Source organism: Pseudomonas sp. TE4620 (assembly GCF_056279045.1).
This window is the reverse complement of the sequence record NZ_JBWBQO010000001.1, coordinates 2,201,855-3,120,822: the sequence shown is the minus strand read 5'-3', so window position 1 is coordinate 3,120,822 and position 918,968 is coordinate 2,201,855. Positions and strand designations below refer to the sequence as shown.

The following is a 918,968-nucleotide window of genomic DNA, read 5'->3' as shown; positions in this document are numbered from 1 at the left end:
CAGGCTGGTCAGCGCGCTGCTTTCACTCATGCCGGTAAAGTCGCTTTTGCTTACCAGCGGGATCAATCCGCGCCAGGTGACCTTTTGCGCCTCATAGCCTTTGCCACGCAGGATCAGCACTTGCTGGCGGCTGTTGGCATCGACGGAGAGAAAGTGCTCTTCGCGCATGGGCGACGTCTTGCCTTTCATGGTCGAGCTGCCGACGGTTTCCAGGTAGGTTAGCGGCTGCACTGGCGTGGGCAGTTGCAGGCGCTCGAGGGCGACCATCACCGACGGGCTGACCGGCGGCATCACCCCGGTGACGATCGGTGCCTTGAAGCGCGGGCTGAACAGCGCCAGTTGCGCGAGTTTGTCCGGCGTTGCGCAGGCCAGATCGTACAGCGCCTGGTAATCGGCGTTGCTGCCAGCCACAGGCGCGGGCTTGGGCAGTGACGGGACCATGCCGTCGGTGACCCGGTTGTCGGCATCGACATCGTAGCCGGCCAGCAGGGTGTAGGTGCCGGTGCTGCAGTTGAAGCGGTGATGCTCACGCTTTTGCGCGTAGGGGGCGTTGTACGGCAGGTCGAGGAGGATGCTCGGCTGGTCGAAGGCGGCCCACAGGCTGACCTCGTCGCCGATTTTGGCGATGCTGTTGCGCTCGACCAGCACCCATGGCTCGCCCTCTTCACCTTTAAGCTTGCGCCAGTCGGGCTTTGCTTGAGCCTTGCAGGCCTGGGCGAAGCTGGGGTTATTCAGCAGGGTGGCATGGTAGCGAGCCGGCATCGGCTGCGGTGGGGCATAGCCGCTGGTGCTTTTGAAGTAGGCACGCTGGTCGGCGTCCAGGTACATGATCGCCACGTTCGGCTCGATGCACGAGGCTTCGAGCTGGAAACTGCGATCACTCAGGCCGTTGTTGGCCGGTACCTTGATCTGGAAACTCAGCACATCGCCTTCGCGATACAAACTGTTGGCCGACAGCGGCTGGGCGAGCATGTTGCCGATGTACTGGTCGAGACTGTCCTTGGAAGGCGTCGCGCAGCCCGTGAGGGTCGCGGCTGCCAGTGTGATGATCAGACGTTGCACAACAAGCTCCGGTGAGTCCATTCAAGGTGGCGGCATTGTAGCGAAACTTGTCTTGGGTGCCTTGGGCAATTCGCGCTTGTGCCGGGTCTTGTCGTAGGCACTGATGATGGTTGTGGCCACGGCGTCATCGACCTCTTCGCCGTGCAAAAAGGCATCGATCTGCGCGTAGCTGACGCCGTAGACCTGCTCGTCGGCCAGGCCCGGGCGTAACTCTTCAAGGTCGGCGGTCGGCACCTTGTGTACCAGGTGTTCAGGCGCACCGAGGGCGGCGGCGATGGCCCGCACCTGGCCTTTGCCCAGCCCGCTCAGCGGCGCCAGGTCGCAGGCGCCGTCACCGAACTTGGTGAAAAACCCCATCACCGCTTCGGCGCCATGGTCGGTGCCGATCACCAGGCCATGGCGGGCATTGGCCAGGGTGTACTGAGCGAGCATGCGCAGGCGTGCCTTGACGTTGCCGAGGACAAAATCCCGCTGGCTGTCAGCCAGTGTGGCCAGTTGCGGCAGTTGCCCGGCCAGGCCCTGAACGCCATCGGCAATGTTCACCGTCACGCACTCATCGGCGCCGACAAAGGCCAGGGCCGCCTGGGCATCGGGCTCGTCATGCTGGGTGTTGTGCGGCAGGCGCATGGCGATGAAGCGGTAGCCGTTGTCGGCCTGTTCGCTGCGCAATTGCTCGACCGCCAACTGTGCCAGGCGCCCGGCGGTGGACGAGTCGACGCCGCCACTGATGCCCAGCACCAGCACTTTCAGGCGCGCTTCGAGCAGGGTCTGCTTGATGAAGTCGATGCGCTGGCGGATCTCACTCGCCACTGCCGCACCGTCTGCGAAGGGCGCCACCACGCCCAGGGCCTGGGCAATCTCGATCTGACGACTGTTCATGTGCTGCTCCTTCACTGGCCTTCGACCTTGAACACGTGCTTGAGGTAGCTGACGAAGTTCTCGTCGCGGCATTGGGTCTTGCCCGGGCTGTCGGAGATCTTCGCCACCGGCGCGCCGTTGCAGGCGGTCATCTTGATCACGATGTTCATCGGCTCAACACCTGGAATGTCGCAGGTCAGGTTGGTGCCGATGCCGAAGCTGACGTTGATCCGCGGGCTGAGCTCGCGGTACAGGTGCAGGGTCTTGGCGAAGTTCAGGCCATCGGAAAACACCAGGGTCTTGCTCTTGGGGTCGATACCGAGTTTTTCGTAGTGGGCGATGGCCTTGTTGGCCCAGAGCAACGGGTCGCCGGAGTCGTGGCGCAGGCCGTCGAACAGCTTGGCAAAGTACAGGTCGCAGTCCTTGAGGAAGGCGTCCATGCCGATGCAATCGGTCAGGGCGATGCCCAGCAACCCGCGGTATTCCTTGACCCAGCATTCCAGCGCGGCGACCTGGCTGTCGATCAGCCGCGGGCCCAGTTGCTGGTGGGCCATGAACCATTCGTGGGCCATGGTGCCGATCGGCTTGATGTCCAGCTCGCGGGCCAGGTGCACGTTGCTGGTGCCGACAAAACGCCCCGGGAAATCCTGCTTGAGGGTGTGTACCACGTGCTCCTGGACCCGGTAGGAAAAGCGCCGGCGGGTGCCGAAATCAGCCAGTTGCAGGCCGGCCAGTTCCGCTGGCGACGCTTCGGCCTTGAGCCAGTCGAGTTTCTGGTACAGGCGCTCGCCGACCTGCTCCATCACCACTTCGCGGTAGCGGTAGCGGTTGCGCACCTCCGAGACGATTGCCAGCAACGGGATCTCGTAGAGGATCACGTGCAGCCAGGGTCCGCGCAGGCGGATTGCCAGTTGTCCGGCGTCATCGATGCCAACGTGCACGTAGCGCAGGTTGAAGCGGAACAGGCTGAGAAAGCGGATGAAGTCCGGCTTGATGAAGGGGATGCGCCCCAGGTACGCCAGTTGATCCTGAGTGATCGAGACCTCGGCCAGTTGCTCGATCTGGTAGCGGATCTCGGCCAGGTACGGGGTCAGGTCTTCGCTGTTGCGGCAACGGAATTCCCATTCCACCTCGGCGTTGGGGTAGTTGTGCAGTACCGCCTGCATCATGGTGATTTTGTAGAAGTCGGTGTCCAGCAGGTTCTGGATGATGCTTGGGCCGAAGACGCTCTCGCTCATGTTCATGCTCCCTTGAATGCGTTCAGTTGCTGGTCGAGGCTGGCGAGGTCGGCGCAGGCGATCACGCCGTGCCCGGTCATCTCGGCCAGGGCCTCGGCGCCGCCCTGGGCACAAATCGCCCGGCACGCCGGTTGATAGAGGAACACCTGCAAGCCTGCAGCCTGCAATTGCAGGGCGGTGTTCTTGACGCAGAAATCCAGGGCCAGGCCGCCGACGATCACCGCCTGCACGCCATGCACCTTGAGGTATTCGATGACTCCGGTGGAGCGGCGGTTGGCCAGGTCGTGGTAGCAGGCGCCGTAAGGGTGCAGGTCGGGCTCGATGCCTTTCCACACGAAAAAGTCGTAGTCGATCGGCGCGGGCAGGCCGGCCAGCAGCTCGAAGCCCGGCGTGCCCGGTACGCAGTGGCTGACCCAGGTCAGGTCGGCGTTGGCCATGCCCAGCGGCTGCAGCATCTCGGCGTGGCTGCCGACCACCCAGGCGGCTTTTGGCGTGTGCGCATCCTTGCTGCCGATGCGCAGGCTGGCGCGTTCGGCCATGGCGTTGAGGGCCGGGGCGATCTCGGCGCCGCCGGGTACCGGTAACTCATTGGGGGCGTTGTCGGTGAAGCCGTTCTGGGCGTCGACATCGAAGCTGGCGATTTTCATGCGGTGCCTCCTGCGCTGGGTGTGGACACATAATTCACTAGGTGTAATATGTATGTCAACCGCTTTTTCTTTTTCACAAGCAATCATGGTGGATATAGTATGCATAGTGAAATATATGAGTCGGCTCCGGTGCGGTTTCGCCTGGCGGTCTACGGTGGGGCCTTTGACCCGCCGCACCCCGGGCATTTGAGCGTGATCACCCGGGCGCTGCAGTGGGCCGAGCAGGTGCTCGTGGTGCCCAGTTACCGGCATGCCCATGGCAAGCGCATGGTCGACTTCGACCTGCGCTGGCGCTGGTTGCAACGGCTGATCGCGCGCCTGGATAACCCGCGGGTCAGTTGCTCGGCGGTGGAGCGAGAGCTGGGCGGCGAGGGCGGGGCGGTGTACAGCTATGATTTGCTCTGTGCCTTGAGCGAGCGCAGCGGTATTGCCCGCGCTGATATCGCCCTGGTCATCGGCGAGGATAACCAGGCCAATGTCGCGGGCTTTTACCGAGGCCAGGAACTGCTGGCGGACTTCGGCCTGCTGGTAGCCGAGGAGCAACTGGGCGTGCACAGCTCGGCGATCCGCGCCGGCCTGCGCAGTGGCCAGGCGCTGCCGGCGGCCTGGTGCCTGGCCGACATCGTTGACGAGTTTGAGGTGTATAGGAGTCCACAGTGAGTGCTGCAGAAGTACTGGCCAGCGTCGACATCGTCGCGTTGCGCCTGCATCCCGAAAGCAAACAGCTGCAAGTGTTGCTGTACCGGCGCGAGCGCGCGCCCCACGAAGGTGAATGGGCGCTGCCGGGGGTGATCGTCAACGGCCGCACCCCGGACAACACCCTGGCGGCCGCGGCGGACCGGGCGATGAGCGAAAAAGCGCGGATTTTGCCGCGTCACCTGGAACAGGTGGGCACCGAAGGCAATGCCTTTCGCGACCCGCGCGGCTGGTCGATGAGCACCTACTACCTGGCCTTGCTGGGCCCGCAGGTCGAGGCCGGCAGCGAGCAGCTGTGCTTTGTCGACGTCGCCAGCGTCATCGGCCGCAAGCGGGTACTGCCGTTCGACCACAACCTGCTGGTGCAACTGGCCTGCGAGCGCCTGGCCTCCAAGGCGGTGTACACCAACCTGCCGCTGTACCTGGCGCCGGAGCGCTTCACCGTGCTCGATGCCTTGAACGCGGTGCAGGCTTGCCTGGGTCACCCGGTCAACAACACCTCCCTGCGCAAGCGCCTGGAGCGCATGAAGGACGAAGGCTGGATTCGCGACACCGGCGAAAAGAACTTCCCGAAAATGGGCCGGCCGCAGCAACTGTTCGAACACACGCCAAAAGCCGAGACGCCGTTCGTGTTTGACCGTAGCCTGTTGCCCGAGCGCTCTGGCGCCTGAGCCAAAATACAAAAAAGGACATCACATGCCGAACCTGGAATGGCTTGAACAGCACATGCAGCACTGCGACACCTTCGCTGAGCGGCTGTACCGGCAATTCAGCTACGAATACGCCGGTATCCCGCTCAAGCAATGGCAGCGCGAGTTTGCCGAGGGCCAGCGCAATGGCGACTGGCAATGCCTGGTGGCGCTGCAAGACGGCCGCTTGCTTGGCGGTGCCGCGCTGGCTCGCGACGACTTGCCCGGGCGCCCGGAGCTTGGGCCCTGGCTTGCGTGTGTGCTGGTTGAACCGCAAGCCCGCGGGCAAGGCCTGGCGGAAAAACTGATTGAAGGAATCTGCCAGCAGGCCCGGGAGCGCGGCGTGGCCACCCTGTACCTGCACACCCATGACCAGAGCGCGTACTACGCCAAACGCGGCTGGAGCGTGCGCGAGCAGTTCGAGGCGTGGGGCAAGGCGCAGTGGTTGATGTCGCGGGAGTTGCTTGGCCAGTAGGCCCTTAGGCTTTGTACGAAAAGTGCCTGCGCGACGATCATGCTGCGTTGAAAACAGGCTCGGAATGCTCATTTACAACTCGTAAAGTCGTGCGCGACCCCGGCCGTTCCTCGCCTGTTTTCGCCTTGCCTGATCGCCGCTCGGCGACTTTTCGTACAAACCCTAGCTTCGCAGGTAGTTGTCGTGTAGGTCTTTGAGTGGCCGAGCAACCTTCAGCGCCTGCTCAACCGCCATGAGCTCCCGACCTTCCAGCGTGCGCCGGCCTAACGAATAGAAAGCGCCGCCCGGGTCGACATGCGCCGAGAACAGCCCGAAAACCTCATCGCCTGTCACCTCGAGCAGCAGTTCCATATGCGCTTCAAACGGCGTGCAGGCACTCAGGTAGGTCAGCCCCCCGACCACCGCGCGGGCACTCCAGCAGGCTTCCTCCAGGGCAATGATCGGCCCTTGTTCAGTAGCGATTTGCCCCAGCGACCAGGCGCTCTGCTCGCGTGGCAGCGACCTGAGCATGGGCAGTAGTTGCTCGCTACCAAGGATGTCGAGTTCATGGCTGTCGCCCCTGCTGCAGAGCACCTTTGCCTTGAGCAAGTAGCTCTGGGCAATTTCCGAAGGCTGCTCGCTCCAGCCATTGACGGCGGACAGCGGCGGGCACCATAGCAGTTGCACGGTCTCGCCAGCCTGCACAGCATCGTGCCGGTCGAACTGCGCCCAGGTCTTGTCGCCGGCTTTCGGCACAAGGGCCTGCAGGTCGAGGGTCGGTGCGCTGTAGTCAATGCCGGGCACGTTGCGCCAGCTTGAGGGCCAGCAGGTTTTCAGCGAAGGAGGCATCAGATCGGTTTGCTGGTTGGCCAAGGGTAGTACGGATGCTAGTGAGTGGTTAGCATTGCTGTCCACTTCGCAAGGATCGCCGATGAACATCTTCAAAAAACTGCTCGACGCATTTAAACAGCCAGCGTCCCAGGAAACCCCGCCAATCCTGCAAGCTGAAGCCGACAACCAGGCCGCCAGGCTTGCCAGCGAAGCCTGCCTGGATCGTCACTGGAGCAGTGTCGGCACAGTGGAGCGCGATGTCCTGGCCTACCTCATCAGCCCCAGCTTTGCCGGTGGCCCGCACTGGCCCTCGACCCGCCAGGCCTACCGCGTGGTGCGCCGTGGCGACTCGATCATCCTGGCAACCGAAGGCTTGTCCGACCCCTTCGACGATGACCAGGGGCAGGGCAATGGTTTCGAGATGGAGTTGTTCGTCGAAACCCCGGACATTCCCGAACATGCCCGTGGGCCGTTGGGCGAAGTCGACCCGTTCAAGGGCAGCTGGGCCTTCGAGCTGATCGAGAACATCGCCAAGACCGTGGCCGATGCCGGTGGCATCACCCAGCAGTTGGAGCGCTACGGCGCGCTGTCCCTGGAACTGCCCGGGTTCAGTGAATCGCACCACATAGCCAGTCAGGTGCCCAAACACTTCGTCACCGACGACGACAGCATCGGTGTACTGTTGGGCGGCCCGGCGCCAGACTTCCCGACCCGCCTTCAAGACATGCCGCTATCGCCCGTCACCTTGGTACCGGTGGTGCTGATCACCGCGGCGGAGCTTGAATACATCCGCGCCGGCGGCGGCGCGGCTCGTGCCGATCTGGTCAGCCGCCTACAGGCGGCCGGAGTGGGGCATGTCAGCAGCCTGCAGCGCGCCAGCGTGGTGTGATGCGGCCGTTTCAGTCAACACATCAATTATTGCCCGATTTGCGACCGCTACCCGTTCGATCGCTGGCAAGGCCAGCGCCCACAAGGTTTACGCTGCTCTGCGGATCAAGCGCCCTGACGGCGCATGGTCAGGATCGCCGCGCCAAAGCAGATAAACGTCGAACCCACCACCCGGCTGACCCAGCGTGAGAACGCCGGCCGGGTCAGGACGCCCTTGGCCCGCGAGGCGAGGGCGGCGTACAGGCTTAGCGAGGTCAGCGACAAGGCCATGAAGATCGCCGTGAGGATCAGGAACTGCGGCAGCAGCGCGGCGCTCTGGTCGATGAACTGCGGGAACAGCGCGGTGAAGAACATCGTTGCCTTGGGGTTGGTGGCAGCGGTGAGGAACGCCGATTTGTACAGCTTCAAGCGCGATGGCTTGACCTGTTCCTGGCCTGCGGCAACGTCGCTCGCCAGCATCGGGCTCTTTTTCATCAGCTGTTTGGCACCGAGGTAGAACAGGTAGCCGGCGCCGAGGATCTTCACCGCGTTGAACAGCCATTCGGAGCTGGCCAGCAGGGCACCGAGGCCGAGCATGGCCGCCGCTGACAGGCAGAACAGCCCGCTGGCATTGCCCAGTGAAGACCACACCGCGAAACGCGGCCCATAGGCCAGGCTGTTGTTGATCGCCATCAGCGTGGCGGGGCCAGGGCTGGCGATGGCAATCGCGGCAACCAGGGTGAAGGCAAGCAGTGCGTGAAGATCCATTTTCAGGCTCTAGAAGGTGGAGTAGGCACAGAATGTAACAGGATCAGCCACCGCTCTGCTCGGCAAACCACTGCATCACCAGCGCACACGCCGGATGCCCGGCCCCTGCCGCCTGCAGGCACAACGAATAGACCCCGCCGGTTTTCAGCGGCTGGCCGAACGGCACGACCAGCACGCCACGATCGATCGACTCCTGCGCCAGAGTCAGGTCGGTCATCGCCACCCCCAGGCCACGCGCTGCCGCATCCAGGGCCAGTTCGTCGAGGTTGAAGGGCAGGTGCCGGTAATCCGCCAGCGCCTTGTTACCCCGCACCGCCAGCCATTGGCTCCAGGTCTGCTGGTCGGTGGAGCCATGGAGCAAGGCGAAGCGGCTCAGGCCGGCCTCTGAGCCCAGCCCCAGGCCGGGTTTGCACACCGGCACCAGGGTTTCCTCGAACAGCGTCGTGCAGGCAGGATCGCTGGATGGCGCCGGCAGGTAAACGATGTAGGCATCGCTTTCACTGCCCGGCTCGACAAGCTCTGTGGCCACGGTCTCGATCGCCAGCGAGATGTCCGGGTGCAAGCGATAGAACTCGTTGAGCCGCGGCAGCAGCCAGCGCACCGCCAGCGACACATGCATGCGGATGCGGAACGGGCGCTGTTGCGGCGACAGGCGTTGTTCAAGGCTTTGCAGTTGCTCGAGAATGCTCCGCGCGCTGGCCAGTACCTGCTCGCCCTCGGCAGTGAGCTGCAGGCTGCGGCTGCTGCGCACGAACATGGCCACGCCAAAGTGGCTCTCCAGCAACTGAATCTTGCGGCTCACCGCGCTCTGGGTCAGGCACAGGCGGTGCGCGGCCTGGGTGAAGCTGCCGGCATCGGCAACGGCGACCAGCGCCTGCAGGGCTTGCAGTGAAGGCAGGTGGCGAACTTTATCCATGCGTTTTTCGAATGCCCCGATGAATTTATAACGTTGGTTGAATCGGCACAGACCTTTTAAATTCTGGCCATGGCAACCGCCACCAGCATAAAACGTCCATGCGCTGTGTGCATACAGGTCGAGAGGTAATGCATGAAAAACCAATGTGGCTGGATTGCCCTGGCGGGCAGTTCACCGGCACGCGCTCGGCTGAGCGGCGCACAAAAAGCCGACTGGCTGGTGATCGGCGCCGGCATCACCGGGCTCAGCGCCGCCCATGCCCTGGCCGAGATGCACCCGCAGGCGCGGGTTGTCGTGGTCGATCGCCAGAGCGCTGCGCAAGGCGCGTCGGCGCGCAATTCCGGTTTTGTCGTCGCCCATGAGCACCCGGCAGACAGCGAACTACTGGGGCGCCCGGGCTTTGCCGACTACGAAATCGACACCACGATCGGCCAGGCCGCCAGCAACGAAGTGCGCCAGCGCATCGCGCGCCACAACATCGACTGCGAGTTTCGTGACGACGGCTACTTTTTTGCGGTCAACGACCCAGACAAACTCAGCCAGGTCGAAGCCAAGCTGGCAACCCTGCGTGCCGTGGGTGCCGAGGCGCAGTTCCTGCAAGGCGCGGCGCTCAAGCACAGGCTTGGTAGCGGTCATTACCAGGCTGCGATCTGGTGCGGCAACGGCAATGCCTTGCTGCAACCGGCCAAGTACGTGAAAGGCTTGCTCGATGCATTGCCAGCCAGTGTCACGCTGTACGAAGACACCGATATCAGCGGCCTTGAGCGCCTCGGCCAGGGCGGGATTCGCGCCAATACTGCCGATGGCAGTATCGAAGCCAAGCAGGTGCTGGTGTGCCTGAACGCTTTTATCCCGCGTGCCGGCATCGATCACAGCGCCACCTTTGCCATGGAGCTCAGCGCCAGCCTCACCCGGCCGATGACCGACGCCGAGTTCCGCGCCATCGGCAACGTCGAGCCCTGGGGCGTGCTCTCGACCCGGCCGCTGGGCGCCACAGTACGCCTGACCCCGGACCGCCGGGTGATGATCCGCAACACTGCCGAATACCGTGCCCGCGACCTCAACCCGAGTGAACTGGCCCAGCGTCAGCGGCACCACCTGCGCGGCCTGCAGCGGCGCTTTCCGTGGTTTGGCGCCGAAGATATCCAGTTCACCTGGAGCGGCCACCTCAGCGCCTCGCGCTCCGGCCAGGCGTATTTCGCCCGGGTCGAGGAGGGCGTGTTTGCCGTGGCCGGCTGCAATGGTTCGGGTGTCGCCCGCGGCACCCTGTGGGGGCGCTTGCTGGCAGAGCTTGCCAGCGGCCAAAGCTCACCGCTGCTGACCTCGGTCATGGCCCGCGCGCAACCCGGCTGGCTACCGCCCAAGCCGCTGCTCGACATCGGTGCCATGCTGCGTATGCGCGTGGAAGCGCTGCGAGCCAGGACTGAAATCTGACCCCACCTAGCCCAACAAAAACAAAGCTCGCCAAAAGGTGATTGATCATGTCATGCAAAACCCTGCCCCTGGTTGCCTTGCTCGCCACCTGTGCCACTGCCGCCCAGGCCGTGGAAGAAGTGAACATCTCCAACTGGAACGGCTACATCGCCGACGACACCTTGCCCAGCTTCACCAAGGCGACCGGTATCAAGGCCACCTACGACATTCATGACAGCAACGAGGTGCTCGAGTCCAAGCTGATGACCGGCAACACCGGCTATGACGTGGTCAGCCCCTCCAACCACTTCATGTCGCGGCTGATCAAGGCCGGGGCGATCCAGCCGCTGGACCGCAGCCAGTTGCCCAACTGGCAGAATCTCGACCCGCTGCTGATGAAAAAGCTCGAGGTCAACGACCCGGGCAACCAGTATGGATTCCCCTATATGTGGGGCACCGCCGGCATTGGCTACAACGTCGAGAGGATCAAGGCGATCTTCGGCAGTACCGACGTCACCCGTTCGTGGAAGCTGTTGTTTGACGTTGAGAACATTAAGAAGCTCAGCCAGTGCGGCGTGGCGATCATCGACAACCCGACGCAGATCCTGCCGATCACCCTCAACTACCTGGCCCTGCCGCACCACAGCCACACGCCTGCGCACTACAAGCAGGCCGAACAGGCGCTGCTGAAGATCCGCCCCTATGTGCAGTACTTTCATGCCTCCAAGTACATCAGTGACCTGGCCAACGGCAATATCTGCGCGGTGATCGGCTTCAACGGTGACGTGGTCCAGGCCGCGGCCAGCGCCAGGGAAGCCAACAATGGCATCGAGATCGCCTATTCGATCCCGGAGGAGGGCTCGACCCTGTGGATGGACATGCTGGTCATCCCCAAGAGCGCGCCCCATGAGAAAAACGCCTACGCCTACCTCAATTACCTGCTCGACCCGCAGGTGATCGCCAACGTCAGCAACAGCATCCACTACGCCAACCCTAACAGCGCGGCGGATGCGTTCCTGGCGCCGACGGTCAAGGACGATGCGGCGATCTACCCACCCAAGCGCGTGATGGAAAAACTCTTCACCGTCGAAGACCTGCCGCCGGCCATCGCCCGCCTGAGCACACGGCTGTGGACCAGGCTCAAGTCCAACACCTGAGCCCCCGAGGCGCTGTCAGGTCTTGGCAGGCGCCTGCAATGAGGCCATGTCGATGACGAAGCGGTAGCGCACATCGGAGCGCTCCATGCGCTCGAAGGCCTCGTTGATCTGCTCCATGCGGATCATTTCGCAGTCGGGCAGGATGTTCTTCTTGGCGCAGAAATCGAGCATTTCCTGAGTCTGGGCAATCCCGCCAATCGGCGAGCCGGCCAGGCGCCGGCGGCCGAGGATCAAGGGTACGGTCTGTTGCTCGTCGATCGGCCCGACCTGGCCGACGATCACCAGGGTGGCGTCGATGTCGAGCAAGGCCATGTAGGGCGAAACGTCGTGGCGCACCGGGATGGTGTCGATGATCAGATCGAAGCTTGAACGGGCGCTGGCCATGGCCTTGGCGTCGGAGGACACCAGCAGCTGGTCGGCACCCAGGGCCAGGGCGTCAGCGAGCTTGTCGGCGCTGCGGCTGACCACGGTGACATCGGCGCCCATGCCAGCAGCCAGTTTCACCGCCATATGGCCCAGGCCGCCCAGGCCCAGCACCGCCACCCGGCTGCCGGGGCCGACATTCCAGGTGCGCAGCGGCGAGTAGGTGGTGATCCCGGCGCACAGCAGCGGCGCTGCCTTGGCCAGGTCCAGGCCTTCGGGCACGCGCAGGACGAATTCCTCGCGCACCACAAGGTGCTTGGAGTAACCGCCGTAGGTCGGCGCCCTGGTGATGCGGTCCAGGCCATTGTAGGTCTGGGTGTTGGTCTCGCGGCACAGTTGTTCTTCGCCCTTGCGGCATTGGTCGCACTGCTGGCAGGAGTCGACCATGCACCCCACCGCCACGGCGTCGCCGACCTTGTAGCGTTTTACTGCGCTGCCGATTGCCGTGACCCGGCCGACGATCTCGTGCCCGGGCACGATCGGGTAGCGGCTGATGCCCCAGTCGTCGCGGGCCTGGTGCAGGTCGGAGTGGCACACCCCGCAGTAGAGGATCTCCATGGCCACATCGTTGGCGCGCAGTTCGCGGCGTTCGAACGGGAAGGGGGCGAGGGGCGCGTCGGGCCGTTGCGCTGCATATCCGATGGTGTACATAGGCACCTCTGAAGGTTGCGGACGGAGGGCAAGCTCAGCGCTTCAATATAGCTACCCGGGCGACTTTTGCCGGCCGTAGCCTCAGGCGACCAATGGTGGCGTTATGTCAGTTAAGCGGTTTGACAGGGTATTCACCGTGGCTATGATCCAGAAACAGCCCATGAGCAGGGAGCACAGGGCATGAGCACCGTTTCAGTTGTGCCGATCATCGATATATCGGAAAGCATGAGCCAATATGGGCACGTCGAGCAGGCGCTGATCGACACCCAGGCGTTCCTGCGCTTGCACAAGGCCGGCGACAAGCTCGCGGTGGTCGCCTGTGACCACAAGGCGCGCACGGTATTCACCGGCAACGGTGGCCTGGCCACGGTCGACCCGCTGCTCAACATCACCGCCAGCGCTGCCACTGCGGTCGCCGGGCTGGCCTTTGACGGGCTGTCCAGCGCCATCGGCCTGGGCCTGCAGCACAGTCGCAGTTTTCTCGACGCCTCGCGGCTGTCCCGCGCCTGCGTGCTGCTCAGCGACGGTCAGCATAATGACGGGCCTCCACCGCTGGAGGTGCTGCCGATCTACCCGGTGATGGCCTGCGCCCTCGGCCCGCAGGCAGACCAACACCTGTTGCAGCAGATTGCCCAACGCACCGGTGGTCGCTACTTCTATGCGCCGCGGGCGGTGGACTTGATGAAGGTCTACAACCAGATCCGCGCCTCCAGTGCCAGGGCGGCGCTACTGAACAACCAGTTGTGCGATATCGCCCAGCATGGCTACCAGTTGATTCCGGTGGTGATCGGCCAGCGCCCGGGTGCTGCGCAGTTGTCGCTGGTGTGGTCGCGCCGCGAAGTCAGCTACACCAGCGCCAGCCCGCGCGGCAATCAGCTCTCAGTAAGCCTGGTCGACCCCAGCGGCGCCGTCAGCCCGCGGGCGCCGAGCATCATCGGTGCCGGTTTTGTCATCTTCAATATTCCCCAGCCGGCACCGGGGCAGTGGTACCTGCAGGTCGAGTTCGCCGGCAGCGGGCAATCGATCAGTTGCACCGCCGGGGCGTTGCAGCACGGGGCAACGGTGCGCAGCGGCCTGGCCGACATCCGCCTGAGCGTGGAGATGGCCGCGCGGCACACGGCCGGCCAGCCGCTGCCGCTGACGGTGCACCTGGAGGCCGGTGGCGAAGTGCTCAGCAATGTCCGCGCCCATGCCATCGTGCAGGGGCCGACCATCAGCCTGGCCGACGCCCTGATCAAATACGACGACCAGCTCTACACCGTGCAGGCGCTGCCGTTCGACCGCGCCCAGGGCATCGCCGAACCCCTGGCGCGCCTGGCTGCGCTGCGTCATACCTTGCTGCCGGAACTGGACATCCTCGCCCATCAGGAACGGGTGGTGCACCTGGGCAGCGGCGCCGGTCAACTCGGTACCTGGCTCGACACCCCGGTGCCGGGCTCCTACAGCGTGCAGGTAGTGGTCAGCGGCGAAAGCCAGGCTTCGGGACCGTTCCAGCGTTGTGAGCTGGTCAGTGTGCTGGTGACCGCGGATTAATTTATTGCACCTGTCGTTCGTTCTCTTGAAAGCCACCGTACGCCATTGGCGTGACGGGCCCAATCAATCGAGGAGACAGGCAATGACATCGGTATTCGACCGCGAAGACATCGTGTTCCAGGTGGTGGTCAACCACGAAGAGCAGTATTCGATCTGGCCCGACTACAAGGCGATCCCGGCGGGCTGGCGGACTGTGGGCAAAAGCGGCCAGAAAAAAGAATGCCTGGCCTACATCGACGAAGTCTGGACCGATATGCGTCCTTTGAGCCTGCGCCAGAAGATGGCCGAAACCGCTGCGGCGCAGTAAGGGGCGGCCGTGTCTGCATTGACCCTGCTGTGCCTGCCGTATTCCGGCGCCAGTGCCATGGTCTACAGCCGCTGGCGGCGCAAGCTGCCGGCCTGGTTGCAGGTGCGCCCGGTGGAACTGCCCGGGCGCGGCGCGCGCCTGGGCGAACCGCTGTTGACCGACATGCAGGTGCTGGCCCGCCAGCTGGCCAGCGAGCAACGGCTGGCGGCCAGCCAGCCGTATGCCTTGCTCGGCCACAGCCTGGGCGCCTTGCTGGCCTTCGAGCTGGCCCACGAGCTGCAGGCGCTGGGCTGTCCGCCGCCGGTGGCGCTGTTCGCCTGCGGCACGGCCGCGCCCACCCGGCGTGAAGACTACGACGGCGGCAAGTGGCGCGAGCCCAAGAGCGATGAAGTATTGATCGACGAGTTGCGCACCTTGCAAGGCACGCCGGAAGAGGTGCTGGCCAATCAGGAGCTGATGAGCCTGACCCTGCCGGTGCTGCGCGCCGATTTCCTCTTGTGCGGACGCTACGTATATCGCCAGCGCCCGCCGCTGCGTTGCCCCGTGCATGTGCTCGGCGGGGAAGACGACAAGGCCAGCGAAGAGCAACTGCTGGCCTGGCGCCAGGAGAGTGTCGGCGACTTCTCGCTGGAGATTTTCCCCGGTGGCCACTTCTTCATTCACGAGCATGAAGCGCGCGTGCTCGGCGTGCTCAGCGCTGCCCTGGAGCCCCATCGGCTGTCGGCTTGAGCATTGACGCAGCGCGGTCTGATGGGCGAGCCTTGGGCTTTACCCGCAACCCAGGGGCAGAGGATGTTGATCAAGCCGAATCAGGCCAGCTTGCTGGTCATCGATGTTCAGGAAAAACTCATTGGCGCGGTCAGCGACCCGGCCGGCACCCTCGCACGCACCCGCTGGCTGTTGGCGGCGACCGCTACCCTGGGCCTGCCGACGGTGTTTTCCGAACAGTATCCCAAGGGCCTGGGGCCGACCGTGGCGCAGCTCAAGGAGGCTTCGCCCGGCGCTGCGGTGGTCGAGAAACTGCACTTTTCCTGCGTGGCTGCCGAGTGCCTGCCGGCAGCGCTGCTGGCCCGCGAGCAGGTGATCGTCTGCGGCATGGAAACCCATATCTGCGTCTTGCAAAGCGTGCTCGGCCTGCTTGAGCTGGGTAAGCAGGTGTTCGTGGTCGAGGATGCCTGCGACTGTCGCGGTGCCCACAACCGTGACGCCGGCATTGCCCGCATGCGCGCCGCCGGGGCGCAGATCGTCACCCGCGAGATGGTGGTGTTCGAATTGATGGGCAGTTCGGCCCATGAACAGTTTCGCCACATCAGCAAGACCTACATGGTGGGCGAACAGCCGTGAGCGCTACACCTTCGATGCTGTATGTGGTGATGCTCGGCGGCAAGCACCCGCGGGCCAGGATCGAGGTGCACGATGTGGCCTTTGTCGTCGGGCCGTCGCTGGCGGCCTGTTACCCGCAGTTGCGCGAGCAGTGGTTCGGCAGCGCCAAGGGCCTGCATATCGACTCCTGGCTTGAGGTCGACGGGGTAGAGGGCTTCAAGCTGGGCTGGTCGGACCTGCAACCGGCGCCGGGCGAGCCGCGCCTGTACTTCATCAACCTTGGCGGTTACGAGCCGGGCTGCTTTGGCGAGGCGCATCGCTACCTGCTGGTGGTCGCCAGCAACAAAGAGCAAGCCAAGGCCAAGGGCAAGCAGCAGATGGCCCGGCACTGGAGCAAACCGCACACTGACGCGCTGCTGGATGTCGACGACTGCGTGGCGGTCGACCAGGTCGGCGGGCGCTATGTGACGCTGCAGCCGGGGCCGCACGCAGCCTTGGCCCAGTACAGCGACTACCTCATCCTGTCCTGAGCCGCAGGTGGTGGTGTTGCGCGCTGCTGTGCATTACAGTGCGCGCCACTTCATTACTTACAGGATGTTCAGATGAAACCGCGTGCATTGCTGACTATCGGCTCGACCCTGGCCCTGGCCTGCCTGCCCTTGTTTGCCCAGGCCCAGGCCACCGTTGCCCAGGTCTTCAATGGTGAAATGCTCGGCACCAACCTCAAGTACTTCGAGTCGGTCGCAGGCATTGCCCGCACCAGCTTCGGTGACAAGCACACCTATAAGGTACAGGGCTGCGAAATTACTGCCGACGCCGCCGGCGGCAGCATCAACGACCTGCGCCTGCAGCTGTCGCCGACCTGCAAGGCCGACCTCAGCTCGTTCATCGGCAGCTTCGCGCCAGCGGCCAACCAGCCGCTGACCATCGCCGCCCTGCATGAATCCACCGGTGGCCCGCTGGAGTTCTACGCCGACTGCCTGGAGATGTGTGGCAACGCCGCCGACCCATCGGTGTATGCCTTGTGGGAAGGGCCGCATGCGGTCGGCTTCACCCAGGTCCTGGCCGAGGTCATGCTCACCGACGACGCAGCCATCGCCGCCTCGAGCAAATGGGCAGACGAGATGAAGAAGCACAAGGGCGAAGACTTCGTCATGGAAAACCAATACAACTGCGAGCGCAGCTTCGATCCGGCTGCCCTGCAGAGCTTCAAGCCGGTGGCGATCACGGCGGTGACCATCGGCACGCAACTGAGCAAACCAGGCTGCTGATTGCAGTCGTGCCCGCGCGCCGCTACTGTGCAGCTATTGCCCGATGCGGCGGGAGGGCTTATGCAGGTAACCGGTTGGCTGGTTGTGATCAGCGCGCTGCTGGCGCTTCAGGGTTGCGTCACCCAGGGTGAAGCCCCTGAGCAGGACCCGGCCAAGGTGCGCGCGCAGATCGTGCGCCTGCTGCCGGCCAGCGCCAACGACCGTGAAGGTTGGGCGCGGGATATCCAGGGCGCCTTCGCCGCGCAGCAGCTCAGCGCCAGCAAGAGCAACCTGTGCGCGGTACTGGCGGTCACCGAGCAGGAATCAACCTTCCAGGCCGACCCGAAAGTACCGGGCCTGGGTCGCATCGCCCGGCAAGAGATCGACCGCCGCGCCGCCAGCCTGCACATTCCCAAACTGCTGATCGACGCCACCCTGCAGACCCGCTCGGCAAGTGGCAAAACCTACGGCCAGCGCCTTGATGCGGTGCGCAGCGAAAAACAGCTCAGTGACCTGTTTGACGAACTGATCGGCGCCTTGCCCATGGGCAAGACCCTGCTCGGTGGTTTGAACCCGGTGCGTACCGGCGGGCCGATGCAGGTCAGCATCGACTTTGCCGAGCAGCATGCCAAGGGTTATCCCTACACCTATGCCGGAACCATTCGCCAGGAGGTCTTCAGCCGCCCGTGGCGGCATGTATTTCGGCATCGCCCACCTGCTCGGTTACCCCACCCACTATGACCGTCAGCTGTACCGCTTCGGCGACTTCAATGCCGGTTGGTACGCCAGCCGCAATGCGGCGTTCCAGAGTGCTCTGAGCCGCGCTACCGGGGTGAAGCTGGCGCTCGACGGCGACCTGATCGCGCCGGGGGCGATCATGCCCGGCAGCACCGAGCAGGCGGCCAGGCGCCTGGGGCAGAAGCTGGACTTGCGCAATGTCAGCATCCGCAACCAGCTGGAGAAGGGCGATAGCCTGGAATTCGAAGACACCCGCCTGTACAAGGGCGTGTATGCCCTGGCCGACGGTGCGGCGGGCAAGGCGGTGGCGCGGGCGCAGCTACCGGGGATCGAACTGAAAAGCCCGAAGATCACCCGCAAACTGACCACGGCGTGGTTTGCCAAGCGCGTTGATGAGCGTTATCAGCGCTGTATGAAACGTTGAGCATCGCGGGTCAAGTCGGGTCGCCGCACCGCCGCTCCCACAGGGACCTGCGATGAGGCCCTCAGCTATTGCCGGCGACCAACGCCCCCACCACCTGCTCGACACTGGCCTTCAACCCCGCCAGTGAATCCTGGGCATCGGTCTCCACCACCAGCAGCTTGGCCCCGGAGGCTGCTATCACCTCGGCGACTTCCTTGCTCGGCTGCTTGTGATGCAGCACCAGCGCCACCTCCTGGTTCTTGAGCTCATCGCCCAGGCGCTTGAGCGCCGCCGCATCCCACTGGTCATCGGCCACCTGCGGGTGGTCGATCAGGTCCAGGTTCAATCCGCTGACCAGGTAATCCAGGCGATCCGACAGGTTCACCACGCTGAGGTTGTCCGCTTCGGCCAGGCGCGCTTCGCTGCCGGCACTGAGCTCGAGCAACTGGCGTTTGAGCGCCGCCAGGTTGCTCTGGATTTTCGGTTGGTCGGCCGGGCTCAAGCGCCCCAGGTCGTTGGCCAGCACATCGGCCATGCGCCCGAGGTTGCTCGGGTTCAGCCACGGGTAGCCGGCAAAGGCATTGTTGCCCTGCACGGCGATGCCCGGCAGGGCGCCATCGACCGGGCGCGCGGCGTCGATCTCGACGATGCGGATATTGCTGCGCCGCGCCACCGGGTACAACGGGTCGTCGCTCCAGATCGAGCGCAGGCCGATCACCGCATCGGCGCCGCCAGCAGCCTTTTGCAGGCTGGCACCACCGCGGCCGCTGAAGTACGAGGGCTGGCGCGAGGCCGGAATATTCGCCGGCGCTGCCCGTTGCAGTTTTACCGAGGTGCCGTCGAGCAGGGCGTTGGCCAGGGTGTTGGTCACCGGCAGCGAGGCCAGGACGGTCACCCCGGCCGCTTGTTGTTTGGCCGCCGCCGGGGCGTTCTGGGCCAGGCTCAGGGTCGGCAGGCCGGCCAGGGCCAGGGCCAGGCACAGGTGCTGGAGTTTGAAGGTCATGCCGGGTTTCCTTGCAGGCGTGGAACAAGGCCGCGGGCGAGGGCGGCGAGGGCGAAGCAGCAGCCGGCGACGAGGATGATCGCCGCACCCGAAGGCACCGGCAGGTCGAAGACGATCGGCAGCAGGATGCCTACCAAAGTGCTCAGGGTGGCGATCAGCACCGAAGCCCAGAAAAAGCCCTTGAGCGACTGGCTGATCAAGCGCGCCGCCGCTGCCGGAATCACCAGCAAGGCGCCGACCAGAATTGCACCGATGACTTTCACCGCCGCCACCGTGACCAGGGTCACCAGCACCACGAACAGGTAGTCCAGGCTCTTCACCGCAACGCCGCGCACCGCCGCCAGTTGCGGGTTGAAGCTGGCCAGCATGATGCGGTTGTACAGCGGCAAGGCCAGGGCCAGCACCAGGCTGCCGACGATGCCGAGCACCAGCAGGTCCTGGCCGCTGACGGTCAGCACCGAGCCGAACAGCACGTTCTCGAGGATGTGCACGTTGATTTTGCCGGCCAGCATCAGCAGCAGGCTGGCGCCCAGGGCCAAGGATACCGAGAGGAACACGCCGATCAGGGTGTCGGGCGAGAGCCCGGTGCGGTTGCGCAGAAAGTTCAGCAGGATGCCGAACAGCAGGCAGTAGCCAAACAGGCTGCCATAGGGACCGGTGTAGGGTTCGCCAAGCAGGATGCCGATGGCAACGCCGGTCAGCGCCGCGTGGCCGACCGCTTCGGAGAAGAAGGCAAAGCGCTTGACCACCACCAGGGTGCCAAGGCCGCCGAGCACCGGGCCGATCATCAGGCCGGCGAGCAGGGCATTGACCACAAAGCCGTAGGCCAGGGCCTCGGGCAGGTAACCGGCAGTGGCCCAGCCCTGGATCAGCAGGCGAAATTCTTCGTAGTTCATCAGGCAGTGCTCTCGCTGCGCGGGTGGATGGAGAACAGGCTGAGCAGGCGGTCCGGGGTCAGTGCCTGTTTCGGTGGCGCATCGAACAGCACCCGGCGACTCAGGCCGGTAACGCGGTCGGCCAGGCGTGCCACGGCTTCCAGGTCGTGTTCGATCCACAGCACCGTGGTGCCGGCAGCGCGCCACTCGTGCAGCAGGCGCTCGAACACCTGGATACCGGCCTCGTCCAGCGCCGACATCGGCTCATCGAGCACCAGCAATTGCGGCGCCGGGATCAACCCCTGGGCCAGCAGCACGCGCTGGCGCTCGCCCCCGGAGAGGGCGCCCATGCGCCGCTTGCGCTTGTCGAGCATGCCCACCCGCTGCAGCGCCGCGTCGATGGCCGGCGCCACCTTGGCTGACAGGCCGAGAAAGGCCGGGCGGCGCTGGCACATGGCGGCCATGAAGTCGTCCACGGTCATTGGCAGGCCACGGTCGAATTCCAGGGCCTGGGGTACGTAGCCGATGATCTGCTGGTCGCCCGGCCAGGTCAGGGTCAACTGGCCCTGGTGCGGCATCTGCCCGAGCAGGGTCTTGATCAGCGAGCTCTTGCCGCCGCCATTGGGCCCGACCAGCGCATGCACGCTGCCGGCGGCAACGTTGAAGCTGACCTTGTCGAGGATGCGCGTGCGGCCCAGGGTCAGGTCGACCTCGGCGAAGGCAATGTCCGGCCCGCAGGCGCGGTTGAGCAGCGGCTGGGCCACGGTCATGCCTGGGACTCCTTGATCGCCCGCACCACGGTGTCGAGGTTGCGCTTCATCTCGACTTCGTACTTCTCCTTGCTGTATTCGCCGTAGGAGATGTGCGTCAGCGGGTAGATCTTCACCCCTGACTCACGCTGGATGGTTTCGACATAGGCCGAAGGGAAGTCCATCTCCGAGAAGATCACCTTCACATCCAGGGCCTTGAGCTGGTCGATGGTCTTTTTCAGCTGGCTCGGGCTGGGTTCGATGCCATGGGCCGGTTCCACCACGGCGGTGACCTCCAGGCCGAACTCGCGCACCAGGTAATCGTAGGCGGCGTGGATGGTCGCCACGCGAAATTCGGCGCCCGGCGCTTCGGTGACCTGGGCCAGGGCTTCGGCGCGCAGTTTGCGCAGGCGCTTGGCGTAGGCGCGGGCGTTCTGGCTGTAGTACTTGGCGTTGTCCGGGTCGAGCTTGCCCAGTTCGCGGGCGATGTTGTTGACCTGGGCGATGCTGGCGCTGATCGACAGGAAGGTATGCGGGTTGACCACCTTGCCGGCGCCGCGCGCGGCCACGCCGGTGGCGGCCAGCAGCGGTACGTTGCTGTTCGATTCGATGGTGGCGATGGCGGGTTTTTCGCTGGCGGCGATCATCCGGTCGGCAAAGTCGTCATGGCCGACGCCGTTGAGCACGATCACGTCCAGGGTACCGATGCGCTTGATGTCCTCGGCCCGTGGCTCGTAGGCATGGGGGTTGAAGCCGGCCGGAATCAGCGGCACCACCTCGGCCTTGTCACCGACGATATTGCTTACATAGCTGTAGTACGGGTGCAGGGTGATGCCGATGCGCAGCGGCTTGCCGTTATCGGCCACGGCCAGGGCGGGCAGGGCGCAGGCGAGGAACACACTTAGAAGGCGACGGGCGAGGGTGGCGCGAAACATGGGGCGTCCTTGTGTCAGTGACGATGCTGGCGGGTGACGCCGGCGTCGTAGTGGGCGGCGATCTGTTGCCAGCCGGCGGCGATCAGCGCGGCTTGGCTGAAGTCGGCAGGGGCGCTGGCGGAAGGACTGCGCTGCAGCCAGACATCAGCGACACCATCGTGGGCCTCGGGCACCAGCAAGAGGAAGCTGCCGGCCACCGTGCTGGCCTGGCTCAGGCCCAGGTAGGCGCGTTCCTGCAGCAGTTGCCAGTGGTGCTGGCCGCGGCTGGCGGCGCTGGCATCGGCGACGAAGGGCGGGAAGCCTTCGTCGGCCAGGTCTTCGACGGCCAGCAACTGTGGGGCTTCTTCGCGGCGTGCCTGGATCTCGTCGAAGGCCACCCGCAGGTCGGCATACACGCCTTGCTCTGCGGCCGTCAGGTCGCGGCGGGCATCCAGTTGGTGGGCCTCGATGCTGACCTCGTCATGCCGTTCGCCGCGCAGGGCGACGATGCCGGCGGCCACCGCCAGGATCAACAAACTGACCAGCAGCACGTACAGGGTTTCATGCCCGGCACCGGCCGGGCGCACCACCTGCACGCGGCTCATTGCTCGATATCTGCGTAGTCGATTTCCACCACGTGGCCGGGGCCTGCGTCGAACAGCACATAGAACTCGCCTTCAGGGCGCTTGAAGGTCAGCTTGGAGTTTTCCCCCAGCTTGCCCGGCACCAGGATCTCTTCGTTGTAGCCGATCACGTCGAGGGTTACCCCGGGCGCGCCGCTACCGTCGGAAAAGCCGCCGGTGCATTCGATTTGCCCGCCATCGATCGGCTTGCATTCGCACATCGGGTTGTGGGCCATGGCCTGGCCGCTTGCGCCAAGCAGCAGCAACGGCAGCAGCAGTTTGCGCAACGTCATCATTTGCCTCCTTGTTTGTTCAGCCAGGCGACGGTGGCCGGCGAGGCCTTGCTCAGCGGCACGGCAGCCTGCTGCATGCTGCCGTCCCAGCCTTCGAGGGTGATCCAGATTTCGGCATCGGCGCGGGTCTTGGCCGGCACTGGCAGGCTGGTGCTCATGCGGTACGGGGTGCCGAAGAAAATCGTCCCGGCGGCGCGCAGGCTGCGCGGCTTGCCGATGCGCAGGTAAGCCGCCTTGACCTCGGGAATGCAGGCCTGGCACAGAGCAATGTTGAAGGCCTTGAAGTGACCGGCAGGGCCATCGGCGCGCGGTGCTTCATCGCGCAGTTCGGCCAGCTGCACGCTCCACGGCCCGACCTTGATCTCGCCCAGCTCGCGCTCGCCCAGACCGCTGTCACCGCGAAACAGCGCGGCATCGGCAAAGTACTTGGGCATGAAGCCGAGCGGGATCAGCAACAGCAGGATGTTCAGATGAAAGCGCCACTTGTGCCAGAAGCGGCTCAACGGGCTTTGCGGCGCAACTGCTGCCTTGCTCATAGGCTGGCCTCCGTGGCGGTGTCGGTAGCGCTGGCGGTTTGCTTACGCGGCCTTTGCTCGCGCTTGAGGGCGGCAGCGGTGGCCTGGGCGGTGCGCTTGGTCCAGATCAGCAGGCCGCTCAAGACCATCATCGACAGCACCAGGCCGAAGAATGCCCAGATCAGCTTGATCGCCAGGCCGCCGAAGTCACCGGTGTGCAGCGGGCGCATGGATTCGGTGACGAACTCCAGGGTCGAGCGGTCGTTGATCAGGAACTGCGCCTCGATCTTGCTGTTGTACGGGTTGACGTTGACGGTCTGGAACATCAGCGGGTACCAGCCGCGCCCGCCCAGGTAGACGTGGGCGTAGGCGTTGCCGGGCAGCGACACGAAGCTCACATCAAGGCCGGGGATCTGCTCTTTGGCGATGCGCGTGGCGTCATCCAGGCTGATGCGCGGTGCCGGTGCGCCGGATTCGGTGCGCGGCACGTCTTCGCGGGCAATCACCGGCACCACCGGTTCGGTGGAAATGGTGATGTGGTTGTCACCGAGGATCGCCTGGATCAGGAACCAGGTGCCGGTGATGGAAATCACCGCAATGAACCAGATCGACCAGATGCCGCTGAGGCGGTGGAAGTCGCCCCAGAAGATCCGCGCGCCATGGTTAAAACGCAACGTCGGCTTAAAGAATCCCTTCCAGAAGCGTTTATAGACCACCAGCCCGGTAACCAGCGAGGCCAGCATCGGCAGGCCGAGCAGCGACACCAGATACCAACCCCAGCTGTAGCCATTGGTGAACGGCACCAGCCACCAGCCGTGCAGGGCACGGGTGAAGCCCTCGAAGTTGAACGCCGGGCTCTTGCCCTGGATCGCCCCGGTATAGGGGTTGACGTACAGGGTCGGGGCGCTGCCGTCGGGGAAGGTGACCGCCGCGGTCAGGGCAAAGTGCGAACCGTCCGGCTGGCTGATAAAGCGCACGGCCATGTCCGGCTCGGCCTTGTGCAGGGCATCGAGCACCTGCTGGAAGCTCAGCCGCTCGGCGTCGCCGTCAGGCTTGCTGGCGCGCACATCAGGGTTGGCCAGCCAGACGATCTCCTGGCTGACCACCGCCAGGGTGCCGGTGACGCAGACGATCAGGACGAAAAACCAGATCGGCAGGGCGAGCCAGCTATGGACCAGGAACCACAGCCTGGATTTGGACTTTTTCGCTTTCTGGGACATTGCAGGTGTCTTTTCAGAGAAATTGAGGTCGAGCCAATGCTCAGCCTTGGGACTGCAATAGATAAGACGAACGAGAATCGTAAAACCCGCAGGGTTAGTTGAAAGCAAATGTTTCAAAGCTCCTGGGTCATCAGCCCGATGCGCTTAATTTTCATTCGCGGTCATCCGTTTTTCTTGAATTACCGGGCCTGCAGGCTCGTTGTTCCCCTGGATGGATGAAAGCCGATGAATGCCGAAGATGCCCGCAAGCTTGCCCGCCGATTCATAGAGTTGCCGTTGGAAAAGCGCCGCATCTTTCTTCAGGGGCTGGCCCGCGAAGGGGTCGACTTTGCCCAGTTCCCGATCCCGGCCCAGGTGCCGGTGGCCGGGCAGGGCGGCTTGTCCTATGCCCAGCAGCGCATGTGGCTGTTGTGGCAACTGGAGCCTGGCAGCGCGGCCTACAACCTGCCCAGCGCCGTGCGCCTGCAGGGCAACCTGGATGTCGAGGCGCTGGAACAGGCGTTTGCCAGCCTGGTACAGCGCCACGAAACCCTGCGCAGCGTGTTTGTTCAGCAAGCCGATGAACGCCTGGCGCTGATGCCGGCTGCGCAATGGCCGCAGGTCGAGCACCTGGACCTCGGTGTGCTGGATGCCGCCGAACGTGAACAGCGCGTGCGGACCCTGGCCGAGCAACAGTCGCTGCAGCCCTTCGACCTGGCCCGGGGGCCGTTGCTGCGGGTGCTGCTGCTCAAGCTCAAGGCCGATGAGCACGTGCTGTTGATGACTTTGCACCATATCGTTTCCGACGGTTGGTCGATGAACGTCCTGATTGAAGAGTTCAGCCAGTTGTACGCCGCGCACCTGGGCAAGCAGGTGCCGGCCCTGGCCGCGCTACCCATCCAGTACAGCGATTACGCCCTGTGGCAGCGCTGCTGGCTGGAAGCGGGCGAGAAGCAGCGTCAGCTCGACTACTGGCGCGCGCAGTTGGGCGAGGAGCACCCGCCGCTGGAACTGGCGCTGGATCATTCGCGCCCGGCGTTGCCCAGCTATCGCGGTGCACGCCAGCGCTTGAGCCTGGACCCGCAACTGGCCGAGGCCCTGGGCGCGTTTGCCCGCAGCCAGGGCGTGACCCTGTTCATGCTGCTGCTCGGGGCGTTCAACATTCTCCTGTACCGCTACACAGGTCAGCGTGACCTGCGCGTTGGCGTGCCGATTGCCAACCGCAACCGCAGTGAGATCGAAGGCCTGATCGGCTGCTTCGTCAACACCCAGGTACTGCGTACCCGGCTCGACGGGCAGACGACCGTCAGCCAACTGCTGGCGGCGGTCAAGGACACGGTGTTGGGGGCCCAGTCGCACCAGGACCTGCCGTTCGAGCAACTGCTGGAGGCCTTTGCCCTTGAGCGCAGCCTCAGCCACACACCGTTGTTCCAGGTGATGTACAACCATCAGCCGCAGGTCGCCGACGTCACCACGCTGCACCTGGCGGGCGGGCTGCAGATGAGCCAGGTCGACTGGCAAAGCCGCACCACCCAGTTTGACCTGAGCCTGGATACCTTTGAGCAGGGCGGGCGTCTGCAGGCTGTAATCACCTACGCCAGCGACCTGTTCGAGGCGCCAACCATCGAGCGCATGGGCCGGCATTGGCAGAACCTGCTGGGTTCGATGCTGGCCGCACCGCACGCGCCTGTCGAGCAGTTGCGCATGCTTGATGTTCAAGAGTTGCAGCGTATCGTCGTCGACTGGAACGCGACATCCGTTGATTATCCACTGCAGCAACCGCTGCACCGGCTGATCGAAGCCCAGGTCGAGCGCAGCCCCCATGCCACGGCGTTGCTGTTTGCCGATCAAACGCTCAGCTATGCCGAGCTCAACGCCCGCGCCAACCAGCTTGCCCATTGCCTGATCGAAGCCGGCATCGGTGCCGACAGCCTGGTCGGCATTGCTGTCGAGCGTTCGCTGCAGATGGTTGTCGGCCTGCTGGCGATCCTCAAGGCCGGCGCCGCCTACGTGCCGTTCGACCCCGACTACCCGGCCGAGCGGCTGGCCTACATGATCGAGGACAGCGGCGTGCGCCTGGTACTGACCCAGGCGTCGCTGACCGAGCGCTTGCCGCTGCAGGCGGTGCAGGTGATGGTGCTGGACCAGGCCGGTGCCTGGCTGGGTGGCTACGCCACGAGCAACCCGAACATCGTCGTCGACCCGCTGCAGCTGGCCTATGTGATTTACACCTCGGGCTCCACCGGCCGCCCCAAAGGCGCCGGTAACAGCCACGCGGCGCTGGTCAACCGGCTGTGCTGGATGCAACAGGCTTATGGCCTGGAGGCCGGCGACACGGTACTGCAAAAAACCCCGTTCAGCTTTGACGTGTCGGTCTGGGAGTTCTTCTGGCCGCTGCTCAGCGGTGCCCGCCTGGCGGTGGCCGCGCCGGGCGAACACCGCGAGCCTGCGCGGCTGATTGCCACGATCGAGCGTTATCAGGTCACTACCCTGCATTTTGTTCCGTCGATGCTCCAGGCATTTATTCATGAGCCGGGTGTCGAGGGTTGTCGCAGCCTCAAGCGTATCGTCTGCAGTGGCGAGGCGCTGCCGGTGGATGCCCAGCAACAGGTGTTTGCCAAGTTGCCGCAGGCCGGGCTTTACAACCTCTACGGCCCTACCGAAGCGGCCATCGATGTCACCCACTGGAGCTGTGTGGACGAGGGCCGCGACAGCGTGCCGATCGGGGTGCCGATCGCCAACCTGCGTACCCTGGTGCTGGATGCTAGCCTCGCGCCCGTACCGCCCGGTGTTGCGGGTGAGCTGTACCTCGGGGGGCAAGGCCTGGCCCGCGGTTATCACCGCCGCCCGGGGTTGACCGCCGAGCGCTTTGTGGTTGACCCGTTTGGCAGTGGCGAGCGCTTGTACCGCACTGGCGATCGTGTGCGACAGCGGGTCGACGGGGTTATCGAGTACCTGGGGCGCTTTGATCATCAGGTCAAGATCCGCGGCCTGCGCATTGAACTGGGCGAAATCGAGGCGCGCCTGGTTCAGCATGCTCTGGTGCGCGAGGCCGTGGTGCTGGCCCCGGAGGGCAAGCAACTGGTGGCGTACCTGGTGTTTGAAGGTGAGGCGCCGGACGACTGGCAAGCCCGGCTCAAGGCCTGGCTGCTGCAGAGCCTGCCCGAGTTCATGCTGCCCAATCACCTGATGGTCTTGCCGGCGTTGCCGCTGACACCCAACGGCAAGCTCGACCGCAAGGCGTTGCCTGCGCCCCAGGCTGCCCCCAAAGGCGCCTACCAGGCCCCGGGCAGTGAACGTGAACGCGCCCTGGCGCAGATCTGGCAGACCCTGCTGGGGCATGAGCGCATTGGTCTGGATGACAACTTTTTTGAGCTGGGCGGTGACTCGATCATTGCCATCCAGGTGGTCAGCCGCGCGCGCCAGGCCGGCCTGCTGCTGGCGCCGCGCGATCTGTTCCAGTACCAGACGTTGCGCAGCCTGGCGCAGGCGGCGCAAGCCGGTACGGTACGCGAAATCGAGCAGGGGCCGGTGCATGGCGATGTAGCCTTGACCCCGGTGCAACAGGGCTTTTTTGAGCTGTCACTGACGCAACCGGCGCACTGGAACCAGTCATTGCTGCTCAGTGCGCGGCAAACGCTGGCGCCTGCGTTGCTGGAAGCGGCGCTCAAGGCGCTGGTCGATCACCATGATGCCCTGCGCTTGCGCTTTGAGCCGCTGGGCGCGAGCTGGCGCCAGTTTCACCAGGCCCCGCCAGCGGCCCTTGAGCTGTGGCAGCGTCAGGCCGATACGCCGACCCAGCTACTTGAGCTGTGCGAAGCCGCCCAGCGCAGCCTCGATCTGCAGCAGGGGCCGTTGCTGCGGGCCCTGTTGGTGCACATGGGCGATGGCAGTCAACGCCTGTTGCTGGTGGTTCATCACTTGCTGGTCGACGGGGTTTCCTGGCGGATCCTGCTCGAAGACCTGCAGTCGGCCTATACCCGGTTGCAGGCCGGGCAAGCTGTTCAACTGCCCGCCAAGACCAGTGCCTATCAGGCCTGGTCTGTGCAGCTGCAGGATTACCTCGAGCGTGCCGGCGAGCAACTGCCATATTGGCAAGCGCAGCTTGAGCACGCTGTGGACCTGCCCTGTGACAACCGCCAGGGCACGCTGTACAACCGCGACGCGGCAAGCATTGAAATCCGCCTCGATGTGCAGCACACCCGGCAATTGTTGCAGGACGCCGTGGGCGCTTACCGCACCCAGGTCAATGATCTGCTGCTGACCGCCCTGGCGCGGGCGGTGTGTCGCTGGACGGGGCATGACAGTGCGTTGCTGCAGTTGGAGGGCCATGGCCGCGAAGATCTGTTCGAACACCTGGACCTGACCCGTACCGTGGGTTGGTTCACCAGTATTTTCCCGCTTCGGCTGGTACCCGAGGATGATCTTGGGGCTTCGATCAAATCGATCAAGGAGCAGTTGCGGGCGGTGCCTGATCGAGGCCTGGGCTTTGGCGTGCTGCGTTACCTGGGGAGCGCGCAGCAGCGCGCAAGCCTGGGCGGTGATGCGCTTGCACCGCGGATCACCTTCAACTACCTGGGGCGCTTTGACAGTCAGTTCGACGAGCGCGCCTTGCTGTATCCGGCCAGTGAGCCGGGTGGCGCCGGGCAGGCCAGCGATGCGCCATTGGCCAACTGGCTGAGTATCGAGGGGCAAGTCTATGAAGGGCAACTGGGCCTGCGCCTGACGTTCAGTCAAGCCATGTTCCAGGCAAGTACCGTCCAGGCCTTGGCCGATGCCTACCTCGATGAGCTGCAAGGCTTGATCGGGCATTGCTGCCAGCTGCCAGGCGCGCAGGCGACACCATCGGATTTCCCCCTGGCCAGGCTTGGGCAGGCGCAACTCGATCAGCTTGCGCCGCTGCTCGGCCAGGTCGATGAGCTTTACCCGCTGTCGCCCATGCAGCAGGGCATGCTGTTTCATGCCCTGTACAGCAACAACGGCGCCGAGTACGTCAACCAGTTACGGGTTGACGTCGACGGCCTGGAGCCGGAACGCTTTCGCCAGGCGTGGGAGGCGACGGTGCAGGCCCACGATATTCTGCGCAGTGGTTTTATCTGGGACGGCGGCCTGGCACAGCCGCTGCAGTTTGTCTGCAAGCAGGTCCGGCTTGATCTGCGCGAGCATGACTGGCGCGGCGATGCCGGGCTGGCGTCCAGGCTCCAGGGCCTGGCCCTGAGCCGGCGTCAACACGGCTTCGACCTGCAGGTCGCGGGCTTGTTGAACTTCGATCTGGTGCGCACCGGTGAGCAGTGGCATCACTTGATCTACACCCACCACCATATCCTGATGGATGGCTGGAGTAATGCCAGGCTGCTCGGCGAAGTGCTGGCGCGTTACAACGACCAGCCTGGCGCCTTGCCGGCAAGCCGCTACCGCGACTACATCGAGCATTTGCAGGGTCTTGATGGACGGGCAGCCCAGCAGTTCTGGACTGCGCAGCTGCAGGCGCTGGACGAGCCGCTGCACCTGGCGCGCTACCTGCCCGAAGCGGGCCGGGCACAGGCCCAGGGCCTGCGTGCAAGCCTGGTCCAGCGCTTCGACGCGCAGCACACCGCGCAGCTAAGTGCCTTCGCCCGCCAGCAGAAAATCACCCTCAATACCCTGGTGCAGGCGGCCTGGTTGCTGTTGCTGCAGCACTATAGCGGGCGCCGCAGCGTGGTGGTGGGCACCACGGTGGCCGGGCGCAGCCTGCCGCTGCCGGGGATCGAGCAGCAGATTGGCCTGTTCATCAATACCCTGCCGATCATTGCCAGCCCGCGGCCCGAGCAGACCCTGGCGCAGTGGCTGGAGCAGGTGCAGGCGCTCAACCTTGCGGTGCGCGAGCACGAGCAAACCCCGCTGTTCGAAATCCAGCGCTGGGCGGGGCATCAGGCCCATGCGTTGTTCGACCATATTCTGGTGTTCGAGAACTACCCGCTGACCGAGGCGTTGCAACAACAGCAGGGCCCTCGATTTGGTGCGGTGGCGAACCAGGAGCAGACCCACTACGCGTTGTCGGTGGCGGTGAGCGTGGGCGATGAGCTGCAGCTCGATTACGACTATGCCTGCGACGCCTTCGGCGAGCAGGCGCTGCAGGGCCTGGCCGAGCATTTGCGCACTGTGCTCGAGCAATTGCCGCACGCGTTGTCGACGCCGCTGGGCGAACTGCAGATGTTGGCGCAGGCCGAACGCGAGGCGGTGTTGCAGCGGGCTCAACCTGAGCCGCCGGTGGACGTGCCGCCGTTGGCTATCCATGACTGGGTGCGGCAGCAGGCGGCGCGCACGCCGCAGGCCTGTGCCGTCGAGTATGCCGGCCAGCGCCTGAGCTACGAGCAATTGAACAGCGCAGCCAACCAGTTGGCAGTCCGTTTGCGTGAGGCTGGGGTAGGGGCCGAGGTGGTCGTCGCCATTGCTGTCGAGCGAAGCCTGGAGATGATCATTGGCTTGCTGGCGATCCTCAAGGCCGGTGGCGCCTATCTGCCACTGGACCCCGGTTATCCGCAGGCGCGCATCCGCTTCATGCTCGACGACAGCGCCGCGCGCTTGTTGCTCGTTCAACCGGGCCTTGCGCTGGACGTGCCGGCGGGCGTTACCCGCCTGGTGCTCGACAGCGCAGCGTACGCCGGGCCGCCAATCGCCGATGTCAGCACCTGCCTGCACCCGGACAACCTGGCCTACATGATCTACACCTCAGGCTCCACCGGCACCCCGAAAGGCGTGCAGGTGCGGCACGGGGCGCTGGCCAATCACATGCACTGGATGCAGCGCACCCTGCAACTTGAGCCTGCCGACCGGGTTCTGCAAAAGACCGCCCTGAGCTTCGACGCTTCGGTCTGGGAGTGCTGGCTGCCATTGATCTGCGGGGCGCAACTGGTCATTGCCGAGCCGGGCTTGTCAGCCGATATGTCCAGGCTCTGGGCCCGGGTCGAAGCACTGGGCATCACCATTGTCCAGGCGGCGCCCTCGTTGCTGCAGGCGGTGCTGCCGGCGGCGACGGCGCAGAACATGGCCAGCTTGCGCTATCTGATGGCAGGGGGCGAGGCCTTGAGTGCAACCCTGGCCAACCAGCTGTTGCAGCGCTGGCCGGGTACGCTGGTCAACCTCTACGGCCCGACCGAAGCCACCATCGAGGTCACCTTCGCCATGGTCGCCGGGGCGCTGGAACGGGTCATGGTGCCGATCGGGCGGCCGCTCGATAACGTCCGGCTGCTGGTTTTGGGGCCGGCCCTGCAGCCAGTGCCTGCGGGCGTGGTTGGCGAGTTGTGCATTGCCGGCGACGCACTGGCGCGGGGTTACCATGCGCGGCCCGGGTTGACGGCCGAACGCTTTGTGCCGGACCCGTTCGCCGCGCAACCTGGCGGGCGCCTGTACCGCACTGGCGATCTGGGCTGCTACGCGGCAGATGGGCAGATCGAGTATGCCGGGCGCGCCGATCATCAAGTCAAGGTCCGTGGCTTTCGTATCGAAACCGGTGAGATCGAGCGTCATTTGCTGGCCGATGCGCGGGTCCGTGATGCGGTGGTTGTGGCCCAGCAAGAGCAAGGTGTACAGCAGTTGGTGGGCTACCTGGTGGGGGCCGACCGGCAGCTGTTCGAGGACGCGGCGCAGGGCCAGCAACTGTGCAGCGAGTTGCGCCAGTCCCTGGCTTTGAACCTGCCGGCGCACATGCTGCCGACACGCCTGAGCGTCATTGCCCATCTGCCCTTGACCCCGAACGGCAAGCTCGACCGCAGGGCCTTGCTGGCGCTGGCCGACAGCAGCGTCGCCAGCAAGCCTTATCGGCCCGCCAGCACCGCGCTGCAGCAGCAGGTCGCCCAGGTCTGGCAGGAGGTCCTCAAGCTTGAGCGGGTCGGGCTCGACGACCAGTTCTTCGAGCTGGGCGGCCATTCATTGCTGGCGACCCAGGTGATCAGTCGACTGCGCCATGAACTGCAGCTGGACCTGCCTTTGCGCGCGCTGTTCGACAGCCCGTCGCTACAGGCATTCGTCGAGCAGTTACCGGCAACCGGAAGCCGACGCGTGCTGCCGGACTTGCATGGGGTCGATGCTTCGCAGCCGCAGCCGCTGTCTTATGCTCAGCAGCGCTTGTGGTTCCTCTGGCAACTTGAACCGCAAAGTTCGATGTACAACATTCCGCGCGCGCTGGAGTTGCTCGGGCCATTGCAGGTCGAGGCCGTGCGCCTGGCCTTCGAAGCCCTGGTTGCGCGCCACGCGGTGCTGCGCACGACGTTCTTCGAGGATCAGGGCGAAAGCTGGCAGCGGGTCCAGGCGCACTTGCCCGTGCCGTTCGAGAGTGTCGACTTGCAGGCCCTGGACAGCGCCAACCGGCAGGTGGTGCTGGCGCAACAGGTGCAGCAAGAGGCCCTGCGTCCCTTCGACCTGCAGCGTGGGCCGCTGCTGCGGGTGCAGTTGCTGTGCACCGAGCCAGAGCGCCACGTGTTGCTGGTGACGCTGCATCACATCGTCGCCGACCACTGGTCGTTTGCCATTTTGATCCGCGAGTTCAGCGCGCTCTACCAGGCATTTGCCACCGGTGTGGCGCCTGGCTTGAGCGCGCCAGGCCTGCAGTACCTCGATTTTGCGGTGTGGCAGCGTCAATGGCTGGCGGCTGGGGAGCATGACCGGCAGTTGCAGTACTGGCAGCAGCAACTGGGCAGCGAGCATTTCTTCACCACCTTGCCGGCCAGTGGCAGCGGCGCATCCGCCGATCAGCAGCAAGACTGCGAGGTGTACGAGTTTGCCCTTGAGCAGGGCTTGAGCGAGCGCTTGCGTCAGTTTGCCAAGGCACAGGGCCTGACCCTGTACATGCTCCTGCTGGCCGGCTTTGCCCTGGTCGTCAGCCAGCGCTGTGGCGCTGCCCGGGTCCGCCTGGGGACGGATGTCGCCAACCGAAATCACGCCGGCGTTGAAGAAATGGTCGGCTTCTTCGTCAATCAATTGGTACTGCAACTCTCGGTGGATCAACAACAGACGATCGGCAGTTTCCTGGCGTCCTGCCGCACCACGGTCATCGGTGCTTCGGACCATCAGGACCTGCCGTTCGATCGCCTGGTGGAGGCGCTGCGGTTGCCGCGTCGTTCAGGCAAGTCGCCGTTGTTCGCGATCAAATTCATCTACCAGGAACAAGGGGCGCAGCCGGTGGCTATCGATGGGCTGCAGATCAGGCCCTGGGCCGCGGGGCAGGCGGCGGCGGAGCTGGACCTGATCGCCGAGTTCGTCAACTCGTCGACGACCATCGGGGTTGGCTTCAAATGCATTGCCGGGCTGTACGAAAGCAATGACATGGCCTGTCTGTTTGCGCAGACGGCCTTGGTACTCGAACAGATGATTCAGGCGCCAGAGCAACCGCTCCAGGCTCTGCTCGACGCCTCGCGGGCCGTGCAGGAGCAGGCCGGCAAGGATCAGGCGCTAGCGCGCAGAACGCAATTGCTGCAGCAGCACCCGATTCGCCGGCGCTCGCCTCAGCGCGCAGGCAGCAACCAGGTGAATTGAAGCAGCGCCCGGACGGATCTATCGGTTGGCTTTGCCGCCAATGTCGAATCAGCGAATGGAAGGTGTTAAATGTCGGATTTCCAGTCTCACGTCATACCGGCACTGGCCAAAGGCAGAAGAAAGAGCCTTGGTGCCAGCGCCCAGCAGTTGGTGGCGTTTTCGCCGCTGCTGGAAGGCGGCTCTATGCCCTTGCTGTGTCGCCCGACCGTACCCGGCGTGGGCCTGGTGCAATGGGCCAGCGAAAACCGCGAACTGATCGAGCAACAGCTGGACAAGCACGCGGCGATTCTTTTTCGTGGTTTCGATGTACAGGACATTGAAACCTTCAACCGCTGTGTCGATGTGATCTCCGGCGGCGCGCTCGAGTACCTGTTCCGGGCTTCGCCACGTACCCAGATTACCCGCAAGTTGAATGTCTACAGCTCCACAGACTACCCGGCGGTGGAGAAGATCTTCCCGCACAACGAGCACTCCTATTCGCCGGTCTTTCCCTTGCACCTGTATTTCTACTGTGACCTGGCGTCACAGACCGGGGGCGAGACGCCCTTGGGTGATACACGGCTGATTCTCGATCGGATCGATCCTCAGGTGCGTGAAGCGTTTGCCCGCAAAGGCGTGCTGTATGTGCGCAACTATGGGGATGGCATGGGCTTGCCGTGGCAGACCGTGTTCCAGACCGAAGACCGCGAGGCGGTTGAAACCTACTGCCGCAAGATCGGCGTCGAGCCGCAGTGGAAGCCCGGTAACCGGCTGCGCACGCGCCAGCGCGGTCCGGCCATGGTCCGTCATCCGCGTACGGGCGAGACGGTCTGGTTCAATCACGCGACCTTTTTCAATGCGCTGACGCTGCCAGACAGTATCCGCACCAGCCTGCTGGCCGAGTTCGCGCCGATGGACCTGCCGCAGAACACCTTCTTCGGTGACGGCTCGGCAATCCCCGAGCACTACATCACCCACCTGCAACAAATCTATCGAGAGGTCATGGTCGAGTTCCCCTGGCAGCAGGGCGACGTGGTGATTCTCGACAACATTCTTACGGTTCACGCGCGCAACGAATACACCGGGCCGCGAAAAATACTCACTGCAATGGCTATCGCGCTGAACAGCGTCGATGTGGCAATTGGTTAAGGATTCCCCATGAACGCTCCAGTCGACCCTTCCGAAGTTTTCCAGGTTTCCGCCCAGCAAGCGTCCATTCTCGATGCCCAGCAAGCCCGCGGCACGATCCTCGGCGCCCAGCTGATCATGACGTTCGATGCCCCCATCGATCGCCAGTGGCTCGAGCAGGCGGCGATTGACCTGAGTGAACGGCACGAGATCCTGCGCACCGAGTACCGAAACATGCCGGGGATGAAACGTCCGGTTCAGGTGATTCATGCCCAGCCGCGCCTGTGCCTGCTGTCGGTGGCGCCGGGCACCTTCGAACAGGCGGGTCAAGCGTGCCTGGCGCAGTTGGCGAACCATAGCCTGGTGCTGGGCCTGGGCAGTGGCGAGGATGCACACCGCTTACGAGTCGCTGCGCCCCTGGCGAGCCTGGATGAGGTTGCCCTGGGCTTGCTGGAGGAGCAATTGCGCGCGCTCTACCAGGGGCAGTCGCTGGCCCCCTTCGACGGGTTGCAATACGCCGACTACGCCGATTGGCAGACCGGTCTTGCGCAGGAGGACATCGGCCGCAAGGGGGGCGAGTTCTGGCGCAATCTGTACCGCGACATGCAGGTCGACTCGCGTCTGCCTTATGAACGGCTCACCCCGTTCATGGGGGCATTGCAGCAACACGAGCAGCATTTGCCAGCGGTAGTGCCGGCGCTGCGCACCCTGCGCCAGCAATGGCGACTGGACTCGGACGCAGCATCACTGCTGTTGCTGTGGGGGCTGTTCGTCGGTCGCCTGAGTGGCCGCGAGCATTGGCTGGTGGCCTGCGCAATGAGCGGGCGCAACGAGCAGTTGCACTCTACCCTGGGGCATCTGGCCTGGCGTTTGCCGGTTGCCTTCAGTCGCCAGGCTGATCTGTCCGTGGACGGCTACGCCGAGCACTTTGCCGTGCAGCTGCAGTTGAGCCAGTCCTGGCAGGACTGCTTTAACGAACTGGACATGCTCGGTGGTCAGGGCGCGGGGCTGGACTTCGGTTTTTCCTGGGCTGATCAGCCGATTGAGGGGGCCCGGCTGGATCGCCCCAGCCTGGAAAAACTCCACCTGCAGGTAGCTCCCAGCGGTGATGATCTGCTGTTGCGCCTGCTGTCGCCGACCGGCTCGTTCAGGGCCGAACTGGGGCGCGCCTGGCTGGCTCAGTTTGCTGAGTTCGTCACTCAAGCCGTGGCTGACCCCCGGCAAGCAGCACAAAAGGTTGCCCTGGTGGATGCCGCCCAGGCCCGACCGTTGCAGCAGGCACTGGACCGCAGCCAGTCGCTGGGCGAGAGCGCCAGCCGCCAGTTGCACCAGTTGTTCGAGCGCCACGCGCAGCAGCATCCCGAACGGACAGCGATCCAGATCGGCGAGCAGCAGGTCAGTTATGCCCAGCTTGAGCGCCGTGCCAACCAGCTGGCCCGCGTTCTGAACCAGCGCGCAATCGGCCGTGAGGCGATTGTTGGCGTCTACGGCGCACGTTCGGTGGAGATCGTCGTGGCGTTGCTGGCTATCCTCAAGGCGGGAGCGGCGTACCTGCCGCTGGACCCGCAGTATCCGGCGCAGCGCCTGTCCTTCATGCTCGAGGACGCTGGGGTAGAGTGCCTGATTGCCTTGCAGGCGCTTGATCCGGCTATCGCCATGCCGGCGACGACAACCCTGCTCAGCCTGGATGACGAGGCGCTCGATCAGGTCGATGACAGCCCGCTGGCCAGTTGCGGCGAGGCGGATGACCTGGCGTACGTGATCTACACCTCAGGCTCCACCGGCACACCCAAGGGGGTGATGGTCAGCCACGCCAATGCGCTGGCCTCGACCCAGGCGCGGGTGCAGTTCTATCAGCAGCCGGTGCAACGCTTCCTGATGCTCTCGTCGTTCTCGTTCGACAGCTCCGTGGCGGGGATTTTCTGGTCCCTGGGGCAGGGCGGCAGCCTGTGCCTGCCGCTTGAGCAGGCGCACAAGGACCCTCAAGCCATTGCCCAACTGATAGAGCGCCAGGCCATCTCGCACTTTCTCGCCCTGCCGTCGCTGCACGCCCAGGTGCTTGAGCATCTGCAGGCGGCGCCCGCGTTGCGTTGCGCCATTGTTGCCGGCGAGGTCTGTCCTCCCGAGCTGCTGCGCCGCCACCGCCAGGCACTGCCGGGGGTAACGCTGGTCAACGAATACGGGCCCTCGGAGAGCACTGTCTGGTGCTGCGCCTACCAGGTGGCGCCAGAGGATCGCGTTGATTCTGAACTGCGCGTCGCCATCGGTGAGCCCATTGCCGGCACTCGCCTGTATGTTCTTGATGATCAACAGCGCTGGGCGGGGGTTGCCCAGGAGGGTGAGTTGTACGTTGCCGGTGCCGGGCTTAGCCGGGGATATCTCAACAGGCCCGGGCTGACGGCCAGTCGCTTCGTTCCGGATCCGTTCGCCAGCGAGCCGGGCCAGCGCTGTTATCGCACCGGCGACCTTGCCTGTGTGCGCGCCGACGGCCTGGTCGATTACCTCGGTCGGCTGGATCATCAATTGAAAATTCGTGGCCACCGCATCGAACTGGGTGAGATCGAAGCTCTGCTGGGTTCGCAGGAGGGCGTGCGCGAGGCCGTGGCCATCGCCCGCGACACCGCCGCCGGCAAGCAACTGGTGGCTTATGTGGTGTTGGCCGCCATGGCCGATGCGCAGCCGCGGACCGTGCAATTGCTGGGACTGTTGCGAGAGCAGTTGCCTGAGTACATGGTGCCCTCGACGTTGCAGGCGGTGCAAAGCCTGCCCCGTACCCCCAATGGCAAGCTTGACCGGACCGCCCTGGCTGCGCGGGCATTGGACGGTGTTGCCTACGTCGCGCCGGGCAATGAGCTCGAGCAATTGTTGGCCGAGGTCTGGCAGGAGGCTTTGCAACTGGAGCGGGTGGGTATCAACGACAACTTCTTTGCCCTGGGCGGGCATTCGTTGCTGGCCACGCGGATTCGTTCTCAGGTTCAGGCGCGGCTCAATGTCACCTTGCCGCTCAAGGTGTTCTTCGAGGGCGAAACCGTGGAGCTGCTGGCCCGGCAGATCGAGATGCACCGTGACGAGGCGGTCAGCGAAGACAAGATCCAGGCGCTCGAAGCGCTGTTTGCCGAGGCTCAGGAGCAATGAGCATGCTTGAGCAACGAATGCTGGCGCTGGCTGAGCGCTTCACCCGTTTTTCCGCTGCTGAACGGCGCGCCTTGCAGGCGCGCATGCTTGAGCAAGGCCTGTCGCTGGAAAGCCTGCCGATTCCCCGGCGCGAAGACCCCAGCGAGGCGACACCCGCCTCGCATGCCCAGCAACGGATGTGGTTTCTCTGGCAACTGGAGCCGGACTCCACGGCCTATAACCAACTGGCCGTGCTGCGCTTGCGCGGACAGTTGAATGTCGAAAGCCTGCGGCAAAGCTTCGAGGCGCTGGTGACCCGCCATGAAGTCCTGCGCACCCGTTTTGTGCTGCAGGACGGCCAGGTGTTGCAGCAGGTCGAGGCCGTTGCGCGCTTTGAACTGCAACTGCTCGACTTTAGCGGCGAGAACGGCCAGGCACTGGCGGATCAGGAGATTGAACGCCAGGCCCGGCAAGCCTTCGACCTGGAGCAGGGGCCGTTGCTGCGGGCCACGCTGCTCAGGCTGGATGCCGAGCAACATGTGCTGTTGTTCTGCACCCATCACATCGTTTGTGATGCCTGGTCCCTGCCGATTCTGGTCGAAGAAGTGACCCACGGCTATGCGCGCCTGGTCGCGGACGCCGAGCAGGCCGTACCCGCGCCGTTGGCCGTGCAGTATGCCGACCATGCACGTTGGCAGCGCCTGTGGCTGGACGCCGGTGAAGCGCAACGGCAGCTGGCGTACTGGAAAGCCAACCTTGGAGAGGAGGCGGTCAACCTCGAGCTGCCCCTCGATTACCCACGCCCGGCGTCGCGCAGTGCACGTGGCGCACGGGTGCCGATTGCCTTGTCCGAGAGCGTTTCGCAAGCGGTGCGCGCATTCGCCGCGAGCATGGGCGCGACGCCGTTCATGGTGCTGCTGGCATCGTTTCAGGCGGTGCTGCATCGCTACAGCGGCGCATCGGATATCCGCATTGGCACGCCGATCGCCAATAGGACACGGGCCGAGGTCGAGCCGCTGATCGGTTTCTTCGTCAATACCCAGGTACTGCGGGCACAGGTCGATGGGCAGATGTCGTTCGTCGAGCTGGTGCAGCAGGCCAAGCAGCGCGTGCTCGAGGCCCAGGCCCATCAGGACCTGCCGTTCGAGCACCTGGTCGATGCCTTGCAGCCGCAGCGCAGCCTGAACCAGAGCCCGCTGTTCCAGGTGATGTTCAACCACCAGGTGGCGCAACCGGCGGTTGACCAGTGGCGCCTGCCGGGATTGACCGTCGAGGCGCTCGATCGAGGCAGCGACACGGTGCGTTTCGATCTGACCCTCAACACCGAGGACCAGGGCGGGATACTCAAGGCGTCGCTGGCCTATGCCTGTGACCTGTTCGAGCCAGCCACCATCGAGCGGCTCGGCGAGCACTGGCGTTACCTGCTTGAGCGCTGCCTTGCCGAGCCGCACCAGCGCCTGGCGGAACAGTCGCTGTTCGACGATGCCCAGACTCGTCAGTTGCTCGACGCCTGCAATGACCCGCAAGCCAGCGTCCCGGCTTGCCTGCTGAGCCTGATCGCCGAGCAGGTCGCAACCCGGCCCCAGGCAACCGCGCTGGTGTTTGCCGAGGCGACCTTGAGTTATGCGCAGCTCGACGCCCAGGCCAACCGGCTGGCCCAGCGCCTGCGGGCGTCGGGGGTTGGGCCGGACGTTCTGGTGGGCATCGCCGTCGAGCGTTCGATGGCGTTGGTCGTGGCCGTGCTTGCCGTGCTCAAGGCCGGTGGCGCCTATGTACCGCTGGACCCTGAGTATCCGCGCGAGCGCCTGGCCTACATGATCGAGGACAGCAGTATCGCCCTGCTGCTGAGCCAGGCGCCGGTGCTCTCGCGCCTGCCCGGCGACCTGCCGTTGCCTGTGCAGTTGCTTGATGATTCGTCTCTGGAGCAGTGCAGCGACCAGCCTTTGCCGATTGTGCAGCAGGCCGAGAACCTCGCCTACCTGATCTATACCTCCGGTTCCACCGGCCGGCCGAAAGCGGCGGGTAATCGCTATGGGGCCTTGAGCGGGCGCTTGCAATGGATGCGCGATACCTATGCCATGAGCCCCGCAGACGCGGTGCTGCAGAAAACCTCAAGCAGTTTTGATGTCTCGGTCTGGGAGCTGTTGCTGCCGTTGACCTGTGGTGCGCCGGTGGTGCTGGCGCAACCGGGCGACCAGCGAGACCCGGAGCGTTTGCTGGCGCTGATCCAGGCTCATCAGGTCAGTACCTTGCACTTTGTTCCCTCGATGCTCCAGGCGTTCATTGAAACCCCTGGGCTTGAAGGCTGTACGTCGTTGCGCAATCTGTTCAGTGGTGGCGAGGCGTTGTCCCGTGAGTTGCAGCACAAGGTGCTGCAACGCCTGCCCCACGTAGCCTTGTACAACCGTTACGGGCCCGTGGAGGCGACCATCAATGCCAGCCACAGCCAACGCGCAACCGCCAGCGATACACGGGTAGGCATTGGCCGGCCGCTGATTGATACCGCCTTGTACGTGCTCGGTGGCGGTCTTGAGGTGCTGGCCCCGGCGGCCATCGGTGAGCTGTACATCGGCGGCGCGGCGCTGGCGCGTGGTTATCACCGCCGCCCTGGGCTGACGGCCGAGCGCTTTGTCCCCGATCCGTTCGGCCGCAGCCCGGGCGCACGCCTGTACCGCAGCGGTGACCTGGTGCGGCGGGGGGCTGACGGCGAATTGCAGTTTGTTACCCGTATCGATCACCAGGTGAAGATCCGCGGCATGCGTGTCGAACTGGGGGAAATCGAGTCGCAGTTGCTGGCCCTGGTACCGGTGCGCGAAGCGGTGGTGCTGGCCGTAGATGCCAGCCTTGGCAAACAGCTGGTTGCCTACGTGGTCGCCGACGCTGGCACCCCGCCAAGCCAGCTGCGCGAGCAATTGCACGCAGTGCTGCCGGACTACATGGTGCCCGCGCATGTGGTGCTGCTTGACCAACTGCCCGTGACGGCCAATGGCAAGCTCGACCGCATGGCCTTGCCGCAGCCCGGCCTGGAGCGCGCGCAGGAAGATTATCAGGCACCGGCCAATGAGCTGGAGCAGCGCATTGCAACGATCTGGGAGGCGGTGCTCAAGCGCCAGGCCATTGGTCGTCAGGACAACTTCTTCGAGCTCGGTGGCGACTCGATCATCTCCATTCAGGTGGTGAGCCGCGCACGCCAGGCCGGCATTCATTTCACCCCGCGCGATCTGTTCCAGCAGCAGACTGTCCAGGGCCTGGCCAGTGTCGCCCGGCTGGGTGGTGTGCAGCGCTTCGAACAAGCGCCGGTGGTCGGTGAGGTGCCATTGCTGCCGATTGCCCAGGCGTTTTTCGAGCAGTCACTGCAGGCCCCTGGGCACTGGAACCAATCGGTCCTGCTGCAACCGCGAGCGCCCTTGCAAGCCGAGCTGCTGGAGCAGGTGCTGCAAGCGCTGGTGGTGCATCACGATGCGCTGCGCTTGAACTTCCAGCGCCAGGCCGACGGTAGCTGGCAGGCCACCTACGGTGCGTTGACGCGCCTGCCGGCGGCATTGCTGTGGCAGGCTGACGTGGCGGATGAGCAGGCCCTGACCGCGCGCTGCAACGAGGTTCAGCGCAGTCTGGACTTGCAGCACGGGCCGCTGCTGCGCGGGTTGCTGGCAACCTTGGCCGATGGCTCGCAGCGGCTGCTGCTGGTGGTTCACCACCTGGCGGTCGATGGTGTGTCGTGGCGCCTGTTGCTCGAGGATATCCAGCAGGCATACCAGCAGCTGATGGCTGGCCAAGCGCTGCGCTTGCAGGACAAGACCAGTTCGCTCAAGGCCTGGAGCGAGCGTTTGCAGGTGCGAGCCCGCGAGCGGCGCATGGACACCGAGCTGGCTTACTGGCGTGAGCAGTTGAGCTGCGCCAACGACTTGCCATGCCGTGACCCGCAGGCGAGCCTGTTGGCCAGTCACGCCCGCAGCGTCCAGACCCGGCTCGACAGCACCGCGACGCGCCAGTTGCTGCAACAGGCGCCTGCTGCCTACCGTACGCAGATCAACGACTTGCTGCTGACGGCCCTGGCCCGTGTCATCAGCCGTTGGACCGGCGACCGGCATACCTTGATCCGCCTGGAAGGCCACGGCCGTGAAGCGCTGTTTGACGATATCGACCTGAGCCGGACCCTGGGCTGGTTTACCAGCGTGTTTGCGCTGCGTCTGACGGCTTGCGACGACCTTGGGCAATCGATCAAGCAGATCAAGGAGCAACTGCGCCAGGTGCCTGACAAGGGCATCGGCTACGGTCTTCTGCGCTATCTGGCCGATGAGCCGACGCGCCTGCAGTTGCGTGGCCTGGCGCAACCGCGGATCACCTTCAACTACCTGGGGCAGTTCGATGCCAGTTTTGCCGATGGGCAAGGCCTGTTTGTCCCCAGCACCGAGGACAAGGGCGAGGAGCGCAGCCCGCAGGCACTGTTGAGCAACTGGCTGACCTTGAACGGCCAGGTCTACGCGGGCGAGCTCAGCCTGGAATGGACTTTCAGCGAGCAGATGTTCGACCGCGCGCAGATGCAGGCGCTGGCCGATGAGTATGCCGACGAGCTGCGCAGCCTGATCAGCCATTGCTGTGATCCACGCCACCGTGGGGTTACCCCGTCCGACTTCGCGCTGGCGCGCTTGAGCCAGGCGCAACTGGACCGGCTGGCGTGCAATGGCGCGGATATCGAGGACCTCTATCCACTGTCGCCGATGCAGCAGGGCATGTTTTTCCACTCCCTCTATGAGCAGGGGTCGGGTGACTATATCAATCAGTTGCGCGTGGATATTCGCGGGCTGGATCTGCAGCGCTTCCGCGATGCCTGGCAGGCGTGCCTGCAGGCCCATGAAGTGCTGCGCAGTGGTTTTATCTGGCCTGACGATGCCGACAAACCTGTGCAAGTGGTGCTCAAACAGGTCGAGCTGCCGTTTGAGGTCCTTGACTGGCGCGGGCGGCCGGGCAGTGCCCAGGACCTGCAGGAACTGGCGGACACTGAGCGCGCACGGGGTTTCGAGCTGAGCTGCGGGCCATTGCTGCGTTTGCTGTTGGTGCGTAGCGGCGAGCATGACTATCACCTGATCCACACCAGTCATCACATCCTGATGGACGGCTGGAGCAGCTCGTTGCTGATGGGCGAAGTGCTCCAGCGTTACCGAGGGCACGCCGTGCCAGCGCGGCCTGGGCGTTATGCCGATTACATCGGCTGGTTGCAGGCGCAGGATGATGCGCGCAGCCGCGTGTTCTGGGAGGCGCAGTTGTCTGACCTCGCCGCGCCGACCCTGCTGGCACCAGCCCTGGCTGGCGCGCACGGGCAGGCCGCTAGCGGTCAGGGCCAGTACCAGGCGAGCCTGACGCCGGCGCAAAGCGCTCGCTTGAGCGAGTTTGCCCGGCAACAGAAAGTCACCCTCAATACCCTGGTACAGGCAGCCTGGCTGGTATTGCTGCAGCGCTATACCGGCCAGCCTTCCGTGGCATTGGGTGCCACGGTGGCGGGGCGGCCGGCGGAGCTTGCCGGCATCGAACAGCAGGTTGGCCTGTTCATCAACACCCTGCCGGTCATTGCCAGCCCGGCTGCAGAGCTCAGCGTCGGGCACTGGCTGCAACAGGTCCAGGCGCAGAACGTGGCGCTGCGTGAACATGAGCAGGTGCCGCTGGCCGATATTCAGCGGTGGGCTGGACGGGCGGGCGAGCCGCTGTTCGACAGCATCCTGGTGTTCGAGAACTATCCTATTGCCGATGCGCTGCAACAAGGTGCGCCTGAAGGGCTGCAGTTCGGCGAGGTGCAGATGCAGGAGCAGACGCACTTTGCGCTGACCCTTGCGGTGGGGCTCGGCGAGGTGCTGACCTTGCAGTTCAGCTACGACCGGGCGCTGTGCGATGACACTGCGGTGACGAACCTGTGCGGCCATCTGACCCAACTGCTGCAAGGCTTTGTCGAGCAGGTCGATCAGCCGCTTGGCCAGTTGCCGATGCTGGGTGAATGCGCGCAACGCCAGGTTATCGACGGCTGGAACCATACCGCGCAGCACTATGCCGACTCGCGCTGCGTGCACCAGGTGATTGCCGACCAGGCCCAGCGCACGCCCGCGGCCACTGCCCTGGTCTTCGCCGGTCAGGCCATGTCCTACGCGGCGCTGGAGCTGCAGGCCAACCAATGGGCCCAGCGCCTGGTTGGCGCAGGCGTGGGCCCGGAGGTGCTGGTCGGCATCGCTGCCGAACGCAGCCTGGAAATGGTCGTCGGCTTGCTGGCGGTGCTCAAGGCCGGCGGCGCTTATGTGCCGCTGGACCCCGATTACCCCGCCGAACGCCTGAGCTACATGATCGAGGACAGCGGTATCGGGCTGTTGCTGACCCAGTCGGCACTGCTCGAGCGCTTGAGTCTGCCGGGCAGTCTGCAGACCTTGCTGCTGGACCGGCCCGAGGCACTGACACCCGCCCAGGGCATGGCGCCAGTGCCGTGCACGCCTGATGCGCAGAACCTGGCCTACGTGATCTATACCTCAGGCTCGACCGGCAAGCCCAAGGGCGCCGGTAACCGCCATGTGGCCCTGAGCAACCGCCTTAACTGGATGCAACAGGCTTACGGCCTGACACCTGACGATGTCGTGCTGCAGAAGACCCCGTTCAGTTTCGACGTCTCGGTCTGGGAGTTCTTCTGGCCGCTGATGTTCGGTGCCCGCCTGGTCATCGCCGAGCCCGGCGATCATCGGGATCCTGCAAGGTTGGTTGCTTTGATCCGCAACCAGGGCGTCAGCACCCTGCATTTTGTGCCGTCCATGTTGCAGGCGTTCATGCAGGACGAGGCGGTGGCCTGTTGTACCTCGCTCAAGCGGATAGTCTGCAGTGGCGAAGCACTGCCGGTGGATGCCCAGGCGCAAGTTTTTGCCCAGTTGCCCGGTGCGGCGCTTTACAACCTGTATGGGCCGACTGAAGCGGCCATCGACGTCACCCACTGGACCTGCCGGGAAGAGCCGGGGGACAGCGTGCCGATCGGTGAGCCGATCGCCAACCTGCAAACCTGGATTCTCGATGCGAGCCTGCAATTGCTGCCGGCGGGGGTGATAGGCGAGCTGTACCTTGGCGGCGAAGGCCTGGCCAGGGGATATCATTTGCGTCCAGGACTGACCGCCGAGCGTTTCGTCGCCAGCCCGTTCGACGCTGCTCAGCGCCTGTACCGCACCGGTGACCTGGCGCGCTACCGTGCCGATGGGGTGATCGAATATGCCGGTCGCATCGACCACCAGGTAAAAATTCGCGGGCTGCGTATCGAGCTGGGCGAAATCGAGGCACGCCTGGTCGAACACGCGTCGGTTCGCGAGGCCGCGGTGCTGGCGGTGGGCGACAACGCCGCCCAACGCCTGGTGGCCTATGTGGTACCGAGCGCGGACTTTGCCAGCGCCCAGGCCGAGCAAGGCGCCTGGCGCCAGGCGCTGGACCAGCACTTGAAGGCAAACCTGCCCGACTACATGGTGCCCGCTCGCATCCAGTTGATCGAGCGGATGCCACTCAGCCCCAACGGCAAACTGGAGCGCAAGGCCCTGCCTGCACCTGACCTGGAACCGAGCCAGCAGTATGTGGCACCGGTGGCGGAGCTGGAGCGGCAGATTGCCCAGATCTGGCAAAGCGTGCTCAAGTGCGAGCGCGTCGGTTTGACCGACAACTTTTTCGAACTGGGCGGTGACTCGATCATTTCCATCCAGGTGGTCAGCCGCGCGCGTCAGGCGGGTATCCATTTCACTCCCAAACAGCTGTTCCAGCATCAGACCGTGCAAAGCCTGGCGGCGGTTGCGGCAACCGGCGCCGCGGCCCTTGAGATCGATCAGGGGCCAGCCAGCGGGCGGGTGCAGTTGCTGCCGATCCAGGCGCAGTTCTTCGAACAAGACATGCAGACACGCCAGCACTGGAACCAGTCGGTGCTGCTCAAGCCCGCCGAACGCCTGCAGGCGCCAGCACTGGAGCAGGCCCTGCAAGCGCTGGTGCAGCATCATGACGCGTTGCGCCTGAACTTCAGCGCGGCAGACGGGCAATGGCGGGCCGATTACCGCAGCCTGCAACAACAGGCGCAGCACTGGCGGCGCGAAGGGCTGCTGTGGCAGGCAAGCGTGCACGACCAAAGCGAACTGGCCGCAGCCTGTGAACGGGCCCAGTGCAGCCTCGACCTTGCACAGGGGCCGCTGCTCAGAGCGTTGCTGCTCGACCTGCCTGACCAGCAGCAGCGCTTGCTGCTGGTCATCCACCACCTGGTGGTGGACGGGGTTTCCTGGCGCATCCTCTTTGAGGACCTGCAGGCAGCCTACGCCAGTGCCCTGGCGGGCACGCCCGGCAACCTGCCGGCCAAGACCAGTTCGGTGCAGGCCTGGGCGGCACGCTTGCAGCGCTATGCCCAAAGCGAGGCCGTGCGCGGGCAGGTCGACTACTGGCAGGCGCAATTGTCGGTGTCGGGCAGTGCGCTACCCTGCGACGATCCGGACGCCAGCCTGCATAGCCGTTACGCCCACAGCGTGGTCACCCGCCTGAATGCCGGGCTCACCCGGCAATTGCTGCAAGTGGCGCCGAATGCTTACCGGACGCAGGTCAACGATGTGCTCCTGGCGGCGCTGGCGCGGGTCATCGCGCGCTGGAGCGGGCAGGCCGATACGCTGATCCAGCTGGAAGGGCATGGCCGCGAAGACCTCTTCGATGACATTGACCTGACCCGGTCGGTTGGCTGGTTCACCAGCCTGTTCCCGGTGCGCCTGAGTGCCCGTGATGACCTGGGTACGACCCTGAAAACCGTCAAGGAGCAGTTGCGCGCGATCCCCGACAAGGGGCTGGGCTATGGCGTGCTCGGCCATTTTGCTGAACCAGGCGATCGCGCCCGGCTCACAGGGCTGGCGGTGCCGCGCATCACGTTCAACTACCTGGGCCAGTTCGACAGCAGTTTTACCGACGACGCGGCACTGTTCACCCCGACTGGCGAAGCGCGGGGGGCCGAGCAGGGCGCTGATGTTCCACTGGCCAACTGGTTGATGCTCAATGGCCGGGTGTTTGATGGCGAGCTGAGTATCGGCTGGACGTTCAGCACGCAAATGTTCGCTGCCTCGACGGTGCAGCGCCTGGCCGATGACTATGAGCAGGAACTGGCAGCGCTGGTCGCCCATTGCTGTGACCCACGCAGCCAGGGCGCCACGCCATCGGACTTTGCCCTGGCGCAACTGACTCAGGCACAGCTCGATCAGTTGGACCTGAGCGCAGTCGAAGACCTCTATCCGCTGTCACCGATGCAGCAGGGCATGTTGTTCCATGCCCTCGATGGTCGCGAGCAGGGCAGTTACGTCAACCAGATGAGCGTCGAGGTTTTCGGCCTCGATGTAGAGGCTTTTGCCGCCGCCTGGCAGGCCACTGTGCAGGCCCACGACATCCTGCGAACCCGTTTCATCTGGCAGGGCGTTGGCGCACGTCCCTTGCAGGCAGTGCAAGCATCGGTGGAGGTGCCCTTTACCGTTCTTGACTGGCGTCAGCGTGCCGACCTGGACGAGGCGCTGGGCGCGCTGGCGGCCAGTGAGCGCAAGCGCGGTTTCGACCTGGGCTGCGCGCCGTTGCTGCGCCTGCATGTGGTGCACTGCGACGGGCAACGCTACCAGCTGATCTACACCAGCCACCATATCCTTATGGACGGTTGGAGCAATTCACAACTGATGGGGGAGGTGCTGCAACGCTATCGTGGCGAGCAACCGGCTGCGCTGCACGGCCGTTACCGTGACTATATCCAGTGGCTGCAGGCTCAGGACGAGCAGGCCAGTGAAGCGTTCTGGAAAGCGCAACTGCAGGACCTGGTCGGCCCAACCCGGCTGACCGCAAGCACGGCACATGACGCTGGCAACCGCCACCAGCGCGAGTACCGGCACGTGCTGGAAGGCTCGCGCAGCCAACGCTTGCATGGGTTTGCCCGCGAACAGAAGGTGACCTTCAACACCCTGGTTCAGGCCGCCTGGGCACTCTTGCTGCAGAGTTATAGCGGCCAGCAAACGGTCGTGTTCGGTGCCACGGTAGCCGGACGTCCGGTCGAACTGCCTGATGCCGAACGGCAGATGGGGTTGTTCATCAATACCCTGCCGGTTGCCGCCACGCCGCGCCCGGAGCAAAGCGTCGGCAGCTTCCTGCAGGCGCTGCAGGCGAAAAACCTGAGCCTGCGCGAGCATGAACATACCCCGCTGTTCGACATTCAACGCTGGGCCGGACACAGTGCTGAATCGCTGTTCGACAACATTCTGGTGTTCGAGAACTACCCGGTGTCGCAGGCCCTGGAGCAGGGCGCAACCCAGGACTTGCGTTTCGGCCGGCTCAACAGCCACGAGCAAACGCACTACCCGCTGACCTTGCTGGTTTCGACGGGCGAGGAGCTGGTGCTGCAGTTCAACTATGCCTGCGCGTTGTTCAGCGATGCCCAGATCGAGCGTCTCGCCAGCCACCTGGACAACCTGCTCGAGCAACTCTGCCAGGCGCCGCAACGGGTCCTCGGCGAGTTGGACATGCTAACCGGCAGCGAGCGCGGGCTGCTGCTCGAAACCTGCAACAGCAATACCCTGGCCTTTGCTCACCAGCGCTGTATCCATCAGCATATCGAAGCGCAGGCCGCGCGCAGGGCTGACGCAACAGCATTGATCGACGGTCAGGCGCACATCAGTTATGCCCAGTTGAACCAGCGGGCCAATCTTCTGGCCTGTGCCTTGATCGAGCTTGGCGTGGGCCCCGAGGTGCGGGTCGGCGTGGCGATGCCGCGCTCGAGTGAAATGCTGGTGGCCTTGCTGGCGGTGCTCAAGGCAGGTGGTGCGTATGTGCCGCTGGACCCCGACTACCCGGCCGAGCGTGTGGCCTACATGCTTGAAGACAGTCGCGCCCGTGTCCTGCTGAGCCAGCAGCAGGTGCTGGAGCACCTCAGCGTGCCCGCCAGCGTTCAGGTCGTGCCGGTGGAGCGTGGCTATGGCGAGCAGGCGGCGACCACGCCTGGCAACCCGCAGACAGCGGTCTCGGCGCAGAACCTGGCGTATGTCATCTATACCTCCGGCTCCACCGGCAAACCCAAGGGCGTGGCGATTACCCATCGCAACGTCGGCGCACTGATTCAGTGGTCGCAGCAGGTTTACAGCCAGGAAGATATCCAGGGTGTGCTGGCGTCGACGTCGATCTGCTTCGACCTGTCGGTGTGGGAGCTGTTCGTCACCCTGGCCAATGGCGGTCAGGTGATCATGGCGCGCAATGCCCTGGAGCTGCCGACGCTGGCGGCCCGCGAGCGGGTACGTTTGCTCAACAGTGTGCCCTCGGCAGTCGCGGCCCTGCAGCGTGCCGGGCAGATTCCGCCGGGCGTGCGCATTGTCAACCTGGCCGGCGAGCCGCTCAGGCAGGCGCTGGTGGAGCAGCTGTATGCCAGCGGCACCATCGAGCACGTCTACGACCTGTACGGACCGTCGGAAGACACCACCTACTCGACCTGGACGCGCCGTCACCCTGGCGGCACACCGAGTATTGGCCGGCCGTTGGCCAACACCCGCGCCTACGTCGTCGATGGCCGCTTGCAGCCAACCGCCCTTGGGGTGGCCGGTGAGTTGCTGCTGGCCGGCGACGGGGTTACCCGTGGCTATCTGCTGCGCCCCGGGTCTTACCGCCGAGAAATTCGTGCCGGATCCCTTCGGCGTGCCCGGCGCCCGCTTGTACCGCAGTGGTGACCTGGTGCGCTACCGCGACGACGGCGAGCTTGAGTACATCGGCCGCCTGGATCATCAGGTCAAGATCCGCGGGTTCCGCATCGAGCTGGGCGAAGTCGAAGCACGCCTGCAGGCCCTGGCCCAGGTGCGCGAGGCTGCGGTGCTGGCGCTGCAGGGGGCGCGGGGCGCGCACCTGGTGGCCTACCTGGTGGTGGATGGCGACCTTGCGCCAAGCGCCTACGCCCAGGCCGGCGAAGCCATCAGGCACGCGCTGCGAGCCGACCTGCCCGACTACATGATTCCAGCCCACGTGCTGTTCCTTGAACAGTTGCCGCTGACCCCCAACGGCAAACTTGACCGCAAGGCGCTGCCGGCAGTCGACAGCCAGGTTGGCAGCAGCGAATTCATTGCGCCAAGCACTGAGCTGGCCTGCCAGGTGGCGCAGATCTGGCAGCAGGTGCTGCAGGTCGAGCGGATTGGCATGAACGATAACTTCTTCGAGATGGGCGGTCACTCCTTGCTGGTGGTGAGCGTCGTGTCGCGAATTCAACTTGAGCTTGGTATGAAACTGACAGCGCAAACGGTTTTTCAATTCCCGGTCCTCGGCGCCTTGGTCGCCGAGCTGGAACAGAGTGGGTCTTCGCTGAACAGTGACAAACTCAGCAGGCTCGATGCGTTGCTCGACGAAATGGAGGCCATCTGATGGATCAGCAGGTCGCCTTGAAGATTGCTCAGCGTTTCATTCTTCTGCCGCTGGAAAAACGCCGGCTGTACCTGGAAAAAATGCAGGCAGAGGGCATCTCGCCCGCCAACCTGCCGATACCGCGGGTGAGCGATGAGTTCGAACAACTGCCACTGTCTTTTGCCCAGGAGCGCCAGTGGTTTCTCTGGCAACTGGACCCTGACAGCGCCGCCTACCACATCCCCACCGCGCTGCGTCTACGTGGCCCGCTGGACATCGCCAGCCTGCAGCAGGCCTTCGACCTGCTGGGCGCGCGGCATGCCACATTGCGCACGCGGTTTGTCCAGAACGCCCAAGGGGGCACTTGCCAGGTCATTGATGCCCAGGCCAATTTGCGCATTGCGGTGCAGCCGTTGAGTGTGCCGCCGGGGCAGTCGGCCGAGCAGGCGCTCAGGCAGTTCATCGGTACCGAAACCGCGCAGCTGTTTGACTTGCGCCAAGGGCCCTTGTTGCGGATCAAGCTGCTGACCCTGGGCAACGACGATCACGTGCTGGTGCTGACCCAGCATCACATCGTCTCGGATGCGCGCTCCATGCAGGTCATGGTCGAGGAGCTGGTGGCCCTGTACAGCGCCCGCTTGCAAGGACAGCCTTGCAGCCTGCCGGCAGTGGCGCTGCAGTACAGTGACTATGCGATCTGGCAGCGGCACTGGATGCAAGCTGGTGAGCGCGAACGCCAACTGGCCTACTGGCTTGAGCAACTGGGCGATCAGCAGCCGGTGCTGGCGCTGCCCACCGACCGGCCGCGCCCGGCCAGCAGGAGCTTTCGCGGTGCACGTGTGGAGATACAGCTGGACAGCGACCTGAGCCAGGCACTGCAAGGGCTGGCGCGGCAACAGGGTGCAACGCTGTTCATGCTGTTACTGGCGTCGTTCCAGGCGCTGCTGGCGCGCTATAGCGGCGAGCGGGATATTCGCGTCGGAGTACCGGTGGCCAACCGCAACCGCCCGGAAACCGAGCGCTTGATCGGCTTTTTCGTCAATACCCAGGTACTGCGTGCCGAGGTTGACGGGCACCTGCGTTTCAGCGAGCTGCTGGCCCAGGTTCGTGAGCGGGCGCTGGGCGCCCAGGCGCACCAGGACCTGCCCTTCGAACAACTGGTCGAAGCCCTGCACCCGGAGCGCAGCCTGAGCCATAGCCCGTTGTTCCAGGTGATGTTCAATCATCGCAGCGACACCCCGGGCGCGGCGCCTCAGGCCGCGCTGGCCCTGCAGGTCGAGGCGGTTGGCCAGGACAGCCAGGATGCACAGTTCGACCTCACCCTGACCACCCATGAATCCGCGCAAGGCATTGGCGCCAGCCTCAACTACGCTACGGACCTGTTCGACGCGGCCACCATCGAGCAGATGCTCGGGCATTGGCAAGCGCTGCTGCGGGCGGTGGCCGCTGACCCGCAGGCACGTCTGGGCCAGCTGGCGTTGCTCGATCCGGCGCAACAGCAGTCAACGCTGCGCTGCTGGAACCCGGCGCCGCAACAGTTCCCTGTGCGCCACTGCATCCATGAACTGTTCGAAGCCCAGGTCGAACGCAACCCGGATGCGCTGGCGGTGTCGCGCGGTGAGCAGCGCTTGAGCTACGGCCAGCTCAACAACCGCGCCAACCAGCTGGCCCATCGGCTGATTGCCATGGGGGTGGGGGCCGATGTCCGGGTGGGCCTGGCGGCGACCCGCGACCTGCCGATGATCGTCGGCCTGCTGGCCATCCTCAAGGCCGGTGGCGCCTACGTTCCGCTCGACCCCAACTACCCGCAGGACCGCCTGGCCTACATGATGCAGGACAGCGGCATGTCGATGTTGCTGGCGCAGGAGCAATTGCTGGCGCAGCTGCCGGTGCCGGAAGGCGTACCAACCCTGCTGCTGGACGTGGCGGATGACGGTGATTGCAGCAACCCGCAGCTCAAGCTCGACCCGGACAACCTGGCCTATGTGATCTACACCTCGGGCTCGACCGGGCTACCGAAGGGCACCTTGCTGGCGCATGCCAACGTCGTGCGTCTGTTCGCGGCCACCGAGCAGTGGTTCGCCTTCAACAGTGCCGATGTGTGGAGCCTGTTTCACTCATTCGCCTTCGATTTCTCGGTGTGGGAAATCTTTGGTGCCTTGCTGCACGGCGGCCGGCTGATCATGGTCGACCAGGACACTGCCCGCTCGCCCGAGGCGTTCCTGGCGCTGCTGCAGCGCGAGCGGGTCACGGTGCTCAACCAGACCCCCTCGGCGTTCAAGGTGCTGGCCCAGGTTGCCTGCGCCGCGCCCGCCGGGACGCTGGACCTGGCCTTGCGCTATGTGGTGTTTGGCGGCGAGAACCTCGAGGTCAGCAGCCTGGCGCCGTGGTTCGAGCGCTTTGGTGACGAGGCACCGCGCCTGATCAACATGTATGGCATCACCGAGACCACGGTGCACGTGACCTATCGACCGTTGTCCAGGGCTGATCTGGGCAGTGCCCAGGGCAGCCCCATTGGCGAACCGATTGGCGACTTGTCCTGGTACGTGCTCGATGGCGACCTCAACCCGGTACCTCACGGCTGTGTGGGTGAGTTGTATGTCGGGCGCGCGGGGCTGGCCCGTGGCTATTTGAATCGCGGTGGTTTGAGTGCCAGCCGCTTTGTTCCCGATCCGTTCGGCAACCCCGGCGGGCGTCTCTATCGCACTGGAGACCTGGCGCGCTTCACCGCCAGCGGCACGGTCGAGTATGCCGGGCGTGCCGACCACCAGGTGAAGATCCGTGGTTTTCGCATTGAGCTGGGCGAGGTCCAGGAGCGTTTGCAAGCCCTGGCAGAGGTCGACCAGGCCCTGGTCCTGGCGCACCAGGGCGTGGCCGGGCAACAACTGGTGGCCTACCTGATCGCTTCGCGCGCGGACATCGCCCTGGCCAGCGCCGAGGATCAAGCTCAGGCCGTGGAGCGTTTGCGCGGCTTGTTGTTGCAGGCGCTGCCCGAGTACATGGTGCCGACCCACATGGTCTTCCTCGCGGCGTGGCCGTTGACCGCCAACGGCAAGCTTGATCGCAAGGCCCTGCCGACGCCTGACCAATTGCAGGGATCACGCCGCTATCGCGCCCCGCAGAGCGCGCTCGAGTTGCAACTGGCAGCGGTCTGGCAAGAGGTACTGCAGGTGCCCCAGGTTGGCCTCGACGATGACTTCTTCAGCCTTGGCGGGCACTCGCTGCTGGCCACCCAGGTGATTGTCCGCATCCGTGAGCAGGTGAACCTCGAAGTGCCGTTGCGTGAATTGTTTCAGGCCCGCGACTTCAAGGCTTTCTGTACGCTGGTGGCAACGCTTCAGGCGCAGAGCTCGCCGCTGGAAGACGAATTGGCTAAATCTCTGCAGGCCCTCAAACGTTTAACTGGAGATGAACTTGAAAAGCTAATTTCCTAATGAGGGTCTGGGTGTGCAAGAGCTGATCGGGGCAGTTGGAGCGCTTTCGTCGAAGGAACGCAAAGCCTTGGCGATACTGCTGAAGCAAAAAGGGATCAACCTCTTCAATGTCGCGCCGATTTTCAAGCGCAAAGCCGACGAGCCCTTGTTGTTGTCCTATGCGCAGGAGCGCCAGTGGTTTCTCTGGCAGATGGAGCCAGACAGCGCCAACTACCATATTCCACTCGCGCTGCGCCTGCGCGGCGAGCTCGACCTTGGCGCCTTGCAGCGCAGTGTCGAGGCGTTGCATCTGCGCCATGAAGCGTTGCGCACCACCTTTGTCGACGACGACCTGCAGGCCCTGCAGGTCGTCCACCCGTCCATGACTGCGGACTTCACCTGCCTGGACTGGTCGAACGAGCCAGCGTCGGCGCGTTCTGAGGCGCGGCTGAAGGCCTTCGTCGAGGAGCAGGTCGGCCAGCTGTTCGATTTACGCCAGGGGCCGCTGTTGCGCGTCTGCCTGCTGCGCCTTGATGTCGATGATCACGTATTGCTGCTCATCCAGCACCATATTGTCTCTGACGGTTGGTCCATGGAGATCCTGCTGCGCGAGATCATCGAGTACTACAGCGCGTTCACCCAGGGCCGGGCCCCGGACCTTGCGCCGCTGCCGATCCAGTACGCTGACTACGCCCTCTGGCAGCGCCAGTGGATGGAGGCAGGTGAACGTGAGCGGCAACTGGCCTACTGGACTGCGCAGCTGGGTAGCGAGCATCCCTTGCTTGAACTGCCCACTGACCGACCGCGTCCGGCTGAGCAAAGTTATCGCGGTGCGCGGCTGGCGCTAAGCCTGCCCGATGGCCTGGCCGATGCGCTCAAGCGTTTCGCCGGGCAGGAGAATGTCACCCTGTTCACCCTGCTGCTGAGCAGCTTCGAGCTGTTGCTGCACCGCTACAGTGGCCAGGCCGAGATTCGTGTCGGGGTACCCTCGGCCAACCGCAACCGGGTGGAGACCGAGGGGCTGATCGGTTTTTTCGTCAACACCCAGGTGATCAAGGCTTGCTTTGACGATCAGCTGACCTTCCGCCAGTTGCTGCAGGCCGTGCACCAGACAGTGCTCGATGCCCAGACTCATCAGGATTTGCCGTTCGAACAACTGGTCGAGGCGTTGCGCCCGGAGCGCAGCCTCAGCCACAGCCCGCTGTTCCAGGTCATGTACAACCACCAGAGCGACGCGCGCAAGCGTCACCAGCTGGCGGGGCAGGGCGGGCCCCTGACGATCGAGGCGCTGGCGTGGGAAAAGCACACCGCTCAGTTCGACCTGATGCTCGATACCCATGACAGCCCGAGCGGGCTTGCCGCCGGCCTGACCTACGCCAGCGACCTGTTTGAACGCGCGACCGTCGAGCGCATGGCTGCGCACTGGCTGGGCCTGTTGCAGGCGATAGTGCAACAGCCCGATCAGCGCGTCGCGGCCATGCCCCTGCTCGACAGCGATCAGTGGCAGCAACAGGTCGTGCGCTGGAACGACACGGCGATGGACTACCCCTTGGCGTGCTGCGTGCATCAGTTGATCGAACAACAGGCGCACGCCACACCCGACCGGGTAGCCCTGGTCCTGGGCGCTGCGCAGCTCAGTTACCGCCAGCTCAATGAAGTCGCCAACCAGTGGGCACACCGCTTGCTGGGCGCAGGTGTCGGGCCCGATGTGCTGGTGGGTATTGCCGCCGAACGCAGCCTGGAAATGGTTATCGGCCTGCTGGCGGTGCTCAAGGCTGGCGGCGCTTATGTACCGCTGGACCCGGATTATCCCGCGGAGCGCCTGGCCTACATGATGCAGGACAGCGGCATGCGCCTGCTGCTGAGCCAACAATCGGTACGTGAGCGCTTGCCGGTGCCGGCCGATATCGAATGCCTGCTGCTCGATCAACCTCAGGATGGCTGGCCTGTCAGCAACCCGGCGTGCTACCCGCACCCGCAGAACCTGGCCTATGTCATCTACACCTCCGGCTCCACGGGCAAGCCAAAAGGCGCGGCCAACCGCCACCTGGCCCTGACCAACCGGCTGTGCTGGATGCAACAGGCCTATGGCCTGGGCGAACAGGACCGGGTCTTGCAGAAGACGCCGTTCAGCTTCGACGTTTCGGTGTGGGAGTTTTTCTGGCCGCTGATGACGGGGGCACGCCTGGTGCTGGCGGCGCCGGGTGATCACAAGGATCCTGCGCGGCTGATCGAGGTCATCCGCCGTGAGCAGATAACCACGTTGCACTTTGTGCCCTCGATGCTGCAGGTGTTCATGCTCGATGACCAGGCGGGTCTGTGCACCTCGCTGAGCCGAGTGATTTGCAGTGGCGAGGCGTTGCCGGCGGATGCCCAGCAACAGGTTCTGAGCCGCTTGCCGCAAGCCAGCTTGTACAACTTGTATGGACCGACCGAAGCGGCAATCGATGTTACCCACTGGACCTGTCGCGACGAAGGCCGCGACAGCGTGCCGATTGGCCAGCCGATTGCCAACCTTGGCACCTATGTGCTGGACGACGAGCTGACGCCGGTGCCCGTGGGGGTAACGGGTGAGCTGTACCTGGCCGGTATCGGGCTTGCGCGCGGCTATCATCGCCGTCCGGGCCTGAGCGCCGAACGGTTTGTCGTCAGCCCGTTCGCCAGCGGCGAGCGTATGTACCGCACCGGCGACCTGGCGCGTCAGCGCAGTGACGGGGTGATCGAGTACCGCGGGCGGATCGACCATCAGGTAAAAATCCGTGGGCTGCGCATTGAGCTGGGCGAGATCGAGGCACGCTTGCTGGAACAGGATGAAATCCACGAGGCGGTTGTTCTGGCCGTTGCCACTGGCAATGGCCAGCAACTGGTGGCGTATCTGGTGCCGGCCCGGCGCGACTGGCCTGGCGACGACCGCCAGCGCCAGGCGCAGGCGCGCGAGCTGCTGCGGTCGCGCTTGCTGGCGGTCTTGCCCGACTACATGGTACCCAGCCAACTGATGTTCCTCGACAGCCTGCCGTTGAGCCCCAACGGCAAGCTGGAACGCCGGGCGCTGCCGGTGCCTGATGCAGAGCAGATGCAGCAGGCCTATGTAGCCCCGGGCAGTGCCGTGGAAGTGGCGCTGGCGGCGCTTTGGCAAGAGGTGCTCAAGGTTGAACGGGTGGGTCTGAACGACAACTTTTTCGAACTCGGCGGCGACTCCATCGTGTCCATTCAACTGGTCAGCCGCGCGCGGCGCCAGGGCATCGTGTTCACCCCCAAAGAGCTGTTCCAGCACCAGACGGTGCAGAGCCTGGCGGCTGTCGCCCGGTCTCGCGAGGTCGGCGAAGGCGACGCAGTGGACCAGGGCCTGGTCAGTGGCGCGGCGTTGCTGCTGCCGATCCACCAGGCGTTTTTTGCCAGCGACATCCCCCAGCGTCACCAGTGGAACCAGTCGGTGCTGCTCAAGCCATCGCAGCCGCTGCAGGCCGACCTGCTGGAGCGTGCGCTGCAAGCGTTGGTGATGCACCACGATGTCTTGCGTTCGTGCTTCAGCGCCGAACAGGTGCGCTATCTGCAGCCCGAGCGCCTGCTTGCGCACTGGGCGCAGGCCCCGCTGCTGTGGCAAACCGCGCCAGTCGACCTGGCCGCGCTTTCAGTCGACTGCGACGAGGCCCAGCGCAGCCTGCAACCGGCACAAGGGCAGTTGCTGCGGGCGCTGTTGGCGACCCTGGGCGACGGTCAGCAACGGCTGTTGCTGGTGGTCCACCACCTGGCCGTGGATGGTGTGTCCTGGCGCATCCTGTTCGAAGACCTGCAACAGGCCTACACACAGTTGGCGGCAGGCCAGCCAGTGGCCTTGCCGGCCAAGACCACTTCGGTCAAAGCCTGGGCCGAACGTCTGCAAACCTATGCGCGGGGCGACAACCTGCAGGCGCAGCTCGGCTACTGGCAGCAGCAGTTGCAGGGCGCATGCGCCGAGCTGCCCCAGGATCACGCCGACGGCACGCTGCTCAGTCGCGACGCACTTACGCTGTACAGCCAGTTGAGCCCGCAGCTGACGCGCAAGCTGCTGCAGCAGGCCCCCGCGGCTTACCGCACGCAGATCAACGACCTGCTGCTGGCAGCCCTGGCCAGGGTGTTGCAGCGCTGGACCGGCGCCGACCATTGCCTGATCCAGCTTGAAGGCCATGGCCGTGAAGAGCTGTTCGATGAGGTCGACCTGACCCGCACCCTGGGTTGGTTCACCAGCATGTTTGCGCTCAAGTTGCAGGCCTTCGAGCAGTGGAGCGACACCCTCAAGGGGATCAAGGAGCAACTGCGGGCGGTGCCGGACAAAGGCATCGGCTACGGGGTGCTGCGTTACCTGGGTGATCAGCCGGCGCGTGAAAGCCTGGCGCAATTGCCGGTGCCGCGGGTGACCTTCAACTACCTTGGGCAGTTCGACGCCAGTTTCAGCAGCGATCAGGCACTGTTCGTTCCCGCCGCTGAAAACCGAGGGCTTGAGCGCAGCCTGGACGCGCCGCTGGGCAACTGGTTGAGCCTCAATGGCCAGGTGTACGACTCGGCCTTGAGCATAGGCTGGACCTTCAGCCGCAGCATGTTCGATGAGGCGACGATCGCGCACCTGGCCGCGCAGTACAGCGAGGAGCTCGAGCGTCTGATCGAGCATTGCTGCGATCAGGGCGTTGGCGCGGTGACCCCCTCGGACTTCCCGCTGGCGCAGGTTTCGCAGGCCTGGCTTGACCAACTGCCGATTGCCGCCGGCGAAATCGAAGACATCTACCCGCTCTCGCCGATGCAGCAGGGCATGCTCCTGCACACCCTGGAAGACAACGAGTCGGCGCTTTACATCAACCAGGTGCAGTTGCCGGTGCAGGGCCTGGATGTCGAGCGATTCTGCCAGGCCTGGCAGGCGGCAATCGACCGCCACGAGGCCCTGCGTACCAGCTTTCATTGGCCCGATCGGCAGACGCCGGCGCTGCAAGTCGTGCAGCGCCGGGTCAAGCTGCACGTACAGACCCTCGACTGGCAGGATCAACCCTGGGATGAACAGCGTGTCGCGCAATGTGCCAGCGCCGAACGGGCCCGCGGCTTTGATATCGGCGCCGCGCCGTTGCTGCGCCTGTTGCTGATTGGTACCGGCCCCGGGCAATACCGGATGATCTGGACCAGCCATCACATCCTGATGGATGGCTGGAGCAATTCACGTCTGCTCGCAGAAGTGCTGCAGCACTACTGTGGCGCGCAGGTTGCGGCGCCAGGCGGGCGCTTTCGCGACTTCATCGGCTGGCTGCAGGGGCAGGACGCCAAGGGCCTCGAACAGTTCTGGAAGCAGCGCCTGCAGGCCTTGGTCGAGCCGACTTCGCTGAGCCAGGCGGTGCATCCGCGGCACAGCAGCAGCGAGCCCGGTCACCGGGCGCTGTACACCCGCTGGGATGCAGCGCGCACTGCACGGTTGCAACAGGTGTGCCGTGACTTGCGTATCACCCCCAACACCCTGATTCAGGGCGCCTGGCTGCTCTTGCTGCAACGCTACACGCGCCAGGACACCGTGGTGTTCGGCGCCACGGTTGCCGGGCGACCGGAGGGCCTGGCCAATGCCGACACCCTGCTGGGCCTGTTTATCAATACCTTGCCAGTCATTCACCGCATCAGGCCGGAACAAGCGCTGGATGCCTGGTTGCGCGACCTGCAAGCCTACAACCTGGACGTGCGCGATCATTCCCATGTGCCGCTGGCGGATATCCAGCGTTGGGCAGGCATGGGCGGACAGGCGTTGTTCGACAGCATCATTGTGTTCGAGAACTACCCGATCGATGAGCGGCTTGGCGAGGCCCGGGACAGCGGCCTGCACTTTGGCGAGTCACGCAATCACGATGTCACCAACTTCCCGATGGACCTGGCCGTCCACCTCAACGACAGCCTGTCGATCGAATACCTGCATTTGCGCAGTGCCTTCAGTGAGCAGGCCGTCGAGGGCATCCGTCACGCCATGGAGGGGCTACTGACGGCCATGCTCGAGACACCGCTGCAGCGGGTGGGTAACCTGCAACGCCTGGATACCGCGCAGTGGCAGCAACTGCAGGCCTGGGGGGCACAGCCGGCGCGGCAGTACCGTCCGCTGTCGGTGGTCGAGCTGATTGACGAACAGGCCCGGCGTCAGCCCGGGGCGATTGCGGTGGAATGTGCGGGGCAGCGCCTGGACTATGCCGCCCTGCAGCGCCAGAGCAATGCTCTGGCCGCGACCTTGATGGCGCAGGGCGCGGGCCCTGAAGTTCTGCTCGGGGTGGCCCTGGAGCGTTCGCCGCAGATGATCGTGGCACTGCTGGCCGTGCTCAAGTGCGGCGCGGCGTATGTGCCGCTGGACATCGATTACCCGAGCGAGCGCCTGGCCTACATGATCGAGGACTCGGGCATGGCCCTGGTCATTACCCACAGCGATCTGCTCGGGCGCCTGCCGCTGCCGGCGCTGTTGCCACGGGTAGAGATGGATCGACTGCCGCTCGATGAACAGCGCGTCGGGCCAGCGCTTGCCTGCGGCGATGATCGCAACCTGGCGTACCTGATCTACACCTCCGGTTCCACCGGTCAACCCAAGGGCGTGGCGGTTACCCGCGGGCCCTTGAGCATGCACTGCCAGGCGATTATCGAACGCTACGAAATGAACGCCAGCACCCGCGAACTGCACTTTATGTCGTTTGCCTTCGACGGTGCCCATGAGCGTTGGTTGAGCGTCCTCGGCAGCGGCGGGGCGCTGGTCATTCGCGACGCCGAACTGTGGACACCGGAGCAGACGTTCAAGGCCCTTGGGCAGCAGGCAATCACCATCGCCTGCTTCCCGCCGGCCTACCTCAAGCAGGTTGCCGAGTATGCCCGCCAGTGTGGCGAGCCTGCGCCTGCGGTGAACATCTACTGCTTTGGCGGCGACGCCGTACCCGAACAGACCTTCGAGCTGGTCAAGGCAGCATTGCGCCCGCAGTACTTCACCAATGGCTACGGACCGACTGAGACCGTGGTCACCCCGCTGCTATGGAAAGTGCCGGCCGATTCGACCTGTGAAGCTGCGTATGCACCGATCGGCCGCGCGGTCGGCTTGCGCGCCTTGCAGGTCCTGGACGATGACCTCAACCCGTTGCCTGCAGGCTTCGCCGGCGAGCTGTACATTGGTGGCGAGGGGGTCGCCCGAGGCTACCATCGTCGCCCGGGCCTGACCGCCGAGCGCTTCGTACCGGACCCTTTCGGCCAGCCAGGAACCCGGGCTTACCGCAGTGGTGACCTGGTGCGCCTGCGTGAGGACGGCATCATCGACTACGTCGGTCGCATCGATCACCAGGTAAAGATTCGCGGCTTTCGCATCGAGCTGGGCGAAGTCGAGGCCTGCCTGCGCCAGCAACCCGGGGTCAGCGATGCGCTGGTCATTGCCCGTGACTTTGCCGCCGGCAAGCGCTTGATTGCCTACGCGGTCACCCCGCACGGCATCGATCAGGGGCCGGCGCTGCTCAGCGGTCTGCGCGCGGTGCTGCCCGACTACATGGTCCCGGCACAGGTTATCTGCCTCGCGGCACTGCCCATCTCGCTCAACGGCAAACTCGACCGCAAGGCCTTGCCAGAGCCGGATTTCAGCGCCGATAGCTACCTGGCCCCGCGCAGCGAGCAAGAACACCTGCTGGCGCAGGTCTGGGCCGAGGTGCTGCAAGTCGACAGGGTTGGCATCAGTGACAACTTCTTCGAGCTGGGCGGCGACTCGATTCTCAGCTTGCAGGTCATTTCCCGCGTGCGTAATCACCCGCAGCTGGACATCAACCTCAAGTTGCGCGACCTGATGCGCTACCAGACCATCGCCGGCCTGTTCGATCAGCAGGTCTTTGCCGGTGCTGCGCAGCAGGAGGACCTGAGCCACCGGGTCAGCGATGGCCGGTTCAGCCTGTTGCCGATCCAGGAATGGTTCTTCGCCCAGAACATGCCAGAGGCGCACCACTTCAACCAGGCATTGATGCTGCGCTCGCGCCAGGCACTCGAGCCGCAGGCGCTGGAGCAGGCTTTGCAGGCTGTGGTGCAGCAGCATGATGGCTTGCGCTTGTGCTTTGCCAAGGAGGGCGAACGTTGGTATCAGGCGTATCGGCCACAGCAGGCCCAGGCCGACAAGCCGCTGCTGGAGCAGGTGAGCGTGGCCGATGAGGCGGCGCTGGAAGACTTGACCGCCCGGGTGCAACGTAGCCTGGACCTGCAGCAAGGGCCATTGATGCGCGCCCTGCATATCACCTTTGCCGGCGAGCAGCGCTTGCTGCTGGTCATTCACCACCTGGCGATTGATACGGTGTCCTGGCGCATCTTGCTGCAGGATTTGCAACAGGCCTACGAGGCTTGCAGCCAGGGCAACAGCCCAGCGTTGCCGATTCGCACCAGCAGCTACCAGGCCTGGGCGACCCGTCTTGAACAACAAGCGCCGCTGCTGGTGGAGCGCGAGCTGGGGTACTGGCTCGAGCAACTGCAAGACTCGGGGCGGCCTTTCCCTTGCGATAACCCCCGCGGCAAGAACCTGGTCGGCTTCCATGCGGTAGAGCGCATGGAACTCGACGCCCAGCGCACCAGCGAACTGTTGACCCAGGTGCCGGCGGTCTACCAGACGCAGATCAATGACCTGTTGCTGGGCGCCTTGAGTCGCGTGCTGTGCCGCTGGACCGGGCAGGATGCGGCGTTGATCCAGCTTGAAGGTCACGGTCGTGAAGACCTGTTCGACGAGCTGGATTTGAGCCGTAGCCTGGGCTGGTTCACCAGCATGTACCCGGTACGCCTGGTGCCCGGTGCCGAGGATGACATCCGCGCCAGCCTGCTCGGGGTTCAGCGCCAGTTGGCGGCAGTCCCCGACAAGGGGCTGGGTTACGGCGTGTTGCGCTACCTGGCGGGCAACAGCCTCAGGCAGCAATTTGCCGGGCTGGCCCAGGCCAGAGTGACGTTCAACTACCTGGGCCAGTTCGACCAGAGCTTTGACGAGCGCGCCTTGTTGGTGCCGGCCGAGCAAAGCGTGGGGGCGTGCTACAGCCTGCAAGCGCCGCTGGGCAACTGGCTGGAGATTGTCGGCCAGGTGTTCGACGGCCGCCTGGCCTTGCGTTGTGTGTTCAGTACCCGGCGCTATCGTCGTGAAACCATTCGCCAGTTGATGGACGACTATCAGCGCGAGCTGCAGGCGATCATCAGCCATTGCCTGGCCCAGGTCGCCTGAGCCGTCAACCTGTGTGCCGGCAAACCCTTGCCGGCACGATTCGATACACCGTTTAGGAAGCTCAAATGTCTTTGCACCCTGATCTTGCTGATTTCCTCGACCTGGCCGAGGAAAGCCGCGGCCCGCTCGATCTGCCTTTTCATCAACAAACCCCGGAGCAGGCCCGGGCCGCGTTCGAGCAGACTACCCAGCAACTGCGCTGGCCCGTCGAGCAGCGGCTCGACTGTCAGGAACTGACGGTCACCAGCCGAGATGGCGGCGCGGTGCCGGTGCGCCTGTATCGTGCCCGGCAATGCGAGGGGGCCTTGCCGTTGCTGGTGTACTTCCACGGCGGTGGCTACGTGGTGGGCAGCTTGGATTCGCACGATGGCGTTTGCCGCGAGTTTGCCGCAGGCGGCCAATGTGCGGTGCTGTCGGTGGGCTACCGGTTGGCGCCCGAACACCGTTTTCCGCAGCCGCTGCTCGATGGCGAGGATGTCCTGGCCTGGTTGCCCGGCCAGGCCCGGGCCCTGCAGCTGGACCTTGCCCGGGTCGCGTTTGCCGGCGACAGTGTCGGCGCGACCATTGCCACCGTGTTGGCGACCCAGGCTGCCCAGGCAGGGCCGGACGCGGCGCTGCAGCCGCGCTTGCAACTCCTGTGCTATCCGGTGACGGATGCCTCCCGGCGCAGCGCCTCCATGGAGCTGTTCGCCGAAGGCTACTTGCTCGAGAGCCAGACGCTGGAGTGGTTCTACCAGCACTACCAGAGTGCTGCGCAAGACCGCTGTGACTGGCGCTTTTCGCCGTTGCTGACAGATAAGCTGAGCAACGTTGCCCCCGCCTGCATTGCCCTGGCCGGGCTTGATCCGCTGCTTGATGAGGGCCGGGCCTATGCACACCGGCTGCAGGAGCAGGGCGTACCTGTAACGCTCAGGGAATACCCCGGCCTGACCCATGACTTTTTGCGCCTGGGCTCGGTGGTTGGCCAGGTCACGGACATCTACACGCAGTTATGCGCAGACCTGCGCCAGGCGTTCGAGCGTTGAGGCAAAGGTTTCACCCTGGCCATGAAAAAGGGGCACTGAACCGACGTTCAGTGCCCCTTTTTCCTGTGCCCTGGATCAGAACGAATACTTGAGGCTGGCCATCACATTGCGCGGCTCGCCGTAGAAGGTCGAACCGTAGGAGCCCATGCCGCTGAAGTACTTGCGGTCGGTCAGGTTGTTGAGGTTGATGTTGCCGCGCAGGTTGTCACTGAAATCGTAACCGGCCAGCAGGCCGACCAGGGTGTAGCCCTTCTGGTCGAAGCGGGCGGGGATTGCGCCGGGGCCAAAGCCCAGGGTGGTGTCGTAGTAGATATTGCTCTGCCACGAGACGTTGCCGCCCACTGTCATGCGGTTGAGCAGGCCGGGCAGGCGATAGGTGGTTGCGAACCGGGCGATCTGTTCAGGCTGGGTGGTGCTGACCTTGTTGCCGTCCTTGTCTTCGGAGGTGCGGTAGGTGTAGCCACCATGAACATTCCAGTCGGGAAGCAGTTCACCCGAGACTTCGATTTCAAAGCCTTTGGTGGTAGCGCCTGACACCGCCTTGTAAGCCGTGGCGTTGGGAATGTCCACACGCAGGCCGTCGGCTTCGGCGACGTTGTCCTGCTTGGAGGTGAACAGCGCGAGGCTGGCGTTCAGGCGGCCCTCGTAGTATTCGCCCTTGATCCCCACTTCGTAGCTTTCACCGGTCAGTGGCTCCAGCGGCGTGCCGTTGCGATCGGGGTTGAACGGTTGCGGTTTGAAGATATCGGCGTAGCTTGCGTAAACGGTGTGGTAGTCGTCCAGGTCATAGGTGATGCCCGCGTAAGGGGTGACCACGCCACTTTCGCGGGAGTTGTAATGGGTGTTGGGGTTGGGCAGCAACGGGTTGAAACCATCCTGGTTCCAGTAGTGGTCGGTCACCCGTGAACCGAGAATCACGTTCAGCCGGTCAGTCGGTTTGAGGATGGTCGCAAAGTACCCGGCACGCTCACGGGCAACGGTGTCGTAAGGCACGGTGAACAGCAGTTTGCTGGGCTTGACCGGATTGTTGTCCCAGTTGAAAAAGTCATCGATCTTGTAACTGCCGAACGAATGGGTGCCGGATTCGTTTTCGTTGCGCGCCCAGTTCAGGCCCATGACCATCTCATGGGTGCGCCCGAACAGCTGGAAAGGACCGGTGGCGTAAGCCGCTACGTCGACTTCCTTGGAGGTCGAGTAGTACTTGCTGGTAAAGGCGTTGGCCGAGTGAGTGACCGCGTCGATCTGGCCATTGGCGGTGGCGGTGAGGTTGTCGACGTCATAGCGGCGGAAATTGGTCTCGACCTTGAGCAGCCAGTCATTTTCAAAGTGGTGTTCGATGTTGGCGAAGTAGCGTTGGGTTTCGGTGTTGCTGTACGACCATTTTGCCCCGGAGTTGGTCGAGCGCGACGGCTTGACCGTCGCGCCGTTGGTGTAGAACGCCGGCAGGTTGGAGTTGGTCGAGCCGTCGGCATTGCCTTTCTGATAGTCCATGCCGAAAGCGAAGGTGGTGCTGTCAGACAGGTCGGCCTCGATGATGCCGTAGAACACGTGGTCTTCACGACGCAGGTAGTCGATGTAGCTTTTTTCATCCTGAGTGGCAGCCACCATCCGGCCACGAATATGCTTGCTGTCGGTCAACGGGCCGGACAGGTCGACTTCGGTGCGGTACTGGTCCCAGCTGCCCGCGCCGGCGGTCACATGCCCCTGGAACTGCGCGGTCGGTTTTTTGCGCACGAAGTTGACCACGCCCGACGGGTAGCCGGTGCCATTGAGCAAGCCGGCCGAGCCGCGCAGGATCTCGATACGGTCGTAAATGGCGGTGCCGATCAAACCGTAGTTGTCGCGCAACGGGGCATTGGTGCTGAGGCTGGGCAGGCCGTCGAACTGAAAGTTGGAAATCTCAAAGCCCCGGGAATAAAAGGTATTGACCTCGGTATTGTCCTGGCTGACCGTCACCCCGGGCGTCTGGTTGAGCACATCGGCGATGCTCAACAGCCCTTGGTCTTCGATCTGCTGACGGGTGATTACGCTGACAGACTGCGGGGTCTTGCGCAGCGACAGGTTCATCTTGGTCGCCGTACTGGTTTCACCGGTGGTGTAGGACCCGGTGCCCTCAGTGGTAAGGCCCCGTTGCGCGACAACTACGCAAGCCGGCCCGAGCCCCTGCTGCACGGACCACGGCCCGACGGGTGACCGTCACCCCGGGCGTCTGGTTGAGCACATCGGCGATGCTCAACAGCCCTTGGTCTTCGATCTGCTGACGGGTGATTACGCTGACAGACTGCGGGGTCTTGCGCAGCGACAGGTTCATCTTGGTCGCCGTACTGGTTTCACCGGTGGTGTAGGACCCGGTGCCCTCAGTGGTAAGGCCCAGGGATGAGCTGTTGACCGTGGTGGCATCCAGGGTCAGGTCGGCGCCGCCCTTGTTGCCATGGATGGTCAGCACATCGCCTTGCAGGTTGTAGCGCACGCTGGTCCCGCCGAGCAGTTCGGCAATCGCCTGGGCAGGCTCCTTGGTGCCGTTCAGTGCGCGGCTTCTAAGCCCGGCGACGTCGTCGGGGCTGTAGAGAATCTGGATGTTGGCCTGGGTGCCGAACGCCTGCAGGGCGCTGGCCAGCGATTGCGCTGGAATTGCAAACGCGACCATCTGCGCATGGGCCTGGGCAGTGACAGCCAGGGCGCTGAGGCCGACCAGGCTGCTCAGTGCCAGTGGCCTGGTTAAAGTCCGACGAATCAGCAAAGCCCTGGTGAAGGGTGGCAAGCGGTATGCAGTGGTCAACGGAGGCTCCAGCGCGAAGGCAAACTCAGCACATCGCCTTGCAGGTTGTAGCGCACGCTGGTCCCGCCGAGCAGTTCGGCAATCGCCTGGGCAGGCTCCTTGGTGCCGTTCAGTGCGCGGCTTCTAAGCCCGGCGACGTCGTCGGGGCTGTAGAGAATCTGGATGTTGGCCTGGGTGCCGAACGCCTGCAGGGCGCTGGCCAGCGATTGCGCTGGAATTGCAAACGCGACCATCTGCGCATGGGCCTGGGCAGTGACAGCCAGGGCGCTGAGGCCGACCAGGCTGCTCAGTGCCAGTGGCCTGGTTAAAGTCCGACGAATCAGCAAAGCCCTGGTGAAGGGTGGCAAGCGGTATGCAGTGGTCAACGGAGGCTCCAGCGCGAAGGCAAACAAGTGAGAATGATTAGTATTTTTTGTAAGACGCTCTAGCAGGCCAAATCCGGAAAACTTTTTTCTTTTTCAAGCCATGGCACGTTCGGCCACGACTTGTCCGTTCTTCATCCGGATCAGTTGATCGGCGATATCGAAGTAACGGTCGTCGTGGGAAATGACAATGATGGTCTTGCCCAGGCGCTTGAGGTCGGGCAACAGTTCGGTGTAGAAAATGCGCCGGAACGTCGGGTCCTGGTCGGCGGCCCATTCATCGAACACCAGCACCGGGCGCTCTTCGATCCAGGCATTGACCAGTGCCAGGCGCTTGCGTTGCCCGGTCGACAGGTCGGTGGTGCTGAAGGCGCCGTCACGGATACTGACTTTGTGAGCGATCTCCAGGCGTTCCAGGTATTGCGAGGCTTGGGCAGGTACCTGCAGGCCGTCATTTACCAGGTCGTCGAACAGGTAATAATCAGCAAAAATGGTGGTGAAGAGCTGCCGGTAGTCATCGCGGGCGCGATCGTCGATGACCTCGCCGTTGAGGCGGATCTGGCCTTGCTGTGGCGGGTAGAGCCCCAGTAACAGCTTGATCAGCGTGGTCTTGCCGCAGCCGTTTTCGCCGACGATGAAGACAATGTCGCCCTGGCGGATATCCAGGTTGACCGGCCCCAGGTGAAAGGGCGCGCAGCCGTCCCGGGTCGGGTAGCTGTGACAGACATCAAGCAGTTGCAGGCGCTCGACGCTCACTGTCGGCGCGCCCTGGTCGCTGAGCAGCAGGTGCGGCTCGGGCGATGAAAACTGCTCGGACAACTCGGCGATCCGGCGAAAGGCGATCTGCGCCCGGCTGACTATGGGCAGGGTGCTGACCAGATGCTCCAGCGGCCCCTTCATGTACAGCAACACCAGCACGAAGCCACTCATTACCGCTTTGTCGGCGCTCGGCCAGAACGACTGCAGGGCCAGGGCCAGGCCGATGACCACGAAGAACAGCATCGAGCCGAGGCTTTTGGCAATCACGAAAGTATTGATCGAGCGAATCTGGGTATTGCAGATATGCTCGGCAACCTTTTGTATCCCCGCGACGAACATGCGCTGGCGCCGGGGGCGGTGGATGCGCAGCTCCTTGGCGCCCTCGGCGATCGCACTGTAGTGTTTCTGCAGTTCATCCTCGGCTTCGCGAGCGGCCATGAAGCCCTTGATGCCACGAGCCCTGGCCACGTACTGGATCACCGTGCCGATGCCGATTGCCAGCAGCATCATGACAAACATTGGCCAGGACAGCATTGCCAGGTAACCCAGGCAGCCCAGGGTCACGGTCAGGGAAATGGCCAGGGGCGCAAAGGCGAAGGCGAACGAGCTGATGGTATCGATGTCGTGGGTCAGCACCGGAATCAAGCGATGGCTGCGGTAGCGTTCGATCTGCCCGATCGGGGCGCTGAGGACCTTTTCCCCCAGCTCCTTGCGCAGGTTGGCGATGATCTTCTGACCGATGCGGTTGCTGCCAATATCGGACAGAATCGAGCTCAGTAACGCCACCACACACAGCCCGGCGAAACTGGCAATCAGCGACGGGCCAAGGCCTTGCGGGCTGTGCAGGCCATCGTTGATGGTCGCCAGCAAGGCGGTGACACTCAAGCCACCGATCATGCCCAGAACAATCGACACGACCACCTGCGGCCAGAAAGGGCGCAACAGCGCCAACAGCTCGCGCATTGCGCCACGGTATTGCTTGCTCATGAAGGGTTCCTGGCTCAGGCGCTGGTCAGCGCAGTCGGCGCATGGGAAGTGGCAAAAGCAGGTACTGCCTGCTTGCCCAGGGTGTCGTACAGCGACTGGCCAATTTCGGCCGCGCGAATCGGCAGCACCGAGAGCAAGGTGTCGCTCAGGCCATGGGTGGCTTCACAGAAACCCTGCAAGTACACCGCGGCCTGCAGGTCGCTACTGGCCAGGGCGCGGTAGTCGCGGCCGACGCTGTAGTCCTCCAGGTAGTCTTGTAGCGGTGCCAGCAGTTCCCGGTGCGAGCGTCGCTCGTAGCCAGTGGCGAGGATCACGGCATCGTAACGATGGGTCTGCTGTTGCCCGGTCGAGAGGTCTTCCAGGGTCAGCTCGATGCCATCGGCGGTGGCGGTGGCCGCCTGCACCTGGCGGCGGCAGAGCACGGCGTGACGGAACTGATGGGCGACCTTCTGGCGATAGAGGATGCCGTAGATGCGCTCAAGCAGGTCGATATCAACGACCGAGTAGTTGGTGTTGTGATATTCGTCAATCAGCTTCTTGCGCTCCGGGCTGCTCTGGTTGAACACCAGGTCGGTGTACACAGGGGCGAAGACTTCGTTGACGAAGGGGCTATCGTCGGCCGGCTTGAGCGCCGAGGCGCGCACAATCATGTCGACCTTGACCGACGCAAAGCTGTCGTTGAGATCGATGAAGGCTTCCGCGGCGCTTTGCCCCGAGCCGATGATCGCAATGCGCATGGCTTTGCCTTCGGTGCAGGGCAAGCCGGCCAGGCTGCTGAGGTAGCGAGAATGGTGGAAGACTCGCGGGTCGTCCTTGAAGGCCGCAAAGATGCTGGGGACTTTCGGTGTGCCGCCACTGCCGACGACCACCGAGCGGGTCAGGCGGCCATGCTCCTGGCCCTGTGCGTCACGCGAAATGACCTTCAGGTGGCGGATCCGGCCGCTGTCGAGCACCGGCTCAATGCGCAGTACTTCTTCGCCGTAGCTGGCCTGCGTGGCGAAGTGCTCGGCGGCCCAGCGCAGGTAGTCGTTGTACTCCAGGCGGCAGGGATAGAAGGTGCCGAGGTTGATGAAGTCGACCAGGCGCTGCTTCTGGTGCAGGTAATTGACGAAGCTGTAGGGGCTGGTGGGGTTGCGCAGCGACACCAGGTCCTTGAGAAAGGAGATTTGCAGTTCGCTCTGGGTCGCCAGGGTGTTGCCGTGCCAGCGGTAGTCCAGCTGCTTGTCGATGAACAGCGCATCCAGCGCGTGACCATTGGTTTGCGCGAGCTCTTCCAGGGCAATGGCCAGGGCCAGATTGGAAGGGCCGAAGCCCACGCCGACGAGGTCGTGGACCTTCTGGGGGAAATGGATCTGGCTCATGCTATCGGTTCCTTCAGTGTCGGGGCCGATAGCCTCGAAGGCGGCCCCCGGGGCTTGGGGATTACAACGATAGGACGAGTGGCTTGCGGGACAATTTAGCGCCGTTGGCCCGTCACGGTTCGCGGACCAGGCGTACGCCAATCCAGTCTCCGCGGTTGCCTGGCAGGTTGGCGTTGCGGTTGCCGGAGCGCGAGAAAATCGGCGCCTCGCCCCAGTCGTTGCCACGAATCACCACCACCTTGCAGTCGGCCTGCTGCCAGGCACTGCCGTCGTTCGGGGCGCCTTCGTAGCTGTCGTGATAACAGTCGGCGACCCATTCGTAGACGTTGCCGTGCATGTCGTACACACCAAAGGCGTTGGCCGGGTAGCTGCCCACCGGCGAGCTGAAACTGAAGCCATCCCTGGGCCCGTAGACGTTGGCGTTGCGGCTGATCTGGTAGTCGCCGTCCGGGTCCATGTCGAACGGGAACGGCCCGTTGCTGCCGGCGCGGGCGGCGTATTCGCGCTGTGCTTCGCTGATCAACCGGTAGTGCTTGCCGGTCTTTTTCGTCAGCCAGTCGGCATAGGCCTGGGCATCGTGATAGCTCATGCACACCGCCGGTTGTCGCGGGCCTTGCTGGTAGCGCGGCTTGCTGGCCTTGCACTCGCGGCCCGGGCGGGTGTCGCCGTCGGCAATCTTGGCCCCGGACTCGCGCAGGTAGGCGTCCCATTCACCGGCAGTTACCTGGTAGCGGCTGACCGCGAACGGCTTGGCGAAGGTCACGGTGTGTTGCGGGCCTTCGTCGGGCTGGCGGCCGACTTCGTCGTCCGGGGTGCCCATGGTGTAACGGCCGGCCGGCAGCATGACCATTTCCGGGCAGCTGCTTTTACAGTCGCGAAAGACCTTGCCCGGTTGTACCGCGTCGGCGGCCTGGGCGCTGGCGATGCTGGTCAGCAGCGCGAGTACGGATAGCGGGTAGAGCAGTGGTGAAGACATGCGAAGGCCTTTTCAGAGTTTTTTGATCAGCAGGGCCATGGCCCGATCGATTTCCTGCTCGTTGTTGAGCAGGCCCGGAGCGAAGCGAATCACCGGGCCGACGTCGCGCGACACGGCGTCGACCATTACCCGGTTGTCGACCAGGTAAGCGGCGATGGCATCGGCGTTGCGTTCCTTGACCCTGAAGAAGGTGAAGCCCGCCGAGTGTTCGCTGCTGAGCGGGGTGACCAGTTCGATGGCCTTGTGCTCTTTGAGCCGCTGCTTGAGCAGGTCGTTGAGCTGGTGGATGCGCGCCTGGACATCGGCCTTGCCCAGTTGCAGGTGCAGCTCGAAGGCCTTGCCCAGTGCCCAGCGGTGCTCGAAGGCGTGGTAGCCGCCGGGGGTCATGATGGTGGCGAAATCTTCGTCCTCGGAGAAAGTGGCGAAGGTCGGGGTCAGGTGCTGCATCTTCTCCGAGGCGGCGCAGATGATCCCGGTACCACGCGGGCCGAACATCCATTTATGGGTGCCGGCGATGAAGTAGTCGCAGTTGAAGTCGGCGAAGGTGCTGTTCTCGACACCGAAGCCGTGCACGCCGTCGACCACGTAAATGATCCGCTGGTTTTCATCGCGCTCGCGGTTGTGCCGGCGCACCAGCTCGCCGATCTGCCCGACCGGCAGCTTTACGCCGCTGCCCGAGTGCACCCAGGTCATGCCCAGCACCCGGGTGTTGGGGGTGATGGCCTGGTCGATCGTGCTTAGCACCTGGTCGGTGGAAATTCCCCAGGGCTGGCTGAACAGGCGCAGCTTGCGCACCTGGGTGCCTTCGTGGCGCTGGCGAAAGGCCAGGGTGCGGTTTGTGGAATAGTGCTCGTGTTCGGTGGTGAGGATTTCCTGCTGCGGGCTGACCTGCAAGCGCCCGTAAATCATCCCCAGGCCTTCGGTGGTGCTGCCGGTCAGGGCGATCTGCCGGGGCCTGACTTGCAGGTAGCGCGCCGCCCACTGGCGGACCTCGCCTTCACGCTGCCATTCGTACTGGCTCTCCCAGTCCATGCGGCTGGCCGGGTTGCGGTCGACTTCAGCGCGGTAGTAATCGATGGCTTCCTGCACCGGGCGCGGGTGGGCAGTGACCAGGAAATTGGCAAAGTGGGCGTAGTCCGGATCCAGGGGGAACAGCTGGCGCAGGTTGCGCCATTTGTCGCTGCCGCTCAGCGGCGCGGTCGGGGTGGCCAGCGCCTCGGGTAGCAACGGCAGGCTGGCGGCGAGCAGGCCGGCCTGCTTGAGAAAGGTACGGCGATCTGTCATGGCGGGCGGCTTCCGGCTCAAGGGGTGGCGGTGGCGGCAACGGGCTGGGCGGTTTTTTGCACCTGCGCCCACACCCGCAGGAAGTTGCCGGCCCACAGCTTGCCGATGTCGGCCTCGGAGTAACCACGGGTGAGCAGTTCGGCGGTGACGTTGCGGATTTCGCTGACATCCTTGAAACCCTCCAGGCCGCCGCCGTCGTTGAAGTCGGAGCTGATGCCAACGTGGTCGATGCCGACCTTCTTCACCGTGTAGTCGATGGCATCGACAAAGTCCTTGAGGGTGGCTTTGGGTTCTTGATCGAGGATGCCGTAGAGGCTGCTGGCGTACTCGCCAAAGCGTGCCTCGGGCCAGATGGCGATTACCGCGTCGCCGGGCATCAGGGCGTTGGCCAGGCCTTGCAGCGGTTGCAGGTCGAAGCGCACGCGCAGGGCTTCGAGCTTGTCCAGGGTCGGCTTGCTCAGCGGTTTGAGGTACTGGCCGAAACCGACCACCTGGATGACGCCGCCGCTGTCCTTGATCAGCTGCATTTCCTTGTCGCTGAGGTTGCGCGGAATATCCACCAGCGCCCGCGGCGCCGAATGCGAGGCCACGAACGGCGCCTGGCTCAGGCGTGCGACGTCCTCCAGGGCCAGGGTCGACATCTGCGACACATCGATGATCACCCCCAGCGCGTTGAGGCGCTTGACCGCCTGCTCGCCCAGTGGCGACAAGCCGCCGAGGGCGTCGGCGGTGTCGTTGAAGAACGGCAGCGGGCGCGAGGAGTCGGCCCAATCGTTGTTGCCGGTGTAGCTGAAGCCGAACATGCGCATGCCGCGCTTGGCCCACAGGTCCAGCTGTGACAGGTCGTGGCCCAGCGGGTAGGCGTTGAGCATGCTGATGAACACGGCGAACTTACCTTCGCCATTGAGGCGCCGGAAATCATCCGGGGTATAGGCAATGCCGACCTGGTTGGGGAAGTCGCGGACCATGTTGCTGATGATCTTGTAGCGCACCTCCTGCTGGTGCCGGGCTTCGTCGACAAAGCCCGGGGTCGGGCGGTGCGGGGCATTGGGGCCGTTCCACAGCTCCGGCCAGCCGAAAATGGTCAACGCCGCACCCGACAAACGCCCTTGCCCGGCCTTGACCAGATCGAACTGGCCGTGGCCGTCCTTGTCGATCTCGTTGCCGGCGCTACCGAAGTTCAGCGGCACAGTGACATGGCTATCGAACGACAGCATGTGCTCGTGCAGGGCATTGGCCTGTTCGACGATCGGGCGCGGGTAGCCGTGCTGGGATTTGAAGTACAGGTAGCCGGCGGTGGCAGCGGCCACTGCCAGGGCCAGGGGCAGGCCGATGTAGAGGGCTTTGCGGGAACGGGATGTGGTCATTGCCATCTCGACGTTAGGCTGATCGGAGCGGTTTGCCCGGTGCACAGGCGTGCCGTGGGCAAAGCTTGGGTATCAGGAGGGACGAGTGGCGTGCGGGCAAATTTATCCGGGCGAGCGCCGGGTTCAAGTTTCAGCGTCTGCGGCCGATAGCCGGGTTAACCCCAATACCATCAGGACGATAGAAACATGGCAGGTTTTAGCGCCGTATCAATCAACGGGACCCCATTGAACAGCGGCATCAACACCGGCATCACCGTCACCGGCCAGGAAAGGCAGGCCGGGATGGAAGCGGCGGGCGCGGTCAGCGTCGACCTGTCCAAGCTGCGTGATAGCGGCAAGGCCGAAGAGGCCAAGGAAAAGGAAGAGGCTAGTGCCGGCGAAGAACCGGCGCACATCAAGCAATTGCGCGAGATGATCAAGAAAATGCAAAAGCAGTTGGCCGAGCAGCAGAAACGCTTGCAGGAAGTCCTGGCCAGCGACATGGAGCCGATCCTCAAGGCTTCCGCTGTTGCTGCCGCGCAATCGGCGGTGGGCGCGACCACGGCGTCGATCGCCAGCGCCACGGCAACGCTGCTCAAGGCGCTGACCGAAGCCGGTGGCAGCAGCTCAGGCTCGTTGGTCAGCACCAACGCCTGAAACGAAAAAGGGCCTGTGCATGCACAGGCCCTTTTGTTTTCAGTCAGCCAGTTGACGGTTCTGCGTGCGCTCTGACTTGTAGCGCATGGCTACTGCCGGGGCCGGCTTGGTGCTGCCGGTCTCAAGCCACTGGCGCATGCGGCTGGCGTCGGCAAAGTGGGTGTACTTGCCAAAGGCATCGAGGATCACCATGGCCACCGGGCGGTTGTCCATCTTGGTCAACAGCACCAGACAATGGCCGGCATCGTTGGTGAAGCCGGTCTTGGTCAGCTTGATGTCCCAGTTGCTCTTGTTGACCAGGTGGTCGGTGTTGCGAAAGCCCAGGGTGTAGTTGGGTTTTTTGAACGCCACGGTCTGCTCGCGGGTGGTGCTCAAGCTGCTCAGCAGCGGGTAGTTGCGCGCCGCCATCAGCAGCTTGCTGAGGTCGCGGGCAGTGGAAACGTTGCTGGTCGAAAGCCCCGTCGGCTCAACATAACGGGTGTGGCTCATGCCTAATGCACGGGCCTTGGCGTTCATCGCCTTGATGAAGGCGTTGTAGCCGCCCGGGTAGTTGTGCGCCAGGGTTGAGGCCGCGCGGTTTTCCGACGACATCAGGGTGATCAGCAGCATGTCCTTGCGGTTGAGCTGGCTGCCCAGCTTGACCCGCGAATACACCCCTTTCATTTCCTTGTTCTGGGCGATGGTGACCGTGAGCATCTCGTCCATGTTCTGCTTGGCGTCGAGCACCACCATGCCGGTCATCAGCTTGGTCACCGAAGCGATCGGCACCACCCGGTCAGGGTTGTTGGCGTAGAGCACCTTGTTGGTTTGCAGATCGATCAGCAGGGCGCTGCCGGAGGCCAGGTGCAATTTCGCTGGATCGCGTTGTTGCTGGGCCGGGGGTTGAGCAGCAGCGGTCGACGTGACAGTCGCAGTACCTGTGAGCAACAGCAGCAGGCTTAGAATCGAAAGGGAAGTTTTCACGTTGAGGCTCACTAGAAGTTGTTATGTCGTTGGCTGTGCAAGGGTTTTCCCCCAAAAACCGCTGCATTTTAGGAGTATGGCCTAGTTGCTGTCGATTGCCCGGACAGCGCTATCGTGCAGATGAAAAAAACTTAATCCAAGTGCCTTACAGCGGCCCATAAAAAGCCCCGCCAAAGGGCGGGGCAAGGGGCTGTGCGGAGCAACGCACGATAAAACGGTGGGCAGGCCTCAGGCTTGCAGGCCGGGGCCCTCGAGACGCTCGGCGAGGGCCTGGGCGGCCGGCAAGGAGGTCAATGGCCCGGAGATCGCTTCGCCATTGCGCACCAGGTACCAGCAGGCCAGCAAGCCCAACTCCCTGAGCGAGGTGGGGACGGCGCTGCCGATGACGGACATGATATTGATAGGGGCCATTGGGGTTCCTCCCGTGAGTCATGGGCCTACCTTAGCGTCGAGTGCCGGGTGGTTGAAATCAACGCGCTTGATAGTGATCATCAGCCACGACAGTTCATAGCCACTCCTCACAGCACAACGCCGACGTCGGGGATATTTATAAGACTGCGGGAACCGAAAAAATCACACAGGTTCAGAGTAAAGGTTATGTAAGGGCCGATCAGCGGTCTGCGGCGGGCGAGGGCGCAGTGCCAGTCCGTTTCCTGAGGAGATTTCAATGGCAACATTTCCAGGCAAAGACACCCAGCTGTGCATCTCGTTGGCCGGGCGTCCGGGCACCTTTGGCGTGCGCTTTCACAACCATCTGTATCAGCAGCTGGATCTGGATTTCTACTACAAGGCCATGACTACCGATGACCTGCCGGCAGCCGTTGCCGGTATCCGTGCCTTGGGCATCCGCGGCTGTGGCGTGTCGATGCCTTACAAGGAAGCCTGCCTGGCCCTGGTCGACGGCATTGACCCGTCGGCGGCGGTCATCGAGTCGATCAACACCATCGTCAATACCAATGGCCACCTGGAAGGCTATAACACTGACTACCTGGCCGTGCGCCATTTGCTCCTGCGTCACCAGGTGGACCCGTCGACGGCGTTTGCCCTGCGCGGCAGCGGCGGCATGGCCAAGGCGGTGGCCAGTGCCCTGCGCGATGCCGGCTTTAGCCAGGGCATCATCGTTGCCCGCAATGAACAAGCCGGGCGGCAACTGGCCGACAGTTGCGGCTATCGCTGGCAGGCAGAGCTGGGCGACCTGTGCCCACCGATGTTGGTCAATGTCACGCCGATCGGCATGGCCGGTGGGGTTGAAGCCGAACAGTTGGCCTTCGCCCCCGAGGCGATAGCGGCGGCGCAGCGGGTATTCGATGTGGTGGCGATGCCGGCGCTGACGCCGTTGATCGTCGAAGCCCAGCGTCTGGGCATACCGGTGATTACCGGGCTGGAGGTGATTGCCTTGCAGGCGCTGGAGCAGTTCGTGCTGTACACCGGGGTACGGCCAACGGCGGAGCAGGTGGCGCGGGCAGTGGCGTTTGCCCGCGGCTGAAGGGTAAAACCTATCGCAGGGCAAGTCGGGTCGCCGCACCGCCGCTCCCACAGTGGGTCTGGTGGTACACAACCCCGCGATGCTGTTACTCGAACTGCGCCAGGCGCTCTTCCAGCGCCGCAATCCGTGCTTCCAGCGCTTCGATCCGCTCCAGCGATACCGCGCCACCGGCCGAACGCTCCGGCCCTTGCTGGCGCGCCGCCAGGATCGCCTCGATCTCGGCCGGATCGCCCAGCGCATGGGTGTAGCGATCTTCACGCTGCCCGGCCTGGCGCGGCAGGTGCAGGGCAAAGCCGCGGGCGATCAGGCGCTCAAGCTGGTGCACCACCTGCTCGGCATCTTCGAACTCATGCATGCGGCTGCTGCGGGTCAGCAGTTCGTTAACCGTTTGCGGACCGCGCAGGAACATCAGCCCCAGCAGGGTTACCTGCGCCGGCACCAGCTCCAGGGCCTTGTCCACGCGCTGCTCCCAGCGGTCGGCGCGGCTGCCCATCTGCAGGCGGGTCAGGCCCTGGCCTTCGAGCGCGCGCAGGGCCTGGCCAACCTGGCCCTGGCTGAGGTTGGTGACCGGTTCACGGCTGGTCTTCTGGTTGCAGGCCAGCACCAGGGCGTTGAGGGTCAGCGGGTAGGTTTCCGGGCTGGTGGCCTGTTTTTCGATCAGCGAGCCGAGCACGCGGATCTCGGTGTTGGTGAAGCGGGCGTCGGAAGCGGTTTCGTGTTCGGCGGACATGGCCCTGTCTCTATGCGAAGAAAGGCCTCTAGCCTAGGTGCGCAACAGGGTAAAACACAAGCAGCCGGTGCAGGACGCACCGGCTGCAGGTCAAGCTCAGGCGGCCTGGCGCTCTTTGGCCATGCAGGCCGCGGCGGTGAACAGTACGTCGGTGGAGGAGTTCAGCGCGGTTTCCGCCGAGTCCTGCAGCACACCGATGATGAAACCGACGGCCACCACCTGCATGGCGATTTCGCTGGGGATGCCGAACAGGCTGCAGGCCAGCGGGATCAGCAGCAGCGAGCCGCCGGCCACGCCCGAGGCGCCACAGGCGCAGACAGCGGCGACAACGCTGAGCAGGATCGCGGTCGGGATGTCGACGGCGATGCCCAGGGTGTGCACGGCAGCCAGGGTCAGCACGGTGATGGTGGTCGCTGCGCCGGCCATGTTGATGGTCGCGCCCAGCGGGATCGACACCGAGTAGGTGTCTTCGTGCAGGCCGAGTTTCTCGCTCAGGGCCATGTTGACCGGGATGTTGGCCGCCGAGCTGCGGGTGAAGAAGGCGGTGATGCCGCTTTCACGCAGGCACAGCAGCACCAGCGGGAAAGGGTTGCGGCGAATCTTCCAGAACACGATGATCGGGTTGACCACCAGCGCCACGAACAGCATGCAGCCGATCAGCACGGCCAGCAGGTGCAGGTAACCGAGCAGGGCGTCCAGGCCGGACTGCGCCAAGGTCGAGGCGACCAGGCCGAAAATCCCCAGCGGCGCGAAGCGAATCACCACGCGTACGATCAAAGTCACGCCGTTGGACAGGTCGGCAACCACCGTGCGCGTGGTCTCCCCGGCGTGACGAATGGCCACACCCAGGCCAATGGCCCAGGCCAGGATGCCGATGAAGTTGGCGTTCATCAGCGCGCTCACCGGGTTGTCGACCACGCTCAGCAGCAGGCTTTGCAGCACTTCAGTGATGCCACCGGGAGCACTCAAGGCAACGTCCGAGGTGCTCAGCGCCAGGTTGGACGGGAAGGCCATGCTGGCAATCACCGCGACCACGGCGGCGGCGAAGGTGCCGAACAGGTACAGCACCAGGATCGGGCGGATATGGGTTTCGGTGCCGTGACGGTGGTTGGCGATCGAAGCCATGACCAGGATGAACACCAGGATCGGCGCCACCGCCTTGAGCGCGGAGACGAAGACCTTGCCGACGAAGCCGAGGCTTGCGGCGGTCGTGGGGGCGAACACGGCCAGGGCAATGCCGGCAGCGAGGCCGATCATGATCTGGACCACCAGGCTGGTGCGGTTCAACAGGTTTAGAACAGGGGTCATGGCAGGTGTTTCTCTGTCTTGTTCAGGGCGCGGTGGGCGAACCACGGCGCTGGAGCATGGGGCACCTGGCGGGGCAGGGCCGAGAAAAAGGGCGCGACTTTAGCACAGCAGGGCACATTTGGTGTTTGCGCTGCGTCAGACGGTAGGACGCAAGTGTAGTCTGCGCGCCCTTTGCAAACGGCGATGAACCCGCGCCGGCTACCAGTTGAACAGCTCGCGGCGGGCGCCTTCGGTAATGGCGACGATACCCGGGTGCTTGACCTTGCGCTCCACTGAAATGGCATAGAACGACTCGTTGACCGCGTCGGTCTGGCCGATCAGCTCGACGCCATACTGCTTGCAGACCTCGTCGGCGATCACGCTGGGGGCAATGAAAATGCCGCTGCCCGATTGGCCGAAGGCCTGCATCAAGGCGCTGTCGTCGAACTCACCGACAATCCGCGGCTGCAATTGCTGTTCGGCGAACCAGCGCAGCAGGCGGCTGCGCACCACGGTTTCCTGGCCGGGAATCAACAGCGGCGCGTGTTGCAGGCAGGCCGGGAAGTTGCGCCCGTACTGTTCAGCCAACGCCTGTGTGGCAAAAAAGCTGATGCCGCATTCACCCAGCTTCTGGCTGTAGCCCTTGATGTCCAGGTGGCTGGGCATGGGGCTGTCGGAAATCACCAGGTCCAGGCGCTGGATCGCCAGGTCTGCCAGCAGCCGTTCGAGCTTGTCTTCGCGGCAGCTCAGGCGCAGGGCGTCTTCCATGTCCATGGTCGGCGCCAGCAGGCGGTAGACGATGGACTTGGGCACCACATCGGCCACCCCGACCCGGAACAGTATCTGCTGTTCATCCGGCCGGGCCCGCAGCATCGCCTCGAGCTCGCCGCCAATCTGGAACATCTGCTCGGCGTAGGTCAGGGTCTGCCGGCCGCTCTCGGTCAGCTCCAGCTGGCGCCCGACCCGGCGAAACAGCTCGATGCCGTAGGTTTGCTCAAGCAGGGTGATCTGCCCGCTGATGGTCTGCGGGGTCAGGTTCAGTTGCTCGCAGGCACGCACGATGCTGCCGGTCTTGGCCACTACCCAGAAGTAATGCAACTGGCGGTAATTGAGCATGGCGATTTCCCGATTCGTAAAAACCGAAGTATAACCGCTGAAAATACGAATTTTCCTGATGTATCTGGCTCTTTAGAATCCCTTGCCATCACGGTGCCCCTGAATGCGCACCGATTTAATTGCATGGAGACCCACAGATGCTTCACTTCAAATCCATCGGTACACCTCTGGTGTTGCTGTTGGCCCTGCTGGCCATGAGCGGTTGCGAGCAGGCGGAAAAGTCCGCCCAGCAAATGCTCAACCAGGCGGCGGAGTCGGCCAAGGAGGCCATCGACAAAACCAACGAAGCCGCCCAGCAGGCCCTGAGCGAAGCCACCGGCTCCGAAGGCAGCGACAAGGCAGGCAAACCCGAGCGCGACGCCAGCGCCCAGGACATCTGACCCACCCCTTACCCCGATGCAGGATTTGATTCATGGAATACTTGTTGGAACTCGCTGCAAGCCCGACCGCCTGGGTCGCCCTGGCCACCCTGGTGGCCATGGAGATCGTCCTCGGTATCGACAACCTGATCTTCATCTCGATCCTGACCAACAAGTTGCCTGAAGAGTACCGCTCCAAGGCGCGGCGCATTGGTATCAGCATGGCCCTGATCATGCGCCTGGGCCTGCTCAGCACCGTGGCCTGGATCGTCCAGCTGACCGAGCCGGTGGTCGATGTATTCGGTCATACCTTCTCCTGGAAGGACATGATCCTCATCGCCGGTGGCCTGTTCCTGCTGTGGAAAGCGACCAAGGAAATCCACGAGAGTGTCGACCCGCGCGCCCAGGCTGAAGCCAAGGCGTCCTCGACCATCACCCTGGGCTTTGCTGCGGCGATTGGTCAGATCCTGGTGCTCGACATCGTCTTCTCGATCGACAGCATCATCACCGCTGTGGGCATGACCGAGCACCTGCCGATCATGATCATTGCCGTGATCAGTGCCGTGATCGTGATGCTGGTGGCCGCCGACCCGCTGGCCCGCTTCATCAACGACAACCCGACCGTGGTGATGCTGGCCCTGGGCTTCTTGATCATGATCGGCATGACCCTGATCGCCGAAGGTTTCGGTGCTCATGTACCCAAGGGTTATGTGTATGCGGCGATGGCCTTCTCGACGGCGATCGAGATCCTCAACATCATGTCGCGTCGGGCACGCTTGAAGCGCGAGGCGGTTGAGGGCTGATAAAGCCATCGCGGGGCAAGCCCGCTCCTACAGTCACTGTGGGAGCGGGCTTGCCCCGCGATGCTTTTCAAAGATTTCTAATGCGCCCCGGCATGCCGGCGACCGCGCCGTAGCGGTACAGCGTCTTTGCCTTCAGGCTGGATGCGATGGTGCGGGTGATGACGCCGGGCGATGCGCAGCACCCCCCAGAGCATGGCAGCAGCGACGCTCAACCAGGCGCCGAGCAGCAGCAAAATTGCCATTGTCAGGCTCATGTGTGCCTCCTCAAATCCGCGCCAAGGCAACGAGGCTCGCCACGCGGACACGTCTTCAGTCTAGCCCGTTGCAGGTTGCAGGCTATTGACCGATGGTCTAGAGGCATGGGCCGCTTTGTTCTAAGCCTGCAACGGGCTATACCCACGGCGCGCGCCAGCCTATGATCAGCGCTCAGGGCCGGGCAGTGGCTGCCGGCCGTCATCGAGCGAGTGTTCATGCCTGCACCGACTTCCCTAACCGCCTTCACCCCGCGCCGCCTGCTGCTGGCCTGTGCGCTCGGCCTGGCCCTGGCCGGCTGTGCCAGCCAGCCGCCATCCCAGCTGAAAAACCTGCCGCAACGGGTCGAGATCGGCTCGGTGCCTTTCTACCGTGGCGAAGCCAACCAGAGCGCCTCGATGGCCCTGGCGGCCTTGCTCTCGCAACAGGGGGTGCGCATCACTCCGGGGCTGCTCGACAAATCGCTGGGCCTGCCGCAGCACATCGACCAGCTTGAGCAGGCGATCCCGCGGGTGGGGCGCGAGTACGGCATGATCGTGTATCCGCTCGAACCACGCCTGGACGCCTTGCTGGCGCAGGTAGCGGCGGGCAACCCGGTGTTGCTGCGCTTTCAGCAAGGTTCGACGTTCTGGAGCGAGCCACGCTATGCCTTGCTGGTCGGCTATGACCGTTACAAGCAGCGGGTATTGTTGCGGGCGGGGATGAACCGGCGCCTGCTGATGGAGTTCGATGACTTCGAATCAGCCTGGCAAAAGCAGGGGAGTTGGGCGGTGCTGGTGCAGCAGCCGGGCCAGTTGCCGGCCCAGGTTGACCGTCAGCGCTGGCTGAAAGCGGCCAATGACCTGGCCCAGGCGGGCCAGGAACAAGCGGCCCGGCAGGCCGTCAGCGCCCTGGGGCAGTGACGGCGCGAGCCGGGCAGGGGGCTTAGAAGCCCAGACGATCGCGCAGGCTGTAGTACCAGGCGCCCAGCGCGCTGAACGGTACACGCAGCAGTTGGCCACCCGGGAACGGGTAGTGCGGCAGCTCGGCGAAGGCATCGAAACGCTCGGCTTGGCCACGCAGAGCCTCGGCCAGCACCTTGCCCGCCAGGTGGGTGTAGGTGACGCCGTGGCCACTGCAACCCTGGGAGTAATAGATGTTGTCGCCCAGGCGGCCCACTTGCGGCAGGCGCGACAGGGTCAGCAGGAAGTTGCCGGTCCAGGCGTAGTCGATCTTCACGTCCTTGAGCTGCGGGAAGGCCTTGAGCATTTTCGGGCGGATGATCGCTTCGATGTTGGCCGGGTCGCGCGCACCGTACACCACGCCACCGCCGAAGATCAGGCGCTTTTCGCCGGTCAGGCGGTAGTAGTCGAGCAGGTAGTTGCAGTCTTCGACGCAGTAGTCTTGCGGCAGCAGGCTGCGCGCAAGCTCTTCGCCCAGCGGCTCGGTGGTGATCACCTGGGTGCCGCACGGCATCGACTTGGCGGCAAGTTCCGGCACCAGGCCGCCGAGGTAGGCGTTACCGGCAACGATGATGAACTTGGCGCGTACTTTACCTTGTGGGGTGTGCACCACCGGGTTGGCACCGCGCTCGATGCGGATGGCCGGCGATTGCTCGTAGATCTTGCCGCCCAGCGACTCGACCGCGGCAGCTTCGCCCAGGGCCAGGTTCAGCGGGTGGATGTGGCCGCCGCTCATGTCGAGCATGCCGCCGATGTACTGGTCGCAATCGACCACTTCACGGATGCGCTTCTGGTCCATCAGCTCCAGCTGAGTGTGGCCGAAGCGTTCCCACAGGCGCTTTTGCGATTCCAGGTGGCCCATCTGCTTGGGCGTCAGGGCGGCGAACACGCCACCGTCTTTAAGGTCGCACTGGATGTTGTATTTGGCCACGCGCTCACGGATGATGCGCCCGCCTTCAAAGGCCATGTGGCCCAGCAGTTGTGCCTGCTTGGGGCCGACGGTGCGTTCAATGACGTCGATGTCGCGGCTATAGCTGTTGACGATCTGGCCGCCATTGCGGCCCGAGGCGCCAAAGCCGACCTTGGCAGCTTCCAGCACGGTGACCTTGAAGCCGCTCTCCAGCAGGAACAGGGCGCTGGACAGGCCGGTATAGCCGGCGCCGATCACGCAGACATCGGTCTGTACCTCTTCCTGCAGCGCCGGGCGCGGCGGAACCGGATTGGCCGATGCGGCGTAGTAGGACTGAGGGTAGGGGGTATTGGCCATGCTGCGAAACCTCTGTTTTATATTTTTTACGACTGTGCCGATGCTATCAATAATAATAAACACCCGCTAGTCGTGTGTTGAAAATCCTTTACCCCGGCTTTTGGCAAATACTTTTGATATTCAGTGGCTTAGCGTTAAAAAAAGAGTTGACACCTTTCGGCGATTGGGTAGAATGCGCCCCACAGCAGGCACATAGCTCAGTTGGTTAGAGCACCACCTTGACATGGTGGGGGTCGTTGGTTCGAATCCAATTGTGCCTACCAAATCAAATCCGCCCCTGCTGGCGGTACACAAAAAGGCGATCCGCGAGGGTCGCCTTTTTTGTTTGCGGGCGTTTTTTGCCGGCAAAGCAAAGCTGCTGATTTTTTTATGAAATTTCGCTTTACGAAGGTTAAAGACCTGCGTATTATGCGCCCCACAGCAGGCACATAGCTCAGTTGGTTAGAGCACCACCTTGACATGGTGGGGGTCGTTGGTTCGAATCCAATTGTGCCTACCAAACAAATCCACACTGCTGTGTGGTAACAAAAAGGGCGATCCGCAAGGGTCGCCCTTTTTGCATTTCAGCTGTAGGAGCGGGCTTGCCCCGCGATAGGGCCCTAAAGGCCAGCCAAGAATGCTAAAATCCGCCGCTTGCATTCAGGAGATAGACGCGTGCGCAAAGTGGCGGTGGTAATGGCGGTGCTGGCTCTGGCCGGTTGCGAAAACGAAGTCGAAGGCGTGCACAAGCAGGTGGCCGAACACCTGCAGAACCCCAAGACAGCCAAGTTCGCCAACGTGCGATTCGACCAGCAAGGCATTATTTGCGGCCAGGTGCGCGGCAAGGACGACGCCGGCGTGTTCGTGCCGTATCGCAGCTACGTGGCGATCAAGCAGGCCGCGGGCGACTATCAGCTCATTATTGCCGACCAGGGCAGCAACCTGGCCATTCGCGAAAAATGCGGTGGCGCCGACCTGCAGCGCGCCGCCGACGCTGCGGCAGACAAACCTGCGCCCCAAGGCTGGGATGTCGAGATCGTCCAGGGCGCGAACATGGGCGCCCTCAGCGACATGACTGCACGCCTGATCGAAAAGCAGATCCCGTCCTCGGTGGTCTACCGCAACGGCAAGCCGGTGGTGCTGCTCGGCCCTTATCCCGACAAGGCGCAAGCCGAGGCGCAGCAAGCCGATGTCATGGCGCGCCTGGGCACCGACTCGATCGTCATCCAGCACGACGCCCTGCGCTAGTTTATTAAGGTCGAGAGTTATGAGGGCGAGGTATTCATTCTCAACTGATTGACTATGCTATGCGTGACGGTGAGTTGATCGATGTCTACAGCATGGCGCGTCTACGACGCCAGCCGCGCTGAGCAGGAGGGCCATATGTCTACGCTGGAGCGGGCCATTGCGGTTGCGGCGAGGGCACATGAAGGGCAGCGCGATAAAGGCGGAACGGCCTATATCCTCCACCCGTTGCGGGTGATGCTGAGGGTGTCGACGGCCGAGCAGCGCATTGTCGCGGTGCTGCACGACGTGCTCGAGGATTCACCGATGACCCTCTCTGACCTTGCCCGCGAAGGCTTCGCCCTGAAGATCCTGGCCGCCGTGCAGGCGCTGAGCCGGCGCGATGACGAAAGCTACGAAGCCTTCGTGGTGCGGGTCGGCGATGATCCGCTGGCGCGGGTGGTCAAGCTGGCTGATCTGGCCGACAACAGCGACCTGTCGCGCATCCCCATGCCCGGCCCCGATGACATCGCCCGCCTGGCCCGTTACCAGCAGGCCAGCGCCTACCTGCAGGCGCTGGCCTGAGCCTCAACCGCAGGCGCTGAGGTTGACCGGGCCGACGAACTCGTTGCCATGGCCCATCACACAAGCCACCCTCTGGTTGCGCTGGCGCTCCCAGGGCTGCGGCGGGTAGGTCTTGTTCCAGGCTTCGTACAGCTGGCGGTCCTGCTTGGACAGCTTGAGGCTGTACTGCTTGCTCATATAAAAGTAGGTGCGCGCAATCATGCCACGAATGGACGGCCGCGGCATGACCTTCTTGGCTTTAAAGTCCACCTGGGTCAGGCACGAGCCGTATTGCCCGCGCTGCTCGGGCAGCCAGCCAAAACTGAAGTTGCTGCGATCGCCATTGACCTCGCCAATGCTCGGCACCAGGTTGTGCAGGTCGGCCTCGGCGCGCTGGTAGACCTTGTCATTGCGCGAACAGTTCTTGCGCCCGCCGCTTTGCCAGCACTGGCGCTGGTGGCCGATCTGCCAGGCCGGGACGATATGCTCCCACTCGATGCGCGAGGCGCGATTGGCATTTTTGCGCGGCACATACCCGCAGGCCTGCAAATCGACCTTGTTGCCGTTGTATTTGCAGCCGCAATAAAACTCGGTGGACTGCGGCGCATACAAACGCCAGGCGACCTTCTTGGCTTCGCTGAAGGTGCGCGGTGCATCGGCGTGGGCGGTGGTGACACTGAACAACAAACAAGCTACTGCAAAAACCGGAAATCTCATGCGCTTTCAATCTTCCTTCGGCACAACCCAGAAAATCTGCACGCCACCGTCATCGCGGTAGGCGAGGGTGACGTTGTCGTTCTCGGCGATTTCGTCGAGCAGGGTGGCCCAGTCTTCAGGCGTTTCGTGCTCCAGGCGGAAGATCAGCGCGGCCCGGGCTTTTTGTGCGGTGGGGGAATTGATGATTTTCTGGATGCGGGTGCCCAGTTGCTCGTAGCTGCTGGCAGGGGCGGAAGTGGTGGCCACAAAGCGTTCCTTTTTTAGCTGTATGCGCATACAGTATTTTACTGTAAGCAATTTCGCAACAGCTCGTCGGTGAAAGAGCGCATGTGACCGCAAACCGCGCGGTTTGCTGCGGTCTGTTTAAAGTATTTTTTGCCAGGGTAGGGGAAGCAGGCTTGCCCGTCCTACAGGGCGGGCAAGCGCTTGGGGGCTACTTGATCAGTATTCCCAGAAGATCCGCTGCAGCTCTTTGCTGTCCTGGGTCTTGGTCATTGCAACCATGGCAAGGATCCGGGCTTTTTGCGGGTTCAGGTCGTGGGCGACGACGAAGTCGTTCTTGTCGTCAGGCTGCTCGGCGTTGCGCAGCACGAAGCCGCCGGCATTGACGTGGGACGAGCGAATGATCTGCACGCCTTGCTTGCGCAGGTCGATCAGGGTCGGGGCTACTTTAGAAGACACCGAGCCATTGCCGGTACCGGCGTGGATGATCGCCTTGGCGCCATTTTGTGCCAGGGCCTTGTAGGCGGTGTCGGTGACGTTGCCGTAACCGTAGGCGATGTCGACCGCAGGCAGGCTGCTGATTTTCTTGATGTCGAATTCCGAGTCTACGGTGTGACGCTTGGCCGGCAGGCGGAACCAGTAGGACTTGCCTTCGACGACCATGCCCAGTGGGCCCCATTGGCTCTTGAAGGCTTCGGTCTTGATGTTCACCGATTTGCTGACGTCGCGACCCGACTGGATCTCGTCGTTCATGGTGACCAGCACGCCCTTGCCGCGCGAGTCCTTGTTGCTGGCAACAGCCACGGCGTTGTACAGGTTGAGCATGCCGTCAGCCGACATGGCGGTGCCTGGGCGCATGGAGCCGACTACGACGATTGGTTTGTCGGTTTTTTCTACCAGGTTGAGGAAGTAGGCGGTCTCTTCCAGGGTGTCGGTACCGTGGGTGATGACGATGCCGTCGACATCCTTGCTGTCGGCAAGCTCGGCAACGCGCTTGCCCAGTTGCAGCAGGTTTTCGTTGCTGATGCTTTCGGAAGCGATCTGCAGCACTTGTTCGCCGCGCACATTGGCCAGGGTGGCCAGTTCCGGAACGCCGGCGATCAGCTTGTCGACACCGACCTTGGCGGCCTGGTAGGTGGCGCTGTTGGCGGTGCTGGCGCCGGCGCCGGCGATGGTGCCACCGGTGGCGAGGATCACCACGTTGGCCAGTTTCTGTTGGTTCTCGACTTCCTTGGCGTTGACGCCTGCGGGCATTAACAGCAGCAGGGCCAAAGCGCCCGGAACGAAGGAATTAAGCGCAGCTTTCATCGTTGATCTCTCTTGTGTCTGGAGTTCGCTGTGTAACGCGCTAACAGAGGCAGATTCCGTACCAGAACAGCCGTTCGTCGGTTTTCATCTTCAATCTATTGATTTTCATGGGCTCAGAGCGCTCGGGAAAACGTCGGTAAAGCATTTTCCTATTCGGAATTCCGAATATTGTGTACAAGAGATGTTCGGTTTTCCGGTTATTTTTAGGATAATTCCTACGTGCGCTTTCCAAATGGTCTGCGGCAGCGGATTTGACAAAGTTTGGTTACGTTTTCATAGTGAGTTAACGCAAACGTTTGCGGCCCGATAAAAATCATAAGATCCGGAGTAAACCCATGAAGCTGCCCTTTGCTGGACGCCTGCTGGCGCTCGCCGTACTTTCCTCACTGTCCCTCGCCACACCCGTTTCCCACGCCCTGGCCGACGACGCCAAGCCGAAAGTCGCGCTGGTGATGAAATCGCTGGCCAACGAGTTCTTCCTGACCATGGAAGACGGCGCCAAGGCCTACCAGAAAGACCACGCCACTGAATTCGAGCTGGTGTCCAACGGCATCAAGGACGAGACCGACTCCAGTAACCAGATCCGTATCGTCGAACAGATGATCGTCTCCGGGGTCAACGCCCTGGTCATCGCTCCGGCCGATTCCAAGGCCCTGGTGCCGGTGGTGAAAAAGGCCATGGATGCCGGCATCACCGTGATCAACATCGACAACCGCCTCGACCCCGAGGTGCTCAAGAGCAAACACCTCAGCGTGCCGTTCGTAGGCCCCGACAACCGCAAGGGCGCGCGTCTGGTCGGTGAATACCTGGCCAAGCAGAAGCTCAAGGCAGGCGATCAGGTGGCCATTATCGAAGGCGTCTCGACCACCACCAACGCCCAGCAGCGCACCGCCGGCTTCAAGGATGCAATGGAAGCGGCGCAGATCAAGGTGGTCTCGGTGCAATCGGGCGACTGGGAAATTGCCAAGGGCAATGCCGTCGCCGCCTCCCTGCTCAACGCCAACCCCGACCTCAAGGCTCTGCTGGCCGGCAACGACAGCATGGCCCTGGGCGCTGTATCGGCGGTGCGCGCCGCAGGCAAGGCCGGCCAGGTGCAGGTGGTCGGCTACGACAACATCAACGCCATCAAGCCGATGCTCAAGGACGGTCGCGTGCTTGCCACCGCCGACCAGTACGCCGCCAAACAAGCGGTGTTCGGCATCGAGGCGGCGCTGAAGATGCTCAAGGGTGAGAAAACCGATGTCGACGCCGACAACGTCATCCAGACCCCGGTCGAGCTGGTTACCCAACCCTAGTCGCAGCGTGCGCGCCTGCCACGGGGTGGGCGCCAGGAGAACAGGCAATGTCAGCGACTGCGGATGTCGTACTTTCAGTCAGCGCCATCGGCAAGACCTACGCGCAGCCGGTGCTCGGTGATATCGAGCTGAGCCTGCGGCGGGGCGAAGTGCTGGCCCTGACCGGTGAAAACGGCGCGGGCAAGAGCACCCTGTCGAAAATCATCGGCGGCCTCGAACGGCCCACCACCGGCCATATGCTTTACCAGGGCCAGCCGTACCAGCCCGGTAGCCGCGCCGCGGCCGAGCGCTTGGGCGTGCGCATGGTCATGCAGGAGCTCAACCTGCTGCCGACCCTGACCGTGGCCGAGAACCTGTTTCTCGACAACTTGCCCGGGCGCGCCGGCTGGATCAACCGCAAACGCCTGCGCCAACTGGCGGTGGCGGCCATGGCCCAGGTCGGCCTGGATGCCATCGACCCGGACACCCCGGTGGGCGAGCTGGGCATCGGCCATCAGCAGATGGTCGAGATTGCCCGCAACCTGATTGGCGACTGCCATGTGCTGATTTTCGATGAGCCGACGGCGATGCTCACCGCCCGCGAGGTGGAGCTGCTGTTTACCCAGATCGAGCGCCTGCAGCAGCGCGGCGTGGCCATCGTCTACATCTCCCATCGCCTCGAAGAACTCAAGCGCATCGCCCAGCGCATTGCCGTGCTGCGCGATGGCAAGCTGGTGTGCGTCGAGCCGATGCAGCGCTACAACAGCGAGCAACTGGTCAACCTGATGGTCGGTCGCGAGCTGGGCGAGCATATCGATTTGGGCGTGCGCAACATCGGCGCGCCGATCCTCAAGGTCAACGGCCTCGGCCGTAGCGACAAGGTCAAGGACGTCTCGTTCGAGGTGCGCAGCGGCGAGATCTTCGGCATCTCCGGCCTGATCGGCGCCGGGCGCACCGAGCTGCTGCGGCTGATCTATGGCGCCGACAGCGCCGACAGCGGCACTATCGAGCTGGGCAATCCGTTGCGTGAAGTGCGCGTCGATTCGCCGGTGGCGGCGGTGCGTCAGGGCATTGCCCTGATCACTGAAGACCGCAAGGGCGAAGGCCTGCTGCTGAGCCAGTCGATCAGCGCCAATATCGCCCTGGGCAACCTGCCGGCGATTTCCCGCGCCGGCATCGTTAACAGCGGCGCCGAGCGCGAACTGGCCGAACGGCAGATCGCCGCCATGCGCATCCGCAGTTCCAGCCCCGAGCAGGTGGTCGGCGAGTTGTCGGGCGGCAACCAGCAAAAGGTGGTGATCGGCCGCTGGCTGGAGCGCGACTGTTCGGTGCTGCTGTTCGATGAGCCTACTCGCGGTATCGACGTCGGCGCCAAGTTCGACATTTATGGCCTGCTGGCCGAGCTTGCGCGCCAGGGCAAGGCGCTGGTGGTGGTGTCGAGCGACCTGCGCGAGCTGATGCTGATTTGCGACCGCATCGGCGTGCTCAGTGCCGGGCGCCTGATCGACACCTTCGAGCGCGACAGCTGGACTCAGGACCAACTACTGGCCGCAGCCTTTGCCGGCTATCAGAAACGTGATGCGTTGCTGCACGAAGCGGCGCCCAGGACGACCCCATGAAAACCACCCAACTGGACACCGCTGCCCCCAGCGCCAAGCGCAGCGGCAGCTACTACGGCCTCGGCACCTACCTGGGCCTGGCCGGCGCCTTGCTGGCGATGATCGTGCTGTTCTCGTTGTTGAGCAGCCACTTTTGGTCTTACGCCACCTTCAGCACCCTGGCCAACCAGATCCCCGACCTGATGGTGCTGGCGGTGGGCATGACCTTCGTGCTGATCATCGGCGGCATCGACCTGTCGGTGGGTTCGGTGCTGGCCCTGGCCGGTTCCGCGGTCAGCGTGGCGATGCTCGGCTGGGGCTGGAGCGTGATGCCAGCCGCCTTGCTCGGCATGGCTGTGGCGGCGCTGGCCGGCAGCATCACCGGTTCCATTACCGTGGCCTGGCGCATTCCGTCGTTTATCGTCTCGCTCGGCGTGCTGGAAATGGCCCGGGGCATGGCCTACCAGCTGACCGATTCGCGCACCGCTTACATCGGCGATGCCTTTGCCTGGCTGTCCAACCCGCTGGCTTTTGGCATCTCGCCGTCGTTCCTGATCGCCTTGCTGGTGATCATCCTCGCCCAGCTGGTGCTGACGCGCACGGTGTTCGGCCGCTACCTGATCGGCATTGGCACCAACGAAGAGGCGGTGCGCCTGGCCGGCATCGACCCGCGCCCGTACAAGATCCTGGTGTTCTCGCTGATGGGCCTGCTCGCAGGGCTGGCTGCGCTGTTCCAGATTTCCCGCCTGGAAGCCGCCGACCCCAACGCCGGCTCCGGCCTTGAACTGCAGGTGATCGCCGCCGTGGTCATCGGTGGCACCAGCCTGATGGGCGGGCGCGGCTCGGTGATCAGCACCTTTTTTGGCGTGTTGATCATCTCGGTGCTGGCCGCAGGCCTGGCGCAGATCGGCGCTTCGGAGCCAACCAAACGCATTATCACCGGGGCGGTGATCGTCATCGCCGTGGTCCTCGACACCTACCGCAGCCGGCGCGCGCGCAGGCGGAACTGAAACAATGGCAACCATCAAAGATGTCGCGGCACTGGCGGGGATTTCCTACACCACCGTGTCGCATGTACTGAACAAGACCCGCCCGGTCAGCGAGCCGGTGCGCCTCAAGGTCGAAGCGGCGATCGCCGAACTCGACTACGTGCCCAGCGCCGTAGCGCGCTCGCTCAAGGCGCGCAGCACCGCAACCATCGGCCTGCTGGTGCCCAACAGCGTCAACCCGTACTTCGCCGAACTGGCCCGTGGCATCGAGGACGGCTGCGAGCGCAACGGCTACTGCGTGATCCTCTGCAACTCCGACGACAACCCGCAAAAGCAGCGCAGCTACCTGCGCGTGCTGCTGGAAAAACGCATCGACGGCCTGATCGTCGCCTCGGTCGGTGAAGACAACGACCTGCTCGACAGCCTGGCCAGCGTGCGCACGCCGATGGTCATCGTCGACCGCGCCCTGGAAGGTGTGGCCGCTGACCTGGTACGTATTGACCACGAACAGGGCGCTTATCTGGCGACCCGCCATCTGCTCGAGCTCGGCCATCGCGACATCGCCTGCATCGGCGGCCCGGCGACCACCAGCGTCGCCCAGCTGCGCCTGGCCGGTTTCCATCGGGCGCTGGCCGAAGCCGGGGTCAGCCCGCGCCAGGAGTGGCTGCTGAATAGCGAATTTACCAGTATCGGTGGCTATAGCGCGGCAGCGGCGCTGCTCGAAGGCGAGCGGCCGACGGCGATTTTTGCCGGCAACGACATGATCGGCATCGGCGTATTGCGCGCTGCCGCCGAACGCAACATCTGCGTGCCCAGCGAGCTGTCGGTGATCGGCTTCGACGATATCCAGATCAGCCAGTACGTATTCCCGGCGCTGACCACCGTTGGCCAGTCGATCCGCGAGCTGGGCGAGAGCGCCGCCGAACTGCTGCTGCGGCGCATCGCCGAGCCGCTGCGCGGCGCGCCAGAGCAGCGCATTGTTGCGCCGAGCATCATCCTGCGCGAATCCACCGCGCCGCGCCCCGACCTTTTCAATGATTACCGCTGAGAACGAGCCCGCACATGCAAGCCAATGTAGTAGTGGTAGGTAGCCTGAACATGGACCTGGTGACGCGCGCCCAGCGCCTGCCGCGCGGCGGCGAAACCCTGGTGGGTGAGAGCTTCGTCACCGTGCCGGGTGGCAAGGGCGCCAATCAGGCGGTGGCGGCGGCGCGCCTGGGCGCGCAGGTGGCGATGGTCGGCTGCGTCGGTGATGATGCTTACGGCCAGCAACTGCGCCAGGCCCTGGCTGATGAGCAGATCGACTGCCAGGCAGTGAGCATCGCTGCCGGGGTGTCCAGTGGCGTGGCGCTGATCGTGGTTGATGCCGCCAGCCAGAACGCCATCGTCATTGTTGCTGGCGGCAATGGCCAGTTGCTGCCCGAATCAGTACAGCGCTTCGACGCCTTGTTGCAAAACGCCGAGGTGATCATCTGCCAGCTGGAAGTGCCGACGGCCACCGTCGCCTACACCCTTGAGCGGGGCAGGGCACTGGGCAAGACGGTGATCCTCAACCCGGCACCGGCCAGCGGCCCGCTGCCGGCCGAATGGTTTGCCCATATCGACTACCTGATCCCCAACGAAAGCGAAGCCGAGGCCCTGAGCGGGCTGCCGGTCAACGACCTGGACAGCGCCAAGGCGGCCGCCACGCATTTGTTGGCCATGGGCGTTGGCAAGGTCATCGTCACCCTCGGTGCCCAGGGCGCGCTGTTTGCCGATGGCCAGGTGTTCAGGCATTTCCCGGCGCCAGTGGTGCAGCCTGTGGACACCACAGCGGCCGGCGACACCTTTGTCGGCGGTTTCGCCGCGGCCCTGGCGCGTGGCGAAGCGCAGGGCGCGGCGATTGCCTTCGGCCAGCGCGCAGCGGCGTTGTCGGTCACCCGAGCCGGTGCGCAGCCTTCAATCCCGCACTTGAGCGAGCTGCAGCCATGAAGAAGACGCCCTTGCTGAACATTGCCCTGTCGCGCCTGATCGCCTCCCTCGGCCATGGCGACATCCTGCTGATTGGCGATGCCGGTTTGCCGGTGCCGGCGGGGGTGGAGCTGATCGACCTGGCGCTGACCCCGGGTATTCCGGATTTCGCCAGCACCCTGCGCATTGTGCTGACGGAAATGCAGGTCGAAAGCCACGTGCTGGCGGAGGAAATCCTTCAGCATCAGCCGCCGGGCCTGACCGCCGTCGAGCAGTTGACCGCCCAGGGCGAACTGGGCGCCCGACGCTTGCTCAGTCACGAAGAGTTCAAGCAGTTGAGCCGCAGCGCCCGCGCCATCGTGCGCACCGGCGAGTGCCAGCCCTACAGCAACATTGCCTTGGTTGCCGGGGTGACCTTCTAGCTGTTCCATCTGATCATAAGGACGTGTCTTATGTTGAGCTGTGCCAAACGTTTGCTCCAAGGAGTGTTGCTGATGTCCGTGCTTTCGGCGGGTGCCCAGGCGGCGCCCATTGACCTGATTATCGATACCGACCCCGGCGCCGACGACGTGGTGGCGCTGTTCCTGGCCATGGCTTCGCCAGATGAACTGAAGATTCGCGCCATCACCACCGTGGCCGGCAACGTGCGACTCGAGAAGACCTCGCGCAATGCCCGCCTGGCTCGCGAATGGGCCGGGCGCGAAGACATTCCGGTATACGCCGGCGCGCCGAAGCCGCTGGTGCGTACACCGATCTACGCCGCCGATATCCATGGCGAAGAAGGCTTGCCCGGGGTAACGGTCAGCGAGCCGCAGAAGGGGCTGGCCAACGGCAGTGCGGTGCGTTACCTGATCGACACCTTGAGCAGCGCCAAGCCGCACAGCATCACTATCGCCATGCTCGGCCCGCAGACCAACCTGGCTTTGGCGCTGATTGAAGCGCCGCAGATCGTCAATGGCATCAAGGAAGTGATCGTCATGGGCGGTGCCCACTTCAATGGCGGCAATATCACCCCGGTGGCCGAGTTCAACCTGTTCGCCGACCCTCACGCTGCCGAAGTAGTACTCAATAGCGGGGTCAAGCTCACCTACCTGCCGCTGGACGTCACCCACAAGGTGCTGACCAGCGAGGCGCGGCTCAAACAGATTGCCGACCTCAACAATGGGGCGAGCAAGCGCGTGGTGGATATCCTCAATGCCTACGTCAAGCAGGACATGAAGCACTACGGCATGCCTGGCGGCCCGGTGCATGACACCACGGTGATTGCCTACCTGCTCAAGCCCGAGCTGTTCCGCGGCCGCCAGGTGTTCATGCAGGTCGACAGCCGTGACGGCCCGACCTTCGGCCAGACCATTACCGACTGGTACGGCACCCTGAAAGAGCCGGGCAACGTCACCTGGATTACCGAGGGGGATGCCCAGGGCTTTTTTGATCTGCTCAGTGCCCGTCTGTCGCGTCTGCCATAACCGGCTGGCTGTAACGCTCAAAGACCTGGTCGACGTAGCTGCGTGCGTCGTCCGGGCCCAGGTCCTTGACCAGCAAGTCGAGGGCGATCAGCAGCAGTTCTTCGGCGCTGGCCGGGCTGTAGGCGCTCTGGCCCTCGGGCCATTTGACCTTGATGTCGGCATCGATGATGTGGCTTGTCATGAACATTCTCGAATGAAACCTGCGCGCGCTGTCGGTTCAAATGCCGGGCCCTGGCGTTTGAAGGGGAGGCTGGCCTGCGCTCCGCCGATAGCTGCAGTAAATCATGGCCGCCGCCTGCATCGCACTGCGACTTAGGCATAAGCGCAGGGGGCGTGGCAAACTATCGGTGTTTTAGTTTGCCGGGACAGCGCAGTGCAGATCGACCTCAACAACCCCAACGACTTTACCCTCGACAACGTCCGGGCCCTGCTGGTGGCCGGCAATGGTGCGGTTCACAACCAGCTGCGGGTCAATCACAAGGGCATCGCCTGGTTGTCCCAGGTCACCGGTGGTCGCGAACTGCAGGGCCTGTCCTTTCGTCTGGAAACCTGGGCGGCGGGCTCCGGTTGTGTCGGCCCGCAGGTGGCCGATGACGAGCGCTGGATACGCCAGGTGTACAACGCCCTGAAAAATAACTGGCCCAAACCTGCCAGCGATTACATCGACCTGTATTGAGCTTGCGCAAAATCCGGTCACGATTAGCCTTGGCCTAGAGCGCTCTGGCTCGGGCACAATGGTCCGGTTTTGCAACGAAAAACCAGGAGTGCTGTCACATAGGCAGCATTCAAGTATTTAAGGAGGATTCATGTTCCGCACGCGTGCATCATTGGTAAGCCTGTTGGCTGTCGCCGTATTGGCAGGTTGCAGCAGCACTGGCGGCTCTTCGTCGAAGGCCCCGCAGGCTGCTGCCAACACCGATGGCCGTTGCCAGGCCAGCGGCGCCGAGTTCGCCATCGGCAAGCCGGCCACCCCCGAGTTGCTCGAGCAGGCGCGTAAAGCCAGCGGCTCGCAACTGGCCCGTGTGCTCAAGCCTCACGACGTCATGACCCTGGAATACCGCTCCGAGCGCCTGAACCTCAACGCCGACGAACAAGGCGTGATCACCCGCGTAAACTGCGGCTAAAACGGTCTCTGTGGGAGCGGGCTTGACCCGCGATAGGGCCATTACTGGTTCTATCGCGGAGCAAGCCCGCTCCCAAATCCCAGGCACAAAAAAACCCGCCACAAGGACGGGTTTTTTTATTCGGTCAGATCTTACTCTGGACGAACTTGTGCAGCCTGCATGCCCTTCTGGCCTTTTTCGGCAACGAAGGAGACAGTCTGGCCTTCCTTCAGGCTTTTGAAACCGTCGGTTTCGATAGCCTTGAAGTGAACGAACAGGTCGTCGCCGCCACCTTGTGGAGTGATGAAGCCGAAGCCTTTCTCATCGTTGAACCATTTTACGGTGCCGGTTTGGCGATTAGACATGGGTGTATCTCCAGGAAACATGATTTTCAGTAGTGCGGTGTTGCCGAGGCCAACAGGGTGCACGCCGACCATCATAGTCTAATTATGGGCTTGTAGCCCCTTTTACCTTCGCAGATTGCTGATCTGGAGCAAATTAGCGATGGATAACTGGCCAAAGGCCCTATTATTTCGGGTTTTTCGGGCCGCAGACCGCTGCAATATTTTTTTGCGCGCGCTCCATTACTGCTGCATCAACGCCATCCTCCAGGGTATCCAGGTCTTTCATCTCTTTGTCGCTGAGATTTTTCTGGAGCACGTCTCCGGCGCATTTGCAGTGCTGTTCGGCTTTATCCTTTGCCAGGCCTTGCTTCTGCGCCTGCGCTACGCAGGTCGACTGGTAGTTGCCGGGCAGTTTGCCGGCATGGGCTCCCAACGGCAGCAGCAGGGCAGAGGCAGCCGCCAGGGCCAGAAGAGACTGAAGTCGCATAACCAAACACTCCTTGGGGTCGAGTCTCACAAGAGTAGGACGCTTCACAAACTCTGAGCGGAAAAAATCCGCGCAAGTTCACCGCCAAAGCTCAATTTGCGAATATTTCTGCCCAGCCGGTCAATCTGCCCGCAATCGCCCGAAAGCTTTGTGCTAGCATGCTGGCCTTGAGCTCGCCGCCGGCTGTTTCTTGCAGCTTGCAGCTTGCAGCTCCCAACTGTTTTTTTACTATTCCAGTCACTCTGGTTCGTTCCCTGGCAGGCCTTCGGGCTTCTGCCACTGTGAGGCAGGCTTTGCTTGTGCAAAGACAGGGGCGGATCGCGTACTGGCTCATCCCAACCCACGTGACCTTTGGTAGGGGTCACCACTAGGAGAGGAGGCGCCATGCCCATTATTACTCTTCCCGATGGCAGTCAACGTTCATTCGACAAGGCAGTTTCGGTTGCCGAAGTCGCCGCATCCATTGGTGCGGGCCTCGCCAAAGCCACCGTCGCCGGCAAGGTCGACGGCAAGCTGGTCGACGCCTGCGACCTGATCGAGAACGATGCCAGCCTGCAAATCATCACGCCCAAGGACGAAGAGGGGCTGGAGATCATCCGTCACTCGTGCGCCCACCTGGTCGGCCATGCGGTCAAGCAACTGTACCCGACTGCGCGCATGGTCATCGGTCCGGTCATCGATGAAGGCTTCTATTACGACATCGCCTACGAGCGTCCTTTCACGCCCGAAGACATGGCGGCGATCGAACAGCGCATGCAGCAGCTGATCGACACCGAATACGACGTCATCAAAAAAGTCACTCCGCGCGCCGAAGTGATCGAAGTGTTCAAGGCCCGCGGCGAAGACTACAAGCTGCGCCTGGTCGAGGACATGCCGGATGAACAGGCCATGGGCCTGTACTACCACGAAGAATACGTCGACATGTGCCGCGGCCCGCACGTGCCGAACACCCGTTTCCTGAAATCCTTCAAGCTGACCAAGCTGTCCGGCGCCTACTGGCGCGGCGACGCTAAAAACGAGCAGCTGCAGCGCGTCTACGGCACCGCCTGGGCCGACAAGAAGCAGCTGGCTGCTTACATTCAGCGCATCGAAGAAGCAGAAAAACGCGACCACCGTAAAATCGGCAAGCGCCTGGGCCTGTTCCATCTCCAGGAAGAAGCACCGGGCATGGTGTTCTGGCACCCGAACGGCTGGACCCTGTACCAGGTACTCGAGCAGTACATGCGCAAGGTTCAGCGCGACAACGGCTACCTGGAGATCAAGACTCCGCAGGTTGTTGACCGTTCGCTGTGGGAAAAGTCTGGCCACTGGGCCAACTACGCCGACAACATGTTCACCACCCAGTCGGAAAACCGCGACTACGCCATCAAGCCGATGAACTGCCCATGCCACGTGCAGGTGTTCAACCAGGGCCTGAAGAGCTACCGCGAGCTACCGCTGCGTCTGGCCGAGTTCGGTGCCTGCCACCGTAACGAGCCGTCGGGCGCGCTGCACGGCATCATGCGCGTGCGTGGCTTCACCCAGGACGACGCGCACATCTTCTGCACCGAAGAGCAGATGCAGTCCGAATCCGCTGCCTTCATCAAGCTGACCATGGATGTCTACGCCGACTTCGGCTTCAAAGACATCGAAATGAAGCTCTCGACCCGCCCTGAAAAGCGTGTCGGCTCCGATGAACTGTGGGATCGCGCCGAAGCCGCACTGGCCGCCGCCCTCGACAGCGCCGGCCTGCCGTACGACCTGCAGCCGGGCGAAGGGGCCTTCTACGGGCCGAAGATCGAGTTCTCGCTGAAGGATTGCCTTGGCCGCGTCTGGCAGTGTGGTACCCTGCAGCTCGACTTCAACCTGCCGATCCGTCTGGGCGCAGAATTCGTCTCCGAAGACAACGGCCGCAAGCATCCGGTGATGCTGCACCGTGCAATCCTCGGTTCGTTCGAGCGTTTCGTCGGAATTCTCATCGAGCATTACGAAGGTGCATTCCCGGCCTGGCTCGCGCCAACCCAGGCGGTGATCATGAATATCACCGACAAGCAGGCCGAATTCGCCCAGAATGTTGAAAAAACTCTCAATGAAAGCGGGTTCCGTGCCAAGTCCGACTTGAGAAATGAGAAAATCGGCTTTAAAATCCGCGAGCATACTTTGCTCAAGGTCCCTTACCTTTTGGTTATAGGGGATCGCGAAGTCGAAACGCAAACCGTCGCTGTGCGTACTCGTGAAGGCGCTGACCTGGGCTCGATGCCCGTCGCTCAATTCGCTGAATTCCTCGCTCAAGCGGTTTCCCGGCGTGGTCGCCAAGAATCGGAGTAATTACTATTAAGCGTGAAATGAGAAACGATAAACGAGCTGCACCGAAGGCCCCGATCAACGAGAATATCTCGGCACGCGAGGTTCGGTTAATTGGCGCTGACGGCGAGCAGATTGGCATCGTCTCGATTGATGAAGCGCTTCGTATCGCTGAAGAAGCGAAGCTGGACCTGGTAGAGATTTCTGCCGACGCAGTACCGCCTGTCTGCAAGGTCATGGACTACGGCAAGCACCTCTTCGAAAAGAAGAAGCAAGCTAACGAGGCCAAGAAGAATCAGAAGCAGGTCCAGATTAAAGAAATCAAGTTTCGTCCAGGGACGGAGGAGGGGGATTACCAGGTAAAACTACGCAACCTGGTACGTTTCCTGAGTGATGGGGACAGGGCCAAGATTTCCTTGAGATTTCGCGGTCGTGAGATGGCCCACCAGGAGCTGGGTATGGAACTGTTGAAGCGGGTCGAAACTGACCTTTTGGAATACGGTTCCGTCGAACAGCATCCTAAGATGGAAGGACGCCAGCTGATCATGGTCATCGCACCCAAGAAAAAGAAATAACCACCAGGGCACGGCAGGCCTTGCGGTTATGTTTATCAACTGAATGCGGAGTATCCGAACATGCCAAAAATGAAAACCAAAAGCGGTGCGGCCAAGCGTTTCTTGAAAACGGCTAACGGCATCAAGCACAAACACGCTTTCAAGAGCCACATCCTGACCAAAATGTCGACCAAGCGTAAGCGTCAACTTCGTGGTAGCAGCTTGCTGAACCCGTCGGACGTGGCAAAAGTCGAGCGCATGCTGCGCCTTCGTTAATTTTTGGTTCTAGATAGAGGAAGTTACTCATGGCTCGTGTAAAGCGTGGCGTCATCGCTCGTAAGCGTCACAAGAAAATTCTGAAACTGGCTAAAGGCTACTACGGCGCTCGCTCGCGCGTATTCCGTGTTGCCAAGCAAGCGGTCATCAAGGCAGGCCAATACGCCTACCGCGACCGTCGTCAGAAAAAACGTCAGTTCCGCGCTCTGTGGATCGCTCGTATCAACGCTGGTGCGCGTATCAACGGTCTGTCCTACAGCCGCCTGATCGCTGGCCTGAAAAAAGCGTCGATCGAAATCGACCGCAAGGTTCTGGCCGATCTGGCAGTGAACGAAAAAGCGGCGTTTGCTGCGATTGTCGAGAAAGCTAAAGCCTCGCTGGCTTAAGTACCCCCGACAATCACCTGGCGTCATTTCCGGCGCCTGGTGTTAAACGTCTTAATAGGGGAAGAGCCTGCGCTCTTCCCCTATTTCGTATCTGGAGTCTGTACATGGAAAACCTGGACGCGCTGGTCTCCCAAGCCCTGGAGGCCGTGGAACGCGCTGAAGACATCAATGCCCTGGAACAGATCCGGGTGCAATTCCTTGGCAAGAAAGGCGAACTGACCCAGGTGATGAAGACCCTGGGCAACCTGCCAGCCGAAGAGCGGCCGAAAGTCGGTGCGCTGATCAACGACGCCAAGGAACGCGTCACCGAGGTCCTCAACGCGCGCAAAGCGGCGTTTGAAGAGGCCGAGCTCAGCGCCCGACTGGCCGCCGAGTGCATTGATGTAACCTTGCCGGGCCGTGGACAGACCTCCGGTGGTCTGCATCCGATCACCCGTACCCTGGAACGCATCGAGCAGTTCTTCACCCACATCGGCTACGGCATTGCCGAAGGCCCTGAGGTGGAAGACGACTACCACAACTTCGAAGCGCTCAACATTCCCGGCCACCACCCGGCCCGGGCAATGCACGACACCTTCTATTTCAATGCCAACATGCTGCTGCGTACCCACACCTCGCCGGTGCAGGTGCGGACCATGGAGTCCACTCAGCCGCCCATCCGCATTGTCTGCCCGGGCCGCGTTTACCGCTGCGACTCGGACCTGACCCACTCGCCGATGTTCCACCAGGTCGAAGGCCTGTTGATCGATCGCGACATCAATTTCGCCGACCTCAAAGGCACCATCGAAGAGTTCCTGCGGGTGTTCTTCGAAAAAGAGCTGGCGGTACGTTTCCGTCCGTCGTTCTTCCCCTTCACCGAGCCTTCGGCTGAAGTCGACATCCAGTGCGTGATCTGCAGCGGCAAAGGTTGCCGTGTGTGCAAGCAGACCGGCTGGCTGGAAGTCATGGGCTGCGGCATGGTTCACCCGAACGTGCTGCGCATGTCCGGCATCGACCCGGAAGAGTTCCAGGGCTTTGCCTTCGGCATGGGCGCCGAGCGCCTGGCCATGCTGCGTTACGGCGTCAACGATTTGCGCCTGTTCTTCGACAACGACTTGCGGTTCCTTGCGCAATTTCGCTAGGTCGCGCACCCGTAACGAATCTTTCAGGAGAGCAGGATGAAATTCAGTGAAAAGTGGCTGCGCGGTTGGGTCAACCCGCAGGTATCCCGTGACGATCTGGTCGCCCGTCTGTCGATGGCCGGCCTTGAGGTCGACAGCGTCACCCCGGCCGCCGGCCAGTTCAGCGGTATCATCGTCGGTGAGGTGCTGAGCACCGAACAGCACCCCGATGCCGACAAGCTGCGCGTGTGCCAGGTCAGCAATGGCAGCGAGACCTTCCAGGTAGTGTGCGGCGCGCCCAACGTGCGCCCTGGCCTGAAGATCCCGTTCGCGATGATCGGCGCCGAACTGCCGGGCGACTTCAAAATCAAGAAAGCCAAGCTGCGTGGCGTTGAATCCAACGGCATGCTCTGCTCGGCGGCCGAGCTGCAGATCAGCGAAGAAAACGACGGCCTGCTGGAACTGGCGGCTGACGCCCCGGTTGGCACCGACATTCGCCTGTACCTGGACCTGGACGACGCCAGCATCGAGATCGGCCTGACCCCGAACCGTGGCGACTGCCTGTCGCTGGCCGGCCTTGCTCGCGACGTCGGCGCCCTGTACGACGTACCGGTGACCCGTCCGCAAGTGCCGGCTGTTGCCGCCACTCACGACGAAGTGCGCCCGGTTGAAGTGCTGGCACCGGCTGCCTGCCCACGCTACCTGGGCCGCGTTATCCGTAACGTCGACCTGACCCGGCCGACCCCGCTGTGGATGGTCGAGCGCCTGCGTCGCTCCGACCTGCGCAGCATCGACGCTGCCGTCGATATCACTAACTACGTAATGCTCGAGCTCGGCCAGCCGATGCACGCCTTCGATCTCGCCGAAATCAACGGCGGCATCCGCGTGCGCATGGCAGAAGAGGGCGAGAAGCTGGTACTGCTCGACGGCCAGGAAGTTACCCTGCGCCCCGACACCCTGGTCATCGCCGACCACAGCCGCGCCCTGGCCATCGCCGGTGTGATGGGCGGTGAGCACAGCGGCGTTGCCGCGGGCACCCGCGACATCTTCCTCGAGAGCGCCTTCTTCGAGCCGATTTCCGTCGCTGGCAAGGCCCGTTCCTACGGCCTGCACACCGATGCCTCGCACCGCTACGAGCGCGGCGTCGACTCGCAACTGGCCCGCGAAGCCATCGAGCGCGCCACCGGCCTGCTGCTGGAGATCGTCGGCGGCGAAGCGGGCCCGGTGATTGACGTCACCAGCGAAGCGCACCTGCCCAAGGTGGCCCCGGTCACCCTGCGTGCCGAGCGCCTGACCCAGATGCTGGGCATGGAAATGGCCAGTGCCGAGGTCGAGCAGCTGCTCAACGGCCTGGGTCTGAAAACCACCGCCGGCGAAGGCCAGTGGCAGGTTGAAGTACCAAGCCATCGCTTCGACATCAGCCTGGAAGTCGACCTGATCGAAGAACTGGCGCGCCTGTACGGCTACAACCGCCTGCCAGTGCGTTACCCGCAAGCGCGCCTGGCCCCGCAAGCCAAGGCCGAGGCCCGTGGCGAACTGCCAGCCCTGCGCCGCCTGCTGGTGGCCCGTGGTTACCAGGAAGCCATCACCTACAGCTTCATCGACCCGAAACTGTTCGAACTGTTCAGCCCGGGCGTCGAGCCGCTGCTGCTGGCCAACCCGATCTCCAACGACATGGCGGCCATGCGTGCCTCCCTGTGGCCGGGCCTGGTCAAATCGCTGCAGCACAACCTCAACCGTCAGCAAGACCGCGTGCGCATGTTCGAAAGCGGCCTGCGCTTCGTCGGCCAGCTGGGCGACCTCAAGCAGCAGCCGATGCTCGCCGGTGTGGTCTGCGGCAGCCGCTTGCCGGAAGGCTGGGCCAACGGCCGTGACAGCATCGACTTCTTCGACGTGAAAGCCGACGTTGAAGCGGTACTGGGCTTCTCTGGCTCGCTCGCCGAGTTCACTTTCGTTGCGGGCAAACACCCGGCGCTGCACCCGGGCCAAACCGCACGCATCGAGCGCGACGGTCGCGAAGTCGGCTACCTGGGTGCCATCCACCCGGAGCTGGCCAAGACCCTGGGCCTGGATCGTCCGGTGTACGTCTTCGAGCTGGTGCTGGGTGAAGTGGCCGAAGGCCGCCTGCCGAAGTTCAGCGAGCTGTCGAAATTCCCGGAAGTGCGTCGTGACCTGGCCTTGGTCGCAGGACGTGATGTTGCTTCGAGCTCGGTGCTTGAAGTAATTCGTGACAATGCAGGCGAATGGCTCACAGACCTCAGGCTGTTTGATGTTTATCAGGGTAAAGGCATTGATCCTGATAGAAAAAGCCTGGCCGTCGGCTTGACCTGGCAGCATCCATCGCGCACTCTTAATGATGAAGAGGTGAATACTGCAACCCAGAACATCCTCACCTCGCTCGAACAAAGGTTGAACACCACGTTAAGGAAATAGCGTATGGGTGCTCTGACGAAAGCTGAGATGGCCGAACGGCTGTACGAGGAGCTGGGCCTGAACAAGCGCGAGGCCAAGGAATTGGTCGAGCTGTTCTTTGAGGAAATCAGGCACGCTCTTGAAGACAACGAGCAGGTCAAATTGTCCGGATTCGGCAATTTCGACCTGCGCGACAAGCGCCAGCGGCCGGGCCGCAACCCCAAGACCGGGGAAGAAATCCCGATCACGGCGCGTCGGGTCGTCACCTTTCGTCCAGGGCAGAAGTTGAAAGCCCGAGTTGAGGCCTATGCTGGAACCAAGTCATAACGACGAGCTTCCGCCGATTCCAGGCAAACGCTACTTCACCATTGGTGAAGTGAGTGAGCTTTGCGCGGTAAAACCGCACGTGCTCCGCTACTGGGAGCAGGAATTCCCGCAACTCAACCCGGTAAAGCGCCGCGGCAACCGGCGGTACTATCAGCGCCAGGACGTGCTGATGATCCGCCAGATCCGCGCGCTGCTGTACGACCAAGGCTTCACCATCGGCGGGGCGCGTTTGCGCCTCTCTGGCGACGAAGCCAAGGACGACACCACCCAGTACAAACAACTGATCCGGCAGATGATTGCCGAGCTAGAAGACGTCTTGGTGGTGCTGAAGAAGTAACCCCTATCGGGCCCGGAATTTTGGAAAAAATGCTTCCATAATTCAAAAGGTTAGGGTACATTCTTCAACGTTCTCAGCAACAAGGGGGACATGCTTCAAGCCCAGTCGGGGCGTAGCGCAGCCCGGTAGCGCACTTGCATGGGGTGCAAGGGGTCGAGTGTTCGAATCACTCCGTCCCGACCATTATTTACTGAGTAAAATCAGGCAGTTAAGCCGGTTATCTGAACCGGCTTTTTTGTGCCCGCGCAAAACATGCGCAAAACTCGCGCAAAACTACCCGGCGAAATCGCCGATATCCAGGTCAGCTTCGACCTCGGACCACACCACATCCTCGTGCCCTTTCTGGTAGTTCCTGGTCATGCCTTCGGTAGCATGCCCGGCGATCTTCTGCCCGTCTTTGCCTGCTCGTTTGTACAGGTGAAGGGATAGGGCGCGCACTTCATGAAACCCCGGCATCTCTTCCTCTTTGAGGTCGTTGTAACAGCCGGCGGCATCCCTCGCATCCTTGAAGGCCCGGGTGAGAAACCTCTCGTCCACCTTTGTCCAGTGATCCTTTCCTTCGCGTTTCTTCTTTCTTTCCGGCCGGCGATGCACCAGATACGGCGACAGGATGTCGTCCCGGCACCTGGTCAGCACTTCGCCCAGTTGGTCGGTGATCTTGATTTTCAGCCAACCTGCGTCAGATGCTTTCTCGGTCTTACTCTGGACCACGTACAGGAACCCGTCTCGCGCATCTTCGAACCTCATGTTGAGGATGTCGCCGCGGCGCTGTGCGGTGATCAATGCCAGGTCGATCGCGTTCTGCAGCCAGCGTGGGGACTTCTCGCGGATGGCCTTGAGGCCTTCGACGGTGTGGCGCTTGCGCTGCTTTTTCTCGATCTTGGGGATGGTGCTGGCCGCCGGGTTGTCCGGGCACAGGCCCTTCGCCGCAGCGTGATTGAACACATCGATCAGGATTGCCCGGGCCTGGTTGCTGGCGCGGGCGGTCAGTGGCTCCAGGAACTCGGCGACCATGCGGATGGTGATTTGGTCCACCGGCCGTTCGCCGAGGGCGGCCCTGACTTGCTTGAATCTCACCGCGTACAGGTCGAGCGTTGCCTTTGCCAGTTCCCGGGGCGGCAGTACGTCCCGCTCGTAGGTATCCAGGAACTCGGCGATGGTGACCGTGGTTTCGCCCAGGACGGCGGCCACCAGGTCGCCACCGCGCAGGAAAGTGGTGTTCAGTTGTGAGGCAGCGTCGATAGCGTTGCCGCGGTCGGCGCCGAACTGGAACCACTTCCCGTCTGTGGGGCGCCGGTAGCGGTATGTGCCCCGGCGCGCGTCGAAGTAGAGGTTTTGGGGCAGGCCCTTGTTGGCCTTGTTCCTTGGTCGAGGAACCATCACGCAGCTCCTTTCAGCACCATGTCGACCAGCGCGTTGCCGGTGGTCCGCTGGTATGCAGACCAGTCAACGTACCAGATTTTCCCGATGCGCTCGCCGGGCAGCTTGCGGTTGCGCAGGTAATTGCGAATGGCCTGGGAGCAGAGCGGAGTGCCGTTCTCGCCCCATTTTCGGCGCTGGAATTCACTGATCTTGATCAGTTCTCTTTTCATGATTGTCTCCACGCCGCGCATGGCGGCAGAGGTGGGGAGGGGGAATTGATAGGTTGAGGTGATGTCGAACTAATAGCGCATAATGCTGCAATCCATGTCCCAGAACGTCAGAAGTGAGTTCGCGTGATATCTACAAAAGACGATGAGCGCATACAGGCCTATAAGTTGTTGATCCAGCTCGATGCGGAAACGTCGTATGCGATGGGGCTGGTCTCGAGTAATGAAATGAGCGGTCCCATATGGGACGCGTCATGCAAACGTCACCGAGATAGCTTCGAGGCTTGGAGCGCCTTCGTTGCAGCTCTCTCCGCCTCAGAACCCAATGCGTCCGAAACGCCCCTCTCTCCCGATCAACCAGGCCATGAAGAGCGGGGCGGCGATGGGTAGGATGATCATGGCTGTACCTCAATCTCAACGTCGTCGTGAATCCACTCAATGTCGAGCAGGTCGTCTTCAGTGATCTGGTCTTCTCGGATGTCGCTCATGCTCACTAGGTCTTGAGCCTCATCATCTGGGACGTTTTCCATGACCTTGCGGAAATTCACGACCGCTTTCCCGGTCAAAATGATTGTCTTGCTCACAACTCATGCCTCTCTTCATTCCAGCGCACTGGCGCCTTTGCAGGGGTAGGGGTGTCTTGTTCGTGCGGGGAGAGCTGGCGCTCGTTGCCGGCCTGCAGCTGGCATGCCTTGGTCTCGCGACCGACGAACATGCCCACGCAGAAGGCTTGTGCCAGGGTGAGGATGCCGACCACCACAGCCATGACGACCTGATGCAGCTTCATGGCTTCACCACCCGGCGCGCCCACCAGCACACAGGGCCATCGTCGGTATCGTGGATGGCAAGGCAGAACCAGCCATCGCCATCGGGCTGGTCGGGTTCCCAGTAACTGCAGTCCGGGTCGTGGCTTTCGAAATACCGCTTAGCAATGGCCTCGTCGGCGTATTCCAGGCTGACCTGGCCGACCTCCAGACCCTGCTCAGCAATCCAGGCTTTGCACTTGTCGCCGTCACCCTCCTCGAAGTCAGGGAGGTCAGGGTGCTGGAACATTCCGTATTCGTCGCGCACGACCGGAGCCGGCTGGATCAGCTTGATTTCTTCAGGCATGACGATTCCTTGGCCGCCATATCGCGGCTGTTCAATAGAGGGGAGAGGGGTTAAAGCTGGATGGAGTACAAATGTGCTCCTTTGTCATTCGCCCTGATTGGCGAGCATGTTCAGGCGCTGGAAGGAGGTGCCAGGTATGCCCTGGTCGCGCTCAACCGGCGCGCTCGGCTCTGCGCTGGCGTATAGAGCTTCAACCAGCTTCATCAGGTCGGAGATGGCGGCGTCGTACCACGGGTAACTGGCGCTTTCGTTAAGCTCGTCTTGGAATGCCTCAAGCACGGCGGCGCGAGTTTCAGTGGGCCAGCCTGCAATTGCGGCCAACTGGGCGCGCAGGGTGTCGCGCTCGGCGATCAGCAGCTTCGTGTGCTCGTTGGCAGTCTGTAGCGACACGCGCAATCCGTGTTCAAGTTTGCGCAGCCGCTCAACCTCGCCAGCATCGGCGTGGGTGTAGAGCGCCCTTGTCTCCACCTCATACCCTACGCTATCGACGTAGGAGGTTCGCTCAGGGTTGAACCGGGACAAGTTCATTTCCTGCCACGGGCCAAAATCACCTGATGGTTTACCTGGAAGCCCCTTGGTTGCTTGCCTTACACGGTATTGTGCCGCCACCGGCTCGCCCTGGTGCTGGGCAGCTGGCTGGGCGAGAAGGGCACTCCGAAACGCGAGCCCTGCCTTCTCATTGCGGCGCCGGGCTGAGTTGTTGGCCAGGGTTTCAAGATCGCGGGCAATCAGCTTCAGCGCAACGTCAGCTGCAGAGCGCGGCACGCTGACCATCTGTTCGGTGTTGCTGGATCGGTTTTCTGTGGGCATGGGGACACCTCGCCGGTATAGTGAAAAAAACGGAATGGGGGCTACATGGAGTTACGCAAAAAGTTGAAAGTGCTGCTGCCGGCTTCGTACATTTTCCGGAAAAAACTTCGGGAGCTTGACGAGATTGAGGCCAAGATCTGGAGGCCGCCGAATACTCAAGAAGCCCACGACCACGGGCTTCACTACACCTACTACTGCGAGATGTCAGATCTGCACCAAGATCGGCGGATGTTGATAACAAAGAACTACCGGCGATTAATTGAAGGCTTGTCAATGCCGATGCCTGATCCGACTGACTCTAAGCTTTGGGAAGACGTTGAAAGCGGGATTACACAACAAAGCGAACGCTGCCTAACAAAAGCTGGGGAGCACGCTGCAATTTCGATAATTCGTGAAGCGAAGAAATACAGGCGGGATGCGATTACTGCTTGGTGCACTGCTTTTACTGGTCTTGGCGGTACTTTGATTGGTGTGCTTTCGATGCTGAGGGTCTTCGGCTGATCACGGATGAAGCAGTCAGTGTCTTCGGCTGGCGCTCCATCCGCCGAGACATGCGAACAGGTCGATTGCTGTTGTCATGAAAATCTCGCTGTGGTGTTCAGCTGCCGAACAGGCTGATTTGGCTGCTCGATCGCCGGCATGCGGCGTTTAGCCAGAGGCATTCGGTACGACAGGCTGTTCCTCTGCCGGCGGAGATGCGGGCCGAAGTGGCGTATTTAGTCCAGCCTGCCAAGGTGTCGTCGTAAAGTTCACTGGGGTAGCCGGATAGTGCGACCATTCCTTCTAGCTCGAGCAATGACTTGAGTAGTTCAGCATGTTGGGTGTCGTCCATCTCATGGCGGTAGTAGCGGCCACTCTGCGCATTCTTGTATCTGGTCTCATGCACATACGGCGGATCGACGTAGTGAAGAGTCGTCCTGGCGTCGTGCGCCTGCATGACCTCGATCGCCGGTCGGTTTTCGATGAGGACGCCTGTGAGGCGCTGCCCTATCGTGGCGATCGACTTGGGATACTCAAGCCAGAGTGACTGGGCAGTGCCGTACTCGCGCTTGGTGTCGATACGAAACCCGGTGATGCCTTTTGTCGCACCGGCTGAGCCGAAGCCCATCTGCGCCCTGATGATCGTGCGTCGTGCTCGTTCAACTGGATCCTCGGCCGGCTCCCAGGCGCGCTCGAACTCCTGTCTGGCATATGGGGTTAGGACCACTGCTTCAAACAGCGCTGCCCGGGTGTGCGGAGCCTGCAGGACTCGGAACAAGTTCACGATGTCCCCGTCCAGGTCGTTGTATACCTCAGCGTAGGAGCGTGGCTTCTGCATCAGGACGCCTGCGGCCCCACCGAAGGGTTCGACATAGCAGGTGTGCCGCGGGAAATACTGGGTGACCCACGAAGCCAGCCTGAACTTGGATCCGTGATACCGGATCACCGGCGCTGAGATGGTCATGGGAAACTCCATTGCAGGCGCCGCCCTCGCCGGGGTGGCGTGATTCGTTGAAGTGGGGTAATGATTGGCATACCGAACTCGGAGGATTGATATGGCTATCTGCGCGCATGATGCTTGCAAGTACGATTTTGAAGTTGACTTTGGTGGGCGGCCTGAGGAATTTGTGCTTCCGTGTCCGCGTTGCGGTAGCTTGAATATGTTCCGTAAACAGCCAAACTTTCGCCGTGCCCCTGACACACCTAAAGTTGTTTATCGCTACTTTGGAGAAGAGAAGTATGCTGATGCACTGGTTGCTGGTCAGCTGTTTATTAGCACACTCGAAACGTGCCGGAAGTACGAGGACCCACTTCAAGGAGACCCCGAAGAGGGGCATGAGCGATACCATTCAGGCCCTCCGGTGACGGGAGATAGCTCGGATCCTGTATTTAGGCAATTTGCAAGTAATCTGGGAGTGGAGCTGCAAGGGGTTCAGGGGCTTACAATTAGAAATGTGACTAAGAATACGCGACTTAGTGACGCTTATGTGCTTTGCACTACACTAGGTTTCAAGTCAGGAGGGCTGTCGGATACTTTTGGTAAGTATTGTGTTGAGATTTTTGATGTTGAGAGTTTCTTTTTAAGCGTGTGTGGCGCTCTCAGTGAGCATTGGGGTGTTAAGAAAGGAGGAATGGGCGCGGTGACTTATCGTGAGCGGGCATACTCAGGGTTTGATGAACCTCCAGGCGCGATTGGTTTTGTGAAGCCGCCTGATAAATATGCCGACCAGAATGAGTTTCGGTTTCTTTGGTTTAGTGACACTAGCGAAGTCCTAACTCCTGGCGTTATAGAAATCCCAGATATAAAAAGGTTCGTGAAGAGAGTGTCGTAAATTTTGACATTTTCGATTGCAATCTACCTGCGGTTTGCAAGCCGCTGGGCGGCAGGTTGATCCATTGCTGGCGCCGGCCGTGCCGGACGCGGTTCATACGCTTCACTTCAGCTTCCCTCGCAAAGGGAAATCGATGCCGTGGTCATCGATCAGCCGGACCAAGTGGCCGTAGCTGATGCCAAGTTTCTGCGCCACCTGGTTCCGGGTGATGCCGGTACCGGCCAGGGTCTTGATCTGCTGGCAGTGCGCCGCCCTCCGTGGCCGGATGCGGCATGGTGGCAATTTGGTTTGGGATGGGGTATTACGGGTGACCGGCATGGGGCCGGATTTGGAGGCATGAATGGATTTGTCGAGCGTAAAGCACACGATAAAGTTGAGCACCGTTGAGCATTCGGGGTGTCCGTTTTGCTCGTACAGTTTCGGAAAAAGCCTCGACTGGGATATCAATCATCTCTTGAAGGAGCATGATGGATTGCTCGTTCATGTTGGTGCCGAGTCGGTTAATGGGGCAGATGAGCCTTCGTACCACTCCACTGTCGCCATTCTCGGGTTCTCGGTAGCGCCTCCTGAGCGCACTGTTTCGGCAATATTCAGTCCTCGTGTACCGCCTCAGAGCTGAGCGCTTTGAAAGATTCGCGCTGATAGGCAAGCTCTAACTTCCGCGCCACAACCGAAGAAACCGTGATTTCGTGGCGCGGTGGTTCGAGCAGCGGCAGCGCGCCGCCCGGGCCAAGCCCGTGCAGGTGATGAATCATCAGCGTCATCGCCTCGCCCTGTTCCTCGATCCCGGCCCACTCCATCAGTTCCAGCAAGGCCTGCTTAGTCCCTGGTCGAACCTTCAAGCGCAGATCTTCTTCCTGCACCTTCGCGGACTTCTCGCGCCTGCGCCGGTCGCGCTCGGCCTGGTCCATCGCCATATGACGCCTCCTTTAAACCGCTGGGCGGCAAGTGAACATGCAGCTGCCGGCGGCGCTGCTGGGTGATCTTCTGGATGCGTCTCATGGGTGGCACACCTCAATTGGCTTCTTGTTCGTAGAGCCAGAGGGCATGACCACTAGTAGACGCTTGTTTCCGCGATACACGCCCCAGGGCCGACCAGTGGACGTGGCCATGGCTGCCGCGTACTTCACGGCGGGGATGGGCTGGGCGATTGTGGCGATCATGGCTACGCCCCGGACAAGTGATGCAGCGGTGCGAAGGGGATGTCGTCGTCGAAGCTGTCGTAGTCCGGGCCCGGGGCGCCTTGCTGATTCTGCTGTTGTGCCTGCGGACGGCTCTGCTGGCGCGGCTGTTGAGGCCGAGACTGTTGCTGCTGGCTTCCTTGCTGCGCCTGCTGCGGCGGGCTGCCGGCGAACTTGATGATGATCACGCGGCCGGTGAGCTTCACTCCTTGGGAGTGATCGGCCTTGATGTAGGTCTCGACGTGGGCGTCGTCGATGGTGAAGTGCAGTTGCTGGCCCTTGAGCAGGTAGGGCGCCATGGCTTCGGCCTGCTTGCCCCAGAGCGTGGCGTCGACCCACTGAGTGGGGCGCTTGCCATCTTGGCCTTTGCGGCCATATTCGCAGGCCAGGGCCAGGTTGCAGACGGCATTCCCTTCAGGCGTGTAGCGCAGTTCAGCGTCGCGGCCCAGGCGGCCGATATCGGTAAGTGTTGGCATGAGCTATCTCTTATTTGATGCGGATCGAGGACTTGCCTCGCTCGATGTGAGCGCCTTTCACGACCTGCCCAGATTTAATGCGGTCGGAAATGGCTTTCTTGTCGGGGACAGTCGTCACCCTTGAGTCAACCAAGTCATCGGGAAGAGCTTTTTCATCGTCGATGATTACCGACTCGCGACCTTTGGCCAGGGTGATAGTGAAAAGAGGGCAACTGATCTTCGTTATGTTTGCCGCCTCCATGTTCTCGCGCAGGAAGTCAATGATCTGGCCCTTGCGGTTAGACATGATCCGTTTGCGCTCTTGAAGACGATTGATTTCCGCATCAACAGCTTCGATGTCTCCATCCATGTTCAGGATGATCCGGCTTACTGCCAACGCCTTGTCGTTGAACTCGGCTTCGATCGCGCCCATGGTGTCGCGAACAGCTATCGCCATATCTTCGTCGGCGCCATCCATCAGAGCGGCAAGCTCCTGGAACTGGCCGGTCAATTCGTAAAGGGTGCTCATGCTGCGGCTCCCTTGCTGGCAAGGTTCGCTTCCAGAATGGCCTTGCGCTCATCGAAAGCTTCGGCAAGGCGCCGCAAGAATGCCGCTTCATTACGAGCCACTGCGCTTTTGACGTATCGTGTGTTGAGCATTTTTAGCTCATGCATGGATACTGCGCCGCTCATGGTTTCAACGGCAGTTTTGAGCCATTCCAGCCTTTCTTGCTTCTGACGCTCTTCCTCGGCGGCCTTGTCTTCAGCCTTCTCGATAGCAACCTCGCTACGAACCGTTTCGACATATGCGGCGTCATCAAACATGCCCATATGAATATCGGCGGCAAATCCGAGGGGTTGGAGGCATTTGCCGATGGCGTCAGTGAGGGACTTTTTCGCCGCCTCCCAATCGGTGATGATTTTGCCTTGTTGAAGCAGTACGAAAGGTGTGTGCCCGTAATGCTGCACCGTGCACTTCTGGCCGTCCTTGCCCAGATACCAGAGCTCAATCTTCAAAGTGTGCAGCTTGGCGTTAATGCGAGGGGCATCCGGCCACTCTTTTGTCGGAGCCTGGAGTGGACCACCTTCGTCGAACCGATCCTCAAGTACCGTCCAGCCCCAGCCTTCACCACAAGGACCGAACACTTCGGTCGCCTTGCGCATCAGGTAGGTTGGTTTGATGGCGGTGCCCGATGCAATGCGTGTTGGAGAAGGAGTCCGCCGGAAAGCTCACCGCGAGCCGTAGCGACGACCCTGCCAGCTCGACCAAGCAAACCGCCGCCTAACCCATTCCAACCGCAAGGAGCAGCCCCGCATGTACGCCAACCGCAATCACCTACATGACCGCGAGATCAAGGTCCGGGTCGATGAGGACACGTTTGAACTGATCCAGGCGCTGGCGAAGTTCCATCGCACCCAGCGGGCAGTGCTCTGCCGCGAACTGCTGGAGGCTCAGCTGGCCGCCCTGGCTTCGGAGAATAACGGCGATCAGCACGTGGCCTGAAGGCCCGTAGCGGCATGGCCAAAGCCTTGGTGGAGGATGTGGCTCACGCCATGCTGGACCGGCCGCAATGATGCGCTGATTGGCGCCAATCAAGGTGTGCTTGCATAGATGGCTAGCAATTCGCCATTATCGCGGGAACGCCTTGATTTCCAAGCCATTGTGAAAGGACCTCTCATGCCTAGTGCCAACCAAACCATCGCCGACGCGGTGGCCAACGCCCAGTCGATTCTTGCTCAATGGGTTCCGTCAGAGGGCATAAGCGCCGAGCAGGCGCTGGATGAGTTGTTGGGGGTGTTGGACAGCCGTACGTTGCTGGCCGCGCAGCGGGTGCAGGCAGGGCCGTATCACAAGGGGGTCGATCCGCAGCTGTTGGACCAGCGCTCGAAGGTGACCTTCGATCTGCTTTACAAGTATGGCGTGCTGGTTGATCCAGAGTCGTTGAGCGATGAGGTGGTTGAGCGTCTGTATCCGCGTGTCAATTACCCGCGACTGGCCTACGGCGCCACCTTGCGCGACTGGAGCGATGCGGTGTTGGGCGAAGGCGAGCAGGTGCGCTTCTTTCTGCCGCAGTCGCCCAAGCGCAACACCCATTTGGCCACGGTGCAGTACCTCAGCGGTGAGGCTAAAAGCTTCATCGGTGAGTTGGTGCGGGCGGTTGAGATTGAGGGGGAACCAGGTTCGGACGCGGCCTCTACAGAGGTAACGGCCAGGGTCGAGGATGAAGACTTCGCGCCAGAGTTTTTGGCCGAAGCACAGCCAGCGTTTGCGCTGACCGAAGAGGCCGAGGCGATTACTGCGGGTGGGCAGCGCGGGCTCAATACCTTGCATTCACTGATAGAAATGGGTGAAGAAGATGCGCGCTGGTCGCCAGCCGTGGTGGAGTGTATCGGCAAGCTGCTGGACAAGCATGATGGTGATGAGGAGATGGACACCCTGGAGGCGATGATCCAACTGGTGGACCGCTTGGACCCCATGGTACGCAAGGCTCGCGAGGTGCTGGATAAGGCTCGGGCTGAGTCGGCGTGAGTGTTGGGAGGACTGACGAGCGCGAATTCGTGATGTAGGGGCGGGTGTCCGAGCACTCAGTGCTTGGTCACCCCTGTATATCGTTAACTCAGTCCTGCGCTTCGTCTTCAAGCAAACGCAGCACCAGCGGCTCGATATCCAAAGCGCCTTTATGGTTAGCGTCCAGCAACTCGAGGTTCAACACCCAGTGCTTTTTCCCACGGCTGACTAGCTGAATCACCCCGAGATCCTCAAGGATCGCAGCCAGGCGGCTCGACTCAGGCACCCGCGGTTGCCGGTTGATTGCCTGGTAGTAAGCGGTGCCGATGCCTTCTTCGCTGGTGCCGGCCGGCACGCCGTCGGCGCTGTTGGCCAAGGGGAATTGCCCGCGACCGAACTGCTGCCACAGGTAGTTGAGGGTGTCGTTGATTACCGGCAGCGGGTAGCGGGTGATGCTCGTGCCGCGGGCTTCAAAGCCCTGCTCGGTCAAGCGATAGAGAAAAGCCTTGCGCTGTTTGGGCGTCCAGCCTTCAGTCCAGCCCAGAGTTTGCACGATTACCTCGCTCTGGCTGGTAGCCTTTGGCTGCGAATTCGTTACCGTACCGCCGCCCAGGTCGTAGCCGATCATGAACAACGCCGCTTCCAGGCGTCGCAACGGGCTGCTGCCTGTACCGTCGTCCTGGTTGAAGCCGCTGTGCTTTGCATTGTCATGGGCAAGTACCGCCGCCAGTATCTGGCTGGCGCGGATGTTCCACTGCGCGTGCAGGGTGCCGGCCTGCAGCGGCGGGAACTGCAAGTTGCCCTGGGACGGATCGCGCTGTTTGGATATGCCCTTGTTCGGCCTGGCCGACGCCCAGGGGAAGGCCAGGTGGGGCGGTACCTGGGTAAGTTCAGGCTTGACCTGCTTGCAAAACTTCACCACTGCCCAACCCAGCGCGGCAGCAACGCGGCTGTCGTAGATCACCAACTGCTTGCAGATCAGCGAGTAGACCTTGGTCATGCCGGCGTTGAAGCGCAGCTCGGGGTCCAGTAGCAGTTGATGGTGCAGAGCACCGCTGTCGATTGCGTCGCGGGTGTCGATCAACAGCTGGGCCAAGCCCTCGGCATTGTTGGTCAGCCAACTGACGTTACCGTTTTGTACGCCACCCCAGATCATCACATCAATGGCCGCGCGGCTGGCGGCAAGGTCATCAGGCGCGGGCGCCAGGGCGCGTTGCAGTTGCTGCTCAAGCGCCGTCAGTGCGCGGGTGTTGCTGGTGATGTCGCTGCCCTTGTCGATGTCCAGGTGCGCAATCGCCGGGTGCGGCCAGTGGTAGGTTTCATAGGCGTTGAACAGGCTGCTGCAGTGCCAGGGCTCGCCACTCATGCGGTTCTGGTAGCCGTGGGCGAGGGTGGCGTTGTCCAGGTTGGCGCTCATCCATGCAATGAAGGCATCGAGCAGGGGCTGGGCCATGGCGGTTTCCTTGTAGGGCGGCTTGGGCGTGCGAGGGGCGGGATTTTGGGCTAATCGGTTGATAGTGGCAATGTAGTATTATCGGCAGAGACTCGTACAAGGAAGCCGGACGATTGAAGTTCACTAGCAATATCGTGCCGCTGATAAAAGAACAGCTGCAAAACGACAAGGTTGATCTGAAGATTTTCTCGCCGTACCTGACCGGTTCGGTCGCGCTGGAGATTGCCCAGCTGGGTAAAAGCGCCAAGGTTTATACGTTGGTCAATGTGCAGGTGCTTGCGTCGGGTGCCTCCAGTTACAGTGCCATCAAAGCCCTTCTGAAGAAAAAGGTCCCGGTTTACTACCTGCCCAATCTTCACGCGAAGATGGTCGTTGCCAAGGACCGCTTTGTGACCTTGGGCAGCCAGAATTTTACCGAGCGGGGTGCGAGCGCGAATTTTGAGACCAACGTTCGCGTTCTTGGGGTCAGCAAGGGCGTTGAGGCATTGGTGGCGAAGATGGAGCGTAAGGCCACTTTGCTGACGTCGGGCTTTTTGGAGTCGGTTAACAATGCTGCGAAGGCGCTGGCTGGCAAATACGATGCGTTGCGCAAGCAGGCCGAAGAACTGGATCGCGACTTGATTGCTGCCGAGAAATCGCGCGCAAGTGCGCAGCGCGGCGAGCGGGCAATCGATGCCGAGGTTCGCTCGGAGTTGGCCAAGCGGCCGCAGTCCAACCCCAGAAAGTGCACCATCGTTTCGCGTTACGATGAAAAAAACGCCAAGCTTCAACACTCGTTGAAAGGCGAAGAGCTGTTGACCTGGTCCGTCGGCAAGGCCCCTCACGAGCTCAAACCTCAGCACCGCTATTTGTGTATATCCGGTGCCGGCAAGCTCGGCTGGGTCAGGGTGAACAGGACGGTGTACTCGTTCATCGAAAACCAGATCGATATGGAAAAGGGCGAAATCAGAGGCCAGGTGCAGTGGGAGGTTGGCGTTGATGCAACCGAGCAGGCGTGCAAGGCGAGGAGGGGCGGGTACAACTTGCGTGTGGCGGTTGCTGACCACCAGGGTAATGAGCTGTGCCATGTGTTCATGCGCTACAACACCGAAGACCTTGATATCGATCCTGCCGTCTTGCTCAGGAGCACAGACACGCCCAAAGCGCCGATTGCCGAGCGACGCAAGGCAGCCGAATGGATCAACGCCAATACGCAGAGCTTCAAGGAAGATATCAAGCGAATTATCACGACACCGTTCAAGTTCCAGGAAAAACTGACCGGCGATCGAGCGGACAAGTTCTTCGGCGGTGATGGAACTTCGCACCTGCTCTGCCTGGTCGAACTGAGCTCAAACGTAGCGTTACAGGTGATTGACCCGGTGGAAACAATGGCTGGGTAACAGGTCTACAAGCGCTCTCAGGGTTTCTTCCTACAAGGTATTGTTTTCATTCTTATTTTGAGTGTGTAGGACGACATAACCGGCAAAAATACATTTCTGAAACGTTGATTTTTAGCTGCTAAAACTAGGCCGTTCGAGCGCCTGCAGCCTTCGGGTTTGCAGGCGCTTTCACGTTTCAGGAGACCCCATGAACGACTCAAGGATGAGCGGGCTTGGCGCGAGCCCGTCGCAGTACTTTGGGGGAAGCAGTGCTGTACAGTCAGTAGCGCTTAGCCTAGTCGAGGGAAGTGAATCGTGATCAGTCAGGCCCAGATGTGGGTATTTATTCGTCGATTCTACCCGTGTTTGATCGGTACATACCTATTGGCACTTTTCGCTACGGCAATGGCTACATTAAGCGTAATCAATACCTATTTTTTGAAGCACGCCTACGAGTCAGAGCTTGCGATGGGCATGCTGGCGGTCGGTACGCTGGCGATCACGTTAGGGACCTTCATCCTGATTCGTGGTCGCACTTGGGCGGTATGGATGATTGTTGTGCTGCTGTTTGTTTGCTTCCTTGCCACGCTCTCAACCTACGGTCGGTCATCTCATATGCTTCTGTTTGTGGCCTCATTGACTGCATCCTTGCTCGGCTTGCTAATTATCAACAGCCGACGTTACCGCCAAATGTGCAAACGTGTGTTGGTCATACGCAGGATGCGGAATCGATGGCTAGCAAGCGGTGATAAAGCATGATTGGCAAGGTAAGCAGTACAGGCTTGATCGCGGGGCAAGCCAGCTCCCACCGTGGCCGACAGAGGTTAGATGGAGAGGGGATGGTCGTTCCTAGAGTTGTTGCCCAGCGTCATTGCCCAGCCATGAGGTCAGTCCTTTGAAAGCGCCAAGCTTGCACGCCAAGAAAGCCCATTGCGCCAAGACACGTCAGTCCAATTATTCGGCCAGCCTGCGTCTCGCAGGCATCGATGTCACACCGGATGATGCTGAACGCAAGCTACCTGCCCGTGAAGCGATCCTCGAAGTCTATCGACAACAAGCCAAGGGCTAATTCTGGATCAGTATGGGGTAGGTCAGGATCCATACCGCTATACCGGTATGACGATTCAAGACGGCACTCTGCTGCGCGCTTAAGATTTGTATCGAGTGTCTGGCATGACTATTGGCACGACTTAAACCGTGTGCATAGCAGACGTTTGTCGTATCACTCGTGTACACCGGTCCAGGATGTCGGCAACTAGCAATCTGATGGGGCACGATCATTCAAGCATAAAAAGATGCGTCCTACGCCCCCTTCGTTTACTTCCTCTTTTGAGCGTGTAGGACGACACACACAGCAAAAATACACTTCTGAAACGTTGAATTTTAGCTGCTAAAACTAGGCCGCTCGAGCGCCTGCAACCTTCGGGTTTGCAGGCGCTTTCACGTTTCAGGAGACCCCATGAACGACTCAAGGATGAGCGGGCTTGGCGTGAGCCCGTCGCAGTACTTTGCGCGCCAGCGGATTGAAAGCCTGGTCAATGTGCCGAGACTGTTTGCAGCGATTGATGCTGACCCCGGGATCGTCGGGGCGGGGGTGGTGTATATCGATGCGGACTACAACGTGGTGACGTTGCGGGAGTTTCGGCCGATTTGTAGTGTGCTGCCCAAGCGGGTGGTGTTGCGGGAGGTGAAGCGACACTTGGCGCCAATGCAATACGTGGATCAATTGGTGCATCACCCCAGAGAGTCACAGGTTGTAACGGAAGCGTTGAAAACTTCCGTGACATGCGCTGGGGCGGTGATAGCGCTACGGGCTGTACTTGATGGTCCGGCAGTGAAGTTGTTTTCGCCCCCTATTGCATTGGCGATCAAGATCGTCGGGACGGTGGTCGCGGGCGCTGGGTTATTACTGTGTGGCATTGGTTCAGTCAGTACCGCTCTAGAGATTCATGATCCTGAGCTCAATGACAAGATGATGGAGCAGGAGTGGTATCGAACGATAGTCCCTCTGCTCGATTTGATTTCTTTGCTGGGGGCTGCCGTCTCAACGCATGTGATCTTGCGATACCTTCAAATGCGAAAGGCTGCCACAGGGAACAGCTGGTTTGATCTTAGTAGGCCGCTGAGTCGTCAACAACGCAAAGCGTTGACCAAGGAAATTCTATCGATTCGCCATCCGTCATTGACTGCTAATCAGTTGAAGCTGAAAAAGCACTTGGAATCGCTTCCGAAGCGTTACTCCAATACAGAGCTAAATAGCATCACCCTTTCGATGATCAGAGACGCAGTTGGAGTGGCCTTGGCAGTGCCGGGGAGCGCAATTTTGTACAGCATAGTCGTTGCATTGTATGAGGAATTTGAATCGTGACTTATCCCGTGAGGAACAAGAAATTTCTGAATCGCTACTTCCCCGTATACGCCGCAGCATTGATGCTGAGCTGTTTTTCCTTCTCACTGGCGATAGCACTCGCGAGCCTGCTTCATTTCAAGACCCATCCCGACCTACCCGAGTACATCATTTCTTCACTCGTGGTCTGCTCTTTGCTGCTGAGCGTGGGCAACATGCTTCAGCTTCGAGGGCGGCGCTCCGGCATGTGGCTTGTCGTCATGGTGCTTGGCGCGTGCATGCTACTAACTCTTTCCACCTATGGCCCCCGCACGCCCATGCCACTTTTTACCCTGGCGCTGTTGGCACCGTTGCTGGCTCTGCTTTTGTTCAACAGCGAGCGACACCGCGAGATGCGACGGCGGCTGATGAGGTTGCGGGAGAGGGAGAACCGAGGACGGGACGGGTTCACTTAGCAAGTCCGGCAAGGAGAGCGAGCCAGTGCTAGATCTAGCGCAATTGCCGGCCTTCATACGCCGATACTACCCCGTGCTATGGACCGGCTTTTTCCTTGCCGTTATATCCTTCACCGCTGCGTTCATCCGCTTGGGAGAGACCTATTTCGCAGGTGATCCCAATCGGCCGATCTACATCGTTATCATGCTCATTCTAGGCTCATTCACCCTCGGCATCGGCCAATTCGCTGTAATACGCGGCTACTCATCCGGAAACCGTGCAGTAGTCGGGCTGTTGCTCGTTTGTCTGGTTGCCGGCGTGCTGACCTATCCCTTTGCTCACGATGCACTCCTGGCAGTGGCTTCAGTAATTGCCCCCTTGTTGGCGCTGTTGGCGTATAACAGCCGCCGTTATCGAGAAATGAGCAAAACCCTGTCGGATATCCGGCGCAATCACTTCAAGCCTGTGTCTGGCAAACGATAAAATCGAACCCTCACCCTCAAAGGTTCACGGATGAATCACCAAGAACAAATCAACGCGTGCCTGCGCCGCAATTTTCCGCTGCTGACCTTGAGCTGGTTGCTGTCCGTTGCTTCCCTCATGAGCCTGATGCTGGTGATTAACGGCGCACACTCTCTGAGCGCCATGAGTTCATCCGACATCTTGCGCGGCGTGAAGAACGGCGTGGTTATCCCGACCCTGCTGCACCTCTTGCTGGTGTGGGGGAGCACGCGGTTGATCTGGTGGTTGGTGGCACTGCTGGTGTGTTGCTTGCTGGTCGCTTTGGGGATGTATGCCCAGCGTCCACCTGGGCTGGTTTATTACCTGGCGCTTTTCTGTCCCCTGGCTGGCCTGCTGGTGTTCAACAGCCAGGGCTATCGGCGGCTATATGCAAGGTTCGTCGAGATCAGCAAGGCTCCGCGAGCCAAGCGCTTGCCGGGGCAGCCTGTGGATGTGTTGCGGTATCCAGGGATGGCGGCGTTTTTAAGGCGCTACATGGGCCGATCTTTCGCCGCGTTTTTCTTGACCATGGCCTCTATTGCGCTGGCAACGGTGCAGCTGGAGTACGCCTACTTTGCCGGGCATCTCGAGAACATGGGGTATGTGCTGATTGTGATTTTGCTCGGGGCGGCGGTGTGTGGCGTAGGCGCTGGTCTGATCGCTAACGGTTTTGCCTGGGGGGTATGGTGTCTCGTTGCGGTTGCGGTGACGAGTCTGCTGATGGCCATCGCCAGTTTGGGAGCCGGTCTCCATCTGTTTTTTTCCGCGACGTCGATTGCACTGCCCTCGGTGGCGCTGGTTTTGTTGAACAGTCACCACCATCGGCAGTTTTGTAAACGTTTTGCGGTGCTGCGGCGGTTGCGGTTGCGTAAGGCTGGTAAGTGATCTGGCGGCCTTATCGCGGGGCAAGCCCGCTCCCACTGTAATAGCATGTGTGCCAGTTCTGATTCTCCGTCATCACGAAAAGGACGCCACTCCTCATGGACCCTCTTTACCTGATCGCCCTCGGCGCCATGGTCGCCGGCTTTGTCCAGGGCCTGTCGGGCTTTGCCTTCGGCATGGTCGCGATGTCGTTCTGGGCCTGGAGCCTGGAGCCGCAGGTGGCGGCGGTGTTGACGGTGTTCGGCGGGCTGACCGGGCAGTTGATTGCGGCGTTCAGCATGCGCCGGGGCTTTCGCTGGGGATTGTTGTGGCCGTTTGTGCTGGGCGGGCTGGCGGGCATTCCCATGGGGGTGTGGGTGTTGCCTTACCTGGATATGCTCTGGTTCAAGGCGGTGTTCGGCACCTTGCTGGTGCTCTGGTGCCCGTTGATGTTGGCTGCGCCACACTTGCCGCGGGTGCCCGGTGGGCGCCTGGCCGATGGGGTGGTGGGGATGGCCGGTGGGGCGTTGGGCGGCATCGGTGGTTTTACCGGTACGGTGCCGACGCTGTGGTGCACGCTGCGCGGCTTTGATCGCGACGCGCAGCGAGCGGTAATCCAGAACTTCAATCTGTCGATGCTGATGGTGACCATGCTCACATACCTGGGCACTGGCCTGGTGACCTCGTCGATGCTGCCGATGTTCGCGGTGGTGGCGCCGGCGATGCTGCTGCCGACGCTGATCGGTACGCGGGTATACATCGGCATCAGCGAGGTGACCTTCCGCCGGGTGGTGCTGGGCCTGTTGACCCTGTCCGGGGTGGCGATGCTGGTGGCGGCCGTGCCGGGGTTGCTGGCGCGCCACGTGCTCTGATCGTCAGCGCATCTGGAACAACTCCTGATGGAAGTCTTTCGGCTTCAGCCCATGGGCTACCAGGTCGTCACGCAGGGCCTGGCCAAAGTCCGCAGGCCCGCAGTACCAGAAACTCGCCTGCTGCCAGTCGGCAATTTCCTTGCGCAGGCGTTCGCCATTCAGCCGGCCATCCTGGCCAGACACACACAGGTGCAAACGCACGCCCGCAGCGGCCGCGTCGGCGCGCAGGTTGTCGATGGCGTCGGCTGCATACACCCCGCATGGATGAAACAGGTCGATACTGTGTTGCCGGTCCGGCTGCAGCGCCAGTTGCTTGAGCCGGGCCACGAAGGGGGTGATGCCAATGCCGGCCCCAATCCAGACCTGCCGGGGCTTTTGGTCTTCGAAGGTGAAGCAGCCGTACGGGCCTTCCACTGTCACCGGGTCGCCTTCTTTCAGCCGCGTTGGCAGTCGGCGGGTGTGGTCGCCCAGGCCTTTGGTGATAAAGCGCAGTTGCGCCGCTTGCGGGTCCCAGGCCGAGGCGATGGTGTACGGGTGCGGCCCCTCCGATTCGGATGAGGTCACAAAAGCAAACTGGCCAGCCTGGTGCCCGGGCCAGCCCGCTTGCAGGGCGATGTGGGTTTCCAGCAGGTTCGCCTGCGGGTAGTGGATCAGGGTCTGGATCTGGCCCTGGACCTTGCGCTGCTTGCCGATGCGCTTGAACAGTGCCTGGAGCGCCGCCAGCGTGCCGCCGACCAGCAGCAGTGCGGTGACGATGCCGATGGGTTGCAGCCAGTAGTCGAACTTGAGCAGCACCACGGTGTGGAACACCAGCACCAGATAGAGCGCCGCCAGCACCGTGTGGGTCTTGGCAAACCAGTGGTACGGGAAGCGCTTGACCAGGGCCAGGATGATCAGCACGCCGATGGCGTAGAACGCCCATTCCCCCAGGGTTTCAGCCAGGCCGCGCTGGCTGCGCAGTGCCTGCTCGATCGCGCCGAGTTCCGGCGCCGCGCCGCCGCCCTTGGCCGGCTTGACCAGCCAGCCCCAGCCAACCGCCCACTTGGTGCCCTTGGCCCAGACCCAGTGCACGCTGGCGAATATCAGGGCGCTGATGCCGAGCCATTTGTGCAGCCGGTACATTTTGTCGAGCCCGCCCAGCAGCGGTTCCGGGCGGCGTGGGCGCACGGCCAGCATCATCGCCACGCTCATGGCGGCGATGGCGATGACGCCGGTGTATTGCACCAGCACTGAACGTAGCGAGAAGTAAGTCAGTGGGGTGGGCACAAAGGTATCTGCCAATGCCCATAGCAGGGTCAAGCCGATGAACAACGACCACAACACTATCTTGATGCGCTTCAACTCTACTCTCCACCGTGAATGGTGTAGACATTCTCGGCATTAAACGGGCAGTTGCGGGCATCTGTTGATAGGTTAACTAGTTAAATATTGATATAGATCAATCAGTTAGCGATTAAGGTGAGATTTTTCGCTGGACTTTGCTGTGAACGTTACTCATTACGCCTTTAGCGGATCGCCACCGGGTTGATAGTCGACGGGGACAATCAGCTTTGCCCTGGGAGCACGGATGGCCGGGTTTTGCTGAGCTATGGCAACGCTGATAGCATTCGGCCATATTCTACGGAGGGAATGCTGTGGCACGTTGTTTTTACGGGCGGCTAGGGTTGGCCCTGGTACTGGTGTTGGCGGCGTCTACGGCGTTGGCGGGCAACACGCCTTGCTCCGGGCGCAAGGGTGGGATTGCCGGCTGTGATGGCGATCTGTTTTTGTGTAATGACGGGTCGATCAGTGCGTCGAAACGCAGTTGCACGGCGTATAGGGGCGGCAGTGCTGCGCGGCCTTCGCTGCAGCCGTTGCGCGGGGCGAGTGAGGGCTGTGGTTGTGGGACCGGGAGCTTCTGCACGGGGCCGCGGGGCGGGGTTTACTGCCTGACGCCCAGTGGCAAGAAGAGTTATCGGCGGCGGTGAGATCGTGCATTGGCTGCTGGCCTCATCGCGGGTCAAGTCGAGTCGTCGCACCGCCGCTCCCTCAGGGGAGCGCTACACCCGGAACATCTGCATCAACCCCTGCTGATGATTGGCCAGGCGGTTCAGCGCCTGGCTGATCTGCGCCGATTCTTGCGCCTGCCCCGACAGCGACTCGGTCACATCGCGAATCCCCGCTACGTTGCGGTTCACTTCTTCGGCCACCGCGCTTTGCTCTTCGGCCGCCGAGGCGATCTGCAGGTTCATGTCGGTGATCACCGTCACCGCTTCGCCAATTCGCTGCAGCGCCGGTAGCGCCTGTTCGGCCTGGGCGACGCTGTCCTGGGCCTGGCGGTGGCTGCTGTGCATGGTGTCGACCACTTCGCGGGTGCCTTGTTGCAGGCCTTCGATCACCACGCGGATTTCGTCCACCGAGTCCTGGGTGCGTTTGGCCAGGTTGCGCACCTCATCGGCCACTACCGCAAAGCCGCGCCCGGCCTCGCCAGCACGGGCGGCTTCGATGGCGGCGTTGAGGGCCAGCAGGTTGGTCTGCTCGGCGATGGCGCGGATCACTTCCAGCACCGAGCCGATCTGCTCGCTGCGGCTGGCCAGTTGCTGGACTTCTTGCATGCCGGCGGTCATTTCATTGGCCAGGCGTTCGATCGCCTGGGTGGTGTTGCGGATCATGCTCAGGCCTTCGCGGCTGGCAAGGTCGGCGCCGCGCGCAGCTTCGGCGGCTTGCGCGGCGTTGCGGGCGACATCCTGGGCGGTGGCGCTCATTTCCTGGGAGGCGGTGGCCACCTGGTCGACTTCGCGGTATTGCTGCTGCATGCCGGCGCTGGTCTGGCTGGCAATCGCCGCCGATTGGTCGGCGGTGCTGCGCGCATCCTGCACCGAGGCTTTGACGTCGGCAATCACCGGTTGCAGCTTGTCGAGGAAGCGGTTGAACCAGTGGGTCAATTCGCCGAGTTCGTCCTTGTTGGCGTAGTCCAGGCGCCGGGTCAGGTCGCCTTCGCCGCTGGCGATATCTTTGAGCATCGCCGCCACACTTAAAATCGGCCGGGTCACGCCACGGGCGGTCAGCCAGATCACCACCAGGCCCACCAAGGCCGCGGCCAGGGCCATCAGCAGGCTGCTGAGGTTGGCGCTGCTGTTGTGCGCGTCCAGGCGCGCGTTGAGTTCAATCGCCGGCGCTTGCAGCACCTGTTCGGGCACTTCCAGCAGCACGCTCCACGGTTGTGCGCCGGGCACCGGGGCGAACGACTGGCTGACCTGCAGCACGCCGTTGTCGCTGAACTCAGCCGCCTTGCCGGCGCGCATCTGCGCGGCCACGGCGCTGGCCTGCTGGCCGAACACTTGCTCGAATTTCTTGCTTAGCTGCGCGGCATCGCGGCTATGCCCTGCGAGCAAACCGGCGGGGCTGACGATGCTGACCTGGCCATTGCCGTCGAACAGCTCCTTGCGCCCGTCCAGGCTCAGTTGCTGCAGGTTGTCGAGGCTGATGTCCAGGCCCATGACGCCGACGATCTTGCCGTCCTGCTTGAGCGGGAAGGCGATGCTGGTCATCAATGGCGTACGGTCGCCGACGCTGTCGAAGTACGGATCGACTACACAGGCTTCACCGGTTTCCAGCGGGCAGGTGAGCCAGCGGTTGTAGGTCGAGCCGTTGGCCGACAGGCTGGTGTCGGCAAGCATCGACTCGGGCATGGCTTCAGACTCCAGCTCGCCGGGCTTGGGCTGCGACCAGTACAGCGAGAAGCGTCCGTTCTCGTTGCTGCCGACCGCGGCCTGATCGCTGAAGGCGCTGTCCTTGCCGTCCAGGGCGTTGGGCAGGAACACCAGGTACAGGCCGAGCAGGTCGGGGTTCTTGCCCAAGGCCTTGCGGGTCTGTTCGGTCAGGTCGTGGCGCAGGTTGTCGTTGCCCTGGGCCTTCAAGAACATCACCAGTTGCGCGACGCCATCGCCATACAAATACGCATCGCGAAAGTAGCGCTGGATATTCGCTGCCTGCAGCTGGGCCGAGGTGTGCAGGCGCAGCCGTGCGTTGTGGTCGAGCATCTGTGTGTTGGCAGTGTTGACCAGCGCGGCGCTGCGGCTCGACTGCATCAGCGTGGCCGCCATCAGCACCACCACGATAGCCAGCAGGCACAGGCCGGCGAGCAAAGTGATCTTCCATTGAATCAGCAGGCGGCGCAGCAGCATGAGGGCGTCCTTGTTCTGTCGGGTTGTTGAATGCACAAAGCCCGTCAGTATCGACGGGCTGTTTCCTACGGGCAGTTACTCGGCAATGAAGCTGGGCGGTGCGACCCTGAAGGCTTTGGTCAGGTACGCCAGGTACAACACCCCCAGCGTCGCCCACACCCCGCCGAACAGCAGCGAGTGGCTGTCCAGGTCCAGCCAGAGGATGGCGATGATACAAAAGCCGATGGTCGGCACCACCAGGTACTTGAGCTTGTCCAGCCAGGTCTTGTTGCAGCCCTCGCGCAGGTAGCAGTGCACGATCACCGAGAGGTTGACGAAGCTGAAGGCCACCAGCGCGCCGAAGTTGATCACCGAGGTGGCGGTCACCAGGTCGAAGAAGATCGCCGACAGCGAGATCAGCCCGACGATGGCGATGTTGATCACCGGGGTTTTCCATTTACCGTGCAGGCGGCCGAAGTAGCGCCGCGGGATGACGTTGTCGCGGCCCATGACGTACAACAGGCGCGACACGCTGGCTTGCGAAGCCAGGCCCGAGGCCAGGGTATTGATGAAGGTGCAGCAGATGAAAATCGACTGGAACAGCTTGCCGCCGACATACAGGGCGATTTCCGGCAGGGCCGCTTCGTGGTCCTGGAACCGGTCCATGGTCGGGAAAAACGCCTGGATGTAGTAGGACACGACGATGAACACCAGGCCGCCGATCAAGGCAATCAGGAAGATCGCCCGTGGGATGACTTTCTGCGCGTTCTCGGTTTCTTCCGACAGGGTGGTCACCGCATCGAAACCCAGGAACGAAAAGCAGAGGATGGTGGCGCCGGCGACCAGGGCGTTGAAGTGCGTGCCTTGATCGGCAAACGGCAGCAGGCTCCACGAAGTGCCGAGTCCTTCGCCGCTGTGCAGGCCGCGTAGGGTGAGGTAGATGAACACGCCGATGATCAGCGCCTGGATGGCGACGAACAAGGTGTTGAAGTTGGCCACCAGGTTGATGCTGCGCATGTTGATCAGGCTCATCACCGTGACGAAGCCCACTACCCAGACCCAGGTCGGCACCTCGGGGAACATCACCGACAGGTAGAGCTTGGCCAGCAGGGCGTTGACCATCGGCAGCAGCAGGTAATCGAGCAGCGACGACCAGCCGACCAGAAAGCCCACGTGTGGGTTGATTGCCCGGCGCGTGTAGGTATAGGCCGAACCAGACTCGGGAAAGCGCCGAACCAGCACGCCATAACTGACCGCGGTGAAGAGGATGCCCAGCAGCGCCAGTACGTAGGCGCTGGGCACATGCCCATTGGTGATGCCGGAGACGATGCCGAAGGTATCGAACACGGTCATCGGGGCGATGTAGGCCAGGCCAATGATGACCACTTGCCAGAGTTTCAGGGTCTTTTTGAAGTGTGCGTCCGCTGCGGAGTCGAGAACCGTTCCTGTGTTCTGCTGGTGTGCTGCACGCGAAGAGACTGGCATGGATGGCGCTTGCCCGTAGGGTTTGAAATTATTTTTATGAAGGTGAGGCAGGGAGGGAAAATAAGAAGAGTGACAGAGGTGTGTCAATTAAATTTTTACAAGAAATTTCTGGTTGGCACGGTGCGGGGTTCGAAAAAGCGATCTGTATGGCTCTATGGCGGGGTTTATGGGTAAGAGTGCGTGTTGAATAAAATAGACGCTGAGCTTTGTGTTTTTCAAAGTAATCGATTTATATCGATTACCTTGTCGCCATCGCGGGGCAAGCCCGCTCCTACTGACGCCGCCCATGCTTGACCAGCAATTTCTCAAGCTTCTCCCACAACGCCGCGTCGGTACTGAACGCGACGTTGAAGCGCATCCACCCGGTCGCTTGTGAGTCGACCATGAACAACTGCCCAGGGCCGAGCATGATGCCTTGCTCCAGGGCGTCGTCGACCAGCGCCGCGCTGTCGGCGATGGCCGGGTGGCGGGTCCACAGGTACATGCCTTCATCGCCTTCGATAAAGCGCTCGAAACCCAGCCGCGTGAGCTGTTCGCTGACCTGCTGCTGCGCATCGGCCAGGCGCTGGCGCAGGCGTTTGAGGTGCTTACGCCAGCGGCCGTCGGTGATGGCCGCGTACACCACCCGTTCCATCACCTGCGAGGTGGTCAGGCCCGAACGCATTTTCAGTTGCAGCAGTTGCTGCATCAGTTCGGGGTTGGCCAGCATGAAACCGACCCGCACATTCGGCGAGATGCTCTTCGAGTAGCTGCCGACGTACACCACCTGCTGTAGATGATCGAGGCTGGTCAGGCACGGCAGCGGCTCGTTGATCATGTCGGCGTAGAGGTTGTTCTCCACCAGGCGAAAGCCGTGGCGCGCGGCCAGTTGCAGCAGGCGGTGCAGTTGCGCCAGCGGCGTGCGCGAGGCGGTCGGGCTGTGCAGGTGCGGCTGGGTGAAGAACACCGTCGGCCGGTGGTGTTCGAGCAGCCGTTCGAGGTGGTCGAGGTCGTAGCCGTTGGGCGTGCGCGGTACGCCCAGAAGGGTCGCGCCCTGAAAACGCAAAATGCTCATCAGGTTGGGGTAGCCGGGGTCGTCCACCAGCACCACGTCGCCCGGGCACACCAGGGTGCGCACGGCCAGGTCCAGGGCCTGGCTGGCGCCGTGGGTGAGCATCAGCTGGTTGGGGTTGGCGACGATGCGCAGGTCCTGCTGCAGGTTCTGCGCGGTGAGGGTGCGCAGTTCCAGCAGGCCCATGGGGTCGCCGTAACCGCTCAGTTCCAGCACGCTGCTGGCAACCTGGCGCATGCCCCGGCGCAGGCCGTCTTCGAACATCCAGTCGTTGGGCAGCCAGCCGCAGCCGGGCTTGAACGCAAGCTGGCGGCTTTCGAAGATTTGCTGCAGGTACCACTCGGAGTTGAATTCCGGCTTGCCCGGTGCCGGCTCACTGGCCTGGCTTTCGATCAGCTCCACGGCCGAGCGGTTGACGAAGAACCCGGCATTGCCGCGGCTGACCAGCAAACCCTGGGCGACCAGGCGGTCGTAGGCTTCGACCACGGTGAATGTACTGACCGAATAGGTGGCGGCGAAGGCCCGGATCGAGGGCACCTTGGCACCGGGTTTGAGGGTCTGGTTCTCGATCAACTCCCGCAGCCCGTTGATGATCTGGTTGACCAGCGGGGGCGATGCGTCGGGTCGTAATTCAAGCATGGGGAAGCTGTGCCTTCAGGTGTGCGTAACGCCGGGCGCCTGCAGGAAAACGCGGTGTACTGCATCGGCGGCCTGTACAGTGCAGTGGATTTTTCATCGCGCTGTGCATGGCTCTATGTGTCGGACATTTTTACATTAGGGGTCTGTTATCGCTAGCTAAAGCACGTTGAAGCAGTATGAATAATCACAATGACACACATGCTTTCACCCTTGGGCACCGCCCAACCGCTCCTTGCGCACAGGTGGCACTGACCCGCCATCGCGCCATTGCACCGTTCAATCCGACCAGAGGTAATCCGCTGGCCCTGTGAGCAGCGTCGCCGACCCATGACCTGGGCCGGGCGATTGCGGCTGCCCGCAACTTTACCGATTCGAATGGGTGAGACCGCTGTAGCAGGAGGTGTCACGAGTTTCCTTGCATAAAAAGAACACGAGGTAGCTACTGATGGACGCAACATCCACATCCACTTCCACAGCGAAGGTGGAGCACGAGAGCAAGCTCAGCGCTTCGCTCAAGTCTCGCCACCTGACCATGATGTCGATCGCCGGGGTTATCGGCGGGGCATTGTTCGTCGGCTCCGGCAGTGTGATTCACAGCGCAGGCCCCGCGGCCATCCTGGCCTACCTGGCCGGCGGCATCCTGGTGGTGCTGATCATGCGCATGCTCGGTGAAATGGCGACTTCATCGCCCGACACCGGCTCGTTCTCCACCTACGCCGAGCGCGCCATCGGCCGCTGGGCGGGCTTTACCATCGGCTGGTTGTACTGGTGGTTCTGGGTGATTTTGATGGCCTGGGAAGCCTATGTCGCCGGCAAGATTCTGCACGGCTGGTTCCCGTCGATCAGCGTCAACGTGTTCGTCCTGGCCACCACCCTGGTGCTGATCAGCGTCAACTTCTTCAACGTCAAGCACTACGGCGAGTTCGAGTTCTGGTTCGCCTTGATAAAGGTGGTGGCGATCATCTGTTTCCTGGTGGTCTGCGGGTTGGCGGTAGTCAACCTGTGGCCCACCGGTGAAGTCCACGGCCTGAGCAACCTCACCGCCCAAGGCTTCATGCCCAACGGCATGGAGGCGGTGGTGGTGGCCATGCTCGGGGTGATGTTCGCCTTCCTCGGCGCCGAAATCGTCACCATCGCTGCCGCCGAGTCGAAGAACCCGTCCGAGCAGATCGTCAAGGCGACCAACTCGGTGGTCTGGCGGGTGTGCCTGTTCTACGTCGGCTCGATCTTCCTGATCGTCGCCCTGGTGCCGTGGAACGACCCGCTGATGGGCACCTCGGGCTACGGCTCGTACCGTCGTACCCTGGAGCTGCTGGGTATTCCGGGTGCGGAATTTGTGATGAACTTCGTGGTGCTGACTTCGGTAAGCAGCTGCCTGATCTCGGCGCACTACACCGCCTCGCGCATGCTGTTCTCGCTGTCGACCCGTGGTGATGCACCGTCGTTCTTCAAGATCACCCGTGCCGGTACCGGCGTGCCGGTGTTCTCGATCATCGGCTCGTGCTCGGTGGCGGTGTTCGTGGCCCTGATCAACTTCAGCGAAACCCTGCGCCCGAAAGACGTGCTCGACGTGCTGATGAACACCACCGGCATGATCGCCTTGCTGGTGTACCTGGTGATCGCCTTCTCGCAACTGAAGATGCGCCGCAAGCTCGAAGCCGAGGGCAAGCCGATCCGCCTGAAAATGTGGCTGTTCCCGTGGCTGACCTACCTGGTGATCGTGTTCATCATCGGCTGCCTGGTAACCATGGCCTTTGTCCCGGACTACCAGGTGCTGGTGTTCTCCACCGGTGCGGCGGCAATTGTCGTGGCCCTGATGGGCGCGGTGTTGCACGTGCGGGCGGCGAAAAAAGCGCTGTCCTGAAGCGCCCAATCGCGGGTCAAGCCCGCTCCCACAGGTTATACAAACCTCCTGTGGGAGCGGCGGTGCGGCGACCCGACTTGACCCGCGATTTGGCCCTCAAGTTACCCGCAAAATCTCCCCCACCAACCAGCCCAGCGCCCGGTCCTGCCCGCGCTGGGCCAGGTGCACCAGCTCAAGCTCGAACGCCTCCAGCGCAAACGGCAAGTCATGCAGCTGCAACGGCAGCAGCGTGGCGAAGTGACGTGCCAGTTGCGTCGGCAGCACCACGCACAAGTCCGACGCCGCCACCAGGTGCGCCGCCTGCAGGTAGTTGGGCGTGGTGTAGACGATCTGCCGCGCCAGGCCTTGTTCCCCCAGCCATTGATCGACCATGCCGCGGGTCTGCCCGCCATGCACCCAGAGGTGGCGCAGACGCAGGAAGGTGTCCAGATCCAGTGCGCCGTTCACCAGCGGATGATCCTGGCGCAGGGCAATCTGCAAGGTCTCGTTGCGCCAGTGATGACGGGCAAAGCGCGCCGGAATCTCGTCGAAGCGTCCCAGCACCAGGTCCAGCTGGCCACGGTCGAGGGCATCCACCGGCAGGCTTGGCGCCAGCGGGGCGATGTCCAGGCGCAGGTTCGGCGCGCGCTCCTGCAGGCGGCGCAGCAGGCCGGGCATGCACAGCTGTTCGACGAAGTCGGTCATGGCAATGCGAAAGGTCTGCCGGCTCAGGTGCGGGTCGAAGCTTTCACCGACATTCAGCGTTTGCTCGATCTGCTGCAGCGCCGAGCGGATCGGGCCTTCCAGGGCCAGGGCCTTGGGCGTCGGTTGCATGCGCCGGCCGATGCGCACCAGCAGCGGGTCGTCGAGCAGTTCGCGCAGGCGCGCCAGGGCATTGCTCACCGTCGGCTGGCTGAGGGCCAGGCGCTCGGCGGCGCGTGAGACATTCTGCTCGCGCAGCAGCACGTCGAGGATGCGCAGCAGGTTGAGGTCGAAGGTAGATATATTCATATTGCAAATATCACACATATGAAAATGAAATTTCTCAAATAGTAGGCAGCTGCTTAGGGTGTCGGCAATCCTTCTTTTCGACTTAGGGGGGCCGGTGTGAGCAACGACTTCGATGTGCAGCAGGCCGCAGTGATAGGGGCGGGGACCATGGGCCGGGGGATTGTCATCAGCCTGGCCTGTGCCGGCATTCCGGTGTTGTGGCTCGATGCCAGCGCGCAGATGGTCAGCGCCGGCCTGAAGATGGCTGCCGACACCTGGGCCCATCAGGTGGTCAAGGGCCGTATCAGCGAGGCGCAGGCCGAACAGAACCTGGCGCGCATTCGGCCGGTGGACGACTACGCAGCGCTGGCCGATGTCGACCTGGTGATCGAGGCGGTGTACGAGAACCTCGAGCTCAAGCAGGAAATCTTCCGCACCCTGGACCGCACCCTCAAGCCCGGCGCGATCCTCGCCAGCAACACCTCGGCGCTGGATATCGACGCCATTGCCGCCGTCACCCAGCGCCCGCAGCAGGTACTGGGCCTGCACTTTTTCAGCCCCGCGCACATCATGAAGCTGCTGGAAATCGTTCGCGGCCAGCACACCTCGGCGGCCGTGCTCGAACAGGCAAAAGCCCTGGGCCAGCGCCTGGGCAAGATCGCCGTGGTGGCTGGCAACTGCCGCGGCTTTATCGGCAACCGCATGCTTAAAACCTACGCCGACGAGGCGCGCAAGATGCTCCTCGAAGGCGCGCTGCCCCACCAGGTCGATGGCGCCTTGCAGGCGTTCGGTTTTGCCATGGGCCCGTTTCGCATGTACGACGTGGTGGGTGTCGACCTTGAATGGCGCGCGCGCCAATTGGCCGGGCAGGGCATGGACAGCCCGCTGGCGCAGGTCGACAACGCCCTGTGCGAGCTCGGCCGCTTCGGTCAGAAGGCCGGTCGTGGTTACTACCAGTACGCCGAGGGCAGCCGCGAGGCCGAGCACGACCCAGAGGTTGATGCCCTGATCGAGCGTGTTTCTGCCAGCCTGGGCTATCGCCGCCGGCTGATCAGCGCCCCGGAAATCGTCGAGCGCAGCCTGCTGGCGCTGGTCAACGAAGGGGCGAAGATCCTCGAAGAGAACATTGCCGCCAACAGCCACGACATCGATCGGGTCTACCTCAATGGCTACGGCTTCCCGGCCGCGGTTGGCGGGCCGATGCACTGGGCTGACAGCCAGGGCCTGGCGTCGATCCAGGAACGTCTGGAGCGCCTGCAGCGCATGCTGGGTGAACATTGGCGGCCAGCGCCGCTGATTGCCCGCTTGGTCGCCGCCGGCAAAGACTTTGCTGTTGTCCAGGAGGGCCGGGCATGAGCTATCAGGCACCGCTGCGCGATATGCGTTTCGTGCTGCACGAGCTGTTCGATGTCAGTGGCCATTGCCAGCAACTGGGCAACGGCCTGGACCGCGAGACCATCGATGGCGTACTCGAGGAGGGCGCTCGTTTTGCCGCCGAAGTGGTCGCACCGCTGAACCGTAACAGCGACGAGCAGGGGTGTCGTTTGCACGACGGTCAGGTGACCACGCCCGATGGCTTTCGCCAGGCCTACAAACGCTACGTCGAGCAGGGCTGGGCGAGCATGACCGGGCCGCTGGATTTCGGCGGCCAGGGTTTTCCACAAATGGTTTCGGCCAGTTTTCACGAGATGCTGATGGCCGCGTCGCTGTCGTTTCGCATCTACTCCGGGCTCACCGAAGGCACGGTGCTGGCGCTGGATCGCCATGGCAGCGCCGCGCTCAAGGAGCGCTACCTGGCGCAACTGGTCAGCGGCGAATGGACCGGCACTATGTGCCTTACCGAGCCCCAGGCCGGCACCGACCTGGCCCTGTTGCGTACCCGCGCCATGCCCCAGGCCGACGGCAGCTACCAGCTCAGTGGCAGCAAGATTTTCATCAGCGGCGGCGAGCAGGACCTGAGCGCCAACATCATCCACCTGGTGCTGGCGCGTTTGCCCGACGCACCGCCCGGGGTCAAGGGCATCAGCCTGTTCCTGGTGCCCAAGCGGCTGGTCAACGCCGACGGCACCCTCGGCGCGCGCAACGCTTTGAGTTGCGGCGCGCTGGAACACAAGATGGGCATCAAGGGCGCTTCCACCTGTGTGATGAACTTCGACGGCGCCAGCGGCTGGCTGGTGGGCGAGGCCAACCAGGGCCTGGCCTGCATGTTCACCATGATGAACGACGCACGCTTTCAGGTCGGCCTGCAGGGCCTGGGCATTGCCGAGGCGGCGTTCCAGGGGGGGCTGGTATATGCCCGCGAGCGCTTGCAGTCGCGGGCCATCAGCGGCGCCAAGGCGCCGAACAAAGCCGCCGACCCGATCATCGTCCACCCCGATGTGCGGCGCATGCTGCTGACCCAGAAGACCCTCAGCGAAGGCTGTCGCATGCTCGCCGCCTACACCGCGGGCCAGCTCGATCTTGAACACCATTGCAGTGCTGCAAAACGTCGCGCCGCCTTGCTGATCCCGATCGTCAAAGCCTTCTTCACCGACTGCGGCCAGGAAGTCGCCAGCCTCGGCGTGCAGCTCTACGGCGGGCATGGCTTTATCCGCGAGTGGGGCATGGAGCAGTTGATGCGCGACAGCCGCATCACCCAGCTGTACGAGGGCACCAACGGCATCCAGGCCCTGGACCTGGTTCGGCGCAAGCTGCTTGGCGATGGCGGCAGTGAGCTCAATGCGCTGATCGATGAGCTGGCAACGCAGGTAAACCAGGCTACCCGTCAGGCGCAGATGGCCGAGCGGGTAGGGCAGTGCCTGCAGCAGTGGCGGGCGCTGGGCGAGTCGGTGTTGCAGGCCTGCCGCCACGACCCGGAAGAGATCGGCGCGGTGTCGGTGGATTTTCTCGCCTACTCGGCCTATGTGTTGTTGGCGGCCTTGTGGCTGCAAGCGGCAGAGCGCGCCAGCGCGGCCCTGGCGGCCGGCAGCAGCGAGGCGGCGTTCTACCAGGCCAAGCTGCAGGCGGCGGACTTTTACCTGCGCAGAGTCTTGCCGCGTGCCGGCGCCCACCGTGAAGCCTTGCTGGCCGGTGCTGGTTGCCTGATGAGCCTGCCGGAGGCCGATTTCGCTTTCTGATTTACCTGCGGGCATCACAACAACAACGAGGGACGCCGCATGCACTCATTCAGTTTTGCTACCACCGCGCAGATCCTCTGCGAAGCCGGCGCCGCCTTGCGCCTGGCCAGCCTGTGCCGCGAGCGGGGGGCGCGGGCGGTGTTGATCGTCACCGACCCGGGCATTGCCCGCCTGGGTTTGCTCGAGCCACTGTTGCCCGCTTTTGCCCAGCACGGCCTGGCCGTAGAGGTGTTCGACCAGGTGCAGGCCGACCCGCCGCAAGCCTGTGTGCTGGAGGTGGTGCTGCAGGCGCGGGCGTTGCACGCCGACCTGATCGTCGGCTTTGGCGGCGGCAGCTCCATGGACGTCGCCAAGCTGGTGGCGCTGCTGGCGCACCCGCAATGCCAGCAACTGCTCAGCGATATCTATGGCGTCGACCAGGCCCGTGGCCGGCGCTTGCCGTTGATCCAGGTACCGACCACCGCCGGCACCGGTTCGGAAGTCACCCCGATTGCCATCGTCACCACTGGCGAGCACAGCAAGATGGGCGTGGTCTCCAACCTGTTGCTGCCCGACCTTGCGCTGCTCGACGCCGACCTGACCCTCGGCCTGCCGCCAGCCGTTACCGCTGCGACCGGCATCGACGCCATGGTTCATGCCATCGAAGCCTACACCAGCAAGCTCAAGCGCAACCCGTTGTCCAACCTGCTGGCCCGCGAGGCGTTGAAGTTGCTGGCGGGCAATCTTGACCAGGCGGTGCACAACGCCAGCAACCGCGAGGCGCGCCAGGCCATGTTGCTGGGCGCGTGCCTGGCCGGTCAGGCGTTTGCCAACGCGCCGGTGGCGGCGGTGCATGCGCTGGCCTATCCGCTGGGCGGGCATTTTCATATCCCCCACGGGCTGTCCAACGCCCTGGTGCTGCCCCATGTGCTGCGCTTCAACGCTGAAGCGGCGGCGCCCCTGTATGCCGAGCTGGCGCCGCTGCTGCTGGGTGAGCGCCTGCGCGCCGGCGATGTGCACAGCCTCACCGCGCAGTTGATCGATGAGCTGGCGGAACTGAGCCCGCGCTGCGGCCTGCCGAGCCGTTTGCGCGATGCCGGTGTGCCTGAGGGCAGTCTCGAACAGCTGGCCCGCGATGCCATGCAACAGCAACGCCTGCTGGTCAACAACCCGCGCGAGGTCAGTGAAGCCGATGCCCTGGCGATTTATCGGGAGGCGTTCTGATGGAGCAGCCCGGGCGCGAGGCCTTTCGTCACTTCCAGCCGATCACCACGCGCTGGCACGACAACGACGTCTATGGCCACGTCAACAACGTCGTTTACTACAGCTTTTTCGACAGCGCGGTGAACAGCTACCTGATCGAGCACGGCGGGCTGGATATCCACCAGGGTGAAGTGATTGCCTTGGTGGTCAATTCCAGCTGCGACTACTTCGCCTCGATCGCCTTTCCCGAGCGCATCGAGGTCGGCCTGGCGGTGAGCAAGCTGGGCAACAGCTCGGTGCACTACCGCCTGGGCATCTTCAAGGCCGGGCAGCAGCAGGCCAGTGCAGTGGGGCGCTTTGTTCACGTATTTGTCGAGCGCGCCAGCAACCGTCCGCTAACCATCCCTGAACCCTTGCGGGCGGCATTGGGCCGTTTGCGTTGTGACTGACTGGAGTACATCGCCATGCAAGACGCCGTAATTGTCTCAACCGCGCGCACGCCGATAGCCAAGGCCTTTCGCGGCGCCTTCAATGACTTCAAGGCACCGTCGATGAGCGCCGTGGCCATTCGCGCGGCGGTCGAACGCGCCGCCATCGAACCCGGCGAGATCGACGACCTGGTGCTAGGCACCGCCATGCAAAGCGGCACCGCTGCGACTAACCTGGCGCGCCTGTCGGCGCTGGCGGCGGGCTTGCCGCTGTCGGTCAGCGGCCAGACCATCGACCGCCAGTGCGCCTCGGGGCTGATGGCGATTTCGATTGCCGCCAAACAGATCATGGTCGACGGCATGCAGGTGGCGATCGGCGCCGGCCAGGAGCAGATCAGTCTGGTGCAGAACGCCCATATGCAGGCCGCAGCGGCCGAGCAGGACGCAAGCGTAGTGCGCATGGCCGAGCATGCCTACATGCCCATGCTGCTCACTGCCGAGATCGTCGCCAAGCGCTACGGCATCAGCCGCGAAGCCCAGGATGCCTATAGCCTGCAATCCCAGCAGCGCACGGCAGCAGCCCAGGCAGCGGGGCTGTTTGCCGATGAGGTCGTGCCGGTCAGCGTGCGCAAGAAAGTCGTCGACAAGCTCAGCGGGGCGATCAGCTACCAGGACGTGCACCTGACCCAGGATGAAGGCAACCGCCCGCAAACCACCTTGGCGGGCCTGCAAAACCTGACGCCGGTGCGCGAAGGCGGCTGCATCACCGCCGGCAACGCCAGCCAGTTGTCTGACGGTGCCAGTGCCAGTGTGCTGATGAGCGGGACGCTGGCGGCGCGTAGCGGGGTCAGGCCACTGGGCCTGTATCGCGGCATCGCCGTGGCCGGCCTGGCCCCCGAGGAGATGGGCATCGGCCCGGTGCTGGCGATCCCCAAGTTGCTGCGTCAGCACGGTTTGCGCGTCGATGACATCGGCCTGTGGGAAATCAACGAAGCCTTCGCCTGCCAGGTGCTGTATTGCGCACAGACCCTGGGCATCGACCCGGCGCGGCTCAACGTCAATGGTGGCGCCATCGCCATCGGCCACCCCTACGGCATGAGTGGCGCACGCATGGTCGGCCATGCCTTGCTCGAAGGCCGGCGCCGTGGCGTCAAGTACGTGGTGGTGAGCATGTGCGTGGGCGGCGGCATGGGCGCCGCCGGCTTGTTCGAAGTGCTCTGAAACCCTCAGCGCCCGCGATAGGCCCCGGGCGCGCAGGCGAACCAGCGCAGGCAGGCGCGGTGAAAACTCTGCACGTCGCTGTAGCCGAGCTGGTCGGCGATCTGCACCAGCTCAAGCTCACTGCCGTGCAGCAGGTCTTCGGCGCGGTAGCGGCGGTATTCGTCCAATAGCTCGGTATAACTCCAGCCCAGTGCTTTCAGGCGCCGGGCCGCGGTGCGTTCGAGCAGGTGCTGGTGGCTGCAGAATGTCGGCCAGCGCTCGCTGTCGGCAAGGCTCACGGCCAGGTGGTCGCTGGCCAGTTCCAGCAGGGTCGGCTGGCTGTTGCGCTGGGTTTGTTGCAGCAGCTCCACCAGCAACTGTTCCAGTGCCTGGTTGCCCGGCGTCAGCGCCTGTTCGAACACCCCTGGGTCAAGGCCGATGCTATGTTCGGCGTGGCCCCAGCTCACCGCCGTGCGCCAGGCGTGCGGATGCACGCGGGTGTCGGCCGGCGCCGGGTGGGCCAGCTCGATGGCGATGATCGGGTCCTGCTCCAGGCCGCTGGCCAGCAGTTTGCGGCGCAGCAGGCTGCACAGGCTGGTGAGCATGTAATCGGTGATCGGTGCTGTGGCCTTGAGGCTGCCGCAGTCCTGCAGGCGCAGGCTGACCTGGCCATTTTTACGCTCGATGCGGGCACGGAAATGGCCGTTGAAAAACGGAAAGTACTCGACAAAGTAGGCGCAGGCGCTGTCCAGCGAGGCGGCGACATCGAACAGGTAGGTCAGGCCGTTGGTGGCGGTGGAAACAAAACGCCGGCCGGCGGCCAGGCCGATAAAGGGGTCGTGGCTTTCGCTCAGGGCCAGGGTCCAGAAGCGCCGCGACAGCAGCAACGGCACGCGCAGGAACGGCGTGCGCAACTCGAACAGGCTACGGCGAAACACTGCCTCGATCAGCGTTTGGCTCACCCCGCGTTGCTGCAGTTCCTCGATGGCTGGCAGCAGGGTCGGGGCGTAGAAGGCATTGGGCGGCACGGGCTTCATGAGCGGCTCACCAGCAATTGTTGATCGACACTGAGGATAGCCGCGATCATCGCCTGCGCCGCGGGTGTCAGGCTGTCGCCGGCGCGGCTGACGATGCCGTACTGCAGCTGCAGGTCAGGGTCGTTGGCATCCACATCGACGAAGCTCAGCAGCTGGATCTCACCGGCCTCGACCCGTTCGTGCAGGGCTTCGGCGGTGGCCAGGCCAATGGCGTCCGAGCGCATCACCACCCGGCGAATGGCATCGAACTGCGCACATTCGACGCTGGTGACAAAGTCTTGGGTACCCTGGGCGCGGGCGAGGATCTTGCGGATCATCGGCGGGATGCGCGTGCCGGCGATCGGGTAGTCGAGCAGGGCCCTGAGGGTGAGCCCGGCGCGCGCGGCCAGCGGGTGCCCGGCTCGGCAGAAAAACCGCCCGCGCCGTGGCCGCAGCGCCTGCACCTGGTAGCGCGGGTCGTCCTTGAAGTAGCGCGAGTCGGCCACCAGGAACTCGATCTGCTGCTCCTTGAGCCAGCTGCCCAGTTGCTCCCAGTCGCCCTGGTGAAAGCGCGCGCGCACCAGCGGGTGGTCGTGAATGAACTGCGCCAGCGCCTCGGGCACCAGCAACTGGGCCGGGTAGGGGCCGCTGCCGAAACTCAGCTCGCCGCCTTCCAGGCCGTTGTATTGCAGCAGCTCGTTGTGCAGGCTCTGGCTGCTGGCCAGCAGGCGCCGGGCGTGTTGCAGCACCAGTTGGCCCTGGCCGGTCAGGCGAAATTCACGGCTGCCACGCTCGACCAGGGCGCAATCCAGATCGCGTTCCAGGGTCTGGATGCTGCGGCTGAAGGCCGGCTGGCTAAGGTTGACGGCATCGGCAGCGCGCACGAACCCGCGATAATCGGCCAGGGCCACGAAGTGGCGAAGTTGTCGAAGGTCCATCATGCGCCCCTTGCATGTTACGGATACTTTTTATGCATTTGATCGATAGTGTAGCCGCTGGCATAACTCAGGGCCTGATCATTTTGCGTGACCTGCCATGCTTGCTTCGCCCTATGTCTGCGCCGCCTTGACCCGCACCCTGGTCGCTCATGCCCAGGGCTGCGGGCTGCCTGTGAACCTGCTGTTGCAACGGGCCGGCATGGAGCCTGCGCAGTTGCACGGGCAAAGCCGGATAGGGGCGGCGCAGGTCGAGCAGCTGTTGAGCGAATGCGAGGCCGCTGGCGCCGGTCATGAGTTCGGTTGCGAGCTGGTCCCGGGCATGGCCACCCATTCGCTGCAGGGGTTGAACATCCTGCTCGACTCGGCCGCCACCGTCGGCGACAGCCTTGAGTGTTTTATCCGCTACCTGCCACTGGTGACCAACTGCCTGCTGGTCAGCCTGGAGGCGTCGAGCCTGCACCTGCGCCGCTATCAGCAGCAACCCCATCACTACATGCTCGACGCCGTGGTACTGAGCCTGGTGTGCAACATCGCCCGACGCGCCGGGCGCACGCCGGCGCAGGTGTTCACTCAGGTCAGCGTGCTACCGCAGCAGGCGGCAGGACGCTGGTTGCAGGGCTGGGGCGTGGCGGTGGTCAGTGGCCCATGGTTGAGCCTGCAACTGGCGCCGGGCGCGCTCGAACTGGCGTTGCCCGGTGCCAATGCTTTTCTGCACCAGGGCATGCTGCGCCAGTGGCAAGGCGCGGGCCTGGCCGAGGTGCGCGAAGACAGCCTGCACCTGGCTCGCCACTGGCTGGCGGCGGGCGACCAGCCCATCGAGCGAATTGCCGAACGCCTCGGCTACCGCCAGCCGAGCAATTTCATCCGGGCCTTTCGCAAGCAGTTCGGGGTCACGCCCAAGCAGTTTCGCCTGAGCGGATTGCAACCGGCCTAGGGGCATTTTTCGCAACGCCTTGATGATCGTTTTTTGTCGTGCGCCGCTTGCGTGTGGCGGCGGGCGCTTGGGCATCTTGATCGGGCTTGATCCCTATTGGAGCTCGATAATGACAACAACAAGCTCAACCCCATCACCTTTGCTGCTGACCTTGTTGGCGGCCTGCGCAGTACCGGCACAGGCCGCCAGTTTCGACATCAATGAAGACTGGAGTTTCACCACCCGCAGCACCTTGAGCCTTGGCAGCAGCTGGTCGACCCAGAGCCCCGACCGCCACCTGATGACCCGCGCCAATGCCCTGCAGGCCCAGGGCGTGAACGCCGATGGCACGGGCGTGAGTGCCGACGACAACCGCCTGAACTTCAAGAAGGGCGACCCGATCTCGCAAACCTTCAAGGGCCTGACCGATTTCAGCCTCGACGGCCAGGGCCAGGGCGCCTTTGTGCGCCTGAAGTACTGGTACGACCATGCCTATGAAACCGGCGACGGCCGCTTCAAGGATTTCGACGACAGCGGCTGGGATGACCTGGCCAGGTTCCAGGGCCTGCAAGTGCTCGACGCCTACCTGTGGAAAGACTTCGAGCTGGCCGGTCATCCGCTGAGTTTCAAGCTTGGCAAGCAGGTGCTGTCGTGGGGTGAGGCGCTGCTGATCCAGAACGGTATCAACGTCATCAACCCGCTGGACATCACCGCCTTCAACCGCCCCGGGGTCGAGATCAAGGAAGGCCAGCTGCCGGTGGAGATGCTCTCGTTCAGCTTCGGCGTATCTGACACTCTCAACCTTGAAGGTTTCTACCAGTACAACTGGCGCCCCAGCGTGCTCGATGGCTGCGGTACCTTCTTTGCCGGCAGCGATGTCATCCAGCCGGGCTGCGGGCCGCTGTACCTGGGCCAGGTGCTCACTGACCAGCAGATGCAGGCCAGCGGCCTGTACGCCAGTGCGCGTGGCAACGAGTCGCCGTCCGACAACGGCCAGTTCGGTTTTGCCCTGCGCCAGATGCTGCCGGCGCTCAATGATGCCGAGGCGGCGCTGTACTTCATCAACTACCACTCGCGCCTGCCGTACCTGACCCTCGATGCGCGCAACACCGCGCTGCCAGGGAATTTTCCCGGGGGCGGGCAGGGGCCTTCGTACGCTGCGGCCTTCCCCGAGAACATCCGCCTGTACGGGCTGAGCATCAACGGCGTCGAGCCCAACAGCGGTATATCGCTGGCGGCCGAGCTAAGTTATCGGCCGAACATGCCGCTGAGTTTCAACGCCCCGGATGTCACCACCGCGGTGGTCTCCGGAGCGGCCGGCAACTCGTGGGTGCAGTTGCCCGAGGGCTTCAACATCCGCGCTGGCGATCGCCTGGATGGCTGGGAACGCAAAGGCGTGTGGCAACTGACCAGCTCGGCGACCCAGGCCATCGACAACGTGCTCGGCGCCACCCGCCTGAGCCTGTTCGGTGAAGTCGGCGTGGTGCATATCGACGGCCTCGGTGACGAGCGCCTGGGCCGCAATGCCGCCTTTGGCCGCAGCGCGCCGCGCAACGGCAGCACATGCAACAGCGTCGCCTCCGCAGTGACCAACCGCTACTGCACCGACAAGGGCTTTGCCACCGACTGGTCCTGGGGCTATCGCCTGCGTGCCAGCCTTGAATACAGCGATGTGTTGCCCGGCGTGAACCTGATTCCGGCGGTCAACTGGCGCCATGACGTCGAGGGCTATTCCTACGACCCGCTCGGGCCGTTCCAGGAAGGCCAGCAGGCCCTGGGCCTGAGTCTTACCGCCAACTACCTCAACGATTACAGCGTGGAGCTGGCTTACAACAGCTTCTTCGGTTCCAACCACTACAGCACCCTTGATGACCGTGATTTTGCCTCGGTCAGCTTCAAGGTCGATTTCTAAGGAGAACAATAAAAATGCGTATCCATCCCCTGTTGTTGGCCCTGACCTGCGTCAGCGCCCTGGCCCAGGCCAAGAGCACAGACCTCGGCCCGTTGGACAAGACCCTCACACCCATGGGCTCGGAGCGCGCCGGCAATGCCGACGGCAGCATCCCGGCCTGGACCGGCGGCCTCGACAAAACCGCCGGCAGCCTCGATGGCAACGGCGGCTACAGTGACCCGTTCGCCAGTGAAAAGCCGCTGTTCACCATTACCGCGCAAAACCTCGGGCAGTACCAGAGTGCGCTCAGCCCCGGCCAGATAGCGATGTTCAAGCGCTACCCGGGCAGCTACCAGATGCCGGTGTACCCGACCCATCGCAGTGCGCGTTTGCCCGCTGCGATACTTGCCGACAGCCGCAGCAACGCCAGCAAGACCACTCTCGCCGATGGCGGCAACGGCCTGCACGACTACACACGCGGTATTCCATTCCTGCTGCCGACCGAAGGCATGGAGGTGATGTGGAACCACATGACCCGCTGGCGTGGTGGCAGCTTTGAGCGCTTCAGCAGTATTGCCCTGGTGCGTGAGAACGGTGCGGTCAGCTATATCCGCGCGCAGTCGCTGGTAAGTTTTGCCCAAGCGGTCACCGGCCTTGAGCCCAACGCCAATGTGCTGTTCATGTTCAAGAGCCGGGTGCTGGAGCCGGCGCGCCTGGCCGGCGAGACCGTGCTGGTGCACGAACCGCTCGACCAGGTCGTCGAGCCGCGTGCGGCCTGGCAATACCTGCCGGCGCAACGGCGAGTGCGACGGGCGCCGATGCTGGCTTATGACAACAGCGCGCGCTACAGCAACGGCCTGATCACCGCCGACAATATCGATGGCTTCAATGGCGCGCCGGACCGCTTTGACTGGAAGCTGATCGGCAAGCAGGAGTTGTACATTCCCTACAACAGCTATCGCCTGGGCAGCCGCGCCGTGAGGCTTGATGAACTGGTCAAGCCCAACCACATCAACCCGGCCTATACCCGCTATGAAAAGCATCGGGTCTGGGTGGTCGAAGCCACGCTCAAGCCTGGTGCCCGGCATATCTACAGCAAGCGCAGGTTTTATCTGGACGAAGACAGTTGGCAGATCGCCCAGGTGGATCAGTACGACAGCCGCGGCGAGTTGTGGCGCAGCTCGGAGCTGCATGCGATCCAGCACTATGATCACGACTTTACCTACAACGTGCTGGAGACTTCGTACGACCTGATCTCCGGGCGTTATTACGCCGGTGGCTTGAGCAACGAAGAGAAGGCGCCGATGCGCGTAGGGTTTACTGCCAGGACTGACGATTACACCCCTTCGCAATTGCGTCGCTGGGCCAAGTAGCACACGAGCCCTGCGGGCTCGATCGCCGGCAGGCCGGCTTCCACAGGTGCGGTGTACTCAGACCTGTGGTAGCTGGCTTGCCAGCGATGAGGGCCCTCAAGGCGTAACGATATTGAACTGCGGGCTGAAGCTGTCGAGGGTGCCCAGCAGTTCGGCGATTTTCTTGCCGTTGCCTTCGACCTTGATCAGGCCTTTTTGCATCGCCGTCGGGAAGTCCAGTTGCTTGAGGCTGATCTGTTCAAGGGTCGCCTTGTTCATGCTCAAGCTGGCATCGGCCTTGGGGTTCAGGCCCGCGCGGTGGGTCAGCACGCCATTGCGCAAGGTCAGGTTGTAGGCCTGGTCCGGGTCGGTAAAGCTCCAGTTCAGGTTCAGGTCATGGCCCACCGCCTTGTCGACATCGACGCGCACCGCCATGTAGTCGAAGAACATGTCCGCGGTCAGCGCCCGCACCATGTCCACCGACACCGAACTGCCCGCCTGGCTCGGCGGGCCATCGCGCAGTTCCATGGCACCGGTCAGGTACATGTTGCGCCAGGTGGCGTTCTCGCTCTGGTAACCGAGCTGTTCCAGCGCTTGCGCCTGAGTGCTGCGCGCCTGGGCGTTGTCGGGCTCGGCAAACAGCAGCTGGTTGCCCAGTTGCACCGCCCAGCGGTACTCGCCCTTGTCCATCGCCGCATGCACCTTGGCCAGCACCGCCTCGCCGCCGCCCATGGCCTGGACATAGTGCCGGGCGCTCTCGACCGGCGGCAGCGGGTTGAGGTTGGCCGGGTTGCCGTCGTAAAAACCCATGTAGCGCTGGTACACCGCCCGCGCGTTGAAGCTCAGCGAACCGTAGTAGCCACGGGCGTACCACTTGTTCGCCAGCTCCCCGGGCAGGGTCTGCATGTTCTGCGCGATTTCCATCGGCGTCAGGCCCTGGTTGAGCAAGTGCAAGGTACGGTCGTTGAGGAAGGCATACATGTCGCGCTGGTCGGCGATCAGCGTACGCACTTGCTCTGCGCCCCAGGTCGGCCAGTTGTGCTGGCCGAACAGCACCTCGGTCTTGTCGCCGTAACGGCTCAGGCTGGCGTCCAGGTACTGCGACCAGGCCTTGGCGTCACGTACCTGGGCGCCGCGCGGGGTGAGAATGTTGTGCAGGGTCTGCACCGCGTTTTCGGCAATGCCCAGGGCCTTGAACTGCGGCAGGTACAGGTTCATTTCCGCTGGCGCTTCGGTGCCTGGGGTCAGCTGGAACTCCAGTTCGATACCGGCCACGGTGCGGGTCTCGTAGGGCTTGCTGATCAGCTCGGTGGGTTCGATCAGGGTGATGGTGCCACCGGTGGTCAAGCCCTTGCCGATCCCGGTGTCGACCTGGCCCTGGGGCCCGCGCGGCAGGTACAGGCCGAACTGGTACTGGGCGCGCCGGCTCATGGCGTTGCCGGCATAGACGTTCTCGCTCATCACGTGTTCCATGAAGCCGCTGGGGGCGAACACCTTGACCTTGCCGGCCTTGACGTCGGCCTCGTCGATGACCCCGCGCACGCCGCCAAAATGGTCGGTGTGGCTGTGGCTGTAGATCACCGCCACCACCGGTTTTTGCGGGCGGTTCTGGTAGTACAGCTGCAGCGCGGCGCGGGCGGTTTCGGCGGTGGTCAGCGGGTCGATGATGATCAGCCCGTCGTCGCCTTCGATGATCGTCATGTTGGCCAGGTCCAGGCCGCGCACCTGGTACAAACGTGGCGCGACCTCGAACAAGCCGGCATGGGCGTTGAGCTGGGCCAGGCGCCAGAGGCTGGGGTTGACGCTGTCGGGGCTGTCTTCGGCGGCGAGAAATTTGTAGTCCTCAAGGCTCCATACCGGCTTGCCGGCGGCATCGCTGATCTTGCCGGTGAACGGCGCAACCAGGCCACGGGTAGCGGCCTGGTAATCGGCGCGGTCGGCAAACGGCAGTTGGCTCAGCACAGCGGCATTGCTGCTGCGCGTCGGTTCGCTGGCGCTGGCCGGGGCCTGGGCGGCGTGCAGGGGCTGGCTCAGGCACCACGCTGTGATCAGGCAGGCCAGGCGGGTACGTGGGTGCAGGGTTGGGAAGGGCATGGCAACTCCATTTTTTGTCGTTATGGCACACCCTTTCGAGCCTAAGGCTCGGGTGCGGGCCGCCAACAAGCCGCGGACGACAAAAACCATGCAGGGCGCTGTTCAGGGCGCTGAGCCACCCTGGCGCTCGGCCACCGCGCGCAAGGTGCGCAAGGACACGCTGGGGGCATCGAGGACGAACTGGTTGGCCAGCCACGAGGGAATGTCGCCGGCCGGATCGGCCTGCAGTTGGTAGGTCACTTCGGTGAGTTGCTCGCCCTTGGGCACGAAGGTCCACAGGCCCTGGAGCTGGCGCACGCGGATCTGCCCCGGCACATGCTTGACCATGCCCGGCACGGCCTTGATGCGCCGTACCAGGCTGCCGTCGTCGCGGCGCTCGCTCTGCACCTGGATGACCATGTCGCGGGTGCTGGCCGGCCAGGGCAGGGCGGTGGTCAGGTAGACCCAGGTGCTGTCGCCCTCGACCTTGAGCAGGCGCATGTCGGCGCAGCCGTACAGCCATTTGCAGGCAACCCGCAGGTTTTCCTGCAGCTCGCTCAAGGTCGACACGCTGGCCTTGATCAACGCCACGCCGCGAAACTGCTGGTAGGGCGAACCCGGCACCTCGCTGAGGTACACCTGGATGCCGTCTTCATCCTGCGCCAGGTGCCACTGTTCAGTGGCGCTGGCGCCGCTGCTGAGGGCCAGCAACAGGCACAAGACAAGGCGAAGGCGCATGACCAGGCTCCAGCGGTTGGGCGACTGTTCAGAGCATAGTGCCTGGGATCAGATCTGGACGAGCCGGCCCTTGTGTTCGGCTTGCAAACGGTCACCGCGGCCGAACAGCTTGTGGCGCAAGGTTCCGTCTTCATATGCCGTGCGATAACGGCCACGGCGTTGCAGCTCGGGCACCACCTGCTCGACCACCGCTTGCAGGTCGTCGGGCACTACCGCATAGGTGAGGTTGAAACCGTCGATACCGGTGTGGTCGAGCCAGTCTTCCAGTTGATCGGCAATCTCTGACGCTGAACCGAGCAACACCGGGCCGCGGCCGCCGAGACTGACGAACTCGGCCGCTTCGCGCACGGTCCAGCGCCGGTTCGGGTCGGCCTTGGTGAACACCGCCAGGGCAGTGCGGCCGGCGTCGTTTTCGATGTATTCGATCAACGCGTCGGGGTCGACCCCTGCGAAGTCGATCCCGGTCCAGCCCGACAGCAGGGTCAGCGCCGCCTCGACGTCCACGTACTGGCGGTACTCCTGCAGCCTGGCCTCGGCCGCCTGGCGACTGTCGGCGACGATCAGCAGCGCCTGGGCGTAGATCAGCACGTCCTGTTCAGGCCGGCCGGCGTCGCGGGTGGCCTTGCGGATGCCTTCTACATAGCCGCTCAGCGCCGCCTGGGTCGGCGCGCTGATAAACACGCATTCGGCATGGTCGGCGGCAAAGCGCAGGCCGCGCGGCGAGGCGCCGGCCTGGAACAGCACCGGCGTGCGCTGCGGCGAGGGTTGGCTCAGGTGAATGCCGGGCACCTGGAAGTGCGCGCCCTGGTGGTTGATCGGGTGCACCCGGGCCGGGTCGAGGAACTGGCCGCTGGCGCGGTCCTGCACCACGGCATCGTCGTCCCAGCTTTTTTCCCAGAGCTTGTACAGCACCTGCAGGTATTCCTCGGCCAGCTCGTAGCGCTCGTCGTGGCCCAGTTGCCGCGCCAGGCCGAGGTTGCGTGCGGCGCTGTCGAGGTAACCGGTGACGATGTTCCAGCCCACCCGCCCGGCGCTCAGGTGATCGAGCGTGGACATGCGCCGGGCGAAGGGGTACGGGTGCTCGTAGGTCAGCGAAAAGGTGATGCCAAAGCCCAGGTGTTCGGTGACCCCGGCCATGGCCGGGACGATCAGCAGCGGGTCGTTGACCGGTACCTGCACGCCGCCGCGCAGGGCGCCGTCGGCGCTGCCCTGGTAGACGTCATAGATACCCAGCACATCGGCAATGAACAGCGCATCGAACAGCCCGCGTTCGAGCAGGCGGGCGAGGTCGGTCCAGTAGCCCAGGCGATTGAAATCGACGCTGGTGTTGCGCGGATGGCGCCACAGCCCGGGGGACTGGTGGGTGGCGGCGTTCATACTGAAAGCGTTAAAGCGGATGGTCTTGGACATGGTCTGTACTCAGGGCAGGACCGACACCGGGTAGACCGCATCGGCCACCTTCAGCGCTTTGGGGATCAGGCCCAGGCCCTGGAAGGTGTCGGCAAGCTTCTGCTGCTCGGCGGTGATTTTTGCGTCAATGGCCACGGCGTTGTAGTTGCGCCGCTCGCTGGCCACCTGCAGCACATCGGCGCCGATACCCAGTTGCGGTGCCAGCAGGGCAGCGACTTCGTCGGGCTTCTGGTTGGCCCAGTTGCTGACCTTGGCCAGTTCGCTGAAGAAGGTCTTCAGCAGCGCGCGGTTGTCGTCGGCAAAGGCCGCCGAGGACAGGTAGAAGGTGCGGTTGTTGGACAGCCCGCTGCCGTCGCGCAGGTTCTTCAGGCCCGGTTGCTGTTCGGCGGCGGCGAGGAACGGGTCCCACAGGGTCACGGCCTGCACGCTGCCGGACTGCAGTGCGGCCACGGCGTCGGCGGCATTGTTGACGTAGGCCGGGGTGATGTCTTTGTAGCTCAGGCCGGCATCCTGCAGGGCCACGGCCAGCAGGTACTGGGCGTTCCAGCCGCGACCGGTGGCCACGCGCTGGCCCTTGAGGGCGGCGACGTTGGCGATATGGTCCTGGTCGCGCACCACCAGGCCGATGCCCTTGGGGTAGGGCTGCTCGGCGGCCAGGTACACCACCGGCTTGCCGGCAGCCTGGGCAAATACCGAGGGTGCATCGGCGGCATGGCCAAGGTCGATGGCGCCGGTGCTCAGCGCTTCAAGCAGCTGCGGGCCGGCGGCGAATTCGTACCAGCTGACTTTCACCCCTTGTGGCTCCAGGGCTTTTTCCAGGGCGCCGCTGCCTTTGAGGATGTTGATGCTGTTGAACTTCTGGTAGCCGATGCGCAGGGTCTTGCTCGCTTCGGCATGGGCCAGCGGGGCGGGCAGGATCAGCGCCGCCAGGGCGGCAAACAGGCCGCCGGTGAGCAGGCGACGCAGAGGGGAATGGGGCGTGTGCGACATGGGCGGACTCCTGGGGTTCAAGGGCAAGGCATGCCCGAAAATATAAGGAGCCCGCGCAGGCCCTTCAATTTGTTTATTCCAAATTGTTAGATTGTTTTGTTATTTTTATATCCTTTTATTCCTGTGGGAGCGGGCTTGCCCCGCGATTGCGATATGACTGACAGACCGCTATCGCGGGGCAAGCCAGCTCCTACAGGGTTAAAACTGCCACTGCACACCCAGGGAATAGCCAGCCTGATTACCCTCGCTATGGGCAAAGCGGCTGTTGACCTCGGCAAACACCCCCAACTGCTCGGTGAACATCAACTGCGCGCCCACTTGCGCGCGACCAAAGTCCTTGTCGACGCTGCCCATGTCCGCTACCCGCACACGGCCGTCGGCATTGCTGGTGAGGTCGATCTCGTCCAGGCGGCCATCGGCCAGTTCGCGTACCCAGCGCACGCTGGCGTAGGGTTGCAGGGCCATGTTCGCCCCCAGGCCAACGCTGCCATGCAGGCGCCAGCCGAGGCTGGCTTCGAGGGCGTCGTAGTTCTGCTTTTCGTAGCCCAGGGCAGTACGCAGGGCCTGGTCTTCGTGGAAGTCATCGATGCGATAGTGCATGTAGTCCAGGCCCGCCACCGGGCCGGTCTTCAAGGCGCCGAAGCTGAAGTCGTAGCCGCCGTCGAGCCGCGCGCCCCAGAACCACGCCGAGGTGTCGCCGGACAGGCGCTGGTCGAGCAGCACCGGGCCGTTGCTGGCCTGGATGTACACCGAGCGCTTGGTATCAAAGCTTGTATGCCCGGCGCTCAGCTCGCCGGCCAGCCATTGCGGGCCGCCGTCGTTGAGCAGGGCAAACAGCCCGGCCTGCCAGGCGTCGCCTTCGATGCGCCCGCCGTGGTCGAGGGCGTCGCGGCTGCGCTGGAAGCTCAGGCTGGCACCGACAGTCAGGACGTCATTGAGACGGTAATCGCCAACGGCATAAACGCCCACGCGTTTCGACTCGGGGTTGCCCGGCGCATCGAAACCGCTGTCTGGCGAAACTTCGCCTTCGATACCCACTTCACCATCAAAGCTGCCGACCGCCCGTGTGGCGTCCAGCAGGCTCAGCCAGCGGCGGTCATGCAGGCGGGTCAGGGCCTGGTGCTGGCGTTGCAACTGGTCTTCCATCTGCCGCGCCATGGCGCCGCCGGAGGCGGTAGAGGCGAGCAGGTCGGCGTTGGTCAGTTCCAGCACCAGGCGCGTCAGCAACCGCGAGAAGTCGCTCAGGCGCTGGTCGATGCGCTGCTGGCCGAAGGCGTTGGTCAGCACTTGCTGGTTGTCTTCAGCCGGGTCGTGCCAGGTCGAGCCGCCGGGGATCGCCGGGTTGTCGGTCTGCTCGTAGCCGTCCAGTTCACCCAGCTCCCAATTGGTGGCCTCGATGAACAGCACCGGCACGTTGAGGCTGTTGAAGCTTTCGCCGTCGCTGCAGCAGCCGGTGCCGGCCGGGTATTCGGGGTTCAGGCCGGGGTTGGTGAACAGCGCGATGTTCATCTCCTGGGCGATGCGCAGCAACTGGTCGCGGTAGGCGCCCAGGGCCGGGTTGGCGATGCTGTTGCTGGCGGCGTGGGCGTACATCTTGTCGCCGGTGATCAGGCTGTCGAGGTTGATCATGCCCAACAGGTTGGCGCGCTGGCTGTCGCTCAATGACGCGACATAGGCGCGCGAACCGCGCAGGCCTTCTTCTTCGGCACCAAAACCGACCACTTCCAGGCCGTTCTCCAGGGCCACGCCGCCCAGGTTGCGGGCGATCTCGGTGAGCACGGCGGCGCCCGAGGCGTTGTCGTCCAGGCCTTGCAAGGTAGGGCGGCCGAAGTAGGTGTCGTAGTGGGCGCCGAGCACCACGTAGGTGCTGTTCTGGCCCGCGGCGGAGGCGATGACGTTCTGCGAACTGCGGTTGCCGGCCCAGGTGAAGTCCTGGCGGCGGGTCTGGTAGCCGAAGCCCAGTTGCGTTTGCATCAGGGCGGTAGCACCTTCGAAACTGGCGGTACCGCGGTAACGTCCGGGGTAGTCGTTGATCAGACGGTCCAGGGTCTGCCCGGCATATTGCCCATATTCATAGGCGCTGGCGCCGGAGGACAACATTGCACAACCCAGGCTTACAGCGACTGCTAACGGTTTGAACACGGCACTTTTCCTTATGTGTCGTTACGAAAGGCGCATCATAGGATGCGTCGCCTCGCAGTAAGCAGGATGTGTACCGTTTTGTGACTGATGTAGGAAATTTATCCGGTTTTAGGCGTTTATCACTCCACGCAGCAACAGTTGCGTGAGGGTCTGCGCGCCCGCTTCCAGCTCGCTCTCGTTGATCTTGCCGACACCGCCGGCCATCAGTTGCGAGCCGAAATTAGCGTAGGCCAGGGTGGTTGCCCACAGGCTGATCAGCAGGTGCTGCGGGTCGAGCGCCGCCAACTGGCCACGGGCAATCCACTGGCGCAGGCAATCGAGGCTGCGCTCGACCTCACCCTGCAGATGTTCGATATGGCTGCCAGGCAACTGCCGCGCGCCGTGCAGCAATTCAGCCGCCAGCACTTTCGCCGCCCAGGGCTGCTTGCGGATCAGCCGCAGGTTGGCGCGGATCATGCCGCCCAGGGCGGGACCGGGTTCGCTGTCGGGCTGCAGCAGGGCGAAAGCCTGCAGGTAGGGCACGGCGACCATCTCCAGCACCTGCTGGTAGAGGTTCTGCTTGGAGCTGAAGTAGTAGTTGATATTGGCCTTGGGCAGCCCGCTCGAGCGCGCCACATCGCCAATGGTGGTGGCGGCGAAACCCTTGCAGGCAAAGCTTCTGGCCGCCTCGCGCAGGATCCGCGCACGGTTGCGCCGCCCGGTACTGTTGGGCTTGATCGGTGCCGGGCTGGCCGGCTCGTAGACCTCGAGGTGCGAAGGGTCAGGGGCGCCCGGGTAACTTGACTGGTCCATCTGCGGCCTGCTGATCGCGTACAATTTTCGTAATATACAAAATTATATAGCGATAGGCGCAGGCTTTCCCAGTCAGGCGACCGTGGCGAAAAAAAACGAGGGGGTTTTAGCTGCCCAGGGTCGCCAGCAACGCGGCGATCGCCACCTTGGCCACCTGCGCATCCTGCTCGGACCTGACCCCGGAAACACCCACCGCGCCGATCACCTGACCGTCCACCCGCAGCGGCACGCCGCCTTCGAGGGTGGCGTTGAGCACCGGCACCGAGAGAAAGGCCGTTCGCCCGCCGTTGATGATGTCTTCGTAGACCTTGCTGTCCTTGCGCCCCAGAGCCGCGGTGCGGGCTTTTTCCTGGGCGATGTAGGCGCTGATCGGCGGGCAGCCGTCCAGGCGTTCGAGGGCCAGCGGGTGGCCGCCGTCATCGACCACGGCGATGCTCACCGGCCACTGGTTGGCCTGGGCTTCGGCGCGGGCGGCGGCAAGCAGTTGCGCGACTTCGTGTTGGGTCAGTACGGCCTTGCTGAGCATGGGGAGGGCTCCACGAGTGAGAGGCGAGCAGGATGCGTCATTACTACCGTAGACGTTGCCGGATGTTTCTTGTCACTGCCTGCGACAACAGGCCGCACCCCGTAATTACTGGGATACAGACGTACGGGGCGCTGCGCGCTGGAACCTGCGTCCACCACCATGACAAAATGCGAAGGTTTCTCGACATGCCCTCTATCCAGGGGCTGGCACCTTCCCGAAAGGATGGTTACATGACTGATTTACTGACCCGGCGCCAGGTTGTTGCCGGGATCAGCCTGCTGGGCCTCGGCGCCCTTGCAGGTTGCGACCCCCGTTCCGGTGGCGCGCTGGACTTCAAGTACGGCAAGGACATGAGCAACAAGATCCTCGGTCGTTCGTTCAAGCTCAAGGATACCCAAGGCAACGTCCGTACCCTCTCGAGTTTCTGGGGTTCGATGCCGATGGTGTTCTTCGGTTTCACCCAGTGCCCGGCGGTGTGCCCGACCACCCTGGCGCGCGCGGTGCAGATCAAGAAGCTGATGGGCCGCGATGCAGGCTTTTTGCAGGTGGTGTTCATCAGCCTCGACCCCGAGCGCGATACCCCCGAGGTGCTCGACGCCTACGTCAAGGCCTTCGACCCCTCGTTCGTGGCGTTGTCCGGCACCCTCGAAGAAACCGCGGCAGCCGCCCGCGAGTTCGGTGTGTTCTACGAGAAGGTGCCAGCCGGCGATACCTATACCATCTCGCACACCTCGACCAGCTACGTCTTCGATTCCCGCGGCCAGCTGCGCCTGGGCCTGTCCCATTCGCTCAATGCAAAAGAGTGCGCAGAAGACCTGCTCACTGTCATGGAGGTGTGTTAATGCTTCGCAACCCTGTCAAACGTACCCTGGCCGCGCTGGCCCTGATCGGCCTGGCCCTGCCGGCCATGGCCGAAACCACCGTCAGCGACGCCTGGGCGCGTGCTACCGTGCCCAACCAGAAGTCCAGCGGTGCTTTCATGACCCTTACCGCCAGCACCGACAGCAAGCTGCTCAGCGTCGCCTCGCCGGTGGCCAGGACCGTGCAGGTGCACCAGATGAGCATGGAAAACGACGTGATGAAAATGGGCGAGGTCGACAGCCTGCCGCTGCCGGCCGGCAAGGCGGTGAGCCTTGACCCCAACGGTTATCACGTGATGCTCATGGACCTCAACCAGCAACTCAAGGAAGGCGAGCACGTGCCGCTGACCCTGGTGGTCGAGGATGCCAAGGGCGTCAAGCAGCGCATTGAAGTGAACGCGCCGGTGCGGGCGTTGAATGCGCAAGCCATGCATGGGCATGATCATCAGCCTATGCAGCACTGATAGAGGGCTGCTGCGCAGCCCATCGCTGGCAAGCCAGTTCCACAGTTCGGTGGGTGCTGGCTTGACCCGCGATCGTTTCAGCGCCGCCGGCGCCTGCCGGTGACCATCGACAGCGGCAGGTTCTCCTTCAGCCGCCAGCTCTCGAACAGCGCCGCCGCAATGTGCAGGCACACCAGCGCCAACAGGGCATCGGCCATCAACTCGTGAATATCGCGCAGGCCGTCGTCGCCCCAGAAGTAGTAGATCTCTTCCATCATGAAGCCGCTGACGCCAAGGCCGGCCATCAGCAGCAACATCAGCACCATCACCAGTGCGCCCAACGGCGAATGGCCGAGGCGGTGGTAGTCTTGGCCGCTGAACAGGGCCTGCAAGTGCCACTTCAAGCGCGTGGGCGTTGGCCAGAAGTGCGCCCAGCGCGCCGCCGGGCTGCCGACAAAGCCCCAGACACTGCGCAGCAGTACGATCGTCAGGCCGTAATAGCCCAGCCAGCGGTGCCAGCCATCGCCTTCTTCGGTGAGAAAATAGCCGCCGACAAACACCACCACCAGCGACCAGTGGCACAGGCGCACCAGCGGGTCCCAGAGGCGCAGGCTATCGTCGCTCACCTCACTCGATCTCTTCCTTCACCTTTTTACCGGTGACCGGATCGAAGTAGATCTCGACTTTTTTACCGTCCTTGTTCATGCCGTAAATCTCGTAGCAGTTGCCATCGGTGACCTTGAATTTATTGATCTCGTAGCCCTGCTTTTTCAGCTCTTCCTGAAAGTTGTTCTGGTCCTGCCATTGGTTCTTTTCAGCAGTGCTGCATTCGGTCTTGGCCAGGACGGCGGGGCTGATGACCAGCAGTGAGACAAGCAGAAGATGACGCATGACGAGTCCTCGGGTTGTCGAACAGGGGTGCCCGTTTGAGCTTATGCCAGGCTTGGCGACTTCGCTAGCGCCTCGTCCACCAGCTCGATCCAGTGCCGCACCGGGGTGCGCCCGGCGCCATCGAGGTGGGTCTGGCAGCCGATATTGGCGCTGACGATGACATCCGGCCGGCCGCTTTCCAGGGCATCGAGCTTGTTGTCGCGCAGTTGCCTGGCCAGTTGCGGCTGGGTCAGCGAATAGGTGCCCGCCGAGCCGCAGCACAGGTGGCCGTCGGGCACATTGCTGAGGTTGAAACCCAGGCGCTTGAGCAGGGCCTCGACGCTGCCGCCAAGCTTCTGCGCATGCTGCAGGCTGCACGGGCAATGCACTGCCAGCAGCTGGCCGCTGTGGCAGGCCAGTTTATCCAGGGGCTCGGCCGCGACGACCTCGACCAGGTCCCTGGCCAGTTCGCTGACCCGCCGGGCTTTGCTTGCGTACTGCGCATCGCCGTGCAGCAGCTTGGCGTAGTCCTTGACGAAGGCGCCGCAACCGCTGGCGGTTTGCACGATGGCTTCGGCGCCGGCCTCGATGGCCGGCCACCAGGCGTCGATGTTGTGCCGGGCGCGTTCAAGGCCACGGGCTTGGGCATCGAGGTGATAGTCGACGGCGCCACAGCAGCCGGCTTGGGGCGTGGCGGTGACGCTGATGCCCAGGCGATCGAGCACCCGCGCCGTGGCGGCATTGGTGTTGGGCGACAGGCCCGGTTGCACGCAGCCTTCAAGCAGCAGTACCCGCCGCTCATGGTGCGCTTGCGGGCGCGCCTGGGCCGTGGCTGCCGAGCGCGGCAGCTTGGCCTTGAGCGCTGCCGGCAGCAGGCTGTCGACGCTGCGCCCCAGTTGCACCAGGCGCTTGAACGCTGTCGGGTGGCTGGCCAGGTTACGCAGGCCGCTGCGCAAGGCCCGCTGCAGCGGCGGGCGGGCCACCGCCTGGTCGACCACGGCGCGGCCGATGTCCAGCAGGTTGTGGTAATCGACCCCGGACGGGCAGGTGGTTTCGCAGTTGCGGCACGACAGGCAGCGGTCCAGGTGCAGTTGGGTCTTGGCGCTGGCCGGCTGGCCTTCGAGCACCTGCTTGATCAGGTAGATGCGCCCGCGCGGGCCGTCCAGTTCGTCGCCGAGCAACTGGTAGGTCGGGCAGGTGGCGTTGCAAAAGCCGCAGTGCACGCAACTGCGCAGGATGCGCTCGGCCTCTTCGGCGCGGGCCAGACGCTTGGCGGCATCGCTCAGGGTGGTTTGCATGGCTCAGATCTCCGCGTACATCCGCCCGGGGTTGAAGATCCCTTGCGGGTCGAGGCGCTGCTTGAGTTGTTGGTGATAGCGCAGCAAGGCCGCGGGTAGCGGCTGGAACGGGCTGTCGCTGGCGCTGTAGCAGGTGGCATGGCCGCCCAGTCGGCTTGCAGCCGCGCGAATGGCCTCGGCCGGGGCCTCGGACTTGAGCCAGCGCTGGGCACCGGCCCAGTCCAGCAGTTGCTCGCCGGGCAGCTCCAGCAGCGGGCTGTGGTTGGGCAAGGATATGCGCCACAGCGGGCGCGGGTCGGCGAAAAACCCCAGACGCTGGTGGTTCAGGTCTTGCCACCAGCAAGCCTTGAAGCGCTCGCCGCCGAGCCGGTCGCGGGCGGCCTTGACCGAACCTTCACCGCCTTCCAGGCGCAGACGCAACACCGTGCCGTCATGGCAGGCGGCGCTGATCGGCAGCGGTTGCTGGCCCCATTGCGCCAGTTTCAGCAGGGCTTGCTGCGGGTCGAGCTGCAGGGCGATGTGCGCGTCGCAGCGCGGCTTGGGCAGCACTTTGAGCGACACCTCGCTGATCAGCCCCAGGCAGCCGAAGCTGCCGGCCATCAGCCGCGACAGGTCGTAGCCGGCGACGTTCTTCATCACCTCGCCGCCAAAACGCAGGTGCAGGCCCAGGCCGCTGATCACCCGGGTGCCGAGCACGTAGTCGCGAACCGAGCCGGCCCAGGGCCGGCGCGGCCCCGACAGCCCGGCAGCGAGCATGCCGCCGAGGGTGGCGCCGTCGTCACTGTGCGGCGGCTCGCAGGGCAGCATCTGCCCGGCGGCCTCAAGCGTCGCCGTCAATTCCGTCAGCGGCGTGCCGGCGCGGGCGGTGATCACCAGCTCCGTCGGGTCGTAGTTGACGATGCCGCGGTGCTCGCGGGTATCGAGCTCGATCCCGGCTACCGGGCGGCCGAGATAAGCCTTGCTGGCGCCGCCTCGAATGCGCAAGGGCGTGCCCTCGGCGCGGGCCTGGTTGACCTGTTCGAGCAGCGCCTGGCTGGCATCGTTGTTGTGCGCCAGCATCAGAAGCGCTCCAGCTCGGGGAAGGGCAGTTGCCCGGCGTGCACATGCATGGCGCCAAACTCGGCGCAGCGCTGCAGGGTCGGGATGTTCTTGCCGGGGTTGAGCAAGCGATGGGGGTCGAAGGCGGCCTTGACTGCGTGAAACAGGGTCAGCTCGTCGCTGCTGAACTGCGCGCACATCTGGTTGATCTTCTCGCGGCCGACGCCATGCTCGCCGGTGATGCTGCCGCCGACACTCACGCACAGTTCGAGAATCTCGCCGCCAAAGGCTTCGGCGCGCTCCAGCTCGCCAGGTTGGTTGGCATCGAAGAGGATCAGCGGGTGCATGTTGCCGTCGCCGGCATGAAAGACGTTGGCCACCCGCAGATCGTATTTATGCGATAGCGCGGCGATGCGTTGCAGCACATGGGGCAACTCGCGGCGTGGGATGGTGCCGTCCATGCAGTAATAATCGGCTGAAATTCGCCCGACCGCCGGAAAGGCGTTCTTGCGCCCGGCCCAGAACTTCACCCGCTCCACCTCGTCACGGGCCTGGCGTACTTCGCTGGCACCGGCCTGTTCGAATAGGGTACGTACCCGCTCGCAATCGTCGTGCACATCGGCTTCGACGCCATCCAGCTCGCACAGCAGAATCGCCTCGGCGTCGACCGGGTAGCCGGCATGAATGAAGTCTTCAGCGGCGCGGATCGCCAGGTTGTCCATCATCTCCAGGCCACCGGGAATGATCCCGGCAGCGATGATGTCGCCAACCGCGCGCCCGGCTTTTTCCACCGAGTCGAAAGCCGCCAGCAGTACCTTGGCCACCTGCGGCCTGGGCAGCAGCTTGACCGTTACTTCGGTGATGATCCCGAGCATGCCTTCGGAACCGGTGAACAGCGCCAGCAGGTCAAAGCCCGGGGCATCGAGGCTGTCGGCACCGAGGGTCAGGCATTCGCCTTCAACGGTAAGGATCTCGACCTTGAGCAGGTTGTGCACGGTCAGGCCATATTTCAGGCAGTGCACGCCGCCGGCATTTTCGGCGACGTTGCCACCGATCGAGCAGGCGATCTGCGACGACGGGTCGGGTGCGTAGTACAGCTCATAAGGCGCGGCGGCCTGGGAGATCGCCAGGTTGCGCACCCCCGGCTGCACCCGCGCGGTGCGCGCGGCGGGGTCGATGGCGAGGATCTTGTTGAAGCGCGCCATCACCAGCAGCACGCCTTTTTCCAGGGGCAGGGCGCCGCCCGACAGGCCAGTGCCGGCGCCACGGGCGACCACCGGCACCTTGCGGGCAAAACACAACCTGAGAATGCCTTGCACCTGCTCGAGGGTATGCGGCAGCAACACCAGCAGCGGCAGTGTGCGGTAGGCCGAGAGGCCATCGCATTCGTAGGGCTTGAGGTCTTCCTCGGCGTGGAGGATATCGAGATCGGGCAGTTGTGCCTGCAAGGCCTGCAGCAGCGCCTGCTTGTCGACGGCGGGCAGGGCACCATCGACGTTTTCGTCGTAAAGGATATTCATTGACAGCCAGTCACCGGAATGTGCCAGAAGTTGCTGGAAATCGTAGACGATAAACAGCACCTGGCACTGGCGACCCAGGCTCTTGGGCGATTGACCTCACGCGTGTCGCGCACCCGCCACCCGCCTTTGCGGGCTAGCGGAAACGCGGCAGCGGGCGTTCGACGCTCAGCGAGGTGAGGGTTTTTCTGACCAGCTGATCATCGGCTTCGACGGCCTTGAGGGTGTCGCGGATCTTGCCGGCCACCGGCACATCGCCCTGGCGGTCGATCCAGTCGGCAATCTCCTTGCACGCCGAAGCGAGCCGGGCCTGGCGCTGGTTGATCAGGTTAAGGGCTGTGGTGATCTCTTTATCGGACATGAGGGAATCCTCCATCTGCGCGAATAAAGTGTAGCAGCGCAGAAAAATCCTGCGCTGGGCCCTCAGCCAGCCAGGCGCTCGCGCACGCGCATCAGCGCATAACCGAGCAGGTTCAGCCCTTGCCACTGGCGTGGATCGTCCGCTTGCGCGGCCTTGGCGTCCAGGCCGATGCCCCAGATGCTGTCCACCGGGCTGGCCTCGACCAGCACCTGGCCGGCGGTAGAGAGTAGAAATGTGCGCAGCCCCGGGTTCTGTTCGAACTTGAGCAGGTTGGCCTGCTCGACGATCGCCGAGCGCTCGGCCACCCAGGCGGCGTCATCGTAGCCGGCGACTTCGCGGCCCAGCTTCTTGGCCTCGGCCGGCGTGCGCGCGGCGAGAATTTTCGCCAGCGTTGCCTGGTCGTCGAACAGCCGCGCCTTGCCGGCCATCATGTAGTGCTCGGCGCTGGGGTAGTGGAGGCCTTGCTCTTTGAAGCCGGCCTCGAACCACTGGCTGAAGCAGCTTTTGTCCGGCTTGCCCTCGACTTTTTGCCGGTGGCCCCAGAAGTACAGGTACTGCGGCGCCAGGCCCTGGTCGATAGCGCCGATCAGGCTGTCATTGTCGAGGATGTTGGCCAAAGCCTGGGAGGGTTGCGACATAGCGGGGAGTCTTCCATGAACGAATCGGGCCATGGTACTCCACGCCTGCGCGGTTGTGACAGCTTCGGTGCTGACGTACTATCCTTGCCAGCAAGCGATACCCCGCATACTTATAAATCTTTCCTCAGCGCACACGCTTCACTCAGGCCCGACCGGCATGAGTGTCTGGCGCTGGGCGCGTTTTCGTTCCCGGCAACCGCAAACGACTCGGAGCAAGGCTTTACTCATGAATACATCCGTGGATGCGCGAACCGGCAGTTGGCTGAGTGTCATCGCCCTGGCCCTGGCGGCCTTCATTTTCAACACCACTGAATTCGTCCCGGTGGCGCTGCTCAGCGACATCGGCCGCAGCTTCGACATGTCTACCGCCCAGGTCGGCCTGATGCTGACCATCTATGCCTGGGTGGTGGCCCTGGCCTCGCTGCCGATGATGCTGCTGACCCGCAATATCGAGCGGCGCAAGTTGCTGATCATCGTCTTTGCCTTGTTCATCCTCAGCCATTTGCTTTCGGGGGTGGCGCAGAGCTTTGGCATGCTGCTGGTCAGCCGTATCGGCATCGCCCTGGCCCATGCGGTGTTCTGGGCCATTACTGCCTCGCTGGCAGTGCGCGTAGCGCCGCCGGGGCAACAGGCCAAGGCCCTGGGGCTGCTGGCAACCGGTACCACCCTGGCGATGGTCATGGGCATTCCGCTGGGGCGGGTGGTGGGCGAGGCCCTGGGTTGGCGCACCACCTTCCTGGCGATTGCCGGGGTGGCCTTGGCAACCTTGTTGTGCCTGGTCAAATCGCTGCCGCTGCTGCCGAGCCAGAACTCCGGCTCGTTGCGCAGCGTACCGGTGCTGTTCAAGCGCCCGGCGCTGGTCACCGTGTATGTGCTGGTGGCGCTGGTGATTGCCGCGCAGTTCACTGCCTACAGTTACATCGAGCCGTTTGCCCTGAACGTCGCGCAGATCGGCGGCGAACTGACCACCGTGCTGCTGTTGCTGTTTGGCGGCGCCGGGGTGTTCGGTTCGGTGCTGTTCAGCCGCTACAGCGAGCGATTCCCGCAGGGCTTTTTGATCGGCGCGATCGCCATGCTGGCGACCTGTCTGCTGCTGTTGCTGCCGTTGGCCGCCGACTTCAGCCTGCTGGGTACCTTGAGCGTGTTCTGGGGTGTGTCGATCATGTGCTTCAGCCTGGCGTTGCAGTCCAAGGTGCTGATCCTCGCCTCGGACGCCACCGACGTGGCCATGGCCATGTTCTCCGGCATTTATAACATCGGCATTGGTGCCGGGGCGCTGATCGGCAGCCTGGTCAGCGTGCACATGGGCCTGGGTAACATCGGCTATGTCGGCGGATCGCTGGCCCTGGCGGGGTTGCTGTTGTGCGGGGTGACGACCTACAGGTTTGCCCGCGCCTAGGGGCTGCGTTGCAGCCCATCGCCGGCAAGCCAGCTCCCACACGGACTGCGCAAAACCTGCGGGAGCGGGCTTGCCCCGCGATCAATCGCGAATCTTCAGCAGCCCATCGCAGCCCAGGCAACGCACCTTTTTCAGCTTGCGCACTTCGCTGAAGCCGACCCGGCGGGACAGCGCGGTGCCAACCTCATCCTTGTACAAGTGCATCATCGCTGCGTTGCACAGTGGGCAGCGTACCAGCATCGACAACGGAAAGGTCAGGCAGCCAAGGCCCAGAACCACCAGGATAATGGCGGTGCCCAGGCTTTTCGGCATCCAGTCGAACAGGGTCAGCACCATCAGCGGCGCGCCGATATAGATGATGAAGTCATTGATGTAGATATTCAGAAACGCCACGCGGCGGTAGTCGAGCTGGGGCATTTCAGTTCATCGAGTCATAGGGCAGCAGGGCGGTGTCGACCACCATGTCCGCCGGCAGGGTGACAATCGCAGCCACCGGGCAGACGATGGTCACCCAGCAGAAGATCGTTGAATAACCTTCGTAGCCGCTGGCGCCAATCGTGGTCAGTAACTGGACGTTGGCCTGGGTGCCTTTGTAGTAGTCGCCGCTGCCGTAGCTGTTGGAGCCGCGCGCAAGAAAAGTGCCGCAACTGGCCAGGAGCAGGGTCGAGGCCAGGAGCAAAGAGGTGAGGATTCTGATGATGCCATTCCTTAGCAGATAGAGAGGCGAAACCTGCGCGCATTCTCGCACAACAGCGCTAGTATCCGCGCATCCCGCGTGCACTGAAGTACTCTTCGAGCACCTCTGGCCCGGCGCCGACCTGGGCCAGCGCGACGTAGCTGTCCGGGCGCAGCAGGTACACGCCGTCCCGCTGCAAGCCGGCCGCCTCGTGGGCGTCGCACCATTCGAACACTTCCAGCGGCATGCCGCGCTCGCTGCACCAGGCCACCAGGCTGCCGCTGGCCGCACCATACACCTGAACCTGCCAGCGCATCCGCGCCAGCCCGGCAAAGTTGTCGTGGGCGCCGTCGCTGACCCACGGCAGGCGCTCGCCACCATGTACCTGGCCGGCGCTGCCGACGCTCAGGGGCATGTCGCGGTAGTTCAGGGTGATTTGCGAAACGGTGCGGAACAAAAACGTCCGCGCAGTTTTGAGCGCCGCCACCCGCGGCAGCAGCACGGGGGCCAGGCGGGTGCGCAGCAGGGCGGCCAGGCGGCCGTCGGCGGTGATGAAGTTGAACACCTGGTCGGTGGTCGCCACCAGCCGCTGGGCAAAAGCACTGCGCTCGATTTCGTAGGTTTCGAGCAGGGCCTCGGTGGCGCTGCCTTGCAACACCGCCGCCAGTTTCCACGCCAGGTTGATGGCATCGCCGATGCCGGTGTTCATGCCCTGGCCACCGGCCGGGCTGTGTACGTGGGCGGCGTCGCCAAGCAGGAAGGCGCGCTGGTGGCCAAACTGCTCGGCCACCCGGTGGTGCACGCGGTAGGTAGAGAACCAATTGACCTGATGGATCTCGACCTTCAGGTGCTCCATGGCACGCTGGCTGACATCCTCGAAACGCAGGTCGCGGGGGTGTTCGGCACGCGCGTCGCGCACCGTGCCGATCAACCGCGCGCGGCCGCTGCCGGCCAGTGGGAATACGGCGAGAAAGTCGGCCTCGTCGAGGTCGACGTGCAGCTCGCCATTGAACGCCGGCCCCGCGCCATCGACATCGGCGACATAAAACACCTGCTCGTAAGTGCCGCCGGGAAAGCCGATGCCCAGGACCTTGCGCACCGTCGAGCGGGCGCCGTCGCAACCGGCGATGTAATCGGCTTGGCAGACTTCCTCGACGCCGTCGGCATGGCGCAGGCGGGCGGTGACGCCTTCGGCGTCCTGGCTGAAGCCGAGCAGCTCGGTTTGCCGTTCGACGGCCACCGCAAAGCGCTGCAGGCGCTCGATCAGCAGTTGCTCGTGCTGGTCCTGCGGGTAGATATGCAGGAACGGGTAGGGCGTAAGTTCGGCGCCAATGCTGTTGAACGGCAGCCGCGCGGCGGTTTCGCCCTTGACCCACAGGTTGGCCGCCGGCACCTGGTGGCCCTGGGCGAGGACTGCCTCGGTCAGGTCCAGCTGGCGGTACAGCTCCAGGGTCCGCGCCTGCACCGCCAGGGCCCGGGAGGTGGTGCCGGGGCCGCTGGTTCTGTCGATGATCCGCACCTTGATGCCCAGCTTGCTCAGCCACAGCGCCAGCACCAGCCCGGTGGGGCCGGCGCCGATAATCAGTACGTCACAGCGGTTCATCGCAGGCGCTCCTCAGCGCTGGGCGAACGCCAGGTTCAGGCCCAGGCCGGCAAAAGAGGCAGCAAAACTGCGGCGCAGCCAGTTCTGAACCCGCGGCGATTCAATCACCGCGCGACGGAACAGGTTGGCCAGCAGGCCATACAGCACAAACACCACGAAGGTCATGAGCATGAACACTGCGCTCAGGCTGAGCATCTGCCCGCTCACCGAGCCCGCCTCGGCGCTGATGAACTGCGGCAGGAACGCCAGGAAGAAAATCGTCAGTTTCGGGTTGAGGATGTTCAGCAGGCAGGCCCGCAGGATCAGGCTGCCAGCGCTACCCACCGCGCTGATGCTGTCGACGGCGAAGGCCGAGCGGTCGCGCCAGGTGGCGTAGGCCAGGTACAGCAGGTAGGCGACGCCGGCGAACTTCAGGCCCTGGAAGGCCAGGGCACTGGTGTGCAGGATCGCCGACAGGCCGAGGATCGAGGCCAGCAGGTGCGGGACGATCCCCGCCGTACAGCCCAGCGCGGTGTAGAGGCTGGCGCGCTTGCCGGCCACCAGAGCGGTGGAGATGGTCAGGATCACGCCGCTGCCGGGAATCAGCACGACGATCAATGAGGTAATGAGAAAATCCAGGCTCGGCATCGCGACAGGCTCCATCTCGTCAAGGTTGGCTGCAAGCATGTCTACAGACGTCAACCGTTCAGATCAAGTGTAAGAGCCCTGGCAGCTTTTGCTAGTCAGTCGTCGGCGCATGGCCTGGCTACTCGGCCTTGCCACGCACGATGCGCCCGACCTTGATTTCGTCGGCGTAGGCCTTGAGCTTGTCGGAGTCTTTGTACAGGCGATTCATCAGGTGCAGCACGGCAACCACGTCGACGCCGTCGATGCGCTCGGCCAGCTTGCTGATTTCACCGGCGGTGCGTTCCAGGTTGCCGGCGACGGCCTTGAGGTCGCGCTTGAGTTCGGCGGAAGATTTCTTGATGCCCATGGGGGTTCCGGGTGTGGGGTGAAAAGGGGGGCAATCGCGGGTCAAGTCGGGTCGCGATAGCTTTATCAGCCGGGAAACAGAAATGGGCTGACACCACTGCGCCCATAACCCTCGCGCTCCACTTCGGCGTCCAGCGCCAGGGAAGCGAGGTCATCGGCCAGCACTTCCTGGTCGCGGTCCTTTTCCGGGTACAGCACTTTCAGGTAGCTGTGGCAGTCGTTGCAGCTCTCGGCCTTGATCGCGGCATCCTGACGCTCCAGCGACCAGTAGTCGAGGGCGCCGGTGGCTTCGCAGTTGCTGCATTTTACCCGAACCATGTGCCAGCGGCTCTCGCATAAACTGCAATGCAGGTAACGCAGGCCGGCCTGGGCGCCGTTCATGATCACGCTGGCCACCGGCGCGCTGGCGCACACCGGGCAGTGCTGGCGCTGTTCGCCCAGCGAGGCCCTGGCCGAAGCCGGCAGGGCATTGGCCAACTGGGTGAAGTACAGCGACAGCGCGCTCCAGAGGAACAGCGCCTGGCCGCTGTCGACCTGCTCGTAGCTACCGGCCAGCAAGGCGCTGGCGCGCTCTTCCAGTTGCGCTGGCGAGTAGCCGCGCAAGGCGTCGAGGGTGCTGCGCACCGCTGGCGTGGCGTCGCCGTACAGTGCCTCGATCAAGGCGCCGAGCAGTTGCTGCCAGTAAGCGTCGCGCGGGTACTCTGCGCTTGCCAGCGGCGCCCGGCCGGCGTCCAGGCGCGCCGCCAACCCGGCCGCCAGCGCTTCAGGCAGTGGCAGGGTGGCAAGCAGTTGCTGCTGAGCCTCGGCGATACCGGCACAAAACCCCAGGTAATCGCCCATGGCGTGGCCGTCGGCCAGCTGGCGCAGGCGCGCCGCGCGTTTTGAGTAACGGTCCTTGAGCGACGGCAGCAGTACCGCGACGATCTCGTTGACGCCACCGCTGGGCGTCTGCACCGGGGTCATCTGGATGCTGCTCATTTGTCGCTCCCGGCTTTACCTTGCTTGCTGTTCAGCTGGCGGTACCAGCGGTCGTGGTGGGTCTTGGCCCAGCTGCGGCTGACGTAGCCGGTGAGCATGCCGCGGATCGAACCCTTGACCCAGAATGCCAGGTAGGCATGGCCGATGATCAGCAGAATCAGGCTGATGCCGGCCAGTGCATGCACCAGCAAGCCGATGCGGATGGTCGGGATACTGAACAGCGGCGCGAAATACGGCCGCCAGATCACCACGCCACTGAGCAGCAGCAGGCTGATCAGGGCCATGATGCCCCAGAACAGGATCTTCTGCCCGGCGTTGTACTTGCCGATGTTCAGCGCCGGCTCATGCTTGCCGGCCAGCACTTGCTTGACGTTCTTGAACCACTGCAGGTCTTCGCGTTCCGGCAGGTTGTAGCGCACGAAGCGCACGAACAGAAACATCAGCAGCAAAAATACCACCACGCCGAAAAACGGGTGGAGGATGCGCGCCAGCTGCGGGGTGCCGAACACCGCGTTGAGGCCGTTGAGCGAGGGGAAGAACCACGACAGCCCCGACAGCGCCACGGCGAAGAAGCAGATCACCATGAACCAGTGGCTGGCGCGCTCGATGAAGCGCGTACGCAGGATCAGTTTGTCCTTGTTCATGCGTGGGTATCCTCTTCGATCTTCTGGTCCTGTTCATCGACTTCGTTGGGGCCGACGCCGATGTAATGGAACAGGGTGCCGGCCAGGGTGGCGAAGAACGCCGCCGCGGCCACCGGTTTCATCCAGCCTTTCCAGCCCTGGATGGCGTTGCTGATGCGCGGGTCGGTGGGCAGCTTGTGGTACAGCTGCGGCTTGTCGGCATGCTGCAGCACGTAGACCACGTGGGTGCCGCCAACGCCTTGCGGGTCGTAGATACCCGCCCCGGCAAAGCCGCGGCCCTGCAGCTCGGTGACCCGTTCGCTGGCCTGGTGCAGCATGTCTTGCTTGCTGCCGAAGTTGATTGCCCCGGTGGGGCAGGTCTTGACGCAGGCCGGCTCCTGGCCGACCGACACGCGGTCGACGCACAGCGTGCACTTGTAGGCCTTGTTGTCCTTCTTGCTGATGCGCGGCACATCGAACGGGCAGCCGGCGATGCAGTAGCCGCAGCCGATGCAGTGCTCGGACTGAAAATCGACGATGCCGTTGGCGTACTGGATGATCGCTCCCGGTTGCGGGCAGGCTTTCAGGCAGCCGGGGTCGGCGCAGTGCATGCAGCCGTCCTTGCGGATCAGCCACTCGAGCTTGCCGCTTTCATCTTCGACTTCATCAAAACGCATCAGCGTCCAGGTTTCGGCCGACAGGTCGGCCGGGTTGTCGTACACGCCAACGTTGTGGCCGACCTCGTCACGCAGGTCGTTCCACTCGTTGCAGGCCACCTGGCAGGCTTTGCAGCCGATGCAGATGCTCACGTCGATCAGCTTGGCCACTTCGGCCTGGTGATCGCGGGTGTGCGGCGCCGGGGTCAGCACGTTGGTGGCTGAGCGGCGGACGATGTCTTGGGATTGCATGGACATGGTATTCGCCCTCAGACCTTTTCAATGTTCACGAGAAACGCCTTGTACTCCGGCGTGTGGGTGTTCGACTCGCCGATGCCCGGGGTCAGGGTGTTGGCCAGGAAGCCCTTGCGCGTGCTGCCTTCGTAACCCCAGTGGCAAGGAATGCCGATGGTGTCGACATCCTGGCCATCGACGGCCAGGCGGCGGATGCGCTTGGTCACCACGGCCTTGGCCTTGATGTAGCCACGCTTGGTGCTGACCTTGACCAGGTCGCCCTGAACGATGCCCTTGTCGGCGGCGAGTTTCTCGCCGATCTCGATGAACTGCTCGGGCTGGACGATGGCGTTCAACCGCGCGTGCTTGGTCCAGTGGCGGAACAGCTCGGTGATCGAGTAGGTGGTCGCCACGTAGGGGAACTCTTCGCGCTTGCCCATGCGCTGGCGGTCGCTTTCGTACAGTCGCGCGGTCGGGCTGTAGGTCACGTTCGGGTGCAGCGGGTTGCTCGCCAGCGGGCTTTCGGTCGGCTCGTAGTGCTCGGGGAACGGCCCGTCGTTCATGGCGCCGACCGAGAACAGCCGGCCCAGGCCTTCGGGCAGCATGATGAACGGGTTGACCTTGCCACCGGGGGCGGCGGTGACGGCGAAGTCGGGCACGTCGACGCCGCTCCAGCGCACACCGTCCCAGCCGATCAGCTTGCGTTTCGGATCCCACGGCTTGCCCTGCGGGTCGGCCGAGGCGCGGTTGTAGAGGATGCGCCGGTTCTGCGGCCAGGCCCAGGCCCAGCCCGGGGTGCAACCCAGGCCGCTGTCGGCGTTGTCGCGGCGGGCCATCTGGTTGCCCTGTTCGGTCCAGGAGCCGGCGAAGATCCAGTTGAAGCACTGGGTCGTGCCGTCGTCACGCAACTGCGAAAAGTCGCTGAGCAACTGGCCCTTGCGCAAAATCAGCTTGCCTTGCTCGTCGTGCAGGTCGGCCAGGGCGCGGCCGTTGGACTCCTTGGCCACTTCCTCGGGCTTGGGGTCCAGCGGGTCGGCGTAGTCCCAGGCCATATTGAGGATCGGTGCCGGGTTGGCGCCGCCTTCCTTTTCGTACAGCTCGCGGATCTTCAGGAACAGGTGGCCGAGGATCTTGCCATCGTGCCAGGCCTCGCCCGGAGGCGCCGCGCCGGCCCAGTGCCACTGCAGCCAGCGCCCGGAGTTGACGATCGAGCCGTCTTCCTCGGCAAAGCACGAGGAGGGCAGGCGGAACACTTCGGTCTGGATCGCCGCGGTGTCGACGTCATGCTGCTCGCCGTGGTTCTGCCAGAAGCTCGAGGTCTCGGTGGCCAGCGGGTCGATGATCACCAGGAACTTGAGCTTGGCCAGCGCTGCCTGGGCCTTGTTCTTGTCGGGGAAGGCCGCCACCGGGTTGAAGCCCTGGGCGATGTAGCCGTTGACCTTGCCTTCGTACATGCGGTTGCTGAAGTTGAGCACGTCGTAGCTGTCGTCCCACTTGGGCAGCCAGTCGAAGCCCCAGTCGTTGTCTTTGGTGGCCTTGTCGCCCCAAAGGCTTTTCATCAGGCTGACGAAGAATTTCGGCGTGTGTTTGTAGTAGTTGACCTGATCCTCCAGCAGCGCCACCGGCGTCACCTGCTTGAGGTAGGTGGCCATGTCGGTCTGCTCGTCGGACGGCAGGTTCATGTAGCCGGGCAGGCGCAGCGACAGCAGGCCCAGGTCGGTGTAGCCCTGGATGTTGGAGTGGCCGCGCAGGGCGTTGACGCCACCACCGGCCATGCCGATGTTGCCCAAAAGCAGCTGGATCATGCCCGAGCCGCGGATCATCTGCGCGCCGTTGGTGTGGTGGGTCCAGCCCAGGGCGTAGAGGAAGGTCGCGGTCTTGTCCGGGGCGCTGGTTTCGCCAAGGATCGCGCAGATCTTCAGGAAGTCGTCCTTGGGCGTGCCGCAGACGTTGGTGACCATCTCCGGGGTGTAGCGGCTGACGTGGGCCTTGAGCAGGTTCCACACGCAGCGCGGGTGCTGCAGGGTCAGGTCGCGCTTGGCGTAGCCCTTGCTGTCGAGCTCGTAGGTCCAGGAGCTGCGGTCGTAGCTGCGCTTGTTGGCGTCGTAGCCGCTGAACAGGCCGTCGTCGAAGTGGTAGTCCTCGCGCACGATCAGGCTGGCGTTGGTGTAGTGGCGTACGTATTCGTGCTGGATCTTGTCGTGGCTGATCAGGTAGTTGACCACGCCCATCAGGAAGGTCACGTCGGAGCCTGCGCGGATCGGCGAGTAGATGTCGGCCACCGCGGCGCTGCGGTTGAAGCGCGGGTCGACGACGATGACCTTGGCGCCGTTGCGGATCTTCGCCTCGATCACCCACTTGAAGCCCACCGGGTGCGCCTCGGCGGGGTTGCCGCCCATGATCAGCACAACGTTGGCGTTCTTGATGTCGACCCAGTTGTTGGTCATGGCGCCACGGCCAAAGGTCGGCGCCAGGGCCGAAACCGTCGGCGCGTGGCAGACCCGCGCCTGGCTGTCGGTGCCGAGAATGCCCAGGGCACGGGTGAAGCGCTGGTCGAGCGAGCCGGTTTCGCTGCTGGCCGCCGACGAGCAGAGCATGCCGGTGCTGAGCCAGCGGTTGACCGTGGTGCCCTTGGCGTTCTTCTCGATGAAGTTGGCGTCGCGGTCGTCCTTCAGCAGCCGGGCGATGCGCTCGATGGCGTGGTCCCAGCTGATGCGCTGCCATTTGTCCGAGCCCGGTGCGCGGTATTCGGGGTAGAGCAGGCGCTGTTCGCTGTGCACATAGTCGACCAGGCCGGCGCCTTTAGGGCACAGCGAGCCACGGCTGACCGGGTGATCAGGGTCGCCTTCGATATGGAAGATCCGCGCCTTGGCGTTCTTGGCGCCGTCGCCGAGGCTGTACATGAGAATCCCGCAACCGACCGAGCAATAGGTGCAGTTGTTACGGGTTTCCTTGGCGCGCAGCAGCTTGTACTGGCGCGACTGGGTCGCCTGGGCCACGCCCGGGGCAAAGCCCAGGCTTGCACAGGTGGCGGTGGCGACGCCGGCGGTACACAGCTTGAAAAACTGTCGTCTGCCAAGTCCCATGGGTATCTCCTCGTTCTTATCGGCTGCACAAAGCTGCGGGCATAGGCATGCCCGGCAACAAGGCGTCGCAAGCGCAGTTGGCTGGGGTGTCGAAGCACGGTGTGTCGCAGGTCCCTGTCTGGCGCAGGGTTTTAAGCGGACGTATGCGCGCTAGTGTATTCCCGTACGGAATGTGGGACTAATCGACCTTGTTGATAGGTCTATCGACAGGATCTATCAAGGCCTGGGCCATGATCAACTGTTCGCCAGGCAACAGCAGTTGGACAGATACCCGCAATTCGAACAATTGTTTAAACCGTTGAAACCGCTCAAACCCAAGGATTTCAAGGGATTTTGTGGTTGGCACGGACGCTGCAACAGCTCCCTTCGAGATTGACTATACCAATAGAAACTCGCCTATTTTTTAATCAGGTGGGGAGCAAGACCTTGAATTTCGTGCCTCGGGCAACATCCGTTTTATCCAAATCTTCGACCAAAGTAGTAGGCAAGGACTGGAAGCTGGCCAGCGTCGGCGCCGCCCTGTTGAGCCTGGCGCCGCTGGCCCAGGCCGAAGACGCCACACAGACTGAAAAACGCCTGGAGACGGTTACCGTCCAGGCCGCCAAAGCCACCCCGGTAGAAGCGGCGCAGGCGCAACTGGACGAGATCCCCGGCGGTACCGGGCTGGTCCAGCAGGCGGAGGTGGAGAAGGGCCGCTCGGCCACCCTCGAAGACACCCTGGCCTATCAGCCGGGGGTGTATGCGCAGGCGGCCGGCGGCAACGATGCGATCAAGATTTCCATTCGCGGCTCGGGCGCCAACACATCGCCTGGCTACTTTCGCGAAGGCACCAAGTTTCTCTTCGACGGCCTGGCCCTGACTGGCGCCGGTGGCACGCCCTACGAGCTGCTCGACACCCAGGGCCTGAGCTACACCGAGGTACTGCGCGGTGCCAACGCCTTCGAATACGGCGCCTTGTCGCTGGGCGGGGCGATCAACTTCGTTACCAACTCCGGCCTCACTGCGCCGGGCAACCGCATCAAGGTCGAAGGCGGCAGTTTCGGCTGGCAGAAGCAGACCCTCAGCACCGGTGGCGTGGCTGGCAATGCCGACTACTTCATCAGTGTCGACAACTCCAAGCGCGACGGTTACCAGGACTTCACCTTCACCAAGGCCAAGGGCGTGGTGAGCAACTTCGGCTACCGCTTCAACCCCAAGCTGGAAACCCGCCTGTACATCCGCTACCGCGAGGAATACCACGAAAACTCCGGGGCCCTGACCCTGGCGCAACTGAAGAAGAACTCCTCGCAAACCAACCCCAGCACCCGCGCCACCCGCGGCGACTCGACCAAGGAAGGCTCAACCTGGGTCGGCAGCAAGACCACCTACACCTTCGATGACGATTCGACCCTGGTGGCCGGGCTGGTCTATCACAATTACCCGCAGATCCTTAGCAAGAAGAGCACGGTCAACCCCAACTACTGGGACTGGCGCGACATCAACTACTCGCTCAAGTACACCCGCAGCGACCAGCTGTTTGGCCTGCCGAGCACCACCACGGTCGGCTGGAGCAGCACCCAGCACATCCGCTCCGGGGTGCGCACCTACAGCGGCGACAAGGACCTGGGCCGGTTGCAGAAGCAGGTCGAGTACGACGGCTCGTTCGACCATGTGTTCTCGCTGGGCAACGACCTCGGCCTGACCGACAACCTGTACCTGTCCACGGGCCTCTCGGCCATTGAGGTCAAGCGCAATGTCGATGTCAATTTCAGCGACCGGCCCAACACCAGCGGCATCCCCAGCCACTATCGCTATCAACAATGGAAACTGGCGCCACGGCTCGGCCTGCGTTACTACCTGACCCCGGACGTGCAGGTGTTCGGCAACGTCAGCCGCTCGATCGACCCGCCCAGCTCCTGGTCCAGTTCCGGCTCGGGGGTGACCACCAACTTCGCCAAGACCCTGGTGCCGCAAAGCGCCAACACGGTTGAACTGGGGATTCGCGGGCGTTCGGAGATTTTCGACGGCAGCCTGACCCTGTACAAATCGTGGATCAAGGACGAGCTGCTCAACGTCGAAATCCTCCCGGCCACCAACACTTCGGCCGCCGTGGTCTCGACCTCCAACGCCAGCCCGACCATCCACCAGGGCATCGAGGCGGGGCTGACCACCAAGCTCTGGCAACGCGATAACGGCGATGTGCTGAGCTGGCGCCAGGCCTACACCCTCAACGACTTCCACTACCGCAACGACCCGCTGTTCAGCAAGAACGAGCTGCCGGGCCTGCCCAAGCACATCTACCAGGGCGAGCTGTTCTACCAGTACGCCAACGGCTTTTACGCCGGGGTCAACGTGCGCTCGGCATCGAGCACGGCGGTGGACTACGCCAACAGCTTCTACGCGCCGTCCTACACCCTGTGGGGCGCACGCCTGGGCTATGACGCGCCGAACAAGACCTGGCAGGTGTACCTGGACCTGAAGAACCTCACCGACAAGGACTACGTCACCGCCCTGGTGCCCAGCTACGACGCCAAGGGCCAGGACACCGCTTCGCTGTACCCGGGTGACGGCTTCGGCGCCTACACCGGGATTGCCTACAACTTTTGAGCCAGGGGCGGGTGCCGTTCGTGCGGCACCTGCAGGAGAACCGCATGAGAGTAATCGCAAGGCTGGGCGCGCCCGCCGTGCTTGGCGCGCTGCTGGCCCTGGGCGCCTGCAAGCCGGTGGAGCAATCGCCGGAGCAGGGCAGCAGCGGCATCGACGGCACGCTGCACAACGGCACCCTCAGCTATGGCGCGCAGGACTATTACGAGGCCGCCCCGGGCAAGCCCGGTGGCACCCTGCGGGTGTCGACGGCCTCCGACACCACGACGCTGGACGTGCATTCGATTTCCCACGGCAATGTGCAGTGGCTGGGGCGTATTCTGTTCGACTGCCTGCTGTACCAGGACGAGCAGGGCAATATCTCGCCGTGGCTGGCCAAGTCCTGGGAGATCTCCGACGACGGCAAGACCTACACCTTTCACCTGCGCGACGACGTGACCTTCAGCGATGGCGAGAAATTCAACGCCCGTGCCGTGCAGGTCAACCTTGAACACATGCGCGACCCGGCGACCAAATCGCCGCTGGCCGCTGCCTACATCGCCCCATATGTCGACGGGCGCATCGTCGATGAGTACACCTTCGAAGCGCACTTGCGCGAGCCGTATTCGCCGTTCCTCGATGTGCTGGCGCAGTCGTGGCTGAGCATGATCTCGCCCCGGCAGATCCTCGAAGCGCCGAAGACCATCGCCGAGCACCCGATCGGCTCCGGGCCCTTCGTGCTGGAAAGCTATACCCGCGACCAGGGCGCCAACTTCGTCAAGCGCAAGGGCTACAACTGGGCGCCCGCAGTCACCCGCCACCAGGGCGAGGCCTACCTCGACCGCCTGGAGCTGAGCATCGTCCCCGAGCCGATGATCCGCTTCAGTACCCTGGAAGCCGGCCAGTCGGACTTCACCGTCGACGCCCCGACCCAGAACGCCCGGGCTATCCGTGACAACCCGGACTTGCAGATGCGCAGCCGCATTCGCAAGGCCAACCCGTTTCGCAGCCTGACCTTCAACGTCGAGCGCTTTCCCTTCGACGACGTGCAGGTGCGCCGCGCCGTGGCCAAGGCCATCGACCGCGACGGCCTGGCCTGGATCACCGGTTTTGGCGAGTACCTGGCCAAGGGTGATTTTCTTGCCGCCAACACCCGCTACTACGACCCGGCATTCAAGGATGTACTGGCCTATGACGTCGCCGAGGCCAACCGCATTCTCGACCAGGCCGGCTGGAGTGAGCGCGACGCCGAGGGTTACCGGGTCAAGAACGGCCAGCGCCTGGCCGCGCACCTGCTGACCTACGAAACCGCGGCCTACCCGAGCAGCATCGCCGTGGCCATCCAGGCCGACCTGAAGAAGATCGGCCTCAAGATCGACATCGACCTGCTGCCCCTGGCCCAGGTCACCCAGCGCCGTTACGCCAGTGATTTTCAGCTGATCGGCGGCGGCTACTGGCACACCAACACCCCCGATGGCCTGTACATCCTCTATCACAGCCAGGCAATCAGCACCGCCAAGCTGATCGGCCAGAACGCCGGGCGCTTTCGCGATGCCGAGCTCGACCGGGTACTCAGCGCGGCCCGGCGGACTACCGACCCGGTTGCGCTGAACGACCTCTATCGCATCGCCCAGCAGCGCCTGGCGCAGACCATCCCGGCGGTGCCGGTGTTCGAGAGCCATGTGCTGCTGGCCTACCGCAAGCAGGTCAAGGGGCTGATTTTCGACACTTCGCACAACACCCCGTTTTTCACCAGTGTCTGGCTCGACCCGGAGGGCAAATGACTAGCTTGCAACGATTGGCCTGGCGCCTGCTGGCCGGCATCGGCGTGCTCTGGGGCGCGGCGACCCTGACCTTCCTGGCCATCAACCTCAGCGCCGGCGACCCGGCCCTGGCGATTCTCGGCGGCCCCGACGCCATGCCCAGCGCCGAGCTGATCGCCCAAGTGCGCGCCGAATACGGCCTCGACCAGCCGTTGTGGGTGCAGTACGGCCAGTACCTGGCGCGCCTGGCCCAGGGCGATCTGGGCGAGTCATACCGTTTGCGCATCCCGGTACTGCAGGTAATCGGCAGCCAGCTGGGCGCCACCGTGCAGCTGTCGCTGGCCGCCGCCTTGCTGTCGATTGTGCTGGCGGTGAGCTGCGCGGTGCTCACCGCCAACCGGCCGCGCTGGGTGCGCTCGCTGGTGTCCGGCACTGAACTGGTGCTGTCGTCGGCGCCGTCGTTCGTGATCGGCATCGTGCTGTTGCTGGTGTTTTCGTTCGGCTGGCACCTGCTGCCGCCATCCGGTTCCAACAGCTGGCAGGCGCTGATGCTGCCGAGCCTGGCCCTGGCCCTGCCGATTGCCGCGGTGCTGACCCAGGTACTGCGCCAGGAGCTGGAAGACATCCTCGAACAGCCGTTTATCGCCATGGCCCGCGCCCGCGGCATGTCCGAGACCGGCGTGCGCCTCAAGCATGCCTTGCGCCATGCCCTGGTGCCGCTGGTGACGTTGTCGGGCTTTGTTTTCGCCAGCTTGCTGGGCGGTGCGGTAATCATCGAAATGCTCTTCGCCCGCCAGGGCATCGGCCGCTTGATGCTCGACGCCGCCGTGACCAAGGACATGCCCTTGCTGCTGGGCATCACCCTGTTGGCGGCGGCGATTTATGTGCTCGTCAACTTTCTCGTCGACCTGATCAACCACTGGGTCGACCCCCGTAGCAAAAGCCTATGAACCCGAATCTCAAGGACCAGCCATGAGTGCCCATGAACTGCCAACAGCCCTGGCTGCGAACCCCGCAGGCCAGGACTACGTAAACCTGCAGGCGCGCTTTGCCCCGGTGTTTGCCCGCATTGCCGAAGGTGCGGTCGAGCGCGAGCAGCAGCGCACCCTGGCCCATGAGCCGGTGGCCTGGCTGCGCGAAGCCGGCTTTGGCGCCCTGCGCGTGCCCCAGGCATTGAACGGCGCCCAGGTCAGCCTGCCGGTGCTGTTTCGCCTGCTGATCGACCTGGCCGAAGCCGACTCCAACCTGCCGCAAATCTTTCGCGCCCACTTCGGTTTTGTCGAAGGCCGGTTGTCCAGTGGCGATGCCGCTTCGCAACAGCACTGGCTGGCCAAGGTGGCGGCGGGGCAGTTGTGGGGCGCGGCCATGGCCGAACGCACCGACACCACCGGCAATTCGGTGCGCCTGCGCGCCGCCGACCCGCAGGTGCCCGAGGCCGGCTGGCTGCTGCACGGCGAGAAGTACTACTGCACCGGCGCCATCTATGCCGACTGGGTGGCGGCGGTGGCCATGCTCGACGAGGATTTTGTCAGCGTGGTGGTGCCGACCACGGCGTCAGGGGTCAGCCTGGAAGATGACTGGGACGGTTTCGGCCAGCGCCTGAGCGGCAGCGGCACTACCCGTTTTGCCAATGTCGCGGTGCCGCCGCAGCAGGTGCTGCGGCGCTTCAAGCCCGGCGAGCTGCGCGCCGAATCCTACCTGTCGGCCTTCTACCAGCTGTACCACCTGGCGACCCTGGCCGGTATCGCCCGCGCTGCGCAGCGCGATGCCGTGGCCTTCGTCCAGGGCCGCACCCGCGCCTTTGGCGTGCCGGGCCAGTCCAGCCCCAAGGACGACCCGCTGGTGCAGCGGGTGATCGGTCGTCTGTCGAGCCTGGCCTATGCCGCCCAGGCCCTGGTGCTGGATGTCGCCCAAGTGCTGCAGACCGTGCATGAAGCCGAGCTCGACGGTTCGATTGGCGAGGAGCACTACGTCGAGGCCGACATTCGCACCTACCAGGCCCAGCAGATTGTTCTCGAGCAGGTGCTCGAAGCCACCACCTTGCTGTTTGAAGTCGGCGGCGCCTCGGCCACCAGCCAGGCCCGGCGCCTCGATCGGCATTGGCGCAATGCCCGCACCCTGGCCTCGCACAACCCGGCGATCTACCGCGAGCGGGCGCTGGGCAATTACTACCTCAACGGCATCAGCCCTGGTGCCGCCTGGCGCCAGTTGCACGCCCAGGATAACGCCGCCCGCGATGAAGCCAGCGCGGTCTGACCCCACTCAAGGAGTTGCCATGAGCCAGCCTGCAAAACACATGAGCATCGGCATGAACATCCTCGGTTTCGGCGCCCACTCCGGTGCCTGGCGCCAGGCCGAGGTGCCGGCCAATGCCTATCTCGATCACCAGTACTACAGCAACATCGCGCGCATTGCCGAACGCGGCAAGCTCGATGCGATCTTTCTCGCCGACGGCCCGGCGCTGATCGGCGATGTTGGCCAGCATCCGGCCGGGCGCCTGGAACCTACCGTGCTGCTCACCGCCGTGGCCCTGGCTACCCGCCATATCGGCGTGATCGCCACCGCTTCGAGCAGCTATAACGACCCGTATAACCTGGCCCGGCGCTTCAGTTCGCTGGACCATATCAGCGGCGGCCGCGCGGCCTGGAACGTGGTCACCAATGCCGGTGATGCCGCCGCGCAGAACTTCGGCCTGGCCGGTGCGCCGCGACACGTCGACCGTTATGCCCGGGCCGATGAGTTCATCGATGTCACCCTTAAATTGTGGGACAGCTGGGAAGATGACGCGGTGATCGGCGATGCCCGCCGTGGGCGTTTTGCCGACCCGGCCAAGGTGCATGCCATCGACTTTGTCGGCGAGCACTTCTCGGTCAAGGGCCCGCTCAACCTGCCGCGCTCGCCCCAGGGCCGGCCGGTGCTGGTGCAGGCTGGGTCTTCCGAAGGCGGCAAGGCCCTCGGCTCGCGCTATGCCGATGCGATCTTCACCACCCAGACCACCCTGGTCGACGGCCAGGCGTTCTATCAGGAAATGAAACAGCGCACCCGCCAGTGGGGGCGCAACCCCGAGCACCTGAAAATCATGCCGGGGTTGTCAACGGTAATCGGCAGCAGCGAGGCCGAGGCCCAGGCGCGTTTCGACGAGCTCAACGCCTGGTACGGCGAAGAAGGGCTGATCAACCAGGTGGCGGCGCGGGTGGGCCTGGCGGTCAGCGAGCTGCAGCTGGATGCGCCGTTGCCCTGGGAGCGGATTGGCCCGGTGGCGGATTTCGAGCGCGGCTCCCACGGTTTTCTCGAAGCTCAGTTGAACCTGGCGCGGCGCGAGAACCTGACCATCCGCGAACTGTCGCGGCGCATCCTGGTCGGCCACCGGCTGATCGTCGGCACCCCGGAACAGGTCGCCGACAGCCTTGAGCACTGGTTCCGTGCCGGCGCTGCCGATGGCTTCAACATCATGCCGGACATGTTCCCCTCCGGTGTCGAGGTATTCGTCGACCAGGTGGTGCCGCTGCTGCAACAGCGCGGGGTGTTCCGCCGTGAATACCAGGGCAGCACCTTGCGCGAGCACCTCGGCCTGCCGTACCCGGCCAGCCAGTACCAGCGCGCCGCCGAAGCGGTTTGAGCTTTTTACTTTCGATACGGAGCGAGCATGATCAAACGTAGATTGGGCCACAGCGACATTCAGGTCAGCGTGCTGGGGCTGGGCAGCATGACCTGGGGCCACCAGAACAGCGAAAGCGATGCCCACCGCCAGCTCGACGCGGCGCTGGCCGCTGGTATCAACCTGATCGATACCGCCGAGATGTACCCAACGCCGACCCATGGCGAAACCTGGGGCAGCACCGAGCGCTTCATCGGCAGCTGGCTGGCGAACAGCGGGCGGCGTGCCGAGGTGGTGCTGGCCAGCAAGATCATCGGCCCGGCACGCCAGCCGGGGGCCGGCGCGCATATCCGTGAGGGGCTTACACGCCACGACCGGGCCAATATCGTCGCCGCCCTGGACGGCAGCCTCAAGCGCCTGCAAACCGATTACCTGGACCTCTACCAACTGCACTGGCCGGACCGCACCACCAATATTTTTGGCCAGCGCGAATACCCCTATGTCGAGGATGACCGCGAAACCGTGAGCATCGCCGAGACCTTGCAGGTGCTGGCCGATCAGGTCGCCGCCGGCAAGATCCGCCATATCGGCGTGTCCAACGAAACCCCGTGGGGCGTGGCCGAGTTTTTGCGCCAGGCGCGTGAGCAGAACCTGCCGCGCATCGTCAGCATCCAGAACCCCTATAGCCTGCTCAACCGCCTGTACGAGGGCGGCCTGTCGGAGTTCAGCCAGCGCGACAACATCGGCTTGCTGGCCTATTCGCCGCTGGCCTTCGGCGCCCTGACCGGCAAGTACCTTAATGGTGCCTTGCCACAGGGCTCGCGGCTGTCGTCGGTGTACCGCACCTTCAACCGCTACGACAGCCCCGGCGCCCATCAGGCTATAGCTGCCTATGTGGCGCTGGCGCAGGAGCTTTCGATCAGCCCGGCGCAACTGGCCCTGGCCTATGTGCTCAACAAGCCGTTTGTCAGCAGCGCACTGACCGGGCAGACCAGCCTGGCGCAACTGGCCGACAACCTCGGCGCATTGCAGGTGAAGCTGGGTAGCGAAGCCTTGGCGCGCATCGAGCAGATCCACCGGCAGATCCCTAACCCGGCTCCCTAACGTTCAGTTCATGGAGGTGCCCGATGGCGCCGATCAATTCAACGGCAGCGGTGCTGCCGGTCAGCGGCCTGATCCCGGCCCCGGCGCGTTTTGCCAGGCGCCGGCCACTGGCGGTGCGCCCGGGGCTGGTGCTGGCGGCGCTGTTCGTCGTCTTTTTGCTGCTGGCGGCGCTGCAGCCAGGCTGGCTGGTGGCCGCCGACCCGCTTGATGCCAACGCCCGCCAGGCGTTCCAGCCACCGGCTAGCCTGCACTGGCTGGGCACTGACGAGAACGGCCGCGACATCCTCGCGCGGTTGGTCTACGCGGTGCGCCCATCGCTGATACTGGGCCTGAGTGCCACGGCGTTGGGATTGCTGCTGGGCACCGTGCTCGGGCTGCTGGCCGGCCTCGGCCCACGGCTGGTCGACGGTGCGGTGATGCGCCTGGTCGATGTGCTGCTGGCCTTTCCCGACCTGTTGCTGGCGCTGGTGATCATCACCTTTTTTGGCCAAGGCGCGCTCAACACCATCATCGCCGTGGGCATCGCCAGCGTGCCGCGCTATGCGCGCCTGGTGCGCGCGCAAACCCTGGTGGTGCGCAATGCCGGCTACGTCGAGGCGGCCACGACCCTGGGCCTGCCACGACGCCAGGTGATCTGGCGGCACGTGCTGCCCAATGCGATCAAACCGATTTTGATTCTCGCCACCATCGGCATCGGCAGCACCATCGTTGCCGGCGCTGCCCTGAGCTTTCTTGGCTTTGGCGCGCCACCGCCGCAGCCGGAGTGGGGCGGCATGCTCGCCATCGGCCGCAACTACCTGGCCAACGCCTGGTGGCTGGTGGCCTGGCCGGCCCTGGCCATCACCCTCACCGTGGTTTCGATCACCGCCATCGGCCGCGAACTGCTGCGCCGCAACGAAGGTAAACGCCTATGAACGCTGTTCTTCAACACCCCGCGCCGCTGATCGAGGTCAGCGACTTGCAGGTGCGCTTCGGCCAGGGCGTGCCGGTGCTCAAGGGCATCAGCTTCACCGTGCAGCAGGGCGAATGCCTGGCGCTGGTGGGCGAATCCGGCTCGGGCAAGAGCGTCACTTCGCGCACCCTGGCCGGGCTCACCGGTGCCCATGCGCAGTTGCAGGCCAGCCGCCTGGCCTTTGCCGGGCAGGACCTGCGCCAGTTCGACGAGCGCGCCTGGCGCCGGGTGCGCGGCGCACAAATCGGCTTTGTCATGCAAGACGCCCTGGGCTCGCTCGACCCCCTGCGCCCGGTCGGCAAGGAGATTGCCGAGCCGCTGCAACTGCACAGCGCACTGAACCGCGAGCAGCGTCAGGCGCGGGTGCTGGAACTGCTGCGCGCGGTCGGCGTGCCGGAACCTGAGCTGCGCGCCCGCCAGTACCCCTGGCAGCTCTCCGGCGGCTTGCGCCAACGGGCGCTGATCGCCTCGGCGATTGCCTGCAACCCGCGCCTGCTGATTGCCGACGAGCCGACCACGGCGCTGGATGCCACGGTGCAGGCCCAGGTCTTGAGCCTGCTCGAATCCCTGCGCGGCGACAGCACGGCGATGCTGATTGTCAGCCACGACCTGGCGGTGGTCTCGCGCCTGGCCAACCGCGTGGCAGTGATGCACAACGGCGTGATCGTCGAGCAGGGCAGTGTCGAGGCGGTGCTGCAAGACCCGCAGCACCCCTACACCCAGTACCTGCTCAAGGCCGGTGCCGCCGTGCATTTTCGCCGACCGCAGGCAGCAAAACTTGCGGCCGTGGCGCCGCCGGTGGTGGAAACCAGCGCGCCGCTGTTGCAGGTGCAGCAACTGAGCAAGGCCTTCAAGGGCCCGGACGGCGCCTTGCGCACCGTGGTCGACAAGGTTTCGCTGCAGCTGCACAAGGGCCGCACCTTAGGCATTGTCGGCGAGTCGGGCTCGGGCAAGACCACCCTGACCCGGATGATCCTCGGCCTGGAAACCCCCGACAGCGGCGCGATCCAGATCAAGGGCCGGCCCTGGCTGCAACTCGATGACCAGGAGAAACGCGCGCTTCGCCGCAGCATCCAGGTGGTGTTCCAGGACCCGCTGAGCTCCTTCGACCCGCGCTACACCGTGCAGCGGGTGTTGTACGAGGCGCTGCAAGTAGCCGGGCACATGCGCGCGCAGTGGCGCCCGCAGGCCGTCGAGTTGCTCACCCTGGTGCGCCTTGACGAAAGCCTGCTGGAGCGGCGCCCGATCGAGCTGTCGGGCGGCCAGCGGCAACGCATCGCCATTGCCCGCGCCCTGGCCGCGCAGCCGCAGATCCTGGTGTGCGACGAGCCGGTGTCGGCGCTGGATGTGTCGGTACAGGCGCAGATCCTCGAACTGCTCGACGACCTAAAACAGCGCCTGGGCCTGGCCTGCCTGTTCATCTCCCACGACCTGGGGGTGATCAACCACGTCAGCGACCAGGTGCTGGTGATGAAAGACGGCGTGGCGGTGGAAAGCGGCGCCGTGCGCGATGTTTTCGACCGTCCGCAACACCCCTATACCCTTGCCTTGCTTGACGCCATTCCACACTTGGAAAGCGGTCGCAAGGTCAGTTTCGAATTTCTCCGCCTGGCGATCTGATCGCCTGATCTGCACAAGGAAAGTCCATGCCTGGTTTATCTGCAGTACCGCATTTTGATCGTCGTAACCTCGACGACCTCAAAGGCAACACCGAAAACCTGCTACCGCTGATTGCCGCCGGCGCCGCGCAACGTGAACGCGAGCGCCAGCTGCCCTATGAAGCGGTGCGCCAGATTGCCCAGGCCGGGCTCTACACCTGCCGCATTCCCGAGCAATACGGCGGCCCGGGTGGCAGCGTCAGCGATGTGATCGGCCTGCTGCTGCGCATCGCCTCGGTGGACTCCAACGTCGCCCAGGTGCTGCGCCCGGGCTTCGGTTTTATCGAAGGCTTGTTGTCGTCAACCGCCGACGGCGCCGAGGCCGAGCGCCAGCGCTGGTTCGCCCGCTACCTGCAAGGCGCGGTGCTGGGCAATGCCGGCTGGGAAGTGGGCGGCGCCAATGGCGCGATCAGTGCGCGCATCGTGCGTGACGGCGAGCATTACCGCGCCAGCGGCAGCAAGTACTACAGCACCGGCTCCCTGTACGCCGACTGGGTCAGCGCCGTGGCTCTGGATGAAAACGATCAGCCGGTGTCGTTCGTGCTGCCGCGCGAGCGCCAGGGCCTGGAGTTGCTCGACGATTTCGACGCCATGGGCCAGCGCCTGACTGCCAGCGGCACCACGCGCCTGAATGATGTCGTGGTGTACGCCGACGAGATCCGCACGCGGACCGTGGAGGAGGGCAAGCGCACCATCGTCACGCCGTTCCTGCAGTTGTTTCTGGCCACGGTGCAGGCCGGCATCGCCCGCAATGCGCTGGACGACGCCAGCCGCTTTGCCCGCGAGCATGCGCGGCCGATCAAGCACAGCAGCGCCGCGCGTTCGGTGGATGACCCTTACGTGCAGCTCAGCGTCGGCGAGATCGCCGCCCGTGCCTTTAGCGCCGAAGCCGTGGTGTTGCGCGCGGCGGCGTCGATCGACCGCGCCTGGGCCAGCGGGCTTGATCCACATCAGGTTGACCAGGCCGCCATCGACGTCGCCCAGGCCCAGTACATTGCCGCCGAGTCCGCGCTCAAGGCTGCCGAGTTGCTGTTCGACGTCGGCGGCGCCTCGACCACCGGCCGCAGCCACAATCTCGACCGCCACTGGCGCAACGCACGCACGGTCGCCAACCACAACCCGCGGCACTGGAAGGCCGCAGCGGTGGGTGCCTGGCAACTGACCGGCACGCCGCCGCCGACGTCGGGCTTGTTCTGAGGTGGGCAGTTTGCAGGCGCCGCTGTTGACCCACAGTACCGGGCAATCACGGCGGGTACCGATGATCATCGGCTGTGCGTTGCTGATGGAGCTGATCGACTCCACCGTGGTCATGACCGCATTGCCACAGATGGCCAGCGAGTTCGGCGCGCCGAGTGTGCGCATGAACCTGGTGGTGTCGCTGTACATGCTCGCCGCGGCCCTGGCAGTGCCGGTCAGCGGCTGGGCGGCGGACCGCTACGGGCCGCGGCGGGTGTTCGTGCTGGCGATAGTGTTGTTCACCCTGTCGTCGCTGGCTTGCGCCCTGGCCGGGTCGTTGCTGCAACTGTGCCTGGCGCGCCTGTGCCAGGGCGCGGCGGGGGCGATGATGGTGCCGGTGGGCTTGATGATCCTGCTGCGCTGGTCGCCGCGCGAGCAACTGCTGCGCAACATGTCCTACCTGACCATCCCGCCACTGGTGGGGCCGATGCTCGGGCCGCCGCTGGGCGGTCTGCTGGTGACGCTGCTGTCGTGGCAATGGATTTTTCTGGTCAACCTGCCCATCGGCGTGCTCGGGGTGTACCTGGTGCTGCGGCATATTCCCGATTACCCCGGCGACAGCCAGCAACGCCTGGACCTGCACGGCTTGCTGCTGGCCAGTGTGGCCCTGGCGTCACTGGTGTTCGGCTTCGAGGCGCTCGGCCATGGTTTGCTGGCGCGGCGCTGGGTGCTGCTGTTGCTGCTGATCGGGCTAATAACAGCGCTGCTCTATGTGCGCCATGCCCGGCGTTGCGCCCAGCCGCTGCTGGACTTTTCGCCTTTGCGCGTAGGCAGTTTTGCCGTGAGTTTCTGGGGCGGCAACCTGTTTCGCCTGGGCACGGCGGCGCAGCCGTTCTTGATGGTGTTGTTGTTCCAACTGTGCTTTGGTTTAAGCCCTTTGCATGCCGGCTTGCTGACATTCACCGGGGGTGTCGGTGCCTTTGTGGTCAAGCTGCTGGCGGTGCGCATCGTGCGCCGCTTTGGCTTTCGCCGCACCTTGAGCATCAATGCGTTGTTCACCGGTTTGAGCCTGGGCGCCTGCGCCAGTTTCAACCTCGACACGCCGTACTGGCTGGTGGTGTTGATCCTGTTCGCCAGCGGCCTGATCCGCTCCTTGCAGTTCAGCGCCATGGGTGGCCTGACCTATGCCGACGTGCCCGCCGAACTGCACAGCCGCGCCAGCAGCCTGTCGGCGGCGACGGTGCAGTTGACCATGAGCTTGTCGGTGGGGGTGGCTGCTTCACTGCTCAGTGTGTTGATGAGCGTGAAAGGTGAGCAGCAAGTGGCGGTGGCGGATATCGCCCTGGTGATTGGCGTCGGGGCGCTGCTGTGCATGGCTTCGGCGCTGGTGTTTCGCACGCTGGCGGCGGATGCGGGGAGTGAGATCTACCGCTGAGCTTTTCTCGACTGGACTGCGACCGCTGCGCGCTCGATCGCGGGTCGAGCCCGCTCCCACAGGATGGGTGCAGGGCCTGTGATAAGGCCATTAGATCGACAAATTCAGCACCCGCTCGCCCTGGGTACTGCCCCCGGGCTGCCGGCGATTCACCGCCAGCTCGCCCATCTTGATCAGCCGGGTGCGGGTGACGTTGCGGCTCAGGCCGAGCAAGTTGGCGGTGTGCACCTGGTTGTAATGACTGAAGCGGTAGGCCGCGCGCAACAGTGCGTCCTCGACCTTCTCGTGCAAGGCGCCGCCAGGTTGTTCGAAGAGTTTCTGGAAAGCCCGCGCCAGCAAGCCTTCCGCCGAATCATCGCTGCCGGGGCTGTCGTCGGCGCGTTCGATGCGCATGTTCGACAGGCGCAGGTCCTCCTGGCGGATCACGCCGTCACGGCAGATCAGCAAGGTGTGATGGATGACGTTTTCCAGCTCGCGGATGTTGCCCGGCCAGCCGTAGCTGCGCAGCTTGGCTTCGGCCTCGCTGCTGAGGCTGACCTGGCCATAGCCCAGGCGCTGGCTGTAGGCCTGGATGAAGTGGCGGGTCAGCGGCAGGATGTCGCCCGGGCGTTCACGCAGTGGCACAAGTTCCAGGCTGACGACGTCGAGGCGGTAGTACAGGTCTTCGCGAAAGTGCCCGGCGTTGATGGCTTTTTCCAGCTGCACGTTGGTAGCGGCCAGTACCCGCACATCGATGGCAATGCTCTTGCGCGAGCCCAGGCGTACCACTTCGCGCTCCTGCAGCACGCGCAACAGCTTGACCTGGATCGGCATCGGCAGGTCGCCGATCTCGTCGAGGAACAAGGTGCCGCCGTTGGCTTCTTCGAACCAGCCGGCCTTGGCACTGAGGGCGCCGGTGAACGCGCCTTTTTCGTGGCCGAACAATTCGGCCTCGACCAGCGATTCGGAAAACGCTCCGCAGTTGACTGCCACGAACGGCTTGTCACGCCGGCCGCTGAGGTTGTGGATGTGCCGGGCGACCAGCTCTTTGCCGGTGCCGGTCTCGCCGATGATCAGCACGCTGGCTTCACTCGGCGCGACCCGCTGCAAGTGCGCCAGCAAGGCCCGTGACTTGGGGTCTTCGAACACCTGCGCGGTGGCGCGGATCGAGGTGGCCAGGGCCGGGGAGGGCGGTAGGGTCAACAATTGCATGGCGGTCACACTATGAGTAGAAGGTCGGAGTCGGCAATTGCCCGCGCAGGGCCCATTCACCGAGTTCGTGCAGCTTGTAGTCGAGCGGGTCGTGCAGGCTCTGGGTGCGCAGGTTGCGCCAGTGCCGGTCGAGGCCCACCGAGGCCTGGGTGGCGCGGGCGCCGGTGACTTCAAACACCTTGCTGCAAATCTCCAGGCCATCGCGGCTGGCGGCGACCTTGGCGGTAGCGATGCTCACCGCCAGGCGCCCGCGTTGTTCGGCGCTCAGCGCCGCGCCTTTGGCCCAGGCCTGGTCCAGCTCCTGGGCGGCCTGGTCAACCAGCAGCCGCGCACCCTGCAGGCGCACCCAGAAGTCGCCGAAATGCTTGAGTACATACGGGTCGGCGCTGCTCTGTTCGGCGAGCGATTTGAACCATGGCCGCGACTCGCGCAGGGCATAATCCCGGGCCTCTTCGAAAGCGCCCTCGGCGATGCCGAGGAAGATATTGGCGAAATGCAGCTGGGCAATCAGCGGCCGCAGGCAGGCGAACGGCGTGCTCAAGGGACCGGGGTCGAGCAGCAGGTCGCTTTCTTCCACCCGTACCCGTTCGAAGCTGGCGCTGCCGCTGTCGGTCTGGCGCTGGCCCATGTTGTGCCAGTCGTTGTGCAGGGTGATGCCGGTGCGCCCGCTGGGGATCGCCGCAATCAGCAGCTTGCCGCCGGCGCTCTCGTCCACCGCCGAGGCGATGAGCATCTCTGAATCGCTGGCGCCGGAGCAGAAGCTTTTTTTACCGGAGAACTCGCGAAAGCTGCCACGGTCCTTGACCACCGTGCGGGTGTCCAGCGGGTTGAGGGCATTGCCCCAGAACCAGCTCTTGCGCGCGGTCAGTTCGAACCATGGCTGCCACTGCGCGGGCGTGGCAAACAGGCGCACGGTGGCGAGCATCAGGTGATGAAAACCAAACACGTGGGCCAGGGAACTGTCGACCCGGGCGAATTCACGAACCACCTCGAAGGTTTGCCTCCAGCTGGCGCCCAGCCCACCGAACTCGCGAGGGATGCTCAAGGCCAGCAGGCCGCTGCTGCGGATGGCATCGCGTTCAACCTTGGGCGTGCCGCCCTGGCGGTCGCGCTCGACGGCGTTGCGGGCGAACTCGCTGGCCAGTTCCCGGGCGATGTGCAAAGGGGTCGATGGAGTGCGGTGCAAAGGTGGCGCTCACTTGCTCGATGAGGATTGGCACCGATGCTAAAGGATCTAAAAAACTGAAAATAAATAACTTGTAGGTCTTTCGATATGTCGATTTGTATATTTCGTTTTGTTCTATATTCGTAAGTATTTATTCTTTTTAATTTTATTCGCTCGAGCGCAATCTGCACCTCAAGCACTGCGCGGCAGTGCACCCCAGGACGAGGAAGCAGCACATGACCATCAAGGCGATCAACGTACGCAATCAGTTCAAAGGCACGGTCAAGGAGATCATCGAAGGCCCGGTGGTATCGGAAATCGACGTACAGACCTCCGCCGGCATCGTCACCTCGGTGATCACCACCCGCTCGGTGCACGAGCTGGAGCTGCGGGTCGGCAGCGAAGTGATTGCCTTCGTCAAATCCACCGAGGTGTCGATCGCCAAGCTATGAAGGGCAGGAACAAAAACAGGCCGAGCCCCGGTGATGGGGCTCGGCCTTTTTGTTTCAGGACTGGCTGGTTTGCGGCAGGATCATCTGCGCCGGGGCATCGGCAGCCTTGCGCCGCGCCACCAGGTAATACAGCACACTCGGTACGATCAGGCCGATGATCCACGACAGGTCAACGCCGCCCAGGTGGGCAACCATCGGGCCGGTGTAGAGCTTGGTGGAAATGAACGGCATCTGCACCAGCACGCCGATGGTGTAGACGATGATGCCAGGCAGGTTCCAGCGCCCGTAGCGGCCGTTGGGGTCTGCCAGCGCCGGCACGTCGTAGCGCTCCTTGGTGATGAAGTAGTAGTCCACCAGGTTGACCGCGCTCCAGGGCACGAAGAAGGTCAGCAGGAACAGGATGAACGACTTGAACGCGGCCAGGAACGAATGCTGGCCGAGCAGGGCGATCAACGTCGAAGCGCCAACGATGGCGAGGACGAAGAACAGCCGCTGACGGCGGGTGACTTCGATGTGCCCGCGAAAGCCACTGATGATGGTGGCGATGCACATGAAGCTGCCGTAGGAGTTGAGGGTCGAGATGGTCACCTTACCGAAGGCGATGCTGAAGTACAGCAGCGCGGCGGTGGCGCCGGTACCGCCCAGGCCGACGATGTAGGCCACTTCACGGCCGGAGAACTGGCCGTTGGCAATCGCCGCGGCAAACACCCCGAGGACCATCGACGCCTGGGCGCCGACCACCGAGCCCAGGCCTGCGGCGAGGAAGGTCTTGAACGATGAGGTGTTGCTCGGCAGGTAGCGCGAATAATCCGCGACATAAGGGCCGAACGAGATCTGCCAGGACGCCGACAGCGACACCGCGAGCAGGAACGAGGCCCAGGTGAAGTGGCGGTTCTCCAGCAACTGGCCGATGTCGCTGATGACCATGATGCGGCTGAACAGGTAGACGAAGGCGATGATTCCCAGCACGCTGGCCACCCGGCCGATCCAGTGGATCATGCGGTAGCCGAACACCGTGGCAAGGACGATGACCCCGGCGAAAATCAGAATGCCGGCGCTGTCGCTGACGCTCAGCAACTGGCCGATGGCCTGGCCCGAGAGCACCGTGCCGGTGGCGGTGAAGCCCAGGTACATCAGGCACACCAGGGCAATCGGGATGGCCGCGCCGTACACCCCGAACTGCACGCGGCTGGAGATCATCTGCGGCAGGCCGAGTTTCGGCCCTTGGGCGGCGTGCAGGGCCATGACCGCGCCGCCGACCAGTTGCCCGAGCAGCAGGCCGATCAGCGACCAGAACACATCGCCACCGAGCACCACGGCCAGGGCCCCGGTGACGATTGCGGTGATTTGCAGGTTGGCACCCAGCCACAGGGTGAACTGGCTGTAGAGGCGTCCGTGTCGTTCGTTTTCCGGGATGTAGTCGATCGAGCGCCGCTCGATCAGGGGCTTGCTGCGCGAGGCATTGGCCTGGGTCATTGCTCGGGATCTCCGCCTATTGTTGTGTTGTCGCGGTCGGGTCGCCAGCCGAACGCAGGCGGGCGACTGAAACAGATATGAGCATGTATATACAAATACAGTCAAGTGGAGGTGTCGGCTTTGCGGCGTCCATCCGTCGCGATGGATGCTGCGATGATTTCGTGCATAAGGTTATGCTGTTGCGAAATATTACAAAGCCGTTGAGGGAAGCATGCCGTTAAAGGATTTACTGCTGGCGCTGGTGGTGATTGTCGCCTGGGGCGTCAATTTCGTGGTGATCAAGGTCGGCCTCGATGGCTTGCCGCCGATGTTGCTGGGCGCCTTGCGCTTTGCCCTGGTGGCGTTTCCGGCGGTGCTGCTGGTCAAGCGCCCGCAGTTGCCCTGGCGCTGGCTGATTGCCTACGGCGCGACCATCTCCCTGGGCCAGTTCGCCTTTCTCTTTGAGGCCATGGGCAATGGCATGCCGCCGGGGCTGGCGTCGCTGGTGCTGCAATCCCAGGCGTTCTTCACCCTGTTTTTTGCCGCGATCTTCCTCGGCGAGCGGCTGCGCGCGGCCAGCGTACTGGGCCTGCTGGTGGCCGCCGGCGGCCTGGCCCTGATCGGCAGCGAAAACGGCGCCAGCGTGCCGTTTTTTGCCTTGCTGCTGACCCTGTGCGCCGCCGCGATGTGGGCCATGGGCAATATCATCACCCGGCGTTTCGGCAATATCGACCTGGTGGCCCTGGTGATCTGGGGCGGGTTGGTACCGCCGCTGCCGTTTCTGGCGCTGTCGTGGTGGCTGGAAGGCCCCGAGCGGATCGAAAGCTCGCTGCGCGGCATCGGCTGGAGCTCGGTGCTGGCGCTGGCCTACCTGGCGTTTATCGCCACCATGCTCGGCTACAGCCTGTGGAGCCATCTGCTGTCGCGCTACCCGGCCGGCAAGGTGGCGCCGTTTTCGTTGCTGGTGCCGGTGGTGGGCCTGAGCTCTTCGGCCTTGCTGCTGGACGAGCGCCTGACCCCGCTGCAAGGCTGGGGCGCGCTGCTGGTGATGGCCGGGCTGTTGATCAACGTCTTCGGCCCGCGCCTGCGCCAGTTGTTGCTGGCGCGGATGGCCTAGCCGTGGGTGATTACGCCGGCATAACCCGGTAGACACAACGCCGATCACCGCTCAGCAGGTGTTCGCAGCGCTCCACCTGCGCCTGCTCACCGAGCGCGGCCTGGAACACCTGCAGCTCCGAGCGGCAAAACCCCTGGCAGCGGCTGGCGGCCACGCAGATCGGGCAGTGGTTTTCGATGATCAGCCAGCCGTCGCCGCAGGCCTGCATCTGGGCCATGTAGCCGGCCCGCTCACGCAGTTGCACCAGCCCCCGCACTTTGTCTTCCAGCCCCTGGGCCTGGTTGCAGGCCTGCTGGTATTCGGCGCGGCTGCTGGCTTCCATGCGGCTGATGAGCTGGTCGACCCCCTCGGGGCCGAACACCTGTTCGACGCTGTCGATCAGTTGCAGGGTCAGCACACTGTGGGTGTCGGGAAAGCGCCGCTGGGCGGCGTCGGTCAACATCCACTTTTGCGAAGGCCGCCCGGCGCCAGTGCTCGGGACACTGATGCCATTGATTTGCCCGGCGGCCTGCAGCTTCTGCAGGTGCTGGCGCGTGGCCTCGAAGCTGATCTGCAGCAGGCTGGCCAGGTCGGTGGTTTTCAACGCGCCGCGGGTCTTGAGCAGGAACAGGATGCGCTCGGCGCTTGAGGCGCTATCGAGGTTGCTGAGGCTCATCGGGCCATGACCTTGGGTGCAGTGCCAGTCAGGCGCCAGACCAACAGCCAGGTCAGCAGTGGCGCGATGGCAAACACCGCGAACAGCCAGGTCGCGGCCTGTTGCGCGCCAGCGACGCCGCCCGGCTCGACCAGCCCGGCACTGTTGCTGACCACCCCGGCCAGGGCTGCCGCCAGCGCCGTGGCGTAGAGCTGCACGGTGGTAATCGATGCCGAGGTCAGGTTTTCTTCACCGGGTGGCGCGGCGCTGAGCACCTTGGTCAGCAGGTGCGGCCAGCCCAGGCCGATCCCCAGGCCCACGCCGGCCAGCGCCAGGCAATACACGGCCAGGCCGCCAGTGCTGCCCAGCCAGGCCTGCTGGCCGGTCATCAACGCCAGCCCCAGCAGGGCCGCAAGGACGATGCCCGGGCCGACGCGGATCATGCGCTCGGCGGCCTCACCGGTGCGGCTGGCGCTGCACAGCGCGGCCAGGGTCCAGCCCGCCGCCATGGCCGCGGTCATGTAGCCGGCGGCCAGCGGGCTGAGGCCGTGAATGGCCTGGAGGAAGTAGGGGACGAAAATTTCCGTGGTCACTGCCGCAATCAACAGGCACATCACCGCATACAACTTGCCCAGTGAGGTGCCCAGGGAATAAGCACCAGAAGGCAGCAAGCGGCGCTCGGGCTGGTGGTCGAGGCGGGCGATGAGCACTGCGATGGCCAGGCCCGCGCCAATCCCGAGCAGGTTCCACAGCAGTTGCTGGGCCAGACTGGCGGCAGAAATCGCCAGCACCGAGGCGACCAGGCAAGCAATCAGGCCATAGGGTGGGCGAGTGGCCCGGGTGCTGGCAGCCACCTTGCCGTGCAACTGGTTGATGACGATCAGCGCCAGCAGCGCCGCCACTGGCAGCAGCGACCAGAACGCCCAGCGCCAGTGGCCGCCCTGGGCAAAGATACCGCCTACCGCCGGCCCGCACAGGGTGGCCACGCCCCACATGCCCGAGACCATGGCCATGGCCCGGGGCCACAGGCGCTCATCGAAGATCAAGCGGATCAGGGCATAGCTCAGGGCGAACAGGATACCGCCGCCCAGGCCCTGGACGCTGCGACCGATCAGCAGCACCGGCATGCTCGGCGCGGCGGCGCAGATCACCGAGCCCAGGCTGAACACCGCCAGGGCCAGGAGAAAGGCCGCCCGCGCGCCCAGGCGCTCGATCAATTGCGCCGAGAGGGTCGAGCCGATGATCGAGGTGGCGACAAACAGCGTGGTGCTCCAGGCATAAAAGGCCAGGCCGCCGATATCCGCGATCACTGTGGGCAGGATGGTGGTGACGATATAGACGTTGATTGCATGCAGGGCGACGCCGCCGGCCAGGGCGATCGAGCGCAGGGCATTGCGCCCGTGGAGCAGTTCGGCCCATGACGCGGGCTGAGGGTGGGCGGTGTTCATCGGCGACTCCTTCGCAAGTAAGGCGGCAATGGAAGGGGAGTCTAGGTGGCTGGCATGTATTACACAACCAATTGCTTGTATAAATGGCCACGCAGCGGCCGACGGTTTTGTTACCATCGCGCTTTTTCCGCCCGCTCAATTGCGGGCGGCTGACAGGCAAGGCCGAAGGAGAGCAGCATGATCATTACCACCACAGGGACCATCGAAGGCCGGGAAATTTCCGCCTATCTGGATGTGGTCAGCGCCGAGTCGGTTCAGGGTATCAACGTGGTTCGCGATATGTTCGCCAGTTTCCGCGACTTTTTCGGTGGCCGTTCGCAAACCCTGGAAAGTGCGTTGAAAGAAGCGCGCATCCAGGCCACCGACGAAATCCGCGCCCGCGCGCGCAGCCTGCAGGCCGATGCGGTGGTCGGCCTGGACTATGAAATCAGCATGCCCTCGGCCCGTGGCGGCATGGTCGTGGTGTTCGTTACCGGTACCGCGGTGAAGCTCAGGTAAACGCCAGGGGTGCGACAAAACAGCCCGGCCATTGGTCGGGCTTTTTTGTTCTTGCCCGTGCGGTCCACAAATGACCGGCTAGTCTCAGAGTCACCAGGGTCAGTACTTTTCTGGGCAATCATCTGCTTGCCGGTACTGGTCCGCCATCGGAGGGAGACTGGGGCATGATTGAATCCTACATTGAGGACCAGGGCGACGAATTTCCCATCAACAGTGTGGTGCGCTGTGGCCAGAGCGGCTATCGCCTGGGCTTTGCCAACATGACGCTGGATGATGCGCAGGTGCGCCTGAACGCGCTACAGCGCAGCAAGAAGGGTAAGTTCACCCCGCGCTTGCCAGCGAAGAAGTAAACGAATCGACCACCACCCCGCCCAACGGCGGGGTTTTTTTTGCATTGTTTGACCTTGCGCAAAGGTTGCGCGGCTGACGCTCGCCTGATGCCGGGTTGTGTGCCTTACTAATGCCGCCATCAATACAGGAGCCATTCGATGCGTATCAGGGAAGAGACCTACTGGAACTGGGCTGACGCACAACTGCACAGCCGCAGCCATGACGAACAGCTCAGCGACGGCACCAGTATCGACGTTCAGGTGAGGCTGTCGCGCACCGGCGCCACTCAGTTGTTCCTCGGCATCTATACGCGCCAGGGCAAGGCGCTGGTCGAGGAGTACCACGACAATCGCCCCGGCGAGACCATGACCCGCGCCATGGTCTGGGGCGTTGACCGCGCCAGGGCGCTGGCCACCGGTGCCTTGCCGCTGGAGAAGGCGCCGCTGCGCCGTCAGGCCTGAGGGTGACGGGCGCGGCTGGCCTGGACGATGCGTTCGGCCGGCACGCGCAGTTGGCGCAACAGGTACTCGGCAAATTCTGCAGAATACTCCTGCAGGTTAATCGCCTGTTGCATACAGCCCAACCAGATAGCGCTGTGGCTTTCATTGATCGGCCATTGGGCATGGAAGGCCGGGATGGCGATCGGGCCATAGCGCTCACTGAACAGCCGCGGGCCGCCGAGCCAGCCACTGAGAAAACACGCCAGCTTGTCGCGCGAAGCTTCCAGGCTTTGCGGGTGCATCTGGCGCACGGTCCGTGCCTCGGGGTTTTCATCCATCAAGCGGTAGAAGTCATCGACCAGGCGGCGCAGGCCGTCGATGCCTCCGGCGGCCTGGTAGGATGCATCGTCGGTTCCGAAAGTGGGGTGGGTCATAAGCGGGTTCTTGGCGCAAAGAGGGACATTCTAGCCCTGTACCGCCATAAATAAAAAAGCCCAATCCGCGTGGATTGGGCTCAAGCGTGGCTGGGGCAGTGCCGCACCCCAGCGACCCTTAGCAGAGACGGTCGATCACCGCGACGCCAGGCTTGTTCTGCAGCGCAGCCCACTCGCTTTGCAGGGTCTGCAGAACCCGACCGACATACTGGGTGTCGGCGGCGGCCTTTTTGCCAACGTAGCCCTGGCCGCGACGGTACATCTTCAGGCGGGCACGCATGTTCGGCTTGCGTTCTTCGAACTCGGCTTCGTCGCTCATGGTTTCCAGGCTGTCCAGGTGAACTTCACCGGTTTTGCAGACCCAGAGGATGTGGCTGTCGAGAGTGTCCTTGCGCGCGGCGAACAGCCGGGCCAGTTCTTCAACAGTCGGTTGATTGTTCAGATTCATCATAAAGCCCCCTTGATCATTCGTTGTTTGTTCGCACTTGGCGCATAACATGTAGCGTTAAATGAAAGCTGCTACAGCAGCGTCACAACTGGGGGCTTCTACACGCTGCCTTTTGGGCAGTACCCATCCGCACACAGCTCATGGATCTGTCGAGCTGCCTGGAACACCCTTGCCAGTACCCCCGATCGGGGAGACGACCTCATCATGCAAGGGGCGACGAACGGCGTCAACAGGTTTTGTAGTGTTTTTTTCAAGGCACTACATCTTGTCGGACAATGCCTCGAATTCGGGGCATTGATGCGTATCAGTCTGCGCAAAAGCGATCTGCGCGATCATGGCCGCACATGTTCTAAAGGGAGTTACCGATGAATTCGCCGGCCAATGTGCCTGTCTCACAAACCGCCAGAGCCCGCGTGCCGATTGGCCTGCTGGTCGGTATCGCAGCGCTGGTCGGGGTGCTGTTGCTGCCGATGCCCGCCGACCTGCCAGTGGCCGGCCACCGGGTGCTGGCGATTCTGGCTTTTGCCGTGGTGGTGTGGATCAGCGAAGCGGTGTCGTACGAAGCCAGCGCGATCATGATTACCTCGCTGATGGCCTTTTTGCTCGGCACGGCGCCGACGGTGGCCGACCCTTCGGTGATCTACGGCTCCTCGGCCGCCATCACCCTGGCCCTGACCGGTTTTTCCAACAGTGCCCTGGCCCTGGTAGTCGGTGCCTTGTTCATCGCCGCGGCCATGACCCACACCGGGCTGGACCGGCGTATCGCCCTGGTGACCTTGTCGAGCATCGGCGTCAGCACCCGGCGCATCCTTCTGGGGGCGGTGGCCGTCACCGTGCTGCTCAGCCTGGTGGTGCCCAGCGCCACTGCGCGCAGTGCCTGCGTGGTGCCGATCATGATGGGGGTGATCGCTGCCTTTGGTGTCGACAAACGCTCGAACATCGCTGCCGGGATCATGATCATCGTCGCTCAGGGCACCAGCATCTGGAACATCGGCATCCAGACTGCCGCGGCGCAGAACCTGCTGACCGTCGGCTTCATGGACAAGATGCTCGGTGCGCGGGTGTCGTGGATCGACTGGCTGATCGCTGGCGCGCCGTGGGCAGTGATCATGTCGGTGGTGCTGATCGTCCTGGTGCTGAAAATGCTGCCGCCCGAGAGCGATGCGATTCCGGGTGGCAAGGCGGCAGTAAGCAAGACCCTGGCCGAGCTCGGGCCGATGACCGGCGCGCAGAAACGTCTGTTGGGCGTGTCGCTGTTGCTGCTGCTGGCCTGGGCCACCGAGGGCAAGCTGCATCACTTTGACACCACTTCGACCACCTATGCCGGGCTGGTGATCCTGCTGCTGCCACGGGTAGGGGTGATGACCTGGAAAGATGTGCAGGCGCGCATTCCCTGGGGCACGGTGATTGTCTTCGGGGTAGGCATCAGCCTGGGTACTACCTTGCTTACCACCCAGGCCGGGCAATGGCTGGGCGCGCAAGTGGTGGCCCATACCGGGCTGGATCAATTGGGTACCCTGGGGGTGTTCTCGATCCTTGCGGCCTTTTTGATTCTGATTCACCTGGGCTTTGCCAGCGCCACCGCCCTGACCTCGGCGCTGCTGCCGATTTTGATTGCGGTGTTGCAGACCTTGCCGGGAGACTTCAGCCGCCTGGGCATGACCATGGCCCTGGGCTTTGTGGTCAGCTACGGCTTTATCTTGCCGATCAACGCGCCGCAGAACATGGTCTGCCTGGGCACCGAGACTTTCACCGCCAAACAGTTCGCCCGGGTGGGGATTATCGTCACCCTGATCGGTTATGGGCTGATGCTGGTATTTGCCGCGACCTGGTGGCAGTGGCTAGGCTGGATGTAGCAGCAAGGTTCATCGCGGGGCAAGCCCGCTCCTACACAGGTCCTGTAGGAGCGGGCAAGACCCGCGATCGCACCATCAGAAGTTCGCCGGGGTGTTGGCGCTGATGATCTCGGCCTCATCCTGGCCGATATTCTTGAAGCTGTGGGGCAGGGTGGTGGGGAAGTAGTAGCCGTCACCGGAGTTGAGGATGCTGACCTGGCCATCGACCCGCAATTCGATGGTGCCACGGGTCACCAGGCCGCACTCTTCACCCTCGGCGTGCACGATCGGCTCGCCGGAGTCGGCGCCCGGCGCGTACAGCTCGCGCAACATGCGCATTTGCCGGCCTTCGACACTGGCCCCGACCAGCAGCATGCGCAGGCCGCTGTTGCCCAGGTCGGGCTGTTCGGTCGAGCGGAACACAAAGCGTTCTTCGCGGATCGGCTCGTCAAAACTGAAGAACTCCGCCAACGACATCGGAATGCCTTCAAGCAGCTTTTTCAGGGAACTGACCGAAGGGCTGACGCGATTCTGCTCGATCTGCGAGATCGTCGAGTTGGTCAGGCCACTGCGCCGAGCGAGCTCCCGTTGGGAGAGTTTGTTGCGTTCACGCACCAGTTTGAGTCGTGTCCCCGTGTCCATAGCCGCCTTATGTGTCAAAAATTTTGGGCGAGGCATTAAAACACATTCGAACCGGCTTTAGCGGCCCACCTGTTAGGCGGGCTTTTTCGGCTGCGGCCACAGCCCGACCAACAACAGCAGCGCCGCGACAATCAGGTACGGCAGGCGCGGATCGGCGGCGTAGATCAGGGTCCCGGCCAGCGGCCCGATGACCACTCCCAGGCCCTGCACGGCGCCGATGGAACCGGCCGTGGCGCCTTGCTCGGAGGCGTCCATGGCGTTGGCCGCCAGCGCCGAAAACGCCGGGAACACCCAGCCCATGCCGCAGGCCGAGAAAAAGAAGCACGCCCACAGGCCCACGGCGCTGGTGGCCAGGGCGCTGGCGGCAAAGCCTGCGGCGGCGATGCTGGCGCCGACGCGGATCATCCGCAGCGGTGGCCATTCGAGCTTGCGCACCAGGATCTGCGCCAGAATCAACGCAACGCCGACCATGGTCAGGGCGACGCCAGCGGTTTGCGCAGCATCGGCCGGGGCCATGCCCAGGCGGTCGAGGGCGAAGAAACCGACGGTGATCTGCGCCACCGACACGCTGAGCATCGCCACGAAGGCCACCAGCAGTGGCCGGCGCAGGCGCGGGTCGGCCAGGCGCACCGGGCGTGGCGGCTGTTTGAGGTGCAGTTCCTGGCGCTTGAGCTTGAGCAGCAGCACAAACGCCAGCATCGGCAGCACCGCCATTACATAGAACGGCAGGCTCAGGCTGAAGCGCGCCAGCACCGCCGCCAGGGCCGGGCCGATGACCAGGCCGAAAGCGTTGGCCGCCCCCAGCGAAGCCATGGCCCGGGCGCGGTGCCGGGGTTCGATATTGTCGGCGATCAGCGCCGCGCCACCGACCGGCAACGCCGCGTAAAAGGCGCCGATCAGGCCGCGGCCCAGCACCAGCCCGGCAAAGGCCAGGGCGGCGCTGGGCAGCAGGTGCAAGGCGGTATCGATGAACAGGCACAACGCCCAGTAGGCGACGGTGAAACCCGCGGTGCCGAGCAGCAACACCTTGCGCCGCCCCAGGCGATCACTGGCACGGCCCCAGGGGCGGGCCAGGAGCATCCAGATCACCCCGGCAACCGTTACCGCCGCGCCGGCTTGCCAGGTGGCCAGGCCGAGAGTGCGGGCAATCGGGCCGATCAACGAGACGAACGCCATCATCGCCATGGTGCAGGCCATGTTCGCCGCCAGCAGCGGGCGCAGGTCAAAGGGGGAGCGCTCGCTATGGTCGAGCACGGCAGGGTCCGTTGCGGTGGTCATGGGCTATCCAGGGCAGGTGAACATACTGGGTATTGTGCCGTAGGAAAGCCCTTGGCAAAACAGTAAAGCTGCAAATAATAATTATTTGCAGCTCGTTATGTGCTCTCGCACTTTTGCTTCGACAACCATGGACCTGGCATTTTTGCCAGTTTACTGATGAGTTTCACCAGACCTACCCTGACGCTGTCAGCCACCTGGCCCGGCACTCAGAGGATTACGTGATGAAAGACTCAGAGTACGCAGCAATTGCTTCGGCAACCGAACTTGAGATGCAACCTCCTGCTCCGCAGAGTACTTCCTATTTACAGGCTTCACTGCATATCTGGGATGAGACATATGAAATTCGGGCCCAGACCTTCGAGTTTCTCTATGGTTTCAAGGGGGTCTTTTTGATCGCCGGGGGGGGATTGCAAACGGTCATGATCAGCATCCCGTTTGTCTGTATTCCAAACGCGGGACATTACCAGTTCAATTTGCATCGAGGCTCGGACGTTAGTATCTGGATGGGCGGCGCCCAAGTGCCCATCGAGCAGGGCATGTTGACGGTCGATGTAAAACTGACGGACCAGGCATTGATTGGTTTTTATGCTGGACGTTTTTCCAGCGTGTTGATCGATGGGAAATCAACGTTTGAATGTCCTGATTTTCTCTTCACCAGCCGAGAACGCGAGGCCGCGCCGGCCAACGCATCGCTTGCGGGCAGCCGCTCGGGTAATGAGTTCAAGGGCACGTGGCGGGTGGGTTACAACGAAACAGCATTGGTTGCCGATGCGTTCTCAGTGACCATGGGCTTGGAAGGCGTGTTCTTGGTGTTTCAGGCCCGGGTGCCTGTTTCGATATTCATTCCCCACCGTCGCATTCCGGTCTCGGGATCGTACTCTTTTGATCTGGCGAAAGTAGACGACATTCGGATAATTCAAAGTGGCGTTTTACGTCTGCCCTACGGCACGCTAAATGTCACTGTCGACAAAGGCGACGATTCGCAGTATCTACGGGTGGAGGGCAGTTTTCGTGCGCGCTATGCCGACCTGATTTCCTCAATTGTCTGCGACCGTTTCGCTATCAGTTCGCGTGAGCGGTAGTCGGCGACGGGCGCTTGATTCATCGCCGCCGACTGTTTAACTGCCTTTTTAGAAATCGCCCTTCAGGGTCACCATGAAGTTGCGCGGCTCACCATAAAAGTTGCCCCAGGCCAGGGCGCCGACGCTGGAATAGTAGTGCTTGTCGAACAGGTTGTTGCCGTTGACGGCAATGCTCCAGTTGTCGTCCAGTTTGTAACCCACGCGCGCGTTCCAGATCGCATAGCCGGGCTGTTCGGTTTTCGCCGCGCGGTCCTGGTAGTGGTTGTCGCTTTGCGCATTGACCCCGCCGCCCAGGCTCCAGCGTTGCAGCGGGCCGTCCAGTTGGTAGTCGGCCCAGACCCGCAGCAGATGGCGCGGTACATAGCTGGCGGTGAAGGTGGCGTCCTGGCTGGTGCTGTTGGTCTTGAGGTACTCAAGCTCGGTGTAGGTGTAGCCGGCCAGCACCTGCAGGCGTTCGGCCAGCTCGCCGCTGAGCTCGGCTTCGAAGCCCTGGGCGCGGACCTTGCCCTTGTCGCTGTAGCAGTAACCGTCGGAGGAGCCGGCGCACACCGAGTCGTAATCGGCTTCGGCGCGGTGCGCCTCGATGGTGCGGAACAGGTTGAACGCCGCGTTCAGGCCGCCATCGAGCCATTCGCCCTTGATCCCCAGCTCGTAGTTGGCGCCGGTCTTGGGCTGCAGCGGGCTGCCCTGGGCATCGGTGTAAGTGCCTTGGGGCTGGAAGATGTCGGCGTAGCTGCCGTACACCGACCAGGTCTCGTCCAGATCGTAGATCAGTGCGGCGAACGGTGTGACCTGGCCGTTTTCCTGGCTGCGGTCGTGCTGCCAGTAGTCCCAGGCCTGGGTGTAGGAGTCGCGCTGGCTGCGGTACCAGCTGACCCGGCTGCCAAGCACCAGGGTCAGGGGTTCGGCCAGTTTCAGGCGCAAGGTTGCATAGGTGCCGATCTGCCGGGTGTCGCTTTCCACCGGCAGCGGGCCGCCACGGTAGGAGGCCGTCTGGTACAGGCTGTCTGGCGGCTTGGGAATGTCGCGGTCGGGGGCGAAGGGGTTCATGGTCACGCCCATCAGCTGGGTCATGTTGATCAGCGCGTAGCTGTCGCTGCCCTTGGCCCGGCTGGCGTTGGCGCCGACGATCAGCTCGTGCTCCAGGCCCCAGGCGGTGAATTTGCCGTCCAGGTAGGCATCCATGCCGTAGTCGTGCTGGTCGTAGTCGAACACGCCGGAGTACAGCTGGCTGTTGGCCGAAGTGCTGCCGACCGGCACGCTGCCCAGGGTCATGGCGTACTGCATGTCCTGGGTGTTGTGGCTGTGCATGGCGGCGACTTTCAGCAGCCACTGGTCGTTGAAGTGGTGGGTAAGGTCGGCGAACAGGTTGACCCGCTGGCTTTCCCAGCTGTTCCAGGTCGCGCCCAGGCAGGTGGAACGCGACAGTTTCAGGTCCGAACCATCGCTGTAGCGTGGCAGGCCCTGCCAGCAGGGGGTGGCATTGAGCTTCTCGTAGGCGGCGCCGATGCCCAGGGTGGTGGCGTCGTTGAAGTCGTAGTCGAGGGCGCCGTAGACCACCTGGTCGTCGCGCTTGCCCATGTCGTAGAAGTACTGGCGGTCCTGGCCGGCGACCACCAGGCGGCCGCGCAGGCTGCCGGATTCGTTCAGCGGGCCGCCGGTGTCGAGCTGGGCGCGGTAGTTGTCCCAGGAGCCGGCTGAAAGGCTGACACTGGTGGCGGCCTTTTCCTGCCCGCGTTTGCGAATGAAGTTGACCCCGCCGGCGGAACTGCCCGAGCCCTTGAGCATGCCGGCGGCGCCGCGCAGCACTTCGACGCGGTCGTAGTAGGCCATGTCGCTGGCGAAGCTGTTGGCCTGCACGTAGTTGCCACCCAGGTCCAGCGGCACACCGTCGTACTGGTACTGGCCGGCGAGCATGAAACCGCGCGAGTAGAAGTATTTACCGCCCATGGGCGAATCGTGCACGGTGATCCCCGGGGTTTTCTCCATCACCTGTTCGAGGGTGGTGAGGTTCTGCTCATCCATCATCTTGCGGGTGATGACCGTCACCGATTGCGGCGTTTCGCGCAGCGAATGCTCGCCCTTGGCGAAACTAACCTGGCGCGCGGTGAAGCTATCGGTGGTTTCCATCGGCGCCTGCAAGGTGCTGGCGCCAATGGTGGTTGCACCCAGCTCCAGCGCACCGTTGCTGGCCGGCAGCGGGCGCAGCGAGTAGCTGCCATCGGCCTGGCGGTAAGCCTGCAGGCCGCTGCCGGTGAGGATCCGGCTCAAGCCTTCGAGCACCCCGAAGCGGCCCTGCAGGCCCGGGCTGTGCAGGCTGGCAGTCAACTGCGCGTCATACGACAGGTTGACCCCGGCGGCTGCGGCAAAGCTGCCCAGCACCCGGCTCAGGGAACCTGCTTCGATGGCAAAGACCTGGCCGCTGCTGGCGCTGTCGCTCTCTGCCGCCTGGGCAACAGTGATGGGCAGCAGGGGCAGGGCCAGGGCGGCAGCCAGCAGATGGCGGCCAATCAACTGGGGAAGGGGGGCACGGGGGAAGCGGGGTTGCATGGAAATCCTCTTCGTTCGCAAATGAGATTATTTCCTACAGAGGCGGACGAACGAAAAAAAACAGGCACCCCCCTGGCTGAAAAAATTCAACTCAGGTCGACACTGACCCAGAAGCGGTTGTAACGACGCACCTTGAGCTTGAACGAGGTGGCCAGGGCCGACAGCGCCGCATCGCTGTCGGTGAGCGAGAACGTCCCGGAAACCCGTAGCCCTTCAAGCTCGCTGGAGTAGGACAACAGCCCAGGGCGGTAGCGACCGAGTTCGTCGAGCAACTCGCCCAGGCGCCAGTCCTCGACGATCAGGTGCCCACCGGTCCAGGCCGCTTCGCTGCTGGCGACGGCCTGCGCGGCCTGCACCGCATGGCTGTCGAACTGGCAACGCTGGCCGGCCTCGAGGCGTCGTGCCGGGGCCTGGCGCGGGTTGATGCGCACCGCATGCTCGAACACTTCGACCCGGCTGGCGGCCTCGCGCTGATCAACGCTGAAGCGCGTGCCCAGGGCTTCGACCAGGCCCTCGGCGGTTTCCACCCGCAACGGGCGCTGGCGGCCGTCTTTGCCGCTAGTAAGAAAAATCCGCCCGTGGCGCAGGCGAATCAGGCGTTGCTGATCATCGAAGCGGATGTCCACGGCGCTGGCGGTATCGAGCACCAGCTGGCTGCCGTCGGCGAGGTTCAGGTGACGGATTTCGCCGGTGGCGCTGTGCTCATCTGCCAGCCACTGCTGCGCCGGCTGGCTGCGGTAGCTGGCCCAGCCACCGAGGCCAAGGCCGCTGGCCAGCAGCAGGCCTTTGAGCACACTGCGCCGGGGCAGGCCCTGGGCTTCACTGCGTTGCAAGGTGTCGAAGGCCAGCGCCCCCGGCACACTGGCCAGGCGCCCCTGCAACTGCTCGACCCGTGCCCAGGCCCAGCGATGCTCGGCGGCGCTGGCCAGCCACACCTGCCAGGCCTGCTGCAGTTCGGCCGGGGCATCGCCGGCGGCCAGTTGCACATGCCAGCGGGCGGCGGCTTTGAGGGCCTGGCGTTGGCGTTCGCGGTCAGTCATGGCTGGGCATCGAAGGCGAGGAGCAGGCAGCGCTCGGTGGTCTTGATCAGGTATTTTTTCACCGTGGTCAGCGACACGCCCAAGGCAGCGGCGATTTCCACGTAGGTCATGCCCAGCCAGTTGGCCATCAGAAACGCCTTGCGCGCCTTGGCGCCACAGCCGGCCAGCAGTTGGTCGATTTCCCGCAGGGTTTCCAGAATCAACACCTGCTCTTCGGTGGAGATCTGCTCGGCTTCCGGCTGCGCGGCCAGGGCTTCGAGGTAGGCGCGTTCCAGTTGCTGACGGCGGAAATGATCGATCATCACCCGCCGCGCCACAGTTACCAGGTAATTGCGCGGCTCACGCAGCAAGCGCACCAGTTCCAGCGCCTCGGAGGAAGCGAGGATGCGCACGAAGGTGTCCTGCATCAGGTCGGCGGCGCGCTGCGGGCAGCTCAGGCGCCGGCGCAACCAGTGTTGCAGCCACACGTGATGGTGCTGGTAGAGCTGGCCGAGCTCGGCATTGGGCGGTGACGGCGGTGCGCTCATCCTGGCTGCATCCCGAAAAAATGATGCAGATGATAAGCATTCCCAAAAAACTTATAAAGGGTTGTTTTCACACTGCCGCCACCCGTGTTTACCAGAGGGCCAGGGTATAGCCGACGATCAGGCGGTTCTCGTCGATATCGGTGGTCAAGCCGCCGCTGGAGCGGAAGGTGGCATTGCGCAGGCGCACACTGACATTCTTCAGCGGCCCGCTTTGCACCACGTAGGCAATGTCGGTATCGCGCTCCCATTCCTTGCCGCCGCTGACACTGGCGGTCTCGATATGGCTGCCGTTGACGTAGCGGGTCATGAAGCTCAGGCCCGGCAGGCCGAGGGCGGCGAAGTTGTAGTCGTAGCGCGCTTGCCAGGCATCGGTCTCGGCCTTGGTGAAGACGTTGACGGTGACCAGGTTGACCGAATAAGGGTCCAGGCCCGGGTAGGCAAAATCGCCGTCGCCAGAAAGATTCTGGTAACCGAGGCCGAACTTGTGCGCGCCCACGCCCAAGGTCAGCATGCCGTTGAAGAAGCGGTTGTCGATCTTGCCACCATCGACCCGTGAGGTTGCGCGCAGGTTGTGGCTGCCCTGTTCGCGGGTGTCGAAGTAGCGCAGGTCGCTGCGCAGGTTGATGCCTTCGGCCAGGGGCAGGTCGTGGACCAGTCCGGCGTAGTGCTGGCGGTAGATGTCCTGCATTTGTGCGTAGTAGTAACTGACGGCCAGGCGCGGGTTGATCGCGTAGGTGCCGCCGGCCAGGTCCAGGTGGTTGCTTTCGACCCCGGCATAGCTCATCTCGTCGTTGCTCGAGGAGTCGCGCAGGTTCTGCTTTTCCAGGCGACCGAGGTTCAAGGTCAGGCCGTCGATGTCTTGCGAGGTCAGCAGGCCGCCGCTGTAGGTCGAGGGCAGCAGGCGTACGTCGTTGATCGCCGCCACCGGCAGCATCGGTTGCAGGGTGCCGAGCTTGAGGGTGGTCTTGCTGACGCGCAGCTTGGCGGTCAGGCCCAGCTCGCTGTAGTCGTCGACCGGCTCCTGGCTGGCGCCAAAGGGCAGCAGCCCGGTGCCACGGCGGTCGCGGCTGGAGTCGAGCTTGACCCCCAGCTCACCCAGGGCATCGAGGCCGAAGCCTACGGTGCCTTCGGTAAAACCCGACTCCATTTTCAGGATAAAACCCTGGGCCCACTCCCGCGCCTGGCTCTGCGGCGCACCGCTCTGGCGAAAGTCGCGGCTGAAATAGAAGTTGCGCGTCTCAAGGCTGGCCTTGCTGTCCTTGATGAACTCGGCCTGGGCCAGGTAGGGGGTGAATGCGGCGCACAGGCCGGCACTCACCGTCAGCGAACGGGGCAGAAGCATTAGGGCTACCTTTCTTGTTGTTGTGTGTGGCGGGTGCCAGGTGTCTCTGCCTATATTGTTAACATATTATCTTTATTTTTGAATAGACCTCTTTAGGGTGGAAATGGCCAGGAATGAAAAATAATTAAGATATTAATCCTTGGGTAACGGCCCCGGCCACATGCTGCGCAGCACGCCATCACGGCGGATCAGCCCGTGCACCAGCGCTGCGCCCAGGTGCACCAGCACGGTGGCAAACAGCACATAGGCCAGCCAAGCGTGGGCCTGGCGCAGCAGGGCATACAGCTGCAGGTCGTGGGGCAGCAGCGCCGGCAGTTGCAACGGCAGCGGGTAGCCACCGGCAGACTGCATGCCCCAGCCCAGCAGCGGCATCGCCAGCATCAACCCGTACAACAACAGGTGCGAAGCCTTGGCCGCCCAGCGCTGCGGTGCTGGCACGTCGGCGGGCAGCGGCGGGTGCGGCAGGCTCAGGCGCAGGCCGATGCGCACAATCACCAGCAGCAACAGCGCAAGGCCAATGGCCTTGTGCAGGCTGATCAACCAGGTATGGCGCGGCGACAGGTCGCTGACCATGCTCACGCCCACAAGCAGCATGGCCAGGATCAGCACGGCCATCAGCCAGTGCACGGCGCGGGCCAGGGGGTGGAAGGCAACAGGTTTCATGGGCGGGCTCCCAGCTGCGCGGCTTCACGGGCGCGACGGTTGAAGGATTCCGAGTAGGCCGCCGAGCGGGCTGCGAGGATCGGGTCTGCGGACGGCCGGATGCCGCTCGGCAGAATCAGCGGGTCGAAGTTCAGGTCGCGACAGGCGCCTTGCTCCGCGGCATCGACCTGGTCGATCACCAGGGTGCCGGCGTTCACCGTGGGCCGTTGCGCGGGCCAGGGCTGGCTGGGGTCATCGACGGCATCGCCGGCTTCGGCCAGGGTCAGTTGCAAGGTCCAGCGCAGCGGGCCCTGGCCCAGGCGCTGGCGCAGGTCGTGTTGCAGGTAGTCGCGATCATCGACCTGGGCCGGCAACGCGGCGAACGGCGTTTGCGGCAGCAGGCTCCAACGCACGAAGCGGGCACTACCAGCGGCGTCGATCAGGGCAAAGGCATTGATGCTGTTGTAGCTTGAGTTGGCGAAACTGTCCGAAGCTTTGTAGTCCTTGGCCCATTGGCGAAAGGCGGCGCTTTCCGGGTGGGCGGCGAAAAACGCCTGCAGGCGCGCTGGGTCCGGTTTGCCGGTGGCCGGGTCCGGGGTCATGGCCAGTACCTGCTGGTAGAAGGCTTCGGGCGTGCCTACCGCCAACACCGGCGGGGTATTCATGCCGGTTCGCCACAGTTGGCCATCGTCGCTGCTCAATTGCAACGCCAGGCTACGGGTCGGCACGCTGGCATCGGCGCTGTGGGGGTTGGCGCCGCCGATGGCGAAGCGGCCGATCACCGGCACCCGGGCCTGGCTGAATGCCCGCGCGGTGGACAGCTTGGCCGCCGCGCCGCTGCTCTGGAAGTAGCCGCTGACGCACAGGCCCTTGGCGTGATTCTTACGGTAGCCGGGATAGTGCCCGGCCTGGTCTTCGAAGGTGTCGATAAAGCGCTTGGGGCTCAGGCGTTCGGCGCCGATCCAGCCTGCGGTGTAGGCAAAGCCAGCGGCCAGGGCCGCCAGCCCGAGGCCAATGGCAGCCAGGCGCAGGGCGCGGGGGCGGCCGTGTAACGGAGTGCTCATGGCGGTGATCCGGGTCAGTGAATGAGCCGGTACGACGCCGGTCGCAGAAATTTATTCCAACGCCCGGGAATAATTCTTCACCGCCAGCGTCTGCCTCGTACACTGATCGCCTACAGGCCAAGACTGCGGCAATGAACGAACTAGACGACGAGCAATTGCGCGAAATGCTTCAGCGCCTGCGCCGCTTCGCCCTGTGGCTGACGCGCGAGGCCAGCAGCGCCGATGACCTGGTCCAGGCCACCGTCGAGCGCGCCTTGAGCCGCCGCGGGCAACAGCGGCAAGAGGGCAGCTTGCGCGCCTGGTTGTTCTCGATCCTGTACCGGCAGTTTATCGACGGCAAACGCCGCGAACGCCGCCAGGCGCGCTGGCTGGCCTGGTTCGGCCGTGGCGAGGAGGCGGGCAGCAACACCGAAGACATCGTTGTTGCCCAGTCGGGCCTGGCGGCGTTTGCGCAGTTGCCCACCGAGCAGCGCGCCTTATTGTTGTTGGTCAGCGTCGAAGGCCTGAGTTACAAGGAGGCCGCGCTGGCCCTGGATGTGCCGATTGGCACGGTGATGTCACGCTTGTCGCGCGCCCGTGCGGCCATGCGCGAACTGGCCGAGGGCAACACCCCGCCCGCGGCGCTGCGGAGGTTGAAATGAGCTTGATCCCGTCTGATCACGAATTACACGCCTATGTTGACGAGCGCCTGGACAGCGAGCGGCGCCGGGCGGTGGAGCTGTACCTGGCGGCCAACCCCGAACAGGCGGCGCGGGTCGAAGCCTGGCGCAACGATGCCCGCCAGTTGCGCGCGGCGCTGTCCGGCTTTGCCGGGCAGGCGCCCAACCCGCGCCTGGACCCGGCCAACGTACGCCGTGAGCTGCGCCGTCGGCGCCAGCGGCGCTGGGCCAGTGCTGCGGTGCTGCTGGTTACCCTGGGCATCGGCGGCCTGGGCGGCTGGCAAGGGCGCGAGGCGATTCTGCTGGCCAGTAACCCGCCGATGGCTGATGCCGTGCAGGCCCATCGGTTGTTCGCCGACGCCAAGGCCCTCGACCTCAGCGCCCAGGACCCGGCGCGCCTGCAGGCCTGGCTGGGCCAGCACTTTGCCCATGTCGGCAACCTGCCGGACCTCTCGGCCTACGGCTTCACCCCGGTGGGCGCGCGGCTGCTGAGCAACGAGCAGGGGCCGGCGGCGCTGCTGCTGTTCGAGGACGCCCAGGGTCAGCGGGTCAGCCTGTTCTTGCGCTCGCCGGGTGAGCATTACGCGCGCATGCCCAGTGGCGAGCGCACCGACGGCCAGTTGCAGGCCCGCTACTGGTCGCGAGGTGACTACAACTACGCCCTGGTCAGCGCCGCGTCTGACAGCCGCGGTGAGCAATTGCGTCAGGCCCTCGGTATCACTTTGTAGCTGGAATACCATTAGCGGCGTAAGCTCGAAACCGTTGTTCCTGTTGTCATTTCACTTCATTCGAGGTATCCGCCAATGAAGCGCATGCAAGGTTTGGTAATGGCCGCAGTGGTTCTGCTGGCCGGCCAAAGCGCGCAGGCTTCGGCACCAGAGGTAAAGGATGCGCGTCTGGTTGCCCATGAGCAGGCAGTGCAGGCCTATGCAGCAAGAACCGGCAAGAGCGTCCCCACTATCCAGGACTTTACCTACGGCAAATCTGTGGATGTCGCCCGTCTGATCGAACAGACGCCCATGGCCCGCGGCTGCGAAGCGGCGCCGATGCTGATGACCTTCGAGGATTCCAGTGGCCAGCTGGTTACCCTGCGTTATCGGCTCGAAGGTCAGTGCCCGCGTTTTCAGTCAACGCGATAAAGCGCCCCGGCAGCGGCGAGGGATCGTCGCTGCGCCACATCAGGTACAGCCCCAGGCGCGGGCTGGCCTCGCGCAAGCGGCAAAAGCGTAGCCCTGGCTGGGCATTGGCCTGGGCGGCTGCGGCCGGCACCAGGGCGATGCCGAAGCCGCAACCGACCAGGTTGATCAGCGTTTGCAGTTGCGCCGCCTGCTGGCTGATGCGCGGGTAAAAACCCGCGCTTTGGCACAGGTCGAGCAGTTGCTGGTGATAGCCTGCGCCCAGGGCTTGTGGGGTGAAGACAAAATCTTCATCGGCAAAATCCGCCAGGCTGACAGCCGCTTCGCCAGCGCGCGGATGTTCACTCGGCAGTGCCAGCAAGATTTCTTCTTCCAGCAACAAACGGCTGCTCAGGCGTTCGCTCATCAGTGGCAACTGGCGGACCACGGCAATATCCAGTTGATCATCGAGCAACTGTTCGACCAACTGCGCCGACGACCCCTGTTGCAGCTCCAGCTGTACCTTGGGCCAGTCGCTGCGAAACTGCTTGAGCGCCTTGAGCAGCAGCGGATAGCCCGCCAGCGCCAGGCTGCCGATACGCAGTTGGCCGGCGATGCCTTCGGCGACCTGGCGTGCCTGGACGATGCCGTGCTCCAGGGTTGCCAGGGTCGCCCGCGCGGTCTGCACAAAGCTCGCGCCGGCGGCCGTCAGCGCCACACCTCGGGAGTGCCGGGTAAACAGGGCAAAGCCCAGGCGCCGCTCCAGCCGGGCGATGGCCTGGCTCAGCGGCGGCTGGGCCATGTGCAGGCGCTCGGCGGCGCGGTGAAAGTGCAACTCCTCGGCCACGGCGATGAACTGGCGCAGCAGGCGGGTTTCGATCACGGGTGGCGTCCTTGGATCACAAAAGCAGTCTGATTATGACCGAAAAATCGCCGTCTCAGATTGATGGCACTTTGTATGCGCTCTAGTATCTGCCGATTTGCCCGAGCCAGAGGACAATCCATGAACGCAACAGGGAGGTCGCGCAGCGATTTCACGCCATTGACGGCGGCAGAAAGTCATTTGCAGGCGCACTGCAAACACGGAACGCTAGCTCGATTCGGTTCATCGCGGCCGACCCAGGCAACGTTCGAAAACAGCATTCGGGCCGATTTTTTGCGGTTTTTGCTGCTCGGCGGTGATCGTTCTGCCCCGGTTCATGAGTGTGGTGTGCAACTGGCCGGGGCTTACATCGTCGGAACGCTGGACTTGCGCAGCTCGGCAGTACCTCGTTCGATGACCCTGAGCGACTGTATGTTCAGTGATTCACCTAACTTTACCGATTCAAAGGTTTGCGGCTCACTGGTCATGTCTGGCTGCTCAAGCCCGGGCCTCGAGGCTGAACGGCTGGATGTTCGGGGAGCGGTGAATCTAAGTGAGTATCGTTGTTTCGGTCCAATGAACTTACGCGATGCCCAAGTGGGTGGAAGCCTGTACTTGGTCAGGGCCAGGTTGAATGGGCGCAAACAGGCTGCGTTGTTCGCTTCACGCATCGAAATTGCAGGTTCGCTGGTGATGACGGATCTGATTGGCTTGGGCATGGTGTCGTTCCAGGAAGCCCGTATATCAGGTGAAGTGAATGGCCGAGGGGCGCGTCTCAATGGAAAAGGGGCTATCGCGCTACTGTTCGCCCATGCGCAGGTTGATTCGTCAGTCCGCCTTTCAGATGAGTTTAAGGCAAAGGGGGTAGTTGTCTGCCTGGGTATGAAAGTCGAAGGGGTACTCGATTGCAGTAATTCGATGTTTGACGGCAAGGGCGAGAAGTCACTGTTCTTCAACGAAGCCTGGGTGAAAGGCAATGTTTGTTTGAACAGCGCTTTCACGGCAAAGGGATCGGTTTGTTGTCAGAACGCCCGGATCGACGGCCAGTTGAATCTTGAAGACGCCAGCCTCAACGGCATGGGCGAATCGGCTCTGGATGCTGAAGGTTTGAAACTCAGGCAGGACCTGGGCATGAAAGGCGATTTTGCTGCCATAGGTGAGATTCGTCTATTAGGGGCCCGTATTGATGGGCAACTAGTTTGTGAGGGACGTATAGAAGGGCAACAAAATGTAGCCTTGTTTGCCGATGGTGTTGGTGTTGCGGGAGGCGTGTTTTTCAGCAAGGGTTTCCACGCGCTGGGCGAGGTACGTCTGGTTCGGGCCCGGATCGATGGGCAGCTGAATTTTAACGGCGGTGTGATCGATGGGCAGGGTAGCGATGCGCTGTCGGCTGACGGCATGGTTCTTCAAGGAGATCTTTTTCTTCACCGGGGGTTCAAGGCAACGGGGGCGTTTCGTCTCATGGGGGCTCAGATCGACGGTGGCCTGATGTGTGGGAAAGCTGAATTGGAGGGCGACGAAGATATCTCTCTGGCCGCGGCAAGGGTGGAGGTGAAGGGGCAGGTCAGGCTAGGTGATGGTTTCCATGCGCACAAAGCGGTGAGTTTCGACGGTGCCAGGCTAGCCGGCAGCTTCGATTGCAGCAGAGCCCGGTTTGCCGACGAGAAAAAGGTGTCACTGGATCTGGAAGGAATGCATCTGGAGGGGCCGTTGATTCTCAGGGCGCTGGATCATCCATTGAGTAACGCCACGTTCGCCGGTGCAAGAGTTGGTGAGCTGGACGACGACGAAGACACCTGGGGCGACAACATCGTGCTCAACGGCCTGGACTACCAGTCCCTGGCGGCGAGTGCACCAGTCAACGCTGCGTTCAGGGTCGCGTGGCTGGGCAAGCAGGTCCCCGCACTGTCGCTGGTAGGCCATCCTGCGAGTCCTGGCGATGACTTTCGCCCCCAACCCTGGCGCCATCTGCAACACGTGTTCGAGAACATGGGGCATACCGCCGAGGCCCGTGAAGTGGGGGTCGCATTTGAACGGAAACTGCGCGACATCGGCCATATTGGTCAGCCGCCACAGAACTGGTGGAAATGGACACATCCGATATACACAAGCACGGCCAGAGGCTTGCACTGGCTCTACGGTCGACTCACCGGTTTCGGCTACCGCCCGATGCAACTACTGGTCTGGTTTCTGGCGATCTGGTTAATCTGCGCTGGCTTCTATTGGTACGCTGCTTCGCAACAACGTGTGTTCGGCCCGAGCAACCCGCTGGTGTTCCAGCATGACGCCTACTTCGATTGTCGACCAGACCGGGGCGACGCCTGGCGGCAGGCCAATCCGGGGCTGGAGACGCCGCCCACCTATTATGGCAATGGCAACTGGTACCTGTGCCAAACCCTGCGTGAGGAATACACCGGCTTCAGCCCGCTGGCCTATTCCCTGGATGTACTGATGCCCCTGGTCGACCTGCAGCAGGACTCGGACTGGGCGCCGCTGGTGCCGACACCCAAGCAAGGGTATTGGGACGAGTTCATATCATTTGGCTGGAAGCATTTCGTGCGCCTGCTGATCTGGTTCGAAATTCTGGTTGGCTGGGGTATCAGCTTGCTGATGGTTGCCATTGTCTCCGGCCTGGCGCGCCGCAGCGAGTAGTGCCCGGGAGCCGCCGATATCCCACGGATATCGGCGACCCTGTTCGATAGTATTCAACTTTGCAGCGCTGACTGGCTAGGCTGAACGGCCATCAGGAGACTGCTTGTGACCCCATTCAGAACCGTACTCATCACCGGCGGCGCCCGTGGCCTGGGCCTGGCCTATGCCCGCGCCCTGGCACAAACCGGTGCGCAGGTGGTAATCAGCGACCTTGGCACCGACCGCGAAGGTTGTGGCCACGATGCTTCGATTGCCGAGGGCGCCGCCGAACTGTTGCGCAACGAAGGCCACCAGGTGATTGGTCACAGCGCCGACCTTAGCGATGAGCAAGCGTGCCGACAGTTGATCAGCAAGGTGCTCGACACTTTCGGCGGCCTCGATGCGCTGATCCATAACGCCGGCTGGGTCGGTTACCAGAACATCGAAGACTGCAGCAGCGAGTTCATCGAGCGCGCCCTGGCCATCAACGTCCACGCGCCGCTGTGGTTGAGCAAGCACGCCTGGCCGGCGCTCAAGGCGTCTGGCAGCGGGCGTATCGTGCTCACGACCTCGGACCGGGCCATGTACCTGCGCCATGCGCAAACCGGCCTGGGTGCCTACGCCGCCGGCAAGATGGCGCAACTGGGGATCATGAACGCCCTGGCCGCCGAGGGCGCCGAGCACGGGATTGCCGTCAACGCGATTTCGCCGGTGGCGCGCACGCGCATGTGGGGTCAGCAGGGCGAGCCCGAAGACCTCAAGCCCGAGTGGGTTGTGCCCGGGGTGTTGTACCTGGCCTCGGCAGACTGCCAGGACAGCGGCTACATCCTGCGTGCCAGCAACGGCCAGTTCTGTGCCACGCGCTTCGAGGAAAACCCGCAGGTGGACTATCCACGCGAGCTGCGCGGGGTGTCGGCCGGCACCGTGCGCGAGGTGCGGCAACGCTGGCAGATGATAAAAGCCATGTAATAGCGCTTGGTTTGCATCAGGGTATTAATTAGAATCAATCTCATTTGAGTCTAATCCATCCAGGTGCGTTGACATGAGCGAAGCGGCGGGCCCCACCGAGCAGACCCTGCAGGGCCTCTACCGAGAGCATCGCAGTTGGCTGGAGCGCTGGCTGTACCAGCGCCTGGGCAACCGCTGGGATGCCGCCGACCTCAGCCAGGATACTTTCCTGCGCGTGCTGGCAAGCCCCCAGGTGCTGAGCGAGTTACGCGAGCCACGGGCCTATCTGCTGACCGTCGGCAAGCGTTTGCTGGTCAACTTCCACAAGCGCCGCAGCCTGGAGCGTGCCTACCTCGAGGCTCTGGCCAGCCTGCCCGAGGCGCTGATGCCTTCGCCAGAGCAGCGTTGGTTGCTGCTGGAAACCCTGCAGGCCCTAGACGAACTGCTCGACGGTTTGCCGGCGGCGGTGCGTCGGGCGTTTCTCTGGTCGCAGCTTGAAGGCCTGAATTACGCACAGATCGCCGAGCGCCTGGCGGTCAGTGAACGTACGGTCAAACGCTACATGGCCCAGGCTTATGAGCATTGCCTGCTGGTTGAACTATGAGCCGCACCTTCAGCCGCGAAGCCCGGCAACTGGCGCGCACGGCCGCGCACTGGCTGGCCTTACTCGATTCCGGGCAGGCCAGCGCCGAGGATTTGCAGCGTCTGCAGCACTGGCGCGCGGCCAATGCCCAGCACGAGCAGATCTGGCAGCGCGCCGAGGGCTTGCGCCAGCGTTTCCAGAACGTGCCGCCAACCCTGGCCATGGCCAGCCTCGACCGTCCCGAAGCCAACCGTCGAACCCTGCTCAAGCGTGGCCTGGCTTTGGCGCTGGTGTTGCCCGCCGGCTGGCTGCTCAGCCAGCAGGTGCCGCTGCAGGCCCTGCGCGCCGACCTGCGCACCGCTGTGGGCGAGCGCCGTGGCGTGCGTCTGGCCGATGGCAGCTTGTTGCAGTTGAACACGGCAACCGCCGTCAACCTTGACCTTGCTCACCAGCGCCTGACCCTGGTCGAAGGCGAAATCGCCCTGAGCGTCAGCCGCGCCCAGGCGCTGCACGTTGACCTTGGCATGGCCCGGGTGAGCGTCGGCCAGGCCCAGGTGTGCCTGCGGCGCGACGCCGAGCAGTGTCGCATCGCCGTGCTCCAGGGCGCAGTGCAGGTGCAGCCGCGCCAGGGCCCGGCGCTGGCCTTGCAGGTCGGCGATCAGCTGACTATCACCGCCGACGGCAGTGGCGCCATGGACCGTTTCGACCCCCACCAGCCGGACTGGCGCGATGGCGTTCTGAGTGTCAACAACCAGCCGCTGGCGCAGTTTTTGCGTGAGCTGTCGCGTTACCGACCGGGCTGGCTGCACTGGCAGCCGGCGCTGGAAACGCTGCGCGTCACCGGCACGTTCCGCCTGGATGATACCGATCGGGTGCTGGCCCTGCTGGCGGCCAGCCTGCCGGTAGCGGTACAGGCGCGCAGCCGCTACTGGGTGACCCTGGTGGCCCGCGAGAAAACCGTGTGAGCGGTGCCGTGCTGTTGGTCGCCTGACATTTTTACCAGTAGCGCGCTGCCTTGCGGTTGGTGATGATGCCGGTTCAAAGGCTGGAGCCATACCGACATGGACGAGAACAACAAAGAGCGCCTTCGCCTGTATCAACCTGGAGACACTGTGGTGCTGTATGGCTGTTTTGCCGCCGAGTACGGGGTGATGGAAACCCAGTCAGGCGTGGTGCGCAGCATCGACTGGTGCACCCACCAGTTGCAGCTGTACTTCGCCTGCGATGATGAATGCCGCTGCATTCCATTCGCCAGCATCACTGCGGTGCTGGCGCCGGGTCGTTGCAGCGTCGCTGCAGGTGATCAAGGCTGAGCTTGCCTCAGGGCAGCTCGATCTGCGCGCAAAGGCCGCCGCCGTCGCGGTTGCTCAAGGTCAGGCGGCCGCCGATGGCCTGGGTCAGCTGCGCGGCGATGGCCAGGCCCAGGCCGGTACCGCCGGTGCTGCGGTTGCGCGAGTTCTCTACCCGGTAGAACGGTTGCAGCACCGCGTCGAGCTCTTCGGCGGGTATCCCCGGGCCCTGGTCGAGCACGCGAATCAGCGTGCCGTTGTTGGCGCCGCTGCGCACCTCGAGCTGCGCCGCGCCGGCAAACTTCAGGGCGTTGTCGATCAGGTTCACCAGCACCCGGCGCAAGGCTTGCGGGCGGGTTTCGAGCAGCGCGCCGGTCTTGCCGTGCAGCTCGACCTGCTGGCCGCTGTCCTGGTAGTCGAACACCAGGCTGTCGAGCAAGGCATCGAGGTTGACCCGGCACGGTGCCTCGCTGTTGCCATCGATGCTGCGGGCGTAGGCGACGCCTTCACGCACCAGGTGTTCCATGGCCTCCAGGTCGCTCCAGAGCTTGTCGCGATCACTGCTGCCGTCCATGGCCTCGACCCGCAGCTTCATCCGCGTGATCGGCGTTTGCAGGTCATGGGAGATCGCCGCCAGCAGTTGCATGCGCTCTTTCAGGTAGGCGCCGATACGTGCCTGCAAGGTATTGAAGGCCACTGCGGCATACACCACTTCCCGCGGGCCGCTTTCGTCCAGTTGCGGCCCCGGGGCATTGGGGTCGAGCTGGTCGACCGCTTCGGCCAGGCGGGTCAGCGGGCGGATCGCGGTTTTGACCGCCAGCCAGGTGCACAGCAACAGCAGCGCCAGCTGGATCAGCAGCACCACCGGCAGCCAGCTCGACATCGGCACCGGCGCCGGGGTGACGTCGACGCTCAACGGTGCGCCGTCGGCCAGGCGCAGGTGCACCTGGAAGTGCGGCGTGGGCCCGGGGATGCTCTGGTAGTCCAGGGCGTACTGGCCGCCCAGGGCCTTGCCGATGGACAGTGCGGCCATGGGCGCGTCATCCATGCTCAGCCGCTGGCCGGGTTCGCCGGCATCCAGGCGGTAGCGATAGGTGCGCCGCTCCAGGCGCGGCAGCCAGGCGGCGCGTTCGGCGGCCGGCAGGCGGTCGAGAATGGCCACCGAGGTAGCGACGTCCTGCTCGAGGTTACTGAGCATCATCGAGCGCGAGCTCTGGTAGCGCTCGTAGAACTGGAAGCTGAACGACAAACCGTAGGCCAACACCAGGCCGGTGAAGAAGATCAGCGCCAGGCGCGAGGCGAGGGTGCGCGGCCAACGCAGCAGGCTGCCCATGTTCAGGCCTCGACCCGCTGCACGGGCAAGGCGAACACGTAGCCCTCGCTGCGTACCGTCTTGATATAGGCCGGCTCGCGGGCGTCATCCTGCAGGCGCTGGCGCAGGCGGCTGACCAAGAGGTCGATGGAGCGGTCGAAGATATCCGCCTCGCGGCCCTGGGTCAGGTTGAGCAGTTGCTCGCGGCTGAGCACCCGTTGCGGATGGTCGAGGAACACCCGCAGCAGCCGGTACTCGGCGCCGCTCAGGGCCACCAGGGTGCCGTTGGCGTCGAGCAGGTGGCGCGCGGTGGTGTCCAGGCGCCAGTGGCCGAAACCGAGCAGGCGGCTGCTTTCGCTGATGCTCAGGTTTGGCGGCAGCATGCGCGTGCGGCGCAGCACGGCGTTGATCCGCGCCAGCAGCTCGCGGGCCGAGAACGGCTTGCTCAGGTAGTCGTCGGCGCCCATTTCCAGGCCGATGATGCGGTCGGTTTCATCGTTGCGGGCGGTCAGCATCAGTACCGGCGTGGCCTTGTGCTTGCCGGCGCGCAGCTCGCGGCACAGCAGCAGGCCATCGTCACCGGGCATCATGATGTCGAGCACGATCAGGTCGACCACATTGGACTCGAGAAAGGCGCGCATCTGCCGGCCATCGGCGACGATGGTGGTGCGCAGCCCGTTCTTTTTCAGGTAGTTGCCTACCAGCTCCCTGATCTCTCGATCGTCGTCGACGACCAGGATGTGATCGACATGCTCCATCGTCCGGCTCCCGCTGTGGTGGTGGCGGCAAGTGTACAGAGCCCGGCAGGGCTTGCCTGCCGGGCTTTGTATTGCAGTGTATCTGCTGCGGCCATAGATACCTGGCGAGGCAAAGCGGGCCGATCCGGACACATTGGCGATACCTGGCGGGCCTGAAATAGCCAGCAACGGGTGGCAGCCGCCACCTCTGTGCAAACTGACTCGGGAGTACCGCCATGAACCTCAAGACCCTTGCCACTGCCAGCCTGTTGACCCTGTTCAGCCTCGGCACCGTTGCCGCCCAGGCTAGCGACCCGGTGGTGGTACAGCAGTATCGTTACGGCCAGCAACTGGATGTGCACAAGGTCCTGGCCTTGCACGAGGACAGCAGCATGGGCTGCGGCGTGGTCAACGCTCAGATGGACTACCTTGATTCCCAGGGCAAGGAACACCGCCTGCAGTACCAGAAATTTGCCAGTGACTGCCATGAAGGCGGTTAAGCCATCGATCAGGGAGGTTCGTCCATGAACATCAATTTCAACACAAGTCGCCGTCGGGCCCTGGGCATCGCCGCACTGCTGGCCGTGCTGCTGGCGCTGGCGGGCCTGGGCAACCGCCTGTTCGCCGGCACGCCGGCAAGCCTTGAGACACTGGGGCCGATGCCGGAACTGGCCGGCGCCGTGCAGTGGCTCAACTCGCCACCACTGGACCGCGCAGCGCTCAAGGGCAAGGTGGTGCTGGTGGACTTCTGGACCTACGAGTGCATCAATTGCCGGCGCAGCCTGCCGCACGTCAACACCTGGGCCAAGCGTTACGCCGACCAGGGCCTGGTGGTGATCGGCGTGCATACGCCGGAATACCCTGAAGAGCGGGTAGTCGACAATGTGCGTGCGCAAGTGACGAAACTGGGTATCGGCTACCCGGTGGCCATCGACAACGACTATGCGATATGGAACGCCTTCGGCAACCAGTTCTGGCCGGCGCACTACATCGTCGATGGCAGCGGCCAGGTGCGCTATGTGCACTTTGGCGAAGGCGCCTACGACACCCAGGAGCAAGTCATCCAGCAACTGCTCAAGGAGCGTGACGGGCAGGCGGGGTGAAGATGCTCGGGTGGCGCTGGCCTCATCGCGGGTCAAGCCCGCTCCTGCAGAGGACCTTGGCCAGTTGCCGGATTGCGGTTTCGATTTCACTGGCTGTCAGCGATGAATAGCCCAGCAGCCAGCCCTGCTGTTTATGTTCACCGGCATACAAACGGCTGAGCCCGGGTAGCTGCACACCGGCGCGGGCGGCCAGATTCATGGTGTGTTGCTCTGTCCAGCCTGGCTCGAGCACGCAGGGGATCTGCAGGCCTCCCGGCGGGCGCATGGCGGTGACGACGCCCGCCAGGTGCTTGCCAATCGCATCAAGCAGGCAGGCCCGGCGCCCGGCGTAGAGTTTGCGCATGGCGCGGATGTGGGCGTTGTAGTGGCCGTCGTCCATGAAGCGCGCCAGGGTCAGTTGCAGCACCTGCGGGGTGTGCCCGTCGATGATGCTGCGCGCCGCGCTGAAGGGCGCTACCAGCTCCGGCGGCAAGACCATGTAGCCGATGCGCAGGCCGGGGTAGAGGGTCTTGCTGAAGGTGCCGATGTAGAGGGTGCGCTGCTGGCTGTCCAGGCCCTGCACGCAGGCGGTGGGCAGGCCGTCGTAGTGGAACTCGCTGTCGTAGTCGTCCTCGATGATCCACTTGCCGTTCTGCGCCGCCCAGTCGATCAGCTCCAGGCGTCGCGCAAGGCTCAGGGTCGCGCCTGTGGGGTACTGGTGCGACGGCGTGACGTAGACGCAACTGGCGCCGCTTTGGTCGGCGCGCAGCAGGTCGGTGCGGATGCCGTGGGCGTCGACGTCGATCGGCACGATCCGCGCCTGCGCCGCTTCAAAGGCCTTCTTCGCGCCGAAGTAACCGGGGTTTTCCAGCAGGATCGGCTTGCCGGCATCCACCAGCATTTGTGCGCACAGGAACAGTGCCTGGCGGGTGCTGCTGAGCACCAGTACCTGCTCGGGCATCACCTTGGCGCCACGTTCGAGGTTCAGGTAGGTGGCGATGGCCTTGCGCAGGGCTTCGCTGCCCTGCGGGTCGCCGTGCAGCAGGACGTTGCCGCGATGGTCCGTCACGGCCTGGCGCTGCAGGCGTTCCCAGACTGCAAGGGGGAACGAGCGGGTTTCTGGCAGGCCGGTGGCAAAGGCCTTGATCACCTGCTGGTCGCTGACGCCGCCGTTGTCGAACAGTGCCCGTCCGCGCAGGCTCAAGCCCTGGCCGGGCTCGAGATCACTGCGTTTTTGCGCCCCGGCCTTGATGCGCCGTTGCCCGCTGCCACGCAGTTGCGCGCCGAGGTTGTCCGGCACATAACTGCCCGAGCCTGCGCGGCGGACGATATAGCCGTCGCGCTGCAGCTGCACGTAGGCGTTCTCGACGGTGTCGCGGGCGACGCCCAGCGATTTGGCCAGGGCGCGGCTGGCCGGCAGCTTGACGCCAGCGGACAGCGCCCCTTCAAGGATCAGCGCGCGCAGCGCACGCTGGATGCGCTGGTGCAGGTCCAGCGCTGCGAACTCGGCGTCATTGACGCGCATCTTCAGGGTTTCAAGCTCGAACGTGGTTGCCATGTGGTCTGCCGCAAGTGAAGAAACTGGCCTGAACGGGCAGGCCAGTCTATTCGTACACTCGGTCGCTCGTCACTGCCTCTTCGCAAGGAACCCTGCCGCCATGTCTACTTCAGCACTACGCCCCGGCGACCTCATGCCCCCGCTCATTGCCGGTCTCATCTCGGTTATCGTCAATTATGGCGGAACCTTCATCCTGGTTTTCCAAGCGGCCAAGGTCGCTGGTTTGAGCCCGGCCCTCACGGCTTCCTGGGTATGGTCGGTATCCATCGGCGTGGGGGTTACCGGGCTGTTGCTCAGTTGGCTCAGCCGCCAGCCGATCATCACCGCCTGGTCGACACCGGCCGCCGCCTTCCTGGTGGTGGCCCTGGCCAGTACGCCCTACGCCGAAGCGGTGGGCGCCTACCTGATCTCGGCAGCCGCGTTTGTGCTGCTGGGCTTATCGGGCTGTTTCGACAAGCTCATCCGCCTGATCCCGCCGGGCATTGCGGCGGGGCTGCTGGCCGGGATCCTGCTGCAATTCGGCATCGGTGCCTTTGCCGGGCTCAGCGTCGACCCGTTGCTGGCCGCGCTGCTGATCGTGGCCTATCTGCTCTTCAAGCGCTTCAGTGCGCGCTATGCGGTGGTCGGCATCCTGCTGCTGGGGCTGGGCTTTTTGCTGATGCGCGGGCAGGTCGAGCTGTCAGGGCTGCGCTTGCAACTGGCGACGCCGGTCTTCACCGCGCCGGCGTTTTCATTCAATGCCATGCTCAGCGTGGCCCTGCCGCTGTTCCTGATTACCCTGACCGGACAGTACATGCCCGGCATGCTGGTGCTGCGCAATGACGGCTTCAAGGCCAGTGCCAACCCTATTGTCGCCGTTACCGGGCTGGGCTCGTTGTTGATGGCGCCGTTCGGCTCCCACGCCTTCAACATCGCCGCGATCACCGCAGCGATCTGCACCGGCAAGGAAGCCCACGAAGAACCTGCCAAGCGCTGGATCGCCGGGGTGGCGGCGGGCGTGTTCTACATTCTTGTCGGCGTCTTCGGGGTAACCCTGGCCGCACTGTTCATGGCCTTCCCGGCCACTTTCATCAGCACCCTGGCGGGGCTTGCGCTGCTGGGCACCATTGGCAGCAGCCTGGCCAATGCCATGGCCGATGCGAAAACCCGCGAAGCGTCGTTGATCACCTTTCTGGCTGCGGCCGCCAATATCAGTTTGCTCGGTATCGGCGGGGCGTTCTGGGGGCTGGTGATCGGCCTGGGCGCTTATGCCGTGCTCAATGGCCGCTTGCCGCGCCGGGAGCGGGCAGGGGTGATCGGTGCCAGCAATGGCGAGGGGTAAGGCCGCGATCAGCGCTTGGCCGCCTTGGCGCGCTGATTCTCGTCGCTGCGCGCCCGTGCCGGGATGTTCTCCAGCGAAGTGGGCTTGTCGGCGATGTTGATTACCGTCCACTCCCAGAACGCGCTGGTCCAGTAGGTCAGTTCACCGTCTTCGAGCAGCAGGTCGTGGCGGCCACTGCTGTGCGGCGCTTCTTTGGCCTGGCGCATCAATGGCACCAGTTGCATGGCGCGTTCGCCGTCGGTGGTCTCCAGTGACAGCGAAACCTGGCGCAGGCGGTCATCCTTGTCGAAGGCCGCTTCGATGCGGCTGACCTCGACACCGCCGAGTTTGTAGGGTTCGATGCCCGGTACCGGGTCGACAGCCTGGTAGTACTGACGGGGCACGTTGTAGTGCACGCCGTTGATCAGCCAGACCCGGGTGAAATGCCGCTCCATTACCTCCACGACCTGCGCGCGCGGCATGCCCAGCGTGAACTCGCCAAGGCTCAGCGCCGACCAGGCGGTGGTCGGGAACAGGGCACAGCAGAGCAACAATGTCAGCATCCTTGGCACGCGGGGTCCTCCTTGAAATGAGCGCAAAGGGTACTGCAGCCCTCGCATCCGCGCTAGGATCAGCAGTCCTGCACTGACAATGAGGTCACCTGTGAAATACGCCATTGCCCTGCTACTGAGCCTGATGCCGTTGCTGGCTGGCGCCGCCGAAGTCGGCGAACGCCTGGCGCCCTTTACCTTGCTTGACCAGCACGACCAGCCCTACAGCCTCAACGCGCAGACCCGCGTGCTGCTGGTGGCGCGCAACATGGACGGTGCCAAGCTGGTCCAGGCCGCCGTCGGTGAGCAGCCCAAGGGCTACCTGCAAGCACGCGATGCGGTGTTCGTCGCCGACATCCAGCGCATGCCGGCACTGATCAGCAAACTGTTCGCCATCCCGGCCATGCGTGACTACAACTACCGGGTGCTGCTGGACCGCGACGGCAAGGTGGTTGCGCGTTATCCGGGCGCTGAAGGCCAGGTGCTGTGGATCCAGTTGGAGCAGGGGGTTGTGGCGGGGCAGAAGGAATATGCCAGTGCCGAGGCGTTGGCCACAGCGCTCAAGGCGTTGCCGCAGCCATAGTGGATTTGAATGCAGCGCAACGCTGTGGGAGCGGGCTGGACCCGCGATCGAGCGCGAAGCGGTCGCAATCCAGACGCCACCTGATGGGGAGGCTGAACTGACCCCATCGCGGGGCAAGTCGGGTCGCCGCACGGCCGCTCCCACAGGTAGCGTAGGCCTTTAGAGGCGCGAGCTGATCCATTGGCGATGCTGCTCACACTTCACCTTTGCGCCTTGTCGGCGAATGGACCGGCGATGCACGAGTAGCGAAAGCAAAAAAGCGCTCTGCTTCTAGATGTATGTAATTGCAGACGCCACCGATCGTCCCTTGCAGAAGGCCGAGTGGAACCCTTGCGTAGTGGGGCGACGGCCATGGATGGCCGGCGAGCGCCGCAGGGCCAGGGACGGCCCTTCGGCGCGCCCCCACGGGAGCAAGGGTGGAAGGAGGGAACCCGCAGCGCAGCGCAGGGCCGATGAAGGGACAGGGCGTTTTTGGTTACTTTTGCCGCCAAGCAAAAGTGACCCGCCGTAAGGGCGGAAGGCGCCGGCAGCGCCTCATCATCAAATGGATCAGCTCAAACAGCCTGGCTGCCCCAATACTTGCAAGCTGCTTAAGACAGTTGCTCCCACATGGGCAGTGCAGGCAGGCGCAGATCTTACAGCGGCACCTGCAAGGTCGTCTTGACTCGATCCAGCACCACGATGGTACGAAACCACTTCACGTTCGGGTTGTCATGAAACAGTCGCTGGGCGATGTCCTGGAACACGGTCATGCTCGCTACCGTCAGCACCAGCAAAAAGTCGGCGTCGCCGGTGACGTAGTAGCACTGCTGAATTTCAGGTCCCGAGAACGCACGCTTCATGACTTCCAGGTCCGCCGACTGGGTGCGGTCGGCGTGCACCTCGACCATCAGGGTAATCACCTGGCCGACTTTGTCCGGGTTGATCACCGCGGCATTGGCCTGGATTACCCCGGTCTTTTTCAAGCGCTGGATCCGCCGCTGCACCGAGGCGCTAGACAAGTGCACCTGCTCGGCCAGCTCACGCAGGGGCTGGCTGTTATCGCGCTGCAGGGCGGCAAGCAGGGCAAGGTCGAATTCATCCAGGTCCATGCAAAAATTTCTCATCTTGAGGGGTGAAAACGAGGGCACTTATCAGTGGCTGCGGAATAAATTATCACCCTCTGCTGGTCCTCATTAAGGAATTTGCAATGACCGCGCATCACTCCACGTTGGGCGTCGTGCTCAATGTTCTCGCCTCGGTGCTGTTCGCGGTGATGTACGCCTACACCAGCCTGCTCGCGCCCCTGGACGGCGCCGAAATCTATGGCTGGCGGATCCTTCTGACCGTGCCGTGCCTGACCCTGATGGTGATCGCCAGCGGGCACTGGCCGCAGGTGCGGCGGATATTCCTGCGCCTGTTCGAAGAGCGCTGGTTCTGGGCGATTCGCCTGGTTTCGGCGGTGTTGCTCGGCGCGCAGTTGTGGCTGTTCATGTGGGCACCGATCAACGGCTATGGCCTGGACGTGTCGCTGGGCTACTTCCTGATGCCGCTGGTGATGGTGATTGTCGGCCGCCTGGCGTTCAAGGATTCGATCAGCCGCCTGCAACTGCTGGCCTGTGCCTTGGCGGCGCTGGGCATCATTAACCAGATCGCCATCGCCAAGGCGATTTCCTGGCCGGTGCTGGTGGTGTCGCTGGGCTATCCGCTGTACTTCTGGCTGCGCCGGGTGACCGACACCAACAACATGGGCGGGTTGTGGTTCGACATGAGCCTGAGCCTGCCGGTGAGCCTGTATTTCGTGCTCAAGGGCGGGGTAGTGCTCGGCCTTGCCGGCGCAGCCTCAAGCTTGCCCTGGCTGGTGCTCGGCCTCGGCGCGATCAGCGCCGCAGCCCTGGGCCTGCAGGCGCTGTCGGCACCACGGCTGAACCTGACCCTGTTTGGCCTGCTGATTTATGTCGAGCCGGTGCTGCTGGTGGTCGCCGCAGTGCTGCTGGGCGACAGCATCGCCCCGGCGCAATGGCCGACCTATATTGCGATCTGGCTGGCGGTGTTGGTGCTGGTGGTGGAGGGCGGTTTGAGCCTCAACGGTAACCGCCGCGCTTACTCGCCCAACCGCTGCTCGCGCGAAGGCGGGTAGCCGAAGTAGGCGCAGTAGCACTTGCTGAAGTGCGAGACCGAGACAAAACCGCAGGCAATCGCCACGTCCATCAGCGGCAGGTCGGAATACTGCAACAGACGCCGGCTTTTGGTGATGCGCAGTTCCATGTAGTAGCGGCTTGGCGAGGTGCCCAGTTGCGCCTGGAACAGGCGGTCGATCTGCCGGCGCGAACGGCCGCTGTAGGCCGCCAGTTGATCGAGGCTGAGGGTTTCTTCAAGGTTGCTTTCCATCAGCTCGACGATGGTGCGCAGTGGCGCGCTCATGGCTTTCTTCTGGCTGCTGTCGACCCGGCGAAAGCGCGCGCTGGAAAACGCCAGGATCTCCTCGACGCCCTCGGCCAGCGCTTCGCCATGTTGCAGCTTGAGCAGCGCCAGCATCATTTCTAGCGCGCCGTTGGGGCTGGCGGCGGTCAGGCGTTCGCGGTCGAGCACAAAGCTTGCCGGGGTGATGGTGCACTGCGGGCTGCGCTCGGCCAGGCTTGCCCGTTGTTCAGGGTGGATGGTGCAGTTGTAGCCCTCCAGCACCCCGGCGCGGCCGAGAAACCAGGCGCCGTTCCACAGGCCGCCGAGGGCCAGTTGGTGGGCGGCAGCATCGCACAGCAGCTTGTCCAGCTGCGGGTACTTGAGTGGGGTACGCAGGCCGCCGCAAACAATCAGCATGTCGAGGTTGTCCAGCGCTGCGCGGTCCAGGTGCGCGGCATAAATCTCCAGGCCCAGGTCACTGGTGACCCGCTCGCTGCCCAGGGAAAACGGCGTGCTCAAGAACAGGTTGCTCTTGAGCAGGTTGGCCGTCACCAGTACATCCATGGCCACGGTAAAGCTGGCCATGGAGAAGTTCTCCAGCAGCAAAAAGCCCACCTGGTACGCCGGGGTCGAGGCAGCCTCGGGGTGCTTGAGGTTGAGCATGTTACTGGTGCTGGATTTCTTGCTGAACTGGCGTGGGGTGGGCAAGGCGCGGCTCCGCGAACTGGCAGGTTGAGGCGATGATGCCAGATATTGCCCGGCCCGCAATGGCAATCAGAATGAACCCCGGCTGGCTGCGCACACCTAACCTTCAGAACCCCTCTGGAGGCTACCCATGGAAAACGGTCATATCTGGATCACCCTTGCCGTATTGCTCACCCTGGTCGAACTCTGGGCCATCAAACGCATCATCGGCAGCAAGAGCCGGGCGGATCGCAAGATGTTGTGGATCGTGTTTATCGTCTTTGTACCCGTGCTGGGCCTGATTGCCTGGGCCGTGGCCGGGCCGAAAGCCAGCGCGGGGGTGCCGATTTCGCGGGAGGGTTGACCCGGCGGCTGGCGACAGGGATTGTAGGGGCGACGGCGCATCGTCGCGCCTGCATGACCCAAGGAAGCACTTCATGCCGCTGTTTGAAACCCCACGCCTGCTCGTGCGCGAACTCTCGCGTCAAGACCTGCCCGCCCTGACCGCCATTCTCAGCGACCCTGAGGTGATGAAATTCTCGGTGCGCGGTGTCTGCGACGAACAGATGACCGGGGCCTTCATCGACTGGTGCGTGCAGTGCTACGCCAGCTACGGCATGGGCCAATGGGCGCTGGTCGAAAAGGTCAACGGCGAGCTGGTCGGTTTTTGCGGCGTCAGCCCGGAGCAGGTCGAAGGGGTAGAGCAGGCCAGCCTGGGCTATCGTCTGGCTACACGCTATTGGGGTCAGGGACTGGCCAGCGAAGCGGTGCGCGGCGTGCTTGAGCATGCGTTCAACGAGCACCGGCTGGCGGCGGTGATTGCAATTATTGAAGCGGCCAACATTGCCTCCTTGCGCGTGGCGCAAAAAGCCGGCTTCAATGCCTTCGATACTGTGCAGTTTCACGAGCGGCCGGTGCGGGTGTATCGGCTGACGCATCCGCACTGGAAGGCACCATGACCAGCAGCAGACACCTCGACCCGTTGCGCCAGGTCATCCGCCAACAAGCGGTTGCACCCGCACCTGCGCCGTGGCGGTTGACTGGCCAGTTCACCGTCGCCGGCCTGCTGGAAATCGGCTTTGACCGTGACAGCGAGCGGCTGCTGGTGGCTTCGAGTTCAGGCCGCAGTGTGATCGACTGTCGCAGCGGCGAGAAAATCGCCCGCGACCGCACCGACAACCTGGGCAGCGACCATTATCTGGAAACCCGCGGCATCGGCCCGCTCAACGAGCGGGTGATCCGCATGTCGGGCATCCAGGGCGGCGGCCTGCCGATCAGCACCAGCGATGGCTGGGTGGTGGAGAACATCACCCTGGCCTGGCCTGAGCAGCACCTGCTGCTGGTCGAGCCGGGTTCCTGGCTGCATGGCGCGCGCTACAACCGGCCCGCCAGGTTTCATACCCTGGCAATCGAGACCGAAGTGCGTGCCTTCGGGTTTTCCTATACCGGTTTGAGCCTGGTGATCGCCACCGGTGGCGAGTTGCTGGTTTATGGGCGAGGGTAGTGGCCGAGCCAGGTCAGTATCTCGTCCCATAGCGGTTGTGCCTGAGCCTTGAAGTACCCCATGTGGCCAATGGCACCATTGTCCGGTTGCAGGTCACGGCGGGTCATTGGTGCATTGCAGTAAGCCTTGACGAAGGCATCCCGCGAGCGCGGTGGCGCCCAGGGGTCATCCAGCGAGGTGGCGAACACGCAAGGCATGCGTACCTGGGCGTACTGCCCGGCCAGATGGGCCATGCGCGGGTCGTCGAAGTAGTAGTGCGGGTAGGCGCACCAGCGCTTCCAGTCACGGTAGACCCCGCGTGGCAGATCATCGCCCATGCCAAGCAGGCTCCAGGCCATGTAACCCTTGAGGGCTACCAGCGGTGGCAGGACCCAGCGCCACAAAAGGCGCACCTTCAGCGCCTCCGGCCAGGGCATCCAGCCGGCCCAGCCGGCGCCGCTGCCGAGGCTGTAACAGGCGCTGATACAGGCATGATTGGGCAGCAGGCCAATGGCATGGCCGCCGAAGGAATGGCCGACCCAGTACAAGGGTAATGGCTCGGCGCCGAGCAGGTCGACGGCCGCGGCCAAGTCCAGGTAAGCCCAGTCCAGGTAGGACATCTCAAAGCCTTTGAGCGACGCCGGCCGCGACTCGCCGACGCCGCGGTAATCGACAGTCAGCACGTTGAAACCCTGAGCTGCCGCATGCTCGGCAAAGCGCCGGTAGAAGCGTTGCTGCACGCCGGTGGCGCCGGCCAGGATCAGGTTGCCACGGGCTTCGCCCACAGCCGGGTAGCGGTACGCCGACAACGGGTAACCGTCACGGGCATGCAAGGTGAAGGCGTGCGGCGGGGCCGGGGAGATCATCTGGGTCATGGTGGTCAGCGCCCGGTGAACTGCGGGGCGCGCTTTTGCATCATCGCCATCACCCCTTCACGCACATCGGCGCTGCCGATCAGCTCCAGCAACGTTTCCTCGAGCCTGGCCAATGCCGCAGCATCGCCTTCGTCCCGGGCCAGGAAGGCCGATTGCAGGGTAGCCTTGATCGCCAGCGGCGCAGCCCTGGCAATGCGTTCGGCATAGTCGATGGCGCGGGCCAGGGCTTGCCCTGGAGCTACCACCTCATTGACCAGATTCATCGCCCGCGCTTGATCGGCATCGAACTCATCGCCAGTGAGCATGTAGCGCATGGCGTTGGCCCAGCCTGCGGCCTGGGTGAAGCGCACAGTAGAGCCGCCTGATGGCGGGATGCCGCGCAGCACCTCCAGGTGAGCGAAGCGCGCATTGCTGGCAGCGATGGCGATATCGGCGTTGAGCAGCAATTCGATGCCCGCGGTCCAGCAGATGCCCTCGACCGCGACCACTACCGGCTTGCTCCGGCGAGGCAGGCGGGTGCCCCAGGGGTCGATGCTGCCCTCTGGGTAGTGCAAGCCACCGCTGGCCAGCTTCGGTGCCAACTCCATAAGGTCGAGCCCGGCGGTGAAATGCTCGCCATGGGCAAACAGCACCATGCAGCGCAGTTCGTCATTGCCCTCGTATTCACCGAGGGCCAGCGCCAGGTCCATCAGCAGCGCGCTGTCCATGGCGTTGCGCTTGGCGGCGCGGTCCAGGCCCACCAGCCATAGGTGGCCACGCTGTTCGCGGCTGACTCGATCGGGGCCGCTATTGGCTTCGCTCATCGACTTGCACTCCGGCAAAGAGGTTAGAAGGGTTACTTACCGATCGTTCGGTTTGATGAAGCTAACCAAACGTTCGGTAACTATCAAGTGGAGCTGGCCAGGCTTATGGCATAGAATCAGCGCCATTGATCGACTGCAGGACTGGCCGTGCGACCGCTGAAAATTCCCCGAGACCAACTGCTGCAGCGCTGCGCCAACACCTTCAAGCGCTACGGCTATCACGGCACCACCATGGACATGCTTTCGGCGGCCTGCGGCCTGACCAAGGCGTCCTTCTATCATCACTACCCGAACAAGGAAGCGCTGCTGCGCGACGTGCTGGCCTGGACCCACGAAGGGCTTGCGAAGCACCTGTTCAGTATTGCCGACGACTTGAGCCTGAGCCCTGTTCAACGTCTGGAGGAAATGGGCCGCAAGGCAGGTCGGGTGTTTGAGGCCGATGCCATCGGCTGCCTGATGGCGGTGGTGGCCATCGATGCCAGTTACGGCAAGAATGAGCTGATGGTGCCGATTCGCGAATTCTTTGCCGCCTGGGCTAAGGCGTTTGCCCGGCTCTATCAGGGCCTGCTGGATGATGAACAGGCGCAGGCCCGAGGGCGGCAATTGGTAGCGGATTACGAAGGGGCGATTCTATTGGCACGGATCCATGACGACATGAGCTACTTCAAGGCGGTGACCCAGCGGGCCCTGGGCGAATTGCAGGGAACTCACAAGGGTTGAAGGCGCCTATGGTCCCTGTGGCAGCCGGCTTGCCGGCGATCGAGCGCGCAGCGGTCGCAATACGGGCATCGCTGGCGTATTTTCAATGACCTGTTCCAAGGCGCCACTGCTGATGACTACCCAACCTTTCCATCCCTGCCAAGCCCTCGCTGACCTGCTGTTGCCGCACCTGCCGGCGGACAACGGCGATGGCTCTCACGACCTGACGCATATCCACCGGGTCTGGAGCAATGCCCGGCGGATTCAGGCCCGGGAGGGCGGCGATCTGTCCATCCTGCTGGCCGCCACGCTGCTGCATGATTGCGTCACGGTCGAAAAGAACTCGCCGCTACGCGCCCAGGCCTCGACCCTGTCCGCTGAAAAAGCTGCCCGGATACTCGCCGATCTTGGCTGGCCCGGCGAGCGCATCAGCGCTGTCGCTCATGCCGTCGCTACGCACAGTTTTTCAGCCGGCCTGCCGCCGCAAACCCTCGAGGCAAAAATCCTTCAGGACAGTGACCGTCTGGACGCCATCGGTATGGTCGGTGTGGCTCGCTGCTTCTACGTCGGTGGGCGCATGGGCTCGGCCCTGTACGATTTCACTAATCCCAGCGCGGCAGGCCGCGACTACCTGGACCACCAGTTCAGCCTCGAGCACTTTCACACCAAATTGCTGAAACTGGCCTCGGGCTTTCAAACCGGGGAGGGCGCACGCCTGGCGGCCGAGCGGCATCGGCGGCTTGAGCTGTTCGTGCAAGGTTTCATGGATGAGATTGGCGGCCCTCAAGACTGATGCGGGCAGCGCTGGAATCGTGCATTCTCGGCTGCCGAGCAACTTCAGCGAGAGCCACCGATGATCACCTGCTACCTGCGCTACGTCCTCGACCCTTACAAACTCGCGGAGTTCGAACACTACGGCAAACTCTGGATCCCGCTGGTGGAGCGCTTCGGCGGCCAGCACCACGGCTACTTCCTGCCTTCGGAAGGTGCCAACAATATCGCCATGGCGATGTTCACCTTTCCAAGCCTTGCCGCGTACGAACGCTACCGCCAGGACTCGATGAACGACCCTGAGTGCCTGGCCGCCTTCCAGTACGCCCAGGACACCCGTTGCATCCTCAGCTATGAGCGCTCGTTCTTGCGCCCGGTGTTCGGGCAGGACTGATGAGCACGCTTTTCGACCTGGAACTGTTCGTGCGGGTGGCCGACGAGGGCAGCCTGTCTGCCGCTGCGCGCAGCCTCGACATCACTCCGGCAGCCGCCAGCCTTGCACTCAAGCGCCTGGAGACGCGCCTGCAAGTACGGTTGTTTGCCCGCTCCACTCGCCAGCAACGGTTGACCGACGAAGGCCGGCGCTACCTCGACAGCGTGCGCCTGGCCCTGGGCGCGCTGGCCGAGGGCGAGCAAGCCTTGCGCGATCAGGCGCTGCAGATGGGCGGGCTGCTGCAACTGGCGGCGCCTTCGGATTTTGGCCGCAGCGTGCTGCTGGCCTGGCTCGATGCGTTCAAGCGCGAATACCCGCGGGTCCAGCTGCAACTGCTGCTCAACGACCAGGCCAGCGACCTGTACCGCGAACCAGTCGACGTCGCCCTGCGTTTTGGCGTGCCGGCCGATTCCGACATGGTCGCCTTGCCGATTCTGCTCGATCACCACCGCGTGGCCTGCGCCAGCCCCGAGTACCTGGCGCGCCACGGCACGCCCTCTATGCCCCAGGAGCTGGCTGACCATCAGTGCGTGATCTACCAGCGCAACGGCCGGCCCTATGACCTGTGGCGCTTTGCGCGTGGCAGTGAAGTGAACGAAGTGCGGGTGCACGGCGAATACCGCTGCGATGACGGTGAAGTGGCCCGGCGCTGGGCCCTGGCCGGGCATGGCGTGGTCTACAAGGCCTGGCTGGACGTGGCCGCGGACGTCGCGGCCGGGCGTTTGCAGCGCTTGTTCGGCGACTGGCAGGGCGAGTACGCCCCGGTGTACCTGATGTGCCCGCACCGGGCGCAGGTGACCGAGCGGGTCAAGGCGTTGCAGGGCTTTTTGCAAACACGCTGCCTGCAGTGGGCGGCCAAGGGGCTATAAGTAGGATATTTCCCACTCAATGGGAATCGAGTTTCACCTATTGAGAAAGACTGTGCACCATGGCGCCAAGGAGCACATATGACCTACACCACGCCCACCGATCGCCTGCTGCAGATCCTCGTCGCCCTCGGCCAGGCCAACGAGGCCGTGTCGGCCAAGGAGCTGAGCCTGCAACTGGACCAGCCCCTGAGCAGCACCTATCGGCACCTGAAGACCCTGCTGCGTTGGGGCCTGGCCGAAGACAACGGCCATGGTCGCTACCTGCCGGGCCCGGCCTGCCTGCAACTGGCGAAGAAGTTCGACCGCGAAGCACTGCTGGTGTCGCTGGCCAAGCCCGAGCTCAAGCGCCTGGCCGAACTCAGCCAGGAAAGCGTGGCACTGATGGTGCCGAGCAACGGCCAGGCCATTTGCATCGAACTGATCGACAGCCCGCAGCCACTGCGCTGCTGTTACCAGAAGGGCCTGGCGCAACCGCTGCGGGTCGGCGCGTCGGCGCGGGTGTTGTTGGCGCACATGGAGCCGGCGCGCAGCCTGGCGATTCTTGAAGAGCAGGGCCTGGAAGCCGAAGCACTGGACAGTTACCGCCAGAGCTTCGTGCAGATCCGTGACCAGGGCTATGCCATCAGCCTCGGTGAAATCGACGACGGCATCTGGGGCGTCAGTGCCCCGGTGCTCGACAGCCGCAACCGCCTGCATGGCGCAATCAGCCTGATGGCCCCGGCCATTCGCGCCCGGCAGAACAGCGAGCGCCTGACCCGCTGGACCTGCGACGTGGCCCTGCGCATCGGTGCGCGGCTGGACTGAATCTACTGGAGTATCCGCATGAACAGCACTACCGCACTGCCGCTCTGGCAGGGCCGCGTCGACGCCGCAGAAGGCACGGCGGCCCTGCGCTGGCACCAATGGGTGCAGCCCTGGGCTGATGACCAACCGGCTGGCAACGCCCTGGTGGGCCTGGCCTGTGACGAAGGGGTGATCCGCAACCAGGGCCGCAGCGGCGCCCGCCAGGGGCCGCCGGCCCTGCGCAAGGCCTTGGCCAACCTGGCCTGGCGTGGCCAGCGCCCGGTCTATGACAGCGGCGACTTCGTCTGCCTCGGTACTGACCTGGAAGGTGCCCAGCAGGCCTATGCCAAGCGGGTGACGCAACTGCTGGGGCAAGGGCATCTGCCGTTGGGCCTGGGCGGCGGGCACGAAATCGCCTATGCCAGTTTTCTCGGCCTGGCTGGCCATTTACGCCAGCAAGAGGCGCAGCCGCGCATCGGCATTCTCAATTTCGATGCCCACTTCGACCTGCGCCACAGCGCCCAGAGCAGCTCCGGCACGCCGTTCCGGCAGATTGCCGAGTACTGCCAGCAGGCCGGCATGGCCTTTGAATACTGCTGCCTGGGCGTCAGCGAGCTGAACAACACCCAGGCCTTGTTCGACCAGGCCCAGCGCCTGAACGTGCGTTATCGCCTCGACCGGCAGATGCAGCCGTGGAATATCGCCGCGCTGGAGACCTTCGTCGATGACTTTCTCAGCGGCATCGACCACCTGTACCTGACCCTCTGCCTGGACGTCCTGCCGGCCAGCCAGGCGCCCGGCGTCAGTGCGCCCTCGGCCCATGGCGTCGAGCTGATGGTGGTCGAGCACCTGGCGCGGCGTGCCAAGGCCAGCGGCAAGTTGCGCATGGCCGACATCGCCGAACTCAACCCCGGTCTTGACCAGGACCAACGCACCGCGCGCATCGCTGCACGGCTGCTGGCCAGCCTGGTCGACTGAAATCCACAACCCCTATCCAACTATAAAAAGAAGAGTGTTAACCATGCTGACCCTGCAACTCGATGCTCTGACCACCGTCGCCCTGGCGCTCCTGCTGCTGGCGATGGGTGCGCAACTGAAGAAGCACAGCTACTGGCTGCGCCAGCTCTGTGTCCCGGCGCCGGTCATCGGCGGTTTTGGCTTTGCCCTGGTGGTGTGGCTGCTGCGTGACCAGCAGTGGCTGGACATCAAGCTCGACACCGCCATGCAAACGCCGCTGATGGTGGCGTTCTTCACCACCGTCGGCCTGGGCGGCAGCCTTGGCCTGCTGCGCCAGGGCGGCAAGATCCTGTTCATCTACCTGGGTGCCTGCTGGGGCCTGGCGCTGCTGCAGAACCTGGTCGGCGTGGGCATGGCCAAGGCCCTGGGCATCGACCCGCTGCTGGGGATCATGGCCGGCGCCGTGTCGCTGGAAGGTGGCTTTGGCGCCGCCGCAGCCTTTGGCCCGATCGCCGAGAGCATCGGCACGGTCGGCGCCACTACAGCCGCGCTGGCCTCGGCGACCTTCGGCATGGTTGCCGGTGGCCTGCTCGGCAGCCCGGTGGCGCGTTACCTGATCGAACGCAAGAAACTGGTGGTACAGGCAGACCAGGTCGATGCCCTGCAAGCCCTGGAAAAAGCCAATGAAACCCCCGTTGTCAGCATTGATACGCCGGTGCTGCTGCGCTTGCTGACCTGCATGTTGGTGATCATGGTGCTCGGCTTCTGGATCGGCGATGCGCTGAAGGCGCACCTGGGTATCGTCCTGCCGGTGTACGTCGGCGCCATGTTCGTCGCCATCCTGGCGCGCAACTTCAACGACCGCGCACGGGTCATCGAGATTCCCGACAATGCCGTCAGCACCCTGGGCGACATCAGCCTGGGCATGTTCCTGACCATGGCGATGATGAGCCTGAAGTTCTGGGAGCTGGAGCAACTGGGCCTGCCGCTGCTGGTGATCCTGGTGGTGCAAGTGCTGATCATGGTGCTGCTGTGCATCTTCGTCTTGTTCCGCCTGTTCGGCGGCAACTACGACGCGGCGGTGCTGTGCGCCGGCTACATGGGCCATGGCCTGGGCGCGACGCCGAACGCGGTGGCCAACATGGGCGCGATCTGCGACCACTACAAGGTGTTCTCGTACAAGGCCTTCATCATCGTGCCGCTGTGCGGGGCGGTGCTGATCGACATCGTCGCCTTGCCGCTGATTACCTGGTTCATCAACGCCTTCAGCTGAGGGTGCGAGGCGGGGCGCAAGGCCCCGCCGTGGCTATCCCAGCACCGCCAGCCAGGCCGAGGCAATCAGCAGCAGCGCCAACAGCTGATTGAAGCGCCGGGCCTTTTGCGGCGAGCGCAGCAAGCGTGCGCTACCGACGCCCATCAGCGCCCAACTGGTCATGCACGGCAGGGCGATGAGCAGAAACAAGAGCGCCAGTTGCAGCCTGTCCTGCAACGGGTTCGCGCTGGCGCTGCTGAAAACCCCGAGCACCGCGACCGCCATCAACCACACCTTGGGGTTGATCAACTGCAACAGTGCCGCGTCCCGGGCCCGCAGGTCTCGGGGGCTGTCGGGGCTGGCCAGCGGTGCTGCGCCAGCATTGAGCAATTGCCAGCCCAGCCAGCTCAACCAGGCCACGCCGAGCCAAGTCATCAGTTGCTGCACTCGCGGGTAGGCCAGCAGCACTTCACCCAGCCCCAGGCCGACCAGCAGCACCACTAGCGCGGCGGCCAGGCAGGCGCCGAGTATCAGCGGCAGGGTCGCGCGCAAACCGAAGCGCGCGCCATGGCCGAGGATCAGGATATTGGTCGGCCCAGGCGTGATACTGGCGACAAAAGCGAACAGGGCGAAAGGCAGCAGGTTGGGCAACATGATCGGACTCCAGTGCAGGGGAGCCCCATGTTCCCGGCTGGTGGGCTTTCAGTCTGGAAGCTTTGCGCAGCGGCGACGGTAATCGGCAGGTGTGAGTCGATAGGCGCGGCGGAACCAGCGACCCAGGTGGCTCTGGTCGGCAAAGCCGAGGGCGGCGGCGACCACTGCCGGGCTGTCGCCACGTGCCAGCCAGCGGCGCGCCTTGGCCAGGCGCAGCTGGATCAGGTAGGCATGGGGCGCCAGGCCAAAGGCGCTCTTGAAGGCACGGTTGAGGCGAAAGCGATCGACCTGGCAGGCCTCGGCCAGCTCCACCAGGCCAATGTCCTCGGTGTAATGGGCGTGCAGATACTCGCGGGCCCTGCGCGCCACCTGCGGCAGGCGTGGGTCGGGGTCGATGCGTTTGCGCCACAGGGTATGGCGGGTCATGCAGCCGAGCAGCTCGTCCATTGCCGTCTGCCGGAGCATTTTCAGCTCACCGCCATGCAACGCCTGAAAGGCCCGGGCAATGGCCCCGCACAGCTGCGGGTCGCCACTCAAGGTATCGGCAAAACTGGGCTGACTAGCCGCTGGCGCCTGCTCGAACAATGCTTGCAGCTCGCGCTCCAGCCACTGCGGGTCGAGGTAGAGCATCGAGTAGGTGAAGCCGTCCGCGGTTGGCGCATGGCCGTCGTGCAGTTCCCCAGGTTCGAGCATAAATACCTTGCCCGGCGTGCTGAAGTGCTGCAACTGGCGGCAATGAAACTGCTGCACGCCTTGCTCGGTGACCCCGATCAGGTAACTGTCATGCCAGTGCGGGTCATAGGCGTGGCCTTTGAAATGCGCGCGCACCGACTCGATGCCGGTGTCGGCGTCCTGGGCGAGATCGATCCAGTTGTGGCTGGGCACGGCGGGCTCCGGGCAGTGAGGCATGCACGACCATAACCCGTTTATGCGGCGGGGTTTAGAACAATTGTGCACGCGGCTTACATCGGCAACGAGCGGTTCTCGATCACCCGTTTCATCACCAGGGTCGAGGTCAGGCGCTGCACATTGGGCAGGGCCGACAGTCGCTCGTCGTACAACTGCTGGAAGGCTGGCAGGTCGCGGGTGACCACCTGCAGCAGGTAGTCCGGATCACCAAACAGCCGCTGCGCTTCGACGATCTGGGCAATCTCCTGCAGCGCCGCTTCGAAGGCGCTGACCGCCTGGCGATCACCTTCGCGCAAGGTGACGAAGACCATGGCCGAAAAATTCAGCCCCAGGGCGCCCGGCGCCAACTGCGCGCGGTAGCCCTGAATCACCCCGGATTGCTCCAGCGCGCGCACCCGGCGGTGACAGGGCGACAGGCTCAGGCCCACCCGGTCGGCCAGTTCGGTCAGCGACAGGCGCCCGTCGTTTTGCAGCTGCGCAAGGATCTTGCGGTCAATCCTGTCCATGGGGAAGAACCTTTCTGTTCTGGCCGTTAGTTCTGGAATATTAGAAAGATAATCCTATCAGCTTTTCTCTAATCTCCCGCTCAACGTCAGATCAGCGAGCGGAGGCAAGCATGCAGGCAAGAAAATTCCAGATTCAGCACCCGGAGCTGTGGCCATGACCTTGAACATGCTGGCCGCGTTCTGGGCGGTGTCGTTATTGTTGGTGATTACCCCGGGGGCGGACTGGGCCTACGCGATTTCCGCCGGGTTGCGCGGGCGGGTGGTGGTGCCGGCAGTGGCCGGGTTGCTGCTCGGCCATCTGCTGGCAACCCTGATTGTCGCCGCCGGGGTAGGGGGGCTGGTGGCCAGCAACCCCATGGCCCTGACCCTGCTGACTGTGGCCGGTTGCGGCTACTTGCTGTGGTTGGGCATCAACATGTTTGTTCATCCTTCAGCGCCGCAGGCCGGGCTGGCGCAGCAGTCGGCGTCGTGGGCACGCTGGGCGTTCAAGGGCGTCTGCGTCAGTGGTCTGAACCCCAAGGTGTTCCTGCTGTTTCTGGCCTTGCTGCCGCAGTTCACCGATGCCACGGCCGCCTGGCCCGTGCCGGTACAGATCGTCACCCTGGGCCTGGTGCATGCCGGCAGTTGCGCGGTGGTTTACCTGCTGGTGGGCTTTGGCTCCCAGGCGGTATTGCAGGCGCGGCCAGCGGCGGCGCAGGTGATCAGCCGGGTGTCGGGGCTGGCAATGGTAGTGATTGCTGCGGTTTTGCTCCTCGAACAATGGCTCGGTCACGGTTGAATGCACCGAAATTGACCGCCGATCCAGGGAAAAGCGCTTTTGCTCTTTCGACTTGAGACAAGGGAAGGCACAATGCGTGTCCTTTTTTTGGCCGGCCTGGCCGGGGGCCTCGAAATGATCAAAACGCCGTACTACCTCATCGACAAAACCAAGCTGCTGCGCAACATGGAAAAGATCGCCTACGTGCGCGAGCAGTCCGGGGCCAAGGCCCTGCTGGCACTCAAGTGCTTCGCCACCTGGTCGGTGTTCGACCTGATGGAGCAGTACATGGACGGCACTACCTCGTCGTCACTGTACGAGCTCAAGCTCGGCCGCCAGAAGTTCGCCGGCGAGGCCCACGCCTACAGCGTGGCCTGGGCCGACGATGAAATCGAAGAGATGCTCGACAACTGCGACAAGATCATCTTCAACTCCATCGGCCAGCTCGAGCGTTTTGCCGAACAGTCTGAAGGCAAGGTCCGCGGCCTGCGCGTCAACCCGCAGGTGAGCAGCTCCGACTACCTGCTGGCCGACCCGGCGCGCCCGTTCAGCCGCCTGGGCGAGTGGGACCCGGTGAAGGTCGAGGCCGTCATCGAGAAGATCTCCGGTTTCATGTTCCACAACAACTGCGAGAACGGCGACTTCGGCCTGTTCGACCAGATGCTGTGCACCATCGAAGAGCGCTTCGGTCACCTGCTGCACAAGGTCGAGTGGGTCAGCCTTGGCGGCGGTATCCACTTCACCGGCGAAGGCTATGCAATCGACGCCTTCTGCGCGCGCCTGAAAGCCTTCTCCGAGAAGTACGGCGTGCAGGTTTACCTGGAGCCGGGCGAAGCGGCGATCACCCAGAGCGCCTCGCTGGAAGTTACCGTGCTCGACACCCTCTACAACGGCAAGCACCTGGCCGTGGTCGACAGCTCGATCGAAGCACACATGCTCGACCTGCTGATCTACCGCCTGAACGCCAAGCTGGCGCCAAGCGAGGGCGAACACACCTACATGGTATGCGGCAAATCCTGCCTCGCCGGCGACATTTTCGGCGAATACCAATTCGATCGTCCGCTGGCCATCGGCGATCGGCTGTCGTTTGTTGACGCAGCGGGTTACACCATGGTCAAGAAAAACTGGTTCAACGGCCTGAAAATGCCGTCCATCGTAGTGAAACAACTCGACGGTAGTGTCGAGCTGGTTCGTGAGTTTGGTTTCGAAGACTACTTGTCCAGCCTGTCGTAAGCTGGCAGTAAAGGAGAGCAAGAGAAATTGAAGAAGAACGTTCTTATCATTGGTGCAGGAGGTGTCGCCAAGGTGGTGGCCCACAAGTGCGCGCAGCACAACGACGAACTCGGTCGTATTGCTATCGCGTCGCGCAACATCTCCAAATGCCAGGCCATCATCGACAGCGTCAAGGCCAAGGGTAGCCTCAAGCAGCCCGCAGAAATCAAGGCCTTCGCGCTGAATGCGCTGGACGTCGAAGCGACCAAAGCGCTGATCCGCGAAACCGAATCGCAAATCGTCATCAACGTCGGTTCCGCTTTCCTCAACATGTCGGTGCTGCGTGCCTGCATCGATACTGGCGTGGCCTACCTGGACACCGCCATTCACGAAGAACCGGGCAAGATCTGCGAGACGCCGCCCTGGTATGGCAACTACGAGTGGAAACACCTCGAAGAGTGCCAACAAAAGAACGTTACCGCCATTCTTGGCGTGGGCTTCGATCCGGGCGTGGTCAACGCCTATGCCGCCCTGGCCAAGCAACAGTATTTCGACAGCATTGATTCGATCGACATCCTCGACGTCAATGCCGGATCCCATGGCAAGTACTTTGCCACCAACTTCGACCCGGAAATCAACTTCCGCGAGTTCACCGGGCAGGTGTGGAGCTGGCAGAACAGCCAGTGGACCAGCAACACCATGTTCGAAGTCAAGCGTACCGACGACCTGCCGGTAGTCGGCTCGCAGAACCTGTACCTGACCGGCCACGACGAAGTGCACTCGCTGTCGAAGAACCTCGACGTGCCGAACGTGCGTTTCTGGATGAGCTTCGGCGAGCACTACATCAACGTCTTCACCGTGCTGAAAAACCTTGGCCTGCTCAGCGAGCAACCGGTCAAGACCGCCGAAGGCCTTGAAGTGGTACCGCTCAAAGTGGTCAAGGCCGTGCTGCCGGATCCTGCCTCGCTGGCTCCGGGTTACTCCGGCAAGACCTGCATCGGCGACCTGGTCAAGGGCACCAAGGACGGCCAGCCGCGTGAAGTGTTCATCTACAACGTAGCGGACCACGAAGAGGCCTACGCCGAAACCGACAGCCAGGGTATTTCCTACACCGCAGGCGTACCACCCGTAGCAGCAGCGCTGCTGGTTGCCCGTGGCGAGTGGGACGTGCAGCGCATGGTCAACGTCGAGGAGCTGCCAGCCGAGCCGTTCCTCAAGGCGCTGGATGTGATGGGCCTGCCGACTCGGGTCAAAGACGAGAACGGCGACCGTCCGTGGAACTGAGTTTCTTGCGGCGGTAAAACACCGGTTGCGCCTTGTCGGGCGTAGCCGGTGAACGGTCGAGGCGCCGACCTGGCGCCTCGATTCAGAGTAAGTGGCTGTTTTAACAACAATTTGTTTGCCTGGGGGCTTCCCAGATGCAATCAAGTTTGTTAAATTGCCGGCCATTCTTGCAACGGCCTTCACCGGCTGGCAGCGCAGGCGGCCCGCAACTTCCCAGGTTGCACCACGCTGCATCATCGCAAGCGAGTGCCAGGCACTCATCGCTACAATTACAGGGGCGTCGCCAAGCGGTAAGGCAGCAGGTTTTGATCCTGCCATGCGTTGGTTCGAATCCAGCCGCCCCTGCCATTTTCTCGTTGCAAATTCCCAATACTTAAGAACTTCCTGGCAAGCCCGATCAGAAATGCCGCAGGGCGCCCATGCTGACCAGCGCCGCCATCGCCAACAGGCAGACGATTGCCACGGCGTAGGCGATCGTGCGCCACGGTTGCCAGCGGGCCAGAAAGCACACTGTGTGCAGCAGGCGGGCGACGGTGAACAACAGCATCAGCCCGGCCGTGAGCATGAGCGGTGGGTTGAATACCAGGCACAGCGCGCCGAGCACGAAAAACAGCGGAATGTTCTCCAGATCGTTGGCCCAGGCCTGAGCCGCACGGGCGACCTGCGGCAGTTCCTCGGCGCTCGGCGGGCGGCCGACCAGGCCGGCGTCTTCGGGGTTCTTGAAGGTCAGGCGGCTGATGCGATAGAAGCCCTGGTAGCAGGAGATCGCCAGCATCTTCACAAACAGCACGACCACGCACAGCGCGTAGATGGAAAGCAGCGTATTCATCTTCAATCCTTGAAAACCGGGAGCGCGATCATCGCCCGGATTGCCCGGGCGCGTATAGACCAACCGGCGCTCACCGGTGTCAGCAAGGCTCAGAACGTGGCTTTGACCTGCAGGCCGAACACCAGCGCGTTGTCGATGTTCTCAGCGGAAAACGCCCCCGGCTCGATGATGTATTGCACATCCGGGCGCAGGGTCAGCCACGGGGTGGCCTGGTAGCCGTAGCTCAGTTCAATCAACTGCTCGGCGCTGTCCAGGTTGGGGTAGGCAACCCCTGCGGCCACGGCGGCGTCTTGCTGCACATCACGGCTGCGCGGGTTGGGCACGGCGCGGCCATAGCCGAAGGCAAGCGTGTCACGCGGGCGGCCTTCGAACGGCTTGTACAGCACCACGCCTGCGCCATACCACTTGCTGAATGGCGAGGCGGCGGCGCTGGCGGCCGAGTACTGGCCGAAGGCATGCAGGCTGCGGCCCTCGGAGCTCTGCGAGGCCCAGACGGCCTGGTCCACCAGCAGGTAATGGCCGCTGCGGCCGGACACCTCTTTGTCGCTGCCAATGCGTTTCACATCGGAGCTGTCGTAGTAGTAACCGAGCTTGTACTCACCCGGCAGTTCGCCGGCCAGCTTGTACACCAGCTCCACCGGAACCACGGTGCCGGTGGTGTGCTTGGGGCCCAGGTGCCAGGCGCGGCTGGAGTTGCCGTTGCTTTCGGGGTCGACGTTGAACGCCGCCACGCGCAGTTGCCAGGCCGGCGACAGGTCGTATTTGACCCGCACGCCCAGGTGCGCGTTGGGGTAGTTGGTCCAGCCGCTGCCGCCGGACATGTTCAGCGGATGGCCGCAGAAACCGGCGTTCATGAAGTTGCAGAGGATGCCGCTGTCGAGGCCGCCGAGGTCGTTGCCCATGGCCATGTAGCCGAGCTTGAGGTTCAGCGCCGGGGTGAACAGGGTGCGCTCGTAGCTCAGTTCAGTCAGGCGGGTGTAAAGGCCGCCGTAGTTTTCCTGGATCGGCAGGCGGTTGCCCACCAGGTCTTCGGAGGCGCTGTTGCCGCGGCGGTCGTTGATCGTCAGCTGGACTTTGCCGCCGTTGTCCAGGCCGTACAGCTTGCCCAGGTCGAACTGCACGCCCAGCTTGAGGTTCTGCGAGTAACGCGCCGAGCGGTGCAGGCCGCCATCGGCGTTGTAGGCGGTTTCGCCGCTGTAGTCGCCAGTAAACTTGATGCCCTGTTCGTCGAGCTGATGGCGCAGGCCGCCCCAGTCGCCGGTCAGGGTGTTGCGGGTCATCAGGTCGTCGGCCAGGGCCGTGGTGCTGGCCAGGGCCAGGAGCAGGGCAGGGGTGATGCGAGAAGCGCGGGGCATTGCGGGGTATTCCTGGGAGTTCGGTAAAAGTCCCATCGCGGGTCAAGCCCGCTCCCACAGCTTCTGTGGGAGCCGGCTTGACCCGCGATGAGGGCGATGCGATTTACGGCAGCGCGTAGGCCATTACATAGTCGCCACGGTCCGTCGACTGACGCGCACCACCGGCGGTGATGACCACATACTGCTTGCCGGTTTTCGGCGACACATAGGTCATCGGGCCGCCCTGGCTGCCGACCGGCAGGCGGGCTTTCCACACTTCTTCACCGTTGGCGCTGTTGAACGCGCGCAGGTAGAAGTCCTGGGTGCCGGCGATAAACACCAGGCCGCCCTGGGTCGACAGGGTGCCGCCGAGGGTCGGCAGGCCAACCTTGATCGGCAGGTGCATGCGGATGCCCAGTGGGCCGGTGTCTTCGACGGTGCCGACCGGCACTTGCCAGGCAACCTTGCGGGTCTTCATGTCGATGGCAGTGAGGGTGCCGAAGGGCGGCGCCTGGCACGGAATGCCGGCCACCGACAGGAAGCGGTTCTTGTTCACCGCATACGGCGTGCCCTTGAGTGGTACCGCGCCCATGCCGGTGTTCAGCGCTTCACCCCCGGAGGCGGCCTGGCCTTTGTTCTGCGACGGGATCATCTGAATCCACAGGCCCAGGCGCATGTCGTTGACGAAGATAAAACCATGCACCGGGTCGGTGGAGATGCTGCCCCAGTTCATGCCGCCCAGCGAGCCCGGGAAGCTCAGCGACAGGTCGGTGCCCGGTGCGGTGTACAGGCCGTCGTAGCGCATCTTCTTGAAGTCGATGCGGCACAGCAGCTGGTCATACGGGGTGGCGCCCCACATGTCCGACTCGGTCAGTTGCTGGGCGCCGATCTGCGGCATGCCCACCGATTTAGGCTGGGTCGGCGAGTACGGCTCGCCGGGGATGTTGCCCGGCTTGACCGGGGTCTCGACTACTTCGGTCAGCGGCTTGCCGCTGGCGCGGTCGAGCACGTAGATCTGCCCGGCCTTGGTGCCGATGACCGACGCCGGCACCGACTGACCGTCGGCCGTGGTGAAGTCGATCAGGCTTGGCTGCATCGGCAGGTCGAAGTCCCAGAGGTCGTTGTGCACGGTCTGGTACACCCACTTCTCTTCGCCGCTGGTCGCGTCCAGGGCCAGCACCGAAGCGCCGTACTTGTGGTTCAGCTCGGTACGCTCGACGCCATAGATGTCGGTGGACGAGCTGCCCATCGGCAGGAACAGGGTGTTCATCGCCGGGTCATAGGACATCGGTGCCCAGCTGTTGGGGGTGCTGCGCACGTAGGTGTTGTCGCCAGTCGGCGCATTGCGATCTTGCGGGTTGCCCGGGTCGAAGGCCCAGCGCATCTGCCCGCTGATCACGTCAAAGCCGCGGATCACGCCGCCTGGCATGTCGGTCTGGACGTTGTCGGCAACCCGGCCACCGACCACCACCGTGGTGCCGGCCATCAGCGGCGCCGAGGACAATTGGTAGAACGCGTCCGGGACATTGCCCAGGCCGGCCTTGAGGTCGACCTGGCCATTGTTGCCAAAGCCCTGGCAGAACTCACCGGTGTCGGCGTCGACCGCGATCAGGCGGGCGTCAATGGTGTTGGTCAGCAGGCGGCGCTGGCAGTTGGCACCGGCCGGCACGCTGGCGGCGATGATCGGGGTGCTGTTGGGCTGGGTCGGTTGGGCGATCGGCGCGCTGGCATCGAAATAGGCCATGCCGCGGCAACGCTGCCAGACTGCCGACTTGGCGTTGATCGGGTTCTTCCACAGCTCTTTGCCGGTGTCGGCATCGAGGGCGATCAGGTTGTTGTGCGGGGTGCAGATGAACACCTTGTTGCCAACCTGCAGCGGCGTCAGCTGGTCTTCGGCACCGTTGCCATCGCTGATGGCGACGTCACCGGTGTGGTAGGTCCAGGCCACTTTCAGCTTGTCGACGTTGCTGCGGTTGATCTGGTCCAGGGCGGCGAAGCGGCTGCCGCCTTCGCTGTTGCCGTAGTGGGCCCAGTCTTTTTGCGCGTTGGCCGGGTCGACCGCGGTCAGGCCCGGGCCGTCACCGGTGGGGGCAACGCTTGGGTGGGCGACGAACATATTGCCGGCCGCCACCGCCAGGGCGATTGCCAGCACTGCGGCCAGGCCATAGGCACCACGACCTGGCGTGGCGCCGGCGGCACGCTTGAGCAGCGGGTACACCAGCGTCACCGCCAGGCCCATCGCGGCGAACATGAACAAGCGCGAGAACAGCGGCCAGAACACCAGGCCGACATCGGCCACGGCCCAGATCGCGGTGCCGAGCACAAAGGCGGCAAACAGCCAGGCCCCGGCCAGTTTGCGGCGGGCGATCAGCAGCCCGGAAAGCGCCATCAGCAGGCCGCCGAGCAGGAAGTACCAGGAACCACCGAGGCTGACCAGCTTCACGCCACCGGCGGCGAGCGCAAGGCCGAGCAGGGCGATGATCACGCCCAGGCCAACCAGGATGAATGTTGAGGCGCCGTTGGCGCGCGGTGAGTGCGTCATATCGAAAAGAACTCGAAGGGGGGAGTGGCCGAATGTTATACCCTTAGCAAGCTAATTAACAAGTTGGTACATAATTCGGCAAGGGCTGCATTGGCGCTGAAATCAGGGCAAATGCCCTCTCCCGCTGGGGGAGAGGGCGGGTATCAGACTTAAGTATCAGTGATGTCGCGGTCCTTGGTTTCCGGCAGGAAGAAGGTGCCGAGAATCGCCGTCATCACCGCGATGACGATCGGGTACCAAAGCCCGTAGTAGATGTCGCCGGTGGCGGCGACCATGGCAAAGGCCACGGTTGGCAGGAAGCCGCCGAACCAGCCGTTGCCGATGTGGTAGGGCAGTGACATCGAAGTGTAGCGGATGCGCGTGGGGAACAGCTCCACCAGCCAGGCGGCGATCGGCCCGTAGACCATGGTCACGTAGATCACCAGGATGGTCAGCAGCAGCAACACCATCGGGTAGTTGGTCTTGGCCGGGTCGGCTTTTTCCGGGTAGCCGGCATCTTTCAGGGCCGTGCCCAGGGTGGCGATGAAGGCGTCGTTCTGCGCCTTGAAATCGGCGGCCGGCATGCCGGTGCCTTCAAAGCTTTGCAGCACCTTGTCGCCGATATGGATCTGCGCGACGCTGCCCGGCTCTGCCTTGACGTTGGCGTAGGGGATGGCTTTTTTCGCCAGCACGCTCTTGGCCAGGTCGCAGGAGCTGGTGAATTTGGCCTTGCCCACCGGGTCGAACTGGAACGAGCACTGGTTGGGGTCGGCCACCACCGTCACCGGGTTCTTCTCCTGGGCGATGAACACGTCGGGGTTACCGTATTCGGTCAGCGCCTTGAAGATCGGGAAGTAGGTCAGCGCGGCGATGATGCAGCCGGCCATGATGATGCCCTTGCGGCCGATGCGGTCCGAAAGGCTGCCGAACAGGATGAAGAACGGCGTACCGATCAGCAGTGAGCCGGCAATCAGCAGGTTGGCGGTCTGCGGGTCGATCTTGAGCATCTGCAACAGGAAGAACAGCGCGTAGAACTGCCCGGTGTACCACACCACCGCCTGGCCGGCGGTGCCGCCGAGCAGGGCCATGATGACGATCTTGAGGTTGTCCCAGCGGGCGAACGACTCGGTCAGCGGCGCCTTCGAGGCCTTGCCCTCGGCCTTCATCTTCTGGAACACCGGCGACTCGCTCAGTTGCAGGCGGATGTACACCGAGACGATCAGCAGCAGGATCGACAGCAAAAACGGGATCCGCCAGCCCCAGGCCTCGAACGCCTCGGTGCCGAGAATGGTTCGGCAGGCGAGGATCACCAGCAGCGACAGAAACAGCCCCAGGGTGGCGGTGGTCTGAATCCACGAGGTGAAGTAACCGCGCTTGCCCTTGGGCGCATGCTCGGCGACGTAGGTTGCCGCACCGCCATACTCACCGCCCAGGGCCAGGCCCTGGAGCAGGCGCAGGGTGATCAGGATGACCGGCGCGGCCACGCCGATGGTGGCGTAATCGGGCAGCAAACCAACCACGGCGGTGGAGATACCCATGATCACGATGGTGATCAAAAAGGTGTACTTGCGCCCGATCATGTCCCCTAGCCGGCCGAACACAATCGCGCCGAACGGCCGTACGGCAAAGCCTGCGGCGAAGGCGAGGAGGGCGAAGATGAACGACGTGGTCTCGTTGACCCCGGCGAAGAAGTGCTTGGCGATGATCGCGGCGAGCGAGCCGTAGAGGTAGAAGTCATACCACTCGAACACCGTGCCCAGGGAGGAGGCGAAAATCACCTTGCGCTCTTCCTTGGTGATCCCGCGTTTGGGCGCGCTGCCCGTGGTTGTATTGTCGATTGCCGCCATGAGTCTTCTCCGTCTTGTGCTTGTAGGCCGGAGTTCCCACTGTCCTTGCCGCACCCAGGCCTTAGGGTGATGTCATCGGATTGCGCAAATCATGAACACAGACTGACGGCCTCGCATTGCTGCAAGGTTTCTTGAAGCATAATCAGGTTTGTCTGGATATCCACTCGCCAGCATCAGCGAGTGTGGGGATCACTCACTCGAACAGCACTTCAGAGGCCATCTGCGGATACTCGGCCTGCAGCGTGGCCAGGCACTTCTGCATCAGTTCGGCGTCTCTGGGCAAGCGCCTGGCAAAAGCCTCCCAGCCACTGAGCTGCAACTGTCGAGGCATCTGTACAAGTCCGCTGATCGCATCCCAGAAGGCATCCCAGTTACAGCCATACCATTCGGGAAAACCGAGGGAGTCCCTTAACAGGTGATGCAATTGCCTGGCGCTGGTCACCTGGCCCAGATCAATCCTTACCACCCGCACCCGGCTCAATTGAAATGCCCCAGGTAGGTGAGCGTGGCGGTGCTTTGTGGCTGGCGCGAATGGGAGTGATCTGCTGAGCGGCGGTCGCCGTAAATGGCGTTGTCGCCGACGATGATGAAGTGACTGAAAGCGTCCAGAGACCGGGAACACAATTGCGCTTTCTGCGCCTCGTCGGCCATCAGGCTCTGCACATATTCCAGCGACTCATCCAGCTCGACGAAGTCCGAATCCATGAACCACTCAAGCTCCTGGGCAAGCTGCCAGGACGGATTGCGATCTTCCCAGGCGGCGAATTCGGCAGCACTCGCGCTGGCGGGCGGCTCGGGTTGCCATTGCTCGAAAGCGAACTGGCGGGCGTGCGTTTCGCTTTCGAAGGTGGCGGCGAAGAGGTGGAAGGGGTAGTGGTCTGGATTGTCCATAATCTGCCTTGCGGGCTGGCCGGAAAGGGGCTGCAGGTTATCAGTGATCGATGTTCAGGATTACGACCGCTGCGCGCTCGATCGCTGGCAAGCCAGCTCCTAAAGCCAACGAAAATGTCTGGCCAACAACTAAACCTGCATATTCAACTTTGTCAGGGTGACGTTCTTGAACAGATCATCCTCTATCAACTCCGACACACCGCCTGCAGACATTTTGAACGAGATAAACGCCATGCTCTCGACCGGCACGCGTTGTAACGCGCTAATCAGGAAACTGGCGGCAAAGCCGTGGGTTACGATAATTGCGCATTCAACCTCAGCATCCAGCGTTGCGACAAAGTCGTAAATTCGACGTGCGAATTGCCGACGGGTTTCAGCCCCGTCGCAGATGGCATGGTCCATGCGCTCGCCGGGTTTCTCGGCGCAAGGTTTCATGATGCTGTCATGCAGCGCCTGCTCCATGCCCTCATGACTGCCGAACGACATCTCGCGCAACCGTGCGTCGAGGTTCGGCTCAAGCCCCAGGGCATCGGCAACTATTGTTGCGGTCTCTTTACAACGCAGCAGGTCAGAAGAGTAAATTGCCGGGCTTTTTGAAAACCCCTGGGCCGTAAAAAAACTGGCCAGGGCCTGGGCCTGTTCGATCCCTTTAGGCGTTAGCCTGGAATCAAACCAGCCGCCGACAAGGTTATCGATGTGATGTTGCGCCTGTCCGTGGGTAACAATGTAATACCGCTTCATAGGTAGTTCACTTTTCTTCCATTCGTAAGTGTTCGCTGCCAGGCCGGCGATTGTGCCAGAACTGGCAGTTTGCAGCGATAAAACGCCGCAAGTACGACGCAATACGGACAAAAAACGCATGCCCCGGACAGATCGCGCAGCGATTCGCCAATCCGGGCTTTTTGCAATATTAAGTCGCAGGTCAGCCCGCAATAGTAGCCAGCCCAACGTGACTTCCATGAGGCTGCATCGTGTATCAACGACTGTTGTGTTCGCTGTCCGTTTTGAGCCTGTCCATCGCCGCCGCCCAGGCCGCAGAAAGTGTGCCGCTGGATACCCCGCGCCTGGCGCGTATCGACAACTTTCGCGATATCGCCGGCACCACCCATGCCTATTCCACTGCCCACGACGGCACGATGCGCAGCGGCGTGTTCTACCGCTCCAACGCCCTGACGCCGTCGCCAGCTGACCTGGCCACGCTCAACGGCCTGGGTATCAAGGCGATTTACGACCTGCGCACGCCGGACGAGATTGCCGCCACCCCCGACACCCTGATCGAGGCCGCGCGCTATCGCAACATCGACATCATCGGCAACAACACCTCCGGCGCCGATATCACCCGCGTCAGCTTCACCAGTGCCGCCGATGCCATTGCCATGATGCAGGAGACCAACCGCGCCTTCGTCAACGATGCCGGTATGCGTGGGCAGTTCACCACGCTGTTCAACGAACTGGCGGCGGGCGATGGTGCGGCGCTGTTCCACTGCACCGCCGGCAAGGACCGCACTGGTTGGACCGCCGCAGTATTGCTGAGCATTGCCGGGGTCGACAGCGCGACGATCATGGACAACTACCTGGCCACCAACGACTACACCGCCGCACGCGTGGCGGCGACACTGGCGCACATGCCGGCGAGCATGGCGGCGATCTATGCGCCGCTGCTGGCAGTGGACGCCAGCTACCTGCAAGCCGGCCTCGACCAGGTCACCGCGCAGTACGGCAGCATGGACAACTACCTCAAAGAGGGCCTGGGCTTGTCTCAGGAGACGATCTACGTACTGAGGGCCAAGATGGTGTCCTACAACAGCCTGCCCGGCCAGTTGGGCCTGCTCGGCAACGCTGCGGCCGGCGCGCAGCTGTTGCAGCAGTTGCAGGACAGCAGCCTGTCGGGCACCTACAGCGCCTACAACTACTACCTGCAGTCGGCGATCGATGCCGGTGACCTGGCTGGCGTCGAGTCGACCGTCGGCGGCCAGGTGCATGCCGACGCCGCCAGCTACCTGTTGCGCCAGGGCGCGCTGATCGACCGCGCCGCCGCGCCTTACAGCCGCGGCATTGAGCTTAAGGTTGGCCAGTACCGGTTGTGGAGTACTGCCCTGGCCAGCTACCTGGGCACCGACGGTTCAAGCCATGCCGCCAGCAGCAACGAGCACAGCCAGGGCCTGATGATCGGCCTGACCCAGCGCTTTTCCGAGCAGTTCAGCGGCCACGCCGGTTTTGGCTACAGCCGTGGCAATGTCGGCGGCGCGGGCGGTGAGGCGGACACCGACCTGACCTTGTTCAAGGCAGGTGCGCGCTACGCTCCGGCGGGGCTTGAGCGTGGCCTGTTCGTCGATGCCGGCCTCAGTGCCGGCTGGCTCGATTACACCAGTAAGCGCGAGCTTGGCGGTGGGCTGGGCGCGGCCAAGGGCGACAGCCATGGCACCCTCAGCGGCGCCAGCCTGGCCCTGGGCTATCGCATGCCATCCAGTGCCATCATGCTGGAGCCAAGCCTGGGCCTGCGCATCAGTCACCTGGACCTCTCGGGCTTTAACGAAAAAGGCAGCGAACTGGCCCTTGAGGTCGATGGCATCCAGCAAACCCGGCGCAGCGCATTCGCCAACCTCGATGTTGCACTCGGCGCCATTGACCTGGCGGGCTGGCAACTGGTGCCGGGCGTGCAGCTGGGCTACGAGCATGTGCTGGGCGATCACCAGGTCGACAGCCAGGGCCACCTGCTGGGCCTTGACATCGAACAGCGCGCCGCCTTCGACAACCGCGACCAGTTCACTGCCGGGGTCAACCTGATGGTCAGCCTGGGGGCGCTGAGCTTCGCTGCCGAAGCCGGCGCCAGCAGCGGCGGTGACAGCCACGGCGCCAGTGCCAGCCTCAAGGCCAGCTACTTGTTCTGACTTCCAGCCGGGCCAGCCCTGCGCCGCTGGCCCGCGCCGTTGCGCACGTCGGCAGGGCTGACGCCGAAGGCACTGTGAAAGTACTGACAGAACCTGCCGACATTGCTGAAGCCAGACGCCAGCGCCACCTCGGTGACCGACGCCGCGCCGCGTTGGCGCAGTGCATGGTGCGCGTGTTCCAGGCGCAGTTGGCGCTGGTAGGCGACGATCGACAAACCCATGAAACGCCGAAAACCGTCCTGCAAGGCACGCAGGCTGACGTTGCACATTCGCGCAAGCTCGGTGCCGCTCACCTGGCTGTGCGGATGGGCCTGAAGGTACTCGATGGCCAGCTTCACATGTCGCGGCGCGATCATCGGCGCCGGGCGCTGCAGGGCCTGGCTGAAGTTGTGCGGCCAGATTTCGAGCAGCGCATCGACGAGCATTTCCTGCAGGCGCGCCGGCATCAGCGCCCCGGCGTGCAGCAGCAGGTCGAACTGGCTGCCGGTGGCCAGCTCCACCAGGGCCCTGATGCCCTGCAGGTGGGCCAGCGGCACCACAGGCTCAAAATACAACCTGCCGAGAATCGGCTTGCCCAGCAGCGTTGCCAGCCGCTCGGTAAACAGCGCCCGGCGGATCGAGATACCGCACTGGTCGTGATCATCCATCAAGCGCATCGAGCGTACATCGGCCTTGTCGATCGCCAGGCCCATGTGCCGAAAACCCGCCGCGTCACGATCGGGGTTAAGGATCAGGGTCCCGGAGGAGGGAATGACGAAGGTGATTTCATCCTGTGACTCGGGAAAGCAGAAAGTGAAGTCACCGCGGTAATGCATGCGTCGAAAACTCACGCCGTCATGGCGGCCATAGACGCCACCGATGTTGATGTTACCGGGCAGCGGTGGGATATCGGCGTACAGGTTGCCGAACAGGCTGCTGAACACTGCGCCGAAGTCGTCGCTGTGCATGCTGTCTGAGCGCAGGATGATCTGTTTGCGGGTCATGCTTGAGTACACCTTCGGGGTCACCTGGCGTGCGAGAGGTTTCGGGGCAGCAAAACATCAAGAGGCTAGCAGCTGGACGTGACAGCGGCGTGACCCATATGGGGGATAACAGGGTGCTTTACCCAGGCTGGCCAACCATTTGTCGGACATAATGCACTTTTGCCACCACCCTCTGGCCAGCCCGTATTTCCCTGCTTAACTGATCTGGGCTGCCAGGCAGGCAGCTATGCGCCCAGGGAGGGTTTCATACCCGTTGCACCTCGGTAAACCGTACCCAATCGGGCATGGCCGTACCGGACCGCAGCGTCTTCGCCGCAGGCAATCTGCGCGTGACGCAGCGCGGAGGTTGCGACGCCGTTCGCCTGCATCCAACTGTGCGCCAAGGAAGTCGCCCGCCAGAAACAGCCACGCGCTTGTTTCCACTCATTGTTTGCAATGGAGGCACCATGACTGACTCACTACAAGCACCTGTAATAGGACTCTTCCCCCTGTCCTACGTCATCGGCACCGATGCACCCGGCGCCCAGCGCCTGGTTCTCGATTTGCTGGTGCATCCGTCTGACCGCACCCTGCGCGGCAGCGCCCAGCTCACCCAGGCCACCAACCCGCCACTGGACCTGAACCTGGACGTCTGGGGCACCTACAGCTACCAGCTGTTCCTGCCGCCGAGCCCGAGCAATATCCTTATCACCCTGCAAGGTAACCACGGCGGCCCGACGGCCAATTCGCCGATCATCTTCAGCCTGCACCTGGCGGTGGGCTCGGACTGGCAGAAAGGCCAGGCCGGTTACCGCTACCTGAATAACCAGGGGCAATGGATCGTGGTCGAGGCGCCAGCGCACCGCGAAGACACCCGTATCAAGGCCTTCGGTAATCAGGACATCCAGGCGCTATTGCACACCGCGACCCTGGAGGCGGCCATTGCTACCGGCGATGTCGCCCACCTCAAGGCCCTGGCGGCCGGTGATGCGGGCGTAGCCCTGAACACCGCCATCGATTCGACCAAGAGCGCTTCCGGCAAAGCCGGCAAGTCCAGCCGCGCCTGACCAGACAAGGAGTCGTACCATGCCCGCAATCGGACTGTTCCACACCCGTCTCAACGTACGCACCGGCCTGCTCGGCGCCCCCGTGCTGACCCTCGATCTGTTGGTCAACACCGTGCACAAGAAGATCACCGGCGTGGCCAGCATCTTTGCTGCCACCTACCCGCCGCTGAACTTCCATGCCGATGTCTGGGGGGATTACTCGGACCTCAAGCTCGGCCTCAAAGGTGAGGGCCATATTGTTATCAACCTCACCGGCAGCCCCAGCGGCCCGTTCAGTACCCTGGAGCAGACTTTCCATCTGCACGGAATCCTTGATGCCAAGTGGGCCAGCGGCACCGCCAGCTATCGCTACCTGCGCCTGGATGGCGGCGGCTGGCAAGTGGTAGCGCATGCCAACGTACGCCAGGCGCCGACCGAGACTCACCAGAGCCAGAAGGACGTCAGCGAACGTAGCCGCAGCCGCCTGCAGGCGGCGATTGGTCAGCTGGAAAGCGCGTAAAGGCGCGTGACAAGAGGGCAGCCCGGTAGCCCGGGCTGCTTATCGACTGCATCCAGGCGCTGCCAAACAAGGCTGCATCGGCGACAACGCTGACGATGGCTGCCGATTCAGCAGGGCGATGACTTTGAGTGCTTCGTGGCGGGTTTGCCCGAGTAATTGCGTCAGGCACAAGACTTCCCGGCGAAAACCCGGATAATGGCGGCCAAATCGTTTTGCTCGTATGGTATTCCCGCATGGAAATCAAGGTTAACTTTCTCGACAACCTTCGACTTGAAGCCAAGTTCGATGACTTCACGGTGGTGGCCGATCAACCGATCCGCTACAAGGGCGATGGCTCGGCACCGGGGCCGTTCGATTACTTCCTGGCTTCGTCGGCCCTGTGCGCGGCGTACTTCGTCAAGCTGTACTGCCAGACCCGCGATATCCCCACCGATAACATCCGCCTGTCGCAAAACAACATTGTCGACCCGGAGAACCGCTACAAGCAGATCTTCAAGATCCAGGTCGAGTTGCCGGCCGATATCAGCGAGAAAGACCGCCAGGGCATCCTGCGTTCCATTGACCGCTGCACGGTGAAAAAGGTTGTGCAGACCGGCCCCGACTTCGTCATCGAAGAAGTGGAAAACCTCGACGCCAACGCCCAGGCGCTGCTGATGCTCGACCCGTCCTCGGACACCAGCACCTTCATCGCCGGCAAGGACCTGCCACTGGAGCAGACCATCGCCAACATGTCGGGGATTCTCGCCGGCCTCGGGATGAAGATCGAGATCGCCTCGTGGCGCAACATCGTGCCCAATGTCTGGTCGCTGCACATTCGCGATGCGCAGTCGCCGATGTGCTTCACCAACGGCAAGGGCGCCACCAAAGAGGGCGCGCTGGCCTCGGCGCTGGGCGAGTTCATCGAGCGGCTCAACTGCAACTTCTTCTACAACGATCAGTTCTGGGGCGAAGACATCGCCAACGCCGAATTCGTCCATTACCCCGACGAGCGCTGGTTCAAGCCAGGCCATAAAGATGCGCTGCCGGCGGAGATCCTCGACGAATACTGCCGCGAGATTTACAACCCCGATGGCGAGCTGTGCGGCTCGCACCTGTACGACACCAACTCGGGCAATATCGAGCGTGGTATCTGCTCGCTGCCGTTTGTGCGCCAGTCCGACGGCGAGGTGGTGTACTTCCCCTCCAACCTGATCGAGAACCTGTACCTGAGCAACGGCATGAGCGCCGGCAACACCCTGGCCGAGGCCCAGGTGCAATGCCTGTCGGAGATCTTCGAGCGCGCGGTCAAGCGTGAAATCCTCGAAGGCGAGCTGGCCCTGCCGGACGTACCGCAGGAGGTGCTGGCCAAGTACCCGGGCATTCTCGCCGGTATCCAGGGCCTGGAAGAGCAGGGTTTCCCGGTGCTGGTCAAGGACGCCTCGCTCGGCGGCGCCTTCCCGGTGATGTGCGTGACCTTGATGAACCCGCGCACTGGCGGCGTGTTCGCCTCGTTCGGCGCCCACCCAAGCTTTGAAGTGGCGCTGGAGCGCAGCCTCACCGAGCTGCTGCAGGGCCGCAGTTTCGAAGGCCTCAACGACCTGCCGCAGCCCACCTTCGAAAGCCACGCGGTGACCGAGCCGAACAACTTTGTCGAGCACTTCATCGACTCCAGCGGTGTGGTCTCGTGGCGCTTCTTCAGCGCCAAGGCCGACTTCGAGTTCGTCGAATGGGACTTCTCTGCCGAGGGTGAAAACGCCAACGCCGAAGAAGCCGCGGCGCTGTTTGGCATCCTCGAAGACATGGGCAAAGAGGTGTACATGGCGGTGTACCAGCACCTGGGTGCCACCGCCTGCCGCATCCTGGTGCCGGACTATTCGGAAATCTACCCGGTGGACGACCTGATCTGGGACAACACCAACAAGGCGCTGTTCTTCCGTGAGGACATCCTCAACCTGCACCGCCTGGATGACGAGCAACTGCAGTCGCTGGTCGAGCGCCTGGAAGAAAGCGAGCTTGATGATTACACCGACATCACCACCCTGATCGGCGTCGAGTTCGACGACAACACCGCCTGGGGCCAGCTGACCATCCTCGAACTGAAGCTGCTGATCCACCTGGCCCTGCAGCAGTTCGAGCCGGCCAAGGAGCTGGTCGAAACCTTCCTGCAGTTCAACGACAACACCGTCGAGCGCGGCCTGTTCTACCAGGCGGTGAACGTGGTGCTCGAAGTGGCCATGGACGACGAGCTGGAGCTGGCCGATTACGAAGCCAACTTCCGCCGTATGTTTGGCAACCCGCGCATGGACGCGGTGCTCGGCTCGGTGGACGGCAGCGTGCGCTTCCATGGCCTGACGCCGACCAGCATGAAGCTCGAAGGCCTAGACCGTCACCAGCGTCTGATCGACAGCTACAAGAAACTGCACGCGGCGCGGGCCAAAGTGGCCAATTTGTCGCGCTAAAAGGCGCCAGCAAAAACAGCACCTTCGGGTGCTGTTTTGGTTTATGCGCACAGGTTATAGCCATGTAGCCAACCGGTCTTGCCGCTCAAACGCTGGCGCTTGCCGCAGGCGGGGGTTGGCGTTTAGCTGAGCGTTCGTGTGAACAACCTCATCAGGTGCAGACCATGAGCACACCCCTGGATTTGCATGCGTTAAAGGCGCGCCAGCAGGCGGCGTGGGCCAGCGGCGACTACGCGGTGATTGGCACCACCTTGCAACTGGTTGGCGAGCGCCTGGCCGAAGCCTGCGACCTGCGCTGGGACGAAAAGGTCCTGGATGTCGCCGCCGGCAACGGCAATGTCACCCTGGCCGCCGCCCGCCGTGGCTGTCAGGTGACCTCCACCGACTACGTGCCCGAACTGCTCAAGCGCGGCGAGGAGCGCACCCGGGCCGAGCACCTCAACGTGGCCTTCCAAGTGGCCGATGTCGAAGCCTTGCCGTTTGCCGATGGCGCCTTCGACGCCGTGGTCTCGACCTTTGGCGTGATGTTCGCCCCCGACCAGGCGCAGGCGGCCAGGGAACTGGGTCGCGTATGTCGTTCGGGCGGGCGCATCGGCCTGGCCAACTGGACCCCGCAAGGTTTTATCGGGCAGATGTTCAAGACCCTCGGCCGTCACGTGCCGCCACCGGCCGGTGCACAACCGCCGTCGCGCTGGGGCGATGAAGAGCAGTTGCACAATTTGTTCGGCGACGACATCGGTGCGATCAAGGTCAGCCGCGAACACTTCAACTTTCGCTATCGTTCGCCGGCGCACTTCATCGACGTATTCAGAACCTGGTACGGGCCGGTGCACAAGGCGTTTGCCTCGCTCGACAGCGACCAGGCCCGCGCGCTGGAAAGCGACTTGACCCAACTGCTGAACGACAACAACGTGGCGGGAGGTGCATCGCTGGTGGTGCCGAGCGAGTACCTTGAGGTGGTCATCAGCCGCCGCTGAAATCATCGCAGGTCCTGCGCGCAAGCGGTGGGAGCGGGCCTTGCCCCGCGAAACGGTCGGTTGTGTTGTTTCATGGTCGAGCAAAGCAAAACCAGTAGTAGTAAATGAATGAGAAGTATTACCATGCACGGCTTTCCTTAGCTGCCAGGAGATCCCGTCCATGCCCCCGTCCAGCCCTCACGATGTTGGCGCGCTGTATCTGCAGCATCACAGCTGGGTGGTGGCCATGCTGCGGCGCAAGCTGGGCAATCGCGAGCAGGCGCTGGACCTGGCCCAGGACACCTTCGTAAAGCTTCTGCGCAGCGAGGTGCCGCCACTGCTGCGCGAGCCGCGGGCGTACCTTGGCACCATCGCCAGCCGCCTGTGCCTGCAGCATTTTCGCCGCCAGGCGCTTGAACGTGCCTACCTGCAAAGCCTGGCTCAGCTTGAGCCGCAGCATCAGCCGTCGGAAGAAACCCGGGTGCTGGTGCTCGAGGCGCTGGACGCCGTCGGCCAAGTGCTCGATGGCCTGGCCAGCCGGGTGCGGGAGGTGTTTTTGCTGTCCCAGCTCGATGGCCTGACCTACCCGCAGATCGCCGAGCGCCTGGGCCTGAGCGTCAATGTCGTGCAGAAGGCCATGCTCAAGGCCTATCGGCATTGCTACGCTGCCGTGCACGGCGAATGAAGCCGATGCCCGCAGCCGAGCCGCGCCTTGACCCGCACGTTCTGGAACAGGCGATGCTGTGGATGGTGCGCCTGCAATCGGGGGTGAGCTGCGATGCCGAGCAACTCGCCTGCCAGCGCTGGCGCCAGGAAAGCGCGGCCCATGAACTGGCCTGGCAGCGGCTCAGTGGTATCGGCCAAGGCCTGCGAGAAGGCACCTGCGGTTTGTCGGCGGCGGGCGCGCGCAGCCTGCTTGAGGCGCGTTCGCTGCCTTCGCGCAGGGCAGTCCTCAAGAGCCTGGTCGCCGGTGGCGTACTGATCGCCAGTGGCTACGGGGTACAGCAGCGCAGTGTGCTGCCGGGCCTGTTCAGCGATTACGCCACTGCCACCGGCGAGCGCCGCAACTGGACCCTGGCCTCGGGGCTGGCGCTGCAACTGGATACCCGTAGCGCCCTGGACAGTGATTTGCTCGATGGCGTCCGGGTGCTGACTTTGAACCGTGGGCGGGTATTGCTGGAGGTGGGGCAGGGCACCAGCGTCAGCCTGCGCACGGGCGAGGCCCGGGTACGGCCAGCGGCACTGTCGCGCCTGGTGGTCAGCCGGCAACCCAGCGCGACGCTGGTGCAGATGCTCAAGGGCACCGTGCAGGTCGAGCATGGGCAGGACTCAGGCTTGACCCTGCAGGCCGGCTGGCAACAGCTTTACAGCAGCACCCGGGCCGGGCCGTTGCTGCCACTGGCAGCGGGCGCGCAGGCCTGGACCCAGGGCCTGCTGGTGGCGCAGCGCATGCCGCTGGCCGAACTGCTGGCCGAGCTCGACCGCTACCGCCCCGGCGTGCTGCGTTGCGATCCGCAGGTTGCCGGGCTGCAGCTCAGCGGCTCGTTCTCCCTTGATCAACCCGATGCCAGCCTTGAGCTGATCACCCAGGTGTTGCCGGTTCGCGTGCAGCGGCTGCTGGGTTACTGGGCCAGCGTTGTCCCGGCCTGAAATAATGTTCATTGGCGTTGGCAGGTTTTCTTGCTTCGCGCATCAAGACAAGGGAAAGCGCTGAACAGCCAGCGCCATGCCCACCTCTGCTCTCCAAGGACTGTCTCGATGCGTTGTCGCCTTACCCCCCTTGCCACTGCCGTTCGCGCCCTGATGCTGGGTGTTACCCTGGTCACCTTCAACCCAACCGTAATGGCTGCCCAGGCGAGCGCGGAGCAGGCCGGTGTGCGCAGTTATGACATCGCCCCGGGGAGCCTGGACAGCGTGCTCGGCCAGTTTGGCCAGCAGGCCGGGGTGATGGTCGCGGTGGACTCGCAGGTGTCCAACGGCCTGCACAGCCCCGGGCTGCGCGGCCAGTTCGCCGTCGACCAGGCACTGGCGCAAGTGCTGGCCGGCACCGGCCTGCAACCTGTGGTCATGGGCCAGGGACGTTACCGGTTGATACCCCGCGCCGCGGATGCCGGTGCCCTTGAGCTGGGAGCGACCAGTGTCAGCGCCGCCGGCCTGGGCGCCACCACCGAAGGCACGGGCTCCTACACCAGCGGCTCGACCAGCACGGCAACCAAGATGAACCTGTCGATCCGCGAAACACCGCAATCGATCAGTGTCGTTACCCGCCAGCGCATGGACGACCAGCAGCTGCGCAACATGTCCGATGTGCTCAACCAGACCCCAGGCGTGACCATGTCCCAGGACGGCGGCGAGCGCTTCAACATCTATTCGCGCGGCAGCGCCATCAACACCTATCAGTTCGACGGCGTCACCACCTACCAGGAAAACCAGACCCGCACCATGCCCAGCACCCTGCTGGACATGGCCATCTACGACCGGGTAGAGGTGGTGCGCGGTGCCACCGGGCTGATGACCGGGGCGGGCGACCCCAGCGGCGTGGTCAACGTCATCCGCAAGCGCCCGACCCGCGAGTTTCAGGGTTATGTGCAAGGCGGTCTCGGCTCCTGGGATTTCAAGCGCCTGGAGGCAGACGTCTCCGGGCCGCTGACCCCGACCGGCAACCTGCGTGGGCGCATGGTGGCGGCCAAGCAGCTCAACGACACGTTCATGGACTGGTACCAGCAGGACCGCGACATTCTTTACACAGCGCTCGAAGCCGACCTCAGCGACACCACCCTGGTGCGCCTGAGCATCGACCACCAGCGCTACCGGCCCACCGGCGGCCAGGGGGTGCCGATCCTGTTCAGCAACGGCCAGCCAACGGATTTCTCCCGTGATGCCAGTTCCGGCGCGCGCTGGGCGTCAGATCGCTTCGACACCAACAACTACAGCCTGGCGCTCGAACAGCAGCTGGCCAACGACTGGCAGTTGAAGGTCGCGGGTACCTTCATGGATGTCGATCGCGACACCCGTAGCGGCTCCTACCAGAGCTCCACCGGCATGTCGTACATCACCCCCGAGGGCAATGCCACCATCAGCCAGGGCTGGTCCGAAGCCACCCAGCACCAGAAAGCCGTCGATGCCACCTTGCAGGGGCCATTCGAGCTGTTCGGGCAAACCCATGAACTGATCGTCGGCGCCAACTACCTCGACTACGTCAACCACCACTACGCCACCAGCGGGCGTTCGGCCATCGTCGACTTCAATACCTGGAACAACGAACTGCCCAAGCCCGACAAGGACAGCTTCGCCCCGGCGCTGGACTACGACGTCGACACCCGCCAGAGCGGCTACTTCGTCGCCGGGCGCTTCAACCTCAGCGACAGCCTGCACCTGATCCTCGGCGCCCGGGCCAGCAACTACCGCTATCACTACTATTCCAAGAGCCTGGCTTCCGGTTACGTGCTGGACTACAGCATGACCGAACGCGGCGAAGTCACGCCCTACGCCGGGGTGGTTTATGACCTGACGCCCGAGCAGTCGATCTATGTCAGCTACACCGATATCTTCAAGCCACAGTCGAGCCAGGACCGCAGCGGCAAGGTGCTGGAGCCGGTGGTCGGCAAAAACTATGAACTGGGCTGGAAGGGCGAGTTCTACGACGGCCGCCTCAACGCCAACGTCGCCGCCTACGTGATCAAGCGCGATAACGTCGCCGAGCTGGATGCCGGCTACACCGTGCCGGGCACCGACCAGGACGCCTACCGCGCGGTCAGCGGGGCCAAGACCAAGGGCGTTGACCTGGAACTGGCCGGTGAGCTCGCCCCGGGCTGGGAGCTGCAAGCGGGCTTTAGCCACTCGCGCACCGAAGACGCCGAAGGCCAGCGCCTGACCAGCCAGCTGCCGCTGGACACTTTCCGGTTGTGGACCACCTACCAGTTACCCGGCCAATGGCAGCGCCTGACCCTCGGCGGCGGCGCCAGCTGGAACTCCAGCAACTCGCTGTACTTCAGCCGCTACAACAGTCGCGTCAGCCAGGATGACTACGCGGTGTTCAACCTGATGGCGCGCTACCGGCTCAGCGATCATCTTTCTACCACCCTCAACCTCAACAACTTGCTGGACGAGAAATACTACGCCGGCTTCTCTGGCAGCTACGGGCACTACGGGCCGCCGCGCAATGTGATGATGAATGTGCGTTACGACTTCTGAGGTTTGTAGTCGCAATGGATCTGCATGCTCTCTGTTTCGTTTCGATGGATGTCAAAGCCGCATTGTTTCAATGCGTCTTTGACCCTGTCGATAACCACCAGGTAGTGCGCTGCGCGTGCGCGCTGGCGAGTCAGCGAGGTAAAGACGCCAAAGGGCAGAAAGCGCAGCCTTTTTCCCTTTAACACAATGGAGACATCGACATGTGAGCCATCCACGTCATGTCCATTGGCGCCAAATATCTCGCCGACTTCATCCTTGCGACCGGGGTAGCAGGCGCAGAACACCTTGATGCCCAGCCAGCGTGAGAGTGTTCTGAACGAACCCAGATGGCTGTTTTTGTTTTCATACCCACGCACCAGCAACAGCTCAATGTCGGGTGGCAGCGTTGATTGGGCCTCAATCAATTTATGGAAAGTTTCTTCATCGATGGCTACTTCAGAGGACGGCCAGCGCGGGGATACTCGTATCCCGTGGCGCTCTCCCTTTGGCAATACAAGCATGCTGGGCGTTCTCAAATGGGGCTATCCGGGGAGAGGGGGCTGGTCAGATCAAGCACATCGACGACTGCACCGCTGAAAAAGTCCACGACCTCCAGACGGTGGGTCAGCAATTGATCGCCAAACCAGTCAGCGGCGAGCCGGCCGGGTGGGCCTTTGTGGCGTACAACCGTGGTTTCGATCTGGCCGCTGTCAGCCGCAAGGATGATGTCTTCACCCCAATTCGAACGCTGCGTCGCCGAGATCGGCAGGCACAGGTGAGTAGCGGATTCATTGAACAGGATTGTCCCGGCGCCTACCTGACCATATTCGTCGATGTCCCTGGACCACAATGTCGCGCCGTTGCGATCGCAGCACAGCAGGCGGTTGTTTTCACCGGTGACAAACAGGTATTGACCATCACGGGAAAAGCGCAGGCTTCTGACCTTGGCGTCCAGCACCAGGGTGATCTTGTTGATCTCGCCACTGGCGCAATCAACCGTCAGCACACTGTTGCTGGCCCGCTCATCGGGTGCCCAGAGTTTGCCTTGCACGGGGTCGATGCAACCAAACCGGGCATCGACATTACGGGCGATCGGTTCGCTGCATTCGCCGCTGTCCAGGTCGATGACCACCGGGCGCTTTTTATCGTTGCCGACCCCGACCAGCGCGTACCGGCCGCTGGGGTCCAGGTGCGACCAGTACGCCAGGAACCTGTCGGTTTCATGCAGCGCCGTGCGATCTTCAAGAAAGCTCAGGCGCGAGCGACTGGCGCCACGCACCACCCGCCAATCGGTGCCTTGCAGGGCCATGCGCCGGCCATCGTGGGAGATGTCGCAAACCCTGTCGTCGGCCTGGGTACCGACGGGGTGGGTCAATGCACCGGTGTCCGGATCGTACTGGGTCAGGCAGGCGGGGCGAATACTGTCGCTTTTATCGAAGAACACCAGGCGGCGGGGTACATCAATGTACATTGCAACTCCGAAGGCCATTGGGCAAAGAGGCGCAAGGATAAAGCGTGTGCCGGCTGTATGGCGAGCGCTGTGCACTCGATCGCGGGTCGAGCCCGCTCCCACTGGTCCGGGGTGCACAGATCCATTGTGGGAGCCGGTTTTGCCGGCGATGAGGCCAGTAATGTCACGGCTATTGCTGGGGATCCTGCGGGCGGATCAGCGCCGGATCGGACTGCAACTGCCACTGGCTGCGTTGCGACTGCAGCTGTGCCTCCAGGATCGATACGCCGCGGTCACGCTGGGAGATGCGCTCGCGTTCGAACAGGTCAGTGAGCAGGCCAAGCAGGTTGCGTGATTCCGAGACCGACGCCGGAGTGCTCACGTCGCTTTGCAGCACGCCATCGGCGTAAGAGCGCACACGTTCATTGCGACTGGCCTGTTGGCTGACGCTGGCTTCGACCAGGCTGTTTTTGTCGTAGCGCAAGCGCGTGCTGGTGCTCGATTGGTCGCTGACCTCGTGGTAACGGTAGTTCTGCGTCGCCAGGGCGTCGACCAGCGCCATCTGCGGGTTGAGGCTGGTGTGGTAGGCGGCCGACAGGTTCGCTTGCTGATCCTGTTGCACCGCGCGGTTCGCCGGCGACGCACCCCTGATCGTGGTTGACTGGGACACTTTGTAGTCGAAGCGATCCAGCTCGGTGGGGCGCAGCGGGTTGGGCTGTTGGCTGGTCTGGCTGATCGAGGCGCTGAAGTCGGCCAGGCCACTGAGCAGGGCGGTGTCTTTGGCGGCCAGCAGCGGGATGCTGCCGGTCGCTGGCCTGGCGATATCGTCGGCGCTGTTGAGCTGGACGAAGGCGTCCTTGAGCAGGGCCACCAGGTTCTCGTCGCCTTTGCCGCGGCTCTGCGCCGCATCGAACTGGCTCAGGTAATTACTGATCGCCGCCTGGCGCTGGGCGCTTTTACCCAGCAGCGAAGTGTCGCGGGTATCGAGGTTCAGTTGTACGTTACCGGCCGGGCCCTGCAGGCTGAGCTTGCGTGCGCTGTCATCCAGGGTCAGGTCGAACGTCAGCTGCTGGCCATTTACCGTGTCCAGCTTGGCGTTCATCTGCAGCGCGCTGAACAGGGTCGAGTCGAGCGTGGCCAGCTTGCCCAGTTGCAGGCGTGGTGGTTGCTCGCTCAGGCCGTTGATGGCGCCCTGGAAACTTTCGGCCAGCGACGCCAGGCCCTTGAGCTCATCGCTGCTGAGCTGGCCGCCCTGTACTTCGGCGCTGACCGCCAGGCCTTGCTCATTGCTGGCCAGGGACAGGTTCACGGTGGCACCGGAAGCGGTGGTCAAGCTCAGGTTTACCGCATTGGCCGGGTGCTGGCGCAGGTTGTTGCTCTGCACCTTGAGTGCTTCGGCGCTTGGCTGGGCGCCGTCGGCGAAGGCGAACACCGATTGCGTAAACGACTGGCCGCCGTTGGCTACCAGTTGATTTACCAAGGCTGCGCCGAGCCCGTGGAAGCGCGAACCGATAGCGCTGGCCTGAACACCCACCATCATGTTCATGCTCAGCTTGTTCAGGTTGTCGTTTTCCAGCACATAGCGCAACGGCACCGCGAGGGTCCCGCGCGACGAATAAGTCGCTGCATCTTCGCTACGAGGGCTTTGGCCCAGGTTGACGGAGGTACTGGGCGGCGTCGCGAGCTGATCGGTGCGACTGCTGACAGCGTTGGCCGGTGTCGCCTGGGGGGCGGCGTATGCAGGGGCAATGCGCAGTCCTGCGTTGATTGGGTTCATGGTCGGTACCCGTGGTTTCCATACGTGTTCAGGGATATCGGCGGTGGATTTCAAAGCTTTAGTGTGCAGGGGCCGGCCTGCCCCGGGATGCGACCAACGCGCTGCCGTCGGCGTGCGCCAAGACCAGCACTTTGCGGCGCAGTGGGTTAGGATCAGCGCATGCTGCACTGCTGTTCCACTATCAGGTTGACGGTGGTTGTCGGGGGCGAGCGGGGGCGGGGAGTCGAGCTACGTCGAGGTCGCCGAGCAACCCTAGCGACGATAGTAGCGGCGGTCGTCCTCGTAACGGTAACGCATGGCCCGGTCATGGTGGCGTTCCCAATAACGATGGCGCTCGGCCTCGCGTCGGGCTTGCTCCCTGCGCCATTGTACTCTGCGCCAGTTTTCCCGGCGCCAATCATCCCTGCGGTCGTGCCAGCGGTGGTCATCGCGGTAGCGGTCGTCATGGGCCAGCAATGGCCCAGGCTGTTGCTCGGTCATGCTCGCCAGGCTCGGCCAGGGGCTTGGTGCAGGTTGCACAGCGCGGGCTTCGGGGGCCAGCAGCGGGGTGGACGTCTTCATCTGAGTGGCTGATGCCGAGCCCGCTGCCGCGAGTGCGAACAGGGCAGCGAGCAGCATCCGTGGGGCATGGAGTTTCATGAGCGAAGACAACCTCTGAATGACGATTGAACGTATCCCAATAGACCGGTAAACAGAGAAAAGTTCTATGGCTGCGCGGCTAAAGCGCTGGCGTATGATGCGCAGCCCTCTTTGCCGACAAGGATATCGCCATGCTCCCCAACAAGGCCTGCGCCGTGGTTGTTGCCGCCACCCCGAACCCCAGAATCCTCTTGTTTCGTCATCCGCTGGCGGGTGTGCAGCTAGTAAAGGGCACGATTGAACAAGGCGAAACGGCGGGCCAGGCAGCGCTGCGGGAACTGGCCGAAGAGTCTGGCATCAATGCCGCGACCCTTGCCGATGATCTTGGCTGTTGGGACGCCGGGCATCTGGGGCAGGTCTGGTCGTTCCACCTGTGCCAGGCGAGCGGACCTTTGCCGGAGCAATGGACGCATCAGACGCTTGACGACCACGGCCACAGGTTCGAATTCTTCTGGGCTGCGCTCGAGCATTTGCCCCTTGCCGATTGCCATCCGGTCTTTCAGCGCGCGCTGCAGTTTTTATCGGCAAGCCTGAAAGCGCGCGGTCATTGGGCAGGCGAACAGCCGTTGCAGGACGATATACTCCGCGCCATTGATTGATGCTCAAGAGAACGTTATGCGCCAGGTTTTGCTTATCGTAGATGTCCAGTCCACCTTCAGCCCGCCCGAGTGGCTGGTCGATGGCGTGCGGGCGTTGTCAGAACGGATCCTGACGATTGCCTCGGTCGAGTTGCACGATGAGCAGGTGACGCCGTTTGAACAGCAACTCGGCTGGCATCCTGCGGCCGAAGACGAAAGCCTGGTCGAGGCCGATAAAGTGTTTATCAAGCACGGTTACGGGCAGACCGCTGAAACCATCGAGTACATCAAGCAACTCGGCGTCGAGCGCGTGCTGGTGTGCGGCATCCAGACCGAAACCTGCGTGCTCGCCGCCGGCTTTGCGCTGTTCGATGCCGGGCTCTCGCCGACGTTGGTGACCGACCTTACGGTGGGCTCATCGCTGGACCGCTCGGGGCAGTTGGGCATCAGTTTGTGGAAGCATCACTTTCGTCAGGTTACGACCCGGGCAGAGGTGATTGCTGAGCTTGATGCTTGAGTCGGTAGCAGTAGTCGTTGCCTACGCTTCGGGATACGCAGCTCTCACTCTGAAGGCGTGACAATAGCTTCACTGGCCTCAGCTTCCAGTTTCAACCGGTCAGCCTTGCTGATGTATTTAGGCTTGCTCTTGGGCGCCAGTTTGGCGCTGGCCTTTTTCGCGTGGGCCTTTAACAGCTGCTTGATTTTCTTTTGACGGTTCACGTTGTCACTCGACTGGTAATTGCTTGAGAGCTACCCGCTGCGCGGCGCGGTGCTTCTTGATCCGGTACATATCGCCATCGGCATGGCTGAGCAGGGTATCGGCATTCTCCGCGTCCTGAGGGTAAAAGGCTACGCCGACACTGCACGACGGCATCGAGACAGCGCCGAACTCGGCACCCAGCGGCTCGGCCATGGCCGCGAGAATCTGCCCCACCTTGGCGTAGACGGCTTCCTGCGACGCGATACCCGGCAACAGCACGGTGAATTCATCGCCACCAATCCGCGCCACCGTGCCAGCCTCGCGCACACAGTCTTCCAGGCGCCGGGCAATCATGCAGAGGATGCGGTCACCCATGGCATGCCCATGAACATCATTGATCCCCTTGAAATCATTGACGTCGAGAAACAGCAACGCCAGTGCGCTTTGCTGGCACTGCGCCGTGCGCACGGTCGACTCCAGCCGATCATTGAACAGCGCGCGGTTGCTCAGCGCCGTCAACGGATCATGATGGGCCAGAAAGCGTAACTCCGCTTCGGCCTCGTGCAGCGCTGTCACGTCCCGCGCCACACCGATGCGCGCACCCACCTCCTCGGACCAGAACGCCGCCCAGAGGATGTGCACGATGCCGCCATCCTTGCGGATGTAGCGGTTACGAAAATCGACGTGGGATTGGCCGTTCATGACCCGGACAATGGAGGCCTTTGTAACCGCAAGGTCGTGCGGATGAATGTAGTCGGTGATCGGCGTGCCGGTCAGCTCGCCAGCGCGGTAACCCAGCAGCGCCTCGCAGGCATCACTGACAAAGACAATCTGGTGATCCCTGTCGACCACGAAGACCGTGTCCAGCATCAGGTGGATTAGTTTCGGGTACAGCGCTTGGAGGTCAACGGGCATAGGCTGGCACGTCCGGTGGGTGTCGGTGAATCGTAGCGCGATCGCCGCATTGCTAGTGCAGTTACGCTGCGCTTGCCAGCGTTTGTACATCAACCCTGGGCGGCTAGAAAAGCCCCGACGCTGTCTTCGAGCAAGGCCACCAGCTCCGGGTCCATGTACTGAAAATCGTCGGGAATATCCAGGTTATGGAGCGGCTTGTATTCAAGCAGCCGCGCGTACTGCGCCTGCAGGCGATGGTGGTGTTTGCGTTCCATGACGAAAATCACATCGGCCCAGCGAATGTCCGCCGGGCCGATGGGTTTGCGCGCATTCGGGCTGGTGCCCGCCGACCGGGCATCGAAGCCTGGGCGGCGGCGCCAGAGCGCTTCTGCGGTAGGGCTGCGCCACTGGTTGCGGCTGCAGACTAACAGGAGGTTAGTCACTCTTGATCCAACAGTTGGCGGGTGGAGCGAACGGGATAGCTCAGGCCGAGCTGGCGTGCCCGTAGCAACTTGTCGCCACGGGTGTAGAGCAGCTTCCAGTTCTTTTCAGGCTTGAACAGCAGCGGGTCTGGCGCTTTGCTCTTGCCGTTTTTGCGGGCCTGGGAGCGTCTCCAGGCGCGGGTTCTGTGCATGATCATTTCCTCGTGAGTACCGGGTTCAGCAGCCGCGGTAATACGAGTTGGGCTTATAGTAAGCGCGAATCAACGTTGCGGCTAGCTAGTCGCTGGTTTTCATGTAGGAGCGGGCTTGCCCCGCGATCCAGTCGGCGGATACAGGAAGTACTCAATGAACACACCGCAATGGCTCGCCTTGTTCGAGCACGCTTTTCGCAAAATGGAAAAGAAACTTGAGCAAGTCGTGCAACTGAACAGCTGCCGCGAACACTGGATACAGGCCGAAATCAGCCTGCACGCCTGGTTTGAACAGAACATTGAAATCTGGACAGAGCTGCCAATAGGTGAGCGGCGTAAAGCGGACCTGTACGCGCTGGATGCCAGTGGCGCCCCGGCGATGGTTGCTGAAATCAAATGCCTGGGCGATGTATCGCAAGCCAAGTGCCTGGAAGGCGATTGGTCGGTCCGTGCTGATGTCGACCGGTTGCGCTCGTTCGAGTGCCCGACCCGGTTGTTTGTGCTGGTGATCGCCAAGGGTGAGCGGGAAACCACTACCGGGCGCCGTCTTCGTGAGGACGAATGGGTGGATGGGCGTGAGTGCGTGAGCGTGGACCTGGAGTTTGCACGGGTGCGGATGTGGGCACTGTGATCGACCTCAGCGGTTGGTAAGCCGGGGTTTGCACATCCATTGTGGGAGCGGGCTTGCCCCGCGATCAGGCCAGCCCAGCCAGCACATAAGGCGGCGCCTGAGTTACGACCGCTTCGCGCTCGATCGCGGGGCAAGGCCCGCTCCCACAGGCCCCAGTACACCTCTCTAGCGTAACGGCACGTAAATATCCGTCTGCCACTGCGCCTGCGGCGTCTCTGGATACACGCTCAGGTAATGAAAAAACAGCGGCTGATCGCGCAGCTCCTCACCACTGTCCGGCAACCAGTCGCGGTAGATCGGATAGATGGATTCAGCAATATGGTCGGGCGAACCCACATGCCGCACCACGGCATAGCGCCCGCCAGCAATCAGTCGTTCGTGCACGCCGGCTTCATTCGCCGCCACCGCCTCGTCGATCTCGCCACAAATGGCGAAACGAAAATCCTCCGCCGGCGTGGTATCGGGGTTGCCATAGGGGATGCCAAAAGTACGGCTCGACGCCACTGGCGACTGCCCGCTGGCCATGCGCCAGGCGATGAACCGGTTCACGCTCTGGCTGACCTGCGCGGGCGGCCCGCAGTGCTCCAGCGCCGCGACCCGGGTTTGCGCAAACTCGACAATACGTACCTGCATGATGACGCTCCTGGAAAAGTGAGGGATAGCGAACACCGCATTCCAGGCCTGCCAGTTCGGCTGCCGGCGAAAGCCACTCGGCGACATCCCCAGCGCCCGCCGAAACGCCCGGCTGAATGCCTCGGGGCTTTCAAAACCTGCCGCGAGGGCGGCCTCCAGTACCGAAAGATCTGCATTGGCCGCCAACCGGTGCGCCGCCTGGCGCAAGCGCATCAACTGCACATAACGCGAGACCGGCACGCCGACGTACGCCGTGAACTGGCGGTGAAAGTGAAACACCGAAAAGTTCGCCACCTGGCTCAGGGTTTTTACTGACAGATCACCGTCGAGGTTGGCGTCGATGTAGGCCAGTACAGCGCTGAAGCGCAGGGTGTAGGCGGCGTTGGGCAGCAGTTCGGGCACGGCTTCAGGCTCTTGGAAGTACGGTCGGCATAGCATCGACTATACGCGCATGGCGGTGCCTAGCCGTGTTTGCTGATCTTCGTGCAACCTATGCTGAGTCACTGCTTGTAGCGCAGCATTCATCTCAATTTATCAATAAAAAAATCATACAAATCAATCAATTAACCACCTGGCACAACCATTGCGAAGCCCCCCGTCTCTTTCCCCTTTGTGGAACATTGACGTTCATGACCGCTCCCTTCGCCCGCGTGCCCCTGTTACTGGCCATCGCCGCTGCCTTGCCCACGCTCCCCGGCTTCGCCGCCGAGCCAGCCCCCGAAGCCCTGCCCACCGTTACCGTCACCGCGCAAAAGCGCGAAGAGTCGGTGCAGGACGTGCCCTCGGCCATCTCTGTGGTCAGCGCCAGGCAGATCGCCGACAGCGGCGGCGGTTTCAGTGCCGGCAAGGCGTTGCAGAACGTGCCCAACGCCATCGCCCCGGAGTTTGCCGGGCACCAGCGGCCGCGCTGGTACATTCGTGGCATGGGCTCGGGGGACATGGCCTCGACCACGGTTTACCCGGTGGGCATCTACACCGATGACGTGTATATCGACCCTCACGTAGCCACTGGTTTTCCGCTCTACGACATGGAGCGCGTCGAGGTGCTGCGCGGGCCGCAGGGCACGCTGTGGGGCAAGAACACCACCGGCGGGGCGATCAACTTCGTTTCGCGCAAGCCGGATTTCGAGAAAGCCAACGGTTACTTCAAGCTCGACCTGGGCAACTACAATTCGCGCCTGTACGAAGGTGCCTATGGCGATACGCTGATCGACAACAAGCTGGCCGCACGGGTGGCGTTTGTCGACCAGAGCGCCGATGGCCAACTGGAGAACCAGGTCGATGGCCACACCGTCGGCGATATCCACGACCAGGCCCTGCGCCTGCAGTTGCTGGCGCAGATCAACGACGACCTGCAGGCCACCCTGCAATTGCATGGCCGCGACTACACAGGCCAGGGCATTGCCACCCGCGCCTGGGGGGCGGGGCCGGGCGGCAGCACGCTGTTTGGCCCGGCACCCAAGCCGGATACCGATGAGGCCGCATTTACCGGCAAGGCCGAAGACCGCATCGAGCACAACGGTGTGCAGTTGGCGTTGAAGTGGGACCTGGGCGACCTGCAACTGGATTCGATCACCGCCTTCGACGATATTCACGAAAAAGCTGAAAGCCCGAACATGAGCATCTACGAGTTCGGCCGCGGTTTTAACGATGACCGCTGGAAGCAGGTGTCCCAGGAGTTGCGCTTGTCTTCGGCGAAAAACCAGCCGCTCAGCTGGATCGTCGGCACCCATCTGTTCCATGAGCAGCTCGACAGCCGCAACGACAACGGCCTGTTGCCCAAGCCCTACAATCAGGCCTTTGGCGTGGCCGATTATGGCCGTACCGATATCGACCAGCGCACCGACAGTTTCGCGATTTTCGGCAGCAGCACCTGGCAGGCCACTGACAACCTGAGCCTCACCGCCGGCCTGCGCTGGACCCGCGAAACCAAGGACATCGACCTGCACCGCGTCGCCGCGCCGGATGCCGACGGGGTCAGCTACAGCAGCGAACGCGACTGGTGGAAGCACTACAGCGGCGACCTGGTGACCCGCGTTGAACAGGACGAAAAGCGCACCTGGAACAAGCTCACCTACGACTTCACTCCCGAGTACCAGCTCAACGACAACGCGCGGGTGTATTTTCGTTATGCCAAGGGCTTTCGCTCCGGTGGTTTCAGCGGCGGTGCACAGGTGCAGGCCGAGGCCTCGGTGGTGGCGCCGGAGAACGTCGATGCCTATGAACTGGGGGTCAAGAGCGAGTGGTTCGACGAGCGCCTGATCGCCAACGCCAACGTCTTTTACTACGACTACTCGGATATCCAGGTCAACGCCGTGTCGGTGCGCGACGGGCAGGTGGTGTCGCTGCTGACCAACAGCGGCCAGGGGGTGATTCGCGGCGCCGAGTTCGAGCTGCAGGCCTTGCCGTTCAGCAACCTGGAGCTGCATGGCTCGCTCGGCTTGCTGCATACCGAATTGCAGGACTTCGAGTCGGGCGGGGTGGATTACTCCGGTAACCGCATTGCCCGCTCGCCGTCGCGAACCTTGGCGGTGGGCGGCAGTTACCGGATACCGCTGGAAAATGGTGACGAAGTGCGCCTGGGCACGGACTGGCGCTACCAGAGCCGGATCTACTTCCTGCCCACGGCGCAGCAGGATCACAGCGTGTCCCAGGGCGGCTATACCTTGGGCAATGCCAGTGCCACCTATCACCTGGGCGGGCGCTATGACCTGGACCTGACTGCTTACGTGAACAACCTGACCGACAAGCAGTACAAGACCGACAGCGTGCCGCTGCCGTTTGATATTGCCTGGGATGCGCGCGGGGATCGGCGTACCTTCGGGGTGAGTGCGACGACGCGGTTTTGAGCCGGGGCTGCCGGCCTCATCGCTGGCAAGCAGCTCCCACAGGGTGCGATGACCATCGGTCGGGCTTGCGTGCAAGCCTGTCGATCCACCCCCGGCCCAATCGACCATCCTGCACATACCCCACGTGCAGGAGTGCCCCCATGTCCTATGTAGACGGTTTCGTCCTCGCAGTCCCCACCGCCAACCGCGACACGTTTAAAAAGCACGCCGAAGCAGCAGCCGTAGTGTTCAAGGAGTGCGGTGCCTTGAAGGTCATCGAATGCTGGGGCGACGATGTGCCGGATGGCACGGTCACCTCGTTCCCCATGGCCGTGAAGCTCAAGGGCGATGAGACGGTGGTGTTTTCCTGGATCCTCTGGCCGTCGCGCGAGGTGCGCGATGCCGGGATGCAGAAGATGATGAAAGACCCGCGCATGCAGCCTGACAAGAATCCGATGCCGTTTGATGGCATGCGAATGATTTTTGGTGGGTTCAGGATTCTGGTGGAAGTCTAGATGTATCGCGGGGCAAGCCCGCTCCCACTGTAGGAGCGGGCTTGCCCCGCGATAGGCTCCCCGCTAAACCCTGAACCGCGCCACCAGCGCCGTCAGCTGCCCGGCCAACCCCGCCAGCGCCTGGCTGGCTTCGCGGGTTTCCTGCGCCCCGGCCGCCGAGCGGGTCGACAGGTCGCGAATGTTCAGCAGGTTGCGATCCACTTCCCGCGCCACCTGCGCCTGTTCCTCGGCAGCGCTGGCAATCACCAGGTTGCGCTCGTTGATCTCGCCAATGGCGCTGTAGATCCCCTCCAGCACCTGTCCCGAGGCCTGGGTGATGCCCAGGGTTGATTGCGCCCGCTGGGTGCTGGCATGCATCGAGGCCACCGCCGCTTCGGTGCCGTGCTGCACGCGGCCGATCATCTGCTCGATTTCCTGGGTCGATTGCTGAGTGCGGTAGGCGAGGGTGCGTACTTCATCGGCGACCACCGCAAAGCCACGCCCGGCTTCACCGGCACGGGCCGCTTCGATGGCGGCATTGAGCGCCAGCAGGTTGGTTTGCTCGGACACCGAGCGGATCACTTCCAGCACCTGGCCGATATCGCGAATCTGCCCGGCCAGTTGCTCCAGGTGCTCGCTGCTGGTTTGCACTTCACGGGCCATGGCCTGGGTGCCGTCGAGGTTGTCGCTGACCTGGCGGCGGCTCTGTTCGGCCAGGTCATTCGAGGCGCTGGCGGCCTGGGAGGTGGATACGGCATTGCGCGCTACTTCTTCCACCGCGGTGGTCATTTCAGTGACGGCGGTGGCAGCCTGTTCCAGCTCCTGGTCCTGCTGGCGCAGGCTGTGCGAGCTCTGTTCGGTGATGCCGTTGAGCGCACCGGCAGCTTCGGCCAGTTGCGTGGCGCAACTGCTGATCTGCCCCAGGGTGTCGCGCTGGCTGTGCTGCATGCGCTGCAGTTCGCTGAACAACTGGCCGATCTCGTTGCTGCTGTGCACCGCCACCGGCACGCTCAAGTCACCGCCGGCAATGCGCTGAAAGTGCTGCCCGGCTTCACGCAGCGGGCGCAGCACGCGCTGGGCGATAAAGCTCCAGCACAGTGCGGCAAGCAGCAAGGTCAGCAGCCCCAGCGCCACGCTCAGCACCTGGGCGCTGCTCAGACGTCGATCGGATTCGAGCATGATCTGCTGGCTGCGCTCGTTCAACGCCGCCACCAGTTGCTGGCGCAGCGCCTGCAAGCGGCCCATGGCGTTGCCAGCGTCGGTGTTGACCCTGAAGTAATGCTGCAGGTCGTTGTTGCCGGTCGCTTCACGCTGGCCGGCCACGGCCTTGGCGTAGTCGCCGAAGGTGGTTTGCAACTCGACGGCGAGGCCTTTAAAGGTGGGCTCCTGGGCATTGCTGACCAGCTCGCTGATCAGTTGCGCGCTGTTGCCCAGCAGTTCTTGCGAGAGCTTCAAGCGTTTGTTGGCGCTGTCGCTGTGGCCGCCGCTCTGTTCGATAAAGCCCGAAGAGACATTGGCGCTGGCGCGGATCGCCATCAGCAAGGCGTTGTTCAGGCGATCCGACTGGTGCGCGGTCTGGTCCAGTTCGCTGATCTGCTGGTCGCTGCCCACCGCCGCGCGCCAGGCGCTGACGGTGGAAAACAGCAAGGTCAGGCTGAACAGCGACAGCACCCAGAACATACCGGTGCGGATTTTCAGGTCGGCGAACATGCGGGCAGTACTCCTTGAGTTGTTATCAGCACCACGCTTTGCCGCGGCAACGGCGGTGGGTGGTCTGCTATCGGAGTCGCCGGCGGCGGACTTGAGGGCGCTTAGCCTGCTTGTGTTCGATTACCGCACGCTGTTTGCCTCAGCGCCCCTCATGTTGGCGCCGATAGGCCCCCGGCTGCACGCCGACGGCCTTGCTGAAGGCGCGGGTAAACGCGGCAATCGACTGATACCCCACCGCCGCGCACACCTGCTCGACGGTGTTGTTGGCCTTGAGCAACTGGCAGGCATGGCGCATGCGCAGGGCCAGCAATACCTGCCCCGGCGATTGCCCGGCCAGTTCGCTGAAACGCTTGAAAAATGCCGAGCGCGACAGCCCGGTGCAGGCCGCCATGCTTTCCAGCGACCAGGGCTGCTCGGGGTGTTCGATCAACTGCTCGAGCAGGCTGGCAAAGTTGCCGTGGCGGGCCAGGGCGACCAGGCCGCGGATGCCCTGGTCGTCACTGACCCGCTGGCGCAGCACGTACAAGAACAGCAAATGACTCAAGCGTTCGAGCAAGGCCGAGGAGGGCGCAGGCAGGCGTTGGCACTCGGCCAGGATCAGCTCGAACAGCGCCCGCGCTGCGCTTAGCGCCGGGTCGCCGGCGCGCAGGATGATCCAGTCGTCCAGGCCTTCGATGATCAGCGACGACAAGCCCGGCTGAAAATGAAAGAAGCCGCACACCAGGCCCACGCCATCGGCGGCTGTACTGTCCAGCGGCTGCATGACCTGGCGCGGTTGCTGCTGGGCCAGCTCGCACTCCTCGGCGTTGGACAGCCGATAGTTGAAGTCGCGCAGCAGGAACACCGCATCGCCCGCTTGCAGGCGAATGGCCTCGGCCTGGCCATCGATATGCAGCCAGCAGTGGCCCTGGACGATCAGGTGGAAACTGGCCCGCGCCAGGCCATGGGTGCTGGCGTGCCAGCCACCGCAGTAACGCCCGACATGGAACAGGCTGGCGTCTAGCTCAAGGCTTTCTAATAACCAATCGACTACTGGGCTGGATGAAATCATCTAATGAAAAGACTCAGGAGCAAGTAATAGCGACTGCAGAATATGGCAGGTAATTCTTATAACCAACAGACTTGTGGCACACCCTCAGTCAGCAGGAGTCCACTCCATGTCGCGCGTCACTGTCCATACTCTGCAAAGCGCCCCAGAGGCTGCCCGCCCTTACCTGGAAAACGCCCAGAAGGCTTCGGGCTTCATCCCCAACCTGCTCGGCGTGCTGGCCAGCGCCCCGGCGGCGCTGGAAACCTACGTCACCGTCTCGGCACTCAACGGCAAGGCCGAGCTGAGCCTGGCCGAGCGTGAGGTGGTGCAACTGGTGGCCGCCACCAATCATGGCTGCGACTTCTGCGTGGCCGGCCACACCGCCGTCGCACTGAACAAGGCCAAGCTGGCGCAGGAGGTGGTCGACGCCCTGCGCGCCAAGGGCGAGCTGCCAGAAGAGAAGCTCGAAGCCCTGGCGGCGTTCACCCGCGAAGTGATCGCCACCCGCGGCAATGTCAGCGAAGCCGGCTACGGTGCGTTTCGCGAAGCCGGCTACAGCGAAGGCAATGCCCTGGAGGTGATCCTCGGTGTCAGTCTGGCAACCCTGTGCAACTTTGCTAATGTGTTCGCCCAGACGCCGCTCAATGACGAGCTGAGCAAGTACCGCTGGCAGCCTTCGGCATAACGACCCTCGGCGCCAGCGCAAGCTGGCGCATTGTTAAAGGAGTAAACCCTATGCTCGATCCCGCATTGGTCGCGTGGCTGGATGCCCAGGCCGAAGCCCTCGACCAGGGCCACGGCGACCCGCAGGCGGTACTGGGGCAACTGGCGGCGGCGCAGGTGCTGCGCGTCGGTATTGACCAGAACCTGGGCGGCAGTGGCGGCACGGTCGCCGACGCGGTCGAGACGCTGGCCACGGTTGCCAGCCATTCCCTGGCGGCAGCCTTCGTGTTCTGGGGCCAGCGCGCCTTTATCGAATACCTGCTGCACAGCCCCAACGCCGGGCTGCGTGAACGCCTGCTGCCTGAGCTGCTAAGCGGCCAACTGGCTGGCGCCACCGGCCTGTCCAACGCCATGAAGTACCTCTCGGGTATCGAAGCGCTGCAGGTCAAGGGCCTGCGCGACGACCAGGGCTGGACCCTGGCCGGGCGCCTGCACTGGGTCACCAACCTGCGCAAGGGCGGTTTCGTGGTGGCGGCGGCGATTGAAGAGGAGGGCGCCTCGCCGTTCGTGCTGGCGATCCCCGATCACGCTGCAGGGCTGAGCCGCTCTGACGACCTTGAGTTAATGGGCCTGCAATCGAGCAACACCGCAGCCTTGAGTTTCGAACAGGTGTCGATCAGCCGTGACTGGCTGCTGCACGACAACGCCAAGCAGTTTCTGCCTGCCGTGCGCCCGTCGTTCCTGGGCCTGCAATGCGGCATGGCCATCGGCCTGGCGCGGCGCTCGTTGAGCGAGGTGGAGGGGCATCTGCAGGGCATGCGCTCGTTCCTTGGCGAGGCGCTGCAGGTGCTGCGCGAGCGCCTGGAAAACACCGTGGCCGAACTGAAAAAGGGCTTGCTCGACGGCCGTTTCCTGAGCCAGCCGGCGGCCTTGTTCAAGCTGCGCATCACCCTCGCCGAAACGGCTGCCGATGCCGTGCAGCTTGAGTTGCAAGCCAGTGGCGGCAAGGCTTACCTGACCGCCTACGGCGCAGGTTTTGCCCGGCGCTGGCGCGAGTCGGCGTTCGTGCCGATCGTCACCCCAAGCCTGGTGCAACTGCGCGCCGAGCTGCAACGCCAGGCGTCGTCAGCATGACCGAAGTGTTGCTCGAAGCGCGTGGCATCAGCCTCGGCTACCCGCGTGAACAAGGCTGGCAAAGCGTGCTGGAAAATTTCGACCTGCAACTGGCGCCGGGCGAGGTGATCACCATCCTCGGCCCCAGTGGCGTTGGCAAATCCAGTCTGTTGCGGGTGCTGGCCGGTTTGCAGCAGTCCCGTGCCGGCAGCGTCAGCCTGCTCGGCGAGCCGTTGCAGGGCCCGCACCCGCGCCTGGCGGTGGCCTTCCAGGACCCCAGCCTGCTGCCCTGGCTGAGCCTGGAAAGTAACGTCGCCTTCGGCCTGGACTTCGCCCGCCAGCCCAAGCTCGCTGCCAGTGAGCGACGGGCGCGCATCGATCACGCCATCGAGGCGGTCGGCCTGCAGCATGCGCGCGAGCAGTACCCGGCGCAGCTCTCCGGCGGTATGGCCCAGCGCACCGCGCTGGCCCGCTGCCTGGCGCGCCAGCCACAAGTGCTGTTGCTCGATGAACCCTTCGGTGCGCTGGATGAAGTCACCCGCGCCGACATGCAGCAACTGCTGCTGCAACTGATTGCCCGGCACAACACCGCGGCCATCCTTATTACCCACGATATCGACGAAGCCCTGCTGTTGTCCGATCGCGTGCTGCTACTGGGCAACCACCCGGCGCGCACCCTCGGCCAATGGCTCATCGACCTGCCGCAACCGCGCGAGCAGCGGGTCGAGGAACTGGGCGCGCTGCGCATCGACATACTCAAAACCCTTCGGCGGGCCAGCCGCACACCCGAACCTTCTTCTGAACCTATGCCGCTGCCGTCGGAGACTGCCCATGTGCCTGGACGACTTCACCCACACTCGTCGTGACTTCATCAAACTCAGCGCCTTGCTCACCGCCGGCGGCGCCATGCCGCTGCTCGGCAGCCTGCAGGCCCGCGCCGCGAGCGACCCGGACGCACCGGTACGCATCGGCTACCTGCCGATCACCGACGCCACGCCGTTGCTGGTGGCGCACAACAATGGCCTGTTCGAAGCCGAAGGCATCAAGGCCGAGCGGCCGGTGCTGCTGCGCAGTTGGGCGCAGGTGATCGAGGCGTTCATCTCCGGGCAGGTCAATGTCATTCACCTGCTGTCGCCGATGACCGTCTGGGCCCGTTATGCCAGCAAGGTGCCGGCCAAAGTGGTGGCCTGGAACCACGTCGGCGGCTCGGGCCTGACCGTGGCCCCGGGCATCACCGAGGTCAAGCAACTGGGCGGGCAGACCGTGGCCATTCCGTTCTGGTATTCGATCCATAACGTGGTGGTGCAGCAGCTGTTTCGCGACCACGGCCTGACCCCGGTGTCCAAGGCCGCCACAGCCCAGCTGGCGGCCAACGAGGTCAACCTGGTGGTGTTGCCGCCGTCAGACATGCCGCCGGCCCTGGCCAGCAAGCGCATCGCCGGCTACATCGTCGCCGAGCCGTTCAACGCCCTGGCCGAAGACCTCAAGGTTGGCCGCGTGCAACGCTTTACCGGCGACATCTGGCGCAACCATGCCTGCTGCGTGGTGTTCATGCACGAGCACGACTTGAACAACCGCCCCGAGTGGTCGCAGAAGGTGGTCAACGCCATCGTCAAGGCCCAGCTGTGGACCCGCGAGCACCGCGCCGAAGCCGCCGCGCTGCTGTCCAAGAGCGGGCCGAACAAATACACCCCGCACACCCCGCAGGTGCTCAGCCAGGTGCTGGCGCCGGCGGCCGCGGCCCGCGACGCCTACATCGCCAGCGGTGCGATCCAGCATGCGCAGTGGGACGAAAAGCGCATCGATTTTCAGCCTTATCCGTTCCCCAGCTACACCGAAGAACTGGTGCGTCGCCTGCAGAACACCCTGATCGAGGGCGACAAGGGCTTTCTTGCCGGCCTCGACCCGCAACAGACCGCCCGCGACCTGGTCGACGACCGCTTCGTGCGCAACAGCATCGCCGCCGTTGGCGGGCTCAAGGCCTTCGGTTTGCCCGAGAGCTTCGAGCGTAGCGAGGAGTTTTCGATCTGATGGGCAAGCATGCAATCCATGGCGCCCTGGGCGTCGCCGGCCTGCTCGGTCTGTTGTTGCTGTGGTGGCTGGGCGTGCAGGTGTTCGGCCAGGCCGATGGCCTGTCGGCGCGTTTTTCGCCGCAGGCGACCCTCAGCAGCCTGATCGAGCTGCTGGGCCAGGGCGAGGTGTACGAGCACATCTGGGTCAGCCTCAAGCGCATCCTTGTCGGCTTGCTGCTGGCCTTGCTGATCGGCGTGCCGCTGGGCTTGCTGGTGGGCAGCTATCGTCACCTGGAGGCGGCGACTACCCCGGCGTTCCAGTTCTTGCGGATGATCTCACCGCTGTCGTGGATGCCGGTGGTGGTGATGCTGATGGGGGTGGGCGACCAGCCGATCTACTTCCTCCTGGCCTTTGCCGCGCTGTGGCCGATCCTGCTCAACACCGCTGCGGGGGTGCGCCAGCTCGACCCGCGCTGGCTGCAGTTGAGCCGCAGCCTCAGCGCCACACGCTGGGAGACCCTGTGCAAGGTGATCATCCCCGGCGTGCTCGGCCATGTACTGACCGGCGTGCGCCTGGCCATCGGTATTCTGTGGATCGTGCTGGTGCCGTGCGAGATGCTCGGAGTCAGTGCCGGGCTGGGCTACTTCATCCTCGATACCCGTGACCGGCTGGCGTATTCGGAGCTGATGGCGATGGTGCTGCTGATCGGCGTGCTGGGCTTTATGCTCGATGCCATTGCCCGTGGCCTGCATCGGCGTTGGGTGCATGCCTGATCGTGGAGGTAGGAGCGGGCTTGCCCCGCGATGCAGACAGCGCAGTTTTGAAAGCTCAGGTGCAGCACCGAACTCAGTTGGATAGACTTCCCGACTGGTTCAACTGCACGGTCGAAGGATCACCCCATGACAGCACCAGCAAACCCACGGCGTAGCGGCAAGGGCCATGACGCGGCGATCAGTCAGCAACAGGATGACGACCTGCAGCGCTGGGCAATCGCCCGCTCGGTGCTGCGCTCGATCGAGTCGGCGCCAGACAGCTGGTCGACCCGAATCGGCTTGTATGGCAAGTGGGGTTCTGGCAAGACCAGCGTGCTGAACTTCATTGAAGAGCAGGCGCGCATGCGCAATGAAAGCAAGCCGGACGGTATCACCTGGGTGGTCGTACGCTTTTCGGCGTGGGATGCCGAAGGCCGTGACGGGGTGATCCAGCGATTTTATCAGGCGTTGTTGGAGCAACTTGAAAAAGGCGCCTGGTCGGGCAAGTCATTCAAGGATCTGGGGCGTGGAATTGCCAGGCTACTGGGCAATGTTGCCGAGATTGGCAAGTCAGTTGTTCAAGTCATGGACCCTGTATCCGGGATGATGGTTAGCAAGGGTACCCAGATTGCCGAGCAAACGGGCCAGCTGCTGAGTTCAAAGCTGGCCTTCAACCGAAAAGAACTCGAAGCGCTGTGTGCCGAACTCGAGCGCACGCGCATCGTGGTGTTCATCGATGACCTTGACCGCGCCGACCCGACCGCAATCCCCAAGGCCATGCTGGCGTTGCGCGAGTTGCTCGACTGGCCCAGCTTCGCCTTCGTCCTGGCCTTCGACCTGGATGTTGTGAGCAAAGCACTGAGCCTGTACTCGGCCGCCTATGGTGAGAACGGCCAACGCTTTCTCGAGAAGATCATTGATATCTCCATTACCCTGCCGGAGCCTACACCAGAGCAGGCCAGGCGCTTGGCGTGGCGGGCATTTCGCGAATGTTGCCCGTTTATTCCCGAGGCAGCGTTCACGCGAATTGCGCAGTGGTTTCCTGGCAACCCTCGTCTGGTCAAAGCGATCAGCCGTGACCTGGGGCAGTTGAAGACGGTTGCAGTTCGCCACGGCGAAGGCGAACTCGCGTGGGATGCAATCATTTTGCAGACCATCATCAAGCATGAAGCCCCGAAAACCCTCGAACGTCTGGAGCCGTCCTTGCTGGGCCTCGGCGGGCGGTCGCTGCGCGGTGAAACCGAAGAAGAGCGGGAGGCGTTCGAACGCGAAGCCATTCAACTTTCGCTGGGATCAACAGTGCCTGATCTTGCGCCCGCTTTTAGGCGGCTGAAGAATCAGCTTTCAGCCCTTCATGATCTGCGAAAATTTACTGACCCCGCACGTGTACGGTACGAGATGGGGTTGTTGGCGCAGGAGCCGAGCATCACCCTTCAGGAACATCGGCGTTTCTTGAATGAATGGGCTGCTGACTTCGACGACCGGCGAATTGATTTGATCATTGAGGAAGGGGCGGACGCCGCTCAGTTCGAGGTGCGCGAAGCTGCCTCGAACCTGGTCTGGTTGACGATCGAATCATACTGCCAGGGCATGCGCGATCTGGCGTCCCAGGTTGATCAGCGTGTCTATGACCAGCAACTGCAGTCCCTTGGTGTTCAGCTCAAACTGCTTGAAAAAGTCTGGGGTGATACACCGCACGCAGCGCTTCGTGATGTAGCAGACCATTACGGCTTGTGCTGCAGCTTGATCGACGGCTTGTTGTCGCTGCGCGAGCGCGATGAAGGTCAGCCAGGGCAAGCGCAGTACCAGCGCGAAATTGCATTGGTGACAGCAGCGGCAACTACCTGCAGTGAGCGTGTACGGCTGTACGATTGGGCGATGGAAAAATTGCTTTCTGGCGGCATCGCGTCCGTGTTGAACATGCACAAAAAACCACGGCTCAACGACATCGCCAGCTTGCTCAAAGAGGATGCGGTAGCGGATTTGTTGACGGTGTTCGAGGCCGCAAATGGCGTCGAACGGTTGTTCAAGGACTCTTCGCCAGCGGCCATTCAACGACAGTGGCGCTTGCTTGCTGCCAAGTCGCCCTTTTACCAGGAGGCGGCTCAGGCCAGCCTGGTGGCACGGCTGGAAAGTATTGCCGATGACGGGCTGATCGAAGGCATCGTCGCCAGTAACATGCTTGATTACCTTGTGGCATTGGCGCTTCACAACCATAACAGTGCTGAGGGTGAGCGCCATGATGTGCAAAGGTTGCAGGCGCTGATACCTTTTGCCTGGGCGGCGGCGATGAAGGGTAGCGAGTACCACCGTTCCCCCCAGCAATTGCTCGGTAAATGGGACACGCTAGTCAATGCCGGCATCGACAAAAGCTGGATTGAACTGCCAGCAAACCTGGCAGAGCTGGACAGGCAACGACGCCGCTGAGTCATGCCCGTGGCCGGTAGAAAGCGGCTGCGCCAGCGGTGCAAACGGAGCAGCAGACCAGCGCTGCTCCCAGCGCCTGGCTCCAGCCGGCCAGCGCCAGGCCCGCGCCAATCAACGCGTAATACAACAACCCGAACAACGCCCCCGCCGTCCCCCGGCAATCGCCATACTCGATCAGCGCCGACCCCAGCAGCAACGCAATCGCCATGGCGAAGGCGCCGAGCATGAAGGCCATGGCCACCGCGATCAGCCAGTGCTCGCCCAGCAGCAGGATCGCCAGCGCCGCCAGCAGGTTCACCGCGCATGCCAGGTTGAGCAGGGTTGCCTGGCTGACACCCCGTGCCAGCAATCGCGCATTGAGGCGCGCGCCGAGCAGCGAGCCCAGCGCCAGCAGTACGCCGCTGTAGCCAAACAGGCTGTGCAACTGCAAACGCTGGAAAATGAACGGTGCCAGGCTGTACCAACTGAACACGCCGATGTTGAACAACGCCACCAGCAGCGTCGCCAGCAGCACCCGGCGATCACCGAGCATGCGCCGCAAGGTGCCGATCACACTGGCGTGGTGGGGCGTTTGCGGGCGGGTTTCCGGCATTAGTTGCCAACTCCACAGCCATAACGCCAGGGCCATCAGCAACTGCGCGGCGAGCACGCCACGGTAACCCAAGGCCTGGGTCAGCAGCGAGCCGCTGAGCACGCCAATCGCCGGGCTGATGGCCAGGAACATGCCGATCAGGGAAAACACCCGCGCCAGTTGCGCACCGCTATATGCATCGCGTAGCGCGGTTTGCGTCACCACCGAACCGACCGCTGCGGCGAACGCGGCGACGATGCGCGCGCCAAGCAGGCCGGCGAAATGTGTGACCAACAGGGCCGCCAGCGAAGCCAGGCCGTACAGCAGCAAGCCTGCGAGCAACGCCGGGCGTCGGCCCCAGAGGTCGCACAGGCGGCCCCAGACCAGCACGCCGACGGCAAAGGCGGCGAAATACAGCGACAGGGTTTGCCCCGCCTGTGCAGGCGTTACCCCAAAGCCCTGGCCGATATCCACCAGGGCGGGGCTGTAGAGGGTTTCGCCGATCTGCGGGAACATCAGCAGGGCCGTGGCCAGGGGCAACCAGGTGCGTTGGGTCATGAGCAGGGTCCCGTGGGTAAAAGGGCGCTCATGGTAGGCGGCGGGCGATGGGTGTATTGTCGCGGTCTGGTCTAGAAATAGTGAAAATCGGACAACCTGCATGGCCTGGCTGGAACCTACCGCCCTCTTCAACCCCGAGCACGTCGATGCGCCCATCGTCGGTATCTGCTCGGCCCTGGGCGAGCACGATTCCGGCGTCCATCAGCACCGTATGGGACAGGTGCTGTTCACCCGCCAGGGCTGTGTGCGCATCGATGCCCAGGCGCCGGACCTGCTCTGCCTGCTGCCGCCGACCCGCGCGGCGTGGATTCCCGCCGGCGTAGCCCATCGGGCGCGAATGCGGGCGACCGTGGACTATCGCTCGGTGTACCTGGACACCCGCCACTGGCCGCGTTTGCCGGATGAAGTGGTGATCCTCGACGTCAACCCGCTGCTGCGCGAACTGCTCGAACGCATCGCCCTGGCGCCGTTCGAAACCGACTGGAGCCAAGGCGCCGCCGCGCACCTGGCCGGCCTGTGCATCGCCGAACTGCAGGCTGCCGGGCAGCAGCCGATGCGCTTGCCGCTGCCCAGGGACCGGCGCCTGGCGCGCCTGGTCGAGAACCTTGAGCAGTTACCGCCGCCGCTGCAAGAGCTGGCCCGCACAGTGGGCGCCAGCGAGAAAACCATCGGTCGCTTGATTCGCCGCGACACTGGCATGTCCTACCAGCAATGGCGCCAGCAGTGGCGGCTGGTGCGGGCGGTGGAGCAGTTGGCGATCCATCAGCCGCTGACCCAGGTGGCGCTGGAGCTGGGCTTTGCCAGCGACAGTGCGTTCATCGCCTTCTTCAAAAGCATGACCGGCAGCACGCCGCGGGCGTATTGCCGCTGAGCAGAAGAGCAGCCCAGGCTCAATCTTGCAGGTCGTCCTCGCTCATCCACTCCACGGCATCGGCCAGCGCCACTTCGGCCACCCACTCACTGAAACTGCGGGTCACCTGTTCATAGCTCAGCCGCGAGCGTAGCTCCAGCTTGTCGGCGAACGACAGGTGCGCGGTGATTACCTTGTCTTCGATCACCCCGTCGCGCACCACGAAGAAGGCAAAGTCTTCCCGGTCCTGGCGGCGGGCGAACAGGTAGACCTCGAAGTCCGCGCCGGTCTCCTTGGCAAAGGCCCGGGCGGCGAAGGCGTTTTTGCTCAGGTCCGGGCCTTGTTGCAGTGACGCCGGGGTGTCGCAGAAATACCACGGCTCCCAGTCGGTCAGGCCTTTGTGGATGAACCAGCGGTAGGCAAGCGGGTAGGGCATGGGGTTGGTCCGTCAGTGAATGCAGGCGCGCCGGTACTCGCCCGGCGTTACGCCATAGGCTTGCTTGAACTGCCGGTTCAAATGGCTCTGGTCGGAAAAGCCCAGGGCGAAGGCGACGTTGAACGGCAGGCAGTCGTTTTTCAGCAGTTCGCGGGCGCGACTCAAGCGCCGTTGCTTGAGCCAGGCATGGGGCGGCAGGCCGGTGGCCTGGCGGAACACCCGGGCAAAGTGGAAGGGCGAGAGGTTGACTGCCGTGGCCAGTTCTTCCAGCGATGGCGGGTAGGCCAGGCGGCTGTCCATCAGTTCCTTGGCCCGGGCCACGGCGCAGGGTTCGTTGCCGGGCGTGCGCGCGGTGCCGGCGCGGGCATGGCGTTGCACCAGCAACAGCACCGCTTCGCGCCAGGCGGTTTGTTGTTCCAGGGCACTGGCGCCGTGTTCGGCCGAGCAGTGCAGCCAGCTGAAGGCCTTGGCCAGTTGCGGGTCGTGCAGCACGCTGGCGTCAAAGCGCGGCAGGCCGTCGCGCTTGAACTCCAGCTCGTCGAGCACGCCGGTGATGCGCTCGCTGTCGGGGTAAAAACCGCGATAGCGCCAGCCATCTTCGCTGGCCTTGGCACCGGTGTGCAGCTCGTCGGGGTTGATCAGCACCATGCTGCCCACCGGCGCCAGGTGTTCGCTGCCGCGGTGCCAGAAACGCTGGGCACCGGACTCGATGATGGTGATCACGTAGCCTTCGTGCACATGGGGAGCGAAGCGCTGCTGAAAATAACGCGCGTGCAGCATCTCGGTATCACCGAGCGCCGAGGCTTGCCAGAAGCGGGTCTGTTCCTTGTGTGCAGGGTTCATGGGCTGCCGTTCAACCACCAACGAAAGACAAAAAAGAAGGCCATGCTCAGCAGCATGCTGATCAAGGTGCTGCGGGTCAACAGCACCAGCACCACCGCCACTACCGAACCGACCAGGTACGGGTTGCTCAGGCTCAGGTCGAGCTGGTGCCCGGGCAAGAACACAATCGGCCCGCAAATGGCGGTGAGCATGCCCGGCACGGCAAAGCCGAGGAACTGCCGGGCATTGGAGCTCAGGCGCAAGGGCAGGCGCGGTTCCAGGAAGGCATAGCGGTTGAGGAACACCAGCAGGCCCATGCCGATAATCAGGGCGAAGATCATGCGCGTGCTCCACTGAATTTCTGGCAGACAAAGCCGGCGCTCATGCCCAGCAACCCGGCGGCCACCAGGCCGATGTCCCAGTGCCAGGCGCTGAACAGCACCGAGCAGAACAGCGACACCGCCACGCACACCACGGTGGGCAGGTTGCGCACCAGCGGCGCGATCAGGGCAACGAAAGTGGCGACGATGGAAAAATCCAGGCCCAGTTGGTCCAGGTGCGGAATGTTCTGACCGAGGATGATCCCGGCCAGGGTGAACAGGTTCCAGGCAATGTAGAACGTCAGGCCTACCCCCAGGGCATACCAGCGATTGAACTGCTGTTGGTCGTACTGGCTGGTGAGGGCGAAGAACTCGTCAGTGAGCAAAAAGCCCAGGCCCAGCCGCCAGCGGGTCGGCAGGCCCGACAGCACCGGGCGCATCGACAGCCCGTAGAGTAGATGCTGGGAAGTCAGCAACAGGGTGGTCAGCAGGATCGAGAACAGGTTGGCGCCGCCCTTGAGCATGCCGATTGCCACCAGTTGCGCGGCACCGGCAAAGACGATCGCCGACAGGCCCTGGCCTTCCCAGGGGCTGAGGTTGGCTTCGATGGCCATGGAACCGGCCAGCAGCCCCCAGGGAGCGACGGCGAGGGACAACGGCAGGATGGCGATGGCGCCACGGATGAAGGCCTGGCGGGCGAACGGCGGACTGGACATGGACGGCAGCAACAACCAATGAACAAGGTTGTACAGCATGCCAGAGGCGGGCGCCGCTGACTTGAACGATCTTGCTGTCAGCGGCGCGGCAGAGGGCTTGGCGCTCAGTAGTGGTTGCTGGCCAGGCGGCGCTGCGCGGCGATGCAGCCATTGATGTCCACCGCTTTTTGCCAGTAGGCCTTGCTCTGCGCCGGGTCGGCGCTGGCCAGCAGGCGGTAGACCTCGGCCTGGTAGTCGCGCTGGCGGCCCCACTGCATGGCCAGGCCCTGCGGTTGCTCGCGATGGCACAACAGGCGCACGGCCGGTTGCGGGTAGTAGGGGGCGTACAGGCTGGCCAGGTTCGGCACGCTTTCGAGCGCGTTGCGGTATTCGCTACGGCTGTAGTTGGGGCACCAGTTCTCGATGCCCAGGGCCGCCGGGGCAAAGCCCTGGCCCATGCTGGCTTCGAGCAGCGGGCAGGCGGCAGCGGAAATCTGTGCTGCCGGCAGGTAGGTGATGTAGTAGAGCGCCAGGCGATACTGGGCGGCCGGGTGGTCAAGCTCCACGGCTTTTTTCAACAGGCTCACCGCAGGCGCCAGGGTGCGGCCCAGGGCCTGGCCTTGCTGGGCAAGATCCTGGTCGGTGGTGCTGGTCTTGAGGGTGAAGCTGGCGCTCTGGTTGTCGGCCTGTTCCAGCAAACTCACGGCCTGGCGGTACAGCAGGTCGGCATGCGGGTCGATCTGTACGCCGGCAGCCAGTACCGAAGTCGGCAGCACGACGGCGAGCAGGCCGTGCAAAAGGGGCGAGCGGATCAAGGAAGTGCCTCTGGAATTCGGGGCCGGGCGGGTATGCATGTTGGCTTGGAGAAGACTGCGCTGTTCAGGGTTCAATCCGACTGTCCATAGTGTGGCTGGCCTGGGTGATAGCGCGCCATTCTAACCGCTCCGGGCCCGCGCCCGAAAGCGTAGCCCGTCAGGGCAACAGTTGCCGGATGTTGTAGGCCAGCCCGACGGCGGCGATGGCCAGCAGTACCACGGCGCTGATGGCGCTGATCAGGCGCCGGTCGAGGCGCTCGGCGAGGCGGCCGATGACCAGGATGTACAGGCCCAGAATGCCCAGGTCGAGCACCAGCCAGACCAGCGCCAACAGCATCAGGCTGTGGCTGAACTGCTCGGTGACCTGAATGAACTGCGGGAAGAAGGCGACGAAAAACAGGATGTCCTTGGGGTTTGACAGGCCAATGGCAAACCCCTGCCATAGCCCGCCCTGGCGCACCGCATGCGGCGCTGCGGCGTGCGCGGGCCGGCGCAGTTCGGCCAGCGCGCCGAGGCCCAGAAAGCCGATGAACAGGCAGCCGAACACGCTCAAGGCGCTAAGCAGCAGCGGGTTGATCGCGACGCTGCTGAAGATCAGCAGCGCCGCCAGGGCGATCAGCACCAGTGACGCGCCGTTGGTGCCCAGGGCGGTCAGCAGTGCCTGTTTGCGCCCGGCGCGGGCGGTGGTGTTGACCACCAGCGCCACCACCGGGCCGGGGCTGGCGATCAGCAGCACAACGGTCAGGGCGTAGGTAGCAAGCAGGGCACTGTTCACGGGCGGGTCTCGAGGGCGTTTGGCGGGAGCGCAATTCTCGGCAGGCCCGGTCCGGTTGTAAAACGCCTGTTACTGTGGCCTTCTATTAGTTTGACTCATGCTAGAGGCGGCCATGACCGAACGCATTCCCGCATTGCAGGCGCTCAGAGCGTTCGAGGTGGCCGCGCGCTACGGTTCGTTCACCCGCGCTGGCGAAGAACTGGCCCTGACCCAGGGCGCCATCAGCCATCACATCAAAACCCTCGAAGGCCTGTTCGACTGCGCCCTGTTCGAGCGCCGCGGGCCGAAAGTGGTGCTGACCGAAGCGGGCCGGCTGCTGGCCCAGGAGCTGAAAGTCGGCTTCAAGATCATCGAAAGCGCCTGCGGCCTGCTCAGACAGGACCGCCAGCAACTGCGCCTGAAGGCGCCCTCGACCCTGACCGTGCGCTGGTTGCTTGGCCAGTTGGCGCTCTTCAAGCAATGTGAAGAGCACGCTCAGGTGCAACTGAGCAGCGTGTGGATGGACATCGATACGGTGGATTTTTACAGCGAGCCCTACGACTGCGCGATCCTGTTGGGCGACGGACATTTCGGCGCCGGCATCGCCAGCCTCAAGCTGTTTGACGAATGGCTGGTACCGGTGTGCCAGCCCGGTTACCCGGCAGACCTGGCCCATTGCGAGCTGCTGCACCCATCTCCCGACCGGCGCGACTGGCGGCGCTGGTTGCAGCGCACCGGGGCTGCGGCCATCAGCCTTGAGCGCGGCCAGCTGTTCGACACCCTTGACCAGGGCATCTCGGCGGCTCAGCAAGGCCTGGGTGTGGCCGTGGTCGACCTGTTGCTGGCCAGCGCCGAGCTCGCCGCCGGGCGCCTGGTCACGCCGTTTGCGCAGGCGGTGGCCACCGGCGAGGGCTATTACCTGGCCTGGCTGCAGGCCAGCCCCAAGGCCCGCCAGGTGCAACAACTGGGGGCGTTCCTGGTGCAGCAGGTGCCACAATTGCCTGCCCAAGGCTTTGATTATTTATATGACTAATACTGCGGCGCGCCAGCATCGGGCAGCAGGCGCGTGCTCATGAAGTCGATGAACACCCGCAGCCGTGGCGGCACTTGCCGCCCCGAGGGCCACAGCAGGTAGAAGCTGCCGCGGCGCTCCATGTAGTCATCGAGCACGGTCACCAGGTCACCGCGCTGCAACTGCTGGCGCACGGTGAAGTCGGGAATGCAGGTGATGCCGCGATCGCGCATGGCAAAGCAGATGCGCGTGTCGACGTGGTTGCAGACCATCGACACCGGGATCTCATAGGCGTGGCCGGCGGGCTCCTGACGCAGCGGCCACTGTTCGAGCTTGCCGGTGCTCGGGAAGCGGTAGTGCAGGCAGGTGTGGCGGGCCAGTTCGGCGGGGTGTGTGGGGCTGCCATTGCGCGCCAGGTACGCCGGCGAGGCCACCAGTACATGGTGAAAATGGCCAAGAAAGCGCGCGCTCAGGCGTGAGTCGCTGGGCGTGCCGCCGCGCATTACCACGTCAAAACCTTCGCCGATGATATCGACCATGCGGTCGTCGAAATCCAGGTCCAGCTCGATCTCCGGATACTGCGCCATGAACTCGCTCAAGGCCGGCATCACCAGCGCAGTGACTTGCGGCAGGCTGATGCGCAAACGCCCGCGCGGCACTTCACTGGCCTGGGACAGCTCAAGCTCGGTGGCCTCGATCTCGGCAAGGATGCGCCGGCTGCGCTCCAGAAACTGACTGCCCTCGGCGGTGAGGGTGATGCTGCGCGTGCTGCGGTGAAACAGGCGTACGCCCAGGCGGCGCGCCACGCGCTTGCCAATGGCCGAGGCGCTGACCCCCAGCGACTGCGCAGCGCCGACAAAACTGCCGGTTTCTGCCACCCGCACGAACACCACGAAACCGCTGAGGCTATCCATCTGCATTTCCCGATTGCGGACACCCGTGTCCGTTATGAGCGGAATTGTACCCGGCTTTTTCCGCAGTGCGCGCAGGCTTAAGGTTCGCCCATCTTTCCTACAGGAGTTTCACCATGACCCACATCAGCTGCAGCGCCGATGGGCCGGCCGCACTGGAGCAGCCCTTGCCGGTCAGCGGCCTGCTGGCCCTGGCCATGACCGGCTTTATCGCCATCCTCAGCGAAACCTTGCCGGCCGGGCTGCTTGGGCAGATCTCCAGCGGCATGCAGGTCAGTGAGGCGATGGCCGGGCAGATGGTCAGCGTCTATGCCCTGGGCTCGCTTTTGACCGCCATCCCGCTGGTGACCCTGACCCAGGGTTGGCGCCGGCGGCCGGTATTGTTGCTGGCGATTATCGGCTTCTTGCTGTTCAACACGGTGACGGCGTTGTCGAGTTCGTACTGGCTGACCCTGGTCGCGCGCTTCATGACCGGTGTTGCCGCGGGCCTGGCCTGGGGCGTGATTGCCGGGCATGCGCGGCGCATGGTCAGCCCCGAGCAGCAAGGCCGGGCCATGGCGGTGGCGATGATTGGTGCGCCAGTGGCCTTGTCGCTGGGGGTGCCGGCCGGCACCTGGCTGGGCGAGTTGCTGGGCTGGCGCATGACCTTTGCCCTGGTGTCCGGCGCGACCCTGGTGCTGGTGGCCTGGGTGCTATGCAAGGTGCCGGATTTCGACGGCCATGCCCCGGGCCAACGCCCCGGTATCGCTCAGGTGCTGCGCACACCCGGCGTGCTGGCGGTGCTGCTGGTGATCCTCACCTGGGTGCTGGCGCACAACGTGCTGTACACCTACATCGTGCCGTACCTGGCCTCGGTGGGCCTGGCGGCGAGCACCGGCATGGTCCTGCTGACCTTCGGCATTGCCGCCCTGGCCGGCATCGGCGTGGTCGGTGCGCTGATCGACAAGCACCTGCGCAACATGGTCCTGCTGAGTTTGTTCGGTTTTGCCGTGGTGGCGCTGGTGCTTGGTTTTGTCAGCCAGTCGGCGCCGCTGGTGTATGTCAGTGTCGCGCTCTGGGGCCTGACCTACGGCGGCGCGCCAACCCTGCTGCAAACCGCCAGCGCCGATGCCGCCGGGGAGGGCGCCGATGTCGCCCAGTCGATGATCGTCACGGTATGGAACTCGGCCATTGCCGCCGGTGGCCTGCTTGGCGGTGTGATGCTCAGCCAGTGGGGCGTGGGCAGTTTCCCCTGGGTGTTGCTGGCGCTGATCGCCCTGGCCCTGCTGATTGCCGGTCGCGCCCATGGCCACGGTTTCGCCCCGGGCGCACGGGTGCCGAGCTAAGTTCGCCAGGCCGCCGCGCAGACGGGTAGAATCGGCGCATACACAGGCGTTTTCGAGGTTGCAGCGGTGGAGTTACAGCAGGGCTTTGTCCTGACCCGGCATTGGCGCGATACCCCGGCCGGTACCGTTGTCGAGTTCTGGCTGGCCACCGACCAGGGCCCACGGCGCTTGCGTCTGCCGCTGCAGACTTCAGTGGCGTTCATCCCCGCCGAACAGCGGCGCCAGGCCGAGGCGGTGTTGCGCGGCGAGCGCGAGGTCGAGTTGCGCGAGCTGGCCCTGCGCGATTTTGAACAACGGCCGGTGCTGGGCTTGTACTGCCGTCAGCACCGCCAGTTGATCCAGCTGGAAAAGCGCCTGCGCGCCGCCGGCGTGCAAATCTACGAAGCCGATGTGCGCCCGCCGGAGCGCTACCTGATGGAGCGCTTCATCACCGCGCCGGTCAGCTTCAGCGGCACGGCGGATGCCAGCGGCGTATTGATCGACGCCCAGCTCAAGCCCGCCGCCGATTACCGCCCCACGCTCAAACTGGTGTCGCTGGACATCGAAACCACCGAACGCGGCGAGTTGTATTCGATTGCCCTCGAAGGCTGTGGCCAGCGCCAGGTGTACATGCTCGGCCCGGCCAATGGCGACGCCGCAGGCGTGGATTTCGACCTCCAATACTGCGACAGCCGCGCTCAATTGCTCGAACGCCTCAACGACTGGCTGGCCGTGCACGACCCCGATGCGATCATCGGCTGGAACCTGGTGCAGTTTGACCTGCGCGTACTGCAGCAGCACGCCACCCAGCTCAAGGTGCCGCTGCGCCTGGGCCGTGGCGGTGAGGCAATGGACTGGCGCGAGCACGGCAGCCGCGCGCATTTTTTTGCCGGGGCGGCCGGGCGGCTGATCATCGACGGTATCGAAGGGCTGCGTTCGGCGACCTGGAGCTTCCCCTCGTTCAGCCTGGAGAACGTCGCCCAGACCCTGCTCGGCGAAGGCAAGGCGATCGACACCCCGTACCAGCGCATGGACGAAATCAACCGCATGTTCGCCGAGGACAAGCCGGCCCTGGCCCGCTACAACCTCAAGGACTGCGAGCTGGTGACGCGGATCTTCGCCAGGACCGAACTGTTGACCTTCCTCCTCGAACGGGCCACGGTCACCGGTTTGCCGGCTGATCGCAGCGGCGGTTCGGTGGCGGCGTTCTGTCATTTGTATATGCCTTTGATGCACCGCCAGGGCTTCGTCGCGCCCAATCAGGGCGAGCGCCCGGAGGAGGCCAGCCCGGGCGGTTTTGTCATGGATTCGCGACCGGGCTTGTACGAGTCGGTGCTGGTGCTCGACTACAAGAGCCTGTATCCGTCGATCATCCGCACGTTTCTGATTGACCCGCTGGGGCTGGTCGAAGGCTTGCGCGAGCCGGGCGATGAGACCTCGGTGCCAGGCTTTCGCGGGGCGCGTTTTTCCCGCAGCCGGCATTGCCTGCCGGCGATTGTCGAGCGGGTCTGGCAGGGCCGCGAGACAGCCAAGCGCGAGCACAATGCGCCGCTGTCCCAGGCGCTGAAGATCATCATGAACGCCTTCTACGGCGTACTCGGTTCCAGCGGTTGCCGCTTCTTCGACCCGCGCCTGGCTTCATCGATCACCATGCGCGGCCACGAGATCATGCGCCGTACCCGCGAGTTGATCGAAGCCAAGGGTTATACGGTGATTTATGGCGACACCGACTCGACCTTCGTCTGGCTCAAGCGTGCCCATGACGAGGCGGACGCGGCGCAGATCGGCCGCGAGCTGGTGCAGCAGGTCAACCAGTGGTGGCGTGAGCACCTGCGCGACAGCTATGGCCTGGACAGTGCCCTGGAGCTGCAGTACGAAACCCACTACAAGCGCTTTTTGATGCCGACCATTCGCGGCGCCGAGGAAGGCAGCAAGAAACGCTATGCCGGCCTGGTGCAACGTGGCCAGGGCACTGAAGAGATGATCTACAAGGGCCTGGAAAGCGTGCGCACCGACTGGTCGCCGCTGGCCCGGCAGTTTCAGCAGGAGCTGTACGAGCGCATCTTCAAGCGCCAGCCTTACCAGCAGTACCTGCGTGAGTATGTGCGCAAGACGTTGGCCGGTGAGCAGGATGAACTGTTGATCTACCGCAAGCGCCTGCGCCGCCCGCTGGCTGACTACCAGCGCAACGTGCCGCCGCATGTGCGGGCGGCGCGCATGGCCGATGACTTCAATGACCGTCAGGGCCGGCCGCGGCAGTATCAGAATGGCGGCTGGATCAGCTACGTGATAACCGTGGCGGGGCCGGAGCCGCTGGAGACGCGACATTCGGCGATCGATTACGACCACTACCTGACCCGGCAATTGCAGCCGGTGGCGGATGCGATCCTGCCGTTCGTGGAGGATGACTTCACGGCGCTGATCGATCGGCAGATGGGCTTGTTCTAGCCGGACCTGCATGCACCGACACTGTGGAAGCTGGCTTGCCAGCGATGGCTGCGTAGCAGCCGCTATTGAGTCCACACCACCCGCAGCAAGGCCACCATCAACCACGCCGTCGCCGCCAGGGCGGTGATGGTGCGCACATGGTTCCAGCGGTTCCACACCCGTGCATAGGTTGGCCAGGCACTGGCCGCTTCGCTGCTGGCCGGGTCCAGGCGCGCCAGGCTCTGGTTGCGCGGCACGTTGAACAGCAGGGTCACCAGTACGTTGCCGAGCAGGTACAGGCCGCTGCCGATGCCGATACACAGGCTGCCGGGCAGTGGCCAGCGCAGCCAGGCCCAGGTCAGCAGAATCGCGCAGGTCACGGCGGTGCCGAGAAACAGCGAGAGGAACAGGCGGTTGAGCACCACCTGGTTGATCGATTGCATGGCCGTCACCGCACTCTGTGCCGGAATGCGCTCCAGGGCCTGCATGACGAAGTTGGAGAAGGCGAAGAACAACCCGCCCATCAACCCACAGCCCAGGGCGGTAACAAGGATCAGCAGCAACAGCAGAGTATCGGCAATGCTCATGGTTCAGGCCTTTTTCCAGGGTGGTCGACGGGCATGGCTGGCGGCCTTCAGCTATCCTCAGAATCGGATGACAGACCTTTCGGTAGGTATCCAAGGTCGCACTTGGTAATCGGAAGTTACCTTTGCTTTGCCCACTCATCTGGCCCTGTAGTTTAGGCTCGCAACCCGGATCTTTCGTCGCGATTTGTAGTCTTTGATGCATGGAAATTGAAAGGAGATGCGCATGCTTGTTCGGTCACTGACCCTCGCCGCCTTGCTGGCCTTCGTTGCCGGCCCCGCCCTCGCTGCCGATAGCGATGACCCTCTGGCCCGGGATCTGAACAAGGCCCGTCCCTTGGTTGTCCTTGCCCCCAGCACCGCCGACCCGACTCTGCGCGAATTGAACAAGGCCCTGGAAGACCCGGCCAGCAAGGCGGCATTCGAGGAACGCAAGCTGGTGCTGTACAGCGTTGCCGGCATGATCGGCAAGCGCGATGACAAGTTCATGGATCAACAGGAGACCATGGCCCTGATCCGCCGGTTCAAGTTCAGTGCCCGGGATACGATGGTCACCCAGGTGGTACTGGTAGGCAAAGACGGCGAACAGTACCGGATCGAACACACCGGCACCCTCGAGCCCAAGGCGATTTTCGATGCGGTCGACCAGTTGCCAGCGGCAGAGAAAGCCATCGTGCCGCCGACCGTTGCCGACCTGAAAACCGACGCCACGAAGGACAAGGACGCCAAGCCCGGCAAGGATGGCAAACCGGCCAAACCGGCGAAACCTCCTAAGCCCCTGCCTCCACCCAAGCCGCTGGAGGATTGAGGCTCAGCGGTCGCCGAGCCCGCTTCGGGCAACTAACTCCCGGTCTTGACCTTGCTCCACACCCGGGTGCGGATGCGTTCGTACTTGAGTGGCAGCGGCTCCAGGGCGAACAGGGTGTCGAGCACCGCCTGGGGTGGGTATACCGACGGGTTGTCGCGGATTTTTGCGTCTACCAGCGGCGCGGCATCCTTGTTGGCGTTGGGGTAGCCGAGGTAGTTGGTCGAGGCAGCGATTACCTCGGGGCGCAGCATGTAGTCGATGAAGGCCAGGCCTTGCTGCGGGTTGGGCGCGTCCTTGAGCAGGACCATGCTTTCGAGCCAGAACGGTGCGCCTTCGTGCGGAATGCTGTAGCGGATGTCGCGGCCATTGTTGGCGTTGTTGGCGGCTAGCTTGGCATCGAACACCCCGCCAGACCAGCCGAGCACCACGCACACGTTGCCGTTGGCCAGGTCGGAGATGAACCGCGAGGAGTCGAAGTAGGCGATGTGCGGGCGCACCTTGAGCAGCAGCGCCTCGGCCTTGCGGTAGTCCTCGGGGTTCTTGCTGTTGTAGGGCAGGCCCAGGTAGTGCAGGGCGATGGGGATGATCTCGCCGGGTGCATCGAGCATGGCCACGCCGCAGTCGGCCAGCTTGGCGATGTTTTCTTCCTTGAAGATCAGGTCCCAGGAGTTGAGCGGTGCATCCTTGCCCAGGCGCGCCTTGACCTTGTCGACGTCATAGCCCAGGCCCGTGGTGCCCCATAAGTAGGGGGCGGCGAAGCGGTTGCCGGGGTCGTTGCCCTGCAGTTTGGCGAGGATCTGCGGGTCCAGGTGCGCCAGGTTGGGCAACTGGCTGCGGTCGAGCTCGGCCAGCACCCCGGCCTTGATCAGGTTGGGCAGCAGGTCGGCGCTGGCGAACACCACGTCATAGCCGCTGCGCCCGGCCATCAGCTTGCTCTGCATGACATCGCTGTTGTCGAACACGTCGTACACCGGGGCGATCCCCGAGGCCTGCTGGAACTCCTTGGTGGTGTTCGGCGCGATGTAGTCATACCAGTTATAGATGTGCACGCTGGGCGCGGCGGCCTGGGCGGCGGCCAGGTTTAGCAGCGCGGCCAGGGCCAGGGGCAGGCGACAGATCGACTTCATGAAGGGCACTCCGGATTCTTGTTATAGGGGTAGCGCTCAGGGGATCAGCAGTTCGCGGCGGCCATCGGCGTGTTCAAGGCGCTGGCCAGGCAGGTGCAGGCGCCGGTCGGCCAGGTAGTCGTAGTCGCGGCGAGCCAGTTCGAGTTGCCCAAGGTCCAGTTCGATGAGCTGCCGGCAGGGCTCGCGCCCGGCCTCGAACAGCAGGCGCCCGTGCGGGTCGACCACGGCGCTGCCACCGGCGAACACCAGGTTGTCATCGCCTGCACCGACGCGGTTGACCATCAGCGCGAAGGCCTGGTTTTCCTGGGCGCGGGCCATGATCGCGGTGCGGTGCACCGGGCCGTAGGGGTCCATGTTGCCGTTGCTGACCACGATCAGCTCGGCGCCCAGTTGCGCCAGGGCGCGGCTGCTTTCCGGCAGCTCGATGTCGTAGCAGATCAGCAGGCCGATACGCAGGCCTTTGAAGGTGGTGGTGGCGTAGCGATCACCGGGGGTGAACAGGCCGCGCTCCGAGGGCCACAGGTGGGTTTTGCGATAGCGCAGGGCGATGCCTTCGGGGGTCAGCAGCAGCGAGGTGTTGTAGAAGCGGCCATCGGCCTTTTCGGCCAGGCCGATCACCACCGCCACGTCACGTTCACGTAGCGCCTGCAACACCGCCTGGACGCTGGGGCCGTCCACCGTTTCGGCAACCTTTGGCAGCTGTTCGGCGCTGGCAAAACCCATCAGTTGGGTTTCCGGGAACACCAGCAGGTCGGTGTCGGCCGCACAACTGGCGATCGCTTCAAGGGTGCGTTGCAGGTTGTAGGCAGTATCGCCGTCGCGGCCGGCGAGTTGTATCAGTTCGATCTTCATCGGGGTTCCTTGCGGGGGGCTGGAACCGAGTATGCGGCGCGACGGCGTGGGCGTTAATTACGTTGATGGAGTAACCCTGAATGGGTAATGGCGCTCAGATCTCGCGTTCGACAAAGGCAAAGTCATCGGCGATCAGCTGCTGCAGGTACTGATCGAAACTGTCGGCGATCACTTCATAGCTGTCCGGGTCGTGCAGGTAGCGCACCACCTGGCCGACAGTGCCACCGGCGGCGGGGTTGAAGTCGATGTACAGCTTCGAGCTGCCGCCGTTGTTCATGCAATGGGAGAAACACAGGCGCTGGTTCATGGCCAGGTCGCTGTCGATGCCCGCGCCGACGGTTTCCGGGTATTCCTCCAGGTACTCGCCGTACATGCCGCGAATGCTGTCGGTGTAGCTCCGGGCGTCTTCGAGGATCTGCTCGCTGGCGCTGAGGTAATAGGGGTATTCGAACACGTCCGAACCGAGCACCAGGACGATGACCGTGCCGCCCGGGTAATCACGAAAATGAGTGCCGTCGATCTGCCCGAGCAATCGCAGCAGGCTGTCGGGGCACAGCGGGTAGTGGGCGCTGAGTTTTTGCAGGTCTGCGGCCGAAGCGCCGTGGGCGAGGTTCAATTGTTCAAGCTCTTCGCTTGGCAGCGCCTGGCGCAGGCCGCTGAGGTAGGTTTCGACGAGAGACATGGGGCGGTTCCTTCCTGAAAGCGCAGAGGTGTGTGGCAGGCTGACTGAAATTCACCGGGATTGCCAGTGCTATGGGCGCGGCGGTGCGACGACTCGACTTGGCCCGTGATCAGCCTGACGCCGCGCTTCCACCGGCGTCCTACATTCGCATAGAATGATAGAAATTCTCATTTACTTTTTCGAGTCATCATGAGCGATTCCAACCCCGCCCTGCGCCAGCAGGTCAGCCACCTGTACCAGGCTCATCACCGCTGGCTGACCGGCTGGCTGCGCCCGCGAGTGGCGTGCCATGACCTGGCCGCCGACCTGATGCAGGACGTGTTTGTCCGCGTGCTCAGCGCCGACGATGCCGTCGACCGCCTGCGCGCCGTACGCGAACCGCGGGGCTACCTGGCGACCATCGCCCGGCGCTTGATGATCGACCATTTTCGCCGTGCGCGGCTCGAACGCGCCTGGCTGCAGGCGCTGGCCGAGCAGCCTGAAGCCCTGGATATTTCCGCTGAAGCGCGGGCGATCCTGCTGGAAACCCTGTGCGAGCTGGATGCCATGCTCGCCGGCCTCGGCGCCCGGGTGCGCAAGGCTTTTCTGCTCTCGCAACTGGACGGCATGACCTACAAGGCCATCGCCGAAACCCTCGGCATCTCGGTGGTCACGGTCAATCGTGACATCGCCAAGGCCCTGCACCATTGCACGCTGTATAGCCTGCAACACGAGGCTGACTGATGGCCGCCCTCGATTCGCGCCAGCTCGCTGCCCTTGAGCAGGCCGCCGCCTGGCGTGCGCGCCTCAATGATGAAAGCGCCGGCAGCGCTGAACACGCCGCCTGGCACGCTTGGCTGCAGGCCGACGAGCAGCACCGCTGGGCCTGGCAGCAGGTCGAGCGGGTGCAGCAACGCCTGCAGCAAATGCCCACGCGCCTGGCCGGGCGCACCCTGGAACTGGCCGGCCAGCAACCGGCGCTGGGCCGTCGCGATGTGCTCAAGGGGCTGGTGCTGGCGGCGGGAGCCGGTGCTGTGGGGTGGGGCGGTTACCAGCAGGCGCGCCAGGGCCCCTGGTTCGCTGATTATCACACCCGCACCGGCGAACGCCTGAACCTGACCCTGGACGACGGCAGCCAGGTGCAGCTCAACACCGCCAGCGCCCTGGATGTGCGCTTCGACCTTCAACAGCGCCTGCTGGTGCTGCGCGATGGCGAGGTGCTGATCACCACCGCCAAGGACCCGGCCAACCGGCCCTTCCTGGTGCAAACCCGCCACGGCACCGTGCAGGCATTGGGCACACGCTTTTCGCTGCTGGCCGGCGAAAACACCACACGCCTGGCAGTGTTCGAAAGCCGCGTACAGGTGCTGGCGGGCGAGCAGGGCGGCGGTGCGCTGCTGGAGGCGGGCGAGCAATGCCGCTTCGCCAACCCGGCACTGGTGCTCAGTTCGCCACTGGAGGGCAACCTGGATGCCTGGAGCAAGGGCCTGCTGATCGCCAACGAGCAGTACCTGGGGGCCTTTATCGCTGACCTGGCGCGCTACCGCCGCGGCTGGTTGCGTTGCGCGCCGCAAGTGGTGGGGCTGCGCATCAGCGGCACCTTCAGGCTCGACGACCAGGCACAGATCTTCCGCGCCCTTGAAAGCACGTTGCCGGTGCGGGTCAGCCAGCGCACGCCGTATTGGGTGACGGTAGAGGCACGCAAATAAAAGTATTTTTCATGCAAATGATATTAATTCGTCTTGTCGTTCGACTTATGGAAGGCAGGCCCACTGCCTGAATGCCAACCAGAAGAGAACGCATCGAATGAGAACCCGCCCGATTCACCACGCCCTGCGCTGTTGCGCGCTGTTGTTGCCCTTGAGCATGGCCCAGGCCGAATCGGCCGCGCGCAGCTACGACCTGGCCCAGGACGATCTTGGCCAGGTGCTGACCCGTTTTGCCGCCCAGGCCGGCGTGGTGCTGTCATTTGACCCGGCGCTGACCCGGGGCCAGCGTAGCGAAGGCCTGCGCGGCCAGTACGGGGTCGAGGAGGGCCTGCGCGCCTTGCTCGCCAGCAAGGGCCTGGCGCTGATCAAGGAAGCCGACGGGCGCTACAGCCTGGTGCGCGAAGTGAACGAGGCGGGTGCGATCAACCTCAGCGCCACCGAGGTCACCAGCAACCAGCTGGGGACCATCACCGAAGAAAGCCGCTCCTACACCCCCGGCACCATTGCCACCGCCACACGCCTGGTATTGACCCCGCGCGAGACGCCGCAGTCGATCACCGTGGTGACCCGCCAGCACATGGATGACTTCGGCCTCAACAACATCGACGATGTGATGCGCCACACCCCGGGCATCACCGTCTCGGCCTATGACACCGAGCGCAACAGCTACTACGCCCGCGGCTTTGCCATCAGCAACTTCCAGTACGACGGCATTCCCTCGACTTCGCGCAACGTCGGTTACTCGGCTGGCAACAGCCTCAGCGACATGGCCATCTACGACCGCGTCGAAGTGCTCAAGGGCGCCACCGGCTTGCTCACCGGCGCAGGCTCGCTGGGCGCGACCATCAACCTGGTGCGCAAGAAACCCACCGCCGAGTTCAAGGGCCATTTTGATCTGGGCGCCGGCAGCTGGGACAACTACCGCAGCGAACTGGACGTCAGCGGCCCGTTGACCGACAGCGCCAACGTGCGTGGCCGGGCGGTGGCGGCCTATCAGGACAAGCACTCGTTCCTCGACCACTACCAGCGCAAGACCAGCGTCTACTACGGCATCCTCGAGTTCGACCTCGACCCCGACACCCTGCTGACCGTCGGCGCCGACTACCAGGACAACAACCCCAAAGGCTCCAGCTGGTCGGGCACCGTGCCGCTATACGATGGCAATGGCGACACCAACAATGTCTCGCACCACTTCAACAACGCAGCGAAATGGAGCAGCTGGGAGCAGTACACCCGCACCGTGTTCGCCAGCCTTGAGCATCACCTGGACAACGGCTGGGTGGCCAAGGCCCAGTTCGATCACAAGATCAACGGCTACCACGCGCCGCTCGGCTCGATCCAGGGCTACCAGCCACGCAAGGACGGCACCGCCGGCATCTATGCGCAGAAGTACACCGGCGAAACCGTGAGCGACTCCCTCGACCTGTACCTGAGCGGGCCGTTCCAGCTGTTCGGTCGCGAGCATGAACTGGTGATCGGCAACTCCTATACCGCCTCGCGCTGGAAGGGCAACGACTACCGCGACGTTACCCATGCCAATAACAACATCCTCGACTTTCCCAACTGGGACGGCGACATCGGCGAACCTGACTGGGGCCCGGTGTCGGCGCGCACCGACGACAAGGTTCGCCAGAACGGCACTTACCTCACCGCGCGCCTGCACCCGATCGACGACCTGACCCTGCTGCTCGGCGGGCGCCTGGTCAACTACAGCTACGACGGCATCGACGCCGACAACAAGGAAAACGACCGCCTGATCCCTTACGTAGGCGCGGTCTATGACCTCAACGACACCTATTCGCTGTACGCCAGCTACACCGACATCTTCATGCCTCAGGACAGCTGGTTCCGCGACCGCACCGACCGCCTGCTGGACCCGGACGAAGGGCAGAACTACGAGGTGGGGATCAAGGGCGAGTTCCTCGATGGCCGGGTCAACGCCAGCCTTGCCTATTTCGAGATCCACCAGAGCAACCGCACCGTCGAGGACAACCAGTACAACGGCGACCCGACCAACCCGGCGGTGGGCTTCGCCTGGATGGGCGTCAAAGCCAAGACCAAGGGCTTCGAAGCTGAAGTCTCGGGTGAGCTGGCGCCGGGCTGGCAATTGCAGGGCGGTTACACCCACAAAGTGATTCGCGATGACGAGGGCCAGAAGGTGTCGACCTGGGAGCCGGAAGACCAGGTCAGCTTCTACACCAGCTACAAACTCAAGGGCGCGCTTGATCGCTTGACGGTCGGCGGCGGCGCGCGCTGGCAGGGCAAGGGCTGGCAGGTACTGCGCAACCGCCCCAAGGGCATCGACGAGGAGTTCGCCCAGGACCCGTTCTGGCTGGTGGACCTGATGGCCCGCTACCAGTTCACCGAGCGTTTTTCGGCCACGGTAAATGCCAATAACCTGTTCGATAAACGTTATTACACCAACATCGGTTTTTATAACTCGATGTCGTACGGTGACCCGCGCAATTTGATGCTGACCACGCGCTGGGATTTCTGATCGGTTAAATAAAAAACGCCCCCTTGATCTATAAAAAAGGGGGCGTTCTGTTATTCCGGCTTATATATGCTTATCGAGCGTCAGGCCCGGCTTCTACGGGCGGCTTCAGGATCAGGTAGGCTTTTAGCGCAAGGGCTGCAAAGCAGAAGGCCATGCCGGCAATGAATTGAAATGTAGTCATAAACTGCCCTCCAAAACAATTAACTGACGATTATAACATCTATAAATAATATAACTAGGCGTGGCGTTCGTGTTGCAACAACCAGCGCTTGCGTTCAATACCGCCGCCATAACCTGTCAGTGCGCCATTGCTGCCCACCAGCCGATGGCAGGGAATGGCCAGGCTCACCGGGTTCAGCGCATTGGCCAAGCCCACTGCCCGTGCAGCTGCCGGGTTACCCAGCTGTGCAGCAATCTGCCCGTAGGTGCGGGTAGTGCCTGGCGGAATTTCCCGTAACGCCGCCCACACCCGTTGCTGGAACGGCGTGCCGCCGGCATCAACTGCCAGCGCATCAAACGCCTGCAACTGGCCTGAGCAATAAGCCTGCACAGCATCGGCAAGCGCCGTCAGCCCAGCGGTTTCGCGTAATTGCACAGCGGCGCCAAAACGGGTGCGCAGCAACCGCAGCAGGCGTTTTTCTGGCTCATCGAATTCCAGCGCCAACAGCCGTTGGTCATCGCCGATGATCAGCACCTGGCCAATCGGCTCCGGCACGTGCAGGCGGCGCAGCAGCAGTTCGCTCATGGGCAGTCCTCGTTTCAGCCGTGTTCGATCAGCATCACCGCCAGGGTGTCGGCGGCCAGGGCCTCGAACACGTGCGGGGCGTCGGCCGAATAGCTCATGTAGTCACCGGCCTCCAGGGTCACCGCTTGCTCGAGCGGGCCGACCCGGGCGCGGCCGCTGCAGAGGATCACGTGCTCAAGGGTACCCGGTGGATGCGGTTTTGACCGCCGCGGTTCACCCGGCTGCACCCGCAGCCGGTAGATATCGCGCTGCGCCCCGGCCGGGCAGGCGGCGAGCAGGGTGGCGGCGTAATGGGCCTGCTCGCTATGGCTGGCGGCGCCTTCAGCGGCGCGAATCACCTGCACGTGCTGGCGCGGCTGGCCCATCAGCCGGCTGACCGGCACCTGCAACGCAGTGGCCAGGGCCCAGAGGGTTTCCAGGCTGGGGTTGCCGACCCCGGACTCCAGTTGCGACAGGGTCGACTTGGCCAGGCCCGCGCGCTTGCCCAGCTCGGTCACCGACAGGCCCAGGCGCTCGCGCTCGCGGCGGATGGCGCTGGCCAGCAGCAGGATGGGGGAATGGGCTTCGATCATGTGTTCTCTATACCGGTCATTTGTTCGTCTTGACGAACGCTACTCATCTGTTCAGCATAGCGGACCTTTGTTCGATATGACAGGAGTCGATTCAGCATGCACCTGAAAACACGTGGCACCCTGGAGATGACCGCGGCCATGGTGATCTCCGGCACGGTGGGCTGGTTCGTGCTGGCCGCAGACCAGCCGGCGGCGGCTGTGGTGTTCTGGCGTTGCCTGTTTGGCGCGCTGGCGTTGCTGCTGGCCTGTGCCGGCCTGGGCTTGCTCCGGCGCAGGGTGATTAGCGGCCGCCAGGCGCTGGCGGCGGTGTTGGGCGGGGTCGCGCTGGTGCTGAACTGGGTGTTGCTGTTCAGTGCCTATACCCATGCTTCGATTGCCGTTACCACCGTGGTTTATCACACCCAGCCGTTCATGCTGGTGGGTTTGGGCATGCTGCTGTTCGCCGAGAAGATGACCGTCAACAAGGTCGGCTGGTTGCTGGCGGCGTTCGCCGGGATGCTGCTGATCGTCATGGCCGGATCGAGCGTTGACAGCGTTGCCGGAGACTACCGCCTGGGCGTGCTGATGGCCCTGGGCGCGGCGTTTTTCTATGCCGTCGCTGCCGCTATCACCAAGCGTTTGCAGGGGGTGGCGCCGCACCTGATCGTGTTGATCCAGATGCTGGTCGGGGTGCTGCTGTTGGCGCCGTTTGCGCAGCTGCCGGGGTTGGCCCTGGCGCCCGCTACCTGGGCACTTCTGGCCACGATCGGCATCGTCCACACCGGCTTGATGTCGACCCTGCTGTACAGCGCCATCCAGAAAATCCCCACCAGCCTGGTCGGCGCCTTGTCGTTCATCTATCCGGTGGTGGCGATCCTGGTCGACTGGCTGGCCCTGGGGCATCCGCTGAGTGCGCTGCAACTGGCCGGTTCCGGCTTGATATTGCTGGCGGCGGCGGGGATGACCTTTGGCTGGATGCTGCGGATCACGACCGCTAAGTAGCGCTCTTGTGGGAGCCGCCCTTGCCGGCGATGGGCTACGCAGTAGCCCCGCAATCAGCCATCAGAACCAGCGGTCATTCTTTTTGCGCCCACGGCTCAAGGCCGGCAAGATCAAGCCCGCGAGCAAACCGGCACCGGCGATGCCGCCGCCGTACACCATGTAGCGCATCAACACCTGTTTGTTCTCGTCACCCAGGCGCGCCTGGGTGCTGCGCAGTTCCGACTGGGTGTCGCTCAGCTCGGCATTGAGCGCCTTGCTGCGTGCTTGCAGCTCGTCGATCAGCGCCTTGCGCGAGTCGAGGGTCTCTTGCATGCCTTGCACGCGGGTCTTCCAGCTGTCGTCGATGGTCTTGAGCTGTTCGCTGAGCTGGGTCACCTGCTCGGTCAGTTGCGGCAGGCGCTCGGCCTGGCCGGGCACGGCCTGCAGGTCGCTGCTGGTGATCCACACGGTGTCGCCGGATTCGCCGCGCACCTGGCTGTAGTTGCCCTGGGTGGTCAGTAGTGTGACCTTTTGCCCGGACTTGAGGTTGCCGACAATGCGGTGGCCGTCGGTAGGGCCGCTACGCACGTAGGTGCTCAAGCTATCGCTGACCCAGCGCTCGCTGCTGGGCGCTGCCTCTTCGGCATGCAGCGGGTTGGCCAAAACCAGCAGGGCGCCTATCAGGCTGCCGGTCAGCAGGCGGCGCGCGCCCGGGTTGCAGGAGGAAAACAGCGCGGGCGCCGCAGAAACGGGACGAGAGATAGGCATGATGGTCTTCGCGTGAAATAAACAATAAAAGCCCGATGACTGGGCCGGTGAACAGTCGGCGTGCGCGCAGGCCGCCTGCTGAAAGACCATATTTCTGCGGGCAGGTTCACTGAAGGGGTAGGAAAATAGCAGCAAATGTTGCGGGCACAGGCTGTGCCCGCAAGCGGGGGCGGGGCTTGAATCAGCTCACGACGCGGTAGCAGGGCACGTATTCGGCACCGCCCGGCAGTTTCATCCGGTGCTGGTCGACGAACGCCTGCAGCAGGTGGCCGAGGGGTTCGAGCACGGCGCTGTCACCTTTGATTTCGTACGGGCCTTTCTCTTCGATCAGGCGGATGCCCTTGTCCTTGACGTTGCCGGCGACAATCCCGGAAAACGCCCGGCGCAGGTTGGCGGCCAGTTCGTGAGGCGGTAGCGCGCGGCTGAGCTTGAGCCCGGCCATGTTCTCGTGGGTCGGGTCGAAGGGGCGCTGGAAGCCTTCTTCAATCTTCAGCAGCCAGTTGAAGTGGAAGGCGTCGTTGCGCTCGCGGCGAAACTGCTTGACCTCCTTGAGCCCGTCGACCATCTGCCGGGCCACTTCGGCCGGGTCGTCGATGATGATCTGGTAGTGCGCCTGGGCCTCGTCGCCGAGGGTCGCGCGCACGAAGGCATGCAGTTGCTGCAGGTACGGCGCGGCGCTCTTGGGCCCGGTGAGGATGACCGGGAACGGCAGGCCGCGGTTGTCCGGGTGCATGAGAATGCCGAGCAGGTACAGGAACTCTTCGGCGGTACCGGCGCCGCCAGGGAAGATGATGATGCCGTGGCCGACGCGGACGAAGGCTTCAAGACGCTTTTCGATGTCCGGCAGGATCACCAGTTCGTTGACGATCGGGTTCGGCGCTTCGGCGGCGATGATGCCAGGCTCGGTCAGGCCCAGGTAACGGCTGCCGCTCATGCGCTGCTTGGCGTGGGCGATGGTCGCGCCCTTCATCGGGCCTTTCATCACGCCTGGGCCGCAGCCGGTGCAGACGTCCAGCTTGCGCAGGCCGAGCTCGTGGCCGACCTTCTTGGTGTACTGGTATTCCTCAGTGCTGATCGAGTGACCGCCCCAGCACACGACCATTTTCGGCTCCACGCCAGGGCGCAGGGTGCGGGCGTTGCGCAGCAGGTGGAAGACGTAGTCGGTGATGCCCTGGGAGCTTTCCAGGTCGATGCGCTGGCTGGCCAGTTCGCTTTCGGTGTAGACGATGTCGCGCAGGGCGCTGAAGAGCATTTCACGGGTGCTGGCGATCATTTCGCCGTCGACGAAGGCATCGGCCGGGGCGTTCAGCAGTTCCAGGCGCACGCCGCGGTCCTGCTGGTGAATGCGTACCTCGAAGTCCTTGTAGGCTTCGAGGATGGTCTTGGCGTTGTCGACGTGCGCGCCGGTGTTGAGGATTGCCAGCGCGCACTGGCGGAACAGGGTGTACAGGCTGCCGGAACCGGCTTCACTCAGTTGCTGTACTTCACGTTGAGACAGTGTTTCCAGGCTGCCTTTTGGGCTGACAGATGCATTGATAACTTCACGTTGGGGCATTCTGGGTTTCCTGTGAGCGGGTAAACGTCCATCTTCAGAACACCACCATACCGACAAATTGTCGCAGCAACGAGTGCCTTTCGCTGTCAGGCCTTCCAGCCGACCGCCTGCAGGGCCTCAAGCAAACGCTCGGGGCGCAGCGCCAGGACCTTGCTGCCATGGGCCTCGAGGTCGGTGGCAGCCAGCAGGGCATTGACGATGGCTTCCTCGACGGCGTCCGCCGCTGCGCTGAACAACGCCGAGATATGGTCGTTGTTGACCATCTCAACTGTGCTGGTCGGCGCGCCGGGGTGGCCGAAGTTGGCTGCCGGCAGGCTGTTGCCGGTAGAGAAGGCGATGAAGATGTCGCCACTGGAGTCCTCGGTGCCGCCGCCGACCCGGGCCAGGCCGACGCTGGCCCGTTGCGCCAGGCGCGTGCATTGGTGCGGCAGCAGCGGGGCGTCGGTGGCCAGGGTGATGACAATCGAGCCCATGCCCGGCTCGCCGACATTGCGCGGCGCGCTGAACGGCGAATGCACCTCGCCCAGCACCTGGCCGACCGGGTAGCCGGCCACCCGCAGGGCGCCGCGTACGCCATAGTTGGCCTGCACCAGGACGCCGACGGTCCAGCCGCCGGCCGCGCGGTCCAGGACCCGCGACGAGGTACCGATACCGCCCTTGAACTCGTGGCAGATCATCCCGGTACCGCCGCCGACGCACCCTTCGGCCACCGGCCCCGATTGCGCCGCGGCCAGTGCGGCGTGGACATGCTCGGCCGTTACGTGCTGGCCCCAGATGTCGTTGAGCACGCCGTCGTAGGTTTCCAGTACCGTCGGCATGCACCAGTAGGTGCGGGCCTTGGCCATCTCGCGCTCGGCCGCCACCAGCGCATCGCGGACCACGCCGACGCTGTGGGTGTTGGTGTAGGCAATCGGCGTGGTCAGCAGGCCGGCTTCGCGAATCCACTCAAGGCCGGTGGCATCGCCGTTGCCGTTGAGCACGTGCACACCGGCAAAACACGGCTGCAGGCTGGCGGCCTGGGCCCGTGGTTCGATCACCGTGACGCCGGTATTGACCGCGTGGTCGCCGCTGCCGCGCTGCACGGTGTGATGGCCGACACGCACGCCCGGCACGTCGGTAATGGCGTTGAACGCGCCAGGGGTGCCGACGCCGATACGAATGCCCAGATCACGTACACGCATTGATTCACAGCTCCTGTTGGAAGGTTCGAGGGGCGCGCAAGGGCCGTTGTTCGCAGCGCATGACAAGTGCTTGAGCAACGGCAATACTGCGTGCCGGTGTGCAGAGTCTAGGAGCCCGACCTGCCGCTGGCGATTCCCCCCAATCGTTACCCCCTAGGAGTTACCGGTGAACCTGCTATTCGAAGCCGCTGCCCATCACCATGGCCTGGCCCGGGTCATCGACCAGTTGGGCAAGCCGGGGTTCTGGCATCAGCTGATCGTGCTGCTCGATCAACTGCTGCCGTGCGACACCGCCCTGGCCTTGCTGGTGGAGCGCGAGGGCGCGCCGCAGGTGCTGGAGGAATTCGACCGCGGCTTTCGCGATGCGCCGGCGGCAGCGCCCCTGTACCTGGGCGGTCTGTACCTGCTCGACCCGTTCATCCAGGCCATGCGCGACGGCCTTGCCGATGGCGTGTACCGCATGGAAGAGGTCGCCCCGGACGAGTTTCGCAAGAGCGACTACTTCAACAACTACTTTCGTGCCCTGGTCGGCGAGGACGAGCTGCAACTGATCCTCAACCTCGATGCGGGCAAGGTCCTGGCCATCTCGTTGGGCGCCAACCAGCGTTACAACACCGCGGCCATAGGCCAGCTGAGCCTGCTGGCGCCGTGGCTGCTGGCCTTGATGCGCCAGCACTGGCACCAGCAGCATCCCCGGCAGGTTGCCGAGCATTCGACCCCGGTCGAGCGGGCGCTGGAGCATTTTGGCAGCGACACGCTGTCGGCGCGTGAGCTGGAAACCGCCCGCCTGGTGCTGCGCGGCAACTCCAGCAAGGCCATCGCCAAGCGCCTGGACATCTCCCAGGAGACGGTCAAGGTGCACCGGCGCAACCTCTACAGCAAGCTTGGGGTCTCGTCCCAATCGGAGCTGTTCAGCCTGTTTTTGCAACACCTGGGACAACATGACCATCAGGAGTGAATGATGCTACGGATACTCGGCAAGGCTTCATCGATCAACGTGCGCAAGGTGCTGTGGACCTGCGCCGAATTGCAGTTGCCGTTCGAGCGCGAGGACTGGGGCTCGGGCTTTCGCTCGACCGAGGATGAGGCGTTCCTGGCGCTGAACCCCAACGCCATGGTGCCGGTGATCGTCGACGGCGATTTTGTCTTGTGGGAGTCCAACAGCATCATCCGCTACCTCGCCGCCCAGTATGGCGGCCAGGCGTTGTACCCGGCCGAACCGAAGGCGCGGGCGCGGGTTGATCAATGGCTGGATTGGCAGGCCACCGACCTCAACGGTTCGTGGAGCTACGCCTTTGTCTCGTTGGTGCGCAAGGCACCGACCCACCAGGACCCGCAAGCGCTGGCGGCGGGTTGCCGCAACTGGGCGAAGCACATGACCATCCTCGAACGTCAGCTGGAACGTACCGGGGCCTATGTCAGTGGCCAGGACTTTGCCCTGGCGGACATCGCCATCGGCCTGTCGGTCAACCGCTGGCTGCAGACCCCCATGGAGCGCCCGGCGTTGCCGGCGGTCGAGGCTTACTATGAGCGCCTGAACGTGCGTGAAGGCTATCGCTTGCATGGGCGCAACGGGTTGCCGTGAGGCCTACTGGCCTCATCGCGGGTCAAGAGCCGTGAGGATCTGATGCGCTACCTTCACCCGCTCGGCAATCGGGTAGTTCTTGTTCGCCAGCAACACAATGGCGATGCGTTTTGACGGCACGAACGCCACGTAGGCACCAAAACCATCGGTCGAGCCGGTCTTGTTCAAGAAGGTGTCGGCTGGCAGCGGCCGCGCCGGTTTCAGCCAGCTCACAGGTTGCGGCTCCAGCACCATCGACGGCGCATTGCCGGCCTGCAACTGCTCAAGGCTGACCGGGTAGGCATACTGCTCCCAACCCAGGCCCTGGGTCATGGCACCGACCTGGTAATAGCCGGTCTGGGTGGTGGCGATGGCCCGTTGCAGCGGTTTGCTCAGGCTGTGCGGCTGCATGTTCAGGTCCAGGTAGTGGAGCAGGTCCACGGCGGTCACTTTCAATCCATAGGCCTCGCCATCCAGCGGCCCGGGGCCGACGCGCACCGCTTGGTCCTGCTTGTTGTATCCCTGGGCATAGTTGCCCATCTGCGCGCCAGGCACTTGCAGGTAGCTGTGCTGCAGGCCCAGTTGCGGCAGCAGCTGTTGTTCCATCAACTGGGCGAACGGCGTTCCCAGGCTTTTCGCCGTGAGGTAGCCGAACAGGCCCAGGCTGGGGTTGGAATACAAGCGCTGAGTGCCCGGCGCGTAGTCGGCTTTCCAGTGGCCGTAGTAGCCGGCCAGGTCGGCTTCGCCCTTGACCGCGTCAGGGAACTGCAAGGGCAGGCCGCCCGCGCTGTAAGTCCCAAGGTTGAGCAGGGTGATGCCATCGAACGCGGTGCCTTTGAGTGCGGGCCAGTGCTTGCTGGCCGTATCGCCAAGGCTCAGCTTGCCACTGGCCTGGGCAAAGCCTGCAAGGGTGGCGGTGAAGGTTTTGCTCACCGAGCCGATCTCGAACAGGGTGTCGGCATTGACTGGCTGGCCGCTCTGTTTCGAGGCCACTCCGTAGTTAAAGTAGTGCTGCTGGCCATCGACGCTGATGGCCACGGCCATGCCGGGGATTGCCTGTTGCTGCATCAGCGGGCGCACGGCGGCGCTTACCGTTGACTCCAGCGGCGTCTGCGCAAGGCTTTGCCCGGCAACCAGGCAAAGGGTAAAGGCAGCCAGAATCCCTGGCTTGAGGTTGGTTTTTTGGTGCATGATCGGCAACCTTTCCTTAAGTGGACTGTTGTGAGCCTGGCTGCAGCAGGGAGCGCCAATTTAGGCGCTTTGCCCAGGTTGCACAAACGATGATATTTCGCAGCAGCCATTAGAAAAATTTGGGAGTCTGCATGATCCGACCACACCTGCCCCTGAATGCCCTGCGTGCCTTCGAGGCCTCGGCCCGGCATTTGAGCTTTACCCGCGCGGCCATCGAGCTGTGCGTGACCCAGGCGGCGGTCAGCCATCAGGTCAAGAGCCTCGAGGCCCAGCTCAAGGTCGCCCTGTTCAAGCGCCTGCCGCGCGGGCTGATGCTCACCCGTGAAGGCGAAACCTTGCTGCCGGTGCTGCGCGAATGCTTCGACCGCATCGCCCAGACCCTCGACTGCTTCGACGGCGGCCACTACCGCGAAGTACTCACCGTCGGCGCGGTGGGCACCTTTGCGCTCGGCTGGCTGCTGCCACGCCTGCCCGAGTTCCAGGCCCTGCACCCGTTTATCGATTTGCGCCTGTCGACCAATAACAACCGCGTCGATATCGCCGCCGAAGGCCTGGACTACGCCATCCGCTTTGGCAGCGGCGCCTGGCATGGCATCGATGCCATGCCGTTGCTGGAGGCGCCGCTGTCGGTGTTGTGCGTGCCGTCGATTGCCGTGCAGTTGCACAGCCCGGCTGACCTGCTGCAACACACCCTGCTGCGTTCCTACCGCAGCGATGAGTGGGCCGAATGGTTCCAGGCCGCTGGCCTGCCGGGCGCGGTACAGCCGTCGCGGACCATGGTCTTCGATTCGTCGCTGGGGATGATGGACGCCGCCCTGCAAGGCGCCGGTGTGGCCCTGGCGCCACCGTTGATGTTCGAACGCCTGCTGGCCAGCGATGCCATTCGCCAGCCATTTGCCCTGGGCATCAGTACCGGCAGCTACTGGCTGACGCGCCTGCAGTCCAAGGCCGAAAGCCCGGCGATGGCGGCGTTCAAAGCCTGGCTGTTGAAGGCAGCTACAGGCTGAAACGCGAAGGCCGGCAGCCTTGCAGCTCGGGCGCCAGTCGGCTGTCGATCAGCTCTTGCGCCACCAGCCGGCCGACCACGGCCGCCAGGGTCACGCCCGAGTGCATCACCGCCAGGTACAGGCCGCTGACAGTTGGCAAGGCACCGATAATGGGGATGCGATCATCCGGCATGGGTCGCAAGCCAACCTCGGTACTGATTAGCTCAAGGCCCTGGCCGCCGTGCAAACTGTTGCGGATGGTATTGCGCGCCCGCTGGGCAATGCCCTGGGGACCGTCTTCGCCGTCGGCGTCGAGGTAGTCTTCGGCGGCCAGGATCAGCTCCGGCGTCGGTTGGCGGATTTCCAGTTCGCTGCTGGCGATCAGGGTGTGTACCAGCCGCCGTTGCGCCCGCAGGCGGATCAGGATCGACGGCGACGGATGCAGTGGCAAGCTGATGCCCAAGGGCTGCAGCAAGGCCTTGCACGCGGTGCCTGCCGCTACGACCAGGCGCTCGCAACTGATCCGTCCCTCTGCGCTGACAAGCGCCGCGACGGCGCCGTCCCGGCATTCAATCGCCAGCACCTGCGTGTCGCTGAGCACCCTGGCGCCGTTGGCCTGGGCGCGTTCCAGCAGCAAGCGGGTCATCGCCAGCGGGTCGATTGAGCCTTCCTGCGGTGCAAACAGCGCCTGCTGCAGTGGCGCTTTGAACTGCGGCTCAAGCTTTCGCACGCGAGCCGGGTCGATCGGCTCGACGCCAGCGGCGGGCGAGGGCGCTGCACTGAACGACAGTGCGCCGCTCCAGTTGATCGGCGCCGCGCCCAGCTCGTCTTGCAGGCGGTGATACTCACCAATCGCCAGATTGCGCAAGGCGGCGAATTCGCCAGGCTGCGGCGCCGTGGTGTTGATCCAGCCAAAGGCTCGCGAGGTGACCCCCAGGCCCGGCTGGCCCTTGTCGATCACTGTCACCTGGGTGTGCTTGCTCAGGTGATAGGCAATCGAGGCACCGACGATACCGGCGCCGATGACCACCACGTGCGGGCGCTCGGCCTCGGCTGTCATTGGCGATTCTCCGGCCAGGTGGCGGTCGGGAAGTAGCTTTCCATGCCCGGCTCCTTGTGCTCGACGCCGTCGCGTTGCCAGTAGCAGGTCAGGCGCGCGTAGTTGTCCAGGTCGCCGTGGATCAGGCAGGTCGAACGGTGACCGGGCCAAGTGAAACGCAGCACCTTGGCCTTGGCAATGGCCGCGACCTCGACCTGGCCGATGGCGGTGCGGGTCTTGCCGTCAATGGTCGTTGCCAGCAGCAGTTGCCCGTCCACATAGCGCAGCGTGGCCCGGCCCGAATACGTGGCGCCGTTGTCCGGCGCTTTGCCGATCAGTGCATAAGGCCCGACCACGAAGCCGTACAGCGGGTCCGGATAGTCCTCGTCATCGGCTACGCAAACCGTGCCGACCAGCAACAGACTCAGCAGCAACAGCCTCATGGCAGGCACGGGGCGATCCTCTTGTACGTTCACTTCAAAGCCAACTGCCGGGTAATGGTCGGGTCGCTGATCTTGTCGTCGTCAATCAGCAGCAAGGCCTTGGAGAGGATGATCGACAGCAGCGCGTCGCCCTCGAACGGCAGGTACTGCGGGGTGTTTTTCTGCCGCGCCTTGGCGTCGGGGACGATGCACAGGTACTGATCGTTGGGCAGCATCAGGATGTTGCCCGAGCCCAGGTGGATCTTGTAGCTGCGCAGCTTGCCGGTGACCTCCAGGAAGCGCCCGTGCAGGGTCCATTTGTCTTTGAGGCGGGTCATGCGCGGCAGCAGTTTTTCCAGCAATTGCTTGCGCGTTTGCGCGGTGGCGCCCAGCTCGCCGAACGAGTGGTTGTGCCAGTAATCGCGGTAGCGGCCGTCCGGCCCGCCGTCGGCCCACAGCGGGTCGTTGGCCAGCGAGGCGACGCCGACGAACAGGTCGACATCGCGCATCACTTCGCTGAGCACCAACGGCGGCACCTGGTCCAGCGGCAAGGGCGCAGCGTCCACGGCGTTATCCCAGCGGTTCAAGGCATAACCGCCGCCACCGGCATGGGCGCTGCGCTGGGCGGCGTCGATGGGGTAGAAGCGTACCTGGTCGCTGCTCAGGCGCAGGAAGGCGCCGGCTTCGTTGGTATCGACGCCATAGTCGTCGCCCACGCCCTCGATCCAGAACTCGGCACGCAAGCCCCAGGCCGGCAGTTCGCGGCTGGCCGGCGGGTAGGTGTCATCGACCATCAGTCGCAGCTTGTTGCGCCAGCCGCGGGCGGCGGCCAGGGCGTGGAACTGGTGCTGGCGCAAAATGTGCGCGGCGAAGCGGTTGGAGTAGCTGGCGGTGTTGCGCTCGGCTTCGGTCAGCAGGTAGACCTCGCGGTGGGCCTGCTTGAATGGCTGGGTGATCTGCAGCGCTTCAATGCGCTCGCGCCAGGCCAGGACCTCCTCCAGCGGGCGGCCGATCGGGTGCCAGAGGCGCACTTGCGCCGCGCTGGAAGGGCTGATGGTTTTACCGTCCAGGGTTTGCAGGCAGCCTTCGTTGAACACCACGGCGTGCTGCTGGCCGCCGTCGCTGATCACCCAGATCAGCCGCCGCGCCAGGGTGCCGATCAGCGGGTGGTCGAGGTAACGCTCCTGCCATTGATCGTACGGCCAGTGCTTTTCCAGCAGGAACAGGCTGTCCAGGCGCTCGGCCTGGGCCGGCAGCATGGCGCCGATGTCCTTGAGCGCGCCTTGCAGCTCCTTGAGCTCGTCCTTGTAGTCGGCCTTGACCTTGGCCGGCACCGATTTTTGCGGCGTGCCGTCGGCGCGAAACCAGCTCAGGGTAGCGGCCTTGCCATCGACCTTGAGCTCGGCGACAAAGGCGCCGTCATCAAAACTTTCGCGGCGCAGGCCGACCTGTTCCAGGCCGTAGGTCGGCACGCCGAGTTCTTCGATCTGGTCACGGGGCAGTTGCAGTGCTTCGGCGGCGCTGGTGAAGGCTTTTTCGATTTCCTTCTGCGCGGTGCCGAACTTGACCCGCACCTTGAGCAAGGCCAGTTGCCCGACCGCTTCGCTGGTTGGGATCGACGACAGCGCGAACACCGCCGCGTTGCCGACCTTGGGCGCCCGTGGGCCGATGCCGCGCACCTTGCGGTAGGCGCTCAGGGCCAGGCGGGCGATGGCCCGGGTCAGTTCGCTGTCGGCCAGCGGCGCGCACATCCACAACAGGCCGCGCAGCACCGTGGCGTTGCCATCGTGCATGCGTGCGCGGTCATCGGTGCTTTCCCAGCCGACGTTGAGCAACGCGCCGCAGCGCCCGGCATCGACCCGCGCAAACCAGCGCAGCAGTGCCGCCCGCATCGGTGCTTCACCGACCTTGGCCAACAGCGCCTGGGCGTTCTTCAGCCATTTCGCCGAGGGCCGCGCCGAAGTTGCCGCAGCGGCCTGACGCAACAGCGCCAGCCAGTCTTCGCGCACCTCGGGGCTCAGTTGTTCGAGGTCTTCCAGGGCCAGTTGGGTCCAGTGTTCGCACGGCGCCAACACCTGCCAGGCGCCGCTGCCCAGCAGCGGGTCGAGCTTGGCCAGCAGTTGTTCGCCGAAGTTGCCGTAGTGGCCCAGGTCGGCGCACTGGCTGCGCAGCATGATCAGCAGGTCACGCAGGTCGGTTGGCACTGTGCTGAAGTGTTGCGCGATGACCCAGTCGGTCACCGTCAGGGTCGGCAGGGTGCCGTAATAGGCGAAGCGGTAGCTGGTGAACCACTGCATCACAGGCTCGGCCAGCTGGCCGACGTCGGCGCCGTTTTCCATCAGCCAGGTCATCAGCGCCGGCAGTACGCCGTAGTCGAAAATGTGCGAGAAGGCATGCCCGGCACTGGCGGTGCTCAGCTCACCGTTGTAGGCCACCACCCGTTCGATCAGCGCCAGCACCAGGCGCGTGCGCAGCGCCGGGTCAGGGCTCAGGGCCATCACCGCCGGCAATTTGCCCAGGGCGAAGACCATGGCGTCGGGGCGGCCGTGAATTTTTTGCAGCAGCGGCAGCAGTTCGCCGATCAGCTCATGCTCGTGGCGCAGTTCGGAGCCGGCCAGCAGCGGGTAGCCGTCCGGGCCGATGTGCTCGACCGGGCCCAGTTCGGTTTGCGCGCGGTCGTGGCGAAACGCCTGAAGTTGTTCCAGTGCCATGAGGTTCAGCCTCCTACCAGCGGGGTCAGTTTGATGAAATTGACCACGCTGTCGTGGCGGATGGTCAGGACTTCGTCGAGGCTTTCGGCCTGACGCTCGTCGAGCAGGATGAAAAAGCCATTGCGCTCGAAGGCCTCACAGGCGATGTCGACCTGCTTGCGCCAATCGATGGTCTGGCGCTCGATGACAGGCTCGCCATTGAGCGCAGCTTCCAGCGGTTCGGGGTTGACCAGGCGCTGGCGCCGACTGTGGCCGGTTTCAGTGCTGCGCTGCAGGACTTCCTGATGGACCCGTTCGCGGATCAGTTGGCGCACGGTGATGGTGTCGGTGGCAAAGTGCAGGGCGAAATCGTCGAAGACTTCGCCCGAAACCGACTCGTCGCGGACGGTGAGCGTTGCCATGGGAACTCCTTTTCTGGCAAGAGGCAAAACGAATGGGCGCAAGAGTATCAGGCTGGTCGGCGGATTTCGACGTGCAGGCGCTCAACCATCACTGCCGTTGCGTGCGCGAAAGAACTCCCCCGGCGGTAGGCCGAACTGCTTGCCGAAGGCGGCGATAAACGCCGACAGTGATTCGTAGCCGCAGGCCAGGGCCACGTCGGTGACCCGCTCGCCGCGCTCAAGGGCCGGCAGGGCGCAAAGCAGGCGCATGCGCTGGCGCCAGAGGCGAAAGCTCAGGCCGGTTTCGCGTTGAAAACGCCGGCTCAGGGTTTTCTCCGACACGCCGGCTTGCCGCGCCCAGTCGGCCAGCCCGGTCGGCGAATCGGGTTGTGCCTGCAGGTGGCTGCACAGGGCGCGCAACTCAGAGTCCAGTGGCAGCGGCAGCATCAATTGCTGTTGTTCTGCATTGTCCAACTGGTCGAGCAGCACCTGCACCAGGCGCCCGTCGGGGCCCTCGCTGTCGTATTCCACCGGCAGTTCGCTGAAGCTGCGGATCAGCTCGCGCAACAGCGGCTTGACCGCGACTACCCGGCATTGCGGCTCGCGCCAGCTTGCCGGTGCTTGCTCCAGGTACAGGCTGCGCAGGCAGGTGTCGTCGGCGCAACTGACCCGGTGCGGCACGTGCGCCGGCAGCCACACTGCGCGCTGCGGCGGCACCAGGTAGAAACCCTGGTCGGTGTGCACCTCCAGCACGCCGCGAATGGCATAGGACAACTGCCCCCACGGATGGCTATGGCGGTAGCCGAGCACCACGTTGGGCAGCGCCTGCACATGGCCATACACCGGGCGCGGCAGTGCCGTCAGCTGCTCCAGTGACTGCGGGGTGAAGGCGGGCGGTTGTCCTTTTGGCGACACTGGCGGGGCGCTGGCGTTAGTCAAGATCGGGCAAAGACCTTAACGTCTGCGGCGCCACAATAACAAGCCGGGAGCGGCCATGAAGTACCTGCGGATGCTGTTCGACAATTTCACCCTGGCGCTGCTCGGGATCATCCTCATTGCCACGCTGCTGCCCTGCGAAGGCAGTGGCGCCGTGCTGTTCGGCTGGTTGACCAACCTTGCCATCGGCCTGCTGTTCTTTTTGCATGGCGCCAAGCTGTCGCGCGAGGCGGTCGCCGCCGGTGCCGGGCACTGGCGCCTGCACCTGCTGGTGTTTGCCTGCACCTTTGTGATGTTTCCGCTACTGGGCATGCTGCTCAAGCCGCTGTTGCTGCCGCTGGTGGGCGATGAACTGTACCTGGGCGTGCTGTACCTGTGCGCCTTGCCGGCCACGGTGCAGTCGGCCATCGCCTTTACCTCGCTGGCCCGTGGCAACGTACCGGCGGCGATCTGCAGCGCGGCGGCGTCGAGTTTGCTCGGCATCGTCTTGACGCCGTTGCTGGTGGTGCTGCTGATGGGCGTCGAGGGTGACAGCGGCTCGAGCCTCGATGCCGTGCTGAAGATCGTTGTGCAACTGCTGGTGCCGTTCGTGGCCGGGCAACTGGCGCGGCGCTGGATCGGCGCCTGGGTGGCGCGCAATGCCCGCTGGTTGAAGAGCGTCGACCAGGGTTCGATCCTGCTGGTGGTTTATACCGCCTTCAGCGATGCGGTGGTCAGCGGCCTGTGGCATGCAGTACCTGCGTCGCGCCTGCTGGGCCTGGCGCTGGTCTGCTGCCTGCTGCTGGCGCTGGTGCTGTGGCTGACCGGCGCGCTTGGGCGCTGGCTGGGCTTCAACCTCGAAGACCGCATCACCATTTTGTTTGCCGGCTCGAAAAAAAGCATGGCCACCGGCGTGCCGATGGCCCAGGTGCTGTTCGTCGGCGGCGGTATCGGTGCAATGATCCTGCCGCTGATGCTGTTCCACCAGATCCAGCTGATGGTCTGCGCGGTACTGGCCCAGCGCTATGCCGCGCGTACTGAAGAACCCTCGCTTACAACAGAACCCCTTTGACCGGTTGCAGTGGTGCCGGCGCCGCCTCATCGGCCAGCTCGCGCACGGCGATTTCCAGGTTGCGGCACATGGCGTCCAGGGCCAGGTCGTTGGGCTGGGTGTCGAACGGGTCGGCGATCTGGTCACCCAGGGCATCCAGGCCGAAGAAGGTATAGGCCAGCACGCACACGGCAAACGGCGTGAACCAGCCGATGCTGTCGACCAGGCAGAACGGCAGCAGGAAGCAGTAGACGTGGACGATGCGGTGCAGCATGAGGATGTAGGGGTAGGGGATGGGCGTGTTTTTGATCCGCTCGCAACCGCCAAGCACGTACGACAGCCGGTTGAGCTGCTGGTCGAGGTTGGCCTGGATCACCTCGCCGGCGCCGGCATCGCGGGCCTGGGCCATGAAGCGCTGGCCGAGCAGGCCGAGCAGGCGGCTGGCAGGCGCATCGCTGCTGGCCAGGGTGGTGCGCGTCGGCGTGTCGAGCAGGCGTTGGCGGTCGGCGCAGGCCGGGGTGCCGCGCAACTGGTCACGCAGCACGTAGGCGAATGCAATCAAGGGGTCGAGCAGGGCGCGGCGCTGGTTGGCGTCGAGGTCGGGCAGCAGGCTCAGGGTCTGGCGGGTCAGGTTGCGGCTGACGATCAGCAGCTCGCCCCACAGCGTGCGCGCTTCCCAGAAGCGCTGGTAGGCCACGGTGTTGCGAAAGCCGAGGAAGATCGCCAGGGTCAGGCCCCAGAGGGTAAAGGGCGTGGCGGTGAGGATCACCTTGTACTCGAACAGGGTGCCATGGGTGGCTACCACTGCCGAGCTGATCAGCACGGTGTACAGCACCTTGCGCCAGATCGCCGGGATGATCGAGCCCTTGAGCGAAAACAGCAGGACGCGGATGGAGGGTTTTTGTGGCTGGATGATCATGCAAGGCAGGCCCTGTACAGTAACGCGAGTATTGACGCGCGTTACTGTAGGGCAAAGCTGGACCGGGATACAGTCTGATGGGGTCAAGCGCTGGTGAAGGTGAAGAAGTCCAGGTAGGCAAAGTCCTGGCTTTTGACTTCGAGGCTGGCAACTGGGTTGTCTGTCGGGGCAGTGAACTCTATCCACAAGTGGCGGCCAGCGGGTGGCTGGACGTCACGTCGTTCGAGCAATTCACCTTTGGCGTTGAAGAACGCGACGTGGCCAGGGTGGTCATGCCAGGTCCAGGCAAACTTCAAGGATGCATAGATACCGACCAAGTCAAATCGTAGTACTTGTGGTTGCTGAATACCCTGGTTGCGGCATATTGCCAAGCCTTCCTTTTCCTGCAGGCCGGGCACTTCGCCGGTATGTTTTTGAATGGCGGCTTCTCCTGTAGAACCGGGCAAAAGCGTCACTCGCAAGGTGCTCAGGTCGATATGTTGGCCGGCCGTTATGATTGTTTGCGGGTGGCCATTGAAATCCTCGTGAACGATGGCGGGCTGGATGCGGATATCATCGAAGCTGAAATCAGCACCGTTATCACTGCCGTTGCCGGTATCGTCACGCCCGATCAGCTCGAGGGTGTGAGAGTGCTCCTGGGCGCGGAACTGCCAACGCAAGGTCTGCCATTCAGGCGCGGTGACGGCAAACTCGCCTTCGAGTAGGGTGCCATCGAGTTCAAATGACAGGTGAGGGGTCTTGGAGCTGTTGCCGTTGCGTTTTACCCGCATCGACAGGCGATAGTCGGTGCCGGGTGTCAGGCCTGCCAGTTCCTTGCGCATCACCCTGCCCAGCAGGTTGCCCGCAAAGCCTTCGAAGTACGCCCAGTGGTTGCTGCCATCGGAGGTCAGCGCCAGCGCCTGGCCATTAGGGCCTTTCTGCCAAGCATTCCATGGGTCATTGCCGGGTTCGAAATCGGTGTGATCGATGAACACAGTGTTGAGTGTTGTCGCGGCCTCGTCGGGTAGTTGAGAGAAAGTGAAAAAATCGAGGAAGGCGTGGTCGCGCGAGGTAATCACCAGCGAGGCGATCGGGCGATTGGCTGGCGCTTGATACTCCACCCAATGGTGTTTGGGCTCCCCGTCAAAGCTCAATGTTTCAAGCAGCTGGCCTTGCTCATCGTAGAACTCGACTTCGCCCGGACGTTGTCTCCAGGTCCAGGCGAACTTGATTCTATCGCACGGTACAATGGGGGCGATCCGCAGCCGTTGAGCTGAAGCAGGGTTACTCACGCCGCGTTGCAGGACGATCGCTTCACCCTCCAGCAAACCTGCCTCTGGATAGGCGTAGCGTTCGATACCGGCCTTGATGCCAGCAGGACCTTCGAGCAGGCTAATGGTCATGGTCGGCAGTTGAATGCTTTGCCCTGGGTCGATCAGTTGATTTGCCCGGCCGTCGAATTTTTCCGTGATGGTGGTGGGGTGAATGCGGATATCGTCAAAGCTGAAGTCAGCACCGTTATCACTGCCGTTGCCGGTATCGTCACGCCCGATCAGCTCGAGGGTGTGGGAGTGCTCCTGGGCGCGGAACTGCCAACGCAAGGTCTGCCATTCAGGCGCGGTGACGGCAAACTCGCCTTCGAGTAGGGTGCCATCGAGCTCAAATGACAGGTGAGGGGTCTTGGAGCTGTTGCCGTTGCGTTTTACCCGCATCGACAGGCGATAGTCGGTGCCGGGTGTCAGGCCTGCCAGTTCCTTGCGCATCACCCTGCCCAGCAGGTTGCCCGCAAAGCCTTCGAAGTACGCCCAGTGGTTGCTGCCATCGGAGGTCAGCGCCAGCGCCTGGCCATTAGGGCCTTCCTGCCAAGCATTCCATGGGTCATTGCCGGGTTCGAAATTAGTATGATCAATGAACAGTTCCATACGCCCTGCCTCCGGGGTGGGGCCTGTCGGTCGACAGGCCTCGGTGCATTCGAGCACCGCCAGGGCGTGCTGGCTACTGGCAAAAATACTAGGTAGCGCGGCTATTCATGGCAGCAGTGGGGTGGTTGGGCGAGGTCTTGGTAACGGTCATGATGGCGCACCCAGTCCATGGTGCCTTCTTCGTTGCGGCCTTTGGGCATCAGGTCGAGAAAGTTGTAGGTACCGACCAGCATGTCCAGGCCGCGGGCGTAGCTTGAGTAGGTGTGGAACAGCGTGCCGCCGACATCGCGGTAGAACACGCTGAGGCCCGGCAGCTCGGTTTCCTCGCCCGAATACGGCTCATAGTTGTACTGGTCGCTGCCCTTGGCGCCGACGCCGAAGTCCTGGTTGAAGCTGCTGGCATGCGACGAGACCCAGGGAAACTTCCAGCCCATGCGTTGTTTGAACGCCTGGAACTGGACGTAGGGCGCGCGCGACACCGCCACCAGCGACACATCGTGGTGGGCCAGGTGCAGGTTGGCGCCGTCGAAATGATCGGCCAGGAACGAACAGCCCGGGCAGCCTTCATCCCAGCCTTCGCCGAACATGAAGTGATAGACCAGCAGCTGGCTGCGACCGGCGAACAGGTCGCCAAGGCTCAGGTGGCCCTCGGGGCCTTCGAAGCGGTAGTCCTGGTCGACCCGTACCCAGGGCAGGGCGCGGCGGGCCTTGCTCAGTTCGTCGCGCTGGTGAGTCAGGGCCTTTTCATGCAGCAACAATTGGCGGCGGGCGCTGAGCCATTCGCTGCGCGAGACCACCTGGGGATTTTGATGGTTGTCCATGGGTACGACTCCGCTGGGGGAATGTACTCATGGTCGATTGTCGGGTGGGGGATTCGACAGAGGTGAGTGCAGGGCTGATGAACGGTGGTGAATTCATCGCGGGTCAAGCCCGCTCCCACAGACTTGTAGGAGCGGGCTTGCCCCGCGATCAGGTTTCACTTTCAGCCGGACATCCGCCCGATCAACGCCCACAAGCGCTCATCGTCGAAATCCTCCACCACCAACTGCGCACCAGCCTCCAGCAAGGCTTCAGGCCGCTGGCTGGTCGATAGCCCGACGGTAAAGATCCCCGCGCCGCTGGCCGCCTTCACCCCCGGCAGCGAATCCTCGAACGCCAGCGAATGCGCCGCCCGCGCCTGCAGGCGTTCAAGGCCGGTGAGGTAGGGCAGCGGGTCGGGCTTGGCCCGGGCCAGTTCTTCGGCCACCAGCACATGCTCGAAGCGTTGCTCCAGGCCCATGGCGGCGAGCATGTGCACGGCGTTGGCCCGTGGCGCGTTGGTGACCACGGCAATACCGATGCGCTGGCGTTCGGCATGTTCGAGCAAACGCAGCAGGCCGGCGGTGGGCTGCAAGGTTGGCGACAGGGCGCGAAAGCGCGCCTCCTTGCGCTCGGCGAACAGCTGGTGCTCGCTCACCGGGCGGTCGGGGAACAGGTAACGGCACAGGTCGGCATTGGCCCGGCCGCTGACGTGGGCATCGAACTCGGCTTCGGTGAACACCCGGCCTTCTTCGAGCAACAGCTGTTGCATGGCCAGCAGGTGGAGTTTGTCGGTATCGGTCAGGGTACCGTCGAGGTCGAACAACAGGGCATCAAGCATGGTCGGCTTCCGCTGCGGTGGCCGGCCATGATAACCGGATCAGCGGGGCTGGTCAGATGCGTAGGAAAAGAGTACAAATGTACTCCATGAATAAACTATCGCCCAAACGCCGCGCTATTCTCGATTTCATTCGCCAGCGCATCGCCGATCAGGCCCAGCCGCCAAGCCTGGCCGACATCGCCACGGCCTTCGGTTTTGCCTCGCGCAGTGTCGCGCGCAAGCACATCCAGGCGCTGACCGAGGCCGGTTTCATCGAGGTCACCCCCAACCAGGCCCGTGGCATCCGCCTGGCCGGTGCCTTGCGCCGCCCCGAGGTGCTGGAGATCCCGGTGCTCGGCCAGGTCGCCGCCGGCCGGCCGATCGGCCCGGACGTGGATATCCACGAACAATTGATGCTCGATTCGCACCTGTTCAGCCGCTCGCCGGACTACCTGCTCAAGGTGCGCGGCGACTCGATGATCGACGCCGGCATCCTCGATGGCGACCTGGTCGGCATCAAGCAGCAGGCCGAGGCCCGTGACGGGCAGATCATCGTCGCGCGCCTGGACGGCGAGGTGACCATCAAGCGCTTCGAACGTGCCGGCGGGCATTACCGCCTGCTGCCGCGCAACCCGGCCTATGCCCCCATCGAGGTCGGCCCGGAGCACGACTTCGTCATCGAAGGGGTGTTCTGCGGCCTGGTGAGGCGCGGCTGATGGGCGCGGTGGTCAGCCTCGACGGCCTGCTCGACCAGCAACGGCTCTGGAAGGGCCGCCCGCAGGCCTTGCCCCAGGGCCTGCAGCCCAGCGGTCATGCCGCCCTGGATGCGGCACTGCCCGGTGGCGGCTGGCCGCCCGGGGCGCTGACCGAGCTGCTGCTGGCGGCCGAAGGCTGTGGCGAGCTGCAATTGTTGTGGCCGAGCCTGGCGCGCCTGACCCAGGCCGGCGAGCGGGTGGTGCTGATTGCGCCGCCGTTCATTCCCTACCCGCCGGCCTGGCAGGCGGCCGGGGTCGACCTGCAGTGGCTGGCAGTGGTCCAGGCCACTGCCGGCGAAGTACTCTGGGCCGCCGAGCAGTGTTTGCGCTCGGGCAGTTGCGGCGCCGTGCTGTGCTGGCCGCACAAGGCCGATGATCGCGCCTTGCGCCGCTTGCAGGTTGCCGCCGAAAGCGGCCAGACCCTGGCCTTTGCCTGTCGCCCGCAACAGGCTGCGCTCAACCCGTCACCGGCGGCGCTGCGCATTGCCGTCGATGCCCAGCCGGCCCAGTGGCGGGTGCTCAAGTGCCGCGGCGGCCTGGCTCCGGCCACGCCCATTGCCTGCCCCGGGCGAGGCTGATGGATCATGCTCTGGGCCTGTATCCTGCTGCCGCAGCTGGCACTCGACGCCGTGCTGCGCGCCCGCGACGACGCCGACACGCCATTGGTGTTGCTTAGCGGCCCGGCCCAGCGCCGGGTCTTGCAGGCGGTCAACCCGCCAGCCGCTGCCCTGGGCCTGCGCGCCGGGCAGGCGCTGACCACCGCCCAGGCCCTGGCCGGCAGTTTTACCTGCGTCGAGCACGACCCGGCAGCTATCGAGCAATTGCAGCAGTTTCTGGCCGCCTGGGCCTATCGCTTCAGCTCCCAGGTCAGCCTGCATTACCCACGGGTGCTGTTGCTTGAAGTCGAGTCCAGCCTCGGCCTGTTCGGGCCCTGGCCGGCCTTTGAAGCGCGGCTGCGCGCAGAGCTCAAGGCGCTGGGTTTTCGTCACCGCATCGTCCTGGCCAGCAACCCGGTGGCGGCGCGCATGCTCGCCAATGCCCACGACGGCCTGGCCCTTGAGTGCCCGCAGCAAACCCGCGCGGCGCTGGAGCAGATGCCCATCGACCGCGTCGGCCTGCCCGCCGAGGCCGCCAACGCCTTGGCGCGCATGGGCCTGCGCCAGCTCGGCCAGGTCCTGGCCTTGCCCCGTGATGCCCTGGCCCGGCGCTTTGCCGCAGCGGTGCAACTGCACCTGGACCGCCTGCTCGGGCGCCGGCCCATGGCCCTGGAATTCTATTTGCCACCGGACCGCTTCGATGCGCGCCTGGAGCTGAACTTCGATGTCGAATCCCATCAAGCCCTGCTGTTCCCCCTGCGCCGGCTGATCAACGACCTTGCCGCCTTCCTCGCCGGGCGCGACAGCGGCGTGCAGCGCTTTGCCCTGCACCTGGAGCACGGCGAAGGGCCCGACACCTGCGTGCCGGTCGGCCTGCTGGCGGCCGAGCGTGATCCGTCGCTGCTGTTCGAGCTGGCCCGTGGCCGCCTTGAGCAACTGCAAATTGCCGCGCCGGTGCGCAACCTGCGCCTGCTGGCCGAAGACCTGCCGGCCTTCGTGCCGCAGCGCGCCGAACTGTTCGACCCGCGCCCGCAACAGAACCAGCCCTGGGGAGCAACTGCGCGAACGCCTGCGCGCGCGGCTGGGCGACGAAGCGGTACGGGGGCTTGCGGCCCAGGCCGATCACCGCCCCGAGTGCGCCTGGCAGGCGGGCGACGGGCCGCGCCAGGCGCTGGCGCTACCAGGTGCGCCACGCCCGGGCTGGCTGTTGGCCGAGCCCCAGGCCTTGCCCGGCGTCGGCGTGCAGTTGCTGACCGGCGCCGAGCGCATCGAGTCCGGCTGGTGGGACGGCGGCGATGTGCGCCGCGATTACTACCGGGTGCGTACCGCCAGCGGTCTGTACGGCTGGGCCTACCGCACCCTCGGTGAAGACGGCCGCTTGTGGCTACAGGGCTGGTTCGCATGAACACCCCGGGCTACGCCGAGCTGCACTGCCTGTCCAACTTCAGCTTCCAGCGCGGCGCTTCCAGTGCCCAGGAGCTGTTCCAGCGTGCCCGCCAGCAGGGCTACCAGGCCCTGGCGATCACCGACGAGTGCACCCTGGCCGGTATCGTCCGCGCCTGGCAGGCAGCCAGGGCGGCGGGCCTGGCGCTGATCGTCGGCAGCGAAGTGCGCCTGCACGACGGCCCCAAGCTGGTGCTCCTGGCCGAGAACCTCGGCGGTTACCAGCACTTGTGCAAACTCATCACCCTGGGCCGGCGACGGGCGAAGAAGGGCGAGTACCAACTGCTGCGCGAAGACTTCGCCACGCCCCTGGACGGCCTGCTGGCGCTGTGGGTGCCGGACGGCAGTGAGGCTGACCAGGCCAGCGGCCACTGGTTGCGCGAGGTGTTCGCCGAGCGGCTGTGGCTGGCGGTCGAGCTGCACCGTGGCGCCGATGACCCGCGGCGCCTGCAACAGTTGCTGGCCCTGGCCGAGCGCCTCGATATTCCGGCCGTGGCCAGCGGTGATGTGCACATGCATGCCCGTGGTCGTCGTGCCCTGCAGGACAGCATGACCGCCATCCGCCATCACTGCAGCGTGGCCGAGGCCGGCCAGCGCCTGTTCGCCAATGGCGAACGGCACCTGCGCCCGCTGGCGCAACTGGCCGAGCTGTACCCGCCGGCATTGCTCGAAGAAAGCCTGCGCATTGCTGCGCGTTGCCAGTTCGACCTGGGCCAGTTGCGCTATCAATACCCTCGCGAACTGGTGCCCGAAGGCCAGACGGCCAGCGCCTGGCTGCGCCATCTGTGCGAGCGCGGCCACCGTGAGCGCTGGCCCGGGGGCATTGGCGACAAGGCGCGCCAGTCCCTGGAACACGAGCTGCAGCTGATCGCCGAGCTCAACTACGAAAGCTACTTTCTTACCGTCCACGACATCGTCAACTTCGCCCGGGGCCAGGGCATTCTCTGCCAGGGGCGCGGCTCGGCGGCCAACTCGGTGGTGTGTTTCGTGCTCGGCATCACCGAGCTCGACCCGATGAAAAGCCACCTGTTGTTCGAGCGCTTTTTGTCCCGCGAGCGCGACGAGCCGCCGGACATCGACGTCGACTTCGAACACGACCGCCGCGAAGAAGTCCTGCAGTACGTGTTCCGCCGCTACGGTCGCCATCGCGCGGCGCTCACCGCCGTGGCCAGCACCTACCACGCTGCCGGTGCAGTGCGCGATATCGCCCGGGTGCTGGGCTTGCCGGTGCAGCAGATCAACGCCCTGGCCGATTGCTGCGGGCGCTGGAGCGACCGCCTGCCGCCGCCCGAGCAACTGCGCGAAGCCGGTTTCGACCCCGACAGCCCGTTGCTGCGCCGGGTGCTGGCGTTGACCGGCGAGCTGATCGGCTTTCCCCGCCACCTGTCCCAGCACCCGGGCGGTTTCGTGATTTCCGAGCAGCCGCTGGACAGCCTGGTGCCGGTGGAAAACGCCGCCATGGACGAGCGCACGGTGATCCAGTGGGACAAGGACGACCTCGACCTGGTCGGCCTGCTCAAGGTCGATATTCTTGCCCTGGGCATGCTCAGCGCCTTGCGCCGCTGTTTCGACCTGCTGTATCGCCACCGTGGCCGCCGGTTGACCCTGGCCAGCGTGCCAGCCGACTGCGCGGCGACCTACGCGATGATCGGCCGCGCCGACACCGTCGGTGTGTTCCAGATCGAGTCGCGGGCACAAATGGCCATGCTGCCGCGGCTCAAGCCGAAGAACTTCTACGACCTGGTGATCGAGGTGGCTATCGTTCGCCCCGGGCCGATCCAGGGCGACATGGTTCACCCGTTCCTGCGCCGGCGTCAGGGGCTTGAGCCGGTGAGCTATCCGTCGGATGCGCTGAAGCAGGTGTTCGAACGCACCCTCGGCGTGCCGTTGTTCCAGGAGCAGGTGATGGAACTGGCGATGGTCGCCGGCGGTTATTCGGCCGGCGAGGCCGACCAGCTGCGCCGGGCCATGGCCGCCTGGAAGCGCCACGGCGGCCTGGAGCCGCACCGCCAACGGCTGACCCAGGGCATGCTCGACAACGGCTACAGCGCAGAATTTGCCGAGCGCATCTTCGAGCAGATCAAGGGCTTTGGCAGCTATGGCTTCCCTGAGTCCCACGCCGCCAGCTTCGCCTTGCTGACCTATGCCAGTTGCTGGCTCAAGTGCCACGAGCCGGCAGTCTTTGCCTGTGCGCTGATCAACAGCTGGCCCATGGGCTTCTACAGCCCCGACCAGATCCTGCAGGACGCCCGCCGTCATCACCTCGAGATCCGCCCGGTGGATGTCTGCCACAGCGACTGGGACTGCAGCCTGGAGCCGGGGGCAGGGGACGCCCTGGCCATTCGCCTGGGCCTGCGCCAGGTGCGCGGCTTTCGCCAGCAGGACGCCTTGCGCATCGAACAGGCGCGGGCCGAGTGCGGCTGGCGCGATGTCAGTGACCTGTGCCTGCGGGCGCAGCTCGATGCCCGTGCGCGTGAGCTGCTGGCCGATGCCGGGGCCTTGCGCGGGTTGGCCAGCGACCGTTACCGGGCGCGCTGGAGCGTGGCCGCGGTGCAGGCGCAACTGCCGTTGTTCGCTGGCATCGAGGCGCCAGAGGAGGCGCCGGTGGATTTACCGCAACCGTCGCTGAGCGAGGACATGTTCGCCGACTACGCCAGTGTCGGCACCACCCTCGGCCCGCACCCGCTGACCTTGCTGCGCCGCCGCCTCAATGCCCTGGGTTGCCGTAGCTCGCAAGCGCTGGAGCAGGCCGAACACAACGATCGGGTCAGCGTGGCGGGGCTGGTGACCGGGCGCCAACGACCGGGGACCGCCAGCGGGGTGACCTTCGTCACCCTTGAAGACGAGTTCGGCAACGTCAACGTGGTGGTCTGGCGCGACCTGGCCGAGCGCCAGCGGCGGGTGCTGGTGGGCGCGCAACTGCTGCGGGTGAGCGGAAAGCTGGAGTGCGAGAGCGGGGTGCGTCACCTGATTGCCCAGCGCCTGGAGGATCTGAGCCCGCTGTTGCAGGGGCTGGATGTGCGCAGTCGGGATTTTCACTGAACAGCATCGCGGCCCTCATACCATCGACAGATGCTGCTTGCGTGTCGGCGGCGCAAAGGCCCGGTCAATCGCGCGCAAATCTTCACTGCTGAGCACCAGGTTGGCCGCCGCCGCGTTCAGGCGCACATGCTCAAGGTCCGCCGCCTTGGGAATGGCAATCACGCCGTCCTGGCGAATCACCCAGGCCAGGCTCACCTGCGCCGGCGTCGCACCATGGCGCTCGGCAATCTCGACCAGGGTCGGGTGCTTGAGCAAGCGCCCGGCCTGGGCCAGCGGGCAGTAGGCCATGGTCGGCAGGTTACGCTTGTGGCTCCAGGGCAGCAGGTCGTATTCGATGCCGCGCTGGGAGGGGTTGTAGAGCACCTGGTTGACCGCGCAATCACCGCTCAGCTGATACAGCTCGCGCAGGTCGTCGACATCGAAGTTGGACACGCCCCAACGGCCGATCTTGCCCTCGACGCGCAAGCGCTCGAAGGCTTCGACGGTTTCCGCCAGCGGGTACTGGCCGCGCCAGTGCAGCAGGTACAGGTCGATGTGTTCGGTGCCCAGGCGCTTGAGGCTGCGTTCGCAGGCCGCGGGAATACCTTTGAGGCTGGCGTTGTGCGGGTACACCTTGCTGACCAGGAACACCTGCTCGCGACGCCCGGCAATGGCCTTGCCTACAACGGTTTCCGCGCCGCCTTCGGCGTACATTTCGGCCGTATCGATGAGGTTCAGGCCCAGCTCGATACCGTGCTGCAAGGCGGCGACTTCGGCGTGCTGGCGGGCCGGGTCTTCGCCCATGTACCAGGTGCCCTGGCCAATCCTGGAAAGCTTGTGGGAGGTTGTTTGCAATCGTGTGAGGGGGGCCTTCGTGTCAGTCATCAGCAATCGAGTCCGTAGTTCTTGAAAATGGTGCGGGCAACGGCCAGAAAAGGCTCGTTTGGTGCCAGGTGGCTTCTGGCATCTTCGAGTAATTGCCGGGCGTGATCCCTGAGGTCTTGCTTGAGCGCCGGATGGGTAGCCTGGCGCATCATTTCAATGGCTTTGAGCGCTCGTTCCAGCGCCGCCTTGACGCGCTTTTCCTTGAGCTGGCGCTGTTCGACGAGGTCGCGACGCAATAAACCGTACACTTCAATGGAGACTTGCCCCTTCGGGCTGGGCACCAGGTTGGCAGCTATCTGGATTGTCCTGGGGCGGACCAGGCCCTTGGCAAGAAACTCCAGGTGCTGCTCGGGGTCGTCCACGCAAGGATTGAGCAGCAACTCAATTTCATTTTTTTGCGCGGCGTGGTCGCGCCAGCGCAGCGTTTCATTGACCACAGGGAACAGATTGGCTTTGCCGGACATGCCGGTGCTGTCATCGGCAAAGGTCTTGCCGCGTTTGCGGTTGCAATCGATACACGACGGTAGCAGGTTGTCCCAGTCGGCAGCGAGCCAGTAATAGCCGGGTTTGCTCATTTTGCCATTGATCACCACAGCGCCTTTGGGGCGAAAGTGCTCGATGTCTTCCGGGCCACCGGCGGCGTAATTGAATTCGCAGTAGGCACATTTCTTGTGGAACAGCACGCGCAGGGCCTCGACGATTTCCGGGTCTTTGTACACGCTGAACTCAAAGGGCGGAGGCGGGGTTGCAGGCGTGGCATTGACGATATGCGCGATCGCGCGCCGGGTCTCGTCCTGGCCGGCAGACTGCGCCCCATCGAGCACGGCCGGAGCGGCGCTGCGTTGTACCTTGATCATGATTCAGGCCCTTTCCCGTCGTGCGCCACAGGCTGGGCCGGTTCAAGCTGGATTTCCTCCCACAGGCTCTTGAGTTCGATGAGCGCATCATGCTCATCCTCCGCCGGCAGCTCGCGGGCACTGGCCATGCGCTCGGCCAGGAACTTGTCGGCCGCTTCAAAAACCATGTGCTCCCGAGGCGTCAGGCCCATCTTGTTGTTGCCCCGCAACTGCTCGCTGATGGTCTGCAGGCGATCCTGCTGGCCAGGGCTGCGTTGCTCCATGGCCAGCAGGCGGTAGTACTCCTCGAACAGGCGATCGATCTCCACGTCCTCGGTCGAATGCAGGCCGAAGTATTCTGACGCCAGCAGTTGATCGACGCGCATGAAGCGTGGGGAGGGCAGTTCAGTGTTCTTGGTGGTCATGGCCGTGACCGGGCCATCGAGAATGCGGGTCAGTACGGCGATTTCACTGCTGTCCAGCCCCCTGAGGGTGAGGGGTTCATGGCTGGTGGCAATGAACTGTACCCGCGGAAACACTTCGCGCAGGCGCTGCACGATACGCATTCGCCAGCGCGGATGCAGATGGGCGTCGACTTCGTCGATCAGCACAATGCCTTCCGCCGAGGACATATCCTGCCAGCCCAGGCGCATGATGCTCATGATATCCATGGCCAATGCCAGCACGGCCTGGTAGCCACTGCTGACGGCTGTCAGGGTATCTTGCCCGGAGGGGCTCTTGACGATGATCTGATGATTGCGCCGAACCAGTTGGACGCCGTCGGCGCTGGGCAGCAACGAGGTCAGAGAGCGGGCGAAGCGATTGAATTCTGCCGAACTTGCGGTGTTCAGCCAGGGGACTCCGTTGTCGAGGAAGCGTGTCGGGTCGAACAGGTTTTCCACTTTGCTTCTGGCCGCAGCTGACGGGTCGGCTGGCTGCGGTTTACCCATTAAACGAGTCGCGCCATAAGCCAGTACCATGACTTTCGGCTCCGCTGGCTTGATGCTGATTTTGTTGCCGCGCCGGGTCAGGGTCATGACGATAGGTTCCGACATGCCAGACAGCTCGACCCTGACTTCGCCGCGGGCTGCGCCTTTTTGCAGCAGGTCGGTGGCCTGCACGCCCAACCGTTCAACGCCACTCTGGCCAATCAGCGCGCACGCCAGTGCCTGGAGCAAGGTGCTCTTGCCCGTGCCGTTCTCACCGAGCAGCATGTACCAGGAGCCGATCTTGCCATCGCTGAACGAGGGTTCGAGTTGAAGGTGGTCAACCGCGCGGATATGCCTGAATTCCATGCGCTCAATGTACTGAGACATCCGATACAGTTGTTCGGGCGGCTGCGATTGCTCGATCGAGAATGACTCAAGCGCCTTGGTTCGTTGTGTCAGGTCTCTGGACGCATCGCGCAGCGCCTTGCTGTTACTCGCGCTGCTCGAGGCACCCAGCGCGGTGTTGAAATTGAGGAAATCCGTCATGCGCTTGTGGCTGCTGGGGAACTGCGCGACCACTTGTTCCGCCCAGGCCCGGACAAACTGGCGGCGCATGGCGCAGAACGGGCTCTGCGGCCTGACCATTTGCGCCAGGTATTCCAGGCTCTTTGTGTCGGGACGCTTGTTTTTCATCAGCGCTTGCAGATGTTCGAGATTGCGCAGGTCATCCGACCGGGCCTTGATCAGGTTGCTGCGGTTCAGGCCCAGCACATCGATGGTGGCCTGGCCGCGTTCGGTTGCGCTGGTGATCTTGCCGTCGCTGAGAAACAGGAATACTCCATCAAGATCATCTTCAGCGGGATCGAGCAGCAGGTTTTTTTCCTGGCGCAGGGCTTCCCCGGTGGTCCCCATTTTGGCCCGTGGCCCTTGCACCGGAAAGCGCGGCCCCTTGAGTGCATTGCATTCGGCGCAGCTGGGCAGGTAGTTGCTCCATTCGAACGTCAACCACCAATAGTGGTCATCGGAGACGCCACCGCTGAAGTCGGTGCTGCCGTAGCGCGGTCTGAACAGTTCGATTTCCGGGCGGCTGACCAACTGCTCGCAATAGGCACACTTATTGACCTGGCGTTCACTCCAGAGCAGACGAATATCCGGGTGCAAGCGTGCGGCGATGCGTTGGAAGCCAAAACGCGCCTGGGCACGTTTCGCCGCAGGCTGGCGATAGAACGCCTCGGCTTCACTGCGTAGCCGGGTAAACGCCGCGGAGGAAAACACCTCTGGCATTGGCCCGCGTTCGATCCTGATCATCGGGTTAGACTCCAGTGAAGAGGGGGTTGCGACTGCGCGTGATGTGCTGACTATAGCTGTTGCAACGCAGCTGATGGCGATAAAGCATCATTGACCTATAGTCAAAGCGTCAGCACAGGAGGCTCTGCACATGGCGCGGCAACTGGTGATATGCCTGGACGGCACCAACAACCGTTTCAGTCAGCAACCGACGCATATACTGCGCCTTGTGCGGGCACTCAATCCTGACCCGCAGCAAGTCCTGTCTTACTATGATCAGGGCGTCGGTACCTTCGGCCTCAAGGAAACCCTGTTCGAATGGCAGAAACTGCCGGCGCGGATCTTTGGCCTGGCCTTCGGCTGGGGGCTCAAGCGCAATGTTGAAGGGGCGTATCGTTTTCTTGCCGAGCAGTATCAGCCGGGCGACCAGGTGTTTGTTTTCGGCTTCTCGCGCGGCGCTTACGCGGCCAGGGTGCTCGCCGCCCTGGTGCATGGGCTGGGGTTGGCGCCGGCCCATCAGACTCATCTTTTCGATTATGCCTGGTCCATGCTGCTGGCCCGAGACCAGGACAAGACCCCTGATTTTGCTCTACAGCGCCAGTTCAAGGAGACGTTTGGCCGCGACCTGGAGATCAGCTTTCTTGGCCTGTTCGACACGGTGAAATCCCTGGGCTGGATCTATGACCCGGTCAGTATTCCCTTTACCGCCAGCAACCCAAGTGTGGCGAAGGTGCGTCATGCCGTGTCGCTTGATGAGCGTCGTTGCTTCTTTCGCCAGCACTTGTGGCGGGCCAAGCCGACAGATCCGACCGATGTCAAAGAGGTGTTTTTTCGCGGCGTGCACTGTGATGTCGGTGGCGGTTATGCGGTTGCCGAGTCGCAGTTGGCCCTGGTGGCCCTGCGCTGGATGTTCGCCCAGGCCGGTGCCGCAGGTTTGGCCCTGGACGCCCAGGCCTGCCAGGCACAATTGAACCCGTTGGCCGGCGTAGCCCCGGACCCTCTGGCGCAATCCCATGACTCGATGAACCGTGCCTGGCGAATCGCCGAATGGGTCCCGCGGCTGGTGTGGAGCAAGGGCAGGCGCAAACTGGTCATTGGCGCCATGCCGCCGTTACGCCAGCCTTACCCGCGGGTATTGCCCAACGCATTGCTGGTGCATGAATCGGTTGATGCACGAATCAAGGCAGGCGGTTATGCGTCGGCAAGCATCGTCAACGGTGTGACGCAAGTGACCTATGTCGCCGATCTGCCTTGAGTGAGTCGGCAGTTCATAGCAGGTTGCCGGCGTTGCACTCCTGCAGCACCTCCAGCAGCGCCTGCGCCGCTGCCGAAAGCTTGTGGTCGGCCAGCAGGGTCACGCCAATACGCCGTTCTATACTCGGTTCTACCAGCGGCACGCAACGCGCACCCAGCTCTTGCATCTGGCCGATGCACAGCGCCGGCACGGCACTGACGCCCAGGCCGTTGGCAACCATGCGGCCGATGGTCGACAGCTGATGACTTTCGAAGGCCACCGCCAGCTTGCCGTGTTCGGCGGCCAGGTGCTGCTCCAGCAGCAGGCGCACCGCCGAAGGGCGTTGCAGGGCAATGAAGTCTTCGCCCAGCAGTTCACGCCAGCTTACCTTTGGCTGTTGCGCCAGCGGCGAGTCGGCTGGCACCACGGCGACGAAGCGGTCCAGGTACAGCGGCGTGAAGCGCAGCGGCTCGCTGGCTTCGGGTTCGAAGCCGATGCCCAGTTCGACGCGGCGGTGGCGCACCAGTTCCAGCACTTGTTCGTTGATGACGTCGTGCACCGTGACGTTGACCCGCGGGTAGCGCTGGCGGAACACCTTCAGCGCCGCCGGCAGCAGGTTGCCGGCAAAGGCCGGCATGGCGGCGATCGACACCCGCCCAAGCTGCAGGGTAAAGCGCTGGCGCAGCAATTCTTCAGTGTTGTCCCAGTCGGCCAGCAATTGCCGGGCCAGCGGTAGCAGCACCTCGCCCTCAGGCGTCAGGCTGACGCTGCGGGTGGTGCGGCTGAGCAGGGCGCCGCCTAGGTTGTCCTCCAGGGCCTTGATGGTCAGGCTCAGGGCAGGCTGCGACAGGTGCAGGTGTTCGCCAGCCTGGGCAAAGCTCTGGTATTTGGCGACGGTGACGAAGGCGCGCAGCTGTTTGACGTTCATCGGGCTAGGCTATTCTTTTGAAAAGCTAATCAATCGATCATAAAAACAAAATTAACAAATAAGTGCTCAGGGGTGAAGATGGTTCAAACGCTCGCCGACACCCCTGTCGGATCAACAACTACAAAAGGCGGATCAGCATGGCCGGACTGGACAAGCGCGTAGCAACCTATGAACAGGCCCTTGAAGGCCTGACCGACAACATGACGGTACTGGCCGGTGGTTTCGGCCTGTGCGGCATCCCGGAAAACCTCATTGCCGAAATCAAGCGCCGTGGCGTCAAGGGCCTGACCGTGGTTTCCAACAACTGCGGCGTCGACGGCTTTGGCCTGGGCGTGCTGCTTGAAGAGCACCAGATCCGCAAGATGGTTGCCTCCTACGTGGGCGAAAACGCCGAGTTCGAGCGCCAGCTGCTCAGCGGCGAACTTGAAGTGGAACTCACCCCGCAAGGCACCCTGGCCGAGAAAATGCGCGCTGGCGGCGCCGGCATCCCGGCCTTCTTCACCGCCACCGGCTACGGCACCCCGGTCGCCGAAGGCAAAGAGGTGCGCGAATTCAACGGCCGCAAGTACATCCTTGAAGAGTCCATCACCGGCGACTTCGCCATCGTCAAGGGCTGGAAGGCCGACCACTACGGCAACGTTGTGTACCGCAACACCGCGCAGAACTTCAACCCGCTGGCCGCCACCGCCGGCAAGATCACCGTGGTCGAGGTCGAAGAGATCGTCGAGCCGGGCGTGCTGCTGCCGACCGAAATCCATACCCCGGGCATCTATGTCGACCGGGTCATCGTCGGCACCTTCGAGAAGCGTATCGAAAAACGCACCGTCAAAGCCTGACCCGACCCCAGAACAATAAAGAGATCCTGACCATGGCACTTACCCGCGAACAAATGGCCCAACGTGTAGCCCGTGAACTCAAGGATGGCTACTACGTCAACCTCGGCATTGGCATCCCGACCCTGGTGGCCAACTACGTCCCGGCCGATATGGACGTAATGCTGCAATCGGAAAACGGCCTGCTGGGCATGGGTGAATTCCCCACCGAAGCGCAGCTGGACGCCGACATGATCAACGCCGGCAAGCAGACCGTCACCGCCCGCACCGGCGCCTCGATCTTCAACTCGGCCGAATCCTTCGCCATGATCCGCGGCGGTCACGTCGACCTCACCGTGCTCGGCGCCTTTGAAGTGGACGTGCAAGGCAACATCGCCTCGTGGATGATCCCCGGCAAGCTGGTCAAGGGCATGGGCGGGGCGATGGACCTGGTGGCCGGTGCCGACAACATCATCGTCACCATGACCCACGCCTCGAAGGACGGCGAGTCCAAGCTGCTGCCGCGTTGCAGCCTGCCGCTGACCGGCGCCGGCTGCATCCGCAAAGTGCTCACCGACCTGGCATACCTTGAGATCGAGAACGGCGCCTTCATCCTGCGCGAGACTGCGCCGGGGGTGACGGTTGAAGAGATCATCGAAAAGACCGCGGGCAAGCTGATTGTGGCGGATGATGTTAAAGAAATGACCTTCTGAGTCGTACTTTCGGGCCCCATCGCGGGTCAAGCCCGCTCCTACAGGTATTTGTGGGAGCGGCGGTGCGGCGATCCGACTTGCCCCGCGATGGGGCTTTTGGCTGTTCCAGAAAAATAACGATAAAAGGAAAATCCCGTGGCCGCTGATATCCAAGACAGCCGCTCCGCCCGTTTTGCCCTGCGTTGCTCGAACTGGGCCGAACGCTGGTTCCCCGACTCCTGGGTGTTCGCCGCCCTGGCCGTGGTGCTGGTGTCGGTCGCTGCCCTCGCCATGGGCGGCAAACCCACCGATACCGCCAAGGCCTTCGGTGACGGTTTCTGGAGCCTGATCCCGTTCACCATGCAGATGGCTTTCGTGGTCATCGGCGGTTACGTGGTGGCCAGCTCGCCACCTGCGGTCAAGTTGATCGACCGCCTGGCGCGCCTCCCCAACAACGGTCGTTCGGCGGTGTGCTGGGTGGCGTTGATCTCGATGGTCGCCTCGTTGCTCAACTGGGGCCTGTCGCTGGTGTTCGGCGGTTTGCTGGTGCGCGCCCTGGCCCGGCGCACCGACCTTAAAATGGACTACCGCGCCGCCGGTGCCGCCGCCTACCTGGGCCTGGGTGCGGTGTGGGCCCTGGGCCTGTCGTCTTCGGCCGCGCAACTGCAGGCCAACCCGGCCAGCCTGCCGCCGTCGATCCTGGCGATCACCGGGGTGATCCCGTTCACCGAGACCATCTTCCTCTGGCAGTCGGGGGTGATGCTCGCCGCGCTGGTGGTGGTTTCGCTGGTCGTGGCCTATGCCACTGCGCCGGGCCCCAACAGCGCCCGCAGCGCCGAAGCCTGCGGCGTCGACCCAAGCTTCTCGGCACCGCCAACACCGCAGCGCACCCGCCCGGGCGAGTGGCTGGAGTACAGCCCGATCCTGATCCTGCTGCTGGTGGCGCTGGCCGCTGGCTGGCTGTACAACGAGTTTTCGACCAAACCTGCGATCACCGCGATTTCCGGGCTGAACACCTACAACCTGCTGTTCATCATGGCCGGTGCCTTGCTGCACTGGCGCCCGCGCAGCTTCCTCGATGCCGTGGCCCGTGCGGTACCGACCACCACCGGGGTGCTGATCCAGTTCCCGCTGTACGGCTCGATCGCGGCGATCCTGACCCAGGTCCAGGGCGCCGATGCGCAGAGCCTGGCGCACCACATCTCGACCTTCTTCGTACAGATCGCCACCCACGACACCTATGCCTTGCTGATGGGCGTGTACTCGGCGGTGCTGGGCTTCTTCATCCCCTCGGGCGGCGGCAAGTGGATCATCGAAGCACCGTACGTGATGCTGGTGGCCAACGACCTGCAGTACCACCTGGGCTGGGCGGTGCAAATCTACAACGCCGCCGAGGCGCTGCCGAACCTGATCAACCCTTTCTATATGCTGCCGCTGCTGGGCGTGCTGGGCCTGAAGGCGCGCGACCTGATCGGCTTCTCGTTCGTGCAGTTGCTGGTGCACGTGCCGCTGGTGCTGTTCCTGCTGTGGATCCTCGGCACCACCTTGCAGTACACGCCGCCGGTGATGCCGACCCCGGCGGGCTGATTGAAACACTGCAAGGCCCGCTCCCACAGTCTGTGTCCAAACACAGATCAGCCAGGAATCATCGCAAAGCCGACGCCGAAGCGGTTCCAGGCGTTGATGGTGGCAATGGCCAGGGTCAGGTTGACCACTTCGGCTTCGCTGAAGTGTTCGAGCAGCGCGCGGTACTGGTGCTCCGGGGCGCGCTGGTCGGGCAGGCGGGTCAGGCTTTCGACCCAGGCCAGCGCCGCCCGCTCGCGCGGGCTGAAGAATTCGGTTTCGTCCCAGACGCTCAGGGTCTGCAGGCGCGCTTCGCTTTCGCCGCTTTTGCGTGCATCGTTGGCGTGCAGGTTGACGCAGTAGGCGCAGCCATTGATTTGCGAAGCACGCAGGCGCACCAGCTCCAGCAGCGAATTCTCAAGCCCCGATTTACCCAGGGCCATTTCCAGGCCGACCATGGCTTTGTAGGCTTCAGGCGAGTGTTTGGCCCATTCGATACGATTGCTCATTGCTGCTCTCCGCTAAGGTCCGCCACAGGCGGCGATGGCGCTACCTTAGCGCCAGGTACGGCGTACTCGAATAGCCAATTTTGCCCTTTGTCAGGAGGCCAATCAGTCAAGGGCCTGGAGCACGTCGCGCAGGCGGTCCAGGGCCGGGTCGATGTCCAGCCGTTCGATGGCGCCAAAGCCCAGCAGCAGGCCCTGGCGCACCGGCACGCGGGCATGGAAGGGCGCCAGTGAATACAGGCCGACCTCGACCTTGCGCGCCATGCTGATCAGAAACTCGACATCCAGCTCGCCCCGGGCCAGGGCGCTCAGGTGATAACCGGCAGTGGCCGGCACTACCTCGAACCAGGGCGCCAGGTCACCCTGCAGGCGGGCCAGGATGCATTCGCGGCGCGCGGCATAGACCTCGTGCACGCGGCGGATGTGCTTTTGCAGCGAGCCTTCGCTGATGAACTGCGCCAGCGCCCACTGGTTGAGGGTCGGGGTGTGCCAGTCGGTCAGTTGCTTGGCGATGCAGATCGCCTCGCGCAGCGCTTCGGGGACGATGCAGTAACCCAGGCGCAGCTCCGGCAGAAGTGTTTTGGAGAAGGTCCCGACATAGGCCACCAGGCCGTGGCGGTCGAGGCTTTGCAACGAGTCGGTGGGCCGCCCTTCATAGCGAAACTCGCTGTCGTAGTCGTCCTCGATGAGGATCGCTCCCAGCGCGGCGGCACGTTCGAGCAAGGCCTGGCGGCGCGCCGGGCTCATCGGCATGCCCAGCGGGAACTGGTGCGAGGGGGTGACGTAGATCAGCCGCGTACCCTCGGCGATCTGCTCGACGCACATGCCCTCGGCGTCGACCGGCACGCATTGCAGCTCGGCGCCCTGGGCCAGGAACAACTGGCGCGCCGGGGTGTAGCCGGGGTCTTCCATGGCCACCTGGCAACCGGGTTCGACCAGCACCCGGGTGATCAGGTCCAGGGCTTGCTGGGCGCCGTTGCAGACCACCACGTCCTGGCTGCTGCAACGCACGCCGCGGGCGAAGGCGATATGCCGGGCGATCGCCTCGCGCAACTCCGGCAGGCCCTGGTGGGCGCTGTAGCGGGCGCTGCTGTGGCGGATCTGGCGCAGGGCGTATTGGCTGCAGCGGCGCCAGTCATCGAAGGGGAATTGCACCTTGCTCGAGGCGCCGCCGATAAAGTCGTAGCGCAACATCGGCAGTTTGAGGTCAGCCAGCGGGTTGGCCCGGGCCTGCCATTTGGCCAGGGTGGCGGCGCTGGCCAGGGGGATGCTGGTACTGGGTGGTGGGTTGCGGGTGGCGGCAGGGGTGATAAAGCTGCCTTTGCCGACCTGGCCGCTGAGCAGGTTGTCGTAGGTCAGGCGCGAATAGGCTTCGGCCACGGTCTTGCGCGACACCCCCAGTTGCTCGGCCAGCAGGCGGCTGGGGGGCAGTTGCGTGCCGGCCGCCAGGCGGCCGCTGTCAATGCCGTCGCGCAACTGCTGGTAAAGCTGCTCGGCCAGGCCCTTGCGGCCCTGCAGGCTGATGTGGAGTTCCATGGTGAGGGGCGTATCCGCAGGCGTTTGTCTGGCGTTCAGGTTACCTGATTCGCTGCCGTTGATCCCCTGGTGCAACGCCTATGCCCGCAGCGCGCCACACTCAACGGGTCGAGGTTCGCCGGCACTGCGGCGAACCGCTTGCGTGCACAGGAGAATCACCATGAGCCTGCGTTATCTGCCGGGTTTGAGCCTGTTGCTGGCGGCGACGGCCCAGGCCGCCACACCGGTGCCGGTCTATCACTATGGCATGCCCGTGGATGTCGCCCGGGTGCTGCAGCTGAGCGAACCGGCCAGCGACACCTGCGAGGTGGTGCTGGCCAGCATGGTCTATGTCGACTCCGCGGGCCGGCAACACAGCCTGCAGTACCTGAAACTGGCCCGGGTCTGCACCGACCGCGGTTAGTCCCAGGCTGGCGCCAGGCTCTCGGGGCTGGTCAGGCGCAGGCCGCTGTCGAGGGCGGCGATCCTGCCCATGTCGTCAGCGCTGAGCTTGAGTTCGCGGGCCTTGAGGTTGCCGGCCAGGTTCTCGCGCCGGGTCGAGGACGGGATCACCGCATAACCCAGCTGCAGGGCCCAGGCCAGGGTCACCTGCGCCGGGGTGGCGCCGTGCTGCGCGGCGATCTGCTTGATCACCGGGTCGTGCAGGACCTTGCCGTAGCCCAGGGTCATGTACGAGGTCACGGCAATCCCCTGGCTGTGCATGAAGTCCACCAGCCTGCGGTTCTGCAGGTACGGGTGCAGCTCGATCTGGTTGGTGGCGATGGCGTCCTTGCTGACCACCTCAATGGCTTGGCGCAGCAGGTCGATGGTGAAGTTGGACACGCCGATCTGCCGGGTCAGGCCCTGCTTTTGCGCTTCGGCCAGGGCGCCCATGAACTCGCTGACCGGCACTGCGCCCTGGGGCGATGGCCAGTGGATCAGGGTCAGGTCGAGGTAGTCGCTGCGCAGCTTGTGCAGGCTGTCCTTGAGGCTGGGGATCAGCTTGTCGGCGGCCAGGTTCTCGGTCCAGATCTTGCTGGTGATGAACAGCTCGTCACGGTCGATGCCGCTGGCGGCCACGGCCTGGCCGACCTCGGCTTCGTTGCCGTAGATCTGCGCGGTGTCGATGGCGCGGTAACCGAGTTCGAGGGCGGTGGCCACCGAATCGATCACTACCTGATCCTTGAGGCGGAAGGTGCCAAGGCCAAGGGCGGGAATAGTCATGAGCGGGTTCCTCCGGTGCGAGCGTTGATAACAAGACGTGCAGTATTGCGACTGTGCCCGCGCAGAAAAATGCCCGTTGCCGCACAAGCTTTTTGCTTGCAGCGCACGAATGCTCCGGCAGTGGTAGCCTTGCAGGGTCAGTCGCAACGGATTCGGCCATGGCCCAGCACAAGCTCAGCATTCGTCAACGCAACGTTGACAACATCCTTCTGGCAGCGGAAAAGGTCTTTGCCGAAAAAGGCTTCGCCGGCACCGCCATGGCCGACATCGCCGAGGCCGCGCAGCTTCCACGCAGCAACGTGCACTATTACTTCAGCACCAAGGCCGAGCTGTACCAGGCGGTGCTGTTCGGCCTGCTCGATGTGTGGAAGCAGGATGCCCTGTGTTTTGAACTGTATGACGATCCGCGCATCGTGCTGAGCAGCTACATCCGAGCCAAGATGAACCATTCGCGCACCCGGCCCCATGGCTCCAAAGTCTGGGCCAACGAGATCATCCATGGTGCGCCGAACCTCGGCGCGGCGCTGGACGACCCGCTGTACGACTGGGCGAAAATGAAAGAAGCGAAGATCCGCCAGTGGATCGAGGACGGGCGGATCCTGGCGGTGGAGCCCTCGGGCCTGCTGTACATGATCTGGGCCTCGACCCAGCACTACGCCGACTTCAGCCACCAGGTCGGGCTGCTCAACGATCACCAACCGCTGTCGGAGCTGCAGTTCGAACGGGCGGTACAGACGGTGACCAGTGTGATCCTCAGGGGGATCGGGCTTGAGCCCTGATCAAAAGCATCGCTGGCAAGCCAGCGGTCAAAAGCTGAACTCGATCTCCTCGTACAAGCTTCCCGGCTCCAAGCCATCGGTGCTGTGCAACTCGCTCTCCTTGCCCAGCGCCTCCAGCAACGGCCGCCTTGGCACTTCGGTGCCGGCCTCGGGGTTGCCGTGCTTGCCGGGCATGGTCGACAGCACGCTGGTCAAGCGTTGTGGCATGCCAGCCTTGCCGCGTTTGTTGAAGCCGCCCCAGAGGCTTTTGGGCGTGGCATTGAGGCTGCCGTGGTGGCCGACCTTGTACAGGTCGACGTCTGCCAGCAACGCGCGAATGTCCGGCTGGCTCAGTGCGTAACTCCAGTTCTCGATCTGCGCATCGCCCGGGAACAGCAGCTTCTTGCCCGCCACCTCGAACAGCAGGATCAGGCTGGTGTTGTTCATTTGCTTGTCCAGCGCAGTGACGATCTGCAGCAACTGCTCGCCACGGGCTTCGCGCACCCGCCGGGCGATCCAGCGGGTGCTCATCGGCAGCTTGCTGCCACGGGTCGCCGGGTAGTCGGCAAAGGGCCCGGGGTCGTCGTCCGGCGCAGTGACCTGGGCATCGACCAGTTGCCGGTGCAGGTGCCAGAACTCGGCCGGGTCACGGCTGCGCTGCTTGCGGATCGAGGCGCTCTGCTCGACCGTGGGCGGGCCGAGAACATGGGTACGCACACCGGGCAACAGTTCGGCCAGGGCATCTTCGCTGCCAAAAAAGGCATAGGCGTTGCGCTTGCCCATGCTCGCCAGGTTGTTCACCGCGCTGGCGTTGGAGATGTTGTCTTCGCCGATAAACCCCAGGCGCCTGGCCAGCTCTGCGGACAACCCATGCTTGCCCTGGTCGAGCAGCTTGACCACGGCGCTGGCCAGGGCATTCATGCTCTTGAGGGTCTGGGCCATGCTGCGCGCGCCGCGCAGGCCCGGTTGCTCGGGGGCAATGGCGTCTTCGGCCAGCTCCAGCTGTTCGGTCCAGGGTTGCAGCACCAGCTCAGGTGCCAGGCTGCGAATAACATCGCCACTGGCCGTGCCGGCGCGATTGCTGGCAAAGCCGCTGATATGGTCGGCGTGCCGGTGGGTGGCGACCACCGCATCGAGCTTGCCCGCACACTTGGCCTTGATGTCTTCGGCGATTGCCAGCAGGCGCTGGCCCTGGGCAACGCCCTTGGGCATGCCCATGGAGCCGAAGTCGATCAGCACATGGCGGCGTACGTCACCGGGGTAGTTGAAACGCAGCAAAAAGCAGTCGCCAAAACCGACCTGGTAGGCATAGAGGGTCAGGCTGGTCGGGTTCATGCTTGCTCCTCGCGCAACGGGCCGACCTGCCAGGCGCGCTGGCGGTGCAGTTGCGCCAACGGGTTGCGCAGGTCCAGCTCGCTGGTATCGAGACCTGCCAGGTAGCTCAAGCGCCGCAATTGCCACTGGCCGTCGTTGAGCGGGCGCTGGACGTGATACTTGATGCGCCCGTACTGGTCGAAAATCAGCGTGCCGGCGCCATAGACGGTGAGCGCGTCGGTGGTCTTGATCCAGGCCGGGCGCGGGCTGATGTTGCACACGCTCTTGAGCTCGGCGCCAAAGATGTTGGCCTTCATGATGTATTCGCACACGCTCTCGCGCAGCAGCAGGCCGTCGGTGCCCAGGCGGATGCTCGGGCGCACCGACACCACTTCGGTGTAGGCGCGCTCGTCGATGCCCAGCACCGCACGGTTCTCCCAGAGAAAACGGAACACCTCTTCGTCGTCGCGCAGCATCGAGTCGAAGTGGCTGTTGCGGTATTGCACCTGGCCGTTGTCGGCAAAGCCGTGCCAGCAGCCGTCGCTGTCGGTGCGCGCTGGCGGCGGATTGATGCCGAAGGCTTCGAAGGTGGTGCGGATGATCAACCGGTAGTCGTAGCGCGAATCGTCCGGGGCCACTTGGGCATCGACGGTGAGCAGGGCGGCCAGGTAGTCGCCGAACTCCAGGTCCAGCGGCGGGCAGTAGTCCAGGGCGCGGATGGCGATGGTCAGCAACTGGTCGGCGGCCTTGGCGCCTTCTTCAACCACTTCGCGCAGGTTGTACAGGTTGTCGCCAAAATTGCCCAGCTCGCCCAGGCGCGCCACCCACAGCGCGAGCATGCTCCGAAGCATGGCGGCGGCGAAAACTTCGCCACGGTTGTGGGCTTCGGCGAACTGCTCGTCGCTCAGGTAATCCGCCGACGGCGGCAGCATCACCGAGCGGCGCAGGGCATTGGCGCGCAGGCCTTCGAGTTGCTGGCCGAACTCTTCGCCGATACCGAACAGCAGCGACTCGGCAAGGTTTTGCGGGCTCAGCTGGTCGCCGTTGAGCAGCCGGCGATCGCCCTGTACGGTGAGCTCGATACGCCCGCCATTGGTCAGGGCGTACTCGATGATTTCGCGCAGGGAAAACACCGACAGCAGCGCCACCACGTCGGCAAAGCCTTCGTGGAAGGCTGCCTGATCGGGCCCCGAGGCATTCATGAAGCCGCCGCGCAGGCCGTCGAGAATCGCGTGGGTGGCCTCGTGGGCGACGATGTCGTGGGACAGGCAGGTGAACACGTGCTGGCCGTCGAGGCCCTTGAAATAGCCGAACATCAAGGCGCGGTCGGCCCGCGAGTAGAAGGCATTGGCCTCGACGAAAGCATGCGGCACCACATGCAACTGGTGGCCCTCGAAGCCCCAGCCGACCCTGCGCCCCAGGGCCATCTCGAAGCGCGCCAGGGTGCGCATGACCACCGCGTAGACGTGCTGGCAGTGGAACGCCGGGTTGCCCAGCAGCGCCTCGCCGGGCGAGTCGAAGGGGTCGATCATCGCGCCGCTGGTGGCGTCCTGCTGGTAGGAGTGGGCGTGGTACAGCTGGTTGCGCGAGGCGTCGAAGTCGACCACCTTCAGGCGGTAGCCGGTGGGGCCCAGGCCGAGGGTTTCCAGCGGCACGCTGACCCGGGCGAACAGCAACTGGCCGCGGGCATCACGCACCGCCGGGTCCTGGGCGAGGATGGTGAAGGTCTGGCTATTGGCTTTGACGACCATGGGCAGCACTCCTGTGCACCAGGCTTACATCATTGGAAATACTCTCAGGGTAGCTTCAATGGCTCGTATTCCAAGGGCGTTTCGTTGCCCTTGCGGTCGATCCGGTAGTGCTTGCCGTCGCGTTGTACGATGGCCTGGCCGTCGCGAAAAAAACCGGGTCTGTCATAGATATAGGGCAGGACCACCTTGCCCTTAAGGTCGATAAAGCCCCATTTACCTTCTTTTGCCGCGCTCAGCAGATTGTCGTTGATCAGCCGTCCGCCCCAGGTATTGTAGGCGAAGCCGTCGTATTCGAAAGGCAGCACCACTTTGCCGGATGTGTTCATCAGGCCGCTTTTTTTGCTGGCGCTGTCGTTCAGCAGCACATAGCCCTTCTCGGTAATGGGCCGCGAGCTGAAGCGCAGGGGGATCACCTGCTCGCCCTTGCGGTTGATCATGCCGAACAGGTTGCCTTTGGCGACTACCGCCAGGCCATCCTTGGCGTCGTCGAAACCCTCTACCCAGTCATACTCGAACGGCACCACGGTGCGGCCCCGGGTATCGATGTAGCCACACTCGGAATACGTCAGGCAGACGCCTGCCAGGCCATCGCTGAACGGCCCGGGGCGCTTGTAGAGGGTCGGGATGAGCAACTGCCCCTTGCGGTCCATGTAGCCCCATTTGTTGTTGATGCGAACGGCTGCCATGCCTTCGTGGTAAACCGGTTGCAGCTCGATGGACGGCGCAACGATGACCTTGCCGCTGGGGTCTTTAAGGCCATACAGGTCATTTTCCTTGAAACTGACCGGGTCGGCGGGGGTGGCGCTGCAGGCCGCCAGGGCAGCGCCCAGGCACAGTAACGGGAAGGAGCGAAAGAGGGCCTTCAATTCAGTGCATTCCTTGGCAAGGCGAGGTAAGGGCAAGGCGCGCACCTTAGCCGATCGCGCCGCACTTGCCCAGCCATTCAACCGCGGGCGAAAGCCTCAAGGCCGGCGCCTTCGAGGCGGTAGCGCACCCATTCATCCTGGGGCAGGGCGCCCAGGGATTTATAGAACTGGATGGCCGGCTCGTTCCAGTCGAGCACGCTCCACTCCAGGCGCCCGCAGCCGTTGGCCAGGGCTTCGACGGCGATATGACGCAGCAACTGCTTGCCGGCACCGCCACCGCGTTGCTCGGGGGTGATGTACAGGTCTTCGAGGCAAATGCCGTTGCGCCCCAGCCAGGTCGAGTAGCTGTAGAAGTACACCGCATAGCCAATGGCCTGGCCGTCGCGCTCGCAAATCAGGCTCAGGGCCTTGGCGCCGTCGTCGAACAAGGTGCGTTCGATGTCGGCCCGGGAGGCGATTACTTCGTGGACGGCGCGCTCGTAGTCGGCAAGCTCGGTGATGAAGGCGAGGATCTGGGCGGCGTCTTCGCGCCGCGCGGGGCGGATGGTCAGGCTCATGGCAGGCTTCCGGCGGGTGAGGTAATCGCCCATGTTAGCCGGAACCGGCCTTGAGCGTCATCGCTTCGCTGCGCAGCCATTTGAGCACCAGGGCAAAGGCCAGGCTGGCCAGCGCAGTCATGCCGGCCAGGGGCCCGGCGCTGCCATCGGAGAGCTGGCCGATGACCAGGCTGCACAGTGCAGTGAAGGCCATCTGGATGAAAAAGAACAACCCCGAGGCGCTGCCGGCGATGGCCGCATAAGGCTGCAGCACCGCCCACTGGCAGGCCGGAATGGCCAGGCCCACCGAGAGCATGATCAGCAGCATCGGCAGGACGATCGCCAGCAGCGCGTCGGGCCACAGCCGGGTGGCGAGCATCAGCAGCAGCGCGCCAGCCAGGTTGAGCACCAGGGCCTGGCCGAGCAAGGCATCGACGCTGTAGCGGCCACTGCGCCGGCGAAACAGCTGCGAGCCTACCAGGTAGCCACCGACGGTGACGGCGAACACCGCGGCGTACTGCGCCGAACTCAGGCCCAGGCGGCGTTGCAGCAGGGTCGAGGACTCGGCGATGAACGGGAAGTAGGTGCAGTAAACGCAGGCAATCGCCAGTGAATAGCGCATGAAGTAGCCGTCACCGAGCAGGCGCAGGTAGACCTTCAGCACCGGTTGCTGACGCTGCCCGTCCACTTGCGGCGGGCGGGTTTCCGGCAGGCGCAGGGCGATCAGCAGCAGGCTCAGGGCAGCGCTCAAGGTCAGCAGCAGGAAGATCCAGCGCCAGCCCAGGCCGGTTTCGATCAGGCTGCCCAGCACGGGCGCGATCATCGGCGACAGCGCCATACCCATCGACAGGTAGCCGAGCAACTGGCCCTGCTGCTGGCGGTCGAAGTGATCACGCACCATCACCCGGCCAATCACCGCCCCGCAGCAACCGCCCAGGGCCTGGAACAGGCGCGCGGCAATCATCACCTCGACACTGTTGGCCAGGCTGCAGGCAAGGCTTGCCAGCAGGTAGATCGTGCCGCCGAGCAGCAACAGCGGGCGGCGGCCAAAACGGTCGCACAGCGGGCCGCTGATCAGCATGCTCAGGGCGTAGCCGAGCATGTACAGGGTCAGGGTCAGGTGCAACTGGGCATCACTGGCGTGCAGGGCGATGGCGATGTCGGGCAGGGCGGGCAGGTAGATGTCCAGGGCCACCCGCGGCAGGCAGACAATCATCAGCAGCAATAGAAGCCAGGTTCGCGGGCCGGGCGAGGAGGGGGTGGGCATTGAACGGTTCCTTGTGATCGATGCGCAGACCTTAGCGGCCAATGTGGTTTAATCGTCAGCGCCATTAAGAACAAACCTGATTGGACCACTATGCGCACAGGCAAAGCCGCCATCGCCCTCGATCTCCCGCTGCCCACGGCATTGGCCCAGGGCAAGCAGCAAGGCGCCTATGCCGCCCTGCGCGATGCGATCCTCGACAAGCGCCTGGCGGCCGGCAGCCGCTTGCCCTCGACGCGCGCCCTGGCCGAGCGTTGGCAGCTGTCGCGGGGCACCCTGGAGCTGGTGTTCGAGCGTCTGCGCGATGAGGGCTATGTCAACCGGGTGGCCGGCTCCGGTACCCGGGTGTGTGCAGTGGTGCCTGACGCCTTTATCGCTGCTGGCAGTGAGCCGGCAGCGGCGCCGGCGTGCCAGCCGCTCAGCGCACCGAGCACGGCCAGCGGCGCCGGTGTGCAGGTGGGTGTGCCGTTTGTCGCGCGCCTGGCCGACCCGGCGCTGTTCCCGCTCAAGGCCTGGTCCCAGGCGCTGGCCAAGGCCCTGGCGACAGCGCCGGCAGCCTTGCTCAGCTCGCCGGATGCGGCCGGGCTGCCGGCCCTGCGCGAGCAGATCGCCGACTACCTGCGCCGCTATCGCGGCATCCGCTGCACTGCCCAGGACTTGATCGTCACCAGCGGCATTCGCCAGTGCATCGACCTGTTGGCGCGCAGTGTGATCCGCCCGGGCGACAAGGCCTGCGTCGAAGACCCCGGCTACCGCACTGCCAGGTCGCTGTTTGCGCGGGCCGGGGCGCAGGTGGTGGCGGTGCCGGTAACCGCCGAGGGCATCGACGCGCAAGCGCTTGAGCGTCACCTGGATGCCCGCCTGGCCTGCGTGACCCCGGCGCACCAGTCGCCGTTGGGCGTGACCCTGTCGGTGTCGCGGCGGCTGATGCTGCTGGACTGGGCCAAGCGTGCCGAGGCGTGGATCGTCGAAGACGACTACGACAGTGAATTCAACTACAACAACGCACCGCTGCCGGCGCTCAAGGCCCTGGATCACGGCGACCGGGTGATCTACTGCGGCAGTTTCAACAAGACCCTGTTCGCCGGCCTGCGCGTGGGTTTCATGCTGGTGCCGGCGAGCCTGCGCGCACCGTTGCTTTCGACCCTGCAGGGCACCGGCGGCGCGGTCGGGGTTACCGAGCAACTGGGCCTGGCCGAGTACCTGGCCAATGGCAGCTTCGTACGCTACCTGAGGCAGGCGCGCCAGGCCTATCAGCAGCGCCGCGACCTGCTGCTCGCCTGCCTGGCCGAGCATGCGCCGGGCTGTTATGAGGTCAGCGGCCAGCAAGCCGGTTTGCACTTTGTCCTGTGGTTGCCGGTAGGGGCGGATGAGCAGGATTTTTGCCAGCGCGCCGCCGACCAGGGCCTGCAACTGCAACCGATCGGCAGCTTCTGCCAGCAGGTGCAACTGCGGCCTGCGGTGATGATCGGCTTCACCGCCCTGAGCGATGCGCAGCTGCGTTTTGCCGGGCGCAAACTGGCGGCGCTGCTGTACGAGGTTTCTTAATCGGCGGGTAACCGGCATGCTAGGACACGCTCGATTTCCCAAGGCCACTAAAGGAACCTGCGATGACCTGGTCAGCTGCGCAATACAGCACCTTCGAGAACGAACGCACGCGCCCGGTGCGCGACCTGGTGGCGGCGCTGCCCAACCACACAGTCGCCAGCGCCGTGGACCTGGGCTGCGGCCCGGGCAACTCCACGCAAGTGCTCGCCAGCCGCTATCCCGAGGCGCAGGTGACCGGCCTGGACAGCAGCGAAGACATGATCGCCGCCGCCCGCCAGCGTTTGCCGCAGCTGGCCTTCGAAGTGGCTGATATCGCTAGCTGGAGCGTCGATGAGGGTGTCGATGTGATCCTCGCCAACGCCTCGCTGCAATGGCTGCCCGACCACGCGCTGCTGTACCCGCAGCTGGTACGTCAACTGAGGGCCGGTGGCAGCCTGGCGATCCAGACCCCGGACAACCTCGACGAACCGGCCCACCGCCAGCTTCGCGAGATCGCCAAACTGGGCAGCTGGGCCAGCAAGGTCGGTGACCTGAAACTGCCGCCACGGCACACTGCGGCCTATTACTACGATGTGCTCAGCCCCCATTGCCGGCGCGTGGACGTCTGGCGCACCACTTATTACCACCCGCTGGCAGGCGGCGCGCCGGCGGTAGTGGAGTGGTTCAAGGGCTCGGCATTGCGGCCGTATCTGGCGGCGCTGGATGCCCAGGAGCAGGCAGATTTTCTGCAGTATTACCTGCAGGCGATGGAGCAGGCGTATCCGCCTGCCGCCGATGGCACGGTGTTGCTGCCGTTCCCGCGCCTGTTTATCGTTGCTACACGCTAGGCAATGCGCTGCTGACGCCGCGCCTGCCACTGGCGCATTACGCGCAGGTAGACCAGGCCGTTGACCAGCACCACCACCGAGCCGAGCACCAGCTGGATGCCAGGCGTCAGCCCCGCCGGGTAGATGATCGGCCAAATGTAGTGCTCGATGAAACCGCCTTCATAACCGGCCAGGCCCGAGGCTTGGCGCAGGCGGTTTTCCCACTCGGTGAGCGGGCAGGTGAGGTGCAAGAACTCCACGGCCATGCCCCAGCTCATCGCCGGCAGATGCCACCACATCGCACCGCGCCATTTGAGCACCAGCAAACCGCCAAACAGCACGAAGACAATGAACAACAAGTGAAACAGCACCAGACCATCGGCGCCCAGGCGGTAAAGCATGACGATTCCTTCCTCGCGGGGATATTCCTGTAACCGTCATGATATAGGCATTCGCGGGATGGCACGATTGCCATGATCAGTCTGGCCGAGGCATGCTTGGGCCTTTCTGCCCGCGGAGCCCGCCATGGAAGCCTCGACCCTGCTGCTCTACGTTATCGCCGCCAGCGCGGTGATGATCACCCCCGGCCCGGCGATGCTGCTGGCCCTTAACAATGGCGCTTCCCACGGCATGCGCGTGGCCGGTTTCGGCATGGCCGGGGCGATGCTCTCCGACCTGGTGTTGATTGCGGCGGTGGGCTGTGGCCTGGGGGCGTTGCTGCAGGCTTCGGATCAGCTGTTCAGCGTGGTCAAGTGGGTGGGCGCGGTGTACCTGCTGTACCTGGCCTGGGTGCTCTGGCGGGCGCCGAGCGGGGCCTTGCAACGTAGTACGGTGAGCGCTGGCGCCACGGGGCGTTCGGCCTTCTTGCGGGCCTTGTTCGTCGGCTTGTCCAACCCCAAGGGCTTGCTGTTCTTCTCGGCGTTCCTGCCGCAGTTCATTCGCCCCGAGCAACCGGTGGCCGAGCAGTACCTAGTGCTGGCGATCACCAGCGCGGCGATCGACGGGCTGATGATGGCCGTCTACGCCTATGGCGGGCGGCACGCCATGCGGCGCTTTTCGGCGCGCACCATGCAGTGGATCAACCGCAGTTGCGCCGGCATGCTGGCGGCGCTGGCAGTGGGCTTGAGCCTGTACCGGCGCAGTGATCTACGCTGAAACCGCGGTACCCCACTTGAACCGAATCTACAGGAACCACCATGAATGGACTCACGGTAGTGAGCGCTCAGGCGTTGTGGCGCGAGCTGCTCAGTGGCGCAGGTATTGAACTGAAGCTGAAGCGGCGTCCGGGGCGTAATGTACAGTTTGACCATCAGGTACAGCAGGCGCTGCTGGCGTCGGTACCTTCACTGGTTGCTCACCCATCGGTGGAGGCCCTGTTGAAGGCAGATGCGCGCAGTGGTTTGGCTCAGGTCAGCGTCGAGACCTTGCTGGTGGCCGTACTGACCTCCCAGCGCGATTTCGGTGTGATGATGAAGGATATCCTGCAGACCTTGGCCCTGGCTGAGGCGCAGGGGCAGCAGCCGCTGAGCGTGTCTTTTCGCTTCAAGAATGTGAGCAATCCTATCAAGTCGACGCTGGAGGCATTTCGTCAGAGTGTTGAGCGGCTGGAAAGGGTATTGGTTTCGCGGTATGAGTTAGCTTCGGCCGTTCAGCTCTGGGAATTAAGGAATAGCTTGAAATCGTTTGTGCCGGGGGGCGGCAGCACGAAATGCGAGGGGTTTCCCCAGGTGCTGCCTATGCCGGCTACTCAGCATGCCGAATTTGATCATGTAGTGCTGCGTCTTGCGCAATTGCTGAATGATCTTAGAAGCTGGTGTGGGAGCATGGCTTCAAGCAGGGATGGTCTAATGGCCTCTCGGTTGCCCAGCTTGTCAGAAGTGGATCGTGCACGGATCTCGGCAACCCACGATCAGGTAGATGCCGGAATCGAGTTCTACCTCAGGTCGATTGTCGAGGGAGTCCGCCAGGGCAGGCTCGCCCCCCAGGATATTGTGGCGAGCGTCACACCAACACTCGACGCACTGACAACACGCGAGCAATGGGTCGATCGCACCCGCAAGGAGTTGCTTGACCTGCTCAACCTGCCGTTATGGCGCAAGCGCCACGAGCTCTATTCCGTATGGGTTGGCAGCGTTCTGCTGCAAACTGCAGCGCGGCGTACCGAAAGCCTGCAATTCCATCCCGATGCAAATGGGGTCTTGTCTTTCGCGTTTGGGGGTAGCCGGCTGGCGTCTTACCAGTGGCAGGGTGAGCAGTATGATGTCTGGGCAGAGTTGCGCTCCGACCTGGTAGGGACCAGTAAAAAACGCAAAGTCGGTATTCAACCGGACTTTCGCATCCTGCGCGTCGATTCTGCCGGCGACCGTAACAGCAACACCCGTTTTGTCCTTGAGTGCAAACATTACCTGAACGCCAGCCGCGGCAACTTTACCGTTGCCGCCGATGACTATGCGCGCAGTTGTCCGCAGGCGGATGTGTTCGTGGTCAATCACGGTCCGGCAGATCACGCCGCTCTTGTGGCGGCCAATGAAGTCCTGGCAGTCAGCCGCATTCGTTACATCGGCGAAGCGACTGCAGAAATGGAGCGTCTACAGCCGAAGCTGGCCACCCAGATCGAAAACGCACTATTCGTTGAAACGCTTGACGTTGCTGCACAAACACTAACAAAAGACACTGGCCCTCAACTTACAAGCGGCCGGGCAGGAAAAGTATGCCTGAGCTGGAGCGCCGCACTCGGAGATCTGGATGTCGCCCTGAACATGCCGCAGGCGTCGCTCAATGAACAGCCAAGCGTGAGTTACGCAAACAGGGGCGATCTGGAAAGGTCGCCTTACGCCCGTCTTGTCCAGGATGTAATGACGGGCCCGGGAATGGAGGTCATCGATATCTCTTATTGGTACTACAGGCGCTACGATATCGTGGTAACCAACTATTCCAAGGTTGGCGAGCTCACCGCCGAACATGTCTGCTGCACAGTCACACTGGGCACGAATGTACACACGTTTTATCCCAAGCCTGTTCAGCTCGAAGCCAACCGGTGGCAGGTTGGCCGAATTGAGCTGATCAACGGCAAGCCTACGTTGTTTGAGTTCGAGCCCGAGTAGCCTTGTGAGCAAGGCGACCTTGGCGCTTTGCAGCGCCAAGGTCGTAACCTTATGCCTCAGGACGCTTCGCGATAGGGGTTGCGCGGGTCATGCAGCCAGTCGAGGAACGGCTTGCCAGTGTCCTGCGGGACCATCTCGATGCAGTCCTGTACCGGGCAGGTGATCTGGCACAGGTTGCAGCCCACGCATTCGGCGTCGATCACCTCGTAGCGGTGGCTGCCGTCGGTCTGCTTGAGGTTGGCGATGGCCTGGTGCGAGGTGTCTTCGCAGGCGATGTGGCAGCGCCCGCAACCGATGCATGCCGCCTGGTCGATCCTGGCCACCACCTGGTAGTTGATGTCCAGGTACTTCCAGTCGGTGGTGTGGCCCACGGCGCGGCCCTGGAACTCCTTGAGGCTGCGGTAGCCCTGGCTGTCCATCCAGCGCGAGAGGCCATCCTTCATCTCGTCGACGATGCGAAAGCCATGCAGCATCGCCGCCGTGCACACCTGCACCGCGCCGCAGCCGAGGGCGACGAACTCGGCGGCGTCACGCCAGCTGCCGATGCCGCCAATACCGCAGATCGGCAGGCCGTGGGTGGCCGGGTCGCGGGCGATTTCGGCAACCATGTTCAGGGCGATCGGCTTGACCGCCGAGCCGCAATAGCCGCCATGGGTGCTCATGTCGCCGACAATGGGGTGGGCAACCATGCGTTCGAGGTCGACGCGGGTGATCGAGTTGATGGTATTGATCAGCGACACCGCGTCGGCGCCACCACGATGGGCGGCGCGGGCCGACTGGCGGATGTCGGTGATGTTCGGTGTCAGCTTGACGATCACCGGCAGCGAGCAGTACGTCTTGCACCAGCGGGTGACCTGTTCGACGTACTCCGGCACCTGGCCGACCGCCGCGCCCATGCCGCGTTCGGGCATGCCGTGGGGGCAGCCGAAGTTGAGCTCGATGCCGTCGGCGCCAGTGGCTTCGACCAGCGGCAAAATGGCTTTCCAGGATTCTTCGACGCAGGGCACCATCAGCGAGACGATCAGTGCGCGGTCTGGCCAGTCCTTCTTCACCTGGGTGATTTCGCGCAGGTTGATTTCCAGCGAACGGTCGGTGATCAGCTCGATGTTGTTGATGCCCATGACCTCGCGGTTGGCCCCGTAATGCGCCGAGTAACGCGACGAGACGTTGACTGCGGCGGGGTCTTCGCCCAGGGTTTTCCAGACCACGCCACCCCAGCCGGCCTGGTAGGCACGGACCACGTTGTAAGCCTTGTCGGTGGGCGGTGCGGAGGCCAGCCAGAACGGGTTGGGCGCCTTGATGCCAGCGAATTCGATCGACAGGTCAGCCATTATGCAGCCTCCACATTGAGCATCAGGTGCGCATGCATGGCCTCGGCGGCCAGCTTGCCGTGCTGCACGGCCTGGACGGTAAGGTCCTGGCCGAGCTGGGTGCAGTCGCCGCCGGCGTATACGCCGGGCAGGCTGGTGCGCAGTTGCTCGTCGACGCGAATGCGCTCGCCGTCGCGGGCCAGCTGCTGGCCGCTGCTGTCGCTCAAGGCGCTGGCATCGAAGGCCTGGCCGATGGCTTTGAAGATCGCGTCGGCAGCCAGTTCGAAGGTCTCGCCGGTTGGCTGCAGGCGGCCATCGCTTAACTGCGTGCGGGCAAAGCGCATGCCGCGCACCCGGCCCTGATCGTCGAGCAGCACTTGTTCGGGCTGGGCCCAGGTCAGCAGGCGTACCTGGTTGTCCTTGGCGATGTGTTGCTCGTGCGCGGTGGCGCCCATGTCCTCGACGCCACGGCGATACACCAGGTTGACGTCGCGGGCACCGAGGCGGGCCATTTGCACGGCCATGTCGATGGCGGTATTGCCGGCGCCGAGGACGATGCAACGGTCGGCCACCGGCAAGGCGCTGAGGTCATCGGCCTGGCGCAGTTCGCGGATGAACTCGGTGGCGGCGAGCATGCCCGGCGCTACCTCGTTGGCCAGGCCCAGCTGGCGCACGGCATTCAGGCCCAGGCCGAGGAACACCGCGTCGAACTGCTGTTGCAGCTCGGCCAGGCTGAGGTTGTCGCCCAGCACCTGGCCGTGACGAATCTCGATGCCGCCGATCTGCAGGACAAAGTCCAGCTCGCGCTGGGCGAAATCGTCGACCAGCTTGTACTTGGCGATCCCGTATTCATTGAGGCCGCCGGCTTTGTCCCGGGCTTCGAAGATCACCACGTCATGGCCGTGCCAGGCCAGGCGGTGGGCGCACGACAGCCCCGCCGGGCCGGCGCCGACCACGGCAATGCGTTTGCCGGTGCTGGCGGCGCGCTGGAACGGGTGTTGGGCAAACTCGGCATGGTCCACGGCATAGCGCTGCAACAGGCCGATCAGCACCGGCGCGCACTCCTGGTGGTTGTTGCGCACGCAGGCCTGCTGGCAGAGGATCTCGGTGGGGCACACCCGCGCGCAACTGCCGCCGAGGATGTTGGCCGAGAGAATTTTCTGCGCCGCGCCCTGGACGTTCTCCTGGTGGATGTTGCGGATGAACGAGGGGATGTCGATCTCGCTGGGGCAGGCGTTGACGCAAGGCGCGTCGTAGCAATACAGGCAGCGTGAGGCTTCAAGCGCGGCCTGGCGGGCGTTCAACGCTGGCGCCAGGTCGCTGAAGTGTTCGGCGAGGGTGGCGTTGTTCTCGGACGGTCGGGGGAGGTGGTTGAGGGAATCGATCACGGTGGGTTCCTCATTTTTTTATTTTTTTTGGGGAAGGCTTTGCCTTCCATCGCGGGTCAAGTCGGGGCGGCGACCCGACTTGACCCGCGATGCTCTTCAGCGCTTAACAGCGACCGGCCGGGAATGCTCGGCCCGCTTGCTGAGCAGGTCGAACACCGCCGGGTACGCCGGCCGTTCGATGTAGCGCCCGGCGCCGCGCTCGGCGCGCAGGTCGCCGTTGGCCCAGACCAGCTTGCCCTGGCTGATGGTGTGGCTGGGGATGCCGCGCACGGTCTTGCCTTCGAAGATGTTGAAGTCCACCTGCTGATGGTGCGTGGCCGCCGAGATGGTCCGTGTGCCTTGCGGGTCCCAGAGCACCAGGTCGGCGTCGGCACCGACGCGCAGGGCGCCCTTGCGCGGGAACAGGTTGAAGATCTTCGCGGTGTTGGTCGAAGTCAGGGCGACAAAGTCCTGCATCGACAACTTGCCGCTGTTGACCCCTTCGTCCCACAGCACTGCCATGCGGTCCTCAATGCCGGCAGTACCGTTGGGGATGCGGCTGAAGTCGTCGCGCCCGGCGGCTTTCTGTTCGGCGCAGAAGCAGCAATGGTCGGTGGCGGTGGTGTGCAGGTTGCCCGATTGCAGGCCGTGCCACAGCGCCTCCTGGTGGCCGTCCTGGCGCGGGCGGAACGGCGGGCTCATGACGTAACCGGCGGCGGTTTGCCAGTCGGGGTGGCGGTAGACGCTGTCATCCAGCAGCAGGTGCCCGGCCAGCACTTCGCCGTAGACCTGCAGGCCTTTGTTGCGCGCGTAGGTGATTTCATCCAGGGCTTCGCGGGTCGAAACATGCACCAGGTACAGCGGCGTGCCGAGGGTTTCGGCGATGCGAATGGCGCGGCTGGCGGCTTCGCCTTCGACCTGCGAGGGCCTTGATAGCGGGTGCGCTTCCGGGCCGGTAATGCCCTGGGCCATCAGTTTGCGCTGCAGGTGATAGACCAGTTCGCCGTTCTCGGCATGCACGGTAGGCACCGCGCCGAGCTCCAGGCAGCGCTCGAAGCTGGCGACCAGGGTGTCGTCGGCGGCCATGATCGCGTTCTTGTAGGCCATGAAGTGCTTGAAGCTGTTGACCCCGTGCAGGCGCACCAGCTCGCCCATCTCCTCGCGCACCTGCTCGCTCCACCAGGTCACGGCGACGTGAAAGCCGTAGTCGCTGGCCGACTTCTCGGCCCAGCCACGCCACTGGTGGAAGGCTTCGAGCAGCGATTGCTGCGGGTTGGGAATCACGAAGTCGATGATCGAGGTGGTACCGCCGGCCAGGCCCGCGGCAGTGCCGCTGTAGAAGTCTTCGCTGGCCACGGTGCCCATGAAGGGCAGTTGCATGTGGGTGTGCGGGTCGATGCCGCCGGGCATCAGGTACTGGCCGCTGCCGTCGAGCACTTCACAGCTGGCCGGCACTTCAAGGTCAGGGCCGATGGCCTTGATCACGCCGTCGGCACACAAGACATCGGCGCGGTAGCTTTCTTCATGGGTAATCAGGGTGGCGCCACGAATCATAAGCGTCATCAGATGCTCCTCGCAGGCTTGACCGGTTGTTACCGGTTCTAGGTTTTGTACTTTTTTCAGCGTAGGCGAAAACCTGTCATCGCTGTCAGGAAATGAATCTAGTCGGCGATTTCAGATAGGGCAAATATTTAATTTATATGTATATAACAAGGTTAACTTACTGATTTATAAAAGTTATATGATTTGAGCGGTGCTGAGGGAAAACGACCAGTGGTCCTGTCGTTCTTGACAGGTTGTAGAAATGGTCAAGATTTCTCATGGGCAACCGTGATTGCCCACATGCCCGTGCAATGCAACCAACTCCCAAAAACACAACAACAGTGGAGCGGCCATGCAGCAGACCAGATCGCAGGTGAGCGAACGCGACGGCTTGTTCGAACTCGACGCCGGCAGCGACGTCCTCGACAGCCCCAGGTATAACCACGACATCGCCCCGACCAAGGTGCACGAGCGCACCTGGAACAAATGGCACATCACCGCGCTGTGGGTCGGCATGTCGATCTGCGTGCCGACCTACACCCTGGGCGGCGTGCTCACCGCCTATTTTGGCCTGACCGTGGGTGAGGCGCTGCTGGCGATTTTGCTGGCCAACACCGTGGTATTGATCCCGCTGACCTTGAACGCTTTTCCCGGTACCAAGTACGGCATTCCCTTTCCGGTGCTGCTGCGTTCGTCCTTCGGCATCATCGGCTCCAACGTACCGTGCCTGATCCGCGCCCTGGTGGCTTGCGGCTGGTTCGGCATCCAGACGATGTTCGGCGGCCTGGCCATTCACCTGTTTCTCGGCTCGCTGTCGGCGGACTGGAAAGCCCTCGGCGGCACCGGCGAGGTGATCGGCTTCATGCTGTTCTGGTGCCTGAACCTGTGGGTGGTGCTGCGCGGCGCCGAGTCGATCAAATGGCTGGAAACCCTGTCGGCGCCGCTGCTGGTGCTGGTGGGAGCGGGGCTGCTGGTGTGGGCCTTGCCCAACGTCTCGATCAGCGAGTTGATGGCCCAGCCGCCCAAGCGCCCCGAGGGCGCCAGCGTCTACGGCTACTTCTTTGCCGGGCTCACTGCGATGGTCGGTTTCTGGGCCACCCTGTCGCTGAACATCCCCGATTTCAGCCGTTACGCCAAAAGCCAGAAGGACCAGATCCTCGGGCAGATCTTCGGCCTGCCACTGACCATGTTCCTCTTCGCCGCCCTCGGCGTGGTGCTGACCGCAGCCTCTGCCTCGCTGGTGGGCGAAACCGTGTCCGACCCGGTCAGCCTCATCGGCCACATCCAGAGCCCGATGTGGGTGGCGCTGGCCATGGCCCTGATCATCATCGCCACGCTGTCGACCAACACCGCAGCCAATATCGTCTCGCCGACCAATGACTTCCAGAACCTGGCGCCCAAATGGATCGGCCGCACCACCGCCGTGCTGCTCACCGGCCTGGTGGGCTTGCTGCTGATGGGCCATGAGCTGCTGAAAAAGCTCGGCTGGATCGTCAGCGACGTCAGCCTGGAGAGCGTCTATTCCAACTGGCTGCTGGGCTATTCGAGCCTGCTCGGGCCGATTGCCGGGATTATGGTGGTCGACTACTTCATCACCCGCAAACAGACCCTGGACCTCGCCGGCCTGTACCGCGACGACGTCTACCCGGCCTGGAACGCCGCTGGTTTCATTGCCTTCGGCGTGCCGGTGGCGCTGACCCTGCTGTCGCTGCACAGCAGCGCCTTCAGCTGGTTCTACGACTTTGGCTGGTTCACCGGTTCTGCCCTGGGCGGGCTGATCTACTACGCCCTCGGCAGCTTCAGGGCCGCCCGCACGGCCAACCTCAAACCCACCGTGTAAGCCCATGGCCCGCAGAGGCCAGGCACGTGATGCAGGAGACGCACATGCAAACCGCTCAGGATGTTCTGCAATCGACCCAACGGCATATCAACGGCGAACGCCTGTGGCAGTCGCTGATGGAGCTGGCCCGGCTTGGCGCCACGGTCAAGGGTGGCGTTTGCCGGCTGGCTTTGACCGACCTCGATCGCCAGGCCCGCGACCTGTTCGTCAAATGGACCGAAGAGGCCGGCTGCACCGTCAGCATTGATGGCGTCGGCAACATCTTCGCCCGCCGCCCGGGGCGCAACCCGCAATTGCCGCCGGTGATGACCGGCAGCCATATCGATACCCAGCCCACCGGTGGCAAGTTCGATGGCTGCTTTGGCGTGCTGGCCGGGCTGGAAGTGCTGCGCACCCTCAACGACCTCAAGGTCGAAACCGAAGCGCCGCTGGAAGTGGTGGTGTGGACCAACGAAGAGGGCTCGCGCTTTGCTCCGTGCATGATGGGTTCGGGGGTGTTTGCCGAAAAATTCACCCTGGCCCAGACCCTGGCCAAGACCGACGCCGAAGGCATCAGCGTCGGCGAGGCGCTTAACGCCATTGGTTATGCCGGGCCGCGGGCGGTCAGTGGTCATCCGGTGGGCGCCTATTTCGAAGCGCATATCGAGCAGGGGCCGATTCTTGAAGACCAGCACAAGACCATCGGCGTGGTGCTTGGCGCGCTCGGGCAGAAGTGGTTCGACCTGACCCTGCGCGGCGTCGAGGCCCACGCCGGGCCAACGCCGATGCACCTGCGCAAGGACGCCCTGGTCGGCGCCAGCGCGGTGGTGGCGGCGGTCAACCGCGTGGCCCTGGAGCACCAGCCCCATGCCTGCGGCACGGTCGGTTGCCTGCAGGCTTATCCCGGCTCGCGCAACGTCATTCCTGGCGAGGTGCGCATGACCCTGGATTTCCGGCATCTGGAGCCGGCGCGGCTCGACTCGATGATCGCCCAGGTCAAGGATGTGATCAGCAGCACCTGCCAGCAGCATGGGCTGACCTACAGCCTGACGCCGACCGCAGACTTTCCACCGCTGTACTTCGATGAGGGTTGCGTGCAGGCGGTGCGCAGCGCAGCCCAGGGCCTGGGGTTGTCGCACATGGATATCGTCAGTGGCGCCGGGCATGATGCGATCTTCGTCGCCGAACTGGGCCCGGCGGGGATGATCTTCGTCCCCTGCGAGGGCGGCATCAGCCACAACGAAATCGAGAATGCCGCGCCGCAAGACCTGGCCGATGGCTGCGCGGTGCTGTTGCGCTCGATGCTGGCCGCGGCCCAGGCGCTGGCGCGGGGCAGGGAGGCGGCTTAGGCCCTGATCGCGGGGCAAGCCCGCTCCTACTGTAGGAGCGGGCTTGACCCGCGATGGGGCTAAAGGCTGTCCTGCACCATCTGCAAAAACGTCGCCACCAGCCGCCGTGAGCTCTGCTCGCGCAAGCACACCAGGGTCTCGGTCAAACGCCGCTGGCAATCGACAATCGGCAAGGCACACACCCGCGCATCGGCGCCGAACTCGGCGGCCGACACCACGCCCACACCAATCCCCACCACCACCGCCTCGCGCGCAGCTTCGCGGCCTTCGACCTGGATCGCCGCGCGGATGCGCAGGCCGGCGCGGGCCATTTCTTCTTCCAAGGTCTGGCGGGTGACCGAACCCGGTTCACGCAGCACGATTGGCGTGTCGTCAAGGTCGGCCAGGCTGATCGAACCACGGCTGGCCCAGGGGTGGTTGTGCGAGACGAAGGCCACCATCGGGTCGCTGCGCAGCGGCACGCACAGCAGCCGGTCATCATCAACGTCGCGGCCGAGCAGGGCCAGGTCGGCCTGGTAGTTGAACAGCCGCAGCAGCGACTCGTCGGTATTGCCGGTCTCGACCTTGACGCTGATCCCCGGGTACTGCTGGCAGAAGCGCGCAATCTGCGGCAGCACGTGCACCGGCGCATCCACTGCCAGCACCAGGGTGCCGGTCTGCAAGGCGCGCGAATCCTGCAGCAGCTCATGGGCTTCGGCCTCGCAGACGAACAGGCGCTGGGTGATCGCCAGTAAACGCTCGCCCAGATCGGTCAGTTGCACCGAACGCTTGTTGCGGTGAAACAGCAAAACCCCGAAACGTTCTTCGAGTTTACGCACCTGGTCGGAGATCGCCGGCTGGGTCAGGAACAACCGTTCGGCGGCGCGGGTGAAGCTGCCGTGCAGGGCAACTGCGTGAAAAGCCTTCAACTGAGCGTGGGACACCGACATCGCAGCACCTGTTACAAGCTGAGCTTATTTGTGAAATACGATAAATCGATTTTATTTATCAGTCAGTAATTGTTTCTATCTGAGCAGGTGACGGGTTCGACCGGCCGTCACGCAGTGCGCAACACAACAACAAGACAGGCGTTTTTTTCAAATTCTGCCGGCACACTCAGCTCTCGAGGTCAGATCCCACCATGAACAAACACGTTGCAGATATCAAACGTTGGCGCGTGCAGATTTTTGCCATCACCTGGCTGGCCTACGCCGCGTTCTACTTCACCCGCAAAGCTTTTTCGGTGGCCAAGCTCGGCATCGCCGAAGACCCAAGCTTTACTCTCGACAAAATGGCCATGGCCAACCTCGACGCCATCTACCTGACCGCCTACGCATTCGGGCAATTTACCTGGGGCATGCTCGCCGACCGCTTCGGCCCGCGGGTGGTGGTGCTCGGCGGCCTGGTGATTTCTGCCGCCGCTGCCGTGGTGATGGGCAGTTACGCGACCTTCCCGATCTTTGCTACCTGCATGCTGGTCCAGGGCCTGGCGCAATCGACCGGCTGGGCCGGGCTGTGCAAGAACATCGGCAGCTTCTTTCCCTCGTCCCAGCGTGGGCGGGTGCTGGGGTTGTGGAGCTCGTGCTATGCCTTCGGCGGCCTGGTGGCCTCGCCGTTTGCTGGCTGGTGGGCCTACACCCTGATCGGCAGCTGGCATGCGGCGTTCATCTCCAGCGCGGCGGTGGTGGCGCTGGTAGCGGTGCTGTTCTTCATCTTCCAGCGCAACAAGCCTGAAGACGTCGGTTTGCCGGCGGTGGAGCCCGAGCCCGAAAGCATGGTGCCGGGCTCGACGATTTGCAGCATCTGGGCGCCGTTGCGCGAGATCCTGCGCAACCGCACGGTGCTGACCCTGGGGCTGGCGTACTTTCTGTTAAAACCTGCGCGCTACGCGATTCTGCTCTGGGGCCCGGTGATCGTCTTCGAACAGATGCCGTCGGTGGGCAAGGTTGGTGCGGCAATCATCCCCACCGCCTTCGAGCTGGCCGGCTTGCTCGGCCCGATCATGATTGGCCTGGCTTCGGACAAACTTTTCGGCGCCCGGCGCATGCCGGCCTGCGTGATCAGCCTGGTGGTGCTGACCGTGGTGCTCGGGCTGTTCATGGCCGCCCTGCATACTGGCAGCGTGTTGCTGGTGGTGGCTTTGCTGTTTGTCATGGGCCTGACCCTGTACGGGCCAGACTCGATGATCAGCGGCGCTGCCGCCATCGACTTCGGCACCGCCAAGGCCGGCGCCACTGCCGCAGGCTTCGTCAACGGCTGCGGTTCGGTCGGGGCGATTCTCGGCGGCCTGCTGCCGGGTTACTTCGACAGCGTCACGGTGTTCATCGTCTTTGCCGGTTGTGCGCTGTTTTCCGCCCTGGTGCTGCTGCCGCACTGGAACAGCCGCCCGGCCAGCCCCGAGCACACCCCGGCCGTTGCCCCCAACACGGCCATGGCGATCAAACCGCTGCGTACTTGAACCTATAAGGAAACCGACATGAGACCGTTCTGGCTGCAACAGGCGCTGGACCAGGAAGTTGCACCCGCGTGCCCGCCGCTGGCGGCTGATACCGACTGCCAGGTGTGCATCGTCGGGGGCGGCTACACCGGCCTGTGGACGGCGCTCATGCTCAAGGAGCACAACCCGGCGCTGGATGTGGTGCTGATCGAGGCCGACATCTGCGGCGCCGGCGCCAGTGGGCGCAACGGCGGCTGCGCGCTGTCGTGGTCGGCCAAGTACTTCACCCTCGAACGCCTGTTCGGGGCGCAGGAGGCGGTGCGCCTGGTCAAGGCTTCGGAGCAGAGCATCTACGTCATCGGCGAGTTCTGCCAGGCCCATGGCATCAACGCCGACTACCGCCTGGACGGCACCTTGTACACGGCCACCAACCGCGCCCAGGTCGGCGCCACCGATGGCGTGATTGCAGCGCTTGAGCGCCAGGGCATCAACTCGTTCCGACGCCTGGCGGTTGCGCAGGTGCAGCGTCTGGCAGGCTCGACCAGGCACCTGGAAGGCTGGTTCTCGCCGGCCGCTGCCACGGTACAACCGGGCAAGCTGGTGCGCGGGCTGCGCCGGATCGCTTTGCAAAAGGGCGTGCGCATTTATGAGGGCACGGCCATGAGCGGTTTGCAGCAAGGGCCGCAGGCGCTGGTCGAAACCGCCCGTGGCAACATCCGCGCCGGTCGCGTGGTGCTGGCCCTCAACGCCTGGATGGCGCGGGCCTTCCCGCAGTTCGAGCGCAGCGTGGCGATCGTCTCCAGCGACATGATCATCACCGAGCCGCAACCGCAGTTGCTCGAACAGATCGGCCTGACCAGCGGCATCAGCGTGCTCGATTCGCGGATCTTCGTGCATTACTACCACAACACCAGCGATGGCCGGCTGATGCTCGGCAAGGGCGGCAATACCTTCGCCTATGGCGGGCGGATGCTGCCGGTGTTCGACCAGCCTTCGCCCTATGAGCCGTTGCTGCGCCGCAGCCTTGGCGAGTTCTTCCCGGCCCTGGCCCAGGTGCCGGTTGCCGCGACCTGGAACGGGCCGTCGGACCGTTCGGTGACCGGCTTGCCGTTTTTTGGCCGGCTCAATGGCCAGGGCAATGTGTTTTACGGCTTTGGCTACTCGGGCAGCGGCGTCGGCCCCTGCCACATGGGCGGGCAGATCCTTTCGTCGCTGGCCCTGGGCCTGGACAACCATTGGACCCGCTCGCCGCTGGTCAACGGCCCGCTGGGCTACTTCCCGCCGGAGCCGATCCGCTACCTGGGCTCGCTGATGGTGCGCAATGCCATCCGTCGCAAGGAGCAGGCCGAAGACAACGGCCGCCGCCCGCGCCACCTTGACGTGCGCCTGGCGCGTTTTGCCGCTGCTGCGGGCAAGGCCGACAAGGGCTGAAGGGTTTTTTTGTCGATGGCCTGCGGAGCGTATAAACTGCTTGCCACTTTGGCCGGTCGCTACCTGAACCGGCACCTGAAACAAGAGAGTCGAGATGGGCGCACAGTGGAAAGCCAAGCATAGAGAAGTCGCAGCCAACGCCAAAGGCAAGATCATGGGCAAGCTGTCCAAAGAGATCCAGATCGCTGCCAAGTCCGGCGCCGACCCGGACATGAACCCGCGCCTGCGCCTAGCCATCGAGCAAGCCAAAAAGGCTTCGATGACCCGCGAGACCCTTGAACGTGCCATCCGCAAGGGTGCCGGCCTGGACGGCGACGCGGTGCAGTACACCGCCGTCACCTACGAAGGCTTTGCCCCGCACCAGGTGCCGCTGATCGTCGAGTGCCTGACCGACAACGTCAACCGCACCGTGGCGCAAATCCGCGTACTGTTCCGCAAGGGCCAGCTGGGCGCTTCCGGTTCGGTGGCCTGGGACTTCAACCACGTCGGCCTGATCGAAGCCACGCCGGCCAGCCCTGACGCTGACCCGGAAATGGCCGCCATCGAAGCCGGCGCCCAGGATTTTGCCGAAGGCGAAGAAGAGGGCGCGACCCTGTTCATCACCGATACCACCGACCTCGACGCCGTGCAGAAAGCCCTGCCGGGTCAAGGCTTCACCGTGGTCTCGGCAAAAATCGGCTACACCCCGAAAAACCCGGTCAGCACCCTGAGCGATGAGCAGATGGCAGAGGTTGAAGCCTTCCTGGAAGCCATCGACGATAACGATGACGTGCAGAACGTCTATGTAGGTCTGGCGGGTTGATGTAAACCTTCCGCTCCCACAGGTACATTGTGGGAGCGGCGGTGCGACGCCTCGACTTGACCCGCGATTCAGACGCCGCGAAGCCGCTGACAAACCTCGGCAAACCCCGGCCGCAGCATCACCTCATCCCGCACACACTCGCGCTGCACCCCCCGCAACACCTCGCAATCGCCCTCGCAACACGCCAGCAACTCCCCCAGCAACACCCCGAACGCCAGCACCTCGATCCGCTGCAGCGCTTCAGTCGCCACGCTGCCATCCAGCGGATGGAACGACGCCGCGCCAAAGTCCCCCAGCAAGCAGTCGCCATGCTCGTCACACAGCACGTTGTGCGCATACAGGTCGCCATGGGTGATGCCGTGCCCGTGCAAATGCGCGCCTACCGCTGCAATGGCAGCGGCCAGGCGCCGCACGCTGGCAAGGCGCAAACGCCGCTCGGGCGGATAACAGTCGCGGGTGCATGAATCCAGGCTCGGCGGCCCGGCCAGGTTGAACCAGCTCGGCTCGATCAACTGCATCACCAGCGCCGGCAGTTGCTGCGGGTGGTTGTCGATACGCCCGGCCAGGCGCACCAGTTGCGGGTGATCGCCAGCGGCAATGCAGGCGCTCATTTCGTTGAGCGGCAAGCCGTCGCTGGTGATCTCGCCCTTGTACAGCTTGACCGCCACTGGCGCGCTCTGCTGCTGCCAGCGCGCCTGGTGAATGACCCCGGACGCGCCCTGGCCCAATACCTGTTCAAGGTGGATCTGCTGCCAGTCAATCACCTGGCAATGGCCAGGATCTTGCGGTGTGCAGTAGCCCGCCGCCATGGGGTTACCGGCGTAGGCCAGCCAGGCCAGGCGCGGCATCTGCAGCAACCAGTCGGGCAGGGCCGGCAGCCGGTTGGCCGACAGGCGCAGCAGTTCAAGCCTGGTGCAGCGCGCAAGGCTTGCCGGCAGTTCGCGCAGGCGGTTGCCGGCAAGCATCAGCTTTTGCAGGTGCGGGCAATCGCCCAGGGCTTCGGGCAGGGTTTCGATGCGGTTGTCGGTCAGCACCAGGGCCCGCAGCCGTGGTGGCAGCGCCGCGCCGCTGACCTGCTCGATCTGGTTGCTCTTGAAGCCGACCATTTCCAGCATCGGGCACTGGCCGATGCCTTCGGGCAGGTGGCGAAAGCGGTTTTGCGAGCAGAACAGCACCTTGAGCTGGTGCAGCCGGCCCAGGTCCCCAGGCAGGTCGCTTAGGTTGTTACCGGTCAGGTTGAGTACCTGCAGGCTGTCGGCCAGGTCGAAAATTTCCCGGGGGAAGTGTTCCAGCCCGCAGGCCAGGTCGAGGCGGGTAATGCCCGCCAGACGGCCGGCTTTGAGGTCTTCAAGGGTATGCATGGGGTTGGCGGCAGGCTCGTAAATAAACGCCGGTCATCATACCGGCAAGATGCGACTTAAGTCCCATGGCAGACTGACAACTGCGGTCCATACTCGAAGCTCGCCCTTTATTAATAACAACAAGTTCAGGGTTTTACATTCGATGACATACCAGCACAGCTACGCCCGCTCCATCGCCGATCCTGCCGCCTTCTGGGCCGAACAGGCCGACCACCTGGCCTGGTACCGCAAGCCCCTGCAAACCCTTGTTGAAAATGCCGATGGCAGCCACCAGTGGTTCGCCGACGGTCGCCTCAACAGCTGCTACCTGGCCCTCGACCATCAGATCGAACAGGGCCGTGGTGAGCAGACCGCGCTGATCTACGACTCGCCGGTAACCGGCAGCCAGCAGCAGTTCAGCTACAACCAGCTGCGCGATGAAGTGGCGCGCCTGGCCGGCTTGCTGCGCGAGCTTGGGGTCGAGAAGGGCGACGGGGTGATCATCTACATGCCCATGGTGCCCCAGGCGGCCATGGCCATGCTCGCCTGCGCGCGTATCGGCGCGGTGCATTCGGTGGTGTTTGGCGGCTTTGCCGCCAACGAGCTGGCGCTGCGCATCGACGATGCCCGGCCCACCCTGCTGCTGACTGCTTCGTGCGGGCTGGAATTCGACCGGGTCGTCGACTACAAACCGCTGGTGGATCGCGCCTTGCAACTGGCCAGGCACCAGCCGCGCCAGGTGCTGGTGCTGCAACGCCCGCAAGCCACCGCAACCCTGGTCGAAGGCCGCGACCTCGACTGGCTCGAAGCGGTGGCCACGGCCAGAGCAGTGGCGCCGGTGGAACTGGCCGCCGCCGACCCGCTGTACATCATGTATACCTCGGGCACCACCGGCAAACCCAAGGGGATCGTGCGCGAAAACGGCGGCAACGCCGTGGCCCTGAGCTTTGCCATGCGCCATATCTATGGCATGCAGGCGGGCGACGTGTGGTGGGGGATTTCCGACGTTGGCTGGGTGGTTGGCCATTCGCTGATCGTCTACGGGCCGCTGATGAATGGCTGCACCACGGTGTTCTACGAAGGCAAGCCGATCCGCACCCCGGATGCCGGCGCCTACTGGCGGGTGGTCGAGCAGTACCGGGTCAACGGCCTGTTCTGCGCGCCCACCGCCATGCGCGCGATCCGCAAGGAAGACCCCGACGGCGAATTGCTGCGCCGCTATGACCTGAGCTCCCTGCGCCAGCTGTTTCTGGCCGGCGAGAAGCTTGATTCCAGCACCCATCAATGGCTGGAGGCCACCAGCGGCAAGACCGTCCACGACCACTGGTGGCAGACCGAAACCGGCTGGCCGGTGACCGCACCGTGCGTGGGCATGGAGGGCAGTGCAGCGCGGCCGGGCTCGAGCAACCGGGCGGTGCCGGGCTACAACGTACAGGTACTGGATGATGACGGGCATCTGCTCGGCGCCAACCAGCAAGGCTCGATCGTCATTGCCTTGCCGCTGCCGCCTGGCTGCAGCCAGACCTTGTGGGGCGACCACCAGCGCTACCTGGATGCCTACCTGAAGACCTACCCCGGCTATTACCACACCGGCGACGGCGGCTATCTGGATGAAGACGGTTTCGTCTACATCATGGGCCGCACCGACGACGTCATCAACGTCTCCGGCCATCGCCTGTCTACCGGCGAGATGGAAGACCTGGTGGCCCGCCATCCGGCGGTGGCCGAATGCGCGGTGATCGGCGTGCACGACGAGATCAAGGGCCAGGTGCCGCTGGCGCTGGTGGTGCTCAAGGACGGCCAGGACATTGCCCAGGCGCAGTTGCAGAGCGAGCTGGTGGCCAGCGTGCGCGAGCAGATTGGTGCGCTGGCCTGTTTCAACCAGGTGCGGGTGGTCAAGCGCCTGCCCAAGACCCGCTCGGGCAAGATCCTGCGCGCGGTGCTGCGCAAGATTGCCGACCAGCAGCCGTATACACCGCCTTCGACCCTGGATGATCCGGCGGTGTTGGTGGAGATTGAAGCGGTGTTGGCGAGCCTGGCGCGGGCGGGATAAGCCGACGCCGTCATCGCGGCTCAAGTCGCACCGCCGCTCCCATTGGTTATCTGCCGATCTTGAAATCTGTAGTAAACCTTTAGGAGCGGTCGATGAGGCGAACACCAGCGCAATATTGTTGACGCCAGTTTTACCACTCTCTTAGAATCGCGGCGCCAATGATGGCACAGTGACATATCTAGGGGAGTGGGTCATGCAGTATCACCACCTCGCGATGAGGTTGTGCCTCGTGGTCTTGGGCTTTGGTGCCGTTGTTCCGTGTTTCGCGGCTACTCCGGGCGACCAGGACCTGATCCGCGATCGTCAGGACAGGCTACTGCTGGAGCAGCAACGCCGCCTTGAAGAACTACGCGACCTGCCGGGCAAGGAGCGCCCGCAACCTTCTGCCCCTGCTGCACCGGACACACGCTGCTTTGCCATCGACACCATCGTGATCAAGGGTGCCGCCAGCCTGTCCCAGGCCGAACGCGAACATCTGGTTCAACCCTGGCTCGGCCAATGCCTGGGTGTGGCGCAGCTCAATGCCTTGCTCAAAGCCATCACCGATTACTACCTGACCAGTGGCCTGGTCACCAGCCGTGCCTATCTTCCGCAACAAGATCTGTCCAGCAGGCACTTGGAAGTGCAGGTAGTAGAAGGGCGCCTGGAAGGCCTCAGAGGCGTCGACGACAGCGGCCTGTCACCGCGGGAGCTGGCAATGACGTTCCCCGGCACGGTTGGCGATCGGCTCAACCTGCGGGATATCGAGCAAATGGTCGACCAGCTCAATCGTCTGCCGTCCAACCAGGCGAAGATGGAGCTGGTTCCCGGCGAGAATGTCGGCGGCAGCATTGTTGAAGTAAGCAATACTCCGAAAAAGCCCTGGCGCGCCAACGTGTCGCGCAACAACGAGGGCCAGCGCGCGACCGGCGAGCAGCAGTGGGGTTATGGCCTGGAGTGGGACAGTCCACTGGGTTTGGCCGACCAGCTGATGCTGCGTGGCGGCCACGACGCAGTCAGCGATTACCAGCAAACCTCGCACAACGAGATGCTTTATTACAACCTGCCCTGGGGCTGGTGGAACTTCAATTATTCCTACAGCCAGAGCGCCTACCGCTCCCAGGCCAAGGCCAACAACTTTACGTTCAAGCAGACTGGCGATAGCCAGAACCACCAGCTGCGGGCCGAGCGGGTGATCCACCGCGACGCCCTTTCGAAGACTGCGCTGAATACCGGTCTGGCCTACCTGCGGTCAAACAATTACATCGAAGATAGCCGCCTGAAAAGTAGCAGCAACCGTCTGAGCGAAGCGCAATTGGGTATCAACCATGGCCGACGGATCGGCAACGCTTTCGTCAACATCGACGCGGGGATGCAGCAGGGTATTGGTGCCTTCGGCGCCCAGTCCGGACGCACCGCCAACCCTGGCGCCCCGGATGCGCGCTACCGCAAGTACAGTCTGACCCTCAGCTACCTGCAGCCCTTTGCCCTGTGGGGCGAAAACCTCAGTTTCAGCAGTCTGTTCACCGGCCAGCGCAGCGAAGACCCGCTCTATAGCCCGCAACGCCTGAGCCTGGGCGGCTTGTCTTCGGTTCGCGGTTACAAGGACCAGTCCCTGACTGGCGATAGCGGCGCCTACTGGCGCAATGACCTGCGCTGGAGTCGCCCGATTGCCTTCGATTGGCTGCGCCCGGTGCTAGCGGAGTATGGCGCCGGCCTTGGCTACGACCAAGGCATGATTCGCGGCGACCGCTACAACGGCGATGAACACGGGCGCGTCTCCAGCCACTCCATGGAGTTCTTTGCCCGCGGCCAGCATCTGGCCGCCAGCGTCACCTTCGCCCATTCCCTGAAGCGCCCGGACGTGATTACCGAGCGCGAGTCGCCCATCTACTTCCGGCTGGAGCTGATGTTGTAAGCGCCGCCACCGCTGACCCGAGGCCACGACATGGATGTTCGCCAATTCGCTTTACTGGTCCGCCTGCCTTCGGCGACCGTGCAACCGCGCGAGTCGTTCTGCGGCATTCCCAAGCGGGCGCTGGCTTTCTTGCTGGCCAACGTCATGTTCTGGCAGCCGCTGTGGGCCCAGGCCGAGGGCATCGCGGTCAGTGCGGCGGGCACCGGGTTGGCCCAAGCGGGCAATGGCGTGCCGATCGTCAATATCGCCGCGCCGAACGCCAATGGCCTGTCGCACAACCAGTTCAAGGACTATAACGTCGACGCTCAGGGGCTGATCCTTAACAACGCCACGCAGCGTACGCAGGACACCCAATTGGGCGGCATCATCGTCGGCAACCCGAACTTTAGTGGCCGCGCCGCCGACATCATCCTCAATGAAGTCAATGGCGGCAGCCCCAGTCAGTTGCGCGGTTATACCGAAGTGGCAGGTAAGTCCGCTCATGTCATCGTCGCCAACCCCCATGGCATCAGTTGCGACGGCTGCGGTTTCATCAATACGCCAAAAGTCACCCTGAGCACCGGCAAGGCAGTGATCGAAAACGGACAACTGAGCCGCTACCAGGTCGACCAGGGCTCTGTCGCCATCCACGGCGCCGGGCTCAATGCGAGCAATGTCGACCAGTTCGAGATCATCACTCGGGCAACGCGGATCAATGCGCAGATCCAGGCGAACAAACTGGATATCGTTGCCGGCCGTAATGATGTCGATGCCCGTACCCTCGCTACCACCGCCCGGGCTGCCGATGGCAGCCCTACGCCGGAACTGGCGATCGACTCGTCGGCCCTGGGCGGCATGTACGCCAACACAATTCGCCTGGTCGGTACCGAGGCCGGGGTGGGGGTCAAGCTGGCTGGCAATATGATCGCCGGAGGCGATATCCAGATCGACGCCAATGGCAAGTTGAACCTGGGCCAGGTTTCGGCAGGCAGCACCCTGAGTGCCAAGGCGCAGAGCGCCGATGTACAAGGCACGGTCTACGCCGGCAAGGACCTGGTGATTGCGACCCAGGGTGAACTGCGCAATCAGCGCAGTCTTGCCGCCCGCGACACCCTCCGCCTCGACAGTACCGGCCGGGTGCTGAATCAGGGGGTCGTCGAAGTCGGGGTCAACGCCGATAACACCCGCAACACTCAGGGCGACCTGCGGGTAACCGCACAGTCCATCGACAACAGCGGCCACACCCTGGCCGCCAGCCGCGACCTCAACCTCAGCACCGCCGAACTTGCTAACCAGGGTGGCACCCTGAGCGCAGGGGGCAATGCCCAGGTCGATGCCATCCGCCTGGACAACCAGAACCGTGGTCGCGTGCTCGCCGGCGGCAATCTGGGCGTCAACAGCCATAGCCTGCTCAATGGCCAGGGTGGTCTGCTGAGCAGCAGTGGCTCGCTGGGCGTTAACAGTACTACCTTGATCAACCGCAATGGCGAACTGTCCGGGCTCGGACAGGTGAGCTTGCGCGTGGCGACGCTGGACAACGTCGCCGGCCTGGTCGCGGCTGGGCAATCCATCGACCTGTATGCTACGGGCCTGCTCGACAACCGCAGCGGTGGCCAGATATCCAGCAAACAACAACTGACGGCCAGCGTCGGTAGCCTCAGCCAGCAAGGTGGCGGGCGCTTGCACAGTGACAGCGGTCTGAGCCTTGACCTGCGTCACGGCCAGCTGGACAACCGTAGCGGGGTGATCAATGCCGGCGGCCAGCTGACCCTGGACAATCTCGATAATGTCGATAACCGTCAGGGTGAAATTTCCAGCAAGCGCTCGTTCAGCGTAGCGGCGAGCAGTCTGGACAACGGCGCCGGCAAGCTATTGAGCGACCAGGCCCTGAGCTTGGATATCGCCCGTACCCTGAGCAACAGTACCGGCCTGATCGCCGCCCATGGCCTGTCGATCGATGCCGCCAGCCTGCTCAACGACCAGCAGGGCATGGTGTCTAGCCAGGCCGGCCTGGACGCCCGTTTCAGTGACGCGCTGAACAACCGCGATGCCAGCCTGACCGCAAAGGGAGATATCAGGGTTACGGCGGGCAGCCTGGATAACAGCGGCGGTCGCCTGCACGGCCAGTCGGGTATCAGCCTGGATCTTAATCACGGTTACTGGAACAACCAGAGCGGCCTCGTCAACACCCCAGGCCAATTGCTACTGCGCAACCTTGCCACAGTGAACAACCAGGGCGGCGAGATCTCCAGCACGCTGGGTTTCGAACTGCGTGGCGAGCGCCTGGACAACCGCGGTGGCAAGCTCAAGAGCGAAGCCAATCTGGGGCTGGTGGCCAGCGGTGGGTTGGATAACCGGGCGGGCGAGGTGCTGGGAACAGATGTCCAGCTTGACCTCGGGACGCTGGATAATCGCGGCGGCCGGATCCAGGCCAGCGACCTTTTGCGTCTGAGCAGCGCCAGTATCGGCAACGGATACGGCATCATCGCCGGTGGTTCCACCCTGGCGCTGACGGCCACCGGTCTCGATAACCGCTTCGGCAAACTCACCAGCAGTAACGACCTGACCGCCTCCATCGCCGGCAACCTGCTCAACCAGAGCGGCCTGTTCAGTGCAGGGGGGCATCTGCAACTGACCAGCGCTGACCTGGTCAACCACAACGGCCAACTGACCGCAGGTACCACTCTGCAACTGCGTGCCGGGCAACTGGACAACGGTAACGCCGGGCAGGTCTACGCCCGAGATCTGCACGCCAATGTCAGGGGGCTGGAGCAGGTCGGCGGCGGGAAGTTCTACAGCCAGAACGAGCTGACCCTGGACCTGAACAATGGTTTGTTGAACAACAGCGGTGGCCTGATCAACGCGCCGGGCCAGTTGTTGCTGCGCAACCTGAACGGTGTCGACAACCAGGGCGGTGAGATTTCCAGTCGCGAGGCCTTCGCAGTGGTGGCCACCAGCCTGGACAACCGTGGTGGCAGGATTCTCGGCGACCAACTGCTTACCCTACGCATTGCCCGCGCCCTGGATAACACCGCCGGGCTGATCTCGGCGGCACGGCTGGACGCAAGTACGGGCAGTCTCGGCAATACGCGGGGCAAACTGGATGTGCGCAACGACCTGACACTGGTTGTCGACGGCACGCTGGATAACAGCGACGGTAAACTCCTGGCGGGCGACAGCGTGATCACCGCTGCCGCGCTGGACAACAGCAAAGGCCGGATCCAGGGCGATCGCAACCTGACCCTCAGCAGCCGGGCAGATATCTTCAACGGAGGCGGTCACCTGAACGCCGGCGCCCGCCTGACTCTCGACGCCGCCAGCCTGGAAAATCACCAAGGTGCCCTGTTTGCTGGCGAGCATCTCGCCGTTGCTGTCAGCGGAACACTGAACAATGCCAAGGGCACCTTGCGTGCCGAACACAATCTCGATCTGCAGGCTGGTCCGCTGGACAACAGCGCTGGCGGACGCATCAGTAGCGGCAAGCAATTGCATGCCAATGTCAGCGCGCTCGATCAGCACGATGACGGCCAACTGCTCAGCCAGGGACGTCTGAGTCTTGACTTGAACAACGGTCAACTGGACAACCGGGGCGGGCGGGTGAACACGCCCGGACAGTTGTTGCTGAACAACGTCGGCTCGGTCCTCAATAGTGGCGGCGAGGTTTCCAGCAATCTGGCGTTCCACCTGGCCGCTGCTGCGCTGGACAACAGCAATGGCAAACTGCTCAGCGAACAGGGCCTGACCCTGCGTATTGCCCGTCGTCTGGACAACATCAAGGGGCTGATCAGCGCTCCAGTGCTGGATATCCACGCCGGTAGCCTGGGCAACCACGCGGGCAGCCTGAGCAGTAGCGGCGCGATCACCCTGCAGGTAGATGGCGCCCTGGACAACCAGGGCGGCAAGCTCCTGGCCGGCAAAGCCGTGATCAGCGCCGACTCACTGGACAACCGGCAGGGCCTGGTACAAAGCGACACCCTGCTCACAGTCACCAGCCTCGGAGCGCTGGACAACCGCCAGGGCACCTTGTTCGCCGCACAGGAGGGTAATCTTGTCGCCGCCAGCCTGGACAACAGTGGCGGCAAGCTGAGCAGCGACAGTCGCTTGGCCGCGCAAATCAGCGGCCAGTTGCTCAACCAGGCTGGCCTGATCGGCAGTCCCGACATGCTTGAACTTACCCTCGGCAGCCTCGATAACAGCGCCGAGGGCAGTATTTCTGCGGGCAAACAGCTGAAGCTGGCGGTCAACACTGCACTGAACAACACCAAGGGCAGCATCGACAGCGATGGCACCTTGGCCCTCAGCGCTGGAGTCCTGGACAACAGCGGGGGCGGACGCATCAACAGCGATGGCCAGCTCATGGCCTCGGTCGCCAGCCTCGACCAGCATGACGATGGCCGTCTGTACAGTTTGGCCGGCGTCACCCTCGACTTGAATGGCGGCCACCTGAACAACCAGGGTGGCTTGATCAATGCCCCGGGCCAGTTGCTGCTGAAGAACCTCGGCAGCGTGAGCAACGAAGGCGGTGAAATCTCCAGCGTCCAGGCCTTCGAACTTGCAGCGACCCAACTGGCCAACGGTGGCAAGCTCCTCAGTGAACAGGCCCTGACCCTGCGTATCGCTCGTGCCCTGGACAATACCAAGGGCCTGATCAAGGCTGCAGCGCTGGATATCCGCGCCGCCAGCCTGGTCAACCGGCAAGGCACCCTCGAGGCGCGCAACGGCCTGACCTTGGCGGTGGACGGCGACCTGAACAACCAGCAAGGGAGCATTCTCGCCAGAACGATCGCGCTGAGCAACGCCTCGCTGAACAACAATGCCGGCCTGATCCAGGGCGACAAGCGCCTGACCCTGAGCCGCTCGGGCAACGTCAGCAACCTCAAGGGCCGGATGTTGGCCGGCGAGGTGCTGAGCCTGAATGCCGCCAGCTTCGACAACAACCTGGGGCGCATTGCCAGTGACGGCACCCTGGAGCTGTCCATAGCCGGGCACCTGCTCAACCAGGGTGGGGTGCTGGGCGCGGTGGGGGCGCTGCAACTGAATGCCGTCAACCTGGACAACCAGTTCGGTGGGCTGATCTCCGGCCAGAGCAACCTGACCCTCGATGCCACCCGCTTCGACAACCGCGGTGGCAGCGTGATTGCTAGTGGCCAATTGCAGGTAAGCAGTAGCGAACTGGATAACCGCCAGGCCGGGTTGCTCAATTCAGCCGGGGCCATGACGCTCGAGGTTGCCGGCCTGGACAACCGCGCCGGCAAAATCACCAGTGTCTCCGACCTTAGCGTCACCGGCTCCCGCCTGGACAACAGCGTCGGCGGTCGTGTCGTCGCCAACGGCACCTTGCAGATGACCCTGGCGCGCCTCGACAACCAGGCCAAGGGCATCATTTCCGGGCAGCAGTCGGTGACCATTGTTGCCGGACAGATGAATAACAGCACCCAGGGCAGCCTGTATGGCAAGACCGGGCTGTCGCTACTCCTGCATAACGACAACGGTGCCAGCGGGCAGTTGAACAATCACGCGGGCGAGCTGCGCAGCGATGCCGGCCTGGGCCTCGAACTGGTCAGCCTGGTAAACGACGGTGGCCGGGTGACCAGCGCAGGCACTCTGTTGCTCACGGCGGGGCAGGGTGTCAGTAACCTGGATGGGGAGATCCTCGGCAGCAGTGCCCTGACCCTGTCCGGCCTGAGCCTGGACAACAGTCGCGGGCGTATCGGCGCCGACGGCATGCTGCGTGTCACCACAGGTCATTTCAGCAACCAGGCCGGACGGCTGACCAGTATCGATGACCTTGAGCTGAGCGCCGGCCAGGTGGACAACCTCGGCGGCTGGATCGCCAGTGGCAAGGCCCTCACTGCCACGCTCACCGGTCTCGACCAGCGTGGCGGCGGCGAGCTCTACAGCAATGATGCCCTGACCCTGGACCTGGGCAATGGCCTGTTGAACAACAGCGGCGGGTTGATCAACGCGCCGGGCCCGTTGCTGCTGCGCAACCTGTCCACGGTGATCAACCGCGGTGGCGAGATCTCCAGCGGGCGGGGCTTCGGCCTGAGCGCCGAGAGCCTCGACAACAGCGGTGGTGACCTGCTCAGTGACCAGGCCATCGGGCTGAACATCCGCCAGGCGCTGCTCAATGTCGGCGGCCAGATTGCCGCTACCGGCCTGACTGCCGAGGCGGCTAGCCTGGATAACCGTGACGGTTTGTTCAGCAGCTCCGCCAACCTGGAGCTGACTGTCGCCAACGAACTGCTCAACGAGGCTGGCGAAGTCTCTGGCGCAGGCACCAGCGTGGTCAAGGCGGCCAGCCTGGGCAACAGCGATGGCCAGGTCATGAGCGATCTCGCCCTGGACCTGAGCGTGCTCGGCGCGCTGGCCAACCAGGGCGGCACCTTGGGGGCTGGTCGCGAGCTGAAGGTCAATGCCGGCAGTCTCGACAACAGCCGCAGTGGCAGCCTGGTCAGCGACGGTAGCCTGGGGGTGACGGTCAGCGGCCTGCTGGATAACCAGAACGGCGGCGTGCTCGCCAAGGGCGCCATGGAGCTGCTCGTCGACAGCCTCGACAACCGCAGTGGTCGTCTGTCCGGGCAGAACATCCTGACCCTGCGCGGGACCTCGCTGGACAACCGCGACGGCGTCGTGCGCGCCAACCAGGACATACTTCTGCGCCTGACCCAGCTGGACAACCGCGATGGCCTGCTGAGCAGCGTGGGGGCGCTGGACCTGCGCACCCACGAGCTGCGTAACCAGGGTGGCCTGGTCAGCGCCAGCGGCGTAGTCCGTCTGAACGCCAACACCGTCACCAACGGCAAAGGCCGCGTCGCCAGCCAGAGCGACCTGTTCGCCACCGTCGGCACATTCGAACAGCTGGGTGGCGAGCTGGTGGCCGGGGGCGAACTGAGCCTGGCCGGCAATCAGCTGGACAACCGCAGCGGCGGCCTGGTGGGCAGCACAAAAGCGCTGAAAATCGACGTGCAGTCCGTCGACAACCGCGGCGGCGAAATCTCCAGCCAGCAGAACGTCAGCGTCGGTGCTGCGCAACTGGATAACAGCGGCGGCAAGCTACTGGCTGGCAGCACGCTGGACATGACCGTTGCGCGGGTCATCAACCAGGCCCGCGGCTTACTGTTCGCCCAGGACATCAGCCTGGCGGCTGGGCACCTGGACAATGCCCAGGGTAGCATCGCCGGTCAGCGCTCATTGCTGGTTCGCCTCACCGCGCAGCCGACAGCGCTGCTCGATGGCAACCTCGACAATGGCCAAGGCAGCCTCAGCAGCGAAGGCACCCTGAGCCTCAACGGCCAGCAACTGGACAACCGCGCCGGCAGCATTTCCAGTGCCGGACTGCTGCAACTGAACGGCGCCGCTGGCCTGCTCAACCAAGGCGGTACTGTCGAAAGCGCCCAGGCCCTCAACCTCACCAGCGCCAGCCTGGACAACAGCGGACAGGGTCTGATCAAGAGCCAGGGCAGCGCCACCCTGACCACCGGGCGCCTCGACAACAACCTGGGCGGCCGGGTGATCAGCAGCGCCGATCTCAACCTCAGCGCCGGCCAGGTCAGCAACGGCGGCCGTATCGCCAGCAACGGCGTACTCGATGCCCGCCTTGCCGGCCTGGTCCAGAACAATGGCGAGCTGTTCAGCAACAGCCAGTTGACCCTCGATCTGCTCCAGGGTGACCTGAACAACCTCGGCCTGATCAACGCGCCGAAGCTGATTCTTAAGAATCTCGGCGCGGTCACCAACCAGGGCGGCGAGATCTCCAGCCAGAACGCGTTCAGCCTCGCTGCGCGCAGCTTTGACAACGGCAATGGCAAGGTAATCAGCAACCAGGATCTGACCCTGCGCATCGAACAGATGCTGGGCAACGTCAAGGGCCGGATCAACGCCGCAAACCTGGACCTGGGTAGCCTGCTCCTGGACAACAGCGACGGCCTGATCAGCAGCCGTGGAGTCCTGACGTTGAACGCCAGCGAGTCGCTGCTCAACCGCAAGGGCACCCTGATCGCCGATGGCGTGCTCAAGCTCAACAGCGCCAGCCTCGACAACCGTCAGGGTGAGGTTGCCGGCAAGGCACCGGTCGAGCTCGATGCGCAGGCCATCGACAACCAGAACGGCCAACTGATCGGCACCGACCGCGTGACCGTGCGCGCCACCAGCCTGGATAACCGTGGCGGTCTGCTTGGCGCCACAAAAGCGCTGAAACTCGATATCGGCGCCATCGTCAACCGCAGCGGCGAGCTGACCAGCAACGGCGACCTCAGCATCACTGGCCAGAACCTGGACAACAGCGATGAGGGCGTGGTGTTCGCCGCAGGCAATCTGGCCCTTGCGGTGCAACGTGTACTCAACCGCGCCCGCGGCCAACTGAGCGGGCAGGGCGTGGGCCTGAGCGGTGCCAGCCTGGACAACAGCGGCGGGGCCATCATCGCGCAGCTGCCGCTGGTGCTGAGTTTCAGCGGCGAACTGAACAACCGCCAGGGGTCGCTGAGCAGCGAATCGATCCTGGACGTCATGGCGGGCAGCCTCGACAACCGCAACGGCAGCCTGGGCAGCGGCGGCGGCCTCACTCTGACTGTCAATCATGCGCTCGACAATGGCAATGGCGAGCTGGTCAGCGACGCCAACCTGCTCCTGCGCAGCGCCCGTCTGGACAACGACCGGGGCAACATCAGCGCCAAGGGCGCGATCAACCTGGTCACCGGGGCCCTGAACAACAGCGGCGGCCGCCTCAACAGCGCGCAAACCCTCGACCTGACCGCCAGCCAGGTCAGCAACGGCGGCAGCATAGGCAGCCTCAAAGCCCTGACTGCCAGGGTCAGTGGCCTCGATCAGCAGGGCGGCAAGCTGTTCAGCAACACCCGCCTGAGCCTCGACCTCAACGGTGGCACGCTGGACAATCAGGGCGGCTTGATCAATAGCGCCGGCCCGCTGCAACTGAGCAACCTCGCCGAGGTAAGTAACCGTTCCGGCGAAATCTCTAGCGCCCTGGCCTTCACACTCAACGCCCGCAGCCTGGACAACGACAATGGCCGCGTGCTCGCTAGCCAGGGCCTGAACCTGGTAATCGCCCAGGCCCTGAGCAATATCAAGGGCCTGATCGGCGCTGCCAGCCTCGGCGTCAGCGCAGGCGTGGTGGACAACCGCGAAGGCATCCTCAACAGCCGCAGTGGCTTGCAACTGAGCAGCAGTGGCCTGCTCGACAACCGCCAGCGGGGCCTGATCAGCGCGGCGGGTGCTCTCAGCCTGAACAGTGGCGACCTCTACAACCAGGGCGGCAGCCTGCTCGGCGCCAGCGGCGTGACCCTGACCACTCGCGCGCTGAACAACAGCGCCGCAGGCCTGATCAACAGCCAGGGCGGCCTTGGGATCACCGCCAGCAGTCTCGACAGTAGCAACGGCGAAGTCTCTGCGCGCAACGATCTGAGCCTGGACCTCGGCGCATTGTCAGTGAACAGCGGCCGGATCATCGGTGACCAGGGCGTGACCCTGGACCTTCACGGTAACGATCTGGACAACCGCGGTGGCTTGATCCTCGCCAAGGGCGGGCTGAACCTGCAGCGCATCGCTACCCTCAACAATGCCGGCGGTGAGCTCTCCGCCCAGCAGGACCTGAACCTCAACGCCAAGCGCCTCGACAATAGCGACGGCAAACTGATCGGCGTCCGTCGTCTGCTTGTCGAAGCCGGCAGCATCAACAACCAGCGCGGCCTGCTGTCCGGGTGGCAGGGCCTGGTCCTCCATGGTGGCAGCCTCGACAACCGCAACCTTGGCACTTTGTCCAGCCGCAGCGGCGCGTTGGACGTCCAGCTGTCTGGTGCCTTGCTCAACAGCAACGACGGTGCTCTGGTCAGCCAGGGCCGTATGGATATTGGCGCGGCCAACCTGGACAACCGCGGCGGTGTGCTGTCCAGCGGTGCAGCCCTGCAACTGAATGCCGCCACTCTGGGTAACGAGGGCGGCAGCATCGATGCCCAGCAGTTGCTGACGGTGAACGGTACCGACCTCGATAACAGTGGTGGGCGCATCGCCGGCAACGGCAGCCTGTTCCTTGATCTGCGCGGTACCCTGACCAACACTGGCGGTACCCTGATCAGTGCCGACACCCTGTTGCTCCGCCAGGCGCTTCAGGTCGCTAACCATGGCGGCAAGATCGTCAGCCGCGGTCGCCTGGAACTGAATGGAGGTAGCCTCGACAACAGCCAGTTCGGCACCCTCGCGGCCAGGGATCAGGTCAAGGTCAACGCCAGCTCGATCCTGAGCAACAACGCTCAGGGCTTGATCTACAGCGAACGCGCCGATGTCCGGTTGCAGGCCGCTGGACTGCTCAACCAGCAGGGCGAAGTGCAAGGTCAGAGTGGCGTGCTGCTGGATGTCGCCGGCGCGCTGGACAACCGCAACGGCAAGCTGCTGGCCCAGGGCGGCAACCTGCTGGTACAGCGCGCGGGCAGCCTGGGCAACCAGGGTGGCATCCTCGCCAGCATCGCCGGGCAGCTGGACGTCAAGGTCAGCGGCGTGCTTGATAACAGTCGCGACGTCGGCGGCCAGGGTGGGGTGGTGCAGGGCCAGCAACTGCTGCTGGTGGCCGGCAGCGTCGACAACCGTGGCGGGCGTGTTGCCGCGCAGTCGGGCGATGCCCTGATCCGCACTGGTGACTTCATCAACGCCGGTGGTGGGCTTTACGCCAAGGGGCTGCTGCGGGTCGACGGGCTAGGCCTGGACAACAACGCCGGGCAGGTGGCGGGCAGTCGCGTTGAACTGGCGCTGGGCGATGCGCTGGTAAACCGTTCGGGGGTTATCGAAAGCGACACTCAACTACTGGTGTCGGCGGGGGCGGTGGACAACCAGAGTGGCCAGTTGCGTGCCTTGGGCACGGCGGGCAAGAGCGACTTCCAGATTCGTGGCGGGTTCGATAACCGCTACGGCCGGGTGGAGGTCGGCAACAGTGACCTGACGCTGAACACGGCGAACCTGAGCAACTTCAATGGCTCGGTGCTGCATGGCGGTACTGGCACCTTCGATATCTCGACGGCCAATTTCACCAACAGCGGCGGTAACCTGGTCACCCGCGGTGGGCTGACCCTGACTGCGGACAGCTGGACCAACAGCAGCGTCATCCAGGCCGGGCGCCTGACCGTCAATGTGGGTGAACTGACCCAAACCGCCAGTGGACAATTGCTGGCATCGGAGAGCTTTACCGGCAGCGGCAACAACTGGACCACGGGTGGCTTGATCGCCAGTGATGGCCGTTTCGACCTGACCCTCGCCGGCAGCCTGAATGCCAGCGGGCGGGCCAGCAGTCTTGGAGGGATGAACGTTACCCTCGGCCAGTTGAACCTGGGCGCTACCGCCAGCCTCGCTGCGGGAGACATGGCCACGGTGAATGTCGGCGGCCTGCTGAGCAACGCCGGACGCCTGACGTCCGCTGCCAACCTGACGATCAATGCCGGCGGCATCAGCAACTACGGCTCGCTGGGCAGCGGCCAGGCTTTGACTGCCACCACTACTCACTTGCTGAACCAGAACGGGTTCATCTATAGCGGCGCCGACATGGCGTTGTACGCGCAGAGCCTTTCCAACCAAGAAGGCGATATCTATGGTCTGGGTGCGATTCGCCTGGCCAGGGATGCGCAAGGTACGCGGGCGGCCTTGATGGAGAACATTTCCGGGACGATCGAGAGCCTCGGGGACTTCTCCATTGCCGCCACCTCCATCACCAACAAACGGGTGGACTTCGACCTCACGCCGACACTGCAGTCCGGCTATATCGGCGTGCGTTGCTACAGCTGCTCCAGCTACATGGACGGCAAAGTACCAATTTCGCCATCGTCACACCTGGTGTGGGGGCAAACCTACAGCTTTGACGCGGTCGGCCAGGTTTCGAAACAGGCCAGCCTTGTTTCAGGGCGCAATCTCTCCGTCGCCAGCGATGTGTTCGCCAACTCCAACTCCACTGTTGCCGCGGCCGGGAATATCAACATCAACACCGGTTCGTTCTCCAATACCGGGACGTCGCTCAACGGCTATACGGATCTGAAGTACGTTGATGTTGGTACGCCAAACGGGGCGCTGTGGAAGGGTATCGCCAGGTATAACGCGGACCATGACCCCGGCTACAACGGTGGCATCCGCTTCATGAACGCGGACGGTGCCGAGTCGATGGCGGCCATCACCTCCGGCAGCCGGCCCATCGGCAAGGGCGATACCATATCGTGGCTCAACTTCGCCAGTATGCGATTGGCCACCACCTACCTTGTTTTCGAAGATAGAAAAGCGTCGAGCTACATTTTCCCGGCCAATTACTCGAGCGGCCAGGTACACAACGCCCCGGCGGTCATCCAGGGCGCCACCCCCTTCCTCAGCAAACGCGTCGAGAATGCCGGCTCGAACTACCTTCCTTCAGTAGTCGAGGCGGGCGGTACCGTCTCCATTACCGCAGCCAGCAAGATCACCAATGGCGTCGAGCGTTCGTACAGCACGGGCGCCGCCGGTAATGCTCGGGGGCTTGATACCCGAGCCAGCGGCACAGGCACCGCGCCAGTCATCGTCTTGAACCGACAGTTACCCGCAAACCTGGCGCAGCAACAAATCAACCCGTTGAACCTGCCCGGCTTCAGCCTGCCCACCAACCAGAATGGCCTGTTCCGCCTGAGTGACAGGGCTGCCAGCGCGGGTGAGGTTGCCCAGGGCGACTCGGCCTCCCGCAACTGGACTCTGGGCGCCGCCAGCGTCGACCTGGCGCAACGTGAGCAGGCTGTGCCCGGTTCCACCGGTCGTATCCTCCAGCTCGATGATATCGCCCAGCTGTCGGCCAACACTCAGCAAGTGTCGGTGGCCGCGCGCGAAGCCAGCGCCATCAACGCCAACGCCACTGCGATCAATGTGTCCGCAGTCGGCACTGTCAATAACGGCACGTGGCAGTCGGGCCGCAGCAGTGCTGGCGATATCACCCGCAATGGCGACGTCGGCAACCAGTCACCCTCCGGTGACTCCGCAGGCTCGGTCAGCGCCACCGGCCAGGATGTCGATCTTTCCGGCATCATCGGCAACCGCGACACGCAAATCACTGTCAACACACCGGGTGGAACGTCAGGCGCCGGCCGGCCCGAGTTGAACGTTCCGAGCCTGTCCACGGGAGGCCGTGACACCAGTGTTAGCACTGGCCAGCAAGGCGCTAGCAACCCCCAACTGACGCCCCTGGTTCGTGAAGAGCTGGTCGCCGTGGCTGCGCCGCAACCTGCGCAGGTGACGACTGTCGCGCCTTTGCTGCCCGGCACACAGGCCGTGGTGCCCGCGGCCGAACGCCCGGGAACCCCGGGTGTCGATGAGCGCACGACAAAGGTCACCCCGCCAGGCAGCGCGCAAACGACTGCGCCGGCCACCCAGACCATCGAGCGTGTTCAGGGCCTTCCTGATCGCAGCGTGGCTTCCCAACCGCACAAATACCTGGTGGAAACCAGCCCGCTGCTGACCGATCTCAAGCAGTTCATGAGCTCCGACTACTTGCTGGCCGGCTTGGGTTACAACCCGGACGACAGTGCCAAGCGTCTCGGGGACGGCTTCTACGAGCAGCGCTTGATCCAGCAAGCGGTAGTGGCGACAACCGGTCAGCGCTTCCTCGCCGGCCAGAACAGCGACGAGAAGATGTTCAAGTACCTGATGGACAACGCCATCGCCAGCAAGCAACAGCTGAACCTGACGATGGGCGTGGGCTTGACTGCGGAGCAGGTCGCTGCCCTGACTCACGATATCGTCTGGCTGGAAGAGGTCATGGTCAATGGCGAGAAAGTGCTGGTACCGGTGCTCTACCTCGCCAGTGCCAACAACCGCCTGGCACCCAACGGTGCGCTGGTGGCGGGCCAGGACGTGAACTTGATTGCCGGGGGAGACTTGTTCAACGTCGGCACCCTGCGTGCCAGCAACAACCTCTCGGCCAGTGCCGGCAACAACATCGTCAACGGTGGCCTGATCCAGGCCGGTAACCGTATCGACCTGCTGGCGGGCAACGACATCATCAACAAGGCCGGCGGCATTATCTCCGGTCGCGACGTCAACCTCACCACCGTGCTTGGCGATGTCATCAACGAGCGCTCTGTGACCCGCCATGTCACTGACAGTGCCCGTCTGTACGAGCGCACCGACTACGTTGACAGCGCTGCGCGCATCGAGGCCGCCAACGACCTGAGCATCAAGGCCGGCCGCGACTTCATCAGCGCGGGCGGTGTGCTGGAGAGTGGGCGTGATACCAGCGTTGAAGCCGATCGCGACATCACGCTCGGCTCCGCCGAAGCCACCAACAGTGCCGATTACGGGCGAACCAAGACCCAGTCGGTGACCCAGCACGGCAGCAGCGTCAGCGCCGGCAGGGATTTCACCGCGGTGGCGGGTCGTGACCTTGTCGCCGTCGCCAGCCAGATCGATGCGCAGCGTCATATCGATATCTCGGCTCGCGGCGACGTGGCCTTGATATCGGCGGCGGATGAGCAGCACTCATCGTACAGCTCGAAAAAGCTCAAGACCCAGGAAGACCATGTCAGTCAGGTAGCCACCGTGCTCAAGGCTGGCGGCGACGTCGCCATCAGCGCAGGCGAAGACCTGGCCCTGAGCGCCAGCCGCGTCACTGCGGGCGACGAAGCCTATCTCGTGGCTGGTGGCAAGCTTGCCCTGCTGGCCGCCGAAGACAGTGATTACTCGCTGTACGACAAAAAGAAGAAGGGCAGCTTTGGCAGCAAACACACCAAGCGTGACGAAATCACCCGGGTCACCAATATCGGTAGTGAAATCATCACCGGTGGCGACCTGATCTTGCAGAGCGGCGGCGACCAGCGTTATCAGGTGGCCAAGCTCAACAGCGGTGATGACCTGATCCTGGACAGTGGCGGTGGCATCACCTTTGAAGGGGTGAAGGACCTGCATCAGGAGAGCCACGAAAAATCCAAGTCGAGCCTGGCCTGGAACAGCATGAAGGGTAAGGGGCGTACAGACGAAACCTTGCGTCAAAGCCAATTGCTGGCCAGTGGCGACCTGCTGATCAAGGCTGCCGATGGGCTGAAAATCGACATCAGGCAGGTCGATCAGCAAAGCGTGAGCCAGACCATCGATGCGATGGTCAAGGCCGACCCGCAGTTGGCGTGGCTGAAGGACGCAGAAGCGCGAGGCGATGTGGACTGGCGGCAGGTCAAGGAGATGCACAACGCCTTCAAGTACAGCCACACCGGGTTAGGCGCGGGCGCGCAGTTGGTGATTGCAATCATCGTTACCTACCTCACGGCCGGCGCGGCCAGTGGCCTGGTCGCAGGTGGAGCTTCGGCAGCCGGTGCGTCCACTGCTGCCGGTAGTGCATGGGCCGCAGGAGCCGGAGCATCAATGAGTGGCGTCGGCTGGGCCAACGCAGCGGTCACCGCTGGACTGACGGGCATGACCAGCAATGCAGCGATCAGCACGATCAACAATCGTGGCAACCTGAGCTTGGTGCTCAAAGACGTAACGTCCAGCGACGCACTGCGCGGCTATGCCGTGGCAGGTGTTACCGCAGGTTTGACTAATGGTCTGTATGACGGGTGGATGGCCACTGAAACCGGTGCAACAAGTGTTGTACCAAATGGTGCTGCGGTACTACCCAATGGCGGGCTTTCAACATGGGAGGGTGTTGGACGTTTCGCTGGCAACCAATTACTGCAGAACGGTACCTCAACGGTACTTGACCGCGCGTTGGGCGGGGACAGTACGCTACGAAATGCCTTGCGCAGCAGTCTGGCAAGTACCTTTGCGGCGGCGGGTTTCAATCTGATTGGCGACGTCGGTGATAGGTTCGATCTTCAGGAAGGGGGCGTCGCCAAGGTTTCGTTGCACGCGGTGATGGGGGGGCTGGCTGCCGAAGCGGCCGGTGGTGATTTCAAGTCAGGCGCGGCAGCGGCGGGATTGAACGAGGCACTGGTGGATGGCCTCGCTCGGCAGTATGCCGATATGCAGCCAGAGGAAAAGCGCCAGTTGTTGGTGATGAACTCACAGTTGCTTGGCATCTTGGCAGCTGCGACGGTAGGAGGCGACGACCAAGACCTGCAAACAGGGGCATGGGTTGCCAGTACCTCGACGCAGTACAACCACCTCGCTGACCACGAGATGCAGAACCTGGCGCAGGATTTGAAGGGGTGTCAGAAGAAAGGAACCTGTACACAGGTTGCCACCGCTTATTTTGAGAAGCACTTGGCAAATGAAAAGGAACTAAAAAACCTGTGCTCTACAAACATTCCGGCCTGTCAGCTCAAGGCTCGAGAAATTTACGAGGCGGTTTACAAGTGGCAGTCACTGGGCTATTACATGGAGTTGGAGGGGCAACCCGCTAGAATATTGCAAGCGTTCCATCAGCTGAATCTCGTCGCTGGACCGGAGGCTACGCAGGCCATAGCATTACCTTCGGCGCAGGCCTTCCTGGAAGTGTTTGGGGTTGATTCAAGCAACCCTGCAGGCCAAGCAGCTGGTGTGACGCTTGCGGGCATCGTCGCTGGCAAGGCGGGGAAAGGTCCAAAAGGCGCAGGGGCTGCCGGAAAGGTAGACGAAGTTATCCCGCCAGGAATGGATCGCCCATTCCGTCCTATTAACCCGGACTTTCCGCCAAGCAAGTCTGTTGTTGATGCGATGGGTAGCCCGCAAATTAAAAACATGGTGGGCTGTTCAAGAACAGATTGTTCAGATATTGCAAGCAAGTTATTTGATGCTTCAGGTGGTAAAGGGAGAATTATTGAAGTTCGCCCTTCAAGGGCAGGAGGGCTAAATGTTTATGAGAATGGGATTAAAGAGCCTGGTCAGTTTTATCACCAGGTCTATACTGATGGTCGGTATGTTTATGATCCACGGCTGTCGTCAAACCCGATCCCCAAAGGTGATTGGGAACGGCACATTAAAAATATCAACCCTGGTGGAGTATCGATCTCTGATAAGTTGAGGGGGTTAGAGTAATGAGTGTAACTAGGATTTTAGACTCGGAAGGCGAACTGCTAAATATTCTTCACGATTTGAATGCACTTGAGTGGAGAAAGTACAGGCAGCGTAATCCAGAGGTCTGGACGGGTGATCATTTTGAAAGAGAGGATCGCTCAATGTTCCCTCCCTATATTGCCTTTCGATTTGAAAAGGAAAATGAATATATTATCTCTATTTTGAATGAGCTGGTGGGTTCTTATAAGGGCTTGACTTCTTGGGTGTTGATAGGTTTTAAGCGCTATGCGTCCTCTAGCATGAACTGGGTGGTTGAGCCTGTACATGTTAGGGGTGTAGAGGCTAAGGCCAAGTCTTTAGGGTTCTCTTCTGATAATTATCTTGCTACGTATGAGCCTGAGTTTGGATTTATTGCCTTTGAAGACTTGGCTGGGCTAACTGAATACATTCGTAAGAAATTCTCAGAGTTGAATATCTCCAGCCAATAAATTGTAGAGGTCTTGACTTGACAGGGTAATTTCGACACCGGCCTTGCGCCGGTGTTTTGCACCCACAGATCTCAGCAGCCTGCCTGGCGCAACTGCCCCAACCGACTACGGGTGCGGGCCAGGTCGCTGGCGCTGCCGCCCAGGCTTGCGGCCAGCGGCAGGCTGCCGATCAGCACCAGGTGCTTGTCCTGGTCGTAGAGCACGTCCACCAGGTTGACGAAGCGCTGCTGGGCGGCAATCGAGCAGTCTTCAAGGTTCGGCAGGCAGTCGATGATCCAGTGGTCAAAACGCCGCGCCAGCTCCAGGTAGTCGATCACCGCGGTGGGTTGCTCGCACAGCTCGACAAAATCAAACCCCACGGTGCGCTGCTCGCTCAGGCGGGCGCGCAGGGTGCGCTTGCCTACCTCCAGTAAAACCGGCGCGTCACCCGGCTCGGGCAACTGCAGGGCCTGGCGCTGTTGGCGGCTGCCCGGCCACAGGTAATGGCCCTGGGTAAAGCGCTGCTGGCCAGCCGCGCCGGGCAGGCTGCGAAAGTCTTGCTCACCGCCGACTTCCAGCACCTGCATGCGGCTGTTGATCAGGCGGATCACCGGCTCGAAACGCTGGTGATACAGCGGGTTGGGCAGCAAGCCTTGCGGCGCGTAGTTGGAGGTTACCAGGAGAAAAATCCGCCGCTCGAACAAGGCCTGGAACAGCCGGGTGATGAGCATGGCGTCGCCGATGTCATGCACGTGGAACTCGTCGAAACACAGCACCTGGCAGTCGTCGAGCAACTCATTCAGGGTGCAGGCCAGGGCGTCGTCCTGCTGGCGATGATCAAACATGCCCTGGTGCAGGCGGGCGAAAAAGTCATGAAAGTGCAGGCGGCGCTTGCGCGCCTGGGGCAGGGCCTGGAAGAAACCGTCGAGCAGCCAGCTTTTGCCGCGCCCGACCGCGCCGTACAGGTAAAGGCTGCGCGCCTGGCCGCTCTCAATTTGCGCTGCCTGGGCCGCCATATGTTCGATGACGTGTAACTGGCCGGCGCTCAGGGTGTAGCCGCGGGCTTGGGCCTTGGCGGCAAAATGCTGACGAACGGTCGCCGCCACGCTGTTGTCTTCGGCCACCGGCGTGCGTAAGCGACGCCAGGCGCGCAACGGCGAACGTATCCAGGAAGGGGGCAGGGCAGGCAAACCGGGCTCCTCGGGGCAACGGCACTCAAGGGCCAGCTTGAGCGAGGGCGGCTAATTTAACCAATATGAATAAGGCCGGCCAGCGATCTCTGAGCGGGATAAGTGATGGCTTCTATCGCGGGGCAAGCCCGATCCTACAGATAGATCTTGTACGGGGCTTATACATTTCCCTGCAAACTGGCAGGTTTTTCCTTCACTGCTACCCTCAAGGTCAGATCACTCCTGCGTTGAAGGATGACAAGGTGAAGGGACGCTCTTTGGCGACGCTGCTCGGGCTGAGCATGGCCAGCACGGCAGGCGCCGCCGATTTCATGGTTGAAGTCAAAGTGCAAGTGGAGCGCGGCTGCCTGCTCATCCACCAGCCCCGCGATGCCGGCGCCCAGGCCTTGGGTGTGCTCGATTTCGGCCGCACGGCGCGGCTGGACGACCCGGCCGGCCCGCTCAGCAGCCAGTTGCTCGCGCTACGCCCGCCACGCCTGGAGTGCAACCCCGACACCGCTTACCAGGTGCAGGTCGATGGCGGCCAGCACGGCGGTATCGGCGAGGTGCGTTACCTGGCCAGCAACCAGCCTGCGGCGAAACCCATACCCTACCGTTTGTACCAGGACCCGGCCTGGCGCCTGCCGCTGCCGGTCAATGTTGCCCAGCATGCGCGGGTGCCCGATTCGGGCTCGGTGGCGCTGCCGTTGTATGCGCGTATCGAGCGCCTGGCCGAAGTGCCGGCGGTGGGGCGTTATTCGGACCTGCTCAAAGTCACCGTCACCTGGTAACCGGGGCGGCGCCTGCTAAAGGAACTGGCAGTATGAAAGGGATAATGCTGTTGACGCTTGGCCCGCTGCTGTTGCTCAGCCCCGATGCTTTCGCGGCCATGAGCGGGCATATCCAGGCGCGCCTGGTGATCAGCAGCGCCTGCCAGATCAGCGGCGGGCCGGGCACCCTGGAAACCCCAGGCGGCGGTGTGCTGGATTTTGGCAGCCAGGGCCCGAGTTGGACCAACCCGCTGCGTTCCGGCATCGAAGAGGCCACCGGTGACGGCAGCCTGCAGGTGCGCTGCAACCCGGCGGTGCGCGCCTTTACCGTGAGCATCAACGGCGGTGCCAACGGTGATGGCGCCACCCGGCGCCTGAGCAATGGCCGCGAGCTGATCCCCTATGAGCTGTCCGCCGACCCGTCGGGCCGGGCCCGTTACAACATCGGCCAGACCCGCAATTTTTCGGTCAGCAGCGCCGCGCAGATTCCGATTCCAATCTACGGTGCAGTAGTCGCCCATCCCAAGGCGCTACCGGCCGGCATTTACCGCGACACCCTGATGGTGACCCTGGACTGGTAATACGCAAGGAGTGACTCATGCACCCGAACCTCTCACGCTTGATTTTCGCAGGCCTAGGCCTGGCGCTCGCCACCCAGGCCCAGGCGGCCACGGTAACCGGCAACATCACCGCCACCCTGACGCTGATCGCCAGTTGCCAGGTCAACGGGGGCGGCGGTGCCAGCGGCCTGAACTTCGGTACGCTGAACTTCGGTACCCAGGAAGCGCTGTTCACCACTGCCGGCGGGCAGGTGCTGGGCGGCGGCGGTGGCGCCATGAGCATCCTCTGCTCGAGCGGCACAGTGCCGGTGATCAAAGTGCGTGCCGGCGCCCACGACAGCCAGTCGCCCGGCGGCAGCCGTGCGCTCTACGACGGCGTGGCCAACTACGTGCCGTATGACTTCTACACCGATTCAGGGCACACCCAGCTGCTGGTCATCGACGGCACCATCACCTTGCCGACCAGTACCGGCGTGGCCCAGACGGTCAACCTGTATGGCCAGGCCAAGGGCAAGGCGGGCCTGCCAGCCGGGGTGTACACCGACACGGTGGCGGTCGAGCTGAGCTTCTGAACCGTGAGCCGCACCTGGTCCGGGCTGCTGGCCATGGTTGCCTGCTGCCTGCCGCTGCCGTTGGCGGCGGTCACCACCAGCACTTTCCAGGTCAGCGCCACGGTGGCGGCCGGTTGCCTGGTGATGGGCGGCGTGAGCAACTACGGCAACCTCAATTTCGGCAGCTATTCGGCGCTGTCGACCAGCAGCGTCACCACCGCCCTGGGCGGCACCACGGTGACCCTGCAATGCACGCCAGGAGTGAGCTTGAGCATGAGCGTCGATGCCGGGCTGAACAGCGCCAGCGGCACGCGCAACCTCAAGCGCAGCAGCGGCACCTCGCTGGTGGCCTACCAATTGTTTCGCGACGCCGGCTTCAGCCAGAGCCTGGGCATCAACCAGAGCGTGGCGGTGAGCTACAGCGATCCGAGCACGATCAAGTTGCCGGTTTACGCCCGGGCCCAGTTGACCGGCAACCTGCCGGCCGGCAGTTACACCGATGTGGTGCAGGTGGTGCTGACCTTTTGAACGGCGCCGCCGGATGAATATGACAATAAGGAGAGTGTGCATGGAAGTAGGCGCCGGCAGTTCGCGCTTGAGCTACACCCTGTTGAGCTGTGCCCTGGCGCTGTTGTGCAGTGCGCCGTTGCAGGCCGCCACCTCGGTACTGATCTGGCCGATCGATCCGGTGCTGGAGGCCAATCAGAAAGCCGGCGCGCTGTGGCTGGAGAACCGTGGCGATGCGCCGGCCAACCTGCAGGTGCGGGTGTTCGCCTGGCGCCAGGGCGAGTTCGACGACCAGTACCAGGCCCAGCGCGAGATTATCGGCAGCCCGCCAGTGGCCAATATCGCCCCGGGGCAAAAGCAGCTGATTCGCCTGACCCGCACCGGCAGCTCGCCGGTGGGCCAGGAGCAGGCCTACCGGATCATCATCGATGAAATTCCCCCGGCCTTGCCGGCTGCGGCCAGCGCCGACAAGGCCCAGGCGGCGATCCGCTTCCAGATGCGCTATTCGGTGCCGCTGTTCGTCTACGGTGAAGGTTTGTGGGGCAAGCCTGACCCCAGTGGCCAGCGCGGTGACAGTGCGGTGGGCAAGCCGTTGCTGAGCTGGCGTCAGGTCTCTGTACAAGGCAAGCCCTATGTGGAAATCCGCAACAGCGGCCCGGTGCATGCGCGCCTGACTGACGTGGTGCTGCAGCAGGGCAGCCAGAGCCGGCCGCTGGTGGAGGGTCTGCTCGGCTACGTGCTACCCGGCGCCAGCATGCGCTGGCCGGCGCCGCAGCCATTGGGCGCCGCTTCAGTGCTCAAGGGCCGGGTCAATGGCCAGGAGCCTGCGCAAACCCTGAGCCAGGGGCAATGAACAACAGCTAGCAGCACTACAGGGGCCAGGGAGGACCCGGTAATGGTCGGATACTGTGTGTGAGCATCTCTTCGGCGCTGCGGGCCTGTGGCCTGACCGTGCTGGGCTGTGGTTCGCTGCTGGCTGGCGAGCTGCCGCCGCCCCCGGCCAGCCTCGAGGCGGTCGCCGATGCGCCGTTGTTCCTGGAACTGCTGGTCAACCAGATGAGCAGCCCTGAACTGGTGGCGGTGCAGCAGCGCGCCGGGCGCCTGTACATGGCCACCGCCGACCTGCAGGCGGCTGGCATCGAGCTGCCCGGCGAATACGGTGACGAAGTGGCGCTGGACAGCATCCCCGGCCTGCACACCGACTACGACAGCCAGGGCCAGCGCCTGGTGCTGCAGGTGCCACCGGCCTGGTTGCCGACCCAGCGCATCGGCAGCCGCCAGTTGTACCCGGCCAGTGAAGCGCGCAGCAGCTTTGGCGCCTTGCTCAACTATGACCTGTATTTCAACGATACCGACGACGGTGGCCGCTATCTCGCGGCGTGGAACGAGCTGCGCCTGTTCGACAGCTGGGGCACGCTGTCGACCACCGGCCAGTGGCGTCAGTCCTTGGGCGGCAACGACTACGCCGACAGCCAGGAAGGCTTTCGCCGCTACGACACCACCTGGCGCTACACCGACGAGGCGCGCCTGCTGACCCTGGAAGTCGGCGACGTGCTCAGCGGCGCCTTGCCCTGGACCAGTTCGGTGCGCCTGGGCGGCCTGCAACTGTCGCGTGACTTTGCCGTGCGCCCGGACCTGGTCACCTACCCATTGCCGGCCTTTGCCGGGGAAGCGGCGGTGCCGTCCTCGGTGGATCTGTTCATCAACGGCTACAAAAGCTCCAGCGCCGATTTGCAGCCAGGCCCCTACACCCTGACCAACGTGCCGTTCATCAACGGCGCCGGCGAGGCGGTGGTGGTGACCACCGATGCCCTCGGCCGGCAGGTGTCGACCACCTTGCCGTTCTATGTCACCAGCAGCTTGTTGCAAAAAGGCCTGGCGGATTTCTCGCTGGCCGCCGGCAGCCTGCGCCGGGACTACGCGCTTCGCGACTTTGCCTATGGCCCGGGGGTGGCCGCCGCCAGTTTGCGCTACGGCCTGAGCGACAGCTTCACCCTCGAAAGCCACGCCGAGGCGGCCGAGTCCCTGGCCCTTGGCGGGCTGGGCGGCAACTGGCAGGTGGGCAACTGGGGCGTGGTCAATGCGGCGCTGAGCCAGAGCAGCTTCGACAGCCGCAGCGGCCAGCAACTGAGCGTCGGCTACCAGTACAACAGCCAGCGCCTGGGCTTCAATTACCAGCGCCTGCAACGGCGCGGCGACTATGCCGACCTGTCGCTGGTCGACAGCCCCTACACGCGCCTGAGCCAGCGCAGCGAACAGGTGACCATGAGCGTCAACCTCGAACGCTACGGCAGCCTCGGCGCCGGTTACTTCGATGTGCGCGCCGGTGACAACTCGCGCACCCGTTTGCTCAACCTCAGCTGGAGCAAGCCGTTGTGGCGCAACAGCAGCCTGTACCTGTCGGCCAACCGCGAAATCGGCGACAGCCAGTGGGCGGTGCAGGCGCAACTGGTGATTCCGTTCGACCTGCGCGGCACCCTGAGCTTTAGCGTTGAGCGCAACAAGGAGGGCCAGAACCAGCAACGGGTCAACTACAGCCGCGCGGTGCCCAGCGAAGGTGGCTTGGGCTTCAACCTCGGTTACGCCGACGGCGACCGTGAGGCTTACCGTCAGGCCGACGTCACCTGGCGCCTGCAGTCGGTGCAACTGCAGGCCGGTGCCTATGGCAGCAGCGACAGCATGACCCGCTGGGCCGATGCCAGCGGTTCGCTGGTGTGGATGGACGCCGGGCTGTTCGCCGCCAACCGTATCGACGATGCCTTCGTGGTGGTCAGCACCGAGGGTTTTGCCCAAGTGCCGGTACGCTACGAAAACCAGCTGGTCGGGCGCACCGACAAGAACGGCCACCTGCTGGTGCCCTGGAGTAGCGCCTACTACCGCGCCAAGTACGAGATCGACCCCATGGAACTGCCGGCCAACGTCCAGAGCCCGCAGGTCGAGCAGCGGGTGGCGGTGCGCCGGGGCAGCGGCTACCTGCTGGAATTCCCGCTGCAACGGGTGGTGGCGGCGAGCATCGTCCTGGTCGATGGCAACCATAAGGAACTGCCCCTGGGCAGCCAGGTGCGCCATGAGCAGAGCGGGGCGCTGGCGGTGGTCGGCTGGGACGGGCTGGTGTACCTGGAAGGGCTGGCCGCGGACAACAGCCTGCAGGTGCAGATCGCCAACGGCGGCAGTTGCCGGGTGCAGTTCAAGCTGGCGCCCGAGCAGGACCAGGTGCCGCTGATCGGCCCGCTGGTGTGCCAATGAAGCGCCTGCTGATGCTCCTGGCCGTGCTCGCCAGCCCCCAGGTGCACGCGTTGTGCTCGGTGATCGATACCGCGCCGGCAAGCTTTGGCAGTGTCAGCTCGACCCTGGTGCGCACCACCGTGCAGTCGGCCTCGACCCTCAATGGCGGGCTGCAATGCACCGGCTCGCTGGTCAGCCTGCTGGCCAGCGACGATCACTTCTACGCCACTTTCACCCCACCGGCCGGCAGTACCGGCCTGCTCGGCCCCACGGGCGATGTGATCGGCTACACCCTGTACGCCAACAACACCACCAACTACCCGATCGCCCGCAGCCTGCCTTACGACTTTGCCCGCAACGGCATCCTCGATGCCTTGGGCCTGCTCAACGGCACCACGCCCAAGTCGGTGCCGCTCTACCTCAAGAGCCTGAGCGGCAGCAACGTCGCCGCCGGCCTTTATCAGGAAGTCCTGACGGTGTACTGGAACATCAGCTACTGCTGGGGCATTGGCGTCGGCAGTATCTGCCTGGGCCGGCAGAACCTCACCGGCACCACCAGCCTGACCGTGAGCCTGACAGTGACCAATGACTGCCAGATCACCAGCCCCAACATCAGCTTCGGTAGCGCGCCGGTGGTCGGCGGCTTCAGCACGGTCAACAGCAACGTCAATGTCTCCTGCACCAAGGGCAGCAACTACACCGTGGGCCTGGACGATGGCCAGAATGTCTCCGCCGGGCGCCGGCGGATGAAGTCGGCGGCCAACAACTATATGGCCTATGACATCTTCAAGAGCGCTGGCAGCGTGCGTTGGGGCAGCGTCACCACGGCCCGGCGGGCCAGCAGCGACGCCGATATCAACCCCGGTGTGGGCACCGGCACCGGCAGCCAGATCTTCAACTACAACGCCAAGGTCTACACCGACCAGGCCACACCGCCCGCCGGCACTTACCTGGACAACGTAATACTCGACGTGCAGTTCTGAGCCCGTGCGCCTTCGCTCAGCCACCAGTAACCCAGGGCCACGGCATTGAGCAGCGCGCCATAGGCACACACCAGCAGCCAGCCGCCCCAGGCATAGGCCAGGGTCGAAGTCAGCGCGCCGAAGGCACTGCCCACCGAGTAGAACAGCATGTAAGCAGCGGTCAGCCGGCTGTGGGTGGCTTCAGGCAGGCGGTAGATCAGGCTCTGGCTGGCGACGTGCACGGCCTGCAGGCCCAGGTCGAAGACCACCACGCCGAGCAGCAGCGCCCACAACGAATATTCAGTCAGGGCGATGGCCGCCCAGGACGCCAGCATCAACACCAGCGAGCCGCCACTGACCCACTGGCCCAGGCCGCGATCCACCAGCGCCCCGGCCCGCGCCGCCGCCAGTGCGCCCGCCGCGCCCGCCAGGCCGAACAGGCCCACTTCGCTGGTCGACAACGACAGCGGCGGGGCGCTCAGGGGCAACACCAGCGGCGTCCACAGCACCATCGCCGAGGCGAAGCTGAGCAGGGCCAGCACTGAGCGCCGGCGCAGCAGCGGTTCATCGCGCAGCAGCAACGCCAGTGAATGCAGCAGCTCGCGGTAACTGCCCGCCGCCTGCACCGGTTGTTGCCGAGGCAGCACGCGCCAGAGCAGGGCGGCAATCACCAGGGTCAAGGCCGCCGACAGCCAGTAGATCGAGCGCCAGCCGGCGAGGTCAGCCATGGCCCCGGACAAGGTACGCGCCAGCAAAATGCCAATGACGATGCCGCTGGTGATCACCCCCACGACATGACCGCGTTCGCTAGCCGCCGACAGCGTCGCGGCATAGGCCACCAGTACCTGGGTGACCACCGCCAGCAGGCCGGTCAGGCCCATGCCCAGCAGCAGCCAGGGCGTGCTCGGTGCCCAGGCAATCAGCACCAGGGCCAGGGCCGACAGTAGCGACTGGCCAACGATCAGTCGCCGGCGGTTGAGGCGATCGCCCAACGGCACCAGCAACAACAGGCCCAGGCCATAGCCGACCTGGGTCAGGGTCACCACCAGGCCGACCAGGCCGGGGTCGATGGCAAATTCCCGGGCCATGGCTTCGAGCAAGGGTTGCGCGTAGTAGACATTGCCCACCGCCAGGGCGCAGGCCACGGAGAACAGCAAGATGACGGCGGATGACATTCGGTGTTGGGGCTGCATGGGCTCGATCCTTCTGGTTGCATAATGAAACCAGTTGTACGCTAGAGAAACTGGTTTTATATTGCAACCACTTTCACTGGCGAGATTTCCCATGGTCCAACGTACCCGCCTGCAAGACGCCGAATGCCCGGTGGCGCGTTCCCTCGATGCCATTGGTGACTGGTGGTCGCTGCTGATCGTGCGTGACGCCTTCGATGGCCTGAAGCGCTTCAGTGAGTTCCAGCGCAACCTGGGCATGGCCAAGAACATCCTCAGCACCCGCCTGCGGCAACTGGTCGAGCACCAGATCTTCGAGCTGGTGCCGGTGTCCGAGGGCAGCGCCTACCAGGAATACGTGCTCACCGAGAAAGGCCTGGGACTGTTCCCGTTGATCGTCGGCTTGCGCCAATGGGGCGAGGCGTTCTACTTCGCCGAGGGCGAGGCCCATTCGCAACTGGTCGACCGCGAACACGGCAAACCGGTCAAGGCCCTGCAGTTGCGCGCCGCCGACGGCCGCCTGCTCGGCCCGCACGACTGCGTGCGCCTGCCGGCCCGGGGCTGAGCCTGGCAGCCAGCTACAACCTTCACGGCAGCCACGGGCAAGACGGCCATTGCCAGCGCGCGCAGAGTAGGACCACTGTCATCCTTCTGCTCGAGGTCTTTTGCCATGTCGCTCAACGACACGCTCAGTGCGCACCTGAATCGCGGCACGGTCGGCTTTCCCACCGCCCTTGCCAGTACCATCGGCCTGATCATGGCAAGCCCGGTGATCCTCACCGCGACCATGGGCTTCGGTATCGGCGGCAGTGCCTTCGCCGTGGCCATGCTGATCGCGGTGGTGATGATGCTGGCGCAGGCGACCACCTTTGCCGAGGCGGCGTCGATCCTGCCGACCACCGGCGCGGTGTACGACTACATCAACTGCGGCATGGGGCGCTTTTTCGCCATCACCGGCACGCTCTCGGCCTACCTGATCGTCCACGTCTTTGCCGGCACCGCCGAGACCATGCTGGCCGGGGTCATGGCCCTGGTGAACTTCGAGCACCTCAACACTCTGGCCGAATCGGCCGGTGGTTCGTGGCTGCTGGGTGTCGGCTTCGTGATCATCTTCGCCATCCTCAATGCTTTTGGCGTCAGCGCCTTCGGCAAGGCCGAGATCATCCTCACCTTCGGCATGTGGACCACGCTGATGGTCTTCGGCGTGCTCGGCTTGATGGCCGCGCCGGCGGTGGAGCTGGAGGGCTGGTTCGGCGTGTCGCTGGTCGGCACGGACCTGGTGACCATCCTCTCGCTGGTGGGCATGGCCATGTTCATGTTCGTCGGCTGTGAGTTCGTTACGCCGCTGGCGCCGGATTTGCGCCAGTCGGCGAAAAGCATGCCGCGGGCCATGGCCCTGGGCCTGCTGGGGGTGGCGACGTGCATGTTCATCTATGGCGCGGCGATGAAGCGCCAGGTCGACAACGTGCTGCTCGATGCCGCCAGCGGCGTGCACTTGCTCGACACGCCCATGGCCATCCCGCGCTTTGCCGAACAGGTGATGGGCGATATCGGCCCGCTGTGGCTGGGCATCGGCTTTCTGTTCGCCGGTGCGGCGACCATCAACACGCTAATGGCCGGGGTGCCGCGGATCCTCTACGGCATGGCCGTGGACGGCGCCTTGCCCAAGGTGTTCACCTACCTGCACCCGCGCTTTAAAACGCCGCTGCTGTGCATCCTCGTCGCCGCCTTGATTCCATGCCTGCATGCCCTGTGGCTGGGCGGCAACACCGACCGCATCATGCACCTGGTGCTGGCGGCGGTGTGCGCCTGGAGCACCGCGTACCTGCTGGTGACCCTGTCGGTGGTGATCCTGCGCATTCGTCGCCCGGACCTGCCACGGGCCTATCGCTCGCCGTGGTTCCCGCTGCCGCAAATCCTCTCGAGCGTCGGTATTGTCCTGGGCATGTGGTTCATCACCCCGCCGGGCATGGACCCGGCCGACATCTACGTGCCCTTTGGCCTGATGCTGGCCGGCACCGCGGTGTATGCGCTGTTCTGGACGCTACTGGTGCAGAAGGTCAACCCGTTCAAGCCGGCTTCGGTGGAAGAGGTGCTGGCGCGCGAATTCGCTCATCAACCGGGGACTGCACATGGCTATTGCCCTGCGCCAACTGTGGCAAAGGCTGTCTGATCGGGCGCCGGCCGGCTATCGGCCGGGGCTGACCCTTGAAAAGCTGCAACGCAACCTCGGTCTGGACAGCTTCGAGGTGCTCGGCCCGGGCTTTGGTCGCTTCAACTGGGCCGGGCAGGCGGTGCAGGTGCGCGAGCGCTGCGAAGCGCAGTTGCTCATGCACCTGGTGCTGAGCGAATTCAGCCTGAGCCTGCCTGCCACAGGGCAGGGCAGCGCCCACCTTGAACTGCACCACAGCGGGTCGTTGCGCCGCAGCGGCCTGCGGGTTCAGCTGCGTCAGGGCGAGCCGGCGTTGCAGGCCGAACTGCAACGGCGCCTGCTGGCCGATAGCGCGTTGCTGCAGGCGCTGATGCCGCTGGACTTCAAGCACCTGCGCCTGCACAGAAGCGACGGCCAATGGACCCTGACCCTCGAACACATCGGCGCCAGCGAGGTGGTCAACCGCCTGCCGGCCTTTCGTCGCTACATTCGCCTGAGCCCCGAACAACGCCAGCACCTGCTGGCCACCCTGCAAGGCGTGCCGGGGCTGTTGGCCGGGCTCTGAGCCGGCCATCTGGCATCAAACCTGCTTCCACTCTGGCTGCTTCACGCAAGTTGCGCGCACATAGATAACATGTTAACTATTGCCCAACAAAAACAAGATGCCATTGTGGAGGTACCCATGAGTATCCATCACGCCAGCAGCCCTGCGCTGGAACGCTGGAACGCAACGATGCAGAATATCTGCGGGGTGTACGAGACGGAACTGGCGTTCAACCCCTCGCTGTTCATCGGCGAGATTTCCACCTGGTCGCGCGGCGGCCTGGCCCTGGCCAACCTGCGTACCAACGCCGGGCTGATCCGCCGCAAGGGCCTGAACAGCGACCGCGACAACGACCAGCATTGCTTTCTGGTCAGCCAGCGCACCGGCTTCTCGCAGATCACCCAGAACGGCGTCAGCATCCAGCTGGCGCCCGGCGAAATGCTCCTGATGGACGCAGCCGGTGCCTGCGAAATCATGCCCTTCGGCCTGATCGAGCACGCTTCGCTGTCGTTGTCGCGGGCCGAGGTGTGCAAGCAGTTGGGCAGCGACAGCCGCACCTTCGGCAAGATCTCCCAGACCCGCGCCTGCGGGCGCATGCTGCACCTGCTGATGGACCAGCTGTGCAAAGAGCAAAGCGCCGGCGAAGACGAGCAGGGCGAAGGTCAGGCGCTGCACAGCGCCTTCCTGTCGCTGCTCGGTTCGGCCCTTGAAGGCAGCGACGACCTCTGCGCGTTGCCGGCCTCAATACAGGGCGCCAACCTGCGCAGTTATGTGCAAAAAGTCATCGATGACTCCCTCGGCCAGGCCAACCTGACCCCGGTCAACCTCGCCAACCGCCTGAACATTTCCGTGCGCCACCTCTACCGCCTGTTCGAAGAGCAGGGCGACAGCGTCTGCCGCTACATCCAGCGCGCGCGCGCCTCAAACGCAGCGCCGCCGACCTCGCCAACCCGGTGCTCAAGCGCGAGTCGATCACCACCATTGCCTACAAATGGGGCTTCACCGACTCGGCGCACTTCAGCCGCTCGTTCAAGAAGCAGTTCGAGCAGTCGCCCAAGGACTACCGCGCCAGCAGCCTGGCCTGATCAGCGTTTGATCGTTGCTGGCTTGACCGCAGGATGCGGTCTGTATAGGCTCGTCCGACCTGGCTACCTACCGATAGGTAGGTAGAGCGCCAAGCGCCAGCCAGGTCCCGTTTTTATCTGGAATCAAGCCTATGCACAGTGCAGCCTCCACGCCGACCGCCCGGGTCGGCTTCGCCATTTCCCTGGCCCTGATCGGCGCCCTCGGGCCCTCGGCGGTCGATATGTACCTGGCCAGCATGCCAAGCATCGCCAGCGAGTTCGCCACCTCCTATGCCGGGGTGCAACTGACCCTCACCGTGTTCCTCCTGGCCATGGGCGCCGGGCAGTTGTTGTTCGGGCCGCTGGTCGACACCCTCGGTCGGCGCCGGCCGTTGCTTGCCGGTTTGCTGGTGTTTGTCTTGAGCTCGCTGGCCGCCGCTGCCGCGCCCGACCTCAACAGCCTGCTGCTGGCGCGTTTCATCCAGGGCCTGGGTAGCGCCCTGACCCTGGTGGTGATCATGAGCATGGTCCGCGACGTTGCCGAAGGCGCGCGGGCGGCGCAGATCTTCGCCTTGCTGATGACCATCGAAGGCCTGGCGCCGGTGATCGCCCCGGCATTGGGCGGCTTTGTCGGTGCGCACTTTGGCTGGCGGGCGATCATGCTGGTGCTGGCGGCATTGGGCGTGCTGGTGCTGATCAACTCGGCGCTGATGCTCAAGGAAACCTTGCCCGAGGACAAACGCATGGCCTGGCAGCCTCGGGAATTCTTGCGCACCTACGTACGGATCGCCCGCGACCGCCAGTTCCTGCGCCCGGCCCTGGCCTTGTCGGCGGTGTTCTTCTTCCTGTTTGCCTACATCGGCGGGGCCGCTTTCGTTTACCAGCATCACTTCGGGCTGTCGGTCGAGGCGTTCGGCACCCTGTTCGGCGCCACCGGCGTGGCCATTCTGCTCGGCGCCATCACCGCGGGCCGCCTGGTGGCGCGCAAGGGCCTGGTGCGCCTGGCCCGCTGGGGCGCGGCGTGCATGCTGGTCGGCGCCGTGCTGGTGCTGGCCGGTGCGCTGAGTGCGGCGGGGCTGGTGGGTATCGTTGCCGGCATGGCGGTTGCCATGTTCGGCCTGGGCATTGCCGAGGCCACGCTGATGTCGCTGGTGATGTCTTCGCAGAGTACCGCGCTGGGCTCGACTGCTGCGTTGCTCGGTGCCTTCCAGTTGATCATTTCGTCGTTCGCCACGCCATTGTCGGGCATCATGGCGCCTTTGGGCGCGGCGCACTGGGCGTTGTTGCTCGGCCTTTCGGCGCTGTGCGTGGCGCTGCTGGTGCACATCAGCACCCGCCATGCCGAGCCGCAGGTGCACAGCCTGGCTGGGCATTGATCCGTATTTGTTGGGGGAGACACCGCTATGAGAAGCCTGACGCCGTCGGCGGAAAAGATCTGCGCGATTGCCGTCGAGCAGTTTGCCGAACTGGGTTATGACGCCTCGTCGCTCAACGATATCGCCGCGGCGGCGGGCATGCGCAAGCCGTCGTTGTATGCGCATTTTGCCGGCAAGGACGACCTGTTCCAGGTGGTCTATGCCCGGGCCCTGCACGCCGAGCACGAGTACCTGGAGGCGTGCTTTGCCGAGCAGGTGCCGACCGGCGAGCTGCCGGGGCAACGTTTTGCCGAGCGCTTGAACGCGCGCTACCAGGCCTCGGCGCATTTGCGCTTCATGCTGCGCACGGCGTTCTTCCCGCCCAGTGAACTGCGGCCGGTGATCTGTGCCGGCTTCGAGGCCTACCTGGCGAGGTTGGGCGAGTTGTTTGCCCAGGCGTTGCGCACGTTCGCGCCGGGGCTGGAGGAGGGGCAGCAGCGCTTGTATGGCGATGCCTACCTGGGGATCGTCGACAGTTTGAATGTCGAGTTGATCTATGCGGGGGCGGAGGCGTTCGAGCGGCGGTTGGCGGCGCTTTGGTGGATGTTCGGGATGTCGTTGGCAAAGCTTTAGGGCCTCATCGCGGGTCAAGCCCGCTCCTACAGAGTGGCTCTGTGTGAGCGGCGGTGCGGCGACCCGACTTGCCCCGCGATGCTTTCAGTCAGACCACCGCAAAGTAATGCTTCACAAAGCTCTCGCTGAGAATCTCCCAGAGCACCGGCGTGCCCTTGGTCACGAACCAGCTGTCACCCACGTTGTAGGTGCGGCTCACACCCGTGGCTTCGTCGGTCAAGCGCACCTGGCCGGTGACTACCACGGCCTGTTCGTTGAACGGGTAGACCATGCGGAACTTGCCGGTGGTGGTGCCAAAGTAGGCGCTGCTGACCGGGTCGGTCGGTGCGCCGAAGGTCATTTTGCCGAAGGCGCGTACTTCGCCTTCGAGTATCTGCGAGCCCAGGTCGGCAACGGTGCCCCAGGCGTCGAGTTGGCTGAGCTGGAGGTTCGGGGTGACGGCAGTCAGGGTCATGTCAGTGTTCCTTGAGGGTTGAAAGAGTTGGGGCTTAGCGCCGGCCATTCCAGTAGCCGGACAGCTGGTGCCAGGATTTGCCGGCGGTCAGCAGCACCGAGCGCAGTTGATCCTTGGCCGGGATGGTCGGGCGTGGCACCGAGCTGATCAGGTCATAGCGCGCCGAGCCTTCGCTCATGCCTTCGGCCAGGACCTTGCAGATGATGTGGCTGGGGGTGACGCCAAAACCGGAATAACCTTGCACGTAGAAAGCGTTGCGCCGACCGGGCAGGGTGCCGATCTGCGGGAACAGGTTGGGGCTGCAGGCCATCGGCCCGCCCCAGGCCAGGTCGATTTTCACGTCCTTGAGGTAGGGGAAAATCTTCAGCATCAGGTTGCGGTTCCAGGCCTTGAGATCGCCCGGGATGTGTTCGACCAGCGGCGTGGCGGCACCAAACAGCAGGCGGTTCTCGTTGGTCACCCGGTAGTAATCGATCACCGGGCGGATGTCGCTGTAGGCCCCGCGAATCGGGCTGATGCGCTGGATCAGCTCGTCCGGCAATGGCTCGGTCATCATCTGGAAGGCGTAGGTGTTGATGGTCGAGCGGTGCAGCTCCGGCTCCAGCTTGTTGAGGAAACTGTCGCAAGCCCACAGCAGCTTGCTGGCGGTCACCGAACCGCGCCCGGTGCGCACGCGGATGCGCTCGCCGTACTGCACCTGCAGCGCCGGGCTGTTCTCGAAGATGCGCACGCCGTGTTCGCTGAGCGCCTTGGCTTCACCGAGCAACAGGTTCAGCGAGTGCACATGGCCACCGCCCATGTGCAGCAAGGCGCTGCTGTAGGCGTCGGAGCCGATGATCTGCTTGACCTCGCTGCCACCGAGAAATCGGATCTCATGCTGGGAGTTGACCGACTTGAAGTCCTTTTCCCAGGCGCGCAGGGTTTTTTCCTGGCGGGCGTTGAAGCCCATGTAGCCATAGCCGTGACAGAAGTCGGCGTCGATGGCGTACTTGGCGATGCGGTTCTTGATGATGTCGGCGCCCAAGTCGCTGATCTCGAAGATCTGCCGCAGGCCATCGTCGCCGACGTGCTGCTTGATCTTCTCCAGGTCATGGCCGATGCCGGCCATGATCTGCCCGCCATTGCGCCCGGTGCCACCAAAGCCCAGGTAGCGGGCTTCGAGCACGACGATGTTGGTGATGCCTTTTTCCGCCAGCTCCAGGGCCGTGTTGATCCCGGAAAAGCCGCCGCCGATGATGACCACGTCGGCGTCCACGTCCTGTTCCAGGGTCGGGAAGCTCAGGTTGTATTTTTTGGTGGCGGTGTAGTAGGTCGGCGTTTCGATGTTGATCATGGCGCAGCCTGAAAAGTGAAGTACTGATGGGCTCTATTAAGGCCTTGCCCGGCGCCTGCGTCTTGACCCTGCGTGCCGCCGGCCTTGACTGCCGGTGCCAGGGCTGTGGCAAGGCGTTGATTTTGTTAAAGTGTTAACAAAATAGCCTGATGATTAGCCATCCTATGCCCCAGCCGCGCCCGTCGTTGACCCTGACCTTGTTGCAAGCCCGCGAAGCGGCCATGCGTTTTTTTCGCCCCTCGCTCAACCAGCACGGGCTCACCGAGCAGCAGTGGCGGGTGATCCGTATCCTGCGCCAACAGGGCGAAATGGAGATCTACCGCCTGGCGGAACTGGCCTGCATCCTCAAGCCGAGCATGACCGGGGTGCTGGTACGCATGGAGGCGGCCGGCCTGGTCAGCCGGCGCAAGGCCGAACAGGACCAGCGCCGGGTGCTGGTCAACCTGGCGCAAAAGGGCGAGGAGATTTTTGCTTCGATGAGCCAATGCATGGAGAGCAATTACCGGCGCATTCAGGAGCAGTTCGGCGAGCAGAAGCTGCAGGCGTTGCTGGGCTTGCTGGAGGAGTTGAAGCAGGTGGGGCGGTGACCGCATCGCGGGGCAAGCCCGCTCCTACGGGATGTGCAGGAGCGGGCTTGACCCGCGATGAGGCCAGTACAGTCAATACACAGAAGGCCCAGACGAGCCCACTACCACATCCCCCTTGAACTTACCCGCCAACCCCTGCAAGCCCTTCATCAACACCGTGGTATCGACCCCCACCGCGACGAAGCCTGCGCCCAGCTCCAGGTAGCGCCGTGCCAAGGCTTCATCGGCACTGAGAATCCCCGCCGCCTTGCCGGCCTTCTGAATCTTCACGATCGCCTGTTCAATCGCCGCCTGCACCTCGGGGTGCCCGGGGTTGCCGCGATAGCCCATGGAGGCACTCAAGTCCGCCGGGCCGATGAACACCCCGTCAACGCCCTCGACCGCTGCAATCGCCTCAAGGTTGCGCAGCCCTTCAAGGCTTTCGATCTGCACCAGCAGGCACATCTGCTCATCGGCCTGGTCGAGGTAGCCGGGGATGCTGTTCCAGCGCGAGGCCCGCGCCAGGGCGCTGCCGACACCGCGCATGCCCTTGGGCGGGTAGTGCATGGCGCGCACCAGTTCGCGGGCCTGCCCGGCGCTTTCGACCATCGGCACCAGCAGGGTTTGTGCGCCGATATCCAGCACCTGCTTGATCAGCGCGGTGTCGCCGATCACCGGGCGGATGATCGCCTGGGCCGGGTAGGGGGCGATGGCCTGCAACTGGCCGAGCATGCCGCGCAGGTCGTTGGGCGCGTGTTCGCCGTCGATCAGCAGCCAGTCGAAACCGGCGTTGGCGGCAAGCTCGGCACAGTACGGCTCGGCCAGGCCAAGCCACAGGCCGATTTGCGCCTCGCCGCGTTGCAGGCGTTGTTTGAAGCGGTTGACGGGCATGTCCATGGGCAATTCCTCAAACGAAACGGCAGGCAATCGAACCGAGCATGTCGTAGTCGACATGGAAGGTATCGCCGGGGTTGGCCGCCACCGGGCGGGTGAAGGAGCCACCGAGAATGATCTGCCCGGCTTCAAGGGTGACGTCGTACGGCGCCAGCTTGTTGGCCAGCCAGGCGACGCCCTTGGCCGGGTGGTTGAGCACCGCCGCCGAAACCCCGGACTCTTCGATCACGCCGTTGCGGTAGAGCACCGCCGGCACCTTGCGCAGGTCGATATCGCCCGGACGCACCGCGCGCCCGCCCATGACCACGCCGGCGTTGGCGGCGTTGTCGGAGATGGTGTCGAAGACCTTGCGGGTGGCCTGGGTCTGCGGGTCGATCTGCTGGATGCGCGCATCGATGATCTCCAGCGCCGGGATTACCCATTCAGTGGCGTCGAGTACGTCGAACAGGGTCACGTTCGGGCCCTTGAGCGGCTTGCCGAGGACGAACGCCAGCTCCACCTCGACCCGCGGCACGATAAAGCGCTCGAAGGGGATGTCGCTGCCTTCGTCGAAGAACATGTCATCGAGCAGCGCGCCGTAGTCCGGTTCGGTGATGTTCGACGACACCTGCATGGCCCGCGAGGTCAGGCCGATCTTGTGGCCGACCAGCTTGCGCCCGCCCTCGATTTTTTGTGCGACCCAGGCGCGCTGGATGGCGTAGGCGTCCTCGATGCTGATGCCCGGGTGCTCCAGGGAGAACTGCCGCACCTGTTCGCGGCTGCGTTCGGCGCGCTCGAGCTGGGCGGCGGCTTGCAGGATCTGGCTGTGGTCAAGCATGGCGAAATCTCTTACTGAGGGTTGACGATGGCAGCCTTGGTGCGCAGCACCAGCAAGCCGCCGAGGGTGATGAACAGCGCCAGTACGTACAGGGCCAGGCTGGCGCTCTGGGTGGTGTCGCGCATCCAGCCGATCAGGTACGGGGCGAGGAACGAGGCGATGCTGCCGAACGAGCTGATCAGGGCGATACCGGCGGCCTGGGTGGTGTTCGACAGGAATGCCGGCGGCAGCTGCCAGAACATCGGCAAGGCAGCGCTGGCGCCCATGCCGGCGATGATCAGGCCGCCCAGCACCATCACCGGGTTGCCGGGTGCTAGGCCGGCCACGGCGATGCCGGTGGCCGACATCAGCAGCGGCACGCACAGGTGCCAGCGGCGTTCACGCTGACGGTCGGAGGAACGGCCACAGGCGATCATGAAGAAGCACCCGGCCAGGTACGGCACGGCGCTCAACAGCCCGACGCGGCCATCGCTGCCGATGCCGGCGCCGTGGATCAGGGTCGGCATCCAGAACGCCAGGGTGTTGACCGCCAGCATCACCGCAAAGTACACCGCCACCAGCAGCCAGACCTGGCTGTCACGCAGGATGCCGGCAAACGAGGTGATGGATTTGCGCTGCTCTTCCTGGTTCAGTTGCGCGCGCAGTTGCTGCTTTTCAGTGCCGTTCAGCCAGCTGACACTCTCGAAGCTGTCGGGCAGGCACTTGAGTACCACCAGGCCGAGCAACACCACCGGCGCGCCTTCGATCAGGAACATCCACTGCCAGCCACGCAGGCCGGCGGCGTCGTGGAACAGCTCGAGGATGCCGCCCGACAGCGGCCCGCCGACCACCCCGGCCATGGGCACGGCGATGGCGAACAGCGCGGTGATCTGCCCACGACGGCGGGCCGGGTACCAGCGGTTGAGGTAAACCAGGATGCCGGGGAAGAAGCCGGCTTCAGCGACGCCGAGCAAAAAGCGCAGGACATAGAAGCCCGAGGCCGATTCAACCCAGAGCATGCTGGTCGACAGCGTGCCCCAGACCACCATCAGGGTGGCGATCCAGCGCCGTGGGCCGACGCGGTCCAGGGCCATGTTGCTGGGTACGCCGAACAGCGCGTAGGCAATGAAGAACAGCCCGGCACCAAAGCCGTAGACCGTGTCGCTGAAGTGCAGGTCGCTGCTCATCTGCATCTTGGCAAAACCAATGTTGATGCGGTCCAGGTGAGCGAACAGGTAGCAAATCAGCAGCAGCGGCATCAGCCGCCAGGTGATCTTGCTGTGGGTCGAGTCATGTTGGGCAAGGGCAGCGTGTTGGGCAGTATTGGCTGTGCTCATGATCTTGTACTTTTTGTCAGAGGGCCGTTGGGGAGGGCGGGTGGCTGTGGTTCAGCCCGCCTGGTTTTGCAAAAAGGCGTGAACGTTGTTCTGTTTGAAGTTCAGCTGCGGGTGCAGCTCGATCATCTCGAACGACAGCGCCAGCAGGCGTTGGCTTTGCAGCTCGGCAAAGTGCGCGGTGATCACCGCGAACAGCGCCTCGGCGACCTCGGTGCGGGTTTGCAGATCGCGGCCGTGGCCGACCTTGAGGGTCATGTGGACGAAGGCGTAGTCGTGCTTGCCATCGGCCATGCGCCAGCTGTCCAGGCGCACGCCACGGCTGCGGATGCCGCCCAGGGGGAACACGCCGCTGGCGCCCAGGCTGGCGTGGACCTTGGCGAACAGGCCGGGCAGGTCGGCCTGTTGCTCGATGTTGTCGGTGTACTCAATGATGAAATGCGGCATGAAGATCTCCGTTTGAACGGCGGCAAGCGGCAAGCGGCAAGCTACAAGCGGCAAGAGCGCGTGCTCTTCGCTTGCAGCTTGTGGCTTGAAGCTTGTGGCTGCTGCCTTCGCGCTACAGCGGGAAGATGGCGTTGATTTGCCCGGTGCCGGAGCTGCCGAACGGCTCGGTCAGGACCTCGACCGGCTTGTTGTAGTCGGCACCGCCAAGCAGGCCCAGGAGCATCGCCGTGTCGTGCATGCCGCCTTCGCCGTAGCAGTGGTTGGCGTAGTCCGGGAGCATCGCGCAGAACTCCTTGAAGCGGCCCTGCTTCCACAGCTCGACCACGCGCAGGTCCATCTGCTTGTCGAATTCGCGGGTCCAGTTGTGGATGTTGGCTTCGGCGTTGCGGTCATCGGAAAAACGGTGCGACAGCGAACCGGAGGCCAGCACCAGCACTTTGCGGTCGCTCTTTTCGATGGCCCGGCGCACCGCGGCGCCGAAGGCGAAGCTGTCTTCCAGGCGGTGCCAGGCGCACCAGGCGGCAATCGACACGACCTTGAGCTTGTGCGCGTCGGGGACGTCCATGTGCATGTAGCGCATCGGCACCAGGGTGCCGTATTCAAGCTCAAGGCTTGGGATGTTGTGGGCCAGGGTGCGCACGTCGGCGGCGTTGGCTTCAAGGCCGATCAGCTCGCCCAGTTGCGGGCAGCCGGGGTACTCGAAGTCCATGTTCTTGATGAAGTGCGGCAGCTCGTTGCTGGTGTAGGTGCCCTTGAAGTGTTCGCCACAGTTGATGTGGTAGCCGCTGTTGACCAGCCAGTGGACGTCGAACACCACGGCGGTGTCGGCGCCCAGTTCGCGGGCGCGGCGGCCGATTTCCTTGTGCCCGGCGATCGCTGCCTCGCGGCAGCCATGGTGCTTGCCGGGCAGTTCGGACAGGTACATCGAGGGTACGTGGCAGACTTTGGCTGCCAGGACGACTTCGCCCATGATGGAACTCCTGGAAATTGTTGTTCTTGTGTGCGATCGGTTGCGCCTCATCGCGGGTCAAGCCCGCTCCCATAAGGCAGCCTCAAAACCTGTGGTAGCGGGCTTGCCCCGCGATGCTTTTAGACGCCCCAGCGCGGAATATGGTGACTGCCCATCGAGATACACACGTTCTTGATCTCGGCAAACACCTCGAAGCTGTACTGCCCGCCCTCACGGCCGGTGCCTGAACCCTTGACCCCGCCGAACGGCTGGCGCAGGTCGCGCACGTTCTGGCTGTTGATGAACACCATGCCGGCCTCGATGCCGCGGGCCAGACGATGCGCCTTGCCGATGTCCTGCGTCCAGATGTACGAGGCCAGGCCATACTCGGTGTCGTTGGCCAGTCGCAGCGCCTCGGCTTCGTCCTTGAAGGGGATCAAACACACCACCGGGCCGAAGATTTCTTCCTGGGCGATGCGCATGTTGTTGTTCACGTCGGCAAACACCGTCGGCTGAATGAACTGCCCGCGGGCCAGGTGCGCCGGCAGGTTGGCCGGGCGCTCAAGGCCGCCAGCGAGCAGGGTCGCGCCTTCTTCGATGCCGATCTTGATGTAACCGGTGACCTTGTCATAGTGGGCCTGAGTGATCATCGAGCCTACCTGGGTTTGCGGGTCTTGCGGGTCGCCGACGATCAGGCGCTTGGCCCGCGCGGCAAACTCGGCGACGAACTGCGGGTAGACGCTCTGCTGGATGAAGATACGGCTGCCGGCGGTGCAGCGCTCGCCATTGAGCGAGAAGATGGTGAACAGCGCCGCATCCAGGGCGCGCTCAAGGTCGGCGTCTTCGAAAATCAGCACCGGCGACTTGCCGCCCAGCTCCATGGAGTACTTTTTCAGGCCCGCGGTTTGCATGATCTTCTTGCCGGTGGCGGTGCCGCCGGTGAAGGAGATGGCACGCACGTCCGGGTGGCGCACCAGGGCGTCGCCAGCGGTGGCGCCGTAGCCCTGGATGACGTTGAGCACGCCGTTGGGGATGCCGGCTTCCACCGCCAGGCGCCCCAGTTCGTTGGCGGTCAGCGGTGACAGTTCGCTCATCTTCAGCACTGCGGTGTTGCCCAGGGCCAGGCACGGCGCGGTCTTCCAGGTGGCGGTCATGAATGGCACGTTCCACGGCGACACCAGCCCGCACACGCCCACCGGCTGGTACAGGGTGTAGTTGAGCATCTGGTCGTCGACCGGGTAGGTATGGCCGTCCATGCGTGTGCAGACTTCGGCGAAAAAGTCGAAGTTATGCGAGGCCCGCGGGATCAGTACGTTCTTGGTCTGGTGGATCGGCAAACCGGTGTCGAGGGTTTCAAGCTCAGCCAGGTGCGGCACGTTCTGCTCGATCAGCTCGCCGAGCTTGCGCATCAGCCGCGCGCGCTCCTTGGCCGGGGTGTTGGCCCATTTCGGGAACGCCTCTTTCGCTGCCGCTACCGCCTGGGCCACTTCTTCGGCGCCGCCGCTGGCGACTTCGCCAATGGCCTCGCCGGTGGCCGGGTTGTAGTTGACGAACACGTCTTTGCTTTCGACCTCACGGCCGTTGATCCAGTGTTTGATCATGCTGCTCATGCCTCTTGGCGGTTGAGGGCGAAGAACTCGGCTTCGCTGACAATACGGTTGACCAGGCGCCCGACGCCTTCGACTTCGACCACCACTTCATCGCCCGGCACCACGTCGGCCAGGCCTTCGGGGGTGCCGGTGGCGATCATGTCGCCCGGCTGCAGGGTCATGAAGCTGGACAGGTATTCGATCAGGTAGGGGATGTCGAAAATCATGTCCTTGGTGCTGCCTTGCTGCTTGAGCTCACCGTTGATCCAGGTGCGCAAGGTCAGGTTGGAAGCATCCGGCACATCGGCGACATCGACGATCCACGGCCCGACCGGGGTGGTGGCGTCGCGGTTCTTCACCCGCAGGTTGGGCCGGTAGTAATTCTCCAGGTAATCGCGAATCGCGTAGTCGTTGCACACCGTGTAGCCGGCCAGGTACTCCAGCGCATCCTCGCGCTTGACGTTGCGCGCAGGCTTGCCGATCACTGCCACCAGCTCGCACTCATAGTGCATGTAGGCGACGTTGTCCGGGCGCCAGCTGACCTGGTTGTGGCCGGTGTAGGTGCCCACCGACTTGACGAACGCCAGCGGTTCGGTGGGCGGTGTGAAGGCAAGCTCGGCGGCGTGGTCGGCGTAGTTCAGGCCCAGGGCGAACATATTGCCGGTGGCCGGTGGCAGCCACTCGACCTGCTGCTCGGCGAGCAAGCGGCCATCGGCCAGGCGCACGGCGTTGTCGGCCTCGACGGTGACGGCGTGGACTTCGCCCTGGTAACGGATACGTGCGTGTTTCATCAGCGCTTCTCCTGCGCGGCAACGATGCTGTTGGTCAGGCGCCCGAGGCCGCTGATCTCGACTTCAACCTGGTCCCCGGGCAGCACATCGACGCGGCCTTCGGGGGTGCCGGTAATCAGCACATCGCCTTCGTGCAGGGTCATGAATTCGCTGATCTCGGCGATCAGCTGGGCGACGCTGCGAACCATGTTGGCGGTGCTGTTGTGCTGGCGCAGGGCGCCGTTGACGAACAGCTTGATGCTCAGTTGCTGCGGGTCGGCGACCTGCGCGGCCGGCACCAGTTCAGGGCCCAGGGCGCAGAAACCGTCGCGGCACTTGGCCTTGACCGCCGGGCGGTAGTAGCTGTCTTCGGGCAGGCTGAATTCGTTGACGATGGTGTAGCCGGCGACATGGCTGAGGGCCTCGTCGACGCTGACCCGGGTGGCACGCTTGCCGATCACCACGCCCAGGGCCGGGCCCGGTTGCAGGTGCTCGATGCCTTGCGGGTAGACCACCGGCTGGCCATGCCCATTGCGGGTGTTGGGGGTCTTGATGAACAGCACCGGCTTGACCGGTGGCTTTTGATAGGGCGGCTTTTCGAATTCGGCGAGACGCTGGTCAAGCAGGCCCTGGTAGTTCAGCGCAACGCCGAACAGGGTACCGCTGGCAGCATCGTGCAAGGCACGGCTCATGGGGTTCTCCTGGCTGGGGCAGGGGCAGGGTCCCTGCTCGAATAATTGTTAATGTGTTAACGTTATAATTAAGATGTTAACGAAATGCAAGCGGCTTGCAGCAGGAGTAAGCTGGCCGCATAACAACAAGCGTGAGCAGGGCCATGCGCGAGCAACAACCAATCCCCAACATCAACATCGGCCAGGTCTACGATCAGCGCTACAGCGATGCCGAGGTGCACTACGACAAGCTCGGCAACCTCGCCGGGTTTTTCGGCCGCAATATGCCGGTGCACCGCCATGACCGGTTTTTCCAGGTGCATTACGTCAAAAGCGGCACGGTGCGGGTGTACCTGGACGACCAGCAGTACGTCGAATCGGGGCCGATGTTTTTCCTTACGCCACCGACCATCCCGCATTCCTTCGTAACCGAACCCGATGCCGACGGCCATGTGCTGACCGTGCGCCAGCAACTGGTCTGGCAGCTACTTGAAGCCGATCCCGGGTTGGCGCCGGGGCCGCAAGTGGCGCCGGCCTGCGTGGCCTTGAGCGGCCTGGAACCAAGCTACGCCGCCGAGGCGCGGCGCCTGGCGCTGCTGTTCGATGAGCTGCACAGTGAAATCAACGCCAGCGCCGCCGGGCGCGGGGCGGCGCTGGAAAGCCTGACGCGGCTGATCATGACCAGCCTGCTGCGCCTGTGCGCGCGCTCGCTGCCGGCGCGGCAAACCCGTCATGAAGACTTGCAGGTGTTTCATCGTTTCAATGAACTGATCGAGGCCCACTACCTTGAGCACTGGCCGCTGGCGCGCTATGCCCAGGGCATCGGCGTCACCGAAGCGCGGCTCAACGAAGTGTGCCGGCGCATCGCCGACCTGCCGTCCAAGCGCCTGATTCTCGAACGCCTGATGCAGGAAGCACGGCGCCTGCTGCTGTACACCGGCAGCTCGGCCAACGAGATTTGCTACCGCCTGGGCTTCAAAGACCCGGCGTACTTCAGCCGGTTCTTTTTGCGCTATGCGCAGCTGACGCCGGGGGAGTACCGTCAGCGTCAGGCTGGATTGCGCTAGGCCTGGCCGCGCAGCCAGAGGTTGTCGAAACGCCAGGTGCTGAACAGTGTCTGCTCGGCTGCGGCGCCGCCGACCTGGCGCGAAAACGCATCGAGCAGATTCACATAGCCCCAGATCAGCAAGCCGCCGCGCTCATACTGAATCTGCTGGGCCTGGTGCACCAGCGCGCTGCGCTTGGCCAGGTCCGGCTGGGCCATGGCCTGGAGGAACAGTTCGCTGAACTGCGGGTCGTTGAAGTGGGTCTTGTTGGCCACGGCGAAGGGCGCGTCGATGTGCATGGCGCTGGCCAGAAACGGTGCGCCGATGGTGCCGCCAGTGCTCAGTTGCCACTGGTCGTGCTGCGGGCCGTCGAAGGTGGCCTGGTCGACCTGGCGCACCTTGAGGTTCACACCGATGGCCTTGGCCTGTTCGGCGAACACCAGCGCCGAGGCCAGGGCCGGGCCGCTGGTGGTCACCAGCTCGACTTGCAACTGCTCGTAGCCGGCTTCGCGCAGCAATTGCGCCGCCCGTTGCGGGTCATGGGGGCGCGGGCCGAGGCTGTGGTTGAAGGTCGGGTCATCAGGTGCGTACAGGTCGTTGGCCACCCGGCCCTGGCCGTTCAAGGCACGGCGCACCAGCTCCGGGCGGTCGGCGAGGAGGCGAAAGGCTTCGCGCACCTTGGGGTTGTCGAACGGCGGTTTGCTGGTGTTCATTTCGAACGAAAGCCAGTTGCCGCTGACCGAAGTCACCAGTTGCAGGCGCGGGTCGCGTTCGATGATCTGCAGCTGCTCGCTGGGCAGGCCGTTGGCCATGTCGATCTGCCCGGCGCGCAAGGCCGCCAGGCGCGAGACCTGGTCTTTGAAGTCGATGATCTCCAGTTCGTCGGCGTAGGGTTTGCCGTCCTTGTAGTAGTTCTCGAAGCGGCTGAACACCGAGCGCTGGCCGGGGCTAAAGCTTTTCAGCTTGTACGGCCCGGCACCCACCGGGTTGGTCACCGGGTGGTAATCGACCGGGACGATGCCGCCGAAGTTGACCCAGGTTTCGGCCAGCGGCAGGTAGCTGCGCCCGTCCTTGAAGCGGATGCGCACGGTGCGTGCGTCGAGTTTCTCCAGGTTGTCGCGATCGACCCAGTGCAGCAGCGCGGCGTAAGGCGACGCCAGTTGCGGGTCGGTCAGGCGGCGAATGGAAAAGATCAGGTCGTCGGCATCGATGCTCTTGCCGTTGTGAAACTCAAGGCCCTGACGCAGGCGCACGGTCCAGCTGCTGGCGTCGGCGCTGGCTTCGGCTTCTTCAGCCAGGGCCAGGCGCGGCTGCATCTGCTCGTCCCATTCCCACAGCTTGCTGTACAGGGCAAAGCCGCGGACGATGCCGCTGCCGATCGGTTTGTGGGCATCGAGGTTGCCGACCTGACCGCCGGCCAGCACGCCCAGGCGCAGGCGCCCGCCGTGGCGCGGCTGGTCGCTGGCCGGGCTGCTGGCGGCCGGTGCGTCAGGGCCGCAGCCGCTGAGTAGCAGGCCGCCGCCCAGCGCCAGGCTGTAGCCGAGAAAGCGTCGGCGCTGCTGATCGAAAAGGTCCATGGCCTCAGGCTCCTGCTGCACGCAGGGCTGGCGCCTGGGTGTCGATGCGCTTGAGCGGCGCCCGTTCGCCGCGAAAGTGCGGGAGGATGTGCTCGCCCAGGCGGTAGGCTTCTTCCAGGTGCGGGTAGCCGGCGAGGAAGAACAGGTCGATGCCCAGCGCGTTGTAGTCGCGAATCCGCGCCACCACGTTGGCGTAGCTGCCGACCAGCGCCAGGCCCGGCGGAATGCCGATGTAACCAAAACCGGCCCAGACGTTGGGGTAGATGAAAAAGTCGTCGAACGGCCGGGTTTCGTCCTTGGCCGCGTACTCGTTTTCGTAACTGAGCCTGCGCGCGGTGCGCAGCCCGGCATGGGCGGCCACAGCCTTGACCGCACCTTTGGCCACGCCTTCGTCGAAGAAGCGCTTGGCCTCGGCCAATGCCTGGGCTTCGGTCTCGCGGGTAATCACATCGATCGACAGGCCGAAGCGGATATTGCTGCGGCCATGCTTGAGCGCGCGCTCGCGAATGTCGGCTATCAGCGTGCGGATCTCGTCCGGGTGCTCGGCGCGCATCAGGTAGAAGTCGGCGTGGCGGGCGGCGAATTCCCGTGCGGCGATCGACGAGCCGGCGGTGCAGATCAGCGGCAACTCGGCCTTTTTCTGCGGGCCGCGCAGGCCGCCACCTTCGGCCTTGTAGAAGCGCCCCTGGTAGTGGAAGTTCTCCGAGTGCCAGTAACCCTTGACCACGTCCATGAACTCGGTGGCGCGCTCGTAACGTTCATCGTGGTCGCTGAAGTCGCCAACCTGGCGCTGCACGCTATCCGAGCCGCCATTGATGATGTTCCACACCAGGCGGTTGCCGCTGGCGCGCTGGTAGGTCGCCGCTTCCTGCACCGCGATCCAGGGCGTGTAGTGGTAGGGCTGGAAGGCGGTGACGTAGCTCAACGTGCGGGTTTCGCGGGCCAGCAGCGAGCACACTGTCCAGGGCTCTTCGCCGGACGGCGCGTTGACCATCAGCGCGCCACCGAAGCCGTTGATTTCGGCGGCGCGGGCGATCTGCCCGAGGTAGTCGATGTAGGTGAAGTGATCACCTACGGCAAAGTTCGACACGGCGCCGGTGCTGTCGCCGCCGGCATGCCAGTCGCCGCGGTTGCGCGGGTCGCCGGGGAGGAACTGGGTTTCGCCGTGCAAGGGCAGGCGGGTGAAGAATTCAATGCTCACGGTCAGCGTCCTTATTGCACGGTGGGGTTGCAGAGGGGGGCGATGGGCTGGTCGTTGAACACCTTGCGGGCAAACGGCAGCGAGTCCTTGAGCGAGGCGTTGACCGTCTCGCTGTGGCCCAGACCCTTGTACAGGTGGCCTTCGACGATCGAGCCGGTCTTGCAGGCGTCCTGCATCAGCGCCACCTGGGTGGCAGCCGCCGGGGTCTTGTCTTCGGCGCCGGTGCCGATGAAGATCGGCTGGGCGAGTTTCAGGGTCGGGTAGGAGACTTGCGCCAGCCACGGCTTGAGCTGCTCGCCGTTGTTGGCCTTGCGGGTGTTGGCCGGGGTCAGGCCGGTGCCGAGCACATCGGCCACCAGCGACGACAGACAAGTGCTGCGCGCTTGTTCGAACAGCGGCAGGGCCTTGTCGGTGTAGAAGTCGCGTGGGTCGATGCTCGGGTCGTACTGCTGCGCCGCCAGCAGGGTGTAGAAACCGTAGGCCAGCGAGGCGTCGACCTTGTCCTGGTCCTGTTCGCCGACGTTCTTGGCGCCGACGGTGTAGATCACCCCGGTGCCGACGCTGCCCTTCAGGCCCAGGTCCGGGGCATAGGTGGGCGCATAGGCGGCCGAGGCGAAGGCGCCGGCGCCGCCCTGGGACTGGCCGACCACCAGCACCTTGTTGGCCAGCCCCGGCACCCCGGCGATCACCGCGCGGGCGGCATCGAGGATGCCGTAGGCGGCCATGCGGTTGTTCAGCAGCGGATGGCCGCCGGGCACGCCCAGGCCCTGGTAGTCGGTGGCGACGATGGCGTAGCCCTCGTTGAGCCAGCGCGTCAGGTACTGCACGTCGCGGTAAGAGCGCCCGGCCCAGGACGGCGCGCAGACATCCGCCACGCCCACAGTGCCATGGCCCCAGGTCACTACTGGCCAGCCGCCTGCCGGCGCCTGGCCTTTGGGGATGAACAGCGCGCCGGAGACCGCCACCGGGGTCTTGCCGTCGATGCCGTCGGTAGAGCTGTAGAGAATGCGCAGTTGCGAGGCGGCGCCAGGCAGGCTCAGGGTCTTTTCCAGCGGTTCGCTGCGCAGCAGTTTGCCCGGTTTGCCAGGGATCGCCTGGCTCCAGCTGTAGAACGCCGAGACCCGGCCATCGCCTTGCAGCGGGTCGGGCTTTGGCGCGAAGGTTTCTGCGGCCACGGCGCTGAGCGACAGGGCCAAAAGGCTCAGGCCAAAGGCGAAAGTTTTTTCCAGTTTCATCGAGAGGTCCTTGCACGGTGCGTTTGCCAGGCCTGAGCGAAATGCGTGCCAGGGCGCTGCAGGGCCCGGTTTTGCGGGGCCGAAATGCCTTCAAGGGCAATCCTGGCGGCGCGTCGATGCTGGCTGGCAGCCACGGGTTGCTGGGCGACTGCTGCTGTGGCAGCAGCGTCAAGTGCATATCTCTAATTGGAATATATAAATACTAATTAATAATTATTTGTTCTAATTTGTTTCGGGCACTATGGCCCTGCGCTTTCACTGCCAGGAATGCACCATGTCGCTGATAACCCATCCCCACGCCCGGGAATTGACCAAATCCGTACGCGCCACCGTTCTGGTGTTCAAGGACCCGCGCTCCCAGGAACTGCTCAGCCGCATCGAACGCCTGGCGCCGAGTGAAGCCAACACCCTGATCATCGGCGAGACCGGCACCGGCAAGGAGCTGGTCGCCCGCCATATCCATCAACTCAGCCGCCGCGGGCGCGAGCCGTTCGTGGCGGTCAACTGCGGCGCCTTCGCCGAAACCCTGGTCGAGAGCGAACTGTTCGGCCACGAGAAGGGCGCCTTTACCGGTGCCACCAACAGCAAGGCCGGTTGGTTCGAAGCGGCCAATGGCGGCACGCTGTTCCTCGATGAAATCGGCGACCTGCCGTTGAACATGCAGGTGAAATTACTGCGCGTGCTGCAGGAGCGCGAAGTGGTGCGCCTCGGTTCGCGCACACCGATCCCGATCAACGTGCGCCTGGTGGCGGCGACCAACGTCAACCTCGCCGATGCGGTGGTGGCCGGGCATTTCCGTGAAGACCTGTTCTACCGCCTGCACGTGGCAACCATCCGCCTGCCGCCGCTGCGCGAACGGCCTGGGGATATCCTGCCGCTGGCTGAGTTTTTCCTTGAAGAGCACTGCCAGCGCCTGGGTTACAGCCGCGCCAGCCTGAGCCTGGAAAGCGAACGCAAGCTGCTCTCGCACAGCTGGCCGGGCAACATCCGCGAGCTGGAAAACGCCATTCACCATGCGCTGCTGGTGTGCCGGCAACAAGTGGTGCAGCCGGCCGACCTGCACCTGGTGGACATGCGCTCGGTGGGCATCCGCCAGGAAGAACACAGCCAGCCGCTGCGCATTGCCAGCGAGCCGCCAAGCCTTGAAGCGGCGCTGACGGCGCTGTTCGAGCAGAACATCCCGGACTTGTACGAGCATATCGAGCAGACGGTGTTTCGCAGCGCGTACCGCTTCTGCCATGGCAACCAGTTGCAGACCGGGCGCTTGCTGAATATCAGCCGCAACATCGTGCGCGCGCGGCTGGAGAAAATTGGTGAGTTGAAGCGCACGGACGGTGTCGCCCTTTAGGGCCTCATCGCGGGGCAAGTCGGGTCGCCGCGATGCTTAAAGTCCATCTGATCCGTATAATTACCGCCAACCTGAATCTGTAACTCAGTACACCCAAAAGCCATAGTAACGGCCTCCCTGATGAGGTCCGAACCATGTATCAGTATGACGAGTATGACCGTGCGCTGGTGTTCGAGCGCGTGGCGCAATTTCGCGATCAGGTGCGCCGGTTCATCGCTGGCGAACTGAGTGAAGAAGAGTTCCTGCCCCTGCGCCTGCAAAACGGCCTGTACCTGCAAAAGCATGCCTACATGCTGCGCGTGGCCATTCCCTACGGCACCTTGGGTGCCCGGCAACTGCGCACCCTGGCGCAGATCGCGCGCGAGTACGACCGTCGCTACGGCCACTTCACCACGCGCCAGAACATCCAGTTCAACTGGATCGAACTGGCCCAGGTGCCGGACATCCTCCAGCGCCTGGCCGAGGTCGAGATGCATGCGATCCAGACCTCCGGCAACTGCGTGCGCAATATCACCACCGAGGCCTTCGCCGGGGTGGCCGCCGACGAGTTGCTCGACCCGCGGCCGCTGGCCGAGATCCTGCGCCAGTGGTCGACCATCAACCCGGAATTCCTGTTCTTGCCGCGCAAGTTCAAGATCGCCATCTGCTCGGCCATCGAAGACCGCGCAGCGATCATGATGCATGACATCGGCCTCTATCTTTACCGCGACGGCCGCGGCCAGATGTGCCTGCGGGTGATGGTCGGCGGCGGCCTGGGGCGCACGCCGATCCTCGGTTTGCAGATTCGCGAAGGACTGGCGTGGCAACACCTGTTGTCCTACGTCGAAGCCATCTTGCGCGTGTACAACCGCCATGGCCGGCGCGACAACAAGTACAAGGCGCGGATCAAGATCCTGGTCAAGGCGCTGGGCATCGAGGCGTTCTCCCGCGAGGTGGAGGAGGAGTGGCAACACATCAAGGACGGCCCGGCGCAACTGACCGAGGACGAATTCCAGCGTGTCGCCGCCGCCTTCGAACCACCGGCCTACGACAGCGTCATCGATGATGAGCTGGCCTACGACACCCACCTGGCCCAGGATCACGCCTTCGCCCGCTGGGTGGCCTGCTGCGTCAAGGCGCACAAGGTCCCGGGTTATGCCAGCGTGGTGCTCTCGACCAAACCGGGCGATGCCTCGCCACCGGGCGACCTGACCGATGCGCAGATGGACGCGGTGGCCGACTGGTCGGAGCAGTTCGGTTTCGGCGAGATCCGCATTGCCCACGAGCAGAACCTGATCCTTCCCGACGTGCGCAAGCGCGACCTGCACGCGCTGTGGCGCCTGGCCTGCGAGCGCGGCCTGGGCACCGCCAACATTGGCCTGCTGACCGACATCATCGCCTGCCCGGGCGGCGACTTCTGCGCCCTGGCCAACGCCACCTCGATCCCGATTGCGCAGTCGATCCAGCGCCGCTTCGATGATCTTGACTACCTGCACGACCTGGGTGAGCTGAGCCTGAATATCTCCGGCTGCATCAACGCCTGCGGCCACCACCACATCGGCAACATCGGCATCCTCGGCGTCGATAAAAACGGCAGCGAGTGGTACCAGGTGACCCTCGGTGGCGCCCAGGGCAAGCACAGCACCTTGGGCAAGGTCATCGGCCCGTCGTTCAGTGCCGCCGAGATCCCCCAGGTGATCGAGCAGATCATCGCCACCTACTGCGCTTATCGCGAACTGGACGAACCCTTTGTCGACACCGTGCGCCGGGTCGGCCTGGAGCCTTTCAAGGAACGTGTCTATGCCAAGCGCCCTGAGGAGCTGATATGCGTAATGTGATTGGCCTGCGCAACGGTGAAGCGCAGTTGATCGAGGACGATCCCTGGCAGCTGTTGCGCGAACCCGGCGAGCTGCTGCCTGACGGCCTGGTGATCTTGCCCCTGGCCAGCTGGATTGCCCGCCGTACCCAGCGGCCCTTCGGCCGTGATGGCGTGTTGCTGGGCCCGGACGACGAGCTCGAGCCGCTGCGCCCGTGGCTGCCCCAGGTGCCACTGATTGCCGTGGATTTCCCGAGCTTTCGCGATGGTCGTGGCTACAGCCAGGCCTACCTGCTGCGCAGCCGCCTGGGCTGGCATGGCGAGCTGCGCGCGGTGGGCGATGTGCTGCGTGACCAGCTCAGCCATATGCGCCAGTGCGGTTTTGACAGCTATGCCGTGCGCGAAGACAAGTGTGCCGAGGATGCCCTCAAGGGCCTGGCCGGCATGAGCGTGCTGTACGGGCGTTCGGTGATCGAACCACGGCCGCTGTTTCGTCGGCGTTGATCAACAAACGGCATTCCGACCAATGGTTAAGGCCCTGTGCACGGGGCCGCGTGTGGATCCAAGCGCCGGGATAACATCTTGAATAAACATGTAAATTGCAACTAAAGGAGGACGTATAGATAACAGCTAAATGTCATAAGCTGTTATCGCCGCTTGGCCAATTAGCGATAGTCTGGCTGTACTGTTGCGCGCTTGAAACACCTGCGCCGGGCGGTAGTTTGCGTGGCGCATAGCGCCTGCTATACCAAGGGAACGAGGTGTTGTCAGGACGCTGAATATCATGCCGAAGAATGAATACTGTGAATTAGAGTTACGCTTGGCCTGGCATGATGAAAGCAGTTATCTGCTGGATGCACGGTTCATGAACCCAAGTAGTGATACGGAGAATGAACTGGTTGCGCCGGTGCGAATAACGTTTGACATGGCGCAACTTCGTGATGCCGTGCTTGATGCCGAGCGCTACGGAACATTATTGACCCACCTGTTGTTTTCCGGCGCCGGAAGTCCCTTGCGGGAAGCGTATGTCCATGCACGTATTGCCGCCGCCAGGCAACATGGATTGCGCGTGCGTTTGAATATTCAGAGCAGTGCGCCGGAACTTCACGCTTTACGTTGGGAAACCTTGCAGGATCCGGATGATAACAGCCGGCTGCTGGTGCAGGAGAATGTATGGTTTTCGCGCTTCCTCAGTGCCCGGGACTTTCGCTGGCAACCGCGTGCCGACAGCGGGGAAATCTCCACCTTGGTGGTGGTGGCCAACCCGGATGACTTGAACACGCGCTGGAACCTTGCGGCCATCGACAGTGCTGCCGAGCTGGCGCGGGTCACGAACGCGGTGAAGCTGGGCGAAGCGCGTGCGTCAACCAGCATACAGATACGCACCCTGGATAAACCCGCCTCGGTGTTCAATATTGCCACTGCCCTGAAGCACAAATACGCCGACGTCCTCTACATCATTTGCCACGGAGCGATTACCAGCGATGGCAAACCCCGGCTATTGCTCGAAAAAGAAGACAAGACTTCGCATTTCATCGAAGGCAAGGAGCTGGTCGAACGTATTCGAGACATGGATGAGCGGCCTCGCTTGATCATTCTCGCTTCCTGCGCCAGCGCCGGCGACGAACACGCCGGCGCATTGACCGCCATCGGTCCCAGCCTGGCGGCAGCGGGGGTGCCGGCGGTGATAGCCATGCAAGGTGCGATCACCCAGCGCACCAGCGCCATGTTCATCAGCACGCTGTTCGAGGAACTCGCCTGCCACGGCCAGATCGACCGTGCCGTGGCCGCTGCGCGCAGCCAGGTGCGCGGTGAAAGCGACTGGTGGATGCCGGTGCTGTTCATGCGCTTGCGCTCCGGGCGGTTGTGGCCGGCGTTTGCCCAGCCCGACGCCCAGTTCGACAGATGGAAAAGTATCGTCACCGATGTGGCCAAGGAAAAGTGCGTACCGATTCTGGGGCCCGGACTGGTGGAGTCGACACTGGGCAGCATGGGTAACATTGCCAAGAAGTGGGCGCAACTGTATGAGTTTCCGTTGGCCCCTCAACACCGCGATCGGATCGAGCATGTCGCCCAGTACTTGAAGTACCGGCAAAGTCCGAATGTGGTCGTGGCGGAACTTCAGTCGTATTTGATATCGCACATCCGTGAACGCTACAAGGAACAGCTGGCAATAGTGGAGGATGATCAGGGTGAACGGTTGCGCAATGGCAAGGACTCGGATCAAACCCTCAATGAGTTAATGGCTTTTGTTGGCCGTCATCAGCGCCAGCAGCATAAAGAAGATGTGCATCGATTATTGGCCAGGTTGCCAGTGCCGATTTACATCAATGCCAACCGGGATAATTTTCTCAGGGATGCTTTGATTGAAGCAGGTAAACAACCGCAGATTGCATTGTGTACCTGGGTGACCAATAACAATACGCCGCAGTTCAATGGCCCGTCGCTGCCGAAGAAATACAAACCCAGTGTCGCCGAACCGTTGATCTTTTATGTGTATGGCAGCCTCGAATATACCAACAGCCTGGTGATTACCGAAGATGATTATTTTGATTTCCTCATGGCGGTCACCCGCAATGAGCGCTCCCAGCTGGCCAGTATCCCGGGGGCGGTGTCCAGCGCGTTGGCGTCGCAAGGTGCACTGTTACTGGGATTTCAACCCGATGACTGGGACTTCCGGGTGCTGCTCAAAGGGATCCTGATGCAGCCGGGAAGCTCGCTTAACGGTACCCGCGTGGCGGTGCAGGTCAGCCCGCGTGAGGGCCTGATCATCGACCCGGACCGCGCCAGTGATTACCTCGCCAAGTATTTCATCGATGCCCACCAAGGCAAGCTTCACGTGTTCTGGGGCAGCGCCCAGGCGTTTATCCAGTCACTGACGGAACGTTGTATCGAACAAGGTGTAATCCCTCCTGACGCGTAACGAGGTGGCACCATGACAGACCATGCCAACCCCTATATTGGTCCGTTACCGTTCACTGAAGGCAAAACCTTGTACGGTCGGGAGCAGGAAACCCAGGTGCTGTTCGACCTGTTGATCAGCAAGCGCATCGTACTGCTGATTTCACCCTCCGGTGCCGGCAAGACATCGCTGATCCAGGCCGCCTTGCTACCGCAGCTCAGAGAGCGCCTGTGGCCATTGCCGATTATCCGCCTGGACAGCCTGAGCCCGCCTGGTGCGGGCGAAAGCGATTCGTTCAATCCGTACCTGAGCGCGACCCTGCATTCGATGGAGGCCGGGCGCGGCGATGAGCGCTTGAGCGAGGGCGTGCTGGCGCAGCAAACACTGGCAAGCTACTTGAAACTGCGCATGCGCGATGCAGAGCAGGCGCAGCCCAATGGGGTGTTTCCGGTGCTGGTCCTCGACCAGTTTGAAGAGCTGTTTACCCTGGATCGATACGACTGGGAGCGCAAGCAGGCATTCATCCAGCAACTGGGTAAACTGCTGAGCGAAGGCATTGACCTGGGGCCCGGCGAGGATGGCACCCCCCGGGTGCAGCAGGTCTGGGCACTGTTCTCGATGCGTGAGGACTATGTTGCCGAACTTGAGCCGTATCTGGACCTGATTCCGACGGCCCTGACTTTCCGTTATCGGCTCGAACCACTGGACCGCACGCAGGCAGTGGAGGCGATCGTTGGCCCGGCAGCGGGGTGGTTTGAAGCCGCTGCCGCCGAGCGCCTGGTCAGCGACCTAAGCGGCACCGGCCAGCCGGGCGAGCGCAATACCAAGCAAGGGCGCTATGTCGAACCGGTGCAACTGCAGGTCGTCAGCTTGCGCTTATGGGACAAAGTGGTTATCGGCGAACAGCGGGCAATCACCGCGGCGGATATCAATGCCGATGGGCAAAGCAACGAGGTCGACACCGCGCTGGAGGAGTACTACCAGGTCGAATTAAATCGGGCCAGCGCCGGTCGCAAGATTCGAGAACGCACTCTACGCGACTGGATCGAGAGCAAGCTGTTGACCGACAGCCAGGCACGTACTCGGGTGCTGCGGGAAATCGGCGTTGATCCTGCTCTGGATGAAGCGGTGGACTCATTGATCGACGGCCACCTGTTGCGTGCCGACACCTCGGGTGAGCGCACCTGGTTGGAGCTGTCCCATGATCGCCTGGTCAGGCCGATTCTGGACAATAACCAGAAGTGGCGGGAGTCGCACCTGCAGTTGGTGCAGAAGCGCGCCATGCAGTGGATCAAGGAAAACCGCGCGGAAAACCTGCTGCTCAATCCTGCAGAGTTATTAAAAGCCCAGGAATTCGTGGAGGAGCATCCTGGCGAACTCAACCCGCTCGAATGCGAATTTCTCCAGGAGTCCCGGGACTTGCAGGCCGAGCTGCAGGAGCAGGCACGGCGCAATGAACAGATACGCGCTGACAATCGCCGATTGGGCAAGCGCCTGGGGATTGCCGCGGGGTTGATTGGCAGCCTGGTCTTCGGCCTGGTAATCGTGGCAATTGCCTGGATCAGTGCAAACGATGCCAAGGATGCGGCAGAGAAAGCAAAAATCGCTGCGGACCAGCAACGTACTGAAGCCTTGCAGGCCAAGTACCAGGCCCAGGAACGGCTGCTGCAGGCACGAATGATGGAAGCCAACGTGCAGACTGACAGTGGCCGGTCGTTGAGCAGCTTGTCGCTGCTGGAGCCCGGCACGAGTGTGTCGATGCAGGCGATGTATTTTCGAAGCTTGCTCAAAGCGTTGGGGTCGAGTCCGCCGCTGACCCGGGTGGTCGGCCAGGGCCATGTGGTCAAGGGCTTGCAGTTTTCCGCCGATGGCGGGCAGTTGTACTCCGGCGACTGGAACGGGCAGACCTTCGCCTGGCCGCTGGCCGGGGACGAGGCGCCCGGCCAGAGCCTGGACAACGATGCAGGGCAGAGCATCCAGTCGCTGGCCTACAACCCGCTGCGCAAGCTGTTGGTCAGCGCCAACCGCATCGGTGCAATGGTCCTCTGGCAGGAAGGTGGCGCGGCCCCGGTGGAGCTGGCGCGGTTTAATGCTCGGGATGTGAGTGTCGACCGTGGCGTGCTGATGAGTGCGCAATTCGATGCCAGCGGCCAGTGGCTGGTAACCCCGGGCAATCGCCGCAGGCAACCGTCGTTGTCGGTCTGGTCGCTGGCCGACCTGGCCAAGCCGGCCGTGGTCGCAACCTTGAGTGGCTACCACACCACCAACATTTCCAGGGTTACCTTCGTGCCGGCCGGAAAGTATGCCGGCTACCTGGTCTCTGCCGATACCGAGGGCAATCTGGCACTGTGGAAACTGCCCGCAACGGCCACGGCACCTGTCGTTACCCTGCACACCCTGGACGTCATTCGCAAGAAAGTCGGTGTCTTTGCCGCAACGGTCGACCCCTCCGGGCGCTGGCTGGCAGCAGGCACCGCCGACGGCAGCCTGCTGTTCTGGGATCTGTGGGCGCAAAAGCCGGGCGACAGTGGAGTGGTAGTGCCCAGTTTCATGCATCACGGCCGCGTCACAGCCATGGCTTTTTCCCGCAAGGGGGACAAGCTCTATAGCGTTGGCGGCGACAAACTGTTGCTTGAGTGGACGCTCCCTGAGCAAGCAGCCAAACCGCTGGACACCCAACAGTTGGCATCCGCCATCCAGGTCGTGCGCGTCGATGGCTGGGGCGAGAAGCTCTACAGTATTGCCCTGCACCCGCAACAGGAAGGCATTGTCGCAGTGGGGGGCGGTACCCAGATCCGCATGCTCGATCTCAACCGCATGACGCCTTTGACCAGCCGCATGACTGGCAGTGAAGGCCCCTGGCGGGCAATGAGCGCTTCGCATGATCAGCAGGTGGTGGTCGGCCTGTCGGCCAATACGCTGAGCGTCAGGCGTTGGTACCGGCGCGAGGCCAACGCACAACCGCAGTCCCTGGACTTCCCGGGCCCTGAACGGCGGCTGACGACCCTGGCATTGTCGGGCGACGGGCATACCCTGGCAGACCTGACCTGCGATGGCTACTTGCAAGTCTGGGATGTGACGGGCGATACACCGCAACGCAGGCTGGAAAGCAGGGCCGGCCGGCAGGAGCAGCAATGCCTAAGTGAGCGCGATGAGTCCGTGGCATTTCAGCCCGGCGGGCAATTGCTCGCCAGTGCCTTCGGTAATCAACTCAAACTCTGGGCGCAAGACACCAATGGCGGCTGGTCACTGGTAGGTCAGCACGCGCTGGCCGAGCAGCAACGGATCAAGGCGCTGGCCTTCAGTCCGTCTGGCAAGCAATTGGCCATTGCAGGGGATTGGGGCGTCATCGAACTATGGTCTACCGACGGCGGCGCGCTGAGCCAGGTTAATCAGGTCAGTGCGGGAGCCCAGGCATTGATCACTGCTCTGGCCTTCAGCAGCAATGGCGAGCGCCTCGCTTCCGGTGGTGATGATGCATCGGTTATCGAGTGGCGGGTGGCCGACCTGCAGTTCCTGGGTTCCAGCCAGTGGCACAACCGGGCGGTGTCGAGTATTGCCTACCTTGCCCAGTTCGACTCCACCCTGCTGGTCAGCGGTGATCGCGAAGGGCAGATGGTGCTGTGCGCGACGCCGGTCAGTGAAGACCAGTGCTCGCCAGTGGGCAGCCCCCGGGGGACGCCGATCAGCGCAATGGCCGCCGTGGCGGACGAACTGCTGGTATCGAGCAACGCGCTCTGGCAATGGCAACTGCAACCGCAGGTAATGCGCGCCGCGGCGCAACGTCTGGCGCGCAGGCCCACGGCAGTCGTCGAGGTGCCTACCCAGGCGCAGGCGCAATGAACAACCAGACGGTTGTCTTCAACGGTATCAACGGTGCCGACGGCAATTACCTGACTGCACCGTTAACGCCTGAGTGTCTGGGGCAGCGCCTGATGCAATTGAACGACCCTGCCAGTGACCTTGAATCCCTGAAGGCGCGTGACCTGAAAAGGCAGGCGTGCTTCGGTCTGCCATTGGACATGGATGGCCAGGCATTGGCGCAAACCGGTTGGGCGGTAATCTTTGCCCGCTCGGCGCGCGCCGAGGTACGCCAGGCCCTGGCTCCGCTGCTGGCGTTGCGGGCCCTGGAGGCCGGGGCGTTGTACCGCGAGTTCAGCGGCGAAGCGGGTTACTGGCCAGGCGATACCGCACGTGCATGGCTCGCTCGCCAGCCCCGCGGCAAGTCACCGGGTGTTGTCGCTCCGCAGAAGGTGCCCTACTACCTGATGATCGTTGCTGACCCGCAGGACATTCCTTTTCGCTTCCAGTATGAACTGGCCGTCAGCTATGCAGTCGGCCGAATCCATTTTGACCATCTGCAGGGCTACCACAACTACGCCCGGTCGGTTGTCGCGGCGCAGGCCGCCGAGGTCGCATCGACACGCCGGGCACTGTTCTTCGGCCCCTGCAACGAGGCGGATGCGGCCACTCGGCTAAGTTGCGCGCTGCTGGTCGAACCCCTGGCACAACAACTCGCAAAGCTTTCACTCGAACATTGGCAGGTCGAGCAGTGCGTGGCAGACCAGGCCACCAAGGCCAGGCTGCTTGGGCAACTGTCGGGGCAGCCGCCGTCTCTGCTGTTCACCGCCAGCCATGGCATGGGCTTTCCTTGCGGCGATCCGCGACAACTGCGCCATCAGGGCGCGTTGCTGTGCCAGGACTGGCCTGGGCCGCAGCAGCACCGGGGGGCGATCCCCGCTGACTACTACTTGAGTGCCGATGATCTGGACGACCATCTGTGCCTGGCCGGCAGCGTGATGATGCATTTCTGTTGTTATGGTGCCGGCACGCCACTGCAGGATAACTTCAAGCACAGCAACGAGGCCTTGCGCCAGCTTGCATCGCGGCCATTTCTGGCCGCTTTGCCGATGCGTGCGCTGAGCTTGCCGGCCGGCGCTGCGCTGGCGGTGATCGGACATGTCGAGCGGGCTTGGTCCTACTCGTTTGACTGGCCCGGTTGCGGCGATGACCTGGCCACCTTCAAAGGTACCGTACAGGCGTTGATGAAGGGCAAGCGCGTGGGGCTGGCAATGGATCATTTCGCCATGCGTCACGCCGAAGTGGCGGTAGCGTTGAATGGTGAACTGGATGTGCTCAAAGACCCGATCGCCAAGCGAGATGACCTCGCGCTTGGCGCGCTGTGGATTGCCAGCAACGATGCACGCAACTATGTGATCCTCGGCGATCCGGCAGTCAGGCTGCAGGTAGAGGTCTGACCGGCAGTGGTCTATGGTTTCTGTCTGGTGAGTACATCCTGCCTGAGAGAGGCCTTATGACCGAGCCCAGCAACAGCCGCCGCTTTATCGCCGCCAGTTCCGTGCTCGGTGCCGCCGGGGCAATGTACTCGACGGCGCCACTGGCCGCCGGAGCCCTCCTGCGCGGGACCGAAACGGCCGTGCCGGCCGAGCTGATCCTGCACAACGGCCGGCTGCACACGGTGGACCGCGAGCGGCCACAAGCCAGCGCCGTGGCCATCCGCGACGGGCGCTTCGTGGCGGTCGGCGATGACGCCCAGGTCATGGCCCTGCGCGGGCCGGCGACCCAGGTCATCGACCTCAGGCAACGCACAGTGATCCCCGGGCTCAATGATTCGCACCTGCACTTGATCCGCGGCGGCCTGAACTACAACCTGGAACTGCGCTGGGAAGGCGTGCCGTCGCTGGCCGACGCCTTGCGCCTGCTCAAGGACCAGGCTCTGCGCACGCCGGCGCCGCAGTGGGTCAGGGTGGTCGGTGGCTGGAACGAGTTCCAGTTCGCCGAGCGCCGTTTGCCGACCCTTGATGAGCTGAACCAGGCCGCGCCCGACACCCCGGTGTTCGTCTTGCACCTGTACGACCGTGCCTTGCTCAACCGCGCCGCCCTGCGCGTGGTCGGCTATGACCGCAATACGCCCAACCCGCCGGGTGGCGAGATTCAGCGCGACGCCAACGGCAACCCTACCGGCATGCTGATCGCCCGGCCCAACGCGATGATCCTTTACTCGACCCTGGCCAAGGGGCCGAAGCTGCCACTGGAGTACCAGGTCAACTCGACACGCCAGTTCATGCGCGAACTCAACCGCCTGGGCCTGACCAGCGCCATCGATGCCGGTGGCGGCTATCAGAACTACCCCGACGATTATGCGGTGATCGAGCAACTGGCCAAGGCCAGGCAGTTGACCGTGCGTATCGCCTACAACCTGTTTACCCAGAAGCCCAAGCAAGAGCTGGCCGACTTCAAACACTGGACCCGCAGCGTCAAGTACCGCCAGGGCGACGACTTTTTGCGCCATAACGGCGCCGGCGAGATGCTGGTGTTTTCCGCTGCCGACTTCGAGGACTTCCTCGAACCACGCCCGGACCTGCCCGCCAGCATGGAGGGCGACCTGGAGCCGGTGGTACGCCATCTGGTCGAACAGCGCTGGCCGTTTCGCCTGCACGCCACCTACGACGAATCGATCTCGCGCATGCTCGAGGTGTTCGAGAAGGTCAATCGCGACATTCCCTTCAACGGCTTACCGTGGTTTTTCGATCATGCCGAAACCATCAGCCCGAAGAACATCGAGCGGGTGCGGGCGCTGGGCGGCGGCATCGCCATCCAGGACCGCATGGCCTTCCAGGGTGAGTACTTTGTCGAGCGCTACGGTGCCAAGGCCGCCCAGCACACACCGCCGATCCAGCGCATGCTCGCCGAGGGCATCCCGGTGGGGGCCGGTACCGACGCCACCCGGGTGTCCAGCTACAACCCCTGGACTTCGCTGTACTGGCTGGTCAGCGGCCGTACCGTCGGCGGCCTGGCGCTGTACCCGCAGGGCCTGGATCGCGACACCGCGCTGTCGCTGTTCACCCATGGCAGCGCCTGGTTTTCCAGCGAGCAGGGCAAGAAGGGCCAGATCAAGGTTGGCCAGCTGGCAGACCTGACAGCCTTGAGCGCCGACTACTTCAGCATCGACGCCGAAGCGATCAAACACCTGGAATCGGTGCTGACCCTGGTCGACGGCAAGGTGGTATACGGCGCAGCCGAGTTCGCCCGGCTCGACCCGCCGGCGTTGCCGGTGTTGCCCGACTGGTCGCCGGTGGCCAAGGTGCCTGGGCATTGGCGCCAGGGTGCGCCGCTGAGCGCCCAGGTGCATCAATGCGTCGGGGCCTGTGCGGTGCATGCCCACCAGCACCAGCACGCGCGCCAATCGTCGGTGCCGGTCAGTGATTTCCAGGGCTTTTGGGGTGCTTTTGGTTGTTCCTGTTTTGCCTTCTGAAGGTTCGGGCTACCATGCCGGATCGCCCGTTCGACAGGATGTTGCTGCATGCCATTCACTACCCGCGTTGCCCGGCCCAGTGATGCCGAGGCGCTGAGCATCATCGCTGGCCAGACCTTTGCCCTGGCCAGCCCGCCAGACGCTGCCGCCCCGGCATTGCAGGCGTACATCGACACGCAGTTGCAGCCCGAGCACTTTGTCTTGCACCTGCTCAATCGGCGCAAGCGCCTGCGCGTGCTCGAGCACCTGGGCACGGTGGTGGGCTACAGCCTGGTCGACAGCACACCCGAGGTATTGGGAATTGCTGAAGCGGACGGCTTGCCGGAGCTCAGCCGCTGCTACGTGCTACCCGAGCACCATGGCCACGGCGGCGCCCAGCGGCTGCTCGACGACACCCTGGCGCAGGTGAGCGGCGCCATTCGCCTGACCGTCAACGAACAAAACGCCCGGGCGATCCGCTTCTACCAGCGCAATGGCTTTAACAAGGTCGGCGAGGCCGTGTTCGAATGCGGGCCGGAGCGCCATCGCGACTGGGTGATGGTCGCGCGGCGTGGATAAAACTGGTTAAAGTGTCGTTCACCTCTTATTGCTCAAGGTTGTGTTCATGACTGATCTCAGCGCATTCCCGATCACCCGCAAATGGCCGGCCAAACAGCCCGAGCTGCTGCAGCTGTATTCGCTGCCCACGCCCAACGGCGTCAAGGTGTCGATCATGCTCGAGGAGATCGGCCTGGCCTACGAGGTGCACAAGGTCAGCTTCGAGAGCAATGACCAGCTCACCCCCGAATTTATCTCCCTGAGCGCCAACAACAAGATCCCGGCGATCCTCGACCCCAACGGCCCGGGCGGCCAGCCGCTACCGCTGTTCGAGTCCGGGGCGATCCTCATCTACCTGGCGGAAAAAACCGGCAAGCTGCTGCCGGCCGACCCGGCCAAGCGCTACCAGACCCTGCAGTGGCTGATGTTCCAGATGGGCGGCATCGGGCCGATGTTCGGCCAGATAGGGTTCTTCAACAAGTTCGCCGGCAAGGACTATGAAGACAAGCGCCCGCGTGACCGCTATGTGGCCGAGTCGCGGCGTTTGCTCGGGGTGCTCGACAAGCGTCTTGAAGGGCGCGACTGGGTGATGGACGAGTACAGCATTGCCGACATCGCCATTGTGCCCTGGGTGCGCAACCTGATCGGTTTTTATGAGGCGGGCGAGCTGGTGGGCTTTGACGATTTTGCCAACGTCAAGCGCGTGCTCGCGGCGTTTGTCGCGCGGCCGGCGGTGGAGCGGGGGCTGAAGATCCCAGCTTAGCGCCTTATCGCGGGGCAAGACCGCTCGCACATACCTGTGGGAGCGGGCTTGCCCCGCGATGACTAAAACACCTGCCGAAACACCCAGTACAACCCCCCGGCCAGCACAATCGCCGCCGGCAAGGTCAGCACCCAGGCCATCAGCAGGTTGAACAGGGTGCGCATCTGCAAGCCCGAGCCATTGGCAACCATGCTCCCGGCCACCCCGGACGACAGCACGTGGGTGGTCGACACCGGCAGCCCGTACATGTCCGCCGCGCCAATGGTGCACATCGCCACCAGCTCCGCCGAGGCGCCCTGGGCGTAGGTCAGGTGGGTCTTGCCGATCTTCTCGCCGACGGTCACCACGATGCGCCGCCAGCCGACCATGGTCCCCAGCCCCAGGGCGATGGCCACGGCGATCTTCACCCACAACGGAATGTAGCGGGTGGCGCTGTCGATCTGTTGCTTGAACAGCTGCACCTTGGCCCGGGTATCGGCATCGAACCGCGCCAGCTGGTGCTTGTCGATCAGGCGGATGGCCTCGGAGGTCAGGTACATGTCGTTGCGCACGTTGGCCATGGCCTCAGCGGGCACCCGGTTGAGCGAACCGTAGCCTTTGACTTCGCTGCCGATCATCCCGGCCAGCGCCGCCAGGGCCGGCAGCAGTTCGTCGCTGGCCTGTGGCTGGCGGATGAAGGCGCTGAGGGTCTGTCGTGGGTCCGCCGGCGCTGCTTGCGGGGCGCTGCGCTGCAAAGCCTGCTGGGTGACCTCGGCGACGGCGGCGAACTGCAGCGACTGGTCGGCCGGCATGGTCCGGTTCAGGGCATAGGCCATGGGCAGGGTGCCGACCAGGATCAGCATGATCAGGCCCATGCCTTTTTGCCCGTCGTTGGAGCCATGGGCGAACGACACCCCGGTGCAGGTGAGGATCAACAGCCCGCGAATCCACCAGGGCGGCGGCGTGTTGCCGACCGGCGCCTGGTACAGCTCGCGGCGCTTGACCAGCATGCGCAGGGCCAGCAGCAACAGCGCCGCGCAGGTAAAGCCCACCAGCGGCGAGAGCAGCAGCGAATAGCCGACCTTGCTGGCCTGGGCCCAGTCCACGCCGCTGGTGCCGTCGCGCCCGTGCATCAGTGCGTTGGCGATACCAACGCCGATGATCGAGCCGATCAAGGTATGCGAGGACGAAGCCGGCAGGCCCAGCCACCAGGTGCCCAGGTTCCAGATGATCGCCGACAGCAGCAGGGCGAACACCATCGAGAAGCCGGCCGAAGAGCCAACCTGCAAAATCAGCTCCACCGGCAGCAAGGCGATGATGCCGAAGGCCACCGCGCCGCTGGACAGCAGCACGCCAAGAAAATTGAAACAGCCAGACCACACCACGGCCACCGACGGCGGCAACGAATGGGTGTAGATCACCGTGGCGACGGCGTTGGCGGTGTCGTGAAAACCGTTGACGAACTCGAAGCCCAGGGCAATCAGCAACGCCAGGCCGAGCAGCAGGAAGGGGGTCCAGGTGGTGACGACGGTGCCGGTGGCGTCGATGTCGCGCAACACGCTCCAGGCGGTATATACAAGGCCGGCCACCAGCAGGCCGAAAAACAGGGTCAGGGTGGTACGGCCGGGTTTGTGATCCAGACGTGGGCGTGGATCGTGGTTGGCCAGCGATGGGCTGCCAGCCAGGGTCGGGGTGGTCATGATGACGGGTCCGGGTTACCAGAAAGGGTCTAGCCTTGCCCGGCCATGATAAAAACAATCGGTGACAGCACCGTGACCTCGGTCAAGGAAAGTCCTAGGATCAAGGGACCTGCCGATGGAGGGTAACGATGATCCGTTGCAAACGCGTTTATGACCCGCAGGACGCTGCCGATGGCCAGCGGGTGCTGGTCGACCGCCTGTGGCCGCGCAACACGCGCAAGGACCAGCTGCAGGCCCTGTGGCTGCCGCAGGTGGCGCCGTCAACGGCGTTGCGCCAGGCGTTTCATCAGGGTGAAGTGGACTTTGCCGGCTTTGCCCAGCGTTATCGCCAGGAGCTGGCGGCGCAGCCGGCACACTGGTGGAAACTGCTGGGCATGGCCGGGCAGGGCGATCTGACCTTGCTGTATGCCGGCAAGGACACCGGGCACAACAATGCCACGGTGCTCGCGCAATGGCTTGAGGATGAACTGGAGCGCCAAGGGCCGGGGAGTTCGCCGGTGTGTTATGCCGACGAGTTCAAACCTTGAAAAGCATCGCGGGTCAAGTCGAGTCGCCGCACCGCCGCTCCCACAGTGGCCAGGATCAATGCAATCCCTGTGGGAGCGGGCTTGACCCGCGAAGAGAACCACTATGACTGTGCAACTGACCCCCGCCACCGACCAGCACCGGACCTTCGCCCGCGACCTCACCCGGCGGGCCATGCTGCCCTATTACTGCGAGTTCGACCTGCTCTGGCAGGAAGAAGCCTTCGACCAGGCCTGGGGGTGGCGCGAGCAATGGCTGATCAGCGACGCCGAACAGCCGCTGGGTTACTTCAGCCTCAGCCAGGACCGCCAGGCCCTGTTCATCCGTGAACTGCACCTGCTCGAAGGTTTTCGCGGCCGCGGCATCGGCAGTTGGGTATTAACGCAACTGGCCGACTGGACCGGCCAACGGCACTTGCCGCTGCTGCGCCTGATGGTGTTCAGGAGCAACCCGGCACGCTTGCTGTACCTGCGCGAGGGCTTTGTCTGCGTCGGCGAAGACGAGTGCTTTTTGCGCATGCAGCGGGCGATCACTTAGCTCGACCCGTACTACGCAGCCCTGGCGTTGGGTCGCCTCAAGCAGCAGGCTCTGCACCGGCAACAGGTCGCCAATCAGCAGGTTCTGCAATACTGGCTTGCCCTCGAAGGTATTCGGCCCCAGCACCACCCGCTGCACACCCTCGATCCGCACCACCGCCTTGCCGACCTTGCCCAGGGTGTTGCCGCTCAAGGTCAGGGGGCCGGCCAGCGGCGTGGCATTGCGCAGGCTGACGGCGTATTCCGGGCTGTTGCCGATGCGGTTGCCGATCAGGCTGACGGCGCCGACCTCGCTGGCATCCACGGCGCTGCCCTGGCTGTTGCCGATCAGGTTGTCGCTGATCAGCAACGGTGCGGCTGCGCTCGGCGTCAGGTTGCGCAGCTGGATGCCGTTGCCCCGGCTATCGCCAATCAAGTTGCCGCTCAGTAGCAGGGCACCCTGTTGCTCGCTGACTTCGATGGCCGCCTTGTGCGCGCCAAGGATCAGGTTGTGCTCGATACGTGCGCGGGTCTGGCCACGCAGGCGGATGCCGCTGTTGTTGTCGATGCCGCGTAGCTGGTTATTGCGTACCACGACCTGGCTGTCGCGCACGTCGATGGCGTACTGCTGGGACTGGCCGAACTGGCTGTTGTCGATCTGCGCCTGGCTGTGTTGCAGCTCTACCGCGCTGGACAGTTCATTGAACTGGCTGTCGCGGATGATCAGCGTGGCCGGGCGGGTAGAGGCTCCCTGCTGGCTGCTCAGGGCGGTGCTCAGGCCGCGCGAGAGGTTGGCGTTGTAGCCCAGGCGGTTGAGGGTCGAGCCGATCACCTGGGTGTGGCTACCGGCCCAGGCCACCACGAACGGCCGCCAGGCGCGCTCGGTGCTGCCGGGCTTGTCGCCGGCGACGCTCTCCAGGCGCGATTGGTTCAGGCCCAGCCAGCCCTGGTTGATCAGCGCCGTGCCGGAGTAGCTGTACAGGTACAGGCTGGTGCCTTCGAGCAACAGGCCGCCGTCGCTGGCGATCACCAGCGGGTAGCTGAGCAGGTAGCCGTCCTTGTAGCGCTTGATGATCTTCGGGTCGTTAAGGGCCTCGTGCAACTGCGCCAGGCTGACGCTGCCGCCGCGCACCAGCACTGCTTGCGGGTGATGCGCCTGGTAGCCGGCGATGGCGCGGAACAGGCCGTTGTTGACGAACGGCTCGAACGGCCAGCTGCCGGCCTGTGACGAGAACATCGGTTGCAGGCTGACACTGGCGCGGCCGGCCGGGCGCGGACGTTCGCTGACCTGCAGTTGCACGGCCTGGCTGACCTGTTGCTGCAACTGCTGCAGGTCGCGCTGGTGTTCGACGCTGTCTACCGGGCTCAGTGTTTGCTGCAGCGGCAAGCTCTGGCTGGCAGCCTGGGTCAGGGCGCTGAACAGCAGCGCCAGGCAGGAAAGGGTAAGCGGGCGGGCAAGCATGGCCATGACGGTTCGTCCTTGGGTTACGGCAGTGTGGGATAGAACGGCTTGAGCGGGCCGCCGATCTGGCTGTAGTTGTCGACCTCGCCATCCTCGCTGTCATACAGCTGGCGGGCCAGGCGGTTACCCGGGGCGCGCTGCAGGAAGGGGATCAGCCAGGCCAGTTTGTACGGGGCGACGTCGCTCTGCGATTTGCCCTTGAGCTCGGGCAGGCCGTCGGGGTCGAGGATGCTGCGGGCGGCGAAGTTGGCCAGCAGCTCCAGGGTCTGCTGATCGTCGCTGCTCCACGGCAGGTCGTTGGCCCGCGCCGACTCGGCCAGCAACACCAGCGGCACCAGGGCGTACTGGCTGTAGGTGGCGGCCAGTTTGCTGCGCGCCACTTCCAGCGGCAGGTAGGCGTAGCTGCCGTCAGCGGACTTCACCGCCTGCTGCAGGCCGCGGCGCAGGTTGCCGTCGGCCCACTGGATGAAGTCGTCGCGCTGCACCAGCATGCCGGTCGCCGCCACCGCCCAGGCCGCCCAGTAGTCGTGGTTGTTGAACCAGGTAAAGCCCGGGGTGCGGCGCGGCTGGTACTCGGCGATGATGCGCTCGCCCAACTGGTTGAACCAGGCCTGCTGCGCCGGTGACAGTTGCAGCTTGGCGTCACTGGCGGCCTGGGTCATCAGCAGGGTCGAGGCCATGGCCGCCACCGCCCATTTGCGCGCGGCCATGCCGGTGCTGCTGGCGTCGGGGTTGAGCAGCGCACCGGCCTCGGCCCAGCGCTCCAGCCACTGGTCCTGGCAAGCCAGGGCCATGTTCGCCTCCTGCGGATTCTTCGCCCGCTGGAAGCGCTTGCTGGCGTAGATCAGGCCGCCGATGAACTGTTTGACCTGCTTGCCGATCTGTTCGCTGTTGGCGTCCGGGCTGCTGCGCAGGGTCGACTTGCTGGCGTCGCGCTGGTCGTACTTGCTCTGTAGCTGCAGGCTGCCGGTGTAGGGCGGCGGTGCTTGTTTGCTGCAGCGCAGGGTGCGGTAGTCGGCGATCATCGCCGATTGCGCGGTGGCCCGCGGTGGCCAGATCGAGCTGGCCGCCAGGCTGTCGGCCAACTGCAGGCTGGCGCACAGGCCCAGGCCCAGCGCGGTCCAGGTCTTTACAGGCATACGCGGGTTTCCACTTGGGTGGCGGCGGTGCCGGGCTTGGTCGGCTCCATGAACACCGACAGCAGGTTGGCCCCGGCAAATTCCTTGGCCCGGCTCAGCTCAAGGTAGTACTGGCCGCCGCTAACCACCGCCTCGCGGCGAAACCAGACCTTGTCGCGGGCGCCGTTGTCGTAATAGACGATCACGTAGAAATCCTTGACGTTCTTGTCGCTGATGCGGATATCGAGAAAGCCCTGGCCGTTGCCGAGGTGCTTGCGGTTTTCGCCTGCGTTGCTGAGCAGTTCGATGCGCTCGTTGACCCGCAGCGGCGGGCGCTCTACCCGGTTGGCCAGGACTTCGGTCGACACCGGGCAACCGCCTTTGATCGCCGGGATCAGCTGGCGGTACATCTGCTCGGATTCCAGCTGGTAGTTGGCCGGCAGTTCCCAGATGATCAGCTTCGGCGGTGCCTTGGGCTTGTAGTTCTCTGACAGCAGGTATTCGAGCAGCGAGCCGTCCTGGCCGACGCCGGGCAGGGCGTAGTTGAGGATGTCGACCTCAAGGTACTGCTTGAGGTAGCCGTCGAAGTTGAACTGCTTGCTCTCGTCTTCACGGGCGGCGGCGTTACTGTCGCCAACCAGGATCACCTCTGGGTCCGGCGCGTCGTCGAACAGCGCATCGGCACCAGCGGCCTCGGGGATGGTCTGGTAGCCGCGCACGTACTGGAAACCGTAGTTGTTGCCGCAGATATAGCTCAGCGCCAGGTTCAGGGTGCCGTCCTTGGGCACCATGACCCCGGGTTCGGTGCGGTAGCTTTTTTTGCTCAGGTCGGCGTAGAACGGCTGGCGACGGATTTCTTCGGCAACCAGCCGCGCCGTAGCTTGGGCACCGGCCGGGGTCCAGTGGTGGTCACGGCGAAAGAAGAACTCGCCCTTGGGCGGGGTGTGCACCAGTTGCATCAACGGCGGCACCACCGCGCCACCGGCGCGCAATTGCTGCAGGTAATTTTCCAGGTTGCCGCTGGCGCGGGCAAAGTCGAAGCCATGCAGCTTGTCGGCGTAAAGCTTGTCGCGGTGCATCAGGCCACGGGTCGGTTGCACCGCCATGGCCACATGGATGCCCTGTTGGCGAAAGGCGGCCATCAAGCGCGCAAACTCCGGGCGCATGGGCGCCGGGATGCCGAAGTCGTTGGTCAGGTCGACCGCCGAGCGGAACAGCCAGCGGTCCTTGGCCGGAACGATTTCGCGCATCAGCTTCATGCGCCCTTCGGCGTAATTCTGCGGGTTGCTCAGTCCCGGGCAGACCATGCACTCAAGGCTCGTGCAACTGGCCTTGGCGGGCTCTGCGGCCACGCTCGGGGCGCTCAGCAGAGGGCCCAGCAGCGCCGCCAGGCCAAGGGGAAGAATGCGCTTCATGATCACTCGCTCGGGTCGATGCTGTTGGCCAGACTCATGCTCTGGTAGCCGGCGCCCTTGGGCAGCAGCACATAGCTGTAGGAGCGGCCCTTTTTCAGGAACAGTTCGTCGAACTGGGCAACGTTCTGCTCATCGACGTAGGCGGCGAAGCCGATCTTGATCTCGTTGACCATGCGGCTGCCGGTCTGGTCCTTGCCCAGCGGGTCGACGATCACGTGCTTGCCATCGACGGTTTTCAGCGCTGCCTGGGCCGGGGTCAGGTTGTAGAAGGCGACCTGGGCCTTCTTCGGCTCGTTGACGTACTTGTCGGCGATCAGGGTCAGCTTGCTGCCATCAAAGACTACAGTGCTGGCGGCGTTGGCCTTGAGCTGCGGCTCGATGGCGGTGCCGCCGACGGCGATCTTGTGCGCGCCGGCCGGGGTGAAGCGGTAACCGCTGAGCTGGCCGGCGGCGACCCGTTGCGCGGTAATCTTGCCGCTCAGGGTCACATCGATGTTGCCGCCGGACAGGTTGAGCACGCGCACGAAGGCCGAGTCGGCCGGGGCTACGGCGTCATAGAGGTCGGCGTTGCCTTCGGCGGCATGAACGGCGGCGCTGCCCAGCAGCAGGGCGGAAGTGGCGAGCAGGCGTTGCAGTGCAGTGTTCATCAGTCTCTCCTTAGAAATGTTGGGTCTGGCCGGGGCGGCTCAGCGAGCCGAGGCGGTGGGCGAGCAGGGTGCGCAGGGGGAATTCCCAGACCACGGTGTCGATCTCGGGGTTGCTCAGCTGGTCGCTGGCAAGGAACTGGCTCATGGCCTCGAACGGCCCGCGGGCTTCCACCGACACGCTCAGCAGGTCGCGGTTGAGCGCCTCCTTGAGAAAGCCGACGAAGTTCCAGTCATCGATCTTGCTGTAGCTGGTACCCACCAGCATCAGGCTCTGGTTTTCGCTGGCGAACAGGTCGCTGGCGCTTTGCTCGGCCTTGAGGGTTTCGTACAGGGCGATCTGGTTGGGGCCGAACTGCGGCGCCAGTTGCGCGTGGTTGAACTGGATGTAGTTCATCAGGTCGCCCTTGACCGTCTTGTCGGCGACTTTGTGCGACAGGTAACGCTGGTCACCGAGCAGTTCCGGGTGCTGGCGGGCCAGCTCGTAGGCACTCAGGCGCGCGCCTTGCGGGCTCCAGTGGGTGTCGGACTTGAGGAACAGCTCGGGGCCGGCAAGGTTGGCCAGAAATGCCGAGCGCAACGGCGTGACGGCAATCTCCTGCGCCTGCAGGCGCTCGACGAAACGGTCGTAGAGGCTGATCGCCCGTGGGTCGACGGCGCGTTGGGTGTGCGCGGCATAGACATCGACTTTCATCGGCAGCGGCAGCACGATCAGGCGCTTGTTGTGGGCCTTGAGCTGCTGCTCGACCTCGGCGATCTGCTTGAGCTGGCCGTCGAGGTTGGCCTCAAGGTTGTTCGGCACGCGGTATTCCTGGTTGGTGTAGAGCCAGCCGTCCTTGCCCAGCACCACGCCCTTGGTGCCTTCGTCGAACAGCCGGTACTGGGCGTTGGCCCACAGCTCGACCGACGGCTCACGGAGGAAGAAGCGCTTGTCGTAGACCTGCTCGAATTTGCGCAGCAGCTTGCCGTCGACGAACAGGTTCCAGGCGTCGGTCTGGTTGCGGGCAAAACTGAACACCGGGGGCAGCGAGTAGACGAACATGCCCGCCAGCAGGACGCCGAAGGCAATGCCGTTGACCTTGCTGGCCGAATTCATGACCGGGTACATGGCGGTCTCCTAGAACTGAAAGTACAGAAAGGGCGAGAACGAATGCGCCGCCAGGCTGCTCAGCGCCAGGGCAAAGCCGGCCCACAGCAGCAGGGCCTTGAGGCCGCCGACATGGCGCATGAAGTACTGCTCCTTGTTGCCGGCGTAGAAGCGCACGTTGTTGCTGCCGGCCAGCACCAGCCAGCACAGGGCGATGGCGGCGAACGACATGGCCATCTTCGAGGCGCCAAGCACGTACAGGTCCAGCGAACCGAGGCCGTTGAGGCCGAACAGCGCCTGGTAGATGTCGATGCTGTGGCGCAGGTCGTTGGTGAAGAACAGCGGCATGCTCAGGATGATCAGCACGAAGGTGCGCAGGTTGCGGCCCAGGTGGTAGGGCGTGGTGATCTTGGTCGCCAGGTTGAATTTGCGCTCGATGACCATGCCCAAGCCGAAGAACAGCCCCCAGCAGATAAAGGCAAAACTGGCGCCGTGCCACAGCCCTGACAGCAGCATGGTGTAGACCAGCGCCGGCAGCGCCCCGGCGATGCGCTTGCGCACCAGCGGCATGTACACGTAGTCGCGCAGAAAGTGCGCCAGGGTCATGTGCCAGCGCGCCCAGAACTCGGTGATGCTCTGCGACACATACGGCTGGTTGAAGTTTTCCGGAAAACGGAAACCCATCATCAAGGCCAGGCCCAGGGCCATGTGGCTGTAGCCGGCGAAGTCGAAGTACAGCTGCAGGGTCGAGACCACCAGGCCGAACCAGGCATCGCTCAATTGCAGGGTGCCTTCGCTGATGAACAGCACGTTGATCGGCGCCAGCTGGTCGGCGATCAGCACCTTCATGATGAAGCCGAGCATGAACCGGCACACGCCCAGCGAGAACAGCTCCAGCGAATGGGTGCGCTGGCGCAGCTGCGGTGCCAGCTGGCTATAGCGCAGGATCGGGCCGGCCACCAGGTGCGGGAACAGCGCGACGAAGGCGGCGAAGTCGATGAAGTTGTTGGTCGGCGTGGCGTCCTTGCGGTAGATGTCGACGATGTAGCTCAGGGCATGGAACACATAGAAGGAGATACCCAGCGGCAGGAAGATCGTCTCCAGGGTGAAGGTGTTGATGCCCAGCGGCGCGAGCAGGGCGGCCAGCACCTCGGCGCCGAAGTTGGCGTACTTGAAGTAGCCCAGGGTCGACAGGTTGCCGATGATGCCGATCCATAGCAGGCGGAACGCCCAGCGCTTGTCGCCGGCATCCAGGCGCGCCTTGATGCGCAGGCCGAACCAGTAGTTCCAGTAGGTGATGGCGACGAACAGCAGCAAAAAGTCCGGCCGCCACCAGGCATAGAAGATGTAGCTGGCGGCGACGATCACCGTCGAGCGCCACGGCGCCCGGGCGAGGAAGTACACGGCCAGGAACAACGGCAGGTAGAGGAACAGGAAGACGTTGGAGGCGAAGATCATCTCGGGTTCCGTCCTTAGTAGCTGACCACGACGCCGAAGGTCAGCTGGTAGTCATCACCACTGTCCAGGGCGTTGCCGGCGTTGAGGTAGCTGGCGCTGACCAGGGCGTTGACGTCCAGGTGCTTGCCGTCGATGGCCACTGGAAACATCTTCCAGTAGTAGTTGAGGTCGAGCATCTGCCCGACGTCCTTGCCGCCGCCGTGGTTGCCCTGGGCAATGGCGCGGTTGCGCTCGCTGCGCTGGTCGCCTTCAAGGCGAATCGGCAGGGTGCCGTTGGCATCGCGCAGCTTCAGTTCGGTGAGGCGAAAATCCAGGGCGCTGCGCGGTGTCGGGTTGGTTTCCAGGGCGATGCCGTAGTAGCTCAGATTGCGCAGGTCGAGGCTGACGAAAGAGCTGGCCAGGCGCGTGCTGTAGCTGCCCTGGCGGGTGATGCGGTCGGACTGGATGGCATTCAGGCGAAAGCCGTCGTTGTCGTTGCTCGGCTTGTCGGTCAGGCCGCCGCGCAGGGCCACCCGTGGTGTCCATGGCAGGTCGTGGAAGCGCTTGCCGATTTCGCCCAGGGCCGCCCAGCCGCTGGCGTTGTGGCCGCTGCTGGTGAGGCCGTTGACATCGGTGTTGTCGACCTTGCCGTCGAGGCCCGCGAGTTCCAGGTGGTAGTCGCTGAACAGCGGCGTCAGGTCAAGATCGTCAGCCTTGAAGAACAGCCCGTAGCGCATGCCCTTGAAGTCGTAGCGGTCTTCGGCGTCGTGGCCGCTGTGGTCATTCTCGTGCATCAGGCGCACGCCGGCCCAGTTGTGCTCGCTCCAGCGGTAGGCGTACTCGCCCATCAGGTAGGTGGTGCGCTCCTCGCTGTCGGCCAGGCGATTGACGTCGCTGTTGTAGTTGTAGAACTTCTGCGCCACGGCGACAAAGCCACGGGAGAAGGTGTCGTTGTAGTTGAAACGCAGCGACTCGATGCTGTCGTCCCACCAGATGCCGTAATCGTCGAAATAGCGCTGGCGCCCGGCCGACAGCGAAAAGCGCGGGTCGTCGCCGAGCAGGTTGCGTTTCACATACAGCTCGCGCAGTTCGGCGTACCAGCCTTCGGGCTGTTCGCGGTCGAGGTTGTTGGCGTTTTCGTTCTGCACGCTGGCCGACTCGCTGGAGTCGTAGTTAAGCCACAGGCGGCCATAGACCATCCACTTGGCCCAGCGTTTTTCCGGCGAGTACCAGGCGAACGACGGCTCGTAGCGCAAGCTGTAGAACATCTCGCGGCTGCGGCCGACTTCGGAGTTTTCCGGGCCGTAGCCGGTTTGTACGGTGAGCTTGTTGAAAAACTCCGAGGTGATCACCGGCTCGCTGCCATCGGCGACCCGCACCGGCTCGCTGCTGTCGGCCTCGGGGCCGGTGACTTCTTCCAGGGCGTGCGCCGGGTACAGCGGTGCCAGGGCCAGCAGGGCGCCGAGCAGGGTGTGGTGGGCTTTCACAGGGTTGCCTCCTTCAACAGATCGTTGCGTGCCGCCAGGGCGCGCGCGATGTCATCCTTTTTCAGGGTCTTTTCCAGGCGCGTGACCAGGCTGCGGGCACCGTTCTCGCCCAGCGCCACGGCCACCTGGGCATAGGTGTAGGCCTTGACCGGGTCATGGCAGATGGCACGGCCGTAAGCGTGCAGGGTGGCCATGCGGTACCAGGCGGCGGTGGAGCCGGCCCGGGCCTGGGCCTGGAAGATCTGCAGGGCCTTGTCCTGGTCGGGCTGGTCGGCCACGCCCTTGCTGTAGTACTCGGCCAGCAGCAGCTCGGCGTCGGGGTAGCGGCTGGCAACCAGCTCGTCGATCAGCGCGCGGGCCTTGTCCGGGTCCAGGGTCAGCCAGTTGTTGACCATGTAGAACGAGGCCTGCAGCGCCTTGGCCCGGGTCGCTTCGCGGGTCCGCACCTGGTCGATCAGCGCCTGGGTCTCTTCGGCGTTGTGCTCGGTGGGGTTGGAAATCATAAAGTTGGCCTTGGACACCATCGCCGGCACGAAGCCGCGCTCGACGGCGTTGTCACGCCAGCGATGGGCTTCGCCGCGCGCCAGGTCAAGGGCATCGCTGCGCTGTTTCTCCAGGGCCAGTTGCGCGGCGTCCGGCTGCACCCGCGCCGGGCCCATGGCACTGGCCTGGCGCTGGTAGCGGTCGGCTTCCTGCTCGGCGCGCTGCACGCTGTTGATGCTGTCGAGCAGCGAGCCGATGCGGTGCACGATTTCAACCGCCAGGGTCGGGCGCAGCGCTTCGAGGCTGCGGGCAAAGGCCGGGAAGGTGCGGTCCTGGTCGTCGCCGAGAAAGCGGTAGTAGCGGTCGATCGCCCGCACATCGACACGCACTGCCTGCTGGTACCAGCGCTCGGCGCCGGCGCGGTCGCCCTGGCGCTCGGCCAGCACCGCCTGGTACAGCTCGGGACGGCAGTTGAGCAGGCACGACTGTTGGTACAGCGCCAGCAACTGCGCCGCCTGTTCGCTGGAGACCAGCTGCGGGTACACCAGGAACACCTCCAGGGTGGTACTGGCATTGCGCGGGTCGAGGGTCGCCGGGTAACGCGTCAGGGCCTGGGCCATCCACTGCTGTTGGCCCTTTTGCAGGCTCGGGGTGCGGTCCAGCAGGCGCGCCAGCGAGGCCAGCGCCGGCACCTGGCCGCGGCCGTCGGCAAACGCCTCCTTGTACAGGGCGATGACGTCTGCGCGGCTGGCGCCATCGCTGTTGGCCAGCACATCACCGAACAACAGCTTGGACGCCAGGTCACCGCGCTCGGCCAGGATGCGCAGGTCGGCACTGACATTGGCGCTCGGGTCCTTGTACAGCGCGTAGCGGATCTGCTCCAGGCTTTGCCCGGCCAGGGCATTGCCGGCACAGGCCAGGCCAAAGCCTGCCAGCAGCAGGCGGGAGGGCGTCTTCGCATTCATTGCCTATTCCTTCCTTGGGGGTGCTTAGCGCGACGCCGTGAACGGCAGGCCCAGGTACAGGTCCACCGCCACCGGCTTCTGGTACGCGGCGCGCGGCAGCGGGCTGTCGGGGGCGATGGTCAGGGCCAGGTTCTTGTTGGCTTCATCGACGCGAGAGTCGATGACCTTGCCGCTGAAGGTCTCATCCAGGCCGAACACCTTGAGGTCCACCGAGGTCACCCGGCCGATGTCGGCGAGCTTGTCGAACGGCACGTTGGCGGTGACGAACAGGCCTTCATCCCTGGGCAGCAGATGCACCAGTGGCGCCTGCTTGTAGCCAAAGCCGTCGAGGGGCTTGCTCGGGAAGTACAGCTCGCAGTCACACGGGCTGTTGATCACGGTTTCGATGGTGGCGCGCCCGAGCAGGGTCTGCAGGTCGCCGGGCGCAAGATCGGCCAGGGCCTTCATGTCGGCCGGGCTGGTGAAGCTGGTGGCCAGCTGGGTGGAAATGCTCGCCACCGGCGCGCCGGCCTTGACCTCGGTCTGCCCCGGCGCCAGGAGGAACTTCACATAGCCGTTGTCGGGCATGCTGATGACCTGGGCATTGGCCGAGACCTGGGCCTGTACTGCCGGGATACGGAAGAACAGCAGGTAGCACTTGTAGGCGACAAAGCCCAGCGCGGCGAGGCCGGCGGCGGCATACAGCAGGGTGCCGAGGGTGGCCTTGAGGCGCTCGCTGGAGCTGCGCGCACTGGCGTACTTGTGCTTGCGTTCCTTGATGTAGTTTTCCCGCTGCATCACGTTGAACAGGCCATTGATGTCGGCGATTTCGCCCGACAGGTAGGCGCTGATGATGTAGCGCAGGATGTCGCGCTTTTGCGAATCGAGCTCGACGAACTGGGCGCCGACTTCCTGGCCGCGCTGGGAGACGATCTTGATCTGGCTGTCGATGTTCAGGTCGACCTGGTTCAGGCGCAGCTGGATCGAGGCGTGGTACAGGCTGCCGATCTTCAGCGGCTCGGGGTGGACCAGGCCGATGCCGCCCAGGGAGATGTCCTGCAGGGTGCTGTCGAACGGCGGCTGGCCGGCCGCGCTGAGCTTGACCCGGGCGTTGAGTTTGGTGCGCACGTACTGGCGTTCGTCGATGGCTTCGTGGACTACGTTGGCCGGTACTGCGGGTGTGCTTGAGCTACTCATGGCAGGCGCCTTTCCTTAACGTTGCGTGAGTTCGAGAAGAACCGAGATGACCCCGAAGAAAATCGCGATGGATGAAAACAGCATCGCCTTCGAGGACCAGCGGTTCAGGGCGGCATCGAAGTTGACGGCGCCGTTGCTTAATGTGGTTTTTTGCCGGGTCCAGCTCTGCTGGTCCATGTGGAACAGGGCGTAGACTTTCATCAGCGAGCCGATGATCTGGTTGTAATAAAGAACGAACGGGTACACCGGGCTGACCGGGTGGCCGGCGAACAGAAACAGCACGGTGACGATGCTGCGCGACAGCAGCACCCAGAACAGGTACACCAGCAGGTACTGGATGCCGAACACGATGCCGGCGACCACCGAGGCGGTCAGGCCCATCAGGCAGGTCCACATCGACACCCGCTGATCGAGCAGCACATACAGGGTGAACAGGCCCAGGCGAGCGCGGCCGAGCAGGGCGGTGGCACGAAAGTTCTGGCGCAGCGAGTTGCCGTACCAGCGGAACATCAACTGGCGGGTGGCGCGCCAGAAGCTGTTGTCTGGTGGATGCTCGACGGTCAGGGTGTTGCTGTCGGGCACGTAGAAAGTGTCCCAGCCGGCGCGCATCAGGCTCAGCCACGACGACTTGTCGTCCCCGGTCAAAAACTGAAAGCGCCCCAGGCGCCAGTGCTGGAGAAAATCCGCCTCGACGTCGCGGATGAAGTCCGGGTCGGTCATGACGCTGGCGCGAAAGAACGACAGCCGTCCGGTCAGGGTCAGCACCCGGTGCGACAAGGCCATCGAGCACATGTTGATGTGCCGCTGGACGAAGCGCATCGAGTGCCACTGGCGCATCAGGCTGCTGCCTTCGACTTCGCAGAACTCGTTGGTGGTCAGGCCGCCGACGTTGGGCAGGTAGGCAAACAGCTTGACTGCACGCTCGACGCAGCCGGGCAGCATCATGGTGTCGCCATCGACCACGCCGACCACCGAGTCTTCCAGTGGCATCTGCCGTGACAGGGCGCGAAAGGCATGGGCCAGGCCGTCACGCTTGCCGGTGCCACGGGCGCGGACGATGACCAGCTTGATGTCATCGCGGTCCTTGACCTCGTTGCGCATGATCTCTTTGATGAACTGCTCGTCGCCTTTCTCGACGATCGAGGCAATCACCGTGCACGGCACCTTCAGCCGCTGCACCTCCTGGAACACCGACTGGTAAACCTTGAAGGTGGTGTGGGTGGGGATGCGAAAACTGGTCACTACCATGAACATGTGCGCCGGCAGCGCCGCATCGCCCATGCGCTCGACCGCCTTGCGCATGCGCGGGAACTTCCAGTGCAGAAAGTACATGCCGCGCAGGTAATGGACGATGGCGTTGCCATAGCGCCACATGCCCAGTGCACCGATGATGAAGATGAACTTATGGTGCGCAGGGTCGAGGTACTGCGGCGCGACCATCTCCGACGCCAGCGCAATCAGGCCGAACAGGCAGGCCCAGGCGCAAAACCGCGCGCCTGCCTGCAGGTAGTCCGGCCGGCCCGAGGGCGGCTGTTGCTGTCGTTCCATGTAGTCGTTGCTCCTGTGTTCGGGCCGCACCCGGCTGAATGACATGCGCACTGTTCGCGCCTGGCCAGGACAAGGCCGGCCGGGCAGGAGGCAGGTGGGCAGTCAGTCAGGCGGGGCGCCTGGGTCAATCGCCGGGTACTCTCTGGATGGAGTACTTTCTGGCTGGAGTGCTCTCTGCTGGAGTACGGGGCCTTACCAGCAGATACCTTCACGCCGGGCATCGCTGCCGTGGGCCATGAAGCCGACCAGGTCGATGATCTGCTTGCCATCGCTGGCATCCAGGGCCTGCGCAAAACGGTCATCGTTGTTGCCCAGCACCACCACCTCGGCGTCGCGGATCACCTGCTGCAGGTCGTTGCACAGCAGCGACGAAACGTGGGGGATCTTCGACTCGATGTATTCGCGGTTGGCACCGAACACCCGCGCGTACTCGACGTTGGCGTCGTAGATGGTGAGCTCGTAGCCTTTGCCGATGAGCATTTCCGCCAGCTCCACCAGCGGGCTTTCGCGCAGGTCGTCGCTGCCGGCCTTGAAACTCAGGCCCAGCAGGCCGATGCGGCGCTTGTCCTGGCGAGTGATCAGCTCGAAGGCGTTCTTCACCTGGTTGCGGTTGCTGGCCATGATCGAGGCCAGCAGCGGGTGCTCGACGTCCAGCTGGCCGGCGCGGTAGGTGAGGGCGCGCACGTCCTTGGGCAGGCACGAGCCACCGAAGGCGAAGCCCGGGCGCAGGTAGTAGCGCGACAGGTTGAGCTTGTAGTCCTGGCAGACCACATCCATCACCTCGCGGCCATCGACGCCGGAGGCCTTGGCGATGTTGCCGATCTCGTTGGCAAAACTGACCTTGGTCGCGTGCCAGACGTTGCAGGTGTACTTGATCATCTCGGCGACTTCGATCGACTTGCGGATCACCGGGGCGTCCAGGCCCTGGTACAGCGACTGCAGCAGGTCGCCCGATTGCGCGTCCAGTTCGCCGATCACAGTCATGGCCGGAAAATCGTAGTCCTGGATCGCGGTGCTTTCGCGCAGGAACTCGGGGTTGACCGCCACGCCGAAGTCGATGCCGGCGCGCTTGCCGGAGTACTTCTCGAGGATCGGAATCACCACGTTCTTGGCCGTGCCGGGCAGCACGGTGCTGCGCACCACGACGGTATGACGGCTGGCCTTGTCGCGCATGGCGGTGCCGATTTCGCGGCACACCGCTTCCATGTAGACCAGGTCCAGGTCGCCGTTTTTCTTGCTTGGGGTACCCACGCACAACAGCGACATCTCTGTAGCCAGTACCGCAGCCTGGACATCCGTGGTACCGCGCAGGCGGCCATGGCGCACGCCATCGAGCAGCAGTTGCTCAAGGCCCGGCTCGACAATGGGCGACTTGCCCTGGTTGATCATGTCGATCTTGGCCGGCGAGATATCCACGCCCAGCACCTGATGGCCCCGTGCAGACAAACAACCGGCACAGACAGCGCCTACATAACCCAATCCAAAAATACTGATATTCATAGTTCCCTCTCCCAAGGTGCAGCGAAAGCTGACCGAGATACTCAGTTAAACGGCATGGTCGACGCGGCAGACGCGCAAGAAAAAGCAGCGCGCTAAAAGGAGGCGATGCAAGCGTTTTTCGTTGTCTTATTACATCCTAAGGGAGTTTTTTTAACTTCGGCAAGCAGTCTCTAACTCTTGCTTGGATAAAGTTTAAATCTGCTCTGTTAAAGTTTAAAAACCCTTAAAAATCAATAAGATAAAGTTTGTGGTTAGTTCGGCGTCAAAAATACGATATCGGCATTTTGCCGAGAAAATGGCGCCAGAAAGCCGTTGCATCTGTGGCTTTTGACGATTTTCACGGTTTTTTTGACGGGGCTTTTGCATGCGCTATGGAACTTCTTTATTCTCCCCGCGCTGTTGTATTAGTGGCTGTTGATTTCGTCGGTGATGGCACTTTAGCTATTAAGCAAAGTTGTTGGCTTATTAGCGCCTTGAGTAACAAGTGTGGGGCAGAGTTGCAGGTTGTCCAGACAACCCCGGACAGGTAGGGCGGGCTTTGACTTGTGCCGCGCGGCTGATCGCGGCATAGTTCGGGCTTCGTTCGAGGCACGCCATTGACGGCTGTGTGCTCATCCATCCGGATGCTGGATAAAGGACGCCAAGCAAATGAACGGAATCGGTTCGCGTATCAGGGAAGAAAGAGAACGGCTGGGCCTGACCCAGCGCGCCTTTGGCGACATTGGCGGGGTAGAGCCCAACGCCCAGGGCAAGTATGAAAGCGGCGAGCGCACGCCCAAGGCCGACTACCTGGCGGCAGTGGCGGCGCGCGGGGTCGACGCGTTGTATGTATTGAGCGGAGTGCACACGCCGGTCGAACACAGCAGCCTGAACACCCAGGAAGAACAGTTGCTCAGCAGTTTTCGCCTGCTGCAAGAGGCCGACCAGGCTGCCGTCCGGCAGTTGCTCGGCAGCCTGGCCGAGCGTGCCCAGATGCCGCCGGCGAGAGCGGGCGGCTATGAGCGCGGGATGTACGGGCGACTGTCGGGTAAATGAAAAAATGACGTCAGGTAAATGACGTCTTCCGTTAGGTCTACGGCTGTATTTTTTGCTAAGGTGGCGGGATCCAATTACCGCCGCAGTGCGAGGTGTCTGCTTGATTAGGGTGCTGGTGGTCGATGACCACGATCTGGTGCGTACGGGCATCACGCGCATGCTGGCCGATATCGATGGCTTGCAGGTGGTGGGCGAGGCCGACTCTGGCGAGGCATCGCTGAAGGTTGCGCGCGAGCTCAAGCCCGACGTGGTCCTGATGGATGTGAAAATGCCCGGTATCGGCGGCCTGGAGGCAACGCGCAAACTGCTGCGCAGCCACCCGGACGTGAAAGTGGTGGCGGTGACCGTCTGCGAAGAAGACCCGTTCCCCACCCGCCTGTTGCAGGCTGGCGCCGCCGGCTATCTGACCAAGGGCGCCGGACTGGACGAAATGGTCCAGGCCATTCGCCTGGTGTTTGCCGGCCAGCGCTACATCAGCCCGCAGATTGCCCAGCAACTGGCGCTCAAGTCGTTCCAGCCGCAAGGCTCGCCGTTCGATGCGTTGTCGGAGCGGGAAATCCAGATCGCACTGATGATCGTCGGTTGCCAGAAGGTGCAGATCATCTCCGACAAGCTGTGCCTGTCACCGAAAACGGTCAATACTTACCGTTACCGGATCTTCGAAAAACTCTCGGTCACCAGCGACGTCGAGCTGACGCTGCTGGCGGTCCGCCACGGCATGGTTGACGCCAGTCTCTGAGCGCATTCATGACACCTGTGTTCGATTCAAGCGCATTCCTGGCGACCTGTAGCGGTCGCCCGGGCGTCTACCGGATGTTCGACGCTGAGGCCCGGCTGCTGTATGTGGGCAAGGCCAAGAACCTCAAGAAGCGCCTCGCCAGTTACTTTCGCAAAGCTGGCCTGGCGCCGAAGACGGCTGCCCTGGTGGCGCGCATCGCCCAGGTCGAAACCACCATCACCGCCAACGAGACCGAGGCGCTGCTGCTCGAGCAGACCCTGATCAAGGAATGGCGGCCGCCGTACAACATCCTGCTGCGCGACGACAAATCCTATCCTTATGTGTTTCTTTCCGACGGCGACTACCCGCGCCTGGGCATCCACCGTGGGGCGAAGAAGCAGAAGGGCAAATACTTCGGCCCGTACCCCAGTGCTGGCGCCATCCGCGAAAGCCTGAGCCTGCTGCAAAAGACCTTTTTCGTCCGCCAGTGTGAAGACAGCTACTACAGCAACCGCACCCGGCCGTGCCTGCAGTACCAGATCAAGCGCTGCAAGGCGCCTTGTGTCGGCCTGGTCGAACCCGAAGAATACGCGGTGGATGTGCGCCACTCGGTGATGTTCCTTGAAGGCCGTAGCCACCAGCTGACCAACGAGCTGAACGCCGAGATGGAACAGGCGGCCATGGCCCTGGAGTTCGAGAGGGCCGCCGAGCTGCGCGACCAGATCGCCTTGCTGCGCCGCGTGCAGGACCAGCAGAGCATGGAAGGCGGCAGCGGCGACGTCGATGTCGTCGCCGCCTTCGTCAACCCCGGCGGTGCTTGCGTGCACCTGATCAGCGTGCGCGGCGGGCGGGTGCTGGGCAGCAAGAACTTCTTCCCGCAAGTGGGCATCGAGGAGGAGGTGGCCGAGGTCATGGCCGCATTCCTCTCGCAGTATTACGTGGGCAACGCCGAGCGCGAACTGCCGGGCGAGCTGATCGTCAACGTTGTCCACGAGGATTTTGCCGCCATCACCGCCGCGATCGAAACCCTGCGCGGCCGCGAGCTGACCATCAGCCACCGGGTGCGCGGCACCCGTGCGCGCTGGCAGCAACTGGCGGTGACCAATGCCGAGCAGGCACTGGGCGCGCGCCTGGCTAACCGCCAGCACATGGCCTCGCGCTTCGAGGCCCTGGCCCAGGTGCTGGCCCTGGACGAAACCCCGCAGCGCCTGGAGTGCTACGACATCAGCCATTCCAGCGGCGAAGCCACCGTCGCCTCGTGCGTGGTGTTTGGCCCGGAAGGGCCGCTCAAGTCCGATTACCGCCGCTACAACATCGAAGGCGTAACCCCGGGCGATGACTATGCGGCCATGCACCAGGCCCTGACCCGGCGCTTTGGCCGGCTCAAGGACGGTGAGGGCAAGCTGCCCGACGTGCTGCTGGTGGACGGCGGCAAGGGCCAGCTGAACATGGCCCGTGAAGTGCTGCAGGAACTGGCGGTGCCCGACCTGATTTTGCTCGGGGTGGCCAAGGGCACCACGCGCAAGGCCGGTTTCGAAACCCTGTACCTGAACGACGTGGCCCACGAGTTCACCCTCAAGGGCGACTCGCCAGCGCTGCACCTGATCCAGCAGATTCGCGACGAAGCCCACCGCTTCGCCATCACCGGCCACCGCGCCCGCCGCGGCAAGACCCGCCGCACCTCGACCCTTGAAGGCGTCGCCGGGGTCGGCCCGAAACGCCGCCGCGACCTGCTCAAGCACTTCGGTGGCTTGCAGGAGCTGACCCGCGCCAGCGTCGAAGAAATCGCCAAAGCACCGGGAATCAGTAAAAAGCTTGCCGAGTCGATTTATGCCAACCTGCATAGCGAGTAGAATGCCCGCTCACTTTGCAGCCAGTTGTGCCGATGAATATTCCAAATCTGCTTACCGTTCTTCGCGTCCTGCTCATTCCGATCTTCATTTTGCTGTTCTATGTTCCGTATCACTGGAGCTATATCGCAGCGAGCAGTGTCTTCGCCATCGCCGCGGCCACTGACTGGCTGGACGGTTACCTGGCCCGTCGCCTGCAGCAGAGCACGCCGTTCGGTGCCTTCCTGGACCCGGTGGCCGACAAGCTGATGGTGGCGGTGGCCCTGGTATTGCTGGTGCAAGTGCACGCCAACTTCTGGCTGACCCTGCCGGCGGCGGTGATCATCGGGCGCGAGATCGTGGTCTCGGCGCTGCGCGAGTGGATGGCCGAGCTTGGGGCGAGGGCGCACGTGGCGGTGTCGAACCTGGGCAAGTGGAAGACCGCAGCGCAAATGCTCGCCCTGGTGATCCTGCTGGCCAACCCGCCGGTGCTGACCTTCTGGGTGATTCTTGGCTACGCCTTGCTGATGATTTCTGCCGGCCTGACCCTGTGGTCGATGGTGCACTACCTGCGCGCCGCCTGGCCGCACCTGCGCGAAGGCTCGGAGCAGAAATAAAGCTTTTTTGAATCAAGGGCTTGACGAGATTTATTGAATCGTTACAATAGCCCCCATCACGACGCGGGAATAGCTCAGTTGGTAGAGCACGACCTTGCCAAGGTCGGGGTCGCGAGTTCGAGTCTCGTTTCCCGCTCCAAATATGGCGCTACAGCATTCAGCAGAGTGCTGTGGTGATAGAAAAAAGGCCCTTCGGGGCCTTTTTTCGTTTCTGCTGTTCGGTGCTGGGTAGGTGTCTGGTCCAGGGCGCTGACGCATCGCTGAACCATCAGTGCCTTGAGGTGAATTCACCATCCGTGTCTACGGCAATGCGGTCCATCGTCTTCTGCGTGTCTTTGACGATTTCGCCAATTCGATGCGCTTCCTTGGCAAAGCCTTTGGCTACCAAAAGTGGCAGGCTTTCTTGCAGGGCCTTCAGGGTTTGGCGGATATCGGCAGCGGCCTTGAGGTTTCGGTGCGGGTTGTCCATTGGCTCTCCATTGACGGTCTGTGAAGTGGCAGTGCCCGCCCACGCAGGGCGGGGCAGCCGCTTCAGGGTTTTCGCGAAGTCACCGCCGTCAGCGACAGCGTCACGGGACCGGTCGGTACGGCAGAGGCTACGGGGGCTGTCAGTTGCATCCCCATCGCACCTTCCTCGCGGGTGTGCATGTAGGGCGTGTGCTCCAGCTTCTCGACCTGCAATGAGGTGACACTGGCCTGATCACGGTGACCGCCAAGGACGGCGTGCTTGAGAACGTCCGTGTCGGGTGTTTGCCCACGGTCGATCACGTTCAACAATCCGCCGGGACGCAGCACTTCATCGGCCAGTTCATAGACGCTGTTCTGCACGAAAATTCGGTGCTCGAAGGCGGTTGGCATCAGGCGAGTGTCCACCGCGACGTTGTGGCCTCGGGCGTTGTGGGTGCCGAGCAGCCAGCAGGCCACTGCGTCGAATCGAGGTTGGGCCTTGAGCCACTGCTCAAGCTGCGGGTCACCCAGGGCATCGCCTTCGATCAGCAGGCAGTCGGCCTTGGGCGCATCACCCGGCGCGCAGTAGTCGAGTCGGTAGGCGTTGTCGTCCAGGCTTTGGGCAGATTCGCGTGCAATGACCGCGACCGAGTAGCCGTGTTCTGAGAGCAGGGCCTGAATGGCTGCAATGCAGTGGGGGTTCTCTTCCACGCAGACCACGCTGTGACCATTCTTCAGCAGCGCCAGGGTGGAATGGCCGACGCCGCAACCAATCTCCAGGAGGCGCAGGTAGCCCTCAACCTGAGCGGTCATCCAGGCATAGTGTCCCTGGTTGCGGTGGCTGTTGGCATTGACCCGCCAGTTGCGAGTGTACTCGCGGCGAAACTGCTCCAGCTGGTGCAGTGCGCGCGGCATATGGGTGGTCCAGGGCGGTGAGAGGCTGTCGCCTGAGTTTGGCGATTTCTTGTTGTTCACGGTAAGTCCTTTGCCTGAGTTGTTTCGACGATCTGCTATCGCCAGGCTGGATCTTCGGGCAAGGAGCGTGCACAGGGCAAGCGGCGGGATGGGGTGAAATCTCAAGTGGCCAGGGCGCGAAGCATGGCGCTTTTGCTTAATGCTTTCAGCCAAGGTTCTGGTACGCGCCTCAACGACATTTCATACACTCGACTGACCGGTCGCCTGGACACATTGTCTTGCAAATTGGTTGAGTGGTCACCCGGGGTTGCCGCGTTCGTCGTAGACGTAATATTTGCCGCAATAGTCGCGCAGCCGGTTATCGAGCAGTTTGCTGCGCGGGTAGCCGTCACGCTCTGGCAGCACTCACGGTGATACGACCTGCTTGTAACACCTCGATGCGGATAACCGTTTTATCGCCGCGGGAGGGCATTGACTCCTGGATGATGACGCCGTCAATGCAGGCGGTGCGCATGCGGTGGCGCAGTGCCCTGCCTTGGGGGTCGAAGAACAGCTCGCTGGCGAGGATTTCAACCTGTTCAACCAGAGTGCGGGTGTGTTCGTCAGTGGCGCAAAAGAACAGCACGCCGCTCCAGTGGTCATCGTCGTCCGGGTTGTGGACGTTGTGCTCGACAAGCTGATGCAGGGCTTGCTTCAGCTCGGCAATTCGGGTTTTCAGTTGGCCCATGGCCTCATCCTCCGTTGACGCTGAGGTGTGGTCGCAATCCGTGCGAACAAAGTGCTCTTTGGTTTCGGGTTATCGATGCACGCTGCCGTGAGAGGCGCTGGCAATCAGGCTGGCGCCACAGGCGGTTTTCATGCCGTCGAGCGCGACCGGGATACCGTTGATGCTGTAGGTGCTACTGCCTTCGATGATGGGGAAGATGCCTTTGCAGAGTGGGCAGGAGACTAGGTTGCCTTTGCCGGCTATTGGTTTGCCGTTGAGGTTTGTATGAGAAATGGATTCAATCACCGTGCCGCCGTGATCGGTTGTGTCCCCAATACGGATAATACACTTCAATAGTGTGCTCGCTGAGTTAATTGAAATATGCGGTGTTTATGGTCTCGTTTTGCAATGATTTACTGTATTAGTAAATCGTAAAGCTGAACCTTCTCCGGGGAAACGGATGTGTCTAGGTAGTAAATGGCGGTGAGGTCGCTTTCGATGTCGTTGATTATTAAATTTAGCTCAATCCTCCATTGGTTTGGATCGGGTTTTTTGGGGGTGATGAAAAATGTAGCGGCGTTGCATTGTATGAAATCTTTTGAAGGTGGTGAAATTTTTTTTAAGTTTGATACATTTTTGTCGTTATTGAAATATTCTACTAGAACTCGCTTGATATCCTCTGGCTTGCTTTCGGTGAGATACCCCTCTGTGTGAAGTTCATTGAATTTATTAAATCGAATTAGCTCATTTATATAAATTATTTTCTTCTCGATTTCATTTGTGATTAAGAAAGGCATTGTTACTTCCCCCTTCGTGAAGTTCGGTTTTCGGGAATTTTCGTTTTGGTACTAGGCCCAACACCAAGGTTGGCCATATCAGCATCCGCAAACATGATGTGACACCGAGACTCTTCTGCGCTGATACCCGCTCTACGTAGTGCCCTGTAACCCACGACCCGCTCTGAGGCGTAAGTTCCTCCTGTCCCCCTCTGCCGTTGAGACTGAGTTGCTAGGTAATGTTCGGTTCCGCGAGCAGTCGATGGTCCTTTGAGTTGTACCGCGTAGGCTGTCACCCCCTTTCCATAATCAGCAGTGCCAATCATTGCCGCTTTCTGAATCACATGGTGCGCATCCTTGTCCACTTGATTGTAAGGACCGAAGTCTCGTCCGGCTGCCGCCAGAATGCCTTCACAATCTGCTAATGTCAGGCATCTGTTGCAGCCTTTGAGGCCATATTGATCAACCCACTCAACCGGATTCGGCGCATAGGCAAATACATTCAACCCACCCGCAAACCCGATCGGATCCTTGCCAACAAACCGCCCGACCCCCGGATCATAGTACCGATACCGGTTGTAATGCAGCCCTGTCTCGACATCGAAGTACTGCCCCTGAAAGCGCAACGGATTGTGGATGCCCGCGCGCTTGGCGGTGTCGCTGCGTTTCTCCTGTGCCGCGCCCCAGGCCTTGTAGGTGCCGCTCCAGGCCACTTCGCCCTGTTCGTCGGTAAGCTCCATGGGCGTGCCCAGGTGGTCGCACTGGTACCAGGCAAACGCATCGAAGGGCGTTGGCGCGGGCTTGTGCTGCCAGACGGGATCACGCTCGATGTCATAGGGGAAGTCGTAGACGGGCTCGAGCAGCAACTTGATGGAGCGGTGCTCCACCGCTTGAGCAACGGGCACGAAGGTGCCGGGCTCGTACACGTAGTGGGTCAGGCGGGCGCCAAGGTCATGGGTGCGGTTTTCGAAGGCCAGGGTGTCGCCATCCCAGCCGTAGAGGGTGTTGCCGCAGCCGTACTGCTGATCGAGCTTGCGCTGCTCGTTCTGGTTCCATGCGGGACCGGCCTCGCGGCGGTGCTGGTACTTGGCGCGGGAGCTGGCCGGGTCGAAGGCCAAGGATTCAAGCGGTAGCCCTTACTCCCTGGCAGCACTCACGGTGATACGACCTGCTTGTAATAGCTCGATGCAGATAACCGTTTCATCGCCGCGGGAGGGCATTGACTCCTGGATGATGACGCCGTCAATGCAGGCGGTGCGCATGCGGTGGCGCAGGGCCCTGCCTTGGGGGTCGAAGAACAGCTCGCTGGCGAGGATTTCAACTTGCTCGACCAATGTACGGGTACGTTCGTCAGTGGCGCAGAAGAACAGCACGCCGCTCCAGTGGTCATCGTCGTCCGGGTTGTGGACGTTGTGCTCGACAAGCTGTTGCAGGGCTTGCTTCAGCTCGGCAATTCGGGTTTTCAGTTGGCCCATGGCCTCATCCTCCGTTGACGCTGAGGTGTGGTCGCAATCCGTGCGAAACAAAGTGCTCTTTGGTTTCTGTTTATCGATGCACGCTGCCGTGAGAGGCGCTGGCAATCAGGCTGGCGCCACAGGCGGTTTTCATGCCGTCGAGCGCGACCGGGATACCGTTGATGCTGTAGGTGCTGCTGCCTTCCACGATGGGGAAGATGCCTTTGCAGAGTGGGCAGGAAACTAGGTTGCCTTTGCCGGCTATTGGTTTGCCGTTGAGGTTTGTGTGGGAGATAGATTCAATCACTATGCCGCCATGATCGGTGGTGTCTCCGAGTCGAATCAGATTTTTCAAATAATCACCATTTACGTGTCCCTGGATTTCTAATCTATGGTCAGATCGTACTCGGTTGGTGCGCTAGTGCTGGAAGTTAACCTTTCGCCTCGAGATAGAGCTTTGATTGCATCATTTCCAACATAATATGATTTTATTTTTGTGAATCGCTGTTTTATCAGTTTCTCGAACAGTTTGTAGAGCTCAAGGCTCTCGGTGGAGGCGTGAATGGTGGATATCTCCCCTGAGATAATGCCATCTGGGTGCGCACTACCGGGTCGGATTACTATCGTTTCTGGGTTGTCTCTCTGGTCAACCAGATTTATCGCTCCACCGTTCCTTTGGGGTACTTCTCGTGATTTGATCTTGTTTTTAGTTTCCCAGACTAAATAGGAGGGGTTCAATGCGCTGTCACTGTATGGTGAGTTACCTAAATTTGGTATGTTAGATAAATTAATGACATCGTCCTTAAGATTTTTTTTTGCTTTGCCAGTGGCTATTGCGTTTAGTTGTTTTAGGTGCGTAGCCTCCCTTATCAGGAGGAGCATGTCGCTTTCCGCAGCGAAGAAATGCATTTGTTTTCCTCTCCTATGGCCTGAATTGAACCTCGGCAGGTGTGGCGTTTTCAGTTGCATTTTCTTTTCGGAGCGAGAATTAAGTTGTTTTACGGTGGGGTTATGGCTTGATCCTTCTAGTCGGTTTAGGCGTCGCGCTAGAATTAGGTAAGTCGATTTGGGTTTTAAAGAACATTCAGCCAGTCAGAGTGTTGCGGCGCTGGCGACTTCACATCGTTCGTCGGTAACTTCCATCGGCGTATCGAGGTGATTGCACTGGTTCCAGGCAAAGGTACTGCTGATGGAGCGATTCTCAACAGTTTGCGTTTCAACAACAAACTACCCATGATCGTAGTGTCGGGTTATTCATATTGGGAAAGTTCCCTCTTCAAGTCGTGATGTAGAGAGTGGGCAGTAATTATCATTCCTTGATCGCTAGGGGTAGGGAATATTAAGCACAAATGGTTATCACCTTCTAGTCCTGGAATCCACTTGTCTATAAAACTTTGCAGATCAATGTGTTGGGGTTCTAGGTTACTCCATTCATTGGTGGCGCAAATTTTGGCAAAGCACTCCTCGGGCCAGAGAGGAACTATAGTCGAATTCTCGGCTTGGAGGGTTGCCCATCCAGCATCGAATAGTCCCCATAGTTTCATGGAGTCAGTGACTTTTCGAAGGAAATACTCGTATCGCTCTTTCTTTGATAGAGATACGATGTTGCTGATTTTTTTGGGGTGGTGTTGCACTTAATAACCTCCTATTTTGTGTTGTGCTTTGTGCAAGTCGGCGTCCTGGAGAGCTGAGTGACGATAGCAGTGTCCTGTTTTCGCGGGAGTGTTGCGTCCATGGGCGAGCTCTCGGCCAGGAGCTCTGGAGTTCCTCGAATTCCCAGGGAGGCGAATTGATGTGCGGTTCCCTGTTTCAATGTGACGAATTTCATTGCGTATCCATCCGCGAACATGTCTGGGCTGATTAGGGTCGTTTGCAAGCTCTAGAAGCCGCTCCTGCTTATTTGATCTTCCGTGTGATCCATCACAACATATTGGGCAGTTGATCTTTGCCTTTAATCCTAATGGGTCTGTCCAATGGGTTGGATTCGGCGCATAAGCAAATACATTCAACCCTCCCGCAAACCCAATCGGATCCTTCCCAGCAAAGCTCTTTATCTAAGAGGAATTGGAAGTCTGCGAGTCAAAGGCCTAAGTTGCGCACGGTCTGCCCATAGTGTTGGAAAAATTTCATATTTCAGATCGTCTCTGTTAATTCCGGTACGAAAGAATCGAACTAATCGATCTTCTAGGTCTTGGTCGCCCCACATGTTAGTGAGTTCATATCGTTCGATTTTTTCTCGGTCTTCAGGTAGTGTTAAGTCATGCTTTAATACTGGCGCTGTTGTTGTTTCTCTGTCGTTGTTTGGTCCTAGATCTATGAGTTGTCCGCCCAAAAAGGGGAAGTCAGATGGCTTGCCTTTGTAGTGCTGTACATCCATGGAGGTATAAGGTTTTATCCAAATTGGATCTAAGTTGGAATAGGGCGGTAAGTCAATCTTTGTTTTTCGAACGCCCAGCTCTTTCAGGACAGTGTTTGCAACAAAAATTTGAAATGTCGGTTTTACGTTGCGCCACTCTACAGTCGCCCAGTCGTCCTCTTGGGAGACTATGTCAAAGAAGCGCAGCACTGGACTTGTAAGCATTTGTGCAATTGTATAATCCCCATTTTTTAGCCCGATGACAATAAAGTCTCCTTGCTTCCAAAGGATTCGCTTTGACATTTTTACCCCCTCCTTCTTTTGTAGGGTGCGATGCAGCATGTTAAGGTGAGTGTGCTGTTTTGCATCCCTTAGATGCTGGTCCGCTGCGTCAAGATAGGTGTTCCTTCTTTCATTTTAGGTGGGGTAAGGTCGTCCAGGTGCTGAGGGTGCGTTATATTATAGTTCTATTATTTTTCGTGCTTTTATACTGCTGGCTATAATGTAGCACTCTCCATGTTGCTGAATTTCTTTTAGTGATGCTGGGTCTTTGTCGAAATTGTAATTCCCGTCTATATCCAGGCACCAAAGATTGTTGAATTTCAATAGTCTTATTCCAGTGGTGATTGAGTTGAATTGATTTCCTTTTATTTTGATTTTTATTTCTTCTATGTCAGTTGCCAAGAACTCTACTTTTTCCCAGTGTTGGTTTTCTGTGCTGTGGTTTTTTCCATAAGCTACTATTCGTGCTGTTAATGGTTGGTTGGTTGGGTAAGAATACTCAAAGGTTAGTAATAGTCCGTCATCAAAGTTGTGAAATTCATTGAGAATTTTCTCTGCGTTTTCTGTCATGATCATTTTCCTATAGGTATGGCTGGAAGCATTCCGTTTGGTATTTTATTCCATCCTTTCGGCACTTTATTTGGCTCGATATGCACGGCTCCAGGGCCATGGCCTGCGGATAGATTTCCTGGGGGTGATATTATGTGTCCATGCCCTGAAGTAGCTTTGCCTCCATGATTTTTAAAATCAATCTGGCCAATGGCGGAGCCTTTTTCATCATATACTGTATTTTGGACAGCAACGGAGCCAGTACGGTCGGTCTTAGTATAAATAGAGTTCGGAGCTGCATTGTGAGCTCTTGGCTTTTCGGGGCCCCAGTAGTGATTATCTTCTTCGCATCTGCAGTTTTTCTTCGCCAACCCCAGCGGATCAACCCACTCAACCGGATTCGGCGCATAAGCAAATACATTCAACCCACCCGCAAACCCGATCGGATCCTTGCCAACAAACCGCCCGACCCCCGGATCATAGTACCGATACCGGTTGTAATGCAGCCCTGTCTCGACATCGAAGTACTGCCCCTGAAAACGCAACGGATTGTGGATGCCCGCGCGCTTGGCGGTGTCGCTGCGTTTCTCCTGTGCCGCGCCCCAGGCCTCGTAGGTGCCGCTCCAGGCCACTTCGCCCTGTTCGTCGGTAAGCTCCATGGGCGTGCCCAGGTGGTCGCACTGGTACCAGGCAAACGCATCGAAGGGCGCTGGCGCGGGCTTGTGCTGCCAGACGGGGTCACGCTCGATGTCGTAGGGAAAGTCGTAGACGCGCTCGAGCAGCAACTTGATGGAGCGGTGCTCCACCGCTTGAGCAACGGGCACGAAGGTGCCGGGCTCGTACACGTAGTGGGTCAGGCGGGCGCCAAGGTCATGGGTGCAGTTTTCGAAGGCCAGGGTGTCGCCATCCCAGCCGTAAAGGGTGTTGCCGCAGCCGTACTGCTGATCGAGCTTGCGCTGTTCGTTCTGGTTCCATGCGGGACCGGCCTCGCGGCGGTTCTGGTACTTGGCGCGGGAGCGCTTGCACAGGCGCCGGCCGAGGGCGTCATAGGCATAGTAGACAGTCAGCCGATCATCCTCGTAGTGAGTCAAGCGGTCGTAGAGGTCCCAGCTGAAGCTGGCTTTCTTGCCGTTTTCGATGCGCTCCTTGAGGTTGCCGCGTTCGTCGTAGAGGTAGTGCTTGCCACAGTAGTCGCGCAGCAGGTTGTCGAGCAGTTTGCTGCGCGGGTAGCCGTTGTGCTCCTGGGGTACCTGCGGGTCGAGGAGGTTGCTGGCCGGGTCGAAGGCGAAATGTTCGCTATTTGCCAAACTGCCTGCTTCGAGCAGGCGGCCAACAGGATCGTAGCGGTAGTTGATGGCGCCACGGCGCAGGTCCTGGATGTTGGTGAGCTGACCGGCAACGTCGTAACGGTAGTTGCGCACTGACAAGCGGCTTGACTCACCGCGTCGAGCGACGGTCTGTTCCTGCAAGTGACCGTTCGGTGTCCAGCTCTGGCGTTGTTGCAGACCGTTGCCTTGCTCGCGGCCAATCTCTCGGTGCAGGTCGTCACGCTGATAATTCAGCAGTTCCCGATCGTCCAGCTTCAGCGCCAGCAGGTGGCCGCTGCCATAGGTCAACCAACTGACCCGATGGCCATCGGGACGGACCGTGGCAACCCGCTGGTTCAGCGCGTCATACTCGTGCCGCCAGATGGCAACATGGGGCTTTTTCAGGTAACGCAGGTACTGGTGTTCGCGCGTGTTGTTGCCGGCGGCATCGTAGAACCATTGCAGCTTGCAGGCGTCGTTCTCGGCGAGCAGCAGGTTGCCGTTACCGTCGTAGGCGAACGTTTCGGTTTGCCATTGCTGCGCCGTCCTCTGGCCTGCCTGGCGCATTAGCAGTCGGCCCAGGGGGTCGTATTCGAAACAGGTGACGCGATCGCCATCAAGGCGGCGGGTAGGTTGGTTGCTGCCGTTGTCGTAGAGGTAGTGGGTGGTTTGCTGGTCGAAACCGGTTTCCTTCAGCAGGCGGCCAACCGGGTCGTACTTGAAGGTAGCCGTGCTGTTGTTCTCGTTGCGCAGCTCGACAAGCTGGCCAAGCCGGTCCCAGCGGTAGTTGAGGATGCTGCCATCGGCGTTCTGGCGTTGCTGGATCAGCCCCGCTTCGTTGTATTGCCAGACGGTGCGGCGCTGCAGGGCGTCGATGTGGTCGAGAAGACGGCCTTCGGCATCGCGCTCGAAACGCTCCTCGGTCTTGTCCGGGTGAACAATACGGCTGAGCTGACCTGCCTGGTAATGGTAGCTGGTGACCATGCCCGCGGCGTCGGTGACTTGGGACAGTTGCCCCAGCGCGTTGTATCGCCATTGGCTGGTTTTGCCGGAACAGTCGGTGTAGCGGATCAGCTGGCCGTCGGCGTTGTAGGCAAGCTTTTTTTCTGCGCCGTTGGCGTCGATGATGGCAACGGGCAGGTTGTCGCTGTTGTACCTGTACTGGGTCTTGTGCGCCAGCGGATCGAGGGTTTCGATGATGTTGCCACGCGGGTCGTAGTCGTACTTCCACAGCCCGCCCTCGGCATCGCGGGTCTTGAAGCGCAGGTCCTGGTCGTCGTAGGCATGGTGGACGCTGGTGCCGTCGGGGCGGGTGTGCTGGACCAGGTTGCCGCGGTCATCGTAGGCGTAGCTGTCGACACTGCCGTCGGTGTGGATGTGCTGGGTGAGGTTCTTGGCGTCGTCGCGATAGAACCACTCCTCGTTGCTATCGGGATGGATGATGCGGTAGGTGTAGCCGAGGACATCGTAGTAATACAGCGTCTCTTGACCGTTGGCGTCGAGCAGGCGTGTCAGGCGGATGTTCGGGTCCCAGCTCAGGCGGGTGTCCTGGCTGCCATCGTCGGCCCATTCTCGAACCGCTTTGGCATCCGGCCCGTTGCCTTGCCATTGCAGGTTCATGCCGCGACCGGTGCGGTCGGTGTAGCGGGTTAGCAGATGGTGCTGATAGTCATAGTTCCATTGAGCATCGTGCTCGTCGCGGGCGGCACGCAGGTCACCCTGGTGGTCGAACTCATAACGTGCCAACTGTCGAAGCGCTTGGCCGTCATGCATGAGCCAAAGTGCCTTGATTCGGCCCTGGTCGTCGATCTGGGTATGGATGTGCTGGTGCGGGGTGTCGTTCTGGTAGGTGAGCAAATCCGAGAGCACGCTGTGTTCAGCGTGTTGGTGCTCGTAGTGCAAGGCAATGCGGGCACCGCCGCGCAGGCTGATGGCTGTCAGGCGGAACTGATTGCTTACCCGTTCGTAGTGCTCCTGGCTGTCATGCCCCCGCAGCAGTACCAATCTGTTTTTGCTGGTGCGCGAAATGACCAGGTTTTCAATCGGGTCGAGATGGTGATGGTGAACGTCGGGAAGCGGGTAGTGGTGGCTACGCCCATCGGTCGCATGGTAGGTGAGTTGATCTTCGCTCAGATCCAAGCGGCTGGAGAACGGCGTGATCCAGCGGGCACCGAACGGGTTGTTGTCAAAGGCTGAGAGTGAGGAACGGTAAGTCCTGTTCCACACCAGGGGGAAGGTGCCGGGAAGCTCGAAGTCGGTATGGACAATTGTTTCGCTGCCCATGGCGAAGCTGATGCTGCACTGGGTGCCAGCTTTGCTTCCCTGCTTTTGGCAGTTACCGTCAGCACGGGCAGAGCGCTGGGCCGGACTGGCTTGAGTGCCATTTTGCGGCTGTGGCCTTCTGGCTTCGTTGGTTCTGCCAGGCGCCATATTGGCCTGGCGTGGGGCATTCTTGCGTCGCTGCAAGGCACTGGAAAGCGCCCTGATGATGCTAAGAAGGCTGTCCGGATTGGTTTCACTGCCTGTCTGGATGATCTTGTCGCTGGCGATATTGCCAATCTGCTCGATGCTCGCCGCAACGGGCTCAAGGGTTTTCTGCAACTGTTGCTTTTGTCTGTCGCCTAAGCCGATATCGTCTTTTCCAAAGCCGAATCCGGTGCGTCTCTTGAAGGCATCGGCCGCTTCAACTACCAGGCTGATTCCGGGAAAGAGCACGGTCAGTGCCACGTCCTGTACAACGCCGCTTGCCACCGAGCGGATGAGGTCAGCAAGGAATTTACAAACCTCGATGACCTTTTGTGCAAAGGCCTTGAGGATGCTGTGCAGGGTGGCTTCAACCTCCTTGACGAATGCCTCGAGATCGCCGGGGCAGACATCGGCCAGCGCGCTTTCTATGGTAGTCAGCAGCGCCTGGCTGATGTCGCCTTTGGTGGTTCTGAGGGTCTTCAGTGAAGGGCGCATGACCGCTCGGGCTGCTCCGACTCCAGGAAGAGGAACCAGGCCGAACAGGTTGATCCCCAGGCCGACCCAATTGTAGAGATCGGCCCTGTAGGTGGCGTCGCCCTGGGCCAGCTCAATGATGTCGCCGATCGCATCGGCCGCAGCGAAGATCGAGCCCGCGACGGGTAGCAGTTCACCGACAGTAATAACAGTGCGCCAGTTGACGGCATCACCGGTGAGCCCGGTCAGCCACTGCGCCAGTTTGTCGGTGCCAGCCCTAACATCCTCTTCGGTAAAAGTATTCTTGGGCGCGACCGCACCTTCACATCGAGCCATTCGGGCCGCCTCCGTTACTGGTTCGATTTGCGGGAATAGCGGGAAGGGAGAGGGGCAGTCCTTTATCAGCGGACTCCATTGCGAAGAGGCGGTCCAGCGTCTGCTGGATGACCTGCGACGGCCGCAAGGTAGTCATGGCGCCGGGTGTCGCTGCTGATCGTGCTGCTTGCTCTGCAAATGGCGCTGCCGAGGCGGCGCGAGTCTTGTCTGTGCCGAACAGCACCTTGACCGGTCCTGGCGCCAGGCCTGCCACCGCCGCAAACCCGTTGTCATCCAGCGTGCCCTTGAAAACCTGCCCGAGTGCATCCTCGACCTGATACTCCGAGCCCTTGAACGCAAAACCATTGGCGTAGTGCTGGAACAGCTCAAGATTGCCTTTGCCGGCTTTTGGCCCTTCAGGAAAGGCCGCCGCCTGGCTCTTTGCGCCTTTGTAGAGAAAGTCTGTGGCGTGGGTTGTGTACACGCCGCTGGTGGCGTGGCTGATGCCGCCGGCGTTGTAGGTGGTGCTGCTGCCCGCCGCCTGGATCACCAGCTCCTCCTTGGCGCTGAGGATGATGCGTTCGGCGCTGACGGTGACCTTGAGTTTGGCCAGCAGGTTGATGCTGTCTTTCAAGGCGCGGATGTCGATATCGCCGGAGGCTGCGACCAGGCGCCAGCCGAGGCTTTGCACGAAGGTGCGCAGGCCTCGGCTGACACTGATCAGCAGGCGCTTGCCGACGGCCAGGCTGGTGTGCCCGCCACTGCTCAGGCCCAGGTGTTCGCCGCTGGCCAGGTGGGTGGATTGCGGCGTGCTGCTGGCGATCCCGGCCGGGCTGTCGAGGACCAGGAAGGGTTCACTGAACTCGGGGTATTGATTGGCATTGGGGTTGCCGGTACCGCGGCCGCGTATGCCGTCGTGCTGGGCCTGCAGCGCATCGGCGACTTCGTCCTGGTCGCCGCTTTCCTGGGCCAGGTGGTCGCGGGCTTCGCTGGCGAAAGTGGCGTGGTATTGCTGGGCGGTCTTCAGGCGTTCGGCGGTTTGCGGCAGGTCGGTGTGGTGGGAGGCGGCGCGGGCGCGCAGTTCGCTGGTCAGCAGCAGGCCGCCGCCGGCACGCACCACGCCGTGGGCGTCGGTGCGCAGTTCGAAGCCTTCACCCCGGGGCTGCCCGCCACCGGGCCGGGGATGGGTCAGGTAGCCCAGGTTCAAGGCACTGGCGGCGTGATCGCTCATCAAGGTGGCGCTGATCTGCCCGCTGGTGTCGTCCAGGCGCAGTTCGTTGTGGCGCTGGCCGTGGTGCTCTTTGCTGCGCAGCGGGCTCAGTGCCTTGAACTCGGGCAAGCGATACGGTGTGCGGTTGATCGCGTGATAGCTGCGGCCCATGATCATTGGCTGGTCCGGATCGCCATGGAGAAAGCCCACCACCACTTCCTGGCCGATCCGCGGCAGGGCCACATGCCCCCAGCCCGCCCCGGCCCAGGTCTGGGCGACGCGCACCCAGCACGAGCTGCGATCGTCTTCGCAGCCTTCGCGGTCCCAGGGAAACTGCACGCGCACGCGGCCATGCTCGTCGCAGTAGATTTCCTCTTTGGCCGGGCCGACCACCATGGCGATCTGTGGCCCTTCGATGCATGGCTTGGGGCGCGCCGGGGCATGCCATTCAACGGTATCGGGGATCAAGGTGGCGGTCAGGCTGTACCAGGTGCCGTGTTCGCTTTCGGCAGACTCTTCTTCCAGGGCGGTGTGCTGGCGGCCTTGGTGCTTGATCTGGATTGGCCGCCAGCCGCTGTTGAGGTCTTCGCGGGGATGGCCACTGAGGGTGAAGGCCTTGCCCGGCAGCAGACGCGCATCGTCGCCTTCGACCTCGGCGGTGCGCGCATCACCGCGCAGGGCCTTGAGGCGGGTCTGGGTGAAGGGTTTGCCGGCGTCGTCGTGCTTGTAGCGACCGGGGTAGTCGTAGCGCTCGTAGTCGACGGTCTGGCTGCCCATCTCGGCGGCCAGCACGTTTTGCTCCAGGTTGTAGCGCGGATGGCTGAAGGTGTAGTCACGCTGGGTCTGGCAGCTGGTCCGTACCTGTTCGCGGTAGGTGAACTGGCGCAGGGACGGTTGCCAGGCTTCGCCCCCCGGATTGGCCTCATACACCACCGGCCCGCCCTCGATGGCGCCGAAGGTCGCGATATGGTCGGCCTGGATCAGCCGATGGCCGGCTTCGCTGTGCTCGAAGCTCGACAGCAAGCCTTCCTCGGCCGCCAGGCGCAGGTAGAAGTCCAGGTCCAGTTCGCCCGCCTGCACGCAGTACTCGCGGGGCAGGTGGGTTTCGCTCAGGTGCTGGCGGGCCTGGCCCCATTGACGCTCCTTGCACAGTTGCTCAAGGATCTGCGGCACGCTGCGTTTCTGGAAGATGCGCCAGTCGGAGCGCAGTTGCGCGCGGGCCAGCTGCGGTTCGATCTCGGCGCGGTAGCGGGTGCGGCGAAAGCCGGTCTGGCCCTGTTCGAAACGACTGATCAGGCCATGCACATGGCGAACGGCCTGGTTGCCCTGCCAGAGGGTCAGAGCCGCAGGCTGGTCGAGCAGGGTGGCAAAGTCGGCGTCGGCGGTTGCACTGACCAGCTCGATGGTCAAACGATAGAGTTGGGAAATACCCTCGTTCAGTTCAAAAGACACCACATCAAAGTCAATGTCAGCCGTCGAGCTGAAGGTAAAACGCACATCGCGCTGGCCGGGCATGGTAACTCCTGCTGTTCATTGCGTCGGGCAGGTCGAATGGACGTGGATGGAACGTCCAACAAGATTTGTTCTTACAGAGGGGGGAGACAGTAAGAGGTAACTTACTGCCTTGTCTTTGTTGGGCTTCCTAAATGCTTGTGGGAAAAGTCACTTGTTGTTTTTGGGGTGTTTTTTGCAGACGTAGTAGTTTGCTCTGCTGATTACAGAGCGGTTTAAGTGCACGTTATTGAACGCAACTCAGCGCATCGCACGCGTAGTTTTTCCCGGCTCATACTCAGGTAGTGGCGGCCTGCCGGGTTCACATCACCGGCTGCTGGCCGGTGCGTGCGGGCCAGACGAAGCTGGTGTTGCGCACGCTGTTGATGATTTCCAGCTGGTGAAAGGAGTTGCTGCTGGCATACAGCGCCATGAAGTGCGAGAGCACGCTGCCAAACAGCTGCAGGTCGCCCTCATTGTCGAAGGCGCTGGGGTTGACCCTGAGCGTGGTGAGCATGCCGCGCACGGGCAGGCCCTTGATCAACCAGTCAGTCGGCGCCGTGCTGGCGTGTTCGATAGCGTTCAGGCGGCGCTGGGTGGCGCGCTTGTGCTGCAGGTCATAGGGCGCCACGAAGTCATAGACTTGCAGCACCGCCTTGAGCGCGTCGGCGCAGGACAGCGACAGGTCATTCAGGGCCAGGTTGGAAAGCAGTACCCACTGCACATCCCCGTGCAGGTCGTCATCTAGCGCCGGTGGGTAACAGCGGGTCGGGCGGGTCAGGTTGCGGTAGGTGGCAAACGAGGGCGTGGCCTGGGTGGTGAGGTTGATATCGCCGATGTCCAGTTGCAGGGGCAGGTTGCCATTGCAGCAGGTGAGGTCGATGTTCAGGGTCTGCTGCTCGCCCCGGTAAGGGCGTTGATCACCGTGCAGCAGGCGGATGACATGGCGCGCACGCTCTTTGATCAGGTCTTGTTCGAGCGTCACGCTGTAATAGTGTGCGCTACGCTCTTCAGCGCGTTCGACACGCCGGGGCAGTGCTTCGTAGGGCGCAAACTCCAGGCTTTGTTGATCCTGCGAGGTCTGCGTGTCCCGGCGTCGGGTAGCGACCTTGTCAACGCTGAAAATCTCATAGGCCTGCGCTCGCCGCCCGCTGGGTTGCACGGCTTCGCAGACGGCCTGCCCGTCAAGCGGGATGGGCCTGGCTGGGTGGTCGAAGAGGTTGATGGCCGGCGTGCAGTACAGTGAAAAGCTGTCGCGGTCGAGCTGGAAACCGTTGGGGAAGGGCGCGTCAAAACGCAGTTCCAGGCGGATATGCTCGGCTGCGGCGTCCGGCCAGTAGCGGCGCAGTTCGGTCAGGTTGAAGCCGTGAAAGCGCTGCGGGAAGTAAAAGTACTCCTGTATCAGGCGGTAGCCATCCAGGTGCTCGCCCGGGCTTGGCAGGAGTGCCTCGCCGGGTTCGAAACCGGCAAAGGTCAAGGTCGCGGGCGGGAGGGAATAGCGATGGTCGTTGATGTGCAAAACCACCTTGTGCAGGTGCTGTGACAGCCATTGGTAGAGCGTCAGGGCGTTGCTTGCAGCGCCTCCCAGATGAAAGCTCAACCGGTCGCAGTCGAGCTGGCGCAGCGGTTGCTCGGTCAGCGCGCCAAGGTCGATGCGGACGATGGATTTGTCGGCACTGTCGATGTGGCAGATCTCATCGATGACCAAGGGGTAGAGGGTCACGTCGGTACAGGTGCGAAAGGTACAGTTCACGCCGTCGACCGGCCTGGAGAACAGCGCGGTACCCTTGGGGATCAGCTGGCTTTCGCTCAGCGCATGATTGATCGGGTCGAAGCGCACCATGGTGACGCTGGGCAAGGGCCGAAGGAAATTGGGGTAGACCAGTTGCAGCAGCGGCTGGGTGATTTCCGGCAGGTGGTCGTCGATCTTCATCGCAAGCTTTGCAGTCAGGAATGCAAAGCCGTCCATCAATCGCTCGACGTCGGGGTCAGAGGCTTCGCTGCCGAGAAAGTGCGCCAGGCGCGGATCGTCTTCGGCAAATTCGTCGGCCAGTTCGCGCAGGCGCCGGCGTTCTTCCATATAGCGACTTTTTAATGACATGTGCGGCCCTGCGTGAACGTTTGCTTTCAACGTATTGGGGGAAGTTGTTTAATGTTTTTTATTGTTTGTAGGAAGCATCTTTAATGTTTGCTTTTCAAACTTCTGTGTATCGCTCGGTCTGGGTTTATTGTTTTCGCCAGAGGGGCTGAAGCGTCAATGCAAATGTTTTGACAAGATGTAAGTTCGTATTTTATGGAGTATGTATTCAGACGTGTTTGAGCGTGCTGCTGGTAGAGAACCGTGCGCAAAATCAGCATCGTTCTCATCGCTGACGAAGGCCAGCTCGCCGGGCCAAAAAAATATAGTGTTTACCCCCTCGCACCCGCTACCGCGCCTCGAAAAACACTGATAGCATCCTGCCACTTACCTTGATTGCAGTTCGCGCATTTCATCGCGCATGTTCCCCGCTACTACACTCGCCATGCCACCTGTGCCTGGCACGTAGGGCGGTGCCTGGGTTGCCAGCCAGCGGCTGCTGACCAACGGTAATCAGGTTCGCGCCGCTGCAACCGATACACAACGCATACAACCAATAATGAAAGGATGCAGCGAGATGAAGCACGGAGCCTGGTGCCTGGCGTTGATGATGGTCGCAAGCCTGGCGCAGGCGGCTGCCGACAGCGATCCGCTGCTCGAGGGCGCGACCTCGAGCGTCAGCGAAGTGCGCGGCGTGCTGCGCGCGCGCTCGCAGGCGGTGCTGGCCAGCGAGCTGGCCGGGCGGGTGGTGGACATGCCGTTCGCCGAAGGCCAGTCGTTCAGCAAGGGCGATGTATTGGTGCGTTTTGATTGCAGCGCTTACCAGGCCCAGCAGAATGCCGCCGGCGCTGCCGTGCGTGCGGCCCGTGAAGAGCTGCGCAACAAGCAGCAACTGGCGGCGCTCAATTCGGTCGGGCGCTTCGAAGTGACCCTGGCCGAAGCGCGCCAGGCGCAGGCCCAGGCCGAGGCGCAGGTTTATCAGGTGCAGGTGCAGCGCTGCCAGGTCAAGGCCCCGTTCGACGGCCAGGTGGTTGCCCGTAAGGTCCAGGCCCACGAAAGCGTGGCCAGCGGCGCGCCGTTGCTGGAAATCGTCGACAACCGTTCGCTGGAGGTGCACCTGCTGGTGCCTTCGCGCTGGCTGGGCAAGCTCAAGCCGGAACAGACCTTCAGCTTCGTCCCCGATGAAACCGGCGCGCCGCTGCAGGCGGTGGTCAAGCGCCTGGGCGCGCGCATCGATGAAGGCAGCCAGACCCTGCTGCTGATCGGCACGCTGCCGGCCGACAGCCACGGCCTGCTGGCCGGCATGAGCGGCACCGCGCACTTCGCCGGCCAGCCATGAACGCGCCAGTAGCCAATGGCATGGAGCAGCTGCTGGCGCATTACCTGCGCCTGGAGCATCAGGCCCGCGCCGCGACCACGGTCGAGGCGCTGGCCTTCAGCATGGTCAACGACCCCCAGCCGCTGTTCGCCTTTCGCCACGCGGCATTGCTGATTGCCGGCAAGGTGCGGGCGTTGACCGCGATCAGCGTGGTCGAGGCGAATGCGCCGTTCGTGGCTTTCATCGAGCATGCTGGCGCGCAGTTGGGTAAAAGCGCCCGCCTGGACACCAGCGGGCCGCTGAACCCGGACAGTTTCGATCAGGCCAGCCGCGATGACTGGCAGTCGTTGTCAGCTGCCCACGCCTTCTGGCTGCCGCTCAAGGACCGCCAGGGTGTGGTTTTTGGCGGTTTGTGGCTGGCCCGCGACAACCCTTGGGTCGAGGCCGAGCACAGCTTGCTCAAGCACCTGGGCGAGTGTTACAGCCATGCCTGGCTGGCCTTGCAGCCGGGCAAACCATGGCGCCTGCGCTGGCCGGCACGCAGCCGCTGGGCGATCGGCGCCGCAGCCCTGCTGGTGCTGCTGGTGCCGGTGCGCCAGTCGGTGTTGGCGCCGGCCGAAGTAGTGCCACGCAACGGCCAGGTGGTGGCCGCACCGCTGGATGGGGTGATCGCCGAGTTCCTGATCAAGCCCAACCAGGCGGTGCAGGCCGGGCAGGTGCTGGTGCGCTTCGACGCCACCAGCCTCAAGGCCCAGGCCGATGTTGCCGAGCGCACCCTCGGGGTCGCCGAGGCCGAGCTCAAGGCCAACACCCAGCGAGCCTTTTCCGATGCTGAATCCAGCGCCCGGCTTGACCTGCTGGCCGCCCGTGTCGAGCAGAAGCGCGCCGAGCGCGATTATGCCCGCGAGCTGCTGGCGCGCGCCGATGTGCGTGCCGAGCGTGCCGGTATTGCCGTGTTCGCCGACGCCCAGCGCCTGACCGGTAAGCCATTGCAGACCGGCGAGCGTCTGCTGGAAATCGCCGACCCGGCCCAGGCCGAGCTGCGCATCGAGCTGCCGGTGGCCGACGCCTTGAGCCTTGAGCCTGGCGCCGAAGTGGCGCTGTTTCTCGACAGCGACCCGTTGCACCGTCATGGCGCCGAGCTCGAACGCGCCGCCTACGAAGCGCAGAACACTCCGGCCGGGCAACTGGCTTATCGCCTGGACGCACGCTTTACCGACGCGCCGCCGCGCATCGGCCTGCGTGGCACCGCCAAGCTGTTTGGCCAGCGTGCACCGCTGGCGCTGTACCTGCTGCGCCGGCCGTTGGCGGCCCTGCGCCAGACGGTGGGCCTTTGATGCTGCCGGCACTGCGCCCGGACCTGCAACTGTCGCCCGCCGCGCCAGGGCTGGACGGCGCTGCGCAATGGACCCTGGCCGACCCGCTGCGCGGGCGCTATTTCAAGCTCGGCGCGCCCGCCATGCGCCTGTTGCGGCACTGGGCGCTGGGCGATCCGGCGCGGGTGCTGGCCGCAGCCAATCGCGAACCGGGCATGCCGCTGCCGGGCACGGCCATTGAGGAGCTGTTGCGCTTTTTGCGTGGCCATGACCTGGTCACCGCCAGTGATGACGAGCAACGGGCCAGCTACGCCGACAAGGCCGCCCGCCAGCGACAGGGGCTGTGGACCCAGTTGCTGCACAAGTACCTGTTCTTTCGTATTCCATTGTGGCGCCCGGATGCCTTTCTCAACCGTACCTGGCCGTGGCTGGCGCGGTTCGGCCCGAACCTGCTGCGCTACGGCCTGCCCACGGTACTGTGCCTGGGGCTGTTTCTGGTCATGCGCGACTGGCAGCGTTTTCTCGCAACCTTTCCCCACCTGTTGAGCCTCGGCGGTGCTGCAGCCTTTGCCATCGCCCTGGGCTTTGCCAAGTTGTGCCACGAATTCGGCCACGCCTACATGGCCAAACGCGCCGGCTGCCGGGTGCCGAGCATGGGCCTGGCGTTCATGGTGCTGTTGCCGATGCTCTACACCGATGTCAGCGATGCCTGGCGCGTGCAGGACCGCCGCACCCGCCTGTTGATCGGCGCCGGCGGGGTGCTCGCCGAGTTGCTGCTGGCCTGCCTGGCCCTGCTGGCCTGGTCGCTGTTGCCGGACGGGGCAGGGCGCACGGCGGCGTTCATGCTGGCCAGCGCCACCTGGATCACCACCCTGGCGATCAACCTCAATCCGTTGATGCGCTTTGACGGCTACTTTCTGCTCAGCGACCTGTGGGCGGTTGACAACCTCCAGGGCCGGGCCTTCGCCCTGTGCCGCTGGCGCTTGCGCGAGGCGCTGTTCGGTTATGGCGAGGCGGCGCCCGAGCCGTGGTCTGCGGCCATGCGCCGGCGCTTGTTGAGCTGGGGTTACGCCGCCTGGCTGTGGCGCGCAGTGCTGTTTTTCGGCATCGCCCTGGCGGTGTGTCACTTGTTTTTCAAGGCGCTGGGCATCTTTTTGATGCTGGTCGAGCTGACCTGGTTCATCGCCTTGCCGGTCTATAAGGAGGGCCAGCACTGGTGGCAGCAACGCCAGCGAGCGCAACCGCGCAAGGTGCTGGGCCTGGGCCTCGGCCTGCTGGCGGTGCTGCTGGTGCTGGTGTTGCCGTGGCGCAGCGATGTCGAGGTGCCGGCGCTGCTCGAAGCGTCGCGGGTCAGTGCCCTGCATGCACCGACCGCAGCGCGTATCCGCGAGGTGCATGTGCAGGACGGCCAGCGCGTGGCCCGCGATCAGTTGCTGGTGGTGCTGGAGTCACCGGACCTGGAATCGCGCCTGCAGATCGTACGGCGCGAAATCCAGATCCTGCAGCTGCAATTGCGTCGCCAGGCCGGGCGCAGTGAAACCGCCGCCGACAGCGGCATCCTCGAGCAGCGCCTGGCCGAGGCGGTGGCCGAATACCGCGGCCTGGCCGCCCAGCGCGAGCGCCTGAACCTGCGCGCGCCGCACGCCGGGGTGATACGCGACCTGGCCGTGGGCCTGGCACCGGGCCGCTGGATTGCCGCGCAGTTGCCGCTGGCTGCAGTGGTCGAGGAGGGCCTGCGCCTGCGTGGTTACCTGGCCGAAGCGGACTTGTGGCGGGTCGAGGCCGGCGCGCCCGGGCATTTTGTTGCCGATGATCCGCTGCGCGATTCGCTGCGGGTCAGCCTCAGCGATATCGACACCACCGGGGTCAGCGCCATCGATCAGGAGGCGCTGGTTTCCGAGCACCAGGGCCCCATCGCCATCCGCCGCGACGAGAACCGCCGGGCGCAGCCGCTGCAGGGGCAATACGGCGTACGCTTTGCCCTCGAAAACAGCCCGCCTGGGGGCCTGCAACGCCCGGTTCGCGGGCTGGTGGTGCTCGAAGGCAAGGGTCAATCGTTGCTGGCATCGGCATGGCGACGAATGGCTGCGCTGGGGGTAAGAGAAAGCGGATTTTGATAGTGCGATTGTCAGACAATTAGAATAAAATGCCATCACAATGATCTCACGCCAGGCGTGGGGCATTGGGGCGGACGGATCAATGCTCAGCATCTCGCAGGGACGCTACACACGATGAACCCACTCGGTTTGAGTTTCCGCCCCATCGGCCAAGGCGACCTGCCTTTCCTTGAGCATTTGTACGCCACCACCCGCGCCGGCGAAATGCGCCACAGCGGCTGGTCGGCCGAGCAGATTGCGCAGTTTCTGCGCCAGCAATTCAATGCCCAGCACCAGTATTACCAGGCCCATTACCCGGACGGTGAGTTCCTCCTGGTCGAACGCCAGGGCCAGGCCATCGGCCGCCTGTACCTGTTCTGGGGGCAGACTGCACTCAACCTCATCGATATCGCCTTGTTGCCCGCCTGCATTGGCCACGGCACTGGCAGCGCCATTCTCGACGACTTGCTGCGCCGCGCCGACCAGCGCGGGCTGGCCTGCGAGCTGTGTGTCGAGCACTACAATCCGGCGCAACGGCTGTATGCAAGGCTTGGTTTTATCCCGGTCGGCGAGTCGGGCGTCTACCGCCGCCTGCGGCGTGAGCCGGTGCCTGGCTGCCTGATGGCGCAGGCCTCATGAGCGCCGCCGGCCAGTTCCCCATGCCCACCTTCGCCGAGCTGCAAGCGGCCGACCGCCATGCCTTTGCGCTCTGGCTGGGGCCGGAGCAGCGCGTAGCCGTCGAACGCGTGCAACTGAGTGAGGGCGTGGCCATGAGCGCCCGCCACGAATGCTTCCTGGTGTTTTTCGCCTTGCCCGCCGGCCTGCTGCCGCAGCAGGGCGTGTACCGCGTTATCGGTCCGCAGCAGCAGGAATGGTTGCTGCTGATGACCCCGGTGCAGCCCGAGCCCGATGGCCGCCATGTGCTGCAGGCGGTGCTGCACCGTGAGCGGGAGCCGCAGGCCTGAGCGCCCTGAACTGATCTGTTCACACCCACAACCCAAAAACAGGTAATGCCAGATGAGTGATCCCTTCCTCGGTGAGATCAAGATGTTCGGTGGCAACTTTGCGCCCCGTGGTTATGCAATGTGCAGTGGGCAATTGATGGCGATATCGCAAAACGCCGCGCTGTTTTCGATCCTAGGCACGATCTATGGCGGCGACGGCCGGGTCACCTTCGGCTTGCCCGACCTGCGCGGCCGCTCGCCCGTCGGTTGGGGCCAGGGCCCGGGCCTGGGTGAAGTCGATCTCGGTGAAACGGGAGGTAGCCAGAACACTACGCTGACCGTGCAGCAAATGCCGATGCACAGCCATCCGCTAATGGTCTCGACGGAAGCTGCCGGCGCCGACAAGGGCACGGCAAGCCTGGTGCTGGCGCAGAGCGGCGATGCCAACCTGGGCACGGTCAACATCTATGGCAACCCCACGGCGCTGACCAACCTGGCAGCGCAAAGCTGTGGCGTTGCCGGTGGCAATCAGCCCTTCAACAACCTCAGCCCGTACCTGGGCCTGAGCATGATCATCGCCACCGAAGGCATCTTCCCTTCGCGCGGTTGATGAACCGGCGCGGTGGCGCGTGATGCGCGCCACCGCTGCCATAGCCGTTCCATAGCAGTTTTAGGGCAACAATCCGTACAGCCTGAGGTGCAACATGAAGTTCATCGACCGATTCAAACGCCAGGGCCGGCCAGTGCCCACCCCTGCCGGTCAGGCACCGCTGTTGTTTGCCCTGGAACCGCGGATCATGTTCGACGCCTCGGTTGCGGTGGTTGCCCAGGAGGCAACTGCCGAGGCCGCCAAGGACACCGGCAAAGACAGCGCAAGCGATACCGCGCAGGCCGACAGGGCCGCGCTGGCCACTGCCGATACGCGTGGCGCCAGTGCCAGCGAACGCCATGAAGTGGTGTTTGTCGATGGCCAGATCAGCAACCCGCAGGAAGCCCTCAAGGGCCTGCCGGCGGGCAGTGAAGTGGTGGTGCTCGACCCGGGCAAGGACGGCCTGCAGCAAATGGCCGACTACCTCAAGGGCCGCAGCGACCTGGATGCCATCCATGTATTTTCCCACGGTGCGTCGGGTACCGTGCAGTTGGGCAATGTCTGGCTGAGCAGCAGCAACCTTGCCGATCACGGCGAGGCGCTGCAGTCCATCGGCCAGTCGCTCAAGGCCGACGGCGACCTGATGCTGTATGGCTGCCAGGTCGGCAAGGACGATGCTGGCCAGGCCTTTGTCAGCCAGCTGGCAAGCCTGACCGGTGCCGACATCGGCGCCTCCAGCGACGACACCGGTAGCGGTGCGCTGGGCGGCAACTGGACCCTGGAGCGCAGCAGCGGCCCGCTGGCAACCACGGCCCTGGCGCTCAACGATTACCAGGGGCTGCTGGCCACCTCCTGGAGTACCGGCAGCGCGCCGCTGAGCGGCACCACCATCGCCGCCGGCAGCCGGGTGGTGGTGGGCGATTTCGACAACGACGGCGACGCCGACATCCTCTACCAGACCGGGGGCAATGGTACGCTCTGGGCATTCGCGCGCAGCAACGGCAACGGCAGCTTCACCCTGCAAAGCCTGGCGCAGTCGCCCTTTGCCGGGTTGTCGCTGCCGGACCATACCGGCTCCAACTACCACGTTGCCGACTTCGATGGCGACGGCGACCTCGATGTGCTGGCCGGGGTCAACGGCACTACCGGCACCTACCTGCGCAACGACGGCGGCAGTTTCAGCAGCCAGTCGACGGCAAGCTTCCCGGCGCCAGCGGCCGGCTCACGGATGCTCGCCGCTGACTTCGACAACGACGGCGACGCCGACCTGCTGTACCAGACCGGCGCCAACGGCACCGGCTTCGCCTATGCGCGCAGCAACGGCAACGGCACCTTTACCTTGTTGACCCTGGCGCAATCACCCTTTGCCGGGTTGACGCTGCCGGACCACAACGGCAGCAACTACTACGCCGCCGACATCGACGGCGACGGTGACATCGACGTACTGGCCGGCAGTAACGCCACCACCGGGGTCTACCTGCGCAATGACGGCGCCTCCTTCAGCAGCCAGTCAACCGCCTCGTTCCCGGCCCCGGCAGCGTTCGGCCGCATGGTGCTGGCCGACTTCGACAGCGATGGCGACGCCGACATCCTCTACCAGACTGGCGGCAACGGCACAGCCTTCGCCTATGCGCGCAGCAACGGCGACGGCACCTTCACCCTGCAGACCCTGGCCCAGTCGCCGCTGGCCGGCCTGAGCCTGGTCGATCATACCGGCACCACCTATCGCGCCGCCGACTTCGACGGCGACGGCGATATCGACCTGTATGGTGGGTTCAACGGCACCGCCGGCAACCTGTATGTACAGAACGACCGCCCACCGATCGTGGTCAGCTCGACGCCCAGCGACAACGCCAGCAACGTCGACACCAACGCCAACATCGTGCTGACCTTCAACGAAGCGGTGAGCAAGGGTAGCAGCGGCAACATCTACATCGTGCGCACCTTCGACAATGTCGTGGTCCAGACCATCGCCATTGGCAGTGCGCAGATCAGCGGCTCCGGCACCACCTGGACCATCGCCCTGCCGGTCCCCCTGGCACTGGGCACCGGCTATGCCATCCGCCTGGACGCCAAGACCTTCGTCGATGGCGATGGCGCGATTTTCAAGGGGGTGAAGAACAACACCACGCTGAACTTCACCACCAAGTCCAATGACCCGCCGGTGCTGAGCAACCTCAATGGCGACAGCAACACCTTTATCGAGGGTGGGGCGCCGGTGCTGCTCGATGCCGGCGGCAATGCGCTGCTCACCGACCTGGACTCGGCGGACTTCAACGGCGGCAACGTCACCGTGGCGATCACCGCCAACCGGGTCAGCGGCGAAGACCTGCTGGGGATCTTCAACCAGGGCAGCGGGGCCGGGCAGATCGGTGTCTCGGGCAGCAACGTGACTTATGCCGGGGTGATCATCGGCAGCTTTGCCGGCGGCAGCGCCAGCAGCAACCTGGTGATCTCGCTCAACAGCAACGCGACCGCCGCTGCGGTGCAGGCGCTGGTGCGCAACCTGACCTACAGCAACAGCAACAATGGCGATATCTCAACCGCGGCGCGTACGGTGCAGGTCAGCATCAACGATGGCGACAGCGCCAGCGACGCCAGCGCCCTGGTCAGCGTCAATGTCAGCGCGGTCAACGATGCACCGACGGTAACCGCCAGCGGCGGCACCCCGACCTTCACCGAAGGTGGCGCGCCGGTCGACCTGTTCAGCGCGGTGGTGGTGTCTACCGTCGAGGCCGGGCAGGGCATCAAGCAGCTGACCTTCACCGTCAGCAATGTCAGTGATCCCGGCAACGAGCGCCTGACCCTCGACGGCAGCAACATCGACCTGGTCAACGGCGCCTCGGGCACCACGGCCATCAACGGCTTCAGCTATTCGGTGACGCTCAGCGGCGCGACCGCGACGGTGACCCTGACCAAGGCCGCCGGCATCAGCAGCGGCCTGACCCAGACGCTGATCGATGGCGTGCAATACAGCAACCTCAGCCATGCGCCGACAATCGGCACCCGGGTCATCACCTTGAGCGGCGTGGCTGACACCGGCGGCACCGGCAATGGCGGTGCCGACAGCACTTCGCTGGCCATCAGCGCAACGGTCACGGTGCAGGCCAGCAACGATGCGCCCAGCCTCTCGGGCGGGCCGTTCGTGCTGCCGGGCACCGATGAAGACAGCAGCTCCAGCGGCCAGCTGATTGCAAGCATTCTTGCCGGGCTGAGCCATGGCGATGTCGACGGCGCCGGTTCGCTGAGCGGCGTCGCCGTGATCGGCAGCAGCGGTAATGGCTTCTGGCAGTACTCCAGCGACGGATTCAGTTGGGCCGACATCGGCGCGGTCTCCAGCAGCGCCGGCCTGCTGCTGTCGAGCACCACGCAAGTGCGTTTCGTCCCCGATGGCGCCAATGCCGGTAGCGCCAGCCTGACCTTGCGGGCCTGGGACCAGACCAGCGGCACGGCCTCCAGCAACTCAGTACGCCGCACTGGCGACACCACCACTAACGGCGGCAGCAGCAGCTTCTCGGTCGGCACCGCGCAGGCGCAGATCACAATCAGCGCGGTCAACGACGCGCCGCTGCTGACCCCGACTGCACCGGTGCTCATCGGCATCACTGATGGCCAGCTGAACAACCCCGGGCAAACCGTTGCCAGCTTCCTCAGTGGCGTAACCGATGTCGACACCGGCGCCTTTGTCGGTATCGCCATCACCGGCCTGAACAGCGGCACCGGCACCTGGCAGTACAGCACCGATGGCAGCACCTGGAGCGATATCGGCGCCGTGGCCGGCAACAGTGCCTTGCTGCTGCGCGGTAGCGACAAGCTGCGCCTGGTGCCCGACGGCGCCAACGCCATGGTGGCAACCCTGACCTACAAGGCCTGGGACCAGACTGGCGCCTCGGCAGGGCAGCAGGGCAGCAAGGTCGACACCACGGCCAGCGGCGCCAGCACGGCGTTTTCCATCGCCAGCGACACTGCCAGCATCACCGTCACGGCGGTCAATGACGCGCCGAACCTGAGCACCAGCGCTGGCAGCGCGCACTTCGTCGAGGGCAACAACGGCCCCTCGACCCCGGTAGTCATCGACAGCGGCCTGACCCTGAGCGATTCCGACAACAGCACCCTGGCCAGCGCCAGGGTCAGCATTATCGGTAATTTCCAGGGCGGTTTCGACGTGCTGGCATTTACCAACAACCCGGCAACCATGGGCAACATCAGCGCCAGCTACGACGTTTCCACCGGCGTGCTGACCCTGACCTCCGCAGGCGCCGCTGCCACCCTTGCGCAGTGGCAGGCGGCATTGGCCTCGGTGACCTTCAGCAACCAGAGCGAATCGCCCAGCACGGCTACCCGGACCCTGAGTTTCGTGGTCAACGACGGCACCCTGGACAGCCCGGCCGCGACGCGCACCTTGACCGTGGCGACAGTAGACGACACGCCGGTGATCGCCACCAGCGGCGGCAGCGAAACCTACTTCGAGAACGCAGGGCCCGTGGCAATCGACAGCGGGCTGACGCTCAGCGACATCGACAGCAACACCCTGGCCAGCGCTACCATCAGCATCACCGGCAACTTCCGCGCCGGCCAGGATGTACTGGAGTTCAGCTCCGGTTCGCCGATTACGGGCAACATCAACGCCAGTTACAACGCCGCGACCGGCGTCCTGACCCTGACGTCGGCGGGGGCCACCGCGACCCTTTGGCAGTGGCAGGTCGCCCTGCAATCGGTGGGCTATCGCAACGTTTCCGACAACCCCGACACCTCGACGCGCACCGTCTCGTTCTCGGTCAATGACGGCAACAGCGACAGCGCCGTCGCCAGCAAGGCCGTCAACATCCAGGCCGTCAACGACGCCGGGATCCTCAGCGTACCGAGCAGCCTGAACTTCAATGAAGATGCTTCTGGCACGGTGTCGGGCATTTCCATCAGCGATGCCGATGCCGGCAGCGGGCAGGTCACCCTGACCCTGAGCGTGGCGCTGGGCCAACTGCACGCCAACAGTGGCGCCGGCGTCACGGTCAACACGCTGGGCAGCGGTCTGATACTGGTCGGCTCGGTATCGGACATCAACGCCTTTATCGCCGCCAACGGGGTCTCCTACATCGGCGCCGCCAACGGCAACGGCAACGTCAACCTGACGGTGACCTACAACGATGGCGGCAACACGGGCAGCGGCGGGGCGCAGCTCACTCAGCGGGTGGTGACACTGGCCATTGGTGCGGTCAACGATGCGCCGGTCAACCAGGTACCGAGTAGCCAGAACGTCCTTCAGGACGGCTCGCTGACCTTCAACAACGGCAACGGCAACCTGATCAGCATCAGCGATGTTGACGCCGGCAGCGCCGCCTTGCAGGTGACCTTGACCGCCAGCAATGGCCTGCTGACGCTGTCGAGCCTCAGCGGCCTGGTGTTTACCGTCGGCAGCGGCACGGGCGATGCGAGCATGACCTTCACCGGCTCGCAAAGCGATATCAATGCCGCGCTCAACGGCCTGGTGTTCTCCCCGGTGGCCGGCTACCACGGTTCGGCCAGCCTGCAGATCACCACCAGCGACCTGGGCGGCAGCGGCAGCGGCGGGGCGCAGACCGACACCGACACCGTTAGCATCAACGTCGCCTCGTTGAACCCGCGGGTTACCGATGTCTCGGCGCAGAGCGCCAATGGCAGCTACAAGACCGGCGACAGCATTACCCTGACCCTGACCTTCGACCAGATGGTCAGCGTCGACACCACTGGCGGCATCCCGGCCTTGCTGCTGGAAACCGGCCTTATCGATCGCTATGCCACCTATGTGGCCGGCTCGGGCACTAACACCCTGACGTTCCAGTACACCGTGCAGGCCGGTGATACCAGCGCCGACCTCGACTACGCCGGCAGCGCCGCCCTGGCCCTCAATGGTGCAGTGATTCGCAACGCCACCTTCGACAATGCCGTTTTGACATTGCCAACGCCGGGCTCCGCCCATTCGCTGGGGGCCAACCACAACCTGGTCATCGACGGCATCGCGCCGCAGGTTACCAGTGTCAGCGTGCCGGCCAATGGCACCTACGTCGCCGGCCAGCAGCTGGACTTCACCGTCAACCTCAGCGAGGCAGTGACGGTGACCGGTACACCGCGCCTGCAGATCACCCTGGACACTGGCGGCACCGTGTTCGCCGATTACCTTTCCGGCTCCGGGACCGGCGCGCTGGTATTCCGCCTGACGGTCAGCAGCGGTCAGCTCGATAGCAACGGCATCACCCTTGGCAGCAACCTGGTGCTCAACGGCGGATCGGTTCGCGACCAGGCGGGCAATCTGGCAGGCGCGACACTCAACAACGTCGGCAGCACCACGGGCGTCAATGTCGATGCCGTGGCGCCGGTTATCGGCAGCGTCGCGGTACCGGCTGCGGGCAGCTACAAGGCCGGCGACGTGCTGAGCTTCACCGTCAACGCCAGCGAAGCGCTGATCGTCGATACCTCCACCGGTACGCCGCGCCTGCAACTGACCATTGGCGGGCTGAGCCGCTATGCCAGCTATGTGTCCGGCTCCGGTAGCGGCCAGTTGCTGTTCCAGTACAGTGTCGATGCCGGCGTCAACGATGCCGACGGCATTCAGCTCGGCAGCACCCTGGACCTCAACGGTGGTACGCTGCGCGACGCCGCCGGCAACGGCCTGGTGCTGGCCCTCAATGGCCTGGGCAGTACCGCCGGCGTGCTGGTCGATACCCTGGCACCCAGCGCTGGAGCGCTGCTGGCCATCGATGCCAGCCCGAGCAATGCCGGCAGCGTGCGCTACAACTTGACCTTCAGCGAAGCGGTCAGCGGTGTCGATGCCAGCGACTTCAGCCTGGTGTTCAGTGGCACGGCCAACGGCAGCATCAGCAGCGTCACCTCGCTGGACGGGCGCACCTACAGCGTACTGGTGTCCGGCCTGAGCGGCGTTGGCAGCCTGCGCCTGGACCTCAACAGCAGCGCCACCGGCATCAGCGACGCGGCCGGCAACAGCCTGAGCAATGGGCAGAGCGGCGCCAGCTACCAGATCGACCGGGTGGCACCGACGGTCAACAGCGTTACGGTGCCGGCCAACGGCAACTATGTCGCTGGCCAGCACCTGGACTTTACCGTCAACCTCAGCGAGGCGGTGATGGTCACCGGTACACCGCGCCTGCAAATCACCCTCGACACTGGCGGCACAGTGTTTGCTGATTATCTGTCCGGCTCTGGCACTGGCGCGCTGGTGTTCCGCCTGACGGTCAGCAACGGCCAGCTCGACAGCACCGGCATCAGCCTGGGCAGCGGCCTGGTGCTCAATGGCGGTGCACTGCGCGACAGCGTTGGCAATGACGCGCTGATCAGCCTCAACAACGTCGCCAGCACCAGTGGCGTACTGGTCGACGCTGTGCTGCCGACGGTGGCCAGCGTGTCGGTACCGGCAGCAGGCAGCTACAACGCTGGCGACGTGCTGAGCTTCACGGTCAACGCCAGTGAAGCGCTGATCGTCGATACCTCTGCCGGCACGCCGCGCCTGCAGCTGACTATTGGCGGGCTGACCCGCTATGCCAGCTATGTGTCCGGCTCTGGTAGCGGCCAGTTGGTGTTCCAGTACAGCGTGCAAGCCGGTAACAACGATGCCGATGGCATCCAGGTCGGCAGCACCCTGGATCTGAACGGTGGCACAGTGCGCGATGCGGCAGGCAACCCCCTTAACCTGGGCCTGAACGGGCTCGCCAGCACCACAGGGGTGCGTATCGATACCGCAGCGCCACAAGTGGCGGATATCGTTCGCGTCGATGTCAGCCCGAGCAACAGCGGTTCGCTGCGCTACACCGTGAGCTTCGACGAGAGCGTCAGCGGCGTTGACCTGGCCGACTTCAGCCTGGCGTTCAGCGCCAGCGCCAGCGGGCGGATCAGCAGCGTGACGCAGCTTGACGGGCGCACCTACAGCGTCCTGGTCGACAACCTCAGCGGTGTCGGCACCCTGCGCCTGGACCTGAATCCGACCGGCACCGGCATCACCGATGCGGCCGGCAACGCCCTTGCAGGGGGCCTGCAAGGCAGCAGCTACAGTATCGACCGCGTGGCGCCAAGCGTGACTGCGGTGGCGGTGCCGGCGGCGGGCAGTTATGTCGCCGGGCAGGGGCTGGAGTTCAGCGTGCAGCTGGACGAAGCGGTGCTGGTCGATACCGCCGATGGCGCGCCGCGCCTGGCGGTCACCCTGGACAATGGCCGGGTGGTGTATGCCGATTACGTTTCCGGCTCCGGCAGCAACACCCTGGTGTTCCGCCTGACCATCAGCCCGGGCCTGCAGGCCAGCAATGGCCTGAGCGTGGCGCCGAGCCTGGACCTTAATGGCAGCACCGTGCGTGATGCACGCGGCAACGATGCCGGCACCGGCCTGAGCAACGTCGCCAGCACCGCCGGCATCCTCGTCGATGCCCGGGCACCGCGGCCTGCCGAGATCGCCGTGCAAACTCCGGCAACGCCCGGCGAGCGGACGCTGAGCTACACCTTGAGCTTTGACGAGGCGGTCAGCGGCGTCGATGCCGCTGACTTCAGCGTGCTGTCCAGCGGCAGCGCCACGGGGGTGGTGCAGTCGGTGCAGCAACTGGATGCGCGTACCTACCGGGTAACCCTGGGCAGTATCAGCGGCCAGGGCGGCCTGGGGCTGAGCCTCAACGCGCTGAACAGCGGCATCCGCGACGGCGCCGGCAATGCCCTGGCGGTGTCGATGAGCAGCCCGCTGTATCAATTGCCGAACCAGGATGTCGGCGATCTCGAATTCCGGGTCAATCCGCCCGTCAGCAACCCGGCGGTGAGCGTACCGCTGCTGCAGCCACAAGTTCCGCAGTTGCCGTCGGTTGCCAGCACGTCGCCGATGCTGCCCGCGCCGCTGTTCGAGGAGCGCACGCTGGGCAGTGGCATCGACACCCTGGGCAGCATTTTCATTCACAACGGTCTCAGCGCGCCGAGCTTCATCGCCCAGGTATTTGCCAGCAGCGATGGCAGCGGCGACGGATCGGGGCAGGGCTTTCTCGGTTTTGGCGGCGGTGATGGGGGCGTGTTCGGCACCAGTACCTTTGCCGCCCTGTTTGCCCGCGAGGCGGCGCCGGAGGGCGAGTCGATGCGGGTTTTCGACGGCAAGCAGTGGCGCACCACCGACCCTGCCCAAGGCTTGCGCGCAGTGTTTGGCGCCGCCTCGCTGGAGCAGCAGTTGCAGGACATCAAGGACGCCGAACAGCGTCCCGTACGCGAATTGGCCATGGCTCTGGCACAGCCGACACAGATCGGCAACCGGACCTGAAACGCCAGCACTTATTCAGAGATGATCGAGCCGTACCAGGGGGCGGCCCAAGGATGAAAAAAAGTCAGAAACTGTTCAGCGCCAGCTTGCTGGCGCTGGCAATCAGCGGATGTGCGGTTACCAGCGAACCGATCGAGCGCAGCATCAGCGAGGAGCGCGCGCGCACCGACCTGGTCAGTATGTTCAAGGACCAGGAGCCGCTCAACGGCCCGCTGACCCTGCACCAGGCCATGGCCCGGGCGGTCAAGTACAACCTCGAATCACGCCTTAAGGTCATGGAAGAAGCCCTGGCCAAGCGCCAGGTCGACCTGGCGCGCTTCGACATGCTGCCACGCATGGCCATGGAAGCCGGCTACGCCGGGCGCAACAATGTCAGCGCTTCGAGCAGCCAGAGCGTGCAGACCGGTACCCAGTCCCTGGAGCCGTCGACCTCCCAGGACCGCGACCGTGAAGTGGCGGACCTGACCATGGTCTGGAACGTCCTGGACTTCGGTGTCAGCTACGTCAGTGCCAAGCAGCAGGCCGACCAGCGCCTGATCCTCCAGGAACGGCGCCGCAAGGTCATCCACACCATCACCCAGGACGTGCGCTCGGCCTATTGGCGGGCGGTCGCGGCGCAGCGCCTGCTGACCCAGATCGACAGCCTGATGGGCCGCGTGGCCCAGGCCCGGGACAACAGCCAGCACATGAGCAGCCAGCGCATTGGCGACCCGGTGCAGTCGCTCAGCTACCAGCGTGCGTTGATCGAGGCGACCCGCCAGCTCGAAGAGCAGCGCCGCGCGCTGTCGCTGGCCAAGACGGAACTGGCGGCGCTGATCAACCTGCCGCTGAACACCGACTTCAGCCTGGCGCCGGAAGAGGGCTACACGGTGCCGCAGTTCAAGGGCGACTTCACGCGCCTGGAGCAACAGGCCCTGGCCAGCCGCCCGGAACTGCGCGAGCAGGACTACCAGGCGCGGATCAGTGCCGCCGAAACCCGCAAGGCCATGCTGCGCCTGCTGCCGGGGCTGGAGTTCTCGGCCGGCGGGCACTACGACAGCAACTCCTTCCTGGTCAACCAGAGCTGGGCGGATTACGGCGTCAAGGTGACCTGGAACCTGTTCAACGTGCTTTCGGCACCGGCGGCCATCAAGGTTGCCAAGGCCGGCGAAGACGTCGCGGCGGCGCGCCGCCAGGCGATGTCGATGGCGGTGCTGGCGCAGTTGTACGTGGCCAACGCCAACTACAACGAGGCCGCGCGGCAGTTTCGCACCAGCGAAGAGCTGGCGGCACTGGACGGGCAGATCGCCGAGCAACTGCGCAACCGCTACCAGACCCAGAACATTGGTGAGCTGGAGCTGATCCAGGGCGAGCTGAACAACCTGCAGACACAGTTGAAGCGCGACCTGTCGTATGCCGAATTGCGTAATGCCTATGCGCAGTTGTACGTCAGCTCCGGTACCGACCTGTTGCCGGACACCCTGCCGGACGGCAAATTGGCGACCATTGCCTCGGCGCTACAAAACAGCGAGGCGCGCTGGGCACAGTGAGGCGATGCCTGGGTTCAGGGGCAGGGTCCGATCGCCTGGCCTTGCCAAAGCGCCCAGGCTGTCTCCCAACCCTGCTCGTGGGTTGCAGCCGGGATGATCACCCGTTGATTGCACCGGCTGGATGCCTGCGTGCCGCGAAAACTGGCGCTGATCTCGGCGCTGATCACCTGGTCGCGGCCGCCCAGTAGATGGCGCTGGGGCAATGCTACAAGGCGTTGGCGATAGACCATCGGGTCGAGCGAACCGTTCAGGGGCGACAAGCCTTTAAGCTGTACCCATAAGCCTGGATCAAGATTGCCGGCAAGGGTCTGGATCTGCGCGACATCGTCCCGTTGCGCGGCCAGCAGCACGGCCAATGCCGCACCACCTGAATAGCCCACCAACTCGAACTGGCGATTGCCAACGCGCTGCTTGAGCCGGTCCAGGGCCTGGCTGAGGCTGGTCACCACCTCCTGGGAAAAGCGCCGATCGGTCCACAGCGCCGCCGTGCAGCCTGCAGCCGAGACAAACTGGCAGGGCCGGGCAAGGTAGGCGTTGGGGGCTGGATCATTGATCGCCAGGCGCGCCACCAGCAGGTTGCGCGGGCTGGGGTCGAGGCTCGGCTGGCTAGCCGTGGCCCAGGCATGGCCGTCGCCCTCCAGGTACACCCGCAGGCGCTCGCTGGGGCGTTGCTCAGACGGCGGCAAGAGGACCAGCGGGAACGCCTGGCCCGGCACGATTTGTACGTGGCGACCGTGCTGTTCAGCCAGCTCCTGCAGCGCTTGAAAGGGGGATTGGCAGGCACCAAGAAGGGCGCTGACCAGCAGCGCCCCCAAGGTTCGACCGACGCCGGCCCACGGGTGTGGGCCGGCAAGGTGTTGACTCATCAGAAGTCGTAACGGACTTTCGCCGAGAACACGTCGGCATCGAAGCCCGACTTGCCGATGTAGTCGTAGTTGACGCCCAGGGTTACCGCGCCCAGCTTGTAGTCGGCGCCCACGCCGGCTTCATAGCTGTCACGCGCCGCTTTGGCACCGCTGGTCACGAACGGCGTGCTGCCGAGCAGGAAGGTCGAGGTGCTTTTTGCTTCGTCAGCGGCGAAGTCGTGATACGCCATCAGCTTGGCTTGCGGCTCCAGGGTACCGGCGCCCAAGGCGACGCTGCCGGCCACGCGCAGGCCAGCACCGAGCTCGATGGCTTCATAGCGCTGGTCTTCGACTTTGAGCGCTGCCGAAGAGCCTTTTTCACGGTAGCCGTCGATGTTGACCAGGCTGTAGCGGGCCGCCAGGCGCGGTTCGACCAGCACTTGCGGGTTGATGTGATAGGTGTAGCCACCGACCAGGTTCAGGCCCAGCAGGTCGCTGTCATAGTCGGCCTTGGCTTGGGTGCCGGCAATGCTGCGCTTGCTCTGGTTGTCGTTGAAGCCGTAGGTCAGGCTGGCATCGACGAAGTAGTTGCCGTGCTCGAAACCGCCGTAGAGGGTGAAAGCATGGCTGTCGACTTCGGTCTGGTTGCCGCTTTTGCCGTTGACGTCGGTGTTGATGAAGCTGTACGCCAGGCCCAGGGTCAGGTTGTCGTTGAGCTTGCCATCGGCACCGACGGCGATACCGCGGCTGTAAGCGTTGTAGCCGGCCACGCCGTCACGCAGGTCCTGGCTGGCATCGCTGTACAGCGACTGCACCCAGACGCCAGCTTCCTTGAAGCCTTCACCCGAGGAGGCGCCGCGCAGCGAGCTGGTGCGGCTGCCAGTGACGTTGCTGACCAGGTTCTGGCTGGTGGTGGCCGCCTGGGTCGCGCCGCCGTTGGTTTCCGGGGTCAGCTCGGAGGCCAGCTTGGCGACCTGGGCTTCGTCGGCGTTGAGCAGCGCCTGCTTGAACGGATCGTTGTTGGCCAGCTTGGCGATCATGCCGTCGGCGGTCAGGCTGCCCAGGGCTTTCTGGCTGTTGGCCGAGCCCCCCTGGTTGGTGATGATCTGTTCGACTTCTTCCTTGCCCTTGCCGGTGACCACGGCCACCACCTGGTTGTTGTCGACGGTGAAGCTGTCGACCTTGAGCAGCGCCGAGCTGCTGACCAGGTTGAGTTTGCCATTCGGGTCGACTGTTTCGCCGTCGGCGCCCAGCAGTTCGATCTGGCCGGCTTGGAGCAGGGTGTAGCGGCTGCCATTGGCGTTGAAGTCTTCGCCCTTGGCCGCCAGTTGCAACTGGGCGCCCTGGCCGAACTGAGTGGTGCCGCTGACCTTGAGCACGGCGCGGTTGGCGTCGGTGGCGCTGCTCAGGTTCAGGCCCAGGGCCGAGTTGCCGGCGACGTACAGGTTACCGTCGATGCTGGTGTGCGGGGCTTCGAAGGTCAGGGTGGTTTTCAGGTCGTCGCTGAGGCTGCCGACATCGATCCAGCCGCCGTCTTTCATGCGGATGTTGGCGCCGTCAGCGCGGCTGTCGGTACCGGTGAAGGAGGTGTCGCCTTCGATCTCGATGTTGCTCAGGTCGATCAGGTTGCCGACGATGACGCTGCCTTTGCGCAGGATCAGCTCGACCGGGCGGTTGCTTTCCGAGGCGTCGATGGCCTCGTCGGCAGAGATGATCGAACCGCTGTTGAAGATGTTGAAGTCGCCTTCGGCTTTGTACCAGGGCTGGGCACCCGGGCTGTCGAAGTCGCTGAAGCCGATGGCGATGGCGGCGTCTTCGGCGCGGATGGTGCCGGTGTTGACCAGGTGGTTGTTCATGCCGGTGAAGCTGGCGCCGTCGATGCGGATGCCCTCGGCGTCGTCGCCATTGGCAATGATGGTGCCGTGGTTCTCGATGCCGGCCAGGTCGACCATGTCGGTGTACATGCCCGAGCCGCTGGTGGTGGCGTCGATGCCGGTGGCGCCGGCGCCGGTGACTTCGATCAGGCCGCGGTTGATGACCTTGCCGACGATCTCGCCGCCTTCCAGGTTGATGCCTTTGGCATCTTCGCCCTTGGCGATGATCTTGCCGCTGGCGGCGTTGAGCAGGTCGCCCTTGATCACCGACGAGCCGGAGAAATCCACGGCGCGGGCAACATCACGGCCGCCGTCGTCGCTCAACGGCGCACCTTCGGCGTACAGCAAACCTTCGTTGATGACGCTACCGCCGATCTTGGCCGGGTCGATCATCAGCGCGTTGGCGCCACCGCCGATGGCAGAAATACTGCCCTTGTTGATCACGTCGCCACCAACGCTGTTGGCCACCCACGGCTGCGTACCTTCCCACACGTCCATATCGACGCCGCCGGCGAAGTCGCCGGTGCTGTTGATGGTGGCGTTGAGAATCAGGTCTTTCTCGATGCTCGAGCCATTGAGCTCGATGGCATCTTCGTCGCTGCCGCCGCTGTAGGCGCCGTTGATCTCGAGGTTGCCGCTGTAGCGCTGGTGCTCGCTTTTGAAGCCGGCGTTGGTCAGTTGCACGGTTTCAGCGAGGGCGGGCAGGGCGGTGGCGGTTACGGCCAGGGCGAGCAGGGTTTTGCGGAACATCACGGGGGTCACGGTTCATTCCTTTAGCGGCGTTTTAAGTGCTTCGCTTCCGTGCGGGGCTGGACCTTGCGCTGACAAAAAGACAGGGCCACGCAGAAGAGCGCGGCGATGGTAAATTAGTTGACGTCAAAATGATATCACTTGGCTGTACAAGTGCTATTTGACCCGGAACGGTTGCGCCGCCATGAACGCCACCGGCAGCAGCGGCACGGCGAGGATCATCAACACGCCATCCGCAGTGACAGTGACCGGTGTCAGCAGCACCTGGGTGACCTTGCTCTTTTCCCTGTAGGCCGAAACCTGAAGGGTGTAGGTGCTGTTCAGCGTGTTGCCCTCCAGGGCGCTGATGTCCTTTCTCGCCTCGAATCGGCTGCCTTGAATTTTGTAGCGACGCACCAGGGCGTCCTGTTGCGTTGAGACCACAAAGCCCAGCGCTTTTGCCTCGTTGAACTCATGTGCCTGGAGTTGCGCAAGCCCGGGAATCCTGAGCTCGAACTCGCCGTCCAGGGTTTCATACATGCTGACGTGAACCGGCAGAAACTCGGCCTGCATCCTGGCATGCAACCCTGAGCGAATCGCCTGCAACAGCGCGGGTTCGACGAGGATGAAGTAATGGTACTTTTTGCCCAGCACCACAAAGCTCTTCTGGTCTGCCGTCACATAGAGCTGGCCAACCTGCTCGGTATAGACTTCATCGCTGGCTCGCGGCTCGTACAACTTGCTGGTCAGGCAGCCACTGATGCTGGCGATGGCCAGTGCAGACACTGCGGCCCTGAGCAATCGTGACCTGGGTGGGGGCTTGTGCATGTTTTATCCATTCCATGGAGGGACGTTGGTGGATCATAACCTGCAAGTGGTGCGATAGCGTCTAACAAACTGCGCAAGGCAGGCCCGCCACAACAGCGGGCCTGCTGCATGGGTCAGAGCTTGGGCAGTTGCCCGACACGCCCCATCATTTCCGTCACCACCTGCAGGTCCAGAAGGAACTGCTCCACCGTCTTGAACTCGTTGTCGTTATGCCCGGTGTACTTGACGTCGGGCATGGCCAGGCCGAACTGCACGCCGTTGGGCAGTTCATGCACCGAGGTGGCGCCTGCGGAGGTGCCGAATTCGTGCTTCATGCCCAGGTTCTCGCTGGCAACCGCCAGCAGCGCCTTGACCCACTCGCCCTCGGGGTTGCGGTACATCGGCTCGGCGATCGAGTAGTCGAAGGTCGGGCTGATGTGGCTCTGCTTGCTCCATGCATCCAGCTTGCCGGCGATTTCGCTCTTCAGGGTTTGCGGGCTTTTGCCCTTTGGCACCCGCAGGTTGACCGCCAGTTTCAAGGCTTTGTCATCGAGGCCAACGTAGGTCAGCGAGGTGGTCAGCGGGCCCATGAAACTGTCGGAGAAACCCACGCCCAGTTTGCCGCCCAGGTAGTCCAGGCCCCAGTTGTCGGCGGCGTAGCGAGCGGCGTCGGTGATGTGGTTGTGTTTGAGCGCAACCTTGCCATCAAGGCCGTTGATGAAGCCGAGCATCCGCGCCACCGGGTTGACCCCGGACTCAGGTTCAGAGGAGTGCGCCGAGACGCCAGTGACGGTCAGCTTTACATCCTTGCCGTCGACCTTGGCGCCGACCTCGAAATTGCCGCCATTGGCCTTGACGTACTCAGCGCCGGCTTTTTGCAGGCTGGCTGCCAGTTCGGCGGGCTTGTCGGTCACCAGGGTCGCCACCGAAGTCGAAGGGATCTGGTTGGTGGCCAGGCCACCGCTCAGGGTGGTGATTTCAGCGCCGTTGCCTTCGCCTGCGCGGCGGGCAAAGCTGGCCATGACCGTGCCGTAGCCTTTCTCGGCGATCACCACCGGGTAGCCACCGTCCAGCGCCAGGTTGTAGTTGGGCGTGGGGTTGCGTTCGAAGTAGTAGGGGATGGCGTCGCCGGTGGTCTCTTCGGTGGTGTCGACCAGCAGCTTGAAGTTGCGCGCCAGTGGCAGCTTTTCTTCCTTGATGATCTTCATCGCGTACATCGCCACGACGATGCCGTTTTTGTCGTCTTCGGTGCCGCGGCCGTACATGCGATCGCCAATCAGGGTGACCTTGAACGGGTCAAGGCGGGTGCCGTCCTTGAGTACCCAGTTCTCTGGCGTCACCGGTACTACGTCGGCGTGGGCGTGGATGCCGACCACTTCATCGCCTTTGCCTTCAAGGGAAATCTCATAGACACGGTTGTCGATGTTACGAAAGTTCAGGTTGAAAGCCTTGGCCAGACCTTTGATCTTCTCGGCGATCTTGATGAACTCGGGGTTGTCGTGCTGCTCGACGCCGTCGACCCGGAAGGTCGGGATGGCCACCAGCTCACGCAGGGTCTGGGTGGCCGCATCGCCGTACTTGACCCGCGCATAGATGCCCAGCAGGCGATGGATTTCGTTCTGTTGTTCAGCCGTCAGCTGCTGGTTGGCGAGGAAGGCGGCGATGCTCTGGTCGAGTTTGTCGGCCTTGCCGAGTTCGCTTTTCGCCAGGCTGGCGAGGAACTGGCGGAAGTCCTTGACCGAAGTGTCGCTGAAGCTCTTGAGAATGGCCGCGCTTTGCTGTGGGGTGAGGTTGGCATAGGCAGGCGTGGTGATTGACGCCAGGCCAGCCAGCATCAAGGTGGCCGCAGCCAGTTTTTTCAGGGCGAAATTCATTGCGGGGGGCATTCCTTTGCAGGCAAATAATGAGAAAGGATGGGTGCAACAAAACATTTCCAAGCTACCACCATGAGGGCCTGGTACGGGAGTGCCTGAAGTGGGATGTGTCGCACAGAAACGTAAAAGCGACGCAGAAACGAAAAAGCGTCGGGAGGGAATGGCGTGGAGTTTTCAGTCAGCCGCGCACGGCTCTGCATCGAAGCAGGCCTCCAGTGCCTCGATGTCATCCGGGCGGGGCAGGCTGATCCGGTGCGTCAACGACAGGGTCATGGCATCGGTATCGATGTGCAGGGTGTCGGTGAACAGGGGCAGCGCCAGGACTTCGCCACTGCGCAGGTGCATCAGCACGAAGGGCCGGTGCGCGGGCAGTTCGACGCAGAGTTGGCCGTTGTGGCCCAGGGCTGGAGCCGTGAGGTTGAACAGTTCGATGCGCAGCCTGGCGGGAAGAAAGTCAATTTGCTGGTCGATAGGGGCAGCGTTCCAGTAGGCAAAGTCGAAGTCGGCGGGTAGCCCGGGCCAGGGCTTTGCCTGCCAGGCTTTGTTATAGGTACCGGCCAGGGCCAGGCGTGGTGCCCAGTCCCGGCCCACCACCCCGAAGCCTGCCGGGCAGTAACCGTAGGTGGCCGACAGCTGGGCCATGTCGGCCGCACTGATGTCGCCGTCCGGGTGGTGAGTGATGTGCAGGTGGGTCACCGGCCGCTCGAGTGTTTCGATTTGCGGGGCTGCCAGGCGTTGCAGTGGCGTTTGCAGGGACCAGGCGTGTTTTTCGTGACGCTTTTCGATCCAGCCCCGGCCCAGGGGGTTGCTGTAGCAGACCTGATGGAGCAGGTAGGGCTCGGCGCTGGTGCCCGGGTAGCCGGGGTTGGCCAACACGCTGCTGCCGCCAAAGGCATACTCCCAACGCAGCGGCACGCAGGTGGCCGGCTCCGCGGCAGACAGGCGCCAGCCGCTGAACAGACCGTGTTCAAAGTAGCGCGGGCCGCTGAAACGCAGCTGTTTGTCGAGCAGTATGTCGCACGCGGTTTCGCCCTGAGGCGCACTCAAGCGGATGCCGGCGGTCCAGGACGTTGCCGGTTCGCCGCCGGGGGCGTGGGCATGGCCGTTGACGATCACATCGCAGCGCGGTTTGAACGGCGCCAGGTCGCTTTCTTCATAGACACTGCTGCGGCCTTGTTCACCGAAGTAGCGATCGGCGGCGCAGAGCAGGGCCGGTTCCTCAGCCATCACTTCGGCACTGCAGTGCCCCGGCTGGCCGGCAATCGGCAGCAGGCGATAACCAACCTTGATGGCCACCACGGGATGTTCGTTGCCCCGCGGGTCGAGTGCGCTGAAACACAGCGCGGCAAAGGGCGTCTGGTTGTGAAATTCCATCGTGGGTCCTTGAATTGATGTCGACATCCTTGCCGTTGATTGGGGTAGCGCTCTGAGCCTGAGGCTGAGGCTGCAGGGGACGCGTCAGGGGAATCTAGGTGGGTGGGGCTTGGTGCCTCAAGAGACGAGATGGAAATCAGAAGCGTCCTACATGGCTCTTTGCTTTTGTCTGTCAGATATGTCGGAGGAGATCTTGATTTTTGTTGACTAGGGGCTGTTTATTTTACGGGCATCAAGGTGTCACCAAGCCGAGCAGCAGGCCCCACGCCAGCGCTGCTATGCCACGGTGATTGCCGCCGACCTGTTGGCCGCCCGCGGTCTGGCGTGGCTGGCGGACGATCTGTATGCCGGCGTTGCCCGGATGATGCGCGAGACCAGCGCACAGGGCTGGGAGCCACAGTTGTACCTGAAGGTGGCACAGCGCTCTGGCGCCGACCCGCTGATCACTGCAGTCAAGGAGTAGCGAAAATATGGATAGGGTCTGGAGTCACCTCAAGCGTTGGCGGCTGCCGATGCTGCGCCAGTTCAACCGGTCACTGACGTTGCTGGTGCTGCTGGGCGTGCTGCTGGTGCTGGGCGCAATCTGGTGGCTGGGCCCGCAACTGGTCTGGAATGACCATCGACCGCTGGCGCCACTGCCCATGCGCGTGGCGGCCAGTGTCGTGGTGCTGGTAGCGCCGCTGCTGGCCTGGGCCTGGCGGGTACGCCGGCGATACCAGGCGTTTCAGGCCGAGCGCCAACAGCAGGCGGCGCGCCAGGCCGACCCCTGCCTGCCCCATGTACAGGCCCAGGAGCGGGCGTTGGCGCGCAGCCTTGATCACCTGCTCAACAACATGGAGCGCCGCCGCTCGCTGTACCAACTGCCCTGGTACCTGGTGCTCGGGGCGCAGAATGCCGGCAAGACCAGCCTGATTACCCGCTCCAACCAGAGCTTCGCCCTGTCTCAGGTCACCCGCGCGGGCGCCAGCGCCCAGCAGGATCCCGATCTGGCGTACCCGATCGACTGGTGGATAGGGGACGAGGCAGTGCTGTTCGACCCGCCGGGCGAACTGCTCAGCCAGCCTGAAGGGCCATTGCCCCACCAAGCCAGTGCCGAGGGCGAAGACAGCGTTCAGCAGGGGCTCCCCGTCGGTACTCACCAGCGGCTGTGGCTGCACCTGCTCGACTGGCTGGCCCGCACCCGCAGCCGTCGCGCCCTCAATGGCGTGGTGCTGGTGATTGACCTGCAAAGCTTGCTGACCCAGGCGCCGGAGCAGCGCAAGGCCCAGGCGAACCTGCTGCGCACACGCTTGTATGAACTGACCCGGCAGTTGGGCACCCGCCTGCCGGTGTACGTGACCCTGAGCAAGGTTGACCTGCTGGAAGGTTTCGAAGAGTGCTTTGCCCGGCTTTCGCCGAGCGGGCGTGAAGCATTGCTGGGCTTCACCTTCAGCCTGGCGGCAGTGGACGACTTCGATGCCTGGCAGCAAGAGCTGGCCAGCCGTTACGACAGGTTTGTCGAGCTTCTGGGGGCGCAGGTATTCGACAGTTGCGCCCAGGCCCATTCGTTGAGCGAGCGTCAGCGGCTGGTGGCGCTGGTGCGCCAGTTATCCGGCCTGCGTCCGGCACTGCTGGGTTTTTTCGCCGAGATGCTCGGCAGTGACTGCTTCACCACGCCGGCACTGGTACGGGGGGTGTACTTTTCCTCGGTGTACCAGCAGGGTACGCTGAGCAACGCCTTCGTCGACGAGGCCGGCAAATCCTATCAATTGCCGTCGCCGGCAGCCGAGGTAAAGCCTGCCGGCGGCAAGGTGGTCTATTTCGCCCAGCAGCTGTTCCAGCGCGTCATCTACCCGGAGGCGGGGCTGGCCGGCGACAACATCAAGGTCGCCCGCAGCAAGCGCCGGCTGTTGCTTGCCGGGTTTGCCGTCGCTTCATTGGGCTGCTTGCTGGCGGTGGGGCTGTGGCAGCTGTACTTCAGCGTCAACCGTGACAAGGCGGCCAGCGTCCTGGCCAAAAGCCAGGAGTTCAGTGCACGGGATATCGATGCCAAGGTCGACACCACTGGCCGTAATCTTTTGGCGCCGCTGGACCAGATTCGTGACGCGGTGTCGGTGTACGGCGACTATCGTCAGGCCTGGCCGCTGCTGTCCGACATGGGCCTGTACCAGGGCAAGAAGATTGGCCCGACGGTGGACGAAGCCTACCTCAAGCTGCTGTCCAAGCGCTTTTTGCCGGCCATCGCCAGCCGCGCCCTGGAAGCTGTCTTCGCCGCGCCTACCGGCAGTGACGAGCAACTGCAGGCGTTGCGCGTGTACCGCATGATTGAAGATCGAGGCAATCGCCAGGCGGCCATTGTCGAGCAGTGGGCAGCTCGGCAATGGCAGCGCGCCTACCCCGGTCAGGGGCAGGTGCAAGCCGACCTGATGCGCCACCTCGACTACGCGCTGAAGTACGCCGACGCCGATCTGGCGCAGCACCACGAAAAAATCGCCCAGGTGCAACAGGCCTTGCGTCAGCGGCCCATGGCCGAGCGGGTTTATCTGGCTCTCAAGCGCCAGGCGCAGGCGCGTCTGCAGCCTGCGCTGGACCTGCGCAGCGAAGTGGGCCCGGCCTTTGACATCATCTACCAGGTGCCGTCCGCCAGTGAGGGCGACAGCCTGTTACTGGCTCCGCTGCTCACGGCCAAAGGCTACAAGGCTTACTTCGAGTCGGGTAGCCGTAACCTCATCGAGCTGGCAATGATCGACCAATGGGTACTCGGCGAGCGTCAGCGCCTGGATTACTCCGAACATGATCGCGAGGTGCTCGGCCAGCGCGTTCGCGCCCTGTACCACGCCGACTATGTGGACAGCTGGCGCCGGGCACTGAACCAGGTTTCGATCGTCGATTTTCGTGACCTGGGCCACGGCGTGGCGGTGCTGGAGCAGGTGACCGGGCCTGGCGCACCGGTGCGCCGCCTGCTGGAAACCCTGCGCGACAATACGGTGATCTTTGCATCGCTGCCGGTGGCCGAAGTTGAGCCGCTAGCCGGTGCGCAAAGGGCTACGGATGGGCCGCCCCAGGCGGTGGCGATCCGCCGGGCATTTTCCGGCCTGACGGAGTTGATCACGGCCCAGGCTGACCGGCCGTCCTACTATGACGAAACCCTGCGTGCGGTCAGTGCGGTGTACGACTACGCCAAGGCTGTGCACGACAGCCCCGACCCGGGCAAGGCGGCATTGAAAGCGGTGTTGCAGCGCTTCTCGCTGGGCGCCGCCGACCCGATTGCCAACCTGCAGCGGATCGCCGCCGGCTTGCCCGAACCGCTCAACCAGCAGGCCAGAAAGCTTGCCGACCAGACCGCGCAGGTGTTGATGATCGCCGCTCTGGGCGAGCTGGAAAAGCGCTGGGACAGCGAGGTCTACAGTTTCTACCATGAGCGCCTGGCCAATCGTTACCCGTTCAGGCCTGCTGGCGAGGATGCCTCGCTGGAAGACTTCGAGAGCTTCTTCGGCCCCAAGGGGCGCTTGCAACAGTTTCAGGACCAGTACCTGAGCGTATTCCTCAAGGACAACCTCGACGCCCTGTACTCCGATGCCCTGGGTGGCTACCTGGTGCGCAGCGATGTGCTGGAGCAACTGCAGCATGCCGAACGCATCCGTGACACCTTCTTCAACAACCGCGGCCACCTGGCAGTGCAATTGAGCATCGAACCCCTGGCCTTGAGCAGCAGTCGCCTGAGCAGCCTGCTGAGCATCGATGGCCAACTGGTCCCGTACCGCCATGGCGCGCCGCAGCGCACCGGGCTGGTCTGGCCCAATGACCTGGGCAGTGCCAGTGCCAGCCAGCTGACGCTGGTGAACAGCAGCGGTAACACCGCCAGCCTCAGCTATCGTGGGCCCTGGTCGCTGTTTCGCCTGCTCAGCCGCGCCCAGCTCAACGGCCGCACCGACACCAGCGTCGATCTGACCTTTGCCGTCGCCGATGGCCTGATGCGCTACCGGGTCGAGGTACAGAAGGCCAACAACCCGGTGACCCAGCGCAGTTTCGCCGGGTTTGCCTTGCCCAGGACCTTGCTCGAGGCGCGCCGCGGCCTGGCGGTCGATGATGAGTCATAGCCGTGCGCCCCGCGCCGCGCTTGATGCAAATCAAGGCCTGTGCGCCGCTCAGGGCAGACACTGAGGCTCCGCAGCCCGCCTGGGAGCCCGCCATGCCTGATTTACACCATCGCCACCCGCAGCCCGTCAGCGTGCACGGGCAATGGCCGGGCGAGCCCGGCGGGCATGCCGATACCCGCAGGTTCCACACCGGCATCGGTTCGCTGGACGTGTTGCGCGCCTTGCGCGCGAGCCGCAAGCAGCACCGGCCATTGTCGCTAAGCGTGCAACTGGCGGCCGGGCTCGATGAGCTGGAGCAGGACGCCTACCTGCGCGGCCTGCAACGGGAGATCGCCCTGGTCGGCTGCCACCTGGGGGCCGACCAGAGCATCGAGCAGTTCCGGTTGAGCGGTGCCACTCCAGGCCTTGAGGTGTTGCAGCGGTTGATGGAGCAACTGCGCCAACGCTTCAGTTTTTTGCCACACGAACTGGGTGACTACGCTGTTGAAGTCGATTTGCACCACACCCGGTGGGCGACCATGGGGCTGTTGCGCGACCTGGGTTTCAACCAGGTCAGTATCGGTGTGCCCGATTGTGGCCAGGGCGGCGTGCTGTCGGCTGCCGACTGGCAGAACCCGGCGCCGATCCATTCACTGATCGATGCCGCGCGCACCTTTGATTTTCGCTCAGTGAGTGTCGACCTCGGCTATGGCCATGCCTGGCAGACCCCGGACAGCTTTGCCCGCAAGCTTGCCACCCTGATCGAGCTTGAGCCCGACCGCCTGCAAGTTTTCGACTACAGCCAGCCGCCGGCGCGCTACGCCCAATGTGCCCGGCAGGCACCCTGCAGCGAGCAGCACAAAGCGCTGATGCGGCGCCTGTGCTTTGCCCAGTTGCTGGCTGCAGGTTACCAACACATCGGCCTGGGCCAGTTCGTGCGCGCCGACGACGACCTGGCGATCGCCCAGGAGCGCGGGCGCCTGCGGCGCAATTGCCAGGGGTTTACCCGTCACGGCTATTGCGACCATGTCGGTCTGGGCCTGGGCGCGATCAGCCAGTTCGACGCGCTCTATGCGCAGAACGCCCTGACCCTGACGCACTACCTTCAGCCGTTGCGCAACGATCAGTTGCCTACGTGCCGCGGCTGGCGCTGCGAGGCCGATGAGCAACTGCGCCAGGGCGTCAGCGAGCGCCTGGCCTGTGACCTGGAGCTGGATATCGAGGCCATCGAGGCCCGCTACGGCGTGGATTTTCGCCAGTACTTCGCCAGTGCCTGGCGCCAGCTGGAGGCCATGCGCCGGACAGGGCTGGTGGAGGTCTCGGCGCGCCACATCAGCATATTGCCCGCCGGGCGGGTGAACGTGGATGCCATCTGCCAGCTGTTCGAACAGCAGCAATGGGTCGATCACGATGCCGGTCTTTGAGCCTGGCCAACTATTCTTTTGAGGGTCGAAAATACCCTGGATGACAAGGGTAGAAACAACCATGGCAGGGTCATTGTTACCCCGAATTCAGCCCATGGCCGAGCCCGCGCCCCGCAAACCGCGAGGGGCATGGCTCTTGCACTACCTTGCTCAAGTCCGACGGGTCACGCTGAGCTGTCGGGAACAAGGTAAGGAGAGGCTTGATGCAAGTACTTGATCGGCGTAAAGCGCTGGCCATCGCGCCGCTGTTGCGCCTGGCGTTCCGCCCGTTGTTCCTCGCGGGCTGTGCCCTGGCAGTGCTGGCGATACCGCTGTGGCTGGCGGCCCTGAACGGCACCCTGGGCAACTGGCAGCCGGCCGGCGGCTGGCTGGCCTGGCACCGGCATGAACTGGTGTTCGGTTTTGGCCTGGCGATCATTGCCGGCTTTGTGCTCACGGCGGTGCAGACCTGGACCGGCCAGCCGGGCCTGAGCGGCAAGCCGCTGGCCGGCCTGGCGTTGCTCTGGCTGGCCGGGCGGGTAGCATGGTTGGTGAATGCGCCCTGGCCGTTGCTGGCGCTGCTGGAACTGGGCTTCCCGCTGCTGGTGGCGGTGCTGATGGGGCGCACCCTGTGGCAGGTGCGGCAAAAACGCAATTACCCGATCGTGATGGTGTTGCTGCTGTTGACGGCGGTCGATGGCCTGTCGGTGTATGGCCTGGTGCAAGAGCACGACGGTTGGCAGCGCCAGGGCGTGCTCGGCGGCATCTGGCTGGTCGGGGCGATGATGGGCCTGATTGGCGGGCGGGTGATTCCGTTCTTCACCCAGCGCGGCTTGGGCCGCACCGCGGCGGTAGTGCCCTGGCCGTGGCTCGACGGGCTGCTGCTGGCGGGTTCGGCACTGGTGGCGCTGTTGTATGCGGCGGGGCCGGCGCTGACCACCAATACCGGGATCGGCGCGCTGTTTGCTGCCCTGGCGTGCGGCCACGGGCTACGCCTGTGGCGCTGGTATGACCACGGGCTGTGGCGGGTGCCGCTGCTGTGGTCGCTGCACCTGGCCTATGCCTGGTTGGTGCTGGCCTGCCTGGGCATGGCCCTGTGGCATTTCGGCGTGGCGCTGAATCCGAGCCTGGCGGTGCATTGCCTGACCATCGGCGCCATGGCTGGGTTGATCCTGGCGATGATCGCCCGGGTCAGCCTTGGCCATACCGGGCGGGCGTTGCAGCCGCCGGCGGGGATGACCCTGGCGTTCATCCTGCTCAATCTGGCCGGGGTCAGCCGGGTGTTGCTGGTACTGTGGCTGCCGCTGGGCGGTTTGTGGCTGGCGGGCGTGTGCTGGGTGCTGGCGTTTGCCTTGTATGCCTGGCGCTATGCGCCGATGCTGTTGCGCGCCCGGGTCGACGGGCACCCTGGTTAAGCGCCTGGAGGCGAAGGATGCTGTATCCGTATTTGTTGGTGGTTCATCTACTGGCAGCCATCGCCTTTATCGGCACGCTGTTTTTTGAACTGCTCATCTGGCAGGCGGCGCGCCGCCACGTGCCGGCTGCGGCGCTGGCCGGGGTAGACCAGGCGCTATCGGTGCGTTCACGCAAGGTGCTGCATGGTGTGGTGCTGTTGTTGTACGGCGCGGGGCTTGGCCTGGCCTGGCATCACCGCGCGGCGCTGAGCCAGCCGCTGGCCAGCAGCTTTGCAAGTCTGCTGAGCCTGAAGATCGTCCTGGCCCTGAGCATCATTGGCCATTACCTGTTGCTGGCGTACTGGCTCAAGCGCGGACGCTTGAGCGAGGGGCGTGCGCGTTGGATTCGCTGCAGCATTCTTGGCCATATGTTGGTGATCGTGGTACTGGCCAAGGCGATGTTCTATTGGCATTAGTCTGCGCCGTACTCAGGCGGGCCCTTGCCTGGATTACAACTGCTGCGCGCTCGATCGCGGGTCAAGCCCGCTCCCACAGGTTTGGCGTACACAGACCCATTTGTAGGAGCGGGCTTGCCCCGCGATGAGGCCAGTGCGTTAAGCCAGGGCTTTGACGAACAGCACATCGTTCTCCAGATGAATATGCTGCAGCAAATCCTCGCGAAATTCCGCCAGCCCACGGTACAGGGTACGCCATGTGTTGCAGGCACCTTCCGGCGCGCTGATGTCGTCGGTCAGCAAGCTCAAACGCTCCAGCGCCTCACCATGCTGGTCGTGCTCCATGCGCATCACCTGGATCGGCGCACCCGCCTGGCGACCCATGCCCCGTTGCAACATCGGGAACAGCACCTGTTCCTCCTTGAGCATGTGCCCTTCAAGTTCCTGTTGCATGTCCTGCAGGTGGTCGGCCAGGCCGTTGGGGCACTGGGCGTGGCCGCCATGGACCTGCTCGACGCGTCGGGCCAGGCGGATCAGTTCCGGCAGTTGCTCACGGTGACGATCGTGGTAGCGGGTGAGGATATGGGCGATCAGTTCGGTCGGGTTCATCAGGGGGCCTGCTCTGCTGGCAAAGTGTCCCAGGGTGATTGCATCGCCCATGCCAGCTTTACTTGCCCGAAATCAAGGTCTGGCGCCGGGCTTGTGGTGAAATCTACCCGCCTGCCTGCGGGTAGCGATAACCATAGAGGGTAATAACTACCATGCTGCGTGAAAGCCTGGCCGCCGACCTGATCGTCGAACTGCCCAATGCCGTGCGCTTGCAGCGCCTGGTACAAACCCTGCGCGAGTACTTCAACTGCGGCGCGGTCGGGCTGTTGCGCCTGGAGGGCGACAGCCTGCGCCCGCAGGCCAGCGTCGGGCTGGTCCACGAAGCCCTCGGCCGGCGCTTCGTGATCGCCCGGCATCCGCGCTTGGCAGCGATCATGGCTTCGCGCGAGCCAACCTGGTTCGAACCCGACAGCCGCCTGCCGGACCCTTACGATGGCCTGCTCGACAGCGCGCTGCATGAGCCCTTGGCTGTGCACGACTGCATGGGCGTCAGCCTTTACGTAGAAGGCCAACTGTGGGGTGCGATCACTCTCGATGCGTTGCAGCCGGGGACCTTCGACAGCGCTGCCCGCGATGAACTCAAACGCTGCACCTTGCAGATCGAAGCGGCCCTGCGGGTCACCCGCCTGGAGCAGGAAAACCGCAGCCTGCGCCTGTCGCGCAGCGAACCCCAGGACCTGCGTGCGCCGCTGGAAGCGAGCGAGATTCTTGGCCACAGCCCGGTGCTGCAGCAGTTGCTCAACGAGATCGAACTGCTCGCCGACGCCGAACTGCCGGTGTTGCTGCTGGGCGAGACCGGGGTCGGCAAGGAGCTGTTCGCCCGCCGCTTGCATGGTTTATCGCGGCGCCGCCACAAGCCGCTGATCCAGGTCAACTGCGCGGCCTTGCCCGAATCCCTGGCCGAAAGCGAGCTGTTCGGCCATGTCAAAGGTGCGTTTTCAGGCGCCAGCAGCGACCGCGCCGGGCGCTTCGATGCGGCCAACGGTGGCACGCTGTTTCTTGATGAAGTCGGCGAACTGCCGCTGAGCGTGCAGGCCAAGCTGCTGCGCACGTTGCAGAACGGCGAGATCCAGCGCCTGGGCGCCGACAAGCCGCTGCACGTGGATGTGCGCATCATCGCCGCGACCAACCGGCACTTGCCCGACAGCATCCGCGACGGTCTGTTTCGCGCCGACCTCTACCATCGCCTGTCGGTGTATCCGCTGCCGATCCCGCCGCTGCGCGAGCGCGGCGACGATGTGTTGATGATTGCCGGGCAGTTCCTTGAGCTCAACCGCACCCGCCTGGGCCTGCGCGGCTTGCGCCTGTCGCCGGCGGCCGAGCGGGCGCTGCTGGCTTACCACTGGCCGGGCAATGTGCGCGAGCTTGAGCATGTAATCAGCCGCGCCGCGCTCAAGCAGCTGAGCCGCGAGGGCAGCCGCAACCTGATCATTACCCTGGAGCCGCAGGTGCTCGACCTCGACAGTGCGCCGGCAGCCGCGCCAGTGGCAGAGCAGGGGGCACCACCGGCGCTGGCGTTCAGTTCCCTGAGCGAAGCCGTCGACGCCTGCCAGCGCCAGGCCATTGCCCAGGCCCTGCGCCTGAGCGGCGACAACTGGGCCAGCGCCGCGCGGCTGCTGGCGCTCGACCCGAGCAACCTGCACAAACTGGCCAGGCGTTTGCGCCTCAAGTAACGCCGCTGGCGTTGATGGCGGTCAAGGTGCGGGCGGGGCGCTGCTTACAGACTGCGCACAACTAAACAGGAGCTCACCGCCATGCCGTTGTCCCTTGCCCAGATGCGTCGCAACTACACCCTCGGTGGCTTGCAGGAAGCCGAAGCGCCGCTGGAGCCTCTGAGCCTCTTTGCCCAGTGGCTGCAACAGGCCCGCGAAACCGAGCGCGAGCCGGTGGAGGCCAACAGTATGCACCTGGCCACGGTTGACGCCACTGGCCGCCCGCATTGCCGGGTATTGCTGCTCAAGGGCGTTGACGAGCAGGGCTTTACCTTCTTCGGCAACTACCAGAGTGCCAAGGGCCAGGAATTGGCAGCCAATCCCTATGCGGCGATGACTTTCTTCTGGCCGGGGCTGGAGCGCCAGGTTCGCATTGAAGGGCCGGTGGCGCGGCTTGACCCGCAGCTGTCCGATGCCTACTTCGATTCACGCCCCGAAGCCAGCCGCCTGGGCGCCTGGGCGTCGCCGCAAAGCCGGCCGCTGGCCGACCGCGACGCGCTGCAGGCAATGCTCGCGCAGACCATTCGCCGCTTCGTCGAACAACCCCTGCGCCGCCCCGAGCACTGGGGCGGCTACTGCCTGAGGCCTGAACGCATGGAGTTCTGGCAAGGCCGTGCCGACCGCTTGCACGACCGCCTCGACTACCGCCATCAGGGCGGGCAATGGACGCGCCAGCGCCTGGCGCCCTGAACCCGAAGAGATACCTCCAAGGAGGAATAGGTTCGCCCAGGCTTTAGGTTCAGGCTTGGGCCCATCCCTATCTCACCGGAGCCCAGGCCATGGCCCATCTGGCGCAACGCACGTTTGAACCCCTGAACATCGCTGTGCTGACCATCAGCGACACGCGCAACTTTGATACCGACAGCTCGGGGCAGACCCTTGTCGACCTGCTGCAGGCGGCCGGGCATGTGCTGCTTGAGCGCGACCTGGTCAAGGACGATATCTACCAGATCCGCGCCACGCTCTCGCGCTGGATCGCCGACCCCAAGGTGCAGGTGGTACTGACTACCGGCGGCACCGGCTTTACCGCCCGCGACAACACCCCGCAGGCGGTGCTGCCGTTGCTGGACAAACACGTCGAGGGCTTTGGCGAGTTGTTCCGCCAGGTGTCGCTGGCCGAAATCGGCATGTCCAGCCTGCAGTCGCGCGCGCTGGCCGGCATGAGCAATGGCGTGCTGGTGTGCTGCGTGCCGGGCTCGCCCGGCGCCTGTCGCACGGCCTGGACGCAGATTCTCGACAGCCAGCTCGACAGCCGCACCGGTCCGTGCAATTTCGCCCCGCATCTCAAGGCTAAATCCGAGCAGGCCATCGACGCCTGTGGGACGCGGCCATGAGCGGGCGTGTGTGCGACAGCGGCAAGCTGATCCCGGTCGACCAGGCCATCCGCCATTTGCTTGAACAGGCGCCGCCACCACCGGCGGCGCAGATGGTTTTGCTGGAGCAGGCCCTGGGCCGGGTGCTGGCGGCCGATATCCACGCCCCGCGCAGCCTGCCGGGCTGGGATAACAGCGCCATGGACGGTTTTGCCTTCAGGGCCGCCGACCTGCCTGCGGCGGGCGGTTGCCTGACCCTGGCCGGGCGCATCGCTGCCGGCCAGCAGGCCAGTACTGCATTGCAGCCAGGCCAGGCGGTGCGCATCTTTACCGGCGCACCCTTGCCGCCAGGCGCCGACACGGTGGCCCCGCAAGAGCTGTGCCGGGTTGACGGCGAGCAGGTCTGGCTGCCGGCCGCAAGCCTTGGCGCGCATGTGCGCAAGGCCGGCGAAGAGGTGCGCGAAGGTCATCTGCTGCTGCAGGCCGGCAAGCGCCTGCGCGCCCAGGAGCTGGGCCTGCTGGCCGCCTCGGGGCTGGCCTGGGTCGAGGTCCATCGGCCCTTGCGCGTCGCTTTGCTGAGCAGCGGCGACGAGCTGCGTGAACCCGGCCAGCCGCTGGCCCCGGGGCAGATCTACAACAGCAACCGCTATTGCCTGACGGCCCTGTTGCAAGGCTGGGGTGTCGAGGTGCATGACTACGGGGTGATGGCCGATGAGCTGGCGGCCAGCAAGCACGCGCTGAACCTGGCGGCGGCCGAGTGCGACCTGCTGCTGACTTCTGGCGGCGTGTCAGTGGGCGAGGAAGATCACCTCAAGCAAGCCATCCAGGCGCTGGGCCGTGTCGATTTCTGGCGCCTGGCGATCCAGCCGGGCAAGCCCCTGGCCTTTGGCGAGGTGGCGGGGCGGCCGTGGATCGGCATGCCGGGCAACTCGGCCGCGGCGCTGATCACCGCGCTGGTGGTGGTAAGGCCCTTGCTGCTGCGCGCCCAGGGCGTGCGTGACGTGCTGCCACGGCCCGTGGCGCTGCCGGCGGGCTTTGACTGGCTGCAGCGTAACAAGCGCCGCCAGTACCTGCGGGCGCGCTTGCTGCCCGAGGCCAACGGCCAGTCCAGCGTGCAACTGCACCCGCAGCAAAGTTCGGCGATGCTCAGCGCCGCCTGCTGGGCCGACGGCCTGGCGCTGGTGGAGTGCGAGCAACAGGTGCACAAACACGACAGCGTACAGTTTTTGTCATTTGCCGAGCTGATGCAGTGAGTGGCCTTGATTGCCGTCAAGGTTCTGCTGGAGGCGCTGGCTAGACTGGCAGCGCTTTTTCCAGTGCTCCGGGCTTGTGTCAACCGCGCAGGCCAGGGGAGATAGGTTTCTTTGATGAGGAAAACCCATGCAACTGGTCTGCCCGGCAGGCAACCTGCCTGCGCTCAAAGCCGCGGTGCGCCAAGGCGCCGATGCGGTGTATGTCGGCTTTCGCGATGACACCAACGCCCGCCATTTCGCCGGCCTGAACATGGACGACAAGCAGTTTGACGCCGCCGTCGGCCATATCCGCCAGCACAATCGCAAGCTCTATGTCGCAGTCAACACCTACCCGCAGCCGCTGGGTTGGGAGCGCTGGCAGCGGGCGGTAGACCGCGCCGCCGACCATGGCGTCGATGCGCTGATTGCCGCCGACCCGGGGGTGCTCGGCTACGCAGCCGAGCGCCACCCGCAACTGAACCTGCACCTCTCGGTCCAGGGCTCGGCCACCAACGCCAGTGCCCTGGCATTCTACGCCCGGCACTACAACATCCGCCGCGCCGTACTGCCGCGGGTGCTGTCGCTGGCCCAGGTGCGTCAGGTCGCTGCCAGCACCACGGTACCGATCGAGGTGTTCGCCTTCGGCAGCCTGTGCATCATGGCCGAAGGGCGCTGCCACCTGTCCTCGTACATCACCGGCGAGTCGCCGAACCTGTGCGGCGTGTGTTCGCCGGCCAAGGCGGTGCGCTGGAGCGAAGATGCCGATGGCCTCAGCGCGCGCCTGAGCGAGGTGCTGATCGACCGCTATCAAGCTGACGAACCCGCCGGCTACCCGACCTTGTGCAAGGGCCGCTTTATGGTCGGCGGCAAGCGCTTCCACGCCCTGGAAGAGCCCACCAGCCTCGACACCCTCGACCTGCTGCCAGAGCTCGCCGCCATGGGCGTCGAGGCGGTCAAGATCGAAGGCCGTCAGCGCAGCCCGGCGTATGTCGAGCAGGTCACCCAGGTCTGGCGCGCCGCGCTCGACGCCCACCGCCTGGCGCCGCAACGCTTCACGGTCAAGGCGCAGTGGCGCCAGGTGCTGGCCGGTTTGTCCGAAGGCAGCCAGACCACCCTGGGTGCTTACCATCGATCATGGCAATGAGGGACTGCACATGAAGCTCAGCCTGGGACCCGTGTTGTACTACTGGGACAAGGAACAATTGGGGCGTTTCTACAGCGAAATGTCGGCTTTGCCCCTGGATGTGATTTACCTGGGGGAAACCGTCTGCTCGAAGCGCCGGGCGATGAACCTCGACCACTGGCTGGGCCTGGGCCGCGAGCTACAGGCCTGCAGCCCGGCGCAGATCGTGCTGTCGAGCCTGACCCTGATCGAAGCTGCGTCCGAGCTCTCCAGCCTGCGCCGCCTGTGCGATAACGGCGAGTTGCTGGTGGAGGCCAACGACATGGGCGCGGTGCAGTACCTGGCCGAGCGCAAGCTGCCGTTCGTGGCCGGGCCGGCGCTGAACCTTTACAACGGCCACGCCCTGGCCAGGCTGCTCGAGTGCGGGATGATCCGCTGGGTGCCGCCGGTGGAGTGCTCGGCGGCGCTGATTCGCGCGGTGCTCGACCAGGCCGTTGAACTGGGCCGTGAACTGCCCGAGGTCGAGGTCTTTGCCTATGGCCACCTGCCGCTGGCTTACTCGGCGCGCTGCTTTACCGCGCGGGCGGAAAACCGGCCCAAGGATGACTGCCAGTTCTGTTGCATCAACTACCCCGATGGCCTGGCCCTGAGCAGCCAGGAAGGCCAGGCGCTGTTCACCCTCAACGGCATCCAGACCATGTCCGCCGAAGTCACCAACCTGCTGGCCGACTATGCCGGGTTGCAAGCCTGCGGCGCCGACCTGCTGCGCCTGAGCCCGCGCGCCCAGGGCATGGCCGAGGTGATCGAGGCCTTTGCCCGGGTGCGCCAGGGCGAGGCGCCGCCGCTCTGTGTCGACGGCTGCAACGGCTACTGGCATGGCCAGGCGGGCATGTTGCGGGTCGAGGAGGTGGGCCTGTGCTGAACCGTACGCAATGGCTGCTCAAAGGCGCCGACAAGGTCCTGCCGTTGGTGCGCAAGGTGCCCTTTGTGATCCAGCGCGCGGCCTTGCAGCAGGCGCTCAACCGCTGCCTGGCCGAGCCCTTGCGCGACGGCGAGTTCGACCTGTTGCGCGGGCGCTGGCTGTGCCTGCGCATCCCTGACCTGGACCTGACCTGGTACCTGACGCGCAACCGCGAGGGCCTGCAGATCGCCGAGCGGGCCAGGGCCGATGTGACCATTCGTGGCAATTGGCGCGAGTTCCTGTTGCTGGCCAGCCGGCAGGAAGACCCGGACACCCTGTTCTTTCGCCGCCGCCTGGTGATCGAGGGCGACACCGAGCTGGGCCTGACCCTGAAAAACCTGATCGACAGCCTCGACCCCGAGGTGCTGCCGGTGTGGTTGTGGCGCAACCTGGAACGCGCCGGCAAGGGCCTGGCGGCAAGCTCTGGGCAGCGCCGGCGCGCGGGCTAGCCCGTGTAGCCGGCCAGATCATCGGTGTTGAGGATCTGGATGCTGCGCCGCTCCATGGCGATCAGGCCGCGTTCCACCAGGCGGTGCAGGGTGCGCGAAAAGGTCTCCGGCTGGATCCCCAGCTTGGAGGCCACCAGGCGCTTGGACACCTGCAACTCGAGCCGGCCGCTGTCCGGGTCGCACTCCTGCAGCAAAAAGTTGATCACCCGCCGGCTGGCGCTGGCCGAGGTCAGGGTGTCGATGTCCTTGAGGCGCTGGTGCAGGTGGATGCTCATGTTCGCCAGGATCGCCAGGCAGACCTGCGGCTGGTCTTCCAGGGCATTGCGGTAGTGGCCGCCGTCGATGCTGATCAGCAGGCAATCCTTGAGCGCCGTGGCCGTCACCGGGTAGCTGCGCGCCTGGCTGAACAGCAGCGCCTCGGCAAAGGTCTGGCCCGGCTGGATGATCTCCACCAGGTGTTCCTGGCCCTCGGCGCTGAGCCGGTACAGCTTGATCTGGCCGCTGACCAGCAAGAAGAAGCGCTTGGCCGGGTCGCCCTGGTGCATGAGCGTGTCATGACAGCCCAGGCGCCGGAGCATGGCCAGGCTGCAGACGGCTTCGAAGACTTTCTCCGGCAGTTGGCTGAACAGGTGGTGGCGACGTAAAAGCAGAACGCTAGAAGGGTGGGTCAGCATGGCGTACCTCCGCTGGCGCCTATGGTAGAACCCGTGGCGCCGGCGGCCTATGCCTCTGCCGGTCTACCTCCAAAGGGGCAGTCGCCGGCTCAGGCACTGTGGCGCAGATGCTCAAGGGCCCACACCGCCGCCTCCACCCGCGAGCGCAGGCCGAGCTTGTGCAGCAGGTTCTTCACATGCACCTTGACCGTGCCTTCGGTGATCCCCAGCTTGTGGCCGATGACCTTGTTGCTGTAGCCGCTGGCGATGGTTTTCAGCACCTGGCGTTCGCGTTCGGTGAGCTCGACGTCGGCCTGGCGCGGCGGTGAGCGCAGGGCCTGGGCCATGACCCGGGTCAGCCCCGGGCTGATCACCAGGGCGCCGTTCATGGCATCGCGAATGTACTGGATCAACAGCTCGGGCTCCATGTCCTTGAGCAGGTAGCCGTCGGCGTCCAGGCGCAGGGCAGCGCGGATATCGTCTTCGGCATCGGACACGGTAAACAGCAGCACCTTGCCGGCAAAGCCCTGGCTGCGCAGATGGCGCAGGGTTTCGATGCCGTTCATCTGCGGCATGTTGTTGTCCAGCAGCAGCAGGTCAGGTTGCAGCGGCGCGATCAGGGCCAGGGCTTGTTCGCCGTGGCTGGCCTCGCCGACGATCTCGAAGTCGTCTTCCAGTTCAAGCATCTGGCGAATGCCATGGCGCATCATCGGGTGGTCGTCGACCAGCAGTATCCGGTAGCGCGGGGAGGGGTTCATACAGGGTTACCTTCGTTCAAGTGCCCGAGAAATTCCGGGCGAAATTCCATCTGTACCCGGGTGCCTTGCGGCGTCCGGCCAACAATCTGCAACTGGCCGCGCAGGCTGCGCGCCCGCTCGTCCATGATGTTCAGGCCGTGGTGTTCGCGCAGGTCGTGGGTGGCGCTGAAACCACGGCCATCGTCCTCGATCGACAGGCAGACCTGCTCGCCGTGCTGGCGCAATTGCAGCCAGGCGTTCTGCGCATGGGCATGGCGCAGGCAGTTGGACAGCGCCTCGCGGGTGATCTGCAGAATGTGGATCTGTTCGCTGGCCGAAAGCTCGAAGGCCAGGCTGTCGACGTGCAGGTGCACCTGGAACTCGCCCCGGCGGGAGAACTCCTCGGCGGTGTCCTTGAGTTCCTGCACCAGGCCTGCGTCATGGATCTGCAGGCGAAAGGTGGTGAGCAGTTCGCGCAACTGCCGGTAGGCGTTGTTCAGGCCTTCGCGCAGCTCGGCGGTGACGTTCTCAAGGGTTGCCACCGGCTCGCCACGGCGCATCAGGGTTTGCATGCGGCTGACCTGCAGCTTCATGTACGACAGCGCCTGGGCCAGCGAATCGTGCAGCTCGCGGGCGATGATCGCGCGTTCTTCGAGCAGCACCAGGCGATGGTCCTGTTCGCGCTGGCGCTTGAGCGACAGCGAGGTGCCGATCAGGTTGGCCAGGGCCTGGATCAGCTCGGTTTCCCAGGCTTGCGGCTCGTGGCCGTCGATAAAGTGCGCCTTCAATTCACCGAGGGTGCTGCCCTGGTTGCTGATGCTGAAGGTATGGCGCAGGGTGCGCTGGTGGCGCTGGCAACTGGCGCAGTCGCTGCTGGCGCAGATCTTGCGGCTGGCGGCGCCATGCAGGGCCAGCAGTTGCTGGGCCGGGGCCTGCAACTGGCCTTGCAGGCACAGCGACAGGCGCAGGCCCGGCAAGCGCTGCTGAAAGCGCCGGATCAGCTCATCCAGGCCCTCGGCGTTGGCCAGCCGCGTGGCCAGGCTGCGGCTGCTCTGGTACAGCAGTTCAAGGGCGGCATTGGCCTGCTGCAGGTTGAGGGTTTTTTGCTGCACCTGGCTTTGCAGCGTGCGGTGCGAGTGTTCGATGGTTTCGGCCATGGCGTTGAAGCGGGTGGCCAATTCGCCGAGTTCGTCTGCCGACTGATGATTGACCCGCGCCTGGAACTCGCCACGGCGAAAGCGCTGGGTGGCGTCGACCAATTCCTTGAGCGGCGTGATGACGTTGTACTGCAGCTCGTACAGGCCGAACAGCAGGACGATCATGGTGGTGAACAGCGCCGCGCCCTGGATCACTTGCTGCCAGCCCTGCTTATGCTCGCTCTGGCGCTGCAGCAGGCTGACAAACTGGTTGAGCTGGTTGACGAAGGGCAGGGTGCTGGCCTGAAACGTGGCGGCGTCGCCGCGCTGCAAGGCTGGCAACAGGGTGTGCTGCCAGTAGTGCTGCAAGCGCTGGTAGCTGGCCTGCAGTTCAAGGTTCTTGCCGTCTTCGAGCACCGCTTGCAGGGCCGGGCTGTTGAGCCGTTGCTGCAGGCTGTCGCGGATGCGCTCAAGCTCGGCAGGCTCGGCACCGGCGGCGAGCTTCCAGCTCAGGTGGTAGGTCTCCATGCGCACCGAGCCTGCGGTATTGATCGCCGCCGCATCGCCCTGGCTGAACCAGGCGATCAGGCCGGCGCTGAGCGAGCTGGCCAGGGCCAGCACGGCAATCAGGATCACCGCCAGGCCGGCGCGCGCGGGCAACGAGCTGCGCAGCCAGCCGATCATGGACGGCGGCCGGGGGCGATGAGTGTAAAGCGGTACATGGAGCACTCCAGGGTGTTGCAGCTGATCGTTTCGCAGCCTTCCCTGGCGCTCTACCTCTAAAGAGTTTGCAACTGTCAGATTTCTCGCGATGGCGCTGAGAAACTTGACAAGGCCCTGATAAACAAAGGGTTTAGAGGTTTTTCGGCGCTACCTCGTTGGAGGTAGGCAGTACAAGCATAGGCCCAGGGGCGCCAGGGCTTCTTTGATCGGGGTCAAGTTTTATCGGGGTTTGCCTCTCTAGTCTGCCGGCCATGGCTACCTGACTGGAGACCCGAGATGACTCAACCGCGAATACGCCAAGGCCTGGTATTGGGCATGAGTACGCTGGCCTTCACCGTCTGCTTCATGGTCTGGATGATGTTTGCCGTGCTCGGCGTGCCGATCAAGGACCTGCTTCAGCTCAACGAAACCCAGTTCGGCCTGCTGGCCGCCACCCCGGTACTGACCGGCTCGCTGGTGCGCCTGCCGCTGGGCATGCTCACCGACCGCTTTGGCGGGCGCAGCGTGTTCTTCCTGTTGATGCTCGCCTGCGTGCTGCCGCTGTACCTGATCAGCCACGCTACGGCGTACTGGCAGTTCCTGGTCCTGGGTTTGTTCGTCGGCCTGGCCGGTGGCTCGTTCTCGGTGGGCATCGCCTATGTTGCCAAGTGGTTCGAGCAAGACAACCAGGGCCTGGCCATGGGCATCTTCGGCGCCGGCAACGCAGGCGCCGCGGTCACCAAGTTCCTCGCCCCGGCGCTGATTGCCGCCGGCAGCTGGCAGCTGGTGCCGAAGGTGTTCAGCGCCATCCTGTTCATTACCGCGCTGCTGTTCTGGTTGCTCAGTGCCGACAACAAGGCCCATCGCAGCGCCAGCGGTGCGAGCCTTGGCGAGCAGCTCAAGGCCCTGGCCGAGCCTGCGGTGTGGCGCTACTGCCAGTACTACTCGATCGTCTTCGGCGGCTACGTGGCCCTGGCGCTGTGGATGACCAAGTACTACGTCCAGGAATACGGCTTCAGCCTGCAAAGCGCGGCGCTGCTGGCCGCCTGCTTCTCACTGCCGGGTGGCGTGCTGCGCGCCGTCGGCGGCTGGATGTCGGACCGTTGGGGCGCACAGAGCGTGACCTGGTGGGTGCTGTGGGTCAGCTGGATCTGCCTGTTCCTGCTCTCGTACCCGCAAACCCAGCTGCAGGTGCAGACCATCAACGGCCCGCTGGACTTTCACATCGGCCTGAACCCTGCGCTGTTCACCGTGCTGCTGTTCGTCATGGGCATCGCCTTCGCCTTCGGCAAGGCCTCGGTGTTCAAGTACATCGCCAACGACTACCCGCAGAACATGGGCGCGGTGTCCGGCATTGTCGGCCTGGCCGGCGGCCTGGGCGGCTTCATTCTGCCGATCCTGTTCGGCGCGCTGGTCGACCTCACCGGCGTGCGCTCCTCCTGCTTCATGTTGATGTACGGCGTGGTCTGGGTCTCGCTCATCTGGATGTACCTCAGCGAAATCCGCAAGCGCCCGCTGCTGGGCAGACAGCCCGCAGCCGTAATGCCCCCGTTTTCCAGCATTGCCCAAGGAGAAGACCATGTCGGTTCTTAAACAGCCTGACCAAGGCCCGGTGATTCACGACTGGCGCCCGGAAGACCCCGCGTTCTGGGGGCAAAGCGGCAAGCAGACCGCCACCCGCAACCTGTGGATCTCGATCCCCGCACTGCTGCTGGCCTTTGCCGTGTGGATGGTGTGGAGCACGGTGATCGTGCGCCTGAATGCCATCGGCTTCAGCTTCAGCACCGACCAGTTGTTCTGGCTGGCCGCCTTGCCCGGGCTCTCGGGGGCGACCTTGCGGGTGTTCTACTCGTTCATGGTGCCGATCTTCGGCGGCCGGCGCTGGACTGCCCTGAGCACCGCCTCGCTGCTGGCACCGTCGCTGTGGATGGGCTTTGCCGTGCAAGACCCGAACACCCCCTACAGCGTGTTCGTGATCATCGCGCTGCTGTGCGGCTTTGGCGGCGGCAACTTCGCTTCGAGCATGTCCAATATCAGCTTTTTCTACCCCAAGTCGCAGCAGGGCACCGCCCTGGGCCTGAACGCCGGGCTGGGTAACCTCGGCGTTTCGGTGATGCAGTTCTGTGTGCCGCTGGTGATCACCTTCGGCCTGTTCGGCGCCCTCGGTGGCCAGCCGCAGGCACTCGCCGACGGCGGTCAGCTGTGGCTGCAGAACGCCGGTTTCATCTGGGTGCCGTTCATTGTCCTGGTCACGGTGCTGGCCTGGTTCGGCATGAACGACCTGTCCAGCGCCAAGGCCTCGTTCAGCGAGCAGGCGGTGATCTTCAAGCGCAAGCACAACTGGCTGATGTGCTGGTTGTACCTGGCCACCTTCGGCTCGTTCATCGGTTTTTCCGCAGCCTTTCCGCTGCTGATCAAGACCGCCTTCCCGCAGGTCAATGCCCTGACCTTCGCCTTCCTCGGCCCGCTGGTCGGCGCCCTGGTACGCCCGCTCGGTGGCTGGCTGGCCGACAAGCTCGGCGGCGCGCGGGTCACCCTGTGGAACTTCGTGCTGATGATCGTCATGGTCTTCGGCGTGCTGGCGTTCATCCCCGCCCAGGGCGAGAGCAGCAACTTCTACGGCTTTCTCGGCATGTTCATGCTGCTGTTCATCACCACCGGCATCGGCAACGGTTCGACCTTCCGCATGATCCCGGTGATCTTTCGCACCCTGCACGAACAGGCCGCCAGCGGCAAAGGCGCCGCCGCCCGCGAACAGGCGCTGAAGAACGCCGGCAAGGAATCGGCCGCAGTGCTGGGCTTCAGCTCGGCGATGGGCGCCTTCGGCGCGTTCTTCATCCCCAAGACCTTCGGTACTTCCATGGCCCTGACCGGTGGCCCGCAGATGGCCTTCTACCTGTTCGTCGGCTTTTACCTGAGCTGCATCGTCGTGACCTGGTGGTGGTACGCACGCAAAGGCGCTGCGACCCCCTGCTGACAGAACCCCGAATTCACACCTTGCCCGGGCGGGGCGCAGAACCCCGCAGCCGCAAGCCTGAGAGGAAAGCACCATGAGTCATTTACTGGATCAACTGCGGTTCTTCAATCGCAAGCAGGGCGAGTTCGCCGACGGTCATGGCGAAACCCGCAAAGAGTCGCGCGACTGGGAGAACGTCTACCGTTCGCGCTGGCAGTACGACAAGATCGTGCGCTCCACCCACGGGGTCAACTGCACCGGCTCCTGCTCGTGGAAGATCTACGTGAAGAACGGCCTGATCACCTGGGAAACCCAGCAGACCGACTACCCGCGTACCCGCAACGACCTGCCCAACCACGAGCCGCGCGGCTGCCCGCGGGGTGCCAGCTACAGCTGGTACATCTACAGTGCCAACCGCCTGAAGTACCCGAAGATCCGCAAGCCGCTGCTCAAATTGTGGCGTGAGGCGCGCCAGAACCTGGCGCCGGTCGAAGCCTGGGCCAGCATCGTCGAGAACCAGGCCAAGGCCGACAGCTACAAGAGCAAGCGCGGCATGGGCGGCTTCATTCGCTCCAGCTGGGATGAAGTCACCGAGATCATCGCCGCCGCCAACGTCTACACCATCAAGCAATACGGCCCCGACCGGGTGGTGGGCTTCTCGCCGATCCCGGCGATGTCGATGGTCAGCTACGCCGCCGGTGCCCGCTACCTGTCGCTGCTGGGCGGCACCTGCCTGAGCTTCTACGACTGGTACTGCGACCTGCCGCCGGCCTCGCCGATGGTCTGGGGCGAGCAGACCGACGTGCCGGAATCGGCCGACTGGTACAACTCCAACTACATCATCGCCTGGGGCTCCAACGTTCCGCAGACCCGCACCCCGGATGCGCACTTTTTCACCGAGGTGCGCTACAAAGGCACCAAAACCGTGGCCATCACCCCCGACTATTCGGAAGTGGCCAAGCTCACCGACCTGTGGCTCAACCCCAAGCAGGGTACCGACGCCGCCCTGGCCCAGGCCTTCAACCATGTGATCTTCAAGGAATTTCACCTCGACCGGCCCAGCGCCTACTTTACCGAGTACGCCAAGCGCTACACCGACCTGCCGGTGCTGGTGCTGCTCAAGCCGATGCTCGGCACCGCGCCGGGCAACGGCTATCAGCCGGACCGCTTCCTGCGCGCTTCGGATCTGGCAAACAACCTTGGCCAGGACAACAACCCCGAGTGGAAAACCATTGCCCTGGATGCCGACGGCGAGCTGGTCTCGCCCCAGGGTTCGATTGGCTACCGCTGGGGCGAGCAGGGCAAGTGGAACATCCTTGCCCGTGAAGGCGGCGAAGGCCGCGAGATCGACCTGACCCTGAGCCTGATCGGTGGCGACGTCGCCGAAGTGGCCTTCCCGTACTTTGCCGGCGAGAGCCACGAGCACTTCCAGCATGTCGCCGGCGACGCCGTGCAGTACCGCCGCGTGCCGGTGCGCAGCTTGACCCTGGCCGACGGTAGCCAGGTCAAGGTGGCCACGGTGTTCGACCTGTCGGCGGCCAACCTTGCCATCGACCGTGGCCTGGGCGGCGCCAATGTGGCCCGCGACTACGACGACGCCAGCGTGCCCGGCACCCCGGCCTGGCAGGAGCAGATCACCGGCGTCAGCCGCGAGAAAGCCATCCAGATCGCCCGCGAGTTTGCCGACAACGCCGACAAGACCCGTGGCCGCTCGATGATTATCGTCGGCGCGGCGATGAACCACTGGTACCACATGGACATGAACTACCGCGGGCTGATCAACATGCTCATGCTCTGCGGTTGCGTCGGCCAGACCGGCGGCGGCTGGGCCCACTACGTCGGCCAGGAAAAACTGCGCCCGCAGTGTGGCTGGCTGCCGCTGGCCTTCGGCCTGGACTGGAGCCGGCCGCCACGGCAGATGAACGGCACCAGCTTCTTCTACGCCCACAGCTCGCAATGGCGTCATGAGAAGATGAGCATGCACGACGTGCTCTCGCCGCTGGCCGACAAGCGCGAGTTCCCCGAACACGCCCTGGACTACAACATCCGCGCCGAACGCGCCGGCTGGCTGCCCAGCGCGCCGCAGCTCAACACCAACCCGCTGCACATCTGCCGCGACGCCGCCGCAGCCGGCATGGCGCCCAAGGACTACGTGGTCAAGGGCCTGCACGAAGGCAGCCTGCGCTTTGCCTGCGAGCAGCCGGACAACCCGGTCAACTTCCCGCGCAACATGTTCATCTGGCGGTCCAACCTGCTCGGCTCCTCGGGCAAGGGCCACGAGTACATGCTCAAGTACCTGCTCGGCACCCGCAACGGGGTGATGAACGAAGACATCGGCCAGGTCGGCGACTGCAAGCCGCAAGAGGCCGAATGGGTCGACGACGGCGCCATCGGCAAGCTCGACCTGGTCACCACCCTGGATTTCCGCATGTCCTCGACCTGCGTGTATTCCGACATCGTCCTGCCGACCGCGACCTGGTACGAGAAGGACGACATGAACACCTCGGACATGCACCCGTTCATCCACCCGTTGTCGGCAGCCATTGACCCGGCCTGGGAATCGCGCTCGGACTGGGAGATCTACAAGGGCATCGCCAAGGCCTTCTCGGCCATGGCCGAAGGGCACCTGGGCGTCGAGCAGGACCTGGTCACCGTGCCGCTGATGCATGACAGCGTCGGCGAGCTGGCCCAGCCGTTTGGCGGCACCGACTGGAAAACCGCCGGCGTCGCCCCGCAGCCGGGCAAGAACGCACCGAACCTGCAGGTGGTCGAGCGCGACTACCCGAACATCTACAAGCAGTTCACCTCGCTCGGCCCGCTGCTGGAAAAGCTCGGCAATGGCGGCAAGGGCATCAACTGGAACACCGATGAAGAAGTGAAGTTTCTCGGTGAGCTGAACTACCGCGAAGTCGAGGCGGGCATCAGCCAGGGCCGGCCGAAGATCGATACCGCGATCGATGCGGCGGAAGTCATCCTCTCGCTGGCCCCGGAAACCAACGGCCACGTGGCGGTCAAGGCCTGGGCGGCGCTGTCGCAGTTCACCGGCATCGACCACAGCCACCTGGCGCTGTCCAAGGCCCACGAAGCGATCCGCTTTCGCGACATTCAGGCGCAGCCGCGCAAGATCATCTCCAGCCCGACCTGGTCGGGGCTCGAGGACGATCACGTCAGCTACAACGCCGGCTACACCAACGTCCACGAGAACATCCCGTGGCGGACCATCACCGGCCGCCAGCAGTTCTACCAGGATCACCCGTGGATGCAGGCGTTCGGCGAGCAGTTGATGAGCTACCGGCCACCGGTCAACACCCGCACCATCGCCGGGGTAAAAGACAAGCGCAGCAACGGCGAGACCGAGATCGTCCTGAACTGGATCACCCCGCACCAGAAGTGGGGCATCCACAGCACCTACAGCGACAACCTGCTGATGCTCACCCTGAGCCGTGGCGGGCCGATCGTCTGGCTCTCGGAGATTGATGCGAAGAAGGCCGGCATCGAGGACAACGACTGGATCGAGTGCTTCAACGCCAACGGCGCGCTGACTGCGCGGGCGGTGGTCAGCCAACGGGTCAAGGAGGGCATGGTGATGATGTACCACGCCCAGGAACGGATCGTGAACGTGCCTGGCGCCGAGACCACCAAAACCCGCGGCGGCCACCACAACTCGGTCACTCGCGTGGTGCTCAAGCCGACCCACATGATCGGCGGCTACGCGCAACAGGCCTATGGCTTCAACTATTACGGCACGGTCGGCTGCAACCGCGACGAATTCGTCGTGGTGCGCAAGATGGCCAAGGTCGACTGGCTCGACGGTTCGCGCGGCGATGAGCTGCCCCGTCCGCTGCCGACCGAGATGGAATAAGGAGCACTGTCATGAAGATCCGTTCACAAATCGGCATGGTCCTCAACCTGGACAAATGCATCGGCTGCCACACCTGTTCGATCACCTGCAAGAACGTCTGGACCAGCCGCGAAGGCATGGAATACGCCTGGTTCAACAACGTTGAATCCAAGCCCGGGGTCGGCTACCCGAAAGAGTGGGAAAACCAGGACAAGTGGAAGGGCGGCTGGCTGCGCAACGCCAACGGCTCGATCAACCCGCGCATCGGCGGCAAGTTCCGGGTGCTGGCGAACATCTTCGCCAACCCCGACCTGCCGAGCCTGGACGACTACTACGAGCCGTTCGACTTCGACTACCAGCACCTGCACACCGCGCCCCTGGGCGAGCACCAGCCGACCGCGCGGCCGCGCTCGGTGGTGTCCGGCAAGCGTATGGAAAAGATCGAATGGGGGCCGAACTGGGAAGAAATCCTTGGCACCGAGTTCGCCAAGCGGCGCAAGGACAAGAACTTCGACCAGATCCAGGCCGACATCTACGGTGAGTACGAAAACACCTTCATGATGTACCTGCCGCGCCTGTGCGAGCACTGCCTCAATCCTGCGTGCGCGGCGTCCTGCCCGAGCGGGGCGATCTACAAGCGCGAAGAGGACGGTATCGTCCTCATCGACCAGGAAAAATGCCGCGGCTGGCGCATGTGCATCAGCGGCTGCCCGTACAAGAAGATCTACTTCAACTGGAAGAGCGGCAAATCCGAGAAGTGCATCTTCTGCTACCCGCGCATCGAAGCCGGCATGCCTACGGTGTGCGCCGAAACCTGCGTCGGGCGCATCCGCTACCTCGGCGTGCTGCTGTATGACGCCGACCGCATTGCCGAGGTGGCCAGCACCGCCAACGAGCACGACCTGTACGAGAAGCAGCTGGAAATCTTCCTCGACCCCAACGACCCGGCGGTGATCCGCCAGGCCCTGGAGGACGGCGTACCGCAGTCGGTGATCGACGCCGCGCAACGCTCGCCGGTGTACAAGATGGCCGTCGACTGGCAGCTGGCGCTGCCGCTGCACCCGGAATACCGCACCTTGCCGATGGTCTGGTACGTACCGCCGCTGTCGCCGATCCAGAACGCCGCAGCTGCCGGCACCGTGGGCATGAACGGGGTAATCCCGGACGTCGACAGCCTGCGTATCCCATTGCGCTACCTGGCCAACCTGCTCACCGCCGGTGACGAAAAGCCGGTCAAACGCGCCCTCAAGCGCCTGCTGGCCATGCGCGCTTACAAGCGCGCCGAGCAGGTCGAGGGCGTGCAGGACCTCAAGGTGCTGGAGGACGTCGGCTTGAGCGTCAACCAGGTCGAGGAGATGTACCGCTACCTGGCCATCGCCAACTACGAAGACCGTTACGTGGTACCGAGTGCCCACCGCGAAGAGGCCATGAGCGATGCCTTCGCCGAGCGCTCCGGTTGCGGCTTCAGCTTCGGCAGCGGCTGCAGCGGCAGCTCCGACACCAACCTGTTCGGGGCGAAGAAGGCCAACCGCCGCGAGATCCTCAAAACCGTACAGCTGTGGGAGGAATGAGCATGCGCATCCTGAAAGTGATTTCGCTGCTGCTCGATTACCCGAACGAAGCCCTGGTGGCCGGCCGCGACGAGCTGGAGCAGGCGATCATCCAGGCGCGGGAAATCAGCCCGCGCCAGCGCGGCGCGCTGTTCGAGCTGCTGGAGCTGATCTGCAACAACGACCTGATGGATGGCCAGGAGCATTACGGCGCGTTGTTTGGCCGTGGCCGTTCGTTGTCGCTGCTGTTGTTCGAGCATGTGCATGGCGAGTCCCGCGACCGCGGCCAGGCCATGGTCGACATGCTCGCCCAGTACCAAGCGGCGGGCTTTGCCATTGGCGTCAAGGAGCTGCCGGACTACATCCCGCTGTACCTGGAGTACCTGTCGACCCGCGAAGACCTCGAGGCCCGCGAGGGCCTGGCCGATGTCGCGCACCTGCTGGCGCTGCTTGCTGCACGCCTGGAGGAGCGTGAGAGCGCCTACGCCAGTTGCTTCCGGGCGTTGCTGCAGATTGCCGGCGCCGAGCCGCACCAGGCGGTGGCTGATTTGCGCGAGCAAGTCGCCGCCGAGCAACGCGATGATTCTCTCGAAGCCCTGGACAAGATCTGGGAAGAGGAGGCGGTGGACTTTCTCAAGGCCGAGCAGCAGGAGCGTTGCAGCTCACTGCCAAGCGCGCCGGGCAAGGCCCGGGAAGAAAGCGCGGTACCGCTGCACTGGGTCGATTTTCAGCATCAAGGCCAGGCTGCTGCGCCGGCCGGGGAGGTGGGTAATGTCTAAGTGGAACCTGTTGATGTTCGGGGTCTATCCCTATGTCGCCCTGGCGATCTGCTTGCTCGGCAGTTGGGCACGGTTTGACCTTTCGCAGTACAGCTGGAAGGCCGGCTCCAGCCAGATGCTCGACAAGCGCGGCATGCGCGTGGCGAGCAACCTGTTCCATGTCGGCGTGCTGTTCGTGTTGGCCGGGCACTTCGTCGGCCTGCTGACCCCGGCGTCGGTCTATCACCATGTGCTTAGCACCGAGCACAAGCAGCTGCTGGCGATGGTTTCTGGTGGGTTCTTCGGCCTGCTGTGCCTGATCGGCCTGATCATGCTGCTGCACCGGCGCCTGACCGAGCCACGGGTGCGGGCGACTTCCAGCACCTCGGACATTCTCATCTTGCTGGTATTGCTCGCGCAACTGGTACTCGGCCTGCTGACCATCGTCGCCTCCACCGGCCATATGGACGGCTCGGTGATGGTCATGCTCGCCGACTGGGCGCAGAACACCGTGCTGCTGCGCCCGGTGGATGCGGCGGCGGCAATCGCCCCGGTGAGCCTGGTGTACAAGCTGCACGTGCTGCTGGGCCTGACCCTGTTCGTGCTGTTCCCCTTCACCCGCCTGGTGCACATCGTCAGCGCGCCGGTGTGGTACCTGGGCCGGCGCTATCAAATTGTCCGGCAGAAAGCCTGAGGAGGTCGCCATGACGCACGCAAGCGAAGCGCACCTGATTGCCAGCAGCGAACAGCAGTGGCCGGTCATCAGTGTCAATGACGTGGTCATCAGCCAGCAGGCCCTGGCCCAGGAGCTGCAATACCACCCGGCCAGCGATCGCGAGGAGGCCGTGTACATGGCCGCCCGCGCCCTGGTGATCCGCGAGCTGATGCAGCAACGCATCGCCGAACTGGGGCTGGCGCTGCAGGTGGGCGCCGGCGAGAACCCGGAGGAAGCGGCCACGCGGTTGCTGCTGGAGCGCGAAGTGCAGGTGCCCAGCTGTGACGAAGCCACCTGCCTGCGCTACTACAACAGCAACCGCGGGCGCTTTCACAGCGCGCCGCTGCTCGCGGTGCGGCACATCCTGCTCGAATGCGCGCCGGACGATGCCGAGGCGCGCAGCCTGGCCCTGGTGCAGGCCGAGATCCTGCATGAGCGGCTGTTGCAATTCCCCGAGCAGTTCGCCGAGCTTGCGCAAAAGTACTCGGCCTGCCCGTCGAAGGCCCAGGGGGGTGAGCTGGGGCAGATCAGCAAGGGCCAGACCGTGCCGGAGCTTGAGCGCCAGCTGTTTACCCTGGCGCCGGGCCTCGCGCTCAAGCCGCTGGAAAGCCGCTACGGCTGGCACCTGGTCAGTGTCGACCAGCGCATCGAAGGCCAGGCCTTGCCCTACGAGGCAGTGGCCACGGCGATCCGCACCCAGTTGCAGCAGGGCGTGTGGCAAAAGGCGCTGGTGCAGTACCTGCAAACCCTGATCGGCGCCGCCGATATTCGCGGCATCCGCCTGCAGGGCGCCGATTCACCGCTGGTGCAATAAGGGGACGCTGATGAGCACTGTGATGCAGGACGGCTTCGGGCGGCAGATCGATTACCTGCGCATGTCGGTGACCGATCGTTGTGATTTTCGCTGTGTGTACTGCATGGCCAAACACATGACCTTCTTGCCGCGCCAGCAGGCGCTGACCCTCGAAGAGTTGCGGCGCCTGGCCACGCTGTTCGTCGGCCAGGGCGTGGGCAAGATCCGCCTGACCGGCGGCGAGCCGCTGATTCGCCCGGGTATCGTCGAGCTGTGCCGTGACATTGCCGCCTTGCCCGGCCTGCGTGAACTGGTGATGACCAGCAATGGCTCGCAGCTGCAGCGCCTGGCCCGGCCGCTGGTAGAGGCCGGGGTCAAGCGCATCAACATCAGCCTCGACAGCCTCGATGGCCAGCGCTTTCGGGCAATTACCCGCACGGGCGATCTGGATCAGGTGCTGCGCGGCATCGAGGCGGCGCGCGAGGCCGGTTTCGAAGGCATCAAGCTCAATTGCGTGGTGATGAAGGGGCGCAACTTCGATGAGGTGTTGGCGCTGCTGCAGTACGCCATCGACCAGCGCATCGACATCACCTTCATCGAGGAAATGCCCTTGGGCGAGGTCGGCCGTGCGCGCGCTGAGTCGTTTTGCGCCAGCGACGAGGTACGGGCGCTGATTGCCAGCCGCCACGCTTTGCTCGATAGCGCCGAGCACAGCGGCGGGCCGGCGCGCTATGTGCGCCTGGCCCGGCACCCGGCAACGCGCATCGGTTTTATCTCGCCCAACAGCCACAACTTCTGCGCCAGCTGCAACCGGGTGCGGATGACCGTGGAAGGGCGCTTGCTGCTGTGCCTGGGGCAAGAGGATTCGCTGGATTTGCGCGGCTTGTTGCGGCGCTATCCGCTGGATGACCAACCGATCATCAGCGCTCTGCAACAGGCGTTGCGCCGCAAGCCGTTGCGCCATGATTTCAACCCGCAGGGGGAGGTGCAGATCTTGCGGTTCATGAATATGAGCGGCGGCTAAAACTCTGTGGGAGCGGGCTTGACCCGCGATCGAGTGCACAGCACTCGCATTTTCAGTGCCTTCTTTGTTGGTGGCTGCACCGGCCTCATCGCGGGTCAAGCCCGCTCCTACAGGATCCCGCCAGTCTTGATATCGATCAATTTCTTTCACCCGCTTTACCCGTAGCCTGCACTGCATATTGTGTTTCCAAATCAATAAACGTCTATATGTAGTGTCAGGAGGGCAAATGCACAGCACGCTGATCAGGGTAGGGCACAACCGGTTGCACAAGCGCGATGGCAGCCTGGTGGCCTTTGACGCCGACAAGATCCGCCAGGCGTTGATCGCCGCCGGCAAGGCCACTGGCGAATATGCCGAAGCCGAGGCAGACGGTTTGCTTGAAGCAGTCCTTGCCCACCTTGAGGGCTACTCCAAGCTGCACGTCGAGCAGATCCAGGACCGGGTCGAACGGGTGCTGATGGACGCCGGGCATTTCCTTTCGCTACGCGCCTATATCGTCTACCGCGAACAGCACGGACGCCTGCGCCGTGACCGCAAGACCCTGGTCGAAGTCGCCACCTCGATGAACGAATACCTCAACCGCGAAGACTGGCGGGTGCAGGCCAACGCCAACCAGGGTTATTCCCTTGGCGGCCTGGTGCTCAATGTCTCCGGCAAGGTCACTGCCAACTACTGGCTCGACGAGGTCTACAGCGAAGCCATCGGCCGCGCCCATCGCGAGGCCGACCTGCATATCCACGACCTCGACATGCTCGCCGGCTACTGCGCCGGCTGGTCGCTGCGCAGCCTGCTGCACGAGGGCCTCAATGGCGTGCCCGGGCGGGTCGAGGCCGGCCCGCCCCAACACCTGAGCAGCGCCCTGGGGCAGATGGTCAACTTTCTCGGCACCCTGCAGAACGAGTGGGCCGGGGCCCAGGCCTTCAGCTCCTTCGACACTTACCTGGCGCCCTACGTGCGCAAGGACCGGCTGAGCTATGAAGAGGTGCGCCAGGCCCTCCAGGAGTTCATCTACAACCTCAATGTGCCGTCGCGCTGGGGCACGCAAACGCCGTTTACCAACCTGACCTTCGACTGGGTCTGCCCGCAGGACCTGCGCGAGCAGATCCCGGTGATCGGCGGCGAAGAAATGCCCTTTGCCTACGGCGAGCTGCAAGCGGAGATGGACCTGCTCAACCGTGCCTACATCGAAGTGATGCAGGCCGGCGACGCCAAGGGCCGGGTATTCACTTTCCCGATCCCGACCTACAACATCACCCACGACTTTCCCTGGGACAGCGACAACGCCGAGCGCCTGTTCGCCATGACCGCGCGCTATGGCCTGCCGTACTTCCAGAACTTCCTCAACTCGGACATGCAGCCCAACCAGGTGCGCTCGATGTGCTGTCGCCTGCAACTGGATGTGCGCGAACTGCTCAAACGTGGCGGCGGCCTGTTCGGCTCGGCCGAGCAGACCGGCTCGCTGGGGGTGGTGACCATCAACTGCGCGCGCCTGGGCTACCTGTACAAGGGCGACATCAGCGGCCTGTTGCAGCGTCTGGATGCGCTGATGGAGCTGGCCATGGAGAGCCTGGAGGTCAAGCGTAAGGTGATCCAGCACCACATGGATGCGGGCTTGTACCCCTATACCAAGCGCTACCTGGGCACCCTGCGCAATCACTTCTCGACCATCGGCGTCAACGGCCTGCATGAGATGCTGCGCAACTTCAGCGACGAGCAGATGGGCCTGCACACCGCCCAGGGCCGGCGCTTCGCCCTGAACCTGCTGGACCATGTGCGCGCCACCCTGGTGCGCTTTCAGGAAGAAACCGGCCACCTGTACAACCTCGAAGCCACCCCGGCCGAGGGCACCACCTACCGCTTCGCCAAGGAAGACCTCAAGCGCTTCCCCGACATCCTCCAGGCCGGCTGCAGCCAGGCGCCGTACTACACCAACTCCTCGCAACTGCCGGTGGGCTATACCGACGATCCGTTCGAGGCCCTGGAACTGCAGGACGAGCTGCAATGCAAGTACACCGGCGGCACCGTGCTGCACCTGTACATGGCTGAGCGGATCTCCTCGGCCCAGGCCTGCAAGCAACTGGTGCGCAGGGCCCTGGAGCGCTTCCGGCTGCCGTACCTGACCATCACCCCGACGTTTTCCATCTGCCCGGTGCATGGCTACCTGGATGGCGAACATGAATTCTGCCCCAAATGCGACGAAGCGCTGCTGCTGGCCCAGCAGCAGGGCAGCGTGCATTGACCCGTTTTACCCTCAACAGCAAGGAGCTTCATCATGACTGCACAGCAAACCCTGCCGACGGCGCAACGCCAACGGTGCGAAGTCTGGACCCGGGTCATGGGTTATCACCGCCCGGTGTCGGCGTTCAACCCCGGCAAACAGTCCGAGCACCACGAGCGGCTGCACTTCAATGAGGGCGCGGCAACGGCCGGGCATCCATGAGCCGAGCGCTGCGGGTCGGGGGCATGGTGCCCCTGACCACCCTCGATTACCCCGGCAAGCTCGCCTGTGTGCTGTTCTGCCAGGGCTGCGCCTGGCGCTGCCGTTACTGCCACAACCCGCAACTGATCCCGCCCCGGGGCCGTGATGAACTGCCCTGGGCGCAGGTACTGGCGTTTTTGCAGCGTCGCCGCGGCCTGCTCGATGCCGTGGTGTTCAGCGGCGGTGAGGCAACCCTGCAGGACAGTCTGCCAGAGGCCATGGCCCAGGTGCGGGCCATGGGTTTTGCCATCGGCCTGCACAGTGCCGGGATCAAGCCCGAGGCGTTTGCCCGGGCATTGCCTGGGGCCGACTGGGTCGGCTTTGACGTCAAGGCGCTGGCCGAAGACTGCCAGTTGGTTACCGGCGTGCGCGGCAGTGGCCAGGCCAACTGGCGCAGCCTGGATTCCCTGCTGGCCAGCGGCGTCGACTACGAATGCCGCACCACGGTGCACTGGCACCTGATCGATCCACCGCGACTCCTCACCCTGGCCCGGCGCTTGAATGCGCTTGGGGTCCAACGCTTCGTCGTGCAGCGGGTACGCACGGCACGCATGCTCGACCCGCAGCTGCCCGGTGCTTCGGCACACAGATTGCTACCCGAGCTGTGGGACACCCTCCACACGCTGTTTCCCGCGTTTGAAGTACGCGACTAGTAAGGCTTTGAAATGACCAGATTGACCACAGCACAACGTATCCTCATTGGTTTTGCCATCGCGCCCCTGGCGCTTCTGGGCCTGGCCTTTTATGCATTGCATGACCTGGCCACGCTCAAAGAGCAGGCGGTGGTGATCGTCAAACAGGACTGGCCGAAGATCGAACCGATCATGGTCATCGCCACCGGGGTGCGCGACAACGCACGCAACACCCGCGATCTGTTGCTCGACAAGGACAACCTGCAGGTGCAGCAGGCCATCGACACCACCAAGCAGCGCATCAGCCAGGCCCTGGCAACGCTTGAGCCGCTGTTCTACCTGCCCGAGGGCAAGGCCGCCTACGCTGCGCTGAAAGCCAGCCGCGAAACCTATGTCGCGGCGTTTACCCAGGTACAGACACTGATCCGCCAGGGTGACGCGCAGGCGGCAATGACCCAGCTCAAGCAAAACGTGGTACCCGCCGAGCACGAGGTATACCAGCACCTGGAAAGCCTGATGGCCTTGCAGGGGCAGATCTTCGTCGAGCGCGAACAGGCCGCCCAGGCCCTGTACAACGACGCCCGGCTGAACATGCTCGGCCTGGTCGTGCTGTGCCTGTTGGCGGTGATCGCCGCTGCGCTGCTGGTGACCCGCAGCGTCACCCGGCCGCTGGGCGGCGAGCCGGATACCGCCGCGCGGGTGCTCAGCCAGATCGCCGAGGGTGACCTGACCATCGCGGTGCCGACCCATGGCAGTGCCGACGGCAGCGTGATGCTCAACATGCAGCAGATGCAGCAGAGCCTGAACAGCATGGTCAAGCACATCGCAGCTTCGGTGGAGCGGGTCGCCAGTTCTTCCGAGGAACTCAGCGCGGTCAGCAGTCAGACCAGCAGCAGCCTGCAGCTGCAGGGCCTGGAAATCGAACAGGCAGCAGCCGCGGTCAACGAGATGACCGCCGCGGTGGACGAAGTAGCGCGCAATGCGGTGAGTACCAGCGAAGCCTCGAAGGTCTCCGAACAAACCGCCCAGCGTGGCCGTGAACAGGTGCGCGAGACGGTCGTCTCGATCAGCACCCTGGCCGACGGCGTCAGCGATACCTCCGCGCGCATCCAGCAACTGGCCGGGCGTGTGCAGGACATCAGCACGGTGCTGGATGTGATCCGCAGCATCGCCGAACAGACCAACCTGTTGGCGCTCAACGCCGCCATCGAGGCGGCCCGCGCCGGCGATGCCGGGCGCGGCTTTGCCGTGGTCGCCGACGAGGTGCGGGCCCTGGCCCATCGCACCCAGGTGTCGACCCAGGAGATCGAGCAGATGATCGGCAACATCCGGCAGGACACCAGCGAGGCGGTGACCGCCATGCTCAGCAGCAGCGAGTTGGTGCACACCACCCTGGATGTGGCCCAGCGTGCCGGCGAAGCACTGGAGGCGATCACCCGGTCGATCTCGCAGATCAACGAGCGCAACCTGATGATCGCCAGCGCCACCGAAGAGCAGGCCCTGGTGGCCCGTGAGGTGGACCGCAACCTGGTGGGCATTCGCAACCTCTCCGAACAGGTGCTGCTGGGGGCGCAACACACCGACAGCGCCGGCCAGGACCTGGCGCAGATGGCCGGCAGCCTGAGCCAGACCGTGGCGCGCTTCAAGGTTTGATGCCCGTCTGGATCAGCGCCCTTGATCTGTATCAAGGGCAAACCCGGCACTGGGCGCTAGCGTGAACGCTCGCCCATTGCCGCCTGAGGCACTTCATGGCCAAGCCCTTTCCTGTCAGCCCCAAGCACCCCGAGCGTATCTGCTGGGGCTGCGATCGCTACTGCGCGGCCAACGCCCTGGCTTGCGGCAACGGCGCCGACCGTACCATGCACCCGGCAGAGATGTTCGGTGACAACTGGAACGAGCAGGGTGACTACGGGTTGGCGTCGCCGGCCGACAACGAAGGCGCAGCGCAGCGGGCCACACTACTTAAATAGCACCCGCGCAGACCTTGGCCAGGGTCTGCTGCTGACTTTTCCAACACCAGGAAGTCAGCATGAACGACCACGACGATGCCTCGATCGACAGCTTTATCGCCCAGCGCCTGCCAGGCTGGTTACGGGATGCGCCGTTGGCCGCGGTGCAAGCCTTGCAGCAGAGCATGGGCGATAGTCAGCGCGCCCAGGTGCCGATGCAGGCATTGCTGGACTCGCTGCAGTCTCCTGAAGATTTTGCCGCGCCACTGTTGAGCGCAGCGCTGAGTGCGCGCTTTGCCCAGCGGGTAAATGTGCACACCTGGCGCTTGCGCCTGGTGCGGCGCATTATCGACGGCCTGCCGCAAGCGTCACTGCCGCCGGTTTTTCGCGTGCAGACCCGCTACCAGAGCCCGTTGCATGCCGCGCTGCACAACTTTGCCGCTGAAGAAGCCGTCGAAGGCAGTCATGATCAACAGACCGCGATCATCGACGAGCACGGCACGGTCCAGCCGCTGTCGGTGGCGGCTTTCGCCCGCCTGTGCCGGGAGCTGGATGTGGGCGGCAAGTACCAGGCCCACATCAAATCGGTTTTCAGCCCGGCCGCCGAGGGCGCCCGGCAGGTCAACAAGACCCTCGAACAGAGCTGGCGCAGTGGTCTGGCCGTGGCGCTCAATCAGGCCTGGATCAAGGGCGATCTCGATGACGCCAGCCACCAATGCCTGTTGCGCACCCTGGCGTTCAGGCCGCTGGTGCCCAATGCCACCCTGAGCAGCTTTGCCCATCACCTCAACCTGCTGGGTAAGCGCCTGGTCGGCGTGGTGGCTTTCGAGTTGCGCGAGCAGTTGTTCGAACCCAACGGTTACTCCGATGTGCTGAGCGTGGTGTTGTACATACCCGATGACCCGCTCAAGCCGCTCAAGCAATACACCTCGTGGGACGCGGCCTATTCGGCGCTCGCTGCACGCTTTGCTCAGGCCGGCTATGCACGCTTCTTTCAACGCTTTGTCAGTGAGCGTGATCGCGGTGCCTTCTTGACGACCCTGAGGCGGCTGCTCACGCAAGGCTCAACGGGCTCGGCGATCGAGCTTGATGGTCGTCACTTTGCCTTTGCCGGGCCACTGCTGGCCACGCTGTCTGCTGCGCGCATCGCCAAAATCGAGGATGACGCCCGGGTACTGGCAGTGCCCACCGATGATGAAGACCGCACAGAGCGCAGCCAGCGCCTGCAGGAGTACCAGGAGATTGGCCTGACCCTGGCCAACCTGGCAGGCTTTTTTGTCCCCGGGCTCGGGGAAGTGATGCTCGGGGTTGCCGTCGCGCAGCTGCTGGGCGAGGTTTATCACGGCTATGAAGACTGGCAGCAGGGCGACCGTGAAGGCGCCATGAACCACTTGCTCGGGGTGGCGGAAAACCTGGCGGCCAACGCCTTGCTGCTGGCGGGCGGCAAGGTGCTGGTCAAGGCGCTGCAGCGGTCGGGTTTTGTCGATGGCCTGGTGCCGGTCGAACTGGCTGACCAGCGCCAGCGCCTGTGGAACCCCGACCTGCAGACGTACCGGGACAATGCCTTCGCCCATCGCTTTGAGACGGTCGGTGCCACGGGCTGGCGGCCGGCCTGGGACAGCCCGCAGCACTGGCAGGGCAGTGAGGCAATGCTCAAGCGCTTCGGCGGGCAATGGCAGCAGGCCTCGGACGCGCAACTGCAGCGCGTGCTGGCAATCACCGGCACCCAGCAAGCGCAGATCAGGCAGTGGCAGGTGCACGGTGAAGCGCCACCGGCGACCCTGGTCGATGCCCTTGAGCGAGTCCGGCTCGATCATCAGCTTGCCTCAACGCTCAGCAGCCTGAGCGTGGGTAACGTCGGCCAGCCGGCGCCTGTGCTGCTGCGGGCGTTGACCGCCCTTGAAGGCTGGCCTGAACAGGTGCTGGTGACCCTGGGCGAGGAGCGCTTCGGCCAGGCAACGCAGACGTCACCGCGCACCATCGAATTGAGCCCTGTGCCTTCAGCCAGTGGCGACTGGCTGGACCAGGTTCTGCTGGCGCTGGAGGAGACCGACAAGCTGGCGTTGCTGGCAAGCCCGGACGAAGGCCTGAGCGAGCGTCAGCAACTGCTCGCACGCCTGTCCAGGCACCTTGAACAGCGCCGTGCCGACGCCTTCGACTTCCTTTATGCCCATTCGCGCCAGGAACCGAGCGCCGGGGCGCAGAGCCTCCAGCGCAACTTTCCCGGGCTGCCGCTGGTGGTTGCCGAAGAGATCTGCAGCCACGCCAGGGCCGATCACCTGCAGAGCCTGCTGGACACCTCGAAAGTGCCATTGGCGATGCTGGAAGAGGCTCGCCTGTTGATGCGCGAAGTGCGCATCAATCGCGCCCTGGAAGCTGTCCACCTGCAGAGCCCGGGCCGGGTCAGCAGCGCTACGCTGGCGGCCCTGAGCGAGGCGCGACGCGAGGAGGTGGCTGGCATTATCGGCCTGAGCGAGCCGGGGCAGTGGTTTCACCCGCCGCAGCGCCTGGCCGACGGGCGCATTGGTTACCCCTTGAGCGGGCGTGGGGTGGGCGGGCGGCAGGCAGTCAATCGCGCCGTGCGTGAGTTGTACCCCACGTTCAGCGACGCCGAGGTTGGCGAGTTCCTCACCGAGTTGCGGGTGTCTGGCCGCGAGTTGTGGAGCGGCTTGCAGGCGCTGCATCAGGAACTGGCAACCCTCAACGAAACCCTCTACAGCTGGCAAGCGGCCGACCCGATCCGCGGCGCTGCCCGCGAACGGGTCGCCGCGCGCTTGCGTCGCTGCTGGCGCCGGCAGACGGCGCGGGTGCGCAATCGCGGCGCCGACTATCGCCTGCTGCTCGAGCACGAGCCGATAGGTGCATTGCCGCAGCTTCCCGAGAGCATCAGCTTCGCTCATGTGGCGGAGATTACCCTCAATGACTTGCAGATCACCGATTTGCCGCCAGGCTTTCTCCAGCGCTTTAGCGCATTGCGCTGGCTTGATGTGGTGCACGGTGATCTCGCCCGAGTGCCTGAAGGCATTGACGGGTTGAATCATCTGACCTGGCTGAACCTCAGTCACAACCGGATTGCCTGGACCCCGGCCGACAATCAACTGCTGGCATCGCTGGGCCGCCTGGAGGTGCTCGACCTGGATCACAATCCGCTGGCGTCCCCGCCGGATGTGACCGCGCTGTCGCGCTTGCGCTTGTTGCGCCTGCGCAGTACCGCCATCACCACGGTCCCGGCCGGCTTGCTCAGCCGCCCGGCGCTGGAGAGCGCCGACCTGCGCGAGAACCCCATCGTGGTGTTGCAGGAGGGCTTGTTCAACGCCCCGCGGCGCATCCTCGAACGCATCAACTTCCACGACAACCCGCTCAACGCCGAGAGCCGTGAACGCTTGCTGGCGTTCGAACGCGCCGGGTTGCTGCCGGCGGTCGCCGGCTTCAGTCACGCGCGCTTCGACAACCTGCAGGAGGAGTGGCTGTCTGGGTCGCAAGATGAGGTACGCGTGCAGCGCGCCGAGCAATGGCGGGTACTGCAGGGCGAGGAAGGCTCGGCTGACCTGTTTCGCCTGCTCGGTGACCTGCGTGAGACGGCTGACTTCAGGCGTCGGCGCCAGGACCTCACGCGCCGTGTCTGGGAGGTGCTTGAGGGCTGTTATGACGATACCCGCTTGCGCAGAGCACTGTTCGCCCTGGCCCGCGCGCCGCGAAGCTGCTCGGACAGCGTCGCCCTGAACTTCAGCGCCCTGGAGGTGCGCGCCCATGAACTCACCGCGACCCGTGGCCTTAGCGGAGCCAGTCGCCAGCAACCGTTGCTGAACCTGGCCCGTTCGCTGTTTCGCCTGGATGAAGTGGACCGCCTGAGCGCCGAGGAAATCCAGCTGCGCCGCGCGATGGGCATGGCCCCGGACGAAATCGAAGTCCTGCTGGCTTTTCGCACCGGGCTTGCCGACGAGCTGGAGCTGGTCGGGCAGCCGCGGAACATGGCCTACCGCTTTGTCGCCGGCGTCGATCGGCATGCCTTGAACACCATGCGCGACCAGGTCCGCATGGCCGAGCGCACGCCACGCCTGGCGGCATCGGTGGCGGCCCGGGGATTCTGGGTCAGGTTTATCGAGGCGCATCAGCAGGCGGCGTTCGATGCGCTCGACCAGGCGTTCTTCCAGCAACTGGAATCGCTGCAGGCGATGCAGGCCGAGCTCACCGACCAGCAGTACCTGCAGCGCAGCAATGGCATCGGTGCCGCCCGGGAAGCGGCGCGTGGCGAACTGGTCCTGCAGTTGACCACCCTTGCCCTTGGGCTCCACCCCGCGGCCAGCGCCGGCGTCATGAGCGAGGAGGGGCTATGAACATGCCAGGCCCGCAGGCGCAGGTGCCAGTGAACGACAGCCAGGTCCACGACTACCTGCCTCAATGGTTGCTGCAGGCGCCGGCCGGGCGCCTGCTGGCCCTGAGCCGCGCAATGCAGTTGAGCCAGCAGCAACGTACCCGGGTCGCTGGCGTACTGTCGAACATTCAACCACTCGACGGTTTCGCCCGCACCTTGCTGCGGCAACAATTGCGCAGGCAAACCGGCGCGGACCTTGACGTCGAGCACAACCAGCTGGTCCACACCCGGCACCTGAGCCGGACCTCGACCTTGCTGTCGCTGCCGCGCCAGGGTTCAACCGCCGTGGTCTCCAGCCACAGCCTGTTACAAGCGGCGCTACAGAACTTCAGCGCGGCCGAGGCGGCCAATGGCGGGCTTGCGGGTAAGGCCCGGCTGCAGTTCGTAAGACCGCTGGCAACCTTGGCGCAATTGACCCCCGAATCCTTCGCCGGCTTGTGCCGCACACTCGACCTGGGTGGCCGCTACCAACTGCATCTGGATCAGGTGCTGACGGACGAGTTCACGCAAATGCTGCGGCGCAGCCACTACCACGACCTGGAAGTCGCCGCGTTGCTCGCGGTACTCAGTGGCGCGCTCGATGAGTACGGCTTCACGGCACTCCTGCAGCATATTCATGCAGATTTTCTGCAGCCGGGCGATGATCCGGTCATCCGCCCCCTGCAGGTGCGTTTGGGTGGGGTGAGGCTCAATGGCATGGTGGTCTTCGAGCTACTGCCGGAGTCGGCCTTCGATACATCGCCGGGCGTGGTGCGCCTTGGCCAACTGAACTGGCTATTGTACATCCCCGGTGACCCCCAACGTCCGTTGGTTCAGTTCAGTGCCCGGGAGGATATGCTGGGTGAGCTGGGAGTGCGCTTGAAATCGCCCGGCTACGCGCGCTGGTTCACGCGCTTCGTGCCCCAGGCCGAGCAACTGGCATTTGCCGCGAGCCTGGGTGAACAACGCCAGCGCGCTGCGCCGGGCGCGCCGCTGGCAATAAGCATAGGCTTGTCGGCCTTCACCGGGCCGTTGTTCAGTACCCTTGCCAGCCAACAGTTGGCGAAGATCCGCAACGATGCACGCACCCTGGCCGTGCCTACCGATGACGAAGATGAAAAACAGCGGGTGGAACGCCTGCATGCCTACGAGAACGCCGGCCTGTTGTTGCTCAATGTTGCCGGTTTGTTTGTGCCGGTACTGGGCGCGGCAGTGCTCGGCGTGGCTGCAGCGCAGTTGGCCTCGCAGTTGTTCGAAGGCTTTGAGGACTGGCTGCAGGGCGACAGCGACAAGGCGCTCGAACACCTGAGCGACGTGGTCGAGAACCTGGCGTTGCTTGCGGTCGCCGGCGTCGGCGTGCACCTGGTGAGTAAAGCCCTGCGCCACGCAGCCTTCATCGAGGCGCTGGTACCGGTCAGTAACCGGCAAGGCCAGGCGCGTTTGTGGAAGCCCGACCTGGCGGGTTACCAGGCCCGGATCGAACCGGGTACGGCTGATGCCCAAGGGTTCATTGGCGGCGACCCGGGCCCTTATCTTACCCTGGACGACCGGGTTTACGCAGTGCAGCACGACAGCGCTCTGGGGCAATGGCGCATCGTCCATCCCGAGGGGGGCGAACGCTATTCGCCGCTCCTGCAGGGTAACGCTCGGGGAGGGTGGCGCCATGGCGGGGAGAACCCGCTGCAGTGGCAAGACACGCGGTTCATGCTCAAGCGCCTGCTACCTGAGCTGGCAACGTTGGCGGAGCCTGCGCAAGAACAGATTCTGACCATAAGCGGCCTTGATGGCGGGCAGTTACGCCGCTTGCACCTGGACAACCTGGCGGCTCCGGGCCTGCTGCGCGACTGCCTGTTGCGCTGGCGTCTGGATCAGGACATCGAGCGTTTTATCGAACAGCTTGCGGCTGGGGCACCGCTGAACACCACAGAGGCGCAGATGCGTGACTACCTGGTGTCACGCCTGCCCGCTGACACTACCGGCAGCCCTGCGCCCGGGGTGCTGGCCCGGCACGCAAGCATGCTGCGCCAGGCGCTGTTCAGCCATTGCTATGGCCTGCGTACGCGCCTGGCGGGCATTGCCGAGTCCGTGGTCCAGGTGGATTTTCCCGAGCTGCCCAGCAGCCTCGTCGGTGATCTGCTCGAGGCGGCCAGTGACGTTGAGCTAGGACGCCTGGTGGAGCAATGGCGGGTGCCTCTGGCGATGGCCAACCGCATACGGGCGCCGTTGCACGATGTACGGATCAGCCGCGCCGTCGAAGGGCTGTACCTGCAATCGGTGCGCAGCCGCGACAGCGACAGGTTGATCCTGGCCCTGCTTGGGCAACTGCCCGGCTGGCCGCAGGCGTTGGCTATCGAGGTGTTCGAAGGCAGCCTGTCAGGGCCCAGACTCGTCCCGGCCGCGGCAGCGACCGGCAGCCGTCGCGTACAGATCGTCAGGCTGGAGTCGGGATACCAGCTGTATCGCCAGGCTGGGGAGCACGCGGGCGAGTTTTACCTTGATCTGTTCAGTGCCTTGAGCAACGCGCTGTCTGCCTCGGAACAGGCGGCGCTGGACACGCCGCTGCGCAGCCGCCTTGGCGAGCTGTTGCACCTGCACCGCGGCAAGGTTGGGCAGTGGCTGCAACCGACGCCCAGGCAACGCCCCTGGTTCAACCCGCCACAGCGCTTGGCCGATGGGCGTATCGGCTATCCCTTGAGTGGTCGCGGCCTGTTCGGTGGGCGCCGCGCGGCCCAGGTGCGGGATATCCGCCAGCTGTACCCGGGGCTCTCGGATACCGACGCCGATGCCTTTGTCGACGCACTGCAGCGCAATGGTGTCGACGTCGCGGCGCGCATCACAGCCTATCAGCGTGAATACCAGTTGCTCGACGGCACCTTGCGGGCCTGGAGCCAGTCAGTAGCCGCCGATGAAGCGGGCCAGGCCCTGCGCCGCAGCCGTCAGCAGGCGGCGCTGCTGATCCGCCGTGCCTGGCGCAAGCTGTCGCCCAAACGTTGGTCCAACCACAGCGTCATCGGTTACAGCCTGAGCCTTGAAGGGCTGTACACCGGCGACTTGCCTGGCTGGCCGGCCGAGGTCAATTTTGACCATGTGGTCGATCTACAGTTGCACAACATGGGCCTGGGCGACGCCTCGGCGGCTTTCCTGCTGCCCTTCAAGCGCTTGCGCGAGCTGAACCTGGGCAACAACGCCCTGACCCGTTTGCCCGACGCCCTGAGTGCTATGCCGGCGCTGACGCGCTTGTTGGCGCCGGGTAATCACATCGAACTCGACCAGCAGGCGGCCCGGCAACTGGCCGGGCTTTCGCAACTGCGCATCCTCAACCTCAATGACAATCCTGTGGGGCCCTTGCTGGACCTTGAACGTTTGTCGCGCCTGGAGGAGGTGCAACTGCGCAACACCGGGCTGCAAGCCTGGCCGCACGGGCTGTTGAACCGCTATCACGGCTACCGCCTGGACCTGCGCAACAACCAGATCGACAGCCTGCCGCAAGCGGTGCTCGACGCCCCGGGCTGGATCAACCGCGGGTTGGCGCTGCATGACAACCCGCTGTCGCAGGCAACCTTTGAACAGCTTGAGCAGTACCAGCAGCGCACCGGTATTCGCCTGGCCAGCCGCCGTAGTCATCAGTCGCCAGTGAGCAAGGCGCGGCGCCTGTGGCTGCAAGCGGCGCCGGCCGGCGACAGCGCCCAGGCGCTGACTACCTGGCAGGCATTGGCCGACGAGCCGCAGGCGACAGGTTTGTTCCAGCTGCTGGCCGACCTCAGCGCGACTGCCGAGTTTCAGCGCACGCCTGCTGACCTGGGGGGCCGAGTATGGGCTTTGCTCGATGCCGCCAGCAAAGCGCCCGAACTGCGCGAGTCGCTGTTCGAGCTTGCGGCCTCACCAATCACCTGCGGTGACAGCGTCACCCTCAATTTTGCCACCCTGGAAATCCGCGCGTCGGTGTACATCGCCTCGCACCTGGCGACCGATCAGCCTCTGGCACAGCGGCTATTGAGCCTGGGTCGGCGGCTGTTTCGCCAGGAGCAACTGGACCTGCTGGTTGCCGAGCAGGCGCAGGCGCCAACAAACGCGGCGGCAGTTGTCGATGTCGTCGAGCTGAACCTGGCCTACCGCATTGCCCTGGGCGAGGCGCTGGACTTGCCGAGCAAGCCACAGAGCATGTTGTTCCCGGCCCTGGCGCCGCTGGATGAGGGCGAGATCGCCAGCGCCCGCCAGCGCATCGAGGGCCTTGAACAGACGCAGGCGTTGCAGCGCTTCATCGGTAGCCGGGACTTCTGGCTCGACTACCTCAAGGAGCAACACAAGGCGCAGTTCGACACCCTCGACCTGCCTTATCGCAACCAGCTGGAGGCGATCATGGACAGCCAGGGCGAGCTGCGCGATGACGATTATCTTCAGCGCATGCGGGCATTGGCCAGTGCCCGCGAGCAAGCCGAAGCGAACCTGGCGTTGCGCTTGACCGAGGAGGCGTGGGCCGCCTTCGTGGTCCAGGCGGCCGAACCGTGAAGGTGCCTCAGAACAGCTGCTGGCGCCTGTCCAGTTGCTGATCGACCAGCCACTTGCCGTGGGCCAGCGCCGCATGCTGGGCGTTTTCCAGGTCGGCCAGGTAGGCCATCTTCACTGGCAATGACAAGCGCCGGCTGGTGTGGCCTTCGGGATCGGTGATCAGGCAGCCGGCGTTATAGGGCGTGGGGATGCCGGGGTGGGTTTCGACGCTGGCGGTGATGGTGTGGTTGCGATGCTCGCATTGAAGGGTTTTCATCGTCCTTACCTCGCTGCTGTGGTATCGAAAGCGCCTCAGTCAGGGTGCTTTTTCGGGTATACCACAGCAGCGGCGCGGTTGGATCCGGGCCGACGAACGTCAGCTTCAGCGAAACGCTGGCAGCACTTCGTTGATGGGGCGTGATCCTCGGAAGCTAGACCGTAATACGTGATTTGCAGGTGTAATAGTTGGCTGCGAGCGCTGCGCGCTCGATCGCCGGCAAGCCCGGCTCCCACAGCTCTGGCGCACACCGTGGGAACCGGCGAGAAGGATCAGAACTCGGTCGGCTGGATGATCTCGACCCAGTAGTCATCCGGGTCCTTGATAAATGCCAGGTGCTTCATGCGGCCGTCGCTCAGGCGCTTCTGGAAGGTGACGCCCAGTTGCTCGAAACGCTCGCAGGCAGCACGGATGTCCGGCACCGAGATGCAGATATGACCGAAGCCACGCGGGTCGGTGTTGCCGTTGTGGTAGGCAAACCCGGCGTCGTTTTTCGGTGCCGTGGTTGTGGGTCAGCTCGAGAATGCCCGGGATCGATTTCATCCACTCGGTGCGCTGGGCAGCATCGGCCGGGATCTGCGCCTTGTCGACCAGGGCGAGGAAGTACAGGCTGAACTCGGCCTCGGGGAAGTCGCGCTTCTCGACCAGGCTGAAGCCCAGCACGCGGGTGTAGAAGTCCAGGGACTTGGCAACGTCCTTGACCCGCAGCATGGTGTGGTTGAAAACGAATTTGTGGGTCGCGGCATCCGGTTGCGCGGTGACACCAGGGAGGGTGTCGAGATGGTTCAGGCTCATGGGCTCTCCGCATTTGAGGCTGGCAACAGCGCTGCCAGCAAAACAGTCAGGGCGTCATGATACGGAACTGAAGCGATTGCGCAAACGATTTGCGCCCCGCCTTTGTGGGGCGGGGCGCAAGAATTAGAAGCCCGCCGAAGCGGGCGTATGGGGCGCTAGTCCGTTAGCAGTCTTCATCCTGAGCCAGTCGATGTGAAAAAAGTGTGAAGGGTTTTTTCACCTGCGCAACCAGCTGTCGACAGTCTTGGCCCCGTATTGCTCCTTCCAGGCCTTGAGGCCGCGGTGGTTGCCACCCTTGGTTTCGATCAACTCGCCGGTGTGCGGGTTTTCATAAACCTTTACCACCCGCGCACGGCGTTGTTTCGGTGCACTGGGCGGGGCTTTGTGGGTAGCCTTCGGGTCGAGGATCGCGACAATATCGCGCAGGCCCTTGTCGTAGTGTTTCATCAGGTCGACAAGTTTCTTCTCGAACTCGATTTCACGCTTCAGGCCGGCGTCCTTTTTCAGCGCCTCCAATTGCGCCATTTGTTCCTGAAGGGCCTTTTCGGCGGCGCGGAACTCTGCAAGTCTGGACACTGTCATCACTCCTTTAAGTCTGCAGTGGCCCGGCATGCGTGTAGATAGCAACATTCTGTATAACGCAGCCGCCACCGGGTTGGGCACAACATCGCACTAATAAAGAGTGTAGTAGTCGTCGCGCAGTGGGTAAACATTAAACTTTTATATTGTGTGTTATGGAACTTTCTTAATTGCCACCGGACCTTGACCAAAGAACTAGTCAATATTCCGCCAGCGTCCTTAGACCATGGTCCAATGGCCCGGAATAGAGCGGTTGCGAGATCATGATCGGTCACCGTCGACTGCCATCGACGCTGGGAGCATTGTCGGCGCCGGGATCGGCGCCGGTTGTTTTTTGCCTTTCTTTCGGATTTCGCTTCTCATGTTTGCCCCATACCCTCTCGCGCCCGGGCGCAGCCTTGTCGGCCTGCTCGCGATGTTTGCTGCTGTCTCGACACAGGCCGCTGGTTTTCTTCAAGACAGCAGCGCCAAAGTCGAAGCACGCAACGTCTACTTCAATCGTGACTTTCGCGATGGTCATACCAGTTCCGACCAGGGCGCGTCGAAACGCGAAGAGTGGGCCCAGGGCTTTATTCTCAATGTGCAGTCTGGTTATACCGAAGGCACTGTAGGATTTGGTGTAGATGCCATCGGCATGCTCGGCTTCAAACTCGACTCCAGTCCGGCCGATAGCAACAGTGGTCTGTTGCCCTCCAGCGGACATGATCCGCGTGGTTCGGTAGACCAGTACGCGAAGATGGGCGTAGCCGGCAAGATGCGTTATTCGCAGACTGTGCTCAAGGTCGGTTCGATGATGCCGGACATGCCGCTGCTCAAGTACAACGACGGCCGCCTGTTGCCGACGATGTTCCAGGGCGCGATGCTGAGTTCCGAAGAATTCAAGGACCTGAAGTTCACCGTGGCGCGCCTGGACAAGTACACCGCGCGGGACTCGACCGACCGCGAGGACATTCGCGTTCACTGCAAGAACAAGCGCTACGCTTGTGGTACCACGGCCGATCATTTCGACATGGCCGGGATCGACTACAAGTTCAATGACCGCCTCAGTGCGCAATACCAGGTAGGCAAACTTGAAAACATCTACCGCCAGCACTTTTTCGGCCTGGTGGCCAGCCAGCCGCTGAGCGTCGGCAGCCTGTCGGCCGACCTGCGCCTGATAAAAAGCGATGACATTGGCCGTGCCCGCGCCGGTGACATCGATCACCGCGCCTTCAGCGGTATGCTCGGCTACAGCCTTGGTGGTCACAAGGTCAGCGCCGGCTGGCAGCGCATGTATGGCGAGAACGCCATGCCGTACCTGGATGGCAGCAACCCGTACCTGGTCAACTACGCCCAGGTCAACGACTTCGCGGCGGCCCAGGAGCGTTCCTGGCAGCTGCGCTACGACTACGACTTCAAGGCCATGGGTGTACCGGGCCTGAGCTTCTTTACCCGCTACATCAACGGCGACCATATCAAGGTTCCGGGCAGCCTGGCCGAGGGCAAGGAGTGGGAGCGCGACAGCGAACTCAAGTACCAGGTCCAGAGCGGCACCTTCAAGGATGTCAGCGTGCGCCTGCGTAACTCCACCTACCGCAGCAACTATGAGAAGTATGCCCGCGACATGGACGAAACCCGGGTGATCGTCAGCTACAACTTCTCGATTTTCTAAAGCGCAGTACGTTGCCATTGTGCTTCGGCCAGCCGACTATGAAGGCTGGCCGAATCATGGAAGCGACGTGCAATGAAACAACTGCTGTTGATCGGTATCGGGCCGGGCAATCCGCGCCAGATTACCTTGCAAGCCATCGACGGGCTGAACCGGGCCCAGGTGTTCTTCGTGCTCGACAAGGGTGCGGTCAAGGACGAATTGCTGCAACTGCGCAAGAACATTCTCGAGTGTTACATTGATAAGCCCGGCTATCGCCTGGTGCAGGTCGAAGACCCCCTGCGCGATGGCGCTGCCAGCGATTACGTTGGCGCCGTCGAGGACTGGCACCAGCAGCGTGCGGCGTTGTACGCCAACCTGATCGAAAACGAACTGGCTGACGGCGAATGCGGCGCTTTCCTGCTCTGGGGCGAGCCGACCCTGTACGACAGCACCCTGCGTATTCTCGACCTGGTCCAGGCCCGTGGCGTGGCCCTGTCGCTTGAGGTGATCCCCGGCATCAGCAGCGTCCAGGCCCTGGCCGCCGCTCACCGTATTCCCTTGAACCGTATCGGCGAGCCGCTGACCGTGCTGCCTGGCCGGCGCCTGGCTGAACAGCCGTGCATCGACAACCTGGTGGTGATGCTCGACGGCCAGTGCGCCTTTGCCGCGCTGGACGATCCGCAGTTGCATATCTACTGGGGCGCTTACCTGGGTAGCGCCGATCAGGTCCTGATCGCCGGGCCGCTACTGGAGGTCAAGGCGCAGATCCTCGCCGCCCGTGAACAGGCACGGGCGCGCAAGGGCTGGATCATGGACACTTATCTGCTGCGTCGGCCGCTGTAGCCAGGCGGTTCTTGGCCTCGATCCACTGCGACATGTACTGGGTACTTTTGTGCTGGTGGTGACGGAGCATGGCGCCGGTGAAGTTGAACAGCCGGTGCTGGTCGAGGTCGGCCAGGGCGTACTCGATACGCTCGACCAGGGCGCTGGCGTGCTGGCGCCGGTCGTAGCGTGCGCCGAGCAAGCGCAGCGCGTCCTGCTGGGCGCGGTTCCAGCGTGCTTCATCGCTGTACAGGGCGGCGGCGGCTTCGGCCAGGCCTTCGGCGGTTTCGGCGATTGCCCCGGGCCAGGGCAGGGCGCCGTGCATGGCTTCGGCGCCGATGGGAGTGGTGACGCTGGGGGTACCGCACTGCATGGCGTCGGTGAGCTTGCCCTTGATCCCGGCGCCAAAGCGCAGCGGCGCCAGGCAAATGCGCGCGTTGCTCATCACTTCAAGGGCGTCTTCGGCCCAGTTCATGATGTGAAAGCCCTCGGCGGGTTTGTGCAGCGCCGTGGCCTTGGGCGGGGTGTAGGCGCCGTAGATGTGCAGCTGCGCCTGTGGCAGGCGCCGGCGGATCATCGGCCACAGGCTGTTCTTCATCCACAGCACCGCGTCCCAGTTAGGCGCATGGCGAAAGTTGCCGATGCTGAGAAAATGCGCGCGCTCGGCAAATGGCTTGAACGGCTCGCTTGGGGCGTCGAGCATCAGCGGGCACCAGTGCAGCAAGTGCTCGGGCACACCGAAGCCGTTGATCAGCAGGTCGATCTCGACATCGGAAATCATCAAGCTCAGGTCGCTGCGGTAAATGGCGGCGAGTTCGCGCAGGGTCAGGTCGGCGCTGGCCATCTGCCGATAGAGGTCGGGGCCGGAGGTGTTGAACAGCGCGCGAAAGTCATTCGGGTCCAGCCCTTCGATCAGGCGCCGGCGCAGCAGTTGCTGGCGGGCATCGCGCAGGCTTTGCAGGTCGGAGGTTTCCAGCACGCGCAGGGCGTTGGGGCAATGTTTTTCGACGCGCCAGCCGAACTGCTCTTCCATCATGAAGCGGTCGAACAGCACCACGTCCGGGGCCAGTTCGCTGACAAACGCGTCGAAGCTGCTGTCGTTGAGGGCAATGGCCTGTTCGCCGATGCCCAGGCTCGCCAGGTCGGCCTTGTGCTCGCCAATGGCTGCGGGGCTGCTGAAGGTGACGCGCCAACCGCGCTGCACGAAGCTTTCAAGGATCTGCATCATGTGCGAGCCGGCGGCCGAAGAGCGCGGTTCGGGCCACACGTAACCGATGACCAGGACGTTGAGGGCAGGGGCGGGCATGGGCATCGGGGACCTTGGCAAAAAGTGCGTATTAAAGCAGATTCCGTGCTGGCCGGTAGGTGCACTAAATGGCCTGGAGAATACCCTGCACCTTGTCACGCAACTGGTCGATGCTGAACGGCTTGGTTATCTGGTGCATGCCGAGGGGTATGTCAACGTCGCCATAGCCGCTGGCAAACAGCACCGGCAGCTCCGGCCGCAGTTCCCGGGCTTTGACGGCCAGGTCCTTGCCGTTCATGTCCGGCAGGCCGACATCGGTGAGCATCAAGGCCAGGGATTGTTGCGTGTTTTGCAAAACCACCAGCGCCGTGTGCGCATCAGCCGCTTCCAGCACCTGATAGCCCAGCTCTTCAAGCACCTCGACCGTCAGCATGCGCACGATATCGTCATCTTCAACGACGAGCAGGGGCGGGGATGTCTGCGGCATGGCGGTATTCCTGTACAAAAGTCTGTTCATTATCTGTAAGCCGGGCACGCCCTGAAGTTCCCTCTGCGCTGAAAAAAGCCTCCCGAATGAACAGCATAGCGGTCATTGAAAAAGCAGGGAACGTTTGCGCGCGACACCTCTCAAATGCTGGCTAAATGCCCTGCCAGAATGGCCAAAGGCGTTTAGACTCGGAGTAGGAAGGGCTGGCAGAATGGCCGTTCCCGCGGAAAATAGAACGATTACTCGAAAATTCCGCCACACTCTTTCGTTTGCTTCCTTAGCTCGGGCGTCTTGAGATGATTCAACCAGCCTCAATCGATCAGCGCAGCTTTCGCAAGCTGCTGACCCGCAACATCGGCCTGCCCCTGGGGGTAGGGCTGCTCAGTGCGGTGGTGTTCGTGACGATCATCAGCTACCTGCTGTCGGCCATTCAATGGGTCGAGCACACCGACCGGGTGATCAACAACGCCAACGAGACGGTGAAACTGTCGATCGACATGGAAACCGGCATGCGCGGCTTCCTGATCACCGGCGAGGAGCGCTTTCTCGACCCCTATGAGGTGGCCAAGCCGCAGGTGATTGCCGGCATCAAGGGCCTGGAACAACTGGTGGCCGACAACCCGCAGCAGGTTGACCGCCTGCAGCGCCTGCTGGGCCTGCAGGATGAGTGGAACACCTTCGCCGCAAACATGATCAGCCTGCGCCGCGACAACGGTAATTTCCGCGAGGCCGTCGGCTCCGGACGGGGCAAGCGCCTGACCGACGAGATCCGCAAGGAGTTCGACGCGTTCATTGCCATGGAGCATCAGCTGCGGGTGGCCCGCAACGACACGGTGAATACCACCACCATCGTGTCGATTTCGGCATACCTGGTGTTTGTCATCCTGCTCAGTGGCCTGCTGGCCTACCTGGGGCGCCGCGACCTGCTGGCGCTGTCGGGCAGCTACGCCAGCAGCCTTGAGTCGCAGCAACGGGCCAACCAGCGCCTGGAACGCCAGGCCTGGCTGCGTACCGGGCAGACCGAGCTGGCCAGCCAGGTATTGGGGCAACTGACACTGCCGATGCTCGGCAACAACATCCTGCGCTTTTTTGCCGGGTACCTGGGCAGTGCTGTCGGCGCCATGTACGCCCGTGACGAGCACGGCGGCCTGCGCCGGGTGGCCACTTACGGTATGTCGGCCGAGCAGGCCGGGCAAGAGCAGCTGGTCGGCAGCCACGAAGGCATTCTGGCCCAGGCGGTGATGCAGGAGCGCCTGTTGCGCCTGGACGAGTTGCCGGCTGACTACTTCAAGGTCAGCAGCGGCCTGGGCCAGGGCTTGCCGCGCAGCGTGCTGGTGATGCCGACCAGCAACGACGGGCAGATCAACGGCGTGGTCGAACTGGGCTTCTTGCGCAGCCTGGATGAACGCGACATCGAATTCCTCGAGTTGGTGGCCGGCAACATGGGCACTTCGATCGAGAGCGCCCGCTACCGCCAGCGCCTGCAGGAAGTGCTGGCCGAAACCCAGCAGCTCAACGAAGAGCTGCAGGTGCAGCAGGAAGAGCTGAAAACCGCCAACGAAGAGCTCGAAGAGCAATCGCGGGTGCTCAAGGAGTCCCAGGCGCACCTGGAAACCCAGCAGGCCGAGCTTGAGCAGACCAACGAGCAACTGGCCGAGCGCACCGAAGCCCTGGCCGAGCAGCGCGACGTGCTGGACCGCAAGAACGGCGAGCTGAACCAGGCTCAGGTCGAGCTGCAGGAGCGCGCCGAAGAGCTGCAGCGCTCGAGCAAGTACAAGTCCGAGTTCCTCGCCAACATGTCCCACGAGCTGCGCACACCGCTCAACAGCTCGCTGATCCTGGCCAAGCTGCTGGCCGAGAACGGCGAAGAGAACCTCACCGGCGAGCAGGTCAAGTTTGCCGAGTCGATCTACTCGGCGGGCAACGACCTGCTCAACCTGATCAACGATATTCTCGACATTGCCAAGGTCGAGGCCGGCAAGCTTGAAGTGCGCCCGGAAACCACCCACGTGGCGCGCCTGAGCGAAGGCCTGCGCAACTTGTTCGAGCCGCTGGCCAGCGAGAAGCAGCTGCGCTTCACGGTGTCGGTCGAGCCGCAGGTGCCGGCGACCCTGTACACCGATCGCCAGCGCCTGGAGCAGATCCTCAAGAACCTGTTGTCCAACGCGGTGAAGTTCACCGAACGCGGCGAAGTCAGCCTCACTATCGGCTGGCAGCCCGGCGCCGGCATTGTCTTCTCGGTGCGCGACAGCGGCATCGGCATCGCCGCCGACCAGCAGCAGAGCATCTTCGAAGCCTTCCACCAGGCCGATGGCACCACCAATCGCCGGTATGGCGGCACCGGCCTGGGCCTGTCGATCTCGCGTGACCTGGCGCAGTTGCTGGGCGGGCAGATCAGTGTCGACAGCAGCCTGGGCCAGGGCAGTGTGTTCAGCCTGGTCCTGCCGGAACGCTACGAGCCGATTGTCGATCAGAGCCCGGTGCAGATCGTTCATCAGCCAGCGCGCCTGGTCAGCGCGCCGTTGCCGGCACCCGTTGCGCCTGCGCCGCTAGCACGCCCGGCGCCGAGCTTTGCCGACGACCGCGACAAGGCGCCGTTCAGCAACCGCTTGATCCTGGTGATCGAAGACGAGCCGAATTTCGCCCGTATCCTCTTCGACCTGGCCCACGAACTGGGCTACAGCTGCCTGGTGGCCCAGGCTGCCGACGAGGGCTTTGAACTGGCGGCGAGCTTCATTCCCGATGCGGTGTTGCTGGACATGCGCCTGCCGGACCATTCCGGTCTCACCGTGCTGCAGCGCCTTAAAGAGCAGGCCAGCACCCGGCACATTCCGGTGCATGTGATCTCGGTCGAGGACCGGGTCGAGGCGGCGCTGCACATGGGCGCCATCGGCTACGCGGTCAAACCTGCCACCCGCGAAGAGCTCAAACAGGTGTTCGCGCGCCTGGAAGCCAAGCTGACCCAGAAGCTCAAGCACATCCTGCTGGTCGAGGACGATGACCTGCAGCGCGAAAGCATTGCCCGCCTGATCGGCGACGAAGACATCGAGATCACCGCGGTGGGCATGGCCCAGCAGGCCCTGGACCTGCTGCGCGAGAATATCTACGACTGCATGATCATCGACCTCAAGCTGCCGGACATGCTCGGCAACGAGCTGCTCAAGCGCATGTCCGACGACGACATCCGCGCGTTCCCGCCGGTGATCGTCTACACCGGGCGCAACCTGACCCGCGAAGAAGAAGCCGACCTGCTCAAGTACTCGCGCTCGATCATCATCAAGGGCGCGCGCTCGCCCGAGCGCCTGCTCGATGAAGTGACGCTTTTTCTGCACAAAGTCGAATCCAAGCTGTCCCATGAAAGACAGCGCATGCTCAAGACCGCGCGCAGCCGCGACAAGGTCTTCGAGGGCCGCAAGCTGCTGCTGGTGGATGACGATGTGCGCAATATCTTTGCCCTGACCAGTGCCCTGGAACACAAGGGCGCGATTGTCGAGATCGGGCGCAATGGCCGCGAAGCCATCGAGCGCCTGGAGCAGCACGAGGACATCGACCTGGTGCTGATGGACGTGATGATGCCGGAGATGGACGGCTACGAAGCCACCCGCCTGATCCGCAAGGACCCGCGCTGGCGCAAACTGCCGATCATCGCCGTCACCGCCAAGGCGATGAAGGATGACCAGGAGCGTTGCCTGCAGGCCGGGGCCAATGACTACCTGGCCAAGCCCATCGACCTTGACCGGTTGTTCTCGCTGATCCGTGTCTGGCTGCCGCAACTGGAGCGAATTTGAGTATCGAACGCAACACCGACATTGAAATACGGCTGCTGATCGAGGCGATCTACCTCAAGTACAGCTATGACTTTCGCGATTACTCCGGCGCCTCGATCAAGCGCCGGATCCAGCACGCATTGCGCCAGTTCGACTGCAAGACCGTCTCGGCCCTGCAGGAGCGGGTGCTGCACGACCCGGGCATGTTCATGCAGTTGCTGCAGTTCCTGACCATCCCGGTCAGCGAGATGTTCCGCGACCCCGAGCACTTCCTTGCAGTGCGCCAGGAAGTGGTGCCGCTGCTGCGTACCTGGCCGTCGATCAAGATCTGGATCGCCGGTTGCAGCACCGGCGAGGAGGTCTATTCGATGGCCATCCTGCTGCGTGAAGAAGGCTTGCTGGAGCGCACCATCATCTATGCCACCGACATCAACCCCAGCTCCCTGGAGAAGGCCAAGCAGGGCATCTACAGCATGCACAACATGCGCCTGTATGGTGACAACTACCGCAAGGCCGGCGGGCGCGGCGAGCTCAGCGACTACTACACCTCGGCCTATGGCAACGCCATCGTCGACAGCAGCCTGCGCGACAATGTGACCTTCGCCGACCACAGCCTGGCCACCGACAGCGTGTTCTCCGAAACCCAGTTGATCTCCTGCCGCAACGTGCTGATCTACTTCAACAAGACCCTGCAGGATCGCGCGTTTGGCCTGTTTCACGAGTCATTGTGCCATCGCGGCTTTCTGGTGCTGGGCAGCAAGGAAACCCTGGACTTTTCGGCCTATGCCGACAAGTTCGAGGCGCTGGTCAAGCCCGAACGGATCTACCGCAAATCATGAACGGCGTTCAGGCGATTACCCTGGGCGCTTCGGCGGGCGGCGTCAGTGCCTTGCTCACGGTGTTTCATGCCTTGCCGCCGGCGTTTCGCATTCCGCTGCTGTGCGTGCTTCACTTGCCGGATGACCGGCGCAGCCAACTGGCCGAGGTCCTTGCCCGCAGGCTCAAGCGCCCGGTGCGCGAAGCGCGCGACAAGGAAGACATCGCCCCCGGCACCATTTATGTGGCCGGGCCCGGTTATCACCTGTCGGTGGAGCGCGACCACAGCCTGTCGTTGAGCCAGGAAGAGCGCGTGCATTTTTCCCGGCCTTCAATCGATTTCCTTTTCGAGTCGGCCGCCGATGCCTACGGCGCGAGCCTGCTTGGCGTGCTGCTGACCGGTGCCAACGAGGACGGTGCCCGCGGCCTTGCCTGCATCAAGCGCCAAGGCGGCCGGACCATTGTCCAGGACCCGCTTGAAGCGCAAGTGTCGACCATGCCGCGTGCGGCGCTGGCCCTGCATCGGCCCGACTACATACTCCCTTTGAATGGCATCGGGCAACTGCTCGCCAGCCTGGAAGCCCCAGAATGCTAAGGCACATACAAGCAAAACTGCTGATCGTCGACGACCTGCCGGAGAACCTCCTGGCCCTGGAGGCGTTGATCAAAGGCGAAGACCGCGAGGTGCACCAGGCCCAGTCCGCCGACCAGGCGCTGGCGCTGCTGCTCGAGCACGAATTCGCCCTGGCCATTCTTGACGTGCAGATGCCCGGCATGAACGGCTTCGAGCTGGCCGAACTGATGCGCGGCACCGAGAAGACCAAGAACATCCCCATCGTCTTCGTCAGCGCCGCCGGGCGCGAAATGAACTATGCCTTCAAGGGTTATGAAAGCGGCGCGGTGGACTTCCTGCACAAGCCGCTGGACAGCCTGGCGGTGAAAAGCAAGGTGGCGGTGTTCGTCGACCTGTTCCGCCAGCGCAAGGCCCTCGGCCAGCAACTGGAAGCCCTGGAGCGCAGCCGCGAAGAGCAGGAACTGCTGCTGGCCCAGTTGCAGGTGACCCGCCGGGAGCTTGAGCACGCGGTGCGCATGCGCGATGACTTCATGTCGATCGTCTCCCATGAGGTGCGCACGCCGCTCAACGGCCTGATTCTGGAAACCCAGTTGCGCAAGCTGCACTTGGCCAAGGACAACGCCGATGCCTTTACCCTGGACAAGATGCGCGCCATGGTCGAGCGCGACGAGCGGCAGATCAACAGCCTGATCCGCTTGATCGAAGACATGCTCGACGTGTCGCGGATCCGCACCGGCAAGCTGTCGATCCGCCCAAGCCAGTTCGACCTCGGGCAACTGGTCGGCGGCTTGATCGAGAACTTCCAGGCCCAGGCCGCAGCTGCCGAGTCGCATATCGAGTTCAACGCCGGCGTGCCGCTGGCCGGCGTATGGGACGAGTTTCGCATCGAGCAGGTGGTCGCCAATCTGCTGACCAACGCCCTGCGCTATGGGGCGAAAAGCCCGGTGCAGGTGCGCACCTTCGAGGAAGGCGGCATGGCCTGCGTCGAAGTGCGCGACCACGGCATCGGCATCAGCGAGCACAACCAGCAGCGGATTTTCCAGCAGTTCGAGCGGGTTGCCTCCAGCCAGAGCAGCGCCGGCCTGGGCCTTGGCCTGTATATCTCCGAGCAGATTGTGCTGGCCCATGGCGGCAGCATCAGCGTGCACAGCATTGAGGGTGCGGGCGCGACCTTTACCGTGCGTCTGCCGCTGCCGCAATCGCTGCGGGAAAATGACCGGCACCAGGCAACCTCTGCCTGAGGCCGGGGTCGTATAGCCAAACAGCTGAATATTTTATCGAACAAGGCATTGGCATGAGTGAAGATGCGCAAGACGTAGTACTGGTGGTCGAAGACGAGCCAGTGATTCGCATGATTCTCGAGGACTACCTCAAGGGCGAGGGTTACCACGTGCTGGTGGCGGAGAACGGTGAGCAAGCTTTCAAGATTCTCGCGAGCAAGCCGCACCTGGACCTGATCGTCACCGATTTTCGTTTGCCGGGAGGAATCACCGGGGTGCAGATCGCCGAACCTGCGGTGAAGATGCGCCCGGACCTGAAGGTGATCTTCATCAGTGGCTACCCGGCGGAAATTCGCGAATCAGGCAGCCCGATCGCCTTCAAGGCGCCGATCCTGGCCAAGCCGTTCGACCTGAACAGCTTGCGCGAGCAGATTCAGGAGCAATTGCGCTAGGAGCCTGCTGACTCTTCCCACGCCATCCAGCATGGCTGGCTGATATTCCCCGCCGAGTAAAAAGCGTCCGATAGCATCCTTGTGAGTCGCCACAGGGAGTCGGCGCATGCGCTTTATCGTTCGCCAGGGAGACGCCACCAGCACCGGTGGTGAAGTACGCAATGGCTGCGCAAAGCACCCGCTTGGCGGTCGGCCCATCGCCCGCATGGGCGACCCGGTGTATTGCCCTCGCTGCCAGCGTACCGGCGAAATTGCCCAGGGCAACCCGGCCTACCGGGTAAGCGGCCAGGCGGTGGCCGGCGAAGGTCACCTGGTGCGTTGCGCCTGCCCTTATGGCAGCCACGCGCTGATTGCCAGCCAGCGGCGCGCACGCATGGGCCTGACCACCACCGGGCGAACGCTACCGCCCGCTATTGCCCTCGAAGAAGAGGAGGAAGAGGTCGAGGCAGACAATGGCGTCACCCTGCGTATTGGCGTGTTCTTTGATGGCACGGGTAACAACCTCGCCAACAGCGCCACCGTCGCCCAGTGTTTTGCCCGCGATGTAGAGCTGGCAGAGGAGGCCGAGGAAGTGCGTCGCCATTGCGCCAGGTATGGCTATGACGGCCAGGGGAGTGTGCCGGATGACAGCTACGGCAATGACATGACCAATGTCGCGCGGTTGTATGAGTTGTATCAGGATCGGGTGTGGGGTGATGAACAGCAGGGCAGGCGCCAGGTGGTGCTCAAGGTCTATATCGAAGGGGTCGGCACTACGAGCGGGGGCAAGGATTCCGCTCTTTCTCAGGCAACCGGTCGATACGGGACAGGGGTGATTGCTCGGGCAGAACAGGCACACGCCGAGGTCTTGAATCAGGTCAACATTTGGTTTGATGAAAATCCTCAGGCAAAAGTATCCGAACTGCAATTTGACCTGTTTGGCTTCAGTCGAGGCGCTGCCGCGGCGAGGCACTTTGCTAACAGTCTTCACAGGGGCAAGCGCGGCGGTCTGGCTGCACGCTGGCCGGTGCGCGTCAAACTTTCTGATGACTTCGACTGGAACTCAAAAAGTCATTTGAGCATTCAGTTTATTGGCCTGTTTGATTCTGTTGCAGCGATTGTTGCGGTTCTTCGCGGTAACTTCAGTCCGGCGAACGCTAACTACTCTGGTGTGGAAATGGGCCTCAAGGCAGGTGTTGCCCATAAGGTCGTACAACTGGTGGCAAGGGATGAGTGGCGCAAAAATTTCCCTCTGACCCGAACCGATAATGATATCGAGGTGCCTGGTGCGCACTCTGATGTCGGTGGAGGTTACCTGCCACGTATGCGAGAAAAAGTCTTGCTGTCCAGGCCGCGTAGCAGTGTCGAGCTACGTAGCCTGGCCAACGAACGGAGCCAGTCCTATCTAAAAGTACAGGAAGATTACTTGCGCAATCGCTCGAAGTGGGAACGCCTGAAGTTGCAAATGAACATAGTTACATGGTCGGTGGACCTGCCCTTTATTCCCAATCGAGACGCACACCCGTACAAGCGTGTATTTGCCTTTATTCGATGTGAGCGCGATGTGTTTGCCGATTTATCGTGGGTCTATTTGCGCATTATGCGCGAACTTGGCATACGAAGTGGTGTGCCGTTCCATGAAATTGGTGATCAACCGGACTTGCCCGATGAGCTTCAGGGGATTGCAGCGAAACTGACCGCTTATGCGCTAGGCGATCGGGCCAGTACTGGGCTCACCCCTGATGAAGAGACATTATTGCGTACTCGATACATTCATCTGTCCAGCCATTGGAACCCCCTGGGTTATCTAGTACGCGACAGCACAGAAGTGGTGTTTATCCATAGGCCGAATGCAAACGGTCAACGCACGGTATTACCCAATGAGTAGTACCTGGCGAGTCGTGCTGCTGCTCACTGCTTTGCTGCTTGCAGGGTGTGCAGGTCAAGACAGTATTCGGCTGCCTGCTGGCCCATGGTATTTGGGTTTTGTGGCGCCTACCCACATGGCCGTGTGGATTGAGACTGCCGATGTGCTGGACATCAAGGACCGCGGGTTCAGACGAGTCATGGGCGGGAACGCCAGAATGGATTTTACATTCAAGCCTGAGGATGGTTGGTCAACGCGCACGGGAGTGGGGTCGGGAAAATATGTATCGGGCAGTGATCTGCCCAAGTTGATTTATGTTCGCTGGCAATCATTGGCCGAAGCACAGACCTACGAAGTAGTCATTGAGATTCCTGAGGCAACGCGCCACAGCATGTTGAAACCTGAGCGCGCCTATTGTCGTTTGAATGATCGAGTCATCGATAACTACCGTACATACGTGACCATCGGCCTGGCCCCTGGCGGTGTCGCCCAAACCTGGCTGCGTGGAGTTTGCCTTGAGCGCATCAAGGTGATTCGAACGGTCGGTCGCATAGTGCCACTGGGACCGGACCTGGGGCGCTCCAGCGTTGGCTACCTACCACTGGAACCCGAATCCCAAGCCTACATCGACGCCCACGGTATCCCCTATGGCGCCTGGTAAGTCAGGCCATCGAGTTCAGGCTTTCACCGCGCAGGGTCCGCTCGATTCCGCCCAGCAGCATGCTTTCCATCAGCGCCAGGCCCTGGGCCTGGGGCAGTTGCGAGGCTTGCAGCCAGCCGGGCAGGCTGTTGAGCAGGTTGGCGATGACATGGGCGGTGGCTTGCAGTGCCTTGCCGTGCAGAGTTGCCTTGGGCGCCAGCAGGCGCAGCAGGGCGCTTTCATACTGTTGACGCAGTTGGCCGATGCGCGCTTGCTGCTCGACACTCAAACAGCACAGGTCACGCTCGGCCAGGCGAAACTGCAGCGGCCGCTCGGTATGCAGGCTCCAGTGCGCGGCAATCACCTCGCCGAGGGTCTGTTGCTGGCTGCGCCGCCCCGGGTTAAGGGTGGCCAGCAGCTCCTCGAACAACTCCTCGATGAGGTCGAACAGCAAGTGCTGCTTGCTCGGGAAGTGGTGGTACAAGGAGCCTGCGGTCAGGCCCAGGTGGGCGGCCAGTTCGCGCATGCTGACCTGGCCGAAACCCTTCTCGGCGAACAGCTCCAGGGCCTTGTCACGCCGCTCTTCAAAGTTCGCACAACGCAAAGCGGCGTCCATGGCAGGGCTCCCTAGTAGGTGAAAAAGCCACGACCGCTTTTACGCCCCAGGTAGCCGGCGGCAACCATTTCCTTGAGCAGCGGAGCAGGGCGGTACTTGCTGTCGTTGTAACCTTCGTGGAAGGCTTCGATGATCGCCAGCAGGGTGTCGAGGCCGATCAGGTCGGCCAGGGCCAGCGGGCCGATCGGCTGGTTGCAGCCAAGGCGCATGCCGGTGTCGATGTCTTCGGCGCTGGCCAGACCTTCCTGGAGCACGAAGATCGCCTCGTTGATCATCGGCACCAGGATGCGGTTGACCACAAAGCCCGGGCGATTGCCGGCGCTGATCGGGGTCTTGCCGACCTTTTCGGTCAGGGCCAGGGCCTTGGCGTAGGTGGCGTCACTGGTTTGCAGGCCGCGGATGATCTCGACCAGGGCCATCATCGGCACCGGGTTGAAGAAGTGCACGCCAACAAAGCGCTCCGGCTGGCTGACCGCCGCGCCCAACTGGGTGATCGACAGCGACGAGGTGTTGGTGGCGATCACGCACTGCTCGCTGACGCTGGCGGCGATCTGCTTGAGGATGCGCAGCTTGAGCTCGAGGTTCTCGGTGGCCGCCTCGATCACCAGTTCGGCCTGTTGCAGTTGCGCGTAGTCGGTGCTGGTGCGGATGCGTGCCACGGCGGCTTCGGCATCTTCTGCGGCCAGGGTCTGCTTGCTGACCTGGCGCTCGAGGTTCTTGCGCAGGGTGGCCAGGCCGCGCTCCAGGGCGGCGTCGGAAACGTCGATCAAGGTGACCTGGTAACCGGCAACCGCACAGACCTGGGCAATGCCATTGCCCATGGTGCCGGCGCCGATTACTGCAATGTTCTGAATACTCACTTTTAAATCCTTGCTCAGACGCGTTCGAAGACGATGGCGATACCCTGGCCGCCGCCGATGCACATGGTTGCCAGGGCGTAGCGGCCCTGGATGCGCTGCAGTTCATGAATGGCCTTGGTGGCGATGATCGCCCCGGTGGCGCCGACCGGATGGCCGAGGGAGATGCCCGAGCCGTTGGGGTTGACCTTTTCCGGGTCGAAGCCCAGTTCACCGGCAACCGCGCAGGCCTGGGCGGCAAAGGCTTCGTTGGATTCGATCACGTCGAGGTCGGCAACGCTCAGGCCGGCCTTGTCGAGCACCTTGCGGGTCGCCGGTACCGGGCCCAGGCCCATCAGCTCAGGTTCGACGCCGGCGTGTGCGTAGGCCACCAGGCGTGCCAGCGGCTGCAGGTTGTGGCGCTTGACGAAGTCACCTGTGGCCAGCACCAGGGCGCCGGCGCCGTCGTTCAGGCCGCTGGCATTACCGGCGGTGACCGTACCGTCCTTCTTGAACACCGCCTTCATGCCGGCCAGTTGCTCTGCGGTGACTTCGCCGCGCACATGTTCATCCACCTCGAAACGCACCGGGCCTTTGCGGCTGGGGATCTCGATCGACACGATCTGGCTGGCGAAGCGGCCCTCGGCGATGGCGCGGGCGGCGCGGCGCTGGCTGGTCAGGGCCAGTTCGTCCTGCATCTGGCGGGTGATGCCATTGCGTTCGGCGACGTTTTCCGCAGTGATACCCATATGAAAGCCGGCGAACGGGTCGTGAAGGATGCCGAGCATATAGTCGATGCCCTGCAGGTCACCCATGCGTGCGCCCCAGCGGGCTTGCGGGAGCAGGTAAGGGCCGCGGCTCATGGATTCGGCGCCAGCGGCGACCACTGCTTCAGCGTCGCCCAGCAGCAGGCTTTGCGCCGCCGAGACAATGGCCTGCAGGCCCGAGCCACACAGGCGGTTGACGTTGAATGCCGGGGTTTCCTTGGGAATGCCGGCGTTCATGGCCGCTACCCGCGCCAGGTAGGCGTCGCGCGCCTCGGTCGGAATCACGTTGCCCATGACCACATGGCCGATCTGCTCGGGGGCAACGCCTGCACGTTCGATGGCGGCACGGGTCACGCTGCTGGCCAGGTCCGCCAGGGGCAGGTCCTTGAGGGCGCCGCCGAAGCTGCCGATGGCCGAGCGTACAGCGCTGACTACATAGATGTCCGGGGTATTCATGATCGACTCCAGTGTGCGAAAGCGTGGCGGGGCAGGCCCGGCGTCTGCCAGAATGCTGCCCGCAGCCACCTTCAGGTTGGCTTCGAGTCTAGGCAAAGCCTGCGTACGGGCCTATGCCATAACTGTCCAGTGACACTGGTATTTTTTGCCACACCCTTGCGGAATCCGCCATGCGGGAAAACGATACAGTCGCCGTCTATTTCGTCCATACCATGCTCCATGCCCTGCGCGCGCAACCGGCGCGGGCGGCGGCGCTGCTGGTCGAAGCCGGAATCGACCCGGCGGTGCTCCAAGCGCCTGGCGCACGGGTGCCAGCGTCTGCGTTTGCACGCCTGTGGTTGCTGCTGATCGAGACCCTTGACGACGAATTCTTCAACCTCGACAGCCATGGCATGCCGTTGGGCAGCTTTGCCCTGATCTGCCGCGGGCTGATCCAGGAGCCGAACCTGGAAAGGGCGCTGCGCCAGTGCCTGAACAACTTTGCGTTGTTCCTGCGCGATATCCGCGGGCAGTTGACGATCAAGGGTGGGCGCGCGGTGATCAGCCTGCGCACTGGCATCGAAGATCCGCTGACCCGGGTCTACGCCGAGGAAACCTTTCTCGCCCTGGTGATCAGCCTGGCGTGCTGGCTGGTCGGGCGACGCGTGGTCATCGATCGAACGGCACTGGCCGACACACGCCCGGCCCAGGACGATGACCCGTTGCTGTGGGGCGCCAACGTGCAGATGGGCGGTGGCCGTACCGAGATCGAGTTTGCCGCCGATTACCTGCGCCTGCCGGTGGTCCAGGACCTGGCGGCGCTGAAGACCTTCCTGCGCAGCGCACCGCAGTGGCTGGTGATTCGCTACCGCAACCAGAATGGCCAGGTGGCTCAGGTGTACCGTTATCTGCGTGCCCGCCGGTATGGCCAGTGGCCGACCCTGCTGGCCATGGCCGAACGCCAGGGCCTGAGCCCCAGCAGCTTTCGCCGCCAGCTGGAGCGCGAGGGCCGTTCGTACCAGCAGATCAAGGATGAAGTGCGTCGGGCCATGGCCTTTGAGTGCCTGCGCCAGACGCACCTGAGTATTGCCGAAGTCGCCGAGCACACCGGCTTCCAGGAGCCCAGTGCGTTCCACCGGGCGTTCAAGAAATGGACCGGCGAGAGCCCCGGCAGTTACCGCCAGCGCATGCTCAGTCCCGCAGCTGCGCTGCCAGTTGCTTGACCCTTACCAGGTCGCCACCGGCAACCTTGGCCACGCCCTTGCCATAGGCAGGGTCGGCCTTGTACAGGTACGCGAGGATGAGGTGCTTGCTTTCGTCGTCGCTGCTGGCCAATGAGCCACCGAAGCTATTGATCAGGTCGCGGCGGTCGTTGGCGCTATAGGAGCGGAACAGCTCGCCGGCCTGTTTGAAGTTCTGCTGACGCTCGATGCCTTGCTGCTGGGTGCTGCCGCTCAAGGGTTGCTGGCTGTAACGTGCCGACTCAGTCGGGGGGCGTGGCATCAGGCGGCTGGGCTCGTAGTTGACCCCGCTGACACTACGCGCGCTGTTAAGGGCACCATCCTGATTGGCGTTATTGATCCTGACCCTGGGCTGATTGATTGGCAAACCGGCGGCATTGGCGCCGACCCGGTACATCTGGGTGTCGGCATAGGAGAACAGCCGGCCTTGCAGCAGGCGGTCTTCCGAAGGCTCGATGCCCGGCACCAGGTTGGAGGGCGCCAGGGCCACCTGCTCGGTTTCCTGGAAGAAGTTGCCGACATTGCGGTTGAGTACCATCTGCCCGACTTTTTGTTCAGGCACATCTGGCCAGATCTTGGTCGGGTCCAGTGGGTCGAAGTCAAAACCGGCGAGCTGCTCGGGCTTGAGCGTCTGGATATACAGGTCCCACTTCGGATGATCACCACGATTGATCGAATTGACCAGGTCGTTGGTCATGTGGCTGAAGTCATGCCCCTGAATCTTGGCCACTTCGCCAGGGCTCAGGTTTTTCTGACCTTGTAGGGTTTTCCAGCGAAACTTCACGTAGGTGATTTCGCCATCGCGGTTGACGAACTTGTAGGCATGCACGCTGTTGCCATCCATGTGCCGGTAGCTCAGCGGCGTGCCTTCGTTGGAGTAGAGCAACGTCAGGGTGCGGGTGGCTTCGGGCATGTGCGAGAGCAGGTCGAAGCGGCGCGCGTCGTTGCCAAGGTTGGTGCGCGGGTCGGGCTTGAAGGCGTGAACCATGTCCGGGAACTTGATGGCATCACGAATGAAGAAGGTCGGGAAGTTATTGCCGACCAGGTCCCAGTTGCCATCAGTGGTGTAGAAACGTGTGGCAAAGCCGCGCGGGTCGCGCAGGGTTTCCGGGGAATGAAGGCCGTGCACCACCGAGGAGAAGCGCACGAACACCGGGGTTCGCTCCCCCGGGGTGAATACCTTGGCCTGGGTCAGTGCGGAAATATCGGCGCTGGCGGTGAACTCGCCATGGGCACCGGTACCGCGGGCATGCACCACACGCTCAGGCACCCGCTCGCGATCAAAACGCTGCAGCTTCTGGATCAACTGCACGTCCTGCAGCAGGGTGGGGCCGGTACTGCCAGCGGTCTGCGAGTTCTGGTTGTCGCCCACCGGGGCGCCATTGTCGCGAGTTAGCGGGGCGGCGAATGCCGTGCTGGCAATCAATACGGCCGAGGCGAGTACGCCCAGCGTAAAGCCTGAAAAACGTCGGGTGCTCATGGTGACTGTCCTGTCATGGGTTAGAGCAGCCGATGATAGAAACGGCAGGACACCAGCCCCAGATGGGCTTTCTTCAAGCAGTGTCGGACTTCTCCGGAACTGCTGGGTGACTCTGCACCGGTCCCCGGCACTGTTGCAGTGCCGGGTTGTTACGGTCGTCCTACAGCATTTGTTTGAGCAGTTGTTGCAAGTGCGCCTGACCTGCGTTGTCGAGGGCAAATACCGGCCGCCGCGGCTCACCCACCGGCAAACCGGTCATGCCCAGACCGGCCTTGATGGTTGCCGGCAGGCCACCTTTGAGGATGAACTCCAGCAGCGGCAATTGACGGTAGAACACCGCCTTGGCTGTGCCCAGGTCGTTGGCCTGGACGGCCTGGTAAAGCTGCTGGTTGAGGGCCGGGATCAGGTTCGCAGCGGCGGTGCACCAGCCGCTGGCACCGGCCACGAAGGCTTCCAGGGCCAGCGGGTTGCAGCCGTTGTAGAACGGCACCTTGCCTTCACCCAGTAGCTGCAGCTTGTGCATGCGCTGGATGTCGCCGGTGCTCTCCTTGACCATGGTGACGTTTTCGACCTCGCGCACGATGCGCAGGATCAGCTCCACCGACATGTCGGTACCGCTGGTGGCCGGGTTGTTGTAGAGCATGATCGGCAGTTCGATGCTGGCGCCGATGGCCCGGTAGTGCTCGAGTATCTCCTCCTCGGTGAGCTTCCAGTAGGCGGCCGGCAGCACCATCACCGCATCGGCGCCGTGTTCCTGGGCAAAGCGCGCGCGGCGAATGGCACCGGCGGTGGTCAGGTCGGAGACGCTGACGATGGTCGGTACTCTCCCTGCGATCTGGCGCAGGCTGAAGGCGGCTACCTGCTGCCATTCCAGATCGCTCAGGTAGGCGCCTTCGCCGGTGCTGCCCAGTGGCGCAATGGCGTGAACGCCACCCTCGATCAGGCGCTCGATCGAGCGGCCCAGGGCCTCGAGGTCAAGCTGTTCGCCGTCGGCGCTGAACGGGGTGATGGTGTAGCCGATGATGCCGTGAAAAGTCTTGGACATGAAATTTACTCCGCAAGGTCAGTGACAGGCTTGGTTCAGTTCAGGCAGTCGCCATGTACCTGCAGGCATTGGCGCGCATAGTAGTTGAAGGCGGCGCTGTGGCGCTTGGGCCGGGAGATCCAGTCATGGGCTTCGCGGCCCAGTTGCGGGGCAATCGGTTTGATGCTGCCGGCGGCCATGGCCAGCAGTTGCAGCTTGGCGGCGCGCTCGATCAACTGGGCGATCACGCAGGCTTCCTCGATGCTGGCACCGGTCGACAACTGGCCGTGGTGCGACAGCAGGATGGCGCGCTTGTCGCCCAGGGCGGCGCTGATGATCTCGCCTTCTTCGTTGCCCACCGGCACGCCGGGCCAGGCCTCGAGGAACGCGCAATCGTCGTACAGCGGGCAGAGGTCCATGTGCGAGACCTCAAGTGGCACTTCCAGCATCGACAGGGCGGCGACGTGGGTCGGGTGGGTGTGGATGATGCAGTGCACATCCGGGCGGGCACGATAGACCCAGCTGTGGAAGCGGTTGGCCGGGTTGGGCATGCCCTGGCCTTCGAGCACGTCCAGGTCTTCGTTGACCAGCAACAGGTTGCTGGCCGTGATTTCGTCGAAACCCAGGCCCAGTTGCTGGGTGTAGAAGGTGCCTGGCTGCGGGCCGCGGGCGCTGATCTGCCCGGCCAGGCCGGAGTCGTGGCCGTTGTCGAACAGAATCCGGCAGGTCAGTGCCAGCTTTTCGCGCACAGTCCACGTATTATCGGCAAGCGAGCCTTGCATCTGCTTAAGGGCCTGCTGGATCAGTTGGTCCTTGGGGAGTGCCATTGTCTTGGCCATGGGGCTATCCTCGGTGGCGTGATGGAGTGTCACGGCTGGCCCACCCCGGTTGCTTGGAAGGTGACGGGGTGGTCAACTGCATGACACAATCAAGGCTATATGACACAAGGTGTCATTAGCAAGAAAATACTTGCCCATGGCATTGGGAAAATCGCGTCACATGTCTATCCGATTGAAACTGTTGAGAAAAAAACTGGGTATTACCCTGGAGGCGCTGGCTGAAACGGCTGGCATGACCAAGAGTTACCTGTCCAAGGTCGAGCGCGGCTTGAATACGCCCTCCATCGCTGCAGCGTTGAAGCTGGCGCGTGCCTTGAACGTCAATGTCGAGGAGCTGTTTGCCGAAGACCAGCCAGGCCAGGCCCGTTACAGCCTGGTGCGCAGCCATGAACGCCAGGCGGTGTCGGGGCAGGGGCCGGGTTATTCGGTGCTGGCCAAGCAGATCGGCAGCCGCAGCCTGCTGCCGTTCATCATCAGCCCGCCGCCGGAGTTCAGCGATGCCTCGTTCAAGGAGCACCTTGGCGAGGAGTTTCTGTTCGTCCATGAAGGCCAGGTCGAGGTCGACTTCATGAACGAGCGGTTGATCCTCGAGCGTGGCGATGCCCTGTATTTCAACGCCCAGACCCCGCACCGCCTGCGTTCGTTGGGGCCGGTGCAGGCCCAGTTGCTGGTGGTGGTGCACGACGCCGAGGGCTGAAGCCTATGCACGCAAATTCGCGATTCTGGCGTGACCCGGCGCTGCCCTTCGTTGAAGTGCGCAGCGTCGCCGATGGTCGCAAGGTCTGTTACGCGGCGCATTCGCACGAGAGTTTCTCGATTGGTGCGATTACCGCAGGGCGCAGCACCTACATCAGTGGCGATCGCCAGCAGCAAGTGGCTGCCGGCACCGTGGTGCTGATGAACCCCGGAGTGGTGCACACCTGCAACCCTATCGCGGGCGAGCCCTGGTCCTACCTGATGCTGTTCATCGACTGGGCCTGGTTGCAGGGCCTGGGTTTCTCGCCGCTGGCGGCTGTCAGCAGCACCGAGGCGGGGCTGTTCGATGATTTGCTGCAGCTGTTTGCCGTGCTGCTGGATGAGCAGCAGCCGCCAGTTGGCAAAGAGGCGGCACTGCGAGTGTTTTGCAGCGCACTGAGCCTGCGCCTGGGCGAAAGCGCAAGCGCGCTGGGCCAGGGCGACCCGCGCCTGCTGGCCGCAGCCGAATTCATCCGCGCGCACTGCACCGAGCCTTTGCGCCTTGAAGACATCAGCCGCGCTGCCGGCTTGTCCGCGTCCTACCTGATCCGTGCGTTCAAGCAGCAGTTCGGCTTGACGCCCCATGGCTACCTGCTCGATCAACGGGTGCAGTATGCCCGTGCCCAGTTGCGCCGCGGGCGGTTGATTGCCGAGGTGGCACTGGAGGCAGGTTTTGCCGACCAGGCGCACTTGCAGCGAGCCTTCAAGCGCCACCTGGCGGCGACGCCTGGGCACTATCGTTCAGCCCACTAGCAGGTACAGCGCGCTGGCCAGCAACAGCAGCGCCAGGCAGCGGTTGAACCGGCGCATACGCTGGGCATTGCTCAGGGAGTGGCTGATTGCACTGCCGGCCCAGGCCCAGCTGGCAATCGACAGAAAACAGATTACCAGGTAGATCGCGCTGAACTGCCACAACCGGCGGCTATCGCCCTCGCCGACATAGGCGCCGATGCCGGCCACGCAGGCCAGCCAGGCCTTGGGGTTGAGCCATTGCAGGGTGGCGCCGGCGAGCACCGAGGGCGCGCCCGTAGCGCCGCCAGCGCCCAGTTCGCCGTTGTCGCTGGCCAGTTTCCAGGCCATGTACAGCAAGAACACCACGCCGGCCCAGTGCAACACTTGAGTCATGGCCGGCCAATGGCGCAACAACTCGTGCAAGCCAAGGCCGATCAGCACCAGCAGCAGGACAAAGCCGAGGGTTGCGCCGCTGACATGCCGCAAGCTGGCGCGAAAGCCGTGGCGGGCGCCGGCGCTCAGGGCGACGATATTGACCGGGCCGGGGGAGATTGAGGCGGCCAGGGCGAAGGCGGCCATTGATAACATCAGGCTCATGAGGGGTATCCAGCAGTGGAAGACCGACACAGCCTAAGGCGTGGCGAATGGCCGGGTATTGAAGAAAATTACCCTGGATATCTTCAAGCAATGGTTACAGGTGCTTGGCGTACAGCCTGGTTTTTCCCTGATTGCTCGCAGAGCAAGATGTAATCACTTTCAAGCACAGGCAGTGATCATCATGTACAGCGCTCATCAATCCTTGTTGCACCAGACCGTGCTGGTGCTCGGCGGCGCCAGCGGTATCGGCGCGGCGGTAGCGCGCCAGGCCAGGGCACGTGGTGCACGGGTCATCGTTGCCAGCCGCCAGGCGGTAAGCCCGGGTGAGGGGATCGAGGCATGTGTTGCCGATATCACCGATATCCGGGCGCTGCAGGCGCTGTTTGCCGGCGTTGGCACCGTCGATCATCTGGTGATCAGCGCTGGCCCCGCCGTGCAGGCCAGGCCCCTGGCGCAGAGCGACCTGCAACTGGCGCGCGAGGCTTTCGAGGTGAAGTTCTGGGGCGCCTTGCAGGCGATCCAGCTGGCGTTGCCGCACCTTTCTGCGCACGCCAGCATCAGCCTGACCTCGGGGTTGCTGTCACGCAAGTTCGTCGCCGGGCAGATGATCAAGACCACCCTCAATGCGGCGCTCGAAGCCCTGGCCAGGCAACTGGCCAAGGAGCTGGCGCCACGCCGGGTCAACGTTGTCAGCCCGGGGCTGACCGAAACCGAAGCCTACGCCGGGATGGACGGCGAGTCGCGGCAGGCGATGTTCGCCCGCGCCGGCGCGGGCCTGCCGGTCGGACGGGTGGGGGCGGCGGATGAAGTGGCGGCCGGGTATCTGCTGGCCATGGAGAACGGCTTCATGACCGCCAGCGTCATTGATATCGATGGTGGTGGGTTGATTTAGGCAGTTGTGGGAACGGGCGGGTACAGAATTTGAAATAGTTTCGCGCTGTGAGAAAAGCCTGCTGCAATTGTAGGATCACATCCCCAATTGATTTCAGGTTGATATGACTTCGTTCTCGGAGCCTCCCAGTACCCGGCCGTCCCGGCCATTCTCCCGTCCTTGCGACGTTTCCCGCCCGTTCTCGCACATGAGTAATCGCCCATGGAATGGCTAGCCGACCCCACGGCCTGGCTGGGCCTTGCCACGCTGATTGTGCTGGAACTGGTACTGGGTATCGACAACCTGGTGTTCATCGCCATCCTCGCCGACAAACTGCCGCCCCATCAGCGCGACCGCGCGCGGGTGATCGGCCTGTCGCTGGCGCTGATCATGCGCCTGGGCCTGCTGGCCAGTATCTCGTGGATGGTGACCCTTACCGCGCCGCTGTTCGAGGTGTTCGGCAAGAGCTTCTCCGGGCGCGATCTGATCATGCTCTTCGGTGGTGTGTTCCTGTTGTTCAAGGCCACCATGGAGTTGCACGAGCGCCTCGAAGGCCACGTTGCGCAGAACACCGGCAGTGTGCGCCATGCCGCGTTCTGGCCGATCGTCGCGCAGATCGTGGTGCTCGATGCAGTGTTCTCCCTCGACGCGGTGATCACCGCCGTGGGCATGGTCGAAGAGTTGTCGATCATGATGATCGCGGTGATCTTCTCCATCGGCATCATGATCGTTGCCAGCAAGCCGTTGACCCGCTTCGTCAACAATCACCCGACGGTGATCATGCTGTGCCTGGGCTTCTTGATGATGATCGGCTTCAGCCTCACCGCCGAGGGCCTGGGCTTTCATATTCCGAAAGGCTACCTGTACGCGGCCATTGGCTTCTCGATTCTGATCGAGCTGTTCAACCAGCTGGCCCGGGCGCGGCGCAAGCGCAGCCTGCAGCAACACCGGCCGCTGCGTGAGCGCACCGCCCACGCGGTCCTGCGCCTTTTGGGCGGGCGCCGGGTCGAGGCTGATGATGTCGGCGAGGAGATTGCCGACCTGGTCGAAGGTGGCGAAGAACAGGTGCTGTTCGACCGCCGCGAACGGGTGATGATCAGCGGCGTGCTGAACCTGGCCGAACGGCCGATCAAGACGGTGATGACGGTGCGCGCCGAGGTCGATGCCATCGACCTGGCGCAGCCGGCCGAGGCGATTCGTACCGCACTGATGCATTCGTCCTACTCGCGCCTGCCGTTGATTCGTGACGGGCGTATCGAAGAACCGCTGGGCTTCGTGCACAAGAAGGAGCTGCTCAAGGAACTGCTGGCCGGTAATCAGCCTGACCTCGAGAGCCTGGCCCGGGCGCCGGTGAACCTGCTGGAGAGTTTCAGCATCCTCAACGCCCTGGAGCAGATGCGCAACCAGTCGACGCACATTGCCTTCGTGGTCAACGAGTTCGGTGATTTCACCGGGGTGCTGACCATGACCGACATCCTTGAGTCCATCGCCGGTGAACTGCCCGATGCCAGTGAGGTGGAAGGCCCGGGCATCGTCGAGGACGGCCACGGCTTTGTCGTCAGCGGCGCCCTTAACCTCAGCCAGATCCAGGCACGCACCGGTTTTGCCGCCAAGCCCACCGAGGACTACCAGACCCTCGCCGGCCTGGTCATGAGCCTGCTCGATCGCTTGCCGATGGTCGGCGACAGCCTGGTGTGGAACAACTGGCAAATGACCGTGGTCGCGGTGGAGGAGCGCCGCGTGCGCCAGGTGCGCCTTACACCGAACGCCGCCGTTGACGCAGCAGGTGCCTGACGCCTTCGGCGATCAATACCAGCACCGCCAGCCAGATCGGCAGGTAGGTCAGCCACTGGTCGGGGCCGATGGTCTCGCCCAGCAGCAGGGCCACGGCCACCAGCAGCACCGGCTCGACATAGCTGAGCAGGCCGAACAGGCTGAAGGCCAGCAGGCGGCTGGCCAGCACATAGCAGATCAGCGCCAGGGCGCTGATCACCCCAAGCAGCGGGATCAGGCCGTACAGCCCCGGATGCGCGGCCAGGTCCTCGGCTGACAGCGGCCCCTGGATGACAAAGTACAGCGCCGCCGGCAGCAGCAGGCACATGTCGGCCCACAAACCGCCAAGGTGATCGGTCGCGCATTTGCGCCGCAGCACGAAGTACAGCGGGTAGCCTGCGGCGACCAGCAAGGTCTCCCAGGCAAAGCTGCCGTGTTGGTAGAGCTCATGGCCGACACCGGTCATCGCACAGGCTACCGCGAGTTTCTGCAGCCGCGACAATTGTTCGCCATACACCAGGCGGCCGGTCAGGACCATGGTCAGCGGCAACAGGAAGTAGCCCAGCGACACTTCCAGGCTGCGTCCGTGCAACGGCGCCCAGAGGAACAGCCAGAGCTGCACGCCCATCAATGATGAAGTACCCAGCAGGCCGAGCAACAGCAGCGGCGTGCGCCTAACCCGCGCGAGCAAGCCGGTGACCAGCGGCCAGTCGCGGGTAAACAGCATGAACAGGGTAACGCAGGGCAAGGTCAGGAGCATGCGCCAGCCGAACACCTCCTCGCCATCGAGCGGGGTGAGCAGCGAGGTGTAGTAGTACATCACGGCAAACAGGAACGAGGCCGTGACCGATGTAATGATGCCTTTTGACACAAATGCCTCGGTTACAGAAGAAAACAGAGCGGGGAACCCGCCATGATCTCAGGGCGCAGGCCTAACCGGCAACCTTCGCGACCTGCGGCGCGGTTTCGGCCTGGGCTGCCAGGGCGGCGACAAAGTCCTCGATCGGCATCGGCCGGGCAAACAGGTAACCCTGCTGGAAATCGACATTGTGGCGCGCCAGGTAATCGCGCTGGGTTTCGTTCTCGACGCCTTCGGCGACGATGCCCAGCTCAAGCTTGGCCGACAGTTCGATAATGCTGTCGAGAATGTGCAGCGACAACGCATCGACCCCGATCAGGGCGACGAAGCTTTGGTCAATCTTCAGGTAATCGACCTTGAACTGGCGCAAGTAGCTGAGGCTGGACTGGCCGGTGCCAAAGTCGTCGATGGCGATCATCACCCCCAGTTCGTGGAGTTTGCCGAACAGCGTCTGGGTAACTTCGCTGGGGGCAATAAGCTTGCGTTCGGTCAGCTCCAGGGTCAGCAATACCCGGCCAGGCGGGAAGGCGCCGAGAAAGGCCCGGCAGTCGTCGTACAGGGCCAGGTCCTGGCAATGATCGGCGGTGATGTTGATGCCGACATGAAAACCCTCGCCCATCAATGCGGCATGCGGCGCCAGCAATTGCGCAGTGCGCTGCATGAGCATGCGCGTCATCGGTACGATCTGGCCGCTGTGCTCGGCGTAGGGAATGAACAGGTCGGGGCGCACCAGACCGTCGCGCGGGTGCTGCCAGCGCATCAGCACTTCGGCGCCGGCCCAGCGGTAGTCGCCCTTGCGCACCACCGGCTGGAAGTACGGCAAGAACTCGTTGGCTTCCATGGCCCGCTGCAGCTCGGCCCGTGGGGAGCTGGCACGGCGCAGCATCCAGCGGCATACGGTACCGGCAATCACCCCGAGAAACACCAGCAGGCCGAACAGGGCAGGATATTCATCGCGCATTACCTGGCCGACCTTGCCTGTCGCATAACCGCTGTGGATCGAGAACGGGTAGTGGCTGGAGGTCAGGCGCACTGGCGCAACCTCAGCGGCGGGGGCGATCCCTTCATGGACCAGGCCGTCCTTGCCCATCCAGTAACGGCCCACCTGTAGCAGCAACTGGGTCTGCGGGCCGATCAGGCGCAGGGCGGTCAGCAGGTGGTCACCATCGACGGTAGTGATGGCGCCGCGCTCGCCTTCATAGACCCGATACACCAGCAATGGGTGGCCAGGAGTCACCGAGTTGCCGTTCATCAGCCAGAGCTTGCCGTCGACATAGTCGCTGGCATTGACCGGTTCGCTGTAGGGGCCGAACAGCGAGCTGCAATACAGCTCGTTGCGGTACACCAGGTTGGTCGAGCGTACGAACGAGCGGCGGGTGACCTGGTCGCGCAGGGCCAGTTTCTCTTCCACGCACGGCATTCCGGCCAAGGGCAGCAACGACCTGGCTGCGCCAGAAATGTTGTCGAGGATCAGCTCTACCTGGGCCACCACCTGCTGCGCCGTGGCGCGGCTGCGGGCGTCCAGCTCACGCTGGGCCTGCAGGTGCATGATCAGCAGCCCGCACAGCACCGGTAGGGCGCCAACCGCCCAGGGCAGCAGGGCACGCAGGGTCCAGCGTCCGGGGCGTTTTACCGTGAGCGGCATGGCGGCTAACCTGTACAAGCGGGGGAATGAAAACGGCTGTGTGCCTAGGATAGCCGTTCGTCGCCGCTCGGGCGTCAACTAAAGTGCGGACAAAACGGTTTACGCACTGTAGAATCCCGTTACGCATACAATAATAAGGTTCTCCACCTTCGGGGAATCAACCCGCCGAGAATGGGTCCATATGAAGTGTCATGGGTTCAAGCTGATCTATGGTGACTACCTCGCCAGAAGTGTGAGGGGCATCTCTTGCGCGCCACCACGCCTGCTCGACATCGATAGCAATTAACGACCGTTATTTACCCGCTTTGATGATGAGGAAACGAGCATGGCTGATATCTTTGAAAACCCGATGGGCCTGATGGGCTTTGAATTCATCGAGTTCGCATCGCCGACCCCGGGCGCCCTGGAACCGATCTTCCAGATCATGGGCTTCACCAAGGTGGCTACCCACCGTTCCAAGGACGTGCATCTGTACCGCCAGGGCGGTATCAACCTGATCCTGAACAACGAACCGAAAAGCGTCGCCTCGTACTTTGCCGCCGAGCATGGTCCGTCGGTGTGTGGCATGGCCTTCCGTGTGCGTAACGCCCACGAAGCCTACGCCCGCGCCCTGGAGCTGGGTGCCCAGCCGGTCGAGATCGAAACCGGGCCGATGGAGCTGCGTCTGCCGGCGATCAAGGGCATTGGCGGTGCGCCGCTGTACCTGATCGACCGTTTCGAGGAAGGCAGTTCGATCTATGACATCGACTTCAACTTCATCGAAGGTGTCGATCGTCACCCGGTCGGTGCGGGCCTGAAGATCATCGATCACCTGACCCATAACGTTTATCGCGGGCGCATGGCCTACTGGGCCGGTTTCTACGAGAAGCTGTTCAACTTCCGCGAAATCCGTTACTTCGACATCAAGGGCGAATACACCGGCCTGACCTCCAAGGCCATGACCGCGCCGGATGGCATGATCCGCATCCCGCTGAACGAAGAGTCGTCCAAGGGCGCCGGGCAGATCGAAGAGTTCCTCATGCAGTTCAACGGCGAGGGCATCCAGCATGTGGCCTTCCTCAGCGACAACCTGCTCGAGAGCTGGGATGCCCTGAAAAAGCTCGGCATGCGCTTCATGACCGCGCCGCCAGAAACCTACTACGAGATGCTCGAAGGGCGTCTGCCGGGCCATGGCGAGCCGGTCGGCGAACTGCAGGCCCGTGGCATCCTGCTCGATGGCTCCTCCGAGGCCGGTGACAAGCGTCTGCTGCTGCAGATCTTCTCCGAAACCCTGATGGGCCCGGTGTTCTTCGAGTTCATCCAGCGCAAGGGTGACGATGGCTTCGGCGAAGGCAACTTCAAGGCCCTGTTCGAGTCGATCGAGCGTGACCAGGTCCGTCGTGGCGTACTCAGTACCGACTGATCCGGACCGTCACTGAAAAAGGCCATTGAGCAAACGCTCAATGGCCTTTTTTCATGGTGGAGCTCACGCTGTTTTTCGTCGTTGCCTGAACAGCCCCCAGTAGGCCACGGCGCAGGTGATAATGCCGACCAGAAGCAGGGAAGGCGCTGTGGAGGCCATGGCCTGGCTGAGCATCTTGCGGGTGTGGCCATCGGGGTAGCCGGCGTGGACGGTGTAGCCGTACTTCTCCGAGACCATGCGCTGGCTGTCTTCTTCATGGTTGGGTACCTGCTCGGCGCTGCCACTGCCGGTTGCCCAGACAAAATCGCTGCCGAACTGCAGGGCCAGGACAATGGCGTTCTTGAAGCCCTGCAGTTCTGTTTGCAGGGAGCGCGCATCGCTGATGGCGATGACGCCCATGGGATATTCCTGCAGGCGGTAGTGCAGCACCGGCATGTCCGGGGTGATTTCGTTGCGCGAGTCCAGGCGCAGGCGCTGGTTGAAGTAGCTGCCCGGGTCGATTGCCGTGTCGATGCTGCCGAGCAGGGTGCTGCAGTAGGCACGGTTTTCCCGGGTCAGCACCAGCGAGCGCACGCTTGGCTGCCTCAGCGCTTCCTGGCGCAGAGTCGGGAGGATTTTCTCGCAGGGTTGCCCGACCAACCCGAGCACAGTATTGCTGGAGCCGTGCATGGCATCGAAGACCCGGTCGATAGCATAGATAGCCTCGACCACAGACACCTCGGCGGTTTCTTCCTGCTTGCGCTCGACCTGCAGGGCCAACACCAGAAGGCCACAGGCCACGGGCGCCAGGCCGATCAGCAGGGTTATCAGAAACTCGAGCAGGCTGCGGCCGGCAAGACGGGTTGGAGCCATGAGTGCACCTCTATGCTGAACAAGAGCCCGACCTTCCTGGTCGGGTGACACTCGTCAGCATAAAGAGCGCAATCAGCGGCGGATGTAGGCCGTGTTTAACCTGGGTGCAGTACCCATCGGCAATCTGGGTAGGCGCCTCAGCGCTTTTTCAGTGCGGCCACTACCAGGTCAGCCACCGCGCCCCCGGAGGCGGGATTCTGTCCGGTAATCAAGCGTCCGTCTTTCTGGTCGGCGATGGCGAAGGCCTGCCACGGCTCTTCTGCCTTGCGGTACAAACCGCCGCGGGCCTTGAGCTCGGTTTCGGTGAGGTAAGGCACCACTTTGTCCAGTTCGGCCAGTTTCTCTTCAGTATCGGAAAAGCCGGTGACCTCGCGATCCTTGACCAGCAAGGTGTTGTCACTGAGCTTGATATTGAGCAGGCCGACCGCGCCATGGCACACCGAGGCCACCACGCCACCGGCCTCGAAGATGCGCCGGGCCAGGTCCTGCAGCTCGCTGCTGTCGGGGAAGTCCCAGATCACCCCATGACCGCCGGCATAATAAATGGCGCTGTAGTCCTGGGCCTTGACCTCGCCGGGGCTCAGGGTTTTGCCCAGGCGGTTCATGAACGCCTTGTCCTGGTACCACTGCCAGTCGATATCCGCGGCCATCTGCAGGCTGTGCGGGTCAATCGGCACGTAACCGCCGCTGGGGCTGAGGTAATCGACCTTGTAACCGGCCTTTTCGACCTTGTCGACAAAGTGCACCGCCTCGCCCAGCCACAATCCGGTGGCGCGCTTCAGCGTCGGGTATTTGGCCGTATTGGTCAGCACCACCAGTATTTTCTTGCTCATCGCAACGCTCCCTATACTGGAACGGACCCGGACTGCCCAGGTCGCAGAGGAGAAACCTGTTCAGCATAGTAGTGACTGGCATGGATGCCATTCCTTGCTGGCGGTATGCTAGCCTGCGAAGAAAACCGCTTTGCAACAGGGAGTCGACCAACCGATGAGCACGTTGAACCAAGACGTAGATGCGTTCATGCAGGCTGCTATCGATGAGGCCCAACTGGGCCGCGAAGAAGGCGGCATACCGATCGGTTCGGTGCTGGTACACAATAACCAGATCATCGGCCGTGGCCACAACCGCCGGGTACAGAAGGGCAGCGCGATCCTGCACGGCGAAATGGACGCTCTGGAAAACGCCGGCCGCCAGCCGGCCAGGGTATATCGCGAGGCGACCCTGTACACCACTTTGTCGCCATGTCCGATGTGCAGCGGGGCGATCCTGCTGTATGGCATCAAGCGCGTGATCGTTGGTGAAAACCAGACCTTCATGGGTGAGGAAGCGCTGCTCAAGGCGCGCGGCGTCGATGTGCAAGTGCTGCACAATGATAACTGCGTCAAGATGATGCGCGATTTTATCCAGGACAGCCCCGAACTCTGGAACGAAGATATCGGCGTTTAGGTCCGATTGTTCAGGCCCCCACCGTCAGCCGAGTTTGCCCATGTCAGGATCAATGAGTGTAAAGGTGCGTAACCACGACTGGGCCAGTACCGCCCTTGGGCCTTTGCACCTGTGGCCGGCGCCCTTGCGCATTGCCGTGGACATGCTGCTGGCGTCAAAATTCCCCGGTTGCCTGGTCTGGGGGCCGCAGTTGGTGACCATTTACAACGATGCCTTCAAGCCGATCCTCGGGGCCAAGCCCGAGGCACTGGGACGCGGCTTTGACGAGGTGTGGAGCGAGGCCTGGGAGAACATCGGCGCGCTGGTCTTCCGTACCCTGTCGGGGGAGGCGATCTTCATCGAGAACTTCCCGTTGATGATCAATCGCAACGGCAGCCTCGAACAGGCCTATTTCACTTTCTGCTACAGCCCCATTCGAGACGAGCGCGGGGCGGTGGCCGGCTTTCTCGACACGGTGATCGAAACCACCGCCAGCGTCGAGTCGGCGCAGCAGTGGCGTCACCTGGCCAATACCTTCGAGCGCCAGGTGCAGGAACGCACCTCTGATCGAAACCATTTCTGGGACTTGTCCGGCGACATCATGGTGATTGTCCTGCCGGATTTGCGCATCAGTGCGGTCAACCCGGCCTGGAGCCAGATCCTTGGCTGGGCAGCAGACGAGGTGCTGGACACCTCGATCATGGACTTACTGCATGCCGACGACCAACCGCAAGTCGCCTCGCTGGTCGAGCGCCTGCGCGCCGGCCAGCGCACCGAGAACACCATCAGCCGCTTGCGCCACAAGGACGGGCACTACCGCTGGTTCAACTGGGCAGCGGTACCCTCGGAGCTTGGTTTTACCGCCGTGGGCACCGACATCAGCCAGGAGCGCGAGCGCGAAGAGGCGCTGCGCCATGCTGAAGAACTGTTGCGCCAGAGCCAGAAGATGGAAGCCATCGGCCAACTGTCCGGCGGCATGGCCCATGACTTCAACAACCTGTTGACCGGCATCAGCGGCAGCCTGGAGTTGCTCGAACGACGCATTGCCCAGGGTAATCTGGACAACCTGCAGGTCTACCTTGATGCCGCTCGGGGTGCGGCCAAGCGCGCCGCCACGCTCACCCACCGCTTGCTGGCCTTTTCCCGGCGCCAGGCGCTCGACCCCAAGCCTGCCTGTGTCAACCAACTGGTGCAGGATATCGAGCAGTTGGTCCAGCAGACCGTGGGTAGCCATATCGATCTGCAGGTCCAGGTGGAGCCGGCGCCCTGGTGGGTACTGATTGATGCCAACCAGCTGGAAAATGCCCTGATCAACCTGTGCATCAATGCCCGCGATGCCATGGGCGCCGGTGGCTGCCTGCGCATCACCACCGCTAACGAACGTCACGAGCTGGCCCTGGAGGGCGAAGACAGCCTGGGCCCGGGTGATTACTTTGCCTTGCAGGTGCAGGACAACGGCCACGGCATGAACGCCGATATCGTCGCACGGGCCTTTGACCCGTTCTTTACCACCAAGCCGGTCGGCCAGGGCACCGGGCTTGGCTTGTCGATGGTCTATGGCTTTGTCCGTCAGTCAGGGGGCCGGGTGTGGATCGATTCGAGCCCTGGCCAGGGTACCCGGGTGAAGGTCCTGCTGCCGCGCTATGTGGGCGAGCTGCCGCAGCCGCTGGCCGGCGAGCCGGGGCGTAAGCGCTACCCACGCGCCAATGGCGAACGCATCCTGCTGGTCGACGACAAGAGTACCTTGCGCTTGCTGATCAAGGAGGCGCTGGAGGAGGAGGGCTTCGAGGTGTTTACCGCCGCTGACGCCAACAGCGCGCTGCAGCAGTATCGCCAGTTGGGCACGGTTGACCTGGTGATCACCGATATCGGTCTGCCAGGCGGCTTCAGTGGCCGTCAGGTGGCCAATGCCCTGCGCATGCTGCAGGCGCAGCAGAAGGTGCTGTTGATCACCGGCTTCGCCGAACAGGAAGTGACCGACCAGGAGGTGCTGGAGCCCGGCATGGCCCTGATGACCAAGCCCTTCGCCTTGCAAGACCTGGTGCATCAGGTTCACCAGATGCTCGAGCCGGTTCAGCCAGTGGTTTGCGAACTTTCCCCGCTGGCGCGCTGACTGGCCAGGCGCTCGAGCATCAGGTAGGTCAGCGTGGCTACCAGCAACGGCAACAGAAAGTAGACCGCCCGGTAGCCAATCAGCGCCGCGAGCAGCGTGCCCTTGCCGTAGGTGTCTTGCAGCAGGGTCAAAAACACCGTCTCGAGTACCCCAAGCCCGGCCGGAATATGAGTAATGACCCCGGCAATGCTGCTGATCATCAGTACCGCCAGCACGGTCGGGTAGCTAGCCCCCTTGGGCAGCAGGATGAACACCACCAGCGCCATCAACGACCAGTTCAGAGCGCCCATCACCACTTGCAACGCTGCCAGGCGGATGCCTGGCAGGGTGATCTGCTGCTTGCGAAAGTGCCAGGTGCGGCGAGTCGCGAAGGCGCAGGCCAGCAGGTAAGCGATGACCACCAATAACAACGCTGCACCGATCAGGCGCAGGCCGGTATTGCCGATCTCCATGCCCGCTGGCAACTTCGGCAGCCCGCAGACGAACAAGCTACCGGCCACCGCGAAATAGCCTGCCCAGTTGGTCAACAGCCCCAGGCTGAGGATCCGGGTGATGGTCGCGACCTTGAGGCCGAGGCGGCTGTACAAACGGTAGCGCAGGGCGATGCCGCCGACCCAGGCGCTGAGGTTGAGGTTGAAGGCGTAGCACACGAAAGCCAGCGGCAACACCTGGCGCGCCGGCAAATGATGCCCGGTGTAGTAGCGCCCGAGCAGGTCGAAGCTGCTGAACAGGGCAAAGCTGCACAGGGTTACGCCTGCAGCCATTGCCAGGGTGCGCCAGCGATAGGAGGCCAGGGCTTGGTACACCTCTTGCCAGTCGAGGTTTTTCAGCACGCTGAACAGCAGCACCGGCACCAGGATGAAGAACGCCAGGGTCAGCGCCTGGCGGGCACGGCGCCAGTGCTTGTGCTGCTTGCTCATGTCGGCTTGCCCGCAGGTTGCTCGCCGTCATACAGCGGCTTGAGCCGTGGTACATGGGCCGGCAGCCAGCCGATCACGGCCGGGAATCGGCGGATGAAGTGAAAGGTCAAAAAGATCAGCGGCGCCCGCCACCAGTAGCCACGCAGTGCCCGCTGCAGGCTCACCGGTTTGCAGCGGTGGGCGGTAAGCTCCTGCAGGTGTTCATGCAGGCGGCTGTTGAAGGTCTGGTCGCGGATGACCAGGTTGGCCTCAAGGTTCAGGGCCAGGCTCAAAGGGTCGAGATTGCTTGAGCCGACCGTCGACCAGTGCCGGTCCACCAGTGCCACCTTGCCGTGCAAGGGCCGTTCGCAGTACTCGAAAATGCGCACGCCGTCGCGGATCAGGTAGTTGTACAGCAAGCGCGAGCACAAACGCACCCAGGGCATGTCGGGCATCCCCTGCAGCACCAGGGTAACCTTCACGCCCCGGCGCGCGGCATTGCGGATCGCCCGCAGCAGGCGGTAGCCGGGAAAGAAGTAGGCATTGGCAATGGTGATCCGCTCGCGGGCGCCGTTCAGCGCCCGCAAGTAGTGCTGTTCGATGTCGTTGGGGTGATCCTGGTTATCGCGGATGCACAGGGTCATGCTTGCCTGTTCGCTGTCGGCGGCGATCGGCACCCGGCGTTGCCACCAGCGCCGGGTTCCGGGCTTGAGCGCGCTCTGTTGCTCCAGCAGGGTCAAGGTGGCGCGCTGCAGGTCGGCGACGATCGGCCCGCGCACTTGTACCGCGTAGTCCTGCTTGGCCATCGGTCCGAAATCGGCCAGGTGATCGGCGCAATAATTGATGCCGCCAACAAAACCGACCTCGCCATCGACCACCAGGATCTTGCGGTGCAGGCGGCGAAACAGATTGGTGCGCATGCCCAGGCGTTTCGGGCTCGGGTCGAAGGCCTGCAAATGCACGCCGGCGTCGCTGAGCTCGCGCAGGTAGTCAAGGCTCAGGTCTGCGGTGCCATAACCGTCGACCAGCATCTCGACCTTTACCCCGCGCCGGGCGGCGGCGATCAACAGTTGCTGCAACTGCTTGCCGACCTTGTCTTCAAAGATGATGAAGGTTTCCAGGAGGATTTCCGCCCGGGCCTGCTCGATCGCGGCAAAGGCGCTGGCGAAATAGTCCTCGCCGTTGATCAGCAGTTGCACCTGGTTGTCAGGTCGCCATTGGCTGTTCACAAGAGCACCTCCACTGCCAATGGCAGGTGATCGGACAGGTCGGTCCAGGGCTTGCGCGCCATGACCTTGGGCGCCTGTGCGCGGGCATTGCGCAGGTAGATGCGGTCCAGGCGCAACAGCGGCCAGCGCGCCGGAAAACTGCGTGCCGGGCGACCATGGGCCTGGCTGAACACTTCATTCAGGCCGCATTCGGCCAGCACTGCATCCGCGCGCTGGCGCCAGTCATTGAAGTCGCCGGCGACGATCACCGGCGCGTCGTTCGGCAGGCTGTGCAGTAATTCGCAGAGCAGGTGCAACTGCTGCTGGCGCTGGCGCTCGTCCAGGCCCAGGTGCACACAGACGGTATGCAGCTCGCACTCGGCGGGCAAGGCCAGTACCGAATGCAGCAAGCCGCGCTGCTCGGTGCCATGGACGCTGACATCGAGGTTGGCGTGGCGCCGGATCGGGTATTTCGACAGCAGGGCATTGCCGTGTTCGCCGTCCGGATACACCGCATTGCGGCCGTAGGCGAATTCTGGCCAGAGGCTGTCGGCAAGAAACTCATATTGCGGCACATCCGACCAGTTGCGGTGGCGCAGAGCGTGCTGGCGGTGGCTGCCGAGCACTTCCTGGAGGAACACCAGGTCGGCGTTTTCGCTGCGTACCGCCTCACGCAGTTCTGGCAGCACGTAGTAACGGTTAAGCGCGCTGAAGCCCTTGTGCGCATTGACCGTCAGCACCCGCACCCGCTGCACGGCCGGCGCCGCCGCCAGGGCGGCGCTGGGTTGCACCTGGCTCATGAGGTGCTGCCCTTGCCGAGCATCTGCGCGACCTTGGCGGTCAACTGGGCAAACTCGAAGGGTTTGCAGATCATCTGCATGCCGGGGTCAAGAAAGCCGCCGCGGGCCACCGCGGTTTCGGCATAACCGGTGATGAACAGCACCTTGAGTTGCGGGCGCAGTTGCCGGCCGATTTCCGCCAGTTGCCGACCGTTCATGCCTGGCAGCCCGACGTCGCTGACCAGCAGGTCGACCGCTTCTCCGGCCTGCAGAATGGCCAGGGCGACATTGGCATCCTCGGCCACCTTGCACGGGTAACCCTGGTCACTCAGCACCTGATGCACCAACTGGCGCACAGCGGGGTCGTCCTCGACAATCAGCACCGTGTGGCTGTTGCCGCAAGGTGGCGCCGGCGTTGCTGGCTCTTCGCTTTCACGGTTGGGTGCGGCGTGGCGCGGCAGGTAGACATCGACCCGGGTGCCGTGGCCGATGCGGCTTTGCAGCGCCACATGGCCCTGGGACTGCTTGCTGAAGCCATACACCATCGACAGCCCCAGGCCCGTTCCCTGGCCGATTGGCTTGGTGGTGAAGAACGGGTCGAAAGCGCGGTCCAGGGTACTTTGCGGCATGCCACAGCCATTATCGTTGAAGCTGATCAGCACATAGTCGCCAGCGGCCAGCGAGTGGCCACCGAACAGGCTACCGTCCTGGCGCTGATTGCTGGCGCTGACGGTCAGGCGCCCGCCGTTGGGCATGGCGTCGTGGGCGTTGCTGAGCAAGTTGCCGAGGGCTTCCTGCAGCTGCGCCGGGTCGGCTTCCACGGCCCACAGATCCGCCTCGATATGCAGTTGCAGCTTGATCTGCGGGTCAAGCAACGGCTGCAGGCGCTCGGCCGTGAGCAGGGTGGCAACTTCCACGGGCTGGGCATCGAGCGATTGCCGGCTGGAAAACGCCAGCAGGCGGTGGGTCATGCTGGCGGCGCGTTTGACCGCCGCCTGGCTGAGGCTGAGCAGGGCGGGCAGGGCGTCGTGGCGACCCTGCTGCAGGCGTTTGCCGATCATTTCCAGGCTGCCGCCGATGCCAGTCAGCAGGTTGTTGAAGTCATGAGCAACGCCGCCTGCGAGCTGGCCGATGGCTTCCATTTTCTGCGCCTGGCGCAGGTACTGTTCTTCTTCGCGCAACTGGCGCAATTGCTCTTCGACCCGTTGGCTCTGGCGCTCCAGTTCCTGGCCCTGGTTGCGTGCCTGGTACTGGCGCCGCCGCGCGCGCAACGAGGAATGGGTCAGGGCCAGCAGGTTGTCGGGTTCGAATGGATACTGCAGCAGGAACAGGTTGCCGAGCGCGGCGTGCTGGCTTTGCGGCGGGCTCTGGCCCTGGACTGGCGGGCCCGTCAGCAGCACCACCGGCAAGTCCGACCAAACCGGCTGCTTGCCAAGGTAAAGGTGCAAAGGCGAGCGTACGCTGCCGTCCAGGCAAGTGTCGGCAATGATCGCCAGGCCCACGCCTTGCTCCAGGGCAAGGCCCAGGTCTTCCATGCTGGCCGCTTGCAGCGCCTGGATGCCGGCCTGGTCGAGCAGGCGCTGGGCCAGCTGGCTAAGCTGGGCCGGGGCCAGGATCAGCGCTCGTTCGGCATTGGCTAACGCGTCGCCCACGGGTGTTCTCCTTTGATAACGCTCAGGCAAGCACCGCCGGTGCCTGCCGTGTTCGCACTATCTCTGGACCACAGGCTGGGTTGAGGGGTTCAACCGGGTTGTCAGACGGTCGTTTGCAAGCCTACAGGCCTTGCTGCACCAACGGATCGTCGGGATTCTGCTGCTCCAGCTGGGCCAGCAGCACCTGCACATTCTGCAACTGGCCGGTCTCTTTCCAATACTCGATCAGCAGCACCCGGGCCTTGCGGTTGGCCGGTTGCCGGGCAAGGATGGTTTCCAGTTGCTTTTGCGCGGCGTCGACCTGCTCCAACTGATGCAGGCTGGTGGCCAGGGTGTAGCGGTAGTCATTGTTGTCTGGCTCCAGCTCCAGGGCCCGGGCAAAGGCCAGCAGGGCGTATTCGTCCTGGCCGTGGCGCAGCAGCCAGCGGCCCAGTTCATGTTGTAGAAAGGCCGAGTCGGGACGTTGTTGCAGGGCCTTGGCCAGCACCTGGCGCGAGGCGTCGGTCTGGTTCTGGCGCTCCAGCAACTGCACCTGCGCGGCCAGTGCTTCGAGGTTATCCGGCGCCAGCTGCAAGGTGCGCTTAAGCGCCTGCGCGGCCTCCTGGTAGCTGTTTTCATGCAGGTACAGCTGCGCCAGGTGCAACTGCGCGCTGGCATCGTCGTCGCGCTGCGCCAGCACCTGCTGATACTGCTCCAGCACCTCTTGCAGCGGGCCGAAGTACAGGCCGATGTCATCGGCGCTGAGCCCCAGCAGGGCATCGACCACGGCAAAGCGTACGCTTTGCTCCTCATCATCGAGCAACGGCCCGAGCACCAGGCTGCGCTGGGCGCCGGGCAGCATCGTCTGGATACTGGCGATGGCCGCGCGACGCACCAGCGGCTCGTCATGCTGCAGGTCGCGGCTGGCCAGTTTCAATGCCAGCGGCGAGGGGTAGTTGGGCAGTTCGGCGTACAGGCTGGCGCGGCGGATCGGCGACAGGTCATTGCGCCCCAGTTGCTGGTAGAGCACCCGGGCGGCGCCGGGCTGGCCGTCATGGGCCATGGTCAGGGCCTTGGTGTAGCTGTGCTTGAGGGCAGGCGTCGGCGCCGGGCTGTCGTCACGCCAGAAATAGCCACCCAGGCCGAGGATGATGAGCAGGGTCAGGCTGATAAGCGTGTACTGGCGCTGTTTCGACATGGTGAATCCGAAGCGTGTCGCGGCTGCAAAGGCTTGAGCTTGGGTCACGAGGGCCGGTGACGTCAAATGTAAAAGGGGGGTGGGTCCCTATCGCGGGGCAAGCCCGCGCCTACAGATATCGCAGCGATGCCAAACCTGTAGGCGCGGGCTTGCCCCGCGATTGGCCATAAAAAAGCCCCGCAAGCGGGGCAAAAGGCCGGTCAGAAACCAACCAAAGGAGCCGTTGAATCAGTTCGCCGCAGCCACGCTTTCGGCCTGCCAGCCGCCACCGAGGGCCTTGTAGATGGCGACGATGCCGCGGTACAGGTCGACTTCGCCCTGGGCCTGGGCATCTTCGGCGCTCAGGCGTTCGCGTTCGGCGTCGAGCAGCACCAGGTAGTCGACCGTGCCTTCGCGGTAGCGAATCGAGGCGAGATCGGCCGCCTTGCGGCTGGCTTCGCTCTGGCGCAGCAGGGCCAGCAGCCGTTGCTGGCGTTTGCTGTAGTCGCTGAAGGCGTTTTCCGATTCTTCCAGGGCCAGCAATACCTGCTGCTCATAGTTGGCCAGGGCGCCCTCGGCATCGGCGTTGGCGCCGCGCAGGCGGGCGCGCACGCTGCCCAGGTCGAAGGCCGCCCAGGTAATACTCGGGCCCAGGGCCCAGGCCTTGGCGGCCGAGGAGCCCAGTTGCGAGCCGCGCCCGGCGGTAAAGCCGAGAAAGCCGCTGAGGCTGACCCGGGGGAACAGGTCGGCGGTGGCCACGCCGATGTTGGCGGTTGCCGCTGCCAACTGGCGCTCGGCGCTGCGGATATCCGGGCGGCGCTTGAGCAGCTCGCCGGGGTCGCCCACCGGCAGCGCCTTGGCGATGGCCGGCAGTTGCGCCGGCGACAGGTCAACCGCCAGGGCGTCCGGGCGCTGGCCGAGCAGGGTGGCGATGCGGTTGCGCGCCCGTACCTGTTCGGCCTGCAGTTGCGGCACACTGGCCTCGACCGCCGCCAGGCGGGCATCGGCCCGCACCACATCAAGGTCGTTACCGACCCCGGCGTCACGCAAGGTTTCGGTGATACCCCGCGAATCCTGCTGGGTCTTGAGGTTGGCCAGGGCGATCTTCTCGCGCAATTGCGCACCGCGCAGCTGGCCATAGGCATCGACCAGCTCGGCGATCAGGCTCACTTGCAGTTGCTGCAGGTCGGCCTGGGCGGCGTCCTGCTCGGCTTCGCTGGCTTCAAGTTGACGCTGGATGCGACCGAACAGGTCCAGCTCCCAGGCCATGTCCAGGCCCAGGTCATAGCGTTCGCTGTTGACCCGATCTTCGCTCTGGCCAGGCACCTGGCCCTTGCCCAGGTCGGCGCTGGCGCGGCTGGTGACGGTGGGCAGGGCGTCGTTGCTGACATCGTCGCGAATCGCCCGCGCCGCTTTCAGGCGGGCGAAGGCCACGCGCAGTTCGCGGTTGCCGTCCAGCGACTGGCTGACCAGTTTGTTCAGCACCGGGTCGTCGAACTGCTTCCACCAGATGCTTTCAAAACGGCTGCGGTCGAAGGCGGCCTTGGCGCTCGGTTCGTTGGCCGCGCTCAATTGCGCCGCCGCGGTGTCCGGGGCCTTGTAGTCCGGGCCCACCGCACAAGCGGCCAGGGCCAGCACCAGCAGGCTGGGCATAAAGAATTTCACACTGCGGTTCATGCATGAGTCTCCAGCTTCAGCGCACGCGCCGCTTTGCGGGCCTGGCTGCGTTCCACGTAACGGCGGATCAGGACAAAGAACACCGGCGTCAGCAGCAGACCGAAGAAGGTCACCCCGATCATCCCGGAGAACACCGCCACACCCATGGCATGACGCATTTCAGCACCGGCGCCGGAGGAGAACACCAGCGGCACCACACCCATGATGAAGGCGATCGAGGTCATCAGGATCGGCCGCAGGCGCAGGCGGCAGGCTTCCAGTACCGCGGCCAGCGGGTCGAGGCCTTCGGCTTGTTTGTCCTTGGCGAACTCGACGATCAGGATGGCGTTCTTGCACGCCAGCCCCACCAGTACGATCAAGCCGATCTGGGTGAAGATGTTGTTGTCGCCACCGGACAGAATCACCCCGGTAATCGCCGACAGCAGGGTCATCGGCACGATCAGGATCACCGCCAGCGGCAGGCTCCAGCTTTCGTACTGGGCGGCCAGCACCAGGAAGGCCAGCAGTACGCAGAGCGGGAAGACGAACAGCGCGGTGTTACCGGCGAGGATCTGCTGGTAGGTCAGCTCGGTCCATTCGAAAGTCATGCCGTTGGGCAGTTCTTCCTTGAGCAGTTTCTCGATGGCCTTTTCCGCTTGCCCGGAGCTGTAGCCCGGTGCTGCGGCACCGTTGATCTCGGCGGTGATGAAGCCGTTGTAGTGCATGACGCGGTCCGGCCCCGAGGTGTCGCTGACCTTGATGAAGGTCGCCAGCGGGATCATCTCGCCCTGGTTGTTGCGCACCTTGAGCTGGCCGATCTGCTCGGCTTCAAGGCGGAACTGCTGCTCGGCCTGGACGTTGACCTGGTAGGTGCGGCCAAAGCGGTTGAAGTCGTTGGCGTACAACGAACCCAGGTAGATCTGCAGGGTGTCGAAGATATCGCTGATCGCTACACCGTGGGTCTTGGCCTTCTCGCGGTCGATGGCAGCATCGACCTGCGGCACGTTGACCTGGTAGCTGGTGAACAGCCCGGCCAGCTCCGGCACGTTGTGGCTCTTGGCGATGATGTTCTGGGTTTCCTTGTACAGCGCTTCATAACCCAGGTTGCCACGGTCTTCGATCTGCAGGCGGAAACCACCGATGGTGCCCAGTCCCTGTACCGGCGGCGGCGGGAAGATCGCGATGTAGGCGTCTTCGATATCGGCGAACTGCGCGTTCAGCGCGGCAGCAATCGCGGCGGCCGACTGGCTCGGGTCCTTGCGCTCGTCGAAGGGCTTGAGCGGGGTGAAGACGATGCCGCTGTTCGGGCTGTTGGTGAAGCCGTTGATCGACAGGCCCGGGAAGGCCACCGAGTCAGCCACGCCCGGTTGCTTGAGGGCGATCTCGCTCATCTTCTTGATCACCGCCTCGGTGCGGTCAAGGCTGGCGGCATCCGGCAGCTGCGCGAAGGCGACCAGGTACTGCTTGTCTTGCGCCGGTACAAAGCCGGTAGGCGTCGACGAGAAGCCCAGCCAGGTCATGATGATCAGGCCGCCATAGACGAACAGGGCGATGCCGCTGCTGCGGATGACCCGGCCGACAGCGCCGACATAGCCATGGCTGGCACGGTCGAAGAAGCGGTTGAACGGGCCGAACAGCCAGCCACCGAGCAGGCGTTCGAGCACTTTCGAGAAGCGGTCTTTGGGTGCGTGGTGCTCCTTGAGCAGTACCGCGGCCAGGGCCGGCGACAGGGTCAGGGAGTTGAAGGCCGAGATCACCGTGGAGATGGCGATGGTCAGCGCGAACTGCTTGTAGAACTGCCCGGTAAGGCCGGAAATGAACGCCGCCGGCACGAACACCGCGCACAGCACCAGCGCCGTGGCGATAATCGGCCCGGTCACTTCGCCCATGGCCTTTTGCGTGGCTTCCAGGGGCTTGAGGCCCAGGCCGATGTTACGCTCGACGTTTTCCACCACGACGATGGCGTCGTCCACCACGATACCGATGGCCAGTACCAGGCCGAACAGCGACAGGGCGTTGAGCGAGAAGCCGAACAGGTGCATTACCGCGAAGGTACCGATCAAGGAAACCGGAACCGCCACCAGCGGGATGATCGAGGCGCGCCAGGTCTGCAGGAACAGGATGACCACCAGCACCACCAGGATCAGCGCTTCGAACAGGGTGTGGACCACCGCCTCGATCGAACCGCGAACGAATACCGTTGGGTCATAGACAATGCTGTAGTCCATGCCTTCAGGGAAGTCCTTCTTCAGCTCGGCCATTTTCGCTCGGACCTCGTCGGAGATCTCGATGGCGTTGGAGCCTGGGCGCTGGAAGATCGGGATGGCCACGGCCGGCTGGTTGTTCAGCAGCGAGCGCAGGGCGTACTGGCTGGAGCCGAGCTCAACGCGGGCGATGTCCTTCAGGCGGGTGATCTCACCATCGGCGCCGGAGCGGATGATGATGTTCTCGAACTCTTCTTCACTGACCAGGCGGCCCTGGGTGTTGACCGACAGCTGGAAGCTGGTGGCCCCGGGTGCGGGTGGCGCGCCAAGTTGACCGGCGGCTACCTGACGGTTCTGCTCGCGAATGGCGGCGACCACGTCGCTGGCGGTGAGGTTGCGCGAAGCGGTCTTGTTCGGGTCGAGCCAGACCCGCAGCGAGTAGTCGCCCATGCCGAACAGTTGCACGTCACCGACACCGCCCAGGCGCGCCAGCTCATCCTTGATGTTGAGGATGGCGTAGTTGGACAGGTAGAGCATGTCGTAACGGTTGTCCGGCGAGGTCAGGTGCACAACCATGGTCAGGTCGGGCGAAGCCTTGTCGACGGTAATACCGATACGCGTGACTTCCTCGGGCAGCTTGGGCTGGGTGCGGGTCACGCGGTTCTGCACCTGAACCTGGGCGTTGTCCAGGTCGGTACCGAGGGCGAAGGTGACGGTCAGGGTGACCTTGCCGTCGGCGGTGGACTGCGAGGACATGTAGAGCATGTTCTCGACCCCGGTAATCGCCTGCTCAAGCGGCGCGGCGACGGTTTCGCCGATCACTTTCGGGTTGGCGCCGGGGAAGTTGGCACGCACCACCACGGTGGGCGGTACCACTTCCGGGTATTCGCTGATCGGCAGCTGGAACAGCGAGATGCTGCCGGCGATCAGAATCAGCAGCGACAGCACCGCGGCGAAGATCGGCCGGGTGATAAAAAACTTGGAAAAATTCATCGGACTGATCCCTTAACCGCGCGGTGCCGAGGCACTGGCGAGTTTTACGCTGGGGGTGGCCACTGTTTTGCCCTGGATACTGGCTTCGAGCGCCTGACGTTGTTGGGCGAGGGCGGCGATGGTCGCGTCACTGGCCATTGGCGTGTCCTGCGGGTCGACTGGCGAGCCTGGGCGTACCCGTTGCAGGCCCTTGACGACGATGCGGTCATCCTTGCTCAGGCCGTTGCGCACGATGCGCAGGCCTTCGAGTTTCGGCCCCAGCTCAACGGCGCGGTAGGCGGCCTTGTTGTCTTTGTCCATGACCAGCACGAACTTCTTGCCAAGGTCGGTACCGACCGCTTCGTCGTTGATCAGCACCGCCGAGTAGGTGGCGCTGCCGACCAGTTTCAGGCGTGCGTACAGGCCCGGGGTGAACTGCCCGTCGCGGTTGTCGAACACCGCGCGGCCACGGATGGTGCCGGTCTTGGGGTTGACCTGGTTGTCGACGAAGTTCATCTGGCCCAGGTGCGGGTTGCCGTTTTCGTTGGACAGGCCCAGGTACACCGGGGTGCTCTGGCCGCGCTGGCCGTCGCGCGCCAGCTGGGTGTACTTGAGGTACACGCGCTCGTCGGCGTCGAAGTAGGCGTAGACCTTGTCGGTGGAGACCACGCTGGTCAGCGGCGTGACGTCAGCCGTGACGATGTTGCCGGCGGTGAACTGCGCGCGGCTGACCCGGCCGCTGATCGGCGCGGTGACGCGGGTGAAGCTTAAGTTCAGGCGCGCCAGGTCCAGTTGCGCCTGGATCGCGGCGACACCGGCGCGGGCTTCGGCAGCGGCACTGGTGCGCGACTCGGCAAGCTCGGCGGAAATCGCGTTGCTGCTGCGCAGGCGCTCGCCGCGCTGGGCTTCGTTTTCGCTGCGGATGGCGGTGGCGCGGGCTTGTTGCAGTTGGGCTTCGAGGCGGCGGACCTCAGCCTGGAACGGACGCGGGTCGATCTGGAACAGCAGATCGCCTTTTTTCACCTGGGCGCCTTCGGTGAAGGCCACCTGGTCGATCTGCCCGGAGACGCGCGGACGCACCTCGACGGTTTCCGGCGCCTCCAGGCGGCCGGTGAACTCGTCCCATTCGTTGATTGGTTGTTCCAGCACCTTGGCCACGCTGACCTTGGCCGCCGCCGGCGCCTGCACGGCCTCCGGGGTGCGACCGCAGGCACTCATCACCAATACAGCCAATAGAGCAAGGGGGTAACGCAAAGGTTTGAGTGACTGTTCCATGGGGAGTCCGCCAATTTATTGATAGTGGGCGGATTCTGCGATTTGAAACTATCAACGACGAATCGAATGGGGCGAAGGTTATTATCATTGGGAATGATATGAGGGCATCTGGCCCGCGATTGGGATTACAGCGACCGCAAAAACGCCCGCAGCGCCCGCCGATCATCGGCCACCAGCGCCTTGAACCGCTCGCGCGCCACTTGCGCTTCCCCACCATGCCACAACACCGCCTCCTCAAGCGTACGCGCGCGGCCATCATGCAGATACCCGGCACCGGGGTTGATCCGTTCGAGCAAGCCCAGGCCCCACAGTGGCGGGGTGCGCCACTCGCGGCCGGTGGCCAGGTAATCATCACGGCCATCGGCCAGGCCCGGGCCCATGTCATGCAGCAACAGGTCGCTGTAAGGCTCGATCTGCCGCGCTGACAACAGCGGGTAGAGCGGATGCTGGCCCGTGCTCAGGTGCGGACGGTGGCATTGGGCGCAGCCAGCCTGGCTGAACAACTGTTCGCCACGCTGCACCTCGGGCTTGCTCCGGTCGCGGCGCGGCGGTGGCGCCAGGTGGGCCAGGTAGAAGTGCAGGTCGCCCAGTTGCACGGCATCGAGCTCCGGTTCGCCGCCGCTGGCAGCCTGGCGACAGGCCGCTTGCAACGGCGTGCAGTTTTGTTGGGGATACAGTGGCGAAGTGATCCCCAGGTCACCGTGCATGGCGCCGGCAATCTGCTGACGCAGGTCCGGCTGGTTGGCTTTGAGGCCAAAGCGCCCGGGCTCAAGGCGCTGGCGTTCGACGCTCCATATCTGGTTGACGCGGCCCTTGACGCCATCGGGCTTGGGCGCGTCGGCCAGTGCCTGCAGGGTGCTGGCCTCGATGGCTTCGAGCAGGCCCAGGCCGAACACCGGCGAGCCGACCCGCATCGAGGTGCGCACGTTACCCAACGGGCCGTAGGCCAGTTCGCTGAAGCTCAGGCGCGGCGAACGCAGGCCGATGCGTTCGCCATCGGTCAGGGTGACCCATTGCTCTTGCCAGCGCACTTGCGCCCGACCTTCAGCGGCCACGCCGGGAACAGCCGATTCGCTGAGCTGATCACCATAGACCGGATGCGCCAGCGGTCCGCCGTGGGCATCGTGCCCGGGTAGCGACAGGCGCACCAGCATCGTGCGCAGCGGTTGCTGTTCACTGGCAGGTGCCTGCCCGCGACCATTCTTGGGGTGGCAGGCAATGCAGCTGATGCGGTTGTACAGCGGCCCCAGGCCATCGACCGCTTCGTCCCGCGAAGGCGCCACCACCCAGGCCTGGCGGAACAGGCTGCGGCCGTGAAAGAAACGCTCCAGTTGCTGCGCATCGTCCAGCCCCGGCAAGGGCTGGGCGAAGGCTTCACGGCTGACGGCGGCGCTGGCGGGTGTGCTCAGCAGCGTGGCGAGCAGCAAGCAGATAGCGCGCTTCACAGGCCCATGGCCGATAGCAGGCGCTCGGCTTGCGCCTGTTGCCGGGCGCTATGGAACTGCCAGGCGATTTCCTCGCGGCCGAGGGCATCCTGGTCGCTCGCGGGCTGGCGCTGCATGCCATGGTCCTGGCGCTGGGCAAACAGTGCCAGCAACGGCGCCGACGCCGCTTGCTCTTCGTCGATCGGCGGCACGCTGAGAAACTCGCGCACCGCGGTCAGGTCGCGGCCCTGGGCTTCACCGGCATGCACCCGCGCCCACAACACGGCGAGGCGTTCATGGGGTTGGCCGAGCCATTGCTCGAACAGCGAGGTGATCAGCGCCAGGCGTTCGCGCGAGCTGTCGTCGGTGTAGGCATAGGCGCCCTGGCGGGCGGCGGCGAAGGGGTCGTGATAGCCCGCCGGCAAGTCGGCATAAATGCTGGGGCGCACCGGCAACTTGCGAATGTCCGGGTCGGCCAGCAGGCGTTGCCCTTCAGGCGACAACACGAAGCGCACGAAGGCCCGCGCTCCCTCGACCTGCCTGGCCTGGCGAGGGATGGCGATATGCGCCGGGTTGAGCCCGCCGTGGGCCGGGTAGACAAACTCGACCGCTTCGCCGTTACTCACCGCCGAAGCCACGAAAAAGTCGATCGACACACCCACTGCCGAACGCCCGCTGGCGACCTCGTCACTGACCAGGGTGCCGCCGCGACTGACCAGCCGCGATTGCCCGGCGAGCTCGCTCCACAGCGCCCAGCCTTGATCCCAGCCGTAGGCCTGCAAAACGATATCCAGCAGCACTGGGGCAAAGCCGACGCGCGCAGGGTCGGGCAAGGCGACGCGCCCGCGCAGGCGGGCATCGAGCAGGTCCGGCCAGTCTTGCGGGGCAGGCATGTTCAGCTTGGCCAGTTCTTCCGGGTTAATGGCAAAGCCATAACCGGCAAGCTCCGTGGCCTGGTAGCGCGCCGCGCGATCGCGCAGGGCGATGCCGCCAATGCGCGGCGGCAAACCGTCCAGCTCGACCCCTAGCGGCTGCCAGCCGGCGTCCTGGGCCAGACGCTTGAAGTTGCCCGGTGACGGCGCCCAGTAGACATCGACCCCGCCCTGGTCGGCCTGGCGCAGATAGGGCAGGGCATCGAAGCCCTGGCGCCAGAGGATCTGCAGGCGGTAATCGGGGTTGGCGCGCTCGAAGGCCTCTTCGAAGCGCGTCATCATCTCCTCGGGGTAGCTGGTCAACACCACCACCGGCTGCGGCGCGCCCGCCCGGGCACTGGCTGCGCCCAGCAGCAGCGCCAGCAGCCAGGCCTTAGAGCGGCACATTGAACTGTACGAAGTAGCTGCGGCCAATTTCCGGGTACCCCTCGCTGTATTCATAAAGGCGATCGAACAGGTTGCGGATGCCCGCTTCGATGCGCACGTCATTGCTCAAGCGGTAGCCGCTTTTGAGGTTGTACAGCGCATAGCCGCCGCTCATCTGGCTGCCATCGGACATGTTGTAACGCCGCGAAGCGGCTTCGACGCTGGCGGTGTGGCGCCAGGCGTCGAGGTTCAGGCTGGCCGAGGCGAACAGGTTGTGGCGCGGTGTATCGATCGGGCGCAGCTCGGGATTGCTGCGGTTTTCACGATCGAGGTAGGTGTAGCTGGTGTTGAATTCCCAGTTGCCCAGATCGCCGCGCAGGCCCAGTTCGACACCCTGGTTACGCGCCTTGGCGATGTTCTGGTATTGGCCGCACGGCGCTGCGCAACCGGCGACCGGGGCGACGGTGACCTGCTGGATGGAGTCTTCGATGTTGCTGACGAACAGCGCCGTGTCGAGGGTCCATTGGCGGCTGATCGCGCCGCTGTAGCCCAGCTCGTAGTGGGTGGCGCGTTCGGACTTCAGATCGGGGCTGGGGATCACCGTGCCAAAGCGGGTCGAGTAGCGGTCCTTGATGGTTGCAAAGCGGCTCTTGCGCGCCACGGTCAGGCGCACCTGGCCGTTGTGGTCGATGTCCAGCAAGGGACCTGTGTTGATGAACAGGCCCAACTGGCTGTTGACCGCATCGTCGCTGCCGGTCGGCTCGTCATACAGGGTCTTGACCCGGGGCGAGGCGGCGCTGGTACCGAAGTTTTCGGCCTCAAGGCTCTTGCGGTAGTTGTACGACACCCCGCCGACCACGCTGAAGATGTCGTTCAGGCGCAGGGTATCTTCCAGGGCGATGGACTGGGTCTGGTCGCGAAAGTGGGTTTGCGGGTCGCTGCCATCGCGCGAGCGGTGCACATCTTCCTTGAAGTGATAAGCGATGCCCAGGCGGTTGCCGGTGCTCAGGGCCAGGTCGCCTTCGACCGAGAAACCGGTGGACTCGTCATCGTATTTGCTCGGGAACCCCGGCTGCATCGCGCCATGGATACCGTTGTTGTAGACAAAGCTTTCCAGCGAGTTTTTGAAGGTGTCGCGGAACACCCGGGTCTTCAGGCCGTGCTCGCCGAAGCGGGTGTTGGTGGCCAGGAACAGGCTGGTCTTGTCCCACTGCGGCCACTCCCACCAGCGCTTGCGCTGGCCGCTGGCGGGCAGGTCGCCGGCGTAGGGCGGCTGGCCCTTGCGGCCTTCCTGCTGGACATAACCGAGCACGTACTCGTCGGTATCGTTGGGGGTGAAGCCGAGCTTGAAGCTGAACTTGCCGTCGCGCTTGTTACTGTTTTCCCGGCGGCCCTTGCCTTGCTGGTTGTTGGTTGGCTCGAAGTCGTCGGGCAGCATCGTGTAGTCATAGTCGACATACGATACGCCACCCTGCATCCACCAGTTGCCCTGGTTGGAACCCAGGTTGGCGTAGCTGCGATAGGCGTTGACGTTGCCGTGGTCGGTCAGCTCCAGGCCGCCACCGACTTCACCTTCGAAGGTTTCGGTGGGCCGCCGGGTGATCAGGTTGATCGCCCCGCCCAGGGTATTGGGGCCGTACAGCAGCGAGGCGAAACCCTTGGCCACTTCGATGCGCGACAGGTCGTAGGTGGTGAAACGTCCCAGGTCGATGTTGCCGTCATAGGGCACATAGGTGGGAATGCCGTCGATATACACCGGCACCTGCAGGCGGTCAAAACCGCGCACGTACACCACCTGCTCGGCGCGCCCGCCCATGTAGGCGAGGTTCACCCCAGGCGCCAGGGCCAGGGCGCGGTCGACGGTCTCGCGGTCATGCAGGCGCATGTCTTCGAGCTCGACGACGCTGCTGCCGGTGGCGAGCGCCTCATCCTGCGGGGCCCAAATCTGGATTTCACCGAGGCTGAAGGTTTTCTTCTGCTCGGCCACGGCAGCCTCGGCGCTGATGGCGGCCAGGGCGAGCAGCAGGGTACGGGGGGCGAACGGGGTCATGACGCTCCTTGGTCGGTATCGTTATATATTATTTTATATAGCGCGTGGCGCAAAACGACCGACAGCTCCCTCCCCGGAGCCGTCTGATCGCATCGATCAAGCGGGTACGCGCAACGGCAGAACGCCGCCGATACTAGAGCCAGGCGAGCAAATTGACAACGCTATATAAGAATTTATATAGCGTATGGCTTACATGCGGATCAGCGTTTGCATTCGGCCAGCACCACCTTGCAGGTCCTGGGCTGGCCGCCGGAGCGCCCGGCGTAGCGGATGCAGTTGTTCATGGATTTCTGCCGGGCGATCTGCAAGGTCGGGCCCCACGCCAGGCCGCCTTCGCCGGCTGTGGGCACGGCTTTGGCGTGGCAGTTGGAACCGGCATTGGCGGCCAGGTATTTGGCCTTGGGTTTGCTCGAGCAACCGGCCGTGAGTGCCAGGCAGAGGGCGAGCAGGCAGGTGGTGAAGAGGGTAGTGTTCATGTCAGAGGCAGTCCGGATCGCCGAAGGGGGCTGTGCCCGGGTTGGCTACCGGTCAACTCAATTATAGGTTCTTGGCGCAAACCGGGGAAATTGATCCTTGGGTTTGGACGTTGGGGCAGCGGGCTTATCCCAACCCCAACCGCACTCACGCCTGCAACGCCAACTGCATCCCCGCAAGCTTAATGCAGGTCTCCTCGTATTCACTGGCCGGGTCCGAGCAGGGCACGATGCCGCAACCGGCGAACAGACGGGCCTGCTCGCCGTTCAACAGCGCCGAGCGCAGGCCGACGATGAATTCGCCGTTGCCCCGCGCGTCCAGCCAGCCCAGGGGCGCGGCGTACCAGCCGCGGTCAAAACCTTCGCAGTGGCGAATATGCGCCATGGCCTGCTGGCGCTCGTGGCCGCCGACGGCGGGTGTCGGGTGCAGGGCTTCGACCACTTGCAGCAGGCTTGTTTGCGGGCGCAGGCGACCTTCGATCACTGTACTCAGGTGCTGGACCCGACTCAGGCGTTGCACCGACGGGGTCGCCGGTACCTGCAACTGGCTTGCCCATGGCGCCAGGCCGCTTTCGATGATCTGCACCACCAGTGCATGTTCGTGGCGGTTTTTCTCGCAGTCCAGCAGCGCCTGTGCCAGTTGCGCGTCTTGTTGCGGGTCGGGGTCGCGGCGGCTGGTGCCGGCCAGCGCCAGGGTCTGCAGGCGGCCGCCGTCGAGCTTGACCAGGCGTTCCGGCGAGGCGCCGATAAAGCAGCTTTGCTGGCGGCGAAAGGCGAACAGGTAGGCCGCCGGATCGTTGCTGGCCAGGCGCGCCAGGGTGCGTCCCGGGGCTGACGGCCCGGGAAAACTCGCTGAGCACTTCGCGCGCCAGCACCACCTTTTTCATCGAGGTATCGCGCAGCGCGTCCAGGGCCTGGACGATTTTGCTCTCCCAGCAGGCGCGCGGCAGGCTCTGGTCGCGGCGGTGCTGCGCGGGCGGCGTGACAACCGGCGCCGACAGGTAGCGATCCATCAGCCCGTGCCACTCATTGAGCACCTGCTCGCAGCGGCTTTGGGCAGTGTCCGCAGGGCCGACCAACTGCTGGCACAGCAGCCAGCAGGCGTCGGCGTCGCGTATCAGCAGCAAGGTCATCAGTCGCATCGAGGCGTCGCCAAAACCCTGCCAGGCGCTGCTGGCCTGGACCTGGTGGTCGAAGCGAAACCCCCCGCACAGCAGCGGCGGCTGCGGGCCGTGGATCACCGCGCTGCGCAGCCAGTGCTGCCACTGCTGGTCAACGCTGGCGAAACGCTGCTCGCCAGCACCGCTCAGCTCTGCAGCCACGCCCCAGCCGAACAGGCTCCTGCCGCCATCGGCGGCGCGCCAGAACACGGCCTCGGCGCAGGGCTGGTCGACCCGGCAAAACAGCTCCAGCAGGTCCACCGCATCGATTGCCAGGGCGTAACTGGCCAGCACCGGCTCAGCTTGCAGCACCGCGCTCTGGCGGGCCTGCTCGAACACCTGGGCCAGCTCGCCGAGGTGCTCTTCCAGTCGGGTCAGGGCTTTCATGCCGGCACCCTCATGCTGCGCCAGTGCACGACTTGCTGGGCGATGTACCAATGAATGATCTGGGCAAACAGGGTTTCGACAAAGTGTGCGTCGAGCCCGGCGTCCTCGGCCCACTGGCGCCGTTGCGGGAGCATCTGGGCGACGCGCTCGGGCGCGGCGATGCTGTTTTCGGTCGGTTTGAAGCGGGCGGCGGCTTTGACGTAAGCCATGCGTTGGCGCATGAGTTCGATGATCTGGTGGTCCAGTGAATCGATGGCGATCCGGATGTCCGGCAGGCCTTCACAAGCGTCAGGGGATTTCATCAGAGGGCTTCCTCAAGGGCAGGTGATGTCAGCGGGCGACGGCCGAGCAGGCTGGCCGCCAGGGCATCGAGCAGCGCCTGGCGCTGCTCGATGAGGTAGAAGTGCTCGCCCTGCCAGCGCTGCAGGTGCAGTGGCTGGAGGCTGGCGGCTTGCCAGGCCAGGGCTTCGTCAAGGTCGATCTCCGGGTCCTGCTCGGGGTAGAACACGGTGATGCGGCTGTTGAGCGGCTGCGGCGCGGCGCGGCTGTAGGTTTCGACGATCTGGTAGTCATGGCGCAGGCTGGGCAGGAACATCTGGCACAGGGCCGGGTCTTCGAGCAGCGGGTTGGGCCGGCTCGACAGCCGCCGCACATCGTCGAGCAGGGCCTTGTCGGGGCCGCTGTGCAACTGCCCGCCACGCTGGCACTGCGGCGCCGGGTGGGCGGAGACGAACAACTGCTCGACGGCGATTGTCTGCTGCGCCAGGCGCACCGCCACTTCATAGGCGACCACCGCGCCGAGGCTGTGGCCGAACAGCGCCAGCGGCCGGTCGGCATAGCCACGCAGCGCAACGCTCGCGGCCTCGGCCAGGCTGGGCATGTCGCTCAGGCAGGCTTCGCCGAAGCGGTCTTCACGGCCCGGGTACTGGATGGCCAACAGGTCGATATCGGCGGGCAGGGCGCTGGCCCAGTCGCGGAAAAAACTCGCACTGCCGCCAGCATGGGCAAAGCACACCAGGCGCCAGCGCGGCATCGGCGTCAATCGATAGGGGCGCACCCAGCGCTCGCCCTGGGACAACAGCCCGGCCATCACGAGGCGACGCTCCCACAGTTGGCATCGAGCCAGGCCTGGCGCAGGGTTGCGCGCAGGTCCTTGCGGCTGACCTTGCCGACCCCGGTCTGCGGGAACTGCGCCACGAACTCGATGCGGTCTGGCACCTTGAACGCGGCCAGGCCCTGGCTGCGCAGGTGCTGCTTGAGGCCAAACGCCGAGGGCGCCGGATCGCGGGCGACGATAAAGGCGCAGGTGGACTCGCCCAGCACCGCGTCGGGCATCGCCACCAGCGCCGCGTCATGCACCTGGGGATGGTTGATCAGCAGGTTTTCCACTTCTTCGGCGGCGACCTTTTCGCCGCCGCGGTTGATCTGGTCCTTGTCCCGCCCCTCGACCACCAGGTAACCCTCGGCGGTGCGCCGCACGCGGTCGCCGCTGCAATAGAAACCATCAGCAGTGAAGGCCTTGGCGTTGTGTTCGGGCAGCCGGTAGTAGCCGCGAATGGTGTAGGGGCCGCGCACTTGCAGCTCGCCGACTACACCGTCGGGTACTGGCTGGCCCTGTTCGTCGACGATGCGCAGCTCGTCATCGGCGCACAGTGGCCGGCCCTGGGTGTGCAGAAGCAATTCCTCGCGATCGTCCAGGCGGGTGTAGCAGAGCAGCCCTTCGGCCATGCCCAGCACTTGTTGCAAGGTGCAGCCGAGCACCGGTTTGACCCGCGCCGCAGCAGTGCTGAGCAGCTTCGCGCCGCCGACCTGGAGCAGTCGCAAGCTCGACAGATCGGCCTGGCGCTGGGCCTGGGCGTCGAGCCAGAGCATGGCCAGCGGCGGCACCAGGGCGGTGACGGTGACCCGCTCGGCGCTGATCAGGGCGAAGCAGGTGTCCGGATCGGGGCGGCGGCTGCACACCACCCGGCCACCGGCGAGCAAGGTGCCGATCACCCCGGGGCAGCAGAGGGTGAAGTTGTGCGCCATGGGCAGCGCGGCAAGGTACACGGTCTGCGCGTCGAGCCCGCAGACCGCGCTGCTGGCGCGCACGTTGTAGAGATATTCGGCGTGCCGGCGCGGAATCAGCTTGGGCGTGCCGGTGGTCCCCCCCGACAACTGGAAGCAGGCTACCGCCTCGGGATCGCCGGCGTCCTGCTCCATTGCTTCGCCGCCGTACAGCGTGCCGAGGGCAATGAATTCTTCGGCGTCACCGTCGATCAGCACATGCCGCAGGTGCGGGTTGGCAGTGCGCAACTGGCGCGCCATCTGCCGGCAGTCGAAACCTTCGAGCTGCTCGCAGCCGATGTAGGCCGTGGCCTGGGCGAAGCTGCAGAAGCCGCCGATCTCGTGCTGACGATGAGCGGGCAGGGCCAGGATCGGCCGCGCGCCGAGGCGAAACAGGGCAAAGCACACTTCGACAAAGGCGCTGCCATTGGGCAGGTGCACCACCACGTTGTCACCGGCGTTGAGGCCAAGGGCGCGCAAGCCGCCGGCCAGGCGCTGGCAGCGTTCTGCCAGGCTGGCGTAGCTCAAATGCAGGGCGCCGTCGCTGATGGCGATCGCTGCCGGGTTGCGGGCCGCGGCGGTGTCGAGGGCCTGGGCAAAGGTCTGCGCTTGCCAGTAGCCGGCCTGGCGATAGCGCCGGGCAAAGGCCGGCGGCCAGTCGGGAGCGTCGCCTACGGCATCTGGCAGGGGGGTCGAAGTGTTCAAGGACATGAAATCTCCTATTTGTAGAAATAATTGGCTACAAATGGCTTAATGAGATCTATTATCATTATCCTTCGCCGAGCGCTTCTCAACGCCAAGGCTTTCGGTGCCGCGACTTTTTCATTAGATGAAATACGCAGTGGCTTCAAACAGGGAGGTTGAGGGTTTACAAACCTCCCGTTATTTCAGGTCAGGCCCTACGTAATGGCCTCAGGAAAAGGGAAAACCCAATGACTATTACGATCATCGCCCCCACTCACCCAGAGAAGCAGGCCGACCCCAAGGGCAACCAGCCCGGGACGGTCTACCTGGAACCGCACATGACCCTGGTTACCGGCACCCTCTGGTCCGAGAGCGAGGCCTGGGTCGAGGACCCGCTGGAGCGCGGTCTGAAGCTGATCCTGGTGCAGAGCGGCGAGTTGTCCTGCCGGATTCCGGGGCACGCCGAGCAATCGATCCGCGGCCCGAGCCTGTGCACCATCGTCAATGACGGCGAGTTCACCTCGTCGCAGATCTACGGCACCTCGACGCCGTTGCGCTACACCATCGTCCAGCTCGACCTGGAGTCGCTCGACCGCCACCTGGGCATGGCCCCGCGCAAGCTGCTGGCGGCCAGGGGCGGCGACCCCTACATGATGGTGCGCCCGGCGCCGCGGGCAATGCAGGCCCTGGCCACGCAGATCGCCACCTGCCCGATGCAGGGCCCGAGCCGCTCGCTGTACCTGGGTGGCAAGGCCCTCGAGCTGACCGCGCTCAGTGCCCAGTTTTTACTGGATGAACGCGCCCAGCCAGAGCAGAAACTGCGCATCACCGCCTCGGATGTCGAGCGCGTGCACGCCGCCCGTGACCTGCTGGTGCGCTCGCTGCTCGAGCCGCCGAGCCTCAATGCCCTGGCCGCCCATGTCGGCATGAGCCCGCGCAAGCTCACCGCAGGCTTTCGCAAAGTGTTTGGCACCAGTGTGTTCGGCTACCTGCACGAGCATCGCCTGAGCGAAGCGCACCGCATGCTCAGCGATGAAGAGAGCAACGTTTCGACCGTCGCCTATGGCGTGGGCTACAGCCCGGCGCATTTTTCCATTGCCTTTCGCAAACGCTATGGCGTATCGCCCAGCGAGATCCGCTGACGCGCGCTGACTCTGAATCGAATAAAAAGGCCTGTGCATCTAAAGCCTTGAGCGCTTCCTGAAAACCCGCCTGCGATAAAGTCTCATTTGATAATGGCTTGCATCTTGGTGAGCCACACAGACTTTATTCTTACGGGCTACAGGAAGCTTTTCATGCGCGAGCTGACAACAGCAGACACCCCCTCGGCCAACCCGCTGCGCTTCTGGCTGATCGAACACCTCGCCCAGTTGCTGGGCGCCTCGGTGGCTGAAATCGACACCCTGGGCGACGAGCAGAACCTGCTCGGCTGCGGGCTCGATTCGATCCGCCTGATGTACCTGCAAGAGCGCCTGCGCAGCCACGGCCTGCAGGTCGAGTTTGCCCAGCTGAGCGCTGAACCGAGCGTGGCCGCCTGGCTGGCGCTGCTGCACGGGCAAACCTTGCAACCTGCGCTGGCGCCTGGCGTTGCACCGGCATCAGTTGGCGAGCAGCACTTCGAGCTCAGCGCCGTGCAGCAAGCCTATTGGCTGGGCCGGGGCGCCGCCGAAGTGCTGGGTAATATCAGTTGTCACGCCTGGCTCGAGTTCGACTGCCAGAGCATCGACCCGCAGCGCCTCGAAGCGGCGGTGAACCTGGTGCAACGTCGCCACCCGATGCTGCGCGCCCGTTTCAACGACGGCCAGCAACAGATCCTGGCGGCGCCGACCGCGCAGGTCTTCGACCACCAGGACTGGCGTCAGCAGTCGCCCCATGACGCGCAGCAGGCCTGGGCTGAACTGCGCCGCTGGCGCTCGCACCAGTGCCTGGCGGTGGAGGCGGGGCAGGTGATGCTGGTGGGCCTGGTGCAACTGCCGGGTGGCCGCGACCGGGTCTGGCTGAGTGTCGACCTGCTGGCCGCCGACGTAGAAAGCCTGCGCCTGCTGATGGCCGAACTGGGCCAGGCTTACCAAGCGCCGGCGTTGCTGCCGGCGCCGCCGACCCTGCACTTTGCCGACTACCTGAGCCGCCGCCAGCAACGGCGCGCCGAGGCTTACGGCCGCGACCGCGAGTACTGGTGCCAGCGCCTGGCGCAATTGCCCGATGGCCCGGCGCTGCCGCTGGCCTGCGCCCCTGAGTCAATCCGCGAACCGCGTTTCAGTCGCCAGGCGTTTGTCTTAAGCGCCGCTGAAGCCGAGCGTTTGCAGCGCCAGGCCAGCGACCATGGCCTGACCTTGTCCTGCGTGTTCGCCACTGCCTTCAACGCAGTGCTGGCGCGCTGGAGCGGGCAGTCGAAGTTCTTGCTCAACGTGCCGTTGTTCGACCGCCATGATGACCATCCGGACATCGACCGGGCGATCGCCGACTTCACCACCTTGCTGCTGGTGGAATGCCAGGACGCGCCGCAGTTGCCCTTCGCCGAGGCGGTGCGCGAGTTTCAGCGCAGCCTGCACGGCGCCATCGACCGTTCTGCCTTTGCGGCCCTGGAAGTGTTGCGCGAAGGCCGTCGCCAGGGCCATCCGCGCTCGGCGCCGGTGGTGTTTTCCAGCAACCTCAACGAGACGGGGTTTGTTCCGGCAAGCTTTCGCCAGGTGTTTGGCGACCTCGACGACATGCTTTCGCAAACCCCGCAGGTATGGCTCGACCACCAGCTGTACCGGGTTGACGACGGCCTGTTGCTGGCCTGGGACAGCATCAGCGAACTGTTCGCCGAGGGTGTGCTGGCGGCGATGTTCCAGGCCTACATCGAATTGCTGCAGCGCCTTGCCGACAGTGACTGGAGCCTGCCGCAACCGGTGCTCCTGCCGCTGGCGCAACAGGCCCGGCGCGAGCGCCAGAACAGCGTACCGGCGCTGGCCCCGGGGCGCGGCCTGCTGGACGACTTTTTCCGCCACGCCAGCCAGCGCCCGGATGACCTGGCGCTGATCTGTGGCGCCCAGCGTTGCAGCTACGGCGAACTGGCCACGCGCGCGCTGCGGGTGGCTGCCGGCTTGCTGGAGGCCGGCATGCGCCAGGGCGAGGCGGTGGAAGTCTGCCTGCCGCGCGGGCTTGGGCAGATCGTCGCGGTGTTCGGCGTGCTCGCGGCAGGTGGCTGCTATGTACCGGTCGACACTGCGCAACCGCCGGCGCGCCGTAGCCTGATCGAATCGGCGGCGGGCATCAGCCTGGTGATTGCGGAGCAAGCACCAACGCCCACGGCGCATAGCCCGTCATTGCGCTGGCTCAACCTGGCGCAGCTGGAACAGTGCGCAGCATTGGCAGCGCCGCGGGCGGTGGCGGCGCAGGCCAGTGCCTATGTGATCTACACCTCCGGCTCCACCGGTGTGCCCAAGGGTGTCGAGGTCAGCCATGGCGCGGCGATCAATACCATCGACGCGCTGCAGGCCGAACTTGGCATCGACCGCGACGACTGCCTGCTGGCAGTGTCGGCGCTGGATTTCGACCTGTCGGTGTTCGACCTGTTCGGGGTGCTGGGGCAGGGCGCGCGCCTGGTGTTGCTGGAGCCCGAAGAAACCCGCGATGCGGCGCGCTGGGCGCAGTTGATTGCCGAGCACCGGGTGAGCCTGTGGAACTCGGCGCCGGCGTTGCTGGAAATGGCCCTGGGCATTGCCGCCAGCGACTGCCACTACCAGAGCCTGCGGGCGGTGTTGCTGTCCGGCGACTGGATCGCCCTGGACCTTGCCGCGCGCCTGCGCCGGCATGCCACGGCGCAGTGCCGGGTGTATGGCCTGGGCGGGGCCACCGAGGCCGGGATCTGGTCGAACCTGCACAGCATCGACGAGGTGCCGGGTCATTGGACCTCGATCCCCTATGGCAAACCTCTGGCCGGCCAGGCCTATCGGGTGGTCGACGACAGCGGCCGCGATGTGCCCGAGCAGGTGGTCGGACAATTGCTGATCGGCGGCGCCAGCCTTGCCCGTGGTTATCGCAACGACCCGCAATTGACTGCCCAGCGTTTTCGCAGCGACGAGCGCGGGCGTTGGTACCACACCGGCGATCGCGGGCGTTTCTGGGGCGACGGCACCATTGAGTTTCTCGGCCGTATCGACCAGCAGGTCAAGGTGCGTGGGCAACGCATCGAACTGGGCGAGATCGAGGCGGCGCTGAGTGCCCATCCTTTGATCGACAACGCCTGCGCGGCGGTGCTGCCAGGCACTGTCGCCAGCCTTGGTGCGGTGCTGGTGAGTAGCCCGGCGCCGGTGACTGTGGCCACGGATGCCCTGCAAGGCGGCTCAATGCCGGACGACACCCTGCAAGCTGAAGCACGGGTTAGCGCCGAGCTGCTGCAACGCCTGCTCAATGGCCAAGCGTTGCCGGCGCCGGAGCTGCTGGACACCTGGCGCCAGTGGTTGGGCGAACAACCCAGCCAAGCCATGAGCCTCGGTGATGCCCTGGCGCGACTGGGCTGGCGCGAGGCCGACCTGCAGGCCATGGTCGCTTCGCTGCAGTCGCTGTTGGCGGTCGAGGGTGGCGCTGCCCAGGTGCTGTTCGATCCGCTGCTGGCGCCCCAGGCCATGGCCCTTAACCTGCCGGCCGGGCGCCAGTTGCTCGATGCCATGAGCCAGGTGCTGCAGCAGCAGTGCAGCGCCCAGGCCGGGCCGTTGAGGGTCGCGGTGCTGGATGTGCGCGGTGGCCAGTTGCTGGATCAATGGCTCGACCACCTCGGCCAGCGCGAGCTGCAATTGACCCTGTTCGAGACCAGCCCCGGCCTCTTGGCCGCCTCTACCGGCAAGCGCCCGGGCGTTGCCAGCCAACTGCTGGTGGATGGCCTGCTGCCCGTCGAGCAGTGCGCGCAGTACGACCTGGTGATCAGCTTCGCCGCCTTGCACAGCTATGCGCAGCCGGCTGACTGCCTGAACCTGGCCCAGGCGCTGCTCAAGCCGGGCGGGCGCCTGCTGCTCGCCGAGCTGTTGCGTGACTCGCCGCTGAGGCTGGTCAGCGCAGCGCTGCTCGACAGCCGCAGGCCAGTGCTGGCTGACCCTGCGCAGATCGCCCAGCTGCTTGGCCGCAGTGGCTTTGCCGAGCTGCACAGCCTGTGGCAGAACCCGGCGATGCTGTTGCTCAGCGCCAGCGCCACGGCCGATGCCCTGAGCGCCGACAGTCTGCAGCACTGGCTGCAACAACGCCTGCCGCAAGCGATGCGCCCCGAACACCTCTGGTGCCTGCCGCGCCTGGAGCTCAACGCCAACGGCAAGATCGACCGCAAGCGCCTGCAAGCCTGCATGATGCAAGCGCTGCAGCGCCAACAGCCGGCCAGCAGCGAGGAGGGCGAGCTCAATCCTGCGCTACAACCCCTGGCCGGGTGCTGGGAGGCGGTGCTCGGACGCCCGGTGCGCAGCGCCCAGGGCAGTTTTTTCAGCCTCGGCGGCGACAGCCTGCTGGCGACCCGGCTGCTGGCCAGCGTGCGCGAGCAACTGGGCATCAGCCTGCGCATGAGTGACTTCTACCTGCAGCCAACCTTGGCCGGCATGGCCGCGCTGCTGGCCAGCAGTGCCGCAGTAGAGGAGGGCGTGCTATGAGCCTGAATGACCTGTTGCACATCTGCCGTGAGCGCCAGATCGAACTCTGGGCTACTGAAGGCCAGTTGCATTTTCGTGCGCCGCAAGGGGCGCTGGACCCGGCCCTGGCCGAACGTATCCGCGCCCAGCGCGAGGCGCTGATGGATCATCTGTTGCCGCGTTCGCAGTGGCGCTCGCAACCTGAACAGGCGCTGCAGCCTTTTGCCCTGAGCGCGGTGCAGGGCGCCTACGTGCTGGGGCGCAATCCGGCCTTCGACTATGGCGGCAATGCCTGCCACTTGTATGTTGAATACCCGTGGCCGGCCACTGTCGACAGCGAGCAACTGAACCAGGCCTGGAACGCCCTGGTGCAGCGCCACCCGATGCTGCGCGCGGTGGTGCAAGACAACAGCCGTCAGTGCGTGCAGGCCCAGGTGCCTTGGCAATGCCTGCCGTTGCATGACCTGCGCCAGGCTTCGGCGCAAGCCTTCGATGCGCACCTGCAGCAGGTACGCGAGCGCCTCGATCATGCCTGCCATGCCCTCGACCAGTGGCCGGTCCTGCTGCCGGAACTGAGCCAGGGCGCCGATCGCGCGGTTCTGCATTGCTCGGTGGATTTCACCCTCATCGACTACGCCAGCTTGCAACTGCTGCTGGTAGAGCTGAGCCAGCGCTACCTGGAGCCAAACCGGCACTGGCCGGTGCTGGAGGCGACCTTTCGCGACTACCTGCAGCATGAACAACAGAGCCGTGAAAGCGCCACCTGGCAGAGCGACAAGGCCTGGTGGCTGGCGCGCCTGGAGAGCCTGCCGGGGCGACCGGACCTGCCCCTGAGCGATGACGCCGGGATCACCTCGCGGCGTTTTCAGCACCACCATGCCAGCTTGAGCGTGGCCCAGTGGAATGCGCTCTGCGCCCTGGCCAGCGCCCAGGGTTTGAGTGCGGCGGGGGTGACCCTGGCGGCGTTCGCCGAGGTCATCGGGCGCTGGAGCCAGAGCGCTGACTTTTGCCTCAACCTCACCGTCCTCAACCGCCCGGACCTGCACCCGCAACTGGGCCAGGTGCTGGGCGACTTCACCGCCTTGAGCCTGTTGCAGGTCAATGGCGCCAGTGGCGCCAACTTCGTCCAGCGGGCACGGCGCATCGGCGCGCAGCTGTTCGACGACCTCGACCACAGCCGCTTTACCGGGGTCGAGGTGTTGCGCGAACTGGCACGGGTCCAGGGCCGTGGCGCCGACCTGATGCCGGTGGTGTTCACCAGCGGCATCGGCAGCGTCGAGCGCCTGCTGGGGGATAGCGGGCGCTTGTTGCAGCCGCCGAGCTACATGATCAGCCAGACCCCCCAGGTGTGGATCGATTGCCAGGTCAGCGACCAGTACGGCGGTTTGCAGATTGGCTGGGACGTACGCGTCGGCGTCCTGCCAGACGGCATGGCGGCGCAGATGTTCGAGGCCTATGTCGCGTTGCTGCAGCGCCTGTCTGCGGATGCACAGCTTTGGCAGCAGCGCGGCGATATCGTCCTGGCGCAGCAGCGGGTCGCGCATCTGTCGGCGGTTAAAGCCGAGGACCGCAACATCGCCAGCGGCTTTGCCGGTCAGGCGTTGCGCAGCCCGGATGCGCCGGTGATCAGCGATCGCGACGGCGTTTACAGCTATCGCCAGGTCGCCCAGCACGCCGACGCCGTGCGCGCGGCGCTGGAGGCCCTTGATGTTGCCCCCGGGGCGCGGGTGGCGGTGATGCTGCCCAAGAGCGCCTGGCAACTGATGGCCGTGCTCGGCATCAACCAGATGGGCGCAGCCTATGTGCCCATCGACATCCGCCAACCGGCTCTGCGCCGCGAAGCCATTTTGCGCGATGCCGGAATTGCTGCGCTCATCTGCCTGGAAACCGAAGCCTTGCCTGCAGGCCTTGCGCTGCCGCGCATTGCCATCGACAGCCTCACCGCCGCCAGCCACTGGCCGCCGCGCGAACCGCTGGCGGTGCAGGCTGGCGACCTGGCCTACATCATCTACACCTCCGGCTCCACCGGCACGCCCAAGGGCGTGATGCTCAGCCATGGCGCGGTGGTCAACACCCTCGACGACATCAACCAGCGCTACGGCGTCAATGCCCGGGACCGGGTGCTGGGGCTGGCGGAGCTGAGTTTCGACCTGTCGGTGTACGACTTTTTCGGCGCAACGGCTGTGGGCGCGCAGGTGGTACTGCCAGACCCCGAGCGTGGCGCCGATCCTTCGCACTGGGCGCAACTGATGGCCGAGTACGGTGTGACCCTGTGGAACTCGGTGCCGGCCCAGGGGCAGATGCTGATCGATTACCTGGAAAGCGAACCGGCAGCCATTCCCGGGCCGCGTTGCGTGATGTGGTCTGGCGACTGGATTCCCACCACCTTGCCAACCCGCTGGTGGCAGCGCTGGCCCGACAGCCAGCTGTTCAGCCTCGGCGGTGCGACCGAGGCGGCGATCTGGTCGGTGGAGCACCCGATTCGCCCCGCCGACACGGCCTTGCCGAGCATCCCCTACGGCCTCGCCCTCAACGGCCAGACCCTGGAAGTGCTCGACAGCCTCGGCAGGCAATGCCCGCCGGGGGTGCGCGGCGAGATTCATATCGGCGGCCTGGGCCTGGCCCTGGGCTACGCCGAAGACCCGCAACGTACCGCCGAGCGCTTCATCACCCATGCCAGCGGCCGGCGCTTGTACCGCACCGGCGACCTCGGCCGCTACCTGGACGAGGACGGCCTGATCGAGTTCCTCGGGCGCCAGGACGATCAGGTGAAAATCCGCGGCCATCGCATCGAGCTTGCGGAGATCGACGCTGCCTGGCTCGCTCACCCACAGATCGCTGCCAGCACCACGGTACTGGTGGGCGAGCGTCACGAGCGTTCGCTGTGCAGCTTTGTCACTGCACAAACTTCGGCTAACGATCCACAACGGGTTGGCGAGGAATTGGCCGAGGTTATGGCCAAGGCGCGTGACACCCTGGAACAGGCCGATTTCGGCCCGCGTGAAGAGATTCAGGCCGCCCTGGCGGCGCTGGACCGGGCGGCCGATGCCTCGCTGCTGCACTGGCTGGCCAGCAGCGGCCTGCTCGCAGCGGGCGAGGAGGTGGCTTTTGCCCCGCTGTGCCAGGCGCTCAAGCTTGAAACCGGCCAGCAGCGGCTGCTGCAGCATTGGCTGATGCTGTTGACCGACAGCGGCTATCTGCAACGTGCGGGTGCAGGCTGGCGCTGCCTGGTAGACCCCGGCGCGTTCGATCAGGCCCAGGCCTGGGCGCATTTCGCCCAATTGGCCCCGGCGCCGTTGTGGCCGGTGGAACTGGTCGACTACCTGCGTGGCAGCGCCATGCGCCTGGCCGAGCAACTGGATGGCCGGCTGAGCCCGGCCAGCCTGATGTTCCCCGAGGGCTCGGCGCATATTGCCGAGGCCATGTACAGCCGTGGCCTGCATGCCCAGGTGCTGCACCAGGCCATGGCCGAGGCGGTCAGGGCGATTGTTGCCCGTGAAGGCATGCGCAACTGGCGCATTCTTGAAGTCGGCGCCGGCACCGCTGCCGCCAGTGCCTCGGTCATTGCCGCGCTGGCGCCTTTGGCGGCAGCCGGGGTGCAGATCGACTACCTGTTCTCGGATGTCTCCAGCTACTTCCTCAATGCTGCCCGGGAGCGCTTTGCCGAGTACCCGTGGGTGCGCTTCATGCATTTCGACATGAACAAACCCGCCTGCGAGCAGGGCCTGCAGCCAGGCTCGGTGGACCTGCTGCTCAGTTCCGGGGCCTTGAACAATGCCCTCGACACCCCGCGCTTGCTGGCCGGGCTGCGTCAGCTGTTGCAGGCCGATGCCTGGCTGGTGATCCAGGAGCTGACCCGCGAACACCGGGAAATCAGCATCAGCCAGAGCCTGATGATGGAAACGCCGCAAGACCTGCGGGCGAGCACCGGGCAATTGTTCGTGCACCGCCAGCAGTGGCTGGACTGGCTCAACGCGCAGGCCGGCGACCATGCCCAGGCCCTGGGGTCAGCGGACAGCGTATTGTCGTTGCTGGGCTATGACCTGCTGGTGGCACGGATGAAAACCGACCGCCCCGTGCTCGCCAGCAACGACCTGCTGGCGTTTATCGCCGAGCGTGTGCCGCGCTACATGGTGCCGGCCCAGGTGCGGGTGCTGGACGCGCTGCCGGTCACCGCTAACGGCAAGATCGACCGCCGCGCCCTGACCCATCAGGCCCAGCAGCGCCAGCTGGAGCCGTTGCGCCAGGTGCGCAGCGAGGTCAGCGATGAGTTGGTCCAGCGCCTGATCGGGCACTGGCAGCGGGTGCTCGACTGCACCGAGCTGTCGGCCGATCAGGACTTCTTCGCCGCCGGTGGCGACTCTCTGCTGATCGCCCAGTTGATCGCCGGCCTGCGCGAGCAGGAAGCGCTGGCCCGTGCACACCCCTTCGATCGCCTGTTGCGCTGGGCCCTCAGCCAGCCGACCCCAGCCGGCCTGGCCCAGCGTTTGCGTAGTGAGTCAGGGGCTGAGGCGCCGGCCGCTGAACAGCCGGCAACGCCTGTTTTGCAAGCCACCCGGTCGCCGTTGGCCGGGCGCGTACGGGTCGACGCCTTGAGTGAGCTGGCCGCAGGCGAGGGCATTGCCCGGGTGCTGGTGCATGAAGGCCTCGGCACGCTGTTGCCGTATCGCCGGCTGATTGCCGAGCTTGCCGGCAGCGGCCCGCTGCTGGGGCTGGCGGTACACGACAGCGAGGCCTACCTGCGCCTGGCGCCGCAGCATGTCAATGCCACCCTCGGCAAGCGTTATGCCCAGGCTCTGTGGGACAGCGGCCGGCGCAGCTTCGATCTGCTGGGCTACTGCTCCGGCGGGCTGGTGACCCTGGAACTGGCCAAGGCGCTGCTGCAACTGGGCGCCGAGGTGCGCCGGGTGGATATAGTCTCCAGCTACCGCATCCCGTATCGGCTGGATGACGAGTTGCTGATCCTCTACAGCTTTGCCGCCACCCTCGGCCTGGACCCGCAGGCGCTCGGCTTGCCGTCGGCCGAGCAGTTGCAGGCGGCCCTGGCGCCGCTTGTGCAGGCATCCGTGCAACACCTGCCGGCGGGCAGCTTGAGCGCAGCCTTGCCGGCCTTCGACGTTGCCCAGCTCAAGGCCCGGGTGCTGAGCGCCGCCAGCGGCATCGCCGATGAACAGCTGTACCGGGTGTTTGCCCATTCGGTACGGGCCAGCCACTACAGCGACAGTGCGCCGTACATCGGTGCCGTGCGCCTGTTCGTGCCCAGTGTCGGCAACCCCTTGATCGCCAATCACCAGGCCAGCCTGCAGGCCTGGTGGCAGGCCGCGTCGCTGGCGCCGCTCAGTGTGCAGACCCTGCGCGGCAATCACTTCGATTGCCTGAACGCCGGGCTCAGTCGTTACTTGCTGGAGGAACAGCGCCCATGAACACTCCCGTCAAAACCCTGGTAGTGGGTTCCCGATTCGGCCAGTTCTACGCCGCCGGTGTCGCCGCTGCCGAGCACCTGCAGCTGGTCGGCGTGCTGGGCCAGGGCAGTCGCCGTTCACAGGCCCTGGCCCGGCATCTTCGTGTACCGTGTTTCGCGGCCCTCGAACAGCTGCCCGACGACACCCGCCTGGCCTGCGTGGCGGTGGGCGGCGCGGCGCGCGGCGAGCAGGGCCCGGCTCTGGCGCAAGCGTTGATGGCGCGCGGTATCGATGTGTTGATCGAACACCCGCTGTTGCCTCAGGAGCTGCACGAGCTGTTGCGCTGCGCGGCACGCTTGCAGCGCCGTTGCCTGCTCAACAGTTTTTACCCGCAGTTGCCGTGGGTGGCGCGCTTCATCGAGCTGGGCCGGCAGTTGCATCGTCAGCAGGGCATCCGCCATATCGAGGCCAGTTGTGCGGTGCAGGTCAGCTACGCCACCCTCGACATCCTGGCGGCGTTGTTGGAGTCGGTGGGGCCGTGGTCGCTGGACAACCTGGCACCGGCGCTGTCGCCGTGGCGCGATGTCAGCCTGGTGATGGCCGAGGTGCCGGTGTCGTTACGGGTGCTCAATGAACTGGCGGCGGCCGATGACGGGCGCATGCAGATGCTCCAGCGCATCAGCCTGGCCACCGACAGCGGCACCTTGCTGCTGGCCTCACCGCACGGGCCGCTGCTGTGGATGCCAGCGGTGCGCGCGCCGCGCGAGGACGAGGACGGCTTGTTTGTGCTGAGCGGCGGCGCCTTGCCGTGTGCCGAAGTGCTGATGGACGCCGCCACGGACTGGGGCCAGGTCTATCGGCAGCTCTGGCCACTGGCTGCGGCCAGGGCCTTGGAGCCGTTGCTCGACGGTGCAGGGCTGGTGCGCCGGCAACAGCGCAGCCTGGAAGTGGTCGCGCTGTGGCAGCAGGTGACAGCCGCCATCGGTTTTCCGCAAACGCCCGCACAGGCCTTGCCGGCAGCCACCCTGGCGCAGGCGCTGGAGGGGTGCCAATGAACCTGTTGGGGCCTGAACTGCAGGCACTGCTGCGCCCGTTCCGGGCGCGTTTGTGCCTGGCGGTGGTGGTGCAAGCCATATCCGGGGTCAGCTCGCTGTTGCCGCTGATTGCCCTGGCGCACCTGGCCGAGAGCCTGCAACAGGCGCCGCCGCTGGCGCCCGGGGTGATGAACTGGGTGCTGCTGGCGGTGCTCGGCTCGGCCCTGTGGCTGTGTGGCCAGACCCTGGCCCTGCACCTCACCCACGGTGTTGATGCCGACCTGTGCGAGCGTTTGCGCGTGCGCCTGGCCGAGCATCTGCAACGCTTGCCGCTGGGCTGGTTCGCCCGGCTCGGGCCCGAGGGCGTGACCCGCTATGCCGAGCAGGACGTACGTGCATTGCACCAGTTGGTCGGCCATGCGCCGGCCGATCTGGTCAACCTGCTGCTGATCCCCCTGGCCACCTTCGGCTACCTGCTGTGGAGCGACAGCGCCCTGGCGCTGTGGTGCCTGCTGCCATTGGCACTGGGGGTGCTGGGGTACTGGCGGCTGGGCTCGGCGCACTACCGTGAAGATGTCGAGCAGCGCAATGCGGCGGTGCAGCAGTTGTTCAGCGACTACAGCCAGTTCGCCGCCAATCTGCGCCTGGTCCGCCAGTTCCCGGGGGCCGGCGTGCAGCGCAGCCTGCAACAGGCGGTGCAGCGCTTTGATCAGCGTTTCAGCCACTGGGTGAGCCGCGCCGGTCAACTGGCGGCGTTGGTCCAGGTGCTGCTCAGTGCGCCCTGGCTGCTGGCCTGGGTGGTGCTTGGCGCGTTGCTGCCGGGGCTGAGCGAAATCGGCGCGGCGCAGTTGTGCGCCTTTCTGTTGCTGGTCCGGGCCATGGCCGCGCCGGTGCTGGCCATGGGGCACGGCCTCGATGCCCTCAATAGCGCGCGGGTCAGTGCGCAGCGCTTGCAGGAAGTGTTGAGCACGCCGCCGCTGGCCGAGCCCGACGCGCCGCAAGCGCCCAGGGACGCCAGCGTGGAAATGCGCGAGGTGTCCTTCGCCCATGGCGAGGTGCCGGTATTGTCAGCGATCAACCTGCGCCTGGAGCCAGGCACCACCACGGCCCTGGTGGGGCCGTCGGGCGCGGGCAAAAGTACCCTGGCCGGCTTGATTGCGCGGTTCATGGACGTCGACAGCGGCCAGGTGCTGGTCGGCGGGGTGGATGTTCGGCAGATCGCCAGCGCGCAACTGCAACGGCATCTGGCGCTGGTGTTCCAGCACGCCGGAGTGCTGCGCCTGTCGCTGGCGCAGAACATCGCCCTGTACCAGCCCGACGCCAGCCTCGAGCAGATTCGCGAGGCTGCACGGGCGGCCTGCCTCGACAGCCGGATCATGGCGCTGGCTAAGGGCTACGCGAGCATAGCCGGTGACGATGTGCAGTTGTCGGGCGGCGAGCTGCAACGCCTGGCCATTGCCCGGGCGCTGCTTTCGAGTGCGCCGATCATGCTCCTCGACGAGCCGACCTCGGCTACCGATCCGCACACCGAGCGGGCCTTGCGCATGGCCCTGCACGAGGGCGCGGCCGGGCGTACGCGGTTGATCGTTGCCCACCGCTTGCAGAGCATCTGCCATGCCGAGCAGATCCTGGTGTTGAACCAGGGCCGGATCGTTCAGCGTGGCAGTCATCAGCAGTTGCTGGCCATGGACGGCCTTTACCGTCAGTTGTGGCGTGAACAAATGTCCGATGCCGAGCAAATGGAGCCTGTGTCATGAGTGTTTTTTCGTCCTTGCGCCAGTTGCCGCAGCGCACCTGGCAAGCCCTGCGCGCGGCGCTGATATGGATGGTGCTGGCCGCGGTGCTTGATGGTCTGGCGGGGCTGGCACTGGTGCCGCTGGTGCTGGCCTGGTTCGACCGCGCAGGCGCCGATGTGCTGCAGCCGGTGGGGCTGCTGCTGGGCCTGACGCTGCTGCAGGCCCTGGTCAGCTACATCGCCCAGCGGCGTGGTTACCTCGCTGGGGCAGGGCTGGCAGCGGGGCTGGTGTCGCGCTTGCTGGAGCATTTGCCACGGCTGGCGCGGGGCCGCCAGCGCCATCTCGACGACCTGGTGCGCGGGCCGGTGTTCAGCAGCATGAGTATCCCGGCGCACCTGTTGGCGCCGTTGATTACCGCGTTGGTGACGCCAACGGTGGTGGTCCTTGGCCTGTTCGCCCTGGCGCCATCCGTGGCGCTGGCGTTGGCCGTGGCCTACCTGCCGTTGTTCGGCCTGCTGCGCTGGGCCGGGCGGCGCAGCCTGGACCTTGAGCAACAGCGCCAGACGGTTGATCGGCATGCCGGGCAACTGCTGCAAACTTTCGCCGAACAACAGGCGCTGATGCGTAGCAGCGCCGTTGCCAGCCAGGGCCAGGTGGCCCTGCGCGAGGCCCTGCAGCAGCAACATCAGGCGACCCGTTCGCTCAACCGCCAGGCATTGCCCGCCAGCCTGGGCTTTGCCAGCGCAGTGCAACTGGTGTTTTCGGCGCTGCTGGTCGGCGGCGTGCTGGCGGTCGCCGCCGGGCATTTGCCCGGGGCGCTGCTGGTGGCGGTGCTGGTATTGCTGGTGCGCTTTGTCGAGCCGCTGTCACAACTGGCGCAATTGGACCAGGCCCTGCGCATGGCCTGGCAGGCCTTGGCACAGGTGCTGGGGGTATTGGCGCAACCGATCCTGCACAGCCCGCAACCCGGCTTGCAACCCCTGGACGCCAGCCTGCAGGGCCAGGGCCTGAGCAGCTACGGCGAACATGGCGAGCACCTGCTCAAGGACCTCGACCTGTACTGCGCGTCTGGTACCTTCACGGCCATTGTCGGGCCGTCGGGCGCCGGTAAAAGTACGCTGCTGGCGTTGCTGGGGCGGGGCATGGATGCCCAGGCCGGCGAAGTGCGTCTGGGCCAGGTGGACATCCGCCAGTTGAGCGAGCAAACCCTTGCCGCGCACTTGACCCAGGTGTTCCAGGACAGCGGCCTGTTCGCCGGCAGCCTGCTATGGAATGTCAGCATGGCGCGGCCACAGGCAACGCCTGGGCAATTGCAGCAGGCCGCTGAAGCAGCGGCGCTGGATGAGGTGATCGCCAGCCTGGCCGAGGGCTGGCACAGCGAGGTCGGCCCGGGCGGCGCCTTGCTCTCCGGTGGCCAGCGCCAGCGCGTAGGGCTGGCGCGAGCGCTGCTGTCGCCGGCGCCGATCCTGTTGCTCGACGAGCCCACTGCCAGCCTCGATGCGCGCAGCGAGGCGCGGGTCAATCGCAGCCTGCGGGCATTGCGCGGCCGGCGCACGCTGGTGTTGGTGTCGCACAACCCGGCGCTGGTGCGCGACGCCGATCAGATCCTGGTGCTGGAGGCCGGGCGCCTGAGCGGCAGCGGCAGTCATGAGCAACTGCTGGCCACCCACCCGTGGTATGCGCAGTTCGTCGAGCAGCACGGTGTCGTCGATTGAATGCACCGGTGCCGGGCATCAATTGAAAAAGTCCCTAAATCGAAAAGTTCGCCCACTCGTTTGAAGGATACTAATGAGAATTATTATCGAAATTGGGGCGGGGCAATGTTACATCAGGGAGTCAAAAAGGCAGGACGGATGGGGCAACGCAGCCGGGCGCACTTGGCGATGGTCCTGGTACTGGGCCTGAATCCGTTGGCGCTGGCGATTGCTGCAGAGAACGGCAACGGCACGCTGCAACTGGGCAACATCGAGATCACCGGCAAGGACAGCGCCAGCAGCGTGACCGCACCCGGGGTCACCACCATCGGCAAGATGCCGCTCAAGCTGCGCGAGACGCCGCAGTCGGTGAGCGTGATCGACCACGAGCGCATCGAGCAGCAGAACCTGTTCAGTCTCGATGAGGTGATGCAGCAAGCCACTGGCGTTACCGTGCAGCCGTTCCAGCTGCTGACCACCGCTTATTACGTACGTGGCTTCAAGGTCAACTCGTTCGAACTCGACGGCGTGCCGGCCTTGCTCGGCGACACCGCCAGCTCACCGCAGGACATGGCGGTGTACGAACGGGTCGAGATCCTGCGGGGCTCCAATGGCTTGCTGCACGGCAGTGGCAACCCGGCGGCGACGGTCAACCTGGTGCGCAAACGCCCGCAAAAAGAGTTTGCCGCCAGCACCACCTTGAGCGGTGGCAGTTGGGACCGTTACCGCGGCGAGGTCGATGTCGGCGGGCCGTTGACCGAGTCTGGCAATGTGCGCGGGCGCATGGTCGCCGCCTACGAGGACCGCGACTATTTCTACGACATCGGCAAGCAAGACACTCAGCTGCTGTACGGCATCAGCGAGTTCGACCTGAGCCCGGACACCCTGCTGACCCTGGGCGCGCAGTACCAGACCATCGACTCGGTGACCAACATGGCTGGTGTGCCGATGGCCAAGGACGGCTCGAGCCTGAACCTGCCGCGCTCCACTTACCTGGATGTCGACTGGGACCGCTTCAAGTGGACCACGCGCCGGGTGTTCGGCTCGCTCGAGCAGCAACTGGACTACGGCTGGAAAGCCAAGGTCGCCGCCGAATACCAGGACGCCGACTCCAGCCTGCGTTATGCCGGCGCCTACGGTGCGATTGACCCCGTCACCGGTGACGGCGGCCGTCTGATGGGCGCGGCGTACAAGTTCGAAAGCACCCAGAAGAGCGTCGATGCCTCGGTCAACGGGCCGTTCTCACTGTTCGGCCGCAGCCATGAACTGCTGCTGGGCAGCAACTACAGCCAGGGTGAAACCGAGCAGCGCACGGCGGACTTCACCACGTCGTTGAACGTGCCGGTCAACGTCTATCGCTGGGACCCGCACAGCGTGCCCAAGCCGGGTATCGGCGCCTACACATCGCCGGGTTCGACCACCACCACCTCCAAGGGTGTCTACGCGCTGACCCGCTTCAAGCTGCTCGATCCGCTGACCCTGGTGGTCGGTGCCCGGGCCAGCTGGTGGGACCAGGATGCACCGAGCGATCACTTCAAGCCCGGGCGCGAGATCACCCCGTACGGCGGGCTGATCTGGGACTTCGCCCAGGACTGGTCGTGGTACGCCAGTTACGCCGAGGTGTTCCAGCCGCAGACCGGGCAGACCTGGAGCGGCGACCTGCTCAAGCCGGTGGAAGGCAAGACCTACGAGACCGGGGTCAAGGGCGAGTTGCTGGAGGGCCGCCTGAACGTGTCGCTGGCGGCGTTCCGCATCGACCTGGAGAACAATCCGCAGGTCGACCCGGAACACCCCGGCGCCGGCCCCAACACCTACTACATCAGCGGCGGCAAGGTGCGCAGCCAGGGCTTCGAGCTGGAAAGCACCGGCTATATCACCCCGGACTGGAGCCTGTTCGCCGGCTACACCTACACCACCACCGAATACCTCAAGGACACCCGCAGCAACTCCGGCGAGCGCTATGCCGAGTTCACCCCGCGGCACATGCTGCGGTTGTGGAGCCAGTACGAGCTGCCTTGGCAGGAGCGGCGCTGGAGCGTCGGTGCCGGGGTGCAGGCGCAGAGTGACTTCTCTGCGCAGTCGGGCGCCGTATCGATGCAGCAGGGCGGCTATGCGTTGCTCAATGCACGGGTTGCCTATCGCATTGACGAGCACTGGACGGCCTCGCTCAACGGCAACAACCTGGCCGACCGCAAGTATTACCAGAGCCTTTCCAACTCCAACTGGAACAACCGCTACGGGGAGCCGCGCAGCCTCAACATGACCTTGCGAGGCACGTTCTGATGGCAGCCCCGGGCCTTGGGCCATGGCCGCTGCGCATCAGCCTGGCGCTGGCTGGCAGCGTGCTCAGCAGCCTGCAACTGGCGGTGCTGCTGGCCCGCCACTACCCCTTGGGCGACGGGCTTGAGCGGCTTTATGCGGCGATCTTTCTCGGCCTGGGGTTTCTCGTCACGGTGCTGTTGTGGGCGCTGCTGGCGCCGGACTGCAAGCGCGTGGTCTACCGCTCCAGCGCCTGGTTGCTGCTGTTCAGCCCTTGCCTGGCATGGGCAGGAGCCGGGTCATGATGGGCGCACCGCGGGCGCTGGTGCAGCGCGTGCATGCCGGTGCCGGCGGCGTGTTCGGCGTGCTGCTGTTGGTGATTCTGCTCAGCGGCGCCTGGAGCATGGCCCATGAGGACCTGCGCAGCTGGTTTCGCGGCCCGGCAGCCTTGGCGCCAGGGCCGCTGTTGCCCTTGGCGCAATGGCTGCCGGTGGCCAGCCGCCACGGCCTGGCGCCCGAGGCGTTGCAGATTCGCCTGCCCGACGGCGAGCGCGCGGTGGTCGAGCTGTGCGCGCCTGCCAAGCCGTGTAACCTGGCCCTGGACCCGGCCACTGGCCGGGAGCTGGCGGCAGAGAACGCCGCCGATATCCTCTTCAACCTGCACAAAAGCCTGTTTGCCGGCTTCCCCGGGCGGGTGCTGATCAGCCTGCTGGGGGTGGTGCTGTTGCTGATGATCTGGGCCGGCAGCGTGCTGCACAGTGGCCGCTTGCAGGACCTCACGCGCTTGCGCCGTGACCGTGGCCCGCGGCTGCTGGCCCACGACCTGCACAGCCTGATCGGCCGCTGGGCCGGGCCGTGGCTGCTGTTGTTCGGGGTTACCGGGGCGATGTCCGGCCTTGGCGCCCTGGGTACCCTGACCCTGGCCGGGCAGGCGTTTCCCGGGGCCCCGCAACAGGCGTTCATGCAGCTGCTGGGCGCACCACCGCAGGTCGATCCGCAGGCGGCGCCGGCCCAGCCCTTCGATCTCGATCAACTGCTGAGCAACGACGCGGCGGTGCACCCGGGCTTCACCGCCCAGAGCGTCACCCTGCATCACTGGGGCGAGCCCGGAGCCTGGCTGGAAGTGGCCGGCATCGAGTCCGGCCTGCCCAGCACCGCAGTGTTCGAACGCCATGCCTACCGCGGCGATGACGGTAAGCCGCTGGCCACCAGCAGTGCCAGTGGCCGAGGCTTCTGGCTGCAGGCGTTTATCGCGGTGCAACCGCTGCACTTTGCCGATTATCGCTGGCTACCCCACGCCGGGCCGCTGTTGCGCGTCGTGCATTTCAGCATGGCCCTGGGCGCCGCAGTGCTGGTGCTCAGCGGCCTGTACCTGTGGCTGGAGCGCCGGCGGCTGAAGGGCGGGGCAGGCTGGCAAGTGCTGCTGCGCCTGGTGGTCGGTGGCGGCGGCGGGTTGCTGGCGGCCAGCGCCGTGCTGCTGTGCGCCGGGGCGCTGGCCAACCTCGGGCTGTTGCCGCGCAGTTCACTGACGGCGTGGTTCTGGGGCTGCTGGATCGCCAGCCTGCTGCTGGCCGCGCTGATGCCGCCGCAGCGCCAACCGCTACGCCTGCTGTTGAGCGTGGCCGGCCTGGCCTTCCTGAGTGCTGGCGCCTTGCACCTGGCTGGCAGCCTGGAGCACGCCAACCTGAGCCTATGGCCGATTGACCTGGTGCTGTCGCTCGTGGGCGCCAGTGCCCTGTGGGCGGTGCGCCGCCTGACTGTTTTTTCGCGTACGGCACGGGCTGCCGACGCCAACGCTATCTGAATGGAGACTCGCATGCTGGATCTGTTGAAACACTGGCGCATGGTGCTGACCTTCGCCCTGTTGTACCTGTCCCAGGGCATCTGCTTCGGCATCGCCATGGACGCCTTGCCAACCCTGCTGCGCCACGACGGCGCGGCCCTCGATGCCCTGGCCTTCCTGCCATTGGTGGGCCTGCCGTGGGTGGTGAAATTCATCTGGGCGCCGCAGGTCGACAACCACTGGAGCCCGCGCCTGGGGCGGCGGCGCAGCTGGATCATACCGATGCAGATCCTTGTGCTGCTGTGCCTGGTGACCCTGGCGAGCATCGGCCTGAGTGTCGATACCGCCGGCTGGGCCGTGGGCCTGCTGATCCTCGCTTCGTTCGCCAGCGCCACCCAGGACATCGCCACCGACGGCATGGCCGCCGAGTATTTCAGCGACAACATGCTCGCGCGGATCAACGCCATCCAGGTCGGCGGCACCATGTTCGGCTTCTTCGTCGGCGGCGCCGGGGCGCTGCTGCTCAGTGGCCACTTCGGGCAAACCACGGCCTTCGGCCTGTTGGCCCTGGTGCCCTTGGCGAGCCTGTGCTGCGTAGCCTGGCTGCATGTGGCACCGGCGAAAGAGAAACAACCCGACGTCGCCCACGCCAGCCTGTTGCGCTTCATCAAGCGCCCCGGGGCGCTGTCGCTGGTGGTGCTGGCATTGCTCTCGGCGATGACCGCGGTGTCTGGCTTTGGCTTGTCGAAACTGTTCCTCAACGATGCTGGCTGGTCGTTGCAGGCCATCGGCCAACTGGGCATGAGCGGCGGCGTGGTGACCATCGTGCTCGGTTGCGGCGGCGGTGCCTGGCTGATCCGTGTGCTGGGCTTGTGGCCGGCGTTCATGCTGGCGGTGGCCATGGCCGGGGTGGCGGCGCTGGTCTGGCTGCTGCAGGCAAGCGGGCCAGTGGCGCCCCGGGTCGAGTTGATCTGGCTGGCGGTGGGGCTGGGCTCGTTTGCCACCGGCGCGACCTCGGTGGCAATCATGACCGCCTCGATGGCGTTTGCCGGGCAAAGCGACCAGGCCGGCACCGACATGACCGCCGTGCAAAGCACCCGCGACCTTGGCGAAATGCTGTCGTCCTCGCTGTTGCTGGGGCTGACCGCGCAGGTCGGTTACAGCGGCGGGTTCCTCACCGGGGCGCTGATGGCGGTGGTGGCGCTGCTGGTGGCGCTGAATTTGGCGCGGTATCGGGTTATTGCGCAGTAGGGGGGGCGTGCGCTCGAGCACGCTCTTTCGGTGAAGCTGGGTTCGTTGGACATCTTCGGTTCTGAAGATGGGCTGTTTCGTTGATGGTGCTGGCAGATTGCTGCTATGTTGGAGCGCTGGGAACCCCCTCTCACGCGCTGCTGGGACAGCCGGTTTTTTGTTAAGGCGAAAGGTCTATGTTAAGAGTCGGCGATTTTGATGAGTTCAGCTCATTGAAAAGAGTTTTTGTTGACGGGAAAATTGAAAAGCTCAAGCTGAATAATTTCTTGACCCGCGTTGATCTGAAGATCATGGCGGAGGATGACTGTCTGGTTTTTCTCGATGATAGTTTTTTAGGGTTGTGGGGCGAGGGGGTTCTTTTTACAAAAAATTATCTGGTGTATAACCTGCTGGGCGAGCGCGGGCATATGCCGCTTTGCAGTATTTCAACTATCGAATTCGTGGGTTCGGATGTGGTCATAAACGCATCGCTCGCGTTGACCTTCAGGAAAATCCCCCTGGGATTGGTTTTTGATGTTTTCAGGGTGGTGTATGCCTCGCTGAAAAGGAATGATGCATCCCTCATTGATGTGCGTAATCATGTTGGCGGAAGAGGAATTCTCAGCAATATTTCGCTGAAAGATGAGGTGGTAGGTTTTTTTCTTTTTGTTAAGGCAAATCAAAATAAAGAGAAGATTGTAGCGCTTATAGGTGAGCATAACTTCAAGGACAAGGAGCATATTCGCGAGTTCATTGTGCATGATGATAACTTGAAGGCGCTGTCATCGGCCCTGGTAGGGTGTTCGGGGCTGGAGGGCGATGTGCTCGCAAAAACCACCGATTTCTTTTACATGGCGTTCAAATACTATTCGTCATTTTTCTATGATGAGTTGAACTATTACAAAGAAGATTTGGCGCGGGCCGAAGCCCGGGAGCTGGAACTGCAGCGCACGGAAGATCTTGCAAGAAGTAAAGCAAAGGCCGAAGCGCAAGCAGCAGTCAAGGCTTCAAGGGTATGCTCATTTATCAATGTGTTCGCCGTCAAGGGCGAACCTGCGTCGGATTTCATGGACGCCTTTTTGTCAGTGGTGAATGGCTATTCCAGAAAATACCAGATGAACGAATCTGCGTATTGGTTTGTCTTCACTGCCCATCTTGATTTTTATCTTTACACCCTGGCGACCCGCAAGCTGTTGCAAGCGTCTGGGCTGAACCAGGTTTTCCTTGCGCCCTTTGTCTTTTTGCTTGAGGGTAACAAGGATCGAATGCAGGAACTGTCGGGCTTGATGAATGACGAGGTGGTCAAGGATGCGCTGGTGAGCATGTTTATCCTGATGGCTAACCAGAAGGCCGGGAATAAAGAGGGTAGCTTTAATTTTCTCTATGAGAAGATCCTGCTGTGTGAAAAAGATATATCGGAAGGCGAATTCATGCAGGGCCTTAACGTTGTCAAGCAAATAACTGAAAGGCTGGTGCTTGAGGTTTTGCGACCTGAGATGGAACGGTCCGCAGGAATAGATAATTTGTTCTGATGGATTACCCCTCGCAAGCGGGGGGGCGCTTGCATGCTATTTACCCTGATTTTTGCGAGATTCCGAAACCGGCACCGAGGATTGCCCCGCGATTCGCTTGACCAGCGCCGCATGACTGCTGGCTTGGTCGCTGCGGGAAATGACCTGGATGACCGCCATGCGCTCGCCGGAGCCTGCGATAAAGGTGCTGTTCAAGGTTTTGCCGCCGCCCAGGGTCGCCGTGCTGTCGATTTGTCGCACGCCAAGGCCGTTGCGGTTCAGGCGCGCTTCGCCGGTTTGTCGAAAGTCTGGCAGCCCGGCACTCTGGCGTTCGACGAAACCGCTGACGGCGCCGTCGAGGAAGGCGTCGTCGTTGTCACCTGGGCGCGACGCTTCGGGGAGCGGTTTTTCGACCACCATGACCACGCGCTTTTCCTGCGCATTGGCATACAGGGTGCCCACGGCGCCGGCGCCTTCGCTGCTCTGTTCGTCGGCGCTCAAGGGGCTAGCGATGAAGCCTGCCGGCAGGGTGAAGCTGAACTTGCCGCCGAGCACCGCGACCTTTACTTCAGCTTTCGTCTGGCTGCCGGCTTTGCTCGCGGCATGCAGATTCGGTAGCGCCAACAGGCCGACAACGGCCAGGGTCAGCGTCAGGGCGGTTCTGTGGAAAGTCGTCATACAGCCTCTCGTGGGGCGCGGGGCAGGGCGGGGTGGCTATGCTCACATAAACCTGCGTGCTCGGTAAGCCCCGGGTTAGCCGTCGGCCAGACGGTCATGGCAGATCGCCTTGCGGGGGCTATCGTTGCTTGTCTAAACAGCAACTACCGACCGAGGGCGGTGCTATGAACACCAGTGATCTACTCGAACAGCTGCTTCGCGCCGGGCAGGGCTCGCAAGCGCAACAAGGGAGCAGCGGCAGGTCAGCGCAAGACGGCCTGGGCGGTCTGGGCGGCTTGCTGGGCGGGCTGCTTGGCGGCGGCAGTGCATCGGCGGGCGGTGCTGGCCTGGGTGGTCTACTGGGCGGGCTGTTGGGGGGCAACGCGGGTGGCTCTACCCAGGGGCGCTCCGCCGGAGGCACCAATTACGCGGCCCTGGCGTCGTTGGGCATGATGGCGTTCCAGGCCTATCAAAGCTGGCAGCGCAGCCAGGCGACGGCCCCGCAACAGGCGCTGCGTACGGTCGATCAATTGTCCGGCGCCGAGGCCGAGGGCCACAGTCATGCAATCTTGCGCGCGCTGATTGCGGCAGCCAAGGCTGACGGTCGTATCGATGAGCAAGAACAAGCGTTGATTTACGCTGAAATCAAACGTCACACCAACGACCCGCAACTGCAGCAATGGCTGGATGAGGAAGTCAGCAAGCCACTGGATGCTGGCGAGGTGGCGCAGTCGGCCCAGGACCCAGGCATGGCCGCGGAAATGTACCTGGCCAGCGTAATGCTGGTGGATGACCAGCAGGACGCAGAGCGGGCCTACCTTGACGAACTGGCCGGCGCGCTGCAGATCGATCCGGCCTTGCAGGTGCACCTGGAACAGCAGGCCAAGGGAAACGCCTGACGCCGCTCAACTGATGAAGATGATCTTCGACACCAGCTCTGCGCTGTTCTTGGCCTGAAGCTTCTTCATCAGCCGGGCGCGGTGGACTTCCACGGTGCGGTGGGAGATCCCCAGCTTGCGCGCCACTTCCTTGCAGGTCAGGCCGTTGACGATATGCAGCGAGATCTCGCGTTCGCGCGGGGTCAGCTGGATGGTCGGCGCCGGCTGGCGGTCCAGGCGCTCGAAATGCCAGACCATCAGTTTGAACGGGTCCTCGACCGTCAGCGAAAAGCCGTGGGCCCGGGCCCAGAACACCTCGCCATTACGATGCTGCATGAAGCGCTCGTCGGAGTAGAAGGCGCCGGGGCCGTTGCGCAGCCAGTGCTCGCTGCGTTCGCCGATGCTCTGGTAGTCGGCGTGGGAGGGGTACAGCAACAGGGTCAGGTTGCCTTGCAGATGCTCGCGCTCGTAGCCGAACAGGCGCTCAAAGGCCTGGTTGCAGTCGAGCATGCGCCGATGGCCGGTGATCATCTGCGGCGCGGGGGAAACCTGGAAGGCCAGGCGCTCAAGGTCCTGGAAGTGCGGGGCGTCTTCGGTCATCGGGCGTCCTGCCTCGGGTTTGTCGGTGTGCACCGGGTTGGCGGGCACTACTTACTGGCGTAAGTAGTTGCCCCAACTAGCGTGGGATTCGGGCGCTGAATCATTGTATGGAATACGCGCTTCAAGGACAGAAGAAAATCACCATGACACACGATTCCGTATCCATCGTCGCGGCTGCCCACAGCCCTTTTGGTCGCCTGGATGGCCTCAACCTCGAAGACCTGATCGTCAAGGTCACCCGCGAAGCCCTGGCAGACGCCGAGATCGACGCCGGCGAGATCGACGCGCTGTTTCTCGGGCACTTCAACTCAGGCCTGGTGGCCGATGGCTTTCCTGCCTCGCTGATGCTTCAGGCCGACCCGCAACTGCGCTTCAAGCCCGCCACCCGCTGCGAGAACGCCTGCGCCTCGGGCTCGGCGGCGATCCAGGCCGGCATCAACGCGATTCGCAGCGGCGCCGCCGACCTGGTGCTGGTGGTCGGCGCCGAGAAAATGACCGGCAACAGCACCGTCGAAGTCACCCGCGCCCTGGCCGGTGCCGGCTACCAGAACGCCATGCAGGAGGCCGGCCTGAGCTTCGCCCAGCTGTTTGGCCAGGTGGCCCAGCAGTATGCCGAGCGCTACCACAGCCCGTTGGCCTCGATGGCCGCGATTGCGGTAAAGAACCACGCCAATGCCATGGCCAACCCGTTGGCGCAGATGCACCGGCTGATGGATTTCGAACACTGCAACAATGTTTCCTCGGGCAACCCGCTGATCGCACCGCCCCTGCGCCTGACCGACTGCTCGCTGATCAGTGACGGCGCGGCGGCGATCATCCTCGCCTCGCCGCAGCGTGCACGTTCGATGCGCCGCCAGGTGGCGATTCGTGCCATGGTCCAGGTCAACGACTTCCTGCCGCTGTCGCGCCGCGATGTGCTGGCCTTCGAGGGGCCGCAGCGGGCGATTCAGGGTGCCTTGCGCGAAGCCGGGGTGACCCTAGGCGACCTGAACTTTGCCGAGGTCCACGACTGCTTCACCATCGCCGAGTTGCTGATTTACGAAGCCATGGGCCTGGTCCCCCGCGGTGAAGGCCATCGCGCCCTCGACGACGGTATCGTGCGCCAGGGCGGGCGCCTGCCGGTCAATCTGTCGGGTGGGCTCAAGGCCAAGGGCCATCCAGTGGGCGCCACCGGCGTGTCGATGCATGCCCTGGGCTTTGCCCAGCTGACCGGCGAACCCATCGGCCTGGGCGTACCCGGTGCTGAGTTCGGCTTGCTGTTCAACATGGGCGGCATGGCCGTGGCCAACTACGCCAGTGTCCTGCAAGCGGTCAAGGCCTGAGGATGAACATCGCCCATTGGCTGCGCGATGCGGCCCAGCGCTGGCCGCAGCGCCCGGCGTTGTTCGAGGGGCAGCGCCAGGTTGCCGACTACCAGGCGTTCGCCGCCCAGGCCCGGGCCCGCGCCGTGCAACTGCGCGAGCAGTACGGCATTGCGCCCGGCGAGCGGGTGGCGCTGTTGATGAAGAACAGCTGCCGCTATCTCGAACTGCTGTACGCCATCTGGTGGAGCGGCGCGGTGGCGGTGCCGATCAACAGCAAGCTGCACGCCCTGGAAGCCGCCTGGATTGCCGCCAATGCCGGCGCCCGGCTGGTCTACACAGATGACGGCCAGGTGTTCGCCAGCGGCGCGTTGCCGAGCGGCTGCCAAGAACTGGCGGCGCACACGCCGAGCCCGCAAGGCCCCTTGGCGGATGAGCAACTGCCCGAGCCGTACCCGCGCCAGGACAGCGACCTGGCCTGGCTGTTCTACACCTCCGGCACCACCGGGCGCTCCAAGGGTGTGATGCTGTCCCATGGCAATTTGATCGCCATGTCCCTGTGCTATCCACTGGACGTCGATGCGGTGGCCGCTGGTGACGCGGTGGTGTACGCCGCGCCGATGTCCCATGGCGCCGGCCTGTACAACTTCATTCATGTGCGCTGTGGCGCCCGCCATGTGGTGCCGGCCTCGCGCGGCTTCCAGGCGGCGGAGCTGTTTGAGCTTGCGCAGCAACTGGGCCAGGTCAGCCTGTTTGCCGCGCCGACCATGGTCAAGCGCATGGTCGACCAGGCGCGCCTGCAGGGGTATGCCGGCGAAGGCATCAAGACCATCGTCTACGGTGGCGGGCCAATGTACCTGGCCGATCTTGCCCAGGCCCTGGACACCTTTGGCCCGCGTCTGGTGCAGATCTACGGCCAGGGCGAATGCCCGATGACCATCAGCGCGCTGTCGCGCCAGGCCATCGCCGATCGCGGGCACGCCGACTGGGCGCAGATCGCCGCCTCGGTAGGGCGTGCCCACGCCTGCGTCGAGGTGCGCGTGGTGGATGCCCAAGGCCAGCCGGTGGCCGCGGGCGAGCCGGGGCAGATCGTGGTGCGCGGGCCAGTAGTGATGCTGGGCTACTGGGACAACCCGCAAGCCACCCAAGAGGCCCTGGTAAACGGCTGGCTGCTGACCGGCGACATTGGCTTTTTCAACCAGCAGGGCTACCTGACCCTCACCGATCGCTGCAAGGATGTGATCATCTCCGGCGGCAGCAACATCTACCCACGCGAAGTCGAGGAAGTGCTGATGCAGCACCCCGAAGTGTTCGAGGTGTGCGTGGTCGGCGAGGCCGATGCCGAATGGGGCGAATCGGTGGTAGCCTTCGTGGCCTTGCGTTCACCCGATAGCCTCGATGCGCAGGCCCTCAACCAGTGGTTTCTGGCGCGCATGGCCTCGTTCAAAAAACCGAAAAAGTTCGTCTTTTGCCCCGAGCTGCCGAAGAACAGCTATGGCAAGATTCTCAAGACCCGCTTGCGCCAGTGGTTACAGGAGCCTTCGCAGCCTCTGATCAACCTCTGAAGCGCGGTATTTCATGGATAGCACTACGACAGGAGTCCCCACTATGGGTGTGCCAGCTTCCAACCCCCAGCGCCAGCGGCGCCGGGCCTTTATCGGCGCCACCTCCGGCCACTTGATCGAGTGGTACGACTATGGCGTCTACGGCTTTCTCGCCGTGTACATCGGCAAGGCGTTTTTTGTTTCTGACGACCCCACCAGCAGCCTGCTGGCAAGTTTTGCCGCCTTTGCCCTGAGCTTCTTCATCCGGCCTCTGGGCGGGCTGTTCTTCGGCCCCCTGGCCGACAAAATCGGCCGGCGCAAAACCCTGATCACCGTGCTGGTGATGATGGCCGGCTCGACCTTCCTGCTCGGCCTGTTGCCAACCTACGCCACCATCGGCATCGCCGCGCCGATAATCCTCGTGTTGATCCGCTGCGTGCAGGGCTTCTCGGCCGGTGGCGAGATCGGCACCATCACCAGCTTCATTTCCGAATACGCCGGCCCCGGCCGCCGCGGCTTTGCCACCTGTTGGCTGATGGTCACCGCGGTGCTCGGCCTGCTGCTGGGCGGCGCCGTGGCCAATGGCATGACCTGGGCCCTTGGCGCCGAGCTGATGCAGGAGTGGGGCTGGCGTATTCCGTTCCTGGTGGCCGGCCCACTGGGCTTCATCTCGATGTACATCCGCCTCAAGCTTGAAGACAGCCCGGAGTTCCTCGCCCTGGTCGAGGCCGGGCAGACCTCCAAGGCGCCGCTGCGCGAGGTCTGGCAGTGGAAGCGGGCGATCGCCCTGGTGTTCTTCATCATCACCCTGCACAGCTCGATCTTCTACCTGGTGCTGACCTTCGCCTCGACCTACATGTCCAACACCCTCAAGTTCGACAGCGGCACCACCTTGCTCTACGTCTTCGTCGCCAGCCTCTCGGCGGCGCTGGTGATGCCGCTGGGCGGCGCCTTCACCGACCGTTACGGGCGCAAGCCGTTCTTGCTGGTGATCGGCACCCTGGCAACCCTGGCCATGTACTGGTTCTTCAAGACCGCGCCGGGCGCCACGCCTGCGACCCTGTTCTGGCCGCTGATGGCCGTGGCGATTTTGTTCGGTTTGTACGCGTCCTCGACCTACGCCTTGATGAGCGAGTTGCTGCCCACCCGCATCCGCTCCACCGGCATCGCCGTGGCCTACAACATTCCGGTGGCGGTGTTCGGCGGCAGTGCGCCGCTGATTTCTACCTGGCTGATCAAGGTGACCGGCGACATCACTGCGCCCTGGTATTTCTATGTGGGCACCGGGGTGGCGTCGCTGCTGGCGCTGGTGGTGTTGCGCAAAGAGGATTTTGTCGCGGGTGGGCATGCGGTTGGCAAGGAGGAGGGGGTGCCTGTTTTAGTCTGAGCGGGTTATCGATCCGTTTACTGCTTAAAATCAGTTTCTCGCGAACCACGTGGGCAGCCACTAATTTGCAGGGTTCATGGCCAACTGCTATTAGTTGTTAAAGCCTGCTAGGAGCGAGTCATGGCCAGAGCACTCATGCTTCATCAGATTCCCCTATCGTTTTTCGTTAAAGGCGGGGGAATCGCCATAAGCATGGCATGTTGTGTTCTGGCGATCAGCCCAGCTTACGCTGCCGAGGGATCGCTGCAGACCCGTGTAGTCTGGCAGTCAACGTGCCCCAGTGACCCTCCCCCTCCCATCGTGAAAGACAGTGATCGGTCCGGAGTGATCGCCCTGATTGCTGCAGCTATGGCCCCGAAGCTGATAGAGGGGGCAGTTGATATGGCTGCCGAGGCATTGAAGGCTGCTGGTCAAACAAAGACTACGGCATCGACAGCGAAATCCGCGGACTATTTTTATAAAGTCAGCCAAGAGGCTGACATACTCAGCCGAACAAACTGCCTAGTGGTTGTTCGTGGTGAATTTGAGCCGAAGTCGATAACCCGGCATGAGTTTGCAGCCAAAGTCGAGGCGTTCCACGGCTTAACGAAATTACATTTTTACTACGAAGCAAAACTTAATCGCCTGAGAGGACTGCAGTACTTTCAGCTGACGCCAAACTATCTGGAGGTAACCGAGTTTGACCATTGGCGATTATTTGGTACCAGGAAACGCGACTTCATCGTCGCCGTTACCTTGACCGTTCCTGGGGGCGCTGCGCCGTTTGGTTCCGCTGAGATGACGTTCAAGGACATTCGTCGGGGCGAGAAAATAAAGGCAGGCGATTGGCGCCTGAGCTCAGCGTCGACGCTTCCCATTGCATTCCCACCAGCGTCCGCAGATGCCACTAAGGCTAAGGAAAAACAGGAAGCCAGGGTGGCTCGCTATTTGTTGGCGCTCGATATTCTAAACCCCAAGGACCCAACACCTTCTCAGCCGGAAAGTGTCTACCTGGACAAACGTGTTGTCGCGGCGGTCGATACGTACTGTGCGGCCATGAGCGCCCAGAACCTCAAGCTGGGTAAAGACCATCAGTTGCATGATGATCGATGCAATTACTCATTGACGGCTGATCGTGAACGCCTGGACAACGCCATTGAGGCTGCCAACTCAAATAAACACCGCAAAAAGTGGGCTGGAACGGTGTGTGATTATAGACCCGCGCGCACAGCCGATAAAAAACCCGCTACGTGTGAAAGCATGGGCGAAGACGTTGATCTTGAAGACAAGGTCTTCACCTACTTTGTAACGCAGCTAACGTTAAGTGAGACCAGTGAGGGAAGCAAGTTCGCGTTGTATCTGGGCAATGCCCTATCCTCTTCAAAGGAAGAGGTAAGTACGGTGCTTAAAGGCTATATACCTAAATCTGCAGACGCTAAAGATGCGGATAAAGCATCCCGGCGAGCGGCGCGCGAAGATGCTTTGCTTGCCGACCTCGAAGTGCAGAAGGCAGAGGAAGCCCTGGCTGATGCGTTGCTTCCCGAAACCCCTGTGGCGGTGGACGTTACGTCGGCTCGAATTGCGTTGCTGAAGGCCAAGATTGCTGCTAACGAAGCACATCGCAAAGCGGGAACCAGTGTTCCATTTCCGTTGATACCTGGCGTGTAGGTCTGCGCTAATGAACTGCGTTCGAGCGTGGGCCGTGATTGCCGTTGTCGCACTGGCGACGGTTGGCTATGGCAACACATCGGCAGGAGCGTTGAAACAGATCAGCGACGAATTAAAAGCCTGGATAGAAAAATACGCTGAGCCGACGATCTATAACGGTAAGCCGGTCAAAATTGAGTTTTCGCCCTGGCAGGTTGCGCTGCTGCAGTTTGGTGCAGCCGATACCAGGTCTGCAGTCGTCTGTGGTGGGGTGTCGATTGATTCGGTTTGGGTATTAACAGCTGCACACTGCTTTTTCGATCCGACCACAAAAAGTAGAAAGCCGGATTCGAAGTTTTATGTGGGGTACAACGCTGACGACCTTACAAAAGCTGTTGCGAAGGTCAAGATAAAGAGAGTGGTGGTGAATGAGAAGTATGATCCCAGGGGGAAAGAATCTGATGTGGCATTAGTTCGCTTGGACACACCCATACCGGTGCGAGGATTTATGCGCTTGCCCAGTCAGGCAGAGGCGACGGCCCTGATCAAGCCGGGGACGCGCCTAACGACCACCGGCTGGGGCTTGACCGAGGCTGGCGTTAAATCAAATCTGCTGTTGGAAGTTGAGGTGCCGGTTGTAGGCTTTAGTGATTGCAGCAAGCATTACAACGCTACATTACCGGCAAATGCTATTTGTGCGGGAGAACAGGGTAAAGATGCGTGCTCGTGGGACAGTGGTGGGCCACTTTTCAAGCGGGCTGAAGATGGGCAGTCAGTCCAGATTGGAATTGTCAGCTACGGCAATGTGTGTGGACGCGAGTCGCCGGGGGTTTATACGCCTGTAGCTGCGCATCTCGACTGGATTGCGAAAACACGTTCTGCAAAATGATTGACCACGCACTATGCGCTGTCTGCCTCGGGCGCACGCAACGCCTTGCTGTAGTAGCCGGACGAATCGAAACAGCACACCTGCTTCTTGCCGGATGCAAGCATATCGCAGGCATCGCTTATGCGTTTTGCCCGGGTCTTGAGTTGCTTGGCTGACGTGATCCAGTGGATCCAGTCGACGCGTGCGAGGGTGGTCGTACTGTTCCAGACTTCACGCGCCTCGCCAGCGCTGGCCAGGGCCTGCTGAAAGTCGGCCGGGATGTCGGGCTCGGGCTCCTTCTTCACCGGGGTCAGCTCCAGTGTAACGACATCCCCCACGGCCGCGCCTGCGGCTTCGAGCAAGGCGCTGTCTACCTGCAGCCAATGGCTCAGTTGGCCATCGGGCTCAAGCGTTGCCTGGAAAGGCTGCCCGTTGATGGTGCCGTCAACGCTGGTCCGGCCGCGCCTGGGAAGCTGTTCGCTTGCCTCTCTTGGCAGGACGACGAACGCCCACGAGGCATCGTCGCCAGGCTTTGCCGGGCGCAGAAGCTTTGCTTTGAAGCGGGATTTAGCAGCGATTGTTGTCATTGCCACGCCTTCCTATCCACTCACTGTCGCGTTTGAACGCGACAGTGAGAATAGATTCAGTACAGAAGGTCTAGCTATTGGCCACGGGTCTGTCCAGCGGCTAGGCGGGTTGGGCTGCCAGGCGATTGCTGACGTTACGCCCCAGCACCAGCACCGTGACGAAACCGCAGCCCACCAGGGCCGTGGCCAGGCTCAGCAGCACCGAGCTGCCCAGCTGGTCGACGATCTGCCCGCCGAAGAACGAGCCCAGCGCGATGATCACCTGGAACATGGCGACAAACAGGGGCATGCCGCGTTCGACATCCTTGGGTGCGACCACAAACATCCAGATGCTGGCACAGGCCGGGAAGGCGCCGAAGGCGAAGCCCCAGAGCGCGATCAGCAGCGCTGCGCCGGTCATGCCGGTGGCGAAGTAGGGGAACAGCGCGGTGCTGATGGCGATCATCAGGGCGACCAGCATCAGGGTGTGACGCACGCTGCGGTTGGCGGCGAAACCGGCAAAGATATTGCCCGCCACCCCGGCCACACCATACAGCAGCAACAGTGAGCCAATGGTCGGTCCATCGAAGCCGGCACTCTGTTTGAAGAACGGTGCGACGTAGGTGTAGGCGGCAAAATGCGCCAGGCCAATCAGCAATACCGCAATCAAGCCAACCCGGGCCTGTGGATTGATAAACAGGGCCGGCAGGTCACTGATGCGAATGGCCTTGTCGGGATTGAGCCGCGGCAGCAGGAAGACCTGCGCCAGCAGCACCGGCACGCCGACCAGCGCAGTGACCAGGAAGGTCATGCGCCACCCCATCAAGCCACTCAGCCAGGTGCCGACGGGCACGCCCAGCACGGTGGCCAGGGTCACACCGACCATGATGATCGAAGTGGCCTGGGCCACGCCCACGCCCTTGGGCGCCAGGCGGCCGCTGAGGGCAATGGCCGTCGCCCAGAAACCGCCAATACTCACGCCTAGCAGAACGCGGCCGAACAGCAGCAGACTGAAGTCGCTGGCGTAGGCCACCACAGCGTTGGCGATGATCATGATCAGCGTCAGGCCGATCAGCAGATAACGCCGGTCCAGCGCGCCAATGCCCACCGACAGCAAGGGCGCGGCGAGGGCGGCCATTATACCGGGCAGGGTAACCATCAGCCCGGCCTGGCCGGCACTGATGCCCAGGTCGCTGGCGACATCGTTGAGCACGCCCACCGGCAGAAACTCACTGGTTACCAGGGCGAAGGCACCCACGGCGACCGAGAGAATCGCCAGCCACTGCTGCTTGACGCTCTGTTGATTATGTTCGGGAAGGCCGTGACGGCCTTGGCTTGCGCTTGGCATGGTGCGGGGTTCCAAGGGGGGATATCGCCTGGGGCAGGCGAGGGGAGCGGGGGAAATCTGCAGGCGATTATAGGGGGTGGTTGTGGCAAGCAGACAGCTGGGGTACTCGATAGTAATCATCAGTGTGATTGATGAGGGCGTCGTTCAGGCAAGGCTTGGCCTTGTACTCACTCGGGTTGCGAGTGCGTTGAACAGTTGGCGCAGGTTCTGAAGTGCTTTCAGAGGCTGTCCGGATCGCCGAAGAACATTTGAATCCGCGACCGCAACCACCGCTCCCCCGGATCATTGTCCTGCGACCCGCGCCAGGCCATGTGCAGTTCGAAGGTCTGCACCTCGAGCGGCGGGTCTTCGGCGCGCAGGCCGCCGGCGGCGGTCAGCACTTCGGCGGTGTAGTCGGGGACGGTGGCGATGATGTCGGTGCCGGTCAGCAGGCTGCCCAGGCCGTTGAATTGCGGTACGGCAAGGACTACGTGGCGCTTGCGCCCGACCTTTTCCAGGGTTTCGTCCATGAACCCGCCCAAGTCGCCGGCAAACGACACCAGGGCGTGGGGGCGGGCGCAGAAGTCGTCGAGGCTCAGGCTCCCGGGCATGCTGTCGGCACGCAGGACCTTGGGCTTGCTGCGCCGCAGCACCTTGCGCTTGGCGTTGGCCGGCAGGTCGTTGGTCCAGCTCACGCCGACCGAGATTTCTCCCGAGGCCAGCAGCGCCGGCATCAGCAGGTAGTTGACCCGGCGCACCACCAGGACGATGCCCGGGGCTTCGGCGCGTACGCGCTTGAGCAGTTGCGGCAGCAGGGCGAATTCGGCATCGTCCGACAGGCCGATGCGAAACACCGCGGTGCTGGTCGCCGGGTCAAAATCCGCTGCGCGGCTGACTGCGGTGGAGATCGAGTCCAGCGCCGGCGACAGCAGGGCGAAGATCTCCACCGCCCGCGCCGAGGGTTCCATGCTGCGCCCGGTGCGCACGAACAACGGGTCGTCGAACAGGTTGCGCAGGCGCGACAGGGCGGCGCTGATGGCCGGCTGGCCGAGGAAGAGTTTTTCCGCCGCGCGGGTCACGCTACGCTCGTGCATCAGGGTCTCGAAGACGATCAGCAGGTTCAGGTCGACGCGGCGCAAGTCGTTACGGTTCATCGGCTCGGCTTCACAAGGCGGATGGGGCAGGGGTGAATCTTACGGGTAAAGGCTGCTACCCTGCACCGCATAATTTGATGGACGCTGCATTACCATCAATCAATGACAAGCATGTTGACTATTAATGGCCACTGATGGTCTAACCGTCAAAGCCCGGATAGAGTTCAGGGCATTAGAGGTTCAATTGGCGAGGTTTGCGATGTCCCGCATGATCCGTTTCCACAAGTTCGGCCCGGCCGAGGTGCTCAAGATCGAAGAGCAGGCCCCGGCGCAACCGGCGGCTGGCGAGGTGCAGATTCGCGTTGAAGCGATCGGCATCAGCTGGTACGACGTGCTCTGGCGGCAGAACCTGGCGCCGTCCCAGGCGCGCCTGCCTGCCGGTATCGGACACGAGATGGCGGGTGTGGTTACAGCCGTGGGCGAAGGTGTCGATGACCTGGCGGTCGGCGACAAGGTTGCCAGCTTTCCGGCCAGCAGTGCCAACGAGCATCCGGTGTACGGCGAAGTCATCGTCATGCCGCGCAATGCCCTGACCCGTTATCCCGAGATTCTCTCGCCGGTCGAGGCCAGCGTGCACTACACGCCACTGCTGATCGCCTACTTTGCCTTCGTCGACCTGGCGCGGGCCAAGGCCGGGCAAACCGCGCTGATTACCGACGCCAGCCACTGCGCCGGCCCGGCCTTCGTGCAACTGGGCAAGGCCCTGGGCCTTAAGGTGTTTGCCGCGACCAAAGAGGCCGAGCAGCGCGACTACCTGATCAAGCTCGGCGCCGACAAGGTGATCGTCACCGAAGAGCAGGACCTGCTCATGCAGATCAACAAGTACACCGACAACCGCGGTGTCGATATGGTCCTCGACGGCCTTGGCGGGCCGCAGATGGCCTTGCTCGGTGATGCCCTGGCACCGCGTGGCAGCCTGGTGCTGTATGGCCTGCAAGGCGGCAACCAGACGCCGTTCCCGGCCTGTGCGGCGTTCCAGAAGAACATCCAGTTCTTCGTGCATTGCATCGGCAACTTCACCGGCAAGCCGGAGCTTGGCATCAGCCAGGACCAGGTGGCGCTGCAGCGTGCCCTGCGCGATATCAACCAGTTCACCGCCGACAAGCTGCTGACGCCGCTGATCATCAAGACCTACCCGTTCGAGAAGGTGGTCGAGGCGCACCGCTACATGGACGAATGCCCTTGCGGTGGCCGGCTGGTGCTGGACTTGTCGCAGGCGGAGTAAAATCTGCGCGACACTTGGCCTGAACAAGCCCGAGCATTGACTCGGGCTTTTTTGTGGTTTTTCACGCACTCCTGGGTTTGGGCGCGAGTTTATCCATTCGTTGTGGCGCTGCTGCTGGCCCCTTCCGCCTTTACGGCGGCCTACTTTTCTCTTGGGAAAAGGTAGGCAAAACCGCCTGCTCCTGCATACGGCCCTACGCTGCGCTTCGGGTCCCCTCGCTACGGCACCTTCCGGGGCATCGCGGCCTACGACTTGCTTCGCAAGTCTACATCTCGCGTCTTCGGCTGCCGCCGAAGGTGCTGCGCACCGCCCCTACAGGCACCTACGCTCGGCCTCCTGAAGTCGCCTTTCGCGGCGCCTGGAAGTACGTGCATGAAGATCAAGACCAAAACCAAAACCAAGCAAGTCGTTCCTAGCTTTGGCTTCAGTATGACCGCGCCAGAATCTGCTTTCGCAGATACGTCAGTGCAGGCTCCGCCCGTAACTTCGCGACTTCAGGAGGCTGAACGTAGGTGTCTGGAAGGGGCCGGCAGCGGCGCCACATCAAATGGATATGCCCGCAGCCGTAGCCTCAACATCCGATCCCAAGGACCATAAACCCGGAAATCCGTGAAGAACCTTTTTTGTGGGTATTTCCCAGGGTTGTTTAGGATGTTTCCGAGGTAACTTTGCCTGCTGACGCTTGCCTGCTTGCGCTATGTTTGTGCAATAGGAAAAAGCACAGGCAGCCTGTCTGATTGTCGGTATTGTCGAAGATGAATCTGAATGGTTTTTTTACCGTGATCTGTATCTTTTATTCGCGGGGCAACGCCCGATAATAGTTCTTCAATAGTCGTCTCACGGAGCGAGGCATGATGGGTCGTAAGCCAGGGGTTAAAGGCGCTGTGCTGCCGGGCTGGGGGAGGGAAGAACGATGGTGAGCAAGAGCTTCTGAAGTTATTTCCGTAGGAAGTTGTAGGAAGTTTCTGAGGATAAACTTATTTATCCTTCTTTGCTGATTGAAAGTTCTTCGATGGAATCTTTTTCTTTCAGGTGGCCGTTTATTGAAATCGGGTAGGCGTTATGAGCAGCATTCACGATCAAGCCATGCAGTATATCTACCAGCAAGTATTGGCGCGCTTGCTGGAGCATTTGTCCCAGGCCCAGCGGGCCTCTTTGCAGTTATTGATTCAACGCTTGATTGTCGCGGCGGGCGGCGCCGAGCGCATCAACGGCTTCCGGCTGATGTTCGCCCATGATGGCAGCCAGAATGCCAGCCATGCACTGGCCTGCCTGCGCGCGGCGCAACTGAGCATTGCCGCGCGCTCGCCGGGCACCTTCGAGCTGCGTATCGCCGTGGTGCGCCAGGCCGGCATGAGTACTACGGCCTTGAACAATATCGAGCAGGGCTTCTCGGCGCTGTTTCTGCACGATGATCCGCGGGTCGAGCTGCTGATGCTCGATGACCAGCAGTTGCTGCCATTCGACCGCCGCCACGCTATTTCCCAGAGCCAGCAACTGGCCGAGCGTCACGAATTGCTGTTGTTCGGGCATTTGCTCGCTGGCGGGCCACGGGCCGGTTTCGGTAGCCATGGCACCCTGCGCCTTGCCGAGCTGTGCCGCCAGGCCATCGGCTGGCGTGGCGGTGTCGATGCCATCATCACCGCCCAGCCGCTGCCTGAGCGCAGGCGCCTGCTGGCCTGGAGCCGCCGCGCCCTGCGCGAGGAAGACCTGCTGTGCATCCGGCCGATACACAGTTGTGCCACGTCGCTGTGCGAGGGCATGAGCGAGTTGCGCCAGCGTTACCTGCAGCAGCTGTACGGCCAGGCCCGGTCCATGGCTACCGGGCCCAACGGCGATTACTGTGCGCCGGCGATGCGCTTCATCATCATCGATGACCTGGTGCATGACCCCGACCTGCCGTATGACGAGCGCCTGAACCGCTTTCTGGGCTGTCGCTTCGACGAGCAGTATTTTGCCTGCGCGCAGGCGGGCACCGCCAACCCGCTGTTGCTGGCGCACCTGAGCGGGCTGCACGGGCAGTTCATCGAAGACAGCGACTACCGCGAAGGCGTCGATGCCTACCTGCGCCAGGCGCGCCAGCGCATGCAGCGCAAGGGCCTGCCGCGCACGTTGCAGGTGCGCCTGCTGGGCCGCTGGCAGCACGCCGAGCAGTTACAGCAACGCCGTAGCCAGGCCAGCGACTTCGCCTTGCAGGCCTACGGCTTGAGCGAAGCGCAGCTGGTCTGCCAGTTGTTTGCGCCGTTTGTTTCCCGGGGCCTGCGCCTTGAGGTGTTTTTGCGCCGCTGTCACCCCGGCATGCTGGTGGCCTTGCCTTACCTGCACAAGGCCCTGCAACGATTGCCGGCGCCGGAGCCGGTGGTGCAGTGGATGGTCGACATCAGTGGCCTGGACCTGCCACTGCTGCAGATGCTCTATCTGCGTGAACCGGAAAGCTGGGCCCGGCCGCGTTCGTTGCTGGCGCGAATCCAGGGCCGCGGCGCCGACCTGCGCCACCTGCGCGTGCAGCCGCCGTCCTGGGCCTGGCTCAAGGCAGAGCAGCCAGGCCGGTACTGATGAAAGCCCCGCACAGTAGCGAGTTCGCCTACCGGGCGGTGTATCGCTACCTGGTTGAGCTGATCGAGCAGATGGCGCCGGGCAGCTACAGCCGGATGCCGTCGTTGCGCGACCTGGCCCAGCGCCTGAACGTGTCGATTTCGACGGTCCAGTACGCCTATTCGCTGCTTGAGCACGAAGGGCGGGTGCAGCCGGTGCCCAAGTCGGGCTACTACGCCAGGGGGCCGGCCCTTGAGCCGGCACGGCCCAGCGCTGGCGATCTGCTCCAGGATTTGCAGCAGCACGCCAACTCGGCGCGCATGCTGGTGCTAAGCGGCGGCCAGGAGCAGGCGCCGCAGTCACTGGAGGCAACCTTGCTGGGCATCGAGCGCCAGTTGCTGCGCCAGTACCCGCGCCTGGGCGGCGCCCCCCAGCCCTGTGGCGAGCTGGAACTGCGCACCGCCCTGGCGGCGCGCTATACCCGCTCGGCGCAGTTGTACTGGAGCGCCGAGGATGTCTACCTGGCGCTGGACCTGCGCTCGTTGCTGGAGACCACCCTGGCCGCCCTTGAGCTGCACAACAGCGCCGTGGTGGTGACCACGCCCTGTTCCTGGCGTTTGCTGCGGGTGTTTCAGGCGGCGCGGATACGGGTGCTCGAAGTGCCCTTGCAGGCCGACGGCGGCCTTGATCTCGAGCGCTTTGCCCGGCTGCTGCGCGAGGAGCCGGTGCGCCTGGCGATGCTGGCCTCGCGCCTGAGTCTGCCCCATGGCAGCATCATGCCCGAGGCCGCGCGCCAGGCCGTGGCCAGGTTGCTCAACCAGCACGGCGTGTGGCTGCTGGAAAACGACCTGGACAGCGAACTGTGCCTCAGCCCAGGCTCTGGCGCTGACCTGCGCGAACTGGTCGACCCGCAGCGCCTGCTGGTGTTCTCGTCGCTGGAGCGCAGCGTTGGCGCCGAAGCGCCTTACGCCTTCCTGCTGTCGCGCCAGTGGCACGGGCCCTTGCTGCGCCAGTTCCTGCTGCGCGGGTTTCGCCTGCCGCCGTTGCGCCAGCAAGCCGTGGCCAGGCTGTACAGCAAGGGCCGTGTCGATGTGCACCTGGAGCAACTGCGGGCGCGTCTGCACGAGCGCCTGGGCCTCCTGTACCGGCAGATGCAGCTGTACCTGGGCTCGCAGCTGGAGTTCCAGATGCCCGCCGGCGGTGGCTGCATCTGGGCCCGGGTATGCGCCCCGGTAGAGACCCGGCCGTTGTTCCATCGCCTGCTGCAGCAGGGCCTGGTGATTGCCCCGGGCGAGCTGTTCAGCCTGCAGGGCGATTTTCGCCAGCACCTGCGCCTGGGCTGGCCAGCCGGGCCGCAAGGGGACTTGCCCTACGGCTTGAGTGTGCTCAGTGATGAGTTGCGGCGCAGCAACGGTTTAAATTAGTATTGAAAATCGTTATCAATTACAAAAAACCGCCACCCCATGAGCGATGCGCTGCCTTCTGCCGACTCCCACCTGCGTACTGTCGAGGCGCTGTACAGTGGCCATCACGGCTGGCTGTACGCCAGGCTGCGCAAGCGCCTGGGCAATGCGCTGGATGCGGCAGACCTGGCGCAGGATACCTTCACCCGCATCCTCGCTTCGAAGGTGGCGGTGTTCGACAACCCGCGGGCGTACCTGAATTGCGTCGCTGGCGGCATTCTCGCCAACTGGTGCCAGCGCAAATCGCTGGAGCGCGCCTACCTGACGGCGCTGGCGCAACTGCCGGTGCCCGAGGCGCCGTCCCCTGAGCAGCGCCTGCTGGTGCTCGAGACCCTGCACGAAATCGATGCCATGCTCGATGCCCTGCCGGCGGTGGTCCGGCGCACCTTTTTGCTGTCGCAACTGAACGGCATGAAGTACGCCGAGATTGCCGAACAGCTCGGCGTTTCGCTGATCAGCGTCAAACGCTACATGAAACAGGCCTTCTTGCAGTGCCTGACGCTGGTGGAGTGATGACGTCAACCGCGATTGACCCGCAAGCGCTCGATGAAGCGGCGCAATGGCTGATGTGCCTGAGCGAAGGCGAGGCCTCTGAGGCTGAGCAGGCGGCGTGGGCGGCCTGGCGCACCAGCAGCGTCGAACGTGAGCGCGCCTGGCAGCGCGCCGAATTGTTGCTGGGCAAACTCGGCGGCTTGCCGCCGGCGCTGGCCATGTCGGCGCTCGATCGCCCGGCAGACCCGCGCCGGCGCGCCGCCATCGCCCGCCTGGCGTTGATGCTCGCGGCAGTGCCAGCCGCCTGGGCCGGCTGGAAGGTCAGCGACGAGCAAGCGTGGATGGCCGACTACCGTTCTGCGCTGGGCGAGTGCCGCGAGTTGACCCTGGCCGACGGCACCCGGGTGTTCCTCAACACCGACTCGGCCATCGATGTGCGCTATGACGCGCAGCAGCGCTTCATCCAGTTGCGGCGTGGCGAAATCCTCGTGCACACCGCCACCGACCGCCAGCAGCCGCCACGGCCGTTGCGGGTTGGCACCCGCGAAGGCCGCATGCAAGCGCTGGGCACGCGGTTTTGCGTGCGCGAGCAGGGCGGGCGGACTTACCTGGCGGTGCTCGAAGGGGCCGTCCGCATCGAACCGGCCAATGCACGCCCTGGCGCGGTGCAGGTTGTCCGCGCCGGAGAAAAGACCGACTTCGATGCCCGCAGCAGCCGTGCACCACAGACGGTCGACGCCAGCATCAGCGCCTGGACCCAGGGCATGCTGCTTGCCGACCGCATGCGCCTGGAAGATTTTGCCGCTGAGCTTGGCCGTTATCGGCGCGGTTTCATCCGCTGCGACCCGCAGATCGCCGACCTGCGCGTATCGGGCGCGTTCCCGCTCAACGACAGCCAGCGCAGCTTGAACATGCTGGCAGCGACTTACCCGCTGGCGGTCAAGGCGCACCTGAACGGCTATTGGCTGTTGCTCACGCCGGCCTAAGTCAGGCGCAGGAAAATAAACCTGGCTGGCGCTGATACTTTTTTGCGTTTCGACTGGCAAGGGGAGTGCACACCTCATTTATCCAGTCCAAAGGATCCCTCAGTCATGTCTGTTGCAAGTCGCCCTCGCGCTCAACGTCCCCTGGCCCTGGCCGTGCGTAGCGCCATGCTCGGTCTTACCCTGGTCGCAGGCAGTGGCGCCTCGTGGCTTGCCGCCGCGCAGCCACTGGATACCGTCGCCGCCCAGGCCTACGACATTGCGCCAGGGCCGCTGGGGCGCGTGCTGTCGAGCTTTGCCATGGCCTCTGGTATGGCCTTGTCGTTCGAACCGGCACTGACCGAAGGGCAGCACAGCCAGGGCCTGCGCGGCAGCTACACAGCGCACGACGGCGCGGCGCGGCTGTTGGCCGGCAGCGGCCTGCAATTGCTTGAACGCGCCGACGGCAGTTTCACCCTCGCCAGGCTGCCTGCCGGCGCCGACGGCCTGACTCTGGACGCCACCACCATCGAGGCCACCAGTACCCGTGCCGGCGGCCTGCCCGAGGCCTATGCCGGTGGCCAGGTGGCCCGTGGCGGGCGCGTGGGCATGCTCGGCAACAAGGACGTGATGGACACGCCGTTCAGCGTCACCAGCTACACCGCCAAGACCCTGGCCGACCTGCAGACGGTCACCGTCGCCGATGCCCTGGAACGCGACCCGTCGGTGCGCTCGACCGGGCAGACCGGCGGGATCGTCGACTCGTTCTTCATTCGCGGCTTTGCTGTGGGCGAAGGCAACCTGGGTGAGCTGGCCTTCGACGGCGTGTATGGCGTGGCGCCCAACTACCGGGTGTTCACCGAATACGCCGAACGGGTCGAGGTACTCAAGGGGCCCGGGGCGCTGATGTATGGCATTTCCCCCAATAGCGGCGTCGGCGGGGTGATCAACATCGTGCCCAAGCGCCCGCTGGCCGAAGACCTGACCCGTTTTACCGCCAGCTACAGTTCCGACACCCAGGTAGGCGGGCACCTGGACATCAGCCGCCGCTTCGGTAGCGAGAAAGCGTGGGGCGTGCGTTTCAACGGCAGTGTCGCCCAGGGCGATACGGCCATTGACGATCAGCAACGCGCCCTGGATATCGGCGCCATTGCCCTGGATTACCAGGGCGAGCGCTTGCGCCTGAACCTTGACTTCATCAGCCAGAAAGAAAAATGGGACGCCTCCTCGCGACCCTTTACCGTGGCTCCAGGCATCGACGTACCGTCGGCGCCGAACGGGCGCAGCAACCTGCCGCAGGACTGGGGCTGGTCCAATACCCGCGAGCAATCGGCACTGCTCGGCGGCGAGTATGACCTGAACGACTCCGTCACGGTGTTTGCCCACGCAGGCGGCGGCAAGGCGGACGTCAAGCGGATGTCTGACCAGGTACCGCGAATCCTCAACGAGGCGGGCGACACCAGCAACATTCCCGGCTACTACAAGTTCAACGTCGACCGTTCGACGGCGGACGTGGGCATGCGCGCGCTGTTCGACACCGGCCCGGTCACCCATACGGCCACGCTGATGGCGACCCGTTATCAGGACGAATTGTCCCGGGGCATCAACAACGGCAGCGAAATCCTCTCCAACATCTACCACCCGATCGATGTGCCCAAGCAGTACATCAGTGCGCCGAAGGTGCTGCGCATCTCCGAGTCGGAACTCTCCGGCGTGGCGTTGACCGACACCTTGTCGGTGCTCGAAGACCGCCTGCAACTGACCCTGGGTGTGCGTCGCCAGGAAATCGAGTCGCGCAACTACAGCGCCACCGGGGTAGTGAGCTCACGCTACAAGGACAGCGCCACCACGCCGGTGGTCGGCCTGGTGGTCAAGCCCTGGGACGACGTCTCGTTCTACTACAACTACGTCGAAGGCCTGAGCAAGGGCGATATCGCCCCGGCCACGGCGGCCAACGCCGGTGAGGCCTTTGCGCCCTACGAGTCAAAGCAGCATGAACTGGGGGTCAAGTACGAGCACGGCACCTTCATGACCACCCTGGCGCTGTTCCAGATCGAGAAACCCAGTGGCGAACTGGCAAGCGGCAATGTCTTCGCGGTGCAGGCAGAGCAGCGCAACCGCGGGATCGAGCTGAGCATGTTCGGTGAAGTTGCGCCTGGCACCCGCTTGCTCGGCGGGGTGACGCTGCTCGACGGCGAGCTGACCGACTCGGCCACCGCTGCTAACCGGGGCAATGAGCCGGTGGGGGTGCCGGATGTCCAGGCCAACCTCTGGGCCGAGTGGGACACCCCCTGGGCCGAGGGCTTCACCCTGACCGGCGGGGCGATCTACACCGGTAGCCAGTACATCAACCAGGCCAATACCCAGGAGCTGGACGCCTGGACCCGCGTTGATGCCGGTGCCCGCTACAGCACCCGCATCGACGGGCGCCCGACCACCTTCCGGGCCACGCTGCAGAACGTCTTCGACCGTGAGTACTGGTCGGGGGTAGCCTCTTATGGCGCCATCTCGCCGGGCTATCCGCGAACCTTGCAGCTGTCGGCGACGGTGGACTTCTGATGCCCTAGGCAGCGCGTTGGTCGCCCGCGGGTTGCCAGAGGGCGGCGTCTGTATGTATAACCAGTACTCCAGCCGCCAGCCCGTACCGCGCCGTGATCGCCCATTCCGTCGACGACCCGTTCTACTACCTGCACAACTTCCAGCAAGTGCTCGACTGGATCGAGCTGCGCTATGCCGACCTGCTCGACGACCAGGAGCACGCCTTCATCAGCCAGTTCCGCCAGCAGCCGCAGGCGGCCCGGGCCTTGCTGGTGCGCATGGTGATGCGCAAGGGTCAGCTGTTTCGCCCGAGCAAGCTCGACTACGCCGAGATCGGCTCGACCCAGGCTGCCCTGGCGCCATTGCTGGCCCTGGGCTGGGTAGTCGATGACGGCGTGCTGAGCCTTGAGCAGCTGTTCCAGCTGCTGCGCAAGGACGAGTTGGCCCAGGGCTTTGCCGACCGGCTCGAACGGCCACGGGCAGCCAAGGGCGAACTGCTGGCCCAGTTGCAGGCCCTTGAGCTGCCGCCGCAGCCGTTGCAGCAATGGCTGCCGGGCTTTGCCGAGCCGATCATCGAGCTACGCCTGCAGGCCTTGTGCGACCGTCTGCGCCTGCTGTTCTTCGGCAACCTGTACCAGGACTGGTCGGAGTTCGTGCTGGCCGACCTGGGCCTGCTGCGCTACGAGCAGGTGGCCTTCAGCGCCGACTCGCGGGCCTTGCGCCAGCGCAGCGACATCGATGTGGCGCTGGCCTTGCACCAGTGCGCCGAGCTGCTGGAGCAGGGCGTGGCGCTTGAGCAGGTGGTCGGGCACATCGAGTGCCTGGACAGCGATAACCCCTGGCTGCTGCGCCGTCGCTCGCGCTTGCTGTATCAACTCGGCCAGCACAGTGAGCGCCTCGGTGACTGGCCGCTGGCCCTGCGCATCTACCCGCGCAGCCAGCATCCGCAGGCGCGCATCCGTCATGTGCGGGTACTGGAGCGTAGCGAGCAGTGGGCGCAGGCGTTCGAACTGGCCTCGCAGATCGCCCGGCAACCGGCCAACAGCCTTGAGGTCCAGGCCCTGGCGCGGATGCTGCCGCGTTTGCAGCGCAAGCTGGGCGGGCCGCCGCAGCCACGGCGGGCCAAGCCCCAGGTCAGCCTGGTCGAGCTGCAACTGCCGGCCGAACTGGCGGCGCTGGGCGTCGAGCAGGCCGTGCAGTTGCACCTGGGGCAGGGCGGCGGGCAGGTGCATTACGTCGAGAACAGCCTGTTCAACAGCCTGTTCGGCCTGTTGTGCTGGGAGGCGATCTTCGCGCCGTTGCCGGGGGCGTTCTTCCACCCGTTCCAGAGCGCCCCGCAGGACTTGCACGACGCCGAGTTCCATGGCCGGCGCAGCGAGCTGTTCGCCCGCTGCCTGGGGCAACTGGACGACGGCAGTTACCGGCAGACCATTCGCCGTCATTTTGTCAGCAAGCAGGGGCTGCAATCGCCTTTTGTCTATTGGCAGGTGCTCAGCGAAGAGTTGCTCGAACAGGCGCTGATCTGCCTGCCCCCGGCACACCTGAAAAGCTGTTTCGAGCGCCTGCTCGAAGACATCCAGGCCAACCGTTCGGGCATGCCTGATTTGATCCAGTTCTGGCCCGAGCAGCAACGCTACCGCATGGTCGAGGTCAAGGGCCCGGGTGACCGCCTGCAGGACAGCCAGCTGCGCTGGATCGAATTCTGCGCCGGGCACGGCCTGCCGGTGGAAGTCTGCCACGTGCACTGGGCGCCATGAGCTACAGCGTGGCGGTGCGGGCGTTGTGCGAGTTTACCGCCAAGATCGGCGACCTCGACCTGCGCTTCACCCCGTCGCCCACGGCCCAGGAGGGCATCAGCGGCCACCGGCGGGTGGTGGCCGGGCGCGGCGAGGGCTACGAGGCCGAGGTCAGCCTCGAAGGCCAGTATGCGGCCTTGCAGGTGCGCGGCCGCGCCGACGGCTACGACTCGCGGCTCAACCGCCTCGAAGAAATCAAGACCTATCGCGGCGACCTGGCGCGCCAGCCCGACAACCATCGCCAGTTGCACTGGGCTCAGGCCCGGGTCTACGGCTGGTTGTTGTGCCAGCAGCGCCAGTTGCCGGCATTGCGCCTGGCGCTGGTGTACCTGAATGTCGACAACGATGAACAGACCCTGGTCGAAGAGCAGCGCAGTGCCCAGGAGCTTGAACAGTTCTTCAACGCCCAGTGTGCGATCTTCCTGCACTGGGCCGAGCAGCAGTTGCAGCGCCAGGCCTTGCGCAATCAGGGCCTGCAGGCCCTGGCATTCCCCCACGGGCAGTTTCGCCATGGCCAGCGTGAACTGGCCGAAACCGTTTACAAGGCGGTCAGCACCGGCCGCTGCCTGATGGCTCAGGCCACCACCGGCATCGGCAAGACCTTGGGCACGCTGTTTCCGCTGCTCAAGGCCATGGTCCCGCAGCAACTGGACAAAATCCTGTTCCTCAGCGCCAAGACCCCTGGCCGCGCCCTGGGGCTGGAGGCGCTGCGCCAGGTGATGGCCAGCGGCACCCAGCCGGCCCTGCGCAGCCTGGAGCTGGTGGCCCGCGACAAGTCCTGCGAATACCCCGGCACGGCTTGCCATGGTGATGCCTGCCCGTTGGCCAAGGGCTTCTACGACCGCCTGCCAGCGGCGCGCCAGGCCGCCCAGGCCGTGGCGGTGCTGGACAAAGCCGCCCTGCGTGAGGTGGCCCTGGCCCATCAGGTGTGCCCCTATTACCTGGGCCAGGAGATGGCCCGCTGGGTCGATGTGCTGGTGGCCGACTACAACTATTACTTTGACCAGAGCGCCTTGCTGTTCGGCCTGGCCCAGGCCAACCAGTGGCGTCTGGCACTGCTGGTGGACGAGGCGCACAACCTGGTCGAGCGGGCCCGGCAGATGTACAGCGCAAGCCTCGACCAGGGCCAGTTGCTGACCCTGCGCAAGCTTAAGCCGGCCGGGCTGGGCAGCGCCCTGGAGCGCCTCAATCGCCAGTGGAATGCCCTGCACAAGGCGCAGCTGGCGCCTTACCGGGTGGTCGACGGCCTGCCCGACGCCCTGCTCAAGGCCTTGCAACAGTGCATCGGGCTGATCCAGGAGCAACTCAACCAGACGCCGACCGGTATTGACCCTACGGTGTTACAGTTCTTCTTTCAGGCGCTGCAGTTCAGCCGCGTCAGCGAGTTGTTCGACGAGCACTTCCTGTTCGATATCAGCAAGCGCCCGGGCCCGGGCAAGCGCGCCTTGTCGACCCTGTGCCTGCGCAACGTGGTGCCGGCGACGCTGATTGGCCCGCGGCTTACTGCAGCGCGCAGTGCCACGCTGTTTTCCGCCACCTTGAGCCCGCGCCATTACTACGCCGACCTGCTCGGCATGCCGGCCGATTGCGCCTGGCTCGAGGTCGCCTCACCGTTTGCCGCCGAGCAACTGCAGGTGCGGGTGATCAGCAGCGTCTCGACCCGTTACCAGCACCGCGAGGCGTCGCTGGCGCCAATCGTCGAGCTGATCGCCGAGCAGTATGCCCAGGCGCCGGGCAACTACCTGGCGTTCTTCAGCAGTTTCGACTACCTGCAGCAGGTCTCGTGCCTGTTGGCCGCGCGCTACCCGGCCATCAGCCAATGGAGCCAGGCGCCGGGCATGGACGAGCAGCAGCGCCAGGGTTTTCTTGAGCGTTTTGTTCCCCAGGGCCAGGGCGTCGGCTTTGCCGTGCTCGGCGGCGCCTTTGCCGAAGGCGTCGACCTGCCGGGCACGCGCCTGATCGGCGCCTTTGTCGCCACCCTCGGGCTGCCCCAGGTCAACCCGGTCAACGAACAGATCAAGCAGCGCATGGCCCGGCTGTTCAGCGCAGGCTTCGACTACACCTACCTGTACCCCGGGGTGCAGAAGGTCATCCAGGCGGCCGGCCGGGTGATTCGCGGCAGCGACGACCGTGGCACGCTGTTGCTGATCGATGACCGCTTCGCCGAAGCCCGCGTACAGCGCATGTTTCCGGCCTGGTGGGCGCCTGAGCAGAAATAATCGCCGGCGCGGGGATAGTCACGGTCGCTTGCTGGTCAAACTGCCAGTAAACTGCGTGTTTTCATCACCCTGAACATCCTTTCTTGAGGTTTTGCATGAAGCTCAGTCCTTTGGCGGGCAAACCGGCCCCGGCCTCCGTGCTGGTGGATATCCCGCAACTGTTGACCGCCTACTACACCGGCCAGCCCGATGCCAGCATCGCTACCCAGCGCGTGGCCTTCGGCACCTCCGGGCACCGTGGCAGCTCCCTGGACCTGAGCTTCAACGAAAACCACGTGCTGGCCATCAGTCAGGCCATTTGCCTGTACCGCCAGACCAAGGGCATCGACGGTCCGCTGTTCATCGGCGCCGACACCCATGCGCTGTCGACCCCGGCAGCAGCCAGCGCCCTGCAGGTACTGGCGGCCAACGGCGTTGAGGTGATGTTGTCCAAGGACGACGAGTACACCCCGACCCCGGCGGTGTCCCACGCCATCATCTGCTACAACCGCGGGCGCAGTAGCGGCCTTGCCGACGGCATTGTCATTACCCCGTCGCACAACCCGCCGCAAAGCGGTGGCTTCAAGTACAACCCGCCCAACGGCGGCCCGGCCGACAGCGATGTCACCAAGTGGATCGAGGCCAAGGCCAACGACCTGCTGGCAGCGGGCCTCGACGGCGTCAAGCGCATGGCCCATGAGCAGGCGCTGGCGGCCAGCACCACCCACCGTCATGACTATGTCGCCAGCTACGTCGCCGACCTGGAAAACGTCATCGACTTCGACGTGATCCGCGGCGCCAACCTGCGCCTGGGCGTCGACCCGCTGGGCGGGGCAGGGGTGCGCTACTGGTCGGCGATTGCCGAGCACTACAAGCTCAACCTGGAAGTGGTCAACACCGAGGTCGACCCGACTTTCCGCTTCATGTCGGTCGACTGGGACGGGCAGATCCGCATGGACCCATCCTCGCCGTACGCCATGCAAGGCCTGATCGGCCTGCGCGAGCGCTTCGACGTGGCCTTTGCCTGCGACCCGGACCACGACCGCCACGGCATCGTTACCAAAAATGGCCTGCTCGCCCCGAACAACTACCTGGCGGTGGCCATCGACTACCTGTTCCAGCACCGTCCCCAGTGGCGCAGCGACGCCGCCGTGGGCAAGACCGTGGTCAGCAGCGGCCTGATTGACCGCGTCACCGCGCGCTTGGGCCGTCGCCTGTTCGAGGTGCCGGTGGGCTTCAAGTTCTTTGCCGACGGCCTGTTCGATGGCTCCCTGGGCTTTGGTGGCGAGGAGAGCGCTGGCGCCTCGTTCCTGCGCAAGGACGGCAGCGTCTGGACCACCGACAAGGACGGCCTGATCCCGGCCTTGCTGGCGGCGGAAATCACCGCGCGCACCGGCCGCGACCCGAGCCAGGCCTATGCCGAGCTTACCGCTGCGCTGGGCGAGCCGTTTGCCACCCGCGTCGAGGCCAAGGCCAACCCGCAGCAAAAGGCCCTGCTGAGCAAACTGGCACCGGAGCAGGTCAAGTCGACCATGCTCGCCGGCGAGCCGATCGAGCAGATCCTCAGCCATGCGCCGGGCAACAACCAGGCCATTGGCGGCCTCAAGGTGATGACTGCCAACGGCTGGTTCGCCGCGCGGCCGTCGGGTACCGAGGACATCTACAAGATCTACGCCGAAAGCTTCATCGATCAAGCGCACCTGCAGCGCCTGGTGGCCGAAGCCCAGGAACTGGTGGACGCGGCGATTGCCTGACCGCTAACAGCATCGCGGGTCAAGCCCGCTCCTACAGATGGGTGTAGGAGCGGCGGTGCGGCGATCCGACTTGACCCGCGATGGCCCTCACGCGATATCAACCAGCACTATCTCGCTGTCCTGCACCGCCATCACCCTGAGCACCTGCTCATCCTCGATCGCCAGCCCGTCACGGGCTTCGACGCTCACGCCGTTGACTTCAACCAGGCCCTTGGCCGGCACCAGGTAGCCTCGACGCCCGGCTTCGAAGCGGTATTCGGCGCTTTCCCCGGCGCGCAAGGTCGCCGCCACCAGGCGTGCATCGGCACGAATCTGCAGCGCCTGCTCATCGCCTTCACGGCCGCTGGCCAGGGTCACGAAGCCTTCGCCGCGCTCGCCTTTGGGGAACGGCCGGGTGCCCCAGGACGGCGCCTGGCCGACGCGCTGCGGGATGATCCAGATCTGGAAGATGCGCGCATCGACCTGCTCCAGGTTGTACTCGCTGTGGGTGATGCCGGTGCCGGCACTCATCACCTGCACGTCACCGGCTTCGGTACGGCCCTTGTTGCCCAGGTTGTCCTGGTGGCTGATGGCGCCTTCACGTACATAAGTGATGATTTCCATGTCGCGGTGCGGGTGCGGCGGGAAGCCGCTGCCGGCGGCGATCAGGTCGTCGTTCCAGACCCGCAGGGTACCCCAGTGCATGCGCGCCGGGTCGTGGTACTCGGCGAACGAGAAGTGGTGATGGGCGTCGAGCCAACCATGGTTGGCATGGCCAAGGCTCTTGAACGGGCGCAGTTGCAGCATGATGGTTGTCCTCGAAAGTGAGTGGATGGGACATATGATCCATCAAGAAATGATCGAAAATAAGCGTAAATTTCGGCTGATGATAATCATGTTTGTCGATATATAGAGCTGCGGTAATTTGTACGCTTCATCGCCTAATTCACTGATCTACAAGTAATCGGCTGGTGATTTTTGCCCGATGGAGCGAACATGGCCGCTGGTTTTCATTCTGTTGGAGTCGGTGTGTCTGAAGAGCGTCCCAAGCTACCCCTGGAGTTGATTGCGCCGGCGCAGTTGCCTTGGCTGCGGCGCCTCGCTGCGCGCCTGCTGGGTCGAGGCCTGAGCCGTTTGCAGGCGCAGCACCGCGACTCCTGGTTCCAGGGCCATGCCAATGGTCAGCGCACCGGTCACGCCGATGGCTTGCGCGAAGGCTACGAAGAAGGGCGGATTGATGGCTACGAAGCCGGGCGCCAGGTTTTGGTGATCCGTGACACCCGCCCCGACGGCCATGGCGTGCCCGGGCTCGACGACGCCCTGTTCGACGACTGGCGCCTGGCGCTGACTGCCGAGCTCAAGAAGCGCTTCAAGGCCGACGTCGCCCAGCGCCTGCCAGCCCACGCCCAGCCGAGCGCGGCGCAGTGGAAGATGATCTTCAGCGACACGCCGTCGACCTGCGTTATCGCCGGTGCCGGCGCCGGCAAGTCGACTTCGCTGGTACTGCGCATCCTGCTGTTGCGCCATTACCTGGGCTACGAGCTGGACGCCATGACCGTGGTGACCTTCACCCGCGAATCGCGCAAGGACTTCATCAACCGCCTGGTCCAGGTCTTTGCCCTGTGGCAACTGGAACTCAGCCAGGTGCAGGCGCGCGAGCTGGTGCGCACCTTCCATTCGCGTATCCTGCCGCTGGTGCGCAGCCTGCCGGGTTTCAGCCAGGTGCGCGCGTTCGAGACCCTGGGCAGCGAAATGCCCGGCGGCAGCGAAGCCAATGCTGACAGCAACCCGTTCGACCTGCGTATCAACGATGCCCAACGCCAGCAACTCAACCTCTGTTACCGCGACCTGCTGGGCAGCAGCCCGCGCTTTGCCGAGCTGATCGCCGGCCTGCGCCGCGAGGCCCTGCAGCTCAAGGCGCTGGACCGCGACCACCCCGATGTGCAAAAGCGTGTGGCGGTGACCCAGCTGTCGGCCAGCCGCGATGAAGAGCTGTGCGACACCCTCGAAGACCTGTGGTTTGCTGCCGGTGCCTGGCCGATCAAGGGCATCGAGCCGAGCCGCGAAACCGTCGAAATCAACGGTAGCCGCTTTCATTTCCATGGCCATATCGCTGAGCTGGACGCCTACGTAGTGCTCGGTTTCGACCCCAAGGAAAACCAGCAGTACAAGCGCCCCGGGGCCAAGCTGCCGGTGTGGGCGGAGTGGGTGATCAAGCGCACCCTGTTTCAAGCTTTCTGCGATAAGCCTGTGATTTGGCTGGAAAACTACGCTGCGGCCAAGCGCCTGACATCGTCCCTGGCCGGTGATGCCGTGGCCGGGCCGGGCTTTGATTACAAGGTCAAGGGCGAGCTGGGCGCAGCGCCGCTGCTGGATGCCTTTGTTGGCGCTGCCGGCTTTATCGAGAACCTCGGGCTTGAGGTCAACAAGGCGGTCGGTGCCATGAGCTTCCCGGCCGGCGACACCGACGCCCTGTTCTTTGAAGCCCTGGGCCTGTACTGGAAAGCCCTGGAGGCGCACCTGCTGGGCCAGTCGCCGCCGATCATGAGCTACAACCGCATGTTCGCCCTGTTCGGCGAGAACAACCCGCAGAACCTGCAGCTGTTGCCCGACCCGCTGTTGCGGCCGTTGGCACACCTGATGATCGACGAGTTCCAGGACGTCTCGCCGCAGATCGTGTCCTGGCTGCGCGCCTGCCTGCGCGAGATCCGCCGCCGTGGCCCGGCCATGCAGGTCGGGCGGGTGGCGCAGCATTCGTCGCTCTTGTGCGTGGGTGATGACTGGCAGTCGATCTACGGCTGGCGTGGCAGTTCGCCCAAGTACTTCATGGAGTTTGCCAAGGAGTTCCCAGCGCCGAGCAGCACGCGGGTGATGCTCGCCGACAACTACCGCAGCCACCAGCACATCATCGATGCGGCCGAGCATATCGTCAAATCGGCGCCGGCCATCAGCGGCAAGAAGGCCAGGGCTTGCGGCCCGGCGGCCGAGACGCCGCTGCCGGTCAAGGTGCTCGAGCGCGACGAGGCGAGCCTGGCCGAAACCCTGCTGGAGCACTACCGCAACGGCGAATCGGTCATGCTGCTGTACCGCAAGAGCAGCGACAAGGCGGCGATTGCCGAGCACCTGCAGGCACTGGTCAACCACGAAGCCGGTTTGCCGGCGGCGCAACGGCGCCTGCGCCAGCTGACCTATCACAGCGCCAAGGGCCTGCAGGCCGACGCGGTGTTCATGCTCGGCGACTGCCAGCACCTGACCCATTCGCCGTACAAGAACCAGGTCTATCGTCAGGCGGGCCTGGGCCGCAGCGGCGATGCCCAGGCGTTCGACAACGCGCAAAAGGACGAAGTCCTGCGCCTGGCCTACGTGGCCATTACCCGCGCGGCGAAACACTGCTACTGGTATGTCGAGAAGCCCACGGCAGAGGCGGCCAACCTGCCTCGCGCCTCCAGCCAGGTGGATGGGCGCAAGGCCTTTTTTGCCGACGAGCGCGTGCCTGGCTAGGGCCGCTTGACCCGGCACCAGGCGGCGTACAGCGCCGGCAGGAACAACAGGGTGAGGGCGGTGGCGACGATCAGGCCGCCCATGATGGCCACCGCCATGGGCCCGAAGAAAATGCTGCGCGACAGCGGAATCATCGCCAGCACCGCCGCCAGGGCGGTCAGCACGATGGGCCGAAAGCGCCGTACCGTGGCCTCGATGATCGCCTGCCAGCGGTCCATGCCGGCCTTGATGTCCTGTTCGATCTGATCGACCAGGATCACCGAGTTGCGCATGATCATGCCCGACAGGGCGATGGTGCCCAGCAGCGCGACAAAGCCGAACGGCTGCTGGAACATCAGCAGAAACAGGGTGACGCCGATCAGTCCCAGCGGGGCGGTGAGGAACACCATGATCGAGCGCGAGAAACTGCGCAACTGGACCATCAACAGGGTCAGCACCACCACCACGAACAGCGGCAGGCCAGCCTTCACCGACTGCTGGCCGCGCGCCGAGTTCTCTACCGTGCCGCCGACTTCCAGCAGGTAGCCGTCAGGCAGGCTGGCGCGGATCGGCTCCAGGGTCGGCTGGATCTGCTTGACCAGGCTCACCGGTTGCTGGTCGCCCTGGATATCGGCGCGAATGGTCACTGTCGGCAGGCGGTTGCGGTGCCAGATCACCCCCTCTTCAAAGCCGTATTCAAGAATCGCGATCTGCGCCAGGCTGACGCTATGGCCCTGGGCGGTCGGCATCGACAGGCTGGACAGTTGCGACAGTTGCTGGCGCTCCTGCTCGCTGCCGCGCACAAGAATCTCGATCAGTTCGTTGTCTTCGCGGTACTGGCTGACCGCAGCGCCGGTCAGCGAACCCTGGAGGAACCGCGACAGGTCGGCGGTGCTGGCCCCCAGCGCCCGGGCGCGGTCCTGGTCGATGTTCAAGCGCACCACCTTGCTTGGCTCTTCCCAGTCGAGGTGGACGTTGAGCACATGGGGGTTCTCGCGAATTTTGTCGGCCACCTGGCGGGCCAGGGCGCGGACCTCCTGAATGTGTTCACCCGATACCCGAAACTGCACCGGGTAGCCCACCGGCGGCCCGTTCTCCAGGCGTGAGACCCGTGTGCGCAGGGCCGGGAATTGTTCATTGAGGGTCGCGACCAGCCACTGGCGCAGCGCTTCGCGGTCTTCGATGGTTTTCGCCAGCACCACGAACTGGGCAAAGCTTGCCGCCGCCAGTTGCTGGTCCAGGGGCAGATAGAAGCGCGGCGAACCGGTGCCGACATAGGCCACGTAGTTGTCGATGCCGTCATGCTCGGCCAGCAGGCGCTCCAGGCGATGGACCTGTTGTTCGGTCGCGGTCAGCGATGCACCCTCGGCCAGCTTGATATCTACCATCAGCTCCAGGCGCCCCGAGGCCGGGAAGAACTGCTGCGGGACGAAGCGAAACAGCAGGATCGAGGCGACGAACAACCCCAGGGTCAAGGCGATCACGGTTTTGCGATGGTCCACGCACCAGGCCACCAGTGCCCGCACCCGGCGGTAGAAGGGCGTGTCGTAAGTGGCCTGGGCGCCGTGCGCCTGGGCTTGCGCGGCGGTGTGGCTGCGCTGTGGTAGCAGCCGTGCGCCCAGGTAGGGGACGAACACCACCGCGGCGATCCACGACATCAACAGTGCCAGGGTCACCACCTGGAAGATCGAGCGGGTGTATTCGCCGGTGTCCGACTGCGCGGTGGCAATCGGCAGAAAACCTGCGGCGGTGATCAGGGTGCCGGTGAGCATCGGAAAGGCCGTGCTGGTCCAGGCGTAACTGGCCGCGGCCAATCGGTCGAGGCCTTGCTCCATCTTGATCGCCATCATTTCCACGGCAATGATCGCGTCGTCGACCATCAATCCCAGCGCCAGCACCAGTGCCCCCAGGGAGATCTTGTGCAGGCCGATGCCCAGGTAGTACATGGCGGTAAAGGTCATGGCCAGCACTAACGGGATCGACAGGGCCACGACCAGGCCGGTGCGCAGCCCCAGCGACAGGAAGCTGACCACCAGCACGATCACCAGGGCTTCGCTCAGCACCCGGACAAACTCGCCGACGCCGGTCTTTACCGCCGCCGGCTGGTCAGAGACCTTGTGCAGTTGCATGCCCGCCGGCAAGTGCTGCTGCAGGCGGGCAAACTCGCCTTGCAGAGCCTGGCCGAGGACCAGGATGTCGCCGCCGGCCTTCATCGACACGGCAAGACCGATCGCCGGTTCGCCCATGAAGCGCATGCGCGGCGCCGGCGGGTCGTTGAAGCCGCGCTTGACCTCGGCAACGTCACCCAGGCGAAAGGTATTGCCGGCCACCTGCAGGGGGAAGTTACGGATCTGCTCGACGGTCTCGAAGCGCCCGCTGACCCGCAATTGCACGCGGTCGGTCGGGGTCTCGACGAAACCGCTGGCGGCCACCGCGTTCTGTTCCTCAAGGGCCTGGCGCACCGCGCCGAGGCTCAGGCCGAGGTTGACCAGCTTGGTGTTCAACAGCTCGATCCAGATCTTTTCATCCTGCAGGCCCAGCAGCTCGACCTTGCCGACGTCCTTGACCCGTTGCAGCTGCAACTGGATGCGGTCGGCGTAGTCTTTGAGCACGGCATAGTCGTAGCCCTGGCCGGTCAAGGCATAGATGTTGCCGAAGGTGGTACCGAATTCATCGTTGAAGAACGGCCCGAGCGTGCCCTGGGGCAGGGTGTGGCGGATATCGCTGACCTTCTTGCGGACCTGGTACCACAGCTCGGGCAGTTTCGCCGAGTTCAGGGTCTGGCTGGCGGTGAAGATCACCTGCGATTCCCCCGGGCGCGAGAACGAGGTGATGCGTTCATACTCGCCGGTTTCCATCAGCTTCTTCTCGATCCGCTCGGTGACCTGGCGCGCCACCTCTTCGGCGCTCGCCCCGGGCCACAGGGTACGGATGACCATGGCCTTGAAGGTGAAGGGCGGGTCTTCGCTCTGGCCCAGCTTGGTGTAGGCCAGGGCGCCGGTCACGGCCATCAGCAACATCACATAGAGGACGATCTGGCGATTGCGCAGCGCCCAGGCAGACAGGTTGAAATTCATCCGGGCTACTCCTTGCCGGCCAAGGCAACCTGACGGTTCTGGTTATCGACCGGCTGGACCTTCTGCCCCTCGCGCAGCACCTGAACCCCGGCGCTGACCACCCAGTCGTCCGGCGCCAGCCCCTGCAGCACCGCGACCTGCTGTTCGCCAAAGCTGCCGATGCTGACGAAGGCACGGCGCAGGGTCGATTGCTGCGGGTCGACCACCCACACAAACGGCCGGTTGGCTTCGGCGCTGAGCGCCGACAGCGGCACTGCCAGGGTCGCGCTGGCTTCATGGGCGATAAACACTCGCGCGCTTTGCCCCAGCTCCGCCGGCACGGCGTTGTCGGTGAAGGTCACCCGGGCGGCAAAGGTCCGTGAGCGCGGGTCGGCCGACGGTGACATCTCGCGGATCTGGCCTTTGAAGCGCCGTTGCGGTTGCGACCACAGCTCGATGGATACCGGCTGGCCAATGCGAAAGCGCTCGAAGGCTTGCTCCGGCAAGTTGATCAGCACTTCACGCTCGCCGTCGGCGGCCAGGCTGAACACCGTGCGCCCGGCGCTGACCACCTGCCCGACTTCAAGCATGCGCCGGGCGATCACCCCGCTCTGGGTGGCGCGCAGCACGGCATAGTCGGCCTGGTTGCGGGCACTGTTGAATTGCGCGGTGGCCTGCCTGAGCTGGGCTTCGCCTGCGCGGTAGGCGTTGTCGACATTCTCGAATTGTGAATGGCTGACCATGTTGCGCTGCAGCAGCCGCTGATAGCGATCACGCTCGGCCTGCACCAGGCGCAGGTTGGCCTGGGCGGCGGCCACCTGGGCGCGGCGGGCGTCGAGCTGAAAATGCAGGTCTTGCGGGTCGAGTTGCGCCAGTGGCTGGCCCTCGCGAACCTTCTGGCCAACCTCGACCAGGCGCTTGCTGACCTTGCCATCGATGCGAAAGGCCAGCTCCGGCTCGAAGCGTGCGCGCACTTCCCCCGGGTAGGCATCGGCCAAGTCGGTCGCCGCCTGCGGATGGACAATCAGCACCGCAAGGGGAGGGGGCGAAGGCGGGGCAGGGGCGTCACAGGCCGCGAGCAGAGCAATGAGGCTGACAGGCAATACCATAGACAACACGGGGCTGTGCATGCGGATAAACCTTCCCTGGGCGTTGTAATTGTTATGGGCAGCGAAAAGATCCTAGGTCTGCTACCCCCCAGCGTCCAGTAATGAAATGTAAATCCGGGCAACGCTGAAACTGCAATTTCAATGGGAAAATAGCGTGACCGTTTGGTCACTGTAAGACCGATAGTTATTTATTAAAAAATATCAACTCATTTGAATAGCCGTTATCGCCAATCCCTCTTTATGGCGTGATGCCCGGTCTAGACTTGTTACTCGATGCTGGTGTGACAACATCTTTACAGGTAAACAGCGCAAGTGCCCGGCGAAGGGATCCAAAAGCGATGAGCGGCATTTTTTTTCGCTTGACGCTCGAAAAGAACCGTGCAACTTTTGGAAACAGTTAAGCGAGGAGCGCGAATATGTCGAACGGAGTCGACCACGTCATTCGGGTTGCAGTTAAACCCATCACCACACGGCTTTTGTCGTCTCGGTCCTGCTCAGATTGCTGGCGTAACCGCTGCTGCTACATGCAGTAGACACGGTCTCGGGCAATCGCTGTCAATGCTGCCGAAGTAGCCTGAATAGTCACAACTGTTTGGGATGTTTCTTACGCTGTATTACGCCACCGTAAAGTAGTCGGTCTGTTATCGTCGATTTGGCCTTGAACCCAGGGCCAACTGTTCAGCCTGCGCGCCGGTGTAGTGCCGGGCGAGCGGCTGGGCATCGGAAAGTTGTAGAAAACCAACAATAAGAAGGTGTGTGCAATGAATCAAGGTCTGATGTTTTATCCGGCGCTGGCAATGATCCTGCTGACCGTCGTGGTGCTGTATCTGATGTTTCGTGGACGGCAAAGTGCCGTGAAGTCCGGAGCGCTGAGTGCCGCTTACTTCAAGACCTATGACACCGGCGAGAAGCTGCCGCGGGCAGTACGCCAGACCGAGCGCTGCTTTCACAACCTGTTGGAGTCAACGCCACCGTTCTACTTCCTGTGTGTCGCCCTGATCAGCCTGGCCAAGGTTGACTGGGTGTTCATCGGCCTGGCCTGGGCCTACGTCGCCTGCCGGGTGCTGCAGAGCCTGGTGCACGTCACCAACAACAAGGTCGGGCCACGCTCCAAGCTGTTCATGCTGAGCTGGCTGGTGCTCCTGGCGATGTGCGTGCGCCTGGGCTTTCTGATCCTCTGACAGTACGTTTGTTTGTTTCTAATGATAGACCGCGGCTACTACTGGCAATCACCGGAGACCGTTCGAGATGAGCACAACAATAACAACAACAGCGCGTGGCAGTAAAAGCAGGCGAATGTTTATAACCGGGGTGTTGTCGGCCATCCTCTACGGCGGCTGGGCCTATTATGTAAACGCCGGGCTGGAAACCGCCATGGCCTCGGCCATGGTACAGGCGCTGGGCAGCTTTATTGGCGGCTACCTGGTTGCCGGCCTGGTAGAGTTTGCCTTTAGCGTCACGCCCAAACCCTGGCGCTTTCCAATTGCTGCATTTGTCCCCTATGGCTTGACCCTGCTGACCTATGCCGCTGCGCATCGATTGGTCGGTACGCCGGAAATTCTCAAAACCATCATGCTCAATATTATTGTCGGGACACCCTACTTTGTTCTTTATTGCGTGAAACTTGAACGCAATGAAGCGCAGCGTTTGATATTGAGCAGTTGAGTCTCGCGCGTCACAGCTAATAACACTGTTTAAATAACACGTCGGTCGCGCGCGAGTGCGCGCGAGTTAGGGCTGTGCGCTGTATAAAAATAATAACGAACCAGAGCCGTTAATCATGAATATGAACGTTGAGCGGAGCACCTCGCTGGTGAAACCGTCGGCCGCTGCATCGGTAGTTGCAACGCTGGTGGATCTCGCCCGTCATCATGCCCGGGTACAACCCGATAAACAGTACCTGTTGTGGCTCGACAAGGGCCGCGAAGAGGGCAAGACCTATACCTTCGCCGAGTTGGATTACGCCGCCAGGGCACTGGCGGTCGAACTTCAACAGCAACTGGCCCTGAAGGCCGGCGCCGAGCGGCAACCACCGGCGGCGATCATCGCCACGCAACCCGGGCCGCAGTTTGTATTGGCGTTTTTCGCCTGCCTGTATGCCGGCATTGCCGCAGTGCCGGTCTACCCGCAGAAAAAAAATGAAAGCAGTGAACGCTTGTGCCGGGTCATCAGCGATGCCGGGGCGCAGTTGCTGATCACTGACCGGCTGTCGCTGGCGGCGCTGCTCGCGCATGAGGCCATCACCGGCCTGGTGCAGGTGGTCGACGTCGACCAGGCCGACCCCGCGCTTGCCGGGCAATGGCAGGCGCCGGCCATCGATGCAGACTCAGTTGCCTTCATCCAGTACACCTCGGGCTCCACCGGCATTCCCAAGGGCGTGGTGGTCACTCACGCCAACCTGATGAGCAACGAGCAGATGATTGCCGAGTCGCTCAATCACGACCACAACACCGTGTATGTCAGCTGGCTGCCGGTGTTCCACGACCTGGGCCTGATCGGCCTGCTGCAGGCGTTCTACCTGGGCGTGCGCTGCATCCTTATGTCGCCGCTGGCTTTTGTCGCCAACCCGCTGCGTTGGCTGGAGGCGATTTCCCGTTACCGCGCAACCACCAGCGGCGCGCCGAACTTTGCCTACGACCTGTGCCTGCAGCGCACCACGCCAGAGCAACGCCAGCAGCTGGACCTGAGCAGCTGGACGGTCGCCTACAGCGGCGCCGAACCGGTGCGCAAGGGCACCCTCGAGCGCTTTGCCGAAGCCTTTGCCGACAGTGGCTTCCGGGCGCAGGCGTATTGCCCCTGCTATGGCATGGCCGAAAGCACGCTGTTCGTCACCGGCGTGCCGCAAGGCATCACGCCGCTGACCCTGACCCTGGACAAAGCGCAGCTCAACCTCGACCGCGCGGTGCTGGTCGACGCACAGCACGCCGGGCCACAGAGCATTCACTTCGTCAGCTCCGGGGTACCGGCGCAAAGCTGCCAGGTACGCGTGGTCGACCCGCAGCGCTGCGTGGCGCTGGCGGACGATCTGGTCGGTGAAATCTGGGTCAGCAGCCCGAGCGTCAGTGGCGGCTATCGCAACCGCCCGCAACTGTCCCAGGAGGTGCTGCAGGCAACCCTTGAAGGCGAGCCGCAGCGGCGCTTCCTGCGCACCGGCGACCTGGGCTTCATGCACCAGGGCGAGCTGTTCGTCACCGGCCGGCGCAAGGATCTGATCATCATCGATGGCAAAAATCACTACCCCCACGACCTTGAACAGACCATCGAAAGCACCCTCGCCGAGCTGAGCATCAGCATCGCCAATGCCTTTTCCATCGCGGCGTTTTCCGTCGATCGCGACGAGCGCGAGCAACTGGTGGTGGTGATCTCGCTGCACAAGAGCCAGGCGCAGATCTTCTCGGTCGCACAGACCAGCCAGGCGATCAGCGCGGCAGTGGCGCGTGCCCATGGTGTGGCCCTGGATGAGCTGTTGTTCGTCAGCAGCCGCTTGCCCTTGACCTCCAGTGGCAAGTTGCAGCGCGCGCAGTGCCGCAGCCTGTACCTGGACGGGCAGTTGCAGGCGGTGGTCTCGCCGTTCGAGCTCAACCACCAGGGCACCAGGGAGGTGACGTCATGAGCCAGCAACAGATCGCCCAATGGCTGCGCGAACACCTGGCAAGCCTGCTCAAGCTTGACCTGGCCCAGGTCGACAGCGCCCTGGCGTTCGATGAGTACGGCGTCGCCTCGCGCGATGCCGTGGGCATGATCGGTGAGCTCGGTGAATGGCTTGAGCGCGAGCTCGATCCTGCCCTGGTCTACGACTACCCGTCGATCGACGAACTCAGCAACCACCTTTCCACGTTCACGAGGGCTGAACCATGAACCCAGTACCGCAGCACGGCGCGCGCGTCGATTGCGAGGACGAGTTTCGCCGCCTGATGACCCGCCCGCGCTTCGCCTGGCCGACCATCATCCTGTTCGTGGTGATCATGCTGGCCTTCATCCTGTCCACGGCGCTGGCGGTCAGCGACCGCCTGGCCATGGGCTGGGCATTCGTCATCAACACCTTGTGTTCGTACCTGGCCTACACCGTGTTGCACGAAGCGTCCCACGGGCTGATCTGCGCCAACCGCTTTGCCAATGACGTCATTGGCCGCCTGGGGTTCCTGCTGGTGACCCTGACGCCGTTCTTGCGCACCTACCGCTTCCTGCACATGGCCCACCACCATCACACCAATGATCCGCGCCTGGACCCGGATTATTCCTGCGGTGGCGGCCGCGCCTGGACCCTGCCGCTGCGCTGGCTGATGATGGACAGTGCCTACATCACCACCTACTTTCGCAACGGCTCTTATCAGTCCCGGCCGACCGCCGAGAAGGTCGAGTTCTGGCTGGCCTGGCTATTTGCCGTGGCGGTGGTGGTGGCAGTCTGCCTGATGGGCTGGATCGTACCGTTCCTGGTGCTGTACCTGCTGCCGACCCGGGTCGCGCAATTCTTCCTGGCGATCACCTTCGACTACTTGCCGCACTTTCCCCACGCCACCAAGGCGCACGACAACAAGTACCAGGCGACCAACAACCGGGTCGGCATGGACTGGCTGTTCTTCCCGTTGTTCGTCGGCCAGAACTATCACCTGTCGCACCACCTGTACCCCGGCGCGCCGTTCTATCGCTACAAGAAAGTCTGGCTGTCGAGAAAGACCCGTCATGAAGCCCAGGCGCCGGCACTGGTGCCCGGGCACCGGCTGGCACCGATCAAGCAACCCCTTTCTCTGGCTGAGTAACTGAAGGCAGGTGATGGACATGAATCATTCGATTTCCAGTGTTGCCGACCCGGCCCAGGTGCGCCCTGTGTCCTTGAGTGATCAGCCACAGGCGCCAGCCTCGGCGCTGCAGGCGATTTTCGAGCAACAGACGGCAGCCTTTCTCGAACAGCCGATGCCCAGCCTTGAGGAGCGCCTGCGCGCGCTGGACGACCTCGAGCAACTGGTGCGCAGCCACATCCCGCAGATCCAGGCGGCGCTGGACAAGGACTTCGGCCACCGCTGCGAAGAAGAAACGCTGATGGCCGAGATCGTCGGCAGCCTCAAGGCCTGCACCTACGCCAAGCGTCATCTGAAGCGCTGGATGAAACGCCGGCGCTGCGCGGTGGACATCAACTTCAAGCCCGCCCGCGCCTGGGTGATGCCGCAGCCGCTGGGGGTAGTGGGAGTCATGTCGCCGTGGAACTACCCGTTTGGCCTGGTGATCAAGCCGCTGATCGCCGCATTGGCCGCCGGCAACCGGGTAATGATCAAGCCCAGCGAAATGGCCCCGGCAGTCGGCCGCCTGCTGCAGGTGATGCTGGCCAAGGCCTTCAAGCCGTCGCACGTGTGCGTGGTCGAAGGCGACCAGCAACTGGCCCGGCAGTTTACTGAACTTGCCTTCAACCACCTGCTGTTTACCGGCAGCACTTCGGTCGGCAAGCAGGTGATGGCGGCCGCGGCGGCCAACCTCACGCCGCTGACCCTGGAGCTGGGCGGCAAGTCGCCGGTGATCATCGACGAGCACTTCGACATGCGGCGCGCAGTCAAGTCGATCGTGACCGGCAAGCTGCTCAATGCCGGGCAAACCTGTACCGCACCGGACTACGTGTTGGTGCCCAAGGCGCGCCAGGCCGAGTTCGTCGAGGCGTTCAGCGCGCAGGTCCGGCACATGTACCCCGACCCGCTGCACAGCCCGGATTACACCAGCATCATCAACAGCCGCCACTTCGAGCGCCTGCAGGGTTACTGCGACGATGCCATTGGCCGTGGGGCGCAGCAGCACCCGGTGTACCCGCAGCAGCTGTCTTGCGCGCAGAGCCGCAGGTTGTTGCCGACGCTGCTGATCGACCCGCCCGAGGATGCGCGGATCATGCAGGACGAAATCTTCGGCCCGCTGCTGATTGTCGTGCCTTACGAGCAGCTTTCCAGCGCCGTTGGCTACATCAACCAGCGCCCGCGGCCACTGGCCCTGTATGTGTTCACCGACGACCATAACGTCGAGGACTACGTGCTCAAAAGCACAGTGGCCGGTGGCGTGACCATCAATGACACGCTGCTGCACTACACCCAGGAATCGCTGCCGTTCGGCGGCGTCGGCAACAGCGGTTTCGGTGCCTATCACGGCGAACGCGGGTTCCAGGCCTTCAGCCATTTCAAGCCGGTGTTCCGCCAGTCGCGCATCAACTTCCTTGATGCGGTGCGCGCGCCCTATACCAGCAGTTCACGCTGGTTCCTGAAGAAAATGATCGGGATGGCCTGACCATGAACGCACCCCTGCACACTTCTAACCCGGCGCGCGTGCCTGACTGGTACGTCGAGCACATGCGCCCGGCTTGCGAGTTCGTCGCCAGCCTCGATCCGTTCCCGTTCTGCCAGCCGAGCGACCTGAGCGGCTACATCGCCTTGCACCAGAACGACTACCTGCGCCTGGGCAATCACCCGGCCGTGAGTGCCGCCCGCGCCGGGGCCAATGCCCAGTTGCGCGACGAGTCGTTCATGTCGAGCATCTTTGGCGGCAGCGCCGATGAGTGCGAAGCGTTCCGCGCGCAGATGGCCCGCTGCATGCGCGCCGACGACGCGATTCTGACCACCTCCGGCTGGGCCGCCAACGTCGGCCTGCTCGAGGCGATCACGCCGCTGTTCAAGCCGGTGTACATCGACAGGCATGCCCATGCGTCGCTGTATGACGGCATCAAGTTGTCGCTGGGCAAGAAGATCGTCATCGAACACAACGACACCGACGACCTGTTGCGCCGGCTGGAGAAGAACGGCCCGGGCATCGTCGTCATCGATGCGGTGTACAGCACCGACGGTTCGATTGGCGACATCCGCCGCTACCTGGAAATCTGCGAAGCCCACGAGTGCCTGCTGGTGCTCGACGAGGCGCATTCCTTCGGCATGTTCGGCAACGGCGGCGGGCTGGCGGTGGAGCTGGGCCTGGCCGAACGCGTGCACTTTCGCACGGTGAGCCTGAACAAGGCGCTGGGCGGGCACGGCGGGCTGATTGCCGGTAATGCCCAAGCCATGCAGCTGGTGCGCGCTGGCTGTCGCTCGGTGATTTTCAGCTCGGCCACCTCCAGCGTCTCGGCGGCGGGGCACCTGGCTGCGCTGAACATCATCATGCACCAACCCGAGCGCGCCCGGCGCTGCCTGGACAACGCCAGCGAGTTTCGCCGCCAGTTGCAGGAGGCCGGGGTGGCGGTGGGCGACAGCCAGTGCCAGATCGTCTCGCTGTTTTTCGACGACGAACAGCAAGCCTGCGTGTTCTACGGCAAGTTGCAGCAGCGCGGGGTGTTGACCTCGGTGTTCCTGCAACCGGCAATCCCGGCGGGCATGGGTGTGGTGCGCTATTCGATCCACTCCCAGCTCAGCGCCGCGGAGCTGGACAAGGCGGTCGCCGCCACCCTGCAAACCCTGATGGAAATGGACCTGCTCGATGCACCGCAGGCCAGCGCGCAACAGCGCGAAGGCTGAGCGTGTCTGCGCATAACTATAAAAACAAGGGAGTCATCATGAGCGATAAGAAACAAGGCAAGCTGTCGGTGCATCCGTACATCGGCGGCAGTGCCAGCAACCTGATCCGCAATGTCATCAAGCATGGCGGCGTCAGCCGCGACAAGCTGGCGACCTTCACCCTGACACTGTGCGGCACGGCGCTGACCTTGCCGCTGCGCCTGGTGGAAACCCTGCGGTTCAACAAGGCCATCGAGCGCAGCCGCCTGCAGGAAGACCCGATCTTCATCCTCGGCCACTGGCGCAGCGGCACCACCCATTTGCACAACGTCATCAGCCAGGACAAGCGTCTGGGCTACCTGACCACCCTGCAGGCGATCTTCCCCACCTGCGCGGTAATCCTCAGCCGCCACAAGCTGCTCAAACGCATGGTTGCCAGCCTGCTGCCGGCGCAGCGGATGATGGACAACATGAAGATCGGCGTCGACCTGCCCCAGGAAGAAGAGTTCAGCCTGTCGTGCCTGATGACCACCTCGCACCACTGCAACCACTTTCCGCGCACCATCCGCGAAAGTTTCGACAAGTACGTGCTGTTCCAGACCAGCCCCGACGAGGTGGCGAACTGGGAAAAGGTCTACCAGCAGGTAATCAAGAAGGCCTCGTTCCTGGCCAACGGCAAGCGCCTGGTGCTGAAGAATCCCTACAACACCGCACGGATTCCGACGCTGCTCAAGCTCTATCCCAATGCCAAGTTCATTCATATTTCGCGCAACCCCTACAACATCTATGTCTCGGCGCTGCATGACTTCGTCAAGGAAGCCGAGGAAATGGCCCTGCAAGAGTTCACCAACGAGGACTTTTCCGAGCTCTGCTACAGCCTGTACGGGAAGATCATGAATGCCTATTGGGATGCGCGCGACCTGGTGCCGCCGGGCAACCTGGTCGAGGTGAGTTACGAGGACTTTGACGAAGACCCGCTCAACGAAGTCAAGCGTATCTACCAGACCCTCGACCTGCCGCTCGAGCCTGCCGTGCTCAAGGACATCGCGGCCTACCTGGCATCGATCGCCGGCTACAAAAAGAACAAATACACCTACAGCGAGCAACAGGCCCGGGCCATCGAGGCCAACTGGGGCTTTGCCCTGGAAAAAATGAAATACAGCCTGCCGCCCGACATCGTCGTCGATAACAGCCGCGACTGGTCCTGCGACATGAACTACTGAGTGCCCTGGTTCACCCGTCAATGTCCGCGTGGGCCACAGGCTCACCCCTCTATAGCGCAGGAAGTGTGTTCATGAGCATGGCTGAAGATATCCACCAAACGGTTGCCCAGGGTCAGCAGGACTGGGCGTTCAGTGTCGGTGTGCAACTGGTGGTCTGGGGGCTGCCGATCGTCGAGTGCTGGAAGTATCGCCTGGGCAAGGTGGTCGGCCACGGCGCGCAAGCGCAGGGGCAGGCGATCAACGCCTTCCAGCATATGCGTAGCCTGTCGACCCGGGCGTCGAGCAAGTTCGTCAACTCGGCCACCGATTTTCTCTATTCAACCGCGGTACTGGATTTACACCAGGGCCCGCTGGTACTCACGGCGCCAGATTTCCAGGAGCGCTGGTATGGCCTGCAGGTGCTCGATCCGTACATGGAGACCCTGGCCAACCTCGGCACCCGCACCTATGGCCGACAACTGCCCAGCGTGGTGATTGCCAACCGTCGCGATCAGCATCGGGTGCCGGCGCAGGCCACGGTGATCTACAGCGACAGCGACTTTCTGTATGTGGTCGGGCGCATTGCCGCAGGCGATCATGAAGACCTGAGCGCGGTTAACGCCCTGCAGGACGGCCTGCGCCTGACACCGCTGCATGGCGCCGACCACCCGGGCTTTGACCTCGCGCAGGTTACCCCGGGGTCTTGTGCGCCGCTGCGCGCGGGCGATTCCAGTTGCCCGGCGGAGCTGGCGTTCTTCGAAGAGCTGGGCGCGGTGCTCAAGTTCGTCCCGCCCAGCGCCAGCGAAGGCATGTTGCTCGGGCTGATGGCCGACGTCGGTATCAGCGTTGAAAACGGCTTCGCCCACCAGAGCCTGGCACCTGCAGTGCGCGAAGGCCTGGCGCGCGCGGTGGTGCAAGCCACGGCGATCCTGCAAGGCAAGGTGTTCGAGCGCGGCGAGCTGAACAACGGCTGGAAGTTGCCGGGGGCGATCGGCAACTACGGCCATGACTACATCCTGCGTGCGCTGGTGTCGTTGCACGGCATCTGGGCCAACGTAGCGGAAGAAAGCCTGTACTTCATGGCCTGGACGGATTGCGAAGGCAACCTGCTGCATGGCGACAACCAGTATGAAATCCGCTTTGAAGCCGGGCAGTTGCCGCCGGTTGAAGCCTTCTGGTCGATCAGCTACTACGACGACCAGGGCCGCCTGACCGACAACCCGCAGGACAAGTACACGGTCAATTCGCTGTATCACCAGTTGCAGGCCAATACCGATGGCTCGACCTCGGTGTTCATTGGCAAGGCGCCGGTTGCGCCGCCGTTCGCGGGGAACTGGCTGCCTTCGCACAGCGGCTACTTCAACCTCAACCTGCGCTGCTACAACCCGGGGCCAGCCTTGCTCTCGGGCCAGTACCGGGTGGCGCCGATCGTCCGCATCCAGGGGCAGTGAAGCCGATGAACAAGATCGCATTGATTACCGGCGGCTCATCCGGCCTGGGCCTGGAGCTGGCCGGGCAACTGGCCAGAAAAGGCTATGACGTGCTGCTGCTGGCCCGCGACGAGGGCCGGCTGCAGGCGGCCAAGGCCAGCCTTGAGGCGCTGAACAGCCGGATCAACGTGCACACCTTCGTCTGTGATGTTGCCGACGAACAGGCCATGTGCAGCACCTTTGCCACGATCAGCCGGCGCTTTGAGGCCATCGACTTTCTGATCGTCAACGCGGCGATTGCCACCATCGACCTGCTGGGCGATTACAAGAGCCTGCAGGAGGTCAACCGCAACCTGAAGATCAACCTGCTCGGCGCGGTGTCGTCCACCTACCTGGGCATCCCCTTGCTGCGCCGCGGCGCCCATGTGCTGTTCATCTCATCGGGCTTTGGCCTGGTGGGCGCGGCCGGTTATTCGTTGTACGCCGCCTCCAAGGGCGGCCTGAACAACTTTGCCGATGCCATCCGCCGCGAGCTGTTACCGCGCCAGGTGCACGTGCACCTGGCCTGCCTGGGCGACCTGGACACGCCGATGTACGCCGGTGAGCTTGAGCATATGCCGGCCTGGATCAAGGCCAAGATGGGCCGTGGCAAGCCGATGCCCGCAGGCCAGGCGGCCGCGGCGATTCTCAAGGGCTGCTTCAGGCGCCAGTTTCGCATCAACCTGTCCAGTGACGTGAAGCTGCTGATTCTGGTGCAGAAGTTGTTACCGCAAAAACTGTCTACCTATGTCATCGACCGGGTGCTGCCGTTCCCGCCGGTTTGAACCGCCGGGCAGCCGATGACACAGCGTGAAGTGGAACTTCAACCGTTATTGCATGAGGTCGATGGACATGGGAAAAGTCGGAACCAATATCGTCTGGCATCCACAAGCGGTCGAGAAGCAGGCACGGGCCAGGCTCAAGCGGCAAAAGCCGTGCATTATCTGGCTCACTGGGTTGAGCGGGGCAGGCAAGTCGACCATCGCCAATGCACTGGATCAGTTTTTGATCGACCAGGGCTTCCATACCTACTTGCTCGATGGCGACAACGTCCGCCACGGGCTGAACAAGGACCTGGGCTTCAGCGAAGCCGACCGCATCGAGAACATCCGCCGCGTGGGTGAGGTCTCGCGCTTGTTTGTCGATGCCGGGGTGATTGTGCTGTGCTCGTTCATCTCGCCGTTTTGCGCCGATCGCCAGCTGGTGCGCGAGCTGGTTAAGGGCGACGAGTTTGTCGAGGTCTACGTCAAGGCCAGTGTGGCCACTTGCGAGCAGCGCGATGTGAAGGGCTTGTACAAGAAGGCCCGGGCCGGGCAGATCAAGAACTTCACCGGGATCGACTCACCCTATGAGGCGCCGCAGCAGCCGGAGCTGCTGCTGGACACCGAAAGCCAGGATGTCGACGCCTGCGTCGCGCAGCTGGTGGCAGTGCTGCGCGGGCAGGGCTACCTGGGCGCCTTCTGAGCCCGGCGCGGTTCAGGCCTTGAGGGCCGCATCCGGCGCCACTGCCGGCACCGGCTTGCCGGTGGCGGCCTCGACCCGGCGGGCCACCGCCGGGTCATCGGCGAAGGGTATCAGGCTGGCCTGATCGTCCACTTCGCCGCTGTGACGCTGCAGGCAGGCGCTGGTGACCAGGTAGAAGAACAGTACGCCGCTCAGGCAATACAGTGCATACAGCCAGTCATCCATGGTCGGGCCTCCTAGGCCAGGCTGGCGTTGTTCAGCGCCAGTTTTTCATCGGCCACACGCACGGTGCGCCAGGTGTTGTAGGCCATCAGCAGCATGCCGCTCAAGAAGCACACGCCGCCGACAAAGCGCACGATAAAGCCCGGGTGGCTGGCCACCAGCGCCTCGACGAACGAGTAGGTGAGGGTGCCGTCGTCGTTGGTGGCGCGCCACATCAGGCCCTGGGCAATGCCGTTGACCCACATCGAGGCGATGTACAGCACAGTGCCGATGGTGGCCAGCCAGAAGTGCAGGTTGATCAGACCGACGCTGTACATCTGCTCGCGGCCGAACACTTTCGGGATCATGTGGTATAGCGAACCGAAGGTGATCATCGCCACCCAGCCCAGGGCACCGGCGTGTACGTGGCCGATGGTCCAGTCGGTGTAGTGCGAGAGGGCGTTGACGGTCTTGATCGCCATCATCGGGCCTTCGAAGGTCGACATGCCGTAGAACGCCAGCGACAGCACCAGAAAGCGCAGGATCGGGTCGCTGCGCAGCTTATGCCAGGCGCCGGAGAGGGTCATCATGCCGTTGATCATGCCGCCCCAGCTGGGTGCCAGGAGGATCAGCGACATGGCCATGCCCAGCGATTGCGCCCAGTCGGGCAGGGCGGTGTAGTGCAAGTGGTGCGGGCCGGCCCAGATGTACAGGGTGATCAGCGCCCAGAAGTGCACGATCGACAGGCGATAGCTGTACACCGGGCGACCGACCTGCTTGGGCACGAAGTAATACATCATGCCGAGAAAGCCGGTGGTCAGGAAGAAGCCCACGGCGTTGTGGCCGTACCACCACTGGACCATGGCGTCGGTGGCCCCGGCGTACACCGGGTACGACTTGAACCAGCTGACCGGGATCGACAGGTGGTTGACCACGTGAAGCATGGCGATGACCACGATGAAGGCGCCGAAGAACCAGTTGCCGACGTAGATGTGCTTGGCCTTGCGGCGCATCAGGGTGGCGAAGAAGACGATGCCGTAGGCGACCCAGACGATGGCCATCCACACCGCGCCGGTGAATTCGATCTCGGCGTATTCCTTGGTGGTGGTCAGGCCCAGGGGCAGGCTTACCAGCATGATCACGATGGTCGCCTGCCAGCCCCAGAAGGTGAAGGCGGCAAGTTTGTCGCTGAACAGCCGCACCTGGCAGGTGCGCTGCACGGCGTAGTAACTGGCGGCAAATTGCGCGCTACCGGCAAAGCCGAAAATGACCAGGCTGGTGTGCAAGGGGCGCAGGCGGCCGAACGAGGTCCAGGGCAAGTCGAGGTTAAGTTCCGGCCAGACCAGTTGCGAGGCGATCCAGACGCCCATGGCCATGCCGACGATACCCCAGACCACCGTCATGATGACGAATTGCCGGACCACCTTGTAGTTATAGGCCTGCGCCTGTTGATGTGTGCTCATGGCTAGTTTCCACAGTTCCTGTATGGCTCGCCCTGCCGTGGGGCAGGGGCACAGGCGCAGACTCTAGGAAGCTGCCGACATACAAAACAGACTCAGAAACCTGTGTTAACACCGGATCAGATCAAACCCCCGTATTCATTGGCCAATACGGCACCTGTTATGGGCAAGCTGTAGTGAATTACTGCTGTTCTGCATTGATCGTGCCGGTAAATGCGTGTCGCTGTGTCGCAGCCAAAACCCCGTGGAATTATCTTGACATCACCGCAAATGCGGCCGCAGAATTTCACAAACTTTGCGCGCAAAGTTTTATGCCGGACGCCAGCACACGTCCGGCAGTGGTGCGCAACCAACCTTGACGCCATCCCGCTATTCGCCCCTGTAACGGTGCTTTCGAGCCGGGACGGGGTACGCGCGCAGCGGCGGCACACTATAAGAACGAAGGGAGCAACAGATGAAGCTTTCCAAGGAACTGGTCGTCCAGGCAAAAGCAACGTTCGGGACACCGACCTACCTCTACGATGAAGCCGTGCTGCGCAACAGTTTCAACGAGTTGCGCGATGCATTGCCGGACTGTGTGGACATCTTCTATGCGTTGAAGGTCAACCCGAACCTGTCCCTGGTAAAACTGATCCGCTCCTACGGCGGTAACACCGAAGTCTGCTCGCTGGGCGAGCTGGAAATTGCCCTCAAGGCCGGGGTCGACCCCCAGGACATCATTTTCCTCGGGCCCTATAAAAAGCCTGAAGAACACCGGCGCGCCCTGGAGGTCGGGGTGTTCGCCATCGTCGTCGAGTCCGAGACCGAGCTGCGCAAGCTCTCGGTCCTGGCCGGCGAGCTGAACTGCGTGGCGCCGGTGGCGATCCGCATCAACCCGAATTTCTCCGCCTCCGGCTCGCCGTGGAAGATGGGCGGGCGGCCGACCCACTTCGGTATCGAAGAAGACACCGCGGTGGCCAATTTCGGTGACTACGCAGCATTGCCCAACCTGAAGATCAAGGGCATTCACGTTTACAACGGCACCAAGATCCTCGATGCGCAATCGGTGTACGACAACGCCAAGTACATCCTCGGCCTGTTCCGCAGCCTGACCCGGCGCTACAACCTGGACATGAGCATGGTCGATGTCGGTGGCGGCCTGGGCATCAAGTACTACGAGAACGAGAACGAACTCGACACCCGCCAGCTCAAGCAACTGCTGGCGCCGCTGTTCGAAGCCTTCAACCAGCAGTTCCCGCAGACCCGCATCATCGTCGAGTCCGGGCGCTTTATCGCCGGCAAGTGCGGCGCCTTGCTGGTGACGGTCGACAACATCAAGGAAAACCACGGCAAGACCTTTGCCGTCACTGATGGCGGTACCAACTGCCATGGCGCCGCCGCCGGCAGCGGCCAGGTGCTCAAGCGCAACTTTCGTATCGTCCATGCCACCGGCAGCACCGGCGCACCGCTGCGCGAATACCATATCTCCGGGCCGCTCTGTAGCCCCGACGACCTGCTGGCCCGCGACCTGCAGATCGAAACCCTGCACGAGGGCGACATCCTCGCTGTCACCGCTTCCGGGGCCTATGGCCCGTCCGCATCGCCCACCCTGTTCCACAGCCATGGCCACCCGGCCGAGGTGATCGTCAGCAACGGCCAGCTGTTCCTCGCCCGCGCCCGGCAAACCGCCCTGGACATCCGCGACAGCCATGCCGACGTACCACTGTCGGCCATGCTCGGCGCCGCACCGGCACCGGCACCTGGCGAGCCGACGCCGATCGCCCAGGCCGCGACCCAGCGCCAGCTTGGCGAGATCCTGCGGGTGGTGCTGAAGCTGCCGGAAAACACCGTGATCAGCGCCGACTCGCACCTGCGCGACGACCTCGGCCTGGACTCGCTGACTTCGATGGAGCTGCTGGTCAACCTCGAAGACGACATCGAAGGCTTCTTCGTCAACCCCGACACCATCGCCCCGGGCCACTTCAACACCGTGGCGACCCTGGCGGGCTACATCGACGCTCATCGTCAACCGGCGGTCGCGCGCCGGTCGCGTACCGAGGTGCAGCATGAAGGCGTCTGACGTCCTCCTGCAGCAGGTGCTGGAAACCCCCAACGGCCTGCACCCGGACAAAGCGGCGATCATCTACGCCGATGAAACCTACACCTACGCCCAGCTCGATGAAGCCAGCGGGCGCCTGGCCGCCGGCCTGCAGGTCAATGGCCTGCTGCGCCAGGAACGCGTGGTGGTGTGCCTGGGCAACCGGGTCGAAACCGTTTGTGCCTTCTGGGGCGTGCTGCGGGCCGGCGGGGTGATGGTCAACGTCGGCCTGGAAACCCCGGCCGACAGCCTCGACTACATCATTCGCGATGCCGAGGCCTCGGTGCTGATCACCACCTCGGAGAAATTCGCCAGCCTGGCGCCCGGCACCGCCGGGCTGAGCTACCTCAAGGCCATTGTATTGCTCGACGGCGAAGCCGACGCAGCCGATACCCACACGCTTGAAAGCCTGCTGGGGCAGGGCGCCGGCATTCCGCTGCCGTGCGGCAACCTTGACCTGGACCTGGCGGCGATCATCTACACCTCCGGCTCCACCGGCGCGCCCAAGGGCGTGATGCTCACCCACCGCAATATGCTCGCGGCGCTCAACTCGTTGCACACCTACCTGGGCTACCAGGCCAGCGACAATGTGCTGTGCTCGCTACCGCTGTCGTTCGACTACGGCCTGTACCAGATGATCATGGCCCTGAGCGCCGGGGCCACGCTGGTGCTGGAGAAGGAGTTCACCTGGCCGATCTTCCTGATCAAGAAGATCCGCCAGTACCAGGTCACGGTGATCCCGTTCGTGCCGACCATGCTCATGCTCCTGCACGAGTATGCGCACAAGCGCGAGGCGACCTTCCCGCAGGTACGCATGGTCACCAACACCGGCGCGGCCTTGAAGGCCAACCATATTGCGCAGATGAAGGGCCTGTTCCCCCAGGCGCTGATCTTCTCGATGTACGGCCTGACCGAGTGCAAGCGCTGCACCTACCTGCCGCCCGAGGACATCGACGACAAGCCGGGCAGTGTCGGCATCGCCATCCCCAACACCGAGCTGTGGCTGGTGGACGACGAGGGCCGGCGCATCGACACGCCGCATCAGGTCGGCCAGCTGGTGATTCGCGGCGCCACGGTGATGGCCGGCTATTGGCGCAACCCCCAGGCCACCGCGCAAAAACTCAAGCCGGGGCCGTACCCGGGGGAAAGCGTGCTGTACACCGGCGACTATTGCAGCCTCGACCAGGATGGCTACCTGTACTTCCAGGGGCGCATGGACCATATGATCAAGTCGCGCGGCATGAAGGTCAGCCCCAGCGAGGTCGAGAGCTTTCTGTATGCCATCGACGGTGTCGAAGCGGCGGCGGTGGTCGGTATCGAACATGCCTCGGTCGGCGAGGGGCTATGGGCGTTCGTCACCTTGGGCCAAGGTGTCAGCCTGAGTGCCGAGCACTTGCTCGAACGTTGCCGCCATGGCCTTGAAGCGCACAAGGTGCCGCTGTCGATCAGCATCGAGGGCAACCTGCCGCGCACCGCCAATGGCAAGTTCGACTTGCAGCAACTGCAACAGACAGCGCGCCATGCGCAACTGGCCGTGGCCGGTTGAGTGGCGCTTTTTTATCGGTGATTCAGGCATACAGGATGTGCGGATATGAGTCTGGGCAACAGAGGTCGCGAGCAATCGCTGGACGTCAACGGCAACCATTTCGCCTTGCGCATCTGGGGCAATGAGCGCGGCCACCCGGTGCTCGCCGTGCATGGCTGGCTGGACAACGCAGCGTCGTTCGAACGGATCGCGCCGCTGCTCGAGGACTGCTTCGTGGTCGCCCCGGACCTGGCCGGTCACGGCCGCTCCGAGCACCGTCGGGGTGACAGCGGCTATTACCTGTGGGAACACGCCGACGACATGAACGCCCTGATCGAGTGCCTGGGCTGGAAGCGTTTTTCGGTCCTGGGGCACTCCATGGGCACCGGGGTTGCATCGATTCTGGCGGCGATGAACAAGTCGATCGACAGCATGGTGTTCATCGACGGCATGGGCGCGCCCTTTACCATTGCCGAAGAAGACACCGTCGAGCACCTGAAAAAATCCCAGCGCCTGCTGCGCCTGGCCTTGCGTACCCGCTTGCATGGGTTTTCAGCGCCGCAATCGGCACAGTTTGGCAGCCTTGAAGCGGCCATCGGCGAGCGGTGCAACAGCATCGACGGCACCCTGTGCGCCGAGGGCGCGCGGCTGCTGGCCATGCGCGACCTGCTCAGTGTCGGCGACGGTTACCGCTGGCGCCACGACCCACGCCTGGTGCTGCCTGAGCCTATGCAACTGACCGAGCGCCAGGCCTGCGACTTTTTGCGCCAGATCAGCTGCCCGCTGCACCTGCTGCTCGGGCGCCAGGGGCTGTTTGCCGGTGCCCAGTTCGATAAAAGAAAAAACGCCTTGCCCTGGGCCACCCAGGTGCACTGGCATGAGGGCGGCCATCATTTTCACCTGGAGGAACCCGGCACGGCCTTGATCGCGCAGATCAACGCCGCGCTGCTTCAGCGTGAACCCGGGCCGCGGCAACGATTAGTCAATGAGTAATGGAGTACACCCGTGAAAGAGTTCTGGATTGCACCGTCGATTCTGGCGGCCGATTTCGCCCGCCTCGGCGCTGAAGCCGAGCAGGTACTGGCCGCCGGTGCCGATGTCATCCATATCGATGTGATGGATAACCACTATGTGCCCAACCTGACCATGGGCCCGCAGTTCTGCAAGGCCCTGCGCAGCCACGGGATCACCGCGCCGATTGACGTGCACCTGATGGTGACGCCGGTGGATGCGATGATCCAGGCCTTTGCCGAAGCCGGCGCCGACTACATCTCGATTCACCCCGAGGCGACCCTACACCTGGACCGCTCGCTGCAACTGATCAAGGACCTGGGCTGCAAGGCGGGCCTGGTGTTCAACCCGGCCAGCGGCCTGGACGCCGCGCAATACGTGCTCGACAAGCTCGACCTGATACTGCTGATGTCGGTCAACCCGGGCTTTGGCGGACAGAAGTTCATCCCTGCGGTATTGCCCAAGATTGCCGCAGCGCGCAAGCTTATCGACGACAGTGGCCGGGCGATCCGTCTGGAGGTGGACGGCGGCGTCAACCTTGACACCATCGGCCAGGTGGCCGCCGCCGGCGCCGACATGTTCGTGGCCGGCACGGCGATTTTCGCCCAGGGCGATTACCGCGCCAGCATCGAGGCCTTGCGCCGCGAGATTGCCCACGCTTTGCCCAACCGCCACTGATAGGCGGTCTTTCCAACGATTCTCGCGAATCCAGTACGAGTTACCTGTCCTTGCACACTACAACCCTAATCAAGGCCTTGCTGCGTCAGCCGACAACGCATACGCCGGTCTGGCTGATGCGCCAGGCCGGGCGCTACCTGCCCGAGTACCGCGAGCTGCGGGGCCGGGCCGGGTCGTTCCTGAGCCTGGTGAAAACCCCGGACTACGCCACCGAAGCCACCTTGCAACCCTTGCGGCGTTTCAACCTGGATGCAGCCATCGTCTTTTCCGACATCCTCAGCGTGCCCGATGCCATGGGCCTGGGCCTGTATTTCGGCCATGGCGAAGGCCCGCGCTTTCGCCATCCGCTGCGTGACGAGCAGGCCATCAAGCGCCTGCGCGTGCCAGAGCCCGAAGCGCTGGACTACCTGTACCAGGCGGTGGCCCAGAGCCGCCGCGAGCTTGACCCCAAGGTGGCACTGCTCGGCTTTGCCGGCAGCCCCTGGACCCTGGCCTGCTACATGGTCGAAGGCGGCCCGCCGGGCGATTTCCAGCTGATCAAGAAGATGCTCTACCGCCGCCCGGAGCTGCTCCAGCGCATTCTCCAGGTCACCAGCCAGGCGGTGGCGGCCAGCCTCAATGCGCAGATCGAATCCGGTGCCCAGGCGCTGATGATCTTCGACACCTGGGGCGGGGTGCTGGCCGACGGCGCCTACCAGCGGTTTTCGCTGTTCTACATGCGCGAGGTGCTGGCGCGCCTGCACAAGACCCACCACGGCCAGCGCGTACCGTCGATCATCTATACCAAGGGCGGCAGCCCGTGGCTGGCGGAGATGGCCGACAGCGGCGCCGATGCCCTGAGCCTGGACTGGACCTGCGACCTAGGCATGGCCCGGCAACTGGTGGGTAACAGTGTTGCCCTGCAGGGCAACCTCGACCCCAGCGTGTTGCTGGGTGATGAGGCCTGTATCCGCCATGAAGTGCAGCGTACCCTGCAGGCCTTCGGGCCGCCCGCTGCGGGCTTTGGCCATGTGTTCAACCTGGGCCACGGGATTTCCCCGGCGACCTCGCCCGAGGCGGTGGCCACGCTGGTCAATGCCGTGCATGAACTGAGCCGTGTGCGCGGAGGTGCCTATGCTTGACCCGACCTTCGACTTCGACCGGATGCTGTGCTTCTCGCTGTACTCGACGGCCAACGCCATGGTTCGCGACTACGCCGAGCCGCTGAAAAAGCGCGGCGTAACCTACCCGCAACTGCTGGTGATGGCCGGCCTGTGGGGCCAGGACGATGTCTCGATCAGCGCCCTGAGCGAGCTGACCCTGTTCGACCTTGGCACCCTGACGCCGATCGTCAAACGCCTGGCCGACAACGGCTTCATCACCGTGTACCTCGACCCCAACGACCGTCGCCGGCGCAACCTGTTGCTGACCGACAAGGGCCGTGAGCTCAAGGCCGAGGCGGCGCAGGTGTTCAGCAACATGGCCTGCAAGATCGACCTGGGCGAGGGTGAGGTGGAGCAGGTGCTGGATGTTTGCCACCGGATCAGGGCGCGTTTGCGCTGAGCCCGCCGCGCGGGGCAAGTCCGCTTGCCCCGCGAAAGGGGATTGTGCAATCACTCCAGCATCATGATAATGAGAGTAATTACCATTAATGTGTGATCACCCTCGTGCCGAGCTCTGTCGACTCCAAGGCTATCGTCGCCCACCTCTACAGTGACCATCACCGCTGGCTGCGTGCCTGGCTGTACCGGCGGCTGAACTGCCCGGACGATGCCGCGGACCTGGCCCAGGACACCTTTGTGCGGGCCATGACCAGCAGCGCCTTGCCCGCCCTTGACCAGCCGCGGGCGTTTCTCGCCACTGTCGCCCGCCGCCTGCTGAGCAATCTGTTCCGCCGCCGGGCGCTGGAGCAGGCCTACCTCGACGAGCTGGCGAGCCTGCCCGAGCAGTGCATGCCTTCGGCTGAAGACGTGCTGCTGGTGCGTGAAGCCCTGGCTGAAATCGATCGCCTGCTTGACGGCCTGCCGACGCGGGTGCGCTATGGGTTCATCCTGCATCGTCTCGAAGGCCTGAGCCAGCCGGCCATCGCCGAGCACCTGGGGGTGTCGCTGGCGACGGTCGAGCGTGACCTGCGCCGGGCCTTCCTGCATTGCCTGAGCGCCAGGCCAGAATGAGCAGCACACCACTGGACCGCGCTACCCACGAAGCGGTGGACTGGCTGCTCAAGCTGGAGAATGCCCCGGCCGGCAGCCCGTTGCTGCTGGCCTTCAACACCTGGCTCAAGCAATCGCCCGGCCATCAGGCCGCCTGGCAGCGGGTCAACGCCTTGCTCGACGAACCCCTGGCCGACCTGCAGCAGGCCGAGCAGCGTAGCCCCGGCCAGTTGGCCATGGCCAGCCGCAGCCTGCGCGCCTTGCCGTCGCCGTCGCGGCGCAAGGCCCTGGGCGGCGGCCTGGCGATGCTGTTGCTGGGTTTGGGCGCCGGCGCGCTCGGCAATCGCATGACGCCACTGGGCGACCTGCTCGCCGACCTGCGCACCGGCACCGGCGAGCGGCGCACCTTCACCCTGGCCGATGGTTCGCGGCTGCGCCTGAATGCGCGCAGCGCGGTGGATGTGCGCTTCAGCGCCGGGCAGCGGCTGGTTCTGCTGCGCGACGGCGAGCTGCAAGCCGAGGTTGCTGCAGAGCCGGGCCGGCCCTTTGTCGTCGCCACCCGCGAAGGCCAGGTGCAGGCCCTGGGCACGCGCTTCAGCGTGCGCCAGGAACAACAGCAGAGCCTGGTCTCGGTGCAGCAGCACAGCGTGCTGCTCAGAAGCGGCAGTGCGCCCGCCTTGCGTGTGGAGGAGGGCCAGGCCTTTCGTTTTGATGGCCACGCCAGCCAGCCGCTGGCCGCGTCGCTGCGTACCCGGGCGAGCTGGACCGAGGGCCGCGTGGATGTGCGCGACGAACCCCTGGGCGAGCTGATCGAAGCCTTGCGCCCGTACCGCGCCGGGCTGCTGCGCATCAGCCCGCAGGCCGCGCAGGTGCGGGTCTATGGCAGCTTTCCGCTGGATGACAGCGAACGCACCTTGCGCTCCCTGGCCGAGACCTTGCCGATCCGGGTCGACAGCTTTGGCGGCTGGTTGACCCGCATCGATGTGATCTAAATAAAAATAATTGCGATTCCCTTGAGGGGGTTTGTTGCGTGGCGTGTCCTCGTTATCGACAACAACTTTGAACGAGCCAACACCTCCATGCCCCGACTCCATGATCCGTCCCAGCCTGCTGGCCCTTGCCATCGCCCTGGGCAGCGGCGCGCCGTTGTACGCCGTGGCGCAAACCGACAGCAGCGTCAGCGCCAGCCAGCGCTTCGATATCCCGGCCGGCGACCTGGGCGAAGCCCTGAGCCGCATCGCCCGTCAGTCTGGGCGGGTGCTGTCGGTCAAGCCGGCGCTGCTGCAAGGCAAGCGCTCGGCGGCGGTCAGCGGCCAGTTCACGCCCGAGCAAGCGGCCAGCCAGGCCCTCAATGGCAGCGGCCTCACCCTCAGTATCACCGCCGGCGGCACCTGGAGCCTGGTGCCGGCCGAGCACAGCGGGGCGCTGGAGCTGGGCCTGACCCAGATCGTCTCCAACGCCAGCGAAGACGCCTGGGGCCCGGTGCAGGGCTATGTGGCCAAACGCACCGGTACCGCGACCAAAACCGACACCTCGGTGCTGGAAGTGCCGCAGACCATCAACGTCATCACCCAGGATGAAATCACGGCGCTGGGTTCGCAGACCGTTACCCAGGCCCTGCGCTACACCCCGGGCATTACCGGTGGCGGCTTCTCCGACCGGGTGGGGATTTTCGACGAACCGACCTCCCGCGGCTTCAGCCCGACGCCGCTGTACCTGGACGGCCTGCACCTGCCGTATGGCGGTGGCAGTACCGGTGGCGCCCTGCAGATCGACCCCTACGCGCTGGAGCGCATCGAGGTGATGAAGGGCCCGGCCTCGGTGCTCTACGGCCAGAACCAGCCAGGCGGGCTGGTCAACATGGTCTCCAAGCGCCCGACCGCGACGCCGCTGCATGAGGTCAAGATCGGTGGCGGTAGCCAGGACCGCCGCTATGGCGCCTTCGACTTCGCCGGCCCGGTGGATGACCAGGGCGAGTACCAGTACCGGGTCACCGGCATGGGCCTGGATAAGAACGGCGAAATCGACTACGTCGAACAGCAGCGCTACATGATCGCCCCGAGCCTGACCTGGAGCCCCAACGAGCAGACCCGCCTGACCGTCTACGGCCATTACCAGCGCGACAACGGCGTACCCGAAGCCCAGGGCTTGCCGGCGGTGGGCACGGTGTTCGCCAGCGCCAACGGGCGGATCAAGCGCAGCCGCTTCATCGGTGAACCGGGGGTCAACGCCTATGATCGCGAGCAGTACACCTTCGGCTACGAAGTCAGCCATGAGCTGGACGATGTCTGGACCCTCAAGCAGAACACCCGCTACGCCTACGTCGATGACAAGTTTCGGGCGCCATTGCACGGCTACGCTTTCGTGCCCAACCCGGCCACCGGCGCCGACGACCAGAGCGCCATGACCCGCTTTGGCGTCGACTGGGCCCAGCGCAACAAGGTGTTCGGCATCGATAACATGGCCCAGGCCAAGTTCAATACCTTCGACCTCGCCCACACCCTGTTGATCGGTGTCGATTACTACCACTCCAACTCCCGATTCCTCGGCCTGTACGACCGCAATCCACCGATCATCGACCTCTACAACCCGGTGTATGGCAAGCCGATGAACTTCGGCCAGCCGTTCAAATGGGACCGCACCATCAACCAGACCGGCCTGTACGTGCAGGATCAGCTCAAATGGGATAACTGGTTCCTGACCCTCGGTGGTCGCTATGACTGGGCCGAGGCCGATAACAAGGAGCCGCTCGCTGGCACCCATACCACTGTCAAGGACGAGAAATTCACCGGCCGCGCCGGCCTGGGCTACGCCTTCGACAATGGCGTCACGCCTTACCTCAGCTACTCCGAATCATTCCTGCCGCTGGCCGGCGCCGACTACGCCGGCAAAGCGTTCGAGCCGTCCACCGGCAAGCAGGTCGAGGCCGGTATCAAGTACCAGCCGCCTGGCCAGGACAGCTTCATCCAGCTCTCGGTGTACGAGATCAAGCAGCAGAACATCCTCACCGCCGATGTCGGCAACCCCGGCTTCAACAGCCAGGTCGGCGAGCTGCGTTCACGCGGTGTCGAACTCGAAGGCAAGGCCAGCCTCAGCGACAACCTCGGCCTGATCGCCTCGGTGTCGCGCAACGACGTGGTCTACACCAAGGACAACGACGGCCGCGAAGGCCGTCATCCGTCCGGTACGCCGCCGATGACCGCAGCACTGTGGCTGGATTACCACTTCACCGGCGACACGAAGGTCGCAGGCCTCGGCATGGGCCTGGGCGCGCGTTATGTACGCGGTAGCGACGGCACCGATTTTGCCGACGGGCATTTCAGCATCCCGTCCTACACCGTGTACGACGCCATGCTCTCCTACGACCTGCAGCAATCGCCGCTGCGCCTGAAGGGCGTGAAGGTGCAGATGAACCTGCAGAACCTCGAAGACAAGTCCTACGTCAGCCGCTGCACCAGTGACGTGGACTGCTACTACGGCGAAGGGCGGACCATCACCACCGACCTGACCTACAACTGGTAAGCCTTCAGGTATCGCGCAACAAGTCATGGGCATCCAGCAGCCGGTAGGCAATCTCCGGCTGCTTCTCCAGCGCCCGCCTGATCGCCGCCGGAATGTTCTGCCGGGTCTTGCGGCACAAGCCCGGCAGGTCTTCGATCTGGATGCTGATACCGCGCATGGTCCGCACCTCGTTGAAGCTCGGGGTGATCTGCAGCCGAATCCCCAGCTGCTCATACAAGCGCCGCTGCATGTGCTCCAGGTCGTCCAGGCTCTGCAGGTTTTCCAGGCGTTCGAGCAGGCGCCTTTCTTCCTGGCGCGTCAGCAGCAGGATGCGTGGGTCCTGCAGCGTCTCGCGGCCGCAGTCGCAAGCGCCGGGCGGGCAGGGGGTGCGGGTGGGCAGGGTGGCGTTCATGCCTTGCAGCATAGCGAGGCTCGAGGACTTTTGCCCATGCCTGGCAGATAGCTATTGAGCACTGGTGCGGGCGGCGCTCAGTGATACCCTTACACTTCGCCGAACTTCACCAGGAGCGAGTCGCCCATGCTGGCGCAACAACTGCAACTGCAAAGCGTATTGACCGGGCGCGCCGTGCCTTTCACCCGTCCGGGCTCATCCAGTGCCATCGCCAAGATGCCGCGTGACGGCGAGGTCGCGGTCACCGAACTGGGCCTGGTTGGCGATGAGCAGGGCGACTTGCGCGTGCATGGCGGGGTCGAAAAGGCCATCCACCATTACCCCCGCGAACACTATGCCGCCTGGGCTGCAGAGCTGGGCGAGCATCCGCTGCTGCAGGCTCCGGGCGCCTTCGGCGAAAACTTAAGCACCTGCGGCTGGACCGAGCAGACCGTATGCCTGGGCGATCGCTTTCGCGCTGGCAGCGCGCTGCTGGAGATTTCCCAGGGGCGCATGCCGTGCTGGAAACTCAATGACCGCTTCGGGGTAAAAGACATGTCGTTGCGGGTCCAGCAAAGCGGCCGTACCGGCTGGTACTACCGGGTGCTGGAAGAAGGCATATTGGCTGCCGGCATGAACATCGAGCTGATCGAACGGCCGCATCCGCAGTGGTCGGTAGCGCGCTTGTCGTCGGTGCTGTTCGACAGGCAGGTCGACCTCGAGGTGATTCGCCAGTGCCTGGAACTGCCGCTGGCGGCTTCCTGGCGCCGGACCCTGTCACGACGTTTGGAAAAGGCCGAAGTCGAGGACTGGGCGCCGCGTTTGCAGGGGCCTGGCGTCGAAGTGCAGGGGTGAGAAACATTGCAAACCGGGGACACGGTTTACAGGTCTTGCCTTAGCCGAAGAAACAGGATCAATCCTTCCTCAATGTCAGAGTAATCTCAACTCTGACGGTCGCAATTGCGACTAGGATCGATAGCCCTTGCCATCGACCCAGGTTGGTCCTTCCATGTCGCCTTCAGAGACCGTGACCCGCAAACCTGACCAAACAACAGGCAGGAGCAATACGCTGGCAATCATCGCTGGGATGGGCGCCAATATTTGGTTAGGGGGCTCGGCGCTGTACTGGAAGGCGCTGCGGGAGGTTTCACCCTCGGTGCTCGTTGCTTACCGGGTGTTGCTCTCGCTGGCTGTGTTGATGCTGGCGCTGGTGCTGCAGGGTAAGCTGGGTGCGCTCTACCGGAATTTAACGCTGAACAGCGTAGTCGTTCACGGGGTGGCTGCATTGCTCCTGGCGACGAACTGGGGCTTATTTATTTACGCCTCTATTCAGGGTTTTGTCCTGGAGTCTGGTCTGGGGTATTTGATTGCTCCTTGCATCACGGTCGCAGCCAGCGTGCTGATGCTGAGTGAGCGTTTGAGCAGCCTGCACACAGTCGCTTTCGTTCTGATTGGCATCGCACTGGCCTATTTGGCGGTGTACGCACAGGGGCTGAATCATGGCATCTATCTGGCGATAGCGCTTACGTGGGGCGGGTATGTGTGTTTGAAGAAGGTATCGACGATTGATGCCTTATGCGCAACTACACTGGAAACTTTGCTGTTATCGCTGGTTTGCCTGGTAGCACTGCTTTTTACTTCATGGGAGATGGCGTTGCCCGTGACGATGCCCACGTCGATGTCGATTGTCCTGCTGTTTGCCGGGCTGGTATCGGTGGTGCCGTTACTGCTGATCGCGTTTTCGGCCAGACGCTTGGCGTTGACGACAATGAGTACATTCCAGTTTCTTTTACCGACTACTCAGTTCGTACTGGCTGTAGTTGTATATAAACAGTCGATCAACATGACCGTTGCGACAGTCATATCGTTTGTCTGGTTATTGTTAGCGCTGCTCGTGGCCTTGCCGGCAATGAAAAACATGCTTCGCCAGTAAACCAAACCGGCTCCAACGAATCTCGAAGGAACCAGTTCAATCAACAATCAGGCAGCCGTACCCAGCTTCTTCACCACCTGACCCTTGGCAGCCTGCTTGCGGCAGGCTTCGCCGAAGGCCTGGAACATCTTCACCGAGTCGGGGTTTTTCGCCGCTTGCCATTCCGGGTGCCATTGCACCGCGAAGAGGAACGGCGACAGGCTCGGGGCGTGGATGGCTTCGACCAGGCCGTCTTCGGCACGGGCCAGGGGCTCGATGCCTTCGCCGAGGTTTTTCAGGCCCTGGCCGTGCAGCGAGTTGACGCGGATTTCATCGCTCTGCAGCAACTTTTGCAGCCAGCTGCCTTGCTCCAGTTTGACGCTGTGAACCGCGCTGTACTGGACATCGACCGGATCGTCCGGGTTTTCCCGGTGGTCGTTGAAGCCTGGCTCGGTGTAGACCTTCTGGTAGATGTCACCACCCAGCGCCACGTTGATTTCCTGCATGCCACGGCAGATGCCGAAGATCGGCAGGCCACGGGCGATAGCCAGTTGCACCAGCGGCAGGTCGAACAGGTCGCGGTCGCGGTCCTGGGCCTTGCCCGGGGTTTCGTTCTCCTGGCCGTACAGGGCCGGGTCGATGTTGCTGCCGGCGCCGGTCAGGTAAACACCGTCGGCCATGTCCAGGTAGGCTTCGAGGTCGTCAGTACCGCAGCAGGTCGGCACCAGCACAGGTACGCAGCCGGCGTGTTCTACCAGCGGGACGATGTATTTGTGGGTCATTACCTGATAGTCGTGGCCTTTGCGCTCCTGGGAGCCCATGGTCATCAGCACGACGGGTTTGCGAAGGGTTTGATTCTTATTGCCAATGTTGCTGTTGGGCATATGTCACCTTGGGACAGGCGCAGCCTGTCATTATTGTGCAGGCGCGCAGCTGGAACCTTTGCGCTGCCTGAGGTTTCGAGCACTGCCGGTACGCCAAGCAAGGGGCTGTATCCGGTCGAAACCTGTCATATAGCTTGCCAGAGCCGTTTAATATGTCAAACGACTTCAGATTGCACGGGCGAAGCTTGAGATTGCCTGGATGCAATTATCAGCCTGCAGCCCCCGATAACCGGTAAGGCGCCTGCTGCGGCCAGTTCATTATATTTAACAAGCGTCCGGTGTATGGCCGAACCAGCGCCTGCGCGGCTTTGCTGCATCGCGCGGTTTCTCTTAAGCTGGCTGTCACCGATGACTACCAGCCTGAACCATGCCCACTCCAAGACCGTCCCTGACCCTGACCCTGTTGCAAGCCCGCGAAGCCGCCATGGCCTTCTTCCGCCCCTCGCTCAACGCCCATGGCCTGACCGAACAACAGTGGCGGGTGATCCGCATCCTGCGCCAGCAAGGCGAACTGGAAAGCCACCAACTGGCCGAGCAGGCCTGCATCCTCAAGCCGAGCATGACCGGCGTGCTGGCGCGCCTGGAGCGTGACGGCCTGGTGCGGCGCAAGAAGTCGACCCAGGACCAGCGCCGGGTGTTCGTCGGCCTGACCGAACAGGGCCAGCAATGCTTCGTCGACATGAGCGAAGACATGGAACACAACTACCAGCGCATCCTTGAGCAATTCGGCGAAGACAAACTGCACGAGCTGCTGGGCCTGCTCAACTGCCTGAAGAACATCAAGCCCTGAGCGCCGTTTTGGCGCACTGGCCGCTGGCTACCTATACTGTGCCTATCCGCAACAGTGTGCCGTCGTTGACCGGAGCGCGGCGTCTCTGTTCCCGTGGTCGTGACTTTCTGAAGTAGCAGGACGCGAGTCGTCAATTGATAACGCTACAAAGGGGTTGGATCATGGATATTGTCAGTCTGATTATTCAGATTGTTGCCGGTGTGGTGGGCGGCAACGCAGCCGGTATGAGTAAACAAAGCATGGGCCCGCTACTCAACTCGATCTTCGGTGGAGTGGGTGGGGTGATTGTCGGGCAGATACTCGCAGCCTTTACCGGTGAACCCGGTGCGGCGGTGGCAGCGGGCGGTTCGCTGGACCTGCCGGCACTGATCAGCAGTATTGTCGGCGGCGGTGCAGGGGGCGCGGTGCTCACCTTCATCGCCGGCCTGATCAAATCAAAAATGCACCCGCAGTAAGCCTTGCCAGGCCTGCCCCTGATTGCAGGGGCGGGCCTGTTCAGAAGTACTTCAGCCAACCGATATCGCGGCGCCGGGCCTTGAGGACGGCGAACCAGCGCACCGGCGGATAGAGCACAACGCTCAAGACCATCGCCGTCAGCCATACCGACCAGACCCCGTCGAAACCAAAGTAGCTGCCCTGGTTCAGGCCAAAGCAGGCGACGCCGATCAGGTACAGCACTTTCAGTGCGTACAGGTGCAGCAGGTAGAAGAACATCGGCGCGGCACCGAATACGCTCAGCACCCGGATCGCGTGGCTGCCTTGCAGGTGCTCGAACCTGCGCAGCAGCAACAGGCCGACGCCCAGGGTCAGGGCCAGGAACAGCAGCGATGGCGGGTATTTGGTGATGTTGAAAAAGCTCATCAGCGTGCGCAACGTGGTTTCGCCAACCTGCCACCGGGCTTCGCCGTAACCGTTGAGCAATCGCAGCAGCAGGAAGCCGGCGAGGGCACCGAGGCCGGTCAGCAGCAACTTGCGCTGACGTGCCTGCGCATCCGCACCTTGGGCAAACCAGGGGCCCATGGCATAGCCCAGGGCAATCACCCCGATCCATGGCAGCAACGGGTACGAGGTACGCAGGCGCAAGTTGTCGGCTACCTCGATCCAGCCACGGTCATGCAGGATCGCCCAAGGGACATGCAGCGCCGAGCCCGCAGCGAAGTGCAGCGGGTCGAGCAGGTTGTGCCCGGCGACGATCAGCACGCCGACTACCACCAGCAGCGGGCGCGGCAGCCACACCAGGCCGGCCAGGGCGATCATGCTCAAGCCAATGGCCCAGATCACCTGCAGGTAGATCACCTTGGGCGGCAGTTCCAGGGTCCAGGCCAGGCTGACCAGGGTGAACTCCAGCAGCACCAGGACCAGGCCACGCTTGAACAGGAAGGCCGAAACCGCAGCCTTGCCCTGGTGCTTTTCGCCATACAGGTAAGCCGACAAACCGGTCAGCAGGACAAACACCGGCGCGCACAGGTGGGCGAGGGTACGGCTGAGGAACAGCCAGGGGTCGGTGCTGGCGACATCCATCGGGTCGCTGACCTGGCGGTGCAGAAAGAAGGTTTCGCGTACATGGTCAAGGAGCATGAAGACAATGACCAGGCCGCGCAGGGCGTCGATGCAAAGCAGGCGGTGGGTGGCGGGTGGCATGGGTGAGGTGGCGGTCGCTGAGTGATTGGGTGATGCGTTATAACATAACTAGTATTTCTCGCAAGCAAACCAGGGCTGCTACGCAGCCCATCGCCGGCAAGGCCGGCTCCCACAGGTCCTCAGTGTTGCAGAGATCTCTGTGGGAGCTGGCTTTGCCAGCGATGCAAGGCGAAGCCTTGCCCAAAGGCCTCAGTGCAGTATCTGCGCCAGAAAGCCCTTGGCCCGCGCACTCTGCGGGTTATTGAAGAACGTCTCGGGCGCTGCGTCTTCAATGATCTGCCCGCCATCGAGAAACAGCACCCGCTCGGCCACCTGGCGGGCGAAGCCCATTTCATGGGTAACGCAGAGCATGGTCATGCCGGTATCGGCCAGTTTCACCAGCACATCCAGCACTTCGGCGACCATCTCCGGGTCCAGCGCCGAGGTCGGTTCGTCGAACAGCATGATCTTCGGCTTCATGCACAGCGCCCGGGCGATCGCCACCCGTTGTTGCTGGCCGCCAGACAACTGGCTGGGGTATTTGCCGGCCTGGCTTTCGATCCCGACCTTGTTCAGGTAAAAGCGCGCGCGGTCTTCGGCCTCCTTGCGCGACAGGCCGCGCACGCTCATCGGCGCCAGGGTGCAGTTGTCGAGCACGCTCATGTGCGGGAACAGGTTGAAATGCTGGAACACCATGCCGATTTCGCTGCGCACCTCGGCGGCCTGGCGGGTGGTCAGGGCAAGATCGGTGTCGTTGACGCGGATGTTGCCCTGTTCGGCGATTTCCAGGCGGTTGATGCAGCGGATCAACGTCGATTTGCCCGAACCGGAAGGGCCGCACAAGACGATACGCTCGCCCTCACGCACCTGCAGGTTGATGTCGCGCAGCACATGGAAGGCGCCGTAGTGCTTGTTCAGGCCCTCGATGGTCACCACGACCTTGCGCGGGTCGGCGGCAAGGGCAGGGGTTGGGGTAGCAAGGCTCAGTGAAGCGGTCATGTTGTTATTCTCCCGCGATCAGTTGAAGCGGTCCGCGCGGTACGGCGCAGGGTCGGTAAAGGGTGTTTCGCCGGTGATCATTTGCGCCAGCAGGCGGCCGGTCACCGGGCCCAGGGTCAGGCCGTGGTGGGCATGGCCGAAGTTGAACCACAGGCCCTTGTGGCGCGCGGCCGGGCCGATCACCGGGCGCATGTCCGGCAGACACGGGCGGCGGCCCAGCCAGGGTTCGGCATCGATCCGCTCGCCCAGCGGGAAGACCTTGCGCGCCAACGCTTCGCAGCGCTGCAACTGGATCTGGTTGGCGGCATCGCTGCTGGCGGCGAACTCGATGCCGGTGGTCAGGCGGATGCCCATGGCCATCGGCGCCAGCACGTAACCGCCCTGGGCATCGCAGATCGAATGCTTGAGCTCGGCGCCGTCACGGGCACGATAGTGCATGTGGTAGCCGCGCTTGATTTCCAGCGGAATGCGATAACCCAGCGGCTTGAACAGCTCGGCCGACTGCGGACCGAGGGCGATCACCACTTCCGGCGCGCTGATCGGCCCCTGGCGGCTGTCGACCTGCCAGTCGCTGCCGATCTGGCGCAGGGTGCGGGCATCGCCGTGGATGAACTGGCCGCCACGCTGGACGAACAGCGCCGCATAGCCGCGGGTCAGGCCGCCGGGGTTGCTGACGGTCTTGGGGTCGAGCCAGTGAATACCGCCGACCACCTTGTCGCTGAGGTCCACTTCGCGCGCGTGCAGTTGCTGGCGGTCGAGAATTTCGTACTTCAAGCCATAGGCTTTCAGGGCATGGGCGTCGGCCACGGCTTTGCGGTAGGCCTCTTCATTGCGGTACACCTCGATCCAGCCGCTGGCCTTGACCAGATCGCCGAGGCCTGCGGCATCGATCAGCGCGTCGTGTTCCTCGACACAGCGCTGCACCAGCGGCAGCATGGCCTGGGTGGCCACGGCAAGGCCGGCGGGCGAGGAGTTCTGCCAGTACTTGAACAGCCATGGGGCGATCCTGGGCAGGTGGGTGAAGCTGTAGCGCACGTCGGGTTGGCGGTTCAGGCCGTAACGCAACAGGCTCGACAGCTCGTGGGGGAAGGCATAGGGGATGACGCTGGATCGCTCGATCAGCCCGGCGTTGCCATGGCTGGTGCCGCTGCCCGGCTCTTCACGGTCGATCAGGATCACCTTGCGCCCGCGTGCCTGCAGGTGCAGGGCCGTGGACACGCCGACGATGCCGGCGCCCAGAACGATGGTTTGACAATGCATTGGAGCGGTCCTCACAAACAGGCGATCAGCGCAGGTGGCGGCCCAGGCGGGCTTCGATGTGTTTCAGGCTGCGCCGCACGATCTCGACGATCAGCAGGTAGAGCACGGCAGCCCACAGGTAGATCTGGAAGTCGAAGCTGCGCGAGAACGCAAGCTTGGTCACGCCCATCAGGTCGTAGATGGTCACCAGCGAGGCAATCGCGCTGGCCTTGATCATCAGGATCAGTTCGTTGCCCAGCGGGCCGATGGCAACGATCATCGACTGCGGCAGGATCACTTTGAAGAAGGTGGTCGAGCGCTTCAGGCTCAGGGCCTTGGCGGCTTCGTACTGGCCGGGGGCGACTGCCAGCAGGCTGCCCCGGAAAATCTCCGCCTGGTAGGCGGCGGTGTTGAGGGTGAAGGCCAGCACCGTGCAGTACCAGGCATCGCGGAAGAACCACCACAGGCCAACCTCTTGCCAGAAGCCCTTGAGCGACCCCAGGCCGTAGTACAGCAAGAACAGCTGGGCCAGCAGCGGCGAGCCACGGAAGAAGTAGATGTAGCCGGCGCTCAGGCGTTGCAGCACCAGCTTGTCCGACAGCCGGGCCAGGGCCAGGAGCATGCCGAGCAGGGCGCCGAGGGTAAACGACAGTGCCACCAGCTTGCCGGTGACCAGCAGGCCGTCGATAAAACGCGGGCCGTAGCGTTCCAGCAGGTCGGGGTCGAGTACCAGCGCCAGCAGTTGTTCGAAGCTCATGTCCGTGCCCCCCGCAAATGGCGGCTGAAATACTGTTCGATGAAGCTGAACACCCGTCCCGACAGCGCCGAGAACAACAGGTAGCCAAGGCAGGCGACGCCGTAGAAGAACATCGGCTCCTTGGTCACGCTGACCGCAAGGTTAGTCTGGCGCATCAGGTCGACCAGGGAGATGGTCGATACCAGCGAGGTGTCCTTGAGCAGCGACAACCAGTTGTTCGACAGGCCCGGCAGGGCGATGCGTACCAGTTGCGGGAAGACCACCTTGCGAAAGGTCGTGGCCTTGCTCAGGCCCAGCGCCGCCGAGGCTTCGTACTGGCCCTTGGCGACGGTCTTGAACGCAGCCAGCCAGATCTCGCTGGAGAACGCGGCGAACACCAGGCTGAAGGCGATCATCGCCGCCAGGAAGGTGTTGATCAGCACTTCGCCTTCATAGCCCATGGCCAGGAGGATTTTCTGCGCGGCAATCTGGCAGCCGTAGTAGATGATCAGCAGCGTGAGCAGTTCCGGCAGGCCACGAAACACAGTAGAGAACACCGTCGCCGCAGCACGCGGGAAGCGCCTGGAGGAGCGGGCGGCGAGGGCCACTCCCAGGCCCAGCGGCAGGCCGATGGGCAGGCAGGCCAGGGCCAGGGAAATGGTCACCAGGGCGCCGGCCAGCAAAGCCTGGCCCCAGCCGCCGCTGGCGAAGGAAAGCAGTGACAGTTGTTCGAGCATGGGCGAACCCTCTCGGTTCAAGAGTGATAGTGCTTTGGAGGGCTTCTTCGCGGGTCCATCCCGCTCCCACAGGGTATTTGTGGGAGCGGGATGGACCCGCGATCAGTCACCGATAGATATCGAAGTCGAAGTAGCGACTGGCGATCTTCTGGTAGGTGCCGTTGGCGACGATTTCGTCCAGGGCCTTGTTCAGGCGTTCGCGCAGGGCTTCATCTTCCTTGCGTACGGCAATCGAGGCGTCGGCCTTGGTGCCGTTGACGTCGCCAAGGATCTTGCAGCAGTCCTTGCCGGCCTTGCCCAGCCATTCGGTCAGCGGGAACTTGTCGGCAATCACCCCGTCCAGGCGCCCGGCGGCGAGGTCGGCGTTGGCTTCATCAAGGGTCGGGTAGAGTTTGACGTCGGCACCGGCCTTGCCATAGACGTCTTCGGCGTAGATGGCCTGGGTCGAGGAGGATTGCGCGCCGACCGTGTAGCCTTTGAAGGTGGTCTGTGCGTCGGTGATGTCGCTGTCCTTGGCCACGGCCACCGACAACGGGGTCTTGTAGTAGTGGTTGGTGAAGGCGATCTTCTTGCGCCGCTCTTCGGTATCGATCATCGACGCCACCACGGCGTCGTACTTCTTGGCCATCAGGGCCGGGATGATGCCTTCCCAGTCCTGGGCCACCAGGGTGCATTCGACCTTCATCTGTTCGCACAGGGCGTGGCTGATGTCGACGTCGAAGCCATGCAGTTTGTTATCCGAATCAACGTAGTTGAACGGTGGGTAAGCGCCTTCGGTAGCGATCTTCAGGGTTTCGGCCTGAGCCAGGGTCGAGCCGGCGAGCAGCAGGGCGCAAGCCCCTGCGAAGCGGATAACAGGTTTCATGACACACCTCGATCTGTTGTTGTTTGCACTCTTGCTATTGTTTGCTCGTTGACGTGTAGCCAACGAATTCGTTGTGTAGAGCTGCAGTTGCTTCCAAGCGTTTTTCAACATCCGGTCCTAGCTTCTTGCAGACCTCGTTGACCATCAGGTGTACCCACGACAGCATCGTCGCGGTGGACTCCCAGAACAGATTGAATTCGGTGGGGATGCGAAACACCTCACTGGCGTTGGCATCGGCCCAGTCACAAAAAGTGTCGGTCACCAGGGTGACGGCAATGCCCGCGGCATGCGCCTTGCGGCACAGGTTCAGGGCATGGCGGGAATAGCGGCGGGCCTCGAACACCACCAGGGCGCAGTCGGCCGGGTCACTGAGCAGCACTTCGCCAAAATGCCCGGCACTGCCATCGACCACCTGCACGCCGTCGCGCAGGTATTGCAGCAAGTGCGCCATGCACTGGGCGATGCCGCGCTCGGTCTGAAAACCGGCGATAAACACCTTGCGCCGCTGCGCCAGGCGCTGGCTGACGGTATTCCAGGCCGGGGTGCGGCTGTATTCGTAAACCCGCACCAGGGCGCCAACCTCCTGCTCCAGGCTGCGTGCCAGGCCGGCGGCATCCTGGCCATGGCGTTGGCGAAATTCTTGCAGGCGATCACCGACCAGCCACGGGCCTTCGCCGAGGTCGTCTTTAAGATCGTGTTTGAGGGCCTTGAGGTGCTCGTAACCCAGCGAGCGGCAGAAGCGCCCGACACTCGACTCGCTGACGCCGATTTTCGCCGCCAGGCTTGCGGAGGTTTCGAACGGCAGGTCGGTGAGGTGGGCGAGCATGTAGCTGGCGATCTTGCGCCCCGACGCCGCTGCGTTGTGCAGGCTGTGTTCCAGGCGCTGTTTGATCGGTTGGCTCACAGGGCGATACTCGAAGGCGGTGGCACGTGGAAACAGAAAATGAATGTTTTCTGTCATCAAGTCAACATTTGACAGTTTGCTGTCACTGGAGGAAAGTCTGGCCATTGCCCATCGCTGTCGCCCATTCCAAATCCAATAAGGGAGCTTCAGATGTCCGCACGTCCCGACACTGCTGTCGCGCAGATCGCCTTTGCCGACCTGCAGGCCTTGTTGCAGCGTATTTTCGTCCGCCATGGTTGCAGCGCAGCGGTCGCCCAGGCCCTGGCCTTCAACTGCGCCAGCGCCCAGCGCGATGGCGCTCACAGCCACGGTGTGTTCCGTATTCCCGGTTATGTCTCGACCCTGGAAAGTGGTTGGGTCGATGGCCAGGCCGTACCCGCTGTCGAAGACCTCGCCAGCGGTTATGTGCGCGTCGATGCCAAGGGCGGCTTTGCCCAGCCGGCGCTGGCCGCGGCTCGCGAGCTATTGGTGGCCAAGGCCCGCAGCGCCGGCATCGCCGTGCTGGCGATCCATAATTCGCACCATTTCGCCGCCCTCTGGCCGGATGTCGAACCTTTTGCCGATGAAGGCCTGGTGGCCCTGAGCGTGGTCAACAGCATGACCTGCGTGGTGCCCCATGGCGCCCGGCAACCGCTGTTTGGCACCAACCCGATTGCCTTTGCCGCGCCGTGCGCCGGCAGCGACCCGATCGTCTTCGACATGGCCACCAGCGCCATGGCCCATGGCGACGTGCAGATCGCCGCGCGCAAGGGCGAACGGCTGCCCGAAGGCATGGGCGTAGACAATAAAGGCGAACCGACCTGCGACCCGCAGGCGATTCTCGATGGCGGCGCGCTGCTGCCGTTTGGCGGGCACAAGGGCTCGGCGCTGTCGATGATGGTCGAACTGCTGGCGGCGGCGCTGACCGGCGGCAACTTCTCGTTCGAGTTCGACTGGTCGCAACACCCAGGCGCGAAAACGCCCTGGACCGGGCAGTTGATCATCGTCATCGACCCGGCCCGCTCAGTAGGTAACCGTTTTGCTGAACGCAGCCGCGAGCTGGTGCGGCAGATGCAGGCGGTGGGCCTGCAGCGCATGCCGGGTGAGCGGCGTTTTCGCGAGCGCGAGCAGTCGGCGAAGGAGGGCGTGACCCTGACAGTGGCGGAGCTTGAGCAGCTACAGGGCCTGGCGGGGTAGGGCAGCCAGCCGATTACCGTGCATACATGCATAAATCAGTTGCACCAAGGGTAATGTTCCTCGGCCGCCAGTACAGGTATCCTCGACACAGCTTTTAGTCCGAACTGTCCTGACCCAAGGAGCTGTGCGCTGTGTTCAAACATGTCGATGCCTATGCCGGCGATCCGATTCTCTCCCTGATGGAGACCTTCAAGGCCGATCCGCGCGGCGCCAAGGTCAACCTGAGCATCGGCCTGTATTATGATGCCGCAGGCGTGGTGCCACAGCTGGCCGCGGTGCGCGAAGCCGAGCAGCGCTTTGCCGCCCAGCCTCACGAAGCCTCGATGTACCTGCCGATGGAAGGCCTGAACAGCTACCGCCAGGCGATCCAGGCGCTGTTGTTCGGTGCCGGCCACCCGGCGGTCGAGGCCGGTCGTGTGGCCACCGTACAGACCGTCGGCGGCTCCGGCGCGCTGAAAGTCGGTGCCGACTTCCTCAAGCGCTACTTCCCCGAGTCGCAGGTGTGGGTCAGTGATCCGACCTGGGACAACCACCGGGCGATCTTTGAAGGCGCAGGTTTCAAGGTCAACACCTACCCGTACTTCGACCCGGCCAGCCGCGGCGTCGACTTCGACGGCATGCTTGGCAGCCTCAACGGCCTGCCGGCCAACAGCATCGTCCTGCTCCACCCGTGCTGCCACAACCCCACCGGCGTCGACCTGAGCCAGGCGCAGTGGCAGCAAGTGATCGAAGTGCTCAAGGCGCGCAACCTGATCCCGTTCCTCGACATCGCCTACCAGGGCTTTGGCGAAGGCCTGGACGCAGACGCCTACGCCATCCGTGAAGTGGCCCGCGCCGGTGTGCCGTGCCTGGTGAGCAACTCGTTCTCGAAAATCTTCTCGCTGTATGGCGAGCGGGTTGGCGGCCTGTCGGTGGTCTGTGACGACAGCGATACTGCACAAAGCGTGCTCGGCCAGCTCAAGGCCACCGTGCGCCGCAACTACTCCAGCCCGCCAAGCTTTGGTGCCCAGCTGGTGGCCGCGGTGCTCGGTGATGCTGAGCTCAATGCCCAGTGGGAGGCGGAAGTGGAGAAGATGCGCCTGCGTATCCTCGACATGCGCCAGGCCCTGGTCGATACCCTGGCCGAGCTGCTGCCGGGCCAGGACTTCCAGTTCTTCCTGCGCCAGCGCGGCATGTTCAGCTACACCGGCTTTAGCGTCGAGCAGGTGCGTCGCCTGCGTGACGAGTTCGGTGTGTACCTGATCGACAGCGGCCGGGTGTGCATGGCCGGCCTGCGTCCGGACAACCTGCAGCAGGTGGCCAAGGCGTTCGCTGCAGTTCAAAGGTAACTGGCACTTCCAGCTTCAAGCTGCGAGTGGGTACAACCTTTCTTGCAGCTTGAAGCTGATAGCTTGCAGCTTCGGTGCAACCACTCCTCGGCCAGGGCTTTGCAAGTGCAACCAATCGGCGCACAATCGCGCCCCTCTTTGTATGGTCAAGAGGGGCGAAGCGTCTGTTTAGCCACTCCTGGCCCTGTTGCAGTCTTGCGAGTGGAGTTGCACCCGGATGAATGAGCAGGCCCCAAGCGTTGAACAACGCTTCGAATCGACCCCCGCCGCCCTCGGCAGCTGGGCCCGTCAGGACACCACCTGGATGCTGGGCCTGTTTGGCACAGCGATCGGCGCCGGGACCCTGTTCCTGCCGATCAACGCCGGCCTCGGCGGCTTCTGGCCGCTGCTGATCCTGGCGCTGCTGGCGTTCCCGATGACCTTCTACGCCCACCGCGGCCTGACCCGCTTCGTGCTCTCCGGGCGCGACGGCGCCGACATCACCGACGTGGTCGAAGAGCATTTCGGCCTGAGTGCCGGTGCCCTGATCACCTTGCTGTACTTTTTCGCCATCTTCCCGATCCTGCTGATCTACAGCGTGGCCCTGACCAACACCGTCGGCAGCTTCATGGAGCACCAGCTGCACATCGAGCCGCCACCGCGCGCGCTGCTGTCGTTCGTGCTGATCCTCGGCCTGCTGGCCATCGTGCGCTGCGGCGAGCAGGCCACGGTCAAGGTCATGAGCTGGCTGGTCTATCCGTTCATCGTCGCCCTGGCGTTCCTCGCGGTGTTCCTGATTCCGCACTGGAGTGGCGGTATCCTCAGCACCGCCACTGAAATGCCTTCGGGCTCGGCGTTCCTGCATACCCTGTGGCTGGCGATTCCGGTGATGGTCTTCTCGTTCAACCATTCGCCGATCATCTCGGCCTTTGCCGTTGACCAGAAGCGCCGTTATGGCGCGCATGCCGATGAGCGCAGCGGGCAGATCCTGTGCCGCGCCCACCTGCTGATGGTGGCCATGGTGATGTTCTTCGTGTTCAGTTGTGTACTGACCCTGACCCCGGCGCAACTGGCCGAAGCCAAGGCGCAGAACCTGTCGATCCTGTCGTACCTGGCCAACCATTTCAGCAACCCGACCATCGCCTTCGCCGCGCCGCTGATTGCCTTCATCGCCATCGCCAAGTCGTTCCTGGGCCACTACATCGGTGCCAGCGAAGGCCTCAAAGGCCTGGTGCTGAAGACCGGCAAGCGCCCGGGCGCCAAGGCCCTGGACCGCATGACCGCAGCCTTCATGCTGATCATCTGCTGGATCGTCGCCACCCTCAACCCGAGCATCCTCGGCATGATCGAGACCCTCGGCGGCCCGGTGATCGCCGCGATCCTGTTCCTGATGCCGATGTACGCCATCCGCAAGGTGCCGGCGATGAGCAAGTACCGCGGGCAGATGTCCAACGTCTTCGTCGTCGCCGTGGGCCTGGTGGCCATCTCGGCGCTGGTGTACTCGCTGCTGAGCTGAAATGCCTGATTCGGGAGCCGGCAATCGGCTCCCGGACAACTAAAGATTGTCCACAAAAGTTGTCTGGCAATTCAACAATTTAACATTCGCCCATAGGTAGACGGGCACTTTCATGGTTAACTCTGGTCCTTTAATCACCCCCGCATAAGGACTTCGTTCATGGCTAAAGTGACTCTTAAAGGCAACCCGGTTCAGGTCAAAGGCGAACTGCCGAAAGTCGGCGCCCAGGCACCTGCGTTTTCTCTGGTTGGTGCAGGCCTTGCCGACGTGACCCTGGCTTCCCTGGCCGGCAAGCGCAAAGTGCTGAACATCTTTCCAAGCGTCGACACCCCGACCTGCGCCACTTCGGTTCGCAAGTTCAACGCCCAGGCCAACGAGCTGAACAACACCGTCGTCCTGTGCATCTCCGCCGACCTGCCGTTCGCTCAAGCGCGCTTCTGCGGTGCTGAAGGCCTGGAGAACGTGCAGAACCTGTCGCTGCTGCGCGGCCGTGAGTTCTTCGGCAACTACGGTGTTGAAATCGCCGACGGCCCGCTGGCCGGCCTGACTGCCCGCGCCGTGGTAGTGCTGGACGAGAACGACAAGGTGCTGCACAGCGAGCTGGTTGGCGAAATCGCCGAAGAGCCGAATTATGAGGCTGCCCTGGCTGTTCTGAAGTAACAGTGACAGCCGATCGCGGGGCAAGCCCGCTCCTACACCATCCCTGTAGGAGCGGGCTTGCCCCGCGAAGAATTGCGAAGAGATGTAACGGCCTGGCCCTCGTCCAGGCCGTTTTTATTTATAGTTCATTACGTTAGCTACGTAAGCTCAAGGTAAAGTGCCGGTAAAGGCGCTTTGCTTATCTGTCTGCAGTGCTTATCGTTCAGCCTCCTGAAAAGAATTCTTTCCCGCACAATGGTCGATCAACCGATGCTTTCTCGTTCCCGTTCCTCCCGTCGCTGGCTTGTCGGCCTGCTGATCCTGCTGCTGGTCGCCGGCCTGTGCTGGTGGCTGTGGCCGTCGCCGGCGGCGCACAAGGCAGGTGCCGCGCCGGGCGGCAAGGGCGGGCGGCCGGGTTTTGGCGCGTTCGGCGGGCCAGTACCGGTACGGGTCGAGCCGGCCACGGTTGGCGACTTCCCGGTATACCTCAAGGCCCTGGGCACGGTGACCGCGACCAACACGGTGAATGTGCGCAGCCGGGTCGGCGGCGAACTGGTCAAGGTCAACTTCCAGGAAGGCCAGAAGGTCAAGGCCGGCGACCTGCTGGCCGAGATCGACCCGCGCAGCTACCAGATCGCTCTGCAACAGGCCGAAGGCACTCTGGCGCAGAACCAGGCGCAACTGAAAAACGCCCAGATCGACCTGCAGCGTTATAAAGGCCTGTTCGCCGAAGACAGCATCGCCAAGCAGACCCTCGATACCCAGGAGGCACTGGTCGGCCAGTACCAGGGCACGATCAAGACCAACCAGGCGGCGGTAGGCGACGCCAAGCTCAACCTCGACTTCACCCGCATCCGCGCGCCGATCAGCGGCCGTCTGGGCCTGCGCCAGCTGGACGTCGGCAACCTGGTGGCGGCCAACGACACCACCGCGCTGGTGGTCATCACCCAGACCCAGCCAATCACCGTGGCCTTCACCTTGCCGGAAACAGAGCTGAACACGGTGCTGGCGCGCTACCGCAGCGGCGCGCAGTTGCCGGTCGAGGCCTGGGACCGCAGCGACAGCAAGCAACAGGCGGCCGGCGTGCTGCGCAGCCTCGACAACCAGATCGACACCACCACCGGCACCCTGAAGTTCAAGGCCTTCTTCGAAAACCAGGACGAAGCGCTGTTCCCCAATCAGTTCGTCAACGTGCGCCTGCTCGCCGATACCCTCAAGGGTGTGGTGATGGCGCCGTCGGCGGCGATCCAGTTCGGCACCGACGGCTCGTTCGTCTATGTCATGGAAGGCGACAACAAGGTACGCATCCGCAAGCTCACGCTGGGCGCCAGCGATGGTGATCTCACCGTGGTCAACGAAGGCCTGGCCAAGGGCGAGCGGGTGGTGCTCGAAGGCACCGACCGCTTGCGTGATGGCAGCGAGGTCGAAGTAGTCAACGACAGCGCCGAAGTGCCGGTCACCCCTGGCCAGCACCTGCAGGGCCAGGACAAGAAAGAAGCCTCCGCCGCTGACAGCGCACAGGGCAAGGCCGGCGCATGAACCTCTCGCGGCTGTTCATCCTGCGCCCGGTGGCGACCACCCTGAGCATGCTGGCCATCGTCCTGGCCGGCCTGATCGCCTACAAGATGCTGCCGGTGGCGGCGCTGCCCCAGGTCGATTACCCGACCATCCGGGTGATGACCCTGTACCCCGGCGCCAGCCCCCAGGTGATGACCAGCGCGGTCACTGCGCCGCTTGAGCGCCAGTTCGGGCAGATGCCCGGGCTGACCCAGATGGCCTCGACCAGCTCCGGTGGCGCCTCGGTGCTGACCCTGCGCTTCAGCCTGGACATGAACATGGACGTTGCCGAGCAACAGGTGCAGGCGGCGATCAACGCAGCCAGCAACCTGCTGCCCAGCGACCTGCCGGCGCCACCGGTGTACAACAAGGTCAACCCGGCCGACACGCCGGTGCTGACCCTGGCGATTTCGTCGAAAACCATGCCGCTGCCCAAGCTCAACGACCTGGTCGACACCCGCGTGGCGCAAAAAATCGCCCAGATCGGCGGCGTCGGCATGGTCAGCATCGCCGGCGGCCAACGCCAGGCGGTGCGGATCAAGGTCAACCCCGACGCCCTGGCCTCGGCCGGGCTCAACCTGGCCGACGTGCGCACCTTGATCGGCGCTTCCAACGTCAACCAGCCCAAAGGCAACTTCGATGGCCCGACGCGGGTGTCGATGCTCGACGCCAACGACCAGCTGCGTTCGCCCGAGGAATACGCCAACCTGATTCTCGCCTACAACAACGGCGCGCCGCTGCGCCTCAAGGATGTCGCCGAGATCGTCGACGGCGCCGAAAACGAGCGCCTGGCGGCCTGGGCCAACCAGAACCAGGCGGTGCTGCTGAACATCCAGCGCCAGCCCGGGGCCAACGTCATCGAGGTGGTCGACCGGATCAAGGCGATGCTGCCGTCGATCACCGACAACCTGCCGGCGGGCCTGGATGTCAGCGTGCTCACCGACCGCACCCAGACCATCCGCGCCTCGGTCAAGGACGTGCAGCACGAGCTGCTGATCGCCATCGCCCTGGTGGTCATGGTCACCTTCATCTTTTTGCGCCGCTTCAGCGCCACCATCATCCCCTCGGTGGCTGTGCCGCTGTCGCTGATCGGCACCTTTGCGGTCATGCACCTGGCCGGGTTCTCGATCAACAACCTGACCCTGATGGCCCTGACCATCGCCACCGGCTTTGTGGTCGACGATGCCATCGTCATGCTGGAGAACATCTCGCGGCATATCGAAGAGGGCGAGACGCCGATGCAGGCGGCGCTCAAAGGCGCGCGGCAGATCGGCTTCACCCTGGTTTCGCTGACCTTCTCGCTGATTGCGGTACTGATCCCGCTGCTGTTCATGGCCGATGTGGTCGGCCGGCTGTTTCGCGAATTCGCCATCACCCTGGCGGTGGCGATCCTGATTTCCCTGGTGGTGTCGCTGACCCTGACGCCGATGATGTGCGCGCGCTTGCTCAAGCGCGAACCGAAGGAGGAAGAGCAGGGGCGTTTCTACCGTGCCAGCGGCGCCTGGATCGACTGGATGATCGACTACTACGGCCGTGGCCTGCAGTGGGTGCTCCGCCACCAGCCGCTGACCCTGCTGGTGGCCGTGGCGACCCTGGGCCTGACCGTGCTGCTGTACCTGGTGGTGCCCAAGGGCTTCTTCCCGGTGCAGGACACCGGGGTGATCCAGGGTATTTCCGAGGCGCCGCAGTCGGTGTCGTTCAGCGCCATGAGCCAGCGCCAGCAGCAGCTCAGCGCGGTGATCCTCAAGGACCCGGCGGTGCAGAGCCTGTCGTCGTACATCGGCGTCGATGGCGACAACGCCACGCTTAACAGTGGTCGCCTGCTGATCAACCTCAAGCCCCATGGCGAGCGTGACCTCACCGCAGCCCAGGTGATTGCCCGCCTGCAACCGGAGGTCGACAAGCTGGTCGGCATCCGCCTGTTCATGCAGCCGGTGCAGGATTTGAGCATCGAAGACCGGGTCAGCCGCACTCAGTACCAGTTCAGCCTGTCCTCGCCGGATGCCGAGCTGCTGGCGCAGTGGAGCGCCAAGCTGGTCGATGCCCTGCAGCAACGCCCGGAACTCACCGATGTCGCCAGCGACCTGCAGGACAAGGGCCTGCAGGTATTCCTGGTGATCGACCGCGACGCCGCCAGCCGCCTGGGCATCAACGTCGCCGACATCACCAACGCCCTCTACGATGCCTTCGGTCAGCGGCAGATCTCGACCATCTACACCCAGGCCAGCCAGTACCGCGTGGTGCTGCAGGCCGAGGCGGCGTCGAGCATCGGCCCGCAGGTGCTCGAGCAGATTCACGTCAAGGCTGCCGACGGCGGCCAGGTGCGGCTGTCGAGCCTGGCGCGCATCGAGCAGCGCCAGGCGCAACTGGCGATTGCCCATATCGGCCAGTTCCCGGCGGTGATGATGTCGTTCAACCTCGGTGACGGCGTCGCCCTCGGCGAGGCGGTCAAGGTCATCGAGCAGGTGCAGCAGGACATCGGCATGCCGGTGGGCGTGCAAACCCGCTTCCAGGGCGCGGCCGAAGCCTTCCAGGCCTCGCTGTCGAGCACCTTGCTGCTGATCCTGGCGGCGGTGGTGACCATGTATATCGTGCTTGGCGTGCTCTACGAGAGCTACATCCACCCGGTGACCATCCTCTCGACCCTGCCGTCGGCGGCGGTGGGCGCCTTGCTGGCGTTGATCCTCTCCGGTAACGACCTGGGCATGATCGCCATCATCGGCATCATTTTGCTCATCGGTATCGTCAAGAAGAACGCGATCATGATGATCGACTTCGCCCTGGAGGCCGAGCGCAACCAGGGCATGGCCCCGGAAGCGGCCATCTACCAGGCCGCGCTGCTGCGCTTCCGGCCGATCCTGATGACCACGTTGGCGGCACTGTTCGGCGCCATCCCGCTGATGCTCGCCAGCGGCTCCGGCGCCGAGCTGCGCCAGCCCCTGGGCCTGGTGATGGTTGGCGGGCTGCTGGTCAGCCAGGTGCTGACGCTGTTCACTACGCCTGTCATCTATTTGTACTTTGATCGGTTGTCGAGGCGCCTTCGCTCCCGTGGCCTGACTGGAGACTTGGTGTGATCGGGGCCAGCTACAAGCTGCAAGCTACAAGCTGCAAGCGGTCCGGTGTTCGATCTGTGGATCGAAGGTCACCTCAAGTTGCTTGCAGCTTGCAGCTTGCAGCTTGCAACTGGAGCCGCCCATGAACCTCTCAGCTCCGTTCATCGCCCGCCCAGTGGCGACCATGCTGCTGAGCCTGGCGATCATGCTGCTTGGCGGTGTCAGCTTCGGCCTGTTGCCGGTGGCGCCGCTGCCGCAGATCGAGTTCCCGGTGATCGTGGTCCAGGCCAACCTGCCGGGCGCCAGCCCCGAGGTCATGGCCTCGACCGTGGCCACGCCGCTGGAGCGCTCGATGGGCGCGATCTCCGGGGTGACCACCCTTACCAGCAGCTCGAGCCAGGGCTCGACGCGGGTGATCCTCGGTTTCGACCAGGGCCGCGACATCGACGCCGCCGCGCGCGAGGTGCAGGCGGCGATCAATGCCTCGCGCAACTTGCTGCCCAGCGGCATGCGCAGCATGCCCACCTACAAGAAATACAACCCGTCCCAGGCGCCGATCATGGTCCTGGCGCTGACCTCAAGCGTGCTGCAGAAGGGCCAGTTGTACGACCTGGCCTCGACCATCCTGTCCCAGAGCCTGTCGCAGGTGCCGGGGGTCGGCGAAGTGCAGATCGGCGGCAGTTCGCTGCCGGCGGTGCGGGTCGAGCTCGAGCCGCACTTGCTCAACCAGTACGGCGTGTCCCTGGACGACGTGCGCCAGACCATCGCCAACGCCAACCAGCGCCGGCCCAAGGGCTTTGTCGAAGACAGCCAGCGCAACTGGCAGGTGCAGGCCAACGACCAGCTGGAGAAAGCCAAGGACTACGAGCCGCTGGTGATTCGCTACCAGGATGGCGCGGTGCTGCGCCTGAGCCATGTGGCCAAGGTCAGCGACGCGGTGGAGAACCGCTACAACAGTGGTTTCTTCAATGACCAGGACGCGGTGCTGCTGGTGATCAACCGCCAGACCGGCGCCAACATCATCGAGACCGTGAACAAAATCAAGGAGCAGTTGCCGGCCCTGGAGTCGCTGATGCCGGCCAGCGTCAAGCTGGACGTGGCCATGGATCGCTCGCCGGTGATCAAGGCGACCCTCAAGGAAGCCGAGCACACCCTGATCATCGCCGTGGTGCTGGTGGTGCTGGTGGTGTTCCTGTTTCTCGGCAACCTGCGCGCCTCGCTGATCCCGACCCTGGCGGTGCCGGTGTCGCTGGTCGGCACCTTCGCGGCCATGTACCTGTGCGGCTTTTCTCTGAACAACCTGTCGCTGATGGCGCTGATTCTTGCCACCGGCCTGGTGGTGGATGACGCCATCGTGGTGCTGGAGAACATCTCCCGGCATATCGACGAAGGCGTACCGCCGATGCGCGCGGCGTACATGGGTTCCAAGGAGGTGGGCTTCACCTTGCTGTCGATGAACCTGTCGCTGGTGGTGGTGTTCGTCTCGATCCTGTTCATGGGCGGCATCGTCGGCTCGCTGTTTCGCGAGTTCTCGATCACCCTGGCAGTGGCGATCCTGGTCTCCCTGCTGGTGTCGCTGACGCTGACGCCGATGCTCTGCGCACGTTGGCTCAAGCCCCACGCCGAGGGGCAACAGACCCGCCTGCAACGCTGGAGCGAGCAGCTCAACCAGCGCATGATGGCCGGCTACGGGCGCAGCCTTGACTGGGTCATGCGCCACCGGCGCCTGACCCTGTTGAGCCTGCTGGTGACCATCGCGGTCAACATCGCCCTGTACGTGGTGGTGCCCAAGACCTTTTTGCCGCAGCAGGACACCGGCCAGCTGATGGGCTTTGTCCGCGGCGACGACGGTCTGTCGTTCCAGGTCATGCAGCCGAAGATGGAGATCTTCCGCCGCGCCTTGCTGGCCGACCCGGCAGTGGAAAGCGTTGCCGGTTTCATCGGTGGCAACAGCGGCACCAACAACGCCATGGTACTGGTGCGCCTCAAACCGATCAGCGAGCGCAAGGTCTCGGCGCAGAAGATCATCGAGCGCCTGCGCAAAGAGATGCCCAAGGTGCCCGGCGGGCGGCTGTTCCTGATGGCCGACCAGGACTTGCAGTTCGGCGGCGGTCGCGACCAGAGCAGCTCGCAGTTCCTCTACACCCTGCAAAGCAGCGAGCTCTCGGCCCTGCGCGAGTGGTACCCGAAGGTGGTCGCGGCGCTCAAGAGCCTGCCGGAACTGACCGCCATCGACGCCCGCGAAGGCGGCGGTACCCAGCAGATCACCCTGGTGGTCGACCGCGAACAGGCCAAGCGCCTGGGCATCGACATGAGCATGGTCACCTCGGTGCTCAACAATGCCTACAGTCAGCGGCAGATCTCGACCATCTACGACAGCCTCAACCAGTACCAGGTGGTGATGGAGATCAACCCCAAATATGCCCAGGACCCGCGCACCCTCGAGCAGGTCCAGGTGATCACCGCCGATGGCGCGCGGGTACCGCTGTCCACCTTCGCCCATTACCAGAACAGCCTGGCCGATGATCGCGTCAGCCACGAAGGCCAGTTTGCCTCCGAGAGCATCAACTTCGACATTGCCGAAGGCTACAGCCAGGACCAGGCTTTGGCCGCGGTGGAGCGGGCAGTGGCCAAGGTCGGCCTGCCCGAGGACGTGATCGCCAAGCTCGGCGGTACCGGCGATGCCTTCGCCGAAAGCCAGAAGGGCCAGCCGTTCATGATCCTCGGCGCCTTGCTGGCGGTGTACCTGGTGCTGGGCATTCTCTACGAAAGCTACATTCACCCGCTGACCATCCTCTCGACCCTGCCATCGGCCGGGGTAGGGGCCTTGCTGACCTTGTATGTGGTCGGCAGCGAGTTCAGCCTGATCTCCCTGCTGGGCCTGTTCCTGCTGATTGGCGTGGTGAAGAAGAACGCGATCATGATGATCGACCTGGCCCTGCAGCTGGAGCGCCACGAGCACCTGAGCCCGGAGGAGTCGATCCGCCGTGCCTGCCTGTTGCGCCTGCGGCCGATCCTGATGACCACCCTGGCGGCCATCCTCGGCGCCTTGCCGCTGCTGCTCAGCCACGCCGAAGGCGCCGAGATGCGCCAGCCGCTGGGCCTGACCATCATCGGCGGGCTGGTCTTCAGCCAGATCCTCACGCTTTACACCACCCCGGTGGTCTACCTCTATCTGGACCGCCTGCGCCATCGCTTCAACCGCTGGCGCGGCGTGCGTACCGACGCTGCTTTGGAAACCCCGCTATGACCCGACGTCCGCTTCTTTCCGACCGTTCGCTGCAGCCGTTGCTGGCTGCCCGCGGCTCGCGCCTGCTGGCCTCGGCCCTGTGCCTGGGGATGCTCAGCGCCTGTACCCTGAGCCCGGACTACCACCGGCCCGAAACCCCGGCGCCGGTGGCCTTCAAGCACGCCGAAGGCTGGACCCAGGCCAACCCCTCGGACGCCATCGCCCGCGGCGCCTGGTGGGAGCTGTACGGCGACGCCCAGCTCAACGGCCTGGTCGAGCAGCTCAACGCCGGCAACCAGACCGTCGCCCAGTACGAAGCCCAGTACCGCCAGGCCCAGGCCCTGGTGCGTAGCGCCCGCGGCGCACTGTTCCCAAGCCTCGATTTGTCGGCCGGCAAAACCCGCTCAAGCCAGGGCACCGGCAGCTCGAGTTCGAGCCTGAGCAACAACAGCAGCGGCATCCGCAACACCTACAACACCCAGCTGGGGGTGAGCTGGGAGGCCGACCTGTGGGGCAAACTGCGTGACGGCCTGGCCGCCAACCAGGCCAGCGCCGAGGCCAGCCTCGCCGACATGGCGGCGATCCGCCTGAGCCTGCAGTCGGAACTGGTGCAGAACTACCTGCAACTGCGGGTGATCGACGAGCAGAAGCGCTTGCTCGAGGCCACCGTCGAGGCCTATGAGCGTTCGCTGAAAATGACCGAGAACCAGTACCGTGCCGGGGTCTCGGGCAAGGACGCCGTGGCCCAGGCGCAGACCCAGCTGAAAAGCACCCAGGCCGACCTGATCGACCTGGTGTGGCAGCGCGCGCAGCTGGAAAACGCCATTGCCGTGCTGCTCGGCAAGGCCCCGGCCGAGTTCGCCCTGGCCGACAGCAAGGACATCCCGGCCCTGCCGCAAGTGCCGCTGGCCTTGCCTTCGCAACTGCTGGAGCGCCGCCCGGACATCGCCAAGGCCGAGCGTAACGTGATGTCGGCCAACGCCAGCATCGGCGTGGCCCGCGCCGCCTACTTCCCGGACCTGACCCTGAGCATGAGCGGCGGCTACAGCAGTAGCAGCTTCAGCGACTGGATCAGCCTGCCGAACCGCTTCTGGTCGGTTGGCCCGCAACTGGCCATGACCCTGTTCGACGCCGGCCAGCGCGCGGCAGAAGTCGACCGCAGCGAAGCGGTCTACGACCAGACCGTGGCCCAGTACCGGCAGACCGTGCTCGACGGCTTCAAGGAAGTGGAAAACTACCTGGTACAGCTCAAGGTCTATGAAGACGAAGCGCGGGTGCGCAGCGAAGCCCTGGCCTCGGCCCGCGAATCCCTGCGTCTGACCAACAACCAGTACAAGGCCGGGCTGATCGCCTACCTGGACGTGGTCAACGTGCAGACCACCGCCCTGAGCAACGAGCGCAGCGTGCTCAACCTGCTGCAGGGGCGGTTGGTGGCGAGCGTGCAGTTGATCGCGGCGCTGGGTGGGGGCTGGGAGGCGCAGGCGGCGTTTGCCGAGCAGTAAAGCGCGAGCACTCAGCCAGAAGGCTTCAGCTGAAATACTGCTGGGGGCCTGAGCCGCCCTGCAATTACGCTTGGCTCGCAACAAAACTCGCTCAATGGTTCATCCGGTATCCGCCGCCGGGTGTACCTTCATGCAGCGCCGCCTGAATGCGTTCGTAAAGCGCATTGGCCTCTTCGGTTGCGATAGATCGTGAGCTGTCCCGTAGCACTACGCTGAGTAATACGTTTTCTTGCCCCGGCAACAGGCCGAGACGATCGATTGCCTGAGTTGGCAAGTCGCTTGCCGCCCAGCGTCCTTTTATTTGCATTTCTTCGATCCAGTTTGCCCTGTCCGCAGCAGCCACCAGCATTTTTTCAGTGAGCTCTTCTTCACTTTGGCCGGGCGATACGGCAAGGGAAATATCACGCGTGATGGAAGGCAGGCGGGAGACGGGGCTCCAGGGAAGAAGGTCGTGCATCTGCGCTTGCACGCGGGGATGCTCGTCTCTGAGCAGTCGTATATCGGGAATCCCTTTACGCAGCATGGTCAGGCGATCCAGGCCCATGCCCAGTGCCAGTCCGCCATGTTGATTCGGGTCGATACCCAGGCGTTGAAGAAGCGATGTGGCAATGCATCCGCATTCAAGCACTTCTACTGGCTGTTCTTCTGCAAGAAGGTTCACCTCGATTCCGCCTTCGGTGTAGTGATGCGGACTGTCGCTGTAAATCCAGGCCATGTCCGGCACCGCAATGTGAAGGATATCGCGGACCAGTCGCAGGAGTTCGGTTCGGGATGACAGGGCAGGTTCGCCGAGGACCCAAATGTCCATCTGATGGGGTTCTGCGCAATGCCAGCGATCGCGCGTGTCGCGCCGGAAGGTAATGCCGGGCGCAGCAATCATGATGAGTTCTTCAGGGCCCCGGCATCTCGCTGCGGCCTGCAGCGCTGCGGGAATCTGGCTGGTGGTCTGAGTTCGCAACAAGGTCAATTCATCTACCCAGCGAGTGTGCGCACTACCAAGCGTTATTTCGTCAGGGCTGTATCCCAGCAAGCCGTAGTTTTCCTCTGCGGTCACGACCCTGGGCCCGGTAACAAGTTGAGCCTCTGGCCATCCTTTGTGGCGCAGGCCTGAAATTATTTCCTGCTGCAGCAAATGAATTGCGTGAGAAGGCGATGACTTTTCCGATAGGTCTTTTAGTTCTAAAGAATATTTTAGTTTTTCTGTCGGAATTGTACGGTTTGTAGGCATGCGCTGTAGTTCCTGGGCTAAGGGTGGCGTGATGTTTAACTGTTTTTCATCGGGAGATCAAAAAACGTACTCTTGGTTTTTTTCTTCGGCAAGTGGTTATCGGAAAAAAGGAAGTTTCTTTCGGTGTTCGGCTACACGTGGCGTTGGGTGTTAAACGGCTGGGCAAACATCTGCTGGAAGGCGTAGTTGAAATTAATCTAAAGAAGTTGATGAAAATAATTGCATCGGCTTTATTGAAGGCCTAAGAATAGATCGCTCCTCATTTGGAGGGGTGCCATCGGAACTTACTGAAGGAGAATGCGATGAAAGCTACAACGTCCACGTTAAAACGCATGGTGCCGGGTCCTGACAATTTCGGCTGGGCACCACTTGCCTGGGCTCATGTTGAAGACTAAACCGTGAGTCATGGTAGAGAGGCGCGCCTCTCTACCATGAAACAAAGGAGGTGACAGATGTCTGCTGATCTATCCGGGTTTGACTGGGTTCGCAATGGCGAGGCAGTCATCGTTACCGACTCGTCTGAGCTTCAATCAATTTTGCAGCGGCGAGGGGGCGCCGCACAGAGCCTGCTGGAACTGGCCGAGTTGCCGCCAAGAAGCCTGGTGCTCTCGTTTTCGAAAGAGGCATCCAGGCATACCTTTGAAATTGCCGCGCACCGGGTCGGCAGGAAGTGCATTTTTTGTGCGTTGCATGTTTTTGAGGCGTCTGTGCAGCATGCGGAATATGCGATCAGGGCAATCGTTGGAAGTGATTTCAGTTCTTCGCTGGCTCAACAAGAAAAGCTCTTGGCCAAGCATCGACGATGCGAATGTTGTTGTTGTTTCAGGCGGCTTTAACACAGGGCAAGCATTGATCCATTCAGACGCTGTGCCTTACGCCATGATAAGGGATGATGCAGAAGGGGACTACATTCATTCTGTCGCTGAGTTTTTTGAGGTTCACTACGCTCATATGCAAGCGGAAGCGCCTTGCCCATTTAGTTTTACTGGGCAGTTGCAAGTGGCAGGAATGCTGAGTGTCATAAGGAATGAGGGCTGGGCGCTACGCTCCGAACTCAAGGGTGAACTCGAGGGTCTTGCTCGCTCGGTGGCTGAATGTGGTGCGATTCTGAAAGTTATGGACAATGCTATTGTATCTTTTTTAGTGGCGGGGGAAGAGTGTTCTGATTTATTGGCAGTTGCCGCAGGCAAAAGAGGTCTACAACTTACCGAGTTTGCTATCGGTGTGAATCAATCGATTGCTCGTTTTATCGACTATAAGCTCAACTCTCAGCTCAATGAAGGTGTCGAGGGCATTCATGTTGCCATTGGCGACGGAGCGTCTGGGTACCACATTGACCTGTTGGTTCCTGAGGTCGAGTTAGCGTTTTCCAGCAAATGTCAGCATTAAGGGCGAGACGGGCGCTGCGCAACCGTCTTTGGCCTTGAGTCACCCGCGTTAGTGAGGGAAATCCAAAGGTTATCCGCTGTCTTTTACTGGCTGGGTCTGGTTTTCCAACCCACCGAAAACTCCGTGCGTTTCGCCAAAGGTTGAGTACAATCATCGGCTTTTATCCGGGCCTCGCCAGTGCCCGGTCTACGGGTTGTGGAAGGCCTCATGCTGATCGGTAGTTACTCTTCGTCGCTGGTATTGATTTCGCTGTGTGTGGCCATCCTTGCTTCGTATACCGCCCTCGACCTCGCCGGGCGGATCAACACCGCCAAGGGCCGTGCGGTGTACCTGTGGATCGGTGGCGGGGCGCTGGCCATGGGCATCGGGATCTGGTCGATGCACTTTATCGGCATGCTCGCCCTGAATCTGCCGATCGAGCTCGGTTATGACATTACCCTGACCCTGCTGTCGCTGCTGATCGCCGGGCTGTCGTCGGGTTTCGCCCTGTGGCTGGTCAGCCAGCCGACCTTGCCGTGGCTGCAACTGGGCGCTGGCGCGTTGATCATGGGCACCGGCATCAGCAGCATGCACTACACCGGCATGGCCGCGCTGCGCATGACCCCGGGCATCGACTACGACCCCGCGCTGTTCAGCGCCTCGTTGCTGATCGCTGTCGGCGCTTCAGCAGCGGCGTTGTGGATCGCCTTCCGCCTGCGCCAGCAAACCCTTTACGTGCGCCACTTGCGTGGCGGCGCGGCGATCATCATGGGCGTGGCGATCGTCGGCATGCATTACACCGGCATGGCCGCGGCGAACTTCCCCGAAGGCAGTTACTGCGGCGCACTGGGCGGCGGCCTGAGCGGCAACGGCCTGGATTACCTGGTGCTTATCACCACCCTGGCGGTGCTGGCCGCAGCCTTGCTGACCTCGGTGCTGGATGCGCGCCTGGAAGCGCGCACCGCCGAGCTTGCCCGCTCGCTGACCCTGGCCAACCAGGAACTGACCCAACTGGCCCTGCACGACACCCTCACCAGCCTGCCCAACCGTACGCTGCTGGCCGACCGTATCGACCAGGCGATCAGCAAGGTGGCCGAGCAGGGCGGTTGTTTTGCGCTGATGTTCATCGACCTGGACGGCTTCAAGCCGGTCAACGATGCCTTCGGCCACCACATGGGCGACCAGTTGCTCAAGGAAGTCGCCCTGCGCCTGCGCGGCCACCTGCACAGCCAGGACACCCTGGCGCGGATCGGCGGCGATGAGTTCGTGCTGCTGGTCGAGCTGCAGGAAGCCGACGACGCCGTGGGCGTGGCGGCCAAGCAGGTCAACCTGATCTCGCGCAGCTTTCGCGTTGCTGAACAGAACCTGCAGATCTCGGCGAGTATCGGCATCGTCCTCTACCCGGGCAATGGCATCGACCAGCACGAACTGCTGCGCAACGCCGATGCGGCCATGTACCACGCCAAGAGCGCCGGCAAGAACGGCTACAGCTTCTTCGACGTGTCGATGAACAGCAACGCCCGCCTGCAACTGCAACTGCTGCAGGATTTGCGCGTGGCCCTGGAGCAGGGCCAGTTCCGCCTGTACTACCAGCCCAAGTTCGACGCCCTCGAGTGCCAGCCGATCGGCGCCGAGGCCTTGCTGCGCTGGGAACACCCGCAACATGGCCTGCTGCTGCCTGACCGGTTTATCATCCAGGCGGAGAAAACCGGCCTGATCATCCCCATCGGCGAATGGGTGCTGGACGAGGCCTGCCGGCAGATGCGCATCTGGATCGACCGGGGCCACAGCAACTGGCGCATCGCCGTTAACCTGTCGGCCATCCAGTTCTGCCACACCGGGCTGGTCGAGAGCGTTGCCAGGGTGCTGGCGCGTCATCAGTTGCCGGCCAACAGCCTGACCCTGGAAATCACCGAAACCACCGCCATGCGCGATGCCGACGCCAGCATGCAGGTGCTGCAGCGGCTTTCGGACATGGGTGTGGACCTGTCTATCGATGACTTCGGTACCGGCTATTCGAGCCTGATGTACTTGAAGCGCCTGCCGGCCAACGAATTGAAGATTGACCGCGGCTTCGTGCGAGACCTGGAGCAGGACAGCGACGACGCTGCCATCGTTTCGGCCATCGTCGCGCTGGGCCAGGCCCTGGGCTTGCGGATTGTCGCCGAAGGGGTCGAGACCGACCGCCAGCAGAGCTTCCTGACCCGCCTGGGATGTGACTCGTTGCAAGGTTATCTGCTCGGCCAGCCACAGCCGGCCGAGCGCTTCATTGCCGATATCGAGCGCGGGCGCGAGCCCCGGGTTGTCAGCTGATCAGCCGACCGCACGCAGGTTGCAGGACGGTTCGAAGGCGTCGAGTTCGGCCTCAACCGCTTCGATGATGCGCTCGACGTCCGCCGCGTGCATCAGCGTGGCGCAGGGAATGCCGGCAATCGCCAGCAGGGTTTCGCCGGTGGCCCGGTCGAACAGGCGCGCCACCATGCTGCGCGGGGCGTCCATGCTGGCCTCGAAGCCCAGCGGATGAAAATGCCAGCGCATCATCTGGCAGGCGTTGGGGAACGTCAGCTTGTTCATGCCGGCCTCCTTGTACGGTGAACCTCACGCAAGAATGGGCGGGTCGGTGCGACCCGGCGGGAAACCTAAACATAGCATTGATGGCGCCAGTGTCGGCCCAGGATGATGACGGTTTGTCGAGAGTTTGACCCAGCTCACGTTCCCCGGCAGGCGCGGCGACCACTTTGGTGTTGGCGGCAAACGTTTGCTGGCAATATTTCCCCGCCTGCTATGGCGCCGCTCTGCTATTTTTACCGACAGTCGGCTGGGATGCTTGCCTGGGAGTTTCAGACCAATGGCGCGTCCAGGTTCAGTCAAGGAGACCGTCCATGCGTTATTCCGCGCTCACCCAACGTATCGCCGGTGACGGTGCTGCTGCCTGGAACATCCACTACCGCGCCGTCGAACTGCAAGGCCAGGGCCGGGATATCATCCTGTTGTCGATTGGCGACCCGGACTTCGACACCCCGCAACCAATAGTCGACGCCGCCATCGACAGCCTGCGCGGTGGCCACACCCACTATTCCGATGTGCGCGGCAGCGAGGCCCTGCGCCGCGCCATCGCCGCCCATCACACCCGCCACAGCGGCCAGCCGGTCGACCCGCTGGAAGTGGTGGTGCTGGCCGGGGCGCAATGCGCGCTGTATGGCGTGGCCCAGTGCCTGTTCGACCCGGGCGACGAGGTGATCGTCGCCGAGCCCATGTATGTCACCTACGAAGCGGTGTTCGGTGCCTGCGCCGCAAGTCTGGTGCCGGTGCCGGTACGCCCCGAGCAGGGCTTCAGGGTCGACCCTGACGACATCGCCCGGCGTATTACCCCGCGCACCCGCGCCTTGCTGCTCAACAGCCCGCACAACCCCTCTGGCGCCAGCCTGCCCAAGGCTACCTGGCAGCGCTTGGCGCAACTGTGCATCGACCACGACCTGTGGCTGATTTCCGATGAGGTCTACAGCGAGTTGTTGTACGAGGGCGAGCATTTCAGCCCGGCCAGCCTGCCGGGCATGGCCGAACGCAGCGCGACCATCAATAGTCTGTCCAAGTCCCATGCCATGTCGGGCTGGCGGGTCGGCTGGGTGATCGGCCCGCAGCAGTTGACCGAGCACTTGAGCAACCTGGCGCTGTGCATGCTGTACGGCCTGCCGGATTTTATCCAGGACGCCGCCCAGGTGGCCCTGGAGCAAGACCTGCCCCAGGTGCGGCAGATGCGCGAGCGCTACCGCGAGCGGCGCGACCGGGTTTGCGCAAGCCTTGACGGCTGCCCGGGCATCCGCGTGCACAAGCCCGATGGCGGCATGTTCGTGATGATCGATATCCGCGAGACCGGCATTGGCGCCCAGGCCTTTGCCGAGCGTCTGCTGGAGGAGCATGGGGTGTCGGTGCTCGCTGGCGACGCCTTCGGCCCCAGCGCCGCCGGCCACCTGCGTTTTGGCCTGGTGCTCGACAGCGACCGTTTGGAGCAGGCCTGCCAGCGCATCGCCCGTTGCGCCATGCAGGTGCTTGAAGGCGTGCCGTCAGTTCAACAGGCCGGCGGCGATGTTGATGGTAAAGCCCAGAATCGCGGTGTTGAACACGAAACCCACCAATGAGTGGGCGAGGACGATACGGCGCATCTGCCGGTCGGCAACGCCCACGTCCGAGGTCTGCACGGCGACGTTGAGGGTGAACGAAAAGTAGTGGAAGTCCCAGTAGTCGGGGTTCAGCTCGCCATCGGCAAAGCGCAGCAAAGGCTCCTTGCTGCCGGCGGTGTAGAACAGCCTGGCGTAGTGCAGGCTGAAGATGGTGCCGATCATCAGCCAGGAGCCGGCAATGGTAAAGCCGGTGTAGGCGTAGTGCAGCAGTTGCGGGCCACCGGCAAGGCCGCGGCTGGCGGCCAGTTGCAGGGTCACTGCGGCAAGGCTGGCGATCGCTGCGATGCTGACGGTGAGCAGCACCAGGCCGGCGTTTTCATCTTCGACACAGGCCACTTCGCGTACCTTCTCGGGGCTTGCGCGCAGGGTCAGCCACAGCACCAGCAGCAGGTACAGCCAGACGCCGATGTTCCAGCCAGTGAGGATGTGCTGCACCAGATTGTCGGCGGGAATCAGCCAGCCGCCCAGGCAGCCGGCAACGGCAGAAAAACTCAGGCGCGGGTGGGTGCGGGTCAGTCGATGGAAAGCCATGGGGCCTCGGGGCAGGGGGTTCCTCGGCAACTGTAGCCCATCGTTGCCGCCTGCGGGCGCGGAAATGCTTGCTGGCGGGCGCGGCCTTGGGCATTCTTGCGCGCCTCGCTTGCTCATGGATGACGCCCCTTTGTTCGCCCCCTCTTTACGCCTCGCCGCGTGCGCCCTGGGCGCTGCGCTAGCGCTTGGCGGTTGCAGCCACGGTATCGAGTCGATGCCGCTGGAATTCACCTCGTTCACCTATCACGATGGCTCTTACTCCCTGCGCTTTCGCAGCGACGAAGAGATTATCAGCCTGTTCGAACGGCATACCGGCGACGGGCAGATCGGCGAGTGGTTTACCTGCGCCCTGGACGATGACCAGGATTTCACCGTTGGCCATGCGATGATCTACAGCCTGGTTGGCGGTGTCGATTTCGAGGGCATCTCCGAAATCAAGGGCTACAACTACGTGGTCAACGCGCATTTCTACAAGACCACCCCGGACCGCAGCACGCAGACCGAACTGCTCAAGCCGGCGATCCAGCGCCTGCTGGCGGACAAGGCGCATATCCCCTGCAAACTGAGCATTACCGCGTTTCTTTACGATGCCTACTATTCGAAAACCCTGCAGTTGCCGGTCGACCAGGTGCTCACCGAAGTGGCCCGGCACCGCGAGCGCCTGGTGCAGTGGCAGCCCGAGCCGATTGTCATCGGTCGTTCGCCCCTGGTGCCGCGGATCGAGCCGTTGCCGCTGTACAGCGACCGCCTGCAAATTATCGATAACGACACCGGCCGCCCACGCGGCTACGTGGCCTATGTGGTCAAGCGCAGTGACGGCTACCTGGAGCATGGCGAGACGGATTTCAACGGTTTGACCCATGAAGTCATGTCGCTGACCCGCGAAACCGTGAAGCTGTACCTGGATGACTCGGTGCCATGAAAATGCCCTCAATCGATTCCGGGGGCGACGATGAGGTACTATCGGGATTCTTGCCGTGGCTAAAAAGACTTGCCAATCAATGACCTGATTGTGATGCAGGTCAGTGGCCACGGTGTTGTCACGAGTCAGACTGGCCCGTTGCAGGCCCCTGACCTCAGCTGCGCTCTACAGGATTCCCGGTTTGTCCGATTCACTGCAAAACCCCTTGCTGCAATACCTCGCCCGCCTGGCGCCGTCCAGCCAGCTGACCATGAAGTACATCCTCCAGGATGCTGCCGACCGCCTGGGCTTCGAGGATTGCGACATCGCCGAGGTGCCCTGGCACCAGCTCGAGCCCGGGCATGTCACCGCCCTGGTGGCGGCCTTGCGCGCCGATGGCTATGCGCCGAACACCTCGTCGCTGTACGTCAACGCGGTACGCGGGGTAATGAACGAAGCCTGGCGCCTGAGCCTGATCAGCCAGGAGCAGTTGCTCAAGATCCGCACGGTCAAGCCGACCCAGGGCACGCGCCTGCCGGCCGGGCGCAACCTCAAGCGCAGCCTGATTCGCGAGCTGATGGACGCCTGCGCTGCCGACCCGCGCCCGCAGGGGTTGCGCGATGCGGCGGTGATCGCCTTGCTGTACGGCACCGGCATGCGCAAGTCCGAGTCGGTCAACCTGACCCTCAGCCAGGTTGACTTCAGCGAACGAAGCCTGCACGTGCTGGGCAAGGGTAACAAGCAACTGATCAAGTACGCGCCGCCCTGGGCGTTTGCAAAGCTCAACGCCTGGCTGGCGTTTCGCCGCGAGCAGTTGCCTGAAGGGCAGGCCGACGACGAGTTCCTGTTCAACCGTATCCGCCGTGGCAGCCACATCACCCGCGAGCGCATCACCAAGCACGCGATCTACTACATCGCCCGCCAGCGTGGCACCCAGGTCGGGGTAAAGATCATGCCCCACGATTTTCGCCGCTCGTTCATCACCCGGGTGATCGAAGAGCATGACCTGTCGATCGCGCAAAAGCTGGCCCACCACACCAACATCCAGACCACCGCCAACTACGACATGCGCGATGACAATGAGCGGCGGCGGGCGGTGGATCGCTACGATTACTGACCTGTGGAATCTTTAACCCTTACTGTCCAGCCGCATCCAGCCCCATCTGCCAGAAGTCGGCTTCCAGCCGCGAGGCCTGGGCGAAGACCTTGACCAGTTCCTCGAAGCGGCGCTCGGTCATGGTTCGCGCGGCCAGGTCATCCAGGTGCGCGCGGGCAGCGGTGGCCACGCCCTGGTAGCCGGCGCCTGCGTATTCGCCAATCCACTCGCGGTAAGGATGATCGCCCAGTGCCTGAACGCCGTCGGAGGTCAGGTTGCGGCCGATTTCGGCGTAGCCGATCACGCACGGCGCCAGGGCCACGTGCAGGTCCAGCAAGTCGCCGGCGGCGCCGCAGTCCAGCACGAAGCGGGTGTAGGCGACAGTGGCCTGGTGCTCCGGTGTCGCCGCGAGGTCGTCGGCCGACAGCCCCCAACGCTCGCACAGGCGCACGTGCAGCTCGGTTTCGTCGAGAATCGCCGCCAGCCCCGCCTGGGCGGCGCGAATGTCGCTGAGGGTGCGGCTCTTGTAGGCGGCCAGGGCCCAGGAGCGGGCGAACTGGATCAAGAACAGGTAGTCCTGCACCAGGTACTTGCGAAACGCCGGTTGCGCCAGGGTGCCGGCGCCCATCTGGCGAACGAAGTCGTGCTCGACGTAGCTGTGCCAGTCGGCGCTGGCGGCCTGTTTCAGGCGCTCGAAGATATCCATGGCTTAGCCCTCAATGTCGTAGGCGGCGTCGAAAAACGCCTGTTCCAGCGCCACGCTGCGCAGGAAGAAGTCGCGGCTGACCTGTGCGTGTGCAGGCCCGACGCGGTCCAGCTCGGCGCGCAGAAAGGCGACAAAGTCCTGGAACGCCGGGTTGTCGTGCAGGGTGATCCACTCGGCGTGCTCGAAGCGCGGCGGCAGTTGCTTGTTGGCCCGCAGCGCCCAGTCCAGGTACAGGCCCTCGGCGACGTTGAGCACCGCCAGGGCGGCGGCGTAGGAGCGGGTGGCCGCGGCTTCGCGCATGATCGCCTTGAAGCCTGCGGTCGGCGCTGAGTCCGGTGCCTCAAGGCGCTGCGCCTCGCTGACGCCCAGGGCTTCGAAAGCGCGCAGGAAGTAGGTGTTCTCTTCACCGGCGATCACCCCGGTAAAGCGCCCCAGGCGAATCCGCGCCTCGAAGGTATCGGCGCTGGCGATGGCGGCGCCGAGCAGGGTCAGGAACGCATCGATGAAACGGTGATCCTGGATCAGGTAGTTGACCAGCACAGGGTCGGCCAGACTGCCGTCGAGCAGTTCATTGACGAAGCGGTGTTCGATGCACTGGGTCCAGCTCGGCTCGCTTTGCTGGCGAAGGCTGTCGGTGAAGCGCGCGGTCATGCTGTTGTCCTTTTTATCGTGACGACAGCGGGGCCGGTGATGGCTGGCATGGTCGGCCCCGCAGTGAGGCCGGCAAAAAGGCAGGTGCACAATACCCATCCCTTCGCCGGCATGATCCGGATCAGGTTCGAAGGGTCACCGCGCTGCACATGCCAGCGGTTTCTCAGCCCGTTGCCGGGCTCCCCTTGGTGGCCGAATCTATACAGCAAGGGCCCTGGATTGTCACGCGTTGCGCTAGTGGATGCTCGAGGCCAGCTCGAAGATCGGCATGTACATGAGGATCACGATCAGGCCGATCAGCAGGCCGATGAAGGTCATCAGCAGCGGCTCGAACAGGCGCACGAACCACTCGATCCACCGGCTGATCTCCTCGTCGTAGAAGTCGGCGCTGCGCTCCATCATCTGCCCGAGGTTGCCCGACTGCTCGCCAGCGCGCAGCAGGCGCAACGACACTGGCGTCACCAGGTGCCCGGCCTCCAGCGCCGCCGACAGCGACTGGCCTTCCTTGACCCGTTCACAGGCCTGCTCCAGCCGCAGGCCACTGGCCGCGCCGAGCAGGCCGCGGGCCATGGCCATGGCGGTGAGAATCGGGATGCCGCCCTGCAGGAGGATCCCCAGCGAGCGGTAGAACCGCGCCAGCTCATACATCACCAGGCGTTTGTGCAGGGCCGGCAGGCGTTCCAGCTGGCGGTTCAGCCAGCGCCGCACCCGCGGCTCGCGACGCAGCATGAACAGCAGCGCCATGAGTAGCCCAAAGCTGCCGGCCATGGCCAGCTGATGCGCGTGCAGGAACATCCCGGCCTGCATCAGCCAGCGCGACATCCACGGCAGCTCGGTGCCCAGGCCTTCGAACACCAAGCTGAAGCGCGGTACCACATAGCCGAGCAGAAACAGCACCACGCCGCCGCCGACCAGCAACAGCAGCAGCGGGTAGATCGAGGCGCTGATGATCTTCTGGCGCACTTCGTCCATGCGCTGGCGGTAGGCAACATAGCGGCCGAGGGCATCGCCCAGGGCGCCGGTCTTTTCGCTCGATTGCACCAGTGCCACGTACAGCGGCGGGAACACGCTGGGCAACTGCGCCAGGGCCTGGGAGAACGACTTGCCTTCATACAGCAGGCGCACCAGTTCGCCGAGGGTCTTGCGTGCCTGGGGCGCGGTCTCTTTTTCGGCCAGGCTCTCGAGGGCGTCGATCAGCGGCAGGCCAGCATTGAGCAGGGTGGTCAGCTCCTGGCTGAACAGCACCAGGTTGAACACCTCGCCACGCCGCCAGCGCAGACCGGCCAGGCGCTGGCAACTGCGCACGCTGACCACCCGCAAGCCTTGTTGCTCGACCTGTTCGCGGGCCTGGCCCGGGTCCTGGGCGTCGACCTGGAGCAAGACCACCCCGGCCTTGCCCAGGGCCTTGAGTTCATAGCGCATGCGCAAGCCCTCCGGTTATTGCCAACTGGTGATCTCGGCATTTTCGCCATCGCCGCCGGGCTGGCCGTCCTTGCCCATCGACAGCAGGTCGTACTCACCGTTTTCACCGGGCTGGCGGTAGATGTAGTTACGCCCCCAGGGGTCTTGCGGGACCTTTTTCTGCAGGTACGGGCCCGACCAGCGGGTTTCGTCGCTGGGTGCCGCCACCAGTGCCTGCAGGCCTTGCTCGGAATTGGGGTAATGCCCCACTTCCAGCCGGTACAGGTCCAGGGCCTTGCTCAGGCCTTCGATCTGCGCCCGGGCGACCTTGGCCTCCGAGCGCCCCAACTGGCTGAAGTACTTGGGGGCAACGATGCCGGCCAAGAGGCCCAGCACTACCAGGACTACCAGCAGTTCGAGCAGGGTGAAGCCGCGTTGCGCGCGATGGTTGTTGTTCATAGCCAGGCCCTCCACAGGTGCGCTGCAAGGCCTTATGCAATTGCCGTGCGCGTCTGCGCCGGGCCTTTGCCGCACGGGCCTGGCAAGGCGGCACAGTGCTTGCGTCAGAAGGGTAACGCCCTGGCAATCGGGGCATATGCCCCACTTTCTGGGGGACGCAACGGGGAGGGTGGCACGATGCGCTGGCTCACTGCGGCAATCCTGGCCTGGCTGGCCACAGGCAATCCGGCTCAGGCCGATGTGTACATCTCGATCAAGGCCGATGGCAGTTATGTGTTGAGCAACGTCCACCGACCGGGGCGAACCTACCAGCGGGTCATCAGCGAGGCCGTGAGCCTGGCCAGCAACGGCCCGCAACTGATCACCGGCATGCCCTACGCCGAAGTGGTGGCGGCAGCGGCGCAGGCCAACGACCTGCCGGCGGCCTTGCTGCACGCAGTGATCCAGGCCGAATCGCGCTACGACCCCAACGCCCGCTCGACCAGCGGCGCGGCCGGGCTGATGCAGCTGATGCCCGACACCGCCAAGGAAATGGGCGTGAAGAATGTCCTCGACCCGGCCGCGAACGTGCAGGGCGGGGCGCGCTACCTCAAGCGCATGCTGACCCTGTTCGACAACGACATCACCCTGGCCGTGGCCGCCTACAACGCCGGGCCAGATGCGGTGCTGCGTCGCGGTCGGGTAGTACCGCCGTTTGCCGAAACCCAGCGCTACGTGCCCAAGGTGCTGCGCCAGTACCGGCGGTTGCAGGGCCTGGCGGTGGATGCGCCTTTGTAATCGCAAAACCTGTGGGAGCGGGCTTGCCCCGCGATGAGGCAACCCCCGATTAGTGGGGAATACCGGGGAATCACCCCCAATCAAGATTCATTCAGCTTTATAAGCTACTGAAAAACAACAATAAAAAATTTGGCATGGGCCTTGCTCCGGCCCCTCCAGAGTCCCCTTGCACCACCGAGGCACGCCATGATGACTCCAATCAAAGGCTCAGTCCTGACTTCCCTGCTGCTTGCGGCCGCCAGCCTTGCCTGGCAACCGCTCAGCGAAGCTGCCGTGCGCTGCGAGCGCAACCTGGTGGCCAATGTGGTGGCGCTCGATCAGCCACTGATGTTCAACCGCCTCGGTGCGCAGAACGCCAACGGCATGATGTTCGCCCTGCGCCGCGACGTGGTCGACGAGCACCAGGTGTCGCTGGCCACTGGCGGCGCCGCGGTACCGGGCAAAGTCAGCTTGCGCCCGGACAAACGCCCGCGGCCGATCGTGCTGCGGGTGGCGGCGGGCGACTGCCTGACCATCAACCTGCAAAACCTGCTGGCCTACCAGGCCAACCCGAACAAGCACGGCATCGACCACGAGCAAGAGAACGAGGTCGAAGGCGAGGAAAACGAAGGCGCTGAGAACGAAGTCGGCGAGGGCAACGAGCAGGGCGGCGAGCATTTTGTCGCCGACGAGCAGGTCAGCGACCGTCATGTCGGTTTTCAGGTCAACGGCATGCAGGCGGTCAACAGTATCGGTGACATCGCCGCCAATACCGGGCGCAACGGCAACTTCCTGATCGCCCCCGGCGCCAGCCGTTCCTACACCCTTTACGCCGAGCGTGAAGGCGCGTTTGCCGCCACCAGCCAGGGCGCGACCTTTGGCGGCGAGGGCGGTGCCGGCAACGTCGCCAATGGCCTGTTCGGCCAGGTGGTGGTGGTGCCCAAAGGTGGGCGCACCTTCCGTAATACCCTGACCGAAGAAGAGATGCGCCTGAGCAGCAGCGGCCGCACCCCCACCGGCCAGCCGATCGTCGACTACCAGGCGCGCTACCCGCAGCAGGAGCCGTGGATCCGCGAAGGCAAGGCCGGTTCGCCGATCATTGCCATGACCGATGGCAACGAGATCATTTCCAGCGAATCCGACGCAATTGTCATGGGCCCCAACGCCGATGGCAGTTTCCCGGCCTCGACCTACCCGCTGGAAAGCATCGGCAAACGCAACCCGGCGATCCCCAACCGCCTGGAGCCGTTCCGTGATTTCGCCGCGCAATTCACCGACGAAGCCGCCTCGACCCAGGCTTTTCCCGGTTACTGGGCAGACCCGGTAATGGGCCATGTGCTGGAGCCGACCCGCGACTCGTTCATGATCAACTATGGCTCCGGCGGCATGGGCGCCGAGGTTGTGGCCAACCGCCTGGGCGTGGGGCCGATGCATGACTGCCTGTCATGCGCCTATGAAGAGTTCTTCTTGAGTTCGCACACCGTCGGCGACGTGGCGATGCTGGTGGACGTACCGGCTAACGTCGGCCTGGAGAACATCCGCCCGGGCCAGACCCCGAGCGCCGAGCAGGTCGGGGTCAAGGCGACCATGGCCCTGTACCCGGCGGAACCGGCCAACGTCAACCACAGCTACATCGGTGACATGGTCAAGTTCCGCAACACCCACAACGGCCACGAGCAGCACATCTTTCACCTGCACGGCCACCAGTGGCTGTTCAACCCCAATGACGACAACTCCGACTATGTCGACGCCCAGGGCATCGGCCCGGGTGTCGGCTACACCTACGAAATCGCCAACGGCGGCTCGGGCAACCGTAACCGCGTGGCCGGCGATGCGATCTATCACTGCCACTTCTACCCGCACTTTGCCCAGGGTATGTGGAGCATGTGGCGGGTCCACGATGTGTTCGAAGAAGGCACCCGCCTGGAAGTCTCCGGGCAGAGCGAAAACGGCTATCACAGCGTGCCGTTCGCCTTGCGCAGCGGCAAGCCGGCCGCGGGCGCCCGGGCCTTGCCGGACGGCGAGATCGTCGCCGGTACGCCAATCCCGGCCATCGTGCCGTTGCCCGGCAAGGCCATGGCGCCGATGCCCGGCAAGGTCGCGGTGATTCCCAAGCTGGCGCAAACCCTGGTTGCCGCAAACCATGACGACGATGAGCAAGAAGAGGGCGATGATGACGCTGGCCATGACGACGCCGCGCCGCGCGCAGTCGGCTCGCTGGCCCTGGTCGATCGCAGCGAGGCCAACCGCAACGCCGACGGCAGCCTGAAGAATCCGGGCTTCCCGTTCTGGATCGGCGGCATGGAAAACACCGTCGGCCAGCGCCCGCCAACCCCGCCGCTGGACATGCTCGACCCGGCCAAGGCGCAACAGTTGAAAAACTCCGGCAACGCCCTGTGGGCCAACCTCGACCCGGCCCAGGTCGGTGGCTGGGACGGCGGCCTGCCACGCCATGCCCTGGACGGCCTGTCGGCCGGCGGCGAGGCGCTGGTGACTACCACTGCGCTGGACTTCACCAAGGCCATCACCAAGGCCAAGGCGGTGTTTTTGCCCGAGGAGGGTACCGACGTCGAACAGGCGGCGATGAGCTTCCATTCCAAACTGGAGCACCCAAGCTATGCCGTGCTGCCTGGCAAGCAGACCGTGGCGCGCAACTTTCGCACCAACGGCGCCGCACCCACCGCCGGTGCGCCGTACTACGAGCCGTGCATGGATGATCGCGCCAAGCGCCTGACCCAACTGTCCGGCGCCGGTGAGTTCAACAGCGGCGAGCGCCTGGACGGCATGAGCTTTACCGGCAGCTCGACTTTCACCGCCGACCGCCCGCGCATCTACAAGGGCGCCAACATCCAGTTCGACGCGGTGTACAACAAGGTCGGCTACCACTTTCCGCAGGCGCGGATCATCAGCCTCTGGGAAGACGCCTGGGCGGTGATCAACAAGCAGCGCCCTCCGGAGCCGCTGGTGATGCGCATGAACACCTTCGACTGCGTGATGTACCAGCACACCAACCTGATCCCCTCGTACTATGAAATGGACGACTACCAGGTGCGTACGCCAACCGACGTTATCGGCCAGCACATCCACCTGCCAAAATGGGACCTGACCGCCGCCGATGGTTCGGCCAACGGCTGGAACTACGAGGACGGTATCCTTTCCCCTGGCACCGTGGTCGAGCGTATCCACGCGATTCGCGAGTTCAACGAGTGCCGCGCCGGCGACCCGCGCGAAGGCACGGCCGAGTGCCCGGTGGCCAAGGCGCACCCGTTCTTCGGCCGCTACGGGCGCGCCGACTGGCTGGGCGCACGCACGGCCATGCAGCGCTGGTTCGTCGACCCGGTGGTCAACGTGCATAACGTCGACCGTGGCCTGGGCACCATCTTTACCCACGACCACCTCGGCCCATCGACCCACCAGCAACTGGGCCTGTACGCCACCGTGCTGGCCGAGCCTGCCGGCTCTACCTGGTACCACGCCGAAACCGGCGAGCTGCTGTACAACAGTGCCCTGCGCGAAGACGGCGGGCCGACCTCGTGGCAGGCGGTGGTGAAAACCGGCGACCTTGACGGTGACGGGCGCAACGACAGCTACCGCGAGTTTTTCCTCGAGTACAGCGACTTCCAGCACGCCTATGAGGCCGGCGTTTACGTGGGTGCCGGCCCGGACGGCATCCCCAATGCCCAGGCTTACCCGGCCAGCGCCGACAGCTTCCGCTATGCGATCAACCCGCCGGTGCGGCAGAAGGCTTCGAACCTGCTGGAATCGGTGGTCGAGTCGCGCGGCGGGCTCAACCCGGGCTGCCCGAGCCGGCCTTGCCCGCAGGCAATCTCGGTGGATGACCCGGGGATGTTCGTCGTCAACTACCGCAACGAGCCGCTGGCCCTGCGCGTCTACGACCCCAACAAGGTCGCCCCCGACGGCAAGCGCGGCATGCAGGCCGACGGCCTGGCCGGCGATCTCGCCTATGCCATGCAGAGCCGCACCGACCGCGCCATCCCGGCGATGAACCTGTCGCCGGCGGCTGTTACCTCAGCCGTGGGGCCAACCGGCGGCACCACCTTGTTCCCGCCGCACATCAACGCCGCCGGGGCCGAGCCGGGCGACCCGTTCACGCCGATGCTGCGCACCTACTCTGGCGACAACGTGCGCCTGCGCATGCATGCCGGTGGCCATGAAGAGGAACACAACGTGACCCTGCATGGCGTCAAATGGCTGCAGAACGGCTCGGGCTTCGGCAACAGCTCGAACTCCGGCTGGAAGGCCTCGCAGATGGTCGGGATCTCCGAGCAACTGGGCTTCATGGCACCGGTGTCGATGATCTCCAGCGCGTCGGCGCCCAACGGTGACTACCTGTATTCGCTGGACGCCGCCCACGAAGGCTACTGGAATGGCATCTGGGGCGTTATGCGCAACTACAGCAACAGCCGCAACGACCTGTTTGCCCTGCCCAACAACCCGTTGCCGATGGCGGCGCGCAACACCGTGGCGTTTGACGGCATCTGCCCGCGCTTTACCGCCAACACCAATGGCATCGGCACCCGGCCAACGGTGCAGCGCAGCTATGAAGTCGTCGCCGCCCTGGCCAACGATATCCTCGGCAACTCGCTGGGTGTGAGCATCACCGACCCGGCCGGCGCCGGCCAGCACGTCGGCGGCCCGCTCAAGGCCAACGGCGGCACCCTGGTGTACAACAGCCGGCGCACCAGCATCCCGCAGGTGACGGTGACCGACCCCGAAGATGGCGAAACCTTCACCATCGGCGGCCACAGCGGCCCGCTGCACGACCCGACGGCAATCCTCTATGTGCGCAAGGCCGACCTCGACCCGGGCACCGGCAAGCTCAAGCCCGGAGTGCCGATCGAGCCGCTGGTGCTGCGCGCCGCTGCCGGTGAGTGCCTGAAGGTCACCCTGGAAAACCGCCTGCCGCAGGTCATGCCCGACCTGCCGAGTACCGCCGTGATGCAGAACGTGGTCAAGCGCGACCGCAATGGCAGTGAAGGCTCCACCGCCTTCAACAACAACCTCATGCGGCCCTCCAGCCATGTCGGCCTGCATGCCCAGTTGCTGGCCTACGACATCACCAAGTCGGACGGCGCCAACGTCGGCCAGAACCCGGTGCAGACCGTGCCGCCACGGGCCGGCAACAGCGGCGCCTACCCGAGCAAGGTCTACCAGTACTACGCCGGGCACCTGGAGCGCGAAGGCAAGCCGGTGCTGCAGATGGGCCGTGCGGTGGACAACATCAACACCACCGCCATCGAGTTCGGCGGCCTGAACATCACCCCGGCCGATGTCATCAAGCAGGGGCAAAAGGGCTTGATCGGCGCCATGAGCATCCTGCCGCTGGGTGCCACCTGGAGCGAAGACACGGCCAGCCGCGCCTCGGCCACCGTGCAGGTGCCGGGGCAAACCGCCTACCGCGACTTCGCCACCCTCTGGCAACGCTCGCTGAACATGCGCTGGGCCGATGGCCGGCCGGTGGAGGGCATTGCCACTGAAGGCAACGGCGTGCCAGGCGATCCGAAGGACAACTCGAACATGGCCATCAACTACAAGACCGAGCCGTTGTGGTTCCGCTTCGGCCTGGCCCCGGATGCGCCGTTCGGCCATGCCGATGGCAATGGCTGGGCCGATGTAGCCAATGCCCACATGGCCTACAGCAACGCCCTGGTCGGCGGCGATCCGCAAACCCCGGTGCTCTGGGCCAAGCCTGGCCAGCCACTGCGCAACCACGTGCTGATGCCCACCGGCGGCAGCCGCGGCATTACCTACCAGCTCGACGGGCACCTGTGGCCGCTGCACGCCTACCAGCCGGAGAAGGCCGACCCCGGTGGCTACCCGATGTACCAGCCCGGTATCGGTTCGGTGCGCTTTGGCTACAACCCGCAGGCCATGTACATCGGCGCCCAGGAGAGCGTGCTGCCGGCCGCGCACTTCAGTTTCATGCTGCCTAGCGCCGGCGGCAGCAACGCGGTGCCGGGTGACTACCTGTTCCGCGACTACGCCGCCTACGGCAACGCCTCCGGGTTGTGGGGGATCCTGCGGGTGACCAACGAAACACCACCGGCCACGCCGCCAGCACAGTGAGTGAGGGGAAGGTCATGAACAACAAGAATCGACCGCTGTACCTGGGCCTGCTGGTGGGCCTGACCCTGATCGGCCTGGGGGTGAGTTACGAAAGCCTGTGGTGCGACCCGCGCAGCGAGCAGGTCGAAGGTGACCCCCAGGGCCTGCATAGCTTCAGCCGCGACGGCGTCAGCGTCGAGTTCGAAGCGCGGCCGCTGGGCAGCGGCGGGACCTTGACCGAAGGCAGCTTCGCCAATGTACGCTTCAAGATCACCGACCAGAACAGCGGCCAGCCATTGTCGGGGGTATCCCCCGGCGCCTGGCTGGACCCGGCGCTGACCGGCGAAGCGGCCAAGGACCGCAGCACCAGTTGCAAGGCACGGGTGGCGCTGTTTCTCAAAAGCAGCATCGGCGCACGGCCCTTGCTCGATTTGAACAGCTACTTCCTGCTGGTGCTGAACAAGGACGCCAGCCTCACGGTGATTGATCCGTCGGTGTCGGTGGGCGGGGTCACCAGCACCCTGGCGCGCATCGAACTGCCGGGCACACCGATGGACTGGGTGGCGAGCAAGGATGACAAGCAGGTCTACGTGTCGATGCCGAAGCGCGGCGAAGTGGCGCTTATCGACACCGAGACCTTCCAGCGCGTCGCCAACCTGCCGGCCGGCAAGCAGCCGCTGCGCCTGGCGATGCAGCCCGACCAGCGCCTGCTGTGGGTCGGCAACAATGCCCGCGACGCCCAGAGCAGCGGGGTGACAGTGATCGACGTGCCCAGCCGCAAGACTCTGAAGTTTTTCGCCACCGGCGCCGGTCACCACGAAATCGCCTTTAGCAGCGATTCGCGCTACGCCTTTGTCAGCAACCGCGACAGCGGCACCCTGAGCGTGATCGACGCCAGTGAGATGCGCCTGGTGAAAACCCTCAAGGTCGGCTCGCACCCTTTGTCGGTGGCTTATTCGCCGCTGTCCCAGGCGGTGTACGTGGCCGATGGCCGCGACGGCAGCATCAGCGTCATCGATGCCCGCAGCCACACTCAGCGCCACCTGATCGAAGGCAAGCAGGGCCTGGGGCCGATGCGCTTCAGCAATGACGGGCGCTTCGGCATCGTCCTCAACACCCTGCAAAGCCAGGCCATGGTCATCGATGCCAGCAGCGACCGGCTGATCCACAGCCTGCCGGTGGCCGCCGAACCCTACCAGCTGACCTTCACCCAGGCCTATGCCTATGTCCGCGGCCTGGCCTCGCCCAAGGTCAGCATGATCAACCTCAGCAGCCTCGGCGAAGGCCGCCAGCCGATCGTCCAGGGCTTCGAAGCCGGGCCCGCGGCGCCGCGCCAGGCCGGTGACCTGCCGCTGGCCCAGGGCCTGACTGTGGCCCGCGACGAGAACTCGGTGTTTGTGGTCAACCCGGTGGACAACACCACCTACTTCTACGCCGAAGGCATGAACGCGCCGATGTCCGGCTACGCCAACCGTGGCCACAGCGCCCGCGCCGCGCTGGTCATCGACCGCAGCCTGCGCGAGGTGGCGCCGGGGGTGTACAGCTCGACCATCAAGCTGCCGGCCGCCGGTACCTTCGATGTCGCCTTTTTGCTCAACCAGCCGCAGATCATTCACTGCTTCAGTACCGAAGTGGCGGCTTCCAGCAGCGCTCCGCACCGGCAGACGCCACGGGTGGAGTTCCTTATCGGCCCCTCGGTGGTCGACCAGGGCCGGCCGCTGATCGCGCGCTTTCGCATCAGCGAGGGCAACGGCACGCCGCGCACCGGAATCAAGGACCTGAGCCTGCGCTACTTTCTCGCGCCCACCTCGCGAGCCCGGACCAGCGTGGTCCGCGAAGTGGGCGAGGGCATCTACGAGGCGCCGCTGGAACAACTTGAAGCCGGTGCCTGGTACCTGCACGTGCAGGCGCCGTCGCTGGGCAAGCGCTTTGCCGAGTACAACTACACCAGCCTGCGGGTAATGCCCGCCGGCGCACAGCAAGCATCCGACGCCGGACCAAGGAGTGTGCAATGAAACTGCTCGATCGCTGCAGACTGTTCAGCCTCTGCCTGCTCGCCGCCAGTTGCGGTATCGCCCAGGCCCACAACGGTGTCGACCACAGCGGCCATGGCGCGCCCGCCGCCCAACAGGAAAAGACCTCGGTGCGCTTTGCCGATGTCTCGTTGCTCGACCAGAACGGCATGCCGGTGCGCCTGGAAAAGGACCTGGTGGCCGATCACCTGGTGGTCATGGGCTTTATCTACACCAGTTGCACCACGGTGTGCCCGGTGGTTTCCTCGATCATGGCCAAGGTGCAGAAGCAGCTGGGCGTCCGGGTCGGCACCGAGGTGCAACTGGTGTCGATCAGCGTCGATCCGCAGCGCGATGATCCCAAGCGCCTGCTCGGCTACGCCCAGGCGTTCCAGAACGGCCCGGGCTGGAGCTGGCTGACCGGCACCCCGTATGCCATCAACGAAACCCTCAAGGGCCTGGGCAGCTTCAGCGCCGACCTTGGCCAGCATCCGCCGCTGATCCTTGTCGGTGACGGCCACAGCGGCCACTGGACGCGCTATTACGGCTTTACCGACCCACAGCTGCTGATCAGCGAGATCGACCGCCTCAGCGCCCGCCGGGTGCACGCCAAGCACACCGCCATTGCCCAGGAGGTGCAACCATGAGCGCCGTCAGCCGTGGCATGCGCAGCACCGACTGGCTGGCCCTGGCGCTGTGCCTGTGGATCCTCAGCGCAGTGGCCCTGGCCCATGAAGGCCATGGCGCACCACCGCCCAACGCCACCCCGGCGACGGCCGAGGGCGGGACCCGCGACGCCCGCACGTACTTCACCGACACCGTGCTGCAGGACCAGAATGGTCGCAACCTGCGCTTTTACCAAGACGTCCTGAAAGACCGCGTGGTGCTGCTCAATGTGATCTTCACCCACTGCAATGACGCCTGCCCGCTGATTACCCGCAAGCTGCGCGAGGTGCGCGAAGCCCTGGGCGAAGACGCAGCCAGCAAGGTCACCTTCATTTCCCTGAGCAGCGACCCGCAGAACGACACCCCGGCGGTGCTTAAGGCCTTTGCCGAAAAACAGGGGGTGGACAGCGCCAACTGGCTGTTCCTCACCGGTGACAAGGCGCAGATGGACCTAGTCTTGGCGCGCCTGGGCCACCTGATTCCAAGCCCCGAGCAGCATTCGACCCAGTTGATTGCCGGCGACGTGGCCAACAAGCGCTGGAGCAAGATCCGCCCGGACGCGCCGGCGCAAGCCATCGCCCAGCGTCTGCAACTGCTGTCGCAACCCTTGGCGGGGCGCTGAGCCATGGCCGCGCGCCTGGCTATCGGCGTGCTGCTGAGCGTGCTGCTGGTCAGCCCGCTGGCCTGCGCCCTCGAGCTCAGCCCGCAGGAGCTGGCGGGCAAGCGCCTGTACCGCGAAGGCCTGTCGAGCAGCGATGCCCAGGTGTCGGCGCGGGTTGGTGCCGCCGACATGCTGGTGCCGGCCAGCGTCGTACCCTGTGCCAGCTGCCACGGCAGCGATGGCCTGGGCCGGGCCGAGGGCGGAGTGCGTCCGCCGTCGCTGAACTGGCAGCGCCTGGCCGGCGGGCAGGGCATGCGCGAGGTCAATGGCCGCCGCTATCCGGTCTACACCGAGGCGAGCCTGGCCCGCGCCATTCAGGAGGGCCGCGACCCGGCCGGCAACCTTCTGGACCCGGCGATGCCGCGCTTTGTCCTGAGCATGGCCGACCAGCGCAACCTCAGTGCCTACCTCAAGCGCCTGGCCGATGACCGCGACCCGGGGCTGGAAGAACAGACCCTGCGCCTGGGCACTTTGCTGCCGACCCAGGGCGCCCTGGCCGCGCCTGCGCGGGTGGTGGCGGCGGTGTTGGCTGACCGTATCGAGCAGATCAACCGCCAGGGCGGCATTCATGGCCGCAGCTTGCAGCTGGTCAACCTCGACCCCGGCCCCGACCAGGCCAGTGCCGAGCAGGCGCTGGCGCAACTGATCGACCAGCAGCGGGTATTCGCCCTGGTCGCGCCGATGGCGCCGGCCCTTGATACCACGCTGGCCGCGCGCCTGGAGCAGGCGCGCCTGCCGTTGATCGGCGCCGCCCCGCAGCTGGCCGGCAGCCGCCAGGTGTTCGACCCCTTGCCCGGGTTGCGTGAGCAGCTGCTGAGCCTGGCCGACTACGCCCAGGGCAGCCTGTCGTTGCAGCAGGCCCAGGTGACTATCGTTTATGCCGAGGCCAACCAAGCCGCGCTGGCGGCCAGTTTACGCGAGGCCTTGCTGGCGCGCGGCTGGAGCCAGGTCAAGGTCGAGGCCTTCGAGCAGCAGGCGCCGACGGGGCAGGCAGTGTTCTATCTCGGCAAGGCCTCGGCTTTCAGCCGCCTGACCGAAGCCTTGCAGCAGGCCGGGCGCACGCCTTACCTGTTCGCCGCCTCAAGCCAGGTCGCCAGCGAGCTGCTGCTGGTACCACAAGCGTGGTCGCGGCGGGTGTTCCTGGCCTATCCGTTCATCCCCAGCGACTGGACCGCCCAGGGCCGCGAGGCGCTCACCGCCCTGCGCCAGCGCCAGGGCCTGGATGGCCGCCAAGGCTTGTTGCAGGTCAGTACCTGGTGCGCCATGCAATTGCTTGAAGAAGCGCTCAAGCGCGCCGGGCGTGACGCCAGCCGCGAGAAACTCACCCAGGCCCTGGAAGGCCTGCACGACGTGCACACCGGGCTGACCCCGGCCCTGGGCTTTGGCCCGGGCCGGCGCCAGGGCCTGAACGGTGCGCATGTGGTCACCGTTGAAATGCCCGGCCCGGTGTTCTATCCGGTTGCCGCCTACCAGAGTGTCCTTGAGACGAGGTCGCCATGAACCGCCTGATGCCGTTGCTGCTGTGCCTGTTGGCTGTATCGCTGCACGCCGCGGACGGGCCGCCGGCGGCGCGGGTCAACGGCGTGGAGATCAGCCAGATGCGCCTGGAGCGCTATTTTGCCGAGTATCTTGAGGACCAGGGCAGGGCGCTGACCAGTATCCGCAACCCCAGCGTGTACAAGCGCCTGCGCGAACAGGCGCTGAACGACCTGATCGACCGCGAGCTGCTGTGGCAGGAGGCCCAGCGCCAGGGCGTGGCGGTCAGTGATGCCGAGGTCGAGGCGCGCATCGGCCACCTGCGCCAGGCGTTCGGCAGCAATGAAGTGTTCGAGCGGCGCCTGGCCGATGCCGGTTTCGACCCCCAGAGCTTTGCCGCTTACACCCGTCAGGAGATGGCCGCGCAGCAGGTGTTCGTGGCTGCCAGCCGCGTGCCGGAGCCAAGCGCGGCGCAGGTGTCGGCGTTCTATCAAGCCAACGCGAAAACCTTTGCGGGTGGGCAGAACCAAAGCCAGGGCGACCCTGTCCAACGGGAGCAAGGACTTGCAATGGCTAAAACCCTTCTTATCGATCAACTGCAGACGCAGGCGCGTCAGGCGTTGTTGCAACGCTTGCGCGACAGCGGTCAACTGCAGCGTATCGACTGAGCGCAGCGCCGCCCCCACTATTGGGGGCAGCACTAGGGGCAAAACGCCATCTGTCCCCCGGGATTGGGGAAGGGGCTAGCACCCGTTTGCGTCTATGCTTACAGAATCAACGACATAGCACATTGATTTGCGCCGTATCACGTCTGGCACGAAGCATGCGTAAGCCTCTACAAGGCCGCACTCGTGCCGGGCCGGGAAACCGGGCCAGCGATGCTTCAGGGAGTGGACCTTGGTGAACAGAGTATTGGTAGTCGATGACGAACAGACCCTTGCCGGCAATATCCAGGATTACCTGGTTCTGCAAGGCCTCGACGTCCATGTTGCCCACGACGGAGCCAGTGCCATCGGCGCTGCCGAACGCACCCGGCCCGAAGTGGTAGTGCTGGATTATCGCTTGCCCGATATGGAGGGGTTTCAGGTTCTGGAGACTGTGCGCCAACAAGGTACGCGCTGTCATTTCGTGCTGATCACCGCCCACCCGACCGCCGAGGTCCGTGAGCGGGCCAGCCAACTGGGTGTCAGCCATATCCTGTTCAAGCCTTTTCCGCTGGCGGAACTGGCCCGCGCAGTCCTCGACCTGATGGGCATCAAGCGAGAAAGCCGGCGCGCAGCCGACAAGGACACAGGGTTCGTCGAACGACGCCAGAGCAGGAGTGAGAGTTTCCCCCTGCAGTTGTTCGACGGTAGCTGGGTCCTGGCCGATCGCCGACGTAATGGCGCACGGCCGCCGGGGCCCGACGACGACCAGCTGCTCACCGGGGAATAACGCGCGAGCAGGGCTGAACCAGGCTCTCCGCGCCCCGCGTCGGAGAGCATGCCATGGAACCGTTGTCGCTCGTTCCTCCCGTTCTAGCCAGCACCCCGGCGCCCCTTGGCCGCGCGCTGCTGGCCCAGGCCAGGGCCAGTGCCGAACTCAGCGGCGAGCGTCTGCTCGATACCCTGCAATCGCTCAGCGGCCTTGAGCCGGCAGCGTTTGTCCAGTGCCTGGGCGCCACCCTGCATTACCCGCTGCTCGACGGCTCGGCGCTGTTCGCCGCCACGCCGCTGTTCGAGCGGGTCAGCCTGGCCCAGTGCCTGAAACGCGAATTCATCCTCCTCCAGCATGACGGCCAGACCCTCGGGGTGTTCGCCGACCCCTTCGACGACGCCCGCCTGGCCTGGATCGACGACTGCCTGCAAGGCGCACCGCTGTACCTGGTGCAAGCCGCTGAGCTCACGGGCTTTCTGGCCCGCCACGAAGAGAGCTTCCACGCGGTCGATTCGCTGGACACCGAAAGCGAAACGGTCAACGAGCTCGACAGCCTGCAGAGCCTGTCATTGGCGAGCATAAGCGAAGACCAGAGCCGGGTGGTCAAGCTGGTCAACTCGACCCTCTACGATGCCCTGAAGATGCACGCCAGCGACATTCACCTGGGCGTGACCGGCAGCGGCCTGGTGATCAAGTACCGCATCGACGGCGTACTCAACAGCATCAGCAAGGTCAGTGGCAGCGAGTTCGCCGACCAGGTGATCTCGCGGATCAAGGTCATGGCTGAGCTTGACATCGGCGAGAAACGCGTACCCCAGGACGGCCGCTTCAAGATCGGCATCAGCGCCCGGCAGATCGATTTCCGAGTCTCGATCATGCCGAGCATTTTCGGCGAAGACGCGGTGCTGCGGGTGCTCGACAAACAGGACCTGGCCGATCGCGTCAGCGGCGTGCAGTTGCAGGCCCTGGGCTTTGAACAGCAGACCTTGCGCAGCCTGCGCCGGCTGGCCAGCGAACCCTACGGGATGATCCTGGTCACCGGCCCCACCGGCAGCGGCAAGACCACCACCCTTTACGCCATGATCAGCGAGATCAACCACGGCGTAGACAAGATCATCACCATCGAAGACCCGGTGGAGTACCAGTTACCGGGGGTGCTGCAGATCCCGGTCAATGAAAAGAAAGGCCTGACCTTCGCCCGCGGCCTGCGCTCGATCCTGCGCCACGACCCGGACAAGATCATGGTCGGCGAAATCCGCGACCCGGACACCGCGCAAATCGCCGTGCAGTCGGCACTCACCGGGCACCTGGTGTTCACCACCATCCACGCCAACAACGTCTTCGATGTGATCGGCCGCTTCAGCCAGATGCAGGTCGACCCCTACAGCTTTGTCTCGGCGCTCAACGCCGTGCTGGCCCAGCGCCTGATTCGCCTGGTTTGCCCGCACTGCGCCGGCCCCCAGCAACCCAGCCATGAAGAACTCGTCGCCTCGGGCCTGGAGCCCGGCCAGGTCGGCCATTACCGCTTTGTTCACGGCAGTGGCTGCGGCCAGTGCCGGGGCAGCGGTTATCGCGGACGCACGGCGATTGCCGAGCTGCTGCACCTGGATGACGACCTGCGCCAGATGATCGTCGAGCGCAAGCCCCTGGCGCAAATCAAGACCCTGGCCTGCCAACGCGGCCTGCGCCTGCTGCGCAGCTCGGCGCTGGAGCTGGTGCGTGATGGCCGGACCACCCTGGAGGAGATCAATCGTGTCACTTTTATCGCCTGATCGCTTTATCGCCGTGCTCGGCGCCCAGGGTGTGGGCCTGTGCCAACGCCAGGGTCAACAGCAACGCTGGCTCTCAAGCCTGGACTTTATCGCCGAGCGCAGCCTGGCCTGGGCCGTGGCCCTGGAGTCGCTGCAGCACCTGCTGGTTGAACATGCCGGCAAGGGTGCGCAGTTGCAGGTGTTGCTCTCGGCCCAGTACAGCCGCTTCTGCCTGGTGCCCTGGAGCGCCGCCATCAGCCGCCCGGATGAGTTGCAGCAGTACGCCCGCGCCTGTTTCGAGGCGCATTACGGGCAGAGCCTGGAAGGCTGGCGCATTGTCGTATCCCCCGAAGCCGGCGGTTGCCCGCGCATCGCCAGCGCCACGCCGCAGGCCTTGCTCGATCAGCTTGAGGCCCTGTGCCGCAATCTCGGGCTACGCCTGCGCTCGACGCGGCCTTACCTGATGGAGGCCTACAACCACTTTGCCGAGCAACTGGGGCAGGGCGACTTTCTCTTCGTCCTGGCCGAGCCGCAACGCAGCGTCTGCCTGCTGGCGCAAAACGGCGCCTGGCAGCACGTCAGTGCCCAGGGCTGCAGCGACAGTGACCAGGCCCTGCAAGCCTTGATCGCCCGCCACAGCGAGTTGCACCAGGGCGAGGGGCAACTGCCGGTGTACCTGCATGCGCCCGGGCGCCTTGAGCCAGTACCGGCGCTGGCGGGCGTGCAACTGTGCGAGCTGGCGCCAGCGCCGCTGGCGGTACGCGACGTGCTGTGCAGCATGTCACGGGCGGTGGCCTGAAATGCGCCGCCTGATGCTGGACCTGCAGCCCGCCCGCACAGGTTGGCCCGCCTGGGCGCTGCTGGCATGCGCACTGAGCCTGCTGCTCGGTACTGCGCTGCTGCAGCAGGGCTTCGATCAACAACAGGCCGGGCTTGAACAGCAACTTGAACAGCTCGACCGGCAACTGGGCAAACGGCCCCAGGCCGAGCCAGCGCTCAATGCCGCGCAAAGCCGCGAGCAGGCCGAAAAACTGGCACAGATGCGCAGCGTCTCGCAGCAACTGCAACGGCCGTGGGAGCGCCTGTTCAACATGCTTGAAGGGCTGCCGCAAGACGACGTTGCCTTGCTCACCCTGACCCCCGATGCGCGCAAGGGCCAACTGCGCATCAGCGCCGAGGCCCGCGACCTGGAGGCCATGCTGGCCTTCCACAAGCGCCTGGAAGCCAGCGACGAGCTGCGCGATGTGTCGCTGCTCAACCACGAAATCATCGCCAAGCAGGCCGAGCATCCGGTGCAGTTCAACCTGTCGGCCACCTGGGAGAACGGCAATGCGCATCCCTAGCCTGATCCTCCATGAACGCGCCCGCCAGCTCGGCGTAGTGGGCCTGGCCGGTGCCGGGTTGCTGGCCCTGGCCCTGCTGTATGGCGTTACTGCCTTGCTCGGCCAATGGCAGCAGTTGCAACAGCTGGAGCAGCAGCGTGATCAGGCCCTGGCCCAGGTCGCGCAGTTCAAGCAGGGCACGCTGAAGCTGGCGCAGGTGCCCAGGCACGAGCTGGAAGACTTTCACAAACAGCTGCCGGCCCAGCCTCAGGCCACTGTGGCCATCGACCGCATCTACGCCCTGGCCAAGGCCGAGCAGATCACCCTGGCCCGCGGCGAGTACGCCCTGGGGGTCGATCCCAAGACTCAGCTGGCGCGTTACCAGATCCTCCTGCCGGTGCGCGGCAGCTACCCGCAAATCCGCCGCTATGTGCATGCCTTGCTCGGCCAGTTGCCGGCACTGGTGCTCGAAGACATTGACCTGCAGCGCAAGAAGATCGGCGACCGCGAGCTGACCGGGCGCATCCGTATGACCCTTTACCTGTCGAGGTCATGATGAACACTCAAAGCAGCCTGGCCTGGCTGGCTTTTCTCGGCACCGCCGCGGTGCTGGCCTGGGCGCCGGGGTATTTCTTCGACGACGTAGCTGAAGACGCCGAGGCGGCTGTTGAGGTCGCCGGCAAGGCTTCTGCACCGCTGACGGCGACCGCGCAGACGGCGGCAAGGCCGGCAGCCCTGCAGCCGCGCGACCTGTTCCCGAGCAAGAGCTGGAAGCCTGCGGTGCAGGTCACCACCGTCACCGAACAACCGGTGGTCATCGCTCCGGTGGCCGTGGCGCCTGTCGCCCCGGCACTGCCATTCCAGTTCGTTGGCCGCCTGGATGATCGCGACGACCAGCAGGTGTTCCTGCAAAGCGGCGAAAAACTCTACGTCGTGCGCCGCGGCGACGTGATCGATGACACCTACCGGATCGAGCAGATCTCCGCTACGGAGCTGAGCCTGGTCTACCTGCCATTGCACCTGTCCCAGACCTTGTCTGTAGGGAGCGCACCATGAATTCGCCAAGGCTCAGCCACAAAGCGCCGTACCTGATGCTTGCCCTGTGTGTCGCCCTGGCCGGATGCGGCACTTCGGGTGTGCGCAAGGACGCCCAGGCCCTGATCGGTGAGGGCCAGTACGAGGCCGGGATCGCCCAGCTTGAAGACGCGCTCAAGGAACACCCGCGCGACACCGAACTGAACATCGCCTTGATCCAGGGCCGGCGCCAGGCGGTGGAGGCGCTGCTGACCCAGGCCGACGGCGACCGCAGCCGCCATGACTTCGGCGGTGCGCGCACAGGTTACGGGCGGGTGCTGACCCTGGAGCCGAACAACCGCCGGGCCCTGGATGCGGTGCGCCAGATCGAGCAGATGCGCAACCTCGGCGAGCGCATTGCCCTGGGCCAGGCGGCGTTGCGCAGCGGCGACCTGTTCGGCGCCGAGCGGCACATGCGCGAAGTGCTGCTGCTCGACCCGCAGAACGAAGGCGGCCTGGCCCTGCGCAAGGACATCGAGCGGGTGCAAAGCCGCACCGCCCAGCCCAACCCGCAACTGCGCAGCAAGCTCGAACGGCCGGTGACCCTGGAGTTTCGCGACGCCAACCTGAAGACCATCTTCGAGGTGTTGTCGCAGGTGGCGGGGCTGAACTTCATCTTCGACAAGGACCTGCGCCCGGACATGAAGGCGACCATCTTCGTGCGTGACGTGCGCATCGAAGACGCCGTGGCCCTGCTGCTGGAACAGAACCAGCTGCACCAGAAGGTGGTGAACGACAACACGCTGCTGATTTACCCGGACTCGCCGCAGAAGATCAAGGATTACCAGGAACTGGTGATGCGCACCTTCTACCTGACCAGCATCGACGCCAACACCGCGCTGAACATGGTCAAGACCATGCTCAAGACCCGCGACGTGTTCGTCGACGAGCGCCTCAACACCCTGACCATGCGCGACACCCCCGACGCCGTGCGCATGGCCGAGAAACTGCTGCAGTCCCAGGACCAGTCCAACCCGGAAGTGGTGCTGGAGGTGGAAGTGATGGAGGTTGCCCGTTCGCGGATCCTCGAACTCGGCCTGCAGTGGCCCAACACCTTTGGCATCCTCAACGCCGATGGCAACCCGGTGGGCACCCTCGACCAACTGCGCGGCATCAACTCCTCGCGCATCAGTATCGCCCCGGCACCGCAAGCCAAGATCAACGCCCAGGACAACGACATCAACACCCTGGCAAGCCCGGTGATCCGCGTCAGCAACCGAGAGCAGGCACGCATCCACATTGGCCAGCGGGTGCCGATCATCAGCGCCACCTCGGTGCCCTCGACCCAGGGCCCGGTGATCACCGAAAGCGTCACCTACCTGGACGTCGGCCTCAAGCTCGAAGTGACCCCGGTGGTGCACCTGAACAACGAGGTGGCGATCAAGGTGGCCCTGGAAGTCAGCAACGCCAAGCCGCTGGAGCCGACCCGCCAGGGCACCATCCCGGTTCAGGTCGACACCCGCAACGCCCAGACCAGCCTGCGCCTGCACGACGGCGAAACCCAGGTGCTGGCCGGGTTGATGCGCAACGACCAGGGTGGCAGCGGCAACAAGATCCCGGGGCTTGGCGACATTCCCGGCCTGGGCCGGCTGTTCGGCAGCAACCGCAGCGACAACAGCCAGTCGGAGCTGGTGCTGTCGATCACCCCGCGGATCATCCGCAACCTGCCGTACCAGAGCCCGTCGGACATGGAGTTTGCCACCGGCACCGAAACCAGCATGCAGATCCGCAACTTCAACCGCAGCATCGAGGTCGACGACGAACAACCCATTGCGGCGGTACCGACCGCGGTGAGGCCGTAAATCATGAAACGCCCGATGGCAGGTTTCAGCCTGATCGAAGTGATGCTGACCCTGGCACTGCTCGGGTTGCTCGCCTCGATTGCCGCGCCGCTGACCGAAACCCTGGTGCGGCGCAACAAGGAGCAGGAACTGCGCACCGCGCTGTACCAACTGCGCGATGCCATCGACGCCTACAAGCGCGCCTTCGACGCCGGCTATATCGAGAAGTCCCTCGACGCCAGCGGCTACCCGCCGAACCTGCAGGTGCTGGTCGATGGCGTGCGCGATGTGCGCAGTGCCAAGGGCGCCAAGTTCTACTTTCTGCGGCGCATTCCCCAGGACCCGCTGCTGGCCGCGCGCAAGGACGACGAGCAGGGCGGGTGGGGCCTGCGCGCCTACGACAGCCCGGCGCAGAGCCCGCGTGATGGTGAAGACGTTTTTGATGTGTACTCCCGGGCCCGCGGCAAGGGCCTCAACGGCATCGCCTACGGGCAGTGGTGAGCAGTATGAAACGCAACCAGGGCTTTACCTTGATCGAATTGCTGGTGGTGATGGCGATCATCGCCACGCTGATGACCATCGCCATGCCGCGCTACTTCAACAGCCTCGAGACCTCGCGCGAGGCCACCCTGCGCCAGAGCCTGGCGGTGATGCGCGAGGCGCTGGACCACTACTACGGCGACACCGGCCGCTACCCCGAGTCGCTGGAACAGTTGGTCGAGCAGCGCTACCTGCGCGGCGCGCCGCTGGACCCGATCACCGAACGCCGTGACGGCTGGCTGCTGGTGGCACCGCCTGAAGGCGTCGCCGGCGCCGTTGCCGACATCAAAAGCGGTTCAACCGGGAGGGCCCGTGATGGCAGCCTTTATGCCGAGTGGTAATGCCGGGCAGGCAGGCTTCACCTACCTGGGCGTGCTGTTGCTGATCGCCGTCACCGGCATGGCCCTGGCGGCCACCGGCACGCTGTGGTCGACCGTCGCCCAGCGCGAGCGCGAACGCGAACTGCTGTGGGTCGGCGGCCAGTACGCCCAGGCCCTGCGCAGCTACTTTCGCGCCTCACCTGGCCTGGCCCAATACCCGCAGAGCCTTGAGGAGCTGCTGGAGGATAGCCGTTACCCCAACCCCAAGCGGCACCTGCGCAAGCTGTACCCGGACCCGATCACCGCCAGCGATGACTGGGGCCTGCTGCGCTCGATCGACGGGCGCATCACCGGCGTCTACAGCCGCTCCCAGGCCCTGCCGCTCAAACGCACCGGCTTTGCCGGGCAATGGTCGGAGTTCGACGGCCTTGAGCACTACAGCGACTGGCAGTTCGTCGCCGAAAAGGCCTTCAACGAAAGCGCTGCCGGCGCACGCAAGGGCCTGGCCCAGGGAGCCGGGCAATGAACCGCCGCCTCAGTGCCCTGGCCCTGGCCCTGGTGCTGCTGGCCGGCACCGCCCGGGGCGGCGCCGAGGACGAGATGATGGGCTTTATCGTCGACAACACCATCTCGCACATCGGCCACGACTTCTATTACAGCTTTGCCGAGCGGCTGCGTGCCACCAGTCGCCTGGATTTCAACCTGGTGGTACGTGAACGACCCGACCCGCGCTGGGGCAGCCTGGTGACGGTCGAGTACGAGCAACGCGTGCTGTACCGGCGTTTTCTGCCACCCAACACCACTGAGCTTAAGGACGCCGCCTACGAGGCTGCGGACCTGGTCAAGGCGCAGATCATCCAGCGCAAGCTGCAGATGCTGCTGCAGGACACCACTGATCTGGAGAGGGACGAGCTATGAACAACAACAAAACCTGCAGCCTGGCCTCGCTGGTATTGCTGGCGAGCCTCGCCAGTGCAGCCAGCGCCACGGAACTGGTCTACACCCCGGTCAACCCGGCGTTTGGCGGCAACCCGCTGAACGGCACCTGGCTGCTCAACAACGCCCAGGCGCAGAACGATCACGAAGACCCGGCCATCAAGGACCGCACCTCGGCCTTTGCCAGCACCTCGGCACTGGAGCGTTTCACCAGCCAGCTGGAGTCGCGCCTGCTCTCGCAACTGCTGACCAACATCAACAACGGCAACACCGGCAGCCTGCAGACCGACGCCTTCATCATCAACGTCATCGACGACTCGGGGGCCCTGAGCATTCAGGTGACCGACCGGGTAACCGGGGAAATCTCGGAAATTCAGGTCAACGGCCTGAACCCTTGAAGGGCCAGGACAACGGGGAGAAACAGCGATGAAACGAATTCTGAGCACACTGCTGATCCTGGCCGCCTTGCAAGGCTGCAGCCTGCGCGAACCGATGCCGGCCGAACAGGACAGCGAAAGCCCGACCCTGACGCCACGGGCCTCGACCTACTACGACCTGCTCAACATGCCGCGGCCCAAGGGCCGGCTGATGGCGGTGGTGTATGGTTTTCGCGACCAGACCGGGCAATACAAGCCGACCCCGGCCAGCTCGTTTTCCACCAGCGTCACCCAGGGCGCGGCGAGCATGCTGATGGATGCCCTGCAGGCCAGCGGCTGGTTCGTGGTGCTTGAGCGCGAAGGGCTGCAGAACCTGCTGACCGAACGCAAGATCATTCGCGCCTCGCAGAAAAAGCCCGACACCCCGGTGAATATCCAGGGCGAGCTGCCGCCGCTGCAGGCGGCCAACCTGATGCTCGAAGGCGGCATCATCGCCTACGACACCAACGTGCGCAGCGGCGGCGAGGGCGCGCGCTACCTGGGTATCGACCTGTCGCGCGAGTACCGGGTCGACCAGGTCTCGGTCAACCTGCGGGCGGTGGACGTGCGCAGCGGCCAGGTGCTGGCCAACGTCATGACCAGCAAGACCATCTACTCGGTCGGGCGCAGCGCCGGGGTGTTCAAGTTCATCGAATTCAAGAAACTGCTGGAAGCCGAGGTCGGCTACACCACCAACGAACCGGCGCAGCTGTGCGTGCTGTCGGCGATCGAGGCGGCGGTGGGGCACTTGCTGGCCCAGGGCATTGAACGGCGCCTGTGGCAGGTGGCGGGGGATGGCAGCGGCGACAAGGCGGTACTGGACAAATACCTGAGCCAGTACCAGAGCCCTGAGTGAGTGTGTCAGTGGCTGGGGCAGCCCTGTTCCTTGACGATCCGCTGGGTCGAGGCCGGGTTGTTGACCAGCTTGGCCGCCGAGCGTGCCGGGCGTTTGACCAGCTCACCGCCGCAATTGGGGCACTGGCCCTTGAGCTGACGTTCGTTGCAGACACGGCAAAAGGTGCATTCGAACGAGCAGATCAACGCATCCGCGCTATCTCCGGGCAGGTCGCTGCCACAGCATTCACAGTTGGGGCGCAATTCGAGCATGGTCAGGTCCTCGCAGGCGGAACGGAATCGTCAGTGTATACGCTCAGGGCCGAAACAGGTGGGCGTGGCCAGCGCGGTACAGCGCCGACTCGCTGAAGCTGTCGTTGCCCAGCACCCGGCCTACCAGAATCAGCGCGGTACGGCGAAAATCCTTGGCTGCCGCTAGCTCGACAATCGTCTCCAGGGTGCCCAGCACCCAGTCCTGGTCCGGCCAGGTTGCGCGGTGCACCACGGCAATCGGGCAGTCGCCGCCATAGTGCGGGCGCAGCTCTTCGACGATTTTAGCCAGGTGCTTGACCCCCAGGTGCACTGCCAGGGTGGTTTGGTGGCGGGCCAGGTCGGCCAGTTGCTCGCCGGCCGGCATGGGTGATTTGTCGGCGTAGCGGGTGAGGATCACACTTTGGGCGATGTCCGGCAGGGTCAGCTCGCAGCCGAGCAGGGCGGCGCTGGCGGCCACGGCGGTGACGCCGGGGACGATCTCGTAGGGGATGCCCAGCTCGCGCAGGTAGCGGATCTGCTCGCCGATGGCGCCATACAGGCTGGGGTCGCCACTGTGCACCCGGGCGACGTCCTGGCCATTGTCGTGGGCGCTCTTGATGGCTTCGATAATCTGCGCCAGGTGCAGTTCGGCGCTGTTGATCAGGGTCTCGGCGCGGTGACCTTCCAGCACTGCGGCGGGCACCAGGGAGCCGGCGTAGATGATCACCGGGCAGCGCTGGATCAGGCGCTGGCCCTTGACGGTGATCAGCTGCGGATCGCCGGGGCCGGCGCCGATGAAATAGACGGTCATGGGGTGTCCTTGCGGGTAAAGGGCTGATTATCAGCGAAAACCGCTGGTGCAGGCCAATGCCAGGCTGGCGTCGGCCTGCAAGGTGCGAGTGACCAGCAGCCGGGCCGGGCCGCCGAGCTGCTCGGCCAGGGCCAGGGCGGCGCTCTCGGCCACGCCATAACAGCCGCTGTGCTGGAAGGCTACCGCAGAGCGATGGCTCAGCTGTGATTCGAAAGCGGCCAGCTGCGCCGCACTGTAGAACCGCAGCGGCACGCCCAGGCGCCGGGCCAGTTCATGCAGGCCGGGTTCGTCGTGCTTGAGGTCGATGCTGGCAAGGCCCATGACCGCGCCGGGCGGCAGGTCATGGGCGAGCAGGGTGCGGGTGAGCAGCTCGTTCAGGGCGTCGGCCGGGCAGCCGCAACGGCAACCCAGGCCGAGGTACAACTGCATCCTCAGGCCTGACTCGAACGGCGGTACAGCCAGGCGCTGATCAGCCCCAGGGCCAGCCAGAACGCGGCGTTGGTCAGCAGCGAGGCGACCTTGAACTCGGCTTCCAGGGCTTCTGGGGCGAGCATCTGGTGCACTTCCGGCTGTGGCGCGCCAATCACATGCGGCACTACCAGCAAGACTGCGCCGACTATCTTAAGCAGCCAGTTGTGGGCAAACACGATCAAGGCCAGGCCCACGGCGGTGGCGGCAGCGGTGCCAACCCACCAGGCCTGGCGCTGGGCCAGGTCGGCGGCTGCGGTGCCCGGCAGTTCCGGTGGCAGGCCCAGGGTCGGCGCCAGGCAGAACACGGCAAAGCCGCCCAGGCCCCAGAGCGCGCCGCTGATCACGGTTTTCGGTGCGCGCAGGGTGTAGAGCGCGGCGAGGATCAGGGCGAAACCAACCGCCACCACCAGATTGCCACCGGTGGTCGACAGCACACGCTGCCAGCCGTCTTGCGGCGACCAGGCTTCGCTGTCGTGATGATGCTCGGCGGTGCCGGCGGCATGTTCATGGGTCGCTTCGAGCGCAGGGGCGGCGCTTTCATAGGTTTCCGCCTGGAGAATCAGCGGCGCGACCCAGAAGCTTTGCAGCAGGGTCAGTAGCAGGGCGGCCAGCAGGCCGGTAAAGCCTGCGGTACTGGCAATACGCTTGATCATCGGGGCAGCACTCAGTGGCAAGGGAAGGCGGCGCTGTGGCGGGTATCGTGGGCAGCGTTGTGCACCGCTTCGATGTGCGAGAAACCGGCGAAGTACACCAGGCACAGGCCCAGCAGCGAGGCGCCGACAGCAACCAGCAGGCGCTGGCTGAGGCTTGACGGGGTAACGGCTTGGTTAATGGCGGTACTGGTACGCATGGCGCTTTCCTCTTGGTGTTGTCGGCAACAGGCAAGCGCAGCAAACCCCTGCGCGGCGTTCGCCCAGGGGTTGTAACAGCGCCCGCCCACCGCGGGTTTGTTCGGTCAAGCGTTGGGCCGGTCTCCGGGCTGGTGAGGGTTGGCCGCAGGCCACACCACAGGCGTCACCTTCCCATGCCAGACAGCGGGCACAGTGGCTCTGACGCTTTTCTCACTTACCGTTGCGGGGGCAGCACCGGACTTGCCATACACCCTATAAAGAGCGTACGACGCACCGGTTTCCCAGTTTCACCCTCAAGGGGCACCCAAACGAATGGCGTTAGCAAATCACGGGCGCGGGCAGGCGTCAATCGTGACAGCAGTTGACCGCTCACCGGGCACTGCGTAGCCTAGCCGCTTCGAGGTTCTTCGGCGCTGGCCGAAGCTAAGACGGGAACGCGGTTCAAGCCGCGGCTGCCCCCGCAACTGTAAGCATTGAAGGGTTCGACACAGCCACTGCAGCACGTGCGGGAAGGCGTCGTTCGACTGGCCACGGCGCCGGTGCAATGCAAGCCAGGAGACCTGCCTCGAACAGTTTCCGACATTCAACCGGGCGGGGTGATCCGGTGGCGAACAGGCCAGGTGCACAACACCTTTGGCGCTCGTCCCGCATGCCCGCCATCCTGCCAAGGGCATCGAAATGAAAACACTGGCCAAACTCCCCGTCACCATCGTTACCGGCTTCCTCGGCTCGGGCAAGACCACGCTGCTGCGGCACATGCTCGACAACGCCCAGGGGCGGCGCATCGCGGTGATCGTCAACGAGTTTGGCGAGCTGGGCATCGACGGCGAAATCCTCAAGCAATGCAGCATCGGCTGCACTGAAGAAGAGGCCAGCGGCCGCGTCTATGAGCTGGCCAACGGCTGCCTGTGCTGCACCGTGCAGGAAGAGTTCTTCCCGGTGATGCGCGAGCTGGTGGCGCGTCGCGGCGACCTCGACCACATCCTCATCGAAACCAGCGGCCTGGCCCTGCCCAAGCCCCTGGTACAAGCCTTTCAGTGGCCAGAAATCCGTAACGCCTGCACCGTTGATGCAGTGATCACCGTGGTCGACAGCCCGGCTGTTGCCGCCGGCACCTTTGCCGCCTACCCGGAGCAGGTCGATGCGCAGCGCAAGCTCGACCCCAACCTTGACCACGAATCGCCACTGCACGAGCTGTTCGCCGACCAGCTGGCCAGCGCCGACCTGGTGGTGCTGAACAAGGCCGACCTGATCGCCGCCGACGATCTGGCCAAGGTTCGCGCCGAAGTCGAAGAAGAGCTGCCGCCGGCGGTCAAGGTGATCGAAGCCAGCAGCGGCCGCCTGCCGCTGGAAGTGTTGCTGGGCCTGGGTGCCGAATCCGAGGCGCACATCGATGGCCGCCGCACCCACCACGACTCGCACCACGACGGTGACGATCACGACGACCATGACCACGACGCCTTCGACTCGATCTCCATCGAGCTGCCGCAAGCCGACGAAAGCCTGCTGCTCGACGCCCTGACCCAACTGGTGGTGCAACATGGCATCCTGCGGGTCAAAGGTTTTGCGGCGATCCCGGGCAAGCCGATGCGCCTGCTGATCCAGGGCGTAGGCACCCGTTTCGACAAGCACTTCGACCGCGCCTGGCGCAGCGAAGAGCCGCGCACCACGCGCCTGGTGCTGATCGGCCAGGAGCTGGATGCGCCGCAGCTGCAAGCGAGCCTGCGCGCCGCCCTGGGCGCTTGACCCATGCACCTGCTGCGGACCCAGCCCGGTGGTTTTGTACCGGACGACAGCATTGCCGACCTCGGCCAGACCCCGGCCGAGCTGGTAATCCTCTGCAGCGGTGACTCGCACCTGGCGCTGCTGGCCGAAACCGCCCAGCAGCTGCCCGAGGATTTCCCCAGCCTGCGTCTGGCCAACCCCATGCAGGTACAGAATCATGCCTCGGTCGACCTGTATGTCGACCAGGTGCTGCGCCATGCCAAGGTCATCCTGGTGTCGCTGCACGGCGGCGTCGGTTACTGGCGCTATGGCGTGGAGCAACTGCTGGAACTGGCCGCCCGCGGCGTGCAGCTGATCCTGGTGCCCGGCGACGACCGCCCTGACCCGGAGCTGACCCGCCTGAGCACGGTGCCGGCCGAGCAGGCCGAACGGCTCTGGCACTTTTTGCGCCAGGGCGGCAAGGCCAATGCCCTGAACCTGTTCAACTGCCTGGCCAGCCAGTACCTGCAGCGCGACTACCCGTGGAGCGCGCCGCAGCAATTGCCGCGCACCGCGGTGTACCACCCGCGCAAGGCCGCTGCGGCGCTGCAGGACTGGTTCGGCGAGTGGCAGGTCGAGCAGCCGGTGGTGCCGATCCTGTTCTACCGCTCGCACCTGCAGGCGGCCAACACGGCCTTTATCGACACCTTTTGCGAGCGTTTGCAACTGGCCGGGCTCAACCCCTTGCCGATTGCCGTGGCCAGCCTCAAGGAGGCCGGTTGCCTGCAGCAGGTCGAAGACTGGCTGGACCAGGTCGACGCTGCGCTGATCATCAACACCACAGGCTTTGCCCAGTCCAGCCCCGAGCAGCCGCACCTGCGCCCGTTTCGCCGCGACATCCCGGTGTTACAAGCGATCTGCGCCCAGGACAACGAACCGGCCTGGCAGGCCAGCGAGCAGGGCCTGGGTGCCCGTGACCTGGCCATGCACATCGCCTTGCCGGAGCTGGACGGGCGCATCATCACCCGCCCGGTCAGCTTCAAGGACCTGGCCTGGCGCAGCGAGCGCAGCCAGTCCGATGTGGTCTGCTACCGCGCCCAGCCCGAACGCATGGACTTTGTCGCCGAGCTGGCGCGGCGCTGGTGTGCGCTGGCGCAGATACCCAACGGGCAGAAGCGCGTGGCGCTGATCCTCGCCAACTACCCGACCCGCGATGGTCGCATCGGCAATGGCGTGGGCCTCGATACGCCGGCAGCGGCGCTGAACATCCTGCGCACCCTGCAGGCCCAGGGCTATCCGCTGGCGCCCTTGCCCGACAGCGGCACGGCGCTGATCCAGGCTTTGCTCGGTGGCGTCAGCAACGACCTGGACAGCCTCGACCTGCGCCCGTGCATGCAGAGCATGGCCCTGGAGGACTACCTGGCGGCCTTTGCTACCTTGCCCGAGGCCAATCAGCTCGCTGTGCGCGAGCGCTGGGGCGAACCGAGCCAGGACCCGATGTGGCGCAGCGGGCGGATGATGATCGCCGGCCTGCGCTACGGCCTGACTTTTGTCGGCATCCAGCCGGCACGGGGTTACCAGCTGGACCAGAGCGCGGTCTATCACGACCCGGACCTGGTGCCGCCGCATGGCTACCTGGCGTTCTACTTCTGGCTGCGCCATGGCTTTGCCGCCGATGCGCTGATCCATGTCGGCAAGCATGGCAACCTGGAATGGCTGCCGGGCAAGGGTGTCGGGCTGTCCGATAGCTGCTGGCCGGACGCCTTGCTCGGGCCGCTGCCGAACATTTATCCGTTTATCGTCAACGACCCGGGCGAGGGCGCCCAGGCCAAGCGCCGCACCCAGGCGGTGATCATCGACCACCTGATGCCGCCGCTGACCCGCGCCGAAACCTACGGGCCGTTGCGCCACCTGGAGCTGCTCGCCGACGAGTACTACGAGGCGCAGTTGCTCGATCCGCGCCGGGCCCGCGAGCTGCAGCGCGACATCCTGGCGCTGGTGCGCGACAACCATATCGATCGCGAACTGCAGATCGAAGGCGCCCTGGACGATGCCGCGATCTGGCTGCCACGCCTGGACACCTACCTGTGCGACCTCAAGGAGTCGCAGATCCGCGATGGCCTGCACGTGTTCGGCGAGTCGCCGGCCGGGCGCCTGCGTATCGATACCTTGCTGGCGCTATTGCGGGTGGAACGCGGTGATGGGCGCGGGGCCAACGGCAGTTTGTTGCGGGCCCTGGCCAAGGCGCTGAACCTGGGCTTCGACCCGCTCGATTGCGACCTCGGCCAGCCCTGGCAAGGCCCTCGGCCCGCACTCTTGGCGACATTGGACGAAGCCTGGCGCACCGCCGGCGATACCCGCGAGCGCCTTGAGCTGTACGCCAGCCAACTGATCGAGCAGAGCCTCGATGGCAGCGTGCAGCTGGTCGGCGGCCCTGAATGGGCACAGGTACAGACGATTCTCGACGCGCTGGCGCAGCAGGTCGCGCCGCAACTGGACAGCTGCGGCCCGGCAGAAATGCACGGCTTGCTGGCTGCCCTCGACGGTCGCTTCGTGCCTGCCGGCCCCAGTGGTGCGCCAAGCCGCGGGCGCCTGGACGTACTGCCGACCGGGCGCAACTTCTATACCGTCGATGTGCGCAACCTGCCGACCACCACCGCCTGGCGCATCGGTTTTGCCTCGGCCAACCTGATCCTCGAACGCCATTTGCAAGACCATGGCGATCACCTGCGCCAGCTCGGCCTGTCGGTGTGGGGCACGGCGACCATGCGCACCGGCGGCGACGATATCGCCCAGGCCATGGCCCTGCTTGGCGTGCGGCCGGTGTGGGCCAGCGGCAGCCAGCGCGTCGACGACTTCGAAATCCTGCCCTTGAGCCTGCTCGACCGGCCACGGGTGGATGTCACCTTGCGCGTCTCGGGGTTCTTCCGCGATGCTTTTGGCAACCTGATCAAGCTGTTCGATGCGGCGGTGCAAGCGGTGGCGGCGCTGGATGAGCCGGATGAGCTCAATCCGCTGGCGGCCAAGGTCCGTAGCGAGCGCGCAGAACTGCTGGCCCAGGGCCTGGACGCCGAACAGGCCGCTCGCCAGGCCGGCTGGCGGGTGTTCGGGGCCAAACCGGGCGCTTATGGCGCCGGCGTGCAGAATGCTATCGACGGACGGTTGTGGAATGACCGCCAGGACCTCGCCGAGGTCTACTTGAATCACGGTGGCTATGCCTATGGCACCGCCGATGACGGCACGCCGGCGCGCGCCGATTTTGCCCGGCGCCTGAGCCAGGTGCAGGCGGTGGTGCAAAATCAGGACAACCACGAGCACGACCTGCTCGATTCCAATGACTACTACCAGTTCCAGGGCGGCATGCTCGCCGCCGTGGAGAGCCTGGGCGGCAGCAGTGTGGCCAGTTACCACGGCGACCACAGCCAGCCGGACCGGCCGCGCATCCGCACCCTGAAAGAAGAGCTGAACCGGGTGATCCGCGCCCGGGCGCTGAACCCCAAGTGGATCGACGGGGTCAAGCGTCACGGCTATAAAGGTGCCTTCGAGTTGGCTGCCACCGTCGATAACCTGTTCGCTTTCGATGCCACCACGCAGTTGATCGACGACCACCATTACCAGTCGCTGGCCGACGCCTATGTGCTCGACGATGCGACCCGCGACTTTATCCGCCAGCACAACCCCGAGGCCTTGCGCGACATCACCGAGCGCCTGCTCGAAGCCCAGCAGCGCGGGCTCTGGCAGGAGCCGGGCGACTACCGTGAAGCGTTGGAAGAACAGCTGCTGGCCGGCGAAGAAGAGAATTGAGATGAGCGAACCTGCACATTTTCCCCTGGCTGCCGTGGTCGGCGCCGATGAGCTGAAACTGGCGCTGTGCCTGACCGCCATCGACCCGAAGATCGGCGGCGTGCTGATCGAAGGCCCGCGCGGCATGGCCAAAAGCACCCTGGCCCGGGGCCTGGCTGATTTGCTCGGCGAAGGGCCGTTCGTGACCCTGCCGCTGGGTGCCAGTGAAGAGCGCCTGGTCGGTACCCTCGACCTGGATGCGGCGCTGGGCCAGGGCAAGGCGCAGTTTTCCCCCGGGGTGCTGGCCAAGGCCGACGGCGGCGTGCTCTATGTGGATGAAGTCAATCTTCTGGCGGATCATCTGGTCGACCTGTTGCTGGACGTCGCCGCCAGTGGCACCAACCGGGTCGAGCGCGACGGCATTTCCCACCGCCACAGTGCCCGTTTCGTGCTGATTGGCACCATGAACCCGGAAGAGGGCGAGTTGCGCCCGCAATTGCTCGACCGCTTCGGCCTCAATGTGCTGCTCGAGGGCCAGCCGTTGCCCGAAGCCCGTGGCCAGATCATTCGCAGGCGCCTGGATTTCGACAGTGATCCCGAGGCGTTCTGTGCCCAGTGGGCACCCGCTCAGGCGGCCCTGCGCGAGCGTTGCCATGGCGCTCGCGAGTGCTTGGCGCAGATTGCCCTGGACGACCTGGCCCTGGCGCAGATTACCGAGCGCTGCTTTGCCGCTGGCGTCGATGGCCTGCGTGCCGACCTGGTCTGGCTGCGTGCGGCCCGGGCCCACGCGGCCTGGCGCGGAGCGCTGGCGATCGAAGCTGAGGATATCGATGCCGTGGCCGAATTCGCCTTGCGCCATCGCCGCCGTGAAGCCCCGGCGCCACAATCGCAAGCGCCAGACAACGGTGCGGCGATGCCGCCATCGGCCGGCCAGCAAGGCCAGGGTCAATGGGGCGAACTGCCGCCACAAGCCACCCCGAGCGGCGCCCGGCGCGAGGTACCGAGCTGGGCAAAAAAGCCCTGAGCATCCGCCGGCACACCAGCGCGGATGCCAGACCCCGACCCGGTGCACTGACTGCGGGCCCGCGTGGGCGCAGCAAACAGGCGGCATCTGGCGCGGTGGCCTGGCCGGCCACCTTGCTCAAGGGCCGGCCGCGCACGCGTAACGCGCTGTGCTGGCAACAGCGCACGGCCAGCGCCCATGAGCTTTGGCTGGTGATTGTCGATGCGTCGGCGTCGACCCGCCGACACCAGGCCCTGAGCCGGGCCAAGGGCATGCTGGCGGGGTTTTTCGATCAGGCCTACCGCAACCGCGCGCGACTGACCCTTCTCACCGCCAGCGGCAATGCGCCGCGCTGGCAACGTCACGGGCTAAAAGCCTCGGCGAGCTTGCAGCCGTGGCTGGAGGCGTTGGGGGCGGGGGGCGGTACGCCATTGCTGGCGGCACTGGAGCAGGCACGGAGTTGGCTGCAGGAGCGTCAACGACGCTATCCGGCAGAACTGCAGCGATGCCTGATCGTGACCGATGGCCGGCTCAAGGCTTGGCAGGCGCTGCAGCCGCTGCCTTGCCAATCGCTGTTGGTGGATATCGAAAGTTCGCCGGTCAAGCTGGGAAGGGCACAGTTACTTGCGCAACAACTGCATGCCGATTACCAGCACCTGGAGACACTGGCACTGCTCGGCGGATAACCTGGTATCAATAAAAACAACTGCGGCCAAGTGTCGCAGTTTGTCCAGCGAGTTATAGCAAAGTTGCCAAAGGCGTGCGCGAATACAGCGCCTTTGGCAATTAACCGCTATTACTTGGGCATCGACCAAGGCTGCAACGCATAACCTTTCTCGCTCAACTCGGCGCGAACTTCTTCAATCAAATTAGCCAGTTGCGCAGGGTCGGAGTAGGTGCTGCAAGGGACTTGCTTGCTGCCAATTCGGGTGCTGGTCCGGTCGATGACTGCCAGGCTCAACTCACCGGTACCGTTGGGTACATCCCAGGCAACACACTGGAAAGGTTCAAAGGCGTGGTCGGCAATCAGCAGGGCATCGTTGATACGCAGCGGGGCGTTCATGGGTTCGGTCTCTCTGTGGGCCCAAACATGGAATAAACCCGCGCGCCTGTTTGCGCAGCGGTGAGTTACTTGTACTGATGCACCCGACCGGGGGGTAAGTCACACTTCTTTTAAAAATAGTTGAATACCGCTCATCGGTTGATGACGGGGCACCTGGCATTTTTGTCAGTAGCGGCCATGTCAGGAGCGGCGTTGAATAGGGCCAGCCACAGCGCTTATGCGCCAATGACGGGAGGATGGGATGCGCCAAGGTGTAGTAACCCAGCAACTTTTGCCGGCGCCGGTCGTACTTGAAGCCGTTGGCAACAACCTCGTCGATACCCTTGAGCGTGCGACGGTACAAATCCCGGTGTATGCGCAAATGGCCGCCAACCAGCTGGTGCGAATGATCTGGGATGGGCGGCGGGAAAACAATCAGCACTATTTGCATACCGAGGATCGGATCGTTGACGCCGACAGGGTGGGAGAGCCTATCGATTTCCTCGTGCTGGCCGAACATATCGCCCCGCTCAACAAGGGCCTATTGATGGTGCGGTATCGTGTATTTGATTTTGAAACCGACTGGCACGAATCTGACCAGCTGGATCTGGAAGTCGGGCGCACAGACCTGGTGCTGCCTCCTCCTTGGGTAGACGAAGCCAAGGAGGGCAGGCTTGATCCAGTCGGTCTGACAACCGCTACCGTGCGCGTGGCAATCTACGATGGCATGCAGGTTGGGCAAAAGGTTTATCTGGAGTGCCTTCGAACAGGTGGCGGGGGCAGCTATCTCGGGGAAATCGAGGTGACTGCCTTGACGGACCTGACCTTTGACCTGCCTGTCGAATTCATTATTCCGACCATCGGCCAAAATATCTTGTTCCGATACTGGGTGGTGGAGCCAGGTGTACGGACCCGGCACTCGCAGTTACTGTCGTTATGGATCAGGCTCCAGACCCTGGAACTACAGCTGCCCTGCGTTTCTCAGGCCGCTGCGGGACAGCTTGATCCTTTGCAAGCGTTATCCGGGGTAAACATCAAGGTTGGTTACCCGCACATGACCGTGCAGGAAAACATTATCTTGCACTGGACCGGCTCGGCCACGGGATCGACCGTTAGTGAACCGCTCAGGGGAGATCCTCGCGGTGAAGTCGAATTTACCCTTGCCCCTGAGCTTGTGGGCGCAAACATAGGGCCCGGCTTGCGTACGGTACAGGTCCGCTATGACGTCGAGCGCGTGGGCGGCGGGGCACAGCGGTCGCCGCTGTTGAGTCTGGGCATACGGCCCCTGGCAGGGCTGGCGCAGCCCGCCGTCGCCGATGTGATTGGAACGACACTGGACCTTGATCGAGTAACCGGCAATCCCCTGGTATCGATAGTGCGGTGGAATTTCGCCCGCGCAGGGCAACGCGTGTGGCTGCGTTGTCATGGCACCAAGCTTAACGGTGATGCCGATATCATCGAGTTGGGCAGCGCCGCCGAGGTGAATGAAGCCGAAGCCGCAAATGGCCTGAGCAGGGCGATCGCGCGCGACCGTCTGCAGCTTCTGCGGGATAACTCCGAACTACGGGTGGAATTCAAAGTCAGCTTCGCGCGCACGCAGCAAGAAACCGACGCGGTTACCTTCCCCTTGCTTCGCCTGACCCTGCGTACGGGCCTTAGCATCGCCCCGGGGGCCCTCGTGCTGGACGGGCCGGCGATCCGCGTGACAAAAAACTGGCAGCAGATCAGGGATTTTCCTGCCAATACAGCGCAGCGCCAGGCCACTGGCGGCCAACCGCCGTATACCTATGCCGTTGCCAATCCGGCGATCGCTACCGTAAGTCAGCAGGGCAAGGTTACCGGTATGGGCAACGGTACAACCACCATCACGGTTCGCGATACTAACCAGCGCAGTGTCCAATACTCGGTACAGGTATCGAACATACGCTGGCTCAACGTCGACGAGCACTCAACGTCTTATGCTACCGGCCTTCAGCTGATGCAGAGCCGCGGGGGAAGCCCGGTGCAGGCGGCCGATGAAGTGCTGCTGCTGGCTCACTATGCGCAGCCATTCCCATCGCTGATGCGGCGTTACTTCTTCATGTTTACCAACGGTCAATGCCCCGGAGCCGAGCGCGTCTATGAAGTGGGCTCGGCTAACACGTTTCGCTGTAATTCCCGCACTACCAATGCGGGCGGTTGGTTTCTGACAAACACAAGGCCCGCCAACTGACTCTGGTATGGGGCATTAAAGCGATTCTCCACCAAGCAAAGAGGTGCATCATGTCATACCGTTCACGTCGTACCTTGGGGCGTCTGGTAGTCGCATCAGCATTCACCTTGTTAGCAGGCTGCAGCTCATCCGGAGGCGTCAGCAACGAAGAGGTTCAGGTTAACTGTGCGGCGGTCGGGGCGGGTTATCATCCAGACCCCAGCGATTGCACGAGCTATTTCAGGTGTCAGCTAATAAGTGGGCAGTGGTATCGCTTTGCCTACAGCTGCCCGGCCGGCAGCTTCTATTCCCCGTCGACCCAGCGATGCGTGACGGCCAGCAGTTGCCCGAGTGCCGCTCAACCCGCCACCGGCCAGCTCGACCCGGGCTTGCCCGAACGCCGCCAGCTGGTACGCTGAATACTGAGGATCCAGGCGTTCTAGCGTCAGCAAAATTTCAAGGTTGCCGCAGGGGTACCGACCCGGTATCCAGCTCGTTGCGGCGCCGCCTTTGACCGCAATTGCTCGACAAATACTCCCTTCCAGCAGACAGACGGTAGTGGGCGATTGACGCATCGTTGCTACTGTTAAAACGGGCCTGCCAACACACTGTTTCTATTTAAAATTCCAACTATTGGCGCCAAGGAATAGGTCATGCTAGAGCCTGCATCCAACCGCCGCCTGCTGATCGTCGATCCTTGCGATGACTGCCATCGTCTATTGCCTGGCTTGCGCAGTGTGGGCTGGGATGTGCACAGCTGTACCTTGAACTCGGCCCTGGAACATCCCTGCGACGTCGGGTTGCTGCGTTTGCAGGCCTCGCACCTGCAGCACCCGGATGCGGTCAAGGATTTGATCAGCCGCAGCAACACCGAATGGATCGCCGTACTCAGTCCGCAGGAGCTGCGGGCGCAGAATGTCGGCGATTTTGTCTGCGAATGGTTTTTTGACTTTCATACCTTGCCCTTTGATGTCTCGCGGGTACAGGTCACCCTTGGCCGCGCGTTCGGCATGGCGCGCCTGCGCGGCAAGGGCTATGTGCATGTCGATGAACCGGAGCACGAACTGCTCGGTGACAGCCGGCCGATTCGCGAACTGCGCAAGCTGCTGAGCAAGCTGGCGCCCACCGAGTCTCCGGTGCTGATTCGCGGCGAGAGCGGCACCGGCAAGGAGCTGGTGGCGCGCACCTTGCATCGCCAGTCTCAGCGCCGTGACAAACCCTTCGTGCCGATCAACTGCGGCGCCATCCCCGAGCACCTGATCCAGTCCGAGTTGTTCGGCCACGAGAAAGGCGCCTTCACCGGCGCCCATCAACGCAAGATCGGCCGTATCGAAGCCGCCCACGGTGGCACGCTGTTTCTCGATGAAATTGGTGACCTGCCGCTGGAGCTGCAGGCCAATCTGCTGCGCTTTTTGCAGGAAAAACACATCGAGCGGGTCGGCGGCAGCCAGCCGATAGCCGTCGATGTGCGGGTACTGGCAGCGACCCACGTCGACCTGGAAAAAGCCATCGACAGCGGGCGCTTTCGCGAAGACCTGTATTACCGCCTGAATGTCCTGCAGGTGGTCACCGCGCCGCTGCGCGATCGCCATGGTGACCTGTCGATGCTGGCCAGTCATTTCTCGCACTTCTACAGCCTGGAAACCGGCCGCCGGCCCCGCTCCTTCAGCGAAGACGCCCTGGTGGCCATGGGCAAGCACGACTGGCCCGGCAACGTCCGTGAGCTGGCCAACCGCGTGCGCCGCGGCCTGGTTCTGGCCGAAGGCCGGCAGATCGAGGCACAGGATCTGGGCTTGCTGGGCCAGCACGAGTTCGCCCCGAGCATGGGCACCCTTGAAGACTACAAGCACCGGGCCGAGCGCCAGGCCTTGTGCGACGTGCTCAACCGCCACAGCGACAACCTGAGCATCGCAGCCAAGGTGCTGGGGGTTTCCCGGCCGACCTTTTACCGGCTGCTGCACAAGCACCAGATTCGCTGAGTCTTGGCCAATGCACAGGAAAAAGCCCGCCGAAGCGGGCTTTTTCATGGCTGTGAACCTTAGAAGTAGTAAGGGAATTTCAGACTGAAGGAGAAATCCGGCGAGTCGTCGGTCAGGCCAATGGACAGGTTGGGGACGATGGTCAGGTTGTCGGTGGCGGCCAGGGTCATGCCGATGTTGAAGTTGGCCGCGTTGTAGTCGCTGCTGGGCACCGATTGCCAGTCACCGCCATCGGGTTTGATCTTGCTCTTGCTGGCAAACTGGTCAGTGAACGAGAACGACATACTCATCTTCTCGTTAAGGGCAAAGGCGATACCGGCGCCAATCTGCCAGGAGTCGCCCAGTTTCACGTCACCTGCGACCTTGGTGTTGATCGTCGGGCTGATGTCGCTGAACGAGTCCTGCATGTTGTAGGTATACGACAGGCTGCCGAACAGCACCGCCGGGTCGAAGGTCTTGACCAGCGAGATACCCGGTGTAATCGCCCAGACGCCGTTGCCGGTGGGCAAGCTCTCAGGCACCGAGAGGTTGTCGTTGGTCGGGTCGTTGACCAGCTTGATGCCGTAGGGGTCTTTGCCGGTGGGGGCCTTGACCCGCAGGGTGGCGACCGCGTCGGGCCAGTTTTCCGACTCATCGAGGAACTTGTAGGCAATGCCGACGTTGACATCGCCAATGGTTGGATCGCGCCTGACGGTCGCATCGGAAGTAACCGGGCCGGCACCGCCGGCACCGCCGGAGGAATAGGTAGATTCACGGTAGATCACCGGGACGTTGATATCGAACTGCCAACGCTGATCGAGGTTGTAGCGGGCGGTCAGGTCCAGGGTCCAGTTGTCGGCCTTGATGCGGTCGAGGTTGATGTTGCCGAGGAAGATCGAGTCCAGCGCCAGAAAACCGTTGAGGACCAGGGCGCGGGTGTCGTAGTGGGTGTAGGTCAGGCCGGTTTCGACGCTGAACCTGCCGCCACCAAAAAAGCCGCTGGCTTCGTCATACAGGTTGGAAACGCTTTGCGCCGGTTCCGAGTCGTCTTTGAGCGACTGCCCATAAGAGCTGCCGGTGGTTCCCGGCGCACCGGTGGCCACGGTCTGGCCGCCCTTGACGGTTTCGGCGGGGGATTTGGTCAGGCGTCTGGGCGCGGGTGCTGCCGGTGCTGTTTCGACCTGGCGAACGCGCTGTTCAAGGACCATCAACGCGTTCTGCTGGGCTTCGTAGCGTTGTTTCAACTCCATGAGTTCTTGTTTTAGTGCTTCGACCTGGGGGTCGGCTGCTGCGTAGAGCAATGTGGCCGGGGTCAGGCTACTCAAACAGACAATAGCTCTGAAGGTTAACGATCGGTGCATGGGTTAGCCGTCCCTTCTGACTACAAGTGATGAGACAGAGCGTAGATCAGAAACCGAGAGTGCGAAGGCCTTTGAGCTGGTCCAGGTTACCGTTCAGCGCCCCGGCGCTCGGCACGTTGTCACGCAGCACGACGTTCAGGGAGGTGAGGTTGCTGACCTTGTTGCCAGCGCCGAGCAAGGTGGTGTTCTGCATCAGCCCACCCTGGGCCAGGCGCTGCACGGTGCTGCCCTGGTTGTTGTTGGCGATGATGTTGAATTGCACGCCGCTGCCGGTCGAGGACACACTCAGCGAACCCGCGCCGTTGGCGCCGACCAGGGTGGAACCTGCGGCCAGGGCCTCGCCCTGTGGCTGCGTGGCTGCTGCGGGCGCCTGGTTGGCCTTGGTGACGTTGATATCGACGTTGTTGTAGGCGCTGTTGTTGTCGCCGGCGGCGCGCACCACCTGGGTCACGCCCTCGGTGCTGTTGAGGCCACTGCCACCGGTGACGCTACCGCTGCCGACACTCTGCGAGCGCGCCGCGCCGCTGCCTTTTTCGTCGATCATCGACACGTAGAACTGCGGCTTGATCGTCGTTTGCTGGATTTGCATCGAAGACCTGGCGCCAATCACTTCGCCATTGGCGTTTTGCCAGGTGCTGCTCATGACAATGCCAAAGCTGATGATCCGCCCGGGCATGACAAAGCGGCCGCGCAGGTTGGCCAGTTCCTGATCCTTCAGTTCAATGGGCTTGAGCGTCTGGGCCTGGGTTGGCAGGCTGGCGGCCAGGCAAAGCACGGCGAGCCAGATAGAAGTCTTCATGGGATGCTCCCGGAGCCTCATGCTCCCTTGTCATTAGAAGAAGTCGCTTTGGATGAAGCCGAAATCCATCAACTCAGCGTCTTGCACCGGGGTGAAGGTATTGATGCGGTTCTTGGCCGTGAGCGGCAGTGGTGGGTCGAGCAAGGCGTTGGCCTTGTCGTAGCCCCGGCCGATGACGGCGAAGAGAATGCCGTTCCAGCCTTTGACGAAGTCTTCGATCTTGTAGCGTTTATGGCCGAGCACCGGGTCGCCGATGTACACCCAGCCGTTGTGGACTTTCTGCATGACCACGAAGTGCTTGTAGCCGCGCACGTCCATCAGCACCACCACCGGAATGCGCACGCTCTGCAAGGCGTCCAGTTGTACCCGGTAACCGCGGGCGCGCATCCCGAGGCTTTCGACGTAGCGCTTCATGTCGAGCATGGAAAAGCCCTGGACCCGCACCACATCATGGTCGGAGTGGGCGAGCATGCCTTCGATGATCTGTTCTTCGCTGACGTCCAGCCAGTAGGCCTGGCGCAAGATGGTCGCCAATGCCGCGGCGCCACAGCTGAAATCGGTTTTCTGTTGCACCAGGTCGGCGAATTTGCGTTCACGCACGCTCTGGATGGGCTTGAACACCACCGCACCACCCGGTAATACCGAAAGCGGCAATTGCGCCGCTTCGCTGATGCTGCTCAGGCAGAGCAAAAATGCCAAGGCGATAACGCGCATGTCCGACGCCCCCCTGATGGTGTTGAAAAAGGCCCCCCGAAGGGGGCCTCCAGATCACAGCATTTACATCGAGGTGTTGGAGATGGCCAGCGAGTTGCTTTGCTGGTTGCCCACACCGGCTGCTACGTTGACGCCCAGGTTGCCGCTGCCGCCGTTCACCGAACCGCTCAGGGTTGCAGTGTTGGTTACAGGGTTGGCCCAGCCGGTTGGAGTCAGCACTTGATAAGAGAAAGTATTGCTCAAATCATAAGAGCTGCTTTCACTGTAGCTTTTCGCTTTGTTGTACTCAGACTCGGAGGATTTGCTGCCCGATTTTTCGAACGAAGAATCGAAGGCTTTTTCGAACGAAGAGCTCTTGGACTTATCGTACGAAGAGCTGGACTCTTTGTTCCACGACTTGTCGATATCAACATCCAGCGAGGCAGTCAGCGAAGCATCGGCCGACTGCGAGCTGCTGCCGCTGTGATGACGGCCATAGTCATAGGACGAGTTTCTGCTGGCTTCAACCGATGCATCCAGCGAAGCGGTCAGAGAAGCACTGCTCGAGCCGCTGGCTTCATGGTTTTTAGAACCGCTAGCTTCGGAGTTGTGCGAGCCGCTGGCATTGAAGCTGTTGGCGCCGGCGAGCTCGAAGCTCGAAGAGTTGCTCTTGCTGCCGCTGGCTTCCATGGACTTGTCGTAGGAAGCGCTGCCACTGGCGGTTTTGGTCACCGTCAGGGTGTCGACACGATAGGTACGGTCAGCGTTGTTGTTGACGGTCAGGCCAGGGCCGCTTTGATCGGCAGAGGCGGTGGCGGTTGCGTTACCCAGTGCAGCGTTGGTATTGGCAATTGCCATGGTGTTTTTCTGTTGGTTCAGGTCGCCACCGGCAATGTTGATGCCCATGTTGCCGCTGCCGTTGTTGCCCGAACCGCCCATGACCGCCGAGTTGGTGCTGCCGTAGTTGTCGACCCGGTTGTTGTTGCTGTATTGCGAGACCTTGGCGGTCGCCGTTGCGTTGCCGAACACGAAGGTGTTGTCGATTTCCGAGTTGTCGGTGGCGGCGTTGGCGATGGCGGCGGCGTTGTCTTGCTGGTTGCCGGCACCGGCAGCCACGTTGACGCCGACGTTACCGCTGGTGCCGGTGGCCGAGCTGCTCATTTCGGCTTCGTTCACAGTGCCTTCGTTGCGGATGCGGTTGTTGGTGCTGCTTTGCTTGTCCCACGCGTTGGCGGTCGCGTTGATCGAGATTTTGGTGGGAGGAGGAGGGGTGTGGTGGCCATTGTTGTGATGACCGTTATGGCCATGGCCACGTGGTTCGTTCTGCCCAGCTTGTACAGCAACAGCCATGACCGCAGCAATTGCGAAAACCAGAGGCTTGAGTGCCATCGAAGGTTTCATGGTGATTCTCCGTACTTTATTTTAGGTTAAGTGTTGTTCCTAGCTGTTTGGGTCAGTCCGCGACCCGGATGCTCAGGGTGTTGGCCGTTCGGTTTCCCACCCCGGCACTCTGATTCAGCTGAATCACCCCACGGCTACCGGTGAAGGCCTGGTCACTGGTAGTGACCTGGCGAAAGCCGGGTGCGGAGTCAGCTGAGTCGGAGTTGTTGAGCAGCGCCACGTTCTGTTGCATGAGGACGCTGTCGTCGATACTTTGCGGACCGGAGCTGATGCTGATCCGCATGGCGTTGGCTTGCTGGTTGCTGGCCCCGGCACTCTGGTTGACGCCCAGGGCGCCGCTGCCGTGGCTGAAGGCGTTGCCCTGGATGTTCGACTGGGCATCGATGCTCGGGTCTACCGTTGTGCGCAGGCGCTGGCGGATCTGGGTGCTGGCGCTGGCGCCATGGCCCACCGCGATGGCCCGGGCGTTGGCCTGTTGCTGCTGATCGCCGGCAGCCTGGTTGACCGTGAGGTTGCCCTGGTACTGGGCACCGGAATTGTCGATGTTGGCGTTATTGACGACGGGGGGCTGGGCGAAGGCCGGTACACTGCAGAACATGGCCAGAATCAGCAACGAGTGCTTCATCTCACTTGCCTCCGGTGAGGATCTGCAGGGGCGCGAGGCCTTTCTGCACGCTGGAATTGACCATGTTGGAGATGCCGTTGCCGGAGTTGCCGGAACGTCCACCGGCCAGGTTCGGCAGTTGCGTCTGGTTATTGATGTTGCTGCCCAGGTTATTGGTCTGCTGGGTGACCATGGCGCCGATTCCCGAGCCGCTGGTGATCGAGGCAAAATCGCCGTCGCTCAGCTCGTTGGTTTGCTTGAGGATCTGCGCCGACGGGTTGGTGTTGACCGTGGTCGGATAAGGGTCGGGCGCCAGCGGTGGGCGCATGGCGTTGCGCGGCTGCACATCGCGGGTGATGACGACGATGCCGTTTTCGGCCTGGGCCGGCAGGCTCAAGCTCAGGCTTGAACTCACTGCACAGGCAAGCAGCAGGAGGCGGTAGATGCCTTTATCAATCTTTCCCACGATGGCAATTCCTTCTTATGGTGCGCTGGCCCTGTTCAGCGTTGCGAAGAAGAGAGCAGAAGGTGTGCCGGTTTTTATTTATCAAGCGAAAACAATGGCTTGGTTTTATGCTTGGCCAGGGTCAAAAAAATGTTGTAACGCCGCTGAGACACCGGCGCTGTTCAGCACCTGATACTGCGGGCGCCACGGCCCGGCAACAGGCATGCCCGGGGATTGTTTCAGCGGCTTAACACTTTTCTCCGGGCACGGGCTGGCCGCTTTAGCTCGCGGCTTTGCGCAGGTGAGAGTGTTTCAGGAATGGACACTGTGCAGCGCGCAGCTGCTCAGGTCTTGAGCAACTGCGCAACTGCGGCAAAGGCTGCGCGCCGGCGCTGCGCCCAGTCGCCTTGCACGACCTGGAACGCTTGCTGGTGCTGCGCCAGCCACTCGCCCGTGGCATTGAAAAACGCCATACGTTCGGCCAGCAGCGGCTGGCAACGCTGGCCATCGTCGTGCCAGGCAACGGCCTCGGGGCTGAGCAGCAAGTGCAGGTCGTAGTGACGGGCCAGCAGCGCCTGTTCCAGCCACGCCGGGCAATCGCCGAACAGCGTGCGGCTCCAGAGCATGTTGCTCAGCAGGTGGGTGTCGAGGATCAGCAGCGCCGGTTGCCGCGCACGTGCGGCGTCTTCCCAGGCCAACTGCCCGCGGGCAATGGCCGGGATGTCGGCATAGCAGGTGTCACGCGCCTGCTCGTCAATGAAGTGGCGCACGTACTCGCCCACCCGTTCGCCACCGAAGTGCGCCTGGATTTCGGAGCTGAGCCAGCTTTTACCGCTGGATTCAGGGCCGGTGAGTACCACTACCTTCATGCGTAGGTCAACGCCGGATCGCGTCGCCAGTCGCGCCAGCCCTGTACCGCGATCAAGGTGAACAGGGCATAGAGCGCGGCGGTCAGGTACATGGCCTTGGACAGGAACAGGCCGACGAAAATAACATCAAGCACCACCCACAGCGGCCAGCACTGCAGGCGCTTTTGCGCCATCCACCATTGCGCCACCAGGCTGAAACCGGTCAGCGCGGCGTCCAGCCAGGGGTGGGCGGCGTCTGTCCAGGTGGCCATGGCCGCGCCCAGGCCGAGGCTGCCGAGCAAGCCAATGCCCAGGCCAAAGGCAACCGAATGCGCCGGCAACAGGCTGACCTGGCGAGCTTCGCGCGTGCTGCCCGGCCGCGTCCATTGCCACCAGCCATAAAGTTGCAGCACGGCATACACCAGTTGCAGGAGCATGTCCGAATACAGCTTCACGTCATAGAAAACCCAGGTGTACAGCAACACCATCACCAGGCCGATCGGCCAGCACCAGGGGTTCTGTTTGGTCGTGAGCCACACGGCGATAACGCCGAGCACGGCGGCGAACAGTTCGAGGCCGGACATCGGCGTTCCTTGGAGGATTCGAGGGTAGGGCGGGGATTGTACCTTGTGGCACGCCAAGCGCCACTAGTGCGCTGGCGAAGTAGCCGCAGGTACGCTCCCCGGGGCCCAACCGTCAGACCCGGAACTGACTGAGGGTTCGATCCAGTTGCTCGCTCAGGCGGTTCAAGGCCACGCCGGCACTGCTCGACTGCTGTGCGGCCGTTGCCGTCTGACGCGACAGGTCGGCCGTCTCGGTAACGTTACGGTTGATCTCCTCGACCACATGGGACTGCTGCAAGGTAGCGCTGGCAATCGAGGCATTGAGCGCGGTCAGGTTGTGCAGCGCCTGGCTGATGGCGTCCAGGCTGACTCCGGCTTCGCTGGCTTGTTCGACGGTCTGGCGCGAGGCTTCGCTGCTGGCGTCGATGGCTTTCACGGCCGCCTCGGACTGGCCTTGCAGGTGTTCGATCATGCTCTGGATTTCGGCGGTGGACTGTTGGGTGCGCTGGGCCAGCAGGCGCACTTCGTCGGCCACCACGGCAAAACCGCGGCCCTGTTCACCGGCCCGCGCCGCTTCGATGGCGGCGTTCAAGGCCAGCAGGTTGGTCTGTTCGGCAATCGAGCGGATCACTTCCAGTACGCTGCCGATGCGCGTGCTCTGACCGGCCAGGGCGCGGATCACCTGCACCGCTTCATCGATGGTCGTCGATAGTTGGTCGATGCGCTGCAGGCTGCCGTGGATGCTGTGTTGCCCCTGTTCGGCGCGCAACTGGGCGTCATGCATTTCGCTGGACGCCTGTTCGGCATTCTTCGCCACATCCTGCACGGCGTAGGTCACTTCGTTGATGGCCGTGGCCACCTGCTCCATTTGCTGGGATTGCTGCTCGCTGCGCTGCTGGGCCTGGCCGGCGTTGTTGCCCACATCGCTGGCCGATTGCGCCAGGGCATGCACCGCGCCCTGCAACTGGCTGATCACGCCCTGCAACTTACCGGTAAAGCTGTTGAAGTGGATGCCCAGCTGGGTGACTTCATCGTTGCCGTGGGTATCCAGGCGCCGGGTCAGGTCGCTCTCGCCACTGGCAATGGTGGCCATGGCATCGACAGCTTCCTGCAGCGGCCGGGCGATACTGCGGGCAATCAGCACCACCAGCAGGGTCATGACCAGGGCGATGCCCAGGCCGAGGATCGAGGCATCGCGCAACTGGCGCAAAAACTCGTCCTGCATGTCATCGATGTAAACGCCCGAACCGATCACCCAGCCCCAGGGCTTGAACAGCTGCACGTAGGAGGTCTTTTTCACCGGCTCGCTGGCGCCGGGCTTGGGCCAGCGGTAGTCGATGCTGCCGGCGCCCTTGGCCTTGGCCAGGGCGGCCATTTCGTTGAACAGGGCAAAGCCGTCCGGGTCGCGGATTGCCGAAAGGTCCTGGCCGTCGAGCTTGGGGTTGGTCGGATGCATGATCATCTTCGGCCCCAGGTCGTTGATCCAGAAATAGTCATTCTGATCGTAACGCAGGCCGCGCACCGCGCTCAGGGCCTGTTGCTGGGCCGCGTCGCGGCTCAATGTGCCGGCTGCTTCCAGCCCTTGGTAATACGCCAGCACGCCAGCGGCGGTTTCTACCACATGGCGGGTTTTTTCCGCCTTGGCCTGGTACAGGTCGCCATGAATCTGGCGCAGCATCAGCAAACCGAGGGTTACCAGCATCACCACTGCCACTACCAGGATCAGCCACAAACGCCGGCTGATCGACATACTGCGAAGAGTCTTCATGGAATGCTTACCTCGAGTTCTTTTTTATTGTTGCCCACATCCAAGCATGCTTTGCCTCCCGCCACCTACTCGACCAAGGACTAAGTGCTTGATTCGTTGAGGTCTGTTGCGTCGTCCCAGCAGCGTTTATCCGAGAGGTCTGATAGGATTTCGGCCTCGACGGGATAAACCTGAAGGCCGCGTGAACTTTTCTGCTGGCTTTGCGACCAACTGTCGCTGTAAAACGGCCAGGCGCTGAACAGCCATTGGCAACTAAAAGACTATAAAGGGGCATGCCACAGGCATTGCCCCACGGGGGAAGCATGGATCTTTGGACCGGCCTGCAGGCTGTCATTCTAGGTATTGTCGAAGGCTTGACGGAGTTCTTGCCGATCTCCAGTACCGGCCACCAGATTGTCGTGGCCGACCTGATCAATTTCGGTGGTGAGCGGGCCATGGCCTTCAACATCATCATCCAGCTGGGCGCGATCCTGGCGGTGGTCTGGGAATTTCGCCGCAAGATCTTCGAGGTGGTGGTGGGGCTGCCGCGTCAGCGTGAGGCCCAGCGCTTTACGGTCAACCTGCTGATCGCCTTCATGCCGGCGGTGGTGCTGGGGGTGCTGTTTGCTGACCTGATCCATGAGTACCTGTTCAACCCCATCACCGTGGCCGCCGCCCTGGTGGTTGGTGGCGTGATCATGCTCTGGGCCGAGCGCCGCGAGCATGTGATCCGCGTTGACCAGGTCGACGACATGCGCTGGTCCGACGCCCTGAAGATTGGTTGCGCTCAGTGCCTGGCGATGATCCCGGGTACTTCGCGCTCCGGCTCGACCATCATTGGCGGCCTGCTGTTCGGCCTGTCGCGCAAAGCAGCCACCGAGTTCTCGTTCTTCCTGGCCATGCCGACCATGGTCGGTGCGGCGGTGTATTCGGGCTACAAGTACCGCGATCTGTTCCAGCCAGACGACTTCCCGGTATTTGCCATCGGCTTTGTGGTCTCGTTCATCTTCGCCATGATCGCGGTACGCGGCCTGCTCAAGTTCATCGCCAACCACAGTTACGCGGCCTTTGCCTGGTACCGTATCGTGTTCGGTTTGATCATCCTCGGCACCTGGCTGTTCGGCTGGGTCGACTGGACCACGGCGCACGGTTGAGATGAGCCGCAGCCCAAGCCAGCCACGCCGCGCAGCCCAAACCAGCGGCGCCCTGCAAAACCCCCGCAGCAAATTGCTGGCCTTTGTCGGCTTGTGCCTGCTGCCGGTGGGCGGCGCTTTGCAGATGCTTTTGAGCGGGCAATCCTGGCTACCGGCCGTGGCCTACCCGTTGGCCAGCCTGGTGAGTTTCGTGCTGTATTGGCGCGACAAGCAGCAGGCCCGCAATCAGGCCTGGCGCACGCCAGAGAAAGTCCTCCACGCCAGTGAGCTGTGCGGCGGCTGGCCGGGCGCCTTGCTGGCCCAGCAACGCTTTCGGCACAAGACCCGCAAACTGTCGTTTCAGCTCAGTTTCTGGGCCATTGTCGGCGTGCATCAGTTGTTCTGGATCGACCACCTGCTGCTCGGCGGCCGCTGGCTTGGCGCTGCCCTGGGGCCAATCCTCAGATAAGCAAGCCTGGCTGCAGGCGCTTGGGCAGGCGCCGGACCACCAGTTGATGGGAGCGTTGCAGCAGTTCGGTCAGCTCGGCGCGGCCCATGGGGTAGGGCGGTGCCATGCTGACCCAGTGCGCCCGCGCAAGGTAAGGCGCCGGGCGCACGCCGGGGCGGTCGACGTAGCCGAGAAACAGCTCGCTATCGACCTTGAACGACAACCCGGCGCCGCCCAGGTCAAGCACGGCAAACATCTTGTTGCCGGCCACCGAGAACACCCGGATGCCGCCCCATTTGTAGTCTTCGCGCGCACCCGGCAGGCTCAGGCAGAAGGCTGCGACCTGTTCTTCGCTGATTTTCCTGTCAGACATAACGCTCCCCGCATTGGGCAAATTCCGCGACCAGGTGATCGATCCATACCCGCACCGCCGGCAGCAGCCCGCGCCGATGGGGGTAGACCGCCTGCAGATAACCGCCGGGCAGCGACCAGTCTGGCAGCAGGCGCACCAGCTCGCCACGTTCGAGTTCTTCTTCGCAGTGCATGATCGGCAGCGTGGTAAAGCCAAGGCCGGCGACAGCGGCGGCTTTGCGCACGACAAAGTCGTCGATCGCCAGGCGTGCCTCCAGGGCCAGTTCGTGCTTGTGGCCCTGGCCATCGAGCAGGCGCAGATGCACCAGGCGGTCGGCATCCACCGCACCGAGTACCGGCAGGCTGGCCAGGTCTTGCGGATGGTCGAGCGCCTGCGCGGCGGCAAACTGCGGGGCGGCCACCAGCAGCATCTGCGCCTGACGCAGGCGCCGGGTGACCAGCGCCGGGTCTTCATCGCCCAGGTCGCGCACTCGCAGGGCAACGTCGACACCTTCGGTGATCAGGTCGACGCGACGGTTGAGGAGGATCATGTCCAGTTGCACCTGCGGGTATTGCTGCAGGAAGCGGCTGATCACGTTCGGTAAAAATTCATGGGCCAGGCCCACCGGGCACGACACCCGCAAGCGCCCGCGCGGTTCGCTGGTCATGCTCGCCACCGCTTCGTCGGCCATTTCCGCCTCCAGCAGCATGGCCTGGCAGTGGCGCAAATAACGTTCACCCACGGCCGTCAGCTTCAACTGGCGTGTGGTGCGTTGCAGCAGGCGTGTGCCCAGGCGCTCTTCGAGTTCGGCGATACGCCGCGACAGGCGTGATTTGGGAATCCCGAGCACACGGCCAGCGGCGGCAAAACCACCAGCTTCGACCACCCGGGCGAAGTAGAACAGATCATTGAGGTCTTGCATGTGCGTCACCATTGTCCTGCCAGTAGGACAAACTAACGCATTTTTGCTGACTTATCAGCTATTCGCCACCCAAGTAGGATTCTCCCCATCGTGATCGCCCACTCGCGGTCTTCATTCAGGAGAGTCCCATGAAACTGTTGCATATCGATTCGAGCATCCTGGGCGATAATTCCGCCTCCCGTCAGCTGAGCCGCAGCGTGGTTGAAGCCTGGAAAGCCGCCGAGCCGTCGCTGCAAGTGACTTACCGTGACCTGGCCGGCGACGCCATCAGCCACTTCTCGGCCGCAACCCTGGTCGCCGCCGGCACCCCGGAAGAACTGCGCGACGCCGCCCAGCAGCATGAAGCCAAACTCAGCGCCGAAACCCTGCAGGAGTTTCTCGACGCCGACGCCGTGGTACTGGCCGCGCCGATGTACAACTTCACCGTGCCGACCCAGCTCAAGGCCTGGATTGACCGCGTCGCAGTGGCCGGCAAGACCTTCCGCTACACCGAAGCCGGCCCTGAAGGCCTGTGCGGCAACAAGAAGGTGATCCTGGTATCGACCGCAGGCGGCCTGCACGCCGGCCAGCCTACCGCAGTCGGCCATGAAGAGTTCCTCAAGGTGTTCCTTGGTTTCATCGGCATCACCGACCTGGAAATCGTCCGTGCCCACGGCCTGGCCTATGGTGATGAGCACCGGGCCAAGGCCCTGAACGCCGCGCAAGTGCAGATCAGCACCGACCTGTTCGTCGCCGCCTGATCTCTGGGCCAGTAATCAAACCGACTGCCGGCAGCGCCTGCAGTCGGTTTTTTCATTGAGGTTTCATCTGCGCCGGGCTGGCCCGTTCTATGCTGCGCACTATCAGCATTGATCGATAGCGTTGCTTAGGGTGCAAAACGATGCGGCGTCTTGGCGCATTATTCCTGTTAGTCCTGTTGGGCAGCCCGCTGATGGTGCAGGCCGAGCCGGCTGCGCACTGGAGTGTTGGCGTGCATCGCCTCAGTTTCGCCGACCCGCTCGATGCGCAGCCGGTGCAGGCCCTGGCGTTCTATCCTTCCAGTGCAGTTGAGCGCAGCAGCCGCATCGACGGCTACCGGGTCCAGGCTTGGGAAGGTGCGCCGATGGTTATCGGCCGTTATCCGCTGTTGATGCTGTCCCACGGCAATACCGGCACGCCGCTGGCCTTGCACGATCTGGCCACCGCCCTGGCGCGGCGCGGCTTTATCGTCGTTGCCGTCACCCACCCGGGCGATAATGCCCGCGACCACAGCCGCCTGGGCACCTTGAGCAACCTTTACGGGCGGCCGTTGCAGATCAGCGCAGCGATCACCGCCAGCCTCGGCGATAGCTTTCTGGCCCCGTACATCAATGGCCCGCAGGTGGGCGTGATCGGCTATTCGGCTGGCGGTGAGACCGCCTTGATCCTTTCTGGGGCGCAACCGGACCTGGAGCGTTTGCAGCGCTACTGCCAGGAGCGGCCGCTGGATGCCGATGCCTGCAAAACCAAGGGCGTGCTGATCGCCGACCGCGCCGACCTGCGTGCCGCGCCCGATCCGCGGGTCAAGGCGCTGATGTTGATGGCGCCGCTGAGCCTGATGTTCGGCCGTCACGCGTTGGCCGAGGTCAAGGTCCCGGCGTTGATCTACAGCGGCGACAAGGACCAGTTGCTGGCCATCGACAAGAATGCCCAGGCCCTGGCGCGCAAGCTGCCGGTCACGCCCAACTACAAGCTGTTGGCCGGTGCCGGGCACTTCGTGTTCATGGCGCCGTGCGACGACGAGCAGCGCCAGAAAATGGCCGCCTTGTGCAACGACCCGGACGGCGTCGACCGTGAGGATATTCACCTGACGTTGCAGGCTGAGGCTGCGCGGTTTTTCAACCACACCCTGGCTGACCGCCATCAGGCCGGCCTGCACATGGCCGATCAGTAGTTGCCGGCGCGCCGTGACAGCAGGAGGGTGAGGCCGACGCCAAGCAGCGAAAGCAAAGCAGCCAGGCAAAAAATCCAGGCATAGCCCAGGTGCAGGGCCACCGCACCCATCAATGGCCCGGCAATCGCCAGGGCCAGGTCGAAGAACACCGCATAGGCGCCCAGGCCTGCACCGCGGCTGGAACTGGGCACCTGTTTGATCGCCTCGACACCCAACGCCGGATACACCAGCGACAGGCCGAAACCGGCAAAGCCTGCGCCAATCAATGCCAGCACCGGGCTGGGTGCCAGCCACAGCAGCATCAGGCCGAGGGCTTCAGTGGCCATGCAGGCCATCGCCACGGGGTAGCCGCCAAAGCGGTTGACTGCGTTGACGAACAATAGCCGTGAGAGGATGAAACACACGCCGAATGCGCTGAGGCACCAGGCTGCGCCGCTCCAGCCCTGCTCGAGGTAGAACAGGGTGACGAAAGTGGTCAGGGTGCCGTAGCCGATCGACGCCAGAGTCAGGCTGACCCCGCACGGCGCAACCCGGCCGAATGCGGCCCAGAACGGCAGGCGCTCACCACGTACCACCGGCGTCGACGGTTTGTTGCGGATTACCAGCAGGGCCAGCACTGCCAGGACGCTCAAGGCCAGGCCCAGGGTGGCGAAATTGACTCGGTCGACCAGTGCCACGCCCAGCGGCGCACCGATGGCGATGGCCCCGTAGGAGGCAATGCCGTTCCAGGAAATCACCCGCGCGGTGTGCTCGGCGCCCACCGCACCGATGCCCCAGCTCAAGGTGCCGACGCCGATCAGACCCTGGGCGATGCCCAGCAGCACGCGCCCGCCCAGCAGCGCCAGCAGGCTCAGCAACGGCACATCGACTGTCAGCGCTGAAGCAAAGGTCAGCACACCGCTGGCGGCAATACCGATCAAGCCGTAAATGATTGCCCGCTTGGTACCCAGGCTGTCTGCCGCGCGTCCGGCCAGCGGCCGGCTGAGCAGGGTGGCCAGGTATTGCAGGCCGATGGTGATACCGGCGATCACCGCACTGAAGCCTAACTGGTCATGCACATAGCTGGGCAGCACCGCGATCGGCAAACCGATGCAGAGGAAGGCGATAAAGGTATAAAAGACAATCGAAAGGATTTGCCGGGTGATCGACCCGGTATCGACGGGGGCGGGTGCTTGCGCGGACATGAGCTCGTTCGCTGGCGGGCGGTGGGAGAGGGCCCATGATCGCCGGGTGCGAAGAGAAAAGGAAGCAGGCTAACGGATTTTCCAGCATCGCGGGGCAAGCCCGCTCCTACAGGATTATAGGAGCGGGCTTGCCCCGCGATCAGATCTGGATCAGATCACCACACCCTGGCTGCGCAGGTAGTCATCGTAGGTGCCGCTGAAGTCCACCACACCGCTCGGGCTCAGCTCGATGATGCGGGTGGCCAGCGACGATACGAACTCACGGTCGTGGCTGACGAAGATCAGCGTGCCCGGGTAGTTCTCCAGCGCCAGGTTGAGCGCCTCGATCGATTCCATGTCCAGGTGGTTGGTCGGTTCGTCCATCACCAGTACGTTGGGCTTTTGCAGGATCAGCTTGCCGAACAGCATGCGGCCTTGCTCACCACCGGAGATCACCTTGACCGACTTGAGGATCTCGTCGTTGGAGAACAGCATGCGCCCCAGGGTGCCACGGATTACCTGCTCGCCTTGAGTCCACTGGCCCATCCAGTCGAACAGGCTCAGGTCCTCTTCGAAGTCGTGGGCGTGGTCCTGGGCGTAGTAGCCCAGTTCCGCGCTTTCGGTCCACTTTACCGCGCCGGCATCCGGGCTCAGTTCACCGACCAGGGTACGCAGCAGGGTAGTCTTGCCGATACCGTTGGGGCCGATGATCGCTACGCGTTCGCCGGCTTCGACGGTGAAGCTGAAGTTTTCGAACAGGGTCTTGCCGTCGAAGCCCTTGGACATCTTCTCGATGGTCACGGCCTGGCGGTGCAGCTTTTTGGTCTGCTCGAAGCGGATGAACGGGCTGACCCGGCTCGATGGCTTGACCTCGGCCAGCTGGATCTTGTCGATCTGTTTGGCGCGCGAGGTGGCCTGCTTGGCTTTCGAGGCGTTGGCCGAGAAGCGGCTGACGAAGGTCTGCAGTTCGGCGATCTGGGCCTTCTTCTTGGCGTTGTCCGACAGCAGCTGCTCGCGCGACTGGGTCGCGGCGGTCATGTACTCGTCGTAGTTGCCCGGGAACAGGCGCAGTTCGCCGTAGTCCAGGTCGGCCATGTGGGTGCAGACGCTGTTGAGGAAGTGGCGGTCGTGGGAAATGATGATCATGGTGCTGTTACGCGCCGTGAGAATGTTTTCCAGCCAGCGGATGGTGTTGATGTCCAGGTGGTTGGTTGGCTCGTCGAGCAGCAACACTTCCGGGTCCGAGAACAGCGCCTGGGCCAGCAATACACGCAGTTTCCAGCCTGGCGCGACTTCGGTCATCGGGCCGAAATGCTGTTCCAGCGGGATACCCAGGCCCAGCAGCAGCTCACCGGCGCGGGATTCGGCGGTGTAGCCGTCCATCTCGGCGAACTCGGTTTCCAGCTCGGCGACGGCCATGCCGTCTTCTTCGGTCATTTCCGGCAGCGAATAGATGCGATCGCGCTCGGCCTTGACCTTCCACAGCTCTTCATGGCCCATGATCACGGTGTCGATCACGGTGAACTCTTCGTAGGCGAACTGATCCTGGCGCAATTTACCCAGGCGCACGTTCGGCTCGAGCATGACCTGGCCGGCGGACGGCTCCAGATCGTTGCCGAGGATTTTCATGAAGGTCGACTTGCCGCAGCCGTTGGCGCCGATCAGGCCGTAGCGGTTGCCGTTGTTGAACTTGACCGAGACGTTCTCGAACAAGGGCTTGGCGCCGAACTGCATGGTGATGTTAGCGGTGGAGATCAAAGGGCTTACCTATCAATAGCTTACGTCGCTGGCATTGCGGCTGATACCGATTTGATACCAATTTGCAGCTTTTCCAGCTCGCTCCAGTCGGAGCTTGAGTTAATCCAACGCGCATACGTCGACAGCAGCATTTGCACGCTGTGGCCGAGCTGTTGGGAGATAAATGCGGGGTTGAGGCCAGACATTAAGCATATTGTCGCATAGGTGTGACGACAGTTGTATGGCGGACGGTAACGAATCCCCAGTTCTTTAAGCACCGGCCGCCACTGATGATGCAGATCGGAGGTCTGCTGGACGTACTCTGCGTTCTTCGATGGCGGGAAAATGAACGGTGACTCCGTGACCCGCCCCTTTCCTTTCCTGCGTCGCTCGGCGTACTCCCTGGCGAACTCGAGCGCATGCAAGGCCCTCTCGTTGAGTAGCACGAACCGATCTTTGCCGGTTTTGGTGCGCTCTACTACCTCGCCCAGCGCTACAGTGCGCTTCACATGGGCAACCTTCTTCTCCAAGTCGACAGCATCCCAGCGCAGCGCCAGGCCCTCCGACAGGCGCACGCCGCTGAAGAACACGAACTCGAAGAACGCCGCGTAGATCTGGCTTGGCCAGTGCGGGTGCTCGTAGAGCCTGGTAGTGATCTGGTTCGCCTCCTCTAAAGTGAACGGGTCAATCTCTTTCTTGGTGCGCTTGGGCAGTTGCAGAGCCTCTGCAGGGTTTCTGCTGATCAATCCGTCGATCACCGCTGACCGCAGAATCGTTGACAGCTTCACCAGGGCGTTGCGCTTTACCCCCGGCGATCTCCAGGTGATTGAACTCACCACCTTGCGAACCTGGGTGGTGGTGATCAGGTCCACACGAACCATCGCGAAGTGGAGCATCCAGTAATTGTTCAGCGCGCTTTTGTAGTTGTTGTAAGTGCCGGGCGTAATCTCCCGGCTGTCGAGCCAGAGCTGGGCGTACTCACCAAATGTCGGCTTGCTACCCGCGACAGTTTGCGAGCCCGGGAAAAGCTCGGCGTACTTGTCCTGGTCCAAAAGGCCAAGCTTGTTAAAGCTAACTACCTGATCGCGAAGCTGGGATGCAGCCTTGATGCCTTTTTGTGTCGGGGGGTAAGGGAGCGTTTCGCATCGACGGATACCATCCCATGTGAAACGAATCCGGAGGGAGTTGCGGAAGACTTCGACCCCTCGGGGTAAATCCATTGGCTTTCCAGCCATTCGTCATACCTCTTCTTGCTATAGATGATTCGGCCCTGGTGCTTCATCCAGACGCCCTCGGGGAATACTCCGCGCAGGCGCCGGCCCTCCAGGGTTCGCTTTGTGCATCCCAGTAGATCGGCCATGCGCTGTTCGGTGACCTTGTCGAAGTCACCGTCTGTTTCGGTGGTCATGATTGTCTCCACGCCGCGCATGGCGGCAGAGGTGGGGAGGGGGTTAGGCCTTAGCTGGGAACCACTCGGTGGCATATTCGAACTGGCTGACCAGCTCGACTGTGATGTGTGGGATTTCGCGCTCGAAGCGAAGGGTGCCGTAGTGGCGATCAACAAAAGCCTTTGCCTCTTCGGCGAAGTGCCCTTTGAAGATGCGCAGTAGGTGGTCTGCTGCCTTCTCGAAGTCCTCCTCACGGTAGTTACCCTCGGCGAGACCGCCACGGCACACGCGCCACACGCAGCGCTCGGGCTGGGCCTCGGCCGCCTTGATCTTCTCGGCCATCTTGTCGCGGGCGTAGCGCATCTGATCCAGGGTCAATGTCTCAACCCACTGGTCTGTGCTGACTCGCATGGTGTGGCCCTGGTGACAGGTTATTTCAGGCATGGCTCATCCTCGCCCGCCTACCGGCAGGCTTGAGTTGTAGGGTTGATGGTCGAGCACCTGCTGATGCCGGCAGAAGGAGAGGCCTATCACATCGGCTTGACAGGTCTTTTCGATCAATTAAGATCTTAATTGTGCAATTAAGGTCTTAACTGTTATCCGGGGGATTCATGGCCGTCCAGGCACGCGTTACGGTTATCGAAAAAGTAGAAAAGAAATTTGATAGTGGCTGGACTCTCTGTTTCCAGTGGTGTCACTACAATTACAGTGATGGCTCGCAGCAGCGTGGCTACCGATTCATTTGGAAACGACCGGACGGCTCTCTTCAGGCTGCACGCGGTCAAGCACGTTTGCCCAACATGGAGTTGATTACTGAGTTGGTGGAAACAGCAAAGAAAGAGGGCTGGGGTTTCAAAGGCGAAGAAACTCCTGATTCAAACGTGTGATTCACTCGGTTGCAATGGCGCCGGCGTCCAGCAGCAGGAGGCAGAGGGCGAGGCGGGTCATGGGCGCACCTCAGCGTTGTTGGTGCGGACAAAGTAGCCGTCGGGCGACCCTGGATCACTGACCAGGGCTTCTACCGGGCCGATCTGCTGGAGGATCGCCGGAAGCCCTTCAGGGTTTGCCGCCTCCGCCCAGCTCAAGCAATTGAGCCAGATGTCTTCGCCCGTGCCTGAGGAATACCCATTCGACCAAGCGCTACAGCTCTCAGCCTCTTCTTTTGCACGCTCCAGGTATTCGAGTGTGTTGCAGCATGGGCAGGGATTGTCCGTTTCGTTGGGGTCCCAGCCATCGCTATCCGCATCCCACAGATAGCCGTCACCACGAAACTCCCAGGTGCCGCGCTGGAAGGTGCATGCCTTCGGTGCGGCCTGTTGCTTTTGTTGAGGCATGACTTCGTCCTTGCCGCTGCCGCGGCTATTAAGAATTGCGTGTTGTAATTTCGAAATGGTTCAAAGAACCGGAATAGCGATGTAGCCGTTCGTCCCCCCGTATGCCTTACTTAATGGTCAGCAAGGAGGAACTAGATGCGCACCAGAGGTAAGGCCTATTGGGAATGGGCAGACCCAACGCTTCACTGCCGAACTCATGAAGAGGAGCTCAGTGGTGGGGCAACTATCGATGTTCAGGTCAGGCTGTCCCGAGCAGGTGTTACCCAATTGTTCATAGGGGTGTATTCAGCATCTGGGATGGCGCTCTATGAAGAGGGCATCGACTGCCGCTCGAATGAATCCATGACTCGCGCTCTAGCCTGGGGTGTGGGTAAGGCTCGGCACATTGCTGAGGAGGGGGTGGCACAGGCGCCGATGCGCGCTCGAAAGGCCTGATTCATTGAGTGGAGTACAAGTGCACTCCTTTGTTATTCACCCTGATTGGCGAGCATGTTTAGGCGCTAGGAGGAGGTTCCTGGGATCCCTTGGTCGCGCTCAAACGGCTCGCCCTGGTACTGGGCGGCTGGCTGATCAAGGAGGGCGCGCATCTTTGAACGAGCCGTAGTTAGTGAGATACCCCAGTCCTCAGCCAATGAAACGGCCAAGCTCCATGGCACGCTGACCATCTGTTCGGTGTTGCTGGATCGGTTTTCTGTGGTCATGGGGAAACCTACTCGTATCAGTTACAGTTGATTTTTTGGCCATGGATCAATTGTGATGTTTGAGGGATTCAAGACGCACAGGTACACGCTCTATGCAGGTCATTGGCCTGTCGCATCCGCGGTTGGCCCGATACAGCCTGACGGCACTGTGCTTAATGACCAGGGAGTGCAGCGCTTTCAAATTATCGATAACGGTCTGTACGTAATGAGCGGCGAGCTGGTTGGGCCAATCTATCGAGTCGGCGAGGAGTTGGTGATTCCGGATGGCGCCAACAACTGCCTCTACTCGATACGGCTCGATATCGACCAGTAATCCTAGGCAGCTCGCAGGAGCGCTTCGATCACCCGCTGATGGTTGTCTACTCAGAGAACCTGGACGCCTGCGGCGCGCGCGCCGGTGCTCCATCCGCCGAGGCCGGCGAACAGGTCGATTGCTGTGGGCATGGGGATACCTCGCGGCTATAGTCTGCCGAACGTTAAAGAGAGAGTGGTGAAGATGCTCAGTTACCTTCAGTACAAGCTGGAGTTGCGGGAAATAGCCAAGCACGAAAAGGAATTGGCGAAGCGAAAACCGCTCAACACCCAAGAGGCGCATGACTCTGGACAGATGGCATCGTACATAGATGAGTCGAATGACCTGTACGAATGGAGGCGCCTCGCACTCACCGACTACTACCGAAAAGTGTCTGACCGGCTAATGGTGCCGATGCCGCCAATCGAAGATAAGCAGATGTATGAACAGGTCGAATGGGACAAGAATCCCACACAGCCGAGATATCTCACTGATAAGGGCTTCACGACCATTCGCACCGCCGTTCGGGAGGAACAAAAGCACCGCCGCGAAGTAAAAGCGTTCTGGCTGACCTGGGTAACGGGCCTCGGCGGCATCCTGATTGGCGTGATTTCCGTACTCCCAAAAGGGTAGGTGTCAAGTCATCAGGCTACTTTCGATATTTCATGATGCCAATCTGTCCAGCCGACCACGGCCGCATTAGTCTTCGGGTTAATCACTGGCTTGCCTTCCTCGTCCTTCAGGACAGCCTTAGCCCTGATGCGCAGGTCGCGGCATTTGCCGGTCTTTTTCGCAAGCTCCATAAACTGCTGGGCGTACTGCGGTGCGTCAAACATCTGGCTCAGCTGCTTTACCTTCTCGCCGGCCTTGATCTTGGCTGCCTGCTGCTCAACGGCCAGATTCCACTCAGCTTGTGTCAGCTCCAGGGGGGGGGCAGCCAGCTTTCCCGCTCGGCCTGGTCGTCTTGGTGGTCTTCCTAGTCTCGGCCAGCGCTACGTCGGCGGTCATGCCGAAGACTGCGAATGTGCTCATGGTGTTCTCCAGGCAGCCACCAGCCTCGCCGGGGTGGCGTGATTCGTTGAAGTGGGAGGCGCTGGCGAGCAGCGCCGAAATGGGTTATTGCTTCCCTCTAGGTCAACCCACCAAGGAGCGTGAGATGAAGCGACTACTGATAGGTGCTTTGCTGGCGGCGTCGGGCGCGGCCCAGGCTGGTATTCCGCTGGTGAACGCAACATGCCCAGGAAACATCGAGGTGCACGCCGACAAGGGTGGCCCGATCTACATCAATGGCAAGGAAGGCAAGCTGAAGAAGTTCAACGAGAACTACTTCGAAGCCAAGGGCAGCGGTGTGACCATCTCGCTGTCGATCAACCCTGATGGCTCGCCTGATGTCTCATATACCGGGAAAAACCGGGCCAATGGGATTTGCCAGGTGAAAAGCGAAGGCTCCTGAGGCGCTGGCGGGCAGCGCCGGAGGGTCAGGGGCAGTTGTTCGCGCCGCAGTTCTGGCAGTTGTTGAGAAATCTGCCATCCCAGCAGATGAAGCGTCCGCAGCCGCAGCAATTGAGCATCGGCTGGCGGCGCTTGGCGATCTTGGGCGGCCTTGGCATCTTCACGCCGGCCACGCGCAGGGCTAGCTTGTGGTCGACGTTCTGGCGATGCACCAGGCGCCGCCTGATCTCCTCGATGTAGGCTGCAGGCCAGAATACTCGCGTGCCCTGACCGGCGTGATTGGCATACGTGAACTGGGCGTTTTCCAGATCCATGCTGAGAGCCTGCTGCAGGTTCTCGGTCACCTTGCCGCGTTGCTCGCTAACCCAGTAGACATCGTTCCCGTTCCAGTCGCCTGGCACGTGCACGTAGACATTGGTGCCGGCTTGGAGCCCAGCGACGCGCCGATCGTCATCCATCAGCTGGCAGTCGACGCCGTAGTGCGCCCTGGCATCGATGTACTCCTTCGGCCAAGGGATATCGGTGTCGCGGTGTCGGCATGCCTCCTCAAAGGTGAACAGCTCGGCCTGGTCTAGGTTGGTCACGTAGCCGCGGCCTTCCTTCGCCCAGAACATCATGCCGTCGCCGACATGGCTGCGGCTGTCCTGCAAGTAGAACTGGCTCATGGCTTTCTCCATGCATGCGCCGCCCTCGCCGGGGTGGCTTATTCAAAAAAGAGAGTGGGGCCGCTAGTCAGCATCCACCGACTAGTGTTTTATGTGCTGGCAATCTAATGCCCAGGAGAAAAGCAGATGACGGATACCATAGATCACAAGTCAGGCCGAACAATCGACGCCGACGTTGTAGCGGCAGGCGCCGGTACCGCTACGCTGATAACTCTGGCGATTCAGAACAAAGAAGCAATTGCAGCAGCGGGCTCTGCCGTGATTGGCGTGGCTGTTGCCAACCCGAAGATCACAGCGTCTGTCGCTGCGGCCGCGACCGTGGGCTATGGAATTTACCGACTCACTCAGCCCGGTACCAAAATCGAGTTTGGCAGGTTCAAGTACGAGCGGAAGTAATTGAGGAGTTGAACTGACCTGTGGCGCTGGCGGGCAGCGCTGAGTGGTCTTTGCGACGCGGGCCGAGGTTTGCTATAAATCCCGGCCACTTCAACGGAATGAGCTCATGTCTCTGAAATCCCTCCTCTTTATTTCCCTCGTAGCAGCCTCTGCAGCCATTTCGGCTGGCTGCAAAGAAGACGCCGTCGACACCGCCGCCTACCAGCCGACTACCGAACACTGTCAGCCTGACTACCTGAAAACGCTCCCAGACAATAAGGCTCGCGAAGACCTGGTTGAGAAGTGCATGACCGGTGGCTCGTACAAGAAGTCAGAGCCGAAGACCTGGTAACGTCCGTTTCAGTCAGCGCCGCCTCATCAGGCGGCGTTTTCGTTTAAGGGCTGGCGGGCAGCGCCGGAGGGTCAGGCGGCTTTAGCTTCGGCCTGCTGGGCGACGATCGCCTTGGCGGCGTGGTTGATCAGGTACAGACGGTTGATCAGGCTGTCCCGCGGCTTGTCGATGGTGATCTCCCAGTAGTCGCAGCCCAGGCCAAGTTCTTCGTGGTGCTCGCTCATGAACATGCTGGCTTGCTCGACGTAGCTGATGTCGTCGGCATCGCTCAAGCGATCGTTCAGTGAGTCCCAGAAGTCGCGGCCGTCCTCGCCATAATCGATGGCTGCGAGATGCTCTGTGACCAGCTTCCGAAGCTCGTCCCAGCGCCCAGCCTCGTGGCGTCCGCCATCGTTGCGCATCCACTCGGGCAGGTCGCCGTACTGGTCCTCGTCGATGTGCTCGTAGACCTGGTTGCATACGCCAGTCACCAGCGCCGCGCGGAAAGCGTCTTCATCTAACTCGCGCTCGCGGCAGTGCCCTTCAAGCTTCGAGTGGATGTAGTATCCGATGTCGTTCCCGGCCAGGAACTCGATGCCGTAGGACAGGCCGACGCTGAAGGTCAGGCCGTCGATGTCGCCGACAGTGGCGATGCCGAAGCGGGTGATAAGGATGTCGAAGGCGTAAAAGGTGGTGCCGGGGGCTTTGCAGCGCCAGGCCTTCAACTGATCTGTGTCGGCCAGGACGGTGTACTGGTGGTCCTTCAGGCACTCGGCAGCGCGCTCACGACGCTTGGCCTCTTCGGCTTTACGCTGAGCAATCCGTTGTTCGTCGTTCATGGCTTTCTCCATGCATGCGCCGCCCTCCGTGGCCGGATGCGGCATGGTGGCAATTTGGTTTGGTGTGGGGTATTAAGTCGTTTTGGATAGCATGGGGAGAGTCGAATTGGACATCGACGTTGGTGTGCATAAGCAGAAGCTGCATGGTGGTGACAACCCTTCAATTTTCTCTGAAAATCGCATGGTTTTTGAAAAGGCTGAACAAGCGCTAAGAGGTCAAATTAATAATTTGCCTCAAGACTATGATCCTGCGAAGCGCCACATGATTGTTTTTTTGTGTGTATTGCTCCACTCCATCCAGAGTGCTCCTGATAAATTCGATAAATTTTGCTCCTTCAATTCCAAGTGGCTTGGTGGCAAATTTGTTGGATTGGCGAACGAGCTGGCGACCAATAACTTAACTAGCCTCGATTCTACATTTTCACTGGGGTATAGGTTTCTTGTTGAATACCAGTTGATGAGTCCGGCGCCACTGTCTGACTCGCTTGTCAAGCTCCTAGATGCAACTCTTGAATATGAGTTCGATCCGATGGTTTCCGGGACGATAAAATATGCAGAGTCTCAGATGGTAGTAAGAGTGGTGAGTGAATACATACATCACCCTAAAATGGTAAAATTACAAAATCTCTCAAGTCTCATAGATAAAAGCGAAAATGAGCGAAAGATAAGTGAGGCGGCTCTGGAGGCGCGGGAAGGGCGAGTTAACAAACTAAAAGATAAGCTTGATACCTATAAAACTGCTTTTAATTTTGTCGGACTTTACGAGGGGTTTAAGAATCTAAGGCGTCAGAAGCGGATTGAAAGTGGGTTTGGTTTGGCGTGGATGTTTCTCGTTGGCGGGGCAATGTTGTTGCCGCCAGTCTATAAGTTATATGCTGTTTTTACGAATGGGCCAGAAATTAAAGTCGATTTGGCTCTAGGCTTGACTGTTGTTGGTTTCGAGTTGCTGCTAGCATATTTTTTTCGTGTTGCTTTGCACGGCTACCGTGCTGTTAAGGCGCAACTTATTCAAATAGACTTGCGGATGGCACTCTGTCAGTTTATCCAAGATTATGCTGACTATGCAAAAGAAATTAGAGCAGAGAGTCCTCAGCTTCTTAATAAGTTTGACCAGCTAATATTCAGCGGAATTGTTAACAATGAAGGATCTATACCCTCCACATTTGATGGGCTGGAACACTTAGCGTCGTTAATCGAGAAAATCAAACCGAAAGTGTAAATGTGAATTTGGTAGTGCCGCGCAAGTCGCTGGAGGGATTTTTGTTACTTGTGCGGTCTTCCGGACGCGGTTCATACCTCGTTTCATGCTGCTTTCTGTTGGTTCCAAACTCCGACTGCGGCGAAGAGTTTGGCGGCCTGCGCTTCGGCTAACGTGATGTCTGCGGGTATGGCGATCCATCCGGCCGCCACCAATTGGTTTGCATTGGCCCGGGCCCGCAGGTCGGTATAGGTGGCTTCGATCACATCGGTCAGGTGCGAAGCCAGGTAGTTGCCCTGCGGTGCGATCTCGACCGATTTGCAGTACTGCTCGCCGCTGGGCTTCTGGCACATGACACTGAGGTAGATGGTCCAGCGGTGGGGGATGTCGCACACGGCGTCGACGACCCGGCGCACGCAGATCTGCCTGCAGTTCCTCCAGTTCATCAGCACCTGCTGGCCGCTCGGGTCGATGTTCACGACAGCAGCGTGGTTGGCGCTGACCAAAGCTCTGCAGGTCCGCTCCTTGCGAGCATGCATGTTGTGCGACTTGCGCTTACTCATTGCCGCCCGACCAGCTTGCGCGTCGCAGCTGCCTCCAGAGCATCAACAAACCGCAGGGCTGCCTTGTAGGTGAAACAGAAGCAGCGCGTCTTGCCGGTCTGCACGTCGACGATGTGCCACGCCTTGCCCTTGGCTACGGCCTTGTACCGCGGCTCCGTTGCTGGAGCGGTAAGGCCGATCTTGGCGTAGAAGTCAGCGGTGGCCAGGATGGTGCGTTCGCGCAGGGCGGCCAGGCCGTCCACGCGCTGCTGCATGGCTGGGTGCATGGTGAACTCCTCGGGGTGGGTGTCAGGCGTGCAGGTCGAAGGATTCGGCCTTGCGGATGATTCGGACTTGGGCAATGCGGCGCTCTGGCACGCGGCGGTCGCGGCGCATCGGGTCGGTGTCGCCCATAACTGCGTGCATGGCCAAGCGACGCTACCTGGCAGTATGAGTGGCGGCTTTTCGAGAGAACGCTGAAAACTGAAGCTAGGTACTTTTCTCGGGCAGCTACAGATCACCTCGCAGCTGTTTTCGGGAGGATAGACCAGCTTGGTACCTTGGATGGTAAGTCAGTGGTTGTGGACGCAGGCCCCGGTAAGTCGATTGCGATTCTTTTCAGAGCACGGGTATTCCAGTCGGAGGAGCCGCTTAAAGAGGCTCTTTGCCGTCCAGATCGCCACCTGGGCTCTCCCCCCGAACGTGCTGCGGCAGCGGGCAGAATGAATGCCCGAGGTATTTCGGTATTCTATGGGGCCACCTCTCCAGATGTTGCACTCGCTGAGGTTCGGCCGCCAGTGGGTAGCCAGGTCGCGCTGGCTACTTTCAGAATCATCCGCCCTCTACGCCTTCTGGATCTTTCTGCACTTGAAAATGCGTCTGACGGTGGGAGCGTGTTCGACCCAACGCTGCTCAAACGGCTGGAGCGCGTGTCCTTCCTGCAATCGCTAGGTCGCAAGATGACGCGGCCGGTGATGCCCGATGATCAGGAGTTCGACTACCTGTCCACTCAGGCGGTGGCTGATTTCCTGGCGACTGAAAACGATCCGACATTGGATGGCATCCTCTTCAATTCGACACAGTCAGAAGAGGGAGACAACATCGTACTGTTCCACAAGGCGTCACGCGTGAAGAGCATAGATCTACCAGCAGGCGTCAAGCTGAGTGCCAGCACGATGAATTGCGACAGTGACGGTTGGTTCCCCGACTATCGCGTACGGGAGGAAACCCCAATGCTGGACGAGGCTGAGACTGCACCGGCGCCAATCCCCTGGGCTATGACATTTCATCATATCCGTGAGGATGAGGATTTGCGCGAGGAGACGTTAGACGTCATCCCAACCTCGATTGAAGTTCATCATGTTAAAAGAGTGAAGGTGGAATGTGATCCGTACAAGGTAGAGCGTTATCGTCCTAAGGTGACCAAGAACGACACTTTCTGAGCGGCATACGACAGCGCGGTGACAGCAGTATTTGATTAGAAGTCCACTAGCGACCGGCTGCTCCTGGCCGATTGCTGCCACCCGCCACGGACAGCAATGGGTCGAGAGCTGCCATTCGCGACAGACCGCTTTCGACCCTAAGCTGACGGTCGGCATAGGCATAAATCGGCCAGGAGCAGCCGGTCGCTCATCGTCCACGATATGGTTGGGCTCTACTTGAATCCATCCGAGCGAGTGGCGGTGCTTTGTGTTGATTAGAGGAGCCAGTTCTAAGCGTTGAACCATACAGCTGGACTCGCTGCTATACCAGATCACACCGCAACCGCACGCAAGGCTAAAGACGGTATGGAATGACCTCGATATTTAGTTCAGTATACATATCACCTCCTGTGAGTTACTAAAGAGAGAGCTGCATAGGCTTTGTTATACTGCGCCGACTATCCTTAGGTTGATGAAGTGCTTAAAAAGCGCACCATACAAAACTCAGACTCCAGTTTCGATTGGGGCCCAAGGGAACTTAAACAATCAAATATAGGGAAATAGCGATGTCGTCAATAGATCAAAAGGTTATTAGTGAGGCAGCAAAGCCGGGGATGGAACTAATAAGCGCAGCGTTATCTCCGACCGTTGAGAAGGTCAGAAGGTGGGCTGCGGAAAAGGATTTAAAAGGAAAGCTTAATGGTGACGCGCTCTCCCTTACACTGGAGCGCTACCTAGTAAAGCTTTCAGAACGTGTCACGGAGATAACTTCAATCACGTTCCCCCAGCTAAAGCTGGATATATATGAAGCATACGAGCCTCTTTTCATGGTGCGGAACGCCCACTTTGAAACGGCCAATAGCTTTATTACCGCAGACGAACTAGTGTCCTCCCCGTCGAGGCCCACTATCATCGTTGATGGTGCGGGAATGGGAAAGAGTACCTTTTCAAAATTTATCGTCGCAAAGCTGTTATTCAAGTCCGACCGAATCCCAATACTTTTCGATCTTAGAAAAGTAGATCCGAAGTTAAGCATTACGGACAATATCGTGACTGAGCTTGATTTTCCTGACGAAAAATTTGACAGGAAACTGTTCTATAGGCTTTTGAAGCTAGGTAAATTTTTCGTAATACTCGACGGTTTTGACGAGATCCCAATTGTTCACCAGCATTTGCTGGCAAATCAGCTTCACGAAATTTCAGTGAAAGGCGGAGACAATGCGATCATCATTACGACACGCCCACAAGAAATAGTCCCAGACTTGATTAATGCAACTTCTTTAAAGTTTTCACCTTTCACTCTAGAGCAAGCATTGTCCCTGCTAAATAGATATGACAGGATTTCGGGGTTAGATATCGGAAAGAGACTTAGTCAAGAAGTATCTAGTATTCCATCTAAGTTCATCCAGAGCCCACTCTTAGTGTCATTGCTGTACAGAACTTATGGGGTAAACAACTCAATTGCAGATAAGATATCGACATTCTACGATGAAATTTACCACGCCCTATACAAAGGGCACGATTTAATCAATAAGAACGGATACGCCCGGGAGAAAAAATCAGGCCTTGGATTCGAGGATTTCAGAAAGCTACTTCGAGCCCTATGTCATTATATGATGCTCAAAATGAAGACTTCATTTGAAAGCCTTAGCGAAGCTGACAGCTTCATCAATTATGCGGCCAAGATTAGCCTGGCAACACCTAGTTCGACATCAAACTTCTTAGATGATCTATTTGTCGCCGTCCCTCTTATGCAACGAGACGGCACTGAATATAAGTTCTTCCACAAAACACTATTGGAGTACTTTGCTGCAGAATACATAATATTTAATGAGTCCAGTCTATCTCTGCTTAACAAAATATTTGACAGCCGATTGGCCCCGTCTTTTGCTAAGGTTTTCGAATTTTTAAATGATATGAATCCGTTGCTATTTGAAACGGTCATTACTCAAAAATTTGCACTTGAGGCGAAAGCCCTGACTTTTAGTGAAAACGAGCAAGTCAATGCCATCAGCACCTTCCAATTTGCTTATGATTTTAAAATCGGGCTTTGGGCTGCCGAAGGGAATTCAGAGACATTCGATGAGGAGGATGGAACTCAAATTCTCATTCTTTCAAGCGATATACATGCAGACGGCGACCTAGCCTCAACCTGCTGGAGAGAAGGAACGCTAAATGGCACTCGATTTTATTTTGCTCTGGCATATGAAGATAAATATGAAAACCTACACAGATCAGCTTGGGAAGCTATAACCACAGAGTTCACTAATGGGCTGGGTAATTATAGGCAAGAATATATTTTTGACGGATTGGACAAAATAATACCAACAGGAAAATGGATCGCACCGACAGCTAAAATTATTAAGGGGCTACGTTCAGAAAATATCGCTGTCAAAGATTTATTCTTAGGGGCTCTTGAAGATCATGCCTTTAATGAAACAGCAGAGGTTCGCGTATTAAGTTCTAGAAAAATTCACTCTCTTCTTAATAAAATAAAATCAAGATCTACTCTCGATATTGAAATGAAAGAATTCCTTTAATTAACGCTGCGAACCTAAAGCCTTTAGGGGGGCTCAACCCTGGAGGCTTAAATGAAGCATCGACTACTACTCTATTTAATCTTGTTAATAGTTCATCTGCGACACAATACAGTACTTTTCCAATTTAACAGTAATACGCCAAAGCGTGGCGCGAAACGGCGTCTTTTTCAGCTAACAAATCCAATTTCGGGAGCATGGATACTGCTTGCGAATGGTCGCAATGGGTCGAAAGTAGCCGGTCACGACTGACCGCTATCGACCCATAGCAGCCGTTGGCGAGGAGCGGAGACCGCATCGCGGCGGCCTGACAACCAAAATCCACACGCTTTGTGACGCCAACCGGACACCGTTGCGCTCCCTTCTCTCTGGCGGTCAAGCCAGTGACATAAGCTACGCCCAGCCTCTTCTGGACGAAGTTAGCAATCTCTCAAGCCAACGGGGTCGTCCGCGTAAACGCTGTATAGGGCTGCTTGCCGCCAAGGGCTACGACGCCGAAGCATTACGCCGCTACTGCGATCAATATCGAATGCAGCTCGTCATCCCGCTGCGATCAATGAGGGGCAAACCCGCGCCTGGCGTACCCAGGCTGTTTGATCGGCGCAAGTACCGGCAGCGCAACATCATCGAGCGCATATTTGGCTGGCTGAAAGAGAACCGCAGGATCGTGACACGCTTCGACAAGCTTGCGAAAAGTTATGCCGCCATGGCCTGACTGGCTTGTTACATGCGGTGTTTGTGACATCTCTTTTCGTACAAATCCTAAGTCCGGGGGCTTTTCGCCATAGCGTGAAACGTCTTGAAACGAAGACCAGGGAGGGCCAGAACAGCCGGAGCACACCCCTCGAAATAGATGCAGTTGAATGACGTCTATATCAATGCCTATTCATTCGCTAATGAAATTTACAAAACACCTATCTAGAAAGTTATAACTACTAAGTATTCAGCCACGAAACTACCCACAGCGTCGCGACACCCGCATCATTAGGATTATTCCAAATCAATATATCGAATCGTTTACATTCCTCCTGTGTACGCTAGTCTTCCCCGTGCCCTGCCACGGCCTGTAGTTGCAGGCGTATCAGTGCATTTTTCCACTCCACATCAAGGAAGACGATAATGGGACGAAGCAGAAGCCTGGAAAAAATGCTGGCCGAAGAGAAACGCAACAAAGAGCGTCTTGACGAAATATCCAGAGACCTGGACAGCCAACTGAAAGACGCTGACCAAGCCTTGCGCCAGCAAGCAAAAAGCTTTTATCAGAACGACGGTAGAAACTGGAAGTACAGCGAATATCTCTCCGGCCAACAATCTGACTTCCAGCTGGAGGACAGCTGGTCGCTGGACAATCTCTCCTCGATCATCGATAAGATTTCCTCCGCGGTCGTCGGCACCGTCACCGGCAATATTACCAACGTGCCCGAGGGGACGAGCGTTGCTCCTGACGCCGAGAAGATCAACAAGACCGGCGACCTGACAACCGACACTCGCCTGCTGGTAGCCACCAACTGCTTCAACCTGCTCTCGGGCATCGTCAACTCGTTCGGCAGCATCAGCAAGGTTCAGGTGCATACAGGCTCCAGCACCATTCCGATTGGTCAGGGGTTGCGTATTTTCGCCACCGTCGCCACAAACGTGAGCCAGCAGCGTTCGTTCTTCAACAACAAGATCCTCTGCACTTACCGATATGCCTATTTCGTCCCCTATTCGCTCGACGAGTTCCACCAGCAGGCTGAACGCACACTCGTCGCTCAGTACGAACGAACACTCAATACACTGAACAAGGCGTCACAACAGAATGACGACAAGTTTGCCAATGGCACCATCGACCTTGACCAATATCTGGAGACGGCAGACAAACTGGAAGCCCGGACCCTGGAAGTCATTCGAAAAATTGAACAATTGAAAAAGCAGGATGGGGATCTCAAAGGGATCGCAGAGCTGCACATGCGACAAAGCGCCTTCCTCGTCGGACGCAAGATTGAGCTGGCACGGACCAAGAATCTGGCGACCCGTTTCGACAAGTTGCTTACGACACTGAAGTCCGCATAATCTGACTCAATCGAGGTAAAGGCCAGCCTCACCCGGGGCCTGGTCAGGCAACACGAAAACAGCCAAGGAAGCGCAGTTACGGGTCGTGAACGAGCATTCCGAGGCTGTTTTCAACACAGCATCACCAAGTATCAAGGCTTTTCGTACAGAGCTTAGGTAAGCGCTGTCCGCTTCTGGCCGGAAGCAGACATTGGTGATCGTCACTGATCTGGCCGCCCCACAGCAAGGCCTGAATCGCTATTGGCCTATGCTGCTTGATTAAATTACTGGAGCGGCGAGCGTGAAGAAGACCCTGACGGGAGTTATCGAGGCCGGCGAGCCGCTGATTCGGCAAGCTATCGATGCGCAGCGACGCTACCAAGCAGCCCAGGACGCCGGCGAACCAGCGGCAGAAATCGAACGCCTGCGCCTGGAGGCCGAATCACTCTACCAGGCTGTCACTGAGTATCAGCTGCGGTCGCTTGGCGGACCTGCACGCACGCTGCACTAAGCGCTAACCCTGCGACGGCATTGCACCCCAGGTGGCAGGGCAGCGTGGGTGATACAGGAACCATCGAACTCAGTCGAGAAACTGGACAAGCTGTTCTCGATTTGCGCAGAGACCTCATCGTCGACAAAGCAGCCTTGAGGGCGGCGCAGACGTATATCAGGGAGTTTGCCAGCGACCCTAGGAAGCTCGGGTTTCGCTTTGTCTTTTTGCGGCCAGCTCTTTTTGACGGTTCCTCTTATCCAATCGGTAACCCCACCAGAGTGTGGCAATACCGAAAACGACCAGCAGTGCTATTTGATATATAGGCACTATTTTCTCCTTTAAAAATTAGACACGCAGAAGGATTTCGCAGCGTCGTACAGAATTTTTCCGAAGCGCTCAAGTGCGTGACGAGTGGGCGGCGATTTGATGGGGGCTATCGAAAAGAACTGCGAGCAGGCCTGTGGTGGCCTGCTGCAATATCGCTCAGGAGTGGCGAGAGTAATAGTGGTTTTCCTGGTTGTTCTTATAGGTTTTTAGGTTACTACTCTCTTGAGGTCGCTGTATTATTATTCAGATGCGCCTCGGCAGCTCCCGCAGCGCCATCCTTTATAAAGCTCTGACCTCTCAAGGGCTGTAACCAATTCACGACCGCCTATAGTATTTTGGCAGTTGTTATGTTTTTCATTTGGTTTTTTCGTTCCCTCGCATTTTTTTTGCAGAAAGGGGCTTACCACTGCCTGTTGCTTTGACGAAAGCGCTCTAAACCCCTTGGTGACGGCTAGCTGGGCGTAGCTTTGTACGCTTGGCTTTTCACCTTGTAATGCGTTCTGCGCGATAAGGGCCGAGAAAATCTCTCGCTCGATAGTCATTCGTTAATCCTTTATTCAACCAACAAGTTTGCTCGTGCTACTTCTTGTTCTGAGCAATGCGAAAGCATACGTTACCATTGGGTGGGGTTTTAATGAACTGGGTTTCCATCCAGCTATAGAAGGCAAGGCTTCTCATTCTTCGTCAATAAATGTTGGTTTCTTGGTGTTTAGAGTGTTTCAAGAGGCCTTTGTTACAATTTATTTCTTGTTCGCTAAAAGGGAGAAATTTTAATTTCTGCTTTAATGGGGATAGTGTGGCGAGCGAAATCGCCTGTGTTTTTCGATAGATTTAAGGGTGACGATATTTTTTATGAGCTTCTATTTTTTATAAGAGATGCACTGTGGTAATAGTAAGGGCCGCTATTTTTCTCTTGCGGGCTGGCAACCAAATTCGCACGAAGGAGCTTGGTCTATAGCCCGCTGGTCTACGACACTTCTTGTGGGGGCGGGAATGGCCTTGTCCGAACCGCAGCCCCGTATTTACTGGCGCTATTCGTAGGTGCGGACTGCTGATCTTGCTGGCTCTGGGCGGCTGTGTTGCGCAGGCTCAACCGGAGGCCCGCCTCGTGCGCGTCGAAGTGCCGGTTCAGGTGCCTTGCCACGCGCCAGATGACGGGGTGCCGACGTGGGCAGTTGCAGGGCTGCGCAAGAACGCCAGAGGAGGGGTGATGCTGATACCAATTTTGATACCAATGGGTGCGCTTGGGTGGGTGCTGATGGGGGATTTCGCCCAATGAAATCAACGCATTGGCACCCGCTAACACCCATGCAGGACTGCATGGTGATGTTAGCGGTGGAGATCAAAGGGCTTACCTATCAATAGCTTATGTGACGTCTTCGCAGCTGCGGACCAATTTCGGACCAATCTGGAGCTTTTCCAGCGCCTGCCAGTCATTGGACGAGTTTATCCAGCGTGCATACGTCGATAAGAGCATCTGCACGCTATGCCCGAGCTGTTGGGCGATAAATGCGGGGTTGAGGCCAGACATTAAGCATATTGTCGCATAGGTGTGACAGCAGTTGTATGGCCGCCGGTAGCCGATCCCCAATTCCTTGAGGATTGGCCGTCATTGGTGGTGCAGATAACCTCATGCCAGTGAAAAATTCGAACTCGTAGAACGCGGCATGAATCGAGCGGCCTGCCTGAAAATCAGGCTTTTAACAAAGCATCCGCGATTGTTCCGGAAAAAGTCGTCTCTACCGGCCCGCAGAGAAAGACTGATCCCACGCCGTCCCATTGAACCGTCACGGCTCCACCGTCACATTCAACTTCAACGCAATTGTCTAACAAACCACGACGAATGCCGTTCACCGCGGCGCCACAAGCGCAGGAGCCTGAACCCAGCGGGATACCACCCCCGCGTTCCCAAATTCGCAACCGGATGTGCTTTCGGTCAATGACCTGCACGAAATGCACGTTCGTCCTGAGCGCAAACAAGGACGTGGTTTCAATTGTCGGCCCAATCGACGCAACCTCAACGGCTGTCAGATCATCGACAAAATAGGTGCAGTGCGGATTTCCCATGCCACAGGCTGTTGGGCTCCCCGGCAGTGGCAATAGCAAAGTATCCATTTCCATAGCCAGAGGAACATCTGACCAGCCCAAAAGCGGCTTTCCCATGTCTACAGAAACGCCGCCGGTTGAGGTTCGCTTGCACGTTAGCAAGCCACGCTTGGTTCGCAGTATTACTGAAGTCTTTTGGGCGCTACGCATCAACATATCCGCGGCACCGCGCGTTGCGCTGCCACAAACGTCCAGCGGTGAGCCATCCGCATTCCAGAATTTCAAACGCGCATCTGCGTCATCGCAATCGAGCATCACCGCAAGTTGATTGAAACCGACTCCTCGGTTCCGATCGCCCATTCGCCGAGCCATATTGCTGGTAACCGGACTGAGTGAATTTCGCGAGTCTACGATGACGAAATCATCACCATTGGCGTGCATTTTATGAAAGCTTAACGGCATAATTGGGCCTGACTTCGAGACGTGTGATGAATTAACGCGTTGAAGCGATCTACCCCTATTTGCATTACTATTGCAAGACTCATTAGGCAGATGCGTTTGGCAGGCAGGATAGGTCGTTATGCACGGTGGTGATGAAGCCAAGCCTTGACCTGAAGATCAAAGGCCGTTGTTTTACCAACGGCCTTTTCCTTCCTGTCAGATTTTCGGTTTTACGTTCTTCGCTTGCTCATCAGACAGTTTCTTGTTTCGATCGGCTTCGGCGTTAGCATCACGCGCAGCCAGCTCGTCAAACATCGATTTGACGTCGATGATGGACACTGTGTAGTGAGGCACCATTTCGTCTGGTTGTTCCGAAGCGCCAACCTGGATGATTTTCCCGCAGGTCGGGCTAAACGATTGCGGCGCCGGAAACGACACACCGGGAATGTTGCTGTTGGCGCTGCGCACGCCCTTGCATGGACCCTCTGAGCTGGGGCCAAAGTACTGTTTCCCGTCGCGGTCGTACTGCCAGACAAGGCCGAGCGACATCATCTGGGTAATGTTCGACGGTTTACCGAACTTTTCAGTCAAGGCAGCTTTAAGTGCCTCTGTCTTGATGCGCGACCCGTCTTCGAAGCGTTGAACACGCGCAATGAACCACACTTTCCCAGCATCATTCTGAAGCGCTGCAAACTCGTCAGAAGGCCCCCCCGGATTGCTGAGGCCGGTTCCTTTGAGTCGGTCTGCTGTAACTGCTGTAACGCCGGCTTCCTTGCCGTCACGCAGCATCAATGGCGAAAGCTTGAAGTTTGGGTTTGCCTCTGCAATGGCTTCTTTGGCGACAGCCAACGAGGATCCAAGGGCGACGCCGGAAATGTCATCTGCGGCCAGAACAGCCGTGCAGGTTAACGTGGCGAGAAGGGCGGCGATGCCCGAACGTTGAAAACGCATGAGAAATAGTCCTTATCAAAAATCAGCATACCTACAAGGTATGCATGCTGCTCCTGTTGCGCAGTGCGGCGTGGCCGCGCCGAATATTAACATCAACCTGCCGTAACAGTGTCAATGCTGGCGCGCATTCAGGGGGCAAGACATCGGCTTCGATGCGTATCAGGTGAAGGCGATTCGGGCGAATCGATCTGGCGGGATAAATCCGAAATTCAAAGCACGCCAGGGCGGGGCCAGGAACAGGAATAAAGGCAAAGGGTGAGGCTAGCGTTGGTCACCGCGCACAGTGACCCTGATGCCCGTGGCCACAATCTCGTACTCCGTCTCGGAAATCTTCTTCACCTCACCGCCGAATTGCATCTCGAAATGCTTGCGGCCCTCATGGCGAACCATGCCGTGAGATGAGCGTTCAACGGTCTCGTCCTGATAAATGTTGATCACGTACTGCACGTTGTCCGTGCCAACACCCATGAGCTTTCCAACATATTTATCGGCCATGTTCGAACTCCTTGCGTGAAGCCTCAAGGTAGCGGGTACTAGCAGATCTATCCACTGCCTTGAACGGTGCGGGTCACCCTGCGGGTGTTTTGTGGCCTGGGCAGTGCTAGGCTTTGGGCGAACCACACCATCCAGGGAACAGGAAATGAGCTTCGACTGGCACGCAGGGCCGATTACCCGCAGCACGCCGCTGGACAAGAATTATCGCAATACCCAGGAGGTCCGGCGGTTTCTGATTGGCCAGTGTGGGGCAGCATTCAAGTTCGATCGGGCCTTCATGGCCTGGGTTAAAACGGCAGAACCCCTGACGATGGGCGACGTGGCGGATGAGTGGATGCGGACTCACCGTTGATCTGATGCTGGCGTTTGCCGATACGGGCCACGGTATGGACAATGGCGCGGCGCATCAACTCACACTCGTCGTCCGAGTCGATATCTGAGCCTTCAGTCCAGTCGTCCGGGTTCTTTCCGTAAAGGTCTCTGGGCATCGCGCAGAGAAATGCGCAATCGATGTGAATACCCAGCTGCACCGCCAGGCGCAGGGCGTCGCCATCATCCAGTAGCGGGTTCCACAGCAGGTGCCGTGTGTCGACGCGCAGCAGAAAACCCGCTTCACCGTCCCTCGGGTGCCCCGTATGGCCTTGCCATGCATCCGTCCATTCGATGAGTTCATAGCCGGCAGCCTGGGCTGCCAGTTCCAGTAATTCCCGGTCAGTCATGCCGTATACCCATCTTCAAGTGCCCGGCTTAGCCGTGCTATCCGTATTTTCGCGTCCCTGCGTTTACGCATGACGAAGCGCCTCATCATAACGGCCTTCACAGGTCATTTCCAAAAGGGCGGGACGCTGGCGAAGGGGAAACCTACACCTCCATTTCCAGTGCCATGAGCTCCTGTATGGTCTGTCGGCGCCTGATCATCCGCAAGGCACCGTCTTCGATCAGCAACTCAGGTAGCAACGGGCGGCTGTTGTAATTCGAAGACATGGATGCACCGTAGGCGCCTGTGTCGTGGATCACCAGAAGATCACCGACTTGAGCCTGTGGCAGGTGCTGAGGGGCCAGCGCCAGTTCGTCCTGGGTAAACACATCACCTGACTCGCACAGCGGCCCGGCCACCAGGCTGGGCTGCAGCGGGCGATCTACCGGCATCCCCTGGGCGTCGAGCAGGGTCATGCGGTGATAGGCTCCGTACAGCGCCGGGCGCATCAAGTCGTTGAAGCCGGCATCGACCAGGATGAAGAGATTACGGCCCACCTGTTTCACTGCACGGACTTCGGTCACCAGGCAGCCCGCTTGCGCCACCAGAAACCGCCCCGGCTCGATCTCCATGCGCACCCCATGACCGAGTATTGCCTCGATCTCCAGCCGGGCCGCTGCCCAGGTGCGGGCGTAGCATTCAAGGTCGACCGGCTTGTCGCCGCGTTGGTAGGGCGTGGACAGCCCTCCACCGATCGAAAAGGCTTCGATGTCCATACCCAACCGGCCAACCAGATCGACCATCGAGCGGGCAACCCGCTGCAGATGCTGGTAGTCCACGCCCGAGCCGATATGCATGTGCACGCCTACCAGGTGCAGGCCATGGGACCTCACGCAGTCGAGCGCTTCGAGCAATTGCGCGTGCCAGATGCCGTGCTTGCTGTGCTCACCGCCAGTGTTGGTCTTGCGACTGTGACCGTGGCCGAACCCCGGGTTGATCCGGATCCACACGCGGTGCCCGGGGGAGTGCTGGCCCAGCTGGCGAAGCATGTCGATCGAGCCGGCATTCACTTCAATCTTCGATTCGATGACCCGCGCCAGGGTGGGCTGATCCAGCACGTCGCAGGTCAGTACCACCCCGGCAGGATCTCCCGCCACCGACGCACCCGCCGCGAAGGCCCGTTCCATTTCACCCAGCGATACGGCGTCGAGCACCAGGCCGCGCTCGCGCATCAGGCGCAGAATATGCAGGTTCGGATTGGCTTTCTGCGCGTAGCGGACCGTGTCGAAGCCTTGCAGTTGCTCGATCCGCTCACCGATGGTGTTGGCATCGTAGATCCACAGCGGCGAACCGTGGCGGCGCACGGCGTCGGCCAGTAATGTTAAGGGAGCGGTCATGATGGCGTTACTCATAGGCAAGGAAGCCCCGAGGATGAGTCATTCAGGTGATCCAGAAAAATAGCTAGTTTTCTCAAGGCTATTCATATCTGATATGTCAATCACCTCCCGTTGAGTGTTGTCGTGAAGCTGACCGTTCGCCATATCGAAGTATTTCGCGCCATCATGAACGCGGGCAGCGTTACCGGTGCGGCTCGCCTGCTGTTCACCTCGCAGCCGACCGTCAGCCGGGAACTGGCGCGCCTGGAGCACCTTAGCGGTTTGCGCCTGTTCGAGCGTGAAGGTGGGCGCCTGGTGGCGACGGCCCAGGCGCTGCTGCTGATAGAGGAGGTCGAGCGTGCCTATGTCGGGCTTGAGCGTATCGATCGCTTTGCTCAGGCCATACGCAACTTCGAACAGGGCCGATTGGCCATCACCTGCCTGCCGCTGTTCTCCCAGACCTTGCTGCCCAAGGCCTGCCAGCGATTCCACCAGCAGCACCGCGGCGTCAGCGTGAGCATCACGGCGCAAGAATCGCCGTTACTGGAAGAGTCGCTGGTCGCCCAGCAACACGATCTCGGCCTGACCGAAGTCGAGCAGATTCCGCGAGGTGCCTACGGGGAGTTGATTTTCAGTGCCAGCATGGTCTGCGTATTGCCCGACCAGCATCCGTTACTGGCGAAGTCCGAACTTGCGCTGAGCGATTTTCATGAGGTGGACTTTATCAACCTGGCAAGTCTGGATACCTACCGGCAGCAGTTGGACCAGCATTTCAGAGCGATTGCAGTCAATCGGCGCACGATCATCGAGACCACCAGTGCAGCATCGGTGTGCGCCATGGTCAGGCAAGGCCTGGGGGTGGCGATCATCAACCCGTTGAGTGGGCTGGAGGCGGCGCAAAGTGGGCTGCCGATTCGCCGCCTGAGTGTTTCTGTGCCGTATAAGGTGATGTTGATACGCCCGGATTATCGGCCGGCCTCAACCGTGGTGGAGCGATTTTGCGAGGTACTGAGGCTGCAGGCGCAGGACATGGCTGCAGTATTGGCAAGGGGCTTCTGACACGACGCCAGGGCGCTGCCACTCTGCCGTGAGTATCAGCCTTTCAGAATCGTCTGATACAGGCCGGGCCTGGGCCACGCCATCATCGGCGGATGAAATTCGAACGCAGCGTCTCGCCAGTACCCCGCAGGTTTATCGCCTCAATTGGTTTCCTCCTGGCCTTGGCCTGCGCCTGCGCACGGGCCGACATTACCTTCGACGGCTTTACCCGGTTCGTTTTCGAGGGCACGCAGAAGCAGTTGCCGCTGATTATCGTCAATCAGGGCAATGAGCCGGCGCTGGTGCAGGTCAAGCTCGGCTGGGGCGACAAGCAGGACAGCCGCGAGTTGCCCATGGCGGTGTCGAAACCCTTGTTGCTGATACCCGCCAACAGCAAGGCATCGACCGACATTCTCTATCAAGGGCAAGGCCTGCCTGATGACCGCGAGTCGTTGCTGATGCTGAAAGTGCTGCAGATTCCGAAAAAGACTGCCGACAGCAACGCCATGGCGATTGCCCTGCAGCACAACCTCAAGCTGTTCTACCGGCCGCGATTGCCTGGCTCGGTCAAGGAGGCTGTGGAGCAGCTGCGCTGGTCTGCAAGCGCAGCCGGCAGCTATGAAGCGCGCAACGATTCGCCCTATTACCTGACCCTGACCGAAGTCGGTTTGCTTGACCATTCAGGCGCCGCCTGCGGCAAGGTCATTGATCATCTGATGATTGCGCCGTTTTCGACCTATTCATTGCCCGTAAGCGACTGCGACCGGCCCGTCGACCAGGTGGCCTACGCCTATATCAGCGACGCCGGGCTGGCCCATGCGCGTCGCAGCGAGCTGCAGTTGTGATTATTCCGGAAGGCGTTGCCATGTTGAGCAGACAGTTACTTTTTATTGGTGTTTTGTTTTTTCTGAGCATTCCTGACAGCTATGCGTTGAAATGCCAGAAGAGCGCTTCGGCGCTAATCAATGATACGACCACCATTACCGATACCACCGCCATTCCCAACTCGTTGCCTGCCGGCACCATTCTCTGGCGACAACCCACGCAATCCATCAGGGTTGAGTGTTGGGTGGACTTTGCGGGCAGCCCTAGTGAAAATATTTACTTTTACATGAACCCGAACAGGGTCGATCTTGGCAAGGACATAGAAATCGGCGTCACTTACCAAGGCAAAGACTATTTGTATTCATCCTTAACCGGTGGAAAGCTGGACATCGGTTGGACTGTGGCCGGCTGTCCAAAAGGCGATACGTGCGGCTGGCAAAAAGAAAGCAAAGCCATGACCTACTCGTTGTTCTTCGTCAAGAAGTCGCCAGCAGGCGATAACAAGGAAGGACCGATCACTTCACTTGCCAACTACCGGGCGTTCCAGTTCGACGGGGTTGGCGGTGTGCGGCCCGGCGAGAGCTACAACGTCACCGTCAACGGCTTGAACAAATTTCGCTACCTGCCTTGCGAGTCGTCGATCAACATTCAGCCGAGTGTCATCAATTTCGGTGCGATCCGTACCTCAGGGGCCAAGGTCGGAGCAACGATCAAGGAGGTGCCGTTCACCATCACCGAACAGCGCACCTGCAATGCCGCCTATGGCCTGGGCGGATATCTGGAGCCGTTGACCGCGACGTTGAACACGGCCCAGGACACGCTGGTCCCGACCGACAACAAATCGGTGGGCATCAGCCTGATCAACGAAGACGATCAACGCGCGTTGTTTTTCAAGAAAGAGTTCTTGCTCACCCCCAAGACCACTTCGACCACCAACACCCATAACTTCCTGGCACGCCTTAAATGGATGACCGCAACGCCGACTTTTGGTGAGTTCAATGCCGGCGCGACCCTGGATATTTTCTACAAGTAGGCCGCAGCGCTGTTGTAGACTCGGCGCTTTGCCAGGGAGGCGCAGCGGTGTTTCGCTATCTTAGCTGGAGTGCACTTGCACTAATGACCGGCTGCAGCACGCAGCAGGCGCCGGTCATCGACGCGTCGTTGCTACCGGTGTATAGCCCGCAATTGCACACCAATACCTACGCACGCTGGGGTGAAGAGGGCGTGCAACGCATCAGCCGCGCCCAGCGCCAGGCGCTATACGCTATCGCCCGCCAGCCGGCCTGTGACCAGGTCACGTTTCTGGCCCTCACCGAGACCATGAGCCAGCCACCGGCAACCATCGTGACCTTCGTTGAATGCCGCAACCGCTGGCGCTTTTATATCGACCAGGATGCCCGTGTGCTCAGCAGCGAGCACCGTGGTTAGCTTTTCTTCCCTTTATGGATATGCCGATGTTCAAGATGAACGCACTGGTGCCGGAACTGATTGTCAGCGACCTGCAGCGCAGCCTTGGGTTTTACTGCGAGGTTGGCGGCTTTGCGCTGGAGTACCAACGCCCCGAGGACAAGTTCGCCTTCCTGTCGCTGGGCAACAGCCAGATCATGCTCGAGCAGGACTGGCACAGCGAATCGCCCTGGCGCGTCGGCCCGCTTGAGGCGCCTTTTGGCCGAGGCCTGAACCTGCAGATCCGCTGTGAAGATGCCACGGTACTGGCCGGCGCATTCGAGGCCGGCGGTTACCCGCTGCGGCGGGCGGTGGAAGATCATTGGTACCGCAGTGATGAGCGTGAGGCCGGCCAGCGCAATTTCCTTATTCAGGACCCGGATGGCTATTTGCTGCGCTTCTTCCAGGACCTCGGCTTTCGCCCCTGCCCATAAGGAAACACGCCGATGAACAAGCCCATCAAAGCCTGTGCGGTTCCGGGTAATGCACGCATCCACCTGCAACTGGCCGGCGCCGATTTCGTCGATGCGCAGCGGGCGCAGGTGGCAAACGCCGAGCGCACGGCGCTGGGCCATTTCTTGCGGTTGATGAGCAGCATGCCGGGCTGGATCGACAACCTGATGGTGCTGCGCAATCGCCTGGTTCGCCTGTGTGGCCTGAAAGACCTGGGGCGCTTGTCGAGGATCGACCTTGATCGCGAAGAAGGGTCTTACCGGGTCGATGAGCGCATCGGTATCTTCACCCTGGTCAGCAATAGCCCGGATGAAGTGCTGCTGGTCGATCGCGACAAGCACCTGGACGTTTACATCTCGTTGCTGCGCCTGCCCCTGGGCGCCGACAAGCGCCGCGAGATCGTGGTGTCCACCGTGGTGCACACGCACAATCGTCTCGGCCGCTTGTACATGTTGCCGGTCGCGCCGTTTCACCGCTTTATCGCACCCATTGCCCTCAGGCGCCTGGTCAACGCCAGCTAAGCGCTTGCGCTCAGACAAAACCCTGATCGGCAAAGCCGCGGGGCAAGCGCTGGCGACCGGGCAGGGCGCTCAGGCGCTCGACCCAGGCACTGCGCCAGTCGCTGGCGGCGTGCTGGGTGCTGGCCCTGCGTGCGCGTCGGGCGGCATTGCGCTGGTCTTTGCGTGCGGTCTTGAACGCATCGGTGTTGCGGCAGCTACGGCATTTGACCCGATTGAGTTCGCTGCTGGCGACCAGGTTTTTACCGTGGTGTCCGCAGGCCAGGTGGCCGGCGGTCTTGAAGTGAGTGACCATGGGGATCCTCCTCGGCACTGTTGCTCAACAACAGGCTCTAAGGGTTGGACCGCTTGGGCAGGGTCAGGTTCGGCGCCGCTAGAGGGTGACGATGGCCAGGGCCAGTTGCATGTCGCTCATCGGCCGTGGGCCGCTGCCGGCCCGGTATTCCTGCACCGCCCGTTCGAAGGCGACGCCACGTATGGCGCCGTCGGAGCCGACGAACGCGGTGGCGTCATCTTTGGCCGACTTGAACAGCGCCGGCGCACCGGTGGTGGTAATAAACGGGCTGGCCACAACGACGCTGACGCCAATTGCCACCACCATGGTGCTGCGTTCGATCGGGTTCTCGATCGGTTCACCGGCCCAGGCCGGCGTTGCCAGCCCCAGCACCACCAGCAGTGCTGCAATCTTGCCCACGTCCATGTTAATGCCGCTCCGTTACTTGAGAGGGGTGTTGCGTGAAACTGTGTGACGGTTGTATGACGGATAGCGGCGCATTTTTGTCACCGCCCAGCACAGCAGCAGGCCGGCGATCAGCAAGGCGCCGGCAAACCACAGGTTGAACAACAGGGCCCGGTGGAATTCTTCTGGCTGCAGGTCGGCGTAGTAGGTGATGTAGCCGGAGCCCGTGCGACCACCCCGGGGCATGCGGACCCAGCCGCGTTCCTGGTCTATCCAGTACGACAGGGTCAGCCATAAGGCGCCGGTCAGCGCGGCGACGGCCAGGGCCAGTACTCCCAGGTCGTTGCTATCCCACGGGCGAGAGTGTTTGCGCATAAGCGTCCTTGCTTGCGGGCCGTCCTCTGACGGCTGGAAAACCGCCAGCATAACAGCTGATGGCTAAAAGCCCGAAGTCTGGTGCTGCACGCTGAACTGCTTGCGAAACCACTCCTGGAGCATGGCCTTTTCGGCATACAGGCGGTCGCTGTCGGCGCGCCGGCCCGGGCGCTGCAGGTAGAACTTGTCGCTCACATGGGCATCGGCCTGGCTGACAACCTGGCCGGGTTGCGACAGGGCATAGTGCAGGTCGATACTGGGCCAGGTGACGTCACGCATGATCCGCACTGAATAGGCATTGGCCCGCCAGGGTTCATACTGGCCCGCCAGGTCGATATCGCGGATGTCGATGCGCAGGCTCTGGCCGGGCGCCAGGTAACGCTGGCCGAGCTTGACCAGGTAGGCGCTCAGCTCCTTCATCACATAGGCATCGGCACCGCGTGGGTAGCCGTTGCTGTCGAGGCTGGCGTCGCGAAAGTGTTCGGGTTTGTCGAAGGTGACTTCGACGTTGGGCGTGGCCGCCGGTTGCGCCAGGCTGTTGCAGGCCAAAAGGCTCAAGGTGGCCAGGGTCAGGGCAGGGCGCATGATTCACCTCCAGGTGCAGCCTTGCGCAGTGTGCTGCACAGGCTTCATTGTACGCCTGTACGGATTGAAAACAGAGGAGTCGGCAGTGCGCAGGATCGAGCGGTTTACAGCCAACAGGCGCGGGCGGGACGTTGCCGTGGGCGATATCCATGGGCATTTTTCACGCCTGCAGGAGCGGCTGGCAGTTATTGGCTTCGATCCGACGGTAGACCGCCTGTTCAGCGTTGGCGACCTGGTCGACCGCGGCCCTGAGTGCCCGCAGGCCCTGGAGTGGCTGGCCAAGCCGTGGTTCCACGCGGTGCAGGGCAACCATGAAGCCTTGGCGATCACCCACGTTGATGGCGGCACCCTCGACTACAGCCAGTACCGCGCCGCCGGTGGCGGCTGGTTCCTGGCCCTGGACAGCGATGAACAGGCGCGCTTTGCCGAGCGCTTTCGGCGCCTGCCGCTGGCCCTTGAGGTGGAAACCGCAGACGGGCTGATCGCCCTGCTGCATGCCGATTGCCCGTTCCGCCACTGGTCGCAATTACGCGAGCTGCTGGTGAGCACGCCACCGAGCGAGGTCCAGGAAGTTTGCCAATGGTCGCGCAAGCGCCTGGCTGCTGGCGATGAGACGCCCGTTGAGGGGCTGCGGGCGCTGGTGGTCGGGCACACCCCGCAGCGTGAGGTGCGGGTGCTGGGTAATATCTGGCATATCGACACCGGCGGCTGGGCCAGCGGCCAGTTCAGCCTGCTCGATCTCGCCAGCCTCACCGTGCTCAACGCCAGGCCAGGTGAATGATTACCCCCAGCGCCAGCAACATCAGCACCACCCCCGACACCCGCTCAAGCCAGGGCAGCAGCCGGGCAAAGCGCCGGCGTACCCGCAGGTTGCCAATGGCCGCGGCCACCAGCACATCCCACAGCAGCACTGCGCTGAACATCCACAGGCCATACAGCCATTTCCAGCCAGCACTGGCCTGGCTGGCCGCGACCATGCTGGCCAGGCTGACATAGAACAGCGCGTTCTTCGGGTTGAGAATCCCCGACACAAAGCCCATCACCAGGCCCTGGAACCACGGGTTCTTTAGCAGTACAGGGGCATCGCCCACCGGAGTCAGGGCGCTGGCACCGGCATGGCGCAGGAACAGCACGCCCAGGTACAGCAAATAGGCGCAACCGGCCAACTGGATGAGGACAAACAGCGTGCTGTCCGGGCGCAGCGCCGACACTCCGGCAAAGGCCGCGACGATGAACGCGCCATTGGCCAGGGCAATGCCCAGGCAGGCGCCGGTTGCCTTCAGCCAGCCGGCGCTCATGGAGGTGCGTGCGACCAGGAAAAAATCCGGGCCGGGTGACAGCAAGGCAAGAAAGTGCGCGGCGGCAATGAGTAAAAACTGCTCCATCGGTTTCGGACTTCTTCAGCAAGAGGGTTGCTGATTGTCCGTAGCGGCTGCAGCGCCTGTATTGAAGAAAATTGCGCGCTCAGTTGCGGTACAGGCCGGGCGTCACCCCGGTATGGGCCTTGAACACCCGCTGGAAGTGGCTCTGGTCGGCAAAACCCAGGCGGTAGGCAATGTCGGCCATGTCCTGGCCCTTGCGCAGCCACTGGCGGGCACGGTTGATGCGCAGGTTCAACTGCCAGGCATGGGGAGTGAGGCCGGTGGCGGCGCGAAACGCCCGGATCAGTTGGTAACGGCCCATGCCGGCGCTGCTCGCCAGTTCGCCCAGCGACAGGTTGCTGGCGTCTTCCTGGGCAAGGCGCTCGAGCAAGGGTTCGAGGCTGCGGTCAAGCGCCTGAGCTGTGGTGGCTGGCGCCTGATCATCATGATCACCGATGAACTCGATCAGCGCGGCCTCTTTCACACCGGCGCAGGCCTCGGAGAACAGCAAGTCGTTGAGCCGGGTAAAGCGCTCATAGGTAGAAGGATTGCGGGTGATCTGCGCAGGCCTTGCCTGAACCTGCGGGGCCAGGGCCGACTCCAGGCGCAAGGCTTGCAGCCAGCCGGCGTCCAGGTGGAGCATCTGGTAGCTCCAGCTCAGCCCGGGTTCAGGGTTGCAGGCATGCACGCAGTGCGCCGGGACGAACACCAGGGTGCCGGGCAACAGGCGCGTTTGCCCTTTGCCTGCGCCGGTGAACACACTGCAGCCCTGATCGACCGCGCCAATCGAGAACGTTGGATGGCTGTGCGCCTTGTAGCAGGCACGGCTGTCGCAGGCGCGGCGGCTCTCGACAAAGGGCAGGGCCGGGTCACGCCAGAACAGGGTAGGGTTTTTGCCGGTTGCCCGCAGCATCACGTTGGCCTCAAAGGGGCGAAGCCTGCAGCTTATCCGCAATCCACCGGCTAAAACAAACGCCCCTCACGTTGCCGGGAGGGGCGTTTGCGCAAGCTCAGGCGAAATTACATGGACTGCAAGGAGATGCTGGCCGATTGCGAGTCTTGCGCACTATCGGCATCCATCCACACCCATTGGCTGCCATCGCCCTGCAGGGTATTGGTGATGCTCTGCAAGCTGGTTGGCAGGATGGTCACGACGCCAGCGGTCTTGGCGGTTGGCCCGATGGAGGTGATCTGGCCCGACAACAAGCCGTTGGAGGTTTCATTGATCACGTAGACGACGGCCTTTTCCTCGCGGAACTGGCAGGAGACGAACTGAGTGATCTTGCTGGCAATCGTCAGGCTCATCCATTTTGACGGTGGCACTGCGTAGTAGCGGCTGTACTTGCTGAACGGGTAGAGCTCGCCATTGGCCTGCAACGCCTGGTTGTTCAAGCCGGCGGTGTTGATCGGCATGCTGACGCTACCGAGCCAGATATCCACCTGGGCCAGGCCGCTGTTGGGGGCAATCGACACCGAGACTGTCTGGGTATCCGTACCCGAGACAAACCCTATTGAGGCAAGGCCGGCGTTGGCGGTGGTGCCAGGCACGGTGATCGGGCAAGGCGGCTGGCTGTTGCTCCAGTTCACATTGACCGTGGCGCTGGTCTGGTTCTGCGCCGAGTTGTAGATGAAGATCCCGTACAACTGCCCCGGGCTCAGGGTGGTGCAGGTGGCGGTATCGCCGGCATTGAGGGTAAGACGTTGGCCACCGTTCCAGTTGGTCTGGGTGGCGAGTACACCGATGCTTTCCATGGAAATGTCCTTTTCCTAGCGTTGACAGGGCAGGTGACGGTGCGCTGCGTTCCTGTGTGCAGCCTCCGTGCACCCGGGCACTCATGTGCCAGAGGGAGGTATAGCCAAGCCGAAGGTGAGTACTGATATTGTTTTGCTATCAGTGGTGGCGCGGGTTCAAGCGAATCGCTTTAGCCTCAAGCCAAGTGCTTGTTGCCAAAGGGGCAGGGTGCATTGCCAGGCACACAGTTTTTTCCCTCAGCTGTACCTTGACCCGGCAACTGTGTGCGCGGGAATCTTGTCGCTCCTGTCACCGGAGAGCCCCCATGGACCTGTCCACCCTCGCGCTGTTCATCCCGGCCTGTTTTGCCCTGAACATGGCCCCTGGCCCGAACAACCTGCTGTCACTGAACAACGCCAGCCGTTACGGCCTGCGCATTGCCTGTGTGGCAGGCATCGGCCGGTTGCTGGCCTTTGCCGGGATGATCGTGCTGGCGGCCATGGGCCTGGCAGTCGTGCTGCACACCAGCGAGTACCTGTTTTTGCTGGTCAAGGTGCTGGGCGCAGCCTACCTGTTCTACATCGCCTGGCAGCTGTGGCGCGCGCCAGTGGGCGAGGCGCTGGCGGCTGACGGCCAACGCCGCGGTGCCTTGCGCCTGGCGCACCAGGAGTTCTGGGTGGCGGCGGGCAACCCGAAGGCGATCCTGATTTTCACCGCCTTCCTGCCGCAGTTTGTCAGCGTCGCCAGCCCGGTGCCGGTGGCCGAGCAGTTCGCCTGGCTGGGCGGGCTGTTCCTGCTGCTGGAGTGGCTGGCCATCGCCATCTACGCCTGGCTGGGTGCCTACCTGCAGCGCTGGTTCAGCCAGCCTGGGCCACGCCGGCTGTTCAACCGGGTCAGTGCCACGCTACTGGGTTGCGCCGGCATCGGCTTGCTGGCAGCGCGGCGGGCTTAATAGCTCAAGCGTATGCCAAGGTTGGCGCCGACCCCCTCCTGTTGCTGGGCGTCGAGGTGGGTGGTGTAGTCGATGCCGGCATGCACGCTAAAGTTCGGGTTGATCTGCGCGACCAGGCCGGTACCGATGTCCATGGAGGTGTATCGGTAGTCGGTCTTGACCTTGTCGAGGTCGTCGAAGGTCAGGGTGTCGCGGCCACCATCGCCGTGCCAGATATCGACCTGCAGGTAGGGTTGCAAGGGCATGGCAGCGGGTTTGAAGTTGCCTTCCAGGCGCACGCCCAGGCGCCCGGTGAGCTCGGTCTGGGCGTCAAAGCTGACGTGGGCGACGCTGTCGTTGGCGCTGTCGAGCGAGACTTTCTGGGCGATGAGTTGCGCTTGTGGCTCGATAGTCCAGCGTGGCGACAGGGGGAACGGGTAACCGGCCTCCAGTGAAGCTGTCCAGGCGTGACCGTTGAGGTCGAGCTTGTCGCCGCGATCGGATTTGGCCCGGCCGTCGAGGTCGGAGTACTGCACCACGGCATCGACATACCATTGCTGCGCGCCGATCAGGGTCCAGTAGGCGCCGACGCTGTCGCTGTCGAGTTTCAAGTCGCCGACCTTGTTGTCTTCAAAGCCCAGGGCGAAGCCTTTGACATCGCCGTGCAGGCGGCTGTGCCCGACATACACGCCGACATGCTGGCGCAGGCCGTCATCGTTGAGCCAGGCCCACAGGTCCTGGCCGACCTTGAAGCCGTACAGGCTGCCGTCCAGGCTTGGGCTGACGGTGCCTGACCAGCTTTGATGGAAACTGTCGCCATAGGCCTGGCCCCAACTGGCCGATAACGCGCCCTCCTGGTTCAGCAGGCTCTGGTCGCCCTGACGTTGGTGAAAGGTGCCCAGCGCCGCGCGGGCAATCAATGCCGCAGCCCGGGGCGCGGCGGCATAGACGGCAACTTCCGGGCGGTACAGCGGGATACTGACGCCGGGCGCCGGCGCTGGCGGCAAGTCAGGCTGGCCGGGAGCAGGGCCAGGGGTTGGGGGCGGGATCACCACAACCGGTGTACCGGGATCGACTGGCGTACCAGGATCAACCGGTGTTCCGGGGTCAACCGGCGTACCGGGTTCAACAGGTGTAACTGGCTCCGGCAACGGGGTGGGCACCACGACGGTGGAACGCAGGTACCAGCTGTTCACGCTATCAGCAGTCACCCCGCCTTTGAACAGGCGATAGTCAAACGCCCCGGCCGACAACACCTGGGTCTGGACGAAGGCGGTGTTGCTGCTGGTCGCTCCGTTGATGGCTTCAACTACCTGGATGCCATTCTGGCTGGTCACCGCACCGGCGCCGCCGAAGTTGGTGATTTGCAAGTTGGTGCTACCGGAGATCGTCCCCCTGCTGACCACCAGCCGATCAGACGGCGCACCATCGCCGGCCAGTACGCTGTTGAGCTTGAGGGTGCCGCCGTTGCCGGTGTAGTTGCCGTTGATGGTCAACCGCCCTTGGGCATCGCCGCCGCTGCTCAGGTCGATTAGCCCGCTGTTGTTAACCGTCAGCGGCTGGCCAGCGGTGAAGGGGCTGATCACCCCGGTACGCGAGACCAGCGAACTGCTGGCGTCGATGTCAAGGCGGGTGGGCGCGGCAACGGCACTGGCATCGCCCAGGGTCAGGGTGTTATCCAGTTTGAACAGGCTGGCGTTGATCAGGCTGACCGACTCCCAATTGATATAACGGTCGCCCCCCACCGGCTGGCTGTTGTTGAAGGTCAGGCTGTCGATGCCGGCCCCACCGTTGACGGTGATGTTCAGCAGCGTGCTGCCCAGGCCTTCGAGCGCGGCTACATCATCGTCACCGCCCATGTCGACGCTGCCGCGAATGATGCCGCCTTGCCATTTGAGCGAGTCATTGCCAAAGCTCGCCAGCAGGTTGCCTTGCAGCGTGCCGCCGGTAATCACGAAGACATCGGTGCCGCCACTGGTGCTGATGTTGCCGCCGATGAACCCGGCGTTGAGGAAGATCTGGTCATTGCCAAAGCCGGTAACCAGGTTGCCGACGATGGTGCCGCCGGACATGCTGAAAATGTTGTTGTCCAGCTTCATGTCGACCCGGCCGATGCTGCCGCCAGAGAAGAATGCGATGTCGCCGTCTTCGAAGGCACCGATGATCTGCCCCAGTGACATGTTGAAGGTATCGCGGCCATCGCCCTGGGCAAGGGATTGCAGGGTGCCGCCGGTCATCAGGAAGTCATCGACCAAGGGTGTCTGCACGACCACACCGAGGGTATCGCCGGGCCCGACCACCAGGTTCTGGGCCAGGGCAGCAAAAGGTAGGGCGCTGAGTACCGCGATAAGCGAAATTCGCATCAGGCAGGCTCCATATCTTCCAGGCATTGGCCCACTGGCTGTCCAGCCACCTTGTTAGTACCGGACGGGTCTTGCTTTGCAGGTATAGAGCAATCCGCAATATCGGCAACTGACAAAAATGCTAGGTGGCGAATGGCCGCTACCGTCCGCCGGTCGGTAAAAGCGCCAGGTGCTTATAGTGAAAGGGTCTGATTCGCCTGGGAAATATGGCCTAGTCTTGGGGCTGGACCGGGCAACACGGAACCGCTGTCCGCCACCTGCCAAGGAGATGTACCGATGCTCTCGACCCTGGAGTTGCGCAACATTATAGAAAGCAGTTTTTTACCCACCCGCTGCCAATGCACCCAGGCTGCCGACCGCTCGCTGACCGTGCGGGTGTTCGACCGCAGCTGTGAGCGGGTCGACTTGCTGGTGACCGGCATCAGTGCCGAGCAACTGACCAGCAGCCGGGCGATTTCCAACCTGATCGTCGGCCTGCGCAATGACCTTGAAGACCAGCGCAGTCAACGCTTGCAACGGCGTCGCGACAGCCTTTAATCGCGGTAGAACACCTGCACCAGGTGATAGCCGAACTTGCTCTTGATCGGGCCGTGCACGGTGCGCAGTGGCTTTTTGAAAATCACCTGGTCGATGGCGCCGACCATCTGCCCCGGGCGCACTTCGCCCAGGTCGCCACCGCGCTTGCCGGACGGGCAGGTGGAGTACTTCTTGGCCAGCACATCGAACGCCTCGCCCTTGGCGATTCGTTGCTTGAGCTGTTCGGCCTCTTCAGCGGTCTTGACCAGAATGTGCCGGGCCTGTGCTTTCATCTGAACCTACCTTCGCAACGGGTAAAAACCGCGCATTATGCCTGATCGCGCAGCCCTTGGCGGTCGCGAAATTGCTCGAGGGCTTCGGGGGTGGCCAGGGCGTCGGTGCCGGCGAAAGGCATACAGTACCTGTTTGCACCGCACCGCCGCTCCCACAGGGCTGTTATTCAAGCAGCAGCGCTTTATTCCACTGTAGCTTTTTTCACTTTGTTCGAAGCCGACCACACGCGGTAGCGCACTTCAACACCTTCCGGCACATACACCACCACCGGCAGCTTGCTGTTGTAGCGCAGCAGGAAACCGTCGCCAACCACCGGCACGAACGCCTGTTTCTTCTTGCCGTCCGGGCAGGCCATCAGGGTCGAGGCCGGGCCCGAGACTTTTTCCAGGCGGTAGTAGTTGTAGCCCCAGCCTTGCAGGGTTTGTTCTTCGAGGTTGCCGCCCAGGTGCTGGCGGTTGCAGTCGACTTCCAGCTGTTTGCCAGCCAGCACTTCGAGTTTGTAGGCCGACTCGTCAGCCTGTTTTGGCAGGTGGATCACCTGGCGGCTAAAGCCTTTTTCGGCCTCGGGGTAGGGCGCTACATCCTTGAGGCTGGCAGCTTGTACCGAAGTAGCGGCCGCCAGGGTCAGGGTGAACAACGCGGTGAGGGAGCGTGGGCGCATATGGCCTCCTTGCAGATAAAAAAACACGATGCCGCAGCCAGGGTGCAAGGCTGCCCGTCATTGGGCCAGCCAGCCGCCATCGATGTTCCAGGCAGCGCCACGAACCTGACTGCCAGCCTCGCTACAGAGGAACAATACCAGCTCACCCAGGTGTTCGGGAGTGACAAAGGCCAACGACGGCTGCTTCTCGGCCAGCAAGTCGTGCTGGGCCTGCTGCGGATCGACTCCGCTGGCGGTGCGATCATCGATCTGTTTCTGCACCAGCGGCGTCAGTACCCAGCCGGGGCAAATGGCGTTGCAGGTGATGTTGCTGGTGGCGGTTTCCAGCCCGACCACCTTGGTCAGGCCGACCACCCCGTGCTTGGCGGCGACATAAGCGGCCTTGCCGGTGGAGCCGACCTGGCCGTGCACCGAGGCGATGTTGACGATCCGTCCCCAGTTGCGCGCACGCATGCCCGGCAGCACCAGGCGGGTGCCGTGGAACACTGCCGAGAGGTTGACGGCGATGATCGAATCCCAGCGTTCCACCGGGAAGTCTTCGACCGCTGCCACATGCTGGATGCCGGCATTGTTGACGAGGATATCGACGCCGCCGAACTCGCGTTCCGCATAGGCGAACAGGTCTTCGATCTGCGCCACATCGCTAAGGTCGGCTGGGTGATGGCCGGCCCGGGTGCCGTGGCGGGCGACTTCGGCAGTCGCCGCGCGGGCATCGCCAAAGCCATTGAGGATCAAATTGGCCCCGGCCTTGGCCAGTACCTGGGCAATGCCCAGGCCGATGCCGCTGGTGGAGCCGGTGACGACTGCTGTCTTGCCATTGAGACTCATGAGGTGCTCCTTAGACGATACCGGTGGCATAGAACGTAGCAATCACCACGAACACTGCCAGGGTCTTGATCAGGGTAATGCCGAAAATATCCTTGTAGGCCTCGCGGTGGGTCAGGCCGGTGACCGCCAGCAGGGTAATTACCGCGCCGTTGTGCGGCAGGGTGTCCATGCCGCCGCTGGCCATGGCCGCGACCCGGTGAAGCACTTCAAGGGGGATGTTGGCCGCATTGGCGGCGGCGATGAAGCTGTCGGACATCGCTGCCAGGGCGATGCTCATACCACCGGACGCGGAGCCGGTGATACCGGCCAGCAAGGTCACGGTAATCGCTTCATTGACCAGCGGATTGGGGATCGCCTTGAGCGCGTCGGCCAGCACCAGAAAGCCCGGCAGCGAGGCAATCACCGCACCAAAGCCATATTCGGACGCGGTGTTCATCGCCGCCAGCAAGGCGCCGCTGACCGCGCTTTTGCTGCCCTCGGCCAGGCGGCTCTTGATCGCGCCAAAGCCTGCCACCAGCACCAGCAGGATGCCCAGCAGCAAGGCCGCTTCCACCGCCCAGATCGCCGTGAGTTTGGCGATGTCGGTTTGCACCGGCGCGCTCATGCCCGCCAGGCTCAAGGTGTGGGTCTTGCCGTACCAGGCCGGAATCCAGTGGGTGAACAGCAGGTTCATCACCCCTACCAGCAGCAGTGGCGACAGTGCCAGCAGCGGGTTGGGCAGCTTGAGGTCGGCGGCGGTTTCCGGCTCGTTGCGCAGCTCGCTGCCGTAGCCTTCACCGGCGCGCTGGGCCTTGTTGCGCTGGCGCTGCAGGTAGAGCATGCCGGTGCAGAACACGAACAGCGTACCGATCAGGCCCAGCCAGGGCGCGGCCCAGGCGGTGGTGTTGAAGAAGGTACTGGGGATGATGTTCTGGATCTGCGGGGTGCCGGGCAGCGCATCCATGGTGAACGAAAACGCGCCCAGGGCAATGGTTGCCGGGATCAGGCGCTTGGGGATGTTGCTCTGGCGGAACATCTCGGCGGCAAACGGGTACACCGCAAACACCACCACAAACAGCGACACGCCGCCGTAGGTGAGCAGGGCGCAGACCAGCACGATCACCAGCATGGCCTGGCGGGTGCCAAGCAGGCGGATGGCGGCGGCGACGATCGAGCGCGAAAAACCCGACAGCTCGATCAGCTTGCCGAACACCGCACCGAGCAAGAACACCGGAAAGTACAGCTTGATAAAACCGACCATTTTTTCCATGAACACCCCGGTAAAGGCCGGGGCGACTGCCGAAGGGTCGGTCAACAGCACCGCGCCGAGGGCGGCGATGGGGGCGAAGAGGATAACGCTATAACCACGGTAGGCAGCCAGCATCAGCAGCGCCAGGGCTGCCAGGGCGATGATCACACTCATCGAGTGTCTCCTTGGGTGCATCTTGTTTTTGTTGGTTAGGAGGCGATAGCGGGAATCGTGCCAACTCTTTAAGCTGTTGATTTATATAGATATAGTTTGTTTTTTTGAGATGAAAGTCTCTGAATTGAGATTGAACGGTTCGCGGGGCAAGCCCGCTCCTGCCGTCGGACATCTTCCCGGTGGGAGCGGGCTTGCCCCGCGATAACAATCTCAAAAAAGAAACACATATCTCTTTATTGAGACTTGATCCCCAGCGCCACCAGTTTCTTGTACAGCGTCGAGCGTCCCAACCCCAGCTGCCGCGCCGCTTCCGGTACATTCCCGGCACAGCGCGCCAGGGTGTTTTCGAGTAACTGCCGCTCAAAATCGGCGCACGCCTGTTTATAGCTCAACGTGGCGGCTTCAACCGGCAGCGGCGCCAGGTCGCCCAGCGCCGCCTGAACATCGCCCAGCCCCAGGCGCGCTTGATCGGCCAGCAAGGTCGCCCGTTCCAGCACATTGCGCAGCTCGCGGATATTGCCCGGCCAGGCATGCCGGGCCAGCAGCGCCTGGGCCTCATCGTCCAGCTCGTGCTGGCTGGCCAGCTCTTCAAGAATCGCCTCGCTCAACGCTGGCAAATCCTCCAGGCGTTCACGCAGCGGCGGCACCTGGATCGGCAGCACGTTCAAGCGGTAGTACAGGTCGGCACGAAACTCGCCACGGGCCATGGCCGCCTGCAGGTCGGTGGAGGTGGCGGCAATGATCCGCACATCGCTGTGGATCATCTGGTTGGAGCCGACCGGCTCGTATTCCTTCTCTTGCAAGACGCGCAGCAGCTTGCTTTGCAGCGGCAAGGGCATGTCACCGATTTCATCGAGAAACAGCGTGCCACCCTCGGCAATCTGCAGTTTGCCCGGGCGGCCCTTGCGCTCGGCGCCGGTAAAGGCGCCCGGGGCGGTGCCGAAGAACTCGGCTTCGAGCAGCGTCTCCGGGATTGCGGCGCTGTTGATGCTGACAAACGCCTTGTGCGCCCGCGGCGAGGCGGCATGAATGGCATGGGCCAGCAGCTCCTTGCCGGTGCCGGTTTCGCCCAGCAGCAACACCGGTGAGTCACTGCTGGCGCCACGCCGGGCGCGGCGCTTGACTTCAAGGCTGGGGGCGCTGGTGCCGATGAACTGAGCGAAGCTGTACTTGGCCTGGCGGGCGCGCAGCAACGAACGGGTCGAGGCCAGTTCCTGCTGCATGCTGGCGTAGCGCTTGAGCAGCGGCGAGAGGCTGCGCAGCTCGTCGAACAGGGCAAAACCGATAGCGCCGATCAGCGTGCCGGCGGCGTCGTGCACCGGCAGGCGCATGACCACCAGCGGCTCCTTGGGGGTGTCGAGCATGTCCAGCAGGATCGGCCGGCCATTGCTCAGCACCTCGCGCATCAGGCTGCCGGGAATAATGCTCTCGCACGGCTGGCCGATGGCGCTGCTGGCGTCTTCAAGACCGAAGCGCCGGGCATAGCGCTGGTTCATCCAGACAATGCGCGCATCGCGGTCGACGATGATCGTGCCTTCGCTGGACTGCTCGATGATCTCGAACAGCGAACGAATCGCCAGCAGGCGCACCTGCTGGTAGTCCTTGAGGCTGTCACTGTCCTGCATGGGCCGCTCCGCCGGGCTAAAGGCTGCGATTATGCCCGTGGATCGAAGGCTTCGCGCAAGGCATCGCCAATGAACACCAACAGCGACAATATCAATGCCAGGGCAAAGAACGCGGTAAAGCCCAGCCACGGTGCCTGCAAATGCTGCTTGCCCTGGGTCACCAGCTCGCCCAGCGAAGCGCTGCCGGCGGGCATGCCGAAGCCGAGAAAATCCAGGGCGGTGAGGGTGGTGATGGCGCCGGTGAGAATAAACGGCAGGTAGGTCAGGGTGGCGTTCATGGCGTTGGGCAAAATGTGCCGCAGGATCACCCAGCGGTCAGGCAGGCCCAGGGCACGGGCGGCCAGCACGTATTCGAGGTTGCGTCCACGCAGGAACTCGGCGCGCACCACGTCCACCAGCGCCAGCCAGGAAAACAGCGCCATGATCCCCAGCAACCACCAGAAGTTCGGCTCGACAAAGCCGCTGAGGATGATCAGCAGGTACAACACTGGCAGCCCCGACCAGACCTCCAGCAAGCGCTGGCCGATCAGGTCGACCCAACCACCGTGGTAGCCCTGCAAGGCGCCGGCGGCGATGCCGATCAGGGTGCTGATCAGCGTCAGCGCCAGGGCAAACAGAATCGACACCCGAGTGCCATACAGCACCCGCGCCAATACATCACGGGCCTGGTCGTCGGTACCCAGCCAGTTGACCGCCGACGGCGGGCTGGGGGCGGGCACCAGCAAATCGTAGTTCGGGGTGTCGGCGCTGAACGGCACCGGTGCAAACAGCATCCAGCCGCCCTGGCCCTCGATCAGCTGGCGTACGTACTGGCTGCGGTAGTCCGGCTGGAATGGCAGCTGGCCGCCAAACTGCTGCTCGCTGTAACGTTTGAATGCCGGGTAATACAGCTGGTCTTGATAGCTCAACAGCAATGGCTTGTCGTTGGCCACCAGCTCCGCGCCCAGGCTCACCAGCAGCAACAAGGCAAACAGCCACAGCGAAACCCAGCCGCGGCGATTGCGCCGAAAGCGCTGCAGGCGCCTGCGCGATACCGGCGACAGGCTGAACATCAGTGCGCCCTCGTGGCAAAGTCGATGCGTGGATCGACCAGGGTGTAGCACAGGTCGCCGATCAGGCGCACCAGCAGGCCGAACAGGGTGAAGATGAACAGCGAGCCGAACACCACCGGATAATCCCGCGCCACCGCCGCCTCGTAGCTCATGCGCCCCAGGCCGTCGAGGGAGAAGATCACCTCGATCAGCAGCGAGCCGGCAAAGAACACGCTGATCAACGCCTGGGGAATGCCGGCCACCACCAGCAGGATGGCGTTGCGAAACACATGCCCGTACAGCACCCGCTGCTCGCTCAGGCCCTTGGCCCGGGCGGTGATCACGTACTGGCGGGTGATCTCGTTGAGAAAGGCATTCTTGGTCAGCAGGGTCAGGGTGGCAAAGCCGCCGATCACCAGCGCGCCCACCGGCAGCACCAGGTGCCAGAAGTAATCAGCGATCTTGCCCAACAGGCTGAGCCGGTCGAAGTCTTCCGAGACCAGCCCGCGCACCGGAGACCAGTTCAGCGAGGTGCCGCCGGCAAACAGCACGATCAGCAGCAGGGCGAACAGGAACGAGGGCAGGGCGTAGCCAATGACGATCAGGCTGCTGCTCCAGGCATCGAACGCGGTGCCGTGGCGCACCGCCTTGCGGATCCCCAACGGGATCGACACCAAGTAGGTGATCAGTGTGGCCCAGAAACCCAGCGACAGGGTCACCGGCATCTTCTCAAGGATCAGGTCGGTGACCTTGGCGCCGCGAAAAAAGCTTGAGCCGAAGTCCAGCCGGGCGTACTGGCTGAGCATCAGCCACAGGCGCTCGGGCGCCGACTTGTCGAAACCGTACTGGCGCTTGATGTCTTCCAGCAGCTTGGGGTCCAGGCCACGGCTGGCCCTGGAGCTTGCGTGCAGGGTTTCGCTGCTGGCCCCCGGCGCACCGCCGCCGATCCCCTGCAGGCGCGCTACCGCTTGTTCCACCGGGCCGCCGGGGGCAGCCTGGACGATGACGAAATTGACCAGCAGGATAATCAGCAAGGTCGGGATGATCAGCAGCAGACGGCGCAGAATGTAGCCGATCATGGCCGGCTCCCCAGGCGCTCGGCCATCTGCGCGTTGGTCAGCGGTGTCGGGCTGACTTGCCACCAGCTGTCCAGGCCTTCGTCGTTGCTCGGCTGCACCTTGGGCAGGCCGAAGCGGTTCCACCACACGGTAGATGAGCCGGGTGGGTAATAGTTGGGAATCCAGTAGTAGTTCCAGCTCAGCACACGGTCCAGGGCATGGGCATGGCGCAGCATGTCGGCCTTGGTTTCGGCCTTGACCAGGCCGTCGAGCAAGCGGTCCACGGCCGGGTCCTGGAGCACCATGTAGTTGTTCGAGCCGGGGTCGCTGGCCGCCGCCGAACCAAAATAGTTGTACAGCTCAAGCCCCGGCGACGGCGACACCGGGTAGCCGGTGACGATCAGGTCGTAGTCGCGGGCCATCAGCCGGTTGACGTATTGCGAGGCGTCGATGCGGCGGATCTCCAGGGTGATGCCGATTTGCGCCAGGTTGCGCTTCCACGGCAGCAGCAGACGTTCGAAACCGGCCTGGCCGTTGAGGAAGGTAAAGCTCAGCGGTTCACCCTGGGCATTGACCAGTTGATCACCGCGCGGCTGCCAGCCTGCCGCTTCGAGCAGTTCGAGGGCTTGTAGCTGCTGGTCGCGGATCAGCCCCGAGCCGTCGCTGCGCGGCGCTTCGAACACCTGGCTGAAGACCTCGTCGGGTACCTGCCCACGCAACGGCTCCAGCAGCTTGAGCTCCTGGGCGTCGGGCAGGTTGCGCGCGGCCAGTTCGGTATTGGCGAAAAAGCTCTGCTGGCGAATGTACAGGTTGCGCATCATCTGCCGGTTGCTCCACTCGAAGTCCCACAGCAGGCCCAGCGCCTGGCGCACCCGGCGGTCCTTGAACACCGGGCGTCGCAGGTTGAAGACAAAGCCCTGGGCGGTTTGCGGGGCGTCCTTGGCCAGGTGCGCGCGCTGCAGGCGGCCATCGTCCAGCGCCGGGCTGGCGTAACCGAGGGTATAGGCGGTGGCAGAGAACTCGCGGTTGTAGTCGAAGCCGCCGCCGCGCAGCACCTGGCGCGCCACTTCGGTGTCGCCAAAGTACTCGATGCGCACCTGGTCGAAGTTGTAACGGCCACGGTTGACCGGCAGGTCGCGCCCCCACCAGCTCTTGTTACGCTCGAAGGTGATGCTGCGGCCGTTGTCGACCCGCCCGACGCTGTACGGGCCGCTGCCCAGCGGCGCCTCGAAGCCTGCGCCATTGGCGAAATCGCGGTCTTTCCACCAGTGTTCGGGCAGCACCGGCAGGGTTGCCAGGTCCAGAGGCAAGGTGCGGTTCTGGTTGTTCTTGAAGTAAAAGATGATCTGCCGCGGGTTCTCGACCTTTACCTCAGAGACATCGGCGAACTGGGTGCGGTACTTGAGACTGCCGGCGCGCATCAACAGCGCGAAGGTGTAGCGCACATCCTCGGCGCGGATCGGCTGGCCATCGGCAAAGCGCGCACGCGGGTCAAGATAGAAGCGCAGCCACAGCCCCTGCGGATCACGCTCAAGCTTTTGCGCCACCAGCCCGTACACCGTATAGGGTTCATCCTGGGAGCGCACCGCCAGCGGCGAATACAGCCAGCCATCGACCTCGGCAACGCCGATGCCCTTGTCGATGTAGGGAATGATGTGGTCGAACTGGCCGATTTCGATGGCCGAGCGGCGCAGGCTACCGCCTTTGGGCGCATCGGGGTTGGCGTAGCGCAAGTGCTGGAAGCTGGACGGATAGCGCGGTGCTTCGCCGTATACCGTCAGGGCGTGGACCGGCGCTGGCGTGGCAGCGCATGACCAGGCAAGGGCCAGGCCGAAGACGAACAACAAGAAGGGGAAGGGAGCAATTCGCAAGCGCCTGACCACCTGAACCACGACTGTGGCTGAAGCTTAGCAGGTCACTTGCGCGAGCAAACCGGCCCTGGAGGCCGGCTTGCAGAGTAGCGATCAGTCCTGACGGCTGGTCACTTCCAGCAGGTGATAACCGAACTGGGTCTTCACCGGGCCTTGCACGGTGTTGACCGGCGCGCTGAACACCACGGTGTCGAACTCCTTGACCATCTGGCCCGGACCGAACGAGCCCAGGTCGCCGCCCTGGCGGCTCGATGGGCAGGTGGAGTTGGCTTTGGCGACTTCGGCGAAATCGGCGCCGGCTTCGATCTGGGCTTTGAGTTCGTTGCACTTGTCTTCGGTGGCAACCAGGATGTGACGGGCAGTGGCTTTGGCCATGGGAGTGGCTCCTTGGGGTAAAACGTAAAGCCTAACGTAAATGCGGGGTGGCTGATAGTTGGCATCGAGCAAGGGTCGGTGAATTTGCTGCTGCCTGGATTACGAGCACTTCGCGCTGTATAGCTGGACAAATTTCATGGGGCTTGAACCCGCCACCTAGTATTTTTGTCAGTTGTTGGCCTCGATAACGAGGTATTGAATAAGGGTCGACTTTACCCAGGTCGGCCCTTATTCATGGCGGTAAGCATGCGGGGCCACAACGCGTTTCCCCTGCACCGAGGCATGTCTGCCATGAATGAATTGCAAAGCGATACCGTCGACGCAACCACCACCAGCGAACTGCCCGTCTTGTCCCTGTTCGCTGCGGTAGCACCGGTCAGCGGCCATGACGCGGGTGTCAACCTGTATACTCTGAGCATCGATCCGCGTGGCGTACTGGCGACCGTGCCGCCGTTCGTTGATGTGGTCGCCGGTGATGAGTTGCGGGTGTACATGGATGCCGACAGCACGCCGGTCGTTGCGCCGCTGGTGCTTGAGGGATACGACCTCGGCCGGCCGCTGACCCTGTTCCTGCCGAGCGAGCGGTTTACCCCGGGTGCACATACAGTGCGCTATGCCTTCAGCCGCAACAATGTGGAGTATGGGCCTTCCCGCGATCTCGCGATCCTGGTCAAGCTGGACCGCCCGGGCGGTTCCGAGCCTGGGCACCAGGGCCTGGTGGCGGCGGATGTCGGTGTCAACCCGGTGACCGCCGAACACCTGGAAAACGGCGTTCAGGTGCAGGTCTACTTCTATGAGAACCGCGCGGTCGGCGACGTGATCCGCCTGAGCTGGGGCGGGGTCATGCTGAGTTATACCCTGGTCGAGGCAGACCTCAACCAGCCGGTGGTGTTCACTGTGCCCGGCAGCGTCATCCTCCAGGCCGGTGACAGCCCCAACCTGGTGGTGACCTGGGAAGTGCACGATATTGTCCACAACACCAGCCAGACCTGGGCGCCGCATGTATCGGTGGTGGTCGACACCGGTCATGCGCAGTTGCCGGCCGTTTCGGTCACGGGGCTCGATAACGAGGGCTATATCAACCTCGAGGTGCTGGGCAGCGACGACTTGCAGATTCATGTGCAGGCCAGCGCGCCGGCATTCGCTACCGGTGACACGGTCAGGCTGCGCTTTACCGGTTACATCGACTCGGGCGTGCCGACCGTAACCGAGCTGGACCAGACCATCCGCGGGACCTTGCCGCAGACCCTGACGTTCACCATTCCCAATGACAAAGCCTGGGCCCTGGCCAGTGGTCTGGCGGTGGTGGGCTACACGCTGGTGAATGCTGGCGGCCAGCAGCAGTCGCAGCGCCTGAGCATCGGTTTTGTAGGTCAGCCCAAGGCGCTGAACGTGCCTCGGGTCCATCAGGCGCCGGAGGGTGTGCTGGCCTATGATGTTGCCCGGGCCACGGTAATGATCCCCAAGTACCAGGGGCGCACACAAGGCCACCAGGTGACCGTGGTATGGCAGGGGACTCAAAGTGATGGCCGGCCGACGTTGTACCAGGTCAGCCGGGCAGTCTCCCATAACGAGGCGGCAGGTGACGATGAGATGGCGTTCAGTGTCGACAAGGCGCACATCAACCTGCTGGAGTCGGGCTCGGTCAGGGTGTTCTACCAGGTGCGCATGCTGAGCACGCGCAGCGTCGGTTTTCGCCAATCGGCGGTGCGGGAGCTGCGCATCAGTGCTGCCGGCTTGCTGCCGGCGCCGGAGCTGGACGACCCGGTCAATGAGCTCGACCCGTATTTTTACCCGTTCGGGGTGCAGGTGAACATCAACTACCCGAGCAAGCGCGCCGGGGACAAGGTCACCTTTACCTGGCAAGGTGAGGATCCGCAGCATAGCTACAGCGAAGCCAAGCTTGTCGACAGCAGTGGCGCCGCACCCAGCTTTCGCGTGCCCCAGGCCATCGCCCAGGCCGGGGTGGGCAGCACGGTGATGATGAGCTACGTGGTCGAGCCGGCGCTGGGCGGGCGGCCGCGACAGTCCCAAGCGCGGGCGCTGGCGTTGCGCTCGGTGGCGCCGGTGCCTGAGCGGCCGCTGCTGATTGGCGCCCAGGACGGCAGTTACGACCCGATGCTCGGTCTGCATGGCGCCCAGGTGCTGATCAGCTACCCGGGCATGCGTGAAAGCGATCGCATCGTCCTGTACTGGAAAGGATCGGCGGGCGCCGGCACTCCCACCCTCCCGGAGCGTGCGGGCAGTGACAGCGGCAGCATCACCATCAGCGTGCCGGCGGCTGCGGTGGCGGCGAACTTCAACGGCCCGGTGCAGTTTTATTATGAAGTGCTGCGCAACGAGCTGGCGGCGATCGAATCGCCCAGGCAGGCGGTGCAAATCGGCGTGCCGAATGATCACGACTTGGCGCACCCGAGGATCGATGAGGCGATCGGCAACGAGCTGGACCTGGACCTGTTCGAAGGCGATGCCCAGGTCAGCGTCAGAGCCTGGCCGTTTATGGCCGTGGGCCAGCGGGTGTGGCTGGAAGTGCGCAGCGCCACCGCCACGCTCGCGCTGTGGGAGGACAGCCCGGTCGAGCAGGTGGCGGAATTGAGCGTGGCGTTGCCGCGCGATTTTCTCGAACCGCTGGAGGATGGCAGCCTGTTGTCGCTGCACCTGAGCGTCAGCTACGGTGGCGCTGCGGCGCTAGAGTGTCCGGTGCGCAGCTACACCGTGCGCCAGGGGCAATTGCACATAGGCATCTCCGATGCCGGCCTGGCCAGCTCGGTCTTGCCGGCGGACTGGACGCTGCCCACCCAGACCTGCGCGGTGACCCTGGCCGGCCGGCCCGGCGCGCAAGGCAGTCTCAGCGTCAATGGCTCGGCGCAGTTCGACAACGACAGCCAGCAACTGGACTTCACTCTCGATGCCCAGGGCGAGTTTATCGCCTGGCTGGGTGATCCGTACGCCGAGACGGTGCTGGTCAGCGCGCAGATCGGCGGCGCACAAGCCCAGCACGTGCCGGTGAAATTCGTTGATGTGTTCCCGTACGCCCAGCAGCAAGATCAGCAGCGTGTGCGCGCCCGTGCGGCGAGCGGCGCGCTGGCCAACGGCCGGTCGGCCAATCGGGTGTGTTTCGATGCCGATGGCTTTGCCAACGCCACCTATGTGCAGGTTGAGCTCAGCGGCAGTGCGCGGATTGTCGGCCACCCTGGCCAGGTGGTCAGCCTGCCGTTGACGGCGCTGAGCGGTGATTGCCAGTTCGACGTGGTCGACAGCGTCGCCGAAGAAGTGACAGTAACGTTTCAACTGCCCCAGGGTGGTAGCTGGACCCGCTTCAGCCAGACCCTGTACTTCACCGGCCTGGCCTCGCGCTATGCGACCCGCGGCGTCGCCGCCGACGGCAGCCCCTGGTTCATGCGTGTCAACCAGATCACCAGCGTCGAAACCAGCCATGTGCGCATCCCGCAATGGAAAGAGTTCATCGATCATCCCGCAGGCCTTGATGGTGGCATTGGTGTGCGGGCCCTGGAAGCTCACGCCGATGGGCTGCTGGTTCTGGTCGAGCCGTACCTGCAAATGGCCGCTGGCGATAAGGTTCATGTGCATTTTGGCGACGAACAGGTGCCGGCCACGCCGATTCCGGTGGTGGTACTGCCTGAAGAGGTGAACGAACTAGTCACCCTGTACGTTCCCGCTGCCCGCATTCCCAAAGGCGTCAGTGAGGTATGGTTCACGGTCGAGCCGCTGAGCGGCAATAAGCGCGCGTCGGCGCGTTTGCGGGTCAAGGTCAAGGTCACCTTGCCCGGCGGGCCCAATCCCATCCCCGGCAGCCCTCATAATGCCGCCCTGATGTCGCCAGATGTGCCCTTCGGCCTGATCGACTGGGAAATGGCCCAGGACGGCATCACGGTGTACGTCAACCGCTGGCGCATCATGGAGGCCGGTGATGTTCTCAGCTTGAGCTGGGGTGGGGCCAAGGTCACCCATGTTGTCCAGCAAGGCGAAGTGGGCAAGACCATACCGGTGTTCGTCGACTTTGCCACCATCGAGGCCGGAGGCGATGATGAACGCCTGCTGGTGCTGTACTGGCTCGAAGACGAGGTGGGCAACGAATCCGATGGCGCCTCGTTGCCCAGTTACGCCTTTGTCGAGGTCAGCCTGGTGTTGCTGCCACGGCCGGCGGTGGCCGGGCTCGACGAGGAAGGCTTTCTCGACCTGGGGGAACTGCAAGGGGCCGATGTGGGGGTCTCGGTGATTGCCGACCGGCCCGACTTCCGGGTCGGCGACCAGGTGGTGTTCATCTTTCGTGGATTCACCGAAGAGGTGGTGGCGATCCCGCCGCATGAATCCCTCCCGTACCCGGTAGGCATCATTCCGCCTCCGCGGCCCATTGTCCACGAGGTGCCCAACAGCATCGCCGAGTCGATCGCGGGAGGGCTGGCCTATGTCTCCTATAAGGTCACCCGCGAAGGCCAGGAGTTTGCTTCGCGAACCACTGCCGTGGGGGTGCGGGGCAAGGCGGCCGAGTTGCTGCCGCCGAGGGTGAACGATAGCCAGGAGGATTACCTCCCTGACACCCTGTCGCGTGCCGAGGTGATCGTTCCGCCGTGGGTGGGCATGTACCGCAACCAGCAGGCACGCCTGGTCTGGCAAGGCAAGCAGGCCAACGGTCACGCCTATTCTTATTTTCGCGATTGGTATGTGACTGAACTTGGGGTGGGCAAAGAGGTGGCGCTTATCGTGCCGCCCGAGCATATCGTCGCGTTGTCGGGCGGGTACCTGGAGTTGTCCTACTGGGTGTTCTACGGCAGCAGCGAGCCACGGGAGTCGCCAGTACTGAAACTGTGGGTCGGTGAAACCGCCCCCGATCTGGTCACCCCGAACGTGCCCGAGGCGGAGAACGATACCCTCGACCCGGTCGGCCTTGTGGTGGCTAACGTCGAGGCTCCGGTGTACGACGGCATGCTGGAAGAGCAAAGGGTGACCATGGAGTGGCTGAGCCCGGTGGCCGGGGCGAACATCATCGATTTTTATGATGTGCAGTTTATCGGTGACATCGGCTTTCCCGTGTATGAGCGAGACATGGTACGCAGCCTGGGGCATGAGGTACGCATCCGCTACCACGTCAGCGAGCTGGGCCAACGTCGGCGCTATTCGGACTACCTGCGCCTGGGAATCGGCCCGGTGTTGAGCAATCCGCCGCGGCCGCGGATCGAGGAGGCCAATGGCGATACACTCAATTTGCTGAGTTTTCCCGGCAATGCGCTGGCAACCGTGGCGACGTGGAACGGAATCAATGAGCGCCAGCGCTACTGGTTCCGTTGCCATGGCACCGATGTACAAGGTAATCCCAAGACTATCCGTCTGGGGGAAGGGCAGCAGGTGTCGGCGGGTGAAGTCAATCGGGGGGTACGCGCTACCCTGGACAGGACGGATTTGCAGGCATTTGCCCACCAAAGCCGGATAACTCTGGAAATGGCGGTAGCGCTGCGTCTGGATGCCGAAGAGTCACAGGCAATCAGGTTTCCGGTGCGTGAGTATCAGATCCTGCAGGTGCAGATCAGCCTGACCGATCCGCGGATCCTCGAGGCACGCGACAGCAATGTGCTGGAACTGGCAGCCTTTTCCGGCAACGCCACCCTGCGGATTGACAGGTGGCAGGGGATTGCCCGGGATCAACGGGTATGGGTCGACCTGCGGGGCACGCTCAAAAGCGGTGGGAGCTGGATGCTGCCGCTACTGGTGGCGCATCCGGTGTCTGCGGATGAAGTGAGCGGGGGCATCACACGTTCGATCATGCGCTCGGCCCTTGAAGGCCTGGCTGACCGTTCGCGCCTGAGTATTCATTTAAGGGTGGAGGACATCGTTGCGCCGGTGATTGCTTATGAGATGCGGGTGCTGAGCCCGGTGGCTGTGATGGTTACCGCTGAAGGCTCGCTCAAGATACCGCCACAAACGACGATGGGCAACCAATTATTGGTGACGGGCAATCCGGGGCAAGTTGCGACCTTGCGAGTGGTTGGCAACGGTTACTTTGACCATGGAGGAATACAGAAAGACGTAACACTTGACCAGCGGGGGGAGTGGCGTGAATGGGTGGGCGCCAATGCCTACAGCATAAGCGTGGTTGTTTCTCCTCATGGCGGCAGTCCAGTGACTACTGAGGTGAACTTCAGACACAATTCTAGCTACCTTAGTTTAGGCGGCCGTTACATCTGGGCGATGGCGGCAACGGGAGCACGAGCCGATGGGCGAAGCGTGAACCGAATCGTCTATAGGACGCATAACTTCGATGGCAATCAATGGTGCAAGGTAACCCTTTCCGGGGGCGCGCAGGTAGTGGGGCATCCGGGGGCCGCCGTAACCATCAGAATGCAGTACTACCCCGTCGGTTCGGTGCGAGAGGGATACGTTGTAATCGACGTAGTTCATTCAAGAGCTGAACCAGTTGTATTAACGTTCGAACTCATCGTTAGCTTCCTTGTGCGGGGGTCCTTGATAACTCGAACCATTCGATTCACTTGAATCAAGGCTTGTGTGTTCTTGATAGGCCGCCCGCTAGGGGCGGCTTTTTTACTTGCCAGCATAGGTACGAAACAGCCAGAACCGTGCCGCTCTATTTGAAAGGCGTCACAACCGTCCAGCCGCCTCACGCAGCAAGCGCTCGGTCGAATCCCAGCCCAGGCAACCGTCGGTGATCGACACGCCGTATTTGAGCGGCTGCGTGCCCAGTGTCTGGCAACCGTCGAACAGGTGGCCCTCGATCATCATGCCGATCAGCGAGGTATCGCCCTGCAGGCGCTGCTCGAGCACCTCGTTGAACACCGCCGGCTGGCGCAGGGGGTCCTTGGCGCTGTTGGCGTGGCTGCAATCGACCATGATCCGTGCCGCGACGCCGGCTTTGGCCAGGCCCTGGCGGGCCAGGGCGATGCTCTGGCGGTCGTAGTTCGGGCCCTTGCTGCCGCCGCGCAGCACCAGGTGGGTATCGGCGTTGCCCAGGGTCTCGACAATCGCCGGGTAGCCTTGCACGTCCATGCCGAAGTGCCGGTGGCCGTGGGCGGCGCTGCGGATCGCGTCGCAGGCAATGCCAACACCGCCGTCGGTGCCGTTCTTGAAGCCTACCGGCAAACCCAGGCCGCTGACCATTTCGCGGTGAATCTGCGACTCGGTGGTGCGCGCGCCAATCGCCGCCCAGCTCAGCAGGTCATCGAAGTAGCCGGCCGCCATCGGTTGCAGCAGCTCGGTGGCCACCGGCAGGCCGCATTCGAGCATGGCCAGCATCAGCCCGCGCGACAGCGCGATGCCGCCGTGCATGTCGTCGCTGCCATCCAGGTGCGGATCGTAGGCCAGGCCTTTCCAGCCGACGGTGGTGCGCGGCTTTTCGACGTAGGCGCGCATCACCAGGAGCATCTTGTCGCTGACCTCCGAGGCCAGGCGGGCCAGGCGTTGGGCGTATTCGCGGGCCGAGCGCGGGTCGTGCAGCGAGCACGGGCCGACGATCAGCAGCAGGCGCTGGTCGTGGCCATCGAGGATGGCGCGCACGGCCTGGCGATGGGCTTCGACCTGGGCGGCGAGGGCGGGGGAAAGCGGCATTTGCTGCTTGAGCAACATCGGGCTCGGCAGGCGTTGGCTGACGGCGCTGTTGGCAGCGCTGGGTTCGGACAGTGGCAGAGCGAGGGTGGACGATTGCATGGTGTGAATTCCCTGGGCGGCTGGCGGGGTCTGGCCCGCGCGCTCGGCCCTATCGAGGTGTTCGACAGTTGGCCGGATTGGCGTCATGTGTATGTGTGCCACCAACAAGTGACCGATCGGAGGCGGCAGGCTGGCCCGAACGGGATTGGCTAAATCGCCAGAAGTTGAAGCTTTGGTAACGGTAAGTGGCGTAGTTCATGTTCTGTTCCTCAATGTAATTCGTTGATTGCCGGGGCCTTGAAACGCAAAACCCCCGGTCGGGGGGCCGACCGGGGGTTGAGTATTCTCGTGTTCGGCGGCCCCTTGAAAGTGGGCGCCGGTGAGGGTATCAGCGGCGCCTGTGGCTAAACCAATACCCAAAATAAAACGCTGCCGGGGAGACAGTCGCGCACTCGGCAGCGGCCACGGGGCGCGACAGGCGACCAGTGCTGCAAGCGTGAGTGAGGGTGGTGTGCGACATGTGACTCTCCAGTTGATGTGCCCGAGCTTACTTCAGGCCTTGCCCAGGTTTCAATGGCTAATTTGCATGATTGTCATGGAGCGTGACTATCGCCGCAGGTAAGCGGTGAAGTCGATGTCGCCGGCACTGAGGATCGCCTGCACGCGGTTGTGCACGTTGAGCTTGCGCAAAATCGCCGAGACGTGAGCCTTGACCGTGGTTTCGGCGATGTCGAGGTTGTAGGCGATCTGCTTGTTCGATTCGCCCTTGGTCATGCGTTCGAGCACCAGCAACTGCTTGCGGGTCAGGGCTTGCAGCAGCTCGGGGGCAAAGCCCTGATGGTCACCCTGGTTGCGCCGGCTGCTGCTCTTTTGCGTGCGGATGATGTCCGGCGGCAAGTAGACATTGCCGTTGAGAATCTGCTCGATGGCCTCGGTCATCTGCGAGCGTGGCGAGGATTTGGTGATAAAGCCGACGGCGCCGTAGGTAATGGCCTGCAGCACGACTTGCTTGTCCTGTTCGGCCGAGACGATCACCACCGGGATGGTCGGCGCCTCGTTGCGCAGGTTGATCAAACCGCCCAGGCCGTGCATACCGGGCATGTTGAGGTCGAGCAGGATCAGGTCGAGGTCGTCATGATCGCCAGTGAATGCCAGGGCGCTATCGAGGTCGGCGGTTTCCATCACCTCGCTGCCGGGAAAGCCGTCGCTGATGACATTGTGGATGGCCTCGCGAAACAACGGATGGTCGTCGGCGATCAGAATCTTGTACATGGCTTTGCACCTTATTGTTGTGGTTGTGCTGCACCCCTTCATTACAGGCCAGGTGCAACGCTTTGGGAATGCGACCATCGACAAGCAAAACAGTACCAAAGTAGTAGGCGGGCGCCCAGGCGTGCGTTCTAGCATGGGGCAAACCTGCGGGAGCTGCGAAGATGGCGATATTGCTGGTGGATGATCACCCGATGCTGCGCCTGGGCCTGGTCGCGGCGCTGCAACAGGGTCTGGAGGGCATGACGGTGATCGAGGCGGCCAGTGGCGAAGAGGCGCTGGCCAAGGTCGGCGAGCAGTTGCCGGGGCTGGTGATCATGGACGTTGACTTGCCGGGTATCAGCGGCGTGGAAACCACCCGACGCCTGCGCCAGCGCCTGCCGCAACTGCGCGTGCTGTTTTTCAGCGAGCACACCGACCTTGGCCTGGTGCGCCAGGCCATGGCGGCCGGCGCCTGTGGTTACCTGTCCAAGGCGGCGGAGCCTGCCGTGCTGCTTGAAGCGGTGCGCCGGGTGCTTTGCGGGCATGCCTACATCGAACAGGCACTGGCCACCGAGCTTGTCTGTCAGCCAGGCGATACTGGCATTCACGGCCTGACCCAACGTGAAACGGAAATCTTTCTGATGCTGGCCAAGGGCACGCCGACCCGGCTGATCGCCGAGCAGTTGTGCATCAGCAGCAAGACTGTGAGCAACTACCTGACCCTGCTCAAAAGCAAATTGCAGGTGGCCTCCCAGGCGCAGATGGTGCGCCTGGCGATCGAGGCCGGCTTGCTGCGGGTGGTTGCCTAGTCCCAGGTGGTCGGGCAGCCCTGGCAGCCTTGCATGTTGCTGTCCTGGAAGTTGGCGTAATGCTGGCGGCTGCCGCGCAGGTCGGCCTGCTCCAGGTTGCTTTCGCCGAACTTGGCTTCTTGCAGATTGGCATCGGCAAGGTTGGCGCCCTTGAGGTCGGCCTTGCTCAACCAGGTCATTTCCAGGTCGGCGGCCTGCAGTTTGCTGTTGTGCAGTTTGGCCCCGGACAGGCGGGCGAACTCCAGGTAGGCGGCGCTCAAGTCGGCATTTTCGAAGTTGGCGCCCTGGGCGAACATGCCCCAGGCCTGTACCGCAATCAGCCTGGCATCGCGCAGGTCGGCCAGGCGCAGGTTGCTTTGCTGCAGGCTGGCGCGGGTGAGGTTGGCGCCTTGCAGTCGGGCTTTTTCCAGGTTGGCCAGGTCCAGGCGCGCGTGGCGCAAATTCGCCCCGCGCAGGTCGGCACCGGCCAGGTTCATTTTGCGCAGGTCCTGGTTGCTGAGGTCGGCGTTGCGCAGGTTGGCGTTGGGGCACTGGCTCTCCTGGGCGATGGTGCAGCCGTTGATGGTCAATGGCGCGTCGTCGTCGGCGAGGGCGGCGGTGCAGGCGAGGGTGAGCAAGAGCGGGAGGTATTTCATGGGGATCTCCTGGGCTGTGAGATGGCTATCGCCGGCCAAGCCCGCTCCAACACGGAGCGGGCTTGGCCGGCGATGGGCTTAGCGCTGGGCCGTCTTGGTATCCCAGGCCGGGATCTTGAACACCCAGAACGAGCCACCCTGGGCCACCGGCTTGGTCAGCTCGGCCATGTCGCCGCCCCACAGCGGCACCGCGCCGCCGTAGCCGACGGTCACGCCGATGTACTGCTCACCGTCCTGTTCCCAAGTGATCGGCGGCGAGACGATGCCGCTGCCAGTCTGGAATTTCCACAGCTCCTCGCCGGTCTTGGCGTTGAAGGCCTTGAAGTAGCCATCACCGGTACCGGTGAACACCAGGTTGCCCTTGGTCGCCAGCACCCCGGCCCACAGCGGCAGGCGCTCCTTGTGCTCCCAGACCATCTTGCCGGTGGTCGGGTCCATGGCCCGCAGCGAACCGACGTGGTCCTCGTACATGCGCTTGATCCTGAAACCCATGCCCAGGTAGGCCGAGCCTTTCTTGTAGTTGACTTCCTCGGTCCAGTACTCCTCTTTCCACTGGTTCGACGGCACATAGAACAGGCCGGTGTCCTGGCTGTAGGCCATCGGGTTCCAGTTCTTGCCGCCCAAAAACGGTGGCGAGACTTCTACCGGCTTGCCCTTGGTTTGCCCAGGTTCGGGCTTGGCCGGACGCTGGCCGGGGTTTTCCACCGGGCGGCCGGTCTTGAGGTCGATGTGGCTGGCCCAGGTGATGTTGTCGGCGAACGGGAAGGCGTTCTTGAGTTTGCCGTTGGTGCGGTCGACCACGTAGAAGAAGCCGTTACGGTCAGCATGGGCGGTGGCCTTGTACTGCTTGCCGTCCTTGTCCTTGTAGTCGAACAGCACCAACTCGTTGTTGCCGGAAAAGTCCCAGGCGTCGTTAGGCGTGTGCTGGTAGAACCACTTCACTTCGCCGGTCGAGGGGTCGACACCGACCTGGCCCGAGGTGTAGAGGCTGTCGAAGTCGTGCGGGTTGCCATCCTTGGAGGTACGCGCCCAGGTGTTCCACGGCCCCGGGTTGCCGGCGCCGACGATGATGGTATTGGTCTCGGCATCGAAGCTTGCGCTCTGCCACGGCGCGCCGCCGCCATGGCTCCAGGCTTCGACCTTGCCGGTCTCGGTGTTCGGATCATCCGGCCAGGACGGCGCCTTGACGTCACCGGTGGGGGTGCTGTCCTTGCCGTTCAGGCGGCCCATGTGGCCCTCGACGAAGGGCCGCATCCACACCTCGTCGCCGGTTTCCGGGTCGCGGGCATACAGCTGGCCGACCACGCCGAATTCATCGCCGGAGCTGCCGTGAATCAGCAACACTTTGCCGCTCTTCTGGTCCTTGATCAGGGTCGGGGCGCCGGTCATGGTGTAGCCGGCGCTGTGGTCGCCGAACTTTTTCTTCCACACCACCTTGCCGGTGTCCTTGTTCAGGGCGATGACCTGGGCGTCGAGAGTGCCGAAGTAGATCTTGTCGCCATAGATGGCGGCGCCGCGGTTGACCACGTCGCAGCACGGGCGAATGTTGTCGGGCAGGCGATGGTTGTAGGTCCACAGGCGTTTGCCGGTCTTGGCATCGAGGGCAAACACCCGCGAGTACGAGCCGGTGACGTAGATCACGCCGTCGTTGACGATGGCCTGGGACTCCTGGCCGCGCTGCTTCTCGTCACCAAAAGAGTACGACCAGGCCGGGGTCAGCTTGAACACGTTGTGGTCGTTGACCTGGGCCAGCGGGCTCCAGCGCTGGGCATTGGTGCCCATGCCGTACTGCAGCACGTTGCCGGTGCTCTTGTGGTCGTCGGCGATGTCTTCCCAGCTCACAGGTTTCGCCAGGGCATGCGGGGCCAGGGCCAGGCTGCCCAGCAGGAGGACGGTATGCACGGCAGCAGTCAGCGGGGAAAGTGCGGCGGGTAACGATCTTATTGTCATGGTTGGAGTTCCCAATGAAGGTTTTGGCCTGCATAGCCTGGAACGCCAAGGGCGCGATCGATACGGAAAATCTCCCGGTCTTTACGGGAAAATTTCCCAGGCCGGGCATGATTTGGCACTGCCCCACAAGCGCTACTACCAAGGGAGGAGGCTGCGGCCACCAAAGCAGCATGGGGGCCTCGCCAGCACGTTTCTAAGATGCCGGCACAACCTTTCAGCCGAGAGGTTTTTGCGTGCAAACAGCAGTCGAGGGCAGAACAATGAAAACAGCAAAAAACGCCTGGTTGAGCCTGATCGTCAGCGCCAGCCTGATGAGCAGCGCCGGGGCTTTTGCCCATGGCAACGTGACGCCGACCGCGGTCAACACCGGCAACCTGGAAAAGCTCGGTGAGCAGTGGCGCGCAGAAAACCCCTACCGCAACAGCAAGGACCACGACGAGGCGGTGTCCATCGGTGCTTCGGCCTACAACCAGAACTGCGCCGCCTGCCACGGCCTTGAAGCCAAGTCCGGCGGCATCGCCCCGGACCTGCGCTTGCTCGACGAAGGCGCTGCCGGTGATGAATGGTTTGTCGAGCGGGTGCGCAATGGCGCGGTACGCGATGGCCGGGTGTACATGCCGAAGATGGCTGACTACCTCAGCCAGGAAGCCTTATGGGCGGTGCGCAGTTACCTCGACAGCGTGCATGTCGAGGAGTGACTGTAGGAGCGGGCTTGACCCGCGATAGCGATTCAACAGTGATATCGCATCGCGGGACAAGCCCGCTCCTACAGTAGGCCGTGTTTACAAGGTGTAGTGCTTCAACTCCCGGGCAATCAGCATGCGCTGGATTTCGCTGGAGCCTTCGTAGATCTGGGTAATGCGCGCATCGCGGTAGTAACGCTCGACCGGGTAATCTTCCAGATAGCCATACCCGCCATGCACCTGGATCGCCTTGGAGCACACCCGCTCGGCCATTTCCGAGGCGAACAGCTTGGCCTGTGAGGCTTCGCTCAGGCATGGCTTGCCGGCGCTGCGCAGGCGTGCGGCGTGGAGAATCAACAGCCGTGCGGCGTTGATCTGCACCTGCATGTCGGCCAGCAGGTTGGCGATGCTCTGGTGCTCGTTGATCGGCTTGCCGAACTGAATACGGTCACGCGAATACACCAGCGCCGCCTCGAATGCCGCGCGGGCAATGCCCAGGGCCTGGGCGGCGATGCCGATACGCCCGCCTTCGAGGTTGGACAGGGCAATGGCCAGGCCCTTGCCGCGCTCGCCGAGCATGTTGGCTGCCGGGATACGGCAGTTGTTGAGGGTCACCGCGCAGGTGTCGGAGGCGCGGATGCCCATCTTGTGCTCGCTGCGATCGACCACGAAGCCTTCGTTGTCGGTGGGCACCAGGAACGCCGAAATACCTTTTTTGCCCAGCTCCGGGTCGGTGACCGCAAAGACGATCGCCAGCCCTGCACGGCGGGCATTGCTGACGAACTGCTTGGCGCCATTGATCACCCAGTGATCGCCCTCAAGCTCGGCGCGGGTGCGCAGGTTGTGGGCCTCGGAGCCCGCTTGCGGCTCGGTCAGGCAGAAGCAGCCGATCACCTGGCCGCTGGCCAGGCGCTCAAGCCAGGTCTGTTGCTGTTCGGCGCTGCCGTAGGCGAGCAGCGGGCCGCAGCCCACCGAATTGTGAATGCTCATCAGCGCACCGGTGGCACCATCGCCGGCGGCGATCTCTTCGACCGCCAGGGCGTAGGCGACATAGTCGGTGTAACTGCCGCCCCATTGCTCGGGCACGACCATGCCCAGCAGGCCCAGCTCGCCCATCTTCTGCACCACGCCATCGTCGATCCAGCCGGCCTTTTCCCAGGCCTGGGCATGGGGGGCGATCTCGCCACGGGCGAAGTCCCGGGCCATGTCGCGGATCATGATCTGTTCTTCAGTCAGTTCCAGGTCTTGCATCTGCGTACTCCAGGCCTCAGAGGCCTTCGAAGAATTGATCCACGCGCTGGCGGTCGAGGCCGGCGAGGGTGGCGGGGTTCCAGCGTGGCTGCTTGTCCTTGTCGATGATCAGTGCGCGTACGCCTTCGAACAGGTCGCCATGCTCGAACCACTGGCGGTCCAGGTGCAGCTCCATCTTGAAGCAGTCTTCAAGACTCAGGTGACGGCCGCGACGAAGCATCTCCAGGGTCACGGCCATGGCCAGCGGCGAGCGGCTGTCGAGCAGATCGGCGGCTTTCAGTGCCCATTCATGGCTGTCGGCCACGGTCACGGCGCGCAGTTGCTCGACGATACTGGCAACGTCGGGCAGGGCGAAGAAGTGATCGATGGCCGGGCGCAGCCTGGCCAGCGGTGCGTCTTCAAGCACCTGAGTGCCGAGTTTGGCCAGCACCCCTTGCAGGTCCTTGAGCGGGTGTTCGCCAAAGCTCAGGGTGTCGAGGCGCTCATCGAGGCTGGCCAGTTTGCTGCTGTCCAGGTACCAGTCGGCCAGGCCACAGTACAGCGCATCGGCCGCCTGCACCTGGACGCCGCTGACCCCCAGGTAGATGCCCAGCTCGCCGGGAATGCGCGAGAGGAAATAACTGCCGCCAACATCCGGGAAATAACCGATGGCGGTTTCCGGCATGGCCAGGCGGCTGCGCTCGGTGACCACCCGCAGGTCGGCGCCCTGGGCCAGGCCCATGCCGCCGCCGAGGGTGAAGCCGTCCATCAGTGCCAGCACCGGCTTGGGGTAATGGTGGATGCACAGGTCGAGGGCGTACTCCTCGACGAAAAAATCCCGGTGCAGGCTGTCACCGGCCTTGTAACTGTCGTACAGCGAGCGGATGTCGCCGCCGGCGCAGAAACCTTTCGGGCCTTCGCCGCGCAGGGTCACGGCATGCACCTGTGAGTCCGTGGCCCAGGCGTCAAGTTGGCGCTGCAGGCGGCGGACCATGTCCAGGGTCAGGGCGTTGAGGCCGGTGGGGCGGTTGAGGGTCAAGTGACCGATATGGTTGCGAACCTCGGCCAGTACATGGACGTCGGTTGGCGCTTGAGCGTGCGCGGTCATCGCTTTCTCCCTGCTTTGTTATTGATTTTCCACGTGTTTTAACACGGTCTGGATAGGCGCTAGAGGATCGAAGGATCGTATCAGTGCAAATTTGCCCAATACAATCCGTAAATCTGCAGGCTCAGTCTGCATTTTTGCATGGGTGGGCGCGCCTAACGCACCGGGTCTTGCCACTTTAGCCTTGTGACACTGACGGGCAAGGGATTAGTTCCGCCTGCGGGCAGCCGGGCCGGTTGCGCCAAAGCAGCACGGGAGCGCCGCCAAGGCAGGGTATGGCCGCTTGCCGGGCCTTTCGATAATCGCCTCCGACATCTGTCCCCCCGTTTTGCGGAGAGCGCCATGCACAACAATAACAATGCCAATCGCCGTTTCCTGCCGTTGCTGACAAGCCTTGCCGCCCTGGGCCTGAGCCCGCTGGCCGGCGCCGAGATCATGCTCTACGACAAGGAGCAGACGACCTTTTCCACCGACGGCTACATCAACGCCTTCTACGTCAACAGCGACGTCGACCGCGCCGGGGAGCAATACGACCGTCGCCAGTCGCGGGTGAAGATGGGCTTTCTGCCCAATTACCTGGGCTTCAACATGACCCGCCAGGTTGATGATCTCAAGCTCGGCGGCCGGGCGTCGTTCTGGGTGACCATCAACGACAGCGAAACCAACGGCACCGACACCGCCATCGACGTGCGCCAGTTCTACGGCACCGTGGCCAACCCCGAATGGGGCGAGGTGTTGATCGGCAAGGACTTTGGCCTGTTCGCCCGCTCCAACATCCTCCTCGACGAGTTGCTCGCCGGCTACGGCCAGGTCAGCGACACCTTGGGCCTGGTCGATGGCGGCGGGGTGTCGTTCGGCAACATCGGCAGCGGCTACCCGTACCCGTTCCCGACCTCGCAGATCACCTACCGCACGCCGGTGTTGGACGGCTTGCGCATTGCCGTGGGGATCCTCGACCCGGTGGACACCAACGACGACAGCGCGGTGGGCAAGGCCTACCAGGAAAACCCGCGCACCGAGAGCGAGATCACCTACCAGTTCGACCTCGGCGGCGCGCAGATCTACAGCTGGCTCAACGGCACCTACCAGACCTCGGACAACACCGACAGCAGCGTCGATTCGGTGACTTCCAAGGGCCTCGGCTATGGCGTGCAGGCGAAGATCGGCGGGTTGTCGCTGACCGGCTCAGGTTTTACCGCCAAGGGCATCAACCCGTTCTTCACCAACAACGCCGGCGAGGCGACCTTGCGTGAGGTCGACAGCAAGGGTTATCTGCTTCAGGGCTCGTACAAGCTCGGCAAGAACCGTCTGGCGCTGTCGTATGGCAAGACCAGGGATGACGGCAATGGCGCGGTGAACACCGGCGCCGACTATGAAACCCGTGGCATAGCGCTGTTTCATGACATCAACGACAACCTCAAGCTGGTCGCCGAGTACAACCAGTTCGAGATCGACGGCCATGAAGGCGATGCGCAGAATGAAGACACCGATACCTTCGCCGTGGGCGCGGTACTGACCTGGTAAACGCATTGACCGGTAGGAGCGGGCTCGCCCCGCGATGAGGCTACCCGCTCTACAACCAATGCCACCCATACCCAGTACCCAAGTAGCATTCGGCGCGCTACCGCGCCTGCCTAAACTGCCTGCATCGATCAATGCCCACCCAGGAGGCACCCATGCAGCAGTTCCCGGCCGAGGGCGTGATCAGTGCCGTGTCGCGGGCCAGCGCCGCTGAGCTTGCCGCCCAGGAACTGGCCAGCCAGCTGCTGCACCCGCACCTGGGTTTCGTGTTGTTCTTCTGCTCCGCCGAGTACGACCTGCCGGCCCTGGCCCAGGCCCTGCAACAGAGCTTCGGCGGCATTCGCCTGGCCGGTTGCACCAGTGCCGGCGAACTTACCCCCGACGGTTACGGCCGTGGCTGCATCACCGCCCTGGGTTTTGATCACCGGCAGTTTTCCATCGCCGCCGAACTGATCGACGCCATGCCGGCGTTCAGCCTGATCCAGGCCCAGGCCACGGTCGAGCGCCTGGTGGGCGAGTGTCGTAGCAATACCCTGGCGCCGATCAAGGGCCACAGCTTTGCCCTGACCCTGCTCGACGGCCTGTCCAGCCGTGAAGAAACCGTGCTGGCGGCACTCAGTGCGGCGTTGGGCGATATCCCGCATTTCGGTGGCTCGGCCGGTGACGACAATCATCTGCACCACACCCATGTGTACTTCGACGGCGCCTTTCGCAGTGGCGCTGCGGTGGTGCTGCTGGTCAACACCGGGCTTGAGTTCGAGGTGTTCACCACCCATCACATCGAGCCGCGCAGTGAAAAACTGGTAATCACCCGCGCCGATCGCCAGTTGCGCCGGGTCTACGAGCTCAACGCCGAACCGGCAGCGCTTGAATACGCGCAGTTGATCGGCGTGCCGGTCAGCCAGATCAATCACCGCACCTTCGCCGCCCACCCGCTGGCGGTGCGCATCAACGAGCGTTATTACGTGCGCGCCATCCAGCAGGTGCACGAGGACCTGAGCCTGAGTTTCTACTGCGCGGTGGAGAACGGCATCGTCCTCACCGCCATGCGTCCGGGGCCGCTGTTGCCGAATCTGCAGCACCTGTTTAGCGGCCTGCAACAACGCCTCGGGCCCTTGCTGCTGACCATCGGTTGCGATTGCTTCCTGCGCCGCCTGGAGCTCGAAGGCAGCGACAGCCTGGCCGAGGTCGGCCGTTTTCTGCGCAGACAGCGGGTGCTGGGTTTCAACTCCTACGGGGAACAGTTCAATGGCATGCACATCAACCAGACCTTCACCGGCGTTGCCATCGGCCGGCCCCGAGGCCAGTGTGAACAGTGACCCGCGCCTGGCCGAGCTGCAACGGGCCAACCACAAGCTGCTGCGCATCAACGCCGCGCTGATCGAGCGCCTGGAGTCGGGGGCGGCGCGCCCGGACGATTCCTATGCGGCGTTCCAGCATTCGGTGGTGCTGGCCGAACAGGTACGCGAGCGCACCGATGCCCTGAACCAGACCCTGGTCGAGCTCAAGGCCAGCAACCACCTGCTCAGCGAGGCCCGGCTGCGCGCGGAAACCGCCCACCAGCACCTGGTCGATGCCATCGAAAGCATCTCCGACGCCTTTGTGCTGTTCGACCCGGACTTGCGCATCGTCCTCTTCAACAGCCGTTTCAAAGCCTTCTGGGCCGGCAGCCGCTTGCGCATCATCAGCGGCATGCGCCTGGCCGAGGTCAAGCGCCTGATGCACAGCAGCGGCCTGTTGCGCGAAGAACTGCGCGGTGTCAGCGACGAACACCTGCTGTACCGTCTGCACAACGGGCGCTGGCTGCAGGTCAGCGAGCGGCCAACCCAGGACGGCGGGCGGGTGATGCTGTTCACCGACATCACCGAGGTCAAGCACAGCGAAACCCGGCGCCGCGAGCAGGCGGTGGCGCAAAAGTCCTACTTGCTGCAACGGGCGGTCGACAACCTGTCCCAGGGCGTGGCCATGGTCAATGCCGACGGCGTGCTGGAACTGTGGAACCGGCGTTTTCTCGAACTCAGCGGCCTGGCGCCGATCGCCGCCCACCGATCCTTTACCGAAGTGATCGCCGACAGCGAACTGGCCTTGCTGACCCCGGCCAGCCGCGACGGCAATGGCCGCTGTGTGCATGAACTGGAACAGCGCCTGTTCGACGGACGCATGCTGGAAATCCGTACCCATCCGTTGCCCACCGGCGGTTTCGTCAACACTTTCACTGACATCACCGAACGCTACCAGCACGCGCAAGCCCTGAGCGAAAGCGAGCGCTGGATTCGGCTGATCACCGACCATGTGCCGGCGCTGATTGCCTACCTCAATGCCGAGCTGGTCTACGAGTTCACCAACAAGGTCTACGAGCAGTGGTACTGCTGGCCGCCGGGGGTGATGCTCGGGCAGAACCTGCGCGAGGTGCACAGCCCCGGGCACTACCAGCGCCTGGAGGGTTACATCGAGCGGGCGCTGGCCGGCGAGAGCGTGACGTTCGAATGCGCCGAGACCCACGTCAACGGCCAGGAACGCTACATGCTGCGCTCCTACGTGCCCAACCGCCTGGCCAGTGGCGAGGTGGTTGGGATTTTCGTGCTGATTCGCGACATCACCGAACGCCGGCGCAGTGCCGAGGCCCTGCACCAGGCCTATCAGAACCTCGAAGTGCGGGTACGCGAACGCACCGCCGAACTGAGCAAGGCCAAGCAGCAAGCCGAGCAGGCCAACCTGTCGAAGACCAAGTTCCTCGCCGCCGTCAGCCATGACTTGCTGCAACCCTTGAACGCGGCGCGGCTGTTCACCAGTGCCTTGCTCGAACAGAGCAGCGCTAACCCTGCGCTGGTGCGCAATGTCAGCAACTCGCTGGATGACGTCGAGAACCTGCTCGGCACCCTGGTGGATATCTCCAAGCTCGACGCCGGGGTGATCAAGGCCGACCTTGCCAGCTTCGCCGTCAGCGACCTGCTCGACAACCTCGCCGCCGAATTTGCTCATGCCGCCGCCAGCGCGGGCCTGCGCATGGCCTATGTGCCCTGTGGGCTGAGCGTGCACAGCGATATCCAGTTGCTGGCGCGGATACTGCGCAACCTGCTCAGCAATGCCATCCGCTACACCCCGCGCGGCCGCGTGCTGCTCGGCTGCCGGCGGCGCGCCAAGGCGTTGTCGATCGAGGTCTGGGACACCGGCATCGGCATTGCCCAAGAGCGCCGCGAAGAGGTGTTTGAGGAGTTTCGTCGTGGTGATGCGCAGCGCCCGGACCAGGACCGCGGCCTGGGCCTGGGCTTGGCCATCGTCGACAAGATCGCCGGGATTCTCGGCCACCGCCTGCAATTGCGTTCAGTGCCGGGCAAGGGCTCGGTGTTTACCGTCGAAGTACCCTGCAGCCTCCAGGCACCCAGGCGGCTGGCCGAACCCGACCTCAGCGAGCCGCTGCGCGAACGCCTGGAAGGCGCGCGTATCTGGGTGCTGGATAACGACGCGGCGATCTGCGCCGGCATGCGCACCTTGCTCGAGCAGTGGGGCTGCGAGGTGGTGACGGCCTTGAGTGAGCAGGACCTGGCGCGCCAGGTGGCCTGCAACAGCGCCGAAGCCGACCTGCTGATCGCCGATTACCACCTGGACAACGGCCGCAACGGCGTCGATGCGGTGGCGGCGATCAATGCCCAGCGGCCTGTACCGCTGGCGGCCTTGATGATCACCGCCAACTACAGCAACGAGCTAAAACAACAGGTGCGCGAGCGCGGCCATACGTTGATGCACAAGCCGGTGCGGCCGATGAAGCTCAAGGCCGCCATCAGCCACCTGCTCGGCGCCGAACTCAGCGCGCCGCGCGACCGCTGACGTAGTGCGCGCTGTCGTTGTAGCCGTGAGTCGAGGCGTGGCCCGGGGTTACCAGTGAATCGATGAAGGCTTCGTCTTCAGCGCTGATCTGCACCGCCAGCGCGCCGCTGTAGGTGTCCCACTGGGCTTCGGTGCGCGGGCCGACGATCGCCGAGCTGACCGCGCGGTTGTTGAGCACCCAGGCGATGGCGAACTCGACCATGCCGATGCCCCTGGGCTGCAGGTAGGCGTGGATCTGCTGGGCGATCTGCAGCGATTCTGGGCGCCATTCGGTTTCCAGGATGCGCTTGTCCTGGCGTCCGGCGCGGCTGTTGGCATCGGGGCTGGCATTGGGCGCGTACTTGCCGCTGAGCACGCCGCGCGCCAGCGGGCTGTAGGGCACGATGCCCAGGCCGTGATGGGCGGCGGCGCTGAACTGCTCGGGTTCGGCCTGGCGGTTGACGATGTTGTACAGCGGCTGGCTGGCCACCGGCTTGGGCACGCCCAGGCGCTCGGCCAGGTTGCACAGCTCGGCGATGCGCCAGCCGCGGAAGTTGGACACACCCCAGTGGCGAATTTTGCCCTGGCGCAGCAGGTCGCCGATGGCGCTGACGGTGACCTCAAGCGGGGTGTTGTGGTCTTCGCGGTGCAGGTAGTAGATGTCCAGGTAATCGGTGCCCAGGCGGGTCAGGCTGGCTTCGATGGCATTGAAGATGTGCTTGCGGCTTAAGCCGCTACGGTTGGGCAGGCCCTCGGCAGGGCCGAAGCCGACCTTGGAGGCGAGGATCCAGTCGTGGCGGTGGCGGGCAATGGCCTCGCCGACGATTTCCTCGCTGCGCCCGGCGTTGTAGACGTCGGCGGTGTCGATGAAATTGATGCCCTGGTCCCAGGCCTTGGCGATGATGCGCAGCGAGTCTTCGGTGCTGGTCGGCTCGCCGAACATCATGCTGCCCAGGGTCAGTGCCGACACCTGCAGGCCGCTTTGGCCCAGTGGACGGTAAATCATGATCGAAAGGCCTTTGGCGATTGGAATTCGATCTGTTTTACACAGTTCCACCTCTGATTTAAAGCATCGCGGGGCACGCCCGCTCCTACATTATGTAGGAGCGGGCTTGCCTCAGTTCGCCGGTTCAGCCGCCGCCCCGGCAGCCCGCACCCGCGAAACCCGCAGCGCCACCAAACTACCAAACACAATCAAGCCCGCCAGCGAATACAGCGCGGCATCGGTCGAGCCGGTCTGGTCCTTGATGAAACCGACCAGGTAGGGGCTGAGAAAGCCGGCCATCTGCCCGACCGAGTTGATGATCGCCAGGCCCGCCACTGCGGTACCGGCGCTGAGCAGTGCGGTGGGCATCGGCCAGAACATCGGCAGGCCGGTGAGGGCGCCCATGGTGGCAATGCTCAAACCGATAATCGCAATCACCGGGCTGTGGCCGAAGTTCACCGCGATCAGCAGGCCCAGGGCACCCATCAGCATCGGCACCACCAGATGCCAGCGGCGCTCGTTGCGCAGGTCTGCCGAGCGCCCGACCAGCAGCATGAACACCCCGGCCAGCAGGTAGGGGATGGCGCTCAGCCAACCGATCAGCAGGGCGTCGCTGAAACCCAGGTTCTTGATGATCGACGGCAGCCAGAAGTTGATCGCATAGACCCCGCTCTGGATGCAGAAGTAGACGAAACCGAAGGTCCAGATCAGCGGGTTGGCAAACACCGACAGCAGGCTGTCGCTGCTGGTCACCGGCTTGCTGGCGGCATCGGCCTTGAGGTCGGTTTCGATGATCTGGCGTTCGTCCGGGCTTAGCCATTTGGCCTTGGCGTAACCATCACTGAGCAGGAAGATCGCCAGAAAGCCCAGCAGCACGGTCGGCAGGCCCTGGATCAGGAACATCCACTGCCAGCCGGCCAGGCCATGCTGGCCGGCGGCGAAATGATTGAGAATCCAGCCCGAGAACGGCCCGCCGAGCAAGCCCGACACCGGGATCGCCGACATGAACAGGGCCATGATCCGCCCGCGACGGGTGGCCGGGAACCAGCGCGAAAGGTACAGCACGATGCCGGGGAAGAAGCCCGCTTCGGCGGCGCCGGTGAACAGGCGCAGGACGTAGAACTCCATGGGCGTGGTGACGAACAGCAGGCAGGTCGACAGCGTGCCCCAGGCGATCATCATCAGCGCGATCCAGCGTCGCGGGCCGAAGCGGTTGAGCGCCAGGTTGCTGGGCAGCCCGCACAGCACATAGCCGATGAAGAAAATCCCGGCACCCAGGCCGTAGATGGTTTCGCTGAACTTGAGCGCATCGAGCATCTGCAACTTGGCAAAGCCGACGTTGACCCGGTCCAGGTAGTTGAACAGGTAGCAGATGAAGATGAACGGAATCAGCCGCAAGGTGATGCGCCGATACAGCGCATTGCGGGTGACGTCTTGGCCTTGGTCAGGGGCAGGGCTGTATGACATGATTCTCTCTCTGTTGTTATGTTTATCGCCGCAGCCTGCATCGAGGCGGCTGCTGCGACGAGTCTCGGTGAGCGGACCGTGGCTGTCTTTGTGCTTTTGCACAGCAATTCGTGCGGCCTGCTGTGCCCCGGACCAATCATTGCGACAACAAGGATCCTCCCATGTTCGAACTGGACCATGACCTGGCGCAAGACATCGTCGAGCGGGCGATGGCGATTCTGCCGTGCAACGTCAACGTCATGGACAGCCAGGGCCTGATCCTCGGCAGTGGCGAGCCCGAGCGCATCAACACCCGTCACGAAGGTGCGCAGCTGGTGCTGGCCAACGGTCGAATCGTCGAGCTCGACGTCGAAGCGGCCAAGTGCCTCAAGGGTGTGCAGCCCGGGGTCAACCTGCCGCTGCTGCTCGACGGGCGCTTGATCGGTGTGCTGGGCCTGACCGGTGATCCGCAGCAGTTGCGCACCTATGGCGAGCTGGTACGGATGACCGCCGAAATGCTTTTGGCCCAGCGTCACCTGCAGGTCGAGCAGCAGTGGCGGCGCCAGCGCTGCGACGACCTGCTGGCATTGCTGCTGGGCGGCTCTGGCGATTCGCCGCGGCTGGTCGATGAGGCTCGCCAGCTGGGCCTCAAGCCGCAACTGCCGCGCATTCCCTGCCTGTTTGAGCTGGACGCCGGGCCTGCGGCCGAGGCGTTGGCCAGCTGGTTGATGAGCCGCTACCCGGACAGCTGGTGCGTAAGCCCCGCGCGCCAGTCGCTGCTCTGGTGCCGGCCCGCCACCGTGGTGCTGGATGAACCGAAACTGCTGGAGCGTTTGCAACGCCATGGCTGGCAGGTGCAGCGCCTGGCCGCAGGTTCGCCGGCGCAAAGCCTGGAGCAACTGCGCGGGGGTTATCGGCGGGTGCGCGACTTGCTGGCCTATGGCCGCGAAGTGCTGCCGGCCGAGCGCCTGCTGACCTTGAGCCGCTACCGCCTGCCAGCGATGCTGTGGCGCCATCGCAATGATGACGCCCTCGACGAGCTGCTCGAACCGCTGCAGCGCATTCGTGCCAAGGACAACAGCGGCCAGCTGCTGGCGACCCTGCGCGCCTGGTGTGCCCACGATGGCCAGAGCCAGGCCTGCGCCGATGCCCTGGGCATTCACCGCAACAGCCTGCGCTATCGTCTGGAGCGCATCGCCGAACTGAGCGAAGTCGACCCGTTGCGCCTGGAAGGGATGCTCAGCCTGTACCTGGGCTTGCAGTTGCTGCCAGCCGGCAACTGAGGCAGTTTTGGCCAAGTGCCAAACAAGCGCGGGCGGTTTTTGTGCATCCGACCGACGCACTCTTGCAGCCCAACTGTCAGCATGCAGGCATCTGGATCAGGAGAATCCCCATGAAAATCGTCATCGCCCCCGACTCGTTCAAGGACAGCCTCAGCGCCGAAGGCGTCGCCGACGCCATTGCTGCCGGTATTGCCCTGGTGTTGCCGCAGGCGCAACGGGTCAAGTGCCCGATGGCCGACGGCGGCGAAGGTACCATGGCGGCCATCGTCGCTGCCTGTGCCGGCGAGCTGCGCAGCCTGCGCGTGCGCGGACCGCTGGGTGAGCCGGTCGACGCCGGTTGGGGCTGGCTGGCCGACAGCCACACGGCGATCATCGAAATGGCCACCGCCAGTGGCCTGCAACTGCTCACCCTGGCGCAGCGCGATGCCTGTCGCAGCAGCACCTTTGGCACCGGCCAACTGATTGCTGCGGCGCTGGATGCCGGCGCCCGGCGGATTATCCTGGCCATCGGCGGCAGTGCCACCAATGATGCCGGCAGCGGCATGTTGCGGGCGCTGGGCCTGCAATTGTTCGACGCCGACAATCAGCCGCTCGCTGAAGGCGGCCTGGCCCTGGCCCAGCTTGCCCGCATCGATGCCAGCGCGTTGGACCGGCGTTTGCGCGAGGTGCAGCTGGAAGTTGCCGCGGATGTCGACAACCCGCTGTGCGGCAGCAATGGCGCTTCAGCGATCTTTGGCCCGCAAAAGGGCGCAAGCCCCGAGCAGGTCCGGGCCCTGGACCAGGCCTTGGGACACTTTGCCGACCACTGCGGGCAACTGCTGGGCACTGATGTGCGTGACTTCCCTGGCAGCGGCGCCGCTGGCGGCATGGGCTTTGCCGCCAAGGCCTTCATGCAGGCGGCCTTTCGCCCGGGGATCGAAGTGGTGGCCGAGCTTGCCGGGCTTGAAGCGGCGGTGCAGGGGGCAGACCTGGTGATTACCGGCGAGGGCCGTTTTGATGCGCAGACCCTGCGCGGCAAGACGCCGTTCGGCGTGGCCCGGGTAGCACAGCGCCATGGGGTGCCGGTGGTGGTGATTGCTGGCACCTTGGGCGAGGGTTACCAACAGCTGTATGCCCATGGCATCGACGCCGCGTTTGCCCTGACCAGCGGGCCGATGACCCTCGAGGCGGCCTGTGCCAATGCGCCAGCCTTGCTCCAGGCCCGCGCTGGCGACATCGCCCGCCTGTGGTGCCGCGCCCGGGCGTTGCCCGCCGGCTGACGGGCCGGCGTCATCGCCGCTAGCCCCCCGTCATGTTCATGAAACGCAAAATCTGCACCTCGCCATTGATATCGAAAGTATGGCTGTAGGGTTTGAGGGTCATGGCCTGGCGGATGGCCTTGTCCAGGCGTTCGCTGTCACCCGGGTGGGCACGCAGCACCTGCTTGAGGTCGGCGGCGTGCTCATTGCCCAGGCACAGCAGCAGACGGCCTTCGACGGTCAGCCGCACGCGGTTGCAGCTGGCGCAAAAGTTGTGGCTGTGCGGCGAGATGAAGCCGATGCGGATATCCGGCGCCTCAGCCAGACGCCAGTAACGCGAGGGGCCCTGGGTTGATTCGGCCGACTCGATCAGGCTGAAGTGCTCGGCGATACGCGCGCGCACTTCGTCACTTGAACAATAGGACTCGCTGCGCTGGTGCTCGCTGATCACCCCCAGGGGCATTTCTTCAATAAAGGAAATATCCAGCTGGCGATCGATGGCAAAGCGCACCAGATCGACCACTTCATCATCGTTGCGGCCCTTGAGCACCACGCAGTTGAGCTTGGTGCGGCGAAAGCCGGCGGCATGGGCGGCGTCGATGCCGGCAACCACCTGGGCCAGATCGCCGGTGCGGGTCAAAGCCTTGAAACGCTCGGCATCGAGGCTGTCGAGGCTGATGTTCAGGCGCGAAAGGCCGGCATCGAACAGCGGCTGGGCCAGGCGGGTGAGTTGCGAGCCGTTGCTGGTCATGCACAGTTCGCGCAGGCCGGGCAGGGCGGCGATGCGTGCGCACAGCTCGACGATGCCAGCGTGCACCAGCGGCTCGCCACCGGTCAGGCGGATCTTGCGGGTGCCCATGGCGACGAAACGCTCGGCCAGCTGGTACAGCTCCTCGAGGGTGAGGATGCGCTGGCGCGGCAGGAACTGCATGTCTTCGGCCATGCAATAGACGCAGCGAAAGTCGCAGCGATCGGTGACCGACATGCGCAGGTAATCGATTTTACGATTGTAGCCGTCGACCAGTTGTTTGCCGTTTGCACTCATGCAGGACAGGGCCTCTTATCGCGCGTCTGGGATGCGTTTGCGCACTAGTTCTTTGATGATGGTCGAGGCTATTTAAATCGTCCATGTCGGTCAAATCACTATTAATGACCAACTGATAAGGCTCATCTATCGGTAGCTTGCAGCCCCCGTATTACGAGGGTTTCAGCGTCGTGATAGAGGGTCTTGATCGGTTCGTCATTTGTTTTGATTAGACGCCTGAGTCCACGCTCAATAGCCTGAAAGGGTAGAAAACGAAGTTCGCCATTAATCAACCTGTCAATAACAAGTTGTTAATCGGTGAAACGTTAAAGATGCCCTGCGAGCCAAGCGAGGAAGCCGCGATGAGCCAAGATGAACATATAAAAAACTATGACGCCCCCGCCGCCGGTTGGGGCGCGCTGAAAAGCGTGACCAAGAGCTGGCTGGGCAGTGAAAACGCCTTCAAGAACCTGCGCGTTATGCTCAAGACCAACCAGAGCGGCGGTTTCGACTGTCCCGGTTGCGCCTGGGGCGAGTCGCCGGAAAGCGGCATGGTCAAGTTCTGCGAGAACGGCGCCAAGGCGGTCAACTGGGAGTCCACCGGGCGCCTGGTCGATGCGGATTTCTTCGCCCGCTACAGCGTCACCGAGCTGGCCCGCCAGAGCGACTACTGGCTTGAATATCAGGGCCGCCTGACCCATCCGATGCGCTATGACGCCGCCACCGACCACTACGTCGAAACCAGCTGGGAGGACGCCTTTGCGCTGATCGCCCAGCACCTCAACAGCCTCGAATCTCCTGACCAGGCCGAGTTCTACACCTCCGGCCGGGCCAGCAACGAGGCGGCGTTCCTTTACCAGCTGTTCGTGCGCGCCTACGGCACCAACAACTTCCCTGATTGCTCGAACATGTGCCATGAGGCCAGCGGTGTCGGCATGTCGGAAACCCTCGGGGTCGGCAAGGGCACGGTGGTGTTCGACGACCTGGAGCACGCCGACGCAATCTTCGTTATCGGCCAGAACCCCGGCACCAACCACCCGCGCATGCTCGAACCGCTGCGCGAGGCAGTCAAGCGCGGGGCTCAGGTGATCTGCCTGAACCCGCTCAAGGAGCGTGGCCTGGAGCGTTTCCAGCATCCGCAGCACCCGTTCGAGATGCTCAGCAACGGCTCCGAGCCGACCAACACCGCGTACTTTCGTCCGGCCCTGGGCGGCGACATGGCGGTGATGCGCGGCATTGCCAAGTTTTTGCTGCAATGGGAACGCGAGGCCCAGGCCAAGGGCGAGCCGGCAGTGTTCGACCACGTCTTTATCGCCGAGCACACCTCGGGGCTCGACGCTTACCTGGCCGAAGTCGATGCCACCCGTTGGGCAGATATTGTCGAGCAGTCGGGCCTGAGCCTGGCCGAGCTTGAGCTGGCTGCCCGCATGTACCGGCGCGCCGAGCGGGTGATCATGTGCTGGGCCATGGGCGTGACCCAGCACCGTCACTCAGTGCCGACCGTGCAGGAAATCATCAACCTGCAGCTGCTGCGCGGCAACGTCGGCAAGCCGGGCGCCGGGCTGTCGCCGGTACGCGGCCACAGTAACGTGCAAGGCGACCGCACCATGGGCATCGACGAGCAGCCACCGGCGCGCCTGCTCGATGCCCTGGAAGCGCGCTTCGCCTTCAAGGCCCCGCGCCTGCACGGGCACAACGCGGTGCTGGCGATCCAGGCCATGGAAGAGCAGCGCGCCAAGGTGTTCATCGCCCTGGGCGGCAACTTCGCCCAGGCCACCCCCGATACCCCGCGCACCCACGACGCCTTGCGCAACTGCGCGCTGACCGCGCACATCGCCACCAAGCTCAACCGCTCGCACCTGGTCACCGGCCGTGACGCCCTGATCCTGCCGTGCCTGGGCCGTACCGAAATCGACCTGCAGGCCGAAGGGCCGCAAGGCATCACCGTCGAAGACACCTTCAGCATGGTGCATATCTCCCACGGCCAGCTCAAACCCTGCTCGCCGCTGCTGCGCTCGGAGCCTGCGATCGTCGCCGGCATCGCCAAGGCCACCCTCGGTGACCGGCCGATCGACTGGCAGTGGACGGTTGCCGACTACAGCCGCATTCGCGACCTGATTGCCGACGTTATCCCGGGTTTCGAGGACTTCAATGCGCGCCTGCAGCACCCAGGTGGCTTCCACCTGGGCAACACCGCGGCGCAGCGCGATTGGCACACCGAAAGCGGCAAGGCGCAGTTCACTGCCAGCGTGCTGCCGGCGCAGCTGGTCAACGAAGAAGTTCTGGCCCGTGGCGACACCCCGGACCTGATCCTGCAGACCCTGCGCTCCCACGACCAGTACAACACCACCCTGTACGGCCTCGACGATCGCTACCGCGGCGTATTCGGCCTGCGTGAGGTGGTCTTCGCCAACGAGCAGGACATCCGCCGCCTGGGCTTCAAGCCCAACGACAAGGTCGATATGGTCTCGCTGTGGGAAGACGGCCGCGAGCGACGGGTCAGTGGCTTTACCCTGGTCGCCTACGACATTCCGCCAGGCCAGGCCGCGGCCTACTACCCGGAGACCAACCCGCTGGTGCCGCTGGAAAGCTACGGTGAGCGCACCTTCACACCGACCTCGAAATTCATCGCCATCAAGCTCGAGAAAGCCAGCGCCGACAACCTGATTCCATCAGCGCACCTCTGACGCTGTACTCGAGTCGCTGAGGCAATCGCGCCCACCATCGCACTTTTTCCGATTTGTCGGCTCTATTCATGGCCAGGCGACGCTGACTCCCAGCGTCGCCGCTGATTACCGACCGGTGCCGATGGTTGATCCGTTTCTCGTTTTCCTGCGACACCTGCGCCTGCCGGTGATGGCGGGCGCCTTGCTTGCCAGCCTCAGCGCCTGCAGCCAGCAACAAGGCCGCGACATCGTCAGCCAGTTCAGCCAAGGCCGCCCTCAAGAGCTGTTGCAGACCAGCGTCGACCGCATGGCCACGCTGTCGATGCGCGACAACCTGCGCAGCCTTTACCTGCTGATGAACAAGCTGTACCAGCGCAACCCCAACCAGTGGCGCCAGTCCGGCTATGTCGATGCCAGCACCGCCGAGCGGCAGATCCGCCAGGCCATCGAGCAACGCCAGCCGTTGGCGCAACTGGGCGAGCGCCGCGACCTGGCTGCGCTCAGCTATGCGCTTAGCCCGGAGTTTCGCGGCGATCGGGTCGGCGCCTTCATCTATGCCATTGGCAGCATGCTGGTCACCGCCCATGGCGGGCGCACCGAATTTTTCATGACCGACACCATCGACCCGCAGTTCGTCAGCAATGCCGCGCGCAACATCGAAAAGGCCACCTGGCTGCTCAGCCAGCGCCAGGACGCCAATGGCGTGCTGCTGCTGTTTTCCAATGAAATATCGGAGGAGGGCAGCAACCTGAGCTTTGCCGTGGAATTCGGCAAGATCGTCGCGCGCCTGGACCTGCTGGCGCAGATGCTCGACGAGCGCTATCGGCGTATTGGCCTTAACTACGCGCAAAGCCTGCTGCTGATGAACTTCCTGCCGGTGCAATAGGCCGGGGAACTCAAGGTACTTACGGCAATCCTAGTTGATGTAGGTACTCTTTATCCGGAGGCATCACCATGCGCCGTTTACTGCTCGTTTCCTCGCTTGTGCTCTGTCTGCCCTTCGGCTCGGCCCTGGCCAAAGTCGACGCCGGTGATGTTGCCACCTCGGCCGGGGTATCCGCTTCGCTGTACTCGACCTTCAAGGACGACAAACGCATCATCCCCGCCCGTGACGACGCCTCGTCGTTCATTGCCAGTGACGGTGCGATCCGCGGCGTGTACCTGGAGTCGATGCTGCAGAGCATCCGCGCGCAGAACCCCGACCTCAAAGCCAGCGACGAAGAGCTGGCGCGGGCGATCTTGCTGCAAGAGCAGTTCGGCGCCGGGCAATAATCACCAGTGCTGGCGATGAGGCCGGTGAAGTCAATGCAGCAGGCGGCGCCTGGATTACGACCGCTGCGCGCTCGATCGCAGGCAAGGCCAGCTCCCACCGGTTCGGTGTAAACAGGCCCACTGTGGGAGCGGGCTTGACCCGCGATGAGGCCGGTGCAGTCAGCACATCAGATGTTGAGCGCTGGCAAGGCCCCCACAGGTTCGGAGTACACAGGTCCACTGTGGGAGCGGGCTTGACCCGCGATGAGGCCGCTACAGGTCCACCTCAAAGCGCCTCGATCGCCTGCCGGTAACGCTGCCCCGCCAGGCTCATGCTGTTGTTATGGGTAGCCCCCGGCACCAGCAGCAGGTTTTTCGGCGGCTGCGCCGCAGCGAACAGTTGCTCGCTGAAACGCGGCGGCACAAATCGGTCGTCCAGGCCGTGAACCACCAGCAGCGGCATGCCGATGGCGGCAATCTTGTCGATTGAATCGAACTTCTGCGACAGCAGCCAGCGCACTGGCAGCGAGGTCTTGGCCACTGCCGTGGCGGCATCGCCCAGGGAGGTGAAGGTCGATTCGATGATCAAGCCGCGCGCCGGCACCGGACGCTGGTCCTTGTGCGCTTGCTGGCCCAACTGCGCGGCCAGCTCGACCGCCACCGCACCGCCCAGCGAGTGCCCGTAGATCAGCCGTTTGCGCGGGTCGGGCTGCAACGCCTGCAAGCGTTCCCAGGCCACCTGCGCGTCCTCGTAGACGCTCGCCTCGGAGGGCAGGCCGCCACGGCTCTGGCCAAAACCGCGGTAGTCGATCGCCAGCACCGAATAGCCAAGGTTATGCAGTTGCTGGATGCGAAACAGCTGGCCGGTGAGGTTCCAGCGCACCCCGTGCAGGTAGAGGATGGCCGGTGCATCCGGCCTTTTTGCTGGCCACCACCAGGCGTGGATGTTCTGCCCGGCCTTGAAGGTCTCGGGCCGTAACTCAAGCTCCTGGACGCCTGCGGGCATGCCCCGGTACCAGCTGGCATTGCCCGGCTCGATGCGAAACAGCAACTCGCGCTCCTTGTGCTCGAGCACCGCGCAACCCACCGGCAGGCCGACCACTACGCTGGTCAGGGCCAGCCCGTAGAGCCAGCGGCGAGGGTGTTTGAGCGAGAAAAAGGCCATGGTAAATCGTTCGTCTGAATACAAAGACGCGTTTTAACAGAAGCGCCGCCCAAGCTGTAGGGGAACTTGCCAGGCGACGAACTGCACCTCGCGAAATGCAACGCATTACTAGACTCTCTGCAGCCCGTTCATGGCGCGCCCGCAGGGCTTGGACGCAGCGCCGGACCGAGTTGATCGATCGATCACATTGCACACCCGTACCAGAGGCGCACCGGGTTCCAGCAAGGCAGTCGGCATCTCGTGCACGTGGCGTGGCAAACGCCGGTAACGTGAGACGGAGCAAGGCCTTATGAAGCGCAACAACAAGTGGCTATCGACGCTGGCGCTTGCCGCGTCGGCGACCTTCGGCGCGGCGGCTGCCGCTGCCGCAGACAAACCGAACATCCTGGTAATCTTCGGCGACGATATCGGCCAGACCAACATCAGCGCCTACGCCATGGGTGTGGTCGGCTATGAGACGCCGAACATCGACCGCATCGCCAAGGAGGGCATGATCTTCACCGACTACTATGCCGAAAACAGCTGCACCGCCGGCCGCTCATCATTCATTACCGGCCAGTCGCCGCTGCGCACCGGTTTGTCCAAAGTCGGCATGCCGGGGGTGGCGGTGGGCCTGCAGGCCCGCGATGTAACCATAGCTCAGGCGCTCAAGGCCCAGGGCTACGCCACCGGCCAGTTCGGCAAGAACCACCTGGGCGACCGCGACGAATACCTGCCGACCAACCACGGTTTCGACGAGTTCTTCGGCAACCTTTATCATCTCAACGCCGAAGAAGAGCCCGAGCGCCCGTACTGGCCCAAGGATGACCAGGAGTTCCTCAAGGCTGCTTCGCCTCGCGGGGTGATCAAGGCCAGCGCCGACGGCAAGATCGAGGACACTGGGGCGCTGACCAGCAAGCGTATGGAAACCATCGACGATGAAACCACCCAGGCGGCCATCAGCTTCATCGAGAAACAGGCCAAGGCCGACAAGCCATTTTTCGTCTGGATGAACACCACCCGCATGCACGCCTTCACCCACGTGCGTGACGCCATGAAGGGCCAGAGCGGCATGCCCGGCAATGACTACGCAGACGGCATGCTCGAGCACGACGGCGATGTCGGCAAGCTGCTCAAATCGCTGGATGACCTGAAGATCACCGATAACACCATCGTCATCTACACCACCGACAACGGCCCCAACCAGTGGTCCTGGCCGGATGCGGCGACCACGCCGTTCCGTAACGAGAAAAACTCCAACTGGGAAGGCGCCTACCGGGTGCCGGCGATGATCCGCTGGCCGGGCAAGGTCGAGGCCGGCAAGGTCTCGCGGCAGATGTTCTCGGGCCTGGACTGGTTCCCGACCTTGCTCGCGGCAGCCGGCGACAGCGGTATCAAGGACCGCCTGCTCAAGGGCGCCGATGTCGGTGGCAAGAACTTCAAGGTGCACCTGGATGGCTTCAACCAGCTCGACTACCTGACCGGCAAGGCGGCGAAAAGCGCGCGCGACGAGTTCTACTACTTCAACGACGACGGTGAACTGGTGTCGATGCGCTTCGGCGACTGGAAGCTGGTGTTTTGCGAGCAGCGCGCCCCGGGCGGGCTGACGGTGTGGAGCGAGCCCTTCACCTGCCTGCGGGTGCCGAAGCTGTTCAACCTGCGCATGGACCCCTATGAGCGCGCCGACGTGGTCTCTGACCAGTATTACGACTGGCTGACCAAGAACGACTACCTGGTGTTCCAGGGCACGCGCAAGGCTGCGGCATTCCTCAAGACCTTCGTCGAGTACCCGCCCAGCCAGCGCCCGGCGAGTTTCAGCATCGATCAGATTCGCGAAGAGGTCGACAAGGAAATCGAAGCGAAGATGAAGTAACGCCGCACCTTGTGAGCGGGGCGTACTGTCGCACTCAGTCGGCCAGGGTCAATTCGCCAAACCAGCGCTGCCGGGCGAGTTCGAGCCTGGCTTGAGTGACGCTGGCAAGCCGCGCCTGATCACTGACGGCCATGCCTTCGAGGTAGACGAAGTGCACATTCTGCAGGCCCAACGTGCCGAGCACGTGGCGCAGGTAAGCGCTGAGAAAGTCCGGCTGGCGGGCCCGTGCCCCGCGGTGGTAGCCGCCTGAACTGACGATCAGGTACACCGGCCGGTCTTTGAGCAGGCCGACCTTGCCTTCAGGGCCGGCAATGAAGGTGCGGTGGATGCGCAGCACATGGTCGATCCAGAGCTTGAGCGCTGCCGGCACGGTGAAGTTGTGCATGGGCGTGGCAATCAGCAGCAGGTCACAGCCTTCGAGCTCGCTGATCAGTGCCTCGGAGCTTGCAAATACCGGGTCGTGCGGCGGTACAAAGCCGGTCAGCGCTGTCGCGTAGCCGGCACTCAACGGCGCCAGTGGCGTGGCCGCCAGGTCCCGCAGGGTCACCTTGAGGTGTGGGTACTGGTGGCGGATGCAAGCGACCATTTCGTCGGCCAGGCGCAAGCCGATCGAGGCGCTGCCGCGCATGCTGGCATTGACCAGGAGCAGGTTATCCATGGCGCTGTGCCTCGGCGGCGGGCAGTGCCTGAACAAAATGCATGCCTTTGGCCAAAAGTCCTTCGCGGTAATAGAAGCGCTGGGCCAATGGCATATGCAGCCCGGTATCGAGCACCAGGTAGGCATGGCCGTTGCGCAGGCCATCGGCGCGTGCGGCATCGAGCAATGCGGCGCCGACCCGCAGGCCGCGCATGGCCGGGGACACCACCAGGTCGTCGACGTAGGTAAAGCGTCCATAGAGCAGGTTTTCGCTGCTCCTTACCCCTGCCAGCCCCAGCAGTTGCTTGCCGTAGAAAGCCCCGAGCAAGCGGTAGCCCTGCAGCGCCTGGCGCCTGACTTGCTGCGCGAACGCGTCGGCATCCACCAGGTGCGGCCGAAGTTCGCGCATTAGCTCGAAGGCGTCGCGTTGCTCGGTGCCTTCTTGCAGGTAGCGGATGGTTGCCTGTTCGCCCACGGGTTTCTCCCAGATCAATTTGAGCCGTTACTTTACGGCGGCAACGGACTACCTTATAGGTCCAAAAAATGCACAAATGACTAGGACATGCCAGCCTCCAGCCCACCGACGATGACGCCCCTCTATCGACAGATCTACTTGCGTTTTCGCGACGCCATCAGTACCGGGCGCTTGCAGCCGGGTGAGCGCCTGCCTTCGGTGCGGGCCCTGGCGGCGGAACTCAACCTGGCGCGCGGCACGGTCGAGGCGGCTTACCAGATGCTCGGCGGTGAAGGCTATGTGCAATCCAGGGGCCCGGCAGGCACGGTGGTCGCCCCGTCGCTCAGTACCAGGGCAGTAGATGTCGATGTGCCGGGGCCAGCGCTGGCCCCGGAGCCGCAAACGTATTTGCCAATGCCCTTGCAGATCGGCTTGCCGGCGCTGGACGCCTTTCCGCGCAAGCTGTGGACGCGCCTGGTGGGGCGTACCTTGCGCCAAAGCGGGGTGGAGGGCCTGGCGTACCCGGACCCTCAAGGGCAGCTTGCCCTGCGCCATGCATTGGCGGGTTACCTGGCGGTGTCGCGGGGCATCAGCTGTACTGCGCAACAGGTTTTCATCTGCGCAGGCTACCGTGCCTGTCTCGACCTGATCTGCTCCAGCCTGCTGGAGGACGGTGACCGCTGCTGGTTCGAAGACCCGGGTTACTTCCAGGCCAGGCGTTTTCTTGAGCACGCCCGGGTGCAGTTGGTGCCGGTGCCGGTGGATGGCGACGGCCTTGATGTCGACGCCGCTATCGCTCGGGCTGCTGATGCGCGCTTTGCCCTGGTCACGCCCCATCACCAGAGCCCTCTTGGCGTCACGCTGTCGCTGCCGCGGCGCCAGCGCCTGCTGGACTGGGCCAGTAGCCAGGGCAGCTGGATCATCGAGGACGACTACGACAGCGAGTACCGTTACCGCGGCCGGCCGGTGCCGGCACTCAAGAGCCTCGACAGCGAGGGGCGGGTGCTGTACTGCGCGACCTTCAGCAAAGTACTGGCGCCGGGCATACGCCTGGCCTATCTGGTGGTTCCTCAGGCCCAGGTAGAGCGCTTCGCCAGCGTGGCCCGGGATATGCACAACCACTGCCCGCAGTTGTTGCAAGCGACGGTGAGCGCATTTATCGAAGAAGGCCATTTTGCCCGGCACTTGCGCAAGATGCGCAGCCTCTATGCCCAGCGGCGCCAGCAACTGGTCGAGGCCTTGCAGGCCGAACTCGGTGAGTATCTGCAACTGGACAATCAGGCAGGCGGCATGCACCTGGTGGCAGATGTGCGCGGCGGCTTCGACGATTGTGCGATTGCCCGCCGCGCGCGGGTGCTTGGCCTGGCGATCGAGCCGCTTTCAGGCTGGTACCGACAACCCGGGCAACGGCGCGGGTTGTTGATCGGCTTTACCAATGTCACCAGCCGCGAACAAGCCGTTGCGCTGGCCAGGCAGTTACGCCTGGCGATGGGCCTTTAGCCGTGGCGGCTGTCAGTTGCGGTCCACCCACACAGTCTGCGCATTGCAGAACTCGCGTACGCCGAAGTGCGACAACTCACGGCCAAAGCCGCTCTTCTTCACGCCGCCGAAGGTCACCCGCGGGTCGCTGGCGCAGTAGCCGTTGATGAACACGCCGCCGGTGTCCAGCTCATCGGCCAGTTGCTCGGCCAACGCAGCATTGGCAGTGTAGATAGTCGAGGCCAGGCCGAATTCGCTGTCGTTGGCCAGTTGCAGGGCATGGCGGGCATCGCGGGCGGTGATGATCGAGGCCACCGGGCCGAACAACTCCTGCTTGAACGAAGTCATCTGGTCGGTGACGTCGGCCAGCACGGTGGGCTGGTAGTAGTTGCCGTTGCCTTGCACCTTGCCACCGCCAAGCAGCAGGGTCGCGCCCTCGGCCAGGGTTGCCTGGACTTGCTGGTCGAGCTCATCGCGCAGGTCGAAGCGGGCCATCGGGCCGATGTAGGTCTCGCTGGCATGCGGATCGCCCATGACCAGCGCCTGGGTGGCCTCGACGAATTTGCGGGTGAAGGCCTCGACCACGCCTTGCTCGACGATCAGGCGCTTGGCTGCGGCGCAGACCTGGCCGGTGTTCTGGTAACGGCCGATGACGGCGGCTTTGACCGCTTCATCAAGGTCGGCATCGTTGAGGACAATGAACGGGTCCGAGCCGCCCAGCTCCAGCACGCACTTTTTCAGCGCGGCGCCGGCCTGGGCGCCGATGGCGGTACCGGCGCGTACGCTGCCAGTCAGGGTCACGGCGGCAATGCGCGGGTCGGCGATGGCCTTGGACACGCCCTCTGGGGTGACGTTGATCACCTCGAACACGCCCTCGGGGAAACCTGCGCGCTGGAACGCTTCGAGCAGCAGGTAGGCGCTGCCCATCACGTTCGGCGCGTGCTTGAGTACATAGGTATTGCCGGCCAGCAACGCCGGCACCGCGCCGCGCAGCACCTGCCAGATCGGGAAGTTCCACGGCATCACTGCCAGCAGCGGGCCGAGTGGACGGTATTCGATGCGCGCCTTGCCGACGGGCACCGGGGCCGCTTCAGCCTCGAGCATGGCCGGGCCGTTGGCCGCGTACCATTCGCAGAGCTGCGCGCATTTCTCGATTTCACCCCTGGCCTGGGCCACCGGCTTGCCCATTTCGTCGGTGATCATCCGCGCCATGGCCTCGGCGTTGTTGCGCAGGGCGCCGGCCAGGGCCAGCAGCAATGCGGTGCGTTCCGCTACCGGCGTGCGGCGCCAGGCAGCATAGCCCTGGGCGGCGCGGCTCAGGGCAGCATCGAGGACAGCGTCGCTTTCGTAGGCATAGTGGCCGATCTGCTCGCCATTGGCGGGGTTGATCGACAAGGCGTGGGTGTGGAAGTTGATCGCGGTCATCACGGCGGTCCTGAGGGGAGGGGAACGGTTTCAGACTACTGCGTTGTGTCTTTGCCTTAAACTGAATAATACTGAGCAAAACATTCACGCATAGAGAATGACTATGGATCTGGTGCAACTGGAGATGTTCAAGGCGGTGGCCGAGCAGGGCAGCATCAGTGCCGCGGCCCAGCACATCCATCGGGTGCCGTCGAACCTGACCACGCGGATCAAGCAGCTGGAGCAGGAGCTGGGTGCCGAGCTGTTCATCCGCGAAAAAAGCCGTTTGCGCCTGTCGCCGGCGGGCTGGAACTTTCTCGACTATGCCCGGCGTATTCTCGACCTGGTGGCCGAGGCGCGGCTGACCGTGGCGGGTGACGAGCCGCAAGGCGCCTTCGCCCTCGGCTCGCTGGAAAGCACCGCCGCGGTGCGCATTCCGACGCTGCTGGCGGCTTACAACCAGGCCTATGCCAAGGTCGAACTGGACCTCACCACCGGGCCGTCCGGGGCGATGATCGACGGCGTGCTGGCCGGGCGCCTGAGCGCCGCCTTCGTCGACGGCCCGGTGTTGCACCCGGCGCTCGAGGGGGTGCCGGTGTTCGTCGAAGAGATGGTGCTGATCGCACCGCTCAACCACACGCCGATCACCCGCGCTGGCGAGGTCAACGGCATGACCATCTACGCCTTTCGCGCCAACTGCTCATACCGTCATCACTTCGAGAACTGGTTTGCCCAGGACCAGGCGGTGCCGGGCAAGATCATTGAGATGGAGTCGTACCACGGCATGCTTGCCTGCGTCAGCGCCGGCGCCGGCCTGGCGCTGATGCCGCGCAGCATGCTCGAAAGCATGCCCGGCTGCAGCACGGTCAGTTTCTGGCCGCTGTCCCAGCGCTTTCGCTACCTGCGCACCTGGCTGGTGTGGCGGCGCGGCACGGTATCGCGCAGCTTGAGGACCTTCGTGCAACTGCTGGAAGAGCGCGGCGAGGTACTCAAGGTCGAGGAACCGGTGTGACCTGATGTGCTGGCCTCATCGCTGGCAAGCCAGCGTCTACTGGCCAGCTACACTGTTGCTACTGTCCGATCCCGGAGTCCATCATGAACAGGTTGTCCTCCATTGGCCTGTGCTTGGCGTTATCGACTGTATGTGCGCAGGGCTGGGCCGAAACCGTGGTGCCGCTCAAGGGCCAGAGCGCCCAGCAGGTGCAGGTCGATATCAACGATTGCCATAACGTCGCCGCGAGTTCCGCCAGCAGCGATGCCCATGTCGGTGGGCGGGTGCGCGGAGCTGCCGTGGGTGCGGCCGCCGGCGCCGCGGGCGCCGAGGTACGGGGACGCCAGCATGATGAGGTCTACGACCGTGTCGATGATGACGTCAAACAGCAATACCGGCAGAACCGTGCCGGTGAAACCGCCGCTGCCGGCGCGGTTGTCGGTGGTGCCCGCCAGCGCCAGGAGCGTCGGCAGGACCGACGCAGCAATGAGGCGACCAGCGCTTCGGCCTATACCAGTTGCCTGCAGAACAAGGGTTACCAGGTCACGCCATAGCCGCTGCCGATCTGCTAGGCTGCAGGCTTTGACCCGTGTGCAGGCAGCCATGAACAACGATATTCCCGAACCCCAGGCGGTGGGCAGTCCGATCACCAGCAGCGCGATTTTCATGGTCGCCACCCTGGCCCCAGGCAGTGAGGCACTGCAAACCGTGCGTGAGTGGTGCGCCGATATCGCCGGCCTGACCCGCTCGGTCGGCAAGCGCGTGCCGGCCGGCAACCTGTCGTGCGTCTGCGGCTTTGCCTCCAATGCCTGGGATCAGCTGTTCGGCGGGCCACGGCCACAGGCCTTGCACCCGTTCCGCGAGTTTGGCGTCGAAGGGCGCCGCGCGCCGGCAACCCCCGGCGATATCCTCTTGCACATCCGCGCCGAGCAGATGGACCTGTGCTTCGAACTGGCCACCCAACTGATCACGGCCCTGGGCGATGCAGTCAAGGTGGTGGACGAAGTGCAGGGTTTTCGGTACTTCGACATGCGCAGCATCATCGGCTTCGTCGATGGTACCGAGAACCCGGTCGGCCGCCAGGTGCCCAAATTCACCCTGGTCGGCGACGAAGACCCGGGCTTCAGCGGCGGCAGCTACGTGCTGGTGCAAAAGTACCTGCACAACATGAGCGCCTGGAACGCGCTGCCGGTCGAGGCGCAGGAGCGGGTGATCGGCCGCACCAAGCTGTCGGACATCGAGCTGGGTGACGAAGCCAAACCCAGCAACTCCCACAGCGCACTGACCACCATCACCGACGCGAACGGCGAAGAGCTGAAGATCCTGCGCGACAACATGCCGTTCGGCCGCCCCGGCGCCGGTGAGTTCGGCACTTACTTCATTGGTTATGCGCGCTCGCCGGCGCCGATCGAGCAGATGCTCGAGAACATGTTCGTCGGTCGCCCGGCAGGCAATTACGACCGCTTGCTGGACTTCAGCAACGCGGTCACCGGCGGCCTGTTCTTCGTGCCGTCGGCCGAGCTGCTCGAAGACCTGGCCGAGCGCACCCCGGGCTAGTGCTCATGCCGGTTTCAATTCACTGTCGAGCAGTGATCGAACTTCGGCAAAACACTTCTCGGCGATGGCCGAACGCGGCTCGGTACGCCGCAGCAGCAAGCCGATCGGTGCATGCACGCTGGCAGCACTGATCGGCACGATACGCAGGTGCTCGCTGAGGCCTTCGAGGCCGTAATCGAGCGGCATGATCGCGCAACACATCCCGGCGCAAACGGCCTGGATCAACTGGTAGCTGGAGTCGCTTTCGAGCACCGCATGGGGCTGCAGGCCGCGGCTGCGAAAGCTCAGATCGACCGACTGGCGATAGTGCATGCCCTTGCTCAACAGCCCCAGCGGCACGGCGCTGACCGCTTCCCAGGGCAGATCAGCCTGCTCGAACTGAAAATGGCGCACGTCATACAGCAGGCCCATGCGCGTGGTGCCCAGTTCGATCACTTCGAAATAGGCGCTGTTGATCTGGTCCAGGTAGCAGATACCCAGGTCCAGCTGGTTACGGCTCAGGCCATCGGTGATCTGTTCGGAGCTCAAGGACGACAGCTGGAACTGCAGCTCCGGATAGCGCTGGGCCAGGGGCTGGAGAAACTGCATGGGGTTGAAGCTCGACAGCGGCACCATGCCCAGGCGCAGGCTGCCGACGATCTGCCCGCGGCAACTGGCGGCTTCAGCCTGCAGGCCGTCATAGGCGGCCAGCAGGGTGCGAGCCCAGGCCAGGATGCGCTCGCCGGCCTCGGTAAAGCCTTCGAAACGCTGGCCACGGGTTACCAGCACCAGGTTCAGTTCGTCCTCAAGGTTACGCAGGCGCATCGACAGGGTCGGCTGGGTGATATGGCACAGCGCGGCGGCCTGGCCGAAGTGGCGGGTCTGGTCCAGGGCGAGCAGAAACTTCAGTTGTTTGATATCCATGGCGCAGCCTGGCAAGTCAGTAGGGCGGGTGGCAAAACGGTAAAGCAATGCCCCCGGGCCGTCCAATGGGCATTAGTGACCGGCTGATAGAGGCGCTTGATCAATAGACGATAGACCACCTCGATAAGCCGGTCGGATCTATCGATTGGACGCTAATGGTGTTTGCCTCTAGCGTTGGCCGCAACTTCCTGACTGCTGCCAAGGGGCTGTGCATGAGTATCAAACTGGACGCGGTGTTCGTGCCGCTGAACATCGCCGTGCTGACTGTCAGCGACACCCGCAGCTTCGACACCGACACCTCCGGCGAGCTGCTGGCCAGCCGCGCGGTGGAGATGGGCCACCGCCTGGTCGAGCGGGTGCTGCTCAAGGATGACCTGTACAAGATTCGCGCCCAGGTCGCCGGCTGGATTGCCGAGGACGACGTGCAGGTGGTGCTGATCACCGGCGGCACCGGCTTTACCGGGCGCGACAGCACCCCCGAAGCGGTGGCCTGCCTGTTCGACAAGCACATCGATGGCTTTGGCGAGTTGTTCCGCGCCTTGTCGATCCTCGATATCGGCACTTCCACCGTGCAGACCCGTGCCCTGGCCGGCCTTGCCAATGGCACCCTGGTTTGCTGCCTGCCGGGCTCTACCGGCGCCTGCCGCACTGCCTGGGAAGGTATCCTCGCCGAGCAACTGGATGCTCGCCATCGCCCGTGCAACTTCGTTGCCCACCTCAAGCCTGGCACACTGTGCAAGACGCGTAACTGATACGCCAGGCAGTCCACATAAAAGCAGGGAGCGGGTAGATGAGCGCGATTGTACTTCGCCAGGCCAGGGCCGCCGATGCGCAGGCCATTTTCAACGTGCACAAGGACTCGGTCGAGTCTCAGTGTGGCGAGCATTACAGCGTCGAGCAGATTCACATGTGGCTCGATGGCCGCTCACCGGCGACTTATCTGCCGGCCATCGAGCAGGGCAACCTGTGGGTCGCGCAAGCCGGGAGCATTCTCGGCTTCGTCGAGATCGACGGCTTTGAACTCAGCAAGCTGTTTGTCTGCGGTGCGGGTGCCGGGCAGGGCATCGGTGGGCGGCTGCTGAACCTGGCGATCGAGCGCATCCGCGCGACGAAGGCCAGCAGCGTTTACCTGGAAGCCACGCGCAACGCTCAGGGCTTTTATCAAGCCAACGGCTTTGTGCCGATCGGCAACGGCACCTTCAGTCGCGGCAACAGCCGCGTGGTGATCGAGATCGTCAAGATGCAGCGCCCGCTTCAGGACTGATCCGTCAATTGCCCCGGGGCGCTGCCGTCGAGCAGCGCCAGCTCGCCAAACGACACCGACGCATCGATATAGCGCAGCGCCGACTTGGCGTCTTTCCAGCCGACATGGCTCATCAACGCCTTGAGCTCCCAGCCATTGCTGGTGGCCCAGGTGGCAAAGCCGCGGCGCAGCGAGTGCCCGGTATATAACGCTGCCGGTACGCCTGCGCGTTCGAGGATGCGCCGCAACAAGCCGATCAGGCTGTTGCTGTTGAGCGGCTGTTCGCCGAGGTTGCCCCAGCGGTCGAGTTTGCGAAACACCGGGCCGCGGGCAATGCCTGCCACTTCAAGCCATTGCAGGTAAGCCTGGACCGGGCACAACACTTTGAGTGCCGGCGCCCGATGGCGCACGCCCAGCGCCTGGCGGTCGCCCTTGCTGCGCGGCAGGTAGATCGACAGGCCGATACCCGCCTGGGCCTGGATATGCTCGACCTGCAGGCGCGCCAGTTCATCGCCGCGAAATCCGCGCCAGAACCCGATCAACAGCAAGGCCTTGTCGCGGCTGGCGCGCAACAGTGCCGGCAAATCGTGCCCGGCGCGGGCCTGAGCGGCTTCTTGCTCAAGTACGCCAACGGCAGTTTGCAGGTGCTGGATCAACAGCGGTGCCGCCTGTTTTGGTTCGGCCGGGTGCAGGGTGCGGATGCCCTTGAGCAACTGGCGCACCATCGGTGCCTTGGTCGGGTCGGGAAAGCCCTGGCTGACATGCCATTGCCCTAGCGCTGCCAGGCGCTGCTTGAGGGTGCTGATCGAGTGGCTGTGCGCATGCTCGGCCAGGTAGCGGGCGATGCTGTCGGCGGTGGCCGGCAGAAAGCCTCCCCAGCTCACTTCGAAGTGCTCGACCGCAGCCTGGTAACTGCGCCGGGTGTTATCGCGCACTGCGGCCTGCAGGTAGCGCTCGATCGTGTTCATTGCCTCGTTCCCGCCAGGCGTACCGCTCTGGGCACATTTACCTGCCATTCTAGCGCCTCACATGCGATAAGCCGTGATTATTTTATCTCAGCACTTGATTGATTGAGCGTGAGGAAGATCAATAGGATAGTATGTAAATACATGGTACGTATCACAGTACGAAATAGTAGGAGCTGACATGGCCCGTGGCGGTATCAACAAGGCGTTAGTGCACAAGGCGCGGCAGGCGCTGCTGGCCCGGGGCGAGCATCCGAGTATCGATGCCGTACGTATCGAGCTGGGGAATACCGGCTCGAAAACCACCATTCATCGTTACCTCAAAGAGCTGGAAAGCCTGCAACCGGCGGCACCCGCCAGCACGGCAAACCTCAGCGATGCGCTGGCGGCAGTGGTCGAGCAACTGGCCGCGCAGCTGCAGGAGGAGGCTGAGGCGCGTATCGACCTTGCCCGTAGTGCCTTTGAACAAGAGCGCCAGACCCTGCTGGCGCAGGTGCAGATCAGCCAGCAGGCGCAGGCCGCCTTGCAACAGCAATATGAAATCCAGGCGGCGGCGCTGGCCAGCGAGTCAGAGGCCCTGGCCACCGCCCGCACCAGCTTGCAAAGCGAGCAGACCCGCAACGCCACCCTCAACCAGGCGGTGGGCGAACTGAACCTGCGCCTGGCCGACAAGGACGAGCAGGTCCGCTCGCTGGAAGACAAGCACCAGCACGCCCGCGATGCCCTTGAGCATTACCGCAACGCCAGCCGCGAACAGCGCGACCAGGATCAACGCCGGCACGAGGCGCAGGTACAGTTGCTGCAGGTGGAAGTGCGCCAGTTGCAGCAGAGCCTGATCGTCAAGCAAGACGAACTGACCCGCCTTAACCGCGACAACGAAGGCCTGCTGGTGCAGGTTCGCACCCTCAAGGAAGCCCAGCGCGGCCTCAAGACCCAGGGCGATCGCCAGCAGGCGAAAATTCACGGCCTGGAGGTCAAGCTTGCGCAGCTCAGCGGTTCACGCGATGAGCTGGAGAAGCAGAACCAGGACCTGGCCTTGAGCCTGGCCGAACGGGTGTCGGAATTGCGCCGCCAGCTGCAGCTGATCGGCAAGCAGGAAGCACAGTTGCGCCAGGCCGAGCGTGCCCGCGAACAGCCTCAGGACAACGGCTGAAGTTTCATGCGCATGGCGCAGCGGCCGATCAGTCCCTGCAGTTGTTCGCGGTTCAACTGTTGGCGCAAAGCCTGGCTCAGTTGCTGTTCAGCGAGTGTCTCGAAGCCCAGGCGGGCATAGAAGGGCGCGTTCCAGGGAACGCAGGCAAAGGTGGTCAGGCTCAGGGCTTCGAAGCCGTGTTCGCGGGCCCAGTCAGCGGCGGCGCCGATCAACCGGCGGCCATGGCCCTGACCTTGCGCAGATTGCGCAACCGAGAGTTCATGAATGAACAGGTCGCGGCCTGCGGGTTGCGCGCAGAGGAACCCCTGCGGCACGTCGTCGGCGTCGGCCAGCACCCACTCATGGCCCTGGTCGATGAACTGGCGGTGCTCGTCGCTGCTCATCACCGGCCCCGTGGCAATCCACTCAAGACCTGGCTGATCGGCAAAAACCCGGGCGGCAGAACGTTCGACGGCGGGTAGCAGTTGCGCGTCTTCGACGCGGGCAAGGCGCAGGGTAACTGACATGGCGAAGGCTATTGAAGGTGGCTTTGCAGTGTCGTCAATCGCCGTTTTTTTCGCAACTGCAAGGGCGCTGCAAGCCTTTTGGACTAACGCCAAAAACGTTTAAGTGCGCTTAGGTATTAAGCCTAAAGCCAGAATCGTTTTTTTTCCCAGAACTGCTATTTCTTCAGGCAGCAGTGTGACCCCTTCGGTCATCTATGGGCAAAAGGACTGTCTAGCATGTCGATCCAGGCGCAGGTTTCCCCCCTCAATCAAAATGTCTCGTCCGCCGCTTTCACTGAAATCCCTACCAACGGCATCCTGAAACTTACCGAAAGCAGCGAAATCGCCCTCGACATCGATCCCGAGGCGGTTGCCAGCTATTCGAAAAGCGATGCCGACCTGGTGGTGCAGCTCAAGAACGGCGAGAGCGTCCGTATTGCCAATTTCTATGCCGAAGGCCAGCCACCCAGTGAGCTGTTCCTGGTCCATGAAGGCAAGCTGGTGGCGGTTAGCCTGCCGCCGGTTGCCGCAGAGGGCATCCTGGCGGCTACCTATGTCGCCCAGGAAAGCGCTGCAGGCTTTGACTCGCTGACCGCTGCCGGGGGCGCCGGTGCCGGTGCGACCGCAGGCGGCCTGGGGGTAGGGGGGATGCTGCTGGCGGGCGCGGCGGTGATTGGTGCGGGCGTTGCGGTGTCGAACAGTGGCGGTGGCGGCGGCGGTGGTGGCGGCGGCAGTGAAACCCCACCGGTGGATACCACCGCGCCGGGTGCAGCGACGGGGTTGCAGGTGGCCACCGACGGCAGTTCGGTGAGCGGCAAGGCCGAGCCGGGCGCTACCGTCGGCATCGACACTAACGGCGACGGCAAGCCTGATGCAACCGTGGTGGTCGGCGCCGATGGCAGCTTCCAGGTACCGTTGAACCCGCCACTGACCAACGGTGAAACGGTGACCGTGGTGGTCACCGACCCGTCCGGCAACAGCAGCCCGCCGACCCAGATCACCGCACCGGACACCATCCCACCGGCGCCGGCAAGCGATCTGCAAGTCTCCCCCGATGGTACCCTGGTCAGTGGCAAGGGTGAGCCGGGAGCCACGGCGGGCATCGACACCGATGGCGACGGCCATCCCGACATCACGGTGATCATCGGCCCTGACGGCAGCTTCCAGGTGCCGCTTAACCCACCGCTGAGCAATGGCCAGACGGTGACCGTGGTGATCACCGACCCGGCCGGCAACAGCAGCCCGCCAGCCCAGGCCAGCGCACCGGACACCACCGCCCCGGCGGCGCCCACGGATGTCGAAGTGGCGCCCGACGGCAGCAGCGTCAGCGGCAATGGCGAGCCCGGTGCCAGCGTTGGTGTCGACACCAATGGCGATGGCCAGCCGGATGTCACGGCGGTGATCGGCAGCGATGGCAGCTTCCAGGTGCCGCTTGATCCACCGCTGACCGATGGCCAGACCGTCACCGTGGTGGTCACTGACCCTGCCGGCAACAGCAGCCCGGGCGTCAACGTCCAGGCCCCCGATTACCCGGATGCACCCCAGGTCAATGCCAGCAATGGCAGCGAGCTGTCGGGTACTGCCGAGCCCGGCGTAACCCTGGTGATCACCGACGGTAATGGCAACCCGATCGGCCAGACGGTCGCCGACGGCAATGGCAACTGGAGCTTTACGCCAGGCACGGCGCTGGCCGATGGCACCGTGGTCACTGTGGTGGCCCAGGATGCCAGCGGCCACAGCAGCCCGCCGGCGTCGATCACCGTCGACGGCGTGGCGCCGGCTGCGCCGCAGATCAACCCGAGCAACGGTAGCGAGATCAGCGGTAGCGCCGAAGCCGGGGCGACCATCACCCTGACCGACGGCAGCGGCAACCCGATCGGCCAGGCCACTGCCGATGCCAACGGCAACTGGAGTTTTACCCCGGCCACGCCGTTGCCCGATGGCACCGTGGTCAATGCCGTGGCCCAGGATGCCGCCGGCAACATCAGTGGCCCGGCCAGCGTCACCGTCGATGGCGTAGCGCCTGGCGCACCGACGGTCAACCCGAGCAATGGCAGCGAGCTTAGCGGCAGCTCCGAGCCAGGCAGCACGGTGATCATCCGCGACGGTAACGGCAATCCCATCGGCCAGACCAGCGCCGATGGCAGTGGCAACTGGAGCTACACCCCCAGCACGCCAATTGCCGATGGCACCGTGGTCAGTGTGGTCAGCCAGGATGCGGCGGGCAACACCAGCGTGCCGGCAACGGTCAGCGTCGACGCTGTAGCGCCCGCGGCGCCAGTGGTCAACCCGAGCAATGGCGGTGTCATCAGCGGTACTGCCGAACCCGGTTCGACCGTCATCCTGACCGACGGCAGTGGTAACCCGATTGGTCAAACCAGCGCCGATGGCAGCGGCAACTGGAGTTTCACCCCGGGTAGCCCGTTACCCGACGGCACCGTGGTCAACGTCACCGCCACCGACGCCAGCGGCAACACCAGCGCCCCCGGCGGTACTGTCGTCGATGCCCAGGCACCGGCCGCACCGCAGGTCAATCCGAGCAATGGCGCGGTCATCAGCGGTACTGCCGAAGCCGGTGCCAAGGTCATTCTCAGCGACGGCAGTGGTAACCCCATTGGTGAAACCACTGCTGACGGCAGCGGCAACTGGAGCTTTACTCCGGGCGCCGCGTTGCCCGATGGCAGCGTGATCAATGCCGTGGCCCAGGACGCCGCCGGCAACAGCAGCGGCCCGGCCAGCGTCACTGTCGATGCAGTCGCGCCACTGGCGCCGACCATCAATCCGAGCAATGGCAGCAGCCTCAGTGGCACCGCCGAAGCCAACAGCAAGGTGATCATCAGCGATGGCAACGGCAACCCGATTGCCGAGGTGACCGCCGATGGCAGCGGTAACTGGAGTTACACCCCGGGCACGCCAATCGCCGATGGCACGGTAATCAATGTGCTCGCCCAGGACGCGGCAGGTAACAGTAGCCCGCCGGCGAGCGTAAGCGTCGACAGCTCGGCACCTGCGGCGCCGGTACTCAACCCGAGCAATGGTAGCGTCATCAGCGGCACCGCCGAAGCCGGCGCCACGGTGCTGCTCAAGGATGGCAGCGGCAACCCGATCGGCCAGGTCACGGCCGACGGCAGCGGCAACTGGAGCTTCACCCCGGGCAGCCCGTTGCCCAACGGTACGGTAGTGGTGGCCACGGCCACCGACCCGACCGGCAACACCGGTGCTCCAGCGGCGACCACGGTAGACAGCGTCGCTCCGGGCGCGCCGCTACTCAACCCGAGCAATGGCAGCGTCATCAGTGGTACCGCCGAAGCCGGCGCCACCGTCACCCTGACCGATGGCAGCGGCAACCCGATTGGCCAGGTGACCGCCGACGGCAGCGGCAACTGGAGCTTTACCCCGGGCAGCCCGCTGCCCAACGGCACCGTGGTCAATGCGGTGGCCACCGACCCGGCCGGTAACACCGGCGCACCGGCTTCTGCCGTAGTGGATGCCGTCGCGCCGCCGGCCCCGACGGTCAACCTGAGCAACGGCAACAGCCTGAGCGGCACCGCCGAAGCCAACAGCAAAGTCATTCTCACCGACGGCAGCGGCAACCCGATCGCCGAAGTCTTTGCCGACGGCAGCGGCAACTGGACCTACACCCCGGGTTCGGCGCTGGCCGATGGCACCGTGGTCAACGTTGTCGCCCAGGATGCTGCCGGCAACCTCAGCGCACCGGCCAGCGTCACCGTCGACAGCTCGGCGCCTGCGGCCCCGGTCATCAACCCGAGCAATGGCGCCACCATCAGCGGCACCGCCGAAGCCGGTGCCACGGTTGTCCTCAAGGATGGCAGCGGCAACCCGATTGGCCAGGTGACCGCCGATGGCAGCGGCAACTGGAGCTTCACCCCGGGCAGCCCGCTGGCCAACGGTACCGTGGTGATTGCCACCGCCACCGATCCGACTGGCAACACGGGCCTGCAGGCCGCCACCACCGTGGACAGCGTTGCCCCGGACGCACCGGTCATCAATCCGAGCAATGGCAGCACCATCAGCGGCACTGCCGAAGCGGGGGCCAGGATCATCATCACCGATGGTGGTGGCAATCCGATCGGCCAGACCACCGCCGACGGCAGCGGCAACTGGACGTTCACGCCTGCTGCGCCATTGGTCAACGGCGTGGTGATCAATGCCGTTGCCCAGGACCCGGCCGGCAATACCAGCGGCCCGGGCACCACCACGGTGGATGCCGTGCCGCCGCCAGCGCCGGCGGTCAACCCAAGCAACGGTAATACCCTCAACGGCACCGCCGAGGCCAACAGCACCGTTACCCTGACCGACGGCAGCGGCAACCCGATCGGCCAGACCACCGCCGATGGCAGCGGCAACTGGACGTTCACCCCCGGTGCGCAACTGCCCAACGGCACCGTGGTCAATGTCACCGCCACCGACGCGGCCGGCAACACCGGCGCGCCCGCTAGCACTATCGTAGATACCTCGTTGCCGTCGATCCCGCAGATCGACCCCAGCAACGGTTCGGTCATCAGCGGCAGCGCCGATGCCGGCAACACCCTCATCATCACCGACGGCAACGGCAACCCGATCGGCCAGGTGACGGCCGACGGCAGCGGCAACTGGAGCTTCACCCCCGGTGTGCCGCTGCCGGACGGCACCGTGATCAATGTCGTGGCGCGCAACCCCAGCGGGGTCGACAGTGCGGCGGCGGTTGCCACGATTGATGGCGTTGCGCCCGCGGCGCCGCTGGTCGAGCCGAGCAACGGCGCCGAGATCAGCGGTACTGCCGAAGCCGGCGCGACCATCCTGCTCACCGATGGCGGCGGCAACCCGATTGGCCAGACCAGCGCCGATGGCAGTGGCAACTGGAGCTTCACCCCGGCCAGCCCGTTGCCCAACGGCACGGTGATCAACGCCGTGGCCCAGGATGCTGCCGGCAACAGCAGTGGCCCGGGCAGCACCACGGTGGATGCCGTGGCGCCTGCCGCGCCGGTGATCAACCCGAGCAATGGCGCGGTCATCAGCGGTACCGCCGAAATTGGCGCCAAGGTCATCCTTACCGATGGCAGCGGCAATCCGATTGGCCAGGTAACGGCCGACGGCAGCGGCAACTGGACGTTCACCCCAGGCAGCCCCTTGCCCAATGGCACGGTAATCAATGCCGTGGCCCAGGACGCGGCCGGCAACACCAGCAGCCCGGTCAGCACTACCATTGACGCGGTGGCCCCGGCTGCGCCGGTGATCGACCCGAGTAACGGCGCGGTCATCGTCGGCACTGCTGAAGCCGGTGCCAAGGTTATCCTCACCGACGGCAGCGGCAACCCGATTGGCCAGGTGACGGCCGATGGCAGCGGCAACTGGAGCTACACCCCGGGCTCGCCACTTGCCAACGGCACGGTGGTCAATGCCGTAGCCCAGGACGCTGCCGGCAACACCAGTCTGCAAGGCAGCACCACGGTCGACGCCGTGGCCCCCGGCGCACCGGTCGTCAACCCGAGCAATGGTGCAGTCATCAGCGGAACCGCCGAGGCGGGTGCCACGGTCATCCTTACTGACGGCGGCGGCAACCCGATTGGCCAGGTTACAGCCGATGGCAGTGGTAGCTGGAGCTTCACCCCGGCCAGCCCGCTGCCCAATGGCACTGTGGTCAATGCCGTGGCCCAGGATGCTGCCGGCAACAGCAGTGGCCCGGGCAGTACCACGGTGGATGCCGTGGCGCCTGCGGTGCCGGTGGTCAACGTCAGTAACGGCGTGGTCATCAGCGGCAGCGCCGAAATCGGCGCCAAGGTCGTTCTGACCGATGGCAGTGGCAACCCGATTGGTGAAACCACCGCCGATGGCAGCGGTAACTGGAGCTTCGTGCCAGGCACGCCGCTGCCCGATGGCACCGTGGTCAACGCCGTGGCCGAGGACGCCGCAGGCAACAGCAGCGGCCCGGCCAGCACCACGGTGGATGCCGTGGCACCGGCAACACCGGTGATCAATGCCAGCAACGGGGCAGTTGTTGTCGGTACTGCCGAAGCCAATGCCACGGTGATCCTCACCGATGGCAGCGGCAACCCGATCGGTCAGACCAGCGCCGATGGCAGCGGCAACTGGAGCTACACACCACTGCCGCCGTTGGCCAATGGCACGGTGGTCAACGCCGTCGCCCAGGACGCCGCCGGCAACAACAGCGGCCCGGCCAGTACGGTGGTTGATGCCGTGGCGCCCGGCGCGCCGGTGGTCAATCCGAGCAATGGTACAGCGATCAGCGGCACCGCCGAAGCGGGTGCCAAGGTCATCCTTACCGACGGCAGCGGCAGCCCGATTGGTCAAACCACTGCCGATGGCAGTGGTAACTGGAGCTTCACCCCGGCCAGCCCGTTGCCCAATGGCACCGTGGTCAATGCCGTGGCCCAGGACGCTGCCGGCAACGGCAGCGGCCCGGCCAGCACCACGGTGGATGCCGTGGCGCCTGCCGCGCCGGTGATCAACCCGAGCAATGGTGCGGTGATCACCGGCACCGCGGAAATCGGCGCCAAGGTCATTCTTACCGATGGCAGCGGCAATCCGATTGGTCAAACCACCGCTGATGGCAGCGGCAACTGGAGCTTTGTTCCGGGCTCGCCATTGGCCAATGGCACGCTGATCAATGCCGTGGCCCAGGATGCTGCCGGCAACAATAGCGGCCCGGTCAGTACCACGGTTGACGCCGTGGCGCCGGCCGCACCGGTAATCGAGCCGAGCAACGGCGCGATCATTGTCGGTACCGCCGAAGCCGGCGCCAAGGTCATTCTCACCGACGGCAGCGGTAACCCGATCGGTCAAACCACTGCTGATGGCAGCGGCAACTGGAGCTTCACCCCAGGCGTGCCACTTGCCAACGGCACCGTGATCAATGCGCTGGCCCAGGATGCCGCTGGCAACAGCAGCGGGCCGGTCAGCACTACCATTGACGCGGTGGCGCCTGGCGCACCGGTGATCAACCCGAGCAGTGGCGCGATCATCAGCGGTACCGCCGAGATCGGTGCCAAGGTCATCCTTACTGACGGCAGCGGCAACCCGATCGGTCAAACCACTGCTGATGGCAGCGGCAACTGGAGCTTCACCCCCGGCGCGCCACTTGCCAACGGCACGGTGGTCAATGCCGTGGCCCAGGACGCCGCCGGCAACAACAGCGGCCCGGCCAGCACCACAGTGGATTCCGTGGCGCCTGCCGCACCGGTGATCAACCCGAGCAACGGCGCGGTCATCAGCGGTACTGCCGAAATCGGCGCCAAGGTCATCCTTACCAATGGCGGCGGCAACCCGATTGGTGAGACCACCGCCGATGGCAGCGGCAACTGGAGCTTCACTCCAGCCAGCCCGCTGGCCAACGGCACCGTGGTCAATGCCGTGGCAGAGGACGCCGCCGGCAATGACAGCGGGCCGGCAACCACTACGGTCGACAGCGTGGCACCGGGCGCGCCGGTGCTGAGCATCAGTGCCGACGGCGCGTTGCTCACCGGTACCGCCGAGGCCAACAGCCAGGTGCGCATCGTGGTCAACGGCGACAGCGCCAACCCGATCACGGTCAACGTCGATGGCAGCGGCAACTTCAGCCTGCCGTTCGCACCACCACTGATTACCGGCGAGCTGCTGTCGGCGGTGGCGGTGGATGCGGCCGGCAACGTCAGCGGCCCGGGCAGCGTCATTGCCCCGGATCTGGCGCCGCCAACCATCAGCGTGCCGGAAGCCGCCGATACCTGGATCAACGCCGCCGAAATCAGCGATGGCATCCAGGTCAACGTGAGCGTGCGGCCGACCATGCAGGCCGGCCAGGTGGTCACCGTCAAGTTCGCCGGCCAGAACGGCTATGAAGCCGAGGTCAGCCATACCCTGACGGCCGGTGATATCAGCGCTGGCAGCGTGACCCTGACCCTGACCCCGCCAGGCGGGCAGGGGCCGTTCCCGCAGGGCGCCTCGACCGTCACGGCCGACATCAACGGCGGCGCCGCCTCGACGCCGGCACCGTTCACCATCGACACCGTGCCGCCGGCCACCCCGGTGCTGTCGCTGGTCGGCAACCTGCTGACCATCTCTGCCGAACCTGGCACTGAGCTGACCGTCAACCTGACCGTCGGCGGGGTAGTCGCCACGGTAACGGTAACCGCCGACAACAGCGGGCTGGCGTCGCTGAACCTGCTCACTGACCTTGACATCGACTTCAGCTGGGACCAACTGCTTAGTGCCCAGGTCTCGGTGGTCGGCCGCGACCCGGCCGGCAACCCGAGCAACGTCGCCAGCATCGGCATTGGCGCCAGCATCGAGCAGCCGGTGACCATCGGCGGCTTCGGGGTTGATGTCAGCCTCAACCCGCTGAACCCCAGGTTTGGCTTCAGCGGTACCACCGAGGCCGGTTCCAGCCTGGTGATTCGCGTCATCACCCCGGTGCTGAACGTCGAACTGCTGCCAATCAACGCCGATGGCACTGGGCACTTTGCTCTGAATCTGCTGAGCCCGAGCGTCCTCACCCAGTTGGGGCTGAACATTACCGACATCCTCAACCTTGGCTCGCAGATCTCCTTCAACGTTGTCTCAACCGATGGTCAGGGCAACGACAGCGCCGCCTATGGCATCACCCTGGTGCCCAACGGCCTGTCGCTGAACATTGGCCAGATCGACGTCAACGGCACCGCCGGCGACGACGTGATGGCGGGGGCCAACGGCAGCTCCGAGCATATCAATGGCGGGGCCGGCAGCGACCTGATCTTCAACGTCGGCACCGGCGATCATGTGGTGGCGGGTGACGGCAACGACACCATCCAGATCACCGCCACCAACTTTGTCAGCATCGACGGCGGGGCGGGCTTCGATACCCTGTTGTTCGCCAACGGCATCGACCTGGACTACAACTCGGTGGGGGTCGGCACGCTGAGCAATATCGAGCGTATCGACCTGGGCAAGGGCGATTCGGGCAGCGTGCTGACCCTGACCGCAGCGGAGGTCAACGCCATTACCGATGCCAACAACACCCTGCAGATCACCGGTGAAAGCAACGACACCCTGAACGTGGTCGGGGCGGTGAACACCGGGACCAGCCAGGCGATCAACGGCGTCAACTACGACGTCTACACCTTTGGCGCCAACATCTTGCTGGTCGAGGACAATACGGTTCAGGTTGTCGTGTGATGGCAGCGCGCATGCAGTACGCGCGCAAGGGACGGCGGCAAGCGCAAGTGGCTCTGTGGCTGCTGGCGCTGGGCCTGCCGATGGTTGCGCCAGCCATGCCACTGGACCAGGCGGTCCGGGCAGGGCTGGCGATTCACCCTGAGGTGCGCTCGGCGATGGCCGAAGCCGATCGCGCCGGAACAGAAGTGGAGATTGCCAAAGGCGGCTACTACCCGTCGGTGTCGGTGTCTGGCGGGCCGCAGGAGTTCGATTTTGGCGATGTGGTCTACGACCTGACCGCCTCGCAGATGCTCTATGACTGGGGCCGGGTCAACAGCAAGGTCGACAGCGCCAGCGCCACCCAGCGCAAACTGTCGCAGGCGTTACTGGTGGCCCGCGACGATGCCGCGCTGGATATCGTCGAGACCTACCTGGATGTACTGGCGGCCGAGCGCCGGGTCGAGGCGGTGCGCGAGCACCTGCAGCGCCTCGGTGGCATCCGCCAGATGACCGAAGACCGTGGCGGCGACGGCTATGCCGACCGCAGCGAGCTGGACCGCGCCAACCTTGAACTGGCACGGGCCCAGGAGCAACTGGCGCTGGAGAAGGGCAACCTGCAGGATGCCCGCAACCAGTACGCCCTGCTGGTTGGCCAGGAACCCGATGCCCTCAGCGACCCCGAGCCGCTGTCGCTCAAGCGCTACCTGGCCTCAAGCGACCTGACCCGGGTGATCCACGACGCGCCCTTGCAACGCAAGGCGCTGGAAGACGCCAACGTTGCTGAAGCCCAGGTTCGCGAAGCCAAGGCGTCGTTGCTGCCGCAACTGAATATCGAAGCCACAGCCTTGCGCCGGGAAGTCGGCGGGCATCCGGAAAGCGACTCGGTGGTGGCCCTGCGCTTGCGCATGGACACCTTCCAGGGCCTGTCCAACTTCCGCCGCCCGACCGCCGCGCAGCAACGCCTGGAGTCGGCGCGCTTTACCGCCGATGCCATGCAGCGCGACATCCGCCGCCAATTGCAGACCTTGTTCGACAACAGCGAAACCCTGGGTTGGCGGGAGAAGTCGCTGCAGCAGCAGGTCACCGAGTCGGCGCAGGTCAGCGAGCTGTACCGCGAGCAGTTCGAGGTGGGCCGGCGCGATGTGATCGACCTGCTCAACGTCCAGCGTGAACGCTTCGAGGCCGAGCGGCAACTGATCAACCTGCACATCGAACGCAAACGCATCGAGTACCGGGCGGCCGCACAGGTCGGCTTGTTGGGCCCACTGGTGGAGAATCGCTTGAATGGAAGCTGACAACAGGATTGCCGACAACGTCGTGGTGCTCAACCACGACCCTCTCAACGATCCGCTGCGCGAGGGCTTGCTGTTGCTGTGCCGGCAATTGGGGCGGCCGCTGGGCGATGCCGAGCTGGTCGACGGCTTGCCGTTGGAGCACGGCCGCCTGCCGCTGCGCATGGTCGCCCGGGCTTTGCGCCGCGCCGATATCACCGCGCGGGTCGACCAACTGCCGCTGGCGCAGATGGACAACTACCTGCTGCCCGCGCTGTTGCTGCTTAACGACGGGCGCAGCCTGGTGCTGGTCAAGCTCGACGCTGAGCACGCTCAGGTGCTGGTACCGCAGAGCGATGGCGGCGGCGAGCGTTTGCCCCTGGCTGAACTGGCGGCGCTGTACAGCGGCACGGCGGTGTTCGCCAAGTGCCGGTTTCGCGCCGACGAGCGGGTAGGGGATTACGCCAGGGCGGTGCCCGAGCACTGGTTTTTCGGCCCGCTGAAAAAGCTCTGGCGTTCTTACGCCGAAGTGGCCGCCGCCGCCCTGGTGGCCAACGTCCTGGCGATTGCCTCGGCGCTGTTCGCCATGCAGGTATATGACCGCGTGGTGCCCAACGCCGCCTTCGACACCCTGTGGATTCTGGCCAGCGGCGTGGCCCTGGCGATTGTCCTCGACGGCGTGCTGCGGATCATGCGCGGGCATTTGCTCAACGTGCTGGGCAAGCGCCTCGACCTGCAGCTCTCCAGCCTGTTGTTCTCGCGGGTGCTGAGCACGCGGATCGCCGCCAAGCCTGCGTCCATGGGCGCCTTCAGCACCCAGGTGCGCGAGTTCGAGTCGGTGCGCGAGTTCTTTACCTCATCCAGCGCCGCGCTGATCAGCGACTTGCCGTTCGTGCTGATCTTTTTGTTGATCATTGCCCTGATCGGCGGCCAGGTGGTCTGGGTTCCGATCGTCGCCTGTGTGCTGATGGTACTGCCGGGGCTGCTGACCCAGCGCCTGCTGGGTAATCTGTCGCGGCAGAACCTGCGCGAAGGGGCGATGAAAAACGGCGTGCTGCTGGAAGCCTTCGAGCACCTGGAAACGGTCAAGGCCACCCGCGCCGAAGGCCGTTGCCTGCAGCAGTGGGAAACCCTGACCGGCGAGCTTTCAAGCACGGCAATGAAAACCCACGCCCTGGCCTCGAGCCTGAGCTACGCCTCGAGCATCGTCCAGCAATTGTGCTATGTCGGCGTGGTGGTGTTCGGTGTCTACCGCATCAGCGAAGGGGCGATGACCGTCGGTGCCCTGGTGGCCTGTTCGATCCTCGCCTCGCGAGCCATCGCGCCGCTGTCCCAGGCGGCTGGCATTCTCGGGCGCTGGCAGCACACCAAGGTGGCCATGGAAGGCCTCGACCAGTTGATGGCCGCCGAGCAGGAGCGGCCCCAGGGCAAGCGCTTCGTGCACAAGCCGCACCTGCACGGGCACTTTCGCCTTGAAGGCGTGCGCCTGAGCCACGGTGACAGCCCACCGGTGGTGGACATTCAGGCACTGACCATCCAGGCCGGCGAGCGGGTAGCGCTGCTGGGCGGCAACGGCGCCGGCAAGTCGACCCTGCTGCGCCTGCTCAGCGGCTTGCTCGATGCCCAGGCCGGGCGCCTGCTGCTCGATGACGTCGCCCTCAGCCAGATCGACCCGGCCGACCGCCAGCGCGGTATTGGCTACCTGCCCCAGGAGGTGGCGTTGTTCCAGGGCAGCCTGCGCGACAACCTCAACCTCGAAAGCGCCGCCCTGAGCGATGACGAATTGCTGGAAACCCTCGACGGCGTCGGCCTCGGCGCTTTCGTGCGCAGCCATTCGCTGGGCCTGGACATGCCGCTGCAGGGCAACGCCAGTTTGTCTGGCGGCCAGCGCCAGGCCGTGGGCCTGGCCCGGGTACTGCTGCAGGACCCGCCAATACTGCTGCTCGACGAACCCACCGCAGCCTTCGACCAGAGCAGCGAAAAACAGGTGATCGACTACCTGCAGCAATGGCTGGGCAAACGCACCCTGATCATCACCACGCACAAAAAAAGCATGCTTGCCCTGGTCGAGCGTGCGGTGGTGCTGCGCCAGGGCCGGGTGATCATGGATGGGCCGCTGGACCAGGTGGTGCAGGGCAGTCAGGTACAGGCCCCACAGGCCGCAGGAGGTGCACATGGACTCTGAGCGCAAGGCGGCGAAACTGCGCCGCGAGCTGGCCGACCCGCTGCTGGCGGTGACCCACCCGGTGTACCGGCCGCTGTTGTGGCTGTTGCTGGCCTGCATCCTCATCGCTATCGCCTGGGCGGCCTGGGCCGAGCTCGACGAGGTCACCCGTGGCGATGGTCGGGTGGTGCCGTACAGCCGCATCCAGAAGATCCAGAGCCTGGAAGGCGGCATCCTCGACCGCCTGCTGGTCAAGGAGGGCGACCTGGTGGAGGTTGGCCAGCCGCTGGTGCGCCTGGATGAAACGCGCTTTCTGACCAACGTCCAGGAGTCGACCAACCAGGCCGACGGCCTGCGCGCGGCGATCGCCCGTCTGGATGCCGAGGTGCTGGGCAAGGAACGCATCGAGTTCGGCCCCGGGGTCGACCCCGACAGCCCGTTGGCGCGCTCCGAGCGCGAGCTGTTCAAGTCGCGGCGCGGCAAGTTGCTGGAAAACACCCGCTCGATCCAGGCGCAGATCCGCCTGGCCCAGAGCCAGCTCGACCTGGTGCGCCCGCTGGTGGCCAAGCGCGCGGTCAGCCAGATGGAGGCATTGAAACTCAGCCAGGACATCGCCACCCTCAACGGCAAGCTCACCGAGCTGAAGAACACCTACTTCCAGGACGCCTACACCGAGCGCTCGCAGCGCAAGGCCGACCTCAGCGCCCTGGAGCCGATCATCCAGCAACGCCAGGACCAGTTGCGCCGCACCGAGATCCTGTCGCCGGTGCGCGGGCGGGTCAACACCGTGCTGATCAACACCCGCGGCGGGGTGATCCAGCCGGGCGAGGCGATCATGGAGGTGATCCCGGTAGAAGAGCGCCTGCTGGTCGAGGCGCGAATCAAGCCGCGGGACGTGGCCTTCCTGGTGCCGGGCATGCCGGCCAAGGTCAAGATCACCGCCTACGACTTCTCCATCTATGGCGACCTCAAGGGCACCCTGGAGCAGATCAGCGCCGACACCATCGAGGAAGACACCCCGCGCGGCAAAGAGTCGTACTACCAGGTGCTGATCAAAACCGACGGCAGCCAGCTGAAGAAGGGCGATGAGGTGCTGCCGATCATCCCCGGCATGGTTGCCGAGGTGGATATCCTCAGCGGCAAGCGCACAGTGCTCAATTATCTGATCAGGCCGCTGGTCAAAGCGCGCCTTTACTAGGCTCTGTATGAAAACCTTTGAAATGTCGTAGAGGCCTCTGGGGGCCTGATTTTCCGTAGAGTTCTCGCCTTTTAGGCGAAGGATTCTGCCATGCCCAAGCGATACGAACTTTCCGATGCTGATTGGGAAATAGTCGCTGATCTTTTTACTGCACATCGGCGCACTGGGCGCCCAAGAGCTAATGATCGCTTGATGCTCAATGGTGTGTTGTGGGTACTTTGCTCCGGCGCAGCATGGCGAGACATGCCTGAGCGATTCGGCCCCTGGTCCTCGGTTTATCACCGCTTTCGAGACTGGCGTACCCAGGGCACCTTCAACAAGATGCTCAAGCGCCTGCACGTCAAACTCAACGCTCAAGGCCTGATCAATCTGGACACCTGGTGCATTGACTCGACGGCAGTCAAAGCGACCCGGGCCTCATCTGGAGCAGGCCAAAAAGGGGAGCGGAAGAACCAGCGGACCACGCACTCGGGAGAAGCCGGGGTGGGCTGACAACGAAAATTCACATGGTCTGCGACGCTCGAGGTGTACCACTGCACTTCATCCTTTCTGGCGGACAAGCCAGCGATCCGAAACCCAGTTTACCGAACGGCTGTTCGGCTGGTTGAAGGAACATCGCCGCCTGGCGACACGCTACTGCAAGCTCGCGAAAAGCTATGCGGCGATGGTCACATTGGCCTGCTGGCAGCGATGTCTACGACATTACTTTTCGTACAGTGCCTAGCCGAATCGCTTGGTTATTTCAAGGTAGAATTCAAGTACTAAGTTATTGTCACCCCCATCCACGATTTGATAATTGAAGTTAGGATATTCAAAGTCATTCGGATTTTCATCTGGGCGTCGCCGCCACTTCAATGCATTCCGGTTGTTGTTCAGGATTTTAATGGAGCCAGCGGTATCCGGGAGTTGATCGCCGGTTACGATATTTCCATCGTATGATATCTCAAAGAATGTGGTTGGGTCAGTGGATGAAACTTTGTTCCAGGCCCCGACCATGTCTAGAGTGGGGCCGCTTTCACCCACGCCCATTGTGTAGCCTTCGAAGGCACCTGAGTCAATGATGATTCTGTACTTGTTGTTAGTGTATTGATGTTCAAATCTAAGTTCGACAGGGGTGGTGTCCCGATAGTTTAGATTTAGCCAGTCATCATTGACCACCTTGTATTTCACGTTGTTGTAAAAATCCACCTCTCGTACAAACTTTGAAAGTGTAACGGGGATGCGGCTATGGTGGTTGCTATCAACCTTGCCGTATAAGCGGGCAATAAATGACTTGGCCATGGTGTGCTCCTTTGGACGGGACGTCTCTTGCTCAAGTTTTTCTTCCTTGGGCGTAGAAATAATTAAGCTTTTTCGGGGGTGGCGCTACTGATAAAACTACTAGTTTTTTATAACGTTTTCTTGCGTGTGTGTTTTTTTTAAAAACCGTTTTTAGTTGTTTTGCAGGCATGCCATCGGGCACAAGTTGAAGTCAAAACGCCCATCATTAGGCTCTGTACGAAATCCCGAGAAACCCAATCGGCGTCCCTCGTAGGCTGAAACTTTGTAGAGTTTCCAGCCATCTACGGAAAGAAATTCTGTGATGGCAAAGCGTTACGAACTCTCGGATGAGGCTTGGACCGTGGTTGCTGATCTCTTCACCGAAACCCATGGCCGGGGACGGCCCCGCCTGAGCGACCGCCTGATGCTCGATGGCGTGCTCTGGGTGCTCTGCTCAGGTGCTGCGTGGCGAGATATGCCGGAGCGCTTTGGCCCTTGGTCAACGGTGTATCAACGGTTTCCCTATTGGACGAGGTCAGCATTCCATCGAACCAACGTGGCCGCCCGCGTAAGCGCTGTAAATGGTTGCTTGCCGACAAGGGCTACGACGCCGAAGCACTACGTCGCTATGGTCTCGCTGGCTTGTTCCATGCGGTGTTTGCGACATCTCTGTTCGTACAGAACCTAGCTAGCTGGTTCCTGTGGGAACCGGCCTTGCCGGCGAAGGGCTGCAACGCAGCCCTTAGTTTTTTACTCTCCAACAACCACAAAAATCATAATTTCGCCTTTCTTCGCGCTCTCCCAGAATGCGACCTACACCCTCCCACGGCCACCCGCGTGGGACAACTCAGTAGGGCGCAGACATGACAACCAATAAAACCAAGATCGATACGCTCGTAGTGGGCGCCGGGCAAGCCGGCGTGGCCATGAGTGAACACCTGAGCCGCCTGGGCGTGCCGCACCTGGTGCTGGAGCGCAACCGTATCGCCGAAGCCTGGCGCACCGGTCGCTGGGATTCGCTGGTGGCCAATGGGCCGGCCTGGCACGACCGCTTCCCGGGCCTGGAGTTCGACGGCCTCGACCCGGACGCCTTCGCTGGTAAAGACCAGGTGGCCGATTACTTCGAAGCCTACGCGCGCAAATTCAACGCACCGATCCGCACTGGCGTCGAAGTTACCCAGGTGCTGCGCAACAGCGATCGTCCGGGGTTCACCGTGCACACCAGCGATGGCGTGATCGAGGCCCAGCAGGTGGTAGTTGCCACCGGCCCGTTCCAGCGCCCGGTGATCCCGCCGATTGCGCCGAAGCAGTCGAACGTATTGCAGATGCACTCGGCCGCCTACCGCAACCCGCAGCAGTTGCCTGAAGGCGCGGTGCTGGTGGTTGGCGCCGGCTCATCGGGGGTGCAGATCGCCGATGAACTGCAGCGTGCCGGCAAGCAGGTGTACCTCTCGGTCGGCGCCCACGACCGGCCGCCGCGGGCCTACCGCAACCGTGACTTCTGCTGGTGGCTGGGGGTGCTCGGCGAGTGGGATGCCGAGACCATGCAGCCGGGCAAGGAGCACGTGACTATCGCCGTCAGCGGTGCCCGCGGCGGCCACACCGTGGATTTTCGCCGCCTGGCCCAACAAGGCATGACCCTGGTCGGCCTGACCAAGGGTTTCGACAACGGCGTGGTCAGCTTTGAAGCCAACCTGGCCGAAAACATCGCCCGCGGCGACGAGAACTACCTGGCGCTGCTCGATGCCGCCGACGCCTACATTGCCCGCAATGGCCTGGACCTGCCGCAAGAGCCCCAAGCGCGGGAAATTCTCCCTGATCCGCAATGCCTGACCCAACCGTTGCTGGAACTCGACCTGGCCAAGGCCGGGGTCGGCACCATCATCTGGGCCACCGGTTATTCGGTGGACTACAGCTGGCTGCAGGTCGACGCCTTCAAGGACAACGGCAAGCCCCGGCACCAGCGCGGCGTGTCCAGCGAGCCAGGGGTGTACTTCGTCGGCCTGCCTTGGCTGTCGCGGCGCGGCTCGGCGTTTATCTGGGGGGTGTGGCACGACGCCAAGCACATCGCCGATCACATCGCCAAACAGCGCACCTACCTCAATTACCGCGACGCTTCGCAGCGCCAGGCCGAACAGCAAGCGTCCAGCCAACCAGCCAGCCTCATGGGAGCCCGTTGATGCCTACTCATACCCGTATTCGCATGTTCAACACCAAAGACACCTACCCCAACCAGACCCTGGACAACGACCTGTGCCAGGCCGTGCGTGCCGGCAACACCGTGTATGTGCGCGGCCAGGTGGGTACCGACTTCAATGGCCAGCTGGTCGGCCTGGGTGACCCGCGGGCGCAAGCCGAGCAGGCCATGCGCAACGTCAAGCAACTGCTGGAGGAGGCCGGCAGCGACCTCAGCCATATCGTCAAGACCACCACCTACCTGATCGACCCGCGCTACCGCGAGCCGGTGTACCAGGAAGTCGGTAAATGGCTCAAGGGCGTGTTCCCGATCTCCACCGGCCTGGTGGTCAGCGCCCTCGGCCAGCCGCAGTGGCTGATGGAAATCGACGTGATCGCGGTCATCCCCGAATAAGGAGCGTGCCATGACCTTCTCCATCGTTGGCCGCTGCGCCGAAACCGGCCAGCTGGGCATTGCCATCAGCTCTTCAAGCATCGCCGTCGGTGCTCGCTGCCCGTGGCTGCGCACAGGCGTCGGTGCGGTGTCGAGCCAGAACATCACCTTGCCGGCCCTCGGCCCGCAGATCCTCGATGGCCTGGACGAAGGCCTGGCGCCGCACCAGGCCCTGGACCGCGCCTTGACCCGCAACGGCTACAGCCAGTACCGCCAGGTGGCAGTGGTCGATGCCCAGGGCCGCACCGCGGTGTTCAGCGGCAATCATGCGCTGGGCATTAACCATGCCGTGGCCGGCGAACAATGCGTGGCCGCCGGCAACCTGCTGGCCAACAGCGCGGTGATCGAGCGCATGGTTGAGGCCTTCGAGCGCAGCGAAGGCTGCCTGGCCGTGCGTTTGCTGACCGCTCTGCAGGCCGGCCAGGACGCCGGCGGCGAAGCCGGGGCGGTGCATTCGGCGGCGCTGTCGGTGGTCGGCGAGCTGGTCTGGCCGATCGTTGACCTGCGCGTCGACTGGGCTGAGGACAACCCCATCGGCGAATTGGGCAAGCTCTGGAACGCCTATGAGCCGCAGTTGCAGGACTACCTGACCCGCGCCCTCAACCCGACCCTGGCGCCAAGCTACGGAGTGCCGGGCGATGAGTGAGCTGCGCAGCCGTGCATTGTTGGCCAGGCTGATCGGCTTTGCCACGGTCAGCCGCGATTCGAACCTGGCCTTGATCGAGTTCGTCCGCGACTACCTGCACGGCCTGGGTGTGAGCTGCGAGCTGATCTACAACACGCAGCGGACCAAGGCCAACCTGCTGGCCAGCATTGGCCCGGCAGTGGCGGGCGGTGTGGTGCTGTCGGGCCATACCGATGTGGTGCCGGTGGACGGCCAGGCGTGGACAGTCGAGCCGTTCAGCCTCACCGAGCGCGACGGCAAGCTGTACGGCCGCGGCGCCGCCGACATGAAAGGCTACCTGGCTTCGGTACTGGCGGCGGTGCCGGTGTTTCTTAAAAGCCCGCTGCGCCGGCCGGTGCACCTGGCGTTCTCGTATGACGAGGAGGTCGGCTGCCTGGGCGTACGCAGCCTGCTCGAGGTGCTGCCCCAGCGCATCGCGCAACCGGCCTTGTGCCTGATTGGCGAGCCGACCGAGCTCAAACCGGTGCTTGGCCACAAGGGCAAGCTGGCCATGCGTTGCCATGTACACGGCGCGCCGTGCCATTCGGCCTATGCGCCGTATGGCGTCAACGCCATCGAGCAGGCGGCGCGGCTGATCGCTCGCCTGGGCGAGATCGGCCAGCGCCTGGCCGCGCCGCAGCATCACGATCAACGCTTTGACCCGGCGTTTTCCACCGTGCAGGTCGGGCTGATCCAGGGCGGTACGGCGCTGAACATCGTCCCGGCCGATTGCCGCTTCGACTTTGAGGTGCGTGCCTTGCCGGCGTTCGAACCGCAGGCGGTGGTGGACGAGCTGCACACCTACGCGCAGCACACCCTGCTGCCGGCCATGCAGGCGGTCAAGGCTGACACGGCGATCCGCTTCGAAGCGATCTCGGCCTACCCGGGCCTGGCCACCGCACCGCAAAGCGCCGCAGCGCAACTGGTGGCGCAACTGTGCGGCAGCGATGCCTTCAGCACCGTGGCCTTTGGCACTGAAGGCGGCCTGTTCGATGAGGCTGGAATCCCGGCGGTGGTGTGCGGGCCGGGCAGCATGGAGCAGGGTCACAAGCCGGATGAATTTGTCAGCGTCGAGCAGATGGCGGCCTGTGACCGCCTGATGGATCGCCTGGCCGAATACCTCTCCAACAACGGATAACAACAAGGAGTCTGCAGTGAACGATTTCAACCAGTGGACCAGCCTGGCGCAACAGCAGCGCCTGATCGACAGCGCATTTATTCAAGGCGGGGCCTGTCAGGCCGCAAGTGGGGCGCGATTCGAGGTGATCAACCCGGCCACCGGCACATTGCTGGCCAAGGTCGCCGCTTGCGGCCAGGCCGAGGTTGACCTGGCGGTGCGCAGCGCCCGCCAGGCCTTCGAACAAGGCCCCTGGGCAAAGATGGCGCCCGGCGAGCGCAAGGCCGTGCTATTGCGCCTGGCGCAGTTGATGCTCGAGCACCGCGCCGAACTGGCCTTGCTCGACTCGCTGAGCATGGGCAAGCCGGTGATGGATGCCTGGAACATCGACGTGCCCGGCGCGGCGCATGTGTTCGCCTGGTACGGCGAAAGCCTCGACAAGCTCTATGACCAGGTGGCGCCGACCGCCAGCAATGCCCTGGCGACCATCACCCGCGTGCCGCTGGGGGTGATCGGGGCGGTGGTGCCGTGGAATTTCCCGCTGGACATGGCCGCCTGGAAACTCGCCCCGGCGTTGGCCGCCGGTAACAGCGTGGTGCTCAAGCCCGCCGAGCAGTCGCCGTTCTCGGCGCTGCGCCTGGCAGAGCTTGCGATTGAAGCGGGCCTGCCCAAGGGCGTGCTCAACGTGGTGCCGGGGCTGGGCGAGGAGGCCGGTCGCGCCCTGGGCCTGCACATGGACGTCGATGCCCTGGTGTTTACCGGCTCCACCGAAGTCGGCAAGTACTTCATGCAATACGCCGCGCAGTCGAACCTCAAGCAGGTGTGGCTGGAATGCGGCGGCAAGAGCCCGAACCTGGTGTTCGCCGATTGCCAGGACCTGGACCTGGCGGCCGAGAAAGCCGCGTTCGGCATCTTCTTCAACCAGGGCGAAGTCTGCTCGGCCAACTCGCGCCTGCTGCTGCAACGTTCGATCGCCGACGCGTTCATCGAGCGGCTGATCGTCAAGGCGCGCCAGTGGCTGCCGGGCAACCCGCTGAACCCGGCAAGCCGCGCCGGGGCCATTGTCGACAGCCGCCAGGCGCAGCGGATCATGCACTACATCGAGCAGGCCCAGGCTGAAGGCGCGCAACTGGTGTGTGGTGGTCGACAGCTGAGTTTCGACGGTTCGAGCAACTTCATCGAGCCGACGATTTTTACCGGCGTCACCGCCGACATGACCCTGGCCCGCGAAGAAGTGTTCGGCCCGGTGCTGGCGGTCAGCGTGTTCGATGACGAAGACCAGGCGGTGGCCATGGCCAACGATCACATCTATGGCCTGGCGGCGTCGCTGTGGACCGACGACCTCAACCGCGCCCACCGCGTCGCACGGCGGCTGAATGCCGGCACGGTGTCGGTCAATACCGTCGATGCCCTGGACGTCTGCGTGCCCTTTGGCGGCGGCAAGCAGTCGGGCTTTGGCCGCGACCTGTCGTTGCATTCGTTCGATAAGTACACGCAGTTGAAAACGACCTGGATTCAGCTACGCGGCTGATGGCCTGTGGGAGCGGGCTTGACCCGCGATGAGGCCAGCACAGGCAACACCTAATAACAACAATTCGGAGCACCCGATGAACAGCAATGCAAGCGTGCAAACCGGCGCCCTGGCGCCGCCTGCAAGTCGCAAGAAACTCGGCCTTACCGCGCTGCTGGCGGTGGCCATCGGCCTGGTGGTGTCCCAGGGCGTCATGGTGCTGATGCTGCAAGGCGTCGGCATCGCCGGCCTGGGCTTTATCGTGCCGCTGGGTCTGGCTTACCTGCTGGCCCTGAGTTACGCCTGTTCGTTCTCGGAACTGGCGCTGATGATCCCCCGCGCCGGCAGCCTGAGCAGCTACACCGAAGTCGCCATCGGCCAGTTCCCGGCGATCCTCGCGACCTTTTCCGGCTATATCGTGGTGGCGATGTTCGCGCTGTCGGCCGAGCTGTTGCTGATGGAGTTCATCATCGACAAGGTCTACCCACACTCGATGCCACCGCTTACCGTGGCCCTGGGTGTACTGGCGCTGTTCACTGTGCTCAACCTGTTCAACATCGACATCTTCGCCCGCCTGCAAACCGTGCTGGCGATGGTGATGACCGTGGTGCTGCTGGTGATGGGCCTGAGCGCGATGAACAGCGACATCGTCGCGCCCAACCCGGCGCTGTTCGACAGCGCCCACTGGAACCCGTTGGGCCTGGGGGTGATCGCCCTGACCGCGATGGCGGTGTGGGGCTTTGTCGGCGCCGAGTTCGTCTGCCCGCTGGTAGAAGAAACCCGCCGCCCGGAGCGCAACATCCCGGGCTCGATGATGCTCGGCCTGACCATCATCTTCGTGATCATCTGCCTGTACGGCCTGGGCGCCTTGCTCACCGTGCCGCAGGCGGAGCTGGCCAGCAACGGCCTGCCGCATTACCTGTTCGCCACCACGGTGTTCGGGGAGGCCGGCAAAGTGTTTTTGGTTACCGCCGCGATCACCGCCACCTGCAGCACCCTCAACAGTTCGCTGGCGGCGATCCCGCGCATGCTTTATGGCATGGCCCGCAACGGCCAGGCCTTCGGCGTGTTCAAGCGCCAGGGCAAGCGCACCGGCGCGCCCTGGGTGGCGGTGCTGTTCATTGCCGCGGTCACCGGCCTGCCATTGCTGCTGATGCACGACCATGCCGATGCCATCAATCAGCTGCTGTTGTCGGCCGCCCTGGCCTGGCTGCTGGCCTACATCATCACCCACGTCAACGTCATTGCCCTGCGCCGGCGCTACCCGCAGGTGGCGCGGCCGTTCCGCACGCCGTTCTACCCGCTGCCGCAGCTGTTTGGCATCGCCGGCATGCTGTTTGCGATCTGGAACGTCTCGCCCAGCCCGGACATGACCTTTTCGATTTTTGCCTACGCAGGCCTGGTGCTGCTGATCGTCTCGATCATCGCCGTGCTGTGGATCAAGGGCGTGATGGGCAAGCCACTGTTCAAGCCCGAGCCGCTGGCAAGCGTGCTGGGCACTCAAACCGATAAAGACCCGCAAGGAGATTCGCAATGACCGCTCACGTCAAACCTGCCCGTAGCACCGGCGATTACCAGGCAGCGGATGCCGCGCACCACATTCATGCCTTTCTCGACCAGAAGGCGCTGAACGCCGAAGGCCCGCGGGTGATCGTCCGTGGCGAAGGCCTGGCATTGTGGGACAACGATGGCAAGCGCTACCTGGACGGCATGTCGGGGCTGTGGTGCACCAACCTCGGCTATGGCCGCAAGGACCTGGCCGCAGCCGCCAGCCAGCAGCTGGAGCAACTGCCGTACTACAACATGTTCTTCCACACCACCCACCCGGCGGTGGTCGAGCTCTCGGAGCTGCTGTTCAGCCTGCTGCCGGCGCACTACAGCCACGCGATCTACACCAACTCCGGCTCTGAAGCCAACGAGGTGCTGATCCGTACCGTGCGCCGCTACTGGCAGATCCTCGGCAAGGCGCAGAAGAAGATCATGATCGGCCGCTGGAACGGCTACCACGGCTCGACCCTGGGCGCCACGGCGCTGGGCGGGATGAAGTTCATGCACGACATGGGCGGGGTGATCCCCGATGTTGCGCACATTGACGAGCCGTACTGGTTTGCCCACGAGGGCGACCTGACCCCGGCCGAATTCGGCCTGCGCGCGGCGCGCCAACTGGAAGAGAAGATCCTCGAACTTGGCGCCGACAACGTCGCCGCGTTTGTTGCCGAACCCTTCCAGGGCGCCGGCGGCATGATCTTCCCGCCAGAAAGCTACTGGCCAGAAATCCAGCGCATCTGCCGGCAGTACGACGTGCTGCTGTGCGCCGATGAAGTCATCGGCGGCTTTGGCCGCACCGGCGAGTGGTTCGCCCACCAGCATTTTGGTTTCGAGCCCGACACCCTGTCGATCGCCAAGGGCCTGACCAGCGGCTACATCCCCATGGGCGGCCTGATTCTGTCCAAGCGCATGGCCGAGGTGCTGGTGGAGCAGGGCGGGGTATTCGCCCACGGCCTGACCTATTCCGGTCACCCGGTGGCGGCAGCGGTAGCAATTGCCAACCTCAAGGCGCTGCGCGACGAAGGCATCGTCAGCCGCGTCAAGCACGAGACCGGCCCCTACCTGCAGCGTTGCCTGCGCGAAGTGTTCGGCAACCACCCGCTGATTGGCGAGGTGCAGGGCGCAGGCCTGGTTGCGGCCTTGCAGTTCGCCGAAGACAAGGCCAGCCGCAAGCGCTTTGCCAACGAAAACGACATGGCCTGGCGTTGCCGCACCCTCGGCTTTGAAGAGGGCCTGATCATTCGCTCGACCCTGGGCCGGATGATCATGGCCCCGGCCCTGGTGGCCAGCCACGCCGACATCGATGAACTGGTCGACAAGACCCGTACCGCTGTAGACCGTACCGCCCGCGAATTCGGTCGCCTGTAAACCCAAAAGTGGCCGGCGCGCGCGGGCGTGCCGGCCTATTAGAGGAACCGCTTCATGTCCAGATCCTTGCGTTGCTGTGTTCCCTTTGCCCTGGTTGTGCTGTGCAGCGCGGTGTCGGCTGCGCCGCAGAACCTCACCGTCATCTCCTTTGGCGGCGCCACCAAGCAGGCCCAGGACAAGGCCTACTTCCAACCTTTCAACGCCAGCGGCGCAGGACGCGTGGTTGCCGGCGAGTACAACGGTGAGCTGTCGAAAATCAAGGCCATGGTCGATGTCGGCCATACCAGCTGGGACGTGGTCGAGGTCGAGAGCCCGGAGCTGTTGCGCGGCTGTGACGAAGGCCTGTTCGAGCGTCTCGATCCGGCGCGCTTCGGCGACCCGGCGCAGTTCGTCCCGGGCACCCTGAGCGAATGCGGGGTGGCCACCTACGTCTGGTCGATGGTCATGGCCTACGACAACGGCAAGCTGGCCAAGGCGCCGAGTTCCTGGGCCGACTTCTGGAACATTGCCGACTTCCCCGGCAAGCGCGGCTTGCGCAAGGGTGCCAAGTACACCCTGGAGATCGCCTTGCTCGCCGACGGGGTCAAGCCCGAGCAGCTGTATGAAGTGCTCGGTACGCCGCAAGGGGTGAGCCGCGCCTTTGCCAAACTGGACCAGATCAAGGGCAATATCCAGTGGTGGGAAGCCGGCGCGCAACCGGCGCAGTGGCTGATTGCCGGTGACGTGGTCATGAGCGCGGCCTACAACGGCCGGATCGCCTCGGCGCAGAAAGAGGGCATGAAGCTCAGTATCGTCTGGCCGCAAAGCCTGTACGACCCGGAATACTGGGCGGTGGTCAAGGGCACGCCGAACAAGGCCCTGGCCGAGGACTTCATTGCCTTTGCCAGCCAGCCACAAACCCAAAAGGTGTTTTCCGAGGAGATTCCCTACGGGCCGGTGCACCGCGAGGCGCTGAAGCTGCTGCCGGCTAATGTCCAGCAACAGTTGCCGACCGCCGAGGCCAACCTGGCCGGGGCGCGGGCGGTGGATGCCGGGTTCTGGGTGGACCATGGCGAGGAGCTGGAGCAGCGCTTCAACGCCTGGGCGGCGCGCTGAATTCATCGCGGGTCAAGCCCCACAGGGGCAGTCCAATCTGTGGGAGCGGCGGTGCGGCGACCCGACTTGCCCCGCGATGCTGTTGAACCGTTAGGCCAGCCAGGCAGCAAACTGCTCCTTGCAGTAATCGACAAACAACTGCGCAGGCTTGGTCAGCTGCGCACGCTTGAGCCAGCCGGCCACCAGCGCGGAGCCTGTGACATCTTCGGCAATCTCCACACAGACCACTTCCTGTCCATCATAGGTGCTGTGGCCATGGGGCTTGGTCACCAGCAGGGCAAAGCCAAAGCCCTGGCCGACCATGCCGCGGACCATCTCGATCGACGGCGAGCTGAAGACGATGTTCGGGCTCAGCTGCAGTTCTTCGAAAATACTCACGAAGTAAGTGCGGCTGGGCTGCACGTCGAGGAGGATCATCGGCTCCAGCGCCAGGTCCCTGATCGAGACCTGCTTCTGCCCGGCAAAGCGATGGCCCGCCGGCACTAGCGCATAGGGGCGCTGGGGCGCGGTCAGGGCTTCGGTTTCAATGGTGCTGTCCAGGTCATGTTCGTAGAAGATCGCCAGGTCGAAGCGCCCGCCGGTCAGGCCTTGCACCAATTCCTGCTGCTCGCCGTCCTGCAGGCGGATCTCCACCCCCGGAAAACGCTGGCGAAAGCCTGCGATCAAGCGCGGCAGGTAGAGCGGGGCGACGGTCTCGAAGCAGCCGATGTCGATCTGGCCACAGACCACGTCGTTGTCGGCCAGGGCGTTCTGCTCGAACTCGCGGGCCATACGCAGCAGTTCCTGGGCCTTGCGGTAGAAGCGTGCGCCACCCGGGGTCAGCGACACGCCCTGGGCGTGATGGCGGATGAACAGCTGCACGCCGAAGCTGTCTTCCAGGCCCTTGACCGCCGTGGAAATCGACGGCTGGGCGATGTACAGCTTGCGCGACGCCTCGGCGACGCTGCCGCATTCAACGGTGGTGACGAAATACTTCAGTTGACGCAAGGTATAGGACGCCACAGTGCACCTCTGGCTGATTATTTTGCTACACGATACCCCCAGGACGGCCCGGTGCTGCAGCGGATTTTGCTGGCCATTGAGCATATTTACCCGGGCCTGCCGTTGATCGCCTGGGTGGCACTGTGGACCCGCGCACAGCCTCGAACCTGTACGGCGCGCATTTCTTGCGCCGCTCTTGCGAGGTAACTGCCATGAGCCAGCCACGTCCCGACGATGAACCCCTGTGGAAAGATCCGCTGAACAACCCGCAACGCGAGCACGATCCGCTCAGCGACCCGAATGTCTCTGACCCGCAGCGGCGCGACCAGCCGGAGGACGTCGAGCGGGTGCCCGACGACCAGCCCCTGGAGGATCGCCTGCCCGAACCCGACCAGCCGACCCCGCTGTCGGACGAACGCCGCTAATCGGCGCTCAGCTCGTGCACTTGCCAGCGCACCGAGCTGACGCCTTTCTCCAGGCTCACCCGGCTGACCAGGCGTTCCAGCTGGGTGGGCGCATCGGGGCTGCCCATCAGCTCGGCGCGTACTTCCAGCTTGGCCGGGTTGGCCAGGTCTTCACTGTGCAGCGACTGCAGGCGCAGGCCGCCGTTGCCGAAGCTGTGCAGCATCAGGCTGCGCACCTGGATTTCATCTTCGGCGCGGCAGGTGATGCGCACCTCGAAGCGCTGCTCGGCCTCGTTGGCCGGCAGCACGTCCTGATGATTCAGACGCTGGGCGATGTCGCGCAGCAGGATATTGGCGCAGAGCACCACGCAGCTGCCCAGCGCCGCCTCCAGCAACAGCCCCAGGCTGCACAGCACGCCAATGGCGGCGGTGCACCAGAGCGTCGCAGCGGTGTTCAGCCCGCGTACGTTGAGGCCGTCGCGCATGATCACACCACCGCCCAGAAAGCCGATGCCCGAGACCACATAGGCGGCAACCCGTGAAGCGTCGGTGGCGGCCATGCCCGGCACTGCCTGGGTCATCAGCACGAACAGGCAGGCGCCGGTGCTGACCAGGGCATTGGTGCGCAGGCCGGTCAGGCGCTGACGCAGTTGACGTTCGGCGCCAATCAGCGCCCCGAGTACCAGCGCGACGGTGACGCGCAGCAGAAATACTTTCCAATCCATAGCAAACCTCGAATCCACGGCAATACGCCGCGTTGTCATCGCCAGTGGGCGATGTACGTGAACAAAGAGAATGCGCAGGGCCACGGGCCTTCAACACCGGTGAAGGTGCAAGGTGTGCGGGAAGGAGAATGAGGATTTGTCATCCACAAGGGATGCGAATCGCCACTGACCGCCATGTTCGGCGTGCCAGTGACAGGGGGAACCTGCTGAACTAGCGCGCCGTGTGGACCTGTCGCAATCGACTAGGGCTACTGTCCAATGCAGGACTCCTGTGTAGGCATGCAAAAATGCGGGCGAGAAACTAACCCTCGGGCAGCGCAGGGTCAAGGGTAAAAACATGACAATTGTTGCATTGGCAGCGGATCGTTGCAGATATGCAACGCTGTGGGTCATCGTGTTGTCTTTCCCAGGTGCGCTTCAAAAGCTACTGTTCCCTGAAAGGACTTTCGAGAGACCTGTGTGCAACCTTTGATCAATTACTGGCGGCTGGTGCTGCATCCCGGTGCGGACACCCTGCGCTTCGCCTTGCGGACCATCGTTGCCTGCCTGTTGACCCTGTACCTGGCGTTCATCTTCGACCTCGACCAACCGAAGTGGTCGGTGATGGCGGTGTTCATCGTCAGCCAGCCGCTGGGCGGCATGACCCTGCAACGCAGCTTCGCCCAGGTGCTCGGCACCACCCTCGGCGCGGCGGTGGCGGTGTTGATCATGGCGGTATTCGCGCAGGCGCCATTGCCGTTCATTATCACCCTGGCCCTGTGGCTGGCCCTGTGTACCGCCGGCGGCACCTTGCTGCGCTACACCAGCTCGCATGCCTTCGTGCTCAGCGGCTTTACCGCCGTGGTGGTGGCGATGCTGGCGATCCCCGAGCAGGACAACACCCTGATGCTGGCCATTACCCGGGTCACCGAAACCCTGCTGGCGGTGGCCTGCGTGTGTGCGGTGAGCCTGCTCAGTGCACGGCCGCAGACAGTGGCCACGGGCTATTTTGCCAAGGTCGACAACCTCATTAAGCTGATGGCCAGCCACGCTGCGGCGGCGATTCGCGGTGAAGAGAGCGCGGCCGAGTTCAGCAAGCGGCAGATGCAGATCCTTGGCGAGATCAGCGCCCTGGAAGGCCTGCGCCGCCACCTGTATTTCGACGCCCCGCATTTGCGCGGGGCCAACGGCCTGGTGCAACTGCTCGGCAACCAGTTGGTGCTGCTCAGCTCGCGGCTGGCGGTGCTGCGTAACCAGAAGCTGATGATCGCCGAGCGCTGGCAGGGCAGTTATCCGGAGTTCATCAGCCGCTTGCTGGCCGACGAGCTGGCCTTTCTCGACCAACTGGCGCAGCAGGGCCGGGCCTTGCCAGCCGAGGCACGCGAGCATTTCAGCGCCTTGCAGCGGCGTTTCGACCAGGCCGCGCTACAGGCCGAGCAGCTGCAAAACGACCTGCCAACGCCGCTTCGCTCATTGGCCTGGGCCTTGCGCTGGGAGCAGGCGCGCCTGCTCGAACAGCTCGGCGAAATGCTCGAACTCAGCGATGCCATCCAGGAAGGCCGTGCCGGCGATTGCCTGTACCGCCAGGGCCGCAGCAATCCCTTGCACCTGGACTGGCGCCTGGCGGCGATGAACGCCAGCCGCGCCTTTATTGCCCTGGTCGCGGCCGGGCTGATCTGGATCGAAACCGCCTGGGACGGCGCCCGCGCCGGGATGATTCTGGTGGGCATCCTCTGCTCGTTGATGGCGACCTTTCCGCGCCCGCTGATGGCGGCGCAGAACTACGCCCGCGGCCTGGGCCTGGCGCTGCTGGTGTCGGCGCTGTACCAGTTCTGGCTGATCCCGCAGGTGGTCGATTTCGAAATGCTCGCGCTGCTGCTGTTGCCCTTGCTCTATGTAGTGGCGGTGGGGCTGTCGGGGCCGATGACCGCCGGCATCGGCATGGGCCTGGGCTTGTCGAGCTTCTTGCTGTTCGGCCCGCAGAACATCGGCGCCTGGCAGAACACGGCGATGCAATGGTTCGAATTCGCCGGTGCCTACGTGTGTGGCGCGGCGTTGTCGCTGATGGTGTATGCGTGGATTTTCCCGTTCAACCCGCAATTGCGCATCGAACGGCTGTTTCGTGAAACCCGCGAACAGGTGTATGCCTTGCTCAAGGGCCCGGCCTCGGACGCGCGCCAGTTCGCTTTTGAGAGCCGCATGCTCGACCGCCTGACCCTGATTATCGGCCTGCTGCCAGCGACCCGTGATGAGCGCTCGCGGGGGCTGTTCGAGGTCAACCTGGCATGCATGGCCCTGGGCGTGGCCTTGCGCCAGTTGCAGGAGCAGGGCAGGGCCAACCCGTTGCTGCCCGAGGCCCTGCGCGCGCAGCTTGAGCAGGTATTGCGCAACACCGGCCGCTATATCGCCGGGCGCACCGCGCTGGTGCTGCCAGACTTGCTGCAGACCCTGCAGGCGTTGGGCGAGCACCTGGACAATCTGCACGGCGAACAACTGCAGGCGCCGGCCGAGCAGTTGCGCTCGTTGTTTCGCATTCGTGTGGCGTTGCTGGTGATCGCAGGCTTTTTGCGTCACTACAGCCCCTACCTTGAACCCGCTGCCGAAGGAGCCCCGGCCCTTGCCCATTGATTTCGAGATTGGCGGTGTCTACCTGCCGCCGATCGCCCAGGCCCTGCTGCTGGCCATACCGCTGTTGATCGCCGTGCTCTGGCTGCTGCAAAAGCTTGGGGTGATGCAGCGGGTCTGGCATCCGGCATTGTTTGAAGGCGCGCTGTACGCTTGCCTGTGCGCCTTGATCATCCTGTACATGGGGAGCTGAACCTTGAACAAACTTGTGGCCCAGGTTTCGACCCTGGTTGTGGTGGTACTGGCGCTGCTGCTCGGCTGGTTTGCCTGGGAGCATTACACCCGCGCGCCCTGGACCCGCGATGCGCGGGTGCGCGCCGACGTGGTGACGCTGTCGGCGGATGTCGCCGGGCGTATCATCAGCCTCAAGGTGGCGGATAACCAGCACGTCGACCAAGGCCAGTTGCTGCTGCAAATCGACCCCGAGCGCTATGCCCTGGCGGTCGAACATGCGCGCCGCGCCATCGAAGTGGCGCGGGCCAGCGAAGGCCTGGCCCAGGCGGCGATCATCTCAAGCCAGGCCTTGCTCAAGCAGCGCCAGAGCGAAGAACAACGGCGCCGCACCCTCAAGCAAGGCTTTGCCATCTCCGGTGAAGAATGGGAGAAATCCAGCACCGACGTGGCCGTGGCCCAGGCCGAACTGATGCGCGGCCAGGCCAACCTGAGCCTGGCCACCGCCAACGTGCAACTGGCCACTGCCGCCTTGACCCAGGCCGAGCTTGACCTGCAACGCACACAGATTGTTGCCCCGGTCAGCGGTTATGTGACCAACCTGCTGACCCGCCAGGGCGACTACGCCACGGCCGGCGGACCTTTACTGGCGCTGGTCGACAGCGGCTCGTTCCATATCAGCGGCTATTTCGAGGAAACCAAGCTGCCGCGCATCCACCCGGGCAGCAAGGTCGACATCGCCCTGATGAGCGGCGAACGCTTCCAGGGCACGGTGCAGAGCATCGCCTACGCCATCACCGACCGCGAAAACGCCCCTGGCAACCGCCTGCTGGCCAACATCAACCCCAGCTACACTTGGGTGAAGCTGGCCCAGCGGGTGCCGGTGCGCATCGACATCGACCCAGGCTTTGCCGGCAAAGCCGACCTGCGGGCCGGTACCACGGCGACGGTGACGGTGCGCGAATAGGGTCCAGGTGGTAGGCTTTGCGGCGTTTCTGCCCAGCCACGCGAAGCTCGACGCATGATCCTCAACCTCGCTGTATTTCTCTGCACCCTGACGGCCATGGAGGGCATCGGCTACCTGGCGCATCGCTACATCATGCACGGCTGGGGCTGGTTCCTGCATCGCTCGCACCATGAGCCGCACCTGGGGGCGCTGGAAACCAACGACGTCTATCTGCTGGCCCTGGCCCTGATCGCCTTGGCCCTGGTGGCCATCGGCCGCGCCGGGCATGCGCCGTTGCAGTGGGTGGGGGCGGGCGTGGCGGCGTTCGGGGTGATCTACGTGATCGTCCATGACGGCATCGTCCACCGCCACTGGCCGTTTGCGCCACGGCCGCGCAACCGTTACCTCAAGCGCTTGTACCGTGCGCACCTTCTCCACCATGCGCTGAAGGGGCGGGATAACAATGTCTCGTTCGGGTTCCTGTATGCACCGCCCATGCACAAGATCAAGCAGCAATTGCGCGCGCGGCGCCGGGGTTGACCCGCAGGCGCGCAATTTCATACAAGATTGTCCGGTGCCGCATGCGTAAGGTAGTAGTGTTCTGTACATGGAGAAGCGTATGAGCCTGCACATCGAAACCCCGTTGATCGCCTCGCGTCCGTTGAGCCTGGCCAGTGGCCTGGAGGTCTGGCTGAAGCTCGACGCGCTGCAGCCCTCCGGCTCGTTCAAGCTGCGCGGCATCGGCGCTGCCTGTGAAGCCTATGCCCAGCAGGGCAAGCGCCGCTTCGTGTCGTCCTCGGGCGGTAATGCCGGCATCGCCGTGGCCGTGGCCGGGCGCATTCTCGGCCTGGCGGTGACCGTGGTGGTGCCGGAGACCACCACCGAGCGGGCCAAGCAGCTGATTCGCCAGGAACAGGCCGAGGTGATCGTGCATGGCAAGGCCTGGCACGAGGCCAATGCCCTGGCGCTGTCGCTGATGGGCGAGGATGACGCCTATATCCACCCCTTCGACGACCCGCTGCTGTGGCAAGGCCACGCGAGCATGATCGACGAGGTCGCCGCTACCCGCTTCAAGCCCGATGCGGTAGTGGTCGCGGTCGGCGGCGGTGGTTTGTTGTCGGGGGTCTGTGAAGGCCTGGCGCGCAACGGCTGGGGCCAGGTGCCGGTGTTTGCCGTAGAAACCAGCGGCGCCGCATCGCTGGCCGCGGCCATGGCGCAAAAGCAGCTGGTGGCGCTGGACGGGGTCAACACCGTGGCCACTTCGCTGGCGGCCAAGCAAGTGTGCCAGCGCGCCTTCGAGTGGAGCCAGGAGCGGCCGGTGGTCAGCCATGTGGTCAGTGACCAGGCGGCGCTGGAGGCCTGCGAGCAGTTCCTGCTCGACCAGCGCATCCTGGTCGAGCCCGCCTGCGGTGCAGCCCTGGCCCTGGCGTACGCGCCCACGGCCGAGCTCAAGCAGCACCAGAAGGTGCTGGTGATCGTGTGTGGCGGCGTCACCGCAACCCTCGACCAGATCCGCCAATGGCGCGCGGCCTGCTAGTTGGATAGCGTCGTCCATCAGGCTCCCGGGCATCCAGGCGTACGCCTGATCGATGCCCGTTACCAGCAATTTGCCTTTCCCCGGCATTTTCACCTGGAGTACCACATCGGCCTGATCGTCACCGGCCAGCAGCGTTACGCCGCCGGCGGCACGCGCCAGCTGGCCGGGGCCGGGGACATCCTGCTGATGGCCCCGGAGCACGTGCACGACGGCGCCAGTGCCGATGACCAGGGCTACGGCATCCGTATCCTGACCCTTGATCCTGGCTGGCTGGCCGAGGTCAGCCGTGACCTGAGCGACGGCCGCCAGGGCCTGCCCAACCTCAATGCCTTGCAACTGCGCCACCCGCAGTTGCAGCAGCTGCTTAATGGTTTGCACCAGCAGCACGACCCGCTGGCGTTTGCAAGTCACCTGTGGGAAACCCTGGCGCTGCTGCTCGGGCTGGGTTCCACCCTCAAAGTGAACGAGCACAGCAACGGTTTTGATCCACAGCGTTGGCGGCAGTTGCGTGAATGGCTGGAGTCGCGCCTGGATCAGCCGCCGAGCCTGGAAGAAATGGCTGCATTCGTTGATTTGAGCCCGTGGCAGCTATTGCGCCGCTTTCGCAATCACTGCGGCTTGCCGCCCCAGCAATGGTTGACCCACCTGCGTCTGGAGCGGGCCTTGCCGCGGGTGCTGGCCGGGCAGCCCTTGAGTGAAATTGCCCTGGACCTGGGCTTCTACGACCAGGCCCATTTCAGCCGCCTGTTTCGCCGCACCTACGGCGCGCCACCACGGGGCCTGAAGGTGCTGAAACGCTAACCCGTGCGGATTCTCAGCGCCTGGGCACATCACCGGCAACCGTGGTCCGGAACATCTCGCGGCGCATGCCATGGTAGTCAGCGATCGGCAGGTGCCAGGTGCTGCGGTTGTCCCAGATCGCCAGGGTTCCCTGACGCCAGCGCATGCGGCAGGTAAAAGCGGGTGCGCTGGCCAGGTTGAACAGGTAGTCGAGCAGCGGCCTGGCTTCTTCGCTGCGCAAACCCTGGATGCCAACGGTGTAGGCAGGGTTGATGAACAGCACCTTCTCGCCGGTTTGCGGATGACGGGTCACCAGCGGGTGGCTGCGCATGTCCTGCGAGGTGTCGCTGCCATAGTGGATGGCCATGTTTTCCAGCAGGGCGTTGTGGTTGGCGCCGACCCCGTAGGCCCGCTCGGGGCTGTGCAGTGCATCGAGAGTGTCCAGCAGCGCCTGCATGCCCGCTGACAGCCATTGATAGGCCAGTGCCAGGTTGGCGTAGCAGGTATCGCCACCGTAAGGCGGGATGTCGTGGCCGTAGAGCAGGGTGTAGGCCGGCGGGCGCTGCTGGAAGGTCCAGTCGCTGTGCCAGGCGCCACCGAACACGAAGGGCGCCTTCTCGTCGGCCTCCTTGACCACGTGCACCACGTGCGGATGGTCAACCATGGTGGTCACGTAGGGCTCGCGGCCGAATTCGCCGAACTGTCGGGTGACCCGTTCAAGGTCGGCAAGGCGCAGGTTCTGCTCGCGAATGAACAGCACCTTGTGCGCCAGCAGCGCCTGGCGCAGTTCGACCCAGCCTGCGTCCTCCAGGCGGTTCAAGTCGAGTCCCTCGACGTCGGCACCGAGGGCGCCGGTGCTGGGCAAGACGCGCAAGTGGCGGTAATCGGCTGCGCGGTTGTGGTCGGGATGGCAGTAGATGAATTCGCTCATGACGGACACTCGTGTGGGCCTGCGGTCATCGGGATTGCAGTTCATCGCGCACCGCGGCTGCAACCGGGTCGGGGTCATGTCCACGGCTCACCCACCAGCCAAAGCCTGCCGCCGTAAAGAACATGATCAAGCTGTAGATTGCCGCCGGTATGGCCATGGTCGAGTTGTTCAGCAGGGTCGGGCTCAGCGCCAGGGCAATGGCCAGGGTGCCGTTGTGGATGCCGATCTCCATGCCGATGGCAATCGCCTGGCGCTTGGGGATTTTCAGCAGCCGTGGCAGCCAGTAGCCGACGCCCAGGCTCAGCAGGTTGAACAGCAGCGCCGCGCCGCCTACCACCGGGGCATAGTCGACGACGGTCTGCCAGTCCTTGACCATTGCCAGGACAATCGTGAATACCAGAAACAGCGCGGCGATGATCTTCATCGGCCGCTCCATGCGCATGGCAAAGCCCGGCGCCAGGCGGCGGATCAGCATGCCGATGGCCACCGGCACCAGGACAATGGCAAACACCTGCAGCACCTTGGCAAACTGCAGCGGGATGGCCTGGTCGGCGGCCATGAAGTAGGCCAGCGACAGGTTGACCAACAGCGGCATGGTCAGGATCGCAATCAGCGAGTTGACCGCCGTCAGGGTCACGTTCAAGGCTACGTCACCGTGGGCCAGGTGGCTGAACAGGTTGGCGGTAGTGCCGCCAGGGGATGCGGCCAGCAGCATCAGGCCTACCGCCAAAGCAGGGGCCAGGCCAAAGCCCTTGGCGATCAGAAAGCAAATGAACGGCAGCAGCAGGATCTGGCAGGCCAGGCCGATCAGCACCGGCCGGGGGAACTTCACCACCCGGGCAAAATCGGCCAGGGTCAGGGTCAGCCCCAGGCCGAGCATGATGAAACCCAGGGCGATGGGCAGGAAGGCACTGAGCAAGGGCGATGCAGTCATGGCGCGGACTCACAAGAAGGCGGTGTCCGCCAGTGTAGGCAAGGATTTCGATATCCATTACAGATCTTGCGGTTTATGTCCGGCAGACAGTAGCATCGGCGCTTTTGCCCCAGGACCCGATACCCGATGCAGTTTCAGCCAGGCATTCTCGCCGCCCCCGTTCCCGCCCAGGCCCGCCACCTGTTCTTCACCTTGCACTCGCCCGCAGCATTGCCGGGCGTGCTCGATGGGCTGCTGCAGCAGGTTGATGGCAGCCGTGTGGTGGCCGGTTTCGGCGCGCCGCTGGTGCAGGCCCTGGGTGGCAGCATCGACGGCCTGCGCGGGTTTCCGCAGCTGACCGCGGCAGTCGACAACCCCTGCACCCAGCACGACCTGTGGCTGTGGCTGCGCGGTGAAGACCGTGGCGAGCTGTGGCTGCACAGCCAGGCGCTCGAGCAACTGCTGGCCCCGGCCTTGAAACGGTTCGAGGCCACCGATGCCTTCCGCCACAAGAGCGGCCACGACCTGACCGGCTATGAAGACGGCACCGAGAACCCGGTGGAAGACGCCGCCGTCGAAGCGGCGATCCTTGCCAGCGAGGTACCAGGCTTGAACGGTTCGAGCTTTGCCGCGTTCCAGCTGTGGCGCCATGACCTCAATTGTTTCAAAGCTTTGCCGCAAGCCGAGCAGGACGACATTATCGGCCGGCGCAAGGCCGACAACGAAGAGCTTGACGCCGCGCCGCAGTCGGCCCACGTCAAGCGCACCGCCCAGGAAAGCTTCGCCCCTGAAGCCTTTATCGTCCGCCGCTCGATGCCCTGGGCGGATGAGCGTGGTGCCGGCCTGGCGTTCCTGGCTTTCGGTCACTCGTTTGATGCGTTCGAAGTGCAGCTGCGGCGCATGAGCGGCCTGGAAGATGGCGTGGTCGATGCCCTGTACCGCTTCAGCCGGCCGCTGACTGGAGGCTACTATTGGTGCCCGCCGCTGGGCGAGCATGGGTTGGATTTGAGCGCTGTGCTCGGGCGGTAGATCGATCGCGGGTCAAGTCGAGTCGTCGCACCGCCGCTCCCACAGGATTGATGCAGACCTGTAGGAGCGGGCTTGACCCGCGATGAGGCCCGTACAAGTGTAAGAAAATTTTACGGACTTTTTACGAAGGTGCGTCAAGCACAAAGCCATACTGCCGGCGCATTTCTTCGAGACGTCTGACCGTGAGCCAAGTCGCAACTTCCGCAAGCGCCCATTCCCCCGTAAAAACTTCGTCACTGAGCCTGTTGATCGCCGCCGCCGGCGTGGTCTATGGCGATATCGGCACCAGCCCGCTGTACACCTTGAAGGAGGTCTTCGCCGGTCATTACGGCGTGCAGGCCAACCATGACGGTGTGCTCGGCATCCTCTCGCTGGTGTTCTGGTCGCTGATCTGGGTGGTGACCATCAAGTACGTGCTGTTCGTGCTGCGCGCCGATAACCAGGGCGAAGGCGGGATCATGGCCCTGACCGCCCTGGCGCGGCGGGCGGCGGCGCCGTACCCGCGCTTGAGCCGGGTGCTGGTGCTGCTCGGGCTGTTTGGCGCGGCCTTGTTTTACGGCGACAGCATGATCACTCCGGCGATTTCCGTGCTGTCGGCGGTGGAGGGGCTGCAACTGGCCTTTGACGGCATCGACCATTGGGTCGTGCCCTTGGCGGTGGTGGTGCTGGTGGCGCTGTTTCTGATCCAAAAGCATGGCACCGCACGCATCGGGATCATTTTCGGCCCGGTCATGGTGCTGTGGTTCAGCGTGCTTGGCGCGCTGGGCATCTATGGCATCGTCCAGCGCCCGGAAGTGCTGCTAGCGATGAACCCGGCCTGGGCGGTGAACTTCTTTATCGTCCACCCGGGCATGGGCGTGGCGATTCTTGGCGCGGTGGTGCTGGCCCTGACCGGCGCCGAGGCGCTGTATGCCGACATGGGCCATTTCGGCCGCAAGCCGATTGCCCGCGCCTGGATCCTGCTGGTGCTGCCGGGGCTGGTACTCAACTATTTCGGTCAGGGCGCGCTGATCCTCGGCAACCCCGAGGCGGTCCGCAACCCGTTCTACCTGCTGGCCCCGGACTGGGCGCTGCTGCCGATGATCGCCCTGGCCACCCTGGCGACCATCATTGCCTCCCAGGCGGTGATTTCCGGCGCCTTCTCGCTGACGCGCCAGGCGATTCAGCTGGGCTACGTGCCGCGCATGTTCATCCAGCACACCTCAAGCCAGGAGCAGGGGCAGATCTACATCGGCACGGTGAACTGGGCGCTGATGGTCGGCGTGGTGCTGCTGGTGATCGGCTTCGAGTCGTCCGGCGCCCTGGCGGCAGCCTATGGCGTGGCGGTCACTGGCACCATGCTGATCACCACCTTGCTGTCTTCGGCGGTGGTACTGCTGTTGTGGAAGGCTCCGCGCTGGCTGGCGCTGCCGTTGCTGTTGGGCTTTTTGCTGGTCGACAGCCTGTACTTCGCCGCCAACGCGCCGAAGATCTTCCAGGGCGGCGCCTTCCCGGTAATCGCCGGTATCGCCTTGTTCATTCTGATGACCACCTGGAAACGCGGACGCAAGATCATCGTCGAGCGCCTCGACGAATCGGCCTTGCCGCTGCCGCTGTTCATCAGCAGCCTGGCTGCGCAACCGCCGCACCGGGTGCAGGGCACTGCGGTGTTCCTCACCGCCCGCGCCGACGCCGTGCCCCACGCGCTGCTGCATAATCTGCTGCACAACCAGGTGTTGCACGAGCGGGTGGTGCTGCTCACCGTGGTGTCCCAGGACCGGCCGCGGGTGCCGGTGGCCCAGCGTTTTGAAGTACAGGCCTTTGGCGAGGGCTTCTATCGGGTCAACCTCAACTTCGGTTTTATCGAAGAACCCGACGTACCGGCGGCGTTGCAGTTGTGTCACCTCAAGGACCTGGACTTCAGCCCGATGGTGACCACCTACTTCCTCAGCCGCGAGACGGTAATCCCGACCAGGCGCATCGGCATGGCGCGCTGGCGCGAGGCGCTGTTCGCGTTCCTGCTGAAGAACGCCAACAGCAACCTCAAGTACTTCAACCTGCCGCTGAACCGGGTGATCGAGCTGGGCACCCAGGTCGAGATGTAGCCCGGGGCCTAGGCGGTGGCCGCTGCGGCCAGCGGCGCCGCCTTGCGCACCAGGCGCTGCAGGCGGCTGGCGATGGCAAAGCCGATCAGCGCCAGCAGCATCATGGCGACGAACACATAGTTGTAGCCTTGCTGGCCGGGGAAGTGGTCAAGGAGCGCGCCGTAGCCGACGTAGGCGAACATCCCCGGCGCATAGCCGATCAGGCAGCCGATGCCGAAGGCGGAACCGGTGATGTGCGGGGCGATCCCGACTTCACCCATCGGCGCCCAGAACACCCCGCGCATGGAAAACACGATGAAGGCGAACGACAGCGTCGCGGCCATGCCGGCATAGATGAAGCCCGGGCTCTTGGGCACCAGAAGGATGATCGCCATCATCGGCAGCAGCGCCAGGAACGCCCACTTCAGGTAGCGGCTGGGGCTCTTGAAGTGCTTGTCGGCGATAAACCCACCGGCCGGCCCGCCAAGGATCTTCAGCATGTACTGGTTGATGATGCCGTAGGCGCCGACCAGTGCCACCGGCAGGCCGTAGACTTCCTTCAGGTAGGGGATGAAGTAGGTCAGGCCGCAGTAGACGATGTAGACCATGAACACGTTGAAGCTGACCAGCCAGATCGCCGGCACCTTGATTGCCTCCATAAGGTTGGCCAGCGGGTTCTTGGCGCTGGTCTGGGCCTGGGCCTGATTGCCTTTGAGCAAGAACCAGGTCAGCACCCCGGCGGCGATGTCGATCAGCGCGTAGAACAGGATCGCCGCTTTCAGACCATGTTCGCCGCTGCCCAGGGCAACGAACACGCCCAGCGCACTAAACGCCACCAGGGTGTCGACCACCCCGCGGCCGCCTTCGAGCAGGCCAAACATGCGCCCTTGCTCCTGATCGTTGCCCAGGCCGCGAATGGCCTTGAGCAGCGCCGGCCAGTAGATGCAGTCGGCGCACACCGCCAGCAGGCAGAACACCAGCATCAGGCTGCTGAACGGCGGGAAGGTGGCCAGGTACAGGCCCAGGGCGCCGGTACCGATCAGGCCCAGGGGGATCAGCTTGCGGGTATCAAAACGGTCAGCGAGCATGCCGCCGACCACGAACAGGCCAGTGGCGATGATGGCGTTGGCGCTGAGCAGCAAGCCGATCTGGGTGTGCGAGAGGCCCATGAACTCCTGCATGGGTACGTAGAACGCATCCTTGAGGTTGGCCAGTTTGTAGACGGTGCCGCCACCGAGGATCAGTATCAGGAACTTGAACCATTTGGCCTTGTTTTGCGCAGTCATTGTTATTCTCCAGGCGTAGTGGGGTAGGGGCTCAAAGGCTGGCAGGGCTGGCCAGGGTCAACTCGGCGAGGGTGCGCAACTCGGCCAGCAAGGTTTTCACGTAGCTGACCTGGTTGTTGGCCCAGCGCTGTTCGCCGGCCAGCATCTGCTCGAGGGTCAGGCCGGCGGGCAGCGGCGTGTCGCTCATTTCCCGGTAGGCAATGAACGGGTCGGCCGGCTCGTTGCGCTGGCGGAAGGCCGGGGCGAGGTAGTGGTTTTCCTGTTCGAGGATGAAGGCGATCACTTGCGGCTGCTGTTCACCGAGCATCAGCAGCTCGAACAGCATGCGCGCGCCGGGCAGCTCGTCCTCGGCGCTGCCCTGCAGTACCCCGCAGTGGCCAAAACCCTGGTCTTCGGCCACCACCCGCACGCCCTTGAGGTGGCTCTGGCGGATATGCGGGGCGAGGTTGTGCAGGGCCTGCAGCGGTTGCTCGCAGGCATTGATCATGTTGCCGAAATCGAACAGGGCATTGAGCCGCGGATGATTGACCTGGCGCAGCAACTGGGCGATCTCGTCGCTCTTGAGCTCTTCATGCTGCTCGAAATCAAAATGCAGGTCGTGGGCATCGGCCAGCCGGGCCAGGTACAGCAGGTCGCCACCGATCTGGTCCATGACCTGCGAGAGCAGGCCTTCATAACGCGAGTACACGCGAATATTGCGGCTGCCGATGACCTTGGCCACGGCCACCACCGCATCGACGTCGGCCTTGCGCGTGCTGCTGATTTCCAGGTGCACGTCCAGTTGCAATGCGCGGGCTTTTTCGGCGAAGGCACACAACTGCCCGGCGTTCATCTGCGACAGGCTGTTGTGCTCGCCATCGAGCATGTGCAGGCTCAGCCCGGCCAGTTCATGGCGATAGGCGAAGTCGAGCAGGTCAAACGGCGTGACGCGGCCGTGGGTGAGGTTGGTCAGCAGCGGATAGGCGTGGGCAAACAGCCGCGCCTGGTCGAGGCGCTCAAGCAGGCGGCTGGCCAGCTCGCGGGTCAGCAGCGGCGCCTGGGCACCTTGCGCATTGTGGTTCAGTAACGTAGCGAAGCGTTCTTGTAGTGTGTTCATTCGAGTCGTTCCTGGTGCGGGCACCGGTTCTACCGGCGCCGTCTTTATCGCGCCGGCAAGGAACACTCGATAGATCCATTACGGATCATTTGATAAGGCCACTTTCAGACCCGGTGGCCAATCGCCCGCAGCGCCTGGACCAGCGCCTCGACCTTGGCCTCGGCCTGGTCCTGTGGCGTGCCGGCAAAGCCGAGCAACAGTGCCGGCGGCAAGTAGCGGTTCAGGCAGTAGTCGCTCAGGGCGTAGGTGTGCACGCCATGCTCGGCCAGTTGCCGGGCCAGGGCCTGGTCATCGAGCTGCGGCGCAAGCCAGGCGATCAGGTGCATGCCGGCCTCGACCGGGGCCACCTGGAAAAAACCGCCCAGGCGCCGCTGCAGCACCTCGAGCAGGCACTGCTGGCGGGCCTGGTACAGCGCCCGCATGCGGCGGATATGGCCAATGAAGTGGCCTTCGCTCATGAAATCGGCGGTCACCGCCTGCAGCAGGGTCGGCGGGCTGCGGTCGAGCACTGCGCGCAAGGTGCAGAACGGCTCGACCAGGGCCTGGGGCAGAATCACATAGCCCAGGCGCAAGGAGGGGAACAGCACCTTGCTGAAGGTGCCGACATAGATCACCCGTTCGCTCTGGTCCATGGCATACAGCGCCGGCAACTGCCGACCGGCGTAGCGCAGCTCGCTGTCGCAATCGTCTTCAATGATCCAGCTGCCGCTGGCAGCCGCCCAGGCAATCAGCGCCAGGCGCCGGTTGTGGCTGAGGGTCATGCCCAGCGGGTGCTGGCGCGACGGGGTGGTGAAGGCCAGGCGCGCTTCGGGGCAATCACGAATACCCTGTTGCACGTCGATACCCTGGTCATCGACGCGCACCGGCACCACCCGGCAGCCGTGGGCCTGAAAGGCGATGCGCGCGGCGATATGCCCCGGGTCTTCCATCCACAGTGGCTCGTCGGGGTTGAGCAGCAGCATCGCCAGCAGGTTGAAGGCCTGCTGGGCGCCGGAGACGATCACCACCTGCCCGGCGTTACAATCGATACCGCGGGCGTCGAAGACGTACTCGGCAATGGCCTGGCGCAGCGTCTGCAGGCCTTGCAACTCGCCATAACCGAGCAGGGCCTTGCTCGGCTTGTGGCCGTGGCGGTTGAGCAGGCGTTTCCACAATGCCTGGGGAAAGGCCTCGAAAGCGCCATGGCTGGGCAGGAACGAGATCGGCGCCTGATCGCCGCAATGGGCGTAGGACACCCCGCGAAAATGATCGCTGCGCAGCGACAGCATCGTCTGGGTCAGGTCCGACAGTTTGGGCGGCGCAGGTGCTGACGGCTCGGCATCGGTACTGCGCTGCCACTCATCACCGACATAGGTGCCAGCGCCGGTGCGCGAGACCAGGAAACCCTCGGCAATCAGCTGGTCGAAGGCATTGAGCAGGGTGATGCGCGAAACCTGCAATTCCTGGCTCAAGGTGCGCGTCGACGGTAGGCGAATGCCCCCTTGCAGACGGCCGGTGAGGATCTGCTTGCGGATCTGCAGGTACAGCTGGCGATAAAGCGGGGTGGCGCTGTCGCGATCGAGGTCGATACCTGCAAACAGCAAACCGGCGGGGGACTTCATCGAGCTCTCGCAGACACTAGGAAGGGCCTGGACATGCTACGAGAAAGCCCGCCAGGCGGCCAGCCCAGGGCGCTTGTCATCAAATGAAAACAGCTTGTCGTCCGATGCGAAGCACCTGCCTGGCGTAGGGCATAGAGTCCAGTCAACAAGAATTGACGCACGGCGTCAGGATGACTGGAGTGACATGCATGGCCAAAGTCGTACGCTTCTATGAAACCGGTGGCCCCGAGGTCCTGCGCTACGAGGACGCCGAGGTCGGCGAGCCGGGCCCGGGCCAGGTTCGCCTGCGCCAGGTGGCGGTGGGGCTGAACTACGCCGACACCTACTTTCGCAACGGCACCTACCCGATCCCGCTGCCAAGCGGCATGGGCGTCGAGGCCTCGGGGGTGGTGCAGGCGGTGGGCGAGGGCGTGACCCAGGTGGCGGTGGGCGACCGGGTGACCTACACCGGTTTTCTCAACACCCTGGGCGCCTATTGCACCGAGCGGCTGATTCCGGCGGCAGCCTTGATCAAGCTACCGGAAACCATCGCCTTCGAAACCGCCGCAGCAATGACCATGCGCGGCCTGACCTCGGCCTACCTGATGCGCCGCCTGTATGACTTCAAGCCGGGTGACAGCGTGCTGCTGCACGCCGCCGCCGGCGGTGTCGGCCTGATTGTCTCGCAGTGGGCGCGCCTGCTCGGGCTGACGGTGATCGGCACGGTGTCCACCGACGCCAAAGCCGAAGTGGCCCGCGCCCATGGCTGCAGCCACACCATCAACTACAGCCATGAAGACGTCGCCAAGCGCGTGCGCGAGCTGACTGACGGGGTTGGCGTCAACGTGGTGTTCGACAGCGTCGGCAAGAGCACCTTCATGGCCTCGCTCGATTCGCTCAAGCGCCGCGGGCTGATGGTCTGCGTCGGCACCGCCTCGGGCACTATCCCGCCGTTCGACCCGCAGATCCTGGCGATCAAGGGCTCGCTGCACCTGACCCGCCCGGCCCTGGCCGACTACATCGCCGACCCGGCGGAGAAGGCGGACCTGGCCGGCGAGCTGTTCGAGCATGTCAGCAGCGGGCGGATCAAGATCGAGATCAACCAGCACTACGCCTTGCAGGATGCGGTTCAGGCCCACCGTGACCTGGAAGCGCGCAAAACCACCGGCTCGTCAATCTTCGTCATCTGAAGAGGGCAACAGCATGCACATCGAACAACTGACCTGCGCCATCGGTGCCGAAATCACCGGGGTCAATCTGGCAGATGCAATTGATGACGACGACCTGTTCGAGCAGCTGCGTGCGCAGTTGCTCAAGCACCGGGTGCTGTTCTTGCGCGATCAGACCTTCAGCCGCGCCGAGCATGTGGCCTTTGCCCAGCGCTTCGGCGAGCTGGAAGACCACCCGGTGGCCGGCAGCGACCCCGAGCACCCGGGCCTGGTGCAGATCTACAAGCGCCCGGACCAGCCGGCCGATCGCTACGAGAACGCCTGGCACACCGACGCCACCTGGCGCGAGGCGCCGCCCATGGGTTGCGTGCTGCGCTGTGTGGAGTGCCCGCCGGTGGGCGGCGACACCATGTGGGCGAACATGGCGCTGGCCTACCAGAACCTGCCGGATGACGTGAAGGCGCGGATCGAGGGCCTGCGCGCCCGGCACAGCATCGAAGCCAGTTTTGGCGCGGCGATGGCGCTGGAAAAACGCCTGGCGCTCAAGGCGCAGTTCCCCGACGCCGAGCACCCGGTGGTGCGCACCCACCCGGACACCGGCGAGCCGGTGCTGTTCGTCAATGCCTTCACCACCCACTTCAGCAACTACCACACCCCGCAGCGAGTGCGTTTCGGCCAGGACGCCAACCCCGGTGCCAGTGACCTGCTGCGCTACCTGATCAGCCAGGCCTACCTGCCCGAGTACCAGGTGCGCTGGCGCTGGAAACCCAACAGCGTGGCGATCTGGGACAACCGCAGCACCCAGCATTACGCGGTGATGGACTACCCAGCGTGCCACCGCAAGATGGAGCGCGCCGGCATCAAGGGCGAGCGCACCTTCTGAAGGCCAGCAACACCCCAGGACAATAACAAGACCGAGGACTACAGCATGCAATTCTTCGACGATTCGTTGCACCCGGAAAACATGGAAAAGGTGGTGATCACCGTGGCCCCCTATGGCCCGGAGTGGATGCCCGAGGACTTTCCCGAAGACATCCCGCTGACCATGGACGAGCAGGTGCAAAAGGCAGTCGACTGCTATGAAGCCGGCGCCACGGTGCTGCACCTGCACGTGCGCGAGCTGGACGGCAAGGGCTCCAAGCGCCTGTCGAAGTTCAACGAACTGATTGCCGGCGTGCGCGAAGCGGTGCCGGAGATGATCATCCAGGTCGGTGGCTCGATCTCGTTCGCCCCGGAAAGCGACGGCGAGGCGGCCAAGTGGTTGTCCGATGACACCCGGCACATGCTCGCCGAGCTTACGCCCAAGCCCGACCAGGTCACCGTGGCGATCAACACCACGCAGATGAACATCATGGAGCTGCTGTACCCGGAGTACCTGGAGGGCACCTCCCTGGCCCATCCGGCGATCCACGCCGCTTACAGCGAAATGACCGTGCCGGCCGGCCCGGCCTGGGTGCGCGAACACCTGCGCCGCCTGCAGGCCAGCAACATCCAGCCGCACTTCCAGTTGACCGGCATGCACGCCCTGGAAACCCTCGAACGCATCGTGCGCAAGGGCGACTACATGGGCCCGCTGAACCTGACCTGGATCGGCATTGGTGGCGGCTTCGACGGCCCCAACCCGTTCAACTTCTTCAACTTCATTCACCGTGCGCCCAATGGCTGCACGCTGACTGCCGAATCGCTGCTGAAAAACGTGCTGCCGTTCAACACCATGGCCCTGGCCATGGGGCTGCACCCGCGTTGCGGCAACGAAGACACCATCATCGACCAGCACGGCAAGCGCTTCGGTTCGGTGCAGCAAATCCAGCAGACCGTACGCGTGGCCCATGAACTGGGCCGTGAGATCGCCAACGGCAAGGAAGCGCGGGCCATCTACCGCATCGGTGAGCAGTACAGCAGCATCGAGCAGACCCTCAAGGCCAACGGCATGGCGCCTAACCGCCAGCCGGGCCAGAAGGGTGTGCCGCAGCGCGCCTGATTGGCCTGGCCCGGCACGTGGTTACGTGCCGGGCCGGCGATCCACAGCGCTGACCGTCGGGCTTTTCAGCTTTTCAATAAAAACAATAAGTAAGTCTCATGCCAGACAACCCCAAGGAGGCAGCATGGCCGCCTATCTCGCCAGCGCCACAGACGATGGCGCCGACACTTCACGAGGCATTTCCCGGCGATATGCCTGGATTGTCTTTGCCCTGACCTTTGGCCTGCTGATTTCCGACTACATGTCGCGGCAGGTACTCAACGCAGTCTTCCCGTTGCTCAAGGCCGAATGGGCCCTGAGCGACAGCCAGCTGGGCCTGCTCAGCGGCATTGTCGCGCTGATGGTCGGGCTGCTGACCTTCCCCTTGTCACTGTTGGCCGACCGCTTCGGGCGCATCCGCAGCCTGGTGCTGATGGCCGTACTCTGGAGCCTGGCCACCCTCGGCTGCGCCCTGGCCGACAACTACCCGCAGATGTTTGCCGCGCGTTTTCTGGTCGGTGTCGGCGAGGCCGCCTATGGCAGCGTTGGCATTGCCGTGGTGGTCGCGGTGTTCCCCCGTGACATGCGCGCGACCCTGGCCGGGGCCTTCATGGCCGGCGGCATGTTCGGCTCGGTGCTGGGCATGGCCCTGGGCGGCTTGATGGCCCAGCACTTTGGCTGGCGCTGGGCGTTCGCCGCGATGGCCCTGTTCGGCCTGTTGCTGGCGTTGCTGTACCCGCTGATCGTCAAGGAGGCGAAGATCGCTCCGCAGCGGGTCAATGCCGCCGCCTGCAAGATCGCCCGGCCACTGCACACCTTGTACGGCAGCCGCTCGGTGATCGCCGCTTACGTGGGCAGTGGCCTGCAGCTGTTCGTCGGCGGCACGGTGATTGTCTGGATGCCCAGCTATCTGAACCGCTACTACGCCATGGGCACCGACCAGGCCGGCGTGGTCGCGGCCATCATCGTGCTGTGCAGCGGCATCGGCATGATCCTCTGCGCCATGCTTTGCGATCGCCTCGGCCGGCAGCGCCCGGACCGCAAGATCAGCCTGGCCATCGGTTATTGCCTGGGCAGTTGCCTGTTGCTGTCGCTGGCCTTCGCGCTGCCCTCGGGCACCGCGCAACTGGTGCTGATCTGCCTGGGGATGATGGTTGCCGCCGGCACCAACGGCCCATCCAGCGCCATGGTCGCCAACCTGACCCATTACTCGGTGCACGGCACCGCGTTTGCCACCCTGACCCTGGCCAACAACCTGCTCGGGCTTGCGACCGGGCCGTTGATTACCGGCCGCGTCTCCGACCTGATCGGCCTGCAGGCCGCCTTCCAGCTGGTGCCGCTGATCAGCATCGCGGCGGCGGCGGTGTTCTTTATTGCCAAGCGTCATTACCACCGTGACATGGCCCGCCTGGAGTTGAATCCGTGAAGCACGTTTTGTCGATCGAAGTGTTCTTCGACTTTATCTGCCCCTGGTGCCTGATTGGCCAGGCGCATCTGCAGCGGGCGCTGGAACAACTGCGCCGCGAGCGGCCCGAGGTCGAGGTCAAGCTGCTCTTGCGCGGCGTGCAATTACTGCCGCAGATGGCCAGGACCGGCCAGCCGTTCGAGGCCTTTTACCGCAAGCGCCTGGGCAGCGATGAGGCGGTACGCCTGCGCCAGGCGCAGGTGCGCAGCGCCGCCAAGGCCGCAGGGGTGGAGATCGATTTCAGCCGCATCAGCCGCATGCCCAACACCGCCGACGCCCATCGCCTGCTGCAGCGCGCGGTGGCGCTGGGTTCGACTCAGCAGGCCGAAGCGCTGCTGGCCAGGCTGTTTGCCGGCTACTTCCAGCAGGGCAAGGATTTGGGTGACCCGGTGACCTTGATGCATATCGCCAGCGCCTGTGGCCTGGAGCCTGGGCGGTTTGCCGATTGCCTGCGCGGCGATGCCAGCCCGTTCATCGGCGCCAACGACCAGGCTGCCGACGGCGTGCCGTGCTTTCGCTTCAACCAGCGTCTGCGGGTCTCGGGGGCACAGCCGGTCGAGGTGTTGCTGCAGGCCATGGCCCAAGCCCTGGAACACGAGGTGGCGGCATGAGCGGGGTGTATCCGGTACCGGCCGACAAAGTCCCGCCCCGTGGCGGGCGGGTGTTGCTGGAATGGGCGGACAGGAGCGTGGCGCTGTTCAACGTTGCCGACAGCTTCTACGCCATCGACGACAGTTGCCCGCACCAGGGCGCCTCGCTGTGCGGCGGGCGCCTGGACGGACGGGTGATCCAGTGCTGCGCCCACGGCCTGCGCTTTGATCTGGCCAGCGGTTATCTGCTCAACTCGACGCAGCTCAAGGTTGCCAGCTACCCGGTCGAGCAACGGGATGGGCGGCTGTTCATCGTGCTGGCGAGCAAGGAGGCGGGCCAATGAGCGTGGTCGCAATTGCCGCCGCCAACCACCGCGCCCGGGAACTGGCGCCGGGCTTTATCGTCAGCCTGATTGCCGCGGCGGCGGCGAGTTTTCTCAGTGAGCATTACGATGCCCCGGTGATGTTGTTTGCCTTGTTGCTGGGCATGGCGCTGAACTTTCTGGCCAGCGATGGCCGTTGCAAAGCCGGGATCGAATTCACCGCACGCACGGTATTGCGCCTGGGTGTGGCGCTGCTGGGCATGCGCATTACCCTGGGCCAGATCGCCAGCCTTGGCTGGAAGCCGGTAGCGCTGGTGGTGATTTTGGTGGTGGTGACCATCCTGGTCTCGGTGGTGGCGGCACGGGCCCTGGGTTTTCAGCGCTTGTTCGGCATGCTCACCGGTGGTGCCACGGCGATTTGCGGGGCCTCGGCGGCGCTGGCCCTGGCCGCGGCCTTGCCCCATCACCCGCAAAAAGAGCGCGCCACCCTGTTTACCGTGATTGGCGTGTCGGCGTTGTCGACCCTGGCGATGATCCTCTATCCGATGATTGCCAGCTGGCTGCAGCTGTCGCCGCAACAGGCCGGGGTGTTTCTCGGCGCGACCATTCATGATGTGGCGCAGGTGGTGGGCGCGGGGTACAGCATGTCCACCGAGACCGGCGACATTGCCACCGTGGTCAAGCTGATGCGCGTGGCCATGTTGCTGCCGGTGATTGTCTGCGCGGCGATGATCACCCGCCGCGCCGGCGGTGATGCCGGTGGGCAGCGGCCACCGTTACTGCCGTGGTTTGCGGTGGGTTTTGTCCTGCTGGCGTGCATCAACAGCACCGGCTGGGTGTCGGCGGCGGTGCAGGGCGGGGTCAACGACCTGTCGCGCTGGTGCCTGGTGGTGGCGATCAGCGCCCTGGGCATGAAGACTCAGTTAAAAGAGCTGGCCGCGGTGGGCTTCAAGCCGATTGCGTTGATGGTCGGGGAGACGGTGTTCCTGGTGCTGCTGGTATTGGCATTGATGCACTGGGGGTTGTAGACGGTTGCCCCAGTAGTGGACTGGCATGCACCGAACCCAAGCGCGCAGCACTCGTGTTTGACAGCGCCGGCTAGTCTTGCCGGCACTCATGCTGCGCCCGCCAACTGGCCGGCGGCATGCCGAACTGGGCGATGAACCAGCGGGTAAAGGAGCTGGGCATTGAGTAACCGAGCATGTCGGCGATGCGCCCCATTGTATAGCTGGGGTTTTCCAGGTAGCGGATCACCAGGTCGCGGCGCACGCCGTTGATCAAATCGCTGAAGGTCACCCCGCATTCCTCCAGGCGCCGTTGCAAGGTGCGCACGTTCATGCCCTGGGTTTGCGCCACCTGCTCGATGGTCGCCCGGCCCATGGGCAATAGCAGGTAGATGGTCTTGCGCATTTCCAGTTCCAGCGACAGCTTGCCACTGGCCTGCAGGGTGTCCAGGTAACGCTGCGCCAGGCGCGCCATGGCCTGGTTGGCCAGCGGGTTGGCGGTGTCGAGGTCGGCGGCCGGGCAGACGATACCGTTGAACTCGCTGCCAAACACCAGCTTGCAGCCAAAAATCCGCCGGTGAATGGCCAGGTCCGCCGGCGCCGCATGGGTGAAGTTGGCGCTGATCGGGTGCCAGTGGGCGCCAAGCAGGGCCGCGCACAGGCGCAACATCACGCCAATCGCCAGCTCTGTGGCCTGGCGCCCGCGCTGGGGCTGGTCGGTGACCACTTCTTCCCGAATGATCACGGTCTTGCCGGCTTCTTCGATATGAATGGCCAGGGCGTCGTTGAGCAAATGCCGGTACTGGACGATCACCTGCAGGGCGTCGCGCAGGGTGCGCTGGTGGCTGAGCAGCAGGCTGATCTCGCCAAAATCCGACAACTGGCGCAGCTCGGCCATGCGCAGGCCGAAGGTTTCGCAGCCACTGACCCGAGCCGACTCCTCCAGCAGGGTCACCACGCTGGACACCGCGATACGCTGGTTGGGGTCGTCGAGCAGGCTGGCGCTGAGGCCGACCTGAGCCAGCAGGGCATGCGGGTTGAGCCCCAGGTGCCGGGACACCTCAAGGTAGTTGGTCAGGCTTGCAGCACGTACGAGGGCGGTCATTTTATTGTTTTCCACGCATTCATCAGGCGCCCCGCTTCTATGGCGGGTGATTCGTTATAGCGTGGGTGTCGCCAAATGAGAAGCCGTTTTCGGCGGCTGAAAAAAGCCCGATGACCCGCACCCCCGGGCCACTCGGACATACGCCACAAACCCTGTCATCAAATGAAAAGTCGCTGACGCGCAATGTAAAGCGCCAGCGGGGAGGGCTGATTACTGTGGCTGTGCAAGCGCTCGGGATCACCTGCGAGCGGACTGTCCTGAGCCTAGGTGCCGACGTGGAAAAACTGCATACCACCGCTACTGTCCTGATCGTCCCCGGCCTGCGCGAGCATGTGCCCGAGCATTGGCAGACCCGGCTGGCCGAACGCCTGGCCAAGGTCCATACGCTGGCGCCGCTGCAGGTCGATGGACTGGACTGCAACGCCCGGGTCGACGCCATCCAGTGTGCGCTTGAACAGATTGAAGGCGAGGTGTTGCTGGTGGCGCACAGCGCCGGGGTGCTGATGGTTGCCCACTGGGCGGCGCGTTACCAGCGGCCGATCAAGGGCGCGCTGCTGGCGGCGCCACCGGACCTTGCGGCCAGTTGGCCGGCGCACTACCCAAGCCCGCAAACCCTGCGCGCCAATGGCTGGAGCCCGCTGCCGATGACGCCGTTGCCGTTCCCGAGCATCGTCGCCGCCAGCAGCGACGACCACCTAGCCAGTCTCGACGCGGTCAGGGCCATGGCCCGCAACTGGGGCAGCCAGTTGCTGGAACTGGGCGCTGTCGGCCACCTCAACCCGGCCGCAGGCTTTGGCCCCTGGCCACGGGCCGAACAACTGGTCCAGGCCCTGGACCTGCAGTAACGCACGGACGCTTGAACCACGCCCGCATTCGACGGGCGGCGATAACAACAATAACAATAAGTGGAGCCATCGCGATGTCCAACCCTCGCATTCACCGTGCTGTGAAGCCACAGCGCTGCCTGCTCGCCTGCGCCATCGGCTTGCTGGCGCTGCCTGGCGCCCAGGCGTTCGAGCTCGATACCGGCAGTGAAGACTGGGCCGTGCGCCTGGATAACACGGTCAAGTACAACTACGGCGTACGCACCGAAAGCGCTGACAAGCGCCTGCTGGCAACCCCCAACAACAACGACGGCGACTACAACTTCCGCAAGGCCGGGACCACGGTCACCAACCGTATCGACCTGCTCAGCGAGCTGGACGTGATCTACCAGGGCAACATGGGCTTTCGCGTCAGCGCCGCCAGCTGGTACGACAAGGCCTACGACAACACCGGCTCCAACGCCAACCCGTTCGTCAACGGCAACGGCGGCCAGTCGGGCATCAACCCCAGCCTCAACGGCTTGCCCGGCACCGGCGTGCCGCTGGGCAGCCCGCACCTGAGCAACTATGCCCAGCGCTACTACAGCGGCCCGTCCGGTGAGGTACTGGATGCCTTCGTGTTCATGCGTCGCGAAGTGGGCGACTCCTCGCAGATCAGCGCCAAGCTCGGCCAGCACAACCTGTTCTGGGGCGAAACCCTGCTCAACCCGGTGCATTCGCTGAGCTACGGCCAGTCTGGCCTGGACCTGGCCAAGCTGGCCGCCTCACCCGGCACCGAAGCCAAGGAGCTGTTCGTGCCGCGCAACCAGCTGTCGGCGGCGTTGCTGGTCAACCCCGAGCTGACCATCGGCGCGCAGTACTTCCTCGACTGGGACGCCGCGCGGCTGCCGGAAGCCGGCACCTACTACGGCGGTTCGGACCTGGTGGGCGAGGGCGCACAGAGCTTTCTGCTCGGCCACACCGGCACGCCCGGGCTGATCCCGGTGCGCGGTGCGCTGACCAACATCCGCCGCGGCCACGACCTGACCCCGGACAAACGCGGCGACTGGGGGGTGATGGCCAAGTGGTCGCCCGAATGGCTGGGCGGCACCCTGGGCGTGTATTACCGCAAGACTTCGGAGATCCTGCCCCAGGCCTGGCTCGACGCCCGCGGCCTGACCGTCGCCAACGGCCCGTTCGGCAGCCCGCCGGGCAGTGCCCAGGGCGCGGTCGGCAACCTCTACAACTCGCTGCAAAGCGCCACCTACCAGTTCGCCTACGCCGACAACATCGACATCTACGGCCTGAGCCTGTCCAAGGATGTCGGCGGTATCAGCGTCGGCAGCGACCTGAACATCCGCCACAACATGCCCCTGGCGAGCATTCCGGCGATCCTCAGTGCGCCGGGCCAGGCCGGCCTGGGTGGCGGCTTCGGCCTGCTGCCGGCGCGTTTGCCCAGCAGTGGCGTGGTCTATGAAGCGCCGTCCGACGGCGACAGCATGAGCGCCACCGGCGACACCCTGCACTGGACCCTCAACGGCCTGATGACCATTGCCGATACGCCGCTGTTCGACTCGGCGACCCTGCTCGGCGAGCTGTTCTACAGCAACCTGCTCAAGCTCGATAACCACAACGCGGCCTTGTACAAGGGTAAAAGCAGCTACCGCGGCATCGACCAGCCGACCCGCGATAACTGGGGCATCGCGGTCAACTTCACCCCGACCTGGTACCAGGTGTTGCCGGGCATGGACCTGAGCATGCCGCTGTCGATCAACGTCGGCCTGGACGGCGTTTCGCCGGTGCAGGGCGGCGGCGCCGAGAACACCGGCAACTACGCCGTGGGCCTGAGCGCGGCGATCTACAACCAGTACTTCGTCGACCTCAAGTACGTCGATGGCTTCGGCAAGACCCAGTCCTGCAACAACGGCCAGACCGACGGCAGCACCCCCAACGCCCTGGACGGCGAGCAGGACTACACCTGCTACGGCGGCGGTTACGCCGCGTTCTCTGGCGGTGCCGCCACCACCGAGGACCGTGGCGCGCTGTACCTGACCCTGAAAACCACCTTCTGAGTCACACAGGAAAACAACAACATGAACTACGTGCACACCCTGTTGGCCACGTGCCTGTCGCTGGCTGCCCTGAACCCGGCCCATGCCGCCGTCTCCAACGACCAGGCCGCGCGCCTGGGCACCAGCCTGACGCCGATAGGCGCAGAGAAGGCCGCCAACGCCGACGGCTCGATTCCCGCCTACCAGGGCGGCCTGCTGACCCCGCCAGCGGCATACCAGAGCGGTGCGAGCATGCGCCCGGACCCGTTCGCCGCCGAGCAACCGCTGCTGGTCATCGATGGCAAAAATGCCGAACAGTACAAGGCTCAACTGACCGCCACCACCCAGGAACTGCTCAAGCGCTTCCCCAGTTTTCGCGTCGATGTCTATCCCACTCATCGCACCGTGGCGCTGCCGCAACCGGTGCTCGACAACACCCTGAAGAACGCCGTAGGTGCGCGCAGCCAGGAGGGCGGTAGCGCGGTCGACAATGTGCTGCCGGGCATTCCCTTCCCGATTCCGCAGAGCGGTGCCGAGGCCATGTGGAACTTCCTGTTGCGCTACCAGGGCGTGAGCATGACCGCCAAGTACGACTCGTGGAATGTCGATGCCGCCGGCAACGCCACCCTGAGCACCACCGGCCAGGCCAACATCAGCTACCCGATCTACGAGGACATGAGCAAGCCGATCGGCGCCAAGGACACCTACTACCAGATGAAACTCACCTACACCGCGCCGGCCCGCCGCGCCGGTGAAGCGATGATGCTGCGCGATGCCGCCAACCCGCTGGTGCAACCACGCAGCGCCTGGCAGTACCTGCCGGGCCAGCGCCGGGTCAAGCTGGCGCCGAACCTGGCCTACGACACGCCCAACCCGGGCACCTCGGGTTCGGGCACCTACGATGACGTGTTCGTCTTCAACGGCGCCCTCGACCGCTACGACTGGACCCTGGTCGGCAAGCAGGAGATGTACGTGCCGTACAACACCTACCGGTTGACCTACAACACCGACGTCAAGCAACTGACCACCGCCAACCACCTCGCGCCGCAATTCGTGCGCTGGGAAAAGCACCGGGTCTGGGTGGTCGAAGGCAAGCTCAAGGACGGCGCCCGGCACATCTACCACAAGCGCCGCTTCTACCTCGACGAGGACAGCTGGATCGCCCTGGCCTCAGACCAGTATGACGCCCGTGGCCAGCTGTACCGCGGCAGCTTCGCCTTCCTCAGCCAGAGCTACGACAAACAGACCCCGGATGCCACGCCGTTCATGATCTACGACCTGATCGGCGGCACCTACAACCTCAATGGTGTGGTCGGGGCCTACGGCGGCATTCGCTACATCGAGCCGCTGTCGCGCACCCAGTGGTCGCCCGAGTCCCTGGCCGGGGCCGGCATTCGCTGAGCCTGTCGAGCACGCACCGAGGAGGATCAGGGATGGCTTTTTTTAAACGCTGCAGCGTGATGCTGCTGGCCTGGGCCGCGCTGCAGGGCGCGGCCCGGGCCGAGCCTTACGTCGACGTGCTCGACCTGCCGGCGCAGCCCAGCGCCCTGGCCGCCACCAGCGCCTTGCGCGATGTCAGCGTCGCCGGCACGCGCCTGGTGGCGGTGGGGCCACGGGGGCACATCCTCTACTCGGATGACCAGGGCAGTCACTGGCAACAGGCGCAGGTGCCGGTCAGCGCCGACCTCAATGCGGTGAGCTTCGCCACCGCGCAGCTGGGCTGGGCGGTGGGCAACGACGGGGTGATATTGCACAGCCGCGATGGCGGCCAGCGCTGGGAAAAACAGCTGGACGGGCGGGTGCTCGGCGAGCAGGTGCTGGCTTATTACCAGGCACGGGCGCAAGCGGGCGGCGATCAATGGGCACGCTGGGTGGGCGAGGGTGAGCGCCTGGTCGCGGAGGGCGCCGACAAGCCGTTGCTCGACGTCTGGTTCAGCGACCCGCTGCACGGCTTTGCGGTGGGCGTATTCAACCTGCTGCTGCACACCGTTGACGGCGGCCAGCACTGGACGCCGTGGCTGGAACGCAGCGACAACCCGCAAGGCTTGCACCTGACCGGCCTGGCCAGCGTCGACGGCGCGCTGTACATCAGCGGCGAGCAGGGCCTGCTGCTCAAGCTGAGCGCTGCGGGCGACCATTTCGAGCGCCTGAGCACCCCCTATGCCGGCAGTTATTTCGGCGTCATTGGCAAGCCTGGGGCGCTGCTGGCCTACGGGTTGCGCGGCCACGTACTGCGCAGCACCGATGGCGGTGCCGGCTGGCAAGTGATCAAGACCGACCTGAACACCAGCATCACCGCCGCCAGCCTCGACGCCCGCGGGCGGTTCTGGCTGGCCAGCCAGGCCGGCGACCTGCTGGTCAGTAACGATGACGGCGCAAGCTTCAGCCCGCTGGCGCAAACCCAGCGCGCGCCGGTCAGCGGCGCAGCCTTTGATAGCGGCGCCGCGCTGGTGCTGGTCGGTGAGCGCGGCATCCGCACCCTGGCCCCCGACCAACCGCAGCAGCCATAACAAGAGAAAACCCTGATGGCCGACATCCAACAAGACACCTTGCCGGTGATCCGCAACCTCGGCGACTTCGATGCACGCTCCGGCAATCGCCTCGAACGCCTGGTGTTCAACCACCGGCTGGCGTTCATGCTGTGCATGCTGCTGGTTACCCTGGTGCTCGGCAGCATGGCCATGACCCGCCTGGAGCTGCGGCCCAGCTTCGAGAAGATGATCCCGCAGAGTCATCCCTACATCCGCAACTACCTGGACAACCGCCAGGCGCTGCGCGGCCTGGGCAATTCCCTGCGGGTGGTGGTAGAGAACACCCGTGGCGATATCTTCGACCCGGCCTACCTGCAGACCCTGCGCCAGATCAACGACGAGCTGTTCCTGAGCCAAGGTGTCGACCGCGCCTGGATGAAGTCGCTGTGGAGCCCGGCGGTGCGCTGGACCGAAGTCACCGAAGAGGGCTTCCAGGGCGGCCCGGTGATGCCCGATGCCTACCAGGGCTCGGCCGCCGATATCCAGCAACTGCGGCAGAACATCGAGCGGGCCAACATCGTCGGCAGCCTGGTGGCCCGTGACTTTACATCGAGCATGCTTATTGTGCCGCTGCTCGACCAGGCCTCGGCGACCGGTGCCGGCATCGACTACCACGGGTTCTCCGTCAAGCTCGAGCAATTGCGCGCGCACTACGAAGCGGGCGGCGTCTACAAACTGCATGTGATCGGCTTTGCCAAGCTGATGGGCGACCTGATCGACGGGCTGCTGCAGGTGATGCTGTTCTTCGCCCTGGCAGTGCTGACCACGCTGCTGATCATCTACCTCTATACCCGCTGCGTGCGCAGCACCTTGCTGGTGGTGCTGTGCTCGTTGACGGCGGTGGTCTGGCAACTGGGGATCGTCGCCTGGCTGGGGTATGCCATCGATCCGTATTCGATCCTGGTGCCTTTTTTGATCTTCGCCATCGGCGTGTCCCATGCGGCGCAGAAGATGAACGGCATCATGCAGGACATCGGCCGCGGCACCCACCGCCAGATCGCTGCGCGCTACACCTTCAGGCGTTTGTTCGTCGCCGGGGTCACCGCCTTGCTGGCCGATGCGGTGGGCTTTGCCGTACTGATGCTGATCGACATCCCGGTAATCAAGGACCTGGCGATTACCGCCAGCATTGGCGTGGCGGTGCTGATCTTCACCTCGCTGCTGCTGATGCCGGTGGCATTGTCGTATGTCGGCGTCGGGCGCAAGGCCGCTGAACGGGCCTTGCGTATCGACCTGCGCGCCGCCGAGCATCGCGGCTTTGGCAAACTCTGGGACCTGCTCGATCGCTTCACCGAACGCAAGTGGGCAACCGGCGCCGTGCTGGTGGCCGCCTTGCTCGGTGCCGGCGGTTTCTGGCTGAGCCTGCAACTGAAAATCGGCGACCTCGACAGCGGCGCCCCGGAGCTGCACGCCGACTCGCGCTACAACCGCGACAACGCCTACATCACCGGCCATTACGCGCTGTCCAGCGACACCTTTGCGGTAATGATCAAGACCGCCCCGGAAGGCTGCCTGCGCTACCAGACCCTGGTGCTCGCCGACCGCCTGGCCTGGGCGCTGCAACAGAACCCGCAGGTGCAGACCACCTTGTCGCTGACCAACGCGGTGCGCCAGATAACCGCCGGCACCTACGAGGGCAACCCCAAGCTGAGCAGCATCCAGCGCAACCAGGACGTGCTCAACTACGCCGCCCAGCAAGCCTCGGTGAACGCCCCGGAGCTGTTCAACAACGACTGCTCGCTGATGCCGGTGATCGCCTACCTCAAGGACCACAAGGCCGACACCCTCGACCAGGTGGTGGCGATTGCCGAGCGCTTTGCCCAGGCCAACAGCAGCGAGGACCGCCAGTTCCTGCTGGCGGCCGGCAGCGCCGGGATCGAGGCGGCGACCAACATCGTGGTGCGCGAGGCCAACCGCAGCATGCTGTTGCTGGTGTACCTGGCGGTGACGCTGTTCTGCCTGATCACCTTTCGCAGCTGGCGCGCAACCCTGGTGGCGGTACTGCCGCTGATGCTCACCTCGATACTCTGCGAGGCGCTGATGGTGATGATGGGCATCGGCGTCAAGGTCGCCACCTTGCCGGTAATCGCCCTGGGCGTGGGCATTGGCGTCGATTACGCGCTGTACCTGCTCAGCGTGCAGCTGCATTACCAGCGCCAGGGCCTGTCGCTGGCGCAATCCTACAAGAACGCCGTGGCCTTTACCGGGCGGGTGGTCGGCCTGGTCGGCATCACCCTGGCCGCCGGCGTGGTTGGCTGGGCCTGGTCGCCGATCAAGTTCCAGGCCGACATGGGCATCCTGCTGACCTTCATGTTCCTCTGGAACATGCTCGGCGCGCTGGTGCTGATCCCGGCGCTGTCGCACTTCCTCTTGCCCGCCAGCCAGGCGCGGGCGCCTTCACCCAGCCCCGGCAGTGTCGAGGGGCTGAACCTTAACAGCCAAAAAGCCGAGTGTTCATCGCATGTCTGATTACCTACCGCCGTTGCGTGACATGGATTTTCTGTTCAACGAAGTGTTCGACATTCCTGGCCAGTGGGCGCGCATTCCGGCCCTGGCCGAGCAGGTCGATGCCGACACCGCGCGGGCCATCCTCGAGCAGGCCGGCAAGCTCATCGCCCGGCAGGTGGCACCGCTCAACCGCAGTGGCGACGAGCAGGGTTGCCAGTGGCATGAGGGCCGGGTGAGCACCCCGGATGGTTTTGCCCAGGCTTATCGCAACTATGCCGACGACGGCTGGGTCGGCGTTGCCGGGGCTTGTGAATATGGCGGCATGGGCATGCCCAAGGTGATTGCCGCCCAGGTCGAGGAGATGCTCAACGCCGCCAACCTGTCGTTCGCCCTGTACCCGATGCTGACCGCCGGCGCCTGCCTGTCGCTGCTCAACCACGCCAGCGAGGCGCTCAAGGCGCGCTACCTGCCGCCCATGTACGAAGGGCGCTGGTCGGGGTCGATGTGCCTGACCGAACCCCATGCCGGCACCGACCTGGGCCTGATCCGTACCCGAGCCGAACCCCGGGCTGATGGCAGCTACCGAGTCACGGGCACGAAGATCTTCATCACCGGCGGCGAACAGGACCTGACCGAGAACATCATTCACCTAGTGCTGGCCAAACTGCCGGACGCACCGGCTGGCGCCAAGGGCATCTCGCTGTTCCTGGTGCCCAAGCTGCTGGTGGAGGAGGACGGCGCACTGGGCGAGGCCAACGCGGTGAGCTGCGGCTCGATCGAACACAAGATGGGCATCAAGGCCTCGGCCACCTGCGTGATGAACTTCGACGGCGCCGTCGGCTACCTGGTGGGCGAGGCCAACAAGGGCCTGAATGCCATGTTCACCATGATGAACTACGAGCGCCTGGGCGTCGGTATCCAGGGCCTGGCCCTGGGCGAGCGCTCGTACCAGAACGCCGTGGCCTACGCCCGCGAACGCTTGCAAAGCCGCGCTGCCACTGGCCCGGTAAACGCGCAGCAGGCGGCCGACCCGATTATCGAGCACGCCGATGTGCGGCGCATGCTGTTGACCATGAAGGCGTTGAACGAAGGCGGGCGGGCGTTCTCCACCTATGTGGCGCTGCAACTGGACCTGGCCAAGTACAGCGAAAATGCCGATGAGCGCAGCCAGGCGCAAGCGCGGGTAGCGCTGCTGACGCCGGTGGCCAAGGCGTTCTTGACCGACATGGGCCTGGAAACCACCGTGCACGGCCAGCAGGTGTTCGGCGGCCATGGTTATATTCGCGAATGGGGCCAGGAACAGCTGATTCGCGATTGCCGCATCACCCAGATCTACGAAGGCACCAACGGCATCCAGGCCCTGGACCTGCTCGGGCGCAAGCTGGTCGCCGACGGTGGCCGCAGCTACGCGGCGCTTGCGCAGGAGATCAAGGCCTACGCCCAGACCCTGGCGGCCTCACGCGCCGAGTTCAAGACCCCGCTGTTGCTGGCGCTGGCCAATCTCGACGACCTCACCGCCTGGGTGCTCGACCGCGCCCAGGGCAACCCTGAGGAGATCGGCGCGGCGGCGGTGGAGTACCTGCAGGTGTTCGGCTACACCCTGTATGCCTATTTGTGGACGCGCATGGCCGATGTCGCTATGCAGCACCACGGCGCCTTCTACCAGAGCAAACTGGGCACCGCACGCTTCTATTTCGCCCGCCTGCTGCCGCGCATCGATTCGCTCAGCGCCAGTGTCAAGGCCGGCAGCCACAGCCTGTTCCTGCTCCAGGCCGAGCAACTGTGAAGGACACGCCCATGACCCGCACCCGCATCATCGAACCTGCGCCCGGCGCCTACAGCTACCCGTTGCTGATCAAGCGCCTGCTGTTGTCGGGCGTGCGCTACCAGCCCGGCCAGGAGATCGTCTACGCCGACAAGCTGCGCTACAGCTACAGCACCTTGCTTGAACGCATCCAGCGCCTGGCCAATGTGCTGAGCGCTGCCGGGGTCAAGCCTGGCGACACCGTGGCCTTGCTCGACTGGGACAGCCACCGCGCGCTGGAGTGCTTTTTTGCCGTGCCGATGCTCGGCGCCGTGCTGCACACCGTCAACGTACGGCTGTCGCCCGAGCAGGTGCGCTACACCATGAACCACGCCGAGGATCACCTGGTGCTGGTGCATGACGACTTCATGCCGCTGATGACCCAGTTGCGCGAGCAATTACCGACGGTCAAGGGTTACCTGCGCCTGAGTGACGGCGCTGAAGTGCACACGGAACTGCCGCTGCTGGGCGAGTACGAAGCGCTGCTGGCCGGTGCCGACAGCCACTTCGACTTTGCCGATTTCGACGAGAACTCGGTGGCCACGCTGTTCTACACCACCGGCACCACCGGCAACCCCAAGGGCGTGTACTTCAGCCATCGGCAACTGGTGCTGCACACCCTCAACGAACTCGGCACCTTCGCCGCCTGCGGCGGTGAGCCGCTGTTGCGCTCGGGCGATGTGTACATGCCGATCACGCCGATGTTCCATGTGCATGCCTGGGGCGTGCCCTACGTGGCCACGGCCCTGGGCATCAAGCAGGTGTACCCCGGCCGCTACGAGCCCAACCAGCTGGTGCGGCTGATGCGCGAAGAGCAGGTGAGCTTCTCGCACTGCGTGCCGACCCTGTTGCAGATGATGCTCGATTGCGACGAAGGCCAGCGCACCGACTTTAGCGGCTGGAAGATGCTGCTCGGCGGCAGCGCGCTAACCCAGGGCCTGGCCGCGCGGGCCAGCGCCAGGGGCATTCGCGTGCACTGCGGCTATGGCATGTCCGAGACCTGCCCGCTGCTGTGCGTGACCAGCCTTGGCGCCGCTGACCTGGCGTTGCCGATGCAGGCGCAACTGCCGTTGCGGATCAACGCCGGGGTGCCGATCCCGCTGGTGGACCTGCGCATCGTCGACGAACAGGGCAAAGACGTGGCCCACGACGGCGCAAGCCTCGGTGAAATCGTCGTGCGCGCGCCATGGCTGACCCAGGGTTACCTCAAGGAACCGGAGCAGGGCGCCGCACTGTGGGCCGGCGGCTGGCTGCACACCGGCGACATGGCCTGCATCGATGAACGCGGCGCGGTGCAGATTCGCGACCGGATCAAGGACGTGATCAAGACCGGCGGCGAGTGGATCAGCTCGGTGGAGCTGGAAAGCCTGATCAGCCAGCACAGCGGGGTCGATTCGGTGGCGGTGGTGGGGGTGGCGGATGCGCAGTGGGGCGAGCAGCCGCTGGCCCTGGTGGTCTGCGTTGCCGGCGTCGAGCTGGATCAGCCGGCGCTGGCCCGGCACCTGCAGCCATTTGTCGACAGCGGGCGCCTGAACAAATGGGCGATTCCGCGCCTGGTGCGCTTTGTCAGCGAAATTCCCAAGACCAGCGTCGGCAAGATCAACAAGAAGCTGATTCGCCAGAGCCATTGTGGCGTCTGAGTAAAGCAAGTGGGCATTCGACTTGCGCCGCGATGGGCTTGACCGGCCTCATCGCGGGGCAAGCCCGCTGCTACCTGTCAGACTTCAGTGAGGTCCGAGGTGGGCGGGGTGGGGGTGTTGACGCTGTCCAGTTGCTGGTCGGCAAGATCCTGGGCCAGGGCAACCATGGTCATGGTCGGGTTCCACGAACCACTGGCCGGCCACAGCGCACCGCCGGTGACGTAGACGTTCTCCACGCCATGGGGACGGTAGTCCAGGCCAACCACGCCTTCGTCCTTGTCGCCGATCCACAGGGTCGAGCCCTCGTGCACCAGCCCGGCCACCCGCCGTTCAGGAATGCTCGGCCGTTCGCCAGTCCAGTGGCCCAGGTTCGGGTCGCCGTGCCAGTACTCGACCTTGCCTTCGGGGGCGAACACCCGCTCCATCATCTGGAAAGTGCCTTCGTCCATGGTGTCCCAGGTTTGCTGGTCGGTTTTGCTGGCCAGCACCTGCAGGTTGACGTTGGTGGTCGGGTCGGCCTGGTCGTTGAGGTGGAAGTGGTTGTCGGGGTTTCGGAAGTCGATCTCGCCAAGCACGGCGCAAACGAACACCAGATGGTCCTTCGACGATTCCAGTTGCGCCATCGACGCCGTGGCGACCACGTCCGGCATATAACGCGCGGCTTTCTGCGCGTTCTTTGCAGGTTTGCGGTCTGACAGCACCGACAACTGCACGTGGTACTGCATGCCGCTTTGCTTGTTCTTGCCGGCCAGGTAAATGGCCGCGAGCTCAAGCTCGGCCAGTTTGTCGGCGAACGGGTAGTCCTTGCGCGGCACCCGCGCCACCACCGAGGTGATGAAGTGGGCGGTGAAGCGATCGCCGGCACGTTTGATTTGCGGGAACGAGTTCATCAGCAAGGTCGCCGGCGGCAGGGTGCCCATGGCCAGGATCAGCTTGGCGTTGCCGATGTTGATCACCCCGCGCGAGGTTTGTAGCGCCGTGGCCGCGCCATCCTGCTGGTGGATGCGCTCGACGATGCACTCGGTGATGATCCGCAGCGGGCTGCCAGTACCGGCAGCGGCGCGGTCGGCCTGTTTGCCGGCCAGCTCCATGATTGCCGCCGGGGTCGAGAACTTGGCAAAGTCCACGCCACCGGCGCGATCGGCCGCGGCGGCCAGGGGCGCCGACAACCAGCGGGTGGCCGAGTCGATCTTGCCGATGTTGTGCTCGAGCATGTTTTGCAGCTCAAGCTGCAGGGTGCCGTAGACCGGGCGTTGCTCGGTGACATGGGCGCGCACCTGCGGGTCGAGCTGGGTGTCGATCTTGTCGGCCGGGATGACGTTGAGCAGCTTTTCGGCCGACTCGAAGCGGGCCTCGGCGGCGGCGATGGTCTGCTCGGGCCAGTAGGCCATTTCCTCCTTGGTCGGCCGAGGGCACCAGGCGCTCCACATGATGCTTCGGCCACCGAAGAACGGCACCATGCCGTGCTGCCAGCCGATGTTGCCCGGTGGCTGGCTGGCGGTACGCGCCGAGAGGGTCCAGGGGAAGGTTTCGGAGAAGCCGCCGAGGGTTTTCTGATAAGGGATCGGCAGGTTCTGGAAGTGCTCGGGGAGGAAGAACGGCCCGCGCTCGACCATCAGGATCCGCGCCTTGGGCTGGCTTTCGAGGATGCGTTCGGCGAAGGCCAGGGAACAGAAGCCGGTGCCGATGATGATGAAATCGAACTGTTCTTCTTCGCGGACCTGCTTCCAGGCCGATTCGGAGAGAAAGAACACGTGGTCCAGCACCTTCTGGGCGTTGGGTGTCTGCGGACCGGGGGTAGGGTAGCCGTGACCGAAGTTGGTCGAACTGGTGACTGCGCTCATTGTTGCCTCCAATCATTGTTGGCAGAGGGTCTATCGTCCTTGTGCAGCGTGCAGCCGGGGGGCTGCGCTGCTAACGCTAGCAGAGCGAAGTGGCAATTCAAGATCACTTGGTCGGGGGAGCCGCGGGCCTCAGGCAACCCCGGAATACTTCACCGCTGCCGCCGCCCGCGACGGCACATTGAGGGTGCGCAGCAACGACGACACATGAATGCGCACGGTAAACGGCGAGATGTCCAGCGCGCGGGCGATTTCCTTGTTGGTCTTGCCCTGGGCGATCAGGCGCAACACCTCTTGCTGGCGTGCGGTCAGGGTTGTGGCGACGGCGCTGCTGTCCAGCGGCAGGAGCCCGGAGGGGGCAAAACGCACCAGCACTTCACCTTCACGGATGGCCAGGATCGCCTGGCCGATCTCGTCCGGGGCGATGTTCTTGCCGATGAAGCCGTCAATGCCGGCGGCCATGACCTCGCCGATCAGTTCCTCGTCATCGACCATCGATACCACGATCAAGGTGGTGCGCCGTAATTGCTGACGCAGCTCGACCAGCTGGCTGATGCAGGTCAGCCCCGGGAAGCGCAGGTCGAGGATCAGGGTGTCCGGTTCCGGACCGTTGGCGACCAGCTTGAGCACCGTGTCGAAATCACCGGCCTCTTCGCTCCGGGCATCGGGCAGCAGGCGCTGGACCGTACGCAGCATCGCTTCGCGAAACAGCGGATGGTCGTCGGCTATGATGATCCGGCATGCCATGGTGAGTGCCTCCCTGGGCCTGGCGTTCCTTTCGGACGTGCTACTTTACCACCGGGTACGGGCACCGCCCGGTGTTCATGCTGGATATGACGACTGTCGCACAAGGATGTTCCGATGAAGTTCGAGAAAAACTCCGAGCTCGACCAGGCTAACCTGCGCATCATTGTCGCCTGTATTGCCGTGGTTTATATCAGCGTGCTGGGCTTTCTGCCCGGGCAGCATTTTGAAACCTACCGGCCGATCGTGATCTACATCATCCTGTTCCTGCTGCTGTCGGTGGTTATACGCCAGGTTATCGTGCGCTGGCCGGGGGTGTACCCGGCGCGGCGCATTTTCAGCATGGTCCAGGACTACACCGGTACCTGTTTCGGCCTGGTGGTGGGCGGCGAGGCGGCGTTGCCGCTGTACGCGGTGATGGTCTGGGTCAACCTGGGCAATGGCATGCGCTTCGGCTCGCGCTACCTGGCGATCGCCACCGCCCTGGCGTTGCTGGCGCTGCTGTGCGTCTACCGCCTGACGCCGTACTGGCAGGCGCAACCGTTCATGGTGCTGATGCTGATGATCACCAGCACGGTCATCCCCATGTACGCGCACCTGTTGCTTGAACGTACGCGCAAGGCTTCGGAGGAGGCCACCGCCGCCAACCTGGAAAAATCGCGCTTTCTGGCCCAGGCCAGCCACGACCTGCGCCAGCCCATTCATTCCATCGGCCTGTTCACTGCCTGCCTGCGCGAGGCGCGCCTGGGCGATGAAGAACGCCGGCTGGTCGACAACATCGACCGCTCGTTGCTCAACGTCTCGCAGCTGTTTCGCTCGATCCTCGACCTCTACACCCTCGACAACGGCCGCCTGCAGCCGCGCCTGCAGCCTGTGCAACTGGGCGAGTTCCTCCACGACCTGCTGCGTCAGAACGCCGAGGCGGCGCGCTGGGCAGGCGTTGAGCTGCGCTTGCGGGCCTGCGCGCACTGGGTGCAGATTGACCCGGCGCTGCTGGCGACCATGGTCCAGAACGTGCTGTCCAACTGCTTCAAGTACGCGCCGCAGCGCCCGGTGCTGATCGGCGTGCGCAAGCGTGGCGAGGGCCTGGCCATTGTCATTTATGACCAGGGCAGCGGCATCGAGGCGCAGGAACTGCCGAAGGTTTTCGAAGAGTTCTACCGCGTGCGCCAGTTGCGCGACAAGGACATCGAGGGCGTGGGCCTGGGCCTGTCGATTGTCCGGCGCCTGGGGCAGATGATGGGCATGCAGGTGACGATACGTTCGCGAGTGGGCCATGGCACGGCCGTCAGCCTTGAAGGTTTGCGCGAAATTTCCGCGCCCAAGCGCCAGGCCTACCGTGAAGACCCGAGCCAGGTCGGCCTGCTGACCGGTTTGAAAGTCTGCTTGGTGGAGGATGATCGCAACGTGCTGCTGGCCACCAAGGCCTTGCTCGAGCGCTGGGGCTGTGACGTCCAGGCCGAACTGAGCGGCAAGGACCTGGCCAGCGACTGCGACATCATCGTCGCCGACTATGACCTGGGCAACCACGCCACCGGCATCGAGTGCATCGATGAGCTACGGGCGCAACGGGGCAGGGCGGTGCCGGCGCTGATTCTTACCGGCCACGAAGTGGAGAAGATCCAGGCGGCCCTGCACGACCGCCAGATCGCGATCCTGTCCAAACCGGTGCGCCCGGCCGAGCTGCGCGCTACCTTGAGGGCGTTGCGCGAGGCCTCGGCAGCGGCGGTTTAGCCTGGAATCAGTAGCGTTGCAGCGGATTTTGCGGGCGGCCACTGTTCTTGTTGTAGCATTGCGCGCCCATGCCCATGCCCATCGAGGCGATCCCGATCATCACGCCGCTTGGCAGCTCGCAGTTGTAGTCACCCGATGCGGTGCTGGCGATGTAGTAAGTGGAGCTGTGGTCGCTGCGCACGTTGGAAATCTTCGTCACCGGCTCGCCGATGGTGGTTTGCGCGGTGGACTTGAGACGGTCTTCGTTGGGTTTCATGGTCTGGCAACCGGCGACGGCGACCAGCAGGGCGCTGAGCAGGGTGATCTTGCTGAATGCTGATTTCATGGTGCATCTTCCTTGGTGTTGTTCTGTTTTACCGGCACAACGATCCCGCACGCCGCATAGGCGCGGCGTTGGGGAACACTGGGGGTTGCCGGGGAATATAGCGCCAGGGAGGAGGGGGGTCGATTAGCACAAATGGGCTAATGGCATATTGATATAATTTTTTATCTATCGTTGTGACAAGGATATCCGCATGCCCATTTATCTCGCAGCAGAGCAACAGCTGAACGTAGGACACGCCACCGTCATCGAGGCACCGGCGCAGGAGGGGCCTTTTGTCGTGGTCTTCGAGGACGATGAAAATACCGCCTATTTCTACGCCCTGGACAGCAGTGCCAGTGACAACCCGATCCAGGATGCGCTGCATATCTATAACGTCGAGGATATCTCCGACCGGGAGAAGCCCTCGACAGTGAAGATCGGCTGGTCCATGGACCACAGCAAGGCGGTGCTGCTGATCAATGAGTATCCCCATGCCGTGTTTGATTTTACCGGCAAGCAGGGTTACTGCCATTCCGGCTTTCCGCCGTCTGTGGGGAAGGGCTGGTCGCTGCAGGGGCATGAGTGGCAGGAAGACGTACTCAAGCTGTTTGCCTGAGGCGTGAATATATAACTCAACTAAATAGTTATTTAGTTGAGTTATATTTTAAGGCTATAAAAAAGAGCAGGGCAGTAGCGTACTTCCAGGTTCACCTTTGTTCAATGGCCGCGTGGGGAAACTCCTCGCGCAACGCCTGGCTCAACCACTCGATAAACCATGCGGCATCTTCCGACAACGGCTGTTGCGGTGTCAGCACTTGATAACTTTCAAGTGCAATTTGCGCGTCGGTACAACGCACCAGCGAGCCGTCTGCCAGTTCATGTTTGACCAGCACTTCGGTGGCCAGGGCAATCCCGTGCCCACGCCGGGCCAGGTTCAAGGCAATGTCGTTGCTCATGTGCGAGGTATTCGACCTGACCTTGAGCGGTAACTGTTGCGCCGCAAACCAGCTGTTCCACCAGGTGCCGTCGTCGACGTGAATCAGCTCGCAGTTCGGCAAGTCCTGCACCTGTAGGGCTTTATTCGGCAATTTTGCCATGTACGTCGGCGAACAGACCGGGAAAACCGGCGGTTTGATCATCCTCAGAAACACCCCTGAATGCTCGCCCGGCAGGCCAAAACCGATACCCAGGTCAGCCTGACGGGCATCCACTGACGTGAACGAGGCATTGGGTTCAATGGCCAGCTTCAGGCCCGGGCGCAGGCTGCGCACTGCATCGACATGCGGCGTCAACCAACGCGAAGCGAACGCCGGCACGCACAGAATGCGCAGCCAGCGCTCCTGCTGGCGACTTGCAACCCGCGAGCCGGCATCGGCCAGAATCTTCAGGGCCTGGGTCGCGGCCCGGTGAAACTCAAGCCCGGCCGCGGTCAGAGTAACGCCGCGGGGCGTACGCTCGAGCAGTTGCACGCCCAGCCAGTCCTCAAGGTTTTTCACGTGGCGGCCAATGGCCGGCTGGGTCACGTGCAGCGCCCGCGAAGCGGCCACGTAACTGCCCAGGCGCGCAGCCGCCTCGAAGGCACGAATGGCATTG

The 918,968-nt window shown here is 63.5% G+C and carries 776 protein-coding genes, 5 tRNA genes, 15 pseudogenes and 3 riboswitches (2 of these 799 running past the window's edge); of the genes and pseudogenes, 432 read left to right on the top strand and 364 right to left on the bottom strand.

Going from position 1 to position 918,968, the window contains the following annotated elements; genetic code table 11:
- The 4 genes in view from ACZ9A3_RS14390 to ACZ9A3_RS14375 are tightly spaced (at most 21 nt apart) and all read right to left on the bottom strand, a layout consistent with a single transcriptional unit that may run on beyond the window.
- Positions 1-1,062, bottom strand: the 5' portion of a protein-coding gene (locus tag ACZ9A3_RS14390) for a hypothetical protein (protein WP_476252845.1). Its footprint begins 324 nt before the window's first position; the window shows 1,062 of its 1,386 coding nt (coding positions 1-1,062); its start codon is at positions 1,060-1,062; its stop codon lies off the left edge, out of view.
- Between the two features lie 21 nt (positions 1,063-1,083).
- Entirely contained in the window at positions 1,084-1,941 is an 858-nt protein-coding gene (nadE, locus tag ACZ9A3_RS14385) for an ammonia-dependent NAD(+) synthetase (RefSeq protein WP_045194663.1), read from the bottom strand.
- Between the two features lie 11 nt (positions 1,942-1,952).
- Complete coding sequence (pncB, locus tag ACZ9A3_RS14380; RefSeq protein ID WP_045194661.1) at positions 1,953-3,158, bottom strand: nicotinate phosphoribosyltransferase; 1,206 nt, start codon at positions 3,156-3,158, stop codon at positions 1,953-1,955.
- Positions 3,159-3,160: 2 nt separating this feature from the next.
- A complete protein-coding gene (locus ACZ9A3_RS14375; RefSeq protein WP_093381037.1) occupies positions 3,161-3,805 on the bottom strand; it encodes a nicotinamidase in 645 nt (214 codons plus the stop codon).
- A gap of 99 nt (positions 3,806-3,904) precedes the next feature.
- On the opposite strand from ACZ9A3_RS14375, the gene ACZ9A3_RS14370 reads away from it, so the two are divergent.
- The 3 genes from ACZ9A3_RS14370 to ACZ9A3_RS14360 are packed head-to-tail and all read left to right on the top strand — an operon-like array spanning position 3,905 to position 5,665.
- A complete protein-coding gene (locus ACZ9A3_RS14370) occupies positions 3,905-4,465 on the top strand; it encodes an adenylyltransferase/cytidyltransferase family protein (RefSeq protein ID WP_093381040.1) in 561 nt (186 codons plus the stop codon).
- Entirely contained in the window at positions 4,462-5,172 is a 711-nt protein-coding gene (locus ACZ9A3_RS14365; RefSeq protein ID WP_093381042.1) for an NrtR DNA-binding winged helix domain-containing protein, read from the top strand. The genes ACZ9A3_RS14370 and ACZ9A3_RS14365 overlap by 4 nt, the downstream gene beginning before the upstream one ends.
- Positions 5,173-5,197: 25 nt before the next feature.
- Positions 5,198-5,665 carry a GNAT family N-acetyltransferase gene (locus tag ACZ9A3_RS14360; protein WP_093381044.1) on the top strand — a complete coding sequence of 156 codons (468 nt, stop codon included), beginning with the start codon at positions 5,198-5,200 and terminating at the stop codon, positions 5,663-5,665.
- Positions 5,666-5,827: 162 nt separating this feature from the next.
- On the opposite strand, the gene ACZ9A3_RS14355 is transcribed toward ACZ9A3_RS14360, so the two are convergent.
- Positions 5,828-6,493 carry a hypothetical protein gene (locus ACZ9A3_RS14355; protein WP_476252844.1) on the bottom strand — a complete coding sequence of 222 codons (666 nt, stop codon included), beginning with the start codon at positions 6,491-6,493 and terminating at the stop codon, positions 5,828-5,830.
- An 82-nt stretch (positions 6,494-6,575) separates the two neighbouring features.
- Between ACZ9A3_RS14355 and ACZ9A3_RS14350 the strand changes: the two genes are divergently transcribed.
- Entirely contained in the window at positions 6,576-7,364 is a 789-nt protein-coding gene (locus ACZ9A3_RS14350; RefSeq protein ID WP_093381047.1) for a suppressor of fused domain protein, read from the top strand.
- 104 nt (positions 7,365-7,468) lie between these two features.
- On the opposite strand, the gene ACZ9A3_RS14345 is transcribed toward ACZ9A3_RS14350, so the two are convergent.
- Positions 7,469-8,110 (bottom strand): LysE family translocator, encoded by a 642-nt coding sequence (locus ACZ9A3_RS14345; RefSeq protein ID WP_045194649.1) that lies wholly within the window; start codon positions 8,108-8,110, stop codon positions 7,469-7,471.
- Positions 8,111-8,153: 43 nt separating this feature from the next.
- The gene (locus tag ACZ9A3_RS14340) at positions 8,154-9,026 is read right to left on the bottom strand and encodes a LysR family transcriptional regulator (RefSeq protein WP_093381050.1); all 873 of its coding nucleotides are present in this window, start codon (positions 9,024-9,026) and stop codon (positions 8,154-8,156) included.
- A 132-nt stretch (positions 9,027-9,158) separates the two neighbouring features.
- Here ACZ9A3_RS14340 and ACZ9A3_RS14335 point away from each other — a divergent pair, with 132 nt between their 5' ends.
- Positions 9,159-10,460 carry an NAD(P)/FAD-dependent oxidoreductase gene (locus tag ACZ9A3_RS14335; RefSeq protein WP_213603805.1) on the top strand — a complete coding sequence of 434 codons (1,302 nt, stop codon included), beginning with the start codon at positions 9,159-9,161 and terminating at the stop codon, positions 10,458-10,460.
- 47 nt (positions 10,461-10,507) lie between these two features.
- Positions 10,508-11,596, top strand: coding sequence for a polyamine ABC transporter substrate-binding protein (locus ACZ9A3_RS14330; protein ID WP_476252843.1), 1,089 nt, complete (start codon positions 10,508-10,510; stop codon positions 11,594-11,596).
- Between the two features lie 15 nt (positions 11,597-11,611).
- On the opposite strand, the gene ACZ9A3_RS14325 is transcribed toward ACZ9A3_RS14330, so the two are convergent.
- The gene (locus ACZ9A3_RS14325) at positions 11,612-12,670 is read right to left on the bottom strand and encodes an NAD(P)-dependent alcohol dehydrogenase (protein ID WP_476252842.1); all 1,059 of its coding nucleotides are present in this window, start codon (positions 12,668-12,670) and stop codon (positions 11,612-11,614) included.
- A gap of 180 nt (positions 12,671-12,850) precedes the next feature.
- Here ACZ9A3_RS14325 and ACZ9A3_RS14320 point away from each other — a divergent pair, with 180 nt between their 5' ends.
- The 7 genes and pseudogenes from ACZ9A3_RS14320 to ACZ9A3_RS14290 all read left to right on the top strand — a co-directional run bounded on the left by ACZ9A3_RS14320 (position 12,851) and on the right by ACZ9A3_RS14290 (position 18,245).
- Positions 12,851-14,203: a vWA domain-containing protein gene (locus ACZ9A3_RS14320; RefSeq protein WP_258594164.1), complete on the top strand. Its 1,353-nt coding sequence runs from the start codon at positions 12,851-12,853 to the stop codon at positions 14,201-14,203.
- 82 nt (positions 14,204-14,285) lie between these two features.
- On the top strand, positions 14,286-14,510 hold the full coding sequence (locus tag ACZ9A3_RS14315; RefSeq protein ID WP_476252841.1) for an MbtH family protein: 225 nt from the start codon (positions 14,286-14,288) through the stop codon (positions 14,508-14,510).
- A 9-nt stretch (positions 14,511-14,519) separates the two neighbouring features.
- Positions 14,520-15,239 carry a thioesterase II family protein gene (locus ACZ9A3_RS14310; RefSeq protein ID WP_045194635.1) on the top strand — a complete coding sequence of 240 codons (720 nt, stop codon included), beginning with the start codon at positions 14,520-14,522 and terminating at the stop codon, positions 15,237-15,239.
- A gap of 63 nt (positions 15,240-15,302) precedes the next feature.
- Positions 15,303-15,854 carry a hydrolase gene (locus ACZ9A3_RS14305; RefSeq protein WP_045194633.1) on the top strand — a complete coding sequence of 184 codons (552 nt, stop codon included), beginning with the start codon at positions 15,303-15,305 and terminating at the stop codon, positions 15,852-15,854.
- A gap of 14 nt (positions 15,855-15,868) precedes the next feature.
- On the top strand, positions 15,869-16,363 hold the full coding sequence (locus ACZ9A3_RS14300) for a DUF1543 domain-containing protein (protein WP_213604386.1): 495 nt from the start codon (positions 15,869-15,871) through the stop codon (positions 16,361-16,363).
- Positions 16,364-16,435: 72 nt separating this feature from the next.
- Complete coding sequence (locus tag ACZ9A3_RS14295; protein ID WP_433884808.1) at positions 16,436-17,104, top strand: hypothetical protein; 669 nt, start codon at positions 16,436-16,438, stop codon at positions 17,102-17,104.
- Positions 17,105-17,164: 60 nt separating this feature from the next.
- Positions 17,165-18,245 (top strand): annotated as a pseudogene (locus ACZ9A3_RS14290) (DUF1615 domain-containing protein).
- A gap of 61 nt (positions 18,246-18,306) precedes the next feature.
- Here ACZ9A3_RS14290 and ACZ9A3_RS14285 read toward each other — a convergent pair.
- From ACZ9A3_RS14285 to ACZ9A3_RS14250, 8 genes are read right to left on the bottom strand one after another with little or no spacing between them, the layout of a single operon-like run.
- Positions 18,307-19,227, bottom strand: a complete 921-nt coding sequence (locus ACZ9A3_RS14285) for a metal ABC transporter solute-binding protein, Zn/Mn family (protein WP_476252840.1) — start codon at positions 19,225-19,227, stop codon at positions 18,307-18,309.
- Positions 19,224-20,123: a metal ABC transporter permease gene (locus ACZ9A3_RS14280; RefSeq protein WP_045194622.1), complete on the bottom strand. Its 900-nt coding sequence runs from the start codon at positions 20,121-20,123 to the stop codon at positions 19,224-19,226. The genes ACZ9A3_RS14285 and ACZ9A3_RS14280 overlap by 4 nt, the downstream gene beginning before the upstream one ends.
- Positions 20,123-20,872, bottom strand: coding sequence for a metal ABC transporter ATP-binding protein (locus ACZ9A3_RS14275; protein WP_045194621.1), 750 nt, complete (start codon positions 20,870-20,872; stop codon positions 20,123-20,125). The genes ACZ9A3_RS14280 and ACZ9A3_RS14275 overlap by 1 nt, the downstream gene beginning before the upstream one ends.
- Complete coding sequence (locus ACZ9A3_RS14270; protein WP_045194619.1) at positions 20,869-21,786, bottom strand: metal ABC transporter substrate-binding protein; 918 nt, start codon at positions 21,784-21,786, stop codon at positions 20,869-20,871. The genes ACZ9A3_RS14275 and ACZ9A3_RS14270 overlap by 4 nt, the downstream gene beginning before the upstream one ends.
- Before the next feature lie 14 nt (positions 21,787-21,800).
- Complete coding sequence (locus tag ACZ9A3_RS14265; protein ID WP_476252839.1) at positions 21,801-22,370, bottom strand: DUF6162 family protein; 570 nt, start codon at positions 22,368-22,370, stop codon at positions 21,801-21,803.
- Complete coding sequence (locus ACZ9A3_RS14260) at positions 22,367-22,684, bottom strand: hypothetical protein (protein ID WP_184959411.1); 318 nt, start codon at positions 22,682-22,684, stop codon at positions 22,367-22,369. Before ACZ9A3_RS14260 ends, ACZ9A3_RS14265 begins: the two co-directional genes overlap by 4 nt.
- The gene (locus tag ACZ9A3_RS14255; protein WP_213603814.1) at positions 22,681-23,217 is read right to left on the bottom strand and encodes a thiamine pyrophosphate-binding protein; all 537 of its coding nucleotides are present in this window, start codon (positions 23,215-23,217) and stop codon (positions 22,681-22,683) included. Before ACZ9A3_RS14255 ends, ACZ9A3_RS14260 begins: the two co-directional genes overlap by 4 nt.
- The gene (locus ACZ9A3_RS14250; protein WP_045194614.1) at positions 23,214-24,416 is read right to left on the bottom strand and encodes a PepSY-associated TM helix domain-containing protein; all 1,203 of its coding nucleotides are present in this window, start codon (positions 24,414-24,416) and stop codon (positions 23,214-23,216) included. Before ACZ9A3_RS14250 ends, ACZ9A3_RS14255 begins: the two co-directional genes overlap by 4 nt.
- 225 nt (positions 24,417-24,641) lie before the next feature.
- Here ACZ9A3_RS14250 and ACZ9A3_RS14245 point away from each other — a divergent pair, with 225 nt between their 5' ends.
- The 8 genes from ACZ9A3_RS14245 (at position 24,642) to ACZ9A3_RS14210 (ending at position 64,144) form a co-directional block, all read left to right on the top strand.
- Entirely contained in the window at positions 24,642-33,908 is a 9,267-nt protein-coding gene (locus ACZ9A3_RS14245; RefSeq protein ID WP_476252838.1) for an amino acid adenylation domain-containing protein, read from the top strand.
- Between the two features lie 69 nt (positions 33,909-33,977).
- On the top strand, positions 33,978-35,036 hold the full coding sequence (locus ACZ9A3_RS14240) for a TauD/TfdA family dioxygenase (protein ID WP_476252837.1): 1,059 nt from the start codon (positions 33,978-33,980) through the stop codon (positions 35,034-35,036).
- A gap of 9 nt (positions 35,037-35,045) precedes the next feature.
- On the top strand, positions 35,046-38,150 hold the full coding sequence (locus tag ACZ9A3_RS14235; protein WP_476252836.1) for a non-ribosomal peptide synthetase: 3,105 nt from the start codon (positions 35,046-35,048) through the stop codon (positions 38,148-38,150).
- A 2-nt stretch (positions 38,151-38,152) separates the two neighbouring features.
- The gene (locus ACZ9A3_RS14230; RefSeq protein ID WP_476252835.1) at positions 38,153-49,843 is read left to right on the top strand and encodes a non-ribosomal peptide synthase/polyketide synthase; all 11,691 of its coding nucleotides are present in this window, start codon (positions 38,153-38,155) and stop codon (positions 49,841-49,843) included.
- Entirely contained in the window at positions 49,794-50,525 is a 732-nt protein-coding gene (locus ACZ9A3_RS14225) for a phosphopantetheine-binding protein (RefSeq protein ID WP_476252834.1), read from the top strand. The genes ACZ9A3_RS14230 and ACZ9A3_RS14225 overlap by 50 nt, the downstream gene beginning before the upstream one ends.
- Positions 50,525-53,938, top strand: a complete 3,414-nt coding sequence (locus ACZ9A3_RS14220) for an amino acid adenylation domain-containing protein (RefSeq protein ID WP_476252833.1) — start codon at positions 50,525-50,527, stop codon at positions 53,936-53,938. Before ACZ9A3_RS14225 ends, ACZ9A3_RS14220 begins: the two co-directional genes overlap by 1 nt.
- A 13-nt stretch (positions 53,939-53,951) precedes the next feature.
- Complete coding sequence (locus tag ACZ9A3_RS14215) at positions 53,952-63,119, top strand: amino acid adenylation domain-containing protein (protein ID WP_476252832.1); 9,168 nt, start codon at positions 53,952-53,954, stop codon at positions 63,117-63,119.
- Between the two features lie 65 nt (positions 63,120-63,184).
- Positions 63,185-64,144: an alpha/beta hydrolase gene (locus tag ACZ9A3_RS14210; protein ID WP_258594146.1), complete on the top strand. Its 960-nt coding sequence runs from the start codon at positions 63,185-63,187 to the stop codon at positions 64,142-64,144.
- 75 nt (positions 64,145-64,219) lie between these two features.
- Here the strand turns inward: ACZ9A3_RS14210 and ACZ9A3_RS14205 are convergent, their stop codons facing one another.
- The 8 genes from ACZ9A3_RS14205 to pvdM all read right to left on the bottom strand — a co-directional run bounded on the left by ACZ9A3_RS14205 (position 64,220) and on the right by pvdM (position 74,019).
- Positions 64,220-66,211, bottom strand: a complete 1,992-nt coding sequence (locus ACZ9A3_RS14205; protein ID WP_476252831.1) for a TonB-dependent siderophore receptor — start codon at positions 66,209-66,211, stop codon at positions 64,220-64,222.
- A 46-nt stretch (positions 66,212-66,257) separates the two neighbouring features.
- Entirely contained in the window at positions 66,258-66,923 is a 666-nt protein-coding gene (locus tag ACZ9A3_RS14200) for an STN domain-containing protein (protein ID WP_476252830.1), read from the bottom strand.
- Positions 66,920-67,288 carry an STN domain-containing protein gene (locus ACZ9A3_RS14195; protein ID WP_476252829.1) on the bottom strand — a complete coding sequence of 123 codons (369 nt, stop codon included), beginning with the start codon at positions 67,286-67,288 and terminating at the stop codon, positions 66,920-66,922. The genes ACZ9A3_RS14200 and ACZ9A3_RS14195 overlap by 4 nt, the downstream gene beginning before the upstream one ends.
- A 93-nt stretch (positions 67,289-67,381) precedes the next feature.
- Complete coding sequence (locus ACZ9A3_RS14190; protein ID WP_123565538.1) at positions 67,382-69,031, bottom strand: cyclic peptide export ABC transporter; 1,650 nt, start codon at positions 69,029-69,031, stop codon at positions 67,382-67,384.
- A gap of 14 nt (positions 69,032-69,045) precedes the next feature.
- Entirely contained in the window at positions 69,046-70,392 is a 1,347-nt protein-coding gene (locus ACZ9A3_RS14185) for a lysine N(6)-hydroxylase/L-ornithine N(5)-oxygenase family protein (protein ID WP_093381099.1), read from the bottom strand.
- A 112-nt stretch (positions 70,393-70,504) separates the two neighbouring features.
- Positions 70,505-71,368, bottom strand: coding sequence for a dihydropyoverdine dehydrogenase (gene pvdO, locus ACZ9A3_RS14180; protein ID WP_476252828.1), 864 nt, complete (start codon positions 71,366-71,368; stop codon positions 70,505-70,507).
- Positions 71,369-71,380: 12 nt separating this feature from the next.
- Positions 71,381-72,652, bottom strand: coding sequence for a pyoverdine-tailoring periplasmic protein PvdN (pvdN, locus tag ACZ9A3_RS14175; RefSeq protein WP_093381105.1), 1,272 nt, complete (start codon positions 72,650-72,652; stop codon positions 71,381-71,383).
- Between the two features lie 17 nt (positions 72,653-72,669).
- Positions 72,670-74,019 carry a pyoverdine-tailoring dipeptidase-like protein PvdM gene (gene pvdM, locus ACZ9A3_RS14170; RefSeq protein ID WP_093381108.1) on the bottom strand — a complete coding sequence of 450 codons (1,350 nt, stop codon included), beginning with the start codon at positions 74,017-74,019 and terminating at the stop codon, positions 72,670-72,672.
- Positions 74,020-74,205: 186 nt separating this feature from the next.
- On the opposite strand from pvdM, the gene ACZ9A3_RS14165 reads away from it, so the two are divergent.
- On the top strand, positions 74,206-74,655 hold the full coding sequence (locus ACZ9A3_RS14165; RefSeq protein WP_249744418.1) for a hypothetical protein: 450 nt from the start codon (positions 74,206-74,208) through the stop codon (positions 74,653-74,655).
- Between the two features lie 39 nt (positions 74,656-74,694).
- On the opposite strand, the gene pbpG is transcribed toward ACZ9A3_RS14165, so the two are convergent.
- Together pbpG and ACZ9A3_RS14155 are read right to left on the bottom strand one after the other, a co-directional pair.
- Complete coding sequence (pbpG, locus tag ACZ9A3_RS14160; protein ID WP_082075415.1) at positions 74,695-75,618, bottom strand: D-alanyl-D-alanine endopeptidase; 924 nt, start codon at positions 75,616-75,618, stop codon at positions 74,695-74,697.
- A gap of 228 nt (positions 75,619-75,846) precedes the next feature.
- The gene (locus ACZ9A3_RS14155) at positions 75,847-76,029 is read right to left on the bottom strand and encodes a hypothetical protein (protein WP_093381111.1); all 183 of its coding nucleotides are present in this window, start codon (positions 76,027-76,029) and stop codon (positions 75,847-75,849) included.
- Positions 76,030-76,285: 256 nt separating this feature from the next.
- Here ACZ9A3_RS14155 and ACZ9A3_RS14150 point away from each other — a divergent pair, with 256 nt between their 5' ends.
- A complete protein-coding gene (locus ACZ9A3_RS14150) occupies positions 76,286-77,104 on the top strand; it encodes a shikimate 5-dehydrogenase (protein WP_045194586.1) in 819 nt (272 codons plus the stop codon).
- Between the two features lie 85 nt (positions 77,105-77,189).
- Here the strand turns inward: ACZ9A3_RS14150 and ACZ9A3_RS14145 are convergent, their stop codons facing one another.
- The 3 genes from ACZ9A3_RS14145 to nhaR all read right to left on the bottom strand — a co-directional run bounded on the left by ACZ9A3_RS14145 (position 77,190) and on the right by nhaR (position 80,237).
- A complete protein-coding gene (locus ACZ9A3_RS14145; RefSeq protein ID WP_476252827.1) occupies positions 77,190-77,834 on the bottom strand; it encodes a YceH family protein in 645 nt (214 codons plus the stop codon).
- A gap of 96 nt (positions 77,835-77,930) precedes the next feature.
- Complete coding sequence (gene sstT / locus ACZ9A3_RS14140) at positions 77,931-79,142, bottom strand: serine/threonine transporter SstT (protein WP_093381115.1); 1,212 nt, start codon at positions 79,140-79,142, stop codon at positions 77,931-77,933.
- A 198-nt stretch (positions 79,143-79,340) separates the two neighbouring features.
- Positions 79,341-80,237: a transcriptional activator NhaR gene (nhaR, locus tag ACZ9A3_RS14135; protein ID WP_045194578.1), complete on the bottom strand. Its 897-nt coding sequence runs from the start codon at positions 80,235-80,237 to the stop codon at positions 79,341-79,343.
- Positions 80,238-80,374: 137 nt separating this feature from the next.
- On the opposite strand from nhaR, the gene ACZ9A3_RS14130 reads away from it, so the two are divergent.
- Both ACZ9A3_RS14130 and ACZ9A3_RS14125 read left to right on the top strand, forming a co-directional pair.
- Positions 80,375-80,617: a hypothetical protein gene (locus ACZ9A3_RS14130; RefSeq protein ID WP_045194576.1), complete on the top strand. Its 243-nt coding sequence runs from the start codon at positions 80,375-80,377 to the stop codon at positions 80,615-80,617.
- Between the two features lie 32 nt (positions 80,618-80,649).
- Positions 80,650-81,399, top strand: a complete 750-nt coding sequence (locus ACZ9A3_RS14125) for a TerC family protein (protein ID WP_045194575.1) — start codon at positions 80,650-80,652, stop codon at positions 81,397-81,399.
- A gap of 77 nt (positions 81,400-81,476) precedes the next feature.
- On the opposite strand, the gene ACZ9A3_RS14120 is transcribed toward ACZ9A3_RS14125, so the two are convergent.
- Positions 81,477-81,653: a hypothetical protein gene (locus ACZ9A3_RS14120; protein ID WP_476252826.1), complete on the bottom strand. Its 177-nt coding sequence runs from the start codon at positions 81,651-81,653 to the stop codon at positions 81,477-81,479.
- Between the two features lie 161 nt (positions 81,654-81,814).
- Between ACZ9A3_RS14120 and ACZ9A3_RS14115 the strand changes: the two are divergent.
- Positions 81,815-82,553, top strand: a pseudogene (locus tag ACZ9A3_RS14115) (peptidase C39 family protein).
- A gap of 22 nt (positions 82,554-82,575) precedes the next feature.
- On the opposite strand, the gene ACZ9A3_RS14110 reads toward ACZ9A3_RS14115, so the two are convergent.
- The gene (locus ACZ9A3_RS14110) at positions 82,576-83,859 is read right to left on the bottom strand and encodes an NAD(P)/FAD-dependent oxidoreductase (protein ID WP_476252825.1); all 1,284 of its coding nucleotides are present in this window, start codon (positions 83,857-83,859) and stop codon (positions 82,576-82,578) included.
- Positions 83,860-84,045: 186 nt separating this feature from the next.
- Between ACZ9A3_RS14110 and ACZ9A3_RS14105 the strand changes: the two genes are divergently transcribed.
- The 4 genes from ACZ9A3_RS14105 to ACZ9A3_RS14090 all read left to right on the top strand — a co-directional run bounded on the left by ACZ9A3_RS14105 (position 84,046) and on the right by ACZ9A3_RS14090 (position 85,647).
- Positions 84,046-84,122 (top strand) — tRNA-Val (locus ACZ9A3_RS14105).
- A 159-nt stretch (positions 84,123-84,281) separates the two neighbouring features.
- A tRNA-Val gene (locus ACZ9A3_RS14100) sits at positions 84,282-84,358 on the top strand.
- Positions 84,359-84,513: 155 nt separating this feature from the next.
- The gene (locus tag ACZ9A3_RS14095; RefSeq protein WP_476252824.1) at positions 84,514-85,086 is read left to right on the top strand and encodes an SPOR domain-containing protein; all 573 of its coding nucleotides are present in this window, start codon (positions 84,514-84,516) and stop codon (positions 85,084-85,086) included.
- 135 nt (positions 85,087-85,221) lie between these two features.
- Complete coding sequence (locus ACZ9A3_RS14090) at positions 85,222-85,647, top strand: HD domain-containing protein (protein WP_093381127.1); 426 nt, start codon at positions 85,222-85,224, stop codon at positions 85,645-85,647.
- A 3-nt stretch (positions 85,648-85,650) separates the two neighbouring features.
- Here ACZ9A3_RS14090 and ACZ9A3_RS14085 read toward each other — a convergent pair whose 3' ends face one another.
- From ACZ9A3_RS14085 to ACZ9A3_RS14075, 3 genes are all read right to left on the bottom strand, one after another.
- Positions 85,651-86,343: an endonuclease gene (locus tag ACZ9A3_RS14085; protein ID WP_045194565.1), complete on the bottom strand. Its 693-nt coding sequence runs from the start codon at positions 86,341-86,343 to the stop codon at positions 85,651-85,653.
- Positions 86,344-86,349: 6 nt separating this feature from the next.
- Positions 86,350-86,619: a DUF1654 domain-containing protein gene (locus ACZ9A3_RS14080; RefSeq protein ID WP_045194563.1), complete on the bottom strand. Its 270-nt coding sequence runs from the start codon at positions 86,617-86,619 to the stop codon at positions 86,350-86,352.
- Positions 86,620-86,784: 165 nt separating this feature from the next.
- A complete protein-coding gene (locus tag ACZ9A3_RS14075; protein WP_038994567.1) occupies positions 86,785-87,873 on the bottom strand; it encodes an asparaginase in 1,089 nt (362 codons plus the stop codon).
- Between the two features lie 335 nt (positions 87,874-88,208).
- Between ACZ9A3_RS14075 and ACZ9A3_RS14070 the strand changes: the two genes are divergently transcribed.
- The 7 genes from ACZ9A3_RS14070 (at position 88,209) to ACZ9A3_RS14040 (ending at position 95,150) form a co-directional block, all read left to right on the top strand.
- Complete coding sequence (locus ACZ9A3_RS14070) at positions 88,209-89,168, top strand: substrate-binding domain-containing protein (protein ID WP_476252823.1); 960 nt, start codon at positions 88,209-88,211, stop codon at positions 89,166-89,168.
- A gap of 47 nt (positions 89,169-89,215) precedes the next feature.
- On the top strand, positions 89,216-90,766 hold the full coding sequence (locus ACZ9A3_RS14065; RefSeq protein WP_258594129.1) for a sugar ABC transporter ATP-binding protein: 1,551 nt from the start codon (positions 89,216-89,218) through the stop codon (positions 90,764-90,766).
- Positions 90,763-91,755 (top strand): ABC transporter permease, encoded by a 993-nt coding sequence (locus ACZ9A3_RS14060; protein ID WP_045194554.1) that lies wholly within the window; start codon positions 90,763-90,765, stop codon positions 91,753-91,755. The genes ACZ9A3_RS14065 and ACZ9A3_RS14060 overlap by 4 nt, the downstream gene beginning before the upstream one ends.
- 4 nt (positions 91,756-91,759) lie before the next feature.
- Entirely contained in the window at positions 91,760-92,782 is a 1,023-nt protein-coding gene (locus tag ACZ9A3_RS14055; RefSeq protein WP_476252822.1) for a LacI family DNA-binding transcriptional regulator, read from the top strand.
- Between the two features lie 14 nt (positions 92,783-92,796).
- Positions 92,797-93,705, top strand: a complete 909-nt coding sequence (gene rbsK / locus ACZ9A3_RS14050) for a ribokinase (RefSeq protein ID WP_093381142.1) — start codon at positions 92,797-92,799, stop codon at positions 93,703-93,705.
- Entirely contained in the window at positions 93,702-94,106 is a 405-nt protein-coding gene (gene rbsD, locus ACZ9A3_RS14045; RefSeq protein WP_045194548.1) for a D-ribose pyranase, read from the top strand. Before rbsK ends, rbsD begins: the two co-directional genes overlap by 4 nt.
- Positions 94,107-94,178: 72 nt before the next feature.
- Entirely contained in the window at positions 94,179-95,150 is a 972-nt protein-coding gene (locus ACZ9A3_RS14040) for a nucleoside hydrolase (RefSeq protein WP_476252821.1), read from the top strand.
- Here the strand turns inward: ACZ9A3_RS14040 and ACZ9A3_RS14035 are convergent.
- On the bottom strand, positions 95,122-95,331 hold the full coding sequence (locus ACZ9A3_RS14035) for a hypothetical protein (RefSeq protein ID WP_476252820.1): 210 nt from the start codon (positions 95,329-95,331) through the stop codon (positions 95,122-95,124). The genes ACZ9A3_RS14040 and ACZ9A3_RS14035 overlap by 29 nt on opposite strands.
- Before the next feature lie 192 nt (positions 95,332-95,523).
- Between ACZ9A3_RS14035 and ACZ9A3_RS14030 the strand changes: the two genes are divergently transcribed.
- Both ACZ9A3_RS14030 and ACZ9A3_RS14025 read left to right on the top strand, forming a co-directional pair.
- On the top strand, positions 95,524-95,826 hold the full coding sequence (locus ACZ9A3_RS14030) for a hypothetical protein (RefSeq protein WP_258715371.1): 303 nt from the start codon (positions 95,524-95,526) through the stop codon (positions 95,824-95,826).
- A 130-nt stretch (positions 95,827-95,956) separates the two neighbouring features.
- Positions 95,957-96,274, top strand: a complete 318-nt coding sequence (locus ACZ9A3_RS14025; protein WP_093381150.1) for an I78 family peptidase inhibitor — start codon at positions 95,957-95,959, stop codon at positions 96,272-96,274.
- A 131-nt stretch (positions 96,275-96,405) separates the two neighbouring features.
- Here the strand turns inward: ACZ9A3_RS14025 and ACZ9A3_RS14020 are convergent, their stop codons facing one another.
- A complete protein-coding gene (locus tag ACZ9A3_RS14020) occupies positions 96,406-96,618 on the bottom strand; it encodes a cold-shock protein (protein WP_007956027.1) in 213 nt (70 codons plus the stop codon).
- A gap of 163 nt (positions 96,619-96,781) precedes the next feature.
- Positions 96,782-97,084: a hypothetical protein gene (locus ACZ9A3_RS14015; RefSeq protein ID WP_082075393.1), complete on the bottom strand. Its 303-nt coding sequence runs from the start codon at positions 97,082-97,084 to the stop codon at positions 96,782-96,784.
- Positions 97,085-97,468: 384 nt separating this feature from the next.
- Between ACZ9A3_RS14015 and thrS the strand changes: the two genes are divergently transcribed.
- The 9 genes from thrS to ACZ9A3_RS13970 all read left to right on the top strand — a co-directional run bounded on the left by thrS (position 97,469) and on the right by ACZ9A3_RS13970 (position 104,942).
- On the top strand, positions 97,469-99,391 hold the full coding sequence (gene thrS, locus ACZ9A3_RS14010) for a threonine--tRNA ligase (protein WP_045194537.1): 1,923 nt from the start codon (positions 97,469-97,471) through the stop codon (positions 99,389-99,391).
- Positions 99,391-99,942: a translation initiation factor IF-3 gene (gene infC, locus ACZ9A3_RS14005; protein ID WP_174242331.1), complete on the top strand. Its 552-nt coding sequence runs from the start codon at positions 99,391-99,393 to the stop codon at positions 99,940-99,942. Before thrS ends, infC begins: the two co-directional genes overlap by 1 nt.
- A gap of 60 nt (positions 99,943-100,002) precedes the next feature.
- Entirely contained in the window at positions 100,003-100,197 is a 195-nt protein-coding gene (gene rpmI, locus ACZ9A3_RS14000) for a 50S ribosomal protein L35 (RefSeq protein ID WP_045194535.1), read from the top strand.
- A gap of 29 nt (positions 100,198-100,226) precedes the next feature.
- Complete coding sequence (gene rplT / locus ACZ9A3_RS13995) at positions 100,227-100,583, top strand: 50S ribosomal protein L20 (protein ID WP_010222414.1); 357 nt, start codon at positions 100,227-100,229, stop codon at positions 100,581-100,583.
- Between the two features lie 104 nt (positions 100,584-100,687).
- Positions 100,688-101,704 carry a phenylalanine--tRNA ligase subunit alpha gene (gene pheS / locus ACZ9A3_RS13990; protein WP_038994580.1) on the top strand — a complete coding sequence of 339 codons (1,017 nt, stop codon included), beginning with the start codon at positions 100,688-100,690 and terminating at the stop codon, positions 101,702-101,704.
- 36 nt (positions 101,705-101,740) lie between these two features.
- Entirely contained in the window at positions 101,741-104,116 is a 2,376-nt protein-coding gene (pheT, locus tag ACZ9A3_RS13985) for a phenylalanine--tRNA ligase subunit beta (protein ID WP_258607434.1), read from the top strand.
- A gap of 3 nt (positions 104,117-104,119) precedes the next feature.
- Complete coding sequence (ihfA, locus tag ACZ9A3_RS13980) at positions 104,120-104,422, top strand: integration host factor subunit alpha (RefSeq protein ID WP_002553164.1); 303 nt, start codon at positions 104,120-104,122, stop codon at positions 104,420-104,422.
- On the top strand, positions 104,403-104,759 hold the full coding sequence (locus ACZ9A3_RS13975; protein ID WP_038994582.1) for a MerR family transcriptional regulator: 357 nt from the start codon (positions 104,403-104,405) through the stop codon (positions 104,757-104,759). The genes ihfA and ACZ9A3_RS13975 overlap by 20 nt, the downstream gene beginning before the upstream one ends.
- Positions 104,760-104,865: 106 nt before the next feature.
- Positions 104,866-104,942: transfer RNA gene (locus ACZ9A3_RS13970), tRNA-Pro, on the top strand.
- A 90-nt stretch (positions 104,943-105,032) separates the two neighbouring features.
- Here the strand turns inward: ACZ9A3_RS13970 and ACZ9A3_RS13965 are convergent.
- The 6 genes from ACZ9A3_RS13965 to ACZ9A3_RS13940 all read right to left on the bottom strand — a co-directional run bounded on the left by ACZ9A3_RS13965 (position 105,033) and on the right by ACZ9A3_RS13940 (position 108,268).
- Positions 105,033-106,139: a phage integrase Arm DNA-binding domain-containing protein gene (locus ACZ9A3_RS13965; protein ID WP_476252819.1), complete on the bottom strand. Its 1,107-nt coding sequence runs from the start codon at positions 106,137-106,139 to the stop codon at positions 105,033-105,035.
- Complete coding sequence (locus ACZ9A3_RS13960; protein WP_045194519.1) at positions 106,139-106,351, bottom strand: hypothetical protein; 213 nt, start codon at positions 106,349-106,351, stop codon at positions 106,139-106,141. The genes ACZ9A3_RS13965 and ACZ9A3_RS13960 overlap by 1 nt, the downstream gene beginning before the upstream one ends.
- A 392-nt stretch (positions 106,352-106,743) precedes the next feature.
- The gene (locus ACZ9A3_RS13955; protein ID WP_476252818.1) at positions 106,744-106,932 is read right to left on the bottom strand and encodes a hypothetical protein; all 189 of its coding nucleotides are present in this window, start codon (positions 106,930-106,932) and stop codon (positions 106,744-106,746) included.
- Positions 106,929-107,135, bottom strand: a complete 207-nt coding sequence (locus tag ACZ9A3_RS13950) for a hypothetical protein (protein WP_476252817.1) — start codon at positions 107,133-107,135, stop codon at positions 106,929-106,931. The genes ACZ9A3_RS13955 and ACZ9A3_RS13950 overlap by 4 nt, the downstream gene beginning before the upstream one ends.
- Positions 107,132-107,458, bottom strand: a complete 327-nt coding sequence (locus ACZ9A3_RS13945; RefSeq protein WP_476252816.1) for a hypothetical protein — start codon at positions 107,456-107,458, stop codon at positions 107,132-107,134. The genes ACZ9A3_RS13950 and ACZ9A3_RS13945 overlap by 4 nt, the downstream gene beginning before the upstream one ends.
- A gap of 84 nt (positions 107,459-107,542) precedes the next feature.
- Positions 107,543-108,268, bottom strand: coding sequence for a hypothetical protein (locus ACZ9A3_RS13940; protein ID WP_476252815.1), 726 nt, complete (start codon positions 108,266-108,268; stop codon positions 107,543-107,545).
- Positions 108,269-108,313: 45 nt separating this feature from the next.
- Here ACZ9A3_RS13940 and ACZ9A3_RS13935 point away from each other — a divergent pair, with 45 nt between their 5' ends.
- Entirely contained in the window at positions 108,314-108,769 is a 456-nt protein-coding gene (locus tag ACZ9A3_RS13935; protein WP_476252814.1) for a hypothetical protein, read from the top strand.
- A 97-nt stretch (positions 108,770-108,866) separates the two neighbouring features.
- Here ACZ9A3_RS13935 and ACZ9A3_RS13930 read toward each other — a convergent pair whose 3' ends face one another.
- Positions 108,867-109,712, bottom strand: a complete 846-nt coding sequence (locus ACZ9A3_RS13930) for a DNA adenine methylase (protein ID WP_476252813.1) — start codon at positions 109,710-109,712, stop codon at positions 108,867-108,869.
- A 91-nt stretch (positions 109,713-109,803) separates the two neighbouring features.
- Here ACZ9A3_RS13930 and ACZ9A3_RS13925 point away from each other — a divergent pair, with 91 nt between their 5' ends.
- Positions 109,804-110,580 (top strand): hypothetical protein, encoded by a 777-nt coding sequence (locus ACZ9A3_RS13925; protein ID WP_476252812.1) that lies wholly within the window; start codon positions 109,804-109,806, stop codon positions 110,578-110,580.
- Between the two features lie 102 nt (positions 110,581-110,682).
- On the opposite strand, the gene ACZ9A3_RS13920 is transcribed toward ACZ9A3_RS13925, so the two are convergent.
- From ACZ9A3_RS13920 to ACZ9A3_RS13900, 5 genes are all read right to left on the bottom strand, one after another.
- Positions 110,683-110,961, bottom strand: a complete 279-nt coding sequence (locus tag ACZ9A3_RS13920) for a hypothetical protein (protein WP_476252811.1) — start codon at positions 110,959-110,961, stop codon at positions 110,683-110,685.
- 209 nt (positions 110,962-111,170) lie between these two features.
- Positions 111,171-111,497, bottom strand: coding sequence for a hypothetical protein (locus tag ACZ9A3_RS13915; protein WP_476252810.1), 327 nt, complete (start codon positions 111,495-111,497; stop codon positions 111,171-111,173).
- A gap of 248 nt (positions 111,498-111,745) precedes the next feature.
- Positions 111,746-112,237 carry a single-stranded DNA-binding protein gene (ssb, locus tag ACZ9A3_RS13910; RefSeq protein WP_476252809.1) on the bottom strand — a complete coding sequence of 164 codons (492 nt, stop codon included), beginning with the start codon at positions 112,235-112,237 and terminating at the stop codon, positions 111,746-111,748.
- A 10-nt stretch (positions 112,238-112,247) separates the two neighbouring features.
- Positions 112,248-112,745 (bottom strand): siphovirus Gp157 family protein, encoded by a 498-nt coding sequence (locus ACZ9A3_RS13905; protein ID WP_476252808.1) that lies wholly within the window; start codon positions 112,743-112,745, stop codon positions 112,248-112,250.
- Complete coding sequence (locus tag ACZ9A3_RS13900) at positions 112,742-113,380, bottom strand: hypothetical protein (protein ID WP_476252807.1); 639 nt, start codon at positions 113,378-113,380, stop codon at positions 112,742-112,744. Before ACZ9A3_RS13900 ends, ACZ9A3_RS13905 begins: the two co-directional genes overlap by 4 nt.
- Before the next feature lie 151 nt (positions 113,381-113,531).
- On the opposite strand from ACZ9A3_RS13900, the gene ACZ9A3_RS13895 reads away from it, so the two are divergent.
- Complete coding sequence (locus ACZ9A3_RS13895; protein ID WP_159388570.1) at positions 113,532-113,720, top strand: hypothetical protein; 189 nt, start codon at positions 113,532-113,534, stop codon at positions 113,718-113,720.
- 174 nt (positions 113,721-113,894) lie between these two features.
- Positions 113,895-114,746, top strand: a complete 852-nt coding sequence (locus ACZ9A3_RS13890) for a hypothetical protein (RefSeq protein WP_476252806.1) — start codon at positions 113,895-113,897, stop codon at positions 114,744-114,746.
- Positions 114,747-114,834: 88 nt separating this feature from the next.
- On the opposite strand, the gene ACZ9A3_RS13885 is transcribed toward ACZ9A3_RS13890, so the two are convergent.
- The gene (locus ACZ9A3_RS13885; RefSeq protein WP_476252805.1) at positions 114,835-116,178 is read right to left on the bottom strand and encodes a hypothetical protein; all 1,344 of its coding nucleotides are present in this window, start codon (positions 116,176-116,178) and stop codon (positions 114,835-114,837) included.
- A gap of 113 nt (positions 116,179-116,291) precedes the next feature.
- Here ACZ9A3_RS13885 and ACZ9A3_RS13880 point away from each other — a divergent pair, with 113 nt between their 5' ends.
- The 8 genes from ACZ9A3_RS13880 to ACZ9A3_RS13845 all read left to right on the top strand — a co-directional run bounded on the left by ACZ9A3_RS13880 (position 116,292) and on the right by ACZ9A3_RS13845 (position 122,552).
- Complete coding sequence (locus ACZ9A3_RS13880; protein ID WP_476252804.1) at positions 116,292-117,557, top strand: phospholipase D-like domain-containing protein; 1,266 nt, start codon at positions 116,292-116,294, stop codon at positions 117,555-117,557.
- A gap of 294 nt (positions 117,558-117,851) precedes the next feature.
- A complete protein-coding gene (locus tag ACZ9A3_RS13875; RefSeq protein WP_476252803.1) occupies positions 117,852-118,295 on the top strand; it encodes a hypothetical protein in 444 nt (147 codons plus the stop codon).
- A 136-nt stretch (positions 118,296-118,431) separates the two neighbouring features.
- On the top strand, positions 118,432-118,605 hold the full coding sequence (locus ACZ9A3_RS13870) for a YhfG family protein (protein ID WP_476252802.1): 174 nt from the start codon (positions 118,432-118,434) through the stop codon (positions 118,603-118,605).
- Positions 118,606-118,995: 390 nt separating this feature from the next.
- Entirely contained in the window at positions 118,996-119,904 is a 909-nt protein-coding gene (locus ACZ9A3_RS13865; RefSeq protein WP_476252801.1) for an NAD synthetase, read from the top strand.
- Positions 119,901-120,338: a hypothetical protein gene (locus tag ACZ9A3_RS13860; protein WP_476252800.1), complete on the top strand. Its 438-nt coding sequence runs from the start codon at positions 119,901-119,903 to the stop codon at positions 120,336-120,338. Before ACZ9A3_RS13865 ends, ACZ9A3_RS13860 begins: the two co-directional genes overlap by 4 nt.
- Positions 120,339-120,363: 25 nt before the next feature.
- Complete coding sequence (locus ACZ9A3_RS13855) at positions 120,364-120,801, top strand: hypothetical protein (RefSeq protein ID WP_476252799.1); 438 nt, start codon at positions 120,364-120,366, stop codon at positions 120,799-120,801.
- A gap of 30 nt (positions 120,802-120,831) precedes the next feature.
- Positions 120,832-121,704: a hypothetical protein gene (locus ACZ9A3_RS13850; protein ID WP_476252798.1), complete on the top strand. Its 873-nt coding sequence runs from the start codon at positions 120,832-120,834 to the stop codon at positions 121,702-121,704.
- A 95-nt stretch (positions 121,705-121,799) separates the two neighbouring features.
- Positions 121,800-122,552 (top strand): sulfite exporter TauE/SafE family protein, encoded by a 753-nt coding sequence (locus ACZ9A3_RS13845; protein ID WP_476252797.1) that lies wholly within the window; start codon positions 121,800-121,802, stop codon positions 122,550-122,552.
- A gap of 3 nt (positions 122,553-122,555) precedes the next feature.
- On the opposite strand, the gene ACZ9A3_RS13840 is transcribed toward ACZ9A3_RS13845, so the two are convergent.
- A complete protein-coding gene (locus ACZ9A3_RS13840; RefSeq protein ID WP_476252796.1) occupies positions 122,556-123,893 on the bottom strand; it encodes a ferredoxin reductase family protein in 1,338 nt (445 codons plus the stop codon).
- Positions 123,894-124,186: 293 nt separating this feature from the next.
- Here ACZ9A3_RS13840 and ACZ9A3_RS13835 point away from each other — a divergent pair, with 293 nt between their 5' ends.
- Positions 124,187-124,519 (top strand): YdcA family protein, encoded by a 333-nt coding sequence (locus ACZ9A3_RS13835; protein WP_082075390.1) that lies wholly within the window; start codon positions 124,187-124,189, stop codon positions 124,517-124,519.
- Positions 124,520-124,591: 72 nt separating this feature from the next.
- Here ACZ9A3_RS13835 and ACZ9A3_RS13830 read toward each other — a convergent pair whose 3' ends face one another.
- The 4 genes and pseudogenes from ACZ9A3_RS13830 to ACZ9A3_RS13815 all read right to left on the bottom strand — a co-directional run bounded on the left by ACZ9A3_RS13830 (position 124,592) and on the right by ACZ9A3_RS13815 (position 129,872).
- Positions 124,592-125,347 carry a methyl-accepting chemotaxis protein gene (locus ACZ9A3_RS13830; protein WP_371128676.1) on the bottom strand — a complete coding sequence of 252 codons (756 nt, stop codon included), beginning with the start codon at positions 125,345-125,347 and terminating at the stop codon, positions 124,592-124,594.
- A gap of 102 nt (positions 125,348-125,449) precedes the next feature.
- Positions 125,450-126,457: pseudogene (locus ACZ9A3_RS13825) on the bottom strand (methyl-accepting chemotaxis protein); the annotation flags it as partial.
- Positions 126,458-126,793: 336 nt separating this feature from the next.
- On the bottom strand, positions 126,794-128,182 hold the full coding sequence (locus ACZ9A3_RS13820) for an APC family permease (protein ID WP_476252795.1): 1,389 nt from the start codon (positions 128,180-128,182) through the stop codon (positions 126,794-126,796).
- A gap of 271 nt (positions 128,183-128,453) precedes the next feature.
- On the bottom strand, positions 128,454-129,872 hold the full coding sequence (locus tag ACZ9A3_RS13815) for an aminotransferase-like domain-containing protein (protein ID WP_476252794.1): 1,419 nt from the start codon (positions 129,870-129,872) through the stop codon (positions 128,454-128,456).
- Positions 129,873-130,317: 445 nt separating this feature from the next.
- Between ACZ9A3_RS13815 and ACZ9A3_RS13810 the strand changes: the two genes are divergently transcribed.
- Positions 130,318-131,736, top strand: a complete 1,419-nt coding sequence (locus ACZ9A3_RS13810) for an amino acid permease (RefSeq protein WP_045194356.1) — start codon at positions 130,318-130,320, stop codon at positions 131,734-131,736.
- Positions 131,737-131,832: 96 nt separating this feature from the next.
- Here ACZ9A3_RS13810 and ACZ9A3_RS13805 read toward each other — a convergent pair whose 3' ends face one another.
- The gene (locus tag ACZ9A3_RS13805; RefSeq protein WP_371128644.1) at positions 131,833-132,726 is read right to left on the bottom strand and encodes a LysR family transcriptional regulator; all 894 of its coding nucleotides are present in this window, start codon (positions 132,724-132,726) and stop codon (positions 131,833-131,835) included.
- Between the two features lie 96 nt (positions 132,727-132,822).
- On the opposite strand from ACZ9A3_RS13805, the gene ACZ9A3_RS13800 reads away from it, so the two are divergent.
- The 5 genes from ACZ9A3_RS13800 to ACZ9A3_RS13780 are packed head-to-tail and all read left to right on the top strand — an operon-like array spanning position 132,823 to position 138,652.
- Entirely contained in the window at positions 132,823-134,061 is a 1,239-nt protein-coding gene (locus ACZ9A3_RS13800) for a 3-hydroxyacyl-CoA dehydrogenase (protein WP_476252793.1), read from the top strand.
- Positions 134,058-135,821, top strand: a complete 1,764-nt coding sequence (locus ACZ9A3_RS13795) for an acyl-CoA dehydrogenase C-terminal domain-containing protein (protein ID WP_476252792.1) — start codon at positions 134,058-134,060, stop codon at positions 135,819-135,821. The genes ACZ9A3_RS13800 and ACZ9A3_RS13795 overlap by 4 nt, the downstream gene beginning before the upstream one ends.
- A 39-nt stretch (positions 135,822-135,860) precedes the next feature.
- Positions 135,861-137,024 carry an iron-containing alcohol dehydrogenase gene (locus ACZ9A3_RS13790; protein ID WP_476252791.1) on the top strand — a complete coding sequence of 388 codons (1,164 nt, stop codon included), beginning with the start codon at positions 135,861-135,863 and terminating at the stop codon, positions 137,022-137,024.
- A complete protein-coding gene (locus tag ACZ9A3_RS13785; protein WP_093381235.1) occupies positions 137,024-137,452 on the top strand; it encodes an acyl-CoA thioesterase in 429 nt (142 codons plus the stop codon). Before ACZ9A3_RS13790 ends, ACZ9A3_RS13785 begins: the two co-directional genes overlap by 1 nt.
- Positions 137,453-137,467: 15 nt before the next feature.
- Complete coding sequence (locus ACZ9A3_RS13780) at positions 137,468-138,652, top strand: acetyl-CoA C-acyltransferase (RefSeq protein ID WP_476252790.1); 1,185 nt, start codon at positions 137,468-137,470, stop codon at positions 138,650-138,652.
- Positions 138,653-138,657: 5 nt separating this feature from the next.
- Here ACZ9A3_RS13780 and ACZ9A3_RS13775 read toward each other — a convergent pair whose 3' ends face one another.
- Positions 138,658-139,668 carry an AraC family transcriptional regulator ligand-binding domain-containing protein gene (locus ACZ9A3_RS13775; RefSeq protein ID WP_476252789.1) on the bottom strand — a complete coding sequence of 337 codons (1,011 nt, stop codon included), beginning with the start codon at positions 139,666-139,668 and terminating at the stop codon, positions 138,658-138,660.
- A complete protein-coding gene (locus ACZ9A3_RS13770) occupies positions 139,665-140,585 on the bottom strand; it encodes a LysR family transcriptional regulator (RefSeq protein ID WP_045195674.1) in 921 nt (306 codons plus the stop codon). The genes ACZ9A3_RS13775 and ACZ9A3_RS13770 overlap by 4 nt, the downstream gene beginning before the upstream one ends.
- 97 nt (positions 140,586-140,682) lie before the next feature.
- On the opposite strand from ACZ9A3_RS13770, the gene ACZ9A3_RS13765 reads away from it, so the two are divergent.
- From ACZ9A3_RS13765 to ACZ9A3_RS13755, 3 genes are all read left to right on the top strand, one after another.
- Positions 140,683-141,519, top strand: coding sequence for an AraC family transcriptional regulator (locus ACZ9A3_RS13765; RefSeq protein WP_476252788.1), 837 nt, complete (start codon positions 140,683-140,685; stop codon positions 141,517-141,519).
- Between the two features lie 109 nt (positions 141,520-141,628).
- Positions 141,629-143,410 carry a DUF1302 domain-containing protein gene (locus tag ACZ9A3_RS13760; protein ID WP_401287276.1) on the top strand — a complete coding sequence of 594 codons (1,782 nt, stop codon included), beginning with the start codon at positions 141,629-141,631 and terminating at the stop codon, positions 143,408-143,410.
- Between the two features lie 14 nt (positions 143,411-143,424).
- The gene (locus ACZ9A3_RS13755) at positions 143,425-144,762 is read left to right on the top strand and encodes a DUF1329 domain-containing protein (RefSeq protein ID WP_476252787.1); all 1,338 of its coding nucleotides are present in this window, start codon (positions 143,425-143,427) and stop codon (positions 144,760-144,762) included.
- A gap of 96 nt (positions 144,763-144,858) precedes the next feature.
- Here ACZ9A3_RS13755 and ACZ9A3_RS13750 read toward each other — a convergent pair whose 3' ends face one another.
- From ACZ9A3_RS13750 to ACZ9A3_RS13720, 7 genes are all read right to left on the bottom strand, one after another.
- On the bottom strand, positions 144,859-146,835 hold the full coding sequence (locus tag ACZ9A3_RS13750; RefSeq protein WP_476252786.1) for an alkyl/aryl-sulfatase: 1,977 nt from the start codon (positions 146,833-146,835) through the stop codon (positions 144,859-144,861).
- A gap of 102 nt (positions 146,836-146,937) precedes the next feature.
- On the bottom strand, positions 146,938-147,552 hold the full coding sequence (locus ACZ9A3_RS13745; RefSeq protein WP_045194331.1) for an START domain-containing protein: 615 nt from the start codon (positions 147,550-147,552) through the stop codon (positions 146,938-146,940).
- A 48-nt stretch (positions 147,553-147,600) separates the two neighbouring features.
- Positions 147,601-148,962 (bottom strand): LLM class flavin-dependent oxidoreductase, encoded by a 1,362-nt coding sequence (locus tag ACZ9A3_RS13740; RefSeq protein WP_476252785.1) that lies wholly within the window; start codon positions 148,960-148,962, stop codon positions 147,601-147,603.
- Positions 148,963-148,971: 9 nt separating this feature from the next.
- Positions 148,972-149,952 (bottom strand): aliphatic sulfonate ABC transporter substrate-binding protein, encoded by a 981-nt coding sequence (locus tag ACZ9A3_RS13735; protein WP_045194328.1) that lies wholly within the window; start codon positions 149,950-149,952, stop codon positions 148,972-148,974.
- Between the two features lie 198 nt (positions 149,953-150,150).
- Complete coding sequence (locus ACZ9A3_RS13730) at positions 150,151-152,094, bottom strand: autotransporter outer membrane beta-barrel domain-containing protein (RefSeq protein ID WP_476252784.1); 1,944 nt, start codon at positions 152,092-152,094, stop codon at positions 150,151-150,153.
- Positions 152,095-152,202: 108 nt separating this feature from the next.
- Positions 152,203-152,886 carry a TetR/AcrR family transcriptional regulator gene (locus ACZ9A3_RS13725; RefSeq protein ID WP_093381261.1) on the bottom strand — a complete coding sequence of 228 codons (684 nt, stop codon included), beginning with the start codon at positions 152,884-152,886 and terminating at the stop codon, positions 152,203-152,205.
- Between the two features lie 106 nt (positions 152,887-152,992).
- Positions 152,993-153,412: a heme-binding protein gene (locus tag ACZ9A3_RS13720; RefSeq protein WP_045194323.1), complete on the bottom strand. Its 420-nt coding sequence runs from the start codon at positions 153,410-153,412 to the stop codon at positions 152,993-152,995.
- Between the two features lie 230 nt (positions 153,413-153,642).
- On the opposite strand from ACZ9A3_RS13720, the gene ACZ9A3_RS13715 reads away from it, so the two are divergent.
- Together ACZ9A3_RS13715 and ACZ9A3_RS13710 are read left to right on the top strand one after the other, a co-directional pair.
- Positions 153,643-154,254: an SCO family protein gene (locus ACZ9A3_RS13715; protein ID WP_038995914.1), complete on the top strand. Its 612-nt coding sequence runs from the start codon at positions 153,643-153,645 to the stop codon at positions 154,252-154,254.
- Positions 154,254-154,736 (top strand): copper chaperone PCu(A)C, encoded by a 483-nt coding sequence (locus ACZ9A3_RS13710; RefSeq protein WP_195884543.1) that lies wholly within the window; start codon positions 154,254-154,256, stop codon positions 154,734-154,736. Before ACZ9A3_RS13715 ends, ACZ9A3_RS13710 begins: the two co-directional genes overlap by 1 nt.
- A 77-nt stretch (positions 154,737-154,813) precedes the next feature.
- On the opposite strand, the gene ACZ9A3_RS13705 is transcribed toward ACZ9A3_RS13710, so the two are convergent.
- The 7 genes from ACZ9A3_RS13705 to ACZ9A3_RS13675 form a co-directional block, all read right to left on the bottom strand.
- A complete protein-coding gene (locus ACZ9A3_RS13705) occupies positions 154,814-155,341 on the bottom strand; it encodes a cytochrome b/b6 domain-containing protein (protein ID WP_045194317.1) in 528 nt (175 codons plus the stop codon).
- Between the two features lies 1 nt (position 155,342).
- Positions 155,343-155,606 (bottom strand): PepSY domain-containing protein, encoded by a 264-nt coding sequence (locus tag ACZ9A3_RS13700; protein WP_476252783.1) that lies wholly within the window; start codon positions 155,604-155,606, stop codon positions 155,343-155,345.
- A 41-nt stretch (positions 155,607-155,647) separates the two neighbouring features.
- Positions 155,648-156,883, bottom strand: a complete 1,236-nt coding sequence (gene glcF / locus ACZ9A3_RS13695) for a glycolate oxidase subunit GlcF (RefSeq protein ID WP_476252782.1) — start codon at positions 156,881-156,883, stop codon at positions 155,648-155,650.
- A 3-nt stretch (positions 156,884-156,886) separates the two neighbouring features.
- On the bottom strand, positions 156,887-157,942 hold the full coding sequence (gene glcE, locus ACZ9A3_RS13690) for a glycolate oxidase subunit GlcE (protein ID WP_476252781.1): 1,056 nt from the start codon (positions 157,940-157,942) through the stop codon (positions 156,887-156,889).
- A complete protein-coding gene (gene glcD, locus ACZ9A3_RS13685; RefSeq protein WP_093387457.1) occupies positions 157,942-159,441 on the bottom strand; it encodes a glycolate oxidase subunit GlcD in 1,500 nt (499 codons plus the stop codon). Before glcD ends, glcE begins: the two co-directional genes overlap by 1 nt.
- Before the next feature lie 133 nt (positions 159,442-159,574).
- Positions 159,575-159,799: a hypothetical protein gene (locus ACZ9A3_RS13680; protein ID WP_010222367.1), complete on the bottom strand. Its 225-nt coding sequence runs from the start codon at positions 159,797-159,799 to the stop codon at positions 159,575-159,577.
- A gap of 62 nt (positions 159,800-159,861) precedes the next feature.
- Positions 159,862-160,437 (bottom strand): NADAR family protein, encoded by a 576-nt coding sequence (locus ACZ9A3_RS13675; RefSeq protein ID WP_258594046.1) that lies wholly within the window; start codon positions 160,435-160,437, stop codon positions 159,862-159,864.
- A 226-nt stretch (positions 160,438-160,663) separates the two neighbouring features.
- Here ACZ9A3_RS13675 and ACZ9A3_RS13670 point away from each other — a divergent pair, with 226 nt between their 5' ends.
- The gene (locus ACZ9A3_RS13670; protein WP_258607334.1) at positions 160,664-161,836 is read left to right on the top strand and encodes a sugar transporter; all 1,173 of its coding nucleotides are present in this window, start codon (positions 160,664-160,666) and stop codon (positions 161,834-161,836) included.
- Positions 161,837-161,917: 81 nt separating this feature from the next.
- On the opposite strand, the gene ACZ9A3_RS13665 is transcribed toward ACZ9A3_RS13670, so the two are convergent.
- From ACZ9A3_RS13665 to fdnG, 9 genes are all read right to left on the bottom strand, one after another.
- Positions 161,918-162,253: a hypothetical protein gene (locus tag ACZ9A3_RS13665; protein ID WP_258594042.1), complete on the bottom strand. Its 336-nt coding sequence runs from the start codon at positions 162,251-162,253 to the stop codon at positions 161,918-161,920.
- 1 nt (position 162,254) lies between these two features.
- Positions 162,255-162,515, bottom strand: a complete 261-nt coding sequence (locus ACZ9A3_RS13660; protein ID WP_309475560.1) for a YceK/YidQ family lipoprotein — start codon at positions 162,513-162,515, stop codon at positions 162,255-162,257.
- A gap of 76 nt (positions 162,516-162,591) precedes the next feature.
- The gene (locus tag ACZ9A3_RS13655; RefSeq protein ID WP_476252780.1) at positions 162,592-164,115 is read right to left on the bottom strand and encodes an FAD-dependent oxidoreductase; all 1,524 of its coding nucleotides are present in this window, start codon (positions 164,113-164,115) and stop codon (positions 162,592-162,594) included.
- 12 nt (positions 164,116-164,127) lie between these two features.
- A complete protein-coding gene (locus ACZ9A3_RS13650) occupies positions 164,128-164,742 on the bottom strand; it encodes a LysE family translocator (protein WP_258597815.1) in 615 nt (204 codons plus the stop codon).
- 118 nt (positions 164,743-164,860) lie between these two features.
- Positions 164,861-165,088: a hypothetical protein gene (locus ACZ9A3_RS13645; protein WP_045194298.1), complete on the bottom strand. Its 228-nt coding sequence runs from the start codon at positions 165,086-165,088 to the stop codon at positions 164,861-164,863.
- Positions 165,089-165,153: 65 nt separating this feature from the next.
- Positions 165,154-166,065, bottom strand: coding sequence for a formate dehydrogenase accessory protein FdhE (gene fdhE, locus ACZ9A3_RS13640; RefSeq protein WP_093381292.1), 912 nt, complete (start codon positions 166,063-166,065; stop codon positions 165,154-165,156).
- On the bottom strand, positions 166,062-166,709 hold the full coding sequence (locus tag ACZ9A3_RS13635; protein WP_213603920.1) for a formate dehydrogenase subunit gamma: 648 nt from the start codon (positions 166,707-166,709) through the stop codon (positions 166,062-166,064). Before ACZ9A3_RS13635 ends, fdhE begins: the two co-directional genes overlap by 4 nt.
- Entirely contained in the window at positions 166,706-167,596 is an 891-nt protein-coding gene (gene fdxH / locus ACZ9A3_RS13630; protein ID WP_275559268.1) for a formate dehydrogenase subunit beta, read from the bottom strand. The genes ACZ9A3_RS13635 and fdxH overlap by 4 nt, the downstream gene beginning before the upstream one ends.
- A gap of 17 nt (positions 167,597-167,613) precedes the next feature.
- The gene (gene fdnG, locus ACZ9A3_RS13625) at positions 167,614-170,664 is read right to left on the bottom strand and encodes a formate dehydrogenase-N subunit alpha (protein WP_476252779.1); all 3,051 of its coding nucleotides are present in this window, start codon (positions 170,662-170,664) and stop codon (positions 167,614-167,616) included.
- A gap of 498 nt (positions 170,665-171,162) precedes the next feature.
- Here fdnG and ACZ9A3_RS13620 point away from each other — a divergent pair, with 498 nt between their 5' ends.
- The 10 genes from ACZ9A3_RS13620 to ACZ9A3_RS13575 all read left to right on the top strand — a co-directional run bounded on the left by ACZ9A3_RS13620 (position 171,163) and on the right by ACZ9A3_RS13575 (position 184,912).
- Complete coding sequence (locus ACZ9A3_RS13620) at positions 171,163-173,250, top strand: TonB-dependent receptor family protein (protein WP_476253333.1); 2,088 nt, start codon at positions 171,163-171,165, stop codon at positions 173,248-173,250.
- Between the two features lie 44 nt (positions 173,251-173,294).
- Positions 173,295-175,010 carry an ABC transporter substrate-binding protein gene (locus ACZ9A3_RS13615; RefSeq protein ID WP_476252778.1) on the top strand — a complete coding sequence of 572 codons (1,716 nt, stop codon included), beginning with the start codon at positions 173,295-173,297 and terminating at the stop codon, positions 175,008-175,010.
- Complete coding sequence (locus tag ACZ9A3_RS13610; RefSeq protein ID WP_258594032.1) at positions 175,007-175,939, top strand: ABC transporter permease; 933 nt, start codon at positions 175,007-175,009, stop codon at positions 175,937-175,939. The genes ACZ9A3_RS13615 and ACZ9A3_RS13610 overlap by 4 nt, the downstream gene beginning before the upstream one ends.
- A gap of 22 nt (positions 175,940-175,961) precedes the next feature.
- Positions 175,962-177,245 carry an acyl-CoA dehydrogenase family protein gene (locus ACZ9A3_RS13605; RefSeq protein ID WP_476252777.1) on the top strand — a complete coding sequence of 428 codons (1,284 nt, stop codon included), beginning with the start codon at positions 175,962-175,964 and terminating at the stop codon, positions 177,243-177,245.
- A gap of 19 nt (positions 177,246-177,264) precedes the next feature.
- The gene (locus ACZ9A3_RS13600) at positions 177,265-178,608 is read left to right on the top strand and encodes an LLM class flavin-dependent oxidoreductase (protein ID WP_476252776.1); all 1,344 of its coding nucleotides are present in this window, start codon (positions 177,265-177,267) and stop codon (positions 178,606-178,608) included.
- Positions 178,609-178,635: 27 nt separating this feature from the next.
- Positions 178,636-179,691: an NADP(H)-dependent aldo-keto reductase gene (locus tag ACZ9A3_RS13595; protein ID WP_476252775.1), complete on the top strand. Its 1,056-nt coding sequence runs from the start codon at positions 178,636-178,638 to the stop codon at positions 179,689-179,691.
- Between the two features lie 23 nt (positions 179,692-179,714).
- Entirely contained in the window at positions 179,715-180,605 is an 891-nt protein-coding gene (locus tag ACZ9A3_RS13590) for an ABC transporter permease (RefSeq protein ID WP_476252774.1), read from the top strand.
- Positions 180,602-182,263 carry a dipeptide ABC transporter ATP-binding protein gene (locus ACZ9A3_RS13585; RefSeq protein ID WP_476252773.1) on the top strand — a complete coding sequence of 554 codons (1,662 nt, stop codon included), beginning with the start codon at positions 180,602-180,604 and terminating at the stop codon, positions 182,261-182,263. The genes ACZ9A3_RS13590 and ACZ9A3_RS13585 overlap by 4 nt, the downstream gene beginning before the upstream one ends.
- 26 nt (positions 182,264-182,289) lie before the next feature.
- Positions 182,290-183,498 (top strand): acyl-CoA dehydrogenase family protein, encoded by a 1,209-nt coding sequence (locus tag ACZ9A3_RS13580; protein ID WP_476252772.1) that lies wholly within the window; start codon positions 182,290-182,292, stop codon positions 183,496-183,498.
- A 61-nt stretch (positions 183,499-183,559) separates the two neighbouring features.
- Positions 183,560-184,912, top strand: a complete 1,353-nt coding sequence (locus ACZ9A3_RS13575) for an MFS transporter (RefSeq protein WP_476253332.1) — start codon at positions 183,560-183,562, stop codon at positions 184,910-184,912.
- 90 nt (positions 184,913-185,002) lie between these two features.
- On the opposite strand, the gene ACZ9A3_RS13570 is transcribed toward ACZ9A3_RS13575, so the two are convergent.
- Both ACZ9A3_RS13570 and ACZ9A3_RS13565 read right to left on the bottom strand, forming a co-directional pair.
- On the bottom strand, positions 185,003-186,103 hold the full coding sequence (locus ACZ9A3_RS13570) for a sigma-54 interaction domain-containing protein (protein ID WP_093381322.1): 1,101 nt from the start codon (positions 186,101-186,103) through the stop codon (positions 185,003-185,005).
- A gap of 10 nt (positions 186,104-186,113) precedes the next feature.
- Positions 186,114-187,289, bottom strand: a complete 1,176-nt coding sequence (locus ACZ9A3_RS13565; protein ID WP_045194272.1) for an acyl-CoA dehydrogenase family protein — start codon at positions 187,287-187,289, stop codon at positions 186,114-186,116.
- Positions 187,290-187,504: 215 nt separating this feature from the next.
- Between ACZ9A3_RS13565 and ACZ9A3_RS13560 the strand changes: the two genes are divergently transcribed.
- On the top strand, positions 187,505-187,720 hold the full coding sequence (locus ACZ9A3_RS13560; RefSeq protein WP_010227092.1) for a TOBE domain-containing protein: 216 nt from the start codon (positions 187,505-187,507) through the stop codon (positions 187,718-187,720).
- 54 nt (positions 187,721-187,774) lie between these two features.
- Here ACZ9A3_RS13560 and ACZ9A3_RS13555 read toward each other — a convergent pair whose 3' ends face one another.
- The gene (locus ACZ9A3_RS13555) at positions 187,775-189,196 is read right to left on the bottom strand and encodes a purine-cytosine permease family protein (protein WP_045194271.1); all 1,422 of its coding nucleotides are present in this window, start codon (positions 189,194-189,196) and stop codon (positions 187,775-187,777) included.
- 211 nt (positions 189,197-189,407) lie between these two features.
- Between ACZ9A3_RS13555 and ACZ9A3_RS13550 the strand changes: the two genes are divergently transcribed.
- Positions 189,408-190,292 carry an EamA family transporter gene (locus ACZ9A3_RS13550; protein WP_123566206.1) on the top strand — a complete coding sequence of 295 codons (885 nt, stop codon included), beginning with the start codon at positions 189,408-189,410 and terminating at the stop codon, positions 190,290-190,292.
- A 10-nt stretch (positions 190,293-190,302) separates the two neighbouring features.
- Here the strand turns inward: ACZ9A3_RS13550 and ACZ9A3_RS13545 are convergent, their stop codons facing one another.
- Positions 190,303-190,947: a helix-turn-helix transcriptional regulator gene (locus ACZ9A3_RS13545; RefSeq protein WP_476252771.1), complete on the bottom strand. Its 645-nt coding sequence runs from the start codon at positions 190,945-190,947 to the stop codon at positions 190,303-190,305.
- Complete coding sequence (locus tag ACZ9A3_RS13540; protein ID WP_213603936.1) at positions 190,944-192,374, bottom strand: MFS transporter; 1,431 nt, start codon at positions 192,372-192,374, stop codon at positions 190,944-190,946. The genes ACZ9A3_RS13545 and ACZ9A3_RS13540 overlap by 4 nt, the downstream gene beginning before the upstream one ends.
- 177 nt (positions 192,375-192,551) lie before the next feature.
- Here ACZ9A3_RS13540 and ACZ9A3_RS13535 point away from each other — a divergent pair, with 177 nt between their 5' ends.
- From ACZ9A3_RS13535 to ACZ9A3_RS13525, 3 genes are all read left to right on the top strand, one after another.
- Positions 192,552-192,872, top strand: coding sequence for a YbjQ family protein (locus ACZ9A3_RS13535; protein WP_045194264.1), 321 nt, complete (start codon positions 192,552-192,554; stop codon positions 192,870-192,872).
- A gap of 164 nt (positions 192,873-193,036) precedes the next feature.
- The gene (locus ACZ9A3_RS13530; protein WP_045194262.1) at positions 193,037-193,222 is read left to right on the top strand and encodes a hypothetical protein; all 186 of its coding nucleotides are present in this window, start codon (positions 193,037-193,039) and stop codon (positions 193,220-193,222) included.
- A gap of 138 nt (positions 193,223-193,360) precedes the next feature.
- Complete coding sequence (locus ACZ9A3_RS13525; protein WP_045194260.1) at positions 193,361-193,663, top strand: hypothetical protein; 303 nt, start codon at positions 193,361-193,363, stop codon at positions 193,661-193,663.
- Here the strand turns inward: ACZ9A3_RS13525 and ACZ9A3_RS13520 are convergent.
- Positions 193,654-194,076 (bottom strand): group II truncated hemoglobin, encoded by a 423-nt coding sequence (locus tag ACZ9A3_RS13520; RefSeq protein WP_093381334.1) that lies wholly within the window; start codon positions 194,074-194,076, stop codon positions 193,654-193,656. The genes ACZ9A3_RS13525 and ACZ9A3_RS13520 overlap by 10 nt on opposite strands.
- Positions 194,077-194,194: 118 nt before the next feature.
- On the bottom strand, positions 194,195-194,527 hold the full coding sequence (locus tag ACZ9A3_RS13515) for a hypothetical protein (RefSeq protein WP_283817199.1): 333 nt from the start codon (positions 194,525-194,527) through the stop codon (positions 194,195-194,197).
- Between the two features lie 362 nt (positions 194,528-194,889).
- Between ACZ9A3_RS13515 and ACZ9A3_RS13510 the strand changes: the two genes are divergently transcribed.
- Positions 194,890-196,380, top strand: a complete 1,491-nt coding sequence (locus ACZ9A3_RS13510; RefSeq protein ID WP_195884522.1) for a DASS family sodium-coupled anion symporter — start codon at positions 194,890-194,892, stop codon at positions 196,378-196,380.
- Positions 196,381-196,455: 75 nt separating this feature from the next.
- Here the strand turns inward: ACZ9A3_RS13510 and ACZ9A3_RS13505 are convergent, their stop codons facing one another.
- Together ACZ9A3_RS13505 and ACZ9A3_RS13500 are read right to left on the bottom strand one after the other, a co-directional pair.
- Entirely contained in the window at positions 196,456-197,001 is a 546-nt protein-coding gene (locus ACZ9A3_RS13505; protein WP_010226800.1) for a cupin domain-containing protein, read from the bottom strand.
- 72 nt (positions 197,002-197,073) lie between these two features.
- A complete protein-coding gene (locus tag ACZ9A3_RS13500; protein ID WP_476252770.1) occupies positions 197,074-198,279 on the bottom strand; it encodes an MFS transporter in 1,206 nt (401 codons plus the stop codon).
- Between the two features lie 221 nt (positions 198,280-198,500).
- Between ACZ9A3_RS13500 and ACZ9A3_RS13495 the strand changes: the two genes are divergently transcribed.
- Positions 198,501-199,361, top strand: coding sequence for a hypothetical protein (locus tag ACZ9A3_RS13495; RefSeq protein WP_093381341.1), 861 nt, complete (start codon positions 198,501-198,503; stop codon positions 199,359-199,361).
- Positions 199,362-199,409: 48 nt separating this feature from the next.
- Here the strand turns inward: ACZ9A3_RS13495 and ACZ9A3_RS13490 are convergent, their stop codons facing one another.
- From ACZ9A3_RS13490 to ACZ9A3_RS13465, 6 genes are all read right to left on the bottom strand, one after another.
- A complete protein-coding gene (locus tag ACZ9A3_RS13490; RefSeq protein WP_258594013.1) occupies positions 199,410-201,911 on the bottom strand; it encodes a TonB-dependent siderophore receptor in 2,502 nt (833 codons plus the stop codon).
- Positions 201,912-201,997: 86 nt separating this feature from the next.
- Positions 201,998-202,951, bottom strand: a complete 954-nt coding sequence (locus tag ACZ9A3_RS13485) for a FecR domain-containing protein (protein WP_093381347.1) — start codon at positions 202,949-202,951, stop codon at positions 201,998-202,000.
- Complete coding sequence (locus ACZ9A3_RS13480; RefSeq protein ID WP_045194244.1) at positions 202,948-203,478, bottom strand: sigma-70 family RNA polymerase sigma factor; 531 nt, start codon at positions 203,476-203,478, stop codon at positions 202,948-202,950. The genes ACZ9A3_RS13485 and ACZ9A3_RS13480 overlap by 4 nt, the downstream gene beginning before the upstream one ends.
- Before the next feature lie 88 nt (positions 203,479-203,566).
- The gene (locus ACZ9A3_RS13475; RefSeq protein WP_093381349.1) at positions 203,567-204,820 is read right to left on the bottom strand and encodes an OprD family porin; all 1,254 of its coding nucleotides are present in this window, start codon (positions 204,818-204,820) and stop codon (positions 203,567-203,569) included.
- Positions 204,821-204,952: 132 nt separating this feature from the next.
- The gene (locus ACZ9A3_RS13470; RefSeq protein WP_476252769.1) at positions 204,953-205,483 is read right to left on the bottom strand and encodes a cytochrome b; all 531 of its coding nucleotides are present in this window, start codon (positions 205,481-205,483) and stop codon (positions 204,953-204,955) included.
- Entirely contained in the window at positions 205,480-206,526 is a 1,047-nt protein-coding gene (locus tag ACZ9A3_RS13465; protein ID WP_258594009.1) for a catalase family peroxidase, read from the bottom strand. The genes ACZ9A3_RS13470 and ACZ9A3_RS13465 overlap by 4 nt, the downstream gene beginning before the upstream one ends.
- 131 nt (positions 206,527-206,657) lie before the next feature.
- Between ACZ9A3_RS13465 and ACZ9A3_RS13460 the strand changes: the two genes are divergently transcribed.
- The 3 genes from ACZ9A3_RS13460 to ACZ9A3_RS13450 all read left to right on the top strand — a co-directional run bounded on the left by ACZ9A3_RS13460 (position 206,658) and on the right by ACZ9A3_RS13450 (position 208,324).
- Entirely contained in the window at positions 206,658-207,167 is a 510-nt protein-coding gene (locus tag ACZ9A3_RS13460; RefSeq protein ID WP_093381355.1) for a sigma-70 family RNA polymerase sigma factor, read from the top strand.
- Entirely contained in the window at positions 207,164-207,913 is a 750-nt protein-coding gene (locus ACZ9A3_RS13455) for an anti-sigma factor family protein (RefSeq protein WP_213603944.1), read from the top strand. Before ACZ9A3_RS13460 ends, ACZ9A3_RS13455 begins: the two co-directional genes overlap by 4 nt.
- A gap of 75 nt (positions 207,914-207,988) precedes the next feature.
- The gene (locus ACZ9A3_RS13450; RefSeq protein ID WP_082075387.1) at positions 207,989-208,324 is read left to right on the top strand and encodes a DUF2790 domain-containing protein; all 336 of its coding nucleotides are present in this window, start codon (positions 207,989-207,991) and stop codon (positions 208,322-208,324) included.
- Here the strand turns inward: ACZ9A3_RS13450 and ACZ9A3_RS13445 are convergent.
- Complete coding sequence (locus tag ACZ9A3_RS13445) at positions 208,269-209,183, bottom strand: LysR substrate-binding domain-containing protein (RefSeq protein ID WP_476252768.1); 915 nt, start codon at positions 209,181-209,183, stop codon at positions 208,269-208,271. The genes ACZ9A3_RS13450 and ACZ9A3_RS13445 overlap by 56 nt on opposite strands.
- A 120-nt stretch (positions 209,184-209,303) precedes the next feature.
- Between ACZ9A3_RS13445 and ACZ9A3_RS13440 the strand changes: the two genes are divergently transcribed.
- The 5 genes from ACZ9A3_RS13440 (at position 209,304) to ACZ9A3_RS13420 (ending at position 214,637) form a co-directional block, all read left to right on the top strand.
- On the top strand, positions 209,304-211,814 hold the full coding sequence (locus ACZ9A3_RS13440) for a hypothetical protein (RefSeq protein WP_476252767.1): 2,511 nt from the start codon (positions 209,304-209,306) through the stop codon (positions 211,812-211,814).
- A gap of 105 nt (positions 211,815-211,919) precedes the next feature.
- Positions 211,920-212,762, top strand: coding sequence for an SDR family NAD(P)-dependent oxidoreductase (locus tag ACZ9A3_RS13435; protein WP_258594000.1), 843 nt, complete (start codon positions 211,920-211,922; stop codon positions 212,760-212,762).
- A gap of 73 nt (positions 212,763-212,835) precedes the next feature.
- Positions 212,836-213,345 carry a sigma-70 family RNA polymerase sigma factor gene (locus ACZ9A3_RS13430; protein ID WP_045194228.1) on the top strand — a complete coding sequence of 170 codons (510 nt, stop codon included), beginning with the start codon at positions 212,836-212,838 and terminating at the stop codon, positions 213,343-213,345.
- Positions 213,342-214,289 (top strand): FecR domain-containing protein, encoded by a 948-nt coding sequence (locus tag ACZ9A3_RS13425; protein WP_476252766.1) that lies wholly within the window; start codon positions 213,342-213,344, stop codon positions 214,287-214,289. Before ACZ9A3_RS13430 ends, ACZ9A3_RS13425 begins: the two co-directional genes overlap by 4 nt.
- Positions 214,290-214,385: 96 nt before the next feature.
- Positions 214,386-214,637, top strand: a complete 252-nt coding sequence (locus ACZ9A3_RS13420; protein ID WP_093381367.1) for a hypothetical protein — start codon at positions 214,386-214,388, stop codon at positions 214,635-214,637.
- Between the two features lie 7 nt (positions 214,638-214,644).
- Here the strand turns inward: ACZ9A3_RS13420 and ACZ9A3_RS13415 are convergent, their stop codons facing one another.
- On the bottom strand, positions 214,645-215,934 hold the full coding sequence (locus ACZ9A3_RS13415) for a sensor histidine kinase (RefSeq protein WP_476253331.1): 1,290 nt from the start codon (positions 215,932-215,934) through the stop codon (positions 214,645-214,647).
- Between the two features lie 14 nt (positions 215,935-215,948).
- On the bottom strand, positions 215,949-216,683 hold the full coding sequence (locus ACZ9A3_RS13410) for a response regulator (RefSeq protein ID WP_258593996.1): 735 nt from the start codon (positions 216,681-216,683) through the stop codon (positions 215,949-215,951).
- Positions 216,684-216,898: 215 nt separating this feature from the next.
- Here ACZ9A3_RS13410 and ACZ9A3_RS13405 point away from each other — a divergent pair, with 215 nt between their 5' ends.
- Together ACZ9A3_RS13405 and ACZ9A3_RS13400 are read left to right on the top strand one after the other, a co-directional pair.
- Positions 216,899-217,162 (top strand): DUF2790 domain-containing protein, encoded by a 264-nt coding sequence (locus tag ACZ9A3_RS13405; protein ID WP_213603952.1) that lies wholly within the window; start codon positions 216,899-216,901, stop codon positions 217,160-217,162.
- 24 nt (positions 217,163-217,186) lie between these two features.
- Positions 217,187-217,765, top strand: coding sequence for a thioredoxin family protein (locus ACZ9A3_RS13400; RefSeq protein ID WP_249744423.1), 579 nt, complete (start codon positions 217,187-217,189; stop codon positions 217,763-217,765).
- 22 nt (positions 217,766-217,787) lie between these two features.
- Here ACZ9A3_RS13400 and pdxR (ACZ9A3_RS13395) read toward each other — a convergent pair whose 3' ends face one another.
- Positions 217,788-219,302: a MocR-like pyridoxine biosynthesis transcription factor PdxR gene (gene pdxR / locus ACZ9A3_RS13395; RefSeq protein ID WP_476252765.1), complete on the bottom strand. Its 1,515-nt coding sequence runs from the start codon at positions 219,300-219,302 to the stop codon at positions 217,788-217,790.
- Positions 219,303-219,402: 100 nt separating this feature from the next.
- On the opposite strand from pdxR (ACZ9A3_RS13395), the gene ACZ9A3_RS13390 reads away from it, so the two are divergent.
- Positions 219,403-220,623 carry a benzoate/H(+) symporter BenE family transporter gene (locus ACZ9A3_RS13390; protein WP_093381377.1) on the top strand — a complete coding sequence of 407 codons (1,221 nt, stop codon included), beginning with the start codon at positions 219,403-219,405 and terminating at the stop codon, positions 220,621-220,623.
- An 8-nt stretch (positions 220,624-220,631) separates the two neighbouring features.
- On the opposite strand, the gene ACZ9A3_RS13385 is transcribed toward ACZ9A3_RS13390, so the two are convergent.
- Entirely contained in the window at positions 220,632-221,165 is a 534-nt protein-coding gene (locus ACZ9A3_RS13385; protein WP_093381379.1) for a hypothetical protein, read from the bottom strand.
- A 100-nt stretch (positions 221,166-221,265) separates the two neighbouring features.
- On the opposite strand from ACZ9A3_RS13385, the gene ACZ9A3_RS13380 reads away from it, so the two are divergent.
- On the top strand, positions 221,266-221,736 hold the full coding sequence (locus tag ACZ9A3_RS13380; RefSeq protein WP_093381381.1) for an FAD/FMN-containing dehydrogenase: 471 nt from the start codon (positions 221,266-221,268) through the stop codon (positions 221,734-221,736).
- A gap of 635 nt (positions 221,737-222,371) precedes the next feature.
- On the opposite strand, the gene ACZ9A3_RS13375 is transcribed toward ACZ9A3_RS13380, so the two are convergent.
- Complete coding sequence (locus tag ACZ9A3_RS13375; protein ID WP_045194217.1) at positions 222,372-222,827, bottom strand: Lrp/AsnC family transcriptional regulator; 456 nt, start codon at positions 222,825-222,827, stop codon at positions 222,372-222,374.
- A gap of 98 nt (positions 222,828-222,925) precedes the next feature.
- Between ACZ9A3_RS13375 and rarD (ACZ9A3_RS13370) the strand changes: the two genes are divergently transcribed.
- The gene (gene rarD, locus ACZ9A3_RS13370; RefSeq protein WP_476252764.1) at positions 222,926-223,855 is read left to right on the top strand and encodes an EamA family transporter RarD; all 930 of its coding nucleotides are present in this window, start codon (positions 222,926-222,928) and stop codon (positions 223,853-223,855) included.
- On the opposite strand, the gene ACZ9A3_RS13365 is transcribed toward rarD (ACZ9A3_RS13370), so the two are convergent.
- On the bottom strand, positions 223,819-224,826 hold the full coding sequence (locus tag ACZ9A3_RS13365) for a GlxA family transcriptional regulator (protein ID WP_476252763.1): 1,008 nt from the start codon (positions 224,824-224,826) through the stop codon (positions 223,819-223,821). The two genes, rarD (ACZ9A3_RS13370) and ACZ9A3_RS13365, sit on opposite strands and share 37 nt — an antisense overlap.
- Before the next feature lie 127 nt (positions 224,827-224,953).
- Between ACZ9A3_RS13365 and ACZ9A3_RS13360 the strand changes: the two genes are divergently transcribed.
- The 3 genes from ACZ9A3_RS13360 to ACZ9A3_RS13350 all read left to right on the top strand — a co-directional run bounded on the left by ACZ9A3_RS13360 (position 224,954) and on the right by ACZ9A3_RS13350 (position 226,306).
- The gene (locus ACZ9A3_RS13360; RefSeq protein WP_038995826.1) at positions 224,954-225,166 is read left to right on the top strand and encodes a PLD nuclease N-terminal domain-containing protein; all 213 of its coding nucleotides are present in this window, start codon (positions 224,954-224,956) and stop codon (positions 225,164-225,166) included.
- A 73-nt stretch (positions 225,167-225,239) separates the two neighbouring features.
- On the top strand, positions 225,240-225,761 hold the full coding sequence (locus tag ACZ9A3_RS13355; protein ID WP_476252762.1) for a GNAT family N-acetyltransferase: 522 nt from the start codon (positions 225,240-225,242) through the stop codon (positions 225,759-225,761).
- Positions 225,758-226,306 (top strand): hypothetical protein, encoded by a 549-nt coding sequence (locus tag ACZ9A3_RS13350; RefSeq protein ID WP_258593981.1) that lies wholly within the window; start codon positions 225,758-225,760, stop codon positions 226,304-226,306. Before ACZ9A3_RS13355 ends, ACZ9A3_RS13350 begins: the two co-directional genes overlap by 4 nt.
- On the opposite strand, the gene ACZ9A3_RS13345 is transcribed toward ACZ9A3_RS13350, so the two are convergent.
- Together ACZ9A3_RS13345 and ACZ9A3_RS13340 are read right to left on the bottom strand one after the other, a co-directional pair.
- Positions 226,291-227,160, bottom strand: a complete 870-nt coding sequence (locus ACZ9A3_RS13345; protein WP_195884508.1) for an alpha/beta hydrolase family protein — start codon at positions 227,158-227,160, stop codon at positions 226,291-226,293. The genes ACZ9A3_RS13350 and ACZ9A3_RS13345 overlap by 16 nt on opposite strands.
- A gap of 5 nt (positions 227,161-227,165) precedes the next feature.
- The gene (locus ACZ9A3_RS13340) at positions 227,166-227,963 is read right to left on the bottom strand and encodes a crotonase/enoyl-CoA hydratase family protein (RefSeq protein WP_045194208.1); all 798 of its coding nucleotides are present in this window, start codon (positions 227,961-227,963) and stop codon (positions 227,166-227,168) included.
- Positions 227,964-228,110: 147 nt separating this feature from the next.
- On the opposite strand from ACZ9A3_RS13340, the gene ACZ9A3_RS13335 reads away from it, so the two are divergent.
- The 7 genes from ACZ9A3_RS13335 to gltS all read left to right on the top strand — a co-directional run bounded on the left by ACZ9A3_RS13335 (position 228,111) and on the right by gltS (position 233,748).
- Positions 228,111-228,683, top strand: a complete 573-nt coding sequence (locus ACZ9A3_RS13335) for a TetR/AcrR family transcriptional regulator (RefSeq protein ID WP_045194206.1) — start codon at positions 228,111-228,113, stop codon at positions 228,681-228,683.
- A gap of 112 nt (positions 228,684-228,795) precedes the next feature.
- A complete protein-coding gene (locus tag ACZ9A3_RS13330) occupies positions 228,796-229,455 on the top strand; it encodes an HD domain-containing protein (protein ID WP_476252761.1) in 660 nt (219 codons plus the stop codon).
- Positions 229,456-229,515: 60 nt separating this feature from the next.
- Positions 229,516-229,827: an NIPSNAP family protein gene (locus tag ACZ9A3_RS13325; protein WP_038995821.1), complete on the top strand. Its 312-nt coding sequence runs from the start codon at positions 229,516-229,518 to the stop codon at positions 229,825-229,827.
- Complete coding sequence (locus tag ACZ9A3_RS13320; RefSeq protein ID WP_476252760.1) at positions 229,827-230,735, top strand: LysR family transcriptional regulator; 909 nt, start codon at positions 229,827-229,829, stop codon at positions 230,733-230,735. The genes ACZ9A3_RS13325 and ACZ9A3_RS13320 overlap by 1 nt, the downstream gene beginning before the upstream one ends.
- 78 nt (positions 230,736-230,813) lie before the next feature.
- Entirely contained in the window at positions 230,814-231,539 is a 726-nt protein-coding gene (locus ACZ9A3_RS13315) for an IclR family transcriptional regulator (protein WP_038995818.1), read from the top strand.
- Between the two features lie 18 nt (positions 231,540-231,557).
- The gene (hutG, locus tag ACZ9A3_RS13310; protein ID WP_093381395.1) at positions 231,558-232,496 is read left to right on the top strand and encodes a formimidoylglutamase; all 939 of its coding nucleotides are present in this window, start codon (positions 231,558-231,560) and stop codon (positions 232,494-232,496) included.
- A gap of 43 nt (positions 232,497-232,539) precedes the next feature.
- Entirely contained in the window at positions 232,540-233,748 is a 1,209-nt protein-coding gene (gene gltS / locus ACZ9A3_RS13305; RefSeq protein ID WP_476252759.1) for a sodium/glutamate symporter, read from the top strand.
- Between the two features lie 33 nt (positions 233,749-233,781).
- On the opposite strand, the gene ACZ9A3_RS13300 is transcribed toward gltS, so the two are convergent.
- From ACZ9A3_RS13300 to ACZ9A3_RS13290, 3 genes are all read right to left on the bottom strand, one after another.
- Positions 233,782-234,378: a LysE family translocator gene (locus ACZ9A3_RS13300; RefSeq protein ID WP_093387475.1), complete on the bottom strand. Its 597-nt coding sequence runs from the start codon at positions 234,376-234,378 to the stop codon at positions 233,782-233,784.
- Positions 234,379-234,429: 51 nt separating this feature from the next.
- Positions 234,430-235,266 carry an AraC family ligand binding domain-containing protein gene (locus ACZ9A3_RS13295; RefSeq protein ID WP_476252758.1) on the bottom strand — a complete coding sequence of 279 codons (837 nt, stop codon included), beginning with the start codon at positions 235,264-235,266 and terminating at the stop codon, positions 234,430-234,432.
- Positions 235,267-235,343: 77 nt separating this feature from the next.
- On the bottom strand, positions 235,344-235,796 hold the full coding sequence (locus tag ACZ9A3_RS13290; protein WP_093381402.1) for an Lrp/AsnC family transcriptional regulator: 453 nt from the start codon (positions 235,794-235,796) through the stop codon (positions 235,344-235,346).
- Between the two features lie 154 nt (positions 235,797-235,950).
- Here ACZ9A3_RS13290 and ACZ9A3_RS13285 point away from each other — a divergent pair, with 154 nt between their 5' ends.
- The 4 genes from ACZ9A3_RS13285 to ACZ9A3_RS13270 all read left to right on the top strand — a co-directional run bounded on the left by ACZ9A3_RS13285 (position 235,951) and on the right by ACZ9A3_RS13270 (position 239,397).
- Positions 235,951-236,574, top strand: a complete 624-nt coding sequence (locus ACZ9A3_RS13285; RefSeq protein ID WP_476252757.1) for a LysE family translocator — start codon at positions 235,951-235,953, stop codon at positions 236,572-236,574.
- Positions 236,575-236,688: 114 nt separating this feature from the next.
- On the top strand, positions 236,689-237,786 hold the full coding sequence (gene nspC / locus ACZ9A3_RS13280; protein WP_045195650.1) for a carboxynorspermidine decarboxylase: 1,098 nt from the start codon (positions 236,689-236,691) through the stop codon (positions 237,784-237,786).
- 27 nt (positions 237,787-237,813) lie between these two features.
- Positions 237,814-239,049, top strand: a complete 1,236-nt coding sequence (locus ACZ9A3_RS13275; protein WP_093381407.1) for a saccharopine dehydrogenase family protein — start codon at positions 237,814-237,816, stop codon at positions 239,047-239,049.
- Positions 239,050-239,322: 273 nt separating this feature from the next.
- Positions 239,323-239,397, top strand: a tRNA-Gln gene (locus ACZ9A3_RS13270).
- Positions 239,398-239,446: 49 nt separating this feature from the next.
- Here ACZ9A3_RS13270 and ACZ9A3_RS13265 read toward each other — a convergent pair.
- The 7 genes from ACZ9A3_RS13265 to ACZ9A3_RS13235 form a co-directional block, all read right to left on the bottom strand.
- The gene (locus ACZ9A3_RS13265; RefSeq protein WP_093381410.1) at positions 239,447-239,878 is read right to left on the bottom strand and encodes an MAPEG family protein; all 432 of its coding nucleotides are present in this window, start codon (positions 239,876-239,878) and stop codon (positions 239,447-239,449) included.
- Between the two features lie 89 nt (positions 239,879-239,967).
- Positions 239,968-241,233, bottom strand: coding sequence for a carbohydrate porin (locus ACZ9A3_RS13260; RefSeq protein WP_476252756.1), 1,266 nt, complete (start codon positions 241,231-241,233; stop codon positions 239,968-239,970).
- 103 nt (positions 241,234-241,336) lie between these two features.
- Positions 241,337-243,754 (bottom strand): glucose/quinate/shikimate family membrane-bound PQQ-dependent dehydrogenase, encoded by a 2,418-nt coding sequence (locus ACZ9A3_RS13255; RefSeq protein ID WP_476252755.1) that lies wholly within the window; start codon positions 243,752-243,754, stop codon positions 241,337-241,339.
- A 149-nt stretch (positions 243,755-243,903) separates the two neighbouring features.
- Positions 243,904-245,580: an MFS transporter gene (locus ACZ9A3_RS13250; protein WP_093381417.1), complete on the bottom strand. Its 1,677-nt coding sequence runs from the start codon at positions 245,578-245,580 to the stop codon at positions 243,904-243,906.
- A 193-nt stretch (positions 245,581-245,773) separates the two neighbouring features.
- Positions 245,774-246,046: a barstar family protein gene (locus tag ACZ9A3_RS13245; RefSeq protein ID WP_476252754.1), complete on the bottom strand. Its 273-nt coding sequence runs from the start codon at positions 246,044-246,046 to the stop codon at positions 245,774-245,776.
- An 11-nt stretch (positions 246,047-246,057) separates the two neighbouring features.
- Complete coding sequence (locus tag ACZ9A3_RS13240) at positions 246,058-246,471, bottom strand: hypothetical protein (protein ID WP_476252753.1); 414 nt, start codon at positions 246,469-246,471, stop codon at positions 246,058-246,060.
- Between the two features lie 129 nt (positions 246,472-246,600).
- Positions 246,601-247,431 (bottom strand): histidine phosphatase family protein, encoded by an 831-nt coding sequence (locus ACZ9A3_RS13235; RefSeq protein ID WP_476252752.1) that lies wholly within the window; start codon positions 247,429-247,431, stop codon positions 246,601-246,603.
- 11 nt (positions 247,432-247,442) lie between these two features.
- On the opposite strand from ACZ9A3_RS13235, the gene ACZ9A3_RS13230 reads away from it, so the two are divergent.
- Positions 247,443-249,362 (top strand): tyrosine-protein phosphatase, encoded by a 1,920-nt coding sequence (locus tag ACZ9A3_RS13230; protein ID WP_476252751.1) that lies wholly within the window; start codon positions 247,443-247,445, stop codon positions 249,360-249,362.
- On the opposite strand, the gene ACZ9A3_RS13225 is transcribed toward ACZ9A3_RS13230, so the two are convergent.
- Entirely contained in the window at positions 249,350-250,345 is a 996-nt protein-coding gene (locus ACZ9A3_RS13225) for an AraC family transcriptional regulator (RefSeq protein ID WP_476252750.1), read from the bottom strand. The two genes, ACZ9A3_RS13230 and ACZ9A3_RS13225, sit on opposite strands and share 13 nt — an antisense overlap.
- Before the next feature lie 446 nt (positions 250,346-250,791).
- Between ACZ9A3_RS13225 and ACZ9A3_RS13220 the strand changes: the two genes are divergently transcribed.
- The 7 genes from ACZ9A3_RS13220 (at position 250,792) to ACZ9A3_RS13190 (ending at position 259,478) form a co-directional block, all read left to right on the top strand.
- The gene (locus ACZ9A3_RS13220) at positions 250,792-251,391 is read left to right on the top strand and encodes a DUF1842 domain-containing protein (RefSeq protein WP_213603980.1); all 600 of its coding nucleotides are present in this window, start codon (positions 250,792-250,794) and stop codon (positions 251,389-251,391) included.
- Positions 251,392-251,410: 19 nt separating this feature from the next.
- Positions 251,411-251,890, top strand: a complete 480-nt coding sequence (locus tag ACZ9A3_RS13215; protein ID WP_258593955.1) for a DUF1842 domain-containing protein — start codon at positions 251,411-251,413, stop codon at positions 251,888-251,890.
- Positions 251,891-252,123: 233 nt separating this feature from the next.
- The gene (locus ACZ9A3_RS13210) at positions 252,124-254,328 is read left to right on the top strand and encodes an OsmC domain/YcaO domain-containing protein (protein ID WP_476252749.1); all 2,205 of its coding nucleotides are present in this window, start codon (positions 252,124-252,126) and stop codon (positions 254,326-254,328) included.
- Between the two features lie 164 nt (positions 254,329-254,492).
- Positions 254,493-255,305 carry a class I SAM-dependent methyltransferase gene (locus ACZ9A3_RS13205; protein WP_476252748.1) on the top strand — a complete coding sequence of 271 codons (813 nt, stop codon included), beginning with the start codon at positions 254,493-254,495 and terminating at the stop codon, positions 255,303-255,305.
- Between the two features lie 160 nt (positions 255,306-255,465).
- On the top strand, positions 255,466-255,969 hold the full coding sequence (locus tag ACZ9A3_RS13200; protein ID WP_045194157.1) for a sigma-70 family RNA polymerase sigma factor: 504 nt from the start codon (positions 255,466-255,468) through the stop codon (positions 255,967-255,969).
- A complete protein-coding gene (locus tag ACZ9A3_RS13195; protein ID WP_476252747.1) occupies positions 255,966-256,934 on the top strand; it encodes a DUF4880 domain-containing protein in 969 nt (322 codons plus the stop codon). Before ACZ9A3_RS13200 ends, ACZ9A3_RS13195 begins: the two co-directional genes overlap by 4 nt.
- Before the next feature lie 108 nt (positions 256,935-257,042).
- A complete protein-coding gene (locus ACZ9A3_RS13190; protein WP_476252746.1) occupies positions 257,043-259,478 on the top strand; it encodes a TonB-dependent siderophore receptor in 2,436 nt (811 codons plus the stop codon).
- On the opposite strand, the gene ACZ9A3_RS13185 is transcribed toward ACZ9A3_RS13190, so the two are convergent.
- From ACZ9A3_RS13185 to ACZ9A3_RS13170, 4 genes are all read right to left on the bottom strand, one after another.
- On the bottom strand, positions 259,466-259,978 hold the full coding sequence (locus ACZ9A3_RS13185) for a hypothetical protein (protein WP_093381439.1): 513 nt from the start codon (positions 259,976-259,978) through the stop codon (positions 259,466-259,468). The two genes, ACZ9A3_RS13190 and ACZ9A3_RS13185, sit on opposite strands and share 13 nt — an antisense overlap.
- Positions 259,979-259,989: 11 nt before the next feature.
- Complete coding sequence (locus ACZ9A3_RS13180) at positions 259,990-260,928, bottom strand: YncE family protein (protein ID WP_213603986.1); 939 nt, start codon at positions 260,926-260,928, stop codon at positions 259,990-259,992.
- Between the two features lie 169 nt (positions 260,929-261,097).
- Positions 261,098-262,684 (bottom strand): hypothetical protein, encoded by a 1,587-nt coding sequence (locus ACZ9A3_RS13175; protein WP_093381444.1) that lies wholly within the window; start codon positions 262,682-262,684, stop codon positions 261,098-261,100.
- A 252-nt stretch (positions 262,685-262,936) separates the two neighbouring features.
- Positions 262,937-263,323, bottom strand: coding sequence for a hypothetical protein (locus tag ACZ9A3_RS13170; RefSeq protein WP_476252745.1), 387 nt, complete (start codon positions 263,321-263,323; stop codon positions 262,937-262,939).
- Positions 263,324-263,454: 131 nt separating this feature from the next.
- Here ACZ9A3_RS13170 and ACZ9A3_RS13165 point away from each other — a divergent pair, with 131 nt between their 5' ends.
- Together ACZ9A3_RS13165 and ACZ9A3_RS13160 are read left to right on the top strand one after the other, a co-directional pair.
- Complete coding sequence (locus tag ACZ9A3_RS13165) at positions 263,455-263,922, top strand: NUDIX hydrolase (RefSeq protein WP_093381448.1); 468 nt, start codon at positions 263,455-263,457, stop codon at positions 263,920-263,922.
- Between the two features lie 16 nt (positions 263,923-263,938).
- Positions 263,939-264,418, top strand: a complete 480-nt coding sequence (locus ACZ9A3_RS13160) for an isochorismatase family protein (protein ID WP_045194144.1) — start codon at positions 263,939-263,941, stop codon at positions 264,416-264,418.
- 44 nt (positions 264,419-264,462) lie between these two features.
- Here ACZ9A3_RS13160 and ACZ9A3_RS13155 read toward each other — a convergent pair whose 3' ends face one another.
- From ACZ9A3_RS13155 to ACZ9A3_RS13140, 4 genes are all read right to left on the bottom strand, one after another.
- On the bottom strand, positions 264,463-264,621 hold the full coding sequence (locus ACZ9A3_RS13155) for a DUF2986 domain-containing protein (protein ID WP_082075383.1): 159 nt from the start codon (positions 264,619-264,621) through the stop codon (positions 264,463-264,465).
- A gap of 4 nt (positions 264,622-264,625) precedes the next feature.
- A complete protein-coding gene (locus ACZ9A3_RS13150; protein WP_476252744.1) occupies positions 264,626-265,516 on the bottom strand; it encodes a diguanylate cyclase domain-containing protein in 891 nt (296 codons plus the stop codon).
- 89 nt (positions 265,517-265,605) lie between these two features.
- A complete protein-coding gene (locus tag ACZ9A3_RS13145) occupies positions 265,606-265,938 on the bottom strand; it encodes a low molecular weight protein tyrosine phosphatase family protein (RefSeq protein WP_476252743.1) in 333 nt (110 codons plus the stop codon).
- Positions 265,935-266,129, bottom strand: coding sequence for a hypothetical protein (locus tag ACZ9A3_RS13140; RefSeq protein ID WP_176794245.1), 195 nt, complete (start codon positions 266,127-266,129; stop codon positions 265,935-265,937). Before ACZ9A3_RS13140 ends, ACZ9A3_RS13145 begins: the two co-directional genes overlap by 4 nt.
- 154 nt (positions 266,130-266,283) lie before the next feature.
- On the opposite strand from ACZ9A3_RS13140, the gene ACZ9A3_RS13135 reads away from it, so the two are divergent.
- A complete protein-coding gene (locus ACZ9A3_RS13135; protein WP_195884480.1) occupies positions 266,284-266,760 on the top strand; it encodes a hypothetical protein in 477 nt (158 codons plus the stop codon).
- Positions 266,761-266,925: 165 nt separating this feature from the next.
- Here the strand turns inward: ACZ9A3_RS13135 and ACZ9A3_RS13130 are convergent, their stop codons facing one another.
- Positions 266,926-267,831: an AraC family transcriptional regulator gene (locus ACZ9A3_RS13130; protein WP_476252742.1), complete on the bottom strand. Its 906-nt coding sequence runs from the start codon at positions 267,829-267,831 to the stop codon at positions 266,926-266,928.
- Positions 267,832-268,022: 191 nt separating this feature from the next.
- On the opposite strand from ACZ9A3_RS13130, the gene ACZ9A3_RS13125 reads away from it, so the two are divergent.
- Both ACZ9A3_RS13125 and ACZ9A3_RS13120 read left to right on the top strand, forming a co-directional pair.
- Positions 268,023-270,242 carry a TonB-dependent receptor gene (locus ACZ9A3_RS13125; RefSeq protein WP_476252741.1) on the top strand — a complete coding sequence of 740 codons (2,220 nt, stop codon included), beginning with the start codon at positions 268,023-268,025 and terminating at the stop codon, positions 270,240-270,242.
- A gap of 140 nt (positions 270,243-270,382) precedes the next feature.
- Positions 270,383-270,736 (top strand): DUF1428 domain-containing protein, encoded by a 354-nt coding sequence (locus ACZ9A3_RS13120; RefSeq protein ID WP_093381462.1) that lies wholly within the window; start codon positions 270,383-270,385, stop codon positions 270,734-270,736.
- A 63-nt stretch (positions 270,737-270,799) separates the two neighbouring features.
- Here ACZ9A3_RS13120 and ACZ9A3_RS13115 read toward each other — a convergent pair whose 3' ends face one another.
- Positions 270,800-272,425, bottom strand: a complete 1,626-nt coding sequence (locus ACZ9A3_RS13115; protein ID WP_195884474.1) for a methyl-accepting chemotaxis protein — start codon at positions 272,423-272,425, stop codon at positions 270,800-270,802.
- A 139-nt stretch (positions 272,426-272,564) separates the two neighbouring features.
- Positions 272,565-273,476, bottom strand: a complete 912-nt coding sequence (locus tag ACZ9A3_RS13110) for an AraC family transcriptional regulator (protein ID WP_093381466.1) — start codon at positions 273,474-273,476, stop codon at positions 272,565-272,567.
- 106 nt (positions 273,477-273,582) lie between these two features.
- On the opposite strand from ACZ9A3_RS13110, the gene ACZ9A3_RS13105 reads away from it, so the two are divergent.
- The 6 genes from ACZ9A3_RS13105 to ACZ9A3_RS13080 all read left to right on the top strand — a co-directional run bounded on the left by ACZ9A3_RS13105 (position 273,583) and on the right by ACZ9A3_RS13080 (position 280,423).
- Positions 273,583-274,140, top strand: a complete 558-nt coding sequence (locus ACZ9A3_RS13105) for a carboxymuconolactone decarboxylase family protein (RefSeq protein WP_045194134.1) — start codon at positions 273,583-273,585, stop codon at positions 274,138-274,140.
- A 50-nt stretch (positions 274,141-274,190) separates the two neighbouring features.
- Positions 274,191-275,252 carry an acyl-CoA dehydrogenase family protein gene (locus ACZ9A3_RS13100; RefSeq protein WP_093381470.1) on the top strand — a complete coding sequence of 354 codons (1,062 nt, stop codon included), beginning with the start codon at positions 274,191-274,193 and terminating at the stop codon, positions 275,250-275,252.
- Positions 275,249-276,097, top strand: coding sequence for an ABC transporter ATP-binding protein (locus ACZ9A3_RS13095; RefSeq protein WP_213604004.1), 849 nt, complete (start codon positions 275,249-275,251; stop codon positions 276,095-276,097). The genes ACZ9A3_RS13100 and ACZ9A3_RS13095 overlap by 4 nt, the downstream gene beginning before the upstream one ends.
- Entirely contained in the window at positions 276,063-277,262 is a 1,200-nt protein-coding gene (locus ACZ9A3_RS13090; RefSeq protein WP_195884471.1) for an ABC transporter substrate-binding protein, read from the top strand. Before ACZ9A3_RS13095 ends, ACZ9A3_RS13090 begins: the two co-directional genes overlap by 35 nt.
- The gene (locus ACZ9A3_RS13085) at positions 277,262-278,017 is read left to right on the top strand and encodes an ABC transporter permease (protein ID WP_093381477.1); all 756 of its coding nucleotides are present in this window, start codon (positions 277,262-277,264) and stop codon (positions 278,015-278,017) included. Before ACZ9A3_RS13090 ends, ACZ9A3_RS13085 begins: the two co-directional genes overlap by 1 nt.
- Before the next feature lie 126 nt (positions 278,018-278,143).
- Positions 278,144-280,423, top strand: a complete 2,280-nt coding sequence (locus ACZ9A3_RS13080; protein ID WP_476252740.1) for a KAP family P-loop NTPase fold protein — start codon at positions 278,144-278,146, stop codon at positions 280,421-280,423.
- A gap of 1 nt (position 280,424) precedes the next feature.
- On the opposite strand, the gene ACZ9A3_RS13075 is transcribed toward ACZ9A3_RS13080, so the two are convergent.
- Positions 280,425-281,552 (bottom strand): Bcr/CflA family efflux MFS transporter, encoded by a 1,128-nt coding sequence (locus ACZ9A3_RS13075; RefSeq protein WP_258593922.1) that lies wholly within the window; start codon positions 281,550-281,552, stop codon positions 280,425-280,427.
- Between the two features lie 100 nt (positions 281,553-281,652).
- On the opposite strand from ACZ9A3_RS13075, the gene ACZ9A3_RS13070 reads away from it, so the two are divergent.
- Positions 281,653-282,423, top strand: coding sequence for an AraC family transcriptional regulator (locus ACZ9A3_RS13070; protein ID WP_093381485.1), 771 nt, complete (start codon positions 281,653-281,655; stop codon positions 282,421-282,423).
- Positions 282,424-282,442: 19 nt separating this feature from the next.
- Here ACZ9A3_RS13070 and ACZ9A3_RS13065 read toward each other — a convergent pair whose 3' ends face one another.
- The 6 genes from ACZ9A3_RS13065 to ACZ9A3_RS13040 form a co-directional block, all read right to left on the bottom strand.
- On the bottom strand, positions 282,443-282,838 hold the full coding sequence (locus tag ACZ9A3_RS13065; protein ID WP_093381488.1) for a hypothetical protein: 396 nt from the start codon (positions 282,836-282,838) through the stop codon (positions 282,443-282,445).
- A 12-nt stretch (positions 282,839-282,850) separates the two neighbouring features.
- Complete coding sequence (locus tag ACZ9A3_RS13060) at positions 282,851-283,681, bottom strand: AraC family transcriptional regulator (protein WP_476252739.1); 831 nt, start codon at positions 283,679-283,681, stop codon at positions 282,851-282,853.
- Complete coding sequence (locus ACZ9A3_RS13055; RefSeq protein WP_093381490.1) at positions 283,678-284,001, bottom strand: AzlD domain-containing protein; 324 nt, start codon at positions 283,999-284,001, stop codon at positions 283,678-283,680. The genes ACZ9A3_RS13060 and ACZ9A3_RS13055 overlap by 4 nt, the downstream gene beginning before the upstream one ends.
- Positions 283,998-284,696 (bottom strand): AzlC family ABC transporter permease, encoded by a 699-nt coding sequence (locus tag ACZ9A3_RS13050; protein ID WP_045195646.1) that lies wholly within the window; start codon positions 284,694-284,696, stop codon positions 283,998-284,000. Before ACZ9A3_RS13050 ends, ACZ9A3_RS13055 begins: the two co-directional genes overlap by 4 nt.
- Positions 284,697-284,800: 104 nt before the next feature.
- Positions 284,801-285,529: a sel1 repeat family protein gene (locus ACZ9A3_RS13045; RefSeq protein ID WP_258715264.1), complete on the bottom strand. Its 729-nt coding sequence runs from the start codon at positions 285,527-285,529 to the stop codon at positions 284,801-284,803.
- A gap of 118 nt (positions 285,530-285,647) precedes the next feature.
- The gene (locus ACZ9A3_RS13040) at positions 285,648-286,265 is read right to left on the bottom strand and encodes a LysE family translocator (RefSeq protein ID WP_476252738.1); all 618 of its coding nucleotides are present in this window, start codon (positions 286,263-286,265) and stop codon (positions 285,648-285,650) included.
- A 112-nt stretch (positions 286,266-286,377) separates the two neighbouring features.
- Here ACZ9A3_RS13040 and ACZ9A3_RS13035 point away from each other — a divergent pair, with 112 nt between their 5' ends.
- On the top strand, positions 286,378-287,277 hold the full coding sequence (locus tag ACZ9A3_RS13035; protein ID WP_476252737.1) for a LysR substrate-binding domain-containing protein: 900 nt from the start codon (positions 286,378-286,380) through the stop codon (positions 287,275-287,277).
- Here the strand turns inward: ACZ9A3_RS13035 and ACZ9A3_RS13030 are convergent.
- Positions 287,274-288,170 carry a LysR family transcriptional regulator gene (locus tag ACZ9A3_RS13030; RefSeq protein ID WP_476252736.1) on the bottom strand — a complete coding sequence of 299 codons (897 nt, stop codon included), beginning with the start codon at positions 288,168-288,170 and terminating at the stop codon, positions 287,274-287,276. The genes ACZ9A3_RS13035 and ACZ9A3_RS13030 overlap by 4 nt on opposite strands.
- 113 nt (positions 288,171-288,283) lie before the next feature.
- On the opposite strand from ACZ9A3_RS13030, the gene ACZ9A3_RS13025 reads away from it, so the two are divergent.
- Positions 288,284-289,492: an MFS transporter gene (locus ACZ9A3_RS13025; protein WP_476252735.1), complete on the top strand. Its 1,209-nt coding sequence runs from the start codon at positions 288,284-288,286 to the stop codon at positions 289,490-289,492.
- A gap of 66 nt (positions 289,493-289,558) precedes the next feature.
- The gene (locus tag ACZ9A3_RS13020; protein ID WP_476252734.1) at positions 289,559-291,919 is read left to right on the top strand and encodes a DNA polymerase II; all 2,361 of its coding nucleotides are present in this window, start codon (positions 289,559-289,561) and stop codon (positions 291,917-291,919) included.
- A gap of 62 nt (positions 291,920-291,981) precedes the next feature.
- Here ACZ9A3_RS13020 and ACZ9A3_RS13015 read toward each other — a convergent pair whose 3' ends face one another.
- On the bottom strand, positions 291,982-292,485 hold the full coding sequence (locus tag ACZ9A3_RS13015; RefSeq protein ID WP_045194118.1) for an anthrone oxygenase family protein: 504 nt from the start codon (positions 292,483-292,485) through the stop codon (positions 291,982-291,984).
- 223 nt (positions 292,486-292,708) lie between these two features.
- Here ACZ9A3_RS13015 and ACZ9A3_RS13010 point away from each other — a divergent pair, with 223 nt between their 5' ends.
- Positions 292,709-293,290 carry a DUF4174 domain-containing protein gene (locus ACZ9A3_RS13010; protein ID WP_476252733.1) on the top strand — a complete coding sequence of 194 codons (582 nt, stop codon included), beginning with the start codon at positions 292,709-292,711 and terminating at the stop codon, positions 293,288-293,290.
- Positions 293,291-293,322: 32 nt separating this feature from the next.
- Here ACZ9A3_RS13010 and ACZ9A3_RS13005 read toward each other — a convergent pair whose 3' ends face one another.
- The 3 genes from ACZ9A3_RS13005 to ACZ9A3_RS12995 all read right to left on the bottom strand — a co-directional run bounded on the left by ACZ9A3_RS13005 (position 293,323) and on the right by ACZ9A3_RS12995 (position 295,951).
- Positions 293,323-294,417 carry a polyamine ABC transporter substrate-binding protein gene (locus ACZ9A3_RS13005; RefSeq protein ID WP_093381504.1) on the bottom strand — a complete coding sequence of 365 codons (1,095 nt, stop codon included), beginning with the start codon at positions 294,415-294,417 and terminating at the stop codon, positions 293,323-293,325.
- 36 nt (positions 294,418-294,453) lie between these two features.
- Positions 294,454-295,269 (bottom strand): carbon-nitrogen hydrolase family protein, encoded by an 816-nt coding sequence (locus tag ACZ9A3_RS13000; RefSeq protein WP_476252732.1) that lies wholly within the window; start codon positions 295,267-295,269, stop codon positions 294,454-294,456.
- A 94-nt stretch (positions 295,270-295,363) separates the two neighbouring features.
- The gene (locus ACZ9A3_RS12995; protein WP_401287038.1) at positions 295,364-295,951 is read right to left on the bottom strand and encodes an SMI1/KNR4 family protein; all 588 of its coding nucleotides are present in this window, start codon (positions 295,949-295,951) and stop codon (positions 295,364-295,366) included.
- A 189-nt stretch (positions 295,952-296,140) separates the two neighbouring features.
- Between ACZ9A3_RS12995 and ACZ9A3_RS12990 the strand changes: the two genes are divergently transcribed.
- The 3 genes from ACZ9A3_RS12990 to ACZ9A3_RS12980 all read left to right on the top strand — a co-directional run bounded on the left by ACZ9A3_RS12990 (position 296,141) and on the right by ACZ9A3_RS12980 (position 300,136).
- Positions 296,141-296,674, top strand: coding sequence for a sigma-70 family RNA polymerase sigma factor (locus ACZ9A3_RS12990; RefSeq protein WP_093381507.1), 534 nt, complete (start codon positions 296,141-296,143; stop codon positions 296,672-296,674).
- Positions 296,674-297,639: a FecR domain-containing protein gene (locus ACZ9A3_RS12985; RefSeq protein ID WP_476252731.1), complete on the top strand. Its 966-nt coding sequence runs from the start codon at positions 296,674-296,676 to the stop codon at positions 297,637-297,639. Before ACZ9A3_RS12990 ends, ACZ9A3_RS12985 begins: the two co-directional genes overlap by 1 nt.
- Positions 297,640-297,736: 97 nt before the next feature.
- Entirely contained in the window at positions 297,737-300,136 is a 2,400-nt protein-coding gene (locus ACZ9A3_RS12980; protein WP_476252730.1) for a TonB-dependent siderophore receptor, read from the top strand.
- Between the two features lie 235 nt (positions 300,137-300,371).
- Here ACZ9A3_RS12980 and ACZ9A3_RS12975 read toward each other — a convergent pair whose 3' ends face one another.
- Positions 300,372-300,881 (bottom strand): methylated-DNA--[protein]-cysteine S-methyltransferase, encoded by a 510-nt coding sequence (locus tag ACZ9A3_RS12975; RefSeq protein ID WP_093381512.1) that lies wholly within the window; start codon positions 300,879-300,881, stop codon positions 300,372-300,374.
- A 14-nt stretch (positions 300,882-300,895) separates the two neighbouring features.
- Positions 300,896-301,453, bottom strand: a complete 558-nt coding sequence (locus tag ACZ9A3_RS12970) for a helix-turn-helix domain-containing protein (RefSeq protein WP_045194110.1) — start codon at positions 301,451-301,453, stop codon at positions 300,896-300,898.
- Between the two features lie 96 nt (positions 301,454-301,549).
- On the opposite strand from ACZ9A3_RS12970, the gene ACZ9A3_RS12965 reads away from it, so the two are divergent.
- Positions 301,550-302,434: a DMT family transporter gene (locus ACZ9A3_RS12965; protein WP_476252729.1), complete on the top strand. Its 885-nt coding sequence runs from the start codon at positions 301,550-301,552 to the stop codon at positions 302,432-302,434.
- Positions 302,435-302,494: 60 nt separating this feature from the next.
- Here the strand turns inward: ACZ9A3_RS12965 and ACZ9A3_RS12960 are convergent, their stop codons facing one another.
- From ACZ9A3_RS12960 to ACZ9A3_RS12950, 3 genes are all read right to left on the bottom strand, one after another.
- Positions 302,495-303,181 carry a TIGR04211 family SH3 domain-containing protein gene (locus ACZ9A3_RS12960; RefSeq protein ID WP_093381520.1) on the bottom strand — a complete coding sequence of 229 codons (687 nt, stop codon included), beginning with the start codon at positions 303,179-303,181 and terminating at the stop codon, positions 302,495-302,497.
- Positions 303,182-303,362: 181 nt separating this feature from the next.
- Positions 303,363-304,736: a nucleotide 5'-monophosphate nucleosidase PpnN gene (gene ppnN / locus ACZ9A3_RS12955; protein WP_045194108.1), complete on the bottom strand. Its 1,374-nt coding sequence runs from the start codon at positions 304,734-304,736 to the stop codon at positions 303,363-303,365.
- An 86-nt stretch (positions 304,737-304,822) separates the two neighbouring features.
- Positions 304,823-305,917: a DmpA family aminopeptidase gene (locus tag ACZ9A3_RS12950; protein ID WP_045194107.1), complete on the bottom strand. Its 1,095-nt coding sequence runs from the start codon at positions 305,915-305,917 to the stop codon at positions 304,823-304,825.
- Positions 305,918-306,083: 166 nt separating this feature from the next.
- On the opposite strand from ACZ9A3_RS12950, the gene ACZ9A3_RS12945 reads away from it, so the two are divergent.
- A complete protein-coding gene (locus ACZ9A3_RS12945) occupies positions 306,084-306,875 on the top strand; it encodes a helix-turn-helix transcriptional regulator (RefSeq protein ID WP_045194106.1) in 792 nt (263 codons plus the stop codon).
- 3 nt (positions 306,876-306,878) lie between these two features.
- Positions 306,879-307,502: a glutathione S-transferase family protein gene (locus tag ACZ9A3_RS12940; protein WP_093387487.1), complete on the top strand. Its 624-nt coding sequence runs from the start codon at positions 306,879-306,881 to the stop codon at positions 307,500-307,502.
- A 12-nt stretch (positions 307,503-307,514) separates the two neighbouring features.
- Here ACZ9A3_RS12940 and ampC read toward each other — a convergent pair whose 3' ends face one another.
- Entirely contained in the window at positions 307,515-308,672 is a 1,158-nt protein-coding gene (gene ampC / locus ACZ9A3_RS12935; protein WP_476252728.1) for a class C beta-lactamase, read from the bottom strand.
- 131 nt (positions 308,673-308,803) lie between these two features.
- Between ampC and ACZ9A3_RS12930 the strand changes: the two genes are divergently transcribed.
- The gene (locus ACZ9A3_RS12930; protein WP_213604027.1) at positions 308,804-309,679 is read left to right on the top strand and encodes a LysR family transcriptional regulator; all 876 of its coding nucleotides are present in this window, start codon (positions 308,804-308,806) and stop codon (positions 309,677-309,679) included.
- On the opposite strand, the gene ACZ9A3_RS12925 is transcribed toward ACZ9A3_RS12930, so the two are convergent.
- The 5 genes from ACZ9A3_RS12925 to ACZ9A3_RS12905 form a co-directional block, all read right to left on the bottom strand.
- Positions 309,669-310,718, bottom strand: a complete 1,050-nt coding sequence (locus ACZ9A3_RS12925; protein ID WP_093381535.1) for an NAD(P)/FAD-dependent oxidoreductase — start codon at positions 310,716-310,718, stop codon at positions 309,669-309,671. The two genes, ACZ9A3_RS12930 and ACZ9A3_RS12925, sit on opposite strands and share 11 nt — an antisense overlap.
- Complete coding sequence (locus ACZ9A3_RS12920) at positions 310,715-311,140, bottom strand: hypothetical protein (protein ID WP_093381540.1); 426 nt, start codon at positions 311,138-311,140, stop codon at positions 310,715-310,717. Before ACZ9A3_RS12920 ends, ACZ9A3_RS12925 begins: the two co-directional genes overlap by 4 nt.
- 29 nt (positions 311,141-311,169) lie before the next feature.
- Positions 311,170-313,830, bottom strand: a complete 2,661-nt coding sequence (locus ACZ9A3_RS12915; RefSeq protein WP_476252727.1) for a DUF4132 domain-containing protein — start codon at positions 313,828-313,830, stop codon at positions 311,170-311,172.
- A gap of 5 nt (positions 313,831-313,835) precedes the next feature.
- Complete coding sequence (locus ACZ9A3_RS12910) at positions 313,836-314,231, bottom strand: hypothetical protein (protein WP_093381548.1); 396 nt, start codon at positions 314,229-314,231, stop codon at positions 313,836-313,838.
- An 81-nt stretch (positions 314,232-314,312) separates the two neighbouring features.
- Positions 314,313-315,125 (bottom strand): AraC family transcriptional regulator, encoded by an 813-nt coding sequence (locus ACZ9A3_RS12905; protein WP_093381551.1) that lies wholly within the window; start codon positions 315,123-315,125, stop codon positions 314,313-314,315.
- 79 nt (positions 315,126-315,204) lie between these two features.
- Between ACZ9A3_RS12905 and ACZ9A3_RS12900 the strand changes: the two genes are divergently transcribed.
- Positions 315,205-316,197, top strand: coding sequence for a bile acid:sodium symporter family protein (locus ACZ9A3_RS12900; RefSeq protein ID WP_093381554.1), 993 nt, complete (start codon positions 315,205-315,207; stop codon positions 316,195-316,197).
- Here the strand turns inward: ACZ9A3_RS12900 and ACZ9A3_RS12895 are convergent.
- From ACZ9A3_RS12895 to ACZ9A3_RS12880, 4 genes are all read right to left on the bottom strand, one after another.
- A complete protein-coding gene (locus ACZ9A3_RS12895; protein WP_093381557.1) occupies positions 316,178-317,095 on the bottom strand; it encodes a bestrophin family protein in 918 nt (305 codons plus the stop codon). The two genes, ACZ9A3_RS12900 and ACZ9A3_RS12895, sit on opposite strands and share 20 nt — an antisense overlap.
- An 83-nt stretch (positions 317,096-317,178) precedes the next feature.
- Entirely contained in the window at positions 317,179-318,996 is a 1,818-nt protein-coding gene (locus ACZ9A3_RS12890) for a carbohydrate binding domain-containing protein (RefSeq protein WP_476252726.1), read from the bottom strand.
- A 101-nt stretch (positions 318,997-319,097) separates the two neighbouring features.
- Positions 319,098-319,817 carry a DUF899 domain-containing protein gene (locus ACZ9A3_RS12885; protein WP_476252725.1) on the bottom strand — a complete coding sequence of 240 codons (720 nt, stop codon included), beginning with the start codon at positions 319,815-319,817 and terminating at the stop codon, positions 319,098-319,100.
- 161 nt (positions 319,818-319,978) lie between these two features.
- Positions 319,979-320,635 (bottom strand): HAD family hydrolase, encoded by a 657-nt coding sequence (locus ACZ9A3_RS12880; protein WP_093381565.1) that lies wholly within the window; start codon positions 320,633-320,635, stop codon positions 319,979-319,981.
- Between the two features lie 77 nt (positions 320,636-320,712).
- On the opposite strand from ACZ9A3_RS12880, the gene lexA reads away from it, so the two are divergent.
- From lexA to ACZ9A3_RS12860, 4 genes and pseudogenes are all read left to right on the top strand, one after another.
- Positions 320,713-321,330 carry a transcriptional repressor LexA gene (lexA, locus tag ACZ9A3_RS12875; RefSeq protein ID WP_045194093.1) on the top strand — a complete coding sequence of 206 codons (618 nt, stop codon included), beginning with the start codon at positions 320,713-320,715 and terminating at the stop codon, positions 321,328-321,330.
- Positions 321,330-321,947: a translesion DNA synthesis-associated protein ImuA gene (gene imuA / locus ACZ9A3_RS12870; RefSeq protein ID WP_093381566.1), complete on the top strand. Its 618-nt coding sequence runs from the start codon at positions 321,330-321,332 to the stop codon at positions 321,945-321,947. The genes lexA and imuA overlap by 1 nt, the downstream gene beginning before the upstream one ends.
- A 6-nt stretch (positions 321,948-321,953) precedes the next feature.
- Positions 321,954-323,370 (top strand): annotated as a pseudogene (locus tag ACZ9A3_RS12865) (Y-family DNA polymerase).
- Positions 323,346-326,450: an error-prone DNA polymerase gene (locus tag ACZ9A3_RS12860; protein WP_476252724.1), complete on the top strand. Its 3,105-nt coding sequence runs from the start codon at positions 323,346-323,348 to the stop codon at positions 326,448-326,450. The pseudogene ACZ9A3_RS12865 and the gene ACZ9A3_RS12860 overlap by 25 nt, the downstream one beginning before the upstream one ends.
- A gap of 15 nt (positions 326,451-326,465) precedes the next feature.
- On the opposite strand, the gene ACZ9A3_RS12855 is transcribed toward ACZ9A3_RS12860, so the two are convergent.
- Genes ACZ9A3_RS12855 through ACZ9A3_RS12845 form a run of 3 tightly spaced genes read right to left on the bottom strand, consistent with a single transcriptional unit; the run spans position 326,466 to position 330,387 of the window.
- The gene (locus tag ACZ9A3_RS12855) at positions 326,466-327,314 is read right to left on the bottom strand and encodes an aldo/keto reductase (protein ID WP_093381570.1); all 849 of its coding nucleotides are present in this window, start codon (positions 327,312-327,314) and stop codon (positions 326,466-326,468) included.
- Positions 327,314-328,171 carry an HNH endonuclease family protein gene (locus ACZ9A3_RS12850; protein ID WP_093381572.1) on the bottom strand — a complete coding sequence of 286 codons (858 nt, stop codon included), beginning with the start codon at positions 328,169-328,171 and terminating at the stop codon, positions 327,314-327,316. Before ACZ9A3_RS12850 ends, ACZ9A3_RS12855 begins: the two co-directional genes overlap by 1 nt.
- Entirely contained in the window at positions 328,168-330,387 is a 2,220-nt protein-coding gene (locus ACZ9A3_RS12845) for an AAA family ATPase (protein WP_476252723.1), read from the bottom strand. Before ACZ9A3_RS12845 ends, ACZ9A3_RS12850 begins: the two co-directional genes overlap by 4 nt.
- 130 nt (positions 330,388-330,517) lie before the next feature.
- Between ACZ9A3_RS12845 and ACZ9A3_RS12840 the strand changes: the two genes are divergently transcribed.
- Positions 330,518-331,621, top strand: a complete 1,104-nt coding sequence (locus ACZ9A3_RS12840; protein WP_476252722.1) for a DUF2235 domain-containing protein — start codon at positions 330,518-330,520, stop codon at positions 331,619-331,621.
- 13 nt (positions 331,622-331,634) lie between these two features.
- Here the strand turns inward: ACZ9A3_RS12840 and ACZ9A3_RS12835 are convergent, their stop codons facing one another.
- Positions 331,635-332,528, bottom strand: coding sequence for a LysR family transcriptional regulator (locus ACZ9A3_RS12835; protein ID WP_258593872.1), 894 nt, complete (start codon positions 332,526-332,528; stop codon positions 331,635-331,637).
- 137 nt (positions 332,529-332,665) lie between these two features.
- Between ACZ9A3_RS12835 and ACZ9A3_RS12830 the strand changes: the two genes are divergently transcribed.
- The 3 genes from ACZ9A3_RS12830 (at position 332,666) to ACZ9A3_RS12820 (ending at position 335,619) form a co-directional block, all read left to right on the top strand.
- The gene (locus ACZ9A3_RS12830; RefSeq protein WP_038994784.1) at positions 332,666-333,364 is read left to right on the top strand and encodes a CoA transferase subunit A; all 699 of its coding nucleotides are present in this window, start codon (positions 332,666-332,668) and stop codon (positions 333,362-333,364) included.
- Between the two features lie 32 nt (positions 333,365-333,396).
- Complete coding sequence (locus ACZ9A3_RS12825; protein WP_045194086.1) at positions 333,397-334,053, top strand: CoA transferase subunit B; 657 nt, start codon at positions 333,397-333,399, stop codon at positions 334,051-334,053.
- A gap of 135 nt (positions 334,054-334,188) precedes the next feature.
- Entirely contained in the window at positions 334,189-335,619 is a 1,431-nt protein-coding gene (locus ACZ9A3_RS12820) for a short-chain fatty acid transporter (RefSeq protein WP_195884437.1), read from the top strand.
- A 47-nt stretch (positions 335,620-335,666) separates the two neighbouring features.
- Here the strand turns inward: ACZ9A3_RS12820 and ACZ9A3_RS12815 are convergent, their stop codons facing one another.
- Together ACZ9A3_RS12815 and pdxR (ACZ9A3_RS12810) are read right to left on the bottom strand one after the other, a co-directional pair.
- Entirely contained in the window at positions 335,667-336,104 is a 438-nt protein-coding gene (locus ACZ9A3_RS12815) for a carboxymuconolactone decarboxylase family protein (protein ID WP_045194084.1), read from the bottom strand.
- 102 nt (positions 336,105-336,206) lie between these two features.
- Positions 336,207-337,637: a MocR-like pyridoxine biosynthesis transcription factor PdxR gene (gene pdxR / locus ACZ9A3_RS12810; RefSeq protein ID WP_213604041.1), complete on the bottom strand. Its 1,431-nt coding sequence runs from the start codon at positions 337,635-337,637 to the stop codon at positions 336,207-336,209.
- A 160-nt stretch (positions 337,638-337,797) separates the two neighbouring features.
- Between pdxR (ACZ9A3_RS12810) and ACZ9A3_RS12805 the strand changes: the two genes are divergently transcribed.
- Positions 337,798-338,040 carry a DUF2790 domain-containing protein gene (locus ACZ9A3_RS12805; RefSeq protein WP_045194082.1) on the top strand — a complete coding sequence of 81 codons (243 nt, stop codon included), beginning with the start codon at positions 337,798-337,800 and terminating at the stop codon, positions 338,038-338,040.
- Here ACZ9A3_RS12805 and dkgB read toward each other — a convergent pair.
- Positions 338,037-338,840 (bottom strand): 2,5-didehydrogluconate reductase DkgB, encoded by an 804-nt coding sequence (dkgB, locus tag ACZ9A3_RS12800; protein WP_476252721.1) that lies wholly within the window; start codon positions 338,838-338,840, stop codon positions 338,037-338,039. The two genes, ACZ9A3_RS12805 and dkgB, sit on opposite strands and share 4 nt — an antisense overlap.
- Before the next feature lie 158 nt (positions 338,841-338,998).
- On the opposite strand from dkgB, the gene ACZ9A3_RS12795 reads away from it, so the two are divergent.
- Positions 338,999-339,619 carry a TetR/AcrR family transcriptional regulator gene (locus ACZ9A3_RS12795; protein ID WP_045194080.1) on the top strand — a complete coding sequence of 207 codons (621 nt, stop codon included), beginning with the start codon at positions 338,999-339,001 and terminating at the stop codon, positions 339,617-339,619.
- 27 nt (positions 339,620-339,646) lie between these two features.
- Here ACZ9A3_RS12795 and ACZ9A3_RS12790 read toward each other — a convergent pair whose 3' ends face one another.
- From ACZ9A3_RS12790 to ACZ9A3_RS12770, 5 genes are all read right to left on the bottom strand, one after another.
- Entirely contained in the window at positions 339,647-340,933 is a 1,287-nt protein-coding gene (locus ACZ9A3_RS12790) for a ComEC/Rec2 family competence protein (protein WP_258593865.1), read from the bottom strand.
- On the bottom strand, positions 340,930-342,663 hold the full coding sequence (locus tag ACZ9A3_RS12785) for a gluzincin family metallopeptidase (protein ID WP_476252720.1): 1,734 nt from the start codon (positions 342,661-342,663) through the stop codon (positions 340,930-340,932). The genes ACZ9A3_RS12790 and ACZ9A3_RS12785 overlap by 4 nt, the downstream gene beginning before the upstream one ends.
- 44 nt (positions 342,664-342,707) lie before the next feature.
- Positions 342,708-343,529 (bottom strand): WG repeat-containing protein, encoded by an 822-nt coding sequence (locus ACZ9A3_RS12780; protein WP_476252719.1) that lies wholly within the window; start codon positions 343,527-343,529, stop codon positions 342,708-342,710.
- A 77-nt stretch (positions 343,530-343,606) separates the two neighbouring features.
- The gene (locus ACZ9A3_RS12775) at positions 343,607-344,086 is read right to left on the bottom strand and encodes an N-acetyltransferase family protein (RefSeq protein WP_476252718.1); all 480 of its coding nucleotides are present in this window, start codon (positions 344,084-344,086) and stop codon (positions 343,607-343,609) included.
- A gap of 34 nt (positions 344,087-344,120) precedes the next feature.
- The gene (locus tag ACZ9A3_RS12770) at positions 344,121-345,332 is read right to left on the bottom strand and encodes a multidrug effflux MFS transporter (protein ID WP_476252717.1); all 1,212 of its coding nucleotides are present in this window, start codon (positions 345,330-345,332) and stop codon (positions 344,121-344,123) included.
- 90 nt (positions 345,333-345,422) lie between these two features.
- Here ACZ9A3_RS12770 and pdxR (ACZ9A3_RS12765) point away from each other — a divergent pair, with 90 nt between their 5' ends.
- The gene (gene pdxR, locus ACZ9A3_RS12765) at positions 345,423-346,877 is read left to right on the top strand and encodes a MocR-like pyridoxine biosynthesis transcription factor PdxR (RefSeq protein ID WP_476252716.1); all 1,455 of its coding nucleotides are present in this window, start codon (positions 345,423-345,425) and stop codon (positions 346,875-346,877) included.
- A gap of 62 nt (positions 346,878-346,939) precedes the next feature.
- Positions 346,940-347,704 carry a trans-aconitate 2-methyltransferase gene (gene tam, locus ACZ9A3_RS12760; RefSeq protein ID WP_093381607.1) on the top strand — a complete coding sequence of 255 codons (765 nt, stop codon included), beginning with the start codon at positions 346,940-346,942 and terminating at the stop codon, positions 347,702-347,704.
- Here the strand turns inward: tam and ACZ9A3_RS12755 are convergent.
- Positions 347,701-348,084, bottom strand: a complete 384-nt coding sequence (locus ACZ9A3_RS12755; protein ID WP_093381611.1) for a DUF2784 domain-containing protein — start codon at positions 348,082-348,084, stop codon at positions 347,701-347,703. The two genes, tam and ACZ9A3_RS12755, sit on opposite strands and share 4 nt — an antisense overlap.
- A 124-nt stretch (positions 348,085-348,208) precedes the next feature.
- Here ACZ9A3_RS12755 and ACZ9A3_RS12750 point away from each other — a divergent pair, with 124 nt between their 5' ends.
- On the top strand, positions 348,209-348,838 hold the full coding sequence (locus ACZ9A3_RS12750; protein ID WP_476252715.1) for a LysE family translocator: 630 nt from the start codon (positions 348,209-348,211) through the stop codon (positions 348,836-348,838).
- 41 nt (positions 348,839-348,879) lie between these two features.
- The gene (locus ACZ9A3_RS12745; RefSeq protein ID WP_476252714.1) at positions 348,880-350,787 is read left to right on the top strand and encodes a hypothetical protein; all 1,908 of its coding nucleotides are present in this window, start codon (positions 348,880-348,882) and stop codon (positions 350,785-350,787) included.
- Positions 350,788-350,843: 56 nt separating this feature from the next.
- On the opposite strand, the gene preA is transcribed toward ACZ9A3_RS12745, so the two are convergent.
- The 3 genes from preA to hydA all read right to left on the bottom strand — a co-directional run bounded on the left by preA (position 350,844) and on the right by hydA (position 355,027).
- Positions 350,844-352,121, bottom strand: coding sequence for an NAD-dependent dihydropyrimidine dehydrogenase subunit PreA (preA, locus tag ACZ9A3_RS12740; protein WP_476253330.1), 1,278 nt, complete (start codon positions 352,119-352,121; stop codon positions 350,844-350,846).
- The gene (locus tag ACZ9A3_RS12735; protein WP_476252713.1) at positions 352,118-353,485 is read right to left on the bottom strand and encodes an NAD(P)-dependent oxidoreductase; all 1,368 of its coding nucleotides are present in this window, start codon (positions 353,483-353,485) and stop codon (positions 352,118-352,120) included. Before ACZ9A3_RS12735 ends, preA begins: the two co-directional genes overlap by 4 nt.
- A 96-nt stretch (positions 353,486-353,581) precedes the next feature.
- The gene (hydA, locus tag ACZ9A3_RS12730) at positions 353,582-355,027 is read right to left on the bottom strand and encodes a dihydropyrimidinase (protein WP_476252712.1); all 1,446 of its coding nucleotides are present in this window, start codon (positions 355,025-355,027) and stop codon (positions 353,582-353,584) included.
- Between the two features lie 331 nt (positions 355,028-355,358).
- Between hydA and ACZ9A3_RS12725 the strand changes: the two genes are divergently transcribed.
- Positions 355,359-356,846 (top strand): NCS1 family nucleobase:cation symporter-1, encoded by a 1,488-nt coding sequence (locus tag ACZ9A3_RS12725; protein WP_195884425.1) that lies wholly within the window; start codon positions 355,359-355,361, stop codon positions 356,844-356,846.
- A 44-nt stretch (positions 356,847-356,890) separates the two neighbouring features.
- Positions 356,891-358,174, top strand: coding sequence for a Zn-dependent hydrolase (locus ACZ9A3_RS12720; protein WP_258593850.1), 1,284 nt, complete (start codon positions 356,891-356,893; stop codon positions 358,172-358,174).
- A 59-nt stretch (positions 358,175-358,233) separates the two neighbouring features.
- On the opposite strand, the gene ACZ9A3_RS12715 is transcribed toward ACZ9A3_RS12720, so the two are convergent.
- Complete coding sequence (locus ACZ9A3_RS12715) at positions 358,234-359,103, bottom strand: LysR family transcriptional regulator (RefSeq protein ID WP_045194066.1); 870 nt, start codon at positions 359,101-359,103, stop codon at positions 358,234-358,236.
- 191 nt (positions 359,104-359,294) lie between these two features.
- Between ACZ9A3_RS12715 and ACZ9A3_RS12710 the strand changes: the two genes are divergently transcribed.
- From ACZ9A3_RS12710 to ACZ9A3_RS12700, 3 genes are all read left to right on the top strand, one after another.
- Positions 359,295-360,611, top strand: a complete 1,317-nt coding sequence (locus ACZ9A3_RS12710; RefSeq protein ID WP_093381636.1) for an MFS transporter — start codon at positions 359,295-359,297, stop codon at positions 360,609-360,611.
- Between the two features lie 18 nt (positions 360,612-360,629).
- Positions 360,630-362,021 (top strand): FAD-dependent oxidoreductase, encoded by a 1,392-nt coding sequence (locus ACZ9A3_RS12705; RefSeq protein ID WP_476252711.1) that lies wholly within the window; start codon positions 360,630-360,632, stop codon positions 362,019-362,021.
- Positions 362,022-362,115: 94 nt separating this feature from the next.
- Positions 362,116-362,823 (top strand): YebC/PmpR family DNA-binding transcriptional regulator, encoded by a 708-nt coding sequence (locus tag ACZ9A3_RS12700; RefSeq protein ID WP_045194063.1) that lies wholly within the window; start codon positions 362,116-362,118, stop codon positions 362,821-362,823.
- Positions 362,824-362,891: 68 nt separating this feature from the next.
- Here ACZ9A3_RS12700 and ACZ9A3_RS12695 read toward each other — a convergent pair whose 3' ends face one another.
- Complete coding sequence (locus tag ACZ9A3_RS12695) at positions 362,892-364,184, bottom strand: leucine-rich repeat domain-containing protein (RefSeq protein ID WP_476252710.1); 1,293 nt, start codon at positions 364,182-364,184, stop codon at positions 362,892-362,894.
- Positions 364,185-364,326: 142 nt separating this feature from the next.
- On the opposite strand from ACZ9A3_RS12695, the gene ACZ9A3_RS12690 reads away from it, so the two are divergent.
- From ACZ9A3_RS12690 to ACZ9A3_RS12675, 4 genes are all read left to right on the top strand, one after another.
- Positions 364,327-366,216, top strand: a complete 1,890-nt coding sequence (locus tag ACZ9A3_RS12690) for a propionyl-CoA synthetase (protein WP_476252709.1) — start codon at positions 364,327-364,329, stop codon at positions 366,214-366,216.
- 193 nt (positions 366,217-366,409) lie between these two features.
- A complete protein-coding gene (locus ACZ9A3_RS12685) occupies positions 366,410-368,113 on the top strand; it encodes a ShlB/FhaC/HecB family hemolysin secretion/activation protein (RefSeq protein WP_476252708.1) in 1,704 nt (567 codons plus the stop codon).
- 30 nt (positions 368,114-368,143) lie between these two features.
- Positions 368,144-385,045: a two-partner secretion domain-containing protein gene (locus ACZ9A3_RS12680; protein ID WP_476252707.1), complete on the top strand. Its 16,902-nt coding sequence runs from the start codon at positions 368,144-368,146 to the stop codon at positions 385,043-385,045.
- Positions 385,045-385,512, top strand: a complete 468-nt coding sequence (locus ACZ9A3_RS12675) for a hypothetical protein (RefSeq protein WP_476252706.1) — start codon at positions 385,045-385,047, stop codon at positions 385,510-385,512. Before ACZ9A3_RS12680 ends, ACZ9A3_RS12675 begins: the two co-directional genes overlap by 1 nt.
- 71 nt (positions 385,513-385,583) lie before the next feature.
- On the opposite strand, the gene zapE is transcribed toward ACZ9A3_RS12675, so the two are convergent.
- Positions 385,584-386,681: a cell division protein ZapE gene (zapE, locus tag ACZ9A3_RS12670; RefSeq protein ID WP_476252705.1), complete on the bottom strand. Its 1,098-nt coding sequence runs from the start codon at positions 386,679-386,681 to the stop codon at positions 385,584-385,586.
- A 242-nt stretch (positions 386,682-386,923) separates the two neighbouring features.
- Between zapE and ACZ9A3_RS12665 the strand changes: the two genes are divergently transcribed.
- From ACZ9A3_RS12665 to ACZ9A3_RS12635, 7 genes are all read left to right on the top strand, one after another.
- Positions 386,924-387,451 carry a Csu type fimbrial protein gene (locus ACZ9A3_RS12665; protein ID WP_093381651.1) on the top strand — a complete coding sequence of 176 codons (528 nt, stop codon included), beginning with the start codon at positions 386,924-386,926 and terminating at the stop codon, positions 387,449-387,451.
- Between the two features lie 32 nt (positions 387,452-387,483).
- Positions 387,484-388,011 carry a Csu type fimbrial protein gene (locus tag ACZ9A3_RS12660; RefSeq protein WP_195884420.1) on the top strand — a complete coding sequence of 176 codons (528 nt, stop codon included), beginning with the start codon at positions 387,484-387,486 and terminating at the stop codon, positions 388,009-388,011.
- A 17-nt stretch (positions 388,012-388,028) separates the two neighbouring features.
- A complete protein-coding gene (locus tag ACZ9A3_RS12655; protein ID WP_045194058.1) occupies positions 388,029-388,562 on the top strand; it encodes a Csu type fimbrial protein in 534 nt (177 codons plus the stop codon).
- A gap of 33 nt (positions 388,563-388,595) precedes the next feature.
- Positions 388,596-389,069, top strand: a complete 474-nt coding sequence (locus ACZ9A3_RS12650) for a Csu type fimbrial protein (RefSeq protein WP_195886009.1) — start codon at positions 388,596-388,598, stop codon at positions 389,067-389,069.
- A 40-nt stretch (positions 389,070-389,109) separates the two neighbouring features.
- The gene (locus ACZ9A3_RS12645) at positions 389,110-389,901 is read left to right on the top strand and encodes a fimbrial biogenesis chaperone (protein ID WP_093381660.1); all 792 of its coding nucleotides are present in this window, start codon (positions 389,110-389,112) and stop codon (positions 389,899-389,901) included.
- Between the two features lie 65 nt (positions 389,902-389,966).
- Positions 389,967-392,294, top strand: coding sequence for a fimbria/pilus outer membrane usher protein (locus tag ACZ9A3_RS12640; RefSeq protein ID WP_249744440.1), 2,328 nt, complete (start codon positions 389,967-389,969; stop codon positions 392,292-392,294).
- Positions 392,291-393,256, top strand: a complete 966-nt coding sequence (locus ACZ9A3_RS12635) for a Csu type fimbrial protein (protein ID WP_213604064.1) — start codon at positions 392,291-392,293, stop codon at positions 393,254-393,256. Before ACZ9A3_RS12640 ends, ACZ9A3_RS12635 begins: the two co-directional genes overlap by 4 nt.
- Here ACZ9A3_RS12635 and ACZ9A3_RS12630 read toward each other — a convergent pair.
- Entirely contained in the window at positions 393,220-394,428 is a 1,209-nt protein-coding gene (locus tag ACZ9A3_RS12630) for an MFS transporter (RefSeq protein WP_401286922.1), read from the bottom strand. The genes ACZ9A3_RS12635 and ACZ9A3_RS12630 overlap by 37 nt on opposite strands.
- A gap of 91 nt (positions 394,429-394,519) precedes the next feature.
- Between ACZ9A3_RS12630 and ACZ9A3_RS12625 the strand changes: the two genes are divergently transcribed.
- From ACZ9A3_RS12625 to ACZ9A3_RS12600, 6 genes and pseudogenes are all read left to right on the top strand, one after another.
- Complete coding sequence (locus tag ACZ9A3_RS12625) at positions 394,520-394,969, top strand: winged helix-turn-helix transcriptional regulator (RefSeq protein WP_213604068.1); 450 nt, start codon at positions 394,520-394,522, stop codon at positions 394,967-394,969.
- Between the two features lie 105 nt (positions 394,970-395,074).
- Positions 395,075-396,577, top strand: coding sequence for an APC family permease (locus ACZ9A3_RS12620; protein ID WP_045194052.1), 1,503 nt, complete (start codon positions 395,075-395,077; stop codon positions 396,575-396,577).
- Positions 396,537-397,121 carry a DUF3156 family protein gene (locus ACZ9A3_RS12615; protein ID WP_476252704.1) on the top strand — a complete coding sequence of 195 codons (585 nt, stop codon included), beginning with the start codon at positions 396,537-396,539 and terminating at the stop codon, positions 397,119-397,121. The genes ACZ9A3_RS12620 and ACZ9A3_RS12615 overlap by 41 nt, the downstream gene beginning before the upstream one ends.
- Before the next feature lie 117 nt (positions 397,122-397,238).
- Positions 397,239-398,185: pseudogene (feaR, locus tag ACZ9A3_RS12610) on the top strand (transcriptional regulator FeaR).
- A 131-nt stretch (positions 398,186-398,316) separates the two neighbouring features.
- Positions 398,317-399,540 carry a multidrug effflux MFS transporter gene (locus ACZ9A3_RS12605; RefSeq protein ID WP_045194049.1) on the top strand — a complete coding sequence of 408 codons (1,224 nt, stop codon included), beginning with the start codon at positions 398,317-398,319 and terminating at the stop codon, positions 399,538-399,540.
- 27 nt (positions 399,541-399,567) lie between these two features.
- Positions 399,568-400,152 carry a TetR/AcrR family transcriptional regulator gene (locus ACZ9A3_RS12600; RefSeq protein ID WP_093381681.1) on the top strand — a complete coding sequence of 195 codons (585 nt, stop codon included), beginning with the start codon at positions 399,568-399,570 and terminating at the stop codon, positions 400,150-400,152.
- Between the two features lie 88 nt (positions 400,153-400,240).
- Here the strand turns inward: ACZ9A3_RS12600 and ACZ9A3_RS12595 are convergent, their stop codons facing one another.
- Together ACZ9A3_RS12595 and ACZ9A3_RS12590 are read right to left on the bottom strand one after the other, a co-directional pair.
- Positions 400,241-400,606 carry a cupin domain-containing protein gene (locus ACZ9A3_RS12595; RefSeq protein WP_093381683.1) on the bottom strand — a complete coding sequence of 122 codons (366 nt, stop codon included), beginning with the start codon at positions 400,604-400,606 and terminating at the stop codon, positions 400,241-400,243.
- A gap of 34 nt (positions 400,607-400,640) precedes the next feature.
- Positions 400,641-401,939 carry an NAD(P)/FAD-dependent oxidoreductase gene (locus ACZ9A3_RS12590; protein ID WP_093381685.1) on the bottom strand — a complete coding sequence of 433 codons (1,299 nt, stop codon included), beginning with the start codon at positions 401,937-401,939 and terminating at the stop codon, positions 400,641-400,643.
- A 164-nt stretch (positions 401,940-402,103) separates the two neighbouring features.
- Here ACZ9A3_RS12590 and hpaR (ACZ9A3_RS12585) point away from each other — a divergent pair, with 164 nt between their 5' ends.
- Complete coding sequence (gene hpaR, locus ACZ9A3_RS12585) at positions 402,104-402,526, top strand: homoprotocatechuate degradation operon regulator HpaR (protein ID WP_093381688.1); 423 nt, start codon at positions 402,104-402,106, stop codon at positions 402,524-402,526.
- A 72-nt stretch (positions 402,527-402,598) separates the two neighbouring features.
- On the opposite strand, the gene hpaI is transcribed toward hpaR (ACZ9A3_RS12585), so the two are convergent.
- The 8 genes from hpaI to ACZ9A3_RS12545 form a co-directional block, all read right to left on the bottom strand.
- On the bottom strand, positions 402,599-403,402 hold the full coding sequence (hpaI, locus tag ACZ9A3_RS12580) for a 4-hydroxy-2-oxoheptanedioate aldolase (RefSeq protein ID WP_476252703.1): 804 nt from the start codon (positions 403,400-403,402) through the stop codon (positions 402,599-402,601).
- Between the two features lie 10 nt (positions 403,403-403,412).
- A complete protein-coding gene (hpaH, locus tag ACZ9A3_RS12575) occupies positions 403,413-404,216 on the bottom strand; it encodes a 2-oxo-hept-4-ene-1,7-dioate hydratase (RefSeq protein WP_045194043.1) in 804 nt (267 codons plus the stop codon).
- A gap of 11 nt (positions 404,217-404,227) precedes the next feature.
- A complete protein-coding gene (locus ACZ9A3_RS12570) occupies positions 404,228-405,532 on the bottom strand; it encodes an MFS transporter (protein WP_476252702.1) in 1,305 nt (434 codons plus the stop codon).
- Positions 405,533-405,583: 51 nt separating this feature from the next.
- On the bottom strand, positions 405,584-405,976 hold the full coding sequence (locus ACZ9A3_RS12565; protein WP_045194041.1) for a tautomerase family protein: 393 nt from the start codon (positions 405,974-405,976) through the stop codon (positions 405,584-405,586).
- A gap of 112 nt (positions 405,977-406,088) precedes the next feature.
- Positions 406,089-406,946: a 3,4-dihydroxyphenylacetate 2,3-dioxygenase gene (hpaD, locus tag ACZ9A3_RS12560; protein ID WP_195884412.1), complete on the bottom strand. Its 858-nt coding sequence runs from the start codon at positions 406,944-406,946 to the stop codon at positions 406,089-406,091.
- Positions 406,947-407,065: 119 nt separating this feature from the next.
- Positions 407,066-408,526 (bottom strand): 5-carboxymethyl-2-hydroxymuconate semialdehyde dehydrogenase, encoded by a 1,461-nt coding sequence (gene hpaE, locus ACZ9A3_RS12555; RefSeq protein ID WP_045195632.1) that lies wholly within the window; start codon positions 408,524-408,526, stop codon positions 407,066-407,068.
- Between the two features lie 5 nt (positions 408,527-408,531).
- Complete coding sequence (locus tag ACZ9A3_RS12550; protein ID WP_045194039.1) at positions 408,532-409,305, bottom strand: fumarylacetoacetate hydrolase family protein; 774 nt, start codon at positions 409,303-409,305, stop codon at positions 408,532-408,534.
- Entirely contained in the window at positions 409,305-409,976 is a 672-nt protein-coding gene (locus tag ACZ9A3_RS12545; protein WP_093381703.1) for a fumarylacetoacetate hydrolase family protein, read from the bottom strand. Before ACZ9A3_RS12545 ends, ACZ9A3_RS12550 begins: the two co-directional genes overlap by 1 nt.
- A 143-nt stretch (positions 409,977-410,119) precedes the next feature.
- On the opposite strand from ACZ9A3_RS12545, the gene hpaA reads away from it, so the two are divergent.
- Complete coding sequence (hpaA, locus tag ACZ9A3_RS12540) at positions 410,120-411,022, top strand: 4-hydroxyphenylacetate catabolism regulatory protein HpaA (RefSeq protein ID WP_045194037.1); 903 nt, start codon at positions 410,120-410,122, stop codon at positions 411,020-411,022.
- Here hpaA and ACZ9A3_RS12535 read toward each other — a convergent pair.
- From ACZ9A3_RS12535 to ACZ9A3_RS12525, 3 genes are read right to left on the bottom strand one after another with little or no spacing between them, the layout of a single operon-like run.
- Positions 411,019-412,578, bottom strand: coding sequence for an ABC transporter substrate-binding protein (locus ACZ9A3_RS12535; RefSeq protein WP_195884409.1), 1,560 nt, complete (start codon positions 412,576-412,578; stop codon positions 411,019-411,021). The two genes, hpaA and ACZ9A3_RS12535, sit on opposite strands and share 4 nt — an antisense overlap.
- Before the next feature lie 4 nt (positions 412,579-412,582).
- Positions 412,583-413,779 carry an LLM class flavin-dependent oxidoreductase gene (locus tag ACZ9A3_RS12530; protein WP_476252701.1) on the bottom strand — a complete coding sequence of 399 codons (1,197 nt, stop codon included), beginning with the start codon at positions 413,777-413,779 and terminating at the stop codon, positions 412,583-412,585.
- 11 nt (positions 413,780-413,790) lie between these two features.
- A complete protein-coding gene (locus ACZ9A3_RS12525; RefSeq protein ID WP_476252700.1) occupies positions 413,791-415,014 on the bottom strand; it encodes a lipase family protein in 1,224 nt (407 codons plus the stop codon).
- A 274-nt stretch (positions 415,015-415,288) separates the two neighbouring features.
- Here ACZ9A3_RS12525 and ACZ9A3_RS12520 point away from each other — a divergent pair, with 274 nt between their 5' ends.
- From ACZ9A3_RS12520 to ACZ9A3_RS12480, 9 genes are all read left to right on the top strand, one after another.
- Positions 415,289-416,362, top strand: a complete 1,074-nt coding sequence (locus tag ACZ9A3_RS12520; protein WP_093381715.1) for a sigma-54 interaction domain-containing protein — start codon at positions 415,289-415,291, stop codon at positions 416,360-416,362.
- Between the two features lie 134 nt (positions 416,363-416,496).
- Entirely contained in the window at positions 416,497-418,179 is a 1,683-nt protein-coding gene (locus ACZ9A3_RS12515) for a nitrite/sulfite reductase (RefSeq protein ID WP_213604089.1), read from the top strand.
- Positions 418,167-418,661, top strand: coding sequence for a DUF934 domain-containing protein (locus ACZ9A3_RS12510; protein WP_213604090.1), 495 nt, complete (start codon positions 418,167-418,169; stop codon positions 418,659-418,661). The genes ACZ9A3_RS12515 and ACZ9A3_RS12510 overlap by 13 nt, the downstream gene beginning before the upstream one ends.
- A 280-nt stretch (positions 418,662-418,941) precedes the next feature.
- Positions 418,942-421,080, top strand: a complete 2,139-nt coding sequence (locus tag ACZ9A3_RS12505) for a CHAT domain-containing protein (protein WP_213604091.1) — start codon at positions 418,942-418,944, stop codon at positions 421,078-421,080.
- Positions 421,081-421,092: 12 nt separating this feature from the next.
- The gene (locus ACZ9A3_RS12500) at positions 421,093-424,902 is read left to right on the top strand and encodes an NACHT and WD repeat domain-containing protein (RefSeq protein WP_476252699.1); all 3,810 of its coding nucleotides are present in this window, start codon (positions 421,093-421,095) and stop codon (positions 424,900-424,902) included.
- A complete protein-coding gene (locus tag ACZ9A3_RS12495; RefSeq protein ID WP_213604095.1) occupies positions 424,899-426,317 on the top strand; it encodes a hypothetical protein in 1,419 nt (472 codons plus the stop codon). Before ACZ9A3_RS12500 ends, ACZ9A3_RS12495 begins: the two co-directional genes overlap by 4 nt.
- 179 nt (positions 426,318-426,496) lie before the next feature.
- Complete coding sequence (locus tag ACZ9A3_RS12490; RefSeq protein ID WP_476253329.1) at positions 426,497-428,335, top strand: amidohydrolase; 1,839 nt, start codon at positions 426,497-426,499, stop codon at positions 428,333-428,335.
- Between the two features lie 48 nt (positions 428,336-428,383).
- Positions 428,384-428,893 (top strand): GNAT family N-acetyltransferase, encoded by a 510-nt coding sequence (locus ACZ9A3_RS12485; RefSeq protein WP_401286884.1) that lies wholly within the window; start codon positions 428,384-428,386, stop codon positions 428,891-428,893.
- 46 nt (positions 428,894-428,939) lie between these two features.
- On the top strand, positions 428,940-429,635 hold the full coding sequence (locus tag ACZ9A3_RS12480) for a glutathione S-transferase N-terminal domain-containing protein (RefSeq protein ID WP_093381724.1): 696 nt from the start codon (positions 428,940-428,942) through the stop codon (positions 429,633-429,635).
- A gap of 62 nt (positions 429,636-429,697) precedes the next feature.
- On the opposite strand, the gene ACZ9A3_RS12475 is transcribed toward ACZ9A3_RS12480, so the two are convergent.
- A complete protein-coding gene (locus ACZ9A3_RS12475; RefSeq protein WP_093381726.1) occupies positions 429,698-431,314 on the bottom strand; it encodes an inorganic phosphate transporter in 1,617 nt (538 codons plus the stop codon).
- A 128-nt stretch (positions 431,315-431,442) separates the two neighbouring features.
- Here ACZ9A3_RS12475 and ACZ9A3_RS12470 point away from each other — a divergent pair, with 128 nt between their 5' ends.
- Positions 431,443-431,841: a DUF488 domain-containing protein gene (locus tag ACZ9A3_RS12470; protein ID WP_093381728.1), complete on the top strand. Its 399-nt coding sequence runs from the start codon at positions 431,443-431,445 to the stop codon at positions 431,839-431,841.
- A gap of 103 nt (positions 431,842-431,944) precedes the next feature.
- Positions 431,945-432,376 carry a GNAT family N-acetyltransferase gene (locus ACZ9A3_RS12465; RefSeq protein ID WP_213604103.1) on the top strand — a complete coding sequence of 144 codons (432 nt, stop codon included), beginning with the start codon at positions 431,945-431,947 and terminating at the stop codon, positions 432,374-432,376.
- A 240-nt stretch (positions 432,377-432,616) separates the two neighbouring features.
- Here the strand turns inward: ACZ9A3_RS12465 and ACZ9A3_RS12460 are convergent.
- The 11 genes and pseudogenes from ACZ9A3_RS12460 to ACZ9A3_RS12410 all read right to left on the bottom strand — a co-directional run.
- Positions 432,617-433,591, bottom strand: a pseudogene (locus tag ACZ9A3_RS12460) (right-handed parallel beta-helix repeat-containing protein); the annotation flags it as partial.
- Between the two features lie 248 nt (positions 433,592-433,839).
- On the bottom strand, positions 433,840-434,955 hold the full coding sequence (locus tag ACZ9A3_RS12455; RefSeq protein ID WP_476252698.1) for a polysaccharide lyase: 1,116 nt from the start codon (positions 434,953-434,955) through the stop codon (positions 433,840-433,842).
- Positions 434,946-436,349 (bottom strand): alginate O-acetyltransferase AlgX-related protein, encoded by a 1,404-nt coding sequence (locus tag ACZ9A3_RS12450; RefSeq protein WP_045194022.1) that lies wholly within the window; start codon positions 436,347-436,349, stop codon positions 434,946-434,948. Before ACZ9A3_RS12450 ends, ACZ9A3_RS12455 begins: the two co-directional genes overlap by 10 nt.
- A 2-nt stretch (positions 436,350-436,351) precedes the next feature.
- Complete coding sequence (locus tag ACZ9A3_RS12445) at positions 436,352-436,996, bottom strand: alginate O-acetyltransferase AlgF (RefSeq protein ID WP_093381735.1); 645 nt, start codon at positions 436,994-436,996, stop codon at positions 436,352-436,354.
- Positions 436,997-437,006: 10 nt separating this feature from the next.
- On the bottom strand, positions 437,007-438,101 hold the full coding sequence (locus ACZ9A3_RS12440) for an alginate O-acetyltransferase (RefSeq protein WP_093381738.1): 1,095 nt from the start codon (positions 438,099-438,101) through the stop codon (positions 437,007-437,009).
- A gap of 9 nt (positions 438,102-438,110) precedes the next feature.
- Positions 438,111-439,538: an MBOAT family O-acyltransferase gene (locus ACZ9A3_RS12435; protein WP_045194019.1), complete on the bottom strand. Its 1,428-nt coding sequence runs from the start codon at positions 439,536-439,538 to the stop codon at positions 438,111-438,113.
- 14 nt (positions 439,539-439,552) lie between these two features.
- Positions 439,553-441,004 carry an alginate export family protein gene (locus ACZ9A3_RS12430; protein WP_476252697.1) on the bottom strand — a complete coding sequence of 484 codons (1,452 nt, stop codon included), beginning with the start codon at positions 441,002-441,004 and terminating at the stop codon, positions 439,553-439,555.
- A complete protein-coding gene (locus ACZ9A3_RS12425) occupies positions 441,001-442,452 on the bottom strand; it encodes an SEL1-like repeat protein (protein ID WP_476252696.1) in 1,452 nt (483 codons plus the stop codon). Before ACZ9A3_RS12425 ends, ACZ9A3_RS12430 begins: the two co-directional genes overlap by 4 nt.
- A 24-nt stretch (positions 442,453-442,476) precedes the next feature.
- Complete coding sequence (locus tag ACZ9A3_RS12420; RefSeq protein ID WP_045194016.1) at positions 442,477-443,628, bottom strand: PilZ domain-containing protein; 1,152 nt, start codon at positions 443,626-443,628, stop codon at positions 442,477-442,479.
- 15 nt (positions 443,629-443,643) lie between these two features.
- Positions 443,644-445,176 (bottom strand): glycosyltransferase, encoded by a 1,533-nt coding sequence (locus ACZ9A3_RS12415; RefSeq protein WP_082075380.1) that lies wholly within the window; start codon positions 445,174-445,176, stop codon positions 443,644-443,646.
- A 192-nt stretch (positions 445,177-445,368) separates the two neighbouring features.
- A complete protein-coding gene (locus tag ACZ9A3_RS12410; RefSeq protein WP_045194015.1) occupies positions 445,369-446,676 on the bottom strand; it encodes a nucleotide sugar dehydrogenase in 1,308 nt (435 codons plus the stop codon).
- 648 nt (positions 446,677-447,324) lie between these two features.
- Between ACZ9A3_RS12410 and ACZ9A3_RS12405 the strand changes: the two genes are divergently transcribed.
- The 5 genes from ACZ9A3_RS12405 to ACZ9A3_RS12385 all read left to right on the top strand — a co-directional run bounded on the left by ACZ9A3_RS12405 (position 447,325) and on the right by ACZ9A3_RS12385 (position 451,014).
- Complete coding sequence (locus tag ACZ9A3_RS12405) at positions 447,325-447,711, top strand: helix-turn-helix domain-containing protein (RefSeq protein WP_045194014.1); 387 nt, start codon at positions 447,325-447,327, stop codon at positions 447,709-447,711.
- Between the two features lie 100 nt (positions 447,712-447,811).
- Positions 447,812-448,450, top strand: a complete 639-nt coding sequence (gene gacA, locus ACZ9A3_RS12400; protein WP_010221877.1) for a response regulator transcription factor GacA — start codon at positions 447,812-447,814, stop codon at positions 448,448-448,450.
- Between the two features lie 8 nt (positions 448,451-448,458).
- Positions 448,459-450,282: an excinuclease ABC subunit UvrC gene (uvrC, locus tag ACZ9A3_RS12395; RefSeq protein ID WP_045194013.1), complete on the top strand. Its 1,824-nt coding sequence runs from the start codon at positions 448,459-448,461 to the stop codon at positions 450,280-450,282.
- Positions 450,283-450,314: 32 nt separating this feature from the next.
- On the top strand, positions 450,315-450,875 hold the full coding sequence (gene pgsA / locus ACZ9A3_RS12390) for a CDP-diacylglycerol--glycerol-3-phosphate 3-phosphatidyltransferase (RefSeq protein ID WP_010221879.1): 561 nt from the start codon (positions 450,315-450,317) through the stop codon (positions 450,873-450,875).
- A 63-nt stretch (positions 450,876-450,938) separates the two neighbouring features.
- A tRNA-Gly gene (locus ACZ9A3_RS12385) sits at positions 450,939-451,014 on the top strand.
- 129 nt (positions 451,015-451,143) lie between these two features.
- On the opposite strand, the gene ACZ9A3_RS12380 is transcribed toward ACZ9A3_RS12385, so the two are convergent.
- From ACZ9A3_RS12380 to tssF, 16 genes are all read right to left on the bottom strand, one after another.
- The gene (locus tag ACZ9A3_RS12380) at positions 451,144-451,344 is read right to left on the bottom strand and encodes a hypothetical protein (protein ID WP_045194012.1); all 201 of its coding nucleotides are present in this window, start codon (positions 451,342-451,344) and stop codon (positions 451,144-451,146) included.
- 62 nt (positions 451,345-451,406) lie between these two features.
- Positions 451,407-452,237 (bottom strand): class I SAM-dependent methyltransferase, encoded by an 831-nt coding sequence (locus ACZ9A3_RS12375; RefSeq protein WP_476252695.1) that lies wholly within the window; start codon positions 452,235-452,237, stop codon positions 451,407-451,409.
- A gap of 388 nt (positions 452,238-452,625) precedes the next feature.
- Positions 452,626-452,964 (bottom strand): hypothetical protein, encoded by a 339-nt coding sequence (locus ACZ9A3_RS12370; protein WP_476252694.1) that lies wholly within the window; start codon positions 452,962-452,964, stop codon positions 452,626-452,628.
- A 69-nt stretch (positions 452,965-453,033) separates the two neighbouring features.
- Positions 453,034-453,297, bottom strand: coding sequence for a PAAR domain-containing protein (locus ACZ9A3_RS12365; protein ID WP_476252693.1), 264 nt, complete (start codon positions 453,295-453,297; stop codon positions 453,034-453,036).
- 59 nt (positions 453,298-453,356) lie between these two features.
- Positions 453,357-453,740, bottom strand: coding sequence for a hypothetical protein (locus tag ACZ9A3_RS12360; RefSeq protein WP_476252692.1), 384 nt, complete (start codon positions 453,738-453,740; stop codon positions 453,357-453,359).
- Between the two features lie 2 nt (positions 453,741-453,742).
- Positions 453,743-454,837 carry an RHS repeat-associated core domain-containing protein gene (locus ACZ9A3_RS12355; protein ID WP_476252691.1) on the bottom strand — a complete coding sequence of 365 codons (1,095 nt, stop codon included), beginning with the start codon at positions 454,835-454,837 and terminating at the stop codon, positions 453,743-453,745.
- An 18-nt stretch (positions 454,838-454,855) separates the two neighbouring features.
- Positions 454,856-455,194 carry a hypothetical protein gene (locus ACZ9A3_RS12350; RefSeq protein WP_476252690.1) on the bottom strand — a complete coding sequence of 113 codons (339 nt, stop codon included), beginning with the start codon at positions 455,192-455,194 and terminating at the stop codon, positions 454,856-454,858.
- Positions 455,195-455,264: 70 nt separating this feature from the next.
- Complete coding sequence (locus ACZ9A3_RS12345; protein WP_093381774.1) at positions 455,265-455,528, bottom strand: PAAR domain-containing protein; 264 nt, start codon at positions 455,526-455,528, stop codon at positions 455,265-455,267.
- A gap of 29 nt (positions 455,529-455,557) precedes the next feature.
- Positions 455,558-456,082, bottom strand: coding sequence for a hypothetical protein (locus ACZ9A3_RS12340; protein WP_476252689.1), 525 nt, complete (start codon positions 456,080-456,082; stop codon positions 455,558-455,560).
- A gap of 341 nt (positions 456,083-456,423) precedes the next feature.
- Positions 456,424-456,807, bottom strand: a complete 384-nt coding sequence (locus ACZ9A3_RS12335; protein WP_093381777.1) for a DUF2750 domain-containing protein — start codon at positions 456,805-456,807, stop codon at positions 456,424-456,426.
- Positions 456,808-457,182 carry a polymorphic toxin type 8 domain-containing protein gene (locus ACZ9A3_RS12330; RefSeq protein WP_476252688.1) on the bottom strand — a complete coding sequence of 125 codons (375 nt, stop codon included), beginning with the start codon at positions 457,180-457,182 and terminating at the stop codon, positions 456,808-456,810. It lies immediately after the preceding gene.
- 41 nt (positions 457,183-457,223) lie between these two features.
- Entirely contained in the window at positions 457,224-457,832 is a 609-nt protein-coding gene (locus ACZ9A3_RS12325) for a hypothetical protein (protein WP_476252687.1), read from the bottom strand.
- Positions 457,833-457,988: 156 nt separating this feature from the next.
- Positions 457,989-458,381: a hypothetical protein gene (locus ACZ9A3_RS12320; protein ID WP_476252686.1), complete on the bottom strand. Its 393-nt coding sequence runs from the start codon at positions 458,379-458,381 to the stop codon at positions 457,989-457,991.
- A gap of 2 nt (positions 458,382-458,383) precedes the next feature.
- Positions 458,384-462,943 (bottom strand): RHS repeat-associated core domain-containing protein, encoded by a 4,560-nt coding sequence (locus ACZ9A3_RS12315; RefSeq protein ID WP_476252685.1) that lies wholly within the window; start codon positions 462,941-462,943, stop codon positions 458,384-458,386.
- On the bottom strand, positions 462,930-465,647 hold the full coding sequence (locus ACZ9A3_RS12310) for a type VI secretion system Vgr family protein (RefSeq protein WP_476252684.1): 2,718 nt from the start codon (positions 465,645-465,647) through the stop codon (positions 462,930-462,932). The genes ACZ9A3_RS12315 and ACZ9A3_RS12310 overlap by 14 nt, the downstream gene beginning before the upstream one ends.
- 298 nt (positions 465,648-465,945) lie before the next feature.
- A complete protein-coding gene (gene tssF, locus ACZ9A3_RS12305; protein WP_476252683.1) occupies positions 465,946-467,724 on the bottom strand; it encodes a type VI secretion system baseplate subunit TssF in 1,779 nt (592 codons plus the stop codon).
- 553 nt (positions 467,725-468,277) lie between these two features.
- On the opposite strand from tssF, the gene ACZ9A3_RS12300 reads away from it, so the two are divergent.
- The 8 genes from ACZ9A3_RS12300 to ACZ9A3_RS12265 all read left to right on the top strand — a co-directional run bounded on the left by ACZ9A3_RS12300 (position 468,278) and on the right by ACZ9A3_RS12265 (position 484,766).
- Complete coding sequence (locus tag ACZ9A3_RS12300) at positions 468,278-469,039, top strand: efflux RND transporter periplasmic adaptor subunit (RefSeq protein WP_476252682.1); 762 nt, start codon at positions 468,278-468,280, stop codon at positions 469,037-469,039.
- Positions 469,036-470,355, top strand: coding sequence for an efflux RND transporter periplasmic adaptor subunit (locus tag ACZ9A3_RS12295; RefSeq protein WP_476252681.1), 1,320 nt, complete (start codon positions 469,036-469,038; stop codon positions 470,353-470,355). The genes ACZ9A3_RS12300 and ACZ9A3_RS12295 overlap by 4 nt, the downstream gene beginning before the upstream one ends.
- Positions 470,352-472,451 (top strand): efflux RND transporter periplasmic adaptor subunit, encoded by a 2,100-nt coding sequence (locus ACZ9A3_RS12290; protein WP_476252680.1) that lies wholly within the window; start codon positions 470,352-470,354, stop codon positions 472,449-472,451. The genes ACZ9A3_RS12295 and ACZ9A3_RS12290 overlap by 4 nt, the downstream gene beginning before the upstream one ends.
- Before the next feature lie 114 nt (positions 472,452-472,565).
- The gene (locus ACZ9A3_RS12285) at positions 472,566-473,069 is read left to right on the top strand and encodes a GNAT family N-acetyltransferase (protein WP_195884376.1); all 504 of its coding nucleotides are present in this window, start codon (positions 472,566-472,568) and stop codon (positions 473,067-473,069) included.
- On the top strand, positions 473,066-473,395 hold the full coding sequence (locus tag ACZ9A3_RS12280) for a DUF6916 family protein (RefSeq protein ID WP_052676460.1): 330 nt from the start codon (positions 473,066-473,068) through the stop codon (positions 473,393-473,395). The genes ACZ9A3_RS12285 and ACZ9A3_RS12280 overlap by 4 nt, the downstream gene beginning before the upstream one ends.
- 52 nt (positions 473,396-473,447) lie before the next feature.
- Complete coding sequence (locus ACZ9A3_RS12275) at positions 473,448-473,984, top strand: phage tail protein (RefSeq protein ID WP_045194004.1); 537 nt, start codon at positions 473,448-473,450, stop codon at positions 473,982-473,984.
- 94 nt (positions 473,985-474,078) lie between these two features.
- On the top strand, positions 474,079-483,237 hold the full coding sequence (locus ACZ9A3_RS12270) for a DUF4347 domain-containing protein (protein ID WP_476252679.1): 9,159 nt from the start codon (positions 474,079-474,081) through the stop codon (positions 483,235-483,237).
- 53 nt (positions 483,238-483,290) lie between these two features.
- Entirely contained in the window at positions 483,291-484,766 is a 1,476-nt protein-coding gene (locus ACZ9A3_RS12265; RefSeq protein WP_045194002.1) for a TolC family protein, read from the top strand.
- A 14-nt stretch (positions 484,767-484,780) separates the two neighbouring features.
- Here ACZ9A3_RS12265 and ACZ9A3_RS12260 read toward each other — a convergent pair whose 3' ends face one another.
- The 5 genes from ACZ9A3_RS12260 to ACZ9A3_RS12240 all read right to left on the bottom strand — a co-directional run bounded on the left by ACZ9A3_RS12260 (position 484,781) and on the right by ACZ9A3_RS12240 (position 492,269).
- A complete protein-coding gene (locus tag ACZ9A3_RS12260) occupies positions 484,781-485,632 on the bottom strand; it encodes an alpha/beta hydrolase (RefSeq protein WP_045194001.1) in 852 nt (283 codons plus the stop codon).
- The gene (locus tag ACZ9A3_RS12255; RefSeq protein WP_476252678.1) at positions 485,632-488,247 is read right to left on the bottom strand and encodes an autotransporter family protein; all 2,616 of its coding nucleotides are present in this window, start codon (positions 488,245-488,247) and stop codon (positions 485,632-485,634) included. The genes ACZ9A3_RS12260 and ACZ9A3_RS12255 overlap by 1 nt, the downstream gene beginning before the upstream one ends.
- 144 nt (positions 488,248-488,391) lie before the next feature.
- Positions 488,392-489,042, bottom strand: coding sequence for a hypothetical protein (locus ACZ9A3_RS12250; RefSeq protein WP_093381808.1), 651 nt, complete (start codon positions 489,040-489,042; stop codon positions 488,392-488,394).
- A gap of 113 nt (positions 489,043-489,155) precedes the next feature.
- Positions 489,156-490,895 (bottom strand): dipeptidase, encoded by a 1,740-nt coding sequence (locus ACZ9A3_RS12245; protein ID WP_476252677.1) that lies wholly within the window; start codon positions 490,893-490,895, stop codon positions 489,156-489,158.
- Between the two features lie 174 nt (positions 490,896-491,069).
- On the bottom strand, positions 491,070-492,269 hold the full coding sequence (locus tag ACZ9A3_RS12240; RefSeq protein ID WP_476252676.1) for a DUF2169 family type VI secretion system accessory protein: 1,200 nt from the start codon (positions 492,267-492,269) through the stop codon (positions 491,070-491,072).
- Positions 492,270-492,483: 214 nt separating this feature from the next.
- On the opposite strand from ACZ9A3_RS12240, the gene ACZ9A3_RS12235 reads away from it, so the two are divergent.
- From ACZ9A3_RS12235 to ACZ9A3_RS12215, 5 genes are all read left to right on the top strand, one after another.
- Complete coding sequence (locus ACZ9A3_RS12235) at positions 492,484-492,732, top strand: type VI secretion system domain-containing protein (RefSeq protein ID WP_476253328.1); 249 nt, start codon at positions 492,484-492,486, stop codon at positions 492,730-492,732.
- A 7-nt stretch (positions 492,733-492,739) separates the two neighbouring features.
- Entirely contained in the window at positions 492,740-496,348 is a 3,609-nt protein-coding gene (gene tssM, locus ACZ9A3_RS12230; protein WP_476252675.1) for a type VI secretion system membrane subunit TssM, read from the top strand.
- Positions 496,349-496,440: 92 nt separating this feature from the next.
- On the top strand, positions 496,441-497,751 hold the full coding sequence (locus ACZ9A3_RS12225) for an oxygen-independent coproporphyrinogen III oxidase (RefSeq protein WP_258593763.1): 1,311 nt from the start codon (positions 496,441-496,443) through the stop codon (positions 497,749-497,751).
- Positions 497,752-497,954: 203 nt separating this feature from the next.
- Positions 497,955-499,145 carry an NnrS family protein gene (locus tag ACZ9A3_RS12220; protein WP_093381855.1) on the top strand — a complete coding sequence of 397 codons (1,191 nt, stop codon included), beginning with the start codon at positions 497,955-497,957 and terminating at the stop codon, positions 499,143-499,145.
- 17 nt (positions 499,146-499,162) lie between these two features.
- A complete protein-coding gene (locus tag ACZ9A3_RS12215) occupies positions 499,163-499,600 on the top strand; it encodes a hypothetical protein (RefSeq protein WP_093381857.1) in 438 nt (145 codons plus the stop codon).
- A 138-nt stretch (positions 499,601-499,738) separates the two neighbouring features.
- Here ACZ9A3_RS12215 and ACZ9A3_RS12210 read toward each other — a convergent pair.
- Positions 499,739-500,173 (bottom strand): annotated as a pseudogene (locus tag ACZ9A3_RS12210) (hemerythrin domain-containing protein); the annotation flags it as partial.
- 167 nt (positions 500,174-500,340) lie between these two features.
- Between ACZ9A3_RS12210 and norR the strand changes: the two are divergent.
- From norR to ubiT, 7 genes are all read left to right on the top strand, one after another.
- Entirely contained in the window at positions 500,341-501,861 is a 1,521-nt protein-coding gene (norR, locus tag ACZ9A3_RS12205) for a nitric oxide reductase transcriptional regulator NorR (RefSeq protein WP_258607056.1), read from the top strand.
- A gap of 81 nt (positions 501,862-501,942) precedes the next feature.
- Positions 501,943-502,590: a pyridoxamine 5'-phosphate oxidase gene (gene pdxH / locus ACZ9A3_RS12200; RefSeq protein WP_093381862.1), complete on the top strand. Its 648-nt coding sequence runs from the start codon at positions 501,943-501,945 to the stop codon at positions 502,588-502,590.
- An 89-nt stretch (positions 502,591-502,679) separates the two neighbouring features.
- Positions 502,680-503,234: a molybdenum cofactor biosynthesis protein B gene (moaB, locus tag ACZ9A3_RS12195; RefSeq protein ID WP_476252674.1), complete on the top strand. Its 555-nt coding sequence runs from the start codon at positions 502,680-502,682 to the stop codon at positions 503,232-503,234.
- Positions 503,231-504,466 (top strand): molybdopterin molybdotransferase MoeA, encoded by a 1,236-nt coding sequence (locus tag ACZ9A3_RS12190; RefSeq protein ID WP_476252673.1) that lies wholly within the window; start codon positions 503,231-503,233, stop codon positions 504,464-504,466. Before moaB (ACZ9A3_RS12195) ends, ACZ9A3_RS12190 begins: the two co-directional genes overlap by 4 nt.
- A gap of 127 nt (positions 504,467-504,593) precedes the next feature.
- Positions 504,594-505,589 (top strand): ubiquinone anaerobic biosynthesis protein UbiU, encoded by a 996-nt coding sequence (ubiU, locus tag ACZ9A3_RS12185; RefSeq protein WP_093381865.1) that lies wholly within the window; start codon positions 504,594-504,596, stop codon positions 505,587-505,589.
- Positions 505,590-505,599: 10 nt separating this feature from the next.
- The gene (locus ACZ9A3_RS12180; protein WP_045197999.1) at positions 505,600-506,490 is read left to right on the top strand and encodes a U32 family peptidase; all 891 of its coding nucleotides are present in this window, start codon (positions 505,600-505,602) and stop codon (positions 506,488-506,490) included.
- Positions 506,484-506,978, top strand: coding sequence for a ubiquinone anaerobic biosynthesis accessory factor UbiT (gene ubiT / locus ACZ9A3_RS12175; protein WP_476252672.1), 495 nt, complete (start codon positions 506,484-506,486; stop codon positions 506,976-506,978). The genes ACZ9A3_RS12180 and ubiT overlap by 7 nt, the downstream gene beginning before the upstream one ends.
- Here ubiT and ACZ9A3_RS12170 read toward each other — a convergent pair.
- The 3 genes from ACZ9A3_RS12170 to ACZ9A3_RS12160 all read right to left on the bottom strand — a co-directional run bounded on the left by ACZ9A3_RS12170 (position 506,975) and on the right by ACZ9A3_RS12160 (position 510,188).
- Positions 506,975-507,652 carry a Crp/Fnr family transcriptional regulator gene (locus ACZ9A3_RS12170; protein WP_258593757.1) on the bottom strand — a complete coding sequence of 226 codons (678 nt, stop codon included), beginning with the start codon at positions 507,650-507,652 and terminating at the stop codon, positions 506,975-506,977. The genes ubiT and ACZ9A3_RS12170 overlap by 4 nt on opposite strands.
- 89 nt (positions 507,653-507,741) lie before the next feature.
- Complete coding sequence (narL, locus tag ACZ9A3_RS12165; protein WP_093381868.1) at positions 507,742-508,389, bottom strand: two-component system response regulator NarL; 648 nt, start codon at positions 508,387-508,389, stop codon at positions 507,742-507,744.
- On the bottom strand, positions 508,386-510,188 hold the full coding sequence (locus ACZ9A3_RS12160) for a HAMP domain-containing protein (protein ID WP_476252671.1): 1,803 nt from the start codon (positions 510,186-510,188) through the stop codon (positions 508,386-508,388). Before ACZ9A3_RS12160 ends, narL begins: the two co-directional genes overlap by 4 nt.
- A 315-nt stretch (positions 510,189-510,503) precedes the next feature.
- On the opposite strand from ACZ9A3_RS12160, the gene ACZ9A3_RS12155 reads away from it, so the two are divergent.
- From ACZ9A3_RS12155 to ACZ9A3_RS12090, 14 genes and pseudogenes are all read left to right on the top strand, one after another.
- Positions 510,504-511,799, top strand: coding sequence for an MFS transporter (locus ACZ9A3_RS12155; RefSeq protein ID WP_213604189.1), 1,296 nt, complete (start codon positions 510,504-510,506; stop codon positions 511,797-511,799).
- Positions 511,786-513,183 (top strand): NarK family nitrate/nitrite MFS transporter, encoded by a 1,398-nt coding sequence (locus tag ACZ9A3_RS12150; protein ID WP_093381874.1) that lies wholly within the window; start codon positions 511,786-511,788, stop codon positions 513,181-513,183. Before ACZ9A3_RS12155 ends, ACZ9A3_RS12150 begins: the two co-directional genes overlap by 14 nt.
- A 73-nt stretch (positions 513,184-513,256) precedes the next feature.
- A complete protein-coding gene (locus ACZ9A3_RS12145; protein ID WP_213604191.1) occupies positions 513,257-517,024 on the top strand; it encodes a nitrate reductase subunit alpha in 3,768 nt (1,255 codons plus the stop codon).
- A gap of 11 nt (positions 517,025-517,035) precedes the next feature.
- Positions 517,036-518,574, top strand: coding sequence for a nitrate reductase subunit beta (gene narH / locus ACZ9A3_RS12140; RefSeq protein ID WP_476252670.1), 1,539 nt, complete (start codon positions 517,036-517,038; stop codon positions 518,572-518,574).
- Positions 518,575-518,576: 2 nt separating this feature from the next.
- A complete protein-coding gene (gene narJ, locus ACZ9A3_RS12135) occupies positions 518,577-519,332 on the top strand; it encodes a nitrate reductase molybdenum cofactor assembly chaperone (RefSeq protein ID WP_045198015.1) in 756 nt (251 codons plus the stop codon).
- A complete protein-coding gene (narI, locus tag ACZ9A3_RS12130) occupies positions 519,325-520,005 on the top strand; it encodes a respiratory nitrate reductase subunit gamma (RefSeq protein ID WP_195884341.1) in 681 nt (226 codons plus the stop codon). Before narJ ends, narI begins: the two co-directional genes overlap by 8 nt.
- Positions 520,006-520,015: 10 nt before the next feature.
- Positions 520,016-520,840: a peptidylprolyl isomerase gene (locus ACZ9A3_RS12125; RefSeq protein ID WP_476252669.1), complete on the top strand. Its 825-nt coding sequence runs from the start codon at positions 520,016-520,018 to the stop codon at positions 520,838-520,840.
- 10 nt (positions 520,841-520,850) lie between these two features.
- Positions 520,851-521,843, top strand: coding sequence for a GTP 3',8-cyclase MoaA (moaA, locus tag ACZ9A3_RS12120; RefSeq protein WP_476252668.1), 993 nt, complete (start codon positions 520,851-520,853; stop codon positions 521,841-521,843).
- A gap of 226 nt (positions 521,844-522,069) precedes the next feature.
- A pseudogene (locus ACZ9A3_RS12115) lies at positions 522,070-524,283 on the top strand (ribonucleoside triphosphate reductase).
- Positions 524,280-524,975, top strand: a complete 696-nt coding sequence (locus tag ACZ9A3_RS12110) for an anaerobic ribonucleoside-triphosphate reductase activating protein (protein WP_476252667.1) — start codon at positions 524,280-524,282, stop codon at positions 524,973-524,975. The pseudogene ACZ9A3_RS12115 and the gene ACZ9A3_RS12110 overlap by 4 nt, the downstream one beginning before the upstream one ends.
- Before the next feature lie 12 nt (positions 524,976-524,987).
- Positions 524,988-526,607, top strand: a complete 1,620-nt coding sequence (locus tag ACZ9A3_RS12105) for a methyl-accepting chemotaxis protein (RefSeq protein WP_476252666.1) — start codon at positions 524,988-524,990, stop codon at positions 526,605-526,607.
- 95 nt (positions 526,608-526,702) lie between these two features.
- On the top strand, positions 526,703-526,924 hold the full coding sequence (locus tag ACZ9A3_RS12100) for a DUF3079 domain-containing protein (protein WP_476252665.1): 222 nt from the start codon (positions 526,703-526,705) through the stop codon (positions 526,922-526,924).
- Between the two features lie 59 nt (positions 526,925-526,983).
- Positions 526,984-531,240, top strand: coding sequence for an NEL-type E3 ubiquitin ligase domain-containing protein (locus tag ACZ9A3_RS12095; RefSeq protein WP_476252664.1), 4,257 nt, complete (start codon positions 526,984-526,986; stop codon positions 531,238-531,240).
- Positions 531,237-535,766: an NEL-type E3 ubiquitin ligase domain-containing protein gene (locus ACZ9A3_RS12090; RefSeq protein WP_476252663.1), complete on the top strand. Its 4,530-nt coding sequence runs from the start codon at positions 531,237-531,239 to the stop codon at positions 535,764-535,766. Before ACZ9A3_RS12095 ends, ACZ9A3_RS12090 begins: the two co-directional genes overlap by 4 nt.
- A 7-nt stretch (positions 535,767-535,773) precedes the next feature.
- Here the strand turns inward: ACZ9A3_RS12090 and ACZ9A3_RS12085 are convergent, their stop codons facing one another.
- The 3 genes and pseudogenes from ACZ9A3_RS12085 to ACZ9A3_RS12075 form a co-directional block, all read right to left on the bottom strand.
- Positions 535,774-536,022 (bottom strand): hypothetical protein, encoded by a 249-nt coding sequence (locus ACZ9A3_RS12085; protein ID WP_195884332.1) that lies wholly within the window; start codon positions 536,020-536,022, stop codon positions 535,774-535,776.
- Between the two features lie 272 nt (positions 536,023-536,294).
- A pseudogene (gene gloA / locus ACZ9A3_RS12080) lies at positions 536,295-536,817 on the bottom strand (lactoylglutathione lyase).
- 216 nt (positions 536,818-537,033) lie between these two features.
- Positions 537,034-537,393, bottom strand: a complete 360-nt coding sequence (locus ACZ9A3_RS12075) for a histone-like nucleoid-structuring protein, MvaT/MvaU family (protein ID WP_093381900.1) — start codon at positions 537,391-537,393, stop codon at positions 537,034-537,036.
- 364 nt (positions 537,394-537,757) lie between these two features.
- Here ACZ9A3_RS12075 and ACZ9A3_RS12070 point away from each other — a divergent pair, with 364 nt between their 5' ends.
- Both ACZ9A3_RS12070 and cobF read left to right on the top strand, forming a co-directional pair.
- Positions 537,758-539,047 carry an OprD family porin gene (locus ACZ9A3_RS12070; RefSeq protein WP_093381901.1) on the top strand — a complete coding sequence of 430 codons (1,290 nt, stop codon included), beginning with the start codon at positions 537,758-537,760 and terminating at the stop codon, positions 539,045-539,047.
- Positions 539,048-539,119: 72 nt separating this feature from the next.
- Positions 539,120-539,869 carry a precorrin-6A synthase (deacetylating) gene (cobF, locus tag ACZ9A3_RS12065; RefSeq protein ID WP_093381903.1) on the top strand — a complete coding sequence of 250 codons (750 nt, stop codon included), beginning with the start codon at positions 539,120-539,122 and terminating at the stop codon, positions 539,867-539,869.
- Here the strand turns inward: cobF and ACZ9A3_RS12060 are convergent.
- Positions 539,835-541,154 (bottom strand): glycosyltransferase, encoded by a 1,320-nt coding sequence (locus ACZ9A3_RS12060; RefSeq protein WP_082075442.1) that lies wholly within the window; start codon positions 541,152-541,154, stop codon positions 539,835-539,837. The two genes, cobF and ACZ9A3_RS12060, sit on opposite strands and share 35 nt — an antisense overlap.
- A 64-nt stretch (positions 541,155-541,218) precedes the next feature.
- Positions 541,219-541,581, bottom strand: coding sequence for a response regulator (locus ACZ9A3_RS12055; protein ID WP_093381907.1), 363 nt, complete (start codon positions 541,579-541,581; stop codon positions 541,219-541,221).
- Positions 541,582-541,877: 296 nt separating this feature from the next.
- On the opposite strand from ACZ9A3_RS12055, the gene ACZ9A3_RS12050 reads away from it, so the two are divergent.
- The 7 genes from ACZ9A3_RS12050 (at position 541,878) to ACZ9A3_RS12020 (ending at position 550,917) form a co-directional block, all read left to right on the top strand.
- A complete protein-coding gene (locus ACZ9A3_RS12050) occupies positions 541,878-545,369 on the top strand; it encodes a response regulator (protein ID WP_258593732.1) in 3,492 nt (1,163 codons plus the stop codon).
- Positions 545,366-546,187 (top strand): CheR family methyltransferase, encoded by an 822-nt coding sequence (locus ACZ9A3_RS12045; protein WP_045198052.1) that lies wholly within the window; start codon positions 545,366-545,368, stop codon positions 546,185-546,187. Before ACZ9A3_RS12050 ends, ACZ9A3_RS12045 begins: the two co-directional genes overlap by 4 nt.
- Entirely contained in the window at positions 546,184-546,759 is a 576-nt protein-coding gene (locus ACZ9A3_RS12040) for a chemotaxis protein CheB (RefSeq protein WP_093381909.1), read from the top strand. Before ACZ9A3_RS12045 ends, ACZ9A3_RS12040 begins: the two co-directional genes overlap by 4 nt.
- Positions 546,753-547,979 carry a hybrid sensor histidine kinase/response regulator gene (locus ACZ9A3_RS12035; RefSeq protein WP_045198057.1) on the top strand — a complete coding sequence of 409 codons (1,227 nt, stop codon included), beginning with the start codon at positions 546,753-546,755 and terminating at the stop codon, positions 547,977-547,979. Before ACZ9A3_RS12040 ends, ACZ9A3_RS12035 begins: the two co-directional genes overlap by 7 nt.
- A gap of 53 nt (positions 547,980-548,032) precedes the next feature.
- Positions 548,033-548,410: a response regulator gene (locus tag ACZ9A3_RS12030; RefSeq protein ID WP_093381910.1), complete on the top strand. Its 378-nt coding sequence runs from the start codon at positions 548,033-548,035 to the stop codon at positions 548,408-548,410.
- Positions 548,411-548,516: 106 nt separating this feature from the next.
- On the top strand, positions 548,517-550,277 hold the full coding sequence (locus ACZ9A3_RS12025) for a PAAR domain-containing protein (protein ID WP_476252662.1): 1,761 nt from the start codon (positions 548,517-548,519) through the stop codon (positions 550,275-550,277).
- Positions 550,270-550,917 carry a DUF2931 family protein gene (locus ACZ9A3_RS12020; RefSeq protein ID WP_476252661.1) on the top strand — a complete coding sequence of 216 codons (648 nt, stop codon included), beginning with the start codon at positions 550,270-550,272 and terminating at the stop codon, positions 550,915-550,917. Before ACZ9A3_RS12025 ends, ACZ9A3_RS12020 begins: the two co-directional genes overlap by 8 nt.
- Position 550,918: 1 nt before the next feature.
- Here the strand turns inward: ACZ9A3_RS12020 and ACZ9A3_RS12015 are convergent, their stop codons facing one another.
- The 3 genes from ACZ9A3_RS12015 to ACZ9A3_RS12005 are packed head-to-tail and all read right to left on the bottom strand — an operon-like array spanning position 550,919 to position 553,571.
- On the bottom strand, positions 550,919-551,512 hold the full coding sequence (locus tag ACZ9A3_RS12015; RefSeq protein WP_093381917.1) for a TetR/AcrR family transcriptional regulator: 594 nt from the start codon (positions 551,510-551,512) through the stop codon (positions 550,919-550,921).
- A gap of 11 nt (positions 551,513-551,523) precedes the next feature.
- Positions 551,524-552,372: a 3-hydroxybutyryl-CoA dehydrogenase gene (locus tag ACZ9A3_RS12010; protein ID WP_045198065.1), complete on the bottom strand. Its 849-nt coding sequence runs from the start codon at positions 552,370-552,372 to the stop codon at positions 551,524-551,526.
- A 14-nt stretch (positions 552,373-552,386) separates the two neighbouring features.
- Positions 552,387-553,571, bottom strand: coding sequence for an acetyl-CoA C-acyltransferase family protein (locus ACZ9A3_RS12005; RefSeq protein WP_476252660.1), 1,185 nt, complete (start codon positions 553,569-553,571; stop codon positions 552,387-552,389).
- A gap of 170 nt (positions 553,572-553,741) precedes the next feature.
- On the opposite strand from ACZ9A3_RS12005, the gene ACZ9A3_RS12000 reads away from it, so the two are divergent.
- On the top strand, positions 553,742-554,773 hold the full coding sequence (locus ACZ9A3_RS12000) for an AraC family transcriptional regulator (protein WP_258593728.1): 1,032 nt from the start codon (positions 553,742-553,744) through the stop codon (positions 554,771-554,773).
- Here ACZ9A3_RS12000 and ACZ9A3_RS11995 read toward each other — a convergent pair.
- The 3 genes from ACZ9A3_RS11995 to ACZ9A3_RS11985 all read right to left on the bottom strand — a co-directional run bounded on the left by ACZ9A3_RS11995 (position 554,742) and on the right by ACZ9A3_RS11985 (position 558,134).
- The gene (locus ACZ9A3_RS11995; RefSeq protein WP_093381921.1) at positions 554,742-556,271 is read right to left on the bottom strand and encodes a catalase; all 1,530 of its coding nucleotides are present in this window, start codon (positions 556,269-556,271) and stop codon (positions 554,742-554,744) included. The genes ACZ9A3_RS12000 and ACZ9A3_RS11995 overlap by 32 nt on opposite strands.
- Before the next feature lie 160 nt (positions 556,272-556,431).
- Positions 556,432-557,316, bottom strand: coding sequence for a dihydrodipicolinate synthase family protein (locus ACZ9A3_RS11990; RefSeq protein ID WP_045198073.1), 885 nt, complete (start codon positions 557,314-557,316; stop codon positions 556,432-556,434).
- A 35-nt stretch (positions 557,317-557,351) separates the two neighbouring features.
- The gene (locus ACZ9A3_RS11985) at positions 557,352-558,134 is read right to left on the bottom strand and encodes an aldolase (protein ID WP_476252659.1); all 783 of its coding nucleotides are present in this window, start codon (positions 558,132-558,134) and stop codon (positions 557,352-557,354) included.
- A gap of 160 nt (positions 558,135-558,294) precedes the next feature.
- On the opposite strand from ACZ9A3_RS11985, the gene ACZ9A3_RS11980 reads away from it, so the two are divergent.
- Together ACZ9A3_RS11980 and ACZ9A3_RS11975 are read left to right on the top strand one after the other, a co-directional pair.
- Positions 558,295-558,831, top strand: coding sequence for a helix-turn-helix domain-containing protein (locus ACZ9A3_RS11980; protein WP_476252658.1), 537 nt, complete (start codon positions 558,295-558,297; stop codon positions 558,829-558,831).
- Positions 558,832-558,836: 5 nt separating this feature from the next.
- Positions 558,837-559,622 (top strand): AraC family transcriptional regulator, encoded by a 786-nt coding sequence (locus ACZ9A3_RS11975; protein WP_045198078.1) that lies wholly within the window; start codon positions 558,837-558,839, stop codon positions 559,620-559,622.
- Here ACZ9A3_RS11975 and ACZ9A3_RS11970 read toward each other — a convergent pair.
- Entirely contained in the window at positions 559,611-560,198 is a 588-nt protein-coding gene (locus ACZ9A3_RS11970) for a LysE family translocator (protein WP_195884319.1), read from the bottom strand. The two genes, ACZ9A3_RS11975 and ACZ9A3_RS11970, sit on opposite strands and share 12 nt — an antisense overlap.
- 181 nt (positions 560,199-560,379) lie before the next feature.
- On the opposite strand from ACZ9A3_RS11970, the gene ACZ9A3_RS11965 reads away from it, so the two are divergent.
- The gene (locus ACZ9A3_RS11965; RefSeq protein WP_476252657.1) at positions 560,380-561,090 is read left to right on the top strand and encodes an SDR family oxidoreductase; all 711 of its coding nucleotides are present in this window, start codon (positions 560,380-560,382) and stop codon (positions 561,088-561,090) included.
- 201 nt (positions 561,091-561,291) lie between these two features.
- Complete coding sequence (locus ACZ9A3_RS11960) at positions 561,292-562,863, top strand: TerC family protein (protein WP_213604223.1); 1,572 nt, start codon at positions 561,292-561,294, stop codon at positions 562,861-562,863.
- Here ACZ9A3_RS11960 and rarD (ACZ9A3_RS11955) read toward each other — a convergent pair.
- Positions 562,826-563,713, bottom strand: a complete 888-nt coding sequence (gene rarD / locus ACZ9A3_RS11955) for an EamA family transporter RarD (protein ID WP_093381935.1) — start codon at positions 563,711-563,713, stop codon at positions 562,826-562,828. The two genes, ACZ9A3_RS11960 and rarD (ACZ9A3_RS11955), sit on opposite strands and share 38 nt — an antisense overlap.
- Before the next feature lie 61 nt (positions 563,714-563,774).
- Positions 563,775-565,346: an EAL domain-containing protein gene (locus tag ACZ9A3_RS11950; RefSeq protein ID WP_476252656.1), complete on the bottom strand. Its 1,572-nt coding sequence runs from the start codon at positions 565,344-565,346 to the stop codon at positions 563,775-563,777.
- 325 nt (positions 565,347-565,671) lie between these two features.
- Here ACZ9A3_RS11950 and hppD point away from each other — a divergent pair, with 325 nt between their 5' ends.
- Entirely contained in the window at positions 565,672-566,748 is a 1,077-nt protein-coding gene (gene hppD / locus ACZ9A3_RS11945) for a 4-hydroxyphenylpyruvate dioxygenase (RefSeq protein ID WP_093381938.1), read from the top strand.
- Between the two features lie 63 nt (positions 566,749-566,811).
- Here hppD and ACZ9A3_RS11940 read toward each other — a convergent pair whose 3' ends face one another.
- Together ACZ9A3_RS11940 and ACZ9A3_RS11935 are read right to left on the bottom strand one after the other, a co-directional pair.
- Positions 566,812-567,600: a CSS-motif domain-containing protein gene (locus ACZ9A3_RS11940; protein ID WP_093381939.1), complete on the bottom strand. Its 789-nt coding sequence runs from the start codon at positions 567,598-567,600 to the stop codon at positions 566,812-566,814.
- 137 nt (positions 567,601-567,737) lie between these two features.
- Positions 567,738-568,433 (bottom strand): type 1 glutamine amidotransferase domain-containing protein, encoded by a 696-nt coding sequence (locus ACZ9A3_RS11935; protein WP_093381940.1) that lies wholly within the window; start codon positions 568,431-568,433, stop codon positions 567,738-567,740.
- A 154-nt stretch (positions 568,434-568,587) separates the two neighbouring features.
- On the opposite strand from ACZ9A3_RS11935, the gene ACZ9A3_RS11930 reads away from it, so the two are divergent.
- Both ACZ9A3_RS11930 and ACZ9A3_RS11925 read left to right on the top strand, forming a co-directional pair.
- The gene (locus tag ACZ9A3_RS11930) at positions 568,588-569,046 is read left to right on the top strand and encodes a nucleoside deaminase (protein WP_093381946.1); all 459 of its coding nucleotides are present in this window, start codon (positions 568,588-568,590) and stop codon (positions 569,044-569,046) included.
- A 64-nt stretch (positions 569,047-569,110) separates the two neighbouring features.
- A complete protein-coding gene (locus tag ACZ9A3_RS11925; RefSeq protein WP_476252655.1) occupies positions 569,111-571,138 on the top strand; it encodes a hybrid sensor histidine kinase/response regulator in 2,028 nt (675 codons plus the stop codon).
- Here ACZ9A3_RS11925 and ACZ9A3_RS11920 read toward each other — a convergent pair.
- From ACZ9A3_RS11920 to ACZ9A3_RS11860, 13 genes are all read right to left on the bottom strand, one after another.
- On the bottom strand, positions 571,099-572,058 hold the full coding sequence (locus ACZ9A3_RS11920; RefSeq protein WP_476252654.1) for a lysylphosphatidylglycerol synthase domain-containing protein: 960 nt from the start codon (positions 572,056-572,058) through the stop codon (positions 571,099-571,101). The genes ACZ9A3_RS11925 and ACZ9A3_RS11920 overlap by 40 nt on opposite strands.
- A complete protein-coding gene (gene clsB / locus ACZ9A3_RS11915; RefSeq protein ID WP_045198102.1) occupies positions 572,055-573,266 on the bottom strand; it encodes a cardiolipin synthase ClsB in 1,212 nt (403 codons plus the stop codon). The genes ACZ9A3_RS11920 and clsB overlap by 4 nt, the downstream gene beginning before the upstream one ends.
- Positions 573,263-574,045, bottom strand: a complete 783-nt coding sequence (locus ACZ9A3_RS11910) for an endonuclease/exonuclease/phosphatase family protein (RefSeq protein ID WP_476252653.1) — start codon at positions 574,043-574,045, stop codon at positions 573,263-573,265. Before ACZ9A3_RS11910 ends, clsB begins: the two co-directional genes overlap by 4 nt.
- Positions 574,042-575,676, bottom strand: a complete 1,635-nt coding sequence (locus tag ACZ9A3_RS11905; protein ID WP_093381980.1) for an ATP-binding protein — start codon at positions 575,674-575,676, stop codon at positions 574,042-574,044. The genes ACZ9A3_RS11910 and ACZ9A3_RS11905 overlap by 4 nt, the downstream gene beginning before the upstream one ends.
- A gap of 121 nt (positions 575,677-575,797) precedes the next feature.
- Positions 575,798-576,853 carry a tetratricopeptide repeat protein gene (locus tag ACZ9A3_RS11900; protein WP_476252652.1) on the bottom strand — a complete coding sequence of 352 codons (1,056 nt, stop codon included), beginning with the start codon at positions 576,851-576,853 and terminating at the stop codon, positions 575,798-575,800.
- Between the two features lie 228 nt (positions 576,854-577,081).
- Positions 577,082-578,509, bottom strand: a complete 1,428-nt coding sequence (locus ACZ9A3_RS11895; RefSeq protein ID WP_093381983.1) for an efflux transporter outer membrane subunit — start codon at positions 578,507-578,509, stop codon at positions 577,082-577,084.
- Complete coding sequence (locus ACZ9A3_RS11890) at positions 578,506-581,685, bottom strand: efflux RND transporter permease subunit (protein WP_045198110.1); 3,180 nt, start codon at positions 581,683-581,685, stop codon at positions 578,506-578,508. Before ACZ9A3_RS11890 ends, ACZ9A3_RS11895 begins: the two co-directional genes overlap by 4 nt.
- 12 nt (positions 581,686-581,697) lie before the next feature.
- Positions 581,698-582,939, bottom strand: a complete 1,242-nt coding sequence (mexE, locus tag ACZ9A3_RS11885; RefSeq protein ID WP_093381986.1) for a multidrug efflux RND transporter periplasmic adaptor subunit MexE — start codon at positions 582,937-582,939, stop codon at positions 581,698-581,700.
- 125 nt (positions 582,940-583,064) lie between these two features.
- Positions 583,065-584,384 (bottom strand): di-heme oxidoreductase family protein, encoded by a 1,320-nt coding sequence (locus ACZ9A3_RS11880; RefSeq protein ID WP_476252651.1) that lies wholly within the window; start codon positions 584,382-584,384, stop codon positions 583,065-583,067.
- Positions 584,381-585,682: an ABC transporter substrate-binding protein gene (locus ACZ9A3_RS11875; protein ID WP_093381991.1), complete on the bottom strand. Its 1,302-nt coding sequence runs from the start codon at positions 585,680-585,682 to the stop codon at positions 584,381-584,383. Before ACZ9A3_RS11875 ends, ACZ9A3_RS11880 begins: the two co-directional genes overlap by 4 nt.
- Positions 585,669-587,711: a TonB-dependent receptor plug domain-containing protein gene (locus tag ACZ9A3_RS11870; protein WP_476252650.1), complete on the bottom strand. Its 2,043-nt coding sequence runs from the start codon at positions 587,709-587,711 to the stop codon at positions 585,669-585,671. The genes ACZ9A3_RS11875 and ACZ9A3_RS11870 overlap by 14 nt, the downstream gene beginning before the upstream one ends.
- A gap of 200 nt (positions 587,712-587,911) precedes the next feature.
- Positions 587,912-588,187, bottom strand: coding sequence for a hypothetical protein (locus ACZ9A3_RS11865; protein ID WP_093381997.1), 276 nt, complete (start codon positions 588,185-588,187; stop codon positions 587,912-587,914).
- A gap of 145 nt (positions 588,188-588,332) precedes the next feature.
- Entirely contained in the window at positions 588,333-588,992 is a 660-nt protein-coding gene (locus ACZ9A3_RS11860) for an isochorismate synthase (protein ID WP_476253327.1), read from the bottom strand.
- A gap of 10 nt (positions 588,993-589,002) precedes the next feature.
- Here ACZ9A3_RS11860 and ACZ9A3_RS11855 point away from each other — a divergent pair, with 10 nt between their 5' ends.
- Entirely contained in the window at positions 589,003-589,785 is a 783-nt protein-coding gene (locus tag ACZ9A3_RS11855; protein WP_476252649.1) for a hypothetical protein, read from the top strand.
- On the opposite strand, the gene ACZ9A3_RS11850 is transcribed toward ACZ9A3_RS11855, so the two are convergent.
- The 3 genes from ACZ9A3_RS11850 to ACZ9A3_RS11840 are packed head-to-tail and all read right to left on the bottom strand — an operon-like array spanning position 589,728 to position 592,488.
- On the bottom strand, positions 589,728-590,033 hold the full coding sequence (locus ACZ9A3_RS11850) for an isochorismate lyase (RefSeq protein ID WP_045198124.1): 306 nt from the start codon (positions 590,031-590,033) through the stop codon (positions 589,728-589,730). The genes ACZ9A3_RS11855 and ACZ9A3_RS11850 overlap by 58 nt on opposite strands.
- Complete coding sequence (locus ACZ9A3_RS11845) at positions 590,033-590,821, bottom strand: thioesterase II family protein (protein WP_213604416.1); 789 nt, start codon at positions 590,819-590,821, stop codon at positions 590,033-590,035. The genes ACZ9A3_RS11850 and ACZ9A3_RS11845 overlap by 1 nt, the downstream gene beginning before the upstream one ends.
- A complete protein-coding gene (locus ACZ9A3_RS11840) occupies positions 590,821-592,488 on the bottom strand; it encodes a (2,3-dihydroxybenzoyl)adenylate synthase (protein WP_213604251.1) in 1,668 nt (555 codons plus the stop codon). The genes ACZ9A3_RS11845 and ACZ9A3_RS11840 overlap by 1 nt, the downstream gene beginning before the upstream one ends.
- Positions 592,489-592,709: 221 nt before the next feature.
- Between ACZ9A3_RS11840 and ACZ9A3_RS11835 the strand changes: the two genes are divergently transcribed.
- From ACZ9A3_RS11835 to ACZ9A3_RS11785, 11 genes are all read left to right on the top strand, one after another.
- Positions 592,710-593,603 (top strand): helix-turn-helix transcriptional regulator, encoded by an 894-nt coding sequence (locus tag ACZ9A3_RS11835; protein WP_258593706.1) that lies wholly within the window; start codon positions 592,710-592,712, stop codon positions 593,601-593,603.
- Between the two features lie 153 nt (positions 593,604-593,756).
- Positions 593,757-598,079 (top strand): non-ribosomal peptide synthetase, encoded by a 4,323-nt coding sequence (locus ACZ9A3_RS11830; RefSeq protein ID WP_476252648.1) that lies wholly within the window; start codon positions 593,757-593,759, stop codon positions 598,077-598,079.
- Complete coding sequence (locus ACZ9A3_RS11825) at positions 598,076-603,481, top strand: non-ribosomal peptide synthetase (RefSeq protein WP_476252647.1); 5,406 nt, start codon at positions 598,076-598,078, stop codon at positions 603,479-603,481. Before ACZ9A3_RS11830 ends, ACZ9A3_RS11825 begins: the two co-directional genes overlap by 4 nt.
- Positions 603,478-604,515 carry a Gfo/Idh/MocA family oxidoreductase gene (locus ACZ9A3_RS11820; protein ID WP_045198137.1) on the top strand — a complete coding sequence of 346 codons (1,038 nt, stop codon included), beginning with the start codon at positions 603,478-603,480 and terminating at the stop codon, positions 604,513-604,515. The genes ACZ9A3_RS11825 and ACZ9A3_RS11820 overlap by 4 nt, the downstream gene beginning before the upstream one ends.
- Entirely contained in the window at positions 604,512-606,251 is a 1,740-nt protein-coding gene (locus ACZ9A3_RS11815; RefSeq protein ID WP_476252646.1) for an ABC transporter ATP-binding protein, read from the top strand. Before ACZ9A3_RS11820 ends, ACZ9A3_RS11815 begins: the two co-directional genes overlap by 4 nt.
- Positions 606,248-607,945, top strand: a complete 1,698-nt coding sequence (locus ACZ9A3_RS11810) for an ABC transporter ATP-binding protein (protein ID WP_093382017.1) — start codon at positions 606,248-606,250, stop codon at positions 607,943-607,945. The genes ACZ9A3_RS11815 and ACZ9A3_RS11810 overlap by 4 nt, the downstream gene beginning before the upstream one ends.
- 138 nt (positions 607,946-608,083) lie before the next feature.
- The gene (locus ACZ9A3_RS11805; RefSeq protein WP_476252645.1) at positions 608,084-610,207 is read left to right on the top strand and encodes a TonB-dependent siderophore receptor; all 2,124 of its coding nucleotides are present in this window, start codon (positions 608,084-608,086) and stop codon (positions 610,205-610,207) included.
- Positions 610,207-610,488, top strand: a complete 282-nt coding sequence (locus tag ACZ9A3_RS11800; protein WP_476252644.1) for a hypothetical protein — start codon at positions 610,207-610,209, stop codon at positions 610,486-610,488. The genes ACZ9A3_RS11805 and ACZ9A3_RS11800 overlap by 1 nt, the downstream gene beginning before the upstream one ends.
- Positions 610,485-611,987: a PepSY-associated TM helix domain-containing protein gene (locus ACZ9A3_RS11795; RefSeq protein WP_476252643.1), complete on the top strand. Its 1,503-nt coding sequence runs from the start codon at positions 610,485-610,487 to the stop codon at positions 611,985-611,987. Before ACZ9A3_RS11800 ends, ACZ9A3_RS11795 begins: the two co-directional genes overlap by 4 nt.
- A gap of 12 nt (positions 611,988-611,999) precedes the next feature.
- Entirely contained in the window at positions 612,000-613,217 is a 1,218-nt protein-coding gene (locus ACZ9A3_RS11790) for a RhtX/FptX family siderophore transporter (RefSeq protein WP_258593692.1), read from the top strand.
- Positions 613,218-613,393: 176 nt separating this feature from the next.
- On the top strand, positions 613,394-614,728 hold the full coding sequence (locus ACZ9A3_RS11785) for a hypothetical protein (protein WP_195884291.1): 1,335 nt from the start codon (positions 613,394-613,396) through the stop codon (positions 614,726-614,728).
- Positions 614,729-614,764: 36 nt separating this feature from the next.
- Here the strand turns inward: ACZ9A3_RS11785 and ACZ9A3_RS11780 are convergent, their stop codons facing one another.
- Complete coding sequence (locus ACZ9A3_RS11780) at positions 614,765-615,385, bottom strand: DcrB/PsbP domain-containing protein (RefSeq protein WP_213604275.1); 621 nt, start codon at positions 615,383-615,385, stop codon at positions 614,765-614,767.
- A gap of 164 nt (positions 615,386-615,549) precedes the next feature.
- Here ACZ9A3_RS11780 and ACZ9A3_RS11775 point away from each other — a divergent pair, with 164 nt between their 5' ends.
- A complete protein-coding gene (locus tag ACZ9A3_RS11775; RefSeq protein WP_476252642.1) occupies positions 615,550-616,263 on the top strand; it encodes a tellurite resistance TerB family protein in 714 nt (237 codons plus the stop codon).
- Positions 616,264-616,269: 6 nt separating this feature from the next.
- Here ACZ9A3_RS11775 and ACZ9A3_RS11770 read toward each other — a convergent pair whose 3' ends face one another.
- Positions 616,270-616,842: a LuxR C-terminal-related transcriptional regulator gene (locus tag ACZ9A3_RS11770; RefSeq protein WP_045198154.1), complete on the bottom strand. Its 573-nt coding sequence runs from the start codon at positions 616,840-616,842 to the stop codon at positions 616,270-616,272.
- A gap of 143 nt (positions 616,843-616,985) precedes the next feature.
- On the opposite strand from ACZ9A3_RS11770, the gene ACZ9A3_RS11765 reads away from it, so the two are divergent.
- The 5 genes from ACZ9A3_RS11765 (at position 616,986) to ACZ9A3_RS11745 (ending at position 623,589) form a co-directional block, all read left to right on the top strand.
- Positions 616,986-618,164: an acetyl-CoA acetyltransferase gene (locus tag ACZ9A3_RS11765; RefSeq protein ID WP_045198156.1), complete on the top strand. Its 1,179-nt coding sequence runs from the start codon at positions 616,986-616,988 to the stop codon at positions 618,162-618,164.
- 2 nt (positions 618,165-618,166) lie between these two features.
- Positions 618,167-619,708, top strand: a complete 1,542-nt coding sequence (locus ACZ9A3_RS11760) for a class I adenylate-forming enzyme family protein (RefSeq protein WP_476252641.1) — start codon at positions 618,167-618,169, stop codon at positions 619,706-619,708.
- Positions 619,709-619,751: 43 nt separating this feature from the next.
- Entirely contained in the window at positions 619,752-621,074 is a 1,323-nt protein-coding gene (locus tag ACZ9A3_RS11755; RefSeq protein WP_476252640.1) for an MFS transporter, read from the top strand.
- A gap of 120 nt (positions 621,075-621,194) precedes the next feature.
- Positions 621,195-622,721 (top strand): hypothetical protein, encoded by a 1,527-nt coding sequence (locus ACZ9A3_RS11750; protein ID WP_258593682.1) that lies wholly within the window; start codon positions 621,195-621,197, stop codon positions 622,719-622,721.
- 34 nt (positions 622,722-622,755) lie between these two features.
- Positions 622,756-623,589, top strand: a complete 834-nt coding sequence (locus ACZ9A3_RS11745) for a serine protease (RefSeq protein ID WP_476252639.1) — start codon at positions 622,756-622,758, stop codon at positions 623,587-623,589.
- Positions 623,590-623,600: 11 nt separating this feature from the next.
- Here the strand turns inward: ACZ9A3_RS11745 and ACZ9A3_RS11740 are convergent, their stop codons facing one another.
- The 3 genes from ACZ9A3_RS11740 to ACZ9A3_RS11730 all read right to left on the bottom strand — a co-directional run bounded on the left by ACZ9A3_RS11740 (position 623,601) and on the right by ACZ9A3_RS11730 (position 626,615).
- The gene (locus tag ACZ9A3_RS11740; RefSeq protein ID WP_213604284.1) at positions 623,601-624,155 is read right to left on the bottom strand and encodes a YdeI/OmpD-associated family protein; all 555 of its coding nucleotides are present in this window, start codon (positions 624,153-624,155) and stop codon (positions 623,601-623,603) included.
- A gap of 100 nt (positions 624,156-624,255) precedes the next feature.
- On the bottom strand, positions 624,256-625,482 hold the full coding sequence (locus ACZ9A3_RS11735; RefSeq protein WP_093382059.1) for an MFS transporter: 1,227 nt from the start codon (positions 625,480-625,482) through the stop codon (positions 624,256-624,258).
- A gap of 218 nt (positions 625,483-625,700) precedes the next feature.
- Positions 625,701-626,615, bottom strand: coding sequence for a LysR family transcriptional regulator (locus ACZ9A3_RS11730; protein WP_093382064.1), 915 nt, complete (start codon positions 626,613-626,615; stop codon positions 625,701-625,703).
- A gap of 199 nt (positions 626,616-626,814) precedes the next feature.
- On the opposite strand from ACZ9A3_RS11730, the gene ACZ9A3_RS11725 reads away from it, so the two are divergent.
- The 9 genes from ACZ9A3_RS11725 to pgm all read left to right on the top strand — a co-directional run bounded on the left by ACZ9A3_RS11725 (position 626,815) and on the right by pgm (position 641,578).
- Entirely contained in the window at positions 626,815-627,840 is a 1,026-nt protein-coding gene (locus tag ACZ9A3_RS11725; RefSeq protein WP_093382068.1) for a zinc-dependent alcohol dehydrogenase family protein, read from the top strand.
- A 1,062-nt stretch (positions 627,841-628,902) separates the two neighbouring features.
- A complete protein-coding gene (locus ACZ9A3_RS11720) occupies positions 628,903-630,396 on the top strand; it encodes a hypothetical protein (RefSeq protein ID WP_476252638.1) in 1,494 nt (497 codons plus the stop codon).
- Positions 630,396-631,799 (top strand): aminotransferase-like domain-containing protein, encoded by a 1,404-nt coding sequence (locus ACZ9A3_RS11715; protein WP_258593675.1) that lies wholly within the window; start codon positions 630,396-630,398, stop codon positions 631,797-631,799. The genes ACZ9A3_RS11720 and ACZ9A3_RS11715 overlap by 1 nt, the downstream gene beginning before the upstream one ends.
- Positions 631,800-631,838: 39 nt before the next feature.
- On the top strand, positions 631,839-632,351 hold the full coding sequence (locus ACZ9A3_RS11710) for a sigma-70 family RNA polymerase sigma factor (protein ID WP_123566563.1): 513 nt from the start codon (positions 631,839-631,841) through the stop codon (positions 632,349-632,351).
- Entirely contained in the window at positions 632,351-633,316 is a 966-nt protein-coding gene (locus tag ACZ9A3_RS11705; protein WP_476252637.1) for a FecR domain-containing protein, read from the top strand. Before ACZ9A3_RS11710 ends, ACZ9A3_RS11705 begins: the two co-directional genes overlap by 1 nt.
- Positions 633,317-633,421: 105 nt before the next feature.
- Positions 633,422-635,851, top strand: coding sequence for a TonB-dependent siderophore receptor (locus ACZ9A3_RS11700; RefSeq protein ID WP_476252636.1), 2,430 nt, complete (start codon positions 633,422-633,424; stop codon positions 635,849-635,851).
- A 92-nt stretch (positions 635,852-635,943) separates the two neighbouring features.
- A complete protein-coding gene (locus tag ACZ9A3_RS11695; protein WP_476252635.1) occupies positions 635,944-637,587 on the top strand; it encodes a VRR-NUC domain-containing protein in 1,644 nt (547 codons plus the stop codon).
- Positions 637,584-639,845 carry an ATP-dependent DNA helicase gene (locus ACZ9A3_RS11690; protein ID WP_476252634.1) on the top strand — a complete coding sequence of 754 codons (2,262 nt, stop codon included), beginning with the start codon at positions 637,584-637,586 and terminating at the stop codon, positions 639,843-639,845. Before ACZ9A3_RS11695 ends, ACZ9A3_RS11690 begins: the two co-directional genes overlap by 4 nt.
- 95 nt (positions 639,846-639,940) lie before the next feature.
- The gene (gene pgm / locus ACZ9A3_RS11685) at positions 639,941-641,578 is read left to right on the top strand and encodes a phosphoglucomutase (alpha-D-glucose-1,6-bisphosphate-dependent) (protein ID WP_045198183.1); all 1,638 of its coding nucleotides are present in this window, start codon (positions 639,941-639,943) and stop codon (positions 641,576-641,578) included.
- Between the two features lie 87 nt (positions 641,579-641,665).
- Here pgm and ACZ9A3_RS11680 read toward each other — a convergent pair whose 3' ends face one another.
- Positions 641,666-642,364, bottom strand: coding sequence for a pirin family protein (locus ACZ9A3_RS11680; protein WP_093382094.1), 699 nt, complete (start codon positions 642,362-642,364; stop codon positions 641,666-641,668).
- Positions 642,365-642,553: 189 nt separating this feature from the next.
- Between ACZ9A3_RS11680 and ACZ9A3_RS11675 the strand changes: the two genes are divergently transcribed.
- Positions 642,554-645,058 (top strand): UvrD-helicase domain-containing protein, encoded by a 2,505-nt coding sequence (locus ACZ9A3_RS11675; protein WP_093382099.1) that lies wholly within the window; start codon positions 642,554-642,556, stop codon positions 645,056-645,058.
- Here the strand turns inward: ACZ9A3_RS11675 and ACZ9A3_RS11670 are convergent.
- Positions 645,055-648,114, bottom strand: coding sequence for an efflux RND transporter permease subunit (locus ACZ9A3_RS11670; RefSeq protein WP_476252633.1), 3,060 nt, complete (start codon positions 648,112-648,114; stop codon positions 645,055-645,057). The genes ACZ9A3_RS11675 and ACZ9A3_RS11670 overlap by 4 nt on opposite strands.
- Before the next feature lie 5 nt (positions 648,115-648,119).
- The gene (locus tag ACZ9A3_RS11665; RefSeq protein ID WP_476252632.1) at positions 648,120-649,223 is read right to left on the bottom strand and encodes an efflux RND transporter periplasmic adaptor subunit; all 1,104 of its coding nucleotides are present in this window, start codon (positions 649,221-649,223) and stop codon (positions 648,120-648,122) included.
- 740 nt (positions 649,224-649,963) lie between these two features.
- On the opposite strand from ACZ9A3_RS11665, the gene ACZ9A3_RS11660 reads away from it, so the two are divergent.
- From ACZ9A3_RS11660 to cysC, 11 genes are all read left to right on the top strand, one after another.
- Positions 649,964-650,383 carry an MAPEG family protein gene (locus ACZ9A3_RS11660; protein ID WP_045198192.1) on the top strand — a complete coding sequence of 140 codons (420 nt, stop codon included), beginning with the start codon at positions 649,964-649,966 and terminating at the stop codon, positions 650,381-650,383.
- A 67-nt stretch (positions 650,384-650,450) separates the two neighbouring features.
- Positions 650,451-650,867, top strand: a complete 417-nt coding sequence (locus ACZ9A3_RS11655; protein ID WP_195884275.1) for a hypothetical protein — start codon at positions 650,451-650,453, stop codon at positions 650,865-650,867.
- Positions 650,868-650,982: 115 nt separating this feature from the next.
- Positions 650,983-652,815, top strand: a complete 1,833-nt coding sequence (locus tag ACZ9A3_RS11650) for a fatty acyl-AMP ligase (protein WP_476252631.1) — start codon at positions 650,983-650,985, stop codon at positions 652,813-652,815.
- Entirely contained in the window at positions 652,812-653,060 is a 249-nt protein-coding gene (locus ACZ9A3_RS11645; protein WP_093382114.1) for an acyl carrier protein, read from the top strand. Before ACZ9A3_RS11650 ends, ACZ9A3_RS11645 begins: the two co-directional genes overlap by 4 nt.
- The gene (locus ACZ9A3_RS11640; RefSeq protein WP_213604299.1) at positions 653,057-653,962 is read left to right on the top strand and encodes a fatty acid desaturase; all 906 of its coding nucleotides are present in this window, start codon (positions 653,057-653,059) and stop codon (positions 653,960-653,962) included. The genes ACZ9A3_RS11645 and ACZ9A3_RS11640 overlap by 4 nt, the downstream gene beginning before the upstream one ends.
- Positions 653,963-653,981: 19 nt before the next feature.
- Positions 653,982-655,463, top strand: a complete 1,482-nt coding sequence (locus ACZ9A3_RS11635; RefSeq protein ID WP_213604300.1) for a coniferyl aldehyde dehydrogenase — start codon at positions 653,982-653,984, stop codon at positions 655,461-655,463.
- A gap of 2 nt (positions 655,464-655,465) precedes the next feature.
- Positions 655,466-656,677: an aminotransferase class I/II-fold pyridoxal phosphate-dependent enzyme gene (locus tag ACZ9A3_RS11630; RefSeq protein WP_052676522.1), complete on the top strand. Its 1,212-nt coding sequence runs from the start codon at positions 655,466-655,468 to the stop codon at positions 656,675-656,677.
- A 38-nt stretch (positions 656,678-656,715) separates the two neighbouring features.
- Complete coding sequence (locus ACZ9A3_RS11625; protein ID WP_476252630.1) at positions 656,716-657,879, top strand: sulfotransferase family protein; 1,164 nt, start codon at positions 656,716-656,718, stop codon at positions 657,877-657,879.
- A 71-nt stretch (positions 657,880-657,950) separates the two neighbouring features.
- Complete coding sequence (locus ACZ9A3_RS11620; RefSeq protein WP_476252629.1) at positions 657,951-659,309, top strand: DUF1254 domain-containing protein; 1,359 nt, start codon at positions 657,951-657,953, stop codon at positions 659,307-659,309.
- Between the two features lie 5 nt (positions 659,310-659,314).
- Positions 659,315-660,112: an SDR family NAD(P)-dependent oxidoreductase gene (locus tag ACZ9A3_RS11615; RefSeq protein WP_045198203.1), complete on the top strand. Its 798-nt coding sequence runs from the start codon at positions 659,315-659,317 to the stop codon at positions 660,110-660,112.
- Positions 660,113-660,179: 67 nt separating this feature from the next.
- A complete protein-coding gene (cysC, locus tag ACZ9A3_RS11610) occupies positions 660,180-660,791 on the top strand; it encodes an adenylyl-sulfate kinase (protein ID WP_045198205.1) in 612 nt (203 codons plus the stop codon).
- Positions 660,792-660,803: 12 nt separating this feature from the next.
- On the opposite strand, the gene ACZ9A3_RS11605 is transcribed toward cysC, so the two are convergent.
- Together ACZ9A3_RS11605 and ccoN are read right to left on the bottom strand one after the other, a co-directional pair.
- Positions 660,804-661,016: a hypothetical protein gene (locus tag ACZ9A3_RS11605; RefSeq protein ID WP_038994976.1), complete on the bottom strand. Its 213-nt coding sequence runs from the start codon at positions 661,014-661,016 to the stop codon at positions 660,804-660,806.
- Between the two features lie 11 nt (positions 661,017-661,027).
- Positions 661,028-662,455, bottom strand: coding sequence for a cytochrome-c oxidase, cbb3-type subunit I (gene ccoN / locus ACZ9A3_RS11600; protein WP_045198209.1), 1,428 nt, complete (start codon positions 662,453-662,455; stop codon positions 661,028-661,030).
- A 451-nt stretch (positions 662,456-662,906) separates the two neighbouring features.
- Here ccoN and ACZ9A3_RS11595 point away from each other — a divergent pair, with 451 nt between their 5' ends.
- The 9 genes from ACZ9A3_RS11595 (at position 662,907) to ACZ9A3_RS11555 (ending at position 673,397) form a co-directional block, all read left to right on the top strand.
- Positions 662,907-664,511 (top strand): phosphopantetheine-binding protein, encoded by a 1,605-nt coding sequence (locus tag ACZ9A3_RS11595; protein WP_476252628.1) that lies wholly within the window; start codon positions 662,907-662,909, stop codon positions 664,509-664,511.
- Positions 664,498-666,075, top strand: a complete 1,578-nt coding sequence (locus ACZ9A3_RS11590; protein ID WP_093382133.1) for a class I adenylate-forming enzyme family protein — start codon at positions 664,498-664,500, stop codon at positions 666,073-666,075. The genes ACZ9A3_RS11595 and ACZ9A3_RS11590 overlap by 14 nt, the downstream gene beginning before the upstream one ends.
- A 45-nt stretch (positions 666,076-666,120) precedes the next feature.
- Positions 666,121-667,047, top strand: coding sequence for an alpha/beta fold hydrolase (locus ACZ9A3_RS11585; protein ID WP_476252627.1), 927 nt, complete (start codon positions 666,121-666,123; stop codon positions 667,045-667,047).
- A gap of 12 nt (positions 667,048-667,059) precedes the next feature.
- Positions 667,060-667,743: a ribulose-phosphate 3-epimerase gene (gene rpe, locus ACZ9A3_RS11580; RefSeq protein ID WP_045198215.1), complete on the top strand. Its 684-nt coding sequence runs from the start codon at positions 667,060-667,062 to the stop codon at positions 667,741-667,743.
- Between the two features lie 44 nt (positions 667,744-667,787).
- On the top strand, positions 667,788-668,864 hold the full coding sequence (gene hemE, locus ACZ9A3_RS11575; RefSeq protein WP_093382136.1) for a uroporphyrinogen decarboxylase: 1,077 nt from the start codon (positions 667,788-667,790) through the stop codon (positions 668,862-668,864).
- Entirely contained in the window at positions 668,857-669,285 is a 429-nt protein-coding gene (locus ACZ9A3_RS11570) for a MarR family winged helix-turn-helix transcriptional regulator (protein WP_038994982.1), read from the top strand. The genes hemE and ACZ9A3_RS11570 overlap by 8 nt, the downstream gene beginning before the upstream one ends.
- Positions 669,286-669,389: 104 nt before the next feature.
- Positions 669,390-669,896, top strand: coding sequence for a sigma-70 family RNA polymerase sigma factor (locus ACZ9A3_RS11565; protein ID WP_476252626.1), 507 nt, complete (start codon positions 669,390-669,392; stop codon positions 669,894-669,896).
- Positions 669,893-670,867 (top strand): FecR family protein, encoded by a 975-nt coding sequence (locus ACZ9A3_RS11560; protein ID WP_093382141.1) that lies wholly within the window; start codon positions 669,893-669,895, stop codon positions 670,865-670,867. The genes ACZ9A3_RS11565 and ACZ9A3_RS11560 overlap by 4 nt, the downstream gene beginning before the upstream one ends.
- Positions 670,868-670,967: 100 nt before the next feature.
- The gene (locus tag ACZ9A3_RS11555; protein WP_476252625.1) at positions 670,968-673,397 is read left to right on the top strand and encodes a TonB-dependent siderophore receptor; all 2,430 of its coding nucleotides are present in this window, start codon (positions 670,968-670,970) and stop codon (positions 673,395-673,397) included.
- Positions 673,398-673,401: 4 nt separating this feature from the next.
- Here the strand turns inward: ACZ9A3_RS11555 and ACZ9A3_RS11550 are convergent, their stop codons facing one another.
- Positions 673,402-673,788: a hypothetical protein gene (locus ACZ9A3_RS11550; protein ID WP_176794330.1), complete on the bottom strand. Its 387-nt coding sequence runs from the start codon at positions 673,786-673,788 to the stop codon at positions 673,402-673,404.
- Positions 673,789-673,914: 126 nt separating this feature from the next.
- Here ACZ9A3_RS11550 and ACZ9A3_RS11545 point away from each other — a divergent pair, with 126 nt between their 5' ends.
- Complete coding sequence (locus ACZ9A3_RS11545) at positions 673,915-674,622, top strand: MOSC domain-containing protein (protein WP_476252624.1); 708 nt, start codon at positions 673,915-673,917, stop codon at positions 674,620-674,622.
- Between the two features lie 154 nt (positions 674,623-674,776).
- The gene (locus ACZ9A3_RS11540; RefSeq protein WP_476252623.1) at positions 674,777-675,700 is read left to right on the top strand and encodes an EamA family transporter; all 924 of its coding nucleotides are present in this window, start codon (positions 674,777-674,779) and stop codon (positions 675,698-675,700) included.
- A gap of 47 nt (positions 675,701-675,747) precedes the next feature.
- Here the strand turns inward: ACZ9A3_RS11540 and ACZ9A3_RS11535 are convergent, their stop codons facing one another.
- Positions 675,748-676,563: a gamma-glutamyl-gamma-aminobutyrate hydrolase family protein gene (locus ACZ9A3_RS11535; protein WP_195884267.1), complete on the bottom strand. Its 816-nt coding sequence runs from the start codon at positions 676,561-676,563 to the stop codon at positions 675,748-675,750.
- Positions 676,564-676,930: 367 nt separating this feature from the next.
- On the opposite strand from ACZ9A3_RS11535, the gene hpaR (ACZ9A3_RS11530) reads away from it, so the two are divergent.
- Positions 676,931-677,353, top strand: coding sequence for a homoprotocatechuate degradation operon regulator HpaR (gene hpaR / locus ACZ9A3_RS11530; protein ID WP_045198230.1), 423 nt, complete (start codon positions 676,931-676,933; stop codon positions 677,351-677,353).
- Positions 677,354-677,514: 161 nt separating this feature from the next.
- Positions 677,515-677,808 carry a hypothetical protein gene (locus ACZ9A3_RS11525; protein WP_010222003.1) on the top strand — a complete coding sequence of 98 codons (294 nt, stop codon included), beginning with the start codon at positions 677,515-677,517 and terminating at the stop codon, positions 677,806-677,808.
- 40 nt (positions 677,809-677,848) lie between these two features.
- On the opposite strand, the gene ACZ9A3_RS11520 is transcribed toward ACZ9A3_RS11525, so the two are convergent.
- From ACZ9A3_RS11520 to ACZ9A3_RS11490, 7 genes are all read right to left on the bottom strand, one after another.
- Entirely contained in the window at positions 677,849-678,994 is a 1,146-nt protein-coding gene (locus ACZ9A3_RS11520; RefSeq protein WP_476252622.1) for an acetyltransferase domain-containing protein, read from the bottom strand.
- 189 nt (positions 678,995-679,183) lie between these two features.
- On the bottom strand, positions 679,184-679,972 hold the full coding sequence (locus ACZ9A3_RS11515; RefSeq protein ID WP_195884265.1) for an amino acid ABC transporter ATP-binding protein: 789 nt from the start codon (positions 679,970-679,972) through the stop codon (positions 679,184-679,186).
- 18 nt (positions 679,973-679,990) lie between these two features.
- A complete protein-coding gene (locus ACZ9A3_RS11510; protein WP_476252621.1) occupies positions 679,991-681,232 on the bottom strand; it encodes an NAD(P)/FAD-dependent oxidoreductase in 1,242 nt (413 codons plus the stop codon).
- 25 nt (positions 681,233-681,257) lie between these two features.
- Positions 681,258-681,968, bottom strand: coding sequence for an ABC transporter permease (locus ACZ9A3_RS11505; RefSeq protein WP_476252620.1), 711 nt, complete (start codon positions 681,966-681,968; stop codon positions 681,258-681,260).
- Positions 681,965-682,684, bottom strand: coding sequence for an ABC transporter permease (locus tag ACZ9A3_RS11500; protein WP_045198240.1), 720 nt, complete (start codon positions 682,682-682,684; stop codon positions 681,965-681,967). The genes ACZ9A3_RS11505 and ACZ9A3_RS11500 overlap by 4 nt, the downstream gene beginning before the upstream one ends.
- Positions 682,685-682,790: 106 nt before the next feature.
- Complete coding sequence (locus ACZ9A3_RS11495; RefSeq protein WP_476252619.1) at positions 682,791-683,549, bottom strand: transporter substrate-binding domain-containing protein; 759 nt, start codon at positions 683,547-683,549, stop codon at positions 682,791-682,793.
- A gap of 34 nt (positions 683,550-683,583) precedes the next feature.
- The gene (locus ACZ9A3_RS11490) at positions 683,584-684,453 is read right to left on the bottom strand and encodes a MurR/RpiR family transcriptional regulator (RefSeq protein WP_045198460.1); all 870 of its coding nucleotides are present in this window, start codon (positions 684,451-684,453) and stop codon (positions 683,584-683,586) included.
- A 150-nt stretch (positions 684,454-684,603) separates the two neighbouring features.
- On the opposite strand from ACZ9A3_RS11490, the gene ACZ9A3_RS11485 reads away from it, so the two are divergent.
- The 8 genes from ACZ9A3_RS11485 to ACZ9A3_RS11450 all read left to right on the top strand — a co-directional run bounded on the left by ACZ9A3_RS11485 (position 684,604) and on the right by ACZ9A3_RS11450 (position 698,432).
- Positions 684,604-685,629: an Ldh family oxidoreductase gene (locus ACZ9A3_RS11485; protein ID WP_195884262.1), complete on the top strand. Its 1,026-nt coding sequence runs from the start codon at positions 684,604-684,606 to the stop codon at positions 685,627-685,629.
- Positions 685,630-685,760: 131 nt separating this feature from the next.
- On the top strand, positions 685,761-686,957 hold the full coding sequence (locus ACZ9A3_RS11480) for an amino acid aminotransferase (RefSeq protein WP_476252618.1): 1,197 nt from the start codon (positions 685,761-685,763) through the stop codon (positions 686,955-686,957).
- 217 nt (positions 686,958-687,174) lie between these two features.
- Entirely contained in the window at positions 687,175-688,452 is a 1,278-nt protein-coding gene (locus ACZ9A3_RS11475) for a serine/threonine transporter (RefSeq protein ID WP_045198247.1), read from the top strand.
- A gap of 159 nt (positions 688,453-688,611) precedes the next feature.
- Positions 688,612-689,112 (top strand): thiol peroxidase, encoded by a 501-nt coding sequence (gene tpx, locus ACZ9A3_RS11470; protein WP_258593646.1) that lies wholly within the window; start codon positions 688,612-688,614, stop codon positions 689,110-689,112.
- Between the two features lie 234 nt (positions 689,113-689,346).
- Positions 689,347-690,630: an MdtA/MuxA family multidrug efflux RND transporter periplasmic adaptor subunit gene (locus ACZ9A3_RS11465; protein WP_093382181.1), complete on the top strand. Its 1,284-nt coding sequence runs from the start codon at positions 689,347-689,349 to the stop codon at positions 690,628-690,630.
- On the top strand, positions 690,627-693,722 hold the full coding sequence (locus tag ACZ9A3_RS11460; protein WP_045198253.1) for an MdtB/MuxB family multidrug efflux RND transporter permease subunit: 3,096 nt from the start codon (positions 690,627-690,629) through the stop codon (positions 693,720-693,722). Before ACZ9A3_RS11465 ends, ACZ9A3_RS11460 begins: the two co-directional genes overlap by 4 nt.
- Positions 693,723-693,843: 121 nt before the next feature.
- Positions 693,844-696,951, top strand: a complete 3,108-nt coding sequence (locus tag ACZ9A3_RS11455) for an efflux RND transporter permease subunit (protein ID WP_213604318.1) — start codon at positions 693,844-693,846, stop codon at positions 696,949-696,951.
- Positions 696,948-698,432, top strand: coding sequence for an efflux transporter outer membrane subunit (locus tag ACZ9A3_RS11450; protein ID WP_093382187.1), 1,485 nt, complete (start codon positions 696,948-696,950; stop codon positions 698,430-698,432). The genes ACZ9A3_RS11455 and ACZ9A3_RS11450 overlap by 4 nt, the downstream gene beginning before the upstream one ends.
- A gap of 91 nt (positions 698,433-698,523) precedes the next feature.
- Here ACZ9A3_RS11450 and srmL read toward each other — a convergent pair whose 3' ends face one another.
- A complete protein-coding gene (gene srmL / locus ACZ9A3_RS11445) occupies positions 698,524-699,660 on the bottom strand; it encodes a PheS-related mystery ligase SrmL (RefSeq protein WP_258715073.1) in 1,137 nt (378 codons plus the stop codon).
- Between the two features lie 452 nt (positions 699,661-700,112).
- On the opposite strand from srmL, the gene ACZ9A3_RS11440 reads away from it, so the two are divergent.
- From ACZ9A3_RS11440 to ACZ9A3_RS11430, 3 genes are all read left to right on the top strand, one after another.
- A complete protein-coding gene (locus ACZ9A3_RS11440; RefSeq protein WP_476252617.1) occupies positions 700,113-700,496 on the top strand; it encodes a CgnE/CgnB domain-containing protein in 384 nt (127 codons plus the stop codon).
- Positions 700,408-701,049, top strand: coding sequence for a CgnE/CgnB domain-containing protein (locus ACZ9A3_RS11435; protein ID WP_476253326.1), 642 nt, complete (start codon positions 700,408-700,410; stop codon positions 701,047-701,049). Before ACZ9A3_RS11440 ends, ACZ9A3_RS11435 begins: the two co-directional genes overlap by 89 nt.
- A 207-nt stretch (positions 701,050-701,256) precedes the next feature.
- A complete protein-coding gene (locus tag ACZ9A3_RS11430; protein WP_093382198.1) occupies positions 701,257-703,341 on the top strand; it encodes a putative bifunctional diguanylate cyclase/phosphodiesterase in 2,085 nt (694 codons plus the stop codon).
- Here ACZ9A3_RS11430 and ACZ9A3_RS11425 read toward each other — a convergent pair whose 3' ends face one another.
- Complete coding sequence (locus ACZ9A3_RS11425) at positions 703,342-703,602, bottom strand: DUF1652 domain-containing protein (protein ID WP_045198261.1); 261 nt, start codon at positions 703,600-703,602, stop codon at positions 703,342-703,344.
- 308 nt (positions 703,603-703,910) lie between these two features.
- On the opposite strand from ACZ9A3_RS11425, the gene ACZ9A3_RS11420 reads away from it, so the two are divergent.
- Positions 703,911-705,167: a pyridoxal phosphate-dependent aminotransferase gene (locus ACZ9A3_RS11420; protein ID WP_213604322.1), complete on the top strand. Its 1,257-nt coding sequence runs from the start codon at positions 703,911-703,913 to the stop codon at positions 705,165-705,167.
- Here ACZ9A3_RS11420 and ACZ9A3_RS11415 read toward each other — a convergent pair.
- Complete coding sequence (locus ACZ9A3_RS11415) at positions 705,093-705,740, bottom strand: DUF1345 domain-containing protein (RefSeq protein ID WP_123566602.1); 648 nt, start codon at positions 705,738-705,740, stop codon at positions 705,093-705,095. The two genes, ACZ9A3_RS11420 and ACZ9A3_RS11415, sit on opposite strands and share 75 nt — an antisense overlap.
- Before the next feature lie 130 nt (positions 705,741-705,870).
- On the opposite strand from ACZ9A3_RS11415, the gene ACZ9A3_RS11410 reads away from it, so the two are divergent.
- The gene (locus tag ACZ9A3_RS11410; RefSeq protein ID WP_476252616.1) at positions 705,871-706,662 is read left to right on the top strand and encodes a hypothetical protein; all 792 of its coding nucleotides are present in this window, start codon (positions 705,871-705,873) and stop codon (positions 706,660-706,662) included.
- 181 nt (positions 706,663-706,843) lie between these two features.
- Positions 706,844-707,758 (top strand): site-specific integrase, encoded by a 915-nt coding sequence (locus tag ACZ9A3_RS11405; protein ID WP_476252615.1) that lies wholly within the window; start codon positions 706,844-706,846, stop codon positions 707,756-707,758.
- Between the two features lie 19 nt (positions 707,759-707,777).
- Here ACZ9A3_RS11405 and tenA read toward each other — a convergent pair whose 3' ends face one another.
- The 4 genes from tenA to gspG form a co-directional block, all read right to left on the bottom strand.
- The gene (gene tenA, locus ACZ9A3_RS11400) at positions 707,778-708,443 is read right to left on the bottom strand and encodes a thiaminase II (RefSeq protein WP_476252614.1); all 666 of its coding nucleotides are present in this window, start codon (positions 708,441-708,443) and stop codon (positions 707,778-707,780) included.
- A 3-nt stretch (positions 708,444-708,446) separates the two neighbouring features.
- Complete coding sequence (locus tag ACZ9A3_RS11395; RefSeq protein WP_093382217.1) at positions 708,447-709,094, bottom strand: TenA family protein; 648 nt, start codon at positions 709,092-709,094, stop codon at positions 708,447-708,449.
- Between the two features lie 81 nt (positions 709,095-709,175).
- Positions 709,176-709,290: riboswitch (TPP riboswitch) on the bottom strand.
- A gap of 38 nt (positions 709,291-709,328) precedes the next feature.
- A complete protein-coding gene (locus tag ACZ9A3_RS11390; protein WP_476252613.1) occupies positions 709,329-710,516 on the bottom strand; it encodes a type II secretion system F family protein in 1,188 nt (395 codons plus the stop codon).
- Between the two features lie 15 nt (positions 710,517-710,531).
- Entirely contained in the window at positions 710,532-710,954 is a 423-nt protein-coding gene (gene gspG, locus ACZ9A3_RS11385; protein WP_045198278.1) for a type II secretion system major pseudopilin GspG, read from the bottom strand.
- A 177-nt stretch (positions 710,955-711,131) separates the two neighbouring features.
- Between gspG and ACZ9A3_RS11380 the strand changes: the two genes are divergently transcribed.
- From ACZ9A3_RS11380 to ACZ9A3_RS11285, 20 genes are all read left to right on the top strand, one after another.
- Entirely contained in the window at positions 711,132-711,731 is a 600-nt protein-coding gene (locus ACZ9A3_RS11380; protein WP_195884251.1) for a lytic transglycosylase domain-containing protein, read from the top strand.
- Positions 711,732-711,917: 186 nt separating this feature from the next.
- Positions 711,918-717,797 carry a manganese-oxidizing multicopper oxidase MnxG gene (mnxG, locus tag ACZ9A3_RS11375; protein ID WP_476252612.1) on the top strand — a complete coding sequence of 1,960 codons (5,880 nt, stop codon included), beginning with the start codon at positions 711,918-711,920 and terminating at the stop codon, positions 717,795-717,797.
- Positions 717,798-717,811: 14 nt separating this feature from the next.
- Positions 717,812-719,791, top strand: a complete 1,980-nt coding sequence (locus ACZ9A3_RS11370; protein ID WP_476252611.1) for a YncE family protein — start codon at positions 717,812-717,814, stop codon at positions 719,789-719,791.
- Positions 719,788-720,435: an SCO family protein gene (locus tag ACZ9A3_RS11365; RefSeq protein WP_476252610.1), complete on the top strand. Its 648-nt coding sequence runs from the start codon at positions 719,788-719,790 to the stop codon at positions 720,433-720,435. The genes ACZ9A3_RS11370 and ACZ9A3_RS11365 overlap by 4 nt, the downstream gene beginning before the upstream one ends.
- The gene (locus ACZ9A3_RS11360) at positions 720,432-721,076 is read left to right on the top strand and encodes an SCO family protein (protein WP_230090865.1); all 645 of its coding nucleotides are present in this window, start codon (positions 720,432-720,434) and stop codon (positions 721,074-721,076) included. The genes ACZ9A3_RS11365 and ACZ9A3_RS11360 overlap by 4 nt, the downstream gene beginning before the upstream one ends.
- A 3-nt stretch (positions 721,077-721,079) precedes the next feature.
- Positions 721,080-722,615, top strand: a complete 1,536-nt coding sequence (locus ACZ9A3_RS11355; protein WP_476252609.1) for a cytochrome c/ABC transporter substrate-binding protein — start codon at positions 721,080-721,082, stop codon at positions 722,613-722,615.
- On the top strand, positions 722,612-723,259 hold the full coding sequence (locus ACZ9A3_RS11350; RefSeq protein ID WP_123566611.1) for a SurA N-terminal domain-containing protein: 648 nt from the start codon (positions 722,612-722,614) through the stop codon (positions 723,257-723,259). Before ACZ9A3_RS11355 ends, ACZ9A3_RS11350 begins: the two co-directional genes overlap by 4 nt.
- Positions 723,260-723,488: 229 nt before the next feature.
- Positions 723,489-724,025, top strand: coding sequence for a response regulator (locus tag ACZ9A3_RS11345; RefSeq protein WP_093382246.1), 537 nt, complete (start codon positions 723,489-723,491; stop codon positions 724,023-724,025).
- Between the two features lie 53 nt (positions 724,026-724,078).
- Positions 724,079-725,779, top strand: a complete 1,701-nt coding sequence (locus ACZ9A3_RS11340) for a GspE/PulE family protein (RefSeq protein WP_476252608.1) — start codon at positions 724,079-724,081, stop codon at positions 725,777-725,779.
- On the top strand, positions 725,730-726,557 hold the full coding sequence (locus tag ACZ9A3_RS11335; RefSeq protein WP_476252607.1) for a hypothetical protein: 828 nt from the start codon (positions 725,730-725,732) through the stop codon (positions 726,555-726,557). The genes ACZ9A3_RS11340 and ACZ9A3_RS11335 overlap by 50 nt, the downstream gene beginning before the upstream one ends.
- A gap of 1 nt (position 726,558) precedes the next feature.
- Complete coding sequence (locus ACZ9A3_RS11330) at positions 726,559-727,101, top strand: pilus assembly protein (protein WP_045198305.1); 543 nt, start codon at positions 726,559-726,561, stop codon at positions 727,099-727,101.
- Entirely contained in the window at positions 727,088-727,636 is a 549-nt protein-coding gene (locus ACZ9A3_RS11325) for a type 4a pilus biogenesis protein PilO (RefSeq protein ID WP_093382258.1), read from the top strand. Before ACZ9A3_RS11330 ends, ACZ9A3_RS11325 begins: the two co-directional genes overlap by 14 nt.
- Complete coding sequence (locus ACZ9A3_RS11320) at positions 727,636-728,136, top strand: hypothetical protein (RefSeq protein ID WP_476252606.1); 501 nt, start codon at positions 727,636-727,638, stop codon at positions 728,134-728,136. The genes ACZ9A3_RS11325 and ACZ9A3_RS11320 overlap by 1 nt, the downstream gene beginning before the upstream one ends.
- Positions 728,133-729,956: a secretin N-terminal domain-containing protein gene (locus ACZ9A3_RS11315; RefSeq protein ID WP_476252605.1), complete on the top strand. Its 1,824-nt coding sequence runs from the start codon at positions 728,133-728,135 to the stop codon at positions 729,954-729,956. The genes ACZ9A3_RS11320 and ACZ9A3_RS11315 overlap by 4 nt, the downstream gene beginning before the upstream one ends.
- Positions 729,957-729,959: 3 nt before the next feature.
- The gene (locus ACZ9A3_RS11310; RefSeq protein ID WP_045198311.1) at positions 729,960-730,436 is read left to right on the top strand and encodes a prepilin-type N-terminal cleavage/methylation domain-containing protein; all 477 of its coding nucleotides are present in this window, start codon (positions 729,960-729,962) and stop codon (positions 730,434-730,436) included.
- 5 nt (positions 730,437-730,441) lie between these two features.
- Complete coding sequence (locus ACZ9A3_RS11305) at positions 730,442-730,816, top strand: type II secretion system protein (RefSeq protein ID WP_093382267.1); 375 nt, start codon at positions 730,442-730,444, stop codon at positions 730,814-730,816.
- On the top strand, positions 730,791-731,321 hold the full coding sequence (locus tag ACZ9A3_RS11300; RefSeq protein WP_045198314.1) for a type II secretion system protein: 531 nt from the start codon (positions 730,791-730,793) through the stop codon (positions 731,319-731,321). Before ACZ9A3_RS11305 ends, ACZ9A3_RS11300 begins: the two co-directional genes overlap by 26 nt.
- Positions 731,318-731,713, top strand: coding sequence for a curli production assembly/transport protein CsgE (gene csgE, locus ACZ9A3_RS11295; protein WP_045198315.1), 396 nt, complete (start codon positions 731,318-731,320; stop codon positions 731,711-731,713). The genes ACZ9A3_RS11300 and csgE overlap by 4 nt, the downstream gene beginning before the upstream one ends.
- A complete protein-coding gene (locus ACZ9A3_RS11290) occupies positions 731,710-732,129 on the top strand; it encodes a curli assembly protein CsgF (protein ID WP_045198317.1) in 420 nt (139 codons plus the stop codon). Before csgE ends, ACZ9A3_RS11290 begins: the two co-directional genes overlap by 4 nt.
- A 28-nt stretch (positions 732,130-732,157) precedes the next feature.
- On the top strand, positions 732,158-733,003 hold the full coding sequence (locus tag ACZ9A3_RS11285) for a CsgG/HfaB family protein (protein WP_123566619.1): 846 nt from the start codon (positions 732,158-732,160) through the stop codon (positions 733,001-733,003).
- 5 nt (positions 733,004-733,008) lie between these two features.
- On the opposite strand, the gene ACZ9A3_RS11280 is transcribed toward ACZ9A3_RS11285, so the two are convergent.
- The 5 genes from ACZ9A3_RS11280 to ACZ9A3_RS11260 are packed head-to-tail and all read right to left on the bottom strand — an operon-like array spanning position 733,009 to position 735,365.
- Positions 733,009-733,254 carry a DUF1272 domain-containing protein gene (locus ACZ9A3_RS11280; RefSeq protein WP_093382280.1) on the bottom strand — a complete coding sequence of 82 codons (246 nt, stop codon included), beginning with the start codon at positions 733,252-733,254 and terminating at the stop codon, positions 733,009-733,011.
- Between the two features lie 43 nt (positions 733,255-733,297).
- On the bottom strand, positions 733,298-734,044 hold the full coding sequence (cobM, locus tag ACZ9A3_RS11275) for a precorrin-4 C(11)-methyltransferase (protein WP_476252604.1): 747 nt from the start codon (positions 734,042-734,044) through the stop codon (positions 733,298-733,300).
- Between the two features lie 30 nt (positions 734,045-734,074).
- Positions 734,075-734,473: a cobalamin biosynthesis protein gene (locus ACZ9A3_RS11270; RefSeq protein ID WP_476252603.1), complete on the bottom strand. Its 399-nt coding sequence runs from the start codon at positions 734,471-734,473 to the stop codon at positions 734,075-734,077.
- 2 nt (positions 734,474-734,475) lie between these two features.
- Entirely contained in the window at positions 734,476-735,168 is a 693-nt protein-coding gene (locus ACZ9A3_RS11265) for a CbtA family protein (protein WP_476252602.1), read from the bottom strand.
- A gap of 11 nt (positions 735,169-735,179) precedes the next feature.
- Entirely contained in the window at positions 735,180-735,365 is a 186-nt protein-coding gene (locus ACZ9A3_RS11260) for a CbtB domain-containing protein (RefSeq protein WP_036995824.1), read from the bottom strand.
- Positions 735,366-735,463: 98 nt separating this feature from the next.
- Positions 735,464-735,690: riboswitch (cobalamin riboswitch) on the bottom strand.
- A 59-nt stretch (positions 735,691-735,749) separates the two neighbouring features.
- A riboswitch (cobalamin riboswitch) is annotated at positions 735,750-735,948 on the top strand.
- Positions 735,949-736,044: 96 nt separating this feature from the next.
- On the opposite strand from ACZ9A3_RS11260, the gene cobW reads away from it, so the two are divergent.
- Genes cobW through ACZ9A3_RS11240 form a run of 4 tightly spaced genes read left to right on the top strand, consistent with a single transcriptional unit; the run spans position 736,045 to position 742,542 of the window.
- The gene (gene cobW, locus ACZ9A3_RS11255) at positions 736,045-737,112 is read left to right on the top strand and encodes a cobalamin biosynthesis protein CobW (RefSeq protein ID WP_045198466.1); all 1,068 of its coding nucleotides are present in this window, start codon (positions 736,045-736,047) and stop codon (positions 737,110-737,112) included.
- A 3-nt stretch (positions 737,113-737,115) separates the two neighbouring features.
- The gene (gene cobN, locus ACZ9A3_RS11250) at positions 737,116-740,874 is read left to right on the top strand and encodes a cobaltochelatase subunit CobN (RefSeq protein ID WP_476252601.1); all 3,759 of its coding nucleotides are present in this window, start codon (positions 737,116-737,118) and stop codon (positions 740,872-740,874) included.
- A gap of 1 nt (position 740,875) precedes the next feature.
- Entirely contained in the window at positions 740,876-741,877 is a 1,002-nt protein-coding gene (locus tag ACZ9A3_RS11245; RefSeq protein WP_093382295.1) for a magnesium chelatase ATPase subunit I, read from the top strand.
- A complete protein-coding gene (locus tag ACZ9A3_RS11240) occupies positions 741,802-742,542 on the top strand; it encodes a vWA domain-containing protein (RefSeq protein WP_476252600.1) in 741 nt (246 codons plus the stop codon). Before ACZ9A3_RS11245 ends, ACZ9A3_RS11240 begins: the two co-directional genes overlap by 76 nt.
- Positions 742,543-742,652: 110 nt before the next feature.
- On the opposite strand, the gene ACZ9A3_RS11235 is transcribed toward ACZ9A3_RS11240, so the two are convergent.
- On the bottom strand, positions 742,653-742,919 hold the full coding sequence (locus tag ACZ9A3_RS11235) for a hypothetical protein (protein WP_093382303.1): 267 nt from the start codon (positions 742,917-742,919) through the stop codon (positions 742,653-742,655).
- A gap of 241 nt (positions 742,920-743,160) precedes the next feature.
- Here ACZ9A3_RS11235 and ACZ9A3_RS11230 point away from each other — a divergent pair, with 241 nt between their 5' ends.
- The 3 genes from ACZ9A3_RS11230 (at position 743,161) to ACZ9A3_RS11220 (ending at position 747,068) form a co-directional block, all read left to right on the top strand.
- The gene (locus ACZ9A3_RS11230) at positions 743,161-745,110 is read left to right on the top strand and encodes an Ig-like domain-containing protein (RefSeq protein ID WP_476252599.1); all 1,950 of its coding nucleotides are present in this window, start codon (positions 743,161-743,163) and stop codon (positions 745,108-745,110) included.
- Positions 745,111-745,160: 50 nt separating this feature from the next.
- Complete coding sequence (locus tag ACZ9A3_RS11225) at positions 745,161-745,508, top strand: chitin binding peritrophin-A domain-containing protein (protein WP_093382312.1); 348 nt, start codon at positions 745,161-745,163, stop codon at positions 745,506-745,508.
- A 234-nt stretch (positions 745,509-745,742) separates the two neighbouring features.
- Positions 745,743-747,068, top strand: a complete 1,326-nt coding sequence (locus tag ACZ9A3_RS11220) for a sigma-54 dependent transcriptional regulator (protein ID WP_045198338.1) — start codon at positions 745,743-745,745, stop codon at positions 747,066-747,068.
- 59 nt (positions 747,069-747,127) lie between these two features.
- Here the strand turns inward: ACZ9A3_RS11220 and ACZ9A3_RS11215 are convergent, their stop codons facing one another.
- From ACZ9A3_RS11215 to ACZ9A3_RS11190, 6 genes are all read right to left on the bottom strand, one after another.
- Positions 747,128-748,408 carry a coiled-coil domain-containing protein gene (locus ACZ9A3_RS11215; protein ID WP_045198339.1) on the bottom strand — a complete coding sequence of 427 codons (1,281 nt, stop codon included), beginning with the start codon at positions 748,406-748,408 and terminating at the stop codon, positions 747,128-747,130.
- Positions 748,409-748,454: 46 nt separating this feature from the next.
- Positions 748,455-749,207, bottom strand: coding sequence for a hypothetical protein (locus tag ACZ9A3_RS11210; protein WP_045198340.1), 753 nt, complete (start codon positions 749,205-749,207; stop codon positions 748,455-748,457).
- A 33-nt stretch (positions 749,208-749,240) separates the two neighbouring features.
- Positions 749,241-749,921: a C39 family peptidase gene (locus ACZ9A3_RS11205; RefSeq protein WP_045198341.1), complete on the bottom strand. Its 681-nt coding sequence runs from the start codon at positions 749,919-749,921 to the stop codon at positions 749,241-749,243.
- A 63-nt stretch (positions 749,922-749,984) separates the two neighbouring features.
- Positions 749,985-751,301 (bottom strand): heme utilization protein, encoded by a 1,317-nt coding sequence (locus tag ACZ9A3_RS11200; RefSeq protein WP_476252598.1) that lies wholly within the window; start codon positions 751,299-751,301, stop codon positions 749,985-749,987.
- 52 nt (positions 751,302-751,353) lie between these two features.
- Positions 751,354-751,926: an adhesin gene (locus tag ACZ9A3_RS11195; RefSeq protein WP_476252597.1), complete on the bottom strand. Its 573-nt coding sequence runs from the start codon at positions 751,924-751,926 to the stop codon at positions 751,354-751,356.
- Between the two features lies 1 nt (position 751,927).
- A complete protein-coding gene (locus ACZ9A3_RS11190) occupies positions 751,928-752,371 on the bottom strand; it encodes a hypothetical protein (RefSeq protein WP_093382321.1) in 444 nt (147 codons plus the stop codon).
- Here ACZ9A3_RS11190 and ACZ9A3_RS11185 point away from each other — a divergent pair.
- The gene (locus tag ACZ9A3_RS11185) at positions 752,349-752,543 is read left to right on the top strand and encodes a hypothetical protein (protein WP_143013277.1); all 195 of its coding nucleotides are present in this window, start codon (positions 752,349-752,351) and stop codon (positions 752,541-752,543) included. The two genes, ACZ9A3_RS11190 and ACZ9A3_RS11185, sit on opposite strands and share 23 nt — an antisense overlap.
- A 151-nt stretch (positions 752,544-752,694) precedes the next feature.
- On the opposite strand, the gene ACZ9A3_RS11180 is transcribed toward ACZ9A3_RS11185, so the two are convergent.
- From ACZ9A3_RS11180 to ACZ9A3_RS11165, 4 genes and pseudogenes are all read right to left on the bottom strand, one after another.
- Positions 752,695-753,219: an AAA family ATPase gene (locus tag ACZ9A3_RS11180; protein ID WP_093382326.1), complete on the bottom strand. Its 525-nt coding sequence runs from the start codon at positions 753,217-753,219 to the stop codon at positions 752,695-752,697.
- Positions 753,216-753,782, bottom strand: a complete 567-nt coding sequence (pnuC, locus tag ACZ9A3_RS11175; RefSeq protein ID WP_045198353.1) for a nicotinamide riboside transporter PnuC — start codon at positions 753,780-753,782, stop codon at positions 753,216-753,218. Before pnuC ends, ACZ9A3_RS11180 begins: the two co-directional genes overlap by 4 nt.
- Before the next feature lie 112 nt (positions 753,783-753,894).
- A complete protein-coding gene (locus tag ACZ9A3_RS11170; RefSeq protein WP_371128679.1) occupies positions 753,895-754,629 on the bottom strand; it encodes a methyl-accepting chemotaxis protein in 735 nt (244 codons plus the stop codon).
- A 123-nt stretch (positions 754,630-754,752) separates the two neighbouring features.
- A pseudogene (locus ACZ9A3_RS11165) lies at positions 754,753-755,439 on the bottom strand (cache domain-containing protein); the annotation flags it as partial.
- Positions 755,440-755,831: 392 nt separating this feature from the next.
- Here ACZ9A3_RS11165 and ACZ9A3_RS11160 point away from each other — a divergent pair.
- Both ACZ9A3_RS11160 and ACZ9A3_RS11155 read left to right on the top strand, forming a co-directional pair.
- Positions 755,832-756,662, top strand: a complete 831-nt coding sequence (locus ACZ9A3_RS11160; protein ID WP_093382336.1) for an undecaprenyl-diphosphate phosphatase — start codon at positions 755,832-755,834, stop codon at positions 756,660-756,662.
- 1 nt (position 756,663) lies between these two features.
- Positions 756,664-757,110, top strand: a complete 447-nt coding sequence (locus tag ACZ9A3_RS11155; RefSeq protein WP_258715044.1) for a DUF1294 domain-containing protein — start codon at positions 756,664-756,666, stop codon at positions 757,108-757,110.
- On the opposite strand, the gene ACZ9A3_RS11150 is transcribed toward ACZ9A3_RS11155, so the two are convergent.
- Both ACZ9A3_RS11150 and ACZ9A3_RS11145 read right to left on the bottom strand, forming a co-directional pair.
- Positions 757,103-757,462 (bottom strand): MmcQ/YjbR family DNA-binding protein, encoded by a 360-nt coding sequence (locus tag ACZ9A3_RS11150; RefSeq protein WP_476252596.1) that lies wholly within the window; start codon positions 757,460-757,462, stop codon positions 757,103-757,105. The two genes, ACZ9A3_RS11155 and ACZ9A3_RS11150, sit on opposite strands and share 8 nt — an antisense overlap.
- Positions 757,455-758,363 (bottom strand): LysR substrate-binding domain-containing protein, encoded by a 909-nt coding sequence (locus ACZ9A3_RS11145; RefSeq protein WP_093382349.1) that lies wholly within the window; start codon positions 758,361-758,363, stop codon positions 757,455-757,457. The genes ACZ9A3_RS11150 and ACZ9A3_RS11145 overlap by 8 nt, the downstream gene beginning before the upstream one ends.
- Positions 758,364-758,491: 128 nt before the next feature.
- On the opposite strand from ACZ9A3_RS11145, the gene ACZ9A3_RS11140 reads away from it, so the two are divergent.
- Complete coding sequence (locus ACZ9A3_RS11140; RefSeq protein WP_093382354.1) at positions 758,492-759,103, top strand: FMN-dependent NADH-azoreductase; 612 nt, start codon at positions 758,492-758,494, stop codon at positions 759,101-759,103.
- A 140-nt stretch (positions 759,104-759,243) separates the two neighbouring features.
- On the top strand, positions 759,244-760,275 hold the full coding sequence (locus ACZ9A3_RS11135; RefSeq protein WP_476252595.1) for an alpha/beta hydrolase family protein: 1,032 nt from the start codon (positions 759,244-759,246) through the stop codon (positions 760,273-760,275).
- Here the strand turns inward: ACZ9A3_RS11135 and ACZ9A3_RS11130 are convergent.
- The 4 genes from ACZ9A3_RS11130 to ACZ9A3_RS11115 all read right to left on the bottom strand — a co-directional run bounded on the left by ACZ9A3_RS11130 (position 760,269) and on the right by ACZ9A3_RS11115 (position 765,007).
- The gene (locus tag ACZ9A3_RS11130) at positions 760,269-761,459 is read right to left on the bottom strand and encodes an MFS transporter (protein WP_476252594.1); all 1,191 of its coding nucleotides are present in this window, start codon (positions 761,457-761,459) and stop codon (positions 760,269-760,271) included. The two genes, ACZ9A3_RS11135 and ACZ9A3_RS11130, sit on opposite strands and share 7 nt — an antisense overlap.
- A gap of 150 nt (positions 761,460-761,609) precedes the next feature.
- Positions 761,610-763,196: an ABC-F family ATPase gene (locus ACZ9A3_RS11125; protein WP_010226270.1), complete on the bottom strand. Its 1,587-nt coding sequence runs from the start codon at positions 763,194-763,196 to the stop codon at positions 761,610-761,612.
- 20 nt (positions 763,197-763,216) lie between these two features.
- Entirely contained in the window at positions 763,217-764,410 is a 1,194-nt protein-coding gene (locus tag ACZ9A3_RS11120) for a tyrosine-type recombinase/integrase (RefSeq protein ID WP_093382369.1), read from the bottom strand.
- Positions 764,411-764,626: 216 nt separating this feature from the next.
- On the bottom strand, positions 764,627-765,007 hold the full coding sequence (locus tag ACZ9A3_RS11115) for a hypothetical protein (RefSeq protein WP_476252593.1): 381 nt from the start codon (positions 765,005-765,007) through the stop codon (positions 764,627-764,629).
- A gap of 167 nt (positions 765,008-765,174) precedes the next feature.
- Between ACZ9A3_RS11115 and ACZ9A3_RS11110 the strand changes: the two genes are divergently transcribed.
- The gene (locus ACZ9A3_RS11110; protein WP_460421934.1) at positions 765,175-765,450 is read left to right on the top strand and encodes a hypothetical protein; all 276 of its coding nucleotides are present in this window, start codon (positions 765,175-765,177) and stop codon (positions 765,448-765,450) included.
- Positions 765,451-765,507: 57 nt separating this feature from the next.
- Here ACZ9A3_RS11110 and ACZ9A3_RS11105 read toward each other — a convergent pair whose 3' ends face one another.
- Positions 765,508-765,897 carry a hypothetical protein gene (locus tag ACZ9A3_RS11105; protein WP_476252592.1) on the bottom strand — a complete coding sequence of 130 codons (390 nt, stop codon included), beginning with the start codon at positions 765,895-765,897 and terminating at the stop codon, positions 765,508-765,510.
- 135 nt (positions 765,898-766,032) lie between these two features.
- On the opposite strand from ACZ9A3_RS11105, the gene ACZ9A3_RS11100 reads away from it, so the two are divergent.
- Together ACZ9A3_RS11100 and ACZ9A3_RS11095 are read left to right on the top strand one after the other, a co-directional pair.
- Positions 766,033-766,332 carry a hypothetical protein gene (locus ACZ9A3_RS11100; protein WP_093382374.1) on the top strand — a complete coding sequence of 100 codons (300 nt, stop codon included), beginning with the start codon at positions 766,033-766,035 and terminating at the stop codon, positions 766,330-766,332.
- Between the two features lie 756 nt (positions 766,333-767,088).
- Positions 767,089-767,523, top strand: coding sequence for a hypothetical protein (locus ACZ9A3_RS11095; RefSeq protein ID WP_476252591.1), 435 nt, complete (start codon positions 767,089-767,091; stop codon positions 767,521-767,523).
- Between the two features lie 11 nt (positions 767,524-767,534).
- Here the strand turns inward: ACZ9A3_RS11095 and ACZ9A3_RS11090 are convergent, their stop codons facing one another.
- Positions 767,535-767,726: a hypothetical protein gene (locus ACZ9A3_RS11090; protein WP_476252590.1), complete on the bottom strand. Its 192-nt coding sequence runs from the start codon at positions 767,724-767,726 to the stop codon at positions 767,535-767,537.
- A gap of 320 nt (positions 767,727-768,046) precedes the next feature.
- On the opposite strand from ACZ9A3_RS11090, the gene ACZ9A3_RS11085 reads away from it, so the two are divergent.
- Positions 768,047-768,343: a hypothetical protein gene (locus ACZ9A3_RS11085; RefSeq protein WP_195884218.1), complete on the top strand. Its 297-nt coding sequence runs from the start codon at positions 768,047-768,049 to the stop codon at positions 768,341-768,343.
- Positions 768,344-768,368: 25 nt separating this feature from the next.
- On the opposite strand, the gene ACZ9A3_RS11080 is transcribed toward ACZ9A3_RS11085, so the two are convergent.
- Positions 768,369-769,007: a hypothetical protein gene (locus ACZ9A3_RS11080; RefSeq protein ID WP_476252589.1), complete on the bottom strand. Its 639-nt coding sequence runs from the start codon at positions 769,005-769,007 to the stop codon at positions 768,369-768,371.
- Positions 769,008-769,133: 126 nt separating this feature from the next.
- On the opposite strand from ACZ9A3_RS11080, the gene ACZ9A3_RS11075 reads away from it, so the two are divergent.
- The gene (locus ACZ9A3_RS11075; protein WP_476252588.1) at positions 769,134-769,403 is read left to right on the top strand and encodes a hypothetical protein; all 270 of its coding nucleotides are present in this window, start codon (positions 769,134-769,136) and stop codon (positions 769,401-769,403) included.
- Between the two features lie 106 nt (positions 769,404-769,509).
- Positions 769,510-769,734: an entry exclusion lipoprotein TrbK gene (gene trbK, locus ACZ9A3_RS11070; RefSeq protein WP_476252587.1), complete on the top strand. Its 225-nt coding sequence runs from the start codon at positions 769,510-769,512 to the stop codon at positions 769,732-769,734.
- A gap of 71 nt (positions 769,735-769,805) precedes the next feature.
- Here the strand turns inward: trbK and ACZ9A3_RS11065 are convergent, their stop codons facing one another.
- Positions 769,806-770,552, bottom strand: coding sequence for a hypothetical protein (locus ACZ9A3_RS11065; RefSeq protein WP_476252586.1), 747 nt, complete (start codon positions 770,550-770,552; stop codon positions 769,806-769,808).
- A gap of 106 nt (positions 770,553-770,658) precedes the next feature.
- Here ACZ9A3_RS11065 and ACZ9A3_RS11060 point away from each other — a divergent pair, with 106 nt between their 5' ends.
- A complete protein-coding gene (locus tag ACZ9A3_RS11060) occupies positions 770,659-771,771 on the top strand; it encodes a hypothetical protein (protein ID WP_476252585.1) in 1,113 nt (370 codons plus the stop codon).
- Positions 771,772-771,854: 83 nt separating this feature from the next.
- On the opposite strand, the gene ACZ9A3_RS11055 is transcribed toward ACZ9A3_RS11060, so the two are convergent.
- The 3 genes and pseudogenes from ACZ9A3_RS11055 to ACZ9A3_RS11045 form a co-directional block, all read right to left on the bottom strand.
- On the bottom strand, positions 771,855-772,313 hold the full coding sequence (locus tag ACZ9A3_RS11055) for a hypothetical protein (RefSeq protein ID WP_476252584.1): 459 nt from the start codon (positions 772,311-772,313) through the stop codon (positions 771,855-771,857).
- Positions 772,310-772,579: a hypothetical protein gene (locus ACZ9A3_RS11050; RefSeq protein ID WP_475277342.1), complete on the bottom strand. Its 270-nt coding sequence runs from the start codon at positions 772,577-772,579 to the stop codon at positions 772,310-772,312. Before ACZ9A3_RS11050 ends, ACZ9A3_RS11055 begins: the two co-directional genes overlap by 4 nt.
- A 22-nt stretch (positions 772,580-772,601) precedes the next feature.
- Positions 772,602-772,724, bottom strand: a pseudogene (locus ACZ9A3_RS11045) (helix-turn-helix transcriptional regulator); the annotation flags it as partial.
- A gap of 143 nt (positions 772,725-772,867) precedes the next feature.
- On the opposite strand from ACZ9A3_RS11045, the gene ACZ9A3_RS11040 reads away from it, so the two are divergent.
- From ACZ9A3_RS11040 to ACZ9A3_RS11020, 5 genes and pseudogenes are all read left to right on the top strand, one after another.
- On the top strand, positions 772,868-773,734 hold the full coding sequence (locus ACZ9A3_RS11040) for an RES family NAD+ phosphorylase (RefSeq protein ID WP_476252583.1): 867 nt from the start codon (positions 772,868-772,870) through the stop codon (positions 773,732-773,734).
- Positions 773,735-774,279: 545 nt separating this feature from the next.
- Positions 774,280-776,253, top strand: a complete 1,974-nt coding sequence (locus tag ACZ9A3_RS11035; RefSeq protein ID WP_476252582.1) for an NACHT domain-containing protein — start codon at positions 774,280-774,282, stop codon at positions 776,251-776,253.
- Between the two features lie 295 nt (positions 776,254-776,548).
- Positions 776,549-776,965: pseudogene (locus ACZ9A3_RS11030) on the top strand (IS5 family transposase); the annotation flags it as partial.
- Between the two features lie 404 nt (positions 776,966-777,369).
- Positions 777,370-778,302: a hypothetical protein gene (locus ACZ9A3_RS11025; protein ID WP_476252581.1), complete on the top strand. Its 933-nt coding sequence runs from the start codon at positions 777,370-777,372 to the stop codon at positions 778,300-778,302.
- Positions 778,303-778,582: 280 nt separating this feature from the next.
- The gene (locus ACZ9A3_RS11020) at positions 778,583-778,792 is read left to right on the top strand and encodes a hypothetical protein (RefSeq protein WP_476252580.1); all 210 of its coding nucleotides are present in this window, start codon (positions 778,583-778,585) and stop codon (positions 778,790-778,792) included.
- A gap of 548 nt (positions 778,793-779,340) precedes the next feature.
- On the opposite strand, the gene ACZ9A3_RS11015 is transcribed toward ACZ9A3_RS11020, so the two are convergent.
- The 5 genes and pseudogenes from ACZ9A3_RS11015 to ACZ9A3_RS10995 all read right to left on the bottom strand — a co-directional run bounded on the left by ACZ9A3_RS11015 (position 779,341) and on the right by ACZ9A3_RS10995 (position 783,034).
- Positions 779,341-779,643 carry a hypothetical protein gene (locus tag ACZ9A3_RS11015; RefSeq protein ID WP_476252579.1) on the bottom strand — a complete coding sequence of 101 codons (303 nt, stop codon included), beginning with the start codon at positions 779,641-779,643 and terminating at the stop codon, positions 779,341-779,343.
- Positions 779,644-780,467: 824 nt separating this feature from the next.
- Positions 780,468-780,707, bottom strand: a pseudogene (locus tag ACZ9A3_RS11010) (site-specific integrase); the annotation flags it as partial.
- A gap of 86 nt (positions 780,708-780,793) precedes the next feature.
- Positions 780,794-781,609 (bottom strand): diaminopimelate epimerase, encoded by an 816-nt coding sequence (gene dapF / locus ACZ9A3_RS11005; RefSeq protein ID WP_213601149.1) that lies wholly within the window; start codon positions 781,607-781,609, stop codon positions 780,794-780,796.
- A 195-nt stretch (positions 781,610-781,804) separates the two neighbouring features.
- The gene (locus ACZ9A3_RS11000; protein ID WP_258593494.1) at positions 781,805-782,539 is read right to left on the bottom strand and encodes a hypothetical protein; all 735 of its coding nucleotides are present in this window, start codon (positions 782,537-782,539) and stop codon (positions 781,805-781,807) included.
- A gap of 261 nt (positions 782,540-782,800) precedes the next feature.
- On the bottom strand, positions 782,801-783,034 hold the full coding sequence (locus ACZ9A3_RS10995) for a hypothetical protein (RefSeq protein WP_093382641.1): 234 nt from the start codon (positions 783,032-783,034) through the stop codon (positions 782,801-782,803).
- Positions 783,035-783,179: 145 nt separating this feature from the next.
- On the opposite strand from ACZ9A3_RS10995, the gene ACZ9A3_RS10990 reads away from it, so the two are divergent.
- On the top strand, positions 783,180-783,386 hold the full coding sequence (locus tag ACZ9A3_RS10990; protein WP_258714968.1) for a DUF6434 domain-containing protein: 207 nt from the start codon (positions 783,180-783,182) through the stop codon (positions 783,384-783,386).
- Here the strand turns inward: ACZ9A3_RS10990 and ACZ9A3_RS10985 are convergent.
- Positions 783,322-783,753 carry a hypothetical protein gene (locus ACZ9A3_RS10985; RefSeq protein ID WP_476252578.1) on the bottom strand — a complete coding sequence of 144 codons (432 nt, stop codon included), beginning with the start codon at positions 783,751-783,753 and terminating at the stop codon, positions 783,322-783,324. The two genes, ACZ9A3_RS10990 and ACZ9A3_RS10985, sit on opposite strands and share 65 nt — an antisense overlap.
- 142 nt (positions 783,754-783,895) lie before the next feature.
- A complete protein-coding gene (gene lysA, locus ACZ9A3_RS10980; protein ID WP_476252577.1) occupies positions 783,896-785,128 on the bottom strand; it encodes a diaminopimelate decarboxylase in 1,233 nt (410 codons plus the stop codon).
- Between the two features lie 123 nt (positions 785,129-785,251).
- Here lysA and ACZ9A3_RS10975 point away from each other — a divergent pair, with 123 nt between their 5' ends.
- The 6 genes from ACZ9A3_RS10975 to ACZ9A3_RS10950 all read left to right on the top strand — a co-directional run bounded on the left by ACZ9A3_RS10975 (position 785,252) and on the right by ACZ9A3_RS10950 (position 789,390).
- Entirely contained in the window at positions 785,252-786,166 is a 915-nt protein-coding gene (locus ACZ9A3_RS10975; protein ID WP_258593490.1) for a LysR family transcriptional regulator, read from the top strand.
- 92 nt (positions 786,167-786,258) lie between these two features.
- Positions 786,259-786,990 carry a fimbrial biogenesis chaperone gene (locus tag ACZ9A3_RS10970; RefSeq protein ID WP_093382653.1) on the top strand — a complete coding sequence of 244 codons (732 nt, stop codon included), beginning with the start codon at positions 786,259-786,261 and terminating at the stop codon, positions 786,988-786,990.
- Between the two features lie 20 nt (positions 786,991-787,010).
- Positions 787,011-788,003 (top strand): fimbrial protein, encoded by a 993-nt coding sequence (locus ACZ9A3_RS10965; protein ID WP_093382656.1) that lies wholly within the window; start codon positions 787,011-787,013, stop codon positions 788,001-788,003.
- 83 nt (positions 788,004-788,086) lie between these two features.
- Positions 788,087-788,398 (top strand): hypothetical protein, encoded by a 312-nt coding sequence (locus ACZ9A3_RS10960; RefSeq protein ID WP_093382659.1) that lies wholly within the window; start codon positions 788,087-788,089, stop codon positions 788,396-788,398.
- Between the two features lie 26 nt (positions 788,399-788,424).
- The gene (locus ACZ9A3_RS10955) at positions 788,425-788,850 is read left to right on the top strand and encodes a bleomycin resistance protein (RefSeq protein ID WP_093382662.1); all 426 of its coding nucleotides are present in this window, start codon (positions 788,425-788,427) and stop codon (positions 788,848-788,850) included.
- A gap of 12 nt (positions 788,851-788,862) precedes the next feature.
- A complete protein-coding gene (locus ACZ9A3_RS10950) occupies positions 788,863-789,390 on the top strand; it encodes a DUF2867 domain-containing protein (protein ID WP_093382665.1) in 528 nt (175 codons plus the stop codon).
- A 10-nt stretch (positions 789,391-789,400) separates the two neighbouring features.
- Here ACZ9A3_RS10950 and ACZ9A3_RS10945 read toward each other — a convergent pair whose 3' ends face one another.
- The 4 genes from ACZ9A3_RS10945 to ACZ9A3_RS10930 all read right to left on the bottom strand — a co-directional run bounded on the left by ACZ9A3_RS10945 (position 789,401) and on the right by ACZ9A3_RS10930 (position 791,026).
- Positions 789,401-789,682 carry a hypothetical protein gene (locus ACZ9A3_RS10945; protein ID WP_213601170.1) on the bottom strand — a complete coding sequence of 94 codons (282 nt, stop codon included), beginning with the start codon at positions 789,680-789,682 and terminating at the stop codon, positions 789,401-789,403.
- A gap of 78 nt (positions 789,683-789,760) precedes the next feature.
- The gene (locus tag ACZ9A3_RS10940) at positions 789,761-790,087 is read right to left on the bottom strand and encodes a DUF2388 domain-containing protein (protein ID WP_045201922.1); all 327 of its coding nucleotides are present in this window, start codon (positions 790,085-790,087) and stop codon (positions 789,761-789,763) included.
- A gap of 15 nt (positions 790,088-790,102) precedes the next feature.
- A complete protein-coding gene (locus ACZ9A3_RS10935) occupies positions 790,103-790,441 on the bottom strand; it encodes a hypothetical protein (protein ID WP_195884134.1) in 339 nt (112 codons plus the stop codon).
- Positions 790,442-790,504: 63 nt separating this feature from the next.
- Positions 790,505-791,026, bottom strand: a complete 522-nt coding sequence (locus tag ACZ9A3_RS10930; protein ID WP_258593484.1) for a DUF3016 domain-containing protein — start codon at positions 791,024-791,026, stop codon at positions 790,505-790,507.
- A gap of 85 nt (positions 791,027-791,111) precedes the next feature.
- Here ACZ9A3_RS10930 and ACZ9A3_RS10925 point away from each other — a divergent pair, with 85 nt between their 5' ends.
- Complete coding sequence (locus ACZ9A3_RS10925) at positions 791,112-791,807, top strand: metallophosphoesterase (RefSeq protein WP_249744349.1); 696 nt, start codon at positions 791,112-791,114, stop codon at positions 791,805-791,807.
- Here ACZ9A3_RS10925 and ACZ9A3_RS10920 read toward each other — a convergent pair.
- From ACZ9A3_RS10920 to ACZ9A3_RS10910, 3 genes are all read right to left on the bottom strand, one after another.
- Positions 791,785-792,411, bottom strand: a complete 627-nt coding sequence (locus ACZ9A3_RS10920) for a LysE family translocator (RefSeq protein WP_093382674.1) — start codon at positions 792,409-792,411, stop codon at positions 791,785-791,787. The two genes, ACZ9A3_RS10925 and ACZ9A3_RS10920, sit on opposite strands and share 23 nt — an antisense overlap.
- A gap of 79 nt (positions 792,412-792,490) precedes the next feature.
- Positions 792,491-793,300: an AraC family transcriptional regulator gene (locus ACZ9A3_RS10915; RefSeq protein ID WP_476252576.1), complete on the bottom strand. Its 810-nt coding sequence runs from the start codon at positions 793,298-793,300 to the stop codon at positions 792,491-792,493.
- 107 nt (positions 793,301-793,407) lie between these two features.
- Positions 793,408-794,139 carry a hypothetical protein gene (locus ACZ9A3_RS10910; protein WP_476252575.1) on the bottom strand — a complete coding sequence of 244 codons (732 nt, stop codon included), beginning with the start codon at positions 794,137-794,139 and terminating at the stop codon, positions 793,408-793,410.
- Between the two features lie 305 nt (positions 794,140-794,444).
- Here ACZ9A3_RS10910 and ACZ9A3_RS10905 point away from each other — a divergent pair, with 305 nt between their 5' ends.
- Complete coding sequence (locus ACZ9A3_RS10905; RefSeq protein WP_476252574.1) at positions 794,445-795,071, top strand: LysE family translocator; 627 nt, start codon at positions 794,445-794,447, stop codon at positions 795,069-795,071.
- Here ACZ9A3_RS10905 and ACZ9A3_RS10900 read toward each other — a convergent pair.
- On the bottom strand, positions 795,068-797,413 hold the full coding sequence (locus ACZ9A3_RS10900) for an autotransporter family protein (RefSeq protein ID WP_476252573.1): 2,346 nt from the start codon (positions 797,411-797,413) through the stop codon (positions 795,068-795,070). The genes ACZ9A3_RS10905 and ACZ9A3_RS10900 overlap by 4 nt on opposite strands.
- 276 nt (positions 797,414-797,689) lie before the next feature.
- On the opposite strand from ACZ9A3_RS10900, the gene ACZ9A3_RS10895 reads away from it, so the two are divergent.
- Entirely contained in the window at positions 797,690-797,950 is a 261-nt protein-coding gene (locus tag ACZ9A3_RS10895; protein ID WP_476252572.1) for a DUF1652 domain-containing protein, read from the top strand.
- On the opposite strand, the gene ACZ9A3_RS10890 is transcribed toward ACZ9A3_RS10895, so the two are convergent.
- The 9 genes from ACZ9A3_RS10890 to ACZ9A3_RS10850 all read right to left on the bottom strand — a co-directional run bounded on the left by ACZ9A3_RS10890 (position 797,947) and on the right by ACZ9A3_RS10850 (position 807,074).
- Positions 797,947-798,222 carry a peptidylprolyl isomerase gene (locus ACZ9A3_RS10890; RefSeq protein WP_007932676.1) on the bottom strand — a complete coding sequence of 92 codons (276 nt, stop codon included), beginning with the start codon at positions 798,220-798,222 and terminating at the stop codon, positions 797,947-797,949. The two genes, ACZ9A3_RS10895 and ACZ9A3_RS10890, sit on opposite strands and share 4 nt — an antisense overlap.
- A gap of 182 nt (positions 798,223-798,404) precedes the next feature.
- Positions 798,405-798,884, bottom strand: coding sequence for a serine protease inhibitor ecotin (gene eco / locus ACZ9A3_RS10885; protein WP_093382690.1), 480 nt, complete (start codon positions 798,882-798,884; stop codon positions 798,405-798,407).
- 57 nt (positions 798,885-798,941) lie between these two features.
- Positions 798,942-799,712, bottom strand: a complete 771-nt coding sequence (gene hbdH, locus ACZ9A3_RS10880) for a 3-hydroxybutyrate dehydrogenase (protein ID WP_476252571.1) — start codon at positions 799,710-799,712, stop codon at positions 798,942-798,944.
- Between the two features lie 10 nt (positions 799,713-799,722).
- On the bottom strand, positions 799,723-801,114 hold the full coding sequence (locus tag ACZ9A3_RS10875) for a GntP family permease (protein ID WP_045201951.1): 1,392 nt from the start codon (positions 801,112-801,114) through the stop codon (positions 799,723-799,725).
- A 233-nt stretch (positions 801,115-801,347) separates the two neighbouring features.
- Positions 801,348-802,739: a sigma-54 interaction domain-containing protein gene (locus ACZ9A3_RS10870; RefSeq protein ID WP_476252570.1), complete on the bottom strand. Its 1,392-nt coding sequence runs from the start codon at positions 802,737-802,739 to the stop codon at positions 801,348-801,350.
- Positions 802,740-802,768: 29 nt separating this feature from the next.
- Positions 802,769-803,791: an ABC transporter permease gene (locus tag ACZ9A3_RS10865; protein ID WP_093382701.1), complete on the bottom strand. Its 1,023-nt coding sequence runs from the start codon at positions 803,789-803,791 to the stop codon at positions 802,769-802,771.
- Entirely contained in the window at positions 803,791-804,849 is a 1,059-nt protein-coding gene (locus tag ACZ9A3_RS10860) for a microcin C ABC transporter permease YejB (protein WP_476252569.1), read from the bottom strand. Before ACZ9A3_RS10860 ends, ACZ9A3_RS10865 begins: the two co-directional genes overlap by 1 nt.
- Positions 804,846-806,699: an extracellular solute-binding protein gene (locus ACZ9A3_RS10855; protein ID WP_476252568.1), complete on the bottom strand. Its 1,854-nt coding sequence runs from the start codon at positions 806,697-806,699 to the stop codon at positions 804,846-804,848. The genes ACZ9A3_RS10860 and ACZ9A3_RS10855 overlap by 4 nt, the downstream gene beginning before the upstream one ends.
- A gap of 93 nt (positions 806,700-806,792) precedes the next feature.
- Complete coding sequence (locus ACZ9A3_RS10850; RefSeq protein WP_045201958.1) at positions 806,793-807,074, bottom strand: peptidylprolyl isomerase; 282 nt, start codon at positions 807,072-807,074, stop codon at positions 806,793-806,795.
- Between the two features lie 291 nt (positions 807,075-807,365).
- Between ACZ9A3_RS10850 and ACZ9A3_RS10845 the strand changes: the two genes are divergently transcribed.
- On the top strand, positions 807,366-813,584 hold the full coding sequence (locus ACZ9A3_RS10845) for a hypothetical protein (RefSeq protein ID WP_476252567.1): 6,219 nt from the start codon (positions 807,366-807,368) through the stop codon (positions 813,582-813,584).
- 105 nt (positions 813,585-813,689) lie between these two features.
- Here the strand turns inward: ACZ9A3_RS10845 and ACZ9A3_RS10840 are convergent, their stop codons facing one another.
- Together ACZ9A3_RS10840 and ACZ9A3_RS10835 are read right to left on the bottom strand one after the other, a co-directional pair.
- A complete protein-coding gene (locus ACZ9A3_RS10840) occupies positions 813,690-814,751 on the bottom strand; it encodes a 3-deoxy-7-phosphoheptulonate synthase (RefSeq protein WP_476252566.1) in 1,062 nt (353 codons plus the stop codon).
- A 546-nt stretch (positions 814,752-815,297) separates the two neighbouring features.
- A complete protein-coding gene (locus ACZ9A3_RS10835) occupies positions 815,298-815,963 on the bottom strand; it encodes a response regulator (protein WP_476252565.1) in 666 nt (221 codons plus the stop codon).
- 161 nt (positions 815,964-816,124) lie between these two features.
- Here ACZ9A3_RS10835 and ACZ9A3_RS10830 point away from each other — a divergent pair, with 161 nt between their 5' ends.
- Positions 816,125-816,751 carry a response regulator transcription factor gene (locus tag ACZ9A3_RS10830; protein ID WP_093382718.1) on the top strand — a complete coding sequence of 209 codons (627 nt, stop codon included), beginning with the start codon at positions 816,125-816,127 and terminating at the stop codon, positions 816,749-816,751.
- On the opposite strand, the gene ACZ9A3_RS10825 is transcribed toward ACZ9A3_RS10830, so the two are convergent.
- Together ACZ9A3_RS10825 and exaA are read right to left on the bottom strand one after the other, a co-directional pair.
- On the bottom strand, positions 816,748-817,386 hold the full coding sequence (locus ACZ9A3_RS10825; protein ID WP_045201964.1) for a pentapeptide repeat-containing protein: 639 nt from the start codon (positions 817,384-817,386) through the stop codon (positions 816,748-816,750). The two genes, ACZ9A3_RS10830 and ACZ9A3_RS10825, sit on opposite strands and share 4 nt — an antisense overlap.
- A 78-nt stretch (positions 817,387-817,464) precedes the next feature.
- Positions 817,465-819,336, bottom strand: coding sequence for a quinoprotein ethanol dehydrogenase (gene exaA / locus ACZ9A3_RS10820; RefSeq protein ID WP_093382724.1), 1,872 nt, complete (start codon positions 819,334-819,336; stop codon positions 817,465-817,467).
- Between the two features lie 260 nt (positions 819,337-819,596).
- Between exaA and pedF the strand changes: the two genes are divergently transcribed.
- Complete coding sequence (gene pedF / locus ACZ9A3_RS10815) at positions 819,597-820,034, top strand: cytochrome c-550 PedF (RefSeq protein ID WP_045201967.1); 438 nt, start codon at positions 819,597-819,599, stop codon at positions 820,032-820,034.
- Between the two features lie 84 nt (positions 820,035-820,118).
- Here pedF and ACZ9A3_RS10810 read toward each other — a convergent pair whose 3' ends face one another.
- Entirely contained in the window at positions 820,119-821,270 is a 1,152-nt protein-coding gene (locus ACZ9A3_RS10810; RefSeq protein WP_195884121.1) for an acyl-CoA dehydrogenase family protein, read from the bottom strand.
- A 16-nt stretch (positions 821,271-821,286) separates the two neighbouring features.
- On the bottom strand, positions 821,287-822,357 hold the full coding sequence (locus tag ACZ9A3_RS10805; protein ID WP_476252564.1) for an enoyl-CoA hydratase/isomerase family protein: 1,071 nt from the start codon (positions 822,355-822,357) through the stop codon (positions 821,287-821,289).
- A gap of 339 nt (positions 822,358-822,696) precedes the next feature.
- On the opposite strand from ACZ9A3_RS10805, the gene ACZ9A3_RS10800 reads away from it, so the two are divergent.
- The 3 genes from ACZ9A3_RS10800 to ACZ9A3_RS10790 all read left to right on the top strand — a co-directional run bounded on the left by ACZ9A3_RS10800 (position 822,697) and on the right by ACZ9A3_RS10790 (position 827,703).
- Positions 822,697-823,878: a porin gene (locus ACZ9A3_RS10800; RefSeq protein ID WP_045201972.1), complete on the top strand. Its 1,182-nt coding sequence runs from the start codon at positions 822,697-822,699 to the stop codon at positions 823,876-823,878.
- 152 nt (positions 823,879-824,030) lie between these two features.
- Positions 824,031-825,194, top strand: a complete 1,164-nt coding sequence (nosP, locus tag ACZ9A3_RS10795) for a nitric oxide-sensing protein NosP (RefSeq protein WP_093387540.1) — start codon at positions 824,031-824,033, stop codon at positions 825,192-825,194.
- Positions 825,124-827,703 carry a PAS domain-containing hybrid sensor histidine kinase/response regulator gene (locus tag ACZ9A3_RS10790; RefSeq protein ID WP_093382733.1) on the top strand — a complete coding sequence of 860 codons (2,580 nt, stop codon included), beginning with the start codon at positions 825,124-825,126 and terminating at the stop codon, positions 827,701-827,703. Before nosP ends, ACZ9A3_RS10790 begins: the two co-directional genes overlap by 71 nt.
- On the opposite strand, the gene ACZ9A3_RS10785 is transcribed toward ACZ9A3_RS10790, so the two are convergent.
- Positions 827,681-828,688, bottom strand: coding sequence for an aldo/keto reductase (locus ACZ9A3_RS10785; protein ID WP_476252563.1), 1,008 nt, complete (start codon positions 828,686-828,688; stop codon positions 827,681-827,683). The genes ACZ9A3_RS10790 and ACZ9A3_RS10785 overlap by 23 nt on opposite strands.
- Positions 828,689-828,799: 111 nt before the next feature.
- Positions 828,800-830,134 (bottom strand): MFS transporter, encoded by a 1,335-nt coding sequence (locus ACZ9A3_RS10780; protein ID WP_476252562.1) that lies wholly within the window; start codon positions 830,132-830,134, stop codon positions 828,800-828,802.
- A gap of 161 nt (positions 830,135-830,295) precedes the next feature.
- Between ACZ9A3_RS10780 and ACZ9A3_RS10775 the strand changes: the two genes are divergently transcribed.
- Entirely contained in the window at positions 830,296-831,396 is a 1,101-nt protein-coding gene (locus ACZ9A3_RS10775; protein WP_476252561.1) for a sugar diacid recognition domain-containing protein, read from the top strand.
- Positions 831,397-831,506: 110 nt separating this feature from the next.
- Complete coding sequence (locus ACZ9A3_RS10770) at positions 831,507-832,655, top strand: glycerate kinase (protein ID WP_195884115.1); 1,149 nt, start codon at positions 831,507-831,509, stop codon at positions 832,653-832,655.
- 19 nt (positions 832,656-832,674) lie between these two features.
- Here the strand turns inward: ACZ9A3_RS10770 and moaA (ACZ9A3_RS10765) are convergent, their stop codons facing one another.
- A complete protein-coding gene (gene moaA, locus ACZ9A3_RS10765; protein WP_476252560.1) occupies positions 832,675-833,679 on the bottom strand; it encodes a GTP 3',8-cyclase MoaA in 1,005 nt (334 codons plus the stop codon).
- Between the two features lie 341 nt (positions 833,680-834,020).
- Between moaA (ACZ9A3_RS10765) and ACZ9A3_RS10760 the strand changes: the two genes are divergently transcribed.
- The 3 genes from ACZ9A3_RS10760 (at position 834,021) to ACZ9A3_RS10750 (ending at position 837,596) form a co-directional block, all read left to right on the top strand.
- A complete protein-coding gene (locus tag ACZ9A3_RS10760; protein ID WP_476252559.1) occupies positions 834,021-836,345 on the top strand; it encodes an FdhF/YdeP family oxidoreductase in 2,325 nt (774 codons plus the stop codon).
- Between the two features lie 121 nt (positions 836,346-836,466).
- Positions 836,467-837,210 carry a hypothetical protein gene (locus ACZ9A3_RS10755; protein ID WP_045201988.1) on the top strand — a complete coding sequence of 248 codons (744 nt, stop codon included), beginning with the start codon at positions 836,467-836,469 and terminating at the stop codon, positions 837,208-837,210.
- A 68-nt stretch (positions 837,211-837,278) separates the two neighbouring features.
- Positions 837,279-837,596, top strand: a complete 318-nt coding sequence (locus ACZ9A3_RS10750; RefSeq protein ID WP_093382752.1) for a DUF2388 domain-containing protein — start codon at positions 837,279-837,281, stop codon at positions 837,594-837,596.
- A gap of 265 nt (positions 837,597-837,861) precedes the next feature.
- Here the strand turns inward: ACZ9A3_RS10750 and ACZ9A3_RS10745 are convergent, their stop codons facing one another.
- On the bottom strand, positions 837,862-838,740 hold the full coding sequence (locus ACZ9A3_RS10745; RefSeq protein ID WP_093382757.1) for an alpha/beta hydrolase: 879 nt from the start codon (positions 838,738-838,740) through the stop codon (positions 837,862-837,864).
- Between the two features lie 289 nt (positions 838,741-839,029).
- On the opposite strand from ACZ9A3_RS10745, the gene ACZ9A3_RS10740 reads away from it, so the two are divergent.
- Positions 839,030-840,592, top strand: a complete 1,563-nt coding sequence (locus ACZ9A3_RS10740; protein WP_093382765.1) for an arylsulfatase — start codon at positions 839,030-839,032, stop codon at positions 840,590-840,592.
- A 34-nt stretch (positions 840,593-840,626) separates the two neighbouring features.
- Here the strand turns inward: ACZ9A3_RS10740 and ACZ9A3_RS10735 are convergent, their stop codons facing one another.
- Positions 840,627-841,250, bottom strand: coding sequence for an FMN-dependent NADH-azoreductase (locus ACZ9A3_RS10735; protein ID WP_093382769.1), 624 nt, complete (start codon positions 841,248-841,250; stop codon positions 840,627-840,629).
- Entirely contained in the window at positions 841,243-841,704 is a 462-nt protein-coding gene (locus ACZ9A3_RS10730) for a GNAT family N-acetyltransferase (protein WP_045202028.1), read from the bottom strand. The genes ACZ9A3_RS10735 and ACZ9A3_RS10730 overlap by 8 nt, the downstream gene beginning before the upstream one ends.
- A gap of 87 nt (positions 841,705-841,791) precedes the next feature.
- On the opposite strand from ACZ9A3_RS10730, the gene pdxR (ACZ9A3_RS10725) reads away from it, so the two are divergent.
- Positions 841,792-843,183: a MocR-like pyridoxine biosynthesis transcription factor PdxR gene (pdxR, locus tag ACZ9A3_RS10725; RefSeq protein ID WP_093382773.1), complete on the top strand. Its 1,392-nt coding sequence runs from the start codon at positions 841,792-841,794 to the stop codon at positions 843,181-843,183.
- Positions 843,184-843,195: 12 nt separating this feature from the next.
- Here pdxR (ACZ9A3_RS10725) and ACZ9A3_RS10720 read toward each other — a convergent pair whose 3' ends face one another.
- On the bottom strand, positions 843,196-844,587 hold the full coding sequence (locus ACZ9A3_RS10720) for an aldehyde dehydrogenase family protein (protein WP_476252558.1): 1,392 nt from the start codon (positions 844,585-844,587) through the stop codon (positions 843,196-843,198).
- 103 nt (positions 844,588-844,690) lie between these two features.
- Between ACZ9A3_RS10720 and ptrR the strand changes: the two genes are divergently transcribed.
- The 3 genes from ptrR to ACZ9A3_RS10705 all read left to right on the top strand — a co-directional run bounded on the left by ptrR (position 844,691) and on the right by ACZ9A3_RS10705 (position 847,114).
- On the top strand, positions 844,691-845,578 hold the full coding sequence (ptrR, locus tag ACZ9A3_RS10715; RefSeq protein ID WP_476253325.1) for a putrescine utilization regulator PtrR: 888 nt from the start codon (positions 844,691-844,693) through the stop codon (positions 845,576-845,578).
- 83 nt (positions 845,579-845,661) lie between these two features.
- Positions 845,662-846,111, top strand: a complete 450-nt coding sequence (locus ACZ9A3_RS10710) for a YMGG-like glycine zipper-containing protein (RefSeq protein WP_093382783.1) — start codon at positions 845,662-845,664, stop codon at positions 846,109-846,111.
- Between the two features lie 49 nt (positions 846,112-846,160).
- Positions 846,161-847,114, top strand: a complete 954-nt coding sequence (locus ACZ9A3_RS10705) for a Dyp-type peroxidase (RefSeq protein WP_093382787.1) — start codon at positions 846,161-846,163, stop codon at positions 847,112-847,114.
- Positions 847,115-847,117: 3 nt separating this feature from the next.
- On the opposite strand, the gene ACZ9A3_RS10700 is transcribed toward ACZ9A3_RS10705, so the two are convergent.
- Positions 847,118-848,017: a LysR family transcriptional regulator gene (locus ACZ9A3_RS10700; protein ID WP_476252557.1), complete on the bottom strand. Its 900-nt coding sequence runs from the start codon at positions 848,015-848,017 to the stop codon at positions 847,118-847,120.
- A 212-nt stretch (positions 848,018-848,229) separates the two neighbouring features.
- On the opposite strand from ACZ9A3_RS10700, the gene moaB (ACZ9A3_RS10695) reads away from it, so the two are divergent.
- Positions 848,230-848,769 carry a molybdenum cofactor biosynthesis protein B gene (moaB, locus tag ACZ9A3_RS10695; RefSeq protein WP_093387543.1) on the top strand — a complete coding sequence of 180 codons (540 nt, stop codon included), beginning with the start codon at positions 848,230-848,232 and terminating at the stop codon, positions 848,767-848,769.
- Between the two features lie 38 nt (positions 848,770-848,807).
- Positions 848,808-849,281 carry a GNAT family N-acetyltransferase gene (locus tag ACZ9A3_RS10690; RefSeq protein ID WP_093382793.1) on the top strand — a complete coding sequence of 158 codons (474 nt, stop codon included), beginning with the start codon at positions 848,808-848,810 and terminating at the stop codon, positions 849,279-849,281.
- Here ACZ9A3_RS10690 and ACZ9A3_RS10685 read toward each other — a convergent pair.
- A complete protein-coding gene (locus ACZ9A3_RS10685) occupies positions 849,272-850,228 on the bottom strand; it encodes a site-specific integrase (protein WP_045202008.1) in 957 nt (318 codons plus the stop codon). The two genes, ACZ9A3_RS10690 and ACZ9A3_RS10685, sit on opposite strands and share 10 nt — an antisense overlap.
- Before the next feature lie 178 nt (positions 850,229-850,406).
- Between ACZ9A3_RS10685 and ACZ9A3_RS10680 the strand changes: the two genes are divergently transcribed.
- Positions 850,407-851,378 (top strand): DNA-binding protein, encoded by a 972-nt coding sequence (locus ACZ9A3_RS10680; RefSeq protein WP_093382799.1) that lies wholly within the window; start codon positions 850,407-850,409, stop codon positions 851,376-851,378.
- On the opposite strand, the gene ACZ9A3_RS10675 is transcribed toward ACZ9A3_RS10680, so the two are convergent.
- Positions 851,363-851,884, bottom strand: coding sequence for a GNAT family N-acetyltransferase (locus tag ACZ9A3_RS10675; RefSeq protein ID WP_093382802.1), 522 nt, complete (start codon positions 851,882-851,884; stop codon positions 851,363-851,365). The two genes, ACZ9A3_RS10680 and ACZ9A3_RS10675, sit on opposite strands and share 16 nt — an antisense overlap.
- 216 nt (positions 851,885-852,100) lie before the next feature.
- On the opposite strand from ACZ9A3_RS10675, the gene ACZ9A3_RS10670 reads away from it, so the two are divergent.
- The 5 genes and pseudogenes from ACZ9A3_RS10670 to ACZ9A3_RS10650 all read left to right on the top strand — a co-directional run bounded on the left by ACZ9A3_RS10670 (position 852,101) and on the right by ACZ9A3_RS10650 (position 866,346).
- Positions 852,101-861,010 carry an Ig-like domain-containing protein gene (locus tag ACZ9A3_RS10670; RefSeq protein ID WP_476252556.1) on the top strand — a complete coding sequence of 2,970 codons (8,910 nt, stop codon included), beginning with the start codon at positions 852,101-852,103 and terminating at the stop codon, positions 861,008-861,010.
- Positions 861,010-862,284 carry a TolC family protein gene (locus ACZ9A3_RS10665; RefSeq protein ID WP_195884101.1) on the top strand — a complete coding sequence of 425 codons (1,275 nt, stop codon included), beginning with the start codon at positions 861,010-861,012 and terminating at the stop codon, positions 862,282-862,284. Before ACZ9A3_RS10670 ends, ACZ9A3_RS10665 begins: the two co-directional genes overlap by 1 nt.
- The gene (locus tag ACZ9A3_RS10660) at positions 862,274-864,445 is read left to right on the top strand and encodes a type I secretion system permease/ATPase (RefSeq protein ID WP_401293564.1); all 2,172 of its coding nucleotides are present in this window, start codon (positions 862,274-862,276) and stop codon (positions 864,443-864,445) included. Before ACZ9A3_RS10665 ends, ACZ9A3_RS10660 begins: the two co-directional genes overlap by 11 nt.
- Positions 864,435-865,622, top strand: coding sequence for a beta-barrel domain-containing protein (locus ACZ9A3_RS10655; protein WP_093382819.1), 1,188 nt, complete (start codon positions 864,435-864,437; stop codon positions 865,620-865,622). Before ACZ9A3_RS10660 ends, ACZ9A3_RS10655 begins: the two co-directional genes overlap by 11 nt.
- Before the next feature lie 90 nt (positions 865,623-865,712).
- Positions 865,713-866,346 (top strand): annotated as a pseudogene (locus ACZ9A3_RS10650) (IS5 family transposase).
- Here ACZ9A3_RS10650 and ACZ9A3_RS10645 read toward each other — a convergent pair.
- Positions 866,343-866,903: a hypothetical protein gene (locus ACZ9A3_RS10645; protein WP_258597762.1), complete on the bottom strand. Its 561-nt coding sequence runs from the start codon at positions 866,901-866,903 to the stop codon at positions 866,343-866,345. The pseudogene ACZ9A3_RS10650 and the gene ACZ9A3_RS10645 sit on opposite strands and share 4 nt — an antisense overlap.
- 301 nt (positions 866,904-867,204) lie before the next feature.
- Here ACZ9A3_RS10645 and ACZ9A3_RS10640 point away from each other — a divergent pair.
- From ACZ9A3_RS10640 to ACZ9A3_RS10600, 9 genes and pseudogenes are all read left to right on the top strand, one after another.
- Positions 867,205-867,411: pseudogene (locus ACZ9A3_RS10640) on the top strand (transposase); the annotation flags it as partial.
- Positions 867,412-867,745: 334 nt separating this feature from the next.
- Positions 867,746-869,062 (top strand): flavin-containing monooxygenase, encoded by a 1,317-nt coding sequence (locus ACZ9A3_RS10635; protein WP_093382829.1) that lies wholly within the window; start codon positions 867,746-867,748, stop codon positions 869,060-869,062.
- Positions 869,062-869,472: a RidA family protein gene (locus ACZ9A3_RS10630; protein WP_003201555.1), complete on the top strand. Its 411-nt coding sequence runs from the start codon at positions 869,062-869,064 to the stop codon at positions 869,470-869,472. The genes ACZ9A3_RS10635 and ACZ9A3_RS10630 overlap by 1 nt, the downstream gene beginning before the upstream one ends.
- A 10-nt stretch (positions 869,473-869,482) precedes the next feature.
- Positions 869,483-870,157: a DUF1028 domain-containing protein gene (locus ACZ9A3_RS10625; RefSeq protein WP_476252555.1), complete on the top strand. Its 675-nt coding sequence runs from the start codon at positions 869,483-869,485 to the stop codon at positions 870,155-870,157.
- Entirely contained in the window at positions 870,150-871,313 is a 1,164-nt protein-coding gene (argE, locus tag ACZ9A3_RS10620; protein WP_258597757.1) for an acetylornithine deacetylase, read from the top strand. Before ACZ9A3_RS10625 ends, argE begins: the two co-directional genes overlap by 8 nt.
- Positions 871,314-871,329: 16 nt before the next feature.
- The gene (locus ACZ9A3_RS10615) at positions 871,330-872,823 is read left to right on the top strand and encodes an aldehyde dehydrogenase (protein WP_408980943.1); all 1,494 of its coding nucleotides are present in this window, start codon (positions 871,330-871,332) and stop codon (positions 872,821-872,823) included.
- Between the two features lie 76 nt (positions 872,824-872,899).
- A complete protein-coding gene (locus ACZ9A3_RS10610) occupies positions 872,900-874,339 on the top strand; it encodes an APC family permease (RefSeq protein ID WP_476252554.1) in 1,440 nt (479 codons plus the stop codon).
- The gene (locus ACZ9A3_RS10605) at positions 874,336-875,718 is read left to right on the top strand and encodes an aspartate aminotransferase family protein (RefSeq protein WP_093382857.1); all 1,383 of its coding nucleotides are present in this window, start codon (positions 874,336-874,338) and stop codon (positions 875,716-875,718) included. The genes ACZ9A3_RS10610 and ACZ9A3_RS10605 overlap by 4 nt, the downstream gene beginning before the upstream one ends.
- Positions 875,719-875,772: 54 nt before the next feature.
- A complete protein-coding gene (locus ACZ9A3_RS10600) occupies positions 875,773-876,813 on the top strand; it encodes an ABC transporter substrate-binding protein (protein WP_476252553.1) in 1,041 nt (346 codons plus the stop codon).
- 90 nt (positions 876,814-876,903) lie between these two features.
- On the opposite strand, the gene ACZ9A3_RS10595 is transcribed toward ACZ9A3_RS10600, so the two are convergent.
- Positions 876,904-877,815, bottom strand: coding sequence for a LysR substrate-binding domain-containing protein (locus ACZ9A3_RS10595; protein WP_045200925.1), 912 nt, complete (start codon positions 877,813-877,815; stop codon positions 876,904-876,906).
- 191 nt (positions 877,816-878,006) lie between these two features.
- Between ACZ9A3_RS10595 and ACZ9A3_RS10590 the strand changes: the two genes are divergently transcribed.
- The gene (locus ACZ9A3_RS10590; RefSeq protein WP_476252552.1) at positions 878,007-878,219 is read left to right on the top strand and encodes a hypothetical protein; all 213 of its coding nucleotides are present in this window, start codon (positions 878,007-878,009) and stop codon (positions 878,217-878,219) included.
- On the opposite strand, the gene ACZ9A3_RS10585 is transcribed toward ACZ9A3_RS10590, so the two are convergent.
- Positions 878,216-878,923, bottom strand: coding sequence for an MgtC/SapB family protein (locus ACZ9A3_RS10585; RefSeq protein WP_045200921.1), 708 nt, complete (start codon positions 878,921-878,923; stop codon positions 878,216-878,218). The genes ACZ9A3_RS10590 and ACZ9A3_RS10585 overlap by 4 nt on opposite strands.
- 459 nt (positions 878,924-879,382) lie before the next feature.
- Here ACZ9A3_RS10585 and ACZ9A3_RS10580 point away from each other — a divergent pair, with 459 nt between their 5' ends.
- From ACZ9A3_RS10580 to ACZ9A3_RS10555, 6 genes are all read left to right on the top strand, one after another.
- Positions 879,383-881,530 carry an FUSC family protein gene (locus ACZ9A3_RS10580; RefSeq protein ID WP_476252551.1) on the top strand — a complete coding sequence of 716 codons (2,148 nt, stop codon included), beginning with the start codon at positions 879,383-879,385 and terminating at the stop codon, positions 881,528-881,530.
- Positions 881,520-881,720, top strand: a complete 201-nt coding sequence (locus ACZ9A3_RS10575; RefSeq protein ID WP_010226052.1) for a DUF1656 domain-containing protein — start codon at positions 881,520-881,522, stop codon at positions 881,718-881,720. The genes ACZ9A3_RS10580 and ACZ9A3_RS10575 overlap by 11 nt, the downstream gene beginning before the upstream one ends.
- Before the next feature lie 3 nt (positions 881,721-881,723).
- Positions 881,724-882,665, top strand: a complete 942-nt coding sequence (locus ACZ9A3_RS10570; protein ID WP_476252550.1) for an HlyD family secretion protein — start codon at positions 881,724-881,726, stop codon at positions 882,663-882,665.
- Positions 882,666-882,719: 54 nt separating this feature from the next.
- The gene (locus tag ACZ9A3_RS10565) at positions 882,720-883,184 is read left to right on the top strand and encodes a sterol desaturase family protein (RefSeq protein ID WP_093382876.1); all 465 of its coding nucleotides are present in this window, start codon (positions 882,720-882,722) and stop codon (positions 883,182-883,184) included.
- A gap of 79 nt (positions 883,185-883,263) precedes the next feature.
- Entirely contained in the window at positions 883,264-884,181 is a 918-nt protein-coding gene (locus ACZ9A3_RS10560) for a pyridoxal-phosphate dependent enzyme (protein ID WP_093382884.1), read from the top strand.
- Positions 884,182-884,982 (top strand): AraC family transcriptional regulator, encoded by an 801-nt coding sequence (locus tag ACZ9A3_RS10555; protein ID WP_045200911.1) that lies wholly within the window; start codon positions 884,182-884,184, stop codon positions 884,980-884,982.
- A gap of 13 nt (positions 884,983-884,995) precedes the next feature.
- Here the strand turns inward: ACZ9A3_RS10555 and ACZ9A3_RS10550 are convergent, their stop codons facing one another.
- Entirely contained in the window at positions 884,996-885,892 is an 897-nt protein-coding gene (locus ACZ9A3_RS10550; protein ID WP_258597753.1) for a TauD/TfdA dioxygenase family protein, read from the bottom strand.
- 25 nt (positions 885,893-885,917) lie between these two features.
- A complete protein-coding gene (locus ACZ9A3_RS10545; protein WP_258597751.1) occupies positions 885,918-886,826 on the bottom strand; it encodes a bile acid:sodium symporter family protein in 909 nt (302 codons plus the stop codon).
- A gap of 126 nt (positions 886,827-886,952) precedes the next feature.
- Between ACZ9A3_RS10545 and ACZ9A3_RS10540 the strand changes: the two genes are divergently transcribed.
- Positions 886,953-887,834, top strand: a complete 882-nt coding sequence (locus ACZ9A3_RS10540) for a Dyp-type peroxidase (RefSeq protein WP_476252549.1) — start codon at positions 886,953-886,955, stop codon at positions 887,832-887,834.
- Between the two features lie 182 nt (positions 887,835-888,016).
- Complete coding sequence (locus ACZ9A3_RS10535; protein ID WP_476252548.1) at positions 888,017-889,918, top strand: potassium transporter Kup; 1,902 nt, start codon at positions 888,017-888,019, stop codon at positions 889,916-889,918.
- 8 nt (positions 889,919-889,926) lie between these two features.
- Here the strand turns inward: ACZ9A3_RS10535 and ACZ9A3_RS10530 are convergent, their stop codons facing one another.
- From ACZ9A3_RS10530 to pdxR (ACZ9A3_RS10520), 3 genes are all read right to left on the bottom strand, one after another.
- On the bottom strand, positions 889,927-891,183 hold the full coding sequence (locus tag ACZ9A3_RS10530; protein ID WP_476252547.1) for an MFS transporter: 1,257 nt from the start codon (positions 891,181-891,183) through the stop codon (positions 889,927-889,929).
- A gap of 31 nt (positions 891,184-891,214) precedes the next feature.
- A complete protein-coding gene (locus ACZ9A3_RS10525; protein WP_045200898.1) occupies positions 891,215-892,279 on the bottom strand; it encodes an apurinic/apyrimidinic endonuclease family protein in 1,065 nt (354 codons plus the stop codon).
- A 104-nt stretch (positions 892,280-892,383) separates the two neighbouring features.
- Positions 892,384-893,880, bottom strand: coding sequence for a MocR-like pyridoxine biosynthesis transcription factor PdxR (gene pdxR, locus ACZ9A3_RS10520; RefSeq protein ID WP_476252546.1), 1,497 nt, complete (start codon positions 893,878-893,880; stop codon positions 892,384-892,386).
- A 188-nt stretch (positions 893,881-894,068) separates the two neighbouring features.
- Between pdxR (ACZ9A3_RS10520) and ACZ9A3_RS10515 the strand changes: the two genes are divergently transcribed.
- From ACZ9A3_RS10515 to ACZ9A3_RS10485, 7 genes are all read left to right on the top strand, one after another.
- Entirely contained in the window at positions 894,069-895,049 is a 981-nt protein-coding gene (locus ACZ9A3_RS10515) for a quinone oxidoreductase family protein (RefSeq protein ID WP_045200893.1), read from the top strand.
- Between the two features lie 13 nt (positions 895,050-895,062).
- Positions 895,063-895,911 carry a TauD/TfdA dioxygenase family protein gene (locus ACZ9A3_RS10510; RefSeq protein ID WP_045200891.1) on the top strand — a complete coding sequence of 283 codons (849 nt, stop codon included), beginning with the start codon at positions 895,063-895,065 and terminating at the stop codon, positions 895,909-895,911.
- 45 nt (positions 895,912-895,956) lie between these two features.
- Positions 895,957-897,009 carry a beta-keto acid cleavage family enzyme gene (locus ACZ9A3_RS10505; RefSeq protein WP_045200889.1) on the top strand — a complete coding sequence of 351 codons (1,053 nt, stop codon included), beginning with the start codon at positions 895,957-895,959 and terminating at the stop codon, positions 897,007-897,009.
- 124 nt (positions 897,010-897,133) lie between these two features.
- Entirely contained in the window at positions 897,134-898,414 is a 1,281-nt protein-coding gene (locus ACZ9A3_RS10500; RefSeq protein WP_045200886.1) for an MFS transporter, read from the top strand.
- The gene (locus tag ACZ9A3_RS10495) at positions 898,411-899,064 is read left to right on the top strand and encodes a DsbA family oxidoreductase (RefSeq protein ID WP_093382924.1); all 654 of its coding nucleotides are present in this window, start codon (positions 898,411-898,413) and stop codon (positions 899,062-899,064) included. Before ACZ9A3_RS10500 ends, ACZ9A3_RS10495 begins: the two co-directional genes overlap by 4 nt.
- Complete coding sequence (locus ACZ9A3_RS10490) at positions 899,061-899,387, top strand: Rieske (2Fe-2S) protein (RefSeq protein ID WP_476252545.1); 327 nt, start codon at positions 899,061-899,063, stop codon at positions 899,385-899,387. The genes ACZ9A3_RS10495 and ACZ9A3_RS10490 overlap by 4 nt, the downstream gene beginning before the upstream one ends.
- Positions 899,384-900,394, top strand: coding sequence for a YeiH family protein (locus tag ACZ9A3_RS10485; protein ID WP_045200880.1), 1,011 nt, complete (start codon positions 899,384-899,386; stop codon positions 900,392-900,394). The genes ACZ9A3_RS10490 and ACZ9A3_RS10485 overlap by 4 nt, the downstream gene beginning before the upstream one ends.
- Before the next feature lie 70 nt (positions 900,395-900,464).
- Here the strand turns inward: ACZ9A3_RS10485 and ACZ9A3_RS10480 are convergent, their stop codons facing one another.
- Positions 900,465-901,475, bottom strand: a complete 1,011-nt coding sequence (locus tag ACZ9A3_RS10480) for an AraC family transcriptional regulator (protein WP_476252544.1) — start codon at positions 901,473-901,475, stop codon at positions 900,465-900,467.
- A 275-nt stretch (positions 901,476-901,750) separates the two neighbouring features.
- On the opposite strand from ACZ9A3_RS10480, the gene ACZ9A3_RS10475 reads away from it, so the two are divergent.
- The 7 genes from ACZ9A3_RS10475 (at position 901,751) to ACZ9A3_RS10445 (ending at position 912,752) form a co-directional block, all read left to right on the top strand.
- Complete coding sequence (locus ACZ9A3_RS10475; protein WP_093382932.1) at positions 901,751-902,320, top strand: RBBP9/YdeN family alpha/beta hydrolase; 570 nt, start codon at positions 901,751-901,753, stop codon at positions 902,318-902,320.
- Positions 902,321-902,394: 74 nt separating this feature from the next.
- The gene (locus ACZ9A3_RS10470; protein ID WP_213601241.1) at positions 902,395-904,350 is read left to right on the top strand and encodes a DUF1302 domain-containing protein; all 1,956 of its coding nucleotides are present in this window, start codon (positions 902,395-902,397) and stop codon (positions 904,348-904,350) included.
- 21 nt (positions 904,351-904,371) lie between these two features.
- Positions 904,372-905,730 (top strand): DUF1329 domain-containing protein, encoded by a 1,359-nt coding sequence (locus ACZ9A3_RS10465; protein ID WP_195884074.1) that lies wholly within the window; start codon positions 904,372-904,374, stop codon positions 905,728-905,730.
- 32 nt (positions 905,731-905,762) lie between these two features.
- Entirely contained in the window at positions 905,763-906,839 is a 1,077-nt protein-coding gene (locus tag ACZ9A3_RS10460; RefSeq protein ID WP_258597731.1) for a WD40/YVTN/BNR-like repeat-containing protein, read from the top strand.
- 15 nt (positions 906,840-906,854) lie between these two features.
- Entirely contained in the window at positions 906,855-909,329 is a 2,475-nt protein-coding gene (locus ACZ9A3_RS10455) for an efflux RND transporter permease subunit (protein ID WP_258597730.1), read from the top strand.
- Positions 909,322-911,094 (top strand): acyl-CoA dehydrogenase C-terminal domain-containing protein, encoded by a 1,773-nt coding sequence (locus ACZ9A3_RS10450; protein ID WP_476252543.1) that lies wholly within the window; start codon positions 909,322-909,324, stop codon positions 911,092-911,094. Before ACZ9A3_RS10455 ends, ACZ9A3_RS10450 begins: the two co-directional genes overlap by 8 nt.
- A gap of 11 nt (positions 911,095-911,105) precedes the next feature.
- Positions 911,106-912,752, top strand: coding sequence for a fatty acid--CoA ligase (locus tag ACZ9A3_RS10445; protein ID WP_045200866.1), 1,647 nt, complete (start codon positions 911,106-911,108; stop codon positions 912,750-912,752).
- A 77-nt stretch (positions 912,753-912,829) separates the two neighbouring features.
- Here ACZ9A3_RS10445 and ACZ9A3_RS10440 read toward each other — a convergent pair whose 3' ends face one another.
- Both ACZ9A3_RS10440 and ACZ9A3_RS10435 read right to left on the bottom strand, forming a co-directional pair.
- Positions 912,830-914,596 carry a GMC oxidoreductase gene (locus ACZ9A3_RS10440; RefSeq protein WP_045200864.1) on the bottom strand — a complete coding sequence of 589 codons (1,767 nt, stop codon included), beginning with the start codon at positions 914,594-914,596 and terminating at the stop codon, positions 912,830-912,832.
- Positions 914,597-914,725: 129 nt separating this feature from the next.
- Positions 914,726-915,340 carry a LuxR C-terminal-related transcriptional regulator gene (locus ACZ9A3_RS10435; protein WP_045200862.1) on the bottom strand — a complete coding sequence of 205 codons (615 nt, stop codon included), beginning with the start codon at positions 915,338-915,340 and terminating at the stop codon, positions 914,726-914,728.
- Between the two features lie 114 nt (positions 915,341-915,454).
- Here ACZ9A3_RS10435 and ACZ9A3_RS10430 point away from each other — a divergent pair, with 114 nt between their 5' ends.
- Complete coding sequence (locus ACZ9A3_RS10430) at positions 915,455-917,071, top strand: ATP-binding response regulator (RefSeq protein ID WP_258597724.1); 1,617 nt, start codon at positions 915,455-915,457, stop codon at positions 917,069-917,071.
- 7 nt (positions 917,072-917,078) lie between these two features.
- On the opposite strand, the gene ACZ9A3_RS10425 is transcribed toward ACZ9A3_RS10430, so the two are convergent.
- Positions 917,079-917,396: a hypothetical protein gene (locus ACZ9A3_RS10425; protein ID WP_093382978.1), complete on the bottom strand. Its 318-nt coding sequence runs from the start codon at positions 917,394-917,396 to the stop codon at positions 917,079-917,081.
- Between the two features lie 190 nt (positions 917,397-917,586).
- Here ACZ9A3_RS10425 and ACZ9A3_RS10420 point away from each other — a divergent pair, with 190 nt between their 5' ends.
- Positions 917,587-917,991: a DUF2251 domain-containing protein gene (locus ACZ9A3_RS10420; protein WP_195884068.1), complete on the top strand. Its 405-nt coding sequence runs from the start codon at positions 917,587-917,589 to the stop codon at positions 917,989-917,991.
- A 91-nt stretch (positions 917,992-918,082) separates the two neighbouring features.
- On the opposite strand, the gene ACZ9A3_RS10415 is transcribed toward ACZ9A3_RS10420, so the two are convergent.
- Positions 918,083-918,968 carry the 3' portion of a LysR substrate-binding domain-containing protein gene (locus ACZ9A3_RS10415; RefSeq protein WP_476252542.1) on the bottom strand. The gene runs 26 nt beyond the window's last position, so 886 of the gene's 912 nt are visible here — the last part of the coding sequence; its start codon lies off the right edge, out of view; it ends in the stop codon at positions 918,083-918,085.

Coding starts and splice junctions, on each gene's coding strand:
- nadE (WP_045194663.1), bottom strand. CDS start 1,941: ATGAACAGTCGTCAGATCGAGATTGCCCAGGCCCTGGGCGTGGTGGCG.
- pncB (WP_045194661.1), bottom strand. CDS start 3,158: ATGAGCGAGAGCGTCTTCGGCCCAAGCATCATCCAGAACCTGCTGGAC.
- ACZ9A3_RS14375 (WP_093381037.1), bottom strand. CDS start 3,805: ATGAAAATCGCCAGCTTCGATGTCGACGCCCAGAACGGCTTCACCGAC.
- ACZ9A3_RS14370 (WP_093381040.1), top strand. CDS start 3,905: ATGCATAGTGAAATATATGAGTCGGCTCCGGTGCGGTTTCGCCTGGCG.
- ACZ9A3_RS14360 (WP_093381044.1), top strand. CDS start 5,198: ATGCCGAACCTGGAATGGCTTGAACAGCACATGCAGCACTGCGACACC.
- ACZ9A3_RS14355 (WP_476252844.1), bottom strand. CDS start 6,493: ATGCCTCCTTCGCTGAAAACCTGCTGGCCCTCAAGCTGGCGCAACGTG.
- ACZ9A3_RS14350 (WP_093381047.1), top strand. CDS start 6,576: ATGAACATCTTCAAAAAACTGCTCGACGCATTTAAACAGCCAGCGTCC.
- ACZ9A3_RS14345 (WP_045194649.1), bottom strand. CDS start 8,110: ATGGATCTTCACGCACTGCTTGCCTTCACCCTGGTTGCCGCGATTGCC.
- ACZ9A3_RS14340 (WP_093381050.1), bottom strand. CDS start 9,026: ATGGATAAAGTTCGCCACCTGCCTTCACTGCAAGCCCTGCAGGCGCTG.
- ACZ9A3_RS14335 (WP_213603805.1), top strand. CDS start 9,159: ATGAAAAACCAATGTGGCTGGATTGCCCTGGCGGGCAGTTCACCGGCA.
- ACZ9A3_RS14330 (WP_476252843.1), top strand. CDS start 10,508: ATGTCATGCAAAACCCTGCCCCTGGTTGCCTTGCTCGCCACCTGTGCC.
- ACZ9A3_RS14325 (WP_476252842.1), bottom strand. CDS start 12,670: ATGTACACCATCGGATATGCAGCGCAACGGCCCGACGCGCCCCTCGCC.
- ACZ9A3_RS14320 (WP_258594164.1), top strand. CDS start 12,851: ATGAGCACCGTTTCAGTTGTGCCGATCATCGATATATCGGAAAGCATG.
- ACZ9A3_RS14315 (WP_476252841.1), top strand. CDS start 14,286: ATGACATCGGTATTCGACCGCGAAGACATCGTGTTCCAGGTGGTGGTC.
- ACZ9A3_RS14305 (WP_045194633.1), top strand. CDS start 15,303: ATGTTGATCAAGCCGAATCAGGCCAGCTTGCTGGTCATCGATGTTCAG.
- ACZ9A3_RS14300 (WP_213604386.1), top strand. CDS start 15,869: ATGCTGTATGTGGTGATGCTCGGCGGCAAGCACCCGCGGGCCAGGATC.
- ACZ9A3_RS14295 (WP_433884808.1), top strand. CDS start 16,436: ATGAAACCGCGTGCATTGCTGACTATCGGCTCGACCCTGGCCCTGGCC.
- ACZ9A3_RS14285 (WP_476252840.1), bottom strand. CDS start 19,227: ATGACCTTCAAACTCCAGCACCTGTGCCTGGCCCTGGCCCTGGCCGGC.
- ACZ9A3_RS14280 (WP_045194622.1), bottom strand. CDS start 20,123: ATGAACTACGAAGAATTTCGCCTGCTGATCCAGGGCTGGGCCACTGCC.
- ACZ9A3_RS14275 (WP_045194621.1), bottom strand. CDS start 20,872: ATGACCGTGGCCCAGCCGCTGCTCAACCGCGCCTGCGGGCCGGACATT.
- ACZ9A3_RS14270 (WP_045194619.1), bottom strand. CDS start 21,786: ATGTTTCGCGCCACCCTCGCCCGTCGCCTTCTAAGTGTGTTCCTCGCC.
- ACZ9A3_RS14265 (WP_476252839.1), bottom strand. CDS start 22,370: ATGAGCCGCGTGCAGGTGGTGCGCCCGGCCGGTGCCGGGCATGAAACC.
- ACZ9A3_RS14260 (WP_184959411.1), bottom strand. CDS start 22,684: ATGATGACGTTGCGCAAACTGCTGCTGCCGTTGCTGCTGCTTGGCGCA.
- ACZ9A3_RS14255 (WP_213603814.1), bottom strand. CDS start 23,217: ATGAGCAAGGCAGCAGTTGCGCCGCAAAGCCCGTTGAGCCGCTTCTGG.
- ACZ9A3_RS14250 (WP_045194614.1), bottom strand. CDS start 24,416: ATGTCCCAGAAAGCGAAAAAGTCCAAATCCAGGCTGTGGTTCCTGGTC.
- ACZ9A3_RS14245 (WP_476252838.1), top strand. CDS start 24,642: ATGAATGCCGAAGATGCCCGCAAGCTTGCCCGCCGATTCATAGAGTTG.
- ACZ9A3_RS14240 (WP_476252837.1), top strand. CDS start 33,978: ATGTCGGATTTCCAGTCTCACGTCATACCGGCACTGGCCAAAGGCAGA.
- ACZ9A3_RS14235 (WP_476252836.1), top strand. CDS start 35,046: ATGAACGCTCCAGTCGACCCTTCCGAAGTTTTCCAGGTTTCCGCCCAG.
- ACZ9A3_RS14230 (WP_476252835.1), top strand. CDS start 38,153: ATGCTTGAGCAACGAATGCTGGCGCTGGCTGAGCGCTTCACCCGTTTT.
- ACZ9A3_RS14220 (WP_476252833.1), top strand. CDS start 50,525: ATGGATCAGCAGGTCGCCTTGAAGATTGCTCAGCGTTTCATTCTTCTG.
- ACZ9A3_RS14210 (WP_258594146.1), top strand. CDS start 63,185: ATGTCTTTGCACCCTGATCTTGCTGATTTCCTCGACCTGGCCGAGGAA.
- ACZ9A3_RS14205 (WP_476252831.1), bottom strand. CDS start 66,211: ATGAACCTGTCGCTGCGCAAGACCCCGCAGTCTGTCAGCGTAATCACC.
- ACZ9A3_RS14190 (WP_123565538.1), bottom strand. CDS start 69,031: ATGAGCAAGCAATACCGTGGCGCAATGCGCGAGCTGTTGGCGCTGTTG.
- ACZ9A3_RS14185 (WP_093381099.1), bottom strand. CDS start 70,392: ATGAGCCAGATCCATTTCCCCCAGAAGGTCCACGACCTCGTCGGCGTG.
- pvdO (WP_476252828.1), bottom strand. CDS start 71,368: ATGTCTTCACCACTGCTCTACCCGCTATCCGTACTCGCGCTGCTGACC.
- pvdN (WP_093381105.1), bottom strand. CDS start 72,652: ATGACAGATCGCCGTACCTTTCTCAAGCAGGCCGGCCTGCTCGCCGCC.
- pvdM (WP_093381108.1), bottom strand. CDS start 74,019: ATGACCACATCCCGTTCCCGCAAAGCCCTCTACATCGGCCTGCCCCTG.
- ACZ9A3_RS14165 (WP_249744418.1), top strand. CDS start 74,206: ATGGCAGGTTTTAGCGCCGTATCAATCAACGGGACCCCATTGAACAGC.
- ACZ9A3_RS14155 (WP_093381111.1), bottom strand. CDS start 76,029: ATGGCCCCTATCAATATCATGTCCGTCATCGGCAGCGCCGTCCCCACC.
- ACZ9A3_RS14150 (WP_045194586.1), top strand. CDS start 76,286: ATGGCAACATTTCCAGGCAAAGACACCCAGCTGTGCATCTCGTTGGCC.
- ACZ9A3_RS14145 (WP_476252827.1), bottom strand. CDS start 77,834: ATGTCCGCCGAACACGAAACCGCTTCCGACGCCCGCTTCACCAACACC.
- sstT (WP_093381115.1), bottom strand. CDS start 79,142: ATGACCCCTGTTCTAAACCTGTTGAACCGCACCAGCCTGGTGGTCCAG.
- nhaR (WP_045194578.1), bottom strand. CDS start 80,237: ATGCTCAATTACCGCCAGTTGCATTACTTCTGGGTAGTGGCCAAGACC.
- ACZ9A3_RS14130 (WP_045194576.1), top strand. CDS start 80,375: ATGCTTCACTTCAAATCCATCGGTACACCTCTGGTGTTGCTGTTGGCC.
- ACZ9A3_RS14125 (WP_045194575.1), top strand. CDS start 80,650: ATGGAATACTTGTTGGAACTCGCTGCAAGCCCGACCGCCTGGGTCGCC.
- ACZ9A3_RS14120 (WP_476252826.1), bottom strand. CDS start 81,653: ATGAGCCTGACAATGGCAATTTTGCTGCTGCTCGGCGCCTGGTTGAGC.
- ACZ9A3_RS14110 (WP_476252825.1), bottom strand. CDS start 83,859: ATGGCCAATACCCCCTACCCTCAGTCCTACTACGCCGCATCGGCCAAT.
- ACZ9A3_RS14090 (WP_093381127.1), top strand. CDS start 85,222: ATGTCTACGCTGGAGCGGGCCATTGCGGTTGCGGCGAGGGCACATGAA.
- ACZ9A3_RS14085 (WP_045194565.1), bottom strand. CDS start 86,343: ATGAGATTTCCGGTTTTTGCAGTAGCTTGTTTGTTGTTCAGTGTCACC.
- ACZ9A3_RS14080 (WP_045194563.1), bottom strand. CDS start 86,619: ATGCGCATACAGCTAAAAAAGGAACGCTTTGTGGCCACCACTTCCGCC.
- ACZ9A3_RS14075 (WP_038994567.1), bottom strand. CDS start 87,873: ATGAAAGCTGCGCTTAATTCCTTCGTTCCGGGCGCTTTGGCCCTGCTG.
- ACZ9A3_RS14070 (WP_476252823.1), top strand. CDS start 88,209: ATGAAGCTGCCCTTTGCTGGACGCCTGCTGGCGCTCGCCGTACTTTCC.
- ACZ9A3_RS14065 (WP_258594129.1), top strand. CDS start 89,216: ATGTCAGCGACTGCGGATGTCGTACTTTCAGTCAGCGCCATCGGCAAG.
- ACZ9A3_RS14060 (WP_045194554.1), top strand. CDS start 90,763: ATGAAAACCACCCAACTGGACACCGCTGCCCCCAGCGCCAAGCGCAGC.
- ACZ9A3_RS14055 (WP_476252822.1), top strand. CDS start 91,760: ATGGCAACCATCAAAGATGTCGCGGCACTGGCGGGGATTTCCTACACC.
- rbsK (WP_093381142.1), top strand. CDS start 92,797: ATGCAAGCCAATGTAGTAGTGGTAGGTAGCCTGAACATGGACCTGGTG.
- rbsD (WP_045194548.1), top strand. CDS start 93,702: ATGAAGAAGACGCCCTTGCTGAACATTGCCCTGTCGCGCCTGATCGCC.
- ACZ9A3_RS14040 (WP_476252821.1), top strand. CDS start 94,179: ATGTCCGTGCTTTCGGCGGGTGCCCAGGCGGCGCCCATTGACCTGATT.
- ACZ9A3_RS14035 (WP_476252820.1), bottom strand. CDS start 95,331: ATGACAAGCCACATCATCGATGCCGACATCAAGGTCAAATGGCCCGAG.
- ACZ9A3_RS14025 (WP_093381150.1), top strand. CDS start 95,957: ATGTTCCGCACGCGTGCATCATTGGTAAGCCTGTTGGCTGTCGCCGTA.
- ACZ9A3_RS14020 (WP_007956027.1), bottom strand. CDS start 96,618: ATGTCTAATCGCCAAACCGGCACCGTAAAATGGTTCAACGATGAGAAA.
- ACZ9A3_RS14015 (WP_082075393.1), bottom strand. CDS start 97,084: ATGCGACTTCAGTCTCTTCTGGCCCTGGCGGCTGCCTCTGCCCTGCTG.
- thrS (WP_045194537.1), top strand. CDS start 97,469: ATGCCCATTATTACTCTTCCCGATGGCAGTCAACGTTCATTCGACAAG.
- rpmI (WP_045194535.1), top strand. CDS start 100,003: ATGCCAAAAATGAAAACCAAAAGCGGTGCGGCCAAGCGTTTCTTGAAA.
- rplT (WP_010222414.1), top strand. CDS start 100,227: ATGGCTCGTGTAAAGCGTGGCGTCATCGCTCGTAAGCGTCACAAGAAA.
- pheS (WP_038994580.1), top strand. CDS start 100,688: ATGGAAAACCTGGACGCGCTGGTCTCCCAAGCCCTGGAGGCCGTGGAA.
- pheT (WP_258607434.1), top strand. CDS start 101,741: ATGAAATTCAGTGAAAAGTGGCTGCGCGGTTGGGTCAACCCGCAGGTA.
- ihfA (WP_002553164.1), top strand. CDS start 104,120: ATGGGTGCTCTGACGAAAGCTGAGATGGCCGAACGGCTGTACGAGGAG.
- ACZ9A3_RS13975 (WP_038994582.1), top strand. CDS start 104,403: ATGCTGGAACCAAGTCATAACGACGAGCTTCCGCCGATTCCAGGCAAA.
- ACZ9A3_RS13965 (WP_476252819.1), bottom strand. CDS start 106,139: ATGGTTCCTCGACCAAGGAACAAGGCCAACAAGGGCCTGCCCCAAAAC.
- ACZ9A3_RS13960 (WP_045194519.1), bottom strand. CDS start 106,351: ATGAAAAGAGAACTGATCAAGATCAGTGAATTCCAGCGCCGAAAATGG.
- ACZ9A3_RS13950 (WP_476252817.1), bottom strand. CDS start 107,135: ATGAAGCTGCATCAGGTCGTCATGGCTGTGGTGGTCGGCATCCTCACC.
- ACZ9A3_RS13945 (WP_476252816.1), bottom strand. CDS start 107,458: ATGCCTGAAGAAATCAAGCTGATCCAGCCGGCTCCGGTCGTGCGCGAC.
- ACZ9A3_RS13940 (WP_476252815.1), bottom strand. CDS start 108,268: ATGCCCACAGAAAACCGATCCAGCAACACCGAACAGATGGTCAGCGTG.
- ACZ9A3_RS13935 (WP_476252814.1), top strand. CDS start 108,314: ATGGAGTTACGCAAAAAGTTGAAAGTGCTGCTGCCGGCTTCGTACATT.
- ACZ9A3_RS13930 (WP_476252813.1), bottom strand. CDS start 109,712: ATGACCATCTCAGCGCCGGTGATCCGGTATCACGGATCCAAGTTCAGG.
- ACZ9A3_RS13925 (WP_476252812.1), top strand. CDS start 109,804: ATGGCTATCTGCGCGCATGATGCTTGCAAGTACGATTTTGAAGTTGAC.
- ACZ9A3_RS13915 (WP_476252810.1), bottom strand. CDS start 111,497: ATGGCGATGGACCAGGCCGAGCGCGACCGGCGCAGGCGCGAGAAGTCC.
- ssb (WP_476252809.1), bottom strand. CDS start 112,237: ATGCCAACACTTACCGATATCGGCCGCCTGGGCCGCGACGCTGAACTG.
- ACZ9A3_RS13905 (WP_476252808.1), bottom strand. CDS start 112,745: ATGAGCACCCTTTACGAATTGACCGGCCAGTTCCAGGAGCTTGCCGCT.
- ACZ9A3_RS13900 (WP_476252807.1), bottom strand. CDS start 113,380: ATGCGCAAGGCGACCGAAGTGTTCGGTCCTTGTGGTGAAGGCTGGGGC.
- ACZ9A3_RS13895 (WP_159388570.1), top strand. CDS start 113,532: ATGTACGCCAACCGCAATCACCTACATGACCGCGAGATCAAGGTCCGG.
- ACZ9A3_RS13890 (WP_476252806.1), top strand. CDS start 113,895: ATGCCTAGTGCCAACCAAACCATCGCCGACGCGGTGGCCAACGCCCAG.
- ACZ9A3_RS13885 (WP_476252805.1), bottom strand. CDS start 116,178: ATGGCCCAGCCCCTGCTCGATGCCTTCATTGCATGGATGAGCGCCAAC.
- ACZ9A3_RS13865 (WP_476252801.1), top strand. CDS start 118,996: ATGAACGACTCAAGGATGAGCGGGCTTGGCGTGAGCCCGTCGCAGTAC.
- ACZ9A3_RS13850 (WP_476252798.1), top strand. CDS start 120,832: ATGAATCACCAAGAACAAATCAACGCGTGCCTGCGCCGCAATTTTCCG.
- ACZ9A3_RS13845 (WP_476252797.1), top strand. CDS start 121,800: ATGGACCCTCTTTACCTGATCGCCCTCGGCGCCATGGTCGCCGGCTTT.
- ACZ9A3_RS13830 (WP_371128676.1), bottom strand. CDS start 125,347: ATGCAGCAGCAATACCGCGAAGTCGACCAGGTGGCCACCGCCTCCCAG.
- ACZ9A3_RS13820 (WP_476252795.1), bottom strand. CDS start 128,182: ATGCCAGTCTCTTCGCGTGCAGCACACCAGCAGAACACAGGAACGGTT.
- ACZ9A3_RS13815 (WP_476252794.1), bottom strand. CDS start 129,872: ATGCTTGAATTACGACCCGACGCATCGCCCCCGCTGGTCAACCAGATC.
- ACZ9A3_RS13810 (WP_045194356.1), top strand. CDS start 130,318: ATGGACGCAACATCCACATCCACTTCCACAGCGAAGGTGGAGCACGAG.
- ACZ9A3_RS13805 (WP_371128644.1), bottom strand. CDS start 132,726: ATGAATATATCTACCTTCGACCTCAACCTGCTGCGCATCCTCGACGTG.
- ACZ9A3_RS13795 (WP_476252792.1), top strand. CDS start 134,058: ATGAGCTATCAGGCACCGCTGCGCGATATGCGTTTCGTGCTGCACGAG.
- ACZ9A3_RS13790 (WP_476252791.1), top strand. CDS start 135,861: ATGCACTCATTCAGTTTTGCTACCACCGCGCAGATCCTCTGCGAAGCC.
- ACZ9A3_RS13785 (WP_093381235.1), top strand. CDS start 137,024: ATGGAGCAGCCCGGGCGCGAGGCCTTTCGTCACTTCCAGCCGATCACC.
- ACZ9A3_RS13780 (WP_476252790.1), top strand. CDS start 137,468: ATGCAAGACGCCGTAATTGTCTCAACCGCGCGCACGCCGATAGCCAAG.
- ACZ9A3_RS13775 (WP_476252789.1), bottom strand. CDS start 139,668: ATGAAGCCCGTGCCGCCCAATGCCTTCTACGCCCCGACCCTGCTGCCA.
- ACZ9A3_RS13770 (WP_045195674.1), bottom strand. CDS start 140,585: ATGGACCTTCGACAACTTCGCCACTTCGTGGCCCTGGCCGATTATCGC.
- ACZ9A3_RS13765 (WP_476252788.1), top strand. CDS start 140,683: ATGCTTGCTTCGCCCTATGTCTGCGCCGCCTTGACCCGCACCCTGGTC.
- ACZ9A3_RS13760 (WP_401287276.1), top strand. CDS start 141,629: ATGACAACAACAAGCTCAACCCCATCACCTTTGCTGCTGACCTTGTTG.
- ACZ9A3_RS13755 (WP_476252787.1), top strand. CDS start 143,425: ATGCGTATCCATCCCCTGTTGTTGGCCCTGACCTGCGTCAGCGCCCTG.
- ACZ9A3_RS13750 (WP_476252786.1), bottom strand. CDS start 146,835: ATGCCCTTCCCAACCCTGCACCCACGTACCCGCCTGGCCTGCCTGATC.
- ACZ9A3_RS13745 (WP_045194331.1), bottom strand. CDS start 147,552: ATGCGCCTTCGCCTTGTCTTGTGCCTGTTGCTGGCCCTCAGCAGCGGC.
- ACZ9A3_RS13740 (WP_476252785.1), bottom strand. CDS start 148,962: ATGTCCAAGACCATCCGCTTTAACGCTTTCAGTATGAACGCCGCCACC.
- ACZ9A3_RS13735 (WP_045194328.1), bottom strand. CDS start 149,952: ATGTCGCACACGCCCCATTCCCCTCTGCGTCGCCTGCTCACCGGCGGC.
- ACZ9A3_RS13725 (WP_093381261.1), bottom strand. CDS start 152,886: ATGGACCAGTCAAGTTACCCGGGCGCCCCTGACCCTTCGCACCTCGAG.
- ACZ9A3_RS13720 (WP_045194323.1), bottom strand. CDS start 153,412: ATGCTCAGCAAGGCCGTACTGACCCAACACGAAGTCGCGCAACTGCTT.
- ACZ9A3_RS13715 (WP_038995914.1), top strand. CDS start 153,643: ATGACTGATTTACTGACCCGGCGCCAGGTTGTTGCCGGGATCAGCCTG.
- ACZ9A3_RS13710 (WP_195884543.1), top strand. CDS start 154,254: ATGCTTCGCAACCCTGTCAAACGTACCCTGGCCGCGCTGGCCCTGATC.
- ACZ9A3_RS13700 (WP_476252783.1), bottom strand. CDS start 155,606: ATGCGTCATCTTCTGCTTGTCTCACTGCTGGTCATCAGCCCCGCCGTC.
- glcF (WP_476252782.1), bottom strand. CDS start 156,883: ATGCAAACCACCCTGAGCGATGCCGCCAAGCGTCTGGCCCGCGCCGAA.
- glcE (WP_476252781.1), bottom strand. CDS start 157,942: ATGCTGGCGCACAACAACGATGCCAGCCAGGCGCTGCTCGAACAGGTC.
- glcD (WP_093387457.1), bottom strand. CDS start 159,441: ATGAATATCCTTTACGACGAAAACGTCGATGGTGCCCTGCCCGCCGTC.
- ACZ9A3_RS13680 (WP_010222367.1), bottom strand. CDS start 159,799: ATGTCCGATAAAGAGATCACCACAGCCCTTAACCTGATCAACCAGCGC.
- ACZ9A3_RS13675 (WP_258594046.1), bottom strand. CDS start 160,437: ATGTCGCAACCCTCCCAGGCTTTGGCCAACATCCTCGACAATGACAGC.
- ACZ9A3_RS13670 (WP_258607334.1), top strand. CDS start 160,664: ATGAATACATCCGTGGATGCGCGAACCGGCAGTTGGCTGAGTGTCATC.
- ACZ9A3_RS13665 (WP_258594042.1), bottom strand. CDS start 162,253: ATGCCCCAGCTCGACTACCGCCGCGTGGCGTTTCTGAATATCTACATC.
- ACZ9A3_RS13655 (WP_476252780.1), bottom strand. CDS start 164,115: ATGAACCGCTGTGACGTACTGATTATCGGCGCCGGCCCCACCGGGCTG.
- ACZ9A3_RS13650 (WP_258597815.1), bottom strand. CDS start 164,742: ATGCCGAGCCTGGATTTTCTCATTACCTCATTGATCGTCGTGCTGATT.
- ACZ9A3_RS13645 (WP_045194298.1), bottom strand. CDS start 165,088: ATGGGCATCAAGAAATCTTCCGCCGAACTCAAGCGCGACCTCAAGGCC.
- fdhE (WP_093381292.1), bottom strand. CDS start 166,065: ATGAGCAGCATCCAGATGACCCCGGTGCAGACGCCCAGCGGTGGCGTC.
- ACZ9A3_RS13635 (WP_213603920.1), bottom strand. CDS start 166,709: ATGAACAAGGACAAACTGATCCTGCGTACGCGCTTCATCGAGCGCGCC.
- fdxH (WP_275559268.1), bottom strand. CDS start 167,596: ATGCAATCCCAAGACATCGTCCGCCGCTCAGCCACCAACGTGCTGACC.
- fdnG (WP_476252779.1), bottom strand. CDS start 170,664: ATGGGACTTGGCAGACGACAGTTTTTCAAGCTGTGTACCGCCGGCGTC.
- ACZ9A3_RS13615 (WP_476252778.1), top strand. CDS start 173,295: ATGAGAGTAATCGCAAGGCTGGGCGCGCCCGCCGTGCTTGGCGCGCTG.
- ACZ9A3_RS13610 (WP_258594032.1), top strand. CDS start 175,007: ATGACTAGCTTGCAACGATTGGCCTGGCGCCTGCTGGCCGGCATCGGC.
- ACZ9A3_RS13605 (WP_476252777.1), top strand. CDS start 175,962: ATGAGTGCCCATGAACTGCCAACAGCCCTGGCTGCGAACCCCGCAGGC.
- ACZ9A3_RS13600 (WP_476252776.1), top strand. CDS start 177,265: ATGAGCCAGCCTGCAAAACACATGAGCATCGGCATGAACATCCTCGGT.
- ACZ9A3_RS13595 (WP_476252775.1), top strand. CDS start 178,636: ATGATCAAACGTAGATTGGGCCACAGCGACATTCAGGTCAGCGTGCTG.
- ACZ9A3_RS13590 (WP_476252774.1), top strand. CDS start 179,715: ATGGCGCCGATCAATTCAACGGCAGCGGTGCTGCCGGTCAGCGGCCTG.
- ACZ9A3_RS13585 (WP_476252773.1), top strand. CDS start 180,602: ATGAACGCTGTTCTTCAACACCCCGCGCCGCTGATCGAGGTCAGCGAC.
- ACZ9A3_RS13580 (WP_476252772.1), top strand. CDS start 182,290: ATGCCTGGTTTATCTGCAGTACCGCATTTTGATCGTCGTAACCTCGAC.
- ACZ9A3_RS13575 (WP_476253332.1), top strand. CDS start 183,560: ATGATCATCGGCTGTGCGTTGCTGATGGAGCTGATCGACTCCACCGTG.
- ACZ9A3_RS13570 (WP_093381322.1), bottom strand. CDS start 186,103: ATGCAATTGTTGACCCTACCGCCCTCCCCGGCCCTGGCCACCTCGATC.
- ACZ9A3_RS13560 (WP_010227092.1), top strand. CDS start 187,505: ATGACCATCAAGGCGATCAACGTACGCAATCAGTTCAAAGGCACGGTC.
- ACZ9A3_RS13555 (WP_045194271.1), bottom strand. CDS start 189,196: ATGACCCAGGCCAATGCCTCGCGCAGCAAGCCCCTGATCGAGCGGCGC.
- ACZ9A3_RS13550 (WP_123566206.1), top strand. CDS start 189,408: ATGCCGTTAAAGGATTTACTGCTGGCGCTGGTGGTGATTGTCGCCTGG.
- ACZ9A3_RS13545 (WP_476252771.1), bottom strand. CDS start 190,947: ATGAGCCTCAGCAACCTCGATAGCGCCTCAAGCGCCGAGCGCATCCTG.
- ACZ9A3_RS13540 (WP_213603936.1), bottom strand. CDS start 192,374: ATGAACACCGCCCACCCTCAGCCCGCGTCATGGGCCGAACTGCTCCAC.
- ACZ9A3_RS13535 (WP_045194264.1), top strand. CDS start 192,552: ATGATCATTACCACCACAGGGACCATCGAAGGCCGGGAAATTTCCGCC.
- ACZ9A3_RS13530 (WP_045194262.1), top strand. CDS start 193,037: ATGATTGAATCCTACATTGAGGACCAGGGCGACGAATTTCCCATCAAC.
- ACZ9A3_RS13525 (WP_045194260.1), top strand. CDS start 193,361: ATGCGTATCAGGGAAGAGACCTACTGGAACTGGGCTGACGCACAACTG.
- ACZ9A3_RS13520 (WP_093381334.1), bottom strand. CDS start 194,076: ATGACCCACCCCACTTTCGGAACCGACGATGCATCCTACCAGGCCGCC.
- ACZ9A3_RS13515 (WP_283817199.1), bottom strand. CDS start 194,527: ATGATGAATCTGAACAATCAACCGACTGTTGAAGAACTGGCCCGGCTG.
- ACZ9A3_RS13510 (WP_195884522.1), top strand. CDS start 194,890: ATGAATTCGCCGGCCAATGTGCCTGTCTCACAAACCGCCAGAGCCCGC.
- ACZ9A3_RS13505 (WP_010226800.1), bottom strand. CDS start 197,001: ATGGACACGGGGACACGACTCAAACTGGTGCGTGAACGCAACAAACTC.
- ACZ9A3_RS13500 (WP_476252770.1), bottom strand. CDS start 198,279: ATGACCACCGCAACGGACCCTGCCGTGCTCGACCATAGCGAGCGCTCC.
- ACZ9A3_RS13495 (WP_093381341.1), top strand. CDS start 198,501: ATGAAAGACTCAGAGTACGCAGCAATTGCTTCGGCAACCGAACTTGAG.
- ACZ9A3_RS13490 (WP_258594013.1), bottom strand. CDS start 201,911: ATGCAACCCCGCTTCCCCCGTGCCCCCCTTCCCCAGTTGATTGGCCGC.
- ACZ9A3_RS13485 (WP_093381347.1), bottom strand. CDS start 202,951: ATGACTGACCGCGAACGCCAACGCCAGGCCCTCAAAGCCGCCGCCCGC.
- ACZ9A3_RS13480 (WP_045194244.1), bottom strand. CDS start 203,478: ATGAGCGCACCGCCGTCACCGCCCAATGCCGAGCTCGGCCAGCTCTAC.
- ACZ9A3_RS13475 (WP_093381349.1), bottom strand. CDS start 204,820: ATGCTTCTGCCCCGTTCGCTGACGGTGAGTGCCGGCCTGTGCGCCGCA.
- ACZ9A3_RS13470 (WP_476252769.1), bottom strand. CDS start 205,483: ATGAAACCTGTTGCCTTCCACCCCCTGGCCCGCGCCGTGCACTGGCTG.
- ACZ9A3_RS13465 (WP_258594009.1), bottom strand. CDS start 206,526: ATGAGCACTCCGTTACACGGCCGCCCCCGCGCCCTGCGCCTGGCTGCC.
- ACZ9A3_RS13460 (WP_093381355.1), top strand. CDS start 206,658: ATGAACGAACTAGACGACGAGCAATTGCGCGAAATGCTTCAGCGCCTG.
- ACZ9A3_RS13455 (WP_213603944.1), top strand. CDS start 207,164: ATGAGCTTGATCCCGTCTGATCACGAATTACACGCCTATGTTGACGAG.
- ACZ9A3_RS13450 (WP_082075387.1), top strand. CDS start 207,989: ATGAAGCGCATGCAAGGTTTGGTAATGGCCGCAGTGGTTCTGCTGGCC.
- ACZ9A3_RS13440 (WP_476252767.1), top strand. CDS start 209,304: ATGAACGCAACAGGGAGGTCGCGCAGCGATTTCACGCCATTGACGGCG.
- ACZ9A3_RS13430 (WP_045194228.1), top strand. CDS start 212,836: ATGAGCGAAGCGGCGGGCCCCACCGAGCAGACCCTGCAGGGCCTCTAC.
- ACZ9A3_RS13425 (WP_476252766.1), top strand. CDS start 213,342: ATGAGCCGCACCTTCAGCCGCGAAGCCCGGCAACTGGCGCGCACGGCC.
- ACZ9A3_RS13420 (WP_093381367.1), top strand. CDS start 214,386: ATGGACGAGAACAACAAAGAGCGCCTTCGCCTGTATCAACCTGGAGAC.
- ACZ9A3_RS13410 (WP_258593996.1), bottom strand. CDS start 216,683: ATGGAGCATGTCGATCACATCCTGGTCGTCGACGACGATCGAGAGATC.
- ACZ9A3_RS13405 (WP_213603952.1), top strand. CDS start 216,899: ATGAACCTCAAGACCCTTGCCACTGCCAGCCTGTTGACCCTGTTCAGC.
- ACZ9A3_RS13400 (WP_249744423.1), top strand. CDS start 217,187: ATGAACATCAATTTCAACACAAGTCGCCGTCGGGCCCTGGGCATCGCC.
- pdxR (WP_476252765.1), bottom strand. CDS start 219,302: ATGGCAACCACGTTCGAGCTTGAAACCCTGAAGATGCGCGTCAATGAC.
- ACZ9A3_RS13390 (WP_093381377.1), top strand. CDS start 219,403: ATGTCTACTTCAGCACTACGCCCCGGCGACCTCATGCCCCCGCTCATT.
- ACZ9A3_RS13385 (WP_093381379.1), bottom strand. CDS start 221,165: ATGCTGACATTGTTGCTCTGCTGTGCCCTGTTCCCGACCACCGCCTGG.
- ACZ9A3_RS13375 (WP_045194217.1), bottom strand. CDS start 222,827: ATGGACCTGGATGAATTCGACCTTGCCCTGCTTGCCGCCCTGCAGCGC.
- rarD (WP_476252764.1), top strand. CDS start 222,926: ATGACCGCGCATCACTCCACGTTGGGCGTCGTGCTCAATGTTCTCGCC.
- ACZ9A3_RS13360 (WP_038995826.1), top strand. CDS start 224,954: ATGGAAAACGGTCATATCTGGATCACCCTTGCCGTATTGCTCACCCTG.
- ACZ9A3_RS13355 (WP_476252762.1), top strand. CDS start 225,240: ATGCCGCTGTTTGAAACCCCACGCCTGCTCGTGCGCGAACTCTCGCGT.
- ACZ9A3_RS13350 (WP_258593981.1), top strand. CDS start 225,758: ATGACCAGCAGCAGACACCTCGACCCGTTGCGCCAGGTCATCCGCCAA.
- ACZ9A3_RS13345 (WP_195884508.1), bottom strand. CDS start 227,160: ATGACCCAGATGATCTCCCCGGCCCCGCCGCACGCCTTCACCTTGCAT.
- ACZ9A3_RS13340 (WP_045194208.1), bottom strand. CDS start 227,963: ATGAGCGAAGCCAATAGCGGCCCCGATCGAGTCAGCCGCGAACAGCGT.
- ACZ9A3_RS13330 (WP_476252761.1), top strand. CDS start 228,796: ATGACTACCCAACCTTTCCATCCCTGCCAAGCCCTCGCTGACCTGCTG.
- ACZ9A3_RS13325 (WP_038995821.1), top strand. CDS start 229,516: ATGATCACCTGCTACCTGCGCTACGTCCTCGACCCTTACAAACTCGCG.
- ACZ9A3_RS13320 (WP_476252760.1), top strand. CDS start 229,827: ATGAGCACGCTTTTCGACCTGGAACTGTTCGTGCGGGTGGCCGACGAG.
- ACZ9A3_RS13315 (WP_038995818.1), top strand. CDS start 230,814: ATGACCTACACCACGCCCACCGATCGCCTGCTGCAGATCCTCGTCGCC.
- hutG (WP_093381395.1), top strand. CDS start 231,558: ATGAACAGCACTACCGCACTGCCGCTCTGGCAGGGCCGCGTCGACGCC.
- gltS (WP_476252759.1), top strand. CDS start 232,540: ATGCTGACCCTGCAACTCGATGCTCTGACCACCGTCGCCCTGGCGCTC.
- ACZ9A3_RS13290 (WP_093381402.1), bottom strand. CDS start 235,796: ATGGACAGGATTGACCGCAAGATCCTTGCGCAGCTGCAAAACGACGGG.
- ACZ9A3_RS13285 (WP_476252757.1), top strand. CDS start 235,951: ATGACCTTGAACATGCTGGCCGCGTTCTGGGCGGTGTCGTTATTGTTG.
- nspC (WP_045195650.1), top strand. CDS start 236,689: ATGATCAAAACGCCGTACTACCTCATCGACAAAACCAAGCTGCTGCGC.
- ACZ9A3_RS13265 (WP_093381410.1), bottom strand. CDS start 239,878: ATGAATACGCTGCTTTCCATCTACGCGCTGTGCGTGGTCGTGCTGTTT.
- ACZ9A3_RS13260 (WP_476252756.1), bottom strand. CDS start 241,233: ATGCCCCGCGCTTCTCGCATCACCCCTGCCCTGCTCCTGGCCCTGGCC.
- ACZ9A3_RS13255 (WP_476252755.1), bottom strand. CDS start 243,754: ATGACGCACTCACCGCGCGCCAACGGCGCCTCAACATTCATCCTGGTT.
- ACZ9A3_RS13250 (WP_093381417.1), bottom strand. CDS start 245,580: ATGGCGGCAATCGACAATACAACCACGGGCAGCGCGCCCAAACGCGGG.
- ACZ9A3_RS13240 (WP_476252753.1), bottom strand. CDS start 246,471: ATGGACAATCCAGACCACTACCCCTTCCACCTCTTCGCCGCCACCTTC.
- ACZ9A3_RS13235 (WP_476252752.1), bottom strand. CDS start 247,431: ATGGAAGTCACGTTGGGCTGGCTACTATTGCGGGCTGACCTGCGACTT.
- ACZ9A3_RS13225 (WP_476252750.1), bottom strand. CDS start 250,345: ATGACCCGCAAACAGATCATCCTGCGCTCAGACAGCATGCACAGCGAC.
- ACZ9A3_RS13220 (WP_213603980.1), top strand. CDS start 250,792: ATGACTGACTCACTACAAGCACCTGTAATAGGACTCTTCCCCCTGTCC.
- ACZ9A3_RS13215 (WP_258593955.1), top strand. CDS start 251,411: ATGCCCGCAATCGGACTGTTCCACACCCGTCTCAACGTACGCACCGGC.
- ACZ9A3_RS13210 (WP_476252749.1), top strand. CDS start 252,124: ATGGAAATCAAGGTTAACTTTCTCGACAACCTTCGACTTGAAGCCAAG.
- ACZ9A3_RS13205 (WP_476252748.1), top strand. CDS start 254,493: ATGAGCACACCCCTGGATTTGCATGCGTTAAAGGCGCGCCAGCAGGCG.
- ACZ9A3_RS13200 (WP_045194157.1), top strand. CDS start 255,466: ATGCCCCCGTCCAGCCCTCACGATGTTGGCGCGCTGTATCTGCAGCAT.
- ACZ9A3_RS13195 (WP_476252747.1), top strand. CDS start 255,966: ATGAAGCCGATGCCCGCAGCCGAGCCGCGCCTTGACCCGCACGTTCTG.
- ACZ9A3_RS13190 (WP_476252746.1), top strand. CDS start 257,043: ATGCGTTGTCGCCTTACCCCCCTTGCCACTGCCGTTCGCGCCCTGATG.
- ACZ9A3_RS13185 (WP_093381439.1), bottom strand. CDS start 259,978: ATGCTTGTATTGCCAAAGGGAGAGCGCCACGGGATACGAGTATCCCCG.
- ACZ9A3_RS13180 (WP_213603986.1), bottom strand. CDS start 260,928: ATGTACATTGATGTACCCCGCCGCCTGGTGTTCTTCGATAAAAGCGAC.
- ACZ9A3_RS13175 (WP_093381444.1), bottom strand. CDS start 262,684: ATGAACCCAATCAACGCAGGACTGCGCATTGCCCCTGCATACGCCGCC.
- ACZ9A3_RS13170 (WP_476252745.1), bottom strand. CDS start 263,323: ATGAAACTCCATGCCCCACGGATGCTGCTCGCTGCCCTGTTCGCACTC.
- ACZ9A3_RS13165 (WP_093381448.1), top strand. CDS start 263,455: ATGCTCCCCAACAAGGCCTGCGCCGTGGTTGTTGCCGCCACCCCGAAC.
- ACZ9A3_RS13160 (WP_045194144.1), top strand. CDS start 263,939: ATGCGCCAGGTTTTGCTTATCGTAGATGTCCAGTCCACCTTCAGCCCG.
- ACZ9A3_RS13150 (WP_476252744.1), bottom strand. CDS start 265,516: ATGCCCGTTGACCTCCAAGCGCTGTACCCGAAACTAATCCACCTGATG.
- ACZ9A3_RS13140 (WP_176794245.1), bottom strand. CDS start 266,129: ATGCACAGAACCCGCGCCTGGAGACGCTCCCAGGCCCGCAAAAACGGC.
- ACZ9A3_RS13135 (WP_195884480.1), top strand. CDS start 266,284: ATGAACACACCGCAATGGCTCGCCTTGTTCGAGCACGCTTTTCGCAAA.
- ACZ9A3_RS13130 (WP_476252742.1), bottom strand. CDS start 267,831: ATGCTATGCCGACCGTACTTCCAAGAGCCTGAAGCCGTGCCCGAACTG.
- ACZ9A3_RS13125 (WP_476252741.1), top strand. CDS start 268,023: ATGACCGCTCCCTTCGCCCGCGTGCCCCTGTTACTGGCCATCGCCGCT.
- ACZ9A3_RS13120 (WP_093381462.1), top strand. CDS start 270,383: ATGTCCTATGTAGACGGTTTCGTCCTCGCAGTCCCCACCGCCAACCGC.
- ACZ9A3_RS13115 (WP_195884474.1), bottom strand. CDS start 272,425: ATGTTCGCCGACCTGAAAATCCGCACCGGTATGTTCTGGGTGCTGTCG.
- ACZ9A3_RS13110 (WP_093381466.1), bottom strand. CDS start 273,476: ATGATTTCATCCAGCCCAGTAGTCGATTGGTTATTAGAAAGCCTTGAG.
- ACZ9A3_RS13105 (WP_045194134.1), top strand. CDS start 273,583: ATGTCGCGCGTCACTGTCCATACTCTGCAAAGCGCCCCAGAGGCTGCC.
- ACZ9A3_RS13100 (WP_093381470.1), top strand. CDS start 274,191: ATGCTCGATCCCGCATTGGTCGCGTGGCTGGATGCCCAGGCCGAAGCC.
- ACZ9A3_RS13095 (WP_213604004.1), top strand. CDS start 275,249: ATGACCGAAGTGTTGCTCGAAGCGCGTGGCATCAGCCTCGGCTACCCG.
- ACZ9A3_RS13090 (WP_195884471.1), top strand. CDS start 276,063: ATGTGCCTGGACGACTTCACCCACACTCGTCGTGACTTCATCAAACTC.
- ACZ9A3_RS13085 (WP_093381477.1), top strand. CDS start 277,262: ATGGGCAAGCATGCAATCCATGGCGCCCTGGGCGTCGCCGGCCTGCTC.
- ACZ9A3_RS13080 (WP_476252740.1), top strand. CDS start 278,144: ATGACAGCACCAGCAAACCCACGGCGTAGCGGCAAGGGCCATGACGCG.
- ACZ9A3_RS13075 (WP_258593922.1), bottom strand. CDS start 281,552: ATGACCCAACGCACCTGGTTGCCCCTGGCCACGGCCCTGCTGATGTTC.
- ACZ9A3_RS13070 (WP_093381485.1), top strand. CDS start 281,653: ATGGCCTGGCTGGAACCTACCGCCCTCTTCAACCCCGAGCACGTCGAT.
- ACZ9A3_RS13065 (WP_093381488.1), bottom strand. CDS start 282,838: ATGCCCTACCCGCTTGCCTACCGCTGGTTCATCCACAAAGGCCTGACC.
- ACZ9A3_RS13060 (WP_476252739.1), bottom strand. CDS start 283,681: ATGAACCCTGCACACAAGGAACAGACCCGCTTCTGGCAAGCCTCGGCG.
- ACZ9A3_RS13055 (WP_093381490.1), bottom strand. CDS start 284,001: ATGATCTTCGCCCTGATTATCGGCATGGGCCTGCTGGTGTTCCTCAAC.
- ACZ9A3_RS13050 (WP_045195646.1), bottom strand. CDS start 284,696: ATGTCCAGTCCGCCGTTCGCCCGCCAGGCCTTCATCCGTGGCGCCATC.
- ACZ9A3_RS13045 (WP_258715264.1), bottom strand. CDS start 285,529: ATGCATACCCGCCCGGCCCCGAATTCCAGAGGCACTTCCTTGATCCGC.
- ACZ9A3_RS13035 (WP_476252737.1), top strand. CDS start 286,378: ATGACCGAACGCATTCCCGCATTGCAGGCGCTCAGAGCGTTCGAGGTG.
- ACZ9A3_RS13030 (WP_476252736.1), bottom strand. CDS start 288,170: ATGGATAGCCTCAGCGGTTTCGTGGTGTTCGTGCGGGTGGCAGAAACC.
- ACZ9A3_RS13025 (WP_476252735.1), top strand. CDS start 288,284: ATGACCCACATCAGCTGCAGCGCCGATGGGCCGGCCGCACTGGAGCAG.
- ACZ9A3_RS13015 (WP_045194118.1), bottom strand. CDS start 292,485: ATGAGCATTGCCGATACTCTGCTGTTGCTGCTGATCCTTGTTACCGCC.
- ACZ9A3_RS13010 (WP_476252733.1), top strand. CDS start 292,709: ATGCTTGTTCGGTCACTGACCCTCGCCGCCTTGCTGGCCTTCGTTGCC.
- ACZ9A3_RS13005 (WP_093381504.1), bottom strand. CDS start 294,417: ATGAAGTCGATCTGTCGCCTGCCCCTGGCCCTGGCCGCGCTGCTAAAC.
- ACZ9A3_RS13000 (WP_476252732.1), bottom strand. CDS start 295,269: ATGAAGATCGAACTGATACAACTCGCCGGCCGCGACGGCGATACTGCC.
- ACZ9A3_RS12995 (WP_401287038.1), bottom strand. CDS start 295,951: ATGTCTCTCGTCGAAACCTACCTCAGCGGCCTGCGCCAGGCGCTGCCA.
- ACZ9A3_RS12990 (WP_093381507.1), top strand. CDS start 296,141: ATGAGCGATTCCAACCCCGCCCTGCGCCAGCAGGTCAGCCACCTGTAC.
- ACZ9A3_RS12985 (WP_476252731.1), top strand. CDS start 296,674: ATGGCCGCCCTCGATTCGCGCCAGCTCGCTGCCCTTGAGCAGGCCGCC.
- ACZ9A3_RS12980 (WP_476252730.1), top strand. CDS start 297,737: ATGAGAACCCGCCCGATTCACCACGCCCTGCGCTGTTGCGCGCTGTTG.
- ACZ9A3_RS12975 (WP_093381512.1), bottom strand. CDS start 300,881: ATGAGCGAACTGCTGCTGCGCCGCCTGCACGTGCCGGAGCCGATTGGC.
- ACZ9A3_RS12970 (WP_045194110.1), bottom strand. CDS start 301,453: ATGATCGAAGCCCATTCCCCCATCCTGCTGCTGGCCAGCGCCATCCGC.
- ACZ9A3_RS12965 (WP_476252729.1), top strand. CDS start 301,550: ATGCACCTGAAAACACGTGGCACCCTGGAGATGACCGCGGCCATGGTG.
- ACZ9A3_RS12960 (WP_093381520.1), bottom strand. CDS start 303,181: ATGCCTATCTCTCGTCCCGTTTCTGCGGCGCCCGCGCTGTTTTCCTCC.
- ppnN (WP_045194108.1), bottom strand. CDS start 304,736: ATGCCCCAACGTGAAGTTATCAATGCATCTGTCAGCCCAAAAGGCAGC.
- ACZ9A3_RS12950 (WP_045194107.1), bottom strand. CDS start 305,917: ATGCGTGTACGTGATCTGGGCATTCGTATCGGCGTCGGCACCCCTGGC.
- ACZ9A3_RS12940 (WP_093387487.1), top strand. CDS start 306,879: ATGCTACGGATACTCGGCAAGGCTTCATCGATCAACGTGCGCAAGGTG.
- ampC (WP_476252728.1), bottom strand. CDS start 308,672: ATGCACCAAAAAACCAACCTCAAGCCAGGGATTCTGGCTGCCTTTACC.
- ACZ9A3_RS12930 (WP_213604027.1), top strand. CDS start 308,804: ATGATCCGACCACACCTGCCCCTGAATGCCCTGCGTGCCTTCGAGGCC.
- ACZ9A3_RS12925 (WP_093381535.1), bottom strand. CDS start 310,718: ATGACAGCCGAGGCCGAGCGCCCGCACGTGGTGGTCATCGGCGCCGGT.
- ACZ9A3_RS12920 (WP_093381540.1), bottom strand. CDS start 311,140: ATGAGGCTGTTGCTGCTGAGTCTGTTGCTGGTCGGCACGGTTTGCGTA.
- ACZ9A3_RS12915 (WP_476252727.1), bottom strand. CDS start 313,830: ATGGCACTGGAACAACTTCAGGCGTTTCGCCACGACCGCGCGCAAACC.
- ACZ9A3_RS12910 (WP_093381548.1), bottom strand. CDS start 314,231: ATGGCAACGCTCACCGTCCGCGACGAGTCGGTTTCGGGCGAAGTCTTC.
- ACZ9A3_RS12900 (WP_093381554.1), top strand. CDS start 315,205: ATGAAGTACCTGCGGATGCTGTTCGACAATTTCACCCTGGCGCTGCTC.
- ACZ9A3_RS12895 (WP_093381557.1), bottom strand. CDS start 317,095: ATGATCATCCAGCCACAAAAACCCTCCATCCGCGTCCTGCTGTTTTCG.
- ACZ9A3_RS12890 (WP_476252726.1), bottom strand. CDS start 318,996: ATGGAACTGTTCATTGATCATACTAATTTCGAACCCGGCAATGACCCA.
- ACZ9A3_RS12885 (WP_476252725.1), bottom strand. CDS start 319,817: ATGGACAACCATCAAAATCCCCAGGTGGTCTCGCGCAGCGAATGGCTC.
- ACZ9A3_RS12880 (WP_093381565.1), bottom strand. CDS start 320,635: ATGCTTGATGCCCTGTTGTTCGACCTCGACGGTACCCTGACCGATACC.
- lexA (WP_045194093.1), top strand. CDS start 320,713: ATGTACTCCATGAATAAACTATCGCCCAAACGCCGCGCTATTCTCGAT.
- imuA (WP_093381566.1), top strand. CDS start 321,330: ATGGGCGCGGTGGTCAGCCTCGACGGCCTGCTCGACCAGCAACGGCTC.
- ACZ9A3_RS12855 (WP_093381570.1), bottom strand. CDS start 327,314: ATGACTGACACGAAGGCCCCCCTCACACGATTGCAAACAACCTCCCAC.
- ACZ9A3_RS12850 (WP_093381572.1), bottom strand. CDS start 328,171: ATGATCAAGGTACAACGCAGCGCCGCTCCGGCCGTGCTCGATGGGGCG.
- ACZ9A3_RS12845 (WP_476252723.1), bottom strand. CDS start 330,387: ATGATCAGGATCGAACGCGGGCCAATGCCAGAGGTGTTTTCCTCCGCG.
- ACZ9A3_RS12840 (WP_476252722.1), top strand. CDS start 330,518: ATGGCGCGGCAACTGGTGATATGCCTGGACGGCACCAACAACCGTTTC.
- ACZ9A3_RS12835 (WP_258593872.1), bottom strand. CDS start 332,528: ATGAACGTCAAACAGCTGCGCGCCTTCGTCACCGTCGCCAAATACCAG.
- ACZ9A3_RS12830 (WP_038994784.1), top strand. CDS start 332,666: ATGGCCGGACTGGACAAGCGCGTAGCAACCTATGAACAGGCCCTTGAA.
- ACZ9A3_RS12825 (WP_045194086.1), top strand. CDS start 333,397: ATGGCACTTACCCGCGAACAAATGGCCCAACGTGTAGCCCGTGAACTC.
- ACZ9A3_RS12815 (WP_045194084.1), bottom strand. CDS start 336,104: ATGAGCAATCGTATCGAATGGGCCAAACACTCGCCTGAAGCCTACAAA.
- pdxR (WP_213604041.1), bottom strand. CDS start 337,637: ATGGAACTCCACATCAGCCTGCAGGGCCGCAAGGGCCTGGCCGAGCAG.
- ACZ9A3_RS12805 (WP_045194082.1), top strand. CDS start 337,798: ATGAGCCTGCGTTATCTGCCGGGTTTGAGCCTGTTGCTGGCGGCGACG.
- dkgB (WP_476252721.1), bottom strand. CDS start 338,840: ATGACTATTCCCGCCCTTGGCCTTGGCACCTTCCGCCTCAAGGATCAG.
- ACZ9A3_RS12795 (WP_045194080.1), top strand. CDS start 338,999: ATGGCCCAGCACAAGCTCAGCATTCGTCAACGCAACGTTGACAACATC.
- ACZ9A3_RS12790 (WP_258593865.1), bottom strand. CDS start 340,933: ATGAACCCGACCAGCCTGACCCTCTATGCCTACCAGGTCGGTTTTGGC.
- ACZ9A3_RS12785 (WP_476252720.1), bottom strand. CDS start 342,663: ATGGTCGTCAAAGCCAATAGCCAGACCTTCACCATCCTCGCCCAGGAC.
- ACZ9A3_RS12775 (WP_476252718.1), bottom strand. CDS start 344,086: ATGAGCCTGACCATCCGCCCCGCGCGGCGCGAAGACGCCGCCCAGATC.
- ACZ9A3_RS12770 (WP_476252717.1), bottom strand. CDS start 345,332: ATGCCCACCCCCTCCTCGCCCGGCCCGCGAACCTGGCTTCTATTGCTG.
- pdxR (WP_476252716.1), top strand. CDS start 345,423: ATGCGCACAGGCAAAGCCGCCATCGCCCTCGATCTCCCGCTGCCCACG.
- tam (WP_093381607.1), top strand. CDS start 346,940: ATGACCTGGTCAGCTGCGCAATACAGCACCTTCGAGAACGAACGCACG.
- ACZ9A3_RS12755 (WP_093381611.1), bottom strand. CDS start 348,084: ATGCTTTACCGCCTGGGCGCCGATGGTCTGGTGCTGTTTCACTTGTTG.
- ACZ9A3_RS12750 (WP_476252715.1), top strand. CDS start 348,209: ATGGAAGCCTCGACCCTGCTGCTCTACGTTATCGCCGCCAGCGCGGTG.
- ACZ9A3_RS12745 (WP_476252714.1), top strand. CDS start 348,880: ATGAATGGACTCACGGTAGTGAGCGCTCAGGCGTTGTGGCGCGAGCTG.
- hydA (WP_476252712.1), bottom strand. CDS start 355,027: ATGACGCTTATGATTCGTGGCGCCACCCTGATTACCCATGAAGAAAGC.
- ACZ9A3_RS12725 (WP_195884425.1), top strand. CDS start 355,359: ATGCAGCAGACCAGATCGCAGGTGAGCGAACGCGACGGCTTGTTCGAA.
- ACZ9A3_RS12720 (WP_258593850.1), top strand. CDS start 356,891: ATGCAAACCGCTCAGGATGTTCTGCAATCGACCCAACGGCATATCAAC.
- ACZ9A3_RS12715 (WP_045194066.1), bottom strand. CDS start 359,103: ATGTCGGTGTCCCACGCTCAGTTGAAGGCTTTTCACGCAGTTGCCCTG.
- ACZ9A3_RS12710 (WP_093381636.1), top strand. CDS start 359,295: ATGAACAAACACGTTGCAGATATCAAACGTTGGCGCGTGCAGATTTTT.
- ACZ9A3_RS12705 (WP_476252711.1), top strand. CDS start 360,630: ATGAGACCGTTCTGGCTGCAACAGGCGCTGGACCAGGAAGTTGCACCC.
- ACZ9A3_RS12700 (WP_045194063.1), top strand. CDS start 362,116: ATGGGCGCACAGTGGAAAGCCAAGCATAGAGAAGTCGCAGCCAACGCC.
- ACZ9A3_RS12695 (WP_476252710.1), bottom strand. CDS start 364,184: ATGCATACCCTTGAAGACCTCAAAGCCGGCCGTCTGGCGGGCATTACC.
- ACZ9A3_RS12690 (WP_476252709.1), top strand. CDS start 364,327: ATGACATACCAGCACAGCTACGCCCGCTCCATCGCCGATCCTGCCGCC.
- ACZ9A3_RS12685 (WP_476252708.1), top strand. CDS start 366,410: ATGCAGTATCACCACCTCGCGATGAGGTTGTGCCTCGTGGTCTTGGGC.
- ACZ9A3_RS12680 (WP_476252707.1), top strand. CDS start 368,144: ATGGATGTTCGCCAATTCGCTTTACTGGTCCGCCTGCCTTCGGCGACC.
- ACZ9A3_RS12675 (WP_476252706.1), top strand. CDS start 385,045: ATGAGTGTAACTAGGATTTTAGACTCGGAAGGCGAACTGCTAAATATT.
- ACZ9A3_RS12660 (WP_195884420.1), top strand. CDS start 387,484: ATGAAAGGGATAATGCTGTTGACGCTTGGCCCGCTGCTGTTGCTCAGC.
- ACZ9A3_RS12655 (WP_045194058.1), top strand. CDS start 388,029: ATGCACCCGAACCTCTCACGCTTGATTTTCGCAGGCCTAGGCCTGGCG.
- ACZ9A3_RS12650 (WP_195886009.1), top strand. CDS start 388,596: ATGGTTGCCTGCTGCCTGCCGCTGCCGTTGGCGGCGGTCACCACCAGC.
- ACZ9A3_RS12645 (WP_093381660.1), top strand. CDS start 389,110: ATGGAAGTAGGCGCCGGCAGTTCGCGCTTGAGCTACACCCTGTTGAGC.
- ACZ9A3_RS12635 (WP_213604064.1), top strand. CDS start 392,291: ATGAAGCGCCTGCTGATGCTCCTGGCCGTGCTCGCCAGCCCCCAGGTG.
- ACZ9A3_RS12630 (WP_401286922.1), bottom strand. CDS start 394,428: ATGCAGCCCCAACACCGAATGTCATCCGCCGTCATCTTGCTGTTCTCC.
- ACZ9A3_RS12625 (WP_213604068.1), top strand. CDS start 394,520: ATGGTCCAACGTACCCGCCTGCAAGACGCCGAATGCCCGGTGGCGCGT.
- ACZ9A3_RS12620 (WP_045194052.1), top strand. CDS start 395,075: ATGTCGCTCAACGACACGCTCAGTGCGCACCTGAATCGCGGCACGGTC.
- ACZ9A3_RS12615 (WP_476252704.1), top strand. CDS start 396,537: ATGGCTATTGCCCTGCGCCAACTGTGGCAAAGGCTGTCTGATCGGGCG.
- ACZ9A3_RS12605 (WP_045194049.1), top strand. CDS start 398,317: ATGCACAGTGCAGCCTCCACGCCGACCGCCCGGGTCGGCTTCGCCATT.
- ACZ9A3_RS12600 (WP_093381681.1), top strand. CDS start 399,568: ATGAGAAGCCTGACGCCGTCGGCGGAAAAGATCTGCGCGATTGCCGTC.
- ACZ9A3_RS12595 (WP_093381683.1), bottom strand. CDS start 400,606: ATGACCCTGACTGCCGTCACCCCGAACCTCCAGCTCAGCCAACTCGAC.
- ACZ9A3_RS12590 (WP_093381685.1), bottom strand. CDS start 401,939: ATGATCAACATCGAAACGCCGACCTACTACACCGCCACCAAAAAATAC.
- hpaR (WP_093381688.1), top strand. CDS start 402,104: ATGCCCCAGCCGCGCCCGTCGTTGACCCTGACCTTGTTGCAAGCCCGC.
- hpaI (WP_476252703.1), bottom strand. CDS start 403,402: ATGGACATGCCCGTCAACCGCTTCAAACAACGCCTGCAACGCGGCGAG.
- hpaH (WP_045194043.1), bottom strand. CDS start 404,216: ATGCTTGACCACAGCCAGATCCTGCAAGCCGCCGCCCAGCTCGAGCGC.
- ACZ9A3_RS12570 (WP_476252702.1), bottom strand. CDS start 405,532: ATGAGCACAGCCAATACTGCCCAACACGCTGCCCTTGCCCAACATGAC.
- ACZ9A3_RS12565 (WP_045194041.1), bottom strand. CDS start 405,976: ATGCCGCATTTCATCATTGAGTACACCGACAACATCGAGCAACAGGCC.
- hpaD (WP_195884412.1), bottom strand. CDS start 406,946: ATGGGCGAAGTCGTCCTGGCAGCCAAAGTCTGCCACGTACCCTCGATG.
- hpaE (WP_045195632.1), bottom strand. CDS start 408,526: ATGATCAAACACTGGATCAACGGCCGTGAGGTCGAAAGCAAAGACGTG.
- ACZ9A3_RS12550 (WP_045194039.1), bottom strand. CDS start 409,305: ATGAAACACGCACGTATCCGTTACCAGGGCGAAGTCCACGCCGTCACC.
- ACZ9A3_RS12545 (WP_093381703.1), bottom strand. CDS start 409,976: ATGAGCCGTGCCTTGCACGATGCTGCCAGCGGTACCCTGTTCGGCGTT.
- hpaA (WP_045194037.1), top strand. CDS start 410,120: ATGCGCGAGCAACAACCAATCCCCAACATCAACATCGGCCAGGTCTAC.
- ACZ9A3_RS12535 (WP_195884409.1), bottom strand. CDS start 412,578: ATGGACCTTTTCGATCAGCAGCGCCGACGCTTTCTCGGCTACAGCCTG.
- ACZ9A3_RS12525 (WP_476252700.1), bottom strand. CDS start 415,014: ATGAAACTGGAAAAAACTTTCGCCTTTGGCCTGAGCCTTTTGGCCCTG.
- ACZ9A3_RS12520 (WP_093381715.1), top strand. CDS start 415,289: ATGTCGCTGATAACCCATCCCCACGCCCGGGAATTGACCAAATCCGTA.
- ACZ9A3_RS12515 (WP_213604089.1), top strand. CDS start 416,497: ATGTATCAGTATGACGAGTATGACCGTGCGCTGGTGTTCGAGCGCGTG.
- ACZ9A3_RS12510 (WP_213604090.1), top strand. CDS start 418,167: ATGCGTAATGTGATTGGCCTGCGCAACGGTGAAGCGCAGTTGATCGAG.
- ACZ9A3_RS12505 (WP_213604091.1), top strand. CDS start 418,942: ATGCCGAAGAATGAATACTGTGAATTAGAGTTACGCTTGGCCTGGCAT.
- ACZ9A3_RS12500 (WP_476252699.1), top strand. CDS start 421,093: ATGACAGACCATGCCAACCCCTATATTGGTCCGTTACCGTTCACTGAA.
- ACZ9A3_RS12495 (WP_213604095.1), top strand. CDS start 424,899: ATGAACAACCAGACGGTTGTCTTCAACGGTATCAACGGTGCCGACGGC.
- ACZ9A3_RS12485 (WP_401286884.1), top strand. CDS start 428,384: ATGCCATTCACTACCCGCGTTGCCCGGCCCAGTGATGCCGAGGCGCTG.
- ACZ9A3_RS12480 (WP_093381724.1), top strand. CDS start 428,940: ATGACTGATCTCAGCGCATTCCCGATCACCCGCAAATGGCCGGCCAAA.
- ACZ9A3_RS12475 (WP_093381726.1), bottom strand. CDS start 431,314: ATGACCACCCCGACCCTGGCTGGCAGCCCATCGCTGGCCAACCACGAT.
- ACZ9A3_RS12470 (WP_093381728.1), top strand. CDS start 431,443: ATGATCCGTTGCAAACGCGTTTATGACCCGCAGGACGCTGCCGATGGC.
- ACZ9A3_RS12465 (WP_213604103.1), top strand. CDS start 431,945: ATGACTGTGCAACTGACCCCCGCCACCGACCAGCACCGGACCTTCGCC.
- ACZ9A3_RS12455 (WP_476252698.1), bottom strand. CDS start 434,955: ATGCCTGTAAAGACCTGGACCGCGCTGGGCCTGGGCCTGTGCGCCAGC.
- ACZ9A3_RS12450 (WP_045194022.1), bottom strand. CDS start 436,349: ATGAAGCGCATTCTTCCCCTTGGCCTGGCGGCGCTGCTGGGCCCTCTG.
- ACZ9A3_RS12445 (WP_093381735.1), bottom strand. CDS start 436,996: ATGAACACTGCACTGCAACGCCTGCTCGCCACTTCCGCCCTGCTGCTG.
- ACZ9A3_RS12440 (WP_093381738.1), bottom strand. CDS start 438,101: ATGTACCCGGTCATGAATTCGGCCAGCAAGGTCAACGGCATTGCCTTC.
- ACZ9A3_RS12435 (WP_045194019.1), bottom strand. CDS start 439,538: ATGATCTTCGCCTCCAACGTCTTCCTGTTCCTCTACCTGCCGTTGTTC.
- ACZ9A3_RS12425 (WP_476252696.1), bottom strand. CDS start 442,452: ATGAATGCGAAGACGCCCTCCCGCCTGCTGCTGGCAGGCTTTGGCCTG.
- ACZ9A3_RS12420 (WP_045194016.1), bottom strand. CDS start 443,628: ATGAGTAGCTCAAGCACACCCGCAGTACCGGCCAACGTAGTCCACGAA.
- ACZ9A3_RS12415 (WP_082075380.1), bottom strand. CDS start 445,176: ATGGAACGACAGCAACAGCCGCCCTCGGGCCGGCCGGACTACCTGCAG.
- ACZ9A3_RS12410 (WP_045194015.1), bottom strand. CDS start 446,676: ATGAATATCAGTATTTTTGGATTGGGTTATGTAGGCGCTGTCTGTGCC.
- ACZ9A3_RS12405 (WP_045194014.1), top strand. CDS start 447,325: ATGAACGGAATCGGTTCGCGTATCAGGGAAGAAAGAGAACGGCTGGGC.
- uvrC (WP_045194013.1), top strand. CDS start 448,459: ATGACACCTGTGTTCGATTCAAGCGCATTCCTGGCGACCTGTAGCGGT.
- pgsA (WP_010221879.1), top strand. CDS start 450,315: ATGAATATTCCAAATCTGCTTACCGTTCTTCGCGTCCTGCTCATTCCG.
- ACZ9A3_RS12380 (WP_045194012.1), bottom strand. CDS start 451,344: ATGGACAACCCGCACCGAAACCTCAAGGCCGCTGCCGATATCCGCCAA.
- ACZ9A3_RS12375 (WP_476252695.1), bottom strand. CDS start 452,237: ATGCCGCGCGCACTGCACCAGCTGGAGCAGTTTCGCCGCGAGTACACT.
- ACZ9A3_RS12370 (WP_476252694.1), bottom strand. CDS start 452,964: ATGGGCCAACTGAAAACCCGAATTGCCGAGCTGAAGCAAGCCCTGCAT.
- ACZ9A3_RS12360 (WP_476252692.1), bottom strand. CDS start 453,740: ATGCCTTTCTTAATCACAAATGAAATCGAGAAGAAAATAATTTATATA.
- ACZ9A3_RS12350 (WP_476252690.1), bottom strand. CDS start 455,194: ATGGGCCAACTGAAAACCCGAATTGCCGAGCTGAAGCAAGCCCTGCAA.
- ACZ9A3_RS12340 (WP_476252689.1), bottom strand. CDS start 456,082: ATGCATTTCTTCGCTGCGGAAAGCGACATGCTCCTCCTGATAAGGGAG.
- ACZ9A3_RS12325 (WP_476252687.1), bottom strand. CDS start 457,832: ATGTCAAAGCGAATCCTTTGGAAGCAAGGAGACTTTATTGTCATCGGG.
- ACZ9A3_RS12320 (WP_476252686.1), bottom strand. CDS start 458,381: ATGACAGAAAACGCAGAGAAAATTCTCAATGAATTTCACAACTTTGAT.
- ACZ9A3_RS12315 (WP_476252685.1), bottom strand. CDS start 462,943: ATGGCTCGATGTGAAGGTGCGGTCGCGCCCAAGAATACTTTTACCGAA.
- ACZ9A3_RS12310 (WP_476252684.1), bottom strand. CDS start 465,647: ATGCCCGGCCAGCGCGATGTGCGTTTTACCTTCAGCTCGACGGCTGAC.
- tssF (WP_476252683.1), bottom strand. CDS start 467,724: ATGTCATTAAAAAGTCGCTATATGGAAGAACGCCGGCGCCTGCGCGAA.
- ACZ9A3_RS12300 (WP_476252682.1), top strand. CDS start 468,278: ATGAAGCACGGAGCCTGGTGCCTGGCGTTGATGATGGTCGCAAGCCTG.
- ACZ9A3_RS12295 (WP_476252681.1), top strand. CDS start 469,036: ATGAACGCGCCAGTAGCCAATGGCATGGAGCAGCTGCTGGCGCATTAC.
- ACZ9A3_RS12285 (WP_195884376.1), top strand. CDS start 472,566: ATGAACCCACTCGGTTTGAGTTTCCGCCCCATCGGCCAAGGCGACCTG.
- ACZ9A3_RS12280 (WP_052676460.1), top strand. CDS start 473,066: ATGAGCGCCGCCGGCCAGTTCCCCATGCCCACCTTCGCCGAGCTGCAA.
- ACZ9A3_RS12275 (WP_045194004.1), top strand. CDS start 473,448: ATGAGTGATCCCTTCCTCGGTGAGATCAAGATGTTCGGTGGCAACTTT.
- ACZ9A3_RS12270 (WP_476252679.1), top strand. CDS start 474,079: ATGAAGTTCATCGACCGATTCAAACGCCAGGGCCGGCCAGTGCCCACC.
- ACZ9A3_RS12265 (WP_045194002.1), top strand. CDS start 483,291: ATGAAAAAAAGTCAGAAACTGTTCAGCGCCAGCTTGCTGGCGCTGGCA.
- ACZ9A3_RS12260 (WP_045194001.1), bottom strand. CDS start 485,632: ATGAGTCAACACCTTGCCGGCCCACACCCGTGGGCCGGCGTCGGTCGA.
- ACZ9A3_RS12250 (WP_093381808.1), bottom strand. CDS start 489,042: ATGCACAAGCCCCCACCCAGGTCACGATTGCTCAGGGCCGCAGTGTCT.
- ACZ9A3_RS12245 (WP_476252677.1), bottom strand. CDS start 490,895: ATGAATTTCGCCCTGAAAAAACTGGCTGCGGCCACCTTGATGCTGGCT.
- ACZ9A3_RS12240 (WP_476252676.1), bottom strand. CDS start 492,269: ATGGAATTTCACAACCAGACGCCCTTTGCCGCGCTGTGTTTCAGCGCA.
- tssM (WP_476252675.1), top strand. CDS start 492,740: ATGGATAGGGTCTGGAGTCACCTCAAGCGTTGGCGGCTGCCGATGCTG.
- ACZ9A3_RS12225 (WP_258593763.1), top strand. CDS start 496,441: ATGCCTGATTTACACCATCGCCACCCGCAGCCCGTCAGCGTGCACGGG.
- ACZ9A3_RS12220 (WP_093381855.1), top strand. CDS start 497,955: ATGCAAGTACTTGATCGGCGTAAAGCGCTGGCCATCGCGCCGCTGTTG.
- ACZ9A3_RS12215 (WP_093381857.1), top strand. CDS start 499,163: ATGCTGTATCCGTATTTGTTGGTGGTTCATCTACTGGCAGCCATCGCC.
- norR (WP_258607056.1), top strand. CDS start 500,341: ATGCTGCGTGAAAGCCTGGCCGCCGACCTGATCGTCGAACTGCCCAAT.
- pdxH (WP_093381862.1), top strand. CDS start 501,943: ATGCCGTTGTCCCTTGCCCAGATGCGTCGCAACTACACCCTCGGTGGC.
- moaB (WP_476252674.1), top strand. CDS start 502,680: ATGGCCCATCTGGCGCAACGCACGTTTGAACCCCTGAACATCGCTGTG.
- ACZ9A3_RS12190 (WP_476252673.1), top strand. CDS start 503,231: ATGAGCGGGCGTGTGTGCGACAGCGGCAAGCTGATCCCGGTCGACCAG.
- ubiU (WP_093381865.1), top strand. CDS start 504,594: ATGCAACTGGTCTGCCCGGCAGGCAACCTGCCTGCGCTCAAAGCCGCG.
- ACZ9A3_RS12180 (WP_045197999.1), top strand. CDS start 505,600: ATGAAGCTCAGCCTGGGACCCGTGTTGTACTACTGGGACAAGGAACAA.
- ACZ9A3_RS12170 (WP_258593757.1), bottom strand. CDS start 507,652: ATGCTGACCCACCCTTCTAGCGTTCTGCTTTTACGTCGCCACCACCTG.
- narL (WP_093381868.1), bottom strand. CDS start 508,389: ATGAACCCCTCCCCGCGCTACCGGATACTGCTGGTCGACGACCACCCG.
- ACZ9A3_RS12160 (WP_476252671.1), bottom strand. CDS start 510,188: ATGATCGGCTGGCTGCGCAGCTCGTTGCCCGCGCGCGCCGGCCTGGCG.
- ACZ9A3_RS12155 (WP_213604189.1), top strand. CDS start 510,504: ATGACTCAACCGCGAATACGCCAAGGCCTGGTATTGGGCATGAGTACG.
- ACZ9A3_RS12150 (WP_093381874.1), top strand. CDS start 511,786: ATGTCGGTTCTTAAACAGCCTGACCAAGGCCCGGTGATTCACGACTGG.
- ACZ9A3_RS12145 (WP_213604191.1), top strand. CDS start 513,257: ATGAGTCATTTACTGGATCAACTGCGGTTCTTCAATCGCAAGCAGGGC.
- narH (WP_476252670.1), top strand. CDS start 517,036: ATGAAGATCCGTTCACAAATCGGCATGGTCCTCAACCTGGACAAATGC.
- narJ (WP_045198015.1), top strand. CDS start 518,577: ATGCGCATCCTGAAAGTGATTTCGCTGCTGCTCGATTACCCGAACGAA.
- narI (WP_195884341.1), top strand. CDS start 519,325: ATGTCTAAGTGGAACCTGTTGATGTTCGGGGTCTATCCCTATGTCGCC.
- ACZ9A3_RS12125 (WP_476252669.1), top strand. CDS start 520,016: ATGACGCACGCAAGCGAAGCGCACCTGATTGCCAGCAGCGAACAGCAG.
- moaA (WP_476252668.1), top strand. CDS start 520,851: ATGAGCACTGTGATGCAGGACGGCTTCGGGCGGCAGATCGATTACCTG.
- ACZ9A3_RS12110 (WP_476252667.1), top strand. CDS start 524,280: ATGAGCCGAGCGCTGCGGGTCGGGGGCATGGTGCCCCTGACCACCCTC.
- ACZ9A3_RS12105 (WP_476252666.1), top strand. CDS start 524,988: ATGACCAGATTGACCACAGCACAACGTATCCTCATTGGTTTTGCCATC.
- ACZ9A3_RS12100 (WP_476252665.1), top strand. CDS start 526,703: ATGGCCAAGCCCTTTCCTGTCAGCCCCAAGCACCCCGAGCGTATCTGC.
- ACZ9A3_RS12095 (WP_476252664.1), top strand. CDS start 526,984: ATGAACGACCACGACGATGCCTCGATCGACAGCTTTATCGCCCAGCGC.
- ACZ9A3_RS12090 (WP_476252663.1), top strand. CDS start 531,237: ATGAACATGCCAGGCCCGCAGGCGCAGGTGCCAGTGAACGACAGCCAG.
- ACZ9A3_RS12085 (WP_195884332.1), bottom strand. CDS start 536,022: ATGAAAACCCTTCAATGCGAGCATCGCAACCACACCATCACCGCCAGC.
- ACZ9A3_RS12070 (WP_093381901.1), top strand. CDS start 537,758: ATGTTTGCCCCATACCCTCTCGCGCCCGGGCGCAGCCTTGTCGGCCTG.
- cobF (WP_093381903.1), top strand. CDS start 539,120: ATGAAACAACTGCTGTTGATCGGTATCGGGCCGGGCAATCCGCGCCAG.
- ACZ9A3_RS12060 (WP_082075442.1), bottom strand. CDS start 541,154: ATGCCCGCCCCTGCCCTCAACGTCCTGGTCATCGGTTACGTGTGGCCC.
- ACZ9A3_RS12055 (WP_093381907.1), bottom strand. CDS start 541,581: ATGCCGCAGACATCCCCGCCCCTGCTCGTCGTTGAAGATGACGATATC.
- ACZ9A3_RS12050 (WP_258593732.1), top strand. CDS start 541,878: ATGATTCAACCAGCCTCAATCGATCAGCGCAGCTTTCGCAAGCTGCTG.
- ACZ9A3_RS12040 (WP_093381909.1), top strand. CDS start 546,184: ATGAACGGCGTTCAGGCGATTACCCTGGGCGCTTCGGCGGGCGGCGTC.
- ACZ9A3_RS12035 (WP_045198057.1), top strand. CDS start 546,753: ATGCTAAGGCACATACAAGCAAAACTGCTGATCGTCGACGACCTGCCG.
- ACZ9A3_RS12030 (WP_093381910.1), top strand. CDS start 548,033: ATGAGTGAAGATGCGCAAGACGTAGTACTGGTGGTCGAAGACGAGCCA.
- ACZ9A3_RS12025 (WP_476252662.1), top strand. CDS start 548,517: ATGCGCTTTATCGTTCGCCAGGGAGACGCCACCAGCACCGGTGGTGAA.
- ACZ9A3_RS12020 (WP_476252661.1), top strand. CDS start 550,270: ATGAGTAGTACCTGGCGAGTCGTGCTGCTGCTCACTGCTTTGCTGCTT.
- ACZ9A3_RS12015 (WP_093381917.1), bottom strand. CDS start 551,512: ATGGACGCCGCTTTGCGTTGTGCGAACTTTGAAGAGCGGCGTGACAAG.
- ACZ9A3_RS12005 (WP_476252660.1), bottom strand. CDS start 553,571: ATGAATACCCCGGACATCTATGTAGTCAGCGCTGTACGCTCGGCCATC.
- ACZ9A3_RS12000 (WP_258593728.1), top strand. CDS start 553,742: ATGCGGGAAAACGATACAGTCGCCGTCTATTTCGTCCATACCATGCTC.
- ACZ9A3_RS11995 (WP_093381921.1), bottom strand. CDS start 556,271: ATGAGCACCCGACGTTTTTCAGGCTTTACGCTGGGCGTACTCGCCTCG.
- ACZ9A3_RS11990 (WP_045198073.1), bottom strand. CDS start 557,316: ATGTCCAAGACTTTTCACGGCATCATCGGCTACACCATCACCCCGTTC.
- ACZ9A3_RS11985 (WP_476252659.1), bottom strand. CDS start 558,134: ATGGCCAAGACAATGGCACTCCCCAAGGACCAACTGATCCAGCAGGCC.
- ACZ9A3_RS11980 (WP_476252658.1), top strand. CDS start 558,295: ATGTCTATCCGATTGAAACTGTTGAGAAAAAAACTGGGTATTACCCTG.
- ACZ9A3_RS11975 (WP_045198078.1), top strand. CDS start 558,837: ATGCACGCAAATTCGCGATTCTGGCGTGACCCGGCGCTGCCCTTCGTT.
- ACZ9A3_RS11970 (WP_195884319.1), bottom strand. CDS start 560,198: ATGAGCCTGATGTTATCAATGGCCGCCTTCGCCCTGGCCGCCTCAATC.
- ACZ9A3_RS11965 (WP_476252657.1), top strand. CDS start 560,380: ATGTACAGCGCTCATCAATCCTTGTTGCACCAGACCGTGCTGGTGCTC.
- ACZ9A3_RS11960 (WP_213604223.1), top strand. CDS start 561,292: ATGGAATGGCTAGCCGACCCCACGGCCTGGCTGGGCCTTGCCACGCTG.
- ACZ9A3_RS11950 (WP_476252656.1), bottom strand. CDS start 565,346: ATGCCGCTCACGGTAAAACGCCCCGGACGCTGGACCCTGCGTGCCCTG.
- hppD (WP_093381938.1), top strand. CDS start 565,672: ATGGCTGATATCTTTGAAAACCCGATGGGCCTGATGGGCTTTGAATTC.
- ACZ9A3_RS11940 (WP_093381939.1), bottom strand. CDS start 567,600: ATGGCTCCAACCCGTCTTGCCGGCCGCAGCCTGCTCGAGTTTCTGATA.
- ACZ9A3_RS11935 (WP_093381940.1), bottom strand. CDS start 568,433: ATGAGCAAGAAAATACTGGTGGTGCTGACCAATACGGCCAAATACCCG.
- ACZ9A3_RS11930 (WP_093381946.1), top strand. CDS start 568,588: ATGAGCACGTTGAACCAAGACGTAGATGCGTTCATGCAGGCTGCTATC.
- ACZ9A3_RS11920 (WP_476252654.1), bottom strand. CDS start 572,058: ATGAGCAAGCAGCACAAGCACTGGCGCCGTGCCCGCCAGGCGCTGACC.
- ACZ9A3_RS11910 (WP_476252653.1), bottom strand. CDS start 574,045: ATGAGCCAGGTGCAACCCAGCGCCGCCCTGGCGGCGGCGCCGGCCGTG.
- ACZ9A3_RS11900 (WP_476252652.1), bottom strand. CDS start 576,853: ATGTCGAAACAGCGCCAGTACACGCTTATCAGCCTGACCCTGCTCATC.
- ACZ9A3_RS11895 (WP_093381983.1), bottom strand. CDS start 578,509: ATGAACCGCAGTGTGAAATTCTTTATGCCCAGCCTGCTGGTGCTGGCC.
- ACZ9A3_RS11890 (WP_045198110.1), bottom strand. CDS start 581,685: ATGAATTTTTCCAAGTTTTTTATCACCCGGCCGATCTTCGCCGCGGTG.
- mexE (WP_093381986.1), bottom strand. CDS start 582,939: ATGGAACAGTCACTCAAACCTTTGCGTTACCCCCTTGCTCTATTGGCT.
- ACZ9A3_RS11875 (WP_093381991.1), bottom strand. CDS start 585,682: ATGTGCCGCTCTAAGGCCTGGCTGCTGGCGCTGCTGCTGGGCGCAGCC.
- ACZ9A3_RS11870 (WP_476252650.1), bottom strand. CDS start 587,711: ATGACCCCGTTCGCCCCCCGTACCCTGCTGCTCGCCCTGGCCGCCATC.
- ACZ9A3_RS11865 (WP_093381997.1), bottom strand. CDS start 588,187: ATGAACACTACCCTCTTCACCACCTGCCTGCTCGCCCTCTGCCTGGCA.
- ACZ9A3_RS11850 (WP_045198124.1), bottom strand. CDS start 590,033: ATGAAATCCCCTGACGCTTGTGAAGGCCTGCCGGACATCCGGATCGCC.
- ACZ9A3_RS11845 (WP_213604416.1), bottom strand. CDS start 590,821: ATGGCCGGGCTGTTGTCCCAGGGCGAGCGCTGGGTGCGCCCCTATCGA.
- ACZ9A3_RS11840 (WP_213604251.1), bottom strand. CDS start 592,488: ATGTCCTTGAACACTTCGACCCCCCTGCCAGATGCCGTAGGCGACGCT.
- ACZ9A3_RS11835 (WP_258593706.1), top strand. CDS start 592,710: ATGACTATTACGATCATCGCCCCCACTCACCCAGAGAAGCAGGCCGAC.
- ACZ9A3_RS11830 (WP_476252648.1), top strand. CDS start 593,757: ATGCGCGAGCTGACAACAGCAGACACCCCCTCGGCCAACCCGCTGCGC.
- ACZ9A3_RS11825 (WP_476252647.1), top strand. CDS start 598,076: ATGAGCCTGAATGACCTGTTGCACATCTGCCGTGAGCGCCAGATCGAA.
- ACZ9A3_RS11820 (WP_045198137.1), top strand. CDS start 603,478: ATGAACACTCCCGTCAAAACCCTGGTAGTGGGTTCCCGATTCGGCCAG.
- ACZ9A3_RS11815 (WP_476252646.1), top strand. CDS start 604,512: ATGAACCTGTTGGGGCCTGAACTGCAGGCACTGCTGCGCCCGTTCCGG.
- ACZ9A3_RS11810 (WP_093382017.1), top strand. CDS start 606,248: ATGAGTGTTTTTTCGTCCTTGCGCCAGTTGCCGCAGCGCACCTGGCAA.
- ACZ9A3_RS11805 (WP_476252645.1), top strand. CDS start 608,084: ATGGGGCAACGCAGCCGGGCGCACTTGGCGATGGTCCTGGTACTGGGC.
- ACZ9A3_RS11800 (WP_476252644.1), top strand. CDS start 610,207: ATGGCAGCCCCGGGCCTTGGGCCATGGCCGCTGCGCATCAGCCTGGCG.
- ACZ9A3_RS11795 (WP_476252643.1), top strand. CDS start 610,485: ATGATGGGCGCACCGCGGGCGCTGGTGCAGCGCGTGCATGCCGGTGCC.
- ACZ9A3_RS11790 (WP_258593692.1), top strand. CDS start 612,000: ATGCTGGATCTGTTGAAACACTGGCGCATGGTGCTGACCTTCGCCCTG.
- ACZ9A3_RS11785 (WP_195884291.1), top strand. CDS start 613,394: ATGTTAAGAGTCGGCGATTTTGATGAGTTCAGCTCATTGAAAAGAGTT.
- ACZ9A3_RS11780 (WP_213604275.1), bottom strand. CDS start 615,385: ATGACGACTTTCCACAGAACCGCCCTGACGCTGACCCTGGCCGTTGTC.
- ACZ9A3_RS11775 (WP_476252642.1), top strand. CDS start 615,550: ATGAACACCAGTGATCTACTCGAACAGCTGCTTCGCGCCGGGCAGGGC.
- ACZ9A3_RS11770 (WP_045198154.1), bottom strand. CDS start 616,842: ATGACCGAAGACGCCCCGCACTTCCAGGACCTTGAGCGCCTGGCCTTC.
- ACZ9A3_RS11765 (WP_045198156.1), top strand. CDS start 616,986: ATGACACACGATTCCGTATCCATCGTCGCGGCTGCCCACAGCCCTTTT.
- ACZ9A3_RS11760 (WP_476252641.1), top strand. CDS start 618,167: ATGAACATCGCCCATTGGCTGCGCGATGCGGCCCAGCGCTGGCCGCAG.
- ACZ9A3_RS11755 (WP_476252640.1), top strand. CDS start 619,752: ATGGGTGTGCCAGCTTCCAACCCCCAGCGCCAGCGGCGCCGGGCCTTT.
- ACZ9A3_RS11750 (WP_258593682.1), top strand. CDS start 621,195: ATGGCCAGAGCACTCATGCTTCATCAGATTCCCCTATCGTTTTTCGTT.
- ACZ9A3_RS11740 (WP_213604284.1), bottom strand. CDS start 624,155: ATGACAACAATCGCTGCTAAATCCCGCTTCAAAGCAAAGCTTCTGCGC.
- ACZ9A3_RS11735 (WP_093382059.1), bottom strand. CDS start 625,482: ATGCCAAGCGCAAGCCAAGGCCGTCACGGCCTTCCCGAACATAATCAA.
- ACZ9A3_RS11730 (WP_093382064.1), bottom strand. CDS start 626,615: ATGAACCGTAACGACTTGCGCCGCGTCGACCTGAACCTGCTGATCGTC.
- ACZ9A3_RS11725 (WP_093382068.1), top strand. CDS start 626,815: ATGTCCCGCATGATCCGTTTCCACAAGTTCGGCCCGGCCGAGGTGCTC.
- ACZ9A3_RS11720 (WP_476252638.1), top strand. CDS start 628,903: ATGAGCAGCATTCACGATCAAGCCATGCAGTATATCTACCAGCAAGTA.
- ACZ9A3_RS11715 (WP_258593675.1), top strand. CDS start 630,396: ATGAAAGCCCCGCACAGTAGCGAGTTCGCCTACCGGGCGGTGTATCGC.
- ACZ9A3_RS11710 (WP_123566563.1), top strand. CDS start 631,839: ATGAGCGATGCGCTGCCTTCTGCCGACTCCCACCTGCGTACTGTCGAG.
- ACZ9A3_RS11705 (WP_476252637.1), top strand. CDS start 632,351: ATGACGTCAACCGCGATTGACCCGCAAGCGCTCGATGAAGCGGCGCAA.
- ACZ9A3_RS11700 (WP_476252636.1), top strand. CDS start 633,422: ATGTCTGTTGCAAGTCGCCCTCGCGCTCAACGTCCCCTGGCCCTGGCC.
- ACZ9A3_RS11690 (WP_476252634.1), top strand. CDS start 637,584: ATGAGCTACAGCGTGGCGGTGCGGGCGTTGTGCGAGTTTACCGCCAAG.
- pgm (WP_045198183.1), top strand. CDS start 639,941: ATGAAGCTCAGTCCTTTGGCGGGCAAACCGGCCCCGGCCTCCGTGCTG.
- ACZ9A3_RS11680 (WP_093382094.1), bottom strand. CDS start 642,364: ATGCTGCAACTGCGCCCGTTCAAGAGCCTTGGCCATGCCAACCATGGT.
- ACZ9A3_RS11675 (WP_093382099.1), top strand. CDS start 642,554: ATGGCCGCTGGTTTTCATTCTGTTGGAGTCGGTGTGTCTGAAGAGCGT.
- ACZ9A3_RS11670 (WP_476252633.1), bottom strand. CDS start 648,114: ATGAATTTCAACCTGTCTGCCTGGGCGCTGCGCAATCGCCAGATCGTC.
- ACZ9A3_RS11665 (WP_476252632.1), bottom strand. CDS start 649,223: ATGCACAGCCCCGTGTTGTCTATGGTATTGCCTGTCAGCCTCATTGCT.
- ACZ9A3_RS11660 (WP_045198192.1), top strand. CDS start 649,964: ATGAATCAAGGTCTGATGTTTTATCCGGCGCTGGCAATGATCCTGCTG.
- ACZ9A3_RS11655 (WP_195884275.1), top strand. CDS start 650,451: ATGAGCACAACAATAACAACAACAGCGCGTGGCAGTAAAAGCAGGCGA.
- ACZ9A3_RS11650 (WP_476252631.1), top strand. CDS start 650,983: ATGAATATGAACGTTGAGCGGAGCACCTCGCTGGTGAAACCGTCGGCC.
- ACZ9A3_RS11645 (WP_093382114.1), top strand. CDS start 652,812: ATGAGCCAGCAACAGATCGCCCAATGGCTGCGCGAACACCTGGCAAGC.
- ACZ9A3_RS11640 (WP_213604299.1), top strand. CDS start 653,057: ATGAACCCAGTACCGCAGCACGGCGCGCGCGTCGATTGCGAGGACGAG.
- ACZ9A3_RS11635 (WP_213604300.1), top strand. CDS start 653,982: ATGAATCATTCGATTTCCAGTGTTGCCGACCCGGCCCAGGTGCGCCCT.
- ACZ9A3_RS11630 (WP_052676522.1), top strand. CDS start 655,466: ATGAACGCACCCCTGCACACTTCTAACCCGGCGCGCGTGCCTGACTGG.
- ACZ9A3_RS11625 (WP_476252630.1), top strand. CDS start 656,716: ATGAGCGATAAGAAACAAGGCAAGCTGTCGGTGCATCCGTACATCGGC.
- ACZ9A3_RS11620 (WP_476252629.1), top strand. CDS start 657,951: ATGAGCATGGCTGAAGATATCCACCAAACGGTTGCCCAGGGTCAGCAG.
- ACZ9A3_RS11615 (WP_045198203.1), top strand. CDS start 659,315: ATGAACAAGATCGCATTGATTACCGGCGGCTCATCCGGCCTGGGCCTG.
- cysC (WP_045198205.1), top strand. CDS start 660,180: ATGGGAAAAGTCGGAACCAATATCGTCTGGCATCCACAAGCGGTCGAG.
- ACZ9A3_RS11605 (WP_038994976.1), bottom strand. CDS start 661,016: ATGGATGACTGGCTGTATGCACTGTATTGCCTGAGCGGCGTACTGTTC.
- ccoN (WP_045198209.1), bottom strand. CDS start 662,455: ATGAGCACACATCAACAGGCGCAGGCCTATAACTACAAGGTGGTCCGG.
- ACZ9A3_RS11595 (WP_476252628.1), top strand. CDS start 662,907: ATGAAGCTTTCCAAGGAACTGGTCGTCCAGGCAAAAGCAACGTTCGGG.
- ACZ9A3_RS11590 (WP_093382133.1), top strand. CDS start 664,498: ATGAAGGCGTCTGACGTCCTCCTGCAGCAGGTGCTGGAAACCCCCAAC.
- ACZ9A3_RS11585 (WP_476252627.1), top strand. CDS start 666,121: ATGAGTCTGGGCAACAGAGGTCGCGAGCAATCGCTGGACGTCAACGGC.
- ACZ9A3_RS11570 (WP_038994982.1), top strand. CDS start 668,857: ATGCTTGACCCGACCTTCGACTTCGACCGGATGCTGTGCTTCTCGCTG.
- ACZ9A3_RS11560 (WP_093382141.1), top strand. CDS start 669,893: ATGAGCAGCACACCACTGGACCGCGCTACCCACGAAGCGGTGGACTGG.
- ACZ9A3_RS11555 (WP_476252625.1), top strand. CDS start 670,968: ATGATCCGTCCCAGCCTGCTGGCCCTTGCCATCGCCCTGGGCAGCGGC.
- ACZ9A3_RS11550 (WP_176794330.1), bottom strand. CDS start 673,788: ATGAACGCCACCCTGCCCACCCGCACCCCCTGCCCGCCCGGCGCTTGC.
- ACZ9A3_RS11545 (WP_476252624.1), top strand. CDS start 673,915: ATGCTGGCGCAACAACTGCAACTGCAAAGCGTATTGACCGGGCGCGCC.
- ACZ9A3_RS11540 (WP_476252623.1), top strand. CDS start 674,777: ATGTCGCCTTCAGAGACCGTGACCCGCAAACCTGACCAAACAACAGGC.
- ACZ9A3_RS11535 (WP_195884267.1), bottom strand. CDS start 676,563: ATGCCCAACAGCAACATTGGCAATAAGAATCAAACCCTTCGCAAACCC.
- hpaR (WP_045198230.1), top strand. CDS start 676,931: ATGCCCACTCCAAGACCGTCCCTGACCCTGACCCTGTTGCAAGCCCGC.
- ACZ9A3_RS11525 (WP_010222003.1), top strand. CDS start 677,515: ATGGATATTGTCAGTCTGATTATTCAGATTGTTGCCGGTGTGGTGGGC.
- ACZ9A3_RS11520 (WP_476252622.1), bottom strand. CDS start 678,994: ATGCCACCCGCCACCCACCGCCTGCTTTGCATCGACGCCCTGCGCGGC.
- ACZ9A3_RS11515 (WP_195884265.1), bottom strand. CDS start 679,972: ATGACCGCTTCACTGAGCCTTGCTACCCCAACCCCTGCCCTTGCCGCC.
- ACZ9A3_RS11510 (WP_476252621.1), bottom strand. CDS start 681,232: ATGCATTGTCAAACCATCGTTCTGGGCGCCGGCATCGTCGGCGTGTCC.
- ACZ9A3_RS11505 (WP_476252620.1), bottom strand. CDS start 681,968: ATGAGCTTCGAACAACTGCTGGCGCTGGTACTCGACCCCGACCTGCTG.
- ACZ9A3_RS11500 (WP_045198240.1), bottom strand. CDS start 682,684: ATGCTCGAACAACTGTCACTGCTTTCCTTCGCCAGCGGCGGCTGGGGC.
- ACZ9A3_RS11495 (WP_476252619.1), bottom strand. CDS start 683,549: ATGAAACCTGTTATCCGCTTCGCAGGGGCTTGCGCCCTGCTGCTCGCC.
- ACZ9A3_RS11485 (WP_195884262.1), top strand. CDS start 684,604: ATGTCCGCACGTCCCGACACTGCTGTCGCGCAGATCGCCTTTGCCGAC.
- ACZ9A3_RS11475 (WP_045198247.1), top strand. CDS start 687,175: ATGAATGAGCAGGCCCCAAGCGTTGAACAACGCTTCGAATCGACCCCC.
- tpx (WP_258593646.1), top strand. CDS start 688,612: ATGGCTAAAGTGACTCTTAAAGGCAACCCGGTTCAGGTCAAAGGCGAA.
- ACZ9A3_RS11465 (WP_093382181.1), top strand. CDS start 689,347: ATGGTCGATCAACCGATGCTTTCTCGTTCCCGTTCCTCCCGTCGCTGG.
- ACZ9A3_RS11460 (WP_045198253.1), top strand. CDS start 690,627: ATGAACCTCTCGCGGCTGTTCATCCTGCGCCCGGTGGCGACCACCCTG.
- ACZ9A3_RS11455 (WP_213604318.1), top strand. CDS start 693,844: ATGAACCTCTCAGCTCCGTTCATCGCCCGCCCAGTGGCGACCATGCTG.
- ACZ9A3_RS11450 (WP_093382187.1), top strand. CDS start 696,948: ATGACCCGACGTCCGCTTCTTTCCGACCGTTCGCTGCAGCCGTTGCTG.
- srmL (WP_258715073.1), bottom strand. CDS start 699,660: ATGCCTACAAACCGTACAATTCCGACAGAAAAACTAAAATATTCTTTA.
- ACZ9A3_RS11440 (WP_476252617.1), top strand. CDS start 700,113: ATGTCTGCTGATCTATCCGGGTTTGACTGGGTTCGCAATGGCGAGGCA.
- ACZ9A3_RS11430 (WP_093382198.1), top strand. CDS start 701,257: ATGCTGATCGGTAGTTACTCTTCGTCGCTGGTATTGATTTCGCTGTGT.
- ACZ9A3_RS11425 (WP_045198261.1), bottom strand. CDS start 703,602: ATGAACAAGCTGACGTTCCCCAACGCCTGCCAGATGATGCGCTGGCAT.
- ACZ9A3_RS11420 (WP_213604322.1), top strand. CDS start 703,911: ATGCGTTATTCCGCGCTCACCCAACGTATCGCCGGTGACGGTGCTGCT.
- ACZ9A3_RS11415 (WP_123566602.1), bottom strand. CDS start 705,740: ATGGCTTTCCATCGACTGACCCGCACCCACCCGCGCCTGAGTTTTTCT.
- tenA (WP_476252614.1), bottom strand. CDS start 708,443: ATGGATATCTTCGAGCGCCTGAAACAGGCCGCCAGCGCCGACTGGCAC.
- ACZ9A3_RS11395 (WP_093382217.1), bottom strand. CDS start 709,094: ATGACCGCGCGCTTCACCGACAGCCTTCGCCAGCAAAGCGAGCCGAGC.
- ACZ9A3_RS11390 (WP_476252613.1), bottom strand. CDS start 710,516: ATGCGCTATGAACTCAAGGCCCTGGGCAAGGCCGGGGTGGTCTTGCTC.
- gspG (WP_045198278.1), bottom strand. CDS start 710,954: ATGAACAACAACCATCGCGCGCAACGCGGCTTCACCCTGCTCGAACTG.
- ACZ9A3_RS11380 (WP_195884251.1), top strand. CDS start 711,132: ATGCGCTGGCTCACTGCGGCAATCCTGGCCTGGCTGGCCACAGGCAAT.
- mnxG (WP_476252612.1), top strand. CDS start 711,918: ATGATGACTCCAATCAAAGGCTCAGTCCTGACTTCCCTGCTGCTTGCG.
- ACZ9A3_RS11370 (WP_476252611.1), top strand. CDS start 717,812: ATGAACAACAAGAATCGACCGCTGTACCTGGGCCTGCTGGTGGGCCTG.
- ACZ9A3_RS11365 (WP_476252610.1), top strand. CDS start 719,788: ATGAAACTGCTCGATCGCTGCAGACTGTTCAGCCTCTGCCTGCTCGCC.
- ACZ9A3_RS11360 (WP_230090865.1), top strand. CDS start 720,432: ATGAGCGCCGTCAGCCGTGGCATGCGCAGCACCGACTGGCTGGCCCTG.
- ACZ9A3_RS11355 (WP_476252609.1), top strand. CDS start 721,080: ATGGCCGCGCGCCTGGCTATCGGCGTGCTGCTGAGCGTGCTGCTGGTC.
- ACZ9A3_RS11350 (WP_123566611.1), top strand. CDS start 722,612: ATGAACCGCCTGATGCCGTTGCTGCTGTGCCTGTTGGCTGTATCGCTG.
- ACZ9A3_RS11340 (WP_476252608.1), top strand. CDS start 724,079: ATGGAACCGTTGTCGCTCGTTCCTCCCGTTCTAGCCAGCACCCCGGCG.
- ACZ9A3_RS11335 (WP_476252607.1), top strand. CDS start 725,730: ATGGCCGGACCACCCTGGAGGAGATCAATCGTGTCACTTTTATCGCCT.
- ACZ9A3_RS11330 (WP_045198305.1), top strand. CDS start 726,559: ATGCGCCGCCTGATGCTGGACCTGCAGCCCGCCCGCACAGGTTGGCCC.
- ACZ9A3_RS11325 (WP_093382258.1), top strand. CDS start 727,088: ATGCGCATCCCTAGCCTGATCCTCCATGAACGCGCCCGCCAGCTCGGC.
- ACZ9A3_RS11320 (WP_476252606.1), top strand. CDS start 727,636: ATGAACACTCAAAGCAGCCTGGCCTGGCTGGCTTTTCTCGGCACCGCC.
- ACZ9A3_RS11315 (WP_476252605.1), top strand. CDS start 728,133: ATGAATTCGCCAAGGCTCAGCCACAAAGCGCCGTACCTGATGCTTGCC.
- ACZ9A3_RS11310 (WP_045198311.1), top strand. CDS start 729,960: ATGAAACGCCCGATGGCAGGTTTCAGCCTGATCGAAGTGATGCTGACC.
- ACZ9A3_RS11305 (WP_093382267.1), top strand. CDS start 730,442: ATGAAACGCAACCAGGGCTTTACCTTGATCGAATTGCTGGTGGTGATG.
- ACZ9A3_RS11300 (WP_045198314.1), top strand. CDS start 730,791: ATGGCAGCCTTTATGCCGAGTGGTAATGCCGGGCAGGCAGGCTTCACC.
- csgE (WP_045198315.1), top strand. CDS start 731,318: ATGAACCGCCGCCTCAGTGCCCTGGCCCTGGCCCTGGTGCTGCTGGCC.
- ACZ9A3_RS11290 (WP_045198317.1), top strand. CDS start 731,710: ATGAACAACAACAAAACCTGCAGCCTGGCCTCGCTGGTATTGCTGGCG.
- ACZ9A3_RS11285 (WP_123566619.1), top strand. CDS start 732,158: ATGAAACGAATTCTGAGCACACTGCTGATCCTGGCCGCCTTGCAAGGC.
- ACZ9A3_RS11280 (WP_093382280.1), bottom strand. CDS start 733,254: ATGCTCGAATTGCGCCCCAACTGTGAATGCTGTGGCAGCGACCTGCCC.
- cobM (WP_476252604.1), bottom strand. CDS start 734,044: ATGACCGTCTATTTCATCGGCGCCGGCCCCGGCGATCCGCAGCTGATC.
- ACZ9A3_RS11270 (WP_476252603.1), bottom strand. CDS start 734,473: ATGCAGTTGTACCTCGGCCTGGGTTGCCGTTGCGGCTGCCCGGCCGAC.
- ACZ9A3_RS11265 (WP_476252602.1), bottom strand. CDS start 735,168: ATGATCAAGCGTATTGCCAGTACCGCAGGCTTTACCGGCCTGCTGGCC.
- ACZ9A3_RS11260 (WP_036995824.1), bottom strand. CDS start 735,365: ATGCGTACCAGTACCGCCATTAACCAAGCCGTTACCCCGTCAAGCCTC.
- cobW (WP_045198466.1), top strand. CDS start 736,045: ATGAAAACACTGGCCAAACTCCCCGTCACCATCGTTACCGGCTTCCTC.
- cobN (WP_476252601.1), top strand. CDS start 737,116: ATGCACCTGCTGCGGACCCAGCCCGGTGGTTTTGTACCGGACGACAGC.
- ACZ9A3_RS11245 (WP_093382295.1), top strand. CDS start 740,876: ATGAGCGAACCTGCACATTTTCCCCTGGCTGCCGTGGTCGGCGCCGAT.
- ACZ9A3_RS11240 (WP_476252600.1), top strand. CDS start 741,802: ATGGGGCGAACTGCCGCCACAAGCCACCCCGAGCGGCGCCCGGCGCGA.
- ACZ9A3_RS11235 (WP_093382303.1), bottom strand. CDS start 742,919: ATGAACGCCCCGCTGCGTATCAACGATGCCCTGCTGATTGCCGACCAC.
- ACZ9A3_RS11230 (WP_476252599.1), top strand. CDS start 743,161: ATGCGCCAAGGTGTAGTAACCCAGCAACTTTTGCCGGCGCCGGTCGTA.
- ACZ9A3_RS11225 (WP_093382312.1), top strand. CDS start 745,161: ATGTCATACCGTTCACGTCGTACCTTGGGGCGTCTGGTAGTCGCATCA.
- ACZ9A3_RS11220 (WP_045198338.1), top strand. CDS start 745,743: ATGCTAGAGCCTGCATCCAACCGCCGCCTGCTGATCGTCGATCCTTGC.
- ACZ9A3_RS11215 (WP_045198339.1), bottom strand. CDS start 748,408: ATGCACCGATCGTTAACCTTCAGAGCTATTGTCTGTTTGAGTAGCCTG.
- ACZ9A3_RS11210 (WP_045198340.1), bottom strand. CDS start 749,207: ATGAAGACTTCTATCTGGCTCGCCGTGCTTTGCCTGGCCGCCAGCCTG.
- ACZ9A3_RS11205 (WP_045198341.1), bottom strand. CDS start 749,921: ATGCGCGTTATCGCCTTGGCATTTTTGCTCTGCCTGAGCAGCATCAGC.
- ACZ9A3_RS11200 (WP_476252598.1), bottom strand. CDS start 751,301: ATGAAACCTTCGATGGCACTCAAGCCTCTGGTTTTCGCAATTGCTGCG.
- ACZ9A3_RS11195 (WP_476252597.1), bottom strand. CDS start 751,926: ATGAAGCACTCGTTGCTGATTCTGGCCATGTTCTGCAGTGTACCGGCC.
- ACZ9A3_RS11185 (WP_143013277.1), top strand. CDS start 752,349: ATGCCTTTATCAATCTTTCCCACGATGGCAATTCCTTCTTATGGTGCG.
- ACZ9A3_RS11180 (WP_093382326.1), bottom strand. CDS start 753,219: ATGAAGGTAGTGGTACTCACCGGCCCTGAATCCAGCGGTAAAAGCTGG.
- pnuC (WP_045198353.1), bottom strand. CDS start 753,782: ATGTCCGGCCTCGAACTGTTCGCCGCCGTGCTCGGCGTTATCGCCGTG.
- ACZ9A3_RS11170 (WP_371128679.1), bottom strand. CDS start 754,629: ATGGAGCAGGTGGCCACGGCCATCAACGAAGTGACCTACGCCGTGCAG.
- ACZ9A3_RS11160 (WP_093382336.1), top strand. CDS start 755,832: ATGGATCTTTGGACCGGCCTGCAGGCTGTCATTCTAGGTATTGTCGAA.
- ACZ9A3_RS11155 (WP_258715044.1), top strand. CDS start 756,664: ATGAGCCGCAGCCCAAGCCAGCCACGCCGCGCAGCCCAAACCAGCGGC.
- ACZ9A3_RS11150 (WP_476252596.1), bottom strand. CDS start 757,462: ATGTCTGACAGGAAAATCAGCGAAGAACAGGTCGCAGCCTTCTGCCTG.
- ACZ9A3_RS11145 (WP_093382349.1), bottom strand. CDS start 758,363: ATGCAAGACCTCAATGATCTGTTCTACTTCGCCCGGGTGGTCGAAGCT.
- ACZ9A3_RS11140 (WP_093382354.1), top strand. CDS start 758,492: ATGAAACTGTTGCATATCGATTCGAGCATCCTGGGCGATAATTCCGCC.
- ACZ9A3_RS11135 (WP_476252595.1), top strand. CDS start 759,244: ATGCGGCGTCTTGGCGCATTATTCCTGTTAGTCCTGTTGGGCAGCCCG.
- ACZ9A3_RS11130 (WP_476252594.1), bottom strand. CDS start 761,459: ATGTCCGCGCAAGCACCCGCCCCCGTCGATACCGGGTCGATCACCCGG.
- ACZ9A3_RS11120 (WP_093382369.1), bottom strand. CDS start 764,410: ATGGCTGGAAAGCCAATGGATTTACCCCGAGGGGTCGAAGTCTTCCGC.
- ACZ9A3_RS11115 (WP_476252593.1), bottom strand. CDS start 765,007: ATGCCTGAAATAACCTGTCACCAGGGCCACACCATGCGAGTCAGCACA.
- ACZ9A3_RS11110 (WP_460421934.1), top strand. CDS start 765,175: ATGGCCGTCCAGGCACGCGTTACGGTTATCGAAAAAGTAGAAAAGAAA.
- ACZ9A3_RS11105 (WP_476252592.1), bottom strand. CDS start 765,897: ATGCCTCAACAAAAGCAACAGGCCGCACCGAAGGCATGCACCTTCCAG.
- ACZ9A3_RS11100 (WP_093382374.1), top strand. CDS start 766,033: ATGCGCACCAGAGGTAAGGCCTATTGGGAATGGGCAGACCCAACGCTT.
- ACZ9A3_RS11090 (WP_476252590.1), bottom strand. CDS start 767,726: ATGTTTGACGCACCGCAGTACGCCCAGCAGTTTATGGAGCTTGCGAAA.
- ACZ9A3_RS11085 (WP_195884218.1), top strand. CDS start 768,047: ATGAAGCGACTACTGATAGGTGCTTTGCTGGCGGCGTCGGGCGCGGCC.
- ACZ9A3_RS11080 (WP_476252589.1), bottom strand. CDS start 769,007: ATGAGCCAGTTCTACTTGCAGGACAGCCGCAGCCATGTCGGCGACGGC.
- ACZ9A3_RS11075 (WP_476252588.1), top strand. CDS start 769,134: ATGACGGATACCATAGATCACAAGTCAGGCCGAACAATCGACGCCGAC.
- trbK (WP_476252587.1), top strand. CDS start 769,510: ATGTCTCTGAAATCCCTCCTCTTTATTTCCCTCGTAGCAGCCTCTGCA.
- ACZ9A3_RS11065 (WP_476252586.1), bottom strand. CDS start 770,552: ATGAACGACGAACAACGGATTGCTCAGCGTAAAGCCGAAGAGGCCAAG.
- ACZ9A3_RS11055 (WP_476252584.1), bottom strand. CDS start 772,313: ATGAGTAAGCGCAAGTCGCACAACATGCATGCTCGCAAGGAGCGGACC.
- ACZ9A3_RS11050 (WP_475277342.1), bottom strand. CDS start 772,579: ATGCACCCAGCCATGCAGCAGCGCGTGGACGGCCTGGCCGCCCTGCGC.
- ACZ9A3_RS11035 (WP_476252582.1), top strand. CDS start 774,280: ATGTCGTCAATAGATCAAAAGGTTATTAGTGAGGCAGCAAAGCCGGGG.
- ACZ9A3_RS11025 (WP_476252581.1), top strand. CDS start 777,370: ATGGGACGAAGCAGAAGCCTGGAAAAAATGCTGGCCGAAGAGAAACGC.
- ACZ9A3_RS11015 (WP_476252579.1), bottom strand. CDS start 779,643: ATGACTATCGAGCGAGAGATTTTCTCGGCCCTTATCGCGCAGAACGCA.
- dapF (WP_213601149.1), bottom strand. CDS start 781,609: ATGCCGTTAAGCTTTCATAAAATGCACGCCAATGGTGATGATTTCGTC.
- ACZ9A3_RS11000 (WP_258593494.1), bottom strand. CDS start 782,539: ATGCGTTTTCAACGTTCGGGCATCGCCGCCCTTCTCGCCACGTTAACC.
- ACZ9A3_RS10995 (WP_093382641.1), bottom strand. CDS start 783,034: ATGGCCGATAAATATGTTGGAAAGCTCATGGGTGTTGGCACGGACAAC.
- ACZ9A3_RS10990 (WP_258714968.1), top strand. CDS start 783,180: ATGAGCTTCGACTGGCACGCAGGGCCGATTACCCGCAGCACGCCGCTG.
- ACZ9A3_RS10985 (WP_476252578.1), bottom strand. CDS start 783,753: ATGACTGACCGGGAATTACTGGAACTGGCAGCCCAGGCTGCCGGCTAT.
- lysA (WP_476252577.1), bottom strand. CDS start 785,128: ATGACCGCTCCCTTAACATTACTGGCCGACGCCGTGCGCCGCCACGGT.
- ACZ9A3_RS10970 (WP_093382653.1), top strand. CDS start 786,259: ATGAAATTCGAACGCAGCGTCTCGCCAGTACCCCGCAGGTTTATCGCC.
- ACZ9A3_RS10965 (WP_093382656.1), top strand. CDS start 787,011: ATGTTGAGCAGACAGTTACTTTTTATTGGTGTTTTGTTTTTTCTGAGC.
- ACZ9A3_RS10960 (WP_093382659.1), top strand. CDS start 788,087: ATGACCGGCTGCAGCACGCAGCAGGCGCCGGTCATCGACGCGTCGTTG.
- ACZ9A3_RS10955 (WP_093382662.1), top strand. CDS start 788,425: ATGTTCAAGATGAACGCACTGGTGCCGGAACTGATTGTCAGCGACCTG.
- ACZ9A3_RS10950 (WP_093382665.1), top strand. CDS start 788,863: ATGAACAAGCCCATCAAAGCCTGTGCGGTTCCGGGTAATGCACGCATC.
- ACZ9A3_RS10945 (WP_213601170.1), bottom strand. CDS start 789,682: ATGGTCACTCACTTCAAGACCGCCGGCCACCTGGCCTGCGGACACCAC.
- ACZ9A3_RS10940 (WP_045201922.1), bottom strand. CDS start 790,087: ATGGACGTGGGCAAGATTGCAGCACTGCTGGTGGTGCTGGGGCTGGCA.
- ACZ9A3_RS10935 (WP_195884134.1), bottom strand. CDS start 790,441: ATGCGCAAACACTCTCGCCCGTGGGATAGCAACGACCTGGGAGTACTG.
- ACZ9A3_RS10930 (WP_258593484.1), bottom strand. CDS start 791,026: ATGCGCCCTGCCCTGACCCTGGCCACCTTGAGCCTTTTGGCCTGCAAC.
- ACZ9A3_RS10920 (WP_093382674.1), bottom strand. CDS start 792,411: ATGGAGCAGTTTTTACTCATTGCCGCCGCGCACTTTCTTGCCTTGCTG.
- ACZ9A3_RS10915 (WP_476252576.1), bottom strand. CDS start 793,300: ATGCTGCGGGCAACCGGCAAAAACCCTACCCTGTTCTGGCGTGACCCG.
- ACZ9A3_RS10910 (WP_476252575.1), bottom strand. CDS start 794,139: ATGGAAAGCATCGGTGTACTCGCCACCCAGACCAACTGGAACGGTGGC.
- ACZ9A3_RS10905 (WP_476252574.1), top strand. CDS start 794,445: ATGGACCTGTCCACCCTCGCGCTGTTCATCCCGGCCTGTTTTGCCCTG.
- ACZ9A3_RS10900 (WP_476252573.1), bottom strand. CDS start 797,413: ATGCGAATTTCGCTTATCGCGGTACTCAGCGCCCTACCTTTTGCTGCC.
- ACZ9A3_RS10895 (WP_476252572.1), top strand. CDS start 797,690: ATGCTCTCGACCCTGGAGTTGCGCAACATTATAGAAAGCAGTTTTTTA.
- ACZ9A3_RS10890 (WP_007932676.1), bottom strand. CDS start 798,222: ATGAAAGCACAGGCCCGGCACATTCTGGTCAAGACCGCTGAAGAGGCC.
- eco (WP_093382690.1), bottom strand. CDS start 798,884: ATGCGCCCACGCTCCCTCACCGCGTTGTTCACCCTGACCCTGGCGGCC.
- hbdH (WP_476252571.1), bottom strand. CDS start 799,712: ATGAGTCTCAATGGCAAGACAGCAGTCGTCACCGGCTCCACCAGCGGC.
- ACZ9A3_RS10875 (WP_045201951.1), bottom strand. CDS start 801,114: ATGAGTGTGATCATCGCCCTGGCAGCCCTGGCGCTGCTGATGCTGGCT.
- ACZ9A3_RS10870 (WP_476252570.1), bottom strand. CDS start 802,739: ATGCAGGACAGTGACAGCCTCAAGGACTACCAGCAGGTGCGCCTGCTG.
- ACZ9A3_RS10865 (WP_093382701.1), bottom strand. CDS start 803,791: ATGTTCAGCCTGTCGCCGGTATCGCGCAGGCGCCTGCAGCGCTTTCGG.
- ACZ9A3_RS10860 (WP_476252569.1), bottom strand. CDS start 804,849: ATGATCGGCTACATTCTGCGCCGTCTGCTGCTGATCATCCCGACCTTG.
- ACZ9A3_RS10850 (WP_045201958.1), bottom strand. CDS start 807,074: ATGGCCAAAGCCACTGCCCGTCACATCCTGGTTGCCACCGAAGACAAG.
- ACZ9A3_RS10845 (WP_476252567.1), top strand. CDS start 807,366: ATGAATGAATTGCAAAGCGATACCGTCGACGCAACCACCACCAGCGAA.
- ACZ9A3_RS10840 (WP_476252566.1), bottom strand. CDS start 814,751: ATGCAATCGTCCACCCTCGCTCTGCCACTGTCCGAACCCAGCGCTGCC.
- ACZ9A3_RS10835 (WP_476252565.1), bottom strand. CDS start 815,963: ATGTACAAGATTCTGATCGCCGACGACCATCCGTTGTTTCGCGAGGCC.
- ACZ9A3_RS10830 (WP_093382718.1), top strand. CDS start 816,125: ATGGCGATATTGCTGGTGGATGATCACCCGATGCTGCGCCTGGGCCTG.
- ACZ9A3_RS10825 (WP_045201964.1), bottom strand. CDS start 817,386: ATGAAATACCTCCCGCTCTTGCTCACCCTCGCCTGCACCGCCGCCCTC.
- exaA (WP_093382724.1), bottom strand. CDS start 819,336: ATGACAATAAGATCGTTACCCGCCGCACTTTCCCCGCTGACTGCTGCC.
- pedF (WP_045201967.1), top strand. CDS start 819,597: ATGAAAACAGCAAAAAACGCCTGGTTGAGCCTGATCGTCAGCGCCAGC.
- ACZ9A3_RS10810 (WP_195884121.1), bottom strand. CDS start 821,270: ATGCAAGACCTGGAACTGACTGAAGAACAGATCATGATCCGCGACATG.
- ACZ9A3_RS10805 (WP_476252564.1), bottom strand. CDS start 822,357: ATGACCGCGCACGCTCAAGCGCCAACCGACGTCCATGTACTGGCCGAG.
- ACZ9A3_RS10800 (WP_045201972.1), top strand. CDS start 822,697: ATGCACAACAATAACAATGCCAATCGCCGTTTCCTGCCGTTGCTGACA.
- nosP (WP_093387540.1), top strand. CDS start 824,031: ATGCAGCAGTTCCCGGCCGAGGGCGTGATCAGTGCCGTGTCGCGGGCC.
- ACZ9A3_RS10790 (WP_093382733.1), top strand. CDS start 825,124: ATGGCATGCACATCAACCAGACCTTCACCGGCGTTGCCATCGGCCGGC.
- ACZ9A3_RS10785 (WP_476252563.1), bottom strand. CDS start 828,688: ATGATTTACCGTCCACTGGGCCAAAGCGGCCTGCAGGTGTCGGCACTG.
- ACZ9A3_RS10780 (WP_476252562.1), bottom strand. CDS start 830,134: ATGTCATACAGCCCTGCCCCTGACCAAGGCCAAGACGTCACCCGCAAT.
- ACZ9A3_RS10775 (WP_476252561.1), top strand. CDS start 830,296: ATGTTCGAACTGGACCATGACCTGGCGCAAGACATCGTCGAGCGGGCG.
- ACZ9A3_RS10770 (WP_195884115.1), top strand. CDS start 831,507: ATGAAAATCGTCATCGCCCCCGACTCGTTCAAGGACAGCCTCAGCGCC.
- moaA (WP_476252560.1), bottom strand. CDS start 833,679: ATGAGTGCAAACGGCAAACAACTGGTCGACGGCTACAATCGTAAAATC.
- ACZ9A3_RS10760 (WP_476252559.1), top strand. CDS start 834,021: ATGAGCCAAGATGAACATATAAAAAACTATGACGCCCCCGCCGCCGGT.
- ACZ9A3_RS10755 (WP_045201988.1), top strand. CDS start 836,467: ATGGTTGATCCGTTTCTCGTTTTCCTGCGACACCTGCGCCTGCCGGTG.
- ACZ9A3_RS10750 (WP_093382752.1), top strand. CDS start 837,279: ATGCGCCGTTTACTGCTCGTTTCCTCGCTTGTGCTCTGTCTGCCCTTC.
- ACZ9A3_RS10745 (WP_093382757.1), bottom strand. CDS start 838,740: ATGGCCTTTTTCTCGCTCAAACACCCTCGCCGCTGGCTCTACGGGCTG.
- ACZ9A3_RS10740 (WP_093382765.1), top strand. CDS start 839,030: ATGAAGCGCAACAACAAGTGGCTATCGACGCTGGCGCTTGCCGCGTCG.
- ACZ9A3_RS10735 (WP_093382769.1), bottom strand. CDS start 841,250: ATGGATAACCTGCTCCTGGTCAATGCCAGCATGCGCGGCAGCGCCTCG.
- pdxR (WP_093382773.1), top strand. CDS start 841,792: ATGCCAGCCTCCAGCCCACCGACGATGACGCCCCTCTATCGACAGATC.
- ACZ9A3_RS10720 (WP_476252558.1), bottom strand. CDS start 844,587: ATGACCGCGATCAACTTCCACACCCACGCCTTGTCGATCAACCCCGCC.
- ptrR (WP_476253325.1), top strand. CDS start 844,691: ATGGATCTGGTGCAACTGGAGATGTTCAAGGCGGTGGCCGAGCAGGGC.
- ACZ9A3_RS10710 (WP_093382783.1), top strand. CDS start 845,662: ATGAACAGGTTGTCCTCCATTGGCCTGTGCTTGGCGTTATCGACTGTA.
- ACZ9A3_RS10705 (WP_093382787.1), top strand. CDS start 846,161: ATGAACAACGATATTCCCGAACCCCAGGCGGTGGGCAGTCCGATCACC.
- ACZ9A3_RS10700 (WP_476252557.1), bottom strand. CDS start 848,017: ATGGATATCAAACAACTGAAGTTTCTGCTCGCCCTGGACCAGACCCGC.
- moaB (WP_093387543.1), top strand. CDS start 848,230: ATGAGTATCAAACTGGACGCGGTGTTCGTGCCGCTGAACATCGCCGTG.
- ACZ9A3_RS10690 (WP_093382793.1), top strand. CDS start 848,808: ATGAGCGCGATTGTACTTCGCCAGGCCAGGGCCGCCGATGCGCAGGCC.
- ACZ9A3_RS10685 (WP_045202008.1), bottom strand. CDS start 850,228: ATGAACACGATCGAGCGCTACCTGCAGGCCGCAGTGCGCGATAACACC.
- ACZ9A3_RS10680 (WP_093382799.1), top strand. CDS start 850,407: ATGGCCCGTGGCGGTATCAACAAGGCGTTAGTGCACAAGGCGCGGCAG.
- ACZ9A3_RS10675 (WP_093382802.1), bottom strand. CDS start 851,884: ATGTCAGTTACCCTGCGCCTTGCCCGCGTCGAAGACGCGCAACTGCTA.
- ACZ9A3_RS10670 (WP_476252556.1), top strand. CDS start 852,101: ATGTCGATCCAGGCGCAGGTTTCCCCCCTCAATCAAAATGTCTCGTCC.
- ACZ9A3_RS10665 (WP_195884101.1), top strand. CDS start 861,010: ATGGCAGCGCGCATGCAGTACGCGCGCAAGGGACGGCGGCAAGCGCAA.
- ACZ9A3_RS10660 (WP_401293564.1), top strand. CDS start 862,274: ATGGAAGCTGACAACAGGATTGCCGACAACGTCGTGGTGCTCAACCAC.
- ACZ9A3_RS10655 (WP_093382819.1), top strand. CDS start 864,435: ATGGACTCTGAGCGCAAGGCGGCGAAACTGCGCCGCGAGCTGGCCGAC.
- ACZ9A3_RS10645 (WP_258597762.1), bottom strand. CDS start 866,903: ATGGCCAAGTCATTTATTGCCCGCTTATACGGCAAGGTTGATAGCAAC.
- ACZ9A3_RS10635 (WP_093382829.1), top strand. CDS start 867,746: ATGACAACCAATAAAACCAAGATCGATACGCTCGTAGTGGGCGCCGGG.
- ACZ9A3_RS10630 (WP_003201555.1), top strand. CDS start 869,062: ATGCCTACTCATACCCGTATTCGCATGTTCAACACCAAAGACACCTAC.
- ACZ9A3_RS10625 (WP_476252555.1), top strand. CDS start 869,483: ATGACCTTCTCCATCGTTGGCCGCTGCGCCGAAACCGGCCAGCTGGGC.
- argE (WP_258597757.1), top strand. CDS start 870,150: ATGAGTGAGCTGCGCAGCCGTGCATTGTTGGCCAGGCTGATCGGCTTT.
- ACZ9A3_RS10610 (WP_476252554.1), top strand. CDS start 872,900: ATGAACAGCAATGCAAGCGTGCAAACCGGCGCCCTGGCGCCGCCTGCA.
- ACZ9A3_RS10605 (WP_093382857.1), top strand. CDS start 874,336: ATGACCGCTCACGTCAAACCTGCCCGTAGCACCGGCGATTACCAGGCA.
- ACZ9A3_RS10600 (WP_476252553.1), top strand. CDS start 875,773: ATGTCCAGATCCTTGCGTTGCTGTGTTCCCTTTGCCCTGGTTGTGCTG.
- ACZ9A3_RS10590 (WP_476252552.1), top strand. CDS start 878,007: ATGAGCCAGCCACGTCCCGACGATGAACCCCTGTGGAAAGATCCGCTG.
- ACZ9A3_RS10585 (WP_045200921.1), bottom strand. CDS start 878,923: ATGGATTGGAAAGTATTTCTGCTGCGCGTCACCGTCGCGCTGGTACTC.
- ACZ9A3_RS10565 (WP_093382876.1), top strand. CDS start 882,720: ATGATCCTCAACCTCGCTGTATTTCTCTGCACCCTGACGGCCATGGAG.
- ACZ9A3_RS10560 (WP_093382884.1), top strand. CDS start 883,264: ATGAGCCTGCACATCGAAACCCCGTTGATCGCCTCGCGTCCGTTGAGC.
- ACZ9A3_RS10550 (WP_258597753.1), bottom strand. CDS start 885,892: ATGAGCGAATTCATCTACTGCCATCCCGACCACAACCGCGCAGCCGAT.
- ACZ9A3_RS10545 (WP_258597751.1), bottom strand. CDS start 886,826: ATGACTGCATCGCCCTTGCTCAGTGCCTTCCTGCCCATCGCCCTGGGT.
- ACZ9A3_RS10540 (WP_476252549.1), top strand. CDS start 886,953: ATGCAGTTTCAGCCAGGCATTCTCGCCGCCCCCGTTCCCGCCCAGGCC.
- ACZ9A3_RS10530 (WP_476252547.1), bottom strand. CDS start 891,183: ATGACTGCGCAAAACAAGGCCAAATGGTTCAAGTTCCTGATACTGATC.
- ACZ9A3_RS10525 (WP_045200898.1), bottom strand. CDS start 892,279: ATGAACACACTACAAGAACGCTTCGCTACGTTACTGAACCACAATGCG.
- pdxR (WP_476252546.1), bottom strand. CDS start 893,880: ATGAAGTCCCCCGCCGGTTTGCTGTTTGCAGGTATCGACCTCGATCGC.
- ACZ9A3_RS10515 (WP_045200893.1), top strand. CDS start 894,069: ATGGCCAAAGTCGTACGCTTCTATGAAACCGGTGGCCCCGAGGTCCTG.
- ACZ9A3_RS10510 (WP_045200891.1), top strand. CDS start 895,063: ATGCACATCGAACAACTGACCTGCGCCATCGGTGCCGAAATCACCGGG.
- ACZ9A3_RS10505 (WP_045200889.1), top strand. CDS start 895,957: ATGCAATTCTTCGACGATTCGTTGCACCCGGAAAACATGGAAAAGGTG.
- ACZ9A3_RS10500 (WP_045200886.1), top strand. CDS start 897,134: ATGGCCGCCTATCTCGCCAGCGCCACAGACGATGGCGCCGACACTTCA.
- ACZ9A3_RS10490 (WP_476252545.1), top strand. CDS start 899,061: ATGAGCGGGGTGTATCCGGTACCGGCCGACAAAGTCCCGCCCCGTGGC.
- ACZ9A3_RS10485 (WP_045200880.1), top strand. CDS start 899,384: ATGAGCGTGGTCGCAATTGCCGCCGCCAACCACCGCGCCCGGGAACTG.
- ACZ9A3_RS10480 (WP_476252544.1), bottom strand. CDS start 901,475: ATGACCGCCCTCGTACGTGCTGCAAGCCTGACCAACTACCTTGAGGTG.
- ACZ9A3_RS10470 (WP_213601241.1), top strand. CDS start 902,395: ATGTCCAACCCTCGCATTCACCGTGCTGTGAAGCCACAGCGCTGCCTG.
- ACZ9A3_RS10465 (WP_195884074.1), top strand. CDS start 904,372: ATGAACTACGTGCACACCCTGTTGGCCACGTGCCTGTCGCTGGCTGCC.
- ACZ9A3_RS10460 (WP_258597731.1), top strand. CDS start 905,763: ATGGCTTTTTTTAAACGCTGCAGCGTGATGCTGCTGGCCTGGGCCGCG.
- ACZ9A3_RS10455 (WP_258597730.1), top strand. CDS start 906,855: ATGGCCGACATCCAACAAGACACCTTGCCGGTGATCCGCAACCTCGGC.
- ACZ9A3_RS10450 (WP_476252543.1), top strand. CDS start 909,322: ATGTCTGATTACCTACCGCCGTTGCGTGACATGGATTTTCTGTTCAAC.
- ACZ9A3_RS10445 (WP_045200866.1), top strand. CDS start 911,106: ATGACCCGCACCCGCATCATCGAACCTGCGCCCGGCGCCTACAGCTAC.
- ACZ9A3_RS10440 (WP_045200864.1), bottom strand. CDS start 914,596: ATGAGCGCAGTCACCAGTTCGACCAACTTCGGTCACGGCTACCCTACC.
- ACZ9A3_RS10435 (WP_045200862.1), bottom strand. CDS start 915,340: ATGGCATGCCGGATCATCATAGCCGACGACCATCCGCTGTTTCGCGAA.
- ACZ9A3_RS10430 (WP_258597724.1), top strand. CDS start 915,455: ATGAAGTTCGAGAAAAACTCCGAGCTCGACCAGGCTAACCTGCGCATC.
- ACZ9A3_RS10425 (WP_093382978.1), bottom strand. CDS start 917,396: ATGAAATCAGCATTCAGCAAGATCACCCTGCTCAGCGCCCTGCTGGTC.
- ACZ9A3_RS10420 (WP_195884068.1), top strand. CDS start 917,587: ATGCCCATTTATCTCGCAGCAGAGCAACAGCTGAACGTAGGACACGCC.